Source organism: Labrys sp. E2SS-1L (assembly GCF_057073705.1).
This window is the reverse complement of record NZ_CP172712.1, coordinates 1,809,743-2,713,574: the sequence shown is the minus strand read 5'-3', so window position 1 is coordinate 2,713,574 and position 903,832 is coordinate 1,809,743. Positions and strand designations below refer to the sequence as shown.

The window sequence follows — 903,832 nt, the reverse complement described above, 5'->3', positions numbered from 1 at the left end:
ACCTTCCTGATTGCCCGCTGCCCGCCGGCGGCGATCTTTTGATTGCGCCTCCATGCCGCCCGCACAATCGCATTGGTCCGGAATCGTCGCGATGGTTCTCGCGACAGGGTTGTTCGTCGTCAGCGACAGCCTGATGAAGCTCACGGCGCAGGGTTTGCAGCCCTTCCAGGTCCTGTTCATGCGCGGTTTCTTCGGGCTGATGTCCTGCGGCCTCCTGCTGGTCGCGACCGGACAGCTTCGCCAGCTCGGCGGCGCCCTGCATTGGCGAGCCATCTTGCGCGCCCTGCTCGAGGCAACGGCCACCTTCTTCTACATGGCGGCGCTCTCCGCCATGCCGATCGCCGATGCGATCGCCATCGGCCAGACCGCACCGCTGCTGGTCATCATCGCCATGGCCGTCATCTTCCGCGAGCGCATCGGCGCCGTCCGCCTCGTCCTGGTCTGCACCGGTTTCCTCGGCGCCCTCTTGGTGGCACAGCCCGGCGGTTCGGGTCTCTCGCCCGCCGCGATCTACGCCTTCCTGACCGCCATGATGGTGGCGACGCGGGACCTGCTCACCCGCGGTACGCCGTCCACCATTCCAACCTTCGTCGTCCTGACCACCACGACCGTCGTGCTGACGCTCGCCACCGGCTGCGCCACCCTGATCCATGAGAGCTGGATGCCACCTTCGTTCGATCAATGGCTGACCATGGCCGCATCCGGCTTCATCGTCACGCTCGGCCAGATGGCGATCTTCCTGAGCTACCGCCGAGCGCCGGCCGGGATCGTGGCGCCCTACTACTACAGCTTTACCGTCTGGGCGGTGATCGGCGGCTTCCTGGTCTGGGGCGAGGTGCCGAACGGGCTCGCCATCACCGGCATGGCGTTGATCGTGGCCAGCGGGCTTGCTTTGCTCTTCGTCAGATCGAGGCGCAGGCAGGAAGCCATCGCCTGATGACCACGGTTGCATTTACCCAGGCCGATCTCGGTCGCCAACGGGCCAATCAGCGCGGCATCGTCCTGATGATCGCTGCGATGGCCTGCTTCGTGGTGAACGATTCCGTCGCTAAGCTCGCCACGGCGCGCATGCCCGTCAGCGAGGTGATCGCCATTCGCGGCGTCTTTGCGACGGCCTTCGTGCTCACGCTCATCCTGGCCAGCGGCCTTCAGCGCCATTTCCGCCTGATCTGGCAATGGCGGGTCGCCGCGCGCGGCGGCATGGAGAGCGTGGTCGCCTTCGCCTCCATTCTCGGCCTCAGCCATGTGCCGCTCGGCATCGCCACCGCCATCGGCCAGATCGCGCCGATCCTGCTGCTGGCCTTGTCGGCGCTGCTGCTCAAGGAGAAGGTCGACGCCAGGCGGTGGGTGGCCGTGTTCGTCTGTTTCGCCGGCGTGATCCTGGTGGCCCGCCCGAGCACGCAAGGCCTGAATCTCTATGTCCTGGCCACCTTGGCCTGCGCCGTGCTGGCGGCGCTGCGCGATCTCGTCACCCACCGCATCGGCGCCAGCGTGCCGACCCTGCTGGTGACGCTCGGCACAACGACCATCGTCTCCCTGGCCGGCTTTGCCGGTTCGGCGCTATCCGAATGGCAGCCGCTCCATCTTGCCGACCTCTCGCTCCTGATGCTGGGAGGCCTGAGCCTGGTCGGCGGGCATGCCCTGGTCATCGCCGCCTATCGCGGCACCGATGTCTCGGTCGTCAGCCCGTTCCGCTATTCGGCCATCGCGCTTTCGGTCCTGGCTGGGCTTGCGGTCTTCGGCGATTTACCCGATGTGTGGGCGGGCGCCGGCATGATATTGATCATCCTGAGCGGCCTTTATGCTGCCGGCCGCGAAATGCGGCGCCGGCGCGCCATCGAGGCGGCGCTGGAAAAAGGTGTTTGAACAGGGAGTACGGCATGAGCGAGCTGGTGGTGGAGAATGCGGGCTCGGTACGCACCCTGACGCTGAACCGGCCGGCAAAGCTCAATGCCTTCACGGCGAGCCTCCACGCCGAACTCCGCACGGCCCTTTCAGCGGCAATCACCGATGACGACGTCAAGGTGATCGTGCTCACCGGCGAAGGGCGCGCCTTTTCCTCGGGCCAGGACCTCACCGAGGACCTGCCGCGCGACAGCCGCGGCGGCATCGATCTCGGCCCTGCCCTGGAACGGGACTACAATCCTCTGATCAAGCAGATCGTCACCTCTCCCAAGCCGACCATCGCAGCCCTCAACGGGCCGGCTGTCGGCGCGTCCATGAACATCGCCCTGGCCTGCGACATCGTGCTGGCGTCGCGATCGGCGACCCTGCAGGAAGCCTTCGCCAAGATCGCCCTCATCCCCGATGCCGGCGGCACCTGGCTGCTGCCGCGCCTGATCGGTCCCAAGCGGGCTCTCGCCCTCATGCTGACGGCCGAACCGGTGCCGGCGGAGGAGGCCCTGCGCATGGGCCTCGTCTACAAGCTCTATGAGGATGTCAGCTTCCGCGACGACGTCGCGGCCTTTGCTGCCAAGCTCGCCCTGGGCCCGGCCCTGGCTTTCCGCATGATCCGCGAGGCGGTGCTGGCCAGCGCCGACAACGATCTCGATGCCCAACTGGCCCTGGAAGCCGCGTTGCAACGCAAGGCCGGCGCCTCGCATGATTTTGCCGAAGGCGTCGCGGCCTTCCTGGCCAAGCGGGCGCCGCTGTTCCAGGGTCGCTGACGAGGCGTTCTGCGTTTCGGTGGAGCACGAAGGCGTGTCGAAACAAGGAATTTGAGCAAAGAAGTTCACGCATGAACGCACTTTGCTCTACAGCGTCGGACTCGATTTCGGAATCGAGTTCGACGCTGTAGGTTATTGTTGTCGCCTCGCCTTTGCCGAAAACCGGCGTCCACTTTTCGGCGCGATGCTCTAGAATTGCACTTTCTTAACGTGAAATCGTCAGCATTCCGGCCGAGAATGCAACTAGGCTAAGTTGAGGATCTGATTTGTTTCGTTCACGCTGGATCTGGCTGGTGCTGGCCGCCATACTCGGCATCGCCGCCATCTATGTCAGTAGCAATCCCGAAATGGCGAGCCGCTATGCCCAGGCGCAGCGCGACGCAGCCCTGAGCGCCGATACCAAACAGACGGTGATGCTGCTGATTGCCCTGGCGGTCGGCGGCTATCTCGCCTGGTTCTTCCTCATCCGCAAGGAGTGAGCGCCCGGCGCCCGGGAAGCGCTCGACATACGCCAGAAAAACGAAACCCCGCCATTGCTAGCGGGGTTGCCTTGCGACAAAGACCAGGATCAAACCCGAAGGCGAAACACCGGCCCTTTCATTTCAATCGGCCCGCCCCCCAGTACATCCGTGGTAGGGCTGCCTTTCGATCGAGCACCCGACGCGTCCGCCGGATCACCCTTGAAAGGCTATATAGGGAGCCTTTGTGACGGGAACAAGACGGGCCGGAGCAAAATGCTCCAGCCCGCAGAGGGATTTCAGGCATCTGCCTCCACGAGCCCTCCACGTTTTGCTCCGGCAAGAAGGAGAACCAGGCTCGCCATGCCGGCGGCATAGGCGACCAGCGGCCAGGCGGTATCCCCCGGCAGAACCAGGACGACCAGGGTTCCGCCAATGCCGACCATCAGGCTCTGCACGCAGAAATACAGCGCAACCGCGGCGCCGGCGATGTCATCGAAGCCTTCGAGCGCGCCATTGGCGGCGATACCGCCGACGAGGACAATGCCGACGGCGATCACCCACATCGGCGCGAGGAAGCTCCACCAGGACGGCGCCCCCATGATCTCGCCCGCCGCGAGCAGGCCGGCGCCGGCCAGGATCGTCACCATCGCTCGTCTCAGACAACCCAGGCGCCCCCAGCGCTCGACACGGCCGGGCACGAAGCGCGTTGCGACCATCATCGCCAGGGCGGCCGTGGCGAAGGCAAGGCTGAAGGCCAGGGGCGAATAGCCGGCCCTGTCGATCAGCACCCGTGGCGCGGTGGAGAAGAAGACGAAGAAGCTCCCCATCGCCGTGCCGAAGCCTGCCGTATAGGTCCAGAACGCATAACTGCCGAGAACCGTGATGGCAGGGCGCCGGGCGAGTTCCTGTGGCGTTTGCCGGGTCTCGGGCCAGCGCCATGCTGCATGGACGAGGGCGCCCGTCATCAGCAGCCCAAGCGTGACGAAGATCGCCCGCCAGCCAAAATGATCGGCGATGAGTGCCCCCGCGACCGGTCCCAGGGCCGGCACGAATGCCAGCATGGCGCTGAACAGGCTGTAGATGATGGCGCCCTCGGGACGTTCGGCATAGACATCCCGCACCGTGGCGAAGGTCGCCACCAGGCAGGCGGAAGCGCCGGCTGCCTGCAGGAAGCGCAGGGCCAGGAAGATGACGGCGTTCGAACTGGCTGCAAGTCCCAGAGAAGCGAAGAGGAACACGACTGCACCGCCGATCAGGATCGGCCGGCGGCCGACACGGTCGGACAAGGGCCCGAAGATGATCTGTCCCACCCCGAGCATCACCATATAGAGGCTGAGGGTCAGCTGGACCACCGACGCGCTGGTACCCAGCGCTGCCGGCATGATGGGCACGATGGGCAGATAGATATCCATGGCCAGGGAAGCGAGGATATCGAAGGGGGCCATCAGCAGCAGGGCCGACGGCAGGCAATGACCCCAGACGGGGTTTTTGGCAGGCATGACAAAACATCCGCTCAAATGAAAACATTCGGCGGCGGTCTGCCTCTTCAGTGCAAAACCGGACGGGATCGGACAGAACGCCGCAACAACATCGACATGTCGTTGCGGCCTAGCGGTCCGACGATTTGAGGCCCTTCATGTCCGGCTCCTGTCAAACGGATGAAACGAGGCCTTTAGCAAAATGCCGACGGACGAACAATCCTCGGCAGTCAGGATCCCTGTCAGGCCCCGCCCCCTCACTCAGGATTGCATGCCTTCCAAATCGGAGACGAGGCGCAGATAACCGCCGCGATAGTCCCCGAAATCGGTCAGCTGCGCATCCACCGACTGGCTCGCAGTCTGGCATCGCCCCACCCAGCTGCGTACGCCGGCGACATCCTCGGTCGTCGTCTCCAGCTCGGCGCCGATATGGCGCTGGAGGAAAGCGGTAAGGGCCGCGACGGCCTCGTCAAACCCCGATGCCGTTGCCAGCATCAGGCTTTCATACAGCTTGCGCTCTTCCTCGTCGGTCTCGGCATTGTAGTCCGGCTCGCCATCGAAACCCGGCGGCGAGCCCATATCCTCGAGGGTCTTCATTAGGTGCGGCTTTCCCATCATCGCCTGATTCAGCTGCGCGGCTTTTCGAGCCGGGCGACGAGGCTGCAAGTATCCCAGCGCCGGCCGCCCATGGCCTGGACCTCGGCATAGAACTGGTCGACCAGGGCCGTCACCGGCAACTGGGCACCGTTCGCCCGGGCCGTATCGAGGCAGATGCCCAGATCCTTGCGCATCCAGTCGACGGCGAAACCGAAATCGAACTTGCCTTCCTGCATCGGCTTCCAACGGTTCTCCATCTGCCAGGATTGCGCGGCCCCCTTCGAGATCACGCCGATCACCTTCTCGAGGTCGAGCCCAGCCTTGTTGGCGAAATGGACGCCCTCGGACAGGCCCTGCACCAGCCCGGCGATGCAGATCTGATTGACCATCTTGGTCAGCTGCCCGGCACCCGAAGGTCCCATGAGCTGGCAAGCTTTGGCATAGTGGGCAATCACCGGTTCGGCCCGGGCGTAGACATCGGCATCGCCGCCGCACATCACCCCGAGCGCACCGTTCTCGGCGCCGGCCTGCCCGCCGGAAACCGGGGCGTCGATGAAGCCGAGGCCGAGCTTGCCGGCCGCTTCATACAGTTCGCGCGCGACCTCGGCGGAAGCGGTGGTGTGGTCGACGAAGATGGCGCCCTTCTTCATGCCGGAAAAGGCGCCTTGCGGCCCAGTCGTCACCGAGCGCAAATCATCGTCATTGCCCACGCAGGCAAAGACGATGTCGGCATCCTTGGCTGCCTCGGCCGGGGTCGGCGCGGAGGCGTTGCCGTATTTCTCTACCCAGGCCTGCGCCTTGGCGGGCGTACGATTGTAGACGGTAACCTGATGGCCACCCTTTACGGTCAGATGGCCCGCCATCGGAAAGCCCATCACGCCGAGACCGAGAAACGCCACTTTCATCGCAAGAACTCCTTTATCCCAGCGCTTCTAGAGCAAAGCGCGTTCAAGCGTGAACGCTTATTTGCTCCGGCTCCGTGTTCCCAAGCCAATCCAAAGGATCGGCTAAGGCGTCTTTGCGACTCTGGGCTTCCACCAAATCGCAAAACGCTTGAGCAGCTGCAGGGCTCAATAGATCGAGAAGGGGAAATATTTGTCGTTGATCGTCTTGTAGGTACCATCAGCAACGATATCGGCAATCGCCTTGTTGAGCTTTTCAGCAAGATCCACATCGCTCTTGCGCAGGGCGATCCCCTCGCCCTCCCCGAAGAACCTGGCATATTTCGCCAGGTCGACATCGGCCTTCAGTTCACAGCAGGTGCTTTCGGGCTTGCCCAGCCAGTCGGCCAACATCAGCTTGTCGGCAAGCACGGCATCGAGGCGCCCGGTCACAAGATCGGCATTGGCCTCGCTTTGGCTGCCATAAAGCTTGATCTGGGCCCCTCCTGCCTGGATCTCCGCCTGCAGGAAGGAAGCCTGCACCGTATTGGCCACGACGCCGACCACCCTGTCCTTCAGTCCCGCCGCATCCCAGGTGGCGATCTTGCTGTCCTTGCGCGCCACGAAGCTCGTCGGCCGGTCGTAATAGCGGTTGGTGAAGGCGACCTGGCGTCGCCGCTCAGGGGTGATCGACATGGAGGAGACGATGGCGTCGACCTTGCCGGCGTTCAAGGACGGAATCAGGGCATCCCAATCGAGGACTTCGAAACTGCAGGTCGCATCCATTTTCCGGCAGAGCGCCCTGGCGATATCGACATCGAAGCCGATGGGCTGATCCTGGGCATCGAGCTGGTTGAAGGGCGGATAGCCGCCCTCGGTGGCGATGCGGATGGATTTCCACTCCCTTGCCGAGGCCGAGCCGCCGGTGAAGGCGGCGAAAGCTGCAGCCAAGATGAGAGCGCCGATCCGAATCATGCCATCTCCTCGATGCTTCCCCGAAGTGCCCGGCGATTTGGTGCAACCGCCCACAGGGAGTTCAGCCATTCAAATGTGGCATTCATACGCGATTGCGCCGCCCGGTCCGCCGCCGCGCCGCCATCATGGCGTCGAAAGCATCGCGGGCGGCTTGCAAGGCCGGCGTTTGCGCAAAGCGATCCGGCAATCTCGCCATCAGCACCAGGCGATCCTCCTCGCTCATCTCCACCCAGCGGCCGATTTCCAGGCTGGTGCGTCCGCAACCGATGCAGAAGCCGCTCGCCGCATCGATGCGGCAAATGGCGACGCAAGGTGTGGAGGTGATCTGCATGGCGTTCACAATCCGGCTAGCGAGGTATCAATAATTTAGACATGCCAGCCCAGAGGCGCCAGAGCGCCTGCCAGGATTGCCATTTCGGCAAGCATCACGGCAGCACCGCAGACATCGCCGGTCTGCCCGCCAATCTGCCGTTCAGCCAGCCGCGTGACAGCATAGGCCGCCGCAAGCCCCGCCAGGGGTGCGAGAACCGACATGAAATGGCCGGTTCCGGCCCAGGCCAGCAAGGCAGTTACGGCCATGGCAGGGATGGCGCCGGAACGCCAGGCATGGCCGGTCAGGCGGCCTGCCGAGGCACCGGCACCATCCGGACGGGCCGGTCCCAGCAGAACCAGCGGCAGCAGCCCCAGGATGCGGGAAGTGGCGACGGCAGCGGCCAGAACCAGGCCCGTACGCCAGACATCGCCGATCGCCGTCAGCAACGCGGCGAGCAGCGACACCCGGGCGGCGAGAGCCAGCATCAGGGCGGTCGCTCCATACGCACCGATGCGCGAATCACGCATGATCTCCAGCTTGCGCTCGAGCGTGCCGCCACCGCCGAAACCATCGGCGACATCGGCAAGCCCGTCCTCATGCATGGCACCGGTCATCACCGCCACGGCAGCGACCGCGAAAATCGCGGCAACCGTCACTGGCAGACCGACAAGATGGGCGAGGACCAGCACGACGGCCGCCGCGAGACCAAGCACGGTGCCCGCCAGCGGTGTCACCGGCGCCAGCCTTTCCATGTCGGGCCGGCCATGCGGATCGACCTCGAAGGACAGGACGGGCACCGGCAGGCGCGACCAGAAGCGCAAAGCCTGCGGAACGCTGGCGAGAAAGGGTGAATGCATCATGGCGACAACCTGCATGCCATGCTGGCCCCCATCAAATCAACGGTGCGACGGGCTCGCTCGCCCCTGCTCCTGCTTACTCCCCCGTGTCGAGACCGGGGCATCAACCGTCGTCACGCGACCTTTCCGCCGCGCGGTCATCGGTCTATAAGCGCCGCAAATCATCTCTCCCACATTGGAAACATCCCAATGGCTTTTGCCGGCACCGCCCTGCCCTTCGACGACATCCGCGAGCTCGCCCGCAGCATGCCCGCCCTCGACGCCAACGCCGTGGCGGGGGTGAAGCAGCGCGACGGTCAATTGACCAAGCCGCCGGGCAGCCTCGGCCGGCTGGAGACCATCGTCGAATGGCTCGCCGCTGTCCAGGCCACGGCGTCTCCCACCGTCTCGCGCCCGCTGGTGGCGATCTTTGCCGGCAATCACGGCGTGGTCGCCCGCGGTGTTTCGCCCTATCCGCAGGAAGTCACGCGCCAGATGCTGGAGAATTTCGCCGCCGGGGGCGCCGCGATCAACCAGATCTGCTCGACCTTCGACATCGGCCTCAAGGTTTTCGACCTCGCCCTCGACATCCCCACCGGTGACATCACCTGCGAGGCGGCGCTCGACGAAAAGGCCTGTGCGGCCACCATGGCCTTCGGCATGGAGGCGGTCTCCGGCGGCATCGACCTGCTGGCCCTGGGGGAGATGGGCATCGGCAACACCACCATCGCCGCCGCCATCTATCATGCCCTCTATGGTGGGGAGGCTGCCCATTGGGTCGGTCGCGGCACGGGTGTCGACGATGCCGGCCTGGCTCGCAAGATCGCAGCCGTCTCGGCCGCGGTCGAATTCCACCGCAGCCATCTCAAGGACCCGCTTGAAGTGCTTCGGCGCCTGGGCGGCCGCGAAATCGCAGCGATGGCCGGCGCCATCCTGGCGGCCCGCAGCCAGCGCGTGCCCGTGGTGCTGGACGGTTATGTCGTTTGCGCCGCCGCGGCCATTCTCCACGCCATGGATCCTACCTTGCTGGACCATTGCGTCGCCGGACATGTCTCTGCCGAGGGGGCTCATGGCGATGTACTGGTTCGCCTCGGCAAGAAGCCGCTGCTTGATCTCAACATGCGACTCGGCGAAGCATCCGGCGCGGCCCTGGCGATATCCCTCATCAAGGCGGCTCTTGCCTGCCATACCGGCATGGCGACCTTCGCGCAGGCTGGCGTCACCGACAAGGCTTGAGCTGCGCTCGTTGGTACAAACGGGGCGTCGCGACGACTGGATGTAACAAACCGTTACATCTCGTGTTCGAACCGCGAAAGCTTTGCCGCGAAGTGGTCACGATCGGGCGCTAGGCCTGACTCGCTGCCAGAGTCGGGTATGTTTCGGCAAAAATGCCTGCTTTGCTCTAACTTTGTTTCGACGCGTCTTTACGATTTCCGGATGATCCACCCGATCGCAAGGCGCTTTAGGAGCCTATTCATGTTCAGGACGATCAGTGCCGCCATCGCCGTGCTTGCCTTTACGGCGCCTGGTTTTGCCGGCGAGAAAACGGATCCCCGCTGCAGCCAATATGGCGAAGGGTTCGCTTATTCGGCCGATACCGGCATGTGCATCAGGGTCGGCGGCGAATTCAGGGCCGATTACGGGTTCAGGAAGCAGAGCGGCCTCGGCCAGCAGAGCGGCTTTGGCTCCACCGTCAAGGGCCATGTCGATGCGCGCGGCAACAGCGATCTCGGCCCGTTTCGCATCGTGGTCGAACCGACCGCCCGCAAGTTCTGAACCAGGCAGCTTTCCCGATCGAATCGCGAAGCTCGATCGGGCGGAAGCCGCAGGATCTCAGGTGCTTGCGATGCTTCATCCCCGTTCGCTTTGTGCGTTTTCGCACAGACAGTTTTGGCATTTCGTGAGCCGGCGGCTCCTGGCTCATTCTCGCCGGTTTTGCCTGCTTTCTTTGAGTTGAAGTTCCGGGACTTTTCGGTTCATACCGGTGGGTGACTTGACGCACATCATCCGGTTGAAGCCTCGCCGATCCTGCGAGGCTTGTTATCGAAATAGAACAGACTTCGGCATGAGGCAGATCCTTTTCCGCTCCCTCCAATTCGCGGCGCCCCGGCGGCAGGAGGCCCTGCCATGCGCGTGACGGTGGTCGGCTGTGGCGATGCCTTCGGATCGGGAGGACGGTTCAACACCGCCAGCCTGGTCGAGATCGAGGATGCGCAGGAGGGCCGTACCGTCTGCCTGCTGGATTGCGGTGCGACGACGATGACGGCGCTCGGCGCCATGGGCATCGATCCCGACCAGATCGACCTGATCATGCTGACCCACCTGCATGGCGATCATTTCGGCGGCATTCCCTTCCTGCTGCTCGATGCCCAGTGGGTGCGCAAGCGCACCCGTTCGCTGCGCATCATCGGCCCACCCGGCACGATCGAGCGCCTCTCCACCACCATCGAGGCGTTGTTCGCCGGCGCCACCATGGAGACGCCCTGGAGCTTTGCCTGGAGCGTGGAGGAAATGGCACCGGGGACGCAGCGCGAAGCCCAGGGCCTCACCATCCGTACCGTCGAGGTGGTCCATCCCTGCGGCGCGCCGGCCACGGCGGTGCGGCTGGAAGGCGGCGGCAAGGTCTTCGTGCATTCCGGCGACACCGAATGGACCGAGGTCCTGCCCGAGATCGCCGACGGCGCCGACCTGCTCTTCCTCGAATGCTTCGCTATCGAGGAGACCCCGCCCCATCTCGACTATAATCGCCTGCTCGCCCGCCGCGGCGACTTCAACGCCAAACGCGTGGTGCTCACCCATATGGGCCCGACCATGCTGGCCTATCGCGACAAGGTCGACCGCAGCCTGTTCGACCTTGCCGAGGACGGCATGGTGATCGAGGTCTAGCGGCTCCTCCCGGAGCGCGGACATCTTGTCCGCTCTTGTAGAGACATTGTCGGTTGGCAAGAAGAGCGGACATCGCGACATGTCTTCATGGCGCTGAGATGTCCGCGCTCCTACTGTCGTCACATCGGCGGCGCAGCACCGTTCTGCCCGGTGGCCACGCTGTTGGTTCGCCAGTCCTTGCCGTCAGGCTGGGCCACGACGAACACAGCGATCCCAGGTTTGATGATCGTTCGCTCGGCCGCATTGAACTGCACCACGGGAACCTGCGGCGGGATCATGATCTTGCGGCTGCCGCCGGGAAAGGTGAGCGTGACCTCCCGTCCCGCCGCGGTCGAGACGACCTCGCCCCCCACCGTGCCGTTGGTCATGCGCGCGCCCGGCTGGGAATCCCAATCCCGCTCGCCCTCGCCGCTCTTGACGCCCGGCGGGAAGACATGGACCTCCAGCGATTTGCCCGAACCGTCCGCCTGGGGGATCTGCGCCGTGCCGATGAAGCTGCCGGCATGGATGGCCTCGACGCTGATGGGTGCGACCAGCCGGGCCTTCCAGTCAGGTGTGAGATGGATCGCAACGCTCTGGCCGTCCTTGGTCTTGAGGCTGAGCCCCTTGCCGTCCAGCGCCTCGATCGTGCCGCGGAAGATCTTGCGCGGCGCCTCCTGCGCCTGGGCCGGGAGGATGAAGGCGAGCGCCAGCAAGCCGGCAAGCCGATAGGGTTTCGTCATGATGCAAACTCCACGCCCCCGCGACGCAACAGCGTCCCCGGGGACACCCTTGTGTCCCCGATGACGCAGCATAGCGCCGCGGCGGGACGAGGCGATTCACTTTGGCGGGAGCGGTACGCGATCGGCCCGATCAGGCCGCCTTGGCCTCGATGGCGCGGCGGACATGCGCGGCCGCCTCGAACAGCACTTCGACCCCGGCTCCCGGCTTGACCGCCTCGGTGGCGAGATGGCGCCGGTAGAGCCGCGCGCCCGGCCGGCCCGGGAAGAGGCCGATCATGTGGCGGGTGATCGAGCTCAGCCGTACGCCCTCAGCCAGCTGCGCCTCGATATAGGGCGCCATCGCTTCGATCGCCTCGAAGCCGTCGGCGACGGGCGCGGCCACGTCGAACAACGTGGGATCGACGGCCAGCAGGATTTCTGGGTTCTGATAGGCCTCGCGCCCAACCATCACGCCGTCGAGACGGGCCCGGTGCGTGCTCCATTCCTCGACGGCCTTGATGCCGCCATTGATGGAGATGTTGAGATCGCGATTGGCTTCCTTCAGCCGGTAGACGCGGCCATAGTCAAGCGGCGGCACGTCGCGGTTTTCCTTGGGGCTCAGGCCCTTCAGCCAGGCCTTGCGCGCATGCACGATCAGGGCATCGGCGCCAGCAGCCCGGACGGCCGCGGTGATACGGTCGAGCGCCGCCTCGGGATCCTGCTCGTCGATGCCGATGCGGCACTTGACGGTGACGGGCAGGTCGACCGCGGCCTTCATGGCGGCGATGCACTCGCCGACGAGTTCCGGCTCCGCCATCAGGCAGGCGCCGAACCGTCCCTCCTGCACGCGGTCGGACGGGCAGCCGACATTGAGATTGATCTCGTCATAGCCGAAATCGGCGCAGATGCGGGCCGCAGTGGCCAGGTCCTTCGGATTGGAGCCGCCGAGCTGCACGGCGATGGGATGTTCCTCGCCGGAAAAGCCGAGCAGACGCTGCCGGTCGCCATGGATCACGGCACCGGTGGTCACCATCTCGGTGTAAAGCAAGGCCTTCGCCGAGAGGATGCGATGGAAGAACCGACAATGACGATCCGTCCAGTCCATCATCGGGGCGATGGAAAAGTCTCTGTCCAACATGCTGCTTTCGTTGCTCTTTTACGCTCGCAGCGCCCATCAGGAGGGCATCGGGCCGCAGAGCGCCTGAGGCTCTTACAGCATTTTCCTGTCTTTTCAAAGAGTTGATCGGCCCATCGTCACCCGACGCGCTCGACATAATAGCGCGGGACGCGCCCCTTCTCTCGGTCACGATAGAAATCAGCGCAGAAATCGGCAAAGGCCCGGAAGCGGCGCGAGACGTGCCGGCGGCGGGAGTAGATCACGTCCATTCGATGAAGCGATCTCCATGAGGCCGGCAAGCGCGTTCTGGTCCGCGACGTGAAGAACCCGGGCAAGAAGGTCGGCAACGACACCTGGTGGGATCTGCCCGGCCCCGCCCTCGATATCATTAAGGCAATGTTGCGCTCCGCTGAGGAGATCTTCCCTTACAAGGTTGACGCGATAAGCTCCGGCTTCACCAGGCCGTGCAAGCTCCTTGGTATCGAAGACCTGCACCACCACGACCTGCGCCATGACGGCGTCAGCCGTCTTTTCGAGCTGGGGATGAACATTCCGCACGCGGCCGCCGTCTCTGGTCATCGATCGTGGAGCTTGCTGCAGCGCTATACACACATCAGGCAGACTGGTGACAAATATGCCAAGTGGAGTTGGATTTCTGCCGCCATTACGCCAATGGACCCAAATCGGCGATAATGGCACCACAATTACGCATCAGCGACGCGGCTTTACCCGGGAATTTGCGCGCCCTGCTTTTCCGCGCGAGCCATACCGTCTACGATAGACTGCAACATATTGCGTTCATCACCAGTAATATCGGAGCTATCCAAATGCTTTCGGGCGAGGTCGAGAATTTTATTCATGTCATATACCTGTAACTCAGGAAGCCTATCCATACTATATGTCACTAAGGAAGAACCGAGACTTCGGCTAACTAACCCTCTGGCTGTTTTTACCATAGCAATTGGGCTATCCTCAATTAGAGCGTTCAACCAAGACCTCGGAGTATCGACGCCTACTAAATCCTCCCACGCCCTCACTATGTCAAAGTAAAATGGCGCATTAGGAAGGCTTCCGTCGTCTCGCGAAGATTCGATTTTCGATAGCAACACAGGCTTTAGACGTTCAAAATCCTCCATTTGAATTAACGCGTCACTCGTGAAATCAGAAGGAAAGACACCCAAATCTCGCCCCATATCGACAAATACCGTCGCACAAAACGCAACCGATGAAGTATCTTTAAATGCAATATAAAGAGACTTCCCAGCTTCAGCGGAGCCCCAAAGTTTCAGCATCTCACGGATTAAAAATCGAATCTGGGCCCTGGGACTCAAGAAGACTAACCCCGGCTCCCATTCAATTGAGATAACCTTGTCGCCGACCTGAAAGATTTCATCAAGTAAGGCCTGCGTTGGTCTTACAGCATTGCGTCCGTGAAATCTGACACGAAGTTCCTCCAACATCTGCAGGAACATTGGCTCCCTACGTCTCGTGTTTTGGCCGATAAATTGATTGAAGATATTCGCAATCACATCTCGCTCATCTAGATTGGCAAATATTGTTTCCACCGTTTTCTTAGAAATAACATCTTTCGGCAGTCCCCAGCTAAAATATGTATCATACCCTTCCTTGCTTCCAACCCCTCGACGCTTAATAGTATTATCGTAATTCTCTGCACCAACCACTTCTGAATCAAGCCATTTAGATGCAGTTGGAAAAAGGACAGAAAGCACAGTCAATATTTGCGAACCGTTATCTTGACCGTGAAAGCGTTTTTTTAAATTTTCAACTTCGGATGTCTTAACCGCATCCCTGGCCATGACGAAACGGCCTTCCGAAAAAAGGAAGTCACGATTGTCGCGAATCCAACTAAATGCTGCTGGATCAAACAACTTCAGACCTTCCATTGCTAATAGATCCTGCCCATCTAACTCATTTTCAAAAGTGGGCCACGCCAGCTTGACTGCGTTAGAGAGCTTGAGAATATCGCGAGGAGAATTAATCCAGCGCTGAACGCCGTCCCTAACGAGATACTCCCATCTGAGATTCCTCTCAAATCCATCGAGCAAAAAAGAAATTTCTCTGTCTAGAATTGCCAACAAGTCATCTTTTCTTGGGTGAGGCAACTCAATTTCCTGCTGAATAATTTTTTCAGAATATCTCGGAAGATTCTGTGGGCCTTCAGCGTTCGTTGCCCTCTCAACAATGCGTCGATCATAAGAAAGTATGTAAATAACATTTGGAAGCTGACCTACGGTCTTAACCATCTGCATGATGGATCGAATCTCACTATCATCCAAACGATCTAGGTCATCAATCACAACTACAATACGTTTCTTGGAATCGCCCAGCTGAGCCCTCAGCTTTTCGTATGCCATTTGAATGGACGGCTCATCAAGAAAACGACTTATCATTCCGTTGATCGACTTTTTGGCCATCGCACCAGCAAATCCCGCCCCAACTTTGGTGGGATCAATGGTCATGCCTAGCGTGGCTAACGCATCAACTAATGAGTCGGCCGGGCCCCTAATCGTACGCAAGAACCTTTTCCATTTGTTTTTCCACCAGCCATCCTTGCGCTCGAAACGTTCAGATAAAATCTTAAAGAAAGATGCCATAAGATCTTGATGGCCTGCAACTATCCATGGCTTAAATTCAATAAACTCTATCATATCATCTGGATTTTTAATTTCCTGATTGTGCTTGTTTACATACGCTCTTACGAAATTAATTGTTGTCGACTTACCGCTACCCCAACGCCCATGCAAACCAAACACATAGCCATTGGGCGCACTCAGCCGCCTGATGGCATTGAAGAGCATCGCAGCAAACGGAGCATACCCGAGCAAATCATCCCGCCAAGGGTTTGCCTTGGGAAGATCGTCTCCGAGTTCATATTTACTTTGAGGAGCGCCCCTCATCACCGGTCGCCTCGTATTTTCCTGCTTCGAAGGGTAATTATATGGGATGCTTCTTGAGCTTCAATTCAACTACTGGGCATGAGTTACCTTAGCGGGCTTAATTGTTGCAATTCAAGGCTCCCGCGATGGCGAATTTTAAGCTCTCAATCCAGTTGACGTTTGTTGCCAACGGCGAAACGGCACTAGCCCGGTTCCAACGTCTAGAACGACCGCTTACAAGTCGCTTGTCTCCTGAGCAGCTTCAAAGGTCGTTCCGACAAACCGACGTGGAATGCCCTCTTGAGACTGTTATGATATTCGCCCGTGTCGGAACGCCGTACTTTGTGTTTAGGAGGGTGGAGTGGCCAAGCTGCCATCAACTAGGGACGTTCAAGAAGCCCTTAAGCACATTCTTTGGACGAGAGACGGCAAGACGATCACCGCCTCTGAGGCCTATCAACTCCTGGCGGAACACTTTCAGTTGGATCCGACGCTAACTCGCCGGGTGATCAGGCACGGAGCCGGCCAAGAAAACGCCTGGCAGAACCGATGCCGTACCGCTAGAAGGAACCTGGTTGCGCTCGGGGCAATGGAAAGAAGCCCAAGGAACCAGTGGTCTCTGACGGAGAGCGCGCGCAAGGGAATGCGCCGCAATCTTAGGGAGCTTGGGCTATAGTAGTGGATTATTTGCACTCGCGGCGCCCATCGAGAGGGCATCGGCCACCAAACGCCCGAGATTCTTCCAGCATTTTCCCGTCTTTTCAAAGAGTTGATCGGCCCGCCCTCAGCCGACGCGCTCGACATAATAGCGAGGGACCCGCCCCTTCTCTCGGTCACGATAGAAATCGGCGCAGAAATCGGCAAAGGCCCGGAAGCGGCGCGAGACGTGCCGGCGCCGGGAATAGATCAGGTTGATCGCTGTCTCCGGCGAACGCCAGTGCGGCAGCACGGGCGCAAGCAGGCCGTGCTCGCATTCGGTTTCGACGAAGAAGCCGGGCAGATAGGCGATGCCCTCGCCGGCCACCGCGAAATATTTGAGGGTCCAATAGTCGTTGGTCATGCAGCTCACCGGCGGCAGGATGTCGGTCTCCGTGCCCTGTGCATCGGCAAGGTACCAGGATTGCGGGCGGGTGGGCTGGCGGAAGATCAGGCCGCGATGGCGGGCGAGATCCTCGGTCGTTTCCGGCAGGCCGTGGCGCTCGAGATAATCGGGGCTGGCATAGAGCCCGTAGGAGGCCGTCGCCAGGCGGCGGCTGACATAGTCGATCTCGGACGGCTCACCCCAATGAAAGATGCCGTCGAGGGCAAGTTCGGTGACATCCGAGAAGGGCTGGCGCGAGGTGAGGAACATCACGTCGAGCACCACCTGCGGATAGTTCTGGCGGAAGGCGAACAGCAGTTCGGAGGTGATAGTGGTGCCGAACTCGCCGGTGGAACCGACCCGCAGCGTGCCGGCGACCTCGTGGCGCATCTCGGCCATGGCCGTCGCCGCGTCCTCGCAACTGGCCTGGATGCGGCGGGCATGACGCAGCAATTCGGAGCCGGCATCGGTGACATGAAGGTGATGGCCCTCGCGCACGAAGAGCTCGACGCCGAACTCGTCCTCGAGCTGGCGGATGCGGTGGCTGAGCGTCGATTTGGGCAGGCGGTGCAGCCGGGCGGCGGCGGAGATCGAGCGGGCATCCGCCACTTTCACGAAGCAATCGATGATGGAAAGGTCCATGCCGGCCTCAATTTCGTTCAAAGAATTGGACGATCAGTTCATCGAATAGCCCAATTCGGCCAGTTGTGTAAACGATCGATGGCCGGAATACTCCCTTCCAATCCAGGGAGGTTTCAGTGACGGATATACGGGAGTTCATTCGCGCCGCGTCGGGCCATGGCGCCAAGGCGAGCCTGGCGGTTCGAGGCGGCCGGCTGATCAATGTGGTATCGGAGGAGATCTACAAGGCCGACATCGCCATTCTCGGCGATCGCATCATCGCCGTGGGCGACATCGCCGACCATATCGGGCCCGAGACCGAGATCGTCGATGCCAGCGGCAAATATCTCTGCCCGGGCATGATCGACGGGCATCTGCATGTCGAATGCTCCAAGCTCTCGATCACCAGCTTCGCCAAGGCCGTGGTGCCACTCGGCACCACCTCGATCGTCACGGGTCTCGACCAGATCATCGTGGTGGGCGGCCCGGCCGCGGCCCGCGAATTCCTCGACGAGGCGCGGCAGACCCCGCTGAAAGTGTTCTGGGGCGCACCCTGCAAGACGCCCTACACCATGCCCCGCTCCACCGTCGGGCACTATTTCGGCCCGCAGGATCACCTCGCCACCCATCACTGGCCGGAATGCGTCGGCATCTGGGAGACGGTGCGCGAGTTCATCCAGGAAGAAGATGCCGACGTGCTCAAGGCGATCGAGATCGCCGAGGCCAGCCGCCTGCCTCTGCTCGGCTGCTGCCCGATGACGCGCGGCGCCCGGCTCGACGCCTATCAGCAGGCCCGCGTGCGCGCCGACCATGAGAGCTACACGCCCGAGGAGATGCTGGAGAAACTGCGCGCCGGCATGCATGTGGTGGTGCGCGAATCCTCGATCTCGCACTTCCTGTCCGACAATCTGCGCATCGTCACCGAAATGGGCGTGAAGGCACTGCGCCGCATCAGCTTCTGCACCGACGACGTCGTCGCCAGCGACATCCTGGCCCGCGGCCATCTCGACAACATGGTCCGTATGGCGATCGCCATGGGCATCTCGCCGATGGCGGCGATCCAGATGGCAACGATCAATGGCGCCGATGCGCTGAGGATCGACGACAAGGTCGGCTCGATCTCGCCGGGCCGTGCCGCCGATATCCTGCTGGTCAACGACCTGCGCGACTTCAAGATCGAAGCGGTGATCGCCAAGGGTGCCCTGGCGGCGCGCGACGGCAGGATGGCCGTGGAGCTCGCGCCGCCGCCGCGTAGCGAGGCGCTGCTGCACTCGATCAAGCTCGAGCCGGTCAAGCCCGAGGAGATCGTGGTGCCCGTCACCGGCGCCGGCGACAGCGCCGACGTCCTGGCGATCGCGGTCACGCCCGAGAAGATCTTCGTGCGCACGCGGCGCGACGTGACGCTGCCGGTGAAGGACGGGCGTGTGCAAGCCGATATCGGCCAGGACGTGCAGTACATCACCGTGGTCGAGCGCTACGGCAAGACGCGCAACCGCCCCGTTGCCTTCACTTCGGGCTTCGGCCTGAAGGCCGGCGCCATGGCCAGCTCCACCGCGCCCGACGACAACAACATCATCTGCATCGGCACCAATCCAGAAGACATGGCCGTTGCCATCAACCATCTCATCGCCAACCAGGGCGGCCAGGTGGTGGTGCGCGACGGCAAGGTGCTCGAATTCCTGCATCTGCCGATCGGCGGCATCGTGGCGGATATCGAGCCTCAGGCAATGGCCGAGAAGGAATTGCGGCTCGACGACGCGGTGCGGAGCCTGGGCTGCGACCTGCCCTGGCCGTTCATGTACATGTTCGTGCTGCAGATCACGGCGATTCCCGACTACGCGATCACCGATCTCGGCGTGGTCGATTGCGTCAATCTGAAGGTGATCTCGCCAATGATCCAAGCGGCGGGCAGCGACATCGGGGCAGCGGCATAGACGGCCCCTGCCCAGCTCCATAACGACAATAATCCTGAGGGGAAGAGAAATGGGCTATCAAACCGATGTCGAGGCAAGGGGAACGGGCCAGGGCCAATCCTGGCTCGCCGCCGCGCTCGACCGCTATTTCCGGATATCGCACTTCGGATCGACGGTTCGCACCGAGATCCTGGCCGGGCTGACGACCTTCCTGGCGGCTTCCTACGTCATCGTCGTCAATCCCGCGATCCTGCTGCCGGCCGGAATTCCGTTCTCGGCCGGCGTCACCGCCACCGTGCTGGTCAGCTTCATCGGCAGCTGCGCCATGGGGCTCTATGCCCGCAGCCCGATCCTGGTGGCGCCCGGCATGGGTATCAACGCGCTCTTTACCTATACGATGGTGCTCGGCGCCAAGGTGCCGCTGGAGATCGCGCTCGGCTGCGTGTTGTGGGCTGGCGTGCTCTTCACCATCATGGCGATCCTCGACCTGCGCACGGCGGTGATCGAGGCGATACCGGCAGACCTTCGCTATGGCATCGCCTGCGGCATCGGCCTGTTCATCGCCCTGATCGGCCTGGTCAATGCCAAGTTCATCGTCTCGAATGCCGACACCATCGTCGGGCTCACCCATTTCTCGCCGGTGACGCTCACCTTCATCGCTGGTTTCATCGTCACGGTCGCGCTGGTGGTGCGCCGGCTGCCCGGCGCCATGATGCTCGGCATGATCACCACCACCCTTCTCGCCATCCCGATCGGGCGCTGGTGGGGCGATGGCGCCGCCTTCAATGCCGGCACGCCCGATCTGCACACGCTGGTCAACTGGAGCGGGCTGACCGCCGCCCCCGATTTCAGCTTCGTCGGCAAGATCGATCTGCTCGGCGCCCTGCAATTTGCCTATGCGCCCTTCATCTTCGTGTTCCTGTTCACGAATTTCGTCGAGGCGCTGTCGACCTTCCTCGGCCTGGCCGAAGCTGCCGACCTCAAGGACGAGAACGGCATGCCGCGCAACGTCAAGCAGTCGATGCATGTCGACGCCGTCGCCGCGCTGATCTCGGCGCCGCTCGGCACCAGCCCGGCCACGGTCTATCTGGAATCGGGCGCCGGCATCGCCCAGGGCGGCCGCACTGGCCTGGTCGCGCTGGTCTCGGGCCTGCTCTTCCTGCCCTTCCTGTTCCTGTCGCCGCTGCTTTCCCTGGTCCCGGCCATCGCCACGGCGCCGGTGCTGATCCTCACCGGCCTGTTCATGTCCGAGCCGATGGGCCGCATCCGATGGTCGAGCATGGAAGACGCCATCCCGGCCTTCCTCGCCATCGTGCTGATCCCCCTCACCTTCTCGATCACGCTCGGCCTGTCGCTCGCGGTCATCGCCTATGTCCTGCTCAAGCTTCTCGCCGGCAAGCCGGGCGAAGTGAGGCCGGTGATGTGGTTCATGGCGGTGCTCGCGGCCATGCTGGTGCTGCAGGTGCAGGCCTGACGATCCGCGCGGGCGGGTGCCTCGACGCCCGCCCGTCACTTCTTCGAATTGAAAGGACAGCAGGACATGCTGAAGCCCTGGTCTGAAATCGCGCCCCGGCTGGTCGACGTCGCCATGGGCCGCACGCCGGCCGATCTGGTCATCCGCAACGGGCGCTGGGTGAACGTCTATTCCGGCGAGATCGTGCCGGGAACCGACATCGCCGTTTCGGCCGGGCGCTTTGCCTATGTCGGCCCGGATGCCGGCCACGCCATCGGCCCCGAAACCAGGGTCGTCGACGCCGCCGGGCGCTATCTCGTGCCGGGCCTGTGCGACGGCCACATGCATGTCGAGAGCGGCCTGGTCACGGTGACCGAGTTCGCGCGCGCCGTCATCCCGCATGGCACCACGACCATGTTCATCGATCCGCACGAGATCGCCAATGTGCTCGGCCTGCCGGGCGTCAAGCTGATGAACGACGAGGCGCAAAGCCTGCCGATCAACATCCTTGTGCAGGTGCCGAGCTGCGTGCCGAGCGCGCCCGGGCTGGAGCGCGCCGGTGCCGAACTCAGCGCCGATGACGTCAAACAGGCCCTGTCCTGGCCCAACATCATCGGCCTCGGCGAGATGATGAATTTCCCTGGCGTCGCCTCGAACGATGCCAAGATGCTGGCGGAGATCGCAGCGACCCAGGCGGCCCGCCTCACCGTGGGCGGCCACTATGCCTCCCCCGATCTCGGCCGCGCCTTCCATGCCTATGCGGCTGGCGGCCCGGCCGACGATCACGAGGGCACCACGGTGGACGACGCCATCGCCCGGGTGCGCCAGGGCATGCGCGCCATGCTGCGCCTCGGCTCGGCCTGGTACGACGTCGCCGCGCAGGTCAAGGCGATCACCGAGCGCGGCCTCGATCCGCGCAACTTCATCCTGTGCACTGACGACAGCCATTCCGGCACGCTCGTCAATGACGGCCATATGAACCGGGTGGTGCGCCATGCCATCGCCCAGGGCCTGAAGCCCGTCACCGCCATCCAGATGGCGACGCTCAACACCGCGCAGCATTTCGGCCTCGAACGCGAGCTCGGTTCGATCGCGCCGGGCCGCCGCGCCGATCTCATCATCAGCTCCGACCTTGCGGCCCTCCCTGTCGAGATGGTGTACGCCCGCGGAGAGCTGCTGGCCGAGCATGGGGCGCTGACGGCGGAGATCCCGCGCTACGCCTATCCGGACAGTGCCTGCAACACGGTTCGGCTCGGCAAGCGCCTGGAGGCCGGGGATTTCGACATCGCCGCGCCCGGCGCCTCCGAGGTCACGGCCCGGGTGATCGGCGTGGTCGAGAACCAGGCGCCCACCAAGGCGCTGGAAAGGACGCTGCCGGTCGAGGACGGCATCGTCGGCATGGACAGGGCCAATGATGTCTGCCAGATCGCCCTGGTCGAGCGCCACCGCGCCACGGGCGAGGTGGTCAACGCCTTCGTGTCCGGCTTCGGCTACACCAGGGACTGCGCCATGGCCTCCACCGTGGCGCATGACAGCCATCACATGATCGTGGTGGGCACCAACAAAAGCGACATGGCGCTGGCTGCCAATCGGCTCGGAGAGGTCGGCGGCGGCATCGTGATGATCAGCGAGGGCCGCGAACTCGCTTTGGTCGAACTGCCCGTGGCCGGGCTGATGTCGGACGAGCGGGCGGAGATCGTGGCCGGGAAGGCGGGCCGGCTGGTCGAGGCGATGCGCGCCTGCGGCTGCACGCTCAACAACGCCTATATGCAGCACTCGCTGCTGGCGCTGGTGGTCATCCCGGAGCTGCGCATCTCCGACAAGGGCCTGATCGACGTCACCCGATTCGCCAAGACCTCGGTGCTGGTGGAGGGGTGACGCAAACCGAAAGCGGCGTGCCGGTCACGCCGCCTTCGCCGGACCGGCGGGGAAGACACCGGACATCACCGAAAAGCCCTGGATGCGCTTGACCCTGTCGGCCCAGCGGCGGATCGCCGGATAGTCCTGGCGGGGAATGCCGCCCTCCTCCGACAGCATCACATAGGGAAAGCAGGCAATGTCGGCGATGGTCGGCTGGGGCGCGCTGCACAGCCAGTCGCGCTTTTCCTGCTCGCCGAACCACAAATGCTCGTCGAGGATGCGGAACAGGCGGTGGGCGCCGGCCCGCGCCGCCTCGACGTCGAGCTCGTAGAACAGGCCATCATGCAGCCGCGCCGCCGAAGCCGTGGCGGTGATGCCGTCGGCGAAGGCCAGCCACTGGCTGATCTCGCCGAGCAAGGCCGGATTATCGCGCGGATACCAGCTGCCCCCAGCGTCATATTGGGCGGCGAGATAGACCATGATGGCCTGGGCGTCGCGCAGCACCAGCCCGTCATCCTCGATCACCGGCAATTGGCCGAGCGGATTGATCCTGAGGAACCAGTCCGACTTGTGCTCGCGGCCGGGATAGAAATCGACCGGCACGGTTTCATAGGGGATGCCGAGGATGCCCATCAGCAGGCGCAGCTTGTAGCAATTGCCCGAGAGTTCGTAGTCGTAGAGCTTGATCACGGTCATATCCCAGAATTGCAGTCTTGCAGGAAGAGTAGTGTTTCGTCATTGCGAGCGTAGCGAAGCAATCCAGGCTTAGCCGCACTCGAGAGACTGGATTGCTTCGCTACGCTCGCAATGACGGCTACAAAAATTATCGTTGCGCTAGAGATCGAGAATGAGGCGGGCGGATTTGGCACGCGACACGCAGGTCATGATCTTGGTGCCCGACTTCTTCTCGGCTTCGGTGAGATAGACGTCCTGGTGATCGGGCTCGCCCTCGATCACCGAGCACAGGCAGGTGCCGCAGGCGCCCTGCTCGCAGGAGGACGGCATGTCGATACCGGCCTCGCGCATGACTTCAAGAATGGTGCGCCCGGCCGGCACCTTCAGCGTCATGTTCGAGCGCGCCAAAGCGATCTCGAAGCTGGAACTATCGTCGATCTCCTTGGTGTTCTTGAAATACTCGAAATGTACCGCCTCTTCCGGCCAGCCGAGCTCTGCGGCGATGGCGCGGGCCGCCTCCAGCATCGGTCCCGGGCCGCAGAGATAGAGATGCGTGTCGCCATCATAGGCCCCGAGGATTTCGCGCAGCTTGGCCGCCGTCGCTTCCGGGCCGAGCCCGAGATGCGGCACCAGCGTTGCCTTCAACAGCTCCAGCCGATCGCGGAAGGCAAGCTGTGCCTCGTTCTGTGCGAAATAATGGAACTCATGCGCCAGCCCCTGGTGATACAGCGCCTGAGCCATGGCCAGCATCGGGGTCACGCCGATGCCGCCGGCGATGAAGATGGTCTTCAAAGCATCCCGGCGCAGGGGGAAATTGTTGCGCGGATCGGAAATCGCCAGCACGTCCCCTTCCCGCACGCTGTCATGCAGGCAGGCCGAGCCGCCCTTGGACTCGCGCTCCAGCTTGACGCCGATGACATAGCGGTCGGCCTCGCCGGGGCCGTTGGTGATGGAATATTGGCGGATCAGGCCGTTGGGCAGGTGCACGTCGATATGGGCGCCAGGCTGGAAGGTCGGTAGCAGGCCCTTCACCGGACGCAGCTCGAAACCGGCAATGCCATCGGCCGCCTGCCATTTGCGTGCCACCTCGACGCGAATGGTGGCCTTGCGCCCATGGGCGGCGAGTTCGGGCATCTCGGCAAGCTCGGGCGAGACGCGTTCGATCACCGCCTCCAGGGGCGTCGGCGTCGGCCGGGCAGCCGCTTCGCGCTCCAACCTGTCGCGCAATTTCGACAGGAGCTCATTGTGATGGCGCAGCACCGCCAGCCGTGCAGGCCCTTCCGGGATGGCATCGAGCACGCCCCGGATGACGGAGCGGTTGGAATCGACCGGCTGCACGAAGAAGACCGCCAGGGTCAAATGCTCGCCCTCCTTGGCGCGCAAGGCCACGCTCAACCCATCGGCGGCCTCGGCTACCGTCTCGGCCGATGTGCCGGCCAAGGCATCGCTCGGCTGGAAGCGATAGGCCTTCAGCCCTTCCGCCACGAATTCTGGCGGGGCATTCACCGGGATGCCGCGCAGGGCGAGGAGGTTGCCTTCCGAAAGACCGGTGATCTCCGGCACCTCGCCGAGCAGTTCCTCCGCCGACCAGATCAAGCCGTAGCGCTCGATCGAGGCGAAGGTGCGGTTGGTGATGGTGCGCGCCGGGGCATCGGCCGGATGGGCCGGGATATAGGTGCAGCCCGCCGTGCGGTTGGAATAGCGCCAGCCATGATACTGGCATTTGAGCTCCCGCCCGTCATTGATGCCGATGGACAGGCGCACGCCACGATGCAGGCAGCGGTTCTCCCAGATGTTGACGTAGCCGTCATCGGCGCGCCAGACGGCGAATTCGCGGCCGAGCAACTGGCCATGGAAGACATGGCGGAACGGCAGGTCGTGAGACGCGGCAATGGGATGCCAGCGGGTCTTGGCGGTCTCGAACATGGTGGTCTCCGGAATTCAGCAAAGCGTTTTGCGATGAGACGTCGTCACGTCGAACCGCAAAGACGCGTCGAAACAAAAAGCGAGAGCAAATAGGCGTTCACGCCTGAACGCGCTTTGCTCTTGTCGTCAGGTCGCAGCCGGGATGACGCCATATGTCACGCCCTTCTGGCTGAGCCAGCGGCGATAGGCGATCGCCGACTTGTCGGCGCGGATCGGCGTTTCGGCCCTGGGATCGAGCGGCAGGCGCTTGGGGAACTGGTTTTCGAGGATCGGCTTGTCCTGCCCGAAGATGGTCTGCTGGAAGCGCTTGATCACCTTGTCCTCGTTCTCCTCGTCGAGGACGCACAGCATCATGTGGGCGCGGACATGCTCCTGGTCGACCGGCTGCAGGAAGACGGCGATGACGTCGCGCCGACTCTCGTCGGCCGGGCTCGATTTGTAGAGCACCGAGCAGAAGGGATGGGGCACGCGGTAGACATAGTCGACATCGGCACCGCCGGTCGAGACGGTCGAAGCCATCGGCTGGAAGAAGCGGCAGCGCGTCGCCAGGATCTCGTCGCGCTCGACCGAGATCTCGACGTCATATTCCTTCACCTCGGTATGCGGCTCGGCGCCGAGGATGTCGGTGTGGACATAGGGAAAGTGGCCCATGTCGAGGAAGTTCTCGATGGCGCGCGGCGCCGAGACATTGACGCCCACGGTCGCGGCATTGAGGCGGCGGCGATCGGGTTCGGCGAATTCCGGGATGGGAAAGAGCTCGGCCGGCGGCGTGCCGAGTGAGGTCCAGAGATAGCCATAGGCAAGCTTGACCGGAAGGGTGTCCTCCAGGCTCGCGATATCGACGCTGCCCCCCTGACGAAGGCCGGGCCGGACCCGCCAGGCCGCGGCGTTACCCTGCTCGTCGACGGCATAGCCGAGCCTTTCCTCCAGCAGCACGGTCTCCGCCACCCTGCCGACGGGCATTTCGACAATTGCCGCAAGCGGGTGCCACAGATTGAGGGTCACCGGATCCTTGCATCGTGTCTGCGTCATGGCTCTTCCTCTTGAATCTCGGGGCGCAAGGCTTCAAAGCCGCGCCGGAATGGCGCCGTAGGAGACCGCATGGTCCCTGAGCCAGCGCCGGTAATGGACGGAGACGGCGTCGGCCCGGATCGGCGTCTCGGCGCGCGGATCGAGCGGCAGGCGCTTGGGCAGCTGGTTCTCCAGGATCGGCTTGTCCTGGGCGAAGATCAACTGCATGAAGCCGCGGATGGCGGCCTCGCCGGTGCCGTCCTTCACATAGCAGAGCAGCGGATGAGCGACGCAATTCTCCTCGTCCACCGGCTGGACGAACAGCACGATCACGTCCGAGCGATGCTTGTGTATGGAATTGCTCTTGTAGAGCGCCACCGTATAGGGCCGGATCACCTTGTAGACATAGTCGACCGTAAAGCCGCCTTGCGCGGATGGCGAGGCAAAAGGCTGGAAGAATTTGCATTCGGTCGCCAGGATCTCGTCAGCCTCGGTAACGCGCACATTGTAGGGCGCCACTTCGGTATGCGGCTCTTCACCCAGGGTACCCGCATGCACGAAGGGCAGATGGCCCAGATCGAGGAAGTTCTCGACGGCCCGCAGCCCGGAGGCACGGACGGCGATGGAGCCGCCGGTCACCAAATAGCGGTCCCCCTCCTCGGCCTCCGGCACGCACGGAATGTCGCGCTCCGGCACGCCCAGGCAGGCCCACAGAAAACCATAGCGGCAGGTTGAGGCGACCGTGCGCCCATCATCCTCGCGGACAACCCGCCAATCGGCGCCGTCGCCACTGCGAAGATCCAGCGCCACACCCAGCAGGCGGGTTTGGACGGGCTTACCGGGTATCAGGTTCGTCAGGTCGGCAATCACATGCCAGTCGTTCAGAAGAACTTGGTCGCTACAAAGGGTTGCCTGGCTCATCGCACCCTCCCCTCGGCTAGCTCTTCCCCATGAACCTAGCTCTGTTACGGGCATTGGAACCACAGGATTGGATATCAATCAATTAAAAATTGCACGACAAAGAAGGATTCTTGATTGACAGGGCGAGAGGATTGAATACCGATATGATGCAGGCAGTTTGGACATGCCGTGCTGCCGGCGCGGGAGATAATGGGCATGAGCAGCCGCTCGCAGGCGATCGCCGACATCCTGACCCGGGCCATCATCGAGCACCGGCTGGTGCCCGGCTGCAAGCTCGGCGAACGGGAGCTCGCCGAAATCTTCGACGTCAGCCGCATCGTGGTGCGCCAGGCCCTGATCCGGCTCGCCGATGACGGCCTCGCCCAGATCGAGCGCAATCGCGGTGCCTTCGTCGCCCGTCCCGGCATGCAGGAAGCGCTGGAAATCTACGACGCGCTGACCCTGGTCGAACAGGGCGTGGCGGCCCAGCTCAGCGACCGGCTGGGCCCGGCCGGCTGGGCCGAACTGCGCCAGCACGTCGAACGCCAGCGCCAGGCCATCGCGGCCGGCAACGATGCCCTGGCGGACGTTCTCGGGCAGGAGTTCCACACGATCTTCGTCCGCCTCAGCCGCAACAAGGTGATGCAGGACATTCATGCCCAGCTCGTTCGCCGGACCACGCTGCTGCGCTCGCTGGTCACCGCCGATTTCGACTATTGCAACCTGATCGACGACCATTCGCGGGTGATCGACCTGCTCGAAAAGGGCCGCCTCAAACAGGCGATGGAGCTGATCGATACCCATCACCGCAGCGTGGTGCGCGGCTACATCATGGACCGACAGGTCTTCCCGGAGCTATCACCCCGCGAAGCCCTGGAGCCTTATCTGGAACCGAAAGCCGGCGAAGCTTTGCGAACCCGGCGCGAAACTGCCCAGAAAAGCAATGGTGAGTCGGCAAAACATCGCCACAGCCACACTTCGAAATAGACACTTCCATACAGACTCGGCGACAAGCCGGGCAATCACCGAGCCAACAGAGGACTGCCATCATGATCGACCTGACGAGGCGCAAATTCCTGCAATATTCCGGCATGGCCGGCGCTGCCCTGGGAACCGGGAGCTTTGCGAGCCGCGCTTATGCGGATGAGCCGCTCAAGATCGGTGTCGTCTACGTCTCGCCCATCGCCGATATCGGCTGGACCAAGCAGCACAGCCTCGGCGTGGAAGCGATCAAGAAGGAATTCGGCGACAAGGTCGCGATCACCGTCATCGACAACATCTTCATGCCGCAGGACGCCGAACGCGTCTTCCGTGAACTCGCCTCCTCGGGCAACAAGCTGATCTTCGGCACCAGCTTCTCACATGGCACGCCGCTGCAGAAGGTGGCGCCGCGCTTCCCCAAGATCGCCTTCGAGCATTGCTCGGGCATCGTGCACCTGGCCAATCTCGGCACCTTCGAAGCCAAATATTACGAGGGCACCTTCGTCGCCGGCGCCGCCGGCGCCCATATGAGCAAATCCGGCAAGATCGGCTTCATCGGCGGCTTCCCGATCCCCGACATCGTGGGCCCCGCCAATGCCCTGCTGCTCGGCGCCCAGAGCGTGAAGCCCGAGATCACCTGCAATGCGATCTTCCTCAATTCCTGGTTCGACCCCGGCAAGGAGAAGGAAGCGGCCAAGACCCTGCTGTCGCAGGGCTGCGACGTGATCTGCTCGATGACCGATACGGCGACCGGCGTGCAGGTCGCCGGCGAAGGCGGCGCCTGGTCGATCGGCTATGCCAGCGACATGGCCAAGTTCGGCTCCGGCAAGCAGCTCACCGCCTTCACGATGGACTGGTCGAGCGACTACGTGCGCGCGGCAAAAGGCGTGGCCGATGGCAATTGGAAGCCCGAGGCCCGCTGGGACGGCCTGGCCGGCGGCGTGGTCAAGATGGCGCCCTACAACGAGGCCATTCCCTCTGACGTGGTCACCAAGCTCAAGCAGCTGGAGGCCGATATCGGCTCGGGCAAGCTCCACCCCTATGCCGGCGAGCTCAAGGACCAGGCAGGCAATGTCAAGGTCGCGGCCGGTGCGGTGGCCACGGATGCCGAGATTCGCGGCATGAACTGGTTCGTCAAGGGCATGATCGGCAAGCTCGGGTGAGGAGAGAATCCGATCCCTCCGAGACAGAATGCACCCCGCTCGGCCGGGCCGATAAGGGCACGATTTGCCCTCTCCAGCGCAGCTGGGGAGGGTGGTCCGACAAAGTCGGGTCGGGAGGGGTGTGGCGGGCAGTGTGACAACCGTTCCTGGGCTGCTCGACCGTGATGCCACCTCGTTATGTCCGGTGCACTGCCCGCTACACCCCATCCGCCCAAACTTCGTTTGGGCACCTTCCCCACTTCGTGGAGAAGGATAGTTGCGCCTCTCTGGGGGAGCGCGGGTAGATCCAGCTTCTGTTCCTTCCCGCATCCCCACAGTTTCCATTCCCAATGCAGGACCGGCCATGACCCCGCGTCTCGAACTGCGCGACATCACCAAGACCTATCCCGGCGTCGTTGCCAATGACGGCATCTGCCTCTCGATCCTGCCCGGCGAAATCCATGCGGTGCTGGGCGAGAACGGTGCCGGCAAATCGACGCTGATGAAGATCATCTACGGTGCGGCCCAGGCCGATTCCGGCGAGATCCTTTGCGACGGCAGGCTGATCGAGGCGCATGACCCGGCAAGCTCGCGCGCCCTCGGCATCGAGATGGTCTACCAGCATTTCGCCCTGTTCGAGTCCGTCACCGTCGTCGAGAACATAGCCCTCAGCGCTCCCGGCCCTTTCCGGCTGGACGAGCTTGCCGGGCAGATCACGGCGCTGTCGGAACGCTACGGCATGCCGATCGATCCCTGGCGCCGGGTGCACGACCTCTCGGTCGGCGAACGCCAGCGTGTCGAAATCGTGCGCTGCCTCCTGCGCACGCCCAAGCTCCTGATCCTGGACGAGCCGACCTCGGTGCTCACGCCGCAGGCGGTGGTGAAACTGTTCGAGACACTGCGCCAGCTCGCCGCGGAGGGCTGCAGCATCCTCTATATCAGTCACAAGCTCGACGAGGTGCAGGCGCTTTGCGACTCCGCCACCGTACTGCGCAACGGCCGGGTGACCGGTACCGCCAAGCCCAAGCAGAGCACCTCGGTGGAGCTGGCTCGGCTGATGGTCGGCTCGGCCCTGCCCGAGATGAAAGTCACGCCCTCGACGCGCAGCGGCGAACCGATCCTCAGGGTGCGCGACCTGTCGGTGCCATCCGGCAAGGGTAGCGTCGCCCTGCATGACGTCGGCTTCGAGGTGCATGGCGGCGAGATCGTCGGCCTGGCCGGTGTCTCGGGCAATGGCCAGGCCGAGCTGATCGCCGCCCTCAGCGGCGAGCGGCCTGTCGCCGATCACGAGGCCATCCATTTCGGCGGGCAGCCGGTCGGCCGGCTCGACGCCGCCGCCAGGCGCCGGCGCGGTTTCGCCTTCGTGCCGGAGGAAAGGCTCGGCCGTGGTGCCGTGCCGCCGCACGCCCTATGGGAGAACGCCGTGCTGACGGCCCATGGCAAGGAGCTGGTGCGCCATGGCCTTGTCGACCGCAAGCGGGCAATGGGCTTTGCCGGCAGCGTCATCGAGACATTCAAGGTCAAGGCGAGCGGCCCGCGAGCCAGCGCACGCAGCCTGTCGGGCGGCAATTTGCAGAAATTCATCGTCGGGCGGGAAATCGCGCTGGCCCCGAAGCTGTTCCTGGTTTCCCAGCCGACCTGGGGGGTCGATGTCGGCGCGGCCGCCTTCATCCACCAGACCTTGATCGATCTCAGCCGCGCCGGTGCCGCCGTGCTGGTGATTTCCGAGGAACTCGACGAACTCTTCGAGATCTGCGACCGGCTGTTGGTGATCTGCCAGGGGCGGGTCTCGCCGCCCCTCGTCCGGAGCCAAACCAATCGTGAGGAGGTCGGCCTGCTCATGACCCGCATCGGCGGCCAGAGCCAGACTAAAGCGTTTTGCGAGTAGACGGTGTCACCAAGAATCGCAAAGACGCGTCGAAACAAAGAGTTAAAGCAAACGAGCGTTCAGCCATGAACGCGCTTTGCTTGAGCGGGAGCAGTTCCGTTGCGCTTCAAGATTGAACAAAGACCCGAACCATCCACCGCCATGCGCCTCGCCGCGCCCCTGGTCGCGGCCTTGCTCACTTTGCTGGTCGGCTCGATCCTGTTCGCGGCGCTGGGCCAGGATCCGCTCCAGACCCTGCACGCCTTCTTCATCGCGCCGCTGAATTCGATGAACGGCGTATCGGAATGGCTCTTGAAGGCCTCGCCCCTGATCCTGATCGCCTGCGGTCTCGCCGTCGGCTTCCGCGCCAATGTCTGGAATATCGGCGCGGAGGGCCAATTGATCATCGGGGCGATCGCCGCCTGCGGCGTCGGCCTGTTCTATCCCGATCCGGAAAGCCGGCTGCTGTTGCCGCTGATGATCCTGGCCGGTGCGCTGGCGGGCATGGCCTGGGCCGCGATTCCCGCCTTCCTCAGGGCGTGGATGAACACCAACGAGATCCTGGTCACCTTGATGCTCACCTATATCGCCGGCCTGCTGCTGTCCTGGCTGGTGCATGGTCCCTGGCGCGATCCCGCCGGCTTCAATTATCCGCAAACGGCCCTGTTGCCGCCTGCCGCGATGTTTCCGGTCTTCGACGATGCCTATCGCCTCAACACCTCTGTGATCCTCACCGTGATCGGCGTGATCGCGATGTGGCTGTTCACCGATCGCAGCTTCCTCGGCTACAAGATGTCGGTGAGCGGCGCGGCTCCGCTTGCCGCCCGCTATGCCGGCTTCCGCGAATCCGCGGCGGTATGGACAGGCCTGCTCGCCGGCGGCGCGGCCGCAGGCATTTCCGGCATGGCCGAACTGTCCGGGCCGCTCGGGCAATTGTCCCCGCAGATCTCGCCCGGCTATGGCTTTGCGGCGATCATCGTCGCCTTCATCGGCCGGCTCAACGCCTTCGGCATCGTGCTCGGCGGGTTGTTGATGTCGCTTCTCTTCCTCGGCGGCGAAAGCGTGCAGCTCACCATCGGCCTGTCCTCCTCGCTCACCCGCATCTTCCAGGGCATCCTGCTGTTCTTCCTGCTCGCTGCGGATTTCTTCATCTTCTACCGGTTCAGCCCCGTGCGGGAGCATGCCTGATGGATCTGTTCATCGCGATCTTCACCGGCACCATCATCGCCGCCACGCCGCTGATCTATGCCGCACTCGGCGAATTGGTGGTGGAGAAATCCGGCGTCCTCAACCTGGGCATCGAGGGCATGATGCTGATGGGCGCCGCCTTCGCCTTCTGGGCGGTGATGGCTGGTATGCCCATGCCCGTCGCCATCCTGATCGGCGCGCTGGCCGGCGCCGCGGCCTCGCTGCTGTTCGGCGTCCTCGCTCTCACCTTCCTCACCAACCAATATGCCGCCGGCCTGGCGCTCGCCATTTTCGGTTCCGGCGTCTCCGCCTTTGTCGGGCGTAATTTCGGCAGCGCCCCGATCGAGGCCCTGAAGCCGCTCGACATCCCCGTGCTCTCGCAGCTTCCGATGGTCGGGCCGATGTTCTTCCGCTTCGACGCGATGGTCTATCTCGCCTTCGTGCTGTTCGGGGCGATCAGCTGGTTCCTCTATCGCACCAAGGCCGGCCTGGTCCTGCGCACCATGGGCGAGTCGCCGGAGACCTCGCATGCCATCGGCTATCCGGTCGTGCGCATTCGCTACATGGCCGTGCTGTTCGGCGGCTTGATGGCGGGCCTTGCCGGTGCCTATCTCTCCGTCGCCTATACGCCGCTCTGGGTCGAGAACATGACATCCGGCAAGGGCTGGATCTCGCTGGCTTTGGTGGTCTTCGCCACCTGGCGGCCGCTGCGCGTGCTGCTCGGCGCCTGGCTGTTCGGCGGCATGACCATCCTGCAATTGCAGGGCCAGGCGCTCGGCATAGCGGTGCCGTCCGAGCTGTTGTCGGCCCTGCCCTATCTCGCCACCATCGTGGTGCTGGTCTTGATCTCGCACAATCGCCAGATGCTGGCCCTGCATTTCCCAGCCTCGCTGGCCAAGCCGTTCAGGCCGGCGGGATGAGGGCAAGACCGATTGACTCATTGGCCGAATCCGTCAAACCGCCCATGATGGCTGCCGCCCTTTCCTCCTGAACGAATTACAACGGAACCGCCCCGATGTCGCTCGACCTCATCGTCACCAACGCCACCCTGCCCGACGGACGCACCGGCCAGGACATCGCGGTTTCGGGCGGGCGCATCACCGCCATCGAGCCGGGCATCGCGGCCGAGGCGGCCCAGCGCATCGACGCCGGCGGCCATCTGGTGGCGCCACCTTTCGTCGACTGCCACTTCCACATGGACGCCACCTTGTCGCTCGGCCTTCCCCGACTCAACCAGTCGGGCACGCTGCTGGAGGGCATTGCGCTCTGGGGCGAGCTCAAGCCCATGCTGACCCATGAGGCGGTGATCGAACGGGCGCTGCGCTATTGCGATCTTGCCGTCAGCCAGGGCCTGCTGGCCGTGCGCAGCCATGTCGACATCTGCGACGACCGCCTGCTCGCGGTGGAAGCCCTGCTCGAGGTCAAGGCCAGGGTAAAGCCCTATCTCGACCTGCAGCTCGTCGCCTTCCCGCAGGACGGCTATTACCGTTCACCTACCGCCGCCAGGAACCTGGAGCGGGCGCTCGACATGGGCGTCGACGTGGTCGGCGGCATTCCTCATTTCGAGCGTACGATGGAGGACGGCACCGCCTCGGTGAAGGCCCTGTGCGCCATCGCCGCCAAGCGCGGCCTGATGATCGACCTGCATTGCGACGAGAGCGACGATCCCCATTCGCGCCATATCGAGACGCTGGCGGCGGAGGCTCATCGCCTCGGCCTGGGCCGGCGAGCTGCCGGCTCGCATCTCACCTCCATGCACTCGATGGATTCCTACTACGTCTCAAAGCTGCTGCCGCTGATCCTGGAGGCGGGCATCTTCGCGATCGCCAACCCGCTGATCAACATCACCCTGCAGGGCCGCCACGACACCTATCCCAAGCGTCGCGGCCTGATGCGCATTCCCGAGATGCGCGCGCTCGGCATCCCCGTGGCGCTCGGCCAGGATTGCGTGATGGATCCCTGGTACGGGCTTGGTGGCGCTGACATGCTGGATGTCGCCCATATGGCCGTGCATGCCGCGCCGATGACCAGCCGCGAGGCGATACGCTGGGCCTTCGAGGCGGTGACGTCGGTGCCCGCCGCGGTGATGGGGCTGGAAGATTATGGCCTCGCCAAGGGCTGCCATGCCGATTTCGTCATCCTGCAGGCGGCCGATACGATCGAAGCAGTGCGCATGCGCCCCACCCGCCTCGCCGTCGTGCGCCGCGGCAAGGTGATTGCGCAGACCCCGGCCCGGCGCAGTACGCTCGACCTGCCGGACCGTCCCGCCAGCCTCGATCCGGCGAGCTATGCACCCAAGGCCGCGGGGTGAATGGGGGCTGGTCTTCAGACCGGCCCGAAAGCACGACACTGGCCGAAAGGGTCAAGGCTGGTCTGAAGACCAGCTCCCCAATTCAGATTTGACCATCTGGACAGGCGTCACGCCAAAGGGCACATTGCTCTGGCAAGAGCCGTCAAGTGCTTGGCAAACCAGACGTTCCATCCCGTATTTCGAACCGTTTTAATCTTCATCCGACAAGAGAGGGGAATGACATGTCGCGTAGAGATCGCAGCCCGCTTCAGGGGGAACCAGGCCTGTCGCGCCGCCATTTCATCGGGCTCGGCGCCGCCGGCCTGGTCGCGGCCGGGCTGCCGCTGTCGGCTCTCGCCGCCTCCGGCAAGAAATTGAAAGTCGCCGCGATCTTCGCCACCCCGATCGAGGAGCCCTGGGACAAGCAGATCCACCTCGCCCTCACCAAGGCGGCGAAGGAACTCGACATCGACTACAAGTTCTCCGAGAAGGTCCAGGCGGCCGATTTCGGCCGTGTCATGCGTGAATATGCCCAGGGCGGCTATGAGCTGGTGATGGGCGATGCCTTCGCGGCCGAGCGCGAATCCCGCCGTACCGCCAAGCAGTTCCCCAAGACCGCCTTCCTGTTCGGTTCCGGCGCCGGCCCGGCCGAGCCCAATTTCGGCGTGTTCGACAACTGGATCCACGAACCGGCCTATCTGTCGGGCCTGATCGCCGGCAAGATGACCAAGTCCAACACCGTCGGCGCCGTGGCCGCCATGGGCATTCCCGAGGTCAACCGCCTGGTGAACGCCTTCTTCGCCGGCGCCAAGGAAGCCAATCCACAGGTGAAGAAGAAGATCACCTTCATCGGCTCCTTCTTCGATCCGCCCAAGGCCAAGGAAGCTGCAATCGCCCAGATCGACGGCGGCGTCGACGTCATCTATGCCGAACGCTTCGGCGTGATCGACGCGGCCAAGGAAAAGAAGATCTACGCTATCTCCAACATGTCCGACCAGTCAGACCAGGGACCGGACACCGTGATCACCGGCCCGGTCTGGGACATGTACCCGACCGTGCAGCAGGCCATCAAGATGGTGCGGGCCGGCGTGTTCACCGCGCAGGATTACGGCGACTTCTCGCGCATGGCCAAGGGCGGCTCCTCGCTCGCGCCCTATCACAAGTTCGACAAGCTGCTGCCGGCCGAGGTGAAGGAACTGGTGGAGAAAAAGAAGGCGGAAATCCTCGCCGGCACCTTCCGCGTCGACGTCGACGAGAACACCCCCGTCTCGGACTGAGCATAATTTACCCTCCCCTGGAGGGGGAGGGTCGACGCGCAGCGTCGGGGTGGGGTGGCCAGCGCCCCTCAACGACGGTGTCGACATTGATGGTTTGGAAGAAAATTATTGCCGGCCATCACCCCACCCCGGACTTCGTCCGACCCTCCCCCTCCAGGGGAGGGTAGATCCAGGCCGATCTTTGCCCATGCCTCCTTCCCCTCCCCTCGTCGAGATGCGCGGCATCTCCAAGCGCTTCGGCGCCGTGCAGGCCAATGCGGACGTCGATCTCCTGGTGCGCCCGGGCGAGATCGTCGGCCTGCTCGGCGAGAACGGGGCCGGCAAGACCACGCTGATGAACATCCTGTTCGGCGCCTATGCGGCGGATGAGGGCGAGATCCTGATCGACGGGCAGGCAAGGCGCATCCAGAATTCTGCCGACGCGCTCAGCGCCGGCATCGGCATGGTGCACCAGCACTTTCATCTCGCGCCCCGCCTGAGCGTACTCGAAAACCTGCTGGTCGGCCTGCCGGGACGGGGCGGGCGGCTCGACCGGGTGGGCGCCCTCGCCCGCCTCGGCGAGATTGCCGCCAAGTTCAATCTTCGCCTCGATCCAGACAGGCCGGTGTCCTCGCTTGCTGTCGGCGAGCAGCAGCGCCTGGAGGTGATCAAGGCCCTGTTTCGCGGCGCCAGACTCCTCATCCTCGACGAACCCACCGCCGTCCTCGCTCCTGAGGAAGCGGAAGGGCTGTTCAAGGCGCTGCGGGCGATGACGGCCGAGGGCCTCGGCATCATCTTCATCTCGCACAAGCTCACCGAGGTGCGCGCCATCACCGATCGCTGCGTGGTGCTGCGCCATGGCCGCGTCGTCGGCTCGATCGCCGAACCCGCCAGGACTTCCTCGTCCGAGATGGCGCGGCTGATGTGCGGCCAGGAAATCGTGCCGCCGCAACGTCCCGCCTCCGAGCCCGGCGCCGTCGTCCTGTCGCTCGATGATGTCTCGACCGACCGGCATGGCGGCATGCGGCTTGCCGGCGTCTCGCTTTCCGTGCGCGAGGGCGAGATCCTCGGCATCGCCGGCGTGACCGGCAATGGCCAGCGCGCCCTGGCGGATGTGATCGCCGGCATGCTCGCTCCCTCGGCCGGCACGCTGAAGATCGCCGGCGCCAAGGTCGTACCCTATGGCCCGCGCCGCGTGCAGGAGATGGGGCTCGGCCGCATCCCCGAGGACCGCATGACCCAGGGCATGGTCACCGCCCTGCCGCTTGCCGACTCGATGGTGCTGCCGCGCGTCGGCACCGCCGCCTTCTCGGCGCGCGGCCTGCTCAAGCCTGGCGCCATCCAGGCCTTCGCCGAGGAACAGATCCGGGCCTTCGACATACGCTGCCCCGGGCCAATGGCGCGGGCCGGCTCGCTGTCCGGCGGCAACATGCAGAAGGCCCTGCTGGCGCGAGAACTCGCCTTCGATCCGAAGGTGCTGATCGTGGCCCAGCCCACGCGCGGCCTCGACGTCGGTGCCGCCCGCTTCGTGCATGAGCGCTTTCTGGATCTGCGTGCCCGCCGGCGCGGCCTGATCGTGATCAGCGAGGATCTGGAGGAGCTGCTCACCCTCTCAGACCGCATCGCCGTGCTCTATGAAGGGCGCGTCGCCGGCATCCTGCCCGCCGGCGAAGCCACGATCGAAAAACTCGGCCTCTTGATGACGGGAGCCCACTGATGCTCAGGCTGGAACCCCGCCAATCCACGCCCGTTTGGCTGAATCTCGCTCTGCCCGTGCTGGCGATCGCGATTGCGCTCGTCCTGTGCAGCGGCCTGATCATGCTCGCGGGCGCCAATGTCTTCGAGGCCTATGGCCTGATGCTGAAGGGTGCTTTCGGCGATTTCTACGCCTTCACCGAAACGCTGGTGAAGGCCGCACCGATGATCTTCACCGGCCTCGCCGTCGCCGTCGCCTTCCGCACCAAGTTCTGGAACATCGGTGCCGAGGGCCAGTTGATGGCCGGCGCGGTGGCGAGCTGTTTCGTCGGCAGCTTTCCGATGCCCAGTGCCCTCGCCTATGTCGCCATGGCGCTCGCCGGCGCGCTGGCCGGCGGCGTCGCCGCGCTGATACCGGCCCTCCTCCGAGTGAAACTCAAGGTCGACGACGTCGTCTCCTCGCTTCTCCTCAATTCGGTGATCCTGCTCGGTGTGCTCGCTTTGATCGAAGGGCCCTGGAAGGATTCGCTCTCGGGCTATCCGATCTCGCCCCCGATTGAGGACAGCGCCAATTTCCCGGTGTTCTTCGAGGGCACACGGCTGCATCTGGGCGTGCTGGCGGCCCTAATCGCGGCGCCGGCCGTCTGGTTCCTGATCACGCGCACCACGCTGGGCTTTGCCATCCGCGTCACCGGCGAGAATGCCGAGGCGGCGGCCTATGGCGGCATCAAGGTCAATGCCATCCTGGTCGCCACCGCCTTGCTTTCGGGTGGGCTGGCGGGCCTTGCCGGCGTCGGCGAGGTGGGCGGCGTGCATTTCCAGGTGATGGGGGACCTGTCGCCGGGCTATGGCTATAGCGGCATCGTGATCGCCATGCTGGCGCGCCTCAATCCGCTCGGCGTGGTGCCGGCGGCCCTGTTCTTCGCGGCGGCGATGACCGGCGCTGAAGCGATGTCGCGCGCCACCGGCGTGCCGGTCTTCCTGGCCGACGTCATCCAGGGCACTTCGCTGCTGACCATGCTGGTCGCGCTGCTGTTCACCTCCTATCGCCTGCGCTATCAGAGGGCCGCAGCATGAACCTGGTCCTCGAACAGATCTTCCAGGTCGGTTTTTTCGCGGCGACCCTGCGCATCGCTACCCCGCTGATCTTCGCCACGCTCGGCGAGCTGATCTCGGAGCGATCAGGCGTACTCAATCTCGGCATCGAGGGCATCATGCTGCTCTCGGCCATGACCGGCTTCACCGCCGCCTACTTCACCGGTAGCCCCTGGCTCGGCGTCCTCGCCGCCATCGCGACCGGCGCCCTGCTCGGGGCGCTGCATGCCGTGCTGACGGTGGCGCTCGGCCTCAGCCAACATGTCTCGGGTATCGGCATCACCCTGTTCGCCTCTGGGCTCGCCTATTTCTTCTATCGCCTGGTGTTCGGCCAGCAGGCCTCGCCGCCGACCATCGCCGCCTTCCAGCCTGTGCCGATCCCCGGCCTTGCCGAGATACCGATCCTGGGGCCGATCCTGTTCCAGCAATACGCCCTGGTCTATCTCGCGCTGATCGGCGTCATCCTGACCGCCTTCCTGATCTATCGCACGCCCTGGGGCCTCGGCCTGCGCATGGTCGGCGAAAATCCGCGTGCCGCCGATTCCGCCGGCATCAGCGTCACCGCACGCCGCTTCGAGGCCGTCATCCTCGGCGGCGCCCTGATGGGCCTTGGTGGCGCCTTCCTCACCATGGCCCAGTTCAACGCCTTCACCTTCGGCGTGATCTCGGGGCGCGGCTGGATCTGCATTGCCCTGGTGGTGTTCGGGCGCTGGGATCCCCTGCGCGCCACCGGTGCCGCCCTGCTCTTTGCCTGCGTCGACGCGCTGCAACTGCGCCTGCAGGCGGTGGGCCTGGGGCATATCCCCTACCAGATCTTCCTGATGCTGCCCTTCCTGCTCACCATCGTCGCCATGGCGATGATGTCGCGCAACGCGGTGGCGCCGGCTGCCCTGCTCAAGCCCTTCCGCAAGGAGGAGCGCTGAGAACAACAAGGATTTATCGGAAGGCTTGTGGGCGGTAGAAACTTTCCTACCTTACAAGGAAGGAGACGCACGATGGCCGATGTCGAAAAAGTGGGCGTTTCTTTGACACCTGAATATGCCGACATAATGCGCTAGGTGGTCGAGGCAGGCGAGTATGCACCGGCTAACGAGGTCATGCGTGAAGCACTGCGCGATTGGAAGTTTCGTCGAACTCAGCGCGAACAAACAATCGAGGAGCTGCGCCGTATTTGGGATGGTGACCAAGCTTTTGCCCGCATGCGAAAGCGCATCGGCACAAAATTCCAAGACCTCGATCATTCCTCGGTGTGAGCGGCTTTTCCCGACAGCGGAATGCAAGCTATGAACGATGACAAGAAAGATATCATCTCGGGGAATTGGACGGGCAGAGGTCTGCCCGCTTCAGATGCGGCCAATGCAACTAAGCGGCCACTTCATTGGGGAGCGGGTATTGGCGCTTTAGTTGGAGTGACCTCCGCACAAGGGCACTGGCTATTGGCGATGGGGATGTTCGGGTTGGTGCTCGCTGTCTGGATGATAGGGAAGCTCAAACGGCGCCCTTCACACAAGCCCTAAGCAGCCATCTTTCCCGACAGTTGTTTTTCGCGAACAGTTTCTGTGTGAGCAAGCTTAGGTTTTGCTGCCGGCCGCAACAAAATGCAGCCGGTCCTGCCTTTCGCCTTGCCTCCGCCTGCGCCTTGCCGCTAGAAGGAGGCCATTCAGAAGGACCCGGTGAAATTCCGGGTGGCTCTTCCGGCCGCCGATCCGCCGGATAACGCAAATGGCGCGACAGCATCATCCAACCCGTTTCAGCGGGTATGGCCGCATGTCCCTTGCGAATTTTCTCATGAACAAATTGTCTGCCTATTCCCGGGAATGGTTTTCCAATCCGCGTGGCGACGTGCTTTCGGGCATCGTCGTCGCCCTTGCCCTGATCCCCGAAGCCATCGGCTTTTCGGTGATCGCGGGCGTCGACCCCAAGGTCGGCCTCTACGCCTCCGTGGTGATCGCCTGCGTGATCGCCTTCACCGGCGGGCGCCCCGCCATGATCTCGGCGGCCACCGCCTCCACCGCCGTGCTGATGACGGGCCTCGTACGCGACCACGGCTTGCAATATCTGTTCGCGGCCACCATCCTGATGGGCGCGTTCCAGATCATCGCCGGCTTCCTCAAGCTCGGCCGGCTGATGCGCTTCGTCTCCCAATCGGTGATGACGGGCTTCGTCAACGCCCTGGCGATCCTGATCTTCCTGGCCCAGCTGCCCGAGCTCGTGCATGTACCGGTGGCAACCTATGGCCTGATCGCCCTCGGCCTCGCCATCATCTATCTGTTTCCCTATGTCACCAGAGCCATTCCGGCACCTCTGGTCGCGATCGCCGTGCTCACTGCCATCGCCTGGGGTTTCGGGCTGGACGTGCGCACGGTGGCCCATCTGGGCGAGCTTCCCTCCACTTTGCCGAGCTTCGGTCTGCCTGAGGTGCCGCTGACGCTGGAAACGCTACGGATCCTGACACCGGTGGCGCTCACTCTGGCGGCCGTGGGCCTGCTCGAATCCCTGCTCACTGCGCAGATCGTCGACGACATGACGGATACGCCGAGCAACAAGAACCGCGAATGCGCCGGCCAGGGTATCGCGAACATGGCCTCGGCCCTGTTCGGCGGCATGGGCGGCTGCGCCATGATCGGCCAGTCGGTGATCAACGTGTCCTCCGGTGCGCGCGGCCGCCTGTCCTCGCTGGTGGCCGGTGGCTTTCTCCTGATCCTGCTGGTGGCGCTGCAGGATCTGCTCGCCATCGTGCCGGTCGCCGCCCTGACGGCGGTGATGATCATGGTCTCGATCAACACCTTCTCCTGGCGCTCGCTCCTGCAATTGCGCAGCAACCCCGTGCCTTCCTCGGTGGTGATGCTGGCAACCGTCGGCACCGTGGTTGTAACGGCCGACCTCGCCAAGGGCGTGCTGGTTGGCGTGCTCCTGTCGGGCGTGTTCTTCGCCGGCAAGGTCTCGCGCCTCAGCCGCGTGCGCTCGACCCTCTCGGCCGACGGCAAGGAGCGCGTCTACCGGGTCGAAGGCCAGATCTTCTTCGCCTCGGCAGGCACCTTCAGCGACGCCGTCGATGTGCAGGAACCCGTCGAGCGGATCGTCATCGACGTCGGGGCGGCGCATTTCTGGGACATCTCGGCGGTCGGCGCACTCGACCGCATCGTCCTCAAGGCGCGCCGCCACGGGCGCGAGGTCGAGGTCGTCGGCCTCAACGAGGCCAGCGCCACCCTGGTGGAACGCTTCGCCGTGCACGACAAGGAAGGCCAGCCCCGCTCCCTGCCCTCGCATTGAAGCGCGCTTCGTAAGGCCTTTGAAATCAGGGGACTCTGCCATCTCGTGATGGAAGAGTCCCTTTACCATGCCGGGCTCTTTCCCGCCCCGATGGAGCGCGATCAAAGACTCTGCTTGAAATGTTCTTGTTTTGTTCTAGTCTGAGCGAAACGGATCATAGCCATGACGATACGCGTTCCCCCTCCTTCTGTCCTCGCCGGCCAACGAGCCGAGAAGCTGGCGGAATTGCGTGCCCTGCTGCCCCGGCTCGACCATGTGCATGCCGATGCCGGCGTGCTGCCTTTTGGCATCGGGGCGATCGACGCGCGCCTGCCGGGTGGCGGCCTCGCCTTGGACGGCCTGCATGAAATTGCGCCGCAAACCATTTTCGACAATGGCTGCGCACTGGGTTTCCTCGCCTCCCGCCTGTCCCTGCGCCAGGCCAAGGGCATGGTCTGGCTGGTGACCTCGCCGCGCGGCCTGGCCGGCCTCGGGCGGCTCTACGGCCACGGCCTCAACGCCCTCGGCCTCGACCCCGCCGGGCTCATCATGGCCGCGGCCGGCGACGAGACCGAGGCCGCCTGGGCCATGGAGGAAATCCTGCGCTCCGGCGCCGCCGCGGCGGTGGCAGCCGTGACGGGCGGCGGCATGGACGCCGCCACCAGCCGACGCCTCCAGCTCGCGGCAGCCTCCGCCCCCTGTCCTCTCTTCCTTCTGCGCCCGCCTTTGGCCGCGCCTTCCCTGGCCGCGATCACCCGCTGGCGCATCGGCGCGGCCGCCGGGCCGCGCGATCGTTTCGGCCTTCTCACCGCCTGGCGCTGGCACGTTCGGCTCGAGCGCAGCCGCAACGGGCAAAGCGGATCCTGGCTCATGGAGTATGACCATGCCTCGCATCGTCTCGATCTATCTGCCACGCTGGCCGATCCAGCGCTTTCTCGTCGCCCAGAGCAACGCGCCAAGGTCGCTTGATACGATCGATGCTCATTACCCCTTCGTCCTGACGGTCGATGCCGCCGGAGGCCCGCGCATTGCCGCCGCCAGCAAGCCGGCCGAGATCGAGGGCCTTGCCGCGGGCGGGCTGGTCGCCGATGCGAGAGCCAAGGTGCCGGGGCTGCAGACCCGCCCGGCCATGCCGGAGGCCGATGCCAGGGCCCTGCACCGGCTCGGCCTATGGGCGATGCGCTATACGCCCTCCGTGGCCCTCTATCGCGAGGCCGACGGGGCCGACGGCCTGTTCCTCGACGTCACCGGCGCCAGCCATCTGGCGGGCGGCGAACAGACGCTTCTTGCCGACATCGTCAAGCGCCTGCGCCATCTTCGCCTCGGTGCGCGCGTGGCGCTGGCCGACACGCCGGGCGCGGCCTGGGCACTCTCCCGCTTCCATGCCCAGAACGGCACTGTCATCGCCGAGGACGGCGATCCCGGCCCGGCCCTTGCCGATCTGCCCCTGGCGGCCCTGCGCCTTGGCGACGTAACAGTCCAGACCCTGCGCCGCCTCGGCTTCACCCGTATCGGCGATCTCATCGGCAAGCCGCGCGCCCCCTTCGCCGCGCGTTTCGATGCGATCCTGCTCAAGCGCCTCGACCAGGCCATGGGGCGGCGTGAGGAAGCCCTCGCCTTGATCGAGCCGCCGCCGCTCTATCATCGCAGCCGCCAGCTCCTCGAGCCGGTGGTGAGCCAGGCGGCCGTGGTGCATGTCGCCGCCCGCCTGATGCAGGACCTGGTTCCCGCCCTCGTCGCGGGCGGGGTGGCAGCACGCGCCTTGCAGTTGCGCCTGTTCCGGGTCGATGGCGAGGTGCGCACCATCCATATCGGCCTTGCCGCCGCCACGCGCGATCCGGCCCATATCGCCAGGCTGGTGGAGCTCGACCTGGAACGGCTGGGCGAGACCATCGATGCCGGCTTCGGCTTCGAGACCATCAGCCTGACCGCCACCGTCACCGAGAAATTCGGCCAGCGTCAGAGCCGCCTGTCCCTCAAGGAAGGACGCCGGGATGCGCCGCCGGCCGATGCCGCCGAACGCCGGGCCGAGTTGATCGACGCCCTCCGCCAGCGCCTCGGCCCCGGCAGCGTACAGCGGCTCCATCCCGTCGCCCGGCACGATCCGGCCTTTGCCGAGGAGGCACGCGATGCCGCCGATCCCGAGCCAACTTGGCCGGCGGCCGATGGCTCGCATCAGCGGCCGCCTCTGTTCCTCGACCAGCCCGAGCCCCTGCAGATTCTTGCGACCAGCCCGGAAGGCCTGCCCGACCATGTCCGTTGGCGTGGCTCGTCCCATCGCATCACCGCACTGCAGGGGCCGGAGCGCATCGCCGGTCCCTGGTGGGAAGCGGCTCCCCCGGCCCTGCCCGACAAGCCGGGCAAGGAGGAATATGGCTGGGGCAAGATGGGGGAGGAATCGCCTGCCCTCCCCGACAGCGAAAGCCCTAAGAGCCAGAAGCGCAACCGCTTCGAGGATGGGGAAGCCACGCGTGAGCGCGCTGTCCTGCTGCCCGCGCCGACCCGTCAGGACTATTACGTCGCCGAGACACAGCACGGCCAGCGCTTCTGGCTCTGCCATGACGGCCGGCAGAACTGGTCCCTGCGAGGGCTGCTGGCATGAGGTATGAAAGAGAGGCCTATAGCGGCCATGCCGTCATTCCCGGCAGGGCGAAAGACCAGGCGCTTCCTGCGGATTTGCCGGCCCCTGCCCCACCTGCCTATGCCGAATTGGCCGTCACCACCAATTTCTCCTTCCTGCGCGGCGCCTCCTTCCCGCAGGACATGGTGCGGCAGGCCCACAGGCTCGGCCTGGCCGGCATCGGCGTCGCCGACCGCAACTCCTTCGCCGGCGTGGTCAGGGCCCTGCGCGAAGCCAGGAAATATCCGTCCCTGCACTATCTGCCCGGCGTGCGCCTCGTCACCGTGGATGGTTTCGAGGCCATCGCCTATCCCACCGACCGCGAGGCCTATGGCCGGCTCTGCCGCCTGCTCAGCGACAACAACAAGCGCATGGTGCGCGCGAAAGGCGAGTGCCAGTTCGGCTTCGAAGCCATTCTCGCCGCCTGCGAGGGGCAGAAGCTGATCGTGTTGCCGCCCGACACGCTCGATCCCCTCTTCGTCGCACGGGCAACCAGACTGGCCGAGGCCGCGCCAGGCTCCATCTATCTCGCCGGCAGCCACCGCCTCAAAGGCGACGAGCCCCGCCGCCTCGGCCTGCTCGCCGAGCTGGGCGAAAGGATCGGCGCCCCGATGGTTGCTATCAACGATGTGCTCTACCACGTCCCGGCCCAGCGGCCGCTCGCCGACATCCTCACCTGCATCCGCGAGAAATGCACCTTGGCCGAAGCCGGCTTGCGGCTCGAAATCAACGAAGAGCGCCATATCAAGTCGCCCGCAGAGATGGCCGTTCTCTTCGCCGATCATCCGCAGGCCTTGGCGCGCACGCTCGAAATCGTGGAGGCGTGCACGTTCAATCTAAGGGAGCTGAAATACGAATATCCGGACGAACCCATTCCGCCAGGCAAAACCGCCCAGCAACACCTGGAGGACTTGGCCTGGGCCGGTGCCAGGAAGCGCTTTGCCCGCGGAGTGCCGGAAAAAGTCGTCAACGCCGTTCGCGCCGAACTCGCTTTGATCGCCAAGCTGGAATTCGCGCCCTATTTCCTCACCGTGCATGACATCGTCGATCATGCCCGCAATACCCTCAAAGTCCTCTGCCAAGGACGCGGTTCGGCCGCGAACAGCGCCGTTTGCTATTGCCTGGGCATCACCGAGGTTAATCCTGAAGAAACGGAACTGTTGTTTTCGCGTTTCATCTCTGAAAACCGCGGCGAGCCACCGGATATCGACGTCGATTTCGAGCATGAACGGCGCGAGGAAGTCATCCAGTACATTTATGATCGCTACAAACGTCATCGTGCGGCAATCTGCTCGACCGTCATTCATTACCGTTCCAGGCGGGCGGTGGGCGAAGTCGGCAAGGTATTAGGCCTGACGCCGGACGTGACGGCGGCGCTGTCGAAGACGGTCTGGGGCATGGGCATGCAGACCTGGACACCCAGTCGGGTGCGCCAGGCGGGCCTCGATCCCGACAATCCGGTGATCCGCCAGGCGCTGCATTTCACCGCCGCCCTCACCGGCTTTCCCCGCCATCTGTCGCAGCATGTCGGCGGCTTCGTGCTCACGCGCGAGAGGCTTGATGACACCGTGCCCGTCTGCCACGCCACAATGGCGGACCGTACCTTCGTCGAATGGGACAAGGACGACATCGACGAATTGGGAATGATGAAGGTCGATGTTCTGGCGCTCGGCATGCTGAGCTGCATCCGGCGCGGGCTTGACCTGCTCGAACGTCATTACGACCGGCGCCTCGGCGCGATCGCGGCCCTGCCCCGCGACGATGAGGCCACCTACGACATGCTGTGCAAAGCCGATTCCGTCGGCGTGTTTCAGGTCGAGAGCCGGGCGCAGATGTCGATGCTGCCGCGCCTGAAACCCCGGAAATTTTATCACCTCGTCATTGAGGTCGCGATCGTCCGCCCCGGCCCGATCCAGGGGGGTATGGTACACCCCTATCTCAGGCGGCGAGATGGTCTCGAACCCATCATCTTTCCCTCACCTTCTCCCGAGTTCGGGAAAAAGGACGAGCTTGAGGACGTGCTGGGCCGCACGCTCGGCGTTCCCCTCTTCCAGGAACAGGCCATGGAGATCGCCATCAAGGCCGCCGGCTTCACGCCGGACGAGGCCGATGGCCTGAGACGCGCCATGGCGACCTTCCGGCACACCGGCACGATCGGCAACTACAAGGAGATGTTCATCGGCGGCATGGTGCGCCGTGGCTATGAACAGGCCTTCGCCGAGCGTTGCTTCAGCCAGATCGAGGGCTTCGGCGAATATGGCTTTCCCGAAAGCCATGCCGCCAGCTTTGCCGTGCTGGTCTATGTCTCCGCCTATATCAAATGCCACTATCCCGACGTCTTCTGCGCCGCCATCCTCAACAGCCAGCCCATGGGCTTCTACCAGCCGGCGCAGCTGGTGCGGGATGCCGAAAATCACGGCGTCGAGATCCGGCCCGTCGACGTCAATTACAGCGAATGGGACTGCACGCTGGAACCGGCCGGCGACCCCACCAAACACCGCTTTGCCGTGCGTCTGGGCATGCGGCTGGTCTCCGGGCTGAAGAAAGACGAGATCACGGCAATGGCCGGCCGGCGCGGCAACGGCTTTTCCAGCCTGGAGCGCTTCGGCACGGCAAGCGGCCTGCCATTGGCGGCGATGCAGAAACTGGCGGAGGCCGATGCCTTCCGTTCTCTCGGCCTGGACAGGCGCGAGGCGCTCTGGGCGGTGCGTCGCTTCGAGACCATCGGCATCGGCGCTACCAGGACGAGCCGGGACATGCCGCTGCTGGCCGCCGATTTCGACGATGCCCTGTTCCCCGAGCCCGCCGTCGCCCTGCCCGTGATGTCGCAGAGCGAGCATGTGCTGGAGGACTATCAGTCGACGGGCCTGTCGCTCAAGGCCCACCCCTGTTCCTTCCTGCGCCCGCAATTGCAGCATCTCGGCGCCATCACCAACGAGGCGCATCGCGAGGGTAAGTTCAAGCAGGACAGCCTCGTCACCGTCGCCGGCCTGGTGGTGACGCGCCAGCGCCCCGGCACGGCCAGCGGCGTCGTCTTCATGACCATCGAGGACGAGACCGGCATCGCCAACATCATCGTGTGGTCGCGGACCTTCGAAAGGAATCGCCGTGCGGTGATGAATGCCCGTTTCGTCGCCATACGCGGCCGGCTGCAGCGTGCCAGCGACGTGGTGCATGTCATCGCCGAGGAAGTGCTCGACCTCTCCGCCGAACTCGCCCGCCTGCGCGACATGTCGGATGGCGCTTCACCACCGCCGCCGCCAGCTCAGCTTGAACTCAGCCTGTTCAAGAGCCGGGATTTCCATTGAGGAATTGGGCATGCCTGCCATCCGGGAGCAGATCCAGCTCGGGCTCGATTTCGGCCGAGAGGAGCCCATTGCCGTGCTGCGCGAGCGCCTGCTCGCGGCCTACGGCCCGCAGCGCCACGCCCGGCGACACACGCCGCCCGAGCAATTCGTCAAGGCACTGATCAGCTCGGAGACCTATGATCGCGACTCCGAAAAGGACTTCCAGGCCCTGTGCGAGCATTTCCGTCCCCTCGACAGGCTGGGGCAGGCCGACCCCCGCGAGGTGCTCACGCAGCTTGCCAACGTTACCCATCCCGAGAAGAAAGCCAGCCAGCTGGTGGCTTCGGTCGGTCGCATCGTCGAGCAGCGGGGACGCTTCGATCTCTCCCATCTCGCCGCGCTTTCAGTCGAAACCGGGATGGAGCTGCTCCAGCTTCATGACGGCATCGGCCCCAAATGCGCGGCGGCGGTGCTCAATTTCTCGACGCTCAGGCGGCGTGTCTTCGTGGTTGACCGGCACATCAGGCGTTTCGGCGAACGCTTCGGCCTGCTGCCCGACAATGCCAGCTTCACCAGGGCCCATCAGATCATGCTGCGCCTGATGCCGGCGAGCTGGGATGCCGACGACCTCTACGAACTGCACTGGCTGATCAAACGCTTCGGCCAGGAGGTCTGCACCAGCCAGCGTCCGCTCTGCTCGCGATGCGGGATGGCGGACCTGTGCCGGCATGGATCCGCCTTGGCATCAAAGATCCCGAGGCGATAGGTTCGATGCTGCCCTATGCCCTCGAAACCATGACGAATGAGACACAACTTCCTTCTCCCCTTGCGGGAGAAGGTGGCGCGTAGCGCCGGATGAGGGGTGTCAGTACATATCCCAAAAGGTCGCGGATCTCCCCTCATCCGCCCCTACGGGGCTCCTTCTCCCACAAGGGGAGAAGGATTCTCGCGCCTAATCCTGTAAATCTCAGGCCTGTCCCTGCGTCCGCTCCAGCAGCGACAACCAATTCTCATGGCCGATCTTGTGCAGCAGGGCCTGCGAATATCCCGCAGCGCGCATCCTCTCGATCAGGCGCGGCAGGCCGGCGACGCTGCCGATGGCGGCGGGGATCACCGCGCCGTCGAAGTCCGAACCGAAGGCGACGCCATCCTCGCCCAGACGCTCGACCAGGTAATCGAGATGGCGCACCATGACGTCGAGATCGGTATCCGCACGCATGGCGCCGTCCGGCCGCAGGAAGCAGGTTGCGAAATTGAGGCCGACGACACCGCTGCTCTCCCTGATGGCATCGAGCTGCCTGTCGGTGAGATTGCGCGTGGACTGGCACAAAGCGTGGACGTTGGAATGGGTGGCGACGAGCGGCGCCGTGCTCAACCCGGCAACGTCCCAGAAGCCCTTTTCGTTGAGATGCGAAAGGTCAATCATGATGCCGCGCTTGTTGCACTGCCTCACCAATTCGCGGCCGATCTCGGTCAGGCCGGGACCGGTATCCGGCGAGGCCGGGAAGCGGAAAGGCACGCCATGGGCGAAGATGTTGGGGCGGCTCCAGACCGGCCCGATCGAGCGCAGGCCGGCGGCGAAGAGCACGTCGAGGCTGGCGAAATCGGCATCGATCGCTTCCGCCCCCTCGATATGCAGGACGGCCGCGATCTTGCCGGCCGCCATGGCGGCACGGATCTCGGCGGCGCTTCGGCAGATGGCGACATCGTCGGGAAAGGCCCGTTCCAGTCGCAACATGATCGACAGCATGCCGACGGTCGAGGCCTGTGCCTTCTCCCAAGGCAGCAAGGGCGGCAGCGGCAGATCATAGCTCGCGCCCTTCATCTCCTCGTCCATATTGGTCGTCGAGGCCTGGGGAGGCGGGAACATTGCGAAGAAACCGCCGGCAAAACCGCCGGCGCGCGCCCGGGGCAGATCGATATGCCCGGCACCGTCGCCCTTACCGAACATCACCTCGGCCGATTTTGCCTTGCTGGAGGCTAGATGCAGCAACGTGTCGTTATGGCCATCGAAGACAGGGACGATGGCTGACGGTTCGACGGTCGGGTTCATGGGGCTGTCTTTCCAGGCCGGCAGCGCGATCATTCGGCCCGGGAGGGGCCGGCCTTCTCACCCAGGCGCTGCCACAAAGGATGCCTGAGAGAGAGCAAGCCCGGCCTTCGCGGCCGGGCCTGTTTCGTGGAGCGAATGTCGAGCGGGAGATCCTCTTCGATCAGCCCCGCAGCGACTTCAGATGGGCCACCAGCCCCTTGGTCGAGGCATCGAGCCCGTCGACGGTCGCGCCTTTCACCACCGGCAGCAGGCGCGAAGCGAGCTCCTTGCCGAGTTCCACGCCCCACTGGTCGAAGGAGTTGATGCCCCAGATCACGCCCTGCGTGAACACCTTGTGCTCGTAGAGCGCCACGAGGCGGCCGAGCATGCGCGGGGTGAGCTTGCGATAGGCGATGGTGGTGGTGGGGCGGCTGCCGGGGAATTCCTTGTGGGGAGCCAGAAGCGCGATCTTCTTGTCGTCGAGGCCCTGGGCCTTCAACACTGCAGTCGCCTCCTCCTGCGAACGGCCATGCATCAGCGCTTCGGTCTGCGCCAGGCAGTTCGCCATCAGGATGGCGTGGTGATCACCCATGCCGGCTTCATGCGGCTCGGCCGCGATGAGGAAGTCGGCCGGGATCACATTGGTGCCCTGGTGGATGAGCTGGTAGAAGGCGTGCTGGCCGTTGGTGCCGGGTTCGCCCCAGACCAGGGGACCGGTTTCCGAGGTCACCGGCGAGCCGTCGAGATGCACGCGCTTGCCGTTGGATTCCATGTCGAGCTGCTGCAGATAGGCCGGAAAGCGCCCGAGCCGCTGGTCATAGGGCAGCACGGCATGGGCGGCATAGCCCATGAAATTGCGATGCCAGATGCCGATCAGGCCCATCAGCACCGGGATGTTCTTCTCCAGCGGTGTGGTGGCGAAATGGTGGTCGACCTCATGGCCGCCGGCCAGGAATTCCGAGAAGTTCTCCGGCCCGACGGCGATCATCAGGCCGAGGCCGATGGCCGACCACATCGAATAGCGCCCACCGACCCAGTCCCAGAAACGGAACATCCGGTCCTTGTTGATGCCGAAGGCCTCGACCGCGACGATATTGGTGGAGATCGCCGCGAAATGGTCGCCCACCGCCGTCTCGCCCAGCGACTTGGCGATCCATTGCCGCGCCGACTGGGCGTTTGTCATGGTCTCGATGGTGGTGAAGGTCTTCGAGGAAACCAGGAACAGCGTGCGCGAAGGGTCGAGCCGCGACAGGGTGTCCGCCATGTCGGCGCCGTCGACATTGGAGACGAAATGGGCGCGCGGGCCGTCGGCATAGGGCGAGAGGGCACGGGCGCCCATGGCCGGGCCGAGGTCGGAGCCGCCGATGCCGATATTGACCACGTCGGTGAATTTGTCGCCGGTGGCGCCACGCAGCTCGCCCGAGCGAATTTTCTCGGCGAAGGCATAGCAGCGCGCCAGTTCCTCATGCACGTCGGGCACGACATTCTTGCCGTCAACCCGGATGTCGGCATCGGCAGGCGCGCGCAGGGCCGTATGCAGCACCGCCCTCCCCTCGGTGGTGTTGATCTTGTCGCCCTTCAGCATCTCGTCCCGGCGGGTCTCGATGCAATGCGCCCGCGCCAGCTGCAGCAGCAGGGACAGCGTCTCGTCGGCGATGCGGTTCTTGGAAAAATCCACCAGCACGTCGTCGAGGGTGAAAGAGAACTTGGCGAATCGGTCGGGATCCGCGGCGAAAAGGTCGCGCGTCGTCGTCGAGGCCAGTTTCTGTTTGTGGGCTTCGAGATCCTGCCAAACCTTTGCGGCCTGTGAATGCTCCATATCCGTTTCCCTTCCTCATTGTCCGAAGGCATGCCAAACTGCGGGGTGTGTTTGTCGCCCGGAGCGGGGGCATAAATCAATATTGGAACTGAAGGCATATGACGATTTCGGAAAGCATCAAGGCTCTGGCAACCGAGGCGACCGAATGGCGCCGTGACATTCATCGCCACCCGGAGTTGCTCTATGACGTCGAGCGCACGGCCGGGTTGGTGGCCGGGCTCCTGCGCGATTTCGGCTGTGACGAGGTCGTCGAGGGTATCGGCCGCACCGGCGTGGTCGGCGTGATCAGGGGGCGCCCCGGTTCGCGCAGCGTCGGCATGAGGGCCGACATGGATGCGCTGCCGATCCTGGAGGAGAGCGGCGTGCAATATGCCTCCACCGTGCCGGGCAAGATGCATGCCTGCGGCCATGACGGCCACACCGCCATGCTGCTGGGCGCAGCCAAGAACCTTGCCAGCACGCGCGATTTCAGCGGCAACGCCGTGGTGATCTTCCAACCAGCCGAAGAAGGCGGCGGCGGCGGCAAGGCCATGGTGGAGGACGGCCTGATGGAGCGCTTCGCCATCGAGGAAGTCTACGGCATGCACAATCTGCCGGGCTTGGCGCCCGGGCATTTTGCCATGTGCCACGGCCCGATCATGGCTTCCAGCGACACGTTCGACATCGACATCACCGGCCGGGGCGCCCATGCCGCCCGCCCGCATGAGAGCATCGATCCGGTGCTGGTCGCCGCCCAGATCGTCACGGCCCTGCAGAGCATCGTCTCGCGCAATGCCGATCCGCTCGACAGCGCGGTGATCTCGGTGACGACGATCCAGACAGGCGGGCCCTACAACGTCATCCCCTCCACCGCCCATCTGCACGGCACCTGTCGCGCCCTCACCGCCGGCATGCGCGCCTTGCTGGAGAAACGCCTGACCGAGGTCGCCGAACTGACAGCACAGGCCTTCGGCGCCAAGGCCAGGGTCACCTATCGGCATCAATATCCGGTGACGCGCAACCACGACGCCCAGACCGATTATTGCGGCGAGATTGCCCGCATGGTGGCAGGCTCTGCCGCTGTCGACACGGCCGCTCCGCCGATGATGGGGGCCGAGGACTTTTCCTACATGCTGGAGGCACGGCCCGGTGCCTTCATCTTCATCGGCAATGGCGACAGCGCCGGCCTGCACAACGCCGCCTATGATTTCAACGATGCCATCATCCCCGCCGGGATCAGCTATTGGACGCAACTGGCGCAAACACGGCTCGCCGGCTGAGAGCGTTGCCGTCTAGCCGAAACCATCACTGACGACACGCCCAGGCTCCCTGTTTCAAGGAACGTTCCGCATGTCCGATCGCGTCTCCCGGCCGTCCCTGGTCGCGCCCGACGACGACCCTCATCTCTGGCTGGAGGATATCGAAGGCAAAGATGCTCTTGCCTGGGTCAACGAACGCTCGCAGGCAACCCTGGGCCGCTTCGGCACCGCCGGTTTCGAGCGCGATCGCGATGCCCTGGCCGCAATCCTCGATCGTCCCGACCGAATTCCGGGAATCGGCCGGCGCGGCGAGTTCGTCTATAATTTCTGGACGGATGCCACCAATCCGCGCGGCCTGTGGCGGCGGACCACCCTCGCTTCCTACCGGCAGGCGGAACCGGCCTGGGATGTCCTGCTCGATCTCGACGCCCTTGCCGCGGCTGAGGGCGAAGACTGGGTCTGGGCCGGAGCATCGCTCGAACCCCATGAGCGGCTGCGCGCCATCCTCAGCCTGTCGCGCGGCGGTGCCGATGCGGCCGTGCACCGCGAATTCGACCTTGCGACGCGGAGCTTCGTCCCTGACGGCTTCACGCTGCCGGAAGCCAAGGGCGGTATCGCCTGGCTCGACGCCGACACGTTGCTGCTTTCCAGCGCACTTGGCGAGGGCATGGCGACAACGTCGGGCTACGCGCGCACGGTGCGCCTGTGGCGGCGCGGCGAAGATCCCCTGAAGACAGCGATCGTCTTCGAGGTCGATCCCACCTCGATGTCCGTCTGGGCCGGCATCGACCGCACCGACGGCAGCGAACGCATCTGGTTCCTCGAAAAGCCCGTCTTCTTCGAGACGCGCGGCTGGCTCGGCGACAGGAACGGCCCGGGCGAGGCCATCGACCTGCCGGCCGATTCGCAATGGGACGTGTTCGGCGACTGGCTGGGGGTGAAGCTGCGCACGGCCTGGGCTCCCACCGGTACCCGTTTTGCCGGCGACACCCTTCTCGGTATCTCCCTCTCCGCCTTCCGAGCGGGCAGCCGCGATTTTCAGATGCTGTTCGAACCGGCCGAGCGCCGCACCCTGGACGGCTTCTTCTGGAACCAGGGACAGCTCGTGCTGTCGATCCTCGACAATCTCCAACCCCGCTTCGAGCTCGTTAGTCCCTCGCCCGAGACCTGGCGCAGGCATGCCATCGACGTGCTGCCCTCCACGGGCGTCGTGCATGTCTGGTCGCTCGACGCGGAGGAGGCCGACACCAATGGCGAGGTGATGGTGTCGCTGCAGGACCCGATTACTCCGCCGCAAATGCTGCTGCTCGATGTAAGCAGGCCGGAGGCGGTGCAGAGCCCCCTCCTCCTCAAGCGCAGCCCCGACGCCTTCGACAGCAAGGGGCTCAAGGTCATCAAGCACGAGGCAGTCTCGGTCGACGGCGAGAAGATCCCCTATACGCTGGTCGGGCCTGCCGGCGAGACCGGCGAGGCACCGGTTCATCTCACGGCCTATGGCGGCTTCGGTGTTTCCGTCCTGCCCAGCTACAGCGCCTCGATCGGCAAGCTCTGGCTCGAACGGGGCGGCACCTCGGTCACTGCCAATATTCGCGGCGGTGGCGAGTTCGGCGCCCGCTGGCACGAGGCGGGCCGGCGCGAGGGCAAGCATCTCGCCCATGAGGATTTCGCGGCGGTAGCCGCCGACCTGGTCAGGCGCGGCATCACGCGGCCCGGGCGGATCGCGGCGGAAGGCGGCTCCAATGGCGGCCTCCTCATCGCGAACATGCTCACCCGCCACCCCGAGAAATTCGGCGCGCTGTTCTGCACCATCCCGCTGATCGACATGCGTCGCTACACCAAGCTTCTGGCCGGTGCGAGCTGGATCGATGAATATGGCGATCCGGACAAGCCGGAGGACTGGGCCTTCCTGCAGAAGATCTCCGCCTATCACGTCGCCGATACCGGCTCCTATCCGCCCATCCTGCTGGCCACCACACGTCGCGACGACAGGGTTCACCCCGCCCATGCCCGCAAAATGGCGGCCAAGCTGGAAGCGCTCGGCCATCGCGTCCATTTCTACGAACCGGAGGCCGGCGGCCACGGCTATGGCAAGGATAGCCGGGAACGCGCCTCCTTCATCGCCCTCGGCTATGCCTTTCTGCGCCAAGCCATCGGCTGGGAGAGTGAAATATGAGCGACCCGGTCCTGCCTGATTATGCCGACGTCGTCGCCGCCGCCGAGCGCATCCGCGGACAAGCCCATCGCACGCCGGTGATGACCTCGCGCAGTTTGGACGAGGAGCTCGGCGCACAGGTCTTCTTCAAATGCGAGAACTTGCAGCGCATGGGCGCCTTCAAGTTCCGCGGTGCCTTCAATGCCCTGTCGCGCTTCGACGACGAGCAGAAGCGCAGGGGCGTGGTGACCTTTTCCTCCGGCAACCATGCCCAGGCGATCGCCCTTGCAGCCCGCATCCTCGGCATTCCCGCCACGATCATCATGCCGCATGACGCACCGAAGGCAAAAGCCGAGGCCACCAAGGGGTATGGCGGCAAGATCATCTTCTATGATCGCTATACCGAAGACCGAGAGGTGATCGGGCGAAACCTGTCGCATGAGCAGGGTCTCACGCTGATCCCGCCCTACGACCACCCGGACGTACTCTGCGGCCAGGGCACCGCAGCCAAGGAACTCTTCGAGGAAGTCGGCGAACTCGATGCCTTCTTCGTCTGTCTCGGCGGCGGCGGGCTGCTCGCCGGATCGGCCCTGGCAACGCGGGCACTCTCGCCCAACTGCCGGCTCTACGGAGTCGAGCCGGAGGCCGGCAATGACGGCCAGCAATCCTTCCGCGCCGGCCGGATCGTCAGGATCGATACGCCCCGCACCATCGCCGACGGCGCGCAGACCCAATATCTGGGCGCCCATACCTTCCCGATCATCAAGCGCGATGTCGACGACATCCTCACCGTCTCGGATGCTGAACTCGTCGACTGCATGCGTTTCGCCGCCAGCCGCATGAAGCTCGTGATCGAGCCGACGGGCTGTCTCGGCTTTGCTGCCGCCCGCGCCATGAAGGCCGAACTCGCCGGCAAGCGTGTCGGCGTGCTGATCAGCGGCGGCAATGTGGATTTGGAGCGTTTTTGCGAATTGCTGGCGGAATAGGCCGGCTCTTGGTTCTTGGCTCACGCCAGCCTGGTCATGCCGTTCTGAAGCCGGATGATGTTGATCAGGGTGCGCAAGGCCGGGTGATTGTGGCGCCGGCTCGAGTAATACATGTGGAAAGGATCGCCATCCGAAGCCTGGTCGTCGAGGACGATCTCCAGGCTGCCTTCCGCCACCTCTTCGGCGATCCGCGCTTCCAGGACATAGGCGAGACCAAGCCCGGCCTTGGCGGCAATGATCGTGGTCGCCGTGTCGTTGAGGGTGATGAGGCCGGGGACGCGCAGCCGGCGCGCCGTCTCGCCGCTGCCGAGATCCCAGCGATAGGCGGTGTTGTCGCCCAGGAGCAGTTGCAGGCAGACATGGCCGGCGAGATCGTCCGGTGTCTGCGGTCGGCCATATTCCCTGAAATAGGCCGGGGAGCCGGCAACCACCCAGCGCTGGGGCCCTGTGAGCGGCACGGCAATCATGTCTTCCGGCACGTGATGGCCATAGCGCATGCCGGCATCATAGCCTTCGGCAACGATGTCGATGGGTCGGTCGTCCACCGCGACGGTCAGGCGGACATCCGGGCATTGGCGGGCGAATTCCGGCAAGGCCGGCGAGATCAACAGATGGGCGGCATCCCGGAACACGTTCAGGCGCAATTCGCCGAAACGTACGTTTCCGGGTGCCTCCAGCACCTCCAGGGCCGAGCCGATCACATCGAAGCCTTCTTCGAGGCGCTGCGCGAATTTCAGGCCGAGATCGGTCGGCGAAACAGCCCGGCTGGTGCGGTTGAGCAACTTGGCCCCGAGCCTGGCTTCGAGGCGCCGCATGGCGTGGCTGGCCGCCGACGGCGTCAGGCCAAGCTCGATGGCGGCCGTGGTGAAGCTGCGCCGGCGGACGATGGTCAGGAAGACGTTGAAATCGCCGAGATCGGTCCGCTCGAGAGCTGCCATCGATGAAAAAACTTCATTGCTTCTATGATTGTCATTCACACTAAACAAGGAGCGTTCGATCCACTCAAGTCCTATCCTGCCAACGAGATGCTGAAACACCGTCTGTCGCTCCCGCGGCGGCGCATGAAACGCAGGAATGGAACGATGAAGGAACGCCTGTTCGGCAAGACCGCGCGCAGTGTGTCGGAGATTGGTTTTGGTGCCTGGGCCATCGGTGGCTCTTGGGGCGATGTGCCGGATGGTGATGCGCGCGCCGCCCTGCATGCCGCGCTCGACGCCGGCACCACCTTCATCGATACCGCCGATGTCTATGGCGATGGCCGCTCGGAGCGCTTCATTGCCGAAGTGCTGAAGGAGCGTTCGGGTCCCCGCCCCTTCGTGGCAACCAAGGCCGGGCGCCAGCTCTCTCCCCACACTGCCGACGGCTACAACCGGGAAAACCTCACCGCTTTCGTCGAGCGCTCGCTGACGAACCTTGCCACCGATTGCCTCGACCTCGTGCAGCTTCACTGTCCTCCGACCGAGGTCTATTACCGGCCCGAAGTGTTCGGCGTCCTGGATGACCTAGTGGCCGCCGGGAAGATCCGCAATTACGGCGTCTCCGTCGAGAAGGTGGAGGAGGCGCTGAAGGCGATCGAATATCCCGGCGTCGTCTCGGTCCAGATCATCTACAACATCTTCCGCCAGCGCCCGGCCGAGCTCTTCTTCCGGGAAGCCAAGAGGCGCAACATCGCGGTAATCGCCCGCGTGCCGCTCGCTTCCGGCATGCTGACCGGCAAGATGAGCGCCGCCAGCCAGTTCGCGGCCGACGATCACCGCGCCTATAACCGCAATGGCGAGGCCTTCGACAAGGGCGAGACCTTCTCGGGCGTACCCTATGACGTCGCGCTGGCAGCCGTGGAGGAGATCCGGCCGCTGGTGCCCGACGGCATGACCATGTCGCAGTTCGCACTGGCCTGGATCCTGGCTGACGATGCCGTCACCACCGTCATCCCCGGCGCCAAGAATGCGGCCCAGGCCACGGCAAATGCCGCTGCCAGCGATGTGCCTGCTCTCCCGCAGGCGACGCTCGAAACACTGAAGAATCTCTACCAGGGCAAGATCGCCGCTTTCGTCCACCATCTGTGGTAGGCCATGGCCGGCCGGGTGCCGTTCGACGGCTCCTGGCCCCGGTTTTCACCGCGCCTCAAGTCACCCGACATCGCTTGACAATGGCTGAGGCAAATGCGGGACTATGCCCACAGGTTCTGCCTTCCGGTGCGGGGCAGCCGGCGGGGCATTTCCTATGCGTTTCCAGTCGCTTCTGGTGGCGGTTGCAGGGCTTCTGGCTGTCACTGCCGCCATCGCCCAATCCCTCAAACCCGATGAGATCCTGAGTTCGGTCACGGTGCAGCCGATCAGCGAGCCCAACCCGGTGCTTGGCGCCGATGGGCGCGTGCATCTCGCCTATGAATTGGTGATCAACAATCCGGGCAATGTGTTCGTACGGCTCGACAAGGTCGAGGCCGTCGACGAGGCCGGCAAGAGCCTGTCCTCCCTCCAGGGCGAAGGACTGGCCAAGATGATGCATCTTTACAGCGGCAGCGATCGCCAGCTGCCGCCCGGCGGCACCGCCATCGTCTTCATGGATGTCGATTTTGCCGCGAACGACGAGCTGCCCCAGCATGTCTCCGCCCGTATCGAGGCCTTCCGCGAGAATGAAGGCGCGGATGGCAAGCCCGTGCCGCTGCCGGCGGATGCCCCCATCTCCGCACAGTACAGCTTCATCGGTGGAACGACGGCGATCGGCAAGCCGGCCGTGGTGGTCGAGCCACCGCTGAGGGGCGCGGGCTGGGTTGCCGCCGACGGCTGCTGCGACACCGTCACCGCCCATCGCGGCGCCGTCATGGCCGTGAACGGGCGCCTGCGCGTGCCGGAGCGCTTCGCCATCGACTGGATCAGGCTCGACGCCGGCAGCCGCCTGTTCACCGGCAACGCGCAGGATCTGGCCAGCTATTCCTTCTACGGTGCCGAAGTCCATGCGGCGGCCGATGGCGTGGTGGTCAATCTCTACGACCAGGCCGACGAGCAGGTCCCGAGCCGGCCGGCCCGCGGCATCGTCCCCGCCAATATCGGCGGCAACATGCTGGTGACCGAGATCGGCAATGGTGCCTTTGCCTTCTATGCCCATCTGCAGCGCGGCAGCCTCAGGGTCAAGCTGGGCGAGCGCGTGAAAGCCGGCCAGGTCATCGGCCTGGTCGGCAATACCGGCAATTCCACCGCTCCCCATCTGCACTTCCAGTTGATGGACGACCCCTCGCCGCTCAATGCCAACAGCCTGCCCTTCGTGCTCACGCGCTTCTCCGGGCAGGGCGTGCTCGCGCCGGGGAACGAGGAGGAACTCGAGCAAGGCGCGGTAGCCCGGATCGAGCCACGCTGGCGCGGAGACCATGTCAATCAGCTCCCGCTGAACGACCAGGTCGTCGATTTTCACTAGGCTTCGTTCTCCCGGGGGCGCCGCATGTTCATTCTGCTGCATCAGTTGTCACTGCCCGTCATGTTCGCAACGGTGCTGGTGATCTGCCTGGTGATCACCTGGATCGTCATCGGCCTCGTCCGCTTCGCCATTGCGAAAGGCGGCTACGCCGCCGACGAGGCGTTGCCCATCCGCGAATCGATCGTCGGTGTCTGCGCCACCATCTTCGGCCTGATGGTGGCCTTTTCGGCGGCGGGCCTGTGGGCCGATTCCCTCGCCGCCCGCAGCGCCGTCCAGCAGGAAGCCGATGCGATCGAGAACGTCCTGGTGCTTTCCGCCGGCCTTCCGGCCGATCTCCAGACCAGTGTGCGCGACGGCCTCAAGGCCTATGTGGCGCAGGTCGTCTCCGGCGATTGGCCCGCCATGGCCAATGGCGAGCGCATCGAAAGCCCGGTTTTCGATCGCTCCGGCGACATCCTCATCAATGCGATCGAGCTCGTCTCGCGCCAGAACGGAACCAATGCCCAGCCTGCCGCCTATCAGCCTTTGGTCAATCAATTACTGGCCGTGCGCCATGCGCGCCTGCTCCGGCTCTCGGCCTCGAACACCGGCATGAGTTGGGCGCAATGGATCGCGATCTGGATCATTTCGACGGTGACCGTCACGGCCATCGCCATCTGCAACAACCATGTCCCCCGCATGCAGATCCTCGCCACCCATATCTTCGTGGTGGTGGTGACGGCAGCCTATTTCGTCATCCTCGCGCATGACCGCCCGTTCATGGGGCAGATCTCGGTAAAGCCGACCGCGTTCCTGGCGGTCAACACCAATTGACGGCCGGCTGCGCTCCGACCTGCCTCAACGGGCCAGAGCTGCGAAATCGCCCTTGAAGCGGGCCGCGCAACGGCCGCCATAGTCGATCTCGGCCAGGACCGGGATGCGGGCCTTGCCCCTGCGCGCGAAGGTCTCGAGCATCGGCTCCCATTTGTCGGGCTCCGCCAGGACGGAGCGGGCCGAAAAATCGCCTTCCACCGGCGCCAGGTAATCCATGTGGACGGAGCCGACGACGAGGCTGCAATCGAGCCCCTCGCTTCTCAGCTTGAGATGGGCAAGCGACCAGGCGGCGAGCGTGGCCAAAGTGGCGAGGCTGCCGCCGAAAGCCGTGCGGTGATGGTTGATATTGGCGGAAAGCGGGGCGCCGAGCCGTACGGAATCCGGCCCGATTTCGAGAACCTGGACCTGCATGGCCTGTGTGAGCGGAATATTGCCATGGAGATCGGCTTCAAGCTCGGCGGGCAGCAAGGCGGCCTCCTCTCAGAGAATTATTCCAACTCGCGTCGTGGCTGCTTCTTCCTGGGACCGCAGGCGTCCTCGCCTGCTCTTCCCATCCTGAAAGCGCGGCGCTTCCAAGAGCAGGCGAGGACGCCTGCGGTCCCAGGAGAGCCATTACCTCGACAGGTCCAAATTTGGAGACTTGATCACCCGCCCGCTCTATCGCTCGCCGACAATTTTCTCAACCGCTTCCGGCCAATCGAGCAAAGCCCTTCCCCGCGGCGACAGGCGATAGCCGACCTGCAGGCTTTCGGTGAGGCCGAGGGCCTTGAGCTTGCGGATGTCAGCCTTGAGCGCGAGTTTCTCACAGCCGAGCCGGGCGGCAATCTCGGCGGCGGTGATGCCGTCCTGCCCGGCGATCAGGCCGAGCACGACGGTCGTCCACAGCCGGCGCGATGGCTGCGGTCGAGCCTGGCGAGGGCGGCGCGCAGCGCCCGGACATCAGCTTCATCGAGAACGGCTGCGTCGCGCAAGGCAATGCGCGGATCGTCCCCCATCCGATGGAAGGCAATGCGGTAGAGCTGCCCCTCCTGCCTCAGGTCGCGTCGGAGAGCCTCGATCGAAGCAAACCCAGCCCTGATCGCCTCTTCGTCGCTGATGTCAGCGAGTTCGATCGCCTCCACCGCCTCGATCGCCAGGACACCGATGGCAGTGGTGAGCGTTCCGCCGGCGCGCACGGTCGGCCGCGTCCAGCGCCGGAAGGCCAGCGTCACCTTGCCGGCGGCAATGCCATCGAGCGTGGCCTGCTTGAACAGCATCGTTTGCGGGAGGCCTCAGCCCGCCAGCCGCCGGTCGTGCTCGATCACGGCGTTGAGCAGCACCTGCGCGCCCGCTGCGCATTCGTCGAAGGAGGTCGACTCGGCCTCATTGTGGCTGAGGCCGCCCTCGCAGGGTACGAAGATCATGGTGGTCGGGGCGACACGGGCGATATAGGCCGCGTCATGGCCGGCGCCCGACACCATGCGGCGCATGGCAAAGCCTGCCTTGTCGGCACCGTGCTCGACGCAATCGATCAGCTCGGGCGCGAATTTCACCGCGGGCGAAATCCAGATGCGTTTTTCTTCATAGGCGAGCTTCATCGGTGGCAGCGTGGCCTCCAGGGCCGCCCGGAATTCCTGCTCCATCACTTCCAGCACCTCTTCGTCGGGATGGCGCAGGTCGACGGTGAAGAAGACCTCGCCCGGCACGACATTGCGGCTGTTGGGCTTGTTCTCGATCAAGCCGACGGTGGCGACGCCCGGCTGGTGCTTCTGGCCGATGGCATCGACCGCCTCGATAATGCGGGCGGCGCCCAGCAGCGCATTCTTGCGCAGATACATCGGCGTGGCGCCGGTATGGGCATCCTGGCCGGTCACCGTAACCTCATACCAGCGCATGCCCTGCACGCCGGTGACCACGCCGATCATCGTCTTCTCGTCCTCGAGGATCGGCCCCTGCTCGATATGGAGCTCGAACATCGCCTGGAACTTGTGGGCGCCGGCCTTCTCGGTGCCGCGATAGCCGATGCGCTCCAGCTCGTCCTTGAAGCTGATGCCGTCGCGATCGAGGCGCTCATAGGCGTAGTCGGGCGTGAACACGCCGGCAAACACGCCCGAGGCCAGCATAGCCGGGGCAAAGCGGGAGCCTTCCTCATTGGTCCAGTTGATGATCTCGACGGGGGCATTGGTCTCATAACCCTGCTCGTGCAGGGTGCGCATCGCTTCCAGCGCGCCGAGCACGCCGAGCACGCCATCGAACTTGCCGCCGGTCGGCTGGGTGTCGAGATGCGAGCCCATGGCGATCGGCGGCAATTCGTTGTTCCTGCCGGGGCGCACCGCGAACATGTTGCCGACTTCGTCGACGCTCACCGTGCAGCCGAGCGCCTCGCATTGCGCCTTGAACCAGTCGCGAACTTGCCTGTCCTCGTCCGACAGGGTCAGACGCTTGATGCCGCCCTTGGCCGTGCCGCCGAACTTGGCGGTTTCCATCAGGCTGTCCCACAAGCGCTGCGGATTGATGTTGAGATTGGTGAGCATGGTGAGGCCTTTCTAAAGAAAACGGGCAGTTGTTCAATGCTTAGTCCGAGACGGCGGCCAAACGGCCAAAGATCCCACCAGCGGAGATCCAACCATTGATACCCCCTCGGTTGTTGCCGATCTGGAATTGACCGTCTCTAACGGCCTTTATGAGGTGCAGGTATTGCGCGCCACGCACACGACACAGGACAATATCCCCTTCGACGAGCAGGGCATGGTCGGCAATCGGAACGACGGTGCAGAGTTGACCGCTAGCGATTTTGCCTTTCATCGAAGCGCCGCGCGGACGAAATTGAACCGTCTCACCAGCCTGTAGTCGCTCGATATATCGGGTGGCCCAAGACACCGTCCTCTCCTTTCGGGGTGATCATGAGAGATCGTGAAGCGCCTTGCCGTTGGGCTGAGACAGGCGGAAATCCGAGAAGGAAACGGCGAGACCCGATCGTTCCGGCGTGCAGCACATCGGGCCGACCTGATAGGATGCCGCCTTCGGAAACGGCGCCAGCCGCACCAGCGGCCAGACTAGCCCGTCCGTCGAATATTGCAGCCTGATTACCCCGTCTGCGACGGTGAGGCGCAGGCGAAAATCCTGTGCGTCACCTGGGAAAGGCCCGGTGGCCCAATCCGATTGTCCCACTGTCAGCACGCTGCCGAGCATGGGCGCGTCGTCATTATATTCGATACCGGCCTTCAGCCAGGTCTCGTCATCGAGCCGGACCATCAGGCCGGCCTGGTCGTAGAGCGTCTCGAAACGGGCCCGAATGCGCAGTTCCGCGGTGAAATCGCCGCCGCTGTCGAGATGGAAGAAATGGCCGCTATGACGGGTGAAGCCGTAATGGGTCTTGCGCCAGAAATCAGTGGCCTCGCCGGTGACGACCTCCAGGCGATCACCGGCCAGCGACCAGGACGGCGGCTCGTTGAGCCAGCTCCCGTGCTGGAGGGAAGTGGGAGGTGTTGGCATGGCAGGGTCCGAATGGGGGGCGGGTCTTCAGACCCGCCTGATATTTGACGCTAAGAGAAGATGGCGGGTCTGAAGACCCGCCCCCCAATTATGGCGTGACCTCGATACGCGAGACCGGCCTGGGCTTGCTGAGTTCCTTCCAGGTGGCGTTCGCCACTGCAGCGGCCGGGAACGGATCGCGCTGGATGAAGGCACCGTCGCCCTTCTGGAGCTGGACCTGCTTGTCCTTCCAGGCAATGCGCCCACGCGACAGGGTAATGATCGGCAGGCCCGTGCATTCATAGCCCTCAAACACATTGTATTCGACACGGCTGAGCTGGGTCTTGGCCTTGATCGTCTTGGTGGCCGCCGGATCCCAGATGGTGAGGTCGGCATCCGAACCCACGGCAATTGCCCCCTTGCGGGGATAGATGTTGAGGATGCGGGCGATGTTGGTGGAGGTCACTGCCACGAATTCCTCCTTGGTCAGGCGCCCGGTCTTGACGCCCGCCGTCCATAGCACCGGCATGCGGTCTTCGAGCCCGCCCGTGCCGTTGGGGATCTTGCGGAAATCCCCCACGCCCATGCGCTTCTGCTCGGCGGTGAAGGCACAATGGTCGGTAGCCACCACCTGGAGCGAGCCCGAGGCGAGGCCCGCCCACAGCGAATCCTGGTGCGACTTGTTGCGGAAGGGCGGCGACATCACCCGGCGGGCGGCGTAGTCCCAGTCCTTGTTCTGGTATTCGCTGTCGTCGAGCACGAGATGCTGGATCAGAGGCTCGCCATAGACGCGCTTGCCGGCCGCGCGGGCCCGCGCGATCGCCTCGTGGCTGTCACGGCAGGAGGTGTGCACGACATAGAGCTGGCTGCCTGCCATGTCGGCGATCATGATGGCGCGATTGGTCGCCTCGCCTTCCACCTCCGGCGGGCGCGAATAGGCGTGCCCCTCCGGCCCGGTGACACCCTGGTCGATATAATGCTGCTGCAGGCGGAAGACGATGTCGCCATTCTCCGCATGCACCAGCGGCAAGGCACCGAGGCCGGCGCAGCGGCTGAAGGAATGGAACAGCTCGTCATCATTCACCATCAGCGCGCCCTTATAGGCGAGGAAGTGCTTGAAGGTGTTGATGCCGTAGGTCTTCACCACGGTATCCATCTCGTCGAAAACCTGCTTGTCCCACCAGGTGATCGCCATGTGGAAGGAGTGGTCGGCGACCGCCTTCTCGGCTTTGTGGCGCCATTCCTGATAGGCCGCCAGCAGCGACTGGCCGGGCGCGGGCAGGCAGAAATCCACCACCATGGTGGTACCGCCGGACAAGGCGGCGCTGGTGCCGGATTCGAAATCGTCGGCCGAGACGGTGCCCATAAAAGGCATTTCGAGATGCGTATGCGGATCGATGCCGCCCGGCAAAACGAAGCAGCCATCGGCATCGATGATTTCGGTCCCCGCCGGTGCCGACAGCTTCGGGCCGATCGCCAAAATGGTTTCGCCGTCGATCAGCACATCGGCCTGTTTGGAATGATCGTGGTTCACCACGACACCGCCACGGATCAGGATCGGCATAATAGTCCTCCCTATACAATATTCACGCGCCGCGCTTTGTCATCACCGGGCTTGACCCGGTGATCCAGGTTCCGCCCGGAGAACTGGATGCCCGAGTCAAGCCCGGGCATGACAAAGGTCGAGTTTTTCGACTCGAACGCGAACCTCTAGATCAAATGCAGATCGAGATCGTCCCACTCGGGATTCAGATCCTCGATCAGTTTCAGCTTCCAGGCTCTCGGCCAATGCTTGATGTTTTTTCGCGCTGTATGGCATTGCCGACATAGCGATGCTCCTCATACCAAACGAGGAGGTTCACATCATATTGCGCCGTGAACCCGGAAAATGACTTCTCCTTGTGCTCATGGACCCTACGCGGCAAATCGTTCGTCATGCCCACATAGAGCGTACCGTTACGCTTGCTCGCCATCAGATAGACCCAGTAGCGATGCCGCATGCTGGTATTTTCCTGGCCCAGCAAAACTCCACCCTTGTCATGCCCGGGCTTGACCCGGGCATCCAGTTCTTCACGCCGACACGATGCCCTTGGGACCCGCTGGATCGCCACCGGATCAAGTCCGGTGGGGTCAAGTCCGGTGATGACAAAGCGCGGTGCCTTACGAATACGCTTTCTTCACAGCTTCTTCATCGCGTCGGTGACCGCCGAGCTCCAGCCGCCCACGGGCGCCTTGGTGATGGCCGGGCTGTCGCCACCGGCCCCGAGCAGCGTCTTGACGGTACCTTCCGCCGCAGCCGGATCGAGCGTGCCGTCGGAGCCTTCCGTCAGCTTGTTGACCTCGGCGATCATGTGGGTCTGGTGCACCTCGGTCTGGGCGCCGGAAGCATCGTTGTCGAGCACGATCTTCACGGCCTCGTCCGGATGGGCCCTGGCATACTCCCAGCCCTTCATCGAGGCCTTGACGAACTTGGCCATGGTCTCGACGAATTTCGGATCCTTGAGGCGATCCTCCATCACATAGAGCCCATCCTCGAGCACCGCCACGCCCTGGTCGGTGTAGTTGAAGACGGTCAGATCCTCGGCCTTCACACCGGCCTCGATGACCTGCCAATATTCGTTATAGGTCATGGTGGAGATGCAGTCGGCCTGCTTCTGCAGGAGCGGATCGACGTTGAAGCCCTGCTTGATCACCTTGACGCCATCGGCCGAGCCGTCGAGCTTGAGGCCGAGCTTGCCCATGAAGGCGTTGAACGGATATTCGTTGCCGTAGAACCAGACGCCCAGCGTCTTGCCCTTGAAATCGGCCGGCGTCTTGACACCGGATTCCTTGCGGCAGGTCAGCTGCAGGCCGGAGCGCTTGAAGGGCTGGGCAATATTGACGAGACCGACGCCCTTCTCGCGGGCGGCCAGCGCTGCCGGCATCCAGTCGACGATCACATCGGCCTGCTTGTTGGCGATCACCGTTTCCGGCGCGATATCGGGACCACCTGGCGCCACGGTGACGTCGAGGTCGGCCTCCTTGTAGAACCCCTTGTCCTTGGCCACGAGATAGCCGGCGAACTGCCCCTGGACCACCCATTTGAGCTGCAGCGTGACCTTGTCGGCCGCCTGCGCCGCGCTGATCGCGCCAAGCCCGAGCGCGAAAGCGACGCCGGCCAGTAGTGCCTTCTTCATTCCGTCCACTCCTCTGTTAACCTCGTCCTGCGTCACGCGCGCCGGTAAGAGGGATGCCAAAACGTCACGGCCCGCTCGATGACAGCGATGAGGCCATAGAATAGGGAGCCGGCCACCATGGCCACGGCGATCTCGGCCCAGACGATGTCGGTCTGCGACAGCGCCGCCTGGGTGTTGATGCGAAAGCCCATGCCGATGGTGGGGCCGTCGAAATATTCGGCGACGATCGCGCCGATCATCGCCAGGGTCGAATTGATCTTCAAGCCGTTGAAGATGAAGGGCATCGCAGCGGGAAGACGCAGGCTCACCAGCGTCGACCAATAGCTGGCGCCGTAGGAGCGCATCAGGTCGCGCTCCAGGGAACCGCTGGCTGCCAGGCCCGCCACCGTGTTGACCAGCATTGGAAAGAAGGTCATCGCCACCACGACGGCCGTCTTGGAGGGCCAGTCATAGGTGAACCACCAGATCATGATCGGCGCGATGCCGACGATGGGTAGGGCCGAGACGACATTGCCGAGCGGCAGCAGCCCACGCCGCAGGAAGGGGACGCGGTCGGCCACCAGCGCCACCAGGAACCCCGAGCCCGAGCCGATCAGCCAGCCGAGCAGGACCTCGTGCAGGAAGGTCCAGACGAAATCGGTGGCGAGCGTATTGGCGAATTGCCAGACAGCCATGCCAATGGCGGAGGGTGGCAGCAGGATGATGGGGGAGATGCCGAAACCGACGACCAGCCATTCCCAAAGAAGGAGTAACGTGGCGCCAAACAGCAAGGCAGGCGCCAGATCTTCCCAGCGAGAACGTCGCGTTCTTTCGCCGTTACTGACAATCACGTCGACCGTTATCCAGGCTGCCAGCCAAAGACCTATCGCTTTGAGCCAAAAACCCCAACCAGCAGCGCCCGCTACTCCCGGTACATGCACTGCTGTCGTCATCATTCGGATACCGATACCCAATGCGAGTATCGGAATAATGGACCAAAAACCACGGCTTTGTTTTTGGCAGAGAATGGCAGCAACGATAAATATTGCACCCGACAAATAGATTTGTGGCGTCAAACCTATAGGCAAAATGAGGTCGTGTTCACCCATAGGAAAGGGAGCGCTCAGGCAGATGAGCAGTCCGGCGAGGAACCATCCGCGCGACTGGAATTTCGTCATGCCTGCTCTCCCCGGACGCCCATTCTCGCCAGAGTACGCCGCTCGATCAGGCCGATCAGCCCGATCAGGGCCGCCGAGAGCAGCGCGGCGGTGAACAGGGAAGCCCACAGCACCAGGCGCAGATTGTTGTACTGGTAGCCGGCGAGCAGGCGCGAGCCGAGGCCGCCCTGGGCGCCGGTCGGCATCTCGGCGACGATGGCGCCGACGATGCAGCCGGCAATGGCAATCTTCAGGCTGGCGAACAGATAGGGCGTCGCCGCCGGCCAGCGCAGCTTCCAGAAGGTCTGCCATTTCGAGGCGTCATAGGTGCGCATCAAATCGAGCTGCATCAGGTCCGGCGACATCAGCCCCTTCACCATGCCGACCGTCACGGGAAAGAAGCAGAGATAGGTGGCGATCAGGGCTTTCGGCACCAGGATGGGCGCGCCGAGCCGGCCGGTGATCGCAGTCAAGAGCGGCACCAGCGCCAGGATCGGGATGGTCTGGGAGACGATCACCCAGGGCATCAGGCTCTGGCGCATCGAGCGGTAATGCACGATCAGCACAGCCAGCACGATGCCGAGCACAGCACCGAGCACGAAGCCCGACATCGCCGAGGAAAGCGTGATCAGGCCATGGTAGACGAGGCTGCGCCGGCCCAGAGGCGGCTCGAAGAACAGACCCTGCACCATCGTCATGATGATCTGGTGCGGCGCAGCGAGGTTGCCGTCCGGCAGGTTGATGGCAGCGATGAACTGCTCGGTGAGCGGACGGCTGGCGGCGTCGGGCATGACGCGCTGTAAAGCGGAGCCGTTCATCGGCAGGCAGGCGAGATACCACAAAGCGAAGATCGCCAGCACGACCACCGTCACCGGTCCAGCCTTGCCGGCCATCAGGCGGCTCCCCAGCGAGGGGGCGGTACGGGCAGCAAGCACCTCAGTCGTCATAGGAGTGCCCTGCCCTGAGGCCGTCGCGCACACGATGGGCGACTTCGAGGAATTCAGGCGTCTCGCGGATGTCGAGCGTGCGGTCGCGCGGGAAGTTGCAGTCGATGATGTCGATGATACGGCCGGGCCTGGGCGACATCACCACGATCTTGCTGGACAGATACACCGCCTCGGGGATGGAATGGGTGACGAACACCACCGTCTTCCTGGTGGTGCGCCACAGATGCAGGAGCTGGTCGTTGAGCTTGTCGCGGACGATCTCGTCGAGTGCCCCGAACGGTTCGTCCATCAGCATCAGCTTGGGATCGAAGCACAGGGCCCTGGCGATCGAGGCACGCTGCTGCATGCCGCCGGACAATTGCCAGGGAAACTTCTTCTCGAAGCCCTTGAGATTGACCAGTTCGAGATTGCGGGCGGCCCTCTCCTTGCGCTCGGCGGCGGGAAAACCCATCACCTCCAGCGGCAGCATGACGTTGCGCTCGATGGTGCGCCAGGGATAGAGCGCCGGCGCCTGGAAGACATAGCCGTAATGCCGGCCGAGGCGTGCCTGTTCCGGCGTCAACCCGTTCACCTTGATCGAGCCGGAGGTCTGGCGCTCGAGATCGGCGATGACGCGCAGCAAGGTGGTCTTGCCGCAGCCCGAAGGCCCGATGAAGGAGACGAAATCGCCTTCATTGACGGTGAGATCGACCTTGGAGAGCGCATAGACCGGCCCGTCCCCGGTGTCGAAGGTTAAGGAAAGATCCTCGACCGCAATCACGGGTTCGCCGGCGGCCGTTCGTTCCCTCACGGCACCAAGCTTCCGATCCACGCCCTCAACCTGCATGCCGGCTCTACCTCTGGTTCGTCCCCGGCGAATACGGTGAACCGTTCCGCCCTGCTCGCCCCCGTTCACAGCAATGATCGTGCCACTGCGACGAGAGTCTCTATTTTATCACGTTACCGGCTCGCCGCCCCGGTTGGAATATTTCAAACCGAGCCGATTGCCACTTGCGAGCAAAAAAGCGGGATCATCTCCTGCTCTTCACCACTCCGGAGGGCAACCCCGGATTGCCCGTGCGGCTGGCAGCAATATTGACCTTATGGACAAAAAATAGGCAACCCCATTTGGAAGAGATTTAAGGAAGCGATTGTCCGCACCGCTCCATGAGCCTCCCCCAATCGAAGCTGGCCCCCAAACTCCTAATTGCCAGGAATCTTCCGTATCGCCACATTGCAGCCCTCGCACGCAACGCCGGGCAGGAAGGCTTCCCTATGCGCATCCTCATGATTCTGCTCGGCTTGCTGGGCCTGCTTGCTGCGCCCCAGCCGAGCCTTGCCCAGGATGGATCGAAGGACTTCCAGGCCTTTCTGAGCGACTTCCCGCCCGGCAATGACGTACGCCCCTTCCACGGTGAACTGTCGCCGACACTGAAGGAACACGTCCATCCCAGATTGATCGAGTTCTGGCAAAGGATCGGCTTCGGGTCCTTCGGCAATGGCTTCATCACTTTCTTCGATCCGCGCGAGGCCGAAACGATGCTGGCCCGCTGGCTGCTGCTCCAACAGCCCGACCCCACGCGGGTCCCCATTGCGCGCACCGCCTTCGGCGACCTGATCTATTTTCGGGACTTACGGCAAAGGGCAGCCGAAAACGGGCTCGAAGCCAATTGGAAGAACGGCAGCGACGTGGTCTTTCTCAGCATCCACTATCGCGGCAGTTCGGCCATAACCTGGTCTGTGGACGACTTCTTCACCAAGGATCTCAAGGGCTTCCTGCAGGACAATCCGCGCGCCTTCTACGAACTCTATTCGACGGTCGACCAACAGCCGCTCGCCCCCGGCGAGTGCTTCTATTTCGTGCCGGCCCTTGCCCTCGGCGGCCAGGCAACCAAGGCATCCGTCGGGCGTGGCGACTGCCTCGTTCACCAGGAAATCCTGCTGCAACTGGCTCTTTCCTCCGGCCCCTCGCGCAAGTGATCGCGCAGGACGACGGGGGGCGGGACAAAATATCCTGCTCCTTGTCGGGAGAAGTCCCTCCCGCCCGTCCTTGGGGCAGAGCGCGATGCCGCCCCGCATCGCGTCTTCCCATCCAAACCATGGCAACCAGAGGACATCTTCCCATGCGCAAGATCATCGGCGGCATATTCCAGTCTCTCGATGGTGTGATGCAGGCCCCCGGCGGCCCGCCGGAGGACCCGACCGGTGGCTTCGAACTCGGCGGCTGGTCGGCGACCTTCTGGGACGGCACGATGGGCACGGCGATGGGTGGCCTGTTCAGCAATCCCTTCGACCTGCTGCTCGGCCGCAAGACCTATGAGATCTTCGCGGCCCACTGGCCCTTTGTCGGTCCGGAGGATCCCATCGGCCCCGCCTTCACCAAGGCGGCCAAATATGTGGTCACGCGCGGCAGCGAGCCCTTCGAATGGCAGAACAGCCATCGCCTCGCCGACATCGCCGCCGTCGCCGAGGTGAAACAGAGCGAAGGGCCGGACATCCTCGTCCAGGGCAGCACGACGCTCTACCCCCAATTGCTGGCCGCGGGCCTCATCGACCGGCTTTTCATCATGACCTTCCCGCTGGTACTCGGCAAGGGCAAGCGCCTGTTCGGCACAGGCACGCCGTCCGGCGCCCTGAAACTGACCAGCCACGAGGTTTCGAGCACCGGCGTTATCATCGCCACCTATGAACCAGCCGGATCCGTGCCAATAGGCACCTTCGAACTTGCCGAGCCAAGCCCGGCGGAAATCAAACGTCGCGAGCGCATGAAGCGCGAAGACTGAAGCCGAACAGGCTTTTCGGCGCCTTCGGGTGGACGACGCCGCAAATTTCAATGATCTCTCAAAGTATTAGACGGCTTCGAGGCGCTCGCGGACCTTTCCGCGTGCGCTGTTCGGCGTCATTTGTCATATCAATACCGATGCCGGCCACGATCCTGCGGCCGATGCATTTCGCCGCAACATTCGCATGACACGTCCACGGGTCTGCCGTGCTAAGGTCGCATTTGAATGGGAAGCAGCCGCCCTCCCGCCGCTCTCGATGCGGCGATGAACGATTGTTGCGGTACTGCCCGTGAGAACAGGGCCGGGCCATGAAGCCTGGAGACCGGCAAATATGAGGAAGCGTGATATGAAACTTCATGTTGTGGAAGGCGGAGCCAAGGATGAGATCGAGCCGATCCAGTTCAACAATCTCGGCGCGCTCCACGCCAATCTCGACGAACCTTCGCTTGTCGAAGTCGCGATTCGCCGCGGCGAGGGCCTGCTCAGCCCCGGTGGCGCCCTGGTCGTCGATACCGGCAGCCATACTGGCCGCTCCCCGAAGGACAAGTACATCGTCCGCGAGCGCGAGACCGAAGACTCGATCTGGTGGGCCAACAACAACGCGATCTCCCGCGCCGCCTTCGATACGCTGCTGGCCGACATGCTCTGGCATGCGACGGAAAAGCAGCTCTTCGTGCAGGACCTGCATGCCGGTGCCGACGAGGACAACGGCATCAAGGTCAAGGTCTATACCGAGCTTGCCTGGCACAGCCTGTTCATCCGCAATCTCCTGATCCGCCCCTCCGCCGATGACCTCGCCGGGTTCTATCCCGACCTCACCATCATCGACATGCCGAGTTTCAAGGCCGACCCCGCCAAATACGGCCTGCGCTCGGAGACGGTGATCGCCTGCGATTTCACCCGCGGCGTCGTCCTGATCGGCGGCACGGCCTATGCCGGCGAGATGAAGAAATCGGTGTTCTCCTACCTCAACTACATCCTGCCCGCGCGCGGCGTCATGCCGATGCATTGCTCGGCCAATGTCGGCCCCAGCAGCGTCTCGGCCCTGTTCTTCGGGCTCTCGGGCACCGGCAAGACCACCTTGTCCGCCTCCCCCGACCGCTCGCTCATCGGCGATGACGAGCATGGCTGGGGCCCGAACGGCATCTTCAACTTCGAGGGCGGCTGCTACGCCAAGACCATCAATCTCGACAAGCAGGCCGAGCCGCAGATCTTCGCCGCTTCGCAGCGCTTCGGGGCGGTGCTCGAGAACGTCGCGATGAACCCGATCACGCGCAAGCTCGACTTCACCGATGGTCGCAAGACCGAGAACACCCGCGCCGCCTATCCGCTGCATTTCATCGAGAATGCCTCGGCGTCCAGCGCTGCCGGTCATCCCGGTACGGTGGTGATGCTGACGGCGGACGCCTTCGGCGTGATGCCGCCGATCGCCCGCCTCACGCCGGAGCAGGCGATCTACCACTTCCTCTCGGGCTTCACCGCCAAGCTCGCCGGGACCGAGCGCGGCGTGACCGAGCCGCAGCCGACCTTCTCGACCTGCTTCGGCGCTCCCTTCATGCCGCGCCATCCGGTCGAATATGCCCGCCTGCTGAAGGAGTTGATCGACAAGCACCAGGTCTCCTGCTGGCTCGTCAACACCGGCTGGACCGGAGGTGCCTATGGCACCGGCCGCCGCATGCCGATCAAGTGGACCCGCACCCTGCTCAACGCCGCCCTCGATGGCAGCCTCGACAGGGCCAAGTTCCGCACCGACCGTCATTTCGGCTTCCAGGTTCCGACCGCGGTGGACGGCGTGCCGAGCCACGTGCTCGATCCCTTCAAGTCCTGGGCGGACAAGGCGGCCTATGAGAACCAGGCCCGCCGCCTGGTCGGCATGTTCACCGAGAACTTCAAGCAGTTCGAGGTGGCGGCCGACGAGACGACCATGAGTGCTGCTCTCGGCGCCTGACCTGCCGGGCCGAAAAACGGCTCCCGGCTCTTGGCTGGAAACGATACAGCGATGATTTCAGAAGCGGCGGCTCCATCGAGCCGCCACTTTGTCTTTCTGCACGATGGTTCTATCGCGACGCCGCCAGGACCTTTTCCATGCCCAGCGCAATGGCGAGGACGTCCTCGTCCGCGTACCGGCGCCCGACGATCTGCAGGCCGACCGGCATGACGCCGGCGCGATCGACCGGCAGGGAGAGAGCCGGGCATTGCGGCAGGAGATTAAAGGGGCACGTCATGTCCAGTCCCTTCAGGCGCCCGTCCGGCAGACTCTCGGCAAAGTCGTCATCGGTCAGTTCCACCGGGGGTGCCACGATGGCGCAGGTCGGGCACAGCAGGGCATCATAGCTTTCGAACAATCGGGCCATGTCCCGCCACATCCCCGTGCGCAGCAATTCAGTACGCTTGTACTGCGTGGCGTCCATGGCCAGGCCCTTTTCGATCATCGCCACCACGGCCGGATCCATGCGTCCGCGCCCTGCGGCAAGACGGCCCCCGAAATAGGCCGACATGAAGACGCACCAGATGTCGAACCACTGGTCGACCACAGCCCGGCTCCAGCCGATCGGGATCTCGTCGACGACAGCCCCTGCCCCGCGAAGGTCCTCAACCGCGCCGCGAATGGCCATCTCCACCGCCGGCTCGACGGCATAGAAGCCAAGGTCGAGCGAGAAGGCGAAACGCCGGCCTGCGAGGCCCGCCTTGCGTGCCCGCATGCCGTCGAAGGGAAGCGGCAGGGACTGGATGTCCTCGTCGCTCGACCCGGCCGTCGCGGCCATGAAAGCGATGGCATCTTCGACGCTGCGCGCGAGAGGCCCGAAATGCGAGATATTGTCGAAAACGCTTGGCAGGATCGTCATCGGGATGCGCCCGAGGCTCGGCTTGAAGCCGACCACACCGCAGAAAGCGGCGGGGATGCGCACAGAACCGCCCATATCGGTTCCCTCCGCCATCGGCACGACGCCCATGGCCACGGCGACGGCCGATCCCCCAGAGGACCCGCCGCTTGTGCGCTCGGGGTCCCGGGGATTGCGTGTTACGCCCCAACGCGGGCTCTGCGTGAAGCTGGAGAATGCGAATTCCGGCGTGGTGGTCTTGCCGATCAGAATGCCCCCTGCAGCCTCCAGGCGGCGGACGCACAGGGCGCTCTCGGGAGGAACAGGATCTCCGCTCGTCCAGGAACCCAAGGTGGTGAGATCGCCTGCCGTCGGCGTCATGTCCTTGGCGGCGAAGGGCACGCCATGCAGGGCTCCCAGGGACTGTCCAGCCCTGGCGGCCTCATCCGCCTGATGAGCACTGGCAAGGGCATGCTCGTGCCGCAGCAATGTGAAGGCATTCAATTCAGGTTGGCACGCCTCGGCCCGGTGCAGGGCTTCCGCCACCACCTCCACGGCATGGAAGCGCTGCCGCCGAATGCCGTCGGCGATCGCGTAGGCCGGCAGATCGAGCGGATGGGTTCGGGATGTTGTCGTGCCGGCCAGATTCATCGTCTTCTCCATTCCGGCTTGTTGCAGGCCTGAGGCGGGCGCATAGGGTTGGCAACCAGTCCATGCGTCTTTGCAGGGAAGTTCGAGGGAGCACCATGCCGCCACCATTCCAGGGCTGGAATCGCCTCCTTGCCCATGCGGTCGAGGCCATCGGCTCGCCGGGCTTTCCGGCGGCGCTGCAGGCAGTCCTGCGCCTGATCGCCCCTTTCGAGATGATGAACGGCTTTCGCTATGCGCCGGACGGGCGCGCGCATGATCTCCACAACCCGCCCGACCTCATCGATCGCGGCATCATCGTCGATCAATACCTGTCCGGCGCCTATGTGCTCGATCCCTTCTACGACGCCGTCCGGGGGAGCGATGCCGATTGCCTGATCGTCATGCAGGACCTGGCACCCGATCATTTCAGGCAATCCGAATATTACCGGGTCCACTATGCCGCGACGACCATCAGGGACGAGATCGGCTTTGTGCTTGATCTCGGCAGCGGACATGTCGGCGTGCTCTCGATCAGTCGCCTCGGCGCGAACCCGCTGTTCCGCCGCCGCCAGATCGAGCAATTCGGCGACGTCGCAGAACTGATCTGCCGCCTGGCCGAACGGCACTGGCGGACCGTACGCCCGCCCTCCCCCTCCGGTGAGGCACTCCCCTCCGCGGCCATCGCCCATCCCCAGTTGACGCCGCGCGAGCGGGAAATCGTGGCGCTGATCCTGAAGGGGCATTCGAGCCTCTCGATCGGCGCCGTCCTCTCTCTGTCCCCCGAAACGATCAAGGTGCATCGCCGTCACATCTACGCAAAGCTGAAGATATCGAGCCAGGGGCAGTTGTTCCGCCTGTTCCTGGCCGGGCAATCTTCCGCAGCCTGAGCAGTGCCTGCTCAGGCTGCGTCCTCCACGAAGTCCATTTCGGGCGGGGCCTGGCTGAACATGCGCGTCAGATAGGCGAGATAGGCCGCCCCCAGCGCCAGCCAGATCAGGCCGAGCCATTTGGCGTGGGCGTCGAGATTGAGGAGCAGATAGAGGTCGCAGGCCGCCGCGATGGCTGGAAGGATCACGCCCATCAGCACGCCCAGCGGCCTGACGCCTTCATGCCCGCGCAGATAGAGAGCGATCACGGAGAGATTGACCGCCGTGAAGGCCAGGAAGGCGCCGAAATTGATGAAGGAGGTCGAGGTCGTGACATCCATCCAGATCGCAGCCAGTCCGACCAGGCCGACGAAAGCCAAGTTGGCGAGGGGCGTCTGCCATTTCGGATGCAGGCGGGCGAACAGGCCGCTAGGCAGCACGTTGTCGCGGCCCATAGCGTAGAGAAGGCGGCCGACGCTGGCCTGGGCAGCCAGGCCCGAGCTGAATTGCGCCAGGACGAGCGTCGCCAGGAAGATCACGACGAAGAAGTCGCCGCCGATCTTCTGGGCGATCTCGTTGCCGGCGGCATCGACGGAGGCGAACTCGAAGCCCGGATGCGCGAGCTGGATCACATAGCCCGCCGCCACGAAGATGGCGCCGCCGGCCAGGGCCACGATCAGGATGGCGCGCGGAATGGTGCGCCCGGCGTCCCTGGTCTCCTCCGTCAGCGTGGAGACGGCATCGAAGCCGAGGAAGGAATAGGCGGCGATGGCAGCCCCCGCCACCGAAGCGGAAAAGGGCACGTTCGCCTGGAAGAACGGCGCCGCTGCCGCCAGGCCGCCGGTCCCGCTCGCTGCAGCGACATAGCGTGCCGCCAGCAAAACAAAGGCGGCGACGACGGCGAGCTGCACCAGCATCAGCACGAAATTCACCCGGCTCGCGAAGGCGATGCCGAGGATGTTGATCACGGTGGTGGTGAGGATGAAGGCCACGATCCAGACCCAGCTCGGCACGGCCGGAAAGGCGGCCGACAGATAGGCCGCGCCGATCAGCCAGATCACCATCGGCAGGAAGAAATAGTCGAGTAGCACGGCCCAGCCGACCAGGAAGCCGACACCGGAGTTGAGGGATCGGCGGGCATAGGTGTAGGCGGAGCCGGCCACGGGATAGACCCGGGACATCACGCCATAGCTCAGAGCGGTGAGCAGGATGGCGCCGGAGGCGAGCAGATAGGACATCGCCGTGGTGCCCTGGCTTGCTGTCGCCAGCGGCCCGAACGTGCCGAACACGATCATCGGCGTCATATAGGCCAAGCCGAATAGTACCACCGACCACAGGCCCAACGCTCTGTCCAATTTCACGTCCTGCATCGCCGCTCTCCCCTGGTGACAAGTTCGCCGGTCTGCCGGCGTCCGCCCTATCGTTGTGTCCGGGAAGCTTGTGCCGATGCCGGCGATCGAACAATAACCCCAAGGAGTTATGACGAAACCGGAAACCCAGCCGTCATTTGGTGCGGGAGCGGCGGAACTCGCCCGGGCTCATGCCAGCCCATTTATGGAAGGCACGGTGGAAGGCGCTCGGCTCGGTATAGCCGAGATCGGCGGCAACCTGGCCGACCGGCTTGGCGGTGCGGGCCAACCAGTCCAGGGCCAGCTTGCGGCGGATCTCCTCCTTGATTTCGGAGAAACTCTCGCCGTCTCCAGCCAGATGGCGCCGCAATGTTGGTTCCGACAGGCCCAGCCTCGCGGCCATCTCGGCAAAGGAAGGCCATTCAGCGGGAGGAAGCTCGCGCAGCAGGCGTCGCGTGGCGGAGGCCGCGCCACGGTCATGGCGATAGCGCCCCAATATGTTGGCCGGTGCCCCGGCGATGAAGCCCTGCAGGGTCCTTTCGGTCTGGCGGACCTTGAGCGCCAGCATGTCGCGATCAAAGACCAGCATGGTTTCGGGCCGCTCGAAGCTGACGGGGGTGCCGAAGAAATCGCGATGGTCCTCGCGTCCGGCCGGCAGGGACCCGCGATAATGCAGCTCGCGGATCTCGAGCTGGCGCTTGACCAGCCAGCAGACGACGCCGTGCAGCAACAGGAAATAGGTACGATAGGCGAAGGGCAGGCGCGGCGGGGATGTCTCGCGCAGAATTACCCGGGCGAGCGCTCCCTCGATGACCAGCTCTCCCTTGGGCTCGGCGAGCACCAGGTTGAGGAAACGCAGGCTGCGCCTGACGGCGTGCTCCAGCGTCTGGCTGGAGATCACCGCGTGGCAGAGCATGGCGAAACTGCCCGGCGCCATCGGGCGGGCACCGAAGCCGAAATATTCGCATTGCATGATCTGCGCGATGCTGAGCCACAGGCGGCCATATTGCTCGGCCGACAGGCGAAAGCCCGGCAGGTCAAGTTCGCTCTCGCGGAAGCCGCCCGCCTCCAGAGCCGGCGCAAGATCGAAGCCGCCGCGCCGCAGGGGCTCGAGCGTATCCTGGATGAAGCCGAGGCCGATCACGGCGTGGATCTCTTCCCTTCCCAGGCCATTCGCCCCCTCACGATATGGCAAAACCGATCACGCTTTTAAGCATGAAGGGTCATCGAATGCCACCGCCGACACGCGTAATATCATTGCCAACGACAACGGCTCTCAAAGAGCCGAACGGGGAGAGTTCCGCGCCATGCAGATCCAAGACCGTGTCTTCCTGGTGACTGGTGCAGCGTCCGGGCTCGGCCAGGCGGTGGCAGCCGAATTGGTGAGCCGCGGCGGGCGCGTCCTCCTCTGCGATCTCAATGCCGAAGCCGGCGAAAAAGCCGCCGCTGCGCTGGGACCGCAGGCCCGCTTCCAGCGCACCGATGTCGCCAGTGCCGAGGATGGACAGGCTGCCGTGCAGGCCGCCCTCGATGCCTTCGGCCGGCTTGACGGTCTGGTCAACTGCGCCGGCGTCGCCCCCAGCGAGCGCATCGTCGGACGGGACGGTCCGCATGATCTCGAGCGCTTCGCCCGCACCATCCAGATCAATCTGATCGGCACCTTCAATATGACGCGGCTTGCCGCCCGGGCGATCTCCGCCAACGCGCCCGGCGAGGACGGCGAGCGCGGCGTCATCGTCAACACCGCTTCGATCGCCGCCTATGACGGCCAGATCGGCCAGGCCGCCTATGCCGCCTCCAAGGGCGGCGTCGCCAGCCTCACTTTGCCGGCGGCCCGCGAACTCGCCCGCTTCGGCATCCGTGTCGTCGCCGTGGCCCCCGGGGTGTTCGAGACCCCGATGATGCAGGCCATGCCGCAGGAGGTCAGGGACTCGCTGGGTGCGACCGTGCCCTTCCCGCCCCGCCTCGGCCATCCGCAGGAATTCGCCGCTTTGGTCTGCCACATCGTCGAAAACCGCATGCTCAACGGCGAAATCATCCGGCTCGACGGCGCCCTGCGCATGGCGCCGCGCTGATCGACCACACACATCGCCGAAATCGGCGTAAAATCCTCCTTCGCAGAAAGGGACCATGAGATGAATGACCCTGTCGTGATCGTCGGTTCCGCGCGGACCCCGCTCGGTGGTTTCCAGGGGGCCTTTTCCAGCCTGCCGGCGGCACGCCTCGGCGCGACGGCCATCTCGGCGGCGGTGTCCCGCGCCGGGCTGCCGGCAGAGGCGATCGAGGAAACCGTGTTCGGCTGCGTGCTCAGCGCCGGCCAGGGCCAGGCTCCGGCCCGCCAGGCCGCGCTGGGTGCGGGCCTGCCGATCTCGACACCCGCCACCACCGTCAACAAGATGTGCGGCTCGGGCATGCAGGCCGCCATGCTCGGCCACGATTTGATCGCCGCCGGCACGGCTGGCGTGGTGGTGGCCGGCGGCATGGAGAGCATGACCAACGCCCCCTATCTGCTCGACCGCGCCCGTAGCGGCTACCGCATGGGCCATGGCAGCGTGAAGGACCACATGTTCCTGGACGGGCTCGAGGATGCCTATGAGAAGGGCCGCCTGATGGGCACCTTCGCCGAGGATTGCGCCGAGGCCTATCAATTCACCCGCGAGGCGCAGGACGAATTTGCCTTGCGCTCCCTGAGCCGGGCCCAGGCCGCCATCCGGGACGGGCGCTTCGACAGCGAGATCGTGGCGGTGACCGTCGGCTCGGGCAAGACGGAGCAGGTGGTCGGCGTCGACGAGCAGCCGGGCAAGGCCCGCCCGGACAAGATCCCGACGCTGAAGCCGGCCTTCCGCGAGGGCGGCACGGTGACGGCGGCCAATTCGAGCTCGATCTCCGACGGCGCCGCCGCCTTGGTGCTGATGCGCCGCTCGCAGGCGGAAAAGCGCGGCCTCAAGCCCCTCGCCGCGATCGTCGGCCATGCCAGCCATGCCCAGGAACCGAATCGCTTCGCCACCGCCCCGATCGGCGCCATGCGCAAATTGTTCGATCGCACCGGCTGGACGGCCGGCGAGGTCGACCTGTTCGAGATCAACGAGGCCTTCGCCGTGGTGACGATGGCGGCGATGCGCGACCTTGATTTGCCTGGCGACAAGGTCAATGTGCATGGCGGCGCCTGCGCCCTCGGCCATCCGATCGGGGCCTCCGGCGCGCGCGTGCTGGTGACCCTGCTGGCCGCTCTCGAAAGCCATGGGCTGAAACGCGGCGTGGCCAGCCTGTGCATCGGCGGCGGCGAAGCGACCGCGATGGCGGTCGAACGGCTGGTCTAGTCAGAACTGAAATACTTGCACTGGAGCGCGGACATCTCAGCGACATGCTGTCATGTCGCTGAGATGCCCGCGCTCCAGGGAAACGAGGAAACCTTCATGCCCGATTTTCGGCAGGCTCGTGACTTTCTGCTCAAGCATCGCACGGATTATGAGACGGCTCGCGCCGGCTTCGACTGGCCGGATGAGCCCCACTTCAACTGGGCGCTCAATTGGTTCGATGCCGAGCTCGCCACCGCTGCCGAAAGCCGGGACCGCACGGCCCTGTGGATCGTCGACACCGCAGCCGGCATCGACACCAAATTCAGCTTCAGCGAGCTCAGCCGGCGCTCCAACCAAGTGGCGAATTTCCTGCGCGCCCAGGGTCTGAAACGCGGTGACCACGTCCTGGTGCTGCTCGGCAATGTGCCGGCGATCTGGGAGACAACGCTGGCGGCGAGCAAGCTCGGCCTGATCCTGATTCCCGCCACCACCTTGCTCACGCCGGACGAGCTCGCCGATCGTTTCGACCGCGGCAAGGCTCGCGCCATCGTGGCCGAGCGCGACCAGCTCGCCAAATGCGAAGGCGTGGCGCCGCCGGAGGTGAAGCGCATCGTCGTCGGCCCCGGCAGCGAGGCCGGCTGGGTCGCCTATGCCGGAGCCTTCGACCAGTCCACCACCTTCACGCCGGATAGCCCGACCAACCCGCACGATCCGCTGCTGCTCTATTTCACCTCCGGTACCACCGCCAAGCCCAAGCTGGTGCGCCATTCCCAGCGCAGCTATCCCATCGGCGCGCTCTCGACCATGTACTGGCTCGGCCTGCAGCCGGGAGACGTTCATCTCAACGTGTCCTCGCCCGGCTGGGCCAAGCATGCCTGGAGCTCGTTCTTCGCGCCCTGGAATGCCGGCGCCACGGTGCTGGTGATCAATCAGCCGCAATTCAGCGCCAAGGTGCTGCTGCGCGAACTCGAACGCTGCCAGGTCACCACGCTTTGCTCGCCGCCGACTGTCTGGCGCCTGCTGATCCAGGAGGATCTCGCCGCCACCAAGGTCTCGCTGCGCGAGGTGTGCGGCGCCGGCGAGCCCCTCAATCCGGAAGTGATCGAACGGGTCCGCAACGCCTGGAGGCTGACCATCCGCGACGGCTACGGCCAGACCGAGACCACGGCCCAGATCGCCAATTCGCCCGGACAACCGATCAAGATCGGCGCCATGGGCCGCCCCCTCCCCGGCTACGACATCCGCATCCTCGATGCCGACGGCAAGCCCGCCACGGAAGGCGAGGTCTGCCTGCCGCTCGGCGACACACGCTCGGCCGGTCTGATGCAGGGATACCAGAGCACCGACGGCAAGCTCGGAGGCTTGGAGGGCGAGGTCTACCATACCGGCGACGTCGCCTTCATCGACGAGGACGGCTATCTCACTTTCGTTGGCCGGGCCGACGACGTCTTCAAATCCTCCGACTACCGCATCAGTCCCTTCGAGCTCGAAAGCGTGCTGATCGAGCACGAGACGGTGGCCGAGGCTGCCATCGTGCCGGTGCCCGATCCCATCCGCCTGTCGATCCCCAAGGCCTATGTGCTGCTGGTCGGCGCAGCCGAGCCGTCACGCGAGACGGCCCTGTCGATCTTCCGCTACACCAATGAGCGTCTTGCCCCCTTCAAGCGCATCCGCCGCATCGAATTCGTCACCGAATTGCCCAAGACCATCTCCGGCAAGATCCGCCGCGTGCAGCTGCGCCGGCTGGAAGTGGAGGAAGACACGCAAAGCCCGTTCCGGGGCGTCGAATTCGCCGAGACCGATTTCCCGGAGATGGCATCGGAGAGGAAGCGCGCATAGGGTTGCGGCAGCGGCATTCCGGGTGCGCACAACACAATTTTCACAACACGATGAAGGACCAGGCCATGCGACAGATCGGACATTTCATCGCCGGCAAGCGCGTCGAGGGCACCAGCGGCCGTTTTGCCGACGTGTTCAATCCCACCACCGGCGATGTGCAGGCCAAGGTCGCGCTCGCCAGCGCAGCGGAAATACGGGCGGCTGTCGAGAACGCCCGCGAGGCGCAGGCAGTCTGGGCCGGCTGGAACCCGCAGCGGCGCGCCCGCGTGCTGATGCGCTTCCTCGAATTGATGCGGGACGAGCATGACAGCCTGGCCGAGCTCCTGGCGAGCGAGCACGGCAAGACCGTGCCGGACGCCAAGGGCGACATCCAGCGCGGCCTCGAAGTGGTGGAATTCGCCATCGGCATCCCGCATCTGCTCAAGGGCGAATATACAGAGAGCGCCGGCACCGGCATCGACGTCTATTCCCTGCGCCAGCCGCTCGGTGTCGTCGCCGGCATCACGCCCTTCAACTTCCCGGCGATGATCCCCTTGTGGAAATGCGCGCCGGCGCTGGCCTGCGGCAACGCCTTCATCCTCAAGCCGTCGGAGCGCGATCCCTCCGTGCCGATCCGCATCGCCGAATTGTTCGTCGAGGCCGGCCTGCCGGCGGGCGTGTTCAATGTCGTCAACGGCGACAAGGAAGCAGTCGACGCCATTCTCGACGACGAGGACATTCGCGCCGTGGGCTTCGTCGGCTCGACCCCGATCGCAGAATATATCTATGTCCGCGCCGCCCAGACCGGCAAGCGGGCCCAGTGCTTCGGCGGCGCCAAGAACCACGCCATCATCATGCCGGATGCCGACATGGACCAGGTGGTCGATGCGCTGATCGGTGCCGGCTACGGTTCGGCAGGCGAGCGCTGCATGGCGATCTCCGTTGCCGTGCCCGTCACCAAGGCCACGGGCGATGCCCTGATGGAAAGGCTGATCCCGCGGGTGGAATCGCTTAAGATCGGTCCCTCCAACGACGGCTCCGCCGATTACGGCCCGCTCGTCACCCGCGAGGCGGTGGAGCGTGTCAAGCGCTATGTCGAGATCGGCATCAACGAGGGCGCGAAACTGGCCGTCGACGGCCGCAATTTCCGCCTCCAGGGCTATGAGAACGGCTTCTTCATGGGCGGCTGCCTGTTCGACGAGGTCAAGCCCGAGATGACCATCTACAAGGAGGAGATCTTCGGGCCGGTGCTCTCCGTGGTGCGTGCCGATACCTACGAGGAAGCCCTCGCTTTGCCGACTAAGCATTCCTATGGCAACGGTGTGGCCATCTTCACCCGCGACGGCGATGCTGCCCGTGATTTCGCTGCCAGGGTCAATGTCGGCATGGTCGGCATCAACGTGCCGATCCCGGTGCCGATCGCCTACCACACTTTCGGCGGCTGGAAGCGCTCGGGCTTCGGCGACCTCAACCAGCACGGCCCGGATTCGATCCGCTTCTACACCAAGACCAAGACGGTGACCTCGCGCTGGCCGAGCGGCATCAAGAGCGGCGCGGATTTCTCGATCCCGACGATGCGGTAGCACTCTCCACCCTCCCCTGGAGGGGGAGGGTCGACGCGTAGCGTCGGGGTGGGGTGATATTCTCGACCGTCGCTTTTCCACCCCACCCCGGCCTTTCAGTCCACCCCTCCCCCTTCAGGGGAGGGTAAAGAACAACAAGGCGACCACCATGGATTTCGAACTCAGCGACGAACAAGCGGCCATCCGGGAGATGGCGGCCGGCTTCGCGGCGGAGGCGATCGCCCCGCACGCCCTCGAATGGGATCAGAACAGGCACTTCCCCATCGACACGCTCAAGGCGGCGGCCGGGCTCGGCATGGCCGCGATCTATGTGCGCGAGGATGTCGGCGGCTCCGGCCTCACCCGTCTCGATGCGGCACTGATCTTCGAAGCCCTGTCCTCGGGCTGTCCGGCCGTCGCCTCCTTCCTGTCGATCCACAACATGTGCGCCTGGATCATCGATGCCTACGGCTCGCCCGAGCAACGCAGCCAGTGGCTGCCGGCGATGACCGGGATGGAGATGATCGCCAGCTACTGCCTGACCGAGCCCGGCTATGGCTCGGATGCCGGCAATCTCGCCACCCGAGCGGTGCGTGATGGCGACCACTATATCCTCAACGGCCAGAAGCAGTTCATCTCCGGCGCCGGTGCCAGCGATCTCTATATCGTGATGGCCCGCACCGGCGGAGACGGCCCGAAGGGCATCTCCACCTTCATCGTGCCGAAGGACACGCCCGGGCTTTCCTTCGGCGCCAGCGAGAAGAAGATGGGCTGGCATGCCCAGCCGACGCGCGCGGTGATGTTCGAGAATGTCGGGGTTCCCGCCGCCAACCGCATTGCCGAAGAGGGCCAGGGCTTTCGCATCGCCATGGCGGCGCTCGATGGCGGGCGCCTCAACATCGCCGCCTGTTCACTCGGCGGCGCCCAGGCGGCTCTCGACAAGGCGATCGCCTATATGGGCGAGCGCAAAGCCTTCGGAAGGAAGATCTCGGACTTCCAGGCCCTGCAATTCCGCCTTGCCGACATGGCGACGGAACTGGAAGTGGCGCGCACCTTCCTGTGGCGGGCGGCCAGCGCGCTCGATGCCAAGAGCCCCGAGGCGACGCGCTTTTGTGCCATGGCCAAGCGCTTCGTCACCGATGCCGGTTTCGAGGTTGCCAATCAGGCGCTGCAGCTTCACGGTGGCTATGGCTATCTGAGCGAATATGGCGTCGAGAAGATCGTCAGGGATCTCAGGGTGCACCAGATTCTGGAAGGAACCAACGAAATCATGCGCGTGATCATTGCCCGTGCCCTGCTGGGGAATCGCTGATGGCAACAGAGGAAACGCTTGCCCAGACCGAAACACTTGCCGACGTCATCGTCGAACGCACGGGCTCGCTCGGCCGCATCCGGCTCAATCGTCCCAAGGCGATGAACAGCCTCACGCGCGACATGGTGCATCTGATCGCACCGGCTCTCGACGCCTTCGAGAAGGACGCTGCCATCGCGGCCGTGCTGTTGACGGGGGAAGGCGAACGCGGCCTGTGTGCCGGTGGCGACATCCGCGCCCTCTACGAAGGCGAGCGCACGCCCGACGGCACGGGCGCGCAATTCTGGCGCGACGAATATCGTGTCAATGCCCGCATCGCCCGCTTTGCGAAGCCCTATCTGGCCGTGATGGACGGCATCACCATGGGCGGCGGCATTGGCCTATCAGCCCATGGCGCCCACCGCATCGTCACCGAACGCAGCCGCATCGCCATGCCGGAAGTCGGCATCGGCTTCGTGCCGGATGTCGGCGGCACCTGGCTGCTCGCCCATGCCCCTGGGGAGATCGGCACCTACCTCGCCCTCACCGGCGAGGCGATCGGGCCTGCCGATGCTGTTTATGCCGGCCTGGCCGATGTGCAGGTCCCGCTGGCTGGCATTCCCACGCTGATCGACGAGCTGGCTCAGCTCACGCCGGGAACCGGCAATGAGGCAATCCGCACCCTGCTTGCAAAGCATGCCGTGCAGCCCGAACCCGCTCGCCTTTCCGAGCATCGCAGGTTGATCGACCAATGCTTTGCCGGCTCTTCCGTCGAAGCCATCCTGCAAGCTCTCCAAGCGGATGGCACGCCCTTCGCCCTGAAGACACGCGACCTCATCGCCTCCAAATCGCCGACCAGCCTCAAGCTCACCTTCCGCCTGATCCGTCTCGCTCGCGAGGCCGAGGGCCTGGAAGAGTGCCTGGAGCGGGAATTCGCCGCCGCCGTCGCGGTGGCGCAAGGCCATGATTTCTACGAGGGCGTGCGGGCAGCCATCATCGACAAGGATCGCAATCCGCGCTGGTCGCCGCCGAGCCTCGCCAAGGTCGACGATGGCAATATCGAAGCCTGGATCCAACCGGTGGCGGACCGGGTGTTTGGATAATGGCGACGGCAGGGGCAGATTCCGGTTGCGCAGACGTCTCGTCCGCACCTTCTCGCCCTAGAACTCAGCGTTTCCAGGAGCGGACGAGACGTCCGCGCACCCGGGAACACCTACAATCGCTCTATCGAGAAGGAGTCCCCAATGGCCAGCAGCAAGATAGGGTTCATAGGCCTCGGCCACATGGGTGGGCCGATGGCGGCCAATCTGGTGAAGGCGGGCCATCAGGTGCGCGGCTTCGACCTGTCCCCGGCCTCGCTCGAGACGGCACGCGGCGACGGCATCATCATCGCGGCCTCCGCTGCGGAAGCAGTCGAGGATGCCGACCCGGTGATCACCATGCTACCGGCCGGCGCTCATGTGCTGAAGGTGTGGTCTGAGTTGGCCAGCCTCGTGCCGGCCGGTGCCCTGCTGATCGACAGCTCCACCATCGATGTCGACAGCGCCCGCAAGGCCCATGACATAGCCGCCGGACGCAAACTCGCCGCCGTTGATGCACCCGTCTCCGGAGGCGTCGGCGGCGCCAAGGCCGGCACGCTGACTTTCATGGTCGGCGGAGCCGACGAGGCCTTCGCCCGAGCCGAGCCTCTGCTCGCCGTGATGGGCAAGCGCGTGGTGCACTGCGGCACCGCCGGCGCCGGCCAGGCAGCCAAGATCTGCAACAACATGATCCTCGGCATTTCGATGATCGGCGTCTGCGAAGCCTTCGCACTTGGCGAAAAACTCGGCCTGTCGCAGCAGGCGCTCTACGACGTCGCCTCGACCTCGTCGGGCCAGTGTTGGTCCCTCACCACCTATTGCCCCGTCCCCGGGCCGGTGCCCACCTCCCCCGCCAACAACGACTACAAGCCAGGCTTTGCGGCGGCCCTGATGCTCAAGGATCTCAAGCTTGCCCAGGCCGCGGCCAATTCGGTCAGCGCCAACACACCGCTTGGCGCGGAAGCCGCCCAGCTCTATTCCCTGTTCGACGGCCTCGGCCACGGCACCGAGGATTTCTCCGCCATCATCCGGCTGCTGCGCGGCAAGCATTGAGGACCAGACATGACCTATGAGACCATTATCACCGAGCAGCGCGGACGCGTGCTGCTGATCACGCTCAACCGACCCGAAGCCCTCAACGCCCTCAACCGCAAGCTAGCCGGCGAACTCCTGGCGGCCACCCAGGCCGCGGACGCCGATCCCTCCATCGGCTGCCTGGTGATCACCGGCTCCGCCAAGGCCTTTGCCGCCGGCGCCGACATCAAGGAGATGCAAGCCCAGAGCTTCGCCGACATGCACAGCAGCGACTGGTTCTCGGAATGGAACCATTTCGCGGCTTCCCGCAAGCCGAAGATCGCTGCCGTAGCCGGCTATGCTTTGGGCGGCGGCTGCGAACTCGCCTTGATGTGCGATTTCATCCTGGCGGCCGACACCGCCAAATTCGGCCAGCCCGAGATCAAGCTCGGCGTCATCCCCGGCATGGGCGGCAGCCAGAGGCTGGTGCGCTCGATCGGCAAGTCCAAGGCGATGGAACTGTGCCTCACCGGCCGCCTGATGGACGCGGCGGAGGCCGAGCGCTGCGGCCTGGCCTCGCGCGTCGTTCCGGCTGCCGATCTCGTCGAGGACGCGGTGAAGACGGCCGATACCATCGCCAACATGTCGCTGACGGCCAGCATGGTGATGAAGGAAGCGATCAACCAGGCCTATGAACTGCCGCTCGCCAGCGGCCTCACCTTCGAGCGCCGCGTCTTCCAGGCCCTGTTCTCGACCGAAGACCAGAAGGAAGGCATGGCCGCCTTCGTAGAGAAGCGTCCGGCGCAGTTCAACCGGGGGTAATTTCCCCGGGTGCGCGGGCATCCTGCCCGCATCTTCCTAAACCCCAAACGCAATATTTGCGGATGAGAAGGGCGGGCAGGATGCCCGCGCACCCGGGAATATGCCTCCCCTCAGTTCGTCGAGGGGAAGTTCAGGTTCACGCCCGAGCGGATGCCGGTCGGCCAGCGGGCGGTCACGGTCTTCAGGCGGGTGTAGAAGCGCACGCCCTCCATGCCGTAGATCGAGTGGTCGCCGAACAGCGAGCGCTTCCAGCCGCCGAAGGAGTGGTAGGCCACCGGCACGGGCAGCGGCACGTTGACGCCGACCATGCCGACCTCGATGCTATCGGCGAAGGCGCGCGCCGCATCGCCGTCTCGGGTGAAGATGGCGGTACCGTTGCCATATTCGTGGTCGTTGATCATCTTGGTGGCATGGGCGTAGTCGCGGGCTCGCACCATGGAGAGCACCGGCCCGAAGATCTCCTCCTTGTAGATCGACATCTCTTCGGTGACGTGATCGAACAGGGTAGCGCCGACGAAATAGCCGTTTTCATAGCCCTGGAGCTTGAGGCCGCGACCGTCGACCACCAGCTTGGCGCCTTCGCGCACGCCGGCGTCGATATAGCCGAGCACCTTTTCCTGGTGCTGCTTGGTGACCACCGGCCCCATCTCGGCCTGCGGATCGGCGGCGGGGCCGACCTTGAGCTTGTTGATGCGCGGCAGGAGATGCTCGACCAGCGTATTGGCGGTCGCATCACCGATCGGCACCGCCACCGAGATCGCCATGCAGCGCTCACCGGCCGAGCCATAGGCGGCCGAGACCAGCGCATCGGCGGCCTGGTCCATGTCGGCATCCGGCATCACCACCATATGGTTCTTGGCGCCGCCGAGGGCCTGGCAGCGCTTGCCGTTGGCTGCGGCGGTCGCATAGATGTACTGGGCGATCGGGGTCGAGCCGACGAAGCTGATGGCCTTGACGTCGGGATGGTGCAGTAGCGCGTCGACGGCTTCCTTGTCGCCGTTGACGACGTTGAGCACACCCTCGGGCAAGCCGGTGTCGAGGAGGAGCTGCGCCACCAGCAGGGCAGCGGAGGGATCACGCTCGGACGGCTTGAGGATGAAGGTGTTACCGGCAGCGATCGCCACCGGATACATCCACAGCGGCACCATGGCCGGGAAGTTGAAGGGCGTGATGCCGGCGACAACGCCGAGCGGCTGGCGGTCATTGTGGGTGTCGATGGCCGGGCCGACATTGCGGCTGAATTCGCCGGCAAGCAGATGCGGGATGCCGCAGGCGAATTCGACGACCTCGATGCCGCGCTGTACTTCGCCCAGAGCGTCGGAATGGGTCTTGCCATGCTCGGCCGAGATCGCCTGGGCAATCCTGTCGGCATTGGCCTCGAGCAGTTCCTTGAACTTGAACATGTAGCGGGCGCGCTTGAGCGGCGCGGTGGTCGACCAGGCCGGGAAGGCCTTCTTGGCCGCCTGCACGGCGGCGTCGACGTCCGCGGTCGAGGACAGGCCGAGTTCGCCGCTCTGTTCGCCGGTGGCAGGGTTGAACACGGGCGCGAAGCGTCCGCTGGTGGTAGCGGTCTGCTTGCCGCCGATCAGGTTGTCGATACGGGCCATGGGGTTTCCTCTGAAAAATAGGTCATCCCGGACGCATTGCGGCACGCAGTGACGCGATGCAGATCCGGGACCGTCTTCCGATAGAAGCTCATCTGTCACGCGATCCCGTGTCGGCGACGCAGCATTGCATGCTGCATCGCGCACGGGATGACATGACCTCAATCCAGCGTCTTCAAGACGTCGCCGAGCGTGGTGACCAACTCGTCGATCTGCGCCTTGGAGATGATCAGCGGCGGGGACAGGGCGATGATGTCGCCGGTAGTGCGGATCAGGAGGCCCTTCTCATAGGCCTTCAGGAAGGCGGAGAAGGCGCGCTTGGTGGGCTGACCGGCGATAGGCTCGAGCTCGATGGCGCCGATCAGGCCGAGGTTGCGAATGTCGATGACATGCGGCAGGCCCTTGAGCGAGTGCACCGCGTCTTCCCAATAGGAGGCGAGATCGGCGGCGCGGGTGAGCAGGCCTTCCTCGGCATAGGTGTCGAGCGTGCCGAGCGCGGCGGCGCAGGCCACCGGATTGGCCGAATAGGTGTAGCCATGGAAGAGCTCGATCAGGTGCTCCGGCCCCGTCATGAAGGCATCGTAGATCTCCTTCTTGGCGAACACCGCGCCCATCGGGATCACGCCTGAGGTGATGCCCTTGGCCACCGTCATCATGTCGGGGGTCACGCCGAAATAATCGGCGGCGAAGGGCGCACCGAGGCGGCCGAAACCGGTGATGACCTCGTCGAAGATCAAGAGGATGCCGTGCTTGTCGCAGATGGCGCGGATCCGCTCCAGATAGCCCTTGGGCGGCAGCAGCACGCCGGTGGAGCCGGCGATCGGCTCGATGATCACGGCCGCGATGGTGGAGGGATCGTGCAGGGCGATCACACGCTCCAGATCCTCGGCATATTCGGCACCATGTTCGGGCAGGCCGCGGGAGAAGGCGTTGCGAGTGAGGTCATGGGTGTGGCGGATATGGTCTACGCCGGTGAGCAGCGTGCCGAACATCTTGCGGTTGGAGACGATGCCGCCCACCGAAATGCCGCCGAAGCCGACGCCGTGATAGCCGCGCTCTCGGCCGATCAGGCGGAAGCGCTGCCCTTCGCCGCGGGCGCGGTGATAGGCGAGTGCGATCTTGAGCGCGCTGTCGACGGCTTCGGAGCCAGAATTGGCGAAGAAGACGTGATCGATGCCCTGGGGCGTAAGCTGAACCAGGCGCGAAGCGAGCTCGAAGGCGGCGGGGTGCCCCATCTGGAAGGCCGGCGCATAATCGAGCTCCGCCGCCTGCTTCTGGATCGCCTCGGTGATCTTGGGGCGGCCATGGCCGGCGTTGCAGCACCACAGACCCGCCGTACCATCGAGCACCTGGCGGCCATCGGCCGTCGTGTAGTGCATGTCCTTGGCCGCGACGAACATGCGCGGATTGGACTTGAACTGTCTGTTAGCCGTAAACGGCATCCAGAACGCTTCGAGGTTGTTGGTCACACGGATCGGGGCATTCATCAGGATCTCTCCGGAAGCTGCCGGGGTCCCGAAGGCTGGCGGGAAGCCCGGCTCGTTAAGCTGGCAATAGCTTTGCCTTGAATTTGAAAATTATGCCAACTCTTTGTTGTGGCAGCATCATTCCTATTTCGGCCACACTTTCATACCCGAGTTTTTGTTCTAGAACGAATGTTCAATAACAAGCGTTAGGTTCGTAAATTCCCGCACATTGAATGCAAAGTGGAATTATCGACTGCGTTCATGATATTTAACATTCTAAACAGGCCTGGATGGAGGACCACATCATGCAGAACGTCGATTTGGGTTCTCTGTTGCGGCGCGTGCGCGAGGCGCGCGGATTGTCGCAGCGCCAGCTCGCCAAGCGTGCCGGCATCTCCAACGCCACCATCTCGCTGATGGAATCGAATGCAGTGAACCCTTCGGTCGGTGCCCTGAAGCGGGTGCTCGACGCCCTGCCGATCGGCCTGGCGGAATTCTTCGCCCTCGACGCCAATCCCGGCCGCAAGGTGTTTTATCGCTCGGGCGAGTTGATGGAAATCGGCCGGGGACGCGTCTCCTACCGCCAGGTCGGCTCGGATCTGCGCGGGCGCGCGCTGCAGATGATCTCCGAGCGTTACCAGCCCGGCGCCGATTCCGGCAAAGTGCTGCTGCACCACCAGGGTGAGGAATGCGGCATCATCATTCGCGGCCAGCTCGAAGTCACGGTGGGCGAAGATGTGGCCGTGCTTGGTCCCGGGGATGCATATTATTTCGACAGCCGCGAGCCTCATCGCTTCCGCAATGTCGGCGATACGGCCTGCGAGCTGATATCGGCTTGCACACCGCCAAGCTTCTGAGCCATGAAGGAATGGGAACAACGAAACAGGAAGCGCTCATGGCAGAGGGAGGAGAGGCCGGCCGGCAACGCAACAAGACCAAGCTCGGCCTGGCCAATATCGACAAGATCCTCGACAGCGCCCTTTCGGCCTTTTCGAAACATGGCTTGCGCGGCACGCGCATCGACCAGGTCGCCGAAGCCGCCGGCATGTCGAAGACCAATCTCCTCTATTATTTCCGTACCAAGGACGCCCTCTATGAGGCGGTACTCACCCGCACGCTGGAAGTCTGGGTCACGCCGCTGAAGGAACTCGACGCCACGCGCGGCCCGGTCGCGGCCCTGACGTCCTATATCGAGCACAAGCTCAAATGCTCGCGGCTCTATCCGGAGTCCTCCCGTCTCTTCGCCATGGAGATCATGCAGGGGGCGCCCCATCTGAAGAAGGTGCTGGCGACGGATCTCACCAACACCGTCCGGCAGAAATCGGTCATCATCCAGCGCTGGATCGCCGAAGGGAAATTGCGGCCGATCGAGCCCTATCATCTCCTCTTCATGATCTGGGCGACCACCCAGCATTATGCCGATTTCGCCACGCAGATCAGCGTCCTCACCGGCAAGGACCTCACCGACGAAGCCTTCTACGAAGAAACGCTGAAGACGTTGACAGAAACGATCCTGCGCGGCGTGCTGGCCGAGCGCTGATCGGGCCTTGGGCCCAAAGCAATTTTCGGAAAGGTGGCCTCGCATTTAAGCTAATAAAATGCGCCAAAACAAAGAGTTATAGACAAAACACAACCCAGAGAAATCACGTCTTACCCTAGCAGCCGTGCTATCCTCACCCCACATGGATAGAGGGGTCATCCCCTAGAGCAAAGCGCGTTCAGGCGTGAACGCTTGTTTGCCCTAGCTCCTTGTTCCGACGCGTCTTTGCGATTCCTGGTGCTTCCAGGAAATCACAAAACGCTTTTGGGAGGACGAGATGGGACACGCTATACTGAGTGCTCAGACGATCGAGCAATGCATCATCCCGCAGGATTGGGATCGCTACACCAAGGAAGACCACGAGACCTGGTCGATCCTGTTCAAGCGCCAGCTCACGGCTCTCAAGGGCCATGTCGCGCAGGAATATCTGGATGGGCTGGCCACACTGGGTATCGACGAGACGGGTATACCGAATTTCGAGCGCATGAACGAAAGGCTGCGACGGGCCACCGGCTGGGAGGTGGTGGCCGTGCCCGGCCTGATCGCCTCCCGCCCCTTCTTCGAGATGCTGGCAAGCCGGCGCTTTCCGGCCGGCACCTTCATCCGCACGCGCGCGCAGCTCGACTATCTCGAAGAGCCCGACATCTTTCACGACGTCTTCGGCCATGTGCCGCTGCTCACCAATCCGGCCTATGCCGATTACATGAACGAATATGGCCGCATCGGCCTCGACGCGATCGACAACAAGGGCGTGAAATTCCTCGCCCGCCTCAACTGGTACACGATCGAGTTCGGCCTGATCCGCAAACCCGAGGGCATCCGCATCTATGGGGCGGGCATCGTCTCCTCCTTCGGTGAAGCCAAATATGCCGTCGGCGATACCTCCGCCCATCATCTGCGCTTCGATTTCGACAGGGTCGTCAGGACCGGCTATTACATCGACGACTTCCAGGCGAGCTACTTCGTGATCGACCGTTTCGAAGAGCTCTTCGACCTGCTCAAGGGGATCGATGCACCAGCGCTGTTCGCCGAATTGCGGGAAAAGCCCACGCTGTCCCCTTTCGAGATCCGGCCCGAGGACGAAGTGCTGCGCCGGGGCAGCGGCGACTATTGGCGTGATTTTCCCAAGACCAAGACGAAGCTGAAGTAGAGCGATCCTTCGCTCAATGCGCGGCCAGGAAAGCGTTCATGTAGAAGCCCGCCTCCCCAGCGCCATACGCCTTGTCAGGGGCGACCGGACAAGCCCGGCGCGCGAGGCAGCCACCATGCCTGCAGTCGGTACCTTGCGGTGAGTGCACATGGGCGGCGCAGCGTTCGACATCGTAACCGGCCGTCGTGAAGGCCCCGACCGGACAGCTGTTCAGGCAGGGCTTGGCCGCACAGCTCTCGCAGGGATGGACTGCCTCTGCGAGCGGCGGCAGCGCCAGCCTTTCGCCAAGGCCGAGCGCCCCGCGATAGCTGTGCCAGAGACCATGCACGGGATGCACATAGATGCCGAGCGGCGAAGGAAAGACAGCGCCGCCGCGCTGCGCCCAGCGCTGGAACGGCAAATAGGGCGGACCGCCGAAGGGATAGAGGGCGACGGCACCGAACTCGTTCGCCATCGCGTCGATCACCCGGGCGGACCAGCGATCCAATGGATGCTGCGCACCATCGGCTGCCTCGGGCGAGGCCGCGAAAGCGGGCCATTGCCGGCCGCCGCTCCAGCCGAGCAGCACCAGCGTTTCGACCGGCCCGGTGTCGAGCGCCGGTACGCTGTCCTCCTGCCGAGGATGGAAGGCACCTCTCACCGAGACGCCGACAGCTTCGGCATGTTCTGCAATCTGATCCAGCGTCATGGGCTCGGCGTGATTTCCCGATGAGAGCGCTGCATCCTGGTCTGGGCGGAGAGGGATGACAATCTCATTCTGCTCGGTCGAGTGTCACCCCTCATCCGGCTGCCGCCACCTTCTCCCGCAAGGGGAGAAGGGGTTTTGATGGGGAAGGTCGAAACCAGCTGAGCGATCCCAAATACCGCACCCCACGCCGAGTAAATTCCCTTCTCCCCTTGCGGGTGTCGTCAACTCTCTTGAGTTGACTAGAGGTGGCGGCAGCCGGATGAGGGGTGGTGGCGCGGCCCGCTCGAGTCCTGCCCTACTCCGCCGCCGCGGCTGCCTTGGCATGCACGGCCGGATTGTTGGGATGCTCCTTCCAGGTGCGATGCCCGCCCACCGGCCTGCCGGTGCGCTTGTCCACCCCGGACGTCACCGGTTCGAGCGTGATGCAGTTCTCGATCGGGCAGACCACGGCACACAGATTGCAGCCCACGCACTCCTCCTCGATCACCTCGAACTTGCGCTCGCCGGCGACCATGTTGGTGATGGCCTGGTGCGAGGTGTCCTCGCAGGCGATGTGGCAGCGGCCGCATTTGATGCAGGCATCCTGGTCGATATGGGCCTTGACCACATATTCGAGGTTGAGGTGCTGCCAGTCGGTCACCTGGGGGATGGCCTTGCCGACGAACTGGTCGACGGAGGTATAGCCCTTCTCGTCCATCCAGTCGGACAGGCCGGAGATCATCTCCTGCACCACCTTGAAGCCATAGACCATGGCCGCCGTGCAGACCTGCACCGTGCCGCAGCCCAGCGCCATATATTCCACGGCGTCGCGCCAGGTCTCGACGCCGCCGATGCCGGAGATCGGCAGGCCGCGGGTGGCCTCAGCCCGGGCGATCTCCGAGACCATGCTGAGCGCGATCGGCTTCACCGCCGGGCCGCAATAGCCGCCATGGGTGCCGAAACCGTCGGTGTTCGGCCAGGGGCGCATATTGTCGATGTCGACCGAGACGATGGAATTGATGGTGTTGATCAGCGACACCGCATCGGCGCCGCCGCGCTTGGCCGCCTCGGCCGGCTTGCGCACGTCGGTGATGTTGGGCGTCAGCTTCACGATCACCGGCATGCGGGTATATTGCTTGCACCAGCGCGCGACCATTTCGACATATTCGGGCACCTGCCCGACGGCCGAGCCCATGCCGCGTTCCGACATGCCATGCGGGCAACCAAAGTTCAGCTCGATGCCATCGGCCTCGGTGTCCTCGACGAAGGGCAGGATCGACTTCCAGGCATTCTCCTCGCAGGGCACCATCAGGGAGACGATGAGCGCCCGGTCCTTCCAGTCACGCTTGACCTGTTTGATCTCGCGCAGATTGACCTCGAGCGGCCTGTCGGTGATCAGCTCGATATTGTTGAAGCCCATCACCCGGCGGTCCTGGCTGTGCCAGGCGCCGTAGCGCGGACCGTTGACGTTGACCACCGGCGGGCCCTGCTCGCCGAGCGTCTTCCAGACCACGCCGCCCCAGCCTGCCTTGAAGGCGCGGACGACGTTGTATTCCTTGTCGGTCGGCGGCGCCGAGGCCAGCCAGAACGGATTGGGAGACTTGATGCCCAGGAAATTGGTGCTGAGATCGGCCATGTCGTTTCTCCTCACGCTGCCTTGGCTTCAGACTTCAGAACGCGATCGATCGAGAGGGCGGCCTGCTTGCCGTCTTCCACCGCCGCCACAGTCAGATCCTTGCCGCCGGCGACACAGTCGCCACCAGCCCAGATGCCGGGCACCGAGGTGCGTTGCTCGGCATCGACGGTAATCCGGCCTTTTTCCAGTACGAGCGCTACGCCGTTCACTTCCTCGGGCAGGAAGGATTGCCCGATCGCGGTGAAAAGCTGGTCGCATTCGAGCCTGACGGTCTCGCCGGTGCCCGTGAGGCGCCCGCCCTGCTCCGCGGTATATTCGAGCTCGACGGCCACCAGCCTGCCGTCCTCGGCATGCAGCCGCGCGGGCTTGAGCCAGTGGCGGATCAGCACGCCGTCGGTCTGCGCCACTTCCTGCTCGTAGTCGGAGGCATTCATCTGCGGCTGGCCGCGGCGATAGGCGATGGTCACACTCTCCGCCCCCAGGCGCTTGGTCTGCGAGGCGATGTCGATGGCGGTCATACCGCCGCCGATCACCACGATGCGGCGGCCGACCGGCAGGTCAGCGAGATCCACCGCCTGGCGCAGGTCGGCGATGTAGTCGACGGCATCGATCACGCCCTCGATGCCCTCTTCCAGGCCGAGATCGTTGGTGTCGCCCAGTCCCATGCCAAGGAAAACCGCATCATACTCACGAGCGAGGCTCGCCAGTTCGACGTCGCGGCCAAGGCGCTTGCCATAGTCGATGGTGATGCCTCCGATCGCCGTGATGTAGTCGACCTCGGCTTGGGCAAAGCCGCCGGTGCTCTTATAGGCGGCGATGCCATATTCATTGAGCCCGCCAGCCTTCTCGCGCGCCTCGAACACGGTAACCTCATGGCCCAGCGTTGCCAGCTTGTGGGCACAGGACAGGCCCGCCGGACCGGCACCGACCACGGCGACGCGCTTGCCGGTGGGGGCGCCGCGCTTGAACAGTTGCCGGCCCTTGGCGAAGAGCTCGTCGGTGGCGTAGCGCTGCAGATTGCCGATCTCGACCGCCCTGCCCTCCGAGGTCTCCTTGACGCAGGCTTCCTCGCACAGCGTCTCGGTGGGGCAGACGCGGGCGCACATGCCGCCCATGATGTTGGATTCTAGGATGGTCCGGGCCGCGCCGACCGTGTTGCCGGTCATGATCTCGCGGATGAACATCGGAATGTCGATCGAGGTGGGGCAGGCCTTCACGCAGGGCGCATCGTAGCAGAACAGGCAGCGCTCGGCGGCAACGCGCGCCTCATGCCTGCCGAAGGCCGGATGCAGGTCTGAGAAATTGCTGGCGAGCGTGGGGGAATCGAGACGGCCCCGCGCAATGTCGGATCGTGCAGTCATCTGAACCTCTGGTATTTGGCTCTTTATTTTTTACCAGTTGATCAAAAGAACGAGTCGCTGTCAATCACACTTTTGAACAGCTCCAGAGTGAGAATCTGCCTGTCTCGACGGCTTGGCAAGGGGTTTGGGGGCTGGTCTTCAGACACACCCCTTTCAAGGTGTTTGGAACGAACCCGGAAAAAACTGGGACAGGGCAACACGACCCCTCATCCGCCCCTCCGGGGCACCTTCTCCCGCAAGGGGAGAGGGCAACCGACCAGCGCCGCGTCTCCTGAAAAGATCCCCTTCTCCCCTTGCGGGAGAAGGTGACGGCAGGCGGATGAGGGGTCGCACCACTCTATCCGAAATTCAGACCTCAACACCCTGAAAGGGGCGGGTCTGAAGATCCGCCCGCCATCATGCCGCGATCTGCTTCGCCAGCATGGCGGCGAGCTTCTGCATGATCTCGTCCGGCCCGTGGCCGATCAGCATGTAGGAACGCTCCGCATCCGACCAGTAGACCACGTTGAAGCCGTTGCGCTGTTCGAGCGTCGGCGGCGTTACCGCACCGGGGCTGTTGCCATAGATGCAGAAGGCGAGCGGGCCCGTCAGTTCGTCGAGATAGGCGATCTCGACCAGGGGCGCATTGTCGTAGTGGAAGAGTTCGACGCGCTTGAGCTCCTGGGCCGGCAGGCTGATCTTCTCGGGCGTCAGCGGGAAGCCGAGCCGACGGGTCGCTGCGGCAAGATCACGCTGCGCGGTGGAGACGTCGTTCGGCATCCAATCGAGCGTCTGCGACGTCGTCAGCCCCCAATAGTCGGCGACGGTCGAACGCCAGGCGTCCGGCCCTTCATGGTCGCTGCGCTGCGACGAGGGCAACGGCCAGAGGCCGGGCGGCATGTAGTGGCCGACCCCGGTACCCACGACGAACAAGGCGAGCGCTGCCGCGACCGCGGCAGGCGGGATGCGCCAGCGCGAGCCCCGTGCATTGTCATTGGCCACCGGCGCCGGAACCGCGGCCAGGCTTTCGGCCAGAAGCGCTTCCAGACGTTGCCGTGGCGCATGCGCCGTCAGGGCCTCGTAACTCTGCTCGAAGGGGAGCGAACCGCCCGCCAGAGCGTCCAGCCTCGCCTTCAAGGCCGGTTCCCGAGCCAGGCGCCCTTGTAACGCCGCACGTTCTTCGGGCGGCAGCGCATCATCGAGGAAAGCCACGAGGACGGCATCGTCGGGTCCCATCTCTTCCACACTCATGATGTCTCCCCCGAAGCGCCCTCGGGCGTATCCCTGTTCAGATGAGCGAGCCTGAGCCGGGCCGAGGCAAGACGACTCATGACGGTGCCGATCGGCACGGCCAACATCTCGGCCGCCTCGGCATAGCTGAGCCCCTCGCCATAGACCAGAAAGACGGTTTCGCGCAGCGCTGCAGGCAGGGCCTGCACATGCCTCAACACCTGAGCAGCCAAAATATTCGTTTGAAACTGCCGTTCGCCGTCAAAAGACAGAGCCGCCTCCGCCTCGTCGAGTTCGACGGGATTGCGGACCTTGCTGGCCCGGATCTCGTTGAGCCAGATCGAACGCTCGATGGCGAACAGCCAACGATCGAGACGCGTTCCGGGGATGAACTGGTGCGACCGCTCGAGCGCCCTCAGGCAGGTAGCCTGGACCAGTTCCTCCGCCGCCTGTCCGCTACCCGATAGCACAAGCCCGAACCGCCACAGCGCTACAAGATGCGCGGCGAGGCCGGTTCGAACGTCCTGATCACCTGATTGGGGCATGAATCGCCTATGCCGATATGGCGCGGCATTATTGTGGCGCGGCTGGCGGGAAACGCAATCATGTGAAAAGGGGTGGTGAGCGGACTTGCGACAAGCATTACCGCCGCTGCGCCAAAGTCTCCCTATCCCTTCTGTTGTCAGAAGGCCTATTCGGCGGCGTCGAGCAGGATTTCGTCGGCATTCGCCGCTTCGACCATGTCACGCAGGGCGCAATCCTCGGTGCAGTCATGGCAGCGTGCTGCTGCGCGTGCATCGGCGAGAATCTGCCGCACGGTGATCAGGCAGCGGCCGCATTCCGGTCCGCAACCCAGGCAACGATAGGCATCTGCAGCCGAACGCGGACACCCCGGCTGCTCGGTCGCGAGCGTGCTGGTGAAATCCTCATCGGTCAAAACACGGCAGGAACAGACGATCATTCGCGGCGATCTTGGGTTCGAGCAAAGGCAGTGACGCGAGTGATGTGGACGGACGCGAGCGCCTTGTCAATGGCTCGCCGCAACAATAGAATCGTTATAAATCAGTAGTTTAGAATGACAATAAACTGGGATTCGCCTCGACAGTCATCGGTGACCGACCTCATCCCTTCCCCTGGATAAAATCCTCCGGACAAATTTGACGCCACCAGGGGCTTGCCTAAATTTAGAATTCTTCTAATGTGACTTCAGTCCACTAAGTACGGAGAAACGCTCATGAAGGGCGACAAGAAGGTCATCGACTATCTCAACAAGGCGTTGCGCAGCGAACTGACCGCAATCAATCAATATTGGCTGCATTACCGGATCTTCGACAATTGGGGCCTGCTCGGTCTTGCCAAGAAGTGGCGTGCCGAATCGATCGAGGAGATGCAGCACGCCGACAAGCTGACCTCGCGCATCCTCTTCCTCGAAGGCTTCCCGAACATGCAGACGCTCGATCCGCTGCGGATCGGCCAGACGGTGAAGGAAGTTCTCGAATGCGATCTCGCCGCCGAGCGCGAGGCTCGCTCCCTCTATCAGGAGGCTGCGGAATATTGCCGCACCGTCAAGGATTTCGTCTCCGAGAACCTGTTCAAGGAACTGATGACCGACGAGGAAGGCCATATCGACTTCCTTGAGACCCAGCTCGACCTGGTTGAACGCCTCGGCATCCAGAACTACTCGCAGAGCCATCTCGGCGGCTTCTCGGAAGAATAGGCCGTTCTTCCTCAGAACTATCGGACAAGGCGGTCGCGACGACCGCCTTTTTCTTTGGTTTCGCCGGCCTGCAGCGATGGCAGGCGCTCACCTCGTATATGGTAACCGTATCGACCATTGCCACGCTTCCGTAGCCGACGAGGACCCCATGCCGAGCAGATCGCCGATACACATCAAGCCAACCAGAATCGGCCTGATAGGCGGCTTGGCGGCCAGGGCCGGGATCTACTACTACGAGCGGATCCTGCAAGAATATCAGGGGGCGAAGATCGCCCTCGACCTGACGCTGAGACATGCCGACGTGGGCACGGTACTGCACCATGTCGGATCGGGGGACAGGGACGGGCTCGGCCACTATCTGGGCTCGCTCGCCAACGAACTGTTCGACGCCGGCATGGACACGGTGTCCATCACCGCCGTCGCGCCGCATCTTGCCATCGACGAAATCAAGAAACGAGCGAAGGGCCCGATCATCGACCTGCTGGCAACGATCCCGGGCGCCCTGAAATCCGCGGGCTTCGAACGCGTCGCGATTTTTGGCAACCGCGCCGTGATGACCTCGGCGGTCTTCGGCGCCGTGCCGGAAGATATGGTCGTCAAGCTCGATCCAAGCGAGATCGCCCGCGTACACGAGACCTACACCGACATTGCCCTCTCCGGTAAGCGCGGCACCAAGGCCGAGGTCGCCTATTTCGACGACCTGGCCGGCGACCTGCTCGGCCGGAGGGGCGCACAGGCCATCATGCTGGCCGGGACGGACCTGTCGTCCTTCTATGCGGATCGCGAGCCCGATTTTCCCTTCCTCGATGTGAGCGCCCTGCACATCGAACAAATTCTCGCAGGAATCTGAGCGGCATCGCCGGCGAGGAACTACAGCACGACATCAAGAGGTTCGAGTCCGATGTCACGGTCGCACGTCGATCTTTGAACCGCCCCTGCAGGACTGGTCCGGTTCAATTCGGTTCCGGCGTGATATCGATCTCGACGACCTCGCCCTCCTGCGGCCCGACGCGGATGACATCCCCGACATCCTTGCCGAACAACGCCTTCGCTAGCGGCGAGACATGGCTGATCCGGCCATGGGTGGCGTCGGCCTCGTCTTCGCCGACGATGCGCCAGATCCTTTCGCGCCCGTCGGGATAGTGCAGCGTGACCGCCATGCCGAAGCGAATGCCGGTATCGGCGACAGAGGGGATCACCAACTCCGCAGAGGCCCGCCGGGCAGCCCAGTAGCGAATGTCTCGCGAGGCATTACCCATGGCAATGCGATCCCCCGCGGCCTCCGCCGTGGCGAAAAGCGCGCGCGCCCGCCTGAGCTCGGCCTCGATCATGGCAAGGCCGCGCGCGGTGACGAGATTGCGCTCGATCGAGATCGGCCGCTCGGGAAGGACCTGGGCGTCCTCCCCTTCCTGGCCGTCCTGGGTGAAGGCTCGGCTCATGTTGCGACGATCAGGCGGCCAAGGTCATGCCGCCAAGATCATGCGGCCTGGGCCGTGCCCTCGACGCGCTTGGCGATGAGGGTGCGCAGCTTGCCGAGATCCTTGGCGAAGCCGCGAATACCTTCGGCGAGCTTCTCGGTCGCCATGGCATCCTCGTTCATCTCCCAGCGGAAGGCGCGTTCGTCGATCTTGCCGGTAGTCGGAGCAGCGGCATAGTTGCCAGGCGAGAGCTGGCGCTCCAGCGTGCCTTGATCCGCATCGAGCGCCTGCAACAGGTTCGGTGCGATGGTGAGACGGTCGCAACCGGCCAGTGCCTCGATCTCGCCGGTGGAGCGGAACGAAGCGCCCATCACGACCGTCTTGACGCCGCGGGACTTGTAATCGGCATAGATACCGCGAACCGACAGCACGCCCGGATCCTCTTCCGGGGTGAAGGTGCGGCCGTCATTCTTCACGTGCCAGTCGAGGATGCGGCCGACGAAGGGCGAGATCAGGAACACGCCGGCATCGCCGCAAGCCACAGCTTGCGCCTTTGAGAACAGCAGGGTCAGGTTGCAGTCGATGCCTTCCTTCTGCAGCACTTCGGCGGCACGGATGCCTTCCCAGGTCGAGGCGATCTTGATCAGAATGCGGTCGCGCTCGATGCCGCGCGACTTGTAGTCGGCGATGATGGCATGCGCCTTGGCAATGGTCGCCTGCGTATCGAAGGAGAGGTCGGCGTCGACTTCGGTCGAAACGCGCCCGGGAACGAGCTTGGTGAGTTCCGCACCGAAGGAAACGGCGAGGCGATCGGCGATGGCTGCGACGACGCCGTCCTTGCCGCCACCCTGCTTGCTGCCCCAGCTCACGGCTTCCGCGATCAAATGGTCATAGGCCGGCATTTCGGCTGCCTTGAGCAGCAGGCTCGGATTGGTGGTGCAGTCCACCGGCTTGAGCGCCTTGATCGAGTCGATATCGCCGGTATCGGCGACCACGACCGTCATGGCACGCAATTGTTCGAGTTTCGAAGCCATATGTTACGTCCTTGTTCACAGAGCTTGTTAGCGTCCCGTCACGGACCATAGACCCCAGCCCCGGCGGCGTCATCAGTTATCATGCCTGTTTTTCTGCCTCGCCGTCGGAGCGGGCAAGAGAGCACGGTGCGGCAGACATTTGCCGCCTCGAACATGCCTCGGATGATCCTCCAGGCTGCTTATCAAGATATGGCTCCGTTGCCGGGAGATACAAGGCGACTGCGGTACGCGGATCACTTGCGGCAGCAGATGATGAAACGCTGGTAGAGATAGGTGCGCAGCCGGTTGCGCAGATTCGCTCGGCGCCTCTGGGCGGCGGCGATCGGCCGATGCGAGGAGACGACGACATCCCTGAAACCGGCCTGCTCCAGGAGCGGCAGGAGATCGGTGCTCCGCAGTCCCCGGCCAAAAGGCAGCCGCTCCATGATGCGGGCATGGCGTTCGCCCATCGCGCCATCATAGTAGGGATCGGCGCCACCGAGGCGATCGATCAGGGCGATGAGCCTGGACGCCATGCGTCCGGTCCTGGTCGGTCTCGCCCAATCCCCGTCGAAGAACAGCAATCTGCCGCCCGGCTTCAGCACGCGATGCCAATCGGCGAAGGCCTTCTGCGGCTCGGTCAGCGTCCAGACCAGATGCCGGCAGACGACGGCATCATAGGCGCCTTCCGGTTCCATGGTGTTTTCGGCATCGCCGAGCCGGAAGCGCAGGCGCTGTCGCCCGGCATGCTTGCGCCGGGCGACAGCCAGCATCGCCTCGGAAAAATCCAGGGCCGTGACCTCGTGGCCGAGCGCCAGCAGCAGCTTGGTGATCTCGCCCGTGCCGCAGGCGAGGTCGAGAACCCGGCGCGGATCGCTGCCGAGATGATCGCGGATCGCCGCAGCCCAGGCCTCGAATTCCGGACCTTCGGGAATGTGATGCCCGAAGGCGCGGTCGAAGGTTTCCGACCGCCCCGACCAGTAATCGCGGATCTCTTCCTTGAGATCGTAATTCGCGGTGCCGGTGCTGGTCATCTGACGGTTCTCTCCATCTGTTGGCGGATGCGGGTCATGACGCCGCCGCGATCCAGCCCGCCCGCGGTGCAGGAAGATCCGGATGCCGATAGCGAATGAAGCAGCCTCCCGCGCCGTCGCGAACGATTTCGGCGGCGACACCGAAGACCGACTGGATGCGCGCCGCCGTCAGCACCTCGGACGGAGGACCGATCGCCTCGATCCGTCCCGCCTGCATCAGGGCAATGCGGTCGCAGAACATCGCCGCGTGGTTGAGGTCATGCAGGGCCGCCACCACGGTGAGGTTCTGACGGTGCACCAGATGCAAAAGGCCGATCTGGTGGCCGATATCGAGATGATTGGTGGGCTCGTCGAGAAGCAGGATCTCCGGCTGCTGCGCCAGGGCACGAGCGATGTGGAGGCGCTGGCGTTCCCCACCGGAGAGCGTGTGCCACAGGCGACCGGCAAGGGCGGTCATCGCCACCTCCTCGAGCGCGAGGTCGACGATAGCATCGTCCTGGTTCGACCAGGGCGTGAAGGCCCCCAGATGCGGTGTTCGCCCAAGCTCCACGGCCTGGCGGGCGGTAATGCGCTCGGCCGTCTCGGCCTGCTGTTCGACCAGGGCGATGCGGCGTGCGACTTCGCGGCGGGCGAGGCCATGGAGCGGCTGGCCCGAGAGAAGCACCTGCCCCCCCTGCGGACGGCGAATGCCGGCCAGCAGGGACATCAGGCTGGTCTTGCCCGAACCGTTCGGGCCGATGATGCCGAGCAACTCGCCCGGACGGACCTCCAGCGATACTCCGTGCAGGATCGAGACCCCACCAGCCGACCAGGACAGATCGTGGGCCGACAGGCTCATGCCGTCGCCTTTCTTTGGCTGAGGATGAGAGCGAAAGCCGGCGCACCGACCAGAGCCGTGATCACGCCGATCGGCAGAACCTGGCCGGGGATGATGATGCGGGACAGAATGTCGGCGATGATCATGAAGACGGCGCCGATCAAGGCGCTGGCCGGCAGCAGGCGCCCATGGCGCACGCCCACAACCATCCGCGCCGCATGGGGGATCACCAGCCCGACGAAGCCGATCGATCCGACGATACTGACCATCACGGCCGTCATCATCGCCGCAACACCGACGAGCACGACATAGGCGCGCCGGACGGAGATGCCGAGGGACGCCGCCGATTCCGTGCCGAAGGTGAAGGCATCGAGCGCGCGGGCATGCCACAGGCAGACCAGCAGCCCTACAGCCGTGACCGGCAGCGCCAGCCAGACGTCGGGCCAGCGTACACCCGAGAGATTGCCCAGCAACCAGAACATGATGCCGCGCGCCTGTTCGGCATTGGCCGCCTTGGTAACGATGAAGGAGGTCAGGGCATTGAAGAGCTGGGATCCGGCGACCCCGGCCAGGATCACCGCGCCGGTGCCGCGGCCCGAGCGCATCGCCAGCAAGGCGACGAAGCCGAAGGCCGTCAGCGCACCGAGAAAGGCGCCGGCGGGCAGGCTCAGGACCCCTGCCCCGAGGCCGAGGATGACGACCCCGACCGCTCCCGTCGATGCCCCAGCCGAGATGCCGAGGACATAGGGATCGGCCAGGACGTTGCGCAGCAGCGACTGCAGCACGACGCCCGACAACGCCAGGGCCGCGCCGCAGCAGGCCGCGACGACCGCGCGGCTCAGCCGGTAGTTCCACACGATGCCTTCATCGATGCGATCCAGACCATAGCCGGCGCCCCACAGGCGGTTGGCAGCCGTCTTGGCGACGACGTCCATCGGAATGGCCGTCTCGCCAATGGCGGCGCCCAGCCAGAGGGCCAGCACGAGCACCGCCAGCGCCAGCATCCCGATCGCCAGCAATCGTGTGACGGGGCGATTCATCTCAGCGCTTCAGGCCGAAACGCTGGATGGCATCGGCGAGCATCTCGATGCCCTCGACGACGCGCACGCTCGGCTGCATCGCCTGCACGTCCATCTCCACGACATGGCCCTGCTTGACCGCCGGCATCAGGCTTGCCACCGGATCGGTCTTGAGAAAGTTGAGCTTCACGGCGATGTCGTCGGCCGGATAGCGGCGACGATCCATCCGGCCGGCGACGATGATGGTCGGATCGGCCTTGGCGATGGTCTCCCAGCCGACGCTCGGCCACTCCTCCTCGCTCTCCACGACGTTCCGCACACCCAACGCGGACATGATATAGCCCGGCACGCTGTTCTTGCCGGCCATATAGGGATCGACGTCGACCTTGGCGCTCGAGAACCAGAAGGCGGCGGAGACCTTGCCATCGCCGGCCGCGATCTTGAGGCGGGCGGCTTCCTCACGCGCTTTCAGCTCGGCGACGACTTTCGCCCCGCGCTCCTGCACGTCGAAGATCTCGGCAAGCTCGGTGATCTCCCGATAGACCAGATCCATGGTGAAGAGGGTGCCGCGCGTGCCGTCGCCGCCGCTGGAATTGTCCTTGCCGACGCAATCGGCGGGCGAAACATAGGTCGGGATGCCAAGTTCCTCGAACTGCTCGGGCTTGCCGACAATACCGCTAGGCCCGACATGCCATTGGAACTGCGCCGTCACAAGATCCGGCTTCCTGGCGATCACGCTTTCGAAGCTCGGATCATTGTCGGCCAGACGCGGAATTTTGGCATTGGCCGCTTCATAGCCGGGCAATACAGGGCCGAACCACACCGCCGTGCCGACGACCTTGTCGGCCAGGCCGAGGAGATAGAGAACCTCCGTGCTGCTCTGGCCGACGGAAACGGTGCGCTGCGGCGCATGCTCGAAGGTGACGGTGCGGCCGCAATTGGTGAGCTTGAGGGGATATTTCGTTGCCTGCGCAGCCGCCGGATCGATACCCAGCGCCAAGCCAAAGCTGGCCGCAAGCATGACGGCGAAGCTGGACCAGCGGGCCTTGCTCGTTGAAAGGATCATGACGTTCTCTCGTTTCGCGATAAGGGAAGCAGCGGTCTTCAGCATCAGCCGAATACCGTGAGGTTTCCTCAGGCCAGGCTGTGGCAAAGGACGTGAGCGTGCGAAGCGGAGGGAACAGGCGGGCAAGCGCCCGAAACGTCGGGAAGAAACGTCACATTGTCTCCTGTTCCGGGCATCCCCGCCCGTGACATGGGATTGATCGAGATGACGGCAGGTTTCCTGGCTCGCGGATAAAGGCCTTGCATCTGCCTTCCCATGGGAGACCCACAGTGGCATGGCGCCTTTCGCGCCACGGGGATACTTGGCAATCCGCCTACAGTTGCGGGGGCAGCCACGGCATGGGCTTTTAGAAAGCCGAACCGTGTTCCCTATTACTCCCGACGGACTTGCATCCGACGGGAACCGTCACCGCACAGTTATCGGGGCGTCACGACCGCGGTCAAGCGAATATGCAAAGCGAACGGCCCCTGATGCCGTGCCCTGCCTTCCCGCGTCAGGCCCGACAAGCCAGGAAGCCCTGTTCGATCACGTCCTTCGGCAGGTTGCGCCCGATGAAGACCAGGCGGCTTCGACGCTCCTCCTCGGGCTTCCAGGCACGCTGATGATCGCCTTCGAGCAGCATGTGCACGCCCTGCACGACGAAGCGCTGCGGATCGCCATCGAAGGCGACGATGCCCTTCAGGCGCAGCATGTCCGTGCCGAACTGTTGCACGATCATGTTGAGCCAGGGCATGAATTTGCCGGGATCGAGCGGCTCCTGGGACACGAGAGCGAAGCTGCCGACATGATCGTCATGGTCGTGGTCATGGAAACCCTCGAGGAAATCAGGCTCGGCTTCGAGGATACGGTCGAGGTCGAACGCGCCGCGGCCGAGCACCTTGTCGAGCGCGATGTCGCAACGCCGGGTCTCGTGGAGAGTGGCGGTGGGATTGATGCGACGGATCCGCTTCACCACCCGATCGAGTTCCTCTGCCGTGACCAGATCGATCTTGTTGAGGAGGATCGTGTCGGCGAAGGCAAGCTGCTCCTGCGCCTCATGCGCCGTCTCGATCTCGCCGAGCAAATGCCGGGCGTCGACCACGGTGACGATGGAGTCGAGCTGGGTCTTGGCGCGCACATCGTCATCGACGAAGAACGTCTGGGCAACCGGTGCGGGATCGGCCAGCCCGGTCGTCTCGATCAGGATGGCATCGAAGCGGTCGCGCCGACGCATCAGGCCCTCGATGATGCGAATGAGGTCGCCGCGCACCGTGCAGCAGATACAGCCATTGTTCATCTCGAAGATTTCCTCGTCGGTATCCACGACAAGGTCATTGTCGATGCCGACTTCGCCGAACTCATTGACGATGACCGCATATTTCCTGCCGTGGCTCTCGGTCAGGATACGGTTGAGAAGCGTGGTCTTGCCTGCCCCGAGATAGCCGGTGAGGACGGTGACGGGTGTCTGCGGCGCGGGCTGCATGATGTCGGAATTCCTTGATCCGTTGCGGATGCCCCGCAGCATGTCGCTGCCGGGAGGCCTCATTGAATTTTGATTTATATGAAACGTTATAACATAACTATCGCAATCGCAAGCGAGCTCTCACCATCGTCACCCCAGCAATCGCCACGCAGGTGGGCAGAGGCTTGCTGGCATTCTCGACCGTGATCATTCCACCGGATTTGTCTGCCAGCAGAGGAAATCCATGCGGGAAATTTTCGAATCACGGCCCTTGTCGGGTAAGCCTCACGCTTCACCCTGCAATGGAATCAGGCACCAAGGTGCATCCTGCCGGCATGACCCTCTCCTCTCCGCGAGATCCACTCGCCATCCTCAATAGCGTGTTCGGCTACGCCGCCTTTCGCGGCCAGCAGGAGGCGGTGGTGCGCCATGTCACCGGAGGGGGCGATGCGGTGGTGCTGTTCCCGACGGGAGCCGGCAAGTCGCTGTGCTACCAGATCCCGGCTCTGTGCCGGCGCGGCGTCGGCATCGTGGTCTCGCCGCTGATCGCGCTGATGCGCGACCAGGTCGAGGCACTCAAGCAGGCCGGCGTGCGGGCGGCGGCGCTCAACTCCTCCCTGTCGCGCGAGGAGGCCTATAAGGTCCGTCGTTCCCTGATGGACGGCAAGCTCGACCTCCTCTATGTCGCGCCCGAGCGCGTGGCGACGCAAGGTTTCCAGGCCCTGATCGCCGATGCCGACATCGCGCTCTTCGCCATCGACGAGGCCCATTGCGTCAGCCAGTGGGGCCACGACTTTCGGCCCGAATATCGCGAGCTAGGCGGCCTCGCCGCGTCCTTCCCCGGCGTGCCGCGCATCGCCCTCACCGCCACGGCCGATCCGGTCACCCGTGCCGACATCATCGAGCGGCTCGGTCTCAACCAGGCCGAGGTCTTCGCCACCAGCTTCGACCGGCCCAACATCAGCTACGCCATCGTCGAGCGCGACAATGCCCGCCGGCAATTGCTGGCCTTCCTGGCCGGGCACAAAGGCAATAGCGGTATCGTCTACTGCCTGTCGCGCGCCAAGGTCGAGGAGACGGCGCAATGGCTGAACGAGCAGGGTATCCGCGCCTTGCCCTATCATGCCGGCCTGGAAGCGGCTGTTCGCAGCGCCAACCAGGACGCTTTCCTGGAGGAGGAAAGCCTCTGCCTGGTCGCCACGGTCGCCTTCGGCATGGGCATCGACAAGCCCGACGTGCGCTATGTCGCCCATCTCGATATCCCTGCTTCGGTGGAAGCCTATTACCAGGAGACGGGCCGCGCCGGCCGCGATGGCCTGCCCTCGGATGCCTGGATGAGCTACGGCATGGCCGATGTGGTGCAGCGCCGCCGCATGATCCAGGAGGGCAATGCGCCGGAGACGGTCAAGCGGGTCGAACTCGGCAAGCTCAACGCTTTGCTCGGCATCTGCGAAACCGCCGAGTGCCGGCGCAAGGCCATCCTCGCCCATTTCGGCGAGACCCATCCCGGCCGCTGCGGCAATTGCGATACCTGCCTGTCGCCGGTCGAGAGCTGGGACGGCACCGATGCCGCCGTCAAGGCGATGGCCGCGATCTACCGCACCGGCCAGATGTTCGGTGCCGCCCATGTCATCGACGTGCTCACCGGCAAGGTCACGGAGAAGGTCCAGCGCTTCGGCCATGACAACCAGCCCGTCTTCGGGGCCGGCAAGGACATCGAGGCGCGCACCTGGCAATCGGTGCTGCGCCAGCTCACCGCGGCCGGCCTCGTCAATGTCAACCACGAGGCCCATGGTGCCCTGATCCTGGCCGAGGAGGCGCGAGCCGTGTTCAAGGGCGAGCGGCAGATCGTCTTCCGTCGCGACCGCCCCCGCAAGAGCACCGAGACCAGACGCGCCCGGCGCGGCGAGATCGAGATGTCGGAACGCGACGGCGCCTTGTTTGCCGCCCTTCGGGCGGAGCGCAGCCGCCTCGCCCGCGAGCAGGGCGTGCCGCCCTACATGATCTTCGCCGACACCACCTTGCGAGCCATGGCGAGCGAGCGCCCCGGCAGCCTGCCGGAATTTCTGGCCCTGCCTGGCGTAGGCCAGGCAAAGCTGGAGCGCTATGGCGAAGTCTTCCTGGAAGTCGTCAGGCGCGAGGGCTAGGATGACGGCTCGGTACCGCTGGTTCACGCCACTGTGCGGCGGCGCACAGGCCGGACATGAGCCAGCTCTCCCCTCCTTGACGCCGTTTACCATACATTTTAAGTTAGTGAACGAACGCTAACTTAAAATGCGATTCTCCCGCGCCCGGTACGCGCCCATCCAGGAACCACACCGATGCTCGCATCGCTGATGTCCGCCCGCCGCTTCTGGCCCCTGTTCTGGAGCCAGTTCTTCAGCGCCTTCAACGACAATTTCATCAAGCAGGCCCTGACCATCCTTGCGGTCTACGGCATTGCCGAAACGGCCGCGATGGAAGGCGGCGACAGCATGGTCTCGATCGCCGGTGCCTTGATCGTGCTGCCCGGCCTGCTGCTGTCGGGTCTGGCGGGGCAATTGGCCGACCGTTACGACAAGGCCCGGGTCGCCCGGCAGATCAAGCTCGCCGAGATCGCCATCGTCGCCATCGCTGCGGTCGGCTTTGCCCTGCACTCCATGCCGATTCTGCTGGTCAGCATGCTCACACTCGGCATCATGGGCACGCTGTTCACGCCGGTGAAATACGGCATCCTGCCGGACCATCTGGCGCCGGAGGAACTGCCCGCCGGTAACGGCCTGATCGAGGCAGGCACCTTCCTGTCAATCCTGATCGGCATCATCGGGGCCGGCTTCGTCGCTCCCCATCTGCCCAGCTGGATCGTGGCCGCCATCATGGTGGCGGTGGCCGTGGCCTGCTGGTGGTTTGCCCGCCTGATCCCGCCCACGGGCGAAGCGGCCCCCGACCTCAAGATCGACTGGAACATCATCCGATCGAGCTACCAGCTCGTGCAACTGGTGGCCTCCGACCGCAAGCTCCTGATCGGCTCGCTGGCGGTGGCCTGGTTCTGGATGAGCGGCATCGTCATCCTGTCGCTGACCCCTTCCCTCGCCCACAGTGTCATCGGCGGTGACGGCACGCTCAATACCTGGTTCACCACCGCCTTCTCGATCGGCATCGCCATCGGTTCGATCCTGGCCGCACGCCTGGCCACGGGCCGCATCATCGTGCTGCTCTCGCCGATCGGCTGCATCCTGATGGGGCTGTTCTGCCTCGACGTGGCCTGGATCGCCTTCGGTACCGAGCGCTCGGCCACCCCCCTCCATTTCCTGAGCTATCTCGCCACCGGCTCCGGCGTGCACATGACCCTTGCGCTCGTGCTGGTGGCGCTGGCAGCGGGCCTGTTCATCGTGCCGATCTATGCGGCCGTCCAGCATTGGGCGCCCAAGGACGAACGCGCCCGCGTCATCGCCGGCGGCAATGTCATCACGGCCCTGTTCATGACGGTCGGCGCCGGCGGTCTCTCCCTGCTGCAGGGTAAATTCGGCCTCACCACGCCGACGGCCCTGCTCGGCATCGCCGTCCTCGACATCATCGCCGGCGTCATCCTGCTCTATGTCCTGCCCATGAGCCGGTTCCGCGACTTCATCCTGCTGCTCTACCGGCTGCTCTATCGCCTCGAGGTCAAGGGCATCGAGAACCTGGAGACGCCGACGCCGCATCGCATCATCGCGATCAACCATGTCAGCTTCCTCGATGCCGGCCTGGTCCTGGCCCTGCTCGACAAGGATCCCGTGTTCGCCATTGATCACACCATCGCCAAGGCCTGGTGGGTCAAGCCTTTCCTGAAGATCTGCCGGGCCTATCCGCTCGACCCGACCAAGCCGATGGCGACGCGCGGGCTGATCAATGCGGTGAAGGCCGGCGAGACCCTGGTGATCTTCCCCGAGGGACGCCTCACCGTCACCGGCGCGCTGATGAAGGTCTATGACGGCGCGGGCCTGATCGCCGACAAGTCGCATGCCGACATCGTGCCCATGCGTATCGACGGCCTGGAGCGTACGCCCTTTACGAGGCTCGACGCCAACAAGGTTTCGCGCCGCTGGTTCCCGAAAGTGACCGTGACCTTCACCGAACCGACACGCCTCACCATCGATGAGGACCTCCGCGGCAAGAAGCGCCGCCAGGCCGCCGGCGCCGCCCTCTACGACGTGATGTCGGACCTCATCTACAAGACGAGTTCGGTCGACACCGATCTCTTCCGTGCCCTGGTGGCGGCGGCCGACAAATATGGCCGCAAGCGGGTGGTGCTGGAGGACCCGGTCAGCGGCACCCTCACCTATAAGCGCCTCTTGATCGGCATCAACGTGCTCGGCCGCAAATTCATGGGCTTTACCGCCCCCGGCGAGCATGTCGGCGTGCTCCTGCCCAACGCCAATGCCGTGGCCGTCACCTTCTTCGCCCTGCAATCGACGGGCCGCATCCCGGCCATGCTGAACTTCTCCGCCGGACAGGCCAATCTGATCTCGGCCTGCAAGACAGCGCAGGTGAAGACGGTGCTGTCGTCCCGCGCCTTCGTGGAGAAAGGCCGGCTCGGCGATGTCGTGGCCGCGATGGAAGAGCATGTGCGCTTCGTCTGGCTGGAGGATGTGCGCGCCGAGGTCGGCACCGCCGACAAGCTGAGGGGCCTCCTCGGCGCCGGGCGCGCCCATGCCAGGCCCGCGCCGGGTGCCCCCGCCGCCGTCCTGTTCACCTCGGGCTCGGAGGGCGCGCCGAAGGGCGTGGTGCTGTCGCACAGCAACATCCTCTCCAACATCGCGCAGGTCGGTGCCCGCATCGACTTCGGCCCCGGCGACATCGTCTTCAACGTGCTGCCGGTCTTCCATTCCTTCGGCCTGACCGGCGGCATGATCCTGCCGCTCGTCAACGGCGTCAGGCTCTACCTCTACCCGACGCCGCTGCACTACCGCATCATCCCCGAACTGATCTACGGCACCAACGCCACCGCATTGTTCGGCACCGACACCTTCCTCGCCGGCTATGCCAAGATGGCCAATCCCTACGACTTCCGCTCGCTGCGCTATGTCGTGGCCGGCGCCGAACCGGTGAAGGTGGAGACCCGGCGGGCCTATAACGAGAAGTTCGGCCTGCGCATCCTGGAAGGCTACGGTGTCACCGAGACCTCGCCGGTGCTGGCGCTGAACACGCCGATGTTCAACAAGAACGGCACCGTCGGCCGGGCTCTGCCCGACATGGAGACGCGACTGGAGGACATTCCGGGCATCGAGGAAGGCGGCCGCCTGCATGTGCGTGGCCCCAATGTGATGCTCGGCTATCTCAAGGCCGATCAGCCCGGCGAGATCGCCGCACCCGAGGAAGGCTGGTACGACACCGGCGACATCGTCACCATCGATCCGCAAGGCTTCATCGCCATCAAGGGCCGGGCCAAGCGCTTCGCCAAGATCGGTGGGGAGATGGTGTCGCTCGCAGCCGTCGAGGCGATGCTTGCCGATCTCTGGCCTGAGAGCCCGGTGGCCGTGCTCGCTACCCCCGACCCGCGCAAGGGCGAGCGCCTGGTGCTGATCACGCCTCACAAGCAGGCCAGCCGCGCCGACGTGATCGCACATCTGCGCTACAAGCATGCCGCCGAGCTGATGATCCCCTCGGAGATCATGATCATCGACGCCATGCCGGTGATGGGCACCGGCAAGACCGATTATGTCGGCCTCAACAAGATGCTGAAGGAGCGTCAGGCCAATGCCGGCGCCGCCGAAGCAAAGGCCAGCCCACCGGCCCCGCTGCCGGGCTTGCCCGAGCCGCCCAAGCCCTCCGCGGCTTCGCCCGCGCAGGGCAATGGTGCCGAGCCGGAAGCCCATCGCCCTCCGCCTGCCCCGCTCGCCGCACCGGGTCGCCCCGCCGGCGAGTCCAGGCTGGCCGCCGAAGCAGAAGCGCCGCCTTCGGCCAGGGCCGCCCACGACGAAACGGGCGGGAATCATGCGTGACGGATCGAAGACGCGCGCCAAGATCGTGACGGAGGCCTTGCGCCTGTTTGCCCAGAAAGGCGTGGCAGGGACCTCGATCCGCGACATCGCCGGTGCCGTGGGCGTGGCGGAGGCTGCCCTCTACCGCCACTTCCCGTCCAAGGACGCGTTGTCGCGTTCCCTCTTCCTGGATGGCTATGCCAGGCTTGCCGGCGACATCCTGGCGGCGGACCAGGCCCATGACCGGTTCGACACCAAGATCACGCGGATCGTCGAGGTCTTCTGCGACCTTTTCGACGAAGACCGCGCCCTGTTCACCTTCCTGCTGCTCTCCCAGCACGCCCATCTGGCCGAGGTTCCCCACGAAGCCGGCAAGAACGTGGTGGAGGCCGTGCACTCGATCTTCGCCGGCGCCATGCAAAGGCGGGAGATCCGCGAGCACGACACCGACCTCCTGACCGCGATGGCGCTGGGCATCGTCGCCCAGCCCGCGATCTTCACCCTCTATGGCCGGCTCCAGGGGCCGTTGCGTCATCGCGCCCCGGACATGGCGAAGGCCATCCTGGCGCTGGTCGGTTAGGGGAATTTCGAGAAAATCCGATCGGCCCTTCGCCCAGGAGAACATGCCGGCACGGCATTGCCCCGGCATCGCGGAGGATCATATCGCACCATGCGGAAATGCCTGGGTTGCGGCGCGGGCCGGACATCCGCCATGATGGCCGGCACCAGACGATTCAGATTGTCCCCGCCGGAATGAAGCCCCTATGACAGCAGCTGCCCTGGAACCCGTTCGCCTCGCCGACTACCGGGTGCCCGCTTTCCTGATCGACACGGTGCATCTCGACATCCGGCTCGAGCGGACGCAGACCCGTATCGTTTCTACCCTGACTTTGCGGCGCAATCCCCACAGCGCTGGGCAAGGCGCCTTGAAGCTCGACGGCGACGGCCTCGTCTTCGTGGAGGCGTGGCTCGACGGCGTGTCGCTGCCATCGGATGCCTATTCGGTCTCGCCCCATGGCTTCAGCCTGCACCAGCCGCCCGCCGAGCCCTTCACCTTGGCCATCGAGACGCGCCTGGATCCTTCCGCCAATACACAGCTGATGGGGCTTTACCGCTCCAACTCGGCCTATTGCACCCAATGCGAGGCCGAGGGCTTCCGGCGCATCACCTATTTCCTGGACAGGCCGGATGTGCTGTCGGTCTACACCACCAGGATCGAAGCTTCGTTCCAGGAAGCACCGGTGCTGCTCGCCAATGGCAACCGCACCGAGCACGGATCCTTAGCAGACGGCAGGCACTATGCCGTCTGGCATGATCCCTTCCCCAAGCCCTCCTACCTCTTCGCCATGGTTGCGGGCGATCTCGCCATGGTGGCCGACAGCTTCACCACCCGCTCGGGGCGGGAGGTGCGCCTGGAGATCTATGTCGAGCACGGCAAGGAAGACCGCTGCGCCTATGCCATGGACGCCCTCAAGCGCTCCATGCGCTGGGACGAGCAAGCCTTTGGCCGCGAATATGATCTCGACATCTTCATGATCGTCGCCGTGTCCGATTTCAACATGGGCGCCATGGAGAACAAGGGCCTCAACATCTTCAACGACAAATATGTGCTGGCCCTGCCCCAAACAGCCACCGACAGCGACTTCGCCGCCGTCGAGGCGATCATCGCGCATGAATATTTCCACAACTGGACCGGCAACCGCATCACCTGCCGCGACTGGTTCCAGCTCTGCCTGAAGGAGGGCCTGACGGTCTTCCGCGACCAGGAATTCTCCTCCGATCAGCGCTCGCGCCCCGTCAAGCGCATCAATGACGTCAAGCTCCTGCGCAGCCAGCAATTCTCCGAGGACGGCGGACCGCTCGCCCATCCCGTCCGTCCTGAAATCTACAACGAGATCAACAACTTCTACACCGCCACGGTCTATGAGAAGGGCGCAGAGGTCGTGCGCATGCTCAAGACCCTGATCGGCGACGAGGCTTTCGCCGCCGGCATGGATCTCTATTTCCAGCGCCATGACGGGGAAGCGGTCACCATCGAGGATTTCCTGACCTGCTTCGCTGAGGCAAGCCGGCGCGACCTCGGCCAGTTCATGCTCTGGTACAGGCAGTCGGGCACGCCGGAGATCCGCGCCGAGGGGCAGTGGGACGAAGAGGCCGGCACCTACCACCTCAGCCTGAAGCAGATCCTGCCGCCGACGCCGGGCCAGCCCAACAAGCAGCCCATGCTGTTCCCGATCCGCCTCGGCCTGGTCGGCGAGGACGGCGATCTTCCCGTCACGCTCGACGGCAAGCCTTTCGATGGTCTGGTGGCCCTGGCCGAATCCGAGCGCAATTACGTGTTCGGCAATGTACGCCATGCGCCCGTCCCCTCGCTGCTGCGTGGCTTCTCGGCACCGGTCAAGCTCACGGTCGCGCTTGACGAGGAAGCCCTGCTCACCCTGCTCAAGGCCGACAGCGACCCCTTCAATCGCTGGCAGGCCTCCCAGAGCTACGCGCTCAAGCTGCTGCTGCGCCTGGTCAAGGACCCGACGACGCCGGTCGACCCGCGTTTCATCGCGGCTGTCCGTGGCCTCCTTGCCGGGGGAGCCGCCGATCCCGCCTTCACCGCGCTTTCCCTCGCCTTGCCCAGCGAGACTGACATCGCCCGCGAGATCGGCAATGACGTCGATCCCCAGGCCGTCTACCAGGCCCGCTCGATCCTGCGGCGGACCTTGGCCCGGGACCTGCAGGCGGACTTGCTGCGGACCATCGAGAACATGACGGTGGCGGGCCCGTACTCGCCCCAGGCCGCCGATGCCGGGCGACGTTCCCTGCGCAACGGCGCACTCGACCTGGTCTGCGCTGGCGGCACGCCCCAAGCGCTGGATGCTGCCGCCGCGCAGTTCGACAAGGCCGACAACATGACCGATGAAATGGCAGCGCTGGCCACGCTGGCCCTGTCCGCTACGCCGGCCGGCGAACGGGCCTTGCACAATTTCCGCGAACGTTACGACAATGATCCACTGGTCATCGACAAATGGATGGGCGTGCAGGCGATGCTGCCGCTCGAGGCGACGCTGGATCGTGTCAAGGAACTCATGCATGACCCCGCCTTCTCCCTGCACAATCCCAACCGCGTCAGAGCCTTGATCGGCACCTTCTGTTCCGCCAACCAGACGCAGTTCAACCGCGCCGACGGCGAGGGTTATCGCTTCGTCGCCGATATCATCCTGGCGATCGACCCGAAGAACCCGCAACTGGCGGCCCGGCTGCTGGTCGCGTTCAAGACCTGGCGCTCGCTCGAACAAGGCAGGCGCACCTTGGCGGCGGCAACATTGCGCGACATCGCCAGGCGTCCGGGACTATCGCGCGACGTTGCTGACATCGCGCAAAGATCGCTTGCATGAAGCAGCCTTTGCAACTATGCGGTCGGCTCGGCGCCGGCTGACCGTTGCAATCGAGAGTACTGGTGCCTCTAGGGAAGCATTCATAGGCTGCATTCCAAGGAAAGCAGCCCCATGCCACCAGATCTTGTGGTGGTGAGTTTTCAGCTCCATACATGTAGCCAAAGCATCAAGATTTTGTCTTGAATCGGGCACGAATTCTTCGCTTTTCAGCCGCAAACGGACACAAATAATTAAAAAAGTGTTCACGGCGACTCTAGACAAATCACGTGAAGGTTGATTCTTATAGCTTTATCGATTCGGGGGCGGTGATGACCACCTGCCCTGTCGCAAATTCTCAGATAAGGCTTGGAAGGGCTAAGCAATGGCGCGTGCAAACGCGACACATGCGTCTTTGCGCGCGCCGGGCATCCGGGGCCTTGCCAAGACACTGGTCTGCCCAACCTATCGGCGACTGATCGGGCTTGAACCGATCCTGCGCAAGGCCGTGCCCTTGCTGATCATCGCCTTCCTTGCCGTCATCGCCCTCGCCTCCTTCATCCAGGCCCGGGACAGCCGCCAGCAAGCCATGCAGGATGCCGGCCGCAACCTCGATCTCATCGTCTCGGCCGCCGCGGCGCAACTGAGTGCGATCGTCGCCCAGAGCGGCCGCGTGCCGACCCGTGCCGCGATCACGGCGCCCGAGCACACCCTGCTTGCGGTGATCACGCCGCATGGCCGCCTGCTCAACGACAATGGCGACGTCGCCGGCCTGATCGGCGCGATCGGGGACCGCGTCAGCGGCCAGTTGACCGTCACGGTCGGCGGCACCGCCATGCTCGCCTCCATCGGCACCAGCGAGAGCCTGCGCATCGTCGCCGCCAGGCCGATCGACGATATCCTGGAAGGCTGGTACGCCCTGAGCGGCCGGCTGCTCGTCTTCACCACCACCACCGGCGGCGTGCTGCTGATCCTGGGCTTTGCCTATTATTGGCAGGCCTCCCGGGCCCGCCGGGCCGACGACATCTACAACAATGTGCGCAACCGGCTGGAAACCGCGCTCAGCCGTGGACGCTCGGGCCTGTGGGACTGGGATCTCGAAGCGGGGCGGGTGTTCTGGTCGGATTCGATGTTCCATCTGCTCGGCTACGAGCCGCAGGACGACCTTCTGGTCCACAGCGACATCGACCGGCTCATTCATATCGACGATGGCGGCTTGCGCACCCTTTCCGCCGAACTGCTGGCCAAGGATCCGCCACTCGCGATCGACCGGCGCTTCCGCATGCGCTGCGCCAATGGCGAATGGATCTATGTGCGCGTACGCGGCGAGCTGGTCTATGGCCCGCAGGGCAACAAGCGCCTGATCGGCATCGTCGTCGACGAAACCGAGGAGCGGCGCTTCGCCGAGCACACCAAGCGGGCGGACCTGCGCCTGCGCGACGCCGTCGAAACCATCTCGGAAGCCTTCGTCCTGTGGGACGCCGGCAATCGCCTGGTAATCTGCAATTCCAAGTTCCAGGCACTGCACAACCTGCCGGACGGCCTGGTACGTCCCGGCACCCATTACAGTGCTATCGTCGAGGCCGGCTCCCAGCCCGTGGTGCGCACCAACATGTCCGCCAACGCGCCGATCGAGCGGGGCGCGCGCACCTTCGAGGCCCAGCTCCAGGACGGTCGCTGGCTCACCATCAACGAGCGGCGCACCAAGGATGGCGGCTATGTCTCCGTCGGTACCGACATCACCTCGCTGAAGGAACAGCAGACCCGGCTGATGGACAGCGAGCGCAGCCTGATCGGCATGATCGCCGACCTCAAGCGCTCCCGCCAGGTACTCGAGCGCCAGACCCAGGAATTGGCCGAGCTGGCTGAGAAATATGCCGAGGAAAAGATCAAGGCCGAGTCCGCCAACCGGGCCAAGTCGGAATTCCTCGCCAATATGAGCCATGAGCTTCGCACCCCGCTCAACGCCATCATCGGCTTTTCCGAATTGATGGAGAACGGCACCTTCGGCGCGCTCGGCCAGCCGCGCTATGTCGGCTATTGCAAGGACATCAACGACAGCGGACGCTATCTCCTGAACTTCGTGGACGACATCCTCGAAATGTCGAAGATCGAGGCGGGCGAGGTCACGCTGCAGCGCGAACTCGTGGCGGTCGACCGACTGCTCGGCGACCTGCTGCGCTCGCTCCGGCCGGAGACGGACGCCAAGAAGCTCAGCCTCCACCCCTCCTGGAGCAATGGCGTGAACCTGCAGGCCGATCGCCGCGCCCTGCGCCTGATCATGAACAACCTTCTCTCCAACGCCATCAAGTTCACGCCGGAGGGCGGCAGGATCGGCGTTCGCATCCGCCGGCACGGCAGCCGGGTCGCCCTCTATGTCGAGGATTCAGGCATCGGCATTCCGGCGGAAGCAATCGGCAAGCTCGGTCGCCCCTTCGAGCAGGTCCAGACCCAGTTCACCAAGACGCACAAGGGCTCGGGCCTCGGCCTTTCCATCGCCAAATCCCTGGCGGAGCTGCATGGCGGCTCGATCCGCATCCGCTCCGCCGTGGGCGTCGGCACCGTCGTCATGGTGGTGCTGCCGGTCGAAGCCACGCGTTCGTCGGCTCAACCGACCACGCCGCTCCTGATGCGGCCCACGCCAAGACGCGCGGCATCGGCAGCGCTGTTGCACTGACACCGCCGCGCGATGGAACCTGCCGGCGTCGGCTTGGCGAGGGGATCAGGTTCGGCTCTTGCCTCCTTCATCGGCGCCACGCGCCCCATCCATCTGCTGCTGCAGCGCCGCCAGCCGCGCCTCCTGGGCCGCGATGCGGTCGGCCAGAAGGTCCTCATTCGCGGCCCCGGAAGATGCCGCCGCCTGCTCCATCAACTGACGGATGTTTTCGCGGATGATCGCGATCTCGGCATCGTAGGACTGTGTCGTGCGGGGCGTGCTCATTCTTCCGGCTCCGTCGTGAACAACAGGGGATAGCCCTGGCTGCGCGCCATATCCGTCGCCCGGGTCGCCTTCGTCTCGGCAATGTCGCGCGCGAACACGGCCACCACGCAGACGCCTCTTTGATGGGCGGTAAGCATAACGCGGTAGGCCTGTGACTCGTTCATCCGGAATTCGGCCTTGAGCACCACCACCACGAACTCCCGGGGTGTGTAGTCGTCATTGACCAGGATGACCTTGTGCAGCTGCGGCCGCTGGGTCCTGGTTCTGGCCTTGGTGCGAGGGCGAAGGTCGGTGTCGCTCATTGGCAGAAAACTCCCAATGAAGCCTCCCGTCGGGAAGCGGTGATCGCAATCATTCTTCCACGTCCGAGCGGCAAAATCGAGCCCGCTCGAAGGGAGACCAGGGATGAACGGGCCGCATCGCCGCGCGGGCTTATTTCCCGCCGACGACCTGCTTGAAAATGTCCCGCACCTGCGCCTGCATCACGCCGATGACGGCGTTGAGTTCGTCGAAATCACTGCATTCGGCCACGCGGCTGAGCAGGATCTTGCCCGTCTCGGATGTCTTGTCGGGATCGAGATTACCGCCGACACAAAAACGGATCACCTGGGAGAGAGCGGTGTAGAGCCGCCAGGCCTCGATGAGGCGCCGATGCGCCGTCTTGGCCAGCACGCTGGCGTCCAGGGCCTTGTCGAGGGCACGGCCGGTATTGGCATCGAGCATGGCCGGATGGGTGGCCGCATGCAGGAGCTGCAGGGTCTGGGCGATGAATTCGATATCGACCAGGCCGCCCCGGGCATTCTTGAGGTCCCACGGCCCGCGCCCGCCCTTCTCGCTTTCGAGCAGGGCCCGCATTTCCGCGACGTCCTTGAGGATCTTGCGCGGCTCGCGCTCGACGGCGAGGATCCCGGCGATGGTCTCCTCGATCAGGCGACCGAACTCGGCGTCACCCGCGACGATGCGCGCTCGCGTCATCGCCATATGCTCCCAGGTCCAGGCTTCCTTGAGCTGGTATTCCCTGAACCCGTCGATATGGATGGCGACCGGCCCCTTCTGCCCGGAGGGGCGCAGCCGCATGTCGACGGAAAAGGCCGTTCCCTCTCCCGTGGGGGCCGAGAGGGCGGCGATCAGCCTCTGCGTCAGCCGGGCGAACCAGACGGACGGGGCGATCGCGCGGGGTCCATCAGTTTCAATGGCATCGGGATCATGGTCGTAGAGCACGATCAGGTCGAGGTCGGAGGAAGAGGTCAATTCCCCCCCGCCGAACTTGCCCATGGCAAGGATGCCGACGCGGGCACCGGGCGGGCTGCCATGGGCCTGCTTCAGTTCGGCGATGACGAGATCGAGCAAGGCCCTGACCACGGCCTGCGCCAGGGCGGTGATCTGCTCGCCGACCAGCAGGGGATCGAGTTCTCCGGAAAGCAGGCGGGCGCCGAGCACAAAAATGCGCTCGCGCACGAAAATGCGCACCAGGTCGAGTTTGTCCTCATAGCTCTCGCCCGTCGCGAGCGCACCGGCGAGGCGCGAATCGATCCAGGCCTGAGCATCACCACCCTCGGCACCATGGTCGAGCAGGCCGTCCAGCGCATGCGGGCGCCGCACCAGCACTTCGGCCAGGCGTGGCGCCACGCCGAGCACGCGCGCGAGCACCGAAAACAGCTTGGCGTTGTTGCGCAGGATCGAAAAGAGCTGGTAACCCGAGGGCATGCGGGCAAGCAGCCCGTCGAACACGAACAAGGCCTTGTCGGGACGCCCCTCCTTAGCCAACGCCTGCAGCAGAGCGGGCGTGAGTTCGGTGAGATCCTCGCGTGCCTTGGCCGAGCGCATGGCGGGGTAACGTCCGTGATGCCAGCCGCGGATCATCTCCGCCACCTGCGAAGGCGAGGCATAGCCCAGGCGCTCCAAGGTCTTCAGTGTCTCCGGATCGTTCTCCTTGCCGGTGAAGACCAAGCTGCCGACATCGCTGGCGAGCGGCGCCGAGGCCTCGAAAAGGCGGGCATAATGCTGCTGCACGGTCTCCAGGCGAGCGATCAGCGCCTTGGACAGGGCTTCCACATCGGCGTAGCCGGCAAAGCGGGCAAATTCCAGGAGTACCTGCTTCTCCGCCGGCAGGCTGTGGGTCTGCTCGTCCGCCATCATCTGGAGGCGATGCTCCAACCCGCGCAGGAAGTCGTAGGCCTCGGTCAATTGGTCACGCGCCTCCGGCGTGATCCAGCCGGCTTCCTGCAGGGCGGCGAGCATGGCGATGGTGCCGCGCCCGCGCAGGTCGGGATTGCGGCCACCGGCAATCAGCTGCTGGGTCTGCACGAAGAACTCGATCTCGCGGATGCCGCCGCGCCCGAGCTTGAGATTGTGCCCGGCAACGGCAATGGCTTCATGGCCCTTGTGGGCATGGATCTGCCGCTTCATGGCATGGACGTCGGCGATGGCGGCATAGTCGAGGTGCCGCCGCCAGATGAAGGGCACCAGCCCGGCCAGGAAACGCTCGCCCAGCGCGATGTCACCGGCGCAGGGTCGCGCCTTGATCATCGCCGCCCGTTCCCAGTTCTGCCCGACGCTTTCATAATAGCCATAGGCGGCAGGAAGCGAGATCGCGATCGCGGTGGCTCCCGGATCGGGCCGCAGACGCAGGTCGACCCGGAAGACATAGCCATCGGCCGTGCGCTCGGACAACAATTTGACCAGCCCCTGTGTCAGCCGCACGAAGAAAGGCGCCGGCTCCAGCCCGTCGCGCAAGGGCGCCGTTTCCGGATCGTAGAGGACGATCAGGTCGATATCGGATGAATAATTCAGTTCGAACGCGCCCTGCTTGCCCATCGCCAATGCCACCAGGCCGCAATCCCGGTCCGGATTTTCAGGATCGGACGGCAGGAAACGACCTGCGGCGGCGGCCTCCCGCAGCAGGAAACGCAAGGCCAGCGTCGCGCTTTCGTCGGCCACGCGCGTCAGGGCCGCCGTGACCTCGGCAAGCCGCCAGACGCAGCCGAGATCGGCAATGCCGATCAGCAAGGCTGCCTCCTGCTTGAGCAGGCGCAGGGCCCTCATGGCCTCGGCGATATCGGCCGCGGCGCTGCATTGAGCCTTGGCACGTGCGATCGCCTCTTCGAGCACCGCCCCTGGCGCTCCTGCCAGGATGCGCTCCAGGCGGGCGGAATCGGCTAGGGCCAGCCCCCACAGGAAGGGTGAGGCGGTGGCAAGCCCGGCCAGCACGGCATGGCCCTGCCCGCCCTCCAGCGCCGTTGCGACGGTCGGTTGGGCGGCCGGATCCAATACGTCCGTCAGATCGGCGAAGCGGGATTTGACACGACGTTTGTCTTCAATGGGAATCATGCCGCCGCCTCACCCTGCTTTCACGCTCTTCTTGTCGTTCCTTGGCGATAGCATTGGTTCAAACAATTCGCATGCGCAAATGGCTGACTTCGAATGCCGTCGCTACGACGTAGCATGCTCTCGAGCAAGTGTCCGGTTCAGGAGCGAACGCGCAAGCCCGGGCGGCGCAGGGCGAGCTTGGACGGCACCGGCTCCTCGGCGGGCTTGTCGGGCAATTCCAGCACCACACGTAGACCCGGCTGGTTGTCTTCCAAGCGGATTGTGCCGCCATGCAGCTTCACCATGGCGGAGACGAGCGCCAGGCCAAGGCCGGAGCCCGGGCGCGTGCGGCTCGATTCCAGCCGGACGAAGCGTTCCAGCACCCTCTGCCGGTCGGCCTGCGGAATGCCGGCGCCATGATCGGCCACGCTGAGAATGACGCGCCCGTCGCGTTTCTCGGCTGCAATCGTCACGTCGCCAGCCGGTCCGCCCTCCTCCTTGGGGCTGTATTTGAGGGCGTTGTCGATGAGATTGGCCAAAGCCTGGCTGACCAGCTCGCGGTTGCCGTGCAGCGCCAAGGGCGATTGCGCCGCCACCACGATCCTGGCACCGCTCTCCTCGGCAACGGGTTCGTAGAGCTCCGCCACTGCATGCACGGCCTCGGCGACATCGAACTCGCTGAGCGCCCCGTCGATACGGCCGCCTTCCGCCCGCGCGATCATCAGGAGAGCGTTGAAGGTGCCGATCAACCCGTCCGACTCCTCGATGGTGCGATCGAGCGCAGCGCGATAGGCATCCTCGTCCTTCGCCGTTCGCAACGCCTCCTCGGCGTGATTGCGCAGGCGCGTCAACGGGGTCTTGAGATCATGGGCGATGTTGTCGGAAACCTCCTTGAGGCCCGCCATCAGCTCCTGGATGCGATCCAGCATGGCATTGGTCGTCGAGGCCAGCCTGTCGAATTCGTCATCCGTGCCGGCGACCTTGAGGCGGCGGGTGAGGTCCCCGTCGATGATGGAGCGGCTGGTGGCATTGATGTCGTCGAGGCGATGCAGCACGCGCCGCGCCACGAACCAGCCGCCGGCCACGCCGAGCAACATGATCAAGCCGACCGACCACAGCGCCGCATTGAACATGATCGCACGCACGCGGCTCTGCTCGTCGAGATCGACGCCGACGAGGAGCTTGTAGCCATCCTGCAGGGCAAAAACCCGTACCAGCGCCGTGCGCGGACCGGCCTTGCCGCCATCGTCGCGACGATAGGGAATATTGCTGAGGCCTGGCTTGTCGAGGACGCCGTCGGGCAGTTCGCTGACATTGCCGACGAGCGCCTCCCCCTGCGGCGTGGTGAGCAGATAGAGCAGCGATCCCGGCCGGCGGGTGCGGGCCTCGATGGTCGAGGCCAGCAGCATCACGCCGCCCTGGGCATATTCGTCACTGAGGCTGTTGATCTCGGCATTGATGGAATTGCTGATCTGCGAGCCGAGGAGGCGCTGGGCATTCCAGAAGAAATAGCCCAGCAGCGAAGCCGCGAACAGCGTGAACACCAGCAGATAGGCGGCCATCAGCTTGAAGGCCGTGGTTCGGATGAGTTTCCGCAGTCCGGTCACAGCCAGTCTTTCCGATTCCGCCCCCGACGCAGTGCTCCTCATCTTCACGCGGTGGAATCCTGCCGGGATGGCTTATTTCGCACTGTCGCGGATCATGTAGCCCGCCCCGCGAATGGTGTGCAGCAGCGGCTTCTCGAAGCCCTTGTCGAGCTTGGAGCGCAGGCGCGAGACATGGACGTCGATGACATTGGTGCCGGGATCGAAATGATAGTCCCAGACATGCTCGAGCAGCATGGTGCGCGTCACCACCTGGCCGGCATTCTTCATGAGATATTCGAGCAGCCGGAATTCGCGCGGCTGAAGGTCGATCTCTTCCCCGGCCCGCTTGACCACATGGGACAGGCGGTCGAGTTCGAGATCCCCGACCCGATAGACCGTTTCCTCGCCCTTGCCGGGACGCCGGCGCGACAGGACCTCGACCCGAGCCAGGAGCTCGGAGAAGGCATAGGGCTTGGGCAGATAGTCGTCGCCCCCGGCGCGCAGGCCCTTGACCCTGTCATCGACCTCGCCCAGTGCGGACAGGATCAGGGCTGGCGTCTGCGTGCCTTCGAGGCGCAGGCGGGAGATCATCGAAAGGCCATCGAGTTTGGGCAGCATGCGATCGACGATCAGCACGTCATAGGGACCGTCCTTGGCCATGGCATAGCCGCTCAAGCCATCGGCAGCATGGTCGGCAACATGTCCCGCTTCCGAGAAGGCCTTGACCAGGTAGGCGGCTGCGTCGCGGTCGTCCTCGACGATCAGAATACGCATTTTGGTTTCAGACTCATTCAGATTTCGAGTTGAAGGCGTCTGAGACGAGCTTTGCCACATTTCGAGGTCACCTCATAGGGGCGCAATGATCCGCGCCCGCAGCATTCACACGGTGTTTTCAAGAATGCACCCCCCATCCCGATCTGCTCCGACCAGAGCGAACGGGGTGGGGGGACATGGATTCGAGCCAAGGTGCCGTCACGGCCGCCCGTGACGGGCAGCCGCATCGGCGTCTCAGCTCGGATCAGGCCTTGCCGATCGGCAGGGCGACGAAGTGCAGGCCGTCATTGTTCTTCACGCGCAGCAGCACGGTGCGCTTGGAGTCGGCCTTGGCGCTCGAAAGGATCTCGCGAACCTCGCGCACATTGCTCACCGGCTTGCCGGCAATGTCGAGGATGACGTCGCCCGGGCGCAGCGATTCGGCGGCGGGGCTGCCCGGATCGACATCGGTCACGACCACACCGGCCTTGCCGGCACCGGCAACGGCAGCAGCCGGCGCCAGTTCGACGCCCAGGCTGGCGAGCGAGCTCTTGCCGCCGGTGTCGTCATCCTGCTGCGAGCGCGCATCGGCCAGCTGCTTGTCGCCCGGCAGTTTGCTGGTCTCGACCTTGACGCTCTGCTCCTTGCCGTCGCGCCAGACGGTCAGGTCGGCGGTCTCGCCGGGCTTCACATCGGCGATGGCACGGGCAAGCTCGCGGGAATCGCCGACTTCCTTGCCGTTGACGGCGGTGATGGCATCACCCGACTGCAGGCCGGCCTTGGCGGCAGGACCGTTCTTGGTGACGTCGGCGATCAGGGCACCCGAAGCCTTCTTCAGGCCGATGGAGTCGGCGATATCCTGGGTGACCGGCTGGATCTGCACGCCGATATAGCCACGCGTCACCTGGCCATCGGCCTTGAGCTGCGAGACCACGCGCGAAACCGTCTCGGCGGGAATGGCAAAGCCGATGCCGATCGAGCCACCGGACGGCGAGTAGATCGCCGTGTTCACGCCGATGACGCGGCCGGAGAGGTCGAAGGTCGGCCCGCCCGAATTGCCGCGATTGACCGGAGCGTCGATCTGCAGGAAGTCGTTATAGGTCGAGTTGTTGAGATCGCGGCCACGCGCCGACACGATGCCCGCCGTCACGGTACCGCCCAGGCCGTAGGGATTGCCGACAGCCAGGACCCAATCGCCCACGCGCGGTTCGTTCTGCAGTTCGAGTTCGACAAAGGGGAACTTGCCCGCATCGTCCTGGACCTTCAGCAAGGCGAGGTCGGTCTTCGGATCGACGCCGATCACCTTGGCCGTATAGGTCTTGCCGCCATCGGTGACGACATCGACTTCCTTGGCATGGTCGACGACATGGTTGTTGGTCACGACATAGCCGTCAGCCGAGATGAAGAAACCGGAGCCCAGCGCCATGCCGAACTGCTTGCGAGGCCGGCCGGGCTGCATGTTGCCGCCACCGGGCCCGTTGAAGAAGAACTCGAACGGATTGGCCGGCGCACCGTCATTGTCGTCGTCGGAAGCGCTGGCATTGGTTTCGGTCTTGACCTTGATGGAAACCACTGCCGGCCGCACCTTCTGCACGATATCGGCAAAGCCCGGCTGCGCGACGCCAGATTGAACGGCTTGGCTCTGGGTCTGCGCGAAAGCGGGCGTGACGGATGGCATGACCACGAAGTTGCCGGCAACCGCGCCGGCGACGCCAAGGCCGAACACGGCAGCCATCAGGCGCGTGCGGCGGCGGGCGAGGATACCGGCCTTCGGCTTCATGTCATGATCGGATGAATTCATCGTGATAGGCTCCATAATGACACGGCCTTCCGTAGGGATAGACCGGTCGCCTTTGCTTCAGCGCCCCCATTCAGCGCCGTTGCCGGTGACAATGCCCTGACCAACATTACGGCTCTTTTTCCGCCGGATTACTCTTTAGTAAGACGCAGTTTTTCCCGCTCGAGAGCATGTCCCACCGGCTGGATGCCGGCCCCTCTCGCACTATAACCGCACATCCCACCGGACGGCACCGGTTTTCCGCGCCCCTTAGAATCCATCTAAACTATTGATGTTGCAGGGAAATTATTGATGGGATATCAGGTCCTGCATTGAGTTGACGCGCATCGCCCTCCCGAAGCGCGACTTCGTTTCCATTTCCGATGCCACGCCGATGACGACGTTCACCACGACCGATGCCCGTGACGACCTGATGTCGCTCTATCTGCGCCAATGGAAGACGCTGCGCAGCCTGCTGCGCAAACGCAGTGGCTCGCACGATCTCGCGGAGGAGGCCGTCCAGGAAACCTGGCTTCGGCTGGCGGACATGAAGGGAACGCGAGGCCCCATTCAGGACCAGCAGGCTTTCCTGCTACGCATCGCCGGCAACATCGCCATCGATCTCGCCCGCAAGGATCGTCGGCATTCGGCCCGTTGCCTCAGCGACGAAGCCATTCTCCAGGCGGTCGCCGACAGCGCACCGTCACCAGAGACGATCACGATCGATTGCGACCAATTGCGTTTCCTGGCCATCGGCCTGGCCAAACTCGCAGCCAAGCCACGCACGGCCTTGTTGCTGAATCGCTGCGACGGCCTTTCCCATCGGGACATCGCAAAGCGACTCGGCGTTTCCGAAAGCATGGTGGCACGCTACCTCGCCCAGGCGCTACGACATTGCCGCGACCATTTCCGCGCCATCGCCTGACCTCTCGGCCGAGCGCGTATAGATTGCCGGGAGCGGATGGTGACGAGAACGCCGACCAGACAGACGGAACCAGGCCAAGAGAGGCAGCAGGCCGATCTCGCACTCAGCGACGCGGCCATCGACTGGCTGGTCAGGCTCCATTCCGGCCAGGCTGGCAAAGCCGACCATGAGGCTTTCGCGGCCTGGCGCAGGCAGAGCCGCGAACATGAACTGGCTGCCCGCGAGGCCGAGACGATCTGGCATGGCATCGGCCTTGCCGGAGACAAGGTCCAGCGCAATGCTCGCGCCAAATTGACGAGACGGGCCGTGCTTGGCGGGGTGGCGATCGGCGGATTGGCCGTCGCCGGCTCCAGCCTTCTGCGCCCGCATCTGTTCGCCGACCACAGCACCGGTGCGGGAGAGCGCGCGACGATAACCCTGCCGGACGGCTCCACCGCCCTTCTCAACGGCGACACCGCGCTGAACGTCTCCTTCGATGCCGCCCAGCGGCACCTGGAACTGCTCGCGGGCCAGGCGCTGTTTCAGGTCAGGCCGGACACCGGACGGCCCTTCGTGGTGGCGGCCGATGGCGGCCTTGCCCGGGCCGTGGGCACGGTGTTCGACGTCGACATCCGTTCGCAGGAAGTGGTCGTTACCGTGGTGGAGGGACAAGTGGACGTGACGGCTGGCGCCCAACCCGGCACAGGCGTGCTCGCGGCAGCCGATCAGCGAGTGCGCTATGGAACAGGCCGGCAGCCCTCCGCAGCCGAACCCGTCGATGCCGAATCCGAGACAGCCTGGCGCAGGGGCAAGCTCATCTTCAACCAGAGGCCGCTGAGCGATGTCGTGGTCGAAATCGAGCGTCAGCGCCGCGGCAGGATCGTGATCACCAGCGCCCGCCTGCAGTCGCTGGAAGTGACCGGGGTGTTCGAGCTTGCCGACCCGGAATCCGTGCTCTCCACCATTGAGGCGACGCTCCCCGTCAAGGTGACGCGGCTGCCCTTCGTCACCATCCTGCACTGAAGTCGCCGCCCGTCGAGCGCTTGCGACATGGTTCCGCGCCCCGCTTCCGGGAGCACTCCGAAATTTTTCTGCCGGCGCGGTGCAAGATCGCCGGGTTCGTTTCGTCCTGGAGATATGGGGGTCTGGCAGATGTTTTCAGGAAACGCCTGCCCTCCCCCCTTTGGTCAGCGGGGCGGGATTGATGGACGGCAGAAGATCGGGACATAACAAGGGGTGCGGCTTTGGCGGCCTCACCAGGATCGCACTTTTGGGGTCGGTATCGATCGGCATGGTGCTGGCGTCGGCATGGTGCGGCGGCACCGCCTATGCGCAAACGTCACAGCAGGGCAGTATTCGCCTCGACATCCGCCAGCAGGACCTGGGCCCGGCGCTCACTCGCTTTGCCGATCAAGCCGGGTTGCGGTTGCTGTTCGCCTCGTCCCTGGTCGCCAACCGGACCAGCCCTGCCCTATCAGGCAGTTACACCCGCGAACAGGCGCTTTCGCGCCTTCTCGCGGGCACAGGCCTCTCCTACAGCTTCACCAGCGCCAACACCGTGACCATCAGCGGGCGTGCTGCCGGCACGGCGGCCCCGCTTGCCGATGACGGCTCGCTGGTCCTCGACGTCATCACCGTGACGGCCGGCCAGGGCAGCAATCAGCAGGAGGCCCCTTATGAGACGCCGGCACCCACCGCCTACATTTCGGAAAAGGCCATCGAGCGCTTCCGGGGATCGAGCCCGGCCGACATCTTCCGGGGCACGCCGGGCGTGACATCGGGCGAAGCGCGCAACGGTGCCGGTGCCATCGACGTCAACATCCGCGGCATGCAGGGCATGGGCCGCGTCGCGGTGACGGTCGACGGAGCCGAGAATGCCGTGACCGTCTACCAGGGCTATCAGGGCACGTCCAACCGCACCTTCGTGGACCCGGACCTGCTCGGCGGCATCGACATCACCAAGGGATCGGACGTCACCTCCAACGGCATTGCCGGCACCGTCGCCATGCGCACGCTCGATGCCGCCGACATCGTGCAGGACGGCAAGAATTACGGCGTGCGGGTCCGTGGCGGTTTCGGCACCAATACCTCTTCGCCGAAAGCCGGCGCGGTGGCCGGCTACCAGTGGCCCTACGCCTCCTGGGCCTCCCCGGTGGCCACGCCCTCGCCGACCGGCATGGACCGGCCGGCCCTCCTGTCGCCGACGAGCGGCTCGGGCAGCGTCGTGGCTGCGGTGAAGGAGGAGAATTTCGACCTGATCGCCGGCTACGCCTATCGCAAGCAGGGCAATTATCATGCGGGAACGAACGGGCCTTCCGCCTATCCCATCCATCTGGGGCCACGCCGCGTCTGCTCCACGCCCACCTACTGCCAGAACTACACGGACTATATCGACAATGGCGGCATCGCCAATTATCGCGCCGGCGAGGAAGTGCTGAACACCCAGCTGGAGACGCAATCCTGGATCGCCAAGGGAACGGTGCGCTTCGGCGACGGCCACAGCGTGCAGCTCGGCTATAACGGCTTTCGCAGCGAGGCCGGCGACCTTCTCGCCTCCCGGCTCACCAATGACCGGGGCCAGGCGGTCCAGCAGGCACAGACCACAGGAACCTCGGTGGACAGCGTCACGCTGCGCTACCGCTGGAAACCTGAGGACAACGACCTCATCAACCTCAAGACCAATCTGTGGTGGAGCAAGCTGGAGATGCGCAATCCGCTGCGCGCCGGCTACAGGCCGCCCAAGCCGGGGGACTTCCGCTCCGGTTCCGACACGGACATGTGGGGTGCCGAGATCACCAACACCTCCAAATTCCAGCTGGCCTATGGTTCGGCCGACCTGACCTATGGCCTGTCCTATCGGGGCGAGGACACTCGCCCGAGCCGCGGCACCAAGGAGGCCGAAACCTGGCTGGACCTGCGCGACGGCATCCGCCATGAAGCCGCCGGTTTCGCCAAGGCCGCCTGGCGGCCCGTCGACTGGCTCACCCTCAACGGGGGGCTGCGCTACCAGTATTTCTGGTCCGAGGACCGCAATGCCCCCGAACTGGTGCGCCCCGACTACACCTACGACACCAGGCTGGCCAAGGGCGGCATCGGCCCCTCGATCGGCGTGACGGTCGAGCCTTTCGACGGCACCCAGTTCTACGTCAACTATTCCAATGCGATGCGGCTGCCCAGCATCATGGAATCGGTCTCGGCCTTCACCATGAACGTCAACTCGCATCTGAAGCCCGAGCGTTCCAGCAATTGGGAAATCGGCACCAATCTGCGCCGGGAGGGCCTGCTGTCGGCGAATGACAGGGGCATGCTGAAGCTGGGCTATTTCGACTGGACAGTCGACGACTACATCGCCCGCCAATGGTACACCTTCCCCAATGGCGTGTCGGGCATGCGCATCTTCAACATCGACCGCGCCCATTTTTCCGGCCTGGAACTGTCCGGACGCTATGAGCTCGGCGGCTTCACGGCGGACCTTGCGGCCAACTACTACACCAATGTCGAATTCTGCCGTACCGCCGGGACCTGCGAGAACAAGTCGCTCTATGCCGACTATTCGACCAACCATATTCCGCCCCGCTATTCGCTGGCGCTCACGCTGTCCCAGAAATTGATGGACGATGCGCTCACCGTGGGCGGGCGGATTTCCCATGTCGGCGCGCGCGCCATCGGCCATGGCGACGTGACGGCGCAGGGTGCGTCCCAGTTCATCGCCCTGGTCGACTGGAAACGGCACACGTTGGTGGACGTCTTCGCCGAATACAAGTTCAGCAAGAACCTCACGGGCAGCGTCCGCGTCGAGAACCTGACCGACCAATATTACGTCGACCCCCTGAGCCTGGTGCAGCAACCGGGCCCGGGGCGCACCTTCTACGCCTCGCTGACCGCCACATTCTGACGGCGCCGATGAACACGCTGCGCGAGGCCAGCTATCCCACGATAGCCCCGGTCGGGCTGGAGTGCGTACCGGAAGGCGCCCCATCGTGACCGATTGGCAAACCGTCTCAGGCTCCAGGAGCCGCCTCGCGGATCTGGCTCTCTGGGCCGGTTCGGGTCTTGTCGTGCTCAGCCTGCACCTTGGGGTTGCCATCTGGTGTCTGTGGCCGTCGCCGGCGGCGCCTTCCGCCGATGCTCCGCCGCCGGCGATCATGATCGAGCTCGCGCCGACCCCGGAGGCGATGCAGACCCAGACCAACGAGATTTCTCCCGACCTGCAGGCGGCGGAACCCCAGGCGGCCAGCGAAGCAGCCCCGGCGCCCGAGGAACCCGTGCCCGCCGACCCCATCGAGGAGGTCCAGGCTCCGGAGCCGGTAACGGAGGCGGCCAAGCCGCAACCAATAATGGAAACGCCGCAGACGCAGGTCACACAAGCCGAAGTACAGCTCCCCCAGCAGCGGCCCATCAAGGTGAAGGCGAGGCAGCAGACGGCTCTCCGGCCAGAGCCAAAAAAGCCGCCCAAGCAAAAGCCAGCCAAGCCACGCCCTCAGCACGCCCAGGAGGCTTCGAAGGCGGCCGTCGTGGCACAGGTCCAGGCCAGTCAGTCGAGCCGCAACGCGGCCCGGCAAACCAGCTCCGGCCAGCTGTCCGGCCAGGCGCCGGCGGAGTGGCGCTCGCAGTTGATGGCGCATCTCGAACGGCGCAAGCGTTATCCAGCCGGCGCCCGTTCGCGCGGTGAACGCGGTATTGCCTATGTCCGCTTCCGGATCGACGATGAGGGCAACGTGCTGGCAGCCTCGCTCGCCCGCTCCTCGGGTTCTGTCGAACTCGATCAGGAGGTACTGTCCCTGGTCCGGAGGGCATCGCCCGTTCCCGCGCCGCCGGCTGGCGTCAGCCGGACCATCACCGCGCCGGTTCGGTTTGATTCAAGATGAGATCGGTGCACGAGCAACCAGGCAAAGCAGACAGGGCCATGGCGGCCCGACGATTGTCCAAGCTCGATCCGCGATGAACCTTGCTGGCCGAGCGATGTTCTATGAAGGCTGCCTCTCTGTCATGGTTCCGCTTTGGCTGGAGAGGAGCGCCACCGACCTGATAGCAAAAGGAAACGACTTGATGGCCAAGGACAAGGCGAAGGCATTGAAGACGGCGGATCTGCGGGTCCCCACCGATCTGGGTTCCAATGCGACAAAGGATCTGTCAGGCGCACTCACGACGCTGCTTGCCGACGTGTTCACCCTTTATCTGAAGACCAAGAATTTCCACTGGCACGTCTCCGGCCCGCATTTTCGCGACTATCATCTGCTGCTGGACGAGCAGGCCGATCAGATCTTCGCCATGACCGACGCCATCGCGGAGAGGGTCCGCAAGATCGGCGGCACCACACTGCGCTCGGCTGGCCATATCGGGCGGCTGCAGCGCCTGTCGGACAATGATGCCGATTTCGTCACGCCCGGCGACATGCTCGCCGAGTTGCTCGACGACAACAAGCGCCTGGTCGGCTTCCTGCGCGAGACCCACGATCTGTGCGACGAACACCGCGATGTCGCGACCGCCAGCCTGATCGAAAACTGGATCGACGAAACCGAACGCCGGGCCTGGTTCCTGTTCGAGACCGGCCGATAGCAAAGCTCTTCAGCACCGCGAGCTCGGCAGCCGGGGCGATCCGATGCTGCAGGCTATTGTTGTCGCATCGCTTTTGCCGAAAATCAGCGTCCGCTTTTCGGCACGATGCTCTAGCCTTCCCGCTTGAGGATATCGTCGACCCTGGCCTGCTCATCCGAACTGAGCGGTGCAGGAGCGGCGGCGTGCCGCCGCCGCGTCGACAGGAAGATGGCGATGCCGCCCAGCAACAGCAATGCGGGCGGTCCCGACCACAAAGCGAGCGTTCGCCATTCCAGAGGCGGCTTCAAGAGGATGAAATCGCCATAGCGGGCAACCAGGAAGTCCTTGACTTCAGCGTCGCTGTCGCCGGCCTTCAAGCGTTCGCGCACGAGGATGCGCAGATCCTTGGCGAGCGAGGCATTCGAATCGTCGATCGACTCGTTTTGGCAGACCATGCAGCGCAGCTGCGCCGACAGCGCGCGGGCGCGTGCCTCGAGGGCCGGGTCGGGCAAGACCTCGTCCGGCTGCACGGCCAGGGCCGGCAGCACCATGAGGCCGAAAAGGCAGGCGAGGATGAAACGCTTCACCATCGCCTACTCGGCCGGTTGCATGGTCTGGGCAAGTCGGCGCGCCGGCTTGGGAGCGCCGACGCGCAGGCGACGGTCCGACAGGGACAACAGGCCGCCCAACGCCATGATCAGGCAGCCGAGCCAGATCAGGGTGATCAGCGGCTTGTCATAGAGCCGCGCCGCAATGGCACCATCCGGCAGATTGTCGCCGAGGCCGATATAGATCTGGTCGAAACCATGGGTGCTGATGCCCGTTTCCGTCACCGGCATCTGGCGCGCCGGGTAGAAACGCTTGGAGGACGTCATACGGCCGATCTCGACGCCATCGCGGCGGATGACGAACTGCGCCTCGGTGGCCGTATAGTTCGAGCCGCGCCTGGGTACTGCGCCGACATAGGTGGCCTGGAAGCGTCCGAAGCCGGCGGTATCGCCGGGCTTCATCGCCACGATGGTCTCCGATTGCCAGGCCGAGGCGGCAACGACGCCCATCAGCGTCACGCCGACGCCGAAATGGGCAAAGGCCGTGCCGAAGGCCGACCGCGGCAGGCCGGTTGCCCGGCGCAGGCTGGATCCCAGCGGCTCGCGGAACAGCTTGATGCGCCCGGCGATCTCGACCACCGCTCCCGCCATGATGAAGAAGGCGAGGCCCGCGCCGAGCGGCGCCAGCACCGGCCCGCCTTGCTTGAGCCATAGCGTCACCAGCGCGGCCAGGATAGCGAGGCCGATCGCAGCAGCGAGGCGCTGCATGGCACCGGCCAGGTCACCGCGCTTCCAGGCAAGGAAGGGGCCGAACGGCATCACCACCAGCACCGCCAGCATCAGCGGCCCGAAGGTCAGGTCGAAGAAGGGCGGACCGACCGACACCTTGCCGCCGGTCAGGGCCTCCAGCGCCAGGGGATAGAGCGTGCCGATGAACACGGCAAAGCAGCTCACCGTGAGCAGGAGATTGTTGAGGATCAGCGCGCCCTCGCGCGAGATCGGCGCGAAGATGCCGCCCTGCTTCAGGGCTGAAGCGCGCCAGGCGAACAGGCTGAGGCCACCGCCGATGAACAGCACCAGGATCGCCAGCATGAACACGCCGCGCCTGGGATCGGTGGCGAAGGCGTGCACGGAGGTGAGCACGCCCGAGCGCACCAGGAAGGTGCCGAGCAAGGAGAGCGAGAAGGTGAGGATCGCGAGCAGGATCGTCCACACCTTGAGGGCATTGCGCTTTTCCATCACCAAAGCGGAGTGGAGGAGCGCCGTACCGGCGAGCCACGGCATCAGCGAGGCATTCTCGACCGGGTCCCAGAACCACCAGCCGCCCCAGCCCAACTCGTAATAGGCCCAATAGGAGCCCATGGCGATGCCCAGGGTCAGGAAGATCCAGGCCAGCAGGATCCAGGGCCGGACCCAGCGCGCCCAGGCGGCATCGATGCGCCCCTCGATCAATGCGGCAGCCGCAAAGGCAAAGGCGATGGAGAAGCCGACATAGCCCAGATAGAGAAGCGGCGGATGGATGGCGAGGCCGACATCCTGCAGGATCGGGTTGAGATCCTGCCCCTGCATCGGTGCTGGCGTGAGGCGGGTGAAGGGATTGGAAGTGAGCAGGATGAACAAGAGGAAGGCAGCGCTGATCCAGGCCTGCACCGCCAGCACGGTCGCCTTCATCGTCGGCGGCAGGTTGCGGCCGAAGGCGGCCACCAGCCCGCCAAAAAACGCCAGGATGAGGACCCAGAGCAGCATCGAGCCCTCATGGTTTCCCCACACGCCTGTGATCTTGTAGAGCAGCGGCTTGGCCGAATGGGAATTCTCGAACACGTTGGTAAGCGAGAAATCCGAGCTGACATAGGCATAGGTCAGCACGCCGAACGCCATGGCAACGAAGAGAAGCTGGAACAGGGCGGAACTGGTGCCGATGCGCATCAGCCCGAGATCGCCCGCGCGAGCGCCCCACAGCGGCAGCACCGACTGGATCACGGCGAGCGTGAGGGCGAGAACGAGTGCGTAGTGGCCGGCTTCGACGATCATGGCTTTTTCCCGTAGGCGCCGCCCTCTTCCCAGTGGCCTTGCGCCTTCAGCGCATCCGCCACTTCCTTGGGCATGTATTTCTCGTCATGCTTGGCCAGCAGCGTATCGGCCTGGAAGACACCGGCGCTGTCGACCACGCCCTCGGCCACCACGCCCTGCCCCTCGCGGAAGAGATCGGGCACGATACCCGAATAGACGACCTTGATCGACTTGTTGGTATCGGTCACCGTGAAGGTGATCTCCGACGCGCTGCCGCGTTGCAGGGAGCCCTGCTCCACCAGACCGCCCAGCCGCCAGCGCTGGCCTGGCGTGGTCTGCTTGCCAACGATGTCGCTCGGACCGGCGAAATAGGACATGGTGCCGCCCAGGCTGAACAGCACCAGGCCCACCGCAGCCGCGAGGACCACACCGGCTGCGCCGATCATCGCCAGACGTCTGCCCTTGCGCGTCATAGACCCAATGCCTTCGAAAGCTCGTCCATCTGCCTGACGGCATCGGGCGAATTGGCCAGGGCCTTGCGGGCATCCGCGAGCGCAGTGCGGGCATTGTCCGCCTGCCCGAGCACGCTATAGGCCTTGATCAGCTTCATCCATTCCTCCGGGCTGCCCCCTTGCGATTTTAACCGCTCGGACAGCCCGGACACCATGCCCTGGATCATTTTGCCGCGCTCCTGCGGAGTCATCGCCTGGGCGGCCCTGACATCGTCCTGTGAAGGGCCACGTGCAGCCGTATCGGGAGCGGCGCCATCGGGAGCAGATCCGGGCTGCCCGCCGACCCTGGCGATTTCCTGCCGCAGGAAGTCGGCAGCATTGGGATTGTCGGCAATCAGGGCCTGCCAGGCCTCGATCGCCCCCTTCTTGTCGCCGTCCTGTTCCTTGGCGAGACCGAGGAAATAGGCGGAGCGGAATTCCTTGGGATCGAGCTTGAGGGCCCGCTGGAAGGCGGCCTTGGCGTCGGCCGTCACCATGCGGTCGGCGGCAGCGACGACGGCGACGCCGAAATTGGCCTCGCGTTCGGCGGTCGATCCCAGCAGCCGCAGGGCGTTGGCGTAGGCCTGCTTGGCATCCTCGAAGCGCTGCTGGCGCAGATAGATCTGCGCCATCAATTCCCAGCCGCGGCCATCTTCGGGATTCTCCGCCAGCTTGGCTTCGACCCGGGCCACCAGTTCATCGAGCGAGGCGTTTTCGATATTGCCGTCCAGCCGGGCCGCCAGGGGCTGGTCGGGACTCGACGGCGAGCCAAGATAGGCATAGAGCCCAAGGCTGAGCAGCGGGACCGCCACCAGGACGACGCACGCGGCAAACCTCCGCCGCCCGCTGGCCGCCTGCGCGGCCGGCTGCCGGTCCTTCTCGGCTTTCTCTCCCTCATCGGCCTCGATCAGCCGGCGGGAGACCTCGATGCGGGCGGCCTGCGCTTCGCTCCCGGCGATCAGCCCGCGCTCGAGATCGCGATCGATCTCGGCCAACTGGTCCTTGTAGATGGCGACATCGGATGCCTGCGGCGTCACGGCGCCGCCACGCTGCGCCAGCGGCCACAGCAATGCCAGAGCTGCGAGGCCGGTCATGGCGGCCAGGGCTATCCAAAGGAGCATTCGAGATCTCTTGCGCTGGCCATAAGGCCTAATTTGGGCGTTTCAAACGCGCAGAGACGCCTTATCACCCATCGGCTGCGGGCAGCGTGCGCGACCGCACCCCCGCCCGCCCAGATATCGCCGCAGCAAAGCGCGTTCATGACCGAACACCTCTTCGCTCCGGCTTGTCGTCCCGACGCGTCGCTGCGATTCCCGGCCCTTCCGCCCAATCGCAAAACGCCTCAGCTGTTGACCCAACCGCCATCCGGCTGCCGGCACGCCGTCGAACGGGCGACGCTCGGCACGCCGTCCTTGTAGACGGTCTGGGAATATTGCCGGCACGGAGCCGCACCCTGGTTCTGCAGTGGCCCGGCCACCACGCTGCCATGGGTGGTGGCGTTGCTGTCGCTCTTCCAGTCGATGCTGACCTTGGCCTTGCCATCCAGGGCCGTGCGCCGAGCCTGCTCGGCGCGGGCGCGATCGGCGGGATCGAGGCTGTCGAGGATCGGCGAATTGCTGGTGGCAGGCGTGGGCGGCGCGGCGGCGACGGTCGGCTGGGTGGTCGAGCTGGTAAGCCCGCATCCTGCCAGCGGCAGCGCCACCACAGCCAGGCCAAACAGCTTGACGATCGATTTTGTCATAGGACCCCTGACCTAAGCATAAGAGCATAAGCTGTCGGCAGCCTTACACGCAAAAACGCCCCGCGCCAACCGTCTCTCAGTGTCGCAAGGGGCAGGTGTTCCGCGTGATACGAGAAAGTGATCCTGATACCGGCCCAACCGGTTTTGCGACTTGGTGGAACCACCAGAAATCGCAAAGACGCGCCGGACTGGAGAAGTCGAACCAACAAGTGTTCGCATCTGAACGTGTTTGGTTCTAGACCGTCGCGCCTTCACCGCTTCGCGAGGATGGCCGGGCGCCGGCTGTTGGTACCGGCCCCTGCAGGGCGGGAATATCGAGGATGGCCCGCAGACCGCCGATCGGTGCTTCATCGAGATTGAAACGGCCGCCATAGAGCGAGACGAGATCCTGTACGATGGCGAGGCCGAGGCCGGTGCCGGGCTTGGTCTCGTCGAGCCGCTTGCCGCGCTGTCCCGCCTCGGCGCGCTTCTCGGGTGACAGGCCCGGTCCGTCATCGTCGATGATAATCCGGGCGAACATCGCGCCATCCAGGTGGAACGCCTCGGTCCGGATCATTACCTCGCTGATCGCCCATTTGCAGGCATTGTCGATGAGATTGCCGGTCATTTCCTCGATGTCCTGCTTCTCACCGCGGAAACGCAGCGCCGGATCGACCTGAACCGTGATCTTCAGGCGCTTGACGGCATGGATTTTCTCCATGGCCCGGACCAGCCCCTCGATCACCGGTGCGATCTCGGTCACCGTTCCCACCACGCTGACGGCGGCGGCGATGCGCGCGCGCTGGAGGTGGTGATCGATCTGCTTGCGCATCACGCCGACCTGTCGGCCCACCTGTTCGGCCAAGGGACTGGCCGGCGCCGTACCCGCCTCGTTGGCGATGACGGACAAGGGCGTCTTCAGGGCGTGGGCGAGATTGCCGACATGGGTGCGGGCCCGTTCGACCACTTCCCGGTTGGCGTCGACCAGCGCATCCAGTTCACGCGCAAGCGGCACGATCTCGTCGGGTAGGTCCGGCGGCAGCTTGGCCGCCTCGCCAGTGCGCATGCGCGCCAGCGCACCGCTGATGCGCGAAAGCGGCCTGAGGCCGAAGCGTACCTGCAGCAGAATCGCAGCGAGCAGCCCGACGCCAAGTGCGGTAAAGGTCAGCAGCAGCGAATATTGAAAGTCGGAAATGGCGCTGTCGATCTCATCGGCAGGGCCGGCCAGGGTTACCCGGTAGCGGCCGTCCTCCCCAAGATCGATCAGACGCTCGACGGCACGCAGCCGGCGATCGTCCGGGCCCTTGATATAGCCCTCGCGCACACCGCTGGGTTCGCCGGGCGTGTTCTGGTCGTCGAGGCTCGGCAAGGTCGCTTCGAACAGCGATTTGGATCCATTGGAAGCCGGCTTGTCGAGGCGGTTGATCTGCCAGTACCAGCCCGACAGCGGCAACTCGAAACGGGGCTCGCCCATGGCGCCTGGCGCCGTGCGGTCGCCCACATCCGCGCCGGCGATATCGGCGACCAGCGTCTTGAGATAGACATGCAGGCGCTCGTCGAAGGAGCGCTCGGTCGCATGCTGGTAGACGGAGGAGAGCACCACGCCCGCCACCACCAGCACCACCACCACCCAGGCCGCGGCGGCGACGAAGAGGCGGAAGGCCAGCGAGCGTGTGGTCATACGCGCATGGCGTCCGGCGGCGTGAGGATATAGCCCATGCCGCGCACGGTCTGGATCACATCCACACCCAGTTTCTTGCGCAGCCTGCCGACGAACACCTCGATCGTATTGGAATCACGGTCGAAATCCTGGTCGTATAGATGCTCGACCAATTCGGTGCGCGACACGACGCGCCCGGTATAGTGCATCAGATAGGCCAGCAGCCGATATTCATGCGAGGTGAGCTTGATCGGGTTGCCGTCGACCACCACGCGGCCGGCCCGGGCATCGAGGCGCACGGGGCCGCAGACGAGTTCATTGGTGGCATGGCCGGTGGTACGGCGGATGAGCGCGCGAAGACGTGCCAGGACCTCTTCCATGTGGAAGGGCTTGGCGACGTAATCGTCCGCCCCCGAATCGAATCCCATCACCTTGTCGGACCAGCGATCCCGGGCGGTCAGGATCAACACCGGCATCACCTTGCCGGCGCGGCGCCAGCGGTCGAGCACGGTAATGCCGTCGAGCTTCGGCAGCCCGACGTCGAGCACAACGGCATCATAAGGTTCGGTATCACCGAGGAAATGGCCTTCCTCGCCGTCGAAGGCCCGGTCGACGGCATAGCCGGCCTCTTCAAGCGCCTTGACCAGTTGGCGGTTGAGATCCTGATCATCCTCGACCACGAGAAGCCGCATCGGTATTCCTTTACTTCACACCTACGACTTCGCCGGTCTTGGCGTTGATCGTCGCTCTTATCACCCGACCATCGGTCCCCAGAAATGTGACGACATAGCGGTAATTGCCAGGGTCTCCACACAAATTGCCGTCGATCATCTCTCCCTTTACCGCACGTCGAGCAGCACCCAATGCCGAAAGAAGAGGCACGATCGTACCTGACTTCACGAGCGGGCGCGCCTCGCTGAGGCTGACGCAGGCAGCCATCGCCGGCTGCAACGCCACAAACCACCCCAGTCCCAGGGCAAGGGCCACGGCTAAGGAAGATATCCGCCCCATCCTCATCCTTCTGCTATAGCTCGCCTCGTGCAAAATCCAAAAACGCGCCGAAACAAGGAGTTAGAACAAGGCGGCATTTCCGCCCGACGCGCCTTGCTCTAGATTTCGCCGCAATTCCCCTCGATTCGAGCCATCATCATTGTGCAGAGCCACTGAACACGGCATGAACGTAATGCTCAATCCCGCCTTTCGCCAGAAGGAGCGCCCCGTTAATACGACAGGTGCCGGCTGGTGCTCGCCCAGGCCACGCCAGTCACGGATGCTGGCATCGATGTCGACCTGGGTCCTGCGCTCACCCATGATCGCTCTTCTGAGCCTGGTCATAGCTCTGGTCATGGCTCTTGTGTCGGCGTTGCCCGCCCATGCCATCGTCGGCGGCAGCCCGGCAGCCGCCGATATGGCCCGCCATGTCGTGATGATCGTCTCCGATCGCGGCAGTTTTTGCTCGGCCACCGTCATTGCTTCCGATCTTCTGCTGACGGCGGGTCATTGCGTGCGCAAGGGCGCCAATTACCGCCTGCTGACCTATCAGGCCGGCAAGCCGGTGCTGTCACAGCTCGGCAGCGTGGCGATCCATCCCCAATTCGATGCCAAGGCCTATGACAAACGGCATTTCACCATCGATCTTGCCCTGGTGAAGCTCGATACGCCCCTGGCGGGCTATGCGCCGCTTTCCCTGACGGCTGAAGCAGGCATCGCGGGTGCGGTTTACCGCGTCGCCGGATTCGGCCTGACTGCCCAGAATGCCGGCAAGAGCGGCGGCGTCCTGCGCGAGATCGCGCTGGAAGGAGCTCCGCCCATCTCCAGGGTGCAATTGCGCCTGCGCGAAAGCAGCGGGGTCGGCGGCGCTTGCCAGGGCGATTCGGGCGGTCCGGTGCTGCGCGAGGGCATGCTCGTGGGCGTGCTGGCCTCGGCCGTGGGCGCCAATAGCGGTCGGGGCTGCGGCGGCATGACGGGCGTGGCCCTGCTGGGTACCGCCCTACCCTGGATTCGCAGCAATGCAGCGCGAATGGGAGCGTCCCTGCCATGACCGCCCGGCGTTTGAGACCCGGCCGATTCTTCCAGGTCGAATCCGAGACTCGCTCAAGAAGAATCCGCCCGAACGCGCAATAATTTGGTTTTGGTTGGAAATGCTCTACAGCTTAGCCATGATGAAAACCCGCCTCGCCGCCGCTGTCATGTCCTTCGTGACCCTCACCATGCCAGCCCTGGCGATCAAAGGCGGTCGCGACGTCACCGATCCCACCGGCGTGCGCAGTCATGTGGTGCAGATCACCGGGCCGAGCGGCACCAAATGCAGTGGTACGGTAATTTCCCGCAAGCTTGTGCTCACGGCTGCTCATTGCTTCCTGAGCGGGCATGGCGATTATCGCATCCGCGCCCTCGACACCCAGTTCCGTTTCCGCTTTGCCGAAGCGACCCAGGTGGCGATCCATCCCCAGTTCGACGTCACGGCGCTCGGCACTTCGGCCGCGATCAACGATATCGCGCTGATCCGGGTCGACCACGATTTTCCCGACTGGCTGGTGCCGGTGCCGCTGGCCTCGCGTATCGCCGATGACGGCAGTTTCGTCGACGTCCAGGTCGCCGGCTTCGGCATGAGCCGCGATCGCGTGGTCAGCAGCGCCGGCAAGCTGCGTGAACGGCGCTTCGACATGCTGGACCAGATCGACAGCAAATCCCACCAGCTCTTCCTGATCGATCACAAGGCAACCCGCCGCACCATCAACAACAACGGCATCTGCCGGGGCGATTCGGGCGGCCCGGTGTTCCAGCGCCAGGGTGCGAGCTATGTACTGGTCGGCGTGATCTCGGCCGTGATGGGTGGCAAGGGGCGCGATTGCGGCACGATCACCGCCGTCACCGCCGTCTCGGCCTATCGCTCCTTCATCGAGACCATGGCCGACAGAGCCGGCTCCCCTGTGCGCTTTCAGTAAGCGAGACGCTCATCGCCAGCGATCGCAGGCCCTGCGATCGTTCCTGTGGCCCCTGCCCTCGCTATTTCAATCCTGAGCACTGCTTTCCGAGGTCACATGCAGCCCCATGGTCGCGCTCGAAACGGCCAATGCCGGCGGCCGAGCTTAGAAGAATGAAGCAAGGAACAAGACGGAGGCAGCGATCACGACAAAGGACAGAGTCGAGATCGCAAAACTGAGATGCCGTCCAGCCGCCGAGGGATTCACGCGGCCGAAGCCCGCCACCCGCTCAGGACGATCGAAAACCAGTTGCGCACGTGTCATCAATCTTCCCCCGAATCTGATGTTCAACACGCCCTATTTCGAACATTTGCGCGTATTCGCTCTGTGCGAAAACGCACAAACTCCTCTCCTTCGACAAAACATGTTTACCAAAGAGTAAACTTAGTATTTTCTAACCTCAGACCGGCATGGACAGGGCAACATGCAAGATCATGCCCGCCAAGATCATGAGCACGGCAGCAGAGCCGATATCGACAAGCGTTTCCATCCCGCAACTCCTTTTGAATGATGCAAAGATAAGCGTGCTGTGTTGCTGGAATGCTGCCCGAGTGGGGCAATTCCCAGAATGTCCGCACAGCGATGCTCGACGATGCGGTGCCATGCCGTTTCCCCGTCGCCGCGATTCCACCCGTCTTCGGCTCGCTCGAATGGCGTTTGCTGCCGTTGCGTCAGGAAAGCCCGCAGGCAACCGCCACGGCTCCCATCCTGACGTTTCAGGCAGAGCGGCGGAGCGTCGCCTTCACACAGGCTTCAGCGCCTGCGAGCCGCCTTGGGTACGCGCGCGGGCCAACGCACCACGTGCTCTTCCCACTCGCCCTCGCCCACCTGCTTGTCGTCGGCCTTGACCTTGCCGCGCACCGAGACATTGGCCTGGTGCACGGTATTGGGGTCCCCCGAAACCAGGGGATGCCACCAATAGAGATCCTCGCCGTCGGCGACCAACCGATAGGCACAGGTCGGCGGCAGCCAATCGATGGTGCGCACCAGCTCGGGCGTCAGCGTGACGCAGTCAGGAACATGACGCTTGCGATGCTCGTAGTCGGAGCATTGGCAACTGTGGCATTCGAGCATGAAACAGGCGACATCGGTGAAATAGGTGTCGCCGGTTTCCTCTTCCTCGAGCTTGACCAGGCAGCAGCGCCCGCAGCCGTCGCAAAGGCTCTCCCATTCCTCCGGCGAGAGGGCCTCCAGGGGCTTGGTCTTCCAGAAGGGCTTCGAAGGCTGTTCCATCGCCGTTGCCATAGCGGAACAGCCGGTCAGAGTCACCCTTCGTGAGAAGGCGGGCCGCCGGAAGGGAGCGCTTCAGCAGGCCATCTTGCGCATACCTTCCTGGATTTCCTCGACGGTGAGATCGCGCTGATGGGTGGCGATCGACCAATGATGCCCGAAGGGGTCCTTGATCACGCCATAACGGTCTCCCCAGAACATGTCCTGCACCGGCATCGCCACTTCGGCGCCCGCCTCGACAGCGCGGGCGACGAAAGCGTCGACGTCGGCGACGAAGAGATGGATGGTCACGGGGGTGCCGTTGAGCATCTTGGGCGATAGCAGGCCCCATTGCTTGTTCGCGTCGACCAGCATGACCGAACTGCCGCAGACCTTGATCGAGGCATGCATCAGCTTGCCGTCGGGTCCGGGCAGGCGGATCATCTCTTCGGCGCCAAAAGCCTTCTTGTAGAATTCGATGGCATCGGCTGCGCCATCGCAGACCAGATGGGGCGACAGCGTGTTCATGCCGTTCGGGGCGATTTCAGCCATGGTCTTCCTCCTCATGGGCAAAACTCTCGGACTTATCCCAAGGACGACGCGCCACATCCGGCGCCGACAGGCACGAATAAAAAATTTCGCAAGCCATGGCATTTGCCATGCCCGGCGGAAAATCAGCGTGGGTCTTTCAGGATCGGCGACCGGGGGTTAGACTGTCCATCCTGACGTCTTTCGCGTACCGGTTGGTTCCATCGTGCCTGAACGCAAGCCAGAGCCGTCCTTTCGAAAGCGCCTGAGCCGCGCCGCCCTTCGTTTGGACTCGTGGCTCGACAACGCCGTCTATGCGTCGTGGCAGAAAGTGCGGGCCGGGATCGAGCGCGGCTCCGACATCTCCAACAGGTTCCAGGTCTCGGGCTGGCGCCGGATGCTGGTTGAAGTCGGCTGCGAGGGGCTGACGCTGGGCACGGCCGGCATGATCTTCGGCCTGATGCTGATGCAGCCGGCAATCCGCCAGATCGGCGATGACTGGCTGCGCCGCGCCGACATCGCCGTCACTTTCGAGGATCGCTACGGCAACATCGTCGGCCAGCGCGGCATCCGCAGCAATGACAGCGTCGCCCTGGCCGACATGCCCGACTATGTCATCAAGGCCGTGCTCGCCACCGAGGACCGGCGTTTCTACGATCATTTCGGCATCGATGTCATCGGCACGCTGCGCGCGCTCACCGTCAACAGCCAGGCGAGCGGCGTGGTGCAGGGCGGCTCCTCGATCACCCAGCAGCTCGCCAAGAATCTCTTCCTGTCCAACCAGCGCACGCTGGAACGCAAGATCCGCGAGGCCTATCTGGCGCTCTGGCTCGAGGGGCATCTGAGCAAGGACGAAATCCTCAAGCTCTATCTCGACCGCGCCTATATGGGCGGGGGTGCCTTCGGCATCGAGGCGGCGGCGCAATATTACTTCGGCAAGTCGGTGCGCGACGTCTCCCTGGCGGAAGCGGCCATGCTGGCCGGCCTGTTCAAGGCACCGACCAAATACGCACCGACCAACAACCTCGCGGCGGCGCGTGGGCGTGCAAACCAGGTGCTCAGCAATCTCGTCGACGCCGGCTTCATGACCGAAGGCCAGGTCTCCGGTGCCCGCCGCAATCCGGCCACGCCGGTCGATCGGGCGCGGGAAAAGGCACCCGACTATTATCTGGACTGGGCCTATGGCGAGATCGCCGACCTCGCCGATGACGGGGCATTGGGCAGCGAATCCGTGTTCGTGGTGCGCACAGCGCTGGATCCGATCATCCAGGCAACGGCGGAAAACGCCCTGGAATCGAATCTGCGCCAATATGGCAAGGACTACAACGTGCACCAGGGTGCCATCGTGGTCATGGAGCCCGACGGCGCTGTACGCGCCATGGTGGGCGGACGCGATTATAGCCAGAGCCAGTTCAACCGGGCCACGGACGCCCTGCGCCAGCCCGGCTCCTCCTTCAAGCCCTTCGTCTATGCCACCGCCTTGATGAACGGCTTCACGCCCAAATCCATCGTGGTGGATTCGCCCGTCTGCATCCGAAACTGGTGTCCCCAGAATTTCGGCCACAAATTCTCCGGTCCGATCACGCTGACACAGGCCATCACCCGCTCGATCAACGTCATCCCCGTCAAGATCTCCCTGGCCCTCAGCAAGAGCGCCGCCGACGGCCGGCGCATGATCATCGAGACGGCCAAAACCATGGGCATCGAGACGGAGCTCAAGGAGTCCTGGGCCCTGCCGATCGGGGTCGAGGCCGTCAATCTCCTGGAGATGACCGGCGCCTATGGCGTCTTCTCGTCCGGCGGACACAAGGCGCCCCCCCATGCCGCGCTGGAGATCCGCAATGCCAAGGGCGACCTTCTGCATAAGTTCGATCCCGCCCGCGAGGATCCGGTGGTGATCGACCCCAAGATCATCGCCGATATGAACGGCATGCTCAACAGCGTGGTCGAAAACGGCACGGCCAAGCGAGCCCAGCTGCCCGGCATCAAGGTGGCCGGCAAGACCGGCACCACCAATTCCTATCGCGACGCGTGGTTCATGGGCTTTACCGGTAACTTCATCGGTGGGGTCTGGTATGGCAATGACAATTTCCAGCCCACGGAGGAGATGACCGGCGGCTCCCTTCCGGCCATGACCTGGCAGCAGGTGATGACCGTCGCTCACCAAGGCGTGGAAATCCGGCCGATCCCCGGCGTTGCCCCCTTCCCGCCGGTGCAGCAGCCCAGCAAGGCCGAACCGTCGGCCCCCGATACGGCGGATGCGGCGCAGATGGCTCCTGCGCCGCCGCCTGTCCTCACCCGCAACGCGACACAGATCCTGCGGGACGTCGCCACCCTGATCGAGCAGGCCGATCATTCGCCTGCCAGGCAGGCAGCCCAGATGCGCCGCCCGGCGCCGGTTTCGGCCATCGAATGAAAGGTTTCTCCGCGATCCTGGGGCTGGTCTATGCCCTTGCCCTCGGCGGCGCGCTGGGGCTCGGTCTCACCTGGTGGGCTACCGGGGCCGATTTCCAGCTCGGCGCCCTGCGCTTCGGTCCCTGGACGGCATGGCCCCTGGCCGACCCGCTCGGGGCCGATCGCTATAGCCGCGCGCGCATCGCCCGCAGTGGAGACCTGCCTCTCGGGCCTGGTGAAGGCCTTGCCTTCACGGCGTGGGAGGATTCGGCGGGGCGAGCGCTCGATGGCACCTGCCGGTACCGCCTTTCGGCCATGCTGCCGCAGGCGCGCTGGTGGACCCTCAGCCTCTATGATCGATCCGACAGGCTGGCCCGCAATCCCAGCAACCGGGCCGGCTTCACCAGTGCTTCCGTTCTGAGGGGCGAGGAAGGCCGGGTGACCGTCACCGTGGCACCCGACAGCCAGCCCGGCAACTGGCTGCCGAGTTCCCCCGGACCGATGAGCCTGATCCTGCGCCTTTATGACAGTCCGATCTCGACAGGCCTCGCCACGGAATTCGGGGCCGGCCGGAGTATTGCCGTTCCCGCAATCGAACGGCTCGACTGCGTGGCTGGAGGCCCCCCGTGATCCGCTGGCTGTTATGGACGCTCGCGGGCCTGCTCATCGGCGTCGTGGTGCATTTGGCCACGATCGTCACCCTACCCCGCCTCAGCGGGCAGACCGGCTTTCAGCGCGCGAGCGCAATCGCCCCACTCGGACGTTTCGTCATCCTGACTGCCGACAAGACCCCATTGCCGCTACCGGACCCGGCCATCGTAACGGCTTTCTGCCGCTACGACCTCACCGGTGGCCCGGTCCATGTGCGCGTTCCGCTGAATGCCGGTTTTCTGTCGGTGTCGTTCTATACGCCGGCAGGCCTCAATTTCTACACGCTGACCGACCGTGCGGGCGCGAACGGCGCGCTCGAGATGACCTTGTTCACACTGGCGCAGCTTGCCGAGATCAGGGCCAAGCAAGGTCCGGATCTGCCGGTTGCCTTGCGACTTCAGGCCCCCGAGCCGACGGGCCTGATCGTGGTGCGTGCGCTCGTGCCCGAACCGACCCAGCAGGTCGATGTGGAGCGGGGACTGGAGCCCGCAAGCTGTCGCTAGAGCGTTGTTCAGAAACGTCGACAGATTTTTCGATAGAGAAAGCGCTCGGCACCCTCTCAACCCAGCGCGAGAGCGCGGGCCGTCGCGATGATCTCATCGCCCCACACGACCTTGTGCTGCCAGGCGATCGGAATGGCGCTTCGTCCCCACAAGGCACCGGCCAATTGGCCGGCCACAGCGCCGATCGTGTCGGCGTCTCCACCCAGATTCACCGCGTCTACCACCGCACCCTGGAAGCATCCGGCTCGGGATACGGCCCACAGCGCCGCCTCCAGCGTGTGCATGACATAGCCGCTGGAGGAAATGGCATCGCGTTCGACCCGCCGCCAATCCGTGCTTGCACAACGCCTCAGCCGCTCGGGAAGATTCTCCGGCAAGTGCTTCGGCCGCAGCACGCTCGCCGGATCCGCACCGTGCAGGGCCTCGAACAGCAGGGTTGCGAAATAGACGCAGGCCTCGACGGCTTCCTCGGCCCCATGAGTCAGGCGGGACTGGTCCGCCGCATCCCGCAGGGCACGTTGCCGATCTCCTCGAGCGGCGATGACGACCGGCACCAGTCTCATCAAGGAGCCGTTGCCGGCGGTATCGGCGGCTGTCGGGCCAGCGAACGGATTGCCCGAGGCCTCATAGCGCGCCAGGGCCTTGCTGGTTACCCCGCCAATGTCGAAACACTCGCCGGTCGCGCTCAAATAGCCGTGTCGCCACCAATTGACGAAACGGTTCATGCAATCCTGGGGATCGAATTGTTTGTGCTGCTGGAGGCTCGCCGCCAGGCAAAGCGCCATGGAGGTGTCGTCGGTCCAGGCCCCGGGTGGAAGGGCGAATGGCCCGCCGCCGACGATGTCGGTCAGGGGAGCATGGCTGTCGCGGGCTGAAAATTCGAGCGTGGTGCCGAGCGCATCACCGATGGCAAGCCCGAGGAGAGCTCCTTCGGCTCGGTCGAGATAGTCGCTGGAACTCACGCCTTGCGATGGCGCTTGCCACCACCGGCGCCACGACGCGGCTGGGGCGACTGACGATCGTCTTCCACGTGGCGCTCGATACGCACGCCGGTGAAGAACAGGATTTCGGCACTAGGCTCCCGGGCCTCCTGTTCACTCGGAGGGCGTGGGGCTTGAGGTTGTTTGGGAAATGGCAGGACGATGCTCATGGCGGGACCTATCAGCAGATTGCACCAGAAATCGAGACTCCGTTCGCTTTGGGGTCATTAGCAGGTAAGGAAAGTTAACAGTCTGTGTACATACGCACTAAACGCCGCCCGCCGTCGCTGCGGCGTGACTCCGGTGTGCGATTTTGCACATCGGGCCCCGATATTACGGCCAATTGGCCCTTTTTGGGCAAAACGCGCCCAACAAAATAGGCGTAGGCCTTTCGGGCATGGTGCGTCCGGCAAGGCATCACCGGCCGTCCGGGCCAGACTATGCACCCAAAGCCACCGGTTGCGGAATCACGTTTTGATACATTGCCGAATGGTAATTCGGGCAATGCCCGCCTCAGCTTTCCTCGGCGAGGTCGAGGAAATGCCGGCCTTGGCGGTCCTCCGCCTCGATGACCCAGAGGTCGGGGTCGAAGCGGAATTCGCGCTGCAATCGCGTCTCAGCATCCAAGGGCGTGGCGTCCGCCGGCGTGATCCGCACAAAGCGGCGCACGCCATCATCCTCGGTGATGAGCGATTGCGGCGCCGGGCCGTAAAGCGCAGCGGTGCCGTCGAGATGGTCGATCTTGACGAAGATGGCCCCGGCCTCCTCGGAACCGCGCTGGCGCAATGCGGCGAAGGCACCTTCCGCCATGGCGCGGCGAAGATAAGCCGCGACGAACAGGCTGGATTTGAGCCGGGCGCTCATTCCACCTTGGTACCGGAACGGGCCAATTCCTGCAGCAGCCGCGTCGAGATCTGGCCGGTTACCGGCAATCCACGATCCTTCTCGAAGCGGGAGATGGCGTTGCGCGTGTCGGCCGCCATGAAGCCATCGACCTTCAGGGGACCATAGCCCTGCTTGGCCAGTGCCTTTTCGACCCCAAGCACGCGTTTGTCGGGCTGTGGGCCGGCCGGGGCCGGCGGCTCGCCATTGATCAGCGCGGCGATCTGGTCGACGGGCGGAGCCGGGGGCGCCTCTGCGGCGGTCGGTTCGGTGGTGAGCAGGGGACTGGAACTGGCGATGATCTTGGTAAGCAGCGCCGCGCTGGGCTGACCGTCGACCGGCATGCCATTGTGCTGCTGGAAGGAGCGGATCGCCGTGGTGGTCTTGGGGCCGAGAACCCCGTCGGCCAGGCCGTCATAGAGCCCGCGCTCGGCCAAGGCGAGCTGGACATCCCGCAGCACGGCAACTGCGTCCTGGGAAGCGGCATCGTCAGCCCCACGCGCGCCCGCACCCGACGCCGAAACGGAAGGAGCCGACGAGGCCGAGCCGCGCTGGGCGATGAAGGGCGAGGTATGCGTGCCGTTCTGCAGAACCAGAGCATTGACCAGGATCGCAAGGCTGAGGCCCCCCATCACCGCCAGTCCCGCGACCTCGGCCGGACGCTGCAGGATCACCCGCATGATACCGACATAACGCGAGGGGGCCTCTTCGACCTTGTCCGACAGCAGAAAATCGCGATCGGAACGGGCTAACGCTTCACGCACGCTTCTTCCCCAATTCTTCTTCGATAAAATGATCTTGGACCGCCGGACGCACCGGCAGCGTTTCAATGGTGGCGCCGCTGGCAAAGGCCCGGCGCGAGGCTTCGCTTTCGCAATCGGACGGCAGCTGAACCGTAACGGTGGTACCGTGACCGATCAGGCTGTCGACCTCCATGCGCCCGCCATGCAACTGGGCAAGGCCCTTGACCACGGAAAGGCCGAGGCCGGTACCTTCATAGGTCCGTTCGTAGTCCTTGGACGGCTTGCCGGCCGTCGACTGGAAGAAGGCCTCGCCCAGCCGCGGCACGTCCTCGCGCGCCACGCCGACGCCGTCATCGGCGACGAAGAGGGCGACGCCGTATTTCTCCTGGCGCGCGCCGATGGTGACATGGCCGCCGCGCTTGGTGAATTTGAGCGCGTTGGACATCAGGTTGAGGTAGATCTGGCGGCAGGCGCGCTTGTCGGCGATGATCGGCGGCATGTCGGGCGCGATGGCGGTCTCCAGGGAGATGCCGAGTTCCTGCGCCTTCAGCAGCAGGATATTGCGGCAGTTCTCGATGAGGTCGCGGATCTGGAAGGATTCAGGCACCAGCTCGAAGCTGCCGCTCTCGATCTTCGACATGTCGAGGATGCCGTTGACCATCGACAGCAGATGGTGGCCGCTGTCATGGATCAGGCCGGCATATTCATGCCGCCGCTCTGCCGAGAGCTTCATCATCTCCTCGTTCAGCATCAGCTCCGAAAAGCCGATGATGGCATTGAGGGGCGTGCGCAGCTCATGGCTCATCGTGGCCAGGAAGCGGCTCTTGGCGGCATTGGCCTTCTCGGCCTCGATCTTGGCGTCGATGAGCTGGTGCTCATAGGCCTTGCGATCGGTGATGTCCTGCATGACCGCCACCGTCTGGCGGTCCTCATCCTCGCCCAGCGGCCGGCAGCGCATCTCCACCCACAGGAAGACGGGAGCCCCCTCCCCCTTGCGGCGCAGCCGGAACTCGACCGTCGAGCCCAGCCCATCCATCTCGGCGCTGGAAAGCGCAGACAGATAGGCGGGACGGTCAGCGATATGCACATAATCGAACAGGCCCTGGCCGAGCAGTTCGGACGGCTCGGCACCGAACAGCGCCTGGGACGCCGGCGAAGCATAGACGACCTGGCCGCGCTTGCCGTGCCGCGTCACGAGGTCGCTGATGTTCTCCGCCAGCAGGGTATAACGGGCTTCGCCGGACTTCACGAGCTGGCGGTCGTAGCGCCTCAGGCGCAATTCCATCAGCACGATGCCGCCGACGGCAGCAAGGGCAAGCACGACGCCCAGTCCGTCGAGGAAGCGCGTACCGAGACTGGGCGGCGGCGCCATCTTCGTTCCCGCCAGAGCGATCATCATGGCGGTGATGCCGGCCAGGACGATAGCGCGGATCACGATGTTGCGGGCGCCCGTCAGCAGCGCGAGGGCGGGAGCGACGGCCAGAAGCGCATAGGCGCTGGCGCTGTGCCCGCCGCTGTGGCGGGCGACGATGCCGGCAAAGCCGCAGACGGCGAGGACGGTGAGTAGAGCCGCAACATCGAGACGACCGGTGACGGACAAGCGCCAGACAATGGCGAGCAGGGCGGCAACCAGTACCATGATGCCGCCGACACCGAGGCTGGGACCACCGGAGAAAGCCAGGAAAGGCGGCACCAATGTCAGGCCGAACAGCGCCGCGCCGAGCAGCATCGCGACGAAGGCACCATGTCGGGCCGCTGTCAAGGGATCGTGTTTCGCCGATCCGTGGACCAAGCGGTCGACGGATGCCTTGGCGGATATGAACCAATCAAACTGACGCAACGCCCCGGCACGGCCCTGCGGCCGCGCTCCCTACATGACCCGTCGACCATGGCAGTGCGTCCTTTAAACGAACCCTAAGAGAATGGGCCTGCCAGGCCGTTCCTGCGTCTGGAAAGGCCTCTTGGCGGGTCAAGTGCCAAACATGGTGAACAATTCCTCACCAAGACGGGTTGGCGGGTTAACCATCCCTTCACTTTGCCGCCGTCCGTGCGATGAGTCACGCTCCTGTCGATGGTGCCCATGCTAGAATTGACCATCGATCGGGAGCCCATGACGTGTTCTTCATCCTGCGCATGATGTTCTGGCTTGCCGTGGTCGCCCTGCTCTTGCCGGCGCCGCCGGCCCAGCATGACAAGCAGGCCCTGGCGGGTCTGTCGGCAACGGCCCTCGCCGACAAGGCCGTCGGCGCCGCCTTGTCCTATTGCGCCGCCAGTCCCCAGCAATGCGCCGCTGGCCTCGCCGGTGCCAGGCAGCTTACCGGCCTCCTCGCCAGCCCGGGTGACGATGCCGCCGCCGCTCCCGCTCCAGCCGGTCAGCGCTTCACAGCCCTGCCGCCCCCACGCCCTTCCATTCCCTGAGAGGGCTTTGTCTTCCTCGGCATCTCACTTATATGAAGGGGATGAGCAGCCAAGACATCGCCGTCATCATCGAGAATTTCGAACTCCTGGACGATTGGGAGGATCGCTATCGTTACCTGATCGAGCTCGGCAAGACGCTGGAGCCGCTGCCCGACGAGGCGCGGACAGCGGCCAACAAGGTGCAAGGCTGCGTCAGCCAGGTCTGGCTCGTCACCCATTGGAAGGAAGGGCGGGCCGGTTTTCAGTGCGATAGCGACGCCTTTATCGTGCGCGGCCTCCTGGCGATCCTGGTGGCCGTCTATTCCGGCCGCACCGCGTCGGAGATTCTGGCCATCGACGCACTTGAAATCTTCCGCAAACTGCAGCTCGAGGAACATCTCACGCCGCAGCGTTCCAACGGACTGAAATCGTTTGTCGAACGCATTCGCAGCGATGCGCGGCAGGTCCTGGTCACGACCTGATCGCTTCCTGCCTCGAACGTCTTGCGCCAAACCATAACTGGCGACACCCCCTATATACTTCAAACAACAACAGCCGGATGCATGGCATCCGGCTGTTGTTGTCGTCCCGGCAGGGCCGTGGCGAAATTACCGTCCCTTGCGACGACGCTGCTGGCCGAGGCCCATCTGCTTGGCCAGGTTGGAGCGGGCCTGAGCATAGTTGGGGGCAACCATCGGGTAATCGGCCGGCAGAGCCCACTTCTCGCGGTATTCTTCCGGCGAGATATTGTATTGCGTGCGCAGGTGACGCTTCAGGGACTTGAACTTCTTACCGTCCTCGAGGCAGATGATGTAGTCAGCCGTCACCGACTTCTTGATCGGAACCGCCGGCTTGGGAGCCTCGGCCGGCACTTCCTGCACGCCGCTGGTGATACGCTGAAGAGCACCATGGACCTCATTGATCAAGCCGGGCAGGTCCGATGCAGCAACCGAATTATTGCTGACATAGGCCGAGACGATGTCCGCCGCGAGCTCGATGAAGTTGGTGTTGTTGGATCCGTCGCTCATGGTAAATCGACTTTCTTTTTTTGGTCTGATTTAACTAAATGTTCACCACCGGCTACGCTGCCGCGCCATTCATTAACAGCAGTGCAGGCCATACATCCGCTTCGCAACTTTGGAATCGCGAATTTCGAATTGCGCACTGATGTAAACTCTCAAATCTTATCAATCAAGATCTTTTGCAAGACAAGCATGAATTTTGCACTACGCCGCATCTGATTACTGCCGTGAAAACATGCAACCGCCTACGTAAGACGCTCCCCTATCACAAATGGGTACTGCAACACCCGATCGGACTATCTGATCTGCACTGATGACCGGATAGGTCACGCCAGGCACGACAGCAGACTGCAATTGTAGAAAGGCGCACCTAACCAGCGCATTACGCAGCATCGCTGCGCCTGCCGCCGATCCCGCGCCGATGAGAAAGGTCTAGAATTCGACCGGCTTCCCTTGCGACAATTGCCACCCTCGGCAAACAGCAAATGCAAATTTGCAAGCCCGCCGCGGAATTCAACAAGACACTGAATTGCGAACTGTCGCCCCACCCCCTATTTACGACGAACTGAATAGTCTTCAAACGCTCGGCCCGTCGAATCAGTCGCAAAGTATGTCCACCGTTTCGATAGCATCCCTTTGCGGCAAAATATTGGGAGACAATTGTGCCAAACAAGAAAGTTAACAAAACAGATGCGGAATGGCGGACGCTTCTCTCTCCAGAACAATACCACATTACCCGCGAACGCGGCACGGAGCGCGCTTTTACCGGACCTTTCTGGAACGCCAAAGAAAAAGGCACCTATTCCTGCGTCTGTTGCGGTGAGGAATTGTTCCGGTCGGACACTAAGTTCGATTCAGGCTGCGGCTGGCCGAGCTATTTCGAACCCGTGCGCGCGGATGCCGTAGTCGAGTTGGAGGACAGATCCTACGGCATGCGCCGTATCGAGATCCGCTGCGCCGCTTGCGATGCCCATCTCGGCCATGTCTTCCCGGATGGCCCGCCGCCTACGGGCCTGCGCTATTGCATCAACGGCCATGCCATGAACTTCACACCCGACCAGAAGGCATGAGATGGTGACTTCCTCCCCCATTCTGCCGCCGATTGCCGAAAAGCGGCCAAGCAAACGCGTCGTTCACGGTATTGCGTTACAGGACGACTATGCTTGGCTGCGGGCGGACAATTGGCAGGACGTGCTGCGTGACGGCTCGACGCTGCCCGCCGACATCAAGACCCATCTCGAGCAGGAAAATCGCTATGCCGACGCCCAGCTTGCGGAGGGCGAGCACCTGCGGGCCGTCCTGTTCGAGGAGCTCAAGGGGAGAATCAAGGCCGACGACTCCTCGGTGCCCTCTCCGGACGGGCCCTTCGACTACTATTCGCGCTTCCGGCAGGGCGGACAGCATCGCCTGTTCTGCCGGCGCCCGCGTGGCGGCGGTGAGGAAACGCTGCTTCTGGACGGCGACGCCCTCGCAAAGGGCAAGAGCTTCTTTGCCTTCGGCGGTTTTGCCCCCTCGCCCGATCATCGGCTGATCGCCTGGAGTTGCGATGAGAACGGTTCGGAATTCCATACGATACGCCTGCTCGATACCTCGAAAGGCGTAATGCTCACCGACAATGTCCCCGATACGGAAGGCGAGGCCGTCTGGCTCGCGGATGGATCGGGCTTCTACTATGTGAGGCTCGACGAGAACCATCGCGCCTCCAGCGTGTGGCTGCATCTCTTGGCTACCCCAGCCGGTACCGACCGCCTCATCTATGAGGAGGCCGACGCCGGCATGTTCGTCGGTCTGTCGCAGACCCAGTCGCGCCGTCTGGCGGTCATCGACATCCACGATCATGAAACCTCGGAAGTCCGGGTGATCCGCCTCGAAGATGGCGACAGCCGCGTGCATCTGATCGCCGCGCGCCAGGAAGGCGTGCAATATGAGATCGAACACCGCCCCTTGCCGGACGGGAAGGATCAGTTGCTGATCCTGACCAACTTCGACGATGCCGAGGATTTCCGCATCATGACCGCGCCTCTGGCGACGCCCGCACAGGCGTCCTCAACTCAGGCATCCTGGAGCGACCTCATCCCGCATAAGCCGGGCCGCTATATCCTCGACATCGTGCTGCTGGCCGATTGGCTGGTCCGGCTCGAGCGCGAGGACGGCCTGCCGCGCATCGTGATCCGCTCCTTGTCCAGCGGCGAGGAACACGCCATCGACTTTGCCGAGGAAGCCTATTCCCTCGCGCTCGATGGCGGCATGGAGTTTGCGACAGACCGGATCCGGTTCGTCTATTCCTCGATGACCACGCCGGCCGAGACCTATGACTACGACATGCGCTCGCGCGAGCGTGTTCTGCGTAAGCGCCAGGAGGTTCCATCCGGACACGATCCTGCGCTCTACGTCACCCGCCGGGTCTTCGCCCCCACGGCCGATGGCGAAAGCGTGCCTATCAGCCTGCTCTACCGCAAGGAAACCGCCCTGGACGGCTCGGCACCGCTGCTGCTCTACGGCTATGGCGCCTATGGCCTGTCGATGCCGGCGCAGTTTTCCACCAACGCGCTGTCATTGGTCGACCGTGGCTTCGTCTATGCCATCGCCCATATTCGCGGCGGCACGGAAAAAGGCTGGCGCTGGTATCGCGAAGGCAAGCTCGCCAAGAAACCCAACACCTTCCAGGACTTCATCGCGGCCGGCAGCTATCTGGCGGAACGCGGTTTCACGGCCCGCAAGCGGATCGTCGCCCATGGCGGCTCGGCCGGCGGCATGCTGATGGGCGCCGTCGCCAATCTCGCTCCCGACCTGTTCGGTGCCATCGTGGCAGAGGTTCCCTTCGTCGACGTGCTCACCACCATGCTCGACGACAGCCTGCCCCTCACCCCGCCGGAGTGGCCCGAATGGGGCAATCCGATCGAGGACGAAGCGGCTTTCCGGATCATTCTTTCCTACAGCCCGGTCGACAACGTGGCCGCCCGTCCCTACCCGCCCATCCTGGCCCTCGCCGGCCTGACCGATCCCCGCGTGACCTATTGGGAACCGGCCAAGTGGGTGGCGCGGCTGCGCGAGAAGAACCCGCAGGGCAATCCGGTGATCTTCAAGGTCAATATGGATTCGGGCCATGGCGGGGCTTCCGGGCGCTTCGAACGGCTGAAGGAAGTGGCGCTGGTCCAGGCCTTCGCCCTGCAGAGGATGGGAGCGGCGTGACTTAAAAATCATGCCGGTCACCCTGCCAAATCAGTTCCCTTCCAGCGCCATCGCGCTTAAGTTTGCCCGCCGACGGTGCATCGGCCTTGCAGCCCGCTCCAGCGGGCATCGAGGCCGCTAGCCGCCATCCCTTCACTCGGCTCCCGCCCGGATGGCTGCAAGATCTTCGATCTCGCGGCAACCGTTCGGGAACACTGGACGGGCGGGCTGCGTTTTGTAGCCATGCCCATCGCCATCATGTCACTTCATGAGGAACACCATGTCCTTCACGCTCCCCGAACTGACCTACTCCTATGACGCCCTCGCGCCCTACATGTCGCGCGAAACGCTGGAGTTCCACCACGACAAGCATCACCTTGCCTATGTGAACAACGGCAACAACCTGCTCAAGGGCACGGAGTGGGAAGGCAAGAGCCTCGAGGACATCGTCAAGGGCTCCTATGGCAAGAATGCCGGCCTGTTCAACAATGCCGGCCAGCACTACAACCATCTGCATTTCTGGAAGTGGCTGAAGCCGAATGGCGGCGGCGCCATCCCCGGCAACCTCGAAAAAGCCATCGTCGACGGCCTCGGCTCGGTGGACAAGGCCAAGGAAGAATTCATCCAGGCCGGCGTCACCCAGTTCGGTTCGGGCTGGGCCTGGCTTGCCGTCAAGGACGGCAAGGTCATCGTCGCCAAGACCCCGAACGGCGAGAGCCCGCTGGTGCACGGCGCTACGCCGATCCTCGGCGTCGACGTCTGGGAGCATTCCTATTACATCGACTATCGCAATCGTCGCCCCGACTATCTCAAGGCTTTCGTCGACAACCTGGTGAACTGGGAATATGTCGCCGAGCTCTATGAAGCGGCAGTGAAGTAAGCAGCTCCGGAGCGCCATTCGGCCCGTGGGCTCGAATGGCGCTTACTTTCAAAGAGGTCGCCCCGCGCCTTCGTCGCACCCTGTCTGACTGCAGGGCGTTTTCGGATATTCTGTCGAGAAGCTGAAAGGGCGGAGCGTTCTCCGCCCTTTTCATTTTTGGAGACTTGATAGTCGATCCGTCCCGCGCAGTGCATGGCTTGCCCCATTTTGGGCACAAGGCGTAAATGCAAAATCTTGGATATGAAACACAACTTATTGATACATCTATTCTTTATAGAGGAACGGTAGCGGAGCACCTGCAATCGCTACGCATGGCTCGCCTAGCAGCCATGCAAACTCAGCAATTGTTTATTGTGCGGCGCACACTAAACTAATCCTCATCAAACGGCGCGGAATTTTTCCCCGTTTGATAGCCCTCCTTGGGCGTTTCCTCCCTAGACTTGGGCCGCAGCGCAAGCTGCGGCCTCTTTCTTTTCTGGAACCCGTTACACGCTGGCGCGTGTCCCCGGAATCACAAGGCGGGCGTAAACGACGTGGAAACAAATCGGGCTCACGCCTGAACGCAGCTGGCCCGAACGACAGCTTCTCCACCGAAAATCCCTGCCGCCATCATCCGTTGGCAACCTTTTCAAGGCGATAGTGCCTGTTCCCGCCGATCAAAGCCGCGTATAGGCGGAGCTGACATCACGATAGGCCCTCTCCTTGCTGAAGAACATTCTTTCCATCGGCGCCTGGACCATGGTGTCGCGCGTGACCGGTTTTGTCCGGGACGCCTTGATGGCCGCCCTGATGGGAAGCGGCCCGGCCGCCGAGGCCTTCATCGTCGCCTTCCGCCTGCCGAACAATTTCCGTGCCATCTTCGGCGAAGGCGCCTTCAACGCCTCCTTCGTGCCGGCCTACACCAGGGTCCACCAGCAGGATGGCGACGACGCCGCACGGCTGTTCCAGGGGCGGATCGTGTCGATATTGCTGATCTCGCAGGTCATCCTGCTGGGATTGGTGCTGATCTTCACGCCACAATTCGTCGGCTTGAATGCGCCGGGCTTCGAGGGTGAGCGCTTCGATCTTGCCGTAACGCTCACCCGCATCACTTTTCCCTATCTCATCCTGATCACCCTGGCCACGCTCTATGGCGGCGTGCTCAACGCCGTCGGACGCTTCACGGCGGCTGCCGCGGCACCGATCCTGCTCAATGTGGCGATGATCGCCACCTTGCTTGCGCATCATTGGTTCCCGACCACCGCCCATGCCGCGGCCTGGGGCCTCACCATCTCCGGTGTCCTGCAGCTCGGCTTCATGCTGTGGGCGGCGCGCCGGGCCCGTGTGCTCGCCAAGCCCGAGCCGATCAAGCTGGACGCGCCGGTGAAAGCCTTCTTCAAGGCGCTGGGGCCGGCCACTATAGGCTCGATGGGCACCCAGATCGCCATCTTTGCCGATACCATCATCGCCTCGCTGCTATCGGCCGGTGCGGTGGCAGCCCTCTATTATGCCGACCGCATCAATCAATTGCCGCTCGGCATTATCGGCATCGCGGCCGGCACCGTGATCCTGCCGCAGATGAGCCGCCTGCTGGCGGCCGGACAGGTCGACGAGGCGCATGCCGCCCAGCGGCGCACCATCTTCCTGACCTGGCTACTGGCCGCGCCTTTTCTCGCCGGCTTCCTTGCCGTCCCCGATCTCATCATGCGCGCATTGTTCATGCGCGGCGCCTTTACCGCGGCTGATGCCGAGGCCGCCTCCAGCGCCCTTCTCGCTTATGGCGCAGGCTTGCCGGCCGTGGTGCTGATCCGCTCGGCCGTCGCCAGCTTCTACGCCCGCGGCGATACGGCGACGCCACTCTGGGCCTCCCTCACCGGCATCGCCGTCAACATCGGGCTGAAGGTCGTCCTGATGGGGCCGCTCCAGCAGGCGGGGCTTGCCCTGGCGACCTCGCTCGGTGCCTGGGTCAATCTCGGCCTCCTCACGGTACTGGCGAGCCGCCGCGGCTTCATGCATCTCGACAGGCGCCTCTATGCCATGCTGGCTTGCGTCGCCCTGGCAACCGTCACCGCCGGCCTGGCCATGTACGCGGCCGCCACCGCCCTGGTGCCACTCCTGGCCGGGCTCTCCCATATCGGCGACATCATCGGCCTCGCCCTCGTCGGCATCGTCGGCGCCGCGTTCTACGGCGCCACCGTGTATTGCGCGTTCGGCACGGCCGGCATGGACCTCAAAAGCGCGTTACGACGCTGATGCCGACGCCGTCGAAGCGGTCCATCCGCATCAAAGCTTCCGGCGCCTCGTCGAGGCCGATGCGGCTGCCGATCAGCTTCTGAGGCGCCAGCTTGCCGGCGGCGATCATGTCGAACATCGCCTGGTAGCGGAAAGCCTGCATGCCGTGGCTGCCGAGGATCTCGAGCTCATAGGCGATCACCCGGTCCATCGGTATCGGCGGCCGAGCATGGTCGCCCAGCATCAGGCCGACCTGGATGTGGCGGCCGCGTCGACGTAGATTGCCGATGGAATTAACGCTGGTGACGGGATGGCCAAGCGCGTCCAGCGATACCTGGGCGCCACCGCCGGTGAGGTCTCGGACCGCGGCGACGACATCCTTGATCTGGGCCGCATTGATGGTTGCCACCGCGCCGAACTGGCGGGCGAAATCCAGCTTTTCGTCGGTCAGGTCGATGGCCACGACATTGGCGCCGACGGCGCTGGCAATCATGATCGCCGACAGCCCGACGCCGCCGCAGCCATGCACGGCGACCCAATCGCCTGCCCGAACCCGTCCCTGGTCGACCACCGCCCTGAAAGAGGTGGCGAAGCGGCAACCCAGGCTCGCCGCTGTCGCCGAATCGAGGGCCTCGGGCAATTCCACCAGATTGGCATCGGCGAAATCGAGCGCCACGAATTCCGCGAAGGAACCCCAGGCCGTGAAACCCGGCTGGAACTGCTGTTCGCAGACCTGCTGATTGCCGCCGGCACATTCCCGGCAATGACCGCAGCCCGCGACGAAAGGCACGGTGACGCGCTGCCCCGCGCGCCAGCGCCGAACCTGGCTGCCGGCCGCCACGATGGTGCCGGCCAATTCGTGCCCAGGCACATGGGGCAGCACGATATCGGGGTCATGCCCCATCCAGCCATGCCAGTCGCTGCGGCACAGGCCCGTGGCCTCGACCTTGACGACCACGCCTTCCGGCGAGGGCGCCGGATCGGGCACGCTCTGCAGTCTCGGCGGCTGCCCGAATTGTTCGAAAACCACAGCTTTCATGGTGGACCCGTATCGCAGCCAATGGACGAGGGCCGGCGCTGGCGCCGGCCCTGCTCGAGGCCTGCCCTATTTGGCGAGCGCATCGAGAATGCGCACCCAGGAGCGGATGCCCCGATGGAAGCTGCGCACATCGTATTTCTCGTTGGGCGAATGGATCTGATCGTCTTCCAGGGCAAAGCCGATCAGGAGCGAATCGATGCCGAGGATGCGCTGCATGTCGCCGACCACCGGGATCGAACCGCCCGACCCGATCACCGGCGCGGTGCGGCCCCATTCCTCCGCCAGCGCCGCTCGCGCCTTGGCAAGCGGCTCGCTATCCGCAGGTACGGCGATCGCCGGTCCCATGCCATGCGACTGGAATTCGGCCTTGCAGTCTGCAGGCAGGCGATCGGTCACGAATTTGCGAAAGGCAGCCTGCACCTTTTCGGGCTCTTGGCCTGCCACGAGGCGGAACGACACCTTGGCGAAAGCCTGCGCGGCGATCACCGTCTTGGCGCCCTCTCCCTCATAGCCGCCACTGATGCCGTTGACGTCACAGGTCGGGCGCACGGTGATCTGCTCGAGCACCGTGCGGTCCTTCTCGCCGGCCGGCACCTTCAGGCCGACTTCGGCGAGATAGGCCTCGCCGTCGAAGTCGAGGGCAGCCCACTCGGCCTTCACTGCCTCGGGCAATTCCTGCACGCCGTCGTAGAAGCCCGGCAGGGTGACGCTGCCATTGTCGTCATGCAGGGCAGCCAGGATCTTCGACAGCACCCGAATCGGGTTCTGGGCAGCGCCGCCATACATGCCCGAATGCAGGTCGCGGCTGGCGGCCTTGATGGTGACTTCCTCATAGACCATGCCGCGCAGCATGGTGGTGATGGCCGGCGTTTCGCGATCCCACATATCGGTATCGCAAACCAGGCAGAAATCGGCCTTCAGCTCGTCCTTGTTCTCCTTGAGGAAGGGAATGAGGCTGCGCGAGGACGATTCTTCTTCGCCCTCGAGGAACACCGTCACATCAACGGGCAATTCCCCCTGGGTCTCGATCAGGGCACGGCAGGCCTCGATGAAGGTCATCACCTGGCCCTTGTCGTCGGAAGCGCCTCTGGCCACGATGATGTCGCCATGGGGACCGGGCTTGCGCACCGGCTCGAACGGCTTGGTGTGCCACAGATTGAGCGGATCCGGCGGCTGCACGTCATAGTGGCCGTAAAACAGGACATGCGGCACGCCCGGCTTGCCGGTGCGGCGATGTCCCACCACCATGGGATGGCCGATGGTCTTGCGAGGGGAAGCATCGAAGCCGATGTCCCTCAAGACCGAGGCGGCCCATTCGGCCGCCTTCTGGCAATCGCCAGCATAGGCGCTGTCGGCGGAGATCGAGGGAATGCGGAGAAATTCGAACAGCCGGTCGAGGCTGGCATCGAGTGCCGTGTCGGCAGCATCGAGCGCTTTATTGATGTCAGACATGTGCCTTAACGATGCGGGTGAGAAAGCGCCAAGCTAACGCGCCTTGCCCGATCTGGGTAGGGCCGACTTGCCTTCCGATGGCATTTTCGCGGCCCATGGCTGCGCCCTCCCCCGAGCGGGAAGGGCAAGAATAGCGCTGGTCAGCTCGCAAGGCTCCGCATCCGGGCGGTGAGTCGCGTGCGCTGGATCATCGATCCCACCCGCCGATAGATCTGCCGCGGCGAGACCGGCTCGGTCAGCACGGCATCGAAACCAGCCTGGGTGGCGGTGAGAAGCGCAGCACGGTTCGGCTGGTTTGCAACCAGCAGAATCGGCACTTCGCGCAGTTCGCCTCCTTCGTCCTGGCTCAGTGCGCCCAACAACGCAAAGGCGTCCGCAAGCACCGGCAGTGCGATCACAACACCCAGCGGCGGGTCCCGCCGCGCCATCTCCAGAGCATCCACGATACCCGAAGCAAGTCTGACTTTGGTCATGCCGAAATCCAGCAGGTTCTCACGCCAAAACTCGGCAACCTCTCGGTTTGGATTCACTAGTAAAATATCAGCAGATTGTATTACTTTTCTATTCGACCGGTCGTTCAGTATAGTTGCGCCATCCATCGCCCAAGAGCCTCCAGCAATCGCGCTTCAAAAGCTCATACGCCAAGGGTACCCAAACGTATATGCTGATCCCAATACCTCACCAGGAGGGCTAGGAATGCAATACGGGAAATTTGACGTAGGCGGCCCGAATAACGGCGAACTGGTAGTACTTGTATACTGACTCTTCAGCTATGGCATTGCGAGAGAGCATCCCTCAGCGTCGTGAACGGCCGCCGAGCACACCTCTCAGGATCGCCTGGGTAATTTCCCGGCCGGCCGTCGTGGCGATCGTGCGCGTCACCGAGCGAATCACGGCCTGCGAGGTCGTCATGCGGCCGGAAGCACGCCCACCGCCGCTGCCCGAACCGAACACGCTCCCCAGGACGCTGCCGAGCAAACCGCCGCCCTCCTCCGCCTGCTCGGCGGGCGCCGCCTCGTCGGTGACGCGGCGCTGCAGCATTTCGAAGGCCGATTCGCGATCGACCACGGTTTCATATTTGCCGCGCAGCGGGGAAGCCTGCAGGATCGCCTGGCGTTCGGCCGGCGTGATGGCGCCCACGCGTGCCGCCGGCGGCAGGATCAGCGCCCGCTGCACGATGGAAGGCACGCCATTGCCTTCGAGGAAGGAAACCAGGGCCTCGCCCTTGCCGAGCTCCGAGATGACCTTGGCGGTGTCGAGATCGGGATTGGGGCGGAAGGTCTCGGCAGCGGCCTTGACCGCCTTCTGATCGCGCGGGGTGAAGGCGCGCAGAGCATGCTGCACGCGATTGCCGAGCTGGCCGAGCACGGTGTCGGGCACGTCGAGCGGGTTCTGGGTGACGAAATAGACACCGATGCCCTTGGAGCGGATCAGGCGCACCACCTGCTCGATCTTCTGCAGCAACGCAGGCGGGGCATCGTTGAACAACAGATGCGCTTCGTCGAAAAAGAACACCAGCTTGGGCTTGTCGAGGTCGCCGACCTCGGGCAGTTGCTCGAAGAGCTCGGACAGCAGCCAGAGCAGGAAGGTGGCGTAGAGCTGGGGCGCCATCATCAGCTTGTCGGCGGCCAGGATGTTGATGGTACCGCGCCCCTTGGCATCGAGCAGGCCGATATCGGCAAGCGACAGGGCCGGCTCGCCGAAGAATTTGTCGCCACCCTGCTGCTCCAGCGCCAGGAGCTGGCGCTGGATCGCCCCCACCGTCGTCTTGGAGACATTGCCATAGGTCTTGATCAGTTCGGCGGCCTTGTCGGCCATGTCGGCCAGCAGGGCCTGGAGATCCTTGAGATCGAGCAGCAGCAGGCCCTGGTCGTCGGCGAGCTTGAAGGCGGCGTTGAGCACACCCTCCTGGACATCGTTGAGCTGCAGCATCCGAGCCAGAAGCAGCGGTCCGACATCGGAGACCGTCGCGCGGATCGGCATGCCCTGTTCGCCGAAGACGTCCCAGAACTGCACCGGGAACTGGTCGGGCTGATAGGTGATGCCGACCTCGGCGGCCCTCTTGACGATGAAGTCCTTGGCTTCGCCGCGCTGGGAAACGCCGGAGAGGTCGCCCTTGATGTCGGCGGCGAAGACCGGCACGCCACGGGCGGAGAACCCCTCCGCCAGCACCTGCAGGGTCACCGTCTTGCCGGTTCCCGTCGCCCCGGTGACCAACCCATGGCGATTGCCGAAGGCCAGCGCGAGATATTGAGGCTCGACGCTCTTGGCGACGAAAATCCGGCTCTGATCGGTCATCTCTTCCTGTCCTGAACGGTCAAATCGCAACGCAAACCATAACCGGCCGCGCCGCCAATCGCTACGGCCAATGGCTTGATGAAGTGTTACAAGTATTTAAAGCCACGGCCTTGATCTCCATGGCAAAATGGGAAACAGAGAAGAGCGGTTTGCCTACCGTGTGTCTCTGGTAGCAGCCGCGTCACGTCAGGGAGAAGAAAGATGGAAGAGCTGGTCGCCCAACTGGGTGCGAAGATTGGCGTGAGCCCCGAAGTTGCGACGCAGGCTATCGGTGCCGTGCTTGCCTTCCTGGAGCGGGAAGGACCCGCCGACGCGGTATCGAAGCTCGTCGATTCGATCAGTGGCGCGCGTGAAGTCACCAATGAGGCCATGAATGCCCAGAGCGGCGGTTTCATGGGCATGCTGGCCGGCATGGTCGGCCATGTCGGCGGCGGCATTGCAGGCCTCGGCGGCCAGCTGATGGCGCTCGGCCTCGACCTCAACCAGATCCAGGCGATCGGCAAGGAGCTCTTCGCCTATGCCGAGAAGGAAGCCGGGCCGGAAGTCGTCGGCAAGATTGTTGCCGAGATCCCTGAACTCGGCCAGTTCGTCTGAGCCATGGCGGAGGCGGATGCGGATGAGGCCCGCTGGCGCGACGCCGTCGCCGGCGTGCTCAAGGGAGCCTCCTTCGAGGACAGGCTGACCAGCCTGTTGCCGGACGGCGCGCGCCTCCAGCCCATCCATGCCCGCATGGCCGGCGCCCTGCCCATTCCCGGGCGGTCGCCGGCTGCACCCTGGACCATCGTCCAGCGTGCCGACCATCCCGATGTCGTACCGGCGAACAGCCAGCTCCTCGAGGATCTCGAGGGCGGTGCCGGTGGCATGACGCTGGTGACGACGCAAAGCCCGTTCGCCCGCGGCTTCGGCGTCGTGATCACCTCGGCCGGCAGCCTGGACGGCCTGCTGGCCGGAGTCGTGCGCAATGCGATCGAGATCCGGCTCGAAGCGGGGCCGCAGACCCTCGAAGTCGCGCGCTGGCTCAGCGAGATCGAAGGCGGCACTGTTCATTACGGTTATGACCCGATCGGCCAGCTCGCCACCACGGGCATCTTGCCAACCGGCTGGCCCTCGACAGCTTCGGTTCTCGCCAATCATCGGCAAGGCGGCACGGTGCTGACCGCCGATAGCCGCCCCTTTCATGAGGCCGGCGCGACCCCGGGGCTCGAGCTCGCCAGCACGCTGAGCTCGGCCCTGTCCTATCTGCGCGTGCTGGAAGCGACCGGCCTGCGCCTCGAAGAAGCGCGCCACTGCATCGGCTTTACCGTCGCCGCTGATCAGGACGTGTTCACCACCATCGCCAAGCTCCGGGCCCTGCGCCTGCTCTGGCTCGAGATCGAGGACGCCTGCGACCTTGCCTCCTCCCCGATCCACATCCACGCAGAAACCGCCTGGCGCATGCTGAGCCGGCGCGACCCCGCCACCAACATGCTGCGCAATGGGCTGGCCACCGCCGCGGCAGGCCTGGGTGGGGCCGACAGTGTCGCCGTCCTGCCCCATACCGCCGCCAACGGGCTCGCCGACACCCATGCCCGGCGCGTTGCCCGCAATTGCCAGCATGTCCTGATCAGCGAGGCCAATCTGCACCGCATCGCCGATCCGGCCGCCGGCTCTGGCGGGCTGGAGGCGATGACGCAGGCTCTGTGCGAGGCCGGCTGGACCCAGTTCCAGGCCATCGAACGCCAGGGCGGCATCATCAATGTGATCCAGTCGGGCTGGCTGCAGGAAGAGATCCAGAGGCTGCGCCGGCCCGTCGGTACCATCATCGGCGCCAACAAATACACCTTGGCGGAGGAACCGGCGGTTTCGGTGCTGCGGCCGGCCCCGGACGAGGAGGCCCCGCTCCCCTCGCCGGCCCTGAGCTGCAAGCGCGACGCGCTCGCCTTCGAAAGCCTGTCGGGAGGCACCCCATGAGCCGCATCCCCGATTTTTCCGCGCGTCCCCGCCGCCGACCCGCCCCTGGACCGCTCTTGACCGGCGAGGTCTGGCGCACGCCCGAGGGCATCGACATCAAGGCCGTGCATGGCGAGAGCGACCTGATCGGCCTGCAGGCGGTCGATTCCTGGCCGGGCCTGCCGCCTTTCCTGCGCGGCCCCTACCCGACCATGTATGTCCAGCAGCCCTGGACCATTCGCCAATATGCCGGCTTTTCGACTGCCGAGGAATCCAACGCCTTTTATCGGCGCAACCTTGCGGCAGGCCAGAAGGGCCTGTCGATCGCTTTCGATCTCGCCACCCATCGCGGCTATGATTCCGACCATCCGCGCGTGACCGGCGATGTCGGCATGGCCGGCGTCGCCATCGATTCCATCATCGACATGCGCACCTTGTTCCAGGGCATCCCGCTCGACGAGATGTCGGTGTCGATGACCATGAACGGCGCGGTGCTGCCGATCCTGGCGCTCTATATTGTCGCGGCCGAGGAACAGGGCGTTTCGCCCGACAAGCTGGCGGGAACCATTCAGAACGACATTCTGAAGGAGTTCATGGTCCGCAACACCTATATCTATCCGCCGGGCCCCTCCATGCGCATCGTCGGCGACATCATCGCCTACACCGCGCAGAACATGCCGAAATTCAATGCCATCTCGATCTCCGGCTACCATATGCAGGAAGCCGGCGCGACGCAGGACCTGGAGCTCGGCTACACGCTGGCCGACGGGGTCGAATACATCAAGGCCGGGCTGAAGGCCGGGCTCGACATCGACCATTTCGCGCCGCGCCTGTCCTTCTTCTTCGCCATCGGCATGAATTTCACCATGGAGGTGGCCAAGCTGCGGGCCGCCCGGCTGCTGTGGACGCGCCTGGTGCAGCAGTTCAATCCGAAATCGGCCAAGTCGCTGGCCTTGCGCACGCATTGCCAGACGTCCGGCTGGTCGCTGACGGCGCAGGACGTCTACAACAACGTCACGCGTACGTTGATCGAGGCGATGGCGGCGACGCAGGGCGGCACCCAGTCCCTGCACACCAACGCCCTCGACGAGGCCCTGGCACTGCCGACGGATTTTTCGGCCCGCATCGCCCGCAACACCCAACTCGTACTGCAACAGGAAAGCGGTACCACGAGGCTGATCGATCCCTGGGGCGGTGCCCACGCCATCGAAAGCCTCACCGCCGACCTTGCCGCCAAAGCCTGGCAGCACATCGAGGAAGTCGAGGCGATGGGCGGCATGGCCAAGGCGATCGAGGCCGGCCTGCCCAAATTGCGCATCGAGGAAGCCGCCAGCCGGACCCAGGCCCGCATCGATGCCGGCGAACAGGCGGTGATCGGCGTCAATATCTACAAGCCTCAGTCGGAGCCACCGCTCGACCTGCTCAAGGTCGACAATTCGGCCGTTCGCGCGGCCCAGATCGCCAAGCTCGCGCAGTTGAAGGCCGAGCGCGATCCGGTTGCCCTGGAGCAGGCCCTGGACGCCCTGAGCAAGGGCGCGGAAGGCGATGCCAATCTCCTTGCCCTCGCCGTCGAGGCGGCCCGGGCCAAGGCGACCGTCGGCGAGATCTCCTCGGCGCTCGAAAAGGTGTTCAGCCGCCATAAGGCTGAGATCCGTGCCACCTCCGGCGTCTACAAGGCCGCGATGAGCGGCGATGGCATCGCCAAGGTCCAGCAGAAGACGCAGACCTTCCGTGAGGAAGAGGGACGTCCACCCAAGATCCTGGTGGCCAAGATGGGCCAGGACGGCCATGACCGCGGCCAGAAGGTGATCGCCTCGGCATTCGGCGATCTCGGCTTCGAGGTCGAGATCGGCGCCCTGTTCGCCACGCCCGACGAAGTCGCCAGGCAGGCAGCCGACAGCGACGTCCATATCGTCGGTGTCTCCTCCCTCACCGCCGGGCACCTGACATTGGTTCCCGCCTTGCGCAAGGCCCTAGTGGCCGAGGGGCGGCCCGACATCATGATCGTGGTAGGCGGCGTGGTGCCCGAGCAGGATTTCGAAGCGCTCTACACCGCGGGTGCCCAGGCGATCTTCCCGCCCGGCACCGTGATCACTGAGGCTGCCGGCGGCCTGCTCGACGAATTGCTGAACCAGTTGCGCCACCGGCACCACAACAGGCCACGGGACGCTCAGTGACGGCCGGCGTTTTATGGGATCGCAGGCATCCCTGCCTGCTCTTCCTTGAGACGCCGCGGTTCCAAGGGCAGGCAAGGATGCCTGCGATCCCAATGTACTCCGCCAAGATCGTCACGGCCCGCCCTCATCACGATTTGGCGGAGATCGCGCTCAATTCTTCCAGGTCGAGGTCCCGCTCCAGTTCGTGCAGCGTCTCGTTGTCGATCTTTCCGAGCCGGTGGAGGCGAATGAGTTCGTCGCGCCCGGTAGCGATTGCCGCCAAAACGACGTCGAAATGGGCGTGCAGCCCTGGCTGATACGCTTCGGTCCGCTCGGCATAGTCGACGATCATCGTGGCCCGGCGCTGGTAGCGCTCCAGCAATCGGGGATGGATGAGCGTCCCCTCGCTGTCATAGGCGAGTTGCTGGATGGTGAGCAATTGCTTCTGCGCCATGGCAGATTCGGCCTGGGCCATGGTGAGGCGCGCCCGCTCCGATTCCGGCTCGACCGGCTTCACCCAGCCGATCACCCGCCCCAGGGTGGTGCCCTGGACGAGCACCGTTCCCAGGATGACGGCGAACGACGTCACCAGGATGAAGTCGCGGCCGGGAAAGCCTTCCGGTATGCTCAGCGCTAGGGCCAGGGTGACGACGCCGCGTACGCCGGCCCAACTCAGGATGGTGGCGTTGGCAAGGCCGAGCGGCGTGTAGCGATCGAGCCCCGCAGCCCTGCAAAGCCGGATCACCAGATCGGACCCGAACACCCAGGCAAAGCGTGCAAGGGTGAGTGCCGCGAGGATCACCAGAATGGGCACGGCCATGGTATCGGCCACCACGCCGAATCCGCCACCGCGCTCCACCACGCCACGCAGGGTGAAGCCGATCAGGATGAAGACCGCCGCTTCCATCAGGAAGATCATCACGGTCCAAAACGCCGTGCCGCGCATGCGTACCGAAGCCGAAAACACGGTGTGCTGGTACCAGCCGGCGATCAAGCCCGTGGTGACCGTGGCGATGACGCCGGAGACGTGGAGCATCTCGCCCAGCAGATAGGACGACCAGGACAACAGGCAGGTGGCAGCGATGATCAGATATTCGTCACCGAGGCGGCGGGCGAGCAGCACCCATGTCGCGCCCGCTGCGACACCAACGAGGACACCGCCCAGTGCCAGCAGGAAGAACTCGCCGACCGCATCCACCGCACTGAAGGTGCCGGTGACGCCCGCAGCGATGGCAAAGCGGAACAGCACCAGGCCGCTGGCATCGTTGAACAGGCTCTCGCCCTCGAGCAGGATCTGCAGGCGCCGGGGCAGCTTCACCCGTTGCAGCACGGCGCGGGCGGAGACGGCATCGGGCGGCGAGACGATCGCCCCGAGCGCCGCACAGGCGGCCCAGGGCAAGGACGGGAAGACGAGATGGGTCGCCACCGCGACGACGAGAGAGGTGAAGACCACAGCACCGACCGCCAGCGAGGCGATGCCGATCATGTGGCGCCGCAACCGGCCGAGTGCGATGAACCACGCCCCGTCCATCAGGAGCGGTGGCAAGAAGATGACGAGCACCAGGTTGGGATCGAGCGCAATGGCGGGCAGGCCCGGCAGAAAGGCGAGCGATGCGCCGCCGACCAGCAGCGCCACTGAAGGCGGCAGCCCCAGCTTGTGGGCGGCAAAGTGCAGCACGATGATCGCCAGGAACATCGCGATCACCAGTTCGAACAGGTGAATAGGGTCCATCAGCCTTTGCCCCGATTTGGCTTTTGCAGACCCTATAACGTCAGATCAGAAATGAAAGCCGGCGTTTCGGCGGAAATGCCGGGCCGATGAGACTGCTCCTATCGAGTCTCTCATTTCGAAGAGCATGGCCCAGACGAGCGAGACGCGCCAATCCTTCCCCGATTGCGGGGAAGGTGGCGATGCGAAGCATCGACGGAAGGGGGAGAGCGGCTCAAATCGTGCAATAACAAGCACTATGGCGCCACTCTCCCCCACCCGGCCCTTCGGGCCACCCTCCCCGCAGACGGGGAGGGATTGGCGCGCTCAATTCTGAAATCGTACCTTGTTCAGCCCGATTGACGATATCTCCCCCGCTCAGCGCGGAGCGGTAACGATGACGTTCCAGGATCCCGGCATGAGTCTCGCCTGCAGCCGGTCGCCTTCAAGGCTCACAGTTTCGATCGGTGCCGGCGCGACGGTGTCCTGGGCGTCCTTGGTGTTGACCGCCTTCATGTTGGGATGATGGATCTGCAGCGCCTCCGTCACCTGGCGGTTGCCGCCGAAGCCCCGCAGCAGGACTTCGAGGTCCATCGGCTCGCCGAGATGGCGGTTCAGGGCGAAAATGGTGACCTGGCCGGTGGTCTCGTCCTCGGTGACGCAGGCATGGAGATAGGGAATTTCCGGCGCCGTCTTGCCGGCATAGGAGGGCGAGGAGATCAGCGAGCGCAGCACGCGGCCATGGGCATGGCGTGCCGTGAGCGCGAAGGGATGGAAGATGGTCTGGCGCCAGGCTGCTCCGCCCGGCTCGGTCATGATCGGGCCAATGATGTTCACGAGCTGGGCGATGCAGGCGCATTTCACGCGGTCGGCATTGTTGAGCAGCGTGATCAGCGCACCGCCCACCAGGAGCGCATCCTCGGTGTTGTAGACTTCCTCGATCAGCGGCGGATGCTCGGGCCAGCCGGGCTTGCGCAGATGCTCGTGGGTGCGGGCCTTGTACCAGACGTTCCACTCGTCGAGGGACAGCATGATCCGCTTGGGCGAGCGGCGCGTGGCGGCCACCGCGTCGGCAATGGCAACCACTTCGCGGATGAAGGCCTCCAGCAGCTCGATATTGCCGAGGAATTCCTCGGTACTGTCATGTGGGTTCTGGAAATAGGTGTGCAGGGAGATGAAGTCGACATAGTCGAAGCAATGGTCGAGGACTTCGTATTCCCAGCGGGCATAGGTGGCCATGTCGCGGTTGGACGAACCGCAGGCAGCCAGTTCGATGGAGGGATCGACCCAGCGCATCACCTTGGCGGTCTCGTGGGCGATGCGGCCATATTCGCCCGCCGTCTTGGCGCCGATCTGCCAGGGGCCGTCCATTTCGTTGCCGAGGCACCAGAACTTGATGTCGTGCGGCTTCTCATAGCCGTGGCTCTTGCGCAGCTCCGACAGCTCGGTGCCACCCGGATGGTTGCAATATTCGATGAAGCGCCGCGCTTCGTCATGGTCGCGGGTGCCGAGATTGACGCCGAACATCGGCTCGACCCCGACCTTGCGGGACCAGTCGATGAACTCATTGGTACCGAAGGCATTGGTCTCGGTCGAGAACCAGGCGAGGTCGAGCCGGCGCGGCCGCTCTTCCACCGGGCCGACGCCGTCTTCCCAATTGTAGCCGGACAGGAAATTGCCGCCGGGATAGCGCACGATGGTGGTGCCGAGTTCGCGGGTCAGCTCGGCGACATCCTGGCGAAAACCCTGGTCATCGGCGCTGGGATGGCCGGGCTCGAAGATACCGGTGTAGACGCACCGTCCCATATGCTCGACGAAGGTACCGAAGATACGGCGGTCGAGATCGGAGATGATGAAATCGTGATCGACGATCAGGCGGGCGGACGGCATGGCGAAAACTGACCTTTGAACCGGGGAAATATCGGGCGGAAAAGGGACCCACGGCGGGAGGAGAGCCGTGGGTCCTAGAGCGTTTTCCAGAAAAGCTGATAGACTTTTCGATTAAGAAAACGCGTCAAAACAAAGAGTTAGAGAGAGTGGGATTTAAAGAAATCATACTTTCTCTAGCTGTGGCGAACGCGGCCTTACTTCGCGTTCGCCAGCAATTCGTTGATGCGGGACTGGGCATCGGCGAGCGCGGCGTCGATCTCCTTGTCGCCGGTCACGCCGGCGGTGACCTCGTCATTCTCGATCTCCTGGATCGCGAATTGACGCTTCACCGCCGCCGGACGGGCGGCGCCGTTGGTGGTCAGCGGTGCGAGATCGGCCCGGTGCGGCAGGGCCTTGAACTCGGCGCTGTCGGCCACGGACCTGCGGATGGGCAGATGGCCGGTGCGCGCCCACTGGAAATCATTGTCCCACAGGAATTTCAGGAATTCGTAGGCCGATTTGCGCTGGGCATCGCTGAGATCGGCCTTGAGGACCACCCAGCTATGCCCATCGGCCCAGACGCGCGGGCTGCCGGGATAGAGCTGCGGGAAAGGCACCACCGCATAGCCATTGGACAGGGGCGCACCACTCTTCTTGGATTCTTGGTCATAGGTATCGACCAGCCAGGTGCCGCAGATGAACACGCCCGCATCGCCGGCCGCGAAGCTGGCGACCGAGGCGGCATAGTCCTGCCCCTTGGTGGTGTCGCCGTTCTGGTAGAGCGCCTTCAGCAGTGTCGCGGCGTTCTTGGCCTCGGGCGTGGCGAAATTGACCTTGGTTGGATCGGCGAAGAATTCCGAATTCTGCTGGTAGAGCAGCGTATCGAAGGTGCGCGTGAAGAAGGCACGCTCATTGGCGATGGTCCAGACGAAATAGGGCTTGCCCGTCTTTTCCTTGAACTGCTTGGCCTGGGCCAGCAGTTCCTCGCCATTCTTGGGCAGGATCGGCTTGCCAGCAGCATCGACGAGGCCGGCCTGCTTGAACAGGTTCAGATTGATGTGCCAGAGCCAGGTATGGGTATCGAAGGGCAAGGCATAGGTCTTGCCGTCCTTGGTGACCCCGGCCTTGGCGGCATCGGTGAAGTCAGCGGTATCGACACCCGCCGCCTTCAAGCCCTCGTCGAGGGGTTCCAGCAGCCCGCGCGAGGAATAGTCGCTGATCACGGCCTCATGCATGACCGAGATGGTCGGCGGCTCGCCCGAGCGGATGCGGGCGGTGAGCTGGTCGTAGCCCGGCCATTCGACGATATCGACCTTGACGCGGGTGTCCTTGCTCTCCGCATTGAACTTGTTGATCAGCGCCGTGATGATGCCGCACTCGCCATTGGCCTTGGCGACATCCGTCACCGCGCCATAGTCGGCTTCGCAGGCACCGAAGAAGCGTGACACCGAGATCTCGGTCTTGTCCTGGGCGAGGCCGGCCTGCGACGACAGCAGCAAGAGGGCCCCGGCATAGAGCAATCGTTTCAAACCGATCATGCATTTCCTCCGTTTCGGCCGATTTTGTTCAAGGTCGAGCGCGCGGCCGGGACGCGGAACCAGGAGATCTTCTCGGAGTCAGCGGATCGCGGCGCCGGCCACGGCGCGGACGATGTATTTCTGGAAGAACAGGTAGACGATGAAGACGGGCAGCCCGGCGAAGACGGCCTGCGCCATCAAGAAGCCGAGCCCCTCGGACTGGGCAAAATTGGTCTGGGTCGAGGCCATGCCGACGGTGAGGGTGAACATGTCGGGCTTGGTCGCCGAGATCAGGGGCCACAAATAGTCGTTCCAGGCCGACAGGAAGGTGAAGATGCCGAGCGTGGCCTGAGCCGGGATGGTCAGCGGCAGCACCACCTTCCAGAAGATCTTGAAGCGCGAGGCATTGTCGAGCATCGCGGCCTCGTCGATGTCGCGCGGGATGGCCTTGAAATATTGCGTCATCAGGAAGACGCCGAAGGCATGGGACAGCCCCGGCAGGATCAGCGCCGGATAGCCATTATGCATCTTCCAGTCGGTGAACATCTGGTGGCGGGCGATGATCACCGCCTGTTCGGGGATGGCGAGGCCCAGCAGCACCAGCACGAACAGGATGTCTCGGCCGAAAAACTCGGTGCGTGCGAAGCCGTAGCCGGCCAGGGATGACAGCACCAACGTGCCGATGGTCATGCCGCCGGCCACGATCATGGAGTTGAGCAGCCAGCGAAACACGCCGGATGACGCGATGATGTCGGTGTAGTTCTTCAAGGTATAGGGCGGATGCAGGGCCGTGGCGGTGGAGAGCATCAGCTCCGAATTGGGCTTGAAGGAGAGCACGATCACCCAGGCGACGGGAACCAGCCAAGCGAAGGCCAGGACCAGGACGCCCGCCAGGATCACCCGGTCTCCGGCGGTGCGGCCGACGAATTGCTGCGCGCTCGCCATGGCCTAGCCCTCCGCCCGCCGGCGGGCGGCGACATATTGCAAGATCGCGGCAATGGCCATCAGAAGGAACAGCACCTCGGAGGCCGCGGCGGCATAGCCGACATTCCAGCGCTGGAAGCCCTCCTCATAGATGAACTGCACGATGGGGCGGGAGGCGTTGTTGGGCCCTCCCCTGGTGAGAAGCTGCGCCTGGCCGAAGAGCTGGAACTGCGCGACGATCTCGTAGATCGCCACGACGACGACGCTACGCCGGATCGAGGGCAGCGTGATCGACCAGAAGGAGCGCCAGCGCCCGGCATTGTCGAGCGCGGCGGCCTCGTAGAGCTCGCCCGGTATCTGCTGCAGGGCGGCGAGGAAGAGCATCATCGGCAGGCCGATCACCCACCACAGCGTGCACAGCGCGATGGCCGGCAGGGCAAGCTCCTGGCTGGTGAGGAACTGGATCGGCGGCAGGCCGAAGATCGAGAGCATGCCGGCGATCAGGCCCCGGTCCGGCAGATACATCATCTTCCAGATGATGGTGACGATGGTCACCGACAGCACCGAGGTGCCGAAGAAGACCGCCCGCAGGGCGGCGCTACCCTTGCTTTCCCGGTTGAGGGCAAGCGCGAGGCCAAGGCCGATGGCGACGAAAACCGGCACCGTCATCAGCACGAAGACGAAGGTGTTGCTTACCGTGCCCAGGAAGACCTTGTCGGCGAACAGGCGGCGAAAATTTGCCAGGCCGGCAAAGGAGGCCGTCTGGTCGAACATGTCGTATTCCTGCAGGCTGATCCAGATGCCACGAAACAGCGGATAGACCAGGAGAACGACATAGACGGCAAGGAAGGGCAGCACGAACAGGAGATTGCGCCAGCTCGGCCCGATCGAGGCGCCGGCATAGCGGGGTGCGGGCGTCGCGGCCGCCGTGGAGGCAAGGCTCTGCGTGGACATCAGCCCCTCCTCACGCGGCATGGAAGGCGCGGCCGCCATCGTCGAACAGATGGGCAGCTTGCGAATCCACCGAGAAGCGGGCTTCGCCACCTGCAACGGCGGTCGAAGCGCCCTTGTCCTCGGCGACCAGCGAGGTGCCGTCGGGCAGGCGCACATAGAGATGCGTGCGGTCGCCGAGGCGCTCGACCACTTCGATCCGGCCGGCAAGGGAGCCCGCCGGATCGGCGCGGACAGCCTCCGCCCTCACCCCCAGGCGCAGCTTGGCACCCTGAGGCAGGGTGGCGACGGGCACGCGGGTGGCGATGCCGGTGCCATCGGCCAGCCTGGCGGCGGCAAGGCCGCCCTGCTCGGCGACCGTGACGGGCAGGAAATTCATGGCGGGCGAGCCGACGAAACGGGCCACGAATTCGGTGGCGGGCCGTGAATAGACCTCCATGGGCGTACCCACCTGCTCGATCTTGCGGGCGTTCATCACCACGATGCGCTCGGCCAGCGTCATCGCCTCGACCTGGTCATGGGTCACGAAGATGGTGGTGGCCTGCACCTGCTGGTGGAGGCGGGCGAGCTCGACGCGGGTGCGCACGCGCAGCGCCGCATCGAGATTGGAGAGTGGCTCGTCGAACAGATAGGCCTTGGGGCTTTTTACCAGAGCCCGGCCGATGGCGACGCGCTGGCGCTGGCCGCCGGAGAGTTGGCCTGGCTTGCGCGTAAGCAGCGGCTCGATCTCCAGGATGCGGGCCGCTTCCTTCACCCGGCGATCGATCTCCTGGCTGGGCACGGCGATGTTGCGCAGGCCGAAGGCCATGTTCTCGTAGATCGTCATATGCGGATAGAGCGCATAATGCTGGAACACCATGGCGACGCCGCGAGCGCCCGGGGGAAGCTGGTCGACCCTCTGGCCTCCGATCGAGATCGAACCGCCATCGACGCGCTCCAGCCCCGCGATCATGCGCAGCAAGGTGGATTTTCCGCAGCCCGACGGCCCGAGGAAGGCAATGAACTCACCCGAGCGGATCTTCAAAGAGAGGTCTGCGATGACGTTCACGGCGCCAAAGGTCTTGGACACCCTGTCGATGTCGATGGCACTCAAGGCCTCTTCCTCCTACCATCTTTTCTTATTATCATCTGATGATAAGATAGAAGCAATCGCGATCCGGTGTCAATCGCCGCCGACGTGAAGAAGGGCAATTTGTAGGAGGATTTCCCATTGGCAGGAGGGTTGCTGGGCGCTTTGTTCCCCCCCGATAGCAGTGTTAAGAGGTGGGAAGCCCCTCAGATCACGGCGGAATCAGCCGGCGGGAGGAGCACGGTGCCGCCCGCATCCAGCAACGGGCTGGTTTGGAGATGAGTATGTTCGAGCGGGATACCGCCATCAGCACGATGAGCGCGCAGGTCGCGCGCATCATCGGCACCCGCATCACCTCGGGAGAGTTTCGCCCCGGCGACACCCTGCCGATCGAGAACGAACTCTGCCAGGCCTATGGCGTCAGCCGCTCGACGGTGCGAGAGGCCGTAAAGAATTTGGCGGCCAAGGGACTGGTCGAGGTTTCGCCCAAGACCGGCACACGCGTGCTGCCTTTCGCAGACTGGAACCTGCTCGACCAGGATGTGCTGTCCTGGCGCCTCAATGCCCAGTTCGACGAGCGCATCATCGAGGATCTCTACGAAATGCGGAACTGCTTCGAGCCACGTGCCTGCTTCCTGGCGGCGCGGGACGGTTCGGCGGATGATCTGGAACGTATCCGCATGCGCTTCTCGGACCTGGTCTCCATGCTGGGGCAGCCGGCCTTGGCGGCGGGTGCCGAGACCGAGTTCCACCTCGCCATCATGACGGCCACCCATAACGGCCTGTTCGTCACCATCGGACGGGCGGTTAAGACGGCCCTGAAGGTTTCTTTCGGCCTGACCCAGCGCAGCGCCAATGGTCAGGCGATGGACCTGCAGCCCTATCAGGCCGTGGTGTCAGCCATCCTCGCCCGCAAGGCGGACGAGGCCTCGCAGGCCATGAGCCAGTTGCTGGAAATCTCGCGGGCCCGCATGCTGGAGGCCCTGCGCAATGCGCCCCGCGCCGTGGAGAAGACGGCCGGCGAATAGAAGCGGCCCCGGAAGGATGGCGATATGCGGGACAGCGCGCCGGACCTGTGCTTATCTTCCCGCTCGTAACTGGACAGCGAGGCGACGTCCGATGATCCGCAGCAAGGAGCTCTTCACCCGGTCCGGCGACGCCGAATGGCAGCCGACGCCGGACGGCAACCGGCGACGGGTCCTGGCCTATACCGACGAACTGATGATGGTCGAATTCGCCTTCGAGAAGGATGGCGTGGGCTGGCTGCATTCGCATCCCCACATCCAGTCCAGCTATGTCGCCGAGGGACGGTTCGAGGTCACCATCGCGGGCAGAACCGAGACGCTCGTTGCCGGCGACAGCTTCATCGTGCCATCCGGCCTCGAACATGGCGTCAAGGCGCTCGAGAAAGGCCGGCTGGTCGACTGCTTCACGCCGCACCGCGCCGATTTCCTGGCGTAGTCCGGACTTTGCGTGATTGCGCGGCCCGGCGCGAAAACTACTGATCCGCGTTCTCGATCGCCCGGGAGACCACGGCCCGCACTTCCTCGCGGCTCATGAAGATGTCGTGGTTGATGAAGCCGGAGCCGAAGTCGGAGGCGTCGACCACCTTCACGCCGGTCTTCTGCAGTTCCTCGCTGTCACCGGAACCGACCCGCGGCACGCCACCGGCGAGCTTGGTCGAGATCTCCAGGGCGCGGTCGTTCTTGGAGACGATCACCGTCATCTTCGACGACAGCGACGACAGCCGCTTCATCTGGCGACGGAAGAGGTCGAGGTCGACATCCGGGTTGGCCAGCACGATGGCGCCGAAATGATTGGGAAGCGAGGCCCCCATGCGATCGGACATCGAGCGCAGGGCTTCCATCATCACCATGCTGCCCATGGAATGGGCGATCAGGTTGATGCGGCCGACCTTGGGATCGTTGGCGAGCGCGGTGAGTGTGTCCTCCAGGGCATCGCGTGACCACATCGCGCTGTCCTTGTCGGTGACATAGTCCAGCAGAGCTGCACGCGAGGGCCAGGAGAACAGCACCGGCACGCCCGAGAACTTGATGCCGTCGACCAGCTTGGCATAGCTCGTCGCCGCGCTGTCGAAGGTTTCGTTATAACCATGGACATAGACGATGACGTCGCGCCCTTCGGCCTGCGTCGCGAGGGCCGTGGCCGGCTGGTCACCTGGCAGCGTACTCACCCCGGCCACCGACCAGCCAGGTGTGGAAACCGGGTTGACCGCGGCCAGAAGCGACTTGGACGGCGGATACATCACCAGGCGCGCAGCGGTCGGGTCGGAAGCGCGCTTGGCCCCGAACCAGGGTTCCTTGTTGCCGGTCGAATTGCGCGTGGTCATCACCAGCATGGTCATGCCGCCGCGCCAGATGCCGAGCGGGGCGGTGTTGGCCGCCTGGTCGTTCGAGGCCGTGTTGGTCAGCACGGGCTTCAGGGACGAGGTCGAGTCACCGGAATCGTCATCGATCCCGACGCAGCCCGTCAGCACAAGTGCCGAAGCGATCAAAGCGAAGAGCGAGGCGACCCGCATCGAAACCCAATCCTGTTTGCTTAAGCTGCCCTCAATGCAGCAAAAGGGGTGAATAGTCAGTGAACGGGCGAAATTGAGGCGGCTGCGTTCGAACCAGCCAAAAAACCGGCCGCACTGTCGTTTTCCACGAGAATGTCGGCAAAAATATCACACCCCTTCACAGAAGGCCGGCGGTGCAGCCCCCATCTGCTGTCGCGACGCTCTTTTGTCACCCCCGGCCTGGCAAGGAGAGCCACGGCGACCGCGGGCGCAAGCCTGCGGTATCCAACGAAAAAGGGCCGGCGGTGCCGGCCCTTCCCGTGTCATATGCTTTGGAGCAGACCTCAGCCCAGGCCGCCGAGGCAGACATATTTGGCATCGATATAATCCTCGATGCCGTATTTGGAGCCTTCCTTGCCCATGCCGGATTCCTTGACGCCGCCGAAGGGCGCGACTTCGGTGGTAATCAGGCCCTCATTGACACCGACCATGCCGTATTTCAGCGCTTCGGCGACCCGGAAGGCGCGGCCGAGATCCTTGGTATAGAAATAGGAAGCCAGGCCGAACTCGGTGTCGTTGGCCATCCGGACGGCCTCTTCCTCGGTCTCGAACTTGAACACCGGGGCCAGCGGCCCGAAGGTCTCGTCGCGCGCCACCATCATGTCCGGGGTCACCCCCGTCACCACTGTGGGCTCGAAGAAGGTGTGGCCGAGCGCATGACGCTTGCCGCCCGCCACCACCTTGCCACCCTTGGCGACGGCGTCGCTGATATGCTCCTCGACCTTCTCCACCGCCTTCTCGTCGATCAGCGGCCCCTGCTGCACGCCAGTCTCCAGGCCATTGCCGACCTTGAGCGCGTTGGAAGCGGCAATCAGCTTCTCGACGAATGTGTCGTGGATGCCTGACTGCACCAGGAAGCGATTGGTGCACACGCAAGTCTGGCCTGAGTTGCGGTACTTGGCGATCATCGCGCCCTCGATCGCCCTGTCGACATCGGCGTCGTCGAACACGATGAAGGGAGCATTGCCGCCGAGCTCCATCGAGACCTTCTTGAGCGTCTTGGCCGACTGCTCGACCAGGAGCTTGCCGATCGGCGTGGAGCCGGTGAAGGTGATCTTGCGCACCAGCGGATTGGAGGTGAGCTCGCCGCCGATGGCGCTCGCCGAACCGGTGAGGACGTTGACGACACCGGCCGGAATGCCGGCCATTTCGGCCAACACGCCCCAGGCGAGGCCCGAATAGGGCGTCTGCAGGGCCGGCTTGATCACGATGGTGCAGCCTGCGGCCAAGGCAGGGCCGAGCTTGCGGGCGATCATCGAGGAGGGGAAGTTCCAGGGCGTGATGGCGCCGACGACCCCCACAGGCTCCTTGGTGACCAGGATGCGGCGGCCCGGCCAGGGCGAGGGAATCACATCGCCATAGACGCGCTGGGCTTCTTCGGCGAACCAGCGCACATAGGCGGCCGAGAACACAACCTCGCCGCGCGCTTCGGCGAGCGACTTGCCCTGCTCGACCGTGAGCAGCACGCCGAGCGCATCGGCATTGGCCTCGATCAGATCGGCGAGCTTGTGCAGGATCTTGGCCCGTTCTTTCGCCGTCTTGGCGCGCCAGGCCGGGAAGGCCGCATCGGCCGCGGCAATGGCCCGCGCCGTCTCGTCCTTGCCGCAATCGGGCACGCTGCCGATGAGTTCACCGGTGGCGGGATTGGTGACCGGCAGGGACTTGCCGTTGTCGGCAGCGATCCATTGACCGTTGACGTAGGCGGCCTCACGCTTGAATTCGAGTGTCTGCGCCAGCTTTTCCAACATGCGCCTTCCTCCGTTATGTCTCTCGCTGGCGCTTAGATAGGCGTTCGGCGCGCGCGGATCAATGTAGAAATGTGATCACATATTCGGGTGTTGCCTCGGCCCGCGAAGCCTGCGATGGAGGCCCGCCTGCACATAAAGAAAGCAAGTCGCCATGTCCAATCCCGTCCTGGCCGAACTCATCCGCGGCGGCATGGTCGAAAGCCGGCATAGCGGCGCCGTTGCCGTCAGCGATCCCGAAGGCCGCCTCGTACTCGCGCTCGGCGATGTCACCCGCCCCGTCTTCCCCCGCTCGGCGGTGAAGGCGTTCCAGGCCCTGCCCCTGCTGGAATCGGGAGCCGCCGACAAGCTCGGTCTTACCGACGCGGACATCGCCCTCGCCGTCTCCTCCCATGGCGGCGAGCCGCGCCATGTCGAGCAGGCTGCCGCCATGCTGGCCAAGGCTGGCCGCGATGCCGGCACGCTCGAATGCGGCGTCCATGCGCCGAGCTTTCGCCCGGCCGCCTGGGCCCTGCTGCGGGCCGGAGAAGAGCCCTCGGCCCTGCACAACAACTGCTCGGGCAAGCATGCCGGCTTCATCTGCCTTGCTTGCGCCAGCGACCGTGATCCCCACCATTACATCGAGGCCGGGCATCCGGTGATGCGCGAGGTGATGGGGGCGGTCAACGCGATGAGCGGAGCCGCCCTTGCCGGCGATGGCGTCGGCATCGACGGCTGCTCCATCCCCACCCAGGCCGCTCCGCTCGCAGGCGTGGCGCGGGGCTTTGCTCGCTTCGGCACCGGCGCCCATCTCGGCCCCGAAAGGGCGAAGGCCGCCGCCCGCATCCGCCGCGCTGCGGCCGCGGAGCCCTTCCTGGTCGCCGGCACCAGGCGCTTCTGCACCGAGATCATGACGATCTTCGGCGAACGCGTCTTCGTGAAGACAGGCGCCGAGGGCGTGTTCTGCGCCGCCTTTCCCGAACTCGGCTACGGCATCGCCCTCAAATGTGACGATGGCGGTACCCGGGCTGCGGAACTGATGATGGCCGGCGTGATCGCCAAGCTTCTGCCCCTTTCCGACAGCGAGGCCGAGGCGCTGAGGAGCTTCCTCGAACCGGTGCAGAAGAACTGGAACGGCCTCGAGGTGGGCAGGCTGCGCCTGGCGGGAGCCTTGGCCTAAGGCGCCGCCGCCCATCACTCTTCTTCACGTCGAAGCCGCCTTCTTCCAATCGCCGGTGCTGTTCCACCAGCGATTGGGGTTCTTGCTGTCGTCAAGCCCCTTGGAACGGCTGGACAGGATGGCCTGCAGCCTGATTACCGGCTCCTGGTAGGAATGGGCCTGGAAGATCGCCTCGACCACCCTCTCCGCAACATCCTGTGCATCGGGAAGCTCGAAAACGACTTCCACCACCCCCTGGCGCCGACGAAGATCACATTCCGCGCCGACCGCGGCCCCTTCCTGCGGGCGATAGCGCTCAATCCCGGGAGAGGACTGATAGGCATTGCTATCATAGGCTCCCATCGCCAGGGGAACGATGGCGACGACGGCCTCCATGATGCGGTCGACATCCTCGACCGGGGCCTGAAAGGTCAGAAGGCGCATGGGAACCATCGCTACCGACAATGTCTCGAAACCTGTCATGGCCCTCGCCCCTCCCCGCCGATCGAAGTGCGAAGGTTAGTTCATTGCTGCTGACAACGATCTGTCAGCACTGTCGCTATCCGAGGTCCGTGCGAGCCGCTATGCGCCTGCAGCCCGCCGCGGTCTCTCGGACGGACGGTCGGCTGTCGACCGACATGCCGCAAATCAGCGCTTGATCTAGAGTGCACTCCAGCAAGTAGCCTCGACAGCGGTCCGGGAGTGCGATGAAGACAGATGAAGATCGGAGAACTGGCGCGCCGTTCGGGATTGTCGGTCCACACGCTGCGCTATTACGAAAAAGTCGGCCTGCTTCCGCCGGCCTTTCGGAACGGCTCGGGCCAGCGGGACTATGACGCCGCCATCCTCGGCTGGATCGACTTTCTCGGCCGCATGAAGGCCGCGGGCATGCCGATCCGGGACATCGCGGCCTATGCGCTCTTATGGCAGCAAGGCGCCGGCACCGAGGCCGCGCGCCGCGACATGCTCGAGAAACAAAGCCGGCGGGTGGCAGCCCAGATCGAGGACCTTCAGTCCTGCCTCCTCGTCATCGAGCAGAAGATCCTGGACCTGGCTGAACTGGAAAAAGGACGAAAATCATGAGTGCCTATGTCATTTCCGACGTGGTTCCGCAGGATGAGGAAGCCTGGAACGCCTATGTGCGGCTTGCCCCCGCGACGATCGAAAAATATGGCGGCCGCTATCTGGCGCGCGGCGGCCCGGTCCGAACCATGGAGGGCAATTGGTCGCCTCGTCTGATCGTCCTTGTCGAATTTCCCGATCGTGCCGCCGTCGAGGCCTGGTATGCCTCCCCCGAATATGCCGAAGCCCTGGCGTTTCGCAGCAAGGCCCTAAGCAGAAACCTGATCTGCGTGGATGGCGTGGGTACACATGGTTCGACGCGCGTCGAAACATTGCCCGGCACGGCCCGCTAGAACGGGGCGACAAGTCGATGCAATTGCCAGGCCGCCATGATGACGAGAAAACTTGCTTATTTCACCGACGCCCATCTCGGGCAAAAACTCGTCATGGGCGGTGCGATGGACAGCGACAAGATGCGCTATGCCAGTGAGCCGGCAGAACATCGAGACCATCTGCGCTGGGTCCTTGACGACATTGCCGCGAGAGGCATATCGGAGGTGATCTTCGGTGGCGACATCGGCGCACGCAACTCCGTCCCCGACTTCTTCGAGATCCTGGGATCCTACGATTTCAAATCGAGAATAGTCCTCGGCAACCACGACGACTATGACGCGGTTTCACCCTTCCTTTCCGATCAGACCCATGCCGTTGAGGGCAAGGCCTGTTTTTCCGAAGGCAATCCGGCGCTGAAATGGGTGTTTCTCGATTCATCGGCCAACCGGGTGGATGAGGACCAACTCGCCTGGTTCGCGCGGGAACTGCAGGACACGCGCCGGCTGCTGCTGTTCCTGCATCATCCGGTCCTGTCGATCGATACACCGGTGGAGCACGCCGGCGCCGCCTTGAGGGAACGCGATACTCTCAAGGCGCTTCTGATTGGCAGCGAATGCGACATATCGCTGTTTTGCGGCCACTATCACATGGCAGATGAACGGCGCGAGGCGAACATCCGGCAGTTCTGCACCCCCGCCGTCTCCTACCAGATCGTCAAGGAGGCCGATCGGCTTGAAGTCGATACGACGCGACGCGGCTATCGCATTGTGGAGATCGACGGCGGCGAGATCGAAACCGAGATCGTCTATCTCGGCCTGCTCTAGTCAATCGAGTGCCCGCTTGCCATCGGACCGATGCCTCCCGTCACGCCCCATTGCAGATGGGGCAGCCATGGGCATGCTTGATCAGGCCATGCGCCGGACAGCGCTCGAATTCGGGGGCCGACCACAAACCCTTCCGGTCCGTCGCCTCGGCGCGAATGTCAGCGGGCACAAACGCCGCCAGCAGCACATGGAATTTATCCAGGCATGGCATAAGCCACTCTTCCTTCGGCTCGTAGCCGAGCCGGTGCCAATCGCGCTTCGCTTTCGCCCTTGCGATGGTGCGGAGGATGAAGGATCGGTCTTCGACGAAACTCTCAATTTCCCAGGGCATCTCGGCGATATCGAAGCCCACGGTCCCAAGGCCAAAGATGCCTTGGTCCCGCGCGGCGATCCACGCTGCAAACTGGCATTGCCGATGGGCAGAAGCCAGTGACGAGGCAGCCAACGCCAAGACGCCGATGAACACCGACGTCAGCGAATTGCTCATCTGAAGATATGGCAGGTCAGGCCGCGCATCGTAGGTGATGGAATTCGCCATCGGGCCAGGTCCGATTTGCTCCCACGATGCAGAAGGTAAGAGGCAGATTGATCGTGGCGCAGTTCGGTTCCGGGTGCGCGGCCATGATGTCCGCGCACCCGAACGAGAACCGGATGATCGCCTCACACCTGTCCGAAGCGATATTGCGTCTCGTGGTCGTAGACTTCGCCCGGCCGGATGATCGAGGACGGGAAATGCGCCTTGTTCACGGCATCCGGCAGGTTCTGGGTCTCCAGGCAGAAGCCGCCGAAGGCCCCATATTTGGCGCCGCCGAGGCCGGGAACCGGGATGTCCAGCTTGGCGGCATCGTAAAGCTGCACGCCGGGCTGGGTCGTCCAGGTCTCCAGGCTGACGCCGCTCTTGGGAGACCAGGTCCGCGCCGCCCGCGCCAACACGCCCGAGCTCCTCAGCACCAGATTCCCGTCATATTTGAACGGCCCTTCCGGCGTCTCCAGGCGCAAGGTGCGCTCCTGACGGAAGTCCCATGGCGTACCCGCCACCGAGAGGATCTCGCCGGTGGGGATGAGGTCGGCGTCGGTGGGCGTATAGAAATCGGCATCGATCTCCATGCGATGATCGAGCACATCGGCCGAACCGTCGAGATTGAAATAGGAATGCTGGGCGAGATTGACTGGCGTCGCCTTGTCGGTGGTGGCGGTGAAGATCACCTGCAACGTCGCCGGCTCCAGCAGGCGATAGGTACAGGTCGTCACCACGCGGCCGGGGAAGCCCATGTCGCCGTCCTCGGAGACGAGCACCAGCGTGGCCGAGCGCTGGTCCGATTGCACCAGGGACCAGACGCGCTTGCCGAAGCCGGTGGCACCGCCATGCAGCGTGTGCGGGCCGCCATGGCTCTTGGAGAGATCGTAGGTCACGCCATCAAGGGTGAAGCGGCCAAAGCCGATGCGATTGGCGACCCGGCCAGGATTGGCGCCGAAATGCGGGGAATATTTGGGGTAGTCCTCGAACTTCTCGAAGCCGAGCACCACACGCTGCGGCCCGTTCTTCGAGGGCACCAGGAGATCGCGCACCACGCCGCCATAGGTGATGATCCGGGCCTCGGCACCGGCATCAGAGCGCAGGGTGACCTCGAGCACATCGGCGCCATTGAAGGTTCCGAACAGGACAGGCTTGGACATGGGATTTCCTTGGCAGAGATGAGGCGTGAACATCCGATCGCCGGCAGGCAGCGACGACTCGTTTCTACACAGTCCACCAATAGCGGACCACATGGAAGAAGATCGGCGCGGCGAAGACGACGGAATCGAGTCGGTCGAGCATGCCGCCATGCCCCTCGATCAGATGCCCCCAATCCTTGACGCCGCGATCGCGCTTGATCGCCGACATCACCAGCCCGCCGAAAAAACCCATCAAGGTGATCACCAGCGCCACCAGCCCGGCCTGCCAGAAGGAGAACGGGGTGATCCACCACAGGCCGGCACCGAGCAAAGTGGCACTCGCTACCCCACCGACCAGGCCTTCCCAGGTCTTGGAGGGCGACAATTTCGGCGCCACCTTGTGCCGGCCGAAGAGCTTGCCCCAGACATATTGCAGCACGTCGCTCATCTGCACCACGATGACCAGGTAGGCGATCAGCAGGAGCTTGCGGCCCTCGAAAGCGGGAATATCCAGCGTCAGCAGCGCCGGCACATGGGAGAGGCAGAAGATGGCGATCATCACGCCCCATTGCATCTCGGCGACGCGGGTCATGAACTTGGCGGTATCGCCCCTGAGCGCGATCAGGATCGGCAGGAGCAGGAAGACATAGACCGGAATGAAGATCGAATAGAGCCCGTACCACTCGATCCAGATCAGGTAATACTGGATCGGCAGCACCACGAAGAACATGGCGAACAAAGTGCGATGGTCGGCCCGGCGCGTCGGCGTCAACGTCAGGAATTCACGCAGGGCCGCAAAGGAGGCGAAGGCAAAGAGGGCGATCACCCCGGCCTTGCCGAGGAGGAAGGCGCCGCCCATCAGCGCCACCATCACCCACCAGGCGCGGATGCGGGCATTGAGATTGTCGATGGCGGCATTGCCCTGCGGGCCGGCCCTGCGGTCGAGCTGCCAGCCGATGAGGGAGGCCAGGACCAGGAAGGCGATGATGCCGCCAAACAGGGCCAGGGTATGGTTCTCGAACATCAGCCCTCGTCCCCCTCATGCGGCCTGAGAGCCAGCAGGGCATTGCGGCTGCGATCGAGGAAGGCCTGCTTCTCCTCCCCGGGCCCCAGCCGCAGCGGTGCTCCGAAGGTGACGGTGCACAGGAAGGGCACCGGCAGAAACTCACCCTTGGGCATCACGCGATTGAGGTTCTCGATCCAGACCGGCACCATTTCCACGTCCGGCTGGCGCTTGGCGAGCCAGAACAGGCCGGACTTGAAAGGCAGCAGCGGCTCCTCGCCCATGTTGCGCGTCCCCTCCGGAAACAGGATCAGCGAGGATCCCGCCTCCAGGGCAGAGGCCATCTGGCCGATCGGATCGACACTGCGGGTCGTGCTCTCGCGGTCGATCAGCACGGCATCGAAGACATTGTGGGCGAGGAAGCGCCGCGTCGCGCCGGCATTCCAGTAATCGCGCGCCGCCACCGGGCGTGCCGTCGCGCGCAGGGCAGACGGAAAGACCGTCCAGACCAGGATGAAATCGCCATGGCTGGCATGGTTGGCAAAATAGATGCGCGGTTTGCGCGCCGGCAGGCAGCCCTGCCAATTGCCGCGCACGCCGGTGACGAGCCGGGCAAAACCGATGGTAGCGCTTCCCACCAGCCGGCCGAACAGGGAACGGCCATCCCGCACCGCGATGTCGCTCACAGCATGGCCCCAAGCAGCGGCAAAGCCAGCAGGCTTGCGACCTGCAGCACCAGGAAGATGGCCTGGCGGCGCACCAGGGCCATGGCGCCACGAGCCCGCTCCGACATCGGGCGCGAGGCGCGGTCTTCAGCAAACAAGCCGAGACGCTTCATCGCCCCGTCGAAATTGGTGGTGCTGAAGGCATTGCCGGCCAGATGGCCGAAAATCTCGGCATCAAAGCCCGCGCGCAGGGCGAAATAGCTCTGTACCAGGCCGAGCAGCACGGCCAGCACTGCAAGCCCGCTGACGGACAGGGGCGCTGATGCATAGGTGGCGATCACGACGGCGAGGACACCCAGCAGCGTCAATCCGCGCGAAATCCAATCGAGCGCCCTGCCCTGCCGCAAATAGGAAGCGGCGATGGCGGCGATCACCGCCGGATTTTCCTGTGCCTCAGCCATGGACTTCAATCACTTTGGACATCAACCAGTTTGGCGGCCGCCACGATGGCGGCCTGCGCCTCGGACCCCAACACGATTCGCGGGCGGACGGCACGTAGGATCGCAACCGCGTCGTCCACCGTTTGCGCCTGCCCACCGGCGAGCAGCCAGGTCGCAACCGCCGCGGCGCTGCGCGAATAGCCGAGTGCGCAGCACACCAGCACCGTGCCCTTGCCGCGCGCCGCTTCGATCGCTTGCGAAGCCTCCACCAGCTTTGCCGGCTGCGGCGCTATCAGGTCGAGCATCGGCACCGCACGCGTCGACACGCCCCGCCAGGCGGACAGTTCGGCGGCAAGATCGACAACGCTGCCATAGCTCCCCGGTGCGCGATCGAGGCGCGAGGGTATACGGCCGAGATAGATCCCGGGACGGACTTCGCCGGCGGATGGCTGGCGGCGCGTCCACCAGCGCGAATTGAGGAAAGCCCCGAGCTGATAGGGCGCGAACAGGAGCCGGACCGCCAGCGGCATCGAACCGTCGCCCCGTTTCTGGAAACCGGCCGCCCCGCGCCAGAGGTAGTTCGCCGCGACAAAGGCGAGCGATGCCGCCGGATAGCAGAGCCACAGCCCCCAGCCGCCGACCCCGATGCCGATGACGACAAGAGCCAGGGCGCCCAGACCATAATAGGCGGCGAGCTTTCGACGCTTTCTAACCTCTCCCGGAGGGGGAGAGGGAACGCCCATCTCATCGGGCCACAGCCACAGACAGAACAGGCCGAGCAAGGCACCGGTCGGTATGTCGAAGAAGTGATGCTGGTAGGTGGTGAGGACGGAAAGCCCGATCAGGGCGAACCAGGGATGGAGCAACCACCGGGCCCAGGCCGGCAGATGGCTGGCGTAGTGCACCCAGAGGATCACCAGGAGCGCGATATGCAGCGAGGGCGCCTGGTTGTAGGGCTTGTCGAAGCTGAGTAGCGCATCGAACATGAAGCCGGACAGGCCGCCGCCGATCTCCGGCTTGGCAAAGCTGAAGCGCAGCGGAAAGAGGAGGAAACAGGCGACCGCGATCACCTGTGCGGTCAGCAGCCGGCGCCCCAGTGTGTCCAGCTCCGTCCTGCTAGTGCAGACGAACAGCGAGGCGGCATAGAACAGGTTGACCGACCAATAGGGAATGATCGTCCAGGGCAGGAACGGCATGCCGTGTTCCCAGCCGAACACGATGGACGGCACGAAGGCGCGCTGGTCGGCGAGGTAGTTGGCAAGGCCATAGCTCGAATAGAAGAAGATGCCGAGGCCTGCGAGCCAGACAAGCGCCCTGCCCCAAGGGCGCCTGTCGGAGCGCCCGCCATCGGCAGGCCTTGCCGGTATTGCCATGGTCATGACGATACCTCTTGCCGGAAGTCCCTTGGAGCGCGGACATCCTGTCCGCTTCTTCCCTTCCCATCAGCAGGGCGTTTCCAAGAGCGGACTGGAAGTCCGCGCTCCAAAACAGGGGTCATGACACGGCCTTGCGGCGAGCGAGCGAGACCGAGAAGATGCCCCATTCGTCTATACGCTGTTCGAGCTTCTCGAAGCCCGCAGCCTCGACGAGCTGGTCCATCTCGGCCTGCGTGCGCCGGCGCATCACCCAGGCCTGCCCCTGGCGGTGGCTGGTCAAGGCGCGCGCGATGAATTCGAGCTGCGGATGCCAGGGCTGGCCGGTATAGATCAGATAGCCTCCGGCTGGGATGGCGGCGGCAAGGCCGCCCAGCGACCATTTGATCAGGTTGTTGTCGGCGAAGAGCTCGTAGAGCCCGGAAACCAGCCCGAGAGTGGGCTTGGGCTCGATGCCGGCAAGGCTGGCCGCATCGAAGGCATCGCCCTTGACGAAGCGGGCGATGTCGGCGAGGCCCTTTTCGGCGATCAGCCGCCCGCCCGCCTCGACATTGATGTCGCTGTAGTCGCGCAGCAGGATCGAATCCGGCCGTGAGACGCCTTCCGCCTCCAGGGCTTCGAGCACGTAGCGGCCATGGCCGGCAGCGATGTCGACGATGGAAACCGGCCGCCCCTCTTCCCGCAGCCGGGCGATGGCGACACGCAGCAATTCCTCGACATGGAGCTTGCGCTGGCGGATGCCGCGCCAGCCGATCGCCTCCAGATAGTTCTTGTCGGCCAACCGCCCGAGAGCCGAACGCCCCGACGGCGTGTTGCGATAGACATAATCGAGGGTGGAGCCGGAATCGAAGCCGGTCTCATGGCCAAGCCTGATGCCGTCGGAGACCAGCCCCGTCGCCTTCAGCCCGAGCCTGGTGCCCGCCCAGTAGAGGCCCTTCGGCGAGGCGAGCGGCAGGGGCGAGGCGAGCCTGTCGGCTTCGTCGCGGGTGTAGCCCTGGCGATCGGCCTCGGTGAGGACGGTGCGTTCCAGGGGCGCGGCGAAGCGCTCGCCGAGAAAGCGCCTGACATGGCCGATCGCCACCGCCCTGTCCTTCTCGCCGAGCGTGTCGTGGTAGAACCCCGGCAGCACGTGCCGCTCCTTGGTAGCCGATCCCAGATTCTCGTAGAAACGGTGCTGGGGCCCGTGATGCACCACCCAGTCGGCGCCGGAAACCAGGAGTTGGGTCGGCACCGTGATGGCCCGGGCATCCTCGACCACCCGCCGCGCGGCGTCGTAGAGACCGAGCAGGATGCGCACCGAGATCGCCCTGGTGATCTTGGGATCGGCATCGAAGGAGGCCTGGCGCTCGAGATCATGGGTGAGGAACCTGGCCTTCACATAGGATTGCACGAAGAAATTACCCTTGTAGGCCTGCCACAGCTTCAGGCCCGGCCGGGCGAAGGGCACATAGAGCTTCACCTTGAAGGCGGGAGAGGCCACCACCAAAGCACGGATCCTGGGCGCATAGTCATGCACCCAAGCCGAGGCGACGACGGCCCCGACGCTCTGGGCGAGCACGGCGATATCGGCGGGCGCGAAACCATGCGCAGCGCCGATATGGTCGATGAAGCTCTGCACATCGCGCACCAGGGCGCCGAAACTCGGGGCATCGCCACGTTCGCCGGGCGAGTCGCCATGGCCCCGGGCATCCCAGGCGAAGAACTCATAATCGGGCATGGCGAGTTCATCGGGCAGATGCGCCATGCGCCCCGAATGCTCATGCCCGCGATGGAACAGCACGACCGCGCCCTTGGCGGGGGCATTGAGGGCCGGCCAATGGCGGTAGAACAGCTCGACACCGTCATGGCTGCGAAAAAAACCGGTCTCAGAGGGACGCATCATGACTCCTGCCGTCATCGGCCTGCTTGGCGCGGGCTTCACGCAGGCCCTTATGCACACGATTGACGATGGTCAGTGTGAGAAAAAGCACGGCAAGCGGCATGATCCAGCCGAACCAGCCGGGCAGTGGCAGGCCGAGGCCGACCCACAGGCCGAGTGCGCCGAACACGAAAGCACGGTCGCTCTTGCCGAGCGGGCCGTCATAGCGCCTGTTAGCGCCGACCATCGGCCCCATCACGCCGGCAAACTCGCTGGTCACGGCCAGCACGATCACCGCGCCGGTCCAGAACGGCCCAAAGACCGGCAGGGTGGCGAAAGGCAGGATCAGCGCGGCGTCGGAGACGACGTCGGCGATCTCGTTGAGATAGGCGCCGAGCAGGCTCTTCTGGCCGAATTCCCGCGCCAGCATGCCGTCGATGGCATTGAGGGCCATGCGGATGGCGAGCCAGACCGGCAACAGCAGGAAGAGGATGCGCAGGTCCGAGAGCCAGGCCACACCGAGACCAACGACGAGAGAGCCCGCCGCCGCCGCCAGCGTCACCTGGTTGGCGGTCGTGCCCCGCTCGGCCAGCCGCGTGACGCGCGGGCGCAAAAGGGCCTGAAAACGAGGCTTGAGAGCATAGAGACTCACGGGACTGTCCAGATTCGCGGTTTAGCCGGCTATCATGGCTCAGCCGGCGAGCCTCATGCAACCCGACCGATCAGCCCGCACGTACCGGTGCATGGAATTTCCGGCCACGCCCCGAAAACAGGGTTCTCGCAGGCATGCATGGTGATTTCGAGGGCGGACGAGACGTCCATAGGCGCTAAGATAAGGCGAGAGGCGAGAGGCCGGCCACCCCTTCGCCTCGTTTACGGGGAGAAGGTAAGGATGAGGGGCGGCGCGACCTCACAAACTGACGCCTTCCGTAGCCCCTCACCTCCATCCTCTCCCCGTAAACGGGGCGAGGGGGCTCATATGTCGAGCTCGATCTCCAACCGCCTCATCTCGCCCAACCCCTTATCTTAGCGCCCACGGACGTCTCGTCCGTCTTCCCTTCCCGTCAAGCACAGCTCTGCCATCGGAAACCTCGATGGCACTATCGGTTTCTTCCGTTTTCCAGGCCGTCGCCGATCTGGGATGCCCATGCGCAGGTTCATCGGCATCGAAAGGAAACGCTTCATCATGAGTCTTGCAAAATCGAGAATTCTTATCGCCGGCGGCGGTTCCGGCATGGGCCTGGCACTGGCACGGCGTTGCCTCGATGCCGGTGCGCGGGTCGTCATCGTCGGACGGAGTGAGGAGAGACTGGCCCAGGCCCGCTCGAGCCTCGGTGCCGCCGACGCTCTCGATACCGTTTCTGCCGACATCACTCGGGAACACAAGGTCGCAGCGTTGTTCGAGCACATCGGCCGGCTCGATCACATCGTCAGTACCGCGGCTGATATCGAAGGCGCCTATGCGCTTCTGCCCTCTCTCGACCTGAAGGCCGTCCAGAGAATCATGGAGAGCAAGGTCTACGGGGCCCTCCTCCTGGCCAAGCATGGCGCCGGGACGCTGGCACCGTCCGGCTCCCTGACCTTCGTCTCCGGTATCGCCGCCTATCGTCCCCTGCCGCGGGGCGCAGCGGTCGCCGCCGTCAATGCCGCCCTGGAGGGGCTGGTCAAGGCGCTGGCGGTCGAGCTTGCGCCCTTGAGGGTCAACGCCGTGTCGCCCGGTTGGGTCGATACCCCGATCTGGGCCTTCGTCGCCGGCGACAGGAAGGACGAGACCCTGGGAGCCATGGCCAGGAAATTGCCGGTCGGCCGGGTCGGCCGGCCTGAGGACATCGCCGATGCCCTGGCCTTCGTGATGGGCAACGGCTTCACGACAGGATCGGTTCTGCATGTCGAGGGTGGGCACCGCCTGGTCTGAGTGCGTCGAGCCCGGTGCTCGCCGAGGCGAGCAGCAACTTCAAGGCCGGCGGCTGCACCCGCCGCCGGCGCCAGATCATCACCAGCTCCGCGGCGAGATTGGCAGCTTGGGCCGGGGCCGGCCAGGAAAGCTCGATGACCTCGCCCCGCGCGAGTGTCTCCGCGACCGCCAGGCGCGGCACCAGGCCAAGGCCCGTTCCGGCCGCCACCAGCCGGGCAATCGCGCCGATGCTGCCCGCTTCGGCCGCGAGCTTGGGTGCCGCAAGCCCGGCGGTGGCAAAAGCCGCATCGAACAGATGGCGGTAGACGCAGCCCATCTCCGTCACGACGAACCGTCTTGTGGCAAGCATGGACAGACCTTCATCGGCCGGCAGCGGCGGTTCGCCGGCCGGCGCAATCAGGATCAGCGGCTCTCTGGAAACGCCACGCCTGGCGAAACGCTCGTCGAACTCGCCATTGTCGAAGCAGAAGGCGACGTCCACCTCGCCATCCTCCAGCTTGCGCAGGAGGTCGCCCGTACCCGCGACGGACAAGCGAAGTACGATTTCAGGATGGGCCTGCCCGAAACGCGAGAGCCAGGCCGGCAGACGAGCGGCCGCAATCGTTTCCAAGGCGCCGATCGATACCGCTCCGCGCTCCTGCCCCACCGTCATGGCCACGGCGCCGCGCGCCTCCTCCGTCAGCGTCAGGATCTCCTCGGCATAGGGCTGCAGCGCCGCTCCGGCGGCCGTCAGTTGCAGGCCCGACCGCGAACGCGTGAACAAAGGCGTACCGAGTTCGGCTTCCAGCGCCTGGATCTGGTCGCTCACGCTCGACTGGGCCAGATGCACCGCCTCGGCTGCCCGGGTGACATTACGATGGCGGGCAACGGCGAGAAAGGTCTTGAGCAATCTGGAATGCATGGTGTTTCAGGCCTCGGTCTCGAATGATGCAGCAGAGTCCCGAACGCGCTTCAGCGGGCCACAAGACGGATGCCCGATACGAGGCAGAAGACGATGCCGGAGGCCAGGCCATACGCTGCAGACAGCAACAAGCCCTCCGGTTCCAGCAGTTCTCCCGGCCTTCCTCCCAGCAGCCAAGCGTAGCCATACATCGTGATCGGCCCGAGCAGGATACACCAAAGGCACAATCTTGCGCTCGACAAACTCTGTTTGCGCCGCAGCCACAAGGCCACCGGCATCACCAGGATCAAGGTGACGGCGTAGGTGAAAGGCAGTCCAAACATCAGAAAAGCTGCAAAGACACCGGCAATCTGAGAGTCGGGAATGCCGTCCTGCCCGCCGGCCAGGAGATCCAGCACGACAAACAGGAGTGGAAGGCCGGCAGGAACCGTCCAGGGACTGACCAGGGCCCCGAGCGCCAGGCTTCTCTCATGCTGCTTGCCGGTCAGCGCCATGGCTACTCTGCCCGTCCCGCCTGCCGCATCGCTTCGAACACCGCCTTGGCCTCGTCGGTTTCCAGCATGGCGTGGACATCGAGGTCGAGGCGGCGGCGCCAATTGGGATATTCCCGATCGGTCCCCGGCAGGTTGACCGGGTCGACCTCACCGGCAAGGTCCTCGACCTGCGCGGCGACGAGGCCCGAGGAAGCAGAGGCCAGGAAGCCATGGATGGCGCCGACGAGAGCCGGCGTCAACGCACTCTCCTCGCTGCCGACGGCCTGCAGCAGCGCCTGCCTGTCCTCGGCGCGCACCGCCTCGGCGTCCTCGGCGACGGGCCGGCCAAGCGTGCGCTCCAGTGCGATGTCCGCGCCGCTCCACCAGCCGCGCAAGGTCGGCAGGTCGTGCGTGGCAACGCAGGCCAGCGACGCGGCCGGATAAAGATCGGGCCGGCGAAACACTCCGCCGTCCCGCTCGAAGAACAATACGCGATAGGAATAGAGCTCGGCTTCGGAGAGCCGCTCGCGCAGGCCCTCCGGCACGGTGCCGAGGTCCTCGCCCACCACCGTACAGCGATGGCGCTGGCTCTCCTCGGCGAGCACCGCCAGCATGCCTTCGAGCGGATAGGTCAGATAGGCGCCCTCGCTGGCCGGCGCACCATCGGGCACCACGAAGAGCCGGGTCAGCGCCATGACGTGGTCGATGCGCAGGGCCCCGGCATGGCGCATATTGGCGGCGAGCAGTTCGCGGTAATGGGCAAAACCGCTCTGGCGCAGAGCGACCGGATCGAGCGGCGGGATATGCCAGACCTGGCCGCTGGCCGAGAAGGGGTCGGGCGGAGCTCCGGCGGAGACCCCTTTCAGGAAGGCATCGGGTGCCGTCCAGACCTCGGCGCCATCCGGCGCCGCTCCCACGGCGAGATCTCGGCAAAAACCGATGGCAAGGCCGCCGCGGCTGGCCGCGGCAAGCTGCTCCTCCGCCAGGAATTGCAGATAGCCGGCGAAATCGGCGGCATGCTGCAGGTCGGGGGGCAGGGCCGCCGTCGACATCGCCGGGATCGCGCTCGACCCGGCCTGCTCCTCCAGCGCCTGGAACAGGCAGAAGCGAGCCAGCGCCTCGCCGCCCGCCATCTGGAAGGCCCGTAAGGCAGCCAAGCGCGCAGGGCGTTCAGTCAGGATCGAAAAAGCCTGGGCCAGCGCCGCCCGCTTGTGGCGCCAGACTTCGGGCCAATCGATGAAACGCCCGGCCGGTGGCGGGACCGTGAGCCGGCCTTCCAGTTCAGGCACGGCGTCAAGGGCGATCAGGGCCGGATCGAGGAAGCGCCGGTCGGAGGGCTGATAGGGGCTGGCCCGCTGCCGGTCGGAGGGGAACATGGCATGGAAGGGGTTGAGCGCGATCAGGCTCGCGCCCTTGCCGGCCGCGTCCCTGGCCAAAACCTCCAGCGTGCGGAAATCCCCGACGCCCTGGTCCCCCTGCCGTCGCAGCGTATAGAGCTGGGCGGAAAGGCCGAAGCGCTTGCCGCCATCGGCGAGCATCGGCGGCAAAAAGGCCTTGGCTTGTCGGTTCTCGACGGGCGCAGCGAGCGAGCGTAGATGCTCCAGGCTCTCGCGTGCCTGGGCGAGCGAGTGATGGGGCAGGCCCATGGCGGTGAGCAGAGCGCGCTTGGTGTCTCCGGAGACCAGTGTGTGGCGGCCCGAAACCTCCCACCACTCCGGCGCGATGCCTGCCGCCTTGGCCAGAAGCTCGAGCACTTCGGGCGGCGCGTCGCCATCCCGGCGCGGCGCACGCCCCGGCTCGGCGATGAACACGCCGACCGAGCGCGGCGCAAGCTCCATGATGTCGAAGGCGCCGTAGAGGGCCGGCGGTGCGAAGGCCTGGTATTCGTCGCTGACATGCGCCAGCCGCCAGGCCAGCCCGGGTGCAAGATCCGGCAGCCGGGCATAGAGCGGCTCGGCGCCCGCATGGAACCAGATCAGCGCTTTAGAGCCATCCGGTCCTGCCAGGGCCATGCCGAGGCTGCGCAAAGCCGGATTGCCCCATTCATTGTCCTGCAAAGGCTGGCCGCTCGGCCCGAGCCAGGTCACGTCGGGCTGCCCATCTGCCCCATCGTCGGGATGGGGCTTGCCGGTGAGGAACCGATCCGCCGTCACCAGAGGCAGCGATCTGCGCAAGCGCGTCAGGCTCGCCACGAACTGGATCAGGGAGCGATCGGCACTGGCCCAATCGATCCAGGTGATGGCATTGTCCTGGGCATATGCGTTGTTGTTGCCGCGCTGGCTGCGGCCGAGTTCGTCGCCCATGGCGATCATCGGCGTGCCCCGCGACAGCAGGAGGCTCGCCAGCAAGGCCCGGACATGGCTGCGCCTGAGCGATACGATCTCCGGCGCGGTGCTGGGGCCTTCGGCGCCATCGTTCCAGCTCACCTCGCCCGAATGCCCGTCGCGGTTGCCCTCGCCATTGGCGTCATTGTGCTTGCCGGCGAAGCTCACCGTATCGGCCAGGGTGAAGCCGTCATGGGCCGCGACGAAATTGATGCTGTCGCTCGGGCGGCGGCTGCCGGGGTCGAACAGATCCGAGGAGCCGGCCAGTCGCGTCGCCAGCGCGCCGATGCCGCCGTCGCCGCGCCAGAACCGCCTGACGTCGTCTCGGTAGCGATCGTTCCATTCCGCCCAGCCTTGCGGAAAATGGCCGAGCTGGTAGCCGCCGGGGCCGATGTCCCAGGGTTCGGCGATCATCAGCCGCGTGCTCAGCACGGGGTCGGCGGCAATGGCGGCAAACAAGGGCGCTTGCCGGTCGAAACCATCGGGCCGGCGCCCCAGCACCGGGGCGAGATCGAAGCGAAAGCCGTCGAAGCCGCCGATCTCCGCCCAATGCCGGAGGGCAGCGAGGGTGAGGCCGAGCCCCGGCTCGCGATCGAGCGCCAGCGTGTTGCCGCAGCCGGTATCGTTGGCATAAAAACGCGGATTGTCGGCGAGCCGGTAATAGGAACGATTGTCGAGCCCGCGCAGCGAGTGGGTGCCGCCACGCTCGTCGCTCTCCGAAGTGTGGTTATAGACGACGTCGAGCAGCACCTCGAAGCCAGCCTCGTGCAGCCGGTCCACCGTATCGGCGATCTCGGCCATGCCGCCGGGGGCGAGCCGCGGATCGGGCGCCAGGAAACAAGCGGGATTGTAGCCCCAATAATTCCTCAGCCCGAGCGGCTCGAGATGGCGCTCGTCGATCGCCGCGGCCAGCGGCATCAATTCGAGCGTGGTGATGCCGAGCTCGGTGAAATGGGCGATCGCAGCCGGATGGGCCAGCGCGGCCACCGTCCCACGCAGCTCGGGCGGGATGCCGGGATGAGCCTGGCTGAAGCCCTTGACATGGACTTCATAGATGATGCGGCTCTCGGGCCTCACACCGGAAGGGCGGGTCCTGCCCGGCGCGGGCCGCTCCAGCACCGCCTTCGGCATGATCGCGGCAGTGTCGGTTTCGTCCAGCACGATATCGTCCACACCCTGTGCGCCCTTTATCGGCAAAGCAGAGGTCATGCCCTCCGGCAGGACGAGCCTGACAGCGTGGGGATCGATCAGCAGGCGTGCCGGGTTGAAGCGCAGCCCCTCCTCCGGGCGCCAGGGACCATGGGCGCGCAGCCCGTAGAGCTGTCCCTCCGCAAGGCCGCCGATGCGGCCGTGATGCACCGGCCCGTCGCGTCCCGAGAGCAGGATTCGCTGGCTCTCGGTGCCATCGGCATCGAACAGGCACAGCTCGATGCGTTCGGCTTCGGCAGCGTGGACGGCGAAATTGACCTCTTCCCCGATCCAACTCGCTCCGAGCGGAGCTGCCGCACCGGGATTCGCCATGCTTGAACGTGCCATACGGTCCTTGCCTCGACTGTCGAATGCCTGTCGTACTTTCCTGACATCTTGGACGATCAAAACGCAAAGACTAGATGACAGGATGCGGCGAAATTTCTGTCCGCTATCCATTGCGGCTGAATCGTCGCCGACCAATGTCCTTGTCGCGCGTTTTGCTGTAGGAACGTCCTGGCGCGATCGTGTGCCCGAAGGAAAACCATGGTTCGCCATATTGCCGACCCAGCCGGGGCCGAAACGGACGTCGTCCAGTTCACCTATGCGGACCCCACCTTTTCCAAGCCGAAACAGGCCCTGATCCGGGCCATCGAGAAGGTGACGGGGCAGCCTCGGCTGAAGCGTCTCTACCTCGAAAACCAGCGCAATCCGGTGGCCGGCGAGAGCTTTTTTGCCGCAGCGGTCCGCCAGCTCCGGCTCGACGTCCAGTTCGACAGGACCCAGCTCGACAAGATTCCAAAGACGGGGCCCTGCGTCATCGTCGCCAACCACCCCTATGGCGTGCTCGACGGCATCACCATCGCCTGGCTGATCGGCCTGGTCCGCCAGGATTTCGTCATCCTCACCAATGCCGTGCTGCTGCATGCGCCGGAAACGCAGGCCTTCCTGCTGCCCGTCGATTTCGCGGAGACCGAGGAGGCGATGCAGACCAATTTGCGCACCCGCGCCGAAGCACGCCGGTTGCTCGACCGCGGCGGCTGCGTGATCGTCTTCCCGGCCGGCGGTGTCTCGACCTCACCCGACAAGCTCGGACGGCGCCCCGCCATGGACGCTCCCTGGCAGCCCTTCACCGTGCAGTTGATCCAGCGCTCCAAGGCCACGGTGGTGCCGATCTTCTTCGGCGGCCAGAACAGCCGCCTGTTCCAGATCGCCAGCCATCTCAACCAGACCCTGCGGCTGTCCCTGATCTTCAAGGAGGTGCGCGACCGTATCGGCACGATCCTGCCGATCGCCATCGGCGATCCCATCGACGGTACGGCTTTCGCGGCCGCCACCGACCGCAAGGCGGTCGCGCTGGAGCTGATGCGTCGTACCTATGCCCTGGCGGGCCAGCTGAGGGATGACCGCACCGCCAAGCGCATCGCTGCCGGCCTTCTCGAGCCGGCGGTGCTGAACCAGCCGAAGCTCTGCGCGCCGCGGGTGTAGGGTTTCCTTCTCCCCTTGCGGGAGAAGGTGGCACGAAGTGCCGGATGAGGGGTCGTGCCGAGCTATCAAAGGGTAGCGCGACCCCTCATCCGCCTGCCGGCACCTTCTCCCGCAAGGGGAGAAGGGCGGCCTCCCTTCAGGTCACCACACTCGGTTCGGCCATGCCGGTCTTCTCGGCGATGCCGCTGAGCTGGCGCGCGACGGCGATGACATCGGCGAGAGCGGCCTGCGTCTCGATGGCATGATGGGCAGGATCGGCCTCGTAGCGCTCGAGATAGACGCGCAAGGTCGCGCCTTCCGTACCGGTGCCGGAGAGGCGGTAGACGATGCGCGAGCCGTTGTCGAACAGCACGCGCAGGCCCTGGTTCTTCGAATCCGAACCGTCGACGGGATCGTGATAGGCGAAATCGTCGGCCGACTTCACCTTCAGCGCGCCGAAGCTCTTGCCGGGCAGGCTGGGGATCTGCGAGCGGATCGCCTCCATCACTGCATTGGCCGCCTCGGTCGGCACGGCCTCGTAGTCGTGGCGAGAATAATAGTTCCGCCCATATTTGGCCCAATGCTCGCGCACGATGTCGAGCGTGGGCTGGCGGCGCTTGGCCAGCAAGGTGAGCCAGAGCAGCACCGCCCACAACCCGTCCTTCTCGCGAACATGGTTGGAGCCGGTACCGGCGCTTTCCTCGCCGCAGATGGTGACGCGATCGGCATCGAGTAGATTGCCGAAGAATTTCCAGCCGGTCGGCGTCTCGTAGATGTTCACGCCCATTGCCTTGGCGACCTGGTCTGCCGCAAGGCTGGTGGGCATCGAACGGGCGATGCCGGAAATGCCCTTGGCATAGCCGGGCGCCAGATGGGCATGGGCGGCGAGGATGGCGAGGCTGTCCGAGGGCGTGACGAAGATACCGCGGCCGATGATGAGGTTGCGGTCGCCGTCGCCATCCGAGGCCGCCCCGAAATCGGGGGCGTTCGGCCCCATCATGAGATCGTAGAGCTCCTTGGCGTTGACCGGGTTGGGATCGGGATGATGGCCGCCGAAATCGGGCAGCGGTGTCGCGTTCACCACCGTGCCGGCAGCGGCACCCAGCTGGTCCTCGATGATGCGTCGGGCGTAGGGGCCGGTGATGGCCGACATCGCATCGAAGCGCATGGTGAAGCCGGACTTGAACAGCTCCCGGATGGCATCGAAGTCGAAGAGCTTGCCCATCAGCTCGGCATAATCGGTGACGGGATCGACCACTTCGACGATGGTATCGCCGATCGCCGTTTCGCCGAGCTTGTCGATGTCGATATCGGGCACGTCGGCGATCTTGAACTCGCTGATCGACTTGGTACGGGCAAAGACGGCATCGGTGATCTTCTCGGGCGCCGGACCGCCATTGCCGATATTGTACTTGATGCCGAAATCTCCGTCGGGCCCGCCGGGATTGTGCGAGGCGGAGAGCACGATGCCGCCGAAGGCGCCATATTTGCGGATGACGGCCGAGACGGCCGGCGTCGACATCAGGCCGCCCTGCCCGACCTTGATGCGTCCGAAGCCGGCGGCGGCGGCCATTTTGAGGATCTTCTGCACGACCTCGCGGTTGTAGTAGCGCCCGTCGCCGCCGACGACCAATGTCTTGCCGGCAAAGCCCTCAAGCGTGTCGAAAATCGACTGCACGAAATTCTCGACATAATGCGGCTGCTGGAACACCGGCACCTTCTTGCGCAAGCCGGACGTGCCGGGCTTCTGGCCATCGAAGGGTTGGGTCGGGACGGTACGGATCATAGTGAGGTTCCGGTTCTGGTTTATCCGAAGGTCTATCGATAGCATATGGGAGCAGCGCTGCCCCTCACCCTTACCCTCTCCCCGTAAGAACGGGGCGAGGGGCGCCAAGCGTGATGCCTCGATGCGAGACGTCGCGCCCGCTGGATAAGTCGCGACATCGAGGTCCCCCTCGCCCCGTTCTTACGGGGAGAGGGTAAGGGTGAGGGGCGGCTCCTCCCCTCAAAAACCGCGGCCGAGCTCTCCTCACGCCACCAACTCGCGATAGAGCTTGGCATAGCCGGCAGCCCTGAGATCCCAGGACTGGTCCAGCCCCATGCCGCGGCGCTGCATCGCCTGCCACACGGGCTTGTCGTGGTAGAGCGCGATGGCCCTCGAAATGGCATCGCGCAGCATGTCCGGCGTAATCGGCTGGAACTGCACGCCGGTGGCGGCCTTGAGCGTCAAGGCGGCATCATTGGCGTCGACGATGGTGTCGGAGAGCCCCCCGACACGTGCCACCACGGGAATGCAGCCATAGCGCAGGCCGTAAAGCTGGGTGAGGCCGCAAGGCTCGAAGCGCGACGGCACCAGGGTCATGTCCGAGCCGCCGAACATCAGATGCGAGAGCGCCTCGTCGAAACCGAACACCGTACCGACGCGCCCTCGATGCTGAAGGCTTGCCTGGCGGAAGATGCCCTCCAGTTCCCGATCGCCGGAACCGAGCAGGGCCAGCCGCGCGCCGGAGGCGACCAGATGCGGCAACGCCTCGGCGAGAATGTCGATGCCTTTCTGCCAGGTCAGGCGGCTGACCAGGCAGAACAGCGGCGAGTCGTCGTGATCGAGGCCGAAACGCTCCTCTAGTGCCTTGCGATTGCCCCCACGCCTGGCGAGGGACTTGGCATCGTAATTCACGGCCAGGCTCGGGTCGGTCTGGGGATTCCACACCCGTTCGTCGATGCCGTTGACGATGCCGGAGAGCACATCGGCGCGGCCAGCGAGCAGGCCTTCCAGCCCCATGCCGGCTTCCGCCGTCTTGATCTCGGCGGCATAGCGCGGCGAGACGGTGGTGATGCGGTCGGCAAAATGCAGCCCGGCTTTGAGGAAGCCGATCATGCCGTAATACTCGACCCCGTCCAGGGCAAAGGCCCGCTGCGGCAGGCCGAGACTGCCGAGGATCGAGCGGGGATACTGGCCCTGGAAGGCAAGGTTGTGCACCGTGATCACCGATTTCGGCCTGACGGCATCGGTGTAGTTGAGATAGGCCAGCGTCATCGCCGCCTGCCAGTCATGCACATGCACGATGTCGGGCCGATAGGTCTTGACCAGACCGTGGCAGATTTCCGCCGCCGCGCTCGACAGGGCGCAATAGCGCTGGGGATTGTCGAGCCAGTCGCGCCCATCGGCGTCGACATAGGGATTTCCCGGTCGGTCGAACAGATGCGGCGCATCCACGGCCAGGAGATCGAGCTCGCCGATGGTGGCGCGCTTGATGGCGGTGCGACCACCGAAGAACCCCGGCAGCTTGGCCACCGTCTCCCAGGCCGTGCTGGCCGCCATCACGGCGGGGTAGCCGGGGATGACCGTCGTCACCGCGACGTCATGGCCTTTCAGGGCAGCAGGCAGCGCGCCGACGACGTCGGCGAGCCCCCCCGTCTTGATCAGCGGATGGATTTCGGACGCAACCGCGAGAACTTTGATCATCGAAAGCGCTAACTTCTTGTTTTGACGCATTTTCCTGGCCGATGAGCCTGTGGCTCCGCCGGAAAATGCCCTGGATCGTGTCGTCAGAGCTTCAGCTTGTCGATCATGGGCTGCGTGATCAGGCAGATGCCCTTTTCCGTCCGCCGGAAGCGCTTGGCGTCCAGTTCCGGATCCTCGCCGACGACCAGGCCCTCGGGAATTATCACGCCGCGGTCGATCACCACATTCTTGAGCTGTGCCGATCGCCCGATCTCGACATAGGGCAGGATCACGGCATTCTCCACACTGGAATAGGAGTTGATGCGCACGCCGGTATAGAGCAGCGAGTGCTTGGCCGTTGCCCCGGAGACGACGCAGCCGCCGGACACCAGCGAGGAGATCGCGGTGCCGCGCCGTCCCTCGGTGTCATGCACGAATTTAGCCGGCGGCGTAATTTCGGCGAAGGTCCAGATCGGCCATTCCTGGTCGTAGAGGTCGAGCGCGGGCACGACGTCGGTGAGGTCGATATTGGCCTCCCAATAGGCGTCCACCGTGCCGACGTCGCGCCAATAAGATTCCTTTTCGTGCTCGGAGCGCACGCAGCTCGCCGGGAAGCGGTGCGCCACCGCCTTGCCGTTCTTGACGATGTGGGGAATGATGTCCTTGCCGAAATCGCGGCTCGAATTGGGATCGTTGGCATCCCGGTTGAGTTCCTCGGTGAGGAACTTCATCGAGAAGACATAGATGCCCATCGAGGCCAGGGCCATTTCGGGATTGCCGGGAATGCCGGGTGGATCCTTGGGCTTCTCCACGAAGGCGACGATGCGGTCCTGCTCGTCGACATGCATGACGCCGAAGCCGGTAGCCTCCATGCGCGGCACTTCGAGGCAGCCGATGGTGACATCGGCGTTCTGCTCGACATGCTGCTTGAGCATCAGCTCATAGTCCATCTTGTAGATATGGTCGCCCGCCAGGATGACCATGTATTCGACGCCGGTGCCGTCGATGATGTCGAGGTTCTGATAGACCGCGTCCGCCGTGCCGCGATACCACATGTCCTCGGAAATGCGCTGGCTGGCCGGCAGGATGTCGAAGCTTTCATTGCGCTCCGGCCGCAGGAAGTTCCAGCCGCGATTGAGGTGGCGGATCAGCGAATGCGCCTTGTATTGCGTGGCCACGCCGATACGACGGATGCCCGAGTTGATCGCGTTCGAAAGGGCGAAGTCGATGATGCGGCTCTTACCTCCGAAATAGACCGCGGGCTTGGCGCGCCGGTCGGTCAGTTCCATCAGGCGGCTGCCGCGGCCTCCGGCCAGCACATAAGCCATGGCCGAACGTGCCAGCGGCCCACCCTTCGAATGCCTCGGTTCCGTCATACAGTTCCTCCCACTGATAATCCGGGATGACACTGCTGCCTTCTTGTTCAGCCTTGGCTCCTATCGCGGAGCCGCGACTCTCCAAAGACATGCAACGCCCACTCCCCAGCCTAGTTCCCCGCCCATTCCAGCATGATGGCCGTCAGGGGCGGCAGATTGATACGCGCGGACGCCGGTTTGCTCTTCCAATCGCCCGCATAAGCATAGACTCCGCCGGAATTGCCTCGATTGAGCCCGAAATAACGCTCGGAGTCGGTGTTGAGAATTTCCCACCACTGCCCGGCCAGCGGCAGGGGCAGCAGATAGTCGTCGCGCGCGACGGGAGTGAGATTGGCCACCACCACGATCGGCATCGCATCGGTGGCATAGCGCGCCCAGGCGAACACCGAATTGGCATTGTCGTCGACGACCATCCACTCGAAGCCGTCACCCTCGCAATCGCGCTGATGCAGCGCCGCGCGGCCACGATAGAGATGATTGAGATCGCGCACGAGATCGCTCAGCCCCTTGTGCGGGCCATATTGCATCAGGTCCCAGTCCAGCCCGACATTCTCGTTCCATTCGCGGCGCTGACCGAAATCCTGCCCCATGAACAGCAATTTCTTGCCGGGATAGGCCCACATCAGTGCGTAGTAGGCCCGAAGGGTCGCGAATTTATCGCCCTCCATGCCGGACATCTTGTTGACGATGGAATTCTTCCCATGGACCACCTCGTCATGGGAGAGCGGCAGCACGAAATTCTCGGCAAAGGCGTAGATGAGGCCGAAGGTCAGGTCGTCATGATGATATTGGCGATAGACCGGCTCGCGCTGCATGTAGCTCAGCGTGTCATGCATGAAGCCCATGTTCCACTTGAATCCGAAGCCGAGACCGCCGTCATGCACGGGCTTGGACACACCGGGCCAGGCGGTGGATTCCTCGGCGATGGTCATCACGCCGGGATGGGCGGCATAAACTTCCTTGTTCATGCGCTGCAGGAAGGCGATGGCGTCGAGGTTCTCACGCCCGCCATGGACATTGGGCAGCCACTCTCCGTCCCGGCGCGAATAATCCAGATAGAGCATGGAGGCGACGGCATCCACGCGCAGCCCGTCGATATGGTAGCGCTCCAGCCAGAACAGGGCGTTGGCGATCAGGAAGTTGGCAACCTCGCGCCGGCCGAAATCATAGATCGCCGTGTTCCAGTCGGGATGGAAGCCGCGCCGGGGATCGGGATGCTCATAAAGCGCGCTGCCATCGAACCAAGCGAGGCCATGCGAGTCGGTCGGGAAATGCGCGGGCACCCAGTCGAGGATCACGCCGATGCCAGCGGCATGGGCACGGTCGACGAAACGGGCGAACCCCTCGGGCGAGCCGAAACGGCTGGTCGGCGCGAACATGCCGGTCGGCTGGTAGCCCCAGGACGCGTCGAGGGGGTGCTCCGTCACCGGCAGCAATTCGATATGGGTGTAGCCCATATGCTGGACATAGGCGATCAGCTCGTCGCCAAGCTGGTCGTAGCTGAGGAAGCGCTGGTGCTCGCCGCGCTTCCAGGAACCGAGATGCACCTCGTAGATCGACATCGGTGCCCGTCTCGCATCGCGGTGCGCCCGCTCCTCGAGCCATTGCTGGTCCGTCCAGACGAAGGGCTCCGACGAGGCGACCCGGGAGGCCGTGCCGGGGCGCAATTCGCTGGCAAAGGCGAAGGGATCGCTCTTCAGCGGCAGCAGCGCGCCATTCGGACCGATGATCTCGTATTTGTAATGGGCGCCGACCCCGACACCGGGCAGGAAGATTTCCCACACGCCGGTATCGACGCGCTTGCGCATGGGATGGCGACGGCCGTCCCAGTCGTTGAAATCGCCGACGATCGACACTCGCCTGGCATGCGGCGCCCACACGGCGAAATGCACGCCCTCCATGTCGCCATGCTGCAGGGGACGAGCACCGAGCTTGTCCCAGAGCCGGAGATGCGTGCCTTCCGTCAGCAGATAGTCGTCGACCTGGCCCAGCAGCGGCCCGAAACGATAGGGGTCCTCGACCTCCCACTGCCCTCCCGCATTGACGGCATGCAGGCGGTAGATCCCGACGCTGTCGGGCACCAGGCCTTCGAAGACGCCATCGTCATGCCGCCGCTCCAGGGCAACGGGTCCGACCAGATTGGGCGCGAGCACCGACAGCGTCTCGGCATTGGGAATGAAGGCGCGGATGACGAGGCCGGCAGGTGTCTCATGCGGGCCGAGTACGGCGAAAGGATCGGCATGACGCCCGGCCGCGAGCGCGGCGACTTCCACTTCGGACAAACGCCAATCCGCTGTCTTGCTGCGGCTGGCCGGCCGCTTGGCCAAGGGTGCCGGCTTTGCGGCTCTGGCGACGGGAGCGTTCGTCTTCGTTGTCTTTGCCAAGCGCTACGACCCCTTTTCGAACCGGATCGAAACGCCTGGACTTGCCGGGACCAGGCGTCTTCCTGTGATCCTCTCGAACACAAGCTAGGGCTTTTGCTACAACGGTCAACGATTAAACGCAGCCTGCCCAAATGGGTTATGCCGAGGCTGCTGCAGGGTGAAAAATTTGGTGGTTCCGGCCTCATAGCGCGCCGTCGGCGACCTTCGAAGAAGCGCTGGCGCCGACCACCCGGCGAGGGTCAATCGAAAATCCACGGGGTGATTTGACATCGTCTCCAACATGGGCTCTAGATATGGGATCGATCCCACAATGCATCAGCGGAGCCTTGGTGGCCACGATCAGAGACGTATCCAGGCGGGCCGGTGTTTCGCGATCGACGGTATCGCGGATCATTGCCGGCAATGGCTATGTCTCGGACAATGCGCGCCAGGCGGTGGAGGCGGCCATCGCGGAACTGGGCTACCGGCCCAACACCATGGCACGGGGACTGCGCTCCAATCGTTCCGAGATCATCGGCGCGGTGGTCGTCAACGTCGCCAGCCCCTTCTACGCCCAGATGGTCGGCGGCATGCAGAGCGTGTGCCGCGCCGCCGACAAGTCGATCCTGCTCGCCTCGGGCTACGCCCAGGCGCATGAGGAAGCGCGGGCGATCCTGGAATTGATCGACCGCTCCTGCGACGGCCTGATCCTCTATCTCGAAAATGCCGTGAGCGACGAGGTCAAGGAAGTGGTGGCGAAGGCCGATATCCCGATCGTGGCGATCGGCGGAGAGCCAACCTCGCTGGCCTGGGCCAGGGTGGGCATCGACAATTACAACGGCGCGCTCGACGGCATGCGCTATCTGCTGACCATGGGCCATCGCGACATCGCCTATTTCGCCGGCACCCTCACCTATTTCGACACGCGCGAGCGCCTGCGCGGCATCGATACCGCCCTGGCGGAAGCCGGCATGAGCCGGGCCGACATCCATTTGGAAGCCGGCGACTACAAGGAGCGCTTCGGCTACGAAGCCACGGAACGGCTGCTGGCGTCGGGCCGGCAGGTCAGCGCCATCTTTGCCGGTGACGACGACATCGGCGCCGGCGTCCTGCTGGCGCTGCGCCACCACGGCGTCAGGGCGCCGGAACAGATCTCCCTCCTCGGCTTCGACGACAATTTTCACGCGAGGCATCTCACCCCGTCGCTGACGACCATACGCCAGCCGACGGACATAGCCGGTCAGACGGCTGCAAGACTCCTGCTCGACATGATTGCCGACAGGAATTTCACACCGGAGGACATCGTCATTCCCGCCGAGCTGATCGTCCGGGAAAGCGTCATCCCCCATTCGGCAGGACACCGGACGGACCACGCCGCGGAGGCAACAAGAGCGTAGGACGGCCCGCCCCGCCCAGCACCATGTGCCGGCCGGGATGGGTTGTGAAATGACCATAAACAAATGTGGGATCGATCCCATAACGGAGGTGGACCATGAAACGCATCCTGATCGCTTTGTGCGCGAGCACCATCATCGGCAATGCCTCGGCGGAGGCGCTGCTCACCATGCATATCGAGGAGCAGACCAGCTGGGTGCGCAATTTCAACCCCTTCGACGCGGCTGGCCGTCGGCAGAGCACGCTCGACTTCATCTACGAGCCGCTTGTCATCTTCAACGCCTACGACAACGGCAAGCCGATCTATCGCCTGGCCACCGCCTACAAGTTCTCCGATGACCTCAAATCCGTCACCTATACCATTCGTGACGGCGTCAAATGGTCGGACGGGCAGCCCCTGACCGCCAAGGACGTCAAATTCACTTTCGACCTGATGATGAAGAACCCTTCCATCGACATCGTCGGGGTCGGCGCTGCCGTACAATCGGTGGAGCTGCCCGCGCCCAACCAGGTCAAGGTCAATCTCAAGGACGTCGATTCCCAGTTCCCCGAGTCCCTCGCCGACTTCACCGTCGTGCCCGAGCATGTCTGGAAGGGCGTCGGCGATCCCTTCGCCTACAAGAATGAGAATCCCGTCGGCTCCGGCCCGATGACCGAAATCCGCCGCTTCACCCCGCAGGTCTACGAGCAATGCCGCAATCCCAACTATTGGGATGCCGAGCATCTGAAGGTGGATTGCCTGAAGCTGCCCCAGATCAGCGGCAACGACCAGATGCTGGCGACCTTGCCCGAGGGCAACATGGACTGGTTCGGTTCCTTCCTGCCCGAGATCGAAAAGACCTATGTCTCGCTCGATCCCAAGCATAATGGCTACTGGCAGCCCTCCGCCAATACCGTCTCCTTCGAGATGAACCTCAAGACCACCAATCCGGGCAACAAGGCGGCTTTCGACGACATCAAGTTCCGCCAGGCCGTCAGCCTGCTGATGGACCGCAAATCGATGGTCGATATCGCCGGTTTCGGCTACCCACAGGTCAATCCCCACGCGACCGGCCTGCCGCTGCATTTCGACAATTGGGCCAATCCGCAGGCCCAGCAGGGCCAGGACGCCTGGATGGGCTATGACGTCGACAAGGCCAACAAGCTCCTCGACGAGGCGGGCTACGCCAAGGGTGCCGACGGCTTCCGCAAGACCCCGAAGGGCGAGCCGATCGCCTTCACCGTCGCCGTGCCGAATGGCTGGACGGACTGGATCGACGCCGTGCAGATCGGCGTGGAGGGCCTGCGCAAGGCCGGCATCAACGCTTCGGTCGCCACACCCGAATATGAGCAGTGGAACAAGCAGATCGTCGAAGGCAATTACGACACCGTGTTCCAGTCCCGGCCCGACGGCCCCACCCCGTTCCGCGCCTATTACCAGACCCTCGCCACTCCCTTTGTCGGCCGGTCGTCCTTCGCCGCCTCGCGCTATAGCAATGCCGACCTCGACAAGCTGTTCGAGGACTATAAGCGCGCCTCCAAGGATGCGGACTTCCGAGCCATCTTCGGCAAGATCCAGCTCCACATCGCCGATAATTTCCCCATGGTTCCCCTGTTCAACGGCCCGACCTGGTATCAGTACAGTTCGAAGCGTTTCACCGGCTGGGTCACCAAGGACGATCCCGCGATGAATCCGGAGAACCACGACGACAACCGCATCAGGCTCATGCATCTGCTACGCCTGAAGCCAGTGGCGAATGCCGACTGATGCGGCTCTCATCCCGCCGGCTGGCGGTCTATGGTACCGCCTTCATCTTCGCCATCCTGGTCAACTTCCTGCTGCCGCGGCTGATGCCCGGCAGCCCTGTCGACGGGATGATCGCCCAACTCGGCCCGCGCGCCACGCCTGCGGCCGTCGATGCCATCCGCGCCCGCTTCGGTGCGGTGGACCAGTCCTATTGGAGCCAGTTCCTGGAATATCTGCAGGGGCTGGCGACGTTCGATCTGGGGGTATCGGTCAAATACTATCCCCAGACCGTCACCCAGGTCCTCGCCCGCTCCGCAGGCTGGACCGCCTTCCTGATCTTCGGCGCCATCACCTTCTCGCTCATTGTCGGCTGCCTTCTCGGTGCCCTGGCGGCCTGGCGCCGCGGCGGACGTCTCGACACCATCGTCTCGCCGCTGGCAATCGTGATGAAATCGGTGCCGCCGGTGGTGATCTGCCTGTCGATCCTCTTCGTCTTCGGCGTGTCCCTGCGCTGGCTGCCGGTGGGCTATGCCTATGATCCATCGCTGGATCCGTCCTTCTCGCCAGGCTTCATCGGCAGCGTCCTCCTCCACGCAGCCATGCCGGTCCTTGCGCTTTCGCCTGCACTGATCGGCGAATTCCTGACCACCATGCGCACCAGCATGATCTCCGTGCTCGGCGAGGATTACGTCACCATGGGCCGGGCCAAGGGCCTGAGGGAAATGGTCGTGATGTTCAACTACGCCGCCCGCAACGCCCTGCTGCCCGTGCTCACCAACCTTGCCCTGATCCTGGGCGCGGTCTTCGGCGGCTCCATCGTCACCGAGATCGTCTTCAATTATCCGGGCCTCGGCCTGACGCTCTATACGGCGAGCGTCGCGCGTGACTATCCGGTCATCCAGGGTCAGCTCCTCCTGATGACGCTGGCGACGCTCGGCGCCAATCTCCTGGTCGACCTCGTCTATGGCGTGATCGATCCGCGCATCGGGGAGGCCAGGGCATGAACGCCGTGCTGAAACAAAAGAAAGCCGTCTTCGGCCTGGTCATCGTCGCGCTGCTCTGCCTGACGGCCCTGCTGGCGCCGGTCCTGGCCCCCAACGACCCGGCGGCCCGTGTCGGTCGCCCGCACCAGCCCCCCAGCACCGAACATGTGCTCGGCACCACCAAGATGGGGCGTGACGTCTTCGCCCAGTTCGTCTGGGGCGCGCGCTCCTCGCTGGCGGTGGGCTTTGCCACCGGCCTGGCCATCACGGCCCTCGGCACGCTGCTCGGCCTGTTCGGCGGCTATTTCGGCGGTCGCACCGATAATGCCCTCGACCTCCTCACCAATGCGGTGCTGGTCATTCCCAACATACCGCTCCTGATCCTGCTCGCCTCCTTCGCAGGCAAGGTCGGCCCGGTCGCCATCATGACCATCATCGCCCTGACGTCCTGGCCATGGGGCGCGCGCATGACGCGCTCCCAGACGCTGGCGCTGCGCAACCGCGAATTCGTGGTTGCCGCCCGCATGATCGGCGAGCCGAGCTGGCGTGTCGTCTTCGTCGAAATCCTGCCCAACCTGCTGCCGCTGATCGCCCTCAACTTCGTCGGCAGCGTCATCTACGCCATCGTCGCCCAGACGACGCTGGAATATCTCGGTTTCGGCGATCCCCTGAACGTCAGCTGGGGCACCATGCTCTACAATGCGCAGAACTCCTCTGCCATCATCGTCGGTGCCTGGTGGGACATCGCCACGCCCTCCATCGGCATCATGCTGGTCGGGCTCGGCCTGTCGCTCGTCAACTTCACCTTCGACGAGATCGCCAATCCGCAATTGCGCTCCGGTCCTGCCTTGACCCGCTGGCTGCAACTGAGCAACCGGCGCAAGCGGCTGTCGAGGAGCGGGTCATGAGCGAGGTGCTTCTCGATATCCAGAATCTGAGCGTCGACTACCTCACCGACAAGGGGGCCTTCCAGGCCGTCAGGGAGGTCTCCTTTCAGATCCGTCGCGGCGAACTCTTCGGGCTTGCCGGGGAATCCGGTTGCGGCAAGAGCACGATCGCCTATGCCATCACGCGCCTCGCCAAGCCGCCGGCCTGGACAAGAGGCGGCCGCATCCTGCTGGACGGCCAGGACATCCTGGCCCTGCCGGAGGACGAACTCCGGCATATCCGCTGGCGCAAGATCGGCATGGTCTTCCAGAGCGCAATGAACTCCCTCAATCCGCTGCTGCGCGTGGAAGCGCAGTTTCACGACGTGCTCCGTCTCCACAAGGGCTATTCGCGGGCGCAGTCGCGGGCCAGGGCGGAGGACATGTTTCGCCTGGTCGGCATTCCCACCGATCGCCTCGGCCACTATCCGCACCAGTTCAGCGGCGGCATGCGCCAGCGCATCGTCATCGCCATCTGCCTGGCGCTTCATCCCGAGCTGATCATCATGGACGAGCCGACCACTGCGCTCGACGTCGTGGTGCAGCGCGAAATCCTGGAACAGGTCGTGGACCTGCAACAGAGCCAGGGCTTTTCGGTGCTCTTCATCACCCACGACCTGCACCTGATGGCGCAGATCTGCCATCGCATCGGGGTGATGCTGAAGGGCGAACTCGTCGAGGTCGGCGATACCGTTCAGATCAGCACGGCCCCGCGCCACGACTATACCCGCAAATTGTGGAGCGCCATCCCGGTCCTGCCCACGGCCCGCCATCTCGAGGGGAGCCTTTGATGAACATGCTGGCCACCCCCACCCGCCTGCAACCGGCAGCGACCCCGATCATCAGGCTGGAGAACATCACCCGCTCCTTCGGCGCCGTGCAGGCGCTGCGCGGCATCACCCTGTCGCTCGTGCCGGGCAAGGCCCTCGCTTTGGTCGGCGAGTCCGGCTGCGGCAAGACCACCTGCGCCCGCATCATCGCCCGCATGGACCAGCCGACCGGGGGAGCGCTGCACTTCCACGACCGGAACGTCACGCTGGCCGGCAGCCGCGCAGAGGAAAAGGCCTATCGGCGCGCGGTGCAGATGGTGTTCCAGGATCCCTTCGCCTCCCTCAATCCGGTCTTTTCCATCGGCCATCACCTCATCCGCCCCCTGCTGCTGCATGGCCATGCCCGGGGACGCGCCGAAGGCCGGGCGGGGGTGAAGCAGCTCTTGGAGAGCGTCGGCCTCGATCCCGAGCTGACCATCGGCAAATTCCCGCATCAGCTCTCCGGCGGGCAGCGCCAGCGGGTCAACATCGCCCGCGCCATTGCGGTTCGCCCGCAGGTCCTGCTGGCGGACGAGCCCACCTCGATGCTCGATGTCTCGATCCGGCAGGGCATTCTCGACCTGCTTGCCGGCATCAAGCGGGAACGCAACCTGGCTCTGCTCTACATCACCCACGACATCGCCACGGCGGCCCATGTGGCGGAAGAAATCGTCGTGATGTTCGCTGGACAGATGGTGGAATGGGGCGATGCCCTGGCGGTGATCACCAATCCGCGCCACCCCTACACCAAGCTGCTGCTCTCCGCCGTTCCCGATCCGAACCGCCCGTTCATCCCGGGCCAAAGCGGTGCCTTCCTCAGGCGCGCCGAAGACATTCGCCGCATTTCGCGTCCCGCCTCGAACACAGTCGAACAGGCGGGCCCGAACCATTTCGTCCGGATGCCCGGATCTGCGGACCACAACGCTTCAGACTGAACAGGACTTTGCATGGACCTTCTCGTCAAACTCTACGACCTCGCCCCGAACAAGGCGCTGGACGCCCGCCTCGACGATGCCGACGTCACCCTCCGGCGCGCCCTGCCCCCGGAGCTCGCCGCCATAACGGAGTGGATCCGCCGGCATTTCACCGCCGGCTGGGCCAGCGAGGCGACCGTGGCTCTCTGCCGCCAACCGGTCTCGTGCTTCATTGCGGTCAGGCACGGACAACTGCTCGGCTTTGCCTGCTACGACGCCACCGCCAGGGGCTTCTTCGGCCCCACCGGCGTGGACGAGGCCGAGCGCGGCCGCGGCCTCGGCCATGCCCTGCTCCTCGCCTGCCTCAACGACATGCGCGCGCAGGGCTATGCCTATGCCGCCATCGGCGATGTCGGGCCGGTGGAATTCTATGCCCGTACGGTCGGCGCCACACCGATCGCCGACTCCACGCCCGGCATCTTCGCCGGTCTCCTCAAAGCTTCCAGTTGATCCTTGCCCTTCGAGAGACTTTCATGACGATATCCGTGCGCAATCTTCTTCGTCTCGAAACCCAATGGACGCCGTCCGGCGAGGATCGGCCGCTCGCCTATGCCCTGACCCTGACCAATGCGTCGGACAGGCCGATATCGGGCTTCCGGCTCTGCATCAGCGGGCCGGGACGCATCGACCCGGCCGCCACGATCGAAGGCGGCTCGCTTCGAACCCGCCTGTCGAACTATGCCGAGTTCGCGCCACCCGAAGGGTTCGTCCTGCATCCGGACACGGCCTGGACCGTCACCGCCCGGGGCCTCAGCTACCCGCTGCGGCATTGGACGGACGGAACCAACACCGCCTATGTCGTCTTCGACGATGGAACCAACCTGCCGGTCACGGTCATGCCCAGCCGGTCCAGTGGCGACAACGCCTCCCCCAAGCGAGGCGCGGACGTCTATCCGGTGCCGGATATCGCGCCCGCCGCCATCTCCATCGTGCCCTGGCCGAACGAGGTTTCGGTCACGGGCCGGCGCGGCGTGCCGTTGGGGCTTGCCCCCCAGCCCGATTGCGATGAGGCCAGCCGGGCCATCGCCGCCTTTGACGAACTGGCGACCAGCCTCTTCCCGGTCGAAGGCATCGTACGGCCGGAGGCCGAAGGTGGACTCGCCGTTGCCCTGCGGCGCCAGGACGGCACGGCCGCCGAAGCCTATTCGATCCTCTTCGCGGAAGACGGTGTCACGCTCACGGCCGCGAGCCATGCCGGCTTCCTCTACGGCCTGATCACGCTCGGCCAGATGCTGCGCGGCGCGCGCCTCCATCCGCAGACCTTCCTGTTCCCGCTGGAGGGCGAGATCCGGGACGAACCCTGGGCCCGCTGGCGCGGCACGCATCTCGACGTCGCCCGCCAGTTCTATGGCTCGGCCGAGATCGCGCAATTCCTGCGCGTTCTCGCCTGGAACAAGCTGAACCGTTTCCACTGGCACCTGTCCGACGACGAGGCCTGGCGCGTTGAGATCGAGGCCTATCCGGAACTGGTCGCCACCGGCGCCTGGCGCGGCCATGGCCTGGCCATTCCCTCTCTCCTCGGCTCCGGCGCGGCGCCTACGGGCGGCTACTACACCAAGGCGGCGATCCGGCAGATCGTGGATCTCGCAACGCGCCTCGGCATCGACGTCGTGCCGGAGATCGACATGCCGGGCCATTGCTACTCGGTGCTGCAATCCCTGCCCTCGCTGCGCGACCCGGACGAACAGGGCGAATATTTCTCCATTCAGGGCTTTCCCAACAACTGCCTGAACCCCGCCCGTGAAGAGACCTACGCCTTCGTGGAAAAGCTCCTCGACGAATTGCTCGAACTGTTTCCCTCCCGCACCATCCATGTCGGCGCAGACGAGGTCCCGGCGGGCGCCTGGGAAGGCTCTCCCCAGGCCATGGCACATCTCAAGGCATTGGGGGGCGGCGGCACCGCCGAATTGCAGGCCCATTTCCTGCAGCGCGTCCAGGCCTCGCTGACCGCCAGGGGCCGCATCACGGGCGCCTGGGAAGAGGCCGCACATGGCGGCGGCATCGACAAGGCCAGTTGCTACCTCAATGGCTGGCACACGGTGGAGATCAGCGCCAAACTCGCCTCCGAAGGCTATGACATCGTCGTCTGCCCCGGACAGGTCTATTATCTGGACATGGCCAACAGTCCGGCCTGGTCGGAACCGGGCGCCGGCTGGGCCGGCTGGTCCGACGCCGAGAAGATCTATGGCTTCGATCCGGTGGAAGGCTGGTCAGACACCCAGAGGCAACATTTCCTGGGCGTACAGACCTGTATCTGGTCTGAACCGATGACCGACAGGGGCGTGTTCGACCGCCTGATCTTCCCCCGCATTTCGGCTCTTGCGGAAACCGGATGGACGACCCCGCCCAGGAAATCCTGGGATCGCTTCAGGGCCATGGTCGGTCTGATGCCGCTGCTCTACGGGATCAGGGCGTAACCCAGGGCTGAGGCGATACCGACGGGGCTTTGCGCCGCCCCTCACCCTTACCCTCTCCCCGTGAGAACGGGGAGAGGGGGACGTTGGCTCGCGATCTTTCCTCAAGCCTTAGATCTTGCTCGACCGCTGCGCGAGATGAGACCGTGTTGTCATTAAACTCATCGCCGAGGTCTCCCTCGCCCCGTTCTCACGGGGAGAGGGTAAGGGTGAGGGGCGGCGTCTGCCTCTCAAAATCCATAAGCCCGCAAACGATATGTGACATCTATTCCACCGGCGTCGTCTGCACGCCCCAGATCTCGTCGGCATATTCGCGGATGGTGCGGTCCGAGGAGAACCAGCCCATGCGGGCGACGTTGAGGATCGACTTCTCGCGCCAGGCCGCCTTGTTGGCCCAGAGCGCATCGACATTGCGCTGCATGGCGGCATAGGCGTCGAAATCGTCGGTGACGAAGAACCAGTCGCTGGAGCGCAGCGCCTGCACCGTGCCGCGATGACGTTCGCGATCGGTCGGCGAGAACACGCCGCTTTCCACCGCGTCGAGCACCTCGGCCAAAGCGGGCGAGGCCGCGATGGCGTCGGCAGGATTGCGGCCCTGGCGCTTCTTCTCCTCGACCTCATGCGCCTTCAGGCCGAAGATGAAGATATTCTCGTCGCCGACATGCTCCTTCATCTCGACATTGGCGCCATCGAGCGTGCCGATGGTGAGGGCGCCGTTGAGACCGAACTTCATGTTGCCGGTGCCCGAAGCTTCCAGGCCCGCGGTCGAGATCTGCTCGGAGAGGTCGGCCGCCGGAATGATCACCTCGGCGAGGCTGACATTGTAGTTCGGCATGAAGACGACCTTGAGCAAATTGCGCACGGCCGGATCCGAATTCACCACCTTGGCGACGTCGTTGATCAGCTTGATCACATATTTGGCCGCGGTGTAGCTCGCGGCCGCTTTGCCGGCAAAGATCTTCACGCGCGGCGCCCAATCCTTCTCGGGATGGGCGCGGATGGCGTTATAGAGCGCGATGGTCTCGAGGATGTTGAGCAGCTGGCGCTTATATTCGTGGATGCGCTTGATCTGGACGTCGAACATCGCCGAGGGATCGACGCGCAGGCCCACGGTCTGCTGCAGCACCTTGGCCAGCCGCGCCTTGTTGGCATGCTTTACCGCCGCGAAGGCCTCCTGGAAGGCAGCGTCCTTGGCGTAGGGCTCCAAGGCCACCAGCTTTTCGGCATCGTCGAGATAGGCATCGCCGATGGTTTCGCGCAACAGCGTGGTCAGCCCCGGATTGGCCGTCATCAGCCAGCGCCGCGGCGTGATGCCATTGGTCTTGTTGGTGATGCGGCCCGGGAACAGCGTGTTGAGGTCGCGGAACACCGTCTCCTTCATCAGCTCCGAATGCAGAGCCGACACGCCATTGACCTTGTGCGAGCCGACAAAGGCGAGATTGCCCATGCGCACGCGCCGGCCATGGCTCTCGTCGATGATCGAGACGGTGGCGATCATGGCATCGGAGGCGCCGCTCTCGCGTGCCTCGGTCAGCACGCGGGCATTGATGGCGTAGATGATCTGCATGTGCCGCGGCAGCAGCCGCTCGATCAGCGGCACCGGCCAGGTTTCCAGCGCCTCGGGCAGCAGGGTGTGGTTGGTGTAGGAGATCGTCTCGCGGGTGATGGCGAAGGCATCGGCCCAGTTGACCCCGTGAATGTCGATCAGGATACGCATCAGCTCGGCCACCGCGATGGCTGGATGCGTATCGTTGAGCTGGATCGCCGCCTTGGACGGGAGGGTCTTGATGTCGCGATGCTGCTGCAGGTGGCGGCGAACGATGTCCTGCAACGAGGACGAGGTGAAGAAATACTCCTGACGCAGGCGCAGTTCCTGCCCCGCCGGGGTGGAATCGGCCGGATAGAGCACGCGCGAGATCGACTCCACCTTGGTGCGGTCGTTCAGGGCGCCGATATGGTCACCGGCATTGAAGGCGTCGAGCGAGATCGGATCGAGCGAGCGGGCCGACCACAGGCGCAGCGTGTTGACGCGGTTGCCGCGCCAGCCCACGGCCGGCGTGTCATGGGCAACAGCGAGCACGGTCTCCGCCGGCTTCCAGCTGTGTATGGCCGAGCCGTCCCAGCCATCGCTTGCCTCGACGGCACCGCCGAAGCCGACCTCATAGGCGACTTCCCGGCGCGGGAATTCCCAGGGATTGCCGTTCTGCAGCCAGTTCTCGGGCGATTCCGTCTGCCAGCCATCGACGATGTTCTGGCGGAACAGGCCGTTCTCGTAGCGAATGCCGTAGCCATAGGCGGCGATGCCGACGGTGGCCATGCTCTCCATGAAGCAGGCAGCAAGCCGGCCGAGACCGCCATTGCCGAGGGCGGCATCGGGCTCCATCTCGGCAATCATGTCGAGATCGACGCCGACAGAAGCCAGCGCCTCGCGCGCCGTGGCCACGAGGCCGAGATTATTGAGGCCGTCCTTGAGCAGGCGGCCGATCAGGAATTCGAGCGAGAGATAATAGACGCGCTTGCCGCCCATGCGGTAGACGCCGCGCGTCGTCGCCATCCAGCGGTCGACGATATGGTCGCGCAGCGCCAGGCTCACCGCCCGCAGCCAGTCATGGTCGCGCGCCACGATCGGGTCCTTGCCGACGGCATAGGTCAGCTTGGCGAGGATCAGGTCACGGAAGGCGCGTGCCTCGCCGGTCGCTTCGGGCAGCTTGGCCGCATCATCACCGACAGCCATCGCCGCCTCGGCCGAATAGAGCTTGTCGTGCAACGTTGAAGTCATGTGTCGCTTCTCGATCGTTGATCCCAAGACGGTGGTCCTTAACCCAAGTGACGCCCGGTTACGAGTGCCCCTTTTGCATAAGATGTAGGCAAAAACACTGATATCTTGTGATTTTGGCACGCTACGCCGCCATGATCATCTCATATGTTGGTTCTGCATAGCTCTCGCGCCTTGTGCATGGTGCGCACAGAACGACCCGATGCTGTTGTCGATGGCCGTGGAGAGTGCGCACTCATGACGGAATCCTGGCTGAATTCCGCTGGCGATGATGATATGCCACCGACACGGAGGCATGCGATTGCGTGGGATCGACAGGAATCGCAAAGCCGCGTCGAAACAAGGAGTTAGGGCAATCGAACGCTCCGGCGTTCTGCCCTGGGAGACAGGTATGACGGGTATCCTCTATCTTGCGGTCGACGGCGGCGGCACCAATACGCGCGCAAGGCTCTACGACGAGGATGACAAGCTGATTGGCGAAGGCCTGTCGGGTTCTTCCAATCTCACTCTCGGCACCGAGATCGCGGGTCCGGCGATCGCAGCGGCCGGCGATGCCGCCCTTGCCGCGGCCGGGCTGGCACCGGACGCGAAGCGGCTTGTCCGGGCCGGTCTCGGCCTTTCCGGCGGCAATATTCCTGCTCTCGCCGACAGTATCGCCGCCTTTCCCTTCGGTTATGGGACCCTGACGGTCACTTCGGATGCCGTCACCGCCTGCCTCGGCGCCCATGCCGGCGAGGACGGCGGCATCTTCATCCTCGGCACGGGCTCGCAGGGCCTGGCCCTGGTGAGCGGCAAGGAAACCTCGGTCGGCGGTTGGGGGTTTGCCCTGGGCGATGATGCCTCCGGCGCCGTGCTCGGACGCTCTGCCCTCCGGGCCGCCCTGCTCAGCGTCGACTTGCTTGGTCCGGTGAGTGACCTGACCCGCCGCCTGCTGGCGCATTTTCATGACGATCCGAACGAGGCGGTGATCTGGGCCAAGACCGCCACACCGAGAGACTACGGCCGCTTCGCTCCCCTGGTGTTCGAGGCCGCCGGCGGGGATGTGGTGGCGGACCATCTCATTGCCGGGGCGACCGGCTCCATCGTCGCCATGCTCGATCGCCTGACGGACCTGGGCGCGCCCAGGATCGCCCTGATGGGGGGGCTCGCCGAACCCTATCGCCCCTATTTGCCGGTGCGCTATGACGAGATCCTGGTTCCGCCCAGGGGCGATGCCCTGGCAGGGGCCCTGACCCTGGCAAAGAGGGAGCGCTGACGATGTCGCTCAACGCACTGACCGCCCCGCGCCTGTTCAATGGCGAGGCTTTTGTCGAGGGCCACGCCGTCCTGGTGGAAGCCGATACCATCCTCGGCCTGGTGCCGCGGGCCGACATTCCCTCCCATGCCGCTGTGACCACCCTGCCCTCCGGCGTGCTGGCCCCCGGCTTCGTCGATGCCCAGGTCAATGGCGGCGGCGGATTCCTGTTCAACCAGTCTCCTGATGTCGCGACACTCGAGGGCATGGTCGCGGCCCATCGCCGCCACGGCAGCACCGCTTTGCTGCCCACCTATATCACCGATACGGCCGAAGGCATGAAGAGCGCCATCGCCGCCGCCCGCCAGGCGATCACCGACGGTGTCCCGGGCATGGCGGGCATCCACCTCGAGGGCCCCTTCCTTTCCATACCACGCAAGGGTGCCCATGATCCCGCTTTGATCCGCCCGCTGACGGAAGCCGATGTCGAGCTCATTCTGAGCAGCGGCATCGAGACTGTCCTGCTCACGGTAGCGCCGGAAAACGCGCCGCTTCACCTGATCCGGCGCCTGGCGGATGGGGGCGTGATCGTCAGCCTCGGCCATACCGACACCAGCTATGAGGCGGTGATGGCGGCGGCGGATGCCGGCGCCACCGGCATCACCCATCTCTTCAATGCGATGTCACCCCTGCAGGGCCGCCACCCCGGCGTCACCGGTGCCGCCCTCGATCATGGCGGGCTCTGGGTCGGCATCATTGCCGACGGCCTCCATGTGCATCCGGGCTCGCTCTCGCTGGCCTTGCGGGCGAAAAAGGCTCCGGGGCGGCTGTTCCTCGTCACCGACGCCATGCCGACGGCCGGCGATGCCAACGATGTCTTCTATCTCAACGGACGCAAAGTCACGCGGCGCGACGGTGCCCTGACGCTGGAAGACGGCACGCTCGCCGGCTCCGACCTCACCATGGATGCGGCGCTGCGCTACAGTGTCGGCCATCTCGGCATCGGTCTCGGCGAGGCCCTGCGCATGGCCAGCCTCTATCCCGCCCAGTTCCTGCGCCTCGACAGCCGTCGCGGGCGCCTGGCGCCACGCTATCGTGCCGATCTGGTGCATCTCGACGAGCAGCTGACCGCGCGCGGCGTGTGGGTGGGTGGCCGCAAGCTGGCTGGGTGAAGTGAGCTCTCATACCAAGAGTCATTGAAAATGACTTTTGGTTCCGCCTCGCGATTTTCGCCAAATCTCTGATTTGGCATCGACAATCGCGAGGTGTTCAAGTCACGGATGCGCAAGCATCTTCGCGACTTGGTATCAAGCGGTACGGTGCGGCGCGAATAGGATGACAGCCATACCGGCGAGGCACAGGACCGCTCCGACCAGGTCCCAGCGATCAGGCCTGATCCCCTCGACGCCCCAGAGCCACAGCAGCGAGGCAGCAATATAGATGCCGCCATAGGCGGCATAGGCCCGACCCGCCGCATCCGTCTCGATCTGGGAGAGCAGGAGGGCAAAGGTGACGAGGGCAGCCGTGCCCGGCACCAGCCACCAGGCCGACTTGCCCAGCCGCAGCCAGCTCCAGAAGGCATAGCAGCCGCCGATCTCGCCAGCGGCCGCCAAGACGTAGAACAGAATCGATTTCATGCCGGCTGCGCACTCCGCTTCCGCGTCAGCTTAACGGGCTGCCGCAGAAGGCGGAAGGCGGCGAAGATGGCGGCGGGAATCCATGCGCTCCCGCCCCCGATCTGCTCAGAATTTGTAGCTGACGCCGACCAGCGCGACCGTCTCGTGGAAGCCGGCCTTGAAGCGGGTATCGGGCGCCACCCGGAAGCGCGACTTGCCGAAATCGGTATAGCGTACTTCGACGCGGCCGATCCAATTGTCGGTGAAAGCGTATTCGACGCCGGCACCCACGGTCCATCCCGCCTTGGTCTTGGACCCGGAGCCAACGATATCGCCGTCAAACAGGTTCCAGCGCTCGCGGATGTCGGCAAAGGCGACACCACCGGTGGCATAGACCAGGACCCGGTCGAAGGCATAACCCAAACGGGCACGGATCGAACCCTGCCAGCGGTTGCGCATATGCAGACGACTATTGCCGTTATTGGCGTCGATCACGGTATGAGAGCCGTTGATGCCGCTGAGATCGATGTCGCCTTCCAGGCCGACCACGATATTGTTGGAGAACTGCTCATTGTAGCCCGCATGCAGACCGCCGAGCACGCCATTGACGTTGAAGCTGTCGGCGGGCACGGGCAGCGTCCGGCTCAGATCGTCCCTCTCCTTGCCCCAGGCATAGCCGATATGGGCACCGACATAGAAACCGGTCCAGCTATAGGGCGTTATTGGCGCTACCGGCTCGACCGGCGTCGCCGCGAGATCTGCAGCGAGAGCAGACGTTGGCGCCAGCAAAAAGGCCGCCAGGACGATTTTTTTCATGATCCCCACCCCATCGTGACATGATTCAACAATAAATCACTGTCACAATTCTTATTAGATGTCCACATTTTCGACAAAATTTCGATGATTTCGGAGTGGGATGATTTTTATGAAATATACTTCATGCTTTATAAGAATAATTTGATTGCTTGTTACTATGTCGCCCTTAAGTCTAATTAGCCTCTAGGGAAACACAGGCATGTTTCCTTGCCAAGTCCTGACAGCAAAACGGGCCGCAAAGCGGCCCGCTGCTGGATCGACGTTCAGCTGTCTCGCGATCAGCCCTTGCTCGAAGCCGCCCAGAGATTGACGTTGCCTTCCTCGGCATAGTGATCAATCTCGGCCAGCTCCTCGGCCGAGAAATCCAGATTCTTCAAGGCACCAACGCAGTCCTCGATCTGTCCGGGCCGGCTGGCACCGATGAGGGCCGAGGTCATGCGCGGATCGCGCAGGACCCAGGCGATCGCCATCTGGGCCAGCGACTGGCCACGGCGACAGGCAATCGCATCGAGCGCCCGCAGCCTTGCCAGATTCGCCTCGGAAAGCTGGTCGGGCGAAAGCGACTTGCCGGCTGCAGCCCGGCTGTCAGCCGGAATGCCGCTTGCGCCGAGATATTTGTTGGTGAGCAGGCCCTGCGCCAACGGCGTGAAGGCGATGCACCCTGCACCATCGGCCTCGAGCTGGCCGAGCAGACTGTCCTTCTCGATCCAGCGGTTGAGCATGGAATAGCTCGGCTGATGGATGAGCAAGGGCGTACCAAGGCGGCGCAGGATTGCGGCCGCCTCCTTGGTCCGTTCAGCACTGTAGGACGAGATGCCGGCATAGTGGGCCTTGCCCTGGCGCACGGCATCATGCAGCGCCGTCATGGTTTCTTCCAGCGGGGTGTTCGGATCGAAGCGGTGGGAATAGAAGATGTCGACCGTCTCGATACCCATGCGCTTGAGGCTGGCATCGAGGCTGGAGAGCAGATATTTGCGGCTGCCCCACTCGCCATAGGGGCCGGGCCACATGCGGTAGCCGGCCTTGGTCGAGATCACCAGTTCCTGGCGGTGATGGGCGAAATCCGTCTTCAGGATACGCCCGAAGGTCTCCTCGGCCGAGCCGGGCGGCGGACCGTAATTGTTGGCGAGATCGAAATGCGTGATGCCGAGGTCGAAGGCCTTGCGGCAGAGCGCCCTGGCGTTCTCGAAGGGGATGTCGCCACCGAAATTATGCCAGAGCCCGAGCGAGAGCGCCGGCAGCTGGAGCCCGGATCGGCCGGATCGGCGATATTGCATGGCGTCGTAACGCGTTTCATCCGCAACATAGGTCATGGCAGTTCTCACAATTGGAAATGAACGTTCTACAATATGATTCATCTGACAAAATGCCCCGCCCCTGGCATTTGTTCAACCGTTCAGATGACCGTTTCCGCTAAAGCGTTTTGCGATTTGGTGGAATCACCGAGAATCGCAAGGACGTGTCGAAACAAGGAGCGAAAGCAAACAAGCGCTCACGCCCGAACGCGCTTTGCTCCAGTGGAAACAAAGAAGCCGGCGTCACCGCCGGCCTCCATCGTTGTTTCAAGACGCGACGCATTCAGCGGGTCGGCACGGCATCCTCGTAGTCCGCATCCGAGGTTTCGTCCTGCGTGGTCGAACCGAGCACCATGGTGAGCACCACCGAGACGACGAAGTTCAGCACCACGGCGATCAGGCCGATATAGAAGGAGGTGCCGAACAAGGCGTAGGTCGGCGCCACCGCTCCCGAAGCCATGGCCATATAGGTGCCGGCGAGCATGCCCACGGCCCAGCCGATCAAGAGGGCCCAGCCATTGAACCAGCGCGTATAGAGCCCGGCGACAAGGGCGGGGAAGATCTGGATCATCCACACGCCACCGAGAAGCTGCAGGTCGATGGCGAACTTGGTCGGCAGCCAGAAGATCACCGCAAGGGCGCCGATCTTGACGATCAGGCTCATCAGCTTGGCGAGGTAGGATTCCTTCTGCGGCGACATGTCCGGCTCGATGAAGGGCCTCCAGACATTGCGGGTGAAGGTGTTTGCCGCCCCGATCGACATCACCGCGGCCGGTACCAGGGCGCCGATGGCGATGGCCGCAAAGCAGAAGCCCGCGAACCAGTCGGGGAACATCTTGTTGATCAGGAGCGGAATCGCCATCGAGGCATCGCCATTCGGCGTCTCGATGCCAGCGGCAACCGCCATCACGCCCAGCAAAGCGATGAGGCCGAGGATCAGCGAATAGGCCGGCAACGCCACCGCGTTGCGGCGGATGGCATTGGGGCCGGTGGCCGACAGCGTGCCCGTGAGCGCATGCGGATACATGAACAGCGCCATGGCCGAGCCGATGGAGAGCGTGATGAAGGGCCAGATCTGCGCCGGCGTCAGCGTCAGGCCGACATTGGCAGGCTTGCCGGCCGCGGCAAGGGCTGCCGCTTTGGCATCATAGACGACCTTGGCCTTTTCGAAGATCGAGCCGAAACCGCCGAGCTGGTAGGGAATGATGACGACCGCGGCGATCACGAAGATGTAGATCATGATGTCCTTGATGAAGGCGATCATGGCCGGGGCGCGCAAGCCGCTCTTATAGGTGTAGAGCGCCAGGATGATGAAGGCGATCGTCAAGGGCAGATGAGAGGCGAAACCCGTGGCCGAGAAACCGAGGGCCTGGATCACCTTCTCCATGCCGACGAGCTGCAGGGCGATATAGGGCATGGTGGCGAGGATGCCGGTGAAGGCCACCGCCAGCTCCAGCCAGCGATTGCCGTAGCGCCCGGCAATGAAATCGGCGCCGGTGAGATAGCCATGCTTGTGGGTGGCGTTCCACAGCCGCGGCATGATCAGGAAGATCAGGGGATAGATCAGGATGGTATAGGGCACGGCGAAGAAGCCGTAGGCGCCCACTGCATACATCAGGCCGGGCACGGCGATGACGGTATAGGCGGTATAGAGATCGCCACCCAGGAGGAACCAGGTGATCCAGGCCCCGAAGCGCCGGCCGCCGAGGCCCCATTCGTGCAACTGGTCGAGATCACCCGCCTTCCAGCGCGCCGCCACGAAACCCACCACGGTGACGAGGAGGAAGAAGAAGACGAACACCATCGCCGCCGTCCAATTGAGATTGTCCAGCATCAGCGTTCAACCTTCCAGGCGAGGTAGACGAACAGCGACGAAATCGGCACCAGGACGAGAAGATAGAAATAGAAGAAGGGCAGGCCGAACAGCACGGGATCGATGCTGTTATAGAGCGGCGTCAGCAATGCCAGTACGCAAGGTACCAGCAGAAGCAGGTATTTCATGGCATTTCCCCCGGAGACTCTGAGAACGTGGCGGCAGCCGAATCCTCGCCTGCTGCAAACTCTTTGGACGGATTCTTATTCCCTTGGAGAAAGATTGAGTCCAGCGGCAATACGGCTGACTTAACGGGAATGGCTGCGATTTCTAGCCGGGCTCGCGGGCTCGGCCCGGCTATTCAAAAGCCCCGCTCGATACGAGCCGAGGCAGGATTGCCGGGCCAGGCCCGCTGACAAAGCTCTTTCCCGCCCGGCCGCGCGTCAGATCTTGGCCGCCTTGACGAAGGCCGGATCGAAGGTCTTTTCGTAGGGGACGTCGGCGTTGGCGAGTTCGGGATCGAGCGCCTTGAGCGCGTTCATCATCGACTCATAGCCGTCCTTGGTGACCATGCCGTCCGGCGAATACATCTGCCGCGAATTCTGGAACGCCTGCATATAGAGGTCCCGATTGCCCAGCAGATATTCCTTGGGCACGAGATCGGCGACATCCTCGGGCTTGGCCTGGCCGAGCCACTTCAGGGCCTTCATCATGGCATTGACCACGCGCTGCGTGGTGACCGGATTGTCCTTCGCGAAGGACTGCTTGAGATAGACGGTCGCCGCCGGATTGGTGCCGCCGAACAGGGCTTTGGTGCCCTCCTCGGTACGCGTATCGAGCAGGATGGCGATGTCGTCGTCATGCTGCAGCTGGCTGATCACCGGATCGAGATGCGACAGGCCGTCGATGCCGCCATTCTTGATGGCCGCCACGGCGCTGGCGCCGCCGCCGATGCCGATCTGGGCGACGTCGGCCGAGGTCAGCCCGTTCTTCTGCAAGGCATATTGCAGCAGGAGAGCGGTGGAGGATCCCGGCGCCGTCACGCCCACCTTGCGCCCCTTGAGATCGGCAATGGTCTTGATCTCGCCGGCGAGGCTCTTGCGCACCGCGATGACAATGCCGGGAAAGCGGCCGAGGTCGCAGACGGCGATGACATCCTGCCCCTTGTTCTGCATGCGGATGGTGTGCTCATAGGCGCCAGTGACCACGTCCACAGAGCCGCCGACCAGCGCCTGCAGCGATTTGGAGCCGCCGGCGAAGTCGTTGATGGTGACGTTGAGACCTTCCTCCTTGAAGAAGCCTTTCTGCTCGGCCACGGTCAGCGGCAGATAATAGAGCAGCGGCTTGCCGCCGACACCGATGGCGAGGTCGGTTTTCTCGGGCTTGGCATCCTCCGCGAAGGCCGGCAGCGTTCCGCCGAGCGAGGCACCAAATACCATGCCGGCAGTGCCGACCAGAAAAGTCCTGCGTTTCATGATTTTTCCTCCCAATTCGCTTTCCAATATGCGTTAGCCGCGCCAGACCAGCAGCCGGCGTTCCACCGCCGTCATCAGCCAGTCGACGATGAGAACGAAGGCCATCAGCACGAACATGCCGGCAAAGACGCCGGTGACGTCGAACACGCCTTCGGCCTGCTGGATGAGATAGCCCAGGCCCGCCGAGGAGCCGAGATATTCGCCGACCACCGCCCCGACCACGGCAAAGCCGACCGAGGTGTGCAGGCTGGAGAACACCCAGGACATCGCCGAGGGCAGATAGACATGGCGCAGGAGCTGGCGCTCATTCATGCCGAGCATGCGCGCATTGGAGAGCACGGCCGGGCTCACTTCCTTGACGCCCTGATAGACGTTGAAGAAGACGATGAAGAACACCAGGGTGAAGCCGAGCGCCACCTTCGACCAGATGCCGAGGCCGAACCACAGGGCGAAGATCGGCGCCAGCACCACGCGGGGCAGCGCATTCGCGGCTTTGACATAGGGATCGAAAATGGCGGCGACCACGGGCTGGCGGGCGAACCAGAAGCCGAGAATGACGCCGCCCACAGCGCCGGACAGGAAGGCCAGCGCCGATTCAGCCAGGGTGATCCAGAGATGGTACCAGATGGAGCCGTCGGTGAACCACTCCACGATCCGCTTCCACACGCTGAGCGGCTCGCCGAAGAAGAAGGCCACGGTCTTGGGCGAGCCGAACAGCGACGTCGTCGAGGCCAGATGCCAAAGGGTGATGCCGACGACCGCGACGAGCACCTGCAGGACGAGCAAGACGATCTTGTTGTTCATTGAGTCCCCCAGGACGGCCGTCTTCGGATGGCAGAATTGAATTTCGTCATTGCGAGCGCAGCAAGGCAATCCACCTGCCATAAAGCGAGAGCCCTGGATTGCTTCGCTGCGCTCGCAATGACGACGAATGATCGATCGAACTCATGAGAAAAACCGCCGAACTAGCTGTAGGCCTTCATCACCTCGTCGCGCAGGGCGTCCCAGATATCGCGATGCAGGCGGATGAAAGCGGGGTCATGGCGAATTTCCGCAATGGCGCGGGGCCGGGGCAGCGGCACGCTGAACTCGCCGATGATGCCAGCCTTCGGGCCGGCCGACATGATGACGATGCGATCGGCCAGCGCGATCGCCTCATCGAGATCATGGGTGACGAACATCACCGCCTTGCGATCCTCCGACCACAATTTCAGCAGGAGGTCGCCCATCACCAGCCGGGTCTGGGCGTCGAGCGGCCCGAAGGGCTCGTCCATGAGAAGCAGCTTGGGATTGCGGATGAGCACCTGCGCAAGACCCACGCGCTTGCGCTGCCCGCCGGACAGCATGCGGGGATAGCGATCGCCGAAGCGGGCGAGACCGACCCGCTCCAGCCAGGTCTGCGCTGCCTGCCTGGCCTTTTCCGCAGGCGTGCCGGCGACTTCCAGGCCGATGGCGACATTCTGCAGAACGGTCTTCCAGGGCATCAGCGATTCCTGCTGGAAGAGGTAGCCGGCCTGCCCGTTCAAGCCCTTGAGCGGCTTGCCGAAGACTTCGACCGTTCCGGCGACCGGGATCAGCAGCCCGGCCGTGGCATTGAGCAGCGTTGACTTGCCGCAGCCCGTCGGCCCGACAATGGCAACGAATTCGTGCTCCCCCACCGAGAGATCGACATTGGCCACGGCATCGAAGCGGGAATCCCTGGTCGCGAATGAAATCGAAACGCCCTTCAGCGCAACGGCTTGCGCTGCGCTCATGCGGCCTCGGCCCTTCTCATCTGCAGTCCTCCCGAATTGGTCCTACGAGTCGGCTTTGTGCGAACTCTATACCGCGACAGCAAGCAACGGCCAGCCCCGCGAACAGGCTCGTCAGGAGCAAGGCATGGTCAGGACGGCGAGAAACGGGCCACCAGCTGATGGCGGTCGCCCGGATAGGTGAAGCGCACCGCCGTGACGAACTGGTCGCCGCGCCAGGTGCGCCGCTCCACCACAAGGCAGGCGCTGCCGGGCTCGAGCTTCAGCAAGGCCGCCTCTTCCCCGCGAGCCGCCGCAGCCTTGATGTGGTGTTCGGCCACCGTCCAGGGCACATGCCCGAGGAGCCAGACCCCCGGCGGTTCCCGGCCAAAGTCTGCCTCTTCCGCCAACGGCACCGCCTCGAGATCGATCAGGCGCTCTTCCAGGCAGAACGGGCTGTCACCGGCGAAATGGCGGCAGGTCAGCGCCAGCAACGGCCTGGAACCCTCCAGCGCGAATGTCAGGCGTTCCGCCGGCGTCGGCCGACGCTGGCGACGTTGCAGCAATTCGAAGCGATATGGCAGACCAAGCGCGGTCACCTCCGCCTCGATGCCGTGAATGGCGAGTACGGCGGCCTCGCTGCGCGGCTGGGTCACGAAACTGCCCGCCTTGCGCCGACGCTCGATCAACCCGGCGGCGGCAAGCTGGGTCAGCACCTTGTTCACCGTCATGCGCGAGCAGCCATAGATCTCGGTCAACTCGGTCTCGAAAGGGATGCGATGGCCCGGCGGCCATTCGCCCGAAACGATGCGGTGCTCGATATCGCCGAGGATGCGCTGATGCAGCGTCTGTGCCTTGGCATCCAGCTCGAGGGGGGCTGTCTCGTTCATCAAAGGCTCCCGCTGCGATATGGCCCCATCCGGGCGAGCGCCGCAATTTCGAGGACCTCCGCTTCCTTAGCCATTGCCGCTCCCCTCGCCAAGTTCCGCTTTCCCGCTCAAGCCAATCGGCACTAAACTTTCATCATTCCACTTGCGCGTCAATTAATATGTCTATACATGTTCCCGCATAACAGCAGGGTGGAGAGATCGATGGCGACAGACAGCCAAGGGGGTCGTTTGTGGCGCAATGCGCGCCTGGCAACCCTGGTCGGGGATGACCTCGGCATCGTGGAGCGGGGAGCCGTGCTTGCCGAAGGTGAGCGCATCGCCTTCGCCGGCCCCGAAAGCGACCTGCCGGCCGGCATGCGCGACAAGGTCGAGACCATCGACCTCGAAGGGCGCTGGATCACACCGGGCCTGATCGACTGCCATACCCATCTCGTCTTCGGCGGCGACCGGGCACACGAATTCGAGCTGCGCCTCAAGGGTGCCAGCTATGAGGAGATCGCCCGGGCAGGTGGCGGCATCGTTTCCTCGGTCAACGCGACGCGGGCCGCCAGCGACGATGAGCTTCTCGCCGGCGCCCTGCCCCGTCTCGACCATCTGATCGCCGAGGGTGTCACCACGGTCGAGGTGAAGTCGGGCTACGGCCTGGAGACCCGCACCGAGCTTGCCATGCTGCGTGCAGCACGCCGTCTCGGCGAGGCCCGCAAGGTCAATGTCTCGACCACCTTCCTCGGTGCCCATGCCCTGCCCGTCGAGGCCAAGGGCGACAAGGACGCCTATATCGATCTCGTTTGCAGGGAAATGCTGCCGGCCGTGGCCGCCGAAGGCCTCGCCGATGCCGTGGACGGCTTTTGCGAGGGCATCGCCTTCCTCCCCGAGCACATCAGCAGGGTCTTCGACGCGGCGAAGAAGGCCGGCCTGCCGGTCAAGCTTCATGCCGACCAGCTCTCCAATCTGCACGGCGCCAAGCTCGCGGCCGATTACGGCGCGCTGTCGGCCGATCATCTCGAATATACCGACGATGAAGGCGCCGCCGCCATGCATGCGGCGGGCACGGTCGCCGTGATCCTGCCCGGCGCCTACTACTTCATTCGCGAGACCAAGCAGCCGCCCATCGCCGCCTTCCGGGCCCACAAGGTGCCGATGGCCGTGGCGACGGACTGCAATCCCGGCACCTCGCCGCTGACCTCGCTGCTCACCACCATGAACATGGCCGCCACCCTGTTCCGCATGACCGTCGACGAATGCATCGCCGGCGTCACCCGCAACGCCGCCAAGGCGCTCGGCAGGGCCGGCGATATCGGTACGCTCGAAGCCGGCAAGCAGTGCGACCTCGCCATCTGGGATATCGAGCGCCCGGCTGAACTTGTCTACCGCCTAGGTTTCAATCCGCTACATCAACGCATCTGGAGAGGCCAGTGACCAACCCCGTTTTGCTGCGTCCCGGCAGTGTCTCGCTCGCACAATGGCGCGCCATCTATGACGGCGCGCCCATCAGCCTGGACGAGGGCTGCCGCCCGCTGGTCGAGGCCGCGGCCAAGGCCGTCGCCGACATCATCGCCAAGGGCGAGCCGGTCTATGGCATCAATACCGGCTTCGGCAAGCTGGCGAGCGTGCGCATCGAGAATGCCGACCTCGCCATCCTCCAGCGCAACATCGTGCTCTCGCATGCCGCCGGCGTCGGCGAGCCCCTGCCGGTCGAGGTCGTCCGGCTGATCATGGCCCTGAAGCTCGGCAGCCTCGCCCAAGGCGCTTCGGGCGTGCAATGGTCGACCATCATCATGTTGCGCGACTGTCTCGCCAGGGACCTGATCCCGGTCGTTCCCGGCCAGGGCTCCGTCGGCGCCTCCGGCGATCTCGCTCCCCTGTCCCACATGACGGCGGCGCTCACCGGCGTCGGCACCTTCTTCGTCAAGGGCGAGAAGGTCGAAGCCACCGAGGCGCTCAAGCGTGCCGGGCTGTCGCCGCTCGTGCTCGGTCCGAAGGAAGGCCTGGCGCTGCTCAACGGCACGCAGGTCTCCACCGGCCTGGCGCTGGCGGGCCTGTTCCAGGCCGAACGTGTGTTTCAGGGCGCCCTGGTGACCGGCGCACTCTCCACCGATGCCGCCCGCGGCTCGGACGGGCCCTTCGATCCGCGCATCCACAAGGTTCGTGGCCATCGCGGCCAGGCCGAGGTCGCCGATACGCTGCGCGCCTTGATGGCGGGCAGCGCCATCCGTGCCTCCCATCTCACCGGCGACGAACGCGTGCAGGATCCCTATTGCCTGCGCTGCCAGCCCCAGGTGATGGGCGCCTGCCTCGACCTCCTGCGCCAGGCCGCCGCCACGCTGACGATCGAAGCCAACGGCGTCACCGACAATCCGCTGGTCTTCACCGACACGGGCGACGTGATTTCTGGCGGCAATTTCCACGCCGAACCGGTCGCCTTCGCCGCCGACATGATCGCCATGGCCCTGTGCGAGATCGGCTCCATCAGCGAGCGGCGCATCGCCATGCTGGTCGACCCGGCCCTTTCCGGCATCCCGGCCTTCCTCACGCCCAAGCCCGGCCTCAACTCCGGCTTCATGATCCCGCAGGTCACCGCCGCCGCACTGGTGTCGGAGAACAAGCAGCGTGCCTTCCCGGCCAGTGTCGACTCGATCCCGACCTCGGCCAACCAGGAGGACCATGTCTCCATGGCCTGCCACGGCGCCCGCCGTCTCCTGGAGATGAGCCGCAACACCGCCAACGTCATCGGCATCGAATATCTCGCGGCCGTGCAGGGTTGCGATTTCCATGCTCCGCTGAAGTCGAGCGAAGCGCTGGAAAGCGCCCGCGCCACGCTGCGCGCCGAGGTGCCCCACCTTTCCGATGACCGGCATTTCGCGCCCGATATGGCCGCCGCCACCGCGCTGATCTGGAGCGGCGCGGCGCAGAAGGCCGCCGGCCTCAAGACTTTGGCCAGCGTGGTGGAGGGCACGGCATGAGCCGGCCCGACTGGCTCGAGATCCGGCAGGGACAGGCACCACTGCTTGTCTCGCTGCCGCATACGGGCACTGAGATCCCGGCCGCGATCGAAGCGCGGCTGGTGTCGCCCTGGCTCGCCCGCAAGGACACCGACTGGTGGATCGAGACGCTCTACGACTTCGCAGCCGGGCTCGACGCCACCATCGTGCGCACGCCGATGTCGCGCACCGTCATCGACGTCAACCGTGACCCATCCGGGGTTTCGCTCTATCCCGGCCAGGCCACCACGGAGCTGTGCCCGACCACCAGCTTCGACGGCGAGCCGCTCTACAAGGACGGCGAGGCCCCCAGCACGACCGAGGTCGCCGAACGGCGCGCCCTCTGGTTCGATCCCTATCACCAGGCCCTGGCCGACGAAGTCGCCAGGCTTAGGGGACGCCATCGCAACATCGCTGTCTATGACTGCCATTCGATCCGCTCGGTCATTCCGCGCTTGTTCGAGGGCACGCTGCCGCAGTTCAACATCGGCACCAATGGCGGCGTGACCTGTCATCCCGCCTTGGCCGAGACGATCGAGGCGCTCTGCCGCTCCAGCGGGCGCGAGACGGTGATGAACGGGCGCTTCAAGGGTGGCTTCATCACGCGCAGCCTCGGCCAGCCTGACAAGGGCGTGCACGCGGTGCAAATGGAGCTCGCCTGCCGCTCCTATATCGACGAGCCGCTCGGCCCCGTCGACGAAGCCAACTGGCCGGTCGCCTTCGACGCGGCCTACGCCCAGCCCCTGCGCGAAACCCTCGGCAGCATCCTCAATGCCTGCCTGGTCTTTGCCAGGGCGCTGAAATAGTAGTGTGCCGGTCTTCAGACCGGCATTCCTTCAAGCTCAACACCGTCTTATCGGTCTCCTGCCATGAAGCTGATCCGTTTCGCCGACCTCACGCCGAAGCCCTGGAAGAATGGCGGCGGCACCACCACCGAAATCGCCGTATCGCCTGACGGCGCCGGCTTCGACGATTTCGACTGGCGCCTGTCGGTTGCGGAAGTAGCGAGCAACGGTCCCTTCTCGCTCTTCCCCCAGATCGATCGCACCTTGACCCTGATCGAGGGCCAGGGCCTCGACATGTCGATCGAAGGGCGGGAGGCGGTGAGGCTGACCCCGGTTTCCGCTCCCCTGGCCTTCCCCGGCGATGTGCCCGTCACGGCCAGCCTGGTCGAAGGCCCCATCCGCGACTTCAATGTGATGACCCGGCGCGGGCGATTCAATCACCAGGTCTCCCGGCACGATCTCGCAAAGGGACGGCTGGCGTTGCCGCAGGACGGCCTGCAGCTGGTGGTGGCGCTCGGCGTCGGTTCGATCCGGATCGGCGCTGATAGTCTCGACCTCGGCTTCGGCGACGTCCTCGTCTTCGAGGCGGACGATACGGGCAGCATCGAGGGAGCGCTGCCCGTCTTGTTGATCGGATTACGGCCCGCAACAGCGGGCTGACCGCAGCGCGAAACTCACTGCACCGCGTGCTTGACGGCGCGGCCGGTGGCCTTCACGTCCCGGCCGACGCCGGTGACCGTATTGGCGCAGGCGGTCAGAGTGAGTGCGGACACCACGAGAGCAACGATCGCGAAGGAAATTTTTGACATTCGTTCATTCCCCGAATTGGCTGTGCCGACAATGGCAACAACACGGGAATCGTTATGCCATATTCGCCGGGCTTGCACAGCCGGACTTTTCCTTCCCAAAGGGAATATCAGGCCTGTACTTGTCTATCCTGATGCTCCCGTGAGACAGGCTCGAGCCCTGGAACGGCCGCCATCCCCATGAGCTCCGCCCGTTGCCCCTATCCCAAGCCGGGCGATGCCGTTATGCTCCGCCCTCTCGAAGCGGCCCGACATTCGTCGCGGGCATGCAACCCCCTCAAAGGCACCTTGTTCCTCGACATTGCCATCATCGTCTTCCTGACGCTTCTCAACGGCGTCCTCGCCATGTCGGAACTCGCGATTGTCTCCTCCCGCCCAGCCAGGCTGCGCGCACTCGCCGACCGCAAGAAGCGAGGCGCGGCGACCGCGCTGGAGCTCCTGGAAAATCCCGGCCGCTTCCTCTCCACGGTCCAGATCGGCATCACGCTGGTGGGCGTTCTCTCCGGCGCCTTCTCGGGCGCGACGCTCGGCACGCGCCTTGCCGGCTGGCTGCAGACGCAGGGCCTGTCAATCCACGCTGCCGACACGCTTGGCGTCGGCATCGTGGTGGTAGCGATCACCTATCTGTCGTTGATCATCGGCGAGCTCGTGCCCAAGCAGATCGCCCTGCGCGACCCCGAGCGCATGGCGGCCCGGGTGGCGCCGGCCATGCGTCTCCTGTCGAAATGCGCGGCGCCTCTGGTTTTCCTGCTCGACATCTCCGGGCGCACCGTGCTGAGGCTGCTCGGCCAGGGCGGCAAGACCGAGGAGAAAGTGACGGAAGAGGAAGTGCGCACCATCCTCAAGGAAGCCGAAAGTGCCGGCGTGCTGGAAACGGCTGAGCGCGACATGATCTCGGGCGTCATGCGGCTGGGCGACCGCAGCGCCCGTTCGCTGATGACGCCGCGGCGCGACGTCGAGGTGATCGACCTCTCCGATTCCGCCAAGACGATCATGGCGCAGCTGCGCGCCACCAGCCGCTCGCGCCTGCCGGTGCAGGACGGCGAGGACGACAACATCGTCGGCGTGGTCATGGTCAAGGACCTGTTCCAGAGCCAGCTCGACGGCCGGGCCCTCAATGTGCGCGACCATGTCCAGACGGCACCGATCGTGATGGATACCAACGAGGCGCTGGGTGTGCTGCAGTCGCTGCGCTCCTCCAGGGCGCATATGGCGCTGGTTTTCGACGAGTACGGCCATTTCGAGGGTGTGATCACGGCCAATGACGTGCTGGAGGCGATCACCGGCGCCTTCCAGGACGATGACGGCGACGAACCGGCCATCACCATGCGTTCGGACGGCTCCTACCTGGTGTCGGGCTGGATGCAGGCGGACGAACTGGCCGAAACCCTGTCGATGCCGATCGAGCGCGGCGACTACGAAACCGCAGCCGGCTTCATCCTGGCCGAACTCAACCGCCTGCCGCAGACCGGCGAGAGCTTCGTGCGGGACGGCTGGCGCTTCGAGGTCGTCGACCTCGACGGCCGGCGCATCGACAAGATCCTGGTGTCGAAGGACGCCTGAGAGGTACCACCTCATCGAGGCCGCCAAGCAAAACGCGGGCAACCCTTCTCCCCTTGCGGGAGAAGGTGGCGCGGAGCGCCGGATGAGGGGTGCCAACACGCTCCTTGCTAGAGCGTATCTTGTTTAAGTTGGTTCATAGCCCGCTGCCTGGAAGTAGTTCGCGCATTCGGCTGGGCTGAAGAGGTGGATGATCGAGCCGACTGCCTCCCATAGGGCATCGATGGTCCTTTCGGCCTTTGCCCGTAGCAGCGCCTTGAGTTTGGAGAACGCATTTTCAATTGGGTTGAAGTCGGGGCTGTAGGGCGGCAGATAGAGCAGGCTCGCACCTGCCGTCTCGATCGCATTACGCACGCCGGCGGTCTTGTGGGCCGGCAGGTTGTCCATCACGACAACGTCGCCGGGCTCAAGGGTCAGGACCAGGACCTGCTCGACATAGGCAAGGAATGCGTTGCCGTTCATGGCGCCGTCATAGACGAAGGGCGCGGTCATCCCGGTCAACCGCAGGGCGCCGGTGAAAGTGGTCGTTTTCCAATGACCGTGGGGAACGCCCGCCCGGCAACGCTCACCACGGGGCGCTCTTCCACGCAAGCGCGCCATCTTCGTCGACAGCCCCGTCTCATCGATGAACACGAGCCTTGCCGGATCGAGATCGAGTTGACCGTCGAACCAAGCCTGGCGGCGTTTCAGGATGTCGGGCCGATCCTGCTCCAGTGCATGTGCGGACTTTTTTTGAACGTCCAGCCATGGCCACGAAGCCAGGCGCTCAGGGCACTGCGGCTGATCCCGACCGATTGCTCGGTCTCCAGCCGCCGCACCATCTCGTTGAGCGTGATGTCCTTGCGTTCCTCGATCAGCCCGACGATGAAGGCTTCATGCACATCGAGGCTGGAGGAGCGGCTACGGCCAGGCCGTCGAGGCGCCAACTCGCCTACCTTCGCTCGTGCTATCCAGCGGATCGCACTCGAAACGCCGACACCGAACCGCGCTGCAGCCCGACGCGCCGACATGCCTTCTGCCGAGGCCTTCAGGACCCGTGACCGTAGATCTCCGCTCAGGGCTCTTCCCATCATCAACCTCTCCCACAAGGCAGATGTTGAATCAGCTCACAAGCCACCTGTCACATCACAATCGATTCATCGATCGCAGGACATGCTCTAGGTTGCGTTTCTCCCCTCATCCACCCCTTCGGGGCACCTTCTCCCACAAGGGGAGAAGAATTCTCCGCGACCGCCTGCTCGGATGCGCCCTGCCTCTCAGCGCGCCGGCGCGGTGACCGCCTGCGCGGCGTTGGCCCATTGCGTCACCACCATGCCGCCGACGATGAGCAGGACGCCGGCGAGGCGCGCCGGGTTGACCGGCCTCGGCGCAAAGCCCATCAGGCTGAAATGATCGATCGCCAGCGAGGCGATCATCTGGCCGGCGATCACCGCCACCATGAAATTGGCGGCGCCGAGCCGGGGTGCCAGCAAAAGCGCGGCGGTGATGTAGATCACACCCGCAAGTCCGCCCGTCCAGATCCACCACGGCCCTTTCGACGCCGCATCGATGGTGGGGATCGGGACACGGAAGGCCGCCATCACCGGCAGGATCACCGCGATGCTGACCGCCAGTGAAACCAGGGTGGCCCAGAGCGGATGACCGAGCAGCCGGCCAAGCGTGGCATTGGCCCCAGCCTGGAACGGCACGACCGCGCCTGCGATCAGGGCCGGCAGCAGCAGAAACAGGGAAGCGGGGTTGGTCATGGCGGTCTCCTTCGATCACCGAAGGTCTATGCCATGCCTAATTCAGATGGAAATTCCGATTTCCTATCCATACTATGCACCATATGAATAATCTTGCCGGCATCGACCTCAACCTGCTCACCGTCCTCGAGGCCCTGCTGGCGGAGCGCCATGTCTCGCGCGCGGCCCTGCGCCTGAACAAGAGCCAGCCGGCCGTCAGCCACGCCCTGGCGCGGCTGCGCACGTTGCTGGACGATCCCCTGCTGACACGCCAGGGCGGCAGCCTCAGGCCGACGGCGCGGGCGCTCGAGATCCAGCCTCATCTCACCGAGGCGCTCGACCGAATGCGCCATCTGCTGACCCCGGCCGGCTTCGATCCCGCGCGCGAGCGGCGCACCTTCCGGCTGGCGATGTCGGACTATGGCGCCGCCGTGCTGCTGCCGAGACTGGTGCCGCTGCTGCGTGCAGAGGCGCCGCACAGCGACCTGCTCGTCACCCAGGCGGGCCGGGAGGCGATGGCGGCCCAGATCCTCGATGGTGAAATCGATCTCGCCTTCGGCGTGTTTCCCGATCTCGGCGAGCAACTCGCTCAAGCGCTTCTGTTCGAGGATCACTATGTCTGTCTCGCGGATGGGTCCGGCCTGCCGCCCTTCGGCCGGCTCGACCTTCCCTCCTATCTTGCCCGCCCGCACGCGCTGGTGGCGCTGCGCGCCGATGTCGAGAACGAGATCGACCGCACCCTCGCCGCGCTCGGCCACAAGCGGCGGATCTGCCTCACCCTGCCGCATTGGGGCGTGGCACCGCGCCTGATCGCCGGCACGGACATCATCCTGACCGTGGCGCGCGGCATCCTGCCAGCCTCGATCGAGGCTGGCGGTCTTCGCCTGTTCGAGCCGCCTTTCACCCTGCCGGCCGTGCCCTTCACCCAGATCTGGCACCCGCGCCGCCGGGGCGATCCCGCCCATCAATGGCTGCGCGAGCGTATCACGAGGTTTTATGGGAAAGGGCGAGGGTGATCGCGCTCTGTCATCCCGGACGCGGTGCAGCATGCAGTGCTGCTTCGCAGATCCGGGACCGCAGGACAATTCTGCGCCGCACTCGGATTGCGGTCCCGCATCTGCACCGCAACGCCATGCGTTGCAGTGCGTGCGGGATGACAAGCGAAAACCGTGCCCTCTTCCTCCTCAATCCCCGAGATCGACCGGCTTGAGGGTGGGATAGAGGTCGCCGGGGCCGGGATTTTCGGCCGACGAGCGACCACCGAGATGGGTCATCACGCCCCAGACCGCGTTGAGCGCCGTCTGCACCGCGCCCTCGACCCAGGCTGGCGTCCAGCTTACGCCGTCTCCGGCCATGAAGATGCCGCGCTGGCTCTCCGGCAGGTCGGCCTGCATGAAATGCCCGTACATGCGGTGGTTGTAGCGGTAATGCCCCGGCAGCGCTCCCTTGAAGGCGCCAAGAAAATTCTCGTCCGCCTCCCAGCTCACGCAGATCGGCGAACCGATGATGTGGCTGGCGATGTCGAGCCCGGGATAGATCTTGCCCAGCGCCGAAAGGGCGAGCTCCACCCGCCGCTCGGCCGGCAGCGGCAGCACCTTCAAGGCATCCGTCATCCAGGAATAGGACAGGCAGATCACGCCCGGCCTGTCGTCGCCATTGTCGAACAGATAGGTGCCGCGGGTGATGCGGTCGGTCAGCGTCATCGACATCACGTCACGGCCGGTGGCCGGGTCCTTGTCCTTCCAGAACGGACGGTCCACCATGATGAAGGTCTTGGCCGCCTGCATGTAGCGGGTGCGGTCGAGCGCCATCCACAGCTTCTGGTCGAACAGGCTCTCCTCGGCGGCGATCGAGGTGGTAAGCAGATGGCTCTGGCAGGTGACCACCACCGCCTCGTAGTCGTCGCGGTTGCCCCATTGGTCCGTCACGACAAAGCCGCCCCTGCCATTGTGGGCGATCGCCTGCGCCCTGCCCCTGGTGGCGCCGGCATTGAGCCCGGCCAGCGTGGTGCCGGCCGGCCAATGCGCCAGCTTGTCCGGCGCCTTGGACCAGATGCCCTGCGCCACCTGCTCGACGCCGCCCACGACATAGCGCTGCTCGTCGTCGAAGGCGCCGAGATTGACGCGCAGAATCTCCAGCATCGAATTGGGAAAATCCGAATCCCAGCCGCCGGTGCCGAAGCCTACCTGCCCGAACACTTCGCGGTGGCGGAAGGAGAGCTTGCGGAAGGCCTGCGAGGACACCACGAAATCATAGAAGGTGCGCTCGTCCCAATCGCGCACGATCGGATCCCAGATCTCCTTGATGCGCCTGGCGTCGCGCACCCGCATCGCCGCCTGCAAGGCGGAGAACTGGGCCCCCTCCTCCAGCGCCTGGTGATAGGCGTCGGCGACCTCCCGGTAGAGCGGCGGCAGATCGTCCAGCGTGCGGGCATAGAGGGTCTCGCCCTCCAGGTCGATCACGGTGGAGCCGGCCGCCGGCGTCAGCGGATTGGGAAAATCCCGCGTCTCCAGCCCAAGCAGGTCGACATAATGGTAAAAGCCGCGCGAGGAGATCGGAAAGCGCATGCCACCGAGTTCGGCGATGATGCCGTCCGTGCCCTCGAAGCGCTGCGAGCGCAGCCGCCCGCCGAGACGGGCCGATTCATAGAGCACCGGTCTCAAACCGAGGCGCATCAGCTCATAGCCGGCTACCAGCCCGGCTGCCCCCGCCCCGATGATGGCGACCCGCTTGCCATGCTTGTCGGCCGGCACCGCGCCGAGCCCGGCCGGATGGGCCAGCCATTCGTCATAGGCAAACGGAAAATCCGGCCCGAAGGCGCTGATGGCATCGGAGGGGTGGTTCGGCATGGTTGTTTCCCTGCTGGCATGATGGGCACCGGAAAGGCGCGCGCCATCATGCGCGAGGCAGGGGAATAGGGGAAGTGGGGTGATTTGGGGAGGGGGTGATTATGAGCCCCCTCCGCCGCAAACGAACGGCCTTCACAGAAACGCCCGAGCATGCCCAGGCCGATCACTGCACGGGGTCACGGATTGGCCGCGACCTCGGCGAAGGTGATCCTGTCCCGCGCAACCTCTTCGCGCTGCGCCGGGGTCAATCCCGCCAGCGCCTTCTCCACCAGACCCGGCCCATGCAGGCTCTCATCCGGCCAGTCGCGCCAGGCATTGGGATTGATGTCCTGGCTGACCAGGCCGCCCTCGGCATTGCGCACCCGGCTGCCGTAGATGACATAGCCCGGCGGCACCGTGGCGGGCTGCCCCTTCTTGCCGGTAGCAAGGTCGTAAATGCCCTGGACCTCTGCGTCCAAGGCGATCACGCCGACATATTTGCCGTCGGGGTCGATGCCCATGATGTTGGCGATCGGCGCCTTGACCAGGTTGACGGCATCGGTGGCCAGGTCCCAGATCTCCATGCCCTGCTCGCTCGATCCTACGGCATAGGTGCGCACCATATATTTGCCGGCGGGATCGCAGACGGAGACGGTGACGGCATTGCTCGCCTCGCGCAGCCGCATGGTCTTCTTCTGCGCCAAGTCATAGACGCCGAGCAGGCGCTTGTCGCCGCTGCTGTCGAGCGAAAAGCAGATCGTATCGTTGCTGCCGAAATTGGCCTGCACCAGACGGCCGCCCCGCGCCTTGCCCCCGGGCTGCGTGAGCTGGCCCGACTTCACGGTGAATACCGGCTTGCGGCTGGCGACATCGATGACGGTCAGCGCGCTGGAGCCGTCGCCGCCCAGCAGCAGCCGGCTCTCGTCCGGGCTGAATTCCATCGAGGTGACATAGCCGCCGGCCTTCAGGTCGAAGAGCCTGGCGCCATCGAGCCCGTTCCACACGGTGACCACATTGTCCATCTCGGTGACCAGCAGATTGCCGTGCGGGCTGAACAGGAATTTCGAGACCCTGCCCTTGGTCGGCAGGCTCGCCAGCGCCTTCTTCTCGGCGACCGACCACAGAGTAAGGTCGCCGGACTGGTAGTCGGCGCTCATCTGGTAGACGGCGACCCGCCCCTGCGTCGATACCGCCACCTGGGAGAAGCCGGGCTTCACCGGCAGCAAGGCCTCGCGGCTCTGCACGGCGGCATAAAGCGCCACATAGGCTTTGGAAAAGCGCAGGAGCGCCGTCTCGTCGGGCGCCGCGGGCAGGCCTTTCAGGGCCTCGACGATCGCCTCCTCCCGCCTGCCATTGGTGTTGAGTAGCGTTTGGGCCCGGGCGGCATGATTGTCGGAGATCGACTGGGCCTCGGCCAGGGTCTGGCCGCCGCCGAGCTTGAGCTCGTCGGTCAGCGAGGATTTCATCCACGGCGTCTGGGCCCAGTCGGTCTCCTCGCCAACCGCCTTGGTGACGTCGCTCATGATGCGCTGGATCGAATAGCCGGAGGTGCCGACCGTCTTGACGAAGGCGCCGGTGAAGGGACTGAGCTCGCCCTTGCCGTCGAGCGCCACTGCATTGGGCGAGGTGGCATAGGCCACCATCAGCCCGCGCGCCTGCACCGTGCCGGGCGCTGCCGCAGCCCCCGCCCCCTCGACCCGGGCCAGGCCGCGCCCGGTCGAGACCGAAAGCCCGGCCTGGCCGCCCTCGGCCATCGGATTGTTGCGGCAGGCATCGAGGAAAACCAAAGTCGCCTTGGCGCCCTTCTGCAGGGTATCGACGATCGGCTGCACCGGCACGAAGCCATGCTGGAGATCCTTCGAGGTGGCATCGGTGGCCACCAGATAGTTCTCATCCCTGATCTGGATACCGTGGCCGGAATAATAGAACATCGCCACATCGGCCCCGACCGCACCGGCATAGGCGGTGGCGAGGCAGTTCTGCAGGCTCGCGCTGTCAGCATCGCCGGCGAGGAAGATCTCGAAGCCAAGCGCCCCCATCGCCTTGGCCACGGCCTGCGCATCCCGAGCCGGATTGGGCAAGGCCGGAATGCCGTTGCTATAACCGCCATTGCCGACGATCACAGCCACCCGCTTGCCGCTCGCCCCAACCGGCGCGGCTCGGTGCTCGCAGGTGGTGGCGGCTTGGGCGGAGCTACCCGGATGCAAAACGACAAGGGCAACAAAGGTCGCAAGTAATGTCGCCGCAACCCGATAAGTGATTTTCATAATATTTCCTGAAGTCCGGGACGCTACCATCACACGTCGCTTGATCGTTGGGGATCATTCGGAGGCAGCACATGCAAATCTTCTCCATAGAGGAGATGATGTCATGATCTTTCGACAAGAAAGACATCGACGTTCCCCGTGCGCGTTCTTAACCGCAAATGATTGCTGTCCTGCATAACGGCATGTGGAATGTCGATCGCGGCTACAGGATCGTCTGTCAGGAGAACGATGCGAGCCCCCTTTGACAAGGACATGAAGGCGCTGCGCATCTCGCGAACAGGAAAGGGACACCGAAGCCCGCGAGTATCGACGATGCAGCCGATGTTAGCATCGGCGGATAAAGTTCTTTGGCACGCTGTATTTGAGCTGAAATATGCGTCAAGAATGGCATGGAGTTCCAATTCGCTTATGCACGAGGCGGACCAACCGAACTCCACAGGGACAATCGAGATTCCGTGATCAGTAGCGCTCATGTTGATGCCTGCTTCTTGATCGTAACTGTTTGAATATTTTCTTATTGATCAAAACGTCTAAGCCAATTCAACGTAACTTGAAGCCTGACCTCCCGATCGAGGTCCAACATTGGTCGTGGGAGTTTCATGATATTGTACCGATAGCCTTCAAATCGGATCGGCTTTATGAAGCGGGCCACGGTCTGATATGTTTTAGGAATGCCACCCGTCTCGGCTGTCCCAAGCACCGGAAGCTTGCCGGCTCGCAGAACGACGCCGCCTGAATACCGCCTTACTTCGATATCGGGTGTCAATTTCTTACGGATCATCACCTCGTCACCGCCCAGAGCGTCGATGTTGGCGGAGCCAAGAATGGTCAGCCAGTTCGATGAACGCGGCTGTTCATAGCCCCCTTCACTGCATTCCGCCCAATAGTCGCCCATCGCATCATATTCGAGACCAGAATAGTGCATCAGCCAGGGATAGTGGTAGGCATCTTCCATCATCTCGGCGCCAGGCCTGGATAGGACCCCCAGGCCGGACGAACCATGAATCGCACTGAGACGGTCACACCAACGCGCTACCAACTCAACGTAACGATCAGGATTCTCGAACACAAAGCTGGGTGGAAAGTGCACTTTCATCCCTGAAAGAGGATTTCGTGTCCCCTCTTCATGACCGAAAGCCATGAACATGTAGAGTGAAGGGTCGTCCGTTTCCGCCATATCGACATGTTTTACAAACAGATAAGCGGTGTCTGTTTTGCTTAAGGTAGTAATTTTTATAAATTCTTCGGGGATTATGCCCTTGTACCGACGCATGCGTTTGTTATTGCCATCACCAGCGGGGTGAAAATGTGTAATCTTGTCACCGAACAAGCTGAGATAGTCCTTCAGATTTTCGAAGAGCGCCTGGCGTTTCTCTCTTCTCCAGCCCTCCAGAAAATAGATCGACAACAATATGCCAACACGAGAGCGTATCGCATGACCACTCCCCGCGCGAAGAACGCCACGCTCTTCAATATCTCTCGGATTTAACTTTAAATCGAAAGGATATTCCACAAATTCCTCCTCAATTAACAGGGAGCATTGGACTTTGCTTTACCAGATTCGCAGTCGCAATGTTCCTTGACATCGAGCTGGATCAGATCTTTTTCAGGGTCAAGTCCATTTTTTTCAGCAATTTTTCTGTATTCGCCGCGAGCTTGCATTGTGGTCTCTCCATCCACTCCACCGGCGCTTGTCGGGAATTTGAGTTCGAATATTTTCCACAATTTGCCGTCTTTCCACATGGAAACGTCAGGTCTTGGTGCACCAGCCACAACATCCCGTGAGGTAGGCATCTCCGGATCACTGCCCGCAGGCACTGGCTTATAATCGTTTTTTGGATCATAACTTACTTCAGGACGCGCGCCATCAGCATCTGGGCTTGCGGGATATCGCGGTGAACCGTCAGGCCGGCTAGGTCCGTTCTTGTCATAGTTAGCGTCGCGCAGCTTTTTACCTACACATTGGGTGTAGGTTCTCGCTCCTCCTCTGTCCTTCAAACAATCACAGGCCAATTTGCAGATGTCATCGCAGGCGTCGCGCTGCGAAGATACTCGAACATTACCGACCGCGGTTGCGGAGACTTTTGCTTGAGTCTGCGATGCAGACGACATAACGGCGTCGATTGTTTTTTGTTTAATTGCTTCAAAAGATTCCATGTCGCCGGCTGGTAGGGCTGTTGCTCGAACTTCAGCAGCCCCCTTTGCCCAGATAGCCATCTGTTCCGGGGTGTACCCTTGATTGGGAGTAGTTGCGTAAAAATCGAACTCCCCGACAAGATTCTCAATGCGCCGTCGATTGAGAGCTCCCCCGCTTACGTCATTGATCATATTGGCGGCAGACTCGGCACGCCCAAAGATGCTCCAGCGTAACAGCTTCGATGCCCATGATGTTTCAGGCACGGTGGTTGTTGCGCCACCAGATTGGGGGGCGGTGGTCGTGCTGCTTGAACCTCCCCCCCGATAGCCACCTCCAGCGTCATTCATCGTGCCTGTTGCAGCTTCGGCCACTTGATAGGAACCAGGAGGAAGGGATGTTCCGCGGCCAAATATCTTGTCAAGGTCCTGATAGCCCGCAAAGCGCAGCGATCCTGGTATCGGATCGGTATCTTTAGGCGCAGGATATGTCGCGGTATCACAGACGAAATAGGCTTCTCCCACCGTATTCTTGTTGTTCATATGGCAGCGATGGAGATGGGTGATGATAGGTGAACCTTCGGCCCGCACCAAGTCGGCCCCTTCAATAGGCTCGCATATGCCCTCTACCGTGCCCGATTTCACACCTTTGGCCTTACCCGGTTTGTCACCATGGACATGGCAGGTGTTCGATCGCAGCACCATCACTTTCTGGCCGGTAAAGCGCACGGACTCGGTGTAGTTTTCGTCGTGCCCACAGAAATCAACGACGGGATAGGGGATCGGCGGCGTCGAGGAGCCTATCGGGGTCTTACAGACGTCTGGTGACAGGGACACGATACGTGCAGCATCATTGTCCCGTAATCCCTCACGCGGCCGTTTAGTAGTCCAGGACGAGGGGTATTGCGGCTCTCCCGCATAATTATCCGTGGGAGGGGGCAGACTCATGCTTCCTGGGCCTCCACTTGTCGTCTTTCCTCTTGGGAGAACACCACCCGGTTGAGCGTCAGCCGCACATCGTCAGCCTCCGGTAAGGGAAAGCGAGCCCGCCAGGTCAAGAGCACTGTCTCGCCCTCTCGCCAATCGAATTGCACACCGTCTAGACTGGATAGAAACCATTTGTCGCTCCCCTCCTGCTCGCATCGAACGCCGAGGGTGACTCCCGGCAATCGTCCATGCGCCAGTGGTAGATCGGGATGGAGGTTGCTGAGCGCATAATCCTCGTCGCCTTTCAGCCACGGCTCAGCGATCAGATCGGGGTGAGCGCATTGCCAGAAATGCGGATCGAAGTCCAAGGGCAAGAGAGGGTGCCGATGCGCCAACCACGCATCGTCATAGGTACCCGCATATTGTTGACGAGGTCGCCACCATGGAGAAATCGGGCCAAAACCCTCGGGCCGGTAACGCGTTCGCCAATCAAGATTGGTCTCATCTACGGCCATGATGGACGGCGCCCGTATACCTGCGATATCAGCTTCAAAATGGCTGTTCACGATGCCGCAGCCAAGTGGGTTGGCTGTTTCGACGTCCGGACGTATTTCCCGCTCTATATCACCCGTACCGGGCACGGTGCCGCCATAGGCATGATGCCAGTCCAGCGGAACGCGCGCCGCCGGAAGAGGGCCATCAAGACTCCAGTCCTGAAGGATGCCCTCAGGGTGACCGTTCGAGAATCCAGCCCGTACATCTTTTAAGATCGGCCTCCAATGCCTCTCGCCATATACTCTTAGAGATTTCTCCTTTGCTCCCACTCGCAGTGAGCAAGTCCAACTTTTCGAGGCTTGACCGTTCGGAGGATAGGTATTGCCGAGGAATGTAATATCCGTACCAGGTTTTTCCGGCGTCAGATCGGTCTGACGCAGCATGATCCCCTCATGGGGATCGCCCACGTAGGCGTCGGTCCATTGGAACCCCTCCTGCTCGGCTGACAACGCAACCACCTCGCCCTGCCGATGGAGGAAGGTGCCGCGAACGGCGACGACACAATCAAGCTTTCCATTACGGTCGAACTGCCGGAAGGCGAAAGCCTGTAGCGGCGTCCTGTTGATCAGTTCCATGGATGGCCGCTACTAGTTATGGTCGATAGGCTTGCCACGCATCTGGAAATGCTCCGTGGCGACGAAGTTGAATTTCTTGCCGAGAATGATCACCTCGCCATTCGATTTCATGACCAATTTTGAATTGCCGACTTCGATGACAAATTCTTCGCCAACGGCAATCTTCTTGAACTTGCCGACGCTCTCGAGAGCCGCGATGCCGACATTTGTAACCTTGCTCATGCCGATCTGCTCGGCACGGGCAATGCCGATGCTGTCATGCTTGAAGGTACCGGCGACAGTGTACATCATGCCCGGTAGGGAGAAGAGGCCGCCGACATCCTGGCCCACCCCCGTGCCGGCACCGGCGAGGGCCGTACCCGCATCGGCGCGGGGATTGGAGCCGGACACCACGCCGTCCCGAGCGCTGAGCCCTCCCCCTGACAGGAAACCGAGTGCCGACGAAGCAACCGACATTGCAAAACTGCCAAGCGCCGGGCCACTATCGCCGGCAATGGCGCCCGCCTGTTGGAGAAGCCCTGCCGTATGTCCCGCGAGCCCAGCTACTCCGGCCAAAGCCCCAAGTGCCCCTGCGCCGGTACCGCCAACCGTAAGGTGATAGGACCCGCCGATCTCATGCTTCTGATTGCTGGCGACTTCGACCGAGCGGTTGCCGCCGACCGAATGCACGTCATGGCTGTCGACGCGGGCCGTGCGATCGTTGAGGACGCGGGTAGTATGATCCTTCTGAGCATGGAAGAACATGTTCTCCCCGCCCGTCTTGTCCTCCATTGAAAACTCGTTGAAGCCTGTGCTCTTGTGGGAGTTTGAGCGGAAGGTCGAGCGCGTCTTGTTGGCCGGCAGCTCATAAGGCACCTGATTGCGCTCGTTCGGCACCAGCGCGGTGATGATCGGCCGGTCGGGGTCGCCGCCGAGATAGGAAACGATCGCTTCCATACCCACGCGGGGGATGATCTGGCCGCCCCAATTGCCGCCGCCCCAGTTCTGTGCCACCCGGATCCAGCAGGTGTCGGTGCCGTCCTTCTTGGCGCGACGGTCCCAGGGGAACCACACCTTTACCCGTCCATATTTGTCGGGATGAATCTCCTCGCCCGGCGGACCGGCGATGATGGCGATGTCGGTGCCGTCGATGCGCGGGCGCTGGGTCGAGCGGTGGGGCGTCGCCGGCACCCGGCTCGGCAAGGCGATGAAACGGTTGGAATAGTCTGGCTCGCCCTCATTGGTCTCGTAGGAGCGGTCGCGCGCCACATGCACGATCTGGAAGGTGACGTGCTCCTCGTAGCTGTTGCCGGGATTGGCGACGTCATAGGGCTTGAAGCGCCGGCCGGGCGAAAGCGTGCGGATGGAGGAAGCGCCCTCAATGCGCTCGTAATCGGCCTCGGCCGCCTGCATCCTCAGCTTGGACTGTCGCTCCACCCGGTCATTGGCGATGCCTTCGGAAGCACTGTCGGAACCGTAGCCGCCGACCATCGGGTATTCATAGAGCTCATAGGCCTCGTTGCCCGGCAGCGACACCAGGCTCGGCGTCTCGCCCGAGGGCACGGAGCCGGGGGTGAGGAAGTTCCAGTCCCCCGCCGAGCGCTTGCCGGGCACATAGGTGAAGCTGCGCTCGAACTTGGTGAGGTGGTTGCGGTCGCTCGAGCCCATGGCGAGGCGCACATCGGTCTCGGGCCCGCTGGTATAGCCCGAGACATGCGAGGCGATGTGCATGACATGCTTGGCGGCGACCGAGCCTGCCGAGCCGCCCTCATGCTCGAACCAGAAGAACAGGCCGTCTTCCTCCAGGCGGCGCAGGAGATAGGCGATATCCGTCTCGTTATACTGCACCGAATAATGCTGGGGCTTGGGTTCGGGGATGACGCCCGAGGTCACCGGCGCCTGCAATTTGTGCTCGGAAAGCAGCGTGCGGGCAACGTCGAGCGAGGTCTTGTCCTGCCAGATCCGGCAGTCCGAACGCTGGCTCATCAGCCAGTGCTGGGGCCGGATCTCGAGCTGGTAGGAACGCATGCCCCGCGTCACCGGCGGCCCTTCCACCAGGCGCACCACCAGCCCGTTCCAGGTGCGCCGCTCGCCTTGGCCGAGTTCGAGCGAGACGTCGACCAGCTTGCCGACGATCTCGTTCGGCTTGATGTCGGTCTTCTTGGAGCGTACCGCGACATGAAGCGTGAACAGGTCGTTCACCGCCTCGCGCATCTCCACGTGCTCGGGCAGCAGCACGTCGGCGCCCAGCGGTGTCTCGATGCGCAGAATGCGTTCGGCCTGGATATAGGATGCTGAGCTGGCGTCGCCGTCCATCGAATGCCTGTCCCCGTATCATCTGGCCGGCGGCGGTGGCGAGTTCGCCTCACCGCGGGCCTGCCCGTTTCGATCGCGGCCCCGGCCTGGCGCCGGCGCCGCATGCGAAGTCGATGCTCAGTGGCTGATCCGCTCTCCCAGGAGATAGACCGTCACATAGCTGATCGAGCGGTTCGGCGGCGTCGGGCCGATCCATGGCCCCTGCACCAGCCTGGCCAGGGTCGGCTCCAGCTCGGCGCGGCTGCGGGCCGATTCGAGAAAATAGGCGCTGCGCCACATGAAGGCGCGGGTATCGGCCCCCTGCGCCAGCGAATAGGTCACCTGCATCACGAAGACCGTATGGCCCTTGGCGTCCATCGCCTGGGAGATCGGCTGATCATTGTTCTTCAGCCAGGTCCGCAGCGCATAGGTCAGCGAATATTCGTTGAGCAATTCGGAGCCCTGGCGGAACAAGGCCGCGGCCGCCCCGACCGTGGCAGCCCTGCCGCCGGCTTCGCGCGGCCCCGGGGCATAGGCGAAGTAGTCGAGGTTGGGGGCCCGGCCCATGCGGGCAATGGGCGGCACGTCGGCCGGAACCAGCGGCCTTACGCTGAGCCTTGCAGAGGAAACGCTGAAATCGACCATGCCACTCCCTTGCGATTGTCGTTCGATATGGCTGGAAGGCTTCTCCGGAACCGGACCGGAAAGCCGTCGAAAGGTCCGGGGCGCCGCCGGATCGGAGGCGCCCCGTCATCATGCCGGAGGTGCTTAGGCAGCCTTCGTCGTGGCCAGATCGTAGGTGGCGATCGTCGGCGAACCGGAGGTGTTGTCCTCGTTGTAGGGGGTGTACTTCACCTGCATCTTGGTGAAGTTGAGCCGGATCGTCTCGACCGGGCGATCGCCATTCGAATCGACCGAATAGTTGGCGAGCAGCGTGTTGGTCAGCGTGTATTCGATATAGGTGTTGCCGGGGCTGCCGGTGGACACCAGATGGATCACCGCCGTCTTGCCCGTGCGGCCCGAGCAGGCTTCCTGGAACAGCCGGGTGGAAGAGGAATCGCTGACCTTGGTCAGGATCACTTCCGAAATCGTCGGCTCGGAGGCTTCGCGGTTGGCGGCCGAACCCGCCGAAGTGTTCATGTTGCGCGAAACGTTCCAGTGAATGGCTTCGATATCCATCCACTTCTTGTGCTGTTCCTGGGTGGCGTCGCCCTGGATACCATCGAGCTGCAGATAAATCGGCATACTACTTCTCTCCTGTTCGAAGTTGAATCGGCTTAAGACAGGTCAAGGCGCTCGCGCCTTTCTGGGTCGTACCGCATCCGAATGAGCCTTCTTGCCATTCGAGGCTGCTTTATCCGCCGGCCGTTTCCTCGGCCTGGCGAATTCCGTGGCGGCCGCCGGCTCAGCGGCAATGCTGAAACGGTGGCCGTCAAATCCGATCTCGATCCGCCCTGCCTTGGTTCCGGCGGTGACCTGATCGAGGAAGAAGGTGGACAGATCCGGCAGGAGTTCGCGCGCGATCATCGCCTCGATGGCACGCGCGCCCATCTCGCTGGTGCCGGCGCGGGCGACCAGGGCCTCGCGCGCCGGGGCCAGCAGCACCACCTCGCTGCCATAGCTCGCCGCGACGCGGTCCTGGATGCGCCCGATCTGGATGTCGACGATGCCCGACAGCGCCTCCCGGCCAAGCGGCATGAAGGGCAGGATGGTGGTGCGGCCGAGGAAGGCGGGCTTGAACTGCTTCTGCAACTCGCCGAGCAGCAGCCCCTCCAGCGCCTCGCCTTCCGGCATGGTATCGGGATCGGCCGAAAGCGTCGCCAGCAATTCCGAGCCGGTATTGGCCGTCATCACGATGGTGGTGTTCTTGAAATCGATGTCGCGGCCCTCGCCGTCACGCAGCGTGCCCTTGTCGAAGACCTGGTAGAAGATCTCCTGGACGCCGGGATGGGCCTTGTCGATCTCGTCGAGCAGCAGCACGCCATAGGGCCGGCGCCTGATAGCCTCTGTCAGCACCCCGCCCTCGCCATAGCCGACATAGCCGGGGGGCGAGCCGAGGAGCATGGAGATCTTATGCTCCTCCTTGAATTCCGACATGTTGATGGTGGTCAGATACTGGCTGCCGCCATAGAGCAGATCGGCGAGTGCCAGCGCCGTCTCGGTCTTGCCGGTGCCGGACATGCCGACGAACAGGAACACGGCGGGCGGGCGGCGCGGATCGTTGAGCCCGGCCCTGGCCGTGCGCATCGCGGAAGCGACCCGGCCGACGGCACCGTCCTGGCCGATGACGCGTTCCTTCAGGCGCGCTTCCAGCGTCTTGACCGTCTCGACCTGGTCTGTCAGCAGTTTGCCGACGGGAATGCCGGTCCAGCGCGCCACCAGGGCTGCGATCACCTCGCGATCGACGGCACGCGGCAACAGAGGCGTCTCGCCGGTGAGCTTGGCCAGGCTCCCTTCGGCCTCAGCCAGTGCGGCGCGGGCGCTTTCGCGGGTGCCGGGCTGTTCGGGGAAAGGCGCGACATTGCCATCCTCGCCGCTTGGCGATGACGGCTCCCCCGCCTCGTCCTCGCCCGACAGGATCGCTTCCAGCCGGTCGGCCTCCTCCACCAGGCGGGCCTCGGCCTCGAAACGAGCTTCGAGCGCCTCGATCTCGTCGGCGATGGCCACCAGCCTCGTGGCTATCCAGCCTTGCCGTTCCAGGCCCTCGGCGCTCTCCGGCTCCTTGGCGAGCCAAGCCGTTTCGACCTCGAGCAATTCATGCTCGCCCCGCAGGGTGCGAATCGCCTCGGGCACCGCCTGGCGGCCCAATGATACCGCCGCCGCCGCCGTGTCGATCAGGCTGATCGCCTTGTCCGGCAGCTGTCGGGCCGGGATATAGCGCGCCGACAGCCGTACCGCCGCAGCCAGGGCCTCGTCGCGAATGCGCACCTTGTGGTGGGACCGGAAGGCGCCGGCGACGCCGCGGAGCATGCGGATCGCGGTTTCTTCGTCGGGTTCGTCGACCTTCACCGTCTGGAAGCGCCGGGTCAGGGCCGCATCGCGCTCGATGAAACGCTTATATTCGCCCCAGGTCGTGGCAGCGATGGTACGCAGCTCGCCACGCGCCAGCGAAGGCTTGAGAATGTTGGCGGCATCGCCCTGCCCGGCCTGGCCGCCCGCTCCGATCAGGCTGTGCGCCTCGTCGATGAACAGGATGATCGGCATGGACGAGGCCTTGACCGCATCCACCACGCCATGCAGCCGGCGCTCGAACTCGCCCTTCACACCGGCCCCCGCCTGCAGGAGGCTGAGATCGAGCGACAGCAGGCGGACGTCCTTCAGCATGGCCGGTACATTGCCGGCCGCGATCTCCAGGGCCAGCGCCTCGGCGATCGCCGTCTTGCCGACTCCGGCCTCGCCAACCAGGATCGGGTTGTTTTGCCGGCGCCGCATCAAGACGTCGATGACCTGGCGCAGCTCACGGTCACGCCCGATCACCGGGTCGATACGGCCGGAGCGCGCATCCGCCGTCATGTCCTGGGTATAAAGCCGCAGGAAATCGCTCTCGCCGGCTGCCCCCGCGGCCGGCGTCGCGCCTGCCGGTGCCGGGTCCACCTCCGCCGTCTTGAGCTCGGCGAGCGCGGCTTCGACCGCCTTGAGGTCGATGTCGCGCAGGCTCGGGGCCGTCGCCCTCGCCACGATGCGAAGGCTCTGCTCGGTAGCGAGGGCCACCAGGAGATCGCCGAACTCCACGCGGCTGCGCCCGAACTGCAGCGAAGCCACCAGCCATGCCTCGCGGGCGAGCGCCAGCACATTCTGCGACAGGGTCAATTGTGCCTGGCTGTCCCGCGACAGGTCGGCGATGGCGAGGTCGAGCTCTCGCCTGAGCGCGTCGACGCCGATCCCCGCCTGTTCAAATCGCGCCACCAGACCGGGGGCCTGAACGAGCCCGCTCAGCCAATGCGCCACTTCCACAGTGGGGTTTGCGTTGCGTGCGGCGATGGACGCAGCTGTCTCAAGAGCGACACGCAGCTCCGGTCCCAACATCCTGACAAGTTGGTTGAGATCGATATTCGGCATCCACGAATTCCACGTAGGTTTTGCTGCTTATGCGCAAGTGCGCCGTAACGTCAATTGAGTTAAGCAGGATTCCTATTTTCCGTCTATAGAGCTATTATTACAAAAGCCAAGATACCGGTACACCACTGCGAGTCTACCACCGTTAGTGCGGTACGATAGTACATGACATTTTGATGACATTCGCGCGACATGATTCATATGATTCTTCATCAATTGGAAAACTGTAAGGTAATACCATATACCGTCATTCATTCATCGTACGGGCTGTGGCATTGACATTACTGTACCTTTGGAAACAGAATGCTTGAGCCTTTGGAAGCAGACTGCCATCGGGATGTGTCAGGAGTTTAAAGCTTGGGGCCGCTGTGCTGATGGATTTAAGGGAGATTATCTCTCCACTTGGGCAGGATAGCCCTTGCGGCGAGAATATTAGGGTAGCTCCCAAATATCAGGAAAAGTATTATCGGATTAAGGACGCTCGCAATGCTGCTCGAAGCGTCGAGCGGAGCGCGTCTCCGAACGATAATATTCGTCTTACGCCCGCCTGGCATGAGGTCAATGAACTAGGTCTTCAGATCTTGTCGTCCAACAGCAAGGATATCGAAATCCTTGCCTGGCTCGCCGAGGCGCAACTCAGGCTGCGTGGTTTCGAGGGCCTACGGGACAGCTTCACCGCCATGATGTCGCTTTTGGACAATTATTGGGAGGAGCTGCACTCCATCGGCGACGACGATATCGAGGAACGACTGGCTCCTCTTGCCGGCCTCAATGGCGTCAATAGCGAAGGGTCCCTGATCCAGGCGATTCGCCTGACCTCGCTGGTCCCCAATGGCAGTTTCGCCCAGCATTCCCTGTGGGACTATCAGCTCGCCCAGCGGGCTGGAGAAGCCGAGCGTCGCGACCTCCTGCACGAGGCGGCCACGGAAGCGGGAATGGCTGCCATGGCCTCCCATCTGGCCGTGGTCAACGACTGCATCGCCTCCTTTGCCAAGCTGGCGACGGTGCTGACCGAACGCTGCGGGGACCGGGCGCCGCCAAGCTCGAACACCCGCAACGTCCTGCAGGAGGTCGCGGCCGCCATCCGGGATCTCACCGGCCTCGGCACGGAAGAGAGTGATGCCATGCCGGCGACTGCGGCGGAAACGCAGGCGGGCACGGCTGCCGAGACCGCTCCGGCACCGTCGGCGCCGCGTTCCCTCGTTCCCGGCAGCATCGCCTCGCGTGAGGAGGCTTTCGAGATCCTGCTCGCCGTTGCCCGCCATTTCCGGCGGACGGAACCGCACTCACCGATTTCCTTAGCCATCGAAACATTGGTGCGCAGAGGGCGCATGGACTTTTCCGAACTGCTGGCCGAGCTCCTTCCCGAGGCGCAGACGCGCAACGCCGTCCTGACCGCGGCCGGGATCCAGGCCAAGACCGAAAAACGGGACAATTGAGAGACCCTTCGGCGCCGTGCGGGAATTGAAACCCTCGTCGCCCTGGCCGTTTCCCGTTCCGAACGACGCAAGAAATTTATCTGCGGCCTAATTTTATCAACGTGCCCAATTTTACCAACGTGCCCAATTTTACCAACGTGCCCTTGGCACAGACAGGAAGACCAAGATGGAAAGCGTTCACGCCAAGCTCGAAAGGGTGCGCAAGCCCCGGGTCCACATCAAGTACGAGGTCGAAACCGAAGGGGCGATGGTGGTCAAGGAACTGCCTTTCGTCGTCGGCGTGCTCGGCGACTTCTCCGGCAACCCCACCCAGCCGCTCAAGCCGTTCGGCGAACGCAAGTTCGTGCAGATCGATCGCGACAATTTCGACGACGTCATGCGCCGCATGACGCCCGGCCTCAACATCGCGGTCGAGAACACCCTGGCCGATGACGGCACCGACCTCGCGGTCAATCTCAAATTCGAGAGCATGGAAGATTTCGAACCCGGCGCGATCGTCAATCAGGTGCCGGCGCTCAAGGCCCTGCTCGACGCCCGCAACCAGCTGCGCGACCTGATGAGCAAGGCCGACCGCTCCGAGGACCTGGAACGGCTGCTCGAAAACATCCTGCAGAACCAGTCCGACATCAAGCAGCTGGTCGGTGAACTCGGCGGCAACAAGAAGGACGGCTCGGCGAACTGACGCCGCAGCGACACGAGGATCGAGCCATGAATGCCAAGACCCAAGCCAAGCGTGACGTCGTCGTCGAAACGACAGCGGAAGAGAACCTGCTCTCCAAGGTCGTGTCGGCCACCCGCCAGACCGAGCCGGATCGCGCCCAGGACCTGCTGCGCACCCTGACCGACCAGGCCCTCAAGGGCACGGTGGTCTATGACCGCAACCTGACTGTGACGCTCAACAACGCCATCGCCGCCATCGACAAGACGATCTCGCGCCAGCTCGCGACGATCATGCAGTCGCCCGAATTCACCAAGCTCGAGGGCGCCTGGCGCGGCCTGAACTATCTGGTGAAGAACTCGGAGACCAGCGTCAATCTGAAGATCCGGGTGCTCAACGCCTCCAAGCGTGATCTCGCCAGGGACCTGTCCAAGGCCGTCGAGTTCGATCAGTCGCGCCTGTTCAAGTCGATCTACGAAGACGAGTTCGGCACCCCCGGCGGTGAACCGATGGGCGCGATCATCGGCGACTACGAGTTCGACAATTCCTTCGACGACGTCCAGCTGCTGCAGGGCCTGTCCTCGATCGCAGCGGCCGCCTTCGCGCCCTTCATCTCGGCTGCGAGCCCGCGCATGTTCGGCTTCGAGGACTATCGCGACCTGGCGCGCCCGCGCGATCTGGAGAAGATCTTCGAGACGGTGGAATATGCCAAGTGGCGTTCGCTGCGCGAAAGCGACGATTCGCGCTTCGTCACCCTGGCCCTGCCCCGCGTGCTCGCCCGCATGCCCTATGGACCGAAGACGCATCCCATCGACGAATTCGGCTATGACGAGACCGGCGATTCCAAGACCGGCGAACTCCCGCACGACAATTATTGCTGGATGAACGCCGCCTATGTGATGGGAACGCGTCTGACCGAGGCCTTTGCCAAATTCGGCTGGTGCACCGCCATCCGCGGCGCCGAGAATGGCGGCAAGGTCGAGAACCTGCCGATGCACATCTTCTCCAGCGACGATGGCGATCTCGATCTCAAATGCCCCACCGAGGTCGGCATCACCGATCGGCGCGACGCCGAACTCGGCAAGCTCGGCTTCCTGCCGCTGTGCCACTACAAGAACACCGATTACGCCGTGTTCTTCGGCGCCCAGACCGCCCACAAGCCCAAGCTCTACGACCGGCCAGAGGCGAATGCCAACGCCGCCGTGTCGGCCCGCCTGCCCTATATGATGGCGACGTCGCGCTTTGCCCACTATCTCAAGGTGATGGGCCGCGACAAGATCGGCTCCTTCATGGAAGCCAAGGATTGCGAAGCCTGGCTCAACCGCTGGATCTCCAACTATGTCAACGCCAATGACGAGGCCGGCGAGGAAACGAGGGCGCGCTACCCGCTGCGCGACGCCAAGGTGACGGTCCAGGAAGTTCCGGGCAAGCCGGGCTCCTACAATGCCGTGGCCTGGATGCGCCCCTGGCTGCAGATGGAGGAACTGACGACCTCGCTGCGCATGGTCGCTCGCATTCCCGCCAAGAACTGAGCCGGCGAACAGACAGTGAGCCGTGCCGCCGGCCCGCCCGGCGGCACCTTCGGCTTTCCTTCCGAAAGCCATCTCCGACGATAGGTTTCGAGAACTTGCTGCGAGGCAGAGCAGATCGGCTCATCGCCCTGATCGACGAGGCGCTGAATCGCCAGGTCAACGCGATCCTGCACCATCCCGAATTCCAGGCGATGGAGGCACGCTGGCGCGGACTGGCGATGCTGGTGCGCGTCGCCTCGCGCTCGAGCGAGGTCAAGATCAAGCTGCTCGAGCTGAGCTGGAAGGAGCTGGCGCGCGGCATGGAACGCGCATCGGACTTCGACCAGAGCCATCTGTTCGAGCTGGTCTATAATCGCGAATTCGGCATGCCGGGCGGCGAGCCCTATGGCCTCATCATCGGCGATTATCACCTCTCGCCCACCGATCCCCAGGGGGGCGGCGATGTGGTCGGCACGCTGACCCAGTTGGCCCCGGTGGCGGCGGCCGCATTCTGCCCCTTCGTGGCCGGCGCCTCGCCGCGCGCGATCGGGCTGGAGAGCTTTTCCGAACTCAACCGCGTGCAGGATCTTCATTGGCTCGACAGCAGCCCCGATCGCATACGCTGGAACCGCCTGCGGACCCATGAGGATACGCGCTTCCTCGGCCTGGTCGCGCCGCGTGTCCTGATGCGCCAGCCCTACGAGCCCTATTCGCGCCGGCGTGATGACGGCTTCCCCTTCCGCGAAGCCGTATCGGCGGATGGCGCAAGTCTGCTGTGGGGCAATGGCGCCTTCGCCTTCGCCACCATCGTCATCCGCAATTTCATCCAGTCCGGCTGGTTCGCCGACATTCGCGGCGTCACCCAGGACGCGGTGGACGGCGGCATGTTGAGCACGGCCGAACTCGCCGCCTATGATTTTGCGACCGAAAGCGAGGGCCTGTCCGCCCAGCCGCCGGTCGAAGTGCGCCTGACCAGCGGACAGGAGCAGCAATTCTGCGATCACGGGCTGGTGCCGATCGGCACCACCTACATGTCCGCATCGGCGATCTTCAACGCCAACCAGTCGCTCCATGCGCCCCAGCATTACGCCAATGAAAATGCGCGCCAGAACGCGCGCCTTGCCGCCATGCTGCAATATGTGCTCTGCGCCTCACGTTTTTCCCACTATCTCAAGGTGATCATGCGCGACCAGGTCGGCCGGCTGGCCGACGCCACCGCGCTGCAACGCAAGCTCGAGGACTGGCTGTCGGGCTATACGCTCGGCAATGACGATGCCGACCTGCCCCTGCGCACGCGCTATCCGCTGCGCTCGGCGGGCATTGCGGTCGAGGAACTCGCCGGCAAGCCAGGCACCTTCATCTGCACCGTGCGGCTGCAGCCGCATTTCCAGCTCGACGACGTGTCGACCAGCTTCCACCTCATTGCCGAAATGGCGCCGCCGACGAGTGGCGTCGATACGGCCTCCCCGCCCAGAAGGATGACCGCATGACGCTCGCCGCCAGCATCGCCAGTTCCCTGTCCGAAGGCGCCCTGAGCCAGGCGCTCGACCATGCCAAGGACCATGTGAGGGCCCGTCCCTCGGACAAGGACGCCCGCCATCTCTATATCGACCTGCTCGTCCTCGCCGGGGACTATGAGCGGGCCGATACGCAATGCAGCCTGGCCGTGACCCTGGCGCCGCAGGACACCATGGGCTTTGCCCTGTTGCGCAACCAGCTGCGGGCCATGGCGGCCCGCAAGGCCTGGTTCGAGGCCGGCGCCGTGCCGGAATTTCCCCAGGGGCCGAGCGCGCTCGACAAGGCCGCCATCGAGCTTGCCATCATCCATCGCGAGGGTGGCGCGGCGAGACCTGCGCTGGAGGCACTGGACCGGCTGCGCGGCGAACAGCCCATGCTGTGGAACGGCAGGCCGGTCGGCGACTTCCGGGACCTCGACGATCGGGTGCCGCATGCGCTCGAAGTCATCATGACGGGCGGCGCCTATCTGTGGATCGACTTCGCCAAGATCGCCTCGGTAACGGTGGAGCCGATCGCCCGGCCGCGCGACCTCGCCTTCCGGCGGGCGGAGCTGTCGCTGATCGACGGCGCGTCCGCACCCGTGCTGCTGCCGGCGATCTATCAGGGTACCGAAGGCAACGAGACGCTCTTGCTGGGACGCGAGACCGAGTGGGTCGCCGAACCTTCGGGCATCACCACCGGCCGCGGCCAGCGTTGCTTCCTGGCCGGCGACGACCTGGTCTCCTTCCACGACATGCAGGCCCTGGGCATGCCGGAAGTCGCCCATCACAAGCAGGCTGCCCATGGTTGATCCGCTCGAACGGTTCCGGGCCCGCGAACAGGTCCTGTCGCGCTCGATCCTCGATCGATTGCTCGACGCGACACCCGATCTCGTCCAGGACCCCGCCCTCAGCCTTGCGGACCAGGCGCGGGAGATGCGCGAGGCCATCCGCCGCGACCTCGAGGCACTGCTCAATACCAGGCGCTGTCCGGCCAGCCCGCCGGACAGGCTGGCGGAGCTCGGGGACGCGCTGGTCAGCTACGGCGTGGAAGGGATCGTCTCCGCCAATCTGGTCACCGACGAAGCCAAGCTGCAGCTGGCACGCGCCATCGAGCGGCGCATCGCCCTGTTCGAAACGAGACTGTCGAACATCCGCGTGACCATCCTCAAGAATCGCACCCAGGGCGAAAGAGCGCTGCGCATGCGCATCGAGGCGACCTTCCGCCTCTATGACGGCATGCCGCCGATCAATTTCGAATCGACCATCGATCCCACCAGCCAGCGCTTCCAGGTGGAGGCGGCACATGGCTGAGGGGTTCCTGCGGCGCTACAATGAGGAATTGTCGGCCTTGCGCCGGCGTGCATCGCGGTTTGCCGATGCCTTCCCCAAGATCGCGGGACGCCTGCGCTTGACCGGGGAGGTTGCCGACGATCCCCATGTCGAGCGTCTCATCCAGAGCTTCGCCTATTCGGCAGCCAGGGTGCGCCAGAAGCTCGACGACGAATTTCCCGAACTCACCGACGGCCTGCTCGAAACGCTCTATCCGCATTATCTCGCCCCCCTGCCCTCCATGAGCATCGTGCGCTTCGCACCGGGCGAGTCGCTGGCCGCCATGCAGACCCTGCCGCGCCACACCGAGGTGCAGGCCGAACCGGTCGGCGGCGAGACCTGCCGCTTCCTGACCACGCAGGATGTCGAAATCGCGCCGGTGGAAGTCACCGCGGTCACGCTGTCGGGACAGCCGATCCAGGCCCCCCTTTCCCGCCATGCCGGTGCGGCCGGCTGTCTGCGGCTGTCGATCCGTTCCCTGGCAGGGCGGCGTCCCTTGTCGGAGCTCGGGGTCAAGCGCCTGCGTTTCTACATTGCCTCGCCCTGGCGGCAGGCGAGCGCCTTGTACGAATTGCTCGTCAACCACACGCAGGGCATTGCACTGGCGCGCCATGCCGACGACGACAAGGCGATCTTCCTGCCGGCCGATCACCTCAAGCCTGTCGGCTTTTCGGCCGACGAGACCATGCTGCCCTATCCCAGCACGAGTTTTACCGGTTACCGCCTGCTGACGGAATTCTTCGCGCTGCCGCAGAAATTCCTGTTCTTCGAGATCGACGGGCTGCAGCGCTGGCATGGCGACGGGCTGGAGATCTTCGTCTATCTCGGCCAGACGGACGGCAAGCTCGAGCGCTCGGTTACCAGCCGGGATCTGGTGCTGCACGCGACGCCCGTGGTCAATTTGTTCCGCCAGACCTGCGAGCCGCTCGCGCTCGACGGCACGCGCACCGAATATCGGCTGCTCTCCGACTCGCGTCGGCAGCGGACACGCGAGATCTATTCCATCGAGAAAGTGACGCTGACGGGATCGAAGGGCGAGCAGCAATCCTGCCAGCCCTTCTTCGGCCGCACCCAGCGGTCAGGCGCTGCCGCCGCCTATTGGCAAAGCTATCGGCGCTTCGACCCCGACGACGGCACCTGCGATCTCGACATCGCCTTCGTCGACCACAACCGCCGGGTTACCGGCAATATCGATGCCGTGGCCAGTGTCGACGCCTGGTGCCTCAATCGCGCTCTTCCCGAGCGCCTGCCCTTCGGAGGCGGCCACCCCCATCTCAAGCTGGCGCTCGGCAACGAGGCGGTCGGGCGCATCGAGGCGTTGATCGCCCCGACACCCGCCGTGCGCATGAACGACGAGGATGGCCGCAACTGGCGACTGATGTCGCATCTCCTGCTCAACCATGTCTCGCTGTTCGACAATGGCGGGGCGGCGCTCAAGGACATCCTCTCGCTCTATGCCTTCCGTGACCTGCCGGAGACCCGCCAGCTCGTCGACGCCATCATCCGGGTGGAGGCGCGAGCTGCCACCGCCCGCATCCGGGGCGGCATGGTGCCCGGCACGGAGATCACCGTGGAATTCGACCCGGCCGCAATCGACCGCCCTTCCGCCTTTCTGTTCGGCAGCGTGCTCGATCGCTTCTGCGGCCTCTACACCTCGGTGAACAGCTTCACCCGGCTGACCGTCTCCATCAAGGGCCAATCCAAGCCGATCGCCACCTGGCCCGCCCGCGCGGCCGAGCGGCCGCTGCTGTAGGAGGCCCTTGCACGCCATGCTTCCTGATCCCAACACAGACAGCCTTGCCGACCTGCTCGAACGCGACCCCGGCCGTTTCGAGCCGACCACGGCCTTCCGGGTCGCCCAGGCCTCCGGAGAGCAGCTTGCCATCACGGCGCATGGCGGTGTCTCGCCGGCCGCCCTGCCGGTATCGGGCTTTCGCCGGAAAGAAGGTGAGGCGACGCTGCGCAGCGCCCTCGCCGGGCTCGCCGGACCGTTGGGTTCGCTGCCGCCAGCCTATAACGAACTCGTCATGCGCGAGGAACGCAACAAATCCTCCTCGCTCGCGGCCTTCCTGCAATTGTTCGGCGCCCGCATGGACGAACTGTTCGTCGATGCCTGCGAGAAATACCGGCTCGCCCGGCTGCTGCGCTGGGGAACCCGTGAAGGGCGCAACGGCTTCATCAAGACATTGCTGTCCCTCACCGGTTTCGGCACTGCGAGGCTGCGGGAGCGCAGCGGCACCGACGACGACGTGCTGCTGCGCTTCAGCGGCTTCTTTGCAGCGCGAACCCGCAATGCCAGCAATCTGAGAGCCATGCTGTGCGAAGTGAGCGGCCTGCCGGTCGAAATCGAGCTCTTCCAGGGCCGTTGGCTGAGCGTACCCGAACACGAGCAGAGCCGGATGACCCGGGCGGCCACGGTGCGCCTTGGCGTCGATGCCATGGCAGGCTCGGCCATCCGGGACCTCTCCAGCACCTTCCGCGTGGTGATCGGTCCTCTCGACTATCGAGACTATCTGTCTCTGGCGCCAGGGAGCCGCAATATCCAGGAACTCTTCGCGCTTACCCGCCTGTTCGTCGGTTGCGGGCTCGATTTCGACATCCAGGTCGTTCTCAAGAAGGAGCACGTTCCTTTCTGTCAGCTCGGCCAGGCGGGCGATCCACCACGCCTGGGCTGGAACAGCTGGGCACGCACCGCACCGGCGGCACGGGACAGCGACGATGCCGTCATTACCGAGCGCCAGGCGGTGCTTCAACCGGTCTCGTGAGGAGATGGCCATGCGGTTGGAACTCAAGCAGGTCGAGGCAAACGGAGCCGGGGCGGGCACGCCACCCTGGGTGCTGGAACGCGGGCGCCGGACGCTGGGACGATCGGTCGATTGCGACTGGCAAGTGCCTGACGCCGGCCGCACCGTCTCCAAGCTCCATTGCACCATCCTGCGCGATCGCGACGGCTATTTGCTGCGTGACGAAAGCGCCAATGGTACCCGCGTGGACGGCGTGCTGGTCCTGGAGGGCGAAACTGCTCGCCTCCGGCATCAAACGCGCCTCGAACTGGGGGGCCATGCCTTCGCGGTATCGGTCACCGGCGAGGCCGACCGCGACATCGTCGACCCCGATGCCGGCCTCGCCGTCAGTTCGGAGAACCTGACGATCACCGCCATCCTTGCCGATATCGCGCCGGGCGGGCAGACGGCGACCGGCGTGATGGGCGGGCGTCTTTCCGACGACTGGCCTTTGGAGCAGCCGAAAGCCTCCCAGCCCGCGGGACGCAAGCGCGAGGCCGCTCCCTCCTCGCGTCATGTCGAGATCGGCTGGAATGGGCCACCGGATCCCAGGGCGATCAAGGCGGTCCTGCCGGATGACTGGAACGAGGATTTCGACTACGGCAACCGCCTCGAACATGGCCGGGCCACTTTCGTGTCCATACCCATGGCCCGCGACCGCAGCAAGGATGGCAGCGGGGCGGCACCGGCAAGTAACGACGGAAGGCAGGTGGTCGTGCCCACTGAGCCGGACGAGGAGCCCGCCGATTTCCTGGCCGCCATGGCCGCTCCCTCTTCCTGGCTGCCGCGCTGCGACGGCCTGCTCGCCCAATGCGAAGAAGCGCTCGAGAAGGCCTTCGTCACCTTCGAGATCGGCGCCGAGGCCTTGGCACCAGCACCGGACGTCTTCGGCCTCACTCGAGAGGAAGCCCTGTTGGCACGGCTCGAAACCCTGCTGGCGCGCCAACAGGCACTCGCGGAGGCGCTCGGCACCTTGGTCCGCGAAGTCGGCCCCCAATTGGAGCCACGCATCGTCGAGGCGAGCATCGATGCCCGTGCCATGGGCCTGCCCTGGCGCCGCAATGGCGCCTATTGGCAAGCCTATCGCCAGCAATTCGAGGCCGACGGCCGGGATCTCTCCGTCCGCGACCTGTTCCGCAGGGCAATGCTGCGCTCCCTCGACCCGGCTAGGAACGAACCAGGCGGCAGCGAGCCGGCCAAGACTGGGCACGGCACTGCGCACAGCACGACAAGCAAGGACGACGAAGTCGCATGAGAAACGAAAACAGGGTCGCATGGAGCGAGGGAATGTTCCTTCGCGTGCAGCATTTCCAGCAGGCCGACCGCTGGACGGAGCGGCTCGTTCGAGCGACCACGCGTGAGCTTGCCGCCTACCCCTGGGGCATTGCCGAGATCGGCATCGATCGCGGTGCCCTGGCAATCGGGCAGTTCGCCTTGGCGAATCTGCGCGGCACCCTGCCCGACGGCACGCCGTTCGAAGCGCCCTTCGATACCGACCTGCCGCCGCCGCTCGAGCTCGACGAGGCCACCAAGAACGCCATCATCTATCTGGCGCTGCCAGCCCGCCGGCCTGGGCGCGCCGACATCGCCGTCAATGGCGCGGCTTCCTCGTCGGGGGTGCGTTTCGTCGCCTCGCACTACGAAGCGCCCGACGCCAATGTCGAGACCGACTTCATGGCGCCCATCGATGTCGGCCGGCTGAGCCTGCGTTATCTCAAGAGCGGCGACGACCTCGCCGGCTACGAACTGATCGGCCTTGCCCGCATCATCGAGGTGCGCTCGGACAAGGCCGTGCTGCTCGATCCCGACTACATCGCCCCGTGCCTGAATTGCGCAGCCGAAGCGCGGCTCAGCGAACTCATGGCCGAACTCCTCGGTATCGTGCGCCACCGCGCGGCGGCCATCGCCGAGCGCATCGGCGATCCTACCATCCGAGGCACGGCCGAAGTCGGCGATTATTTCCTGCTGCATATCCTGAACCGGGCCGATCCGCTGCTCAGCCACATCGCCGCCAATGCGACGCGGATCCATCCGATGACCTTCTACGAGCATTGCATCCAGCTCGCCGGGGAACTCGCCACCTTCACCATGGATTCCAAGCGCGCCAGCGAGTTCCCGCCCTATCGGCACGACGACCTCAAGGCGACCTTCGCCGCCGTGTTCGACGATCTCAGGACCTCGCTCTCGGCCGTGCTCGAACAGGCGGCCGTCGCCATCGAGCTCGCCGAACGCCGGCATGGCGTGCGCGTGGGCACCATCAACGACCGAACCCTGCTCAAGGATGCCGGTTTCGTGCTAGCCGTCAGGGCCGAGATGCCGGCCGAGGAGGTGCGCCGCCGCCTGCCGGCCCAGATCAAGGTCGGCCCGGTGGAGCGCATCGCCGAACTGGTCAACGTCGCCCTGCCCGGCATTCCCGTCCGGCCGCTGCCGGTGCTGCCGCGCCAGCTGCCCTATCGTTCGGGCACCATCTATTTCGAGCTCGATACTAAGAACCCGCTGTGGAAACAGCTCGATACGTCGGGCGCCATCGCCCTCCATCTCGCCGGCGACTTTCCGGGTCTTGAGATGGAGCTCTGGGCCCTGAGGGAGTGAAGGAGGCCAGCCGATGAACAAGGCAACGACAGCCCCCTGGCAGTCCCTGCCGACGGTGGTCGAGCTCACCGAGGACGGCGCCAGGAAGCAGCAGGTCGCCCGCAAGATGGCCGAGATGCTGGACGATGCGCCGCAGGATGCCGCGGGTCCGGCCGAACCATTGCGCTCGGGCGGCTGGTCGGCCGACACGCTGGTGCGCAATTTCCGCTTCGGCGGCGAGGAAGTCCCCACCATCGTGGCCTCGGCCGCACCCCTGCTCAATCTCGCCCATGCCTTGCGCCACACCGCGGACCAGCCCGACATAGAACAGTTGCGCCGCACCACTACCGAAGCGATCAACCGCTATGAGCGCGATCTCGCCGGCGCCCGCATCAGCCCGGAGCGGGCGCGCGCCGCTCACTATGTCGTCTGCGCCACCGTCGACGACGTGGTGCTCAGCAAGCCCTGGGGCGTGCGCGCCGGCTGGGCCCGCTCGGGCCTGGTCTCGACCTATCACATGGACGTCACCGGCGGTGACAAGGTCTTCGACCTGCTCGACCATTTCCACCAGAGCCCGGGCGCCAACAAGGATCTGCTGCTGCTGATCTATCTCAGCCTGTCGCTCGCCTTCGAGGGCCGCACCCGCGTCTCCCCGCGCGGCGCCCTCGAACTCAGCCGCATCCGCGACAGCCTCTACAAGACGCTGCTCGGCCAATATGGCGCCTTCGAGCGGGAATTGTCGCCGCACTGGCGCGGCGTCATCGCCAGGCACAAGCCGTTGCGCACCGCGGCGGCGCTCTGGACGCTGCTCAGCATCCTCGCGCTGCTTTTCGGGCTCGGCTACCTCTTCTTCTCGCTGTCGCTCGACCGGGCCTCCGACGGCACTTTCACGCGCCTGGCCAACCTGCCGCCCAACGAGGCGCCCAGCATCTTCATCCCGCCGCCTCCCAAGGCGAAGGATCCTACCCCGGTCCAGGTCCAGGCCAAAGCGGAGATTCCCCCGGAACCTGTGGGTGTAACGCGCATCCGGCAATTCATGAACTTCCTGCAGCCGGAGGTCGACAAGAAGCTCGTGACCTTGTGGAACGACAATGGCCAGGTGCTGGTCCGCATCAACAATGCCGGCCTGTTCGATACGGGCAAGGCTGACGTCAAACCTGGTTTTCAGGACTTGATCGACAAGATCGGCGTCGCCCTAGCCGCTTCCCAATTCAGCGCAAGGGTGATTGGCTATACCGACAACCGGCCCTTCAACGGCAACCGGCGCATCCGCGACAATCAACAATTGTCGGAGGAGCGGGCCGACGCCGTCGGCAACATATTGAAGACCTACGCTCGCGACCGCATCACCACCGAAGGCCGGGGTGAAGCCGAACCGATCGCCTCCAACGATACCGACCCGGGACGCGCGCAGAACCGCCGCACGGAAATCCTGGTGATCGGCAAGCCTGAGGACGGCTATACCGGCTCGCCTCTCGTGATGAGCCTGCCGGTTGTCGATCGCAGCATCATACGGCCGGGAGGCGCCACGCCATGAACCCGCTCAGCTATTATTATACGATCCGCTCCTATGTCGAAGCCTATGGCACGCTGCTCGGCCAGCGCTTCCTGCCCATCGTCTGGATCGCGGCGCTCTGCCTGATCATCTGGTTCTACGGCCACCTCATCGGCTATGGCGAATTCTATCCGCTTGCCAGCGCGACCAATCGGCTGATCGCCATCGGCATCGTGCTGGTTGCCGGCCTCGCCTATATCGGCATCAGCATCTACCGGGCCCGCAAGCGCGACAAGGCGCTGGTCGCCGACCTCGAAAAGAGTGCGGAGGCGGAAGCCGCCGCCAGCCAGCAGGCCGAGGTCAGCGAAATCCGCGACCGCCTGAAACAGGCCTTGGCACTGCTGCGCCGCGTCACCAAGAAACGCTTCGGCTATGTCTATGAACTGCCCTGGTATGTGATCTTCGGGGCGCCCGGCTCGGGCAAGACCACCGCCCTCACCCATTCGGGCCTGAAGTTCCCGCTGGGCGATGCGCTCGGCGCCAATTCCGTGCAGGGCATCGGCGGCACGCGCAGTTGCAACTGGTGGTTCACCGACGAGGCCATCCTGATCGATACGGCCGGCCGCTACACCACCCAGGACGATCTCAACGGCAGTTCCAAGGCCGGCTGGGAAGGCTTCCTGACCCTTCTGAAGAAGCACCGCCGCTCGCAGCCGGTGAATGGCGCCCTGGTCACCTTGTCGATCGCCGACATCCTGACCCGCGAGCCCACCGCCCGGCTGGAAGAGGTGCGCGCCATTCGCCAGCGCCTGTCGGAGCTCGACGAATACCTGCAGGCCCGCGTCCCCGTCTATCTCGTGCTGACGAAATCGGACCTGCTCACCGGCTTCGTGGAATTCTTCGACGGGTTCAATGCCAGCGACCGCGAACAGGTCTGGGGCACTACCTTCGGTCTGGACGAGAGCTACAAGGCCGACGATCTGCCCGAGCGTTTCCTGGAGGAATTCAGCCTGCTCCAGCAACGTGTCGACGCCATGCTGATCGAGCGCCTGCAGCAGGAACCCGACAGCGAGATACGTGGACGCATTTTCCGTTTCCCCGCCGAGCTCGCTGCCCTCAAGGAGCGCCTGCACGAGGTGCTGGTGGAACTTTGCGCAGGATCGAAGCTGGTCGAATCCCCGCTGCTGCGCGGCATCTATTTCGCCTCTGGAACGCAGGCGGAGGTGCCCGGCGCGGCCGGTGCTCCACGCATGCGCCGCAGCTATTTCCTGCCGCGCCTGTTCAAGGAAGTCATCTTCGGAGAGGCGGCGCTCGTGGCGCGCGACAAGCGGCTGACCCGCCGCCAGCTGATGCTGCGCCGTATCGCCTATGGTGTCTCGGCCGTGGTGCTCGGCGTGGTCTTCTCGAGCTGGATCGCGACCTATTTCCAGAATTCCCGCGCCCTGGCGCAGGCCGACGAACGTATCAGCTCCTATGAGAAGCTGGTGCAGGGCATCCCGGTACGCGACGTCAACGACACCGATTTCCTGCGCATTCTCCCGGCGCTGAACGATATCAGAGGCGTGACCGATGGCTTCTCGGGGTCAGATACGTGGCAGGTCGGCTTCGGGCTGGACCAGAGCGACAAGATCGCCGGCCGGCAGCGCGAGGCCTATCAGCGCGCCCTCAATTCGCTGCTGCTGCCGCGCCTGATGGTGCAGTTGCAAAAGCAATTGGGCGACACCTCCAATGTCCGCCAGACCTTCGATGCCCTCAAGCTCTACGGCATGCTCGGCGGGTTGGGCCAGATCGATGCCAAATTCGCCTCGCAGGAGGCCGAGCAGATCTTCGACTCCCTCTATCCCGGTGAGGGAAGGGTGGCCGCCCGCCGCGAACTTCTCCAGCATGTCGAGCAGTTGGTGGCGAGGAGACTGCCGCCGATCGACATCGACCAGACCCTGGTCGCCAAGGCCCGGCAGGCAATCAGCGGGCAGAGCCTGGCGGCACGGGCCTATGACATCCTGGAGGAGAATCGGCAGGTGCGCGCATTGGCACCCTGGGTGCCCGCCGATGCGCTCGGCCCGCTCGGCGAACGGGTGTTCCAGCGCCAATCCAAGGCTGCGCTGCGCGAAGGCATTCCCGGCCTGTTCACCGGCGAAGGCTATCGCTCCGTCGTTTTGCCGGAGGTCGCCGAAGCCGCGCGCCAGGCGCTGGACGAACACTGGGTTCGCGGCGAGCCGCCCAGCGGCGGCATGACGGTGGACAGCCTGTCCCTGGCTGCGCTGCAGCTCTATTTCGACCAGTATGAGAAACGCTGGGCGAGCCTCCTGGCCGATCTGAACATCAAACCGTTCCAGTCACTGGCCGATGCCGCCGATACGCTTCGCGTCCTCTCCAGCGAGCCAGGCCCGATCGAATCCCTGGCCCGTTCCATCGCCAATGCCGCCGACCTCAGGCCCCAGGCGAGCGCCTCCGTGGCGCTGGCCCAGCAGGGTAGCCAGAGCACTGCCTTGAACAGCAGCACGATCAGCGTCCCCGATCCCTATGGCCGCCTGCGCGAAGCACTGGAAACCCCCAAGCAGAGCGAAACCAGCAGCTCGGAGAAGCCACGTTCGCAGATCCAGGCCCTGAAACCCCTGCTCGGAGCCATGTATACCCAGCTCTCGCGGGCTGCAGGATCGACACAGCCGGTGAACAAGATCTTCAACACCGACAGCCAGCTTGCCGCCGCCGTGCAATCCCTGGCGGAAGAGAGCCGACGCTTGCCGCCCCCGATCGACGATCTGGTGGCAGGCCTGGTCGGGGATGTCGGCGCATTGGCGTCCAAGACCGCCCGCAACGAGGCAGCCGACAAATGGGCTGGTGATGGCGCCAGGCTTTGCTCTACCATCATGGCTGGACGCTATCCCTTCGATCGGTCTGCCAGGGAAGACATGGCACTGACGGATTTTGCCCGACTGTTCGGTCCCAAGGGGCTTTTCCCGAGCTTCTTCCAGAACGAACTGCAGGCTTTCGTCGACACCTCGGCCAGTCCCTGGCGCTGGAAGGGCGCTCCCGGGGCGGAGGGGATGGCAAGCGAGGCACTGGCCCAGTTCGAAAATGCCGACGAGATCCGCAAGGCCTTCTTCCCGAATGACGGCGAGATGCCATCGATCCGCATTACCATGACCGGCCTGTCTCTCAACGATGCGACCGACATGGCCGTCCTCACGACGGCCGGCGAGGGCGTCCGTCTGTTCAAGAGCAACGCCCAGGCCAAGACATTCGAATGGCCGTCGAAGGACACCAAGGCCGAATCCTGGGTGTACATGCCTCCCGGTGACTTCAACCGGAAGATCCAGGTAACCGGCGAATGGGCGACCTTCCGGCTGCTCGACAAGGCCGTGATCACCGCTGAAGGAACCGACCTGTTCAAGGCCCGCTTCAGTCAGGACGGCAGGAGCGCCGAGTTCAGGGTGCAGTTCGGCGGTACGCTCAATCCCTACCGCCTAAAGGCGCTGGCGGATTTCCGCTGCCCTTCGCAATTCTGAGGGCGGGTGATGAGTCAGCGCGGCGCTTCTCACCCTCCCTCGTCCGAGAATGACGGCATCGGCTTTTTCGGCAAGGTGCCGAGCCATGGCGATTTCGTCTCGACCGGTCTCGGTCGCCAGGCCGAGACCGAACTCGTCAACTGGCTGCAATCGGGCCTACAGGAAAGCGAGCAGACGCTCGGCGCCCAATGGGAAAACCTGTTTCATGCCTCCCCGCCCTGGCGTTTCGTGATCGAGCGATCCTTGTGGGGGCACGCCACCATGGTGGGCATCCTGCTGCCGAGCAAGGACAGGGTCGGTCGCAGTTTCCCGTTGGTGATCGCGGCCCGGCTTGGCAATTATGACGGTCCGGCACGCCTTTTCTGCTTCGACGAGAGCTGGTTCACCGCCGCCGAAGCGATTGCCGAGACGTCGACACTGCGCGATTTCAACATCACGGCCTTTCTGGGCGGGCTGAAGCGCCTGCGCCTCCCCCAGGCCCGGCCGGTGCCGCCACCACCACCCGGCTCTGCCGATAGCCGCGTCTCACTGTGGTGGACCGTTGAAAGCGGCACCGGACGGGCCAGCGGCTTCAAGACTCAAGGGGCACCACGCGCCGGCGATTTCGTACGCCTGCTGAAAGGCGGCAACCCCACCGTCAAGCCGCCCTCTCGTCCGCCCTCACCGCCTCCGCCGGCCGAGAGAACCGAAACGACGGCCCCGCCCATGGCTGCAACTCCGTTGCCGGCACTGGTGATGGAGCGCGGCTATGCCACGCATGCCGGCACGCGCCTGTCGATCAATGCCGACGCCTTGCTGGTCTCCGATAATCCGCGCCTTTTCGCGGTTGCCGATGGCGTCGGCGATGGCAATGGCGCAGCGGAGGCTGCCAAGATCGTCACCAACACGCTGGCCTATGTCTCGCCGGCCGATACGCTCGAAACCCTTGTGCAGGATGTGAAGGGCAAGCTCGGGCGTGCGCATAGCCTGGTGCAGTCGATTCGCTTCCCGGGCGCGTTGGAGCCTCCAAGCGCCAGCGTCGTCACCCTCGCCCTCGAGAACGGGGACTTCGCCGTGATCTGGGCCGGCAATGCCCGCTGCTATCTGATGCGCGAGGGCATGATGCGCTGCCTGACGCGCGACCATGTCGAGATCGGTCTGCGTTTCGCGCTCGCGCGCAGCATCGGCGCGCCCCGCCAACTGGTGCCCGAGATCGTGCACGACAGGGCCCAGCCGGGCGATCGCTTTCTGCTCTGCAGTGCGGCGCTCGCGCGTGTCCTCGACGAGCGCAGCATCGCCGCCAACATCGCCGAGCAGCCGGTGAAGGAGGCCGCCGCCGCCCTGATTCAGGAGGCCCTGATCGCCAATGTGCGGGAGAATGTCAGCGCCATCGTCGTGGCTGTCCAGGCGACATGAGCAGCGAACTGCCGCTGGATGACCTGGAGGCGATCGCCACCCGCTTTGCTGCGTTGTGGCAGGCCCTCAGCCGGAGCGGCGCCGAACCACGCACGCCCGCTGAAACCCGTCTGCTGGCCGATCGCGTGCGCGATGCGCTTGATCGGCGCCTCGACAGGCTGGATGCGGTGGAGCCAGGTTTCATCGCCAACAGCTTCGCCCTGGAAGCAATGGTCCATGAGGGCGCTCTCACGCAGATCCATCGCCTGCGCCATCGCGATCTCGGCACCCGCCACGCCCTCAAGACGCTGCGGCCCGACCAGGCCGACAATGTCGTCGCCCGCGACCTCCTGCTGCGCGAGGCCGGCTTCGGCGCCAGACTGCGCCACCGCCACGTCGCCGCCGCCACTGCCGCTTTGCGGCTCGCCGACGGCCGGCCGGCGCTGCTGATGGACTGGCTGCCCTCCAGCCTCTCGGAGCGGATGCGAAAAGCCTCGTTCCGCCGTGACGAGGTGGCCGGGATCGCCACAGCCCTGTTGTCGGGGTTGGAGGCGGTGCATGCAGCCGGCCTGGTGCATGCCGATCTTGCGCCGGACAACCTGCTCTATGACGGCGAGGATCTCGCCACGCTGCGTATCGCCGATTTCGGCATCGCGCTGGAAGCGGGGCGGCGCCATGGCGATGTCGACCTGGCGAAGGCCGGCCGCGACGGCTTCAGCGCCCCCGAACAGCAGGCGGGCGAGCCCCTCGACGGCCGGGCAGACCTCTATGCCTGCGGGCGGATCCTGCAGATGCTGCTGGAAGACCGTGCCGATCCACCCCAGGCCGAAGAGCCCTTGCGAAAACTTGCCGGGCAACTCGCCTGTCCCGATCGGGACGAAAGGCCGTCATCGGCAGGCATCGCCCTGGCGATGCTGCACGGCACCCAAAGAGCCTCCTGAGGCCTGCCTGCGTCAGCGGGACGGCAGGTTCACGGACACACCCGGCGCGGGAGGCGGGCTGGACGGGATTCCTCCGGTCGGCTGCGGGGCCGCCGCCGTCGGCACGCTCTTCTGGAACACGGTGAAGAGCTTGGCGAAATCGACCATGCCGGCATTGCTGGCGAACAGCATGTCGCCGCTCTCCATCTGGACCTGCTGCATCATCAGGAGGCTGGAAGCGTCCCTCATATTGATGCGGAAGATCACGGCACGCGGCGGTGGCGGCGAGGCCATGGCTTCCGGGCAATTGCTGCGCGGCGGCATGGTACCGCTGCCATAAGGCGAGGGCCGAACCAGCACGCAATCCTTGGTCGTCCAGTAATAGGCACGCTTGCGGAACAGATAGACGTAGCGCGAATCGGCCCGGTCATCGAGCAGACCGCCGCTGCGTGCGATGGCCTGCGCCAAGGTCAACTGGCCCGGTTCGAAATTGAACTCGCCGGCGCTTTTGAACGCTCCCATCGCGGTGAAGCTCGGCGTATTGCCACCCAGGATGACCTGGTCGCCCGGCTGCAGGTAGATATTCTGCTTAGGATCGGCCATTACCTGGTCGAGGCTCTGGTCGGCGCGCTGATTGCCGCGAATCACCGTCACCGTCGTCGCGTTGGCGGGCCCGGTCGCCCCGCCGGCCCTCGCCACCACATCGAGGACGCGTTCCTTGCCTGAAGCCATCGGCATGCGGCCGGCGGCCCGCACCGCACCGGAAATGGCCACGGCACTGTTCGGACGATCGACGATGGTCACCACCGCCTGGGGATTGACGGAAGAGCCCTTGAGGCTGCCGACGATGCGCTTCTGCACCGATTCCGGCGAGGAGCCCGCCACACGCTGCTTGCCGACGAAAGGAATGTCGATCGAGCCGTTGTCGTCGACGGTAAAGCGGCCGAGATCCAGCGTCTTGCTATTCGTCGGCGAGAACAGACCGTCCTCGCCGGTATCGAGGACGGTGATCTGCAGGACGTCGCCGCGGCTGATCTGCGTGCCGGTAAATCCGGCCGAACGCAACGTCGACAGACCGGGCGTTGCCGCAAAGGATGAGGCACCGGCGCCCGGAGCCAGGGCCGTCTGCGCGGCATAGGTGATGTCGATGACCGGAACGCGCTCATTCGTATAAGGCTGGCGCGCATTCAGGAAACTTCCGGCACTCGGGCCGTCGGAAGGGCTGGAGCAGCCACCCAGCAGGACAAGCAGGCCTACGCCCAGCAGCTTCCGCATTCCCAATCCTCATAACGAATCGTTAATCGCACAGATATCCAAATGCCACATTAAAGACAATATCTCTACGCCGGAGACGGAATAACGACAAAGCTTAAACAAGCGGCAATCTATTCGGCACCGAGCCATTGTCATAAAGTTGTTACACTGTATTCAGTTACCCATGTAACAGCCGAGGAGCGTTGAGGCACCCGCTCCGCCATACTTCACGAGACAATAGCTATGCGCTTGCCGAAGACGGTATCATCATGACTTTCAACAAGAAAGACATCGCGATGCTGCTTCGCGTACCAGTACGACGGCTTGGACAGGCGGTTGCGCATGCGCCAACGCCACGATGAGCGGCGTCTATGGCTTAGTAATCAAGGATTGGATCTCGGGAAAATCGACTGGTCGGAGTGGCAGGATTTGAACCTGCGACCCCTACGTCCCGAACGTAGTGCTCTACCAGGCTGAGCCACACTCCGTATTCCAGTCGTGGGCGGCTCTATAGCGGGATCATCGGCGAGCCGCAAGCATGATATGCGCTTTTTTGGTAATGAATTTCGCAGCGCTTTTTTGTAGCCATATCTTGCGGCCTGGGAGCGAACCGTTTATTGAGCCGCACCGATTGGGGCGTAGCCAAGTGGTAAGGCAGCGGATTTTGATTCCGCCATTCGGAGGTTCGAACCCTCCCGCCCCAGCCAGATTCTCGATGCCCGACCGGACTTCCATGCCTCCCGCGGGACCAGTGCCCGCCCTGTCGAAGATTTGCGCTCCTATGCTGGGCACAACGCCTTGCGGCCGCCCTTTTGTTTGCGCAGCATGATGCAGCAAATCAATGCGATGGAGGCAAATGTGCGCGTGACGATGGCAGCATTCCTGGCAGGCGCCCTTTGTCTAGGCAGCCTCCCGATTCCACGGGCGCTGGCGACCGAGAAGCCCCCCGCCGACAAGACGGCGCCGGCCAAGCCGGAGGACGCCGCGCCTGCAGCGGTCAAGCCCCCGGCACCCGCCAAGCCGCATGTGCCCGTCAGCCAGGCAGTCGACTATGGCGACATGCGCTGCGGTTTCGCCGTGCGCCGCCGCGATATCCTCGACAGCCAGATCATCGCCTGGGCCGGCGGTTATATCGAAGGCTATGCCAAGGCCAATCCCGGGCACTTCGGCAGCGAACGCTCCCTTGCCGACCTTACGGATCCGGTCGCCCTGCGCACCCATCTGCGCGGCTATTGCCTGAAGCACCGCGACAAGTCGCTCGAGACTGCCGTGCTCGCCATGGTGCCTCGCCCGCATGGCGACAGCAAGCCCGCCACGCCGCCGCAGCACCCTGCCCCCAAATAAGCGTTTCAGCCCCGGATGAAACGCTCGACATAGTCGGCGCCCAGGCCGTTGGCGGCATAGTGGGCCCGACACATGTCGATCTTGGAGAAGACGTCCTCGAACCCCGTCACCTTGCCCCAGGGATCGACATAGATCATGGCGCCGGTGATGTGGAACAGGGTGATCATCTCCTCGCAATCCTCCGGCACCACGAGGGTATGAGTCTCGCCAGGCGGCTCGAACACATAGGAGCCGGTCTCGGCCACCCAATCATGCTCGAGATAGTGCCAGCGCCCCTTCAGGACATGGCCGTGCACCGGCGCCGGATGGCGATGGCGCGAGAGCACGCCGGATTTGCGCACGCGCAGCAGGTTGACCCAATAGCCCTGCCCGGCATGCAGGCAGAGCGGGCGGAACCAGACATTCTCCATCTGCGGCACCCAGACACGCTCGTCATGGGGCAGCACATGCGGCACCACGATCTCGGGGGCCGCCTCCGCGGGCATCGGCAGTTGATAGGGCATCCGGCTCTGGTCGAGCTTGCGGTCGGGCACGGTCATGGCTTCATCCAATCAGATAGCCGCCGTCGACGGGCAGGATCGTACCCGTGACGAAAGCGGCAGCGGGGGAACACAGGAATAGCACGGGCCCGACCAGATCCGCCGGCACGCCCCAGCGCCCAAGCGGGGTACGCGCCAGGATCGGGCCGCTGCGGGCGGGATCCTCCACCAGCGCCCTTGTGAGCGGCGTCTCGATCCAACCGGGAGCGATCGCGTTGACGCGGATGCGTTCGCCCGCCCAGGCGATGGCCAGCGATTTGGTGAGCTGGGCGATGCCGCCCTTGCTCGCGCTGTAGGCCGGCACCAGGCCGCCGCCGAAGAAAGACAGCATGGAGGCGAGATTGACCACGGCACCCGCGCCCGAAGCCGCCAGGGCGCTGCGACAGGCGGCGCAAAGGCGCATCGTGCCGTTGAGATTGATGTCGATCACCTCTTCGAAGATCTCCGGCTCATGCTCGGCACCGCGCCGGATGATGCCGGCGGCATTCACCAGCACGTCGAGACGCTGATAACGCCCGGCCAGCGCGGCGACGGCCGCACCATCCCTGACGTCGAGCTCCACCGTCTCGACGCCGGCAGGCGCGGCCGCTCCGGGCAGGCCTGCGGCCACGACGGAAGCGCCGGCTTCGGCAAATCCTGCCGCGATCGCGGCTCCGATGCCGCTGGTGCCGCCGCTGACCAGCACCAGCCTGCCCTTGAAATCGAATTGCATGATCCATTCACCATAGTGCGCCGGCTCAGGCAGAACCTGTCAATGATCTGACAATACCCCCTGCCCGGCGTCAATCCGGGTGCGACCATGGGAAACGGGACAAGGACTGCGTCGGTTCCTTGACGCGCCGGACGGCACGGTCCCGCATGATGCTTGACACCTTCGCTCTTCTTGAATTTACTCAACGGCAATGAATAAAGAGCGGCGTGGCGACTATGCGCTCGCCCAGAAAGTGGGAGCAAACAAGCGTTCACACCCGAACGTGTCTTGCTCCAGGCGGTAAGGGGGAGGAAGCCATGGCGCCCGCGTCGATGGCGGAACGCGGATTGACCTCCGCGCGCATCCGTCACTACCACCATCGTGTCGTGCTGCAGCGCCTGCGACGCCTGCGCGAAGCCTCCAAGGCCGACCTTGCCCGCGCCGCCAACCTGACCAACACCGCCATCGGCGAGATCGTCTCCGACCTGCAGGCCTTCGGGCTGATCTCCGTTGTCGGCAAACGCTATCACGGCCAGCGCGGGCAGCCGGCGACGCTGCTGCGCCTGGAGCCGACGGGGGCCTATGGCATCGGCGTGCGGATCGACCGCAACCGCATCGAGACCGCCCTGGTCGATCTCGGCGGTCATCTCATCGACAAGCGTTCGCATGACTATCCCCTGCCGGCTCCGCAGGAGGCCCTGGCCGTGGTCGCGGCCGACGTCGCCGATCTCAAGGCCATCGCCGACGGCCTGTCCCCCGGACGCGTGCTCGGCATCGGCCTGGCGCAGCCCTACAATCTCGGAGCCTGGCTCGATCGGCTCAATTTGGAGATCGACACGCTGTCGCTGTGGGAAGGCTATGACTTCGCCGCCGCGCTGCAGAGCCTGACCGGCCTCGACGTCCATGCCGAGAATGACGGCACCGCCGCCGCCATCGCCGAGCTCTTTTACGGCTTTGGCCGGGAATCGGACGATTTCGTCTATTTCTTCATCGGTCCGGCGATCGGCGGCGGCGTGGTGCTGGGCGGCGACTATCGCCGCGGCGCCCAGGGCAATGCCGGCGACGTCGCCATGCTGCCGGTGCCGCCCTCCCGCCTGGCCTCGGTGCCTCCGCCCAAGGGCCCCTATGACATTCTGCTGGCGCGGGCCTCCATTGCCGCCCTGATGCGCCATCTCGGCTGGCATGGCCGCAAGATCGTCGGCCCGCACGATCTGCCGGCAGCCATCGCCGCCAATCCGGCGGCCCTGGAAGAATGGATCGCCGATTGCGTCGACGCCCTGGTCGGGCCGGTCCTGTCGGCACAGGCTCTGCTCGACGTTCCCAATGTGGTCATTGACGGCGACCTCGGGGCGCCGATCATGCAGGAGATCGTCTCGCGACTAGAAACCGCGCTGGCCGCGGCCATTCCCGAGGCACGCAGCGCACCGGTGCTGCGGCTGGGCACCTTCGGCTCGATCGCCCATGCCCTGGGTGCCGCCAGCCTGCCGCTGTTCATCGACTTCGCGCCGCGGGCCACCTTGTCGGCCAGCGCCCGCCCCATCGCGTCGCTGGGAGAGACACGCCTGGCCTGATTCCTCCTCAAAGGCGGATCAGCGCTTTTCTTCTTCCTTCAGCCAATCGAGGCGGATGAGGCCGTTGCCTTCCTTGGCAAAGAGCGGAGCCAGATAGTCGCCCACCGCCCGCAGTTCCTCGTCCAGCTTCCAGGGCGGGTTGAGGATGATCATGCCGCAGCCATTCAGGCGGTCGATGCGCTGCACGGTGTAGCGGCTGAGTTCGAAGCGCAGGATGCGACCGGCGGGCAATGCCGCCACCTTGCGGGCGAAGCTCTCGACCTCGCGCATGCCCTTGATCGGATACCAGATGGCATAGATGCCGGTGGCCCAGCGTCGCAACGCCTGCGCCAGACCCTCGGCGATGGCGCGAAACTCGTTGTCCTCCTCGAAAGGCGGGTCGATGAAGACGAGGCCCCGCCGCTCGGGCGGCGGCAGCAGGCCGGGCAGCAAGGCCCAGGCATCGCCCTCCGTCACCTTGGTCCGCTTGCCGCGGGCGAAATTGCCACGCAGGCGGCTGGCATCCTCGGGATGCTTTTCGCAGAAGACCAGGCGGTCCTGGTCGCGCGTCAGGTCGGCGGCGAGCCAGGGCGAGCCGGGATAGAGCGGCGGGGACTGGGCCATCAGCCCCTGGCAGAGATCGTGCCAGGGTGCGATCAGTTCGGCGACCCGCACCGATGGCGGATTTGCCGCCATCAGGCCGACGCCATCCCGCCATTCGCCGGTGCGGCGGGCTTCTTCGGCTTCCAGACTGTAGAGCCCGGTGCCGGCATGGGTGTCGATCACGCGGAACGGCGCTTCCTTGGCCTTGAGATGGGTCAGGATGCGCGCCAGCACGATATGCTTGAGGACGTCGGCAAAGTTGCCGGCGTGGAAGGCATGGCGATAGTTCATGATGCGTGTTGCGGAGCCTTCGATTTCGCTTTCCTGCTGATATAACCCTCCCAGATCGCCACGACGAGCACGATCAGGGTGGTGATGCCGCTGATCATCAAAAGATCGGTCATGAAGGCGAAAGGCGCGGTGATGGCGAGCGCCAGCAGGCCGACGACATGGGTGATCGGCACGCCGCCATAGATCAGGCGCTTGTAGAGCGCATTGCCGAGCAGATAGATCGCCGGCCCGCCGAAAATCACCGCCATGCCACCGAAATCGACGTGATGGGCGGGGTGGGCGATCGACAAATCGTTGCCGACGGCCGTGACGATGACGCCGGCGATCAGGACGACATGCAGATAATGCGTATAGGCGGCGATCTGTCCGGGCCTGTCGGATTCGACGATCGCCTCGGTCGCATCCTTGGTGGAGATGTCGAAATAAACCCACCACATGGCGATCGAGCCGAGGAAGGCGACGAAGAAGGCGATCAGGCTGGGGGCATCCCAGGCCGCCGACTTGGCCAGGGTGGCTCCGGTGACCAGGACAGATTCGCCCAGCGCGACGATGACGAAGAGCGCACAGCGCTCGACGATATGGCCGCCTTCCACCGTCCATTCCTTGCCGGGATCGGAGCGGCCGAGCCCCGGCAGCCAGAAGCCGAACCAGGGGGCGAAATATTCGCAGGCCACCGCGACGATCCACAAGACGATGCGGGTTTCACCCTCGGCCAGGCCGCCGGCGATCCAGATGCAGGCCGCGATCAGGTTCCAGCCGATCATGCGCTGGAAATTGCGGGAGATCGGCGTACCTGCACCCAGGCTGAACAAGGCGAAGGCCGTGCGCCCGACCTGGATGGCCGCAAAGCAGATCGCAAAGATCAGCCCGCGTTCCCCGAAGGCCTCCGGCAAGGCGGCTGCCATCACGAGCCCGAGCGCCATCAAGGCGAACAGGCAGATACGGACCGGCGTCTTCTCCGGATCGAACCAGTTGGTGAACCAGCAGGTATATTGCCAGGCCAGCCAGACGGCGAACCACAGGACCAGGGTCTGCAGCGCCCCGCCCCAGGAAAGATGCTCCAGAAGCGAGTGGGAAAGCTGCGTCACCGTGAAGACGTAGACGAGATCGAAGAAGAGTTCCGCATAGGAAACGCGAGCCTCATGACCATCGCGCTCACGTAGAAAACTGGTGGTGCCGCCCTGCTCTGCTGCCATTGTACCTGTCACCTCCGCCCAGCCCATATCGCCGGGAAGCCACTGGAGTGGCAAGAGGGGAAATCGCAGCCGGGCGGCATGGCAGGCAGAAGTCCACGGCTTAGGTCGCCCGCACGTCGGCATCCGCAGCGGAGACGATCGAGGTAGGCCATGACATGACTGGACCGGCAGGGTCATGTCGAGACGGCACGCCCGGCAATTCGGCACGACGAGACGATCCTCCCCACCCGCAAGCGGAGAGAAGACGAGGCCGATGTACCGTCCTAAAAGCGGCGTTCAAATCCGGATCACGTAGCTCTTGCGCGTCGTCTCCACCACTTCCCAGCTGCCGGCAAAACCCGGTTCCAGGATCATGGTGTCGCCAGGGCCCAGTTCGACCGGCGCCCCGCCATCCGGCGTGACGATGGAGCGGCCCTCGAGCAGGGTGCAGCTTTCCCATTCCTCGTAGACGATGCGCCAGCGCCCGGGCGTTGCCTCCCAGATGCCGCAGAAGGTCTTGCCATCGGCGCTCTCATAGCTGTTCCAGGTGCGGAAGGCCGGAGTGCCGGCTTCCAGCCGTTCGGGCTTGGGTGCGCCTGCCTCGGCCTCCCCTTCCCCCGCGCCTGCGAATTTGAGCCATAGAGCCATGTCGGTTCACCCAAGCCAATCTCAGTTGAGCGCTGGTATCAGAATGTTTCGCGTCCGGCAGCCCTGAACTTGCAGTTGCACCGGACAGGTCCGGAAAGTGCGCAGATCCTTGCTCAGGCAGATACGCAATTCCGTGAGCACGCTGCCACGCTCGCCCCGGCTGCAGACCACGGTCATCATGTCGGGCCGCAGGCCGGGATTGGCTTGCGAGAAGGCCCGCCCGATCTCGATCGGTGCGGCCCGGCTGTCCTGCCCCGGGGCCCGATAGGCTTCGGGGACGACGATCCGGCGATAGAGCGTCGCCATCGCTTCGAAATAGCGGGTCGGCGACAGGCCCGAACAGGTGCCATGCTTGCGCCACTCATAGCGGGCCAGGCCTTCGGAGGGCATCACGCCCCGGGTTGCGGCGAGGTCTCGCCGCTGCACGAAGGCACCGGGATTGCACTCGGTGGGAAAATCGCGCTCCCCCTGCGGCCACAGGCCATGGACAAGGAAGCCGAGGCGCGAACCGATATCGCACTGGTCGGGCTGCTTGGCCGCGCCACCCGTGGCGCAGAAGCCCGGCGACCAGGTCAACGCGAGCAGATAAAGGTCAAAATCGCCCGGTGCCCCGCCACGGATCTCACGCGCGGCGAGACCGCTGCTCGCGGCCACCATGACAATGGCCGCGAGCAGGAGACGGATCACGGACGCGCCATCTTGCAGGCGGGCGCATAGGCCAGGTTGTGGTCGGTGCCATCGACGCACCATTCCACGCCCCAGCTTGCGCCGATCCAGCCGGTATCCTCGGCGATCGCATAGGAGACGCGGCGATAATGCCCGTCATTGGTCAGCACGCGTGCCACGCAGAAGCGGCGCGGAATGTAGCTCGCGCCCCAGGGCCGGAAGGCGACCTGGCGATGACGGTCGATCTGCTGGATCGCCAGGTTGGAATGCCAGTAATTCGCTTCCTTGCGGGCAAAGCGCGCGGCGATCTGGTCGGAGACGGCCTTGTCGGCGCAATGGGGCAGGACGGCGTCGTAATTAGGCCCGGACAGCCAGAAATTCTTTTCCAGCGCCGAGGCGGCAAGCGCCGGCGCACAGGATGCAGCCAGCAGGACGGCGGCAAGACCGGCAATACGCATGATGAGAATCCTTAAATCAGCAACTCATGCGAATCTGTCCGCGCTGAGGCCAGCCGTCAAGCACCAAGCCATGGGGCCGGGGCCCAATTGCTGCCGTTCGCAAGGCGGCCTGGCAATCGCTCGGCTTGCTGCTGCCCCCAAGACGACATGATCGCCTTCGTCTGTCACATTTCTGTCAGGAAACACGGTTGTTTTGCAGCAGCCATGAACAGGCTTAAACATGGATCATGAAACGGGGCGTCGATTCGGCCATGCAGAAATTCACCACCGCCCGCGAAGCTGCGCTGGCACTCCGCCCGGACGAACCGGTCTATGGCTTCCGACCGCAGGTCCTGGCGGCCGATGCGCGCGAGTTCATGGCCCAGTTTCCCGGCAAGACCGCCTATGCCGTGAAGACCAATGGCGAGCCGATGATCCTCAAGGTGCTGGCCGAGGCCGGCATCACCTCCTTCGACGTCGCCAGCCCGGCCGAGTTCGAAGCAGCCCGGGCCGCTTCGCCGAACTGCGAACTCCTTTATATGCATCCGGTCAAGGCGCAGTCCCATATCCGCCTGGCGCTGGAGACCTATGGCATTCGCGAGCTCTCGCTCGACCATGAGGACGAAGTCGCCAAGATCCTGCGCATCGTGCGCGCCCTCGACATTCCGCCCGAGGAGATCACGCTGTTCCTGCGCCTCGCCACCAAGGGCGCGGCTGCCTACGAACTCTCCAAGAAGTTCGGCGCCACGCCGACCCATGCGGTCGAGCTGCTCGATCGCATGGCCGGCATCGGCTTCAAGACCGGCATCGCCTTCCATGTCGGCTCCCAGGTCGAGGATCCGGAGACCTATGAACGGGCGATGGCCTCCGTCGCCTGGGTGCGCTCGCGCATCAAGGAGGATATCGTCAGCCTCGACATCGGCGGCGGCTTTCCCGCGCAATATGGCCTCGACCCCAAGAAGAAGGGCTCGAACCAGGGCACGCCGACGACCGAGGCGCTGATGCGCCAGATCCGGGCCGACATCGCCGACTGGAAGCTGGACGACCTGCCGCTGGTGGCCGAGCCCGGCCGGGTGATCGTGGCGCGCTGCCTGTCGGTGATGGTGCGCGTGCTGCTCAAGAAGGGCCAGCGCCTCTACATCAATGACGGTGTCTGGGCCTCGCTCTCCGATTCATGGACGGGCAAGCTCCTGCTGCCGACCCGCTTCATTCCCGATCCCGCCCGCAAGCGCCGCAACGGCTCGCCCGACAAGCTGTTGCCGTTCCGCATCTGCGGTGCGACCTGCGATTCCGTCGACATCCTGACGCGCCCCTTCTATCTGCCCGAGACAATCGACACCGGCGACTGGATCGAGATCGGCCATATCGGCGCCTATTCGCTCGGCCTGCGCACCCGTTTCAATGGGTTCTTCCCCGACAAGTTCGTCGAGCTGGAGACCCCGTTCGAGGAAGAGCCCGGCGTCAGCATTCCGATTGCGGCGGAGTAGAAATCTTCTTGCCCTGTTCTTTTATCACCGAGCGTTGATCTGAACTTCGAAATCATTTGCTCGTGACGGAAACTACCCCTAGCTTGGTGACGTAGTAGAATACACTACTTGTTCTATGCCTTGGGGGTTCTCTTGATCCGTCTTCTCGGTATTTTTGCTGTTTGCCTTGCTTTAGCCTCGTGTGCGGGACGCGTATCGCTCTCACCGGCCACCGATGCCGGCCTGGCATCGCGAGGCTGGGAGGAAGCGCGTAATCTGGCATATTACGCGCCGTCGGGCGTGCGTCTCACCAAAGGGCTTATCTGCAGGAGCGCACGCTGCGGTGGGCCAGGCTTCGTGATGACCGGAACCGCTTCCCTGCCGAACGGCAGCGCACTGGGTTTCCGGGGCGTGATGGCCAACCGTTCTCTTACCGATGCCAAGCTCCTCCAGGCACTCCGGCTGCTTAGCGAGGGCTCTCCGAACCTGGCGGGAATCGACGGCCACCTCATCGGCGCACGTAAACGGGCCAATTCGGTCGAGCTGACGTTCTCCTTTGCCAAAAGCACGCCCCAAACGGGCCGCATCGTCGGACTGGCCCGCGCCGATGTCAGGGGAACCGACATGTCGGTGGTGGTGGCCGGTGGCCCCACCATGGCCAGTGCGCGGCAGCGGTTGGGGCTGCTCCCCAATTAGAGGATAGCCCGAGCCAGGCCGCCGTCGATCGGGATGGCCGCGCCCGTGACATAGGAGGCGAGGTCACTGGCCAGGAAGGCGGCAACGGCACCGAATTCATCGGCGGTGCCATAGCGCCCGATCGGAACCTCGGCCTGGCTCTCCGCCGCAATCGCCTCTGCATCCACGCCGCGCGCCTCGGCATCGAGGCGGTCGAGTACCTTGGTCCGTTCGGTATCGAGCCGGCCGGCCAGCAGGAGGTTGACGGTGACGCCATCCGCCGCCACCTCGTTGGCAAGGCTCTTGGCCCAGCCGGCCACCGCCGCCCGCAAGGCGTTCGAGGCCGTCAGTCCCCTGATCGGCTCCCGCACGCTGGTCGACGACACCACCAGGATGCGCCCCCAATGCCTTGCCCTCATACCCGGCAGGACATGGGCGGCGATGCCCAGGCCCGTCAGGAAGAGAGCATCGAACTGTCGATGCCATCGTGCGCTATCCGTTTCGCCGGCACCGAAAGGCGGCGGCCCGCCGCCATTCAGCAGCAGAATATCGACGCCGCCCCATTCGAGATCGATCCGCTCGAACATGGCTGCGACATCGGTGGGATTTTCGAGATCGGCACGAATACCGAAGGAGGACGGCGAGACGCCGCGGAGTTCCGCGGCCGTCGTCTCGAGTGCTGCCGCGTCGCGTCCCACCGCGGCGACGACCGCCCCCTCCGCCGCCAGGCGGGCGGCCACGCCGCGCCCGAGGCCCTTATTGCCACCGAGCACCAGGGCCCGCTTACCGTCAATTCCGAGATTCATGTTTCTATCCAATATTTTGTCGCGTCACCCGTTCAGCGCACATGCACGATGGCATCGACCTCGACGGCGACGCCCAAAGGGAGCCCCGCCATTCCCAAGGCGGAACGGGCGTGCTCGCCTCGGGATCCGAGGACCCTGAGAAACAGCTCCGAGGCACCATTGCCTACCTGCGAGATCTGGCTGAACCCGGCCGCGGCATTGACATAGACGGTGAGCTTGGCGACCCGGACGATCCGATCCAGATCGCCCTGAAGCTCCCTGTCGAGCCAGAACAGCACGTTGGCAGCGCATAGTTCGGCGGCCTTGCGGGCCTCATCGAGGCTCACGCCGTCGCCGACCTTGCCGATGGCCGTGATCTCCTTGCCGCGTTCCGGAATCTGGCCGGAGATGTAGACGATGTCGCCGATACGCACACAGGGCTCGAATGGCAGGTCGGCGCGGACAACCAGCGGCGGTGTCAGGCCGAGTTCGTGAAAAATCTGGCTGAGCATGGACAAGGCTCCCTTCCGGCGATGTGACGGAATGGGCTTGCCAGATCGAGAGGTTAAAAAGTATCCTTATAATGATGATATAAGCATCAGGATAATTTATGGATCGAGATCTGGATCCTTATCTCCTGCGGGCTCTGCTTGCCGCGGCCGAAACCGGGACGATCAGCGCGGCAGCCGAACGGCTGTCCCGGACGCAGGCGGCGGTCAGCATGCAGTTGCAGCGGCTCGAAGGCGATCTCGGCACCAGACTGCTCGACAGGACGCCGCGCGGCGTCTCGCTGACGCAGGCCGGCGAAACATTGGCGGCCTATGCCAGGCGCCTGCTCGCGTTGACCAGCGATGCGCGGCGACAGATCGAGGGCCGGCAACTGGCCGGCAGAGTCAGGCTGGGCCTGGTCGAGGACCTTGCAATGACGCCATTACCACTCGCACTCGCCGAGTTTCGGCAGCAGCATCCCAAGATCCAGCTCGACCTGATGACGGCCCACAGTCCCGAACTCGACGGCGCCGTGCGGGAAGGCCGCTGCGACATCGTCATCGGCGATCCTTCCCGTTTCGGTTCGGCGCCCCATTTCCACTGGTCCCGGCGGCTGGTCTGGGGCGGCAGCCGCCTCATCGACCTGTCCGACGCTGCGCCCGTACCTTTTGTCGCCTTCGAGGAATCCTGCACATGGCAGGACAGGACGGCCGTCGCCTTTGCCGAAGCCGGCATCGCCTGGACCATCGCCTGCCACGTCACCACGTTCGCTGCGCTGGTCGGCGCATTGCGTGCCGGTCTCGGCATCAGCCTGATGTTGCCGGAGACGCTCCCTGCCGACTGCGAAACCTTGGCACCCCGCATTCGCCTGCCGGCACCGCCCAGCGCCCATTTCGGCCTGTTCCTGGGGGAAGAACCGAGCAATCCCACCCGGCAGCTCGCGGCGTTCCTGCGGGACCGGCTGGTTGCCTGACACTATAGCGGGTCCAAGGATCGTCCGATGGTCTCAATGGGCCCGGCACTGGCCCGATACCTCGCGAGGAGTGAGACCGAATTGTCGCCGGAATGCTGTGGCGAAATTCGCCGGGCTGGCATAGCCAGCCAGCTCACTGGCCTCTTGGACGCTCGTCTCGCCCGACAACAGGGCGGTATGGGCATGTTCCAGTCGAATACGCCGGACATAGTCGAAGACGCTATGACCCTCGCCCAGCCGGAACAGCCGCTGCAACCCGCTGGCACAGACCCCGGCTTCCCGGGCGATCGCATCGATGCTGAGCGGCTCGGCCAGATGGGTTGCGATCAGGTCCTTGGCGCGCCTCAGGCGGACGAGATCCTGGCGGGCCAAAGTGCCGCCTGCGCTCCGGCTGCGATCTGTCCGTGTCGCCGCAGCGATGGTCTCGGCCACGATCTCCACGGCGCGCCCCTCCAGATAGAGATTGCGCAATTCCGGTGCAAACGCCGTCGGCGTCATGACCTGCCGCACCAGTTCGGCCAGGCGCGGCATCAGCGTCCAGCGATGCTCGCCAAGATGATCCTTGAGCAGGCCGGCGACGAGCCCCTCGCCATGCACGGCCTCGAGGCCCTCGATCTGCAGCCATTCCGGCGAGGCGGACACCACCAGATGACGCACATGCTGGCGTTCCCGCGAAATCCTGCGGAAGATTTCGGGCGTGGTGCTCATGATGGCAACGCCTTCCATCGCCCCGCGCGGGCCGCCTCGGAACTCGAAATGACGGTCGCCAATCCCCAGCCCCACCTTGCCGTCCACGAAGAAGATGCAGGACAGGCCCGGCTGCAGATGCGAGGTCACCGTAAAGGCACGTTCCTCAACGACGTTGCCGCCATGCAGGAATAGGCCCGGGCGCAATTCCCGGTGCATGAACTCACCTTCCATCAGGATATCGTCCATCGAAAGGCGGCTGTCGGGGCTGTCGAGGGTAACCTTGTCCCTTTCGAGGAAATCGCGCACGCGAATGGCCTTGAGCTCGCCGCCGGCAGCCTGCCCGCGCTGGCTTGAAACTATGCTCATCGGCAAAGCCTTTCCGTCTACGTTCGGCATCCCTCTACCCCAGAGTCAGGGCTTGGGACGCCGCGATCATCCGTCACCAAAGATTTCATCGGCACGCAAAGATCTAAGATCGTTGCGCAAAGACCTTAACATTGCCAAGTGCGAAACAATGCCATAGCCGATAATTAAACTCACATAGCAAGTCAATTCCCTGGACAATGCATGTTTTTGAACAGATCAAAACCAGAAGATAATGGCAGCGTTACCAGTGGATCGTTACGAGATTCAAAATCTAGAATGAATCTAGACTGCACAGAATTTGCATTGCGGCTGTGTATGGTTGCAAACGTCTCCGGGCTGGCGCTGACTATCGTCCTTTTCCAGGGCATGTCTGCGCCCGCAGCCCTGGCGCAGCAAAGCAGCACGGCGACGTCGCCGCCGATCGAGCTCGATCCGGTCGTCGTCCAGGCGACAGGAGGCCCGAGCGGTGAGCGGAGCGTGGTGGCCAAGCGCAACAAGAGCGCATCCAAGACCGACACGCCCCTGATCGAGACGCCGCAGGCGGTCAGCGTCGTCACGCGCGGCCAGATGGACGCCCAGGGCGCCAATACGGTGGCCGAGGCGCTGCGCTACACGCCGGGCGTGATGTCGGACCCGAACGGCAACGACATCCGCTATGACTGGCTCTATATTCGCGGCTTCAACACCTACGCCACCACTTGGCTCGATGGGCTTGTCCTCCCCGGCGACCCCAGCGGCTACGCCAATCCCGCCATCAATCCCTATACGCTCGATCGCGTCGAGGTAATCAAGGGGCCGGCCTCGGTGCTCTATGGGCGCACGGTTCCGGGCGGCTTCATCAACCAGGTCAGCAAGCGTCCGCTGAGCACTGCCCGGCGGGAAGTATCGCTGCAATCGAGCGCCTTCGGCGGCATCCAGGGCGCCTTCGATTTCACCGGCCCCCTCAGCGAAGACGGAGCCTGGTCCTATCGGCTGATCGGCCTTGCCAAGAACCTCAACACCCAGATCGACCATGAGCGCGACCGGCAATTCCTGATCGCGCCGAGCCTGAGCTGGCGTCCCGACGAGAACACCACGCTGACGCTCTATGGCTACTATCAGAACGATCGGCCGGTCTTCAATCCGCGCTTCTATCCGGCCGTCGGCACGCTGCTACGCAATCCCAAGGGACAGATCCCGCGCGATCTCTTCCTGGGAGAGCCGGATTGGGGCCACTTCCACCGCGACTATTTCCATCTGGGCTATGAGTTCGAGCATCGCTTCAACGACACCTGGACGGTGCGCCAGAATCTGCGCTTCGCCCGCTCCGACCAGAGCATGAAGCTGGTGCTTGTCAACCCGGCCTTTGCCTGGCAGCCGGACGGACGCACCCTCAACCGTGTCACCGCCATGTCGCAGGACACCCTGTCGGCCTTCACCGTCGACACCCAGATCGAGGCTAAGTTTGCCACTGGCCGCTTCGACCACACCGTGCTGGCGGGCCTCGATTACGTCCACAACACCTCGTCGACCAATTTCGGCAACAGCGGCCCGACACGGCCGATCGACATCCTGGATCCCGTCTACGGCAATGGCCCGTTCCCACTGGCCCCGCTTCAGCGCTCCGGCCTGCAGACACAGAACCAAATCGGCGTCTACCTCCAGGACCAGGCCCGCTATGACCGATGGGTCGCGACGTTCGGCCTGCGCTACGACATCTCGCAGATCGATACGAAAGACCGCATGCCAGGGGGTAAGGCACCTGTCACCACCAAGGACAGGCAGTTGAGCGGCAGAGCCGGGCTCACCTATCTGTTCGACAATGGCCTGGCGCCCTATGTGAGCTACTCAACCTCCTTCCTGCCGCTGCTCGGGTCCAGTCTGGACAAGGTACCCTTCAAGGCACTGACAGCGGAGCAATATGAGGTTGGCTTGAAATATGAGCCGCCAGGCGGCGGCGGTATGGTGACCATCTCGGCTTTTCAGCTCACAACCGATAACGCCCTGACACCGGATTCGCGCGATACTCGCTTTTCCGTCCAGAGTGGCCGGCAGCGCGTTCGCGGCATTGAACTGGAAGGCAAATACGATTTCTCGCCTCAGTTTCAGGTGATGGCGTCCTATGCCTACTCCGACTCCAAGGTACTCAGTTCCAACACGCCGGCGGAGCTTGGCCGGGAAATGCTGCGGCTGCCCGAGCATCAGGCCAGCCTGTGGGCCCTCTATCGCCCAGGCTTCGTGCCCGGTCTATCCTTGAGCGCAGGCGTGCGCGCGACGTCCTCCTACCAGACCGACGCCAAATATCTCCCGCAATTGCGCATTCCCGGCCGGGCGCTGGTCGACCTTGGTGCCGAATATGATCTCGGCACGCTGGGCAAGAACCTGCAGGGCGCCACCTTCCGGGTCAACGTCACCAACCTGTTCGACAAGACCTATGTCTCGCACTGCCTCAACATCACCGGCGGCAGCTGCAATTACGGTGCGGCACGCGCGATCACCGCGAATCTGAAATATACATGGTGATGATCGCACAATTCCTCCGCACCGAACCGCAGGCCGGGGCCACCGCCAGGATGACCTGCAGATCCATGGCCTTCCTCCTGCTCGGCGGGTTGATCCTGGCTGCGATGAGCCTGGTATCCACCGCCCGGGCCGAGATCCGGCTGACGGACGCCGCCGGGCGCGAAGTCCGCCTGCAACAGCCGGCCAGGCGCATCGTCACCAATGACAGCCTCGTCCTGCTGTCGTTGGCCCTGGTCGATCCGCAGCCGATCTCCAAGCTGGCCGGCTGGGCCGCACCGCAGCGGTTCGACCGCGGCCTTTATGATGCCTTCCACCGCCGGTTCCCCGAGATCGACGACATTGCCGTGGTCGGCGCGGTTTCGCCCGCCAACAGCTCGATCGAGGCGATCCTCGGCGCGCAGCCCGATCTGTTCGTCATCAGCATCTGGCAGCCCGATTGGGACGCCATTGCCGCCAAGCTGGAGGCTGCCGGCGTGCCAGTGATCTTTCTCGATTCCCCTCGAAACAAAGGACGGACGGCAGGCGAGGCGACCATGGCCTCGATTCGCCTGCTCGGCAGGGCAATTGGCCAGGAAGCCCGCGCTGAGGCCTTTGCAGCCTTTCTGAAGGTCCATTACGACCGTATCGCCCAGCGGCTCGAAAGCGCGAAGACGCAACCCCGGAATACCTGGCCGCAGGTGCTCGTCGATGCCCATGCCGGCCTGCAATGCTGCTCCACCCCCGGCGCGGACAACCCCATCACCCATGACCTCGCCTTTGCCGGCGGCCGCGTGCTCGGCGCCGACATCGTCCCCGGCTATGACGGCCAGCTCAGCCCCGAATATGTCCTGGCCGCCGATCCCCAGGTCTATGTCGGCACCGGCGGCTCGCATCTGGCTAAGCGCGGCGGCCTCGTTCTGGGCGCCGGCATCGCGCCGGAGGCCGCCCGCGCCTCCCTGCGCGCGGCGGTCCAGCGCAATCTCCTCGGCGAGCTCGGCGCCGTGCGCGAAGGCCGCGCTTATGGCCTGTCGCATCAGGTTGCCATTTCGGCCTTGAACATCCTGGCGGTCGAATGCCTGGCGAAATGGACGCATCCGGATCTGTTCGCCGATCTCGACCCGGCGCAGACCCTGGCCGAGATCAACCAACGTTTCCTGGCCGCCCCTGTCGAAGGAACCTTCTGGATCGATGCGGGGCCCGTGGCGGGTCCGTCGACGCCATGAGCCCCATCCCTTCCGCCAAGAACTCCGGCCGCACCGCCCTCACCGACTATCGTGCGAGCCAACGCCGCCGGCTGTTCCTGGTCCTCGCGCTGATCGCGCTCGGGCTCGCCGCCTTCTCGATCGACCTTGTCGTCGGCCCCTCGGGCGTCGGCCTGCGCAACACGCTGGCCGCCCTGTTCGGCACGGACGAGGTCGCCCGCCCCGTCCAGGTAATCGTCTGGCAGGTCCGCCTGCCGATGAGCGTGATGGCGCTGCTGGTCGGTGCCGCCCTCGCCTTGGCGGGAGCGGAAATGCAGACGGTCCTCGGCAATCCCCTCGCCGAACCGTTCACGCTCGGCGTGTCCTACAGCGCCGCTCTCGGCGCGGCGGCGGCGATCGTGCTCGGCCTGTCCCTGCCCGGGCTGCCGGCAAGCTGGATGGTTTCAGCCAACGCCTTCCTGTTCGCCGCCCTCTCCCTGGGAGGGATCCACGCCCTCGCCCGCTGGCGCGGCGCCAGCCCTCAGACCCTGATCCTGTTCGGCATCGCCATCGGCCTGTCGGCCGAGGCCCTGCTGTCGCTCCTGCAATTCATAGCCTCGACCGATGCCCTGCAGCAGCTCGTCTTCTGGCGCATGGGCAGCCTGGTGCGGGCGGATGCCAACACCACCCTGATCCTGGCGGTCGTGCTGGCCGTCAGCATTCCCTTCTCGCTGGCGGCTTCCTCGCGCTTCACGCTGCTGCGCCTGGGGGAAGAACGCGCCCGCAGCCTCGGCGTCGACATTGCCAGGCTGCGCCTGGGATCGCTGCTGCGCGTCGGCCTGCTCTCGGCCACCGCGGTGGCCTTCGTCGGTGTCATCGGCTTCGTCGGCTTGGTCGGCCCGCATATCGCGCGGTTGCTGGTCGGCGAGGATCATCGCTTCCTGCTGCCCGCCAGCATGGCTGTGGGGGCACTGGTCATGCTGGTCGCCTCCATCGTCACCAAGCTGATCATACCCGGCCTGCTGCTGCCCGTCGGCGTAGTGACGGCGCTGATCGGCCTGCCGGTGTTCTTCACCCTGGTGCTACGGACGCTGGGGAAAGGCCTATGAAGGCGGATCATACCCCCGCCCTCGTCGTGAGCGGGCTTCATGCCGGCTATGGCGGGCATGAAATCATCGCGGATCTCACTTTGCCGCCCCTGCAGCCAGGGCGGCTGGTGGCGCTGGTCGGGCCCAACAGCGCCGGAAAGTCGACCCTGCTGCGCGCCATGGCTCATCTCATTCGCACGCGCGGCCAGATCGCGCTGGGCGAACGCGACCTCACCCGCATGAGCGCCACCGCGAGGGCGAGGCTGGTCGGCTTCATGCCGCAGGCCCTGCCGCTCGACGTTTCCCTCAGCGTGCTCGAAACCGTGATCGCGACCCTGCGGGTCGCCCAGGCCGGCGAAGGCCCGGGCTCGCATGCCGAGCAGGCCCTGGATGTCCTGACCCGTCTCGGCGTGCCTTATCTCGCCTCCCTGCCGCTCGACCAGTTATCCGGTGGACAGAAGCAGGTGGCCAGCCTGGCCCAGGCCATCGCCTGCGCACCGCCCGTGCTGCTGCTCGACGAGCCGACGAGCGCGCTCGACCCGTCGCGACAATATTTCATCATGCGCAGCATCAAGGACTATGCCGCGGGCGGACGCATCGTGGTGGCCGTGCTGCACGATCTCGCCTTGGCGGCGCAATGGGCTGACGATCTCATTGTCATGCGCCAGGGCGGGCTCCATGGCGCCGGGCCGCCAGACGACATCCTCACCCCACGCATGCTGGCCGATGTCTACGACGTCGAGGCACGGGTGGAACGCTGTTCGCAGGGACGGCTGCAAATCATGGTCGACGGTGTGGTCGAGCGCAGCAGCCGCTCGGGCTCCGCCTCGGCCCATCACCACCAGAAAGCAAATCCATGAAGCGTTTTGTCGCCCAGGCCCGCATCGAACTGCCTGACTCCGAAGCGGTGATCGTGCCACTCTGCGAACATTTCATCGAGCATGGTGCCGAGGTCGAGCACCGCGACGGCGCCCATATCCTCAATTTCCGCGGCGCTAAGGCACGCTTCTCGAACACCGGCCCGGCCACCCTGGTCGACACCGAGGCGGAGAGTCTCGAGGAGCTCTACTTCATCCGTCAGGCTGTAGCCTCGCATATCGTGGAATTTGCCCAGGGCAGCCGGCCCGCCATCGCCTGGACCGGGGATGGCATGGAGATCTCACGCCCTCCTAACTTCCAGATCTTCCGGGTGATGGGGGTGAAGGATGTGACGCCTCACATGCGCCGCATCACGTTCTCCGCCAGCGACGTCTCCCGCTACCAGTCCATGGAGGCGCTGCATCTCAACATCCTCGCGCAGCACCCCGACCTGACCGAACCGCAATGGCCGAGCGTCGGTCCGGACGGACTGATCCATTGGCCAGATCCCGATCGCAAACCCAGCCTGCGCAAATATACCGTGCGCTCACTCGATGTTGTGGCCGGCACGCTCGACATTGATTTTGTGCGCCATGCCGACGCCGGACCGGGCTCAAACCTGGCGGAGAGCATGAAGCCAGGCGAGGAGGTCGGGGTCCTCGGCCCGGGTGGCGGTGGCTTGGCCGAGGCCGACTGGTACCTGTTCGCGGGCGACGAGACCGCGCTGCCGGCAATAGGGCGCATGCTGGAACGCCTGCCCGCAAGCGCGCGCGGCAAGGTCCTGATCGAGGTCGCCGACGAAAGTGAGGTACAGCAGCTCGATTTTGCCGCAGCCATCGAGATCGAATGGCTGTTCCGCAACGGCGCGCCGGCCGGCACCACGAATCTGCTGGTCGAGGCGGTCAGCCGCACGGCCTTCCCCGATGACGGCTCCCGCCTCTACGCCTGGGTGGGCTGCGAATACCAAGCCTTCCGCACTTTACGCGCCCAACTCCTGGGCGAGCGCGGTCTGCGCCAGCACAAGCATCTCATCGTCGCCTATTGGCGCAAGGGGCACGACGAGGTCGCTCACTGAGAGGGCTCGGCGGCGCCGGGAAGCACCGCCTCAGTGATGCCCATGCAGGCATTTGTCGTGATCGGCCAGGATCTCGATCACGCGGCATTCGTCGACGCGGCCATGGCGGCAGCCTTCCGCCATGCGCTGCAACTCAATTTTCAGCGCCTGCAGGCTGGCAATGCGCTGTTCCACTTCGACCAGGCGAGCCTGGGCAATGGCGTCGGCCGCCGCGCAGGACTGGCCGGGATTGTCCTGCAGGTCGAGCAGGGTCCGGATCGCGTCGACCTCGAAGCCGAGTTCGCGCGCATGACGGATGAAGGCGAGCCTGCGCACATCGGCTGCCTCATAGAGACGCCGGTTGCCGTCGGTGCGCGGCGGCGCCGGCAGCAGGCCCACCTGCTCATAGTAACGGATGGTCGGCACCTTGACGCCGCTGCGCTTGGCCGCCTCGCCGATCGCCACGCCTGAAAGCTTCATTTTCCGCTTGCTCCTCTAGCCACTAGAGGATGTAGTTGCCTTCGCAGAAGATGCAACCCATTCGAAATGCGAGACTCGAAATGGCTATCGCTGCGATCCAGACCCGTTACCGCGTGGAGGGCATGGACTGTGCCTCCTGCGCCAGCAAGATCGACAAGGCCGTGCGCGGCGTCACCGGCGTGGAGGACGTCTCGGTGTCGGTGACGGCAGGCACGATGACGGTCAAGCATGGCGACGGCCAGGATCTCGGCGCGGTCGAGGATAGGGTCCGTCGCCTCGGCTACAAGGTTTCTCCCCTGGCCAGCGCAGCGCCGACGACCGTGGGAGCGAAGCCAGATCACGATCATAAGCACGACCATGATCACGGCGCCTGCTCCGGTCACGACCATGCTCATGCGGGGCACGTCCACGATCACGACCATGATGATCATGATGACCATGACGATCATGCCGGCCACGACCACGGCAAACACGATCATGGCAAACATGATCATGGCGCCCAAAGCGAGGCACCTGCCCTCGCCGGCCTGCATGGCCATGACCACGGCCCTTCTTCCGGTCCCTGGTGGCGCTCGGGCAAGGGCCAGCTCACCATTGCCGCCGGCGTCGCGCTGGTGGCCGCCTATGGCATCGGCCATCTCTTTCCTTCGATCGCGGTCTGGGCCTTCGACATCGCCATGCTGGTCGGCCTCGTTCCGATCGCGCGGCGCGCCTTCGTGGCGGCTCGCTATGGCATGCCCTTCACCATCGAGATGCTGATGACCATCGCCGCCGTGGGCGCGGTGATCATCGGGGCGGCCGAGGAAGGCGCCGCCGTGGTCTTTCTCTTCCTGGTCGGCGAGCTCCTGGAGGGCGTCGCGGCCGGAAAGGCGCGCGCCAGCATCCAGTCTCTTGCCAGCCTGGTGCCCAAGACCGCCCTTCTCGAAGAAGAAGGACGCACCAAGGAGGTGCCGGCCGAAACGCTTGCCGTCGGCGCCGTGATCCTGGTGCGACCGGGCGACCGCATTCCCGCCGACGGCGTCATCGTCTCGGGCGAGAGCGCCATCGATGAGGCGCCGGTCACCGGCGAAAGCACGCCCAAGCGCAGGGAGACCGCCGACACGGTTTTCGCCGGCACCGTCAATGGCGACGGCGCCCTGCGCATCCGCGTGACGGCCAGCGCTGCCGACAACACCATTGCCCGGGTGATCAAGCTCGTCGAGGAAGCTCAGGAGAGCAAGGCGCCGACCGAGCGCTTCATCGATCGTTTCTCGCGCTATTACACCCCGGGCGTGGTGGTGGTCGCGGCCCTGGTGGCCATCCTGCCTCCCCTCCTCGGCGGCGCTTCCTGGAACGAGTGGATCTACAAGGGCCTGGCGATCCTCCTGATCGGCTGCCCCTGCGCCCTGGTCATCTCGACGCCGGCCGCCATCGCCGCCTCGCTCTCGGCCGGTGCGCGCCGTGGTCTCCTGATGAAGGGCGGCGCCGTGCTCGAGACCGTGGGCAAGATCACCGCCGCCGCCTTCGACAAGACCGGCACGCTCACCGAGGGCAAGCCCAAGGTGACCGACATCGTGCCGTTCGGCCGCGAGGAAGCCGAGGTACTGCGGCTTGCCGCGGCCCTGGAGGCCGGTTCCAACCACCCGCTCGCCACCGCCATCCTGGCCAAGGCGGCCGAACGCAACGTCCTCGCCCCCGTCGCCCGGGACTCCAAGGCATTGGGCGGCAAGGGCGTCACCGGCAGCATCGATGGCCTCGCCCTCTTCCTCGGCTCGCCCAAGGCTGCGGCCAGCGAGACGGCGCTTCCCGCGGACATCGTGACGCGCATCGAAGCCTTCAACCAGGATGGCAAAACCGTCTCGGTCCTGCTGGCCGGCGGCGTGCCTGCGGGGCTGATCGCCATGCGCGACGAGCCGCGCGAGGACGCCATCGCCGGGCTTTCGGCCCTGCGTGCGGCCGGCGTGCGTACCCTGATGCTCACGGGCGACAATGCCCGCACGGCCCAGGCGATCGGCAGCAAGCTCGGGCTGGAAGTGCATGCCGAACTCCTGCCGCAGGACAAGCAGCGCATCGTCAACGAGCTCAAGGCGCAGGGGTTGACGGTGGCCAAGGTCGGCGATGGCATCAATGACGCGCCAGCGCTGGCGGCGGCCGATATCGGCATAGCCATGGGCGGCGGCACCGACGTCGCCCTGGAGACGGCCGATGCCGCCGTGCTGCATGGGCGCGTCAGCGACGTGGCCGGCATGGTCTCGCTGTCGCGCCGGACCATGACGAACATCCATCAGAACATCACGATGGCGCTCGGCCTGAAGGCCGTGTTCCTGGTCACCACCATTGCCGGCATCACCGGCCTGTGGCCGGCCATCCTCGCCGATACCGGCGCGACCGTGCTGGTCACCATGAACGCGCTGCGCCTGCTGCGGGCAAAAGCCGGCTGAGGCAGGACGCGGTCTTTTCAGGTCGTGCATCACCCCTTCTCCCCTTGCGGGAGAAGGTCCCGGTAGGGGGATGAGGGGTCTCAGCACCTTAGTCGACATAGAATCTGCCGCTTGACCTCTCTTGCCAACAATCGTATATAGCCATAAGGTTAATTAACTAGATGGCTATATACGATGCCCGACCATCTCAGCGACACCTTCTCGGCCCTGGCCGATCCGACGCGCCGGGCCATTCTCGCCCGGCTGTCCCAGGGTGAAGCCACCGTCATGGAGCTGTCGGAGCCCTTCACGCTGACCCAGCCGGCGATCTCCAAACATCTCAAGGTCCTGGAAAAGGCCGGGCTCATCAGCCGTGGCCGGACGGCGCAATGGCGACCCTGCCGGCTCGAGCCGGGCCCGCTTCGGGACGCCTTCGACTGGGTCCAGCACTATCGCCGCTTCTGGGACGACAGTTTCGACCGTCTTGAGGATTATCTCGCCGACCTTCAGGCCCGCGGAAACGACAAGGACGACAAGCATGACTAGCGCCCTCAACGCCGCGCAGGCAGCCAGCGAACACGAACTCGTCATCACCCGCCTGTTCAAGGCGCCGCGCGATCTAGTATTCAAGGCCTGGACGGAGCCGCAGCACCTGATGCGCTGGCCCGGCCCCAAGGGCTTCACCGCGACCTCGGACAAGTTCGACTGCAGCCCGGGTGGTGTCTATCGCACTTGTCTGCATGCGCCTGATGGCAGCGATCATTGGGTTCGCGGCACCTATCTGGCGGTCGAACCGCCGGCTCGCCTCGTCTTCACCCATGCCTGGGAGGACGACGACGGCAATGCCGGCCCCGAGACCATCGTCACCGTCACCTTCAAGGAGGAAGACGGCCAGACCTTGATGCGTTTCCACCAGGCCGTCTTCACTACCCTCGCCTCGCGGGACGGCCATGGCGAAGGCTGGAGCCAGAGCTTTGATAGGCTCGAAGCCTATCTGGCCGAGGTGGCGCCCTGAAACTTTCCCACAGCGAGGCCACGCCATGCGCAAACTCAAGCTGGAAATGCAGATCTCCGTCGATGGTTTCAGTTCGAGCCAGGATGGCAATAATGACTGGATGGTGTGGAACTGGGCGCCCGACTGGGGCTGGGATACAGAACTCAGGCACTATCACGAGGCGCTGACCGCGTCCTCCGATTGCATCCTGCTCAGCCGGATGATGGCCGAGGAAGGCTTTCACCAGCACTGGCAGACGGTTGCGGAGGATTCCGCCAGCCCCCAGTCAAGTTTCGCCAGGGCGATCGGCGACATGCGCAAGATCGTCTTCAGCCGCACTTTGAAGGAGTCGCGCTGGACCCATACCGAAATTGCCAGATCGGGTCTCGCCGAGGAGGTCAACCGCCTCAAGCGCGAGCCCGGCAAGGACATCATCGTCTATGGCGGCCCCATCCTGGTCTCGTCCCTGGTCGAGGCCGGGCTGATCGACGAATTCCACTTTATCGTCAATCCGGCCCTGCTCGGTAATGGCAAGCCCGTGCTCGGCGCGTTGCACAGGACGACGCGCCTCAAGCTGGTCGACGCCCGCCCCTTCCCCTGCGGCGTGGCGGTGCTGCACTACGCCAAGCTGTAACGGCTTCGACTACGCCTCCGTCTTCAGGAAATCGACGAAGGCGCGCAAGGCCGGACGCATCAAGCGCCGGCTGGGATAGTAGAGGAAGAGACCCGGAAAGGCCGGGCACCAATCCTCCATGAGGCGCACGAGCCTGCCTTGGGCAAGCGCCTCCGCCACGAGCCCCTCGATCAGCAGAGCCAGCCCCTGCCCCGCCAAAGCTGCATCGAGCATCAGGGCGTCGTCATTGACGATGAGGCTGCCCGTCACTGCCAGTTCGATGGCCTTGCCGTCCCGTTCGAGCTCCCAGCGATAGAGGGAGCCATCGGTGAAGCGGCGCTGGATGCAATCGTGATCGTGGAGATCGGCGGGCAGTTCCGGCCTGTGCCGGCCATCGAGATAGCCGGGCGCACCGACGATGGCAAAGCGCAGCGGGCCGCCGAGCGGCACGGCGATCATGTCCTGCTGCAGGCTTTCGCCGAACCGTATGCCGGCGTCGAAACCCGACGCCACGATATCGGTGAAGGCATCCTGGGCCAGGATTTCCACGCTCACCGCGGGATATCGGCGCATGAAACGCAGGGCCAGCGGCAGCAGCACATGCTGCACGGCCGAGCGCGGCGCGCTGAAGCGCAGCTTCCCGGCGATGTCCGCCTGCGAAGCGCTCGCCTGTTCGAGCGCCTCCTCGATCGAAGCGAGCGCCGGCTGCAGGTGCCCCAGCAAGCGTTCCCCGGCAGCGGTGGGCGCGACGCTGCGGGTCGTGCGGGCCAGCAGCCGCACGCCGAGACTTTCTTCAAGACCTGTGATCGCCTGGCTGACGGCCGAGACCGACATGCCGAGCTTGCGGGCCGCGGCACGAAAGCTGCGCTGCTCGGCGATGGCCGAGAGGATGACGAGGCCAGGGAGATCGGTCCGTTTCATTGTTCAGTTATACAAAACAAGCCATTTAAAAAAGCATGGATTATCGAACAACTCAATGAGGTGCATGGTCGCCGATATTACGGAGGACCACATCATGAAGACACGCCAACTCGGCACCGAGCTCAGCGTTTCCGCCATCGGCCTTGGCTGCATGGGCATGAGCTTTGCCTATGGCGGCCAGGCCGAGGCGGATGCCATCCGCACGCTGCATCGCGCCATCGATCTCGGCATCACCCTCTTCGATACCGCCGAGGTCTACGGACCCTTCACCAATGAGGAGCTCGTCGGCAAGGCGTTGAAGGGGGTCAGGAACAAGGTGGTGATCGCGACCAAATTCGGTTTCCGCATTGCCCCGGAAGGCCAGGATCGTGACCGTATCATCGGTGTGGACAGCCGTCCCGAACATGTGCGCGCCGTTGCCGAGGCCTCGCTTCGCCGCCTCGGCATCGAGGTCATCGACCTATTCTACCAGCATCGTGTCGATCCCGCCGTGCCGATCGAGGACACGGTCGGGGCCATGGCGGACCTGGTGAAAGAGGGCAAGGTCAAGGCCCTCGGCCTGTCGGAGGCCGGCGCAACGACCATCCGGCGCGCCCATGCCGTCCATCCGATTGCCGCGGTCCAGACGGAATATTCGCTGTGGAGCCGCGATGTCGAGGCGGAGGTGTTGCCGGTCTGCCGGGAACTCGGCATCGGCTTCGTGCCCTACAGCCCGCTGGGCCGCGGCCTGCTGACCGGCACGATCCGCGATCACAGCACGCTCGCCGAAGACGACTGGCGCAAATCCCTGCCGCGCTTCCAGGAAGACAACATGGCGGCGAACCGGCTCCTGCTGGCGAAGTTTGGCCACATCGCCGAGAGCAAGGGGGTGACCCCAGCCCAGCTCGCCCTGGCCTGGGTACTGCATCAGGGCGATTTCATCGTGCCGATCCCTGGAGCCCGGCGCTTGCCTCATCTGGAGGACAATGCGGCGGCGGCCACAATCACCCTCACCGCAGCCGATCTTGCCGCCATCGACGAAGCCATGCCGCCTGCCAGCGTCAGCGGCGAGCGCTACATGCCGGAAGCCATGGCGCTGGTCGACGCCTCGTGAGACAAAGCAATCAGCATCGCCTCAGGACGCGCGATACCTGCAAAAGCACACCCTGGCCGGCGCCGGCCCTGTCCAGATGTCCCCGGACGATCAGACAAGACCGCTGGCGCCAAGTACGGCGGATCGCGGCGACATCCGCGGGCCTTGCCTGCAGCCGGGGCAGCGGGCCTCGGTAGAGCGGGTGCGGCGAGTCGGCCGCATCCACCGGCTGGATCGCCATTTCGCCCCAGGGACATGGCGCCCGGATGCACATGATCCGAAGCGGCGCCAGACGCAGTGTTTGCAACCGGTCGCGCGCAAGACCTACTGCCGGAGCAAAGGCGCCAGCGAAAATGACCGCCGCCGCCATGCCAAGGGACAGATACCGAATTGCCCGCATCGCTCGCGCTCCCATCATGGCCGCCCCCTCATCCATCCCAGCATGGCGCCCGGGTTCCCGCTGTTGTCCTGGCAACAGGCAGCGTTGTTTGGGCGCTTTCAATGCAAAAGGCAGGCTCGCGGCCTGCCTCCTTGCTTCGTCTCGCCGGTCTCAGCTCCGTCAGGCCGCAGCCGACTGGCTCTCAGGGCGCACCGCCTGATTGAAGTCTTCGATCAGGCTGCGAGTGATGGTGCCGGGCGTGTAGCGATGTTCGAGGATCTCGCTGACCGGCGTGACCTCTGCTGCCGTGCCGGTGAGGAAGCACTCGCTGAAGCTGCCGAGTTCGTCCGGCATGATGCGCCGTTCGATCACGTCCAGACCGCGGGCCTTGGCAAGATCGATCACCGTGCGGCGGGTGATGCCGTCCAGGAAGCAGTCGGCGATCGGGGTGTGGATCTTGCCGTCCTGGATGAAGAAGACATTGGCACCGGTGCATTCGGCCACACGGCCCTGCCAGTCATACATCAGCGCATCGGCATAACCGCGACGCTCGGCACGATGCTTGGAGATGGTGCAGATCATGTAGAGGCCGGCGGCCTTCGACAAGGAAGGTGCCGTCTTCGGATCGGGCCGGCGATATTCGGCCACGTCGAGGCGAATACCCTTCATCTTGGTCGCCATGTCGAACATGCTCGGCCATTCCCACACGGCGATGGCGGTGTGGATGGTGGCATGCTGGGCGGCCACGGCCATCATTTCCGAGCCACGCCAGGCCACCGGCCTGACATAAGCATCCTTCAGGCCGTTCTTGTCGAGCACGGCCTGCTTGGCGGCATCGAGTTCCTCGACCGAATAGGGAATGGCGAAATCAAGAATCTCGGCAGAACGCTTGAAGCGTGCGGAATGCTCGGAGGACTTGAAGATCTTGCCGCCATAGGAACGCTCGCCCTCGAAGACGGCACCGCCATAGTGCAGCCCATGCGAAAGAACATGAAGCTTGGCATCGCCCCAGGCCAGCATCTGGCCATCCAGCCAGATAAAGCCATCGCGTTGATCGAAGGGCAACATCGACATGACACATCCTCCAGCGCTTAGCGCTTCCTCGAGCAAAGTGCGTCTTGGCGAAAACGCTTGCTTGCTCTTACTCTTCGGTTCGACACGTCTCGGCGATTCCTGGCGTTTCCGTCGAATCGCAAAACGTGTTGGAGCAAATGGCAAAACGCCGACTTGCTCCATTTGCGGAGCCCTGCATCCCCTGGCGATTTCACCGGGGCGCAAGACAGCTTGGTAACCGCAATGTTATAGCCATTGGCGGGCAGTTGCGGAAACTGTTCCGTTCGCCGCGAGCGTCTTTTTCGCTCGGGACGTGGCTGGATAATGGCAACCGTCGCTTTTGCGTCGGGGGGCAAATCCCCTTATGTTTCGTGCCGGAAACGGCACCGCGCCTCGCGCGTTGAGATATCCACCCGTTCCAGAGCAAAGCGCGTTTAGACGGAAACGCTATTTTGCTCTAACTCTTTGGTTCGATGCGTCTTTGCGATTCTTGGCAATTCTGCCAAATCGAGAAACGCTCCGGCGGAACATCCTTTCGCGCTGAGCCCGGTTTGCGTAACGATCTGACGAAAATATGTCAATATGGCTGACGTAAATTTCTCGTTCTCCCCTGCCTCCACGCCACGCTCGGAAACCGAGCAGGGCGAGCCCCCGCTTTATGAGCTGATCGAACTCTTCTTCTTCGCCTATCGCGACTTCGTTGCCGATCCCGACCATGCCCTCGAAGCCTATGGTTTTGGGCGGGCCCACCATCGCGTGCTGCATTTCGTCGACCGCAATCCCGATCTTACTGTCGCCGAATTGCTGGATATTCTGAAAATCACCAAGCAGTCGCTGGCCCGGGTGTTGAAGGACCTGGTCGACCAGGGCTTCATCCTGCAGCGCGAAGGCAGGGAAGATCGTCGGCAGCGTTTGCTGACCACCACGGTGAAAGGCAAGCAACTGGCCGTCGAACTGGCAACGACGCAATCCCAGCGCATCGCGCGAGCACTCGCCGAAGCCGGGCTGACCGGCCCCGAGCTGGCGCAACGCTTCCTGTTCGCCATGGTCGATCCGGACGGGCGGGCGGAAGTCGCCCGGCTCATCAGCGGCAACGTCACCAAAGGCGACAAGATCCGGGGTGAAAAACGATGAACAAGGTTGCCGTCCTTCCCGACGACGCCCCCCATATCCTGCTGGTCGACGACGACAACCGCATCCGCACGCTGCTCTCGCGCTATCTCGGCGAGCACGGCTATCGCGTGACCACGGCCGAACACGCGGCCAGCGCCCGGCAGCGCATCGAGGCGATCACCTTCGATCTGATGATTGTCGATGTGATGATGCCAGGCGAGAACGGTTTCGACCTGACCCGCTGGATCCGCACCGGCTCCAGCGTGCCGATCCTGATGCTGACGGCACGCGGCGATCCGGATGATCGCATCAAGGGCCTGGAGATCGGCGCCGACGACTATTTGCCCAAGCCGTTCGAACCGCGCGAATTGCTGTTGCGCCTCAACAATATCCTGAAGCGGGCGGTTGCTCCGACACCGGCGGAACCGGTGCGCGACATCGTCACCTTCGGCGACTTCACCTTCCATGTCTCGCGCGGCGAACTCCAGCAAGGCGGCGAGACGGTTCGCATCACCGAACGCGAGCGCGACATGCTGCGCCTGCTGGTCGAGATCCCGCGCGAGACGGTGGACCGGCTGGCGCTTGCCGGTTCGGCCGCCGACATCGCCAATGAGCGCACGGTCGACGTGCAGGTGAACCGCCTGCGCCGCAAGATCGAGAAGGATCCGGGCAATCCGGTCTATCTGCAGACGGTGCGCGGCACAGGATACCGCCTGATGGTCGACATGTGATGCAGTCCCGTCCGCCGGCCCTTCAATCTGCCGGAGCGCTGCTCCGCAAAGGCCTGTCGCGGGCGTCGGAGGCCGCCCGCATTGCGTTGCCCCGGATGCGAGAACTCGCCGCCGGCCCCGGGCGCGTGCTGTCGGCACTGGGCGACCGCATGCCCAAGGGCCTCTATGCCCGCTCGCTGCTGATCATCATCACGCCGATGGTGCTGCTGCAGGCCATCGTCACCTACATGTTCATGGAGAAATATTGGCAGGGCGTGACGGCGCGGCTGTCGGCCGCCACCACCAAGGACATCGCGGCGATCGTCGAGCTCTACCAGCAAATGCCCCATGACAAAGGCACGACGGACCTGCTCCAGTTGGTGGCCCAGAAGCAGCTCGCGCTCGGCATCGAGTTCCGCCCCCTCGAGGATCTGCCGCCGCGCGGTGCCCGGCCCTTCTTCGACATTCTCGACCAGGCGCTGTCGGACGAGATCCGCATGCGCATCGGCCTGCCCTTCTGGATCGATACGGTCGGCCGCTCGGATTTCGTCGAGATCCGGGTCAAGCTCGATGATGCCGTGCTGCGCGTCTTCGCCCGTCGCAGCCAGACCTTCGCCTCCAACTCCTATATCTATCTGCTCTGGATGCTCGGCTCCTCGCTGATCCTGATCACGGTGGCGATCCTTTTCCTGCGCAACCAGATCCGGCCGATCCAGCAGCTCGCCAATGCCGCGCAGGATTTCGGCAAGGGGCGCGATGTCCAGAACTTCCGCCCGCGCGGGGCTCGCGAAGTGCGCCAGGCCGCGAGTGCCTTCATCGAGATGCGCCGGCGCGTCGAGCGCGCCTTCGAGCAGCGCACCGCCATGCTCAACGGCGTCTCGCACGACATGCGCACCATCCTGACACGCTTCAAGCTGTCCTTGGCCCTGCTCGACGAAAGCAGCCCCGAATATGAGGATCTGCAGAAGGACGTCGACGAGATGAGCCGTATGCTGGAGGCCTATCTCGCCTTTGCGCGCGGCGACGCAGCGGAGCAGGCCGAAGCCACCGACATTGCCGCCCTGCTGGAGGAGCTGCGCGCCAATGCCATACGCCACGGCCAGGATGCCCGGGTCAGCTTCCAGGGCGATCCCATCGTGGTGGTGCGACCGGACGCCTTCCGACGCTGCCTGACGAACCTGGTATCCAACGCCCAGCGTTTCGCCAGGACCATCGTCATCACCGGGGTGCGCGAGCAACGCTATCTCGTCGTCACCGTCGACGATGACGGCCCCGGCGTGCCCGAAGAAAGCCGCGAGGACGTGTTCAAGCCTTTCTTCCGGCTGGACGAGGCCCGCAACCAGGATCATGGCGGGACAGGCCTCGGCCTCGCCATCGCCCGCGACATCGCCCGCTTCCATGGCGGCGACATTACCCTCGCCACCAGCCCATTGGGCGGACTGCGTGCGAATGTGCGCATCCCGGTCTGATGCCGATCAAAGATCGGCAGATGCCCGGCGCTGGCCGATCTACTTGTCTGTACTGACTTTCCCGCCACCGGAGGTGCCACGCGCCAGCTTCAGCGCCGCTTCGATGCCGTCCTCCAGGATCGCGTCGGACTGTTCGGGATTGGGGACGACGCGCGCGAGCTGAAGCGTTCCAGCCAGCAGGGCCATGATGGCGGTAGCGGTGCTGCGGCGCATTTCGGCATCGCCACCGGGCAGAGCGTCCGCGACCACGCCGATGCTGCCGAAGAGTTCCTCGGTGAAGACGGCCCGGGTCGTCTCGGACTGGCGCGCGATCTCACTGGAAAGCGCGGCGATGGCGCAGCCCTTGTCGGGCATATCCCGGTGGATAGGACGCAGATAATAGCGGATCAGCCCTTCGATCGGGTCATCGGCGCGCTCGGCGGAGCGGCGCAGCTTGCCACGCCGTTGTGTCAGCGTATGGGCGACGGCTTCCCGCACCAAGGCATCCTTCGAGGCGAAATGGCTGTAGAAGCCGCCATGTGTCAGCCCCGCATCGGCCATCAATGGCGCAATGCCGGTGCCGTCGATGCCATCCCGCAACAGGCGCAACGCGGCGGTTTCGAGAATCTGCCGGTGCGTCGCATCCTTATGGCCCTTGTCATAGCGCATGAACAGCCTCGCCTCCTGTCACGGATCGCGCCGCCGGAAAATCCACGGCCAGAAAATCGACGGTCTGGCCGATCACACCAGCATCGCTGAGAATGCGGCCATGACCAAGCCCGTCCAGCTCGATCAATCCTGATCCGCGCCAATATCTGGCAATTTCGCGCGCTTCGCCAATGGCGACGACGCGATCGTCCCTGGAATGGAGGAGAAGAGCCGGTTGCGTCAACCGCTCGGCAAAACTGGGCAGGTCCATGATCGGCAATTCGGTACCCAGGCGGATGAGTTCGTCGGCCATATGGGCGAGATCCCTGGTGTCGACCACCCCCAATGCCATTGCCGCCGCCCGCATCTGACGGCCGTAATTGGCGGGTGACGCAATCAGGACCACGCGCCCAGCCTCCAACCCGCCGGCCAGTGCGACGGTCAGGACCGGCCCGCCGACGGAATGGCCGATCACGCCATGCAGGCGCCCACAGGCCTTGCCGACAGCGGTCACGGCCCTGGCCATCTGTGGGATGGTCGCCGAGACGCCCTCGGAGCTGCCATGAGCCGGCAGGTCGACCGCGATCACGCCGAGACCGCGCGCGAGCAGGGGTTCCACGAAAGCGAGCATGTCGAGATGGGAGGCTTCCCAGCCATGCACGAGGAGCACTGGTTCGCCTTGACCCCAGCGCCAACCGGCGATGACGGCGCCATCATGCTCTACGGAGAAGGGGATAGCACCTTCGGGAACCGTGACAGGGCGCGGGGGAAGCCGCCGGGGCGTGATCATCTGCAGAGCCAGCCTGCGCGGGTCGATGCGTTCCGAAAGATCCATGACCACTCTCCTCTTTAAATTATGATCATAATATAATATGTCACTCGTCATGCAATAGGTACTCCGCAGCATCAGCGAGGATTGAGCCATGTCCAGCAGCGACCCCATCGTCATCGTCTCCGCCACACGCACACCGCTGGGGCGTTTCCAGGGTGACCTCTCCAGCCTGCCCTCCCCCGTGCTCGGAGCGCATGTCGTGAAAGCGGCCCTGGCAAGAGCGAACCTCGCCGCTGATCGCGTGGACGAGGTCTTGCTGGGCTGCGTGCTTCCGGCCGGCCTTGGCCAGGCGCCGGCCCGTCAGGCCGCCCGCCAGGCGGGACTGCCCGACGCCACGGGCGCAACGACCGTCAACAAGGTGTGCGGTTCCGGCATGAAGGCGACCATGCTAGGCCACGATCTCCTTCGCGCCGGTTCCGCCGACATCGTGGTGACGGGCGGCATGGAGTCGATGTCGAATGCGCCTTATCTGCTGGCCAAGGCACGCAGCGGCTACCGCATGGGCCATGACCGCCTTCTCGACCACATGATGCTCGACGGCCTGGAGGACGCCTATGAAGGCGGCCGCCCGATGGGCGATTTCGGCGAGGCGACGGCTGAGGCCTATCAGTTCAGCCGCGACGACCAGGACGCCTATGCCGTGGAGACCCTGACCCGCGCCCGCAAGGCGATCGAAACCGGTGCTTTCGCCGCCGAGATCGCACCGGTGGAGGTGCCGGGCAAAGGCGGATCCAGGTTGATTGCCGACGACGAGAACCCGCTCAAGGTTTCACCCGACAAGATCCCGCAGCTCAGGCCGGCCTTCCGCAAGGACGGCACCATCACCGCCGCCAGTTCCTCGGCCAATGCCGATGGCGCGGCCGCACTCGTCCTCACCCGCCGCTCCATTGCCGAGCGCGACGGCCTGCCCGTGCTCGCCGAGATCAAGGGCCATGCCACCCACAGCCAGGATCCGGCCTGGTTCACCACGGCGCCGATCCCGGCCATGCGAAAACTGCTCGAACGTACCGGCTGGCGCGTCGGCGATGTCGACCTGTTCGAAATCAACGAGGCCTTCGCCGCAGTCGCGATGGCGGCCCGCCACGACCTCGACATCCCGGCCGACCGTCTCAACATCCATGGCGGGGCCTGCGCTCTCGGCCATCCCATCGGTGCCACCGGGGCGCGCCTCATCGTTACCCTGCTGCACGCTTTGGCCCGCAACGACCTCAAGCGCGGCGTCGCCTCGCTGTGCATCGGCGGCGGCGAGGCAACCGCCATCGCGATCGAGAGAGTCGGATAAGCGGAGGCGGCTTGATGTTACTGCAGTGTCGACCTCCTGGTCGACATCGCCAAAAACCCCATTCAGGATGAAGAGTATGGCGACCGGGAGGTCGCCACTCCGCACTTTCCCCAGCTCTCAGAACAGTCGCGAGCCGTTCGGGGCACCGCGTTCGGGTGTCGCCAGCACGACAGCACCATCGGCGCCGGGAAAGCCCAGCGTCAGCACCTGCGACATGAACTTGCCGATCTGGCGCGGCGGGAAATTGACCACAGCCATCACCTGGCGCCCGACCAGCTCATTGGCCCTGTAGAGCACGGTGAGTTGAGCGGACGACGCCTTGATGCCGATCTCGTCGCCGAAGTCGATGCGCATGCGATAGGCCGGCTTGCGGGCCCCTTCCAGGGGCACCGCCTCCAGCACCGTGCCGATGCGAATATCGACCTTGAGGAAATCGTCGAAGCCGATCTCCGCCGCCGGCTGCCCGTTGCTGTTACTCACACCGCCTCCGCATCGTCTCGATCATCCCTGCCTCGCCGGCGCGACTCGGCGAAATCGTGAAAACGCTCGCGCAGCCTTTCGCGCATGCGGGCACGGCGCTCATGAGAACGTTCGGCGATGCGGCGGAACGGCGCGAAGATCTGGCAAAGATCGTCGGCCCGCTCCATCCAGCGTTCGCCCGAGCGAAGCTGCCGGTCGACTTCCTTCATCGTCGTGGCCAGGCCTTCGTCCTCGTCCTTCAGCCAGACCTTGACGATGCGAGCCCAAGCCAGCGCCAGTCCCTGCGCCCGCACGGCTCCCATCGGGCCATCGGCGTCGATATCGGCGGCCGTCAGCATCCATTGCATCGAATTGGTGACGACACGGTTCCAGGCCGCCATGGCGAGCGGATCGAGCGCGAAGGCCCTGGAAATATTGGCGATGGCAGTCTTGTGCGGCGAGAGCACGTCGATACGGCGCATCAGAATGTCGAACAGCCTCTCACGGGCCGGCTCTTCGGCCATGCCCGCATCGATGCCATCGAGCACCTTCTGGTCGACCTGGCGCGAATAGGCAGCGAGGATGGCCCCCTTGGAGGGGTAGAGGCCGCGCAATTGCGACAGAGACAGTCCCGCCTTGTCGGCAATGTCGGCCAGGCCGATCTCGCCCCAGGGATTGTCGGCGCATAGCGACAGCAAGGCCTCTACAGCGGCCTGACGCGGATCGACGGCATTATCGGCTTTCGGCTTGGCAACCATGGCTCGAACCTCGTTTTTCGGTGTGCCCCGTCCGATAAAGATAGGCCGATTGCGAACCGGATCAATGCGGCGCGTTGGCCGCAGGAGTTCGGTGTTGCCGTCTGGGGGACATGTCTTCAGACCTGGCTCTCGACATAAGAGGCCTTCGTGATCTGGAGACCAGCCCTCAGGACGCGAGTTCGCCCGCGCGCCGGCGAGCGGCCTCCACTGCCCGCTTCATCAATGCCGTCAGGCCGTTTTCAGCCATCAGCACTTCGAGCGCCGCCGCAGTGGTGCCGCCCGGGCTGGTGACGTTCTGCCGCAGCGTGGCGGCCTGCAGGTCGGACTGGTGCAGCAATTCGCCGGAACCCGCCACGGTGGCGCGCGCCAGCCGCATGGCGAGATCGGCCGGAAGGCCCGCCGCCGCTCCGGCCTCCGCCATGGCTTCGACGAGATGGAAGACATAGGCCGGCCCCGAGCCGGAAACCGCCGTCACCGCATCGATGTGGCTTTCATCCGCCACCCACTCCACGGCGCCGGTCGCCCGCAGCAAGGCGTCGGCCGCCCGTTCCTGATCGGCGGTCACGAAGGCATTCGGCACGGCAGCGGTGATACCGCGGCCGACGGCAGCCGGCGTGTTCGGCATGGCGCGCACGATGGCCGTGCCTGCCGGCAGCAATGCCGCGATGCTGGCAATGGTCTTGCCTGCCATGATGGAGACGGCCAGCGTATCCGATCCGAACAGGGGCGCGACCGAACCCATGGCGACGTCCATCATTTGCGGCTTGATCGCCAGGAGCACCACCGCCGGCGTGCCGAAGGACGCCAGCATCGGGTTGACCGCGACACCTTTTACGGTGAGGTCTCCGGCAATCTCCGGCGGCAAATGCGGATCGATCACCCCCACCTGGGCCGGATCTAGGCCGAGCTTCAGCCATCCTTCCAGCATGGCCCCGCCCATCTTGCCGGCGCCCAGCAGCAGCAGCTTGCCGCCAATGTCCAATGCTTCAGCCATGCGAAGAACTCCTGCAAATAAGAAGCCGGCTTCGGCAGCCGCCTATTTCGCAGCTGCAATGGGTCACCGGAAAAGGTTCGTCCTTGCGAGCGCAGCGAATCAATCCAGGAATGTCCGTGTAGACCCTATGAGGGCCGGATTGCTTCGCTGCGCTCGCAAGGACGCGGAAAGCCCCCGAATACTAGAGCAAAGCGCGTTTACACGTAACCGCTGCTTTTCTCTAACTCATTGTTTCGACGCGTCTTTGCGATTCTTGGTGATTCCAGGAAATCACAAAACGCTCTAGGCTTCGCCCACGGTTTCGAAAAGCACCGCTTCGAGCGCCTCCTTGGGGGTCTTGCCGGCCCAGATCACGAATTGGAAGGCCTGGAAATAACGTTCGCAGGTTTCCACCGCGATCTCGATCAGGGCTTCGCATTGGCGCGGCGTGGCCTCGGCGCCGCCGGCCAGGAACAGGGCATGGCGATACATGATGACCTGGTCGGCATTCCAGACGTCGAAATGGCCGACCCACAGCTGTTCGTTGACGAGCGCAATCGTCTGCAGGAGATCGGCGTGGCGGCGCTTGGGAATTTTGGCGTCGAAGGAGCAGGCCAGATGCAGCGACTCGATATCGTCCATCCAGGTGAAGGAGACGGCATAGTCGCAGCCATGCCCCTTCACGACGATGGAGATCTCGTCTTCGCCGAGTCTGTCGAAGGCCCAGTCATGAAGACTCGCCAGATGTTCGACGAGATCAACCGGATGACCGGCCCGCTCGCTCTGGAGCTCGATTACCGACATTGCAACTCCCGGCGCCTCCGAGGAGGCGCATTGGCGCTGCGAATACCGATCGATACGCAGCCTGTGTGGGGAGAGTTCAGGCATTCGGGCTGAATCGGCAAGGATTCGTTCCCGCCGTCCACAAGGAGGCCTCTCATTCTTCGCCGGTCTTATTGTCGCACGGCGAGACAATCTTGCGCTTAACGCGCGGCAAGCTTGGCTTCGAGTTCGGCGATACGGGCCGCCAGGCGTTCGTTTTCGTCGCGAGCCTTGATCGCCATCTCGCGCACGGCATCGAACTCATCGCGTCGAACATAGTCGAGATCGCGCATGATGCGTTCGGCCTGGCTGCGCACGACACTGTCGACTTCCCGGCGCACGCCCTGCGCGACGCCGGCGGCGTCGGTCATCAATTTGGCGAACTCGTCATAGATACGGCCGGATTGCTGTGGCATCACGAAACTCCTTTGCGGCGTCGATAGCACGGGCCAGACCTCGATAAAAGTGCGGCCCCGCTAGGGCGTGTCGTCAGTTATGGTTTCGAGCGAGATGAGGTCAAAATCGCTCCCGTCTAGCCCGAAACCATAACTGACGACACGCCCTAGAAGCTTCTGCCTTGACGCTGTCACCTCTAGTCACCAAAAGGCACCCATGCCTGAGCAATATTTCATCGTCCCCGCTTTCGATCCGGTGCTGATCCATATCGGCCCGCTCGCCATACGCTGGTATGCGCTGGCCTATATTTTCGGCCTGCTCGGCGGCTGGTGGTATGGACGCCGCCTGATCGGCAACGCCAGGCTCTGGCTCGTACAGCCCGGCACCAAACTGCAATTCGACGACCTCCTGATCTGGGTCACGCTCGGCGTGGTGATCGGCGGACGGCTCGGCATGCTGCTCTACGAACCCGATTACTATCTCGCCAATCCGATCGAGATCCTCAAGGTCTGGGAAGGCGGCATGGCCTTCCATGGCGGTTTCCTGGGGGCGGCACTTGCAGTGATCCTGTTTGCCTGGCTCAACAAGATCCCGGTCCTGTCCTATCTCGACATCGCCTCCTGCGTGGCGCCGATCGGCCTGTTTCTCGGCCGCATCGCCAATTTCATCAATGACGAACTATGGGGGCGCCCGGCCTGGGGGTCGTCCTGGGGCATGATCTCACCATCGAGCCCGTTCTCGATATTTCCGCAGGGTCCGACGCCGCGCTATCCGAGCCAGTTGATCGAGGCTGCCCTGGAGGGCCTCGCGCTGTTCGTGCTGTTTGCCATCATGACGCGCTTCGGTGCCTTGAAACGGCCGGGCCTGATCGCCGGCCTGTTCGGCATCGGCTACGCCGCTGCCCGCTCCTTCAGCGAACTCTACCGCGAGCCGGACGGCTGGTGGATCCAGGACGTGCTGACGGTCGGACAAGCCTATTCGCTGCCGATGGTCCTGGTCGGCCTTGGCCTGGTGGTGTATGCCCTGATGCACCGTCCCGAGGCGCCCAAGGCCTCCGACGCACCGAAATCGGCATGAGCGAAACCCCGCTCGCCCGCGAGATCAAGGACCTGATCCGCCAGGAAGGGCCGATCGACGTGGCGCGCTACATGACGCTCGCGCTCGGCCATCCCCGTCACGGCTACTACATCACGCGCGATCCGCTCGGTGCCGCCGGGGATTTCACCACCGCTCCCGAGATCAGCCAGATGTTCGGCGAGATCATCGGCCTGTGGGCGGCCCATCGCTGGATGATCCTCGGCTCGCCCGCCCGGATCAACCTGCTCGAACTCGGGCCCGGACGCGGCACGCTGATGGCGGACGCCTTGCGGGCGATCGGCAAGGTCGTGCCCACCTTCGCCGAGGCCATCGCACTCCATCTGGTCGAGACGAGTCCCGTCCTGCGCGAAGCCCAGGCCAAGACCTTGGAGAACAGCCTCGGGGGACGCCGCCCGACCTGGCACGACGACATCGCCAGCCTGCCGGAGGGGCCATCGATCATCATCGCCAACGAATTCTTCGATGCCCTGCCCGTGCACCAGTTGGTGCATCAGGGCGGGCGCTGGCATGAAAGATTGGTCGGCCTGGTCGATGACGAACTCGCCTTCGGGCTCGCCCCGGAGCCCGTACCGGCCAATCAGGCACCTCCCCTTTCCGATGGCGCGCTCGACGGCACCATCGTCGAATATCCGGAAGCCGGTTCACAGGTGATGGCGGCCCTCTCTGCGCGCCTTGGCCGCTTCGGCGGCGCCGCCCTGATCATCGATTACGGGCATCTCGAATTCGGCGTCGGCGACACGCTGCAGGCCATGGCCGGCCATGCCTTCGTCGATCCGCTGACCCGTCCCGGCGAGGCCGACCTCACCACCCATGTCTGCTTCGAGACGCTGGCCCGCATCGCCGCCGACCGGCATCTGGCGATCGACATCCTCACCACGCAGGCCCATTTTCTCAACGAACTCGGTATCCGCCCGATGGCTGCCAATCTCAGCCGCCATGCCACGCCGGAACAGGCAGAAGCGATCGCCAAGGCGCTCGAACGCCTGACCGACGACGCCCCGCGCGCCATGGGTTCGCTGTTCAAGGTGCTGGCCGTCTCGGCGCCGGGAACCGAGCGCAGCTGAGAAAGGCATGGTTCTTGCCATCACCGAGGCAGGCCCGGGTGATGGCAAGCTAGCGAGAGCTTCGCAATTTTCGCTCAGCTCCTCGAGGCCTCACACCTTGCAGCGGCAGCTCTTGCGATGCTTCTTCGCCTTGTAGTGATGGCGATGGGCCTTGTGGCGGGGACGGTAGGCCCGCTCGGTCTGGATGATCACCGGCGCTGCGACCGGGCGGATATGCAAGCTGCCGATGCCGGCCGACGCGTTGAGGCCGGTCTGCCCCTGCACCGAGATCGGCTGCAGCGTCACGCCGCCATTGCCGCCACCGAGCAGGACATTGGCCCCGACGCCGACCGCCGCGCTGGCCTCGGCCGACACGCCGGCATAGTTGCCGCCCAGGGGCGCGTGACGGTTGGACGGCTCGAAGACCGCCCAGACCATACGCCCGCCGAAGGTGAAGCCGACATCCACGCCGACCTTGGTGATGGTGCCGTCATAGAGTTCGCTGTAGCCGTTGAAGCCGGAGAACCGGCAGGACACCGGCTTGCGCGATCCCAGCACCACGCCGATGCCACCGCCGATGTCGCAGGTAAGCGTTCCCGTCCTGACGGCCGCCTCGGCCGAACCGGCCGCCGCAGGCGCCAGCAGGGCCGCCAAAGCAAATGCGGACAAGGTTTTCGTGATCTTCATGGGGCACCTATTCAACAAATCTTCTCCGGCCGCGGCCGGATGCCAGGGCACTTTGAACCAACGGCTTGAAAACGCAACGGTTCCCGCCGCGAAATCGCCGGTATCAGAATCCTGACTGGCCCGGCTTCCCGCCGGGCGCCGGTTTGACATCCCTCCACTTCCTCCCGATCCTGCCGCCATGACCGATTCGCCCGCCATCGCGCTCCAGCACGCCGCCCTCGACCTGCCCGGCATCCGCCACGGCTTCTTCACGCGCCAGGGAGGCGTGTCGGACGGCATCTATGCCTCGCTCAACGGTGGATCAGGCTCGGACGACGTTCCCGATCACGTCCGCGAGAACCGGGGCCGCATGGCCGACAGCCTCGGCGTGCCGCGCGATCGCTTCATCACCTGCTACCAGGTGCATTCCCCCAACGTCGTCACCGTCACCGCGCCCTGGACCCGCGAGCACGCGCCCAAGGTCGACGCCATGGTGACGCGCGAGCGCAACCTCGCCTTGGCTGTCGCCACCGCCGATTGCGGCCCCGTCCTGTTCGCAGACGCCAAGGCCGGCGTGATCGGCGCGGCTCATGCCGGCTGGAAGGGCGCCTTCACCGGTGTGCTCGAAACCACGCTCGACGCCATGGTCGGCCTCGGCGCCACACGCGGCAACATCGTCGCGGTGCTCGGTCCCATGATCTCGCGGGCGGCCTACGAGGTCGGGCCGGAGTTCAAGGCCCGATTCCTGGAGGCTGCTGCCGACAATGCCCGCTTCTTCGGCCCGAGCCCCAATGCGGGGCATGCCATGTTCGATCTGCCGGCCTATATCACCATGCGTCTCACCGCGGCCGGCATCGGCCACTTCGAGGACATGGCGCTGTGCACCTATCAGGACGAAGAGCGCTTCTTCTCCTACCGGCGGGTGACCCATCGCAAGGAGCCAGACTATGGCCGCCTGCTGCATGCGATCGCGCTGGCAGATCACTAGAGCAAAGCGCGTTCAGGCGTGAACGTTTGTTTGCTCTAACTCTTTGGTTTGACGCGTCTTTGCGATTCCTGGTGAATCGACCAAATCGCAAAACGCATCGGGAACGAGGTTCGAGGCAGGACCTGCCATGTTACATTTTTCGACCGATGAGTTCGCCACGCGCCTGAAGCGCCTGCAGGCGGAGATGGCCACGCAAAAACTCGATGCCATGCTGCTCTTTGCCCAGGAGAGCATGTACTGGCTGACCGGCTACGATACCTTCGGCTTCTGCTTCTTCCAGTCCCTGCTGGTGCGCGCCGACGGCACGATGGCGCTGCTCACACGCACGGCGGATCTGCGCCAGGCCCAGCACACCTCCAACCTCACCGACATCCGCATCTGGACCGATCGCAGGGATGCGACACCGGCCCAGCAACTCCTCGCCATGGTCCGCGATCTCGGCGTGACGGGCGGCCGCATCGGCGTGGAATTCGATTCCTACGGCCTCACCCATGCCAATGGCCGCAAGCTCGAGGCGGCTTTTGCCGGCGATTTCGAGCTGGTCGACGCTTCCGATGTCGTCGCCCATCTCAGGGCGGTCAAGTCGGCGGCAGAAATCGCCTATGTGCGCGAGGCCGCGCGCCTCTCGGACGCGGCCGATGCAGCCGGCATCGCCGCCGTGTTTCCCGGCGCCGACGAGGGCGACATCCTCGCGGCCCAGCACAATGCCATCTTCTCGGCCGGCGGCGACTATCCCGCCAACGAATTCATCATCGGCTCGGGGCGCGACGCCCTGCTCTGCCGTTACAAGAGCGGCCGCCGCAAGCTCGCCGAACGCGACCAGATCACGCTGGAATTCGCCGGCGTCTATCGCCACTACCACGCGGCGCTGATGCGCACGATCACGATTGGGGACGTCTCCCCCCGTCACAGCGAACTCTATACCGCCGCCCATGAGGCCCTTCTCGCCTGCGAGGCCGAGATCCGGCCAGGACGCACGGCCGGCGATGTCTTCGCCGCCCATGCCCGGGTGATGGATTCGCACGGGCTGGAGGAGCACCGGCTCGCCGCCTGCGGCTATTCGCTCGGCGCCAAGTTCACGCCGTCCTGGATGGACCGGCCGATGTTCTACGAGGGCAATGACTGGGTGTTGGAAGCGGGCATGGTGATGTTCGCCCACATGATCCTGATGGACTCCGACAGCGGCACCGCCATGTGCCTGGGGCGGACCAGCCTGACCACTGAGAACGGCAGCGAAGTGCTGAACGGGGCCGACGCCGGATTGCAGATGCGTTGACCCGGCTGGGCATCGGAACAGCGGCAAATCATCCCAATCTGCACGCATTCCAGCCATGCAAGTGTGAACTCCTTGTGACGCCCCCATTGTATGCGGGCCGGTCAGTTGCTAAGAGCCGGGTGCATTTTTCTCAAAGCGGGAGCCGGCTTCATGGCGGCAGGTGACAGGGGCCACGGTTCGGGCGAGATCAAGCTCGTCGCCGGCAATTCGAATCGTGCACTGGCCGAATCGATTGCGACCTATCTGAAGACCCCCCTGACGAAGTGCTCGGTGCGGCGGTTCGCGGACATGGAGATCTTCGTCGAGATCCAGGAAAATGTCCGCGGCGCGGATGTCTTCGTGATCCAGTCGACCTCCTTTCCCACCAACGACCATCTGATGGAGCTGTTGATCATCACCGATGCCCTGCGCCGCTCCTCGGCCCGGCGCATCACGGCGGTGATCCCCTATTTCGGCTATGCAAGGCAGGATCGCCGCGCTTCCGGCCGCACGCCGATCTCGGCCAAGCTGGTCGCCAACCTGATCACCCATGCCGGTGCCGACCGTGTGCTGACCCTCGACCTGCATGCCGGGCAGATCCAGGGCTTCTTCGACATTCCCACCGACAACCTGTTTGCCGCTCCGGTGATGGAGCGCGACATCAAGGCCCGCATGGAGCTCGACAAGCTCATGGTGGTCTCGCCCGACGTCGGCGGCGTGGTGCGCGCCCGTGCCCTCGCCAAGCGCATCGATGCGCCCCTGGCCATCGTCGACAAGCGCCGCGAGCGCGCCGGCGAGAGCGAGGTCATGAACGTGATCGGCGACGTCAAGGGCCGTACCTGCATCCTGATCGACGACATCATCGATTCCGGCGGCACGCTGGTGAATGCTGCCGAAGCCCTCTTGGAGCGCGGCGCCAAGGACGTGCTGGCCTATATCACCCACGGCGTGCTCTCAGGCGGCGCAGTGGCCCGTATCGCCTCCTCCAAGCTGCGCGAACTGGTAATCACGGACTCGATCATGCCGACCGAGGCGGTACGCGTGGCCCAGAACATCCGCGTCATCTCGATCGCGCCGCTGATCGGCGAGGCCATCGGCCGCACTGCCTCCGAAGAGAGTGTCTCCAGCCTGTTCAACTGAGCCAGCCCGTTCTCATCAGTTCGAATTGCCATCACGAAACCGCCGCGCGAATATGCCCATTCGCACGGCGGTTTCGTTTTGCCTGGCCCGACATGGCGTCACATCCTGCCCTGTCACACGCGGCCAGGTTGTGCACGGCTTATCCCCATAATTCAATCAGACCTTCATCCCATCAGTCTTCGCAATGCACAGGACATAAAGCGCGGTCGGTTATGGCGAATATTGCGTCGCATCCCGGCCACCCGCAATTTTCAGACGATCACTATACCCTTCGACATACTATCCCCCTGCACGCGGACCGAGCAGCTCTACCCTTCCTTTCCCCGTCGAAAATCGCGGGTTGCCGTAGCGAATGCGAAGGCCTTTACTGCCGGCCTTCAACCAATAGCCGGAACAACTGGCTTCAGAGGGGACATCAGGATGACAGCAGCCTTGAAAACGCGCTTGTTCGGCGCCCTGCTCGCCGTAGGCTTGCTCAGCGGCACGGCCTTGTCGGCTTCCGCCGAAACCGTGTTGAACAAAGGCCTGGGCGGCGAACCTCAATCGCTCGATCCCATCCACACCACCACCAATATCGAGCAGTTCATCATCGACGACCTCTACGAAGGTCTCACTGCCTATGACGGCGCCGGCAAGGTGGGTCCCGCCGTCGCCGAAAGCTGGACGGTTTCGCCGGACGGGCTGGTCTACACCTTCAAATTGAGGCCCAGCGCCAAGTGGTCCAACGGCGACCCGGTCACGGCCGAGGATTTCGTCTACAGCTTCCGGCGCAATCTCGATCCCAAGGAAGCCGCCGAATATGCCAGCCTGTCCTATCCGATCAAGAACGCACAGGCGATAAACACCGGCAAGGCAGCGATCGATACGCTCGGCGTCAAGGCCATCGATGCCGGTACGCTGGAAATCACCCTCGAAAGCCCCGTCCCCTTCTTCCCCGAACTCCTTGCTCATCAAAGCGTGGTGCCGGTGAACAAGGCCAATGTCGAGAAATATGGCCGCGATTTCGCCAAGGCGGGCAAGCTTGTGTCGAACGGCGCCTATACGGTCACCGAGCAGATACCCGGCGATCACCTCACCTTCGTCAAGAACCCCAATTACTGGGGCGCGGCAAATGTGAAGATCGATCGCGTCGTCGCCTATCCAAGCGAGGACCAGGCCGCCATCCAGCGCCGCTTCCTGGCCGGGGAACTCGACCTCGCCTATCAGTTCCAGGCCGATCAGCGCAAATTCCTGCAGGAGAAGGTCGGCGACGAGGTTCACGTCTCGCCATCGACGTCGAGCGAATATTACGCCTTCGACACTCGCAAGCCGCCCTTCGACGACATCCGGGTCCGACGGGCCTTCGCCATGGCGATCGACCGCGACTTCCTGGCCAATGACGTGCTGAACGGCGTCTATCAGCCGCTCTATAGCTGGATCCCGGAGGGTATCGCCAACTACACGCCTGCCAAGGCCGACTTCGCCGACACGCCTCAGCTCGACCGCGAGGACAAGGCCAAGGAACTCTTGAAGGAAGCGGGCTACGGCCCGGGTGGCAAGCCGCTCAAGGTCGAGATCCGCTACAACACCAACGAGAACTGGAAGAAGGTCGCCACCGCGATCGCCGATATGTGGAAGGGCCTCGGCGCCGAGGTCACCATGCTCAATTCCGATCTCAAGTCGCACTATTCCTATCTGCAGCAAGGCAATAGTTTCGACGTCACGCGGGCAGGCTGGGTCGCCGACTATGCCGATCCCGAGAATTTCCTGACCCTGGGTGTCTCCACCAACAAGGTCTTCAACTACGGCCACTACAACAATCCCGAATTCGATGCCTTGATGGCCAAATCCTTCACCGAGCGGGACGTCGCCAAGCGCATGCAGATCCTGCATGACGCCGAAGCCATGCTGCTGCGTGATGCCTCGGTAACGCCCCTGCTGGTCTATAACGACCCCTGGCTGGTTTCCAAGAAGGTCAAGGGCTGGCACGACAACCTCGCCAACCACCACGGCACGCGTTTCCTCACCAAGGAATGAGCTGCTGCGTGTGTGATGGCAGGAGGCCATCCTCCTGTCTCTCATCCGCGGCTGGAGAAGCGTGCCTGCCTCGCAGATGACGGGCCTGAACGCTTCGCAGACAGCCAATCCGAGGCGATGTCATGCTTTCATTCGTGCTGAAGCGTCTGGCGAGCGCGATTCCGACCCTGTTCGTGATCGTCACGCTTTCTTTTTTCCTGATGCGCCAGGTACCGGGCGGGCCCTTCAATCTCGCCCGGCCGCTGCCGCCGCAGATCATGGACAACTTGAACCGCGTCTATCATCTCGATGACCCTGTATGGAAACAGTATCTAAATTATATCTGGAACGTATTGCGCGGCGATTTTGGCCCCAGTTACGTCTATCGCGACTATACGGTCTCTGAAATCATCCTCCAGAAACTGCCCTACTCCCTGCAGCTGGGCAGCATGGCCCTGCTCCTTGCTGTCGTCGGCGGCATTCTGATCGGAACGACCGCTGCGCTGCGCCAGAATTCGATCGTGGATGTCGCCGTGACCGCGATCGGCAATATCGGCATCACCATCCCCAATTTCGTCATCGGGCCGGTCCTCGCGCTCCTGTTCGGACAAACCCTGCATTGGCTGCCGACCGGCAGCTGGGGCGACGGTTCGTTTCGCTATCTGCTCCTGCCGATGATCACCCTGGCCCTGCCGGAACTGGCGACCTTTGCCCGCCTGATGCGTGGCTCCATGCTGGAGGCCCTGCATGCCGACCACATCCGCACGGCGAAGGCCTATGGCCTGCCCGCCAAGCTGACCATCGTCGCCCATGCCATGCGCGCCGGCATCCTGCCGATCGTCACCTATCTTGCTCCCGCCGCCGCCTCGCTGCTGACGGGCTCGGTCGTGGTCGAGAAGGTGTTCGGCATTCCCGGCGTCGGCAAGGATTTCGTCGAGGGTGCCCTCAACCGCGACTACACGCTGGTGATGGCGACCGTGGTGCTGGTTTCGGTCTTCATCATCATCTTCAACCTGATCGTCGACCTGCTCTATGCCTGGCTCGATCCGAGGGTGCGTCATGACTGAAACAAGCCTGGCACCCGCCACACTCCCGCGCAGCCGCAGCCTGCTCGAACTCGCCTGGCTGCGCCTGCGCCGCAACAAGGCCGCCATGGTCAGCCTGTTCGTGTTCGCGGCCATCGTGATCTTTTCCGTGCTGGGACCGTTCTTTTCCCCCCACGGCTACGACCAGGTCTATGGGTCCTACGTCAAGGTTCCCCCCAGCCTCTCGCCCTATCCCAAGCACGCGACGCTCGAGGAGGCCATGAAGCGCGCGGCTTCACAGGCCCGTCTGCAGGTCCAATCCTTCGAGACCTCGGGCACCCAGTTCACGGCCACATTGACGTCGAGCCGGGCGATCGATCCGCGCGCCACCCGCTATGTCGACCGCATCGACGAATTCCGCAACACCAAGGTCACCGATATCAGGGACGACGGCCGCACGGTCGTCATGCAGGGTGACATCAATGGCCAGTATTTCCTGCTCGGCACCGATGGCAATGGCCGCGATCTCATGACCCGTATCATGATTGGCGGCCAGGTCTCGCTGCTCGTCGGCCTGCTCGCCAGCCTGGTCAGCTTGGTCATCGGCGTCACCTACGGCGCCGTGTCGGGCTATATTGGCGGGCGTGCCGACAATCTGATGATGCGCTTCGTGGAGATCCTCTATTCGCTCCCGTTCATGTTCTTCGTCATCCTGCTGGTGGCTTCGTTCGGGCGCGATTTCTGGCTGATCTTCGTCGCCATCGGCGCCATCGAATGGCTCGACATGGCCCGCATCGTGCGGGGCCAGACCCTGTCCCTGAAACGGCGCGACTTCATCTCGGCAGCCCATGCCCTGGGGCTCAGCGAGGGGGCGGTGATCCGCCGCCACATCATTCCCAACACGCTGAGCCCGGTGCTGGTGTTCCTGACGGTGCGCATTCCCCGCATCATCCTGCTCGAAAGCTTCCTTTCCTTCCTCGGGCTCGGTGTACAGGCACCGCTCACCAGTTGGGGAGCGCTGATCAAGGAAGGCGCCGATTCCATGGAGGCGGCCCCCTACCTGCTGATCTGTCCGGCCATCTTCCTGGTCACCACCCTGTTCTGCCTCAATTTCATCGGCGACGGCCTGCGCGACGCCTTCGACCCCAAAGATCGCTAGAGCGTTTTTCTTTCAGACGGAGGCGCTTTGAACCGCAAAATACTACCGATATCAATACGTTAAAACGCGGGGACGGTTCGGCTTAGCCGCATTTTGCTTAAGGGAAGACCGATGCAACAGACACCTGTGGATCAGGCTACGAAAGACATCCTCCTCGACGTCAGCGGCCTGGAGGTCGACTTCAGCACCCCCGACGGTACGGTCAAGGCGGTCAAGGGCATCGACCTCAAGGTCAGCAGAGGCGAGACCGTCGCCATTGTGGGCGAATCCGGCTCGGGCAAGAGCCAGACCATGATGGCATTGATGGGCCTGCTGGCCGGCAACGGCCAGGTCCGGGGATCGGCCAAATATCGCGGCAGGGAATTGCTCGGCCTGCCGGCGAAGGAGCTCAACAAGGTACGCGGCGACAAGATCACCATGATCTTCCAGGAACCGATGACCTCGCTCGACCCGCTTTACAAGGTCGGGCGCCAGGTAGCCGAGCCGATCGTCCATCATCGCGGCGGCAGCTATAAGCAAGCCCGCAAGAAGGCAGTGGAGCTGTTCAAGCTCGTGGGCATTCCCCATCCCGAGCGGCGGGTGGATGCCTATCCCCATGAGATGTCGGGAGGCCAGCGCCAGCGTGTGATGATCGCCATGGCGCTCGCCAACGATCCCGATCTGTTGATCGCCGACGAGCCGACCACCGCCCTCGACGTCACGGTGCAGGCGCAGATCCTGTCCCTGCTCGCCGATCTCCGGCAGCGCCTGGGCATGTCCATCGTCTTCATCAGCCACGATCTCAACATCGTCCGGCGTTTTGCCGATCGCGTCTATGTCATGCGCCGTGGCGAAGTGGTGGAGACCGGCACCACGCAGGAGGTCTTCGACAATCCCCGGCATGACTACACCAAGATGCTGCTGGCGGCCGAACCGTCGGGCCACAAGGATCCGCCGCGTCCCGATGCTCCCGTGCTGCTCGAGGGCCGCAACATCCGCGTCACCTATCATCTCAGCGGCAGCCTGTTCGGCGGCCACAAGGCGATGGATCTGAAGGCGGTGGACGATGTTTCCGTGCGCCTGCAGCAGGGGCAGACCATCGGAATCGTGGGTGAATCGGGGTCGGGCAAGTCGACCCTGGGCCGCGCCCTGCTGCGGCTGAATACCGGCGAAGGCAACATCCGCTTCGACGGTCGGGACATCTCGCGGGCAAGCGTGCTCGAGATGCGTCCGCTGCGACGCGCCCTGCAATTGGTGTTCCAGGATCCCTACGGTTCGCTTTCCCCCCGCATGTCCGTGGGATCCATCATCACCGAGGGCCTGAGGGTGCATGAGCCGAATCTGTCGGCTGCCGATCGCGACATCAGAGCCATCCAGGCCTTGACCGAGGTTGGCCTCGATCCCACCGCCCGCAACCGCTATCCGCACGAATTCTCGGGCGGCCAGCGCCAGCGCATCGCCATTGCGCGCGCCATGATCCTAAAGCCCAAGGTGGTGGTGCTCGACGAGCCGACCTCGGCGCTCGACCGCTCGGTGCAAAAACAGATCGTCGAGCTGCTGCGCGAGCTGCAGGCCTCCCACAGCTTGTCCTATCTGTTCATCAGCCATGATCTGTCGGTGGTACGCGCGCTGTCCGACTATGTCGTCGTGATGAAGGAAGGGCGCATCGTCGAGGAGGGCCCCACCGCCCAGATCTTCGATGCACCGCGCGAAGCCTATACTCGCACGCTTATGGCGGCTGCACTCGGCAAGGAACGTGTGGAGGCAACAGGTACGGCCTGAGGACCTGTCGCCTGCGCGTCGCTTTGGCGGCCCCTTGTCATCCCCCCGTCATCGCTTGGTCTTATCCGCGAATCCCATCGCACAACCCGGATTCGGCGAAGGAGCGGATGGGCATGACGGATGTGAACAGCATCGGGACACAGGCGCCAGCCAAGAGCCAGGGCCATGTGAAGCAGGCCGTGGAACATCACCGGCTATTGTCGCTGCGCGGCATGCAGGACCGGCTCTTCACCTTGGCTTTCAGTGGCCTCGTCTATGCCCAGATCTGGGAAGATCCCGAGATCGACATGGAGGCGCTGGCTCTCAAATCCGACGACCGACTGGTTGCCATCGCCTCCGGCGGCTGCAATGTGATGAGCTATCTCAAGGCTGGCCCGGCTGCGATCACCGCGGTCGACCTCAACCGCCACCATATCGCCCTCAACCGCCTGAAGATCGCGGCCGCCCGGCACCTGCCCGATCATGCCGCCTTCTACGACTTCTTCGCACGTGCCCACCAGCGCCGCAATGTTTCGATCTACGAGACAGCCCTGCGCTCCCATCTCGACGCCGAGACACGGGCCTATTGGGACGGGCGCGACCTGCTTGGCCGCCGCCGCATCGGCTATTTCGGCAAGAATCTCTATCGTTACGGCCTGCTCGGCCGTTTCATCGGCTTGGGACACCTGATCGGGCGGCTGCATCGCATCGATCCGGCCGACCTCCTGGCCGCCCGTGATCTCGCCGAGCAGCGCCGGGTCTTCGACGAGCGCATCGCGCCCCTGTTCGATCGCCCCCATATCAAATGGCTCACCCGCCGGCGGGCCTCGCTCTATGGCCTGGGCATTCCGCCCGAGCAATATGACGCCCTGGCCGGGGCGGCCGCAGACGGGGAAGGCATTGCCGACGTGCTGCGCGAGCGGCTGGAACGCCTCGCCTGCGATTTCGACCTCAAGGACAATTATTTCGCCTGGCAGGCCTTCGGTCGCGGCTACAAACCCGATGGCGACGGGCCGGTGCCACCCTATCTCGAGCAGACGGCCTACGAGGCCGTGCGCGATCGGGCCGATCGCATCGATGTCCGCCACGTCAATTTGATCGACCACCTCAAGGCCCAGCCGGCAGCCAGCCTCGACGCCTATGTGCTGCTCGATGCCCAGGACTGGATGACCGATGTCATCCTCACCAAGCTGTGGAGCGAGATCACCCGGACGGCTCGCCCCGGCGCCCGCGTGATCTTCCGCACCGCCGCCGAGGAAAGCCTGCTGCCAGGCCGAATTCCCGCCGACCTTTTGGCGCGCTGGTCCTACGACCGCGAGCGCTGCCGGGCCTGGACCGCGCGCGACCGCTCCGCCATCTATGGCGGCTTCCATCTCTACGAGCTGCGAGCCCTCCATTGAGCATCCAGATGCAGGCAGGCGACGCCGCGGCGGCGATGAACCGGATCTATCGCCACCAGCGCTACATCTATGATCTCACGCGCAAATATTACCTGCTCGGGCGGGACCACCTGATCGCCTCGCTCAAGCCGGCAGCGGGTGAAACCATTCTCGAAATCGGATGCGGCACCGGCCGCAACCTCATCGCCGTGGCCCGGCGCTATCCCGCCACGGCGCTCAACGGTTTCGACATCTCGACGGCGATGCTCGAAACGGCTCGACACTCGCTGGACCGCAATGGCCTGGCCCGTGTCAGCGTGGCTCAGGCCGATGCCACCCGTTTCTCGCCCGAACAGTTCGGGCGCAAGGGGTTCGAGCGCATCTATATCTCCTACACGCTGTCGATGATCCCGGATTGGCGCGCCGTGCTGGAACGGGCCGTTGCAGCCCTGGAACCGGGCGGTCGCCTCCTCATCGTGGATTTCGGCCAGCAGGGCGGCCTGCCGAGCTGGTTCAAGCGGGTGCTCTTTGCCTGGCTGGCGCGCTTCCACGTCCATCCGATCGCCGCACTGCCCGCAGCACTGGCGGATCTTGCAAGCCGCGAGGGCTTGCAGCTCCGGACCAGGGACCTCTACCGCGGCTACGCGTTCTATGCGGAATTGGCACGGAGACCGGGCAAGCCGATCTCCTGATCGCGCCATGTCTTGGCGCTGGTGCTGGGAGGACGGGAGAAACCCCTCTGCTCCTTTCAGAGCCCCAGCTGATCGCCTCGCCAAGTCTTGCCTCCCGGCCTGGCTAAGGCACGTCTACTTAGCCCGATCGATAGGGCTCGAGCAACTATGCGACCAGGTTGATGGCTCCAGGTCCTTCAGTGCGGATTGACGACCCGTACACCGAGGCGCCTCATCCACGCCTTTCCCAGAAGACAGTGCCCTCGAAGCGGAACGCCTGCTCGCCATGCTGGTTGAGCGCCGAGCTCTGCATGGAGACGATGCCCCATTCGGGGCGGGAAGCGCTCTCCTTCTTGCCCGTGATCTCCACGCTATAGCGCAGCGTATCGCCGGCGCGCACCGGCTTGGCCCAGACCATGTTGCGAAAGCCCGGCGACGGGCCGAGCTTCACCACCGGCTTACCGAGCTGGCGCGCCCGCGCGATCTCGACTTCCTGATGCGCCACCAGGAGCTTCATCCAGACCGCCGCAACCTGCCAGCCCGACGCCACCAGGCCACCAAAATGGCTGGCCTCCGCCGCAGCCTCGTCGACATGAAAGGGCTGGGGATCGTAGAGGGTCGCAAAGCGCTTGATATTCTCGGCCGAAAAGGTGAAAGCGCCGATCTCGTCGGTATCCCCGATGGCAAGATCCTCGAAATATTTCATGCCGCCTGCCTCCGGCCGAACATGATGGAACCGGTCTGGGTGGTCACCACCGTCTTGCCGTCCGCCACAAGTTCGAACAGAAACTTCACCAGGCCCATTTCGGGGCGGCTTCTGGAAGCCCGCGCCTCCAACGTCGTACGGCGAACGCTCAGCGTGACATCCGGGCGTAGCGGCGCCAGCCACTTAACCTCGTCGATGCCGGGGGCGCCCATCGAGGTGGAGTTGAGCATGAAGCCATCGCAATTGAGCCGCATCAAGATGCAGCAGGCATGCCAGCCGGAAGCCGCAAGCCCGCCCAGCATGGTGCTTTTTGCCGCCTCATCATCGAGATGAAACGGCTGGGGGTCATATTCCCTGGCGAAGGCGAGGATGGCCTCACGCGTCAGCCTGTACGAGCCATAAGTGGCGATCTCGCCGACCGGGAAATCTTCGAAATGGAGGGTATCAGCCATGCCCTCAGGATGGACCGATTAGGCCCTCAACGGCAAGAGCCTGATATTTGTCGAGGAAAGCCTCGACCGGGAGCTTGCGGAAGTCCGGCAGGGCGGCCCGCAGCGCTTCATGCGACCAGTCCCACCAGGCCAGGGCCTGCAGGCGATCGGCAATCGCGTCGTCGAAGCGCCGACGAATCGGCCGCGCCGGATTGCCGGCGACGATGGTATAGGCCTCGACGTCGCGGGTGACCACGGCGCCAGCACCCACCACGGCGCCGATGCCGATACGACGTCCTGGCAGCACGATCGCACCATGCCCGATCCAGACATCATGGCCGATATGGACATCATGTTCCCTACGCCAAGCGAAGAAGTCGCTCTCGTCGCTCTCGCCTTCGAAATAGGCCGAGGCGCGATAGCTGAAATGGCTTTGGCTTGCCCGGTCCATCGGGTGATTGCCCGGATTGATGCGCGTATGGGCCGCGATCGAGACGAAACGGCCGACATGGCTGTAGGCGATGTCCGCATCGTTGACGACATAGGAATAATCGCCGAGTTCGACTTCAATCAGGCTGGTCCGCGGTCCCACCTCGGTGTAGCGCCCGAGCCGGCTCGCTGAAACCGAAGCCGTCGGGTCGATGAGAGGCGTGGGGCTGAGCTTAGGCAAGGCAATTCACCGGTCGGAAAGGCTCGTACTTCCCATTCTCCTGCGACAACGCCATGACAAGAACCGGCCGGAGCGCCCGGCCTGTCGCAATTGCCGGCGACATCGGCGGTGGATCGTCACCGAAACATCATTGAACTGCCATCCCTCTGTAATGGCCCGGCGTTACCGACTCCGGAAACCTGCACGAGAAGGGATCTGTTCATGCTGGCGATCAAAGGAGTTTCCAGGCGCTTTGGCGGCAAGACGGCTGTCGCCGATGTGAATCTGGAAATTGCGCCCGGCGCCTTCATCGGTGTGATCGGGCGCTCAGGGGCCGGCAAGTCGACATTGCTGCGCATGCTGAACCGCCTTGTCGACCCGAGCGAGGGTACGATCTCCTTCGATGGCGTCGATGTCACGGCCCTGCGCGGACAGGCCCTGCGGGACTGGCGCGCGCGCTGCGCCATGATCTTCCAGCAGTTCAACCTCATCGGCCGCCTCGACGTGCTCACCAATGTGCTGATGGGCCGCCTTAACAAGGTCTCGACCGCCAGCGCCGTGCTGCAGCTGTGGGGCCTCGAGGACAAGGCCATGGCGCTCGCCGCGCTGGAGCAGTTCGACATCGCCAATCTTGCCGGCCAGCGTGCCGACAGCCTGTCCGGCGGTCAGCAGCAGCGCGTGGCGATCGCCCGCGCCCTGGTGCAGGAACCTTCGATCATCCTGGCGGACGAGCCGATCGCCTCGCTCGACCCGCGCAATACCAAGGTGGTGATGGATGCGCTCTTACGCATCAACAAGCATTTCGGCATCACCGTCATCTGCAATCTCCATTCGCTCGATCTCGCCCGCGGCTATTGCGACCGCCTGATCGGCATGTCCGCCGGTCGGGTGGTGTTCGACGGCGCCCCCGCGGCGCTGACGACAGATGCGGCCCGCGACCTCTACGGCCTGGAGGCCGGCGAAGTGATGGACGCCGATGCCGACACCAAATGGGCAGGCGGTACAAATTCGGCAGGCTTGGCTCGCCCTGCCAGCGTCGCGGCCTGACAGGCCGGCTGCGCATCTTCAAGAGCCACAAGAACACGATATTTCCGACAGGAGAGACCTATGCTTTCGCGCCGCACGCTGCTCGGCCTTGCCGCAGCAGCCATGAGCTTTGCCGCCGGTACTGCCCAGGCCGAGGACTGGAAGGCCCAGTATCCCGAATTGACGCTCGCCGTCATTCCGGCCGAGAACGCCTCCACCACCAATGACCGCTACCAGCCGCTGGCCGACTACATCGCCAAGCAGGTCGGCGTGCCGGTCAAGCTCAACATCGCCAACGACTACGCCGCCGTGATCGAAGCCCAGCGCGCCGGCTTTGCCCAGATCGCCTGGTACGGCCCGGCCTCCTATGCCCGCGCCATCATCACCGGCGTCGCCACCGAGCCGGTCGCCGTGCCGCGCCATAACAATGGCCTCACCGGCTACTACTCGGTGATCTATGTGAAGGCCGACAGCCCCTACAAGACCATCGAGGACCTCAAGGGCAAGAAGCTCGCCCTCGTCGACCCGAACTCGACCTCCGGCAACAATGCGCCGCGCTTCGGCCTGCACAGCCAGGGCATCGACGTGGACAAGTTCTTCTCCTCCGTCGTCTTCGCCGGTAGCCACGACAACGCCGTGCTGGCCCTCGCCCAGGGTACCGCCGACGCTGCTGCGAACAGCTGGAACTCGGAAGACGATTCCAACCTGACCCGCATGCTCAGCCGCGGCATCCTCAAGAAGGATGACGGCACCGCGATGACCAAGGCCGATTTCCGTGTCATCTACAAGACGCCCTTCCTGCCTGAAGGCCCCTATACGGTGCTCGCCTCGCTGCCCGACGATCTGAAGAAGAAGATCGGCGCCGCGCTGATCGACTACGCCAAGAACGACAAGGCCAATTTCGACAAGCTTTCCGATGGCAAGGATCTCGAACTCACGGCGATCAGCGCCAAGGAATATCAGCCGATCGTCGACATGGTGAAGTTCAACGACGCGCTCCGCAAGACCCAGTAAAGCCAGGCACGACCGAAAGAAAGGGCGCGTACCGCAAGGTGCGCGCCCTTTGCGCAGACGGATTTCGCCTTGGACCGCGCTCGCTCGACTTGGCAGGAGGATATAATATTGCCGGCTATCAATAGCCTGCCGGAAGCGCAGGCCCGGGCCTTGCTGAAGGCCTATCAGGCAACCATTGCCGCCAAGAAGCGGCGGATCTGGCTCGCCGTCGCTGTCGGCATCGCCCTCTACGCCCTGTCGGCGCATGTGGCCTCGGTCCGGCCGGGTTTCCTGTGGACGCATATCGGCAACTTCACCTCCTTCTTCAGCCGCATTGCCCCTCCCCTCAGTCTCGGCAACTTCCTCGGCGATGTCAGGGAGTGGTATTGGGGTTTCGGCAAATGGCTGGTGCTGCTCGGCGACACGCTGCTCGTCGCCTATCTCGGCACGCTGCTCGGCGTGCTCGGCGCCTTCGTCCTGTGTTTCATGGCGGCTGCAAACCTGACGCGTAGCCGGCTTCTGCGCGCCGTGGTGCGCCGTTGGCTCGAATTCTGCCGTACGGTTCCCACCATCGTCTTTGCCATGATCTTCCTGATCGCCTTCAAGTCCGGGCCGATGGCCGGCGCCCTGGCACTTGCCATCCACACCATGGGTGCGCTCGGCAAGCTGTTTGCCGAAGTGGTCGAGAATGTCGACATGAAGCCTGTCGAGGGCACAGTCGCCACCGGCGGTTCCTGGCTGGAAAGCATACGCTTTGCGGTGCTGCCCCAGACCCTGCCCAACTTCGCCTCCTATTCCCTGCTCCGCTTCGAAATCAATGTCAGAGAGGCCGGCGTCATGGGCTTCATCGGCGTCGGCGGCATCGGCCAGGAGCTCCTGGTGGCGATCCGCACCTTCGCCTATGCCGATGTCAGCGCCATTCTTTTGATGATCATCGTCACCGTCTTCATCATCGATTTCGCCACCGAGAAGCTGCGCCACCGCCTGATCGGCCAAGAGGCACTCCATTGAACAAGGCGATGCCATGAACAATCGCATCAACGGCCCGGCACCGCGTCCGGCGGGTCCGTTCGCCCCGCTCGGCCCTGAAAAACTCGCCTCCGTGGCGGCCCGCCATCGCGTCCATTTCGAAACCTCCTGGCGGACGCGTTTCCTGGCGGGCGGCGTGATCGCCGTCCTGCTCGCCCTTGCCGTCGTCGCCATGATCCGGCTCGAAGTCACGCCGGATCGGTTCTTCAGCGGCCTTTCGCGGCTCGGCACCTTCGTGGTGCAGATGTTCCCGCCCAATGACGAAGGCAAATTCTGGTTCTTCGTCGAAGCCCTCGCCGAAACGCTCGCCATCGCCTTCGCCGGCACGCTCACCGCGGCCGTGCTGGCCGCGCCTGTGGCCTTCCTGGCGGCCCGCAACGTCATTCCCAATGTCTTCGTCCGGTTCGCTGTGCGCCGCGGTCTCGATGTGATCCGTTCCGTCGACGCGCTGATCTGGGCGCTGGTCTGGGTCGGCGTCGTCGGCCTCGGTCCCTTCGCCGGCGTGCTCGCCATCATCTGCGTGGACTTCGGTGCCTTCGGCAAGCTGTTCTCCGAGGCAATCGAGACCACCGACAACAAGGCAAGCGAGGGCGTTCTCTCCACGGGCGGCAACCGGATCCACCGCATCCGCTTCGCCCTGATCCCGCAGGTCCTGCCGGTGATGGCGAGCCAGGTGCTCTATTTCTTCGAATCCAATGTGCGTTCGGCGACCATCATCGGCATCGTCGGGGCCGGCGGCGTCGGCCAGTATCTGGCCGAATTGCTGCGGGTACTCGACCTGCCACCGCTCGGCGTGCTGATCTTCATGATCCTGGTCACCGTCGCCGTCATCGACGTGATTTCGTCGCGCCTGCGGCTCGCGATCATCGGCCAGCCGCAGCGCCCCTGAGGCCTATTCCGCCAGGCCGAAGGTCGCGTCGAACGCCTTCGCGCCGGCGGGCGTGAAGGCGATCACGCGCCCCTGTTTGCGCCGGGCCCAGTCGCGCTCGATCACCCAGTCGAGCAGCCTCGCGCCCAGGGCTCCGCCGAGATGGCTGCGGCGTTCGCTCCAGTCGAGGCAGCGTCGGCAGACGGGTCTCCGGCTCCTGGCCATGGCCGGAACGTCGAGCCCCAACCCGACGAAGAAATCCCTGCCCGTGGCCGTCACCACGGGATTATCGTCACCGCTGATGAAGCCCTGGCAGACGAAGCCGTCCAGCAGGGCAACACCGCGTGCCCCGGCCAGGTGGTCGTAGCAGATCCTTGCCGCCCGCATGGCTTCGTCGCGCGGGCCGGTCCGCACTCTTATCGCACCGGTGCGCTGGGCCAGCCCCATCAGGGCTTCCAGGACCTGCGCGACATCGTGGCCCGACAGGCGAAAATAGCGGTGCCGTCCTTGTTTTTCCGCCGAAAGCAGGCCGGCGGCATCGAGCTTGGCGAGATGGCCGCTGGCTGTCTGCAGACTGATGCCTCCGGCCTCGGCCAGTTCACTCACGGTGAGGGCCCGCCCGTCCATCAGCGCCGTGAGCATGTTGGCACGGGCGGGGTCGCCGATCAGGGCGGCGACAGAGGCGATCATCGGTCCGTCTTTCATACTACGATCATAGCCGAAGCATCGAGGTCGCTCAATCGCCTAGCCTGTCCCGGTCGTTTTCAACCACGGGACATCCACGATGATCGCCTGCCATGACATCGCCCCCTGCAAGCCCGCGCCGCATGAGGGATCGGCGACGACGGCCCATTGGGCCGACAACACCGAGGACCTTGCCGATCTGGCGGTCGAACCATGACCATGGCGCAGATTGGCTACATTGAGCAGGCTTGTTTGCAGGAGAGCGCTGCGGAAAGGAACAAGTCACGGTCGACAAACCTGCGGACGGTGCCGAAGAAGAGGTTGCGCGGTCTCTCCGATCGTTTGTTGCGCGATATCGGCGTGATCGACGGTCATGAGAAGAATGATCCGCCCCAGCCCGCCGCCTGCGCCCGAGACTTGATCGATCGCTATCGCTAGAGCATCGCGCCGAAAAACGGATGCCGATTTCAGCAAAAAAGATGCGACAACAATGACCGGCGGCCTCGAATCCGCTTCCGAAATCGGGTTCGAGGCTGCAGAGCAAAACGCCTTTTAGCGGAAACGCGTGTTTGCTCCCGGGTTGGCATATCCAGCCATTGCCTGCTAAAGGGCTGCCTCGCCGTGGCGATCCAGCCGGCATCATGGCAAGAGCATCGAAATGAACAAGCATTCCAGCCTTCGGAGCGCTTCCGATCTGGAAGCCAGCGGGCTCATTTCTTCGGCCGAGCGTCTCGACATCGAAGAGGTGGCGCGGCGTTTTTCGGTGGCAATCACTCCAGCGATGACGGATCTCATCGCTGGCTCCCCCCAGGACGATCCCATTGCCGCCCAATTCGTGCCGACCGGCCACGAACTGATATCGAGCCCGGACGAACTCTCGGACCCGATCGGGGATGACGCCTTCTCGCCGGTGAAAGGCATCGTCCATCGCTACCCCGACCGCGTCCTGCTCAAGCCACTGCATGTCTGCCCGGTCTATTGCCGTTTCTGCTTCCGCCGGGAGATGGTAGGGCCGGAGGGCGAGATGCTCGCCGGCGGCGAACTCGATGCTGCCCTGGCCTATATCGCCGGCAACCCCGCCATCTTCGAGGTCATCATCACCGGCGGCGATCCCTTCGCGTTATCGCCGCGGCGCATCGGCCGGATCGTGAAGGCGCTGTCGGCCATCGATCATGTCGGCGTGATCCGCTTTCACACCCGCGTGCCGGTGGTGGCGCCCGAACGGATCACGGACGAACTCATCGAAAGTCTCGACAGCCCGAAGGGCGTGTTCGTCGCCCTGCACGCCAACCATGTGCGCGAACTCACGCCCGCCGCGCGGGAAGCCTGTACGCGGCTGGTCAAGGCGGGGATCGCCATGGTCAGCCAGACCGTCCTGCTCAAGGGCGTCAACGCCACGGCCGAGGCGCTGTCGGCCCTCTTCCGGGCGCTGCTCGGCCTGCGCATCAAGCCCTATTACCTGCATCATGGCGACCTCGCCAAGGGCACGAGCCATTTCCGCACCACCATCGCCGAGGGCCAGGCGGTGATGCGGCAATTGCGCGGAAGTCTCACCGGCCTCGGCCAGCCCACCTATGTGCTCGACATCCCCGGCGGACACGGCAAGGTGCCGATCGGACCTTGTTATCTCGATGATGGCGAGAACGGCCCTGTCGTGACGGATCCGCGTGGAAACAGGCACGATTATCGCGGCTAGGCACGCCGGGAAGCGAACGAAGGGTAGCCCCGTCATGCTTGGCCCCGCTACCACCAATGCCGACCTTTGATCGAAATACCCGTTTGAACGGCGGCGTTCACGAGGTCTCGGTGCACCAGCCATGGCAAGCACCGGGCCCATCGCTGGATTCGCATGGACACCGCCTTACTTTTGGATAATAGGCCTTATCCTCCTGGGCTTGAGCCGGCGTCTCGCCGTAACTCGCTGATTCGAGGTATAAATCATGTTTCTTCTCGACCATGTCTCGATCGGCGTTCCCGATCTTCAGCAGGCACGGGCGTTTTATGATGCAATCATGAGCGCCCTCGGGGCGCCCAAAGTCTATGACCGGAGCGAGGCCATCGGCTATGGCGAGCGCTGTCGATCAAACGACACGCAATCGACATTCCTGGCTATCTACCTCGACGCATCGAACATCGAAGAGAACAAGCGGCATTGGTGCTTCAAAGCCGCATCTCGCGCCCAAGTCGATGCGTTCTATGCCGCCGGCCTTGCGTCCGGGGGCCGCGCGAACGGTGCTCCGGGATTACGAACGCACTATCACGACCATTATTATGCAGCTTTTCTGATCGACCCTGCCGGAAATCGGGTCGAAGCGGTGTGCCACGAGGCGATTTGATCGATCATTCGCATTCTGGAAAAGCCTATCGGGTCATCAGCTCTGCACCACGATCTCGGTACGGTCCGCGGCGAACAGGCTGGAGATCGCTTGGATCGGCACGCCGTCGGCGTCGATATTGACGCCTTCCACCGTCAGGACGGGGCGGCCGGCCGCAATATCGAGCCTGGCTGCTTCGTCGGGTGAGGCAAAGCGCGCTCCGACACGGGTCGATATCCGCTTGTAATCATCGACGCCGCAGGCCGCCAAGGCCGGCGTCACGGCCCCGAAGCGCCGATAGGCATCGGCAAAACCGGCAAAGCGCGGCAGCGGCAGGAAGGAGTTGCCGAAGGCGATCGGTACGCCGTCGGCCGAACGCATGGTCAGCAGTTTCAGCACCGGACTGCCCGGCGTTATGGCCAGCAGCCCGGCAAGACGCGGATCGGCCTCGATTTCGACGGCCTCCAGCACGATGCCCCCGGGCTCGCGCCCTTCCTGCGCCATGTTCTGGCTGAAACGCGTGCGTTCACCGATCGGATAGGCGAGCCGGGAAAGCTCGACGAAGGTCCCCCTGCCCTGCGCAGTGCGCACCAGGCCCTTGCCGGCCAGTTCGCCAAGCGCCCGCCGTACCGTGTGCCGGTTGACGCCGAAGCGGGCGGCCAACGCAGCCTCCGTCGGCAATTGCGTCCCGGGAGCCAGCATGCCGCCAATGATCTCGGCCTCGACGAGATCCGCGATCTTGCGCCAGGCGGCGATACCATCGCCGCGAAAGACGGCACCATCCACAGCATTGCCATCCCCGCGGGAAAGGCTGCCTTCCGCAGCGGCGAAATCGCCTGTTGCGGCCTGCGGCGAAAAATTTCGGGTCGGGACTGGTTTTGTCATGGAAGCGTTGCAGGGTTCCTCATATAGTTGTCTATATCACTAGACAACATGCTGCGCCAGCCTGTTGTGATCCAAGGCAGAGCAATGGTTCCGACATGAATGAGTCCTCCCCAGATCGTCATCGCCAGATGGCGGCCGAGCCCGCTGCCGGACTGAAGGCACGCCAGGCCGTCATGCGTCTTTGTGCCCACGCGACCGGTGCCGAACTCGACCAAGCCCTCTCGACCCTGGCCCCGTTGCCGGCCCATGCGGCACTGCGGCCCGCCTTAACCGGCCTCGTCATGCTGCAGGGCCGGGTCGGCGGCGACGGCGCCGCCTTCAACCTGGGCGAGGCGAGCACATCGCGCGCCACCGTCCGGCTCGAAAATGGGCCTGTTGGCTTTGCCTATCATCTCGGCCGTAACAGCGCCAAGGCCAGCGCCGCCGCCCTGCTCGACGCACTCTGGCAGGACGATGCCCGGCGTGAGGCGGTCGAACGGGCACTGCGGCCGGTGGCCACCCGGCTGAATGCGGAAGCCGGCGTTTCAGCCCGGCAGACCGCAGCGACCCGGGTCAATTTCTTCACCATGGTACGGGGAGAGGACTGATGATCGGCCTTGCACAGGACCAATTTGCACAGGATCTGGCGCCCGGCTTTGCCGATGCGGCAATCGAATCCCAGGCCGTCTTCCGAGCCTGCATGGACGCGCTGGCCCGGCCGGCCCGTCTCCGGCCCCTTGAAACGGGTCTCGTGCCGCCAGCGCCGCTGACGCCGGAGCTGGCGGCCCTTGCCCTCGCTCTGGCCGATCACGAGGCCCCGCTCTGGCTCGATGCCAGGCTGCGGACACCGCAGGTGCGGGCCTATCTCACCTTCCATACCGGCGCCCGCCTGACGGACGCCCCCCAAGAGGCGGCCTTTGCCCTCATCGCAGACGCAGCCGCCTGTCCCGATCTCGCCAGTTTCGCCCAGGGCAATGATGAATATCCCGACCGCTCGACCACGCTGCTGATCGCTCTCGAGCGGCTCGAACCCGGCCATGATCTCGTCTTCACCGGGCCTGGCATCAAGACCGATGCGGGTCTGGCACTCGCGCCGCTTCCCGACGACTTCCGCCGGCAGCTTGGCGCCAACCATGCCGCCTTTCCGCGCGGCGTCGATATCGTCTTCACGGCGCCGGGCAGGATCGCAGCCCTGCCGCGCTCGTCCCAAATTCTTGGAGTCGCCTGATGTATGTCGCCGTCAAGGGTGGCGAGGAAGCCATCGACAACGCCCATCGCCTGCTCGCCCATGTCAGGCGCGGCGACAAAGCGGTGCCCGATCTCTCGACCGAGCAGATCCGCGAACAGCTCACCCTCGGCGTCGACCGCGTGATGGCAGAGGGCTCGCTTTACGACCGCGATCTGGCCGCCCTCGCCATCAAACAGGCCCGGGGCGACCTGATCGAAGCGATCTTCCTGGTACGTGCCTATCGCACCACCTTGCCGCGTTTCGGCACCAGCACGCCTGTCGATACCGACGACATGGCCATTCGTCGTCGCATCTCGGCGACCTTCAAGGACCTGCCGGGCGGCCAGGTGCTCGGCCCGACCTTCGACTACACCCATCGCCTGCTCGACTTCATGCTGGCCGCCGGCGCCGAGGTCGAGCCCCCCAAGGAAAAGCCCGCCGCCGGGGAGAAGACGCCGCGCGTCAGCGACCTGCTCGGCGGCGAGGACCTGATTGAGCGCAACGCTGCGCCGGACTCCGAACGCCCGGTGGGCGATCTCACCCGCGAACCCCTGGCCTTCCCTGTAGACCGCGACCTCAGGCTGCAGGCGCTCGCCCGCGGCGATGAAGGCTTCCTCCTGGCGCTTGCCTATTCCAGCCAGCGCGGCTTCGGCCGCACCCACCCCTTCGTCGGCGAGATCCGGCTCGGGGAAGTGGAGGTGGAATTCGTGCCGGAGGAGCTCGGCTTTGCCGTGCCGATGGGTTCGATCACCGTCACCGAATGCCAGATGGTCAACCAGTTCGCAGGCTCTGCCGAAGCCGCGCCGCAATTCACCCGCGGCTACGGCCTGGTCTTCGGGCAGGCCGAGCGCAAGGCGATGTCCATGGCGATGGTCGATCGCTCACTCCGGGCGCGCGAATTCGGCGAGGAGCGGACCGCCCCTGCCCAGGACGAGGAATTCGTGATGTCCCATTGCGACAACGTGCAGGCGACTGGCTTCGTCGAGCATCTGAAACTGCCCCATTACGTCGACTTCCAGGCCGAGCTCGACCTCGTCAGACGCCTGAGGGCCGAGCATGCCGAACGCCGCGAGGCGGCACAGGCCGAGGTCCGGCAGGAGGACGCAGCATGAGCCAGACAGAGATCCAATCCCGGACGCCGCTCGCCGGCAGCGACCGCATTCCAGCGGAGGCCGGCTACAACTTCGCCTATCTGGACGAGCAGACCAAGCGCATGATCCGCCGGGCGATCCTCAAGGCCATCGCCATTCCCGGCTATCAGGTGCCCTTCGCCTCGCGCGAGATGCCGATGCCCTATGGCTGGGGCACGGGGGGCGTGCAGGTGACCGCCGCCGTGATTGGGCCCGACGACGTCCTGAAGGTGATCGACCAGGGCGCCGACGACACCACCAATGCCGTCTCGATCCGGCGCTTCTTCGCCAAGACGGCCGGCGTCGCCACCACCACCGCCACGCAGGATGCCACCATCATCCAGACACGCCATCGCGTGCCGGAATCGCCCCTCAAGCCGGACCAGATCCTGGTCTATCAGGTGCCGATCCCCGAGCCGCTGCGCTTCCTGGAGCCGCGCGAGACCGAGACGCGCAAGCTGCATGCCCTTGCCGATTACGGCCTGATGCATGTGAAGCTCTACGAGGATATCGCCCGCCATGGCCATATCGCCACCACCTATGCCTATCCGGTGGAGGTGGCTGGACGCTATGTCATGGATCCCTCGCCCACGCCGAAATTCGACAATCCCAAGATCGACGGTTGCGAGGCGTTGCAGCTCTTCGGAGCCGGGCGCGAGAAGCGCATCTATGCCGTGCCGCCGCATACGCGGGTGAAGAGCCTCGACTTCGAGGATCATCCCTTCAGCGTGCAGCGTTTCAGTCAGCCCTGCGCTCTCTGCGCCGCGCAGGGCGTCTATCTCGACGAGGTCGTCCTCGACGATCGCGGCGGCCGAATGTTCGTCTGCTCGGACACCGACCATTGCGAGACCAGGCGGGCCGCGGGGCACAAGGGCGAGATGCTGGGCTCATCGCCCCTGGAAGCGCAAACGTCCTCATCCACCCTTGGAAACGGTACGTCCGGTGAGGAGGAAAGGGCGGATGAGGACATCCGCGCGCCCGAGGAGACCAGGCCATGAGCATCGCACCTGCCCTGTCCGTGCGCATCGGCGGCAAGGCGGACCTGCCGGCCGTGCTCGCCCTCTACGGACAGCCCGATTTCAACGGCGACAATGTTCTGACGCTCGCCGAAGCCGAGGACAAGCTCGAACATCTCGGCCTTTATCCCGATTACGGGCTCTATGTCGCCGAACAGGGAGGCACGGTCGTCGGCAGCTTCTGCCTGATGGCGGTCGACAACCTCGCCCGGCGCGGCACTCCCTTCGCCGTGGTCGAGAACGTCGTGATCGCTTCAGATCGACAGGGCGAAGGCATCGGCCGGCTCATGCTGCAGGCCGCCTTCCGCCTGGCGCAGGAGAAGGGCTGCTACAAGGCCATTCTCGCCTCCAGCCTGCACAACAGCCGCGCCCATGCCTTCTACGATTCGCTCGGCTTCGAGCGCCATGGCGTGTCCTTCCGCCTGTCCTTGCCAGAGAAAGCCGCATGACCTTCAACGATTCCCCCCTGCTCCAGGGACGCGGGCTCACCAAGCATTACGGCACGCGCCTGGGTTGCGCCGACGTTTCCTTCGATCTCTATGAAGGCGAGGTTCTCGCCGTGGTCGGCGAATCCGGATCGGGCAAGTCGACCCTGCTCGGGCTCCTCTCCAGCGAAATCGAGCCCACCGCCGGATCCGTGCGCTATCGCATGCGTGATGGGGCTGTCCGGGACCTTTTCGCGCTGAGCGAGGCCGAACGCCGCTTCCTTCTGCGCACCGACTGGGGCTTCGTGCGCCAGGATGCACGCGACGGGCTGCGCATGGGCGTCTCGGCCGGCGCCAATGTCGGCGAGCGCCTGATGGCGGTCGGCGCGCGGCACTATGGACGCATTCGAGAATCGGCACTGGACTGGCTCGGCCGGGTGGAGATCGAGACCGACCGCATCGACGATACGCCCGCCAGCTTCTCCGGCGGCATGCGCCAGCGCCTGCAGATCGCCCGCAACCTGGTGACCCGCCCCCGCCTCGTCTTCATGGACGAGCCGACCTCCGGCCTCGATGTCTCGGTACAGGCCCGCCTGCTCGACCTCCTGCGCGGCCTCGTCGCCGATCTCGGCATCGCGGTCGTCATCGTCACGCACGACCTCGCTGTCGCACGGCTGTTATCGCACCGCATCATGGTGATGCGGCAGGGCCGGGTGATCGAAACCGGGCTGACCGACCAGGTGCTCGACGATCCGCACGAGGCTTACACCCAACTTCTGGTTTCTTCGGTACTGGCAGCATGACCTCCCCCATCCTCACCCTCGAAGGCGTTTCCAAGAGCTTCACCCTGCACCTCCAGGGTGGCCAGAGCATCGGCGTGATGCAGGATGTTCGCTTCACCGTCACCCCGGGGGAATGCGTCGTGCTGGGCGGCCCGTCCGGGGCCGGCAAATCCTCGATCCTCAAGATGATCTACGGCAATTATCGCTGCGATGGCGGCGCGATCCTGCTGCGCGAAGGCGATGAGACGGTGGATATCGCGACGGCCGAGCCAAGGCGTATCCTGGCGCTGCGCCGCCGCACCATGGGCTATGTCAGCCAGTTCCTGCGTGTGATCCCGCGCGTCTGCGCCCTCGCCATCGTGGCGGAAGCGGCCCGCGAGACCGGCCTGGCCGAGGATGCGGCCGAAAGGCGCGCCCAGGACCTGCTTCACCGGCTCAACGTGCCGGAGAGGCTCTGGCGCCTGCCGCCCGCGACCTTTTCCGGTGGCGAGCAGCAGCGCGTCAACATCGCACGCGGCCTGGCCGCCGACCGTCCTCTCCTGCTCCTCGACGAACCGACCGCTTCGCTCGATGCCGCCAACCGGTCCGTCGTCGTCGAGCTCGTCACCGCCAAGAAACAAAATGGCGTCGCAATTGTCGGCATCTTTCATGATGAGGATGTGCGCGAGCGAGTCGCCGACCGCGTGGTCGACGTCACCCAGTTTTCCGTCCCCTCTCTTGCCGCCTGAACGGACATTTCAACCATGCCTGATCTTGAGCAATTTGTTCTTTGCAATGCCCGCCTCGTCCTGGCCGATCATGTGATCGACAAGGGCTGGATCGCCGTCGACAAGGGCCGCATTGCCGACATGGGCGAGGGCGAGGCACCGGAAAAGGGACTCGACATGGCTGGGGACCATATCCTGCCCGGCCTGGTGGAACTCCATACCGACCATCTGGAAGCCCATTACTCGCCGCGCCCCTCGGTGCGCTGGCATGCCCTCAGTGCGGTGATGGCCTATGACGCCCAGATCGCGGCCGCCGGCATCACCACCGTCTTCGACTCCATCCGCCTCGGATCCGAGACGGAGGAAGGCACGATCTCCAAGGAAGGCACGGCCCTGGCCGGAGCCCTGGAAGAGGCGCGCCAGCACGGCCATCTGCGCGTGGAGCACCGCACCCATATTCGCTGCGAACTCGCCACGCCGGACGTCCTCACAGCCTTCCAGGCCTTCCGGGAGCTCTACCCCGTCCATCTGGCCTCGCTGATGGATCATACGCCCGGCCAGCGCCAGTTCCGCGATCTCAACACCTGGATGAATTTCTATTTCCCACGCCGGGTGCGCGGCGAGACCGATGTCGAGACCTACATCAAGGATAAGCTCGACAGGCATGCCCGCTTCGCCATGCACAGCCGTACGAACCTGGTGGCGCTGGCGCGCGAACACGGCATCGTGCTCGCCAGCCATGACGATGCCACCGCCGGGCATGTTGAAGAAGCTGTGGCGGACGGGGTCGCCATCGCCGAATTCCCCACCACGCTCGAAGCAGCACTCGCTTCGCACGCTGCCGGCATCAGCGTGATGATGGGCGCACCGAACGTCGTGCGCGGCGGCTCCCATTCCGGCAATATCGCGGCGTCGGACCTCGCCGGCGAAGGGGTGCTCGACATCCTCTCCTCCGACTATGTGCCTGCCAGCCTGCTGCTCGCCGCCTTCCAGCTGCCCGAGCGCGTGCCCTCGATCGACCTGGCGGCGGCGGTGCGCATGGTCAGCGATACGCCGGCCCGTGCCACCGGCCTTGATGATCGTGGCCGGTTGGAACAGGGACGCCGCGCGGATCTGGTGCGGGTGACCCAGGTCGCCTCGGGCGCCGGCACCACGCCGATCATCCGCCGTGTCTGGAGCGAGGGCAAGATCGCGGCATGACCGACGAACCCGCCTTGATCCAGCCCAAGCCGCGGCTCGGCAAGCTGATCGCCATCGTCGGGCCGAGCGGTGCCGGCAAGGACACGCTGATCGATGCCGCCCGCCTGCGTTTCGCGGATCATCCCGGCCTGATCTTCCCGCGTCGCATCATCACGCGTGAAAGCAATGCTTCGGAAGATCACGACACGCTGTCCGAGGAGCGCTTTGCCGAGCTGGAAGCGCAAGGAGGCTTCTCGCTGTCCTGGCGCGCGCATGGCCTGAGCTATGCCCTGCCTCTCGAGGTGCGGCTTGCGACCGAGGAAGGGCGCCATGCCGTCTGCAACCTCTCGCGCTCCAGCCTGCCGGAGGCACGCCAGCGCTTTGCCGGCCTCAGCGTCGTGCTGGTCACCGCGCCTGCCGAGATCATCGCCCAACGCTTGGCGGCCCGCGGTCGCGAAAGCGAAGAGATGATCCGGGCGCGCCTGGCCCGCAAGATCGACCGCGAGGATAGTCTCGCCCCCGACCTCATCATCAGCAATGACGGCCCGGTGGAAGCGGCAACCGACAGGCTGATCGCCCATCTGCAGGCCGAACTCTCCGGGCAGGCACAGGCGATGGAATAGGTCGGCACGGCGGATCGTTCGATCAGGCGGGCGGACCGGCGACCGATCCCCGCAAATCGAGCTCGCAGGCCACCTCGACGGTCCGGGGCGACTCGCCGGGTTCGGCCAGGCGTTGCATGAGCTGGGCCCAAGCGACTTCGGCAATCGCCTGCACCGGCTGTATCACCGCGGCAATCGGCGGGTGCGTCACCTGCATCCATTCGATGTCGTCGAACCCGACGACCGACAGATCCCGAGGCATGACGAGGCCGCGTCTTTCCACCTCACGCAACGCCGCAAGCGTGGCGGGGCTGTACAGCGTGAAGATGGCCGTCGGCAGCCTTCCCTCGTCGAAGCGCGAAGCCATCGCATGCATGGCCGACGCGACATCGGGGCCGCACAGCAGGACCTCGATATCCTCGACGATATCAGCCTGCCGCGCCGCAGCCATCGCGCCATCGACGCGATCGCGCATATTGGTGAGGTCGAGCGAGGACGGGCCGAGCAGGATACGCCGATGTCCCCGAGCCACGAGTTCACGGATGACGGCGGCGCTGGCCTCGACATTGTTGACACTGACGCGATCGAAGCCGGTCTCGTCGGGAACGCGGTCGAGCAGGACCGTGGCGACCTTCTGATCGAGGAGGGAGGCTTCGGCGGCTGGCCGCCCATCCGTCGGCACCACGATCATGCCGGCCACGCGCCAGTCGAGCAGTGCCTCGGTCTGGGCAGCCTCCCGCTCGGTCTTCTCGGCGCTGGAAACGGTCACCAGGCGATAGCCGCTCCCCTCCGCCAGACGCTCGAAATGGGCGACCATCGAACCGAAGAAGGGGTTGCGGAAGTCAGGAACGATGAGCCCGACGATAGAGCGGCGCGAGCGGCGCAGATTGGCTGCCAGCGGGTCGACCCGGAAACCGAGCTCCCGCACGGCGGCATGGATACGCGCCACGCTTTCGGCCTTCACGGCGCCGAGGCCGCGAAGCACTTTGGAAACGGTGGCGGGCGAAACATTGGCAAGCCGGGCGACGTCATGGATGGTCGCCCGCTCGCCCGGCGTCTTGCGTGGCGGCTCGTTGGATTGCATGGCCCCCGCCCCTGTCACGAACGAACACTCACGCCATCATAGCACAGATAAATCGATTTTCTTCCGCCAATCGGCAGCATTCCATCAAGAGCCGCCAATTGGCCTATCACAATGCTAAATTACGCCGGTTCAGCGGACAAACAAAGACCTTTCAAGATCTTCAGATCGAGTGCGATTTATTTGCACTCAAGTCGCAAAGCGGAAATGCAGAACATCGCCGTCTGCGACCACATAATCCTTGCCTTCCAGGCGGAACTTGCCGGCTTCCTTGGCGCCCGCCTCGCCGTTGAGGGCGACATAGTCGCCATAGGCGATGGTCTCGGAGCGGATGAAGCCCTTCTCGAAATCGGAATGGATCACGCCTGCAGCCTGCGGGGCGCGCATGCCCTTGGTGATGGTCCAGGCCCGAGCCTCCTTGGGGCCCACCGTGAAATAGGTGACGAGATCGAGCAGTTCATAGCCGGTGCGGATGACGCGGTTGAGGCCGGGCTCGTTCAGGCCGATGGCGTCGAGATAGTCCTTCTGCTCCTCGGGCGGCAGGATGGCGATCTCGCTCTCGATCTTGGCGGAGACCACCACCGCCTTGGCGCCTTCCTCGGCGGCGCGGGCCTTCACCCTGTCGGACAGGCCATTGCCCTTGTCGGCCGAGGCTTCCTCGACATTGCAGACATAGAGCACCGGCTTGGCGGTGAGGAGCTGCAGCATGTCGAAGGCACGACGCTCCTCAGGCTTGACCTCGACCAGACGGGCGGGCTTGCCTTCGCGCAGCAGAACCAGGGCCCGATTGATCAAATCGAGGCTTTCCTTGGCCTCCTTGTCGCCACCCCGCGCCTTCTTCTCCAGCGCCACCACGCGGCGCTCCAGGCTGTCGAGATCAGCGATCATCAGTTCGGTCTCGATGGTCTCGATGTCGGCGACCGGGTCGATCTTGCCCTCGACATGGGTGACGTCGCCATCCTCGAAGCAGCGCACCACATGGGCGATCGCGTCGCATTCACGGATGTTGCCGAGGAACTGGTTGCCGAGGCCTTCGCCCTTGGAGGCCCCCCGCACCAGGCCGGCAATGTCGACGAAGGTCAGGCGGGTGGGAATGATGGTTCCAGACTTGGCAATGGAGGCGAGCTTCTCCAGGCGCTCGTCGGGCACCGCCACGTCGCCGACATTGGGCTCGATGGTGCAGAAGGGATAGTTGGCCGCCTGCGCCGCCGCGGTCTGCGTCAGCGCATTGAACAGGGTCGACTTGCCGACATTGGGCAGGCCGACGATTCCGCATTTGAAACCCATGGTGATCGCTCGTTCATCTTGTAGCCGGCGCGCTCCTGCCGCCGACGAAATCCGTTAAGGCGCTGGGTAGATAGGAAGCAGCGCAACGTCAATGGGAAGGCAAGCCCGGCGTGCCTCTCCTAGGCTCCCGCCAGCTTGGCAGCGCCGTGCCCCCTCGCCTCCATGAACAAATGCACCTTGTTCTGGAAGCTCGCATCCTCTCCATCAGCCAGCAGTGGCGCCGCATCGGCACAGGCGGTGCACAGATCTTCGACCCAGGGCCATTCGGCCTTGGCAAAATCGCTGAGCACGAAATGATGCACCAGCGCCTTGTCACCGGGATGACCGATACCGAGCCGGGCGCGGCGATAGTCGTTGCCGCAATGGGCGGTAATCGATCGCAGTCCGTTATGGCCGGCATTGCCGCCGCCGACCTTCACGCGCAGCTTGGCGGGCGCCAGGTCGAGTTCGTCGTGGAAGACCGTGAGATCAGGCAGGCCGATCTTGTAGAAGCGCATGGCCTCGCCGACCGACTGCCCGCTTTCGTTCATATAGGTCTGCGGCTTGAGCAGCATGACGCGCTCACCGCCGACGCTGCCCTCGCTGACCTGCCCCTGGAAGCGCGAGCGCCAGGGCGCGAAGCGATGGCGCCGCGCGATCTCGTCGATGGCGAGGAAACCGATATTGTGCCGATTGGCGGCATATTTGGCACCCGGATTACCGAGACCGACGAACAGACGCATGATGGCCCCTGAAGCAAAGCGCGTCTAAGCGAAAACGCTGTTTTGCTTCAGCTCCTCTTTCGAACGCGTCTTTGCGATTCTTGGTGCTTCCACCAACTCGCCAAACGCTATGAAAGCACGAATGGCCGGGACGAGCCCGGCCATCGCAGCAATGGATATGCAGCCGGATTACTTCTTGGCAGCTTCAGCGGGCTCGGCAGCCACTTCGGCGGCGGGAGCAGCTTCTTCACCGACCGGCGGCACGATCGAGACCAGGGTCGCGTCGTCCTGCCCGGCGTAGGAAACGCCTTCCGGCAGCTTGATCTGCGAGACGTGGACCGAATCGTTGATATCGAGAGCGGCAACGTCGACATCGATCGAATCGGGAATCTTGTCGGCGGGAGCCAGAACCGAGAGGGAGTGCGTCACGATGTTGACGGCACCGCCGCGCTTCACGCCCACGGAAGTCGCGGCGTTGACGGCATGCACGGGAACATCGACGCGCAAACGCGAGCCGGCATCGACGCGCAGGAAATCGACATGCTCGACGGTGTCCTTGACCGGGTCGAGAGCATAGTCGCGCGGAATGGCGCGGGTCTTGCTGCCATCAACTTCGATCTCGAACACGGTGGTGAGGAAGTGGCCAGCGTAAACCAGCTTGTTGGCTTCCTTGGCGTCGAGCGCGATAGAAACGGGGGGCTTGCCGGCACCATAGATCACGGCCGGTACCTTGCCTTCACGACGAACGGCACGCGCGGCCCCCTTGCCCACTTGCGTGCGAGCCGTGGCGGAAATCTGCTTCACGGACATTGTATGTTCCTAGGGTTGTTCAAAGAAAAAGGCCGCTGGCGCGGCCGGTTCGGTCGTTCCGCATTGCCTCCAGGGGTGTCTGGTCGCGGAACGGCGTTCTCATAGACGCATCCCGGGCGAAAAGCAAGAAGCCAGGTGTGCCGGTCTTCAGACCGGTATGAATGCGCCATGGCCGGTCTGAAGACCGACCCACCATGCCTCCCCTCCCGTTCAATGGCCTTCGAAGGACACCAGCGTATGCACGGGCACGCCCAGCGCCCGGATCTTGTCGGCCCCTTTCAGCTCGGGCAGATCGATGATGAAGACCGCGGCCAGCACATCGGCACCGATCTCGCGCAGCAGCTTGACCGCGGCCTCCGCCGTACCCCCGGTGGCGATGAGGTCGTCGACCAGGATGACCCGCTCGCCCGGTTTCACCGCATCCTTGTGGACTTCCATTTCGTCGAGGCCATATTCCAGCGAATAGGCGATGCGCACGGTCTCGTGCGGCAGCTTGCCCTTCTTGCGCACCGGCACGAAACCGGAAGAGAGCTGGTGGGCGAGTGCGCCCCCCAGGATGAAGCCGCGCGCCTCGATCCCAGCCACCTTGTCGATCTTGGCACCCGCCCAGGGCTGCACCAATTCGTCGATAGCCCGTCGGAAGGCCCAGGCATCGCCCAACAAGGTGGTGATGTCGCGGAACGCCACTCCGGGCTTGGGATAGTCTGGAATAGTGCGGATCGCGTCCTTGAGGAAGCGGGCTGTGGAGCCCGAGATTTCTGTCTTGGCGGTCATGATCTGCCTTCCGGGGATTCGTTGCCGAAAAAGACCACGCTCGCACGCAAGAGTCGAGGCCGTACCAGCCAGCCGGCTTCCCACCGGTCGAGCCAATAAATCGATCGAGAGGAAACTGCAGGGCCTGAAACAGCAAAGCCGGGGATCGGCGATCCCCGGCTTTGCTCAATCAAGCGTTGGTCGAAGCCCTCAATGGGCGTCGGCCCAGATCTTCTTCTTGGTGTAGTAGAGCAGTCCCGACAGCACGATCAGGAAGATGATCACCACGAAGCCGGTCTGCTTGCGCTTTTCGAGCGAGGGATCGGCAGCCCAATTCAGGAAGGCCGCGACGTCGCGGGTGTACTGATCCACCGTCTGCGGCGCACCGTCGGTATATTCCACCTGCCCATCGGCCAGAGGCTTGGCCATGCCGATCGAAGCGCCGAAGATCTTGTTGTAGTGGCCGTTCGGCGGAACGGTGACGCCCTCCGGCGGCTTCTCGTCATCCTTCAGATAGCCATCGGTGATCAGGGCATGGATATAGTCGGGGCCCTGCTCCTGATACTGGGTGAAGATGTCGAAGACGAAGCCAGGGAAGCCGGACTTCACGCCGCGCGCCTTGGCGAGCAGGGACATGTCCGGCGGAATGGCACCATTGTTGGCGACGGCAGCAGCCTGATCGTTCGGATAGACCAGCGGGAAATAATCCGCAGGCCGACCCTTGCGCTCGAGCACCTCGCCCTTGTCGTTGGGCACGTCCATCACTGTGTATTCGGCCGCGAGGGCCTTGACCTGGCCTTCGGTGAAACCGGGACCGCCTGGATCGGCCAAGGTCCGGAAGGCAACGCGATGCAGGCTGTGGCAGGCCGAGCAGACCTCGCGATAGACCTTGAAGCCGCGCTGCAGCTGGCCCTGATCATAGCGCCCGAACGGGCCCGCAAAACTCCATTGCTGGCGGGTCGGCTGCTCGCCCCCCTCCGCCCAGGCGGGCTGGGAAAGGCCGGCAGCGCCGAACAGGGTGGCAAGGGCGACAGCCAGACCGGCTACGCGTGAGGGTTTGAACATCTCAATCATCTCGTTCGCCCCTCAGCCCTTGCTTTGCGATTCGGCGGTGTTTGCGGCCGGCAGGGGGATGCCGCTCGACTTCGCCAGAATGGCATCGGCGATCGAAGCGGGCACCGGCTTGGTCTGCTCAAACAACCCCAGCAGCGGCAGGGCGATGAGGAAGTAGGCGAAGTACAGCGCAGTCAGGATCTGGCCGATCAGCACCTTCGAGCCTTCCGGCGGCTGCGAGCCGATCCAGCCGAGGCCGATGCAGATCGCCACGAAGATGAAGAACACCCAGCGGAACACCGGACGATAGACCGCCGAACGCACCTTCGAGGTGTCGAGCCAGGGCAGCAGCGCCAGCATGACGATGGCGGCGAACATCATAATGACGCCCAGCAGCTTGTCCGGGATCGAGCGCAGGATCGCGTAGAACGGCAGGAAGTACCATTCGGGCACGATATGGGCAGGCGTCTTGCCGGGATCGAAGGTGATGTAGTTCTCCGGATCGCCCAGATAATCCGGCATGTAGAACACGAAATACATGAAGAAGACGAGGAAGCAGGCGATGCCGAAAGCATCCTTCAGCGTCGCATACGGCGTGAAGGGCACCGAATCCTTGTCCGACTTGATGTCGACGCCGGTCGGATTGTTCTGGCCGACCACGTGCAGCGCCCAGATATGCAGCACCACGACGCCGGCGATCATGAAAGGCAGCAGATAATGCAGCGAGAAGAAGCGGTTCAGGGTCGGGTTGCCCACCGCATAGCCGCCCCACAGCCAGGTCACGATCGACTTGCCGAATACGGGAATGGCGGAGAACAGGTTGGTGATGACGGTAGCGCCCCAGCCCGACATCTGGCCCCAGGGCAGCACATAGCCCATGAAGCCGGTTGCCATCATCAAGAGGAAGATGACGACGCCAAGCAGCCACAGCACTTCGCGGGGGCCCTTATAGGAGCCGTAATACATGCCGCGGGCGATGTGGAGATAGACCGCGATGAAGAACATCGAGGCGCCGTTGGCGTGCAGCTTCTGAATCAGCCAGCCCCAGTTCACGTCGCGACGGATCAGATCCACCGAGGTGAAGGCCAGGCTCGAATCGGAGACGTAATGCATCGCCAGCACCACGCCCGTGAGGATCTGCGCCCCCAGCATGAAGGAGAGGATGGCGCCGAAGGTCCACATATAATTGAGGTTGCGCGGCGTGGGATAGGCGATGAACGAGGAGTGGACGAGCCCACCGATCGGCAGGCGGCTCTCGAACCACCGTCCAAGGCTGGATTTCGGGGTCCAGGTCGAGGTTCCGCTCATGAATTGTGACCTTAAGCTTGTGCGTTCGATTCGGCGCCGATCATGATCTTGGTCGGGCTCTCGAAATTATAGGGCGGAACTTCCAGGTTGAGCGGAGCCGGACCCTGACGGATGCGTCCCGAGGTATCGTAGACCGAACCATGGCAGGGGCAGAACCAACCGTGATAGGAGCCTTCGTTGACCAGCGGGATGCAGCCCAGATGCGTGCAGATGCCGACCACGACCAGCCATTGTGCCTGATCTTTCTTGACCCGGTCCGCATCGGCCTGGGGGTCCTTCAGGTCGGTCAGCTTGACATCCTCGGCCGCTGCGATTTCGGCCTTGGTGCGGTGACGAATGAAGATCGGCTTACCGCGCCAGAAGATCTTCACCGACTGTCCCTCGGGAATCGGCGTCAGGTCGACCTCGACCGGCACGCCCGCCGCGATGGTCGCCTTGTCCGGATTCATCTGGCTGATGAAAGGCCAAGCTGCGCCAGCGACACCCACAGCACCGACCGCGCCGGTGGCAATGTAAATGAAATCGCGACGAGTGGGCTCTGCGGCGTGTTCGTTCGTGACTGCCACGGATCGATCCTTCTCATACGTCGCATCCCGGCCGTCGCCGGGATGATGGAGGAACCGGACCCTATCAGCCCCGTACCGTCCATACTCTGCCAAATCTCGGCCACCCCAGCCGCGCCAAACCGGATCGCGGCGAAACTGGGGCAAACCTTATCAAGGGGCTCATGCCACTCTGTTGCGAAGTTGTCTAGATCGTGCAGCCCGCAAATGGCGCTATGTCGCATGACATCAACGCCATAAATGCAAATTCTCTATCCCCGATGCCGGAAGCGTCCCCTATGAAGAACGTCTCCGCCCTCGCCCTGCCGATGCCCCAATGCCGCTCACTCTCGCCCTGTTTCAACCCGACATCCCCCAGAACGCCGGCACGATGCTGCGCCTGTGCGCCTGCCTCGGCGTAAAGGCGGCCATCGTCGAGCCCGCGGCCTTTCCCGTGTCGGACCGGGCATTCCGCCGCGCCGGGATGGACTATCTCGACCGCCTTGCCATCGACCGCCATGTTTCCTTCCGGGCCTTCGAGGCCTGGCGGGCCGCGAGCGGACAGAGGCTGGTGCTGCTGACCACCAAGGGCGCGGTGCCCCATACCGGCCATGTATTCCGGCCGGACGACATCCTCATGGTCGGCAGGGAATCAGCCGGCGTGCCCGATGCGGTCCATGCCGCGGCCGACGCGCGGGTGTTCGTACCGATGCGCCCGGGACTGCGCTCGCTCAACGTGGCCGTCGCCGCCGCCATGGTGCTGGGCGAGGCCCTGCGCCAGACCGACGGCTTCCCTTCCCCGGCGGAATCGTCCTGATCGAGCACGTCCGCCTTTCGGCCGTCATTGATCCTGCGCAATTGCCTGCTAGCGGAAACGGACTATAGAGGCAGCATGACAAAGCCCGGTTCCGCCCCTCTTTCCTCCGAGATCGCCCCCCGCCAGGCCGAGGCCCGTGCCTGGTTCGAGGCTCTGCGCGATCAGATCTGCGCCGCCTTCGAGACCCTCGAGGACGCGCTGCCCCAGGCCCGAGCACCGGCCGGTACGGCCGCAGGACGCTTCAGGCGCACGCCCTGGCAGCGCACCGACCACACCGGCCACCCGGGCGGTGGCGGCGTGATGGCGATGATGCATGGCAGGGTTTTCGAAAAGGTGGGCGTGCATTGTTCGACCGTCCACGGGGAATTTTCACCCGAATTTCGCACCGACATTCCCGGCGCCGCCGAGGATCCACGCTTTTGGGCCTCCGGCATCTCCCTGATCGCCCATCCCTGGAACCCTCATGTGCCCACCGTGCACATGAACACCCGATTCGTGGTGACAACCAAGGCCTGGTTCGGCGGCGGCGCGGACCTGACGCCGATGCTCGACGGACGCCGCACGCAGGAAGACCCGGACAGCCTCGATTTTCACGCCGCCATGCGCCGGGCCTGCGAGGCTCACGCCGTGGCCGACTATGCCCGCTACAAGAAATGGTGCGACGACTATTTCTTCCTCAAGCATCGCAACGAGTCGCGCGGCATCGGCGGCATTTTCTATGACGGGCTCACCAGCGGCGACTGGCAGGCCGATTTCGCCTTCACCCGGACGGTCGGTACGGCCTTCGCTGCCATTTATCCCGAGCTCGTGACGCGCAATTTCGAAAAACCCTGGACGGAGGCCGAGCGCGACGAGCAGCTGGTGCGTCGCGGACGTTACGTCGAGTTCAACCTGCTCTATGACCGTGGCACGCTGTTCGGCCTCAAGACCGGCGGCAATGTGTCTTCGATCCTGTCGTCGATGCCGCCCACGGTGAAATGGCCCTGACCCGCCGATTCCTGCCTTCCGCCCGCCGTCAGGCTGCAGGCGGATAGGTCCGCGGCCCGCTTTCGGGTCGAAGCGTTTTGCGATTTGACGGAATCACTCAAATCGCACTTTGTCCCCAGGGGCAGCGCGGCCTGTTGCTGCCATCGACAAGATCGGGCCACAATGTCTCTGACAGATGCGCGTCGACTCCGGAGACCCTGCTGCATGCACCGTCCGACGACCGCCCTGGTGGCTCTTGCCACCGCCGTCTTCTCGACGATGCCGGCCGGTGGAGGCAGCGCCCTGGCCCAGCCATCGGAGGCCGCCGTCGCAAGCGCCTGCACGCTGCTGGCCGACGTGGCGACCGGCAAGCTGCTCAAGCAGGAAGGGAGCTGCGACAAACCGATCACGCCGGCCTCGACCTTCAAGATCGCCATCAGCCTGATGGGCTATGATTCGGGCCTGCTGAAGAACGAGCATGTGCCCGCCCTGCCCTTTCGCGAAGGCTATGCCGACTGGGTGCCGGAATGGCGCACCAGCACCGACCCCGCCAGCTGGATGAAGAATTCGGTGGTCTGGTACTCGCAGCAGATCACGCGCAGTCTCGGCAAGCAGCGCTTCAAGCGCTATGTCGCCGAATTCGACTACGGCAATCAGGACGTCTCCGGGGATCCAGGCAAGCAGAACGGCCTCACCCAGGCCTGGCTGAGCTCATCCCTCAAGATCACACCGCTCCAGCAGCTCGACTTCCTGGAGCGGATGGTGCGTCACCAATTGCCGGTCTCGAACCGGGCCTACGACATGACAGCCCGTATCCTGGTGCTTGCTCCCCTGCCCAATGGCTGGGAAATTCACGGCAAGACCGGCTCCGGCGCGCCCCGGCGCTCCGACGGCAGGCTCGATTTCGATCATGCCTATGGCTGGTTCGTCGGCTGGGCCAACAGGGACGGCCGCAATGTGGCCTTCGTGCGCCAGGTGCAGATGGGCTCCAAGGGCAATCTCAGGGCCGGGCTGCAGGCGCGCGACGCCTTCCTGGCGGAGTTGCCCGACTTGCTGGACCGGCTGTAATCCGGTCCGTCCGGTCGGGCTGGCCCTCGTCACAGCAATTCCTCCCCATCGAGATAGTTGCGCAGGAAGGTGGGCACTCGGACCTGCCCCTGCGGCGTCTGGTGATTCTCGATCAAGGGCACCAGGATGCGCGGCGTCGCGATCGCGGTGTTGTTCAGCGTGTGGCAGAACCGGACCTGCCCCCGCCGATCGCGCCAGCGGATATTGGCTCGCCGGGCTTGCCAATCATGCAAGGTGGAACAGCTATGGGTTTCCCGATAGCATCCGAGGCTCGGCACCCAGGTCTCGATGTCGTTCATTCTCACCTTGCCCGGCCCCATGTCTCCGGTGGAGCATTCGACGACCTGATAGGGCAGTTCTAGGGCCTGCAGGACGGTCTCGGCATTGGCGAGTAGCCGGCCATGCCAATGGGCGGATTCTTCGGGATCATCGCGACAGATCACATATTGCTCCACCTTGTAGAACTGGTGAACCCTGAGCAGGCCACGCACGTCGCGTCCCCCGCTGCCGGCCTCGCGGCGGAAGCAGGGAGAGAAGCCGGCATAGAGCAGCGGCAGGTCGCGCTCATCGATGAGCTCGCCGCCATGCAGGCCGGTCAGCGCGATCTCGGCGGTGCCGGCAAGATATGCACCGTCCCGCGGGAGTTCGAAGGTGTCCTCCCTGGCGAAGGGAAAATGGCCGGTATTGACGAAGGCATTCCCACGAACCAGGGCGGGAACGGCGATGGGCTGGAACCCCTCGCGGGCGAGCCGACGGGACGTGTCGAACAAGAGCGCCTGTTCCAGCAAGGCCAGGCGCCCCTTCAGCACATAGCTGCGAGCCCCGGCAACCTTGGCAATCCGGGATTGGTCGATCCAGCCATGCCTGTCGGCAATGGCGAGGTGATCGAGCGGCGGAAAGGCGAAGTCGGGCCGATCGCCGACGGCGCGCACCACCTGATTGCTCTTTTCATCCGGCCCAACTGGCGCCCCTGGCCAGGGCAGGTTGGGAACCGTCAGCAAGAGGTCGCGCAAGGTCTGTTCCGTTTCTCCGGCATTTCCCTGGAGGGCGGTAAGCGCGCTTGCGATCGCCCTGGAACGTTCGGCGCCGGCCGCGCGCAGCGCCGCAGAGGCCTCGGCGAACTGTGCCGTGATGCGATTTCGTTCCGCCCTCAAGGTTTCGATCCGTGTCTTGCCCCGACGCAAGGCAGTATCGAGGGCCAGGATCCGATCAAGATCGACGGTCATGCCCTTGACCCGGGCCGCCTCGGCGACCGCGGCGGTGTTGTTACGAATGAAAGCGATGTCCAGCAATGTTGCCTCCTGATGCTGGCGACGCACAGCGGCAGGAGCAAACGAAAAGGCCCTGCCGGATGGCGGGGCCCTGGTTGAAACGCGATGGCGGAGAGAGTTCAGCGCATGCGACTGCAACCCGGCCCCGAGGGGTCGGACGAGATCAGCCGCGAGTTCGATCGATTGAACCTGAACATAGGACCACCCTGCCAGCGACGTCGGCGGAGGTCAACTGGCCCTGGCCGCGAAAACCGCCCTTCTCAGTCGGCCGTCGGCAAATGGCGCATGGTGACGAAGATCTGCCCGTCCGGCAGTTCTTCCCAGTATTCGATCTCGGTCATATAGGCCGCCTTGGGGTAGCGGGTAAACAGATCGCGCGCCTTGGCACGTGCTTCCTCACGCGGCAAAGTAAAACTCTCGCGCCGGAAGCCCAGCGTCGTCTGGGATCGTCGGTCTGCATGGCGCTTGGCCAACGTTCCTGGCCGGATCTCGTCGCTACGCATTCTCGTATCCTTGGCCCATTCCGTTGAGGCAGGCTCGGTTGGAAACCTGCATCTCCAATTTAGGGCCTCCCGGCTCAAGAGTCGAATCGTCAGGCCAGGCATGGCGGAACGGAGGCATCGACGCCATCCTGCCTGTCAGCCGCCATCCGTGGGAGCGCAGGGAGGATATAGCTGCGATTTTCATCCGAGAGGCATCCGGCGTGTCAGCCGGGAGGCCGGCACTCCGCATATCCCGCGCTCTGCCATGCAAAAGCGTGCGTCGGGCTACCGGCCTTCCCGGGCCCAGAGCAGGGTGACGCCGCCCAGCAGCAAGGCAAGGCCGAGCAGGCCCGCGAAGAGCGGGATAGTGTCGATGCCCTGTACCACCGACGCCTCGCTGCGCTTGAGGCCGATCCAGCCGCTGCCGCCATAGGCGGAGCCGGCGCCGACCGCGCGAACCGCCGGTATCGACAGGCCGGACGCGGTGGCGAGGCGCTCCACGCTGCCGCCGGTCTCGCCGGCTATGCCCTTCAGCCTGTCGGGCGTGGAGAGCAGGTCCTGGAATTCGCGTGGATTGGCGGGACCGACATTGGTGATCGCCTGCAAGGCGCCGTCCTGGGCCCGCCACAACCCCATCACGTCGGTGGAATAGACTGCGCTCCACAGGCCCGGTTTCTCCGGTTTGAGGGCAAGCCTGACCTTCTCGCCATTCGGGCCGATCAGTTCGACCGGTGCCGCCGTCTCCGCCATGGTCTGGCGCTCGACCGTGATGTCGCGACCGACAGCCCGTGCACGCAGAGCCTCCTCGTCGAGATCCGGCTCCTTCAAAAGCCAGTGCGACAGGCGCCGCAGCAGATCGACATGGGGCCCGCCGCCCTCGTAGCCACGTGCCCACAGCCAGGCATGGTCGGATAGCAGCAGGGCCACCCGGCCCTTGCCCTGGTGGGCGAGCACGAGCAGCGGATCGCCTCGGGCGCCGGTCATCACGGCGCTGCCCTCGCGCAGCTTGGTCTCTACCGTGGTGAACCATTGGCCCCAGGCCGGCGGATTGGCATTGCCGCCCGGCAGGTCCCGCGTCACCGGATGGCGTTTGCCGAGCGCGCTGATCTCCGGCCGGTAGGGCTGATAGAGCACGTTGCCAGATGGCGAGGCCGGCAGGATCTCGGCCAGGCCGGTACCCCACAGACTGTTCTCGGAGGCGTAATCGGCGCCCGATGCCAGCAGGATCGCCCCGCCATTGCGCACGAACTCCGTCATATTGTCGAAATAGGCGGCCGGCAGCAGGCCTTCCTGCGCGTAGCGGTCGAAGATGATCAGGTCGAAGCGGTTGATCTCCTCGTCGAACAGGCGGTGCGTCGGGAACTGGATCAGGGAGAGCTCGTTGATCGGGGTGCCGTCCCCCTTCTGCGGCGGCCTGAGAATGGTGAAATGCACGAGCTCGACATTGGCGTCGGCCTTGAGCAGGTTGCGCCAGGTGCGCTCGCCGGCATTGGGTTCGCCCGAGACCAGCAGGACGCGCATCTTCTCGCGGATGCCCTCGATCTGCAGCACGGCCCGGTTGTTCACCGGCGAGAGTTCGCCCGGCACGGTTTCGGCTTCGAGCTCGACCACATTCACGCCGGCATGCTCGATCGGCACCTGCAGCGAGGACAATTCGCCGACCGGCACGGTGGTGCGCGCAATCTCCTCGCCATCGCGGCGCAGGGTCACCGCGGCGGTCGACGGCATGTTCGGACCGCGATCGACGACGCGGAAGCGAATGGTGGTGGCCTGCTTCACCAGTCCGAAGCGCGGCGCCTCGACCAGGTTGATCTGGCGGTCGCGTTCATCCTCCCGGCCGGTGATCAGGGCATGGAGCGGCGCCTTGAAACCGAGGGCCGCCGCCCGAGCCGGCACGTCGTGGACCACGCCGTCCGTCAGCAGGATGGCGCCACCGACGCGGTCCGGCGGCACGTCGGACAGGGCAGTCGCCAAGGGAGCGAAGAGCTGGGTGCCGTCAGCACCGGACTTGACCCCGCCCCCCGCTTCGACCACCCGCAGCTCGGTATTGCCCAGCGCCTTGATCTGCCGGCTCAGCTCGTCGCGGGCCGCGTCTGTCTGCCGCGTCCTTTCGTCCAGCGACTGGGAGGCGGAACGGTCGACCACCAGGGCCACGACATTGGGCAGCACCGCGCGCTGCTCGCGCGTCAGGATGGGTCCGGTGAGAGCGAGGACGAACAGGCCCAGCACCAGCGCGCGCAGCCAGGCCCCACGCAGCCGCGCCAGCAGGCACAGCGCCGCGACCGCAGCCGCCAGCACGGCCAGGCCGATGACGACAGGCCAGGACAGCAAGGGCAGGAATTGCAGGGAGAAATCGCTCATCAGCGGCCGAGCCTCTCCAGGAGATCCTGTACATGCACCTGATCCGCCTTGTAGTTGCCGGTCAGCGCATACATCACCATGTTGACGCCGGCGCGATAGGCCAGCTCACGCTGGCGCTCCAGCCCGGTGGAAACGGGAAAGAGCGGATTCATCTGGGCATCGACGGCCCAGGCTGCGGCCAGATCGTTGGAGGTGATGATCAAGGGCGAAACACCGTCTCCCCCCAGCACGGGCTTGTCGCTGTCCTCGGATGTCGGGGCGGTGGCCTGCACCCAGGTTTCGCCATTGTCGTAACGCCCGACGAATTTGTCGAGCAGGTAGAAGGTCTTGGTCAGCACGTGCTTGGCCGGTATGGGTTCGAGCTCGGGAATGTCGAGCCCCGAGAGCAGGCGCTTGAGCGTTTCACCGGCCGGGGTGGCCGCTCCCCCCGCATCCTGCTGCACCGCATCGCGCGTATCGAAAATGATGGTGCCACCCGATTTCATGAACGCGTCGATGCGCGCCATCACTGCCGGCGGCGGCGGTTCCTTGCCCGGCACGATCGGCCAGTAGATCAGCGGATAGAAGGCCAGTTCGTCCTTGGCCGGATCGATGCCATCGGGCGGCCCCGGCTCCAGCGCCGTGCGTTCGGCGATATAGGCGGTCAGGCCCTTGAGACCGGCGAGGCTGGTATCGTCCGTCTCCTTGTCGCCGGTGACGACATAGGCAAGGCGGGTCTTCAGCGCAGCGTCGAAGGGGCGGCTCTGCGCCTGGGCATCCGGTGATGCCAACAGGGTGAGGGACAGCGCCAGCACGACGAGGGCCGCCGACCCCACACCGGGACGGGCAAGACGCGTCCAGCCGCCCGCCATGAAGAAGACGATCAGGGCATCGGCCAGCAGCAGGGCCAGCGCGACCAGCAGCAGAACGGGCCCGAGGGCGATCGGCTTGGCAACCGTATAGTCGGCCAGGGACGCATTCACGGTGGTATAGTCCAGGGGTTTCAACACGGCATTGGCAGCCAGCGCATTGACGGCCACCAGGCCATCGGGCGGCCCGTAGAAGCCGGGCGGATGATCGGGACGGCCGATGCCGGGCTGATCCGCCCGCACGGGCTGGGCGGTGGCCGGCGGCACCTGGAAAGCACCCTGCCCATCGAGCGTCCGGCTCGGCGCAGCATAGACCGGCGCTGCGGCGCTCGCCTGCGCTGCGGCAGCCCCCGCAACCGGCGCGGATTTGGCCAGCCCCACCACCTTGCGCAGCATCTCCACGAAGGTTCCCGACAGGACGAGGTTGGACCAGGTGGTGTCGGCCGTCACGTGAAAGAGCACGATGACGCCATTGCCCCGTTTCTCGGCCGTGACCAGCGGCGTGCCATCGGCCAGGGCAGCCCAGGTCCGGCCGGGCAGATCGATATCGGGCTCGGCCAGCAATTGGCGCTTGACGCTGACGTCATCCGGCAAGGCGAGGCCTGCGAAGGGGCTATTGGCATCGAAGCTGCCGAGCTTTTGCGGCTTCTCCCAGGAGAGCGTCCCGCCCAGTGTGCGCCCGCCCTGGCGCAGCTTCACCGGCAGCAGCGTATTCTCGGCGGCAGCGAGACGCGAGCCGGCAAAGCGCACCAGAACGCCGCCATTCTCGATCCAGGTCGAGAGCTTGGCTTCGGCATCGCCGAGATTGCCGACATCGGCCAGCATCAAGACCGGCAGTTTGTCATCGAGAAAGCGGCCGATCGCCTCGGCCGGCGAGGTTCCCTCGGCAGTCCTCACATCGGCATAGGGCTCGAGCGCTCGCGTGAGGTAATAGTTCGCCGACAGCAGGGGCTGGCTGACATCCTTGTCCTGCCCCGAGACGATGCCGACCATGCGGCGGCGCCAAGTGCGGTCGAGCAACTGCACCGCTCCGGCCGACGCGTCGCCGACGATTTCCAGCCGCGCCACATCATTGCGAATGTCGACGGGCAGGTCGAGCTGCGCCGTGGTCTCGCCGGCGCCTGCCGGGAAACTGAAATCGGCTTGGCCAACCGGCAGGTTCTTGAGGTCGAGCGCCCTCACCGTGCCTGACAAGACGCGATCGAGCTTGCCCGTGCGCAAAACGCGCACCGAGATGCCGCTCGGCGCATTGGCCGCGCCCGCAAGGGCCAGCGAACTGCGGCCATCGTCACGATAGACCGTCACCCGCCCCTGCTTGCCGGCTTCCGACAAAGCGGCGAGAAAGCCATTGTCGCCATCCCCTGCCAGGCCGTCCGAGAACCAGACGATCTCGGCCTCCGGCGCCGCACGCAGGAAGGAGGCGATGGCGGGCGCATAGGCGCCACGATTGGCCTGCCAGGGCTGCGGAGCAAGCGCTGTGAGGCGCGGACCGAGGCTCGCAGCAGGACTGAGCGAAAGATCGGTGAGCGGCTCGGCCAGGGCCGCCATTGCCACCGGGCGGCGATCCTGCTCGGCCGCGGCGAGTGCGGCCTGGATCACTTCCTGGCGCTTTGCCCAGGTCGCGGCGGAACCCCAGCCATTGTCGACGAGGAACAACAGCGGCGCCGTACGCGTCGGTCCGGCCTGACTGAAAGGCCGCAGCGTCGGCACGGCCAGCATGGCGATCACCAAGGCAGCCAGGATGAGGCGCAAGGCCGTCAGCCACCAGGGCGAGCGCGCTGCCACCCGCCCGCGCGGCAACAGGCCGTAGAGCAGGCGCAAGGGTGGAAAGTCGACGCGTTGCGGCCGTGGCGGCACCAGGCGCAGCAGCAGCCAGATGGCCGGCAGCAGGGCCAGAGCCGCCAGCATCCAGGGCGAGGCGAGAGCCAGCGAACCTAGCATCGACCAAGCCTCCGTCCGCCAGGCTTGCGTTCGGCAACAGGTGTTCCGTCATCCCCGGCTGCGCCACTCGCGAGCGAAGCGAGAGAGGGCGAAGGGAAGGGGATCCAGGGACCAAAGGCATCGGTTGCAGCCCTGGATCCCCTTCCCTCGGCCTCCGGCCTCGCCGGGGATGACAGAGCACTTATCCCCAAACGTCTCCCCAACCTCCGTGGGCCAGGCCTTTCGATCACCGCCATCAGGCCCCCTCCCCCTGCTGCAGCAACGGATGCAGGGCCAGCACGGCCTGGGAGGCCGGCTTGTCGGTGCGATGCAGCGTCATGCTCCAGCCATAGCGGTGCGTGATCGCCCGCAAGGCGTCACGATGGGCGGCAAGCCTAGCCTCATAGGCCTGGCGGATGTCCTGGGCCCGCGGAGCCTGGAACTTCGCTCCCGTTTCAGGATCGATCAGTTCGGTACGGCCGGCAAACGGAAAGGTCTCTTCGATCGGATCGGCGACGACCAGGAGATGACCGCGCGCGCCGCGAGCCGCCAGGGCCGCAATGGTGCCCCCCGTTACTTCCGGCTCGTCGAGAAAATCACCGATCAGAATGGCTTCGCTGCGAGGGCCGAGCGCAATCCGCTCGGGCAGTCCGCTGCGCTCCGCCGTGGCGGGCGGAGCCACCGCCATCAAGGCGAGAGCGAATTTTTCGATAATCGCCCTCTGCGAGGTCGGCCGGGCCAGGCCGATCAGGCCGACGCGTTCACCGCCCTGCACCAGGAGGTCGGCAAAAGCCAGGCACAGCACCAGTGCCCGTTCGAGCTTGGAGGTCTGCGCCAGGCTCGACGCCAGATTCATCGAGATCGAACGATCGACCCATAGCCACAGGGTCTGGGCCGCGTCCCATTCGTGCTCGCGCACATAAAGTTCGTCGCCACGCGCCGACCGGCGCCAGTCGACATTGGCAGCCGCCTCTCCGGGGGCAAAATGGCGGAACTGCCAGAAATTCTCGCCCTGTCCGGCCCGGCGGCGGCCATGCAGGCCATGCAATGCCGTCGCCGCCACGCGGCGCGCCTCCAGGGCAAGCCTGGGCATGGCTTCGGCCAGATCGAGCGCCGCCTGCTGCAGGCCTGATGACCTGACCGCCTTATGCTCGTCGATCAGCCGCGTGGAAACCGCCATTCGGCTCAGCCCAATTTGCGCGCAAGGCGTCCGATCACGCCCTCGATGCTCTCGCCATCGGCCCGGGCGGCAAAGCTGAGGGCCATGCGGTGCTTGAGCACGGGTTCGGCGAGGGCGATGACATCGTCGATCGAAGGAGAGAACCGGCCCTGCACCAGGGCACGTGCCCGCACAGCGAGCATCAGGGCCTGGCTGGCGCGCGGGCCCGGGCCCCAGGCGATTTTGCCGGCAAGGTCGGGCGTCTCGCCGGGGCGGGCCGAGCGCACCAGCGTGAGGATGGCCTCGACCACCGATTCGCCGACCGGCAACCGCCGGACCAGGCGTTGTGCGCTCAGGAGATCCTCCACGCTCATGGCGGGCCGCGCGGGAGCCTCCTCGGCGCCTGTGGTGAAGAGCAAAATGCGCTTCTCGTCCTCGCGATCGGGATAGGGCACGTCGATCTGCATCAGGAAACGGTCGAGCTGGGCTTCCGGCAAGGGGTAGGTGCCCTCCTGCTCGAGGGGGTTCTGCGTCGCCAGGACATGGAAGGGCTTGGGCAGGTCATGGCGCTCGCCCGCCACGGTGATGTGATATTCCTGCATCGCTTGCAGCAGGGCCGACTGGGTGCGCGGCGAGGCGCGGTTGATCTCGTCGGCCATCAGCAATTGGGCAAAAACCGGACCGCGCACGAAACGGAAGCTGCGCTTGCCGGTCTCGCTGGCGTCGAGCACTTCGGTGCCGAGGATGTCCGAGGGCATCAGGTCCGGCGTGAACTGCACGCGCTTGGCATCGAGCCCCAATACCACGCCGAGCGTTTCGACCAGCTTGGTCTTGGCAAGGCCCGGCACGCCGACGAGCAGGCCGTGCCCGCCGGAAAGCAGGGTGATCAGGGCGCCATCGACCACGGCCTCCTGGCCGAAGATCACGCCATGCACCGCTTCGCGGGCCCGCTTGATCAGATCTGCCGTGTTTTCAGCCGAGCGGATGATGGCTTCATCGAGATTGGTGGCGGTATCGGCCGTCATCATGCCTCGCAGGAAACGCGCCGGACAGGCGCTGGATAATGGGAAAGCTTGCGCGATTCCCTTGTATCGCAGGATACTAGAGAGCAACTAAGGCAGGAGCGAGAGTTTCTCTGCCGTTTTCACGTCCGTTTTATCACCGAGTGTTTTCGACTATGGCCCAGACCGATCTGGCCGGATTGACCAAGGCCGTCAAGGAAACCGGCAAACATGCCGGCGCCCGTCCGGTGCATCTGTGGAATCCCCCGTTCTGCGGCGATATCGACATGCGTATCGCGGCCGATGGCAGCTGGCATTACATGAAGAGCCCGATCGGGCGGATCGAACTCGTCAAGCTGTTTGCCTCGATCCTGCGCCGTGACGAGGATCGCTATGTGCTGGTGACGCCGGTGGAGCGCGTCGGCATCGCAGTGGATGACGCGCCCTTCGTCGCCGTGGAAATGCGCGTGGAAACAGGCGCAGGCGGGCAGATCCTGTCCTTCCGCACCAATGTCGACGACTGGACCGAGGCCGGCCCGGACCATCCCATGCGGTTCGAGATCGGGGCTTCCGAGGGGCTGAAGCCCTATGTGCATGTGCGCGCCGGCCTTTGGGCTCGGGTCAATCGCGCTCTCTATTACGATCTTGCCGACCTCGGCGAGATCCGGGAAGTCGACGGGGTCGCCCTGTTCGGCGTCGCCTCTGGCGACAGCTTCTTTGCCATGGCCCCTGCCGATGAAATCGGTGCCGAGCCTCGAAACACCAATCCCTGACATGCTGACCGCCCTGCCCCCTGAGACCCACCATCCCGAGCTCGAGGCCTTCCTCGAACGAGCCCGACACCGGCTTGCCGTCGAGGCGCCGGCAGGGCTCCATCTCGACAGCGTGCCTGATCATGGCGATCACCGCTTCTCCCCCGGCCTGCTTGCCGAATTGCCCGCGGCGCCCTCCAAGCCAGCGGCCGTGCTGATCGCCCTCATCGACCGGCCCGACGGACCCACGGTGCTGCTCACCCATCGTTCGAGCGCACTGCGCAACCATTCGGGCCAGATCGCTTTTCCCGGCGGTCGCATCGATCCCGACGACGGCAGCGCCCTGGCAGCTGCGATGCGCGAGGCCGAGGAGGAGGTCGGGCTGTCGGCCAGCCTGATCAGCCCGATCGGCTATCTCGATCTCTATCTTACGGGCTCGGGCTACCGTATCGCGCCGGTGGTGGCCCTGGCCGATCCGGGCATGGTGCTGCATCTCAATCCCGCCGAGGTCGACAGCGTGTTCGAATGCCCGCTCGCCTTCCTGATGGATCCGGCCAACCACATTGCCGAAAGCCGGGAATGGCGCGGTGCCATGCGCCAATATTATGCAATTCCCTGGCAGGGCCACTATATCTGGGGCGTGACGGCGGGGATCATCCATACCCTCTATGAGCGGATCTATGGCTGAGACGATGAAGGTCGCAAGCTGATGTTCCGGCCTTTCCTGTTCGAGGCAGTGCTGTTCATCCTGCCTTTCCTGGTCTATGGGATCTGGGTGCTGCTGCGCGGCGGCCAGCCTGGCACCCCCGAGCGGACAGGGGTCCCGCTGCTGCGACTGATCGCGCTGGGTGTGGTGAGCATGGCGGTTGGCCTGGCGCTCTTTGCCCATTATGGCGGAGCCCCTGCCGGCAGTGCCTATGTCCCCGCGCATATGGAGGACGGCAAGCTGGTCGAGCCTCAGACACGATAGGGAAAAGTGCGCATTCTCCGAATCGGATTTTCTCTCTAACTTATTGTTTTGACGCATTTTCTCAGCTGAGCAGCCCGACGACTTTTCTTGAAGATGCCATTGGATGCATGACCGGATGGATGAGCGTTTCCCCTGGCTCGACAAGCCCCCCTTGTCGACGCTGCTCGCGGCCCTGAACCAAGACGGGGAAGAAGCGCGGGTGGTGGGAGGCGCCGTGCGCAATGCCCTGCTCGGCGAGGCCGTCGCCGACTGGGACATCGCCACCACGGCCCTGCCCGTCGAGACCCAGGCCCGGGCTCGGGCGCGCGGCTGGAAGGTCGTGCCCACCGGCATCGAGCACGGCACCGTGACCGTGGTCATCGATGGCCACCCGCTCGAAGTGACGACGCTGCGCGAGGACATCGAGACCGACGGCCGCCGCGCCGTGGTGCATTTCGGCCGCGACTTCCGGGCCGACGCATTCCGGCGCGACTTCACCATCAATGCCCTCTCGCTCACCCCCGACGGCCGGCTGCACGACTATGCCAGCGGCCTTGCCGACATCGCCGAGCGGCGGGTGCGCTTCCTCGGCGAGGCCGATCAGCGTATCGCCGAGGATTATCTGCGCATTCTGCGTCTTTTTCGCTTTCATGCCCGTTTCGGGCAGGGACCGCTTGATAAAGCGAGCTTCACAGCGGCGATACGCGGACGCGAGGGCCTGCGCCGGCTCTCGGCCGAACGCATCAGGGCCGAGCTCCTCAAACTGCTCACGGCGCCGCACGCCAGCGAGGTCCTCGCCGAGATCGAGGCTGCCGGTTTTCTCGGCATCCTGCTGGGGGGTATCTCACGCGTCGAGGCGTTTCGTCGCCTCGCGGACCTCGAAGCCCGGGGCCAGACGAAACCCGACGCCATCCGGCGGCTGGCGGCCCTCAGCCTGTTCACGCGGCAGGATGCCGAGCGGCTGGCGGCACGGCTGCGGCTATCGAACGCCGAGGCCAAACGCCTGGCCACGATTGCCCTGTTGCTGGAGCGCGTCAGACACGCCCCCACCCTTCCCAAGGCCCGGGAATGGCTTTATCGCCTGGGCCCGGAGCTTTACCGCGACGGCATGCTCGTCGCGGCCGCGCACCATCCCGACGCCGATTTTGCCGAGGCCCTGGCTTTACCGGAGCATTGGAGCATTCCCGAGCCCCCGTTCAGCGGCAGGGATCTCGCGCAATTCGGCATCAAGCCTGGCCCGCGCATCGGCCGCATCCTCGCGCGCGCCGAGCAGGCCTGGATCGACGGCGGCTTCACGGAGGATGGCGCACAGCGTCAGGCCCTCCTGGACGAAGCAGTGCGCATGACCACCTGACCAGCCCGATATCTGGAATGCCCGGCCGGTTCAGCCGCCGCGCGCAGCGCCCGCAACCCCTTCGAAGGCCCCCTCCACCAGTTCCTTCACCAGGAGGCGCAGGGGATCGACCGGCCCGGGCAGCATGACCCGTCCTGGCGCGATGCGCGTGAAGCCGACCCGGCTGTAATAGGGCTCGTCGCCCACCAGGATGACGAGCCGATGGCCAATCTCGGCGGCCTCGGTCAGGCTGGCCTGCATCAGCGTCAGGCCGATGCCGCGCGAGCGGAAGGCGGGCTCCACCGTCAGGGGCCCGAGGAGCAAGGCCGGGGCCTCGCCGACATGGATCGGTGTCAGCCGGATCGAGCCCACGATCATCGAACCGATGCGCGCCACATAGGACAGTTTGGGATGCGGCGGCACGCCTTCGCGCAGGCGGAAGGCCGTGCGGGCGAAGCGGCCGGGCCCAAAGGCCCGTTCGTGCAGCTTGTCGATGACGGCACCGTCGTCGGGCGTCTCGGGGGTGAGGTCGATGGCGATTTCAGGCATTGCGATGGTTCCGGCAGGCAGGGAGCGCCCGCCGGCTTGACCGTTCAGGCGCGCGAAAGGGAGTGGGGCGAAACCACGGTTCGTCGTCGCAGCTGAAGGCTCTTCGTCATCATGGCCGGCGCGTACAGCAAAAGAGGCCGTCTTACAACCGGATTTATCGATCGGACGATATTTTGCTGCGCGGATCGTGCCATTTCGGGAACCCGCGCATCGCAAATGCCGTCGGCACGGACCGCCGCATCACCACAGGCCATCCGGCTGTCGCCGTCCCGCCACTTCATCGAGCCGACGGCGGGTCGCCTTGGTGGTTTCCTCCGGCAGGGCATCGAGGGGAAAGAAGCCGGCCTCGGCGATCTCGTGATCCGGCAGGCGGGGTTGTGCCTGGGTGTAGTGCCGCACCAAGAAGAAGGCAATGTGGTCGCGGCGGCTGATCTCCCGATTCCAATAGAGCCCCTGCAGCTCGGGCGATGCATCGAGATGGATATGCCCCTCCTCATCCAGCTCACGGGCCAGGGCCTCCAGTGCGGTTTCCTCGGTCTCGACGCCTCCTCCCGGAAGATACCAGCCCGGCACATAGGTATGCCGCACCAGAAAGACCCTGCCCTGCCCGTCGAGCACGGCGGCGCGCACGCCCAAAGTCATACCACGCTGCATGCGGGAATAGACCATGAAAAGCGGAGTCACCAGACGTCCGATCTTCTGTCGCAATGTAATTGAAGAAGAATTCATTCATCGACGCTCAGTGATTGGAAGGAAGTGGCCAGGCCCTGTCTGGGATCATATCGCAAAAAACTTCCCACACCCTGCCATCTCGCCCATGCATGGCTGTCCAGCGTGCCAAGCAGCCTTTACCGGCTGGTAAAATACCTGTTCCTGCGGTATAGAAGCGCCACCCCAATAGAGGAGACCCAGGGGCCTTCGCCCCGGTATAGTTCGATGTTTACCTATTTCCGGCTGCTTGCCAGCGCCGTTCGTATCCGTGCCAAGACCCAGGCTACCCGCGACACTGTCGCATTGTTGACCTTCAGCAAAGCTTAACGATCGTCCCGCTGCGTAGCGGCGGTTGATGGTCCCCGACCAAAACGACGCCTGCCGTTCGCGAGAACGCGCAGGCGTTTTGCGTTGACAGAGGCAGGCCATATGGCCACGCTAGCGTCACTGCCTGTCGCTTCGTGATTACCCCGCCTCCCCGATTGCCTCCTCATGTTCAAGCTCGCGCATCTTTCAGACCCCCATATCGGGCCTTTGCCGCGAGCCAGGGCCAAGGAACTGGCGGGAAAGCGGGTTCTGGGCTGGATCAACTGGAATCGAGGGCGCCGGGACGTCCACCGCATGGATGTGCTGCAGCAACTCCTGGTGGATTTGCATGCGCAGGCGCCCGACCATATCGCCTTGACCGGCGACGTGGTCAATCTCGCTCTGCCTGGCGAGTATCCGGCGGCGCGCGCTTTTCTCGAAACCGTCGGCGCGCCCGACTTCGTCTCGCTGGTGCCCGGCAATCACGATGCCTACACCAAGGGCGGCGCCCTCCATTTGCTCTCGGCCTTCGATCCCTGGATGCGCGGCGACAACGCCGGCGCCCATCCCCTCGACGAGGACGAGCGCTTTCCCTATGTGCGCATCCGCGGAAAAGTGGCGCTTGTCGGCCTGTCCAGTGCGATTCCGACCGCGCCTTTCATGGCCACCGGCAAGCTCGGTCCGCGCCAGATCGCCAAGCTCGGCCCCATCCTCGAACATCTGGAGCATGAAGGCTATTGCCGCGTGGTCATGCTGCATCATCCCGTGCGACGTCAGGACGCCGGACCGACCGCGATGCTGATCGATTGCGACCGGCTGAACGCCGTGCTGCGCCGTACCGGGGCAGAGCTCGTCCTGCACGGGCATATCCACACCGGGCTGGTGCATCGCATCAAGGGCCCCAAGGGGCCGATACCGGTGGTCTGCACCCCCTCGGCCTCGGCCGCCCCGGAGCGTGCCCGCTGGCCGGCCTCCTACAATCTCTTCTCGATCACCGGCAAACAGAAGAACTGGAAAATCGGGCTGACGGTCCGGGGCTTCGTAGCCGCCGGCCACCCGCCAGAGCAGCTGCGTTCGCAAGAACTGGCCTGAAGGCGGCAGCATCGCTCGAGGGAGTGGATGCGCCGGGCTTGACCCGGCTATCCAGAAGCCACCCGCCGAAGAGAACGGTATTGCCTGCGAGAGCGCCCTGAATGGGAGCGCCTTCGGAGTTTCATCCGGATCCGCCGTTACGCGGCAGCCCGCCTGTGGGCGATCACAGCAAGCCGCGCCTGGCCAGGTTGCGCAGGAGGTGGCTGGCACCGAAGGTCCAGGGCGGTGCGTCGGAACTGCGCACCATGCGATTGGTGAGCGAGCCGAGCTCGGGGGCAGCAATGGTGACGATATCACCGATCTTGTGGGTGAAGCCCTTACCCTTCTCGTCGCGATCATCGATGGGCGCGAACATGGTGCCCAGGAAGAGGACCGCGCCGTCGGGATACTGATGGTTGACGCCGATCATCTGCGAGACGAGATCGCCAGGATCGCGGCTGATCTTGGAGATCGAACTCATGCCGGTGAGCCGGTAGCCTTCGGGCCCGCGTACCTCCAGCGTCACGTCGGCGCGCCTGACATGATCGAGCGAGAAGGTGGAGTCGAACAGGCGCACGAAGGGGCCGACCGCCGCCGATGCGTTGTTGTCCTTGGCCTTGGAGAGGAGCAGGGCCGACCGGCCCTCGAAATCGCGTAGGTTGACGTCGTTGCCCAGCGTCGCGCCGACGATCTTGCCGGCAGCAGAAACCACCAGCACCACTTCCGGCTCGGGATTGTTCCAGGTCGAATTGGGATGAAGGCCGGCATCGGCGCCGGTACCGACGGCCGCCATGGGCTGGGCCTTGCTGAAAATCTCGGCATCCGGTCCGATACCGACTTCCAGATATTGCGACCATGCGCCCTGGGCGATCAGCACCTCCTTCAGCTTTGCAGCCTCGGCCGAGCCGGGACGCAGGCGCGCCAGGTCGTCACCGACCAGCTTGACGATCTCAGCCCTGAGGGAAGCGGCTGCAGCCGAGTTTCCCCGCGCCTTCTCCTCGATCACCCGCTCGAGCATCGACACCACGAAGGTGACACCGGCCGCCTTGATGGCCTGGAGATCGATCGGCGCCAGCAGCCAGGGCTTGCGCAGGTCGCGGTTGGCCGGCGGCGTGTTGGCCAGGATTTCCGCCAGGGCCCCGATTTCGGTGGAGGGTGCCGCCTTGGCAGCCTGGGCTGGATTTCGCGCTTCGCAGAGATCCCTGACCGTCGGGAAGCTGGAGGTAATGTCGTGCAGGCCATCCTCCTTGGCAACCACGACGGCCGGTCCCTCGACATCCGGCAGCCAGACACGCCCGATCAATGTCCCGGCGACACCGTCGACCGGGAGGGTATTTTCGGGGGTGAGCGTGAACGACATTGCGGACCTCGCGGCTGGTAAGAGCTCTATCAACCTGCCCTTAGCGTCAACCGCGCGAATGGGCAAGACTTGCATAAGCGGTATACAAAGATATGCGCCGTACGAATGTGGATTAACCTCACGGGTATAGGCCTGTAAGCAAAATTGACTAGCGAGGTATTCTCATGGATTTAAGATTTAACTCAATATATAAAGAGACAAATACAAAATATTTCAAAAATTTAAACGCCAATATTTTGGTATTAGGTTTTGTTTTAAAAGTTTAACACACAAAACCTAACGTCTACGGCCACATTCGGCCATCCCACGCATGCAACTAGTCCGACGAATTCCACGCGATACGGAGCGCTCTAGGTATTAAAGTACGTGCTAGAGACGTTCCGAGATTGCAAAAAAGCTCCGAAAATCTTCCGGCGTGTCCAAGCTGGAATCATAGACAGGATTGCGTGTAGGAAAAGCCGCGATTTGGTCGGGATAATCGGCAATCAGACTTTCGCTCAAAAGATCAACGCCCTCCACGTCAAAATCCGGCGGTATCATCACGGGGTAGCCTCTTCGCTCGCCGCGTACCGGAACCAGTGCCTTGCGCCGGTCACCGGCGCTGTATTGCTTGATCAAACCGGCGATTTCACGCTCCGTCAGTCGCGGCTGATCGCCGACACATAACATGATACCGTCGTACCGCCTCTGGGCCGCGAGCAGGCGCGCGCGCTCAAAAGCCCGCCGGATTGCGGTCGCCGCGCCATCGGACGGAGGCGAAGCCACGAATTCGACCGGTGTGCGGACGAGCGCCTCCTCGATGCGTTCCCGCTGGTGGCCGGTCACCACAATGACGTCGGCGATGACGCCGCGGATGGTCTCGACGACATGGCGGATCATCGGGCGGGCAGAAATATCGAGCAACAGCTTGTTGCAGCCCATGCGCCGCCCTTCGCCGCCGGCGAGGACGATCGCGATGTAATTCGCCAAAGGCCGATCATCGTCCGTGGGCATGGATGACACTTTTCTCTTTGGAAAAGGCAAAGCGGCATACACGCTTTTGGCCTGATTGGCCATCGTGGAAGCGACCCGCGTGGATGAAATCGATCACGTCCGCGCGGTTAACGCTTCTTTTTGAAAATGGCCGGTAAACTCCGGGTATGTTGCGTCGCGTTGCGTGTTCTCTCGTGCTGGGTACGGTTCTGGGTAGCCTGGCTGGTTGCGGGTCGTTCTTCAATCTCGAAGAGCGAGAACCCTGGCGTGCCCAGGCCGAATCCCAGTGCCTTGCTTCCGGCGAGGTCCGGGAAACCGCCGGCATTCGCATCGCCCAGGCGATCGAAGGACCTGGCGTCTGCGGTGTCGACCACCCCTTCCGCGTCACCGCCCTCAATACCACCGGAGCACCTGCCGCGCCGGTCTATGCGGCGCTGCGGCCCCGCGCACCGGCAACCGTGGCCCCTCAGCCGAATGAGGCACCTCAGCCGCAATATGCTCCGCAACCATCGGGCGCACCGGATGGCTTGCTGCCGCCTGCAGCGGTCGGCGACCAGACCGGCGCGATCGGTGACGGCGACGCTTCGGCTCCGATGTCCTACCGGGCTGCTCCATCCCCCGGTCCGGTTCGTATCGCCGACGGTGGCCCCTTCTCGGTCTCGATGGATCGCAGCCTGGTGCTGTCCTGCTCGATGATCCCCGCCATCACACGCTGGCTGGTTCAGGACGTGCAGCCGGCGGCGATGGCCAATTTCGGATCCCCGATCGTGGAGATGACGACGTTCGGCAGCTATTCCTGCCGCCGGCGCAACAATGGCCATTTCGGCCGCATGTCCGAACACGCTTTCGCCAATGCCGTCGACGTCAAGGGCTTCAAGCTGGCCGACGGCCGCGAGACGCGCATCCTGACCGGCTGGCGTGGTTCGGCCCAGGAGCGCGGCTTCTGGCGCGATATCGCCTTTGGCGCCTGCGCCAAGTTCACCACCGTGCTCGGCCCCGGCGCGCCGCTGCACGACAACCATCTGCATCTCGATCTCGCCCGCCACGGCGTACGCAGCAAGAGCATCTGCCGCCCGCGCCCTCCCGCCGGCTGGGTCGCCGCCGCGCAGCGTGGTGCCGGCGGGGCACCGCCGCCGTCCGAGGACTATACGGGCTCGATCCAGGACGTTCCGGCCGGCGGCTATGACGAATGACGGCGCCCTAAGCCAGGAGCGCCGCCTCTTCCTCCCCGATCACACCCAGCCGCGTCGCCGCCCGCAAAAGATGGCGGCGCATGGCGCTGCGCGCATTCGCAGCCGAACCCGCCTCGATGGCACGGCAGATGTCGCCATGTTCCTCGATGACGCTGTCGACATGAGCCGGCCCCTTCTGCGTCAGGGTGTTGCTGCGGGCAACCGTCACGCTCTGATGCAGCAGCAGGGATAGATAGCGCTGGAAATCGGCGACCTTGCCATTGCCGCTTGCCGCCGCGACGGCGCGATGAAACTCGATATCGGCACCGACGCCGAGATCCTCGCCAAGCTTGGTGCGATCCATTTCCTGCAGCCAGTGCCGGAGCGTGGCGAGATCGTCTTGCGAACGGCGGACTGCGGCGAGACCGGCACCTTCCACTTCGAGGCACAGGCGCAATTCGAAGATCTCGCGCAGGGCAATGCCGCTGCCGACTTCGGCATCGCGGATACGGAAGGAGCGCTGCAGCGGGGCGGCGCTGACAAAAACCCCGGCGCCCTGGCGGCTGACCACGATGCCATCGGCCTTCAACCGGGATACCGCCTCGCGGATCACCGTGCGGCTGACGCCGAAGCTGGCGGCCAGTTCGGGCTCGGTCGGCAGGCGGGCACCCGCTTCATAGTGCCCCTTCTCGATATCCTCCTGCAGCGCGGCAACCACCCGATCGGCCAGAGGCAAGGGCCTGCCGATCCGCCTGTCCTCATCGCCGACAGGCCCCGCAGCTTCCGGGACCGGGCGCATTCGCTCTTTGAGGGCCAAATACGCCTCCTCCTGGATTCTCGAGCGGACCATTGCCGAGATTGGAAATGTTACGCGGACCGACAATCCGTTTCAAAACATCGCGAGACTAAATTCATCATATGACCATGTCACTATGTGATATTGACATGTTTCTACCATTGTGGAAGCCTCCCATCAACTTCGCAAGTCAGGACATACGACCCGATCACGGACTGGCCGCGCGGCTCCCTCGCCCGGCTCGGCAGAATGGTCGCCGGCGCAGGAGGACATGACGATGGCACCCATCGATCGGGGCGCGAACGAGACCATCTTCACCCTGGAGGCAACGCAGCTCAAATTCGGCAATGGGGCGGTCGAGGAACTCGACTGGGAGCTCAAGCGCCTTGGGCTGCACAAGATATTGCTGGTCGCCGATCCTCGGCTGCGCCGGCTCGGGATTACCGAACGCGTCACCGGCATTATCGCGCGCGCCGGCGTCGGCATCAGCGTCTTCGAGAGCATTCTCGTCGAGCCGACCATCGAATCGCTGGGGGAAGCTGCGGCCTTCGCCGCATCCCAGGATGTCGACGGCTTCGTTGCCCTGGGCGGGGGCTCGACCATCGACACCGCCAAGGTGGCCAACCTGATCCGCAGTCATGGCGGCGCCATCATCGACTATGTCAACGCGCCTGTCGGCGGCGGCCGCAAGCCTCCCTCGCCCCTGCGCCCCCTGATCGCCATCCCGACCACGTCCGGCTCGGGCTCGGAAGCGACCACGGTGGCGGTCCTCGACATTCCCGAACTCAAGATGAAGACCGGCATCTCGCATCGCTACATGCGGCCGACGCTGGCCATCGTCGATCCCGAACTGGCGCGCACCACGCCGGGAGCGGTCACGGCCTCCTGCGGCCTCGACGTCGTCTGCCACGCGGTGGAATCCTTCATCTCCCGCCCCTTCGACGCCAGGCCGCGCCCGGCCACGCCGGATGATCGGCCGCCCTATCAGGGCAGCAATCCGGTGGCCGACATCTGGTCCCTCAAGGCGATCGAGTTCGGCGGGCGCTTCCTCGAGCGCGCCGTCCGCGACGGCAATGACCTGGAAGCGCGCGGAACCATGATGCTCGGCGCCACCATGGCCGGCATCGGCTTCGGCACGGCGGGGGTGCACATCCCGCATGCCTGCGCCTATCCCCTCGCCGGCCTCAAGCACAGCTACAGCGCCCCCGGCTATGAAACGAGCCACAATTTCGTGCCGCATGGCTTTTCGGTGATCGTCACCTCCCCCGCCGTGTTCCGCTTCACCTATGACGCGGCGCCCGACAAGCACATCCAGGCGGCAGAGCTCCTCAATGCCGGGCCGATCGCCAATCCGGGCCCGGACTCGCTGCCGGACACCCTGATCAGGCTGATGAAGGCTGTGGGTGCACCATCGGGCATCGCCGAACTCGGCTATGGCGAGGAAGACATTCCCGCTCTGGTGCAAGGGGCGCTCAAGCAGCAACGCCTCCTGGTCGGCGCACCCAAGGCCATCGATGCCGCCGGGATCGAGGCCGTCATGCGCCAGTCCCTGCGCAACTGGTAGGCATGCCGGACGGAAAAAATACCAGGAGGAAAGCATGGGTGAGATCGAACTGCACATGTTCCAGTGCGGCACGCTGAAGTGCAAGCTGCACAACATCAAGATGAATCAGGGTGCCAACACGGACTACGAGATCCCCGTGCCCTGGTACCTGCTCAAGCACCCCAAGGGGCTGGTGGTGATCGATGGCGGCAATGCCGTCGAGTGCGCCAGCGATCCGCGAGGCTATTGGGGCGGCATCTCGAAGACCTATTGGCCGGTGATGCAGGAGAGCGATGGCTGCGTGCAGAAGCTTGCCGCCATGGGTATTTCGCCTGACGGCGTCACCCATGTCGTGCAGTCGCATCTGCATCTCGACCACACCGGCGCGATCGGCCGCTTCCCCAATGCCGTGCATGTCGTGCAACGCCGCGAATATGAATATGCCTATGCGCCGGACTGGTTCGCCGCCGGCGGCTATATCCGCGCGGATTTCGACCGGCCCGGCCTGAAATGGCAATTCCTGGAGGCCGAGGCCACCGATGGCTACGATCTGTTCGGCGACGGCACGCTCAAGATGATCTTCACGCCCGGCCATGCACCGGGTCACCAGTCCTTCCTGGTCACCCTGCCCAAGAGCGGCGCCATCCTGCTGGCTGTCGATGCCGCCTACACGCTCGACCATTGGAACGAGAGGGCCCTGCCCGGCTTCCTTGCCTCGACGGTCGATACGGTGCGCTCCGTGCAGAAGCTGCGGTCCCTGGCGGCGAAGACGGATGCCAAGGTGGTCACCGGCCACGACCCCGACGCCTGGCCGAGCTTCAAGCAGTCTCCGGGCTTCTACGACTGAGGCTCTCTCCGGTGCAGCTTACGGCGCGACGGCCTCTCCCATCCGTCGCGACCGCCTTGCCAGCAGATTGGCGACCACCAGCAGGATGATCGAGAGCCCCATCATCAGGGTCGCCGCAGCGGTGATAGCGGGGCTCAATTGTTCGCGCAGGCCCGTGAACATTTCGAGCGGCAGCGTGCGCTGGCTGGCGCTGGCGAGGAACTGCACCACCACCACCTCGTCGAAGGAGGTCACGAAGGCGAAGGCCGCACCGGACAGCACGCCGGGCAGGATCAGCGGCAGCATCACGCGGAAGAAGCCGGTCAGAGGCCTGGCACCAAGGATGGCGGTCGCCCGCATGAGGTTGCGGTCGAAGCCGGACAGGCTCGCCCCCACCGTGACCACGACGAAGGGGCTCGCCAGCACCGTGTGGGCCAGGATGATGCCGACATAGCTGTTGGCGAGGCCCATCCGCGCATAGAAGAGATAGGTGCCGACCGCGGTCACCACCACCGGCACGATCAGGGGCGAGATGAGCAGCGGTACGATCAGGCGCCGGGCCGGAAAACGTGGATCGGAGAGGCCGATCGCCGTCAATGTCCCCAGCACGGTGGCCAGGATGGTGGCCCCGATGCCGATGAGCAGGCTGTTGCCGATAGCCGCGAGCCAGCGCGGCGTGCCCAGCACCACCTCGTACCAGCGCGTGGACACGCCCTGGAGTGGGAAGGTGAAGAAGGACCCCGAGTTGAAGGACAGCGGCACCGGCACGAAGATGGGCACCACCAGGAAGATCAGCACCAGGACGCACCAGGTCCAGAGCAGGCCGACGCGGATCCGTTCACCGAGCGTTGGGTAAGGCGACAGCATGATGGCTCACCCCATTTTGAAGATGTCGAGGCCGAGATAGCGCGTCATGCCGATATAGAGGCCCAGGGTGGAAGCCAGCAGCACGAAGCTCAATGCGGCCGCCATCTCCCAGTTGAGCTCGACATTGACGTAGTTGGCGATGAAGTTGGAAACGAGCTGGTCACTGGCCCCGCCAACCAGCACGGGCGTGATGTAGTAACCCAGGCAGAGGATGAAGGTGAGCAGGCAGCCCGCCAGCACGCCGGGCATCACCTGCGGCAGATAGATCCGGCGAAAGACCGTGAAGGGCCTGGCGCCGAGCGACTGGGCCGCCCTGAGCTGCGAAGTCTGGACCGATCGCATCACGCTGTAGATCGGCAGCAGGGTGAAGGGCAGCTGGATATGGATCATGGCCAGAACCAGCCCCGTGCGGCTGTACATCAGCTCCAGCCGCTCCGAAGCCAGGCCGAGCCAGAGCAAGAGATCGTTGAGCAGGCCGAATTTCTGCAGGATCACGGTCCAGGCGGCCGTGCGCACCAGGATCGAGGTCCAGAAGGGCAGCAACACCAGCACCAGGACGATCCCGGCCAGGGCCGGCCGCAGATTGGTCATCCAATAGCCCAGGGGAAAACCGAGAACCAGCGTTCCCAGCGTCACCAATGTCGCGATCAGGAAGGTTCGCCCGATCACGCGCAGGAAGACGGCCTGGTCAGGAGGCACCATGCCGATGCTGCCCTGGTCGGTCCAACGCAGGTCGAAGGCGGACAGCAGATAAAAGGTGGTGAAACCGCTGAGGCCGCCCCTGATAGCAGCCCAGCCGCGCTCCTGGCCGAGAAGCGGCGCCGCCTTGATCATGGCGGCCTTGTCCAGCGTCTGGCCGGAAGCCGTACTGCGCCCCAGCCTCAGGATCTGGCTGCGCGCACCCGGCAGGCGCGTGTTCAAGCTCTTGGCGAATTCGTTGATGGAGCCGGCCCCGGCCGCATCCTTCAGGTCGGCGCCCAGGGCCTGAAAGGTCTCCTCGCCCGGCACGCCCGCATCATCCTTTGCCAAGGCGGCAGCCGCCCGCGGCAGGGTTTTGGCGATCGTCGGCTCATAGATAGCCCGCGACAACAGGGACAGGATCGGTGCGCCGAAACTGAAGATGAGCAGCAGAAGCAGCGGCGCCGCGAGCGCGAGCGGCCGCAGGCCTTCGCGATCAACCTTTCGCCGGGCCTTCGGCACAATGCCGCTCGTCGGTATTGCGGTGGATGACATAGCGGTCCCCGTCTCATACCAAGGCGCCGCCCTTGTCATGCCCGAGGCTTGACCCGGGGCATCCAGAATCCCGTACACATCGACGGGAGGCGAGCTGGATTGCCGGGCCGAGCCCGGCAATGACAAAGGTTGCACCGATTATGGTGTCGTCGCGCGAAACGTCTCCTACTGCGCCAGCCAGGCGTTGAAGCGCTTCACCAGGTCTTCGCCGTGATCGCCCCAGAACTCGACATTGGCCACCAGATGCCGCTGCATGTTCTCGGGCGCGGTGGGAAGCTTGGGCAGGACTTCCTTGGGAATGAAGGGTGTCGCATCCTTGATCACCGGGCCGTAGGGAATGAAGCGGCCGAGCTGCGCACTGACCTCGGGCTGGGCCACATAGTTGAGATATTGATAGGCCAGGTCGAGATTCTTGGCGCCCTTGGGAATGGCTACCATATCGAATTCGACGATCTGGTCGTTCCAGACCAAAGCGAAGGGGCGCTTGTCCTGGTCGATCGCGCTCTGGATGCGGCCGTTCCAGGCCGTGGTCATCACCACTTCCTTGGAGGCGAGCAACTGCGCCGGCTGGGCGCCGGCATCCCACCAGACGATGTCCTTCTTGATGGTATCCAGCTTCTTGAAAGCGCGATCGACGCCTTCCGGCGTGGCAAGCACCTCATAGACCTGGTCGATCGGTACTCCGTCGGCCATCAGCGCCCATTCGAGGTTCTGGGCCGGTGCCTTGCGCATGGCCCGCTTGCCGGGGAATTTCTGGGTATCGAAGATGTCGAGCACCGAAGCGGGAGCCTGCTTGAGCACGCTGGAGTCATAGGCGAGCACATCGCCGTAGACATCGATGCCGACGCCGCAATCCAAGGCCGTCCCGGGCAGGAAACGCGAACGATCGGCGATCCTGGCGTAATCCAGCCGGATCAGGACGCCGGTATCGCACCCTTGCAGCACGGTCGAGGTCTCGACCGTAACCAGGTCGATCGGGACGTCGCCCGTCTCCACCATGGCTTTGATCTTGCCGAGCTCGCCCGTATATTCCTGCTCGTTGAAGGTGATGCCGGCCTTCTTGGCAAAAGGCTCGAACCAGGCCTGGCGCAGAGCGGCCTGCCAGGCGCCGCCCGTCGCCATGATGGTCAGCTCTCCCGCAGTGGCGGCCTGCACCTGGTGACAGAGCGCTGCTCCAGCCAGCGCGAGTGCGAGCGACAATCTCAGGCGTCTCATGGTTCTCTCCCGGTTATCCAGAGCAAGGCGCTTTCATGGTTGGATATTCTCTCGCCCTAACTCTGCGTTTCGACGTGTCCTTGCGCCTCTTGGCAGGCTCGTTCGGTCGTAAGGTGCGCTAATGCCCACCACTTATCGCGGTACCCATCGGAAAGGCGCGGCAGTCGCCGGTCGACCAGGCAAGATCGACAGGCTCGCCCATGGCCATGCTGGCTTCGGGCCGAATCTTGACCGTCAGGATCTGCCCATTGGCGAGCCGGGCGAGCAGGCGCTGATGGTCGCCGTGATAGATGCAGCCATCGACCGTGGCGCCGATGCGGTTGTCGTGGCCGTTCACCTCGGCCGCCAGCTTGATCTGCTCGGGCCTGATGGCGAGCTGGACCGGCGCGCCCTGGGGCAGCGGCCCGACCGCCTTGGCGATGACCTTCAGCCCGTCGGGCAACATGACGGCGCATTCGTCGCCATTCACCCGTTCCACCGTGCCGTCGAGAGCGTTGTTCTCGCCGATGAAGCTCGCGACGAAGGCCGTTGCCGGGTCGTTGTAGAGCTGGTCGGGCGAGCCGATCTGAGCGATCTCGCCGCTCTCGAAGATGGCGACGCGATCCGACATGGTCAGGGCCTCGCTCTGATCATGCGTCACATAGACGACGGTCACGCCCAGCATCTCGTGAAGCTGCTTGAGCTCGATCTGCATATGCTCGCGTAGTTTCTTGTCGAGGGCGCCGAGCGGTTCGTCCATCAGCACCAAGGTAGGCTCGTAGACAAGCGCACGCGCCAGGGCGACACGCTGCTGCTGGCCGCCCGAAAGCTGCGTCGGCTTGCGGTCCTTGAACTGGGCAAGCTTGACCATTTCGAGGGCACGGACCACGCGAGGCCCGATCTCGCTCTTGGGGATCTTGCGCACCGACAGCGGGAAGGCGACGTTGTCGGCCACGCTCATATGCGGAAAGAGCGCATAATTCTGGAAGACCATGCCGATATTGCGCTCATAGGGCGGCATCCGCTCGACCGGCTGCCCGTCCAGGCGGATCATGCCCTCACTGGGCCGCTCAAATCCGGCAAGCATGTTGAGGGTGGTGGTCTTGCCGGATCCGGAGGGCCCGAGGAAGGTCAGGAACTCGCCGCGGCGAATATCGAGATTGAGCCGCCGCACGGCATGGAAGCTGCCATACATCTTCTCGACGTCGATGAATTCGACGAATTTTGCGCCATCCTTTTTGCCATCGCCTGACTGGGCTGCCATCGCTGTCCCAACCTCCCCTTCGCTGCGCCCGTTAGGGTTGCCCTGTGCCGCCGCCACGGTTCTGCCTGGAGCTTGAGGCGCGTGACCTTGGGTTAGAATTGTGTGACCATACAACTTTTATTTGAGTGACCATATTTGCGAAGCTTGGCTGCGTCAAGGCCCTACAATGGCACAAAATCACCCAATTGTATGGGATACAATTGGCGAAGTCTCTATGATAAACCGCATACAACTCGCATTGTCTGAGCTCATCCGCCATGCTAAGAGGGGCCAAAGGGTGGCCTTTGGGAACGCCGAACGCAGATGCTGGATAATCTGGAGCTGCCGGAAAACGACCGGCCGATCTATCAACGCCTGGCGGATGCCATCGGCGAACGCATCGCCCGTGGCGATCTGACGGAAGGCGAGAAACTGCCGCCCCAGCGCGAAATCGCCAAGGCCCTCGGCCTCAACGTCACCACGGTCACCCGTGCCTTCTCGACCCTGCAGCAGCGCGGCCTGGTAGAAGCCCGCCCGGGTCGCGGCACCCTGGTGGCCCCCCGCGAAACCGACGACCCCGGCTTCAAATCCGCCCCCAGCGACGAGGCCGGCCTGATCGACCTGTCGGTAAACCGGCCGGCCACCTCCGCCTATCTCGAAGCCCTGTCGGCGCTGCTGCCTCGCTTGTCCAGGGATCGTCGCTTCCCGGCCCTGCAGGACTATCATCCCCCAGAAGGGCCGCTATGGGCCCGGACCGCCGTGGCAGGCTGGCTACAGGACGTTGCGGGCGATGGCGACGCCAGCCGCGTGGTGCTGACCGACGGGGCTCAGCACGGCCTGGCCTGCGTGTTGCGGGCCCTGACCCAGCCAGGCGACGTCATCCTGGTCGACCAGATCACCTATCAGGGCATCAGCGCCCTGTGCCGCTCGCACGGTCTCGACCTGCGCGGCCTTCCTTCCGATCGCGACGGCATGCGCCCGGATGCCTTCGAGGACGCCTGCCAGACCTGGCGCCCCCGCGCGGTCTTCCTGGTACCGAGCCTGCATAATCCGACGACGGTGACCCTCAGCGAGGGCCGCCGCCGAGCATTGGCCACGATCGCCAGACGACACAATGTGTTGATCATCGAGGACGATGTCTATCGCCCGCTGCTCGAAACGTCCCTCCCCTCCTTCGCCACGCTGGAACCTGAACTCACGGTCTATGTCGGTGGCCTCTCGAAATGCGTCGCACCGGGCCTTCGTTTCGGCTTCGTGGTGGCCCCGCGCGCCGTGCTCGGCAATGTCGCGGCAGCGTTGAGGATCGACTGCTGGAGCGTCAGTCCGCTGATTCCGCTGATCGCGACCAGCCTTCTGGAGGAAGGAACGGCGGCTCGCATCATCGAGCGGCAGCGCGAGGAACTTCGCGAGCGCCAGGCAATCCTCGCTGAAGCGCTCGCCGCTTTCGACATCCAGACCCACGAAGCCTCGCCCCACGCCTGGCTGCACCTGCCCGAGCCCTGGCGCGGCGCCAGTTTCGCCAGGGCCTGCCGCCAGCGCGGCGTCGGCGTGCTGCCCGCCGATGCCTTCGCAATCGGGCGGGAAACCCTGGCCCACGCCGTCCGCATCAATGTGGGGGCCGCACCCTCGCGCGGCGAATTGCGACAGGCGCTCGGCATCATCGCCAACCTTCTCAATGCCGGCAATTTCGAGCTTTCGGGTGCGATTTGAGGCATAAGTTCCGGGCATATGGACGTCCGAGTCCAGCGGAGAGTCCAGCTTGACCACCACCCGGCAGCGTCTCGTCGACCATCTCCATGGCATCGCCGGCTATAACGACAAGGGTTATCTGTGGAGCCGGCATACGCCCGCCGAGGTGCAGGCCAGTCAGGACGAGGCGCAGGCCGTCATTCTCAGGCTGATCGACGAGATCGGCGCGACAGCCTTCAGCCGGGACCTGCTCGCCGAGCTTCAATCTGGTGCCGGAGCCCGTGACGATTCTGGCAATCTGGCCGAATGGACGCGCCGGGAGTTGCTGCGATGAACCCTGGTGATAATCCCGCCAGACCGGCGGCCATCCCCGAGCCGGCTTTCGCCGATTTGCTCACGGCCTATCGGGATCCGCACCGGCATTATCACGATATCGGCCATATCGAGGCCATGCTGGCGGAGCTGCAGGACTGTCGCCCCCTCCTCCATGATGCCGAAGCCGTCGAACTCGCGATCTGGTTCCACGATGCCATCTACGATGCCGCGGCGCCCGACAATGAGGAGCGCAGCGCCGATCTTGCCCGGCAGGTTCTCGGCAGGCGGCTCGGGCAGGGCAGACTGGAACGGGTGGCGACGCTGATCCTGGCCACCCGAAAACATGAGCTTGCAGGCGATGTCGGCCCGCAGGAACGGGCGGACATGGCCTATTTCCTCGATCTCGACCTGCAGATCCTCGGCGCTGAGGCGGCGCGCTTCGATGCCTATGAAGCGGCGGTGCGCCGCGAATATGCGCATGTGCCCGAGACGGCCTGGCGCATCGGGCGGGCTGCCGTGCTGCAGCGCTTCATGGCCCGCCCAAGGCTCTATTTCAGCGACCTTTTCGCCGAACGGCTGGAGGAAAGAGCGCGCGCCAATCTCGCGCGCTCCCTCGCAAAGTTGACGGAAGGCGAGCCGCCTCAGGCCAGCGTGTAGCTGGTCTTCACCGTGGTGTAGAACTCGGCGGCGTAGCGGCCCTGCTCGCGCGGGCCGTAGCTCGAGCCCTTCCGCCCGCCGAACGGCACGTGATAGTCGACGCCCGCCGTCGGCAGATTGACCATCACCATGCCGGCCTGGACATTGCGCTTGAAATGCGTGGCGTATTTCAGGCTGGTGGTGGCGATGCCGGCGGAGAGGCCGAATTCGGTGTCGTTGGCGGCGGCCAGCGCCTCGTCATAATCCTTGACGCGTACCACGGCGGCGACCGGCCCGAAGATTTCCTCGCGGGCGATGCGCATGTCGTTGCTGGCGCCGGTGAACAAGGCCGGCGTCAGATAGAAGCCGGGCGCCTCGCGCTTCACCAGATCGCCGCCAAAGGCGAGCTTGGCGCCCTCGTCCTTGCCGATCTTGATGTAGTTCAGGTCCTGGTCGAGCTGGCTCTGATCGACCACCGGGCCGATATGGGTGCCGGCCTTCATGGCATCGTCGACGGTAACCCCCTTGAGACGCTCGACGAGCGCGGCAACGAAGGCATCATGGATGCCATCGGTGACGATCAGGCGCGAGGAGGCCGTGCAACGCTGGCCGGTGGAGAAGAAGGCGCCGTTGACGGCGGCTTCCACCGCCACCTTGACGTCGGCATCGTCGAGCACGACGAAGGGGTTCTTGCCGCCCATTTCGAGCTGTACCTTCTTCATCGGCGAAGAGGCGACGCAGGTCGCGGCGATCTTGCGGCCGGTACCGACCGAGCCGGTGAAGGAGATGGCATCGACGTCGGGCGAGGACAGCAGCGCCTCGCCGACCACCGAGCCGCGGCCCATCACCAGGTTGAACACGCCAGCCGGCAGGCCGGAGCGGGCGATGATCTCGCCCAGCGCATGCGCGGTGGCCGGCACGAGGTCGGCCGGCTTCAGCACCACGGTGTTGCCGTAGCAGAGCGCGGGGGCAATCTTCCAGGCCGGAATGGCCGCAGGGAAGTTCCAGGGCGTGATCAGGCCGACCACGCCGATGCCTTCGCGCGTCACCTCGACGCCGACGCCGGGACGGACCGAGCCGATGATCTCGCCGGCCAGGCGCAAGGCTTCACCGGCAAAGAAGCCGAAGATCTGGCCGGCCCGCGCCACCTCGCCGATACCTTCGGGCAGGGTCTTGCCTTCCTCGCGCGACAGGATGGCGCCGAGCTCCTCCTTGCGTGCCAGGATCTCGTCGCTGATGCGCTTGAGCACGTCGTGGCGTTCCTGCAGGGTCGAGCGGCTCCAGCCGGGGAACGCAGCCTTGGCGGCAGCAATGGCCTTTTCGGCTTCGGCCTTGGTCGCCCGGGGGAAGTGCCCGACGATCTCGGCGGTGTTGGAGGGATTCACGTCCGGCGCGAGATCGGACGAGGCGACCCATTCGCCGGCGATGAAGTTACGGGCATGCAGTGTCATCGGGAAGATCCTAGAGATAACGAAACCGGCCGGACATTAGTCTAACAAATGCCCGGCGCAAACCGGCAGCTTGACGCGGCCGGCAATTTTCTGGTGGCGCCCATCAGGCAGTTGCAACCGCCGTCACGCGCTGGCGCACGATCAGGAGGGCGATCAGCGCGGCGATGATACCGGTGAGGCCCGAGAAGAGAAAGGCCTCGACATAGCTTCCCTGCAGCACCCGCATATAGCCGGCCAGGGCCGCAGCGCTGGCGGCGCCGATCTGGTGGCCCGCCGCGATCCAGCCGAACACCACGGGAGCGTCGCGATCGCCGAAGGCCTCGTTGGTCAGGCGCACGGTCGGCGGCACGGTGGCAATCCAGTCGAGGCCGTAGAACACGCCGAAAATGGTGAGCGTATAGATGTTGAAGCCGCTGAAGGGCAGATAGATCAGGGCGATGCCGCGCAGGCCGTAATAGATGAAGAGCAGCTTGCGCGGATCGTATCGATCGGTCAGCCAGCCCGAGAAAGTGGTGCCGAAGAGGTCGAAGATGCCCATCATCGCCATCAGGCCGGCGGCCTGCACTTCCGGGATGCCCATGTCGCCGCAGAAGGAAATCAGGTGCATGCCCACCAGGCCGTTGGTGGTGAAGCCGCAGATGAAGAAGGTGGCGAACAGGTACCAGAAGGTGCGCGTGCGGGCTGCCCGCACCAGCGCGCCGAGCGAGGCATCGATGAGGCCGGTCTGGGCCTGTGGCGGCTCGATCGGCGCGGAGGGATCGGCGCCATAGGGGCGCTGGCCGATGTCACTGGGATGGTTGGGCACCAGGAAGAAGGCAAGCGGAATCAGGACAGCACAGGCAATCGCCACGGCCGCGACCACCAATTGCCAGCCGCCGATCTCGGAAAGCTTGGCAAGACCAGGCTGGAAGATCAGCGTGCCCGTTGCCGCGCTGGCCGCCATCAGCCCCATGATCAGGCCGCGATTGGTCTTGAACCAGCGATTGGCGACGGTGGCACCCAGCACCATGGCGACGCAGCCCGACCCGAGCCCGGAGAGCACGCCCCAGGTCGCGATCAACTGCCAGGACTGCGTCATCAGCAGGCTAAGGCCGATCGAGGCGGCCATCAGCGTCAGAGCGATGACCAGCACCCGGCGGATGCCGAACTTGTTCATCAGGGCCGCGGCGAAGGGGCCGACCAGGCCATAGAGCAGGATGCCGATCGACCCCGAAAGCGAGATCGTGTCGATACCCCAGCCGAATGCCTTGTGCAGGGGCTGGAGCAGCAGCCCGGGCGCGGCACGCACACCGGCCGCCACCAGCAGGGAAAGGAAGATGACGGCGACGACGACGAATGCATAATTCTGGCCGAAGGGCCGGCGGCTGACGCGCTGCATCGGAAGACCTGTAGGATGTCGAGATTGACTTGATACGTACCGGTCTGTAACATCGTTGTCGAAAATTGGAAAGAGGCAAATGACCGGATCCGCAAACGCCGCTTCGCCACCGCAGCCACGCGCGGCGGAACGCATCCTCAAGACTGCGCGCGAACTCTTCTACAAGGAGGGAATCCGGGCTGTCGGCGTCGATACCATCGCCTCGGAAGCCGGCGTGACCAAGCCGACGCTCTATCGCTGCTTCAATTCGAAGGATGAACTGGCGGCCGCCTATGTCCGGGTCTACGACGCCGAGTTCTGGGCCCGCTTCGAGGGTGCGGGCGTCGGCTTCGAGAACGACCCGCGCACCCATCTGCGCAACTACCTGGCAGGCCTCGGCGAAAGGGCAACCCTGGCCGGCTACCGCGGTTGTGGGCTGAGCAACGCCGCCGTGGAATATCCGGAGGAGGACAATCCCGCCCGCATGGTCGCCGAGGGCGGCAAGGTGTTGCTGCGCGAACGCCTGGAAGGCATGGCCGAGCGCATGGGCGCCAGGAATCCGGGCTTGCTCGCCGACGGGCTGCTGCTGTTGATCGAAGGCGCTTTCGTCAGCGGCCAGATCTTCCACGAGGGCGGGCCGGCCGGTTCGGTCGCTGTGATCGCCGACATGCTGATCGAGGCAAGCCTGAAGGATTGAGCCGGAGCGCGCGGGACGAAAGGCGCCCAATCGATCGCCGACCTTCCTTGCCGATGCTTCAGAGCTTTCACTGCGCCGGTATTGCTGCCTGCAGTTCAGCCTTGGCCTTGGCATGTCCCTGGTCCGCAGCCTTGCCAAACCAGAACAAAGCCTGCTGCTTGTCGCGGGCAACGCCCAGCCCCCGCGCATATAGGGTGCCGAGCGCATATTGCGCGCTGGCACGCCCCTGATCGGCCGCCTTGCGCAAGAGGTCCGCAGCCATGACGTAATCCTGCGGCACGCCCCAACCATTGGCATAAAGGGTGCCAAGGCCATCCAACCCGGCGGCGTCACCCTGCTCGGCCGCCTTGCCGAGCCAGAAGGCAGCCTGGAAATAGTCCTGCGGCATGCCCTGACCGTTGGCATAGAGGGCGGCGAGATTGACCTGCGCGGTGACATGGCCCTGGACGGCCGCCTTACGGTAGAACGCTGCAGCCTTGGCTTGGTCCTGCACTACGCCCTGACCCTTGGCATAGAGCGCGCCGAGGTCGTTCTGTGCATTGGCGTCGCCCTGATCGGCAGCCTTGCGATAGAGCGCCACGGCCTCGACATAGTCCTGCCTCACCCCCTGCCCGTTGGCACAAAGGCGACCGAGATTGAATTGTGCCTGGGCATTGCCTCGGTCAGCGGCCTTACGGAAGAGAGCCGCGGCCTTGATATAATCTTGCGCCACGCCCCAGCCATTGGCGTAAAGCACGCCTTGGGCGTTCAGAGCGTGGAGATCGCCTTGGTCGGCGGCCTTGCGGAACCAGAGGGCGGCCTCATCCTGGCGTTGTGCGACGCCCTTGCCCTGCAGATAAGCCGTGCCGAGATTGAACTGCGCCTTGGCATTGCCCTGTTCGGCGGCTTTGCGGTAAAGCGCGGTCGCCTGTCCCAGGTCCAGTGTGACACCCCAGCCATTCGCATGGAGCATGCCCAGGCTGTTCTGCGCGTCGGCATCGCCCTGCTCGGCCGCCTTGCCATAAAGGCCACCGGCCAAGACATAATCGCGCGGCACGCCGCGACCGTTCTCATAGAGATCGCCGAGATAGTATTGTGCCCTGGCCAGGCCCTGCGCGGCGGCTTTACGATAGAGCTCCCCGGCTCGGGCATAATCTTGCTTTACCCCCCAGCCATTGGCATGAAGCACGCCCAGGTCCACCAGAGCGTTGAGATCATTCTGATCCGCAGCCTTGCTCAGCCAAAAGGCTGCCTGGGCATAGTCTCGTGCCGTCCCCTGGTCATTGGCGTAGAGAATGCCGAGGTTGTACTGCGCCCTGGCAAAGCCTCGATCAGCGGCCTTGCGATAGAGTTCGGCAGCCTTGGCATGGTCCTGTGACACACCGTACCCGAGGGCATGGAGAGAACCCAGTTCGTTCAACGCCCCCGCATCCCCTTGATCCGCGGCCTTGCGAAACCAGAACGCGGCCTGCCCATAATCCTGGGTGAGACCTAGCCCCTTTTCATAGAGGAAGCCGAGATTGTATTGCGCTCCGGCGTGTCCCCGTTCGGCGATCTTACGGAGAATGTCGGCCGCCCGACCATAGTCCCGCTTGACGCCCTGGCCCTCGACATAGAGGGCAGCGAGGCTGTTCTGGCCATCGGCATCCCCCTGGGCCGCCGCCTTGCCGAGCCAGGCTACCGCCTGCTCGTAATCCCGGGCCACGCCCTGGCCGTTTCGATAGAGCAGACCGAGATTGGTTTGGGCACCAGCATGGCCTTGATCCGCGGCCTTGCGATACCACAAGGCCGCTTGGCCGTAGTCCAGGGGCATGCCCAGTCCCCTGGCATATTGGAGCCCGAGATTGAACTGCGCCTCGACATGGCCCTGCTCGGCCGCCTTGCGGAATAGGGCGGCCGATTGGGTATAATCGCGCGGCCCGCCCAGCCCCTCGGCAAAGAGAACGGCGAGATTGTTCTGCGCCAAGGCATCTCCCTGAACGGCTGCTTTGCGATACAGCTCGATAGCTTGGCCGTAATCCTGGGCGACACCCCGGCCGTCGGCGTAGAGCAGGCCAAGATTGTACTGTCCGCCGGCATGGCCTTGAGCAGCCGCTTTGCGATAAAGGGCGGCAGCTTGCGCAATTTCCTGCAACACGCCCCGACCACTGGCGTAGAGGGAACCTAGGCTGTTCTGCGCAGCGGCATTGCCCTGGTCTGCCGCCTTGCGGAACCAATCGGCGGCTTGGCTGGCACTTTGCGTGACGCCTTTGCCTTGAAGATACATCTGGCCGAGACCGTATTGCGCCTCGGCGTTGCCCCGGTTGGCAGCTCGGCGGAACCAGAAGGCGGCCTGGCCATAATCTTGAGCCAAATCCTGCCGTCCCTCAGCGTAAATGGTGCCGAGGGCAATCTGCGCCTTGACATGCTCCCGCTCGGCCGCGCTGCGGAAAAGGGCTACTGCCTGGGCATTGTTTTGTACCACGCCCTGGCCGCGTTCATAGAGGATGCCGAGATTATACTGAGCCTCGCTATCCCCCCGCGCCAGTGCCTTGCGAAACAATATGACGGCCTGACCGAAATCCTGCGGCATGCCCCAGCCTTTGGCATGGAGAAAGCCGAGAGCATTCTGCGCTCCGGCATGTCCCAGGTCAGCAGCCTTGCGATACCAAAAAGCCGCCTGCCCATAATCCTGGGGCACCCCTTCTCCCTTGAGGTAGAGGGAAGCAAGATTGTATTGCGCGTTGGCATTGCCTTGATCGGCCGCCTTGCGCATCCAGGCGGCGGCCTGAACATCGTCTCGCGCAACGCCCCGACCTTCATGCAGCATCACGGCGATCTTGAGCTGGGCACTCGCATCGCCTGTTTCGGCTTGCGCCTTATAAAGCCTGAAAGCCTCGGCATGATTGCCTTGGGCATAGATATCGTCTGCGATACCAGCTTGGGCCGGATCAAGCAGAGTCCAGAAAAGCAATCCGCAGATCAGAACGCCGATCCTGCGCATGGCCAATCCCCCGAGCAAAATCCCAACGACTTTCGCAGCAATCTTGATAGTTGAAAAATACCCTGCAAGTGTGCCTTGAATTACACTTGTCGGACACGACGGCCCCCGTGGCTCACGCCGCGCCGAAGCGGCGGCGATAATCGCCCGGGGTCAATCCCATCGTCCGCACGAAGATCTTGCGGAAGGAAACCGGATCGCCATAGCCGACATTCCAGGCGATGCGGTCGAAGGAAAGCCGCGTCGTCTCCAGCATGTCGCGGGCCTTGGCAACACGCAATTGCTGGCAATATTCGATGGGCCTCAGGCCCGTGGCCTTGCCGAAACGGCGCAGGAAGGTGCGCCTTTCCAACCCGGCCCTGGCCGCCATGGCGTTGACGTCGACGTCGCCGGCATAGGCCTGCTGGAGCCAGTGCTGAACCGCGAGGATCGCTCCGTCGCCGTGGTTGAGCCGCGGCGAGAACACGCTGTAATGGCGCTGCTCGCGCCCCTGCGGATCCACCAGCATGGCGCGTCCCGTCGCCACCATCACGCTGGTTCCGAGCAATTTCTCCACCAGTTTCAGGCCGAGATCGGTCCAGGACATCAATCCGGCGGCAGTGATGATGTCGCCGTCGTCGATCACGATCTTGGCCGAATCCACCCTGACCTTGCCAAAGCGCTCGGCGAGATCATCGGCGTAGCTCCAGTGGGTGGTCGCCTCGCGCCCGTCGAGCAATCCGGTTTCCGCGAGCAGGAAAGCGCCGATGCAGACCGAGGCAAGCACGCTGCCGCGACCATGACAGTTGCGCAGGAATTCGGCGAGGTTGGAGGTCCAGGCGTCGCTCGGCGGCTTTGCCAGGCTCGGCGGTAGGATGATCATGCTTGGGATCGCGTCGTCCGCGCCGTCACGATTGCGGATCTGGCCGCCGGCATCACACTCCCAATGGCTCACTCGCAGCAGCGGGCCACTGCCTTCCCTGCGCTCCCGCGCGATTCTGTCGGCGATGGCGAAGAGGTCGGTCAGACCATAGAGCGCGGCCAGTTGAACGTCGGGATAGGCCAGCAGGCCGATCTCGGAGGGAGCCGAGGTCATTTGTCACTTTCGCCCTGATTTTTGTCACATGTGCCAATCGGCATTCTGCCCTGCGCGTCCTATTTCAGCAATCACGACATCCTTTGAAACTGGAGAAACACCCCATGTCCAAGCGTGCCTTGATCCTCGTCGATATCCAGAACGACTATTTCCCGGGAGGCAAATGGACCCTGTCCGGCATCGAGGCGGCCACCGCCAATGCCGCGCGCCTGCTGGAGGCGGCCCGGACGAAGAACGACCTCGTAGTGCATGTGCGCCATGAAGCGGCCAAGGCGGATGCCCCCTTCTTCGTGGCCGGCACGCCGGGCGCCGAGATCAACCCGGGTGTCGCCAACCGCGCCGGCGAAGAGGTCGTCGTCAAGAACTTCCCCAACTCCTTCAGGGACACCAACCTCAAGAAGCTGCTCGACGATGCCGGCGTCACCGACCTCCTGGTCGCCGGCGCGATGAGCCATATGTGCATCGAGGCGACGACCCGGGCGGCAGCCGATTTCGGCTATGCGGTCACCGTTGCCCATGATGCCGCGGCCACACGGGACCTGGAATTCGGCGGAGTCACCGTACCGGCGGCGCAGGTCCATGCCGCCGCCATGGCATCGCTCGCCTTCGGCTACGCCAAGCTTGCTTCGACGGATGAACTGCTGGCGGGTTGAGGCAGCAAGAAAAGGCGCAATGACGGATGAGGGATGTTGGCGCATATCTCGGGGAAGGTTTTGCGTCACCCCTCATCCGCCCCTTTGGGGCACCTTCTCCCGCAAGGGGAGAAGGAAGATTGCGTCTTATTCGTCTGGACCAAAAGCTGCTGGCCCCGCGGCACCCGACAAGCCCACGCCCCTCACATACCCCAGCGCAGGGCCGGGGTATGCACTGGCGCATCCCACAGCGCCTTGGCCTGGTCGTCCAGCACCGAGAGCGTCAGCGAGCAGCCGGCCATGTCGAGCGAAGTGACATAGGAGCCCGTCAGCGAGCGGGCGACCTTGATGCCCTTGCCGTCGAGCCATTTGCGGGCCCTATCCTGCATCAGATAAAGCTCCATCAACGGCGTACCGCCGAAGCCGTTGACGAAGAGCAGGACCTCGGTGGCCGAGGTCAGCGAGAGGTCGCCGACGATGGCGCCCAGCATCTCGTCGACGATGGCATCGGCGGAAGCCAGCTTGACGCGGCGACGGCCCGGTTCGCCATGGATGCCGACGCCCATCTCCATCTCGTCCTCGCCGAGGCTGAAAGTCGGCTTGCCGGCGGCCGGCACCGTGCAGGAGGTCAGCGCTACGCCCATCGAGCGCGTATGGCTGTTGACGCGCGCGCCCAATGCCTTGAGGCTCGCGAGGTCGTCGCCACGCTCGGCCGCGGCGCCCAGGATCTTCTCGACGATCAGCGTACCGGCAACGCCGCGCCGGCCGGTGGTCCAGGTCGAATTCTCAACGGCGACGTCGTCGTCGAGGATCAGGCTTTCGACGGGGCCGGAGGCCATCTCCGCCGCCATGGCGAAGTTCATCACGTCGCCCTCGTAGTTCTTGACAATATAGAGCGTGCCCGCACCGCCATCGACGGCCTCGGCCGCCGCCATCATCTGGTCGGGCGTGGGCGAGGTGAAGACCTGGCCCGGACAGGCGGCATCGAGCATGCCGAAGCCGACGAAGCCGGCATGCAGCGGCTCATGACCGGACCCACCGCCGGAGATGAGGGCCACCTTGCCGGGCTTGACCTGGCGGCGGCGCACGAATTTGCGCTCCTCGCCCAGGGTGACGATGTCGGCGTGCGCGGCCGCGAATCCGTCCAGGCTCTGCGCCAGCACGTCGTCGACAGCATTGATGAGCTTCTTCATTCCATGGGCCTCCATATTGTTCGTGGTTAGATCGGGCCGCTGCAGGAACCGATATTCGGACTCAACTCCGAACCTGGCTTTCTCCAGGCTCATCCGGAACCGGTTCCTCCTCCCCCTTGGTCTTGCGATCGAGTGCGCGCGTGTAGTGGACGAGGCTGGCGACGAAATCGAGAATGGCCTTGTCCATCGCCTGGTTGCGCCGGACATCGCCAAGATCCGGCAAGGTGAGTGTCAGGCTGCGCCCTTGGGCCAGCTTGCCCTGGGCCTGTGTCCGCCCCGGATGGGCGGTCTGATAGGCCTTGAGGAACTCCGCCCTCTCTGCCGGTGCGAGGTGGCAGACCTCGAAAATGACGTCGAGGTGCTGGGCCGGAATCGGAATGGGATAGCCGGGATTGGTGATCTGCGAAATGAAGGACCTATTGGTGCCGAGGGCCGCCGCCAATTTCAGCCTCGTGCCCGAGGGACGATTGTCCAGCGCGCGCCGCAGCAGCGCCTTGTAGGCCGCTATCGAACGCGTGCTGGCATCGCGGGCATCAGACATGTTTGAAATCTGCAATTGCGGCCTTGACGGCCCCTACCAGGGCGGGCGGCACGGACAGGCAGGTCAGGCCGACGCCGATGAGCTTGGGCACCAGGCGCACCTCGCCCGCGGCATCGCCGCAGATCGAGACCGGAACCTTGCGCGCCTTGCCGGCACCCACGGCGCGGGCCATCAATTCGAGCACGGCCGGATCGCCAGCGTCGTTGAGGCCGGCGACGTCGGCGATGTCGCGCGCCGCTGCCATGGTGTATTGCGTGAGATCGTTGGAGCCGATCGAATAGAAATCCGCCGGGAAGCGCAGGGCGCCGAGGGCTGCCGCGGGAACCTCGACCATGATTCCAAGCGGCGGCCGGCGGCAGGGCGTGCCTTCGGCGATGAGGGACGCCACCACCTCGTCGAGCAGGGCGGACGCCTCGGCCAGTTCTCCCGGCACCGTCACCATCGGCAGCATGATGCGGATCTCGTGATGCAGGCTGGCCCGTGCCAGGGCCCTGAGTTGGACGCGGAAGGTTTCCGGGCGAGCCAGGGACAGCCGCAATCCGCGCAGCCCAAGGAAAGGATTGGATTCGCCGTCGCTGGTGACGCCAGCGATCGGCTTGTCGCCGCCGGCATCGAGGGTCCGGATCGTCACCGGCCGCCCATCGGCCCAGGCGGCGATGGCGACATAGGCGGCATATTGCGCTTCCTCGTCCGGCAGGGGCCGGCCAGGCTCGAATAGGAACTCGGTGCGCACCAGGCCGATACCGTCGCAGATCTCCGGCGAGATGCCCTTGAGATCGTCCGGCGAGGCGACGTTGATCATGATGTCGACCCGCGTGCCGTTGGGCAGGAACACCGGCTCGGCCTTCATGGTCTCCGCGCGGGCATCGGCTTCGTGCCGGCGTGCGAGGGCAGGGCCGAAATCGGCGAGCGAGGCACTGTCGGGATCGAAGGTCACAGTTCCAGCCGCCCCGTCGACAATGGCCTGGCTCGCTTCCTCGAGCGCTCCGAGCCCGGTCACCATCGGTACGCGGCGACTGCGGGCGAGCATGGCGACATGGGAGGATGGCGAACCGGCGCCCAGGGCAATCGCGCCGCCCTTGCTCCAGTCGACCGACAGGAACAAAGACGGCGGCAGGTCTTCGCCCACCAGCACGGAACCGGGCGGCACCTTCTCGCTTTCGGCCGCACCGGTGAGATGGGCGAGCACGCGGTCGCGGATATCGGCAAGGTCGGTGCCACGGGCACGGAAATAGGCATCCTCGCTGCGTTCGTAATCGGCGATCTCCGCTTCGAGGGCCGAGCGCCACGCGTGGACGGGGGGAACGCCGGCGGCGATCGCGTCGAAGGCCCCCTCCGACAGGGCCTCGTCCTCGAGCATGGCGATCTGGAAGCCGATAATGTCGGCTCCCTCTTCATCGACGGCCTCGACCAGGGACACCAGATCGACCAAGGCTGAATCGATGGCGGTGCGCAAGGCGGCGTCGCCATCTTCCTGCGCCGGTGCCTTCCTTTCGGTCCGCGGCTTCGGCTTGCCGATCGTGAAGACGGGGCCGGAGGCCAGCCCGGGCGATGCAGGGCGTCCCGTCATCCGCCGTTCAGTCATGACAACCTCCTTGGCAGCCCCTAGAGCAACGCGCGTTCATGACTGAACGCTTGTTTGCTCTAGCTCTTTGGTTAGGCGCGTCTTTGCGATTCGAGGTGACTCCGTCAAATCGCAAAACGCTGTGGAATGCCGCATCGTCACTCTTCTCCGAACTTGTCCTCGATCAGGCCCAGAATCGCCGATAGCGCCGCCTCGGCATCCGGTCCGTCCGCCATGAAATGCAACACGGTGCCCTTGGGCGCCTTCACCCGCATGACCTTGACCGGGCTCTTGGCGTCGAACCACGGCCCCGCCGCATCGGTGGCCAGCTCGATGCTCGATTGGAAGCTCTTGGCGAGCTGGGTGAGCTTCACGCTCGGCCTGGCATGCAGCCCGATAGCGTTGGTCAGCTCGGCCTTGCCCGTCAGTGCTCCATTCATATCCGGCATATCAATCCTATCCATAGAGATCTTCGGCGGCGGAGCGGACCGCGGCCAGGGAGGAATTGCCGGAGGCCTCGGTCGCGGCGATCACCGCTCCCTCGACCACCGGCGCATTGCAGATGACCACAAGGTCGCGCTTATGCTCGTCGAGCATCTCGACGGCCATTTCGGCATTGGTCTCGGCACCGCCGAGGTCGACGAGGACCGCGACGCCCTCTTCGGACCAGACGCTATCGATGGCGGTGATGATCTTGGCGACATCGGTGCCGAGCCCGCCCCCGGGATCGCCCCCCGTCCAGGCGACGCGCACGCTCTCGCCCACCATCTGCCTGACCATGTCGGCCGCGCCTTCGGCGACCTTGGGCGAATGCGATACGATCACCAGACTCACGGTCATGACATCAGGCCCTGTTTGTTGAGTTCGTCTGCCACCGTGGCGATGATCAGCGAGGAGGAGCGAGCGCCCGGATCCATGTGGCCGACGGAGCGTTCGCCCAGGAAGGAAGCGCGCCCGCGGATCGCCTGCATCGGCACCGTCCTGTCGGCGGCGGCGATGGCTTCCGCCTTGAGCGTGGCGGCATCGGCACCGGCTGCCAGGGCGGCCTGGACGGGGACGAGGACGTCGAGCAGCGTCTTCTGCCCGGCCTCCGAACGGCCGCGCGCCTTGACGGCCTCGACGGCCTTGGCGAAGGCGGCGATCACCGCTGTCCGATCGGGTTCGCCACCCACCGTCTTACCCAGTTCCATGAAGAAGGTGCCGAAAAGCGGGCCGGACGCGCCGCCGACCTTCATCACCATCGCCATACCGGCCGCCTTGAGCAGGTCCGGCCAGGGTTTTTCGGCAAGACCGGGCAATTCGGCAGTGACCGCCTCGAAGCCCCGCTTGAGATTCAGCCCATGGTCGCCGTCACCGATCGCCTGATCGAGCGCGGTGAGCTCTTCGGAATGTTGGATTATGGTTGCCGCAACCGCGCGAATGAGCTGCTCTCTTGCTTGGCTGTCCATCGCCCCGCCTCCGCCCCGCACTCTTGTGACGGCCGGCACTGCCGGCTCGCAGTTTGCTTATTTGTTTAGTTGATCACCTAATCCTAAACATTGCAAGCCAAATTGTCGCTTGTTCTACGGGGTGCAGGCATTGGCAATGCTGCACCGCACTGAACATCGATCGGAGGGTTGCCTGACGGGGCTCCAACCCCCGCAACAGGCATGCCCGGCCCGGCATTCCGTCATATTGCTGTGTCCGCCGCCGCCTAATGAGATGCCTATCTTAAGGTCAGTATTGGTGCCATATCGCCATTGACGAAGCTTGCCCGGACGGCCAAGACTAGAACCAAGCAAGATTTAGAAGCGCCAGGGGAAACGCTCCGCTTGATGGCAAAAGATACAGTCCTGAAAGCCGAAGGCCTGACCAAGGATTTCAGGGGATTCCGGGCCGTCGACGGCGTCGATCTCTCGGTCATGCGCGGAACGGTCCATGCTTTGATCGGTCCGAACGGCGCCGGCAAGACCACTTGTTTCAATCTCTTGACCAAGTTCCTGTCTCCGTCGGCCGGACGCATCACCTATAAGGGGCATGACATTACCGGCATGAAGCCCGCCGCCGTGGCCAGGCTCGGCCTCGTCCGGTCCTTTCAGATCTCGGCCGTGTTCGGCGAAATGAGCGTGAACGACAATATCCGCATCGCCCTGCAGCGCCGCCGAGGCCACTCCTATGATTTCTGGCGCTCGCAGCGTGTTCTCGACGGCCTGAACCCCGAAGCCGCCGAACTCGCCGACAGCGTCGGCCTGTCATCCTTTCTCGCAACGCCGGCCAAGGAACTCTCCTACGGCCGCAAACGCGCTTTGGAGCTCGCGACGACCCTGGCGCTCGATCCCGAAATGCTGCTGCTGGACGAACCGATGGCCGGCATGGGTCACGAGGATGTCGAGCGCACCACCGAGCTGATCCGCAAGATCGCGGCGAGCCGCACCATCCTGATGGTCGAGCACAATCTTTCCGTGGTCGCCACCCTCTCCAACACCATCACCGTGCTGGCGCGCGGCAAGGTGCTGGCGCAGGGCGACTACAAAACCGTTTCCGGCGACCCGCGCGTGGTCGAGGCCTATATCGGGAGTGGCCATGCCTGACCCCGTGAAAAAGCCTGATCCCCTGCTGCGGGTACGAGGCCTCGAGGCCTGGTATGGCGAGTCCCATGTGCTGCATGGCATCGATTTCGACGTCAATCCCGGCGAGGTCGTGACCCTGCTCGGCCGCAACGGCGCCGGCAAGACCACCACGATGAAATCCATCATCGGCGTGATGGCCAAGCGCAAGGGCTCGATCCGTTTCGGCGGCCGGGAGACCATCGGTCTCGGCTCCCGCCACGTCGCCCGCCTGGGTATCGGCTATTGCCCGGAGGAGCGCGGCATCTTCGCCAGCCTGTCGGTGAAGGAAAATCTCGAACTGCCGCCGGTGGTGAAGCCCGGCGGCCTCAGCGTGGACGAGATCTTCACCCTGTTTCCCAATCTCAAGCAGCGCCTCACCAGCCAGGGTACCAAGCTCTCGGGTGGCGAGCAGCAGATGCTGGCCATCGGCCGCATCCTGCGCACCGGCGCCAATCTCCTGCTGCTCGACGAACCGACCGAAGGCCTCGCACCGGTGATCGTCGAGCAGATCGGGCACACCATCGCCAGCCTCAAGCAGCGCGGCTTCACCATCATCCTGGTCGAACAGAATTTCCGCTTCGCCTCGACCGTGGCGGATCGCCACTATGTCGTCGAGCAGGGCAAGGTGATCGACATGATCCCCAATGCCGAGCTGGAAGCCAACAGCGACAAGTTGCACGCCTATCTGGGCGTGTGACGCCAATGATGCCAAATCTCCGATTTGGCGAAAATCGTTAGAGAGAACCGAGAGGTATTGAAAATTCCTCTCGGTGTAAAAAGCTGAACGGGAGACGCTTATGATTTCAAAACGGACCCTGCTCGCAGCAGCAGCCCTCGCCGCGGTATTCGCAGGCTCGGCGCTGGGGCCGGCAAGCGCCGAGGACATCGCAGTCAAGCTTGGCATCCTCAACGACCGTTCCGGCGTCTATGCCGACCTGTCCGGCGAAGGCTCGGTGATCGCCGCCAAAATGGCGGTCGAAGACTTCAAGGCCGCCGAAAAGGGCCTGAAAATCGAGATCGTCTCGGCCGACCATCAGAACAAGCCCGACATCGGGGCCGGTATCGCCCGGCAATGGTACGATCAGGACGGCGTCGATGCCATCTTCGACGTGCCGACCTCCTCGGTGGCGCTCGCCGTCAGCCAGGTCACCAAGGAAAAGAACAAGATCTTCATCGATTCCGGCGCCGGTTCCACCGAGATCGCCGGCAAGCAATGCACGCCCAACACGCTGATGTGGACCTATGACACCTATGCCCTGGCCAAGGGCACGGGCGGCGCCATGGTCAAGCAGGGCGGCGACAGCTGGTTCTTCATCACCGCCGACTATGCCTTCGGCAAGTCGCTGGAGGAGAATGCCACCGCTATCGTCACGGCTGCGGGCGGCAAGGTGCTCGGCTCGATCAAGGCGCCCTTCCCGACCTCCGACTTCTCCTCCTTCCTGCTGCAGGCCCAGTCCTCCGGCGCCAAGGTGATCGGTCTTGCCAACGCCGGCGGCGACACCGTCAACGCCATCAAGCAGGCCGCCGAGTTCGGCATCACCCAGGGCGGCCAGAGCCTGGCAGGCCTGCTGATCTTCATCTCCGACGTGCATGCGCTCGGCCTGCAGGCGGCCCAGGGCCTGGTGCTGACGGAAGCCTTCTACTGGGACCTCAACGACGGCACCCGCGCCTGGTCCAAGCGCTTCGCCGAACAGAGCGGCGGCAAGATGCCGACCATGGTGCATGCCGGCGTCTATGCCGGTGTCCTGCACTATCTCAAGGCCATCGAAGCCGCCAAGTCCAAGGACGCTACGGCAGTGATGGCCAAGATGAAGGCGACGCCGACCGACGACCCCCTGTTCGGCAAGGGCGAGGTCCGCAAGGACGGCCGCGTGACCCACGACATGTACCTGTTCCAGGTCAAGAAGCCCGACGAATCCAAGGGGCCGTGGGACTATTACAAGCTGCTCGCCACCATTCCGGCGGCTGAGGCCTTCCAGCCCATGGCCGAGGCCGGCTGCCCGCTGGCGAAGTAACTAGTAACTAAAGAGCCGCTCGGCGCGTGGCGAAGCGTGCCACGCGCCTTTCGCCCTTTTCGCCGATGACGAAGCAGACGATGGTGAAGGACCCATAAGGTGACCACGATTTTCGGCATTCCCCTGCAGGGCATCATGGCCCAGCTCGCGCTGGGCCTGATCAATGGCTCCTTCTACGCCTTGCTCAGCCTCGGCCTTGCCATCATCTTCGGCCTGCTCAACGTCATCAATTTCGCCCATGGCGCCCTCTACATGATGGGTGCCTTCGCGGCATGGATGCTGCTCAACTATGCCGGCATCGGCTTCTGGCCGGCCCTCGTCCTGGCACCACTGGGCGTCGGCCTGGTCGGCATCGCCATCGAGCGGCTCTTCATCTCCAGGCTCTACCAGCTCGACCATCTCTACGGCCTGCTGCTCACCTTCGGCCTGGCGCTGATCATCCAGGGCCTGTTCCGCAATTATTACGGCGTCTCCGGCGTGCCCTATACCCTGCCATCAGCGCTGACGGGGCCGGTCAATCTCGGCTTCATGGTGCTGCCCAAGAGCCGTGTCTTCGTGATCGCCTTCTCGCTCGCCATCTGCCTCGCCACCTGGCTGGTGATCGAGAAGACGCGTCTCGGGGCCTATCTGCGTGCGGCGACCGAAAACCCCAGGCTGGTCGAGGCCTTCGGTATCAACGTGCCGATGCTGCGCATGCTGACCTATGGCTTCGGTGTCGGTCTCGCCGGGCTGGCCGGCGTGCTGGCGGCGACCACGTCCAACGTCAATCCCAATATGGGCTCCGACCTCATCATCGTGGTCTTTGCGGTGGTGGTGATCGGCGGCATGGGCTCGATCCTCGGCTCGGTGGTGACGGGCTTCGGCCTTGGCCTGATCGAGGGCATCGTCAAGAATTTCTACCAGCAGGGCTCGGCCACCGTGGTCTTCGTGGTGATGGTCATCGTGCTGCTCGTCCGGCCTGCCGGCCTGTTCGGGAGGGCTTCCTGATGGCAGCCTCGATCCAACCGGCCGCCGCAATCCGCGGTGCGCCCCTGCTGGGCGACCGCGGCGTGATGCTGCTGATCGTCGTGCTGATCGCCGTCGCCCCCTTCGTTGCCTATCCCGTCTTCGTGATGAAGGTGCTGTGCTTCGGCCTGTTCGCCTGCGCCTTCAACCTCCTGCTCGGCTATGGCGGCCTGCTCTCCTTCGGCCATGCCGCCTTCTTCGGCATGGCGAGCTATGCCAGTGCCCACGCGGCCAAGGTCTGGGGCCTGACGCCCGAGCTGGCGATCCTGTGCGGGGGCGCCGTCGCCGCCGTTCTCGGCCTCGTGGTCGGCTCGCTCGCCATCCGGCGCCAAGGCATCTATTTCGCCATGATCACCCTGGCGCTGGCCCAGATGGTGTATTTCTTCGCCCTGCAGGCGCCCTTCACCGGCGGCGAGGACGGCATTCAGGCGGTGCCGCGCGGCAAGCTGTTCGGCCTCATCGACCTTTCCGACGACAAGGCGCTCTATGTCCTGGTTGCCGTGATCGTGCTGCTGGGCCTGTTCGTCATCCACCGTATCGTGCATTCACCCTTCGGCCAGGTGATGAAGGCGATCCGCGACAACGAGCCCCGCGCTTTGTCGCTGGGTTATGATGCCGAACGCTTCAAGCTGCTGATGTTCACCCTGTCGGCCACGCTGGCTGGCATCGCCGGCGCCACCAAGGCGCTGGTGTTCCAGCTTGCCTCGCTCACAGACGTACACTGGTCGATGTCGGGCGAGGTCGTGCTGATGGCCCTTGTCGGCGGCACCGGCACGCTGTTCGGGCCGATGCTCGGCGCCCTGCTCGTGGTGGCAATGGAAACCTATCTCGCCCCGCTCGGCTCCTGGGTGACGGTGGCCCAGGGTGCGGTCTTCGTCATCTGCGTGCTCGCCTTCCGCGATGGCATTGCGGGCACTTTGGGCAAACTCTTGCGCAAGAGCGGCTAGAGCAAAGTGCGATTTCCTTGAATCGCACTTTCTCTCTATCTCTTTGTTTTGACGCGTTTTCTTAATCGAAAAGTCTAGCAACTTTTCTGGAAAACACTCTAAGCGCTATCGCCGCCCTCCTCAGTCAGGAGAGCGGTGTTCGAGCCGTTCCGTGGCGAAGGCGGCCAGCCCGGCGATGCCGAGCGCGGCGCCGGTCGCGGCCGTGACTATCCAGCCACCGGCATGGTAGGTCAGCGTACCCAGCACCGACCCGAGCGCCCCGCCGACGAACACCGTCGTCATGTAGAGGGCATTGATACGGCCGCGGACCGCCGGAGCCGTCGAGAAGATGGTGCGCTGGCTGACGATCTGGTTGGTCTGGACCGCCGCATCGATCACCAGCGTCGCCACGATCAGCACCAGAAGAGACAGGATGTGCTCGCCGAGAACCGTTGCGAGAAAGGCGAGCGCCAAAGAGGCCATCGCACCATAGGTCGCCATGCGGCCATGCCCGTGATCGGCAAGGCGACCCGCCAGCGGTGCTGCCAACGCCCCGCCCGCCCCAGCGAGGGCGAAGAGCCCGATCGCATAGTCGGACATGCCGAAACGTTCCGTCAGCATCAAGGGCGCAGCGGTCCAGAACAGGTTGAAGGCGCAGAACAGCAGCATCTGATAGAGGGCGCGGCGACGCAGGATCGGCGTATTCCGCACGAGGCCGGGCAGCGAGGCCAGCACCGCCCCGTAATGGCTCGTGCCAGACGGCTGATAGCGCGGCATCATGCGCCACAGGACGGCGCCGATCGCGATCATCAGCACGGCGGATGCCAGGAAGACTGCCCGCCAATTCAGATAGGCCGCCACGAAAAGGGCGGCCGGCCTTGCCAGCATGATGCCGGTGATCAGGCCCGCCATCACCAGGCCGACCGCGCGTCCGCGCCGCTCGGGCGGAACGAAATGGGTGATGAAGGGCACCAGGATCTGGGCACCGGCCGAGAATATGCCGATGGCGAGCGAGGCGAACAGGAAAGCCACGACACCTTGCGCGCCAGCCGCCAGGAGCAGGCTGGCGGCCGCACAAACGAGCGTCGCCAGGGCCAGGACCTTGTTCTCGATGAGATCGGCCAAGGGCACCAGCAGGATGAGCCCGAGGCCGTAGCCGATCTGGGTGAGGCTGACGATGGCGCCAGCCAGGTCCGGGCCGATGCCGATCTCGGGCGCGATCTTGGCCACCAGCGGCTGGGCATAATAGAGATTGCCGACGATGGCCCCGGTTGCGACTGCCAGGGTCAGGACCAAAGCGGGAGCGGCCTGCCGAACGGCGGCGGAGGCGGTGTTTTCCATCTGATGCATGTGATTCACGGCAGGCGGTTTGACGGCGCGTATTTGCCAACTAATGAAACGATACGTATCGTTATGATTGAATAAAACGATACGTTTCGTTATGTCAAGATGGGGAGGCACCGCATGGAGACGAAAGCCACGCAGCCAAGGCGCCGCTCGATCGGTGCCCGCCGCAATCCGCAGACCGAGACCGCCATCATCGAGGCCGCACGACAGCTTCTGGCGGATCGAGGCTATGCCGGTTTTTCCATCGAGGAGGCTGCACGGCGTGCCGGCGCCGGCAAGGCCACCGTCTATCGCTGGTGGCCGACCAAGGCCGATCTGTTCATGGCAGCCTATGGAGCCGAAAAGGCTCGGGCGATCAGCCTGCCTGACACCGGCAGTCTGATCGAGGATCTGGTGCAGCACACCGCCGATCTCTGGCGTTTCTGGCGGACACCGCCCGGCGGTGCCTTCAGGGCGCTGCTCGCCGAGGCGCAAGCGAGCGAGGCAGCGGGCTCGCGACTGCGCAACGAGTTCCTGCCCGTGCTGTTCCGGCCGGTGCGCCATCTCTTCGAGCGGGCAGCAGCGCGCGGCGAATTTCCTGCCCAGCTGATCGATGAACGCATCGCATTGTGGGCAGGGTTCAACTGGTATCACCTGCTGACCTGGCAGATCGACGCCGATGAGGCACTCCTGCGCCGGGTCGAGACGCTCGTTGTCTCTACCGAGATCCGAGCCGGATAGGCGGTCCGCTTTCCTACAGCTTCACCCAGACGCCGCCCTTCTTGGAGGATTTCACGGCCGCCTCGATGAAGGCCATGCCGGCAATGCCGTCGTCGATACCGGGGAAGAGCACGGCCGGATCGAGCGCCTCGCCACTGCGGGCGGCCCGGATGGCGCGTGCGATCTCGGTATAGATATTGGCGAAGCCTTCGAGATAGCCTTCGGGGTGGCCCGGCGGCACGCGCGTCACCCGCGCCGCATCCTCGCCGGCCGCGGCCGAGCCGCGGGTGATGATGCGGGTCGGTTCGCCATGCGGGGTGAAATAGAGATAATTCGGGTTGTCCTGGCGCCAGTGGAACCCGGCCTTCTCGCCATAGACGCGCAGCATCAGGCCATTCTCGTTGCCGGGCGCCACCTGGCTCGCCCACAGTGCCCCGCGCGCGCCATTGGCATAGCGCAGCAGGATCTGGACATTGTCGTCGAGAGCCCTTCCCGGCACGAAGGATGTGAGTTCGGCCAGCAATTCCGAAACCTCCAGACCGCCGACGAACTGGGCCAGGTTGAAGGCATGGGTGCCGATGTCGCCGATGGCGCCGCCGGCGCCGGACCGCTTCGGATCGGTGCGCCAATCGGCCTGTTTCTGGCCGGTGTGCTCGATCGGCGTGGTGAGCCAGTCCTGCGGATATTCGACCTGGATCAGGCGGATGGCACCGAGCTCACCCGACTTCACCATCTCGCGCGCAGCGCGGATGAGAGGGTAGCCGGTGTAATTGTGGGTCACCGCGAAGATCACGCCCTTGTCGGCGGCGAGCTTCTTCAGGCGCAGGGCGTCCTTCAGCGTCGTCGTCACCGGCTTGTCGCAGATGACATGGATGCCGGCCTTGATGAAGGCCTCGGCCGCCGGTGCATGCATGTGGTTGGGCGTGACGATGGAAACGGCCTCGATGCCGTCCTTGCGCCGCTTTTCCTTGCGCGCCATCGTCTCGAAGTCGGGATAGATCCGGCTCGGATCGAGGCCGAGCGCCTCGCCCGAACGCTGGGCCTTCTCGGGCGTGGACGACAGGGCGCCCGCCACCAGCACATAATCATCGTCCATGCGGGCGGCGAGGCGATGCACGGCGCCGATGAAAGCGCCCTCCCCGCCGCCGACCATGCCATAGCGCACGCGCCCGCCTGCCTTGCTGTCCGAACGGCCCTCGATCGCCATCTGTTGTCTCCCTGATTGCAACACCCTCCCTGGATGTCCGCAACTCAAGTGAGTTGCGGACATCCAGGGAAGGTGAAGCTCGCGCACCTCGCCAGGCCTAAGCTGATGCTTGCCTGCCTACCTGCCCAGGCCGAGCATGCGCCGCACCGCCTTGCGATCGGTGCCGCCGCCGGCGAAATCGTCGAAAGCCTTCTCCGTCACCCGGATGATATGGGCGGCGATGAAGGGCGCCCCTTCCGCCGCGCCGTCTTCGGGATGCTTGAGGCAGCATTCCCATTCGAGCACGGCCCAGGAAGCGTAATCATATTGGGCGAGCTTGGAAAAGACGCCGGTGAAGTCGACCTGGCCGTCGCCCAGCGAACGGAAGCGCCCCGCCCTCTCCGTCCAGGAGGCATAGCCCGAATAGACGCCCTGGCGGCCCGTCGGATTGAACTCGGCATCCTTGGCGTGAAAGGCCTTGATGCGCTCGTGATAGATGTCGATGAAGGCAAGATAATCGAGCTGCTGCAGCACGAAATGCGACGGATCGTAATTGATGTTGGCGCGCTTGTGCCCCTTCAGCCTGTCAACGAAGCGCTCGAAGGTGGCACCATCGAACAGGTCCTCGCCCGGATGCAGCTCGTAGCAGACGTCGACGCCGACCTCGTCATAGGCGTCGAGGATCGGCTTCCAGCGCTTTGCGAGCTCGCCGAACGCCTCATCGATCAGGCCCGCCGGCCGCTGCGGCCAGGGATAGGCGAAAGGCCAGGCCAGGGCGCCGGAGAAGCTGACGCTGGCATCGAGGCCGAGATGGCGAGAGGCTGTCGCGGCAGCCTTCAGCTGCTCCACGGCCCAGGCCTGCCGCTCTCTGGGCTTGCCCCGCACTTCCGGCGGCGCAAACCCGTCGAAGGCCTCGTTATAGGCCGGATGCACGGCAACCAGCTGGCCCTGCAGATGGGTCGACAATTCGGTGATGGCGAGGCCGTGCTTGGCGACCACACCGGCAATCTCGTCGCAATAGGTCTTCGACTCCGCCGCCTTCTTGAGATCGAACAGACGGCCGTCCCAGCTCGGTATCTGCACGCCCCTGTAGCCGAGCGAGGCGGCCCATTTGCAGATGGAATCGAGGGAATCGAAGGGCGCGGCATCGCCCGCGAACTGGGCGAGAAAGATCGCCGGTCCCTTGATCGTGGCCGCCATGCTGCGTCTCCTAAGGTGATGCCTTCGGGCCGCAGAGTCCGGAGCCGCTCTAGGTGCCGGCTCGCCCCCTCGGCCTGGGACCATTTGTCTGACCTGTCCCTCGGCTTGCCTCACCATGGCAAATCCTTCCGGACTGTGCAACGGCGATTTGATGTACGTACACCAGGGAAGGCCGAGACTATCTACGACCTCCCTCCAGACGCGCCGGCAGGCGGGGTCGAGCCCACAAGACAAAGGCCGGACATGAAGCCCGGCCTTGCTCAAACACAGCGATAGGCGAAATCGACGTCCGCTCAGGCTTCCGACATGCCGGGGCCGAGGACGACCACGCGGCCACCGAGAGGGGCGCGGCTGTAGAGGTCGATCGCGTCCTGGACGATCATGCGGATGCAGCCCGAGGAGGCGTTGTGCCCGATGCTGTAGGGCTCGTTGGTGCCATGGATACGGAAGAGCGTATCCTTGTTGTTCTGCCACAGATACATCGCGCGTCCGGTGATCGGATTGCGCGGTCCGCCGCGTACGCCGACACCGCTCTGCAACTGGGTGAGGCTCGGCTTGAGATCAGGACGGCGGGCGATCATTTCCTTGGGCGGATACCAATCGGGCCATTCGCGCTTGTAGCGGATTTCCGCGGTGCCCGACCAGCCGAAGCCCTGCTTGCCGACGCCGACGCCGTAGCGCATCGCCCGTCCGCCGCCCATGACGTAGTAGAGATAATGCGCCCTGGGATCGACGATAATAGTGCCCGCCTGCTCGCTGGTCGGATAATCGACCTCGGCGCGCAAGAATTGCGGGCCGATACGCTTGGTATCCACGGCCGGCACGACGAATTTACCGTCGGTCTTCTGACCATAGATCGCCTTGTAGTCATAGGTGCCCTCAGGCGTAAGGGGCTGTTCGGGCTGCGTGATCTCATCGGTCGGCCGGCCATCTACCGGCACCGCCGGCAGCGTTGCCGGATCGGCCGAAGCCACGACGACCGGCTTGATTGCGGCTGAATCGGTCACGCAACTGGCCAGGCCAAGGCCCAGCCCAGTCAGCGAAGCGCCCATGAGAAAGACGCGGCGGGAGAGAGACGACATTACACATCCTACTGGGATCGGGAGAACCGGCACTTACAATAAGCAAGACTTCCGTGTTCGGCTGTGCCTTTGCTGCAACGTTCCGAATTTCTTTATATCGCGTTCTCGTGAACGTACCGCCGTTCACATTGGCTTCATCTACGCCTTCCAGATTACGTGGGGTGTGCCTTTGAGCACATGGCGCCCCCAATGAAGGCTTGACCCATCTCTCGCCCGCCTGCACAAGGCGCGCATGGCTCCTCCCCTGCTCTTCCTGCGCGATGTCCAACTGACCTTTGGCGGCACCCCGACCCTCGAGGGAGCCGATCTGTCGATCGCGCCCGGCGAGAGGCTCTGCCTCGTTGGCCGCAATGGCTCCGGCAAGTCGACTTTGCTCAAGATCGCCGCCGGTCTGATCGAGGCCGATCGCGGCGAGCGTTTCGTGCATCCCGGCGCCACGGTGCGCTATCTGCCGCAGGAGCCGGATTTAAGCGGCTTTGCCACCACGCTCGCCTATGTGGAGGCCGGCCTTGGGCCGGGTGATGACGATTACCGCGCGCTCTATCTGCTCAATGAGCTCGGCCTGACGGGCGAGGAGAGCCCCGACAATCTCTCCGGCGGCGAGGCCCGGCGCACGGCGCTGGCCCGCGCACTCGCCCCCGAGCCGGACATCCTGCTGCTCGACGAGCCCACCAACCACCTCGACCTGCCGGCCATCGAGTGGCTGGAAAAGGAAATCGGCTCGTTGCGCTCGGCCCTGGTGCTGATCAGCCACGACCGGCGCTTCCTCGAAAACCTGTCGCGCGCCACCGTCTGGCTCGACCGTGGCCAGACCCGGCGCACGGACCGCGGCTTTGCCTTCTTCGAGGAGTGGCGCGACCAGGTGCTGGAAGAAGAAGAGCGCGACCGCCAGAAGCTCGACCGCAAGATCGTGGCGGAAGAGCATTGGGTGCGCTATGGCGTGACCGCCCGCCGCAAGCGCAATGTCCGCCGCATGGCCAATCTCGCCGCCCTCAGGCAGGAGCGCCGCGATGCCCGCCGTGTCACCGGCGCGGTGAAGCTGACGATGACCGAAGGCGAGGAAAGCGGCAAGCTCGTCGTCGAGGCAATCGGCGTGAACAAGAACTGGGGCGGTCCGCCGATCGTCAAGGATTTCTCCATCCGCATCGCCCGCGGTGACAGGATCGGCATTGTCGGCCCCAACGGCGCCGGCAAGACCACTTTGCTCAACCTCCTGACCGGTGCCATTCCGCCCGACAGCGGCGTGGTGAAGCTCGGGGCCAGCCTGCAGATGGTGACGCTGGACCAGCGCCGCGAGAGCCTGGACCCGCAGACGACCCTCAGCGACACGCTCACCGGCGGCGGGTCGGACTATGTCGAGGTCGGCGGCGAGCGCAAGCACGTCATCGGCTATATGCGCGATTTCCTGTTTCCGCCCGAGCAGGCGCGCACGCCGGTTTCGGTGCTGTCGGGCGGCGAACGCGGCCGGCTGATGCTGGCGCGCGCCCTGGCCAAGCCCTCCAATTTCCTCGTCCTAGACGAACCCACCAACGATCTCGACCTGGAAACACTCGATCTCCTGCAGGAGATGATCGGGGACTATCAGGGCACCGTCATCGTCATCAGCCATGACCGTGACTTCCTCGACCGGGTCTCGACCTCGATCCTGATGAGCGAAGGCGACGGGCGCTGGACGGAATATGCCGGCGGCTATAGCGACATGGTGGCCCAGCGCGGCGGGGGCGTCGCCCGCAAACCGGCCGAGAAGGCGGAAACGCCCAAGCCGGCCGTCGCGGATCAGACAGCGGCCGGTTCGACGCCAGAGCGCAGCGGCAAGCGCAAACTCTCGTTCAAGGAGAAGCACGCCCTCGAGACCCTGCCCGGCAAGATCGACCAGCTTGCCGCCAAGGCAGCGAGCTTGCAGGAGCGGCTTGCCGACCCCGACCTCTTCGCCAAGGATTCGAAAAAATTCGCCGAGCTCAGCCAGCAGCTTGCCAAACTCGAAGCCGAGAAGGCGCATGCCGAGGAGGAATGGCTGGCACTGGAGATGCTGCGGGAGGAAATCGAGGGATGAGTGGGCTTCGCAGCAAGCCCCGATAAGAATTATTCCATAGTAATATCAAAAGCTTGCAATCTCTCCGGAAAGGCAACAAGGGTGTGGTCCCCGGAGCAAGGCGCGTTCAGATGGAGACGCTGTTTTGCCCGGTCCCGTTGGTTCGCCGCGTCTTTGCGATTCTGGGCGATTTCTCCAGACGGCAAAGCGCCATAACTTTCCGGAACGACCCATGTCTGCCTTCCGACGTCTTGCACTGATCCTGGCTTTGCTCGGAGCGCCCCAGGGAGCGCTTTTGGCGGTCTCGCCCGCCTGGGCCCAGTCCAAGCCGGCTCCCGCCGCTGCGCTCATCACCGATGCCAAGAGCTGGCACGCTGCCCTGCTTCGGCAGGTGGGGGCCAATACCCTGTTTCCGAACCTGCCCCAACCACCCGTGAAGGAGGGCGAGACGCCGCCGCCCCTGCCATCGGCGCAGGTCACGGTCCAGTTTGTCCTCGATCGCAACGGCCAGGTGCTGTCGGCAACGGTGGTCCAGGGCTCCGGCAAGAGCGAGTTCGACCAGGCCGCGCTCGACGCGCTCAAGCGGGCCGCGCCCTTTCCCAAACCGCCGGCCAATGTGAGCGGAGAGACCTTTCCGCTCCGGCTTCCAATTCAATTCAGGGGCGGACCGCAGCCCCAGAACCCGCCCAAGGCCAAGCCGCCCCGCTCGAATTGAGTGCGAATCCCCTGCATCGGGGTTATCCGCAGTTGCAGCGGAACCAGCTGAAGGATTGGCGCCGGGCCTTTCGTGATGCCCTTTTTGCGCAGCGCCTTGCCGAGATCGCGTTCCAGGTCGGCGACAAGGCCCGGGACGAGACCTTCGTCATTCTTGACAAACGCCATCGGCAGCTTTTCTGCTGGCTGTGACCGATATCGATCGAGATCACGCTGCCGTCATCTTTCCTCCCTAGAGCGTTTTGCGATTTGGCGGGATGGCCAATTCCTCACTCCCTTGTCGCAGGGCCTGTCATGATCACCACACATCGCTTGTGCCCGACGACCAAGGACAGGCTGCTGCCCCACACACTGCAGCCAGGTGAGCCCCTCACGGGGGATGTCCTGTGGATCGACCTGCTCAACCCGACGCGCGAGGAAGACCAGCAGGTCGAGGCGCTGCTCGGCATCTCCATCCCCACCCATGAGGATATGGACGATATCGAACCCTCCGAGCTGATCTGGTCGGAGAACGGCACGCGCTACATGACCACCCGCCTCCTGGTGAACGTCAACACCAGCGAGCCGGACATTTCGGCGGTGACCTTCATCCTCACGGCCAGCGTCCTGGTGACGGTGCGCTACAGCGAACCGAAATCCTTCGCCACCTATACGGGCCATGCGGTCAAGGCCGGCGGCTGCGGAGGCAGTCCCGAGGCGATCATGGCCGGACTGATCGATGCCGTCATCGACCGCGCTGCCGAGGTGCTGCAGGACACCGGCGAGCGCCTCGACGCGCTCTCGCGCGGCGTGTTCAAGGAATCCGTCAAGCAAGGCAATCGCAACGCCACCCTGCAGCGCACCTTGCAGGCGCTCGGCCGTCATGGCGACCTCGTCTCGAAATCGCGTGAAAGCCTGGTCTCGATCGAGCGGGTGCTGTTGTGGTTTTCGGCGGGCCTCAAAGCCGCCAAGGTGCCCTCGGAGCTGCGCGAGGAAGTCAAGATGACGTTGCGCGACCTGCAATCACTCGAGGAACACGCGACCTTTCAGTCCGGCAAGATCCAGTTCCTGCTCGATGCCACGCTCGGCCTGGTCAATCTCGAACAGAACAACATCATCAAGCTTTTTTCGGTGATGGCCGTGATCTTCATGCCACCGACATTGGTGGCCTCGGTCTACGGCATGAATTTCGAGAACATGCCGGAACTCAAATGGGCACATGGCTACCCAATGGCCCTGATCCTGATGGTGGTGGTCGCCATCGCCCCCTATGTGCTGTTCCGCTGGAAGAACTGGCTGTAGGCCCCCATCATCCAGCGGCGGGGCGGACTACCTTTTCGCTGCAGGCCGTGCCAGGGCGGCCCGGCCGCGCGGGGTGAGGCAATAGCCGATGGCCCGGTAGCCCGCCTTGATCACCGCGATCGAATCCATCTGGCTGGGCAATTCCGATCGCGTTTTCTGCGAGCCGTCGGGCAAATGGAAGACGGCCTCGCACCAACCGAACTTCCGGCACATATGGCCGGCCTGCCCGCTGATCGACGGTCTCAGTTCGCCCGCTTCCAGAGCCGCCAGATAGGCTCGTTCACGAGGGGTCGGATCACGGTCCGGCAAGGGCATGAAGTTCATGACGGTCCCTATCGTCGCTTTCGATGATGCCGGCACCTGCCGAGCCGTGAAGACTTGAGAATGATCAGCGCCCTGACAGGAGCGCCGGTGCTGTGTCCAAAGCAGTTGAAAGGCATTGGATGTTTCCGCTCTATTCCGCCGCCGCAGCCGTTCCCCTGCTGCCGTGGCCGTTCTCCAGCGCGGCGGGCACGCCGGCCTTCCCCGTCTCGTCCTTCGGCCCCACGAGGGGACCGAAGAGGAAGGAAATGCCACGCGTGAGATCATCCATGACCGCATAGAAGGACGGTACGAAGATCAGCGACAGCAGGGTCGAGACGATCAGGCCGCCGATCACGGCAATCGCCATCGGTGCCCGGAACTCGCCGCCATCCCCATGTCCCAGCGCCGTCGGCACCATGCCGGCCACCATGGCGATGGTGGTCATCACGATCGGCCGCGCGCGTTTGCGCCCGGCATCGATGATGGCGTCATGGCGGTGCATGCCATGCTTGACCCGCTCCACCGCGAAGTCGACCAGCATGATGGCGTTCTTGGTGACGATGCCCATCAGCATCAGGATGCCGATCACCACCGGCATCGAGATCGAGTTGTGGGTGGCAAGCAGAGCCAGGACCACGCCGAGCATCGACAGCGGCAGCGAGAGCAGGATGGTGATGGCATGGAAGGGGCTGCCGAGCAGCAGCACCAGCACGCCCGCGACCATCAGCAGGCCCGTCCCCATCGCCATGGCGAAGCCCGAGAACACCTCGGCCATCACCTCGGCGTCTCCGGTCGGCGCGAAGACCACGCCCTTGGGCAGGTCCTTGGCCTCCGGCAGAGCCATGGCCAGTTCCAGCGCCTCGCCGATCTCGAGCCCCTTGCGCAGGTCGGCGCCGATCTTGACCTGCCGCTCGCGGTCGTTGCGCTCGATCGAGGTCGGCCCCTGGCCGAATTCGACATCCGCCACCGCCGAGAGCGGCACGCTGCCGCCCGAGGCCGTGGTCAGGCTGAGCGCTTCGATCAGGCCGAGATTGCCACGGGATTCCTCCGTCAACTGCACGCGGATCGGCACCAGCCGGTCCCCGGCATTGAACTTGGCCAGATTGGCGTCGATGTCGCCGATGGTCGCCACGCGCACCGCCTCCGAGATCTGTTCGGTGGTGATGCCATAGCGGGCAGCATCGTCGGTTCTCGGCAGGATGCGCACTTCCGGCCGTTCGAGCCCGGTATTGGCTGCGACATTGTTGAAACCGGGCACATGGCGCATGGCGCCTTCCAGGCGCGACGACGCCAAAGCGAGGGCCTTCGGATCATTGCTCTTTAACGCCAGGTTGACGTCGCGCTCGCCATTGTCGTTGACGCGCCAGGCCCGCATGTCGGGAATGGCGGTGAGGATGCGCGCAATGTCGTCCTGGATGGCGAGCTGGTGGCGTGCGCGTGTCTCACGCTTGGTGAGCTTGACGTAGATCGCCGCGCGCCGCGGGTCGAGCTGCCCGGTCGGCGAAGTGCCGCCGATGACGAAGACCTGCTCGACTTCCGGGATCTTGCGGATGGCGGCGACCACCTCGTCGGTCTTGGCCTGGGTATTCTCGAGCTTGCCGCCCGGCGGAATCTCAGCGGAGATGACGACGCGGGCATTGTCCTCGGGCGGGATGAAACCCTGGGGCAACAGGCCCATCAGGCCGAATGTCACGATCAGGAGCCCGAAACCGGCCACGATGGTCAGATAGGGCGAGAACCAGCGCGCCAGCGTCATTTCCAGGAAGCGGGTATATGCCCGCATGATCACGCCGTCGCGCGCCTCGACATGGGCATGCGGCCTGAGGAAATAGGCCGTCATCATCGGTGTGATCAGGCGAGCGACAAGCAGCGAGAAGAACACCGCCACCGCCACGGTCAGGCCGAACTGCTTGAAATATTGGCCGACGATGCCGCCCATGAAACTCACGGGCGCGAAGATGGCGATGATCGTCATGGTGATCGCCATCACGGCGAGGCCGATCTCGTCCGCCGCCTCGATGGAGGCGCGGTAGGGCGACTTGCCCATCTTCATGTGCCGGACGATGTTCTCGATCTCGACGATGGCGTCATCGACCAGGATACCCGTGACCAGCGTGATGGCGAGCAGGCTGACGAGATTGAGCGAAAAGCCCATCATGCTCATCGCCCAGAAGGTCGGAATCGCCGAGAGCGGCAAGGCGATCGCGGCGATCAGCGTGGCCCGCCAGTCGCGCAGGAAGATCAGCACGACGATGACGGCGAGAATGGCGCCTTCCACCAAAGTCTGCATCGCCGCTTCGAAATTGCCATAGGTCGAGGCGACGCCATCGTCCACCACCGCATAGCTGACCTCGGGATGGGCCTGGTGCAGCGCCTGGATCTTGGCGGCGACGGCCGCCGCGACCGTGGTGTCGCTGGCGCCCTTGGAGCGGAAGACAGAGAAGGCGACGATCGGCGTCGAGCCATTGATGCGCGCAAACGAGGTCTGGTCGGCATAGGCGTCGGTGATGTCGGCGATCTCGTTGAGGCGCACCTGCCGGCCGCCGGGCAGCGTGATCTTGGTCTCCTTGAGTTCGTCGACCGTATGAGCGCCGGCCAGCGTCCGGATGGCCTGTTCGCGATTGCCGACCTCGCCCTTGCCGCCCGACAGGTCGACCGTCGTCGCCTTCAGCACACGGTTGACGTCGGCGGCGGTGATGCCGAGCGAAAGCAGGCGATCGGGATCGACGGCCACGCGGATCTCGCGCGTCACGCCGCCGATGCGGTCGACACGGCCGACGCCACGCAGGCTCTGCAGGTCCCGCTTCACCACATTGTCGACATGCCAGGACAGCTGCTCCAGCGTCATGCCGGGGGCCGTAGCCGAATAGGTCATGATCGACTGCGACTCGATCTCGAGGCGCGCAACCACCGGCTCCTCGATGTCACGGGGCAGCTCGGTACGGATCTTGGTCACCGCATCCTTGACGTCGTTGAGAACGCGGTCGGTGTTGGTGCCCAGCCAGAACTCGATGGCAACCGTCGAGGTGGAGTCGGTGATGGTCGACTGCACATGCTTGACGCCGGCGACACTGGTGACCGCGTCCTCGATCTTGCGCGTCACCTGGGTCTCCAGCTCGGAGGGCGCCGCGCCGACCTGGGTCACCGTCACCGTGATGACGGGGATGTCGATATTGGGGAATTTGGTGATCGGCAGATTCTGGAACGAGACCCAGCCAAGCGCCATCAGTACCACGAACAGGACGATCGAAGGCACCGGATTGCGAATGGACCAGGCCGAGACGTTGAAAGACATCGGCGCCTCACTTGGTCTCGGTCGCGGGCTGGGCGACGCCAGCCCCATCGACGGCGCTGACCTTGTCGCCATCGCGCACGAAGGTGCCCGCGGTAGCGATCACCTTGTCGCCGGCCTTGACGCCCTCGACGACCTCGGCCTGCTTTTCGGTACGCAGGCCGAGCTTGACCGGCGTGGTCGCCACGACACCGTCATGCACGATCTGCACCGTGGCGCCGTCCTCGGTATAGAGAACCGCCGATTGCGGCACGAGCACGCCTGTATGGTTGGCCACCGCCACGCTGGCGCGGCCGAAGGCACCGATCGTCAGGCCCGGTGCCTGGTCGATGGCGATGCGCACGCGCCCCAGGCGCGTGACCGAATTGACCTCGGGCGAGACCAGGCGCACGCGAGCCACGAAGGGTTCCTTGCTGCCCGCCGTGGTGACCTCGGCCGTCATGCCGGGCCGGATGCGCGCCAGCGTTGCCTCCGGCACATCCGCTTCGAGCTCGATGTCGCCGTCGCGAATGATACGGAACAGCGGATCGCCGGATGCCGACGCGATCGCGCCGATACGGGCGGCCCTGCGGCTGATCACGCCCGCCGCCGGTGCACGCACCTTGGTATGCTCGAGGCGCACCATCAATTCGGAACGCTGGGCATCGGCGAGCTTCTTGTCGGCCCTGGCCACGGTCAGGGCGTGTTCGGCCGATGCCGCACGCGCATCCGCCATCTTGGCGGCGGCTTCGCGCTGGTCGAGCTGCTCAGCCGTGGTGTTGCCGGTCCGGACCAGGGCCTTGGAACGCGCATAAGCGCTGGCGGTCTGGTCCTGATTGGCCTTGGCCTCGGCGATCGCACTCTCGGCCTGGGCAATCGCGGCCTCTGCCCTGGCGGTCTGCGCCTCGTTCTGCGCGAGCGAAGTGTCGATGGTGGTGGTCGAGAGCTCGGCCAGCACCTGGCCTTCGCTCACGCGGTCCCCTTCCTCGACCATGATCTTGTCGACGGCATAGCCCTCGATCTGGGGCGAGACCAGGATCTCCTCGCGTGCCACCAGATTGCCGGTCACCACCGCATGCTCGGTGATGGCACCGGTCGTGGCCGGCGTCACCGTGACGGCCGGTGGCTTGGTGATCACCACAGGCGGGGGCGGCGGGTTGAGACGGGCCATCAGAGGCTCGCGATAGGCATAGAGAACCGCGGCCGCGACGATGACGACGAGCATCAGGATGGTGAGCTTGGTGTACCAGGGTGTGCGGCGATATTCGACCGTCTCTCCACGGGATCGGCCGGACAGGCGCACCGCCGTCAGGCTTGCCTCGTCGGCAAAGCCTTCCTCCCGCCGCTGCCGCTCGCCATCGCGCTCGGGCCGGTTCTGCTTTTCAACCGCGGACATGGGGCTTTTCCTCTGAAACGGGCGGAGAGCCCGGAGAATCTGACATCACAGGCAAAGGACGATCGAGCGGGATCTTTCCCGACATCAGTGCGTCCATAACGTTCACCAGCAGCCGGAAGCCGTCCTCGACATCGAAATCCGGCTCCAGGGCGCGACGGGTGAACATGCCGTCTCCCATTGCCGAAAGCACGGTGATCACGGCCGCGCTGTCCACCGATGGGGGGATCTGCCCCGAGGCCTTGGCCGCTTCCAGGATCGCGACCATGAAGTCGTTCACCTCCTTGTCGACGGCCGCACACATCTCTGCCACCTGCGGGTTGCGGCTGGCCTCCGCCCAGATCTCCATGAACTGCACGCAGCGCTCGCGCGGCGTTTCAAGGAAATGCTTGCGTCCCAACGCGACGAAGGAACCCATGACATCGCTGGAACGCGCCACATTCATGAAATCGGCGCTGAAACGTTCGCGATCGCGCTCAATCAGGCCCGACACCAGAGCCTCTTTGGAGGAAAAGTAGCGGTAGAGATTGCCGGCGCTCATGCCGGCTTCCCTGGCGACGTCCTGCATGGTGGTGCGGTGGAATCCGGTGCGCTGGATGCACACCTCGAAGGCATCGAGGATGTGATTTCGACGCGCGTCGACTCCCTTTGCAATCGTGGGAGGCGACGGCACCACCCCTGCTTCGATCACCACTATCACAACCCCAAATGAGAATGAACGTTCATTCTCAGTATCAGAGATTGTACAAGAAGCCAAGTCACACTCGTTCGGCCGGGCGGGATCATGCTTCCCATCCAACGGCGGAATTAAGGCGAAAGACGTATACCAGCACGGAAACAGCTGCAAAATCTGCCGAAACCAGCGCCAAAAGCCCCTCCGCAGCGCGAAAGGGCGTCATATTACAGTTAACTAGGAGTTATTGCCTCAGCACGTCACCCAGCCAGACCGAGTGCCCGGCCGGAGGCGGGACGGCGCGAACCCGCGATCAGGCCTCGAAGTCGAGCACCAGCAGACCGTCGACACCGCCTTGCGTCGCGGCCACGAGAGCCTGTGCTACCGTCGCGTGATGCGAATGGGGCAGGTAGGCGTCGCGGGCCGCCGCGTCGACAAAGTCCACGGTGAAGGCGTGGCCATAACCGCGCGCCAGGCCCTCGGGGCTGTTGTCGCTGCCGATCTCTATCTGCAGGATTCCCGGAATCTTGGTCTTCATGCCCCGAATGGCAGTCAGCAACGTCTCCGTCTCCTGTTTCGACAGGTCCGGGCGCAGGCGGGCGAGAACGATGTGGCGGATCATGGTGTTTCCCTGCTCAGGAGCCGAAATTGACGGCGGGCAGCGGCTGCCTGCCGGCGATGAGATCGGCGCCCTTCTCACCGATCATGATGGTGGGCGCGTTGGTATTGGAGGAATTGACGATCGGCATGATCGAGGAATCGCAGATACGCAGCCCCTCCAGCCCCCGGACCTTGAGCTCGGGCGTCACCACGGCCATATCGTCGATCCCCATCTTGCAGGTGCCGGCGGGATGGTGATCCGTCTTGCAGGTTCGGAAAGCATAGTCGCTCAGATCCGCCTCGCTGACCTTGTCCGGGCCAGGCATGCGCTCGGCAAGGATGAAAGGCTCCAGCGCCTTCTGGCGCAAGATCTCGCGCGCCATGCGCAGCCCCTCCAGCGACATCGCCTTGTCATAGGGATCTGACCAGTAATTGGGATCGATGAGGGGATGGTCGGCCGGATCGGCGGATTTGAGCCGCACGGTGCCGCGGGAGCGCGGCTGCAAGAAGGCCGAGTTCAAGGTCACGCCGGCATTGCGCAGCCGGGCGACGCCCGCCTCGATGCCCGAACCGGAACCGAGATGGAACTGGATGTCGGGCGAGCGGGCGGCCTTGTCGGCATAGGCAAAGCCGCCGGTCTCGAACAGGGTCGAGGCCACCGGCCCCTTCTTGAACAGGAGATATTGCAGCCCGGCCCAGGCCGTGCGGTGGGGCTTGGCGACATTGTCATAGGTGTGATCGCCCGTGCACTCGGCAATGACATAGAGATCGAGATGATCCTGCAGATTCTCGCCGACGCCGGGCAAGTCATGCACAACCTCGACGCCGACCTCTCTCAAATGGGCGGCCGGACCGATGCCGGAGAGCATCAGCAGGCGCGGCGAGCCGATGGCGCCGGAAGAGATAATGACCTCGCGCTCGCAGCGTATATGGCTCCTGCCGCCCTTTCCGGCAATCTCGACGCCGACGGCCCGCCCCTTCTCGATGAGAATACGGGTGACCATGCCGTCGGTGCGGACGGTCAGGTTCGGCCGCTTGCCCTCGATCGGCTTCAGATAGGCGGCCGCGGCGGAAGAACGCCGGGCATTGCGCACCGTGACCTGGTAATGGCCAACCCCCTCCTGGCTGGCGCCGTTGAAATCGGCATTGTAGGGCAGGCCATATTCCTGGCCGGCGCGGATGAAGGCCTCGTTGATCGGCAGGGGATTGATGGGAATGGAGACACCGAGCGGGCCGCCGGCACCATGATAGCTGTCGATGAAGCGCTGATTGTCCTCGGCCCGTTTGAAATAGGGCAGGACCTCGGCATAGCTCCAGCCCTGGCAGCGATGCACATAGGCCCAGACGTCGTAGTCGCGTGGATTGCCGCGAGTGTAGATCTGCGCGTTGATGGAGGAACCGCCGCCCAGCACCTTGGCCTGGGTGTACCAGAGCACCCGTCCATCCAAATGTTTCTGCGGCACCGTGGACCAGCCCCAACTGGCGATGCCCTTGGTCATCTTGGCAAAGCCTGCCGGCATGTGGAAGAAAGGGTGGCTGTCGCGCCCGCCCGCCTCGATCAGGAGGACCTTGACCGCCGGATCCTCGCTCAGCCTTGCCGCCAGGGCACAGCCGGCCGGCCCGGCCCCGACGATGATATAGTCTGTCATGTCGAACTCTTTCCGGGTGCGCGGACGTCCCGTCCGCCCTTCCTCTCCGCAAGCACACCGTTTCCAAGAGCGGCCGTCGCGACAATCGGTAAAGCCGATTGCGCGGCTACGTCCGCGCACCCGGGCATCATCACAACCTCGATATGGAGAGCGCGCCGTCGCAGGCGATGGCGCTGCCGGTGGCGAAGCCGAAGGAACTGCCGGCGAGCGCCAGCGCCATCTGGGCGACATCGGCGCCCTCCCCCCATCGCCGTGCCGGCACCACGCCCTGGTCGATCACGGCCTGGTATTTGTCGGCGACCACGGCGGTCATGTCGGTACGGATCACGCCCGGGCGGATCTCAAACACGGGAATGCTGTCCGGCGCCAACCGGACGGCGAGGTTCTTCACCCACATGGAAAGCGCCGCCTTGGAGACGCAGTAGTCAGCCCGCTCGGGCGAAGCCATTTCGGCGCTGACCGAGGTGATGAACAGGATGGAGCGGTTGCGCACGGGCTTTTGCGGCGGCGGCAGCTTCAGCATGGTGCGGGCAACAACCTGGCTGAGGAACATCGCTCCGCGCATGTTGACGTTCATCACCCGATCGAAATTGCCGGGTTCGAGGTCGAGGAGATCCCCGCGGACCGGCGAACCGATGCCGGCATTGGAGACGAAGCAATCGAGCCTGCCATAGCTCGACAGGACCTCGTCGACCAGGCTCTGATGGCTGGCGAGATCCGCGACATCGTTCTGGAAGAAAAGCGCCGCGCCGCCCGCCTGGCCGATCGCCAGTTCGGCATCGTCGATGTCGTCATTGTCGATGATGTCGGTGAAGGCGATGTCGTAGCCGCCTTCGGCGAAGGCCACCGCGATGGCAAGGCCGATGCCGCGCCGGGCACCGGTGACGAGGACGACGGGACGGCTCATCGGTTCAGCTCCGTTTCACGAATATGCTTGGCGGTCCGCAGGGACAGGGCAGCCACCGTCAGCGACGGGTTGACGGCGGCCGAGGTTACCAGGGTCGAGGCATCGGCGACGAACAAATTGCGATGGTCGAAGGCCCGGCCGAAGGGATCGAGCGGCGCCTGCCCGGGATCGGTGCCGATGCGGATGGTGCCGCATTGATGCGAGGGCGTCTTGCGATCGAACAGATGGGTGAGCACGATCGGAAAGCCGGCCTGTTTCAGGGCTTGGCGCATCACGACCTTCAGCCCTTCATGCGCGGTCATGTTGGAGCGGCGCCATTCCAGCACGATCTTCTCGCCGTCCAGCCGGACGCGGCTGGCGGGATCCGGCAGGTCCTCGCTCATGATCAGGAAGTCGATGGTCTTGCGGGCCACAGCGTTGAGGAGGAATTCGGGCACCTTGCGCAGGTCCGATTTCAGGATGGTGCCGGAGACGCGGCCGAGCAGCTGGACATTGCCGAGCGGCGGGCCGCCCTTGCCGTCGCCGAGATAGAAATCATTGAGCGCGAAGGTCTTCTGGTAGATCGAATCGTTGGTGAAGCGCGGATCGACACCGATCATCGCCGACAGATTGTGGTTCATGAAATGCCGGCCCACCAAACCGGAGCCGTTGGCGAGGCCCCCGGGCGCGGAGGCCAGCAGGATCGCCGCCGAGCGCACCGCCCCGGCCGCCAGCACGACGAGGCGCGGCGTGACGCGCTTGAGCTCACCGCCTTCGAGATACTCAACCGCCTCGATACGCCTGCCGTCCGGAGCCGGGATCAGGCGGCGGACCTCGCAATGGTTCTGCAGGCGTACATTGGCATGTTCGAGAGCCGGCAGCAGCGCGCAGGTCTCCGCATCCATCTTGCCGGTGCGCGCATCGGGAAAGGCGTCCCACGGTGTCCGCCCATGCGAGAGCCAGGTGTCGATATCGACGCCGAGCGGCAGGGAGAACGGCTTCAACCCGATGCGGGTGAGGCGTTCGCGTACCTCGGCGATCGCCCGCTCGTCGGGGACGGGCGGAAAGGCAAAGTCGCCGCTGCGAGGCGGCTCCGTCGGGTCCTCTCCTGCCCTGCCGCGTACCTTGAACAGTCGCTCGGCCTCGTCGTAATGGGGAGCCAGCTCGCCGTAGCGGAACGGCCAGGCCGGCGCATCGCCATCAGCATGGGCGATGCCGTCGAAATCCTCGGCGCGGTAGCGCAGCAATACCGCGCCGTAGAATTTCGAATTGCCGCCATTGCAGTAGTAATTGCCCGGATTGAACGGATTGCCGTCGCTGTCGTACCAGCTCTCTTCAGGGCGGAAGAAACCCCGCTGGAAGATCGCGCGGGCATCCCGGTTCTCCGGCCGGTCCGGCAATTGCCCGCCCTTATCGAGGACGAGGATCTCCGCCCCGCTCGGCGCCAGGGCGTGGGCAATGGTCGCCCCGCCCATGCCGGCGCCGATGATGACAATGTCAGGCGAAGGCATGAGACTTCCGATAAGCGCTGATAGGTGGTGAAAAACGCGACGCCGGCCGCTCCCTTCGCCCCGTTCTTACGGCGAGAAGGTAAGGATGAGGGGCAGCATAGCGGCCGCAAAATAGAGAATTGCGCAGCCCCTCACCTCCATCCTCTCCCCGCAAGCGGGGCGAGGGGGCACAAACGTCGAGCCGCGTTCTTTGGCCGGCCATCTCGCTCAACCCTTCAGCTCCCTCACATCCGCATGGAAGTGGTCCAACAAGCGGCCTACAGCCTCTTCCCGCTCGCCGGATCGAACACCACCGCCTTGTCGAGGTTGAAGGCGAAAGGCAGTTCCTGGCCCGGCGCCACCACGGCATCGGAGCGCATGCGTGCCGTGACCTCCTTGCCGCCGAGATGAGTGACGACGAAGGTGTCGGCGCCGGCCGGCTCCACCACGTCGACCACCGCGCTGACCGTCTCGATCGCCTTGGAATTGCGGTCAGCGCCATCATGGTCGGTGATCGCCTCAGGCCGGATGCCGAAGATCAGCTCGCGGCCATCCTCCAGAGGCACGTCGGCGATATCCTCCGGCACCGGCAGGCTGACGCCGCCTCCGCTCTTGTTGAGGATCTTCAAGACCGTCCTGCCATTCTCCCGCGCCGCCTTGGCCTGGATCAGGTTCATGGCGGGCGAGCCCATGAAATCGGCGACGAAGAGGTTGTTGGGCTTGTTGTAGATCTCGGCCGGCGTGCCGACCTGCTGCAGTTCGCCATCCTTGAGCACGGCGATCTTGGTGGCGAGCGTCATCGCCTCGATCTGGTCATGCGTGACATAGACGATGGTCTTGCCGGTGGTGGCATGCAGGCGCTTGATCTCGACACGCATGTCGACGCGCAGCTTGGCATCGAGGTTGGAGAGCGGCTCGTCGAACAGGAAGAGTTTGGGGTCGCGCACCAGGGCGCGGCCCATGGCGACGCGCTGGCGCTGGCCGCCCGACAGCTGCGAGGGCCTGCGGTCGAGCAGATGGCCGATCTGCAAGGTCTTGGCGACCTGCGCCACCGCCGTGTCGCGTTCGGGCTTGGCGACGCCACGCATCTCCATGCCGAAGGCGATGTTCTGCCCCACCGTCATGTTGGGATAGAGCGCATAGCTCTGGAACACCATGGCGATGTCGCGCTTGGAAGGATGCAGGTCGTTGATCTTGTTGCTGTCGACCCGGATCTCGCCCTCGGTGATGTTCTCCAGCCCCGCAATGGTGTTGAGCAGGGTCGACTTGCCGCAGCCGGACGGGCCGACCAGCACGAGGAAGCCGCCCTTGTCGAGGTCGAGATTGATCCCCTTGAGGATTTCGACGGCGCCGTAGCGCTTCTTGAGATTGTTGATTTCGAGAAATGCCATGGGGTCAGCCTTTCACAGCGCCCGCCATCAGGCCACGCACGAAATAGCGGCCGGCGACGATATAGACGAAGAGAGTGGGAAGGGCGGCGATCATCGCTGCCGCCATGTTGACGTTGTACTCGACCGCGCCGGTGGTGGTGTTGACCACGTTGTTGAGCGCCGCCGTCATCGGCATCACGTCGCCAGTGCCGGCGAAGGCGGAGGCGAACAGGAAGTCGTTCCAGATGTTGGTGAACTGATAGATCACCGTGACCACGAAGATCGGGATCGAATTGGGCAAGAGGATGCGCCGGAAGATCTGGAAGAAGGAGGCACCATCGACCATCGCCGCCCGCACGAGTTCGTTGGGGAACGCCTCGTAATAGTTGCGGAAGAACAGCGTGGTGAAGCCGAGGCCATAGACCACATGCACGAAGACGAGGTTGAAGGTCGAGGACCCGAAGCCGAGCGATGTGCCTATGGCCGACTGCAGGAAGGAGCCGATGCCGCCGAACTTGCCGAGCACCGTCGCCATCGGCAGCAGCACCGACTGGAACGGGATGAAGCAGGCGAACAGCATCATGGCGAAGACGATCTTATGGCCGGGGAAACGCCACTTCGTCAGCACATAGCCGTTGAGCGCGCCGAGGATGGTGGAGATCGCCACCGCCGGCACCACCATCTTGAGCGAGTTCCAGAAATAGCCCTTGATCCCTGCACAAGTGAGGCCGACGCAGGTCTCGTTCCAGGCCTTCAGCCAGGGCTGCACCGTCGGCGAGCTGGGCAAGGCGAGCATGTTGCCGCCCTGGATCTCGTCCATGGTCTTGAACGAGGTGGTCAGCATCACGAAGAGGGGCACGAGATAGACGAAGGCGAAGATCAGCAGCAGGCCGTAGATCACGACGCGGCTGACCCAATTGGAGCCGACCGGCCCCGCAACGTCCCGGGTGGCGGCGCTCATCACTTCTTCTCCCGCAATTCGGAATAGAGATAGGGCACGATGATGGCGCTGATCGTCATCAGCATGATCACGGCGCTGGCCGAGCCGATCGCCATCTGATTGCGCTTGAAGGTGTATTCATACATGAAGTTGGACGGCAGCCAGGCCGAGCCGCCGGGCCCACCCGATGTCAGGGCGACCACGAGGTCGTAGGACTTGATCGCCATATGGGCGAGCACGATGAAGGCGGACAAGAAGACCGGCCGCAGGATCGGGATGACGATGCGCCAATAGACCTGGAAGGTCGAGGCGCCGTCGATCTGGGCGGCCTTGAGCATCTCGCCGTCGACGCCGCGCAGCCCCGCCAGGAACATCGCCATCACGAAGCCGGAGGCCTGCCAGACGCCGGCGATCACCACCGTATAGATCACCCGGTCCTTGTTCTTGATCCAGTCGAAATGGAAGCTGGTCCAGCCCAGATTGTGCAGGGTCGCCTCGAGGCCGAGGCCGGGGTCGAGAAACCATTTCCAGGCCACGCCGGTGACGATGAAGGACAGCGCCATCGGGTAGAGATAGATCGGCCGCAGGATGCCCTCGCCTCGGATGCGCTGGTCGAGCAGGATGGCGATGAACAGGCCCAGCACCAGGCAGATGCCGACATAGAGCACGCCGAAGATCGCCATGTTGGTGATCGAGTAGTACCAGCTCGATGGCGGGTCGCTCTCGAAAGTCCAGCCCCACAGGCGCTGATAGGCAAGGCCTCCCGTCAGCTCATAGTTCGGGAAGGTCTTGGAATTGGTGAAGGACAGATAGACCGTCCACAGGATGAAGCCGTAGACGAACACCAGGATCGCGGCGAAACTCGGCGCCAGCACGATCTTGGGCAAGGCATCCTGAAGTTTCTCGCGCAAGCCCGGGCGAGGCGGCGCGCTTGTCGTAGCCAATGTCATGAAGGTTCCCCGCTTATTGTTCTTGTGCCCCCGAGAGCCTATCGACCGGGCGCAAAAACGGCGCCCGGTCGGTTCGCTTCTAGTGGAAACGCTCGCTTCAGCGCTTACTTGGCTTCGTCGATGGCCTTGACCAGCTGGGTGACGGCCTCGTCCGAGGTCTTGATCTGGCCGTTGAAGAACTTGTCCACCACGTCCTTGTAGGCGGTGGCGACGGCCGGCGTGGCGCCATAGCCCTGGGCGAGCGAGCCGAACAGCGTACCGCCGTCATTGGCCTTCTTCAGATCGGCGATGCCCTTCTTGCCGCAAGCGTCGAAGTCGGTGTCCGGCACGTCGGTGCGCGCGGGAACCGAACCCTTGACCACGTTGAAGGACGACTGGAACGACTTGGACAGCGTTGCCTTAGCGAGCGCGAGCTGGGCTTCCTTGCGATCGTCGGGAACCGCGAACATGCCGAACATGTCGGAGTTGTAGACGACGCTGCCATCCGTGCCCGGGAAGCGCATGCAGATATAGTCGGTGCCCGGGGTCTTGCTGGCGGCCTTGAATTCGCCCTTGGCCCAGTCACCCATCACCTGCACCAGGGCATCGCCCTTGATCACCATGGCGGTGGTCAGGTTCCAGTCACGGCCCGAGAAGTTGGGATCGACATAGGCCTTGAGCTTGGCCAGATTGTCGAAGGCCTTCTTCATGGTGTCCGACTTCAGAGAGGCTTCGTCGAGGTCGTTCATCGCCTTCTTGTAGAATTCGGGGCCGCCCGTCGAGAGCACGACCGAGTCGAACATGGTGGCTTCCTGCCAATCCTGGCCGCCGAGGGCGAGCGGCGTCACGCCGGCAGCCTTGGCCTTATCGAGCAGGGCGATGAAGTCGTCGAAGGTCTTCGGCTCGGTGCCGCCGATCTTGTCCATCACCGCCTTGTTGATCCACAGCCAGTTGACCGAGTGGACGTTGACCGGGACGGCGACCCACTTGCCGTCATAGACGGCGAATTTCTGCAGCGGTGCCGGCACGGCCTTGTCCCAGCCTTCCGACTTGGCAAGCTCGGTCAGGTCGCCCATCTTGCCGGCGGCAGCATAGTCGAGCACGGTATAACCCAGCATCTGGGACGCCGTCGGATTGTTGCCGGCCGCGACCATGGCCTTCAGCGCGGTCATGGCGGCATCGCCACCGCCGCCCGCGACCGGGACGTCCTTCCAGGCATAGCCTTCCTTGGCCAGATCCTGCTTGAGGACGTTGAGCGCGGCTGCCTCGCCGCCCGACGTCCACCAGTGCAGCATCTGCACTTCCTTGGTCTGTGCCTGCGCTGCCCCCACGAAGCCGAGGCTAGCGGCGGCGAGCGCCACGCCCGCGATCAATTTGGTACGAACGGTCATCTAATCCTCCCATGACCTTATGATGCCGGATACGTTCCGGCGACGTCTCAATCGCCTACCGCGGCAGCCACCAGGCCGTACGCGGTCCGCAATGAAGATGCATCGTCTTTTCCTCGGTGTAATCCGCCGCGGCATTGCGGCCGAGTTCCCGTCCGATCCCCGATTGCCGGAAGCCGCCGAAGGGCAGTTCGGCGGCGCCGTCCATGAAGGTGTTGGTCCAAACCGTGCCCGCCTTGAGGCGCCTGGAGATGCCGACGGCCTTGTCGAAATCCCGGCTCCAGACACTGGCCGACAGACCGTAATCCACGCCATTGGCGATGGAAACGGCTTCGTCCGCGCTGGCGAAACGCATCACCGTCGCCACCGGCCCGAACACTTCGTCGCGGGCGATCGCCATCGAGGCGCGCGCGCCGGCCACCACCGTCGCCGCCATGAACTGGCCGGCCTCGCTTTCCAGGCGGTTTCCTCCCAGCGCGACCTCGGCTCCTTCCGCCCGGGCGTTGGCGACATGCCCCTCGACCTGAGCCAGATGCTGCGGCGAAATCAGCGCACCGACCAGAGTGGCCGGATCCAGCGGGTCGCCGACCACGACCTGGCGGGAGCGCTTGACGAATTCGGCCTCGAATTCGGCTGCGATGTCCTGATGGACCAGCAGGCGACTGCCGGCATTGCAGCATTCGCCGGCGTTGAAATAGGAACCGAACACGGCGGCATCGAGCGCGGCGTCGAGATCGGCGTCCGGGAAGATCAGTTGCGGGTTCTTGCCGCCGAGCTCCATCGACAGCTTCTTCAGCGTGCCCGAGGCTGCCGCCATCGCCGCCTTGCCGACCCGGGTCGAACCGGTGAAGGAAACCATGTCGACGCGTGCATCCGTGGTCATCGGCCCGCCGATCTCGGGGCCGTAGCCGGAGAGGATGTTGACCACGCCTTCCGGCAGGCCGGCCTCCGCCAGCAAATGGCCGAGCAGCAGGGTCGAGCCCGAGGTCATCTCGCTCGGCTTGACCACGGCGGTGCAGCCGGCGGCAAGCGCGAAAGGCAGCTTCTGGCTGACGATCAGGAAGGGGAAGTTCCAGGGCGTGATGATGGAGACCACCCCGATCGGCTCGCGCATCACCAAGCCGAGCTTGTTGGCACCGATGGTGTTGTAGCTCTCGCCATGCAGGTCGCGGGCGAGGCCCGCCGCATAGCGCCAGATGTCGACGGCGCCGGCCATCTCGCCGCGGGCCTGGCTGATCGGCTTGCCAGCTTCGAGGCTGTCGAGCGTGGCGAAGATCTCGAGCCTTTCCTCGATCAGGTCAGCGACCTTGTGGAGGAAGCGCGAGCGCTCCGCCCCGGTCAATGAGGGCCATGGCCCGTCATCGAAAGCTTTGCGCGCCGCAGCGAGGGCGCGATCGAGATCGGCCGCACCCGCCTGCGGATAGAGGCCCACCCGCTCGCCATGACCGGGGCTGAGGCGTTCGATGGTCCGCCCCTCCGCGGCAGGCTCGAAGGTTCCGGCGATGAAAAGCTGGTGCTCACGGGGGATGCCGGCGAGCGCGGCGGCGAAACGGGCCTTGTCGAGGCGGACGGCGATCGTCACGGTCATTGTCCCTTGAACTGGGGCGCGCGCTTCTCGACGAAGCTGGCGACGCCCTCCTTGAGATCGTCGGTGTAGGAAACCAGCGATCCCGCCAGGATTTCGATGGCGGCGGCAGCATCCTCGCCCTCCGCCGCATTGATCATCTGCTTGGCCACGGCATTGGCGATGGGCCCGCGCCCGGCGATCTTGCGCGCAAGCTCGTGTGCTTGCGCGAGCCCCTGCCCCTTGGGCGCGATCTCATCGATCAGGCCGAGCTGCAGCGCCCGCTCGGCCGTGACGATCTCGCCGGTCAGGGCAAGGCGGCGCACGGCGGCCGCGCCGAAGCGGGTGACGAGGCGCTGCGTGCCGGACCAGCCCGGCACCATGCCGATACCGGTCTCGGGCAGGCCGAACTTGGCCTGCTCTTCGGCGACACGGATGTCGGCCGTCGCTGCCAATTCGAGGCCTCCACCCAGCGCATGCCCATTGATGGCTGCGATCAGGGGCGCACGCAGCCGCGTCAGGCGGTCGAAGACGCGATGGCCATCGCGCACCCAGCGCTGGCCCATATCGAGGGCCGAGAGCTTGCCCCAGGCCGCAATGTCGCCGCCCGCGCAAAAGCCCTTGCCCTCGCCGGTGAGGATGGCGGCACGGACGGAACCGTGGGCGTCGATCCGCTCGGCCGCGATGGCCAGCCCCGATATCATCGCCTCGTCGAGGGCATTGAGTTTTTCGGGACGCGCCAGCGTGATGATGGCGATACCGTCTTCGATGTCGAGACGGACGGGATCAGACATGGCGGTCCCTCGATAGCATTGCTCCAACACCCCTCATCCCCCTGCCGGGACCTTCTCCCCTTGCGGGAGAAGGTCCCGGCAGGGGGATGAGGGGTGAAGGCACCGACCCATCACGCCTGTCCTCCCCTCAAATCCAGCCCGATCGCTTCCGGCTGGAACAGAGCCGCATCCATCACCCTGAGATCGTCGGCGACACCAAGCGGGAACTCGGCCTGGGCCAGGATGTCGCGCTGGAGGTCGGCGCCGGGCGCAATTTCCGTGACCACGATGCCCTTGTCAGTCAGCTTGAGCACGCAGCGCTCGGTGACATAGGTGATGTCCTGGCCCTGGGCGACGGCGCGGCGACCGGAGAAGGAGACATGCTCCACCGCCTCGACCAGTTTCCTGACCTTGCCTTCCCTGGCGATGACCAGCGCGCCGTTTTCGACGGCAAGGCCGGCGGCGGCGGTGAAGAAGCCGGAGAAGATGATGCGCCTCGCCCGGGCCGTGATGTCGACGAAGCCACCCGCCCCCGCCGTCACATGCGGGCGCACACCGAGCTTGGAGACGTTGACGCTGCCCTCGCGGTCGATCTGCAGGAAAGAGAGCAGCGAGGCATCGAAGCCGGCGCCCTGGAAATAGGTGAACTGATAGGGCGAAGGCATGATCGCCTCGGCGTTGGAGGCACAGCCGAACTGGAAGTCAAGCAACGGCACGCCGCCGACGGCGCCCTGTTCGATCACCCAGGTCACTTCGCCATGCCGGCCCTCCTCGATCAGGATGCGTGGCACATTGGCCGAAATGCCGAAGCCGATATTGACGGCATCGCCGTAACGCAATTCCTGCGCCACCCGGCGGGCGATCACCTTGGAAACGCCGAATTCGGGGATCTCGAAGCTCGACAGCGGGCGGAAGATCTCGCCCGAGATCGCCGGCTCATAGGACGTCTGCGTCGTCTGCATCTGGTCCGGCGCGACCACGATGGCATCCACGAGCACGCCCGGCACCAGCACGTTCTGCGGCTTGAGCGTGCCGCTCTCGGCGAGGCGCTTCACCTGGGCGATGACGATGCCGCCATTGTTGCGCACGGCGAGTGCCTGGTCGAGCGGGCCGAGATAGCCGCCCTCATGCTCATAGGAAAGATTGCCGCGCTCGTCGGCCGTGGTGGCGCGGATGATGGCGACATCCGGCACGATCGTCTTGAAATAGAGCCAGTCCTGCCCGTCGAACTCGACCTTGCGCACGATCGGCGCCTCCGCCGCCCGCTGGTTCATGGCACAGCCCTCGCGAGCCGGATCGACGAAGGTGTCCATGCCGATCTTGGTGAGCACGCCGGGGCGCTTGGCCGCCGCCTCGCGATGCATGTCGAACAGGATGCCGGAGGGGATGTTATAGGCGGGGATCTCATTGCCGGTGATCATCTTCCAGATCGCCGGCGGCTCGGCCGAAGAAGGACCGGACGGATAGGAGCCGCCGAGGATACGGGCGAGCAGGCCCGGCTTGGCGATGTGGTCGATGCCCTTGATGCCCCACATGTCGCCGGCCGCGATGGGGTGCAGGGTGGTGAGGTTGCGCGGGTGCCCGGCGGCATCGAAGCGGCGGCCGATGGCGGCGAGCATCGCATCCGGACAACCGAGGCCGGAGGAGGAAGAGACGGTCACCACGGCATTGTCGGGGATGAGCGCGGCAGCCTGGTCGGCGGAAAGGACTTTCGGGAAGGCCATCGGATCAGAGCCCCGGCTCGACGGCGACTTCGCGGCCCGTTTTGGCCGATTTCAGCACGGCCAAAGCCAGGGCCATCGAACGGATGCCGTCCTCCCCCGTGGCCGACGGGGTTCCCTTGCCGCGCACGGCGTTCTGGAAATTGGCGACGCTGCGGACATAGAGATTTTCCGGCTCGAAGGGCAGCTTGTGCTCGCCGGACGCATTACGCAGCACCACTTCGCCGACGGGCTTTTGCGTCATGCAATCGGTGCCGATCAGGGAGCCTTCGCTGCCGTGCACTTCGAAGCCTGTCTTGGCATAGGCGGTGGTGAAGGCGTCGTGGAACTGTGCCAGCAACCCGCTCTCGAAGCGCACCACGCCCATGACGCCGTCCTCGATGCCGGCGCCGCCCATGCCGCCGTGCTGGGTGAAGGCCGTTGCCGCCACCGGCTCCTCGCCGAGCACGAAACGCAGCGTGTCGGCATCATGCACGGTGATATCCATCACCACGCCCGAGCCGGCCTTGGCATCCTTGATGCGCCAGCCCTGCAGATGCGGCGGCAGGTAGACGGCGTGGAAGACCCGGGCGAACAGCGGCTTGCCGATCTTGCCGGAGGCGACGGCATCGCGCATGGCACGGAAGGCGGCGGCATTGCGCAGATGGTGGTTGGTAGCCATGACGACGCCGGCTTCCTTGCAGGCGGCGACCATCCGGTGCGCATCGGACAGCTTGAGGGCCAACGGCTTTTCGCACAGCACGTGAATGCCGGCCTTGGCAGCTGCCAGGGTCTGCGCCTTATGCTTTTCGTTGGTGGTGGCGATGTAGACCGCATCGATATCCTTAGCGAGCAGGGTCGCAAGGCTGCGGGTCGAATGGGGAATGCCGTTCGCCTTGGCGTAGGCCTTACCGCGCTCCGCGTCGGAAGACATCACGCTGACGACCTCGCCACCCGTCTCGCGAATGGCCCCGATCATCCATTCCCTGGCGATGGTCGTGGCGCCGACGATCCCCCAGCGCAAGCCTCGTTTTGAAGCTGCCACGCTCTTACCCGACGCTGGCTGGGCCATTATGCCGTCTCCTTCAAGATAGTACGTCCATGAGCGCCGCAGGATTCACGCACCACCAGACGGGTCGTGCCGATGAAGGACATCGCTTCCGGATCGGCGCCGTCGATCAGGCCAAGCAGGCTGCGGGCCGCGCGCGTGCCCATGATCCTGGTATCGGCATTGACGGTGGTGAGGGGCGGGGCGTTGTGCTCGGCCTCGACGATGTCGTCGAAGCCGATCACCGCGAAATCGACGCCGACGCGGATGCCGCGCAGGCCGAGGGCGCGGGTCGCCCCCATCGCCACGATGTCGTTGTAGCAGAAGGCTGCCGTCGGCCTGTGGGGGCTCGCCAAGGCCGCCGCGATGGCTTCGGCACCGCCGGCCCGTGTCGGCATGGCCTCGCAGATCAGTTCGTCGGTGAGCGGCAGCCCAGCTGCGATCAGCGCGTCCCGATAGCCGGAAATGCGCTCCTTCTGGGTGGTCATGCTGCCGAAGCCGCCGAGAAAGGCAATGGAGCGGTGGCCGAGCTTGATGAGATGGCTGACGGCCTCGCGGGCGCCGGCACGGTTGTCGGGGCCAATATAGGGCAGGCTGCTGCCCTCGACCCGGCGCATGGTCAGCACCATCGGCAGGGAACGCGGCAGCGTCTCGGCCAGCGACCAGACATCCGTGCCGCGGGCCGGGCTCATGATGATGCCGGCGACGCCGTGCTCGCGCAGGGATTGCAGCACCCGGGTCTGCCGCTCGACATCCTCGTTGGTGTTGGCCAGGATGGGCACGAAGCCCATATTGTGCAGCCCATCCTCGATGCCGACGGCGAGTTCGGTGAAGAAGGGGTTCATGAGATCCGAGATCACCATGCCCACGAAGCTGGAGCGGGCGGTGCGCAGGCTCGCGGCCGAGCGGTTGTAGACATAACCGAGCTGGTCGATGGCCCGCATGACGCTCTCGCGCGTGGCCGATTTGACGAGGGGGGAATCCTTGAGCACCAGCGAAACGGTCGACTTCGACACGCCGGCCGCCCTGGCAATATCGATGATCGTCGTCGCCCGGCCTGCGCCGCGCTTGCCTCCGCTCATCCTCACGCTCCCTCCGCCGACCTCTTGAATGGATCGGTGCTCCTATTTTTTTGGAACGTTCCTATGAATATGTCAATACCGCTTTCGAGTACCCATGAACTCATTGAAATAAAAGAATAAATATTCCCCCACATGAAATATCCTTGACTTTGGAACGTTCTAATCGACATGCTTATCCCCAGGGCGCGACGCCTTGGCCTATTTTCACCGGCATCCTGTGACGATCTTGTCGGGGCGCTGCTTTGCAGCCGATTCCCCCGCAAACGCCGGGCATCGGACGAAAAATGGCACGGGCGTCAAAGAAGCCGGATGGGAGAGGAACGAGGAGAGGCCGATGAGCGCACTGATATTGCCTACTGTCGACGGCAGCCTGGAGGCCTATCACTACGGGCCGTCCTCCCCCTACCCGCTCGTCCATACCGGCAATTTTCCGCGTACCCTCTATGCGGCCGCCCATGTCGTGGCCGATCCCCGCCGCCTCGAGGACCCCTGGCGTCGGCCGGCGGTCGACTGGGAGGCGACCTTGCGTTTCCGCCATCATCTATGGGGGCTCGGTTTCAAGATCGCCGAAGCCATGGACACCTCCCAGCGTGGCCAGGGCCTGGACTGGCCTGCCGCCGCCGAACTGATCGAACGCTCGTTGGCCGAGGCCCGCAGCCGGCCGGGCGCGGACCTTGCCTGCGGCGCCGGCACCGATCAGCTCACCGCCGAGGCCGCCGAAACGCTCGACGATGTCATCCGCGCCTATGAAGAACAGATCGCCCATGTTGAAAAGCATGGCGGCCGCATCATCCTGATGGCGAGCCGGGCACTCTGCCGGCTCGCCAAGGGGCCGGACGACTATCTTGCCGTCTATGGCCGCCTGATCGGCCAGACCCGGGACAAGGTGATCCTGCATTGGCTCGGCGAGGCCTTCGACCCGGCGCTCGCGGGCTATTGGGGCTCGCAGGCGTTCGAGCCGGCCATGCAGACGGTGCTGGAACTGATCCGCAGCCATGCCGGCAAGATCGACGGCATCAAGATCTCCCTGCTCGACGCACAGAAGGAAGTCACCCTGCGCCGGCTGCTGCCGGAGGGCGTGGCGATGTATACCGGCGACGATTTCAACTATGGCGAACTGATCCAGGGCGATTTGCAGGGCTTCTCGCACGGGCTGCTCGGCATCTTCGACCCGATCGCGCCGGCCGCCGCCGCGGCGATGGACCGGCTCGCGGCCGGCAACGAAGAAGGCTATCGCGTCATCCTCGACCCGACCGTGACCCTGGCCCGCCGCCTGTTCGAGGCGCCGACCCAGTTCTACAAATCCGGCGTGGTGTTCCTGGCCTGGCTCAATGGCTTCCAGTCGCATTTCCGCATGGTCGGAGGCGCCGAGTCCGCCCGCGGCATCGTCCATTACGCCGATCTCTTCCGCCTGGCGGACAAGGCCCAGCTTCTGGTCGACCCCGAAAAGGCCGCCCACCGCATGAAGCTGCTCTGTGCCCTGAACGGTATTGGATAACTCCCCAAGCGCCCGTGACGAACCATGACGGCGCTGCGCCCCGTGCTATGCAAAGGGCGATCGATCGGAGTTGTCATCACCATGGTCATGGACATCCTGGCACGGGCGCGGAACCTTTTGCTGTCGCCGTCAGCCGAATGGCGAATTATCGCCGCCGAGGCGACCAGCGTCGAACGCATCTATCGGGACTATGTCCTCTATCTCGCCGCGCTCGGTCCGATTGCCGGCTTCATCGGCACCTCGCTGATCGGCATCGACGGCGCCCGCATCGGCCTGGTCAGCGGCCTTGTTCTGGCCGTCCTGCGTTACGTGATCACCCTCGCCATGCTCCATGTCATGGCAATCGTGATCGATCGGCTGGCTCCCCATTTCGGCGGCAGGTCCGACTTCCTCAGCGCCTTCAAGCTTGCCGCCTACGGCATGACGGCGGCCTGGCTCTCCAACGTCTTCACGATCGTTCCGGCCCTGGGACTGCTCGCCATCGTCGGCCTCTACAGCGTCTATCTCCTGTTCGCCGGCGCTCCCGTGCTGATGCGGATCCCCACCATGAAGACACCGATCTATACGATCGCGGTGGTGCTGATCGGCCTGCTTCTCAACTTTCTGGTGGGTTCGGTATTGGCGGCATTGCTCGCGCCGCCCTTCTTCCCGGGCTGAGGGATTTGGCTCGACAGGAACCGGCAGGCGGGATAGAAGGATCTAAATTTAGAATTATTCTAATCTAGGTTCGCCATGAAACGTTTTTCCGATCTGAACGAGGCCGAGGTCCTGGCGCTCGCCATCTCCAACGAGGAGGAGGATGCGCGCATCTATCTGCAATTCGCCAATCGCCTGCGCGCCGATTTTCCAGGCTCCGCCAAGATCTTCGAGGCGATGGCGCAGGAAGAGCATGGCCATCGCCACCGCCTGTTGGAGACCTACACAGCCAAGTTCGGCGATACCCTGCCCTATATCACCCGCCAGGACGTCAACGGTTTCCTCAAGCGCAACCCGATCTGGCTGCTCGACAATCTGCGCATCGACGCGGTGCGCGAGCAGGCCGAGACCATGGAGCTGGAAGCTGCCCGGTTCTACGCCAAGGCGGCGGAACGGGCCCATGACGTCGAAATCCGCACCCTGCTGGCCGATCTTGCCGAAGAGGAAAAGCGCCACGAAAGCCTGGCCGAGACGCTGGAATCCAAGCTGCCGGCCGACCAGAAGCGCAGCGAGGACGAGACCTCCCGGCGCCTGTTCGTGCTGCAGATCGTGCAGCCCGCCCTGGCCGGGCTGATCGACGGCTCAGTCTCCACCCTCGCCCCGATCTTCGCTGCCGCCTTCGCCACCATGAACTCCTGGGACGCCTTCCTGGTCGGCCTCGCCGCCTCGATCGGCGCCGGCATCAGCATGGGACTGACCGAAGCCCTGTCGGACGATGGCGAGATCACCGGGCGCGGCCACCCCTGGGTACGCGGCGCTGCCTGCGGCGTGATGACCACGGTGGGCGGCCTCGGCCATACCCTGCCCTATCTCATCCCCGATTTCTGGGTGGCAACCGGCGTCGCCGGCTGCGTGGTCGTCTTGGAACTCATCGCCATCGCCTGGATCCGCACCCGCTTCATGGCCACGCCCTTTACCTCGGCGATCGTGCAGGTCGTCCTCGGTGGCATCCTGGTGCTGCTCACCGGCATCCTGATCGGCAGCCAGTGAGGGGCGCGCTTAGAAACAAGTGTGCTGTCATCCCCGGCGAGGCCGTAGGCCGAGGCAAGGGGATCCAGGAGCCGATAGGGGCAATTTGTGGCCCCTGGATTCCAGTCACAAGCGCAGCTTGTGACGATACCCTCGCCCTCTCTCGCTTCACTCGCGAGCGGCTCCGCCGGGGATGACAGTGCGATCCGAGCACTTATTTCTCAAGCGCCCCCGCAGATACCCTCACCCCTGTTTCCACATCCAGCGCAGATAGAGATAGAGCAGGAGGCCGCTGACGAATGGGCCGATCCCCGGGATGAGCAGGGGGAAGATCAGGATCGCGGCGATCACGAGCAGGCGCTTGGGCGTAAAGCGCAGCTTCCTGCCGGCCCGTGGGCCTGAAGCCCCCTGTGCCTGTCCCGTCGCCTGGCTTGCCGGCGACGGCGAAGTTTCGGAGGTGGCGCGGCGCAAGGCACTTTGTGCCACGGCCTGCCGAGCGGCCTCCGCCTTCCGCTGCGCCTGTTCGGCCTTTTTGGCCTCTTCGCGCGCGAGAGCCGCCAGCACGGGATCGAGAGCCGGCGCCGGCCTTTCCGCCGGCAGCCAATGATTGCCCGCAGGCGCCCGCCCGGCCGCAGCGGCGGCGCGGAAAGCCGCCGCACCGCCTGGCTGCTTCGGCCTCTCAGCTGGCGCAGCATGCGCCGCAGCAAGACGGCGGGCACGTTCCAGCAAACCGGCTCCCTGTTGCGGATCCACCATGGCCGCGAACTGGCCAAAGCCGAGCAAGGAGCGCACCACGTCCTTGCCCGGGCCGAAATGGCGGCCAGCCGGCCCGTATCTTTCCACCTGCTGCAGCACCGCGCGATAGCGACGCAGGAGGGGACGGGGCACGGCGACCCGTTCATTGACCGTGAGGCCCGTGACCTCCTGATGCCCCGAGCGGCGCATGACGCGGGTCTTGTCGGGATGAATGATGAAACCCTCACCGACGACGATCCCCTGCACCGCCTTCAGCAAGGTCCCGATCTTCCTCGCCGCTTCACCGGACGCCGAGAAAGTGAGGTCGTCGGCATAACGGCTATAGGTATAGCCGAGTGTCCGGGCGAGCCCCTCCAGCCGCCGGTCGAGCCGCCGGCAGACGAGGTTGGTAATGGCGGGGCTGGTCGGCGCGCCCTGCGGCAGCAGCCTGGGCCCGTCAACGACGAAATGGCGTTCGCCGTCCAGTTCCACCTCGTCGACCTTGGGCTCGGTGCAGAGCAAGGCGAGCGGAATCGCGGCAGCCTCGCTATAGCCCAGCGCCTCGAACAGTCCTTTCACGCGCCCATAGGTCAGGCTCGGGAAGAAATCCTTGAGGTCGAGATTGACGACCACGTCCTTGCCGACATGATTGCGCGCATTGGTCAGGATCGAGCGCCCGGGCACGAAGCCATGCGCCGCCTCATGCAGGCCAGCCTTGGCGAGGATGTTGTCGAGCACCCAGTATTGCGCCCGCTTCAAGCGTGGCATCGGCGCCGAGATCAGGCGCTCTCCACCCGTTTTCTTGGGAATGCGGAAGCGCTGATAATGGCTGACGCTCGATACGGCGCGGTTGAAGGTGAGGAAGCGCAATTCGCCGAGAGAAATGCCGATCCGGTCGGCCAGTACCTTGGCATCGGCGATTTCAGGCAGGCCGGGCAATCGAGGCTTCTCGGCCTTCGTGGCGCCCAGCCCGGCGGACACGCCCTCCCCCAGATAAAGCACCTCGCGCTGGCGCCTGATGTGCCAGGCCTCGGCCCGGTCCTGGCGCGCCTGGGCATGGCGCCGCCTGGTCTCGGTCCGCCGCGCCAGGGCCTCGGCCTTGCGGCGCTTGTGCATCTCCTTGATCGCCCGCTCCGGATCGCTCCACAGGGCATTCTGGCGCTGAAGCTCGCCGAGCTCGCGCATGGCCTCGCCGCGCTCGCGGATCGCCGCGGCGGCCGGGCTCGGTGCAGCCGTGCCATCCGGCCAGAAGCCGAGTCGGATCATCTCTTCGAGAATGACCTCGTCCTTGGAGGATTCGCGGATGCGGTCATAGAGTTCCTGCCGGGTCAGGGTTCCCGGTGCGACACTCTGGTTCATGCCGCCTCCCGCCATTGGGGACGAAGGAAGGCATCGCCATGGGGAACCGGAAGGGGCGCAGGCCGGACTGCCTTCGTCTCGTCCAAGGACTGGATCAATCCACTCGAAGCGGGGACGCCTACCGGTGCGCTATTGGGTTCAAGGAACCCAATCTGCAATAGCGCACCGGTAGGCAGTCCCCGCCCAGTGAAGATTGGGCCAGTGATGCGTGCACGGTCATGTTGCAAGGACGGCGATACGCCGCCCGGGTTGCAAGGTCCTGACCGGCCCGCGCCCTTCCGATAAGTGAGGTAAGCGCATCCGCTCACCGATTTCAAGCCAAGGTGCTGTTCCCGGCGGAACACAGGTGAGAAAGTCCCAACGTGCCGGCACACCGGCCCTGGCGACGCTTCGGTAAACAAGGGAAGCCTCATGCCGCATCTCCCTTGTCCTGCGCCACGCTCTCGACCTCGGCATGGAAGATGCGCCTGAGCGCCAGCATGTGCTCGCAAGGCCCGCGCATCATCTTGTTGTGTCCGTAGAAGTGACAGCTGCAGCGTGCCTCGACCAAGCGGTCGTCCGCATCGATCGTGAGCGCGACGCTTTCCTTGCGGGCATTGTCGAGCACCGTGCCGGTGACGATGCGCCGGCCCTGATTGCGGTCGACGCCGGCGATGGTGACGAGGTTGGCCTCGACCAGGCGGTCAGCGCTGGCCTCCTGCTCGCTGGCGAAACGCAGCTGCGACGGCGCCAGGGGCTCGCGCGTGAGCTCGCGCCGGCGATAGATGCCCTTGTCGAGGTCGAACATCACCCGCCCTGCCTGGGTATAGGCGGTGAGAGCGGCCTGCACCATGCTTTCCTCCAGGCCGAGATCCCGGGCGAGGTCCCGCGCCGGTGCGGCATGCCGGTCCCCGAGTGCGGCGAATACGCGCTGGGCCGTATCGGCATCCACCTTGTGACGGGGAGCCAGCAGGTCGAACTGGCCGGCCGAGGACCAGTCATTGGCCGTCCAGCCGGAAAGGCCGAGTGTGAAGCGGATGCCGCCGAAATCGACCACGAAGAAGGAAGGAAGCCCCGTGCCGGTGAGATGCACGCGCACACTGCGGGCAAGCGGCAGCGCCCTTTCCAGGATGGCAAGACGGCGCCGGCCCCAGATCCGGATCTCGCCCCCTTCCCGCCCCCGATAGATCGAGCGCCGGAAGGTGAGGCGTTCGCCCCAGGGCTCGACCACGACCTCGACCGGCGCGTCGGGCTTGAGCAGGAAACGCAGCGAGCGCGGACCGACACGCTCCTTCCTGCGGGCAAGGGTGCCCAGGATATTGGCGAGATCCATCGGATGGAGGTCGAAGACATGAGCCGGCAGGGTCATGGCACTCGAGACCTGCAGGAAGCCGCGCACCCAGCTGTCGGGCAGATCAATCTTTTCTTCGCGAAAGGCGTTGTCGTCGGCGGTCTGCACTTCGAAGCCGGATGGGTCGATGCTCAGCGTGGTGTCGCGATAGGTACGGATCTTCTGGAATTCGTCATAGAGCGCATGGCTGTAGTCGATATTGGTGGTGCCGAACGCCATCTCGCCGAGCTGCTCGAACACGTCATGATCGCAGGACAGGCGCCCATAGCTCGATTCGTCCAGGCTGAAGCACTCGAAGAAGATCTCGTCCGGATGCACGGTGATGACCGGATCGAGCACGATCCAGGCATCGCGATTTTGCTTGTAGAGATAGTTGAAATAGGCCTGCCGCGCCGTGAAGAACGGTTTCATCAGGCGCTGGCTCTCGTCATCGAGCGTGCGTATGCGCTGGCGCAGCGTCTCGATGCGCGGTTTGAGTTCCTCGCGGCGGGCGGCCGCCTCGGCCAGCAACGCTGCCTCGTTCTGCTTCAGCCATTCGAAATAGGCGGTACGATCGCGCGGCTTGAACCGGAGATCCGAGACCACGACATGGTGCAGCGCGGAGATCGCCTCGCGAAAGGCGAGGTGCCGCGCGACCTTCCCGGTGAAGAAGGTCGGCTGGCGCAGCGTGTCGGGCGCGAAGCCGAAAGTGGACGCCGCCGCATCCGTGCTCGCGCGGCTTTCGCCGAGAAAACGATAGACGAAATTCATGCCGCACTCTCCTGCGAGGCGGTACGCATCGCCTGGCGGGCCGGTGCCACCCGGACAGGCAAGGCGATTTCCGGCCACCGGCGAGCGATGTCAGTGAGGATGGCCAGTGCCGGCGCCCGGTCCTTGGCAACGGAGCTGAGAGTTACATCATGCAGGAGGCGCCAGATCGCCTGCGCCCTGTCCTGGCTGCCGAGCGCCTCGCGCCGGAGCGCGGCGAACACGCGGTCCTTGGCGATCCGGCCACGATTGACCTGCATCAGGATGATGCGGGCCTGCGTCAGGAAGGTCGCGAACATTGTCGGATCCGCAAGGCTCTGTCCGGTGATCAGTTCGGTGACGAAGAGATGGAAGCTGCCGGAGGCGTGTTCGAGCACACGCGCGAGCACCATGCCGGCATCGCCCGAATCCAGGCTTCGGCGCAGCAATTGGCGCGCACTCTCCTGCACGGCCGGTGAGGTGGAGTCGGCCATCACCGCCAGCGCCGCGGCCGGCAAGGCGCCATCCGGCCAGTTCAGCAATTGCCGCGTTGCGGGTACGCGAATGTCTTCCCACTCGCTTTCGACCAGCAGCACCGCATCTTCAGGGGCGGCCAGGAAGCGGGCCTGGTCAGCCTCGAAGGCGTTAAGAGCAAAGGCCCGTACCGCCGCGAAGGGATGATTGCCGAGCCGGGCCAGCTGCTTGATGGAAAAGCGCGAAGCGTCGGTTTGCCCGAGCGCCCGAGCACCAAGCAGCCGCGCGCCTTTTGCTCGCGCCTGCAACAGGCGCCAGAGCGTCGACATGTCCAAGCCGGCGAGAAAACCGGGCAGGCTCGCGGCAAAAAGCTCGACCATATCGGCCGCATGCCCGTCGGAGGGTTCGGCGCGGAACAGGCTATCGATCAGCCTGTCCCTGAGGGCTTCGGCAAAGCCGGGATCATGCGCAGCGAGCCGGGTTATCAGCGGGCGGGCCGCGGCGCGCAGATCCGCATGGGCGCCGGTGGCGGCCGCCAGGATGGTCTGGCCCTGCGCTGCGAGCTCGGTGTCGTCGAGCCGCGCGAGCAGGCGCATCGAGGCGGACCGCACCGGCAGTGATTCGGCTGTGAGGACGGCCTCCCAGAAGGGGCGCGGCAGCTCGCCGGGGCGAATCGGCGTGACGGCAAGCAGTTCGATCGCAGCCCCCTGCACCACGCCGGCCTTGTGGCCCGTCAGTGCCTCGACGGCGGCCGGGGGCAGCGGGCAATCATGGGCGGGCCACAGAACGGGCAGCAGGGACAGGGCAAAGCGCAGGCCGGCAAGCTGGCGCTCGTCCGGTTCGGCCGGCAGGGCCCCGAGCCAGGCTGCGAAATCCTCGGTCAGGCGGACCCGCTGCTGCCGGCTCGGCGGGCGCTGTTCCAGCCAATCGCGGGTCTCCTGCTGCATGCGTGCCTGCGGGGTGAGCAGGGCCGCCAATGCCAAAGCCGGTTCGGACCAGGGCCATTCGGGACGCCCGCCGATCGCCCGGATCGCCAACATGTGGGCCTCGGTGACGTCGGCCTGCATCAGGGCCGCGATCAGGGTGGCATCAGCCTTGCCCTCGTCGATCAGGCGGCGGGCAAGCGACACCGCCAGGCCAAGCACCTCGGCATAGGGCGAGGTCAACAGATCCGGGATCGCGGCAGCATCCATCGCCACCGATCGTGCAGGCCCCTCCCGCAGGGCCTGCACGGCAAAGAGCGCCGCGGCCTGGTAGCGTGCCCCTGCGGCTACCCGCAGCAGGCGTTGCGGCTGGGCGTCCCACAAGGCCGGAAACGCCTCCCCGCGCCCATCCGCGCCCGCTTCGTCGGCAACCGAGAAACTCAACCTGTTCGGACGGAAGCGCACACCGGGCTGGTTGCGATGAAGCAGCTGGCCAAGGCTCCAGATCCGCCGCAGCGCGGGATGGTAGAGCGTGCGCCGCTGATACCGCCCATCGACCTGCACGAAATATTGCTGCTCATAGGCCTTCTCGCCATCGGCGTCGCCGAAGGCCAGCAACAGGTCGCACGCCATCGCCGTGAAGGCATCCTGACCGAGTTCGCCGCGCTTGCGCAGGCTGCGCCAGGCCCGGCGCTTGAAGTAAAGCAGCGTCTGCTCCGACAGTGCGACGCGCGGCGTGACGCTGGCCTGCTCCTCGCTGAGCTTCACGGGCTTGCGCTGGCCCGGGAGCCAGACCTGGCCGCGATAGGCGTAGCGATACATCGGCGTGGCCAACTCGAACTGGCGGGCCGTTGCCGCAAAGAGCGGACCATCATCGGTGAGATCGGCATATTTGAACAAGCGCCGCAGCACCTGCACGAAGGGAGGCCGGGCAGAAACGACGGCGAGCCCCGCCAGCAGGGCCTTGCGGGCCGTGCCGTCGACAAGCGCGCGATGGGCAAGGGCAATCAGGAACTGGTTGGCGAAGCCAGGCTGCTGCGTCGCAGCGGCAAGCAGCACCTCGACCAGGGCAGGACCGTTGGCAGCGGCGATCGCCGCCTCGATGGCCGCCGCCTGCGCCGCATTGTCGGCCCTGGGCAGTACGAGGCGTGGCGGCTGGCGGGCCGGGCCGAGGAGATCGCTGGCAAGGGCATAGGCGGCATAGTCTCGCGTCACCGCGCTGACATTGGTCTCGGCGATGCCGGCCAGGAGCCCGGCCGCATCGGCGCCGCCGCAACGCGCCAAGGCATGCACCAGGCTGTAGCTCGCCTGGCTCGGGCCGAGCTTTTCGGCAATGGCGGCGAGCTGCGGCCAAGCGGCCTTCAGGCGGATGACGCCGAGGCGCCAGAACAGGCGATCACGTTCCTTGGCGGGCCAGGGCGAGCGGAGGCAGGAGGCAAGCTGGTTGAGCAACTCGCCATCGCGCCCGCCAACGGGAACCTCGCCCGCCGTTTGGGAGGCCGTAATGGCCGGAACGTCCTCGCCCATGCGGCGATAGCCGTCATTCACCTTTGAAATGACGACACTGTCATAAAGCTTTTCTGCCGACGCCAATACGACCGGAGAAGGTGTCTTCGTACCATCCCGCAGCGTCTTTCCACGCCTGCCATATCGAAAATTGACGAGATAGCGCTCTTCAACTTGTGCGTGTTCGAGATCGACGAGATCCACCTCGTAGATCTTGTCTGATGTCCCCTCCTTCATCCATAGGCGGACAGAACGGACGAGTTTCATTACCACCCCATGGATGCATATTTCGATGAAGGTGTGGCAAGTTCCGCCTCCGGCGTCAATCGGCTGCATGCATCAGGCGATACCGAGGAAACACCGCTGACAGGCCAGCGCGGCATCATGGCCGTTGCCGTCGGCGCGCCGGCACGGGATAAGGGAGCTTTCCATCCCGTGATCGGACAAATGCAATGCCTGATATCGACGTCTATCGCCGCGAACTCGCGGCCGCCTTCCGCCTTGCCGCGAAGTTCGACTTCAACGAGGGCATCTGCAACCATTTCTCGGTGCAGGTCCCCGGCGCCGAAGAGCGGTATCTCTTCAATCCTTATGGGGTTCACTGGTCGGAGATGCGCCCGGCCGACCTTCTCCTCGTCGATGGGCAAGGGCAGATCCTGGAGGGCGAAGGCGAACTGGAGGCGACGGCCCGCAACATCCATATTGCCGGGCATCGCGCCAATCCGCGCCATCTTTGCCTGCTGCACACCCATATGCCCTGGGCCACCAGCCTCACCATGATCGAGGGGGGCCGGCTCGAAATGGCGCACCAGACGGCGGCCCGCTTCTACGGCCGTACCGCCTATAACGACGAATTCGGGGGCTTTGCCTCGGGCGAGAAGGAAGGCGAGCGCATCGCCAGCTCCGCCAAGTCTGACCAGAAGGCCGACATCGTCTTCCTGGCCCATCATGGCGTCATCGTCGGCGGTCCGTCCGTCGCAACGGCCTTCGACGATCTCTATTATCTCGACCGGGCCTGCCGGCAGCAGGTGCTGGCCATGTCGACCGGCCGGCCACTCAAGCTCATTCCCCAACAGGTCATCGAGAGCACCGCGCGCGAATGGATGACCGTGCTCGATCACCAGGCCAAGCTGCATTTCGACGCGCTGATGCGGATCGACGGCCTATGACCACCCTGCGCTGGGTCCGGATCCGCCAGAACGCCAGGGCAGAATTGTGGAAGCTCGACAAGCCGCTGCCCGAGGGTGGCGTGGCGACCTTCTATCGCGGCCGGCTCTTCGAACAGAAGGGTGGCGAGCGGATAAAGCTGGACGAGGAAGCCAAGTTCACCGAGGCCGAGCCGGCCTTGGCCTGGTTCGAACGCCAATAGAGCTCCCAAGGCCGTTTGCGCATCGCATGAGCTATGCGCTGAGCGTGGATGACCGGCGGACGCGCCCTGCACGGCCGATGATGTAGTCACTGCCGCCCTTCGCAGGTGCAGCATGGACTGTCCTGCTCTTCTTCAGGGAATCGGCTCGAGCAATAATCAAAGAAAAAGCCGCCGGGAACCATCCCGGCGGCTTCGCATTCCGTAACGGACGCTAAGCTCGATTAGCGAGCGGCGCCGCGAGCAATTTCCTCGATACGGCCACGGAAAATGCCGAGATCAGCAAGCTCGCGGTCATCAAGAGCCGAAAGAGCCTGAAGGGTACGGCGATAATTGCGATAGGCCGTGAAACGAGAAGCGATCGAAGAAACAAAACCGAAGAGAACCATGACACTTACTTTCCAGAGAGATTGATTTGTTGCAGTGCATATACTCCTCTTTTGCACCGCACGGTAAAAAATCGCACAGACCGGCGCGTATGCCCGGTATGCGGCGGCTGCATGGATTTTGTGCATAGCGCTTAGCAATGGGGCAACATTCTGCCTCAATCGAATGCCCCCAGCCCGATCCGAGGCGGATTCCGCCTCCGAATTGCCGCAGGGGTAACCAAGCTGATAGGATCACCACCAAAATAAAGCCGGCAACACAAGCCAGCCACAATTGCGCCTTTCCATCGACGAAAGCCCGGTTGGGCTGGGGTCGCCGTCAATCAGGGAGCCTGCCCGTGGCCAAGGAGACATCCGACATCCTCGCCATCGACATTGGAGGCACCGGCCTCAAGGCGGCGATCGTCAATCCGAGCGGGCAGATGCAGGGAGAGCGGGTGCGGTTGCCTACGCCCCATCCCTGCCCACCCGATCTGCTGGTCGAGACACTGGCCGAGTTGGTCGCGCCCCTTTCGGCCTATGGCCGCATCTCGGTGGGCTTTCCCGGCCTGGTGCGACATGGCCGCATCCTCACCGCGCCGCACCTCGCACCCGAAGGCTGGGACGGCTTTCCACTCGGGCAGAAGCTCGCCGCCCAACTCGGCAACAAGCCGATACGGCTGATCAACGATGCGGAGGTCCAGGGCCTCGGCCTGATCAAAGGCAAGGGTATCGAGCTTGCCTTGACCCTGGGTACAGGCGCCGGCACGGCCGTGTTCCGCGACGGCGAGCTGATGCCGCATATGGAACTGGCTCACCACCCCATCACCCGCACCAAGACCTATGACGACTATATCGGCGAGGCGGCACGGGAGAAGATCGGCAACAAGCGCTGGAACAAGCGGCTGAGGCACGTCATCGACGTGCTCTTCGTGCTGTTCCACTATGACCACCTCTATCTCGGCGGCGGCAACACCAAGCATGTGAAGCTCGCGCTGCCGGCCAATGTCACGCTCGGCTCCAATGATGCCGGCCTCGACGGCGGTGCTGCCCTGTGGCGCCTGAAGAATTTCCACGAATCCGAGGAAGCGCCCGAACCGTCTTCCAGGACCAGGACATCGCCCAAGGCCAAGGCGCCCGCGGCCAAGCCCCCCGCCACGGCCAAGTCCCCCCGCAAAGCCAAGATAGCCGACAAGGCCACTCCCGTCGGCAAGAAGACCAAGGCATGAGCGAGACTGCCCCACCTCCCGGAGCCCCTGGCGTCGAGCCGCGCTGGACCTCGGCGGCCAAGAGCGGCATCGGCACCGCCGGTTCCGCGTCGAGCCGGGTCTGGTTTGCCCTCAGCCATGGCATCCTCAACGAGATCTATTATCCGCGCATCGACCTTGCCTGCATCAGGGATTGCGGCCTCCTCGTCACGGCCGCGGACTATTTTTCCGAAGAAAAGCGCGACGCCGACGGCGATATCCGCATGGAGAGCGACGGCACCCCCGTCTTCGAACTCGTCAACACGGCGCAGGACGGGCGCTACCGCATCCGCAAGACCATCCTGGCCGACCCCTTCCGCGACAGCCTGCTGCAGGACATCCGCTTCGAAGCCCTGAAGGGCGAGGCCGAGGATTACGGCCTGCACGTGCTGCTATCGCCGCATCTGGTCAACCAGGGCAGCCGCAACACCGCCTGGGTCGACGACTACAAGGGGCATGGGCTGCTGATGGCCAGCGGCAGCTATGGCTATTCGCTCGCCCTCGCCGCCTCGGTTCCCTGGCAGGCCCGCTCGGCCGGCTATGTCGGTTTTTCCGATGGCTGGCAGACTCTCAAACGCGGCGAAGGCGTGAATTCCGACTGGCTTCGCGCCGAAGACGGCAATGTCGCGCTGAGCGGCACGCTCGACCTTCGCGGCAGCCAGGGCCGCGTGCTGCTCACACTCGGCCTCGGCCTGCGACCGGAGGAAGCGGCCCTCAACGCCATCGCCAGCCTGCAGCAGGGGCTCGAGCCCGCACGCCGGCGCGTGCGCGCGATCTGGCAGGGCTGGCAGGCCGGGCTTGAGGATCTCGACCATGTCAGCCCCGCTCGGGGCACCAGCTACCGCACCAGCACCGCCGTGCTCGCCGCCCATCGCACCGGCGCCTTCACGGGCGGCGCCATCGCCAGCCTGTCGACGCCCTGGGGCTACAACAAGGGCGATAACGACCTTGGCGGCTATCACCTGGTCTGGCCGCGCGACCTGGTCGAGACCGCCGGCGGCTTCCTGGCGGCCGGCAGCCCGGCCGACGCGCGCGGCATCCTCGACTATCTCGCCGCCATCCAGGAGGGCGACGGCCATTGGGCCCAGAACAACTGGATCGACGGCCATCCCTATTGGGACGGCATCCAGATGGACGAGACGGCCTTTCCCATCCTGCTCTTCGACATGCTGGTGCGTGCCGGCAGCCTGGATGCGGCGGAGGCCCGTCGCTTCCTGCCGATGGTGGAGCGCGCGGCGAGCTTCGTGCTGCGCAACGGCCCCGTCACCGACGAGGACCGCTGGGAAGAGGACGCCGGCTATTCACCCTTCACGCTTGCTGTCGAGATATCAGCCCTCCTCGCCGCCGCCGACGCCATGGACGCAGCGGATCGCCCGGATGCCGCCACGCTGCTGCGCGAGACGGCGGATGAATGGCATGCCGAGATCGATGCCTGGACCTTCGCCAGCGATACCGACCTGGCGCGCACGCTCGGCATTCCCGGCTATTATGTCCGCATCGGCCCCGGCGACAGCGAGGATGGCCCGGGCCTCGGCGGCACCGTCGCCATCAAGAACCGCTCCGCCCAGGAAGCCGTGCTCAGCGCCAAGATGCTGCTCAGTCCCGATGCCCTCGCTTTGGTGCGCTTTGGCCTCAGGGCCGCCGACGACCCGCGCATGGTGGCGACCGTGAAGGCGATCGACCATCTCCTGAAAAGAGACCTGCCCAGCGGCCCCTGCTGGTATCGCTACAACAATGACGGCTATGGCGAGCACGAGGACGGTTCGGCCTTCGACGGCACTGGCGTGGGCCGCCTCTGGCCCCTGCTGACTGGCGAACGGGCGCATTATGAGCTCGCCGCGGGCAGGCCGGAGGAAGCCCGGCGCCTGCTGGCCGCGCTCGAAGCGTCGGCAGGGCCTGGCGGCCAGTTGCCCGAACAGATCTGGGACGGCCCGGACCGGCCGGAGCACGAACTCTTCCTCGGCAAGCCGACCGGCAGCGCCATGCCGCTGGTCTGGGCCCATGGCGAGCATATCAAGCTGCTTCGCTCGCTGCGCGACGGGGCGGTGTTCGACACCCCGCCCCAGACGGTCGAACGCTATCTCAAACGCAAGATCGTCAGCAACCGCCGTTTCTGGCGGCTCAACCACCAGCGCCACACCATCGCCCCCGGCCAGATCCTGCGCATCGAGCTCACCGACCTCTCCGCCCTTCGCTGGAGCTGTGACGGATGGGCGAGCCACGACGAGGGCCGAACCCATGACGCGGGCCTGTCCCTCCACGTCCTCGACCTGCCGACCTCGGCCCTGTCCGCCGGCAGCGAGATCCGCTTCCGCCTCGCCCCGATCGGCGGCCCCTGGCTGGAGGCGGATTATCGGGTCACGGTGGGATGAGAAAGTGCGTTCTCCACGGCTGTTTCCGCGACTTCTCGGCTAAGGTCGCGGTGCCCCTCACCCGCACCCTCTCCCCGCGGGCGGGGCGAGGGGACTTTGGCCGCGCATTTCATAGCGCAAGCATCCCATCTCGCCCTGCCGTCGCGCGAGATGAAAGATCTGAGGGTTAGTCGCGACGCTTGCGCCCCCTCGCCCCGTTCTTACGGGGAGAGGATAGCGGTGAGGGGCAGCGCCCCCTGCAAAAGAAGCAAGCAACCGCCCTATGACCCCGCCCCCGCCAGGGCTGATGCCATCATCCAGACGGCGACCAGAGCCAGCATGAAAGCATAGATGAAGCCCTGGATCCGCATGGCCTGTGGCGAGGAGAAGCGCCGGGCCAGCCACATCGCACCGAGCGTCCAGACGAAATGCGAGACCAGGCTGAGCACGGTGAGGGCAACGGCGATGATCAGGGCGTTGGCGACCAGGCCCTTATCCGCCAACTGGAACTGGGCGTAGATGATGAGCAGGAGCGTCAGCCCCTTCACGTTCAGGCCCTGCACCAGCATGCCGCCCCAAAACCCCATCGGCTGCGCTCCGCTCGCCGCCGGAGCGTCCGGCGAGGCTCCCCGCGCCATTTCGAAGGCGATATAGAGCACCACCAGCGCCCCGACGAGCTGCACCATGGTGAGCAGGCCGGGATAGTTGACCAGAAAACCGGTCACACCCAGGCCCACCACCAAGGCGGGCAGGAACACCATCAGGTCCATGCCGAGGATCATCGGCACCGAGCGCACCACACCATGGCGGCTGCCCGAGGCCGCGCAGAGGAAATTGGTGGGCCCGGGGCTGAACATCAGCGGGAAGACGAGCAGGAACAGCTTGACGAAGGCTTCGACACTCACCGGACGGCTCCGCCGTCATCCTGCCGAGAGTTCATCGCCGCCCCTTTTTCCGTTTTACAGCCGCCCGCACCCATACGACAATCAACCTCGTTCAGGCCTGCGGACACCCGGTTCGAACGGATCATACAAGCATGTCGGGATTTCCCGAAGTCATCATCATCGGCGGGGGCATAGGCGGACTGGCCGTGGCCAACGCCCTGACGCAGGCGGGCATGAGCTGGGAGATCTACGAGCGCTCGCCGCGCATCGGGCTCGGCGGCACCGGCCTCACGCTCTGGCCCAATGCCCTCAGGGCGCTCGGCCGGCTCGGCCTCGACCAGGGCGTCCAGACCCTGGCCGACCCGTTGGAGCTGGGCGAGATCTATGATTGGCGGCAAAGGCCGCTGAAAACCATCCCGCTCACGCCGGTGCGCGAGCGCAGCGGCCTGCCCCTGCTCTGCCTGCGCCGGGTCGACCTCTATGCCGAGTTGCTGCGGCCGCTCGATCCCGCCAGGATCCATACCGGTAGCCGCTGCATCGGCTATCGGCGCGAGGCGGAGGGCGCCAGCCTGACCTTCGAGGATGGCACGATGCGCAGCGCCCCCCTGGTGGTGGCGGCCGACGGCGTGCGCTCCCTCCTGCGCGATGCCATGATCGGCGCCTCGCCCTTGCGCTATGTCGGTTGGATGACCTGGCGCGGCGTCGCCAAGCTGTCGCCCGGCAGCTTTCCGAAAGGCCGCTACCGCGAGTTCTTCGGCCGCGGCAGCCGCTTCGGCGTGTTCTGGATCCGCGACGACTATGTCTACTGGTACGGCACGCTCAACAGCGCCGTGCACGACAAACCCGCCATCCATCCCGCCCACAAGGCCGAGGCACTGGCGCATTTCGCGGACTGGCCGCCCCTCGCGCATGCCGTGATCGGTGCGACCGATCCGGAGGACCTGGTGCGCACCGGTGTCTATGACACGCTGCCGCTCCCCCGCTGGACCGACGGCGCCCTCACTCTGCTCGGCGATGCCGCCCATCCGATGACGCCCGATCTCGGCCAGGGCGCCTGCCAGGCCATCGAGGATGCCCTCGCTCTGGCGCAATGCCTGAAGGCCGGGCCCGACCTTACCAAGGCTTTGGAGACCTATCAGGCCATCGGGCTGGCGCGCACAACACCCCTGGTGGCGCGCTCGCGCAAGATCGGCAAGATGCGGCAATGGCAGACGCCGGTAACGGCCACGCTGCGCAACACCATCATGCGGCTGATGCCGCAAGGCGCCATCCTCAAACTGTTCGAAACCTGATGGCCGATGGCAGTGGAAACCGTACGGGGCACTGCGATGAATAGAACCGCCGGCATCGTGTGCCTCGTCTGTGCCCTCAGCTATGCGGCGACCGGCGCGACCTTCTTTCTCGACCCGACCTCGCAGTTCAAGACCGGCACGCTCGACTATTGGAACGCGCTGGCGAATGCGCCGCTCGGGCGCCAGGCCTTCCTGATGGCCTTCGCTTTGGCCGGCCTCACCGCTTTCTGCGCCATGGGCGAAGTACAGCGCCTGATCGGCCCCACGAGCGGCCTCGCCCGGCTTGCCGCCTCGCTCGGCCAGCTCGGCTTCGGCGTCACCGCCGTCAGCTATGTCCGCCTGCTCGGCGGCGAAGCCCAGCGTGCCCAGGCCTTTGCGGCAGGTTCGGACGCGGTGCGGCAGTCGATCACCTCCTTCTCCCTCGTCCTCGACCCGCAGGGCTGGCTGATCTTCTTCCTGAGCGGGCTGAGCCTGCTGCTGTTCGGCGCGCTAGGCTGGCGGTTCGGTACCCTCCCCAAGGCCCTCGCTGTGCTCGGCATGGCTGGTGGGCTGCTCTATATCGTCGCCTTCATTGCACGCGCCAACCAGCAGATGCTGATCGTCGACGTCGCCGCTGGCCTCGGCGGCGTCATCGTCGGCCCGCTCTGGTGGGCGGGCCTTGCGCTGCGCTTCCTCAGATCCGGCGATCAGGCCTCGGCGAGGCGATAGGGCTCGAGGCCCTCGCGTTCGACCCTGCGCTGCCACTCCCTGAGGGCACGCACATGGTAGAACGGCACGTGCCGGGACCAGAGGTCGCGCCAGCGCGTGAACACCGGCTGGATGCCCCTGATCATCCGCAGCACAGGCTCGTCGCCTGATTTGTCCCATTGCCGGGACACGGTGCAGAAGCCGCCATGGCTGGAAAGCGCCAGATTGAACAGGAGGCGGTAGAGCGGCCTCGGCAGGAGACGGCCAAGATGCCGGCGCCAGTTCGGGCCGGCTGCCACCCCCGCCCCGTCGGCGAAGTCCGTCAGCCGCACTTCCGCCTCGACCCGAATGCGGGCCAGACGCGCAATGCGGACCACGAAGCCCACGCAGCTTTGATCGAGCAGGTCGAAGCCGAGTTCGCCCTCACCCTTGCCGCGCTGCATCTGCTCGATACGGGTGCAGATGCCGTCAAAGGCCGGCCGCGACAAGGCGATGCGGGTGATCAGTGGGTTCCAGGCGATACGGTCATATTTATCCGGTAGCAGCAGCATGCCCGGCATGCGCAGGCCGGGGAAATCATCCGGCTCGACGCCGGTGCTCTCATCCGGAAAGAAGCCGATCGGGCGAATGCCGCCCTCCTCGTCGACCAGCCGGATGAAGGCATGCCCGTGATCGCGCACCAGCCCCGGCACCTCCGCCTTGCAGACGGAGACGATCTCCAGGACGGGTGTTCCAGGGCGCTCGGCCTCGGCGAGCCAGCGCACGGGCCGGAGCTCCGTCCACAGGGCCCGCTCGTCGATCGGGCCCCGCTTGCCGAGATCCAGCCGATCGGCCTTGCGCTGCCGGCAGAGCATGGCTCATTCCGCGGCAACGGCCCAATCGGCCCGCCGCAAATAGCTGCGGTCGGAGACGACATGCAGGTTGCGTGCCTCGAAGCCGGCGACGAACTCCTCATGGCTGGCGAAATAATGCATGAACTGCTCGCCCGACATCACCTCCTCGAAGGTCGGAGTCGCCTCGGCAACGCCGCGCACCCGCTCGAACATGGTGTCGAGTTCCGATTGCTTGAAATCGAGATAGGCGCCCGGCGAGATCTGGACCAGGGTCGAGGTGAAGCAGCAGGCCGTCTCCACGCAATCGGTCTGGATATCCGGCGGCACCCGTCCATTGGCGAAGACCCAGGCCATGCGGTCGGGAAAAGCCAAAAGATAGATGGCGGCGATCAGCTCGAAATTGCCCTGGGTGTCGAAGTCGAACTCGCTGGCGGGGCGGTTGTCGCTCGCCTGGGTCAGGATCGGGTTCCAGGCCGGCATGCCGATGATCAAGGGCTCGACCGCATCGCCATAATGCTCGATCAGCCGGCGGCCATGCAGGACGACGGAGAGGATATCGGCCTCGGTGACCTTGGACAGGCCGATCATGGCCCCGAGCCCGGCCTGCAAGCCGGAGCGGATGGCCAATTCCTGGGAGCGCAGCCGATGCAGGAAACCGACGGGTTCGTCGGTCTTCTTCTGCAGGCGCAATTGCTCGTCGACACCCCAGGCTTTCGGTCCGCTCGGAATATGATAGCCGTAGAGTTCGCGGTCATAGGTCTCCTGCCAGGTCAGCACGCAGTCGAGCCCCTCCTGCCGGAGGTCGCGATAATGCTGCTCATGCATCGGCACCAGGCAGACCGAGACGCGCGCCTCGGGGTTGACCGCGGACGTTTCTTCCTTGAGGCCGCGCACCAACCCCTTGAGGTGCTGCTGCAACAGGGTCAGGTCGTCACCGCCGGCGATCTCGAAATGCGAGAAACCCTTGCGCGCCAGGATGCGCGCCTGCTCGCGGATGGCGGTTTCGGTGATGGAAAGGCGCACCATCTCCTTGTTGTCGGCGCGCCAGCCGCAGAAACGGCAGGTGCTGGCGCAAAAGGAGGTCACCTCGATCGGCACCATCGTCGCCACGCTCTGGCCGAAGGTTCTCCGGCGCTGCATGCGGGCCGCGTCGACAACCATCGTGCGAAGTGCCTGATCCGGTCTTTGACGCACGAGGTGGAGAAGAGTGGCCGTTTCCTCAGGCAATAAACCCGTCAACGGCTCCCTATTCTCCAAGATGTTCGAGATGAGATCAGCGCGCTCGGATGCCGTTATATCGGCAGATATTTCATTCCCTTTAAATAACTCTAGAGAACTATCAAAAATCGAGAGATAGAAAGAAGAAGAAATTGGTTCAATCATCAGATTCCCTCCAATTTCACTAGCCAAGCGAAGATCAAATCATGAATTCGAGCAACATGCAATGTTCTCCCTGCCGCTTCCAGCGCCCACTAGTGTTGTGGCATCAGTAGAAACAGGGATAATAGTACAAGTACAGCCTCTTGGCTCAAGGCCGAGGTACCTCCGAAAACTGAAACAGTCACCATCGTGATGGAAATCCACGCGCCGGGCTCTCTGGCGGCCAACCGCTCGCCGACGAATGTCGTCCCCCCCGGTTCGCGCAACAAGCGAAAAAATACGTCAGCATTATTGACATATTTTTTCGCAGGGAGGATGCTGCACGCAACATGAGCATCGCGCCCTGAAATTGGGCAGGCGATGCGATGGCCATATGACGGCAAGCACCTCGCGGCCGTCTGTCAGGAGAACAGGACCTTGGACTGGGAAGCGATCTTCGCCACGCGGGCGGGACGGATGCGTGCCTCGGAAATCCGCGAACTTTTGAAACTGCTCGAGCAGCCGGACATCATTTCCTTCGCCGGCGGCATTCCCGACCCCGCTCTGTTTCCGAACGAAGCGTTCCGGACGGCCTATGCCAGCGTGCTCGGTGATGTCAGCGCCGGCGCGGCGCTGCAATATTCCACCAGCGAGGGCTTTCCGCCCCTGCGCGACTGGGTGGTCAGGCAGATGCGGCGCATCGGCGTGGCCTGCGGGCCGGACAACATCCTGATCACTTCGGGGTCGCAACAGGCGCTCGACTATCTCGGCAAGCTCTTGCTCTCGCCCGGCGACACTGCCCTCGTCACCTGGCCGACCTATCTCGGCGCGCTGCAGGCCTTCAATGCCTATGAGCCGCGCTACGACAGGCTGGCGCCGGTGGAAGGCAACATGACCCCCTCGGCCTATGCCGATGCCGCCGCAAAGGCAGGCGGCCGGGTGAAATTCGCCTATCTGACCCCGGATTTCGCCAACCCGACCGGCGAGACACTGGACCAAGCCGGGCGTGAGCGCGTGCTCGACCTCGCGCGCGAACTCGACATCGTGGTGATCGAGGACACGGCCTATCAGTCGCTACGCTATGACGGCGCCGACGTGCCGCCGATCCTGGCGCTCGACATCGCCCGCGAGGGCGGTATCGATGCCACCCGCACCATCTCCTGCGGCAGCTTCTCCAAGACGCTGGCGCCGGGCCTGCGCATGGGCTGGATCTGCGCCGCCGCCGGCGTGATCAAGAAGCTGGTGCTGATGAAGCAGGCTTCCGACCTGCACAGCCCCACCATCAACCAGATGGCGATGCACCACGTGGCCGAGCACGCCTTCCCGGCCCAGGTCGAGAAGATCCGCGGCGCCTATCGCCATCGCCGCGACCGCATGCTGGCGGCGCTGGAACGCCACATGCCCGAGGGCGTGCGCTGGTCGCGCCCCGAAGGCGGCATGTTCGTGTGGGTGACGCTGCCCGATGGCATGGATGGCGCCCGCCTGCTGGCCCGCGCCATCGAGACCGCCCGCATCGCCTTCGTGCCCGGCCGAGCCTTCCATGCAGACGGCTCGGGCGCCAACACGATCAGGCTCTCTTTCTCGCTGGCCAATGACACCGCGATCGACCAGGGCATCGAACGGCTCGGCCGCGTCATCCGCGAAGCTGGCGCGGCCTGATCGCAGCGGCCCTGTTTCCTCTGTTATCAGCTTCGGAATGTGCTTAAATCCGAAGCGGGTACAGTCCACGGAACGGGATCATGACGGCAGAACCGACGAGACCGGCGTTTTCCAATCGCCTGCTGGATTGGACCGGCCTCGGCCTGCTCTATGCCCTGCTCCTGGCTGTCCCGTTTTTCGGCGCGCGCTGGCTCGGTGAGATGCTGCCCTCGATCTTCCATCCGATCGGCCGCATCGTCGCCAATGCCGTGGTGATGCCGTTCTTCTATCTGTGCCTGCATCTCATCCTCCGGCGCTTCGGCGCGCGGGTGCAGAACTTCATCATGCTGGTGGTACTGATCTACGGCATCGCCACCTATATCGAACTCCAGCGAGCTTTGCGGACAGGCGACAACAATGCCTGGTTCAGCGCCTTCGTCGCCGCGGTCTACACGCTCGGCTTCGCCGCGCTCACCATCAACAGCCTGATCGCCTGGCGGCGCGAAAAGCGCGCCGAGCGCCTGGTGGCAGAGCGTGAAGAGGCGGAACGGCAGGCCGAAGCCTTCGCCAAGGCTCGGCAGATCGGGCCCTGACGCAGCCTGTACAGGCCTGCCGGAGCCAGCGCGCCGGCCTTCGATCCACAGAAGCAAGGCTCGATCCCGCGTGATTCCGCCGGATCGAAAAACCTGTCAGCACAAGAAGAGTGGAATCTGCGGCATCCGGCAGTGCCCGCCGATGTAGGATGTTTCGTCGGGGACGCGCGAACCAGCCCTGGGGGCCGGCCGCAACCTCACAAGCACAACAAACAATCACATCGGGAGGATCTGATGTCACTGAAAGTACTGGCCGGGCGGGTAGCGCGCTGGGGTCTCGGCGCCGGCGCCGCGCTGTGCATGGCGTTCTCGTCTGCACCGTCGCCGGCAGAGGCGGCTCCAAAGACGTTCTACTGGATCTCCCATGGCTCGGCCGCCGACCCGGTCTGGACCTATTTCCTGGCCGGCGCCGAGCAATGGGCCAAGGACACCGGCAACAAGGTCAACACCTCCTTCCACAATGGCGACGTCGCCTCGCAGCAGGAAGCCATCCGGGCGGCGATCGCGGCGGGTGCCGACGGCATCGTCACGGCCAGTCCCGCAGCCGGCAGCCTGGTGAAGCCGGTCGAGGAAGCCAACGCCAAGAAGATCCCGGTGATCGCCTTCAACTCCGACGACAAGACCGTGCGCTTTTCCACCTTCGTGGGCGGCGACAACGTCAAGGCCGGCGCCGACCACGCCCGCTACCTCGTCGACAAGGGATTGGTGAAATCCGGCGATTTCGTCTGGATGCCGGTGGAAGTGCCCGGCGCTACCTATGGCGCCGACCAGGAAAAGGGCATCGCCAGCGTGTTCAAGCCGCTGAACATCAGCTGGGAGGTCACCGATTCGACGCTCGACCAGGCCGACATCATCTCGCGCATGAGCGACTACCTCACGGCCAATCGCAGCAAGATCAAGGCGATTCTCCCGCTTGGCGATCTCGTCTCCGGCTCGATCAAGCGCGTGTTCGACCAGGTCGGCGTGAAGCCCGGCGAAATTCCGGTGGTCGGCTGGGGCAATTCGCTCGATACCGCCAACGAGGTGCAGGACGGCTATGTTCTGGCGGCGGCCTGGCAGGACCCGCAGGCCCAGAGCTATCTCGCCCTCTCGCTCGCCGCGATGCAGGCCGGCGGAATCAAGCCCGGCTTCGACATCACCACCGGCTCGATGTACGAAAAGGACAAGGCCGCCGACTTCATCGCCTTGATGGGCGGCAAGAAGTAGGGAGCTACGTCATTCCCCGTTGGCAAAGGCCTTACGGAGGCTGCGCAGAATGTCGGCCATGCGGTCGCGGCTCGGCGCAGCCTTGTGCTCCACCAGCAGTTCGACGCCGTCCGCGGTGCGGTAGCGATAGAAGAAGGTGGGAACGCCAAACTTCTCGCGACATTAGATCTCTAACCCAACCCGCTCCTCATACCTTAATTTTGCTGTCTCACATATGGGGCGTAGTCCAGCGCCCAGTTGAAACAGGCTCTTGGACTCGGGCTCTCAGGACCCCGCCAGCAACGGCCAGGCCGCCATGGCCGAAGTGACGGCGGAATTCAGTTCGTCCGGCCCGGTCCCGCCCCGCGCGCTGAGGCTCAAGCCCTTGTGGACGGTAGCATAGAAGGCGGCGACGGCGCGGATATCGGTCCCGGCGGCGACATCGCCGTCCTCAACACCCTTGCGCAGCCGTGTCGAGAAGTTCTCGTCATTAGCCGCGCGCATTTCGCAAAGGCTCACCACGAGTTCGGGAGACATGTCGCAGGCCTCCCCGGCCGTCTGCTCGACCATACATCCACTCGGGAAGTCCGTACGGGAGAAGACGGTGACGGCGTTGCGCAACAGGCCTTCGATACTTTCGCGTGCTGTCGGCAGTTCCATGATGCGCAACACGACCTCCTTGTGAAGCCCCACATAGTGATCGAGCGCCGCACGATAGAGGTTCTCCTTGGAACCGAAGGCTGCGTAGAGGCTGGGCGAGGCGATGCCCATGGCGCCAATGAGGTCACTCATTGAGGCGCCGGCAAAGCCCTTCGCCCAGAACACGCGCATTGCCTGTTCCAAGACCTCCTCTCGATCGAAACTGACAGGGCGGCCCCGCTTCGGAGCAAGGGGCGCCGATGGGTGCGGCATCATGCGGTTCTCTTTTTTTGCTAACCGTTACATAATTCTCTTGTGCTGGCAGGGCAAGGTCGATAACCATTTCTGTGTTGAACGATACAGAAATGATCTAACCTAGGAATACTGCCATGAACAGTGCCACTCTTCCTCTCGCCGGCAAGCGCGCCCTTGTTACGGGTGCGGCGCGCGGCATCGGCGCGGCCATCGCGCTGAAGCTGGCCGAAGACGGCGCCGACGTCGCTATCACTTACGAAAAATCGGCCGACAAGGCAGAGGCTCTCGCCGCTGAGATTCGTGCCCTGGGTCGCAAGGCCCTCGCCATCCAAGCCGATGCCGCCTGCCCGGAAGCCGCGAAGACAGCGGTCGAACAGACCGTGACCGACCTCGGCGGCCTTGACATCCTGGTCAACAACGCTGGCGTCCTCATTGCGGGTGCCTTTTCCGCGCAATCACTGGAGGAGATCGACCTGCAGCTGAATGTCAATGTGCGCGGCGTTTTCGTGACCACCCAGGTTGCGCTGCAACACATCCCGAATGGCGGCCGTGTCGTCACTATCGGCAGCAATGCGGGTCTGTCTGTCCCGTTCGCTGGTATAGCAGTCTATGCGGCCACCAAATCCGCGATGGAGAGCTTCACCCGCGGTCTCGCCCGTGAACTCGGCCCTCGTGACATTACCGTCAATCTGGTCCGCCCCGGCCCAATCGACACCGACATGAACCCCGCCGACGGCCCTCTCGCGCCTTCCATCCTCCCGAGCCTGTCTATTGCCCGCTACGGCAAGACCCGGGAGGTCGCCGAGGCCGTTGCCTTCCTCGCCGGGCCTGGCGCCGCCTACGTTACCGGTTCGGGCATTCTTGTCGATGGTGGCATAAGCGCCTGAGTTACCACCCGAGGGGGCGGCCGGCCTCCTGGCAGGACCCGCAGGCCCAGAGCTATCTCGCCCTCTCGCTTGCCGCGATGCAGGCCGGCGGAATCAAACCCAGCTTCGACATCACCACCGGCTCGATGTACGAGAAGGACAAGGCCGCCGACTTCATCGCCTTGATGGGCGGCAAGAAGTAGAACCGGCGAAATTCCAGGCGGAAACGGCCCCAAAAGCAAAAAGCGGCCCCGAAGGACCGCTTTTTTGTTTTTCCCCGAAGGGACCACTGGAGCGGGCGAAGGGATTCGAACCCTCGACCCCAACCTTGGCAAGGTTGTGCTCTACCCCTGAGCTACACCCGCTTCCGTGGGCCGCAGATGCTCGTTGCATCGGCGTGGGCGCTCTATGCCAAAGCCCGTGACGGATTGCAACAGGCAAGTTTCAGTTTTTTTGCATTGCGTGTTTCATCCACAGGCCGCGCTGACATCGTCGGGGGTGACGCGGACACCGTTTCGTGCCAAAAGCGCGCCAATTCCCGATGATCTCCCCCGCTTTGGGGCTGCAAACTTTTCCTTAGGTCTGCCTTGAACGATCTGTCACACACTTCGGCCCTCACCCCGCTCGCCCGCGAAGTCGAGCGGCGGCGCACCTTCGCCATCATTTCCCATCCGGACGCCGGCAAGACCACGCTGACGGAAAAGCTGCTGCTGTTCGGCGGCGCGATTCAGCTGGCGGGGCAGGTCAAGGCCAAGGCCGAGAAGCGCAATACCCGCTCGGACTGGATGTCGATCGAGCGCGAGCGCGGCATTTCGGTGGTCACCTCGGTGATGACCTTCGAATATGAGGGCCTGGTCTTCAACCTGCTCGACACACCGGGCCATGAGGACTTCTCGGAAGACACCTATCGCACGCTCACGGCCGTCGATTCGGCGGTGATGGTGATCGACGCGGCCAAGGGCATCGAGGCGCGAACGCGCAAATTGTTCGAGGTCTGCCGCCTGCGCGACATTCCCATCGTCACCTTCATCAACAAGATGGACCGCGAGGGCCGCGATCCCTTCGAACTGCTCGACGAGATCGAGAAGACCCTCGCCCTCTCTACCGTGCCGATGACCTGGCCGCTCGGCCGCGGCCGTGACTTCGCCGGCACCTATGACCTCGCGGCCAGCCATGTCCGCCTGCTCGACAAGGACACCGCGCCGATTCCGGTCGAGGCTGGCGATGCCGCAGCACTGGCCCGCGCCGTGCCCTCGATCGATGCCGAGGCGGCCTCCGAGGAAATCGCACTGGTGCAGGAGGCCTGCGGCGAGTTCGATCTCGCCGCCTTCCGCGAAGGCCACATGACCCCGGTGTTCTTTGGCTCGGCCATCAAGAATTTCGGCGTGGGCGACCTGCTCAAGGGCCTGGGCGACTATGCGCCCCAGCCGCGCGACCAGGCAGCGGCCACCCGCATGGTCGAAGCGACGGAGGACAATCTCTCCGCCTTCGTCTTCAAGATCCAGGCCAACATGGATCCCAATCACCGCGACCGCATCGCCTTCGTGCGGCTGTGCTCGGGCAAGCTGACGCGCGGCATGAAGGTGAAGCAGGTCCGCACCGGCAAGTCGATGAGCCTCAACGCGCCGCAATTCTTCTTCGCCCAGGATCGCGCTTTGGCCGAGGAGGCCTATGCCGGCGACGTGGTCGGCATTCCCAACCACGGCGCATTGCGCATCGGCGACACGCTCACCGAGCGCGAGGAGATCGCCTTTCTCGGCGTGCCGAGCTTTGCCCCGGAAATCCTGCGCCGGGTGCGCCTGCCCGACGCCATGAAGGCCAAGAAGCTCAAGGACGCCCTGCAGGACCTCGCCGAGGAAGGCGTTGTGCAGGTGTTCCGCCCGCGCGACGGCTCGCCGGCCCTGGTCGGCGTGGTCGGCGCCCTGCAGCTCGACGTGCTGCAGGGCCGGCTCGCCGCCGAATATGGGCTTGAGATCCGCTTCGAACCATCCGAATTCGCGCTGGCACGCTGGGTCTCGGCACCGACGAAGCAAGAGCTCGACAGCTTCCTTACTTCCCACAATTTCTCGATCGCCGACGATCTCGACGGCGATCCGGTGTTCATGGCCAAATCCGCCTTCGACCTGCGCTATCAGGGCGAACGGTCGCCGGCCATCGTGTTCGCCGACATCAAGGACGTGAAGAAGGCGAAGTAAATCTGAGGGGCGGCTCTGCAGAGCCGCCCAGGCTGGTCTCGCTCCATCAATACGCAGATGGAGCTGAGAAGCCCTCCGTCACGCAGGTACTTCTTCCAGCGCCGGATAGTCCGTATAGCCCTCGGCGCCCTTGGCGTAGAAGGTCGCGGCGTTCCAGGGGGTGAGCGGAGCGCCAAGCGACAGTCGCTTGGGCAGGTCCGGATTGGAAATGAAGAGCTTGCCGAAGGCTGCCGCATCGGCTGCGCCGCTCTCGACCAGGGCCTCGGCGCTTTCGGCCGTCAGCTTCTCATTGGCGATGAACACGCCCTTGAAATTGCTGCGGATCACCGGGGCGACGCTGGAGCCATCGGAATATTCGCGGGCGCAGATGAAGGCGATCCCGCGGGCATCCAATTGCCGGGCGACATAGCCGAACAGGGCCGGCGCATCGGAATCGCCCATCGAATGCGAATCGCCGCGCGGAGCCAGATGCATGCCGACGCGATCGGCACCCCAGACCGAAATCACTGCGTCGGTGACCTCGAGCATCAGCCGCGCGCGGTTCTCGATCGAACCGCCATAGGCGTCGGTGCGCTTGTTGGTGGAATCCTGCAGGAACTGGTCAAGCAGATAGCCGTTGGCTCCGTGGATCTCGACGCCGTCGAAGCCGGCTTCCTTGGCATTGGCCGCGCCCTGGCGGTAGGCCTCGACGATGGCGGGAATCTCGTCGAGTTCGAGTGCGCGTGGCGTGACATAGGACTTTTCAGGCCTGATGAGGCTGACATGGCCGTTGGGTGCGATGGCGCTCGGGGCCACCGGCAGGGCCCCGTCGAGGTAGACCGGATCGGAAATGCGACCGACATGCCAGAGCTGCAGGGCGATGCGCCCGCCGGCCTCGTGCACGGCCTTGGTGATGACCTTCCAGCCCTCGACCTGTTCGCGCGACCAGATGCCGGGCGTGTCGGGATAGCCGACTCCCATCGGCGTGACGGCGGTGGCTTCGGTCAGGATCAGGCCGGCCGAGGCGCGCTGGACGTAATAGTCGCGCATCAGCGTATTGGGCACACGACCCTCGCTGGCCCGGGTGCGGGTCAAGGGGGCCATGATGACGCGGTTGGGCAGGTCGAGCGCGCCGATGCGAATAGGGTCGAGCAGCGAGGGCATTGAAAGAAACCTTGTTCCAAATGACTTTTCTGAACGATCGATTGACACTCCTGCACCTGGCTTACACAGACTTAACTGGTGGTCGGCTCACCGAGGCGTTAGAGTTTCAAAGTTCGATGTTCGTCGAATATAGGTAGAAGAACGCATGAAACAACACCCTCACCCCGATGTGAACGACATCAATCTGATCGGCGTTCTGGCCGCCCTCGGTGATCCGGTGCGACTGCACATCGTCACCACGCTGCTCGCGGAAGGCGAGAAGGGATCGACGGAATTCGATTGCCAGGTCGCCAACTCAACCCTGAGCCATCACATCAAGCAATTGCGCGAGGCCGGCATCGTCAGCCACCGCAAGGAAGGCACGCGCTGCTTCGTGGCCCTGCGCCCTGATATCGAGGAAAAGTTCCCGGGATTGCTGCAGTCCGTACTGAAGTTTGCCGACTAAATTTCTTGTCCGGAACAGTTATTCCGAGCAGAAGCGCGCCCGGTAGGCGGCAGGGCTGACGCCCACACGGCGCCGGAAATGATGGCGCATCGTCTCCAGCGAATTGAAGCCGCAGCTTGCGGCAATGTCGCCGAGCGAGGCGCCGAGATTGCGCTCGAGCTGCTCGCGGGCCAGCCGCACGCGCTCGGCCACCAGCCATTCACCCGGCGGCAGCCCCGTCGTCTCCTCGAAGCGGCGCTGGAAGGTGCGCTGGCTCATGCCGGAACGGGCCGCAATCGTCTCGATGCGGTGGGGGGCGGCCAAATTCTGGCGCAGCCAATCGATCAAGGGAGCCAACCGGGCTGATTCGCGCTCACGCGGCACCGGCCGCTCGATGAACTGGGCCTGGCCGCCGTCGCGATGCGGAGGCACCACCAGGCGACGCGCCACCGTGTTGGCGGCATCCGGGCCGAAATCGCGCCGGATCACATGCAGGCAGAGATCGAGGGCGGCGGCGCTCCCGGCGGCGGTGAGCACGTCGCCGAGGTCGACATAGAGCCGGTCCGGATCGAGCGCGATGCTGGGATGGCGCGCGCCGATATCGGCCGCATAACGCCAATGCGTCGTCGCCTCCCGACCATCGAGCAGGCCGCAGGCGGCCAGCACGGCAATGCCCGAGCACAGCGACATCAGGCGGGCGCCGCGCCGATGTGCGAGCTTGAGGCTGTCGACGAGGTTCGCCGGTACGGGGCTGCCGATACCGCGCCAGCCCGGCACGATGATGAGATCGGCCTTCTCCAGCAATTCCAGGCCGTGATGCGGCTCGACCATCAGCCCACCCGCCGCATGAAGTGGCCCCGGCTCGATGCCGCAGGTGGCATAGCGATACCAGGAGGGCCCCATCTCCGGACGCGGCAGGCCGAACACCTCATAGGCCACCCCGAACTCGAAGGTGCAGAGGCCATCATAGACGAGCACGGCCACGAAGGGACCGCTGAGGGAAGAAGTGCCTGGCATGATCTTGACGGAGTGTTGCAGTTCGGCCATGGCGGCGCAAGGGATTGTCGGTTTCAACCTCCTTGGAGGGGCGATCTGGAGATCGACCCTCCGCTACCCCTCAATCCTGCCGTACCTCGTTGCGGCGCATGCGCTGCTCCAGCCGGCGCACCAGGAGGGTCAGGCCGATGGTCATCGTGAGATAGAAGAAGGCCACCACCGTATAGGTCTCGAAGAAGCGGAAGGTCGAGGCCGTATAGGTCTTGCCGTTCTGGGTGATGTCGGCGATGCCGAGCACGGACACCAGCGAGGAATCCTTCAGCATGGAGACGAGGTCGTTGCCGAGCGGCGGCGTCATCGTCTTGAAGGCCTGTGGCAGCACGATGAGGCGCATGGTCTTGAAGCGCGTGAGGCCGAGGGCCTGGGCCGCCTCGAACTGTCCGGCCGGTATGGACTGGATGCCGCCGCGCACGATCTCGGCGATGAAGGCCGAATAAGCCAGGGTCAGCGCGAAGATCGCCCGCCACTCGAAGCTGAAATCGCGGATGGTGATCTCAGGCATGAAGCCGGCGGCGATGGCCGAGCCGAACAGCGCGACATAGCCTTCGATCAAAGCCGGGCCGACTGCAAAGGCGATGTAATAGAGCAGCACGATCATGGGCACGCCGCGCATGATCTCGACATAGGCCTTGAGCCCCTCGCCCAGCCAGCGCGACTGCGACACCAGCCCGAGCGCAAGAATGGTGCCGAGCACCAGCGAAGCGGCGAAGGCGATCACCGTGACCCGGATGGTGACGAAGAGCCCCTGCCCCACCACGCCGAAGATGATGCGATATTGCTCGCTGGCCAGGCCGCCGATCAGGACGGCGGTCCCCAGCACGATGAGGATCACCAGCCACCAGGGCACTTTCGACAGGAAGGAGGGCGGCGGCGGTGGCGCGTGAGGCGTCGTCATATGAAGGCAGGAAGATCCGGAAGTAAGGCAGGCGGCTCAAGGGGCGAAGCGACGGACAATTTCATCATTGCGAACGGCGCGAAGCAACCCAGGCTTCGCCGCCCGCAGAAAACTGGATTGCTTCGCTCCGCTCGCAATGACGCCATGGCAGAGGGTGGCCGATCCCGGCTCAGTTCGCGGTCTTGTAGTCGAAGAACCACTTCTTATCGAGCGCCTTGGTCGTCCCGTCCGCCTTCATCGCGGCCAGGGCGGCATTGACCGGCCCGATGAGGTCGGAGCCCTGCTTGAGGATGAAGCCGAATTCGTCATGGCCAAGGCCGTTGCCGACGATCTTGAAGCTGTCGGGCGAGGCGGCGATGTTGCCCTCGGCGCCGGCCTTGTCCATCAGCACCGTGTCGACGTCGCCCGATTTGAGCGCCTGCACCGAAGCCCCGAAGGTCTCGAACAGCTTGAGGCGCGGGCTCTTGTCATTGCCGCCGAGCAGATCGGTGACCGAGACGAAGAAATTGGTCGTGCCGGACTGGGCGCCGACGAACAGCTTGTCGTCAGTCGCGAAGCTCTTGGAGTCCGTGAAGCGCTTCTCGTCGGCCCGCACCAGCATAAACTGCTCGGACACCATATAGGGGTCGGTAAAGGCGATCTGCTTCTTGCGCTCGTCGGTGATGGAAATGCCATCCATGCCGATGTCGAACTGGCCGTTCTGCACCGCCTGAATCATGGCGTCCCAGGACGAGGTCTTCCATTCGATCTTGGCATTGAGGCGCTTGCCGATCTCGTTGATCGCATCATATTCCCAGCCGATGCCCTGCCCCGTCTTCGGATCGGTGAAGTTCAGCGGAAAATAGGCGTTCTCGGTGACGGCGACGATGGTGCGGCCCTTGAGATCGGGCAGCGTCTGGGCCTCGGCCGGTCCCTGGGCCAATCCAAGGGGAACGGCCATGGCGGCGATGGCCCCGAGGGCGAGAAAGGTGCGGCGAAGCATCGGGAAACTCCGGTGTGGCAGGCTCAAGCCGCAACCTTGCCACGCGGGTTTCATGCCGAACAGGGGATTTTCGCGGTCCCCACATGGAAAAGGCCGGAGCGCGGACATCCTGTCCGCCCTTGCGGCGGCTCGTAGGTGAAGGGAAAGAGCGGGCTAGAAGCCCGCGCTCCACTTTTATTCCGCGATCTTGGTGGCAAGCAGCGCCACCGTCTTGCGATAGAGCTCGCTGCCGTTCCAGGCCTTGAGGGCATCGAAATTCGGCTCGCCGGGGTTCCAGCCGGCGCCGCGCTGCCAACGGCCAGACAGGAACTTGGCAACCGAGCCGATCACGTCGGCCTGGCTCTTGACCAGATCCTTATGGCCATCGCCGTCGAAATCCACCGCATGCTTGAGATAGGAGGTCGGCATGAACTGGACCTGGCCGATCTCACCCGCCCAGGCGCCGCGCATTTCGTGCAGCGGCACGTCGCCCTTGTCGACGATGGTGAGGGCAGCAATCAGTTCGGGGCGGAACTTGTCGCCGCGCCGGCAGTCGAAGGAGAGCGTCGCCAGCGAGCGGATGCTCTCGAACTTGCCGACATTGGCGCCAAAATCGGTCTCGAGGGCCCACAGCGACGCGATGATCGGCGCCTGCACGCCATACTCGGCCTCAGCTTTGTCGAATACCGCCTGGTATTTCTTGATCACCTGCTTGCCGCGCTTGATGCGGTAGGCATTGACCATGCGGCCGGAGAACTCCTCGAAGGTCTGCGAAAAGGTCTTCCGCTGGGCGCGGTCGAGCCCGATGACCTTGGGATCGTAGGTGACGCCTTCCAGGGCGGCCATGCCCTGGGCGCCGATGCCCCTGGCCGCAGCATCCTTCTTGAAGTTGTCGAGCCAGGCCGGGAAGCCGGCGGGATCGGTCGGCGTGGTGCAGGCCTGGACTTGAGGCTGGGGCTGCGGCTGGGCCTGCCCCTGTGGCTGGGCTTGCCCCTGTGGCTGGGCTTGGGGCTGCGGCTGGGCGGCGGGCTGCGCCTCGGGTTGCGGCTGGGCTTGAGGCCCAGGCTGGCCTTGAGGCTGCGGTTGAGCTTGAGGCTGTGGCTGGACCTGAGGCGACGAAGGTTGCGGCTCCGTCTGGGCCAGGGCGGGCGAGGCCATCAGCAACAGGGCAGCAAGCAGGGGGGCAGTGCGCATGAAACCATCTCGGAGGGAAGAAAAGCCACAAAAGCCAAACAAGAATGCGCAAAATGTGGCGGTTGCCGGGAAAGAGCAAGGCCTGCCCGAGATGCGCTTGGAAGGCAGGTTCCTCATGACGGCAATCGCGGCGTGACGCAAGAGGGAAAGCGGCAACCGGCGGAGCGTCGCATTGTTGCGGGCGCGAATCTGTGGCACGGGATGCGTTTTCGGACCTATGGGTCCGTCGCGAGGAGCCATGGCCTATCGTCCCGTTCTGTGTGCAGGGGGCTGCGTCATCGACCGTGTCGGCGAGACCGCCGATGCGAAGGAACGCCTCTACACCTCGAACATCGGCTCGATGCGCACCAGCCTGGGCGGTGTCGCCCGCAACGTGGCTGAGAATCTCGCGCGCCTGGGCATCGATGTCGGTCTCGTCTCGCTGGTCGGCGACGATCTGGAAGGCCGCCGCGTCGTCGAGGAGAGCAGCCGGGCCGGCATCGACATGAGCGCCGTCACGCTGGACGCCGGAGCCACCACCGCCTCCTACACCGCCATCTTCAGCGGCGAGGGTGAGTTGGTGATCGGTCTCGCCGACATGGCGATCTTCGACCGGATCGAGCCCGACACCATCGCCGCCCGTATCGCAGCCTTCCCTGCGACAGGGTTCGTTTTCGCCGATGCCAACTTGCCGCCAGCCGTATTGCAGGCAGTGGCGCAGGCGAAGGGACCCCGGCCCCTCGCCTGCGTGCCCGTTTCTGTGCAGAAGCTCGCCAAGCTCGTGCCCATCCTGGCGGCGATCGACATCCTCTTCCTCAATCTCTACGAGGCACGTGCCCTGCTCGGCAGCGCGGAGGAAGCGGAAGCCCTGGCTGCAAGGCTCGCGGCAGGCCCGGTGCCACGCGGGTTGCTCACGCTCGGCCCACGCGGAGCCCTCGCCTGGGATGGGGGACAGGTCTCCGCCATCGCTGCGCTTCCATCCCGCCCGACCAACGTCAACGGTGCCGGCGACGCGCTGGCCGGCGCCACGCTGGCACGCCTTGCCGCCGGCGACACCTTTCTCGCGGCAGCGCGTTGCGCCATGGCTGCGGCAGCCCTCACGGTCGAATCGCCCCAAACCGTACGCGCCGACCTGTCCATGCAGGCCGTGCTGGCCCGCTACAACCATTCTCAACCAACCGAAACGATAGCATCATGACGTCCATTACCCATTCCGCCGCCGTCGCAGCCGCCCTCAAGGCCGGCAAGCCGGTCGTCGCGCTGGAATCCACCATCATCACCCACGGCATGCCCTGGCCCCAGAATGTCGAGACGGCCCGCAAGGTCGAGGCCGCCGTCAGGGCCGGAGGCGCCGAGCCGGCAACCATCGCCGTGCTCGACGGCGTCATTCATGCCGGGCTCGAAGACAGCCAGCTCGAAGCCATGGGCCAGGCCACGGGCTTCCTGAAGCTCAGCCGTGCCGACCTCGGCTATGCTATCGCCACGGGCAAGAACGGTTCCACCACCGTGGCCGCCACCATGATCGCCGCCGACCGGGCCGGTATCCGCGTCTTCGCAACGGGCGGCATCGGCGGCGTGCATCGCGGCGTCGAGAAGACCTACGACATCTCGGCCGACCTGCAGGAACTGGCGCGCACGCCGGTCTGCGTCGTCTGCGCCGGCGCCAAGGCCATCCTCGATCTTCCGAAGACGCTGGAGACCCTGGAGACGCTCGGCGTGCCGGTCGTCGGCTACGGCTCCGACGAATTCCCCGCCTTCTGGAGCCGCAAGAGCGGCCTGGCGGCACCCATGCGCCTCGACGATCCCGCCGACATTGCCGCCCTGATCCGAGCCCGCGCGGAACTGCGCCTCGACGGCGGCGTGCTGGTGGGCAACCCGATCCCGCTCGCCGACGAGATCGCCGCCAACGAAATCAATCCTGCCATCGAAGCGGCCGTGGACGAAGCCGATGCCATGGGCATTTCCGGCAAGGCTCTCACACCTTTCCTGCTCTCGCGCATGCTCGACCTCACCGAGGGTCGCAGCCTGATCGCCAATATCGCCTTGGTGGAGAACAATGCGCGCCTGGCGGCGAAGATCGCAGCCGCGCTGTAACACCATCCCGGTCCTTGGCGGGAGCGACAAATGCTCCCGTCATTCTACGGCTTGAGCGGCGCGCCGATCGACCAGGTATGGCCGAAGGGATCCTTGAGCTGCCCGTAACGGCTGCCCCAGAACATGTCCTGGATCGGCATTGCGACGGTGGCACCACGATCGAGAGCGCGCTGCCACCATCGGTCGGCGTCGTCGACCTCGATATGGATGGTCACGCCATGCGGCGGCGTGGTGGCCATGCCGAATTCCGGAAACAGGTCCCACATCATCACGTCGCAGCCATTGATGCGGATATGGGCGTGCATCAGCCGCTTGCCATCCTCGTGATCGGCGCGGCTGACCTCCTCGGCACCGAAGGCGTCCTTGTAGAAGTCGATGGCGGCCTTGGCACCATCGATGGTCAGGCACGGCACGATGCCGTTCAGCTTGGTCATGGCTCGCTCCTGTAGACGGCCCTCTGCCTTGCCATGCCAGCCATAGCGTCGAAATGCGTTGAGAGCGTGGTCAGCGCGGCCGGGCTTCCTGGCCTGCCTGTGCCGCCTGGTCCTGCGCAGCCGGATCGTTCGCCGCCTGGCGCTCCGGCCCGGGTACCACGCCAACGGCCCGGCGGGTTGCCGCCTCGCGGGCGATTTCGGCAGCGACCTGCGCCATTTCGCGACGCAGGAGGCTGTTGTCGGCCTCGATGCGCAGCCAGGATTCATGGGCTTCCTCGCGAAGAGCAGCAAGCTCGGCCTGCAGCCGGGCCCGCTCGATCTTCAGAGCGCCGATTTCTTCCTCGGCGGCGCTCGGTTCCGCACTGCGGCGCAGGCGGTTGAGCTCGGCGATCAGTTCGGCCTCCCGTCCGGCGGCCAGGGCCAGCCGGGCATCGCGTTCGGCCAGCAGGGCATCCTTGCGGCGCAGATCCGCCTCCCAGTCCGAAAGCCGGACCAGGCTGTCAGATCGCTCGGTTTCGGCTGCCTGCCTCTTGCCTGCCATCGCCTGCAATTCGCGCTGCAGCGAGGCTGTCCGCGCCTCGAGTGCGGCGATCGCAGTGTCGCGCCGCATCAGCTCGATTGACTGGGTGGCGAGGCGGTCATCCTTGCCGGAGGCCAGTTCCAGCGCCTCCTGCAATTCGTGCTGATGCAGAACCGCACCATCCTCCGCCGCATCGAGCTTGGTACGAAGAGCGACCAATTCGATGCGCAGGCCGTCATTGCTTTCCTGCGCCGTGGCAAGCTCGCGGCCGTGATCGAGGGCCTCGTCATCGCGCAGCGCAATGGTCACTCGCGCCGCCGCCAGCTCCGCCTTCAGCGCCGAAACCTCCTGCTGGGCGGCAAGCACGTCGCGCTGGCCATTGGCCGCACCATCTTCCAACTGACCAAGCCTTGCGGCATCGGCTCCGAGCAGGGCCTCGAGCCGGCGCAGCCTTTCACTCTGACGGCCATAGTCGGCCATCAGCTGATGCCGCCGAGCCCGCTCATGCTCCGTTTTCTGTTCGAGGCGACGGTGCCGCATGGCCGCTTCCGCCCGGACATGATCCTGGGCAGCCCGCACCTGCGCCATCGACAGGGGCAACGCCGTTTCCATTTCACGACGGATCAAGCGACGCGCACGTCCCCAGATCGCAGGCACCATGGCCAATGCGGCCAAGGCAGCGAGCGCTCCTCCGAGGAAAAAGGCAATCGCATAATCAAGCACGGCAGTGTCTCAGTACGGCGATATCTTCGCCGTACTATACGTCAATTCGACGACAATGCAGGATGAAAACGCACAGCGTGCTTAAAATCGCACTTTGATGTCCGGCCGGCGTCCATTGCGTACGGTTTATATAGATGATCTGACCGCAGCATTGGTATCCGTGTTTCCCTGCCGGGACGAGCACAAGAAACTGCCTTCGGATGCCGCACAGTAGTGCGGGATCAGAAGGGATTCCACGTGGCCGACGGCGTGAATTTGAGATAGCCTAGATTGATGCCGAGACGGGCGCCGACGCCGGACTTGATGGGCACCACCATCATATTGCCGTCACCCAGCGCGGTCATGCCGAAACCGCCGATGATATAGGCCGAACCGGCGATCCCGGGGAAACGGCTGTAGATCTCGTCGATCCGGTCCATGTTGTAGACCAGCATCATGGTGCGCGCGCCGTCGCCACCGAAATCCCACCCCACGGAGGGGCCCTGCCAGTAGACCTTGCGGTCACCGACATTGCGCGTGAACATCGTGCCCTCGCCATAGCGAAGCCCGCCGATGAAGGCGCCCGACCCTTCCTGGCCGAGGATGTAGCCATTGGGTTCACCCCAGCGCGCCACGGCCTTCTGGATGGTGAGCGCCAGGTCCCTGGACACGGTGCCGAAGAAACGGTGGCCGGAATTGACGAGTTCGTTGGAGGAGATGCGCTCTGGCCGCTCGGACTGTGCAAGCGCCAGGGAAGGAGAGACGAAGCCGGTCGCGGACAGAGCCATGCCGGCCATCATGGTAAGAGCCTTGCGGCGGGGAAGAATATCGTTCATCGCGAGCCTCGTTGGCTTAGGCCTCTGTAAGCCCTGTTTTGGGCCTCTGTGAGCCCTATTTTGTGGCCTATCAGCGTTAACAAATTGCTTCCAAGAGCAAAGTGCATCCGAATGGCTGCTCTCCTTGCCCTCGTTCTTCGTTTCGACGCGTCCGCGCGGGTCCCGGTGAGGCCACCGGGTCACAAGAGGCCTTGGCGATACGACCACATGATTCCAGCAGGCAAAACGCCCGGAAACATGGCCGCATCTGCGCGGGATTGAGGCAAGGGAGCGGGCGCTGCAAGGCGGCGGCTCGGCATCGGGCCGAAGCACCAGGCAAGGCCCTGACCATGGTTATCTTCGAGGAGCGTCCTGGCCCCAGGCAACGAAGGCGACATTGCGGAAGCCGGCAGCGGCCTTGCCATAGAGAAAGTCTTCGCCATCGGGCATCAGCACCTGCCCGCCCGCGGCGGAGAGCACGGCATGACCGGCCGCGACATCCCATTCCATGGTCGGCCCGAAGCGCGGATAGACATCGGCGACACCTTCCGCCACTCGGCAGAACTTCAAGGAGGACCCGGCTTCGCGCCGGTCCGCAATGGCATATTCGGCCAGAAAGGCTTCGCTCTTGGCGTCGGGATGAGAACGGCTGCACAGCGCCGTCAGCCCCTCGACGGGGTAAGCCCGCGTCGAGATCGTCTCTTCGGCGCCGTCCCGCACGCGCCAGGCGGTATCACCGCCCGCGTAAAGCGTGTCGACCGCCGGTGCGAACACACAACCGGCAACGGGCCTGCCATCTTCGATCAGGGCGATGTTGACGGTGAACTCGCCGTTGCGGTTGAGGAATTCCTTGGTGCCATCGAGCGGATCGACCAGGATGAAGCGCCTGCCGACATCCGGAATCACCCCCTTGGCGGCGCACTCTTCCGCCACCACCGGCACGTCGGGCATGACATCCGCCAGCCGCCGCAGAATGATCGCCTCCGCCACTTCGTCCGCCTCCGTCACCGGCGAGCGGTCGTCCTTGATGCGGGCGTCGCATCCCTTGGCATAGACTTGCATGATCGCGGCGCCCGCCTCACGGGCGATCTCGGCAAAGGCATGCGCAATCGCGTCCGGGCTGGAAAGGGGCGAGGGTGAAGTCTGAGCGGTCTGGGTCAAAAGGGCCTCCGATAGCAGCGGCCTGTTTAGTCCTGATTGGCGTCGTACCGCAAGAATATTGGGTCTGCCGCTCATTTTTGCACCCCCTTCGCCAGCGCGCCTCAGGGTTGCAATCAGGGCGGAACGGACATGCTGGCACCTCGCGCCTTCACATCCCGCGCCGCAGAGTCTATCTGAAAAACAGGTTCTCGAGACCTGATTCTCTTCCGATTTGCCTTTCTCTCCTGAATTATTCTGGGTGCTGCGATGACCGCTGGTTTTCAACTCGATGCGCTTGATCTGGCCGCCCTGCTCTGCTCTCGCGTCTGCCATGACGTGATCAATCCGGTGGGCGCTATCGTCAACGGGCTCGAAGTCCTCGAGGACGAGGACGATGCCTCGATGAAGGCTTTTGCTCTCGACCTGATCAAGAAGAGCTCCCGGAACGCCTCGGCCCGCCTGCAGTTTGCGCGGATCGCCTTCGGCGCCGCCGGCTCGGCCGGGGCCTCGATCGACCTCGGCGATGCCGAGAACGTCGCCCGCGGCTTCATCCAGGACGAGAAGGTGACGCTGAGCTGGTCGGCGCCGCGCCAGTTCATGCCCAAGAACAAGGTCAAGCTCTTGCTGAACCTGCTCGTGGTCGCCACCACGACCATTCCGCGTGGCGGCTCGATCAATGCCAAGGTCACCGGCGATCCCGAGGCGCCGACCTTCGAGGTCGTCTCGCTTGGCGGCAATTCGCGCATTCCGCCCGGGCTGATCAGCCTTCTGGCGGGCGAGCCCGAAAACGGCACGCTCGATAGCCACCTGATCCAGCCCTATTACACCGGGCTGATTGCCCGTGCCGCCGGCATGTCCGTGGCCATCGAGACGATCGATGGCGGCGTGCGCATCACCGCTGCGCCTGTGTGAGGAAGCATCCATGCCCCGCAAACTGATCTCGACCGGGTCCCCGCTCGAACGCAGCGCCGGCTATTCCCGCGCCGTGGTGCAAGGCGACTGGTGCTTCGTCTCGGGCACCACCGGCTATGACTATGCCAGCATGACGTTGCCTGACGACGTTGCCGCCCAGACCGAGAATACGCTTGCGACCATCGAAAAGGCGCTGGTCGAGGGTGGTTTTGCCATGAGCCAGGTGGTACGTGCGACCTATTATGTGACCAGCACCGACCATGTGGAGACCGTGATGGCGGTCACCGGCCGGGTCTTTGGGGAGATTCGACCTGCGGCCACCATGCTGATCTGCGACCTGATCAAGCCCGAGATCAAAGTCGAGATCGAGGTCACCGCGTTCCGCGGCTGACGGTATTTTGCTTTAAGTCTTTGTTTTGAAGGCCGATTGCAGGGAGTGTGCCTCAATGCGCAGCGTGCTGATCCGCCTGTGTCTGGCTAGCGCCATACTGACTGTCGGCCAGGAGTGGTCGCAAGCGCAGGACAGCCAAGCCAAGCCGCCGGAGCCTCCTGCTCCCTCCCAGCCCATCGCACCCGACGACCGCGTGCTGTCCTTCGTCGCCGGCAATCCCGATTGCACGGAGATCACCGACGAATGCATCATCTGCGCGGTGGTGAATGGCAAGCCGATGTGTTCGACCCCGGGCATCTCCTGCGTGCGCAAGGATTTGCGCTGCACCAGCACCAAGCCGCCGACGCCCAAGCAGTGAACGGCGGCCCTGCAGTCTCCAAATCCGAGGCTGGCTGGGATTTGCCCACCTCGACTTCTATGGCGTTTTGCGATTTGGCGGAGTCACCTGGAATCGCAAAGGCGCGTCGAAAAAAGAATTAGAGCAAACAACCGTCCAGTCTTGAACGCGCTTTGCTCTATTGGGCAGCGATGCTGCGCTCGCTGGCCTTTTCGCGATCGTCGAGGGTCTCGACCATCTTCAGATCGTCCAGGGCATCGGCGAGCGCACTTCGGGCATCTTCCAGCTTGATCTTCAGATCGTCGGCCGAACCCCGCAGATTATCCCTGCGTGCCGTAGCTGCGCGGGCATAGGTCGGATAGGCGAAATGGCTCGGATCGGTGATGCCGGCCTTGGCTTCCTCGGCCTTGATTTCGCGGTCGAGTTCACCCGCCATGCGTTCGAACTCGGCCACCATGGTTTCGATCTGGATGACCTGGCGGCGTCTCTCATCTGCCTGGAAGCGCTTGAGACGAATAAGGGTATCGCGCGACTTCATTACTCACTACTCCATCAGCCGCATCGGCCCGCCGCCCCTACCATGGGGGACAGGCCGCACAATCGGATCGCCAGACCCATCGGCCCAGCGAAGACCCACACCATCCGGCATGGACGTGAATTCTTCCTTACTCGCCGCAAAAAAGCCGCGAACCAAGGCGGGACAGTCGACCGTCAAGAAAATCGCACGCCATGATTTACCAAGTCGGCACACCATTTCTCCATGCCCCCGCCTCTTTTCTTAAGATTTATCCTGGGGACCAAAGGTTGCAGCGCGACTACCGAATCCGACCCCAGCTATGCTTCAAAGAAGGCGGGGACAGCAAAATTAATACTGCGTTCACTTGTTTCTAACAGCTTGAAGAAGCAGGCGGATTCGATGACGCGGCTCCACCGTGAAGCGTCCAGCCGCTTTCGTCGCCGATGAAGCAGGCACCGCTCCCACTGCACGGGCGGCACGATCGAGGAAAGCTGTTGATTCGCTCTGAATCCCTAAGAAGCTGCCCCGACGGTAACCATTAATTTACCTGCCTCGTTAATGATCCCTAACAACGGTCAACGAACTCACCGCCACGTTTGTCGAAATTCTGCGGCGAATGGGTGAGTCGGTTGAATCGCTTAGGCGAGTTTCTTCATGTGAATGTTGACGCTTGTCGCTCACCGAATCTGTCTTTCAGGCAATGTGTTACAGGGAGTTTTGGACCTTGTTTTCAAGTTTCGCTTGCATGAGAGAATCACAATTTGTTAACCATGCCTGCGTAGCGTCGCGGTTGATCATCGACGAGGTGACTTCACCGTGCCGTCTGCGCATTCGCGACGGCGGTCGACCCTCCGAGGCCGCAGTGGGGGATTGAGATGCGCGTACTTCTTGTCGAAGACGATAGCGCCACGGCGCAAAGCATTGAGCTGATGCTCAAGTCAGAGAGTTTCAACGTCTACACGACGGATCTGGGCGAAGAAGGTGTCGATCTCGGCAAGCTCTATGATTACGACATCATTCTACTCGACCTGAACCTCCCCGACATGTCGGGCTACGAGGTCCTGCGCTCCCTCAGGGTGGCCAAGGTCAAGACTCCGATCCTGATTCTGTCAGGCCTCGCCGGCATAGAGGACAAGGTGAAGGGCCTCGGCTTCGGCGCCGACGACTACCTGACCAAGCCTTTCCACAAGGATGAGCTGGTTGCCCGCATCCACGCCATCGTTCGCCGCTCCAAGGGCCATGCCCAGTCGGTGATCGCCACCGGCGACCTCGTGGTCAATCTCGACACCAAGACGGTCGAGGTCCATGGTTCGCGCGTGCATCTGACTGGCAAGGAATATCAGATGCTCGAGTTGCTCTCGCTGCGCAAGGGCACCACGCTGACCAAGGAGATGTTCCTCAACCATCTCTATGGCGGCATGGACGAGCCGGAACTGAAGATCATCGACGTCTTCATTTGCAAGCTGCGCAAGAAGCTGGCCAACGCCACCAACGGCACCAATTACATCGAGACCGTCTGGGGCCGCGGCTATGTGCTGCGCGAGCCCAACGAGATCGAAGAGCGCATCGCGGTCTGACGCTGCGCAACCCCACGAACGAGATGAGATGGCCGGGCTCAGTCCCGGCCTTTCTTTTTGCAAGGCCGGCAACCACCTTGGAATGGCTTGACATCAAGGCGATGAACGAATGGCCTATGGTGTCCGTTCCCGCCTTCGCTGAACCGCCCCGCCCCGGAAGTCCCCATGACAGTTTCTTCTACCGCCCCCCTCGGCATTCTCGTCCCGCTCGCCCAGGAGGCCGAAGCGCTTTTCGCCCTGATGAAGCAGGATGGCGCCACGCAGACGCAGCGCATCGGCGGCAGGGACTATCACAGCGGCCATCTCTTCGGCCGCCCCTGCGTGCTGACGCTCTCGCGGGTCGGTAAGGTCGCAGCCGCCACCGCCGCTGCCGGCCTCATCCATACCTACCAGGTCGGCGCCATTCTCAATGTCGGCGTGGCCGGCGGCGCGGCCCGATCGGTGAAGGTCGGCGATATCGTGGTGGCCGACGCCATGCTCCAGCACGATCTCGACGCGCGGCCGATCTTCCCGCGCTACGAGGTGCCCCTGACAGGCATATCCCGCTTTAGCGCCAATGCGGCCATCAGCAACAGCCTGTCGGGAGCGATCGAGGCCTTCCTGGCCGAGGATCTGCCGCAGCTTTCCGCCGAGATCCGCGAACGCTTCGCTCTCGCTGCTCCCCGCCTGCATCGTGGCCTGATCATCAGCGGCGATCAGTTCGTCAACGGTCACGCGGCGGTCTCGGCCCTGCGAAACGACATTCCGGACGCCTTTGCCATCGAGATGGAAAGCGGAGCCGTGGCGCAGATCTGCCATGACTACGGCGTTCCCTGCGCCGTGCTGCGCACCATCTCCGACAGCGCCGATGACAATGCCCATGTCGATTTCCCAGCCTTCCTCGCTACGGTCGCCAGTTTCTACTCCCACCACATCCTGCGGCGCTTCCTGCAGCGCACCGACTGGTGACTGGTTCAAAGGGCCTGTGCATAGCGGGCCCGCGGCGGACTGGCCGAAGCTGAACGGCATGCTATAAGGACGCCGTGCATTCAGCGGAGCGTGACGATGGTTGGCAGTCAGTATGGCGTCTGGGCGGCTCGTAGCGCCCTGTTGGCAGGTGTGGTCGCCCCGGCGCTCCTTCTCGGCGGCTGCACCAGCAGCATGATTACCGGTGTCTATGGCACGCCGACGGAAACGGCGACACCCACGCAGACCGCATCCCAGGCCCCACTGCGGGTGGATTTCGACCCCGACACCGAGTGCCCGCAGATCAACATTCCCACCGGCGCGGCGGCCTACGGTCCCCCCAGTGCGCAATTCTCGATCACCAACTTCGCCCGTGAGTGCGATCTCGCCAGCGGCAATACCGTCACCATCAAGGTCGGCGTGGAGGGTCACGTCGCTTCGTCCGGCGGCGGTGGCTATTCGGCGCCAGTGCGTATCACCATCCGCGACCGCGACGAGAAGCCCGTCTACACCAAGGTGATCCGCGTCTCCGCCGCGGCAACGCCTGGCGGCGGTCCGGGCAGTTTCCGGGTGGTCGACACCTCGGCACCGATCACCATCGGCCTTGAGCAGCCGCTCAGTTCCTATGACATCGTGGTCGGTTTCGACGGCAAGGGCGGCACTGTCACCAAGAAAAAGCGCCGGGGCTGAGCCGGTCTTATATTCCTCTGACCTTTTCCCATCGCGCCTCATTCTGTTGGGTTGACGACAGGTGAGGCCAGGGATAGCTTCCCGGCATTCGGCCGATCCCCGCGGAAGAGCTCGGTCTGATTCTCTTGAGAATCACGGACCGGCGCCGAAGGAGCAACCGCCCCGGAAACTCTCAGGCACCCGGACCGCGGGGGAACGAAACTCTGGAAAGCGGCACGAATGTGCGAGCATTCGGGCTCACCGAAGGGCGTAAGTGGTTCCCCAGGGTGCGGAATCGCGAAATCTCTCAGGTAACCGCGACAGAGGGGGCACAACCGGACATCCGTCCGGCGTGCACCCTTTTGCCGGAGTACCCATGGCCGAGCCTGCCGCAAGTCCAGATCAGCAAACGCTCCTGAAGACACCCCTTCATGCCGAGCATGTCGCCCTCGGCGCGCGCATGGTACCGTTTGCCGGCTACGACATGCCGGTCCAGTACCCCACCGGAATCATCGCCGAGCACAACCACACGCGCAACGCCGCCGGCCTGTTCGACGTATCGCATATGGGGCAGGCCTATCTCATCGCCGACAGCCATGAGGCCGTCGCTGCAGCCCTGGAAACCCTGGTGCCGGCCGATATTCTCAATCTCGCCCCCGGCCGCCAGCGCTATACCCAGTTCCTGAACGACGAAGGCGGCACGCTCGACGATTTGATGGTGGCGCGCTCGACCGACCCCGCCGAAGACGGCAAGCTCGCTTTGGTGGTCAATGCCGGCTGCAAGGACGCCGATTTTGCCCTGTTGCGCGACCAGCTCGGCGACAGCGCCCAGTTGGTCGTTGCCGCGGACTACGCCCTGCTCGCGCTGCAGGGGCCTCTCGCTGCCGCCGTGCTGGCCGATCATTGCCCGGACGCTGCAGCCATGCCCTTCATGGCTTCCCATCGCTCGACCTTCGACGGCATTGCGGTCGGCCTCTCGCGCTCGGGCTATACCGGCGAGGACGGCTATGAGATCTCGGTACACAACGACAAGGCCGTTGCACTCTGGCGCACGCTCCTCGCCGACGAACGGGTCAAGCCGATCGGCCTTGGCGCCCGCGATTCACTGCGCCTGGAGGCGGGCCTGTGCCTCTATGGCCATGAGCTCGATCCGACCATCTCGCCGATCGAGGCTGGCCTGATCTGGTCGATCCAGAAGCGCCGGCGCGAACAGGGCGGCTTTCCCGGTGCGTCCCGCATCCAGCGCGAAATCGCGGAAGGCCCCGCTCGCATCCGCGTCGGTCTCAAGCCGGAGGGCCGCGCGCCCGTGCGCGAAGGCGCGGCCTTGAAGAATCAGACCGGCGAGACCATCGGCGTCGTCACCTCGGGCGGCTTCGGCCCCACCGTGGGCGGGCCCATCGCCATCGGCTACGTGCCCCCTGCTTTGTCGGCCGTAGGTACCGGCCTCACCGTCGAATTGCGCGGCAAGGACGTGCCGATCGAGGTCGTGCCGCTCCCCTTCGCCCCGCACCGTTTCCATAGATCGTAGAGGGATTTCAACGTGACCGGCTGCGCTGCCCCTCACCCGCACCCTCTCCCCGTAAGAACGGGGCGAGGGGTGTGTTGGGCGTCGCGCAAGATATCAACGGTGCAGAAGGATGAAATGCGCCAACGTCCCCTCGCCCCGCATTTGCGGGGAGTGGGTACGGGTGAGGGGCTGCGCGACGCACTCCATGCCGAATTCATCGATTTTCTTTCCTAGTTCCTGTCAATCGATCCCACCAGAGGACAGTCCTATGCCGACGATCAAATTCACCAGCGACCACGAATATGTGTCCGTCGAGGGCGACGTCGCCACGATCGGCATCACCGACTACGCCCAGTCGCAGCTCGGCGACGTGGTGTTCATCGAGCTTCCCGCCGCCGGCAAGGTGCTCAAGCAGGGCGACGAAGCCGCGGTGGTGGAATCGGTGAAGGCCGCCAGCGAGGTCTATGCGCCGGTATCCGGCGAGGTGCTGGAAGTGAACGAGGCCCTGCCCGATCAGCCTTCCACCGTGAACGAGGATCCGCTCGGCAAGGGCTGGTTCATCAAGATCAAGCTCTCCAACCCGGCCGAACTCGACGCCCTCATGGACGATGCGGCCTACAAGGCCCATATCGGAGCCTGATCCATGCGCTATCTACCCCTGACCGCCGAGGATCGCAGCGCCATGCTGGCGAAGATCGGCGTCAACGGCATCGACGATCTCTTCGCCGCCGTCCCCGCCGACAAGCTCCTGAAGGCGCCGCCGGTGCTACCGAATGCCAAGAGCGAAATGGCGGTCGAGAAGATCATGACCGCCTTCGCCTCGCGCAATGTGACGGCGTCCTCGGTGCCGTTCTTCGTCGGGGCCGGCGCCTACAAGCATCATGTGCCGGCGACCGTCGACCATCTGATCCAGCGCTCGGAATTCCTCACCTCCTACACGCCCTATCAGCCCGAGATCGCCCAGGGCACGCTGCAATATCTCTACGAATTCCAGACCCAGGTCGCGCTGCTGACCGGCATGGAAGTCGCCAATGCTTCGATGTATGACGGCTCGACCGGCACGGCCGAGGCCGTGCTGATGGCCCATCGCATCACCCGACGCTCCAAGGCGGTCCTCTCCGGCGGCCTGCATCCGCATTATACCGACGTGGTGCATACCATCTCGAAGATGGCCGGCCACCATGAGGTGGCCATGCCCGCCGATGTGGACGGCAGCGAGAATCTGATCGCCGAGATCGACGGCGAAACCTCCTGCGTGGTGGTGCAGAACCCCGACGTCTTCGGCAATCTGCGCGATCTCACCCCGATCGCACAGGCCTGCCACAAGGCCGGCGCCCTGCTGATCGCGGTGTTCACCGAGGCGGTCTCGCTCGGCCTCGTCAAGTCGCCGGGCGAAATGGGCGCCGATATCGTGGTCGGTGAAGGCCAGTCCATCGGCAATGCCCTCAATTATGGCGGGCCCTATGTCGGCCTGTTCGCCACGCGCCAGAAATATGTGCGCCAGATGCCGGGGCGCCTGTGCGGCCAGACGGTGGACGCCGAGGGCCGGCGCGGTTTCGTGCTGACGCTCTCCACGCGCGAGCAGCATATCCGCCGCGACAAGGCGACCTCGAACATCTGCACCAATTCGGGCCTGTGCGTGCTGGCCTTCACCATCCACATGGCACTGCTCGGCGAGAAGGGCCTACGCAGGCTCGCCCGCGTCAACCATGCCAATGCGGTGAAGCTGGCCGACATGCTGGCCAAGGTTGATGGTATCGAGATCATCCAGAAGAGCTTCTTCAACGAGTTCACCATCCGGGTATCAGGCAGTGCCGCCTCGCTGCTGGAGAAGCTGGCAGCCCGGGGCATCCTGGGGGGCGTGCCCTATTCGCGCCTGTCGCCCAATGCCGAGCTGAAGGATCTCCTGATCATTGCCTCCACCGAAGTGAACACCGACGAGGATCGCACCGCCCTCGTGAACGCCCTGAAGGAGCTGGTCTGATGCTGAACCGTCAGGGACGTCCCTCCTCCCCAGGAGACGGGGCGGAGGCCATCAATCCCACCTTTACCGGCAATCGCGCCCTCATCATCGAGGAAGCCTTGCTGTTCGAGATCGGTCGCATCGACGTGACCGGCGTCGACGTCGAAGAGGTCGAGGATTTCGAGCCGAGGCTCGGTGCCTTCGAACGCAAGGATCCGATCGGCCTGCCCGGCTTCGCCGAACCGGAGGCGATGCGCCATTTCGTGCGCCTGAGCCAGAAGAACTTCGGCATCGACACCGGGCTTTTCCCGCTCGGCTCCTGCACCATGAAGCACAATCCGCGCCTCAACGAGAAGGTGGCGCGGCTGCCGGGCTTTGCCGACATCCATCCGCTGCAGCCGATCTCGACCGTGCCCGGCGCTCTGGCTGTGATCGATCATCTCGCCCATTACCTCAAGACCCTCACCGGCATGCCGGCGGTGGCGATGAGCCCGAAGGCCGGCGCGCATGGCGAGCTCTGCGGCATGATGGCAATCAAGGCGGCCATCGCGGCCAGGGGCGAAGGCGAGACGCGTAAGGTCGTGCTGGTGCCCGACTCGGCCCATGGCACCAATCCGGCCACCGCGGCCCTGATCGGCTTCACGGTGGCATCGATCCCCGTGCGCGCAGACGGCACCGTCGATCCGGCCGAGATCAAGAAGGCGCTGGGGCCGCATGTCGCCGCGATCATGCTGACCAACCCCAACACCTGCGGGCTATTCGAACGGGACGTGCGCGCCATCGCCGATGTGGTGCATCAGGCCGGCGCCTATTTCTACTGCGACGGCGCCAATTTCAACGCCATCGTCGGCAAGGTCCGCCCCGGCGATCTCGGCGTCGATGCCATGCACATCAATTTGCACAAGACCTTCTCGACGCCCCACGGCGGCGGCGGGCCGGGCGCGGGACCGGTGGTGCTCTCCGACAAGCTCGCGCCCTTTGCGCCGTTCCCCTATGTCGTCAATGCCCGCGTGCTGGTCGAACGGGCCGAAGAAGTGATGAATGGCGAGACGCCCTTCGGCCGCCTCACCGCCTTCCACGGCCAGATGGGCATGTTCACACGGGCGCTGACCTACATGCTCTCGCATGGCACCGACGGCATGCGGCAGGCCTCGGAGGATGCGGTGCTCTCCGCCAACTATATCCGCGCCGGCCTGGCTGATCTGATGTCGGCCCCCTTCGGCGACCAGCCCTGCATGCACGAGGCGCTGTTCGACGACACCTGGCTCAAGGATACCGGCGTGACCACGCTCGATTTCGCCAAGGCGATGATCGACGAGGGCTATCATCCGATGACGATGTATTTCCCCCTCGTGGTGCATGGCGCCATGCTGATCGAGCCGACGGAGAGCGAATCCAAGGCCTCGCTCGACCTCTTCATCGCCACGCTGCGCGACCTTGCCCTGTCGGCCAAACGTGGCGAGACCGAGCGCTTCTCCGGTGCCCCCTACCACGCCCCGCGCCGGCGCCTGGACGAAACCCGTGCCGCCCGCCAGCCCGTGCTGCGCTGGACGCCCCCGGAGCCGATCAAGGACGCAGCGGAATAGAAAACGATCATGCCCGCCGGGCACAAGCTCGGCGGGATTTTCACATCACCGGGCAAGGCATGGGCTTCTTCCAGCTCTTCATCGACCGCCACCTCGATATCGAGACGATCCAAGGCGCCATCCGGCACTATTTCGGGCCTGAGCGGGCGATCGCCTATTTCAGGTCCAAGGACGAGATGATTGAGAGCTGGGGAGCGGGTAGCGACACGCCGCTCGACGTCCATGTCGTCGTGCGGCCCCTGAGCGAAACCTATCCGCTCTTGATCGAAGTCTGGCAGCCCGGCCCGGACTCGCTCGAAGAGGAGCGGCGCTTCGCCATCTATTTTTCGAAAGCCGCGAACTGCCGCTCGATCATCACCGACGAGGAATTGAACCCCTATAGCTGGTATTGCGTGCATCCATCGGGGACGGTCGAGACAGTCTATCTCACCGATGCCGACATGGGCGTGGAGGAGGGGTGACAGCCAAAAATATGCTCGAACGATATATACGCTTGGTCAATATGGTCTCGCCAAGAAGCGACCCGTTAATTATTCACATTTTGACAGCGGCTATTCCGCCCCACCAATGTCAATGCCTCGGTAAGAATGGATGAGGATAGTTAAAATATACACGCAAATCATCTCGTATTGTTTTGGTAATATATAACACCGCCAACATGCAAATACCTGCCATGACCGCCGTGAACGATCCTGGCATTTCCAATGCCGCCATCATAAGAAGCACAAAGGGTATCGAAACAAAATTAAGAAACGCTCCCTCATGCTTATTCGGATCCCACATGCCAAGTAATGTTTTCAGCATAATGCGAATTCTCACGGAATTATAAATAACCATTGTCGCGTTAATTACTAAAATTGAAAATATAGAATCATATTTGATTATGTCCTTGTATACAAAAGACATAACAATTACACAAATATTCATGCTTGCTATGTCCAAAATCAGAGTCTGAATGGAAGGCGAAATAGCAGCTCTCAGAAATCTGACCTTTAGCGCATATCCCGCCCCAAACCCCGGCGCCATTGCGGCCAACTCGCGATCGGCCGATACGTGATGATTGAAATTCCAAATCTTCTTGGCCTGCTCCAATGTGGTTGAATTCAACATGGCGAGAAAGAGCCATATGAGATTCGGAGGCTGTTTTATCCCCCCACCGAAGAGATACTGAAAACCTATAAGAACGCCGCCGATCAGTCCGAGGACCACCAGACGCTGCAGAAACTCCTTCATCACATGCGACCATCGAAAACCGTTTTCCAGATCCTTCCACAAAAGACAACGCAATGCCTCTGACCCTGAAATTGAATTCAACTCTGAATTATCTCCGCCGAAAACACTCGTAATTTCAGAATAAACTGTTGCGTTATTTTTACTAAATTGACGTTTATTTACAAAAATATACCCTATCGCTCGGACGACGGTATCTACTTTATGCTCGGCTGCCACTGAAGGATCGCGTTTTGAGGGCAGCAAGACGGGCCTGTAGAACCAGGCGGCCGCGGCAATGAGGCATGCTGTCAGCACCGTCACGCCCCATCCGAAGAAATGGGGAATCCTCGCGCCCCACATCGCCTCTTCTAGTCCCAACAGTATTATCGCGATGTAGAAGAAAAGCCATCCGTACCCCTGCAATCGCCCCATATTGCTGGGGTTCATTCGCAAGGCGATCAATCCTCCCATGATAACGCTGATCTGGATGGCGCATGAAACCAGTCCCTCGATCGGCGAGCGTCGGGCCAGCCCGATGATCAACGATGGCACTATGATCTGGGCTGCTGCGAAAAGAAGGAGTCCCTCGACGGCATAGCGGCCGAGGCGAGGAACGAGGAGGGCAGCCGCTACTTCCGCGCGGCGACGGGTCGCTTCCAAGGCATAGAACCAGCACGCAGCAGAACAACCGAGATAAATCAAGACGATGCGCGCAGAGGCATGATCGCCAAAGCTGAGTAATGGGGACAGGAGGAAGGTCGCCACAAACCAGAATAGGCAAGTGCATCCGAGCGTGGGGTCGCACCCCAGCGTCGATCTCAGCCAGATCTGCTCCCGCTTCATTGCGCAATCTCCACGAAGAGATCCTCGATGCCGAGCGCTCTGACACCCGCCCGGCGAGCGAAATCGGGCCAGTCTTCGGCGGGCGAGCGCCGAAGCACCAGCGAGATGGCGCCATCGGCCAGAATTCGACGATGAAGCTCTCCTACCATGGAGCTTTCCGACAGTGCATGGGACGGCACGACCACCTGGGCCACGCATTCCTTGAGATCGTCCACCGGAGCATCCAGGATGAGACGCCCTTGATGCAGGAACAAAATACGCGACGCCACACGTTCGAGATCCGACACGATATGCGTCGAGAACAGCACGGTTGTTCCGCCTTCACCGGCGCGGCCCACGATGTCGCGCAAAAGGTCCCGGCGGGCCGCGGGATCGAGCGCGGAGGCGGGCTCGTCCAAGACCAGAAGCTCTGGACGGGTGGCCAGGGCCCGCACCAGTTCGACCTGTTGACGTTCTCCCGGCGAAAGTGCCGAGAGCTTGCGATCAATCGGGATTTGGGCACGCCTCAGTTCCTCGTTCACATAGTCTCGATCCAACCTCGGATAGAGCCGAGCGATGAAGTGCATCATCTGCTTGACCGACATCCATTCGAGTGCAGTCGGGGTCTGTGAAACATAGGCCAGACGTGCCTTGACATCGTCGCCCATCGTCAGTGCCGCTTCGCCGAGGACCCAGGACATGCCGGCCTCGACCTCGATCAGGCCAAGCAAGGCCCGGATCAGCGTCGACTTGCCGGCGCCGTTTCGCCCGACGAGCCCGACGATCTCGCCGGGCTCTATGCGCAGGCCGACATTGCTAAGGGCCTGCTGCGTACCGTAGAACTTGCTCAGCCCGGCCGCTCGTATCGGCGTCGCTGCCGGGATCGACTGTATCGACGCAAAACCCGTCATTCCTTCCCCTCCAGCAAGGCAGCGAGCCGGCGCAAGATGACGTCGCCGGGCAATTCTAGTTCGCGCGCCTGACGCGCCATTTCCACAAGATGAGGTTCGATCAGCCCCAGGCGTTGATCGAGCGAGGCGGCACGCCGGGACGACGACGCGACGATCATGCCGCGCCCCTGCAGGCGCTCGAGATGCCCTTCGGTTTCCAGCAGTGAATAGGCACGCGACACCGTCATCGGATTGATGGCGTGAAAGGCCGCGACGTCCCGGACGGAGGGTAACGACGCGCCCTTCTGCAGTTGGCCGCTCACGATCATCCGGCGCAACTGACCGGCGATCTGCCGATAGATCGGCTCGGCGGCACCGGGCAATATGGTGAGGTCGGAAGCGTCCATGTGTATCAATATAGCAATACACTTGCGGCATGCAATCGCCATGAAAAGGAACGGTAGCCTCAGCCCCTGTTGTGCTCGCTCACCTTCACCCGCCTCGGCGCGAAATGAGCTTCCAGTACCGGCAGGGCCCGGCGGGGATCGCAGCGCCCGCACATGAAGATGTCGAGGGCGGCATAGCCTGTCTCGGGCCAGGTGTGGATGCTGATATGGGATTCGGCGAGCAAAGCGACGCCGGTGAGGCCGCCGGTGTCGCCGAAACCGTGCAGCTTGACACCGAGCACCGTGGCGCCGCAGGCGGCCGCGGCCTCGCGCAAGGTATGCTCGATGCCCGCGGCATCGGTGAGGCCCCGGCAGTCCCAGAAATCGATGAGCAGATGCAGGCCGGGGGCAAAGGCCTGGGCCTGGGCGGAGGCCCCATCTATCAGCGGAGCCGGCTCGGCTCCCGAGATTTGTGCTTGCGCTGCCAATGGCTTTCCCTGATCTGCCCGCGCCATCACAGCACCGTTTCGAAAGGATGGCCACTATAGGCCATGGCCTTCTCCGCCGCACGCACGCCATGCGTATAGGCTTCCTCGAAGATGGAAACGCCGCTCATGTCGGAATGGGCGGTGAAGATGGGCGGCCGCTGCTGCAGCCCGGCCCGCCGCTGGCCGCCCCAGATGAAGCCCGGCACCGGCCGGATCATGGCATGGCCCCAGACCCAGACATCGGCCCGCTCGACATGGCCTTCGAGTTCGGGATGCACGGCCAGGAGTTCCTTCAGGAAGGTCGCCTGCCATTCTTCCAGGGAGCGGGCGAGCGCCTCGCGGCGGGCGTCCTCGGGCGGCAGGTGGCTGATCGGCCAATAATAGGTCAGCACCGTCCTGGTCGGGCGCATCTGCGTGATCTGGTGGGTGGCGACGACATAGCCGAGCAAGGGGCTGTCGAAGACGACATTGTCCCAGCTCAGATTGGCGCCGGTGCCGCCGGGCAGGCGGCTCAGCGTGATGTTGGCGACGGCCCAGGGCGCGTAGGAGAAACCGGCGGCAAGGTTCTGGTCGCGCAGCAGCCGCGCCGTGACGAAATGCGGCGTCGCCAGGATGGCCGCCTTCGCCTCGATGCGGAGGGCCTTGTCTTCAGCCGCGTCCCAGACGTCGACGGCCACCCCATTGCCTTTCGCTTCGACGGCATGGGCGAGCGAACGCGTCCTTATGCGCGGGCCGAGCGCATCGGCGAGGCGGCGCGCCAGATAGCCATTGCCCTCCGGCCAGGTCACCAGGCCCTGGTCCTCGGCATCGGCGCCACGGCCATTGCGGGCAGCGAAATAATGGATGCCGGCCCAGGCCGAGACATCGCGCGAGCGCGTGCCGTAGTCGTCGCGGCAGCAATAGTCGACATACCAGGCCAGGGACGGCGAGCGATAACCCTCCCACTCCATCCAGGCCGCCATGGTGAGGCCATCGAGCGCCATCAGATCGGCGTCCTGCGAGCTCAGGTCGAGCGGAATGGCGAAGGCGCGCCGGCCGTCGCTGCCAATGCGCTGGCGAAACGCCTTCATCGCCGCAAAGAAACGCTTGCCGTCGGCCTCCTCGTCGGCATCGAGGCCGATGGCAGGCATCAGGCCTTCCTGCCAGCGTCCATAGCGATAGAGCCGCTCCGAAGGATCCGCACAGAGGGCGTATTCGTCATAGATGGCCGTGCCCTTGGCGTCGTAGCCGGTGATGATGCCGAAATCCTGGAACAGCGCCCTGACCGCCCTGGCCTCCTCGGTGAGCAGCGGCACGTAGTGGGCGCCCCAGGGAAAGGCACAGACCTCGTTGCGGCCGCTGGCGGCATTGCCGCCGGGAGCAGCCTCGAGGTCGAGCAGCAGGAAATCGTCATAGCCCGCCTTGGCGAGACGATAGCCCGCGCCGAGGCCCGCTATGCCGCCACCGACGACGAGGATGCCGGTTTTCAGCGTCTCTCCCGGCGCCGGGAAGCCGCCGCTCCGCAGCCTGTGACCGATGCGGGAAGACGCGCCCACCAGATCCCCGGGCACGGAACCGCCCTCGCCGCCGCCCGGCACCCCCTTGCCCGCCAGCAAGTCTCCGCCCACCAGCCCGGCGCCGGCCAGGCCGAGCGAGGCGGCCCCCAAAGCGAGGAATTGCTTGCGGCTGATCCGGGTCATGGCAGCGCCATGGTGTGCCGGTCTTCAGACCGGCATGGAACCACTGCCAGGATACCGGTCCCGCCCCATCCCTCGATGGGGCTGAGAAGACTGGCACACCATATCTCAATAAATGAGGTAATTGCCCCACTCCTCGTCGAAATAGCGCACCAGCGGCTGGTCATCGAGGCGCTGGATGGCGGTGGCGACATGGGCCATGTCGGGCGGGAACTGGAACATCGCCTGCATGGTCGGCAGATCAAGGAAGCGCAGCCCCTCAGGCAGGCGGTCCGGCGGGCGATAGGGTGAGAAGGAGCCGATGATGAAGCCCCATTCCCCGAAGGACGGCACGAAGAGGTGATAGGCCGCGGTCTGGAAGCCGGCCGCTGCCAGCGTGTTGTTGACGCACCAGAAGGATTTGCGCGCGACCAGAGGCGAGGTGCTCTGGATCACCACCAGGCCGTCCTGGTTCACCGCCGACTTCAGGAGGCGGTAGAAGGTGAGCGAATAGAGCTTGCCGATCGAGAAATTGGACGGATCGGGCAGGTCGATGATCACGGCGTCGAAGCGCATCTCGGCAGGCTTCTGTTCACGCAGCCAGAGGAAGGCGTCGGCGTTGATGAGGGTCAGCTTGGGCGAGGACAACGAGCCGCCATTGAGACCCGTCATCATCTCGTTGTGCGAGAACAGGCGCGTCACGGCCGGATCGAGATCGACCATGGTGACCGCTTCGACCGCCGGGTATTTCAGGACCTCCCGCAGGGCCAGCCCGTCGCCGCCGCCGATGATCAGCACCCTGCGCGGGGCCTTGAGGGCGCTCATCACCGGATGCACCAGGGCCTCGTGGTAGCGATATTCGTCGAGCGAGGAGAATTGCAGGTTCGAATTGAGGAAGAGGCGGATGTCGCGCTGCTGGCGCGTGACCACGATGCGCTGATAGGGCGTGGATTCGGCGTAAACAACCGTGCCCGGATAGGCGCTCGCCTCCGCAATCGACTGGATGCGCTCGGACCAGACGAAGCCGGCACCGAGCGCGGCCAGGACCACGAAGGCGGCGGCCTTGTGCGCGCCGCGGCGGAGGATGGGCGCCTTGATGGCGTAGAGCACCCAGATCGCCACCAGCGTATTGAGGATGCCGAACAGGAAGGCCGAGCGGATCAGGCCGAGATAGGGCACCAGCACCAGCGGAAACAGCAGGGAGGCGAAGAGCGCACCGATATAGTCGAAGGTGAAGACCTTGGAGACCAGGTCCTTGAAGGCAAGCCGTCCTTCCAGGATGCGCAGCAGCAGCGGGATTTCGATGCCGACCAGGATGCCGATGACCCCGACCAGGGAGTAGAGCCAGAGGCGGAAGGAGGCGACATGGTCGAACAGGATGAAGAGGGCAGCGGCCGAACTGCCGCCGACCGCCCCGACCAGCAGCTCGATGCGGACGAAATGGCCGAGAAGGTCGCGCTCGAGATAGCGTGACAGCCAGGAGCCCACGCCCATGGCGAAGAGATAGGTGCCGATGATGGTGGAGAACTGCGTGACGGAATCGCCAAGGAGATAGCTCGCCAGCGTGCCGGCGATCAGCTCGTAGATCAGCCCGCAGGTCGCGATCACGAAGGCGGAGAAGAGCAGCAGGATTTCCACGTACGCGCCTTACACCAATCTGCGTTGAGACTGCTTCTTCCTCGGACCGCAGGCGTCTCGCCTGCTCTTTCTATCGGCCTGTCGCGACGCTTCCAAGAGCAGGCGAGACGCCTGCGGTCCCAGGAGAATCGACGCCCTCAGCCATGGATGGCCGAGGCGATGATGATTGCGATGCCGAGCGCCACCGCACCCAGGAAGATCGCCATCGCGGTGTTGCGTTTCTCGCATAATTCCTTCCACACCTGCACCTTCGGGGTCAGCAGGTCGAGCAGCCAGAAGGCGATGACGAAGACGATGAGGCCGATGCCGGAATAGACCAGCGAGGCCACCACATATTTCAGTTCGATCAGGCCAGAGACATCCATGAAAGCCCCCTATTTATGATATGAATAGCCGCCACCGCCGGAGCTTCTGCCGCCGCCGAACCAGCCGAAGGAGCCGCCATCGTCGCTGCTCCTGATGCCGCGACTGGTGGTCTGCTTGGCGTGCCACATATTGGCCAGCGAATAACCGCCGAAATTGCCGAGGGCCATGCCGAACACGACGGCCCCGGCGAAGATCATCTGAATCCTGCTCACGTGTCCTCGCTGCTGGAACTGCTGCTGGAATCGTCGCTCGATGAGGAACCACCGCTGTCGTCGTCATCGTCGCTGCTCGACGACCACCAATTGTCGGTCCCGGAATCGGAGCTGCTGCTGCCGGCGGCGGCAACGAAACCGCCCGCCGCCAGGTTGCCGGACACCGATGGCGCTTCCTCGTCGATGCCGCCCTGCTCCCAGCGCGACTGCTCGAAGCGCCGGTCGCGGAAGAAGCCGAAGCCGGCGCCGAGAGCCAGGAGGCCGACGGCACCGAGATAGTTCGACCAGATCGGCACGGCGTGCCGGACCGTGACGGTGAATGTCTCCGAAGGCAGAGGATTGGCGGGCGCAGGGGCAATGGTGGGCTGCGAGGAGGGGAAGCTGCCGCCCTGGCCATTGTTGCGCAACCAGGTCTGCAGGTAATCCTCGCGCGCCACCATCGGCACGGTCTCCGCCACCTTGGTGAACAGGCCGGCATTGGTGTCGATCAGCAATTTGTAGGTGCCTGCCGGCACCGGCGACAGCAATTCGCTGGTGCGCTCGGTGACCCGCCCGCTGCTGTAGTTCTCCAGCCCCTGGGAGGCATGATAGCTCCTGTTGGTCTCGACATTGACCAGGGCGACGTCGAGCTCCAGCCAATCGTCTTTCAGTTCGGCGCTGGTCTCGAACTCGACATTACCCCGGCCGTCCAGGCGGAAAGGTTCGGAGGCGAAGGTCTTACCCTTGTCGGCGGAGGTCAGGGTGAAGGTCTGCGAGGCGACCTGACGCCCGGGCGAGAGGGCGAGCGAGCCGAACTGCAACAAGGTCGCCACTCCGAGCGCTGCGAGCGGCACCCTCAGCCAGCGCCGGTGCGGGTTGGGCTGGTTGACGCCGGGCCCGTCGCGCTCGTCCGCGAGCGGCAGCTTGAAGGCCTCGGCCACCAGGCTGGGTTCGAGATAGACGCCTTCAGAGACGATGATCTCCTCGTCATTGCTCTCGACCATCAGCCGGTGAGGCGAGGCGATATAATCAGCCGTCTCGGTGACGTCCGCCGTGGAAGCACGCCAATAGAATTCGCCGGCGACATATTTGGTGAGCGCCTGTCCCTTGCTGAAGAAGGCATAGCGCCGCCCCTCGACCGTAAGGTCGATGGTATTGCCCGCGCCCGGCACGTCGCGGGTAAGCATCTTCACCAGCGTCCAGTGGCCCTGCTCCCGGACCAGGAAACGATAGCCCCGATAGGGGTTGAACAAGAGATATTCGATCCATTCGTAATATCCCGTGCGATCGCTCCGGCGCATATAGCCGACGACCTCCCACTCGACGTCCTGCAGCCGCCCGCGGGAACCGATGGGAACCTCCGAGGGCTCGAGCGCCGCCTGGGCCTTCTGGATGATGCGCAGATTCTCGTCGGCGACGTCGATCAGCGAGGAACACTGGCTGCAGGTGGCGCTGATCGACTGGCCGACGGCGCGCAAGGTCACCGCCCCACCGCAATTGGGGCAGGCAAAGGTTCGTGGCCGGCCGGGCGGCCTTGGCGCGGGTACGGCCGGCGATGGTGCTGGCGGCGCGAGAGGCTCGTCCATCACCAGCCCTCCAGCGGCCTGAGATTGGAGAAGCGCAAGGCGTCCCATTCGAGATAACGGCCGAGATAGGCACTTGCCTCCTTGCCGTCATGTTCGAGCGTGGCGAATTCGCCATCGGCACCGACGCAATCGATCGACACGGTACGTCGCCCTTTGGGTGCGGCGAAAGGCAGTTCGCCTTCCGAGCCCAGGCAGGTCGCCAGCTTGATGTCGACCGCCCTGAGCTGGACGCCATTTATCGTTACCGAGAAACCCGGCCTGATGCCGGCGGCACCGGTCTCGTTCCCCTCCAGCAGCGGCCGGCAGCGCTCCAGCGCCTCGCGCACGCCGCCCCAGGAGTTCTCCTCCGCCTCCAGGCTCACCGAGAAGAACCCCTGAGCCTCGCCGATCCAGCCTTCCCGGCCGTCATCCATCAGCATGTGCCATTCGTTCCACAGCCCGTCGCTCCAGCCGATCTTCAGGCGCCCGATGACGGTGAAGGACTGGCCGTCGAACACACCGCCGGTGCCGAGCTGGAGGGGGCTCATGTCGTCGGGCAGCGCCGCCATCACCCCGAGCGAGGTCACGTCGACATCGGTGCGCACCACCATGGACTGGCAATAGGCACAGACGGCATAGACCGACTGCGCCGACCGGAACACGACATCCGCTCCGCAGGAAGGGCAGGCGAATTTACGCATTGGGCCTCGTATGGATCACGGGATTGACCGGCCTGTTCGGCCAAGCAGAGTTTCGCGGCGAGCAGGGCGAAGTCCGGTCTATTTGATCCGGGATAGCAGTTCGGCCTTCTTGGCGTCGAATTCCTGCTGGGTAAGGATGCCCTTGGCCAGCAGCCCGCCGAGTTTTTCGAGGAGCTGGATCGGATCCTCCGCCGGCTGCGGGGGCGCTGCCGGCGCCGAGGGAGCCTGCGCCGGCGCCGCATTGGCAAAGCCCTGTGCCATGGCCTGGCCGATTGCCATGCCGGCGCCGAGCCCTGCCCCTGCTCCTGCCAGGCCGCCCGGATTCTCGGCGGCAAGCGGGATGGATTCGGCCGTCTGGAACTGGGCGTAGCGATTGAGATCGCCCAGCATGTTCATGGAACTGGCCTTGTCGAGGATACGCTGGAGTTCCTCCGGCAGCGACAGGCTCTGGACGTAGAAGCTCTTGACGTCGATGCCATAGTCACGCAGCGCCGGGCGGATGGCTTCCGCCAGCTTCTGGGAGAAAGCCTCCTGGTTGGCGGCCATGTCGATGAAGGCGACATTGCTCTGGCCGAGCGTCGAGGCGATGGCCGTGAGCACGGCACCGCGAAGCTGCCCCTCGATCATCTCGGAGGTGCAGCGCTCGGCCGTACCGACCAGCCGCGACCAGAACGCGCCGACATCGCCGATCGCATAGGAATAATTCCCGAAGGCGCGGATGCGGATCGGGCCATATTCCTTGTCGCGGATGGTGAGGGGCTGGGTGGTGCCCCATTTGCGGTCGATCTGGTCCTTGGTGTCGAAGAAATAGACGTCCGACTTGAAGGGCGATTCGAAGAACTTGTCCCAGTTCTTCAGATAGGTCAGCACCGGCAGGGTCTGGGTGGTGAGCGTATAGGTGCCGGGGCCGAAAATGTCGGCGATCTTGCCTTCGTTGAAGAAGGCCGCCTTCTGCGTCTCGCGCACCACGAGCTGGGCGCCGTTCTGGATTTCCATGCCGGACATCGGGAAGCGGTAGGCCAACAGGCCCGGCTCCTCGGCCGTCCACTGGATGACATCGATAAATTGCTTGGAGATGAAGTCCAGAATGCCCATGCCCGTATGCTCCATACCGACGGATCGCAAGCCGCAGACAGCCTACTCTACCTAGCACGCGTGGCAATGGGAAAGGGTAACCCAAGAGACAGCATCATCTGCATCAGTATAGAGCCGCAGAACCGGCCTTCTTGGAGAACGGCGAAACCCCTCCATGCCTTTTGCGGGAGAATATGACAATCAGTGACGGATCAAGGGCATCGTTGCGATCGATATCGTCTTTTCGTGTGCTGCCGGCCATGCTGGCGAAATGTCGCCCCCCGCAATGGGAGAAGATGCCGTGATCCCGAACCCTGCTGCCCGCGAATGGAACCGACGGCCCTGCCCAACGTGACATTAACGCACCAATTGGTTACTTAGTTTGGGAAACCGTCACGGCATTGTTTGCACCCATTCCAAAAACGTGAAAAAAGCACGATCACTCCAAGCTCTTTCAAACCACCGGAGACTACTCGATGACCGACAGTGCCGATCTCGGCCCCCGCGAGGCGATGGAATATGATGTCGTCGTGGTCGGCGCCGGACCTGCCGGTCTGGCGGCCGCGATCCATCTCAAGCAGCTCAATCCCGAAACCAGCGTGGTGGTGGTGGAGAAGGGCTCGGAGGTCGGCGCCCATATCCTCTCCGGCGCGGTGATCGATCCGATCGGCCTCGACAAACTGCTGCCGGAATGGCGCGAGGCGGACGATCGCCCGCTGGTGACCGAGGTCACCGAGGACCAGTTCTACTATCTCGGCCCGTCCGGCGCCCTGCGCCTGCCCAATTTCGGCATGCCCAAGCTGATGTCGAACCACGGCAATTTCGTCGGCTCGCTCGGCAATGTCTGCCGCTGGCTGGCTACCCAGGCCGAAGCCCTCGGCGTCGAGATCTATCCCGGCTTTGCCGCCGCTGAAGTGCTCTATGACGATAAGGGCGCGGTGAAGGGCATTGCCACCGGCGACATGGGCATCGGCCGCGACGGCCAGCCCAAATCCGGCTTCACCCGCGGCATGGAACTCCACGGCAAATACACCCTCTTCGCCGAGGGTGCCCGCGGCAGCCTGACCAAGACGCTGATCGCCAAGTTCAATCTCGCCGACGGCCGCGAGCCCCAGAAATACGGCATCGGCATCAAGGAACTCTGGCAGATCGATCCGGCAAAGCATGTGCCGGGCCGGGTGCAGCATTCCTTCGGCTGGCCGCTGGATTCGAAGACGGGCGGCGGCTCCTTCCTCTATCACCTTGAAAACAACCAGGTGGTGGTGGGTTTCGTCATCCACCTCAACTACACCAACCCCTATCTCTCTCCCTTCGACGAGTTCCAGCGCTTCAAGCACCATCCGCTGATCGCGCCGACCTTCGAGGGCGGCAAGCGCATCGCCTATGGCGCGCGCGCCATCACCGAGGGCGGCTACCAGTCGGTGCCCAAGCTCTCCTTCCCCGGCGGCGCCCTGATCGGCTGCGCGGCCGGCTTCGTCAACGTGCCGCGCATCAAGGGCAGCCACAATGCCGTGCTGTCGGGCATGCTGGCGGCCGAACACCTCTCCAAGGCGCTGGCCGAGGGCCGTTCGCATGACGAGCCAGCCTCCTACGAGGCCGCCTGGCGCTCCAGCGAGATCGGCCACGACCTCTACAAGGTGCGCAACGTCAAGCCGCTATGGTCAAAGCTCGGCACCTTCGCCGGCGTGATCCTCGGCGGCATCGACATGCATCTCAACGAAAAGCTCGGCTTCTCCCTGTTCGGAACGCTCAAGCATGGCAAGCCCGACTATGCGACCCTGAAGCCGATCGCCGAATGCAAACCGATCGACTATCCCAAGCCGGACGGCAAGCTCTCCTTCGACAAGCTCTCCTCCGTCTTCCTGTCCTCGACCAATCACGAGGAGGACCAGCCGATCCATCTCACGTTGAAGGATCCCAAGGTCCCGATCGAAAAGAACCTGCCGGTCTATGGCGAGCCGGCCCGGCTCTATTGCCCGGCGGGCGTCTATGAGGTGGTCTATGGCGACGAAGCGGCCCGGAAGGATCCGCGCTTCGTGATCAACGCGCAGAATTGCGTGCACTGCAAGACCTGCGACATCAAGGATCCGGCCCAGAACATCAACTGGGTGACGCCGGAGGGCGGCGGCGGCCCGAACTATCCGAACATGTAAGCGGAGCGCTTGCGGGTGAAGGCGCTTCTTTACGCCGGCCTCGGGGTCGTTCTCCTCGGCGTCGGCCTCTATCTGCAGTTCGGCACGCCCGGGGTTTCCCCGGCCGACCGGCTGCGCTGCGAGCAGGCCATCGAGAAGATCTATGGCGGCAGCGACGAGGCCAAATACACGCTCCTGCCCAAATGCAGCGAGCCGGGCATGATCGCCATGATGGATGCGAGGACCGGGGGCGTCGGTGCCGAGCAGGCGGCGCAGGCGATCGCGTCCGCCAATCGCACCGATCTCGTCGGCATCCTCATCAATTGCGCGCTGATCGGCGCCGGCATCGGTGCCCTGGGTGCGGCGGCGACAGCCTCCCGGCAGTCGAAAAGGCGGAGCGAGGCCTGACTCCAAGGCAGTGCGACTTGCCCCGTCTCAGGCATAAATCGCCTTCACGCCACCCTTCTCCAGCAGGTCGCGGGCACGGGGCGTCTCTTCGGTGACCAGCGTATCGATCGACGACAGTGCCGCGAAATGGTGCGCCGCCACGGTGCCGAATTTATCCGGGGTCGCCACCGCGACGACCTCGGCAGCCGCCTTGATCATGGCCGCCTTGATCGCAGCCTCGTCATAGCCGGCAGTGGTCAACCCGAACTCCTCGTGGATGCCGTGCACGCCGATGACGCACAGATCGGCATTGATGGCGTGAAGCTGGTCGAGCACGCGCGCACCCAGCACCATCTGGCTGCGCTTGTCGAAGATGCCGCCGAGCAGAATGACCTCCAGATGCGGATGCTCGGTCGTTGCGCTCGCAATCAGCGGACTGTTGGTGACGATGGTCGCCCGGAGATCGCGGGGCAACTGCCTGGCCACTTCGAGATTGGTGGTGCCCCCGTCGATGACGACCACCTGATCCGGCAGCACGAGCCCGGCCGCCGCCCGGGCCAGGCGTGTCTTCAAGGCCGCCGCGATCTTGTAGCGCCCCTGGAAGGGCAAGCCTCCCGGCGAGACCGGCAGGGCAGCGCCATGGACGCGCTTGATCAGGCCTTCGGCCGCCATGTCCCGGAAATCGCGCCGAATGGTGTCCTCGGATACCTCGAAATGCGCCGAGACCTCCTGCGTCGACAGCCTGCCCTTGGCCTCCAGCTGCGACAGGACGAAAGCCCGCCGTTCGTCAGGCGTGGATTCGATCGGCATGACGATTCCTCAATTGCACGTTTATGACGATATCGGTAGATACATGAACACCTATCACAGCACCAGCCGATGGATCCAGCATGAAAGAGCTCCTCATGAAGGGGAATGTCATCCTCGAAGACGCCATTCACGAAGACGCCGTCATCCGCTGCGTGGACGGCCGGATCGCCACGATCGAGCCTCATGCTCGCGAGCATGAAGGCAAAGGACTGCTCGATTTCAGCGGCCGCTACCTGTCGCCGGGTTTCGTCGACATCCACGTGCATGGCGGCGCCGGCGCCGACTATATGGACGGCACGGTGGAAGCCGTGCGGCGGACCAATATCGCCCATGCCCGGCACGGCACGACCTCGATCTTTCCGACCACGACGACGGGATCCTTTGCCCAGCTCGATGTGATGGTGAGAGCGTGCGAAAACGTGCAGGCCTCGTGGACGCCCGCGGACGGCGCCCGCATCGCCGGCATCCACTTCTACGGCCCCTATTTCGCGGCGGACAAGGTCGGCATCCACGCACCGGAAGGCCGGCGCGATCCGGTGCGGGAGGAATACGAATATTTCCTCGGCCGCGAAATCATCAAGATCGCCACCTGCGCCTCCGAATTGCCCGGCGCCCTGGATTTCTTCGATCATGCCCGCGAACGGGACTGCTTCATCACCTGCGGCCATTCCAACGCCTGCTGGGATGAACTCGAGGCGGCTTTCACGCATGGCATGCGCCATGTCGACCATTTCTGGTGTGCCATGAGCTCGGTCGTCTCCCTGCGCAAGCGCTTCGGCACGCCGATGCAGGCCGGCATGGAGCAGTATGTCCTCGCCAACCCGGCGATGAGCACCGAGGTGATCGCCGACGGCATCCACCTCTCGGACGATCTCCTGCGCTTCGCCTTCCGCCTGATCGGGCCTCGGCGCTGCTGTCTCGTCACCGATGCGAACCGCGCCATGGACATGCCGCCGGGCCAATACCGCTTCGGATCGCAGGCAGACGGCAGCTGGGTCTGGAGTGATGGCCATTCCGTCCGAGGCGAGGACGGCAGCCTGGCAAGCTCGATGCATGGCATGGACCGGATGGTGCGGACCATGGCGAAGGCCATCGAGCAGGATTTGCCCGCCGTCATCCGCATGGCGTCGCTGACGCCGGCCGAGCTTACCGGCATTGCCGGCGAGGTCGGCAGCCTGGCGCCGGGCAAGCGTGCCGACATCGTTGTTCTAGACGGGGATTTCGAGGTCGAGCGTGTCTTCATCGCCGGCGCCCCCCTGCCCGTCGCCGATGCGAGGCCCGATCAGGCGGCCTGAGCACCAACCGCCCTCGCCCCGCAGCAGGCCGCGGGCGGAGTCACGGCGTTGCCGATGATGGCGGGTTCTGCGCGCTGGTGAAGATGAAATCCTCGGGCGGCAGCGAGCCATAGACGAAGGGCTCCTGCCGGTTTGCTGTGCGTGACATCACATCGCTGGTCACGAAGCGGAACACCTTGTTGATCTCCAGCCCCGGTTCCACCACCCGCCTGGCAAAGGCTTCGGCAAAGGCGCTGTGCTGGCTGTCGCCATCCTCGGCCACCGTGCCCTCCTTGGCCGAATAGACCACCAGCGTCGCTCCCGACGGCTCGACCCGCGAAAGGCCACGCCCCACCGAGCGGGTTGCGGCCGTCATCGTCATCTGCGCGGCAAAGGGATTGTTGCGGCAGGCATCCAGCAGCACCAGCTTCAGGCGCCGCGCCCCGCTCAACGCCGACAGGACGCGCTGCAGGCTGACGGTTTCGTCGGGGACATCGCGATCGGACTGCAGCCTTGCATCGACGGGGATGAGATAATTCTGCCCCGCCAGCTCCATGCCGTGGCCGGCATAATAGAGGATGGCCCAGTCGGCGGCGTCCGCCTTGGCGGAAAAGGAGCGCAGGGCTTCGACGATGCCGGCGCGTCCGAGATCGTAGGCGACCGTGACATCCTGCACGCCAGCCGTCCGCAGGGCCGCGGCGACGAGGTCGGCGTCGCGCCGGGGATTGGGCAGTTGCGACACGGCCGCATAGCGTGAATTGCCGATGACCAGCGCAACCCGCCGCGATCCTTCGGCAGCTGCCTTCTGGGAGGAGGCGGGCGCGTCCTTCTTGCCGGCTTCGGCCTGCTGTACCGCCTTCGAGGCACGGAAAAGCGTTACATAGCGCTGGACATTGGGCAGGTTCGGATTGATCGAAAAGGCCATTTCCATGTCGGAGAGGCCAGCTTCCCGCTCCTCGAGGCGCCAATGCGCCAGTCCGCGATTGAGATAGGCCTCGGCATAGTCGCGCCGCGCCGCGATGGCCGTGTCGCAATCCGCCAGGGCCTCCCGCAACGCGCCCTTGGCCAGATAGAGCGCGCAGCGGCCCGAATGGAATTCCGCCATGCCGGGATTCAGGGCGATCGCCTTGCTGACATCGGCGATGGCCTCGTCGATCTCGCCCTTGGCGTAGTGCAGGTTGGCGCGGTTGTTATAGGCATTGAAATTGCTGCTGTCAGCCGCGATCGCCCTGTCGAAATCGGCCATGGCAAGGTCGTAACGCTTGAGGTTGACATAGGAATTGGCGCGATTGCTGTAGACCAGCGAGAGCCCCTGCTTCAGCGCGATCGCCTTGGTATAGTCGGCGACGGCCTTCTCATGGCGGCCGAGCCTTTGCTGCAGATTGCCCCGATTGGCAAAAGCAGGCCCCATACGCGGATCGAGATCGACGGCACGCGAATAATCGGCAATGGCATTTTCGATATCGTCCTGCTCCGAGCGGGAATTGGCGCGGTAGAAATAGACTTCCGCCGATCCCGGCTTGATGGCGATGGCCTTGTCGTAATCGTCGATCGCCGCATTGTGGTCGCCGAGCTCGGCATAGCTGAGGCCACGGAAGACATAGGCCAGATAACTCTTGTCGTTATGCCGGATCGAGGCGCCGAGATCGTTGATCGCCAGGCCATACTGCTTCTGCCTGTAATGGGCCCGCCCGCGCTGCAGATAGGCGGTGGCCTGGCTGCCGGGCGTCACCGCAATGCGGTTGATGGCGGTGGTGCAGGCCGGAATGGCGATGGCCGGGTCATCCGAAGCGCAGCCACCTTTCGGAGCCCCCGCCGCCGGCACGGCCAGCCACAGGGACATCGCCGCAGCCACGGTCATCAGGCGATATGCGTTCATGATCCCGCTCCCCGGCGCCCCCGGCTCGATCTGCCGTCGACATGGCGACGGCAAAACCGCTCGCCTCATGTCCATATCGTGCCGAACATGGCCGTCAATCGAGCACGGGTCGACACCTTTGTTTGCCTGACGCTGTCTCGCGCATCCGGCCTCGAGGCAGGCGTGCTTGTGAACCGACGGCTCCCCCATCAACCTCCAGAGCGCATCAGCCGCACCGCGCATGCGATGGCGAGTACGATCAGCACCAGCGTGAAGCCGACCACGGCCGGCCACCCCCCGACGGTCCAGAACCAGCCGCCGCTCGAGCCCACGATGCTGGCGCCGAGATAATAAGCGAGCATGTAGAGCGAGGCGGCATGGCCTTTGCTCGCACCGCCCAGCCGGCCGACCCAGCCGCTCGCCACCGCATGGCAGGCGAACTGGCCCGCCGTCAGCACGGCGATGCCGGCGATGATGCCGGCGAGGCTCGAGGAGAGCGTGAGGCCGATACCGGCAGCCATGGTCAGGAGACCGGCGATCAGCACCGGCGCCCGCCCCAACCGGTCGGCCGCCATGCCGCCGAGCGAGGAAGAGACGGTGCCGAACAGATAGACGGTGAAGATCAGGCCTGTCTGTGTCGGGCTGAGGTCGAAGGGCGGCGCCATCAGTCGGAAGCCGGCATAGTTGTAGACGGTCACGAAACTGCCGAAGCCGCAAAAGGCGATGGCGAACAAGAGCGGCTTCGCCAGCACAACGCCGGGCCTCTCCCGGCCGAAATGCGAAGCCCACGCCCTGAGGTGATAGCGAAGATCGAAACCCTTGCGCGGCGTGAAATGCCGCGAGGGCGGCAGGAGCAGGACGAAGCCGAGGGCCAGGACGAGGCCACCGAGACCGACGATCGCCAGTGCAAGGCGCCAGGTCAGGAATTCAGCGAGGATGCCGGTCAGCACCCGGCCCGCCATGCCGCCGAGCGCCGTGCCGGCGATATAGAGCCCCATGGCAAAACCCAGGCCATTGGGCTCGATCTCCTCGGCCAGATAGGCGATGGCGATGGCCGGTACACCGCCAATGGCCAACCCTTCGACGGCACGCAAGGCGAGGATAGCATGCCATCCCGGCGTGACAGCCACGGCAAGATTGAGCAGGCTGGCAAGACCGATTGAAGCGAACATCAGTTCACGCCGGCCGAATCGCTCCGAAACAGCGGCGGCCGCAAAGATGGCAAAGGCGAGCGCGCCGGTGGTCAGCGAGAGAGCGAGCGAACTCTGCGCCGCACCGACATGGAATTCCTCGGCCAGCAACGGCAGCAAGGGCTGCACGCAATAGATCAGCGAGAACGTACCGAAACCGGCGAGGAAGAGAGCGAGACTGATCTTACGGTAGGCAGCCGACCCGCGAGCGACATGGGGCACGGGGGGCGCATAGGCGGCGGGAGCGGACATCACCAAGGGGTCGTATCCCAGCGTCAGCTTGTCAAGCACCGATCCCGGGCCATTCCGGGAGGAGCGATCGATACCTGCCGGCACCGGTGCTATCCAGGGTTGCTGCCCGGTGGCGGCCGACTGGAGATGGGCCAAACGGCCCGGCAAAATCGGCAGATTAGCGCGGAGGGTGGGTTGTTCCCTCGCCTCAAAGCAGCCATGGTAGCGGCGAATAATTCGCGACTGCGTCGCCTGTGTCGAGGCGGCCGGCTGATTCGGAGTTTTCTTCCCTGTGCCCCTGTCTTCCCGCACGTCTTTTTCCGCCGCCTTGTTGGCGATCGCCCTCTCGACGACCCTGATGGCGCCGGCACTGGCAGCCAAGGCGCTCGAACGTCCATTCAGGCCGACTTCCGCTTCAGGCAGCCTGTTGGCTGGCAGGCTGGCTGCCAATGTGCGTGACGACGACAATGCGGCCTCCTTCTATGCCAAGGCGCTGAGCAGCGGTCTGTTCAAGGACGAACAGGCTCGGCAGGAGTTGACCAACCGCACCTTCATCGCCTTGCTGACCTCGGGCGAGATGGACAAGGCCGTCACCTTCGCCCGGCGCGTGGTGGCGATCGACAAGAAGAACCCGATCGCCCATCTCGTGCTCGGCATCCGGGCGTTGAAGGGGCGGGACTATACCAAGGCCCGCGACGAACTCGCCTTCACGCTCGACAAGCCTATCCTGCAGCTGGCGACGCCCCTGATTTCGACCTGGACCTATGCAGGCGCCGGCCAGACCAAGAAAGGCGTGGTGGCCAGCGACGACATTTCGTCCAATGACGGCTTTTCCACTTTCAAGAATTTCTCCACCGGCATGATGCTCGACATGGCCGGCATGCGCGATGAGGCGATCGCCCGGCTCAAGGACGCTCATGAGCGCGATGCCAATGCCGTCTCCATCGTCGACGCCTATGCCCGGGCACTGGCACGCGCCGGCAAGAAGGACGACGCGCTCAAGGTGCTGGAAGCCTATTCGGCCAAGGTGCCTCGCCAGCCGATCGTCGCGGCACTGATCGCCGACATCAAGGCGGGCAAGCGCATCGGGCCGGCCGTGACCTCGGCCCAGCAGGGTGCGGCCGATATCCTGGTCTCGGTCGCAGCCGGCATCGCCAAGCAGGGCGGTGCCGACTATGCCGTGGTGTTCTATCGCCTGGCGCTCTATCTGGAGCCCGCCAATGCCACGGCCCTGATCGGCCTCGCCGAACTTTATAGCGACCTCAAGCAGCCCCAGACCGCCGAGACCCTGTTCAAGAGCGTGCCCGCCTCCTCGCCACTCAAGCGCAACGCCGAAATCGAGCTTGCCACCACGCTGGACGAGCTCGACAAGACCGATGAGGGCGTGGCGCATCTGAAGAAGATCATTTCGGCCAATCCGCAGGATCTGGACGCCATCATCTCGCTCGGCGGCATCTTCAACCAGCGCAAGCGCTGGGAAGAGGCGTCCGTGGCGTTCTCCCAGGCGGTCGACGTGATCGGCAAGCCTACCCGCAATGACTGGGCCACCTTCTATTACCGCGGTATCGCCTATGAGCGGATCAAGCAGTGGCCCAAGGCCGAGGCCGACTTCAAGAAGGCGCTGGAGCTCTTCCCCGATCAGCCCTCGGTGCTGAACTATCTGGGCTATTCCTGGATCGACCAGGGCATGCATCTCCAGGAAGGCATGGAGATGATCAAGAAGGCCGTCGATCAGCGTCCGGATGACGGCTATATCGTCGACAGCCTGGGCTGGGCCAATTACAAGCTTGGCCAATATGACGAGGCGGTCGAGCAGCTCGAGCGCGCAGTCTCTCTCAAGCCGAGCGACCCCACCATCAACGACCATCTCGGCGATGCCTATTGGAAGATCGGGCGCAAGCTGGAGGCGACCTTCCAGTGGCGCCATGCCCTCGATGCCAAGCCCGAGCCGGACGAGAAGGCCAAAATCGAGCAGAAGCTGAAGGACGGCATGCGGGACACGGCCTCGGCCGACGCCAGCAAGGCCAGTGACGTGGCCAAGTCTCCGGATGCGCCCAAGCCCGCGGACGAGGCAAAGCCCGCCGACGCACCGAAGACGCCGGATGCACAGCCCGAAAAGCCGGCCGATGCCGACAAGCCAACGGAAGCCCCCAAGCCGGCTGACCAAACCAAGCCTGCTGATGCTCCCCAGCCCGCAGGCGAAACAAAGCCGGCTGATACCTCCAAGCCGACTGATACCTCCAAGCCGGTGGAGGCTCCCAAGCCCGTCGATCCGGCTAAGCCTGCTGATGCGCCCAAACCCGCCGATGCTCCTAAACCCGCCGATGCTCCCAAACCTGCCGATGCTCCCAAGCCGGCGGAACCCGTGAAGCCCGCCTCGCCGTCCAACAGCAATGGCGGCTGACGTCACGGCGGCCGGCGGGGCGGGAGCCTCGCCTGTGTGGCTGAACGAGAAAGCCCGTGCCAAGGTCAATCTGACCTTGGCCGTGCTGGGGCGTCGAGCGGACGGCTTTCATCTGCTCGACAGCCTGGTCGCCTTTGCCGATATCGCCGACGAGCTCAGTCTCGAGCCGGGCCCCGGCCTCTCCCTGGAAGTCTATGGTTCTCGCGCGAAGGAGGCCGGCGCGGTCGCCGACAATCTCGTACTCAAGGCAGCCAAGGCGCTCGCCGAGAGGCATGATGGCCTCACACTCGGGCATTTCCGGCTCGACAAGCGCCTGCCGGCGGCAGCCGGCATCGGCGGCGGCTCCTCGGATGCCGCAGCTGCCCTGCGCCTCATCGCCCGCGCCAATGAGCTGCCGTTAACGGACGAAAAAGTCCTGGCCGCTGCCCGCGCCACGGGCTCCGACGTGCCGGTCTGCCTGCAAGTGGTGGGTCGATGGATGCGCGACGCAGGAGAAACGCTGTCAGCTCCGGTTCCCCTGCCCCCTCTGCCCGCCGTCCTGCTCAATCCGGGTGTTGCCACGCCGACAGCGGATGTCTTCCGAGCCCTCGCCCTTCCCGCGGGGACGGCCATTTCCCCCGACCTTTCCCTGGCCGCGGCCATCGAAGGCGAGAAAAGCCCGACGGCACTGATCCGCCATCTCGATCGGGGACGCAACGATCTCGAACCGACGGCGCTTGTGCTGCGCCCAGCCATCGGCGAGGCGCTCGCCGTCTTGCGCGGCCAGCCCACCTGCCGCCTCGCACGCATGTCGGGCTCGGGCGCCACCGTGTTCGGCCTGTTCGAAACGGCCGAGGCGGCAGTTGCAGCAAGACAGGCGATTGCAGAGCGTCGGCCTGGCTGGTGGGTGGTGGACACCGTCATCGGCTGAGGGCGGCGGCGGCCCTTGGAGCGCGGACATCTTGTCCGCATTTTCGCAGCGTTTCCAAGAGCGGACAAGATGTCCGCCCTCCCCGCCACGCGCTTCGACATTGCATCCTGCCCCTTGATCGGGCAAAGGTCCGGCCAACGGAATTTCTGCAGGCGGTGACGATGAACATTCTTCTGATCGGATCGGGCGGGCGCGAACATGCCCTGGCCTGGGCGATATCGGCGAGCCCGCTCTGCGAGAGGCTCTATGCCGCGCCCGGCAATCCCGGCATGGAAGAGTGTGCCATCTGCGCCGCCCTCGACCCGACCGACCATCAGGCGGTGATCGCCTTCTGCCGCGAGAACGAGATCGACTTCGTGGTGGTGGGTCCCGAGGCACCGCTGGTCGCCGGCCTGGTCGACGATCTCGCCGCTGCCGGCATCAAGGCCTTCGGCCCCAGCAAGGCCGCCGCCCAGCTCGAAGGCTCCAAGGGCTACACCAAGGATCTGTGCCAGGAATTTTCCATCCCGACCGCCGCCTATCGGCGCTTTACCGATGCTGTTGCTGCGCGCGCCTATGTCCAGGAACAGGGCGCGCCGATCGTGATCAAGGCCGATGGCCTGGCCGCCGGCAAGGGCGTGGTGGTGGCGATGACGCTGGACGATGCCCTTGCTGCCGTCGACGCCATCTTCGCCGGCAGCGTCGGCGAGGCCGGCCACGAAGTGGTGGTGGAACAGTTCCTGGAGGGCGAAGAGGCGAGCTTCTTCGCCCTGTGCGACGGCACCACCGCCCTTCCCCTCATCTCCGCGCAGGACCACAAGCGCGTCTTCGATGGCGACAAGGGCCCGAATACCGGCGGCATGGGCGCCTATTCGCCGGCCCCCATCATGACGCCGGAGATGGAAGAGCGTGTGATGGAAACCATCATTCGCCCTACCGTGCGGGCCATGGCCGCCCGCGGCACGCCGTTCAAGGGCGTGCTCTTCGCCGGCCTGATGATCACCAAGGATGGCCCTGAGCTGATCGAGTACAACGTCCGCTTCGGCGATCCGGAAACGCAGGTGCTGATGCCGCGGCTGCGCTCGGACCTGTTGCCGGCCCTGATCGCCTCGGCCGACGGCGTGCTCTCCACCATCTCGCTGCGCTGGAAGAACGATGCGGCGCTCTGCGTGGTGATGGCGACCAAGGGCTATCCCGGCAGTTTCCAGCGCGGCTCGGAAATCCGGGATCTCGCCAAGGCGGCTTCGCTCGACGACGTATTGGTCTTTCATGCCGGCACCAAACGCTCGGGCGACCATATCCTCGCCAATGGCGGGCGCGTGCTCGGCATCACCGCCAGCGGCAAGACCGTCGCGGAGGCACAGAAGCGGGCCTATGAGGCCGTCGATCTCGTCGACTGGCCCGAAGGCTTCAGCCGCCGCGACATCGGCTGGCGTGCCATCGGCAAGGCCTGAGCCATGACGCCGGCGGTCACGCGTTCGAGCAAGACCGTGGCCTTGGCCCTTGGCGGCGGCGGGGCTCGCGGCCTCGCCCACATCCCGATGCTGGAAGTCTTCGACGAGCTCGGCATCCGGCCGGTTGCCATGGCCGGCACCTCGATGGGAGCGATCTATGCCGCTGCCTATGCCGCCGGCCTCTCGGCTGCCGAGCTCCATGCCTATACGCTGGCCATGCTCGCCGATCGGCGCGGCATGCGCAACAAGCTGATGGCAGCGCGCAGCGGGCGGCTGGCAGACCTGTTTTCCGGCCTCGGCAATCCGGTGATGATCGATGCCGAGGTCTTTTGCGACGCCTTCCTGCCCGAGGCCGTGCCCCAGGCCTTTGCCGACCTTGCCATCCCGCTCACCATCGTGGCCACCGACTATTATGGCCGCCGTGAGCGGGCCTTCACGGCCGGCCCGCTGCGCCAGGCCGTCGCTGCCTCCATGGCGATCCCCGGCGCCTTCAGGCCGGTGCGCATCGACGGCCAGGTGCTGGTCGATGGTGCCACCGTCAACCCGCTGCCGCTCGACCACCTCACCGGCAAGGCCGACATTCTCGTCGGCATCGACGTCTCGGGCGCCGCGACCATCGCCGCCGAAACCGACATGCCCGGCACCTTCGAGGCGATGTTCGGGGCCCTGCAGATCATGCAGGCCGCGATCGTCGATGCCAAGGCGGCCCATTATCGTCCCGACATCCTGATCCGTCCCAATGTCGGTAGCATCCGTGCCCTCGATTTCGCCCGCTCCAGCGTGGTCTTCCGCCTCGCCAGGCCGGCAAAGGAGGAACTGAAACGGAAATTGGGCGAGCTGCTGGAGCGGGGATAAGTCAGGTTCCTTCTCCCCTTGCGGGTGTCGCCAACTCCGAAGGAGTTGGCTAGAGGTCCCGGCAGGGGGATGAGGGGTGCAGCGATTTCCCGACCAGGTTGCGTATCTCCCCTCATCCGTCCCTTCGGCACACCTTCTCCCGCAAGGGGAGAAGGCGGTGGCGCTCTTTCCGGCCCCTTTCGACGCCCCCGCTCCCTTGTCTCTTCCCAGCCCGGCCCTGAGGGCTTATGTGAAAGGCACCATCATCCCGTACCGCTTACCCCCTTCGACCGGAAAGGCCCCGCCTTGGCTTCCTCGCCCCGTCTCATCCATGGCTTTCGCGAGATTGCCAGCGCCTATGACCTGATCTTCTGCGACATCTGGGGCGTCATCCACAACGGCCACAGGGTGTTCGACGGTGTTGCCGACGCCCTCATCGCCTATCGCCGGCAGGGCGGCGTTGCGGTGCTGGTCTCCAACGCACCGCGGCCGGCCCAGTCGGTGATGCCGCAGCTCGACCGGCTCGGCCTGCCGCGCGAATGCTGGGACGCCATCGTCACGTCGGGGGACGTGACACGGGCACAGATCGCCGCCGTGGCGGCAAAAAAGGTCTTCCATCTCGGCCCCGATCGCGACCGACCGCTCTATGACGGCCTCGGCATCCGCTTCGCCGATACGCCCGAGGAGGCCGAAGTGGTCGTCTGCACCGGCCTGTTCGACGACACCACGGAGACGCCGGAGACCTACAGGGACATGCTGGCCGGCTTCAAGGCGCGCGACGTACCGATGATCTGCGCCAATCCCGATCTCATCGTCGATCGCGGCGGCACCATCATCTATTGCGCCGGGGCTCTGGCAGAAGCCTATCGCGCCATTGGCGGCGAGGTGGCCATCTGCGGCAAGCCCTACAAGCCGATCTACGACGCGGCCTTCGAGACAGCCGCCTCGCTCCGCGGCAAGCCGACATCCTCCGAGCGGACCCTGGCCATCGGCGATTCGGTGCGAACCGATCTCGCCGGCGCGGCCGCCATCGGGTGCGGCGCGCTGTTCATCTCCGGCGGTATCCATGCCCTCGAGGCCGGCCATGAGGGCGACGGCGTCGACCCCGAGGCGCTTTCTGCCTTCCTTGCCGACAAGGGCGTCATTCCCGACGCGGTCATGCCGCGGCTGATCTGGTAGACATCATGGCCTTCGAGCAGTTTCTCGATCCCGTCACCCTGCCCGCCCATCTTGCCGGTGCCGCCATCGCGATCGGCAATTTCGACGGCGTGCATCGCGGTCACCTGGCGGTGATCGATGCGGCCGAGGCTCTCGCCAGGGGCTCGCAGCCGGGACCGCATCATCGGTCGCGCCCGGCCGTCGCCCTCAGCTTCGAGCCGCATCCGCGCAGCCTGTTCCGGCCGGACGAGCCCCTGTTCCGGCTGACGCCGCCTGCCTTGAAGGCCCGCCTCCTGCAAAAGGCCGGCCTCGACGCGCTGGTCACCCTCACCTTCGACCGGGCGCTTGCCGGCATGACGGCGGAGGAATTCCTGGAGGAACTCGTGGTGCGGCGACTCGGCGCCCATGCCGTCGCCGTCGGCTATGATTTTCATTTCGGCAAGGACCGCCGCGGCACACCCGAATTCCTGGTGCAGCATGGCCGTGCGCTTGGCCTCGACATCGCCATCGTGGCACCGACACGCGAGAGCGGCGAGGCCGTGTCCTCCTCGGCCATTCGCCGCGCCCTGGCGGCGGGCGACATCACGCGCGCCAATCGCCTGCTCGGCCATGAATGGTCAGTGCTGGGCACCGTCGTCCACGGCGAGAAGCGTGGCCGCGAACTCGGCTTTCCCACGGCGAACATGGCGCTCGATCCGCAATGCGGCCTCGCCCTCGGCATCTACGCCGTGCGTGCGGTGATCGACGGCATCGTGCATGCCGGTGTCGCCAGTTTCGGCCGCCGCCCGACCTTCGACAATGGCCCGCCTTTGCTGGAAACCTTCGTGTTCGACTATGCCGGCGATCTCTATGGCAAGGAAATCGAGGTCGCCTTTGTCGGCTATATCCGCGGCGAGCAGAAATTCAGCTCGATAGAGGCTCTGGTCGCGCGCATGAACGAGGATAGCCGTATCGCCCGGCAGATGACGGCACAGGCCGCGCCATGAAACTCGGCTTCATCGGGACGGGTGCGCTGACATCGGCGATCGTGACCGGCCTCAAATCGGTGGCCGACAACGACGTGCCGGTTGTGCTGTCGCCGCGCAACGAAGCTATTGCCGCCGACCTCGCATCGCGCTTTGCCGATGTTCGGATCGCGGCCGACAACCAGGCCGTTCTCGATGCCTGCGACACGATCATGCTGGCCGTCCGGCCGCAGATCGCCCATGACGTGCTGCCGGGCCTGCGGTTTCGCCCGGACCATCGCATCATCAGCCTGATCGCCACCCTGTCTCTCGAAGAGATCGTCGCCCTGGTCTCTCCCGCCGAGCGCGTCACCAAGGCACTGCCGATGCCGATGGTCGCCCAAAGGCAGGGGCCGACGATCATCTATCCGCCCGATCCCGACGTCGTGGCCTTCTTCGGCCGGTTCGGCAAGGCCTTTGCGGTGAAGGATGCTACCGAGTTCGATGCGCTGAGCGTCGCCACCGCGACATTCGCCACCTATTTCAAATATCTCGACACCCTTCACGGCTGGCTGCAGGGCCATGGCGTTGCCGATCCGACGGCGCGCGGCTATGTCACTGCTCTGTTCAGGGCCTTGGCGCAGGCGCCGGAGGCGGCGCCCGACGCCGATTTCATGCATCTGGCACAGGAATATGCGACACGTGGCGGCATCAACGAACAGGTCCTGCGCGAGCTGACCGATCGCAAGCTCTTCGAGGCTTTCGCCGAGAGCCTCGACGGCGTACACCGACGCATTACGGCGTCCTGAGCAGGCGATCGAACGGAACCCGGCAGACCGCGGGAAGATCGGCAATGCTGAAGAATTTCGGCGACGAGATCTGGATTGCGGATGGCCCGACCACCTCGGTGGCCGGCTTTCACTACCCCACCCGCATGGCCATCATCCGGCTATCCGGCGGTGATCTCCTCGCCTGGTCCCCGATCGCCTTGTCGCAGGATCTGCGGGCGCAGGTCGACGCACTGGGCGCGGTGCGCTGCCTGGTGCCGCCCAATTCGCTTCATCACCTCTTTCTGGGCGATTGGCAGCGCGCCTATCCCGGCGCCAGCGTCTATGCGCCGCCCGGCCTCAGGGCCAAGCGCAAGGAGATCCGCTTTGACCTCGATCTCGGCGAGGCGCCCATCCCGGCCTGGGCCGATGACCTCGACCATGTCCTCGTGCCGGGCAATCTGATCACCACCGAGGCGGTGTTCTTCCATCGCCCGAGCCGGACGACGCTGTTCACCGATCTCATCCAGCATTTCGACGCCGCCTGGTTCGAGGGCTGGCGGGCAGTGGTGGCGAAACTCGACCTCATGGTCGCCCCCGAGCCATCGGTGCCCCGCAAGTTCCGCATGGCCTTCGTGAACCGGCCAGCCGCGCGCGAGGCGATCAGGCACATCCTGGCGTGGCCGACCGAGAAGGTGCTGATGGCGCATGGCGAGCCCGTAACAGGGGACGGCCAGGCTTTCCTCGCCAGGGCCTTCGCCTGGCTGATCAAATGATGCACCGCTCAGGGATTGCGGGTACGGCCCGCTACGACGGCCGGTGACCGCGCGACGATGACGATCCCCGCCAGGGAAACCACCAGGCCCACCGCCATGGCCCAGGACAGCGGCTCACCGAACATCAGCCAGGCCCAGATCATCGTCACTGGGGGGCTGAGATACAGCACCGAGGTGACGCGGGTGGGTGAGGATTTGCGCAGGGCGATATAATAGAGGCTCCAGGCGCCGAAGGTCGCCACGAAGACCAGCCAGAGGATGCCGCCGATAAAACCCCTGTCGAGAACGGGCAGGACGCCGCCCTCATGCCAGGCGAACAGGGCGAAGATCGCCGAAGCGGACAGGCACTGGATGCACAGGCTCTGATGCACGGGCATGGCGCCGGCGGGGCTGCGCTTCTGCAGCAAGGTCGCCAGGGCCAGCGACAGCGTGCCGAGTACGGGCAGGCCATAGGCCCAAAGCGGGACATGACCCATGTCTAAAGACCAGCCCGAGGCGATCAGGACGCCTGCCAGGCCGAGGAATGAACCAAGCCACTGGCGCGCACTCAAGGCCTGCCCCAGCACCGGCCAGGACAGGATGGCCACGGCCAGGGGCAGCATGTCGGCAATCAAGGCGACGAGGCCGGTCGGCACGCCGAAGACGATCGCCAAAGCGAAGCCGGCAAGGTAGCCGGACATCGCCAGCGCGCCGAACCATATCTGCGGCAGGACATCCTTCCAGCGCAGCGATGGTCCAATAGTGAGCGCGAAGGGCAGCAGGACCAGGCCGGAGACCAGGCTGCGCCACAGCAGGATCAGGAAGATCGGGGCATGATCGATCGCAAACCGGATGCCGACGAACCCGGCGCTCCATGAGATCACCAATGCGGCTTCGAGCATGAGCAGCGCGGCGATCGACACAATCTTGCTTTCCCGGGGAGAGGGCGTGCTGAGGGCTTCACTCATGGGATCGACATCCGGTCTCAGAACCGCTCCAGGATCGAGGCGGCAATCCTGCGTGCGGTCTTCAGGCGACCGTCATGCCCATCCAGCCCGGCACGCGACATGGCGCCTTCGAGCAGGAAGGAAAGATGTTCGGCAGTTTCGACGATCGCCGTACCCGCCTCCGGCCGCATCTCGCCGAGATAGGCCCTGAACAGGCGCTCGACTTCCTCCTTTTGCGAGGCGACCGACGCACGGCCCGGATCACCCACCGGAAGTTCCGCCGCGGCGTTAAGCAGCCCACAACCGCGAAAGCCCCAGTCATAGGCGGCCTCGGCATGATCCAGATAGGAATCGAAGATCGCCAGCACCCGCTCCTGCGGCGTTGCCGCGCTCTTGAGGCGCTCCTGATAGATCGCCTGCCATTCGGTGCGCCTGCCCTGGATATAGGCATTCACCAGATCGGCCTTGGACGAGAAATTATTGTAAAGGCTCATCTTGGCCACCCCGGCCCGCGCCGTGATGGCGTCGATACCGGTGGCGCCGACCCCTTCACTGTAGAACAGTTCCGCCGCTGCCTTCAGCAGACGCTCCCTGGCTGGCATGCGGTCCGTCATGATCCTCGCTCCGTGATTAGGTAGACCGATCTACCTAATCACCTCACCTGTCAAGCCCCTTCTCTGCAACGCGGCAGCTGATGAGCCTATCTCTCGGATTTACAGACGGCTTCGATGTGATGGCCATCCGGATCGATTACGAATGCGGCAAAATAGGTCGGGCCATAATGGGCGCGAAGGCCGGGTGCGCCATTGTCGGCACCGCCGCGCGCGAGAGCCGCCTCGTGAAACTGCGAAACCGCCTGCCGGCTGGGTGCGGCAAAGGCCAGATGGAAACCGGCGCCGGGAGACCGTGCCTGTTCGCGCCTCAACTTGATCGTGAACTTGTCGCCGCCGCCGGGCAACCCGTAGCCTACCGCCTGATCCGGATCGTCAGGCTGCAGATCCTCCCACACGCGCACATAGCCGAGGGTCCCCAGCACGGCGTCGTAGAATGCGGCGGAGCGCCGGATCTCCGCGACGCCGAAGGAAATGTGATGCAACATGCCGAGCCCCTCTGTGGAACAGCCGATCGGTGCCGGCGAGAATCAGCTGGCGATCGTAGTCCATCCCCTCGGCCGGACGCTCGCCAGCGACGATCAGACGGCATCCGCCTGCGCCACCGACTGGCCGCTCGCCTCGACCCTCTCCTCGGCGGGGCCGGTCTGCCGCGCCAGATTGAGGGCGGTGTTGATCAGCCCGATATGGCTGAAGGCCTGTGGGAAATTGCCGAGCATGCGCTCCGCGATCGGATCATATTCCTCCGACAGCAGTCCCACATCGTTGCAAAGGCCCACCAGCCGCTCATAGAGACGCCGCGCGTCGTCCTCGCGGCCCTGTAGCACATAGACATCCGCCAGCCAGAAGGTGCAGACCAGGAAGGCTCCCTCGCCCGGCGGCAGGCCGTCATCGACATGGTCCGTGTTGTAGCGCAGCAGAAAGCCATCGCGCATCAGCATGGTCTCGACCGCCCTGACTGTGCCGATCACCCGGGGATCGTCCGCCGGCAGGAAGCCGACAAGCGGGATTTGCAGCAGGCTGGCGTCGATCGTCTTCGAGCCATAGGACTGCACGAAACTGCCGAGATCCGCGTCGAAGGCCTTGCGGCAGACATCGTCATGGATCTCGTCGGCCACGCGCTGGCAGCGCTCGGCAAAGGCGGGCCTGTCCCCGGACTTGATGGCCATGTTGGCGGCACGGTGGAAGGCCACCCAGGCCATCACCTTGGAATGGGTGAAATGCTGCGCTCCGCCGCGCACCTCCCAGATCCCCTCGTCGGGACGGCGCCAGGCGGTTTCGAGGAAGTTCATGATGACTTCGCTGAGCGCCCGCGTGCGGGGATGGCGCTGCAGGCCGCCGGCAGCGGCCTGCATCATGGCATCGGCAACCTCGCCATAGACATCGAGCTGGAATTGCTCGGCAGCGGCATTGCCGATCCGCACCGGCCGCGATCCCTCATAGCCGCTGAGCCAATGGGGCTCCCATTCCAGGAGATTGCGCTCACCCGACAGGCCATACATGATCTGCATCTGCTCGGGAGCCCCGGCGATGGCCCGCATCAGCCATTCGCGCCAGGCGGACGCCTCCTCGTAATAGCCGAGCTTCATGAAGGCCTGCAGCGTCATGGTGGCATCACGCAGCCAGCAATAGCGATAATCCCAGTTGCGCGGACCACCGATCTGTTCGGGCAGCGAGGTGGTGGCGGCGGCCACGATGCCGCCCGTCGGCATATAGGTGAGCGCCTTCAGGGTGATCAGCGAGCGTTTGACGACATCGGTCCAGGGGCCGACGGATGGACAGCGCGCGGCAAAGTCGCGCCAATAGCTTTCCGTATTCGCCAGCGCGGCCTGGACATCGGGTTGGGTCGGCCGTGGCGTCGTGGAAGGGCCATAGGTCAGCACGAACGGCACCTGCTCGCCGGCGCTGACCTTGAACGAACCTGCGGTGTGCAGGTCCTCGCCCTCCAGAGGTACAGGCGTCGAGAGAATCAGCCGATCCGGTCCTGCCACCGCCGTGATGGTGCCGTCATCGGCCCTCGTGACCCAGGGCACGGTGCGGCCATAGTCGAAGCGCACCACGAAATCGGTGCTGAAGGCGACGGTGCCCTTCCGGCCCACCACCAGCCGGATGAGGTCGTTGGTGCCGTCGCGCAGCGGCATGAAATCGATCAGGGTGGCGACACCCTCATCCGTTTCGTAGGTCGTCTCCAGGATGAGGGTGTCGGGCCGATAGCGACGACTGATCCGCGCCTTCCTGTCGGTGGCGGCAATGCGCCAGCGCCCGTTCTCCGGCGTGCCGAGCAGGGCCGCGAAACTGGCGGGCGAATCGAAACGGGGAAAGCACAGCCAATCGATGGACCCGTCGCGTGACACCAGGGCCGCCGTTTCACAATCGCCGATGAGGGCATAATCTTCAATCCGAGACGTCAAGGGATCTCTCCTTTCGACAGCCGGGACGCGGTATGCCCATGACGGGGCACCTGCAGCGCCTTTTCGCGGAATTGGCTCATAGGCGGCATTTCGACCGGAGCCCCGGTGATTCACCCCTATCTTCTCCTCCGGAATGCGGCGATTTAGTGCCGAAGCCGGAGGTTGCAGCCCGAGAACGGCGAAGATCTCTCCCTGGAGGAACGATCGACCTGCCTCTCATCTGGTCCATCGTACTTTCGATTGCTATGGTCCGCACTCAAATCCGGCGCCGCAACCGCGCTGCCAACAGCAGAAGGCCTCCAGCACATTGTCGGCGCTCACCCGTCTCCTTCCCACCTGGATGGTCCTGCTCCGACGCTACTGGCCGCAATTGATGGCAATCTGGCTGATCGGCATGCTGGCCGAGGACGTGCTGACCGAGATCGCCGTGCGCATCGGCTTCCTCAATCGCCTGGCTGGCCTCTCGACGCTCACCCTGGTGGTTCTGGTCAAGCTGGTGGTGATCGTCGCCCTGTTCGAACTCGTTCGGCCTGGATTGCCGGCGCTGCAGGCGGCGGCAAGGGCTGCCGAATCACCGGAGAGCCCGCCTCGGGAGAGTGGGCCCACCGGCTTCACCATGGCGTTGTCCCTGGCCCTGGTGCCGTTCTTCGCCTTCTATGCCGCCTGGGGCTTTCTCGGCGATACCGTACGCGAATATTCCAAGCTTGCCCTCGATCTGACTCCCTTTGGCGAGAATGCCCGCATTCTCGAAGTCAGCGGAGGCGGGCTGCTGCTGTTGCTGGTGGCGATTGCCTGGCTGGTGAGGCTGGGTGCCAAATATATGCACAAGCGCTCCAAGCGCGTGCTCTGGCCTTTCCTGATCGTGGTGTGCGAGGCCAATTGGGCCTTTATCGCGCTCTATGTGCTGCAGAACTGGCATGACAAGATCATGGCCTGGATTGCCGGCCTGCCGGAGTTCCTGAACCCCTCGCTGTTGCCGGCCGCTCGCGCGGCAAGCATCGCCCCGCCGGTCGAGGCTGCGTCCGCCTCCTGGTGGGACATGCTGTCGGCCCTGTTCTCCTACGCGCTCTATCCCGCCGTCTGGCTGACCCTGGCGGCGCTGGTCTACGGCTATGACATCGGACGGGCGGGGGCGTCCGTACAGGGCCGCTGGAGCAGGGCGATCGCACGCTGGGACGGATTACCCAAATTCCTGCGCGATTTTCTCGCCCATTTCGTGGCCGGTACGGCCAGGCGTTATCGTGCGCTGGCGGAGGGCCTCGGCCTGACTTTCGGCACGGGTCTCAGCCTGATCGTCGTCGTTCTCGTCGCCTTCCGTCTCCTGGACTGGGGCTCGGCCTGGGCCTGGTACGGCGCCGCCCGCCTGATCGGTCCTCATGAGATCGGCCTGTGGCAGATCATCGCCCACGGCCTCTCCATCCTGCTGGGCAGTCCGAGCGCACCCGGCAGCGGCGCCCTGATCATGCCCCTGAAGATCACGTTGCTCGCCGCTGGACTGGAAACGGGCTTTTCCCAGGGCCGGCAATGGCGCAGCGCGCGCCGGCCGATCAGCGCGGTTCCAGTTGGAAGCTGAGGGCGTCCGGCAGGGCCGAACGGAAGGAAAGCCGCACGGAAAGGTCCGAAGCGGCCTCGGACGGAAGCAGGAACTTCTCCTCGACCAGCGTCGGCTGGCCATCGAGGCCGATGGAACGGGCGGCCTCGAAACATCCCGCCACGGGCGTTGACTTCGGCTCCAGTGCACGGCTGATGTCGCGGGACAACACGAAGGACAACGGGCTCCAGCGCTGCCCCTGCCCATCGAGCAGGGTCAGGCTGCAGCCCAGCCAGATGGCCTGCCGCTGTGCCTCATCGACGACCCTCCCCTCGGGCACCGCCTTGAGGCGGACGATGAGAAGCTTGCGGTCCTTCGACAAGGGCAGGCGCGTACCCTCGCCGCCATCGACGAACTGGGCCGAAACGAGCGACCAGTCGGCACGTGCATAAGGGGCAGCCTCGCCAGGCTTGACCGTGGCGATGCGCAGTTCGTGCGAGGCGACATAGTCCAGGATGTCGACCCGGGCACCGAAGGCAAAGACGGCCAGCAGGAGCACGGGTATCGCGATCAGGCTGCGCCAGTACCAGCGCGTGGCGGGCCGGCTTTCCGGGAGTGCCTGTTCAGAGGGGGTCACGGCCGATCTCCAGGACGGTGCGACGGATGGCAGAACCTTCGTTGAGGGAGATGGCGAGCTGGGCTGTAAGCCGCGGAAAGGCCTCCCGCGAAACCACCAATTCTGCGCCTGCGAGTTCGTCGGCCGGCAGCTCGAATATGAAGAGGCCCTGCTGCTGCAGGCCCGGCTGCAACTCCCTGCCGGACAGCAATTGGGACATGCCGTCCACCCGCGGGCTCTGCATATAGGTCCGTCCGCTGGCCCCACGAAGCGAAACGCCCGCCAGCATGAGTGTGCGATTGGTGGCGGACGCATCCGCCGTTACCACGGCCCAGACGCCGCCGGTGCTGCGTTCGACCTTCTTGCCATAGCGCTGGAAGACCAGCAGTTCCGAGAGGATGAGCTTGTCGACTTTCAGGTTGAACCCGGCGGTTTGAGCAGGTGCTCCCTGTCTGCCCGTCGTCTCGATCGGCCCGGTGAGAACGGCATAGCCAGGTGTCGTCCAACGCAGCAGCGCCAGCAGGACGATGCCCGTCAGCACGATCATCACGGTGATGGCGGCATTCTTCATCCGGGAGCCCCAGCGGCATCGAGAGGCACGCTCACGCGCGCAACATCATGCGGATTGAACCAGCCCGGCGCTCCATAGAGATTGTCCTTGGGCTTGAAGGTCACACCGGCGACGGTGAGCTCCAGCGTCTTGGGCAATGCAGCATCGGCCGGCAGGGTCCAGACGGCCTGCAGACGCTCCGGCAGGCGGGGCTGGAGCGCCATCAGCCGCTCCCTGTCCCGGACGAGGTAGAAATCAGGCCCCTCGGCGCCAGCGACATTGGTGAGCTTCAGGATACCGGTTACGGCATTGGAGGTGCCTTCGGTGCGGTTGGCAAGCGTGAGTTCGAGCACCACCGCGCGGCGGCCGGCCTTGACCGGGCGGCCATCCGGCAGCACCGAGGCCGGGGCGGCCGCGTTCGGCGTGACGAGCCAGCGCCCCGCCTCGATCGTCTGTCCTGCCGCCCTGTTCGGCACTTGGTCGGGATTGCGCAGCTGATAGAGCGAGGCGCCCAGCGAAATCGCGGCGGCTGCAAACCCGCCGATGCCGGTCAGCACCTTCGTCTTGAGGCTCTGGCGCGAAAATCCTGCGCGCAGCTTCGACAATGTCCCATTCGCATCGGCCATGAAACCGACTTAGTCGCTGAACGCCGCCCGGGCAAGATGCCGCAGGCGGGGACGACATCGCACCCACGCGCAATTTCTGCATCATGCCCGTGTCGCGATCGTCACATTCACCGGGTTCTGCCGCTGCGGTATTCATTGCATGATGCCTGACATCGCGAGTCGCGGGAGGGGCCATGGCCGACGCGGATGCCATTGTCGTCGGGGCGGGCCTGGCCGGGCTGGTCGCGGCCACCGAGCTCACCGCCGCTGGCAAGCGGGTCATCCTGCTCGACCAGGAGCCTCGCCAGAATCTGGGCGGCCAGGCTTTCTGGTCGCTCGGCGGGCTCTTTTTGGTCGACAGCCCCGAGCAGCGACGCCTCGGCATCAAGGATAGTTTCGAACTCGCCTTGCAGGATTGGCTTGGCACGGCCGGCTTCGACCGCGAGGAGGATTACTGGCCGCGACGCTGGGCGGAGGCCTATCTCGCCTTCGCCGCCGGCGAGAAACGCGCCTGGCTGCGCGCCATGGGGCATCGGATCTTCCCCGTCGTCGGCTGGGCCGAGCGGGGTGGCGGCAGCGCCGGCGGCCCGGGCAATTCGGTGCCGCGCTTCCACCTCACCTGGGGCACCGGCCCGGGCGTGGTCGAGCCGTTCGAACGGCTCGCCTTGGCAGCCGAGGCGGAAGGCCGGCTCGCGCTGCGGTTCCGCCACCGCGTCGACGGCCTGATCCACGCCGGCGGGGCGATCACCGGTGTGGAGGGGAGCCTGCTCGCGCCCAGCGATGCGCCGCGCGGGGTCGCCACCTCGCGCGAGGTCGTGGGTCACTTTTCCCTGGCCGCGCCGGTGACGATCGTCGCCAGCGGCGGCATCGGCGGCGACCTCGAGCTGGTGCGCCGCCATTGGCCGCAGCGGCTCGGCCAACCGCCGGAGACGATGGTCACCGGCGTCCCCGCCTATGTCGACGGGCGCATGCTGGCCATTGCGGCACAGGCAGGAGCGCGACTGATCAATCGTGACCGCATGTGGCACTATGTCGAAGGCGTCAGGAACTGGGATCCGATCTGGCCTGGGCACGGCATCCGCATCCTGCCCGGCCCCTCCCCGCTCTGGCTCGATGCCCGGGGCAATCGCCTGCCCGGCCCGCTCTATCCGGGCTTCGACACGCTGGGAACGCTGGCTCATCTGCGCGCCACCGGCTTCGACCATAGCTGGTTCATCCTGACCCAGAGCATCATCCGCAAGGAATTTGCACTCTCGGGCTCGGAGCAGAATCCCGACCTCACCGGCCGCGACTGGAAATTGACGCTGCGACGCGCCATCGGCCGGCGGGCGACCGGGCCGGTGGAAGCCTTCAAGCAGCATGGCGCCGACTTCGTGGTGGCAGAGGATCTGGAACGTCTCGTCGCCGGCATGAATGCCCTGGCGCAGGGGCCCCTGCTCGACCCTGCCGCGATACGGCACTTGATCGAGGCACGCGACCGCGACCTTGCCAATGGCTTCGGCAAGGACGGCCAGATCATGGCCATCCGCAATGCCCGCCATTATCTCGGCGACCGGCTGATCCGCACGGCGCGGCCCCACGCTTTGCTCGATCCTGCCCATGGACCGCTGATCGCGGTCAAGCTCAACATCCTCACGCGCAAGACGCTGGGCGGCCTGGAAACCGACCTCGAGGGCCGGGTCTTCGGCGGGGACCTTGCTCCCCTACCCGGCCTCTACGCCATAGGCGAGGCCGCCGGCTTCGGCGGTGGCGGCATGCATGGCTATCGGGCGCTGGAAGGTTCCTTTCTCGGCGGCTGCCTGTTCAGCGGGCGGCAGGCGGGTCGTGCGGTGGCCGCAGCGCTGTAGCCGCGGCCAGGCTTCGCGCGAAGACGATATCGACAAGCGTTCCAGGCGGCGGCAGTATGCCGGCATGAGCGTCCGCCTGCCTCAGAATTTCTCCCCTGCCACCGCCCGCACGGCCCTCGACGTCCTCGGCGCCGAGATCCGCGTGGAGAAGGCCGCTTCGCTGGAACGGGCGGGCGAGGCCGCCGGCCAGGCCATGGCCGCCCTGCATGCGGCGGCGCCAGAGGACCCCGGCCGCTCCCGCCTGCTCGCCGATGCCGTCGACGCGGTCTATGGCTATTTCATCCAGCGGGAGTTGATGGGCATGGCCTCCCATGGCGGTGTCATCCGCGAGCTCAAGATACCGCCCGAAGTGCTGGTCAGGCTGGGCGTCAGGCGCTGACACGGTCCATCGAGGACCGGGCGCCTTACAATTCCCCGATGCTGCCATCCGCCATGCGCCGCGCATAGACGGCGAGGACCAGGCGTTCGGAATGGATGAGATAGTCGCCGAGCATGGCGGCCGCCCTGTCGAACTGCCCCGCTTCGGCCAACTCTAGAATGGCGAGGTTCCTGTCGACGAAGGGAGCGTGCAGGAATTCGGCATCCTGCAACATGCCGAAGGCGAGCCGCAGCTCCGCCAGAACCTGGGCGAAGAGCAGGTTCAGCCTTTCGCTGTCGGCCAGTTCCACCACAGCCATATGAAAGGCCATGTTGGCCGTGCCCACCCCGGGCCAATCCTCCACCGCCCGGCAGCGCAGGGCTTCCTCGAAGGCATCGCGCATGCGCTTCTTGGCAGGGTGGCGCGGATAGGCCTGGGCGAGGGCCTGACATTCGATCAGGCGCCGGACGCGATAGATGTCGATGATGGAGGCGATGCTCGGCACCGCCACGAACACACCGCGATTGGGAACGTGCTTGAGCAGGCCGTCCTTGGTCAGCACCCGGAAGACCTCGCGCAGCGTGTTGCGGGAAATGGCCAGATCGTCGCTGAGCGCCTGCTCCGACAGGCGTTGTCCGGGACCGAATTCGCCCTGTGTGATCTTGCGTCGTAATTGCTCGGCGACACGCTCGCCGAGCGTCAGGGCGGATGAGGCCGGACGGGGATCAGCCGGTTGCGTCATGGGGCGCTGCCTCGCGCCATTGCTCGATCTTCACTCAACGTTGCCATTCCACCTGTCCATGACGACGAGCCGGATTGTAGGGCAATCCTCGGGATTCACAACGAAGCCCCTGCGATCTCGACAGTGACAAACGGCCTGGGCTGAAAGGAAGGCGTGCTGCCGGGCGAGCCACGTCCGCGCCTGAAGGCCGAAACCCCGCTGCCGCCCCAAGCAGGACACGGCCAAAGGCCATCCCTTGCGGCCCGCTTTCCGATTGTTCGGGAAGCATCACGATATTGTTGAACAATAATTTATATACGTTCAATCAAAACTCTTGATCAAGGCATCAATTTCGATGATATTGCCGGCGGATCGGGAAATATCACCCTACAAGAACCGATCACTTATCCAGACCATCCAATGTCCCCGGGGAGCGAACACCGTGCCTAGTGACATCAGCCTATGGCCCCTCATCGGCGTGGCCATCATCGTCGCGGGCTTCGTCCTGCGCTTCAATCCCATGCTCGTCGTGATCGTTGCCGCGATCGGCACGGCTCTCGCTGCGAGTTTCCCGCCGCAGCAGGTTCTCTCCGCCATCGGCACCGGCTTCCTGAAAACGCGCAATCTGGCGGTGATCCTACTGCTGCCGCTCGCCGTGGTCGGCCTGCTCGAACGCCATGGCCTGCGCCAGCATGCCCAGGCCTGGATCAGCAGGATCCGCTCGGCGACGTCGGGCCGCCTGCTCATCGTCTATCTCGCAGCCCGGCAGCTGACGGCAGCGGTGGGCCTGACCAGCCTCGGCGGGCATCCCCAGATGGTGCGCCCACTGATCGCACCCATGGCGGAAGGCGCGGCCGAGGTCCGGCATGGCTCGCTCACCGAGCGGGTCCGCCACAAGCTCAGGGCCTTTGCCGCTGCCACCGACAATGTCGGCCTGTTCTTCGGCGAGGACATCTTCGTCGCCTTCGGCGCCATCGTACTGATGACGACATTCCTCCGAGAAGCCGGCGTCGAGGTCGAGCCGCTTCATGTTGCCTTGTGGGGCATCCCCACGGCGCTGACGGCCTTCGCCATCCATGCCTTCCGGCTGTCACGCCTCGATGCGGCCATTGCCCGCGATCTGGCCGAGGCTCCGTCCGATGCCGGCCTGCGGCCTGAAGCGCAGTCGGAGGGCTGACATGATCCTCTCCCTTTCACACCTGTTCTATCTCGTCGGAGCGATCCTGGCCGTCACGGCCGTGATGACCCTGGCCGACCGCAACCATCCCAAGCGCTTCAGCAGCGCCCTGTTCTGGGGCCTCTATGCACTGGCCTTTCTGATCGGGGACTTCCTGCCGCCGGCCGTGGTCGGCGTGGGCGTCGTCGTGCTGGCGCTGATTGCCGGGCTCGGTGGGGTCGGTGCCGGCCGTCACCACATTCCCAGCGCCGCCGAAGCGGTGGCCAGTGCAAAGCGGCTCGGCAACAAGCTGTTCGTGCCGGCGCTTGCCATTCCGCTGCTGACCGTGGCCATCACGCTTTCGGGCCATTACGTCATCATCGGCGGCACGCCGCTGTTCGATCCCAAGAATACCACCCTGCTCGCCCTCGGCATCGCCTGCATCGTCGCGCTCGTCCTCGCCTGCTGGCTGACGCGCGAAACACCCGTCCAGGGCCTGCGCGAATCCCGTCGTCTCACCGATGCGCTCGGCTGGGCCCTGGTCCTGCCCCAGATGCTGGGCATGCTCGGCCTGGTCTTCTCCGATGCCGGCGTCGGCAAGGCGGTCGCCCATCTCACCACCAGCTATGTCAACATGGACCTGCGCCTGGTGGCGGTCGCGCTCTATGTCGTCGGCATGGCGCTGTTCACCGTGATCATGGGCAATGGCTTTGCCGCCTTTCCGGTGATGACGGGTGGGGTTGCCGTGCCGGTCCTGATCGGCGTCTATCACGGCAATCCCGCGGTGATCGCGGCCGTTGGCATGCTGTCGGGCTATTGCGGTACGCTGATGACGCCCATGGCGGCCAATTTCAACATCGTGCCGGCCGCACTGCTGGAGATCGACAAGAATGCCGTCATCCGCGCCCAGATTCCGACGGCGCTGGCGCTGCTCGCCGCCAATGTCGTACTGCTCTATGTCCTGATGCCTCTCTAGGGCAAAGCGCGTTCAGGCGTGAACGCTCATTTGCTCTGACTCTTTGGTTCGACGCGTCTTTGCGATTTGAAGTGCTTCATTCAAATCGCAAAACGCTCTAGGACCTCATTCGCGGAAAGCAGCCATGAGTTCCAAAAAGCCGCCGGACCAGACGCCGCCAACCGTGTTGATCACCGGCTTCGAAGCGTTCGAAAACGATGAGACCAACGCCTCCTGGGAGGTTGCCAGGGCACTGGATGGCTGGATCTGCGAGGGTGCCCTGGTCCGCGCGGTGCAATTGCCCTGCGTGTTCGGGGCCGCCATCGAGCGCTTGGACGAGGCCCTGAGACAATGGCGGCCTCGCCTCGTCATCTGCCTCGGACAGGCGAGCGGGCGTGCCGAGATCACGCCCGAGCGCGTGGCGATCAATCTCGACGATGCGCGCATTGCCGACAATGAAGGCCGCCAGCCGATCGATATCCCGGTGATATCGGGCGCGCCGGCTGCCTATTTCTCCTCGTTGCCGGTCAAGGCGATCGTGCGCGATCTCAGGTCGGCGGGGCTGCCGGCCTCGCTCTCCAACACCGCCGGCACCTTCGTGTGCAACCATGTCTTCTTCGCCCTGATGCATCGGCTGGCGACGCTGCGCCCGCTTGCCGGCGCAAGGGGCGGCTTCGTGCATATGCCCTGCCTGCCCGAGCATGCCGCGCGCCGATCCGGGCTGCCGAGCCTGGCGCTGGCGACGCAGGTCGAGGCCATCCGGCATCTCACGCACACCGCCCTCACCGTCCAGGAGGACGTGCGGGAGAGCGGCGGGCAAATCCATTGAGCCGCCAGGCAGCCGGGCGGCAAGAGCTTATCGGGAGCTTCGTGCCATGAACGTCGACCTCCACCACATCGATCTCAACAGCGATCTCGGCGAAAGCTTCGGCGCCTGGCGCATGGGCGACGACGAGGCGATGCTCGCCATCGTCTCCAGCGCCAATGTGGCCTGCGGCTTTCACGCCGGCGATCCCACCGGCATCCTCGCCACGCTGCGGGCCGCCACAGCCAAGGGCGTGACGGTCGGTGCGCATATCGCTTATCCCGATCTCGGCGGCTTCGGGCGGCGCAACATGGATGTGGCCAGCGAGGACCTGATCGCCGACACCATCTACCAGATCGGCGCGCTCAAGGGCCTGGCCACCGCCGCCGGTACCCGCGTGTCCTACGTCAAGCCGCATGGCGCCCTCTACAACACCATCGCCAAGGACCGGCGGCAGGCAGAGGCCATCATCGAAGGGATCCGGCAGATCGATCCCGGGCTCACTTTGGTGGCTCTGGCCGGCTCTCCCCTCATCGGCTGGGCGCGCGCGGCCGGCCTTGCCGTGGTCGCCGAGGCCTTTGCGGACAGGGGCTATATGCCCGACGGCTCGCTGGTGTCGCGCCGAGAGCCCGGCGCGGTGCTGCATGAACCCAAGGAGGTGGCGGCACGCATGCTGCGCCTCGTCACCGAAGGTACGGTTCCCGCCATCGACGGCAGTGCGGTCCGCATCGAAGCGGATTCGATCTGCGTCCATGGCGACAGCCCCGGTGCCGTCGCCATGGCCCGCGAAATCCGAGCCTTGCTGGAACGATCGGGGGTGGCCGTGCGCTCCTTCATGACGCCCGCGGACGGAGAGCCTTGATGCGCTTCCTGCCGGTCAATCTCGATGCCCTCATGGTGGAGTTGCCCGACCTGCCGCAGACCCTGGCCCTGCAGGCCTCCCTGCGCACCGAGCCCATCGCCGGCATCGAGGACATCGTGCCGGCGGCGAGGACCCTGCTGGTGCGCTTTCGTCCGGCAGCCATCGCACAACGGGAGCTGATCAGTGCCATCGGCCGGCGTCGCCTCGATGCCAAGGTCGAGCAAAGCGGCACCCTGATCGAGATCCCGGTTCGTTATGATGGGGAGGATCTCGCCGAGGTCGCCGATCTCCTCAAGATTTCGGTCGAGGAAGTGATCCGGCGCCATACCGGCAGCGACTACACCGTGGCCTTTACCGGCTTCGCCCCGGGCTTTGCCTATCTCAGCGGCGGCGATCCGAGCTTCGACCTGCCCCGGCGCGCCACGCCGCGCCCACGCCTGGCCGCAGGTTCCGTGGGTCTTGCCGGGCATTTCAGCGCCGTCTACCCGCAGGCCAGCCCCGGTGGCTGGCAGATCATCGGCGTGACGGACCTGCCGATGTGGGACCTTGCGCGCGAGCGCCCCGCTCTGCTGCAGCCCGGCGACCGCGTACGTTTCGTCGAAGCCAGCGGCAGGAAGGATCAGACGCGGAAACGCGACGCCAGCGCTTCCCTCCCCCGGCTGGCACAAGGCCAGGATGAGGGCATCCCTTCTTCCATCCCGCTCTTCGACGTCGTCAAGCCAAGTCCGCAGATGCTGTTCCAGGATCTGGGCCGCCCCGGTCAGGCGCGGCAGGGTGTCAGCGTTTCCGGCGCGATGGACCGCGCAGCCCTGCGCAGCGCCAACCGGCTGGTCGGCAACCCCAGCCCATTGCCAGGCATCGAGATCGCCTATGGCGGTTGCGAACTCCTCTGCCTCGGCGAGACTGTGGTCGCTGTCACCGGCGCCGAGGGACCGCTCACCCTGACGACCGCCGGAGGGTCCGTCTACCCCGTGCCGCGCTACGCCGCCATCGCACTCACTGCCGGCGACAGGCTGCATTTCGGGGAGCCCCAGGCTGGCATGCGCTCCTACCTCGCCGTCCGAGGCGGCTTCACCGTTGCCCCGGTACTTGGCAGTGCCGCCACCGACACGCTGGCCCAGATCGGGCCGCCGGCCATTGCGGTCGGCGATCGCCTGTCCGGGCTCGCGCCGCCGCCCGGCGCTGTGACGGGGCTGCCGGACGTCCCGCCCACGCTGCCGCGGCTGGGTGAACCCGTCATTCTCGACGTCGTCATGGGTCCGCGCTCCGACTGGCTCTCCAAGCAGGCACTCGAGGACTTTGCGGCCCAATCCTGGTCGGTGACGCCCCAGTCCAACCGCATCGGCATCCGCCTCGCCGGCGAGCGGGCGCTGAAGCGCGCGCCGGCAAGCGAAGGCAAGGAACTGCCGAGCGAAGGCACGATCCAGGGCTCGATCCAGGTACCGCCGTCGGGGCAGCCGGTACTGTTCCTCGCCGATCATCCTTTGACCGGCGGCTATCCCGTCATCGCCGCCGTCGCCCCGTACCATCTCGATCGCGCCGGCCAGATTCCCATCGGAGCACAGATCCGTTTCCGGCCGATCACCCAGTTTCCAGGGGGACTATAATGCCCATCAAGAAGGTCCTGATCGCCAACCGGGGCGAGATTGCCGTGCGCGTGATACGGGCCTGCGCCGACTATGGCGTCGCCTCCGTCGCCGTCTACGCCGATGCCGACATCGACTCCCTGCATGCCCGCATGGCGGACGAGGCCTATGGCCTGGGTGGCGACAAGCCGGCCGAAACCTATCTCGACATCGACAAGCTCATCGCCATCGCCCGCCGCAGCGGCGCCGATGCCGTGCATCCGGGCTATGGCTTCCTCTCCGAACGCGCCGCCTTTGCCCAGGCCGTGATCGATGCCGGCCTGACCTGGATCGGCCCGCCTCCGTCCGCCATCGAGCAATTGGGCGACAAGGTGCAGGCCCGCAAGCTCGCCTTGGCGGTCGGCGCTCCCCTGGTCGCCGGCACCGCCGATCCGGTTGGTGGCCCCGACGAAGTCCTCGCTTTTGCCGAGCAGCATGGCCTGCCGATCGCCATCAAGGCCGCCTTCGGCGGTGGCGGGCGCGGGCTGAAGGTCGCATGGCGCATGGACGAGGTCGCCGAGCTCTATGACTCGGCCGTGCGCGAGGCGGTGACCGCCTTCGGGCGCGGCGAATGCTTCGTCGAGCAATATCTCGACCGCCCCCGCCATATCGAGGCGCAGGTGATCGCCGATCGCCATGGCCATGTCGTGGTGCTCGGCACCCGAGACTGCTCGCTGCAGCGCCGCAACCAGAAGCTGGTGGAAGAAGCCCCGGCGCCCTTCCTCAGCGACGAGCAGCGCGCCCGCATCCACCAGGCCGCGCGCGATATCTGCGCCAAGGCCGGCTATGTCAGCGCCGGCACGGTGGAGTTCCTCTTGAGCGCCTCGGGCGCGATCTCCTTCCTGGAGGTCAATACCCGCCTGCAGGTGGAGCATCCGGTGACGGAGGAGACCGCCGGCATCGATCTGGTGGTCGAGCAGTTGCGCGTCGCCGATGGCCATTCCCTCGGCATCACCGAGACACCGGCGCCACGAGGCCACGCCCTGGAGTTCCGCATCAATGCCGAGGATGTCGGGCGCGGCTTCCTGCCGACCCCCGGCCTCATCACCGCCTTCGAGCCGCCCTCCGGCCCCGGTATCCGCCTGGATAGCGGCGTCGCCGCCGGCTCGACCATTCCCGGCAGCTTCGATTCCCTGATGGCCAAGCTCATCGTCACCGGCGCGACGCGGCGCGAGGCCATTGCGCGTGCCCGGCGGGCCCTCGCCGAATTCCGCATCGAGGGGGTCGCCTCGGTGCTGCCTTTCCATCGCACGGTGATCGGCCACACCGACTTCACCGGCGAGCAGGATTTCAAGGTCCACACCCGCTGGATCGAGACCGACTTTGCCGCCACCCTCGCCGCCGCCACACGGCCCGAACCGCTGCCGGCAGCGACACTGCTCCGCACCGCCGTGGAGATCGACGGCCGGCGCGTCACCCTCGGCCTGCCCCCCGCCCTGCTGGGCGGCCTCCAGGCCGTGCCATCAGCAGCACCGGCGACAGCGGCACCAGCCGAGTCCTCGCCCGATGCGGTGATGGCGCCGATGGCCGGGACGCTACGCTCCTGGCAGGTGGAAGACGGCGCCGAAGTCGCGGAGGGCGATGTCGTGGCCGTGATGGAGGCGATGAAGATGGAAATGCAAATCAAGGCCCACCGGGCCGGGAAGCTGGCGCAGGAGATCGAAGCCGGCACCACCGTGACGGCCGGCATGGTGATGGCGCGCATCGGATAGGAGCGACGACACGCCATACTCGCAAGAATGAGCGCGACCAGCCTTCTCCCCTTGCGGGAGAAGGTGCCCCGAAGGGGTGGATGAGGGGTGTCGGCACATCGCCAGCAAAGTCGCGTTTCTCCCCTCATCCGGCGCTTCGCGCCACCTTCTCCCGCAAGGGGAGAAGGCTTGTTGCGCCGGTTTCTAGTGGATCCGCCGATGGAAACTGGAATTGTCGCCACGTTCTGCTAGACGCTTGCCATCGCCTCCCGCCTACGAGCCCGCCGTGATCCCCTGGAAGCACCTCGACACCGCGACGATCCCCCACGGCGGCGGCGAGTTGCGCCTCAAGCAGCGTGGCAGCGAATTCTCGATCATGCTCGGCAGCAACGAGCTGATGAACAGCCGGCTGAGCGGCTCGGAAGAGGCGCTGGCGACGATGGCCGCCGAACGCCTGGCGGCGCGCAGGCATCCTCGCATCCTGATCGGTGGCCTCGGCATGGGCTTCACTCTGCGCGCCGCGCTGGCAAGTTTCCCGGACGATGCCGAGATCGTGGTCGCCGAACTGGTGCCGGCCGTCGTTACCTGGGCCCGGGGACCGATGGCAGAGATCTTCGCGGGCAGCCTCGATGATCGGCGCGTCAGCATCGAACTCGGCGATGTCGACGGCGTGATCCGCGCCGGGCACCGCTTCGATGCGATCCTGCTCGACGTCGACAACGGCCCCGAAGGGCTGACCCATGCCGGCAATGACCGCCTCTACAGCCTGGAAGGCCTTGCGGCGGCCCGGGGAGCGCTGACGGCGGGCGGCCTGCTGGCCGTATGGTCTCAAGGCCCCTCTTCGGCCTTCGACAGGCGTCTGCGCCAGGCAGGCTTTGCGGTGGACGAGGTCCGGGTCCGGGCCAACAGGGGGCGGAGCGGCGCCCGGCATGTAATCTGGTTTGCGAAGGAGAGCTGACCGTGATCCAGCCGACGGCCGGCCTCTCCACGATCGCCGCTCTTGCCGCCTATGCCCTTGCAGCGCGCCGTTCGGCTGCATAACTCTTGAAGATCTTCCTTGCCCGCCCGGCGGGTATTGCGCATCCTGCCTTGCTGCGGGCGCTCTTCACCAAGATGAATGCCATGACACTTCGTTCGATCATGCGCTCGGTCGTGGCCGTGCGTGCCAAGATTCCACAGGACGCCTTCACCGCAACCGCGCTCGGCACCGAGCGGGAGGGCAGCGGGGTGGTCATCCGCGACGACGGGCTGGTGCTCACCATCGGCTATCTCGTCACCGAAGCCGACGAGATCTGGCTGACCACCCAGGATGGGCGCGTGGTTCCCGCCCATGTCATGGCCTATGACCAGGCGACCGGCTTCGGCCTGGTACAGGCGCTCGGCCGGCTCGGCCTGCCGGCGCTGGGGCTCGGCAGCTCCGGCAAGGCGGCTGTCGGCGACGAGGCGGTGTTCGTCGACGGTACGGGGCGTCATGTCGACGCCCGTATCGTGGCCAAGCAGGAATTCGCCGGCTATTGGGAATATCTGCTCGACGAGGCGATCTTCATCGCGCCTGCCCATCCCGGCTGGGGTGGCGCGGCCCTGGTCGGCGAAGACGGCAGGCTACTCGGCATCGGGTCCCTGCTCCTGCAGATGGAACGCGGCGGCGAGGATTTCGACATCAACATGGTCGTGCCCATCGACCTTCTGCCGCCCATTCTCGACGACCTCCTGACGCGGGGCCAAGTCGACCAGCCACCGCGCCCCTGGCTCGGCGCCTTCTCGGCCGAAAGCAATGGCAAGGTCGTGGTCGCCAGCGTGGCCAAGGGGTCGCCTGCCGCCAAGGCGGGGTTGAAGGCGGGCGACATCATCTCCGACATCCGCAACGAGGAGGTCCGGGGCCTCGCCGATTTCTATCGCAAGGTGTGGAGCGGCGGCCCAGCCGGCGTCGAGGTGCCGATGCGGGTCCTGCGCGATGGCCGGGAGAGCTGGCTGCGTGTCAAATCGGCCGATCGCAACGCCTTCCTGCGCAAGCCGCCTTTGCAGTGAGACCTTCTCTTCCCGGGATCGCAGGCATCCTTGCCTGCTCTTGGACACGCTGAATTTGATGCAAAAGTGCAGGCAATCGCGACATGCAGGCATGTCGCTGAGATGCCTGCGATCCCAGAGCCGTCACCTATCAGCCCGCGGCTTCCAGCTTGTCCTGCGTCCTCGTCTCGAAATCGCTGGCGTCATGGCGCTCGCGCAACTGGCTCGACGGCTCGCCCGAGGTGCGGTTGACCATGCGCCCGCGCTGCACCGCCGGCCGCTGGAAGATCGCCTCGGCCCAGCGCTGCACATTCTTGTAGCCTTCGACCTGCAGGAACTCGGCCGCGCCATACTGCCAGCCCCGGGCCAGACCGCCATACCAGGGCCAGACGGCCATGTCGGCGATGGTGTAGTCGCTGCCGGCCAGATATTCGACCTCGCCCAGGCGGCGGTCGAGCACGTCGAGCTGACGCTTCACCTCCATGGCGAAACGGTCGATGGCATATTCGATCTTGGTCGGTGCATAGGCGTAGAAATGGCCGAAGCCACCGCCGAGATAGGGCGCGCTGCCCATCTGCCAGAACAGCCAGGACATGCATTCGGCGCGGGTGGCCGGGTCCTTCGGCAGGAACTCGCCGAACTTCTCGGCGAGATAGAACAGGATCGAACCAGATTCGAACACACGGATCGGCTCGGCGCCGCTGCGGTCGAGCAAGGCCGGGATCTTGGAGTTCGGGTTGACGTCGACGAAGCCCGAGCCGAACTGGTCGCCCTTGCCGATCTCGATCAGCCAGGCATCGTATTCGGCGCCCTTGTGGCCGCGGGCCAGCAATTCCTCCAGCAGGATGGTGACCTTGACCCCGTTGGGGGTGCCAAGCGAATAGAGCTGGAGGGGGTGGCGGCCGACCGGCAATTCCTTGTCATGGGTGGGGCCGGCGATCGGCCGGTTGATATTGGCGAACGCACCGCCATTCGCCTTGTTCCAGGTCCAGATCTTCGGGGGCGTGTAGTCGGACGAACCGGTCATTCTCGAACTCCAGGTCAGAGCCTATCAGTGAAAGGGCCAGCGAGCGAAGAGGCTGCCTTCATGGCAGATAGGGAGAGGCTGAAGCTCATGCTAGGGCACGCTGTACGGCTGTGCTCCAGAAAATCCCGGCTTCGCCTCCCCTCACCGCTTTATCCCGCGCGCAGAGCCTGCTATTCACGCCCGCATGACATATATGCTGCGCATAGCCCGAATTATCGTCCCGGCTTCCGCGTGCGGGCTCGGCTGAGCTCCGCGGAAGGTCCGGGTTTGCGCCGCTTTTCCCTTTCCTCCGTATCGACGGATCCCTGTTCATGACCGATGTTGCGTCCCCCTCCAGCGAGACCGCCGAGAGCTCGAAGGCGAGCTCTGGGGCTTTCGACTATTCCAAGACCCTGTTCCTGCCGCAGACGGCCTTCCCCATGCGCGGCGGCCTGCCGCAGAAGGAGCCGGAGATCCTGGCCCGCTGGCAGAGCCAGAACCTGCGCCAGCGCCTGCGCGACACATCGGCCGGCCGGCCGAAATTCGTGCTGCATGACGGCCCGCCCTATGCCAATGGCAACATCCATATCGGCCATGCGCTCAACAAGATCCTCAAGGACCTGGTGACGCGCTCCCAGCAGATGCTCGGCTTCGATTCCAACTATGTGCCGGGCTGGGACTGCCACGGCCTGCCGATCGAATGGAAGATCGAGGAGCAGTACCGCGCCAAGGGCAAGAACAAGGACGAGGTGCCGCTGGTCGAGTTCCGCCGCGAATGCCGGGCCTTTGCCGAGCATTGGGTCGGCGTGCAGCGCGAGGAGTTCAAGCGCCTGGGGGTCGAGGGCGATTGGGAACACCCCTATCTCACCATGGCCTATGCGGCCGAGGCGCAGATCGCCCGCGAGATCATGAAATTCGCCATGAGCGACCAGCTCTATCGCGGCTCAAAGCCGGTGATGTGGTCGGTGGTGGAGAAGACCTCCCTGGCCGAGGCCGAGATCGAGTATGAGGACCATACCTCCGACATGATCTGGGCGAAGTTCCCGGTGCGCTCGGGTGCCACCCGTGACGAGTTGGCCCAGGCTGCGGTGGTGATCTGGACCACCACGCCCTGGACCATCCCCGGCAACCGCGCCGTCGCCTATTCGAGCCGCGTCGCCTATGGGCTCTACCGCGTCACATCAGCGCCCGAAAACAACTGGGCCAAGGTCGGCGACAGCTTCATCCTGGCGGACAAGCTCGCCGAGGAGGTCTTCAAGTCGGCCAAGGTGGAAGCCTTCGAGCGCCTCGGCGGCGTCGAGGCCGGCGAGCTTGCCGCCCTCACCGTGGCCCATCCGCTAGCGGGCTTCGATCCCGGCTACGGCTTTGCCGTGCCGCTGCTCGAGGGCGAGCATGTCACCGACGAAGCCGGCACCGGCTTCGTGCATACGGCCCCCAGCCACGGCCGCGAGGACTTTGACGTCTGGACGGCGCATCAGCGCGAGCTGACTGCCCGCGGCATCAACACGCACATCCCCTACCCCGTCGATGGCGACAGCTTCTACACGGCGGACGCCCCCGGCTTTGCCGGCAAGCGCGTGATCACCGAGAAGGGCGACAAGGGCGATGCCAATGACGCCGTGATCAAGGCGCTGGTGGCGGATGGCAAGCTCGTGGCCCGTGGCCGTATCAAGCATCAGTACCCCCATTCCTGGCGTTCGAAGAAGCCGGTGATCTTCCGCAACACGCCGCAATGGTTCATCGCGATGGACAAGCCCATCGACGAGGTGGCTCCGGGCACCGTGCCGGCGGCGACGCCGGTCCGCACGGAAGGCGGCGCCCTGCGCAACGATGTCGGGCCGACGCTCGGCGACGGCTCGTCGCTGCGCGAGCTCGCTCTCAACGCCATCCGGCAGACCCAATGGGTGCCGGCGGCCGGCGAGAACCGCATCACCGGCATGATCGCCAACCGCCCGGACTGGGTGGTCTCGCGCCAGCGCGCCTGGGGCGTGCCGATCGCCGTGTTCATGCGCGACAAGCCGGGTGGCGGCGTCGAGATCCTCAAGGACGAGGCCGTCAACCAGGCCATATCAGCGGCCTTCGAAACCGAAGGCGCCGACGCCTGGTACCAGGAGGGCGCCTCCGAGCGCTTCCTCGGCGCTCGCGCCGGCGAAGGCTGGGTCAAGGTCAACGACATCCTCGACGTCTGGTTCGATTCCGGCTCCACCCACGCCTTCACGCTGGAGGACCCACGCCACTTCCCGGGCCTTGCGGGCATCAAGCGCAAGGTCGATGGCGGCGATGATAGCGTGATGTATCTGGAAGGTTCGGACCAGCACCGCGGCTGGTTCCATTCCTCGCTCCTGGAAAGCTGCGGCACGCGCGGGCGGGCACCCTACGACATCGTGGTCACCCACGGCTTCACGCTCGACGAGCAGGGCCGCAAGATGTCGAAGTCCATCGGCAACACCGTCGCTCCGCAGGACGTGATCAAGCGCTCCGGCGCCGATATTCTGCGCCTGTGGGTCGCCACCACCGACTATGCCGACGACCAGCGCATCGGGCCCGAGATCCTGAAGACGGTGGAGGACACCTACCGCAAGCTGCGCAACACCATCCGCTGGATGCTGGGCACACTCGCCCATTTCGAGGCCGGCGATAGCGTTGCCGCCGCCGAGATGCCGGAACTCGAGCGGCTGATGCTGCACCGGCTGGCCGAGCTCGACGGCGAGGTGCGCGCCGCTTATGAAAGCTATGACTACAAGCGCGTGGTCGCCTTGCTGGCGACCTTCATGACGGCGGACCTCTCCGCCTTCTATTTCGACGTGCGCAAGGACGCGCTCTATTGCGATCCGAAATCGTCCCTGCGCCGCCGGGCCGCGCTGAGCGTGGTCGACACGCTCTTCACCTGCCTGACGACCTGGCTGGCGCCAGTGCTGTGTTTCACCATGGAAGAAGCCTGGACCTCGCGCTTCGGCCAGGAGAACTCGGTGCATCTGCAGCCTTTCGCGGCAGCCGATCCTGCCTGGCTCGATCCGGCGCTCGCCGAGAAATGGGAGCTCGTGCGCGAAGCGCGGCGCGTGGTGACCGGCGCGCTGGAGCATGAACGCGCCGCCAAGCGCATCGGCTCCTCGCTGGAAGCCGCGCCGGTCGTCCACGTCGCCGACGAGGCGACGCTGGCGGTTCTGCGCAGCGTCGATTTCGAGGATGTCTGCATCGTTTCGGGGCTGACGCTCGTGGCCGGCGAAGGCCCTGCCGAGGCCTATCGCCTCGACGGCGTTGCCGGCATTGCCGTGGTTCCCGGCCGGGCCGATGGTATCAAATGCGCGCGTTCCTGGCGCTATTTCGATCCGAAGACCGCCGATCCCGCCTTCCCCGACATCACCCCGCGCGACGCGGCGGCGATGCGCGAATGGCAGGCGGCGGGGGCCTGAGCGATGAAGTCGATGTTTTTTGGGCGCTACACCCTCATCGGGGTGATGGTGGCGGTTCTCGCCATCATCATCGATCAGGGCTTCAAATATTGGGCGCTCCACATTTTCCAGATCGGTGAGCTGATCATGTATCAGGAGGCCGTCGACTGGACGCCCTTCCTGAAGTTCACCCTGGTCTGGAATCGTGGCGTATCGTTCGGCCTGTTCCAGCAGGAGAGCGAGATCGGCCTGATCCTGCTCGTCGCCTTTCGCCTCATTGCCACCGTGCTTCTTCTGGCATGGCTTGCCCGTATCCACACGAAATCATCGGCGATCGGCATCGGCCTGATCATAGGCGGCGCCATCGGCAATGCCGTCGACGGATTGCTGGCGATAGAGGGACCGTTGGCCCCCAATTGGCTGCAGCGGGAAGGCGTTGCCGACTTCTTCCTGCTCCATGCCGGCGATTTTTCCTGGTATGTCTTCAACCTGGCCGATGTCGCCATCGTTGCGGGCGTGGCCCTGCTGTTGTATGACATGGTGGTGAACAAAGAGCCACAGACACACGGGTCTTCCTGACTTTTTCAGGTACTGGTTGCCCGGAGGAATGGTGGTTTCTTGGTTTTGACGCATTTTCCGGGCAGTAGAGCGAAGGTCTCTCCCGGAATTTGCACCGAAATCTAGCAGTGATTGGGATACAGGATGCGGACAAAGATTTGGCTTGGCCTGGCTGCGGCGACGGCACTGGTTGCCCTGGCGCCGACGGGTGCGGCGAATGCGCAGTCCCTCGGTCAGAACTTCTTCCAGAAGATGCTCGGCACCGGTGACGATGCACCGGCAATCAATTATTCCGACCGTGCGCCGCTGGCAAAACCGGGCAAGCTCGACCTGCCACCGCCCGGCACGGCTGCGACTTCGGACAATGACCCGAACTGGCCGGTGGATCCCGACTACAAGAAGCGCAAGGCCGCCGGCGTGATGCCGCGCAGCAAGGCCGAGCATGGCGATGGCCGGCTCTCGCCTGACGAGATGGCGGCAGGCCGCGTCCCGGGTGCCGGTCGGGTCGACGCGCCGGAGCCGTTCGATGCGGCCAAGGCCAGTTCGGTTCCGCTCAAGCCCAGCGAACTGCAGAAGCGCCTCAACCTCGGCGAAGACAACACGCCACTCGCGGCCGGCGTCGAACCGCCACGCCGTTCCTTGACAGAGCCGCCGGTTGGCTATCGCAAGCCACTCGCCTCGGCGCCGCTTGCCGGCAACGAACCCCTGCCTTCCGAAGGTAACAAGAGCGAATCCTGGTTCGACCGGGTCTTCAAGACCCCGCGGGTCAAGTAGGAAGTTCAGGGACGCAGAATACCAATGGGGCCGGTCGCAAGATCGGCCCTTTCGTTTGTGCGTTTCCGTTTCGGGCTTACCGTCGCCCGAAGAGGGCCTCGATGTCGCCGAGCTTCAGCGTCACATAGGTCGGCCGGCCGTGGTTGCACTGGCCTGAATTGGGGGTGACTTCCATCTCGCGCAGGAGCGCATCCATCTCCGCCGGCAACAGGCGCCGCCCGGCCCGTACGGAGCCGTGGCAGGCCATGGTGGCGGCGACATGGTCGAGGCGCCGCTCCAGCACGATCTCCGAGCCCCATTCGGCAAAGCCATCGGCGAGGTCCCGGATCAGCGCGGCCGGATTGGTGCTGCCAAGCGCAGCCGGCGTGGCGCGCACCAGAAGGGCACCCGGCCCGAACGGCTCCACGACCAGGCCGAGAGCCGCCAGATCCCCGCTCGCCGCAGTCAGGCGCTCGACATCGGCGGGATCGAGATCGACGACTTCCGGGATGAGCAGTAATTGCGACCTGGCACCGGCGGCCGCGCGCTCACGCTTCAGCCGTTCATAGACCAGGCGTTCATGGGCCGCATGCTGGTCGACGATGACGACGCCTTCCCGGGTCTGGGCCACGATATAGGTCTCGTGCAGCTGCGCGCGGGCCGCGCCGAGCGGCCGGTCGAGACTGTCGGGCGCGGGAGGCACCACCGTGGCACGCGCATCCGCGGAAGGCATCACCAGCGCGTCGAATCCGGCCTGGGCCGGCGCCGCGAAACCGCTTCCTGCAGCCAAGCCGCCATTGTCGATGCCACCGTCTCCCATGCCGGCAGGATGGGGCGCCGCGGGCGACGCCCGCCAGTCCCAGTCGAGATCGGCCGGGCGGTTGAGGCTGCGGGCAAGCAGGCCGAGGGCGACATCGGCATTGCCGCTTGAGCTCCGGCCGGACTCCCGCTCCAGCGCGGAGCGGATCGCCGAGACGATCAGGCCGCGGACCAGGCCGCCATCACGGAAGCGGACCTCGGCCTTGGCCGGATGGACATTCACGTCGACATTCTGCGAGGCGATGTCGAGGAAGAGGGCCAGAACCGGAAAGCGGTCCTTGGGCAGATGATCGGCATAGGCACCGCGCACGGCACCCAGCAACAGCTTGTCGCGCACCGGCCGCCCATTGACGAACAGATATTGGTGCTGCCCCGTGCCGCGATTGAAGGTCGGCAGACCGATATGGCCATGCAGGCGGACATCCCCGCGCGTCACGTCGATGGCAATCGCGTTGTCGATGAAGTCGGCACCCAGCAAGGTGCCGAGGCGCGTCTCCTCGTCACCAGCCGGCCAGGTCGAGGGAGAATGGTCTTCGCCGGCCAAAGTGAAGGCGATGGCGGGGTTGGCCATGGCAAGGCGCTTGACGACATCGCCGATCGCCGCCGCTTCGGTACGCTGGGTCTTGAGGAATTTCAGGCGAGCCGGGGTGGCATAGAAAAGGTCGCGCACCTCGATGCGCGTGCCCTCCCCGATCGCTGCCGGACGGATTGCCTGGTGCTCGCCGGCTTCAATGGCGATCACGGCCCCGGTGGCCGAGCCACGCTCGCGCGTGGTGATGCTGAGGCGCGACACCGAGGCGATGGATGGCAAGGCTTCGCCGCGAAAGCCCAGCGTGTTGATGGCGAGCAGGTCCTCGGTCGGCAGCTTGGACGTCGCGTGGCGCTGCACGGCCAAAGCGAGGTCCTCGGGCGACATGCCCGAACCGTCGTCCACGATGCGGATCAGGCGCTGCCCGCCGCCCTCGGTGACGATCTCGATGCGGCGAGCGCCGGCATCGATGGCGTTCTCCACCAATTCCTTCACGGCACTCGCCGGCCGCTCCACCACCTCGCCGGCGGCGATGCGGTCGATCAGGATCTGGGGAAGGGCACGGATGGCCATGGGGCGAATCGTCCATCGGCGCCAGCGCTCCACCTGAGAGAAATCGGGCGCAAAATCAAAGGCTTGACGCATCCGTCCTCACGGGTGGAGAACGAATGCGTCACGTGCCGGGAACAATACACCATGGGGCCGGCCATCGGAATGGCCGGCAGGCAAGCCTCAGGCTCCAAGGCGTTTTGCGACTCCGCGGAAGCGCTGCAAATCGCAAAGGCACTTTAGCCGATCCGTTGGAACGGCTGGAAGCGAAGCGCACGAGCAAAAAGCGTTCGGTCATGAACGCCTGTTTGCCCTATTGCACATCGACATTGACGACGACGTCGAGCACCTTGCCGTCGGGAAAAGCCTTACGATAGGCAAATTGATCGGGACCGCGATAACCAGGTGCGGAGGTATAGAGCACCTGCCAGACCGGCACGCGCCGTGAATTGCAGGCGGCGCTGGAATTGCCGGCCTCATAGGGAGAAAAGTCGCGGGCCCTGCGGATGCTCACCTGGCCATAGCCCGCCTGCTTGGTGATACGAGCCGCAACGCCCGGCACTTCCCGGCAGGCCGGCGTGATGTAGGAAAACTGGTCGATCTTGCTGACCCGCCCAGACGGCACTGCAACGGCAGCACCGCTGGCACCGGGCCCGCGCGAGGTTCCAAGACCGGTGCTGACGCAGCCTGCCCCCAGAAGACCAACAAGGACGACAGCCGAAACACTCCAAAGCTTCATGACATCCTCCCGCTTGAGCGACCCCCGCCGCTTCTCGACGAGCGACAGGGTGATGCAGTCGGCCCCTTCGTGCAATAGTCAGTGTGACGTAAGCAGAACGATTTAACCTTGTCCGGCGAGAAGAAAACGCTCGACCAGGCTCGCTCTTCTCGTCGTTTCTTGCCGTTCTTCGCCGTGTTCTTTGTGACGCAGCGCCTTTACCCGGTCATCGCCGATATGATTTGGGCCGGCATCGGGAGTTATCCGGCGATCCTAGGACAGCCCCTCCGGGCGCCCGACAGCTACGACGAAGGGCTTGCCACCCCCGAACATCCGCTCGGCCACGCGCTTGGTATCGTCCAGCGTCACCGCTTCGACCAGGCCGTTGCGGCGATCGATGAAATCGATGCCAAGCCGCTCGATCTGGATCATGGTCAGCTGGTTGGCGATCTTTGTCGATGAGTCGAAGCGCAGCGCATAGGAGCCGGTGAGGTATTTCTTGGCGCTCTCCAATTCTGCGGCGCCAGGCCCGTTGCGGGCGAGCTCGGCCATCTCCGCCTCGATGATGGCGAGACTTTCGGCCGCCCTGTCGTTTCGGGTGGCGACGCCGCCGCCGACGAAGGCGGCTCGGGCCAATGCGCCGAGCTGGGTGGAGACCGAATAGGCCAAGCCCCTCTCCTCGCGCACTTTCTGGAAAAGGCGTGAGGAGAAGCTGCCGCCGCCATAGATATGGTTGAGCAGGAAGGCGGCCATGAAGTCGGGATCGTCGCGCTTCACGCCGGGGGTGGCGAATTGCAGCACGGTCTGCGGCACGTCGAGGTCGATCACCTTGCGGGTGCCCAGGTCCGCGAGCTGGGCCTCCGGCACCGGCTGCAGCAGGGCCGTGGTCGGCAGCGAGCCGAACACCTTGTCCAGCATCTCCTCCGCATCATGGGCATCGATGGCGCCGACGATAGAGACCGTCAACCCATCCTTGGCGAGCAGGCGGCGGTGCTGGGCCGCGATTTCGTCCCGGTTGACGGCACCGATGCTCTCCAGCGTACCGCGCGTCGGGCGGCCATAGGGGTGGTCGGGGAAAAGCCCGGCGAAAAAAGCCAGCGAAGCCATGGCGTTGGGATCGCTCGCCTCACGACGCAAGCTGGCCAGCAGGCTCTGGCGCACGCGTTCCACCGCGGCTTCCTCAAAACGCGGCTCGCTGACGGCATAGTGCAGAAGATCGAAGGCGAAGGCCTTGCGGTCGGACAGCGTGCGCAGCGAGCCGTTGATCTGGTCGCGCGCGGCATGGAAGGAGAGCTCGACCGCATTCTCCTCCATCAGGCGCTGGAAGGCCTCGTCGTCGTGAGGCCCTGCCCCCTCGTCGAACAGCGCCGACATGATGTGGGCCAGGCCTGGCCGGTCGGCCGGATCCTGCGCGGCACCGCCCTTGAAGGCGAAGTCGACGGCGATGACGGGTACGGCATAGTCCTCGACCAGCCAGGCTTCTATGCCAAGAGGCGAGACGATCTTCTGGATCATAAAAACTCTCGTTCACAAAAAACGATCGTCACAACCGGCAAAGCCGGCGATGACGGCAGGAGACTGATGCGCCGTTGCAAGCCTCCCAGCAGGAAAAGCGCGGCGCAGCAATCCAGACAATCATGGACGGCGCCGCCAGTCTGCCTGGCAGCATCCGTCATGACGTGCGAAACCTATCAAGCCTGCCCTTCGAGCAAGCCGACCACCGACTTGCCCTCCAGCAGGACGGCACGGCCCATCTCCGGCAGTCGTCCGGACGGCACGGCGGCGATGCGCTGCGGCCAGAGCTGCAGGTCCTCCACCTTGCCGCCGACTGACAGGGTGGCGCCGTAATAGCGTGCCAGGGTCGACTGGTTGTCCTGGGCATAGATCGCGTCGGCGACGAGGCGCGTCTTGGCACGCTCCAATTCCGCCTCGCTTACGCCCTCTGCGACGATGCGCCTGATCTCCTCGTCGACGGCCGCTTCCAGCGCCTCGAAACCGACGCCAGGCATCGGGATGGCCCAGACACCGAAACGCGTCTCGTCCACGGCGGAGCCGCCATAAAAGGCGCCGGCGGCCGAAGCCAGTTTCTTGTCGACCACCAGGCCCCGATAAAGCCGCGAGGTCTGCCCGCCGCCGAGGATCTGAGAGAGGAGATCGAGCGCCTCGCCCTCGCCATTGCGGGCCTGGATATAGGAAGGCGCCCGCCAATGGCGCTGATAGATCGGCTGCTCCACCCGCTTGTCGGCCAGCCGAACGCGGCGGTCTGCGCGCTGCCTGGGCTCCTGCGGCCGCAGACGCGGCGGCGGGTCGGCACGCCGGGCCACAGGACCGTAATGGGTTTCGGCCAGCTCGCGCACCTCTTCGGCCGTGACGTCACCAGCCACGATCAAGCTGGCGTTGTTCGGCGTGTAGAAACGGCTGTGGAAATCGATGGCGTCCTGCCGGCTCAGGCCTTCGATCTCGTTCTCCCAGCCGATGATCGGCGTGCCATAGGGATGGTGGGTGAACAGGGTCGAGGCGATCTCCTCGGCAAGCTGCGAATTGGGATCGTTGTCGACCCGCATCTTGCGCTCTTCGAGCACGACGTTGCGCTCGGGATTGACGACCTCGTCGGTAAGAGCCAGCCCGGTCATGCGATCGGCCTCGAAGGCCATCATGGTGCCGAGATGCTCCTTGGCCACTCGCTGGAAATAGGCGGTGTAGTCATAGGACGTGAAGGCGTTCTCCTGGCCGCCCAGCTCGGCAACCTGCTTGGAAAAGCCCCCCGGATTCTTCTCCGTGCCCTTGAACATGAGATGCTCGAGGAAATGCGCGATGCCCGACTTGCCCTTCGGTTCATCCGCCCCGCCCACCTTGTACCACACCATGTGGGTGACCACCGGCGCACGGCGGTCGGGAATGACCACCACATGCAAGCCGTTGGGAAGCGTGAAATCCGTGATCGCCGGGCCCTGGGCATGGGAAGCACCGCCGAGACCGGGGATAAGCGCAAGCGTCATGAAAGGTCCGATCGGGAGGGAAAGCGAAAGATCCACCCAATATGGGTAGGAAACGCGGGAAGTGAAGTATCCCTTACCCCCTGGAGCATGAGCCTAGCAAGGCATAGGTCCGAAGAAAACAATCCCTACCGGCTCCCTTCCTGCTTCCAATCGGCCCGTTCCTTTAAGCCGCGGTCGATCTCGCGCCAGTCCCGATCGCTCAAGGCTCCTTCCACGGCATAAAGGGCGTTCAGGCTGACGCCGCGCCCGAACCGGAACTTCAGGCGCCGATAGGCAGCGACGGCTCCCAGTTGCCGGAGATCCTCCGGACTGCAGATGTCGACTTCGGCCAGCATGCGTTCGGTCGCCGGGCCAAGATTGCGCATATCCCGGATGCGCCCGCTCATGCCACCATCTCGATGCCGACCGGCACGCCGCTGCGCAGGGAATTGGCCACCATGCAGATCGTCTTCGCGCGCTCGATCACCGGCTGTGGGTCTGACCCGTCCAGCATCCGGCAGCGTACCTCGAGCCTTGCAGCCGTCGCCAGCAGCGGCTTGCCCTCAAGCTCCAGCGCGACGCTGATCGCGATGGTATCGACGGTCACACCCATTTCTTCGGCGGCGTAGCGCAGGTCGTTGCAAAAACAGCCGCCGAGCGACAAAGCGAGGAGCTGGGCGCCGTTGAAGCCGAGCCCCATGCCGCCGGCCTTGCCCTCGGGGCGGTCCACCACGATGGCATGTCCGCCGGCCCAGCCCATGGCAGCCTGCGTCTCACCGACATTGCGCAGTTCGACCGTTACCGTCGCCATGGCTGCCCCCTTGGATACTGCCGACTATGACAGCAAGGGGCCGAGGGCGAAAGCGATGCCAAGCAGAGCGTGAAGCCGTGGCTCGATCAAAAGGCCCCAGCGCCGGACGTCAGGGCTCGTAGTGGAAGAAGCTGAGCCTGGTACCGGCATAGTCGCGCTGGTCGGCCAGAGCGAAGGCGGTCGGCGCTTCGAAGGGCGCGTCCGTCGCCTCCTCGACCACGCAGAGCGCTCCCTTGGTCAGCCAGCCGCCATCGGCAAGGCTGACGAGCGCCTGTGATGCCAGCCCCTTGCCATAGGGAGGATCGAGAAAAGCCAGCGAGAAGGGCTCGCCCGGCCCGATCATGCCCAGCTTGGTCGCATCCCGGCGGAACAAGCGGGTGCGTCCGCCCAGGGACATCGCCTCGACATTGGAGCGGATCAGCCCACGCGCCTCCGCGCCCTCGTCGACGAAGGTGGCAAAGCGGGCTCCGCGCGACAGGGCCTCGAAACCGAGCGCGCCCGTGCCGGCGAACAGATCGATCACGCGGGCGTCGCGCACGGGATCGTCATAGCCATGCGCGAGGATATTGAACAAGGTCTCACGCAGGCGGTCCGAAGTCGGCCGGATCGCGTCCGACTTCGGTGTAGCCAGTTGCTTGCCGCGAAATTGCCCGCCGATGATGCGCATCGCTCAGCCGTCAACGCCCCCGGCGTGGCGCACCGCCCGGCTTGCCGCCGGGGCGAGGACGCGAAGGCCGTTCACCGCCATCATTGCGATCGCGGAAGGACGGACGCGGCTTGAACGGGCGGTCGCCACCCTCCTCGCCACGCGGGCGGAACGGCTTGCGCGGACGCTCGCCACCTTCGTCGCGGTCACGGAACGACGGACGCGGCTTGAACGGGCGGTCGCCGCCCTCTTCGTCACGCGGGCGGAACGGCTTGCGCGGACGCTCGCCACCCTCGTCGCGGTCACGGAAGGACGGACGCGGCTTGAACGGACGATCGCCGCCCTCTTCGCTGCGTGCACGGAAGGGCTTGCGCGGGCGCTCGCCCCCTTCGTCGCGGTCGCGGAAGGAAGGACGGGGCTTGAACGGACGGTCGCCCCCCTCTTCGTCGCGCGGCCGGAACGGCTTGCGCGGACGCTCGCCCCCTTCGTCACGGTCGCGGAAGGACGGACGCGGCTTGAAAGGACGGTCGCCGCCCTCTTCGCTGCGTGCGCGGAACGGCTTGCGCGGACGCTCGCCACCCTCGTCGCGATCGCGGAAGGCAGCCCGCGGCTTGAAGGGGCGGTCACCGCCCTCTTCATCGCGCGGACGGAATGGCTTGCGCCGAGCCGGCTTTTCGTCGGCCACGTCAGCGACCCGCTGGACCAGCACACGCCGGCCATGGCGATCCTCGACCAGGCTGCCACGCATCACGCGTTCCTTGCCGTCTTCCTCCGACTTGACACGCAGTCCGCGCGCCGGGCCACCCTTTGCGGGCCTGGCCGCAGCTTTGACCGGCTTTTCGCCGGCGGCCTCGTGGATTGGCGCCTCGAACTCGCAGCCGGCCTCGGCAACCAGCTCGGGGCCGAGCTGGTCCATCAGAACCCGGGTCTTCACTTCCTCGACGGCGCCTTCGGCCAGGTCGCCGAGCTGGAACGGCCCGTAGGACACGCGGATCAGGCGGTTGACCTCCAGGCCGATGGAACCCAGCACATTCTTGACTTCGCGGTTCTTGCCTTCACGCAGGCCGAGGGTCAGCCAGGAATTGGAGCCCTGCTCCTTGTCGAAGCGGGCTTCGATGCGACCATAGTCGACGCCGTCGACCGTCAGCCCCTCGAACAATTTGTCGAGCTGGACCTGATCGGTCTCGCCGAAAGCCCGCACGCGATAGCGCCTGAGCCAGCCGGTCTTGGGCAGTTCGAGCTGGCGCGCCAGACCGCCGTCATTGGTGAGCAGCAGCAAGCCTTCGGTGTTGATGTCGAGCCGCCCCACCGACATCACGCGCGGCAAGGACGGGTCGAGGTTCTCGAACACGGTCGGGCGTCCTTCCGGATCCTTTTCCGTGGTCACCAGGCCGCGGGGCTTGTGGTAGAGCCACAGCCGCGTGCGCTCCCGCCGGGGCAGGAGCTTACCATCGACGGTGATCTTGTCGTCGGCCAGCACGTTGAGCGCGGCGCTGGTCAGCACCTCGCCATTGACGGCAACGCGGCCTTCCTCGATCCAGGTCTCGGCATCACGGCGCGATCCCAACCCGGCCCGCGCGATCACCTTGGCCACACGCTCGCCGGCGAAGGCGCCAGACTTGGCTTCGGCCTCGGGCTTGGCGACGGTCTCCGCCCTGGCCTCGGTGCGACGCGGGGCACGCTTGGGCGCGCGCTCCTCCTGGCGATCGTCGAAACGCGGCTCGAAGGCCTTGCGGCCGCCCTCGCGCGGCTCGAAGGAGGTGTCGAAACGGCGCGGCGCAAAGGAGCGCCCACCTTCATCGCCCTCGCGGCGAGGTTTACGGCTGAACGAACGCTCACCGCCCTCCCCGCGCTCCGCATCCCGGCGCGGCCGGAAACCGCCTTCGGCGCCCTCGTCGCGCGACCGGAACGGCCGGCGAGCTTCCCCGCGCTCCTCGAAGCGGCGGGGCTTGAACGGACGTTCCTCGCCGCCTTCACGCTCGCGGAACGGACGGCGGGCGGGGCGGGCCTCGGAATCCTCGCCTTCGCGCGGCTTGAAACGCGCCGGACGACGATCGCCGTCCTGGCGCTCGGCGAAGGAACGGGCCGGACGCTTCGGGCGAGCCTCGCCGCCCTCGTCACGATCCCGGAAGGAACGGCGCGGAGGTGCGTCACCATCGACGCCGCGCCGTCGAGGTCCAGCGCCAGCGGAGGTCTTCTTGGGGCCAAATGGCTTCTTGCCCCCGCTTGGGGGCTTGCGGCCGCCGCCGCCAGATCGTTTATCGTCGGACATCGATTGTTGCTGGAATGGCCCCCGCTACCCATCGTATCGGAGGATATTCCAAAACTCCTTGAAAAGAGGGGCGTCTTTCCGATCCGCAGGGATCGTGAAACGCTTTAGCAGAAAAGGCGGCATGTCACGAGATGAAGCGCTCGATCATGGAACTGGCGCTGGAGGAAGCCCATGCTGCCGCAGGTCGCGGGGAGGTACCCGTCGGCGCGGTTGTCGTCAAGGACGGAGTGGTGCTTTCGCGCGAAGGAAACCGCACCCTGGCGCTGAAAGACCCCACCGCCCATGCGGAGATGCTCGCCATCCGTGCCGCCGCCCAGGTGCTGGGCAGCGAGCGCCTCGTCGGTGCGGACCTTTACGTCACGCTCGAACCCTGCCCGATGTGCGCCGCAGCGATTTCCTTCGCCCGCATCCGGCGTCTCTATTTCGGCTGCGACGACCCCAAGGGCGGCGCGGTGGAGAATGGCGTGCAGTTCTACGCTTCGCCGACCTGTCACCATCGCCCAGAAGTCTATTCAGGCATCCATGCCACCGCGTCGCGTGCCTTGCTGCAGGATTTCTTCCGGCAGCGGCGTTAGCGACAATCTCTTCGAAGTGTCAGCCTCCCGGCTGACACTCCAAATCCCGCTCAAAATGAAGACCTCAGCCAAACCGGAGCGCTTTTGCAATCCAGCGCCGCCGCCTTCAGGAGCCCAGATGTCCGGGCTCCTTGGACACGCCCTTCAATGAGAGGTGTTCGGGGGGCTCGGCCGGCGAGCCGTCGCTGGCATAGTGAAAGATCCGATATTCGTCGTCCGGCAGGCGCTCGACCTTCATATATTTGGCCTGGCCGAAGGGCATGGTGCCGTTCACATAGAAGACCGACGGATCATATTCCCTGGTTGCGACGGTCTTGCCCATCGCCTGCGCCGTCAATTGCATGAGCTGGAACTGGGTGGGACGGTCGAGCTGGCGGAAGGCATTGGCGATCGCTGAATCCGGCCTGTTGGTCATCAGCATCACCGGCACCACCGCCGTGCGCAGATGGCGGATCAGGTGTCCCCACAGCCCATCCTCGCCCATCAGCTCGTTATGGTCGGAGGTGACGAAGATATAGACCGGGTCCTTCTCGGCCAGCATCGTGGCAATGATGTCACTGGTGCTGCGGTCCCAGCACTGCAGGCCGGTATCGTAGCGTGCGCGCCGCGCTTCGTCCGCGCTGCCGTCGGGTGGCGTGAACACCTGAAACTCGCCCGCATATTTCTTGCAATTGTCGAGATAGGGCTCGTGATCGGCGCGCTGGTGGACATAGATGAAGCGCCGGTCCGCCGGCGGCACATCCTTGACGTCGTCGGCAAGCGACTCCTCGGCCGACTTCTCGGCCGTCTCGTCATAGGTCTCCACCGTCTTCGACTGCCGGGCATACCGGGCTCCGCCGGCGATCTGCATGGTATGGATGGCCTGCGCCGAATAGTAGTAGCTGGCGAAATCGCCATCCTTGGCGATGTCGAAAATGTTCACCGGCTGCCGCTCCGCCAAATTGGGGAAATAGACGAGCCTGAGGGCCGAGGGGACGCTGGCGAGCGTCGCCACGCCGCCGGAAAAGCCTATCTTGGCGAACATCCGCCAGCCTGCCGGCGGCTCCCTGAACAAGTGATCGAGACGCGGCGTGGTCTGCCGCGCCCCGCCAAAGAGCGACATTCGCACCGGATTGATCGACTCGCCCATCACGAACACGACGGTTGCCCGGCCCTCCGGCACGTCGGTCTTGCCGAAGACATGATCAGCCAGGCCATTCAGGGAAGCCGGCGGCGCAGGCGCCTGGCTCGCACGATAGGCCAGCACGCCAGCATTGGCGCTGGAAATGAAGGATGCGGAATAGGCGTTGGCCTGCACCACGCTCGGCAGTTTGTGCAGCTCCCAGCGTGCCGCGACGCCGCCAAGGGCCGCAACGAGCAAGAGAGAAAAGGCCCAGGATCGACCGCTCCGCAGCGGGCGGATCAGCGTGAACACCGCGAGCAGGACAGCCGTCGCCAGCGCCAGGAGCAAAGGCAGCAGGAATTCACTCTGGACCTGCAAACCGGTCGAAACCGAATCGGCCGTGTCGCTGAAAAACAGCCTTACCTGCTCGGGCGTGAGCGGCGCTCCGAAATATACGAGCGAACTGAGCCAGATGGCCTGATTCAAGAACACCAGGACGATGATGAGTATTCTGAACCAGGTTCCGGCCGAGAGGGCGAAGAGCACCGAAAATGACAATAATGTTACAAAATATTCTCTCGTCCTGAACGGAGAAATATCCCATCCGAAACAAGAAAATATTACATCAGGAATACTCAAGATCGCTGCGACAATGGCAATCTCTAGTACCTTCTTAGCAAAAATTCGTGAGAATGAAGTCATGTAAACCGCATAAATTAAAATTATGTTCTTAGACTCAAGGCACCAACCGAGAGCATCTGTATCGGTCCGGTCGAAGATTTAATCCAAATTGCTTAAAAACAGAACAATAATGACAAAAATAGGAACTGTCTCGCGCGATGGCCAGACGGCGGCAACGGGCCGCCGCCTTGGCGCTACGCCTGCCAGCCTTCAGTTCGTCAAACTCTGGAGGTCATCGCGGGCGGACTTTGAAGCACGCATTGGCTCAGACTGATCGCGCTTCTCGTGGTGTTCACCTATGTCGTGCACATCGTCACGCGGCGCCGCTGAGCCACCGCTCTACTCCGGCGAGGTTCAGGTTTCCGTCGCCAGAATCTCGGCAAGCCATTCGATCAAGGCCTTTCCGGCGACATGTCCGGGATCGCGGCTGGGGTCGTAGATCGTCACCTGCAGACCGAGAGCGCGGCGTTTCAGGGCAGTGGTGAGCAGCACCGCCGCCTCGTCCCAGTCGAGGCCGTCCGCCTGCGGAGAGTCCACCGCCGGCATCAGCCTGCTGTCGACGGCATCCACATCGAAATGGATCCAGAACCCTTCCCGATCGGCATCGATGCCGCTCAGGGCCACGTCGACGCAGGCTTCAATCCCCTCGGCGCGAAGCTGTTCCAGGGGCCTGTAGACCATACCGGACTCGGCGATATCGGGAATGGGAGCGGGAGGACCTGCTTCATGATCGCGATTGGCGAGAGCCGCCACCCGCCGTGTCGTCACATAGGGCCAGCGCCCTTCCAGATCCGTCAGAGCTGAAGGCCCCCAGCCGGTGACCAGCGCCAGATCCATGCCTGCACCGCCGCCTGTCGCCGATTGCTCGGGCAGGTAGAAATCCGTATGGCCATCGACATAGAGGAGACCGGCCTCACGCTGCCGCGCCAGGCCGAGCATCGAGCCGATCAGGATGCTGCAATCGCCGCCGAGGACGAGGGGAAAACACCCGGCCTCGACCGTCTCCTCCACGGCGTCGGCCAGCCGGATGGAATAGTCGGCAATGGCATCGATGTTGCGGATGTTGATCCTGCGTTCATCGTCGCGACGATAGGCCGGCGGCTCTACCGTGACGACGCGCTCCACCGCCAATCGGTCGTGCAGGCCGAGTTGGCGCAACGTCGCCGGAGCATGGCGCGTTCCCGGTTCCACATCGTCGCCCAGCGGCATCAGCCCGAGATTGCTGGGAGCCTCGATGATCACCAGGCGCCTCGCCGTCGTCTTCCCCATGCCGGATCCCGCGGTTGTGTGTTTGGCCGTCTTCTCTCCAGACACCCTTCCCTGCTTTTCGAGTCCGGGCAAGAGCCCTCGGCGGCAGCGGATCGGCATGCCGAATGCAGATGCCCGCGTGCCGGTAAAGAGAAGCATTTGCTCTTGCCTCGGCAGACCCCATAGAGTTGCGGCACTTCTTTTCAGCCGTTCGGACCCGGCCCATGCGCATTCTGTTGGCGGAAGACAATCGCGACCTCTCCGAATGGGTCAGCCGGTTGCTGCGCCAGAGCAAATATACGGTGGATTGCGTCTATCGCGGCGACGAGGCCGACGTGGCGTTGCAGTCACAGGAATACGCGCTCGTGATTCTCGACCTCGGCCTGCCCGAGATCGACGGCATCGAGGTCCTCAGGCGCCTCAGGGGGCGGGGAAACCGGACTCCCGTGCTGATCCTCACCGCCAATGACGCACTTTCCAGCCGTGTGCGCGGCCTCGACAGCGGGGCAGACGACTATCTCGTCAAGCCCTTCGAGGTCGAGGAACTCGAGGCCAGGATACGCGCGCAATTGCGGCGGGGCCGCAGCACGCTGGAGCAGGTCGTCAGCTTCGGCCCTCTCTCCTTCGACACCCAGTCGCGCAGCTTCAGCCTCGCCGGCACCAGCCTCCCGGTGACGCCGCGCGAGCATGTGGTGCTGGAGACGCTGCTCCTGAGTGCCGGGCGCCCCGTCCCCAAGGAGCGGCTGGTGGAAAATGTCTTCGGCTTCGACGACGAAGGCGGCCCCAGCGCGATCGAGGTCTATGTCCATCGCGTGCGCCGCAAGCTAGAGGGCAGCGACGTCGGCATCGTCACCCTGCGCGGTCTCGGCTATATGCTGCGTCAGACCCATGCCGGTTAGCTGGCATTCGCGCAGCCTGCGCCGGGAACTGCTCGGCTGGCTGCTGCTGCCGCTGGCAGCGGTGGTGGCGTTCAATGTCTGGACCACCTATCGCAATGCGCGCCAGACTGCCGACCTGGTCACCGATCGCATGCTGCTCGCCTCCGCGCGGATGATCGCGGAGAACGTCCGCGAAAGCGATGGCATCTTTCAGGCGCCCATCCCCCCGGCAGCCCTGGAAATGTTCGCGAGCGAGGACCGCGACCGCGTGATCTACCGCGTGAACGGGCCGCGCGGCGAATTGCTGGCCGGCTATCCGGAGACGTTGCCTCCGCCACGGCAACCCAGCGGCTTCCAGCACGTCTACTTCACCGGCACCCATCGCGGCGAGGCCGTCTACGCCGTCGCCCTTTCCCAGCCGGTGGTCTCCACCAGGGGCGGCGAAGCGCTGGTCGTCGTCGGCCAGACGCTGCGCGGCCATGACAGGCTGGTCAAGAGCCTATGGCTCAAAACCCTGCGCGACGAGGTCCTGCTGGTCGCCGTTGCCGGGTTGCTCGCCTTGTTCGGCCTGCACCGGGGCTTGGCGCCGCTCCTGCGCCTGCGCGACGAGGTGCGCCGCCGTGACCCGCACGCGCTGGAACCGCTCGACACGACCCCTGTCCAGACCGAACTGAGACCCCTGGTCCTGGCCCTCAACGAGGCCCTGGCGCAGGTCGAACGCCAGGTCGCCGCCCAACGGCGCTTCATCGCCAACGCCGCCCATCAATTGCGAACCCCGCTGACGTTGCTGAAGGCGCAGATCGGCGTCGGCAAGCGCGGTTCGGACGTGGCGGCGGCCCATGAGGCCCTGACGGGCATCGGCACGACCGTGGAGGGCATGACACGCCTGTCCAACCAGCTTCTCAGCCTGGCACGCGCCGAACAGGGAAGCACGCTGCTTCATCGCGAAAAGGTCGATTTCAACGCCATCTGCCGCGAAGCCGTGGAAAATCTCGCGATCATGGCCATGGAGCGCGACATCGACCTCGGCTTCGACGGTGCTCCCGCCGCGCTGCCTGTCAGCGGCCATGCCACGCTGCTGCGCGAGCTTGCGACCAATCTGATCGAAAATGCCCTGCGCTACACGCCCAAGGGAGGCACGGTCACGGTGCGGCTGCGTGCAGCGGGCGGGGCGCGAGTCGCCTTGCGGGTGGAGGATAATGGCCCCGGCATCCCGGCGGAAGAGCGCGAGAAGGTGTTCGAGCGCTTCTACCGGAGGCTGACCAGCGGCGTCGAGGGCACCGGATTGGGGCTGGCGGTGGTGAAGGAGATCGTCGCCTCCCATGAGGGCACCGTCACCTTGCAGGACCGGGTACCCTCGCCGGGCCTGGCCGTGCTGGTCCTGCTGCCCGCCTTCGATGGGTGATGCCGGCATTGTCCGGCTGCCGGAAGACAGGCAAGGAAAAAGCGGGCGGGGATCAACTCCCCGCCCGCTTTTCGAAACATCACGCCATAAGGAATGCCGTGTTCCGGATCAGTGATCGGACAGAGGCTTGGGCCGCCACTTGGCCAGGCTCTGTTCGACACGGCCCATCAGCGCACCGGCCGCCAGCACCACCAGCATGATGATGATGATCGCGGCCGCCACACCCGGCCCGTCGAACGAGCCCTTGGCGATGGCGATCAGCTGGCCGATGCCGAGGCGGGCGCCGACGAATTCACCGACGATGGCGCCGGTGATGGCGAAGGAATAGCTGACATGCAGGCTGGCGAAGATCCAGCTCATGGCGGAGGGAATGATCACGGCCCGCGTGAGCTGCCAGGGCCTGGCCCCGAGGATCTGGGCGTTGGCGATCAGCGAGCGGTCGGCCTCGCGCACGCCCTGGAAGGCGTTCTGGAAGACCAGGAAGAACACCATCACGAAGGACAACGCCACTTTCGAGCCGATACCCAGGCCGAAGATGATGATGAAGACGGGCGCCAGGACCACGCGCGGGATCGAGTTGAAGACCTTGATGTAGATCGAGAAGATATCGGCCAGGAACGCGTTGCGCCCGAGCGCCACGCCCACGAGCACGCCGGCGATGGAGCCGAACACGAAGCCGATGGTGGCCTCCTCGACGGTCACCCACAAATGATACCAGAGCGGCGTACCATTGGCCCCCTCGGTGATCCACTGCCACAGGCGCACCACCACGGTGCTCGGCATGCCCAAAGCAAGGTCGGTCATCCATTCCAGGCGAACCGCGACTTCCCACAGGCCCAGCAGGGCGACGAGAAGCACCAGGCGCCAGAACAGGACCCAGGCGCGGCGGGAGCGCGCCGCCTTGGCGACGGCTGCCTCGATTTCCGCGTCTGAGGTGCCGGGCCGGAACTCGGGAGCCTTGGGAGAAAGTACTGCATCGCTCATCGTCCATCTCCTCTCAGGCAGCTTCGGAAGCGCGGCGGTTGGAGGTCTGGACCTCCTCGCGCAGGTCGTTCCAGATCAGGCGGGAATAGTCGATGAAGCGCTGGTCGTAGCGGATCTCCTCGACGATGCGCGGGCGCGGCAGGTCGACCGTGTAGACGGACTTGACCGTGGCCGGGCCGGCGGTGAGTACATAGATCTTGTCGGCCAGCGCGATGGCCTCGTCGAGATCATGGGTCACGAACACGACGGAGGCCTTGGATTCGCCCCACAATTTCAGCAGCACATCGTGCATGACGACGCGGGTCTGCACGTCGAGCGCCGAGAAGGGCTCGTCCATCAGGAGAATCTTGGGCTGGTTGATGAAGGTCTGCGCCAAAGCGACGCGCTTGCGCATGCCGCCGGAGAGCTGGTGGGGATAGTGGTTCTCGAAACGGGGCAGGCCGACGCGCGCGAGCCATTCCCGTGCCTCGGCATAGGCCTCGCGCTTCGACACGCCGCGAAACATCGGTCCCGCCGCAACATTGTCGATGACGTTGCGCCAGGGGAAGACCGCATCGGCCTGGAAGACGAAGCCGACACTGGGGTCGATACCATTGACCGCTCCGCCCATCACGCGGACCTCGCCGGCGCTCGGCCGGGCGAGGCCCGTGACCAGATTGAGCGTGGTCGACTTGCCGCAGCCCGTAGGCCCGACCACGGCGACGAACTCGCCACGCTCGACCGTCATGGAGAAATCGCGGATCGCCGTCATCGACTTGCCGGTCGGGGTGACGAAGCGGCGCGTGACGTTGATGAGTTCGATGGCGGGCGAGGAGGCCGACGCCATGGGCACAGCTTGACTCATGCTTTCCTCCTTGGGGGAAAAGCCGCGGGATAGGACGAAATGTTTCGTGATCTGGCCGGAACGGCACGAAGGCTTGGCATATCTTGGCGGGAACGCAGCAGCCTGCATGCCGGAGCCAGGGAACAGCTGCCCATTTACGGCTGCTGCTCCCGGAAAAGGCCGTCCGCCTACTTTACGTTCTTCACGAACTCGGTGGTGAAGGTCTTGGAGAGGTCGATCTGCTTGCCCTGCAATTCCTTCTTGAAGCTCTGCAGGACTGCCAGCACCGTCTTCGGGCCGTCCTCCGGCATTACGCCATCGGCCGTGAACATGCCTTTGCCCGCTTCCAGGCCCTTGATGTAGCCGTCCTTGTCGTCGCCGTAGAATTCCTTCGGCATCTTCTCGGTGATTTCGGCGGCCGTGTGGGTGTTGATGAAGCGCAAGGTCTTCACGAAGGCGTTGGCGAGTTTCTGGACCTCATCCTTGTTTTTCTCGACCCAGGCCGTGGGCATATAAAGCGAGGCGGCAGGATAGGTACCGCCCAGGGCCTCTTCCGAGCCCTTGACCGTACGCATGTCGATCAGCACGCGGGCGGCGCCGGACTTCAGCATGCGGCCGATGGTCGGTTCGGTGGTCATGCCGGCCTGGATCTGGTCCTGCTGCATGGCGGCGATGAAGGTGGCACCGGCGCCCACGGGCAGCGTGGTGAACTCGTTCGCCTTCACGCCCGCCTTCTCGGCGAGATAGAGCGTGAGGAAGTTGGTAGAGGAGCCAAGTCCGGTGACCCCGACATCCTTGCCCTTGAAATCGGCGGCCGACTTCATGTCCGGATATTTGCTCGAAGCCAGGATGACCTCGCCCGGCGCCTGGCTGAACTGCACGACCGATTGCACGAACTTGCCCTTGCCCTGCAGGTCGACGCAGTGGTCGTAGAAGCCGACCACGCCCTGCACGGTGCCGGCCAGCATCTCCGTCTCGGCATCGACACCAGCGGTATCGTTGAGAAGCTCGACGTCGAGCCCTTCATCTTTGAAATAGCCCAGGCTCTCGGCAAGCTTGGCCGGCAGGTAGATCTGCTTTTCATAACCACCGACCACGATGACGATCTTCTCGGCGGCCTGTGCGGCGGGCACCAGCCCGATGATGGCGGCAAAGGTGGCGGCGGCAAGCAAGGTGCGTCTGCTCGGCATGGTCTCTCCTGTTGCGTTTCCTGTCCCTCCTCCTTCTCGCAAGCGGATATGCGGGAGGGCTCGGTCCTAGGCATAAAGCAGCCAGCTTTCAGCCAGCTTACAATCGGTGCAACAATGACAATCCTGCATTCCATTCTTGCCCCAACCGGTTTTGCTGCCTAAACAGCGGCAAGAATTTTGAAGGTTGCAGCGATGTCCGGCGACAAGAAGCAGAAATTGAAGGCAAGGCAGGCACGCGGTTTCGTCGACCGCAATGCCGGCGAGATCGCGGCGACGCGCGCCATGGTTTCGGTGATCCAGGAAGTCTATGAGCGCTATGGCTTCGACCCGGTCGAAACGCCTTTCGTCGAATATACCGACGCGCTCGGCAAGTTCCTGCCCGACCAGGACCGCCCGAACGAGGGCGTGTTTTCCTTCCAGGACGACGACGAGCAATGGCTGTCGCTGCGCTATGATCTGACGGCGCCGCTGGCCCGCTATGTCGCCGAGAATTTCGACGCCCTGCCCAAGCCCTATCGCAGCTACCGGGCCGGCTATGTCTTCCGCAACGAGAAGCCTGGTCCCGGCCGCTTCCGCCAGTTCATGCAGTTCGACGCCGATACCGTGGGCTCGGCCTCGGTCGCGGCCGATGCCGAGATCTGCATGATGGCCGCCGACACCATGGAAAAGCTCGGCATTCCCCGCGGCTCCTATGTGGTGCGCGTCAACAACCGCAAGGTGCTCGACGGCATCATGGAGGCGATCGGCCTCGCCGGTGACGAGAATGCCGGCCGCCGCCTCACGGTGCTTCGCGCCATCGACAAGTTCGATCGGCTCGGCCTGGAGGGCGTGAGGGCGCTGCTGGGCACCGGCCGCAAGGACGAGTCCGGCGATTTCACCAAGGGTGCCGGGCTCGACGACAACCAGGCGCAGACCATCCTCGACTATGTGGCGGGACAGAGCGGCTCCAATGCCGATACGCTCGCGCGCATCCGCCCGCTGGTTTCGGGCTCGACTGCCGGCAGCGAGGGCGTCGAGGAACTCGCCCGCATCGCCGAACTGGTTGAGAAGTCCGGCTATGGCACCGACCGCATCCTGATCGACACCTCGATCGTGCGTGGGCTCGAATATTACACCGGCCCCGTCTACGAGGTGGAGCTCACCTTCGAGGTCAAGGATGAGCAGGGCCGGCCGGTGCGCTTCGGCTCGGTCGCCGGCGGCGGACGCTATGACGGCCTCGTCGCCCGCTTCCGCGGCGAGCCCGTGCCGGCAACCGGATTTTCCATCGGCGTCTCGCGCCTGCTCTCGGCCCTGACCGCCCTCGGCCGCGTCGACACCGCCGGCGTCGCCGGCCCCGTCGTGGTCTGCGTGATGGATCAGGCGCGCCTGCCCGACTACCAGGCCATGGCCAGCGAATTGCGCCAGGCCGGCATCCGCGCCGAGGTCTATCTCGGCGGCTCCGGCATGAAGGCCCAGCTCAAATATGCGGACCGCCGCAAGGCACCGGTCGCGGTGATCCAGGGCTCGGACGAGGCCGAGAAGGGCGAGGTCCAGCTCAAGGACCTCGCGCTCGGTGCCGAAATGGCCAAGGCCATTGCCGACAACAGCGAATGGCGCGAGGCAAGGGTCGCCCAGCGCCAGGTGCCGCGGGCCGAGCTGGTCAAGGTCGTGAAGGAAATGCTGGGGTAATTTGGAGCGCGGACATCCTGTCCGCTCTTCCTCGTCTCGACCGTGGTGTTTCCAAGAGCGGACAGGATGTCCGCGCTCCAGCATAAACCTCGTTTGCCCTTTCCAGTCGCACCTCGTCGCCTGCCCTGCTAGAAGACCCCCGACATTCACCATGGACCGCCGGCATGCCCCATCCCGCCTATGAAGCCTTCGACGCGCTCGCCTCGCGCTCGGGCTATCAGCTGGTCGACCCGCCGATCCTGCAGCCGGCGGGCCTGTTCCTCGATCTACTCGGCGAGGACATGCGCCGCCGCGCCTTCCTGACCACCGATGCCGAGGGGCAGGAATTCTGCCTGAGGCCTGACTTCACCATTCCGGTGTCGCTGCATCATCTCAAGGCCGTGAAGGCCGGTGGGGTGGGTGCCTATGCCTATCGCGGCCCGGTCTTCCGCTTCCGCACCGACGGCCCGAGCGAGTTCCTGCAGGCCGGCTTCGAGAATTTCGGCCGCGGCGACAAGCCGGCCGCCGATGCCGAGATGCTGGCCATCGCCCTGGAGGCGGCCGGAGATCTCGGCCTTGCCCAGCCGGACATCCGCATGGGCGATGCCGGCATCGTCACCGCCATGCTCGATGCGCTCGACCTGCCGCCGGTCTGGCGGCGGCGGCTGGCCAGCGACCTCAGGCGTTCCAAGGATCTCGACGAGGATCTGGCTCGCCTCGGCAGTTCTGCCCCCAAGAACGGCGCCGCAGCCTATGCCGGCTTCCTCGCGGCCCTGGAAGGCTCGGACCCGGGCTCGGCCCGTGCCGCCGTCGCCGATCTGCTGTCGATCGCCGGCATCCAACCGATCGGCGGGCGCAGCGTCGACGAGATCGCCGACCGCTTCCTGGAGCAGGCGGCGCTCTCTTCCGGCCTCGGCGTCGATGCCGACAAGGTGGCGATCACCCGGCGGATCTTTGCGGTCAGCGGCGATCCCGACAGTGCCAGCGCCGAACTGCGCGCCATTGCCGGCGAAGCCAGGCTCGACCTCAACGCGGCCCTCGATGCCTTCGACGAACGCACCGGCTTCTTCGCCGCCCGCGACATCGAGGTGACCGCCATCAAATTCGCCACCGGCTTCGGCCGCCGCCTCGATTATTACACCGGCTTCGTCTTCGAGCTGACCGATCCGGCCGAACCGGAAGCCGCCGCCCGCGTCGGCGGCGGACGCTACGACCAGTTGATGGCGCAGCTCGGCGCCGCCGAGCCCGTGCCGGCGGTTGGCTGCTCGATCTGGCTCGACCGGTTTGGCGGAGACGCATGATGAACAACCCTGCCCTTTCCCCGCTGCTTCTGGGCATTCCGTCCAAGGGCCGGCTGCAGGAAAACTGCACGTCCTTCTTCGAGCGCGCCGGCATCCGCTTCGTGCAGGAGCGCGGTGCGCGCGACTATCGCGGCTCCGTGCCCGGCATGAACGATGTCGAGGTGCTGTTCCTCTCCGCCTCCGAGATCGCCGGCCAGCTCGCCTCGGGCGCCATCCATTTCGGCGTCACCGGCGAGGATTTGGTGCGCGAGAACATTGCGCGCGCCGACGAACGCGTCACCCTGCTGCAGCCGCTCGGCTTCGGCCAGGCTAATGTCGTGGTCGCGGTGCCGCAGGCCTGGATCGACGTGCGCTCCATGGCCGACATCGAGGACGTTGCCGCGAGCTTTCGCCAGCGCCATGGCCGCCGCCTCAAGGTCGCGACCAAATATATCAACCTCACCCGCGCCTTCTTCTCGGCGCATGGCGTCGCCGACTATCTGATCGTCGAGAGCCTGGGTGCCACCGAAGGTGCACCGGCCTCCGGAGCGGCTGATCTCATCGTCGACATCACCACCACCGGCTCCACCCTCACCGCCAATGCGCTGAAGGTGATCGAGGACGGCATCATGCTGAAGAGCCAGGCCAATCTGGTGGCTTCGCTCGGAGCCGACTGGAACGAGCGGGCCCGCGCCGGCGCGGCCGCCATGCTCGGTCGCCTTGCCGCCAAGGCCAAGGGCAGCGCCCAGCGTGAGATCCGCTGCATCCTGCGCGGCGTCAACCAGCAGCATCTGCGCGATGCCGGCGAGCTCTTCGGTGCCGGCGCCCCCTTCGGCCTGCCGGCCCCGGGCCAGCCCCTCACCTTCCTGGTGCCGGCCGGCCAGCTGTTCGACTTCGCAGCCTGGCTGACGGCGCAAGGCGCCGCCTCGATCGCCGTCACCAGCCTCGATTTCGTCTTCGAGCCGCAGAGCGCGCTTTACGCGGAGCTGGAGAAGAAGCTGGGATAGTCCCTGGGACCGCCGGCTTCCAGCCGGCTCTTGGAACCAGGAGAGGAAGATGCCGGCTGGAAGCCGGCGATCCCAGGACATTACGCCTCGAACAGCTCCGGCAGGAGCGCTCTGGCGATAGGGCGCAATCGCTCCGCCTCGCTCTCTGCAATCCAGCGATAGGGCCGCCGCAGGCGCGGACCGACGGGTCCCCAGCCGCCGATGGCGGCCAGGAGCTTGTCCAATGCAGCATTGGAATAGCCGTGATCGCGCCGGAACGGCACGATGTGCTCATCCATGAAGCGGCAGAGCCGACGCTCCAGATCGAGTGCGGCCTCGATGTCAGCGGCCATGCTGTCGGTCCAGGCCTGCGCGCCGCGGGGGCTGAGGCAGGCCACGTTGGAGAAGGCACCGGCCGCCACGCCTGCCTTGATGCCGGTGGCGAGATGATGGCCGGGGACGAAGAGCGCGACGCCGGCCAGATGCCGGCGTGCGGCCGCATACCAGGCGTCATCCCCATCGGCGAGCTTGATCGCCTTGACGGCTGGGACCGCCCGCACCAGCCTGCCGAGTGACTCCGGCGACAGGACGCGCTTGGCATGCGGCGGATTGTAGAGCACCAGCGGCAGGCCCCGCGCCGCCTCCGCCATCATCGCCAGGAAATCGATGGCCTCCTCGTCCGTCACCGGCCACCAGTCCGGCAGGATGATTTGGATCGCCGCCGGCTGCAGCCCAGTTGCCCGCCGCACCCGCTCCAGCGACTGGCGGGGATCGCCCTGGCAGGCGCCGATCACGAAGGGCATGCCGGCCGCCTGACATTTTTCGGCCAGCAGTGCCTGGATCGCCTCATATTCGGCTTCGGTCTGGTTGTGGAACTCGCCGGCCGTGCCGTTGGAGTAGATGCCATCGACGCCCGCAGCGATCAGGAGGTCGATCTCCTCGCCGAGATGGCCGAAATCGATCGCGTCGTCGGTGGCGATCGGCAGCAGCAGCGTGGCCCAATTGCCGCGAAGGGTCATAGGCTGATGTCCTGCCGGATGCAGGCCTTGAAGTGGCCTGGCTCGACTTCCTCGAGCTTGGGGATTTCGCGGGCGCAGGCCTCGATAGCGTGCGGGCAGCGTGTACGGAAGACGCAGCCCGAGGGGGGATTGGCAACGGAGGGAATGTCACCCTTCAGGATCTGGCGCTGGCGCGGCCGATCCGGGTCCGGCTCGGGGATCGCCGACAGCAGCGCCCTTGTATAGGGGTGCCTGGGCGCCTCGTAGAGCCGGTCGCAGGGCGCGATTTCCATGATGCGGCCGAGATAGAGCACGATGACGCGGTCGGCGATGAACTCCACCACGGCCAGGTCATGCGAGATGAACAGCATGGTCAGGCCGAGGCGGGCCTGGAGGTCGCGCAGGAGATTGACGATCTGGGCCTGGATCGAGACGTCGAGGGCCGAGACCGGCTCGTCAGCGACGATCAGGTCCGGCTGCAGGATCAGCGCCCTGGCAATGCCGATGCGCTGGCGCTGGCCACCGGAGAATTCGTGAGGGTAGCGGTCGAGGGCATCGGGCGGCAGCTCGACGGCTTCGAGGGCGGCGCGGGCCCTGTCGAGGCGTTCGCGGCGCGTGCCGATCGCCTGGATGTTCAGCCCTTCCGTCAGAATCTCGCCGATGGTCATGCGCGGCGACAGGCTGGCGAAGGGGTCCTGGAAGATATATTGCATGCGCCGGCGCTGGCGGCGCAGGTCCCCGGCCGACAGGCGCGCGATGTCGCTGCCCTCGAACAGGATCTCGCCGGCGCTCGGCTCGATCAGCCGCAGGATCGAGCGCCCGATCGTGGTCTTGCCGGAACCGGATTCGCCGACCAGCCCGACGACTTCGCCCCGTTTCACCTCGAAGGAAATGTCGTCGAGCACCCGGACGGGCGCGGCACGGCCGAAACCGCTGCCATACTGCTTGGCAAGCCCGCGTACCTGAAGCAGCGGCGAGCCGGAAAGGGACGTCTCCATCTCACAACTCCTGCGAACGGATGCAGCGGCTGGCATGATCCGGCCCGACTTCCGCCAGTGCGGGCATGGCCTCGCGGCAGGCCGGCAGGGCCAGGGAGCAACGGGGAGCGAAGGCACAGCCCCGCGGCATGGCGGCAAGGCTGGGGACGGCGCCCGGAATGGCGGCGAGGCGTCCACCGGCCTTCTTGAGCCGCGTCGCCTCGCCCAGTCGCGGCACCGAAGCGAGCAGGCCCTTGGTGTAGGGATGCCGCGGGCGCCGGAAGACCTCGCGAACGGGCCCCTGCTCGACGATGCGGCCGGCATACATCACCGCGACACGATGGGCGATCTCGGCGACGACACCGAGATTATGGGTGACGAACAACACCCCCATGCCGTTCTCCGCCTGCAGGCGCTGCAGGAGATCGAGGATCTGGGCCTGGATGGTGACGTCGAGCGCCGTGGTCGGCTCGTCGGCGAACAGCAGCACGGGATCGCAGGCGAGCGCCATGGCGATGGTGGCGCGCTGGCGCATGCCGCCGGAGAGCTCGTGCGGATATTGGCGGGCCCGCCGGGCGGGATCGGGGATGCCCACCTTGTCGAGCAGCCCGACGGCGGCAGCCATGGCCGCCTTGCGCGGCTGGCCCTTGTGCACACGGATGGGCTCGGCGATCTGGTCGCCGATGGTGTAGACCGGGTTGAGGCTGGTCATCGGCTCCTGGAAGATCATGCTGATCTCGTTGCCGCGGATGTGCCGGCGCTCCTCGGCATCCAGAGCGACGAGATCGCGGGCGATCCCGTCCCGGCCCCGGAACCGCATCGTGCCTCCGGCGACGCGTGCGATCTTGCCGGGCAGCAGCCCCATGATGGATTGGCCGGTCACCGATTTGCCGGAGCCGGACTCGCCCACCAGCGCCAGCGTCTCGCCGACACCGATGCCAAGATCGAGATCGGACACGGCGGACACCTCGCGTCCGCCGACGCGAAACACCGTGTTCAGGCCCTCTATCTCCAGGATCGCGGGTGCCGCCATCACCATGCTCAGCTCAACAGGCCGGTCTGGCGCAGGATCGTCTCGATCGTGGCCGCCTCGGCTTCGTTCAATGCTCGCTGCGGGCGCGCCATTTCGTTGGTCTCGATGATGCCGAGCCGACGCATCGCCGTCTTGAAGGCGCCGACGCCGGCCGAGCCGGCGCTGACGCGCGGCGCGGCGACCCAGACCATCTCGAACAGGCGGCAGAGGCGCTCCTGCTCCTGGCGCGCGCCTGCCCAGTCCCCCTTGCGGCAGAGGTCGTAGAGCCGGACATAGCCGGCAGGATCGACATTGGCGAGGCCGGGCACGATGCCGTGGGCGCCCATCAGCAGGGCGCTGTCACAGACGATCTCCGAGCCGGTCATCATCATGATCTCGGGACGATCGGCAAGGTCCATCAGGGCATAGCGGAAATTGCCGTCGTCGCCGCTGGAATCCTTCAGGCCGACGATGCTGCCCTCGCGGGCCAGCGTCACCACGGTGTGGCGGTCGAGCTTGAAATGCACGCAGACCGGAATGTCGTAGGCGACCACCGGCACGTCGATCGCTTCCCGCAGATAGCGGAAATGATCGATCACCTCCGGCGCGCTGGTGCGGGCATAGAAGGGCGCGGTGGCGACCACCGCACTCACCCCGATCGACTGCGCCGTCCTGGCATGGGCGATGACGCGATCGGTGGTGGGATCGACGACGCCGGCCAGCACCGGCACCCGGCCATTGACGGTCTCGACCGCGAATTCCAGCACCTTCCGGCGCGTGGCCTCGTCGTGGAAGACGACCTCGCTGGTCGATCCCAGCACGAACAGGGCATGCACGCCGCCGGCGATCAGGTGCTCGATCACCCGCGCGAAGGAGGGATAGTCCACTTGGAGATCGGCGGTCAGGGGCGTGACGACCGGCGGCACGACGCCGTGGAACAGGGGGGATGCGGAAGACATGGAGAACCTTCTCTGCAGTCAGTTGAGTTCGGAACGAGGATCGAAGGCATCGCGCAGGCCATCGCCGACGAAATTGATGGCGAGCACGGTGAGGACGAGGGCAGCGCCGGCGAACAGCCATTGCCAGGGGTATTGCTCCAGCACGACGGTGCTGCGGGCGGCGTTCAGCATGTTGCCCCAGCTCGCTTCCGGCGGCGGGATGCCGAGGCCGAGGAAGGAGAGGCCCGCTTCCAGCAGGATGGCGGCGGCAAATTGCAGCGCGGCATAGACGACGAGGATGTCGATGGTGTTGGGCAGGCCATGGCGCCAGAGCAGGTGGCCGAGCGTGGCCCCCATGCCGCGCGCGGCGATGACGAAGTCGCGCTCGCGCAGTTCCATCAGCCGCGCCCGCACCATGCGTGCCAGCACCGGCCAGGACAGCAGCGAGATCACGGCGATGGTGGAGAGGATGCCCGCGCCGGTGATCGAGGCGATCACCAGGAGCAGGATCACCGGCGGCAGCGTCATGGCGAGGTCGACCAGGCGCATGATCACCGCATCGGCGACACGCCCCGCCATGGCGGCGAGCGCTCCGACGACATAACCGATGACCAGCGAGATCACCACCGAGCTGCCTGCCACCAGCAGGGAGATGCGGCCGCCGCGCAGGACGCGCGCGAGAATGTCGCGCCCGACACCATCCGTGCCGAACCAGTGGGCGGCGCTCGGGCCCTTGTTGATGGCCAGGAGGTCGATGTCGTTGGGCTTGTAGCGCAGCAGCCAGGGATGGAAGACCACCAGCGCCAGCATGACCAGCAGGATGGCAAGGCCCACAAGCGTGACGTTGTTGGCGGCAAAGCGCCTCATCGCCCGCGCGAGCGGACCGTTGCCACGGGACCGAAGCTGTGTCGAAATCGCCATCTCAGGCAACCTTGATGCGCGGATCGACGGCCGCATAGGCGACGTCGGTGAGGATGTTGACGACGATGACACAGGCGCCCACCACCAGGGTCGCGCCCATGATCACCGGATAGTCACGCGTCGACACCGCATTGACGAGCAGCAGCCCCATGCCGGGCCAGTTGAACACGCTTTCCAGGAAGATCGCGCCGCCCACGGCAATGCCGATGGTGGAGCCGATCAGCGTGACCACCGGCAGCAGAGCGTTGCGCAGCGCATGCTTGACGATGACCCAGAATTCCTTGACCCCCTTGGCGCGGGCGGTGCGCACATAGTCCTGGTTGAGTACCTCCAGCAGCGAGGCGCGCATATAGCGCATGATCAGCGCGGCATGGCCGATCGAGAGCAGGAGAGCCGGCAGGATGAGGTGGCGCAGCAGGTCCGCCACCGAGAAGGGCGCGCCCGGGGTGAGCATGCCGCCCGACGGCGCCCAGCGCAGCAGCACCGAGAAGACGTAGAGACCGACCAGGGCCGTCAGGAAGGCGGGACTGGAGATGCCGAAGAAGGCGGCGATCGACAGGCCCACATCCGTCGGCGAGTTGCGCCTGACGGCGCCGAGAATGCCCGTGGCGATGCCGATGACGATGGCGATCGCCAGCCCCGCCCCCATCAGCAAGAGCGTCGGCCCGATACGCTCGCCGATCAGGCCGAGCACCGTGTCGCCATTGCGCTGCAGCGAGAAGCCGAGGTCCCCTCTGGCGGCGCTGGCAAGCCAGGCGGCATATTGCACCGGCAAGGGCTGGTCGAGGCCGAGCCGGCTGCGCACGGCCGCCATTTCCTCCTGCGACATCGCCACATTCGGATTGATATAGGCGTCGATCGGATCGCCAGGCGCCAGGCGCAGCAGTATGAAGACCAGCAGGCTCAAGGCGACGAGCATGGCCGCCCCGACCAGCAGGCGATTGAGGTAATAGCGCAGCATGGCGTTCCTCATGGAGGATGTGCGGACACATCCGATATCTCGACAGAGGTCCAACAACGGAGGGCGCAACTTGCCTTCTCCACGAAGTGGGGAAGGTGGCCCGGCGAAGCCGGGTCGGATGGGGTGTGGCGAGCAACGCGATGTTCTTTGAAGCTTGGCACGACGGTTGAGCAGGCTTGTTTCGCTCCCCGCTCGGCTCGCCCCACCCCATCCGCCCAAACTTCGTTTGGGCACCTTCCCCACTTCGCGGAGAAGGCAAGTTGCGCCCTTCTTGATGGGATGCCGTAAAGCTCCCTATTCCACCGCCCATTTCTCCGGATGTGCCGCGTAAGGCCCGCCGCCGGGGGCCGGCAGCCAGACGAAGTTCTTCAGCTTGCTGGACGCCACGCCATAGCGATTGGCGACCCAGAGCGTCGCCCAGGGCAAATCGGCATTCATCGCCTTGCACACCGCCTGGTAGCGCTCGGCCTGCTTGGCGTCGTCGGATTCATTCAGCGCGGCATCGAAGGCCCCGCTCACCGAGGGCATCCTGATGCGCAGGAAATTGGCACCCTGCGGCGGGATCTGCTTCTCGTTGAGACCCATGTTGAGGCCACCGGGATCGGGGCCGTTGCGCAGGCCGGCATAGACGAGCGGGAACTGAGACCAATCCGGCTTCTGGGCATAGATCGTGCCGTTATAGGTCGGGGTATCGACGGCGCGCGGCACCACATTGATGCCAACCTGGGACAGCATGGCCTGCACGGCGGCAAGCACATTGGTGGCCTGCGGCGTGTTGTAATAGGTCAGCAGGGTGATCGGCTTGTCGCCATTGATCTTGTCCCAGCCCGCCTCGGCCAGCAATTGCTTGGCCTTTTCGGGATCATAAGCGTAGGGATCGAGGCCGGCGGGTTGAAGCCGATCGGCGACATAGCCGCAATTGGCCGTCTTGGCGGCCCCGCCATAGAGGCTCTGAACGATCGCGTCGCGGTTGATGGCGTGCATCACGGCCTGGCGCACCTTGAGGTCCTTCCACAAAGGCGCCTCCTGGTTGAAGCCGAGATAATTGACCACGAAGGAATTGCCGTCGATGACGCGATAGGCATCGTTGCCCTTGAAGGATGCGGCGTCGTCGGCTTCTACATAGCTGAAGCTGATCTCCCCGGCGCGCAGGGCCGCCACCGCCGCCGCCGTATTGGCGAAATAGCGGTTGATGATGCGTCCCGTCACCGGCTTACCGCCGCGATACTCGTCATTGGCGGCGAGCTCGACATATTGGTCGGTGATATAGCGCGAGAATTTGTAGGGGCCGGTGCCGACGGGCGCCTTCGACCACCAGGGATTCTTGGCGAGCGTCTCGGCCGGAATGTCCTTGAGCGCATGCTGGGGCAGCATCATCAGCTGGGTCAGCGTGTCGAGCAGGCCGGCATTCGGGGCCGACAGCTTCAGGACCACCGTATGGGCGTCGGGGGTCTCGATCGCCTGGATCGCGCTGAGGCGGGCAGCGAAGACCGAACCTGTCGCGCCGTTCTTGGCCGTCTCGATGGTGAATTTCACGTCGGCCGAGGTGAAGGGCTGGCCGTCATGCCATTTGGTATCGGCCAGGGTGAAGCTGTAGGAGAGCCTGTCGGCGCCGACCTCGAATTTGGTGGCGAGCGCCCCTTCGATCTTCTCCAGTCTGCCGTCATAGATCACCAGAGGCTCGAAATAGAGATTGAGCCAGGTGAAGCCGCCGGTGGCTGCCAGCGGGTTGAAATTGCCCTGGAACCCGCCCGGGCCGACATCAAAAGCCCCCGTTATCGCCGTGCCATCCGCGGCCCGGGCTGGCTTGGCAGCGGGCATTGCCATGATCGTCGCGGCCAAAAGCGCGAGCGCGATCTTCCTCAGTGCCATGATTTCTCCCCTCGTCTCTTCTTGTCTGGTCGTGCCGCAGGCCTCTCAGTCGGGCGTCGGCGCTGTCTTCCTGGTCGCAAGCAGGCGGGCGATGCCGTCATAGTGCTGGTCGAGCCGGCTGCGAGCGGCCTCGACGTCCCGCGCCGCCACGGCGGCATAGATGTCGTAATGGTCCTGCCAGGTGGCCATCGGATCGATATTGGCCAGGTTGACGAAATCCGATGCCTTGTAGAAGGCGAGCCAGAACACATCGATCAGGCTGGTCAGCATGCGATTGTCCTGGCAGCGGAACAGCAGATTGTGGAAACGCTGGTCCTCGGCGGCAAAGCTCTGGTTGCGCTCGGCGGCCTGCCGCATCTGCTCGACCGTGTGGCGCAATTCCTCGATGTCGTCCTCGCCGATCAGCGCGACCGTCTTGGCGATCAAGCCGACCTCGAGCACGCGGCGGATCTCCAGCACCTCCTCGACCTCGCGCAGGGCCCCGCCCAGGCCATAAGCGAGATTGTCGAGCAATGGCGCGAAGGAGAAGGCCTTGACGAAGACGCCGATGCCACGGCGCGTCTCCAGGATACCGACCGACTCCAGCGCCTTGATCGCCTCGCGCACCGAATTGCGGCTGACACCCAATTGCTGGGCGAGGAACCCTTCCGGCGGCAGCGCCGAGCCGGGCCCGAGCTGGTTGTCGGCAATGTAGCTCTTCAGGCTCTCCTGCACGGAAACATGCAGGAGCGGCGGCCGGTCGAGCGGCTTGATCGACTTCACCTTGCCTGCCCCTGCCGCATCCACAGCCACCAGCCCTCGTTGTCCGTGGCTTGATAGTGATTGACTTGTAGGATATCTGTCAAGTCAATCTTTGGAGGACGGAGGAAATGGCCATGCGCGTCGCCCTGGCCGGCGTTGGACATTGGCATGCGGCCATGCACCGGGAGGCCGCCCACCAGGCCGGGGCAACCATCACCGGGGTGTGGGACGAGGATGCCGATGTCGCGGCGCGCTTTGCCCGGGAAAACGGCCTCGAGACCCAGGCCTCTCCCGAGGCCTTGGCCAGGGCCCGGCCGGACCTGGTGGTGCTGATGGGCAGTCCAACGGGTCTGGTCGAGCGCGCAATCTCGCTTGTCGATGCGGGGCTCGCCGTGATGCTGGAAAAGCCGGCTGCACTGGGAGCATCCGAACTCGAACCACTCAGGGATCGCGGCCGGCGGGGCGCCTTCATCGCCGTGCCGCTTCCCAATCGCTGCAGCCCGATCTGGCCGCGCATCGCCGAACTGACCGCTACCGGCCGGCTCGGCGAGCTCTCTCACGCCCAGTTCCGCATCGTGAACGGGCCACCGGAGCGCTACCGGATCGACGGCGTGCCCTGGCTGCTGGCACCGCAGACCAGCGGCGGCGGCGCCCTGCGCAATCTCGGCATCCATGGCGTCGATGCCGCACTGGCTTTGGCGGGCGATGACGGGCTGGAGCTGGTTGCCGCCTCTCTCGGCCATCTCCATGGCGAGGCCGTCGAGGACTACGCCATCCTGACCCTGCGCAATGGCCGGGGGCTGATCGTCACCATCGAGGCCGGCTATACCTACGCCTCGATGGCGCCGGGCGGCGACTTCGAATGGCGCGTCTCCAGCGCGAACGCCTATCTCGTCGACCACGGGGACCATTGCCGCATCACGACGCTCGACGATGCGGCCACGCGCGAGGAACCGCCCTTGCTGCCCGGCGAGCGCTACAAGGCCTTCATGGCGGATACGCTGGCCCGGCTGGCACGCGGCGAAGCTCCTCTCGTCGGGATCGAAGACTATTGGCGGGCCATGACGCTGATCGACGAAGCCTATGAGAGGGTGGCAGCATGATCGGTATCGGCATCATCGGGGCCGGCCATTTCGGCGCGGTTCACGCCAGGGCGATTGCCGCGACGCAGGGCTTGCGTGTCGCGGCCATATGCCGGGAAGACGCCGCAGCCGCCCGGGTATTCGCCCACGAACATGGCGGCCATGCCCACACCGATTGGCGCGCCGTGCTCGACGACTCCGCGGTCGACGCCGTCGTCATCGCCACCCCCCATCATCTCCATGCTGAAATGGCGGTGGCGGCGGCCCAGGCCGGCAAGCATGTCCTGCTGGAAAAACCGATGGCGCCGACGCTGGCCGAATGCGATGCGATCAACGCCGCTGTGGCCAAGGCCGGCGTCAAGCTGATGGTCGGCCATGTCATGCATTTCGCCCGCCCCTGCCTCGTCGCCCGGGAGATCCTCGACGGCGGCACGCTCGGCCGACCGATGCTCGGCTCGAGCTGGATGATCAAATTGTGGATGGAAGCCAATCGGCGTCCCTGGCATCTTTCCAACGTCACGGGTGGCGGCATGCTGATGACGGCCGGCATCCACGCTCTCGATCGCCTCGTCTGGCTGATGGGCAGCGAAGTGGCCACGGTGAGCGCTCTCTCCGGCACTTGGTTCCACCAGCAGGAAGCCGATGACAGTGCCTTGATGCTGCTGCGTTTTGCGGATGGGCGCATCGGCCAGGTCGCCAGCGTCGGCTATCGCGACGGCGCCGTAGGCTTTGCCATGGACCTCGTCTGCGAGGGCGGCACCCTCAGGATCGATTTCGAGCATGGCGTCTCGATCGGGCGCGGCGGCAGCTGGACGCCGATCGCCCATTCCGCCGATCCGGACTGGATGCAGCGCGCGGTCGAAGCCGAATGGCGGGCCATGGCGGCTGCCATCGAGGCGAACGCACCGGTTCCCGTCGACGGGACCTATGCGCGCCACCTGATTGCCTGCCTCGACGCCGCCGGTCGAGCCAATGCCGAAAGGCGGGAGATAGCACTGGCCTGAATGGGCTGGAAAATGAGATAAAGAGCCGGCTATTCATCAGGCAGGCTATACGGCCTGTATGTTTTTACCCCGGTTATTGAGCGGGGGCGTTGGTTCTATGTAAGATGCCCCACCTTTGCTTTCCAAAGAGATTGCCATGTCAGAAATTGCAAAGCCCGTCTGGTTCATTACCGGCTGCTCCACCGGCTTCGGCCGCGAACTGGCGCGCCATACGCTTTCGCTGGGCTATCCGACCGTCGTCACCGCCCGCAATCCCGCCCAGCTCGAGGACTTCGTCATGGAGTTCGGCGATACGGCGCTGGTGCTCAAGCTCGACGTGACGAAACAGGCCGATATCGATGCTGCCCTGGCCGTGGCGCTGGACCGGTTCGGCCGCATCGACGTCCTGGTGAACAATGCCGGCATCGGCTATTTCGGCTCGCTCGAAGAGAGTGACATGGCCGAAGTCCACAAGATGTTCGACATCAATGTCTGGGGCCTGACAGCGATGACGCGCGCGGTGCTGCCGGCGATGCGCCAGCAGCGTTCGGGCACCATCGTCAACATCTCCTCGATCGGCGGCCTGCGCGCCCCGCCCTCCGTCAGCTTCTACACCGCCACCAAATTCGCGGTCGAAGCCCTGTCGGAATCGCTGTCCCAGGAAGTCGCGCCCCTGGGCCTCAAGGTGCTGATCGTCGAGCCAGGCCCGTTCCGGACCGATTGGGCGGGCCGCTCGGCCAATGAGGCACCGCAGACCATTGCGGCCTATCGCGAAACGGCGGGCGTCCGGCAGGGCCAGATCCGGGGCAATAGCGGCAAGCAACCCGGCGATCCGGTCCGAGCCGCCCAGGCGATCGTCAAGGCCGTCGAAGCCGAGAATCCACCCCTGCGGCTGTTGCTCGGCAAGGCGGCGCTCGAAGGCGCCCGCATCAAGCTCGCCCAGCTCGCACAGGACTTCGACGCCTGGGCCGCGGTGACCGAGGGTGCCGACTATCCTGAAGGGCAATAGGCGAAACGGTAGCGCCACGTTTCGCCGCCAGCCTTGAATGGCGAAGACGCGTCGAAGCCGGACGCGTCTTCTCGACGATCTAGCGGTAGCGCGCCACGCATTGCATCAGCGCACTCAGGGCCGAAGACGTGCCGTTCAAGGTAACCGAGAAGGACTTGTTGCCGCGGGGCTGGAAATAGAGAACCCGCCCGGCCCGGATCTCCTGGAAGAGCTGCGTCGAATCGGCCAGCGGAATCAGCAGCCGGGTCGGCGCCGTTGCCTTGGCGCCGCTGGCACGCGAACGGTAATTATCGACCCAATAGGTCACATCGCCTCGCGAATCCCTGACCCAGTTCCAGTTGGGATTCTCGATGACCATGCCCCAGGCCGCTTCCCGCGTCAGCAGGAAATGCACCGCCGCGCCCCTCGAATATTTGCCGCTGGAAGCACAATATTCAAAGCGGCCATTGCTGGCATTGGCTTCGATCACCCATTGCCCCATGTCGTAGCGGCCGATGACCTCGCTTCTCGCGCTTCCGGCCACGAGCAGAGCAATACTCGCCGCCGCCAAAGCGATACAACCTCTATGCTGCATGCCAGCCCCTTCCCCATTCACGATTCAATCGAAATCATTGGAGGTCATTCGGGCATGCTGACATGCCGCGCAAATTGTCCTCGGCCCCTCGCAATGAAATACATAACACGGCATTTATAACTGCCGGATGGCTTAATATAGATGCGACATCAACTTGTGTTCCCTACGGAACTTTTTGCAAGCCGGCGGCGCTTCTCGAAGGATGCCCTCCTCCCGGAGGCAGGCCGCGATCCAACGGGGCCGGTTCTATTTCTCAGCCGACTCTGGTCCAAACACGACGAATCCTGCTATTGCGCCTGTCATGACTGAACGTCCCAAGCTCGTGCTCGCTTCCGCCAGCCCGCGCCGCCATGCCCTGCTCGAGCAGGCAGGCTGCGAACCGGATGCGTTGCTGCCCACCGATATCGATGAAACGCCCAGGCGCGGCGAGGCGGCGCGCATGCTGGTGCAGCGCCTCGCCAGGGGTAAGCTCGAGGCGGCCCTGACCACCCTTGGGAGCCGCCCCGATCTCGCCGGCGCCTACACGGTGTCGGCCGATACGGTGGTGGCCTGCACCGGGCGCATCCTGCCCAAGGCCGAGACGCGCGAGGATGCCGAAGCCTGCCTCAGCCTGCTGTCGGGCCGCAGCCATATCGTGATGACGGGCGTCGCCGTCGCCGACCCGCAGGGCACCATCCGGACCCGACTGGTGGAAACGCGGGTGCGCTTCAAGCATCTGTCGCGTGACGAACTCAATGCCTATCTCGACTCCAATGAATGGCACGGCAAGGCGGGCGGCTATGCCATCCAGGGCCTGGCCGGCGTGTTCGTGCTGCGCCTCGTCGGGTCCTATACCAATGTCGTCGGCCTGCCGCTCTATGAGACGGTGAGCCTTCTCGAAGGTGCGGGCTTTCCGGTCCGCGGCACCTGGAGGGACGAATTGTGAGCGAACCGACCCCGACCCCTCTCGTCAAACGCAAATGCCCGATCTGCGGCAAGCCCAGCGTCGAGGCCAGCAAGCCCTTCTGCTCCAAGCGCTGCGCCGACATCGATCTGTCGCGCTGGCTCAAGGGCGTCTATGCCATTCCCGGCGAGGAAGCCGACCAGATCGATCCTGATAACCGGGATGATTATCCGAAGACAGAGCGTGACCGATGAGCGAACCGCAGCGTTATACGAGTAGCAGCCTCGAAGCCTTTCTCGAATCCGCCCTCCTGGCCGGCGGGGCCGATGTCCCCTCGGCACAAGCCGCCACCCGCGCCATGATGCATGCCTCGCGCCTAGGCGTGGACAGCCATGGCGTGAGGCTGCTGCCCTACTATCTCTCGGTGCTGGCCAGCGGCGAGATCAACGGGCATCCCCAGCTCGAAGTATCGCGCGGCGAAGGCGCCACGGCCGTTCTGGATGCGGATGGCGCCATCGGACACCTGGCCTGCTACCGGGCCATGGAAGTGGCCGTCGACATCGCCAGGACGCAGGGCATCGGCGCCGTCACCATCCGGCGCTCCTCCCATATGGGCGCCGCCGGCGCCTATCCGATGTGGGCCGCCGAACAGGGCTTCATCGGCCTGCTCACTGCCAATTCCGACGCGGCCGTGCGGCTGTTCGACGGGCGGGACGCCTTCCACGGCACCAGCCCGATCGCCATCGGCGCCCCGGTCCCCGGCCAGCGCCCCTGGCTGATGGACATGGCGACCAGCGCCATTCCGCAAAACCGCGTGCTGCTCTACCGTTCGCTCGGCCTCACCCTGCCGCAGGGCGTCGCCGTGGACGAGAAGGGCGTCAACACCACCGATCCGGAAGCCGCCCGCGTGCTCTCGCCGGTGGGCGGCGAGCAGGGCTTCAAGGGTGCGGCGCTCGCCGGCCTTGTGGAGATCCTGTCCGCTCCCCTCACCGGCATGGCGCTTTCGACCGAGTTGGTGCCGATGTATGGCCAGCCCTCGACCGGCGCTCCGCGCGACATGGGCGGTTTTGCCCTGGCTATCAACCCCTCGGCCTTCATCGCCCCGGAGATCTACGGGGCGATCATGACCCGCTATCTCGCCAATATCCGCGCCGCCGTGCCGGCCGAAGGCGCCGGCGGCAAGCCAATGGCGCCGGGCGATCGCGAATGGGCGGTGGAGGAAGAGCGGGCGCGCAAGGGCGTGCCGGTAGATCCCGTCAGCGAAGAGGCTTTCGTCGAACTCGGCAGCAAATATGGGCTGACTTTGCCGCAGAAGGCGTGAGGCGGAGCGCGGACATCCTGTCCGCTCTTGGAAATGCCCCGTTCTCAGGAAAGCAAGAGCGGACAGGATGTCCGCGCTCCAAGGAAACTCTTGACTCTTGTACCGATCGGTCCATGATGGAGCGATCGGTACAAAGAGGATGTCGCCATGCCCGAACAACGCCCACCGCTGCCTCCCTTCACCCGCGAGGCCGCGATCCAGAAGATCCGCGCCGCCGAGGATGGCTGGAACAGCTGCAATCCCGAGCGCGTCTCGCTCGCCTATACACCGGACAGCCGCTGGCGCAACCGCTCCGAGTTCCTCAAGGGACGCCCCGAGATCATCGCCTTCCTCACGCGCAAATGGCAGCGCGAGCAGGATTACCGTCTGATCAAGGAATTGTGGGCCTATGGCGACAACCGCATCGGCGTGCGCTTCGCCTATGAGTGGCACGATGCCGACGGCAACTGGTTCCGCTCCTACGGCAACGAGAATTGGGAATTCGACGAGAACGGCCTGATGGCAGTGCGCCATGCCTCCATCAACGACGTGCCGATCACCGAGAGTGAGCGCAAGTTCCACTGGGACCGCTCCGCTCCCCGTCCCGCCGACCATCCGGGCCTTAGCGATCTCGGCCTCTGACACAAAATGCGTCCGGTTGGACCAATTCTTCGATTGAACTTACTGAAGAGCGGGCATTTTGCCATTTCTGGCAATTCAGCCTGAAAGTGAGGCGCCCTGATGAAAACGGTCCGCGAGCGCGCCGATATCATACCGGCCCTCACCGAGGTCTTCCGCAGCCATGGCTATGAGGGCGCCAGCCTTGCCCTCATCGGCCAGCAGACAGGCCTGGGCAAGGGCAGCCTCTACAACTTCTTCCCGGGCGGGAAGGAGGAGATGGCGGCTGCCGTGCTCGAGCATATCGACGGCTGGTTCCGCAGCCATGTCTTCGAATCGCTACGCGCGACGACGGACCCGGCTGCCGCGATCTCAGCGATGTTCGAGGCGACGGATCGCTATTTCCACTCGGGAGGACGGGTCTGCATCGTCGGCATATTCGCCCTGTCGGATGTGCGCGACCGTTTTGCCGACGCCATCAACGCCTATTTCGCCGAATGGCGCGACGCCCTGGCGGAGGCACTCCGGCGCCTCGGCAAGGAGCCTGATCTCGCGGACGCACTTGCCGAAGACATCGTCGCCGGCATCCAGGGAGCGCTGGTCACCGCGCGCGCCCTCGGCGATCCCGCCCTGTTCGGCCGCCGGCTGGCGCGGCTGAAAACCCTCATCCCGCTGGACTGAGTTCATCAGGCGTTGGACAGCGGCAGTACCGTGGTGTCCTTGAACATCTCCATCGAGATGTAGGAGGAGATGTCGTTGAACTGCAGCTTGGCCACCAGCTTCTTGTAGACCAAGTCCAGGCTTTCGACATCCGGCAGCACGATCTTGAGCAGATAGTCGATATCGCCGGTGAGCCGATGCATCTCGACGATCTCGGGCGTGTCGGCGACCAACGCGCGGAAGCGCTCCAGCCACTCCAGCGAGTGGTTGGCCGTACGGACCATGACATAGACCGTGGTGGGCAGGCCCACCTTCTTGCGGTCGAGGAGTGCGGCGCGCCTGGCGATATAGCCCTCCTCCTCCAGGCGCTTGATGCGCCGCCAGCAGGCCGAGGGCGACAGATGGATCTTCTCGGCGAGATCGGCGAGCGGATGATCCGCCTGCAGTTGCAGCAGTGCCAGGATCTGCTTGTCGCGCTGATCCAGCTTCATATCTCCTCGCGCATTCAGCTTGTGCATCCAAATTCATATACGCAAAATTTTTGCGCATGTAGTCAATACTCGCAATCTATTTGTTCAAAAACAACTAAAGCCGCCTAAAGAATGCAACCCATTTTCGCGGATTTCAAGGCATCATCCCGTCATGATAATCAAACCCTAGATGGGAGACGGACATGCGGAAAATCGGCCTGATCGGCGGCATGAGCTTCGAGAGCTCGGCGATCTATTACAAGCTGATCAACGAAGCGGTGCGCGCCCGGCGCGGCGATCTTCATTCGGCCGAGGTCATGCTGCATTCGGTGAACTTCCAGGATATCGTCGACATGCAGAAGGCTGGCCGTTGGGATGCGGCGGCCGAAAGGCTGGCCGGCGTGGCCCGTGACCTCGAAGCCGCCGGAGCCGGCTGCGTGCTGATCTGCACCAACACCATGCATCTGGTCGCCCAGCCGGTGCAGACGGCGATCGCCTGTCCGCTGATCGACATCATCGACGAAACCGCCAAGGCCCTGGCTGCAGCCGGCCGCAGCCGCCCGCTCCTGCTCGCCACCCGCTACACCATGGAACAGGGCTTCTACGCCGAGCGCATGCGCGGGCATGGCATCGAGGTGATGGTGCCCGATGCCGAAGGCCGGGCCGTCGTGCATGACGTCATCTTCTCCGAACTCTGCGCCGGGCTGGTGAAGGACAGCTCGCGCCAAAAGCTCGAGGCGTTGATCGAGCGGGCCAAGGCCGAAGGTGCCGACAGCGTCATCCTCGGCTGCACCGAGATCTGCCTGATCCTCTCCCCCGGCAGCCTCAGCCTGCCCGGCTTCGACTCCACCACGATCCATGCGGCCGCCGCCGTCGATTTTTCGCTTGCCTCCGGGCCGGACGCTGCCCAACTGGCAGCATGATCGATCAACGAGCAGGAGACAGGTCATGAGTCAGGCGGCAGATCCCGGCCGGGAGGAGAGCGCGAAGGCGGTGATGGAGGGCGAGATCGGCATTCTCGCGCGCCGGCGGATCGAGGCCGGCATCATCGCGCCGATCTATGAGGAAATGCGTGAGCGCCTCGGCGAGGAGCTGGCGCAGTCGATCCTCGATTCCGCCATCCGCAAGGCCGCCATCGAGGCAGGACGCAGCTTTGCCGCCAAGACGCCGGGTGGCACCGATTTGCGCAGTTTCCAGGACCTGCAAGCGCTGTGGACCCAGGACGACGCGCTGGTGATCGAAGTGGTCAAGGCCACCGACACCGAGTTCGACTACAATGTCCATCGCTGCCGCTACGCCGAGACCTACAAGGAAATGGGGCTCGGCAAGATCGGGCACCTGCTGTCCTGCAACCGCGACGGGGTGTTCTGCACCGGCTATGATCCGCGTATCACGCTCGAGCGCACGCAGACGATCATGGACGGCTCCAGCCACTGCAATTTCCGCTACAAGCTGCAAGAAACCGCCAAGGCGGAATGATGGACCAGCCTCTCGCCAGCCGGACGGCCCCGACGCCCCGCATCGATGCGGTGCAGCTCAATGCCGATATCGAGGCCACCGCCCGCTTCGGCGGCACCGGCAATGGCGGCGTCTCCCGCCTCACTCTCACGCCGGAAGACAAGGCCGTCCGGGACTGGTTTGTTGCCCGCTGCATCGAGCTCGGCTGCCGCGTGGACGTCGATCCGATCGGCAACCTGTTCGCGTCCTATCCAGGGCGCAATGCCGCCCTGCCCGTCATCATGACCGGCAGCCACCTCGACACCCAGCCGGGCGGCGGGCGCTATGACGGCGTCCTCGGCGTGCTGGCCGGCCTCGCCGCCCTTCGCGCCCTGAAGAGTTCGGGCATCGTCACCGAACACCCGCTGACCGTGGTGAACTGGACCAATGAGGAAGGCTCGCGCTTTTCCCCGGCCATGTTCGGCTCGGGCGTGCATGCTGGCGCCATCGAGCTCGACGAGGCGCTCGCGGTGCGCGACCGTGCCGGGATCAGCGTCGGCGAGGCTCTCGACGCCATCGGCTATCGCGGCAGCCAGGCCTACAGGCAAACGCCGGCTGCCTATGTCGAGCTCCACATCGAACAGGGACCCGTACTGGAAGCGGAGGGCACCGCGATCGGGGCCGTCACCGGCGTACAGGGCCTGCGCTGGTTCGACGTGGTGATCGAAGGCACCGAATCCCATGCCGGTTCGACGCCGATGGCGAACCGACGCGACGCGTTGACCGCCGCCGCCCGGCTCATCCTTGCTGTCGAGGCGATCGGCCGTGCCCATGCCCCCGGCGTGCTGACGGTCGGCCATGCCGGCATCTCCCCGAATTCCCGCAATGTCGTTCCGGGCCGGGTCAACCTGCAGATCGACATGCGCCATCCCAGCCAAACCGGGCTGGACGCCATGGAAACGGCGCTGCGGCAGGCCGTCGCCGGCCAGGCCGACAGCCGCATCGAGCGGATCTGGGCCAAGCAGCCTGTGGCCTTCGATCCCGCCTGCATCGAGGCTGTTCGCCAGGCAGCCGTGGACTGCGGGTTGTCCTGCCGCGACATCGCGTCCGGCGCCGGTCATGACGCCGCCCATCTGGCGGCCCTCGCCCCGACGGCGATGATCTTCATCCCGTCCCGCGACGGGCTCTCCCACAATGAACGGGAATATTCCTCGCCCCGGCAATGCGCCGATGGCGCCGAGGTACTGCTGCGAACCCTTCTCGAGCTCGACCGACGACTGGCCTGAAGACCACCCTTTCAGGGTGTTTCGAACAAACCCGGAAAGGTTTGTATACGCAGGATAATGCCGCCCCTCACCTTACCTCTCCCCGTAAGAACGGGGCGAGGAGGCGCAAGCGTTGCGACTCGTTCTCGTCGCATTCGTCTCGCCCAATCATCGTGCGAGACCAAAGATTCACCGAACATGACTGGACATCTAAGTCCCCTCGCCCCGTTCTTACGGGGAGAGGTAAGGTGAGGGGCAGCGCGACCTCGACGATCAGACCTGACTCGACTGTGTCAAACACCTTGAAAGGGGTGCGCCTGAAGACCAGCCCCCTGGCCGCGGAACCCGGCAAGATTTGCCGGGGGTTTCGCGCCGTCCTGCTATGGTCTGGGCACCAGTACGCCAAGATCGACCGCCTTGGCCATGGCCTGATAGCCGGCATCGTTGGGATGCAGATGGTCGCCGCAATCATAGGCGGGATTGATATTGTTGGGTTTGCTCGGATCTTCGAGCACCTTGTCGAAATCGATCAGCCCATCCGCCATCTTGTTGGTCCGGATCCAGGCATTGACCTCCTGGCGGATCTTCTCCTTCTCGGGCGTGTAGTAGCCGGAGGTCGGCAGCCCCTTGAAGGTGTCGACGAAGGGCGTGAGGGTCACACCGACGAAACGGATGCCATGGGCGTGAGCCCGGTCGATGATCTGCTTGTAGCCGGCGATCACATCCTCGGCCGTCGGCTCGGGATCGGCCGGGGTGATGGCGTCCTTGCCCGGCCAGCCGATATCGTTGATCCCCATCATCATCACCACGGTCGAAACCCGGGGATGGCTGAGCACCGACATGTCGAAGCGGCTGAGCGCATTGGTGCCCATGCCGTTGGACAGCACGCGATTGCCGGAATAGGCCTCGTTGACCACGGCCACATCGGCATGACCCTCGGCCTGCAGGCGCTCGGCGATATGATCGGGCCAGCGATTGTTCTTGTCCGGCGTGGAGCAGGCCCCGTCGGTGATGGAATCGCCGAAGAACACGATCGCCTTCGACTCCGGCTTGGCCGTGGTCAGGATGCGGCTGAGCAGCAGGCGCGATTTGTTGGTGCTGGCGGCGGTGAAATCGGCATCCTTGGTCTTGTCGCCCGGTCCAGAGACGTAGCCGGTCTGCACGCCGTCCCAATGGACCGAGGTGATGCCGGCACGCTTGGGCAAATAGAAGCTGACCGCGAGATTCGACAGGGCCTTGACCGACAGGTCCACGGGGTCGCTGACCAGCGGTGCACCGGGCGGGATCACGGCCGAGGGCTTGCCACCGAAGGTCAAGGGCTTCACCGAGCCTTCGTCGATGGCGCTGCCTCCCTTGGACAGGGCCACGCTGGCCGAACCGATCGTCACCGGGCGCGTGCCGAACTCGTTGGAGATGACCACACGCACCTGCTCGCCGCCGACGCTGATGCGGGCGATCTGGCGCACGGTCTGATCGCCCAGGACTTCGGGCACGTCGAAGGGCGCCGGCAATTCCTCCGCCCAGCGCGGGGCGGGCGTGGCTGCCCAGGTGGTGATCCAGGGCTCGGAGCCTTGCGCATGGGCCGGGACCGCAGCCAAGGTCAGCGCCCCCGCGACAAATGAAGTCCTGACTGCCCATCCGATCAATCGCGCAGGCAAAATCCGATGCATACTCGATCGAGTCTCATAATAATCCAAATAGGAAACCATGGCGCTTTCCATCCCGCTTTGACAATATTGTAAAGTGACGTTGTCTTGATTGCGTATAGAGAAGAAGCATCCGACATCGCAGCGCGGAAGACTTCCGAAGCACCGGGAGACTGTGATTTTTTCCTGGATCTTGCAAGCCGGATACCGAGCGGCATGCTCATGATCGCCCGATCGCCAAAAGCGTCTTTGAGAATTGGCTCGACGGTAACGGCAAAACCGCGTCGGAACGGGAACCAGGCAAATACGCGCCCCCGCCTGAACACGCTTTGCAAGGGTTTAGAGCCGGTCTCTCAGCGCATAATAGCTCATGCCGGCGACCAGGGTCGGCCAGCGCAGCAGGCGCCCGCCTGGGAAAGGCGGCGTCGGCAGGGCGGCGAGGCGATCGAATTCGCCCAGGGTCGCGGCGGTGACATCCGCCAGGATCTTGCCGAAATAGGGCGCGAGCATCACGCCCTGCCCGGAATAGCCCGAGGCCGTCAGTACGTTGGGCGCCAGCCGCCGCACGAAGGGCAGGCGCGTGGTGGTGATGCCGAGCGTGCCACCCCAGGCATAGTCGATGCGCTTGTTTTCGAGCTGCGGGAAGACCTTGAGCATGCGCTTGCGCACGAAGGCCTTCATGTCCGACGGAAAGCCCGAGCGATAGTTCTCGCCGCCGCCGAAGAGCAGGCGCCGGTCCGCCGACAGGCGATAGTAGTTCACCACGAAGCGGCTGTCGGCGACGGCATAGTCGTTGGCGATCAAGGCCCTGGCTTCATTGTCCGAGAAAGGCTCGGTCGCCAGGATGAAATTGTTGATCGGCATCACCCGCGCCTCGGTATGGGCGTCCAGCCCCGAGAGATAGCCATCGCCGGCGAGGATCAGCCAGTCGGCGGAAACGCTGCCTTGCGCCGTGCGGATCACCGCCTTGCTGCCCTCCGCCCGATAGCTGACGGCTCGCGAGCGCTCGAAAATCCGTACCCCGGCATCAAGGGCCGCCGCCCCCAGCCCCAATGCCAGGTTCAGGGGGTGCAGGTGGCCGCCATCATGATCGACGAAGCCGCCATAATAGCCGCTGGCGCCGAGGACGGCATCCAGTTCGGCCTTGCCGATCGCCTCGACCTTGTCATAGCCATAGACGGTCCTCAGCTTCTCCGCATAGGCATGCGACATCGCCACATAGTTTGGTTTGTGGTCGGCGATCAGGATGCCCTGCTTGTAGTCGCAGGCGATCCGGTGCCTGGAGATCAGGCCCTTGAGATGGGCCTTGGCGTCCTCGGCCATGCGCCATAACGCCTTGGCGCCGTCCAGGCCGACCAGTTTCTCCAGATAGTCCTGGTCACGGCGCTGGCCCGAATGAACCTGGCCGCCATTGCGCCCCGAGGCCCCCGAGCCGATCTCGGCCGCCTCGAGCACGATGACCGACAGCCCTTTTTCGGCGAAGGCGAGCGCAGCACCGAGCCCGGTATAGCCGGCACCGACGATGCAGACATCGGCGCGTTCCTCGCCCAGAAGCCGAGGCTGGACCGGCAGGCGGTTGGCGGTGGCGGTGTAATAGGAATTGGCCGGATGGCCGGTGTTGTCGGTCATGATCTCTCAGGGGCGGGGTCTTCAGACCCGCCTTTCCAGCAGCCTTTGGCGATTTCCGGCGAAGAGGCGGGTCCGAAGACCCGCCGCCATGCTAGACGTTCAGGAGCAGATGCTCGCGTTCCCAGGGGCTGATCACCTTCATGAAGGTCTCGTATTCCTGGCGCTTGATCGCGGCATAGGCGGTGACGAAGGACGAGCCCATCACCTGCCGGATCTCCTCGCTCTCATCCATCTCCGCGACCGCCTCGAGCAGGCTTTGCGGCAGTTCGAAATCGCGGTTCTTGGCATCCGATTCGATCGGTGACGTCGCCTCCAGTTCCTCGGTCATGCCGAGATAGCCGGCGGCCAGGCTCGCGGCGATGGCGAGATAGGGATTGGCATCCGAGGAAGGCACCCGGTTCTCGACGCGCCGTGCGTCGGGGCCCGAGGGCGGCACGCGCAGGCCCGCCGTGCGGTTGTCGTAGCCCCACTGCACGTTGATCGGCGCCATGGAATCGCGCGTCAGCCGGCGATAGGAGTTCACATAGGGTGCCAGCATGCACATGATCGCCGGCAGATATTTCTGCTGGCCGGCCAGGAAGGAGAAGAACAGCGGGGTCGGGCCGCCGGTCTCCGGATCGGAGAAGATGTTCTGGCCGCTCTCGGCATCGACGATCGACTGGTGGATATGCAGCGCCGAGCCCGGCTCGCCCGACATGGGCTTGGCCATGAAGGTGGCGTAGATCTTGTGCTGGAGCGAGGCCTCGCGGATGGTGCGCTTGAACAGGAAGACCTGGTCGGCCAGTTCCAGCGGGTCGCCATGGCGCAGATTGATCTCCATCTGGGCCACGCCGTCCTCGTGGATCAGCGTGTCGATCTCCAGGCCCTGATGTTCGGAATATTTGTAGATGTCCTCGAACAGGGCGTCGAATTCGTTGACGGCCGAAATCGAATAGCCCTGCCGGCCGAGTTCCGGGCGGCCCGAACGGCCGATCGGCGGTTTGAGCGGATAATCGGGATCGGTGTTGGGCTCGACCAGATAGAACTCGATCTCGGGCGCCACCACCGGCTGCCAGCCCTTCTTGCGATAGAGCTCGCGGACACGGCGCAGCACCTGGCGCGGCGCCTGCTCGACGGGACGGCCGTCACGCGTCATCGCGTCGTGGATGACCTGGGCGGTCGGATCCATCGCCCAGGGCACGGCGGTCAGGGTCGACCAATCCGGCTGCATGAACATGTCGGTATCGGCTTCCACGGCATCGACCAGCCCGTCATAGGCCGGATATTCGCCGGTGATGCACTGATAGAAGATCGAAAGCGGCAGGTTCATCACCGGCGAGGTCAGGAATTTCGACACCGGCATGATCTTGCCGCGGGCCACCCCGCCCTGGTCGGGAACCAGGCATTCGATCTCCTCGATGTCCCGGGCGCGGAACCAATCCTTCGCGCTCTCCACACCGGAGATGCCACGCGCGGATTCGATATCCGGCACGCCAGAATGCTCGGGCTTGTCTGACTTCTTCTTTTTGCTCATCGTCGCACACATGCGGCTTCCACCCCGCAGGAAGTGCGGAGCGGCGACCCGAAACACGCGCCGGCGACCTGTTTGACGGCCCACCAGGCAGATTTCTCTTGATCGAGCCAGCGGCCCGATCGAGAGAAATCTGCAAGATATCAAATATTTGCAGAGTTTCCCGGCAAGGCCCATCCGAGGGCCTTACCGGGAAACTCTGCCTAGGAAGCCATCACGCGACTAACCTCCGGTTCGGGCCCTTGGTTTAGGAGGGCGGAGGCGCACGCGCCGCGCATCGGGGAAGACGCGCAAAAGAGGCATCGGTGGACCGACGCTGGCGCCACACTGCCTTTAGCGGCATGTAAAAGTCAATCGGAACGGCCAAAAAATGTGATCACAAAAAATGTGATCACATTTTTGCTCGGAATCGCATTTCCCCTGTAGACCGCCGCCGACTTCCCGGTTTAGGCTGCAATCAATCACCACAAACAGATGGGATACCATGTCTGATACAGGCGGGGGCGGCGCCACGGCGCCCGTGAAGTCGCAGAAGGCGATCGGGGGCGTTCGCCGCAAATTCCAGCCCTGGGCCGATCCAAAGGAAGTCCCCCTCATCCGCTTCGAGAACGTCACCAAACGCTTCGGCGATTTCGTGGCAGTGAACGAGGTTTCGCTCGACATCCACCCCCGCGAATTCTTCTCCCTGCTCGGTCCATCGGGCTGCGGCAAGACCACCTTGATGCGCATGCTGGCCGGCTTCGAGCAGCCGACGAGCGGGCGCATCACGCTGGCGGGAAAGGATCTCGCCGGCGTGCCGCCCTATGAGCGGCCCGTGAACATGATGTTCCAGTCCTATGCCCTGTTCCCGCATATGAGCGTGGCTGACAACATCGCCTTCGGCCTGAAGATGGACAAGATGCCCAAGGCCGAGATCGAGACCCGCGTCGGGCAGATGCTGAAACTGGTCAAGCTGGAGAAATTCGCCACCCGCAAGCCGCACCAGCTCTCGGGCGGCCAGCGGCAGCGTGTCGCCCTCGCCCGTGCCGTCGCCAAGCAGCCCAAAGTGCTGCTGCTCGACGAGCCGCTCGGCGCCCTCGACAAGAAACTGCGCGAGGAAACCCAGTTCGAGTTGATGGACATCCAGGTCGAGCTCGGCATCACCTTCGTCATCGTCACGCACGACCAGGAAGAGGCGATGACGATGTCCGACCGCATCGCCGTGATGGACCATGGCAAGCTGGTACAGGTGGCTCCGCCCGGTGAGATCTACGAGCAGCCCAATTCCCGCTATGTCGCCGACTTCATCGGCAATATCAACATCCTCGAGGGCAAGGTTTCCTCGCAGAACGGCAGTTCCCTCACCATAACCTCCCACGCCAGCCAGAGCTTCAGCGTGGACAGTGCGGAGGCCTGCTCGGTGGGCCAGAACGTCTTCCTCGCCATTCGTCCCGAAAAGATGCGGATCTCGCTCGATCCGCCCGCGACGCCCGGCAATTCGCTGGCAGGCGAGGTCTTCGACATCGGCTATCTCGGCGACTGGACCAACTACCTCGTCGACATTGCCGGCACCGGCCAGCGCATCCGGGTGTCGCAGGCCAATATGAGCCGCTTCGTCGAGCGCCCGATCACCTGGGAAGACAAGGTCCATGTCAGCTTTGCGCCGGATGCCGGCGTCGTCCTGACCAAATAGGAGGGCGACATGGCTGACAAGACCCGCAAGGGCTTCTTCTCCGGGCGCACCGGAGTGATCGCCATCCCCTATCTATGGCTGACGATCTTCTTCGCCCTGCCCTTCCTGATGGTGCTGAAAATCTCGCTCAGCCAGACTGCGCTGGGACAGCCGCCCTATACGCCGACCTTCGATTTCGATTGGACCTGGCAGAGCATTGCCAGCTTCGTTTCCGAGCTGAACCTCGACAATTACTGGACGATGTTCAACATCTGGGGCGAGGATGGCGATACGCTCTATCTGAAGGCTTACCTGTCCAGCGTGGCGATCGCCTTCGTCTCGACGATCCTTCTGCTGATCATCGGCTATCCCATCGCCTATGGCATGGCGCGCGCCCCCAAGAGCATCCGCCCGACCCTGCTGATGCTGGTGATCCTGCCGTTCTGGACCTCGTTCCTGATCCGCGTCTATGCTTGGATCGGCATTCTCAAGCCGGAAGGACTGCTCAACCTGGTGCTGATCAAGCTCGGCATCATCTCCGAGCCCCTGCAGATCCTCAACACCAATTGGGCGATCTTCATCGGCATCGTCTATTCCTATCTGCCCTTCATGATCCTGCCGCTCTATTCGACCCTGGAGAAGATGGATCACACCCTGCTGGAAGCGGCTGCCGATCTCGGCTGCAAGCCGATCAAGGCCTTCTGGCTGGTGACCTTCCCGCTCTCCCTGCCCGGCGTGATCGCCGGCTGTATGCTCTGCTTCATCCCGGCCGTGGGCGAGTTCGTCATCCCGGACCTGCTCGGCGGCTCATCCACGCTGATGATCGGCAAGCAGATGTGGGACCTGTTCTTCTCGAACCGCGACTGGCCGGCGGCCTCTGCCGTTGCCGTGATCCTTCTGATCATCCTGGTCGTGCCGATCACCTATTATCAGCACAGCCAGGCCAAGGCGCTGGAGACCGACCGATGAAACAAGGCTCTTCCTGGTTCAACATGACCTCGGTCGCCCTCGGCCTCGCCTTCCTCTATCTGCCGATCGTGATCCTGGTGATCTACTCCTTCAACGACTCCAAGCTGGTGACGGTCTGGGGCGGCTGGTCGACACGCTGGTATGTCGAACTTTTCCACGACGAAGCCTTCATGAACGCCGCCAAAATCACCCTGATCGTGGCCGCGGTCTCGGCCACCATCGCCACCATACTCGGCACGCTCGCCGCCGTAGTCCTGGTGCGCATGGGGCGCTTCCGTGGCCGCATGACCTTCTCGGCCATGGTCTATGCGCCGCTGGTGATGCCCGAGATCATCATCGGCCTGTCGCTCCTCTTGTTCTTCATCTCGATGGGCGTCGATCGCGGCTTCTGGACCATCACCCTCGCCCATGTCACGCTCACCATGTGCTTCGTCACCGTGGTGGTGCAATCGCGCCTGCTCAGCTTCGACCGTTCCATCGAGGAGGCGGCCCTGGATCTGGGCTGCCATCCCTTCAAGGCCTTCTTCCTGATTACACTGCCGATCATTGCGCCGGCGGTGATCTCGGGCTGGATGCTGGCCTTCACCCTATCGCTGGACGATCTCGTGCTCGCCAGCTTCACCTCGGGTCCGGGCTGGAACACGCTGCCGATGCGCATCTATTCCTCCGTCCGCCTCGGCGTGACGCCGGAAATCAACGCCGCCTGCACGCTGATGCTGGCCGTGGTCGCCCTCGGCGTGGTGGCCGCCGCCATCTATACCAGCCGGGCCGAAAGGGAGCGTGAGCGCGCGGAAAGGCTGGCCGCGGCCGGCTGACCCCGTCCAATCCATTATCCGAGAGGTTCAGGCCCTCGCCCCATCCACGGGGCGGGGGCCTTCTCGTTTGCCCCTTCCGGGCATGTGGCCCATCCCTAGAGCAAAGCGCGTTCAAGCGTGAACGCTTATGTGCTCCAACTCCTTGTTCCCAAGCCAATCCAAAGGATTGGCTAAGGCGTCTTTGCGATTCTTGGTGATTCCACCAAATCGCAAAACGGTCTGGCTCGATCCGCGTCGGCACCTGTCAATTAACGACTCCAATCAAACATTTTCTAACACAATCGCTCTTGCGATGTTATATTTTGTTGAATAGCATGGCACTCAATCGGCGGAATCGACACGCCTTTCCGTAGGCGCATTCGAGTCCAGACCAGAAAAAAGCGATCATATCCGTCATTTTCTCAGTGGTTATTGCCTTTTCTCTCAGAATTGGCGCAGTCCAGCCGAGAGATGACGGGTTTGATCGCCATGGGGAAACTGAACATTGGCGTTGGAAACAGTTATTGATCATGTTTGATTCTGTTCTTTTCCGCATCACGATGCTTGCCCCTCTCGCAGCGCGCTAGGAAGCACCATGGCGTCCATCGAACTCGACCACGTCTCCAAGCTCTACGCCAATGGCGCCTATGGCGTACGCGATGTCGACCTGACGATTCCGGACGGCGAGTTCGTCATTTTTCTCGGCCCATCCGGCTGCGGCAAGTCGACCACCTTGCGCATGATCGCCGGGCTCGAAGGTATTTCCTCCGGCGATTTGCGTATCGGCGGCAAGAGCATGACCCATGTCGCCCCGCGCGACCGCAACATCGCCGTGGTGTTCCAGAGCTACGCCCTCTATCCGCATATGAGCGTGCGCCAGAACATGGCCTTCGGCCTGAAGATGCGCGGCGTCGACGCCTCCACCATCGATGCCAAGATCGCCGACGCCGCCCAGCTGCTCGGCCTGCAGAACCTGCTCGGCCGCAAGCCGGCCGCGCTTTCGGGCGGTCAGCGCCAACGCGTCGCCCTGGGACGGGCCATCGTGCGCGAGCCCGCCGCCTTCCTGCTCGACGAACCGCTCTCCAACCTCGATGCCCAGCTACGGGCCGAGATGCGGCTCGAACTGATCAAGCTCCATCGCCGCCTCGGCCGTACCATCGTGCATGTCACCCATGACCAGGTCGAGGCGATGACGATGGGCGACCGCATCTGCATCATGCGCGAGGGCCGGCTGGTCCAGGCCGGACGCCCGCTCGAGGTCTACGCCAATCCGGCCAACACCTTCGTCGCCCGCTTCCTGGCGACCCCGCCCATGAACCTCATTCCGGCCAGGCTGGAGAGCGTGTCGGCGGAAGTCCTTGTGGCGGTGACGGATGCCGGCGCCAGGTTAGCCGTGCCGGCCCGCCACCATGTCGCCTATGGCGATCATGCCGGCCACCGGGTGATCCTGGGCATCCGGGCCGAGGACTTCTACGAAACTCGGCAGCATCCCGACTGGCAGAAAATCACGATCCGCGTGGTCGCCATCGAAGCCCTCGGCGCCGAGAACATCCTGATCGGCCAGATCGCCGGAGAAGGCGGGACCGGGGACAAGCCGCTGGAGATCGCGGCCCGGCTCGGGCGCAACTTCACCGCCCCGATCGGCTCGACGGTGGAGCTCTATGTCGACGCCCTGCCGATGCATCTGTTCGATCCCGAAACCGAGCAGGTGATCGCCAGGCCGGCGCTGACGGGAGGGGCATGACGACGATGCGCAGCGACAGTGAGACCATTCCCTTCCGCCGGCGCTTCGGCCTGCATTTCGGCCTCTGCCTCGTCTGCGCTCTCATCCTGTTGCCGCCGCTTTGGGTACTCAGGACCAGCTTCCTGCCCGAGCAGCTCTCCTACAGCAGCGAGCTGATGCCGGCCTTCACCACCGAGAATTATGCGGCGCTGATCTCCAGCCGCTTCGGCGGCTCCTATCTCAACAGCCTCGTCGTGGCACTCGGTTCGGTGCTGGTCGCCCTGCCCTTCGCGGCGACCACCGGTTATGCCTTCGCCCGCTTCCGCACTGGCGGGCGCTGGGCACGCTTCATCGTCCTGGCCACCCAGATGCTGCCGCCGGTGGCGCTCGTGCTGCCGACCTTCACGCTCTTCCGCAGCCTGGAACTCTCCAACTCGCTGACCGGGCTGATCATCGTCTATGCCGCCCTCAACCTGCCCTTCCTGACCTGGATCCTGATGGGCTTCTTCGAGGGCGTGCCTGTTGATCTCGAATGGGCCGCCATGACCGACGGCGCCACCGCCTGGGGCGCGTTCTGGCGCATCGTGCTGCCGGTGTCGCTGCCCGGCATCGCCGCCGCCGGCGTGCTCGGCTTCATCCTGGCCTGGAACGAATTCCTGTTCGCCCTGGTGCTGAGCGGCCCGACCACGGCGACGATACCGGTGGCGCTCGCCGCGCTGCAGACCTCCAACGGCGTGCAGATCGCCAAGGTCTCGGCCGGCGTCATCCTCGCCATCCTGCCTCTGGTGATCGCCTCGCGCTTCATCCAGCGCTTCATCGTCCAGGGCCTGACTTTCGGTAGCGTCAAATAGACCGGCAACACGGAGAGCGGCGGCCAAATCTCAAATAAGGATGGCCGCACATTACAGAGAGAGGGATAGAGCCATGATCTGGAACGAGAACCGCCTGAAGACGACCCTGCTGGCGGCCGCCGGCGCGGCGATGCTGCTGGGGGCATCGCTGTCGTCGGCCGCCGCCGAGACCGTCACCCTGCGCGCCTTGATGGAAGACGTGCCGGAGACCAAGATCATCGAGGCGCTGCTGCCGGAATTCGAGCAGAAGACCGGCATCAAGGTCGAGTTCGAGAAGATCGGCTATCCCGATATGCACGACAAGCTGGTGGCCCAGCTCACCGGGCCGCAAAGCTACTACAACCTGCTCGAAGTCGACTTCCTCTGGGCCGGCGAATTCCCGGCTGCGAACTGGCTGGTGGACCTCAAGCCCCTGGTCGAGAAGAGCAAATACGACCTCGGAGCCTTCATCCCCTCCACCATCGAGTTGCTCGGCGGCAGCCAGGACAAGCTCAACCTGGTACCCATGTACAATTATTCGATGGGCCTGCTCTATCGAAAGGATCTTCTCGCCGACGAGAAGCTGAAGGCGGCCTATAAGAGCGCCACCGGCAAGGAGCTCGCCTTGCCGACCTCGCTGGAAGACTACGTCGCGATCTCCAAATTCATGAAGGCCAACGCCAAGGTCGCCGGCGCGGCGATGCAGGGCCAGCGCGGCGATCCCAACAGCATGGAATTTTCCAACTACCTGTTCTCGGCGGGCGGGGCCTATCGCGATGCCGCCGGAAAGGCCAGCCTGAACACGCCGGAAGCCAAGAAGGCGCTCGACCTCTATGTCGACAACATCCAGAACGGCGCGCAGCAAGGCGCGACCTCGGCCACGCTCGACGACACCATGCGGCTGATGTGCTCGGGCGCGGCCTTCTCGATGGTGACCTATTGGTGGATGCTGCCGCAGATGGACGATGCCGCCAAATGCCCGACGGTTGCCGGCAAGGTCGGCCTTGCGGTGATGCCTGGCGGCCATGGCGAGAGCGGGGGCTGGGGCTGGGGCATTCCCAAGAACACCACGCCGGAAGAGCAGGAAGCGGCCTGGACCTTCATCCAGTGGGTGCAGAGCAAGGAGGTCTCGGTGAAGCGGGCCCTGCAGGGCCACGCCCCTGTGCGCTCCGACGTCTACAAGGATGCCGAGGTGCTGAAGAAATACCCCTTCTACCAGACGGCCGAGTCCGTGGTGGCGAGCGGCAAGTCCTTCCCGATCTTCACCTATTCGGCCCAGTACGAGGATGTGCTCGGCACGCAGCTCTCGCTTGCGGCCGGCGGCCAGGCGACCTCCGAGGCGGCGCTGAAGGCAGCCTCCGATGGCTTGCAACAACTGCTCGACAAGTGACCTTGCCCCGGCGCGGCCTTCGAGCCGCGTCGGTTCTGCCCAATTGACAGAACGGTGCGACAGATGAGCGTGATGGGATTGGCTGGACGCAGCCGGGAATGGCGGATCGGATGGGCTTTCGCCCTGCCCGGCCTCCTGCTGCTCGCCATCGTGATGGGTTTTCCGCTGGTCTATGCCTGCATCCTGTCGATCTCATCGATGACGCTGATCAAGCCCAGCCTGATGCCGCTGGTCGGCTTCAAGAACTTCGCGTCGATGCTGGCCGATCCGCTGTTCTGGAATGCCCTCTGGCTTACCGTACGCTATTCGGCCATCACGGTGATCGGCGAGTTCGTCATCGGGCTCGGCATCGCCCTGATGCTCAACCGCACCGTGCACATGAAGCCGGTCTATTTCGCCATCCTCACCATTCCGATGGCGATGTCGCCGATCTCGGTCGCCCTGATCTGGCGCATGTTGCTGCAGCCCAATCTCGGCATCGCCAACCATCTGATGGAGAGCTTCGGCCTGCCCCGGCTCGATTGGCTGGGCACGCCGGGCATGGCACTGTGGACGATGGCGGCCATCGACATCTGGCAGCAGATGTCCTTCGTGGTGCTGATCCTGGCTGCGGGCCTTGCCGCCCTGCCGCGCGACCCCTACGAGGCCGCCGAGGTCGACGGTGCCAGGGCCTGGCAGCAGTTCTTCTACATCACCCTGCCGATGCTGCGGCCGGTGGCGGCCATCACCGTCATCATCCAGCTCATCAACGAATTCCGCACCTATGACCTGCCCTATGTGCTCACCAAGGGGGGGCCGGGCAACGCCACGGAGGTGCTTAGTTTCTTCGCCTATCGCCGGGCCTTTCTCGGCCTGTCGCTCAACGAGGGAGCGGCAGCGGCCTTCGTGCTCCTGGTGATCGTGCTCGTCCTCACGGTGATCTTCTTCGCCGTACTGGAACGCTCACAGGCCGGCGAAGGCGGGCGCTGAAGCGGTTCCTACTGCGCCGCCGAGGCCGGCGGCGTCTTGCCAGTTTCCTGCGTGACGTCACGGCCCGGCCGGATAAAGCTGCGCAGCAGCGGAGCGGCGGCACCCGAACGGCGGATCAACGCCTCGGTATCGGGCTCGACCACCGGCACCTCCCAGCCCCCATAGACGCGGAAAGGCAGGCGGAAGGGATTGGCGGCATCGGCGTCGCTCCAATTGGCCACGCCAGCCATGTCGAGGCTGCGCAGGGCGATATTGGCATCCCCCGTCAGCGACACCGAAAGAGAGCCGTTCTCCATGCGGCAATCGGCGGTCTTGGCCATGCCGTCGGCGATCTTGAAGCTGGCCTTGGCGAGGTCGAAGGTGGTGCGGCCGCCATAGGAGGATTCGAAACGGGCCGAGAGTGGCCGCCGCTCGATCTTCTGCATCAGGCTGGCGAGGTCGATACCGACCAGGGAACCACCGGCGACGCTGATGTCGGCCCTTCCCTGCAGCGAGCGCGACAGCTCGGCGATGGAGGCGCCGGTACCGTTCACGGCCATCGTGCCCGTGCCGGTTCCTTCCAGGCGCCGGAAACCGAAGAGATCGCCGAGCGCGCTGCCCATATCGACGCCTTCGAAGCTGGCCGCGGCGGCGAGTTCGGTCATCTTGTCGGAAGGCTTGAGCGCGATATTGCCCTTGAGCGTGCCGCCATAGGCGACAGCCTCGCCGAGGGCGAGCTCGAGCTGGCCGTTGCGGGTTGACACCGTTGCCGCGGCGCGGCCGAGACGGACCTTGTCGATGGTGGTCTCGCCGGCCGAAATACGCAGATCGAGGTCGCTGACCAGCAGGCTGTTGATGCTGATATGATCAGCACGCCATTTGCGCGGCCGGCCATCGGCGAGCTGGAGTTCATCGGAATAGGCGCTGAGGTCGAGCGTATCGGCGGCAAGCGTGCCGCTGACCTTGGGACGCTCCTTGCCGAATTCGACGGTGAGCGAGCCTTCGGCCTCGTTGCCGTCGAGCGAGAGCTGCACCTCGTTGAGGGAAATGGCGCTGTGATCGAGCGTCAGGGGCGACTGCAGGTCATAGGCGGCGAGACTGCGCCCGGCCGGCAGGCCGAATCCGAACCAGCGCAGCGTATCGCGCAGCGAAGTGCCGCTGGCCGAGACCTTGCCGTCCAGCCGCCCCGCCCCATCCAGCGTACCGCTGGTAGCAAGGTTGAGCGTATCCCCCTTGATACGCGCCCGCATATCCGACTTGCCGCCTGCGATCAGGCTGGCGGGATCGGCGAGTGCGACGGCAATCTCGGCCTCGCGGTTGCGCCAATTGATCACGCCGGCCGCCGACATTGCGTCGCTCCGACCAGCCCAGGCGAACGTGACGTCGTCGACCGAAACGGAGGTGGCCCGGCCGAGCGCGCTGTCGTCATAGCGGATAGTGCCATCGACAAGGCGGATGGTCTTGACCGGCATCGGCTTGTCGAAGCGCCCGGCGGCGGCCTCGGCCAGCACGCCCTCCTTGAAGTCCCACGAGCGTATACCGTTCTTGCCCGCGGTGAGGCCGATGCTGGCGCGCTTGAGCATCAGGCCCGATATCTCGATGCGCCCGATCACCAGAGACGCCAGGCGCAGCGTCCCCTGCATCTTGTCGGCCACCAGCAGCGGCGGCAGGCCTTCGGCGGCGGGAATGGTGACCTTCTCGATCATCAGCGTCGGCAACGGTGCCCAGGCCAGATGCACCTGCCCCTCGATGACGGGCGTCCGGCCGGTCAGGGCAACGATCTCGCGGGTAAAGGTATCGCGTAGCACGCTTTCCGGCGTCAGCCATGGCACGGTGAGCACCAGTGCAATGAGCGCAGCAGCGATAGCGGCCAGGGATAGCCCAATACGCTTCATGCCGTTTCCGCGCCTCGCTCGATCAAAAGGTGGTTGGTGACCTCTGCCATGCGCCCAGGCGACGGAGCTGAATCACAAACTCGATCCATTATAAATGGCAGTCCATCATGGTAAAAGCGAGGCTTGGTTGTGGCAAAGCCGCCATGCGGGAAAAGCGGCGGTCGCTGGCCATGACGGGTACGATACAATCGCGTGCCTCCAGTCCCCTATCATGGACCATCATGGTTAAGAAAGCCGGAAGAGGCCGGCGCGCCCACCTTCCGTGAAACCGCTCGGTTCTATCCTGCCGGCACCCCGATCAGATAGACCATATGAAACGGCTCCTGTCCCGGCTCCCCGAGCGACACTCGTTCGCGCCTCCAGGGCAGCGCCGAAGCAGCCAGATTGGCCTCGAAGGCTTTCGACTGGGTGGCCGACCACAGGCCGGCGACACCTCCCGGTGCGAGGGCGCTGATAATGCGGGCAATTCCCTCGCCCGAATAGAGCCAGTGGTTCGGCGCGTGCACGACATAATCGGGGCCATTGTCGGTATCGAGCAGGATGGCGTCGAAGCCGCCGGGCTCGGCGGCGATGATCTCGGCGACGCTGCCGGTGCGGACCTCAACGCGGGGGTCGGCCAGCGGATGACCGGCGAGCGGAGCGAGCACACCCCGGTTCCAGGCGACGATCTCGGGCAGGAGTTCGCTGACCAGGATGCGCGCCTGCGGGCCAGTGGCGTCGAGCGTCGCCCTCAGCGTATAGCCCATGCCGAGGCCGCCGATCAGGATACGCGGGGCTTGCGCATCCAGATGGCGGCAGATGGTTCTCGCCAGCACGATCTCCGAGCGGGGATCATGGTTCGACATCAATTCCCAACCGTTGAAGCGGATGTCGAAGAGACCGCCGCGCCGGCGCAAGGCGATCCGGTCGCCCTCCGCCGTCACCAGGCTGTCGAGTTCCGTCCAGATCTCCATCACCCCCGCTCCCTCACGCACGCGACGGTCTTATAGCAGGGCTACGGCAAAGGCTTCAGCCTTTCCAAGGACCGCGATCGTCCGGATGACCGACCGCTTTCGAACCGAAGCCCGGATCCCGGCTGAGACGGGTTGGTGCATTACCCTCTTCCTTAGAGCGCGAAATCGTCATACTGCAGTTGCGAAGAGCGACGCGGCAATGCCGGAAACTCTGCAAAGGGAAGCGCCGAAGCAAAGGGAAACAGCCGAGGACATGGCCAAGGAAACCACTGCCCAGGAAGCCACTGCCAAGGGAAGCACTGCCAAGGGAACCACCGGCAAGACCGCCAAGGACCGCAAGACAGTCACGCCCGTGTCCGACGAGGCGCTGGCGGATGCCACCGAAGCCGCTGCCGAGCCGGCCGACGACAAGCCGTTGTGGGTACCCTCCCCCGCGCGTATCGCGGGAACGCAGGTCTCGGCCTTCATCGCGGCTGCGAACGCCCGCCACGGCCTCACCCTCAAGACCTATGCCGACCTGCACCGCTGGTCGGTCGAAAGCGCAGCCGACTTCTGGAACCTGATCTGGGACGACAGCGGCATCAAGGGCGAGAAAGGCGAGCGTCTAGCCAGCGATCTCGACAACATGCTCCAGGCCCGTTTCTTTCCGGACGCCAGGCTGAACTTCGCCGAGAACCTGCTGCCGCGCAGCGACGACGAGCCCGCCTTGATCTTCCAGGGCGAGGACAAGGCCAGCCTCACCTTGAGCTGGCGCGAACTCACCGACCTCGTCTCGCGGCTGCAGCAGGCGATGCGCGCCGAAGGCGTGCAGATGGGCGATCGCGTCGCCGCGATGATGCCCAACCGGCCGGAGACGGTGGCGATCATGCTGGCCGCCGCCTCGATCGGCGCGATCTTCTCGTCCTGCTCGCCCGATTTCGGCGAGCGCGGCGTCCTGGACCGCTTCGGCCAGATCGCGCCCAAGCTGTTCTTCGCCATCGACGGCTACTGGTATGCCGGCAAGCGCATCGACAACGGCCCCAAGGTGATCGCCATCGCCGCCGAGCTCGGCTGCAAGACGGTGATCGTGCCCTATCTCGGCGAGGCCGAGGCGGTGGCCGCCAAGATCCCGGAAGGCACCACGCTGGCGATCCTCACCGCCCCCTACCGGGCCAAGCCGGTGACGTTCGAGGCGCTGCCCTTCAACCAGCCCCTGTTCATCCTCTATTCCTCCGGCACCACGGGCGTGCCGAAATGCATCGTGCACGGGGCCGGCGGCACGCTCCTGCAGCTGGTCAAGGAACACCGCCTGCAATGCGACCTGCGGCCGGGCGAGCGCAGCTTCTACTTCACCACCTGCGGCTGGATGATGTGGAACTGGCTGATCGCGGGCCTCGCCAATGGCGAGACGCTGCTGCTCTATGACGGTTCGCCCTTCCATCCCGAAGCCGGCGTGCTGTTCGATTTCGTCACGCGCGAGAAGGGCGTGATGCTCGGCACCTCGGCCAAATATATCGATGCGGCCCACAAGGCCGGGCTGACGCCGCGCGAGAGCCACGACCTGTCCTCGCTGCGGCTAATGACCTCGACCGGCTCGCCCCTGTCGCCGGAAGGCTTCCGCTGGGTCTATGAGGACGTGAAGGCCGATCTCCATCTCGCCTCCATCTCGGGCGGCACCGACATCGTCTCCTGCTTCGTGCTGGGCGATCCCACCTCGCCGGTCTGGTCGGGCGAGATCCAGGCGGCGGGCCTCGGCATGGCAGTCGACGTCTGGAACGACGATGGCCAGAGCGTGCGCGAAGAAAAGGGCGAGCTGGTGTGCACCCGCCCCTTCCCCTCCATGCCGGTGAAGTTCTGGAACGATGAAGGGGGCCACAAATACCGGGCCGCCTATTTCGAACGCTTCGACAATGTCTGGCACCATGGCGATTTTGCCGAATGGACCCGCCATGGCGGGCTGATCATCCATGGCCGCTCCGATGCCACGCTCAATCCGGGCGGGGTACGCATCGGCACCGCCGAACTCTATGCCCAGGTCGAGAAGATTCCGGACGTGCTGGAATCGCTCGCCATCGGCCAGGACTGGGAAGGTGACGTGCGCATCGTGCTGTTCGTACGCCTGCGCGAAGGCGTGACCCTGGACGACGCCCTCGTCGACCGCATCAAGCGCCAGATCCGCACCGGCGCCTCGCCGCGCCACGTGCCGGCCAAGATCATCGCCGTTGCCGACATTCCCCGCACCAAGTCCGGCAAGATCACCGAGCTTGCCGTGCGCGACATCGTCGCCGGCCGCAGCGTCAAGAACCAGGAGGCCCTGGCCAATCCCGAGGCGCTGGCCCTCTACAAGGACCTGCCGGCACTGAAGGATTGAGCAAGAGGCCCGCCGCTTCCCGGGCCGATCGCATCGGCGGGTCCAAAATCGCGACAATGTTGTTTCTTGCCGGGTCCAGCCCGGCAATGACAAGATGATCATCGCGCCGGTAGCCATCCTCGGCGCGCCTTGACAGGACACATCAGGAAACAGCGACGGTGCAGGTTTTGCGCATAGGCAGGGACATCACGAGGGCCGCCATCACGGCCCTTGCCGTCTATGCGCTGCTCGTCAACACCCTGCTGATGGGCGTGCTGATGGCGCCGCAATTGCGTGCCGATACGCTCGACCGCAACCTCGCCGCACTCGAAATCGTCTGTGCCGGCAACGGCATGGGCATCACCGATGCAGGATCGGGCCCACCCGCAGACCATCGTGGTCATGAGGCCGAGTGCTGCATCCTCTGCCCCGGCTTCGGCGGTCCGGCCTCACCCGCCGGCATCGACCTGCCGCGGCGCCTGCCCGTGGTGGCCGCCCTCGCCCCCTGGGCGGCGGACACCCGCATCCTCCCATCCCTCCATCACGCGGCCGCCCAGCCGCGCGGACCGCCGATGGCATGACCTGAGAACGACTCCCCTTTTGTTTTCCGCCTGACGCCGCCCGCAACGTCCTGTTGCGAGCAGGCGGACGGCAACTCAGGACACAGCCATGACCATCTCCCACGGCGCGGACGCCCTCGCGGTCGCTCCGCCCACGCGCCTGTCGCTGCAGCGCGCGATCTGGCGCTGGCATTTCTATGCCGGCCTCCTCTGCGTCCCCTTCATGATCCTGCTGGCCGTCACCGGTTCGCTCTATCTGTTCAAGGACGAGATCAACCACACGCTCTTTGCCTACCGTACCGTCGTCATCAATCCCGGCACGCCCGCTTTGTCGCCGGAAGAGCTGGTCGACAAGGCCCTGGAAGGCCGCCCCGAGGCCGCTGCCACCGCCTATGCCGAGCCCGCCGACGCCACCGCTTCGGCCAAGGTCACCTACAAGGACGACGGCGGCAAACACTACGTCTACCTCGATCCCTATAGCGGCGCGGTGCTCGACACCGTGCGCGCCGACCGCGAGCCGATGTGGCTGATCAAGAAGATCCACAGCCTGGAGCTGTTCGGCACCTTGACCAACCGGTTGATCGAGGCCGTCGGCGGCTTCGCCCTCATCCTGGTGATCACCGGGATCTATTTGTGGTGGCCCCGCGGCCAGAGCGGCGGCGTGGTGACTGTCCGCGGCACGCCGGCACGCCGGGTATGGTGGCGTGACCTCCATGCCGTCACCGGCGCCTTCGCCGGGCTGGTGATCTTCTTCCTGGCGGCGAGCGGCCTGCCTTGGGCCGGTTTCTGGGGCAAGCAGCTCAATGGCTTCGCGACGCAGGCGGGCCTGGGCTATCCCACCCAGCTCTGGGACGAGACGCCGAGTTCCACCGTGCCGCTGCAGGACGTCGTCGGCAAGGCCGGCTGGACGGTGGAGAATTCGCCGGTGCCCCAGTCGGCCCAGCCCTACACCCATGCGATCGGGCTCGACCGCGCGGTTGCCGTCGCCCGCGGCCTCGGCATCGCGCCCGGCTTCGAGATGGCATTGCCGACCGAAGAAAACGGCGTCTACACCGCGGCGATCTTTCCGGACGAACTCGCCAAGGAACGCACCATCCATATCGACCAATATTCGGGCAAACCGATCGTCGATCTCAAATTCGCGGATTTCGGCGGCGTCGCCAAGGCGATCGAATTCGGCATCAACGTGCATCAGGGCCAGCAATGGGGCCTCGCCAACCAGCTGGTGATGCTGGCGACCTGCCTGGCCATCATCCTCGCCAGCGTCTCCGGCGTGATGATGTGGTGGAAGCGCCGCCCGAGCGGCAGGCTCGGCGTGCCGCCCTATCCTAGCGATCCACGCGTCTATCGCGGCCTGTGGATCGTGGCTATCGCCGTCGGGCTCGCCTTCCCGATCACCGGCCTTGCGATCGTCGCGATGGTAGCGCTGGATCTCCTGGTCATCCGCACCGTGCCGCCTCTGCGCCGCGCCTTTGCCTGACGGCGAGCACCCTGGATTCGAGGCGGCCCCCCGCCTCGGCCAATCCGCCATTTCCTTTCCTTCCGCCGATCCGGGCGGAGCAATCCATGAAGGGTCCAATCATGTCCATCACCCGCAAGGTCTCGTCCCTCACGCTCGCCTTGGCCCTCGGCCTCGGAGCGACCGGCGCCGCCCTCGCCCATGCCCATCTGAAATCCTCGGCCCCGGCCGGCGACAGCGCGGTAGCGGCGCCTGCAACGCTGGAGCTACATTTCAGCGAAGGCGTCGATCTCAAATTCTCGGGCGTCAGCCTGACAGGCCCCGACCAGAAGGCTATCGCGACCGGCGATACCGCCCATGCCGGCAATGACGAGGCCAGCCTCTCCGTGCCGGTCACGGCCAAGCTCGCACCGGGCAAATATACGGTGCAGTGGCACGTCCTCTCCAAGGACGGCCACAAGGTCAAGGGCAGCTATTCCTTCGACGTGAAGCCCTGATGGATCTCGAAACCGCTCTCCAGGCCTGCCGCTTCCTGCATTATGCCGCAGCGATGGCCCTGTTCGGCACCAGCGCCTTCCTCGCCGTCCTGGCGCCGAAGGAGCTGGCCGAGCGGCTTGGGGAGCGGTTGACAATGATACTGGTCGCTGCGGCAGGCCTTGCCGCCGCGACCACCCTGGCCTGGCTCCTGCTGAAAAGCGGCGAGATCGGCGACGGCTGGGCCGACACGCTCAACCCGGCCCTGATCACCTCGGTGTTGACCGACAGTAGCTTCGGTCGCGCCTGGCAATGGCGACTGGCCCTTGCAGCGTGTCTGCCTGCCGTGTTTCTGCTCGGACCGCGCCGGTTGCCCGCACTCGCTTTCTGCTCGGGCCTGCTTCTCGCCAGCCTCGCCCTGACCGGTCACGCCGCCATGCTGAGCGGCTGGCCTGGCCTGCTGCAGAGGGGCAACCACATGCTGCATCTGCTCGCGGCGGGCGCCTGGCTCGGCGCCCTCATCCCTCTCCTCCCGTGTCTGGCGATGCTCGGGGAGGCCTCGCCTTCCCCCCCCGCCGCCCGGGCACTTCGCCGTTTTTCAACCGCCGGCCATGTCGCCGTCTCGCTCGTGGTCGTCACCGGCATCGCCAACACGGCCTTCGTGCTCGGGCACCCGCCGGCGGATTGGTCTTCGCCTTACCAGGCCTTGCTTGCCACCAAGATCGGCCTCGTCGGCGTCATGATCGCCATCGCCCTGACCAACCGCTACTTCCTCGTCCCCCGCATCCGCCTGGCACGGACGAGGTCGCTGCGGCTGCTGGGCCGTCTCACCGTCACGGAATTGCTGCTCGGAGCCGGCGTGCTCGTCCTCGTCAGCCTGTTCGGTATGATCGAACCGACTTGACAGGCACGCCGTATCACGGTTTGCCTTGCCGGAAAGGTGCCCTCGGGGCAGAGGCGATCGAAGGCAGGGCCAGATGCCGGGCAGGAATACAATCAGCGGAGTGCTCAGCCTCACCGGCCGCTTCATCGGCGCTCTGCTGCTGGCCCTGCTGGCGACCTCCGCCTTCGCCCATCGCCAGGCCTCGGACGGCGACGGTACGGGAGCCGGCATTCCCATCCCCAACCTCACCCATGGCCAGATGGCGGTGATCGCCGCCAACATGCCCGACATCCTTGCCCTGGCCGACCGCCAGACCGGACTCGATGAGACCGCGCGCCGGCTGCGCGCCTTCGTGGACTGGCAGTATTTCTTCTGCTTCCGCGGCTTGGTACCGGGCAGCCTGAAGGATGAGGAAAGCCCTTTCAACGAATGCAGCCATGCCTATCTCGCCGGCACGCAGGCCCTGCTGCTCGAGCTCCGGCAGACCCGCGGAGATCGCGCGGAGGTGCGTGCCCTGGTCGACAAGGTCGGGCTCGACATGGTCAGGAACAATGCCTCGCTGGTGCTTTGCCGCTTCAGCGGCGAGGCGTTCAACACCGCCGACGTGGTCTCGCCGCGCTGGAGCGAGGTGCCGGGACATCCGCCAAGCCTGGCGACCTTCGGCGGCCTTGCCTTTCTGATCGGCGGTGCCGTCTGGCTTGGCCTGCGGCGACGCACCGCGCCCGTTTCGGGTCCCCTGCCAGCCGGATGAGGGTTTGCGGGCGACAATAGGGCTTGCACGAAGCGATGATTGCCTGTCGGATGGTCTGACCATTCGATTTTCGACGGCTTTCATCCCGCCATGCGTATTCTCGTCCTCCAGCATCTCGCTTCCGAGCATCCCGGTATTTTCCGTTCCTTCTTCGCCCGCGACGGTGTCGAATGGGACGCGGTCGAACTCGACGAGGGCGGTACCATCCCCGCACTCGACCCCTATGACGCGCTCTGGGTCATGGGCGGCGCCATGGATGTGTGGGACGTCGACCAGTTTCCCTGGCTGGTGGAGGAAAAGCGCATCATCCGCCATTGGGTGCGCCAGCTCGACAAGCCCTATCTCGGCATCTGCCTCGGCCATCAGCTCCTGGCCGATGCGCTCGGTGGCACCTGCGGGCCTCAGATCCCACCGGAAGTCGGCGTCTTCGATGTCGATGTGACGCAAGCCGGCCAGACTGATCCGCTGTTCGAAGGGCTCGCCCCGCGCTTTCGGGCCCTGCAATGGCATTCGGTGCGCGTCGCCCAGGCGCCCGAGGGCGCCGCGGTGCTGGCCTCTTCGCCGCTCTGCCCCGTCCAGGCTATTCGTGCCGCGCCGCGGGCCTGGGGCATGCAATATCACGTCGAGGCCGAGAATGCCGCCGTGCAGCAATGGGGCTGCGTGCCCGAATACAGGACCGCCCTGGAGCGCACCAATGGCGAAGGCGCCATGGAGCGCCTGCAGGCCGACATCGCGGCTCATGCCGAAGGCTTCGAGGCCAACGCCGCCCTTGTCTATCGAAATTTCATGCGGCTCGCGCGATAATGGCGGCAATAATTCAATAAGACATGCATGATTACTACCTTGAGGCCGTAAAAATGGCCCCTATAGCGTTTTGTGATTTGAAGGAGGCACTTCGAATCGCAAAGACGCGTTGGAACAAGGAGTTAGAGCAAATAAGCGTTCACGCTTGAACGCGCTTTGCTCTGGTGAGGCTGAATGCATCGGCGCGGTGCCGGATTCGGCGCTGCAGGAGGAAACCGACCATGCCTGAAGGCACCCCATCGACCACCGGCATTCCGATGCCGCCGCCCGATCCCGCCATCATGGCGCGGCGGCAAGCGATCGTCGACGGGCTGGCCGGGCTGGTGCCTCCGGCGAACCTGATCGTCAGCGAGGACGAGCGCCGCGCCTATGAGACCGATGCGTTCACCGCCTATCGCGCAGTGCCGCTTGCCGTGGTGCTGCCCGAGACCACCGAGGAAGTGGCGGCGATCTTGAAATTCCTCAACCAGGAGGGCGTTCCCGTCATCCCGCGCGGTGCCGGTACCTCGCTCGCCGGCGGCGCCTTGCCCCAGGCAGACGCCGTGGTCGTCGGCCTCTCCAAGATGAGCAAGGTGCTGGAACTGCGTTTCGAGGACCGGCTGGCACGCGTGCAGGCGGGCATCACCAATCTCGGCATCTCCGGCGCCGTGGCGCATGAGAGCTTCTTCTATGCGCCCGATCCCTCCAGCCAGCTCGCCTGCACGATTGCCGGCAACATCGCCATGAATTCGGGCGGCGCGCATTGCCTGAAATACGGCGTCACCACCAACAACATCCTCGGCGTCAGGCTGGTGACCATGGCGGGGGAGATCCTCGACATCGGCGGCGACGCCGTGGATGCCGACGGCTATGACCTGCTCGGCATCGTCATCGGCTCGGAAGGTCAGTTCGGCATCGTCACCGAGGCGGTGGTGCGCATCCTGCCGATGGCCGAGGGCGCCCGCCCGATGCTGGTGGGCTTCGCCACCCCCGAGGAGGCCGGGCGCTGCGTGGCCGCCATCATCGCCTCCGGCATCATTCCCGTCGCCATCGAATATATGGACAAGCTCGCCATCGAAATCACGGAGGGCTTCGCCCATGCCGGCTATCCGCTCGACGCCGGCGCCATGCTGATCATCGAGGTCGAAGGCTCGGACGCCGAGATCGACCGCCTGCTCGGCCTGATCTCCACCATGGCGCGCCAGCACGGCGCCACCACCATCAAGATCTCCAAATCGGAGGCCGAGAGCGCGGCGATCTGGAAGGGCCGCAAATCGGCTTTCGGCGCCACCGGCCGCATCGCTGACTATATCTGCATGGACGGCACCATTCCGACCGGCCAGTTGCCGATGGTGCTCAAGCGCATCGACGAGATCACCGAAAGCCACGGCCTGCGCGTCGCCAACGTCTTCCATGCCGGCGACGGCAATCTGCACCCCCTGGTGCTCTACAACGTCAACGATGCCGACCAGCGCGAGAAGGCCGAGGCCTGCGGCTTCGACATCCTCCGACTCTGCGTGGAGGCCGGCGGCTGCCTGACCGGCGAGCACGGCGTCGGCATCGAGAAGCGCGACCTGATGCGCGAGCAGTTCGACCAGATCGATCTCGACCAGCAGCGCGACCTCAAGCTCGCCTTCGATCCGAAATGGCTGCTCAACCCAGCCAAGGTCTTCCCGCTCGACATGCGGCCTGGAGGCTGGGCGGCATGACGGTGTTCTCCCCTACCAGCGAAGCGGAAATGGCCGGCATCGTTACCGAAGCCTTTCGGAACAAGATCCCGCTCGCCGTGACCGGCGGCGGCTCGAAGGCCGGCATCGGCAGGCCCGTGGATGCCTCCGCCATCCTGGAAACGCGGGGCCTTACCGGCATCACGCTCTATGAACCGGCCGAGATGGTGATCGGCGCCCGGGCCGGCACCTCGCTGGCGGAGCTTACAGCGACCCTCGACGCCCGCGGCCAGATGCTGCCCTTCGAGCCGGGCGACTGGCGACGGCTCCTCGATACCGCCCCGAATGAGCCCACGGTCGGAGGCCTAGTCGCCGCCAATCTCTCCGGGCCGCGCCGGATCGTTACCGGGGCCTGCCGCGACAGCCTGATCGGCGTGCGCTTCGTCAACGGCAAGGGCGAGACCATCAAGAATGGCGGACGGGTGATGAAGAACGTCACCGGATACGACCTGACCAAGTTGATGGCGGGCTCCTGGGGCACGCTCGGCATCCTCACCGAAGCGATCTTCAAGGTGCTGCCCAAGCCCGAGGCCAGCACCAGCCTGGTCTGGCAGGGCCTCGACGATGGCCAGGCCATCGCCCTGATGTCCTCGGGCCTCGGCAGCCCCTTCGAGGTTTCGGCGGCCGCGCATGTGCCGGCCGATCTCGCCTCCGGTACGGCTCTTACGGTGCTGCGTCTCGAAAATTTCGAAAGCTCGATCGCCTATCGGCAGGAACGGCTCGGCAGCCTGCTCAAGCGCTTCGGCGACCATGCCGTGCTCGAGCAGCAGGATTGCCGCAGCTTCTGGTTCGACATCGCCGACGTCGCGCCGCTGGCCCAGCAGGACGGCATGATCTGGCGTCTCTCGGTGGCTCCCTCCAAGGCTGCCGCGCTGGGCGCCTCGCTGCGCTGGCTCGGCGAGATCAAGCTGTTCTACGATTGGGGCGGCGGCCTGATCTGGTTGCTGGCGCCCGAAACGGCGGAATTCGCCAAGGCGATCGTCTCGGCCACCAAGACCGAGGGTGGCCATGCCATGCTGATCAAGGCCAGCGCCGATTTCCGGGCCGGTTCCTTCCATTTCGGCGCCCAGGAGGGGCCGCTCGCCGCCCTGAGCGCCAGGGTGAAGCAGGCCTTCGACCCTGCCAACATCCTCAATACCGGGCGGCTGGGATGAGCAGCAAAAACACAATCTGTATCGCGTCATTGCAAGCGCAGCGAAGCAATCCAGCAGCCCCGGATATGGTGCTTGCAGGCCCGTGGATTGCTTCGCTGCGCTCGCAATGACGGCATAACTGGACCGGATCAACGCATGCAGACGAATTTCTCCCCGGCCCAGCTCGCCGATCCGCATATGAAGGAATCGGAGCAGATCCTGCGCACCTGCGTGCATTGCGGCTTCTGCACGGCAACCTGCCCGACCTATGTGCTGCTCGGCGACGAGCTCGATTCCCCGCGCGGGCGCATCTACCTGATCAAGGACATGCTGGAAGGCGGCAAGCCGGCCACTGCCGAGGTGGTCAAGCATGTCGACCGCTGCCTGTCCTGCCTGTCCTGCATGACGACCTGCCCCTCGGGCGTCAACTACATGCATCTGGTCGACCATGCGCGAGCCCATATCGACAAGACCTATCGCCGCCCGGCCAGCGAAGCCCTGCTGCGCACGCTGATGGCCAAGGTCCTGCCCAACCGCCGGGCCTTTCGCTGCAGCATGGCGCTGGCGCGGCTCGGCCGTCCCTTCGCGGGCCTCGCAGCCAGGCTGCCGCAGGGCAAGCGTCTCGCTGCCATGCTGGCCCTGGCCCCGACCTCGCTGCCCTCCGCCTCCTCCGCCACGCGGCCCGGCAGTTTCGCGCCGAAGACGGCCAGGAAAGGCCGCGTCGCGCTCCTCACCGGCTGCGCCCAGGCCGAACTCGCCCCAGGCATCAACGAGGCCGCGATCCGCCTGCTCAATCGCCATGGCATCGAGGTGGTGCTGCCCAAGGGCGAAGGCTGCTGCGGTGCTCTCGTCCACCACATGGGCAAGGAGAAGGACGCCCTCGCCTATGCCAAGGCGAATATCGACGCCTGGACCGCCGAGATGGCCAAAGGTCTCGACGCCATCCTGATCACCACGTCGGGCTGCGGCACCACCATCAAGGATTACGGCTTCATGCTGCGCGGCGATCCCGCCTATGCGCAGAAGGCCGCCGCCGTCTCGGCCATCGCCAAGGACATCAGCGAATATCTGGAGACCCTGCCGGCCCTGCCGGTGACGGTCGAGACCGGGCAGAACGTAACCTATCACGCGGCCTGTTCGCTGCAGCACGGCCAGCAGATCAAGACAGCGCCCAAGACATTGCTCAAGCAGGCCGGCTTCGTGGTGAAGGAGGCGGCGGAAGCCCATTTGTGCTGCGGCTCGGCCGGCACCTACAACATGCTGCAGCCCGAGATTTCCGAGCGCCTGCGCGAGCGCAAGCTCGGCAACATCGCCGCCACCAGGCCGCAGATCATTGCCGCCGGCAACATCGGCTGCATGACCCAACTGGCGCAGGGGACCACGACGCCGATCGTGCATACCGTGGAACTCCTGGATTGGGCGACTGGAGGACCGAAACCAAGAGGATTGTGACCCCTGGGACCGCAGGCGTCTCGCCTGCTCTTCCTTTCCGACACGCTCAGAGCTTCCAAGAGCAGGCGAGACGCCTGCGGTCCCAGGAGATCAACGGAGATGCCGATTCTGAAACCCGGTGGCCTCCTCTTGGCCCTATTCCTCACGTTGCCGAACCCGGCCCTTGCCCAGGACGAGCGGGCGCCCAACGAAAAGCCGGTGAAAGTCATCGCCGACGGGCGTATCGCCGTGCCCGGTGGCGGCGAACTGCCGCTCTACGTTTCGGCCGACTGGTCTAAGCCGTTGCCGCAGGTCGATCGCACCGTCCTGGTGCTGCATGGCCGGCTGCGGGACGCCGACGTCTATTTCCGCTCGGCTCTCAAGGCTCAGGCCGCTGCGGGCGCCGCCGGGCAAACCACCTTGATGGTCGCGCCGCAATTCCTCGCCAAGGTGGACATCGAGGCCTTCGGCCTGCCGCCTGAAGTGCTGCGCTGGACCCTGACGAGCTGGCTTGGGGGCGAGGACGCCCTCGCCCCCAAGCCTGTGAGTTCCTTTGCCGCCCTCGACGCCATTCTCGCCCGCCTTGCCGATCGCCGCCTGTTCCCGCATTTGCGGGAGGTGGTGGTCGCCGGTCATTCCGGCGGCGGGCAGGTCGTGCAGCGCTACGCGATTGCCGGCAAGGGTGAAAGCACGCTCGCCGCCGCTGGCATCGGCGTACGCTATGTCGTCGCCAACCCCTCCTCCTATGCCTATTTCTCTCCCAAGCGGCCGGCGCCTGATGTTGCCGCCGCCTGCCGGGGCTTCGACGACTGGAAATACGGCATGCAGGCCCGCCCGTCCTATCTCGCCTCGCCCTCGCCGGATGAGCTGGAGAAGACCTATACCGCCCGGCGCGTCATCTACCTGCTTGGCACCGCCGACACCGATCCCAACCACCCCGCACTCGACAAGACCTGCATGGCCGAAGCCCAAGGCCCCTATCGCCTGGCTCGTGGCGAGGCCTATGTCTCCGCGATGCGCCAGCGCGACGGCGGCACGCCCCGCCACAGCCTGTGGCTGGTCGAGGGCGTGGGCCATAACGGCGACAAGATGCTGACTTCGTCCTGCGGGCTCGCTGCCCTGTTCGACCAGCCGGGCTGCCCCACGGCGAAGGCCTCGCCCTGACGACAGGCATGTTTCGGCTACCGCCGAAGCATCCTGGCCTCCATGCTGCTAAATCAGGGTGTCTCAAGCGCATCGCGCTCTCGGAGCTGCCCCATGGATGGACCCAGCCTCAAATCTCCGCCCAGCTCTCGAAGGCGGATTCTCAACCCGATGCAGCCTCCGCCTCGGCAACGACCCAGGCGAGCAAGCCCGGGAACTTCGCCTCGATATCCGCCCGGCGCAGATAGGTCTTGCGGCAATTGCCATAGTCGATCATGCCGATCAGGCCCGCCTCACGCAGCATGCGGAAATGATAGGTGCGCGTGGCCTTGGTCACGGGCAGGCCGAAGGACGAGCAGCCGATCTCCGTGCCGTCGGGGGCGAGCACGAGGGTCGCCACCACGCGCCGCCGATGCGGATCGGCAAGCGCTGCCAAGATGGAGCCGAGAGTGATCTCCTCCCGGCTGGGGTGATCGTCCTGGTCGGATATTGCCGCCTCCCTTGCCATCCGCCCCCTGTCGAGAGGGGATCCTGCATTGGTCGATTGCTAATCGAACCGCTTCTAGGTATGAATAATATCATACTTAAATGACATCGCCGACGCGATAATTACCCAAGAAGAGATTTCATCATGACCAGTCTGCAGCCGGCCGTACCGGAACCATGCAGCACGGGAAGCGAGAAGACTTGGACCTCCACGGCGGAACCGGCTGGTTCCGGCCTGCGAAGGCCGGTTCGACCGGCGGCCCGCCTGGCCGCTCTCAGCCTCGGCGTCGCGCTGGTGCAGCTCGACGTCAGCATCGTCAATGTCGGGCTCGACCAGATGCGTGGCCTGATGGCGGACGGCGTCGCCGGGCTGCAATGGGTGGTCAACGGCTATACGCTCGCCTTCGCCGGCCTGCTCCTCACCGGCGGTGCGCTCGGGGACCGGTTCGGAGCCAAGCGTCTCTACCTTCTCGGCCTGGCGCTGTTCACCCTCGCCTCGCTGGCCTGCGGCCTTGCGCCGAGCGGCACAGCGCTGATTGCCGCGCGCGTTCTGCAAGGCATCGGCGCCGCTCTGCTGATGCCGCCGTCGCTGGCCCTGGTGGTCCATGCCTATCGCGACCCGTCCGAGCGCGCCAAGGCCATCGGCGTCTGGGGCTCCGTCGGTGGCCTGGCCATGGTGGCAGGCCCCGTGCTCGGCGGCCTGCTGATCGCCCTGTTCGGCTGGCGCAGCATCTTCCTGATCAATCTGCCCGTCGGCCTGCTCGCACTGTGGATGGCACTGCGCTTCACCGAGGAGACGACCGAGCGCCATGCGCGCGCCATCGACCTGCCGGGCCAGATTCTCGGCATCCTTACGGTGGTGGCGCTGACGGCCGCGATCATCGAGGGCGAGCCCCTGGGCTGGAGCCATCCCGCCATTCTCGGCGCCATCGCCGTCTTCCTCCTGGCAGGCGCGCTATTCCTGGCCGTGGAATCCCGGACGGCCGAGCCCATGATGCCGCTGAGCCTGTTCCGCAACCCGATCTTCACGGCTGCAGCCCTGATCGGCACTCTGCTCAATGTCAGCTTCTACGGCGCCATCTTCCTGCTCAGCCTGTATTTCCAGGATGGGCTCGGCATGTCTCCCTTGAGCGCTGGACTTGCCTTCCTGCCGATGACCGGCCTTATCGCGATCACCAACATCATGTCCGGACGCGTCGCCGTGCGTTGGGGTAACCGGCTGCCCATCGTGCTCGGCCTCGCCATCGACACCTTCGGTTTCGTCGCCCTGGCACTGCAGCTGCGGGGGGATGCCGGCTACGCTCATATCTGGTGGCCGCTGCTGCTCATCGGCTTCGGCATGGCGCTCGCCGTGCCTGCCATGATCGGCGCCCTGCTCGCCACCGTAGAGAAAACCCGGGCCGGTATCGCCTCCGGCGTTCTCAACGCCCTCCGCCAGACCGGAGGCGCGGTCGGCGTCGCGGTATTCGGCGTGATCGGTGCCGGCGGCAGTTCCCTTTCCGGCATGAGCACGGCCATGTGGGTCGCCGCGTTCGGTCTCCTCATCGCCCTGCTGCTCGGCGCGCTGTGCATCAAACGCATGCCGACATCGTAAGGCAGCCTCCAGTCATGTGCGACGGCGAGCGTCCCGCCGCACCGGCAAACCGTGAGAAAAGGGTGGGCAGCCTGGATGAAGCCCACCTCGAATCCGTTGCCAAGAGGCCGTTTGGCCGCAACGCCTATTGTTCTGGGTCTGTGAAAGTGTGACCGTCTCAGCATTGCCATCAGATGGAAATTCGATACCCAACAGGGGATGTTTGGCGTATCCACAACCAGACTCGCCATGATCATGACAATTGCTGACTGATAAGGGATCACCATGAACGACAAGGCTGAAGCCGGACACTCGGCCACACGCGTGGCACGCGGCGGCCTGCTCGTCGCGCCCGAGCTTGTGTCCTTTCTGGAGCAGGAGGCACTGCCCGGCACGGGGGTAGAGGCACAGGCTTTCTGGGATGGCTTCTCTGCGCTGGTCCGTGAATTCGGACCGCGCAACAAGGCGCTCTTGCAGCGGCGCGACGAACTGCAGGCCCAGATCGATGCCTGGCACCTCGCCCACCATGGCCAGCCTCATGACCGCAATGCCTACAAGGCTTTCCTCACCGAGATCGGCTATCTCTTGCCCGAGGGCGACAATTTCACCATCGCGACCGAGAATGTGGATCCGGAGATCGCCACGGTCGCAGGTCCCCAGCTCGTGGTGCCGATCACCAATGCACGCTTCGCGCTGAACGCCGCCAATGCGCGCTGGGGCAGCCTCTATGACAGCCTCTACGGCACCGACGCGGGCGGCGGCCCGCCGCCCGCCGGCAGCTACAACCGCGGCCGCGGCGCGCGCGTCGTGGCAAGGGCGCGAGTTTTCCTCGACGAGGCCTTCCCGCTCGAGGGTACGAGCCATGCGGATGCCCGGCGCTATCATATCCGCAACGGCGCACTTCTGGTCGACGACATGCCGCTGCTCGAACCGGAGAAATTCGTCGGCTATCGCGGCCATCCACGCGCGCCCGACGCCGTGCTCCTTCGCAACAACGGATTGCACGTCCAACTGATCTTCAACCGGGCCCACTCGATCGGCAGCCGCGACCAAGCGGGCCTCGCCGACATCCGGCTGGAAAGCGCCATCTCGGCGATCATGGATTGCGAGGATTCGGTTGCCTGCGTCGATGCCGAGGACAAGGTGGTCGCCTATCGCAACTGGCTGGGACTGATGCAGGGCGGCCTGACGGAGACCTTCCGCAAGGATGGTGCCGAAATGACGCGCAAGCTCAACCCGGATTTGACCTTCACCGCACCGAATGGCGGCGAAGTCTCGATCAAGGGCCGGGCGCTGATGCTGGTGCGCAATGTCGGCCACCTCATGACCAATCCGGCCATCCTCGACCAGGATGGCGGAGAGATCTTCGAAGGCCTGATGGATGCGATGGTGACCACGCTGATCGCCATGCATGACCTGAAGAAGTCCGAGGGCCTGCGCAATTCGGTCACCGGCTCAGTCTATGTGGTCAAGCCCAAGATGCACGGGCCTGCCGAGGTCGCCTTCGCCGACGAGGTCTTCACCCATGTCGAAACGGTGCTCGGCCTGCCCAAGCATACCGTCAAGCTGGGGGTGATGGACGAAGAACGGCGCACCAGCGTCAACCTCAAGGAGTGCATCCGGGCGGCGAAGCATCGCATCGTCTTCATCAATACCGGCTTCCTCGATCGTACCGGGGACGAGATCCATACCTCGATGGAGGCCGGCCCGTTCAGCCGCAAGGACTTCATCAAGCGCAAGGATTGGATCGGCGCCTACGAGAACCAGAACGTCGACATCGGCCTGCAATGCGGCTTTTCGGGCAAGGCCCAGATCGGCAAGGGCATGTGGGCGATGCCGGACAAGATGGCGGCCATGCTGGAAGCCAAGATCGAGCATCCCAAGGCCGGCGCCAATTGCGCCTGGGTCCCCAGCCCGACGGCGGCCACGCTCCACGCCCTGCATTACCACAAGGTCAACGTCTTCGCGGTGCAGGCCGCGCTGGCGAAAGGCGGCAGGCGAGCCTATGTCGAAACGATCCTCGAAATCCCGGTCGCAAGCTACCAGAAGTGGACGCCCGAGCAGATCCGCCGCGAGGTCGAGAACAATGCGCAGGGCATCCTCGGCTATGTGGTGCGCTGGATCGACCAGGGCATCGGGTGTTCGAAGGTGCCTGACATCAACGACGTCGGACTGATGGAGGACCGCGCGACCTGCCGCATCTCGGCGCAGCATGTCGCCAACTGGCTCCACCACGGCATCGTTGATGAAGATGAGGTCAGGCAGATCATGCGGCGTATGGCGGAGGTCGTGGATCGCCAGAACGCCGGCGATCCCCACTACCGTGCGATGGCTCCTGGTTTCGACGGGGTGGCCTTCCGGGCGGCGTGCGATCTGGTCTTCGAGGGCCGCTCGCAGCCATCGGGCTATACCGAACCGCTGCTCCACGCGCATCGGCGCGAATTCAAGGCGGCGCAGGCTTAGCGCATTATCCAGAAAGCCTGGCAGCATGTTCACGCACCGTGACGCTGCCCCTCACCTTACCTCTCCCCGTAAGAACGGGGCGAGGAGGCGCAGACGTCGCGGTTTATCCGAGTACGGTTCATCTCGCCCGACCGTTGGGCGAGATGAGATGCTTCAGGCAAGAGGTGACCGGCTGAAGTCCCCTCGCCCCGTTCTTACGCGGTGTCGTCAACTCTCTTGAGTTGACTAGAGCATGTCCTGCGATCGATGAATCGATTGTGATGTGACAGGTGGCTTGTGAGCTGATTCAACATCTGCCTTGTGGGAGAGGTTGATGATGGGAAGAGCCCTGAGCGGAGATCTACGGTCACGGGTCCTGAAGGCCTCGGCAGAAGGCATGTCGGCGCGTCGGGCTGCAGCGCGGTTCGGTGTCGGCGTTTCGAGTGCGATCCGCTGGATAGCACGAGCGAAGGTAGGCGAGTTGGCGCCTCGACGGCCTGGCCGTAGCCGCTCCTCCAGCCTCGATGTGCATGAAGCCTTCATCGTCGGGCTGATCGAGGAACGCAAGGACATCACGCTCAACGAGATGGTGCGGCGGCTGGAGACCGAGCAATCGGTCGGGATCAGCCGCAGTGCCCTGAGCGCCTGGCTTCGTGGCCATGGCTGGACGTTCAAAAAAAGTCCGCACATGCACTGGAGCAGGATCGGCCCGACATCCTGAAACGCCGCCAGGCTTGGTTCGACGGTCAACTCGATCTCGATCCGGCAAGGCTCGTGTTCATCGATGAGACGGGGCTGTCGACGAAGATGGCGCGCTTGCGTGGAAGAGCGCCCCGTGGTGAGCGTTGCCGGGCGGGCGTTCCCCACGGTCATTGGAAAACGACCACTTTCACCGGCGCCCTGCGGTTGACCGGGATGACCGCGCCCTTCGTCTATGACGGCGCCATGAACGGCAACGCATTCCTTGCCTATGTCGAGCAGGTCCTGGTCCTGACCCTTGAGCCCGGCGACGTTGTCGTGATGGACAACCTGCCGGCCCACAAGACCGCCGGCGTGCGTAATGCGATCGAGACGGCAGGTGCGAGCCTGCTCTATCTGCCGCCCTACAGCCCCGACTTCAACCCAATTGAAAATGCGTTCTCCAAACTCAAGGCGCTGCTACGGGCAAAGGCCGAAAGGACCATCGATGCCCTATGGGAGGCAGTCGGCTCGATCATCCACCTCTTCAGCCCAGCCGAATGCGCGAACTACTTCCAGGCAGCGGGCTATGAACCAACTTAAACAAGATACGCTCTAGGGTAAGGTGAGGGGCAGCACCCCCATAGGCAAACGACGCGGTGAGGCAAAACGCGTTGTGGTGAAAACACAGCGCTACCAGGGCGGTTACCCCAGTTCGGCTAGGCTCCGCCGGGCCTCGTCATGTCCGGGATCGAGCTCGACCAGTCTTTCGAAAATCTTGCGGGCCTCCTCGGTTTTACCGAGAGCGCGGGCCGAACGGCCGAGGCCAACAAGGGCCCCCGGCGAGGAGGGCCTCAAGGCCACGGCCTGCTGGTAATGGGCGGCAGCCGGCTCGGCCCGTTGGTTGTGCAGGAGGAGGTCGCCCAGGCCGATATGGGCCTCGACATGGTTCGGCTCGAGCTTCAGGCAGGTCAGATAGGCCTGCAGCGCCTCGTCACCGCGCTCGAGCGAAGCCAGCAAATTACCGTAGTTATAATGGGTATCGGCCGCCTTGGGGTCGAGCTTCAGGGAGGAGCGGAAGCAATATTCCGCACGCGACTCATTGCCGAGGCCACGATTGGCGAGCCCCAGCCGCATCTGAGCGTCGGCGCTGCCGGGATTGACCTCGACTGCCCGGCGAAGCACCTTCTCGGCCTCGTCATTGGCGCCCCGCTGCAGCAGGAGCGTACCGAGCAGGTTCAGGGCGTTGAAGTCCCCGGCGCGACCGGCCAGGATCTCGCGATAAGCGGCCTCGGCGGCATCGAGCCGGCCTGCGCGATGATGCTCGACGGCTTTCTTCAACTTTGCTTCGGCGGCCATGCTGCGTTGTCCGGATGGGGCGGGAGGAATTGCCGGACCTTGTGGCGGATCGGGCTACAAAGGTCAATCCAGGCCCGCATCAAGGCGTTTTGCGATCTGGTGGATTCCCTGAGAAACGCAAAGGCACAGCCAAACAAGGCGTTGGAGCAGACAGGCGCAAACGTTGGAGCGCGTCTTGCCATGACGACACAGATCGGTTTTCCCCGCAGTATCAGGTGTGACGCACGGGACTCCGTTTCTGAATCGAGGCCGCTAGGATAGCGTGCGTCATTGCACTCTACTTGCCGAAAAGGACAGCCATTTCTGTTGAAGCCTTGACCTTTCAATCGTGCCGGCCGGATCGAAGATCCGATTGTGTTGATCATGAGCAAGGGGAGCTCTCATGTCAGTCGCCTCGCCATCATCCGAACATCCAGGAAGCAGTCCCTTGGGCATCGGGCAGATCATCTCCGATGCCTTTGGCGTCAGCCTGCGAAACTACGGCTGGTCTCTCCTGCTGCAGCTGGCAGTCTTCGCCATATTCTTCGGCTTGCTTGGCTCGTTCTTCTGGTCCGCCTTGTATGGTGACCAGCTCGCTGTCGAGTCGGCTATCGCAAGAAGCATCGGAATATTCTACCTCCTGCTCCTCGCGGCCTGTTTCCTGTCGCTCGCTTTTTATTGTGCATTGATCCGTCTGATCCATGATCGCCACGTCGATCCGGCCAAACCCGTGCTGGCGGCCTGTATCGCCGGTGCCAGACGATTCTTGCCAGCCCTTGGCCTGCTGCTGATCTATTTGCTTGCCTATATCGCGCTCTATTTGGTTGCCGCTTTGCTCGGACTGGTCTTCTTCGGCATTGGCGCCCCGCCCGGCTTCGTCATCGTCGCCATGCTGATCGCCGGTATTTTCGCCCTCTATCTGGTCTTTCCCTATCTGCTTTCCTTCGTCATCTGCATCAACGAGGATATCGGACCGATCCGCGCGCTTGGCCGCAGCCGCTATCTCAGCGCGGGGTATCGCTGGCCTCTGTTCGGCATGATGCTCCTCACCTGGGTGATCTGGTTCGCCTATCTCCTGGTCGTGAATGTTCTGGCACGGATATTCGGGCCCGGTGGCGGCATCGCAGCCCTGATCATGATGCTGCTCGTCCTGCCGCTGATGTATGCGTGGCTGATCGGGGTCTATTCCATTGCCGCCTATCGCCTGCGGGTGCTCAAGGATGGCGTCGACCTGACCGGCAGCGTGGCTGGTGTGTTCGACTGAGACCTGTACTGAGGAAGCTCTTTCCCCGGCGCCGCAAAGTCGTTGCGGCGTTCGCGGCCTATGCCCTATCCAACGATCTTTCAGGCAGGCTCCCTCCGATTCCCGGTGTATGCCGTGCCCCGACGGGAATGACGATGCGCTATCTGCTGACATGGGCCATGGCCTCCGCGCTGACGGTGGCGGTCTCTCTCGCGCCGGCCAGGGCCGACAATGCGGCCTCGGCCCTGTTCCAGAGCTATCTCGGCAAGGGCCGCATCAGCGAGGCGGACGAGCAAATGCTGGCCCTCGCCACCAAGGCCAGCGGCAATGCCGACGCCAGGCTCGGCCTCGGCATGGTACGCACGGCACGGGCGCTCGAACATCTGTCGCAAGCCCTCTACAAATATGGCTTTGCAACCGAAATCCCGGCAATGCGCCTGCTCGGCCTGTCAGGTACCGTCTTCAGCACCAATCCCGATCCGCAGCCCATCACCTATCAGGATTTTCGCGGCATCCTCACCACCTTCGTGGCCGACCTCGAAAAGGCGGACCAAACCTTGGCAGAGGTCGGCGACATCGAGGCCAAGCTCACGGTCGATCTCTCCGTCACCCGCTTCGACTGGAACGGCGACGGCATCATCGACGAGCGCGACCATATCGGCGCAGCGATCTCGGACCTCGACGATGCCGGCAAGCCCAAACCCTTCATCGTCGCCTTCGACACGGCCGACGCCAAATGGCTGCGCGGCTATTGCAACTTCCTGATGGCCCTGACCAAGACCCTCTTGTCACACGACATGTCGCGCAGCTGGGACGCCGGCTTCGGCAGCCTGTTTCCGCGCGCCGTCAGCGGCCTTGCCAAGGCCAATGGCGTCGATGGTGACGACGGACTGGGCATGACCCTGTTCGGCACCAGCAAGCGCGATACCGATGCCATCGCCGACCTGATCAGCCTGGTGCACACCATAGACTGGCCGGTGGCCGACAAGGCGATGTGGCTGGAAGTGCGCAGCCATTTCAAGACGGTGATCCAGCTCAATCGTGAGACCTGGGGACTGATCGCCAAGGAAACCGACGACGACCACGAATGGCTTCCCGGCCCACGGCAGAAGAGCGGCGTGCTCCCCTCCCTCGAAGTGACGCAGGAGCGCATCGACTCGTGGCTCGCGCTGCTCGGGCAGGTCGACGAGGTGCTGGACGGCAAGCTTTTGATGCCGCATTGGCGCTTTGCCAAGGGCATCAATCTCGCCAGGGTGTTCGAGCAGCCCGGCAATTTCGACCTGGTGCTGTGGATCACCGGCCCGGGGGCCCTGCCCTACCTCGACAATGGCAAGGTGATGGACGCCGAGGCCTGGGGACAGGCCACGCGCATCTTCGGCGGCGACGTCGCGAGCTACGCCTTCTATTTCAATTGAGCGAGCGCCCGGCTGCGGCATCCGGCGCGAGCAGGTGCCGCTTCAGGCGAACGATCGCCTCGCGCTGCAAATCGCTGGCCTCACCATAGGCATTGGCGACCTCGGTCAGCATGTCGATGAGCTGCTGGCGCTCGGGCAAAGACAGGCGGGCGCGGAAAAGCGGCACCAATTCCTCGGCAACCGGCGTGAACACCCGGCCGCGATCCGTCAATTGCAAGGCCTGCTCATAGATACGCTCGCGGTCGCCGATCCCGAGCGGGTCGCTCATCAGGGCGAGGATGGTGTCCCGTTCGGCCCGGGTCAGCAACCCATTGGTGCGGACGAGCTGGATCATCAGGACGACGGCAGCGAGCCTGGGATCATCGATGGCCTTGAGCGAGACACGCTCCAGCGCCTGAGGCCGGACCGTGTCGGCACCCCGGTCGAGCGGGAGGGGAACCACCTTCGGGACGGCCTCGAGCCGGCGTGCTGCCGCCGGCTTGCGGGCCTTGCCGCGCAACAGCCAGAACAGGCCGACGACGGCGGCCACGAACGCTCCGATCAGGATCGCCCTCGGCCCCTCCAGCAGGACCAGGCTGGTGATCAGCAGAGCAATGATCCAGATCGCATTCTTACGCAGGAAATCCATCGCCCGTATCATCCGATCGGGACGGCGCATATCTGCGCCGGCCACCCCAAAGCATTTTGTGCTTTGCTCTATGAAGCTGCATCTCCCATAGCGGCCCGCATGGCGGCGAGCAAGGGATGGCCGGGCTGCCGGCCGTCCCAGCCGTCGAAGCTCAGCACAGCCTCCGGCGGCAGGCGCTGGCGCCAGCCCTTCACCTCCAGTTCGGGCCGGGCATAGGCTTCGTGCACATAGCCCAGGCACAGATAGGCGACCGGCACCACCCGCGCGGGAATGCCCAGCGCCTCACGCAGGCGCGCCGGATCGACGATACTGACCCAGCCGACCCCGACCCCCTCGGCCCGTGCAGCCAGCCAGATATTCTGCACCGCGCAGACGGTGGAATAGCGGTCCATCGCCATGTCATGGGTGCGGCCAAGCACCACCGGGCCGGCGCGGTCGGGATCGCAGGTGATGCACAGATTGACCGGGGCATCGATGATGCCTTCCAGCTTCAGCGCGCGATATTGCGCCTGCTTTTCAGGCGGGAACATTGCCACGGCCTCGGCATTGGCTTCCTCGAACAGAGCCTGCACCTTGCGCCGGGTTTCGGGGCAGCGCAGCACGAGAAAACTCCAGGGCTGCATGAAGCCGACCGAGGGCGCGTGATGCCCGGCCGTGAGGATGCGGGCGAGGACATCATCCGGCACAGGCTGCGGGCTGAACTGGCTGCGAACGTCCCGCCGGGTGAAGATAGCGCGATAGACGGCTTCACGTTCGGCCGGCGAAAACGGCCCCGAGGGCGCGAGCGCCTCGTTGGATGGGTCCATCGTCATTCCCCTTGCGATGGCAATCGCCGCGCCGTCCGCGCACGCCGATCTATCGCCTCCGGCCGGTCTTCTGACTCGGGATCCACCCATCCGGACGCCTTCCCCGCAGAACGAGTGGCCTGAAACCTGCCCGGATAGTCCCCCTTACAGCGTTGGGCACGTCGCGGCTTCAAACCGCGTTCCCGATTCTCCCGCAAGCGGGCACCGAAGGTCTTGCGGGTGTAGCATGGCAGGTGCCGGCTGCCCAGCCGTTTGGGGCGCCGATGCCGAGCTGCCAGCGGCGAAGTGGACAGGGTGCAGGCTTGTGGCCTAGAATCGTCGGCTAGGCTTTCGGGCAATGACGCATCCTGGCAATCGCGAAATGAACAAAATCGATCTCAAACGGCGCGCCGGCGATCAGCCCGATCCCCTGGAACAGGCCAATCCCGTGCGGCTCGGCACCCGCCTTCGCCTGGCCCGGCAGACAAGGGGGCTGACGCTAAAGGCCCTGGCCACGGCCGCGGACTGCTCGGAAAGCCTGTTGTCCAAGATCGAGAACGGCAAGGCTTCCCCTTCCCTGCCGATGCTGCATCGCCTCGTCGAGGTGCTCGGCACCAATATCGGCTGGATGTTCGAGGAATCGGATAGCGAAGAGGGCATCGTCTTTCGCGCCGGCACGCGCCCGCTGATCTCGCTGGACCCGCTCCGGCGCGGCGAAGGCATTTCGCTGGAACGGGTGATTCCCTATTCGCCCGGCCACCTTCTCCAGTGCAACATCCACCATATCGAGGCCGGCGGCGAGAGCGCCGGGCCGATCCAGCACCAGGGCGAGGAAGTCGGCTATGTGCTGGCCGGAACCGTGGAGCTGATGGTCGGCGAGCGCACCTTCAAGCTCTCCGCCGGCGATACCTTCGTGTTCAAGTCGGAACTGCCGCACTGGTATCGCAACACCGGAACCGAGCGCGCCAGCATCTTCTGGGTCAACACGCCCGCCACCTTCTGAGGCTTTACGCCGTCGGCGTTTCAAGAATCCCCGAAACCGCCATTCAAGTAACTTGACATGAATTCAAGTCTCTTGAATGATGCGGATGTCAGAACTGAGAATGAGCCCGGCACGGGCCATCCATGAAGGGAATTGAAATGCGGCTTTCAAAATATCTCGCCGGCTGCGCGGCGGCGGCAGCCCTGGCGCTGTCCCTCGGATCGGTGTCCGCTTCGGCCGACACTTTCGCCCTGGTCACCATCAACCAGCAGGCCCTGTTCTTCAACCAGATCAACGAAGGCGCTGAAGCCGCCGCCAAGGCGGCCGGCGCCAAGCTCGTCATCTTCAACGCCAACAATGTTCCAAGCGCCCAGAACGACGCGATCGAGAACTACATCACCCAGAAGGTCGACGGCATCATCCTGATCGCCATCGACGTCAATGGCGTGAAGCCCGCCATCACCGCCGCCAAGAAGGCCGGCATCCCCGTCATCGCCATCGATGCCCAGATTCCCGACGGCGACAATGTCTCCTTCGTCGGCGTCGACAATCTCAAGGCGGGCGAGGACATCGGCAAGTTCTATGCCGACTACGTCAAGGCCAAGCTGAATGGCACCGCCAAGATCGGCGTGGTCGGCGCCCTCAATTCCTACATCCAGAACCAGCGGCTGGACGGCTTCAAGAAGGCGGTGACGGCCAGCGGCCTCAAGGTCACCTTCCTCGACACCGTCGACGGCCAGAACGTGCAGGACGTGGCGCTGAGTGCCGCCGAGAACCTGATGACGGCCAACCCCGACATGACCACGCTCTACGCCACCGGCGAGCCCGCCCTGCTCGGCACCGTCTCCGCCGTGACCAGCCAGGGGCGCACCGACGGCGTCAAGGTCTTCGGCTGGGACCTGACCAAGCAGGCCATCGAAGGCATCGACCAGGGCTGGGTGACCGGCGTGATCCAGCAGGACCCGGCCGGCGAAGGCAAGGCTGCGGTGGAAGCCCTGACCAAGCTCAAGAAGGGCGAGAAGATCGAGCCGATCATCAACGTTCCCGTGACGATCGTCACCAAGGAGAACGTCGACAAGTTCCGGGGCATGTTCAAGTAACGGGCCGACGGCGATTTCCTGATTAAGGTCGCGCTGCCCCTCACCTTACCTCTCCCCGTAAGAACGGGGCGAGGGGACTTCGATCGCGCATTTCATACCGAAAAGATCTCATCTCGCCCAACCGTTGGGCGAGATGACAGGGCTCAAGAATCGATCACAACGCTTGCGCCCCCTCGCCCCGTTCTTACGGGGAGAGGTAAGGTGAGGGGCAGCGCGAGCTTTCGAGATTTGTGAAGTCTCATTCCCGAAGCCTCGGGACAGACTTTTCATTGCCAGGCGGAACCATGATGGACAGTGGCGAACCCTACCGCGTCAAGATGACCGGTATCTCCAAGCGATACAACACGATCCAGACCCTGGACGACGTATCGCTGATGCTCAGGCCCGGCGAGGTGCTGGGACTGGTCGGCGACAACGGTGCCGGCAAGTCGACCCTGAGCAAGGTGCTCTCGGGCGCCGTGATCCCCGACTCCGGCACGATCGAGATCGACGGCAAGGTACAATCCTTCGCCTCCCCCGCCGATGCCCGCGCCGCGCGGGTGGAGATGGTCTATCAGGACCTTTCGCTGTGCGACAGCGTCGACGTTGCCGGCAATCTCTTCCTCGGCCGCGAGCCTCGGCACCGTATCCTCGGCGTGCCCTTCCTCGATCAGCGCCGCATGCATGGGCAGGCCCGCGACATGCTCGACAAGCTCGGCATCGTCATCGCCGATACCAGGCTGAAGGTCGAGAACCTCTCCGGCGGCCAGCGCCAGTCGATCGCCATCGGTCGCGCGGCTTCCTTCAACCCCTCCGTGCTGATCATGGACGAGCCTACGGCCGCCTTGGCCGTCGCCGAAGTCGAGGCGGTGCTCGAGCTGATCCGCACCGTCAGCGCCCGCGGCGTCAGCGTGATCCTGATCACCCACCGCCTGCAGGACCTCTTCCTCGTCTGCGACCGCATCCAGGTGATGTATGAGGGCCGCAACGTCGCCGAGCGCCGGATCGAGGACACCAATATCGAGGAGGTGGTCAACCTCATCGTCGGCCGCAAATTCAACGCCCGCTCCGCCGGAGCCCCCAAGGACAACGCCTCCAAGGACAACGGAGCTCGCGCATGACGGCCTCATCCACCACGCCCGCCCATCGCCCGCGCGTCCACAAGGCCCGCTGGCGCGACAAGGCGATGGCGAACGGCAGCATCATCTCGATCGCGCTGTTCTTCATTTTCGTCTGCCTGGTCTTCTCGATCTGGACCGAGGCCTTCCTCACCGCCCCCAACCTCCTCAACATCGTGCGCCAGTCGGCACCGCTGCTGATCGTGGCGGCCGCGATGACCTTCGTGATCACCACGGGCGGCATCGACCTTTCGGTCGGCTCGGTTCTGGCGCTCGCCGCGACCCTGTCGGCGGCCTCCCTGCAGGCCGGCATTCCCTGGCCCCTCGTCATCGTGCTGATGCTGGCGATGGGCGGCGTGATCGGCGCCATACAGGGCTTCTTCATCGCCTATGAGCGCATCCCCGCCTTCATCGTCACGCTGGCCGGCCTGTCGGTGATCCGCGGCCTCGCACTCCTGATCACCGCAGGCTATTCGATCCCGGTCGAGGCGCAGAGTCCCTTCACCGCGATCGGCCGGGCCTGGTTCCTCGGCATGCCCGTGCCGGCCCTGATCGCCCTGGTGGTGCTGGTCATCGCCTTCCTCGTCTTCAACCGGACGCCCTTCGGCCGCTATGTCACCGGCGTCGGCGCCAATGCCGAGGCCGTCAGGCGCGCCGGCATCAACACCCGCTTCGTGGTGCTGTGTGTCTACATCCTCTCCAGCATGGCGGCATCCGCCGCCGGCGTCATCCTGGCGGCGCGCCTCGGCTCCGGCTCCTCCAATGCCGGCCAGGGTTTCGAGCTCGACGTCATCGCCGCCGTGGTGCTGGGCGGCACCAGCCTGTTCGGCGGGCGCGGCACCGTTGTCGGCACGGTGCTGGGGGCGCTGACGGTGGCGGTGATCGCCAACGGCCTGGTGCTGGCGCATATGTCGCCCTTCCTGACACCCATCGTCACCGGTTCGATCATCCTGATCGCCATCTGGCTCAATTTCCGCCTGTTCAAGGGCGCCATGAGAAGCCATTGAGCATGGAGCCATTGAGCATGGATCACCTGTTCCAGCCCCGTCCCGCCGAACGCAAGCCGATCGGCATCCGATCCGGCACCGCCATGACCGTGCTCGGCCCCGTGCCGGTGGACGATCTCGGCATCACCCTGATGCACGAGCACATCCTGCTCGACGGCGCCCGCACCTGGAAATGCCCGTGCCACCCGGACGAGCAGGCGATCGCCGAGCAGGCGGTGAATATCGAGATCATCGGCGAATTGCGGATGAACCCCTATATGAACCGCGACAATGTCTCGCTCGACGACAGCGACCTCGCTCTGTCCGAGCTCAAGCGCTTCCAGGCGCTCGGCGGCCATACGGTGATCGAGGCCACCAATATCGGCATCGGCCGGGCGCCCGAGAAGCTGGCACGCATCTCCCGCGCCTCCGGCATGAAGATCATCATGGGCACCGGCTTCTATCTGGAGCCGACCCATCCAGACTGGCTGAAGGCAATGAGTGTCGAGGAGGTGACGCAGTTCATCGTCAACGATGTCGGCGGCGGACAAGAACAGCCTGAGATCATGGCGGGGATCATCGGCGAAGTCGGCGTCAGCAAGGACTTCACCGCCGAGGAGGAAAAGTCGCTGCGCGCCTCGGCGCGCGCGGCCGGGATTACCGGCCTGCCGCTCTCCATCCATCTGCCCGGCTGGGAGCGCCTCGGCCACCGCGTGCTCGACATCGTCGAGGCCGAGGGCGCCGATCTCAGGCACACCGTGCTCTGCCACATGAATCCGAGCCATGCGGACCTCGACTATCAGCGAGCCCTGGCCGAGCGCGGCGCCTTCCTCGAATACGACATGATCGGCATGGACTATTACTTTGCCGACCAGGACGCCCAGTCCCCCTCCGACGAGCAGAACGCCACGGCGATCCGCGCGCTGGTCGACATGGGCTTCACCGACCGCCTGCTGCTATCGCAGGACGTCTTCCTGAAGATCATGCTCACCCGCTATGGCGGCTTCGGGTACGGCTTCATCCTCAAGCATTTCGTGCCTCGCCTCCTGCGCCACGGCGTGGAACAGGCCGCCATCGACCGCATGCTCGTCGACAATCCCAAATCCGTGTTCTCCGCCACTGCGTGAGCCCACGCCTTCCCCCCTTTCCCCAAGGAGTGACCATGTCAAAGAAGAAGATCCTGCTCGCCGGCGAATCCTGGGTCTCGACCTCGACCCATATCAAGGGCTTCGACCAGTTCCCGACCGCGACCTATCACACCGGCGCCGATGAACTCCTCGCCGCCCTGAAGGACAGTGCCTTCGACATCACCTTCATGCCCGCGCATGAAGCCCAGCGCCATTTTCCGCAAAATATCGAGGCGCTTTCCGCCTATGATGCCGTCGTGCTGTCCGATATCGGCGCCAACACGCTGCTGCTCCATCCCGATACCTGGATCCACTCCAAGCCCACCCCGAACCGTCTGCGCCTCCTGCGCGACTATGTGCAGAGCGGCGGCGGCCTGCTGATGTTCGGTGGCTATTTCAGCTTCCAGGGCATCAATGGCGGCGCCCGCTACCGCAAGACGCCCGTGGAAGACGTGCTGCCTGTCGAATGCCTTGCCTTTGACGACCGCGTGGAAGTGCCGGAGGGCTATACCCCCGTCGTCACCGGCGCAGCCGATCACCCGATCCTGCAGGGTCTCGGCACGCAATGGCCTATCCTGCTCGGCTATAACGAGGTGACGCTCAAGCCGGGCGCCGAGGTGCTCGCCACCGTCTCCTCTGACTACGGCTCCCAGCCGTTGCTGGTGACCGGCACCTATGGCAAGGGGCGTACCGTGGCCTGGACCTCCGACGTCGGCCCGCATTGGCTGCCGCCGGGCTTCATCGCCTGGGACGGCTACAAGAAACTGTTCGAGCAGATGCTGGTTTGGGCGACCACGAAGGGCTGAACCATGGCGGTGCATGTCGTCGGCAATGTCTGTGTCGACACGACCTTCCGGCTGGAGCGTTTCCCGGTTCCCGGCGAAACGCTCAATGCCGCCGGTCACGCCGACGGCATCGGCGGCAAGGGCGCCAACCAGGCCATTGCCACTTCACGCACGGGCGCGGACGTGACGCTGTGGGCGGCAATTGGCGACGACGCAGCGGCAGGCTGGATCACCGACCGCCTAGTGGCCGAAAATCTCGCCTGCCGCCTCACGGCCAAGCCCCTGCCCACAGACCGCTCGGCGGTGCTGGTGGAAACGGGCGGCGAGAACATCATCGTCACCGGGAGCCAGTGTGCCGAAGCCTTCGATCCCGGCACGGAAACGGATATCGCCGAGCAGATTGAGCTCGGCGATATCGTGGTGATGCAAGGCAATTTGTCGCCGCAGGCCACTGCGGCCTGCCTGGAACTGGCCAGGCGCCGCGGCGCAAGCACCCTTCTCAATCCCAGCCCGCTGCCCGCCGAAGCAGGCCCCGCACTGCCGCCGGCCGATATCGTCATCGTCAATGAGGGGGAAGCCCGGGCGCTGACCCGCTGCGAGGACCCCGATCAAGCTGCCATGGAACTGCTTCGGCAGGGAGCCGGCATCGTTCTCGTCACCCTCGGCCCCCGGGGCTGCCTCATTGCCGAGAACAGGACGGGAAACATTCGCCGCCTGCCGGCCCCGGTAGTCAACGCCGTCGATACCAGCGGGGCAGGCGACGTCTTCTGCGGCATCTTCGCCGGCGGCATCGATCTCGGCATGACGCCAGCAGAGGCCGCCAGCCTTGCCATCGCCGCCGCCGCCGTCGCGGTCGGGCGCAGCGGCACCTCGGAATCCTGCCCCAGCAAGGCGGAGATTCGCGACCTCATCAGGACATTGGAAACGGAAAAGCCATGACACCCTCCTCCAAACCCATCGGCCAGGCTGCCGGCGATGCGCTGACCAGCCTCTATGGCAGAACCAAGGTCGTCATCGGCGTGGTGCATCTGGCCCCCCTTCCCGGTTCCCCGCGCTATCAGGGCGAGGCGGTGGAGGCGATCTATCAGCGCGGCCTCGACGATGCGAAGGCCTATCTGCATGGCGGCTGCGACGGCGTGATCGTCGAGAACCACGGCGACATCCCCTTCGCCAAGCCCGACGACATCGGCCCGGAAACCTCGGCCTATATGGCGGTGGTCTCCGACCGCATCCGGCGCGAGCTCGGTCGTCCCATCGGCATCAACGTGCTCGCCAATGCCGCCATCCCGGCGCTTTCCATCGCCAGCGCCGCCGGCGCCGGCTTCATCCGGGTCAACCAATGGGCCAACGCCTATGTCGCCAATGAGGGCTTCGTCGAGGGCGAGGCCGCCCGCGCCATGCGCTTCCGGGCCAGATTGCGCGCCAACGGCATCCGCATCTTCGCCGATGCCCATGTCAAGCACGGCGCCCATGCCATCGTCGCCGACAGGCCGGTGGAGGAACTGGTCAAGGACCTCGTCTTCTTCGACGCCGATGCGATCATCGCCACCGGCCAGCGCACCGGCCATGCCGCGGATCTGAGCTATATCCGCATGATCAAGGAGGCCGCCGGCCTGCCGACCCTGGTGGGCAGTGGCGTCACCCCTGACAACGCCAACGACATCCTCTCCATCGTCGACGGCGTGATCATCGCCAGCGCCCTCAAGCAGGACGGCGTGTGGTGGAACCCGGTCGATCCCGCCCGCGTGACGGCCTTCATCGCCGGGCTGGCGCGATGACACGTCCGGCAATCAGGGCCGAACGGTTGCAGCAGCGGCTGGAGGCCTTCGCCCATATCGGCGCCACGCCGGCGGGCGGTGTCAACCGCCAGGCCCTCAGCCCGGAAGACCGGGAAGCGCGGCACCTGCTGGTCGAACTGGCCCAGGCCCGGGGCTTTACCGTCTTCCAGGACGCCATCGCCAATCTCTTCATCCGCCGCGGCGGCCGCGACGACAGCCTGCCGCCCTTGCTGATCGGCAGCCATCTCGACAGCCAGCCCACCGGCGGGCGCTTTGACGGCGCGCTGGGCACGCTCTCCGCCTTCGAGGTTCTCGAAGCGCTGGAGGATGCGGGGTTGCAGACACCGGGACCCATCGAAGTGGTGGCCTGGACGAATGAGGAAGGCAGCCGTTTCGCACCTGGCGTGATGGGGTCGATGGCCTTTGCCGGCGCGGCCGATCCGGCGCAATGGCAATCCCTGGCCGGCAGCGACGGCGCCTCCTTCTCGGACGAACTCGCCGCAACGCTCTCCGCCCTGCCTGAGGCGGTGATGCGCCCGCTCGGCACACCCGTCTCCGGCTATATCGAACTCCATATCGAGCAGGGACCGTCCCTGGAAAAGGAAGGCCTCGCCATCGGCGTGGTGACGGGTGTCCAAGGCACGCGCTGGCTCAAGGTGACCGTCACCGGCGAGGCCGGCCATGCCGGCACCACGCCCCTGCCCTATCGCCGCGACCCGATGGTGGCGGCCGTCGGCATGATGCATCAGCTCCAGGCCAGCGTGATGCCCTCCGATGCCGACGCCAGGCTGACGGTGGGGCGGATCGCCACCATCCCGGGTTCTGTCAATGCCATCCCCAAGGCCGTGACCTTCAGCCTCGACCTCCGCCATCCCTCGGCTATCAGGCTCGATGCCATCGAAGGCGAGGTGCGGGCCATCTGCCGCATCGAGGGCGAGAAGCAGGGCTGCTCGGTCGAGATCAGCATGGCCTTCGACATGCCGCCGGGCGTCTTCGCGCCCGGGATGATCGACACCATCGAGGCCGCGGCCGGCCGCCTCTCCTTGCCCAGCAAGAAAATGGTCTCGGGCGCCTTCCACGACGCGCTGTTCCTTGCCCGCGTCGCGCCGACAGCGATGATCTTCGTGCCCTGCCGGGACGGCATCAGCCACAACGAAGCCGAATATGTCGAGCCCGCCAGCATCAGGGATGGCGCCCGGCTCCTGCTCGAAGCGACGGTCGCGGTGGCGTATGGGGCTGCGATGACATCGGGAGGAGAGCGCCCGTAGGATCTAGGGCGTGCCATCGGCTAAGTTTGCGCCTTTGTTAGCATCATGGTAGGAAAAAGTAGCAAGATCCATGATCTCCACACAAGGGGATATGCCCTGATGGCCTCCGTGGAAAAAGTAAGCATCGCCCTGACGGTCAAGCAGATTTCGAGCCTCCGAGGTGCCGTCGAGGCCGGTGAATATGCGTCGACTTCGGAGATCGTGCGGGAAGCCCTGCGCGATTGGGAGGTCAAGCGGGAAATGCGCCGTAACGAGATCGAGCGCCTGCGCCGGGCTTGGGACGAGGGGATTGCCAGCGGACCCGGCCGAAGCATCGACTTTGAGGCTGTAAGGGCCGAAGGCCGTCGCCGCCTCGCAGCAATCAAAGCCAAGCCCTGATGGCCGCCGCGCTGATCTGGACACCGCAATCGGAAGAAGATCTGCTCGATATCTACGTAGCCATTGGCCTCGACAGTCCTGCCGCAGCAGACAAGATCTATGATCGCTTGAAGGATGTTGCCCAATTGTGCTGCGCGATAACCCTCCTCTTGGAACCGCCCGCCCGGAAATCAGGGAATTTGCGAGAGTCCTAGTGATTGCACCCTATCTCGTCGTTTATCGGCTCAAGCCGGACGATGAGATCATGCCGGTAAACGAAGTCGAGGTCATCCGTGTCGTCGACGGAAGGCGCGACCTCACATCCCTCTTCTGATATCCTTGCCGGCGATCTGGCAGCCACGTGTGACGCACCCTTACTCCGCCAGCACCCGCGTCGAGGGGAAAGTAACCTCGACCAGCGTGCCCGAATTCTTGGTGGACTGGATGGTGAAAGCTGCCCGGTTGGCCTCCACCAGCGCCTTGGTCAGCGGCAGGCCGAGGCCGGTGCCACCCAGCGTGGTCGAGGCGACCTGGCGGAAGGGCTCCATGGCGATGGCGAGTTCGCGTTCGGTCATGCCGACGCCGGTGTCGCGCACCCTGAGCACAGCCTCGCCGCGCTCCGACAAGGTGGTGGAGATGATGGCCTGGCCGCCGGCCTGGGTGAACTTGATCGAGTTCGACAAAAGGTTCAGCACGATCTGGCGCATGCTGCGGCCGTCGGCCACCACATTGGGCAGGTTTCCGGCCAGCGCCATGCGGATGATGATGCGGTCGCGGCTGGCCTGGGGCTGCATCAGGCTGACGGACTGCTGCACGACCTCGTTGAGATTGACGCTGGAGAAGCTGAGGTCGAGCTTGCCGGCTTCGATCTTGGAGAGATCGAGCAGATCGTTGACCAGGCTGATGACATGCTCGCCAGAGGTATGGATGTCGCGGGCATAGGAGCGGTACCGCTCATTGCCCATCGGGCCGAAGCGCTCCTCCATCATCACCTCGGCGAAGCCGATGATGGCGTTGAGGGGCGTGCGCACCTCGTGCGAAATCTTGGCGAGGAAGTCGGATTTCTGCGAGGAGGCCTCCTCGGCCTGGCGCTTGGCGGCCGTCAATTCGCTCTCGGCCTTCTTGAAACTGGTGACGTCGCGCAGCACGGCACAGAAGCGCTTGGCCTCCTCGCCCGTCCTCTCGCTGCCGAGCCGGCCGATGGTCATGAACAGCGGCACCGAACCGCCCTGGCGCACGCGCCCGATTACCTCGCGGCCGTCGTTGAGCAGGCTGGCCACACCGTTGGAGCGCAGGCTGTCGAGATAGTCGAAGGCGGCCCGATGGCTCTCCGGCGCAAACAGCAGCAGGAGGTCCTTGCCGATGATCTCGCGCTGCTCATAGCCGAACAATGCCTCGGCGCTGCGGTTGATGCTGACGATGCGGCCCTGCCCGTCGAGAATCACCACGCCGTCCGTGGCGGTATCGAGCACGGCCTGGAGCTCGTCGGCCCGGCGTTCCGCCGCGTGCAGCTTGTCGGCACCGACCTCGCCGAGCGGGCGGCGAACGGAAATGAGCAGGGCGCTCTCCCCATCCCAATGCGTGGTCTGCACACGGCCGTCGACGGCAATCGTCTCGCCCGAAGCCGTTTTCAGGAGCACGCCGGGATTGGCCTCCTCGCCCGGGGGAACGGGGTCGCTGCCCGCAAAGACATGGTCGAGGCCGCCGACCTGGCGGATCGCTTCGACATCGGGATAGCCGAGCAGTTCGAGCATGGTGCGATTGGCGAATTGCAGGTCCTCGCCGCGAGCGATGAAGATGCCGATCGGCAGCCGATCGATCAGGGCGACCGGCACCTTGTCGAGACGTCCGAGCTTGACCGGGCGTGCCACCGGTTCCGGCGCGCTTGCGGGCACCGTTTCGCCCGGGCCGGCCTCCGGCTCCGAAGCGGCATCCTCCAGCCAGCGGATCTCGTCGGCACTCAAGGCCGGCGCGACCGCGTGTTCGGCGGGCTCGGGATCCGGTTCTACAGGAGGGATCGCCGTGTCAGGCTTTTCGGCGCGCGTTTCCGATTCCGACGCAGTTGCAGCCTTCTCGCGATCGGCATGATCGGGCTCGGCCGCGGGGCGGACCTCCTGCCTTGCCGGCTCCTCGCGGCGCTCACCCTCGATACGGGCGCCGAGAGCCTTGGCGATCTCGTGGAAGGCGATGCGCTCCGTCGGCGTCAGGCTGTGCCGTTCGAGAGGTGAACGCTCCGAGGTGGGTCTTTCAGATACAGGCCGCTCGGAGGCCGGTCTTTCTTGGGAAGGCTTGTTCGGCAGGCGCACCACATTGCTGTCGGTATTCCCGGCGGTCGCGCGAAATGTCGGCTCTTCAGGAACGGGCGCTGGCGCCGGTTCCTCTTCCTCCGCCGGATCGGCGTCCTGCCAGACGATCGTGGCTTTCGGCGGCGGTGCTTCGGCCTCGACCGGGGTCGATAGCGGCCGTGGCAGACCGGCCATGCCGAAGCCACGGAATCCGGCAAACTGCCCCTCGCCCTGGAATTGCGGCGACGCGCTCAAAGTGACCGGCGTTTCCTGGCGCGCGACTGAATCGGGCCACAGGAAGGACAGGCCGGTCCAGGTGCGCTGGCCGGCAAAGGCCCCGATGATGGCCGTGGTGTCGCGCAGGCCATGCGCCGCAGCGATGTCGGCGAAGCGCCGACCAGTCCAGTCCGCAGCCTTCCGGCCCAGAGCCTGCGCCAATTCGGTCGAAACGGAGACGAAACGTCCCTCCGCATCGGTCTGGAAGACAAAGCGCAAGGGCTTGCTGCGAGCCACCGGCGAGGGCTCGGATGCCTGGCTCCGAACGGGCTCCGGTGGCGAGGACAGCGGCGCATCGGGCCTCATCGGTTCCGCACGTTCGCCATCGGCCTCGACCCAACGCCAGGCACCGCTCTGCTCGAAGGGCTTGGCGGCGGGCGATTCACCGGACGGGATCGAGGCCGGCTCCGTGCCCGGCAAAGGCGGCAGCGTATCCACGACCGAGGGCGGGGCCCAGCTGTGCTGGCGCCGTCCGCGCGGAAGATCGAGCGATTGCACCAGCAGCCCGAGAAATCCTTCCGGACCGTCAAAGGACCGGCAGGCACAGGACAGGGTATCGAGCGCCCCCATGCCGGGCAGGCGCAGGCGCTCGAGCCGCATGGCGCCCGGCCTCGGCAGTTTACGGGCGATGGCCGCGATCTGGGGCGAGAGCGAGACCAGGGCTGGGCTCGATTGCTGGCGCAGGATATCGGCGGGCAGCAGCCCCAGACTCTGGGCTCCGGCGCGATTGGCCCAGGCGAGCGCACGCCCGTCCAGATGCCAGACAAAGGCCGGGCGCGGGTCGTCCATCAGCGCCTGCAGGCGCTGATCGGCCATCAAAGCCGTCCGCAACATCGCCTCGATCATGCCGTTTTCCAAGAACCTGCCGAAATGACTAACAAAGTATGAATACAGATGGAAAACAAAAGGGTAAATCGCCGCTCCCCCGTCATCCCCCGCTGATCTGGGGCATGGTTAAAACGGCAAGCCTGCGCTATCGTCACCCGCACCGTCACCGGCCTGGGGACGGGGGCAACGGAGGAGACGCCTATGACAACCAAGCCGCCGAACTTCGAAATTCCGTCCGAGATGCGCGACCTGGCGGAAAAGAGCGTCGATCAGGCCAAGAAGGCGTTCGACGGTTTCATGGGGGCTGCCTACAAGGCAGCCGGTACCATCGAAGGCACGAGCGATGCCATCCAAACCGGCGGCAAGGATATCGGTCGCAAGGCCCTGACCTATGCCGAGCAGAACGTCGCGGCCGCGTTGGACTTCGCCTCGAGCCTGGTCAAGGCCAAGGACCCCCAGCAAGTGCTGCAACTGCAGAGCGATTTCATCAAGGCGCAGCTCCAGGCTTTCGGCGAGCAGGCCAAGGATATCGGTGCCACGGCCAGCAAGCTGGCTTCTGACGTCACCAAGCCGAAGAAATAGGGCCTCGTCGAATCGCGTTGCCGGGATTGCCCGTAGAGGCAGCCCGGCAAGGCCGCAGCCCGACCTCGACTCCAGGAAATGCGAGGGATTCCTTCCGGCCTCTCGGGGGGAGATGCGGGCAGGACCTCACACGAGCATTGATTTGGGGCTTTCGGCATGGAAGCTTGCCCGGTGCAAGGTAAAATACTGCTTGAAATCTGCGTGTTAATAATTCCAGACAACTGAACTATTCTTGCCGTCACCGCAAAAAGACAGCCCTGTCTTGCATTCACGGCATATCTCTTCGTCGAGACCGCAAGCAATACTTTCCCTTGCGTAATGCCGGCCTTGCCTTCTGGACGTGAAGAGCACCGATTTGGCGGGGAATTGTCACAAAAATGCCTATTGCAACGCAATATCGAGCAAAATTCCGTCGATCCCCACGGTTTTGACCACACACAAAAATTCACCGATAGGCATAATTTTGGGCATGAATCGCTTAAAATTTGTGCTTTTATCGGACGATTGTGCACTGCAACAGAGTTATTGCATCGCACAAGGGCATTTGATATAGATTGTGGCAGGTGAGGTCGCCCCACATCGCGGCATGTCATGCCGAAGGCTCCTCAAGACGTTTCGTTAAGTCCACTGATCCAATTTCACCCTTACTCCCAAGGAGCGTTCTATGGTTGCCGCCAAGAACAAGACTGAAACTGAACTGGCCTTCGAAAATCTCTCCAAGCTGGAAATTCCTGCTTCCGTCCGTGACTTCGCCGAGAAGGGCGCTGCCCAGGCCAAGGACACCTATGCCAAGATCAAGGTTGCTGCCGAAGAAGCTTCCAGCGCTTTCGAAGGCGCCTACAGCACCGCTTCCAAGGGCGTTTCGACCCTCGGCCTGAAGGTCCTGGAGTCCGCCCGCACCAACACCAACGCTTCCTTCGACCATGCCATCGCCCTGTTCGGCGTGAAGACCTTCTCGGACGTGATCGAGCTCAACACCGCTTTCCTGCGCAAGCAGGCCGAGACCTTCTCGGCCCAGGCCAAGGAATATGGCGAGCTCGCCCAGAAGGTCGCCAATGAGACGATCGCTCCGGTCAAGGCTCAGGTCGAGAAGACCTTCAAGAGCGTTGCCTGATTTTTCAGCTCCGCTGACGTTTCGAGGCCCGGACTTGGTCCGGGCCTTTTTCTTTGATTGGGGGCGAATGAAAAAATCCCCTGCCTGCACACTTGAAATAGCGGAACGATCCCGCTAAACGCATGCCCAGATGCAGTTGTAGCTCAGTTGGTTAGAGCGTCGGATTGTGGCTCCGAAGGTCGGTGGTTCGAGTCCACCCAACTGTACCATCGCACGGCCTTGGTGCCGGGATGGTACAAATCTTCATTCCATGCTCCCGGAATGCTGCTCGCCCAGACATTGTCAGGCTGATTGTGCCGACCGGTCATAGGGTTTCTCGAACGCACGATTCGCGGCGGCATCGGACGCGATGCCGAGATATGGCCGCCGGTTCAAATCTTGCCGCTCTCGCGACTCATGTCGATGCCCTGAAGGCCGCCCCGCCTTCCTCGACATCTCCGCTGGCCATCCGGTAAGAATACCGATCTTCATCCTCGGATCATCGAACGGCCCAGCAGCGCCATTTCCGCTGCCATGGTCCCTGTCGCTTGCACCCGTCGAAAACCGCTCCTTGCAGCCCGATACCGAGGAGCCGATTCGATCCAGCGCCCCCTTTCAAACAAAAACGCCCCCGGTGCGACCGGAGGCGCCAAATGGGCTTTCACCCATCCTAACTCAAATTCAGGCGCGTCCCGGGACGCGACCGCAGGACTTAGGAAGCCTGCAGGCGATCAGCTGCCAGCTTGCCGGAACGACGGTCCTCGGTCAGCTCATAGGTGATCTTCTGGCCTTCCTGCAGGTCGCGCAGGCCGGCGCGTTCCACCGCGCTGATGTGAACGAAAACGTCCTTCGAGCCGTCATCTGGCTGAATGAAGCCGTAGCCCTTCTGGGAGTTGAACCACTTAACAGTACCTGTGCTCATGACGAACCTTTCCTATGGGCACGATCGAACTTCCTGCAACCGACCGGCGGCACGAAGCTCCATGGGTCGAAATTGGTAGGAAGGTCATCAGCAAGCGTGGCCATGAGACCACACAGCCAAAACGTCCGGCCGAGATCGATGGGCTTTTATGCTGGCATCGGCGCAGAAATGCAAGCGCAGCCGCGCCCGTCATATTTGACATTGAATTTACGTCGATTTGAGCCGTTTCAGGGTCAAATCGGGTCGAGATAGGGGTGTAACTGCGACGGAGCAAGTGCGGGCAGATCGGCGAGGCGCGCCGGATTGTCGTCCCGCGAGCACCTCAAATGGCTTTCGAGGGCGAGCGCCGCCTCTTCCACCCGCCCCCCGGCAAGGTGCTCGAGCACGACTTTGTGCATGCCGATCATCTGGGGAATGTCGGTGCGCTCGCCATAACTGCCGAACGACAGATGCACCGAAATCAGCGGCAATTGGCAGCGATAGAGCGTGGCGCGCAACTCCTCATTGGCGCAGCGCAGCACGACATCCTGATGCAGATCGGTTTCGAGCCGGTGCAGCAGCGAGGCATCCGACCGCGCCTCGGCAGTATGGGCCTGTGACACCCGGTCGAGCCTTTCTTCGATGACCGACGGTTCGAGCCCTCGTACCGACTGCCGCAGAGCCGCCGGCTCCAGCAGGATGCGCATTTCGTAGAGCTCGTCGATTCGGGTCGGTGTCAGCGGGCCGGCATACCAGCGTGCATTGACTTCCTGGCGCACCAGACCGACGCGCTCGAGCCTCAGCAGGAGCTCGTGGGCGATGGTCCTGCTGACACCGAAATGCTCGGCGAGCGCCGGGGTGCGGATCTGGAAGCGCCCGAACAGCAGGCAAGAGGCCACCTGGCGCTCCAGGGCGGGATAAATCAGGCTGCGCCAATTGCGCTGCCCGAGTTCGCGCCCAAGGCCCTCGGGCAGGGTGACATGCCCGGCCAGATCGCCCGGCCTTGCCGGCACCGTACGGCTGAGGCCGACGACCACGCCCCGCAACGCCGGCCTGCGATGGACCAGGCGTTCGGCCTCCAGACGGGCCAGGGCGACCACGGCCGGCATGCGACCGACACCGAAGAGATCGGTGACCGCCTTTTCCCGAATGACGAAGCCGGCCGGCAGCGCCCCCGAGCGGATATGGGAGGCCAGCGTTTCGCCGACGATCTCGTTCAATCGCCGTCTTGTCGCCGGGATGCCCATGCCGCCCCTCCCCTCGCCTCCAAGCAGACTTTTCCGGCGAGGGTCCACCTTGGCCCTGCCCGAAAAGCCCGCTCATGTTCGACATTTCTACAGTGTCTCCTCGATCGCACTCGTGACGCAACCGGAAGGAAGCCGCCTGGCCTTAGCCCCTCAACGATAGCCCGCTTCCGACAGAACCCGAATCCGGGATGCATTGGCACGGTCGACGATCGCGGCTCCGGCATCGAGGCTTGCCGGCATCAAGCCATAGCGCAAATTGAGCACGAGCTGAATCACCGGATAGAAGCCCTGGGCATAGGGTTGCTGGTCGATGGTGAAGGCAAGATGTCCCGCTTCGACCAGGCGCAATATGCCAGGCGACAGATCGAAGCCGGCGGCATAGAGCGTGCGGCCCGTTCGCTCCACCGCCACCCCTGCGCCCTCGGTGTCGGCCTGGCCGGTGGCCAGGATCGCCGAAATACCGGGCTCTCCGGCCAGGATCGCCTCGACGCGCCGGGCGGCCTCCTCGACCTGATGGCCTGTTATCGTCTCGACCCACGCGATGTCGTGCCCCTCCAGGGCCGCCTTGATGCCGTCGCGGCGTTCCTCCAGCGCCGAGATACCGGCATCGTGGAGGGTAAGCAGCACGCGACTGCCTGGCGCGATGGCAGTTGCCGCGCGCCGGCCAAGGGTCCGGCCCGCGCCGCCGAAATCCTGCGCGATACCGCTGAGCGTACCGGCACAGCCCTTGCCTTGGTCGATGTTGAAAGCCACCACCGGAATGCCCCTGGCATGGGCCTCGGCCACCACCGGCGCGAAGGCAGCGCCGTCGAAGGCAACCAATGCCAGCCCGTCGATGCCCTCCGCCATGGCCTGGCGTGCGAGCGCTGCCATTTCCCCGGCATCAACTCCCTTTGTCCCCGTGAATGTCGCCTCGACATCCATCATCGCGGCTGCATCCGCCATGCCCTTGCGGACCGGACGGAAGAAATCCTCGTCACAGGTCACGGCGATGAATTGCAGCTTGAGCCGCCTTGCCATGACAGTCCTCCCTCCATCAGCGAGCCGTGATGCGCCTGGCCGAGCCCTCCGCCTGCAAGGTGGCGAGCGCCTGTTCGTCCCAATCGATCCCCAGGCCCGGCTCCTGCGATGGCAGCGCATAGCCGCCCTCGATGCGCATTGTATTGCCGGTCACGCCGTCGAGTTGGGGAATATATTCCACCCAGCGCGCATTCGGTACGGCGCAGCACAGGCCGACATGCAGTTCCATCAGGAAATGCGGGCAGACGGCGACATTGAAGCTCTCCGCCATATGCGCCACCTTGAGCCAGGGCGTGATGCCGCCGATGCGAGCGACATCGACCTGCACCACCGAACAGGCGCGCCGCTGCAGATAGTCGCGGAAATGCGAGGGGCTGTAGATGCTCTCGCCGACCGCGATCGGGATCGAGGTGGAGGCGACCAGCCTGACATGCCCGTCGACGTCATCGGCCGGCAGAGGCTCCTCGAACCAGCCGATATCCGCCTCGCGATAATGATGGGCGCGCCGGATCGCCTCGTCCACCGCGAAGGCCTGGTTGGCATCGGTAAAGATCTCGAAGCCCTCGCCGACCGCCTCGCGCACGGCGACGAGGCGGCTCACATCCTCGCGCACCGGCCTGCCGACCTTGATCTTGCAGCCGCCGAAACCATCGGCCTTGGCCTGGAGGGCATCGGCAACGATCGCCGCCGTGTCGAGCTGCAGCCAGCCGCCCTCAGTGGTGTAGAGCCGGACCCTGTCCTGGGCGCCACCAGCCATGACATGCAGGGGCAGGCCGGCCTTGCGGCAACGCAGATCCCACAACGCCGTATCGACCGCGGCAAGCGCGAGCGAGGTGATGGCTCCCACCGAAGTGGCATGGCTGAGGAAGAGCAGATCGCGCCAGATCTGCTCGACCATGGCGGCCTCGCGCCCGATCAGGGCCGGCGCGAAGGTGCGCGCCAGGAGTTCCAGGACCGAATGCCCGCCCGTACCGATCGTATAGCTATAGCCGATGCCGATTGCTCCATCGCTGTCGAAGATGCGAACGATCGGCGTCTCCTGTGCCACGAAGGACTGGATGGCATCGACGCGTTTCACCTTGGGCTCGAGCACCACCATCGACAATTCGATGCGTTCGATCCTGGCCATGCTGGGCTCCCTGTATCCCGCCAAGGCATGCGCATATTCCTGATCCCGGTCGCGGGGGGCACGGCCGGAACAGGAATACATCCTGGCTTTCTCTTCAGGTCATCAGAGCGGCCTGCCCGGGCAAAGTCAAGCATAGTGCATGGAATATGCATTATAGAGTTGCCGCCGAGATTAACCCGCAGGATTCGGCGGATTTGCTGGTGCGCGGGCCATGCAACCGGTTCCGTCCCAACAGCCGGCGGCGTATAGTCGTGAGCGCTATCCGATCATCCGATAAGAGAGGGGACTGACGTGATGCATGCTACCCCGATTACCGGTGCGCAGATCCGGGCTGGCCGTGCCCTGCTGCGCTGGACCGCCCAGAAGCTGGCGGATGCCTCCAGCCTCGGCGTGGCGACGATCCGGCGAGCCGATGCCTTTGACGACGTTCCACAGATCACCAGCGCGAACGCCGCCGCCATCCGCCGGGCGCTCGAGACCGGCGGGGTCGAGTTCATCTCGGAACATGGCCGGGGCGTCGGCGTCCGCCTGGCCCGGCATCGCCTGCTGCAAGGGGCGCAATTCGATCATGTCAGCGACGGGAATGAAGGGTGAGTAAGTTCCATCTGATTCTAAACAGGCTCCTCCCGATCGGGTCGGGGACACGACCAGGAGGGGTCTGCAAGCGACCGGACCGTCCTGGAATTGCCCGACAAGGTCCACGCATGAGTCGCGTCGGGGCGCTCTGCCTGGCAGCGGCAGCTGCCTTCATCACCACGTCGTCCGCCCGGGCCTATGACTATATGGCGCTCGGCGTCGGCACAATGCCGTGCAAATATTGGCTCTCCACCACACGCCTCGAAGGCGAGGGCAATAGCTGGATTCTCGGCTGGTGGACCGGGCTCAACAGCCGCAACGACAATCATTGGGTCGGCAGTCGCACGGACGGCAACGGCATCATCCTGGCGGTGAAGGGCGTCTGTCGGCACCAGCCCGACATGCTGCTGATGAACGCCATAGACAGCGTGTTCAGAAAAATGGCCAACCCGAGCAAGTAGGTGACCCCTGGCAAGAATACTAAAAATTTACCACGCATGCCGGCGCATGTGCGCGTTTAGGCCTGAACAATTGCCACACATTGACACTTTTCGCCCTCTTCCATATACCCAACGACGCAACATTCCCCTACGTTACGTTGGTTGGCGGGCTGCTAATATTCACCTACGGAGACGGATACTATGTTAAGAATTGTAAAGATCGCTGCCGCACTTGGATTTATTGCTGTGGCATCGGGCGCAGCGCAGGCCATGCCTGCCTCCACCCCGATGACGAAGGGCTCGTTGGTCGTCAACGAAATTGCCTTCCGCTGCGGACCGGGCATGGAACGCAACCGCTTCGGGCGCTGCGAATTCCGCCGCGCAGACCGTTTCCAGCGTCCCGGCCCGGCCTATCGCCGCCCGACCTGCCCTCGAGGCACGCACCCCGCCTCGTCCGGCCGGCGCTGCGTTCCCAATCGTTTCTGAAAATAGGCGTCGGCTGTCCGACATCGGCATTGCGAGGGGGGGCATGGCGGACCATGCCCCTTTTTTCATGAATGTTTTCCAGAAGAGCCGAGAGGCTTCTCGACCTGGAAAACGCACCCATGCAAAGCGTTGGAGAGAAAGTGCGACATGCGGAAATCGCACTTTGCCTCAATTACTCGGCGCCGGTGTGCCAAGGGCCGTGATGGGCACCGGGCTGGTCGATGCGCTCAAAGCCGTGGGCGCCGAAGATGTCGCGCTGGGCCTGCACCAGGTCCACGGTGGCCCGGCTGGCACGCAATTGCTGCAGATAATTGAGCGCCGAGGTCAGCGCCGGCACCGGATGGCCATTGGCCACGGCAAGGCCGAGGATTTTCCGCGCAGCCGGCAGGCTCGCCTTGAGCTCGCCGGCGAAATCGGGGTCGAGGATCAGCGATTCGGGCGCCGGCGTCGCCGAATAGGCGCGCGACATGGCATCGAGCATGCGCGAACGGATGATGCAGCCGGCGCGCCAGATCTTGGCGATCTCGGCGAGCGGCAGGTTCCAGCCGAATTGCTTGGAGCCGGCCGCCAAAACGTCGAAGCCCTGGGCATAGGCCAGGATCTTGCCGGTGAGCAGCGTCTTCTCGATCTCGGCGATGATCTCGGGCGTCGCCGCACCGATTGCGGCCCGTTCGGCATCGCCGAGAGCGCCGTTCACCGCCTGGCGCAGGCTGCGCATGCTGGACAGGCCACGCGCCTCGACCGCCGCGGCGATGGCGCTCGCCGGCACGCCGAGATCGAGTGCCTCTATGGCCGACCAGCGGCCCGTGCCCTTCTGGCCGGCACTGTCGAGAATGATGTCGACCAACGGCTTGCCGGTCGAGGGATCGGTGCTGCGCAGGGCCTGTACGGTGATCTCAGTGAGATAGGAGGCGAGCGGGCCCCTGGTCCAGCCTTCGAACACATCGGCAATGGCCGACGGCGCCATGCCGAGGCCGGCCCGCATCAGGCCATAGGCTTCGGCGATCATCTGCATGTCGGCATATTCGATGCCGTTGTGCAGCGTCTTGACGAAATGGCCGGCGCCGGCCGGGCCCATATAGGCACAGCAGGATTCGCCCTGATAGCGCGCGGCGATCGCCGTCAGCACGGGCTGGACGCGCTCCCAAGCCTTCTGGCTGCCGCCAACCATGATCGACGGGCCGTGGCGGGCGCCTTCTTCGCCGCCGGAGACGCCGACGCCGAGGAACTCGAAGCCCTCGGCCGACAAGGCCTGGTCATGGGCGACGCTGTCGCGATAATTGGCATTGCCGGCATCGATGATGATGTCGCCCTTGGCCAGATGCGGCTTGAGCTGGGCGATGGTCTCGTCGACGGCGGCGCCCGCCTTCACCATCAGCAGCAACGCGCGCGGCGGCTTGAGGGCGGCGACCAGTTCCTCGATCGAGCGGCAGGCGATCATGTTGCCGGCGAGATCGCCGGCTTCGACCAAGGCCTCGTCGGTACGGGCCGAGGAACGGTTGTAGACGGCGACCTTGAATCCCTTCTCGGCAATGTTCATGGCGAGGTTGCGCCCCATGACTGCCATGCCGATGACTGCGATATCTGCCTGTGCCATTTTTTCGGCTTCTCCCTGTTTGCCCGGGAGTCCCGAGCCCATCGATGCTTTCCCTGCGCTATGCCGCCTTTGGCCCCGGATGTACAGGCCTCCCGTTCTCAGGAAGCGCCTAATATTTGTGCAATCGCGCCGTAAAGTCTTTCCAGCAAACCGACAAGTCGCGTGCCTGTTCGCGAGGCAACTCGAGTGAATTGACAAGATACGGCATTTGCCGCCAGTTCCGGCGTATTGCTACCGGAATGCGGGGCTCACCGCGTGGATCTGACCGCCATCGCCAAAACCCTCGCGCGGGCGCTAGCAGCCCTCGCCGTGATCGTCGTGCTGGCTTCCCTCTCGCTGGGGCTGGCCGACGGCCTGCGCCGACCCGAGGCCATCAAGGAAGCAGTCCGGCAGGCCTTTGCCAGCCAGTCCTTCGGCGATCACGAAGCGTTCGAGCGCATCGGCCGGCACCGGCTCAGCCATTTCAGCGAATGCGTCGGCCTGTCGACGGCAATCGCGCCAGGGGCGACCAACCCGATCACTTTCACGCTGCAGTCCCCGGCCCTGCTGTGGCAGCCGCCGAAGTCAATCTGCGACAGCCTGCGCGACCAACTCGCCGGCTCCGAACAGCCACATTACCCCTATTCGCGCTACTGGCACGGCTATCGCCTCATTACCGAGCCATTCCTGTCGTTCTTCTCCTATCGCAGCCTGCAGCTCTGGGGCGGCGCCCTCCTCTTCCTGTGCGCCTTTGTGGCGCTGGCACCGTTCCTGCCTCCCGTCCTCCGAGGCACGGCGAGCCCGGCGCGGGTCGCCACGCTCCTGGCCGTGACGGCCCTGGGCCTGGTGATGACGGACCTGCCGATATCAGGCCTGACGCCGACCCACACGATTTCCCTCTCGGTCCTCCTGCTGTGCTGGACGGTCGCCTTGCGCAAGCGGGGGCCGATGGAGCTGCTTGGCTTTGCGCCCTGGGCCTTCGCCATGGGCGCGGTCTACAATTTCTTCGATTTTCTCTACAATCCCGACCTGCTGGCCTATGTGCTCGGCTGGACCTTCCTGCTGCGCGCCGTGCTGGCGGAGCAGCGCCCGCTCGGCGCCAGCCTGGTGCAGGCCATCCACCTGCAGGCCATTGTTATAGCCGGCTATTTCGCCATGTGGGCGACGAAATGGGGCCTGGTGGTCCTCGCCGGACGGATCTTCGGGGAACAGACCTCGGTGCCGAGCCAGGATTTCGCCCGCTGGTTCGGCGGCGGCGACGGGGTCTACCGGCCTTTGCGGGCCCTCTACGAGATGCTGCTGGAAAGCGCGGCCATGCCTCTGGGCTGGTGGCCGATCGCGGCCTGCCTCCTGGCCTGGCTCGTGCTGTTCTCGCTGGCGCTGCGGCGCGGCCGGGCGGCCGGCGCGCTCGCCGTTCTGGCGCTGACGCTCCTGCCGATGCTGGTGGTGGAGCTCAAGGCCAACCACACCATCCAGCACGCCTCCTTCACCTTTCGCCTCATTCCCTTCGCCCTGGTGCTGAGCCTTGCAGGGATGGCAGCGATGCTGGGGCGCAGCGGTCCTGTCACCATATTTGCTCAGGGGCACGCGGGACGCGTTCCGTCCTGAAGCCGAAGAGATGGCGTGTCCTGATCTCCAGGGACTGCGCCAACTGCTCCATGGTATCGAGGGCACGCCGCAGCTCCGTGCCGGTGAAATAGGTGAGGAGGTGCGCGGCGAGATCCGGCTCGCCGGCCTGGATCAGCACTGCGGCGCTGCGTGCAATTCGCGCCTGCTCCCCGATGAGCGTCGCCTCGATCGCCTGCCATAGTGCCAGGGCTTCGGGCAGGAAGGTTTCGTGGTGCTGGAAGAGCAGGTTGAGCAGCCGCTTGCCGGCGAGTCCGGCCGAGCGGGTCGATTCGATGCCCTGCGGCACCGCCGACAAGGTTTCGGGGCGCCCCTTCTCGGCATGGCGTGTGTCGAGGAAGCGTGCGGCCTCCCCATCGCTGAGATAGCGATGCCGACGATATTCCTCCGGCACGCTCTCGATGCCCAGGAACACCGGCACGAACGGCGCCGCCACCGCACCGACCTGGGTGTGCCAGACGAGGCGCAAGGCCTCGGGCTCCGCGCCCAGCAGCGGCACCACCTGGCCATAGCCGGCGGTGTCGCCGGTCAGCCTTTCCGTGCGCACCGCCCAGAAGACGTCCGCCAGGCCGATCTTCTCCGGCCGCCCCGCCCGTGCCGCCATCTCCGCTTCGATCCACTGCACGCCGGCCCAGCGGCCCTTGCCGTCGCCATAGACGGCATTGGCATCGAAGGGCGTGCCAGGCCGATGCCACCCTTGTTCCTGCGCGAAGGAGACGAAGTGCGGCGGATAGAGGAAATCCGCCCGGGTTGGATCCTCGATCGGCACCAGCCCGACATAGCCCGGCCGGGAGGCGCGAATGGCATCCGGCCCGAGCCGCTCCGCCACCCACAGGCCTCGGCCACCCGAGAACTCGATCACCACCCAGGCCTCCTCGGCATCGGCGATCAGATGCGAATTGCCGCCATAGTCGGCATAGCCGTGGCGGGCGATCAGGTCGGCGATGATATCGACGCCGTCGCGGGCCGTGCGCGCCCGCTCCAGGACGAGGCGAGCAAGGTCGCTGTAATTGGGGCCGGTCTGGTCCACCGGCGTCATCGCCACCAGGTCGGGGCGCGAAGATGACCAGATGTCGCGCACGGCGACGCCATGTTCGTTGAGGCCGCCATTGGTGAGCGGGGCCGGCACGCCCTTGTAGTAGCTGTAGCTGACGCGCAGATGCCGCGCCGTTTCGGAAACCTGCGGGATCTCGCTCATGCGGCCGGGCAGATCGGCCTGCGGCGTCACGCCGACCGGGATGCGCGCATCCGCCTCATGCCGGCAGCGAGGCAGGAGCTCGAGCCAATGGCTCGAGGGTTCATCGCCATAGCCGGCGAGATAGGCGATGCCGTCAGCCGTATGGTTCCTGCCGATATAAAGTCCGTAGCTCACCGTTTGTCTCCGCGCTGACGCCCGAGGGCCGGTAACAGGCACCGACAAGGTAGGCCGGCCTCTCCCGCGCAGCCGCGTGGCATCGTGCCGCGCATCCTGTGCGCTCGGTCACGGCAAAATAACGAGACATGCGTTAACGTTTGTGCAACCTAATCATCCCTAGCGTAAGGCTACCGGGCGGCGGGGCGCTGTAGGTGAACTGGAGTTCAACCAGGGAATGACAGATATTTCGCAAAACGCTCAGATTTCCAGCGACTGGTTCAGTTATTTTTTTAATTCGACCATGCTCAGCATGATCGTCCTCGATCTTATTGTAGCTCTCGTAATTTTAATTGCTCATCGCTGGTTTGTCTTGAACGAGCGGAAGATTAACGCAACGTCAACCACATCAGCAACTTCAACCGCGCCCGAAAAAATCGAAACTCGCCTTCCCGGCATCGCCATACGTCCTGCCGCGCTCGCCTGAGCGGGCATAGTCGGGCCGTCTCCTGATTCGGGACCGCCCCTTCGCCTCGCCGCCATCGCGCCTGGCATCACAGACTTTCCTTGATGCGGCCTCATCATGGCCCCGGGCGAGGCGTACTCCCTCCAGACTAGTTCTTTCGGCGCAGGCCAACGCCTAATTGCTGACTTGGCCGCGCGACGCCTCGCTTTATCATGGCGATACCTGTTTCCCTTTCAGCCAATCGATTGCAATGACTACCGAACAAGCCAATCTTCTTCGCGCCTGCTATCTTTCCGGCCAGATGAGCGAAGCCCAATGGCAGGAGCATATCCGCAACGGCGACGTGACCGAGGAAGTGCCCTCTCCCGCCACCGGCGCGAAGTCCCTGCCGGACATGCTGGCAGAACTGGAAGCGATCTACGACCTGCGGCCACCGGCCAAGACGCTGGTTCGCCCCGAGATTTGAGGCAGGATCGGCGTTCGCCAAGCCATAGGAAGATGTTTACGGGCCGGATCTCCGGCCCGTTTCTTTTGGCCGTCCTGCCCATCGCCCAAAGACATCCCCAGCGAATCCGCCTGACCGAAAGGTCTCGGATGCAGCGGGGCCCTGCGGCTTTCGGAGAGCCGTATCAAGGACAGATGCTTGAATGCGCAACGCAAATCGCCGGAACGACGGCTTGAGCGATCAGAAATTTCAGGAATTGAGATGGTGCTGCAAGAGAGGATTGAACTCTCGACCTCTCCCTTACCAAGGGAGTGCTCTACCACTGAGCTACTGCAGCTTCTGCCGAAGGACTTGCCCGGCGCGGCGCTCTAGTGCCACAAGGGAGGCGCCGGCGCAAGCCGGTTGCTGCATAAAGTCGTCATTTGATGAAAACACCCGTGAAAACCGAGGCCGAAAAGCGGGCCGAGCGCCTGGCCAAGGCCCTGCGCGCCAATCTCGGCCGGCGCAAGAGCCAGTCGCGCGGGCGTGACGCCGGGCGCGATGCATTATCGGGCGAAGGCCGGGAAAGTGCCGACGGCGATGCGAAAATGCCACAGGACGACAGCGAATAGGCCCTGCCGCGATTCTGCCCGGGCTTCGCCCTTGTCCGGCCTTTGCGCTTCGTTTACTCAAACCGGTTAACCTTATCTCTTACGCTGCTCGACTGCTTGCCTCCCGGCCGCCACTGCGCCGATCACGGGCGAGGCCGAAGCCATTCCGAAGGATCGACCATGGATCGAATCAAGATCACCGGCGGCGCGCCGCTCCACGGCGTCATTCCGATTTCCGGCGCCAAGAACGCTGCCCTGCCGCTGATGATCGCGAGCCTGCTCTCCGAAGACGTGCTCACCCTCACCAATGTGCCACGCCTGGCCGACGTCGCCCTGCTTGCCCGCATCCTCGGCAATCACGGCCTCGACGTCACCATTGCCGGCAAGCGCCCGGGCGAGCTGGAACTGACCGGCCAGACGGTGCGTCTCGATGCGCGCTCCATCGTCGATACCACCGCACCCTACGAACTGGTCTCGCGCATGCGCGCCAGCTTCTGGGTGCTCGGCCCGCTGCTCGCCCGCATGGGCCATGCCCGCGTCTCCCTGCCCGGCGGCTGCGCCATCGGCACGCGCCCGGTCGACTTCCTGCTGATGGCGATGGAACGGCTCGGTGCCAAGATCGACATCGAGAACGGTTACGCCGTCGCCGAGGCGAAGAACGGCCTGAAGGGCGCCGAGATCGACTTTCCCAAGGTCACCGTGGGCGGCACCCATGTCGCGCTGATGGCCGCGACGCTCGCCGAGGGCACCACCGTCATCCACAATGCGGCGCGCGAGCCCGAGATCGTCGATGTCGCCGACTGCCTGATCAAGATGGGCGCCAAGATCAAGGGCGCCGGCACCTCCACCATCGAGATATCAGGCGTCAGCCGCCTGCAGGGTGCGCATCACCGCGTGATCTCCGACCGTATCGAGGCCGGCACCTATGCCATGTGCGTGGCGATGGCCGGCGGCGACGTCATGCTGGAAGGCGCCCAGCCCGAACTGTTCGAGAATGCGCTCGACGTGCTGCGCGAGGCCGGCGCCGAGATCGCCGCCACCAATGAAGGCATCCGCGTGCGCCGCAACGGCCATGGCATCGATCCGGTCGCCGTGACCACCGAGCCCTTCCCGGGCTTCCCCACCGACCTGCAGGCCCAGCTGATGGGCCTGATGACCAAGGCCAAGGGCAAGTCGCGCATCACCGAAACGATCTTCGAGAACCGTTTCATGCACGTGCAGGAATTGGCCCGCCTCGGCGCCCATATCCATCTCGATGGCCAGACGGCGATCGTCGAGGGGGTCTCGACCCTCAAGGGCGCGCCGGTGATGGCGACCGATCTGCGCGCCTCGGTGTCGCTGGTGATCGCGGGCCTCGCCGCCCAGGGCGACACCGTCGTCAATCGCATCTACCATCTCGACCGCGGCTTCGAGAACCTGGAACGCAAGCTTGCAGCCTGCGGCGCCCAGATCGAGCGAATCTCCGGCGAGGGCTGAGACTTTCCGCCTCGCAAAAGCGTTTTCCAGAAAAGCTGACAGACTTTTCGATTGAGAAAATGCGTAAAAACAGAGAGTTGGATCCGGCTTGCAATCGAATGACGGGGCGCGACCATGCCGGTTCGCGCCCTTTTGACATCAAGGGCTGCCCGGCATGCTGAAGATCTGGGGACGCCGAAATTCCTTCAACGTCCAGAAGGTGATGTGGCTGGTCGGCGAACTCGGCATCGCCCATGACCATATTCCTGCGGGCGGCGATTTCGGCGGCCTCGATACACCCGAATTCCTGGCGCTCAACCCCCATGGCCGGGTGCCGGTCATTGACGATGCCGGCGTCATCGTGTGGGAATCGCACACGATCCTGCGCTACCTCGCCGCCCGCTTCGGCGCCGGGCGTTTCTGGCCTGACGATGCCGGCGAGCGCTCCCAATTCGAACGCTGGATGGACTGGTCGCAGACGGCGCTGCAGCCTGCCTTCCTCTCCGACGTGTTCTGGGGCTTCTACCGCACGCCGGAAGCCCAAAGGGACTGGCCGCGCATCCGTCGCGGCATCGAATGCTGCAGCACCCATTTCCTCCTGCTCGATCGCTGGCTGGAAGGCAGATGCCATATGCTGGGCGACGATCTCAGCCTGGCAGACATCGCCGTCGGCACCGCGCTCTATCGCTATTTCAACCTCGATATTTCGCGCCCTCACATTCCCAATGTGCAGGCGTGGTACGAGCGTCTCATGGCGCGCACGCCATATCGGCAGCATGTGATGATTCCGTTCGACGATCTGCGGGGCCGTCTCGCCTATTGAGAGATACCGATTGCCCTATCGCTCGGGCTGAAGCATCTCGCCGAGGTGCTCCTTCAGATAAGCATCGAATTCGCTGGCAAAGCGCTCCGCCACCTCGAGACGCACCTGGCTTGCCGAACGGATCATCTGGAAACCGGCATCGATGAAAATGCTGAAGGGGCGAAAGACGATACCCCGCCCCGCGAACTCGCTCGCCGATGCCGGATCGACCAAGACAATGCCCGCACCTTCGACCACCAAGGTGAGGGCCGTGTAGGAGAGCCTTGTTTCAAGCGCGGCAAGGCGCGGCACGCCGGCCAGCGCCAATTCAACCCGCATCGCAAACAATGTGCCGGGATCCAGGTTGATGACGCGTTCGCCGGCAAGATCGCCGGGTGCGATGACGGTCTTGCCGGCCAGAGGGTGGCGCGCCGGCAGAGCGACAAGCGCGGCGGCAGGATAGGCCTCGACGAGGAAGCCGCTCCTGTCCAGCGGTTCATCCGCATAGCCGATATCGGCCTGGCCGACAGCCACCGCCTCGATGACCATGGCGGAAGGCAGCGTATCCAGGGACACGTTCAGGCCCGGCTTATCGCGTAGGAAGCGGGCCAGGAAGCGCGGCAGCAGTCCATTGCCCAAAGCGGGCATGGCAGCAATCCGCAAGGTTCCGGCCGAATGCCGCCCGATCTCCTGGGCGAGCAAAGCGATCCGGTCCAGGCCGACGAAGGAGCGTTCCACCTCTCGCATCAGATCGATCGCCGCACGGGTCGGCCTGATCTGATTGCTCCTGCGCTCGAACAATGTGAGACCGGTGGCGCGCTCCAGATCGGCGATCAGGCGACTGACGGCCGGCTGCGTCACCGACATCAGCTCCGCCGCCAGGGTCATCCGGCCGGCACGCATGACGGCCCTGAAGGCCTCGACCTGTCTCAGATTGATCGGAAGAGCCATAACATCTGCTTATTCGCGAGCCCGGAATTCGAATTTGCGCGAATACAGCGGCGATGCAAGTCTGCGTCAACCGAGCAAGATGGAGAGAGCGCATGGGCGCCCAGTCGCTTCTGACTTCGCTGTATGGCTACAAGGCCTGGGCCGACGATCTCCTGCTGGATGCGATGATCGAGCTGGAGCGCGCCGGCCCGCCCTCTGATTTCGGCCCGGCGCTGCGCATTCTCAATCACGCTCACATCGTCGATCGCATCTTCATGGCGCATCTTCAGGGGTTCAGCCATGGCTATGACAACAACGAGCCAGATGATCTGCCGTCGCTGCAGCCTCTCTCCGCAGATATTCGCCGGACGGACAGAGCCTATATCGACTATGTCGCCGGCCTGTCGGCGGAGGAACTGCAGGCACCCATTCGTTTCAGGTTTACGGACGGACAGCCCGGACGCATGTCACGCGAGGAAATGCTGGCGCATGTCGTCACGCATGGCGGCTATCACCGCGGCGAGATCGGCCGCCTGCTGCCGCAGATCGCGCGGGCTGCCTCGGTGGACGTTTTCGCGGGTTACCTTCACCGGTTCGATCCGGACCGTCGAACCTAGCGGGGAGTCGGCGCATTCCCCCGATCACGACGGTCGATCGACATTCCGTCTCCTCGCCCATGGATAGTCGGCGTCAGGCCTTGCCAGCCCGTGCTCATTTCCCGTCGAGGAAACCCAGCAGCGCCGCATTGAACAAGGCCGGATCCTGCAGGAAGGCGAAATGGCTGGCATTGGGCAGGATCAGAAGGCCGGCGCCGGGAATGGTGGCGGCGATATATTCGGTATGCTCGCGCTTGATCGCCTCGTCATGATCGCCATCGACCACCAGCACCGGTGTCTTGATCGCCTTGAGCTGCACATCGGTCCAGCTTGGCTGTGTCGCCCACATCTGGCTGATCTGCCCGACAAAGGCCTCATACTCCTTCGGTGTTGGCGACAGCTTGGCATATTCCTTGCCGGCCCGTTCGATATAGGCGGCGAAGGTTGGATTCTTGTCGACTCCGTCCTTGACGCCTGACGTCACGGTGTTGGCCGCAAAGGCGAAGACCTTGTTGACACGATCGGGATGGCGGATGGCCAGATCGATACCGAGAATGGCACCGTCACTCCAACCGACGATGTCGGCTTGTCTGATCTTGAGCTTGTCGAGCAGGGCGACGACGTCGTCGGCCATCAGATCATAGCCGTAGGGCTTGGTGTCCCGGCTCGAGCGGCCATGGCCGCGGCTGTCGACGAGGATCACCTTATGACGGCGTGCCAGGGCCTTGGCCTGCAGGCCCCAATAGTCGGAATTGCCGAGGCCGCCATGCAGCAGCACGACCGGCGCTCCCTTGCCGAGGGTCGCGTAATAAAGCTTGATGCCGTTGATGTCGGCAAAGCTGCCTTTGGCGACGGGCGCCGGCGTCGGCGGCAGCGTCTCCCAGCGCTCAGCCGCCAGGACCGCGCCGAGCGAGGCGAAAACCAGGAAGCAGGCGGAAAAGGCGGCGAGGATGATGCGCATTGGAAGATCCATCGACTCGAAATCCGATCGAGTCGACGATTCATCATTTGGGCACCGGCGTCAAAGTCTATTGAAATTGTTAGCTATTATCGCGACGCATACCGATCCTGGCCTGCACCACCCCCGTCCGCATTCATCCCGAGCCAGCGATACCAGGCCTCGGCGCTGCCATTGAAGACGTTGAGGTCGATCTTCTCGCCCACGCCCTGCGAAAGGCCCGAGCCTGAATATTGCCAGAACACCCACTTTCTGCCCTCGAACACCTGGGAAGGATGGCGGGCGACGGAGCGCAGCCAGAACGGGTAATCGAGAAAAGCCCCTTCCAGATTGTCGTGGTAGAAGCCGGGCGCCGTGTAGATGATAGGCCTTTGGCCGTAATGTCTTTCGACAATGGTCAGGAAGGCCTGCATGTTATCGCGGATGTTGCTGGGCGAAGGTCGCCGCTTGCAGGCCGAATCCGCGTTCCATTCGACATCGAGCACCGGCGGCAGCGCTCCCGGGATGCGCGGCACGTTACGGATGAACCAGCGTGCCTGCTCGGCGCCGCTGCGGCACCAATAGAAGAAGTGATAGGCGCCGCGACGCAGGCCCGCCTCATGCGCGCCGCGCCAATTGCGCTTGAATAGGGGATCGAGATGGTCGCCACCGTCGGTGGCCTTGATGAAGACGAAATTGGCGCCCTGCTGGCGCAAGGTCTGCCAGTCGATGTCGCCCTGCCAGCGTGAGACGTCGACACCATGGACCGCGAAGGCCCGCGGCGAAGCCCTGCCGAAATTGATCGGCTTGGCATCGCGGAAGCGGCGGCCATAGATGCGTTCGCGCGGGCCCGACCTGACCATCGGCGCCGCCATGACCGCCGCCACCGGCTCGACGGGTAACGCGACTGGCCGCAGTGGCGGCTTGGAAATCGGCGGCGGCACCATGGCTACCGTGTCCGGCGGCACGCCCTCGGGCAGAGGCTGCTGGATCGGTTCCGGCTCCGGCGGTGCCGGAATGGAGGAAGCGACCGAGCCCGTGGTCTCCGGCGGCCGGATGGGCCGGTCAGGATCGCCGCTGATGGCACTGCAACTCGCAAGAGCGAGACAGGCGACGAGAATGGCTGGCAGGCCCAGTACGCGCATGGATACTCACGTCAACAAACGCCGGAACGATCGGCCCCAGTCCCCCCGGAAGCCGTAACGAAACGTTTGTGCGTAAATCGCCAACAAAGATTGAATCAAAAGGCAGAGCCGTTGATTTCGGGCCACAAGGCGCGCCATTCCCGAAATATGGTAACTTTTCGGCTAGCAATCATGGTTACCGCTGCGGCCTGTTTTGGGCCCCGTCCCGTCTCGGCCCATGCCGCCGTCGCAAGCGCCACCACGCGCCCGCAACACGCCGGCGTGCTTCACGCGGTTCGCATGACGAGAAGCCGAATTTCGGAGACAACGCATTTCACTTGCGGAAGAAACGCTCCGATTTGTCATTGCCGGGCGTGACCCGGCAATCCAGCCCTCGCGGCCGGTTGCGCGTGCGGCTTCTGGATAGCCGGGTCAAGCCCGGCTATGACATGGTCGTGCGAACTCGAAGACGCCTCGGCGAACTGCAATTGCGTACCGGAGGCCGGCTTATTCCGCGGCGGCCCGCAGCCGGAAGGGCAGGTCGAGCTTGCGCCACACCGCCACCAGCGCCTTCGTCAGTTCGGCGATCAAGGCTTCGTCATGGAAAGGCGTCGGCGTGATGCGCAGACGCTCGGTGCCGCGTGGCACGGTGGGGTAGTTGATCGGCTGGATATAGATGCCGTGCTCGGCGAGCAGCATGTCACTGGCGGCCTTGCAGCGTTCGGCATCGCCGACGATCACCGGCACGATATGGGTTTGCGAGATCGTCACCGGCAAGCCGGCATCCGCAAGCGCCGCCTTGGTGCGGGCCGCATTGGCCTGCTGGGCCGCGCGCTCGCTCTGCGAGGTCTTGAGGTGGCGGACCGAGGCCTGGGCCGCCGCCGCCACCGCCGGCGGCAGCGCCGAGGTGAAGATGAAGCCCGGCGCATGCGAGCGCACGGCATCGACGATGGGTGTGTTGGCGGCGATATAGCCGCCCAGCGTGCCGAAAGCCTTGGCGAGCGTGCCTTCGATCACGTCGACGCGTGCCATCTCGCCGTCACGCTCGGCGATGCCGCCGCCCCGCGCGCCATACATGCCGACGGCATGGACTTCGTCGAGATAGGTCATGGCGTTGTAGCGTTCGGCCAGATCGCAGATCCGCCCGATCGGCGCGATGTCGCCATCCATGGAATAGACGCTCTCGAAGGCGATCAGCTTGGGACGCTCCTTGCCGGCCTTGCGCAGGAGCTCCTCGAGATGATCGAGATCGTTGTGGCGGAAGATCACCTTCTCGCGGCCCGATTGCCGCACGCCCTCGATCATCGAATTGTGGTTGAGCTGGTCGGACAGGATCAGGCCGTCGGGCAGCAGCTTGCCGATGGTGGAGATGCCGGTCTGGTTGGACACATAGCCGGAGGTGAAGACGAGGGCCGCCAGCTTGCCGTGGAGATCGGCAAGCTCCTGCTCCAACATCACCACCTGATGGCTGTTGCCCGAGATGTTGCGCGTGCCGCCGGCACCGACGCCGAGTTGCTGGGCCGCCTCGACCATCGCCGCGATCGAGGCCGGATGCTGGCCCATGCCGAGATAGTCGTTGGAGCACCACACCACGATCTCGCGCGGACCATCGGGCGCATGCCAGAGGGCATGGGGAAAGCGCCCCGCGATCCGTTCGATGTCGGCGAAGACACGATAGCGCTTCTCGCGCCGGAGAGCGTCGACAGCCGTTTCGAAAATCGCAGTATAGTTCATCATTTCAACCCAAACTCGCCTTCGGCCGGCCCTGGCCGGCGATGGTCAATATCCGGCGACACCGGCCCCGAGAGATCGTTGCTCGCTTCGAATTCTTCCAATCTGGATCAGTCATAACCCGGATTTCGGGCCGATGCACCATGATGGACAGTAAAGACGGCGATTGGTCGCGGGTCCCTGCGCTTTCGCACGCAACGCAACCTCACGACGCAAAACTAAGGCAAAGGTGCCCGGCCGTCTTCCTCCGATTGCTGGAAAGTGCTTCCGGCAGGAGTGCGAACGGGTCGAGGACAAAGAAATATTTTCGACGCCCGATGGACGATTCACCCCCATCCTTATTAATGAAAGGAAACAAGATTTCCTGATGCACAGCGGCTACCCCGTGTTCCTCCCCGATATCGAGACCCGTGAAGCCCGCGAGAGGGATGGCGCCGCCGGGCCCCGCGCCCCGGCAAAACTCCGAGGGCCGGTGCGGCCATGAGGAACGAGGCTTCGCTGCGTCCTATCCTGATGTCGGGACTGGGGGTGACCTTCCTGGCCTTTCTCGACACCGGCATGAAAGTGATCTCGACCACCTATCCCCTCATGCAGGCCATCACCATGCGCTATGGCGCCGGGGCCGTGATCGCCTTGGCGATCTATCTCCTCTTCGCCAAGGGCTGGCCGAGTCCGGCCGCCTTCAGGCGCAACGGCCTGCGCGCCGTGGTGGTGCTGGCGACGGCGGCCTGCTTCTTCACGGCAATTTCGCGGCTGCCGCTGGTCGAGGCGATCACCCTCACCTTCCTCGCCCCGTTGCTGATGGCACTGCTGGGGCGCATCATCCTGAAGGAGCCGATCGCCGTGCGGGCGCTGGTCGCCATCCTGGTCGGCTTTGCCGGCGTGCTGGTGATCGCCCGTGGCCAGGAGGCCAGCCAGGCCCATGCCTTCGACGTGATCGGCCTGTTGGCCGCGCTCGGCTGCGCCTTCTTCTATGCCCTGTCGATGGTGCTGATGCGCCAGCAGTCGAGCCAGGATTCGACCCTGACCATCGTGATGCTCTCCAATTGTTTCGCCTTCCTGTTCGTATTGCCGGCCGGGCTGTGGCAATGGCAACCGGTCACGCTCGAGCATTGGGCGATCACGGCCACGGTGGGCCTGTTCGGCACATTCGGGCATCTGTGCCTCGCCTGGGCCTATGCGCGTGGCCATGCCGCGCGGCTCGGCATCATGGAATATACCGCCTTCGTCTGGGCGATGATCTTCGGCTACTACCTCTTCGCCGAAGTGCCGACGAACTGGACGCTCGCGGGCGCTACGCTGATCATGGCAGCCTGTCTCTTCGCCACCTTCAGCGCTCCGCGGGCCCGCCCGGCCTGAGGCCCGGCCGGGATTCGTCCCCCGTCCCATTCACCAAATTCACTTTGGTCGAAATTGTTTGCAGGGGCGCTCCTTGACAGTCCGCAGGGGGCTGACTAAATCCCGGTCAGTCGTTAGCACTCACCATTGCTGAGTGCTAACGGTCTATCATAAAATCCCTTCGATGTGGACCAAGGGGCCCCGCCCCTCGCACAAGAGGAAGACAACCATGAAGTTCCGTCCGCTCCACGACCGCGTGGTCGTCCAGCGCGTCGATGCCGAAGAAAAGACCAAGGGCGGCATCATCATCCCCGACACTGCCAAGGAAAAGCCCCAGGAGGGCAAGGTCATCGCCGTCGGCCCGGGTGGCCGCGACGAAGCCGGCAAGCTCACCCCCCTCGATGTCAAGGCTGGTGATCGCGTCCTGTTCGGCAAGTGGTCCGGCACCGAGATCAAGCTCGATGGTGAGGATTACCTCATCATGAAGGAATCCGACATCATGGGTATCGTTGCCTAATCGGCAGCTACCATTCTCCCCATTCATTCTGAGGACACCCACATGGCTGCCAAGGAAGTCAAATTCTCTACCGACGCGCGCGACAAGATGCTGCGCGGCGTCGACATTCTCGCCAATGCCGTCAAGGTCACGCTGGGCCCGAAGGGCCGCAATGTCGTGATCGAGAAGTCGTTCGGCGCGCCCCGCATCACCAAGGACGGCGTTACCGTCGCCAAGGAAATCGAACTTGCCGACAAGTTCGAGAACATGGGCGCCCAGATGGTGCGTGAGGTCGCTTCCAAGACCAACGACACCGCCGGTGACGGCACCACCACCGCTACGGTTCTCGCCCAGGCCATCGTTCGCGAAGGCGCCAAGGCGGTTGCCGCCGGCATGAACCCGATGGACCTCAAGCGCGGTATCGACCTGGCTGTCCAGGCTGCCGTCAAGGACATCGCCGACCGTTCCAAGAAGGTCGCGAACTCCTCCGAGATCGCCCAGGTCGGCACCATCTCGGCCAATGGCGACGCCTTCATCGGCGGCGAAATCGCCAAGGCCATGCAGAAGGTCGGCAATGAAGGCGTGATCACGGTCGAAGAGGCCAAGAGCCTCGACACCGAAGTCGACATCGTCGAAGGCATGCAGTTCGACCGCGGCTACCTGTCGCCCTACTTCATCACCAATGCCGAGAAGATGATCGCGGACCTCGAGGATCCCTACATCCTCATCCACGAGAAGAAGCTCTCGGGCCTTCAGGCCATGCTGCCGGTGCTCGAAGCCGTCGTGCAGACCGGCAAGCCCCTGCTCATCGTCGCTGAAGACGTCGAAGGCGAAGCCCTCGCCACCCTCGTCGTCAACAAGCTGCGTGGCGGCCTGAAGATCGCTGCCGTCAAGGCTCCGGGCTTCGGCGATCGCCGCAAGGCCATGCTGGAAGACATCGCCATCCTCACGGGCGGCCAGGTGATCTCCGACGACCTCGGCATCAAGCTCGAGACCGTGACCCTCCAGATGCTCGGCCGCGCCAAGAAGGTGTCGATCGAGAAGGAGAAGACCACGATCGTCGACGGCGCCGGCAAGAAGAAGGACATCGAAGGCCGCGTCTCCCAGATCAAGGCTCAGATCGAAGAGACCACCTCCGACTACGACCGCGAGAAGCTCCAGGAGCGTCTGGCCAAGCTCGCCGGCGGCGTTGCCGTCATCCGCGTCGGTGGTTCCACCGAAGTGGAAGTCAAGGAGAAGAAGGATCGCGTTGACGACGCTCTGAACGCCACCCGCGCGGCCGTTCAGGAAGGCATCGTCCCCGGCGGCGGCACGGCTCTGCTCCGCGCCAAGGCTGCGGTCGCCAAGCTCTCCTCCGACAACTCCGACATCCGCGCCGGCATCAAGATCGTCGAGAAGGCTCTCGAAGCCCCGATCCGGCAGATCTGCGAGAACTCGGGCGTCGAAGGCTCGATCGTCGTCGGCAAGATCCTCGAGAACAAGTCGAAGACCTTCGGTTTCGACGCGCAGAACGAGGAATATGTCGACCTGCTCGAGAAGGGCATCGTCGATCCGGCCAAGGTCGTGCGCACCGCGCTGCAGGACGCCGCTTCGGTGGCTTCGCTCCTGATCACCACGGAAGCGATGATCGGCGAAGCGCCGAAGGACAAGGCCGCTGCGGCTCCGGCAATGCCGGGCGGTGGCATGGGCGGCATGGACTTCTAAGAAGTCCCTTCGCCCAAAAGCGAAACATGCTCAAGTCCGGCATGCCGGACTTGAGGGGGGGCATGGACTTCTAAGTCCGGTCTCCTCGTGAGAATCTCGAAGGGCGGTGCGCAAGCGCCGCCCTTTTTGTTTGCCTGGATCATGCTTGTCGAAGGGCGCCCTTGAACCGGGCCGCCAGAGCAATAAATCTGGAAGACGCCCGTCTCTTTCCAAGGTCTCCCAGCCCGGTCATTCGCGTTCTCGAGTGCCTGGCGTCCCAAGGGAATTGACCTCGCTGCTCTCCAATTGCATGAAGGCTCATGGAACATTCCAACGCCAGTTTTCTCCCCAGCCTTCTGCTTTTCCTCGGCGCCGCCGTCGTCGCGGTTCCCATCTTCAAGCGCATCGGCTTCGGCGCTATCCTCGGTTACCTGATCGCCGGCTTGGCGATCGGCCCTTCCGGCTTCGCGCTGTTCACCGATACCGTCACCATCCAGCATATCGGCGAGATCGGCATCGTCCTCCTGCTCTTCGTCATCGGGCTCGAGCTGCAGCTCTCGCGCCTGCTGGCGATGCGCAAGGATATTTTCGGCCTCGGCGGCCTGCAGCTCGTGGTCTGCGCCCTGGTGATCGGCGGCATCGCCCATGCACTCGGCCTGTCGGTGATGGGGGCGGCACTCACCGGAATTGCCCTTGCCCTCTCCGCCACCGCCATCGCCCTGCAGGTCCTGGGCGAGCGCGGCGAATTGCAGGCGCCCTATGGCCAGCGCAGCTTCGCGGTCCTGCTGTTCCAGGACATGTCGGTGGTGCCGATCCTGGCCTTGATCCCGCTTTTTGCTGTCGAAGCTACCCATGCGGCCAGTGAGGGCGGCGGCTGGACCCGCACCGGCATCATGATCGGCTCGATCGCCGTGGTGGTGCTGGCGGGGCGTTATCTGCTCAACCCGCTGTTCCGCATCCTCGCCACCACCGACGCCCGCGAGGTGATGACGGCCGCCGCCCTGCTTTTGGTGCTCGGCACTGCCCTCCTGATGCAGTGGGCCGGCATGTCGATGGCCCTTGGCGCCTTCCTCGCCGGCGTGCTGCTGGCCGAATCGAATTTCCGCCACGAGCTCGAGGCCGATATCGAGCCCTTCCGCGGGCTGCTGCTCGGCCTGTTCTTCATGAGCGTTGGCATGGACATCAATGGCGCCCTGGTGCTGCAGCACTGGCTGGCCCTGGTGGTGGCCGCCCTCGGCCTCATCCTGGTCAAGTCCGTCTCGGTCGCCGCCGTCTTCCGCCTCACCGGCTCCACCAAGCTCGATGCCATCCGCTCCGGCATCCTGCTCTCGCCGGCCGGCGAATTCGCTTTCGTGCTGATCCCGCTCGGACTGTCCTACGGCTTCCTCCAGGGCGAGCAGGCCGGTTTCGTCAAGGCATTGGCGGCCTTCACCATGCTGTTCGGCCCCTTGATCGCGGCCGGCTCCGAGCGACTGCTCACCCGCTTCGCCCCGGCCGAGTTGACCCGGGAGGAAGATTATTCCGACGCGCACGGCAAGGCTCTGGTCATCGGCTTCGGCCGCTTCGGCCAGGTCGTCTCGCAGGTCCTGCGCACCGCCGACATCGAGACGACCATCATCGACAAGGATGTCGAGATGATCGACGTCGCCGCCCGCTTCGGTGCCAAGGTCTATTTCGGTGATGGCGGCCGGCTGGACGTGCTGCGCGCGGCCGGTGCCGGCGAGGCCCGCGTGATCTGCGTTGCGATCGACGACCGCGCCACGGCGGTGAAGATCGTCGAGATGGTCAAGGCCGAGTTTCCGCTCACCGAGGTCTATTCCCGCGCCTATGACCGCCAGCACGTGCTGGCGCTGCTGAGTGCCGGCGTCGATTTCCACATGCGCGAGACCTATGAGAGCGCCCTCGCCTTCGGACGATCGACCCTGGAAGCCCTCGGTGTCGACAATGTCGAGGCCGAGGAGATCATCGAGGATGTGCGCGATCGCGACGCAAGGCGCATCGTGGCGCAGCAGCAGGGTGGCATCTATGCCGGCATGGACCTGGTCAATTCCAAGCGCCTGATGAAGCCCGAGCCGCTGGAGCGTCCCGACACCGTCGGCGTCACCCTGAACAAGGAAGCCATCGACGCAGCCGAGGAGGCGAAGGAAGACGAAGAGACCGGCTGACGCAGCTTCATCGCGCTAGAGTATGGTGCCGAAAGGTGGGTACCGGCTTTCGGCGAAGACGATGCATCAACAATCAATGACAGCGTCGTGACCGAGTCGGAGATCGGGCACGATGCCGTAGCCTGACGCCCATCGAAGCGCACAGTCAGGCGGCCAAGCCCATTGCCTTGGCCGCCATATGGGTATCGCAGAATTGCAGGAACTGCTTGATCCTGCCGTCGGCGATCTCCAACAAGTCCAGCGTCTCCGTATCGAAGCGCTGCCCGGTCGGCACGAACAGCATGGTGCCCTTGGCGTGGACGGCGATGCGATCGCCATCCACCAGGATGGCGTCGATCCGATAGTCCTTCCAGTCCCAGGCCTCCACCAATTGGCGCATCGCCTGCCGCAAATTGTCCTGCCCGCGGACCTTGGTCGTCAGGACACCTAGCACCTCATCGCCAGCGAGCCGGAAGCTCGGATCCGACCCGAAACATTGCATGATGCCGTCCAAATCGCCGGCACTGCGCCGCTCATAGGCCCGGCGCACCAGCTCTTCCACGCTTGCCCGATCGCTCATGACGTTTCCCTCCAGCCGCATCGCACCGCGCTGGAGAAGCCGGACGAGGCGGATACCGCTAGAATACGCCTGCGCCGGCATCGGCCAAAGCGGCACTTTCGGTGATGGGCGATCGACAAGCCGTCGCCCCATGGGCCCTTGAGCTGTTCAAAATTGTTTGTAGACTAACGATCTCAAACCATCGGGAGGAGCACAGCATGGCGCATGAGGAAGCTAGGGACGGCGGGGCCAATGACAAGCTCGTCATTCGCAATATCGGCCTCATCTTGAGCGGCGACATCGCCAATCCTATCCTCGACGCCGATACCATCGTAGCGGTCGGCGGCCGCATCGCCGCCATCGGCCGGGAGAAGGATATCGACCTTTCCGGTGCCACCCGCGTGATCGACGCCTCCGGCACCGCCGTCACCCCGGGCCTGATCGACAGCCATGTCCATCCCGTCGCCGGCGACTGGACGCCGCGGCAGAACCAGCTCGGCTGGATCGAATCCAACCTCCATGGCGGCGTCACCACCATGATCTCGGCCGGCGAGGTGCACACACCTGGGCGCCCCCGGGATGTCGTCGGTCTCAAGGCGATGGCGATCTACGCCCAGCGCACCTTCTCCGCCTTCCGGCCCAGCGGCGTGAAGATCCATGCCGGCGCACCGGTGATCGAACCCGACATGGTGGAGGACGACTTCAGGGAACTCGCCGCTGCCGGCGTGAAGCTGCTCGGCGAGGTCGGTCTCGGCGGTGTCAAGGACGGCCCCACCGCGCGCAGGATGGTGGGCTGGGCCCGCAAATACGGCATCCAGTCGACCATCCATACCGGCGGCCCCTCGATTCCGGGCTCCGGCCTGATCGACAAGGATGTCGTGCTGGAAGCCGATACCGATGTCGTCGGCCACATCAATGGCGGCCATACTGCTTTGCCGCTCGACCAGATCCGCTGCATCTGCGAGGGCTGCGGCCGTGGCCTGGAACTGGTGCATAACGGCAATGAACGGGCCGCCCTCTACACGCTGCGCACCGCGCGCGAGATGAACCAGCTCGAACGCGTCATCCTCGGCACGGACGCGCCGGCCGGATCGGGCGTGCAGCCGCTCGGCATCCTGCGCATGGTCTCGATGCTGTCCTCGCTCGGCGACGTGCCGGCCGAGATCGCCCTGTGCTTTGCCACCGGCAACACCGCCCGCATGCGCTCGCTCGACTGCGGATTGATCGAAGTGGGCCGGGCTGCGGATTTCGTGCTGATGGACAAGGCCCAGCATTCGGCGGGCAAGGACCTTCTGGACAGCATCCAGCTCGGCGACCTGCCTGGCATCGGCATGACGGTCATCGATGGCGTGGTGCGCACCCAGCGCAGCCGCAACACGCCGCCGGCGACGAAGATGCCGGTGATCGTCGGGCCCTGAGGGTCCGCGTCGCGCGCCGGCGGACGACCGAGGACCCTGTCACTGCCAGGAGGCACCAGTGATACGGCCCGCCTTAGGGTAACAGCGGCGCATCCGCATCAACAAGGGTGCCCGCAGTCACATAGGCGGTACGCAGGTACTGTGCTTGGCTGGAGGCCCGCGCGCCCTCGATGCCTGTATCCCCTTGCATCCCTGTTCCGGGGTCCCAGCGTGCCGTGTTCGCGCAGCGGATCAAGGACAGGAGAGAGCCTCATCGGCTCCAGGAGGGGTAAAATGAAGCATATCGGCACCATATTCGCCATGGCCGCGCTGCTGGTGGGCGCGGCGGGACCCGCCCTCGCGGCCGATCCGGAAAATTGCAAGGCGGTGCGGTTTTCCGATGTCGGCTGGACCGACATCACCTCGACCACCGCCATCGCCTCGGTCATGCTCAAGGGACTGGGCTATAGGCCCGAGACGACCGTGCTCTCCATTCCGGTCACCTATGCCTCGATGAAGGCCAAGGATATCGACGTCTACCTCGGCGACTGGCAACCGAGCATGGAGAACGACCGTAAGCCCTATCTGGAAGACAAGTCGATCGCGGTCATCGGCGCCAATCTGCCGGTGGGTGCGAAATACACCCTCGCCGTACCCGAATACACCTATGCCAAGGGACTGCACGACTTCGCCGACATCGCCAAGTTCCGGGACAGCCTGCAAGGCAAGATCTACGGCATCGAACCCGGCAACAACGGCAATCGCCTGGTGCAAGGCCTGATCGACGCGAACAAGAACGGCCTGAAGGGCTTCCAGGTCGTCGAATCCTCGGAGCAGGGCATGCTGGCCCAGCTCCAGGGTGCCGTTGCCCGCCAGGACGACATGGTCTTCTTGGCCTGGGCGCCGCATCCCATGAACGTCAACTTCAAGATCCGCTATCTTACCGGCGGCGACGACACCTTCGGGCCGGACTATGGCAAGGCCGTCGTCAATACCAATGTGCGTGCTGGCTGGGCCGAACAATGCCCGAATGCAGCCCGCTTCATCGCCAATCTGAAATTCACTGTGGAGCTGGAAAACCAGATGATGCAGATGATCACAGGCGACGGCTTGGACGGCCCGGCGGCGGCGGAAAAATACCTCAAGGGCAATCCCGGCGTGCTGGAAACCTGGCTCGCGGGAGTCACGACCTTCGATGGGCAGCCCGGCTTGCCGGCGATCCGCAAAAGCCTTGGCCTGTAAGGCCTGACCTCGGCGGGCGGGCGTCTTGCACCCGCCCTCTCAACCTTCACTTGACAGACTCCGGGACCTCGATAATTTATTAGTACACTAACAATTTCTCACTCCGCGAGGTGGGGATGTATCTGCGCCCCAGAACGGTGGACGAAGCCTGCGAGGCCCTCGCAGTTGAGCCGATGCGCATTCTCGCCGGCGGCACCGACATCTTCCCTGGCCTGGGCGACAGACCCCTGACCGGCGCCGTGCTCGACCTGTCCGCCATTGAAGGGCTGTCGGGCATCGAATTCGGTGTCGACCTCATCCGCATCGGCGCCCGTACGACCTGGTCGGCCATCGCCAGGGCTGCATTGCCGCCGGCTTTGCATGCTCTGCAGCAGGCCGCCCGCGAGGTCGGCGCCATCCAGATCCAGAATGCGGGAACCATAGCCGGCAATCTGTGCAATGCCTCGCCCGCCGCCGATGGCGTACCGCCTCTGCTCGCCCTCGATGCGCGCGTTGAACTGCGCTCGGCAAAAGGCACGCGCGAGCTGGCCCTGGCCGATTTCATCACGGGCTATCGCAGAACCGCCCGGCGCCCCGACGAATTGGTGAGTGCAGTCCTGGTGCCGCGCAGCATCGAGGCCGGCCGTTCGGCCTTCCTGAAGCTCGGGGCTCGCAAATATCTCGTCATCTCGATTGCGATGGTGGCCGTCATCATCGCTTGCGACGATGAAGGTAGAATCGTCGAGGCGCGTATCGCGGTCGGCGCCTGTTCGGAGGTCGCCCGACGCCTCACCGCTCTGGAGACGGCGCTCGTCGGCACGAAAGCGGGGCCTGGCCTCGGCGCGATGATCGAACCCGAGCATCTCGCAGGCCTTGCGCCGATCGACGACGTCAGGGCCAGTGCCGAGTATCGGCGTGATGCGGTAAGAACCTTGATTGCCCGAACGCTCGATGCGACCTTGCAATAGGGAGGGGTGGATGGACCAGAGGCTGCCCGGCTTCATGCTGAATGGCGAAACCGCCACCGTCGCGGCGGCGCCCGGCACCCGCCTGAGCCAGGTCCTGCGCGAAGGCTTCGGGCTGACGGGTACCAAGGTCGGCTGCGATGCCGGCGACTGCGGGGCCTGCACGGTCCTGCTCGACGGCGAGGCGGCCTGTTCCTGCCTGGTTGCCGCGGCGCAGATCGAGGGGCGCCGGGTCGACACCATCGAGGGGCTCACCCGCAGCAACCCTCTCACCGGGGCCTTGCAGGCCTCCTTCCTGCGGCACGGCGCGGCGCAGTGCGGCATCTGCACGCCCGCCATGCTCACGGCCGCCACGGCCTTGCTGCAGAGTGGAACCGAGGTGACGGAAGACAGCGTCGCCGATGCTCTCGGCGGCGTCCTCTGCCGCTGCACCGGCTATCGCAAGATCATCGCCGCCGTGCTGGCTGTGGCTGAAGGCCCTGCAACCGTCCTGCCTTCCACCCCCGAAAGCCCGGTCGGCTCGCGTATCGATCGTCTCGATGGCGCGGCCAAGGTGGAAGGGCGCGACATTTTCGGTGCCGACGAGACACCGCACGATGTCCTGGCCCTGCGTGCCATACGCAGCCCGCACCATCGGGCCGCCTTCGAGATCGGCAACGTCGACGCTTTCCTCGCCGCGCATCCCGGAATCGTCAGGGTCTTCACCGCCCGCGACGTGCCGGGCCGCAATTGCTACGGCGTCATTCCGGCCTTTGCCGATCAGCCGGTGTTCGCCAGTGGCGAAACCCGTTTCCGCGGCGAGGCAATTGCTGCCGTGGTGGGCGAGCCGGAAGCCATCCAGGCCCTCGACCTCTCGGCCTTCCCGGTCGACTGGACCCCGCTCACGGCCCTTGCGGCCATGGACGAGGCCCTCGCCTCGACCGATCTCCTCCATTCCGCCCGCCCCGAGAACGTCCTGACCCGAGGCCGCGTCGTGCGTGGTGACGCCGAAGCGGCGCTCGCCGCTGCCGATGCCGTGGTGGAGGGTGAGTTCGAGACCGGCTTCGTCGAGCACGCCTATATCGAACCGGAGGCCGGCTTTGCCCGCCGAGTGGGCGACCGGATCGAGATCCAGGCCTGCACGCAGGCGCCCTATATGGATCGCGACGACGTCGCCGGCCTGCTCGGCATCCCGCCGGAGAATGTGCGCATCATCCCCACCGCCGTGGGCGGCGGCTTCGGCTCCAAGCTCGACCTCTCAGTCCAGCCCTTCATCGCCGTCGCCGCCTGGCAGCTCGACCGTCCAGTTCGCATGGTCTATTCGCGCTCGGAATCGATCTCGACCACCACCAAGCGGCATCCGGCCCACATGAAGCTGCGGATCGGCGCCTCCGGGGACGGCAAGCTCACCGCCATGGATTTTTCCGGCGACTTCAACACCGGTGCCTATTCTTCCTGGGGGCCGACGGTGGCGAACCGCGTGCCGGTGCACGCCTCCGGCCCTTACTACATCCCGCATTATCGCGCCCTCGCCCGTGCCGTGCACACCCATCTGGTGCCGGCGGGCGCCTTTCGCGGCTTTGGCGTGCCGCAATCCTCGATCGCCCAGGAACAGCTCTATGACGCGCTTGCCGACAAGCTCGGCATCGACAGGCTGGAATTCCGCATTCTCAACGCCCTCACCAACGACCTGCCGACCGTGACGGGTCAGGTCCTCGGCAAGGGCGTCGGCATCAAGACGTGCCTCGAGGCCTTGCGAGATCCCTGGCGGCGAGCACGCGAGGAAGCCACCGCCTTCAATGGCAGCCAGCGCGGTTTCCTGCGACGCGGAGTGGGTGTTGCCGGCATGTGGTATGGCTGCGGCAACACGTCCCTGCCCAATCCGTCCACCATCCGGCTCGGGCTCAAGTCCGATGGGCGCCTGGCGCTGCACCAGGGCGCGGTCGATATCGGCCAGGGTTCCAATACGGCAATCACCCAGATCTGCGCACAGGCGCTCGGCGCCCCGGTGGAGGCCTTCGACCTCGTCTCCGCCGACACCGACCTGTCGCCCGATTGCGGCAAGACCTCGGCCTCGCGCCAGACCTTCGTCACCGGCAAGGCGGCGGAGCTCGCCGGGCGGGACCTGCGCGCGCAGATCCTGCGCCAGACCAATGCCGGCGAAACGGCCACCATCCGCTTCGGCGATGCCGTGCTGACGGTGGAGGACGGCGAAAGGGTGCGCACGCTCAGGCTGGCGGACCTGCCGGCCAACGATCTCGGCTATGCTCTTGCGACCGAACAGACCTTCGATCCGCCGACCAGCCCCCTCGACGCGGACGGCCAGGGCGAGCCCTACGCCCTCTACGGCTTCGGCGCCCATATGGCCGAAATCGAGGTCGATTGCGAGCTCGGCACCATCAAGGTCCTGAAGATCACCGCCACGCATGACGTCGGCCGCGCCATCAATCCCACCTTGGTGGAAGGCCAGATCGAAGGCGGCGTCGCCCAGGGCCTCGGCCTTGCCCTGATGGAGGAGTTCCATCCCGGCCGCGGCGAGAACCTGCACGATTATCTCATTCCCACCATCGGCGACGTGCCGCCGGTGGAGACGATCCTGATCGAGGACGCCTCACCCGTCGGCCCGTTCGGCGCCAAGGGCGTCGGCGAGCAGGCCCTCATTCCCACCGCGCCGGCCATCCTCAACGCGCTGCATGACGCGGCCGGGATCAGGCTGCGCCGGGTGCCGGCGACGCCGGACCGGGTCCGGGCCGCGATTTTGGAGCGCCGAGATTTGGACCGGCCCTGAAGCAGGATTTCCCGGGTGCGCGGGCATCTTGCCCGCTCTTGGAAACACCGTGCTTGCAGGGGAGGAAGAAGCGGACGGGACGTCCGCGCACCCGGGAACGCGTCAAATCACCGCTTGAACAGGCGGGCATCCGTCGGCGTGGGATCGCTGGGCAGCTGGGCCGCGCGGTGGCAGGCCTTGGCCTCCTCGATGAGCTGGTCGAGCAAGGCTGTGAACAGTACCGGCTTGGCCGCTGCCTCCCAGAGGAAATAGCCGAAGGAACCCGGACAGGGATTGACCTCGTTGAGCCAGACTTCCCCGGTCCGTTCATTGGACAGGAAGTCGATCCGCGGCGCGCCAGTGCCGTTCACGGCATCGAAGGCCTCGCTCGCCCATTGCCGGATGGTGTTCTCCATGGCGGCCGGCAGTTCGGGATTGATGTCGCGCGTCAGCGACAGCATGCCCTGGCTCGAGGCGCCCGGCTGCTTGCCGCCGCCGGTCTTCTTGGAGCCGCCGGACATGTATTTGGTCTTGAAATCGAGCAGGTCGGTCTCGCGCTTGGGACGCTCGATGGCCGAGGTGACGATCTCGCCCTTCTCCCGGCGCACCGCGACGTTGTATTCGACCAGATTCTCGACGAAAGGCTCGATGATCGCGTGGGTGTCGAACTTGAAGATGCCGGGCAGCACCTGGCGCACAGTGTCGACGTCCTCGGCCCGGGCGACGCCGATCGAGGAGCCCAGATGCGCCGGCTTGACGATCACAGGGAAGCTGATGTTCTTGAGGGCGGCTTCCAGGCCCGCCTTCTCGGGCACCAGGCCGGTCGCGGGGCGCGAGACCACCACGTCAGGCAGCATGCCGATACCGCGCCCGGCAAAGGCCCGCTTGGTGATGGCCTTGTCCATCAGGACGGCCGAAGCCAGGGTGCGCGCGCCAGTATAGGGCACGTTGGCCGTCTCGAACACGCCCTGCATCTGGCCGTCCTCGCCGATATTGCCATGGAAGGCGAGCAGGGCGACGTCGAACTCGATCGGCACGGGCTTCTTGGCGAAAAGTCCCGTCTTGCCGCGCGGAATCAGCAGCCCCTTGCCGGCCGACAAATCGAGGTCGACCCGCGTCAGCGCGCGCCGGGCCTCTTCGTCCGGAATGTAATTGGCACGGTTGCGCAGGGCATCGCCGGTGAACCAGGCACCATCCCCCGCGACATGGACGGGAAAGCCTTCATATTTCGAGCTGTCGAGCGCGTTGAGCGCCTGCAGGCCTGAAACGATGGAGACGTCATGCTCCGGCGAGCGCCCACCGAACAGTACCGCGACGCGCGTTTTCGACATTGTGTTTCCTCATAGCGTTTTGCGATTTGGGTGAACCACCACGAATCGCAAAGACGCGCTCGAACCAAAGAGAGGGAGCAAAAGTGCATTTCCGCTTAAACGCGCTTTGCTCCGGAAATTGAACCGAATCGTTGGCTCGAAAATAAGATGCCGCACGCGACGAGGCAAATTGGGATCCTGTTGCCGTTCCATGGAAATTCCGTGGCCATGTCGGCGGTAACGGGATCTTGGATGCGCGGGCTTGCCACGAAGCGCGCCATGAAGCACTTTGCGCGGCGATGGAGGCCCGCCACGATCGAATTCCGGTCGTGACATTCATGGAATGAACGCGCTTGCTCTACGGCTCGGCAGACGCTTCAGCGGAGGAACGATGTCGAATACCCTGTCCCAGATTCCATTGTTCCAATCGTTGGACGAAGCCACGATCAAGGCCTTCGACGGCCGGGTGCGTTGGGCCAAGTTCGAGGAGAACGAGCTGGTCGTCGACTATGACGACAATTCCAACGACGTCTATTTCCTGATCTCCGGCAAGGTGCGCGTGCTCTACCGCACCATTACCGGCAAGGAAGTGATCCTGGCCGAGCTCGGCGGCGGCCAGTTCTTCGGGGAATTGTCGGCCATCGACGGCGTCGGGCGCTCGGCCAATGTGACCGCGCTCAACCGTTCGCAGATGTGCATCATCTCCGGCCCGGTGTTCATGGAGCTGCTCACCGAGAACGCCTCTGTCTGCAAGCAGATCCTGCAGCTGCTCGCCAGCCGCGTGCGCGCGCTCAACACCAAGCTCGCCGAGCACTCCTTCCTGCAGACCAAGCACCGGCTCTATGCCGAGCTCATCCGCCTGTCCCAGCCCCGCGCAAGCCATCCCGGACAGCGCGTGCTCTCACCGCCCCCCTTCCACCACGACCTCGCCGCCCGCATCGGCTGCCGCCGCGAGGCCGTCTCCCGCGAGCTTTCGGCCCTGGAGAAGGAAGGCCTGGTCAGCAAAACACGCGGGGCTCTCGCGCTGGTCAACCCGGAGGAGCTCAACAAGCGGATTTCGGCAGCGCTGGCGGACTGACCGGGGGGCGGGTCTTCAGACCCGCCTTGCTCATTCGGTGAACACGGCGATTCCAGGCGGGTCTGAAGACCCGCCCCCCGTGGGGTGCCACCTGGGCCTGAAGCCGTTGCGGAGCGCTGCGACACTCGCCGGCGGCGTCAATATCCGTGCTGGCCGATCCTGCCATTGGGCCTCTTCCCAGCCCTCGGGAGACCAACGCAACACTTTGCCTTCGCGGCGTGTGAAGGCGCCTTCGCCATCGGCCCAGACGGCACCGTCTGGGAGGTTCGAGGTATCGTCAATCCGATGTTCGCCAAGGCGCTCGGCGTGCAGGATCTCATCCATGCGATCGGCGCCGGCCCCGGGCTCGGGAAAGGCGGCTTGGTAGGCTAGCGCATCGGCGCGGCGGCATTCGAAGCAGGGGCGATGGCCAGCCGCCAGGGCCGTGACCTCGTCCAGGAAAAACAGATGCGTGTAGCCGGGGCCCATGACCTCCCGCCAACGCCCCTTGAAAGAGAGCTCGCAGCAGATCCAGCGCCTGGAGGTCCAGCGCCGGCGCGTCAGGCGCTTGGTCTCGTCATGAATGCGACCGCCGCGAATGCCCATCATCGTGCCGCGCGCCGTGATGGCGACGATCTTGCCGAACGGCGTGACACGATTCTGAAGCGGGCGGCTCATGGCTTGGCGTTCCCTTCGGCATCGAAGGTCGCGAGATAGGCGATGACATCATCCACCGTCGCCTCGTCGCGGATGCCGGCGAAGGTCATCTTGGTACCGGGAACGGCGGCGGAAGGACGGGTGAGGAAGAGGCGCAGGGACGCTTCGTCCCAGGTCTTGCCCGAGGCCTTCATCGCTTGCGAATAGACATAGTCCGGCGCGGAGGCCGCCGGCCGGCCGACGATGCCGTTGAGTTGCGGCCCCACGACGTTCTTGGCGCCTTCGCCAACCCGGTGGCAGGCCGCGCAGCGGGCAAAACCGGCCTTGCCCTTCACGGCATCGCCGGCGAAGGCAGGCGATGCCAGAAGGAGAAGGGCGAGGGTCGCTGGGATCGCAGGCTTCCAGCCTGCTCTTGAAAATACCGAGCCTGCAGAGAGGGAAGAGCAGGCTGGAAGCCTGCGATCCCAGGAAGATATCGTCATTTCGCCAGCGCCTGCTCGCGGATCCGGGTGATCGTGGTCATCGGCGTGATCGCTTCCGGGTCCATGCGGCAATGCAGGATGGCCGGCTTGCCGGACGCCACCGCCCGCTCGAAGGCAGGCCCGAATTCGGCGGCCGTCGTCACCGTCTCGCCATGCCCGCCAAAGGCGACGGCATAGGCGGCGAAATCCGGGTTCTTGAGCTTCGTCGCCGAAATGCGCCCCGGGAATTCACGTTCCTGATGCATGCGGATGGTGCCGTACATGCCGTTGTCGACCACGACGACGATGATCGGCAGGTCGTACTGCACGGCGGTGGCGAATTCCTGGCCGTTCATCATGAAGCAGCCGTCACCGGCGAAGCAGACCACGGTCTTCGAACGGTCGAATGCCTTGGCGGCCACGGCAGCCGGCATGCCATAGCCCATCGAGCCCGATGTCGGCGCGAGCTGCGTACCATAGCGGCGGAAGCGCAGATAGCGCTGCACCCAGATGGCGTAGTTGCCGGCGCCGTTGCAGATCACCGCGTCCTCGGGCAAGCGGTCGCGCAGCCAGAGCAGGGCCTCGCCATACTGGAAGGTGCCGGGGATCGGCTTGGGCTCGTCGGTCCAGTCATGGAAGTCCCGATTCGCCTGGCGCGTCTCGGCCGACCAGGGCAGGCTGCCGGACGGCTGCAGACCGTCGAGGGCCGAGGCGAAGGCCTGAGCCGTGGCGTGGATCGCAAGGGTGGGCTGATAGACCCGCCCCAGTTCCTCGGCACCGGCATGGATGTGGACGAGTTTCTGGCGCGGGGTGGGAATGTCCACCAGCGAATAGGAGGAGGACGGCATTTCAGAAAGACGCCCGCCCGCCAGGATCAGGAGGTCGGCCTCCTTGATGCGCTGGGCCAGCTTGGGATTGGGCCCGATGCCAACATCGCCGGCATAATTGGGATGGTCGGCCGGAAACAGCATCTGGCGCCGGAACGAGGTGCCGACAGGCAGGTCGAAACGCTCGGCGAAACGAACCAGGCTCGTCACCGCCTCATCAGACCAGCCCGAGCCGCCGACGATCAGCAGGGGCTTCCTGGCCTCGCCCAGCAGAGCTTCGAGGCGGGCCATCTCATCGCGGCCCGGCCAGGTCTGCGCCGGCTCGACATAGGCGGCATCGGCAACCGTGGCCGTTTCGACCAGCATGTCCTCCGGCAAGGCGACCACCACCGGCCCCGGACGGCCCTGCATGGCGACGCGGAAAGCGCGGGTCACCAGTTCGGGAATGCGTTCTGCCTTGTCGATCTCCACCACCCATTTGGCCATCGAGCCGAAGAAAGCCTTGTAGTCGACCTCCTGGAAAGCCTCGCGCTCGCGCATGCCGGTCTCGATCTGGCCGATGAAGAGAATCATCGGCGTGGAATCCTGCATGGCGATATGGACGCCATGGGAGGCATTGGTAGCGCCGGGCCCGCGCGTGACCATGCAGATGCCGGGCCGACCGGTGAGCTTGCCGACGGCTTCGGCCATCATCGCCGCGCCGCCTTCCTGGCGGCAGACAGTGACGTTGATCGGGGCATCATGCAGGGCATCGAGCACGGCAAGATAGGATTCGCCCGGCACGCAGAAGACCTGTTCGACGCCCTGCGCCACCAGCGCATCGACGATCAGGCGGCCACCATTGCGCGAAACTGACTCGGATTTGGGCTCTGTTTGGGACACCGGCATGGGCATTGGCACTCTCGGATGGGTCGCCTCTGTCATACGCCGAGGATCCGCTTGGTGGAACCGCCATTCTTCCGGGCAGCCTCGGCATCTTGCCATCGGCACCGGCGTCCTTGCGAAAGGCGCGCCTTGGAACCGTCGATCCCCGCGACCTCTTGCCGCGCAGCTTGCGGGACATTACATGCAGCTCATGTTGTCGCCCGAACCCCTCAAGTTGCTTGCTTTCGATGGAGAGGACCTGGAGGTCATCTCCACCCATCTGCAGGATGCGGTCGTCGCGCCGGCAGAGATTGCCTGGTTGCCGCGTGAGAAGCGCTTCGCCCTGGTGATGGATCGCTATGACTGGTGCGGCGCCCAGAGCGGCGAACGCACGAGGCGCCGCTCGGGCCTGCATTTCGAGCGGGTTCTCGGGGTCAAGCACTCGCATTTCGAGCAGAACGCCAGCCAGAAGGCGGTGTTGCTGTCGATCTCCTTCGAGGTGAGCGACGATCCGGCGGGGCTGGTGACGCTTTATTTCGAGGGTGGCAGTGCCATTCGCCTCGAAGTGGAGTGCCTGGAAGCAGCGATGTCCGATCTCGGCCCGGCCTGGCCCTGCGGCTCCCCGCCACCCGCCCGGGTGTGAAGCTGGAGATCGCCACCGCATTGCATTCTCCCTTCAGCGCAAGTACTCACGCTTGCGCTGCCCCTCACCTTACCTCTCCCCGTAGGGACGGGGCGAGGGGACTTCAACGTCGAGTTCAATTCAAGAAGCTTTCATCTCGCCAGACGGTTGGGCGAGATGAGAGCTTTGAGAATCAGGCATGACGCTTGCGCCTCCTCGCCCCGTCGCTACGGGGAGAGGTAAGGTGAGGGGCAGCGTGACCTCTCAAGCAAAGCGCCTCGTTTCACGACTGTCCGCCGCACAAGGAAATGCCATGCCGGTTCGGCTCCACAGCACCCAGGCCGATTTCGCCGACGCCTTCGCCGCCCTCCTCGCCACCAAGCGCGAGATCTCGGAGGATGTCGATGCCTCCGTGCGCGCCATCATCGAGGATGTGGTGGCGCGCGGCGATGCGGCGGTGATCGACTACACCGCCCGCTTCGACCGCCTGACGCTCACGCCCGAGACCATGCGCGTCACCGCGGCGGAGATCGAGGCGGCGCAGGCCCAATGCGATGCCGGCGCGCTGGAGGCACTCGCATTGGCCGCCAGCCGCATCCGCACCTATCACGAGCGCCAGAAGCCTGTGGACACGCTGTTCAAGGATGCCATCGGCGTGGAACTCGGCTGGCGCTGGACGGCGATCGAGGCCGTCGGCCTCTACGTGCCGGGCGGCACGGCGGCCTACCCCTCCTCCGTCCTGATGAATGCCATTCCGGCCAAGGTCGCCGGCTGCCCACGCCTGGTGATGGTGGTGCCGAGCCCGGGCGGCGTCCTCAATCCGCTGGTGCTGGCGGCCGCCAAGCTCGCCGAGGTCGACGAGGTCTATCGCATCGGCGGCGCCCAGGCCGTCGCCGCCCTGGCCTACGGTACCCCCACCCTCGCGCCCGTCGCCAAGATCACCGGGCCGGGCAATGCCTATGTGGCGGCCGCCAAGCGCCGCGTCTTCGGCCATGTCGGCATCGACATGATCGCCGGCCCTTCGGAAGTGCTGGTGATCGCCGACGACAGCGCCAATCCCGCTTGGATCGCCGCCGACCTGCTGGCCCAAGCCGAGCATGATACGGCCTCCCAGTCGATCCTGATCACCGACAGCGCCGCCCTGGCCGCTCAGGTGGAACATGAAGTGGAGGCCCAGCTCGCCACCCTGCCCCGCGCCGAGATTGCCGGAGCCAGCTGGCGCGACTATGGCGCCGTCATTACCCTGGCCTCGCTGGCCGAGGCCCCGCCACTGGCAGACCGCCTCGCTGCGGAGCATCTGGAGATCATCACCCGGGATGCCGAGGCTCTGGCGGCGCGTATCCGCAATGCCGGCGCCATTTTCCTTGGGCCGCACACGCCCGAGGCGATCGGCGACTATGTCGGCGGCTCCAACCACGTGCTGCCGACGGCCCGCTCGGCCAAGTTCTCCTCGGGCCTGGGCGTGCTCGACTTCATGAAGCGTACCTCCATCCTCAAATGCGGGCCCGAGCAGCTTGCAGCCATAGGTCCGGCGGCGATCGCGCTCGGCGAGGCGGAGGGCCTTGCCGCCCATGCCCGTTCGGTCTCGATCCGCAGCAACCGGCTTTAAGGCGCAAAAGCACGGAGTGGCGACCTCCCAACTCCATCAAGCGATGGAACGAGGTCGACACTCCCCGATATGAAGCAACGTTCCGTTTCAACGAGCTTTGCTCTATGAGAGCCGAGGCAGAGTCTCTCGATGTCGCCTGCGGATAGGCAACATCGAGAAACTCTGCAAGTGTTTGAGATGTTGCAGGTTCTCCTTGATCGAGCCCCCGGCTCAATCAAGGAGAATCTGCTTAGGCACCATGCTATGAGATGCCATGGACAATGAGGAATTCAGCCCCACCTGCCGATTGATCGCCGTTCATCTCGATGAGCGCAGCATCGGGCGCGGCAGCCAGGATCAAGAACATGAGCGGCGGGTCGCCGCCTATGACCTCATCGAGGAGAATGTGTTCTCGCCGGTCGGCTATGATGCCGGCCCCTACGGACTGCATATATCCCTGCAGGATGGCCGCCTCGTCCTGGACATCCGCGATGCCGACAGCCAACCGGTGGTGGTGCATATCCTCTCGCTTACGCCGCTCAGGCGCGTGGTACGCGACTATTTCACCATCTGCGACAGCTATTACGCGGCCATCCGCAGCGCCACGCCCTCCCAGATCGAGACGATCGACATGGCCCGCCGCGGCCTGCACAATGAGGGTTCGGAAATCCTGCGCGAAAGGCTGGCCGGCAAGATCGGGCTCGATCTATCCACCGCCAGGCGGCTGTTCACCCTCGTCTCTGCGCTCTACTGGAAAGGCTGAGGCGTGAAGGAGGGCCGCCGTCCACAGTCGGTCCTGTTCGCCTGCGCGCACAATGTCGTCCGCTCGCCCATGGCGGAGGCGATCGGGCGCTATTATTTCGGTCGCTCCATCTTTTTCGGCTCGGCGGGCGTGCGCCCGGGCGAGCCGGATCCTTTCGTCGCCGCCGCGCTGGACGAGATCGGCATTTCGCTCGGCAAGCACCGCCCCCAGAGCTTCGAGGATCTGGAAGAACTGGAAGGACTGAACTTCGACCTGATCATCACCCTCGCCCCGCAGGCCCACCACAAGGCGCTCGACCTCACGCGCACCCTGGCCGCCGACGTCGAATATTGGCCGACCCCGGACCCCAGCCTCGTCAGCGGCAACCGCGAGCAGAAGCTCGACGCCTACCGCGCCCTGCGTGAAAGCCTGATCGACAAGATCACCGAGAGATTGGGCTGAGACCGCTACTGTCATACCGACGTAGGCCTGTTCCGGCGGATACAGTCCGAAGACGGCGAACATCTTTCTCTCCAGGCCGTGTATCCTGTATAAGCCGCGTTGCGATTTTTCAGCTCCGCCTCTATCGTGCGCGGCAATGAACCGGAGGATTTGATGCGCGTTCTGCGTTCCCTTGCCCTTGCCGCCCTGTCGGCCGTGACCCTGACGAGTTGTTCGATGTTCGGCTCGGTGCCGCCGAACAACGTGCCGCCGACTCTGCCCAAGCCCATGGACAGCAAGGCCTCCCGCCCCTTCCCGATGAACCGCACCTTTGCGGCAATCTCCTACAAGGATCAGACCTTCAAGGACGACCGGCCGACCATCCTGGTCTCGGACAGCTATCGCGGCACGGGCTTCTCGGCCTGCAACAACTGGTCGGCCACCATCATTCCACGCGCCGACCAGCGCATGGCCATCGGCCCGGTGGCCATCAGCAAGCGCAAATGCGCCGACCGCCTGATGCACAACGAGCAGGTCTTCCTGTTCGTGATGCGCACTTCGACCGACTGGTCCTATGACGGCTACACGCTGACCCTGCGTGGCCCCTATGGCGAGATGAAGTTCCAGCCGGCAGCGTAAGAACAGGCGGCAAAGTGCGATTGAAAAAGGCCGGCCTTTCGCGAGGCCGGCCTTTTGTTTGACTGCCCGACGATACGTCAAGCTTGACCGAAGCTCGCGAGAGGCTGGTCTTCGAGATGACCACCGCCCTCGTCTTTGACAACCGCAACCCGGCGGGCATGATAGGCTGCGAGCGAGGCGCGATGCCCGATGGAAACGACGGTCGTTCCCGGAAGCTTCTCCGCCAACAGGCGATAGAGCTCCTCCTCCGACTTCTCATCCAGGGCAGAGGTCGCCTCGTCCAGGAATAGCCAGGCGGGTTTGCGCAGAAGAGCACGGATGATGGAGACGCGCTGCTTCTCCCCCCCGGACAGAATGGTACCCCAATTCTCGGTCGCATTGAGTCGCGGTATCAAATTGCCGAGCCCGACCGCGTTGAGTGCACCCTCGATGACGTCCTGGTCGAAGGCCGTCGGCGGCAGCGGATAGGTCAGCGCGGCCTTCAGCGTCCCCAGGGGCATATAAGTCTGCTGCGGCAACAGCATCAGATTCTCGTGGTCCGGAATCTCGATCTTCCCCGACCCGAACGGCCAGATGCCTGCGATCGCCCTGAACAAGGTGGTCTTGCCCGAGCCGGACGGGCCCGTCACCAATGTGCTGGTGCCCTTGGGAAAGGACAATGCGGCGTTGCGTATGAGCGTTTGCCCGGTCGGCAGCGCAACACTGAGGCCTTGCGACGAAATACCCGAAACCTGGTCGGTCTCGGCCACGGCAATACCGCCGCGCGCCTGCTCCTCGGCTTGCCTGATCGCCTTGTCGAACCGGGTCAAGCGATCGACCATCGACTTGAACTCGGCGAGCGCACGATAGTTGGTGATGAAGAAGGAGAAGGAATCCTGGACATTGCCGAAGGCGCCGGAAGTCTGGGTCAAGGATCCCAGCTTCATGGATGCCGTTGAGAAATAGGCCGGCGCCAGAAATATGAAAGGCAACACGACCAGGGCTTGACTATAGGCCAGATTGAACGTGCCGAGCTTTATACGTCGAACGATGATATCGATCGTATTCCCGAAGACGTTCTGGAAATTGCGAGCGAGGCCGACACGCTCGACATCCTCACCTTCGAGCAATGCGATCTGCTCCGTATTCTCTCGAAACCGCACGAGAGCATAGCGGAAATCGGCCTCCAGCTTCTGCTGCTGGAAGTACAAGCCAACCAAGGGACGTCCCAGAAAATGGGATCCGAACGTCACAACGAGCGAGACGATCAGCGCACCCCAGACAAGATATCCGGGAATGTTGGCAAGATCGAATTCTCCAATTTTGTAGGTAAATTGACTCGATATGCCCCAAAGGATCAAAATGAATGCATACAAAGTCAATATTGTATTGAAAATCAGAACATAAAAATCAAAACCCTTGTCTATGAAATCGCGAACGTCCTCGGAGATGCGCTGGTCGGGGTTATCTGACTGATGCCCCGATATCGCCAAGCGATAATGCACCTTGTTCGATGTCCATTGCCCGACATAGCGGTCTGTCATCCAGCGGCGCCACCGGACCTTGAAAAACTCCGTCACGAACAATTCCGTTAGTCCGCGCGTGATCCAGAATGTCGCCGCGATAGCAAAAAACAACAACTCTGCCCAGAATGCTTCCTGATTTTTATCTTGCAGAGCTGTGTAGAATCTATTGTTCCAGTAGCTGAATATTACCGTAAGATAGACTTGAAGCACATTTAGGATGACAATGAACCCTAGGAATACCTTTCCTATGGTGTCCTCGCGCAGTCGCAAGCCGAAAAGCACCACCTTCGGCCCATCATGTGGCTCAAAATAGGGGTCGGCCAGATCGATGATCTCGCGAAACATCGGAATATAGCAAATCGCGAGGTTGAGGATGACCAGGATGGCAGAGATCACCGCCGCCCCCGATTGCGGCAGATAGGCCGCGACGTCGTCGGACACGATGCCCGCATCCTTGATCCACACGACCACGGCAAAACCGAGAAATCCGAGACTGAACAATCCGATCAGAAACCGCATGACCAGAGGCACGCGTGTCTGCGCCGCCGGTATGCCGGCACTCATGAGCAGGGCACCGGCAACGATGAGAGCAAGGAATGGCAGATGGATGGGGGCGTCGCCCAGATAGACACCCAGCCCAAAGCCAAGCACAGCGAGGCCGGATAGGCCCGCAAGAAGTCGGATCATGTAGAACGGCCTTTCGGAAGGGCGGTATCGGCGTGGCACACAGCCATCTGCCTGCAACCATGCGAAACTAAGGTTAACACAACCCTGTCACGCCTCTCCCATCGCCACAAATGATCAAATCGTAAGATGCTTCAGCTTTTCGTGAGGCCGCCGCGCGCCGGGAACGGCAGCTAATAAAAAAGACGCGCCGGAGCGCGCCTCTGAATGGGATTGGGTGAGAGGACTTTCCGGTCATGCGATCCGGACAGGCTCTCCATTCTTGTTATCGTCGATGGCCTTCACGCGAACCGGTAACCCCTCCGCCTGAAGATGCTTGTCGGGGTTACACAGCCTTGAGATTGCCGGCTGCCGCCTTGCCCGTCTTGCGATCCGTCAGGATCTCGTAACCGATCTTCTGGCCTTCACGCAGTTCGGGCAGACCGGCACGCTCGACGGCGGTGATGTGCACGAACACGTCGCGGCCACCGTCATCGGGCTGAATAAAGCCGTAACCCTTCTGGGTGTTGAACCATTTTACGGTTCCCGTGCTCATAGATAGTCCTTTACTTCGTTCCAAAGCATGGACGTCCCACGGAAATCCGTGCTCCGCCCGGTTTTGCGAAATTTGGGGAGGGTGTCCTGAACGTGCGCCGTGCTCGAGCATGGACGCACCGGCCCAGTCGTCCGGCCAAATGACGCTAAATCGATAACACAGGTTTGTCGAAATTCACAAGGGCGTGGCCCCAGTAGGCTTAAGAGGGGGAAAGATCACAGTTCTGCCATTCCCAGCTGCCACGGCTTGGTCTAGAGGCTGTGCCATCTTTTTTCTTTCGCCCCGTCAGTGGAACCGTGCCCGGTATGACCGCCCTTTTGCGCCCCGCCCTTGTCCTGCTTGCTCTTTGCGCCGGCACGCCCGCTCTCGCCGACAGCGCCGACAGGGATTGCTCGAAAGGAGCGGCCGAGCAGCGCATTCCCGCGTGCACGCAATTGCTCGACCGGAAACTGGCCAAATCGACCCGGGCATTGGTGTATTTCCGGCGCGGGCAGGCCTATGCGGAAAACAGCGACGATGGCAAGGCAGTGGCGGATTTCAGCGCGGCACTCGACTTGCGGCCGCGTGATGCCGCCAGCCTGACCGCGCGGGCCGACGCCCAGTCCCGCCTCGGCGAGATGGATGCCGCACTGGCCGACTATGCCGCCGTGATCGCCGTCAATAAGCGCTCGGCGCTCCCGCTGGTCAATCGGGGCTTCGCGTTGCTCCAGTTCGATCGCAACGAGGAGGCGATCAAGGATTTCGATGCGGCCATCGCCCTCAACGGACGCGAGGAAGAGGCCTATAAAGGCCGTGGCGATGCCCATCGTGCCCTCGAGGAGCATATGGCCGCCATCGACGACTACACGCAGGCCATCCGGCTCGACAAGACCTACAAGAACGCTTTCTACGCCAGGGCCCGCTCTCTCATCGAGATGAAGGACTATACCCGCGCCCTGGAAGACCTGCAGAAGGCGCTCGACCTCGACAGCGATTTCGATTCCGCCTATTTCAGCCGCGCTTTCGTGCAATGGCAGCTCGGCGACACCGAAGCCGCCATCGCCGACTATACCAAGGCGCTCGCGCTCGATACCAATTTCCCGTCCGCCCGCCTGGAACGCGGACAGCTCTTTGCTGCCCTGCATCGCTATGACGAGGCGATGGCCGATTATGACGAGACCATCCGCGAACAGCCCAGCAGCGACCAGGCCTATGTCTCGCGCGGCATCATCTGGCGCGAACTCGGGGACTACGACAATGCCCTCGCGGACCTTGCCAAGGCGCTGGAACTCACCAAGGACAAGCCCGATACCCTCAACGAACGGGCCCTGACCTATCTCGCCGCCGATCGCTATGACGAGGCGCTGCGCGATGCCGACGCCGCCATCGCCGCCGATAGCCACGTGACCGACTATTTCGTCACACGCGCACGCATCCATGAGAGCCGGGGCGAGCGAGACGATGCCATCGCCGATTTCAACAAGGCGCTGGAACTAGACCCCGCCAACAAGCCGGCCAAGGGCGGCCTGTCGCGGCTCGGCGCCAAGCCGTAAATCCGGCAAGAGCGGACCTCTCGTCCCCTCCTGGAAGCGCCGGACTTGTGGGAAAGCAAGAGGCGGACGGGACGTCCGCGGTCCCAGCCTTGGCGGTTGCAGCGCAAACCTTGCCGAGGTCACGCAGGAACGGCGCGGCTGGGACCGCGGACATCTTGTCCGCCTCTTGCGCTCCTCAGATCTTCTCCAACCAGTCGACCAGGCGCTGGGTGGCGACCTGGAGCTGCTCGGGGCTGCGCAAATAGCACAGCCGCATGAAGCCCTCGCCGCCGGCCCCGAAGGCCGTGCCGGGCGCGAGGCCGACATTGGCCTGGTCGACGATTTCGAGCCCCAGGCGGCGCACATCCGGTTTCCCCTCGACGGAGAAGAACAGATAGAAGGCGCCGCTCGCCGGGGCGAAGCGCACCTTGCCGGTGGCACTCAGGCCGCTGATGACGATGTCGCGGCCCTGGCGGGCACGGGCGATCTGATGCTCGACGAAGCTCTCGCCCCGCTCCAGCGCCGCGATGCCGGCACGCTGCAGGAAGGTGGCGACTCCCGAGGTGGAATATTGGATGAGGTTCTCGATGGTCTGCCCGAGCTCGGGCGGCGCTTCGATCCAGCCGATGCGCCAGCCGGTCATCGCCCAGTTCTTCGAAAAGGTGTCGGTGAAGATGATGCGATCCTCCGGCGTACGGATGTCGCGGAAGGAAGGGGCGCGCCCGCCGGCATAGTGGAAGCGGGTATAGATCTCGTCGGCGAAGATCCACAACCCGTGCCGGCGCGCCAGATCGAGCACGAAGGCGATATCCTCCGCGGTGGCGACCCAGCCGGTGGGATTGGACGGCGAATTGATGAAGATGCCGCGGGTGCGCGGCGTGATGGCATCGGCGAGGCGCTGGAAATCGAGCTTCCAGCCCTGCTCGGTGAAGATCTGGGGCACCATCACCGGCTTGGCGCCGGCCACGCCGATGGCCGCCGCGAAATTCGGCCAGGCCGGTGTCGGCACGATCACTTCGTCGCCCACGCCGGCGATCAGGCGAACCGCCGTCTGGATCGCGTGCATGCCGGACTGGGTGACGAAGAAGCGATCGGCCGAGAATGGCTTGCCGAAAAGACTGGTGTGGTACCGCGCCAAGGCTTCGCGTAGATCGGGGATGCCGCGCTGCCAGGTATAGAAGGTTTCGCCGGCCGCCAGCGACCGTGTCGCCGCCACGGTGATGAAAGCCGGCGTCGGCACGTCGCCCTCGCCGGCCCAGAGCGGGATCATGCCCTGGCGCGTACGCCCGTAATTCATCACCTCGACGATGCCGCTTTCCGGCGCGCCGAGCGCTTCCGGCCTGAGGCCATCGAGGAAGGAGGGGGCGGCGGGAATCGTCTCGACGGCGGCAGTCACGGCATCATCCTTGCAATGGGAATGCCGGACCTTATGACATCCGTGCGAGCGGCAGAAACCAAAACTTGGAATGGTTTCCATCGCCGGCATGCATGAATGCAAGCAGCCTCTCCGCCTTGCGGAAAAGGCCGCCGCATAATGAGCTTATCGTCTGGCGAGCAGGTCGCGGATTTCCGTCAGCAGCTGGATATCGGCCGGCGGAGGAGGAGGCGCCTCAGGGGCTGCCTCGGCCGCAGGCTTCAGATTCTTGACGCGGTTGATGCCTTTCACCACCAGGAAGAGCACGAAGGCGATGATCAGGAACTTGACGGTGACGGTAATGAACTTGCCATAGGCGAAGACGGCACCGGCCTTACGGGCATCATCGAGCGAGACGCCCTCGGGGACCTTGGAACTCAGGCCGACATACATGTTCGAGAAATCGAGCCCGCCCGTGATTGCGCCGATGATCGGCATGATGATGTCATCAACCAATGACGCGACGATCAGACCGAACGCTGCACCGATGATCACACCGATGGCGAGATCGACGACATTGCCCTTAAGGGCAAATTCCTTGAATTCCTTGAGCATGGAGCCTCCGCTTGTGGCGTAACTGGATCGACGTCAACGCAACCGACATCTTGCGTCGGCCCCTGATCATACCAGCGCCCGCCCCAAGATCCGTCACTATAGAGAGGTAACAATTACCTCCGACGACTGGAGATGCAAGCGGCCGCTAGGTCGGGCGTTCCAGTTCAAACGTGCTTTCCACTACGGAATAGTCCCGATAGCCCAGGCGCGAGACCACGCGCATCGCAGCGGTATCGACGCGGCCGTCGCGAATGAAGCGGTCATCGACATGGATGCCGACCACCTCGCCGCACACGAGCCAGGCGTCGCTCGGCGCGCCCTCCGCGTCGACGAGATGGATCGTCTGGGTCCAGCGGCACTCCAATGCGGCGGCGGCACGCGCCACGCGCGGCGGTTTCACCAGGCGCGAGGGCGCGGCTTCGAGCCGGGCGTACTCCATTTCGTTCTGGCCGCGCGGCAACCTCGCGGAGGTGGCGTTCATCGCGTCGATCAAATCCTCGGTGACGAGATTGCAGACAAATTCACGCGTCTCCTCGGCGAAGACGACGCTGTCCTTGCGGCCATCTGCGGCGAAGCCGACCAGATGTGGCCGCGACTGGAAGGCGTTAAAGAAGGAGAACGGCGCCAGATTGATGGCTCCGGCCGCCGACATCGTGGTGATCCAGCCGATCGGGCGCGGCGTCACCAGGGCCTTGAACGGATCATGGGGCAGGCCGTGGTCGCCCTTGCGCGGCTCGTAGAACATCGCCTCAAACCTCCAGCGTCTGGCCGAGCCGCTTGAGGAAGCTGGCACAGGCCTCGAGCTCGGACAGGGCGATCCATTCATCGGCGCCATGCGCCTGCTTGATCGAGCCCGGACCGCAGATCACGGTGGGAATGCCGGCGAGTTGAAAATGACCGGCCTCGGTGCCGTAGGAAACGGCCTGGGTATGGTTGCGCCCGGCAAGGCGCAGGGCCAGCGTCTCGGCATAGGAACCGGGCTCGGGCGAGAGCGCCGGCACGGCCACGTCGAGTTCGGTCACGATATCCGCCTCGGGTGCGTTGCGCCTCAGCCGTGGCAGCACGACTTCCTGGCTGAAGGCACGGATCCGGTCCGGTACGAACTCCACCGGCAGGGAGGGCAGGCCGCGGCATTCCCAGACGATGCGCGCCTCGTCCGGCACGATGTTGATGGCCTTGCCGGCCTGGATGAGGCCGGCCTGCACCGTGGAATAGCCCGGCTCGAACCGACCCGAGGGATCGCCCGCCGCCTGCAGCTCGTCGGCGATATCGTCGAGATGGCTGATGATGCGGGCGGCCGCATGCAGGGCGTTGGCGCCGAGGGCCGGCATGGCCGAATGGGCTGGGCGGCCGGTGATGCGCGTAAGGTAGCCGGCGAGCGATTTCTGCGCATCGACCACCTCCATCAGCGTCGGTTCTCCGACGATGCAGGCGCGCGGCAAAGGCAAGTCCTGGCCGAAGCGGGCAATCATGTCGAGGCTGCCGAGGCAGGAGATTTCCTCGTCATAGGAGATGGCGATATGAATAGGCGCCTTGAGTTTCATCGCCAGGAAGTCGGGCACAAGGGCAAGCGCAGTGGCAACGAAGCCCTTCATGTCGCAGGTGCCGCGGCCATAAAGGCGATCGCCCTCCAGTCGCGCCTCGAAGGCCGGCGCCGTCCAGGCCTGGCCCTCCACCGGCACCACGTCGACATGGCCGGAGAGCACCACCCCCGGCCGATCGGTTGGGCCGATGGTGGCAAGCAGAGCAGCCTTGTCGCCGGCGGCATTGGGCAGGCGGATGCTGTCGACGCCATGTCCGGCCAGGTAATCGGCAACGAAATCGATCAGCGCCAGATTGGAGCGGGAACTGACCGTATCGAAGGAGACCAGCTTGGCGGTGAGTTCGGCAGGGGTATAACGTGCGGGCATGAGATTTCCGGGTGCGCGGGCATCCTGCCCGCTCTTGAAAACGGCGCGAGCAAGGAAAGGAAGAGCGGGCAAGAGGCCCGCGCTCCCAGGATCAGGCGTTCACCAGTTCTTCCGTCTCGGCCTTGTCGAACTCGTAGCGGGCGTTGCAGAACTCGCAGGTCACCGTGATCGACCCGTCGTCGGCGACCATGTCTCGGCGATCGGTTTGCGAGAAATTGCGCAGCATGGTGGTGACGGCCTCGCGCGAGCAGCGGCATTTCTCGATGATGGCCGAGCTCTCGAACACTCGGGCTCCGCGCTCGTGGAACAGGCGATAGAGCAGTTCCTCGGCTGAGACGTTCGGATCGGTGAGCTCGTGATCCTCCACGGTGCCCATCAGAAGCTTGGCTTCCACCCAAGAATCGTCCTCCTGGGCATCGTCCTCGCGATGCTGCATCACCTCGGCACCCTCGGGCGCGTCGCCCGGCGGCAGGTCGGCCATGCGCATGCGCTCGGGCGAAGACGGCAGGAACTGGATCATCATGCCGCCCGCGCGCCAGCTCGTCCCCTCCCCGGCCACGTAATTCTCGGCCACGGCCAGGCGGACGCGGGTGGGAATCTGCTCGGACTGGCGAAAATACTGGTCCGCCGCCGCTTCCAGGCTCTCGCCCTCCAGGGCGACGATACCCTGATAGCGCGCCATGTCCGGCCCTTGGTCGATGGTCATGGCAAGATGGCCGCTGCCGAGCAGCTCGATCGTGCTGGTCTTGCCCGCGTCGATGGCGGCAGCTACGGCCTCCTTGTCGAAGGTGGCGCAGGCCCGCACCCGGTCCGGCGCCTGGAAATCGACCACCAGCATCCGCACCGGCCCGTCCGTGCGGGTCTGCAGAATGAAGCGGCCGTCGAATTTCAGCGTAGTGCCGAGCAGCAGCGCCAAGGCCGTCGCCTCGCCGAGCGCGCGCGACACCGGCGCGGGATAATCGTGGCGGCGCAGAATGGTATCGATGGCAGGGCCGAGCCTGACGACACGGCCCCGCACGTCCAGGCCCTCGGCCTGGAAGGGCAGGATGTGATCGTCTTCCATCAGATGGGGCTCGCTCATGCCGCAGCCTGCCCCAAGCACCAGGCGAGCACGCCCTTCTGGGCATGCAGGCGGTTCTCGGCCTCGTCGAACACCACCGATTGCGGCCCGTCGATCACCTCGTCCGTCACCTCCTCGCCGCGATGGGCAGGCAGGCAGTGCATGAACAGGGCGTCGGGCTTGGCAAGCGCCATCAGCTTGGCATTGACCTGGTAGGGCCGCAGCAGATTGTGGCGATAGCCTTCGGAATCACCCATCGAAATCCAGCAATCGGTAACGACGCAGTCGGCTCCCTCGACCATCTCGCGCGGGTCGGTGCCGATTTCCAGCCGGGCCTTGTTGGCACGGGCCCAGTCGGCGACCTCCTTGCGCACCGAAAGATCCTGGGGCGCGGCGACACGCATGGTGAAGTCGAAGCGCTGCGCTGCCTCGATCCAGGAAGTCAGCACATTGTTGGCGTCGCCCGTCCAGGTTACCGTCTTGCCCTTGATCGGGCCGCGATGCTCCTCATAGGTCAGGATATCCGCCATGATCTGGCAGGGATGGGAGAGCTTGGTGAGGCCGTTGATCACGGGGATCGAGGCGTTGGCCGCCAGCTCGCGTACCGCCGCATGGTCGAGCATGCGGATCATAACCGCGTCGACATAGCGCGAGAGCACGCGCGCGGTGTCGGCGATGGTCTCGCCGCGGCCGAGCTGCATCTCGGCGCCGGTCAGCATCAGGGTCTCGCCCCCAAGCTCACGCATGCCGACATCGAAGGAAACGCGGGTCCGCGTCGAGGGCTGCTCGAACACCATGGCCAGCACCTTGCCGGTGAGCGGGCGTTCGCCGGCCACCTTGCCCTTCACGCGCTTGGCCTTGATCGAAGCGGCGAGATCGAGAACGGCCCGCAGGTCCTGGGTGGGAAGATCGGAAAGATCGAGAAAATGCTTCAACATCGTCAATGTCCGGCAGCCTTGAGCTTGTGCGAGAGGGCGACACAGGCAGCCTCGATTCGGCGCACGCCTTCGAGAAGCTCCTCATCCGAGATGATCAGCGGCGGCAGCAACCGCGTGACATTGTCGCCGGCCGGAATGGCCACCAGCTTCTGTGCCCGGAGGGCACCGACGAACTCGCCCGGCGCCACGCGCGTACGCAAGCCCAGCATCAGACCGTCGCCCCGGATCTCCTCGATGATATCGGGGAAGCGGTCCTTCAATTCGGCCAGACGCTGGCGCAGCAGCAGGCCGGCCTTGGCGACATGCTCCAGGAATCCTTCCTCGAGCACGACGTCGAGCACTGCATTGCCCACTGCCATGGCGAGCGGGTTGCCGCCGAAGGTGGTGCCATGCACGCCCGCAGTCATGCCCTTGGCCGCCTCGTCGGTGGCGAGGCAGGCGCCCATCGGGAAGCCGCCGCCGATGCCCTTGGCCACCGCCATGATGTCGGGCGTCACGCCCGCCCATTCATGCGCAAACAGCTTGCCGGTGCGTCCGACGCCGGTCTGCACCTCGTCGAAGATCAGCAGCAGGCCCTTGGCGTCGCAGAGCTGGCGCATGCCCTTCAGGCAGGCCTGCGGGAGGGTGCGGATGCCGCCCTCCCCCTGGATCGGCTCCACCAGGATAGCGGCCGTCTCCGGCGTGATCGCCCGGTCCAGCACCTCGTGGTCGCCAAAGGCGATCTGGTCGAAACCATCGACCTTGGGGCCGAAGCCTTCGAGATATTTGGCCTGGCCACCGGCCGCTATGGTCGCCAGCGTACGGCCGTGGAAGGCCCCTTCGAAGGTGATGATGCGGAAGCGCTCGGGATGGCCGTTGGCCGACTGGTATTTGCGGGCCATCTTGATGGCGCATTCGAGCGCCTCGGCCCCCGAATTGGTGAAGAAGACCTTGTCCGCGAAGGTGGCATCCGCCAGCCGGCGGGCCAGCTTCTCGCCGCCCGGCATCTGGAACAGGTTGGAGGTATGCCAGATCTTCTGGGCCTGCTCGGTCAGCGCCGAAACCAGATGCGGATGGGCATGGCCGAGCGAATTGACGGCGATACCCGCGCCAAAATCGAGATAGCGCTCGCCGTCCGAGCCGATCATCCAGACGCCCTCGCCTCGCTCGAAAGCCACGTCCGCTCGGGCATAAGTCGGCAGGATGGCCGATGGGGCGGAATCATGGGACGGCTGAGGTTTGACGGAGGCGTTCACGGGTGTGGCTTTCAGGTTGGCAATTCTAGAGGTTTGAGACAGTCCTGGAACATCATGATGACAAGAGCAAAGCGCGCTTCGGCGAAACAGCACTTTGTTCCAACTCTTGGTTCCGACGCATCTTGCGATTGATGGCGAAGCCGCCAAATCGCAGAACGCTTGGGCCAAAAAATCAAAACGCCGCCCCAAGGTTGCTGCTTGAGGGCGGCTGTTTCGACGAAAAATATATTAGGCGCGAGGGCGATGCTGTCAATGGCAGCGTTGATGGGACAGCATCGCGGAGGCGGCGACCGCCGGAGACCGGCTCCGGCGCGCGCTCAATCGAACTTGTAGCTCACCCCGAAGCGGATCAGATCGTTGGAGAGCTTGACCTTGGCCCTTCCGGCCGCACCCGATACGCTGTGCGAGCCGAACCCGAGATGCAGATAGCTGAGATCGAGCACGACCTTTTCCGTCACGGCATAGGAGACGCCGGCACCAGCCGCCCAGCCGACCTTGGTGAAGCGATCGGACGTCGCCCCGAGCGGTGTGCTCAGGTCCGTCTTGATCCCGCCGATCGCCAGGCCGCCGGTGCCATAGACCAGGAACCGATCGATCGGCAGCCCGATGCGCACGCGCGCGGTACCGAACCAATCCAGCCCGACCTTGATCGCGCTGTCACCCGCGACCGTACGACCAGACATGCCCGACCCCGCCAAGTCGACCACACCGCCGACCACGACGGGACCGAGATCATGATCGTAGCCCGCCTCGGCGCCCAGGAACCAGCTCTCGTCGTTCATGCTGAAATTCGCGGCATCCGCCGGCGCGCCCGGCACGGTGTCGGTGAAAGTAAAGGTTCCAGACCCCGAGGTGAAGAAGGTGGTCGTCGTGATATCGGGACCGGCGGGATGGGCGGCACTGCCCTCGGCATGCATATGGCCATAGCCGCCGATCACGCCGGCGTAGAAGCCCTGCCAGCTGAAGACGGGCGCGACGGCATCGGAACGGTTTGATGATACCGGCTGCGCCGATGCCGGGCCGCTCATTGCCAGGCCGGCAGCGACGAGGAAAGAGGAACCGAGAAGACCACGAACAAGATAATTCATTTGAGTGACAGATCCCAATATTGCGGGATCAAGGCTATTGAATTCGTCAGGCAATTCGCAAGACGGTCATGATGAAATAACTTATTCCTCCGCAGGTTCGGGAATGCGCGTGATAATTAAGCAACACACCTGCAACAAAAACACGACACTTCGGAGAATATTCGAAAAATTGCAACGCGTTTAAAGATAATCATCGCGAGACCATTAAAATCGCAGGACGCCAAGCGACGCTGAGGAAATACCGATATACCGCAAATGTCAGACGCAAAAGCAATCAATATGATGAATAGAGCTTCTGCTCGGAAAGGGACGATTGCGTCAGTGTATTGATCCGGTCTTTCAGAGCCGATCGACGATCATTGGTCTTGTAAACCGCTCTAGCCAATTCGATGAAACCGGATCCGAAATCCCTGCGTGACTCATGGTCCCGGATTTCGTCTTCGATCTCCCACAGACGAAGGTTGACGTCCTTGAGGGCGCGATAGACAGCCAGCACCTCCGGGGCTTCGCGTCCGCTATCCCGCCAGACGACCCGCAGCAAGCCAAGCTCGTCGCTCACGCGCGCCCTGCGCACGGCGTCGGCAATGCGCTCCTGTTTGATCTCCAGGATGGAGATCTTATCCAGCAATTCTCCATAAGACACCGGAATCAGGGCCTGGGTGGGGGCAGTCATGACGCTCCTCTGGTCAACGCGGCGAGGCTTTCGGCGGCCTGGGCGAATGGTGAACTCCAGTCACCCGGGCGCGCCTGCCGAAACAGGCGCATCGAATCGTACCAGGGCGACGTCTTTCCCACATACCCCCAGCGCCAATCCGGCGCATATTTGAGCATGAGCCAGACCGGACGTCCCAGGGCGCCGGCCAGATGCGCCACGGAGGTATCGGAGGTCACGACCAGGTCGAGGCTCTGCATCAGGCCTGCCGTATCGAGAAAGGCATCGCTGCCGCCGTCGAAGGAAGCCGGCATTCGCCGCACCACCATGTCATCAGGCAGCTGATCGAGCTGATCGAGACCAAAATTCTTCTGAAGGCTGATGAGATTGACCCCCTTCACCCGAGCCAGCGGCGCAAACTCGATCAGTGGAATCGAACGCCCGCGGTCGATGGCGCCTTGCGGATTGCCCTGCCAGACCACACCGATATTGAACCCCTCCGGCAGGTGCCCAGCCCATGTCTCGACACGATCGGGCCTGGCCGCCAGATAAGGGAGGCCCTCGATGTCTTCGCGCGGCAGGCCAAGACGATGTGGAATGCTCATGAGGGGCGCGTAGACATCGAAGAAGCCCGCTTCTTCCGGTGCGGCGAATACCGACAATTCGGGGAATGCCTCGGCGATGATCGCACGCAGCGGCGGGTGCACCTCCAGGCGAACCTCGGCGCCCCGCCTGCGGAGGAGCCGGGCAAAGCGGCAGAACTGCAAGGCATCGCCGAGGCCCTGCTCATGATAGAGAAAAATGGTCTTGCCAGCGATGTCCTCGCCGCGCCATTCCGGCCGATCGCCGACGAATGTGCGATAGCCGTCGGTACGGCGGCGCCACTCATATTCACTGAACCCTTCGCGATAATCGCCGAGGCCAAGGAGATAGAAACCCAGGGCGAGATGCGCATTGGCGTCGGCGGGCTGTGCCTTGACGGCCCCGCGAAAGGCCACGAGCGCAGCATCGTGGTCGCCCCTGGCGGCGTGAATGCCGGCGATGTTGAAATAGGGATCGACGCTGCGAGGCTTCAGTGCGGCGATGCGCCCGTGGACCGCCAGCGCTTCGTCATGAATGCCATGCTGCTGCAGGTGAAGGCCGAGGTTGAGCAGGCAATGTGCGTTGGCGGGCGCCAGCTCGCAGGCATGCCGCAATGCATGACGAGCTTCTTCCTTGTGGCCAAGAGCGTCATAGGCCGCACCGAGGTTGCTATGGCCCTCCGCATAATCCGCCTGCAGGGCAACGGCCCGCCGGAGGACCCGCACAGCCGTTTCGAAGGCTCCCTTGCGCAACAGGGCCAAGCCGAGATTGTTATGCGCTGGCACGAACCGGGGCATGAGGGCAATGGCACGCTGATGCGCCTCTATGGCTCCCTCGATATCGTCCTTTTCCAGCAGCGCCGCACCGAGATTGGTATGGGCTTCCGCATAATCCGGCTTGAGACGGAGGGCTTCACGATACGCCACGACCGCCTCGTTCCAGCGTTTCTGAACGGCGAGCGCATTGCCGAGATTGCGAAAGGCTTCCCCATAGCCCGGTTGCCAGCCGATGGCCTTCTGGTAAGCCTCGACCGCGCCGGCCATGTCGCCCTTGTCCTGCAGGGCAACGCCGAGATTGCGCCAGGCTTCGGCATTGCTCGGCTGGGCGGCAATGGCACGACGGAATTGCGCGATCGCCTGGTTCAACTGCCCCTGCTGCTGCAGGCAGACACCATAAAGCCGCAGCACTGGGCTGTTAGTCGGCTGCAAGGCTACGGCCTTGCGATAGAGGGACTGGGCTTCGGCCAGCCGGCCGGCCTTATGTGCCCGGACAGCCTCGTCCAACAGGGCGTGCGGAGACTTCAGCATCACGGCATTCGATCAATGCCATGTCCGGACTTGTCCGGCGGGGAAGCCATGCCGTCTTCCCGGCGCCGCCAACGGCATTCCCTCTCCAGCCGTATTTCCTCGACAGGAAGACGCGGCCAGACCCTCACTTCGATATATCGGGCAGCGTTACCGTGCATGGCTGTGGGCTGTTTGGGGGCGGGAATCGACCTTGCATAGGTGAAGACAGGCCGGTTGGAAAGAGCGAGCATTGCTGGAAGCCACATCCCGACAGGCCAGGCGGCACGGCAGCGGTTGCTTTTCCCGTCTCCGAAGAATGGCGGAGCAATTTGCGCTGGCTTCCATACCGCAAATTGCTCCGCGACGTTCAAGTCTCAATCGTGGTGCTTGGTGTCGTCCGACTGCGTATGACGCGCAGGCTCTTCGCTGCGGCTTGCAGCCGGCGCCTTGTGCCCGCCACCAAGCGATGCAGCCAGCAACGCTTGCGTCGGATCGGCGCCCCGGAAACCGGCCTGGGCCAGGATTTCGTCGAGAATGGGCTTCTGGGCCGTGAAGCTGAGAAGCTGGCTGGAGAGATCGCCGATCGGATGGCCCGCCTCGCCGTTTCCTCCATTGCCAACGGCACCGGCCAGCCCGCCCGCGCTGAAGATCCGGATGTCCGAGATCTTCTCGATCGGCTTCATCGCCTGTTCGAGCGCCTGCGGCACGATCGCCACACGCGCCTTGGCGAGCTCGAAGCCGATGACGCTTTCCGCCAATGCGTTGCGTGCTTCGTTCTTGGCCCGCTCGGCCCGCGCTTCCGCCTCGCCCAGTTCGACCACGCCGGTGGCACGGATCTTGGCGGCCTGTGCCTCGGCATCGGCCTGGATCTTGGTAGCGGCGGCGAGATTCTCGGCGGCCTGGCGCTCGGCCTCGGCCTTGACGGTGATGGCGGTCGCCTCCTGCTCGGCGGCCTTGCGGGCATCGATCACGGCGATGCGCTTGGCGCGCTCGGCGATCTCGACCTCGCGGGCCGTGGTCACCTGCTCCTCGGCGGTGATGGCGGCTGCCTTCGCCTCATCGGCCTTGGCACGGGCAGCCTGCTCCTCCTCGATCTTGCGGGCGACGGTGATCGCCGCGTCGATGCGAGCCGTTTCGGTGATCTTGCGGGCGACGGCCTCACGTTCGGCAATGCCCTGCTCGGCACCGATACGCGCCGCCTCGCGAGCCTGGCGCGCCTCGGCGTCGCGCTCGGCAATGCCCCGGTCGGTATCGAGCCGGGCCGTTTCCTGGCTCAGGCGTGCCAATTGCTCGGCCTTGGCGGTTTCGGCGCGGGTTTCCGCCGTCTTGTTGGCGATGTCGCGCTCCTGGGTCAGCTCGGCATCGCGCTGCTCGCGCTCGATGGTGAGGCGCCTGAGGGCGGCCTCGCGGTCCTTGGTGGCGATCTCGACCTCGTTGTCGCGCACGATCTGGTTGCGCTCGCGCTTGCGCTCCTCGGTGATCTTGGTGAGCGCAGTCAAGCCCTCGGCGTCGAACGTGTTGTTCGGGTTGAAATGCTTGATGTCGGTCTGGTCGAGACGGGTGAGCGAGACCGATTCCAGCTCCAGGCCGTTGGACTGCAAATCGTGCGCCACGGCCGCCTGCACCGATTTGACGAATTCGGCGCGCTGCTCCTGCAGGTCGCGCAGCGACATCGTCGCCGCCACCGAACGCAGGCCGTCGACAAACTTGGCTTCCACCAGGGTCTTGAGAGCATCCGCGTCGTTGGTGCGATCGCCCAGGGTCTGGGCGGCCAGCGCGATGTTCTCGGCATCGGGCTTCACCCGGACATAGAACTCGGCGGTGATGTCGGCACGCATGCGGTCCTTGGTGATCAGCGATTCATATTCGGAGCGCTTGACCTCGAGCCTGAGCGTGCTCAGCGACACCCAGGAATAGGAATGGAAGATGGGCAGGATGACCGAGCCGCCATCGAGCACCACTTTCTTGCCGCCCAGCCCGGTCCGCACATAGGCCTTGTCGCGCGTGGACCTGGTGTAGAGCGTCGTCATGATGATGCCGATGACGACCATCGCCGTCACGATGACTCCGGCAATGAGCCCCACTGAGAAGAAGTCCATGATGGTTCAGCTCCTGTTGCTGTCGCTGTCGAGTGCCTGCGGTGCGGGAATGGCCTGGAAGAGGCCGTCGGCCCCATCCACGATCAGCGCCAGCGCGCCCGTCTCGATGACATGCCCCGGCGCGGCTTTCGCACGCAGGGCGTGGAAATTGTCGTAGCGGTCCTTGACCCGCACGCTGCCGGGATTGCCCTGGTCGAGCGGCCCGATGGTCACCGTGCCGGTCAGGCCGATGAACTCGTCCTGGCTGAGCACGCTGGTTTCCTCGCGCGGGATGATCTTGCCCACGCCCCGGCCCAGCCAGCGCGTGGCGGGGATCGCGGCCGCCAGTGCGCCGGGCACCGAGATCACGGCCGGCAATGGCCCGGCGAGGCTGGAGGCCACCGCCTGAATGGCGAAGCCGAACACGGCGAAAGCGGACAGCAGGATGACGATCAGCACCAGCAGGGGCACGCCGCCGGCATTGAGCCAGGAAGCCCAGGCGCCGAGCAGGCCACTATCATGGTCGCCGGGCGCATGATCGCCCGACGCATGAAAACCAAGACCGTCGTCGAGCAGTGCCGAGACGGAGGCGCCCAGCAGCATCGAGACGAGTTCGACCACACCGAGGCCGACCACCGTCAGCAATGCCACCCAGAAAGGTGCCGTACCCGGCTGGACGAGGCTGCCCATCATCGCTGGCCATCCCTGAAGGCTCTGAGCCGCGCCTCGATCGCGTCCTGGCGCTGCAACTGGCCGAGCTCTTCGACTTCGGCGGCGCCGGTGGTGGGCTTGACCGGCACGCCGGTCACGCGTTCCACCGCCGCCAGCGCGTCGGCGAGCCGCTGATCATTGCGCTGCGAGGGCGTCACGGCGGCAGGTGCGGCGCGCTCCGCCCGCTTGGCATCCTCCAGCCGCTTCTGGGCGTCGGCCCGGGCCGAGGCAATGCTGCGCAGCGTGGTTTCGGCCTCCGCGATCTCCCCCGCATTCTCGGCGATCGCCTTGGAGAGCGCTTCGCGCTGCGCTTCCAGATCGATCTGGACGCCGGTCGCGGCGCGGGCGAGATCCTCGCGCCCTTTCTCGAGGCCGACCCTGATCTTGCCGTCGAGGTCGCGGATCTCGGCATCGAGATCATCGGCCTTGGCCTTGAGGCGGTGCCCGGCGGCGACGGCGACGCCGAGCGCGGCGCGCGCCTCTTCGGCGATCTTGCCGATCTCGCGCACGGCCTGCTGGGCGACGGCGGTGGGATTGGCTGCTTCCGCCGTATCGACCGCATTGTTGACGACACCGGCGATGACCCGCCCGAGCCGGGCGAGAATACCTTCATTGGACATCGGGGTCTCCTTTTGAGGGTGGATGCTGGCCTGCACGCCGACGTCGATACGCAGCGACGGGCCTTCGAAGACGAGGCGGGCTTCGGCGAAATCGTCCCAGCCACCGTGATAGCCGCTCACCGAATAGGGCATGACCACCCGGCCATCGATGGTGGCGATGCTGACACTGTCTGGCCCCTTCACGGCGAACAGCTTGGAATCGAGCGGAATGTCGTCGATCGCCTCGCCCGGCTGCCGCCGGCTGTGATCGCGCAGGGCCAGGGTCGCCATGCGCGAAGGCAGCCCCGTCTTCAGGCGGATCTCCTCATAGGCCTCCTCGTGAAGGGCGACGAGATTGGCTCCCTTGGTCCCGTCGAGAATGGCCATCGCCTGGCGGTAGGCGACGAGGGTCGCCTGCAGCGCGCCGCGATCTTCGGCGGTCGGCGCCAGGACGAAAACCATGGTGGCATCAGGCTTTCCGGTCATGCCGGATATATAAAGCACTTCCTTGTTGCTTTCAACGGAAAGACTTCGCTTTTCGGCGTACTAGGTCAAAATCGGAGGATGAATACCGGCCTAAGGCCGCCCGACCCTCAGTTGACGCTGCGCTTGGCGTAGGGACTGTCGAGAGAGAAGGCCGGAATGGCGACCTCGAAAGTCTCGCCGCTGTCGGCCACCATGAAATAGGTGCCCACCATCAGGCCGGACGGCGTTCCCAGCGGGCAGCCGGAAGTGTATTCGAAGCGCTCGCCGGGCTCCAGTACGGGCTGTTCGCCGACAACGCCGGCGCCCCTGACTTCCTCGCGGCGACCATTCTCGTCGGTGATTTCCCAGGCCCTCGACCGCAGCTGTACCGTTTCCGGGCCCATATTGGCGATCTCGACGGTATAGGCCCAAAAATAACGCCCGTCCGCCGGCCGCGATTCCTCGGCAAGGAAACGGGGGCGGACCGTCACTTTGATATGCCGCGTGGTGGCGCTGTACATATTCCGATTTACGCATTCACGGGCTCTGCCGTCAAACCCTTATGGTCTGACCATTGCAGACTCCGTCGCGACCCTTCATGCTTTGCGGGTTTCCGTGCACAGGACCTGCCATGGCCACGCCCGTCATTCTCGTCGACCCCCTACCGCGTACGCTCGAACAGATCATGGCACCATCGGTGCGAGCCCGCCTCGAACGCCTCGGACGCCTGGTCATCAGCGAGGCCAGGCCGATGAACGACGACGAGATCGAGGCGCTGCTGCCCCATGCCGTGGCCATCATCGGGCAGACGGCAATGTCCGCCGAAAGGCTCGAGCGGGCCCCGCGGCTCAAAGCCATCATCAATGTCGAGACCAATTTCCTGCCCAATATCGATTATGCCGCCTGCCAGGCGCGCGGCATCTGGGTGCTGACACCGGCCTCCGCTTTCGCAGCCCCGGTGGCGGAAGCCACGCTCGGCCTCGCCCTCGACCTCGCCCGCGGCATCAGTGCCGCCGACCGCGCCTTCCGGGCCGGCACCGAGACCTATGGCCTGGAAGCCAATCTCGACACCATCCGCTTCGAGGGCGCCCCGGTCGGCATCATCGGCTTCGGGGATCTCGGCCGCAAATTCCGCGAACTCATCCGCCCGTTCCGCAACGAGGTCAGGGTCTATGATCCCTGGCTGCCGGCGGAAACGATCGAGCGGCTGGATTGCCGGCAAACCGATTTGGATGAGTTGCTGGAACGCAGCCGCTTTGTCGTGGTTTTCGCCGCCCCCACCACGGAAAACGCCCATTTCATCGGCGCCCCGCACTTTGCCCGCATGCAGAAGGGCTCGGCCTTCCTCTTGATGAGCCGGGCGGCGGTCGTCGATTTCCCGGCCATGATCGCGGCCGCGTGCAGCGGCCATATCCGTGTGGCCACCGACGTCTTCCCGGTCGAGCCAGTCCCGGCCGACGATCCGATGCGGACCACGCCGAACATGGTGTTCTCGGCCCATCGCACCGGTGGCACCAGGGATGCCCTGTTCGAGATCGGCAGCATGGCGGTCGCCGATCTCGAGCTCATCCTCAAGGACCTGTCGCCGCAGCTCTGCCGCCGCGCGGATCCCTCCATCGCAGGCCGCTTGCGTTCCCAGCCGGTGAGCAAGACCTGATCGAAAAAAGCTTCCAGCCATTGCCTATGCCTGGGCCCCATGTCGGGAAATCCCGCGTGCGTTTGAGGTCCTGCAGATTTCTCCATTACACTCGGCGGCGAGCAACCTAGCCTGGGAAAACGCCATGGATCGCCGCCGCCTCGAAATGACCGTGCTGATGACACCGGACATGGCCAATTTCAGCGGCAAGGTGCATGGCGGCGCACTGCTCAACCTGCTCGACCGTGTCGCCTTCTCCTGCGCCTCGCGCTTCTCGGGCCAGTATGCGGTGACGCTGTCCGTCGACCAGGTGATGTTCAAGGAGCCGATCCAGGTGGGCGAACTCGTTACCTTCCTGGCCTCGATCAACCATGCCGGGCGGACATCGATGGAGGTCGGCATCCGGGTTGAAGCGGAGAACATCCGCTCCGGCACCCGTCGCCACACCAATTCCTGCTATTTCACCATGGTGGCAGTGGACGATGAGGGCCGCCCCTCGGCCGTACCGGTTCTGGAAGTGAAAGGGCCGACCGAGGAACGACGCTATCGGGCAGCGGAACTGCGGCGGACCCTGCGTCGCGAGATCGCCGCCCGCCTGGAAGCCGTGGCCGAGACCGGCGTTGACAGCGGAGGCTGACAGTCACCGCGAGCGACATATCAATTTCATCGAACCTAACGATCGAGATTATGCAGGTTTTCGGCATGTCCATTTCAGGGCATGCAGATCTGCAGTCGAGGCTGCATTCAGGCGCCTCTTCCGCTTTGGCAAATTTTCATTGAGAGAGAAATTCTTCTCATGTCCAAGACCTTTATCGACCACGTCAAGACCCGCCGCACGCAATATGCCCTGGGCAAAACGCTGCCCAAGAGCGAGGAAGAGATTTCACTGCTGATCCAGGACGTGATCAAGCATGTGCCTTCCTCCTTCAATTCGCAGAGTTCGCGCGCCGTGATCCTGTTCGGCAAGCAGAGCGACAAGTTCTGGCACCTGACCAAGGAAATCCTGCGCAAGATCGTGCCCGCCGACAGCTTCGCCTCGACCGAAGGCAAGATGGATGCTTTCGCCGCCGGCGCCGGCACCGTGCTGTTCTTCGAGGATCAGGACGTGGTGAAGAGCCTGCAGGAGCAGTTCCCGCTCTATGCCGACGCCTTCCCGGCCTTCTCCGAGCAGTCCGGCGGCATGGCGCAGTTCGCCGTGTGGACGGCCCTGGCCGAGCACGGCATCGGCGCCAGCCTGCAGCACTATGCCCCGCTGGTCGACGAGGCCGTGCAGAAGGAATGGCATGTGCCCAAGTCCTGGAAGCTGCGCGCCCAGATGCCCTTCGGCTCCAACGAGCAGCCCTTCCCCGAGAAGAGCTTCATGAACGACAATGATCGCTTCAAGGTCTACAGCTGAGAGCGGCTGGCGCCGCGACCCGGCGCAATGAGCCGATAGTTGCGAGATCGTCAGGCCCGGCCTTGAGCCGGGCCTTGTCACATTCAATGAAAAGAGCAGGGGCGGCCTTGATCCATCCCTGAGAAACAGGCTACAAGATCGCAGCAATCGCTGCGCGGGTGTAGTTCAGAGGTAGAACGTCAGCTTCCCAAGCTGAATGTCGTGGGTTCGATTCCCATCGCCCGCTCCAAAATCCTCCTGGCAACAATGGTCAAGTAGCCATTGCGCGCTTGGGGCAAGCCGGTCGCACAAAGTCCCGGACGCAAAGGTACCCCTCCAGGCCAAGGGGGGTGAAGATGCTGCTGTCCATGCAGCCGTTGGCTATCGTCGACGAGGCGGGAGCCTTGGCGGCGAGTTGCCCTTATCCGAGACCTGGGAAGACGCCGCAATCTTGGCGACTGAAACTCTCGTCGTGCCCATGCCGAGCATGCCGACGGCCTTGGCCGCTCCATAGGAGAGGTCGATCATGCGGCCACGCTTATGGGGGCCTCGATCGGTGACGCGGACGACAACGCTCTTGTGGTTCCTAAGGTTGGTAACGCGCAGCGTCGTTCCGAAAGGCAGGGTCCGATGGGCAGCCGTCAGCCCGGCTGGATTGAAGCGTTCGCCGTTGGCGGTACGGTGCCCTTTCAGCTCCCTACCGTAAAAGGATGCTGTATCCAGGGTTTCTGCATGTCCAGAGACCATAGCCATGAAGATGATTATCATGGAAAAGGCGAAAATTCCGCTTATGAGGCGCATACCCATCCAGTCAATTCCTTCTGTAATTGACGATTAATTACGGTAGGAATCGAATGGTTTCGATTTTGTTATCTCTCGATTGCGGCAATTTCGCTGCCACCGCTCACGTACTGCGGCGGATTAATCCATAAGCCAAAATCACTACGGAACCTCGAAAGGACACCAGCGTTTGTGAGCTGGGGGTCTGCATTCAAGGGAGTAACCGAGTGAACAGCACAACGGACAAGGTGAAGGGTATCGCCAACAAAGTGGCGGGTTCGGTGAAGGAAGGCGTCGGCAAGGCCGTGGGTAATCAGGAGATGGAAGCCGAAGGCGCGATTCAAAAAGCCAAAGGAGAGGTCCAGGAGGCCAAAGGCAAGGTCAAGGACGCGGTCAAATCGGTCATCGACAAGGCGTAAATCCCAGACAATCCGATAGAAGCGGAGGTGAAGGAATGGATCGTCCTGAAGTTGGCTGGATCGCTGCGATCATTATCGGCGGCTTGGCCGGTTGGCTGGCTGAGATGTTCATGAAGAGCAACACCGGCGTTCTCATGAACATCATTCTTGGCATCGTCGGTGCGGCCCTCGCCAGCTTTCTGCTGGGGTTGATAGGCGTGGGCTTCGGCGGGTGGCTGGGCTACCTCATCGCGGGCTTTATCGGCGCCTGCATCCTCATTGCGCTCGCGCGAATGCTAAGCGGTTCTCGCGTCTGACGCTCGAGGCCAGATGGGGTGAACGCCACCCCGTCTGGCTCTCGCGGAAATATGACGGAGGAAACGCCTTGGCACCGCCGGGCTTGCGCCGGATCTGCAGTCTGTCGGCATTCGAACGACCGAAGTCCTGGGTGATCCTCGAAAATGCCGAGGCATTTCGGCCTGGCCATCGGCTATCTTCACTTCGGAGGAGTCGAGAGCCATTGAGGATTTTGCTCGCAATCAAGGCGTCCGTCTGCGCTGGCCTATCCTCCATTCGGCTTTGAAATATCCGCATCATGTCCCTGCGGCCTTGACTATTTCACCCCTGGGTGTTACCGGTAAGTAACATCGATGGAGAATCAGGAGGCTTTCGGGGGAAGGGGGTTCTCGCCGATTTCAAGGGCTCCAAATAGCCAGCGAAACACGGATCTTTCTGTCCGCATTGCGCATGTTTTGAGCATGCGCTGATCAGCGTTGAGATCGGTGCAATTCTTATTCAATAACGAAATCATATTTAATTTTTAGCTTGCGTGAAATTTCATCGCGCTCGTGGAGCATGGAGCTTCCTCCTCGGAAGCATAGCCTCCCTATATTTTCAAGAGATTCCAGAAATGAAGATCATCATTACGTCTATTTTTCTATTTCTTAGCGCCGTCACCGCCATCACGCTCACGTCGGTATCGGCTGAGCCTGCGGGCGGCAGCACGGCCGTCACGCAGAATCAGGCCCACGCAGCCGCCCACAGCGCGGGTTCCTTCGTCTAATCGATCAACGGCCCAGTTCGATCCACGGATTGGGCCGTTTCTTCAGCTGAATACGGCCTTGACCAGCTTGTCCCGGTCGTAATTGGCCCCGCACAGCAGCACCACGTTGACCTGGTCGCGGCAGGCGTCCGCGACCTTGGCGAACCCCGCCAGGGCCAGGCCGGCAGAGCCTTCCACCAGCATGTTCTCCTTGAAGGCGAGGTCGCGGAGGGCGGCGGCAATCTCTTCTTCCGAGCAGATGATCGTCTCGTCCACCACGGCCCGCGCCAGCTCGAGCGTGATCGTCTCCTCGGCAAGCCCGCCGGCGACGCCGTCCGCCAGTGTCTCCAGATGCTCGGTCTCGACCACCTTGCCCGCTGCCATCGACAGGGCAAGCGCGCAGGAGTTGCGGGCCGCGACGCCATAGACGCGCGCACGGGGCAGGAAGCTCTTCAGCACACTGCCGATACCGCTGATCAGGCCCCCGCCCCCCATGGCAATGAAGACATTGTCGATGTCCGGGTGCTGTTCCAGGAGTTCCAGCCCGATGGTGCCCTGCCCGGCGACGACGTCGGGATCGTCATAGGCCGAGATATATTCATACCCCTTGTCGCGGGCGAGCTCGAGCGCGTGCTGCTCCGCATACCAGGTCTCCGCACCATGCAGCCGCGTCTCCACGCCATAGGAGCGGATGCGGGCGAGCTTGGCGGCGGCTACCGTCTCAGGCAACACCACGGTCAGGTCCCGCCCGAAGGAACGGGCGGCCTGGGAAGAACCGATGCCGTGATTGCCGGACGAGGCGGTGACGAGATGTCGGCCCGGCGCCATCGCCGAGATCTTGGCGCTGGCACCCCGGATCTTGAAGGAGCCGGTCAGCTGGAAATTCTCTGCCTTGAAGAAGAGCCGGCCGCCTGCTTCGGCGCCGATCTGCCGGGACGGCAGCAGCGGCGTCTCGTAGATATGGGCCTTGATGCGCTGTCGCGCCTGCACCGAGCGGGCGGCCGAGGCCAGAACGTCTGGATTCATGACACTATTCTCCTTGGCCGAGGCCTCGCCAGGCCGGGTCAATGCCGCGCGATCTGGCGCAGGAAATCCCGGGTGCGGGCGTGTTGCGGATTTTCAAAAAAAGCCTGAGGCCCTGCACTTTCCACGATCCGGCCGCCATCGAGGAAGACCACGCGGTCGGCCACATTCCTGGCAAAGCCCATCTCATGGGTGACAATGACCATGGTCAGCCCCTCGCGCGAAAGGTCGATCATCACATCGAGCACTTCCTTCACCATTTCGGGATCGAGGGCGGAGGTCGGCTCGTCGAACAGCATCACCTTCGGCGACATGCACAGCGCCCGGGCGATCGCTACGCGCTGCTGCTGGCCGCCGGAGAGTTGGCCTGGATAGGAAGCCGCCTTGTCGGCGAGCCGCATGCGCTCCAGCATCGCCATGGCGAGTTCCGCCGCCTCCCTGCGGCCGAGCCTATGCACACGGCGGGGTGCCAGCATCAAATTCTCGAGCGCCGTCTTGTGCGGGAACAGGTTGAACTGCTGGAACACCATGCCGACCTCGCCGGCGAGATCGAGCACGTTGGAGCAGTCCCGCGCCAAGGCATGGCCGGCGATGCGGATATCACCGCCGCTGCGCGTCTCCAGGCCGTTGAGGCAGCGAATGAAGGTGGATTTGCCCGAGCCCGACGGGCCGCACAGCACCACCCGCTCGCCCGCCTTCATCGACAGGCTGACGCCCTTGAGCACGGCATGGGGGCCATAGGATTTGGTGAGATTGTCGGCCTGGATCACGACGCCACCTCCGCAGGCCGGCGGCCAGCCGCCGCTGCCTTGCTGGAACCGAGGCCGGTCGAGCGGAACAACGCACTCTCGCTCACCCGGAAGATGAGGCTGAAGACGAAGCCCACCAGGAGATAGACGAGGCCGGCGACGATGAACACTTCGAAGGGCGCATAGGTCTTGGCGGTAAAGGCCCGCGCCGCGCCCGTCATCTCCATCACGGTCACCGCGCTCGCCAGCGAGCTCGCCTTCAGCACGAGGATGATCTCGTTGCCGATCGAGGGAAAGATCGCCCGATAGGTCTGCGGCAATACGACATCGATGAAGGTACGCCGGCGCGACAGGCCGAGCGAGATGCAGGCCTCGAACTGCCCGGCCGGTATCTTGCGAATGCCGCCGGTGATCACCTCGGCGACATAGGCCGAAGAATTAATGCCGATCGCCAGGATGGCGCAATAGACCGGATCGCGCAGGATCGGCCAGAACACGCTGCTGCGCACGGCAGGGAACTGCGCGAGGCCGTAATAGAGGATGAAGAGCTGCACCAGGAGCGGGCTGCCGCGCAGCAGGAAGGTGTAGAGCCAGGTCGCCCCGCGCAGCAGCCGGAACTTCGAGACCCGGCCCAGGGCGACCGGCAGCGCCACCAGCTGCCCGACCGCAAAGGCAGCCAAGGTGATCAGCAGCGTCAGCTTGAGCCCGGTCAGGACGACGGGAATGGCGCGAAGCAGCATTTCCAAGGACATGTCGCCTCCTATCGCATCCAGGTCAGGCGGCTGTTGCCGAAGCTCAGCACGGCGGTCGAGACGGTGGTGATCAAGACGAAAAGGGCCGCGACGATGAGATAGAAGGTCATCGGCTGGTGGGTGGCGCCGGCCGCCACCACGCCCTTGCGCATCAATTCCTCCAGCCCGACGATGGAGACCAGCGCGCTTTCCTTCAGGATGACCAGCCATTGATTGCCAAGGCCGGGAAGCGCGTGGGAGAACATCTGCGGCAGGATGATCTTGCGGAACAATTGGCCCTGCTTGAGGCCGAGGCTGCGCGCCGCCTCCCATTGCCCCGGAGGAATGGTCTGCAAGGCACCGCGCAGGATCTCGGTCAGATAGGCGCCCGACACGAAGGACAGCGCCGCGATGCCTGCCGCCAGCGCGCTGACCTCGACATAGTCTCCCGCCAGTCCGGTGAGCAGCACCGTCCCGCCATAGAACACCAGGAAGATCACCAGCAGTTCCGGCAGGCCGCGAATGACGGCCACATAGGAGGCCACCAGCCAGCGCAGGGGCCTGGGACCGGAGCTCCAGGCGAAGACGGCGGCCACGGCAAGAACGAACCCGACCACGAAGCTGCCGACGGCCACCTGCAGGGTGACGAGAAGCCCCTGAAGGAGTTGCGGAAGATAGGTTGAAACCACGGACATCGGAGGGATCTCGCTTCGGGAGCCCGCTGGAGTGGCGCTCCCCCTCCCCTTTAGGGAGAGGGGGCAAGCATCCCATCGGCTCAAGGCGCTACGCGGCGGCGCCGGCGCTTACACTCATTTCTTCTTGAAGGAGACGTCGTATTTGAACCACTTCTCCGAAAGCTTGGCGACCGTGCCGTCGGCGAGCATGGCGTTGACGGCCTCGTCTATCCGCTTTTTCAGATCATCCTTGCCCTTCTTCAGGGCGATGGCCTGGCCCCGGCCGAACTCGGCATAGTCGGCACTGGTGATCAGCGGGCCGGCGATGGTGATGCCGCTGTCCTTGCGGGATGCCATCATGCCTTCCCAGGCGGAACGTTCCATCAGGCCGGCATCGAGGCGGCCGGCGACGATATCGTCGGCGACCTGCTCGGCCCGGTCATAGAGACGGACGTCGGCATCCTTGAAATGGGCCCGGATCACCGCCTCATGGGTCGAGCCCGTCTGCGCACCGATCACCTTGCCGGCCAGCCCCTCTTCGAGAGCCTTGGTGTCCTTGGCCTGGGCGACGGGACTACCGGCGGCGACGACGATGTTGTTGGGCGCGTCGGCGTAGGGTGCCGAGAAATCGACCTGCTTCTCGCGCTCGTCATTGATCGACAGGCCCGAGATGATCAGATCGTATTTGCCGACCTGCAGGCCCGGCAGCAGGCCGTCGAAAGCCTGGTTGGCCCAGCTGCAGTCGGCACCGATGCGCTTGCAGACCTCGTTGCCGATGTCACGATCGAAGCCGACGATCTCATTGGCGGCATCGACGGACTCCCAGGGCGGAAAATCCGCACTGGAGGCGATGCGCAGGCTCTCCGCCTTCGCAGCCGAAACGCTCAGCAACGCAGCGAGCGAAACCAACAATACTCTCTTCACGGCAGTCCCCTCTAGAAAAACGAATGGTTGCGGGCATGGCAACAGGCCGCCCAGTCGATGAAAAATCCCCTCACATCACCAGATCGGGCACCCGCTGCAGGGCTGTTCTGGTGATGGCGATGTCCTGGGTGGCCAGACCGGTGAGGTCGGCAATGGTGATCGCGTCGCTGGAACCGCGCCCCGGCTTCGATCCGTTCAGGATGGCGCCGAGTTCGAGGCAGTCCTCCTGTCGGAACAGGCCGGCCTGGAAGGCGGCGGCGAATTCGCCATGGTCGAGGCTCTGGCTGGCGAGATCGGCGACCAGCAGATCCGCCCGTGCCACCAGGGCCAGGTCCAGTTCCTGCTTGCCGGGGGCGTCAGCTCCGACGGCGGTGATGTGGGTGCCAGGCGTGACCCATTCGCTCGCGACATAGGGTGTGGTCGAGGGCGTGGTAGCGATGATCACGTCGGCCGAGCGACAGGCCTCTTCCAGATCGGCCGCCACCGAGACGTCGATGGGCGAACCGGCGAATTCGTCGGCGAGTTCGCGGGCCTTCTGCACCGAACGGCCCCAGACCAGGAACTGCACGGGACGCTTGGCCAGCGCCGCAGCGGCGCGGATCTGGAAGCGCGCCTGCGTACCGGTGCCGAGCACGGCGAAGACTTCGCTGTCGGGGCGGCAGAGGGCGAAGGTGGCAACGGCGCCGCCGATGCCGGTGCGCAGATTGGTGAGCCAGCCTTCATCGTTGAGGATGGCGACGGTGGCACCGGTGACGGCCGAAATCGCGATCATCATGCCGCTGCTCGACGGCAGGCCGCGCTTGGGATTGTCGTAGAAACCGGAAGCGATCTTGACCACGAAGATCGGGTCGCCGGCGATATAGCCATATTTGATGTGGCAATCGGCATTCTGCGCGGGCAGCCCGAGATAGCCGACCGGCGGCACATTGGCCCGGCCGTCCGCGACGGCGACATAGGCATCGGTGATGGCTGAGATGGCGGCGGCATCGATCGAAACCAGCTCCTGGAGCTGGGCCAGCGAAAGGCTAATCATTTCTCGTTTCTCAAATATTTGTAGACCGTCGCGCGCCCCATGCCGAGCACGCGCGAGATATAGGCGGCGGCGTTCTTGCCGCTGAAGGCGCCGCTGTCGGCAAGAGCAGTGACCAGATCCTTGCGATCGGCATGGGTCATCGAGGAAATCGTGACGTTGCGCCCCTGCGTCCATTGCCGGATGAACTCGTTGATCCTTTCGTGCCAGTCTTCCTTGAACAGGGCATCCGGCCGGTAATGCGGCTCGGGCACGCGCACCAGCGCCGACAAGGTCTGCATCACGGCGTGGAAGTCGGAGACGTTGACATTGATGCACATCGCGCCCAGCGGAGCGCCTGCCTCGTCGCGCAGAACGACGGTGATCGACTTGAGGGCCCGGCCATCCCAGTTGACCTTCTCATAGGGACCGATCACCGGGTTCTGGCTATCGAAATCGACCTCGTGCAGCAGCGAGGGCTCGCCCAGCACGCGCTTGGAGAAATTGCCGGCGATGTAGACGGCCTTGTCGGTGGCGAGCTCATGCAGGACCACCTCGACATAGGGCTGGAACAGTGCCGCGATGGCGTCGCAGATCGGGCGATAGCGATGAAGGCTGTCCATAGGCATCCGATCCAAGCGTCATCCCCTATCGCGGCGGTTGGCGCGGCTTCTCGATGAAGCTCGCCATGCCATCGCCATCCCGGCCGCAACGGTAGGTCTCAAGAACAAAAAAGTCTACAAAAGATTTTATGTCTACGACAATGCCTGTTCGGCCGTGGCTGAAAGAAGGCGGACGCCAGTGCCGATGATGGCATCGTTGAAATCGTAGTCGGGCTGGTGAAGCCGGCCATTCCGATCCGATGGGCCATTGCCGATCCAGGCATAGGCGCCCGGCAGATGCTCGAGAAAGGCGCCGAAATCGTCACCCGCCATGGTCGGCACGCCGAGATGCAAGGCGGGACTGCCGGGCAATGTGCGGGCAGCCCGGCGCATGATCTCGGCTTCGGCCGGCGTGTTGACCACGGGCGGGCTCGGCAGTTCGTCGAAGCCGATCTCGACCTCCGTCGCAGCGATCCTGGCCGCGGACTGAGCGACCTCCTCGACCCGCCCCCTCAACAGGGCCAGGATCTCCGGGCGCAGGCCGCGGAAAGTGCCGGCCAAAGTGGCTTCGCGCGAAATCACGTTCTGGGCAAAGCCACCCTGGAACGAGCCGACGGTGACGACGGCCGCCTCGAGCGGATTGACGGCCCGGCCCACCGCCTGCTGGATGCCGGTGACGAAATGGCTGCCGGCCAGCACGGGATCGCCGGTCATGTGCGGCATGGCGGCGTGGCCGCCGGGCGCCTTGAACTTCAGGGTGAATTCCCCCGCCCCAGCCATTACCGGGCCGTCATGAACGATCACCTCGCCGGCCGGCACATCCGGCCAATTGTGCAGGCCGAAAATATTGCGGGCGGGGAAGCGCTCGAGCAGGCCGGCATCCAGCATGAGCTGGGCGCCGCCATAGCGCTCCTCCGCCGGCTGGAACACCAGATAGACCGTGCCGCGAAAACGGCGGGTCAGCGAGAGATAGGACGCCGCCCCCAGAAGCATGGTCATGTGGCCGTCATGGCCGCAGGCGTGCATGGCGCCGGGGATCTGCGAGCGATGGCCGAAGCTGTTGTGCTCATCCATGGCGAGGGCATCCATGTCGGCACGCAGGGCCACGCCGGGGCCCTCCCCGCTCCCTTCGACGACGCCGACCACGCCATAACCGCCGACGCCGGTATGGACGGGAATTCCCATTTCGGTCAGCCTTTCGGCAACGAAGGCCGAGGTCCAGGCTTCCTCGCGGGAGATCTCCGGATGACGATGCAGATCGTGCCGCATTGCGATCAGGCGAGGCAGGGCATCTTCGACGATGTCGGTCATTGCAGGATTCATCCGTCAAATGGCAAGCATAGACGAACTAGTCCACAATAAATGTTTTGTCTACATGCACGAGAGACGACGGCGAGGCCGTATGCCGGTTTTCTCAGCTCCGTCGGCATGGCGACGGAGCGGGACCGGCACACCGAACCGTGCCACTCAGCCGCGCAGGCGCTTGCCGTTCTCGTCGAAGCGCAAGGTCCTCGTCGCATCGGGCGTGGCGTAGATGGTGGCGCCCGGCTCGACCTGATACTCGCCGGAGAGCCGCACGGTGATCGAGCCTGCCTTCTCGGTATCGAGGTAGAGATAGGTGTCGGCACCCAGATGCTCGGCATAAACGACCGTGCCCTTCCAGTCGCCGGCCTCGCGGCTGACGGAGACATGCTCGGGCCTCACGCCGATCGTCTTGACGCTCTCGCCCAGGCGCGCACCATCGACGAAATTCATCTTGGGCGAGCCGATGAAGCCGGCGACGAAGGTGTTGTCGGGGTCGTTGTAGAGATGCATGGGAGCGCCGACCTGCTCGATATGGCCGGCATTCAGCACCACGATCTTGTCGGCCAGGGTCATGGCCTCGACCTGGTCGTGGGTGACGTAGATCATCGTCGCCTTGAGGCGCTGGTGGAGCTGGGCAATCTCGATGCGGGTATTGACGCGCAGCGCCGCATCGAGATTGGACAGGGGCTCATCGAACAGGAAGAGCTTGGGCTCGCGCACCACGGCGCGGCCGATGGCGACGCGCTGGCGCTGGCCGCCAGAGAGTTCGGACGGCCGGCGGTCGAGATAGGGCTCGAGCGCGAGCATGGCCGAGGAAGCCTTGATGCGCTTGTCGATCTCGGCGGCCGCCTCGCCGGCCTGCTTGAGGCCAAGGCCCATATTGTTGCGCACGGTGAGATGGGGATAGAGCGCATAGCTCTGGAACACCATGGCGATGCCGCGCTTGGCCGGCGGCACGTCGTTGACGCGCTGGCCATCGATCTTCACGCCCCCGGAGGTCGTGTCCTCCAGCCCCGCGATGATGCGCAGCAGCGTGGACTTGCCGCAGCCCGACGGTCCAACGAAGACGACGAATTCGCCGTCTTTCACATCCAGGTTTATCCCCTTGAGGATATCAACCGAGCCGAATGATTTCTTCACATTCTCGATATTCAGCGAACCCATGATACTTCCCCTGAAGTTTGCCTGTGGGGCGCATGCGCGCTTCTTCATCCGCTCGATGCGGACCACGAAAAAATTTCATCGCAGATTGAGCGACCGGATACCTTGAGCCGGCTCATCACCGGGCCGTCTCGCGCAAAGCGGGCGGCATGGCGTGACGCCAGGCTCTATTTGACAGCGCCCGAGGTGATGCCGCGGATGAGCTGCCGCGAGAAGATCACATAGAGCACCAGCACCGGCAGGATGGCGAGCGACAGCGCCGCCAGCACGGCATTCCAGTTGGTGACGAACTGCCCGATGAAGACCTGGGTACCCAGCGTGATGGTCTTGGTCTTCTCGCCTGGCGCCAGGATCAGCGGGAACCACAGATCATTCCAGATCGGGATCATGGTGAAGACCGCGACGGTCGCCATGGCCGGCCGTACCAGCGGCAGGACGAGGCGGAAGAAGATGCGGTATTCCGACAATCCATCGATGCGCCCGGCATTCTTGAGATCGTCCGAGACCTGCTTCATGAACTCGGACAGGATGAAGACCGCCAGCGGCAGGCCCTGGGCCGTATAGACCAGGATGAGCGCCGTCAGCGTGTTGACCAGGCCCGTGGCGACCATAAGCTGCAGGATGGCGACGGTGCCGAGCCTGATCGGGATCATGATGCCCAAAGCCAGGTAGAGCCCCATCAGCGTGTTGCCCCTGAAGCGATACTCGGCGAGCGCGAAGGCCGCCATGCCGCCGAGCAGCAGCACGAAGAACAGGGAGACCACCGTGACGATCATGCTGTTCTGGAAGTAGAGGAAGAAGTCGCCCTGGGCGAGCACGGTCTTGTAGCCGATGGCGTCGAAGGTCGCCGGCCCCGGCGGTGTCAGGGGCGAGCGGAAGATCGCGTCCCTCGACTTGAAGGAGTTGATCAGGATCAGGATCACCGGAAACAGGGCGATCACGGTGTAGGTGATCAGCACCGTATGGGCTGCGATCGAACGGGCCGGAGAGTGCGTGGCTTTGCTCATGTCGATCTCCTCAGAACTGATAGCGCCGCAGCCGTGTCTGGATGGCGAAGAGATAGACGCACACGCCGGCCAGGATGATGAAGAACATCATGGAGGCGATGGTGGCGCCCATGTTCGGATCGCCGAGCTGCAGCTGGAAGCCGAAGAAGGTGCGGTAGAGGAAGGTGCCGAGAATGTCGGTGGCGTAGTTCGGCCCGGCCAGCGCGCCCTGCGCCGAATAGATCAGGTCGAAGGCATTGAAATTGCCGACGAAGGTGAGGATCGAGATGATGCCGATCGAAGGCAGGATCAGCGGCAGCTTGATCTTCCAGAACTGGGCGATGCCGGTAATGCCGTCCATCTCGGCCGCTTCGATCACCTCGTCGGGGATCGACAAGAGCGCGGCATAGATCAGCATCATGGGGATGCCGACGAACTGCCAGACCGAGACGAGGCCGAGCGTGGTCAGCGCATAGGCTTCCTTGCCGAGCAGCGGCGTGAACCAGCTCTTGAGGCCGATCAGGTCCAGCATCGAGGGTGCCACGCCCCAGAGCGGGGAAAGGATCAGCTTCCACACGAAGCCGACGATCACGAAGGACAGCACGGTCGGGATGAAGATCGCCGTGCGGTAGAAGGCGGCGAAGCGCAGCTTGGGATGGGAGAGCAGGGCCGCCAGCACGACGCCGATCGGGTTCTGCACCACCATGTGGATGAGGAAGAACCAGCAATTGTTGCGCAGGGCGTTCCAGAAGCTGGAGGCCCAGCGCGGGTCGCCGAACAGCGTGCGGAAATTGTCGAGTCCCGCGAAATTCGACACACCATCGACGGTCCGGAACAGCGAAAGCTGCAGGGTACCGATCAGCGGCAGGATCATCACGAGCGTGTAGATGATGACGGCCGGCGCCAGGAAAACCGGAATGTGCCAGCGGAACGCTTTTCTACTTGGTGAATCTTCGAGAGACATTGCAGCAATCCTCGCATGTGCGTTGCTGTTGTCGGAGATGGCGATGAGGGGGAGGATGGCCGCGCCGTCATCGAGGCGCGGCCGAGCCGAACTTACTTAGCCGGCTTATACCAACTGTCGAGCCCCTTCTGGAGCTTCTCGGCAGCTGCTTGCGGCGTGTCTACGCCGTTGATCACATTGGCGGATTCCACCCAGGTCTCGTTTTCGAGATTGGGCGTGCCGCGCGACAGGATCTTGTAGGTCGAGCGGATCGTCGACTTGCACTTGTTACGCCAGGACACGAATTCCTGCGCCAGCGGATTGTCGAGTTTCACCTCGCTCTTGGCGAGGCTGAAGAAGCCCGGCAAAGCATTGGCGTAGAGCGTGGCGAATTCCGGCGAGGCGATCCAGGCCAGCAGTTTCTTGGCCGCTTCCGGGTTCTTGCTCTTGGCGTTCAGGCCGAAGCCGATGTCGTTGTGGTCGGAGATGTAGCAGGTATCGCCGGCCTTGCGCACCGGTGGGGGGAAAGCGCCCATCTTGAACTGCGCCTGGGCACCGAAGGGGGAGATTTCCCAGGAGCCGGCCGGATAGATGGCGGCACGGCCGAGCGTGAACAGGTTCTGGCTGTCGGGATAGGTCTGCGCTTCGAAGCCGTCGCCCAGATAGGACTTCCACTTGGCCAGCGTGACGAAGGGCTCGACCCAATCGGCATCGGTCAGCTTCTGGGTGCCCTTGATCAGCGCCAGACGGCCGTCCTCGCCCTTCCAGTAGTTGGGCCCGATGTTCTGGTAGCCCATGGTGGCGGCTTCCCACAGATCCTTGGTGCCCATCGCCATCGGAACATAGGTGCCGTCCGCCTTGATCTTGTCGAGGGCGGCGAAGAACTCGTCCTCGGTCTGCGGCGGCTTGAGGCCGAGCTTGTCGAAGGCTTCCTTGTTGTAGATGAAGCCGTGGATCACCGAGGCGACCGGCACGCAGAAAGTGGTCTTGCCGTCGTCGGTCTGCCAGGCAGACTTGGACGTGTCGGTGAAATTGTCCATGCCCGGCAGGGTCGACAGATCCGTCAGCTGGCCCTTCTTGTAGAGCTCGAGCGAGGCATCGAAGGGACGGCAGGCAATCACGTCGCCGGCGGTGCCGGCATCGAGCTTGGCGTTGAGCGCGGCATTGTATTCCGGCGGCGCCGACGGGGTGAAGTTCACCTTGATGCCGGGATTGGCCTTCTCGAAGGCAGGGATCAGCTTTTCCTGCCAGATGGCAAGATCGTCATTGCGCCAGCTTTCGATGGTGAGGGTAGCGTCCTCGGCCCAGGCGGCCGTCGCGCTGAGAAAAGTAGTGCCCAGGAATAGGGCCGTCAAAAGTCGCTTCTTCATCCGTCTTCCTCCCTGTACCGGCCACTGCCTGGGCCGGCTCTGGTCGACCTTGCGGTACCCAGCCCCCGCCGGGATGCGCCGCTCATGCAGCCTTTCCGGCCGGCAACTGGCCTGCTGCCCGGAGACCCGAAGAACCTGCATGCCCGCAGGCCTCCGCTCGGCAGCGCCGGCCTAGGTCCGACCCCACCTCCCCGATAGGCCGGACAATACCAAATAAATACCACTTGTCCAGTGACCTCACATAACTTTTCTCGATGAAGCATCACATTTCGCATAAGTATCTGTTTTAACTTAGTTTAAATTTTTTGCCCAGAACACCTCTTGACGAGTGGTAGCTTATTGGTATTGTCTTTGCATAGGGAGAACACAGCAATGATGATCCTCGGCGTCGATGGTGGAGGCACGAGCTGCAGGGCGGCGCTCGCGACAGCCCAAAGCCAGATCATCGGCCGCGCCAAGGCCGGGTCGGCCAATATCCGCACGGATTTGAACGGGGCCTGCGAGAGCATCATGGTAGCCGTCGGCCAGGCCTTCGCCGCCGCCGGCCAGGATCCGGCCCATATTCCCGACACACCCGTCGTGCTCGGCCTGGCGGGCGCCAATATCGGAACCTATGCTGCCGAACTGCGGGCTCGGCTGCCCTTTCGCCGCTGCTTGATCGAGTCCGACGTGCTTATCGCCCTGGAAGGCGCGATCGGCGCGGGAGACGGCGCCATCGGCATCCTGGGCACGGGCAGCCACTATCTGGCGCGTCAGTCGGGCGAGATCCGCCGCCTGGGCGGCTGGGGTTTCCTGCTCGGTGACCAGGGCAGCGGCGCCAGGATCGGACGAGACCTGCTCGAGGAGGCACTGCTCGCCCATGACGGCATAGCCCCCCATACCTCCCTCCTGGATGCCGTTCTGACAGCGCATGGCAACGATCCGCAGGCGATCGTGGAGTTCACCAAATCCGCTCAGCCCCGTGATTTCGGAACTTTCGCGCCGATGGTCTTCGACTATCTCGAGCGCGGAGATCCAGCGGCGGACAGGATCGTCGAGAGGGCCGTCTCGGCGGTCGAGGCTTCCCTGGACGCCCTTGCGCTTGCCAACGCGACGCCCCGTTGCTTATTGGGCGGCCTGGCAACGCTGGTCGGACCTCGCCTGCCCCCGAAACACCGGGAGCGGCTCGTGCCTCCTCTGCAGGACGCGTTGGGCGGCGCAGTATCCATGGCTGCCCGATTATTCGGCCTCGAGCGGTCATTGTCGGATGGCAAACAGGGACTGATGCAGCCATGATCGCCAGGCAGTTGAGTCACGCCGAACTCTTGCCCTCCTACAGGGAGCAGGCCCGGGAATTCGGCTTGGAAAGGCAAGCCATGAGTGACGCCGTCGACCTCATCTTCCGCTCCCTCGCCGATGCCAAGGGCAGCAACGCGCCGCTCTATCTGCAATTGCGCAAATCGATCGAGGAAGCCGTGCGGGACGGTGTCCTGGCCGCAGGCGACGCGCTCCCTTCCGAGCGCGACATCGCCATGAAGGCCGATATTTCGCGCGTCACCGTGCGCAAGGCGCTGCAGAACCTGGTCGAACAGGGCGTGCTGATCCAGCGTCACGGTTCCGGCACCTTCGTCGCGCCCCGGGTCGAGCGCGTCGAGCAATCCCTGTCGCGCCTGACATCCTTCACCGAGGACATGGCGCGGCGCGGCAAGCTGGTACAATCGGTCTGGCTCGAGCGCGGCCTCTATGTGCCCTCGCCGCAGGAGACGATGATCCTCGGTCTGACCGCCAACGAGATGGTGGCGCGTGTGAACCGTCTGCGCTTTGCCAATGAAGCCGCCGTCGCGATCGAACGTGCCTCGATCGGGGCCTCGCTGCTGCCGAACCCGGAAGCAGTCGGCTCTTCGCTCTACGCCGCCCTTGCCGAGCATGGCAACAAGCCGGTCCGCGCCGTCCAGCGCATCTCCGCCGCCAATCTCGGGCCGGAGGATGCCCAGCTTCTGCGCGTACCTCCCGGAGCCGCCAGCCTCAACATCGAGCGCGTCTCCTATCTGCCGAGTGGCAAGGTGGTTGAATTCACCCGGTCGATCTACCGGGGCGATACCTATGATTTCGTAGCGGAATTGCGTCTGGCCGAGCCCAGCGAAGGAGAAGCACTGTGACAACAGAGACCCATATGCGCCGCGAGGTGCTGGAAATTCCCCAGGCCGTCGCGCGCCTGTTCGAACAATCCGCCACCGAGATGGAGCGGGCGGGCACCGCGCTGAAGGCCGTCGATCCGCGCGTCCTCGTCACCGTGGCCCGCGGCTCCTCCGACCATGCCGCCTCTTTTATCAAATATGCGGTCGAATTGACCACCGGCGTGCCGGTCGCCTCGCTCGGCCCCTCGATCGCTTCGATCTACCAGGCGCCACTCAAGCTCGCCGGCGCCGCCAGCCTTTCCATCTCGCAGTCCGGCAAGAGCCCCGACATCGTCGCCATGGCGGAAACGGTGCGCCGCAGCGGCGCCGTCGCCGTTGCCCTCACCAACACGGCAGGCTCGCCCCTGGCGCTCGCGGCCGATCACGCCATCGATATCGCCGCCGGCACCGAGAAGAGCGTTGCCGCGACCAAGACCTTCGTGAACTCCGCCGTGGCCGGCCTCGGCGTCCTCGCCCACTGGGCCGGCGACAAGGCGCTGCTGTCAGCCCTTCAGGACCTGCCCCGTCATCTTGAGCAGGCTGTCGCTTGCGATTGGACCACCTTCGCCGATGCCCTTGACGGCACTTCTTCGGTCTTCGTGCTCGGCCGCGGACCGGCCCTGGCGATCGCCAACGAGGTGGCCCTGAAGTTCAAGGAGACCTGCTCGGTGCACGCGGAAGCCTATAGCGGCGCCGAGGTCATGCATGGCCCGATGGCGCTGGTCGGGCCCGGTTTCCCGGTGCTGGCCCTGGCGGCTCGCGACAAGGCGGAAAGCTCGATCATCGGTGCCGCCGACGCGCTGGCGGCCAAGGGGGCCGCTGCCTTCATCACCGCCGACGGCGCCAGGCAAGCCGCCCGCCTGCCCTTCGCAGCCACCGGCCACCCGCTGACCGACCCGCTGGTGCTGATCGCTTCCTTCTACGCCTTCGTCGAGGCCTTCGCCCGTCGTCGCGGCCTCAATCCCGACGAGCCCCGCAATCTGCGCAAGGTCACGGAGACGGTATGAGCATGCAATCGGCCCTGCTCGCCCCGCGCATCTTCGATGGCGAGGCCTGGCACCAGGATGCCGCCGTGATCGTCGATGGCGAGCACATCGAGGCGATCGTGCCGCGCAGCGCCGTGCCGGCACGCATGGCGGTCGAGACGATCGAGACGGGTTTCATCGCCCCCGGCTTCATCGACCTCCAGGTCAATGGCGGCGGCGGTGTGATGCTGAATGACAGCCGCGACGCCGAAACCATCGCCACCATCTGCGCGGCCCACGCCCAGTTCGGCACCACGGCCCTGCTGGCGACCCTGATCACCGACACGCCCGCCATCACCGCCGAGGCCCTCGAGGCTGGCGCGGAGGCCGAACGACGGAAGGTGCCGGGTTTCCTCGGCCTGCATATCGAGGGGCCGCACCTGGCCGTTTCACGCAAAGGCGCGCATGATCCGCAATTGATCCGCCCGATGGAGGAGACCGATCTCGCTAGGCTGATTGCCGCCAGAGGCCAGGTTCCCGTCCTGCTCACGACGGTCGCGACGGAATCGGTAACGCCGGCCCAGATTCGCCGCCTCGCGGAGGCCGGTCTGGTCGTCAGCATCGGCCATTCCGACGCCGAATATGGCGACGTGGTCGCAGCCGCGGAAGCCGGTGCCTCCATGGCCACGCATCTGTTCAACGCCATGAGCCAGATCAAGAATCGCGAGCCGGGACTTGCCGGCACGGCGATCGCACTCGGCGGCCTCTCCGCCGGGCTGGTAGCCGACGGTATCCATGTCGACCCCATCACCATCGACATCGCGCTACGGGCCAAGAAGCAACCCGGCCGGATCTTCCTGGTCACGGACGCCATGGCCACTATCGGCACGGATATGCGGCAGTTCACGCTCAATGGCCGTGTGATCAAACGCGAAAACGGCCGCCTGACCCTCGATGACGGCACTCTCGCAGGCGCCGATCTCGACATGATTTCGGCCGTGCGTTTCATGCATGAGCGGATCGGCCTCGATCTCGGCGAAGCCCTGCGCATGGCCTCGCTTTATCCGGCCATGGCCGTTGGCATGGACCGACATTATGGCCGCCTCGATCGGGGCAGCCGGTCCGACATGGTCGTGCTGACGGATGATCTGGCGATCGCTTCGGTCCGGATCGGCGGATCGGCAGTTTTCCGCTCGGGAACGCCACGTTGATACAATAAAAAATAGATGCATACTGATACGCTTCCTGGAAAGAATTGGCCAGGAAGCGTTTCCATTTCTATATTATGGCCGGACTCTATCGCGACAACCGACTCGTATATTTTTTATGCCTTTGCGTCAGCATGATATCTCTGCTTGTCATTGGCTTAAAAAAATTCTCAGGTGATATATTTCATATCACGCCCATGTCACAGCCTTTCGTCATAGGGAAGGCAATTGTTAGACTTGGGCATTGGATGGTTGGATGAGCGATCCTTCGGACCCGCTCGGAAGTGGAGACGGCTCGGTCGTCACGCCGCTTCTTACGAAATTTCGCGGCCTCACTTCACCGGGACATCGGCAATTTGCCGTGGCCGAATTCGAATTCGCGGATGGGGCGATCATCCGCATCCCCATCGCCAGCGATGCCGTGGCCTCCTTCAACGATGCCTTGGTGGTGTGGATGTCGAAGGGCAATGCGGCTGGTGCGATCGTGCATTGAGCCGTCATGCCGAAAAGCCGGCTGACTTTCGCTTGAGAGAAAGCGTTGAAGCGACAAGTTCAGGCAAACCGTCCATAGCGGCGAAGGCGGCTTCAGCCATGCAGATGGCGCCTGCCCCATTTGCGCTCGGACAGCTCGGCGTTGCAGCGTTCCTGTTTCCTGTGCCAGAGATAGCCCGACAGGATAACCGCGCCGATGGCAATATCGGCGGCGAGAACCTTGAACAGGGCCGGCATCCAGAGGGCTGCCAGCAAGGCACTGGCATCGACGGCAAGACTGGTCATCGGAACAACTCCCTCAATCGTCCCAAACCAGCACTGAACCTACGCCCCGACCCCGGCATTTTGATGTCGTCAGCCATAGGGGTTGGAAAAATACCTCACAGCCCGCCGAGGAAGCTGGCGAGATTGTCGCCGAGCGCATCGCAGACATAGCCACCCTCCTGCACGATCGCCATCGGCAACCCGAGGCTGGCGATACGGGCGGCAATGCGAGCGAACCCCTTGGTGGTCACCGTCAATTCCTGGAAGGGGTCGCCCTCGAAAGCGTCGAGGCCGAGTGCCACCACCAGCGCGCCCGGCGCGAAGGCGGCAATGCGGTCCAGGGCGATGTCGAGGGCTGCGAGGAAGCCTTCGTCCCCCGTCTTGCGCGGCAGGGGCAGGTTGAGGTTGTAGCCGAGCCCCTCGCCTTCGCCGCGCTCGTCCGCATGGCCCCAGAAAAAGGGATAGAAACGGATGGGGTCGGCATGAACGGAAACGGTGAAGATGTCGGGGCGGCCATAGAACATGCCCTGGGTGCCGTTGCCATGGTGCAGGTCGACATCGAGAATGGCGACGCGGTCGTGGCGGCTGCGCAGGGCCTGGGCGGCGATGCCACTGTTGTTGAAGAAGCAGAAGCCCCCGGCCAGATCGGCGAAGGCGTGATGGCCCGGCGGACGGCAGAGCGCATAGGCGGCGCGTTCGCCGCCGAGCACCAGGCCGGCGGCATGATAGGCCGTATGGGCGCTGGCCAAGGCCGCCTCATAGGTCCCGGCCGAGATCGGGCAGGCCGTATCGGCCATATGATAACCCGCCTGTCCGACGGCGGAGGCTGGATAAGCCCCGTTGCGACGATCGGGATGGATGTTGGGGATCACCTCGGCAGAGGCCCCATCGATCTCGCACCAGCGCGCATGAATATGGCGGAGGAAGTGGATGTAGTCGGGCTTGTGCACCGCGGCGACGGGCACCAGGCCGGCATCGTCGGGCGCGACCTGCGTCAGGCCGGCGCCAAGGGCTGCCTGCAACAGGATGTCACAGCGGCGCGGCACTTCCGGATTGGGCCTCTGCGTGCCGCTCGACAGGAAGAAGGTCGGATCGTGGCGCCTCTGGGTTTCGCTGAATACGACCTTCATGTCCGATATTCCTCCGTCGGCTGCGACTCGATCCGCCCCTGTTTAGCCGATTTGGCCGGAACCGTGGCTGTCAAATCGCCGCTGGCTGTGACCCGCGAAACTGCCGGACTGCTCAATCGATGCGAGAAACCGGTACTGCTTCCCGAAGGATCGTTTCATGCGTCCGAGTACCGCTTTCCTTGCGCTGCTGGCCCTCGGCTGCGCCATACTGGTCTTTCTTGAGACGCAGGGACATTACCTGGCACGGTTGATCGACAGCCGGCTGCCCTGCCAGCAGAACCCCGCCAATTCCGCGCCCTGCTATGTGACGACGAGCCTCACCGTCATCGTCGCAGCCGCCGCCATCGGGCTGGCGGCGCTCGCCGTGGTGCTGGTGCGGGCGCTGATGGCCCGCCGTTGCTGATGCACGATCAGTAGGTGGCCCGGCCGCCCGAAATGTCGAACACGGCACCGGTGGTGAAGGAGCATTCCTCGCTGGCGAGCCAGGTGATGATGGCGGCCAGTTCCTCCACGGTGCCGAAGCGCCCCATCGGGATCTTCGACAGCATGTAGTCGATATGGGCCTGGCTGACCTGCTGGAGGATCGGCGTATCGACCGTTGCCGGCGTAATGGCGTTGACGGTGATGCCTTCCTTCGACAATTCCTTGCCCAGCGACTTGGTGAGCCCGATCACCGCCGCCTTGGAGGAGGAATAGGCCGACGCCGTGGGATTGCCTTCCTTGCCGGCGATGGAGGCGACGTTCACGATGCGGCCATAGCCATGCTTCTGCATCAGCGGCGCAACGAAGCGGTTGCAGTAGAACAGGCCGTTGACGTTGATGTCGTAGACCCGCTTCCACTCCTCGATCGGATAATTGACCAGCAGTTCGTTCTTGCCCGCCACGCCGGCGGAACAGACCAGCACGTCGATGCGGCCGAGCTGGCTTTCCGCAGTCTGGGCCGCCTTCTCGACGGCGATAGGGTCGGTGATGTCGATGGCGATGCCATGGGCCTTCGGGCCCAGCGCCTGGCGCACCGTCTCGATGCGGGCGGCATCCACGTCCCAGATCGAGACCGAACCGCCCTCGGCCACGATGCGCTCGGCCGTCTTGAGGCCGATGCCGGAGGCTCCGCCGGTGATGATGGCGCCGCGGCCCTCATAGCGAATGATCGTGGTCATGCCGGTCCTTCCCTGCCTTCCGAATGCCGGCCGTGCTGCCGGCGCCGCCGTGTTTTCCGGGGCAATCGGGTGATATCGGATTATTTGTCAGACAACAAGAGAGTGAGCTTTCAGGAATTTGTAAACTTGACTGACAAATTTCTTGCGTCACTATTCTGCGCAACCCAACGCAGGAAGGACGAGGCATGGCATCTCCCCGCATCAAGCAGGTCAGGACCTATCTGGTCCGCAGCGAAGGCGGCGGCGATTATTTCAGCCAGAAGCAGGGCCATTGGCTGATCGACACGCTGATCGCCAATCCGATGTCCGGCTATGCCGACTACAAGGCTTCGCGCACCAGTTGGGGCGTCAACGTCATGGGCTCGATCGTGGTGGAGATCGAGACCGAAAGCGGCCATGTCGGCCTCGCCACGGGCTTTGGCGGCGAGCCTGCCTGCTGGCTGATCCAGCACCATTTCCGCCGCTTCCTCGACGGCGCCGACCCGCGCGACCTCAATCGCCTCTGGGACCAGATGTTCCGGGCATCGATGTATTACGGCCGCAAGGGTCTGCCACTGGCAACCATCTCGGTGGTGGACCTGGCGCTGTGGGATCTCATCGGCAAGCTGCGGGAGGAACCGGTCTACAAGCTGATCGGCGGGCGCACCAAGGATGAGATCCGCTTCTATTGCACCGGCCCGCGGCCCGAAGCGGCCCGCCGGCTCGGCTTCTGGGGCGGCAAGGTGCCCCTGCCCCATGGCCCGGCCGACGGTATCGATGGCCTGCGCGCCAATGTGGCCTTCCTGGCTGCGCATCGGCAAGCCGTCGGCCCCGATTATCCGCTGATGGTGGATTGCTACATGGCACTCGACGTGCCCTATGCGATCGAGCTCGCCACCGCCTGCAGGGACCTCGACATCTATTGGTGGGAAGAGGTGCTGCATCCCGATGATGTCGACGGCTATGCGCTGCTCAAGAGAGCTTTGCCGGCAACAAAATGGACGACGGGCGAGCATGAATATTCGCGCTACGGCTTCCGCAAGCTGATCGAGGGGCGCCATATCGACATCCTGCAGCCCGACGTGATGTGGGTCGGCGGCCTGACCGAATTGCTGCGGATCTCCGCCCATGCCAGCGCCTATGACATTCCCGTGGTACCGCATGGCAGCGGCCCCTTCAGCTATCACTTCGTGATGTCGCAGCCCCATTCGCCCTATTGCGAATATGTTGCCAACAGCGCCGACGGCCAGGACGTCCTGCCGGTTTTCGGCCCCCTCTTCACCAATGAACCGGTGCCTCGAAACGGACGCCTCGACGTTCCCGACACCCCGGGTTTCGGCCTGATCCGCAATCCGGCAGCAGTGCTGGTCGAAGCCGGAGCATAGCAGGACGCCCCGTCCTGCTTCGGTGCTTGCCCTCGGGTCGCCAATGTGATCACAGTCGGCGATGAGCACCGACAGTCTCGCCGCCGTCGAACCGGCCGACACCACGCCCAACCCGCTGCATCAGCAGGTCTACAGGACGCTGCGCGAACAGCTGATCATCGGCAATTTCCATCCCGGCAAAAGCATGAGCCTGCGCGGCATCAGCGACATGCTGGGCGTGGGCGTGATGCCTTGCCGCGAGGCGATCCGCCGCCTGGCCGCCGAGAACGCCCTGGAGGTCCAGCAGAACAGGCGGGTCTGCGTGCCGCATCTGACCGTGGCCCGTTTCGAGGAACTGATGAGCGCACGGCTCGCCCTCGAACCGCTTTGCGCCCGGCGCGCTTTGCCTTTTGTCGATAGCGACAGGCTGGAGCGCATGATCGCCCATGACGAGACGATGAACCGAAACTACAAGACCGGCAACGCCGACGTCTACATGCTCGCCAATTACAACTTCCACTTCGAGCTCTACCGCGCCGGCAATTCGGACGTGCTGGTGCCGTTGCTCGAAAGCGTGTGGGTGCAGTTCGGCCCCTTCATGCGCACCATCTATGATGTGGTCGAAGGCGCCGAGATCATCGACAAGCACAAGATGGCGATCGAGGCGATTCGCCGGAACGATGCGGATTCACTGCGCACCGCCATCGAGGCCGACATTCTCGATGGCATGTACCTGCTGCGGCATACGCTCGGCCTGGGCGCGAACTAACACCACAGTTGCAGTTTTCATTCGAAGGGGATTGGAGTGTCAGCCCTTGCGCTCCTGCAGGATGTTGCCGCCGTCCACCACCAGCACGGAGCCGTTAACGTAGCTTGCGCCGTCGGAGGCCAGGAAAGCCACCGCAGCGGCGACCTCGTCAGGGGTTCCTGCGCGGCCCGGCGGCGTAGCGCGGGCAGCGATGCGCTCCTCCTCGGTTGAGGAGCCCGTCTCGATCCAGCCCGGCGCCACCGCATTGACGGTGACGCCATCCCCGGCCACCTCCAAAGCGAGGGCGTGGGTCAGCCCGACCATGCCCGCCTTGGCCGTCGAATAGGCGGCTTCGCCGGGATTGGAGACATAGGGGCCGGTGACCGAGGCGACATTGACGATGCGTCCGTGGCGCCTCGCGATCATGGCGGGCAGGAAGGCCCGCGTCACCAGAAAGGCGGTGTTCAGGCTGACGTCGATGCCGCGATTCCATTCGGCCTCGTCGAGATCGACGAAGCGCTTCTGCACCGCCGGCTTCAGCACGCTGCCCATGCCGGCATTGTTGACGAGGATGTCGACATCGCCGGCCGCCGTCCGCAATCGGCGCACCTCGTCGGGCCGCGTGAGATCGGCAACTACTGCCCAGGCTTCGATGTCCTCGGCCTCCAGTTCCGCCGCGCGGCGATAGATCCGGTCGGTCGAGGCCGTGATCGCCACCGACAGGCCGGCACGCCCGAAGGCCTTGGCAATGGCGAAACCAATGCCGTCGGGAGCCCCGGCGCCCGTTACCAACACGGAGCGCGAGCGGACGAAAGATCCCGAAGCCATCTCACCCTCCCGCCTGTTCGAAGCCGGTCAGGACATTGACGGCATTGACCCCGAGCGCGCCGATGGCGTAGCCGCCTTCCATCACGAACAGGGTCGGCAGGCCCAGCGCCGCGATCCGTGCTCCGATCTCGCTGAAATGCGGGGTATCGAGCTTGAACTGGGAAATCGGGTCGTCCTTGTAGGTATCGACCCCGAGCGAGACCACCAGGGCCTGCGCATCGAAGGCCTCAATCCTGCGGCAGGCATCCTCGAAGGCGGCGGACCATTCCGGCCATTGCGTGCCTGAAGGCAGGGGATAGTTGAGGTTGAAGCCCTCGCCAGCTCCCTCGCCGCGTTCGCGGGCATAGCCGAGATGGAAAGGAAATTCGAAATCGGGATCGCCATGCATGGAAGCGACCAGCACGTCGGCCCGATCGTAGAAGATCTCCTGCGTACCGTTGCCGTGATGATAGTCGACATCGAGCACCGCGACGCGCGAGCGGCCGGCATCACGAAAACGCTGCACGGCGATGGCGGCATTGTTGAGGTAGCAATAGCCACCGAAGAAATCACGGCCCGCATGATGGCCGGGCGGGCGGCATAGCGAGAAGGCCGTGCGCTCGCCGCCGAGCACGGCATCGGCGCCGGCGAGCGCGGTGTCGGCGGCGCGCTTGGCCGCCTGCCAGGTGGTGGCGGTGATCGAACCGGCCATGTCGAAGGAATAGTAGGAAAGACGGGCATCGAGGCCGCGGGGCGCCTTATCGATCGGCGGCATGGAACGATGGCGCCAGCTATAGGGCCAGACCTCGCCATCGCGGCCGGCGGCCTGCCATTCCTCATACACGCCCTTGAGGAAATCGACATAATCAGGCGTGTGGACGCGCTTGATCGGTGCGAGCTCATAATCCTGCGGGGTCAGTATCGGCCCGAGGCCCACGTCCTTGACCCGTGCCAGGATGATCTCGGCGCGTTCCGGCTTTTCGAATGTCTCGACGATCTTGCCGAAGGAAAGCTCCATGCCGCTGTGATGGAGATGGTGGTCGGCGGTGTAGAAGGTCTTCATGCCATAAGCCCGGATTCAATAGCCTGCGGTGATGCCGAAATCGATGGAGAGGGCCGCGCCGGTGATCGGGGCGGCGCCGGGCTGGCAGAGATAGTGGATGAATCCGGCGATCTCCTCGGCCTTGATGAAACGGGCACTCTCGCCCTGCGGATAGTTGCCGAGCAGCCGTCGCTTATAGGCGTCGGGATCGCCGTCGCCATAGGTCACGGCCTGATACTCGATCATCGGCGTGGCGACGTCGCCGGGGCAGATGGCGTTGACGCGAATGCCCTGCGGCGCGAGTTCCAGCGCCAGGGCCTTGCTGAGCAGCACCAGCCCGCCCTTGGAGGCGCAATAAACGGCCGCGCCCTTGTTACCGACCAGCCCGGCATCGGAGGCGATGTTGACGATCACGCCCCGCGACGCCGTGAGATGAGGAATGGCGGCCGAGATCAGGAAGAACGCGCCCTTGAGGTTGACGTCGAGCACACGGTCCCAGTCCTCCTCGTTGACCGAGGTGGCGGGCCCCTCCAGCCAGACGCCCGCCGCATTGACGAGCACGTCGAGACCACCGGCCTCGGCCGCCCTCGCCACCACCTCGCGGCAGGCCTGGGCGGAGCGGATGTCGAGCGGCAAAGCGAGCACCTCGACACCCGCATCCGCCACCTTGGCCCGGGCCTCTTCGAGACGCGCGCCCGGAAGATCCGCCAGGACCACGCGCGCGCCGTCCTGGGCAAAGCGCAGGGCCGTCGCCAGCCCCATGCCACCGGCGCCGCCGGCAATCAGAATGGTCCGCCTGGTCATCTCAGACGACCTCCCCGTAAAGCTGCAGCTCCAAGGCGGTGATATCGGCGGCAAAACGCCGATATTCCGCCCGCTTGAGCGCCAGCAGCACATGGTGGAGGCGCTCGCCCAGGGCCTCCTTCAGGAAGGCCGAGCCGGCCGCCGCCTCGATGGCGCTGCGCCAATCGGCCGGCAGGGCATCATCGGCCGCGCTCGCATAGGCAGTGGCTGCCGGCCCCGGATCGCGTTGCGCGGCAAGGCCCCTGCGGATGCCCGCCAGCACGACGGCGCCAACCAGATAGGGGTTGGCATCGACCCCGGCGGCGCGCTGCTCCAGATGCCGGCCCTCCGGCGAACCGGCGGGAACGCGCACGGCGACGGCCCGGTTGTTGACGCCCCAGCTCGGCGCCGTCGGCGCATAGCTCTGCGCCGCGAAGCGCCGCCATGAATTGAGATGGGGCGCAAAGACCAGCATGCTCTCCGTCATGGTCTCCAGCAGGCCGGCAATGGCATGGCGCAGGGCCGGCGCGAGTTCGCCGTCGCGGTCGGCGAAGAGATTGGCGCCGTCCCGGCCTGCCAGGCTGGCATGGGCGTGCATGCCCGAGCCGGCGCGGCCGGCAAAGGGCTTGGCCATGAAGCAGGCCTTCATGCCGTGGCGGACGGCGAGCGCACGCAGCAGCCGCTTCAGCATGATCAGGTCGTCGGCGGCGCGCAGCGCATCCTCGCGATGGCGCAATGTCAGTTCGAACTGGCCTGGCGCATATTCGGAGATCAGCGTCTGTACCGGCAGGGCTTGCGCCTCGGCGGCGCGATAGACGGCATCGACGAAGGGCTCGAGGCGATCGAGCTCATCGACGCTGTAGACATGGATGCCGCCGAGCCTTTCGCCGGTCAGCGGCAGGCGGAGCGGCTGCGGGCGGCCATCTGCCGTCGCCTCGCGATCGAGCAGGTAGAATTCGAGCTCGAAGGCGGCGACAGGCTGCCTGTCCTCGGCCTGGAGCAAAGCCTGCTGGGCTGCCAGGGCATGGCGGGGATCGGCCGCCATCGGCGAGCCGTCGAGCTCGAACAGCGACAGGCGCACCTCGCCGCGCGGCGGCGATGTCCAGGGCAGCGGCACCAGGGAGCCGGCGATCGGCCAGGCGCGCCGGTCGGCATCGCCATCCGACCAGACCAGGCCGGTTTCCTCGACATCCTCGCCCGTGACGTCGAGGCTGAGAATGGAGCCGGGCAGATGCCGGCCACCGCGGAACAGCGGCAGGAGTTCCTCCCGCCTGATGATCTTGCCGCGGGCAATACCGTTGATGTCGACAAGGACGAGATCAAAGGCGCCGATCTCGGGATGATCGGCCAGGAAGGCCTCGGCTTCGGCAATATCAGCGGCCTGGGCCGGCCGCGTCGTCAGGGCGCCGGCCATTACGCCGCCTCCCCGGCCTGGCAGAAGCGGGCGAGGATCTCGCCATAGGCGGCAACCAGCTCCTGGGCTTGCGCCTCGGCCAAGGCCGGACTGACCAGGATCATGTTGTGGAAGGGGGTGAGCAGGAAGCCGCGATTGAGCAGGGACAGGTGCAATCCCTCCTCGATGACCGAGGAGGCGGCTTCACGGGCTTCCGCCGCGTTGCGCACCGGCTCGGAGCTGAACACCACTTCCAGCCGGGCGCCGACGCGGGTGACATGCCAGGGCAGGCCCTGCGCCCCGATGGCCTTGATAAGGCCTGCCTCGATGATGTCGGTTCGCGCGGCCATGGTGGCATAGGTCCCTGAGGTCATCACCTTTTCCAGGCTCGCCCTCAGGCAGGCGAGTTGCAGCGCACTGCCGGACAAAGTGGTGCCGATGCCGGAATGGCCATGGCTGTCGCGCGCTCGCCGCGCCCGGTCGAGCCCCTCGGCCACCTCGGCGCTCATGCCCCACACGCTTACCGGCACGCCGCCGCCGATGGGCTTGCCCATCACCATCAGGTCCGGCTCCAGGCCGTGCAGCATGGTGTAGCCGCCGAGGCCGGTGGAAATCGTATGGGTCTCGTCGATCAGCAATAGCGTGCCATGTTCGCGCGTCAGCCGCCGCAGCGTGTCGTGGAAACCCGGCGCAGGCAGGATCATGCCGCAATTGGTCATCACCGGTTCGGCCAGCACGCAGGCGACTTCACCGGACGCCAAGGCGCCGCGCAGCGCTTCCTCATCGTTGAAGGGAATGGCAATGGTGGTCTCGCCGAGATCGACCACCTGACCGAGCAGGCTCGCCCGCGAGAAAGTACGGCCATTGACGAGATCGACCAGCGTGTCATCGACGGCGCCGTGATAGCAGCCGTCGAACACCAGGATCTTGCGCCGCCCGGTCACGGCCCGCGCCACACGGATGGCGAAACGGTTGGCGTCGCTCGCCGTGGCGCCGATCTGCCAATGCGGCAGGCCGAAGCGCGCAGCCAGCAGTTCGCCGACGATCTCGGCATCGGCGGATGGCAGCATCGTCGTCAGGCCGCGATGGCCGGCATTGCGCAGCACTTCCAGGATCGGCTCGGGCCCGTGGCCGAACATGGCGCCGGTATCGCCGAGGCAGAGATCGACCACCCCATTGCCGTCGATGTCGGTGAGATGCACGCCGCTCGCCTGCTCGATCACCATCGGGAAGGGCATCGGCCAATCGAGCATCCAGTGCATCGGCACATTGTCGAAGAGGCCCTTGCCCTTGCGCTCCGCCATGGCCCGCGCCTTGGGACGACGCTCGGCATAAAGCTGCCGTTCCGCCGGCAGCAGGGCCTTCACCCGCGCCTCGATGGCTGCATTGTCGATCGGCGTGCTGGACACGAGGAACCTCCGCTGAATGGATTGTGGCACCGTTCATCGCCGAACGATGGCCCACGCTATTGTGATCACAATCAGCAGATTGAAGGTTATACTGTCAACATATATCCAGAAAAATCCGCGAATTGTGATCACGTTACGGCCCGTGATCGAAGTCTCCTCTCTTCCCGAGCGGACAGCAGGCGCGATCCAGCGGTCGCGCCCTTCAGCTCTCTGCAGTGGAAAATCGGGGAGTTTCCCGCGTCAGGCGTGCGGCGGCAGGGGCGCGCCGTCCATGCGGGTCTTCAGCCAATCGCGCGCCCGGTAGTAGCGCAGCGTGAGCTGGGGGCCGAAGCTCATATAGAAAGGCGCCTCGTGCAGCGGCTCGACCTTGAGCGAGAGCTCCTGCTCCGGCACGTCGAGCGCCCATTCCGAGAGGATGCCGCCGAGCATGCTGCCGGTGGGCACGCCGCGCCCCGACAGGCCGGTAAGGGCGACGATGCCGGGCGCCAGGCCGTAGAGACGGGGAATGGTCCTGGCCTGCATGTCGAGTTCGCCGAACCAGAAATACTCCCAGCGGATCTCCTGCCTGATCTGCGGATGCAGCCATTTCAGGCGATCGCTCATGACCTGGTGCGTATAGGCAAGGTCGCGCCCGCGCCGCCCCATCGGGAACATCGAGGCGACGATGCGGCCCTCGGCATTGTATTTGTAGACATAGATGTCACCGCGGCCGTCATGCATGGTGGTGTTCTCGGGCAGGACGGAGCGGCGCTCCTCCTCGCTGAGCGGTTGCGTCGCCGCCACGAAGACGCGCATGATCTTGAAGCTCTGGTCGAGCTTGGGCCAGCCCTCCATCGTATAGGCGCCGGTGGCGAAGATCACCTTGTCGGCCACCACGCTGCCATCAGCGGTATGGGCCACCCAGCGCAGGCCTTCGCGCGTGACATTGGTCACCTTCGAGCCCGTATGCAGTATCCCGCCTTCCTGCTGCACGGCCCGCGCCAGGCCGCGCGCATAGCCGAGCGGATTGAGATGGCCCGCCTCGCTGTGGAACCAGCCGCCATGGAAGCGCGGGCTGCCGGTGATCGCCTCCACCTCCGCCTTGTCGACGAAGCGGGTGCGGGCGCCGACGGCGTTGTATTCCTCGACCTTGCGCTTGATGGCATCGATGGCACCCGGGCGGGCCGCCGCCTGAACATAGCCGTTCTGCTGCCATTCGCACTGGATCTGGTAGCGCTCGATCATGGCGCTGACGCGGGCATTGGCCTGGGTCTGCCGGGCGATCAGCCTTTCGGCCCAGGGTTCGCCGAGCAGCCTGCGCAATTCGGGCAGGCTGAAATGGGTGAAGGTCGGCGTACAATGGCCGGCATTGCGGCCGGAGCCGCCGAAACCGGCCTGCTCGGCCTCCAGCAGCACCACGTTGACGCCCTTGCGCACCAGTTCAAGCGCGGTGGTGAGGCCGGTATAGCCGGCACCGACGATGCAGACATCGGCCTGCACGCGCCCGGCCAGGGGCACGGTGTGCGGGGTGGGAGCGGCCGTCGCATACCAGAGCGTCGCGTCGAAGGGCGAGAATTTCGACATGGCCAGGCCCTCTCAGTTCAGGTCGCTTCGGGCGTCGAGGGCATCGCGCAGCCCATCGCCGATGAAGTTGAAGCTGGTGACGGCGAGCGTGATCGCCACGCCCGGCACGATGGCGAGCCAGGGGGCATTGGCGAGATATTGCTGGGCCCCGTTGAGCATGTTGCCCCAGCTCGGCAGCGGCGGCTGGATGCCATAGCCCAGGAAGCTCACATAGGCCTCCAGCAGGATGGCGCGGGCCACCGTCAGCGTCGCCGCCACGATGATCGGCCCGATGACGTTGGGCAGCAATTCGCGGAACATGATCCAGCTGTTCGACAGCCCCACCATGCGCGCCGCCAGCACGAAATCGCGCTCGCGCAGCGAGCGCACTTCCGCCTCCACGATGCGCGCCACCTCCATCCAGCTGGTGACGGCGATGATCACCGTGATCATCAGCGGGCTCGGCTTGATGAAGGCCGCCAGCGTCAGGAGGAGGAAGATGCTGGGGAAGGACAGGAAGGCGTCGACGAAGCGCATCAGGGCTGAGCCGGCCCAGCCGCCATAATAGCCGGCGGTGACGCCGATCACCGTGCCGAGCGCCGTGCTGAGCAACATGGCGAAGAAGCCCACGAGCAGCGAGATGCGCCCCGCCATGAACAGGCGGGCGGCGAGGTCGCGGCCGAGCGGATCGGTGCCGAAGATGTGGTAGCCGGTGAAGGGCGGCGCGAAGCGGGCCCTCAGATCGATGAAGAGCTCGTCATAGGGCAGCAGGCGCGGGCCGAGGATGCAGGCAAGCGTCAGGAGGATGATCATTGCCAGGCCGACCATGGCGAGCCGATGCCGGCAGAAGCGCCGTACCGTGCGACTGCGCCACCAGCGCGGCTTCGGCGAAGGCGATGCGGGGGAAAGAGTTGCTGAGGCCATTGCTTTTCTCCCTAACCGAGCCGGATGCGGGGATCGACGAAGGCGACCAGCAGGTCGGCGATCAGATTGCCGATGAGCACCAGGATCGCCGAGAACATCAAAAGCCCCATGATCACCGGATAGTCGCTGTAGCCCAGGCTATCGAGGAACAGCCGGCCCATGCCCGGCCAGGTGAAGACGGTTTCCGTCACCAGCGCTCCGCTCAGGATGGTGGGTATCTGCAGGCCGGCCAGGGTGATCATCGGCAGCAGGGCATTGCCGATCACGTGCTTGACCAGCACGCGGCGCGGCTTCAGCCCCTTGGCCTTGGCCGTGCGCACGAAATCCTGGTTGATCACGTCGAGCGTGGCCGTGCGCATGTAGCGGCTCCAGACCGCCACATTCACCAGCGCCAGCACGATGCTGGGCATGATGAGATGGATGGCATAGTCGGCGAAGCTGCCGTCGCCCACCGTGAACATGTTGCCCGCCGGCAGCCATTTCAGCTTCAGCGAGAAGAGGTAGATCCCCACCAGGCCGAACCAGAAGGTGGGAATGGAGAGCGCGATCATCGCCCCCACCGTCGCCAGCGTATCGAACAGCGAATAGCGACGCGTCGCTCCCATCACACCGATCCAGGTGCCGATGACGATGGAAATCAGGGTTGAAAAGCCCATCAGCAGCAGCGTGGCGAAGAGATGCCCGCCGATGATGGCGAGCACCGGCTGGCCGTCGCGATAGGACCGGCCCCAATCGCCCTGCACCAGACGCCAGAACCAGTCGAGATACTGGATCGGCAGCGGGCGGTTCAGGCCCATCTGCTCGGCGATGCGATCGAGCGCCTCCTTGGTCATGCCCGGCGTGAGCGTGTATTGCGAAAGCGGGCCGCCGGGCGCCAGATTGAGCACAGCAAAACCGATGACCGAGACCAGCAGCAGCAGGATGAGGCTCTGCCACAACCGGCCAGCGAGATAGCGCAGCATGGGATCGTCTCCACTCGGCCGGCCTTATGGGCCGGCTGTCAGCAGGGTGGCGGGCCAATGCAATCGCTTCGGGTTGAGACCCCGGCCCACTCCCCTTCCCCGGAGGAGGGAGGGTAGGACGGAGCTCGTCTAATCCAAGCAATTGCCCCGGGGCAGCAGGCCTATTTGGCCCAGCGCCAGGTGTTGACGTTCCAGCTGTCGATGCGATTGTTGATGTTGGGCAGGAAGCCTTCCACCCCCTTCTTGCGCCCACGCACGGTGGCGTATTGATAGATCGGCAGGAAGGGCAGGTCGGTCCGCATGATCTCCTGGATCTTGAAGTAGAGCTTGCGGCGTTCCTCCGGCACGAAAAGGTTGCCGGCCTCCTTCAGGAGTTTGTCCACTTCGGGATTGGCATATTGCCAGGTGTTCTGGCCGTTACCGCCCTTCGCCCCGCTCGAAGTCGACATGAAATAGTCCGAGGTATCGGGATCCGGCCCGGTGATGAAGTTGATGCCGACGACAACGCTGTCGAACTTCGACAACATCCAGTAGTCGCCCCACATCACGGCCGGCGGCAGGTTGGAGATCGTCATCTCCACGCCGATGTCCTTGAAGGATTGCTGCATGAATTGCTGCACCTGCTCGCGCAGATGGTTGCCGGCCGTGGTCGAATTGCTGAAGGACAGGCGCACACCGTCCTTGGCGCGGATTCCGTCGGCGCCGGGCACCCAGCCAGCCTCGTCGAGCACCTTCTTGGCCTTCTCGGGATCGTAGTCCTGCTTGGGAAGGTCCGGATTGTAGTAGAAGGACTGCTGCGGCATGTAGGATTCGGTCGGGGCAGGCAGGCCGTAATAGAGCGCCTCGATGATCGTCTTCTTATCCAGCGCATGATAGAGCGCCTTGCGGACGGCCGGGTCCTTGAACTGCGGACGTTCCATATTGAATCCGACCGACTCGATGGTCGCATTCGGCACGACATCCACGACCTTGCCCTCGAGCGTCTTGGCTTCCTCGTAATGGTCGGCCGTGATCCATTGCAGGCCCAGGACATCGACGTCCCCGGTCTTGAACTGGGTGTACATCACCGTCATGTCGGGGATGTATTTGTAGACGATGCGCTCCAGATAGGGGCCTTCTCCGAAATAATCCTCGTTGGCGGCAAGCTCGATATAGTCGCCGGCGACGCGCTTGCTCCACTTGAAGGGCCCGGTGCCGACGGGCGCATTGTTGAAAGGCGCCGTATTCTTATCGGCAGCCTCGCCGAGGATGTGCTTGGGCACGATGAAGGTGGAGGCCAGGATCGAGGGATAGGGCGCGAAGGGCTTGTCCATGCGCCAGGTGATCTCGGTGGGCGACACTACCTTGATGTCGCGCACATGCTCGTGGCCGGTGCGCCGCCAGCTGCGGAAATTCGGGTCGACCATCAGTTCCAGCGTGAACTTGACGTCCTCGGCCGTGAAGGGCTTGCCGTCATGCCACTTCACGCCATCGCGCAGCTTGACCTTCCAATTGAGGCCGTCGGCGGAAATGCCGCCATTCTCCACGCTCGGCACCTCGACAGCGAGGGATGGCGTGAACTTGCCGTCCGGATCGACGTCGAACAGCGGATTGAACACGCTGTAATGGATGCCCTCGTCCACCTCGATATGGAGCAGATGCGGATTGAAGACCGTCGGCTCCTGCGAGAAGCTGATGACCATCTGGCCGGACGGCTTGTCCTTGCCGGCCGCCAGGGCCCCCTCCCGCCCGAGCAGGGCCGGCATCAGCAGCGCCGAGGCGCCGGTCGCTGCCATCAGGCCGAGAGCCTGCCGGCGATTGGGATGGGGAAACTGGTTTCGCTCTTGTTTCGACATGATGAGTTCCTCTGGAGAGTGGCTTTATTTTTATGGTTGTTGCAGTCGGTTGCCGGCCCGAGATCTCCCAGGCCGGCAGGCTTAGAACCCGCTGATCAGCTCGATCTTCGATCCGTCCGAGAAGCGGGAGAAACGGAAATTGGCCGGGTCGACCAAGGGCGGCCGTCCGGTGACGAGATCGGCCATCAACTTGCCGGCCGCCGGGCCGATGCCGAAGCCGTGGCCGGAGAAGCCGGTAGCGATGTGGAAGCCGGGTATGGCTTCGACCGGCGAGATCACCGGCACGGCATCCGGCGTGACGTCGATATAGCCGGCCCAGCGCTGCGCAATCTCTGCCTTGGCGAAGACCGGGAAGGCCTTGGTGAGATTGGCCAGGGCGACATCGGTCAATTCCTTCGCCGGCTCGGGATCGAGCACCCGGCAGCGTTCGAAGGGGCTGACCTCGTCCATCGCCCATTGCTTCGGCACGCGGGCTTCCTCGAAGAAGCGGCCACCCATCCTCAGATTGAGCGAACGCCATTCCTTGCGCAGCGCCGGCAGGAAATCGAAGAAGAAGCGGAAGCTGTTGGGCACGATGTCGACGACGTTCTCATGCCCGGAGGCGATGGTATAGCCGCCATCCGCGCGCTTGCGCACGGCAAAGCCGTTGGACCAGATTGCCGGTCCCGGCCCGCCTTCCAGCGGCTTGGTGCGCAGGACGGAATTCTTCACCTTCAACTGCGGCAGGCGAATGCCGAAGCGGCCGGAGAACAGGCTCGACCAGGCTCCTCCGGCCAGGACGACGGCACTGCAGGCGATCGGCCCGCGTTCGGTGACGACGCCGCTGATCGCTCCGCCCGACGTCTCCACGCCGCGCACGGCGCATTCGGTCAGGATGGCGGCGCCCTTGCGCCGGGCCGCCTCCGCGATCAGGGGAGCGGCGCGCTGCGGCTCGGCGCGGCCGTCCTCGGCGGTGAACAGCGCCCCCTTGATGTCCATGGTGGTGCCGGGAAACATCCGCTTGTATTCGGTGCCCGAGATCATGCGGGAGTCGAGCTGGTAGCCGTCGAGATTGCGGTTCCAGCGCTCGTGGTCGGCATATTCCTTGTCGTTCTCACAGGTGAACATGATGCCGGCACGGGTATAGCCGGTGTCGCCTTCGACGCGCTGGTCGAGCGTCTTCCAGATCCTCAGCGCCTCGGCCATCAGGGGCACTTCACGCGGGTCGCGCCGCGAGATGCGTACCCAGCCCCAATTGCGGCTCGACTGTTCCTGGCCGATGCCGCCCTTCTCGCAAAGCGCGACCTTGAGGCCCCGCTCGGCCAGTTCGAGCGCCGTGGAGGTGCCAATGATGCCGCCGCCGATGACGACGACATCGACCTTGGCGGGCAGCGCCGCGTCGCCTTGGACGGGAATGACAGTGGGGCCGGGCATGTCAGTAGGACTCTTCGAGCTGGCAGTTGATGGTGAATTCGGCGACGCTGGCTTCGTTGGGCAGGTCGATCAGCATGGCGATGATGCGGGCGAGATCATGCGGCGAGGTCATCTTCTCGGCCGAGCGGTCGGTCAGGCCGAGAGCCATGTCGGTGGCGACGAAGCCGGGACAGATCGCGGTGGCGCGGATACCGCGCTCGAAGCCTTCGTGACGGATGCCGTGCGCCAGGGCGACGGCCGCATATTTCGAGATGGAATAGAGCCCGGCCCGCGAGGATTTGACCCGCTTGCCCGACAGCGAGGCGATGACGATCACCCGCCCGCTTCCACTGGCGGACAAGGCCTGCCAGGCCGCCTTGGCCAGGCGCCGCGGCGCCTTGACGTTCACGGCCAGCATGGCATCGAGATCCTCGTCCTCGGCCTCGATGACGTTCTTGGGGATCATGATGCCGGCATTGGCGACGATTGCGTCGATGCGCCCGAAACGCCGCAGGGCAGCCTCGGTCCAGTCCGCCTCCGCCTGGGGATCGGCGGCGTCATAGGCCTGCAGATGCACGCGGTCCGGATCCGCCCAGGCGGGCTGCTCCGGCCGCCGCATGCCCAGCGAAAGCCGCCATCCCCGGCTGGCGAGCTCGGCCGCCACCGCCTGGCCGATGCCCCGATTGGCGCCCGAGATCAGGGCCACCCTCTGCTCGCTCATGCCACCTGTCCTTCCTTGTCGGCACTGTTCTGAGGCGGCATGCCCACGAAACGGCAATAAGCCCGTTTCAGGATGTCCATGACCTGTCTCTGCTCATGTTCGGGGATGAAGTCGAAGAAGCGTTTCGACTGCTCCGTCGCCAATACACGCACCTTGGCGGCCAGCTCGGCGCCGGCCGGGGTGATGTAAAGTTCGTGGGCCCGGCTGTCGTCGGACGAGATTTTGCGGGTGAGCAGCCCCTGCTCGATCATGTGGTCGACCAGCCGCCCCATGGCGGAGCGGTCCTTCATCACCAGATGGGCGATCACCGAGGGGCGGATGCCGGGATGGCTGTCGACCAGCAGCAGCGTGGTGACCTTGCCGGTGCCCTTGGCCACTTCGAGGCCGTCGAGCCATTCGTCGAGGTCTCGCGACACCGCCAGGCTGATCACCCGGATGTAGAAGCTGAGCGTATCCTCGAGCACATCGAGATCGATATGCGCGGGCAACGTCGGCGGTTTGGCCCGTTTTACCTTCATGCGGCCGGCTCCCACTCGCTGCCCGGAATGGCCGCCACCAGACGCTTGGTGTAGTCGTTCTGCGGTCTGCGGAAGACCTGCGCCGGCGGCCCGGATTCGACGATCCGGCCCTTGAACATCACCGCGACCTCGTCGCAGATCTGGCTGGCAACGCGCAGATCATGGGTGATGAAGATCATGGCCAGATGCATCTCCTTCTGGATGCGGGCCAGCAATTGCAGGATCTGGGCCTGGATCGAGACGTCGAGCGCGGAGACCGCCTCGTCGGCAATCAGCAGGACGGGGTCGAACATCAGCGCCCGGGCAATGCCGATGCGCTGGCGCTGGCCGCCGGAGAATTCGTGGGGAAAGCGGTCATAGGCGCCGGCATCGAGGCCGACGCGAGCGAGCAGGCCGACCGCCTTCTCCTTGGCCTTGCCGGCGGCCATGCCCTGTGCGATGGGCCCGACGGTGAGGATGCGGCCGATGGTATGGCGGGGATTGAGCGAGGCGTAGGGATCCTGGAAGATCATCTGGATGCGCGGGCGCAGCGGCCGGAACTCGTCCTCACGCAAGGGCGCGATATCCCGCCCCTCGAACAGGATGCGGCCGCCATCGCTGCCCATCAGCTTCATCAGCACCCGGCCCAGCGACGACTTGCCCGAGCCCGATTCCCCGACCAGCCCCAGCGTGCAGCCCTGCCGGATCGAGAAACTCACATCGTCGACGGCGCGTACCGGCGTGCCCTTGGCGAAGAAACGCCCCTGCCCCTGATAGGTCTTGCGGATCCCCTCCGCCTCGAGGATGACAGGGGGCAGAGCGGCAGGCGCGGCATCATCGGCCGCCATGCGTGGCACGGCCGCGATCAGCGTCCTGGTATAGGGATGCTGTGGCTCGCGCAGGACCTGGGCCGCCGTGCCCTGCTCCACCAGCCGGCCCTTTTCCATCACCACGACCCGGTCGGCAATCTCGGCCACCACGCCGAAATCATGGGTGATGAACATCACGCTCATGCCCTTGCGGCGCTGGATCTTGCGGATGAGTTCGAGGATCTGGGCCTGGGTGGTGACATCGAGCGCCGTGGTCGGCTCGTCGGCGATCAGCACGTCCGGATCAAGGGCGAGCGCGATGGCGATCATCACGCGCTGGCGCTGGCCGCCGGAGAGGCGGAAGGGATATTGGTGGCGGATGGCGGCCGGATTGGGTAGCCCGACCTCGCCGAGCAGCTCGACGACCTTTTGCTGCCGCGTGGCGGGCGTACCCACGCCATGCGCCTCCATCGCCTCGGCGATCTGGTCACCGATGGTCATCAGCGGATTGAGGGCGGAAAGCGGATCCTGGAAGATGATCGAGACGGCCCGGCCGCGCAGGTCGCGCAGCCGTTCTTCCCGGGTCGCCAGCAGATCCATGCCCTTGAACAGGATGCGCCCGCCCGTCACCGTCAGCGATGACGACAGCAGCCCCATGATCGTGTTGGCGGTGACGGATTTGCCCGAGCCGGATTCACCGATGATGCAGAGGATCTCGCCGGCCTTGAGCTCGAAGGAGATGTTCTCGACGGCGTAGGGCCGTTCCATGTTGCGCGGCAGGCTGACGGTGAGCTTGTCGACCGACAGGATGGTGGCGCTCGGGGTTTTCGGCTCGGCGTCGGAGACCAGCATCGTGACCGTCCTTCCCAATCACCGGCGGGACATCAGCACCCCGCCCTCGATATAGTGGACGATTACAACTAATTTTGCCGGCGAGGCCAAGCGAAAATTTCAGGCAACGAAGGTATCGCAATGCCGCAATCCGGAGCAGCCCGCTCAGGCGGCCTTGGTCTGGATGCCTGAAAAGGAGCCCGGCAACAGGCGGAAATAGGCCAGTCCCTGCCCGGCGCCACGCGCCACCAGGAAGCCGATCAAGGCGAGCCACAGGCCGTGATTGCCGAGAGGCTGCAGCAACCACCACAGCCCGAAATAGCAGGCGAGCGCCACCGCCATCAGGTTGCGCATGGCTGCATTCCAGGTGGCGCCGACATAGACGCCGTCGAAGGTGAAGGCGAGCGCGCCTGCGATGGGCGTGACGGCAGCATAGGGCAGGAACTGCCGGGCCAGCTCGCGAACCGAGGTGCTGGTGGTCATGAAATCGATGAAGGCCCCGCCCGCCGCAAACAGCACGGCGGACATGCCGATCGCCAATCCCAGGCTCCAGATCACCGAATAGCGCACCGCTTTTTCGAAGGACGGCCGATTGTTGGCGCCGATCGAGCGCCCGCTGAGCTGCTCGGCCGCCGTGGCGATGCCATCAAGGAAATAGCCCCCGACCAGGAAGAAATTGTTGAGGATGGCATTGGCGGCCAGCGTCACGTCGCCAGCCAGCGCACCCTGGCGCCCGAAGAAGACGAAGGCTGCCAGCAAGGCGAAAGTGCGCAGCATGATGTCGCGGTTGATCGCGATCATGCGCACGAATTTGGCCCTGTCGAAGACGAGGGACCGCGGCACGCCCAGATTCCCGCCGAAATGGGCAATCACTACGGCCAGGCCGGCGACGACGCCGGTGGTTTCCGCCAATGTAGTGGCCCAGGCGGTACCGGCGACGCCCCAGCCCATTCCCAGCGTGAACAGGATGCAGAGCAGGATGTTGACGACATTGATGCCGATCTGCAGCAACAGGCCGGTGGTGGTCCGTCCCAGGCCGATCAGCCAGCCGAGCACGGCATAATTGGCGAAGGCGAAGGGAGCGGACCAGATGCGGATGGCGAAATAGACCTCCGCCGCATGGGTCACCTCGGGCGAGGCGCCGAGGAGCGGGAAGGCGACCGCCGCAATCGCGCGCTGCAGTGCCACCATGGCGAGGCCGAGCACGCCCGCCATCACCAGCGCCCGCAGGAACACCGCCCGCTGCTCCAGCCTGTCGTCGGCGCCGACGGCCTGCGCCGTCAGGCCGGCGGTACCCATGCGCAGGAAGCCGAAGCCCCAGAACAGGAAATCGAACAGGAGGGCATTGAGCGCCACCGCCCCGAGCAGGGCCTCACTGCCGATCTGGCCGATCACGGCGGTGTCGACCAGCCCGAGCAGCGGGGTGGACAGATGGGCCAACGTCATCGGCGCGGCGATGCCGATGACGATGCGGTGGCTGACGGGAACGGGACGGATGGGGGCGTCGATCGAAGCGGCGGGCATGGGCGGTGATTTTCCTCGCGCCTTGGTAGCCCCAATCAAGAGTCATTCCAAGGTGCCCCGCCCAAGATACCCCCGAGCCGATTTGCCCGCCCCCCGTTACGAGCCGTTCCCGGGAACCGGTTGCGCCAGGCGCAACGCACCTTGCTCGGCATTTTCCTTCTCGACCTCCTCGGTGAGTTCACGGCCCCGCGTTTCCGGCAGCAGGGCGATGGCGAGGAGCACGAAGAAATAGGCGCTGACGGCCGTGACGGCCATGGCGTCGCGCAGCAGGAGATGGCCGCCTGCCGTCATCAGGCCGATGACCGTGGGAAAGAAGGCGCCGGCGGCTCGGCCGAAATTATAGGCAAAGCCCTGGCCGTTGCCCCGGATGGCGTTCGGGAATAATTCGGTGAAATAGGGCCCGAGAGCGCTGTAGATGCCAAGAGCCGCAAAGCCCAGCACGAAATCGAGCGCGAACATCACCACCCCGCCACCCGGCAGATAGAGGAAGGCCGGAATGAAGATCCAGTTCAGCAGGGCAAAGAGCAGGAAGTTGCGGCGGCGGCCGATGGCATCGCACAGATAGGCGGCGACGATATAGCCGACGAAGGAGCCCACGGTGAGGACGAACATGTGATAGCCCACACCCACGGTGGAGATTTCCCGCACCGTCTTCAGGAAGGTCGGCAGCCAGATCACCATGGAAAAGCCGCCCGCCTGCACGCCGAAGGCCAGGAGTGAGGTCAGGCAGGTGGTGCGCAGATAGCGCCGGTGGAAGATCATCAATGGGCTCGCCGGCGCCTCCCCGGCTTTCACTCTCCTCTCCCGGGCCGCCAGGAAGACGGCAGGCTCGGGCACGCCGCGCAGGGCGAGCAGGACCAGAATGGCCGGCGCTGCCCCGAGCCAGAACATCCAGCGCCAAGCCTGGGTATCAGGCAGCGTCGCGAACAGGATGGAGGAGAGGATCGCCGCGATGGCATAGCCGATCGCATAGGCGCTCTGCACGGTGCCGACGGCCTTGCCGCGATATTCGGAACGGATGATCTCGCCCATCAGGACCGAACCGGCAGCCCATTCGCCGCCGAAGCCGATGCCCGACAGGATGCGGGCGGCAAGCAGTTGCTCGAAGGAGTTGCAGAAGCCACTCAGCACGGTGAAAAACGAAAACCAGAGGATGGCGAGCTTCATGACGCGCACGCGCCCGATGCGGTCGCTCAGGATACCGGCCGCCCAGCCGCCGATGGCGGAGGAGATCAGGGCCGAGGTTCCGAGAAAGCCGGCCTCGGCATTCGTCATGCCCCATACCGCGATCAGGGTCGGAATGAGAAAACTGTAGAGCTGGGTGTCGAGCGCATCGACGGCCCAGCCGCCGAAACAGGCATAGAGCGTCTTGCGCTCGGTGCGATCGAGACTGGTAAACCAGGTGAACATGCATTCCTCCCTGCTTCCGGCCTTATGTTGGAGGCTGCGCGTCCGACCGTCCTGGCAGAAGCGAGCAATGGGCCGGTTATGTCGATAGGCCTTGAACCGGCGCTGCGTGAGCATCGGATATGCGTCTGCACTCGGCGGCCCGAAAATGCCGCCGAAACTCATTGCGAAATTCAAACTTGCGTCAGGCGTAGGCTCAGGCCGCCTGGGAAACGAGTTGCTCCAGCCCGAGCACATGCGCCGTGTTGGTCGAGACCATCCGGCGGATCGCCTCGTCGGAATAGCCGAGTTCCAGGCACAGGCGCACGCCGCGCCGGAATCCTTCCAGCGGGCTGAACACGCCGACCTGCCCGAGATCCGAACACAGGATGGTGCGGTCGACGCCGGCCGCTTCGATCTGCTGGCGCAGATCCTCCGCCGAGCGGGTCTTGAACTTCGATCCTTCCAGGAACATGCAGAGCGAGTGCTCCACATAGGCGCCCATGGCGGCGATCTCCTTCACATCGTCCAGGCTCGCGCCGACGATGTCCTCCGGATGGGTGAAGATCAGGCGCTCGACGCCGCGGCGCCGCGCTTCCTCGAACAGGATCCAGGTCTCGCTGACATGGAGGTGGCCGCTGGCAAGCGCCATGCCGCTGCGGGCAATGACGTCCAGGACTTCCTTGACGTCGTCGAGCACCTGCCTGTTGGCATCGAGGACCGGGACCGCCCGGGCCGGCCGCATCTTCTGGGTCGACGCCGGATGCGACCAGGAGGAGGTCTTTTCCCATTCGAGATGGTTCTCGGCGGCCAGTGTCGGCATCCAGACGATCTTGCCGCCCATCGCCGCGGTATGCTCGACGGCGTAGGGATTGATGCCTCCCACCACATTGTTGAGCACGATGCCGGAAAAGACCTTGGTGGTGAGTTCCGGATGATGCTGGGAAATCAGGGCCGCCGTCGCAACGCCGGCATAGTCGTGATCCTTGGTGATCACCGCCGCAAAGCCCGCCTCCGACATCTGGCGGGCCAGTTCCAGATGGTCGAGCCCGCGCGGCGCGATCGAAGGCCCGCTATGGACATGGGGATCGATCGCCCCCTTGAGCAGCGCGTCGATGCGCTTGGTATCCCCGGCCGATCCGGTATCAATGGTCAGTGCGTCCATGGTACTGCCTCCTTCGTCCTGCCTGCTCTACTGCGCGATCGGTGCGTCAGGACGGGGTCCCGGCACCCTCGGCCGGCATCGGATAGTCGGCGGCGTTCAGCACCCAGCCGGGCTTCAGCGAAAAATCCCGGCGCGGCGGGCAGAAGATGTCGACGAGCTGATTCACCCCGGCGAGCATGCCGCGGGAGGTATGGATCGCCGGCGGCGGGATCACCATCACCGAGGGCGCTTCGCAATATTCGTGCTGGTCGTCGCGCCAGGCGTTGAGATCCGTGGTCCAGGGCCAGCGCAGATGGTGGGTGAAGGCTCCCTCCAGCGCGAGGGAGATCTGTTCGAAATCGTCGTGATGATGCGGCGAGAGCTTGGTGACGTCGCGCGGCCCGTGCTGCACCGGCAGGACGTTGACCATCATGGTCGAGCCGCGCCAGATGCGCCCGAACCGCCCCGGTTCGTCCGGCACGTCGAGCGAATAGACATGAAGCCGCGATCCGCCCGCCGCTTCCGGCCAGGGCTGGAAGGGCGCCACATTGGGATGCGGCGTGTCATAGGATGCCGCGTTCGCACAGCGGGCCACGAGATCCCCGGCCCTGGTGGTGAACAGGCGCACGACCGGCCCCGATCCCACGATCCGGATCGTGCTCGGGCCGGGCGGAACGAAGGCAATCGAATAGCCTGGCACACGCGTCTTGCCATCGGCGGTCTCGACCTCGGCGCTGACGGCGGCATCGGGCAAGAGCAACACATATTCGTCGGGCTGCGCGGCGCGGGAGAAACAGGCGCCATCCCGCGCTTCGCTATAGGCGACCACGCAATGCTGGCTGCGGATGAGCCAGCTGCGGCCATTGGCATCGTCCTCCTGGGGCGGGGCCTCATAGAACTTGCCGCAATCGGCGCCGGCGAAGGCGGTCGCCATTGGCCCGGCCTGGACCGACGCCAGCGTCGAACGCGGATCCGAAGCATCATACATGGCAACCTCCCAGCGGCCCGGCGCAGGTCACGCCCAATCAGCCATTTTCCTTTTTTTGTTTCGTTAACCGAAACGGTGTTCTATTTATTTTTGAAGCAAAGTCCTCCCTTGTCAAGAGGGCCGCCAGCGGCCGTCAATCGAGCACGTAGCCCAGCGCTTCGGAAACCTGCTTTGCGGCCCTGACCGTCCGCTCGATCTGCTCGGCGGTGGGCGTCTCGGTGATGAACTGCACGGAATCGACGATCGCCAGCGTCCCGACCAGGGAGCCGGCTGCATCGAAGACCGGGGCCGCCAGCGCATTGAGGCCGATCAGGATCTCGTTCGGCGCGATTGCCCAGCCGGCCTGGCGCACGCGCTCGATCTCCTTGCGCAAACCGCCGGGCGTGACGATCGTCGCCTGGGTGCGGCGCTCCAGGCGCATGCCGAACACGGTGGCCCGCAAGGCGTCATTGCCGAAGGCAAGGGCGATCTTGCCCTGGGCTGAACTGTGAAACTCGAGCAGGGACCCCGGCCGGACGCCAATCTCGACGGTGGATTTACCCGGGACGGTGGTGAGCACGCGCACCCCCTCCGCTTCCAGCTGGGCGATCACCGCCGAATGGCCCAGGCTGTCGCGCAATTCCCGCAGGGCCCGGGCGCTGGCCGAGACGATGTCGCGCCCCTCCCCCACGGCCTGCCCCAGCTTGATCAGGCGGCTGCCGAGCTGATAGCGCTCCGTCTCCGGCAGCTGGACGATGTAGCCATGCTGCACCAGCGTCTGCAGATAGCGCCAGATCCGGCTCTTGGTGGTCTCCAGGGCGACGGCCATCGCCGACACGCCCATGGGCCGCCCCTCCTCCGCCAGCAGTTCCAGGATGCGCATGGCCAGAACCACCGCCTGCACGCCGTCACCGCCCGGGCCGCTAACACGAGGCATTCTTCAGTTCCTCACGAGGCAGGGCAGGCCCGGCCATTGACACGGGCGCCCTTTAGGTTGAACCTAATCATAGAAACAATGTTTCGACTATCGAAACAAGAGAAAATCATCGCCATGCACGACAATGCCCCCGCACGCCCGGCCGACGCCTTCCGCCAGCGCCTGCTGTCGCGAAAGCCCCTGCTCGGATCGTTCATCAAGACACCCACCGTCCACGCGACCGAAATCCTCGGCGATCTCGGTTTCGACTTCGTTGTCGTGGACGAGGAACATGCTCCCTTCGATCGCGGCCAGACCGAACTGATAATGCTGGCCGCACGCGCAGCGGGCACCGCCGCGATCGTCCGCGTGCCCGAGATCGCCCGCATCCTCGGTGCCCTCGACGATGGAGCCGCGGGCGTCCTGGTTCCGCATATCTCCTCCGCGGCGAGGGCCCGCGAGGCCGCCGCGGCCTGCCGCTATCGCGGCGGCCGACGGGGCTTTTCCAATTCGCCGCGCGCCGGGCGCTATGGCGGCCTCGGCATCTGGCCGCATGTCGACCGGCAGGACGCCCATGTCAGCCTCATCGCGATGATCGAGGATCCTGAAGCGCTGGCGGAGATCGATACCATCCTGGCAACCGAGGGCCTCGATGCCGTCTTCATCGGGCGGGGCGATCTTACGGTAGCCCTGCAGGCCGAGAGCCCCGAGGCGCCGCCGGTACAGGCTGCCGTCGAGACAATCTGCGCCGCGGCCGAACGGGCGGGCAAGCCAGTCTGCATGATGGTGGCCAACGCCGCCGAAGCGAAGCGCTACCATACAATCGGCGCCTCTACCTTCATCGTGGCCTCGGACCAGGCCTTCATGCGCAGGGCGGCGGCCGAAAGCCTGGGCAGCTTTGCCAAGGAATTCGCCGCGTAGCGACACCCGGCGACAGGGGTGTGCCGTTCTATTTGCGCCCGCCGGAGGGGGCGGATTTCAACAGGCGCAGCACGAGCCAGATCGGTACCACGATCACCGCGCCGAGCAGGAAATAGCCGAACAGGTCCTTGATCATGCCGAAACCCTGCGCCGAGAGGCGCTCGAGGAAGTGCCGAAGCCTGGCAAGGAGTTCCCAGGGGGTGAGGTCGAGCCAGGCCAGCACGAGGCCCACGGCAACAGAAACCACCACCAGCTTGATAATCGTGCCCATCACCGAGCCGCCCATGAACTTCTCCAGCCCAGCCATAGCTAATCTCCTGTCGTACCAGCCCCTATTTCGGGCGTGACGGCCGTGCGGTCAAGCAGGGCAGTGAGGCTTTCCAGCCTGTCGGCCTCGCCGGGCGGCTTGTCCCAGCGCAAGCGCGCCAGCCGAGGAAAGCGCATGGCGACGCCGGATTTGTGGCGACTGGAGCGCGCCAGTCCCTCGAAGGCGACTTCCACCACCAGGCCTTTGTCTGCGGTGTGGACAACTTCCCGCACCGGGCCGAAGCGGTTCACCGTGTTGTTGCGGACGAAACGGTCGATGTCGCGCAGTTCCTCGTCGGTGAAGCCGAAATAGGCCTTGCCGACCGGCACCAGCTCCTCGCCCTTCCACACGCCGAAGGTGTAGTCGGAATAGAAGGAGGAGCGCTTGCCATGCCCGCGCTGGGCATACATCAGCACCGCGTCGATGCGGAACGGCTCACGCTTCCATTTGAACCACAGCCCCTTCGGCCGGCCCGGCACATAGAGGCTGTCGCGCCGCTTCAGCATCAGCCCCTCGACCGCCTCGGCATCAGGACCGGCCCCGGCGTTGGCGGGATTCTCCCGGGCCAGCGCCAGGGCATCCGGTGCGGCGAAGGCGACCAATGGCGAAAGGTCGAGACGCGGGCAAGCCAGGCGTGCCACGAAGGCTTCCAGCCGCGCACGCCTTTCGATGAAGGGACGGTCACGCAGGTCCTCCTCCCCTTCGGCCAGCAAATCATAGGCCCTGATATGAGCGGGATAGTCGGCGATGAGCCTCGGCGTCACACTCTTGCGGTTGAGCCGCTGCTGGAGAGCGTTGAAATTCTCGATGCGGCCTTCGCCATCCTCGCCGAGCCGCCGCACCAGCAATTCACCGTCGATGGCGCCCTCGAAATCGAGGGCCTCGACGAGATCGGGAAAGGCCGGGGCGATATCCTCGCCGGTGCGCGAATAAAGGCGCAGCATCGGCCCGTTCGCGGTGCGCGCGCCGACGGCCTGGACGCGAATGCCGTCCCATTTCCATTCCGCCACATGGCTGTCCGGCAGGATGGCCGCAAGATCGCCCTCCTCCAGGGCATGGGCCAGCATCACCGGCCGGAAGGGTGCCGGATTGCCGCTCTCGGGCCGCTCGCCCTTGCCTTGCGCCCAGGCAAACAGGCTCTCATAGGGCGGCTGCAGGCCGGGCCAGGCCAACTCGATATCATCAGGGGACAGGGCGCCCAGCGCGGCCACGGCGCTCTTGGCGAGACGGGCGGAAGCTCCGATCCTGAGCGCACCCGTGATCAGCTTGAGGAAGGCCCACCGTCCTTTCTCATCCAGCGCGTCGAGATGGCGGGCGATCAGCGCCGGCATTTCCGAACGGCCGGCCTGGCTCAGGGCCTCCACCACTTCCGACAGGCTGGGCGCATGGTTCATGCCCGGCCGGGCCGGCCACATCAGCGCGATGGTTTCGGAAAGATCGCCGACATAGTCGTAGGACAGCGCGAAGAGCTCGGGATCGGCGCGCTCACCAATCAATTCACGCAGCAGGGCCGGCTTGGCGTTGCGGAAGGACAGCGCCCCGGTGATCGCCGCCAGCGCATAGCCGCGGTCCGGATCGGAGGTCTCGCGGAAATAGCTGGTCAGCAGGCGCAGCTTGGCGTTGCGGCCCGGCTCATAGGCAAGGCGGTCGAGCAGTTCGGCGAAGCGGTTCATGCCTCCTCGGCCTCCTCGTCGCCATAGCCGATCATGTGCAGGGGCTGGGCCTTCAGCCCCTGGCTGCGGGCCCAATGCACCAGCGCGTCCTCCTGGCCATGGGTGACCCACAGCTCCGAACAGCCCGTTTCCAGGATCGAGCGCTGCAGATCGGGCCAATCGGCGTGGTCGGAGATCACCAGCGGCAGCTCGGCACCGCTCTGGCGCGCCCGCGCCCGGATGCGCATCCAGCCCGACGCGTAGACGCTGAGGGGATCCGGCATCTTGCGTGACCAGACTTCCTGGGCTGCGCTGGGCGGGCAGAGCACGATGGCACCGGCCAGTCCGGCCGGCTTGACGTCGCGCACCAGCTGCAGCGCCCCGAGTTCGATGCCGAAATCCTGATAGAGGCGCGTCACTTTCTCCATGGCGCCATGCAGATAGATCGGCGCCTGATGCCCGGCATGGCGGGCCATGGCGATGATGCGCTGCGCCTTGCCGAGGGAATAGGCGCCGACGAGATGGGCCCGCTCGGGAAACAAGGCCAGCGAATCCATGAGCTTGCCGATCTCATGCCGGGGATCGGGATGGTGGAACACCGGCAAAGCGAAGGTGGCTTCCGAGATGAAGACGTCGCAGGGCACCGGCTCGAAGGGCAGGCAGGTCGGATCGGCCTGGCGCTTGTAATCGCCCGAGGCGACGATGCGCAGGCCCTTCGCCTCGAAGGCGATCTGCGCCGAGCCCAGCACATGGCCGGCGGGATGGAAGGTCGCGCTCACACCGCCGAGACCGATCGTCTGCCCGAGGATGGCGGTCTGGCGGGTCTCGCAAAAATCCTCGCCATAGCGCGCCGCCATGATCGCCAGCGTCTCGGCGGTGGCCAGCACCTGGCGATGGCCGGCGCGGGCATGATCGGAATGGGCATGGGTGATCAGGGCCCGCTCGACTGGCTTGATGGGATCGACATGGACGTCCGCCGGTGGGCAGTACAGCCCCGACGGCGTCGGAATCAGCAAGTCCGAAGGCCGCATGGCGAGAACATAGGGTGAAAGCGGCATGGGGCCAAGGTGTCGTCCGCAACCCCGCTTCGGGCAGCCTCGATCTTTGCAGGGTATCGGCGACGCGGACAGGATGACAGCGCCGCATCCATGCGATACCGGAAGAAGCCACCCTGGAGATCCAATCCCGATGCTGTTCACCCGGACGCCGATGCTGACCAATGCCCGATCGCGGGTGTCATCCACCGGCAAACATCTCATCGGCGCCGGCCTTGCGGCGGCTTTCGCCCTCATCGGCAGCGCTCATGTCAGCGCCGCCGAGCGGATTGCCCCCAAGGTGATGGTGATCACCATGTTCGGCGAGGAAACCAAGCCCTGGCTCGAGGCTCGCAAGCTGACGACGAAAATCAAGGTTCCCGGCCTGTCGAAGGACTATCCCGACGTCGCCTGCGATTCCGAGGGCCTATGCGTGATGACGACCGCCATGGGCTATGCCAATGCGGCCAGTTCGACGGCAGCCCTTGTGCTCGGCGGCCAATTCGACCTGAAGCAGACCTATTTCCTGATCGACGGCATCGCCGGCATCGACCCCAAGGATGGCACGCTGGGATCGGCGCTGTGGGCACGCTATGTCATCGATGGCGGGCTGCGCCACGATATCGACCCACGCCAGATCCCGTCCGACTGGCCCGACGGCATGCTGCCTCTCGGCGCCGCCAAGCCGAGCGACAAGGCAGGCTGGAGCGCCGGTACCGAGGTCTATGCCCTCAACGCCAAACTGGCGGAAAAGGCCTTCGCGCTGACCCGCTCGGTCGAGCTCGCCGACGGCAAGGATGCCGAGGCTTATCGCGCCCGCTACCAGGACGAGGCCGCCCGCGCCAAGCCGGCGGTGAAGCTGTGCGACACCATCTCGATCGATACCTATTGGCACGGCTCCAGGATCGGCGACGCCATGGAGCGCTGGGCCAGGCATGCCACCGACGGCAAGGCGAATTACTGCACCACCCAGATGGAAGACAATGCCACGCTGACCGCCCTCAAGCGCGGCGCCGATGCCGGCCTGCTCGATTTCGAGCGTATCGCCGTGCTGCGCACCGCCTCCAATTTCGATCGCGAGGCACCCGGCCAGAGCGCGGCGGAATCGCTCTCGGCTAAGTCCGGCGGCTTCGGCCCGTCCGTCGCCAATGCCTATCGCGTCGGCTCGGCCTTTGCCGATGCCATCATCAAGGATTGGCCGGACTGGTCGGCCGGCGTCCAATAAACGCTTCGCTGGATCATCCTCGCACGGCTCCTGTGGGCAGGAGCGCCGAGATCTGCTGCGCTTTTGCCTGAAATCCCCGAGCGCAAAAGCTCGAAACGGCTGGGGCCGTCTCGGCGCGCCGGCTGCTTCCTGCCTGGGGCCGGCGCCCGATTGGCGCGATTGGTGGGGACTTCGTCGCCCGCGTCCGCTGCCGGCCGGCTAGGATGCGCAGGGCTGAGGACAGCTCGTCCGATTGTCACGATCACCATCCGACATTGTCGAAACTGCCGCCTGTCCTGCCGATGGGAACCGGACGATCCTCGCCTTCCTCACCCGCAAACGGAGCGAAGAGATGAAGCGCTATGTGATCGAACGTGACATTCCTGGGGTCGGCGGCCTGAACCGGGACCAGCTCAAGGATGTCGCCCGCACCTCGAATGCCGCCTTGGCCAAGCTCGAGGGTCGGGCCCAATGGCTGCAGTCCTATGTGGTCGATGACAAGACCTTCTGCGTCTACCTGGCCGAGAACGAGGACGCTGTCCGCGAGCATGCAAAGCTCAGCGGCTTTCCGGCGACCAAGATCACCGAAGTCCGCAGCGTGGTCGAGCCGATGACGGCCAATTCCTGACGCCGGGACGCCGCCTCCTCCAGGCGGCGTCCGTTCCTGGTTGGATGAGGCCGATGCGAAATCCGCAATTTCCAGACCTCGGTCGTCCGTGCCGTGGCCTCCTGCGCTGGGTCGATCTCGCGGCAACGAATATTGCGAGCGCCAAGGTGTTCTATGCCGGCATGTTCGGTTGGAGATCGAGTGATGAAGCGATGAACGGCGGTCAATTTACCCGATTCAATGTGTCCGGCATGGATTTCGGCTCTGCCTACCAGCTCAGCCATGCTCATCGCGCACAGGGCGTACCTTCGCATTGGACGCCCTATTTCGAGGTGGGCGATCTCGAGGAGGCCCTCGCACGCTCCATCTCCCTCGGCGGCGAGGTGGTCGTCCACTCGGCCAACGCACCGGGTTTGGCACGGATCGCCCTCATCCTCGATCCGGTCGGTGCACTGGTCGGATTGTGGGAGCTGCCTGGCGCAGGCTTCACGGAGAGCTCCGATGCTGGCGCAGGCTGAAGCCTCGAGCGACTCGGCAGCGGCCAAACTGGGAGCCAAGCCGATCGAGGTCACGATCGTGCTGCTGGATGGCGGCTATGCCTCGACCGCCATTGGCCCGCTCGAGGTTTTTCACTCGGCCGGTTCTCTGTGGAATTGGCTTCATGGTGAGACCCCGAGGCCGCCATTCCGGGTTCGGACTGTCTCCATCGACGGCCAGGGCGTGACCAGCCTGTGCGCACTGGGCCTGGTGCCGACATTGTCGATCGACGACGTCGAGCACGCGGACATCGTCATCGTGCCGGCCTCCGGCTGGGACATCCAGGATCGCTTCATCGGCGATGAGGCCTTCCTCTCCTGGCTGCGCAAATGGCATAAGCGGGGTGCCTACATCGCTGGCATCTGTACGGGCGTGATCTTCCTGGCCGAGGCCGGGCTGCTCGACGGGCGGATCGCAACGACGCATTGGGGCGTTGCCGACATCCTGCGCCGGCGCTACCCGCAGGTTCATTGGCAGACCGAGCAATTCGTCACCGAGGACGGTCATATCCTGTGCAGCGGTGGCGTCTATGCCTCGATCGACCTCAGTCTCTATCTGGTGGAGAAGTTCTGCGGCCATGAGGTCGCCCTGCAATGCGCCAGGTCCCTTCTCGTCAGCATGCCGCGCGGCCGCCAATCCGGCTACGCCGTGCTTCCCCTCTCGCGTCCGCATGCGGACGGCCGGGTTCGCGAGGCCGAGGAGTATCTGCGCATGCATTTCGACAAGGACGTGTCGCTCGATGCGCTGGCGGGGCGCAGCGGCATGAGTCCGCGCAATTTCATCCGCCGCTTCAAGGCTGCGACCGGTTCCCTGCCCGGTGCCTATGTCCAGATGCTGCGCATGTCGGCGGCAAAGGAACTGCTGGAAGCCGGGGCGACGTCCATTCAGGCGGTCTGCGCCAAGACGGGTTATGCCGACATCGTGTTCTTCAGGAGCCTGTTCAAGCGCCACACCGGCATGACCCCGGCGGAGTATCGACGACGCTTCGCCCATATGAATTTCGACCGCAGCGAATTGGTCGCCGGCCACAGGGCCTAGAGCGTTTTGCGATCTGGTGGAATCACCAAGAACCGCAAAGACGCCTTAGCCAATCCTTCGGGTTGGCTTGGAAACAAGGAGTTCGAGCAAATGAGCGTTCACGCCTGAACGCGCTTTGCTCTAGGCATCCTCAACCTCACCGGAGGTCTCGCATGGGCGCTCAACCGGCAGCCCTGAGATGGCTTGCGTCCAAGATCCGCGCATTCGCCCGCCTCGGCGCTGCTGCGGTCTCTCGCCATCGCGAACGAATCTGCCACGCCCGCACGCTGGAGGCACTGAACGACCGTGGTCTCCGGGACATCGGCCTGTTCCGCGTCGGCGCGAAAATCCGAGCGGAACGCTTCGCCGATTGCTGCCATCATCTCAGGTCGCCCCAGGCGGAAGAAGACCCATTCGGGGCCTGGCAGAGCACGCACAATGCAGCCTGCGATCGAGCGCCAATGGATCCGGGTGGCAACAGCAATGCGATCGGAGCCACGGATTGAACCGCCCCTGCGAGTGCGGCCTATTCTCTTGCTATTCTCTTGCCGCAGGTCCTGGCCTATAGGCGTGCCATGCTCAAAGCCCGCTCCTCCGGCAACGCCGTTGCCGACCGCCGCTTCGCCTATGCCATGGCCTACAAGGCGGGGGGCGATCTTGCTTCGGCTGCAGAGTTGGTGGTGCAGGCCCTCGACGAAGCGCCGGATTGGGCTGCCGGCTGGCTGGCCCTCGGCGATCTCAACGAGACGCTCGGCCGCCGGCGCGAAGCCATCGATACCTATCGCCAGGCCCTTCGTCTCGACCCGGCCGACGAAGCCGGAGCCGGCGCACGCCTGGCCCGGCTCGGCGAGATGCCGCCCGACGGCGCCATGACGCCGGCCCATATCGCCGCCTTGTTCGACGAATACGCGCCGCGCTTCGAGCGTTCCCTGGTCGACGATCTCTCCTATCGCGGGCCTGCCCTGCTGCGCATGGCCCTGGAGGGGATCGGCCGAAACGGACCGTTCCAACGTGCCCTCGATCTGGGCTGCGGCACCGGCCTTGTCGGCGAAGCCTTCCGCCCGCTCTGCCAGGACATCGTCGGGGTCGATCTTTCCGCCGCCATGCTCGCCAAGGCGCGGGCCAAGCAGGTCTATCGGCAGCTGGAGCAGGCCGAGATCGCCGATTTTCTTCTCCGGCAGGCCGCGGATAGCGCCGACCTGATCCTGGCAGCCGACGTCTTCATCTATCTCGGCGATCTCGATAACATCTTCCATCAGGCCGCCCGTATCTTGGTGTCGGGCGGCCTGTTCGTCTTTACGATCCAAAGCCACAGCGAGCCGGCCGCCTTCATCCTGAACCACGATCTACGTTACGCTCATTCACGGGGCGGCATCGAGAACTGGGTGGCCGGGGCCGGCCTGCACCTGCGCCATCTCGACGATGCCTGGGCTCGCACCGATCGGGGCATGCCGGTACCGGGCCAGGTCGTCGTACTCGAGCGATAGCCGCCCCCGGAGAGAAAGATCGGGCGCAGCTCCCGGTACGCCGTGTGCCTTGGCAAAATGACTTCCCAAACGTAAGGATGGCCTGGGGGACTTGGCTGCTTGCCAGCCAGAGGAGAGTCATGCGCTTGAAGGGGGCATCATGTTTTCGAGAGTTTCCGCGGTCGTCCTGGCCGGTCTCGCCTGCACGAGCTGCGCCACCAGCGACGGATTGCAGACCCTGACGCGGACGGCTGACCAGACGCCGCGCGGCCGGGTCGTCAAGAACACCACCCGCATCACCAACGGCATCCTCGCCGGCAATTTGATGGTGTCGAATTTCTACTACTGGAATCGGCCGCAACCGGTAACGGCGCCAATCCTGCGCGACATGGACATCCGGGCCCGCCGCGCCGGCTGCCTCGACGGCAATGCCCCGACACGCCGCAGCGTCAGCGCTCGCTGGGGTACCTACACCTCGGCCTATCGCATCATCGGCCATTACGACTGCGACTGAACGCCCCGGCGGCGCAGGACGCCCCGCGAACAGCTTTCAACCAAGACACAGCCTTTCCCGGAGGAAAGACCATGGACTCGAAACTTCTCATCGTGGCTGCCGCGGGCCTCAGTCTTGCCAGTTGCGCCGGCCGCAGCGACCTGGACCTGATCACCCGCACCTCGCAGGACACCGCACGGGGCGAAGTGGTCAAGCGTATCTCGCGCATTGATGGGGGCCCTTTTGCCGGCGGCCTCATGGTCTCCAATTTCTACTACTGGCGCCGGTCGCAGCCGATCACTCCGGCCATCCTGCGGGATTTCGATGCACGCGCCCGCCGTGAAGGCTGCGCCGGAGGCCTGCCGCCGATGCGCCACAGTCTCACGGGGCGCTGGGGCAATTATGTCTCGGCCTATACCATCATGGCGATCTATGATTGCCGCTAAAGCGTTTTGCGATTTGGCACTATTGCCGACGATCGCAAAGACGCGTCAAAAACAAGGAGCTAAAGCAAAAAGGCGTTTTCGCGAAAACGCGCTTTGCTTTGGACACTTCAGCTCCGCAGTGGACATCTGACCGCGGCACGCCAATATCTCCGCAGGAATTGGCGATAGCGGCATGAACGAACAAAGCGGGACGCGGGAGAACGGAGATCCAATCTCCACAGCCCCGCTCCCAACTCTTCCGGCGATCTTCGCAAACTGGTTCGCTGCGCGCGGCTGGACACCGCGGCCGCATCAGCTCCAGCTTGTCGAGAAGGCGCGCAGTGGGCGTTCGGCCCTGCTGATCGCCCCCACCGGTGCCGGCAAGACCCTGGCTGGCTTCCTGCCGAGCCTGATCGATCTCGCAGCTCGCCGCGCCAATGGTCCCGCCGCGCTCCACACGCTCTATATCTCGCCCCTGAAGGCGCTGGCTGTCGATGTCGCCCGCAATCTGGAGCGTCCCGCCGGCGAGATGGGCCTGCCCATCCGCATCGAGACCCGCACCGGCGACACGCCCCAGGCCAAGCGCCAGCGCCAGAAGCGCGATCCGCCCGATATTCTGCTGACCACCCCCGAGCAGCTCGCTTTGCTGCTGGCAAGTCGGGAGGCTGCCGACCTCTTCGGCGGTCTCAAGCGCGTGGTGTTGGACGAACTTCATTCCATCGTCACCTCCAAGCGCGGCGACCTGCTTGCCCTCGGCCTGGCGCGCCTGCGGCATTTCGTGCCGGATCTCGAAGTCGTCGGCCTCTCGGCCACGGTGCGCGATCCGGACGAACTGCGGCGCTGGATCGTGCCCCAATCCCCGGGTCACCCTGCCATGGCCGACCTGGTGATCGCCGAGGGCGGCGCGGCGCCGGTGCTCGACATCCTCGAAACCGCCGAGCGGCTACCCTGGGCCGGGCACACGGCGCGCCACGCCATGGCCGAGCTCTACGCCCTGATCAAGGCTCACAAGACCACGCTCGTCTTCGTCAACACCCGCATGCAGGCCGAGTTCGTGTTCCAGGAACTCTGGCGGGTGAACGAGGAGAATCTGGCCATCGCGCTCCATCACGGCTCGCTGGAAGTCGGCCAGCGCCGCCGGGTCGAGGAGGCCATGGCGGCCGGCCGGCTCAAGGCGGTGGTCTGTACCTCCACCCTCGACCTCGGCATCGACTGGGGCGACGTCGATCTCGTCATCAATGTCGGTGCACCCAAGGGGGCTTCCCGCCTGCTGCAGCGCATCGGCCGTGCCAATCACCGGCTGGACGAGCCCTCGCAGGCGATCCTGGTGCCGACCAACCGTTTCGAGGTGCTGGAATGCAAGGCGGCCGTCGATGCGGCCAAGGCCGGCGAGCAGGACACGCCGATCGCCCGCACAGGCGCCCTCGACGTGCTGGCCCAGCACGTGCTCGGCGTCGCCTGCGGGGCGCCCTTCGATGCCGATGCGCTCTACCGGGAAATCGTTTCCACCGAAGCCTATGCCGGGCTCGACCATGCGACGTTCGACGACGTCCTCGCCTTCGTGGCCACCGGTGGCTATGCCCTGAAGACCTATGACCGCTTCGCCAAGATCCGGCAGGGCAAGGACGGCCTGTGGCGCGTCGCCAATCCCATGGTGGCGCAGGCCTATCGGCTCAATGTCGGCACCATCGTCGAGGAAGCCCTGCTCAAGGTCCGCCTTTCCAATCGCGGTCCGCGCGAGCCGACGCGCATGGCCGCCGACAAGCCGACGCCCTATCTGCCCTGGTTCATGGACCCAAAGGCCTCCGGCCCGCCCAAACGCAAACCGGGCGAGACCACGGCCCGGCGCGGCTTCGGCCGGGTGCTGGGCGAGGTCGAGGAATATTTCGCCGAAGGGCTTTCGGTGGGCGACACCTTCCTGTTCGCCGGGGAGATCCTGCGCTTCGAAGGCATCCAGGAAGAGGACGTGCTGGTCACCCGCGCCCCGCCCGGGCGCGATCCGAAGATCCCCTCCTTCGCCGGCGGCAAGTTTCCGCTCTCCACGCATCTGGCCAGCCGGGTGCGCTCGATGCTGGCCGATCCCGACAGCTGGGGCGGATTGCCGGACCAGGTGGCGGACTGGCTGCGCCTGCAGCGCGACATCTCCCGGATGCCGCCGGCCGGCGACCTCCTGGTCGAGACCTTTCCGCGCGGCAATCGCCATTACCTGGTCTGCTATCCCTTCGAGGGCCGCCTCGCCCATCAGACGCTGGGCATGCTGCTGACGCGCCGGCTGGAACGAGCCAAGCTGAAGCCGATGGGTTTCGTCGCCAACGACTATGCGCTCGCGGTCTGGGGTGTCTCGGACATGCACCGGGCCGCTATGGACCAGCTTTTCGACCAGGACATGCTCGGCGACGATCTCGAGGAATGGCTGGCAGAGTCCGCCCTGATGAAGCGCATGTTCCGCACCTGCGCCATCATCTCGGGCCTGATCGAGCGCCGGGCTCCCGGCAAGGAGAAGACCGGGCGCCAGATCTCGGTATCGACCGACCTCGTCTATGACGTGCTGCGCCAGCACGAACCTCACCACATTTTGATGCGCGCCGCCTGGGAGGATGCGCGCACCGGCCTGCTCGACCTCCAGCGCCTGTCCGGCATGCTCTCGCGCATCAGGGGCCGAATCATCCATAAGAGGCTGGATCGCATCTCGCCTCTGGCGGTACCGATCATGCTGGAGATCGGCCGCGAGCCGGTCTATGGCGAGGCGACGGACAGCGTCCTCGCCGAGGCAGCGGATGATTTGATCGCGGAGGCCATGGTTGGACGGCAGGATCGACCCGACGACAGAGAAAGCGCCTGAGATGATCCGGCGGGATGAAGCCGTGCTGGCGGTCGCGGGCGTCGAATTCCTCGCCACCGCCGACGGCGCGCTGGTCTGGCTCGAGGAAAGCCTGGTCGTCGTTTCGGACCTGCATCTGGAAAAGGGCTCCTCCTTCGCCGAACGCCGCGTGCTTCTGCCACCCTATGATACCGCCGAGACCTTGAAGCGCCTGGCGCGGCTCCTGTCCCGCTTCGGCGCGAAGCGACTAGTCTTCCTCGGCGACAGTTTCCACGACCGCCGCGCCGATACCCGTCTCGCCACCGGCGATCGCGAAGCGCTGCAACGCTGCATTCACGGGCGCGAGATATTCTGGATCGCCGGCAACCATGATCCGGATCCGCCCACGGGCATTGGCGGCACCGCAACGCCGGAACTCGCCATCGGGCCGGTGCTGTTCCGTCATGAGCCATCGGCAAGAGCCGAGCCGGGCGAGATCGCCGGCCACCTGCATCCGGTCGCCCGGGTGGCGACGCGCGGCAGGTCGCTCAGGCGGCGATGCTTTGCCGGCGACGGCCGGCGCGCCATCCTGCCGGCCTTCGGCGCCTATGCCGGCGGGCTGAACGTGCGCGACGCTGCCTTCGCGCCGCTCTTTCCCGACGGCTTCACCGCCCATCTGATGGGCGATGAACGCGTCTTTGCCTTCCCGCGCGCACGCTGCCTGGGCGGGTGAGGGAGTGCCACTTCCTTCTCCCCTCGTGGGAGCGGGCTGGTCACTCCTCATCTTGCTGGAACAAAGCTCCCCTCAGCAGGGATGGTGCCCAGCCTTGCCGCCATCGAGCGCCGCGCGTTGCGACGGCGTCAGGCGCGGCTCGATCTCCGCCAGCTTCATCAGGGCGTCGGCATCGCCCGCCGCGGCGGCCAGTGCGAGGAAGCGGTAGGAAACGGCGAGATCACGCGGCGTGCCGAGCCCCCGAGCCGCCAGCAGGGCGTAATTATACTGGCTGGCGACATGGCCCTTCTCGGCGGCCTGATGGAACCAGCGAGCCGCCTGTTCGTAATCGGGAGCGCCCATGACGGCGCCATTGGCATAGAGCACGGCCAGATTGTACATCGCGTTCACGGAGCCATGCTCGGCCGCGCGCTGATACCACAGCCCGGCCAGCACGGCATCCTGGCCGACTCCCCTGCCCTTGTCATAGGCCAGCCCCAGCAGGAACAAGGCCGGGGTATAGCCCATCTGGGCCGCCTGGCGATACAGCCCGGCCGCCTTGGCAAGATCCTGGGTGGAGGCATCGGGCCGATCGAGCCGGCGTGCCTCCTCGAACCAAACCAGGGCCTGGCCGGCCTGCTCGGGCTTGGGTATGGCGATCTCCGGCCGCATCTGGGGCGTTGCCGACGTGCTCAGGCGCGTCATGGGCCGGCTGCTAGGTGCGGCGCCGGCCTTGCCGCCCTGCAGCGCGCCCAGCATCATGGTCACGGCCGCCAGTCCCAGCAGGATCGGGCGCTTGTGCCGTTTGTAGAAAGGTTCACCTCCGGTCACGGGATCGTTCTCCTCGCGCGTGATAGCCCCCTCGGCCTCGTTTGCGGCACGCGCCGCCCGCCGCGCCGCGGCGATGAAGGCGCTGCGCGTTCCGCTCGGTGGCGGCGAGCCGCCCGCCCCGAGTGCGGAAACCTGGCTGGGACGGCCGGTATTGTGCGGTGTGTCGGTGACAGAACTGCGGGGGCCGTCACCCGCAAGGGATCGCGGCAGGTCATCCGACCAGGCGATGTCGTCGGGTCGCTCGCGGCCGAACAAGGGCGGAACCCCCGCCAGATCCGGCGGTCCGGCAACGACCGCTCCGCCCCGGCTCCTGACCACCTCCTCGACGGAGGCAAGGCGGTTGCCGAGCTGGTGCAGCAGCGATTGCAAGGAGTCGAGAGCCTTTCGAGTGTCCCGGACATCGTCCTGCTGGTACTGGCGCAGTTCACGATAGATCCGCTGCAATTCCTCCGGCAAGGCGGCCAGCGCCGATCCGGCCAATGTCTCGCCGAAAGCCGCCCGCAGCTGCGCAGCGCCAGGCCCGCCGCCGGCGAGCCCCTCGATGCTGCCGGCCATGGCAGCGATCTGCCGCTCCAGGGCGGAGAGAGCCGCCTCGTCGACGACACGCCCATCCAGGCCTTCGAGCCGGGCCATCACCCCCGTAAGCGAGGCACTGGTCGAGGACTGCGCCTCGTCGACGGCCTGGCGCAGGGCATCGATCTTCTCATGAAGCTCGTGTGTGCTCTCGGGCTGGCGGACGAGATCGCCGATGCGGGCGCGAATATCGGCCGTCTCCCGCTGGAGTGTGGCCAGCACGGCCGGATCCTGGGCCTGGCGTGCCAACAGATCGAGTTTCTTGTCGAGGCGCGCAAATTGTTCGGGGGAACGGATGTCGGCCACGTGCCGGCTGAGATCCGCCATCTCCGCACGCAGGCCGGCGAGATCCTCCTGGCCGGATGCGGCCGGGGGATGGCTGCGCCTGAGTTCGGCGACCTCCCGCGTCAGCGCCGCAATCTGCTCGCTCAGATCATCGCGAGGAGCAGGCTGGACCGAAGGTACGGATGCGGACGAACCGATCTTGTCGGCCATGCCGGCGATGCGCTGCTCCAGATCCCGCGCCAGATCGTCGAGGGCATCGACTTCGCCGACCGGCGCCGCAGGGGCGGGCCGGGACGCAAAACCATCGACCAGGGCATCGACCAGGGCAGCCATCTGCACCTCGCTCTGCTCCTGCCTGTGGATAAGTTGCTCGATCAGCCCCGCCATTCTGGCTTCACTCGCACGGATATGGCGCGCGAGCACTGCCGCACTGACTTCTACCGTCTGGATCTTTCGTTTCGGGTCATCGGAACCACTACCGACATACCTCTCCCGGGTCGCAGCCAGTTTCCGAGCAATCGCGGCCAAGGGCGATTCCGGCAGGTCGCTCTGCGTCTCAAAAAGCGACGGTTCATGCAATTTCTGCTCGGCAACAGTGGATTTGAGCCATTGTGCAAGCGTCATGCCCGAGCGGCGGGCCAGAACGGCGGCAGCTTCGCGCGTCTGGGAATCGACGCCCTCGACACTCCATGACGCTGCTTGGCTCATTTGGCTTCCCGTGCCGACGAACGGCCTGATTCTCACGCCTCTCCCAGCCTCCGCCCCGGAAAACCGGGCCGGGAACGCGTGGAGAGGGCGGCACGCAGTGCCCGCAACAGCAGGTTTCGCGCAACAGGGTAAATATCCTGTTAACCCTCACTGCCCTAGCGCTCTTCCCGATGGCAACAACATTGCAGAGCATCCAAAGCGCTTTTTTTACTAAAAACCTTCCGACCCGAACTGCAGAGCAGACGGGAAAGTGGGATACCTTGCAAGAACCGACATTAGACTTTGCAACAAGGTCAGAATTCTGTTGATGCTCGTGTTGTTCGAAACGCTCAACGCGCCCTAATTTAATACGTTACCCTTGAAAGGAAGCAGAGCGAGGGCTATGATCTCCCTGCTGGAGATTTGGGCGTTCGCTTGGTAATATATTAATTGCTGACGCCCCCCGGATTTCGTATTATGGTACCTGTTGCAACGAATGAGTAGCGGCGCTGCTAGCCTGTAACGGGCGCGAGAGAGAGACCATGTCAAAGTTGGAAGCCAGGTCGGCAACAAACACAAAAGGCCAACCGGTGACGGTATTCGTAGCAGAGACAGAAAACGCTACGAATAGCACGACCACCTATACAATAGGTGACCTTGCGCGAGAATTTGGCGTTACTTTGCGAACCTTGCGCTTCTACGAGGACAAGGGTCTCCTCAATCCTACGCGCGACAACCTGACTCGGCTCTATAGTGCACGCGATCGTGAGCATCTGCAACTTATCCTTAAGGGTAAGCGGCTGGGTTTTACCCTGGTAGAAATCGGCGAGATGATTGCCCATCACGGTGAAGGCAAGACGGCGAGTCTCGATATCAGCGCCAGCACCGTCCGCGAGCAGATCGAACATCTGGAGCGTCAGCGCCGCGAGATCGATGAAGCCCTGGTCGAATTGCGCCGCAGCTACGAGGGATTGGCCAACGCCCTGCCGCGTTAAGTGGCCGTATTCCTGCGTCGAAAATACCTGATCGGCAGCGCAGCGTTCCTTGTGTTTGCCGGCCTTGGTCTATGGGCCCTCTTCCTTTTCCTGCACAAGCCCATCAGCGTGATCGACAGGCCGTTCAAGTTGACGGACGCTGAAGGCCGCGTGTTTGACTCCAAGGAATTGCAGGGCAAGCCGAGCCTGGTCTATTTCGGCTTCACCCACTGCCCCGACATTTGCCCGACGACCTTGTTCCTGCTCGCGCAGGCGCTGAAGAAACTCGGGCCGGACGCCTCGCGGATCAACGCCCTCTTCATCACTGTCGATCCCGACCGGGACACGCCCGAGCAATTGAAGACCAGCCTCGCCGCCTATGACCCTCACCTGCGCGGCCTGACCGGCGACCCGGCACAACTCGCCTCGATACGCGACATCTACGGTATAGAGGCAAATATCTTGCCTGGGACAGGCAAGAACTACAATATCGACCACACCGACACCGTATTTGTACTCGACAAGAATGGCCGCGTACAATCGAGCTTCGACCTGCACGCCTCTTCGGACGAAGTGGTTGCTCTTCTGGAAACTGTCATGCAGGCTCGATAAAGTGCGACATCGAGGGTTGGCCTTGCAACCGGCATCCAGGAAAGGATCGGGCACTCCCTGCCAGGGCAGCAGCCAACTCCAGGACCATCCATGGACCCCGCCGGGAAACCCTGCCCGGCCCCGCTGCAATAGGAATATGGCCTGTTGAAATTCGGTGCCCTCTGGACGCTCCTCCTCGGATTGATGCTCGCCGTCCCCGCCCATGGCAACGGCACGGCAGCCCCGACTGGCACCGGCCCCTACGGCCTGTGGGATCCGCACCGGCGCCCGGAGCGGCCGGATCTGAAATCCGTACGCCGGATCCGCTTCCTGACGGAGGACGATTTTCCGCCTTTCGACTTCCAGGGATCCAGCGGCGCCCTGGAAGGCTTCAATGTCGACCTCGCCCGCGCGGTCTGCCGGCAGCTGAAAGTCCCCTGCACCATCCAGGCCCGGCGCTGGGACACCATCGTCGCAGCCCTGGAAGAGGGGCAGGCGGATGTGATCGCTGCCTCGCTCGTGCCGAGCAAGGAAGCCCGTGAAAGACTGCAGTTCTCCCGCCCCTATTACATGCGCCCCGCCCGCTTCGCCATGCGGCGCCAGGACCCGCCACCGGCCCTGACGCCGGAGGGACTGGCCGGCCGTCGCATCGGCGTCGTCGCCGACACGGCGCATGCCGCCTACGCCAAGGCCTATCTCAAGACCGCCAACCTGGTATCCTTCGCCAATGACGCGGCGCTGCGCGAGGCGCTCAAGCGCGGAGAAATCGACCTGGTCTTCGCCGATGGCATCGGCCTGTCGCTCTGGCTCAACGGCTCGGAGGCCGGCAATTGCTGCAGCTTTGCGGGCGCACCCTATCTCGACGGCCACTTCTTCGGCGACGGCATCGGCATGGCCATGCGCCGCGAGGACGGGGATCTCAAGCAGGCCATCGACTATGCCCTTTTCCAGATCTGGGAACAGGGCATCTATGCCGATCTCGTGCGCCGCTGGTTTCCTGTCGATCCCTTTGCAGGCCTTCCGTGACGTAAACGGAAACTTGCACGCCCTCCGCTGTTACCGAAAAGACTCACTTTGTCGCCGAAGCTGGGGAAAACGCACCCCGCGCCAGCAGGACTCTTGCGCGAGAGTCACTGCCTATTGTAGTTAAGGCTTCGTTAAGCACGACATCTCGTGCGGCGTCTCGTAACTCCTGTCAGCTCATGGCGTGCATGCGCAACGATGTTCTGTCGACATCGTGGCTGATGGGAAAGGATTCGGCGTAGCGAATTCGGGCGAAAACAAGGCGGAAGGCAGGAGAGGCTGATGCACTGGACAGACGAGCGGGTAGAACTTCTGAAAAAGCTGTGGTCAGAAGGTCTGTCTGCTAGCGCCATTGCCACAGAACTTGGCGGCGTCACACGCAACGCCGTGATCGGCAAGGTGCATAGACTCGGTTTGTCTGGCCGGGCCAAGGCGCCCGCGCCGGCACCACAGCGTCGCATCAAGCCCACGCGGGCTCCCTCGCATCCGCTCCGCACCCAGACCTCCGCGCCCGTGGTGCGGGGCAATACCGCCCTCGCTCCGCAGATCATGCCGCTCGTCGCCATTGAAGAACGCCCCGAACCCGCCTTGCGTCCGGTCGAGGAAGTCGTCATCCCGATGTCCGAGCGTGTCACCATCATGGAACTGCGCGAGCATATGTGCCGCTGGCCGCTGGGCGATCCCGGGCGTGAGGACTTCCGTTTCTGCGGCAGCCGCGTCGGCCCCTCTGGCCCCTACTGCCCCCATCATGCCTCGATCGCCTACCAGCCGGTGCTCGACCGTCGGCGTGAGCGCGACAAGGAGCGTCGCGCCGCCCGCGCCTGATCGCAGCCTTCCATCCGATCCATTCAAAGGCAGGGATTTCTCTGCCTTTTTCTTTGCGGCGTACTGGTACCTTTCCCAAAGGGAAATCCGCTTGCTTTTAGCGGCGCATCGGCCTAAACGCCGAGCCGCCCCAAACTCTTGTTGCGCGGCGTTGCAAGACAACACACCGGAACCAGAGCAATGACACGGAATGTGGACGGGGCATCTCCCGACATGACCGCAACCACTGGCACCATCGATGGCACGACGCTGATTGCCTGGGGCTTTCAGCCCGGCAAGTGGTTCGGGCGGGCCCTGGCCGAGGCCAATCGCCTGCGCCAGGCCGGCGCGGATGACGATGCCATCTTCATCGCCCTGCAGGCCTTGCAGCCGGTCGAGACCCTGCTGCGCACCAATGGCCTGCCCTATGGCGTCTTCCTCGACGCCGAAGGCGAACTCGAACGGGCCAACCTCGCGGCCGTGACCGCGCATATGGACGCTCTCATGCAGGTGCCGACCATCGTCGCCGGCGCCGTGATGCCGGACGCCTGCCCTTCCGGCACCGCTCTCGGGACGATCCCGGTCGGCGGCGCGGTCGCCTGCGAGGACGCCATCCATCCCGGCTTTCATTCCGCCGACATCTGCTGCTCGGTGGCGATCACCGTGTTTGCACGCAAGGATGATCCCAGGCGCATTCTCGATGCGGTCCAGGCCGTGACTCATTTCGGCCCCGGCGGACGCAAGGCGATGATCGTCCCGGATTTCGCGCCCGACATCGATGCCACGCTGCAGGCCAATCCCTTCCTGCACGGGCTCGGCAACATCGTAACAGGCCATTTCGGCTCGCAGGGCGATGGCAATCACTTTGCCTATGTCGGCCACCTCAGCTCCAGCGGCCAGCCGGCGCTGGTGACCCATCACGGTTCGCGCGGGCTCGGTGCCCAGCTCTACAAGCGCGGCATGGCAGCCGCCCGCAGGCACACCCAGATCGTGGCGCCGCGGGTGCCGGCCCACAATGCCTGGCTGCAGGCTTCGAGCGAAGAGGGGCAGGCCTATTGGCAGGCTCTGCAATTCGCGCGGAGCTGGACCAAGGCAAGCCATTTCGCCATTCACGACCTTGCCGCCCGATCGCTGGGCAATGCCGTGGCCGACCGGTTCTGGAACGAGCATAATTTCGTGTTCCGGCGCGATGACGGGCTCTATTATCATGGCAAGGGAGCCACGCCCTCCTGGACCGGCTTCTCGCCGGATGACGACGGCCGCACGTTGATCCCGCTCAACATGGCCGAACCGATCCTGATCACGGCGCATCGCGACCGCAAGCAGGCCCTCGGCTTCGCCCCGCACGGGGCCGGCCGCAATCTCAGCCGCTCGGCCTTTCTGCGCCAGGAAAAGCCGGGCCTGCCCGAGGGTATCGACGTGCGCTTCTATTGTGGCAAGGCGGACCTGTCCGAATTGCCGCAGGCCTACAAGAATGCTGCCGCGGTCCGGGCCCAGATCGACAAATACGGCCTCGCCGAGGTGATCGACGAGGTCATCCCCTATGGCTCGATCATGGCCGGCGACTGGGGGCAGGACGCACCCTGGCGCAAGAAGCGGAGATGAACCGCGAACCTGCCGGCATCTCGCCCGTTCCTGCCCCATGCCTTTACCGCGCGAGAAAGACGGACAAGGTGCCGGCACGCAGGCTGCATCACCGCTTCAATGGTTTCACCATTACGATGTTGGCATATCCCCGCGGATAATCCTCGATCGATGCCAACCGCCGGAACCCGCACTTCTCGTAGAAGGCGGGCGCCTGGAAGGAGTGGGTCGTCAGTACGATCTGGCAGCAGCCCCGACGGAGCGCCTCTTCCTCGGCCGCCGCCAGGAGGCGCGCGCCAAGGCCTTGCCGACGACGCTCTTCGGCGACCCAGAGCGTCTTGATCTCGCAGCAACCGCCCCAACTATGCCCGTGCAAGCCGGCATAAAGCTCGCCTTCTGCAGAGCGCAGCAGGATGGCCAGCAGCCGTGCATCGCGGATACCGGTGCGCTCGATATTGTCCTGGTCGAGCAGATCGTCGAGCCGCTGGAGATCTGCAGGAGCGGGATCGTCGAAAACCGAAATCTGGCCCTTGTCAGGCATGGCCCGTGCCTTCAATGCCCGTTGAAGAAGGCGATCTCCTCGGCGAAGGCCTCCTGCGCCATCGGAAAGTCGAAGCCCTGGAAGACATGGCAGCCGCCCGGCCACAGCCTGAGCGTCGTGGCATTGCCAGCCGCCTCCCAGCGTCCCGCCATGAACATGCTATCGTCAAGCAGGGCGTCATAGGTTCCGACGGAGAACAGGGCCGGCGGCATGCCGTTGAGATCGCCATAGAGCGGGGAAACATCGGGCGAGCGCAGATCGACGCCATCGGGCACGCAGGCCCGCACGAACAGCGCGATGTCGCGCGGCGTCAGGATCAGCTTGCCGCGATCGAAGCTGCGCGCACTCGGGGTCATGCCGAGATCGTAGCAGCCGGCGATGAGATTGGCCCCCGCGAAGGGCGTGAGGCCGTGCCGGTCGCGCAGGCGCTGCAGCGTCAGCGCGGAGAGATGGGCGCCGGCGCTCTCGCCGCCGATGAAGAAGCGCTTGGTGCGGAAACGTTTGCTGCCTTCCGACGCCAACCACAGCGCCGCGGCCTCGCAATCGTCCGGTCCGGCGGGAAAGGGATGTTCCGGCGCCAGGCGATATTCCACCGAAATGCAGGCCATGCCGGTGGCCGCGACAATCTTCTCCAGACTTTCGTCCTGGAAGTCGGACTGGTTGAACATCCAGCCGCCGCCATGGATGTGCATGTAAACCCCGGTCGGTGCTTCCGGTGCGATGATGCGGATCGGCACCCTTCCCTGCTTGCCGTCGATCTCCAGCACTTCGGCCCGGGAACTCTTGCCCTGCAGCGGAAAGATCCCTTTGCCCTGGCGCCGGGTCTCGCGGATCAGTTCGGGCGGGAAGGACCACAGATCCGGCAAAGCGCTCATCTTGGCGATGATGTCGGCATTGAGCGCCGCCGTGGTCTCGGCCACGGCATCGGAAGCAAATACGGCGGGGTCGACAGAGGGCATGAGCTTGAATCGCCTTGATGGGATGGCGCACAGTGCCGGGAACCGGCAAGGTCGGCAAGGCCCGCCGCTTCACCCCACCCCTCGCGCAGCCTTTCGCAACAGGAAGGACCCGGGCGCGGCAACTCAACCCTTCTCATCGGATCGGAAAACCGCTATCCCTAGCACCTTGAAAGGTGGCAATAGCGAGACCCATGATTCCTGACGAGACCGAGATCGAACGCCCGCATAACCCGCACGGTGATGCCGGCTCCGGGGATACTCGCGCCAAAACCGTCTTCATCAAGTCCTATGGCTGTCAGATGAACGTCTATGACAGCCAGCGCATGGCCGACACGCTGGCGCCGACGGGCTATGTGGAAACGGCCAATCCCGACGAGGCTGACCTCGTCATCCTCAACACCTGCCATATTCGGGAAAAGGCGGCCGAGAAGGTCTATTCGGAGATTGGCCGCCTGCGCGTGGCGCGCGACGAGCGCCGCCGCCAAGGCGGTGACATGAAGATCGCCGTCGCCGGCTGCGTCGCCCAGGCCGAAGGCCAGGAGATCCTCAGGCGTGCCCCCGCCGTCGATCTCGTGGTGGGCCCGCAGGCCTATCATCGCCTGCCGGAGCTGCTCGCCAAAGCGGATGGCACGGCCAAGCCGGTTGATACCGACTTTCCGGTCGAGGACAAGTTCGCCATCCTGCCGGCGCCGCGGCGGGAGAAAACCCTGGCCCGCGGCCCCTCCGCCTTCGTCACCGTGCAGGAAGGCTGCGACAAGTTCTGCACCTTCTGCGTGGTGCCCTATACGCGCGGCGCCGAGACGTCGCGGCCGGTTGCCGCTATCGTGGCCGAGGTCGAGCGCCTGGCCGATGCCGGCGTGCGCGAGATCAGCCTGCTCGGCCAGAACGTCAACGCCTATCATGGCGAAGGCCCGGACGGTCACGCCTGGACGCTGGGCCAGCTCGTGCATCGCCTCGCCCGCATCGAGCCGGTGGTGCGCCTGCGCTACACCACCTCCCATCCCCGCGACATGGATGACAGCCTGATCGAGGCCCATCGCGATCTGCCGGCCCTGATGCCCTTCCTGCATCTTCCGGTGCAGTCGGGCTCCGATCGCATTCTGGATGTCATGAATCGCAAGCATACAGCAGTCGATTATCTCAAGCTCATCGAGAAGATTCGGCAGGCCCGGCCCGACATGGCATTTTCTTCCGACTTCATCGTCGGCTTCCCCGGCGAGACCGACGCCGATTTCGAGGCGACCCTGCGGCTGATCGAAGAGGTCACTTATGTGTCGGCCTATTCGTTCAAATATTCCCCGCGTCCGGGCACGCCGGGGGCCGGCATGGCGGATCAGGTCGACGAAGCGGTGAAGGCCGCGCGCCTGGCACGGCTGCAGGCCCTGACCGAAAGCCAGCAGAAGGCCTTCAATCAGGCCAGCATCGGGCGCACCATGGATGTGCTGTTCGATCGCAAGGGCAAGCGCCCGGGCCAGATCGCCGGCCGCACTCCCTATCTCCAGGCCGTGCAGATCGAGGCGGACGACAGCCTGATCGGTACGGTGGCTCCCGTCGAGATCACGGCCACGGGTGCCTGGTCGCTGCATGGCGTGCTGGCCGGCGCCGATTTCCGGGAGGCCGTTGCTTGAAAGTGGACGAGGAACGACGGACACGCATGACAACGCAAACCCCACCCCTGCCGACGACAGAAGCTCCCGCGGAAATCGTCACGGCCTTCGAGGATAATCGCCTGGCCACGCTGCTCTTCGGCCAGCACGACCAGAACCTCGCCTTCATCGAGCGCAAGCTCGGCATCGAGGCGACGGCCCGCGGCAACCACGTTGCCCTGCGCGGCGCCAAGGACAGCGTGGAACAGGCCAAGCGCGTGCTGGAGAGCCTGTATCAGCGCCTGCGCTCCGGCCAGCAGGTGGCGCTGGGCGATGTCGACGGCGCGTTGCGCATGGCCGCCTCGCAAGGCGTGCTGTTCACGCCGGAAGGCAAGCCGAAAGTAGCGACGACCGGCGGTGCAGCCTCCGTCGGCACCCGCAAGAAGACGATTGCCGCCCGTACCCCGGCGCAGGACGCCTATATCAGGGCGCTGCAGAAGCATGAGCTCGTCTTTGCCACCGGCCCGGCAGGTACCGGCAAGACCTATCTGGCGGTCGCCCACGCCGCGGCGCTGATCGAGAAGGGCGAGGCCGACCGGCTGATCCTGTCCCGCCCTGCCGTCGAGGCGGGCGAGAGGCTCGGCTTCCTGCCCGGCGACATGCGCGAGAAGGTCGACCCCTATCTGCGCCCGCTCTATGACGCGCTCTACGACATGATGCCGCCGGAACGCGTCGAGCGCGGCCTGACCTCGGGCATGATCGAGGTGGCGCCGCTGGCGTTCATGCGTGGACGCACGCTCGCCAATTCGGTCGTGCTGCTGGACGAGGCCCAGAACTGCACCTCGATGCAGATGAAGATGTTCCTGACGCGCCTGGGCGAAGGCTCGCGCATGATCATCACCGGCGATCCGACCCAGATCGACCTGCCGCCCGGCCAGAAATCGGGCCTGATCGAGGCGATCGACCTGTTGAAAGACATCCCGGAAATCGCCATCTGCCGATTCAACGCCGCCGATGTCGTGCGCCATGAACTGGTTGCCAAGATCGTGCGGGCCTATGAAGCCAAGGATTCCAGCAAGCCCTCGGGCGACACCAAGTCATGACCGATGCCATTACCATCGAGATCGCTCAGGAGAGCGAGCTCTGGCAGGACCTCGATGCCATCGAGGCCCTGATCACGCGCGCCGTGGCCAGGGCCATCGATGTCGCGGCGCTTGCCCATGCACCGGGAGCCGAACTTTCGATCGTCCTGACCGACGATGCCTCCATCCGCGAAATCAACGCCGAATGGCGTGGCAAGGACAAGCCCACCAATGTTTTGTCCTTCCCGCAGGCGGTGGGAGAAGCCATCGCGACGGCGCCGATGCTGGGCGACATCATCTTTGCCCATGAGACGATCGCGCGGGAAGCCGAGGAAACTTCCGTGAGCTTTGCCGACCATCTCAGCCACCTCACCGTGCATGGCCTCCTGCATCTGTTCGGCCATGACCATTTGAACGATGCCGAAGCCGAGGTGATGGAAGCGCTGGAAGTGCGCATTCTCGCCGAGCTCGGCATCGCCAATCCCTATGCCGACGCGCCCTTGTTGCGCGAAGCGAGCTAACATCCAGAGCCATGTCCGACAGCAACGATCGAAGTAGCAGCCAAGCCGGCACCACCCAGGACACCCAGCATGAGGGCCTGTTCGGGCGGATCAAGTCCGCGCTCGGGCTGAAATCGGCCCCCTCCATCCGCGAGGACCTGGCCGACGCGCTCGAGAATACGCGCGCCGGCGAGGATTCCAGCTTCTCTCCGGAGGAGCGGGCCATGCTCAAGAACATCCTCGGCCTGCGCGGCAAGCGCGTCGATGACGTCATGGTGCCCCGGGCGGATATCGTGGCCGTGCCGCTCGACATTTCCCTGGGTGACCTGCTCAAGGTGTTCCAGACAGCGGGCCATTCGCGCCTGCCCGTCTACAACGAAACGCTGGACGATCCGCGCGGCATGGTGCACATCCGCGATTTCGTGGCCTGGCTGGCGTCGCGGGCCGCCATTGCCGCCCGTCGCAGCCGCAAGGTCCGCGAGAGCGAAACCGCCAGGGACGGCGAGGCCGTCAAGCCCTCGCCCAAGGAAGCGGCCCTCGCCCTGGGCAACATCACCCTGTCGACGCCGCTCAGTTCGGTGAAGTCCCTGACCCGAAACGTGCTGTTCGTCCCCCCTTCGATGCCGCCGATCGACCTGCTCGCCAAGATGCAGGCCACCCGCACCCAGCTCGCTTTGGTGATCGACGAATATGGCGGCACGGACGGTCTGGTCTCGATGGAGGACATCGTCGAAATCGTGCTCGGCGACATCGAGGACGAGCATGACGAAGATGACGGCGACATGATCGTCGCCTCCGGCGAAGGCATCTTCACTGCCGATGCCCGCGCCGATCTCGAAGACGTCGCAGCCGCCATCGGCCTGGAGATGCATGAGGACGAGATCGAGGCCGATGTCGATACGCTCGGAGGCTGGCTGGTGACACTGGCCGGCCGCGTACCGGTGCGCGGCGAGATCGTGCAGGGACCGGGCCAGCTCGAATTCGAGATCCTCGATGCCGATCCGCGCCGGGTGAAGCGGGTCCGCATCCACACGGCCGGCAGCGGCATCACCCGGCCGCGCGACGGGCGCAAGCGCGAGAAGAAGACGGTGTCCCCTGCCGATGAAGCGGCCGCAGCCGCCGATGGCGAGAGGACCCCGGCGAACGAAACCAGCGGCGACGGCGCCACGTGATCGCTGCACTTGCGTCCCGTCTGGCCGGGCTGAGGGGCTGGCGACGCATGGCCGTCGCCTTCCTGGCAGGTGCCCTCGCGGCGCTGGCCATGGCCCCGTTCAATGCCTTTCCGGTTCTGGCCGTCAGCTTTCCGGTGGCAATCTGGCTGCTGGACGGCGTCGCCTTCCCTGCGCCGGAGAATCCGTCCCCCCGTTTCTGGCGCAGCATCGGCTCGGCGGCTCGGCTCGGCTGGTGCTACGGCTTCGGCTATTTCCTGGCCGGGCTGTGGTGGATCGGCAATGCCTTCCTCGTCGATGCCGACCAATTCGCCTGGTTGCTGCCCTTCGCAGTGGTACTCCTGCCTGCCGGCCTTGCTTTCTTCCACGCCGCCGGGTTTGCGCTGGCGCGGTTGCTATGGTCACGGGGAATTGCCCGCATCCTCGCCTTTGCCGTCGCCATGGCCGCTGTCGAATGGCTGCGCGGCCATATCCTGACCGGCTTTCCCTGGAACCTGTTCGGCTATGCGCTCGCCGAGGAACTTCATCTGGCGCAGAGCCTGTCCCTGATCGGGGCCTATGGGCTCACTCTCGTCGCACTCGTCCTGTTCTCCACGCCTGTCGCCTTGGTGCGGCGAGGCGGCTGGCGCTGGCCGGCCCTGTCCGTCGCTGTCCTGGTCGCGATGGCGGCCTTCGGCGTATGGCGCCTCGGCCAACATCCCACCAGCTTCGTCGACGGGGTGCAACTGCGCATCATGCAGCCCGACCTGCCGCAGGATGCCAAGTTCAATCCGGCCCTGCGCAACGAAGTGCTGACGCGCTATCTCGCGCTGTCGCGCCAGCCGGCCGCCGACGGCAGCGACGGCCTTGCCAAAACAACCCATCTGATCTGGCCGGAATCGGCCTTTCCCTTCCTGGTGGCGCAGGATCCCGAGGCCCTCAAGGTGCTCGGCGACCTGGTGGCGCCCAAGGCCGTGCTGCTGACGGGTGCCGGCCGGGCAGAGGAAAATCTCGACGACGGCAGCTGGCGCTTCTTCAATTCGCTGCACGTCATCGACGCCACCGGCACCATTATCGGCAATTACGACAAGGTGCACCTCGTCCCCTTCGGCGAATATCTGCCCTATCAATCCGTGCTCGAATCCCTCGGTTTCGAGCAATTGACCAAGCAGCGTGGCGGCTTTTCGACCGGCCCCGGCCTGCGCACGCTCGACATTCCCAACGCGCCGCCCGCCGGCATCCTGATCTGCTACGAGGCGATCTTTCCGGGCGAGGTGATCGATCCGGCCAACCGTCCGGGCTGGCTGCTCAACGTCACCAACGACGCCTGGTTCGGCATCACCCCGGGGCCCTACCAGCATTTCACCGAGGTAAGGGCGCGCGCGATCGAGGAAGGCCTGCCCGTGGTCCGCGCCGGCAACAACGGCATTTCGGCCGTAATCGACCCGGTGGGGCGCATCGTCGCCAGCCTGCCGCTCGGCACCAGCGGCGTGCTCGATTCGCGCCTTCCCACCACCTTGCCACCACCGCTATTTGCCACGGCCGGCACCAGCATTATTGCCGGATTGTTTCTGATTGCCTTAATCGGCGCCGGCCTTGGTTGTCGAAACCATCGCCGACAGCTGCGATAACACATATTTGTTACAACCGCGCCAAGCGGAAAGCGCGAGACTGACTGGATTTTCCCGCATAAGGAGGTATAGTCACCCTGTTGGTTGCAGGATGCATTTGAACTACTTCAGATTGCGCTGCCGTAATTGTATCTCTGGCATGCCGTGCTTCCGCCACGTTGCGGCCGCAATTCATTTTCAAATTCGTCGCTGTATTTTCAAATATTTGCTAGTGACCTGGAGTTAATATTATGATCAAGAAAGTACCCAATCCCATTGATCAGCACGTCGGCAGCCGCGTCCGTATCCGGCGTGTCCTGGTAGGCATGAGCCAGGAGAAGCTCGGCGAGGCACTTGGCCTTACTTTTCAGCAGGTACAGAAATATGAAAAGGGCACCAATCGCATTGGTGCGAGCCGGCTGCAGCAGATCGCCTCGATCCTGGGCGTCACCATTTCCTTCTTCTTCGAGGGCCTGCCGCCCGAAACCGGCGCCGTGCACACGGCTGAACATGCCGACGAGAGCGATACCTCGCACGTCATCGAATTCCTGTCGACCACCGAGGGCCTGCAGCTGAACAAGGCCTTTGCCCGCATCAAGGATCCGAAGGTGCGCCGCCGGGTCGTCGATCTCGTCTCCACGCTCAGCCAGGAACACGCAGCCTGAGCCACGGAACGGGCCAATAAAGCGCCCCTGTGACTTCGATGTGCCTTTGTCGGGCTTGGCGATGCCGCCAAGCCAGGAAGTGTGATGGAAAATCGCGCCGCGTTCCTTTAAACGAACAAAACGTACGATTTGCCGCTTGACGACGAAGCTTCCCCTCGCCAAAACGGGACAATACCGAGTTCCATTTTGGCGTGGAGAAACATTCGTGTCCCGTTCCGACTATTTGTTTACCAGCGAGTCGGTCGCTGAAGGCCACCCCGACAAGGTCTGCGATCGCATCTCCGACGAAATCGTCGACCTGTTCTATCGCGAGGCCGCCAAGACCGGAATGGACCCCTCCCAGGTGCGCGTCGCCTGCGAAACCCTCGCCACCACCAACCGCCTGGTGATCGCCGGCGAATATCGTGGTCCCGAGACCGTCACCAAGGGCAAGATCAAGAGTGCCGCCCGCCGCGCCGTCAAGGCGATCGGCTATGAGCAGGACGGCTTCCACTGGAAGAAGGCCAAGATCGAGGTCCTGCTGCACGGCCAGTCCCCCGACATCGCCCAGGGCGTCGATATTTCCGGCAACAAGGACGAAGGCGCAGGCGACCAGGGCATCATGTTCGGCTATGCCTGCCGCGAGACGCCGGAGCTGATGCCGGCTCCGATCTATTACGCCCACAAGATCCTCGAGGACATCACCAAGGCCCGCAAATCGGGCGAACTTGGCATGCTCGGCCCCGACGCCAAGAGCCAGGTCACGGTGAAGTATGAGAACGGCAAGCCGGTCGGCGTGACGCAGATCGTGCTCTCCACCCAGCATCTCGACGAGAAGCTCACCTCCGGCGACATCAAGAAGCTGGTCGAGCCCCATATCCTCAAGACTCTGCCGGAAGGCTGGGTCACCAAGGACACGGTCTGGCACGTCAATCCGACCGGCAAGTTCGTGGTCGGCGGCCCGGACGGCGATTGCGGCCTGACCGGCCGCAAGATCATCGTCGACACCTATGGCGGCGCGGCCCCCCATGGTGGCGGCGCCTTCTCCGGCAAGGACCCGACCAAGGTCGACCGCTCGGCCGCCTATGCGGCGCGCTACCTCGCCAAGAACGTGGTAGCGGCCAAGCTGGCCGATCGCTGCACCATCCAGCTCGCCTACGCCATCGGCGTTTCCGAGCCGCTGGCGATCTATGTCGACCTGCACGGCACCGGCAACGTCTCCGAGGAGAAGGTCGAGAAGGCCCTGCGTGACGTGATGAGCCTGACGCCCCGCGGCATCCGCGAGCATCTCAACCTCAACAAGCCGATCTACGCCCGCACCTCCGCCTATGGCCATTTCGGCCGCAAGTCGGCCCGCGACGGCGGTTTCTCCTGGGAGAAGACCGATCTCGCCGACGCGATCAAGAAGGCCGTGCGCGCCTGATCTGCCGCGAGCCGTCAACGCAAAGCCTTTCCCGCCCGCCGGGAGAGGCTTTTTTCATAGCATTTTGCGATTTGACGGCATCATCCGGAATCGCAATGACGCTTCCGACCAAAATGTTGGAGTAGATTGCGTCCAAACGCGCTTTCCTCTGGTGGATGTGGGCCGTGACTGAAGACGACAAGGACAAATTCGGCGAGGGCACGGATGCCCCGCCTCGCGGCCACGGCGCCTTCTTCGGCCGCCGCAAGGGCAAGACCCTGCGGCCGGGGCATGCCGACCTGATGTCCGCTTCGCTGCCGCAATTGCGTCTCGACCTGACCGCGCCGCCTCCCGCCGATCTTGCTGGCCTCTTCCCGGAGCCTGTCGGCGAGGTCTGGCTCGAAATCGGCTTTGGCGGCGGCGAGCACCTCACCCAGCGCGCTGGCGAGAATCCGCAAATCGGCTTCATCGGCTGCGAGGCCTATGTCAACGGCACCGCCAAGATGCTGGCGCAGATCGAGCAGAACGGGCTCGCCAATATCCGCCTGTGGGACGACGACGCCAAGGCGGTGGTGGACTGGCTGCCGGCCGGCTCGATCGCACGCATCTATCTGCTCTATCCCGACCCCTGGCCCAAGCGGCGCCACCGCAAGCGCCGCTTCCTGGGCGAGGAGATGCTGACGCGCCTGGCTCGTATTCTCAAGCCGGGCGGAGAGCTGCGCTTTGCCACCGACATCGACGACTATGCCGCCTATGCCCTGGCGCGCGTGGCGCGCTCGTCCGAGTTCGAATGGACGGCCGAGCGCCAGGCCGACTGGCTGACGCCGTGGGAGGGCTGGCGCTCCACCCGCTACGAAGCCAAGGCGCTCCGGGAAGGTCGGCGGGGCGCCTATTTCACTTTCAGGAGGATCTAGGTTCTCCTGGGATCGCGCAGGCGGACTGCCTATCGCGCTGTGAGGCGGGCCAGCACGCCTTCCAGGGCGGCATCCGCCGCAGCCTCGCCTCCGCCCTTGAGGGGCCCGTCGAGCTGCCCCGCCAGCAGGAGATGGGCATAGCCGTGCACGACCGACCAAGTCTGCAGCAAGACGTCGAGCTGGTCACGCTCGAGCGGGCCGTCGCCGGCCTTGGTCACCAGGCGAATGGCGGTCTCGAGCTCGGCGAAAGCCTCCTGCCCGGCAGCCCTCAGGGCCGGGTCCGCGATATTGAGGCGATGCCGGTTGAAGGTGAGCCGGAATCTCTCCGGATATTGGCGAGCGAATGTGACATAGCCGCGCCCGATCGCCCGCAATCGGGCCTCCGGCTCGTCGATGCCGGCGCGGGCTCGACGCATGAAGAGCGTGAGCGTCTCGAATCCCAGCGCCGCCACCGCGGTCAGGAGGCCGGCTACGTCGCCGAAATGATGCGCGGGCGCGGCGTGGGAGACCCCCGCGCGGCGGGCACACTCCCGAAGCGTGAAACCCTCGACACCGCGTTCGGCCAGGACGAGTTCAGCGGCCGCCAGCAGCGCGGCCCGCAGGTCACCGTGATGATAGCCGGCCTTATGCGCCGTCGATCCCTGTTGCTCCACTTCCTACCCGCTCCATACCACCGGTGCCACCGCGCCATTGCGCGGCGCGAGCGTCACTATCCGCCACGATCTTGACAATGTCAAAATAGCTGCCATCCTTATCTTGACACTGTCAAGTTGAGGATACCGACATGGCTCTCGACCAGGCGTTCACGCTCGATCAGATCTTCTCCGGTGCCGGGATGCTTGCTCTCTGCGGCTGGATCGCGCTTGCCCTGTCTCCCTTGCGTCCGGCCCTCGCCCAGCTGATCGCCGCCAGATTCGTTCCGATCATGCTCGGTCTTGCCTATGCCGCCCTGCTCTTTCGCTTCTGGGGCGAAGCCGCAGGCGGCTTCGGCTCTCTCGGCGATGTCGGCGCGTTGTTCAGCCATCGCGGCCTGCTCCTGGCCGGCTGGCTGCATTACCTCGCCTTCGACCTGTTGGTCGGAGCCTGGGAGGTGCGCGAGGCGAGACGGTCCGGATTGCCGCATCTGGCCGTCCTGCCCTGTCTCGCGCTCACCTTCCTGTTCGGCCCCATCGGCTTCCTGACGTTCCTGGCCCTGCGCAGCGTCTGGCTGCGGGGCCTCTCGCGCCGTCAAGGAGAACCCGCATGACGACGAACACGCCCAGCCTTCGCCTTGCCTGCCGCCCGCATGCGTTTGCCTGGCGAGTGATGGATGAGTTGCTGCGACGCGAGCGCCTGCTGGCACAAGGCGGCTTCATCATCCTGGCGCTGATGGTCCCGACCCTCATGGCCCTGGCGATCGACGGCAGGACGCTCAATGGCATCTCGGTCTGGGTGAAGCCGCTGAAGTTCCAGCTCTCGGTCGGCCTCTATCTCCTGACGCTGGCCTGGTTCATCGGCGCCTTGCCCGAAGAGACGCGCCGCGGGCGGGCAATCAGGATCCTCGTCACCCTCGGCCTTGCCGCGAGCACCTTCGAGATCGGCTACATCAGCCTCCAGGCCGCCAGGGGTCTTGCTTCGCATTACAACGTGGCCGATCCGTTCCATCGGCTGATGTACACATTGATGGGCATCGGCGCGATGACGCTCACGGCCCTGAGCCCTGCCTTGGCGGTCTTGCTGCTGCGACACCGCCCGCAGGCCTGGTCGACCGCCTTCTGGCTGTCGGTCCTGCTCGGTCTGACGCTTACTTTCGTGCTGGGCGCAGGCTCGGGCAGCGTCCTTTCCGCCGGCAATGGCCACTGGATCGGCGGCATTCGCAGCGATGCAGCGGGCGTGCCGATCTTCGGCTGGTCACGCACGGGCGGTGACCTCAGGGTGGCCCATTTCCTGGGCCTGCACGTCCTGCAGATCCTGCCCGTGCTGGGCCTGGCCGCGGAACGCTGGGTGAGCGGCCGCACAGCCATCTTCATCGTCAGCGCAGTTGCGTTCGCCTATGGTGCGGCCACCCTCTTCGTCTTCATCCAGGCCTTGCGCGGCATTCCCTTCATACCCGCGTGAGGACAGGCGACCGGCTCACTTCTTGCGGCCGAACCAGCCCTTCTTTTCCGGCTCGGCCGGAGCCTCCTCGCCTTCCGGCCTGGGCGAGATCGCCTGCCCGAACTTCTCGAAGAAGTCGCCGGCCAGCTTCTTGGCGGTGCCGTCGATCAGGCGCGCCCCGAGCTGGGCGATCTTGCCGCCGACATCGGCCTTGGCGTCGTAGTGGAGGATGGTGGCGTCCTCGCCATCAGCCTCGAGGCGCACCGTCGCTCCGCCCTTGGCAAAGCCGGCGACACCGCCCTGCCCCTCGCCGGAAATCGTGTAGCCATTGGGCGGATCGAGGTCCGACAGCGTGACCTTGCCGTTGAAGGAGGCCTTGACCGGCCCGATCTTCAGCACGGCCTTGGCGGTCATCTCCGTCGGCGAAACCAGCTCGATCGACTCGCAGCCCGGAATGCATTGCTTGAGGATTTCGGGATTGTTCAGGCCTTCCCAGACCTTCTCGCGCGAAGCCTCGATGCGCTGCGAACCGCTCATATCCATGGAACTGCTCCTCCCGGGCCATATGCCCTTTCGCTTCATAGATCATGACCGGCCGCAGGGGAGCAAGACAAGGATGTAAATTTGATGCCGTCCACTGCCGCTAGGCCCTGCCCGTAATCCAGCCGCAACCCTTGCCTCCTATCGAGGGAGGAAACAGGAACCGTTCGAATCATGAGCTGGAACACATCGCCTTGCAGACGAGGGGCCTTCGCGCTCTGTTTCCTCGGCCTTTTCCCCCTAAGCGGGCCAGCCCTCGCCCAGACAGCTGCGATCGCCAGCGGTGGCGAGACCGTAACCGTCGCCGGCATCGATAACATCCTGATCCGGCATCCCCATGCCAAAGGCAGCCTCATCCTGCTCACCGGCGGTGACGGCAGGCTCGATGTCGGCCCCAACGGCCGGTTTCGCAGCGGCGCCGACAATGTCCTCATCCGCAACCGCGATGCTTTTGCCGCCAAGGGCTATAACGTCCTGCTGGTCGACAAGGGCACCAGCCTCGCCACCGCAGTCGATACCATGGCGGGCCTGAAGCGGCCCGTCACGCTCGTGGCCACCTCCGCCGGCACGCCGCGAGCGGCCGAGGGCCTCCTGAAGGGCGCCAGGCCCGACCGGCTGGTGCTGACCTCCGCTTTCCTCAGCCAGGACTCAGGGCCGTCCCGGAGCGTCATGGCGATGCTCGGTTCCCCCAGGCTGCTGCCGCCCACGCTCGTCGTGCATCATCGCCAGGATGACTGCCGCTTCACCAGGCCGGCCGGCGTCGCGCCCTTCCAGGCCTGGGCCGGGGAGCGGGTCACGGTGAAATGGCTGGAGGGCGGCCTGCAAACCGGCAATCCCTGCCGGTCCCGCGCGCATCACGGCTTCAACGACCAGGATGCGGAACTGGTCTCGCTCGTCACCTCATTCGCCGGGCAATAACGCCTTCGGGGCATCACTCGCCAAAGCCGAAGGCGCCTTCGGGATCCATGGCCTGGTGCAGCCGTCCCGCTGCGAGGCGGGCGAGCAGCAGGGTGAGGACCTTGCGCGTCGGCGCGGCAAGGCGCTGCTCGGGGGCCTCGGTCAGCAGCGTGCCGCCATAGGCGTCGGCCACGATGTGGCCGGCTGCCTCGGGAAGCAGGGCCAGCGGAAAATCCGGGCCGACGGCGAAGAACAGCCGGTCGCAATAGGCGAGATACTCCGGCCATTTCTGATCGACCTGGAAATCCGTCACCGAGGACTTGATTTCCACGATCCAGATCTCGCCCTTGCGCCCGACCGCGAGGAGATCGGCACGGCGGCCATTGGGCAGCGTCACCTCCGGCACCGGCGTCAGTCCGTATTGGCGCAGCAGCCGGCTGGCACCGCGCTGGATCGTCAGGGCCATCGCGGACTGGCGGCCATCAATGGGCAGGACCGGCAAACCGCTCGTCATCGTCCCGCCTTCTCCCGCCGCCTTTCCACCGAGGAGGCGATCCGCATGGATTCGCGGTATTTGGCCACGGTACGCCGGGCGATGTCGATGCCATCCTTGCGCAGCAGCGCGACGATGGTGTCGTCGGACAGGATGGCATCGGGCGCCTCGGCGTCGATCATCTGGCGGATGCGGTGGCGCACGGCCTCGGCCGAATGCGCCTCGCCCCCTTCCGCGTTCGAGATCGAGGCGGTGAAGAAATATTTGAGCTCGAACAGCCCGCGGGCCGAGGCGATGAACTTGTTGGCGGTAACACGCGACACCGTGGATTCATGCATGCCGATGGCATCGGCCACGGTCTTGAGATTGAGCGGACGTAGATATTGCACGCCGAGGGCAAAGAAGGCGTCCTGCTGGCGCACGATCTCGGTGGCGACCTTGAGGATGGTGCGCGCCCGCTGTTCCAGGCTGCGCGTCAGCCAGTTCGCCGTCTGCAGTGCCTCGGTCAGGAAGGTCTTGTCCGCCTCACTGCGGGCCGTGCGCGCCACCCGGGCATAGTAGTTCTGATTGACCAGCACGCGCGGCAAGGTGTCGGGGTTGAGCTCCACCATCCAGGTCCCGTCCGGCGCGGCGCGCAGGAGGACGTCGGGCACCACCGGCTGAACCGGCGTGGAGCCGAAGGCCAGGCCCGGCTTGGGCGTGAGGCCGCGCAATTCGGCGATCATCTCCGCCACATCCTCATCGTCGACTCCGCACAGGCGCCGCAGGGCCGGGATGTTGCGCTTGGCCACCAGTTCCAGATTGTCGAGCAGCGTCGCCATCGCCGGGTCGAGCCGGTTGCGCTCCTTGAGCTGGAGCGCGAGGCACTCCTTCAGCGAACGGGCGCCGATGCCGCTCGGTTCGAAGCCCTGCACGATGGCGAGCACGGCCTCCACCTCCTGCAGCGGCGCCCCCAGGCGTTCGGCGAGTTCCGCGAGATCGCCGACGAGATAGCCGGTCTCGTCGATCATATCGATGATGAAATGGCCGATCAGCCGGCGCCCGGGATCGCGGGTCGCCAGGTTGAGCTGCGTCTCCAGATGATCGGCCAGCGAAAGATCAGCCGCAGCCATGCCCTCGTAATTGACGTCCTCATCGCCGCCATGCCCGCCCGCGCCGACATTCGACCAGGACGAGACATAAGGATCGCTGCCGGCCAACTGCTCGATGGCCGCCGGCGCCTCCTGCCTTTCGGCGGGCCGCTCGTCGGGAAAGACGTTGTCGAGATCGGTGCCGAGCCCCGCTTCCATCGCCTCGCGCGAGGGGGCCATGTCGTCCTTGAGCCAATCCCCCGCAGCAGGATCGCTGGGCGCTGGCGCAAGTGTCTCCGGTTCACGCGAGGTCTCGCCATCGGCGCGGTCCAGGATCGGATTGCGCTCCAGCTCCGCCTCGACATAGGCGGTGAGATCGAGGTTGGATAGTTGCAGAAGCTTGATCGCCTGCATCAGCTGCGGCGTCATCACCAGCGACTGGGTCTGGCGGAACTCAAGCCTTTGCGACAACGCCATGAACGCGCACGATCCTGATTATTGGTCTTGTTGCGGGCAGCATCCTGCATGGACCGCGGCCAGAAGCAAGTTTCACGCCAGATTTTTCGATGCGCAAGCTTGCAAAAACGGAAAACCTTAAGCCTAAGCCGCGACGAAAGGCGTGGAAGGCGCGCTATGATGCCTTACCCCGGCCGAGAAATCGGCTAGGTAAAGGGAGAATGTGAAGAAGGGAAACTCCGATGGAAGGCGTCATCGTCGTCGATCACCCGCTGGTGCAGCACAAGCTCACTTTGATGCGCGACAAGAATCGCTCGACCAAGGGGTTCCGGCAGTTGCTCAACGAGATCGGCCGCCTGCTCTGCTACGAGGTTACCCGCGATCTGCCGCTGGAAATGGTCGAGATCGAGACGCCCCTGACCAAGATGCAGGCGCCGCGCGTGGCCGGCAAGAAGCTGGTGCTGGCCCCGATCCTGCGCGCCGGCGAGGGCTTCCTCGAAGGCATGCTCGACCTCGTGCCCTCGGCTCGTGTCGCCCATATCGGGCTTTATCGTGATCCCGAAACACTGAAGGCCGTTGAGTACTACTTCAAGGCACCGCCCGATGTGGCGGAGCGCCTGGTGATCGTACTCGACCCGATGCTGGCCACGGCCAATTCCGCCGTCGCCGCCATCGAGCGGCTGAAGGCGCGCGACGTCAAGGATATCCGCTTCGTCTGCCTGCTCGCTGCGCCCGAAGGCATCAAGCATCTGCGCGAGGCCCATCCCGACGTGACGATCTGGACGGCGGCGATCGACAGCCACCTCAACGACCACGGCTATATCGTGCCGGGCCTGGGCGATGCCGGTGACCGCATCTACGGAACCAAGTGAGGCGGGCCGCTTCCTTGATCAGCCCTTAATTGGTTGCCATCCTCGCCGAGTTCACATTGTTTCCGCGGCGGCCCCATGCGCATTCTTCTGATCGAGGACGACCCGATGATCGGAAAGGCGCTGCTGCAGGCGCTTGGCGATGCCGGCATGGCGGTGGACTGGGTTCGCGACGGCCCGGACGGTGAAGCGGCCTTGCGGCAACACGGCTATTCCGTCGTGCTCCTCGACAACGGCCTGCCCGGCAAGACCGGCTTTGAACTGCTGCGCGATCTGAGGCGGGGCGGCGACACCACGCCGGTCCTGATCATCACCGCCCGGGACGACCTCGACCATCGCGTCGACGGCCTCGATCTCGGCGCCGACGACTACATCGTCAAGCCCTTCGAGATGCGCGAGTTGCAGGCCCGGATCCGGGCCGTGCTGCGTCGCCGCCATGGCGGCCAGGCCGTCTCCACGCTGGTCCATGGCGACCTCGAGCTCGATCTCGAAAGCCACCGCGTCACCTATCGCGGCCAAAGCCATGTGCTGACCGCACGGGTGTTTTCCCTGCTGCTGGTCCTGATGGAACGACCCGGCGCGATCGTCTCGCGCAGCCAGCTGGAAGAACGCCTCTATGGCTGGGGCGAGGAGGTCGAAAGCAACGCCGTCGAGGTGCTGATCCACGCCATCCGCAAGAAATTCGGCAAGGACATCATCCGCAATTCGCGTGGAGCCGGCTGGATGGTCGCAAAGGACGCTCCCTGATGTCGCTGCGCTGGTCGAGCCTGATCGCCATCGCCGCCGTGCTGCTGGTGGTCGGCATCGGCGCGGCCCTCGTCTCCTACTTCGCGGTGCGGCGCGAGGCCCATCGCTTCCTCGACAAGCAGCTGCAGCAGGTCGCCGTCTACGCCCTCGATGCCCGCAGCCTGCGCCCCGCCATCAAAAGCACGCGCAATCGAGAGGACGATCTTCTCGTTCAGGTCTGGGACAGCGCCGACGCGCCGATGCGCTCGACCAATCCCGCCATCGCCATTCCACGCAGCAGCGGTACCGGCTTCTCGAACGAGACCGTCGCCCGGCACGACTGGCGGGTCTACACCCTGGTCGAGGGTGAACGCACCGTCCAGATCGCCCAGCAGATCGAAGCGCGCACGGAGCTGGCCGAGCATGCCGCCCTCGGCGCCGTGCTGCCGATCATCATCCTCATCCCGGTTGCCTGGCTTTTCCTTGGCCTGGTCATCTATCTGGTGATGAAGCCGCTTGGGCGTATCGCCGCCACCCTGTCCGCGCGATCAGCCGCCGACACCACGCCCATTCCCGTAGCAGGGGTGCCATCCGAGGTCCTGCCACTCGTCGCTGCGATGAATCATCTGTTGTCCCGCTTGCAGCAGACGCTGGAACGCCAGCGCCGCTTCATCTCCGATGCCGCACATGAGATGCGCACCCCGCTCGCCGCGCTCACCCTGCAGGTCGGCAATCTCAGGCCCCTTTCCCGCGGTGCAGCACTGCATGCAAGGCTCGATGACCTGGAGGCAGGTGCCAGGCGTGCCACCCACCTCACCAACCAGATGCTCCAGCTCGCCCGCCTGGAAGCCGGCACCGGTGGCCAGGAACATACGCCCCAGGACCTCGGCGTACTGGCGCAGGCTTGCGTTGCCGAACTCGAACCGATCGCCGAGGCCCGCGGACTGCGTCTGAGCATGCAGCGGCGCAGCGCGGTTCCGCTTGTCGGCGACGCCAGGGAATTGCGGACGCTGCTCACCAATCTGATCGAAAACGCGCTGCACTACACCCCCTCCGGAGGCGAGATCACGATCGAGACCTTCGATGATGGCAGGCACGGCATCCGCATCACGGATAGCGGTCCGGGGCTCGATCCCGACCTGCTCGAACGTGTCTTCGAACGCTTCTTCCGGGCCGCACCGCAGCATGTCGAGGGGACCGGATTGGGGCTGGCGATCGCCAGGTCCATCGCCGACGGCCACGACATCGCCCTCACCCTGGCCAATCGGGCGGATCGCAGCGGACTGGTAGCCGAACTCCTGGTTTCGGCTCGCCTGAACGGCGAAATCGCGAATGCCCCGGCAGGATCCTGAAAAATGCCGTGGCCGGGCTGGCCGCGCGCCATTTTCATGGCCACATAGTCGCTATATCCGGTTGGGCGATTGGAGCGGTCATGAGCGCAGACTGGCTTGATACCATCGGCGTTGCGGTCGAGCGACGCGACATTGCCGCCGGCCTTACCCATGTGCCCGCCTCGCCCTTCCACCGGCTTGGCGTCCATGTCGGCAGGCCTGTCAACGCCTCCTGCCGCTGTGACGGCCGACGCTACATCCGCATCCAGTCCGATGGCGACATCGACATCGTTCCGGCCGGGTTGGATGGCGAATGGGAAGACGACGCCGATTGCACCATCCTGCGCCTATGGGTAAGCCCGGCCCTTCTGCGCAAGGCCGCCGAAGATCTTGAGATCGATCCCGACCGCGTCCGGCTGATCCCGCGTTTCCAATGCCGCGACGCCAGGATCGAATATATCGCCAAAGCCCTGGCCGAGCCGGCGGGACGGACTCCGACCGACCGCCTGGTTGCCGAAGGCCTCGGTTCGGCCCTGGCTGTGCGCCTCGTCGACGGACATGCGAGGCTGGCCGCCATTTCGGCAAGGCAGACCCTTTCGGCAAGACAGCGCGACGATCTGGTCGAATTCATCGAAAGCCATCTCGATCACGATCTTTCCCTTGCAGTGCTGGCACGGATTGCCGGCATCAGCGTGCCGCATCTCAAAGTCCTGTTCCGGCGCTCGTTCGACCTGCCGGTGCACCAATATGTCATCCGGCGCCGGGTGGAACATGCCAGGCGCCTGCTCGCGAACGGCGACCTGCCGATCAGTCAGGTTGCCTTGAGCGCGGGCTTTGCGCACCAAAGCCATCTCGCCCATGCCATGAAGCGCATCCTGGGCATGACGCCGGCCGGTCTCGCCCGCCTGAGGCGGGAACAGGCCGCCTGACGCCAAAGCTCCCGTTTTTTTTCATCCCTTTCTGCTTTGCACCATCCTTTTGCGTGCGACGATGCCGGCCGGAACGTCTTCAATCGCGCCTCGACAGCAAGCGAGGACAGACACGATGTTCGTCATTCTGGGCGCCAACGGCAAAATCGGCCGCCATTCGATCCAAACGCTCCGCCAGCTCGGCGCACCTGTGAGGGCCATCATCCGCAACGCGGACCATGCAGCGGCCTTGCAAGCCCTTGGCTGCGACATTGCCATGGCCGACATCCATGACGGCCAGGCTCTGCGCCCCGCCCTGCGGGACGCGCAGGCGGTTCAGGTCATCTGCCCCATCAGCCCGCGCAGCGACGACGCCGGCGCGCAAATGCGCAGCTCGATCGAGGCGATCGTCACCGCCTTGGCCGAAACCCGACCAGCTTCCGTGCTGGCAATTTCGGACTATGGCGCCCACCATGCCAGCGAGACCGGCATCGCCCTGACCTTTCACCATCTGGAGGAGGCCCTTCGCGGCCTTGGCCTGCCCCTGACGGTGCTGAGGTCGGCCGAGCACATGCAGAACTGGGCCCGGCTGTTGCCGCGCGCGGTCGAAACCGGTGTCCTGCCCAGCCTGCATCATCCCGTGACCAAGCTGTTTCCCACGGTTTCGGCTGCCGACGTCGGAGAAATTGCCGCCCAGCTGCTGACGACCGGCTCCGGCGCCGGGTTTCGCGTCTTTCACGCGGAAGGCCCGGAACGCTACAGCACAGCGGATGTCGCCTCGGCCCTGGCCAGCCTCACCGGCCGGGAGATCGCGGCACGGGAGCTGCCGCGCGCCCAGTGGCTTCCCGCCTTGGTTCAGGGCGGCCTGAGCGCGAGCTATGCCGAGCTCGTCGCCGAGATGTACGACGCCCACAATGCCGGGCGCATCGAGGTGGAAGAGGTCACCGGGAATGTCCGGCGTGGCGAAACCGGCCTGCACCAGGCCCTGGCGGCCATGCTCGGCAGCCCCCTCTAAGTCTGCCCTAATTCTGCTGGGCTAGAACGCGCCGACGATAGGTGGTCGGAGGCGAAGGTTGAGTAGCGGTTCAGCGTACAAATTCCCCACCGGGCGCAGCGCAGGAACTGCCGCCTGGTTGAGGGGCGTTCTCCTGGCGGCGGGCCTGGGCTGCGCCGCCGTCCTGGCCGCCGGCGCAACCTATCTGAGCCTGCAATATCTCGGCGGCAATTTCCACACCGTGGTTGCCGGCGAACTCTATCGCTCCGGCCAACCCACGCCCGGGCGGCTCAGGCACTATGTCCATGAGGCGGGTATCCGCACCGTGATCAATCTGCGCGGCAGGAACACCGGCGCCGCCTGGTACGACGCCGAGATCGCCGAAGCGGCCCGGCTCGGCGTCACCCATGTCGATTTCGCCATGTCCGCGTCACGTGAACTGAGCGGCCTGCAGGCGGACGCCCTGGTACAATTGTTGCGCAATGCGGAAAAACCCATCCTGATCCATTGCGAAGGCGGCGCGGACCGCAGCGGCCTTGCCGCCGCGCTCTATCTGGCGGCGATCAGCAAGACGAGCGAAGCGCAGGCGGAAAGCCAGATGTCCTTGCGCTTCGGCCATTTCTCGCTGCCCTTCCTGCGCAGTTACGCCATGGACGACACGTTCGAGAACCTCGAGGCGAGCCTCGGTTACACCAAGAGCTGAGGCCACCCAGGGCGAGACCACCCAGGGCGAGACCGGCTACGCCCATTCGCCCTTGCGCATCAGCGGCTCGGCCTTGCCATCGGCGCCGATACCGTCGATGTCGATCTCGCCCGAGCCGATCATCCAGTCGATATGGATCAGGCTGTTGTTGGCGCCGCGCGTCGCCAGTTCTTCCGGGCTCAGCGAGCCGCCATTGACGAAGCACTGGCTGTAGGACTGGCCGAGCGCGATGTGGCTGGCGGCATTTTCGTCGAACAGCGTGTTGTAGAACAGCAGGCCGCTCTGGGAGATCGGCGAGGAGAACGGCACCAGCGCGACTTCGCCGAGATGCCGGGCCCCCGCATCGGTATCCAGCACCTTGGCGAGCACGTCCTTGCCGGTAGCGGCATCGGCCTCGACGATACGTCCCTCCTCGAAGCGCACGGCGATCTTGTCGATCAGCGTGCCCTGATAGGACAAGGGCTTGGTGGCGGAGACATAGCCGCTCACCCGGTCGCGATGCGGCGTGGTGAAGACTTCCTCGGTCGGGATGTTGGGATTGCAGGTGATGCCGTTCCTGGCCTTGGACGAGCCGCCGAGCCATTCATGCCCGTCGGCGAGGCCGACGGTGAGATCGGTGCCCGGGCCGGTGTAATGCAGCGCGGCATAGCGCTTGTCGTTGAGGTAGGCGGCACGGGCATGCAGGTTGCGGTTATGCTCGGCCCAGGCCGCGACCGGATCGTTCGAATCGATGCGCGAAGCAGCGAAGATGGCGTCCCACAACTTGGCGACGGCAACCTCCTCCGCCTCGTTCGGGAACACGGCCTTGGCCCAGGCGGCGGAGGCGTAGGACACGATGTTCCAGTTGATGTCGAAGCCGACGATGCGCTTCTGCGCCGGCTTGTAGGCGGCAGAACGCGCCTGATTGGCCCGCGCGATCCTGGCCGGGTCCTGGCCAGCCAGCAGCGAGGGATCCTCGCCGGCGATGGCGAGGCGGGCGGCACCGCGATCAAAGGCCGCGGCCATGCCGTCGAACAGCCAGCCCGAAGCGGTGTCGAAGGCGGCATCCGGTGCGAAGCGATAGCGCGCCAGCGTCGATTCCTCGTCCGAAAACAGCGTGGTGACCAGGCTGGCACCAGCCTTGTAGGCATGCTCGGTGATCCGGCGCACCAGCGGCAAGGCCTCGATCGAGGCCGTCATCACCAATTCCTGGCCGGGCGCAAGGCCGAGGCCGACCTTCACGGCCGTCTCGGCGAGCTTGTCGAGACGTTTGGAATGGCTCTCGGAGGAAATGGACATGGCAAACCTCAAAAGGGAACAATCGAGCGCGCAGACCAGCAACGATGCCCTGCGCCGTCAAGCCCTTTGTCGGCACAACAGCCGAGAGAGGGAGATTAGGCCAGTCCAGGACGGTCTGGAACTTGACAGGCCCGGCTTTCGCGCGGCATTTGCGGCGGGATTATGTGAGGAGACGCCATGGAAATCGCCCGCCTGCAGACCGTGATCGACGCCGCCTGGGAAGACCGGGCCCAGTGCAATTTCGAGACCAAGGGCGAGATCCGGGCAGCCGTCAACCATACGCTCGGCCTGCTCGACGAAGGCAAGCTGCGCGTCGCCGAAAAGGTGCCCGGCGCGACCGGCCGTGAATCCTGGCACACCCATCAATGGCTGAAGAAGGCGGTGCTGCTGTCCTTCCGCCTCAATGACATGACCACCATTGCCGGCGGCCCGGGCGGCACCCTGTGGTGGGACAAGGTTCCCTCCAAGTTCGAGGGCTGGAGCACGACGGAATTCCGCCTGGCCGGCTTCCGCGCCGTTCCGAATTGCGTGGTGCGCCACTCGGCCTATATCGCGCCCGGCGTGGTGCTGATGCCGTCCTTCGTCAATCTGGGCGCCTATGTCTCCACCGGCACCATGGTGGACACCTGGTCGACCGTCGGCTCCTGCGCCCAGATCGGCAAGAACGTGCATCTGTCCGGCGGCGTCGGCATCGGCGGCGTGCTCGAGCCGCTGCAGGCCAATCCGACCATCATCGAGGACGACTGCTTCATCGGCGCCCGTTCGGAAGTGGTCGAGGGCGTCATCATCGGCGAAGGTTCGGTGATCTCGATGGGCGTCTATATCGGCGCGTCCACCACCATCATCGACCGGGCCACCGGCCAGACCTACAAGGGCTATGTGCCGCCCTATTCGGTGGTGGTCTCCGGCAACCTGCCCGGCAAGCCCCTGCCGGACGGCCGCCCCGGCCCCTCGCTCTATTGCGCCGTGATCGTCAAGACGGTCGATGCGCAGACGCGTTCCAAGACCAGCATCAACGAATTGCTGCGCGACGGAAACCACTGAGCCGCATCGGGGGCGGGTCTTCAGACCCCCCTGGAACTGCATCATTTGTCAAGAAAGAGGCGGGTCTGAAGACCCGCCCCCCAAACGCCCCATGACTGATCTCAGCTTCGATCCCCGCGATCCCGTCGCCCTCACCCAGGCCCTCATCCGCTGCCCCTCCGTCACACCGGCCGAAGGCGGCGCCTTGACGCTGCTGGCCGAAGTGCTGCAGGCAGACGGCTTTGCCGTCCATCTGGTGCCTTTCAGCGACGAGGACACACCTGATATCGTCAATCTCTATGCGCGCATCGGACCGCCGGACAAGCCGGCCCTGATGTTCGCCGGCCATACCGACGTTGTGCCGCCGGGCGACGAGGCGCGCTGGCGCCATCAGCCCTTCTCCGGCGACATCGTCAACGGACAGCTCTACGGACGCGGCGCGGTGGACATGAAGGGCGGCGTCGCCGCCAGTGTCGCGGCGAGCCTGCGTCATCTCGATGCCAATCCCGAGGCGCCGATCGCCTTCCTGATCACCGGCGACGAGGAAGGCCCGGCCATCAATGGCACCGTGAAACTGCTGGACTGGGCCGTGGCCAAGGGCGACCGCATCGGCCATTGCATCCTCGGCGAGCCGACCAACCCCGACGCCCTCGGCGACATGGTCAAGATCGGCCGGCGCGGTTCGCTGTCAGGCATCATCACCGTGCATGGCAAGCAGGGACATGTCGCCTATCCGCACCTGGCCATGAACCCCGTACCGCAGATGGTGCGCCTGCTCGCCGCCCTGACCCAGAGCGAGCTCGACCAAGGCAGCGACCATTTCGACGCCTCCAATCTCGAAGTGGTATCGGTGGATGTCGGCAATCCCGCCTTCAACGTCATTCCCGCCGACATCAGCGCGACCTTCAACATCCGCTTCAACGACCGCTGGACCCGGCAAAGCCTGGAAGAATGGGTGCGCGGCAAGCTCGACGGCGCCGCCGGCAACGAGGTCGCCTACGACCTCGTCTTCGAGCGCTCGGCTTCCGAATCCTTCTTCACGCCGCCCGGCGCTTTCGTCGATGCGATCGTCTCCTCGATCGAGGCGGAAACCGGCCGCCGCCCGGTGCTGTCGACTTCGGGCGGCACCTCGGACGCCCGCTTCATCAAGAATGTCTGTCCGGTGGTGGAGTTCGGCCTAGTCGGCAAGACGATGCACCAGATCGACGAGCGCGTCGACATCCTCGACCTGGAAAGCCTGACCCGGATCTACCAGCGCATTCTCGGGCAGTATTTCGGATGATCCTGGGACCGCCGGCCTCCTGGCCGGCATCCTGTCTTTCGCACGACAGAAGTTCCCAAGAGCCGGCCAGGAGGCCGGCGGTCCTAGGATCACAGCGCCTTCACCGTCGGCCATGGCGCGTCCACGCGCCCGATCGGATTGGCGAGCGGCAGCCCGAAAGGCTCGGCCGAGATCTCGAAGACGTCGCCGGGCTCGGTCACCACGCCGTCGGAGACGCTCAGCGTCGCCGTGCCGTAATAGTGCACATTCACCTGCCCCGGCTGGCGGAACAGCTGGTACTTGAAGTGATGGCCTTCGAGATTGGCGATGGTGTGCGACATGTTCGCCTCGCCAGTGAGGAAGGGCTTTTCCCAGATTACCTTGCCCTGGCGCAGGATGCGCGAGGTGCCGCGGATATCGGCGGGCGCCTCGCCGACCAGGAGCTCCGGCCCGATGGCTGAGACGCGCAGCTTGGAATGGGCGAGATAGAGATAGTTCTGCCGTTCGGTGACGTGATCGGAAAACTCGTTGCCGAGCGCAAAACCAATACGCCAGGGCGTGCCGTCGGGCCCGTTGACATAGATGCCGGCCAGTTCCGGCTCCTCACCGGCGTCGAGGGCGAAGGATGGCGACGGCAAGGCGCCCTGCGGAGCAATCAGCGTCGAGCCATCGCCCTTGTAGAACCATTCGGGCTGCACGCCCTCCCGGCCCGGCGCCGGTCGGCCGCCATCGAGCCCCATGCGGAACATCTTCATGGAATCGGTGGCCTTCGACAGATCGGCAAGGTCCTGATGCATCTTGTCGCGCCCTTCGGCGCTGCCGAGATGGGTCAGCCCGGTGCCGGCAACCATGACATGGCTTGGGTCCGGATGGTCGATCGGCGCCAGCACCTCGCCGGCGGCAAGCGCGGCCGCAAGGTCGACGGTCTCACCCAGGCCACGCTTCTCGATCTCGGCCCTCAGGCTGTGACCTGAAACGATCGCGGCATTGGCGAGGTCCAGCACCGTCGCGGTGTCGCGAATGAGGCGCGAGACGCCCTCGTTGGTGGCGACGACGGCGCGCCGACCCTGATGGCGCAATTGGGCTAGGCGGAGGGGAGTAGGAGACACGCGGCGCATTCCTCAGACAAATTAGCAGACGCGCATCATAGAAAGCATTCGACAGAGCGCAACGGTAAAATGCGCTCCGCCATCAATTGCCGGCCTGCGGCGACAGGCCGAATTCTGATTCCGGGAAAATATTCGAAGGCGGCATCGTGTCGCGCTTTTTGATTTTGTTTAGAGTGGGCAGAAAAACAATTGCATCCCTGCTCAAATTGCGTTCAATTTGGGAACGGTTCGTGTCGAATCTGCCAGCCGGCAAGTGGCGGTCCTCCCTGCGTGATGAGAGCGGCAGGCGACCGAAAGGGCTCCCGCGATGCGAAACCGCTGGGGTTTTTGCAGATGTTTATTCTCGATACTATGTTGAAGCGCCTGATTAAAAAGGGTGCACTTACGGTTATTGATCCCGAAGGCCACGTTCATACCTACGGATCCGGCCAGGGTTTTTCGAGCATCATTCGAATTGTAGACAAGGCAACGGCCTGGAAGCTTCTCACCAATCCGGAACTGGAAGTGGGCGAAGCCTTCATGGACGGGCGCCTCGTCATCGAAAAGGGTGATGTCTACGACATGCTCGCCGTGTTCATGCAGAATATCGGCTGGTCTACCTCGATCGGCCCGCTGAGCAACATCGCTTCCACGGCTCGCAAGATCAGCCGGCGCATCGCCCAGTACAATCCGGCCGGAAAGTCGAAGAACAACGTCGCCCATCACTATGACCTGAAGGACGAATTGTTCGACCTCTTCCTGGATGCGGACCGGCAGTATAGCTGCGCCTATTTTCCCAGCCTCGACATCACGCTGGAAGAAGCGCAGGCCTATAAGAAGCGGCATATCGCCGCCAAACTGCTGCTGAAGCCGGGCGTGAAGGTCCTCGACATCGGCTCGGGCTGGGGCGGCATGGGTCTCTACATTTCCGACGTGACCAAGGCGGATGTCACCGGCATCACCCTGTCGGAAGAGCAGCACCGGGTTTCCAACGCCCGGGCCCAGGCCGCCGGCATCGCCGACCGCGTGCGCTTCGAGCTGGTCGACTACCGCGCCCTCGATCGGAAATTCGATCGCATCGTCTCCGTCGGCATGTTCGAACATGTCGGCGTCAACCACTACGATGCCTATTTCCGCAAGATCGCCGCCCTTCTGAACGAGGACGGCGTGGGCCTCGTGCATGCCATTGGCCGTTCCGACGGGCCCGGCGCCACCAATCCATGGATCCAGAAATATATCTTCCCCGGTGGCTATTCGCCGGCGCTTTCGGAAGTGCTGCCGGCGATCGAACGGGCCGGGTTGGTCGTCACCGACATCGAGATCCTCCGGATCCATTATGCGGAGACACTCAAGCACTGGCGCGAGCGCTTCAACCATCATCGCGACCAGATCCGTTCCTTCTATGACGAGCGCTTCTGCCGGATGTGGGACATGTATCTGGCCGCTTCCGAGGCCACTTTCCGCTGGGGCGGCCACATGGTCTTCCAGATCCAGGTGGCAAAGTCGGTCAACGCCGTACCGCTGACCCGCGACTATATCGGCGAGGCCGAGCGGCGCCTGCCTCTCGACCTGCAGCCGGTCCCCGCGCCAAACCGCGAGGCAGCCGAATAGGCGCTTGCCGATTATCGATGGCGGGTCATTGAAGGACGCCATTCCGGCCATTTCCAAGAAGAGGCGGGTCTTCGGGCCCGCCTCTTCTTTCCGCTCCAGGCACATCCCTCTTTGTCGTCCAAGGCCGCGATCCGGAGGAATGTGCAAGATATTTTGCATAGAATAGGAAGCCGCGACCGAGCTTCCGGAAAGCAGTTATGACCCAGTCCGAACCGGCCAGTTCCGCGCTGAGCCCTCAGGAGATACGCTCGATCATCATCGGCGTGCTGGTGGCGATGTTCCTTGCGGCGCTCGACCAGACCATCGTGGCCACGGCAATGCCGACGATCGGCCGCGTGCTTGGCGATTTCGAGAATCTGCCCTGGGTCGTCACCATCTACCTGCTGACCTCGACGGCGGTGACGCCGCTCTATGGCAAGATGGCGGATATCGCCGGCCGGCGCGTGACGCTGCTGGTGGCGATCGGCACTTTCGTGGCCGGCTCGATTCTGTGCGCCCTCGCCCCGACCATGCTGACCCTGATCCTGGCGCGGGCTCTGCAGGGCCTCGGCGGCGGCGGGTTGATCTCGCTGGCGCAGACCATCATCGCCGATATCATTCCGCCACGCGAACGCGCTCGCTATCAGGCCTATTTCGCCACCGTCTTCGTCTCCTCCAGCATCGCCGGCCCGGTACTCGGCGGCTTCATGGCCGAGAAGCTCCACTGGTCGGTGATCTTCTGGATCAACCTGCCGCTCGGCCTGCTCGCCTTCTGGATGACGAATTCGGTGCTCAAGAAGCTGCCGCGCCACGAAAGGCCGCACAAGCTCGATTTTCTCGGCTCGGCGCTGATGGCCGTGGCTACCATCGCCCTGCTGCTCGCCCTCAGCCTAGGCGGGCCGCATTATGCCTGGACCTCGGCACCGATCCTCGGCCTGTTCGGCCTTTCCGTCCTGTTCTGGATCGGCTTCGTCGTCCGCCTGCGCACCGCGCCCGAACCGCTGATCCCCACCGAGATCCTGGCCAATCCGGTGGTGGCGGCGGGCACCATCGCCGCCTGTTTCGGCATGGGCGTCTTCATCGGCATGACGATCTACATGCCGATCCTGCTGGAAGGCGTCTATGGCCTGACGGCAAGCCAATCGGGCCTCGCCTTGATCCCGATGATGGTCGGCACCGTCACGGGGGCGACACTGTCGGGCCGCCTGATGGCGCGCATCACGCACTATAAGCGCCCACCCCTGATCGGCCTTGCCGTCTCGACCCTCGCCTTCGCCCTGATCTCGATCAATCCGCAGGCCCTGCCTCTGGTGGTGCTCGAAGTCCTGCTGACGGCCGCATCCCTGGGCATCGGCACCATGCTGCCGGTCACCACGGTGGCGATCCAGAACGCCGTCCTACAGCACCAGATGGGCACGGCCACCGGCGCCATGAATTTCTTTCGCTCGCTCGGCGGCGCCCTGATCGTTGCGGTGTTCGGCGCCATCGTGATGGGCGGCCTGCCGGCCGACCTCGCTGCCAACGTCACCATCGAGACCTTGGCGAAATCGATCGCTGCCGCCGGCAGCGACATCGGTTCGGTGTTCCGCTGGGTGTTCCTGGCCGCTGCCTTCGGATCGCTCGCCACGCTTTGCGCCCTGTTGCGCATGGAAGAGCGGCCGCTCAGGACCAAGGTCGAGCCGGCCTCGGTAGCGATGGAGTGACCGCCCGGGCATCTTGCGATTTGGCGCAATCGCCTCTTTTCATGCCCGCAACATGCTGTAAAAGCGCTTCCAGTCTCTTTCGGATCCCGTAGCCATGAGCCCTAATTTGAGCGTCCACGACAAGGCTGAAATCCTCTCCGAAGCCCTTCCCTACATGCAGCAGCATGACGATGCCACCATCGTCGTCAAATATGGCGGCCATGCCATGGGCAGCGAGCAGGTCGCCCGCGATTTCGCGCGCGACATCGTGCTGCTCGAACAGGCCGGCCTCAATCCGGTGGTGGTGCATGGGGGCGGCCCGCAGATCTCGGAAATGCTGAAGCGCCTCGGCATCCAGTCCGAATTTGCCGCCGGACACCGTATCACCGACGCTGCCAGCGTCGAGGTGGTGGAAATGGTGCTGGCCGGCTCGATCAACAAGCAGCTCGTCGGCTTCATCAACGCCGCCGGCGGCCGCGCGGTCGGGCTCTCCGGCAAGGATGGCCGCATGCTCACCGCCAAGAAAGCGACGCGGACGATCTACGATCCGGATTCCGCCATCGAGAAGGTGGTCGATCTCGGCTTCGTGGGCGAGCCCGACAAGGTCGACACCACCGTGCTCGACCAGATCATCCATTCGCAGATCATCCCGGTGCTGGCGCCGGTGGCGGCATCGGATGACGGCGGCACCTTCAACGTCAATGCCGATACTTTCGCAGGCGCCATCGCCGGGGCGCTCGGCGCCACCCGTCTCCTGCTGATGACGGACGTGCCGGGCATCCTCGACAAGGACAAGAACCTGATCGAGGAAATCGACGTGGAAGGCATCCGCCGCCTGATCGCCGACGGCACCATCACCGGCGGCATGATCCCCAAGGTGGAAACCTGCATCTATGCCCTCGAAAAGGGCGTCGAGGCCGTGGTGATCATGGACGGCAAGGTGCCGCATGCCGTGCTGCTGGAACTCCTCACCAATCACGGCGCGGGTACGCTGATCCGGCGCTGAGCGCCATAACGCACAGTCCACAGTTTCCCCGTTCCGCTTTCAGCCCGCGCCGGCATTCGCCGGTGCGGGCTTTTGTTTGATCCGCTCCTCCCGATTTCGCCCACTGCTCTTCAAGTAAATTTTCTTGAAGGCAAAGATATTGCCTTGTAAATCGGCCCGACGAGGCGTCGAGACGACATAGTTTTAATTAGAATAATTAAAATCGGGGCATATCTTGTTCAGAGCGATCACGACACTACTGAAAGCAAGTCTCCTGTCCCTGCTTTTTGGCAGCGCAGTCCTGGCCGAGGAAGCCAAGCCCACGGCAATCACCGATGATCGCGGCATCAAGGTCGATGTGCCGGCCACGCCGAAGCGCGTGGCAGCGATCTCCTATTTCGGCGTGGACCTGATGCTCGCTCTCGGCCTCGAGCCGATAGCCACCACCTATATGGTCAAGGGCCGGGAGCCCGACTTCCTGCTCGGACGGACCAGGGACATTCCCCAGATCGGCCAACGCGCCAAGCCCAATCTGGAGTTGCTTGCCGAGGCCAAGCCCGACCTGATCGTCGCCATGCGCCGCTACACCGAGGGCAATGCGGCGCAGTACCAGAAGATCGCCCCCTATCTTGCCTATAATCTCGAACTCTACGACGATAGCGACCGCACCATCACGCAGCTTGCCACCCTTCTGGGAAAGAAGGAGCGGGCGGAACAGCTCAATGCCCAGTTCAAGCAGGACCTGGCCGCCTTCGCCGCCAAGGCACCCAAGGGCGTGCATCCACGCTTCCAGGTGATGTGGGCCGGCGATGCGCCCTGGACCTTCTACAACGAGAACATGACCGCGGCGATCCTCACGGCCCTGGGGGGCGAGAACATTGCCGGCAACAATCCCGCGACCTACAAGGTCGACAATTTCGGGGTGGAGATGAGCCTCGAAACCATGCTGGAGAAGGATCCCGAAGTCATCTTCGTCTATGACTATGGTCCCGATCGTCCCAATGAGAACAATCCGATCTGGAACAGCCTGTCCGCCGTGAAGAACGGCCGGGTCTACTATGTCGGCGACCAATGGGTGGAGGCGCATGGCCCGATCGCGCGCGAGATCGTCCTGCGCGAGGCCGCGCATTACCTCTATCCGGATGTTTTCCCCAAGCCGGACGTCGCGGCGGAGGCAACCAAACTGATCCCCGCCGCCTCGAAATGAGAGGAATAGCGGCAAGGCAAGCAGCAGGGACGGCCGGCGGGCACCTGTCCGCGGTCGCCCTGGCCGGCCTGTTCCTGCTGATCGCCATCCTGGTCGGCTTCGGCGGGCTGCTGGTTGGTGCCAAGCCCATGCGCCTCGACACTGCGCTCAACGCGATCTTTGCGCCTACCGCGAACATCGACAGCACCATCGTCTGGACCTTGCGCCTGCCGCGCAGCATCGCCGCCTTCCTGGCGGGCGGCGGCCTCGGCCTGTCGGGCTATCTGCTGCAGTCGTTCAGCCGCAATCCCCTGGCCTCCCCCGATCTCACCGGCGTCACTGCCGGCGCGGTCGCGTCGATCGTCGGCTGCTTCGTCTTCCTGCCCTGGCTCTCCTCGATCTATTACGCGCCGATCGGCCTTGTCGGCGGACTCGGGGCGGCGGCAACCACCTTCTGGATCGCCCGCGGCGGCCGCACCTCGCCGCTGCGCCTGGCTCTCGGCGGCGTGACCGTCGCGCTCTTCCTGGGCGGTATCACCACCTACATGCTGCTGCTGGGCGGCCCGCAATCGCCGGCCGTGCTGTTCTGGCTCTCCGGTGGCCTGCAGGGACGATCCTGGAGCCACATCGCCTTCATGCTGCCCTGGATCGGGGCCAGCCTGATCGGGGCGCTGCTCTGCCACCGCGTCGTCGCCATGCTGTCCCTCAGCGATCAGGCCGCGGCCGGCATGGGTCTCAATCCTGCCCTATGGAAGCCCGTCCTGCTCGTGCTGGCGACACTGCCGGTCGCCGGCATCACGCCGGTGGCCGGGCCGATCGCCTTCATCGGCCTCGCCGTCCCCCATATCGTGCGCCTGTTGCGCCCGTCCGGGCCGGCGACAGCCGTCATGCTCAACCTGGCGGCGGGCGGCATGCTGCTGGTGGCCGCCGACGTGCTGGCCCGCAGCCTCGCGGCCCCACGCGAGATTCCCGTCAGCATCATCACTGCCCTGATCGGCGGCCCCTATTTCGTCTATCTGACGCAAAGGCCGAACTTCGGCGCAGGCAGGGAGCGCTGAGATGGCAAGGCCATTGCCCTCGAGAACCGCTGCCGCACGAAGCTGGCTCACCCTGCTGCTCGGGGCCCCGCTGCTGGTGGCCGTCGCCGCCATCTTCCTCGGCGCCAGCCATGTCGCGCCTGCCGACGTACTGGCCGCCCTGACGGGACAGGGCAGTCGGCAAGCAAATCTCATCATCGGCGATTTCCGCGTGCCACGGGTGATCACCGGCATCCTGGCAGGGATTCATTTCGCGCTGGCGGGCCTGCTCCTGCAGACCATCACCCGCAATCCCCTCGCCGATCCGACGCTGATGGGCGTCTCGCAGGGCGCCACACTCGCCGTCACCCTCTTCCTGTTCGCCACCGTCTATGGCTCCGCCGGCGGCAGCAACATGCTCTACCAGCTCCCCATCGCCTGGCTTCCCGCCGCCGGCCTGATCGGCGGCCTCGTCGCCGGCGGCATCATCTATCTGCTGGCACTGCGCCACGATCTCGGACCCCTGCGCATCACGCTCTGCGGCATTGCCGTCGGGGCCGTGCTGCATGCCATGGCCATCGGCCTGATCACCGGCTGGGGCTCCGCCCGTATCGAGATCCTGCTGGAATGGCTCACGGGCAGCCTCTACGCCCGCAGCTGGGAGCATGTGCTGTTCCTGTTGCCCTTCACCATCGTCGGCCTGGCCGCCCTGCCCTTCCTGCAGCGCTCGATCGGCATGCTGCGGTTCGAGGCGCCGGTGGCGCGTTCCTTCGGCCTCGACTACAGGCGCCACTTCACCCTGGTGCTGATGCTGGCCTGCGGCCTCGCCGCCAGTGCAGTGGGCGCGGTCGGGCCGCTGGTCTTCGTCGGCCTCGTGGTGCCGCATCTCGCCCGCATGCTGGCGGGCCGGCATGGCGGCGCCGTGATACCGCTCACCATCCTCCTCGGCGCCATGCTGGTCACGACCGCCGATCTCGTCGGCCGCCTGATCGGGCAGGCCGATGAGATACCGATCGGTGTCGTCACGGCCATCGGCGGCGCCCCCATCCTCGTCATCCTGCTGCGCCGCCTGCCATGAGTGCCGCCATGATCCTTTCCTGCTCCGCCCTTTCCGTCTCCTATGGCAGCCACAAGGCACTGCAGGGGTTCGACTTCAGGCTGGAGCGCGGCGAGATCCGCGCCCTGATCGGTCCCAATGGCTCGGGCAAGAGCACCGCGCTGCAGGCCACCGCCGGGCTGATCCAGCCCAGCGGAGGACGGGTCACTCTCGACGGCCGGACCCTGTCGACGATGTCGCGCCGAGAGCTTGCCCGGCGCCTGTCCTTCATGCCCCAGCAGCCCCAGGCTCCGGACGAGATGACGGTGGAACAATTGGTCCAGCAGGGGCGCTTTGCCCATGTCGGCCTGTTGCGCAGCTACGGCCCCGCCGACTTCGACGCCATTGACTGGGCGCTGGAAAGCACCGGGTTGACCGCCCTGGCCCAGCGCAGCCTGCGCCAATTATCGGGCGGCGAGCAGCAGAGGGCCTGGATCTCGGCGGCCCTCGCCCAGCAGGCCGACATCATCATGCTCGACGAGCCGACCTCCTTCCTCGATATCGGCCATCAGGTGGAGGTGCTGGAGCTGCTCACGCGCCTCGCCCGCGAGCGCGCCGTCACCGTGGTGATGGCCCTGCACGACCTCAACCAGGCCATGGCGGTCTGCGACCGCATATCCCTGCTCGAAAAGGGCCGGCTGGTGTTCGACGGCACGGCAGGGGCCCTGGCGGCGAGCGGTCTGATCGAACGCGTATTCAACGTGCGCGGGCGCTTCGTCAGCCTTGGCCCCGGCAGCGCTCCGCATTTCGATGTCGAGATCGGGGCACGGCCGCCGCCAAGCGTGAGCGGATAGGATCCGCTCAGCGCGGCTTGACCAGGCGGAACAGGATCTTGGTCTGCCCGTAATAATCGAGTTCGTCGGCGAAGTCGGGCATCCAGCCGCTGGCGCCCGAATAGGGCAGGAAGCCCTCGAAGCGCAGCCTGCGCCCGAAGACTTCGAAACCGGCCTCGCTGAAGACGCGGGCGTAATCGGTGATCGAACGGTCCTGGACGACGGTGTTCGTCCGCTCTGCCACCAGCTTGCGCCAGCGCGGCCAGAGCGGATTGTCGGTATGGCAGCCCGTCACGGCGTAGTAGACGCCGCCCGGCTTGAGGGCCGAGAGGATATCGGCGGCATGGGCGGCAATATCGGGAATGAGATAGATCACCTCATGGCTGAAGGCGAGGTCGAACCGAGCATCCTCGCCCTGCATCGTCGAGCGCACCTCGTAGCGGATGGGCAGGCCGGCCCTGAGCTGGTTGGCCTTCTCGATCGACTTCTCGGCGATATCGACCCCGAGCCCCCGCTTGAAGGGCAGCATGGCATGGAGGTGGCGCAGAAAGCCGCCCTGGTTGCAGCCGAAGTCCAGGACGGTGCAGTCGCTGAGGTCGCGCTCCATCACCAGGCCGATGAGGTGGCGCCAGATCGGGGCGTGGCCCTCGCCCATGGCGTTCTCGGCCTCCAGGTCGACATACCAGCTGTCGATCGGCTTGACTTCACCGCGCCCTGTCATCGCTGCCCTTCCATACATTTCGGCTCCCCACGGAATCAGGGGAGCGCCGCATTTGATAGCATCCCCAAGGCAGCCGATGACAGGACAAGGGCGAAATGCCGCCCTGTTCGCACGCAATCCATCCTTAACTTTGCCACCCGATGCTGGCATAAGGATGATAGAGACGAGCATGGATCAAAGCGTAGCCACAATCACGAAGAAGCTGTCGGCGGATTTCGCCCATGTCGACACATGGGTCTTCGATCTCGACAATACGCTCTACCCTCACCACGCCAATCTGTGGGAGCAGGTCGACAACCGCATCACCACCTGGATGGCGAATTACTACGGTGTCGACGGCCTCACCGCGCGCGGGCTGCAGAAATATTACTATCAGCGCTATGGGACTTCGCTGCGCGGCCTGATGATCGACGAGGGCGTGGATCCCGCGCATTTCCTCGAATTTGCCCATGACATCGACCATTCGCCGCTGGAGCCCAACCCACTGCTCGGCACCGCGCTCAGCCTGCTGCCCGGCCGCAAGCTGATCTTCACCTCGGGCACCACCCGGCACGCCTTGAACATCGTCAAGCGCCTGGGGGTGGAGGAGCATTTCGCCGATGTCTTCGACATCGTCTCGGCCGACTACCTGCCCAAGCCCGCCGCCGATACCTATGCCAGTTTTTTCGCCCGCCATGACGTCGATCCGGCTCGTGCCGCCATGTTCGAAGATCTCTCACGCAATCTGATCGTGCCGCATGACCGGGGCATGCGCACCGTGCTGGTGGTGCCGAAGCTCGATGCCGAGATCGTGCGCGACGCCTGGGAAATCGAGCGCGTCCAGGCCGAGCATGTCGACTATGTCACGGACGACATTGCCGGCTTCCTGACCGATCTGTCGGCTTCGCTCTGAAGCATCACGGCTGCCAATCTACCGAATAATACCGAAATAGTCGGCTTGCCTGCTTGGCGAAGAGGCCTGCACGTTGCATTGTCGGCCGCGTCAGGCCGCTCCGGCTCTCCTGCGGAGCGGCTTCCACTGCATGGGGTTGCATGATGCCCTCACCTCAGCCCGATCAGACGGGCCTCCTCATCCGGATCCCACTCCTGGTCCGGGCTTTGCTCATCGCCGTCCTGGCCAGTAGCGGCGTTCTCCTGTTGGCTGGCGGCGCGCAGGCGGCCGTCCGCGGCTATGCCACCGCCAATGTCAATCTGCGTGCCGGTCCCGGCACCCAATATCCGGCCGTCACCACGTTGCGGCCGGGCGAAGCCGTGCTCATCCATGGCTGCCTCTCCGACCGCTCCTGGTGCGATATTTCCGTCCGCGGCGAGCGGGGCTGGTCGGCGAACAAATATCTGTCCGCCGCCGCGAACCGCAATGTCGGTATCGGCGCGCTGGCGATCCCCGCCATCGTGTTCAGCTATGCCTATTGGGATCGCTATTATGTGCGGCGTCCCTGGTACAACACCTGGTGGGGCCATGGCCGACCACGGCCGCCGCATCACGGGCCTGGCTGGCGTCCACGGCCGCCCGTCATTGGCCCGCCCGGGACGCGCCCACCAGTGGTCCGTCCACCTGGAGGCCGCCCTCCTGGCGTTCGCCCGCCCGGCGTGAGGCCTCCCCATCATGGCGGCCCGCGTCCGAAGCCGGTCTTCCGTCCCGGCCGGCCGGGACGGCCGATCGGCAGCACGCGGCCGATCATTCCGCAATGAGCCGATCGAGGACTGCCTGAGCAGCCTTGTATCGTCGCGGCCGCAAAAGACCGTTACGCATCCGCGTCGAAACAGGCGCGGATGCCCTCGCGATAGGTCGGATAGCGCAGCATGTAGCCGAGATCCTCACGAACCCGCCGGTTCGAGACGCGCTTGTTCTCGCCATAGAAGGACCGGGCCATCGGCGTCATCTGGGCCTCGTCATAGGCGATCTCGGCCGGCGGCGTCACACCAAGCAATTCGGCCGCATAGGTAACCACGTCCTGAGGTGGCGCCGGCTCGTTGTCGGTGACGTTGAAGGCCGGCCCCGCCCCGGGCTTCTCGATGCCGGCGGCGACGGCGCCGGCGATGTCCTCGACATGGATGCGGTTGAAGACCTGGCCCGGCTTGACGATACGACGGGCGGTGCCGCGCTTGAGATTGACGACGGCATTGCGCCCCGGGCCGTAAATGCCGGCGAGCCGGAAAAGCTGCACAGGCACATCCTTGCCGCGGCCAAGTTCGAGCCATTCCTTTTCGACATCGACCCGCATGGCATTGCGGGCCATGGTCGGGCGCAGCGGCGCGGTCTCGTCGATCCAGGCGCCGCCGGCGTCGCCATAGACCCCGACGGTGGAGAGATAGCCGATCCATTGCAGCTTCGGCGCCTGCCTCAGGGCCCGGTCGAAATGCCGCAGGACAGGATCGCCGCCATCGTCGGGGGCGATGGAAGTGAGGATATGCGTCGCTTCGGCAATCGCCGCCTCGGCGGCCGGCGAACCGGCAAGGCCGTCATAGGCCAGGCGCGTCACGCCGGGCAGGTCCGGCAGTTTCTCGTGCGGCGCCGTCGAGCGGAAAGTGCCAGTGACCGCGGCGAAGCGCTCGCCATAGCGGGCCGCGAAATGCGAGGCGGTGTAGCCGAGGCCGAAGATCAGGAGATTCATGCAACACATTCCCGCCGTTTCAGGGGGCGGATCGCCAGACTCGCCAGTCCCCCTTCCGGCCTCACGACAAAGGCGGGTCTGAAGACCCGCCCCCCATTACTGTCCGAGCCCGTCGAAGAAATCACGGACCTTGGCGAAGAAGCCTGCGCTTTCGGGCTGGGTCTCCTTCGACGATTGCGCGTCGAACTCGGCCAGCAATTCGCGCTGGCGGCGCGTGAGGTTCTTGGGCGTCTCGACGAAGAGCTGGACATACATGTCGCCATGCTCGCGCGAACGCAGCACCGGCATGCCCTTGCCGCGCAGGCGCACCTGCCGGCCGGTCTGCGTACCCTCGGGTACCGCCACCTTGGCCTTGCCGCCGTCGACGGTCGGCACCTGGAATTCGCCGCCGATGGCGGCCGTCACCATCGAGATCGGCACGCGGCAATGCAGGTCCGCGCCGTCGCGCTGGAAGAATTCGTGGGGCGCCAGCGACAGGAAGATATAGAGGTCGCCCGACGGTCCGCCGCGCGAGCCGGCCTCGCCTTCATTGGCGAGGCGGATGCGCGTTCCGTCCTCCACGCCGGCCGGGATGTTGACCGAGAGGGTGCGCTCGCGCGTGGTGCGCCCGGCGCCGCCGCAGGATGGACAGGGATTATCGATGACCTCGCCGCGGCCCTGGCAGGTCGGGCAGGTGCGCTCGATCGAGAAGAAGCCCTGGGTGGCGCGCACGCGGCCATGGCCGGCGCAGGTTCCGCAGGTCTTCGGCTTGGAACCGGCCTTGGCACCGGAACCGGAACAGGCATCGCAGGTGACAGAGGTCGGGATCTTGATGGTGGCGGTCTTGCCGTTGAAGGCCTCCTCCAGCGTGATCTCCATGTTGTAGCGCAGATCGGCGCCGCGCTCGCGCCCGCCCGAATTGCTGCGCCCGCGGCCGCGCCCGGCCAGATCCTCGAAGATGTCGTTGAAGATGTCGGAGAAGGAACCGAAGCCCCCGCCTCCGCCGAAGCCGCCTCCACCGCCGCCCTGTTCGAAGGCGGCGTGGCCGAAGCGATCGTAGGCCGCACGCTTTTGCGGGTCCTTCAGGGCTTCATAGGCCTCGTTCACTTCCTTGAACTTGGCCTCGGCATCCTTGTTACCGGCATTGCGGTCGGGATGATGCTTCATGGCCTGCTTGCGGAAAGCAGCCTTGAGTTCGATTTCGGTTACTTCGCGAGTAACCTCGAGCACTTCGTAATAGTCACGCTTGGCCATAGGAATCGCTCAAAGCATCCCAGCGAAAGCGTCTTTGCGAAGGGCGGCAAACCACCGGCGCTCGCAAAGACGTGTGAAACAACCAATTCGAGCGAAGGGCGCCTCCGCTAGAACGCGCCTTGCTCCCGAAGGTGCGCGAAAGCCCCCGCCATACCCGGCACGAACCTCGGAGGTCCGTGCCGTTTGGCGAGGGCTCGCACACGATCGTCAGAGATTACGCACGCTTCTTGTCGTCGTCGACTTCTTCGAAGTCGGCATCAACAACATCGTCATTCTTCGTGCCGGCCTCGCCTTCCGTCGCGCCAGCCGCCTGCTGCTGCTGATACAGGGCCTCGCCCAGCTTCATGGCAGCCTGCTGCAAGTCGTTGGTGCGGGTCTTGATCAGCTCGGCGTCCTCGCCTTCCAGCGCGGACTTCAGGGCGGTGATCGCGGACTCGACGGTCGACTTGTCGGCCTCGGAGATCTTGTCGCCAAGCTCCTTGATCGACTTCTCGGCCTGGTGCACCGCCGCATCCGCATGGTTGCGGACCTCGACGAGCTCACGCCGCTTCTTGTCTTCCTCGGCGTTGGCCTGGGCGTCCTTGACCATCTTCTCGATGTCGGCATCGGAAAGACCGCCGGAAGCCTGGATGCGGATCTGCTGCTCCTTAGCTGTCGCCTTGTCCTTGGCCGAGACATTGACGATGCCGTTGGCATCGATGTCGAAGGTCACCTCGATCTGCGGCATGCCGCGGGGCGCCGGCGGAATGCCGACGAGATCGAACTGGCCGAGGGCCTTGTTGTCGGCCGCCATTTCGCGCTCACCCTGGAAGACCCGGATGGTCACGGCCGTCTGGCCGTCCTCGGCGGTCGAGAAGGTCTGGCTCTTCTTCGTCGGGATCGTGGTGTTACGCTCGATCAGACGGGTGAAGATGCCACCCAGCGTCTCGATACCCAGCGACAGCGGGGTCACGTCGAGCAGCAGCACGTCCTTGACGTCACCCTGCAGCACGCCGGCCTGGACAGCGGCACCGATGGCGACCACTTCGTCCGGGTTGACGCCCTTATGGGGCTCCTTGCCGAAGAACTGCTTCACGACTTCCTGGATCTTGGGCATGCGGGTCATGCCGCCGACCAGCACCACTTCGTCGATCTGGCCAGCAGCCAGGCCGGCATCCTTCAAGGCCTTGCGGCAGGGCTCGACCGTGCGCTGGACGAGATCGTCGACCAGGCTTTCGAACTTGGAGCGCGAGAGCTTGAGAGCCAGATGCTTCGGACCCGAAGCGTCGGCCGTGATGTAGGGCAGGTTGATCTCGGTCTGGGCCGTCGAGGACAGCTCGATCTTGGCCTTTTCGGCCGCTTCCTTCAGGCGCTGGAGAGCGAGCTTGTCCTTCTTGAGGTCGATGCCCTGCTCGCGCTTGAACTCATCCGCCAGATACTCGACCAGGCGCATGTCGAAGTCCTCGCCGCCGAGGAAGGTGTCGCCGTTGGTGGACTTCACCTCGAACACGCCGTCGCCGATCTCCAAGATCGAGACGTCGAAAGTGCCGCCGCCGAGGTCATAGACCGCAATGGTGCCGGCCTTCTTCTTGTCGAGGCCGTAGGCGAGCGCAGCCGCCGTCGGCTCGTTGATGATGCGCAGCACTTCCAGGCCGGCGATCTTGCCGGCGTCCTTGGTGGCCTGGCGCTGGGCATCGTTGAAGTAGGCGGGAACGGTGATGACGGCCTGCGTCACCGGCTGGCCCAGATGAGCCTCGGCCGTTTCCTTCATCTTTTGCAGGGTGAAGGCCGAAATCTGCGACGGGGAGTAGGACTTGCCGTCCGCCTCGACCCAGGCGTCGCCATTGCCGCCCTTGACGATCTTGTAGGGCACCAGGCCCATGTCCTTCTTGGTCATGGGATCGTCGTAGGTGCGGCCGATCAGGCGCTTGATCGCGAAGAAGGTGCGCTCGGGATTGGTCACAGCCTGGCGCTTGGCCGGCTGGCCCACGAGGCGCTCGCCATCGTCGGTGAAGGCGACGATGGAGGGCGTGGTGCGCATGCCCTCGGAATTTTCGATGACCCGGGCGCTCGTGCCTTCCATGACGGCCACGCACGAATTGGTGGTGCCGAGGTCGATACCAATAACTTTAGCCATAGTTCTCATCCTTCCTATTCAGCAGACCGGCGCGCCCCGAAGCAGCAGCGCCTAGGCCGGGAAAGCCCTCAGGAACCCGGCCGGTCCCTATCGGAAACCCCGTGACTGACGTTGGATTAATCACGGGTTCGGCGGGTATATAAGGGGGGCTTTCACAGGCCGCAAGGCGCGAAAGCTGCCTGTCCGCTAAGGAATTTGCGTCTTCGTCACAATTCTTGGACGAAGGGCCGGCCGTCTCCGGCCGAGGCAAGCCAACAGGCCGTATAGCGATACATCAGCTGGCATCGCCGGTCACTCGATTTCGCCGGCCCGCTCTCGCGGCGAGAGCCGACGAAATTTGCCTTGACTATAACAATCTTGTTATATAACAAAATTGTTATTTATGAAGCACAACCGCCATGCCCGATCTCGACCACACCTTTGCCGCCCTGTCCGATCCGACCCGCCGGGCCATCCTCAGCCGCCTGGCACGCGGCGAAGCGACGGTGATGCAGCTGGCGGAACCCTTCGCGATGACGCAGCCCGCCATCTCGCGCCATCTCAAGGTCCTCGAAGGCGCCGGGCTGATCGTCCGGCGCGCCGAGGGAACGAGACGACCCTGCCGGCTCGCCCCGGAGGGCATCGCCGCCATCGACCAATGGCTGGGCCTGCTGCGCGAAGCCCTCACCCGCAATTACGACCGGCTGGACGCGCTCCTGGCCCAAGGACTGCCCGAGAAACCTGGCCTGCCCGAGAAAACAGAGGAAAGCCCATGACCAAGCTCACGATCCGAACCGAAGGCGAAACCCATGTCGTGGTGACCAGGCGCTTCGCCGCCCCGCCCGAGGCGGTCTACCGCGCCCACACCGAGCCCAGGCTCATCCAGCAATGGATGCTTGGGCCGGACGGCTACACCATGCCCGTCTGCATCAGCGAGGCCAGGCCCGGCGGCAAGATCCGCTTCGAATGGCGGGACGCCTCGGGAAGCGGCGGCTTCTCCCTGACGGGCGAATATGTCGAGCTCGAGCCCCATAGCCGCATCGTGCATGTCGAGCGCATGCATCTGCCCGACCCCACGCCGGACAACCATGTCGAGACCCGCTTCGAGGCAGACGGTGCGGGCACGCTGATGACCCTGCGCATGACCCTCCCGAGCGCCGAGGTGCGCGAGCAGATGCTGGCGACCGGCATGGAGCACGGCATGGAAGCCAGCTATGTCCGGCTGGAGGGTATTTTGTGAGGATCCATACTGACCTTCATGGTCGGGCGAGATGAAGGCTTCGATATGAAAGTGCGACGTTCGCGTCCCCCTCGCCCCGCCTGCGGGGAGAGGGTACGGGTGAGGGGCTACGCAATGCCTTATTATTTGTGTGCGCCCCGCTGCCCCTCATCCTCACCTTCTCCCCGTAAGAACGGGGCGAAGGGGCGGCTGGTGTCGCGTTCTTCGCCCACCGGGCCTTTGCCTCTCCCTCCTCAATCCACCAGCTGGCCCACGATCATGTGCGCCGTCGAGGCATTGAGGGCCATGGGAATATCGTAGACGAGCGCGAGCCGGGTCAACGCCTTGACGTCGACATCATGCGGCAGGGGCGAAAGCGGATCGACGAAGAAGAACAGGCCATGCACCTGCCCCTCGGCGATCAGGGCGCCGATCTGCTGGTCGCCGCCGAGCGGACCGCTCTTCAGCGGTGTCAGCGACAGTTCCGGGCAGGCGGCCAATATGCGGCTGCCGGTGGTACCGGTGGCGACGAGATTGAAGCGCGCCAGAATGGCCCGGTGGGTGCGCGCGAACTCGACCATTTCGTCCTTCTTCAGATCATGCGCGACGAGCGCCAGAGTGCGCCGGACCAGCTTTGCCATCTCATATCCTCGTTTCCAACCGGCGTTTCCCACCTGATTCCATGTGAAAATCAGGGGCAACCGCACAACGCCTCTTCTCAATAGCGCAATCGGCATGCCATGTTGACCATAAGGTCTGCACGGGAAGCCTTTCCCGCGCGGCCCCCATCCAAGAGCGAGAACGAGCGCGGGAGAGCGTGATGAAATCGACCCTTCTTGGCCTGGCCGCCATTCTGGCGGCCGGCACTGCGGGATTTGGCGCGGCACAGGCAGCCGACAAGCCGGGCCCGGCGGTCATCTATGACCTCGGCGGCAAATTCGACAAGTCCTTCAACGAGGGAGCCTATAACGGCGCCGAGCGCTGGAAGAAGGAAAGCGGCAAGACCTATCGCGACTTCGAAATCACCAATGCTTCCCAGCGCGAGCAGGCGCTGCGCCGCTTCGCCAAGGACGGCAACGATCCCATCATCGTGATGGGCTTTGCCTATGAGGACGTGCTGGCGAAGGTGGCCAAGGCCTATCCGAAGGTGCATTTCGGCATCGTCGACAGCGTCGTCGACCTGCCCAACGTCGCCTCCTATGTCTATCGCGCCGACGAAGGCTCCTATCTCGCCGGCTATCTCGCCGCCAAGACCAGCAAGACCGGCACGATCGGCTTCATCGGCGGCATGGACGTGCCGCTCATTCGTAATTTCGGCTGCGGCTATGTCCAGGGCGCCAAGGCCGCCAATCCGCAGATCAAGGTCATCCAGAACATGACCGGCACCACGCCGGCGGCCTGGAACGACCCCGGCCGCGGCGCCGAACTCACCAAGGCGCAGATCTCGCAAGGCGCCGACATCGTCTATGCCGCCGCCGGCCAGACGGGCCTGGGCGTGCTGCAGGCGGCCGCCGACGGCGACAAGCTCGGCATCGGCGTCGATTCCAACCAGAACGGCCTGCATCCCGGCAAGGTGCTGACCTCGGTGCTCAAGCGAGTGGACGAAGCGATCTATCAGGGCTTCAAGGACGGCGAGGAAGGCAAGTTCAAGGCCGGTACCCACGTGCTCGGTATCAAGGACAGCGGCGTCGCCTTGGCCATGGACGACAACAACAAGCCCCTGGTCACCGACGCCAACAAGGCCGCCATCGAGGCGGTGACCAAGGACATCGCCGACGGCAAGGTGGTGGTGCATAATTACGAGAAGGACAATGTCTGCCCGGTGAACTGAGAGGGCGGACAGACCATTTTTCGTAAGCTGAAAGGCGGGTCCCCGGATTTAGTGCCGTTCACTCAAGTGTCTTCGAGACTGCACGACCTTTGTCATTGCCGGGCTTGACCCGGCAATCCACCTCCCGACCGGTTGCGCGTGGGGTTCCTGGATAGCCGGGTCAAGCCCGGCTATGACAAATCGGAGCGTTTCCTCCCTAAGTGAACCGCATTGGGCCTGGGCTCGCCTTTCAGCTATGAACCGCCGTCTTCGCCGATCCGGGATCGGCCCCTAATTGCTCCCGCGAGGCTCCCTTTGGCAACTGCCCTCGAACTGAAGCAAATCGACAAACGTTTCGGCCCCGTCCACGCCAACAAGGCGATCGACCTCGTGGTCGAGAGAGGCACCATCCACGGCATCATCGGCGAGAACGGCGCCGGCAAATCCACGCTGATGTCGATCATCTACGGCTTCTACGAGGCCGACAGCGGCGAGATCCACGTCAACGGCACCGCGAAGGCGATCCGCTCCTCCCAGGATGCCATCGATGCCGGCATCGGCATGGTCCATCAGCACTTCATGCTGGTCGATCCCTTTACGGTGCTGGAAAACGTCATGCTCGGCGCCGAGGGCGGCGGCCTGCTGGCGAAGGGGCGCGAGCATGCCCGCACCGAACTGGCGCGGCTGGAAACGAGCTATCACCTGGAAGTCGATCCGGATGCCGTGGTGGGCGAACTGCCCGTCGGCGCCCAGCAGCGCGTCGAGATCCTCAAGGCCCTCTATCGCGGTGCCGACATTCTCATCCTGGACGAGCCCACCGGCGTGCTGACCCCGGCCGAAGCCGACCAGCTCTTTGAAATCCTCAAGGTCCTGCGCGAGCAGGGCAAGACCATCCTCTTGATCACCCACAAGCTGCGCGAGATCATGGCGATCACCGACCGGGTCTCGGTGATGCGGCGCGGCGAGATGGTGGCCACCGTCGATACCGCCAAGACCAATCCCACCGAGCTCGCCGAGCTGATGGTCGGGCGCCGGGTGCTGCTGCGTGTCGACAAGGCCGAGGCCAAGCCGGGCGACGTCATCCTCGAAGTGAAAAACCTCACCGTCAAGGACGAGAAGGGCATCACCCGCGTCGATGACGTCTCCTTCACCGTGCGGGCCGGGGAGATCGTCGGCGTCGCCGGCGTCGCCGGCAACGGCCAATCGGAGCTGCTGGAAGCCATTGCCGGCATCCGGCCGGTCTTTTCCGGCGAGATCCGGCTGCGGGGCAGCAATGCCGCGGCCGCGGACCCGGCGGAGCTGCGCAAGCTCGGCCTGGCCCACGTGCCCGAAGACCGCATGAAGATGGGCCTGGTCAAGCCGTTCGCCGCCTATGAAAGCGCGATCCTGGGCTATCAGAAGGATCGCAAGCTCGGCAGCGGCCCCTTCCTCAACTACCGCCGCATCATCGCCGACCTCACCGACAAGATGGAACGTTTCGATGTGCGCCCGCGCGATCCGAAATTGAAGACGGCCAATTTCTCGGGCGGCAATGCCCAGAAGATCGTGCTAGCCCGCGAGATGGAGCGCGACCCGGCTTTGCTGATCGTGGGGCAGCCGACGCGCGGCGTCGACATCGGCGCCATCGAGTTCATTCACCGCCGCCTGATCGGCATGCGCGACGCCGGCAAGGGCATCCTGGTGGTTTCGGTCGAGCTCGACGAGATCATGGGCCTCTCTGATCGCATCCTGGTGATGTGCGGCGGGCGCATCACCGGCGAGTGCCTGGCCAAGGACGCCACCGAGAACGGCCTTGGCCTCCTGATGGCCGGCGTTTCGGGAGAAGCGGCATGAGCGGGCAGACCACCACGCCCGGGGCCTTTCTGGGGGCGATCTTTTCGGGGCGCAGCGGCGCCAGCCTGATCACCCTGCCCTGGTGGGCCGACACCATCATCCTGCCGCTGCTCAACGTCTTGGTGGCCTTCATCGTCTCCGGCATCGCGGTGTGGATCATCGTCGGCGCCGACCCCTTGACCGTCGGCGTCACCATGATCGGCGGGGCGTTCGGCGATGCCAACGCCGTGGGCACCACGCTTTATTATGCCACCACCTTCATTTTTGCCGGCCTTGCCGTCGCCGTCGCCTTTCATGCCGGACTGTTCAATATCGGTGTGGACGGCCAGGGCCAGATCGCCGGCATCGGCATCGCCTGGGCCTGCCTGCATCTGGGCGGCCTGCCCTGGCTCCTCGCCATCCCGCTCGGCATGGCCGCCGGCATGCTCTTCGGCGCCGCCTGGGCCTTCATTCCGGGCTACCTCCAGGCCAAGCGCGGCAGCCATGTCGTCATCACCACCATCATGTTCAACTACATCGCCACCGCTCTGGTGCAGTATCTTCTGGTGAACGTGATGATGAAGCCGGGCTCGGGCGAGCCGAAGTCCGAGCTTTTTCCGGATTCGACGGGCATGCCCTTGCTCAGCGACATCCTGGCCGGCATCGGCATCCAGCTCGACCTCACCCTCGTCAATCTCGCCTTTCCGATCGCCCTGATCGCAGCCCTACTGGTCTGGGCCCTGATCTGGCGCACGCGGCTCGGCTATGCGATGCGCACGGTCGGCCACAACCAGACGGCCGCCGTCTATGCCGGCATCTCGCCTGCGAAAATCATTATCATCGCCATGCTGATCTCGGGGGGCCTGGCCGGCCTGATGGGCGCCAATGTGCTGATGGGCGAGCAGCACCGCATGATCATCGACTACACGGCCGGCGCCGGCTTTATCGGCATCGCCGTTTCCCTGATGGGCCGCTCCCATCCGGCCGGCATCGTGCTTGCTTCCATTCTGTTCGGAGCGCTCATACAGGGCGGTCAGGAATTGTCCTTCGAAAACCCCGTGTTCGACAAGAACATGATCGTGATGATCCAGGGCATCATCATTCTCTTCGTCGGCGCCCTGGAGACCATGTTCCGACCCCAGCTCGCTGCCCTGTTCCAACTGTTCACCCCCGCCGGCAAGGGAGCATGACGCCATGGATACCGTGATCATGCTGGCCAGCGTGGCGGCCGCCGCCATCCGCATCTCCACGCCCTATCTGCTCTGCGCCCTCGCCGGCCTCTATTCGGAACGTTCGGGCATCGTCGACATCGGCCTCGAAGGCAAGATGCTGGTGGGGGCCTTCGCCGCCGCGGTCACCGCCGCGACCTATGGCTCGGCCTGGCTCGGCCTCATCGCCGCCATCATCGTTTCCATCGGCTTTGCGCTGCTGCACGGCATCGCCTCCATCCGCTATCGCGGCAACCAGATCGTTTCCGGCGTCGCCATCAACATCCTGGCGCTCGGCAGTACCGCCTTCATCGGCAATGCCTGGTATGGCGAGGGCGGCCGCACGCCGAGCCTCAGCGGCGCCGCCCGTTTCCAACCGATCGAGCTGCCGGGTGCGGAGGCGATCAAGGGCGTGCCGGTGATCGGTGAGCTCTATGCCGACGTGCTCTCCGGCCATTCGATCCTGGTCTATTTCGCCTTCATCTGCGTGCCGGTAACGGCCTGGGTCCTCTACAAGACCCGTTTCGGCCTGCGCCTGCGCGCCGTCGGCGAGAACCCGCAGGCGGTCGACACCGCCGGCATCTCGGTCGCCTGGCTGCGCTACCGCGCCGTGCTGATCTGCGGCCTGCTGACCGGCATCGCCGGTGCCTATCTCTCCACCGCCGACTCGGCCGCCTTCGTCTCCAACATGACCGGCGGGCGCGGCTATATGGGCCTGGCGGCCCTGATCTTCGCCAAATGGCGGCCCTGGCCCGCGCTCGGCGCCTGCCTGCTCTTCGGCCTGCTCGACGCCATCTCGATCCGCATGGGATCGGGCTTCGTCGTCGCTGGCATGCTGGTGCCCTCCGAGCTGATCTCGGCGCTGCCTTTCATCCTCACCGTACTGATGCTGGCCGGCTTCGTCGGCGCGGCAACGCCGCCCAAGGCCGCGGGCATTCCCTATCTCAAGGAACGCTGATGGACGCGCTCGCCGATCTGTTCGAAGCCGCCCGGGCCGTGCGCGAGAAGGCGCACGCCCCCTATTCGCGCTTCAAGGTGGGAGCGGCCATCCGCGGCCGTTCGGGCCGGATCTATGCCGGCTGCAATGTCGAGAATGCCGCCTATCCGGTCGGGGCCTGCGCCGAAGGCGGCGCCATCTCGGCCATGGTGGCGGATGGCGAAACGGGAATCGCCGAAATCCTGGTACTGGGCTGGACCGACGCCCACCCCGATGCGCCCGGCCTGACCACGCCCTGCGGCGGCTGCCGCCAGCGCATCCGTGAATTCGCGAGGCCGTCGACACCTATCCATGTCGCAGGGCCCGAGGGCATCCGCCGCAGCTTCACGCTCGACGAGCTGCTGCCCGAGAGCTTCGGCCCGGAAAATCTCGGATAGAACCTCAGATCGAGACCAGGTCGAGGAAGCTGGCGCACAGCAGCACGACGGTGGCGACGGCCAGCGTCAGTCCCACCCAGAACTGCGCCCTGTCCTCGGCGGAAATGCCGCCCTTCAACACCATATGCATACGCTCGATCATAACCGACCCACCTCGAAACGGGGGTCATGATGGAAGCGTCGCGGATGCTCGGGCGTTAACGCGGCGCGAATTCGCCGCACCGTCTGGAATCATGGTTGAGAAGATGTGAGCGGACCTGCGGGTGCGCGGGCACTTGCCCGCTTCTCCCTCGGCGACGCCCTCCGGACTACAGGAACGACTTGCCCGCCCCCTGCCAGTCCAGCCTGAGGTGCTCCGCCACGCTGGCGGCCATGTCGGTGAAGCTGTCGCGCCGGCCGATCGGCCCCGTGCGCTTGCCCAGACGCGCCAGCACCGGCACGAATTCGCGCGTATGGTCCGTTCCCGTCCAGGACGGGTCGCAGCCATGGTCGGCCGTGATGATCAGAAGGTCTTCCTCGCCCAGCCGCGTCAGGATCTGCGGCAGGCGCATGTCGAACTGCTCCAGGGCGCCGGCATAGCCGGGAATATCGCGGCGATGGCCATAGAGCGTGTCGAAATCGACATAGTTGGCAAAGAGCAGGCCGCCATCGGGCAGGCGCCCCATAGCTTCGAGCGTGCGATCGATCAGGGCGTCGTTGCTCGGGCCCTTGACGATCTCGCCAGTGCCGCGATGGGCGAAGATATCGCCGATCTTGCCGATGGTGACGATGCCCCGTCCCGCGCGCTCTGCCACGTCGAGCAACGTGTCGGACGGCGGCGGCACCGCATAGTCGCGCCGGTTGGCGGTGCGTGTGAAACCGCCGACGGCATCGCCGACGAAAGGCCGCGCGATCACCCGGCCGATATTGAGGTGGTCGACGTGGCGCCGGGCGATCTCGCACAGGGACAACAGCCTTTCCAGCCCGAACGCCTCCTCATGGGCGGCGATCTGCAGCACGCTGTCGGTGGAGGTGTAGAAGATCGGCTTGCCCGTCTCTATGCTCTCGGCACCGAGTTCGGCGATGATCTGCGTTCCCGAGGCATGACGCTGGCCGAGCACCCCGGCAAGCCCGGCCTCCTTGACGATGGCGGCGATCAGCTTGGGAGGAAAACAGGGCACCTCCCTGGGGAAATAGCCCCAGTCGAACGGCACGGGATAGCCGGCAATCTCCCAATGGCCGGATGGCGTGTCCTTGCCTTTGGAAACCTCCGCCGCATAGCCCCACAGCCCCTCGGCCACGCCGCCTTCCAGGCCAGGCGGGAGTGTGCCTGTCGCAGCCTGCGCAGCCGCGCCGAGGCCCAGGCTGGTGAGCACGGGCAGGCGCAGGGGCCCCGTGCGATGCTCGTTCTCCCCCGCCCGGCCCGCCGCGCAGGCCGCGGCGATATGGCCGAGCGTATCCGCTCCCGCATCGCCATAGCGCTCGGCATCGTCAGCCGAGCCGATGCCGAAGGAATCCATCACCAGAAGGAGAGCGCGGCCCATGTCACTTTCCTCCAATGCGTTCGAGTACCGGCGGCAGGGCTGCTTCGCCTTCTCCGATGCGGTAGGCGGTGCGCAGGCTGGCGGCCGCCGCTTCGGCTGCCGCGTCGCTGCGCGCATGCACGAAGCCGAGGGGACTGTCAGGCCCGACCTCGGCGCCGAGTTCGGCGAGGCCGGTCAGGCCCACGGCATGGTCGATCGCATCCTGCGGGCGGGTGCGCCCGCCGCCCAGCGCCACCACCGCGAGACCGACGGCCCGCGTATTGATACCGCCGACCCGCCCTGTCTGCTCGGCGAAGACGGGTTTAATCACTGGTGCAACGGGCAGATAATGCTCGGGCCGCTCGACGAAGTCCGCCGGCCCGCCGAGCACCGCGATCATGCGGGCGAAATGTTCGGCCGCCCGCCCGCTCGCCAGAGCCTGCTCGATGCGCGCCTGGCCTTCGGCGGTATCGCGGGCAAGCCCGCCGAGCACCAGCATTTCGGCGCAAAGATCGACGGTGACCTCCAGGAGGCGCAGATCCCGCTGCCCTCCCGTGAGGAAGTCCACGGCATTGCGGACCTCCAGGGCGTTGCCGGCGGCGCTGGCAAGGGGCTGGTCCATCGCCGTGATCAGTGCAGTGGTCGGCAGCCCGGCTCCCGTGGCGACGGTCGCAATCGATTCGGCCAGTTCGCGCGAGCCTTCCAGGGTGGGCATGAAGGCGCCAGAGCCCGTCTTCACGTCCATCACCAGGGCCTGAAGTCCGGCTGCGAGCTTTTTCGACAGGATCGAGGCCGTGATCAGCGGGATCGATTCGACCGTGGCCGTGACGTCGCGGATCGAATAGACGGTCTTGTCGGCCGGAGCGAGATCCGCGGTCTGGCCGATGATGGCGGTGCCTGCCTCGCGCACGGCGCGGCGGAACAGGTCGAGATCGGGCTGGGTGGCGTAGCCGGGCACCGAATCGAGCTTGTCGAGCGTGCCGCCGGTATGCCCCAGGCCCCGGCCCGAGATCATCGGCACGAAGCCGCCACAGGCCGCCACCAGCGGCCCGAGCATCAGGCTGACATTGTCGCCGACGCCGCCGGTCGAGTGCTTGTCCACCACCGGCCCCGGCAGGTCGAGCCCGCGCCAGTCGAGCACGGTGCCCGATTGGGTCATCGCCCGCGTCAGGGCAATGCGCTCCTCCATCGCCATGCCGCGGAAGAACACCGCCATGGCAAAGGCCGCGACCTGGGCATGGGTGACGCTGCCGGCGACCAGCCCTTGCACGAAACTCTCGATGTCAGCCGCGGATAGAGCGGCGCCATCGCGCTTCTTGCGGATGATTTCCTGGGGAAGAAGGGTCACGAATGGGGCTCCCTGGAGCAGAACGCAGTCAAGCGGAACGCGTCTTTGCGATTCCCGGCCGACGGCCAGATCGCAAGACGCCTTGGCCCTGCGTGGCCTTTCGATTTCGGGCCGCGACGATAGCCTCCACGATCCTCGAAGGAAAGCCATGCGGAGGAAAGTGTGCGAGCGTTTACAAATCTATCACGAAGAGACGACGTCCTGGTGCCCTGGCAAAGCTGCCCTACGGCCTGTTCCCCCCGAACTGGCCAGCGCCTGGCGCGCGTGCCACAATCGATGTGGTGCTGCCGTGAATCCGGGGTGGGGCGATGATCCGGCGTTGCGTAATGCTGTTGTGTCTGTTCTGGCTGGCCGGGGCCACCGTCGCGCTCGCCGACAAGCGTGTCGCGCTCGTCATCGGCAATGGTGACTATCGCACGCTCGGCCGCCTCGCCAATCCCGTCGCCGATGCCGACGCCATGGCCACGCTGCTCGCAGGTGGCCCACTCGGCTTCAAGGTGATCCGCGCCACCGACGCCGATCATGCCGCCATGCTCAGGGCGATGTCCGAATTCGGCAACGAGGCCACCGATGCCGATATCGCCCTGGTGTACTATGCCGGCCACGGCATGCAGGTCGACCAGCGCAATTTCCTCATTCCCGTCGGCGCCGACATCAAGAGTCGCGTCGATCTCGCCACGCAGACCATCAAACTCGACGACATCAGCGACATCCTGAGCGCTTCCGGCGCCAAGGCCAAGATCCTGCTGGTGGATGCCTGCCGCAACAATCCCCTGCCGGCAAGCGCAAGCCGCGGCGCCTCACGCGGCCTCGCCCGGCTCGACGCCGCCAGCACCGGCACGCTGGTCGCCTTCGCCACCGGCCCCAATGCCGTCGCCGACGATGGGGACAACGGCCATTCTCCCTTCGCGGCCGCCTTGCTGAAGCGACTGCCGGAGGCCGGCATCGAGATCCGTCGCATGCTGGCGCTGGTACGCCAGGACGTCCATGCCGCCACGAACCAGCGCCAGACGCCGTGGGTGGATGAAGCCCTGCTCGGTGATCTCTATCTGTCTGGAAACGCCATATCCGGTTCGGTCCCCATCGCCACGCAGCAGCCATCGCCGGCGCCGGGAAGCCCGGTCCCCGACAAGGCGGACATGGCGGCCTGTACCGATCTCGGTACCGAACCCACCCCGATCAAGCTCGAAGCCTATCTCGACAATTTTCCGAAGGGCTATTGCGCCGCCTCGGTGCGCCGGCGGCTGGAAGCCTTGGCCAAGCCTGCGGCCGGGCCGGCGCCGATCTCCGCCTCACCTGCGTCCGCGCCCGCTCGACCCGATCCGCCACCCTACACGATCTCGAGCTATTGGAACCATAACGGCTCGCGCGTGGCGCTTTCGGCGAGCGAGGGCAACCGCCTGTTCTATTATGAGGCGCCGCGCCCGGGCCTGGCCGAGGTCGGGGTCCGCAAGGGGGCACTGCTGTTCAAGGGGAGCGCCAGCGGCGGCATCTATCGCGGCCAGGCCTATGTCTTCTCGCGCGAATGCGGGCCGATCTCCTATCGCGTCGAGGGCTCGGCGGCCGGAGAGCCGCCGATCATCACCCTGCGTGGCAAGGCTCCCCGACGTGCCAAGGATTGTGCGCAAACCGGCTGGCGCGACGACACGCTGGTATTCCGCTACGATTCGGCGGCGCGATAGCACGCATGCCCCTGCCGACCAGCCGGTCCGTGGTCCGACAAAGCCGCTTGAGTCCTTTTTAAGGGGGCAACATCGCCCCCGCGACCCTTCCCCCGCTTTCGGCTGCGGGATTGCTATGTTAAGGGGAGGCCGTGGAGCGGGCAGGCTCGCCTGTCCGGCCACGCGGTTTTGACTGGTCGATGAGGACTGAGACGCAATGGCGGAACGCCGTTCGAGCTTTGAATATGAAGATCTCCTGGCCTGCGGGCGCGGCGAGATGTTCGGCCCCGGCAATGCGCAATTGCCCCTCCCCCCCATGCTGATGTTCGATCGCATCCCGGAGATCTCCGAGACCGGCGGGCCAAATGGCAAGGGCTGCGTACGCGCCACGCTCGATGTCAAACCGGACCTGTGGTTCTTTTCCTGCCACTTCCAGGGCGATCCGGTGATGCCGGGCTGCCTTGGCCTCGACGCCCTCTGGCAGATGACCGGCTTCTTCCTGGGCTGGCTCGGCCAGTCCGGACGCGGCCGTGCTCTCGGCGTCGGCGAAGTCAAGTTCACCGACCAGGTGCTGCCCAGCGTCAAACAGGTCGAGTATGGCGTCGACCTCAAGCGGGTTTTCAAGGGTAAATTGATTCTCGGCATTGCGGATGGCTGGCTAAAGGCCGATGGCCGCACCATCTATGAAGCCAAGGATCTGCGCGTCGGCTTGTTCCAAGCCTGATTTCTGGCCTGAGCGCGGCGCGGATCGAGCGCGTTTCCGGTCGGGCCTGGCATTGGCCTGCCTGTTGCAATGCGCTTTGAAACATGCAGGGTGCGGCCCCGACGACGCTCGACGCGCCGACGGGGTCGACGCTTTGTTAGGCTGTCCGTGTCCGGGTCCTGCCCGTCCGCGGGCAGCGAGCATAATTTCCGAGCTTGCCCAAAACCGGGCCGCTTGCGAAATTCTGCTCAAGCGTTTTGCGATGAGACGCAATTGCCTCAAATCGCAAGGACGCTCCCGCCAATCCGTCGGATTGGCTTGGAAACAAGGAGCTAGGGCAAGCGAGCGTTCACATTGAACGCGCTTTTCTCTAGGGAACGCAGTGCCGGCCTGGCGATCTCCTCGGAGAGGATCGTGGGGCGGTCACGAAACTGGAAGGGATCGCCATGAGACGTGTCGTCGTTACCGGCATGGGTATCGTGTCTTCGATCGGCAACTCGACGCAGGAGGTTCTCTCCAGCTTGCACGAGGCCAGATCCGGTATCACGCGCGCCGAGCAGTTCGCCCAATACGGCTTCCGCTCGCAGGTCTATGGCGCGCCGACGCTCGACCCTGCCTCGGTGGTCGATCGCCGCGCCATGCGCTTCCACGGTGGCGGTACCGCCTGGAACCATGTGGCGATGGAGCAGGCCATCCTCGATTCAGGCCTCGAAGCCAACGAAGTTTCCAACGAGCGCACCGGCATCATCATGGGGTCCGGCGGCCCCTCTACCCGCACCATCGTCGAGGCTGCCGACAAGGCGCGCGAGTCGGGCAGTTCCAAGAAGGTCGGCCCCTTCGCTGTGCCCAAGGCGATGTCGTCCACCGCTTCGGCCACGCTCTCGACCTGGTTCAAGATCAAGGGCACGAACTACTCGATCTCCTCGGCCTGCGCGACCTCGAACCATTGCATCGGCAATGCCTATGAGCAGATCCAATATGGCAAGCAGGACGTGATGTTCGCCGGCGGCTGCGAGGAACTCGACTGGACGCTCGCCGTGTTGTTCGACGGCATGGGTGCGATGTCGTCCAAATATAACGACACCCCGTCTACGGCCTCCCGCCCCTATGACAAGAATCGCGACGGCTTCGTGATCTCCGCCGGTGCCGGTGTGCTGGTACTGGAAGAACTGGAGCACGCCAAGGCCCGCGGCGCCCGCATCTATGGCGAGATCGCCGGCTATGGCGCAACCTCCGACGGCCATGACATGGTTGCCCCCTCGGGCGAAGGCGCCGAGCGTTGCATGCGCATGGCGCTGGCCAATATCAAGGCACCGATCGACTACATCAATCCGCACGCCACCTCGACGCCGGCCGGCGATCCGCCAGAAATCGAGGCCATCCGCAAAGTGTTCGGCTCGGGTGACAAATGCCCCCCGATCGCCGCGACCAAGGCGCTGACAGGCCATTCGCAGGGCGCGACGGGCGTGCAGGAAGCAATTTATTCACTCCTTATGATGAATAATGGCTTCATCTGCGAGAGCGCGCATATCGAGGAGTTGGATCCGGCCTTTGCTGACATGCCGATCGTCCGCAAGCGTATCGACAATGCCAAGCTCAGCCATGTCCTGTCCAACTCTTTCGGATTCGGCGGCACCAACGCGGCCCTGGTCTTCAAGCGCCTCGACGCCTGAGATCGGTCACCGCCTGTTCCGCCCGGACTATCCAGGGTAGGCGCTCATCCATAGTTTGAAGACCGTGGATGAGCATGCCCGGTAACAAAGAGACAGATAAAGTGATCCGGGAAGCCAGCAAATCCCCGGCTGCTTTGTCAAAACGTGGTAAAGAGGCGGAAATGCGGGCTGATCGGCCGATTCTGGTCTGATTGCGCCCCAAAGCGCTTTGCGATTTGACGGGATCGCGTCGAATCGCAAAGCGCGTCCAACCAAGGAGTCAAAGCAAAGTAACGTTCACACGAAAACGCGCTTTGCTTTGGTGACTGATGACCAGGATTTGGAGTTGCAGGCCATGACAGGGCTCATGCAAGGTAAGCGCGGTCTGATCATGGGCGTGGCCAATGATCATTCGATCGCCTGGGGTATCGCCAAGAGCCTTGCCGCCCAAGGCGCCCAATTGGCATTCACCTATCAGGGCGATGCCCTGCGCAAGCGCGTGGAGCCGCTGGCCAACAGCGTCGGCTCCAGCCTGCTGGTGCCGTGCGACGTCGAGGATGTCGCTTCCGTCGACGGCGTCTTCGCCACGCTGGCGCGGGAATGGGGCAAGATCGACTTCCTCGTCCACGCCATCGCCTATTCGGACAAGAGCGAGCTCAAGGGCCGCTACGCCGACACCACGCGCGACAATTTCGCCAAGACCATGGTGATCTCCTGCTTCTCCTTCACGGAGATCGCCAAGCGCGCCGCCGACCTGATGCATGATGGCGGCTCGATCCTCACCCTCACCTATGGCGGCTCCACGCGAGTGATGCCGAACTACAACGTCATGGGTGTCGCCAAGGCTGCGCTGGAAGCTTCGGTGCGCTACCTTGCCTCCGATTTCGGCCCGCAGGCCGTCAGGGTCAATGCCATCTCGGCCGGTCCGATCCGCACCCTCGCCGGTGCCGGCATTTCCGATGCCCGCCTGATGTTCAACTACCAGCGCGCCCATGCGCCGCTGCGCCGCACGGTGAGCATCGAAGAGGTCGGCGGTTCGGCGCTTTATCTGCTTTCCGATCTGTCCACCGGCGTCACCGGCGAGGTACATTTCGTCGATTCTGGCTACAACATCATCTCGATGCCGCATCCCGAAGCCCTCAAGGCCCAGGAAGCCGCCGAAGCGAGCGTGACGACGAAGGCCGCCGCCGAATAGGCCAGCCTGTCCCCGTCGCGGAAGCACTGGAAGCGAAGTATCCATGGAAGTGCGGGCATCGTCGCCCGCATTTTCTTTTCCACGAGCAAACAGGCAGCTACAGTCCACTGAACCAATTATAGCCCTGGCTCTCCCAGGTGCCGCCGAGATAGTCGTTGCTCACCTCGATCTCGCCGATGAATTTGGGGTTCTTGAAACCGAGCTTGGTCGGCACGCGCAGTTTCATCGGGAAGCCATAGGCACGCGGCAGCACCTGCCCGTCGAACCAGAAGGTGAGCTGCGTCTGCGGATGCAGGGCGGTCTGCATGTCGATGCTGGTGACGTAATTGTCGTCGCAGCGGAAATTGACATAGTTCGCCGTGAGATCGGCGCCGATCCGGCGCAGGAAATGCGAGAAGGGTACGCCGGACCAGCTGCCGATGGCGCTCCAGCCCTCGATGCAGATATGGCGGGTGATCTGGGTGACGCGCGGCAAGGCGTGCAACTGCGGCAGTGTCCAGTCCGCCCGCTGCTCGACCAGGCCCGTGACGTTCAGGCGATAGAGGCCGGCATCGATCACCGGTGCCTTGTCCGGAATGTTGGGCTCGTAGAAGGAGTTGAACGGGAAGGGCCGAGTGATCATGCTTTCGGGATATTCCTTCGCCAAGCGCTCCGGGGAGAACAGCCAGGCCTGCACGCGGTCGTTGAAATCGGAGATCCGCCCCAGCATCGCCTCGGCGCTATAGCCGTCGGTGACATCGCAGCCGGCGAGCAGGGTCAGGCTTCCCAGACCGAGCGCCCGGCGCAGGAACTGGCGCCGCGTGGCGCGATCGAGCCGACCGGCGGCCTCTTTGAGGATCGCGCCAGTATCGGAATGGGGTTCACGCAGCATGACACCCTCCCTCAATGCCCGCGGATCATGGCGACGAGGCTGCGCGGCACCAGCAGGGCCATCGCAACATGCACGACCAGGAAGCCGACGATCACCGACATGGCGCCGAAATGGATCAGGCGGGCCGTGTCGAAATCGCCGAGCAGCATGACGAGCGGGCGCAATTGCACCGGCTTCCAGATCGCCAGGCCCGACAGCACCACCAGCACGCCGGCGCCAATCACGCCGAGATAGAGCAGGCGCTGCACGGCGTTGTAGTGGCTGAGATCCTCATGGCCGAGCCGGCCGGCCAACGCCGCCCTGAGATCGGTGAGCACGGCGGCCGGCGTGACCGGCAGCAATTTGTGCCGGAACCGGCCGGAAACCAGGCCATAGGCGAGATAGACCAGGCCATTGGCCATCACCAGCCACATGGCGGCGAAATGCCATTGCAGACCGCCGATCAAGGAGCTGCCGAGCGTGAGGGCCGAAGGAAACGGGAACGGCAGCGTAGGATAGGCATTGTGGATGGCCCAGCCTGAGGAAATCATCATCAGCATCGCGACCGCATTTGTCCAATGGCTGATCCGCACGATCATCGGGTGGATCGGCGCGACGGCCGGAACTGGCAGGGGGTGAGATTGCGTCATGGCGACGGACTCCCGAAAGGGATCAAGGAGGCACCGGACCGCGGATGCGTCCGCGGTCCGGCGCAAGCCATCATTGCGGCAGCAGCACGGTGTCGACGACGTGGATGACGCCGTTGCTCTGGTTGACGTCGGGGATGGTGACGGTGGAGCGGTCACCCTTGGCGTCGATGATGTCGAGCTTGCGGCCGTCCTGCACGACGGTGAGCGTGCCGCCCTGCACGGTCTTGAGCGTGGCCTTGCCGCCCCCGGCCTTCACTTCGGACATCAGTTCGGCGGCCGAGTGCTTGCCGGCCACGACGTGATAGGTCAGCACGGCGGTCAGGGTCGCCTTGTTCTCGGGCTTGAGCAGCGTGTTCACCGTGCCCTTGGGCAGCTTGCCGAAAGCTTTGTTGACCGGGGCGAACACGGTGAAGGGGCCGGGGGCCATCAAGGTATCGACCAGGCCGGCCGCCTTGACCGCGGCGACCAGCGTGGTGTGGTCCTTCGAATTGACGGCGTTCTGGATGATGTTCTTGGAGGGATACATCGGCGCGCCGCCGACATTGACGGTGGTCTCGGCAAAGGCCGCACCCGTGTAGAACACCGAGGCGGCGAGAACCACACCGATGACGGCTGCGTAAGAGGAGGTGCGACGGGTCATGATAGATCTCCGGAAGGTTGCACCGCTCGTTCCGAGCGGTGGAGCACGGGGATGTCCGCGTCTCGTGAAGATCTACGCCTCGATTTCGCACGAGTTTCAGAATTAAAAAATATTCTTCAATTTTATTTTCAAAACTGAAATAACAATGAAATATATAGATACGATACACGGCCCATGAAGTTTCATTTCTGTGAATAAAATTATTTCCACATTTCGATGAAACCTTTGCGCAGCTGCAACGTACGCACCAACCCGCCGGATTTCAGGATGGAATTCTGTTTCGCCGGGCAGCGAATTATTGTTTGATTGAAGCGGGCGACCAGTCCAGGCCAGGCGGAAACCGGGGCAATCGGCTTGAGCAGCAGCAGAGGCGTCAACGAGAAGGAAGGGTCGTCGCTGGAGGGCCTGCTGCACGCCGTCGCCTCCGGCGACAGGGCCGCGTTTCGGCGCCTCTATGATGCGACACAGGCGAAACTTTACGGGGTGGTGCTCCGTATCCTGCGTGACAGGGCTGCGGCCGACGATGCAGTGCAGGAGATCTACGTGAGAATCTGGGACAAGGCGGCGGATTTCGACCCCGGCAAGGCCTCCGCCATGACCTGGATGGCGACGATCGCCCGCAACCGCGCCATCGACCTGCTGCGCAGCGCGCGCCCCTCAGCCGGTGCCGACGTCCAGGAGATCGAGGATTTGCCGGCCGAAGCAAGCGAACCGCTCGAGGCTCGCCAACGCAGCGAGGAATTGCGGCGACTGCTCTCCTGCCTCGCCGGCCTCGACGAGGAGCGGCGCCAGATGATCCTGCTCGCTTACTATCGCGGCGCCACGCGCGAGGCCCTGTCCCGGCGCTTCGAGCGGCCGGTGCCCACGGTCAAGACCCTGCTGCATCGCGGCCTCGCCCAGCTGAGGGAGTGCCTCGGCCATGACTGAGCGCGATGATCTCGATCTCCTGGCAGGCGAGTATGTGCTCGGCACGCTCGACACGGCCGAACGGGCCGCCGTTGCGGCCCGGCGCCAGCGCGAGCCCGATCTCGATGCCGCCATCACGGCCTGGGAGCGTCGTCTAGCTCCCCTGGTCGAGACCGTCGCGCCCATGGAGGCGCCTGCTTCCTTGTTCCCGAGCATCCTCGGCCGCCTCGACGGCGGGACAGACAGTCTGGTTCCCCTGCTCGAAAGGCGCCTGCGGCGCTGGCGCATGGCCGCCCTGGGTGCGGGCGCGCTGGCCGCGGGGCTGGCCCTCTTCGCCCTTACGCCCTCACTCCGCAATCCGGCGCAACCCGGCAATTTCGTCGCCGTGCTGCAGAAGGACGCCGCCTCCCCCGCCTTCATCGTCTCGGTGAATGTCGAGGCGCGCTCCCTCACCATCCGGCCGGTGGCCGCCCGGCCCCAGCCGAACAAGTCCTATGAATTGTGGCTGGTGAACGACAAGCTGCCCGGCCCGCGATCGCTCGGCGTGATCGGCGACCGGCCCTTCACGGTGGAGAAGGCACGCCTGTCCAGCGTACCCGAGCAGGTGGTGCAGCAGGCCGTCCTGGCGGTGACCTTGGAGCCGGAGGGCGGCTCCCCCTCAGGCCAGCCCACCGGCCCCATCCTCTATTCCGGTACCCTGGTGCAGGCCACGCCCTGACCCTGCGGGTGCGCGGACGTCACGGCGACTTGCTCGCATGCCGCGACGTCCACGCACCCAGAAAAGCTCGCTCCCAATATGCATGCAAATCGATTTGCAAATGCATTCATCTTGGATATCATGCCCCAGTGAGCACGATATCGAAAGTCGCCGAGAAAGCTGGCGTTTCACGCACGACCGTATCGCATGCGATCAATCATGCCGATCGCGTGTCCAGGGAATTGCGCGAGCGTGTCGAACAGGCGATCCGCGAATTGGGCTACCAGCCCAACCCCCAGGCACGCAGCCTGCGCACGGGGCGCACCGATACGGTCGCCATGCTGATCCCCGACATCCGCAACCCCTTCTATCCCGAGCTGGTGAAGACGGCTCAGTCCGAGCTGGAGCATGTCGGCCTGGACATGCTGATCTTCAACACGGACGTGCCCGGCGGCCATTCCCAGGACCATGGCCGCGAATATCTCAGGCAGATCCGCAACCGTCGGGTCGACGGGCTCATCGTCGGCGATTTCGCCCTGCACGGCATGCATGACGTGCTTGAAGATATCGACATTCCCACCGTCTTCATCGGCCATCTGCCCAACCAGGCGGTCGACAGCATCCGGCTGGACGATTTCGGCGGCGGCTATCTGATGGGGGAATACCTCGCGCGCCAGGGACACAGGCGCGTCGCCCATGTCACCGGCCCGGCCTTCTTCTCCGAGGCGATGGCACGCGCCGACGGCTTCGAGAAGGCCCTTGATGACAATGGCGTCGCCATCGATCCCGCTCTGCGTTTCACCGGCAGCTATCTCGCGCCATCGGGCCGCGAGGCGGCCGCCTGGCTCAAGCGCGAGCATGGCCATGCTCTGCCGACGGCCGTGTTCTTCGCCAACTACCTGATGGCCTCCGGCGCCCTCACGGAATTCTACGACAGCGGTATTTCGGTGCCCGGGCAGATCGCCGTATCCGTCTTCGACGACCTGCCCCAGCTCGAATATGTCCGCCCGCGCCTGACGCGGGTGGGCAACAGCCCGGCCACCCTCGCCCGGCAGGCCACAACCATGCTGCTCGAACGCCTGAACGGCAGCTTCACGGGCGCGCCGCGTACGGCAACCGTGCCATCCATCCTGCACCCCTTCGATTCAGCCTGACGGGAAGGCGGCAGACGCCGCATCCGTCGAGAACGACAAGCCGGTGGCACGACAACCGGCAACAGGGAGGAAATCATGACTGTGAAGGCCATAGGTCCCGAGAACCGTGGTGCCGGCATCAGCCGGCGCGGCCTGCTCGTCGCCGGCGCTGGCCTGGCGGGCGGCTTCCTGAACACCCCCTATCTCAATCGTTCCGGGGCCCAGGCCCAGGACGCCACCCTGAAATTCTGGCAGTTCTATGCGCCGGGCGGGGACGTGAAGCCCCAGGTCAAATGGTTCCAGGATCTGGTGGCGGCCTGGAATGCCGACCACTCCCCCAAGGTCGAGCTCGAATATATCGTCAACAGCGAATACATTTCCGGCTCCAAGCTCGCCACCGCATTCGCCTCGGGCCAGGGTCCGGACATTTTCCTGATCAGCCCGGGCGATTTCCTGCGCTACTACAATGGCGGCGTGCTGGCCGATCTCACGCCCCATATCGAGGAAGCAGCCCGCACCGACTTTCCCGATAGCGTGATCGCCAACCGCAAGGTCGACGGCAAGATCTATGGCGTGCCCATGGAGGTCGAGCCGATGGCCTTCTATTATTCGGTCAAGGCCTTCGAGGAAGCCAAGCTGAACGAGAACGACGTGCCCAAGACCTGGGACGAGCTCCTCGAGCTTGCCAAGAAGCTGACCACCTCGAACCGCTATGGCGTGCTGTTCGAGACCACGCCGGGCTATTATCAGAACTTCACCTGGTATCCCTTCCTCTGGCAGGGCGGCGGCGAGATCCAGGGCAAGGACGGCAAGAGCGCCTTCGACTCCCCCGCCACCGTGCAGGCCCTCAAGCTCTGGCAGGACGCCATCCAGTCCGGCGCGGCGCCCCGGCAGGTGGTCAGCGGCGGCTTCGACATCGTTTCCAATCTCGGCGCCGGCCTCACCGCCATGCAGAATGTCGGCATCTGGGGCATCGCCGCCATGGAGAACAACGCCAAGGACATGCCCTATGGCGTGTTCAAGCTGCCGGTTCCGGCCGGCGGGAAGTATGTCACCGTCGGCGGCGGCTGGGCCTTCGTCGCCAATGCCAAGGGCCAGAACCCCGACGCGGCGGCCAAATTCTGCGCTTGGGCCCTGGCCTCGATGGACAAGGGTTCGATCCAGCGGGTGGTCGACTGGTGCACGACCGCCAAGAGCGACATGCCGCCGCGCTCCAGCGCCCTCGCCGCCGGTTCCGCCGCCTTCCAGGCCGGCCGGATGGGCGTCTTCTCCAAGGAGATCTATCCGGGCACGCGGGCCGAACCGCGCGTACCGCCCGAGGTCTACAAGATCATCTCCGACGCGATCCAGGCCACCCAGCTCGGCGGCACCGATCCGCGTGAAGCGGCAACGGCGGCCAGCCAGCAGCTCGACGCCTTCCTCGCCGGCTATAGCGGCGCACCGATCCTGTGAGGGGTAGGGTGGTGTTGTCGTCGATATGGGATGCAGGCGCGAGGCCTCAGAAAAAGCCGCGACCACCCTTCTCCCCTTGCGGGAGAAGGTGGCGCGAAGCGCCGGATGAGGGGTGGCGGCGGACGCCTTGCAAGGTTGCGTTTCTCCCCTCATCCGCCCCTACGGGGCACCTTCTCCCACAAGGGGAGAAGGGTGGTCGCGGCTTGTACTGCTCGCTTGATGGATTTGCGGGAGCCGCGCCATGACATCCGCCCGCGCCGCCCGCCGCGATGCTCTCGCCGGCTATCTCTTCGTACTGCCTGACGCCCTGGGCCTTGCCATCTTCGTCGGCCTGCCGATGCTGCTGGCGCTGGCCATCGGCTTTTACGAGGTCGACGGCTTCGGCGGCTATCGTTTCGTCGGCCTCGCCAATTACGGGCGCATGTGGCGCGACCCGCTGTTCTGGACCTCGCTGAGGGTGACGCTCGTCTATGCCGCCCTGCTGGTGCCCGCCCTCTATGTCAGCGGGCTTGGCCTCGCCTTATTGGTGCAGCGCGGCGGGCGGTTCGAAACCGTGATCCGCTCGATGTTCTTCGCCCCGCAAATGGTGAGCCTGGTGGTGGTCGCCATGGTCTGGCAGATCCTGCTGGTGGAGAAGGTCGGCATCCTCTCCCGCCTCCTCGGTTGGTTCGGCCTGCCCGGGCTTTCCCTGCTGGGCGATCCGAACCTGGCATTGTTCACCCTCGTGGCCATCAGCGTCTGGTTCATGATGGGCTTCTACATGCTGATCTTTCTCGGCGGCCTGCAGGACATCCCGGCCGAATATTACGAGGCGGCCGAGCTCGACGGTGCCAGTGCGCTCGCCCGCTTTCGCTACATCACCTTGCCTTTGCTGCGTCCCACCAGCTTCTTCGTGGTGCTGGTCTCGGTGGTGATGGCGGCGGCCGGTGGCCAGGTCTTCGATCTCATCTATGTCATGACCAAGGGCGGCCCGGCCAACGCCACCTCCGCCCTGATCGTCTACATCTATCGCCAGGCCTTTCAGTTCGGCGCCTTCGGCTATGCCTCGGCCATGGCCTCGCTGCTGGTGGCGCTCTTGATGGCCGTGACCCTCATCCTGTTCAGGCTGACGCGGGGCGGGCGCTTCCATCATGCCTGAGCGCAACGCCCCTGCCCTGCCCCCATCGGGCCAGCTCGTGCGCTTCCTGTGGATGCTGGTCAGCCTCGTCCTGGCGCTGATGACGGTGTTCCCGCTGGTGTGGATGCTGGTGGTCGCCTTCAAGCCGCCGGCCGAGGTGTTCCTGCCCGATCTCGTGCCGCAGCGACCCACCATCGGCAATTTCCTCCATGTGCTGACCGAGATCCCCTTCCTGCGCTACCTCCTCAACTCCTTCCTGGTCTCGGCGATCGTCACCATCGTCGCGCTGTTCTTCCATTCCATGGCGGGCTACGCGCTGGCGCGGCTGCACTTCCCGGGTCGAGACACAATCTTCCTCGCCATGTTCTCCACCTTCCTGGTGTCGCTGCCGGTGATCATCGTGCCGCTCTTCATCCTGGTTCGGGCGATGGGCATGCTCAATTCCTATGCCGGGCTGATCGTGCCCTCGATCTTCAACGCCTTCGGCATCTTCCTCCTGCGGCAATACTATCTGTCGCTGCCGCGCGAATTGGAGGAAGCCGCCTTGATCGACGGCGCCGGGCGCTGGCGCATCTATTGGAGCATCGTGCTGCCCCTGAGCCGGCCGATCCTGGCGGCACTGGCCATCTTGTTCTTCCTGGCCAACTGGAACGCCTTCCTCTGGCCGCTCACGGTCGCCTCCGATTCCAGCCTGTGGGTGGTCCAGGTCGCGATCGCCAACTTCCGCAGCCAATATGCCGGCGCCTGGAACTATGTGATGGCCGCCTCGACCATCGTCGCCCTGCCGATGCTGATCCTGTTTGCCGTGTTCCAGCGCCAGATCACCGAATCCATCAAGACCAGCGGCCTGAAATGAGCTGCCCCCGTTTCCAAAAAAGCCTTTCGAGGAAGTGAGCATGACCCAGTCCGGACTTTCGCCCCTGCGCGGCCTCGCTAAACTGCGCGAAGGCCGCTCCCGCCGCTTCTCCAGCTATGACCGCACCGGCGGCAATGACGACAGGCTGCATATCGAGCCGGGGCAGACGGTTGTTATCGCCGAATATGCCGGCGCCGGCATCGTCACCCATATCTGGGCCACCCTCGCCTGCAAGAGCGAATTGTTCCTGCGCAAGATCGTGCTCCGGGCCTATTGGGACGGCGAGGAGCATCCGAGCGTCGAGACGCCGATCGGCGATTTCTTCGGCATGGGCCATGCCGCCACGCGCAACTTCGCCAGCCTGCCGGTGCAGGCCAGCCCCGAGGATGGCAAGGCCTTCAACTGCTATTTCCCGATGCCGTTCGCCAGCCACATGAGGCTGACTATTACCAACGAGGCCGAGGACGACCTGCTGTTCTACTATTATGTCGACCTTGAACTGCACGAAGAGCTCGAGCCGGGACTCGGCCGCTTCCACGCCCAATATCGCCAGGACCGGCCCAAAGGCGTGGACGAAACGGGCCTGGCCAACGAGCAATTCCTGTTCGGCGGCGAGACCGTCGACGGCAAGGACAACTACACCATCCTGGAGGCGGAGGGGCACGGCCATTATGTCGGCGTGCTCTACAGCGTCTATTCGCGGCGGCGCTCGGACCTATGGGACTGGTATGGCGAGGGCGACGACATGATCTTCGTCGATGGCGAGCCGGGCCTGTCGGTGCCCGACACGGTGCGCAAGCCCGATCCGCGCATCGGGCCCAAGGCCGCGCCGATCGCGCCGCGCAGCGAGAGCAGCCCCGGCGCCAACGATGCCTGGCCGCCGACCCTGCACGGCACCGGCACGGAGGATTACTTCAACACGGCCTGGTGCCCGACACAGGACTACAGCGCGCCCTATCACGGCATCATCGCCGCCGGCGGCCCGAACTGGACCGAACCGGTGACGCTCTATCGCTGGCACATCGAGGACCCGGTGATCTTCCACAGATCGATCCGCGTCAGCATCGAGCACGGCCACGCCAACCGGCGCTCGGACGACCTCTCCTCCGTCGCGTTCTGGTACCAGGCCGAGCCGCACAAGCCCTTCGCGCCGCTGCCCGCCATGAAGGATCGCCTGCCGACCTTCCGCCGCCCCTACGAGACCTGGAACCTGCGCATGGGTGGTGATGCATAGTCATCCCGCGCGCATTGCAGCACGAAGTGATGCGATGCAGGTGCGGGACCGCGTAGAGAATGAGACTCACCCGGCCTACGGTCCCGCATCTGCGGCGCAGCATTGCATGCTGCACCGCGCGCGGGATGACCCTGATCACTCCGCCGCCACCGTTGCCATGCCGCCATGCTCGATCATCGCCAGCACGTTCTCGATCATCCGTCGGCCGATCTCGGGCCTGGTCATTACCGATTCCGGGTGGAACTGCACGGCGGCCAGAGGCAGGCTGGCATGCTCCACCGCCATGATGACGCCGTTGCCGTCGCGCGCGGTGACCCGCAGCTCCGCCGGCAGAACCTGCGCATCGGCGTGGATGGAGTGGTAGCGCCCCACCGGGAAGCTGCCGGGCAGGCCGGCGAAGAGCCTGCCGTCCTCGACCTCCACCCGCGAGGCCTTGCCATGCATAGGCCTCGCGAGCAGGTCGAGCCGGCCACCGAAATATTCGATCATGCCCTGCAGGCCGAGGCAGACGCCGAAGACCGGCAGCCCGCGCTGCAAGGCAAGCGCCAGGGTCCGCTGCATGGCGAAATCCGCCGGCCGCCCCGGCCCCGGCGAGAGCACCAGGAGATCTGCCGGCTCCCCGTCCGCGAGCTTTTGCCGCGCCAAAGCCGGGCGCAATGTCACGACTTCGGCACCGGCGGCCCGGAAATAGCCGGCCAGCGTGTGCACGAAACTATCCTCGTGATCGACGAGCAGCAGGCGCGGCCCGGGGCCAGCCCTGCGGACCGGTACCACCAGCCGGCCAACCGTGGGGGTTTCCTTCTCGAGCACGGCCAGCATGGCGGAGGCTTTCAACCGGGTTTCCGCCTCTTCCTCCAGGGGATCGCTGTCATGCAGCAGGGTGGCGCCGACACGGACTTCCGCCACCCCATCCTGCAGGCGGATGGTGCGTAGCGTCAGGCCGGTATTCAAGGCGCCATCGAAGCCGATCGAGCCGAAGGCCCCGCCATACCAGCGCCGGGCGCTCTTCTCTTCGGCTTCGATATGGCGGATCGCACCACGCTTAGGTGCCCCGGTCACCGTCACCGCCCAGGCATGGCTGAGAAAGGCATCGAGGGCGTCGTAGCCCGGCCGCAACAGGCCCTCGACATGGTCGACGGTATGGATCAGGCGTGAATAGAGCTCGATCTGGCGCCGGCCGATCACCCTGACGCTGCCGGGCTCGCAGATGCGCGACTTGTCGTTGCGGTCGACATCGGTGCACATGGTCAGTTCCGCCTCGTCCTTGGCGGAATTCAGGAGCTCGCGGATGCGCTCGGCATCCTCCAGGGCATCGGCGCCGCGGCGGATGGTGCCAGAGATCGGGCAGGTTTCGACACGTCTTCCGTCGACCCGCACGAACATTTCCGGCGAGGCCGCCACCAGGAACTCGCCCTCGCCGAGATTGATCAGGGCACCGAAGGGCGAGGGATTGGCGCTGTTGAGCCGGCGAAAGACGGTGCTCGGCGCTTGCGCGCAGGGTTTGGACAGCAATTGCCCCAGCACCACCTCGAACAGATCGCCGCGGGCGAAGGCGGCCCTGGCCCGTTCGACCATGGCAGCATATTCGCCAGGCGCGTGGTCGCTCTCGGGCGGCAGGTCCGGGCCGGCCAGCATGCGATAGGGATGGGATTCAGTGGCGCGGGACAGGTTTCGGGTCGAGCGTCCCTCGACGCCGAAATCGTAGCTCAGCCGTTGCGCCCGCTGGCGGGCATGATCGACCACCACCAGTTCGTCGGGCAGATAGAGCACGAGATCGCGCTGGTCCTCGGCTCGCTGCAGCCTGAGGTCCATCGGCTCGAACTGGAAGACGAGGTCGTAGCCGAAGGCACCGTAGAGGCCGAGATGGGGGTCGTCGGGCGCTGCGAAGAGCTCGATCACCGCCCGCAGCAGCGAGAACAGGCTGGGCTGGCGGCTGCGCTCCTCTTCGGCAAAGCCGCCTTCCGCCGCGCGCACCTCACCTGCGAGATAGTCCTCACCCCTGGTGAAGGTCTCGAAGAGATCGAGCGGGCGCAGGCGGGCCTCGATAGCCGGGATGAGGCAGGTGCCGCGCGGGTTGAGGGCCCCGATCCGAAAGCTTCGGCCCTTGCCGGTGATGACCAGCGGCGGATCGACGAAGCCGATCTCGCCGCGCCGATAGCGCCCCGGCACTTCGCAGCCCGAGGAGAACAGCGCGCCGCGCTGCCGGTCCAGGCGATCGACGAGGGCGGACAGGTCATGAGGATAGTCGAGGTCGCGGCAGGTGCGATGGATCCGGATGCCGCCGGCCGAATGGTAGATATGGTCCGTCATGGAGCCAACTCCGAGTTACGGCCGTCTCGGGTTGGGTGCTCCTGCGCTGATCTTCAAAAAATCAAAAGCCGCCCCTCCCGGGACGGCCAGATGTGCAATGATCATGCGTGGCCGTCCGTGCTTAGACGGGCCACCACCAGCTTGCTGAGAAAGACGAAATGCGCATGGCCGGATGCTAGCAGCCATGCCCAGCGAGAACAATCCCCCTTCGGGCGGCCGCGCGAGATGTTTTTATCTATTTTGTCTACAATCTTTATGTATTAATAGAACGAGGATCTGTTTCGGAGATATGCCGTGTCCCGCCCCGCTCTGCCGACCCGACGCCGCTTCATTGCCGGCCTAGCCTCCCTCGTCGCCGGTGGCCTTGCAGCGCCTCGGCTCGCCAAGGCCGCCGACAATCCGTCCGAACTGCGGATCGACTATGCCACCTACAATCCCGTCGGCCTGCTGATCCGCGACAAGGGCTGGCTGGAGGAGGAGCTCAAGGCCGACGGCATCGCGGTGCGCTGGGTCCAGTCCCTCGGCTCCAACAAGGCACTCGAATTCCTCAATGCCGGCAGCATCGATTTCGGCTCGACGGCGGGAGCGGCCGCCCTGGTCGGCCGCGTCAACGGCAATCCGATCAAAGCCGTCTATGTCTATTCGCGCCCGGAATGGACTGCGCTGGTGACGCGCCCCGACACCGGCATCGCCGCCGTCGCCGATCTCAAGGGCCGGCGCGTGGCGGCAACGCGCGGCACCGATCCTCACATCTTCCTCATCCGCGCGCTGGCTTCGGCCGGGCTGAAGGAAAAAGACATTGCGCTCGTGCCGCTTCAGCATGGCGACGGCAAGGCTGCCCTGATCCGCGGCGATGTCGACGCCTGGGCGGGGCTCGACCCGATCATGGCCGGCGCGGAGGTTGAAAATGGCGCCAAACTCTTCTTCCGCGATGCCGCGCTCAACAGCTGGGGAGTCTTGAATGTGCGCGAGGCCTTTGCCGCTGCCCATCCCGAGCTCGTGCGCCGCGTGCTGGCCGTCTATGAAAAGGGCCGCCAGCACGCCCTCGCCAATCCCGCCGATCTCAAGCAGAGCCTGATCGCGGCCGCCAAGCTGCCCGATGCGGTGATCGAACGCCAGCTCACCCGCACCGACCTGTCGACCGGCACGATCGGGGACGCCCAGCGACAGACCCTGGTGGCCGCCGGGCAAGCCCTGCAGGGCGCCGGCGTGATCAAGGCCGAGATCGACGTGCCCGCGGCAGTGAACGGGCTGATCGACCCGCGTTTCGGCGCACAGACGCAATAGGCCGGGCGATGACGGCACTCGAAAGCCCTGCCGCGCCGGAGGCGTTGAAAGAGCGGCGTCCGGCGACCAGGCCTTCTCTTCGCCATGTCCGGCCTTATGCCGGGCTGCTTCTGCCCCTCACCCTCGCCTTGGCATGGGAATATGCCGTCCATGCCGGCTGGAGCGACGGACGGCTCTTGCCGCCACCGAGCCGCATCGCCGCGACGCTGCTGGAGTTGGCGCGCAATGGCGACCTCACCACCCACATCCTCGCAACGCTGGCCCGGGTCGGGGCCGGCTTCTTCTTCGGCGCTCTCGCCGGCATCGCACTCGGCGCTGCCTCCGGCTATTCGTCCCTGTTCCGGACCCTGGTCGACCCGACGCTGCAGGGGCTGCGTGCCATTCCCTCCCTCGCCTGGGTACCGCTCTTCATCCTGTGGTTCGGCATTTTCGAGCAATCCAAGATCATCCTCATCGCCGTCGGCGTGTTCTTTCCGGTCTATCTCGGCGTTTCCAGCGCGATCCGCTCGGTCGATCGCAAGATCGTCGAGGTCGGCCAGGTCTTCCGGCTGAAAGGGCTGCAGCTGGTACGGCGCATCCTCCTGCCGGCGATCCTGCCACAGGTCGTCACGGCGCTCAGGGTCGGCCTCGGCCTCGGCTGGATGTTCGTGGTGGCTGCCGAAATCATGGGAGCCTCCGAAGGGCTCGGCTATCTGCTCGTCGATGGCCAGCAACTGGGCAAACCCGACGAGATCGTCGCCACCATCATCCTGTTCGCGCTGATCGGCAAGGCGAGCGACATGATCCTGGTCGCGCTCAGCCACCCCTTCCTGCATCACGAAGACAGTTTCGCCGGCGGGGACCGCTGATGCTGTCGCTGCGCAATCTCGACAAGACCTATGCCAATGGCACGCAGGCGCTGCGCGGCATCGACCTGTCCGTCGCGCCCGGCGAGGCCGTTGCCATCATCGGCGGCTCGGGAAGCGGCAAGAGCACGCTGCTGCGCCTGATCGGTGGCCTGGAAACCGCGACCCGTGGGCGGGTGGAGATCGATGGCGTGCCCGTCAGCGGCCCGGCGGAGACCGTCGGCTTCGTCTTCCAGGAGCCGCGCCTGCTGCCCTGGCTGACCGTCGCGGGGAATGTCGCCTTCGGCCTCGCCAGCCTGCCCCGGCAGGAGCGAGACAGGCGGGTCGCCGAAGTCCTCGCACGCGTCGGTCTGGAGGGACAGGGTAGAAGATGGCCCAAGGAATTGTCCGGCGGCATGGCCCAGCGCGTCGCCATCGCCCGCACCCTGGCGGCGCGGCCGGGCATCCTTCTTCTCGACGAGCCGTTTTCCGCCCTCGATGCGCTGACCCGCGCGAGCCTGCAGGATCATGTCGCCCGGCTCTGGCTGGAGGACCGGCAGACCCTTCTTCTCGTCACGCATGACATCGAGGAGGCGCTGCTGCTCGCCGATCGCGTCGTCGTCCTCGCGCCGAAGCCCGGACGTATCGAAGAGACGGTCAGCGTCGACTTGCCTCGCCCGCGCGATCGCGACAGCGCAGCCTTCGAACAGGCCAGGCGCTATTTGCGCAAGGCTCTCGATCACTCCCTGCACGGCCAGATGCCTGCCTATGCCTGATGCTGCCGAGGGTTCATTGCCCCCAAAAGCAGAACGCGCCACCTTCAGGGAAGAAGGCGGCGCGTTCGAAACTCGTCCGTCGACGGAAGGCGGTGCTCAGACAGCCTGGGCACCGTAGACCTGCTGGCGAGCATGACGGATCATTTCCATGCGGTCGGCACGCAGATCACGCAGATCGCGGTCGGACAGGCTGTTGATCTCATCGAGCAGGCGCAGGAACTCGGCCTGCTTGGCCATGCGGTCCTTAAAATAAGCAATGATGCTTGCGAAGATCATGATGACTACTCCTTTGTTGCCAAGGAGTATCCACCTTCTCATGTTGCGCTGCAACATACATCGCCGCAATGCCGAATTGCATAGCTCGCATGGCTAAAGGGTCGAATATGGCGAGTTCTTAACCAATTCGCTCAACACGTATGCAATATTGCATTCCTGACATAAATCCGCAATGCAATTGACACCTTCGCAGGCAGGCGGTGCCGCACCTTGCAGCAACCTGCCACTCCAATAGCGCTGCGCCTCACTGCTTGGCGGCAGCGAGCTCCGCCTCGATGGCCGCGATCGATTCCCGCAGCTTGGCAACGCGCTCTTCCGCCTCGCGGGCCAGCCGCTCGTAATGGGCGCCGCGGTTCTTCTGCACCGCCAGGACCTTGGCCTGCTTCTGGATGCTGGCGATCTCGGCGAGCATACGGGCCTTCTTCATGGGCCGATCATCCATCGCGCCACTCCTTGTTCGTTACATCAGAGCTTTCCTTAGACGGCCTTGCGGCGAAAGGCACGCCCGATGGCACAAAATTCACATCAGGCGTTGGCATTCCGGCCTTGGGGCGCTAATCCGGCGTCTGACATCTTCATGAGAGAGACGTGATGACCGATAGCCCGCCCGACCGCCTCGCCGCCAATCCCGACAGCCCCTTTTTCGACCAGGCGCTGATGGAGCGCGGCGTCGGCATCCGCTTCAACGGCGCCGAGAAGACCAATGTCGAGGAATATTGCGTCAGCGAAGGCTGGATCCGGGTCGCCGCCGGCAATGCCAAGGACCGGCGCGGCAATCCCCTGACCATCAAGCTCAAGGGCAAGGTCGAGCCTTATTTCCGCGACGAGGCGTGAGCACCGCACCCCAGCTCATCCCCCGCCCGCATCAGGTCGAGGCGAGCGAGGCCATCCTCGCCGCCCGCCGCGCCGGGCGGCCGGGCTTCCTGCTGGGCGACCTGACCGGCCTCGGCAAGACGCTGTCGGCCTGGCTGGCGCTGAGCGCCATGCCGGAACAGGAAATCCTGGTGATCTGCCCCAAGGGGGCCATTCCGCAATGGCGCCTGACCATGGCGCAGGCCGGCCTGCCGGCCAAGGCGGTCACCGTGATGAATTTCGAGCGCACGAAGATGCTGATGGCGCCGCCCGCCACCAGCACCAAGCGCTCGACCCGGGCCAAGAACAACGAACTCGCCAAGCTCGGCACGCCCAAGCGCACCTGGCCGCTGGTGGTGATCGACGAAGCCCACCGCATCCGCAATCCCAATTCGCAGCAGGGACTGGTCTGCCGCCAGATGGCGGCGGCCGCCGACTTCACCCTCTATATGAGCGCCACCGCCGGGCAGGCGCCGCACGAACTTTCCTATCTCGCCCGCCTGTTCGCGCGGGAAGGCGACAAGCGGAAGGGCGAGGGCCTGGCCGCCGATCTCGACGGCTTCCGGGCCCTGATGAAGCGGCTCGGGATCGGGCGCGCCAAGGGGCGCTGGAAGAACTGGTCCTGGGAGCCGAACGAGGACGACCGCCGCACCATGTCCTCTCTACTCTACAAGGGGCGCGATGCCATCGGCCTGCGTCGTCGGCCCGAGGAGATCGCCGGCTGGCCCGAAGTGCAGCGCGAGGTAACGCCGACCGCGCTCGATGCCGAGAACCGGCGCCTCTATGAGGCGACCTGGCGCGAATTCCGCCGGGAAGTCGGCCTGGCCGGCGGCTCGACGCGGCGGGCGGCGGGTTGGGCCGCCGATCTGCGCTTTCGCCAGAAAGGCAGCCTCCTGCGCATCGCCGGCACCGCCGATTTTGCCGACGACCTGATGGACAATGGCCAGCAAGTGGCGATTTCCGTCGCCTTCCTGGAAACGAGCGCCCTGCTGGTCGAGAAATTGCGGGGCCATGGCTGGCGCGTCGACGCCATCAACGGCACCCAGAGCGGCGAGCGCAACGAAGCCGTCAGGCAGGCCTTCCAGCGCGGCGAGCTCGATGCCGTGGTGTTCACCGTCACCGAAGCGATCTCCCTCCACCGTGGCGAAATGCCGGGCGGAGAACGCGAGCGTTCGCTGGTGGTGCACGACATGCGCCACAGCGCCATCCAGCTCCAGCAGATCGAGGGGCGCTGCCATCGTGACGGCCAGCGCGCCGTGATCTACTACGCCTATGCCGAGAATACGGTGGAGGAAAAAATCGCGGCCACCGTGATCGGCCGCATGGCCGACATGGACGGCATGGCCGGCGACGACACCGCCATGCTCGATGCCATCGCCGGCGTGATCGAGGAAGCCGCCGAGGCACGCTGAGCGCCGGCGTATCCGCCGTCAGGCGAACGGGTCGTAACCGGGCTTCTTGTAGACGAGATCCGGCTTGTCCTGGATGTCGGGAATGTAGACCTTCCGGGTCCACTCTTCTTCCGGCACGTCCTCGATCGAGACCGAGATCGACTTGTCCTGGCTGTTCAGGCTGTCGATCACGGCCTGGGTCAGGGCGTCGGCGAGCTTGCGCTTCTGCTCCTCGGACCTGCCGGGCAGCATTTTCACAATGAGGTGGGGCATAATTTTCTCCGCTTTCCGCTGCCCGCCGAACATGGGCACGCTTCCAGCTGCGCTCATAGACCGGTTGAGCCGGCCAAGCCAGGACCAGTTGCGAGGTGTCCTCTCGCGGGCGGAAAGTCACGCCGCCGCACCGATCCTCAATTGATCGCCGTAAAGGCGGCGACCAGCAGCATGCAGGTGCCGAAGGTCCAGCCCTGGGCCCGCTGGGCACGCTCGGAGCGGAAACGCCCAAGCAGACTGGCTCCGGCATAGATCCAGAGAAAATGGCAGAGCACCGAGATCAGCACGAAACCGGCCGTGAGCTGGATGACGGTGCTGGTGACACCGGCGGCGGGATCGAGGAACTGCGTGAACATCGCCAGCACCATCGAATGGATCTTGGGATTGACGGCGACGGAGAGGATGCCGTCGACCAGGCCGAGATGCGGCTGGCGCTTTTGCGCAGAAGCGGCGTCGTGGCCCGCCGACCGGAAGAAGCTCCAGGCCAGATAGAGCAGGTAGGCTATGCCCGCCAGTTTCAGCCCGAAGGCGAAACCGGGGTGGGCGCGAACGACCTCCCCCAGGCCGAAGCCATAGATCAGGCAAAGCGCCAGATTGCCGATCTCGAAGCCCACCCAGAAGCGCACGGAACCGCGCACCCCATATTGGGCGCCCATGGCGGTGAGCACGGTATTGCCCGGTCCCGGACTGATGACCAGAGGCACCGCATAGCCGGCGAAGAGAATCCAGACATTCCAGACGAGCATGGCGATCTCATTTCAACACGCCGCACCGGGCACGGGCCGGTACGCTGGAAGGATGGAAACACCACTATTCGGGCCGGACAAAACGATCTATTTTCACGCCCTCCATGAACTGGATTCATCGAGCATGCGTCGCCTACCGCCGCTGGTGGCCGTCCGAGCCTTCGAGGCCGGCGCCCGGCACCTCAGCTTCACCCGGGCCGCCGACGAATTATGCGTGACCCAGACGGCGATCAGCCATCAGGTGCGGCAGCTCGAAACCTGGCTGGGTGTCCGGCTGTTCGAACGCGCGGGCCATGCCCTGCGGTTGACCGAGGCGGGAGGTGCCTATCTTGCCGAAGTCGGCGAGGTGCTCGATCGCCTGGCGGCGGTGACCGAGACCGTGCGCGGCCGGCGCGACGGTCCCCTGCGCATCACGGTGCTGCCCTCCTTCGCCAGTTGCTGGCTGGTGCCCCGGCTCGGGCGTTTTCGCGAAAGCCATCCCGATATCGAGCTAAAACTGACGAGTTCACCCGATAGCTGGGCCTTCACCGAGGACCGCTTCGATCTCGCCATCCGCTCGGGCCTCGGCCGCTGGCCTGGGCTCAAGGCCGACCTGATCGCGCAGGAGATGCTCGGCCCTGTCTGCAGTCCGGCGATCGCAGCAGGGCTGCCTTCTCCCTGCTCGCCGTCGGACCTGCTTGCCAGCCATCTGCTGCACGACACGCCCAGGGATGCCTGGTCGCGCTGGTTCCGTCATGCCGGCCAGCCCGAAGCCGCCCTTGCGGCGGGCCATGCCTTCGACGACCACGGCCATCTGCTGCAGGCGGCCGCCGAGGGACAGGGCATGGCGCTCGGCAAGCTGTTCCTGGCCGAACACGCCTTGCGGGAAGGCCGCCTGGTGTGTCCGGTCGATCTTATCCTGCCGAACGACTACAGCTATTGGCTGGTCTATCCCCGCACCGTCGCCGGACGGCCCGATGTGGGCCGCTTCCGCAATTGGCTGCTGGCGGAAGCCAAGGCGACCGCAGCCGCCCTCCTGGTTCAGGGCGCAGCGCCATAGATCGCGTCGCGGACATCCAGCGAGAACGCGCCGGACATGCCTTCAAAGGCCGTATTGGTCAGGACGACGACGCTGAGCCCACTCTCCTTGTCGATGAACCAGTTGTGGCCATAGGCGCCACCCCAGCGGATCGTGCCCTTGGTCTGGGGCGACAGCGCCAAGCCGGGATCGTCGAGCACCGCCCAGCCGAGCCCGAAGCGCCAGCCCGGCCCCTGCGCTTCGCTGCCGATCTGGTCCGTCATCATCATGCGCACCGTCTCGGCCCGAAGCAGCGGAGCACCGTCCCGCCGGATCGCCTCCAGGAGGGCGAGAACCTCGCCGGCCGTCCCCGCCATGCCGGCTCCCCCCGACGGATAGGCCTCAGGATCGAAGATCCGGCTCGGCGCGAAGCGCACCGCCTGATCCCAGAGCGGCACGTCCATGCCGTCCTCGATCAATCGCGGCTCGGGGTCGCCGTCGGCATAGGCTATCGCCAGGCGGGACCTGTCCGTCACCGCGAAGCCGGTATCGGCAAGGCCGAGTGGCTGCGTGACCAGGCGGCGCACCAGGGATGGCAGGCTCTCCCCGCTCGCCTGCTCCAGCACGGCACCGATCACGTCCATGCCCAGCGAATAACGCCAGGCGGCACCGGGCTCGAAGGCGAGCGGCGCCAAAGCCAGACGCCGCAAATTCTCGGGCAGCGTCAGGCCGGGATGGTGGTCGAGCCCATCGGAGACGCCGAGCTGGTGATAGGGCGTGCCCTGCGGCTCGAGGAAGCCATAGCTGAGGCCGGCACTGTGGCTCATGAGATGCCGCAGCCGAATCACCGGCTCGGTCCCGTCGGCCATGCGCGGGCGGAAGTCGGGCAGCCAGCGTGACACGGGATCGTCGAGGCCGATCACGCCCTGCTCGACCAGGCGCATGGCCGCCACCGTGACGAAGGGCTTGGTGATCGAGGCGAGCAGGAAAATGGTATCGGGCGCCATCGCTCGCCTGGCCTCGCGATCCGCCAGGCCGGCCGCGCGCTCATAGACACGATCGCCGTCTCTGGCGACGAGAACGACCGTACCGACAATGCGCTTTTCGGCCAGCGCCCGGTCGATCACGCCATCCAGGCGGTCGAGGAACGGATCGGCGGAAAGGGCTGCGACATTTGGCTGAAGACTCATGAGCGGGCATCCACTATTATCACAATGGTCATTCCTGAATACAGCAGGTCTTCGGATATTTCTAGAGTGAACACTGTGAAAAATAACGAAGCCGAAAGACGCCCCCGCGGGCGTCCCCGCAGCTTTGATCGTGAAGAGGCGCTCGCTGCCGCCGCTCATACCTTCTGGGCCCTCGGCTATGAGGGCGCGTCGATCACCGATCTCACCGAGGCGATGGGCATCACGCCGCAGAGCCTCTATGCCGCCTTCGGCTCCAAGGCCGAACTGCATAGGGAGGCCCTGATCTGGTATCGCGGCCATGTGGGTGCTTTCGGGCCGCAGATACTGGCGCAGGAAGCGGATGTGGTCCGAGCCTTCGAGCGCATCCTGCTCGCCTGGGCCGACCAATATGCCCGCAAGGAACACCCTCGAGGCTGCATGATCTCCACCGCCGTGCTGCGCTGCGCCAGCGAGAACCGGCCGGTGGCCGAACATGTCTCTTCATTGCGCCTGGGCGCCCTTGCCATGTTTCGCGAACGCCTGGAGCGCGCCGTCAGGGAGGGCAACCTCAAGCCGGATACCGATACGGCTGCTCTCGCCCGCTTCCTCGGCGCCCTGGTGCAGGGCATGTCCGTGCAGGCGCAGGACGGCGCCAGCAGCGAGGAGCTCGCAGGCATCGCGCGGCTCGGCATCGCGCAGCTCGAACGCTATCGGACCTGATCGGCCCGGCGGGACGAAGCCCGGTCCCTGGATTGTCTCGACCTATTCACGCAAAACGGGGCGCCGAAGCGCCCCGTTCGTCGTCAAGGCCGTATGGCCTTGTCAGAGGACGAAGTACCAGTTCGCCAGCAGCACCACGGCCAAGCCGGCCACGAGGGTAAGGTAGGGCAGGATGCCCGCCTTCTTCTGCTGGAGGTCGACGGATCTGAGGCCGAGATCGTCGAGCATGTGCTCGGGGAACTTGCCGCCATCCTGAATGTAATGCCGGTAGCAGAACACCGGGATGATGAGGGCGGCGGTGCACAGGCCCGCCCACAGCGCCAGGGGGTTCCAGACCTTGGCGCCCGCCCCCATGAACATGGCATTCACATAGGCGAAGATGGCGCCGATGGCGATGACGAAGGTCGGCGCCTTCCAGGGCCTGTTGATGTGGCCATTGTCCATCCGGTGGATCCAGCCGGCATTGAGGTTGAGGAAGTTGAAGATGATATAGCCGCAATTCGACACGGCCAGGATGAAGAAGAAGCTGGTGGCATCGGCCGCAGCGATGGCGAGCAGCATCAGATTGAAGATGAGGTCGGTCCACATCGCCCGGGTCGGGGCGCCATGCGAGTTCACATGGCTCAGATATTTAGGGAGCCAGCCATCCACCGAGCCCTGATAGAGGGTACGGGAGGAGCCGGCCATCGCGGTCATGATGGCCAGGATCAGCGCCAGGATCATCAGCATGACCAGCAATTGGCTGATGATGGCGCCGCCATGCACCATGTCGGCCATCGCCGCTGCCACGCCCGAACCGTCCACGATGGGGGTCGCCAGCATGCCGTTCAATCCGAGCACGCCCTGGAAGGTGAAGGGCACCAGGATGAAGAGCAGCATGCACAGAAGGCCGGAATAGAAGATGGCCTTGAAGGTATCGCGGCCCGGATCCTTGAACTCGCTGGTGTAGCAGACCGCGGTCTCGAAGCCGTAGGTCGACCAGGCCGCGATGAACATGCCGCCGAGCACCAGCGTCCAGCCCGCGACGTTCCAGCTGCCGGGCGCCGGCGCATAGGCCGTAGCGAGGGGGACCAGCGGCGAATAGTTGGCCCAGTTGATCTGGCCGGTGATGATCGGCACGATGCCGACGATCAGCATCGGGATGATGACGATCAGGCCGATGATCTTCTGGGTGTTGGCGGTGCCGAGAATGCCGCGATGCTGGATCGCGAAGGTCAGGAGCATCAGCGCGGCGCCGATGAAGAAGACCGAATTGAGCGAGAAGCCGAAGAGCGGGAAGGTATGGCTGAACAGCGTCCAGGTCCGGATCGCCGGGGTCGCCGCCGCCGTCACCGCCGTGATGGCGTCAGCCGGCGCCGTGCCGGCATGGGCAGCGATATAGGCCAGGACTTCGGGTGAACTGTCGGTGAAGACGGGGATCGGAAAGAGGGCATTGAGAATGTAGCCGGCGGCAATGGAGCAGCCGAGCGACAGCACGGGTGACCAGGCGAACCAGTTGCACCAGACCGAGAGCGGCGCGATGAACTTGGAGTAACGCAGCCAGGCCGTGGCGCCATAGACGGAGGAGCCACCCGATTTGTTGGGAAACAGGCCGGCGATCTCCGCATAGGTGAAGGACTGGATGAAGCCCATGATCATGGAGGCCGTCCAGATCAGGAAGGCCGGCGTACCGGTGGTGCCGGCAATGCCGCCGATCGAGAACAGCACGAGCGGCGGTACGCCGCTTGCTACCCAGAAGGCTCCTCGCCAATCGATATGGCGCAGCAGTTGGCTCTCGCCCCCTGCGCTCGTATTTGCGTCAGTTGTCGCCGTCATTGTGTTCCCCGGATCTGATCGACTGCACTGGATGCTGGGGCGGTGCTGGCTGCGAGAGTTCCACGACGGCTCTCGTCTTCACCCACCGTCTCTCTTTTTTACTGCGAGTGAAGATTGACACACTCTGAGGAAGCGTCAACCCTTAGTTTTCTGCGATTCCCTGGGAAATAACCGAATTTCTGCCTATTTTTTGAGCACAACAGCAATCCGATTGGAGGGCTCCAACCGTCACGGAGCAAAAAGAATTCGGGCTGATAAAATTTCCTGCTGGACAAACTTGTTTCTTCTCTGGAAACTTCAGGCGTCACCGGGCAGGCAAAATGCGCGGGACGAACCATTCGAAGGATGCCCGTATGTCGTCACGCAAGATGTGGGGGAATGAGCCGTTCTGGGGCCTCGGTTTCGAGTGGGATCCGCAATGGATGCTGACCGACCGCCAGAAGGCCTTGCAGGCCAAGCTCATCGAGCTGTGCCAGACGGAGATGCGCGCCAACGCTGTCGAGAGCGACCGCAACCGCGCCTATCCGCGCAAGAATTTCCAGATCCTGGCCGAGCATGGCTTCCTGGGCCTGATCGTGCCCAAGGAGCTCGGCGGCCAGGGCGAGAATCACATCTGCGTCGCCATGGTGGTGGAGACCATCGCCCGCTATGGCTGTGCCTCCACGGCCATGTGCTACACCATGCATACCGGTGCCGTCGCCGCCGCCCTGCTGCGCCATCACGACAATGCAGCCCTGAAGGACATCCTGCGCCGTCTCGACAAGGACTGCCTGATCGGCACCCTGTCCTATTCCGATCCGGAGACCGGATCGCATTTCTGGTATCCGATCTCCTCGGGCGTCGAGGAGACCAAGGAAGGCTGGCACGTCCGCAAGAAGGCGTCCTGGACCACCTCCGGCGGCTTTGCCGACTGGTATATCGTCCAGACGACCTCTCCCAACTTCAACGGCAATTATGCCGACCTCTCCTGCTTCCTCATCCTCGGCGATGAGATCACCAGCGATCCCGGCAGCTGGAACGGCCTTGGCCTGCGCGGCAACCAGTCCGGCCCGCTGGAAGTCAACAAGGTGGTGCCGCGCAACCGCCTGGTCGGCCCGGTCGGGGACGGCGCCCGCTCCAATGACGAGATCGTCGACCCCTTCTTCCTGCTGTGCTCCTCCGCCTGCTGGAGCGGCATCGCCATGGGCATGATCGACATCGCCAAGGCGCACACCACCAAGAAGACCCACAAGGATGTCGGCATGCGGGTGGCCGACTACGCCACCATCCAGGATTACGTCGGCGAAGCGATCATCGACACCAATGTGGTGCGCTCGATGGATTTCCTCATCGCCAAGGCGCTGGACGACGCCACCGGCAACAATGACTGGTCGATCCACAAGAGCGATGTCTCCTTCCTGCCGCGCGCCGGCCTGCTGCACTGGCTCTGGCAGCTGAAATTCGCTGCCGCCAAGAACGTCGCCGCCGTCTCCGACAAGATGCTGCATGCCTGCGGCGGCACCGGCTACAAGCCCGAGCTGCAGATCGAGCGCTATCTGCGCGACGCCAAGGCCGGCTGGGTGATGGGGCCCACCAACGAAGTGCTGCGCCAGTTCGTGGGCAAGACCTCGCTGCTGGGCTTCGAGGCAGTCGACTATTGGAACACCTCGATCAACGAGCGCGTTCTCAACAACGAGATCAAGAAGATGGATGTGGACGCCAAGCGCGCTCTGGCCGAGCGGCTTCTGGCGGAAATCAATCCCCCTGCCATTCGGAAGACGGCGTAAGATGCGGCTGGAAACGCAATCCCCGGCAGGAAATGCGGTCCGTTTCGGTTTCCGCCCCGACGAGGCGGCAATGGTTTGCGGCCGCCTCCCGGATTCGAGCGAATCCGGGGTATACCGGTGTCGGAGCGTAAGCGCCGACGTCGGTAAGGGTATGAGGCAAGATGGTCCAGGGTTCTGCAACAAAGCCAGCGAAGGCCGATACCGTTCCAGAAACCATCGATCCCCTGCGCTTTCGCGGGGCGCTCGGCCTGTTTGCCACCGGCGTCACCGTGGTGACCGCCGCCCATCCGACCGCGGGGCTGATCGGCATCACCGCCAATTCCTTTTCCTCGGTCTCGCTCGATCCGCCGCTGGTATTGTTCTCCATCGCCAACAAGGCCCGCAGCCTGTCGGCCTTCCTGGAAGCGCCGGGCTTCTGCGTGAACGTCTTGCGCAAGGAACAACGCGCCCTTTCGGCCCGCTTTGCGCGGCAGAGCCAGGACAAATGGGCGGATGTGGCCTACACGGCCGGGCGCTTCGGGGCGCCGATCCTGCCGGACACGATGGCGGCCTTCGACTGCCTGCACCATGCCCAGTACGAGGGCGGCGACCACCGCATCATCGTCGGCCGGGTGGTCGACATGGAGCACAATGTCGAGGGCGAGCCGCTGCTCTTCTTCGGCGGCCGCTACCGGGTGCTGGGAGAGGAAGCCGAGTAGCGCTGCATATCGTCAATCATCCGGGCGCGTCCTGCCCGTTCGCTTGCCTGTAGGAGTGGTTTGCCATGCCTGAAGCCGAAATGCTTCGTGTCGCCGGCGGATCGAGCCAGGTCTTCGCCCTCGGCAAGGGCGATCGCTTGCGTCTGACCGATCTGGAGGGCGGCCAGAACGCCCTGCTCTATGCCTTTGCGGCGCAGGAGAGCCTGCCTTCGGGCCATCCCGCCGCCCCGCGCGATGCACTGGCGGGCCTGATCGCCGCCAATGAGAATGCCGCCGCCACCCATCACCAACTCGCCGGCCGCGATCTTGCCAGTGCCAGCGGCATCCTGATCTCCGGACCCGACGCCCCGGCGGGAGAGGCCCTCTCACTGGCGGCCGAGCGGGACATGACCTGCGTGCTGATCGTGCCGGCCGGCGATTCGACGGCGGATGCCGTGGTTCCGGCCACCGACTTCCATCTGGAGATCGCGCGCAGCGATGAAACCGCCAAGCGCGCGCCGCAGAGCCAGCCCGCCGCCCCTCTCGCCACGCCGGTCCAGGACTTCCGGGTGAAGGCCGCGACCGCGGAGCGTTTCGAGGTCAAGGCCGGCCAATATATCCAGATCATGGACATCGATGGGCGCCAATGCTCGGATTTCCTCGCCTTCGACACTGAGCTGCTCAAGCAGGGCATCGAATGCGGCCTCGACGCCACCGCGACCCGCACCCTGATGGGACGCGCCTATCCCGGCCCCGGCCTGTTCTCGAAATTCTTCGACCAACGCATGCGGGCCACGGTGGAAGTGGTGCAGGACACCTGCGGGCGGCACGACACCTTCGGCCTCGCCTGCACCATGAAATATTACGACGACATGGGTTATCCGGGCCATGATTCCTGCTCGGAGAACTTCAACAGGGTGTTGGCGCAGGACGGCATCGCCCCCCGTCCCGGCTGGCCGGCGATCAATTTCTTCTTCAACACGCAGGTCAACCATGACGGCACCATCAGTGCCGACGAGCCCTGGTCGCGCCCCGGCGACTATGTGCTGATGCGCGCGCTGATCGACCTCACCTGCGCCGCCTCCTCCTGTGCCGACGACATCGACCCGGCCAATGGCTGGAACCCCACCGATATCCAGGTCCGCGTCTATGACGCCGATCACGAATTCCCCAAGGCGATCGCTACGCGCATGACACCCGATTCCCCTCCGGTCTTCACCAAGGAGACGGCGTTCCATTCGAAGGTCGCTCCCCTTTCGCGCCGCATGGTCGAGTATCGCGGCTATTGGCTCGCCAATTCCTTCCTCGCCGATGGCGCGGTGGCCGAATATTGGGCCTGCCGCGAAAAGGTGGCGGTGATCGACCTTTCCGCCCTGCGCAAGTTCGAGGTACTCGGCCCCGATGCCGAGGCGCTGCTCGACTATGCCGTGACGCGCGACATCACCAAGCTTTCGGTCGGCCAGGTGGTCTACACCGCCATCTGCTACCCACATGGCGGCATGCTGGACGACGGCACCGTGTTCCGCCTCGGGCCGCAGCAGTTCCGCCTCGTCTGCGGCGATCCCTATGTCGGCGTGCATCTGCGCCAGCTCGCCGAGGAAAAGGGCTTCAAGGTCTGGATCCGCTCCTCGACCGACCAGCTCCACAATCTCGCCGTGCAGGGCCCCAAGAGCCGTGACCTCATCGCCAAGATCATCTGGACGCCGCCGGCCCAGCCGGCTGCCAACGAGATCGGCGTGTTCCGCTCGACCGTCGGCCGGCTCGGCCATGCCCAGGGCCCGGCCGTGGTCGTCTCGCGCACCGGCTATACCGGCGAACTCGGCTACGAGATCTTCTGCCATCCCCGCGACGGCGAGGCCGTGTGGGATGCCGTCTTCAAGGCCGGCAAGCCGCTCGGCGTGGTGCCCATGGGGCTGGAAGCGCTCGACATGCTGCGCATCGAGGCCGGGCTGATCTTCGCCCATTACGAATTCTCCGACGAGACCGACCCGTTCGAGGCCGGCATCACCTTCACCGTGCCGCTGGTCTCCAAGAAGGGTGACTTCGTCGGCAAGGAGGCCCTGGTCAAGCGCAAGGCCGAGCCGCAGCGCAAGCTCGTCGGCCTGGAAATCGAGGGACGCGAGACCGCCCATCACGGCGATCATGTCTATGCCGGGCGCGCCCGCATCGGCGTGGTTACCTCCGGCATGCGTTCGCCCATTCTCGACAAGAACATCGCCCTCGCCCGCGTCGATATCGGCTCGGCCGAGATCGGCACCGAACTCGAGATCGGCAAGCTCGACGGCCACCAGAAGCGCCTCAAGGCCAAGGTCGTGCGCTTTGCCCATTACGACCCGGACAAGACGAGGGTGAGGATGTAACACGGCCTCGCTCTCCGGCCTTGCCAGCCCAACCACACCGGGCCGAAGACCGGCCACCAATCACAGAAGGGAACATCCATGAGTGTCATGTCCTGGCGGCGTTCGCCGCTCGCAGCCCGCCACCGAGCCCTCGGCTCCACCCTGGAAGACTGGAACGGGATGGAGACGGCCTGGACCTATACCAAGTCCGACCTCGCCGACGAGCATGAGGCGATCCGCACAAAGGCGGCGCTGATGGACGTGTCCGGCCTGCGCAAGTCCCATCTGGTCGGCCCGCATTCGCACCAGGTGCTGCAGCGCCTGACCACGCGCGACGTGCGCAAGATCGTGCCCGGCAAGTCGGCCTATGCCTGCGTGCTCAACGATGCCGGCAAGTTCACCGACGACTGCATCCTCTATCGCACCGGCCCCAACAGCTGGATGACGGTCTATGGCTCGGGCACCGGCTTCGAGGACATGGCTCGCGATGCCGCCGGCAAGAATGTTGCCGTCATCTTCGACGACGATCTGCAGGACCTGTCGCTGCAGGGCCCGCTGGCGGTGAAATACCTCACCAAGCATGTGCCCGGCATCAAGGACCTCAAATATTTCCACCACATGCAGACCACCCTGTTCGGCAAGCCTGTGATGATCTCGCGCACCGGCTATACCGGCGAGCGCGGCTACGAGATCTTCTGCAAGTCCGAGGACGCGGTGGAGATCTGGGACACCATCCTCAAGGAAGGCAAGCGCATGGGCATCGTGCCCGCCTCCTTCACCGCGCTCGACTGGCTCAGGGTGGAAAGCTATCTGCTGTTCTATCCCTATGACAATTCGCAGATGTATCCCTTCGAGAACGAGGGCCCGGGCGACACGCTCTGGGAACTCGGCCTCACCTTCACCGTCTCGCCCGGCAAGACCGGTTTCCGCGGCGCTGAGGAGCATTACCGCCTCAAGGGCAAGGAGCGCTTCAAGATCTTCGGCGTCCTCGCCGACACCGACAAGATCCTCGATGCCGGCGACGAGCTCTGGGCCGGCGGCAAGAAGGTGGGCGTGGTCACCTGCGGCATGTATTCGCGCCTGACCAACCGCTCCATGGCGATCGCCCGCATGGCCGTCGACGTCGCCAAGCAGGGCACCAAGCTCGAGGTCAAGGGCAAGAATGTGCAGTGCTCGGCCATCGCCCACACCATCACCTTCGATGATCCGGAGAAGAAGAAGCGTACGGCGCTGTAAGGTGCCTGGCCCTCTCCCACGGGAGAGGGCCCCTCATACGTGATAGCCAGATCCTGGCTGCGTCTGTTTCCGTTCGCGCTGGAGTTTCGATAGAACCATGCTCGTATCCGGCATCAAGAGCCGTCCTGTCTATGGCACGCTTGCCATCCGCCCCGGCGCCAAGCGGCACCTGTTCGTGGCGGATGCCGAGGGTGCGCAGGCGATCCTCGACGCGGCCAAGACGGCCGAGGCCGCCTTCCTCGACAGGGCCCATATCATCTATGTGCCCGGCGGAGCCGCTGCCAAGAATTTGGGCGAGGCCCTCAGGGCACTCGGCCCCGACATGTTCTATGAGGGCCCGAGCATCGCCGCCGCCCTGCCGCGCCTGGCCCAGACATTGGCGACGGCCCATATGGGCACCCAGATCTATCTGGCCGGCACGGAAGGCCTGATCGGCCAGGCCATGAAGCTTGCGATCGAGGCCGGCGTCGACCATCTTTCCATCCAGACCGAGCATCGCGGCTCGGAAGAGCGCCGGGTGCAATGCGTGCATTGCAAGGGCATCACCGAGCATGTGCGCACGCAGCCGGTCAAATGTGCCCATTGCGGCCTGACTCTGCTGGTGCGAGACCATTATTCGCGCCGCATCGCCGCATTCCAGGGCGTGTGCATCGACGCCGAAGAGCCCGGTGTCGTTCCGCCGACCGAGGAGGCCTTTCCATGAGTGACAAGACACCCAAGATCGAGGTGCGCGTCAGCGAGATCCACCAGGTCACGCCCGAGATCAAGCGCTTCCATTTCAAGCCCGTAGACGGCTCGCCCCTGCCCAATTTCTCGGGCGGCGCCCATGTGGTGGTGGAGATGGAAGACGGCGCCACCCTCCGGCGCAACCCCTATTCGCTGATGAGCCGCCCGGGCGACACGGCCTGCTACACCATCAGCGTCAGGCGCGACGACAACGGCCGTGGCGGCTCGCTGTTCCTGCATGGCAGGGTCCGCCCCGGCGACATCATCCGCATCAGCCATCCCGTCAATTTGTTCCCGCCGGACCAGCGCGCCAAGAAGCACCTGCTCTTTGCCGGCGGCATCGGCATCACCCCCTTCATGGCGATGATGGCCCAGCTTTCCGACGAGGACCGCCCCTTCGAGCTGCATTACGCCGTGCGCTCGGACGAGCACGGCGCCTATCTCGCCCATCTGGCCGAGCGTTATGGCCGCCGGATCCACATCTATCGCGACGCCAAGAGCGAAGCGATCCCCCTGGTCGACCTGCTCGCCCGCCAGCCCCTCGGCACGCATCTCTATGTCTGCGGGCCCGGCGGCATGATCAAATGGGTTCTCAACACCGCCCGCAATGAAGGCTGGCCGGAGCAGAACCTGCACAATGAGCAGTTCCTCGCGCCGGCTTCCGGCAAGCCCTACGAGATCACCCTGGCCCAGTCGGGCAAGAAGGCCCAGGTCGGCCCGCACCAGAGCATGCTGGAGGCGATCGAGGCGGCCGGCGTCGACGCGCCCTATCTGTGCCGGGGCGGGGCCTGCGGCCAGTGCGAGACGCGGGTGCTCGCCTGCGACGGCACGCTCATGCACAACGACCACTACCTCTCGGAAGCCGACAAGGCCTCCGGCACCAAGGTCATGCCCTGCGTCTCGCGCTTCGAGGGCCGGGAACTGGTGCTGGATTTGTAACTTAATTCCTGGGACGGCTGGCGTCTCGCCTGCTCTTGAATCGCCGTGTGTCCAAGAGCAGGCGAGACGCCAGCCGTCCCAGGAAGCTCTCACAGAGGATACGCACCATGGGCATCCAATTCCGCCAGGAAACCTTCCGCGACGACTTCACGTTCCGCAATTCGGAAACGGGGATCCGCCGCTTCCCGTTCCCCTTCGACAAGGACAACTACATGTATGCGGTCAATATCGAACCGCATACCGCAGGCCCGAACGGCTCGGTCTTCGAGCATCCCATCGACGTCGACGAGCACTATGTCTCGGAGATGGCCGACAGGGCGCTGGTGCTGAAGGAAGACCCGCTGCGCTGCCAGTCCCTGCCCCACATGACGCTGGCGGGCTGGGATCTGCTCGAACTCCTGATGGAGAGCATGTCGACCTCCTATCCCGAGCATTTCACGCTCGAGCGGAGCGGCGACCAATGGCACTGGATCAACCGCCCCCTGGGCATCGACGATCGCTTCACCTTCGGTGATGTCGCCACCCTGCCCTATGGGCCGATGGAATACATCACCCGCCAGTCCCAGGGCGATTTCTGCCTGCTCGACCAGCGCGACGGCAATCTGTGGATGGATGCGGGCATCGTCACCACCCAGGCCGACTGGTCGCTCGATTTCGACATCGGCATGAACTTCATGGAATGGCACGGCCCGGTGCCGCTGGCCCACCAGCTCGGCGTGTTCGAACGGGCGCTCAAATTCATGCTGAACCTGCGCCAGGGCTCGCCGACGCGGCGGCTCAACTGGACGATGACGGTCAATCCGCGCCTGGATACCTCGCCCGAGAACTATCACAAATGGGGCAAGGATCGCACCACGCTGACGCTCGACAATATCGGCAACAAGCTGCATCTGCGCGTCGAGCTGCAGAGCTTCTTCCGCCTGCCGCGCTCCAACGCCATCGTCTTCCCGATCCGCTGCTACCTGATCAAGCTGGAGGAACTGGTGACGGTGCCCAAATGGGGCCGGCGCCTGCATCGCGTGCTGCAGACCCTGCCGCCCGAACTGGTCGACTACAAGGGCCTCACCCGCTTCCGCGACACCGCGGTGGAGTGGCTGTCGAAATATGACGACGGCGCCGAGACCAGCCCCGGCGGCTGGCCGGATTGATCATGGAGCGCGGGCATCTCCGCGACATGAAGGCATGTCGCGATGTCCGCTCTTGGAAGCGTTGCGCTTGAAAGGTAGCGGGAGGGCGGAGAACCGCCCCTACCTTGCACTATTTCGCAAGCGGAGGATTAATCGCCGGAACAGCTTCGTAGCGATAGGTCACTTTCTGGCTGAAAAATTGTCCACCGATGGACCAACTCTCCGGTAGGCCTGTGACATTGTCGACGTACAACACATAGTGTTGATTATCGCCACCTTCTGGCAATTCAAATATCGAATGCCACGAACCATGTCTGACAAGAGACCCCAAACAACTTACATCCTTCAATCTTTTTACAGAAAATGGAATATATGGATTCGTATAGTTTATTATGAAATTAGAAAACCTAGTACTGTTGCCATCCCAAATTTTCCATCCATCCCCTTCATTTATCCATCGCTCCCTATCAACACCAACAAAACCTAAAAACTTATCTTCCTGCGTGGGAGTGGCTTTGTATTTTGTCTCGATCCGAATAGCTTCCGCGGACTGACGGATGTAGGTGGTCATGAGTTTCGAGCCATGTTCGCCCTCCTCCACTATGTCGGCTCTGAAAGGCACAGTTTTCAGCCTATCGAAAGCCTGCACCAAATAGTCTTGGCAGGACCCGCGGGCACCGCCAATCGATAGCACCAACAGCAGCACTGCCATGAAGAAGCGGCGCATGAAACCTCGAACACCAGCAAGTCGATAAGGCTATATGTATTCGATCCCGCTGAAATGCCAGCAGGACTCAATATAAGCCGGCAAACATGGCGGCTGGCGAGCTGGGGCGTTTCCGGCAACTGTAGTTGAGCGAGTGTCATGCCTTGAAGGGGGTCTGATCTCGCACGATGGCATTGAGAGTGACGAGAATCTTTCGGGCCAAGGCGATGAGAGCCAGTTTTGGTGGCTTTCCGGCTTGTCGCAATGCGCGGTAAGTCTCAGCGAAGAGGGATTTGGACCGGCTGGCTGAAACGGCGGCCATGTAGAGGGCCTGTCGCACGCGTCGTCTTCCGCCTCTGATCTGGCGTGTGCCGCGCATAAGGCCGCTATCGCGATTGAAGGGGGCCAGGCCTGCCAAGGCGGCGATGGTCTTGGACGAGCGTTGGCCGAGTTCGGGCAGGAGAGCCAGCAGGGTCGTGGAAATGACCCTGCCGATGCCTGGTGTTGAGCACATCAGCCGGCGCCTTTGCTCGAGGCTGTCATGTCGAGCAATGAGGAGGGAGATGTGCTGGTCGAGGCTGGCAATGGCCGCCTCCAGCCAGGCAAGATGATCCAGGAGGCTGTCTCGGATCTGGGCCATGTCGGCTTGAGCCAGGCGTGTCAGTTCCTGCTTGCGGGTGGCGACGAACTGGTCGCGGCGTTTGTGCAGCAAGGCCAGTTGTTGGCGATGAGGATCATCGGCCGGATCGGCTTGCAGGTTGAGGCACTGAGCCATGGCGGCGAGCATGCGCGCATCGATGGCGTCGGTCTTGGCCAGCAGGCCGATGGATTTGGCAAAGTCGCGGGCTCGGGCTGGATTGACGCGAACAAAGGGCAATTGCAGGCTCGTCAAAGCAGAGCGTAGCGACCCATCATAAGACCCGGTCGCCTCGAAGACGATGAGCTTGATCGGATCGGCTTGCAGCAGCTCGAAGGTTGAGATGATCGCCTGCGCCGTGTTGTCGATGCGTTCGACATGCTGGGTGATGGCATTGAAAATGTCGAGATGGTGCTTGGAGACATCGATCCCGATGAAGCCAGGGTGTATGATCATCGCGCCTATCCCTGTGCTACGAGGTCCGGTGGTGCGGCCTCGATCAACTGTTCAGGTTGGGTACTGCAACGCGGGCGAGGACCAAGCCGGAAAACGGCCTCAAGGGGCCTGGGTGCACACGGTCTCTCGCCCGCACCAATCCTGACACAGTCTAACTACACAGGGTGCACGGGCATCCTGCCCGTTCTTTCGTTCCAACCAGCGACATTGCTTCCAAGAACGGGCAGGATGCCCGTGCACCCGGAATAGCACTACCGCTTGATGCCGATGCTGCGGCCGGCATCCTTCGGCATCGGCAGGGTGGCGTGCTCCTTCAGCAGCCCCTCCAGCACTGCCGCGCTCTGCGGCAGCCAAGGCGCGGCGTGCGGCTGCTCGGTCTGGTCGATCGACATCAGGAGTTGCTCGGAGGTCGCCACCACGAGGTTGCGCACCTTGTCATACATGCTCAGGAAGATGCGGACGCGCTTGGCATCGAGGTCCAGCACCTGGCAGGTCACCGAAACGGGCGTGCCGAGCTTGACCTCCCACAGGAAGCGGACATGGGTCTCCATCGTGTAGATGGTATGGCGCGTCGTCTCCCGCACCGCTTCGGTCAGGCAGACCCGGCCGAGGAACTCGTCCACGGCCTTGGCGAAGATCACCGCGTAATAGCCGTCATAGAGATGGCCGTTATAGTCGATCCATTCCGGGCGGACGGTTTCGTCGAGAAGGTGCATGGGAGTCCCCCAAAGCGTTTTGTGATTTCTCGGAATCATCAAGAATCGCAAAGACGCGTCGAAACAAAGAGATAGAGCAAACAAACGTTCACGTGTGAACGCGCTTTGCTCTAGGATTGCAGGCGTCCCGCCTGCATCGCCCATCGTGCAAGTGTGACGGTTCCAAGAGCCGGCTGAAAGCCTGCGGTCCCAGGGGAGCTAGATCCGCCCCTCCAACCCCTCGGCCTCCGGCCAATATTTCTTGGCCAGCGCCATCACCTCGATGAGGAAGTCGTCGCGGCGGCGTTCCAGCGCCTTGATCGAGCGCCCGGCGGCCTGGTGCTCGCAACCATCGGCGACGCGGTCGATCAGTTCATCCGTCAGTTCCGGAGCCACCAGCTTGGTCCAGGGCAGCTTCAGGGCGGGGCCGAACTGGTGCAGCATGTGCCGCATACCGCCCTCGCCGCCGGCGAGATGGAAAGTCAGGAAGGTGCCCATCAGCGACCAGCGCAGGCCGCAGCCATAGACCACGGCCGCGTCGACTTCCTCGGTGGTGGCAACCCCGTCATTGACCAGCCAGAGAGCCTCGCGCCAGAGCGCTTCCATCAGCCGGTCCGCGATGAAGCCTTCGATCTCCACCTTGACATGCAGCGGGCGCATGCCGATCGAGGTGTAGAACGCCTTGGCGGCCTCGACCGTCTCGGGGGAGGTCTTCTCGCCGCCGAGCACTTCCACCAGGGGCAGCAGGTAGACGGGGTTGAAGGGGTGGCCCACCACCAGCCGGGTCGGATCGGCCATCCTGGCCTGCAGCCGGCTAGGCAACAGGCCCGAGGTGGAGGAGCCGATGATGGCGCCGGGCTTGGCGGCAGCGTCGATCTGCGCCAGCAGGTCCTGCTTGAGCTCCTCGCGCTCCGGCGCGTTCTCCTGGATGAAGTCCGCCTCGGCGACCGCTTCGGCGATCGAACCGGCATAGCTGAGGCGCTTGCGGTCGGCACCGGCGGCGAGCCCCTGCTTTTCCAGGGCCGGCCAGGCATTGTCGATGGCCGCACGCAGCTTTTCCTCGGCGCCCGGAGCCGGATCGTAGGCGACGACGTCCAGGCCGTGCGCGAGCGCCCGTGCCGCCCAGCCGGCACCGATGACCCCGGTTCCAACGATTGCAAATGTCTTAGCTGCAAATGTCTTGGCTGCTGCGGCCATGGAATTCTCCCTCTTGCTCGTGGCGACTAGACAGGGCCTTGCCGGAAACGCCTTTGCATGGCGCGACATCCCAGGTGCCGAACGCGACGGAAACAGTCAGCATCGTCGGCAAAGTGGACACCGGTTTTCGGAAAAAACCATGCGACGACCAAATCGACAGTATCGGCCCCGATTTCGAGATCGGTCCGATGCTGTCGTCAACCATTTGGTTGACAGTTGAGGGGCAAAGGAAGATATTCAACCGTATGGTTGAATATCAAGATCCTCTCGACGCCGTCTTTCATGCCCTGGCCGATCCGACCAGGCGGGCCATGCTGCGCAGCCTCGCCGCCGAGCCCCGCAAGGTGGGCGAACTCGCCCACCCCTTCGCCATCTCTCTGGCCGCCGCCTCCAAGCATATCAAGGTGCTGGAGAAGGCCGGCCTGGTGGAACGCCGTGTCGAAGGACGCACCCATACCTGCCGGCTGAATCCGCGGCCTCTGCATGCCGGCCTGGAATGGATGCGTTTTTATGAAAAACTCTGGAATCAGCGGCTCGACACGCTTGACGCCTTGCTGATCGCGGATGCGATTGCCAACCCTCAAGGGAGTTGAGCCTGAAGCGTCTCGCGATTTGCCGGTATCTGCAGGAATCGCAAAGGTGCCCTGGCCAATCCGTCGGATTGGCTGGGAAATAAAGCATCAGAGAAAACAAGCGCTCATGAAAGCGCTTTACTCTAGGGAGTTGAACCATGTCCGACTACGGCGTGATCATCGACACCGAGACCGTACGCATCGAACGCGTTCTTTCCGGACAGATCGAACGCGTCTGGGCCTTCCTGACCGAAGCCGAGAAGCGCCAGCAATGGCTGGCCGGCGGCGAGATGGACTTGCAGCCGGGCGGACGGGTCAACCATGTCTTCCGCAATGGCGACCTGTCGTCGCCCGACGACCCGCCGCCGCCCAAATATGTGCATCTGAACGGCACGGTGGAAATGCATGGGCGGGTGATCGCCTGCGAGCCGCCCACCTTGATCGAATATGCCTGGGGGGACGGCTCCCAGGTGCGCATCGACCTCAAGCCGGAGCTCGGGCGGACCCATATCACCATCACCCATAGCCGCCTGCTCACCCGTGACGAACTGATCAGCGTCGCTGCCGGCTGGCACACCCATCTCGACATCCTCGCGGCCCGCCTCGGAGGACACGCACCGCCGAGCTTCTGGGGCCTGCATACGCGGCTCGAAGCCGACTACGAGAGCAAGATGAGCGCAGGCTGACGACGATCGCCGTCCGGCGCCCCTGCCGGACGGCGATCTGCCCTGGCGACAGACGCGGCACTGCCCGGCGACGATGGCGGACCCGGCCGCTCTATCGGATAGCGTAAGTTGTCAATGTCACGACTGAGCGGAAAGCAATCGAGGAACGCAGGGACAGTGGAGGAACAGCGCAAGCGCCGTCTCCGTCATCAAGCTTTTCTTGTCGTTCAAGATAGCTTTCCTCCCTTGAACGAAGCATCGGAAACAAGGAGATTGCGGCTGATCACAGCTTCATCGGCCTGTTGGGAGTGCCGCTGAAAATCATGTGAGTTGCGCTCTCCCACCCCTGGTTTTCCGATGTCCGCCATCACCGCCTCGCCCGACGCCCGTTCCGTTCATCGGCTCGGTGTCTTTCTCGTCGTCGCCTCCGCCATCGCCTGGAGCATCAGCGGCATCTTCGCCCGCATGCTCACGGTGGACGCCTGGACGACCGTGTCGCTGCGCGCGGCGATCGGCGCGATCTATATGGGGGTCGGTCTCGTCTATGTGCATCGCGCCGACAGCCTGGCCGCGATCCGCTCGATCGGCTGGTTCGGCCTCATCATCGCGGCCTGCGCCTCGCTGTCGATGCTGTTCTTCGTCGGGGCGCTCTATCACACCACCATCGCCAACGTATCGGTGATCTATGCCACCACGCCCTTCCTGGCCGCCGGCCTTGCCTGGCTGATCATGCGCGAGAGGGTCTCCCGGCGCACGCTGATCGCTTCCGGCGGCGCGCTCGTCGGCGTGGTCGTGATGGTGGGAGGCTCCTTCGGATCCGGCCATCTCTTCGGCGACGCCATGGCGCTCGGCATGGCCGCCTCCTTCGCCATCGTGGCGGTGGTCGCGCGGGCCCGTCCGGGGCTGGAAATGCTGCCGGTCAACCTGTTCTGCTGCCTGTTCACCGCGCTGGTGGGCCTGCCCTTCGCCTCGCCCGCCGCGGCGACGGCGCAGGACTGGGTGGTGCTGGCGCTGTTCGCCTTCACCTCGATCCCCCTGGCCTTCTTCATGTTCCTGGCCGGTGCACGCCGGATCCCCGCCGCCGAATCCGGCCTGATCTCCACGCTCGACGTGGTGCTGGCCCCGCTGTGGGTCTATCTGATCTTCGCCGAGGATCCGGGTATGGCCGCGATCATCGGCGGCGCGATCGTGCTCCTGGCTGTGATCTGGCACATTCTCGGTGGCTGGCGCCTGAAGTCGTCCTGAGCCCGTATAGTCCCGGGATCACACCGAGGCGCGCGCCGCCACTTGCGCTTCCTCATCGCGGGCGAAGCTGCGCCCGAGGGCGGCGACGAGCACGCCCGCAAGCAGCACCCCGCCACCCAGGACGGTGGTCAGGCGCGGTGTCTCGTCGAAGAAGAGATAGACCCAGACCGGCCCGAGGATCATCTCGGTCTGGGCCAGCAAGGTGAGTTGCCCGGCGCCGACATGCCGGGCGGCCGTATTGAGCAGATACATGCCGCCACCGATGAAAACGGCGCCATGGATCATGGCATAGGTGTTTTCCAGCATCGGCGTGGCGATGGTGATCCCTCTCAGCGCCATGAAAGCGCCGCAGGTGAGGATGGTCAGCACCGCCCAACCCGTCACCACGCCCGACATGTCCCTGTCGCGGCCGAGCCGGGCAATGATGGAATAGAGGCCATAGGCAAAGCCCACGCCGAAGGCAGCCAGATTGCCGATGGCATTGCCGCTGCCCAGTTCCCCCCAGGTCATGATCAGCAATCCGGCAATGCCGACCGCGATGCCGCCCCAGGTGGAGACGAAGATGCGCTCCTTCAGGATCAGGCGGGCCAATATGGCGCCGATCAGCGGCGCCGCGCTCGAAAACAGCAGGGCATTGGCGATGGAGGTCGTCTTCATGGCGAAGATGAACAAATCAGCCATCACCGTCATGCACAGTGCGCCACCAAGTCCCAGCCAGCCGCCCGAAATCAACTGCTGCAGCGGCGACTTGCCCTGTAGCAGCGCCACACCGAGAACCAGCGGCAGCAGGCCGAAGCTGCGCCAGATCAGATATTGCACGGCGTCGAGATGCGGCGACTCACGAATGGTGATGCTGCCGAACGAAAACACCGTTCCCGCCGCGAGGGCGAGGAACGCACCAAAAAGGTGGGAGCCACGGGAAGACATGACGGGGACGCGACCAGGAGGAAGAACTTCCACAATGCCGGGAAAGCGAACATCGAATAGTCCAGGCGCGACATTTCTGGCTGATCCGAGCCGGAATTGACGGACGATTGCACCAACGCGTCGCTGAGAACGATGGGCAGCTTTCTCCCCTTGGCGGTGTCGTCAACTCTCTTGCGTTGACTGGAGGTGCCGGCAGGCGGACGAGGGGCTGCGCCACCCTCTCGGGGCTTTCAAACGCCAACACCCTGGGAGGGGGCGTGAGGACCGGCTCGTCACCCCTCGAAGCCGCGATAGCGCCGCTTGTAGTCGGTGTCGTAGAGCGCGCTTTCGCGGAAATCCTCGCTGGCCAGCGTGCGCCCGATCAGGATCAAAGCGGTGCGCTCCATCGGCTCGGCCGCGATCTTGTCTTCGATATCGCCGAGCGTACCGGTGACGACACGCTCATCCGGCCAGCTTGCCCGAAAGACCACCGCGACCGGGCAGGCGCTGCCGTAATGCGGCGTCGTCTCGGCTACCACGCGCGCCAGTGCGTGGATGGAAAGATGCACCGCCAGCGTCGCACCGGTCTGGGAGAAAGCCTCAAGCGTCTCGTTCTCCGGCATGGCCGAGGCCCGGCCCGACGTGCGCGTCAGCACCACCGATTGCGCCACTTCCGGCAGCGTGAGCTCCTTGCCGAGCACCGCCGCGGCGGCGGCGAAGGACGGCACGCCTGGCGTGATGGTGTAGGGAATGCCGAGGGCGCGCAGGCGCCGCGTCTGCTCGCCCAGCGCGCTCCAGATCGACAGATCCCCCGAATGCAGCCGCGCAACATCCAGGCCCGCTTCATGCGCTTGTTCGATCTCAGCCATGATCAGGTCCAGCGTCAGCGGCGCGGTATCGACCACGCGTGCATCCGCAGGCGCCAGCGCAATGATCTCAGGCGGCACCAGCGAGCCGGCATAGAGGCAGACCGGACAACGCGCCACGAGATCGCGGCCCCTGACGGTGATGAGGTCGGGCGCGCCGGGGCCGGCGCCGATGAAGTGAACGGTCATGTCAGGCCTCGTTGACGGCGATGGCGCAGGTGGCGTTCGCACTGGCGATGCGCGCCCGCTTGAGGGTGGATTGCGGGCCGGCGCCAGCGAGCGCCGCGGTTTCGGCCACGCTGCCCAGCCCCGTCAGGGCGACCACGCGCTCCGAACGGGTCAGCACGCGCGGCTCGGCGGCCTCCAGCGCAGCCTGGGGGATCAGCACGAGTGGGACGCCCAGGCTGGTGGCGGCCTCCGCCAGCCCCGCCTCGCCCTGCTTGAAGGCGGGCGCGAACAGGCCCGAGAGCGCGGCAAGCTCCAAGCCGGCCTCCTGCAGGGCCAGCCGGACGAGAGCGGTGATTTCCTCGGCCGGGCAGCCTTTGCGGCAGCCGAGACCGGCGGCGACGAACGGTTTCATTGCCCAGGATTTCCTGGCTTGACCACGCTCCATTGCGTCACCGGCATCGCCGGGCGCCAGCCATGCATGCTGCCGACGGGCACCAGCCGCTCCACGCCCAGACGGATCAGATCGCCGCCATATTGGGTGAAACGCCGGGCCAGGGCCTGCTCGCTCTCCAGCGTGACGGCATTGGCAACGAGGCGCCCGCCCGGGCGCAGGGCGGCCCAGGCAGCCTCGAACACACCCTCATCACCCGTGCCGCCACCGATGAAGACGGCATCAGGGCGCTCCAGTCCCGCAAGGGCGGCTGGTGCCGCTCCGGTGACGAGGCGCAGATGCGGCACGCCGAGATTGACGGCGTTGACCAGCGCGCGCGTCGCCCTGTCGGCATTCTCCTCGATGCCGATGGCGCGGTTGGACGGATGGCGCAGCAGCCATTCGATGGCGACCGACCCCGCCCCCAGGCCGATGTCCCAGAGCAGTTGGCCCTTGAGCGGGGCCAGCGCCGACAGGGTGACGGCGCGGATCTCCCGCTTGGTGAGCTGGCCGTCATGCTCGAAGAAATCGTCGGGCAGGCCGCTGGCGAGCGGTAGCGGCCGGGCGTCGGGGCCGGCGACCACCTCGATGGCCAGGACGTTGAGCGGATCGATGCCGTCGAGATCGAAGGCTTCGGCCCGGGCGGAGCGGATCCTCTCCGCGCTTGCGCCGATGCGCTCCAGCACGGTCAGGCGGGACGCGCCGAAGCCGAGCTCGGTGAGGCGGGCCGCCGCCTTGGCCGCCGTGCGGCCGTCCCAGGTCAGGGCCAGGATGCGGGCCTGGGGCTGGACATGCGGCACCAGTGTCTCGAAGGGCCGGCCATGCAGCGAGATCAGGGCGCAATCCTGCTGCGCCCAGCCGAGCCGCGCCGCTGCCAGGGAGAAGGACGAAGGCGCTGGGTGGCAGGCGATCTCCTCGGGCGGGATGAAGCGCGCCAGCGTGGCACCCACACCCCACAGGAACGGATCTCCGGAGGCCAGCACGACGACGCGCCGCCCACGCGCCGCCCTGATCGGGCCGATGGCGTCGGTCAGCGGGCTCGGCCAGGCCAGCCTTTCCGCCGGCCTTTCGGCGGCTCCGTCCGGCACCATGGCCAGGTGCCTGGCGCCACCGACCAGCAGTTCGGCCCCGGCGACCACGGCGGCGGCCAGCGGCGACAGGCCGGCCATGCCGTCCTCGCCGATGCCGACGATGGACAGCCAGCGATCCGAATGGTTGACAGGGCTCATCCGACCCTCAAGAGACGACAGCGCATTTCAGTTCCAACGCAATTCACTTAAGAAGAAACGATCCGGTTTGTCATAGCCGGGCTTGACCCGGCTATCCAGAAGCCACACGCAATCGGGCAATAGGCTGGATTGCCGGTCAAGCCCGGCAGTGACAAAGATCGAACCAACTTGAATGACGCTTGAGTGACCCGTTCCCGTCCCCATGTCCTGCTGCTCGGCGGCACCAGCGAGGCTTCGGCCCTGGCGAGGCTCCTGGCCGCGCGCTCCGACATTCCGGCAATGGTGTCCCTTGCCGGGCGGACGATCAATCCCGCCCCGCCCCCGATCGCCCATCGGATCGGCGGCTTCGGCGGCGTCGAAGGACTTTGCGCCTTCCTCGAGGAAAATGCGGTCACCGCGCTCATCGATGCCACGCATCCCTTCGCCGAGCGGATGTCGGCCAATGCGGTCGAGGCGGCCCGGCGCACCGGCGTACCGTTCCTGGCCCTGCGGCGTCCGGCCTGGCTGGCGGTGGACGGTGATCGCTGGAGCGAAGTACCTGACGCCGAGGCCGCGGTTGAGGCGCTCGGCACCGCGCCACGTCGCGTCTTCCTGACCACCGGCCGGCTCGAACTGCCGGCCTTCCTCGCCGCGCCCCAGCATTTCTATCTGGTCCGTTCGGTCGATCCGCCCGAAGAGCTGCCGCCGCGCGCCAGGCTGATCCTTGCCCGCGGTCCCTTCGCGGAGGCCGATGATTACAGCCTGATGCAGGAAGAGGCCGTCGACATCCTGGTCACCAAGAATTCCGGCGGCAGCGCCACCTATGGCAAGATCGCCGCCGCGCGCCGCCTCGGCCTGCCGGTCATCCTGCTGCGCCGGCCTGGGACGGCCGAAGTGGAGACGGTGGCAACGGCGCAGGAGGCTTTGGCCTGGATCGAGCACCGGGGGGCTGGTCTTCAGACCAGCCCGGAGACGTCGCGCCCGCCGGAAAGACAAAGCCGGGTCTGAAGACCCGCCCCCCGGAACTGCTTGCCCCTGGGATAGCAGGCTTCCAGCCTGCATTCTTGGAAACGTCGAACACGCCGGAGAGGCAGAGCAGGCTGGAAGCCTGCGGTCCCAGGACGTCACGCGTCCCATCTCCGGGGCGAATAGATCCAGGGCTCGGCCTCCCCGCGCTCGATCAACCTCGTCTGCGAGGAGCCGATCAGCACGAGCGTGCGCATGTCGACCTCTTCCGGCTTCACCGCGGACAGGCTGGTCAGGATGATCTCCTCGTCCGGCCGGCCCACGGCCTTGGCGAGCACGACGATACGCTCGCCCGCCTGGCGACGCAGCACCTCGAAGGCCCTGCCGATCTGGTCGGGCCGGGCCTTCGAGGCCGGGTTGTAGAAGGCGAGCACGAAATCGCCCTCCACGGCCGCAACCAGCCGCTTCTCTATCACGGACCAGGGCTTGAGATTGTCGGACAGCGAGACCACGCAGAAATCATGCCCGAGCGGCGCGCCGAGCCGCGCGGCAGCGGCGAGCACGGCGGTGACCCCGGGAACGACCACGATATCGAGGTCACGCCAGGCGGGATCCCCCGCCTCGACCGCCTCGAAGACCGCCGCGGCCATGGCAAAGACACCGGGATCCCCGCCCGAGACCACGGCGACGCGCGCGCCGGCCATCGCGAGCTCGAGCGCGTGACGGGCGCGATCGACCTCGACGCGGTTGTCGCTGGCATGGCGTTTTGCCGGGCTCGACGGCACCCGGTCGACATAGGGGCCGTAGCCGATGATATCGGTCGCCTCGGCCAGCAGCGCGCTGGCCTCCGGCGTGATCCATTTCGCCGGCCCCGGCCCGAGGCCGATGATCATGACGCGGCCGGTCACAGCAGCCTCCCCTGGCCGGGCACCAGCAGCATGGCGAAATAAGGCGCGCCGGTGAAATCGGCCGGCGGCAGAGGCATGATCTTCTCGCCGGCCATGGTGCCGCGCTCGACATAAACAGTGCGGGCGGCAAGGTCCAACTCCTCCAGCACGGCGCGCACTTTGCGAAAATGCCGGCCGAGCTTCATGATCACCGCCGCGTCTGCCAGTTCGAGATGACGCTTGAGCGCCGCCGCGTCCAGCGTTGCCGGCAGCACGGTAAGGATGTCGTCACCATAGGTGATCGGCGTGCGGGCCCGCGTCCAGCAGCCCGCCATGCCCGAGACGCCGGCAACCACCTCGGTCTCGTAGGAGGAGGCCAGGCGATGGAAGATCGGCATGAAGGAGCCGTAGAAGAAGGGATCGCCTTCCGACACCACCACGACATCGCGGCCGGCATCGAGATGAGCGGCGAGCCGGCGAGCCGATTCGTCATAGAAGCCACCGAGCGCCGAATGATAGACCGGATCGCCGGCCGGCACTTCCGTCGTCATCGGATAGGCCAGCTTCTCCTCGATGACATCATCGGCCAGGAAGCCCTCGATGATGGTGCGACCATGGCCGCGCTGTCCCTGCTTGCAGAAATAGGCGACGACCGGTGCCGCGCGGATCAGCCGCGCGGCCTTCAGGGTCATCAGCTCGGGATCGCCGGGGCCGACGCCGACGCCATAGAGACGACCGGCACTCATTCGATTTCGCTCGCCAGCGCGTTGATGGCCGCCGCGGTCATGGCACTGCCGCCCTTGCGTCCGCGCACGATCAGCCAGGGTATCTTGCCCCAGGCCTTGAGCTCGTCCTTGGATTCGGCAGCGCCGACGAAACCGACGGGAATGCCGAGAATGGCGGCGGGCCTGGGCGCTCCCCGGTCGATCATGTCCATCAGATGAAAGAGCGCGGTCGGCGCATTGCCGATGGCAACCACGGCGCCGCCAAGGCGGTCGCGCCAGAGCTCCATGGCGGCAGCGGTGCGGGTATTGCCGATCTGCCGGGAAAGCTCGGGCGTGCGCGGATCGTCGAGCGTGCAGATCACGTCATTGTCGGCCGGCAGGCGGGCGCGGGTCACCCCATTGGCCACCATCTTCGAATCGCACAGCAAGGGTGCGCCGGCCCTGAGCGCAGCGCGCGCGCTCGCTACCAGATCGCCGGACATCTCGACATCGGCAGCGACCTCGACCATGCCGCAGGCATGGATGATGCGGACGACGACGGGGGCCTCGAGGGCCGAAAAGCGCGACAGGTCACTTTCGGCACGGATCATCGCGAAGGAGCGGCGATAGATCTCGGCACCGTCACGGATATAGTCGCATTCAGACATGGTCACTCACTTGGTCGTCCCGGACGCGGCGCAGCACGCAGTGATGCGATGCAGATCCGGGATCGCTGGCAGAACAAGGCATACTTTCACGGCGGTTCCGCATCTGCGCCGCATCATTTCATGATGCAGCACGTGCGGAATGACAACGCCCTGTTCATCGCTGCTCACTGCTCTTGAAACTCTTCTCAGCCAGGCGCTTGGCCAAAAACGCCGTCAATTCGCCCAAGGACATCGGTTCCGTCTCGCTCGGCGCCTTGCTGTCGGCGTCGAAGGCGATACCATAGCGCCCTCCCTGCCCCACCAGCGTGATGGAAGCCGGCGTGCGCCGCGCGCAACCCTTGGCGCAGCCCGAGACATGCACGCTCGCCCCCCTTTCGACGAAGCCGGCCAGCACCGGCGCCAGCCTTGCGGCATCGGCCTGCGCCGGCGCTTCGCCGGATAGACAAGAAGGGCTGCCGGGGCAAGCGGCAATGGCAAGCCGCGGGTCGCCGGGATCGACGACGAGGCCGAGGGACGACACTTCCGGAGTGACGTCGACGGCAAGCGGCGCCAGTAAAATCGAGCGCCAAGGTGTCAAGCGCAACGTCGCGCCATGCCGGGCGGCGACGCCGGCGAGGCCCTCGAGCTGGTGGGCATCGAGCCGCCCGAAGGGAGCAGCCGCGGTGAAGAAGCCGGCGGCGTGGGGGCCGGCAAGGCGACTCTGGTCTTTACCCTCCCCTGGAGGGGGAGGGTCGGCCGAAGGCCGGGGTGGGATGGGAACCTCTACGCCCTCCGCCTCCCACCCCACCTCGACGCTACGCGTCGACCCCAGGCACTTCCTCTTGGAAGTGCCGATACCTCCAGGGGAGGGTAATGGGATCCGCCTCACGACGTCCCGCATGCGGCGTTCGTCGGGTTGGCGCAGAGCGAGGAAGCGTTCGGCGACGCTGAGTGCGGCTTCCAGTGCTTCCTCTACCCTCACCCGTCCCAATGCTTCACCACCGGCTTCCAGCCGGAAATGCGCGTCATCCTCTGCCCTCAACGCGATGTCGGCCTCGACACCGTCAAGCGACAGCACGCCGCCACCGTCGAGCAGGAAACCGAACTTGGCCGGCAGGGAATGGAAACGATCGTTTCCTATCAAGCGCAGCTCCAGCGCCCGGATCAAAGGCTGCACATCGACGGGCGCGCTCGGATCTAGCCCGGCGAGCGGGCTCGCAATCACGTTGCGGACCTGTTCGGCGGCGGCACTGGCATCGAGCAGGCCGAGTTCGGCGAGCCGGTCGAGCAAGGGTTGGAGGGTCTCGTCGCGGACCCCGCGCATCTGCAAATTGGCACGGGAGGTCAAATCGATCAGGCCATTGCCGAAGCGCCGGGCCGCCTCGGCCAGGGCGGCCGCACGCTCCGGAGTAAGTTCCCCGCCCGTCAGGCGCACGCGCACGATCAATCCGTCCCCCGAGCGCATCGGCCTGAGCGCCCCGGGACACCAGCCCTTGACCTGATTGGACGGTTCGCTCACGCCGCTCTCCCAGCCTCGTCCAGCAGGCGGCTGGCCGAATTACGGCGCGGCTGCCACAGCCCCCGGCGGATCGCCTCGGCCAGCCGCGCCCGGATCGCCCGGCCCGCAGCGGGATTGGCTGAAGCGAGGAAGGCCGCGACCTCCTCGTCCTCGACATAGGCTTCATGCATGCGGTCGAAAGCGGCATTGGTGACGATGCCGGCCGTCGCCGAGAAGGCGAACAGCGAATCCATGGCATTGGCCATTTCGGCGGCGCCGGCATAGCCATGCGCCATCATGCCGTCGATCCAGCGCCGGCTGGCGGCGCGGCCATGCACGAGGCGGCCGACCTCCTCGCCGAGGCTGCGCAGGCGGGGCTTGTCAGGATTGGAAAGGTCGGCGTGATAAAGGGCGGCCTTGGCCCCCAGCGCCTCCAGCGCCGCCGCAAAGCCACCCTGATGGGCGGCGAAGGTGACGTCATCAAGGATGTCGATCTCGCGATGGTCCTGGCCATGCACATGGGCATCGGCGGCGGCGACCCGCTCGGCGAAGACGGAAGGCACGGCGTCGCCTTCGATGCCGGCGCCATAGGCATGGCTGCTGGCGGCGAGATAGTCGCGGCCGAGATCGGCCCTGTTATCCCAGGCCCCGCGCGCGATGCGGTCGGTGATCCCGGCGCCATAGGCCGAGGGCGCAGCGCCGAAGATGCGCAGCGGCCGTTCGCCGCTTGCCTTCGCCGCGGCGGCCAGCGGATTCCATTCGGCGCTTTCGTCGAGGGCGGCAACGGCCCTGACGGCTTCGTCGAACAGTGTGATCTGCTGGGCGAACACGTCGCGGAACAGGCCGGATATGCGCAGTGTCACGTCGACGCGCGGCCGGTCGAGCCGGGCCTGGGGCAAGACCTCGAAGCCGGAGACGCGATTGGAGCCGTTGTCCCATACCGGCTTGACGCCCAGCAGGGCCAGGGCCTGGGCAAGATCGTCGCCGCCGGTGCGCATGGTCGCCGAGCCCCACAGGTCGAGCACGATGTTCCGGGGATAGTCGCCGTGATCCTGCAGATAACGCTGGATCAAGGCATCTGCCGCACGCGATCCAATCGCGTAGGCGGCACGGGTCGGAACCGCCCTTGGATCGAGCGTGGTGAGGTTGCGCCCGGTCGGCAGCACGTCGGCACGCCCGCGCGTCGGCGCCCCGGCGGGGCCGGGCCGCACGAAGCGTCCGTCGAGGCCGGCGAGAAGGCTGGCCATCTCGCTGTCACCACAGCTTTCAAGGCGTGCGGCCAGAACCGGCCGCTCCTCCTCGCCGCAGGAGGCGGCCAGGACATCGAGGAGATGGGCGCTCTCCTCCGGCCGGCGCCCGAAGACATGCAGCCCGTCACGGATCTGGAGTTCCTTGACGTCGCACAGGAAGGCATCGAGGCGCGCCAGCGTCTCGTCCTCGTCGAGGCCGGGCGCGATGCCGCATTCGGCGGTAAGGCCAGTCTCCACGGCCCGCTCGATGATCTCGCGCCTGAGATAGGCCATGCGGCGCTGATCGAGGCCGTCGGCGCTGGCATATTCGTCGATCAGGCGCTCGACCTCGATGGCACCGCCCGAAAGGCCGGCCTCCCGCAAAGGCGGGGTGAGATGGCCGATGGTGACGGCGCCGAGCCGGCGCTTGGCCTGCGCCGCCTCGCCGGGATTGTTGACGATGAAGGGATAGAGCACCGGCACGGCTCCCGCGGCCAGCTCAGGGAAGCACTGGGCGGAGAGCGCAGCGGCCTTGCCCGGCAGCCATTCGAGCGTGCCATGCGTGCCCAGATGGATCATCGCATCGATGCCGAAGGCCTGGCGCAGCCACAGATAGAAGGCGAGATAGGCATGGCGCGGCGGCAGGTCGGGCGAATGATGATCGCCCTTACGGTCGAGGGCCGAGCCGCGATCGGGCTGCACCGCCACGGCGACATGGCCGCAGAGATGTCCCGCGAAATGGAAGGCGCCCTCGCTGCAGAGGGGATCGGCCGAGGGATCGCCCCATTGGGCCGCGAGCCTGTCGCGGAGGGCAGCGGGAAGGGCGCCGAGCCAGGCGGAGTAGGCTGAGAGCGGGAGGGAAAGCTCTTTACCCTCCCCTCGATGGGGAGGGTCGGACCGCAGGTCCGGGGTAGGGTGGGAATCACCACGGTCGAGGCAGTCACCCCACCCCGACGCTACGCGTCGACCCTCCCCATCGAGGGGAGGGTATGACTGGGCAACCAGCTCCAGCAGATCGGCGCCGTTCTCCGGCAGGTCACCCACCGCATAGCCTTCGTCCCGAAGCCGCTCCAGGATCGCCAGGGCCGAGGCGGGTGCATCGAGGCCGACGGCATGCGCGAGACGGCCATCCGCGCCCGGATAGTTCGAGAGGATCAGGCCGAGCCTGCGCTCCGCCCGCGCCTTCGTGGCAAGCTTCGCCCAAGCGACGGCCTTGGCAGCCACGGCGGCGATGCGCTCGTCATGCGGGGCATGGGCGAGACGGGTAAAGGTGCCCTCCTCGCGTTCGGCCTTGAAGGAGATCACGCCGGCCGAAAGACGGCCGTCGAGTTCGGGCAGTGCGACATGCATGGCAAGGTCGCTGGCCGACAGCCCGCGGGTCGAGGCCTCCCAGGCCTCCTGCGCCGAGGAAGAGGTGATCACCTGCAGGACCGGACAACCGGCCACGTCGAGCGGCGAGGCACCGTCGTCGTCCAGGGCAGAAAAGGCGGTGGCGTTGAGGATCACCGCCGGCTTGAGTTCCCTAAGCTGTCGGCGCACCCACTGCGCCGTCTCCCCGTCCTTGAGCGAACCGACATAAAGCGCCGTGGCGGCGAGACCCTCGGCATCGAGCGCCCGCACCAGGGCTTCGATGGGGGCAGTGTCAGCGGAGAGCAGGATGGAGCGGTAGAAGAGGATGGCGGCCTTCCCTGGGACCGCAGGCGTCTCGCCTGCCCTTTGCCCCTCCGGCAAGCGCGGTGTTTCCGAGAGCAGGCGAGACGCCTGCGGTCCCAGAAAGATCCCGTATTTCGGCACGGCCACTGGCGCTTCCGGTTCGCCGAAATCGAGGCCGCCCAGCCTGGCGGCATAGAGCAGCGAGGCCTGGGCATTCCGGGGGCCGCCTTCACGCCAGTATTGGGCGAGCCGATCCAGCGCCTCCTGCGGCACGGTGGAGAGCTGAGACAGGCGCCCGTCGGGCCTGTCGTCACCGGGAATGAGGGCGAGCGCGATGCCATGGGTGCGCGCCGCCGCCGCCAGTTCCTCCACGCCATAGCGCCAATAATCGAGGCCACCGAGCAGGCGTACCACGATCGCCTTGGCATGGCGGGCCGTCTGATCGATGTAGAGGTCAACGGACATCGGATGGCGCAGCTTCTGCAGCGGCGCCAGGCGCAAATCGTCGAGGCCGGAAGCGGCTGCCAGGGCAAGGTCGCTGTCGGTCAGCGAGGCAAACACGATCGCGCCGGGTGCCTGACCCAGATCGATGGCGGCCTCGCTGGCATCGAGCGAACGCGTATCGGCCGGCAGCAGATGCATCAGCCCTCCAGCGTCTTGCGGATGCCGGCCTGGTCGATGCCCTTCTCGCCGATGATGACGAGGCGGCTCGAACGGGTTTCCTCCGGCGCCCAGGCGCGGTCGAAATGCTGCGAGAAACGGGCGCCGACGCCCTGGACCAGCATGCGCATCGGCTTGCCATCGACGGCGACGAAACCCTTGATGCGCAGGATATCGTGTTCCTCGGCCGCCGCCTTCAGCTTACGCACCAGGGCGTCGGCGTCGAGGATGGCCGGCAGGTCGACGATGAAGGTGTCGAAATCGTCATGGTCGTGCTCGGCTTCGTGATCGTGGTGGGAGGGACGCGCCTCCAGATCGTTCTCGGCCGCTGCCCCGAGCCCGAGCAGCACGGCGGCATCGATGCGGCCCTCGGAGGTGCGCACCACCTTGACGGCGCGCGGCACGGTCTTCTCGATATCCTTCTCCACGCTGTCGGCCTCGCCGGCTGAGAGGAGATCAGCCTTGTTGAGCACGACGAGGTCGGCGCAGAGGAGCTGGTCCTCATAGACCTCCTCGAGCGGATTGTCGTGATCGAGGGAAGCGTCGCCCTCGGCCTGGCGCTTGAGCTCTTCCGGATCATCGGCGAAGCGGCCGGCTGCGACCGCGGCACCGTCGACCACGGCGATGACGCCGTCGACGGTGACGCGCGAGCGGATCGCCGGCCAGTTGAAGGCCTTGACCAGCGGCTTGGGCAGAGCGAGGCCGGAGGTCTCGATCACGATGTGCTCGGGTGCGTTCGGACGCGCCAGCAGCGTCTCCAGAGCTGGCACGAAATCGTCGGCCACCGTGCAGCAGATGCAGCCATTGGCGAGTTCGACGATGGCGTCTTCCGGGCAGCTCTCGATGCCGCAGGACTTCAGGATGTCGCCATCGACGCCGACATCGCCGAATTCATTGACGATCAGCGCCAGCCTGCGGCCATTGGCGGTGGCGAGCAGGTTGCGGATCAGCGTCGTCTTGCCAGCCCCGAGAAAGCCGGTGACGATGGTGCAGGGAACCTTGGTGTGCGCGTTCATTCGGCGGCGTCCTTGAGAGTTGATAGGGGTGGGATGCGCGCGATCATGCTGCGCTTGAAGACTTCGGGACGGCCGCGCCAGGGCATCAGGCCGTCGCTGGAATTGGCCAGCAGCCCGATGCCGGTGAGAATGTCGGGGCCGCTCTCGGCGGTGAGGTCGCCGAAGACATAGGTCCAGGTACCGGGCGCCGACAGCGCCACCGTGCAGGAGCGCTTGCAATTGCCCAGGCACTCGACAGGTTGCAGCTCGACGCTTTCAGGTAGCATGCCGGCGAGCGCATCGCGCAACCGGGCGCCCTGGCGCGGCGCCTCGGGGTCATCGCCCTCGCGCCTGCAGGTCACGCAGACGAGCAGCCGGACTGGAAGAGGTGTTTCTGGCATCGGCCCTGTTCATCGCCGCCGGAGCGGATGGAGGGCGCGGGACCGACGGCAGGGCCGGCGATCGTCCGGGTAGACGGAACCGGCCTCCGAGGCGCCCCGCCCGGACCGGTGACAGCAGTGCGACCGGCAGGTCTCCTGGCTCGCAGCTCATCGCCTCCCGCCGCCTTCCCGGTCACCCAGTGGCCTCAAGGCGGGACGCTCGCCGCTTACAGTTGCGGGGGCAGCCGCGGCTTTGGCATCCAAGGCAGCCGTCGACCGGCCTCCTCTTATCCGCACCGCATTCCCTCTTCTCTCTTAACGAGAGACCGATCGTGGCTGACATAAGGGGTGCGCGGACAGGCTTGTCAATGTTCCCGCTTCCAAAGCACGCGCAAAATCCGGCATAAAGGGCAGCAACGTCGCCATATCAACGAGATTGCCATGCCCGAAGAGAAGCCGCCGGCACCGCCGCCCGAGCCGCAAAAGATCGACGTCATCTTCCGCGGCGGTTCGGTGACGGCTATCGGCGTCGTGCTCGCCTTCTCGCTCGGCTTCCTCAACAACTGGGCCTCGCAGCCGGGAACCTGGATCCCGGAAGACCTGGCGGCCGTCTTTCTCATCGGGGGCGGCATCGTCTTCCAGGTCTGGGCGCTGGCGGGCATGCTCTCGCCCACTTCACTGGAGGGACCAGTCTATCGCCGCATCGTGCGCACCTTCATGATCGGCCTTATCCTCGTCTCGGTCGGTGTCCTTGTCGCCATCGCCGGCGACGCGCTCGGCTACAGCCGGATCTGGTTCAAGCAATAGTCGGGCCTTCCGAACGGGCGGCGACGTTTCTCGATCGTTTCCAGACTGCACAAACTCTCACGTCTGCGTTACCCGTCACCCCGGCGCCATGATTGCCGCCACAATTTGGCCTTCCCGCAATCGCCCACCAGAAGGCCGACGCCGATGGGCCCGGTTCTTCTGCCCGGCATCTGCCGCTGGAAGGCCTGCCCATGGTTGCCATCACCGTCAATTCGACCACCCACCAGCTCGACATCGAGCCCGAGACCCCTTTGCTCTGGGTCCTGCGCGATGAACTCGGCCTCACCGGCACCAAGTTCGGCTGCGGCATCGCCCAATGCGGCGCCTGCACCGTCCATGTGAACGGCGCCGCCATCCGTTCCTGCCAGACCCAGATCGGCGACGTCGACGGCGCCACCATCACCACGATCGAGGGCCTGTCGGCGGACGGCAAGCATCCGGTGCAGCAGGCCTGGCTGGCTGAGGACGTGCCGCAATGCGGCTATTGCCAGTCGGGCCAGATCATGGCCGCCGTTGCCTTCCTGAAGGACACGCCAGCGCCCACCGACGCGGATATCGACAACGGCATCACCAATATCTGCCGCTGCGGCGCCTATCCGCGCATCCGCGCCGCCATCCATCGCGCCGCAGAGCTGATGAAGGGATGAGGCCATGAATGCGATCGACCGCACCTCCGCCGCGCTGAGCCGGCGCAGCTTTCTCGCCATCGGCCTCTCGGCCGCCGGCGGCCTGATGATTGGCGGGTTCATCCCCAATGCCGCCGAGGCCCTTGATATTGCCGACGAGCCCTGGGCCGGCACAGCCACTGACGGCGAGATCAACGCCTGGATCCTGATCGAGCCCGACGACACCGTGATCATCCGCGTGGCGCAATCGGAAATGGGCGAAGGCATCTTCACGGCCCTGCCGATGATCGTCGCCGAGGAGCTCGGCTGCGACTGGGCCAGGGTGAAGCCCGAATACGCCTCGGCCAGCCGGAACCTGCGCGAGAACACCGTCTACAAGCGCATGGGCACCGGCGGTTCCGGCGCCGTGCGCCGCTCGCGCGAATTCCTGCAGGCGGCCGGCGCCAATGCCCGCGAAAGGCTGGTGCAGGCAGCTGCCACGCGCTGGCAGGTGCCGGCCGAAAGCTGCAGTGTCGATGCCGGCAAGGTGCTGCACCGGGCCAGCAATCGCAGCCTGCGCTTCGGCGAGCTTGCCGGCGAGGCCGCCAAGGTCACGCTGGCCAAGGAGCCAGCGATCAAGACGCCCGAGCAGTTCACGCTGATCGGCAAGCCGTTGGCGCGCCTGGATACGCCGCCCAAGCTGACGGGAGCGGCAAAATTCGGCATCGATATCCGCCTGCCGGACATGGTCTATGCCGCCGTGGTGACCTGCCCCGTCTTCGGCGGCCGCGTGAAATCCCATGACGAGGCCGCCATCAAGGGCCGCCGCGGCATCCTGGCCGTGGTGCCGATCGAAGGCGGCCTCGCCGTGGTGGCCGACCGGTTCTGGCGCGCCAAGGAAGCGGCGCTCGCCTTACCGGTGATCTGGGAGGAGGGTCCGGCTGCCGAAACGGACAGCAAGCGCTTCGACGCCGACTATGTCGCCGCGCTCGACGGCCCCGCTGTCACGGCGCACAAGGAAGGCGACGTCGACACCGCCCTCGCCCGCGGCAAGCGTGTCGACGCTCTCTACCAGGCGCCGCACCTGGCCCACGCCCCGATGGAACCGCTCAACTGCACCGCCCATGTCCATGACGGCAAGGTCGAGGTCTGGATGGGCACGCAGAACCCCGACATGGCGCTCCAGCTCGCCGCCAAGGCGGCGGGCGTCGCGCCCTCCGCGGTGGAAATCCACAATTGCTTCCTCGGCGGCGGCTTCGGCCGGCGCGCCGTCAACGACGAACTCGTGCAGGCCGTGACGGTGTCGAAGGCTGTCGGCAAGCCGGTCAAGCTGGTGTGGACGCGCGAGGAGGACATGCGCCACGACCGCTATCGCCCGCAGGCCGCCATCCGCTTCCAGGCCTCCCTCGGCGAGGACGGCCTACCGGCGGCGATCCATGTCCGCACGGCCGTCGGCTCCATCCAGCGCTCGCTCGGCTGGGGCAAGGTGGAGAACGGCGTCGAGCCCTCCGCCGTCGAGGGCCTCGCCAACATGCCCTACCGCTCCGGCGCGGCCCAGATCGACTGCATCCTCAAGAACACCCATGTGCCGGTGATGTTCTGGCGTTCGGTCGGCTCGTCACAGAATGCCTTCGCCCTGGAGAGCTTCATCGACGAAATGGCGGTGGCAGCCGGCCAGGATCCCTACCGCTTCAGGCGCCAGCTGCTCGAAGGCAAGCCTGACTTTCTCGCCGTGCTCGATACGCTGGCTGATAAGAGCGACTGGGGCAAGCCGCTGCCCAAGGGCCAGGGACGCGGCATCGCCATCCACGAATCCTTCGGCACCATCGTCGGCGAGGTGGTGGAACTCGCCGTCAGTCCCCAGGGTGAAGTGAAGGTGCAGCGCGTGGTGGCGGCCGTCGATTGCGGCCATGTCGTCAATCCGCTCACCGTGGAGATGCAGATCGAGAGCGCGGTCGTCTATGGCCTGTCGGCCGCCCTGTTTGGGGAGATCACCATCGAGAAGGGCGCGGTGGTGCAAGGCAATTTCGACGACTACCAGGTCGCCCGCCTCGCCGATACGCCTCCGATCGAGACCCATCTGGTGCTCAGCGGCGGCAAGAAATGGGGCGGCATCGGCGAGCCCGGTACGCCGCCGATCGCACCGGCGGTGTGCAATGCGATCTTCGCCGCCACCGGCAAGCGCATCCGCAGCCTGCCGGTCAAGAACACCGACCTGAAATGGGGACCGGTGTGAGTCTTCACCCTCCCCTCCAGGGAAGGGTGAAATCGCGTTACTTGCCTTCCTGCCCAAGACCCGGCAGGAAGGCGGCATGTCCTCTCCTCGACTCACCCTCGTCCTCGGCGGCGCGCGTTCCGGCAAGAGCCGGCATGCGGAGAGCCTGATTTCGACCCATCCCGCGCCCTGGACCTATATCGCCACCGCGCAAGCCTTCGACGACGAGATGCGCGAGCGCATCGGCGAGCACCAGGCCCGGCGCGACGCCAACTGGCATACGGTCGATGCGCCGCTCGCCCTGCCGGAAGCGCTTGCCGCTACACGGGGTCCGGTGCTGGTCGACTGCCTGACGCTCTGGCTCAGCAATCTCATGCTGGGCGGACATGACCTCAAATCCGCCTTTCTCCGGCTGCAGGAAGCCCTGGCGGCGGTCTCCGGCCCGGTGGTGATGGTTAGCAACGAGGTCGGCCTGTCCATCGTGCCGGACAACGCTCTCGGCCGGGCCTTTCGCGACGAGCAGGGCCGGCTCAATCAACGGATCGCCGCCCTCGCCGACCGGGTGATCTTCATGATGGCAGGCCTGCCTCTGGTGGTGAAGTGAGTGGATGCTGAAATGACCGACGATGCCGCACGCCACAAGGCGAAGATGGAAAAGCGCAAGGCCGTGCAGGACGCCGAGGTCGCTTCCAAGACCATCACCGAAAAGGGCCTGCTGATCGTCAACACCGGTCCCGGCAAGGGCAAGTCCACCGCGGCCTTCGGGCTGATCATGCGCGCGCTCGGCCATGGTTGGCGCATCGGCGTGGTGCAGTTCATCAAGGGCGCCTGGTCGACCGGCGAGCGCACGGCGCTGGAGCGCTTCGACGACCTGGTGACCTGGAAGAGCATGGGCGAGGGCTTCACCTGGGAGACCCAGGACCGCGAGCGCGACGTCGCCGCCGCCGGCCGGGCCTGGGACGCAGCCAAGGCGATGCTGGCGGATCCCGGCATCCGCCTCCTCGTGCTCGACGAGATCAACATCGCCCTGCGCTACGACTATCTCGACCTCGCCGAGGTGGTGGAGACCTTGAAGGCGCGCCGACCGGACCTGCATGTCGTCGTCACCGGCCGCAACGCCAAGCCCGAGATGATCGAGGCGGCCGACCTGGTGACCGAGATGACGCTGGTGAAGCATCATTTCGCCGCCGGCGTGAAGGCCCAGCAAGGCATCGAGTTCTAAGGCCCAGCAATCCTCATGATCCAGCAACATCCCGAGCGCTCGGCGCTGGTCGCCATCCTGTGCGTCGCTGGCGCCGCTCTGATCTTCGCCGTGCTGGCCGGCCTGGTCATGCGAGGCGGCACGGAAGCCTTCGATCGCGCCATCCTCCTGATGATGCGCGATCCCGCCGATCTCACCGATCCGCTCGGGCCGGGCTGGCTCGAGGAGATGATGCGAGACTTCACTGGTCTCGGCGGCGTCGGCGTGCTGACCCTGACAACGCTGGCCGTGGCAGGTTTTCTCGCTTTATCAGGATCGCCGCGCAGTGCCGTCTTCGTCATCCTCGCCATCGGCAGCGGCATCCTGATGAGCTCGCTCCTGAAATATGGCTTCGACCGGCCGAGGCCCGACCTAGTGGCGCACGGCTCCAGGGTCTACACGTCGAGCTTTCCCAGCGGCCATTCCTTCATGTCGGCGACCGTCTATTTCACGCTCGGCATCATGCTGGCCCGCCGTTTTCCCACGCGTGCCCTGTCGATCTACATCATGGTGGTGTGCACGCTGCTGACCTTCATGGTCGGCGTCAGCCGCGTCTATCTCGGCGTGCACTGGCCCACCGACGTGATTGCCGGATGGGTGATCGGCGCCGGATGGGCGCTGTTCTGCTCACTCCTGGCGCAGCGCCTGTCAGGGCATTGATCAGCCGGATTTCGCCGGCGGCGCATAGACTTCGATGGCATGGCGCCGGAGCTTGAAATGCGCCGGCGTCCAGGTGGTGAGCTCGCCATCGGTGTTCACAGGGCGCGGCCGGTTGGTGCGGATCACCAGCTCGGTGGTGCCGAAAGCCCGCACGTCGTCCCACTGGCCATGGGTTCCCCTGCGCAGGCTCGGCAGCAGCTTGAGCAGGCGCCACCAATGGTCGACCTCCAGGCTGTAGAAATCGAGCTTGCCGTCATCGGCCGTGGCGGTCTGCTCCACGCTCATGCCGCCGCCGTAATATTTGCCGTTGCCGACCGAGACCTGCAGGGTCTTGAGCTTCTCGGTGGTGCCGTCATGGTCGAGATAGGCGGTAAAGAGCTGCGAGCGCGCCAGCAGCCGGGCGGCCACGATGCCGTAGCCGAGTTTGCCGAACGTCTTCTTGGCCTTCTCGGAGAGTTCGGCGGCAAGGTCCGCGCTGAAGCCGATGCTTGCCACGTTGAAATAGAGCTGACCATTGACCTCGCCGAGATCCATCGGCCTGGGCTGTCCGGTTACGATGAGTTCGGCCGCCTTCAGCGGATCGGCCGGGATCTCGACGGTGCGGGCGAAGTCGTTGGCGGTGCCGAGCGGCAGCACGCCGAGCGGCCGGCCCGTCTCCATCAGCCCCCGGGCGGCGGCGTTGAGGCTGCCGTCACCACCGCCGACGATGACGAGGTCGCACTCTTCCCGGCGCCGCAGAATCACGTCGGCGATCTTCTCGTCCCCTTCCGGGTTCGCCTCGATGAGATGAATGCCGCCCGTCTCCAGCACCTTGCGGATCGCATCGGTGCCCTTGCCGCCATTGCGCGCGTTGGGATTGACGATGAAGAGGGCACGCCTGCCCTGCTGCGAATCAACCATACTTTTCCCCAATGCCCCTCGCGCAGGGCGCGAGACCCGAAACGGACCTGCCTAATCGGCAATCTGGCGCATTCCATGGCCATGGCACGGCGAGTTCGGGATCTCGGCCTTATCGAAAAGCGCTGCATCCGGCGTGCCGGCCACGCTCGATCGGCCTGATGGAGCCGGGGAGATCTATTCCGCCGCTTCCACCTTCATGGCCTCGTCCGCCTCGATATGGCCGGAACGAATGCGAATCATGCGATCACAGCGGGCGGCAAGGCCGAGGTCATGCGTCACCAGCACGAGGGTGGCGCCGCGCTCGCGCTTCAGGCGGAACATCAATTCGACGATGCCGGCGCCCGTCCCCTCGTCGAGATTGCCTGTCGGCTCGTCGGCGATCAGGATGGCGGGCTCGGGCGCCAAGGCGCGGGCCAGCGCCACGCGCTGCTGTTCGCCGCCCGAGAGCTGGGCCGGATAATGGGCTTTGCGCGCACCGAGCCCCACGGCTTCCAATTCCGCTTCCGCGCGGGCGAAGGCATCGCGCCGGCCGGCCAGTTCCAGTGGCACGGCGACGTTTTCGAGGGCCGTCATGGTGGGGATGAGATGGAAGGACTGGAAAACCACGCCGATATGCCGGCCGCGAAACTTGGCAAGGCCATCCTCGTCGAGGACGCCGAGATCCTGCCCGGCGATGCGGATGCTGCCACTATCGGGCCGCTCCAGGCCGCCCAGCGTCATCAAAAGCGTGGATTTGCCCGAACCGGAGGGGCCGACGAGGCCGACCGCTTCCCCCTGCCTTATTTTCAGCGTAACGCCCTTGAGAATGTGAACGCGTGCCGCGCCGGTGCCGAGGCTGAGATGGACATCAGCCAGATCGATCGCTTCGCTCATTCGCATCCTGCCTGAAAGGTTTTCGTGATCGTGTATCGTATCTATGCATCGATTGTGGCAATTCTCACATTGCTTGTCATGACCCCGCTCACGACCGTGTCGGCAGCTGCCGAACCGCTGCGGCTGGTGGCCCTGGGCGACAGCCTCACCGCTGGGCTCGGCCTGGAAGCTGGGGATGCCTATCCCGCCAAGCTGCAGGCAGCCCTCGCCAAGCTCGGCATCGAAGTGACGATCGACAATGCCGGCGTTTCCGGCGACACCACCGACGGCGGCCTTGCCCGGCTCGACTGGTCGGTCCCCGACGGCACCAAGGCTGTGCTGCTCGAACTCGGCGCCAACGACATGCTGCGCGGTATCGATCCCAAGCTCGCCCGGGCCAATCTCGCGGCCATGCTGGAGCGGCTCAAGGAGCGCAAGATCCCGGTCCTGCTCATGGGCATGCGCGCCGCGCCCAATCTCGGCGCCGACTACCAGAAGGCGTTCGATGGCATCTATCCCGATCTCGCCAACCAGTATGGGGCAGAATTCTATCCCTTCTTCCTGGATGGGGTCGCCGGCACACCGGGCCTCAACCAGGCCGACGGCATGCATCCGACCGCTGCCGGCGTCGACGCGATCGTCACCAGGCTGGCACCGGTGGTAGCGGAGTTCGTAAAGAAATTGCGCTAAGGCTGCGCACCAAAGGTTGAGCGCATCAGGCGCCGAAGCAAATTCAAGGGAGGCAGCACGAATGGGCATCGAGGGGCGAGCGAAGGGCGAATTGCGCCTCATCCCGGCACGCAAGGGCGTGGCGGAGCGGGTCAAGGCCGGGCAGACGGTGACCGTCATCAACACCCATGGCAGCCAGGTCGTCGACAGCTGGGCCTTCAATGCCCAGGATCCCGGCGAGTTCATGTCGATGGAGCACAGCCGCGGCGCCATGCTGCGCGTCAATCCCCAGCTCGGCGACACGCTGCGCAGCAATCGCCGGCGTCCCATGCTCACCCTGGTCGAAGACAATTCCGGCGGAATCCACGACACGCTGATCGCCGCCTGCGACCGCTATCGCTATGAGCAGCTCGGCCATGTCGGTCATCACGACAGCTGCACCGACAATCTGGCGCATGCCCTGGCTTCGCTCGGCGTCACCGGCGCGGAGACACCCAGCCCGCTCAACCTGTTCATGAACATCCCGGTCGGCGCCGATGGCAGCGTCTCCTTCCAGCCGCCGGTGTCGACGCCGGGCTCCCATGTCCGCCTCAAGGCCGAGATGGACCTGATCGTCGTCTTCTCGGCCTGTCCCCAGGACCTGGTGCCGGTGAACGGCGCCGACTGCATGCCCCGGGATGCGCATTACACCATCGACTGATCGTCTCAGGCTCCCGGACAGGAAACCAAAAGTGAGCAGCAACCATCCCTTCCAGCCGCTCGATTCGGGGCTTGTGCCGCGCTTTGCCGGCCCCTCGACCTTCATGCGCCTACCCATGGCCCGACCGGACGAGATCGACATCGCCCTCGTCGGCATTCCCTTCGATGGCGGCGCGACCAACCGAACCGGCGCGCGGCATGGTCCCCGGGAGATTCGCAACCAGTCGAGCCTGGTGCGGCGGGTGCACCATGTCACCGGCATCTCGCCCTTTGACCGGATACGGGCCGGCGATTGCGGCGACGCACCGATCAACCCACTCGACCTGATGGCGAGCCTGGAAAGCATCGAGGCCTTTTATGCGCAGATCCAGGCCGCCGGCGCCCGCCCATTGACGGCGGGAGGCGACCATCTCACCACCCTGCCCATCCTGCGTGCCCTGGCGAAACAGGCGCCGGTCGGCCTCGTCCAGTTCGATGCCCATTCCGACACCTATGACAGCTTCTTCGGCAGCCGCTACAACCATGGCACGCCGTTCCGCCGCGCCATCGAGGAGGGGCTGGTCGATCCCAGGCGCATGATCCAGATCGGCATTCGCGGCGCGATCTCCGATGCCGCCAATTACGACTTCGCCCGGGCCGCCGGGGTCCGCATCGTCTTCATCGAGGAGTTCATGGCTCGCGGCGTGGCCGATGTCATGGCCGAAGCGCGCGCCATCATCGGCGACCAGCCCGCCTATCTCAGCTTCGACATCGATGCGCTCGACCCTTCCTTCGCACCCGGCACCGGCACGCCGGAGATCGGCGGCATGTCGACGCGTGAGGCCCAGGCGATGATCCGCCTGATGGAAGGCGCCCATCTGGTCGGCGCGGACCTGGTGGAAGTCTCCCCTCCGCTCGATCCGTCCGGCCTCACCGCTTTGACCGGCGCGACGCTGATGTTCGAACTGCTCTGCGTGATGGCGGGGCATAACGGACGGGCGAGTTGAAGTCCTCAAGGACGGAGCAGCCACATCGAAGCCCCCCTCGCCCTGCAAAGCGGGGAGAGGGTAAGGGTGAGGCCTACACAGCCTTACCCAGCCACAGCGCCACCCCTCACCTTACCTCTCCCCGTAAGAACGGGGCGAGGAGGCCCAGGCATTGCGGCTTGGCTGATTGCCGTTCACCCCATGCGAATCAAGAGCGCGCTCACACCACCAGCCGCAGCGGCTTGTCGATGGCCTGCAGCACGCGCGCCAGGTCATGGCCACGCTTGAGGATCATGCCGGTCGGGGCCAGCACGCTATAGGCGCCCTGGCGCTGGGCGAGGGAGGGATCCTTGACGATACGGTAGAGCGGCATCTCCGAGGCACGCCGGAAGATGGAAAACACGGCCTTGTCGCGCAGGAAATCGATGGCGTAGTCGCGCCATTCGCCATGGGAGACCATGCGGCCGTAAAGATTCATAATCTGGCGCAGTTCGTGCCGGTCGAAGGCGATGGCGGGTGGATCGGGGCGGCGCGAAGCGGGAAGGTGCGCGACATCTGCGCTTTCGCTTCGCGAAAACAGCGATCCCGGCGGATCAGCCTCCGTCATGACGCCTCCTGTGTAAACGGCCTGTCGTCACACTGTCATGATTGCGCCGATCCGCGTCGCGTTCAAGTTTTATCGCCTCACGAACCAGTCATCGCAGGGGAAGACTGCCGTCTCCAGTAGCAATACGGCCGTAAAGCTCGGGCCTGCGATCGCGGAACAGGCCCCAGGCGGCGCGTTCGGCGCGAATCGCCTCGAGATCGAAGCTTGCCGTCAGCACCGCTTCGCTGGAGCGCCCCGCTTCCGCCAGCAATTCCCCATGCTGGCCGGCAATGAAGGAGGAGCCGTAGAAGGTCAGTTCCTGTTCGCCGAAACGCTCGACGCCGATGCGATTGGCGGCCATCACCGGCATGATGTTGGCGCCGGCATGGCCCCGCATCACCGTGCGCCAGTGTTCCATCGAATCGAAGCCGGTGGCGGGCTCCGAGCCGATCGCGGTGGGATAGAGCAGCGCATCCGCGCCCATCAGGGCCATGGACCGCGCCGCCTCGGGGAACCACTGGTCCCAGCAGATGCCGACGCCGATGGTGCCGAAGCGGGTGGGCCAGACCTTGAAACCGGTATCGCCGGGCCGGAAATAGAACTTCTCCTCATAGCCGGGCCCGTCCGGGATATGGGATTTGCGGTAGAGGCCGAGGACGCCGCCATCGGCGTCGACCATGACCAGGCTGTTGTAATAGGCCTGGTTGGCACGCTCGAACAGGCTGACGGGCAGGACCACGCCGAGCTCAGCGGCCAGGGCACGCATGGCCTTGAGGGTCGGATGGTCCTGGTCCAGCGTGCGGGCCTTGGCGAAATGCTCGGCCTTCTCCTCCTGGCAGAAATAGAGATCCTCGAACAGTTCCTGCACCAGCACGATTTGGGCACCGGCACCGGCCGCCTCGCGCACGAGGCGCGTCGCGGTGGCAACATTGTCTTCAATATTGTCGGTGCAGGCGAACTGCACCACCCCGAATGTCGTCTTGGCCATCATGCGCCCTCGAAGCCGGTGAGGACGCCGACGGCATTCACCGCGATCTCGGCCACGGCATAACCCCCTTCCATCACGAAGAGCGTCGGCAGGCCGAGCTTGGCGATGCGCGCGCCGATGAGCGGATAATGCTCGGTCTTCAGCTTGAAGGCGCTGATCGGATCCTTCTCGAAAGTGTCGACCCCGAGCGAGACCAGGAGCACGTCGGGCTTGTAGGCCGCCGCCTTGGCGCAAGCATCGTCCAGCGCCGCGCCCCAGACCTCGAAGGTCGTGCCCGCCGGCATCGGATAGTTGACGTTGAAGCCCTCCCCCTTGCCGGCGCCCTTCTCGTCGGCAAAGCCGAGGAAGAAGGGATATTCATTGGCGGGGTCGCCGTGCAGATTGAGCACCAGCACGTCGTCACGCTCGTAGAAGATCTCCTGCGTGCCGTTGCCGTGGTGGTAGTCGACATCGAGGATCGCGACCTTGCGGGCGCCATTGTCGAGGAACCATTGCGCCGCCACGGCCGCATTGTTGATGAAGCAATAGCCGCCCATGAAGCCGGAACCGGCATGATGGCCGGGCGGGCGGCAGAGGGCGAAGGCCGATTTCTCGCCGCCCTTGACCAGTCCGGCGGCGGTCAGCGCCACCTCGTAGGAGGATCTGATCGCGTCCCAGGTCCCCTCCACGAAGGTAGCGCCGGCGTCGAAGGAATAATAGCCGAGCAACGCCTCGATCGATTCCGGCGGCCTGTCACCCCTGAGGCCGCGCGTCGGCCAGGTGAAGGGCATCGCGGTGCCCTCGCGCCCGGCGGCCTTCCACATCGGATAGGCCCGCCCGAGGAAATCGATGAAATCGGGCTTGTGCACGCGCCGGGCGGCATCGAGCGAATGGGTCTGCGGTGCCAGCACCGGGCCGAGCCCGACCTCGTCGATGCGGGCGCGAATGAACTCGGCGCGCGAGGGCATCTCGAAGGCCGGGACGATGGCACCGGCCACCAGTTCGACATTGCCGGCATGGCCCTTGTGACGCTCGGAATAGACGGATTTCATCGGACGGATCCCAGTGACTCATCCTGGAATTGTGATCACAAACGCCCAGCCTTAGCAAGAGCGACGAAGCGAAAGCGACCATCGGGCGCCATCCCAGCCCTATTGCTTTTGCCTGGGGGCGGTGTTTCATTCGCCCGACGGGATGACATTTGCACGACACCAGCCAAGAAGCATTCCGATACTACCCAGGGAGGTTTTATGCGTTTCGTAACATTCGCCGCCGGTGCACTGGCGCTGATGGCCAGCATGGGCATGGCCCACGCCAAGGACTGGTCGACCATCAAGATCGGCACCGAGGGGGCCTATCCTCCCTTCAACAGCCTGACGCCGTCGGGCGAGATCGTCGGCTTCGACGTCGACATCGCCAAGGCCGTCTGCGAGAAGCTGAAAGCCAAATGCACCGTGGTTGCCCAGGATTGGGACGGCATCATTCCCGGCCTGAAGGCCGGCAAATACGATGCCATCTTCGCCTCGATGTCGATCACGGACGAGCGCAAGAAACAGGTCGATTTTTCCAGGTCCTACTACCAGACGCCGGCCGTCTGGGTCGCCCCCAAGGACAGCAAGATCACATCCTTCGACGCCGACGGCCTGAAGAGTTCCATCGTCGGCACCCAGTCCTCCACCATCCATTCCAACTTCCTTGAGGGTGAGATCGGCCCCGGCGGCGCCCAGGTGAAGCTCTATCCCGCCCAGGACGAGGCCAATGCCGACCTCGCCGCCGGACGTATCGACGCCGTGGAAGCCGACAAGAGCGCCATGATGGAATGGCTCAAATCCGATGCCGGCAAATGCTGCGAGATCAAGGCCGAGATCGACATCAAGAAGTACGTCAAATATTTCGGCCTCGGTGTCGGTGCGGCCGTGCGCAAGGAGGACACCGATCTTCGCGACGCCATCAGCAAGGCGATCGAGGAAATTCACGCCGACGGCACCTACAAGAAGCTGAACGAGAAATATTTTCCGTTCGACCTCTGGGTGCCCTGACGCCACCGCCTGAGACGCGTCAGGCCTGGAGCAAAGCGCGTTTAAAAGGAAACGCTGCCTTGCTCTAACTCTTTGGTCAGACGCGTTTTTGCGATTCTTGGCGATTGTGCCAAATCACAAAACGCTTTTGGCCGGCTGCATCGAATGCAGCTGTCGGCCTGACCTGGCAGCGCTTTGATCGGCCTGGCACCGAATCCGGTGCCAGAGCCATATCCCGAGGGCTCAGCGGCGGGGGCATGGAATGGAACTTCTGGGATTTGGCGCAACGGGATGGGGCACCCCGCTGCTGCAGGGCGCCATGATGACCCTGGGCCTGGCCTTGTGTACCCTGCCTTTCGGCCTGCTGCTCGGGCTCGGCGTGGCGATGGCCAAGCATGGCGGTCCCATCTGGCTCGGCATCGTCTGCGGCATCTACACCTCGCTGTTCCGCGCCTTGCCCGAACTGCTCACCATCCTGATCGTCTATTTCCTGGGCCAGTCCGCCATCAATACACTTCTGGCGGCGCTCGGGCTGGGCATCCAGATCGAGGTCAGCGGTTTCGCCGCCGGTTTCGTGGCCCTCGGCCTGGTGCTCGGCGCTTTTTCCAGCGAGGTCTGGCTCGGCGCCCTGCGCAGCCTTTCCAGGGGACAAAGCGAGGGCGCGGCGGCACTGGGCCTCAGCCGCGTTGTGACATTCCGCAAGATCATCCTGCCGCAGTTGATCCGCACGGCCCTGCCCGGACTCGGCAACAATTGGATGGCGCTCCTCAAGGACACCTCGCTGGTCTCCGCCATCGCGGTCAGCGAATTGATGTACATGACCAACAGGGCCGTCTTCGCGACCAAGCAACCGCTGCTGTTCTACGCGGCCTGCTGCCTGCTCTATCTGGTAATGGCCATCCTGTCCGGCATCGCCCAGACAATGCTGGAAAGGCACTATAATCGCGGCCAGAAGCTGGCGAGGGCCTGAGCATGGAGACGCTCTGGTCCGGATTTCTTGCTCTCGTCGGCGATATCGGCCTCAACAGCGACCTGCTGGCGACCTATGGCCCGCGTTTCCTGGCCGGCCTGCGCCTGACACTGCTGCTGGTCGCCCTGGCCATGGTGCTGGGCGCCCTGCTGTCCTTTCCGATCGCAATGGCACGTATGTCGCGCAATTCGGTCCTGCGGGGGCTGGCCTTTGGCTATATCTACTTCTTTCGCGGCACGCCGCTGCTGGCTCAGGTCTATCTGATCTATAACGGCCTCGGCATCTTTCTCGGCGCCCACAAATCCCTGTTCGAGGACCTGGGCCTGTGGTGGCTGCTGCGCGACGGCTTCTACTACGCGGTGATCGCCTTCACCCTGAACACCGCCGCCTACCAGGCCGAAATCCTGCGCGGCGGCATCGAGTCGCTGCCGCGGGGCCAGACCGAGGGAGGCCTCGCCCTCGGCCTGCATTCGGGCCAGATCTTCCGCAAGATCATCCTGCCCCAGGCCCTGATGGTGAGCCTGCGCCCCTATGGCAACGAGCTGATCCTGATGCTCAAGGCGAGTTCGGTCGCCGCCCTGGTGGCAGTCCCCGAACTGATGGGCGTGACCCGCCTTGCCTTCTCGCGCACCTTCGATTTCCAGGCCTATATGTGGACGGCGATCCTCTATCTGATCATGGTCTTCGCCATCGCCCATGTTTGGAACCTGCTGGAGAAGCGGCTGACCCGACATCTGCACCGCGCCATGCCGCAAACGGCGGCGACCGCGCAGGCGCATTGATTCCTGGTGGGCCGGTCTTCAGGGCCTGATCGAGAAGTCACGGGAACCTCGACCTTTGTCATCAGCGGGCCTATCCCGGGCATGACAAAGGTGGAATTTCTCCCGGTTCCGTTGTTGGTCTTGAGTCAGGCTCTGCAGACCGCCCCACCGGCCGGGCTCAATGGAGCTGAGAAGACCAACACGCCCTAGATCCGGTCGACCAGGGTGGCGCCCGCCTCGCGCATCGCGGCAATCCCCGCCGCGACGGATCCGCCGAGGTCGATGCCGCGGCAGGCATCGAGCACGACGATGGTCTCGAAGCCCAGGCGCCTGGCATCCTCGGCCGAGAAGCGCACGCAGAAATCGGTGGCGAGGCCCACGCAGAACAATCGGCCGAGACCGCGTTCCTTGAGATAGCCCGAGAGCCCGGTCGGCGTCGTGCGGTCGTTCTCGAAGAAGGCCGAATAGCTGTCGATGGCGGGATTGTAGCCCTTGCGGATGATCATCTCCGCCCTGGGCAGGGCCAGGCCGGGATGGAACTCGGCTCCCGGGCTGCCCTGGATGCAGTGATCAGGCCAGAGCGTCTGCTCGCCATAGGGCATGGTCGTCGTGGTGAACGGCGCCTTGCCCGGATGGCTGGAGGCGAAGGAGGAGTGGCCGGGCGGGTGCCAGTCCTGCGTCAGCACGCAATGGGCGAAATCCACGGCCATCCGGTTGATATCCGGCACCACCGAATCGCCGTCGGGCACGGCCAGCGCCCCACCCGGGCAGAAATCATTCTGCACGTCGATCACCAACAGGACGTCGTTCGGGCCGGGCTTCATGAAATCTCTCTCTTGATGGCGTAATGCCTCTATCTTGATCACCCCGGCCGGAAGATCAACTTGCCTTTGATTCTCAAGGAGCTACACAGGAGAACAGGCTGCGGATTGCGACTCGCGGCCGGCAAAGGCAGGACCCCATGCGTCCAGATTTCTCCCCCTCCATCGTCGGCGCCGAACACAGCTATTTGCTGCATGGCCAGCGCTTGACCGCTCCCTCCCTGCTGCCGGGCCTCCATGTGGTGGCGACGCCCATCGGCAATCTCCAGGACATCACGCTGCGGGCGCTGACCACGCTGGCCGCCGCCGATCTCATCGTCTGCGAGGATACGCGCGTCACCAGCCGCCTCACCAACCATTATGGTATCAGCGCCCAGCTCCTGGCCTATAACGACCACAACGCCCCCCGCGTGCGGCCCCAGATCCTGGAGCGGCTGACCAGCGGCCAGGGCGTTGCCCTGGTCTCGGACGCCGGTACGCCCATGGTCTCCGATCCCGGCTTCAAGCTGGTGCGCGAGGCCATCGAAGAGAATATTCCCGTCTTTGCCGCACCCGGCCCCTCTGCCGCGCTGGCTGCGCTCGCCGTCGCCGGCCTGCCGACCGATCGCTTCTTCTTCGAAGGCTTCCTGCCCAGCAAGGACGGCGCGCGCGCCAATCGCCTTGCGGAGCTCAAGACCATCCCGGCCACGCTGATCTTCTATGAAAGCGGCCCGCGCCTCGCCGACAGCCTGGCTGCCATGGCGACGGCGCTCGGCAACCGCGCCGCGAGCGTGGCACGGGAGCTCACCAAGACCTATGAGACGGTCTATCGCGGCACGCTCGTGTCGCTGGCCACCGATTTTGCCATTGCCGACGAACCGCGGGGCGAGATCGTGGTGGTGGTGGGACCGCCGGTCGAGGAAAAGGCCAGCGCCGACGACATCGAGGCTTCGCTGGCTGCCGCGCTCGATACGCTTTCGGTCAAGGATGCCGCCGCCGCCGTTTCGGCCCGCCTCGGCCTGCCCAAGCGCGATGTCTATGCCCGTGCCGTCGAGATGGCCTCGGAGCGCCGCAGCAGGGCCTCTTGAGCAGGCTCGAACGCCAGGCCGCCTTCCGCGTCGGCCTCAATGCCGAGACACGGGCCGGCTGGCTGCTGCGCCTCAAGGGCTACCGCCTGCTCGCCCGACGCTTCAAGGTACCGGGCGGCGAGATCGACCTGATCGCCCGCCGCGGCGGCACGCTGGTCTTCGTCGAGGTGAAGGCACGCGCAGATCTGGCGATGGCGCTCGAAGCGATCACGCCCACCCAGCAGCGACGCATCGCCACCGCGGCCCGGGCCTGGCTGGCACGCCATCCCGATCACGCCTTGCTGGTCCAGCGTTTCGATGCGGTCTTCGTGACGCCACGGCGCTGGCCGCGCCATCAGGCCAACTGGTTCGAGATGGATCTGGGGTGATTTGGGGGGCGGGTCTTCGGACCCGCCTGAAACACAGCGCCTGAAGGCAAAGAAGGCGGGTCCGAAGACCCGCCCCCCAAAACTTACCGTCCCAGCACCCGGTTCAGCCAGTCCGCGATCGGCCGACCGGTGTTGCGCGGCGCATTCGCCGTCATTACCGGCTCGACAGCCACCGGCTGGTCCTCCGGTGCGCCGTCGAATTGCGGCTGCTGCGCGATGACGTCCTCCGGCGGCGGCGCCTCGCGCACCCACGGACGGCCCGGCAGCGGCGCCGGCGGCACGCCCTTATGGGCACCGCGCATGAACTCGTTCCAGATCTGGGCCGGCAGGCTGCCGCCGGTCATGCGCGAGGTGGAGGTGCCATCGTCATTGCCGAGCCAGACGGCTGTTACCATGTGGCTGGTGTAGCCGATGAACCAGGCATCGCGATAGTTCTGGCTGGTGCCGCTCTTGCCGGCCGATTGCCAGCCCGGCAGGCCATATTTGCGCGCGGTGCCGACCGTCAGGGTCTGGCTCATCATCGCATTCATCATGCCGACCTTGTCGTCCTCGATGACGCGTTGATTGCCGGGCGCCTGGCGCTGGAACAGCACCTTGCCCTTCTCGGTCCTGATGCGCTTGACCACATAGGGGATCACCATGCGCCCGCCATTGGCGAAGGTGGCATAGGCCGAGGTGATCTCCAGCGGCGTGACTTCCGACGTGCCGAGGGCGATGGAGGGATTGGGATCGAGATTGGAATTGATGCCGAGGCTGTGGGCGACGGCGACCACTGCCTTCGGCCCCACTTCGGCGCACAGGCGCACCGCTACCGTGTTGAGCGAGAGGGCGAGCGCCGTGGTCAGCGACACCGGGCCGCGATATTCGCGCGAGAAGTCCTTCGGGCTCCAACCCGCCAGGGTGATCGGGGCGTCATCACGGACGGTATCGGGCGTCGCGCCGTTCATCAGCGCGGCGAGATAGACGAAAGGCTTGAAGGTGGAGCCAGGCTGGCGATAGGCCGAAATCGCCCGGTTGAACTGGCTCTCCGCATAGGAGCGCCCGCCCACCATGGCCCTGACGGCACCATCGGGATCCATCGCCACCAGGGCGCCCTGGCTCACGCGCAGCTTGCCGCCCGACTTGTCGAGGCCCTGGCGCAGGGACTGTTCGGCAAGATTCTGTAGCTTGGCATCGATGGTGGTCTCCACCACCACGTCGGTGTCGAGCGGGCCGGTGAGGTCGCTGAGCTGGTTGGAAATCCAGTCGGCCGGATAGTTGCCGGAAGAGCGGGCGGCGAATTTGGAAACCTTGACGGGCGTGGCCAGGGCCGTCTTCTCGTCCTGCGCGCTGATCGCGCCGGTATCGACCATGGCGTCGAGCACGAGCTGGGCCCGGTCATGCGCGCCCTTGGGGTTCTTGGTTGGATCCAGCGAAGACGGCGCCTTGACCAGGCCGGCCAGGGTCGCGGCCTCGGCAATGGTGAGTTCCTTGGCGGGCTTGCGGAAATAGCGCTGCGCCGCGGCCTCGATGCCGTAGGAGCCCGCGCCGAAATAGACGCGGTTGATATACATCTCCAGGATCTGGTTCTTGGAGAATTTACGCTCGAGATAGACGGCGAGGATGGCTTCCTGGATCTTGCGGCGCAGACTGCGCTCGGGCGTGAGGAAGACGTTCTTGGCGAGCTGCTGCGTCAGCGTCGAGCCGCCCTGGGTCAGGCGGTGGGTGGTGAGATAGACATAGCCGGCGCGGGCCAGGCCCTGCGGATCGACGCCGTAATGGGAATAGAAGCGCCGGTCCTCGATGGCGATGAAGGCCTGCGGCACATATTTCGGCAGGTCCTTGATCGAGATGGCGGCGCCGCCCATTTCGCCCTGATTGGCGATGACGGTGCCGTCGGCCGAGACGATCTTCACATTGGGCGGGCGCGGAGGCACTTCCAGATTCTGGATCGGCGGCAAATTGGCGGCATACCAGGCCACGACGCCACCGACGCCGAGCAGGCCCCACATGCACAGCAGGAAGGACCAGTAGGTCAGGCGATAGAGCATGGAGCGCCGGCGCTTGGGCTTGCGCCCGCTTCCCGAACTGCCGCCGCCGCCCCCGCCGCCACGACGGTTGGAGCCGCCGCCCCGCGAGGAGGATCCGCCGAACAGGCTCCAGCCCTTGCTCGAGCGCGCGGTCTTGGCGCGGGAGGGCGAGCGCTCGCGCAACTCCAGCGGTACCGGCGCGGGGCGGTCTTCCCGGGTCAGGCGGAAACTATCGCCCTGATCGGCTTCCTCGCCCTTTTCGGGCTCGAAACGGGGTTCGACCCGCTCAACCATGCGCCGTTGGCCCTGCGCCATCCCAGCCTTCCAAAATCATTACAATCAGATCAGTCATATCAGCGCCGGGTTAAGCAAGGGCTACCGCAGCTTGCGACATTTGCTTTCCACTCAGGGAAAGGCATGAACAAGGCGTCAATCCGTCATTGTCGTGGCGTATTCAAGCCTCGAAGCCCTGTATCCGATGGAAAATCCGTGCAGGCGCCCTGCGGCAGGCCCTTTCGTAAAGTCTTCAGGCCCTGTAGAGGACGTGCGGCGAAAGGCTGGAGGACATATGGCGCTCATTTTCAAGATCCTGACGGCGCAGCAATGGCGCAACGCCGAGGCTGCCGGGCGTTTCGACGGCGCCCCCATCGACGTCCAGGACGGCTATATCCATTTCTCCTCCGCCGAGACGGCGCAGGAGACGGCGGCGCGGCATTTCGCCGGCCAGGACGATCTCGTCCTCGCCGCCGTCGAAGCCGACAGGCTCGGCGAAGCCCTCAAATGGGAAGTCTCGCGCGGCGGCGCCTTGTTCCCCCACCTTTATGCCGCCCTGCCCCTCGATTTGATCGAATGGACGGCGCCACTGCCGCTCGGAGCGGATGGCCGCCATGTCTTCCCGCTCGAATTTCTCTCGAGCCAGCAGCCATGATCGGCGCCGCCTTCGCCCTCATCCGCCCCCGCCTGTTTCGCATGGATCCCGAAGAGGCGCATGAGGCCACCCTCTCCGCCCTGCGCAGCCTGCCGATCCCTCCGTCCCTGCCCGATCCGGCCTCGCTCCAGGTGAAGGCCTTCGGGCTCGATTTCCCCAATCCGGTCGGCGTGGCGGCGGGCTTCGACAAGAATGCCGAGGTGGTCGATCCCCTGTTCAGGCTCGGCTTCGGCTTCGTGGAGATCGGCAGCGTCACCCCGCGGCCCCAGGAGGGCAATCCCCGCCCCCGCCTGTTCCGCCTGCCGGCGGACGAGGGCGTCATCAATCGCTTCGGCTTCAACAATCAGGGCCATGCCGCCGTGCTGGCCCGGCTCAAGGCCCGCAAGGGCCGCGGCATTCTCGGCGTCAACGTCGGCGCCAACAAGGACAGCGAGGACAAGGCTGCCGACTATGCCGCCGGCATCATCGTCTTCGCCCCCGTCGCCTCCTATTTCACCCTCAACATTTCCTCGCCCAACACGCCGGGCCTGCGCAATCTGCAAAAGCGCGAGGCGCTCGACGAGTTGCTGGCCCGTGCGGTGGAGGCGCGCGATACGGCTGCGCTCATCGGGCCGCGCCGACCGCTGCTTCTCAAGATCGCGCCCGACATCACCATGTTCGAGCTCGACGACATCGTCGACCGGGCGCTCGCCCACAAGCTCGACGGCATGATCGTCTCCAACACCACGATATCGCGGCCGGAGACGCTGAGGGAGAGCGAGACGGCCAAGGAAGCCGGCGGCCTGTCGGGGGCCCCACTGTTCGAGCTTTCCACCCAGGTCCTGGCCGAGACGGCCCGGCGCGTCGGCGGCCGCTTCCCCCTGATCGGGGTTGGCGGCATCCATTCGGCCGAGACCGCCAAAGCCAAGCTCGCGGCCGGCGCCACCTTGGTGCAGCTCTATTCGAGCCTGGTCTACAAAGGCCCCGGCCTGATCCGGCAGATCAAGAAGGGACTGCGGTAAGTTTGGAGCGCGGACATCCTGTCCGCCTCTTTCTGCTAGCTCTGTGGTTCAAAGATGCGGACATCGCGACATGAAGACATGTCGCTGAGAAGTCCGCGCTCCGAAGCACGGACTCCTGGTCGACACTCCCCACAACCTTACGCCGCCTTCTTTTCAGGCTTGAAGCGCTGATAGAAACGCTCGTCCTTGACGGCCATGTCGCGCAGCAGCTTATTGGGCGCAAAGCGCGGGCCATAGGCGGCTGCGAGCTTGTCGCACAGAGCCACGAAGGCCTTGCTGCCCACGCCGTCGATATAGGACAGGGCTCCCCCCGTGAAGGGCGCAAAGCCGAAGCCGAGGATGGAGCCGACATCCGCTTCGCGCATGTCGGTGATGATGCCGTCCTCCACCGTGCGGGCTGCTTCCAGCGCCTGGACCACCAGGAAACGGTGCTTCAGCGTCTTCTGGTCGATGGTATCGGGATCGAGCTTCACCGCCTGGAGGTCCGACAGGCCCGGCCATAGCCGCTTGGAGGCGCCGGCCGGATAGTCGTAGAAGCCCTTGCCGTTCTTGCGGCCGAGGCGGCCATGCTGGTTGAGCAGGGCGTCGAGCAGCTTCTCCTGCGCCGGATCGACGGCGGCCTCGCCAAGGTCCTTCTTGGTGGCCTGCAGGATCTTCCAGGCCAGGTCGATCGCGACCTCGTCATTGAGCGAGAGCGGCCCGACCGGCATGCCGGCGGCCCGGGCGACATTCTCGATCATCGCCGGCGGCACGCCCTCGCCCAGCATCAGATGGCCTTCGCGGATATAGTTGAGCACGCAGCGATTGGCGAAGAAGCCGCGGCCGTCATTGACCAGGATCGGCGTCTTCCGGATGGCGCGCACGAAGTCGAGCGCGACGGCAATGGCCTTGTCGCCGGTCTTGGCACCCTTGATCACCTCGACCAGCAGCATCTTGTCAACAGGCGAGAAGAAATGCACGCCGATGAACTGCTCGGGTCGGGCCGAGTTCTCGGCCAGCGAGGAGATCGGCAGCGTCGACGTGTTCGAAGCGAAGATGGTGTCCTTGCCGATCACCGCCTCGATCTTCTTGATCACCTCGGCCTTGACGGTGCGATCCTCGAACACGGCCTCGACGATGAGGTCGACGCCGGCCAGCGCACCGAAATCGGCCGTGGCGGTGATGCGGCCGAGTAGGGCTTCCTTGTCCGCCATCGAGGCGCGGCCCTTCTTGATCTGGCCGGTGATCAGACCGTCGGAATGGGCCTTGCCCTTGTCGGCGGCTTCCTGGTCGCGATCGACCAGCACCACGTCGAGCCCGGCCAAAGCCGAGACATAGGCGATGCCCGCGCCCATGAAACCGGCGCCGACCACGCCGACGCGCTTGAGGTTCGACGGCGGCAGGGCCGGACGGCGCGCGCCCTTGTTGAGCTCCTGCATGGAGACGAACAGGGTACGGATCATCGAGCGCGCCTCGGTCGAGCGCAGCACATGGGCGAAATAGCGCGATTCCACCGTCAGCGCGCGGTCGAAGGGCAGCTGGAGGCCCTCATACACCGTCTGCAGGATGGCGCGGGCCGCGGGATAATTGTCGTAGGTCTCGCGGCGATAGAGCGCGTTGGCCGGCGGGAATACCATCATGCCGGCCTTCGAATAGACCGGGCCTGCGGGCAGGCGGAAGCCTTCGACATCCCAGGGCGCCACGGGCGAGCCGCCGTCCCTGATCCAATCCTTGGCCTTGGCAACCAGCTCCTCGCGCGGGGCGACAGCGTGCAGCAGGCCCATCTTCTGAGCCTGGCCGATGCGCAGCTGGTCGCCCTTGAGCAGCATCTGCAGGGCCTGGTCCGGCTTCATCAGGCGGGACACGCGGGTGGTGCCGCCGGCACCGGGGAACAGGCCGACCTTGACTTCAGGCAAGCCGACGCGGGCCTTGTCATTGTCGGAGGCGCCGACGCGATAGTGGCAGGCCAGGGTGAGTTCGAAAGCACCGCCCAGGCAGACGCCGTTGATGGCGGCGGCGAAGGGCTTGCCTGCGGTTTCGATGCGGCGATAGAGCTGCGACAGGAAGCGGCTCTCGGCAAAGAAGGTCTCCATCGCCTTGTCTTCGCCGAGCTCGGCCCGCGCCTTGGCGTAACGCTGGCCCATGCCCTCGAGCATGGTGAGATCGGCGCCGCCGGAAAAGGCGTCCTTGCCCGAGGCGATGACGCAGCCCTTGATGGCGGCATCGGCGGTGACGCGCTCCAGAATCTGGCCGAGTTCTTCCATCACCTCCACGGTGATGACGTTCATCGAGCGGCCCGGCATGTCCCAGGTGGCGAGGGCGATGCCGTCGCCGTCGACATCGAAGCGGAAATTGGTGAGGTTCATGAGATGGCTCCAGCCAATTTCCTTCTCCCCTTGCAGGAGAAGGTGGCGCGCAGCGCCGGATGAGGGGTGGACGAAACCTCTCAGGGTTTCGAGGGCTCATTCGATTCCGGATGAACGGCCGCAAGACCCCTCATCCGCCCCTTCGGGGCACCTCAAGTCAACTCAAGAGAGTTGACGGCACCCGCAAGGGGAGAAGGAAAAGAGGTCACACCCTCTCGATGATGGTGGCGGCGCCCATGCCGGCGGCAACGCACAGCGTGATCAGGGCTGTCGACTTGCCGGTACGCTCGAGTTCATCGAGGGCGGTGCCCAGGATCATCGCACCGGTGGCGCCGAGCGGATGGCCCATGGCGATCGCGCCGCCGCAGGGATTGACCTTGGCTGGATCGAGATCGAAGGCCTGCATGTAGCGCAGCACGACCGAGGAAAAGGCCTCGTTGATCTCGAAGAGGTCGATGTCCGCCTTGCTCATGCCGGCCTTGCGCAGCAGGAGCTCGGTGACGTCGACGGGGCCGGTCAGCATCAGGGCGGTATCCGAGCCGATCGAGGCCGCCGCCCGGAGACGGGCCCGCGGCTTGAGGCCGAAACGCTTGCCGGCCTCGGCCGAACCGATCAGCACAGCGGAAGCACCGTCGACGATGCCGGAGGAATTGCCGGCGTGGTGGACGTGGCTGACCTTCTCGACCTCCGGATGCGACTGCACCGCGACGGCGTCAAAGCCGCCCATCTCGCCCATCTGCACGAAAGAGGCGTTGAGGGCGGCCAGGGACTGCATGGTGGTAGCAGGGCGCATATGCTCGTCCTTGTCCAGGATAGTCAGGCCGTTGATGTCCTTGACGGCGATGACGGACTTGGCGAAGCGCCCCTCGCTCCAGGACTGGGCGGTGCGGCGCTGCGACTCAACCGCATAGCCGTCGACGTCGTCCCGCGAGAAGCCATATTTGGTGGCGATCAGGTCGGCTGAAATACCCTGGGGCATGAACCAGGTCGGCACCGCGCTGGAGGGATCGAGCGCCCAGGCGCCGCCCGAGGCCATCATGCCGATGCGCGACATGCTCTCGACGCCGCCGGCGACGACGAGATCCTTCTGGCCCCCGGCGATCTGGCCGGCCGCCAGGTTCACCGCATCCAGGCCCGAGGCGCAGAAACGGTTGATCTGCACGCCCGGCACCTTCTCGCCAAGACCGGCATGCAGCGCGGCGATACGGGCGATGTCGCCACCGGCCTCGCCGATCGGATCGACGCAGCCGAGGATGACGTCCTCAACCGCATTCTCGGGGAGTTCGTTGCGCTTGGCCACGGCCCGCAGCGTCTGGCTCGCCAGCGACAGGCTGGTGACCTCATGCAGGGCGCCGTCGGCCTTGCCCTTGCCGCGCGGTGTGCGCACGGCGTCGTAGATGAAGGCTTCGCTCATTGGGTCTCTCCCTGGGAGCGCGGACATCCTGTCCGCTCTTCCCCATCAGATTATCTGGCCTGCAAGGGCGGACAAGATGTCCGCGCTCCGATCAAAACGCCTCGGCCGACAGGGCCATCACGTCGCCGGCACCGGCGGTGACGCGGGCCAGGCGCAGTCCGGTTTCCGGCAGCAACCGATCGGCAAAGAATTTCGCCGTAATCAGCTTGTTCTTCGCAAAATCGCTCTCTCCCATTGCCAACGCTGCCTTGGCCATCTGCGCCCACATATAGCCGAGCGCCACCAGGCCGAAGAGATGCAGGTAATCGGTCGAAGCCGCGCCGGCATTGTCGGGCTTGGCCAGGGCATTCTGCATCAGCCACATCGTCGCCTGCTGCAGATGGCCGGCCGAAGCCTTCAGGGGCGCAATATAGGGCTTGAGGGCCTCGTCCGCCTCATGGGCCTTGAGGAAACCGTTCAATTCCCCGAGATAGGCCATCATGGCACGGCCGCCGTCACGCGGCAGTTTGCGGCCGACGAGGTCGAGGGCCTGGATGCCGTTGGCGCCTTCATAGATCAGGGTGATGCGGGCGTCGCGCACGAACTGTTCGACACCAACCTCGGCGATATAACCGTGGCCGCCGAACATTTGCTGGCTATTGATCGCATTCTGCAGGCCGTTTTCGGTGAGGATGGCCTTGACGATCGGGGTCAGCAGGCCGAGACGATCGTCGGCGGCCTGGCGGGCGGGCGCATCGGGCGAACGGCGATGGATATCGGCCTGCAGCGCGGTGGCGAGCGCCAGAGCGCGGCCGCCTTCGTTGAGGGCGCGGGCCGTCATCAGGGTGCGGCGGACATCGGGATGCACGATGATGGGATCGGCCGCCTTGTCGGCCTCCTTGGCACCGGTGAGCGCCCGGCCCTGCAGACGCTCGCGGGCATAGACCGCGGCATTCTGGGTGGCGACCTCGCCGAGCGCCAGGCCCTGCATGCCGACGGCCAGCCGCGCCTCGTTCATCATCACGAACATGGCGGCGAGGCCCTTGTTCTCGACACCGACGAGATAGCCGGTCGCCTCTTCGTAGTTCATCACGCAGGTCGCATTGGCGTGAATGCCCATCTTCTCCTCGATCTTGCCGCAGGAGACCTTGTTGCCGGCGCCGAGGGAGCCGTCGGCATTGACGAGACGTTTCGGGCAGACGAACAGCGAGATGCCCTTGGTACCCGCCGGCGCGCCCTCGATGCGGGCGAGCACCAGATGCACGATATTGTCGGCGAGGTCATGCTCGCCGGCGGAGATGAAGATCTTGGTACCGGAGATCTTGTAGGAGCCATCGCCGGCGGGCACGGCCTTGGTGCGGATCAGGCCGAGATCAGTGCCGCAATGCGGCTCGGTGAGGTTCATGGTGCCGGTCCATTCGCCGGCTATCATCTTGGGCAGATAGGTCTGCTTCTGCGCGTCGCTGCCATGCTCGAGCAAAGCCGCGATGGCGCCCTGGGTCAGGCCCGGATACATGCCGAAAGCCAGATTGGCGCCCGAGACGAATTCCTGCATGACCGAGTTGAGCACCGCCGGCAGTCCGGCGCCGCCATATTCCGCCGGGGCCGGCAAGCCGACCCAGCCGCCTTCGCGGTAGGCCTGGTAGGCCGGCTTGAAACCATCCGGCGTCGTCACCGTGCCGTCGTCGGAACGGATGCAGCCTTCACGGTCGCCGCTGGCATTGAGAGGCTGCAGCAACTCCTCGCACATCTTGGCGCCTTCGCCGAGAATAGCGCCCACGGTCTCGGGCGAGACGTCCTCGAAGCCGGGGAGATTGTTGTATTTGTTGATGTCGAGCACGTCGTTGAGGAGGAACATCACATCCTCCACGGGAGCCTTGTAGCTGGGCATCGGTCTGCTCCTGTTGAATTATTTCTGCTGGCGGCCGAGACGACCGCGCACGATGTCGCGCGCATGGCTGAGTTCGGCATAGGCGTGGTCGATGTCGCGGCGGCGACGGTCGAGCTCGGCGAGCTTCTCCTCGAACCGCTCGAGGGCGACGCGCAGCTGCGTGGCCTGGCCATCGCCGAGATCGTAGAGGTCGAGCATCGACTTGACCTCCTCGAGCGAGAAGCCGACGCTCTTGCCCATCAGGACGAGCTTGAGGCGTGCGCGATCGCGACGGGAATAGATGCGCTCCTGCCCCCGCCTGGTGGGGATCAGCAGGCCCTTCTCTTCATAGAAACGCAGGGTACGCGAGGTCACCTCGAATTCGGTGACCAATTCGTGGATGGTGAACTGCTCCTTGCGTTGTCCACCCTTGCGCGGGTCGGTTGCTTCTTCGGCGAATGCCATCTCGCTCAGTGACATCGGAGACCCCTGCTTTGCAGATGACCGGGAGATATATTCAGTTTACGTTAACGTCAAGATATGATCGTAAAAAAATGAAACCTTTGAGCGCGAAGTTTGTTCCTGCCCCCGCGCGCCGGAACCCCTATCCGCGCCGCTGCCCGTAGAGTTCGCAGAGGGTACCGCTGTAGGGCGGGGCAACTCGGTCGAGCCCCACCGCTCCGAGCCGAGCCTTCTGGTCTCAGCGATGGAGGCCTGGTTGCCGGGGTGGATGACATGGACGATCTCCTGCCATCCCAGTTCCTCTTAGACCCCGATGGCGCAGCGCGTCGCAGCCTCCATGGCCATGGCTCGAAACCCGCCACCCCAGGCAGGCGCAGGACCGGCCTGGCCGTCGCAAGCGCTGGTCCCAGCACAATTGCCTCAATGCCCTCCGTCGCCATGCCCGCAGCCGCCATGGCCATCCCCGCTGCCGACCGGAGCATCGGTGTCGCTGGCGTCCCACTCCGATGCCGCAAAAGCGAAAGAGAGCGGGCGCAAGCGGCGCCGTCTGGAAAGGCGCCGCCTCTCCCAGGCCGCCGAACCCCACAGAATGGCAATCACCAACCCCAGGCCTATGAACAGGCCACCCAGAGCGAGCAGGGCCGTGGTGTAAATGTCGTTTTCCATGCTGCCTCCTGGTGTCACCCCGAAAACAAATGGCCGTCTGCGGAAGAACCCTAGCCGAAATCGGCTCAAGGTCCACGCCGGCGTCGCTCTACGGTGCGGTGGCAACCTCGGCGAAGGTGATCCGGTCGCGTGCGACTTCCTGGCGTTGCGGCGGGGTCAATCCCGCCTCGGCCTTCTGCACCAGGCTTGGTCCGAACAGGCTCTCATCCGGCCAGTCGCGCCAGGGATTCGAGGTCATGTCCAGGCCGACGACCCCGCCCGACATATTGTAGACGAGGGGCCCGGAATTCTGGAACCCGTCAGGAATGGCGGCAAGGCTCACCTTCCTGCCGGTGGCGAGTTCATACACAAAGCCGCCCTTGCGCCCGCTCAGATCAGTCGTCCGGACATAGCGCCCGCTTGGATCGAGCCCGTCGACCTTCTCGTTCGTCGTCTTGACTTCGGTCATCTCATCGCGGGCGAGATCCCAGATTTCCAGGAGCCCATCGCCCAAGCCGATGGAAGAAGCGCCGATCAGATATTTGCGTGTGGGATCGCACAACACGCGCTCAATGGATGCATCGATCGAGCGCAGATGGGTGGTGCGGCTCTCGCGCAGATCGAAGATCGCCACCGCATTCCCGCCGGGTGCCTTCTGCGCACGGATCAGGTCGGCCTGAAGCCTGAGGCAGATCGCATCATTGCCGCCGAAGACGGCGGAAGCCACTTTCGAGGCGTTGACCTTGCCAAGGCCAAGCGCACTTTCCTTGATCCGGATCATGGGCTTGCCCGTGGCGACGTCAATGACCGTCAGGAACCCGGAATTGTCGCCCGCCAGCAGCAGACGGCTCTCATCCGGACTGAAATCCATCATGGAGACCGCGCCTTCGCGCGGCAGGTCGAACAGCTTGGTGCCATCAAGCCCGTTCAAGACCGAGACCTTGCCGGAGGAGCTCACGGCGAGGAACTTGCCGTGTGGGCTGAACAGCAGATTGCGGGCGCCCGTCTCAAGAGCCAGCCTCGCCACGATCTTGCCCTTGTCCGTCGACCACAAATCGAGTTCGCCGGACTGGTAGTCGGCACTGGACGCCAGGAGGCCAACGCGGTCCAGCGGCGAGACAGCAGTCCAGAGAATGGTCTTGCCCGTGTCGACGGGCAGCTTGATCTGGCGGCTCTGAACGGCGGTGTAGAGCGCCAGATAGGCCTTGGGAAAGCGCTTCAGCGCAGTATCGTCCGACTGGGAGGGCAGTCCCTTCAGCGCCTCGATGATCGCCGCCTGCTTGTCACTGTCCTGGTAGAGCAGTTCCAGCGAACGGGTGGCATGATTGTTGGAGACGGACTGGGCCTCGGCCAGGGTCTGGCCGCCGCCGAGCTTGAGTTCGTCGGTCAGGGAGGATTTCATCCAGGGCGTCTAGGCCCAATCGGTCTCTTCCCCCACCGCCTTGGTGACGTCGCTCATGATGCGCTGGATCGAATAGCCGGAGGTGCCGACCGCCTTGACGAAGGCACCGGTGAAGGGGCTGAGCTCGCCCTTGCCGTCCAGCGCCACCGCATTGGGCGAGGTGGCATAGGCCACCATCAGCCCGCGCGCCTGCACGGCGCCCGGCGCTGCCGTGGCTCCCGCCCCCTCGACCCGGGCGAGGCCGCGCCCGGTCGAGACCGAAAGCCCGGCCTGACCGCCCTCGGCCATCGGGTTGTTGCGGCAGGCATCGAGGAAGACCAGGGTCGCCTTGGCGCCTTTCTGCAGCGTGTCGACGATCGGCTGCACCGGCACGAAGCCATGCTGGAGATCCTTCGAGGTGGCATCGGTGGCCACCAGATAGTTCTCGTCTTTGATCTGGATGCCGTGGCCGGAATAATAGAACATCGCCACATCGGCCCCGACCGCGCCGGCATAGGCGGTGGCGAGGCAGTTCTGCAGGCTCGCGCTGTCGGCATCACCGGCGAGGAAGATTTCGAAGCCGAGCGCCCCCATCGCCTTGGCGACAGCCTCGGCGTCCCTGGACGGATTGAGCAGGGCTGGAATGCCATTGCCATAGCCGCCATTGCCGACGATGACAGCCACCCGCTTGCCGCTTGCCCCGGCCGGCGCGGCCCGGTGCTCGCAGGTCCCGGCGGCCCAAGCCGAGCCGTTCGGACCGGTTGCAAGAATCCCCAGGGTCGCGATGAATGTGATGGCAATCAGGCCATGAATGCTCTTCATGATTCCCCCAGACTCACGCTTGCTTCCCTGAGGTCAGCGCGAAGTTTGACGTAAACACGGCGGAAGGTCGAGCCTCCGGGTAAGCATGCAGGACTACGAGAAACGATACCGGGACCTGCGCGCCGCCGGCCTGCCGGGTTGGGCCGGAGATTGTCATGCCGGCAATCGGCTGAAGCTCGCTGCGATGTTGGACGACCTCCATCGATCCGATCTCCTGCCGCCTGCCCCGTGCCCTGCCCTCGAACTCGGCTGCGGCAATGCCGCCATGGCAGCCCTGCTGCTGGCCGAACGCGGCTATCGGGTGCACGGCATCGATATCTCGCCAACGGCCATCGACTGGGCCCATGAAACCTTCGAGGCCGCCGGGCTTGCTGGCCATTTCATCCGGGGTGATGTGCGCACCATGCCCGATTTCGACGCGGCATCTTTCGCTTTGGTCTTCGACGGCGCCTGCCTGCACTGCCTGATCGGCGCGGATCGCAGCCTTTGCCTGGCGGAAATTCGCCGCATTCTGCAGCCAGGCGGCATCTTCATCGCCAGTACCATGTGCGGCCCGCCGCGTTCGCCCGAAGCGTGTGCCCGCTATGACGTGGAACGCCAATGCCTTGTCGACGGCGGCGTTCCAAGCCGTACTCTCAGGCCGCTGCCGGCACTCCTGGCCGAATTGGGTGAGGCCGGATTCGACATCGTGGATCACCGTATCCGCCGCAATCCCTGGTGGGATCACGCCACGATCATCGCCTGTCCGGCCCCTCGCCTTCAGAATTTGTAGCTCACGCCGAGCAGGGCCGTGGTCTCGTGGAAACGGACCTTGCCTGGATTGGCCGCCCGGATCCGCCATTTGCCGAAATCGCTGTAGCGCACCTCGCCGCGCACCGACCAATTGTCGTTGAGCGCATATTCGAGGCCGGCGCCGACGGTCCAGCCGGCCCGGGTGGTACTGGCCGAAAAAGCCCCGAGGCCGGGGGCGTTGACGTTGTATTTCTGGTTGGCGAAGGCGACGCCGGCGGTCAGATAAGGCAGGAAGCGGTCGAAGGCATAGCCGACCCGCCCGCGGATCGAGCCCTGCCAGTCGCTCTTGAAGCGGACGCTATAAGGGACGGCACCGGCGACGCTGTGGCGCGTCTTCGACAGGGAGGTGTAGTCGATGTCGCCTTCCAGCCCGACCACCACATTGTTCTCGAACTGGTAATTGTAGCCGGCATGCAGGCCGCCGATGAAACCGACGTCGTTGAAATTCTGACGATAGCCGCCGATGTCGGCACTGATCCTGGCATTGCCGAACACGGCCCCGGCATGGGCACCGACATAGAAGCCGGTCCAGCTATAGGGCACCACCGGGGCGATCGGCTCGGCGGTGGTGTAGCCGAGGTCGGCGGCCAGGACCGGGGTGGCGCTCGCGATGAGGGCGGCTAGGGCAAGACGCAGACGCATGGGACAGTTCCTGTTGGGGATTGCTGTCCTGTTGATGACATGACCTGCGATTCCTGCCTGTATCGTCAGAAACAGGCCCTATCTGCCATCGAAGAGGCCTATTTCGCCAGCACGAAGGCCTGCAGGGCTGCCAACGTGTCGGCCCCGTAGCTGCCGTCCGGGGCGCGATTGAGCAGGCCGGCCTTGGCCAGCCGCTGCTCGACGGCCTTGCGCAGCTGCGGCGTAAGCGAGGTCGAGGCCTTGTCGATCAGGAGACCGCGGGCCACCGGCGAGCCGCCCCTCAAGGCTTCCAGGCCGTAGTCGGCCGCCTTGCCGGGATCGCGCTTGATGCCACCAGCCCCCGCCATCAGGAACGGTATCAGGCTGGCCTTGGCATTGAGGTTGCCGATCGCCGCGGCCCTCTCGAAGAAATCCGTGGCCCTGCCGAAATCGCGCGGCCCGCCAATGCCGTTGGCCGCCATGTTCCCGAGCATGACGTTGCCGTCGCCATCGCCCAGTTCGGCCGCACGCTGGAACAGCTTGCGGGCCGTGGCGAAATCCTTCACCGCTCCAGTCTGGCCGAGCAGCACATAGCCGACCCGCAGCATGGTCTGGGTGTGCTCGGTCTCGACGAGCTTGTCGATCCATTGGCGCGCCTCTCCAGCATTCTTGGGCACGCCCGTGCCCTGCAGATAGAGCACGGCCAGGAAGCCCATCGCCTGCGGATCGCCGGTGTCGGCGGCCTTCCGGTACCATTGCGCCGCCTGCACGGCATCGCGCGGGCGGCCGGTACCATTCTCGAACTCGATGGCGATATTGCGCATAGCCGAGATATTGCCGGCCGCCGCGGCCTGGTCGAACAGGGCCACGGCACGCGGCAGATCCATGGGGCCGCCCTCGCCCGTCTCCAGCATCAGGGCCAGGTCCGACATGGCCGAGACCGAGCCCGCGGCGGCGGCCTTGGTCAGCAGGTCCCGCGCCTCGGCATCGCTGCCGGCGACATCGAGCGCCCGCGCCAGCTGGAACTGCACGCGCCGATCCTCGGGAGCGGCGGCCAGGGCCGCCCGGCAGGCTTCGACGGCCAGGCGGGGCTGGATGCGGTTGAACTCGACACCGGGCACGCCGGAGGGGCGGTCCATGTCCTGTGGCGAAGCCGCCATCTTGTCGCATCCTTCCACCGCAGCCTGGGCAGCAGCGTCGAGTGGCGCGGGTACGGGCGTCTGTGGTGCAGGCGTGGGCAATACAGGCGGCACCGGGGTGGGCGCCGCAGCGCCGCCCGCGAAATAGAAATCGCCGAGCAGCGAGAAGGTCACCTCGGGCAGTTGCCGCTCATTGGTGGCCTTGTAGACATTGGCGGCGACACGGCGGAACAAGGCACCAATCTCGACCCCAGGCTTGCCGACCTCCCCCAGAAAGGCCGCGGCAAAGGGGCTGTTGCGGCCGCCGCCATCGGCGGCGACGGCGCCGGGCTGGGTGGAATAGGCGATCACGCTGCCGGCCGTCTGCTGGATGCGCGCGAGGCCGCGGCTGATGCCGATCGAACGCGTCGGACTCGCCTTGGACAAAAGCTGCTGGGCCAGGGGATTGTCGCGGCAGGCATCGAGCATGACGATGCGCACGCCGTTGGCGCGCTGCAGGTCGTTGAGGATGTCGTCGACCCGCGCCATCTCGTAATTGACATCGCCGACGCCGGTCAGCTTGGCATCGACGGGCATCAGATAGTTCGAGCCCTGGAACTGGAAACCGTGGCCGCCATAATAGAACAGCGCCGCATCGGCGCCCTCGGCCTCGTTGGCGAAACGCCTGAAGGCATCGTCCATGCCGCGCTTGTCGAGGTCATAGCCTTCGACCACCGTAAAGCCGACCGCCTTCAGGGCCTTGGCGACGTCGGTGGCATCGTTGCGGGGATTGGGCAGCGGCACGGTGTTGCGATAGGCCGAATTGCCGATCACCAAGGCGATGCGCTTGTCCGCCCAAGCAGGAGCGGAGAGAGCCGTGCACCCGACCAGCACAAAGGCAAGACCGGCAAGCATCGGCCGGAGTGAAAACCGCATCCTCGAAGCTCCCTGTCGCTGCCTGCGCCGGACCGTCGGCCGAAGCAGAGCCGTCGGCAATGCCCCAGGGAACAGATCGGGCGAGGCGGCGTCAAGGTGTCTTGAACAGCGAGTCTCGGGTGCACGGGCATCTTGCCCGTTCTTGGAAACGCAGCACTCGCAGGATCGGAAGAACGAGCAAGATGCCCGTGCACCCTGTGTAGTTAGACTGTGTCAGGATTGGTGCGGGCGAGAGACCGTGTGCACCCAGGCCCCTTGAGGCCGTTTTCCGGCTTGGTCCTCGCCCGCGTTGCAGTACCCAACCTGAACAGTTGATCGAGGCCGCACCACCGGACCTCGTAGCACAGGGATAGGCGCGATGATCATACACCCTGGCTTCATCGGGATCGATGTCTCCAAGCACCATCTCGACATTTTCAATGCCATCACCCAGCATGTCGAACGCATCGACAACACGGCGCAGGCGATCATCTCAACCTTCGAGCTGCTGCAAGCCGATCCGATCAAGCTCATCGTCTTCGAGGCGACCGGGTCTTATGATGGGTCGCTACGCTCTGCTTTGACGAGCCTGCAATTGCCCTTTGTTCGCGTCAATCCAGCCCGAGCCCGCGACTTTGCCAAATCCATCGGCCTGCTGGCCAAGACCGACGCCATCGATGCGCGCATGCTCGCCGCCATGGCTCAGTGCCTCAACCTGCAAGCCGATCCGGCCGATGATCCTCATCGCCAACAACTGGCCTTGCTGCACAAACGCCGCGACCAGTTCGTCGCCACCCGCAAGCAGGAACTGACACGCCTGGCTCAAGCCGACATGGCCCAGATCCGAGACAGCCTCCTGGATCATCTTGCCTGGCTGGAGGCGGCCATTGCCAGCCTCGACCAGCACATCTCCCTCCTCATTGCTCGACATGACAGCCTCGAGCAAAGGCGCCGGCTGATGTGCTCAACACCAGGCATCGGCAGGGTCATTTCCACGACCCTGCTGGCTCTCCTGCCCGAACTCGGCCAACGCTCGTCCAAGACCATCGCCGCCTTGGCAGGCCTGGCCCCCTTCAATCGCGATAGCGGCCTTATGCGCGGCACACGCCAGATCAGAGGCGGAAGACGACGCGTGCGACAGGCCCTCTACATGGCCGCCGTTTCAGCCAGCCGGTCCAAATCCCTCTTCGCTGAGACTTACCGCGCATTGCGACAAGCCGGAAAGCCACCAAAACTGGCTCTCATCGCCTTGGCCCGAAAGATTCTCGTCACTCTCAATGCCATCGTGCGAGATCAGACCCCCTTCAAGGCATGACACTCGCTCAACTACAGTTGCCGGATCCCTCAGCGCAAGCCGTCCTCGCCCTTGATCTCGGCCTTGGTCAGGCCGCCGACGCGCGGCAAAGGGCGCCCGCTGTCAGTGACGACGATCGCGACCAGGATCTCGTCGGCGCGCGGCGCGTCGGGAACGCGCACTTCCATGGCATCGAAATGGCTGCGCACATAGGCCGCGTCCTTGTGGCCGAGCGGCACGTCGAGCACGCCGCCGAGGCCGCAGCGCTTCTTGGCGGACGGGATCAGGGCCGCGCCCTTGCCGAGCACTTTGCGCACCGGCGTGCCCATTTTCGGATGAAGGATGGCGGCGGCATGTTCGAGTTCGCCATTCTCGCCCACGGCCGCAGCCTTGCCATAACTCTCGGCAGCTGTCCCCTCGATGCCGAGGGCGGCGACGGCACGCTCGGTCAGCAAGGCGCCGAGCTCCTCGCCGATCTCCATCAACGGCGTGAGATCCTCGACATAGCGGCCGGCGAAGGGATTGGCGATCACGGCAATCGCAGCCGCGCGCCTGACCGGCGGCTCGATGGGACGATCCATCTCGCGGCGCACTTCCTCGACGAAGGTGACGAGCTTGCGGATGCTGGCTGGCATGATGACGGTCCTTTCCGGAGCAGAGTTAGGTCTCGCCGGTCAACAGGTGAATCGAATTGGCTCGACCTTTGTCATTGCCGGGCTTGACCCGGCAATCCAGGGCCCCTTTCCAGACATCGAAGGCGGGACTTCTGGATGCCCGGGTCATGCCCGGGCATGACAAAGGTGGCGCTTCAGTTATTTCCGGACGATGCCTCAGCGCAGACCGTCCACGCCCTTCACGTCCTTGGCCGCGAGGCCGCCGACGCGGGCGTGGATGCGTGCGCCCGTGGTCATCACCAGGACGAGCAGGAGTTCGTCGGCCTTCGGTCCATCGGCGAGCCCCACCTCCATGGCGTCGAAATGGCTGCGCACATAGGAGGCGTTGATATGGGTGACGGGCACGTCGAGCCGCGTGCCGGGGCCGCCGAGCTTCTTGGCCGACGGCACGATCGCCTTGGCGTCCCCGAGAATCTCGCGCATGGCATAGCCGCCGGGCACATGCCAGAGCGCGCCATGCTCGAGTTCGCCGGCGGCGCCAACGATGGCGCCCTTGCCGTATCCCTGGACATCCCCGGCCTTGCCGCCAAGCGCCGCCAGCAAGGCGGCGGCCATCTCGACGCCGAGTGGCTTCAACTCCTCCATGAAGGGCGCAATCTCCTCGACATAGCGCCCCGCAAAGGGGTTGTGGATCACGCTCAGAATGGCGCCACGCTTCAGGGGCATGGCACTCACGGGACCGCCTTCGTGGAAAATCTCTTCGACGATGACGGCGCGCTTGCGCAGGACGATCTCGGACATGTCAGGCGGCTTTCGGTTGCAGCAGAGTGTTGGCAGTCGACACCAGCGTGGTGACGCCGGCAAGATGGAGGGCAGCGGCACGGATCAGCCCGCTGTCGAGCAGGCTGCGAGCCTTCGCTTCCCCCGCCCGCAGGGCCATGGCGATATCCCCATCCGCGAGAGGTCCGACGGCGCGCGTCACCAGGCGTTCGCCGAGATCGCTGTCGGGCTGTAGGGAAGACGCCGACACCCGCTGGATGGCGGAATGGCCGGGCAGGTCGACGGCATTGGCGATGATGGTGGCCGCCGCATCGGCTACCGCGGCATTGCCGGCCAGCACGGTGACGGCATCGGCGATACCGAGCGAAAAGCTGCGTCCGCGCCAGCCGGAGGTAGCGATGCCGCCAATGCCCTCGCCTGCCCGCACATGGCTGCGGGCGAACAGGCTCGGCCTGTCGGGGCGGTCGACCAGGCCGATGGCGAAATCCTCGCCCTCGGCCAGATAGAGGGCGATGTCGCCGCCATTGTTGACGAAGGCGCGGTCGAGCGGCACCGCTGCGCGCATCGCCACCAGGATCTCGTCCGCCACGGCGCCGGCCACCGCGGCCATCGGGGTGATGAAATGGCTGCCGGCATGGGGCGCGACCGCGGCCTGCATGCGCCGCGCGACCACGCCTCGGGCGAGCAGGCTGCCTGCCGTGTGTGGCGCCCGCAGCAGCGGTAGTTCCTCGCAGAGCGTTTCCAGCAGGCCCTCGAAACGCTGCGCCGCCGCTGCGTAAGCAACCCGCACAGCCTCGGGCTCGGCCTGCGCCTCGATGATGAGATCGATCGGGCCATGCTGCAAATGCAGGCGCCTGTGATCGTTCAGGAACGCCGCCTGCGGCCCGGCCCTCATCCGTGCGACCTCCGGGCCGCATGGGGCGCGAAAGGCCAGGGATTGTCGGCACGCTGGGCGAGATCGACCCCCTCGCGCAGGCTTGAGAGCGGCCTGACATGGCCCATATGGCCGCCCATCGCCTCGTAGTCGTCGAGCCGCAGGGTGAACTCGATCGGGGCGACCAGAGCCGGGGTCGGCACATAGCCGAAGGCGTTGTCGGGCAGGCGGGTGACGTCGACCATGAAGGTGATGCCGCCGCCCGGCCAGACATAGACGGGCGCGCCGCCGCAGGTGACATAGGTCAGGGCGTCCTTGACCGAGCGGGTCAGCCGCACCGGGTTTTCGGTGACCCCGGCCCTCAGGGATCCGCCGGCACCGCCGATGAACAGCACCGTGGCGAGGGCCGGCTCGCAATTTTCGGCAATGCGCTCCACCGACTCCACCAGCGATGCCGGTAGGTCCCGCGGCACCGGCTGCAGCGTCTCGTCGAGCTCGTAATAGCCGTGATGCTCCCCGGTCGTGCTCACCATCAAGAGGCGCAGGCCCGGCCAGGCGGTCTTGGCATCGAACGGGCCAAGAATGGCAAGAGGGTCGTCGATATTGGTACCGCCCCAGCCGGTACCGGGTTCTGCCACCTGGAAATAGCGTCCGGGCGTGGAGCGTCGCCCCTTGAGCTTGATGCCGGTATCGGGAATGTCGAGCAGCTTGCCGGCCTGGTGCTCGGACAGAACGCCGGTGATGTGGTCGTCGACCACCACCACCTCGTCAGCCTTGCCGAGCCACTGCCGCGCGAAGATGCCGATGGTGGCCGAGCCGCAACCCACCCGCATGCGCTGTTCGAGCTGCCCGTTGACGACGGGCGCCTTGCCGGCCTCGATCACCAGCGTGGCGCCGCCATCGACGGTCATCTCGACCGGCTTGCGGTTGCACAGATCGAGCAGGGCATCGCAGGTGACGCGCCCCTCCTTCTTCGAGCCGCCGGTGAGGTGATGCACGCCGCCCAGCGACAGCATCTGCGAGCCATATTCGCCAGTGGTGACATGGCCGATCGCCTCCCCGTTCACCCGCACCGTGCTCTGCTCGGGGCCGACGAAGCGATCCGTGTCGATCTTCACTTTGACGCCGCAATAGGAGAAGATGCCCTCTGTCACCACCGTGACCATGTCGACGCCTTCGACCTCGGACGAGACGATGAAGGGGGCCGGCTTATAGTCGGGATAGGTGGTGCCCGCGCCGATGGCGGTGACGAATTTCTCCGGATTCGGCACCAGGGAACCGTCCCATCCCTTGCTGCCGCCGAAGGGCACGAGGTCGCCACCTTCGGAAACGGTGCGTTCCAGGAGAATATGCGGATCGACCCTGACCAGCGTGCCATTGTCGTTGGCGTAGCGGTCGCAGGCCCCGGCCATGCCCGGCTTGATGTAGCACATCACCGGGCAGGCATCGCAGCGGATCTTGCCGTCCGGCGAGGCCACCGGAACCGGCGCCTCAAACTCGCTATGCGCGGAAAACTCACTATAAGAAGGCATGGAGCGAGCTCCCGAAGGCGGGTCAAATTCGTTTGTATACTAACGATACTCGACCCGGTATCCCCTTTTGTCAAGACCGGGGCGGCGCCACCGATTCACGCCGGATCAGGATCGTGTCGAGGATGTGCCTGCGTGGTGGCGCCTTGTCGCCCATGATGCGCGCCACCAGCATCTGGGCCGCGGCCGCTCCAAGTTCGTAGGAGGGCTGGGACACCACGCTCACCAGCGGAGAGACCGCGCTCGTCCAATCGGCATCGTCGAAACTCACCAGCGACAGGTCGCCGGGAATGTGAAGCCCCAGGGCCCGGGCGGCCCGGAACACTTCGAGTGCAATCTTGCTGTCGGATGCCAGCAAGGCGGTCGGTCGGCCAGGGGCCCGCAACAGATCCAGAAGTATCGTCTGCGAGCGAGCCGTCTTGGCCGCATCCAGGCGTATCTGCCGCTCTGCCTCGGTCAGGCCCGCAATATCCGAGGCTTCCAGGAAACCGGCAATGCGGTTGAGCACGGTCGTGAGAGGAATCTGTTCGGGGCCGCGATAGTGCACATCGGCGGCGGCCGTGGCGGTAATGTAGGCGAGCCGGCGGTGCCCCGCGGCGAGGAGCAATTGCGTGGCCTCCCGCGCCGCCTTGTGGTCGTCGACGAGCGCCACATCCACCGACAGCCCCGGTACGTCACGGTCGAGCAGCACCAGGGGACAAGCGCGGCCCAGGGCATCCTGAAGATGGCTGCCATCATGGCGCGTGGCCGGCGCAACGATCAGCCCGTCGACGCGCTTGGCGAGGAAGACTTCGGTGGAGGCCTTTTCCGTGGCGAGCGTCTCACCGGAATTGGACAGGATGACATCGAAGCCCGCCTGGGCCGCAACGTCGCTGATCCCGCGCACGGCCAGCCCGAAAAAGGGGTTCTCGATATCGCCGACGATCACCCCGATCGTGCCGGAACGCCCCGTCGCCATGGTGCGCGCGAGTTCGTTGGGCCGATAGTCGAGCCGCCGCGCAGCTTCCAGGATCCGGTCCTTCAGATCCGCACGCACGGCGCCATAGCCACCCAACGCCCTGGCTGCCGTCGCCTTCGACACCTGGGCGGCTCGCGCCACATCGGCGACGGTCACGGGTCGTCGGGTGGGATTGTGCTTGTCCATGCTCGCCACTATCGCCTTTGCCGGAGCTGCGTCAATGCGAAGTTTCAATTGAAGAGACCGGTCTCTCATGTTAAGAGACCGGTCTCAATAAAAAATCCAGGGGAAATAAATGAAGAATCCCAATCGACGCGACGTGATGGCCGCCACCGCGCTCGGCGCACTGGCATGGATGACGGCCGGCGGCGGGCGCGCCGCCGCGAGCAGCAATCCCTACAATCTCATCGATGCCGGAACGATCAGCGTCGGCAGCATGGGAGACGCCAAGCCCTACACCTTCACCGACGCCAACGGCGAATTCAGCGGCTTCGACATCGAAC

832 protein-coding genes, 6 tRNA genes, 4 pseudogenes, 4 riboswitches and 1 other annotated feature (1 of these 847 only partly in view) are annotated in these 903,832 nt (G+C 64.7%); of the genes and pseudogenes, 432 read left to right on the top strand and 410 right to left on the bottom strand.

Features of this window, described 5'->3' with window-relative positions; translation table 11 throughout:
* Window positions 1-52: 52 nt before the first annotated feature.
* The 4 genes from ACIGJE_RS12495 (at window position 53) to ACIGJE_RS12480 (ending at window position 3,145) form a co-directional block, all read left to right on the top strand.
* Window positions 53-937, top strand: coding sequence for a DMT family transporter (locus ACIGJE_RS12495; protein ID WP_415082780.1), 885 nt, complete (start codon window positions 53-55; stop codon window positions 935-937).
* Window positions 937-1,866 carry a DMT family transporter gene (locus ACIGJE_RS12490; protein ID WP_311933252.1) on the top strand — a complete coding sequence of 310 codons (930 nt, stop codon included), beginning with the start codon at window positions 937-939 and terminating at the stop codon, window positions 1,864-1,866. Before ACIGJE_RS12495 ends, ACIGJE_RS12490 begins: the two co-directional genes overlap by 1 nt.
* A 14-nt stretch (window positions 1,867-1,880) precedes the next feature.
* Window positions 1,881-2,666 carry an enoyl-CoA hydratase-related protein gene (locus tag ACIGJE_RS12485; RefSeq protein ID WP_367623964.1) on the top strand — a complete coding sequence of 262 codons (786 nt, stop codon included), beginning with the start codon at window positions 1,881-1,883 and terminating at the stop codon, window positions 2,664-2,666.
* A 266-nt stretch (window positions 2,667-2,932) separates the two neighbouring features.
* Window positions 2,933-3,145 (top strand): hypothetical protein, encoded by a 213-nt coding sequence (locus ACIGJE_RS12480; RefSeq protein WP_311933254.1) that lies wholly within the window; start codon window positions 2,933-2,935, stop codon window positions 3,143-3,145.
* Between the two features lie 278 nt (window positions 3,146-3,423).
* Here ACIGJE_RS12480 and cml read toward each other — a convergent pair whose 3' ends face one another.
* The 6 genes from cml to cobS all read right to left on the bottom strand — a co-directional run bounded on the left by cml (window position 3,424) and on the right by cobS (window position 8,231).
* Window positions 3,424-4,626 (bottom strand): CmlA/FloR family chloramphenicol efflux MFS transporter, encoded by a 1,203-nt coding sequence (gene cml / locus ACIGJE_RS12475; protein ID WP_367623965.1) that lies wholly within the window; start codon window positions 4,624-4,626, stop codon window positions 3,424-3,426.
* A 240-nt stretch (window positions 4,627-4,866) separates the two neighbouring features.
* The gene (locus tag ACIGJE_RS12470; RefSeq protein ID WP_367623966.1) at window positions 4,867-5,202 is read right to left on the bottom strand and encodes a hypothetical protein; all 336 of its coding nucleotides are present in this window, start codon (window positions 5,200-5,202) and stop codon (window positions 4,867-4,869) included.
* A 29-nt stretch (window positions 5,203-5,231) separates the two neighbouring features.
* Window positions 5,232-6,107: an NAD(P)-dependent oxidoreductase gene (locus ACIGJE_RS12465; RefSeq protein WP_394309966.1), complete on the bottom strand. Its 876-nt coding sequence runs from the start codon at window positions 6,105-6,107 to the stop codon at window positions 5,232-5,234.
* A gap of 165 nt (window positions 6,108-6,272) precedes the next feature.
* Window positions 6,273-7,058 (bottom strand): transporter substrate-binding domain-containing protein, encoded by a 786-nt coding sequence (locus ACIGJE_RS12460; protein ID WP_394309968.1) that lies wholly within the window; start codon window positions 7,056-7,058, stop codon window positions 6,273-6,275.
* Between the two features lie 82 nt (window positions 7,059-7,140).
* Window positions 7,141-7,389, bottom strand: coding sequence for a DUF1289 domain-containing protein (locus tag ACIGJE_RS12455; RefSeq protein ID WP_311933260.1), 249 nt, complete (start codon window positions 7,387-7,389; stop codon window positions 7,141-7,143).
* Between the two features lie 35 nt (window positions 7,390-7,424).
* Complete coding sequence (cobS, locus tag ACIGJE_RS12450; protein WP_415082775.1) at window positions 7,425-8,231, bottom strand: adenosylcobinamide-GDP ribazoletransferase; 807 nt, start codon at window positions 8,229-8,231, stop codon at window positions 7,425-7,427.
* 186 nt (window positions 8,232-8,417) lie between these two features.
* On the opposite strand from cobS, the gene cobT reads away from it, so the two are divergent.
* The 3 genes from cobT (at window position 8,418) to ACIGJE_RS12435 (ending at window position 11,093) form a co-directional block, all read left to right on the top strand.
* On the top strand, window positions 8,418-9,443 hold the full coding sequence (cobT, locus tag ACIGJE_RS12445) for a nicotinate-nucleotide--dimethylbenzimidazole phosphoribosyltransferase (RefSeq protein WP_415082773.1): 1,026 nt from the start codon (window positions 8,418-8,420) through the stop codon (window positions 9,441-9,443).
* Window positions 9,444-9,683: 240 nt separating this feature from the next.
* Window positions 9,684-9,983 carry a porin gene (locus ACIGJE_RS12440; RefSeq protein WP_068286944.1) on the top strand — a complete coding sequence of 100 codons (300 nt, stop codon included), beginning with the start codon at window positions 9,684-9,686 and terminating at the stop codon, window positions 9,981-9,983.
* A gap of 351 nt (window positions 9,984-10,334) precedes the next feature.
* Window positions 10,335-11,093: an MBL fold metallo-hydrolase gene (locus ACIGJE_RS12435; RefSeq protein WP_311933263.1), complete on the top strand. Its 759-nt coding sequence runs from the start codon at window positions 10,335-10,337 to the stop codon at window positions 11,091-11,093.
* A gap of 119 nt (window positions 11,094-11,212) precedes the next feature.
* Here ACIGJE_RS12435 and ACIGJE_RS12430 read toward each other — a convergent pair whose 3' ends face one another.
* The 3 genes from ACIGJE_RS12430 to ACIGJE_RS12420 form a co-directional block, all read right to left on the bottom strand.
* Window positions 11,213-11,815, bottom strand: coding sequence for an LSm family protein (locus tag ACIGJE_RS12430; protein ID WP_415082770.1), 603 nt, complete (start codon window positions 11,813-11,815; stop codon window positions 11,213-11,215).
* A 130-nt stretch (window positions 11,816-11,945) separates the two neighbouring features.
* The gene (gene dusA / locus ACIGJE_RS12425) at window positions 11,946-12,932 is read right to left on the bottom strand and encodes a tRNA dihydrouridine(20/20a) synthase DusA (RefSeq protein WP_415082768.1); all 987 of its coding nucleotides are present in this window, start codon (window positions 12,930-12,932) and stop codon (window positions 11,946-11,948) included.
* A 116-nt stretch (window positions 12,933-13,048) separates the two neighbouring features.
* A complete protein-coding gene (locus ACIGJE_RS12420) occupies window positions 13,049-13,180 on the bottom strand; it encodes a hypothetical protein (RefSeq protein ID WP_415082766.1) in 132 nt (43 codons plus the stop codon).
* 25 nt (window positions 13,181-13,205) lie between these two features.
* Here ACIGJE_RS12420 and ACIGJE_RS12415 point away from each other — a divergent pair.
* A pseudogene (locus ACIGJE_RS12415) lies at window positions 13,206-13,604 on the top strand (tyrosine-type recombinase/integrase); the annotation flags it as partial.
* Window positions 13,605-13,636: 32 nt separating this feature from the next.
* Here ACIGJE_RS12415 and ACIGJE_RS12410 read toward each other — a convergent pair.
* Window positions 13,637-15,829, bottom strand: coding sequence for a KAP family P-loop NTPase fold protein (locus ACIGJE_RS12410; RefSeq protein ID WP_483680169.1), 2,193 nt, complete (start codon window positions 15,827-15,829; stop codon window positions 13,637-13,639).
* A gap of 340 nt (window positions 15,830-16,169) precedes the next feature.
* Between ACIGJE_RS12410 and ACIGJE_RS12405 the strand changes: the two genes are divergently transcribed.
* Window positions 16,170-16,484 carry a winged helix-turn-helix domain-containing protein gene (locus tag ACIGJE_RS12405; RefSeq protein WP_415082762.1) on the top strand — a complete coding sequence of 105 codons (315 nt, stop codon included), beginning with the start codon at window positions 16,170-16,172 and terminating at the stop codon, window positions 16,482-16,484.
* 108 nt (window positions 16,485-16,592) lie between these two features.
* Here the strand turns inward: ACIGJE_RS12405 and ACIGJE_RS12400 are convergent, their stop codons facing one another.
* Entirely contained in the window at window positions 16,593-17,531 is a 939-nt protein-coding gene (locus ACIGJE_RS12400; RefSeq protein WP_415082760.1) for a LysR family transcriptional regulator, read from the bottom strand.
* A gap of 116 nt (window positions 17,532-17,647) precedes the next feature.
* Here ACIGJE_RS12400 and ACIGJE_RS12395 point away from each other — a divergent pair, with 116 nt between their 5' ends.
* The 3 genes from ACIGJE_RS12395 to ade all read left to right on the top strand — a co-directional run bounded on the left by ACIGJE_RS12395 (window position 17,648) and on the right by ade (window position 22,754).
* Window positions 17,648-19,444, top strand: coding sequence for an adenine deaminase (locus ACIGJE_RS12395; RefSeq protein WP_483680168.1), 1,797 nt, complete (start codon window positions 17,648-17,650; stop codon window positions 19,442-19,444).
* Window positions 19,445-19,493: 49 nt separating this feature from the next.
* Window positions 19,494-20,897, top strand: a complete 1,404-nt coding sequence (locus ACIGJE_RS12390; protein WP_415082758.1) for an NCS2 family permease — start codon at window positions 19,494-19,496, stop codon at window positions 20,895-20,897.
* Between the two features lie 66 nt (window positions 20,898-20,963).
* The gene (gene ade, locus ACIGJE_RS12385) at window positions 20,964-22,754 is read left to right on the top strand and encodes an adenine deaminase (protein WP_415082756.1); all 1,791 of its coding nucleotides are present in this window, start codon (window positions 20,964-20,966) and stop codon (window positions 22,752-22,754) included.
* A 24-nt stretch (window positions 22,755-22,778) separates the two neighbouring features.
* Here the strand turns inward: ade and ACIGJE_RS12380 are convergent, their stop codons facing one another.
* The 4 genes from ACIGJE_RS12380 to ACIGJE_RS12365 form a co-directional block, all read right to left on the bottom strand.
* The gene (locus ACIGJE_RS12380) at window positions 22,779-23,426 is read right to left on the bottom strand and encodes a glutathione S-transferase family protein (RefSeq protein WP_415082840.1); all 648 of its coding nucleotides are present in this window, start codon (window positions 23,424-23,426) and stop codon (window positions 22,779-22,781) included.
* A gap of 144 nt (window positions 23,427-23,570) precedes the next feature.
* Window positions 23,571-25,337, bottom strand: a complete 1,767-nt coding sequence (locus ACIGJE_RS12375; RefSeq protein ID WP_415082754.1) for a Rieske 2Fe-2S domain-containing protein — start codon at window positions 25,335-25,337, stop codon at window positions 23,571-23,573.
* Between the two features lie 126 nt (window positions 25,338-25,463).
* Window positions 25,464-26,369: an aromatic ring-hydroxylating dioxygenase subunit alpha gene (locus ACIGJE_RS12370; RefSeq protein WP_415082752.1), complete on the bottom strand. Its 906-nt coding sequence runs from the start codon at window positions 26,367-26,369 to the stop codon at window positions 25,464-25,466.
* 33 nt (window positions 26,370-26,402) lie between these two features.
* Window positions 26,403-27,269: an aromatic ring-hydroxylating dioxygenase subunit alpha gene (locus ACIGJE_RS12365; RefSeq protein ID WP_415082750.1), complete on the bottom strand. Its 867-nt coding sequence runs from the start codon at window positions 27,267-27,269 to the stop codon at window positions 26,403-26,405.
* Window positions 27,270-27,464: 195 nt separating this feature from the next.
* Here ACIGJE_RS12365 and ACIGJE_RS12360 point away from each other — a divergent pair, with 195 nt between their 5' ends.
* From ACIGJE_RS12360 to ACIGJE_RS12285, 16 genes are all read left to right on the top strand, one after another.
* The gene (locus ACIGJE_RS12360) at window positions 27,465-28,235 is read left to right on the top strand and encodes a GntR family transcriptional regulator (RefSeq protein WP_415082748.1); all 771 of its coding nucleotides are present in this window, start codon (window positions 27,465-27,467) and stop codon (window positions 28,233-28,235) included.
* 62 nt (window positions 28,236-28,297) lie between these two features.
* A complete protein-coding gene (locus ACIGJE_RS12355; RefSeq protein WP_415082746.1) occupies window positions 28,298-29,392 on the top strand; it encodes a BMP family ABC transporter substrate-binding protein in 1,095 nt (364 codons plus the stop codon).
* A gap of 343 nt (window positions 29,393-29,735) precedes the next feature.
* Window positions 29,736-31,259, top strand: a complete 1,524-nt coding sequence (locus tag ACIGJE_RS12350) for an ABC transporter ATP-binding protein (protein WP_415082744.1) — start codon at window positions 29,736-29,738, stop codon at window positions 31,257-31,259.
* Window positions 31,260-31,358: 99 nt separating this feature from the next.
* Window positions 31,359-32,426 (top strand): ABC transporter permease, encoded by a 1,068-nt coding sequence (locus tag ACIGJE_RS12345; protein ID WP_415082742.1) that lies wholly within the window; start codon window positions 31,359-31,361, stop codon window positions 32,424-32,426.
* Window positions 32,426-33,346, top strand: coding sequence for an ABC transporter permease (locus tag ACIGJE_RS12340; RefSeq protein ID WP_483680167.1), 921 nt, complete (start codon window positions 32,426-32,428; stop codon window positions 33,344-33,346). Before ACIGJE_RS12345 ends, ACIGJE_RS12340 begins: the two co-directional genes overlap by 1 nt.
* A gap of 95 nt (window positions 33,347-33,441) precedes the next feature.
* Window positions 33,442-34,737, top strand: coding sequence for an amidohydrolase family protein (locus ACIGJE_RS12335; RefSeq protein ID WP_415082740.1), 1,296 nt, complete (start codon window positions 33,442-33,444; stop codon window positions 34,735-34,737).
* A 221-nt stretch (window positions 34,738-34,958) separates the two neighbouring features.
* Window positions 34,959-35,993 carry a BMP family protein gene (locus ACIGJE_RS12330; protein ID WP_415082738.1) on the top strand — a complete coding sequence of 345 codons (1,035 nt, stop codon included), beginning with the start codon at window positions 34,959-34,961 and terminating at the stop codon, window positions 35,991-35,993.
* Between the two features lie 187 nt (window positions 35,994-36,180).
* Window positions 36,181-37,689 carry an ABC transporter ATP-binding protein gene (locus tag ACIGJE_RS12325; protein ID WP_367623988.1) on the top strand — a complete coding sequence of 503 codons (1,509 nt, stop codon included), beginning with the start codon at window positions 36,181-36,183 and terminating at the stop codon, window positions 37,687-37,689.
* The gene (locus ACIGJE_RS12320) at window positions 37,689-38,744 is read left to right on the top strand and encodes an ABC transporter permease (RefSeq protein WP_483680166.1); all 1,056 of its coding nucleotides are present in this window, start codon (window positions 37,689-37,691) and stop codon (window positions 38,742-38,744) included. Before ACIGJE_RS12325 ends, ACIGJE_RS12320 begins: the two co-directional genes overlap by 1 nt.
* Entirely contained in the window at window positions 38,741-39,685 is a 945-nt protein-coding gene (locus ACIGJE_RS12315) for an ABC transporter permease (protein WP_415082734.1), read from the top strand. Before ACIGJE_RS12320 ends, ACIGJE_RS12315 begins: the two co-directional genes overlap by 4 nt.
* A gap of 174 nt (window positions 39,686-39,859) precedes the next feature.
* Window positions 39,860-40,015 carry a hypothetical protein gene (locus tag ACIGJE_RS12310; protein WP_415082732.1) on the top strand — a complete coding sequence of 52 codons (156 nt, stop codon included), beginning with the start codon at window positions 39,860-39,862 and terminating at the stop codon, window positions 40,013-40,015.
* Window positions 40,016-40,425: 410 nt separating this feature from the next.
* Window positions 40,426-40,481 (top strand) — a sequence feature (sul1 is cis-regulatory element that is thought to sense ions involved in sulfur or methionine metabolism; They are found in Alphaproteobacteria).
* A gap of 69 nt (window positions 40,482-40,550) precedes the next feature.
* Window positions 40,551-42,035, top strand: coding sequence for a SulP family inorganic anion transporter (locus tag ACIGJE_RS12305; RefSeq protein WP_367623991.1), 1,485 nt, complete (start codon window positions 40,551-40,553; stop codon window positions 42,033-42,035).
* Between the two features lie 162 nt (window positions 42,036-42,197).
* Window positions 42,198-42,983, top strand: a complete 786-nt coding sequence (locus ACIGJE_RS12300) for an ImuA family protein (RefSeq protein WP_367623992.1) — start codon at window positions 42,198-42,200, stop codon at window positions 42,981-42,983.
* Entirely contained in the window at window positions 42,898-44,616 is a 1,719-nt protein-coding gene (locus tag ACIGJE_RS12295; RefSeq protein WP_415082729.1) for a Y-family DNA polymerase, read from the top strand. The genes ACIGJE_RS12300 and ACIGJE_RS12295 overlap by 86 nt, the downstream gene beginning before the upstream one ends.
* Window positions 44,613-47,942, top strand: coding sequence for an error-prone DNA polymerase (locus tag ACIGJE_RS12290; RefSeq protein ID WP_415082727.1), 3,330 nt, complete (start codon window positions 44,613-44,615; stop codon window positions 47,940-47,942). Before ACIGJE_RS12295 ends, ACIGJE_RS12290 begins: the two co-directional genes overlap by 4 nt.
* A 10-nt stretch (window positions 47,943-47,952) precedes the next feature.
* Complete coding sequence (locus tag ACIGJE_RS12285; RefSeq protein WP_415082725.1) at window positions 47,953-48,687, top strand: endonuclease III domain-containing protein; 735 nt, start codon at window positions 47,953-47,955, stop codon at window positions 48,685-48,687.
* Window positions 48,688-48,888: 201 nt separating this feature from the next.
* Here ACIGJE_RS12285 and ACIGJE_RS12280 read toward each other — a convergent pair whose 3' ends face one another.
* Together ACIGJE_RS12280 and pgi are read right to left on the bottom strand one after the other, a co-directional pair.
* The gene (locus ACIGJE_RS12280) at window positions 48,889-49,974 is read right to left on the bottom strand and encodes a dipeptidase (protein ID WP_311933292.1); all 1,086 of its coding nucleotides are present in this window, start codon (window positions 49,972-49,974) and stop codon (window positions 48,889-48,891) included.
* Between the two features lie 160 nt (window positions 49,975-50,134).
* Window positions 50,135-51,772 carry a glucose-6-phosphate isomerase gene (gene pgi / locus ACIGJE_RS12275; RefSeq protein ID WP_311933293.1) on the bottom strand — a complete coding sequence of 546 codons (1,638 nt, stop codon included), beginning with the start codon at window positions 51,770-51,772 and terminating at the stop codon, window positions 50,135-50,137.
* A gap of 98 nt (window positions 51,773-51,870) precedes the next feature.
* Here pgi and ACIGJE_RS12270 point away from each other — a divergent pair, with 98 nt between their 5' ends.
* The 3 genes from ACIGJE_RS12270 (at window position 51,871) to ACIGJE_RS12260 (ending at window position 56,148) form a co-directional block, all read left to right on the top strand.
* The gene (locus ACIGJE_RS12270; protein ID WP_311933294.1) at window positions 51,871-53,031 is read left to right on the top strand and encodes a M20 aminoacylase family protein; all 1,161 of its coding nucleotides are present in this window, start codon (window positions 51,871-51,873) and stop codon (window positions 53,029-53,031) included.
* Window positions 53,032-53,101: 70 nt separating this feature from the next.
* On the top strand, window positions 53,102-55,183 hold the full coding sequence (locus ACIGJE_RS12265) for a prolyl oligopeptidase family serine peptidase (protein ID WP_415082722.1): 2,082 nt from the start codon (window positions 53,102-53,104) through the stop codon (window positions 55,181-55,183).
* Complete coding sequence (locus ACIGJE_RS12260) at window positions 55,180-56,148, top strand: threo-3-hydroxy-L-aspartate ammonia-lyase (protein WP_311933296.1); 969 nt, start codon at window positions 55,180-55,182, stop codon at window positions 56,146-56,148. The genes ACIGJE_RS12265 and ACIGJE_RS12260 overlap by 4 nt, the downstream gene beginning before the upstream one ends.
* A 20-nt stretch (window positions 56,149-56,168) precedes the next feature.
* Here the strand turns inward: ACIGJE_RS12260 and ACIGJE_RS12255 are convergent, their stop codons facing one another.
* On the bottom strand, window positions 56,169-57,086 hold the full coding sequence (locus tag ACIGJE_RS12255) for a LysR family transcriptional regulator (RefSeq protein ID WP_367624000.1): 918 nt from the start codon (window positions 57,084-57,086) through the stop codon (window positions 56,169-56,171).
* Window positions 57,087-57,230: 144 nt separating this feature from the next.
* Between ACIGJE_RS12255 and ACIGJE_RS12250 the strand changes: the two genes are divergently transcribed.
* From ACIGJE_RS12250 to ACIGJE_RS12240, 3 genes are all read left to right on the top strand, one after another.
* On the top strand, window positions 57,231-58,217 hold the full coding sequence (locus tag ACIGJE_RS12250; RefSeq protein ID WP_311933298.1) for an aldo/keto reductase: 987 nt from the start codon (window positions 57,231-57,233) through the stop codon (window positions 58,215-58,217).
* 154 nt (window positions 58,218-58,371) lie between these two features.
* Window positions 58,372-59,562 carry a M23 family metallopeptidase gene (locus tag ACIGJE_RS12245; protein WP_311933299.1) on the top strand — a complete coding sequence of 397 codons (1,191 nt, stop codon included), beginning with the start codon at window positions 58,372-58,374 and terminating at the stop codon, window positions 59,560-59,562.
* Between the two features lie 24 nt (window positions 59,563-59,586).
* Entirely contained in the window at window positions 59,587-60,375 is a 789-nt protein-coding gene (locus ACIGJE_RS12240; RefSeq protein WP_311933300.1) for a bestrophin-like domain, read from the top strand.
* A 24-nt stretch (window positions 60,376-60,399) separates the two neighbouring features.
* Here ACIGJE_RS12240 and ACIGJE_RS12235 read toward each other — a convergent pair whose 3' ends face one another.
* The 12 genes and pseudogenes from ACIGJE_RS12235 to ACIGJE_RS12180 all read right to left on the bottom strand — a co-directional run bounded on the left by ACIGJE_RS12235 (window position 60,400) and on the right by ACIGJE_RS12180 (window position 69,877).
* Window positions 60,400-60,843: a YiiD C-terminal domain-containing protein gene (locus ACIGJE_RS12235; protein ID WP_483680165.1), complete on the bottom strand. Its 444-nt coding sequence runs from the start codon at window positions 60,841-60,843 to the stop codon at window positions 60,400-60,402.
* 189 nt (window positions 60,844-61,032) lie between these two features.
* Entirely contained in the window at window positions 61,033-61,245 is a 213-nt protein-coding gene (locus tag ACIGJE_RS12230; protein WP_483680164.1) for a hypothetical protein, read from the bottom strand.
* Window positions 61,233-61,631 (bottom strand): ASCH domain-containing protein, encoded by a 399-nt coding sequence (locus tag ACIGJE_RS12225; protein WP_483680163.1) that lies wholly within the window; start codon window positions 61,629-61,631, stop codon window positions 61,233-61,235. Before ACIGJE_RS12225 ends, ACIGJE_RS12230 begins: the two co-directional genes overlap by 13 nt.
* Before the next feature lie 15 nt (window positions 61,632-61,646).
* Window positions 61,647-62,888, bottom strand: a complete 1,242-nt coding sequence (locus tag ACIGJE_RS12220) for an allantoate amidohydrolase (protein WP_483680162.1) — start codon at window positions 62,886-62,888, stop codon at window positions 61,647-61,649.
* Window positions 62,889-62,928: 40 nt separating this feature from the next.
* On the bottom strand, window positions 62,929-63,234 hold the full coding sequence (locus tag ACIGJE_RS12215; RefSeq protein ID WP_483680161.1) for a hypothetical protein: 306 nt from the start codon (window positions 63,232-63,234) through the stop codon (window positions 62,929-62,931).
* 21 nt (window positions 63,235-63,255) lie between these two features.
* On the bottom strand, window positions 63,256-63,849 hold the full coding sequence (locus ACIGJE_RS12210; RefSeq protein ID WP_483680160.1) for a DUF1349 domain-containing protein: 594 nt from the start codon (window positions 63,847-63,849) through the stop codon (window positions 63,256-63,258).
* An 88-nt stretch (window positions 63,850-63,937) separates the two neighbouring features.
* Entirely contained in the window at window positions 63,938-65,392 is a 1,455-nt protein-coding gene (gene hydA / locus ACIGJE_RS12205) for a dihydropyrimidinase (RefSeq protein ID WP_483680159.1), read from the bottom strand.
* A 146-nt stretch (window positions 65,393-65,538) separates the two neighbouring features.
* Window positions 65,539-65,828, bottom strand: a pseudogene (locus ACIGJE_RS12200) (GIY-YIG nuclease family protein).
* Window positions 65,829-66,005: 177 nt separating this feature from the next.
* A complete protein-coding gene (locus ACIGJE_RS12195; RefSeq protein ID WP_322431144.1) occupies window positions 66,006-67,004 on the bottom strand; it encodes an ABC transporter substrate-binding protein in 999 nt (332 codons plus the stop codon).
* Between the two features lie 32 nt (window positions 67,005-67,036).
* Window positions 67,037-67,774, bottom strand: a complete 738-nt coding sequence (locus ACIGJE_RS12190) for an ABC transporter permease (protein WP_415082709.1) — start codon at window positions 67,772-67,774, stop codon at window positions 67,037-67,039.
* A 383-nt stretch (window positions 67,775-68,157) separates the two neighbouring features.
* Window positions 68,158-69,087 (bottom strand): ABC transporter permease, encoded by a 930-nt coding sequence (locus tag ACIGJE_RS12185; protein ID WP_415082707.1) that lies wholly within the window; start codon window positions 69,085-69,087, stop codon window positions 68,158-68,160.
* Window positions 69,077-69,877 carry an ABC transporter ATP-binding protein gene (locus tag ACIGJE_RS12180; protein ID WP_415082705.1) on the bottom strand — a complete coding sequence of 267 codons (801 nt, stop codon included), beginning with the start codon at window positions 69,875-69,877 and terminating at the stop codon, window positions 69,077-69,079. The genes ACIGJE_RS12185 and ACIGJE_RS12180 overlap by 11 nt, the downstream gene beginning before the upstream one ends.
* 464 nt (window positions 69,878-70,341) lie before the next feature.
* Here ACIGJE_RS12180 and ACIGJE_RS12175 point away from each other — a divergent pair, with 464 nt between their 5' ends.
* From ACIGJE_RS12175 to ACIGJE_RS12165, 3 genes are all read left to right on the top strand, one after another.
* On the top strand, window positions 70,342-71,046 hold the full coding sequence (locus ACIGJE_RS12175; protein ID WP_415082703.1) for a GAD-like domain-containing protein: 705 nt from the start codon (window positions 70,342-70,344) through the stop codon (window positions 71,044-71,046).
* 143 nt (window positions 71,047-71,189) lie between these two features.
* Window positions 71,190-71,849: a dihydrofolate reductase family protein gene (locus ACIGJE_RS12170; RefSeq protein ID WP_394310035.1), complete on the top strand. Its 660-nt coding sequence runs from the start codon at window positions 71,190-71,192 to the stop codon at window positions 71,847-71,849.
* A gap of 346 nt (window positions 71,850-72,195) precedes the next feature.
* Window positions 72,196-73,797, top strand: a complete 1,602-nt coding sequence (locus tag ACIGJE_RS12165; RefSeq protein ID WP_367624014.1) for a phosphoenolpyruvate carboxykinase — start codon at window positions 72,196-72,198, stop codon at window positions 73,795-73,797.
* 109 nt (window positions 73,798-73,906) lie between these two features.
* Here ACIGJE_RS12165 and ACIGJE_RS12160 read toward each other — a convergent pair whose 3' ends face one another.
* The gene (locus ACIGJE_RS12160) at window positions 73,907-75,322 is read right to left on the bottom strand and encodes an amidase (protein WP_415082700.1); all 1,416 of its coding nucleotides are present in this window, start codon (window positions 75,320-75,322) and stop codon (window positions 73,907-73,909) included.
* 95 nt (window positions 75,323-75,417) lie between these two features.
* Here ACIGJE_RS12160 and ACIGJE_RS12155 point away from each other — a divergent pair, with 95 nt between their 5' ends.
* A complete protein-coding gene (locus ACIGJE_RS12155; RefSeq protein WP_415082698.1) occupies window positions 75,418-76,188 on the top strand; it encodes a helix-turn-helix transcriptional regulator in 771 nt (256 codons plus the stop codon).
* Window positions 76,189-76,199: 11 nt separating this feature from the next.
* Here the strand turns inward: ACIGJE_RS12155 and ACIGJE_RS12150 are convergent, their stop codons facing one another.
* Together ACIGJE_RS12150 and ACIGJE_RS12145 are read right to left on the bottom strand one after the other, a co-directional pair.
* Window positions 76,200-77,537: an APC family permease gene (locus ACIGJE_RS12150; RefSeq protein ID WP_483680158.1), complete on the bottom strand. Its 1,338-nt coding sequence runs from the start codon at window positions 77,535-77,537 to the stop codon at window positions 76,200-76,202.
* 133 nt (window positions 77,538-77,670) lie between these two features.
* Window positions 77,671-78,660 carry an AraC family transcriptional regulator gene (locus ACIGJE_RS12145; protein ID WP_415082694.1) on the bottom strand — a complete coding sequence of 330 codons (990 nt, stop codon included), beginning with the start codon at window positions 78,658-78,660 and terminating at the stop codon, window positions 77,671-77,673.
* Window positions 78,661-78,823: 163 nt separating this feature from the next.
* Between ACIGJE_RS12145 and ACIGJE_RS12140 the strand changes: the two genes are divergently transcribed.
* The 8 genes from ACIGJE_RS12140 to ACIGJE_RS12105 all read left to right on the top strand — a co-directional run bounded on the left by ACIGJE_RS12140 (window position 78,824) and on the right by ACIGJE_RS12105 (window position 88,401).
* Window positions 78,824-79,591, top strand: a complete 768-nt coding sequence (locus ACIGJE_RS12140) for a 3-hydroxyacyl-CoA dehydrogenase (RefSeq protein WP_415082692.1) — start codon at window positions 78,824-78,826, stop codon at window positions 79,589-79,591.
* 60 nt (window positions 79,592-79,651) lie between these two features.
* Window positions 79,652-80,836: an acetyl-CoA C-acyltransferase gene (locus ACIGJE_RS12135; protein WP_415082690.1), complete on the top strand. Its 1,185-nt coding sequence runs from the start codon at window positions 79,652-79,654 to the stop codon at window positions 80,834-80,836.
* Window positions 80,837-80,932: 96 nt separating this feature from the next.
* Window positions 80,933-82,654 carry an AMP-binding protein gene (locus ACIGJE_RS12130; protein WP_415082687.1) on the top strand — a complete coding sequence of 574 codons (1,722 nt, stop codon included), beginning with the start codon at window positions 80,933-80,935 and terminating at the stop codon, window positions 82,652-82,654.
* A 65-nt stretch (window positions 82,655-82,719) separates the two neighbouring features.
* A complete protein-coding gene (locus ACIGJE_RS12125; RefSeq protein WP_415082685.1) occupies window positions 82,720-84,216 on the top strand; it encodes a CoA-acylating methylmalonate-semialdehyde dehydrogenase in 1,497 nt (498 codons plus the stop codon).
* Between the two features lie 148 nt (window positions 84,217-84,364).
* Window positions 84,365-85,507, top strand: coding sequence for an isobutyryl-CoA dehydrogenase (locus ACIGJE_RS12120; RefSeq protein ID WP_415082683.1), 1,143 nt, complete (start codon window positions 84,365-84,367; stop codon window positions 85,505-85,507).
* Window positions 85,507-86,589 (top strand): enoyl-CoA hydratase/isomerase family protein, encoded by a 1,083-nt coding sequence (locus ACIGJE_RS12115; protein WP_415082681.1) that lies wholly within the window; start codon window positions 85,507-85,509, stop codon window positions 86,587-86,589. Before ACIGJE_RS12120 ends, ACIGJE_RS12115 begins: the two co-directional genes overlap by 1 nt.
* A gap of 141 nt (window positions 86,590-86,730) precedes the next feature.
* Window positions 86,731-87,618 carry a 3-hydroxyisobutyrate dehydrogenase gene (gene mmsB, locus ACIGJE_RS12110; protein ID WP_415082679.1) on the top strand — a complete coding sequence of 296 codons (888 nt, stop codon included), beginning with the start codon at window positions 86,731-86,733 and terminating at the stop codon, window positions 87,616-87,618.
* Between the two features lie 9 nt (window positions 87,619-87,627).
* Window positions 87,628-88,401 carry an enoyl-CoA hydratase gene (locus tag ACIGJE_RS12105; RefSeq protein ID WP_311933325.1) on the top strand — a complete coding sequence of 258 codons (774 nt, stop codon included), beginning with the start codon at window positions 87,628-87,630 and terminating at the stop codon, window positions 88,399-88,401.
* Window positions 88,402-88,511: 110 nt separating this feature from the next.
* Here the strand turns inward: ACIGJE_RS12105 and ACIGJE_RS12100 are convergent, their stop codons facing one another.
* Both ACIGJE_RS12100 and aptA read right to left on the bottom strand, forming a co-directional pair.
* Window positions 88,512-90,008 carry a CoA-acylating methylmalonate-semialdehyde dehydrogenase gene (locus ACIGJE_RS12100; RefSeq protein ID WP_415082677.1) on the bottom strand — a complete coding sequence of 499 codons (1,497 nt, stop codon included), beginning with the start codon at window positions 90,006-90,008 and terminating at the stop codon, window positions 88,512-88,514.
* A gap of 158 nt (window positions 90,009-90,166) precedes the next feature.
* The gene (aptA, locus tag ACIGJE_RS12095) at window positions 90,167-91,492 is read right to left on the bottom strand and encodes an omega-aminotransferase AptA (RefSeq protein ID WP_311933327.1); all 1,326 of its coding nucleotides are present in this window, start codon (window positions 91,490-91,492) and stop codon (window positions 90,167-90,169) included.
* A 284-nt stretch (window positions 91,493-91,776) separates the two neighbouring features.
* Here aptA and ACIGJE_RS12090 point away from each other — a divergent pair, with 284 nt between their 5' ends.
* From ACIGJE_RS12090 to phhA, 3 genes are all read left to right on the top strand, one after another.
* The gene (locus ACIGJE_RS12090) at window positions 91,777-92,328 is read left to right on the top strand and encodes a cupin domain-containing protein (protein WP_311933328.1); all 552 of its coding nucleotides are present in this window, start codon (window positions 91,777-91,779) and stop codon (window positions 92,326-92,328) included.
* A gap of 38 nt (window positions 92,329-92,366) precedes the next feature.
* On the top strand, window positions 92,367-93,011 hold the full coding sequence (rutR, locus tag ACIGJE_RS12085) for an HTH-type transcriptional regulator RutR (protein ID WP_149254398.1): 645 nt from the start codon (window positions 92,367-92,369) through the stop codon (window positions 93,009-93,011).
* A gap of 277 nt (window positions 93,012-93,288) precedes the next feature.
* A complete protein-coding gene (phhA, locus tag ACIGJE_RS12080) occupies window positions 93,289-94,161 on the top strand; it encodes a phenylalanine 4-monooxygenase (RefSeq protein ID WP_415082674.1) in 873 nt (290 codons plus the stop codon).
* 13 nt (window positions 94,162-94,174) lie between these two features.
* Here phhA and ACIGJE_RS12075 read toward each other — a convergent pair whose 3' ends face one another.
* The 6 genes from ACIGJE_RS12075 to ACIGJE_RS12050 all read right to left on the bottom strand — a co-directional run bounded on the left by ACIGJE_RS12075 (window position 94,175) and on the right by ACIGJE_RS12050 (window position 99,995).
* A complete protein-coding gene (locus ACIGJE_RS12075; protein ID WP_415082672.1) occupies window positions 94,175-94,849 on the bottom strand; it encodes a hypothetical protein in 675 nt (224 codons plus the stop codon).
* 295 nt (window positions 94,850-95,144) lie between these two features.
* Complete coding sequence (gene preA, locus ACIGJE_RS12070; RefSeq protein WP_415082670.1) at window positions 95,145-96,464, bottom strand: NAD-dependent dihydropyrimidine dehydrogenase subunit PreA; 1,320 nt, start codon at window positions 96,462-96,464, stop codon at window positions 95,145-95,147.
* 11 nt (window positions 96,465-96,475) lie between these two features.
* Entirely contained in the window at window positions 96,476-97,825 is a 1,350-nt protein-coding gene (locus tag ACIGJE_RS12065; RefSeq protein ID WP_415082668.1) for an NAD(P)-dependent oxidoreductase, read from the bottom strand.
* A gap of 396 nt (window positions 97,826-98,221) precedes the next feature.
* Window positions 98,222-99,055 (bottom strand): anti-sigma factor, encoded by an 834-nt coding sequence (locus tag ACIGJE_RS12060; protein WP_311933333.1) that lies wholly within the window; start codon window positions 99,053-99,055, stop codon window positions 98,222-98,224.
* A complete protein-coding gene (locus ACIGJE_RS12055) occupies window positions 99,052-99,579 on the bottom strand; it encodes an RNA polymerase sigma factor (RefSeq protein ID WP_311933334.1) in 528 nt (175 codons plus the stop codon). The genes ACIGJE_RS12060 and ACIGJE_RS12055 overlap by 4 nt, the downstream gene beginning before the upstream one ends.
* Before the next feature lie 146 nt (window positions 99,580-99,725).
* Window positions 99,726-99,995: a (2Fe-2S)-binding protein gene (locus tag ACIGJE_RS12050; RefSeq protein ID WP_311933335.1), complete on the bottom strand. Its 270-nt coding sequence runs from the start codon at window positions 99,993-99,995 to the stop codon at window positions 99,726-99,728.
* Between the two features lie 273 nt (window positions 99,996-100,268).
* On the opposite strand from ACIGJE_RS12050, the gene bfr reads away from it, so the two are divergent.
* Window positions 100,269-100,751 (top strand): bacterioferritin, encoded by a 483-nt coding sequence (bfr, locus tag ACIGJE_RS12045; RefSeq protein ID WP_311933336.1) that lies wholly within the window; start codon window positions 100,269-100,271, stop codon window positions 100,749-100,751.
* A 148-nt stretch (window positions 100,752-100,899) separates the two neighbouring features.
* Entirely contained in the window at window positions 100,900-101,601 is a 702-nt protein-coding gene (locus ACIGJE_RS12040; RefSeq protein WP_311933337.1) for an aspartate/glutamate racemase family protein, read from the top strand.
* 103 nt (window positions 101,602-101,704) lie between these two features.
* On the opposite strand, the gene greA is transcribed toward ACIGJE_RS12040, so the two are convergent.
* The 7 genes from greA to ACIGJE_RS12005 all read right to left on the bottom strand — a co-directional run bounded on the left by greA (window position 101,705) and on the right by ACIGJE_RS12005 (window position 108,580).
* Entirely contained in the window at window positions 101,705-102,190 is a 486-nt protein-coding gene (gene greA, locus ACIGJE_RS12035) for a transcription elongation factor GreA (RefSeq protein WP_367624032.1), read from the bottom strand.
* A 38-nt stretch (window positions 102,191-102,228) separates the two neighbouring features.
* Entirely contained in the window at window positions 102,229-103,203 is a 975-nt protein-coding gene (gene tal / locus ACIGJE_RS12030; RefSeq protein WP_311933339.1) for a transaldolase, read from the bottom strand.
* A gap of 233 nt (window positions 103,204-103,436) precedes the next feature.
* Window positions 103,437-104,216 (bottom strand): class I SAM-dependent methyltransferase, encoded by a 780-nt coding sequence (locus ACIGJE_RS12025; protein WP_367624033.1) that lies wholly within the window; start codon window positions 104,214-104,216, stop codon window positions 103,437-103,439.
* A 34-nt stretch (window positions 104,217-104,250) separates the two neighbouring features.
* Window positions 104,251-105,054, bottom strand: coding sequence for an ABC transporter ATP-binding protein (locus tag ACIGJE_RS12020; RefSeq protein ID WP_367624034.1), 804 nt, complete (start codon window positions 105,052-105,054; stop codon window positions 104,251-104,253).
* Window positions 105,051-106,073, bottom strand: a complete 1,023-nt coding sequence (locus tag ACIGJE_RS12015; RefSeq protein WP_367624035.1) for a FecCD family ABC transporter permease — start codon at window positions 106,071-106,073, stop codon at window positions 105,051-105,053. The genes ACIGJE_RS12020 and ACIGJE_RS12015 overlap by 4 nt, the downstream gene beginning before the upstream one ends.
* Before the next feature lies 1 nt (window position 106,074).
* Window positions 106,075-107,118, bottom strand: coding sequence for an ABC transporter substrate-binding protein (locus ACIGJE_RS12010; protein ID WP_376717610.1), 1,044 nt, complete (start codon window positions 107,116-107,118; stop codon window positions 106,075-106,077).
* Window positions 107,119-107,310: 192 nt separating this feature from the next.
* Window positions 107,311-107,540, bottom strand: a riboswitch (cobalamin riboswitch).
* A gap of 71 nt (window positions 107,541-107,611) precedes the next feature.
* Window positions 107,612-108,580, bottom strand: coding sequence for a CobW family GTP-binding protein (locus ACIGJE_RS12005; protein ID WP_311933343.1), 969 nt, complete (start codon window positions 108,578-108,580; stop codon window positions 107,612-107,614).
* A 281-nt stretch (window positions 108,581-108,861) separates the two neighbouring features.
* On the opposite strand from ACIGJE_RS12005, the gene recQ reads away from it, so the two are divergent.
* The 5 genes from recQ (at window position 108,862) to ACIGJE_RS11980 (ending at window position 120,540) form a co-directional block, all read left to right on the top strand.
* Window positions 108,862-110,706, top strand: coding sequence for a DNA helicase RecQ (gene recQ / locus ACIGJE_RS12000; RefSeq protein WP_483680157.1), 1,845 nt, complete (start codon window positions 108,862-108,864; stop codon window positions 110,704-110,706).
* A gap of 174 nt (window positions 110,707-110,880) precedes the next feature.
* Window positions 110,881-114,522, top strand: a complete 3,642-nt coding sequence (locus ACIGJE_RS11995) for an acyl-[ACP]--phospholipid O-acyltransferase (RefSeq protein ID WP_415082656.1) — start codon at window positions 110,881-110,883, stop codon at window positions 114,520-114,522.
* A complete protein-coding gene (locus ACIGJE_RS11990; RefSeq protein WP_394310082.1) occupies window positions 114,515-115,081 on the top strand; it encodes a TetR/AcrR family transcriptional regulator in 567 nt (188 codons plus the stop codon). Before ACIGJE_RS11995 ends, ACIGJE_RS11990 begins: the two co-directional genes overlap by 8 nt.
* Before the next feature lie 184 nt (window positions 115,082-115,265).
* Window positions 115,266-117,887 carry an aminopeptidase N gene (pepN, locus tag ACIGJE_RS11985; RefSeq protein WP_483680156.1) on the top strand — a complete coding sequence of 874 codons (2,622 nt, stop codon included), beginning with the start codon at window positions 115,266-115,268 and terminating at the stop codon, window positions 117,885-117,887.
* Between the two features lie 361 nt (window positions 117,888-118,248).
* A complete protein-coding gene (locus ACIGJE_RS11980) occupies window positions 118,249-120,540 on the top strand; it encodes a PAS domain-containing sensor histidine kinase (protein ID WP_415084240.1) in 2,292 nt (763 codons plus the stop codon).
* Window positions 120,541-120,585: 45 nt separating this feature from the next.
* On the opposite strand, the gene ACIGJE_RS11975 is transcribed toward ACIGJE_RS11980, so the two are convergent.
* The 6 genes from ACIGJE_RS11975 to ACIGJE_RS11950 form a co-directional block, all read right to left on the bottom strand.
* Window positions 120,586-120,804, bottom strand: coding sequence for a hypothetical protein (locus ACIGJE_RS11975; protein ID WP_394310087.1), 219 nt, complete (start codon window positions 120,802-120,804; stop codon window positions 120,586-120,588).
* Window positions 120,801-121,106, bottom strand: coding sequence for an ATP-dependent Clp protease adapter ClpS (gene clpS, locus ACIGJE_RS11970; RefSeq protein WP_311933349.1), 306 nt, complete (start codon window positions 121,104-121,106; stop codon window positions 120,801-120,803). The genes ACIGJE_RS11975 and clpS overlap by 4 nt, the downstream gene beginning before the upstream one ends.
* Window positions 121,107-121,236: 130 nt before the next feature.
* Window positions 121,237-124,134 carry a bifunctional [glutamine synthetase] adenylyltransferase/[glutamine synthetase]-adenylyl-L-tyrosine phosphorylase gene (locus ACIGJE_RS11965; RefSeq protein WP_415084243.1) on the bottom strand — a complete coding sequence of 966 codons (2,898 nt, stop codon included), beginning with the start codon at window positions 124,132-124,134 and terminating at the stop codon, window positions 121,237-121,239.
* 137 nt (window positions 124,135-124,271) lie between these two features.
* On the bottom strand, window positions 124,272-125,720 hold the full coding sequence (locus ACIGJE_RS11960) for a sensor histidine kinase (protein WP_367624045.1): 1,449 nt from the start codon (window positions 125,718-125,720) through the stop codon (window positions 124,272-124,274).
* 72 nt (window positions 125,721-125,792) lie between these two features.
* A complete protein-coding gene (locus ACIGJE_RS11955) occupies window positions 125,793-126,473 on the bottom strand; it encodes a response regulator transcription factor (RefSeq protein WP_311933352.1) in 681 nt (226 codons plus the stop codon).
* A gap of 244 nt (window positions 126,474-126,717) precedes the next feature.
* Window positions 126,718-128,253: a Do family serine endopeptidase gene (locus tag ACIGJE_RS11950; RefSeq protein ID WP_367624046.1), complete on the bottom strand. Its 1,536-nt coding sequence runs from the start codon at window positions 128,251-128,253 to the stop codon at window positions 126,718-126,720.
* 370 nt (window positions 128,254-128,623) lie between these two features.
* Here ACIGJE_RS11950 and ACIGJE_RS11945 point away from each other — a divergent pair, with 370 nt between their 5' ends.
* From ACIGJE_RS11945 to ACIGJE_RS11925, 5 genes are all read left to right on the top strand, one after another.
* Window positions 128,624-129,154, top strand: a complete 531-nt coding sequence (locus ACIGJE_RS11945) for an RNA polymerase sigma factor (protein WP_415084246.1) — start codon at window positions 128,624-128,626, stop codon at window positions 129,152-129,154.
* Window positions 129,155-129,190: 36 nt separating this feature from the next.
* Complete coding sequence (locus tag ACIGJE_RS11940) at window positions 129,191-130,156, top strand: FecR family protein (RefSeq protein ID WP_415084248.1); 966 nt, start codon at window positions 129,191-129,193, stop codon at window positions 130,154-130,156.
* A gap of 181 nt (window positions 130,157-130,337) precedes the next feature.
* A complete protein-coding gene (locus ACIGJE_RS11935) occupies window positions 130,338-133,028 on the top strand; it encodes a TonB-dependent receptor (protein ID WP_415084250.1) in 2,691 nt (896 codons plus the stop codon).
* A gap of 85 nt (window positions 133,029-133,113) precedes the next feature.
* Window positions 133,114-134,001 carry an energy transducer TonB family protein gene (locus ACIGJE_RS11930; RefSeq protein ID WP_311933357.1) on the top strand — a complete coding sequence of 296 codons (888 nt, stop codon included), beginning with the start codon at window positions 133,114-133,116 and terminating at the stop codon, window positions 133,999-134,001.
* 181 nt (window positions 134,002-134,182) lie between these two features.
* On the top strand, window positions 134,183-134,692 hold the full coding sequence (locus ACIGJE_RS11925) for a Dps family protein (RefSeq protein ID WP_068296793.1): 510 nt from the start codon (window positions 134,183-134,185) through the stop codon (window positions 134,690-134,692).
* 110 nt (window positions 134,693-134,802) lie between these two features.
* Here ACIGJE_RS11925 and ACIGJE_RS11920 read toward each other — a convergent pair whose 3' ends face one another.
* From ACIGJE_RS11920 to ACIGJE_RS11885, 8 genes are all read right to left on the bottom strand, one after another.
* On the bottom strand, window positions 134,803-135,261 hold the full coding sequence (locus ACIGJE_RS11920; RefSeq protein ID WP_311933358.1) for a cytochrome c-type biogenesis protein: 459 nt from the start codon (window positions 135,259-135,261) through the stop codon (window positions 134,803-134,805).
* Window positions 135,262-135,264: 3 nt separating this feature from the next.
* Complete coding sequence (locus ACIGJE_RS11915; protein WP_311933359.1) at window positions 135,265-137,250, bottom strand: heme lyase CcmF/NrfE family subunit; 1,986 nt, start codon at window positions 137,248-137,250, stop codon at window positions 135,265-135,267.
* Window positions 137,247-137,702, bottom strand: coding sequence for a cytochrome c maturation protein CcmE (gene ccmE, locus ACIGJE_RS11910; protein ID WP_311933360.1), 456 nt, complete (start codon window positions 137,700-137,702; stop codon window positions 137,247-137,249). The genes ACIGJE_RS11915 and ccmE overlap by 4 nt, the downstream gene beginning before the upstream one ends.
* Complete coding sequence (ccmI, locus tag ACIGJE_RS11905) at window positions 137,699-138,841, bottom strand: c-type cytochrome biogenesis protein CcmI (protein WP_415084253.1); 1,143 nt, start codon at window positions 138,839-138,841, stop codon at window positions 137,699-137,701. The genes ccmE and ccmI overlap by 4 nt, the downstream gene beginning before the upstream one ends.
* Window positions 138,842-139,062: 221 nt before the next feature.
* Window positions 139,063-139,461 (bottom strand): hypothetical protein, encoded by a 399-nt coding sequence (locus ACIGJE_RS11900; protein ID WP_311933362.1) that lies wholly within the window; start codon window positions 139,459-139,461, stop codon window positions 139,063-139,065.
* Between the two features lie 235 nt (window positions 139,462-139,696).
* Window positions 139,697-141,121 (bottom strand): ATP-binding protein, encoded by a 1,425-nt coding sequence (locus ACIGJE_RS11895; RefSeq protein ID WP_415084255.1) that lies wholly within the window; start codon window positions 141,119-141,121, stop codon window positions 139,697-139,699.
* Window positions 141,118-141,792, bottom strand: a complete 675-nt coding sequence (locus ACIGJE_RS11890; protein WP_068296769.1) for a response regulator transcription factor — start codon at window positions 141,790-141,792, stop codon at window positions 141,118-141,120. Before ACIGJE_RS11890 ends, ACIGJE_RS11895 begins: the two co-directional genes overlap by 4 nt.
* 10 nt (window positions 141,793-141,802) lie before the next feature.
* The gene (locus ACIGJE_RS11885) at window positions 141,803-142,087 is read right to left on the bottom strand and encodes a PepSY domain-containing protein (protein WP_311933365.1); all 285 of its coding nucleotides are present in this window, start codon (window positions 142,085-142,087) and stop codon (window positions 141,803-141,805) included.
* Window positions 142,088-142,274: 187 nt separating this feature from the next.
* On the opposite strand from ACIGJE_RS11885, the gene ACIGJE_RS11880 reads away from it, so the two are divergent.
* On the top strand, window positions 142,275-143,141 hold the full coding sequence (locus ACIGJE_RS11880; RefSeq protein ID WP_415084258.1) for a S1 family peptidase: 867 nt from the start codon (window positions 142,275-142,277) through the stop codon (window positions 143,139-143,141).
* A 118-nt stretch (window positions 143,142-143,259) separates the two neighbouring features.
* The gene (locus ACIGJE_RS11875; protein ID WP_415084260.1) at window positions 143,260-144,048 is read left to right on the top strand and encodes a S1 family peptidase; all 789 of its coding nucleotides are present in this window, start codon (window positions 143,260-143,262) and stop codon (window positions 144,046-144,048) included.
* A 792-nt stretch (window positions 144,049-144,840) separates the two neighbouring features.
* On the opposite strand, the gene ACIGJE_RS11870 is transcribed toward ACIGJE_RS11875, so the two are convergent.
* Together ACIGJE_RS11870 and ACIGJE_RS11865 are read right to left on the bottom strand one after the other, a co-directional pair.
* Window positions 144,841-145,332 (bottom strand): YcgN family cysteine cluster protein, encoded by a 492-nt coding sequence (locus tag ACIGJE_RS11870; RefSeq protein WP_367624056.1) that lies wholly within the window; start codon window positions 145,330-145,332, stop codon window positions 144,841-144,843.
* Between the two features lie 60 nt (window positions 145,333-145,392).
* Window positions 145,393-145,848 carry a VOC family protein gene (locus ACIGJE_RS11865; protein WP_415084262.1) on the bottom strand — a complete coding sequence of 152 codons (456 nt, stop codon included), beginning with the start codon at window positions 145,846-145,848 and terminating at the stop codon, window positions 145,393-145,395.
* Between the two features lie 262 nt (window positions 145,849-146,110).
* Between ACIGJE_RS11865 and ACIGJE_RS11860 the strand changes: the two genes are divergently transcribed.
* Genes ACIGJE_RS11860 through ACIGJE_RS11850 form a run of 3 tightly spaced genes read left to right on the top strand, consistent with a single transcriptional unit; the run spans window position 146,111 to window position 149,372 of the window.
* On the top strand, window positions 146,111-148,240 hold the full coding sequence (locus tag ACIGJE_RS11860; RefSeq protein ID WP_367624058.1) for a transglycosylase domain-containing protein: 2,130 nt from the start codon (window positions 146,111-146,113) through the stop codon (window positions 148,238-148,240).
* Window positions 148,237-148,848, top strand: coding sequence for a DUF1214 domain-containing protein (locus ACIGJE_RS11855; protein ID WP_311933371.1), 612 nt, complete (start codon window positions 148,237-148,239; stop codon window positions 148,846-148,848). The genes ACIGJE_RS11860 and ACIGJE_RS11855 overlap by 4 nt, the downstream gene beginning before the upstream one ends.
* Window positions 148,845-149,372 (top strand): DUF1254 domain-containing protein, encoded by a 528-nt coding sequence (locus tag ACIGJE_RS11850; protein WP_311933372.1) that lies wholly within the window; start codon window positions 148,845-148,847, stop codon window positions 149,370-149,372. The genes ACIGJE_RS11855 and ACIGJE_RS11850 overlap by 4 nt, the downstream gene beginning before the upstream one ends.
* A 56-nt stretch (window positions 149,373-149,428) precedes the next feature.
* Here the strand turns inward: ACIGJE_RS11850 and ACIGJE_RS11845 are convergent, their stop codons facing one another.
* The 5 genes from ACIGJE_RS11845 to ACIGJE_RS11825 all read right to left on the bottom strand — a co-directional run bounded on the left by ACIGJE_RS11845 (window position 149,429) and on the right by ACIGJE_RS11825 (window position 153,739).
* Window positions 149,429-150,334 carry an ADP-ribosylglycohydrolase family protein gene (locus ACIGJE_RS11845; protein WP_415084265.1) on the bottom strand — a complete coding sequence of 302 codons (906 nt, stop codon included), beginning with the start codon at window positions 150,332-150,334 and terminating at the stop codon, window positions 149,429-149,431.
* Window positions 150,331-150,522, bottom strand: coding sequence for a hypothetical protein (locus ACIGJE_RS11840; protein ID WP_311933374.1), 192 nt, complete (start codon window positions 150,520-150,522; stop codon window positions 150,331-150,333). The genes ACIGJE_RS11845 and ACIGJE_RS11840 overlap by 4 nt, the downstream gene beginning before the upstream one ends.
* A 343-nt stretch (window positions 150,523-150,865) precedes the next feature.
* Window positions 150,866-151,216, bottom strand: a complete 351-nt coding sequence (locus ACIGJE_RS11835; protein WP_311933375.1) for a DUF1491 family protein — start codon at window positions 151,214-151,216, stop codon at window positions 150,866-150,868.
* The gene (locus tag ACIGJE_RS11830) at window positions 151,213-151,998 is read right to left on the bottom strand and encodes a peptidoglycan-binding domain-containing protein (RefSeq protein ID WP_415084267.1); all 786 of its coding nucleotides are present in this window, start codon (window positions 151,996-151,998) and stop codon (window positions 151,213-151,215) included. Before ACIGJE_RS11830 ends, ACIGJE_RS11835 begins: the two co-directional genes overlap by 4 nt.
* Complete coding sequence (locus ACIGJE_RS11825) at window positions 151,991-153,739, bottom strand: PAS domain-containing sensor histidine kinase (protein WP_367624062.1); 1,749 nt, start codon at window positions 153,737-153,739, stop codon at window positions 151,991-151,993. The genes ACIGJE_RS11830 and ACIGJE_RS11825 overlap by 8 nt, the downstream gene beginning before the upstream one ends.
* Before the next feature lie 353 nt (window positions 153,740-154,092).
* On the opposite strand from ACIGJE_RS11825, the gene ACIGJE_RS11820 reads away from it, so the two are divergent.
* Both ACIGJE_RS11820 and ACIGJE_RS11815 read left to right on the top strand, forming a co-directional pair.
* Window positions 154,093-154,395, top strand: a complete 303-nt coding sequence (locus tag ACIGJE_RS11820) for a hypothetical protein (RefSeq protein WP_311933378.1) — start codon at window positions 154,093-154,095, stop codon at window positions 154,393-154,395.
* Window positions 154,396-154,436: 41 nt separating this feature from the next.
* Complete coding sequence (locus ACIGJE_RS11815; protein ID WP_311933379.1) at window positions 154,437-154,856, top strand: SufE family protein; 420 nt, start codon at window positions 154,437-154,439, stop codon at window positions 154,854-154,856.
* A gap of 126 nt (window positions 154,857-154,982) precedes the next feature.
* On the opposite strand, the gene ACIGJE_RS11810 is transcribed toward ACIGJE_RS11815, so the two are convergent.
* A complete protein-coding gene (locus ACIGJE_RS11810; protein WP_068288823.1) occupies window positions 154,983-155,402 on the bottom strand; it encodes a Ros/MucR family transcriptional regulator in 420 nt (139 codons plus the stop codon).
* A gap of 656 nt (window positions 155,403-156,058) precedes the next feature.
* Between ACIGJE_RS11810 and msrB the strand changes: the two genes are divergently transcribed.
* The 4 genes from msrB (at window position 156,059) to murJ (ending at window position 161,679) form a co-directional block, all read left to right on the top strand.
* Window positions 156,059-156,466, top strand: coding sequence for a peptide-methionine (R)-S-oxide reductase MsrB (gene msrB, locus ACIGJE_RS11805; RefSeq protein WP_311933380.1), 408 nt, complete (start codon window positions 156,059-156,061; stop codon window positions 156,464-156,466).
* 1 nt (window position 156,467) lies between these two features.
* Entirely contained in the window at window positions 156,468-158,588 is a 2,121-nt protein-coding gene (locus ACIGJE_RS11800; RefSeq protein ID WP_483680155.1) for a S9 family peptidase, read from the top strand.
* A gap of 259 nt (window positions 158,589-158,847) precedes the next feature.
* Window positions 158,848-159,447 carry a superoxide dismutase gene (locus ACIGJE_RS11795; RefSeq protein WP_311933382.1) on the top strand — a complete coding sequence of 200 codons (600 nt, stop codon included), beginning with the start codon at window positions 158,848-158,850 and terminating at the stop codon, window positions 159,445-159,447.
* A gap of 702 nt (window positions 159,448-160,149) precedes the next feature.
* Window positions 160,150-161,679, top strand: a complete 1,530-nt coding sequence (murJ, locus tag ACIGJE_RS11790; protein WP_483680154.1) for a murein biosynthesis integral membrane protein MurJ — start codon at window positions 160,150-160,152, stop codon at window positions 161,677-161,679.
* Here murJ and ACIGJE_RS11785 read toward each other — a convergent pair.
* The 4 genes from ACIGJE_RS11785 to ACIGJE_RS11770 form a co-directional block, all read right to left on the bottom strand.
* Window positions 161,657-162,697: a zinc-dependent alcohol dehydrogenase family protein gene (locus ACIGJE_RS11785; RefSeq protein ID WP_483680153.1), complete on the bottom strand. Its 1,041-nt coding sequence runs from the start codon at window positions 162,695-162,697 to the stop codon at window positions 161,657-161,659. The genes murJ and ACIGJE_RS11785 overlap by 23 nt on opposite strands.
* A 66-nt stretch (window positions 162,698-162,763) precedes the next feature.
* Window positions 162,764-164,149: a M20/M25/M40 family metallo-hydrolase gene (locus tag ACIGJE_RS11780; protein WP_394310145.1), complete on the bottom strand. Its 1,386-nt coding sequence runs from the start codon at window positions 164,147-164,149 to the stop codon at window positions 162,764-162,766.
* A gap of 140 nt (window positions 164,150-164,289) precedes the next feature.
* Window positions 164,290-164,748: a response regulator gene (locus ACIGJE_RS11775; RefSeq protein ID WP_156771527.1), complete on the bottom strand. Its 459-nt coding sequence runs from the start codon at window positions 164,746-164,748 to the stop codon at window positions 164,290-164,292.
* 196 nt (window positions 164,749-164,944) lie between these two features.
* Window positions 164,945-166,447: a helicase HerA-like domain-containing protein gene (locus tag ACIGJE_RS11770; protein ID WP_483680152.1), complete on the bottom strand. Its 1,503-nt coding sequence runs from the start codon at window positions 166,445-166,447 to the stop codon at window positions 164,945-164,947.
* A 201-nt stretch (window positions 166,448-166,648) separates the two neighbouring features.
* On the opposite strand from ACIGJE_RS11770, the gene ACIGJE_RS11765 reads away from it, so the two are divergent.
* From ACIGJE_RS11765 to scpA, 3 genes are read left to right on the top strand one after another with little or no spacing between them, the layout of a single operon-like run.
* Window positions 166,649-167,041 carry a DUF2780 domain-containing protein gene (locus ACIGJE_RS11765; protein WP_068288794.1) on the top strand — a complete coding sequence of 131 codons (393 nt, stop codon included), beginning with the start codon at window positions 166,649-166,651 and terminating at the stop codon, window positions 167,039-167,041.
* Window positions 167,042-167,044: 3 nt separating this feature from the next.
* Complete coding sequence (locus tag ACIGJE_RS11760; protein ID WP_483680151.1) at window positions 167,045-168,397, top strand: methylmalonyl-CoA mutase family protein; 1,353 nt, start codon at window positions 167,045-167,047, stop codon at window positions 168,395-168,397.
* Entirely contained in the window at window positions 168,394-170,553 is a 2,160-nt protein-coding gene (scpA, locus tag ACIGJE_RS11755) for a methylmalonyl-CoA mutase (RefSeq protein WP_483680150.1), read from the top strand. The genes ACIGJE_RS11760 and scpA overlap by 4 nt, the downstream gene beginning before the upstream one ends.
* Before the next feature lie 127 nt (window positions 170,554-170,680).
* On the opposite strand, the gene ACIGJE_RS11750 is transcribed toward scpA, so the two are convergent.
* From ACIGJE_RS11750 to ACIGJE_RS11725, 6 genes are all read right to left on the bottom strand, one after another.
* Window positions 170,681-172,264 (bottom strand): Na+/H+ antiporter, encoded by a 1,584-nt coding sequence (locus ACIGJE_RS11750; RefSeq protein WP_415084281.1) that lies wholly within the window; start codon window positions 172,262-172,264, stop codon window positions 170,681-170,683.
* Between the two features lie 354 nt (window positions 172,265-172,618).
* Window positions 172,619-174,130 (bottom strand): arabinosylfuranosidase ArfA, encoded by a 1,512-nt coding sequence (gene arfA, locus ACIGJE_RS11745; RefSeq protein WP_415084283.1) that lies wholly within the window; start codon window positions 174,128-174,130, stop codon window positions 172,619-172,621.
* A 194-nt stretch (window positions 174,131-174,324) separates the two neighbouring features.
* Window positions 174,325-175,647, bottom strand: a complete 1,323-nt coding sequence (locus tag ACIGJE_RS11740) for an extracellular solute-binding protein (RefSeq protein ID WP_367624071.1) — start codon at window positions 175,645-175,647, stop codon at window positions 174,325-174,327.
* 78 nt (window positions 175,648-175,725) lie between these two features.
* The gene (locus tag ACIGJE_RS11735) at window positions 175,726-176,571 is read right to left on the bottom strand and encodes a carbohydrate ABC transporter permease (protein ID WP_311933393.1); all 846 of its coding nucleotides are present in this window, start codon (window positions 176,569-176,571) and stop codon (window positions 175,726-175,728) included.
* A 3-nt stretch (window positions 176,572-176,574) separates the two neighbouring features.
* Window positions 176,575-177,504: a carbohydrate ABC transporter permease gene (locus ACIGJE_RS11730; protein WP_415084285.1), complete on the bottom strand. Its 930-nt coding sequence runs from the start codon at window positions 177,502-177,504 to the stop codon at window positions 176,575-176,577.
* Between the two features lie 10 nt (window positions 177,505-177,514).
* Window positions 177,515-178,594, bottom strand: a complete 1,080-nt coding sequence (locus tag ACIGJE_RS11725; RefSeq protein WP_415084287.1) for an ABC transporter ATP-binding protein — start codon at window positions 178,592-178,594, stop codon at window positions 177,515-177,517.
* A gap of 260 nt (window positions 178,595-178,854) precedes the next feature.
* Here ACIGJE_RS11725 and ACIGJE_RS11720 point away from each other — a divergent pair, with 260 nt between their 5' ends.
* Together ACIGJE_RS11720 and ACIGJE_RS11715 are read left to right on the top strand one after the other, a co-directional pair.
* Window positions 178,855-179,598 (top strand): FadR/GntR family transcriptional regulator, encoded by a 744-nt coding sequence (locus ACIGJE_RS11720; protein WP_415084289.1) that lies wholly within the window; start codon window positions 178,855-178,857, stop codon window positions 179,596-179,598.
* Between the two features lie 91 nt (window positions 179,599-179,689).
* Window positions 179,690-180,031 (top strand): cupin domain-containing protein, encoded by a 342-nt coding sequence (locus ACIGJE_RS11715; RefSeq protein ID WP_311933397.1) that lies wholly within the window; start codon window positions 179,690-179,692, stop codon window positions 180,029-180,031.
* Window positions 180,032-180,068: 37 nt separating this feature from the next.
* On the opposite strand, the gene ACIGJE_RS11710 is transcribed toward ACIGJE_RS11715, so the two are convergent.
* Window positions 180,069-181,109 (bottom strand): alpha/beta hydrolase, encoded by a 1,041-nt coding sequence (locus tag ACIGJE_RS11710; RefSeq protein WP_311933398.1) that lies wholly within the window; start codon window positions 181,107-181,109, stop codon window positions 180,069-180,071.
* A gap of 323 nt (window positions 181,110-181,432) precedes the next feature.
* Window positions 181,433-182,896, bottom strand: a complete 1,464-nt coding sequence (locus ACIGJE_RS11705; protein WP_415084292.1) for an NAD-dependent succinate-semialdehyde dehydrogenase — start codon at window positions 182,894-182,896, stop codon at window positions 181,433-181,435.
* A gap of 151 nt (window positions 182,897-183,047) precedes the next feature.
* On the opposite strand from ACIGJE_RS11705, the gene ACIGJE_RS11700 reads away from it, so the two are divergent.
* A complete protein-coding gene (locus ACIGJE_RS11700; RefSeq protein ID WP_311933400.1) occupies window positions 183,048-184,052 on the top strand; it encodes an asparaginase in 1,005 nt (334 codons plus the stop codon).
* Between the two features lie 24 nt (window positions 184,053-184,076).
* On the opposite strand, the gene ACIGJE_RS11695 is transcribed toward ACIGJE_RS11700, so the two are convergent.
* Window positions 184,077-184,514, bottom strand: a complete 438-nt coding sequence (locus ACIGJE_RS11695) for a YqfO family protein (protein WP_311933401.1) — start codon at window positions 184,512-184,514, stop codon at window positions 184,077-184,079.
* Window positions 184,515-184,748: 234 nt separating this feature from the next.
* Between ACIGJE_RS11695 and ACIGJE_RS11690 the strand changes: the two genes are divergently transcribed.
* The 3 genes from ACIGJE_RS11690 to ACIGJE_RS11680 are packed head-to-tail and all read left to right on the top strand — an operon-like array spanning window position 184,749 to window position 186,250.
* Complete coding sequence (locus tag ACIGJE_RS11690) at window positions 184,749-185,114, top strand: MerR family transcriptional regulator (RefSeq protein ID WP_311933402.1); 366 nt, start codon at window positions 184,749-184,751, stop codon at window positions 185,112-185,114.
* The gene (locus tag ACIGJE_RS11685) at window positions 185,111-185,446 is read left to right on the top strand and encodes a DUF1330 domain-containing protein (protein WP_311933403.1); all 336 of its coding nucleotides are present in this window, start codon (window positions 185,111-185,113) and stop codon (window positions 185,444-185,446) included. Before ACIGJE_RS11690 ends, ACIGJE_RS11685 begins: the two co-directional genes overlap by 4 nt.
* Before the next feature lie 36 nt (window positions 185,447-185,482).
* Complete coding sequence (locus ACIGJE_RS11680) at window positions 185,483-186,250, top strand: metallophosphoesterase family protein (RefSeq protein WP_483680147.1); 768 nt, start codon at window positions 185,483-185,485, stop codon at window positions 186,248-186,250.
* 40 nt (window positions 186,251-186,290) lie between these two features.
* Here the strand turns inward: ACIGJE_RS11680 and ACIGJE_RS11675 are convergent, their stop codons facing one another.
* From ACIGJE_RS11675 to ACIGJE_RS11640, 8 genes are all read right to left on the bottom strand, one after another.
* The gene (locus ACIGJE_RS11675) at window positions 186,291-186,788 is read right to left on the bottom strand and encodes a hypothetical protein (protein ID WP_483680145.1); all 498 of its coding nucleotides are present in this window, start codon (window positions 186,786-186,788) and stop codon (window positions 186,291-186,293) included.
* 122 nt (window positions 186,789-186,910) lie between these two features.
* Window positions 186,911-187,927 carry an aldose epimerase family protein gene (locus ACIGJE_RS11670; RefSeq protein WP_440724205.1) on the bottom strand — a complete coding sequence of 339 codons (1,017 nt, stop codon included), beginning with the start codon at window positions 187,925-187,927 and terminating at the stop codon, window positions 186,911-186,913.
* A gap of 64 nt (window positions 187,928-187,991) precedes the next feature.
* Window positions 187,992-188,930, bottom strand: coding sequence for a phosphatidate cytidylyltransferase (locus tag ACIGJE_RS11665; RefSeq protein ID WP_483680143.1), 939 nt, complete (start codon window positions 188,928-188,930; stop codon window positions 187,992-187,994).
* Complete coding sequence (locus tag ACIGJE_RS11660) at window positions 188,930-189,586, bottom strand: lysophospholipid acyltransferase family protein (RefSeq protein WP_425590887.1); 657 nt, start codon at window positions 189,584-189,586, stop codon at window positions 188,930-188,932. Before ACIGJE_RS11660 ends, ACIGJE_RS11665 begins: the two co-directional genes overlap by 1 nt.
* A 5-nt stretch (window positions 189,587-189,591) precedes the next feature.
* Window positions 189,592-190,035, bottom strand: coding sequence for a hypothetical protein (locus ACIGJE_RS11655; protein WP_311933408.1), 444 nt, complete (start codon window positions 190,033-190,035; stop codon window positions 189,592-189,594).
* A gap of 5 nt (window positions 190,036-190,040) precedes the next feature.
* On the bottom strand, window positions 190,041-191,393 hold the full coding sequence (locus ACIGJE_RS11650; protein WP_483680141.1) for a phosphatase PAP2/dual specificity phosphatase family protein: 1,353 nt from the start codon (window positions 191,391-191,393) through the stop codon (window positions 190,041-190,043).
* 115 nt (window positions 191,394-191,508) lie between these two features.
* On the bottom strand, window positions 191,509-193,269 hold the full coding sequence (locus ACIGJE_RS11645) for a bifunctional alpha/beta hydrolase/class I SAM-dependent methyltransferase (protein ID WP_483680139.1): 1,761 nt from the start codon (window positions 193,267-193,269) through the stop codon (window positions 191,509-191,511).
* Entirely contained in the window at window positions 193,253-193,897 is a 645-nt protein-coding gene (locus tag ACIGJE_RS11640; protein ID WP_483680137.1) for a CDP-alcohol phosphatidyltransferase family protein, read from the bottom strand. Before ACIGJE_RS11640 ends, ACIGJE_RS11645 begins: the two co-directional genes overlap by 17 nt.
* A gap of 534 nt (window positions 193,898-194,431) precedes the next feature.
* Here ACIGJE_RS11640 and ACIGJE_RS11635 point away from each other — a divergent pair.
* Entirely contained in the window at window positions 194,432-195,160 is a 729-nt protein-coding gene (locus ACIGJE_RS11635; RefSeq protein ID WP_311933411.1) for an SDR family oxidoreductase, read from the top strand.
* Here ACIGJE_RS11635 and ACIGJE_RS11630 read toward each other — a convergent pair.
* Genes ACIGJE_RS11630 through glgX form a run of 3 tightly spaced genes read right to left on the bottom strand, consistent with a single transcriptional unit; the run spans window position 195,111 to window position 200,394 of the window.
* Complete coding sequence (locus tag ACIGJE_RS11630; RefSeq protein WP_483680136.1) at window positions 195,111-196,061, bottom strand: LysR family transcriptional regulator; 951 nt, start codon at window positions 196,059-196,061, stop codon at window positions 195,111-195,113. The genes ACIGJE_RS11635 and ACIGJE_RS11630 overlap by 50 nt on opposite strands.
* A gap of 50 nt (window positions 196,062-196,111) precedes the next feature.
* Window positions 196,112-196,555 (bottom strand): hypothetical protein, encoded by a 444-nt coding sequence (locus ACIGJE_RS11625; RefSeq protein ID WP_483680134.1) that lies wholly within the window; start codon window positions 196,553-196,555, stop codon window positions 196,112-196,114.
* A gap of 2 nt (window positions 196,556-196,557) precedes the next feature.
* Window positions 196,558-200,394, bottom strand: a complete 3,837-nt coding sequence (glgX, locus tag ACIGJE_RS11620; protein WP_483680132.1) for a glycogen debranching protein GlgX — start codon at window positions 200,392-200,394, stop codon at window positions 196,558-196,560.
* A gap of 198 nt (window positions 200,395-200,592) precedes the next feature.
* On the opposite strand from glgX, the gene ACIGJE_RS11615 reads away from it, so the two are divergent.
* A complete protein-coding gene (locus ACIGJE_RS11615) occupies window positions 200,593-201,534 on the top strand; it encodes a lysophospholipid acyltransferase family protein (RefSeq protein ID WP_483680130.1) in 942 nt (313 codons plus the stop codon).
* A 136-nt stretch (window positions 201,535-201,670) separates the two neighbouring features.
* Here ACIGJE_RS11615 and ACIGJE_RS11610 read toward each other — a convergent pair whose 3' ends face one another.
* The 4 genes from ACIGJE_RS11610 to glgB all read right to left on the bottom strand — a co-directional run bounded on the left by ACIGJE_RS11610 (window position 201,671) and on the right by glgB (window position 208,661).
* On the bottom strand, window positions 201,671-203,299 hold the full coding sequence (locus ACIGJE_RS11610) for an alpha-D-glucose phosphate-specific phosphoglucomutase (RefSeq protein WP_415084314.1): 1,629 nt from the start codon (window positions 203,297-203,299) through the stop codon (window positions 201,671-201,673).
* A gap of 243 nt (window positions 203,300-203,542) precedes the next feature.
* On the bottom strand, window positions 203,543-204,976 hold the full coding sequence (glgA, locus tag ACIGJE_RS11605; protein ID WP_367624312.1) for a glycogen synthase GlgA: 1,434 nt from the start codon (window positions 204,974-204,976) through the stop codon (window positions 203,543-203,545).
* An 86-nt stretch (window positions 204,977-205,062) separates the two neighbouring features.
* Window positions 205,063-206,334, bottom strand: a complete 1,272-nt coding sequence (gene glgC, locus ACIGJE_RS11600; protein ID WP_311933417.1) for a glucose-1-phosphate adenylyltransferase — start codon at window positions 206,332-206,334, stop codon at window positions 205,063-205,065.
* Window positions 206,335-206,444: 110 nt separating this feature from the next.
* Entirely contained in the window at window positions 206,445-208,661 is a 2,217-nt protein-coding gene (glgB, locus tag ACIGJE_RS11595; RefSeq protein WP_483680243.1) for a 1,4-alpha-glucan branching protein GlgB, read from the bottom strand.
* Window positions 208,662-209,047: 386 nt separating this feature from the next.
* Here glgB and ACIGJE_RS11590 point away from each other — a divergent pair, with 386 nt between their 5' ends.
* The 8 genes from ACIGJE_RS11590 to ACIGJE_RS11555 all read left to right on the top strand — a co-directional run bounded on the left by ACIGJE_RS11590 (window position 209,048) and on the right by ACIGJE_RS11555 (window position 217,927).
* Window positions 209,048-210,094, top strand: coding sequence for a LacI family DNA-binding transcriptional regulator (locus ACIGJE_RS11590; RefSeq protein ID WP_311933419.1), 1,047 nt, complete (start codon window positions 209,048-209,050; stop codon window positions 210,092-210,094).
* A gap of 95 nt (window positions 210,095-210,189) precedes the next feature.
* Window positions 210,190-211,839: an ABC transporter substrate-binding protein gene (locus ACIGJE_RS11585; RefSeq protein WP_311933420.1), complete on the top strand. Its 1,650-nt coding sequence runs from the start codon at window positions 210,190-210,192 to the stop codon at window positions 211,837-211,839.
* Window positions 211,839-212,822, top strand: coding sequence for an ABC transporter permease (locus ACIGJE_RS11580; protein ID WP_415084317.1), 984 nt, complete (start codon window positions 211,839-211,841; stop codon window positions 212,820-212,822). The genes ACIGJE_RS11585 and ACIGJE_RS11580 overlap by 1 nt, the downstream gene beginning before the upstream one ends.
* Window positions 212,819-213,709, top strand: a complete 891-nt coding sequence (locus ACIGJE_RS11575) for an ABC transporter permease (protein ID WP_483680127.1) — start codon at window positions 212,819-212,821, stop codon at window positions 213,707-213,709. Before ACIGJE_RS11580 ends, ACIGJE_RS11575 begins: the two co-directional genes overlap by 4 nt.
* Window positions 213,706-214,518, top strand: a complete 813-nt coding sequence (locus ACIGJE_RS11570) for an ABC transporter ATP-binding protein (RefSeq protein ID WP_311933423.1) — start codon at window positions 213,706-213,708, stop codon at window positions 214,516-214,518. Before ACIGJE_RS11575 ends, ACIGJE_RS11570 begins: the two co-directional genes overlap by 4 nt.
* Window positions 214,519-214,523: 5 nt before the next feature.
* Window positions 214,524-215,471: an ABC transporter ATP-binding protein gene (locus tag ACIGJE_RS11565; protein WP_483680241.1), complete on the top strand. Its 948-nt coding sequence runs from the start codon at window positions 214,524-214,526 to the stop codon at window positions 215,469-215,471.
* A 12-nt stretch (window positions 215,472-215,483) separates the two neighbouring features.
* The gene (locus ACIGJE_RS11560; protein ID WP_483680125.1) at window positions 215,484-215,960 is read left to right on the top strand and encodes a GNAT family N-acetyltransferase; all 477 of its coding nucleotides are present in this window, start codon (window positions 215,484-215,486) and stop codon (window positions 215,958-215,960) included.
* Between the two features lie 23 nt (window positions 215,961-215,983).
* On the top strand, window positions 215,984-217,927 hold the full coding sequence (locus ACIGJE_RS11555; RefSeq protein WP_415084323.1) for a beta-N-acetylhexosaminidase: 1,944 nt from the start codon (window positions 215,984-215,986) through the stop codon (window positions 217,925-217,927).
* Between the two features lie 262 nt (window positions 217,928-218,189).
* On the opposite strand, the gene ACIGJE_RS11550 is transcribed toward ACIGJE_RS11555, so the two are convergent.
* Window positions 218,190-220,703: a glycogen/starch/alpha-glucan phosphorylase gene (locus ACIGJE_RS11550; RefSeq protein ID WP_311933427.1), complete on the bottom strand. Its 2,514-nt coding sequence runs from the start codon at window positions 220,701-220,703 to the stop codon at window positions 218,190-218,192.
* A 388-nt stretch (window positions 220,704-221,091) separates the two neighbouring features.
* Here ACIGJE_RS11550 and ACIGJE_RS11545 point away from each other — a divergent pair, with 388 nt between their 5' ends.
* A complete protein-coding gene (locus ACIGJE_RS11545) occupies window positions 221,092-221,955 on the top strand; it encodes a glucosamine kinase nucleotide-binding domain-containing protein (RefSeq protein WP_483680122.1) in 864 nt (287 codons plus the stop codon).
* Between the two features lie 2 nt (window positions 221,956-221,957).
* On the top strand, window positions 221,958-223,106 hold the full coding sequence (gene nagA, locus ACIGJE_RS11540) for an N-acetylglucosamine-6-phosphate deacetylase (protein WP_483680120.1): 1,149 nt from the start codon (window positions 221,958-221,960) through the stop codon (window positions 223,104-223,106).
* A 135-nt stretch (window positions 223,107-223,241) separates the two neighbouring features.
* On the opposite strand, the gene ACIGJE_RS11535 is transcribed toward nagA (ACIGJE_RS11540), so the two are convergent.
* The 9 genes from ACIGJE_RS11535 to hutC all read right to left on the bottom strand — a co-directional run bounded on the left by ACIGJE_RS11535 (window position 223,242) and on the right by hutC (window position 231,569).
* The gene (locus ACIGJE_RS11535; protein ID WP_311933430.1) at window positions 223,242-223,571 is read right to left on the bottom strand and encodes a YnfA family protein; all 330 of its coding nucleotides are present in this window, start codon (window positions 223,569-223,571) and stop codon (window positions 223,242-223,244) included.
* 105 nt (window positions 223,572-223,676) lie between these two features.
* Entirely contained in the window at window positions 223,677-224,366 is a 690-nt protein-coding gene (locus ACIGJE_RS11530; RefSeq protein WP_311933431.1) for an outer membrane protein, read from the bottom strand.
* A gap of 278 nt (window positions 224,367-224,644) precedes the next feature.
* Window positions 224,645-225,679 (bottom strand): L-glyceraldehyde 3-phosphate reductase, encoded by a 1,035-nt coding sequence (gene mgrA, locus ACIGJE_RS11525; RefSeq protein WP_415084334.1) that lies wholly within the window; start codon window positions 225,677-225,679, stop codon window positions 224,645-224,647.
* Between the two features lie 265 nt (window positions 225,680-225,944).
* Window positions 225,945-227,495: a monocarboxylate uptake permease MctP gene (mctP, locus tag ACIGJE_RS11520; RefSeq protein WP_367624095.1), complete on the bottom strand. Its 1,551-nt coding sequence runs from the start codon at window positions 227,493-227,495 to the stop codon at window positions 225,945-225,947.
* Window positions 227,495-227,662 (bottom strand): DUF3311 domain-containing protein, encoded by a 168-nt coding sequence (locus ACIGJE_RS11515; RefSeq protein ID WP_082979752.1) that lies wholly within the window; start codon window positions 227,660-227,662, stop codon window positions 227,495-227,497. Before ACIGJE_RS11515 ends, mctP begins: the two co-directional genes overlap by 1 nt.
* Window positions 227,663-227,917: 255 nt before the next feature.
* Window positions 227,918-228,949, bottom strand: a complete 1,032-nt coding sequence (locus ACIGJE_RS11510) for an ABC transporter substrate-binding protein (protein ID WP_311933434.1) — start codon at window positions 228,947-228,949, stop codon at window positions 227,918-227,920.
* A gap of 33 nt (window positions 228,950-228,982) precedes the next feature.
* Entirely contained in the window at window positions 228,983-229,753 is a 771-nt protein-coding gene (locus tag ACIGJE_RS11505) for an ABC transporter permease (RefSeq protein ID WP_311933435.1), read from the bottom strand.
* A gap of 161 nt (window positions 229,754-229,914) precedes the next feature.
* Window positions 229,915-230,703, bottom strand: a complete 789-nt coding sequence (locus tag ACIGJE_RS11500) for an ABC transporter ATP-binding protein (RefSeq protein WP_311933436.1) — start codon at window positions 230,701-230,703, stop codon at window positions 229,915-229,917.
* A gap of 128 nt (window positions 230,704-230,831) precedes the next feature.
* Entirely contained in the window at window positions 230,832-231,569 is a 738-nt protein-coding gene (gene hutC / locus ACIGJE_RS11495; protein ID WP_394310221.1) for a histidine utilization repressor, read from the bottom strand.
* A 201-nt stretch (window positions 231,570-231,770) separates the two neighbouring features.
* Here hutC and hutI point away from each other — a divergent pair, with 201 nt between their 5' ends.
* The 4 genes from hutI to ACIGJE_RS11475 all read left to right on the top strand — a co-directional run bounded on the left by hutI (window position 231,771) and on the right by ACIGJE_RS11475 (window position 235,995).
* Window positions 231,771-232,988 (top strand): imidazolonepropionase, encoded by a 1,218-nt coding sequence (gene hutI / locus ACIGJE_RS11490; protein WP_415084338.1) that lies wholly within the window; start codon window positions 231,771-231,773, stop codon window positions 232,986-232,988.
* Window positions 232,985-234,532, top strand: coding sequence for a histidine ammonia-lyase (hutH, locus tag ACIGJE_RS11485; RefSeq protein ID WP_367624096.1), 1,548 nt, complete (start codon window positions 232,985-232,987; stop codon window positions 234,530-234,532). Before hutI ends, hutH begins: the two co-directional genes overlap by 4 nt.
* Window positions 234,529-235,356 (top strand): N-formylglutamate deformylase, encoded by an 828-nt coding sequence (gene hutG / locus ACIGJE_RS11480; RefSeq protein ID WP_311933440.1) that lies wholly within the window; start codon window positions 234,529-234,531, stop codon window positions 235,354-235,356. The genes hutH and hutG overlap by 4 nt, the downstream gene beginning before the upstream one ends.
* Before the next feature lie 63 nt (window positions 235,357-235,419).
* A complete protein-coding gene (locus ACIGJE_RS11475; RefSeq protein ID WP_367624097.1) occupies window positions 235,420-235,995 on the top strand; it encodes a HutD/Ves family protein in 576 nt (191 codons plus the stop codon).
* 14 nt (window positions 235,996-236,009) lie between these two features.
* On the opposite strand, the gene ACIGJE_RS11470 is transcribed toward ACIGJE_RS11475, so the two are convergent.
* On the bottom strand, window positions 236,010-236,144 hold the full coding sequence (locus tag ACIGJE_RS11470) for an entericidin A/B family lipoprotein (protein ID WP_068288645.1): 135 nt from the start codon (window positions 236,142-236,144) through the stop codon (window positions 236,010-236,012).
* Between the two features lie 285 nt (window positions 236,145-236,429).
* On the opposite strand from ACIGJE_RS11470, the gene ACIGJE_RS11465 reads away from it, so the two are divergent.
* A complete protein-coding gene (locus tag ACIGJE_RS11465; RefSeq protein ID WP_415084341.1) occupies window positions 236,430-237,704 on the top strand; it encodes a hemolysin family protein in 1,275 nt (424 codons plus the stop codon).
* 123 nt (window positions 237,705-237,827) lie between these two features.
* On the opposite strand, the gene ACIGJE_RS11460 is transcribed toward ACIGJE_RS11465, so the two are convergent.
* Together ACIGJE_RS11460 and ACIGJE_RS11455 are read right to left on the bottom strand one after the other, a co-directional pair.
* Window positions 237,828-238,771 (bottom strand): IS630 family transposase gene (locus ACIGJE_RS11460; protein ID WP_483680231.1). Its coding sequence is split into 2 segments (ribosomal slippage): window positions 237,828-238,438 and window positions 238,438-238,771, totalling 945 coding nucleotides; the frame shifts between segments, so codons are not numbered across the junction.
* Window positions 238,772-238,957: 186 nt separating this feature from the next.
* Window positions 238,958-239,446 (bottom strand): DMT family transporter, encoded by a 489-nt coding sequence (locus ACIGJE_RS11455; protein WP_415085985.1) that lies wholly within the window; start codon window positions 239,444-239,446, stop codon window positions 238,958-238,960.
* Between the two features lie 83 nt (window positions 239,447-239,529).
* On the opposite strand from ACIGJE_RS11455, the gene ACIGJE_RS11450 reads away from it, so the two are divergent.
* Window positions 239,530-240,441 carry a LysR substrate-binding domain-containing protein gene (locus ACIGJE_RS11450; RefSeq protein WP_483680114.1) on the top strand — a complete coding sequence of 304 codons (912 nt, stop codon included), beginning with the start codon at window positions 239,530-239,532 and terminating at the stop codon, window positions 240,439-240,441.
* A 168-nt stretch (window positions 240,442-240,609) separates the two neighbouring features.
* On the opposite strand, the gene ACIGJE_RS11445 is transcribed toward ACIGJE_RS11450, so the two are convergent.
* From ACIGJE_RS11445 to tssH, 10 genes are all read right to left on the bottom strand, one after another.
* Window positions 240,610-242,274, bottom strand: coding sequence for a flavin monoamine oxidase family protein (locus ACIGJE_RS11445; protein WP_483680112.1), 1,665 nt, complete (start codon window positions 242,272-242,274; stop codon window positions 240,610-240,612).
* Window positions 242,275-242,450: 176 nt separating this feature from the next.
* Window positions 242,451-244,520 (bottom strand): caspase family protein, encoded by a 2,070-nt coding sequence (locus ACIGJE_RS11440; protein ID WP_483680110.1) that lies wholly within the window; start codon window positions 244,518-244,520, stop codon window positions 242,451-242,453.
* A gap of 101 nt (window positions 244,521-244,621) precedes the next feature.
* Complete coding sequence (locus ACIGJE_RS11435) at window positions 244,622-244,993, bottom strand: sulfurtransferase TusA family protein (protein WP_415085993.1); 372 nt, start codon at window positions 244,991-244,993, stop codon at window positions 244,622-244,624.
* Window positions 244,994-245,034: 41 nt separating this feature from the next.
* On the bottom strand, window positions 245,035-246,033 hold the full coding sequence (locus tag ACIGJE_RS11430; RefSeq protein WP_415085995.1) for a type VI immunity family protein: 999 nt from the start codon (window positions 246,031-246,033) through the stop codon (window positions 245,035-245,037).
* Between the two features lie 14 nt (window positions 246,034-246,047).
* Window positions 246,048-247,490 (bottom strand): DUF4150 domain-containing protein, encoded by a 1,443-nt coding sequence (locus ACIGJE_RS11425; RefSeq protein ID WP_415085997.1) that lies wholly within the window; start codon window positions 247,488-247,490, stop codon window positions 246,048-246,050.
* 107 nt (window positions 247,491-247,597) lie between these two features.
* Entirely contained in the window at window positions 247,598-248,710 is a 1,113-nt protein-coding gene (locus tag ACIGJE_RS11420) for a DUF2169 family type VI secretion system accessory protein (protein WP_415085999.1), read from the bottom strand.
* A 12-nt stretch (window positions 248,711-248,722) separates the two neighbouring features.
* On the bottom strand, window positions 248,723-251,005 hold the full coding sequence (locus ACIGJE_RS11415; RefSeq protein WP_415086001.1) for a type VI secretion system Vgr family protein: 2,283 nt from the start codon (window positions 251,003-251,005) through the stop codon (window positions 248,723-248,725).
* 117 nt (window positions 251,006-251,122) lie between these two features.
* The gene (locus ACIGJE_RS11410; RefSeq protein ID WP_322431029.1) at window positions 251,123-251,629 is read right to left on the bottom strand and encodes a hypothetical protein; all 507 of its coding nucleotides are present in this window, start codon (window positions 251,627-251,629) and stop codon (window positions 251,123-251,125) included.
* A gap of 123 nt (window positions 251,630-251,752) precedes the next feature.
* Window positions 251,753-252,229 carry an Hcp family type VI secretion system effector gene (locus ACIGJE_RS11405; RefSeq protein ID WP_068288623.1) on the bottom strand — a complete coding sequence of 159 codons (477 nt, stop codon included), beginning with the start codon at window positions 252,227-252,229 and terminating at the stop codon, window positions 251,753-251,755.
* Window positions 252,230-252,271: 42 nt separating this feature from the next.
* Window positions 252,272-255,043, bottom strand: a complete 2,772-nt coding sequence (tssH, locus tag ACIGJE_RS11400; protein WP_483680108.1) for a type VI secretion system ATPase TssH — start codon at window positions 255,041-255,043, stop codon at window positions 252,272-252,274.
* 371 nt (window positions 255,044-255,414) lie between these two features.
* Between tssH and tssA the strand changes: the two genes are divergently transcribed.
* The 14 genes from tssA to ACIGJE_RS11330 all read left to right on the top strand — a co-directional run bounded on the left by tssA (window position 255,415) and on the right by ACIGJE_RS11330 (window position 274,149).
* On the top strand, window positions 255,415-256,479 hold the full coding sequence (gene tssA / locus ACIGJE_RS11395; protein ID WP_311933453.1) for a type VI secretion system protein TssA: 1,065 nt from the start codon (window positions 255,415-255,417) through the stop codon (window positions 256,477-256,479).
* A 166-nt stretch (window positions 256,480-256,645) separates the two neighbouring features.
* Window positions 256,646-257,161 carry a type VI secretion system contractile sheath small subunit gene (gene tssB / locus ACIGJE_RS11390; RefSeq protein ID WP_068288619.1) on the top strand — a complete coding sequence of 172 codons (516 nt, stop codon included), beginning with the start codon at window positions 256,646-256,648 and terminating at the stop codon, window positions 257,159-257,161.
* 26 nt (window positions 257,162-257,187) lie between these two features.
* Window positions 257,188-258,669: a type VI secretion system contractile sheath large subunit gene (tssC, locus tag ACIGJE_RS11385; protein WP_311933454.1), complete on the top strand. Its 1,482-nt coding sequence runs from the start codon at window positions 257,188-257,190 to the stop codon at window positions 258,667-258,669.
* An 80-nt stretch (window positions 258,670-258,749) separates the two neighbouring features.
* Complete coding sequence (gene tssC / locus ACIGJE_RS11380; protein WP_415086065.1) at window positions 258,750-260,138, top strand: type VI secretion system contractile sheath large subunit; 1,389 nt, start codon at window positions 258,750-258,752, stop codon at window positions 260,136-260,138.
* Window positions 260,135-260,956: a type VI secretion system accessory protein TagJ gene (locus ACIGJE_RS11375; RefSeq protein ID WP_483680105.1), complete on the top strand. Its 822-nt coding sequence runs from the start codon at window positions 260,135-260,137 to the stop codon at window positions 260,954-260,956. Before tssC (ACIGJE_RS11380) ends, ACIGJE_RS11375 begins: the two co-directional genes overlap by 4 nt.
* Window positions 260,949-261,458 carry a type VI secretion system baseplate subunit TssE gene (gene tssE, locus ACIGJE_RS11370; protein WP_311933458.1) on the top strand — a complete coding sequence of 170 codons (510 nt, stop codon included), beginning with the start codon at window positions 260,949-260,951 and terminating at the stop codon, window positions 261,456-261,458. The genes ACIGJE_RS11375 and tssE overlap by 8 nt, the downstream gene beginning before the upstream one ends.
* Entirely contained in the window at window positions 261,451-263,229 is a 1,779-nt protein-coding gene (gene tssF / locus ACIGJE_RS11365) for a type VI secretion system baseplate subunit TssF (protein ID WP_367624113.1), read from the top strand. The genes tssE and tssF overlap by 8 nt, the downstream gene beginning before the upstream one ends.
* A 16-nt stretch (window positions 263,230-263,245) precedes the next feature.
* Window positions 263,246-264,241 carry a type VI secretion system baseplate subunit TssG gene (tssG, locus tag ACIGJE_RS11360; protein WP_367624114.1) on the top strand — a complete coding sequence of 332 codons (996 nt, stop codon included), beginning with the start codon at window positions 263,246-263,248 and terminating at the stop codon, window positions 264,239-264,241.
* Window positions 264,242-264,251: 10 nt separating this feature from the next.
* Window positions 264,252-265,514, top strand: coding sequence for an FHA domain-containing protein (locus ACIGJE_RS11355; RefSeq protein WP_367624115.1), 1,263 nt, complete (start codon window positions 264,252-264,254; stop codon window positions 265,512-265,514).
* Window positions 265,511-266,851 (top strand): type VI secretion system baseplate subunit TssK, encoded by a 1,341-nt coding sequence (gene tssK / locus ACIGJE_RS11350; protein ID WP_367624116.1) that lies wholly within the window; start codon window positions 265,511-265,513, stop codon window positions 266,849-266,851. The genes ACIGJE_RS11355 and tssK overlap by 4 nt, the downstream gene beginning before the upstream one ends.
* Before the next feature lie 13 nt (window positions 266,852-266,864).
* Window positions 266,865-268,367 (top strand): type IVB secretion system protein IcmH/DotU, encoded by a 1,503-nt coding sequence (icmH, locus tag ACIGJE_RS11345; protein ID WP_483680103.1) that lies wholly within the window; start codon window positions 266,865-266,867, stop codon window positions 268,365-268,367.
* A complete protein-coding gene (gene tssM / locus ACIGJE_RS11340) occupies window positions 268,364-271,834 on the top strand; it encodes a type VI secretion system membrane subunit TssM (protein ID WP_415086018.1) in 3,471 nt (1,156 codons plus the stop codon). Before icmH ends, tssM begins: the two co-directional genes overlap by 4 nt.
* Before the next feature lie 9 nt (window positions 271,835-271,843).
* Entirely contained in the window at window positions 271,844-273,229 is a 1,386-nt protein-coding gene (gene tagF / locus ACIGJE_RS11335) for a type VI secretion system-associated protein TagF (protein WP_483680101.1), read from the top strand.
* Complete coding sequence (locus ACIGJE_RS11330) at window positions 273,226-274,149, top strand: protein kinase domain-containing protein (RefSeq protein WP_483680100.1); 924 nt, start codon at window positions 273,226-273,228, stop codon at window positions 274,147-274,149. The genes tagF and ACIGJE_RS11330 overlap by 4 nt, the downstream gene beginning before the upstream one ends.
* 12 nt (window positions 274,150-274,161) lie before the next feature.
* On the opposite strand, the gene ACIGJE_RS11325 is transcribed toward ACIGJE_RS11330, so the two are convergent.
* Together ACIGJE_RS11325 and ACIGJE_RS11320 are read right to left on the bottom strand one after the other, a co-directional pair.
* Entirely contained in the window at window positions 274,162-275,403 is a 1,242-nt protein-coding gene (locus ACIGJE_RS11325) for a polysaccharide biosynthesis/export family protein (RefSeq protein ID WP_483680099.1), read from the bottom strand.
* Window positions 275,404-275,793: 390 nt separating this feature from the next.
* A tRNA-Pro gene (locus ACIGJE_RS11320) sits at window positions 275,794-275,870 on the bottom strand.
* Window positions 275,871-276,014: 144 nt separating this feature from the next.
* On the opposite strand from ACIGJE_RS11320, the gene ACIGJE_RS11315 reads away from it, so the two are divergent.
* Both ACIGJE_RS11315 and ACIGJE_RS11310 read left to right on the top strand, forming a co-directional pair.
* A tRNA-Gln gene (locus ACIGJE_RS11315) sits at window positions 276,015-276,089 on the top strand.
* Between the two features lie 157 nt (window positions 276,090-276,246).
* Complete coding sequence (locus tag ACIGJE_RS11310; protein WP_415086024.1) at window positions 276,247-276,726, top strand: hypothetical protein; 480 nt, start codon at window positions 276,247-276,249, stop codon at window positions 276,724-276,726.
* Window positions 276,727-276,731: 5 nt separating this feature from the next.
* Here the strand turns inward: ACIGJE_RS11310 and ACIGJE_RS11305 are convergent, their stop codons facing one another.
* Both ACIGJE_RS11305 and ACIGJE_RS11300 read right to left on the bottom strand, forming a co-directional pair.
* Window positions 276,732-277,265 (bottom strand): 2,4'-dihydroxyacetophenone dioxygenase family protein, encoded by a 534-nt coding sequence (locus tag ACIGJE_RS11305; protein WP_415086026.1) that lies wholly within the window; start codon window positions 277,263-277,265, stop codon window positions 276,732-276,734.
* Window positions 277,266-277,269: 4 nt separating this feature from the next.
* Complete coding sequence (locus tag ACIGJE_RS11300) at window positions 277,270-277,977, bottom strand: SDR family oxidoreductase (protein ID WP_367624124.1); 708 nt, start codon at window positions 277,975-277,977, stop codon at window positions 277,270-277,272.
* 296 nt (window positions 277,978-278,273) lie between these two features.
* Between ACIGJE_RS11300 and ACIGJE_RS11295 the strand changes: the two genes are divergently transcribed.
* Window positions 278,274-279,527 (top strand): ROK family protein, encoded by a 1,254-nt coding sequence (locus tag ACIGJE_RS11295; RefSeq protein ID WP_311933475.1) that lies wholly within the window; start codon window positions 278,274-278,276, stop codon window positions 279,525-279,527.
* Window positions 279,528-279,545: 18 nt separating this feature from the next.
* Here the strand turns inward: ACIGJE_RS11295 and ACIGJE_RS11290 are convergent, their stop codons facing one another.
* From ACIGJE_RS11290 to ACIGJE_RS11270, 5 genes are all read right to left on the bottom strand, one after another.
* On the bottom strand, window positions 279,546-280,400 hold the full coding sequence (locus ACIGJE_RS11290) for a 23S rRNA (adenine(2030)-N(6))-methyltransferase RlmJ (protein WP_415086029.1): 855 nt from the start codon (window positions 280,398-280,400) through the stop codon (window positions 279,546-279,548).
* Window positions 280,397-281,596: a low temperature requirement protein A gene (locus ACIGJE_RS11285; protein WP_415086031.1), complete on the bottom strand. Its 1,200-nt coding sequence runs from the start codon at window positions 281,594-281,596 to the stop codon at window positions 280,397-280,399. Before ACIGJE_RS11285 ends, ACIGJE_RS11290 begins: the two co-directional genes overlap by 4 nt.
* 276 nt (window positions 281,597-281,872) lie before the next feature.
* Window positions 281,873-282,223 carry a cupin domain-containing protein gene (locus ACIGJE_RS11280; protein WP_483680096.1) on the bottom strand — a complete coding sequence of 117 codons (351 nt, stop codon included), beginning with the start codon at window positions 282,221-282,223 and terminating at the stop codon, window positions 281,873-281,875.
* Window positions 282,224-282,244: 21 nt separating this feature from the next.
* Entirely contained in the window at window positions 282,245-282,910 is a 666-nt protein-coding gene (locus tag ACIGJE_RS11275; RefSeq protein ID WP_483680094.1) for a ribonuclease T2 family protein, read from the bottom strand.
* On the bottom strand, window positions 282,907-283,347 hold the full coding sequence (locus ACIGJE_RS11270) for a hypothetical protein (RefSeq protein ID WP_149254242.1): 441 nt from the start codon (window positions 283,345-283,347) through the stop codon (window positions 282,907-282,909). Before ACIGJE_RS11270 ends, ACIGJE_RS11275 begins: the two co-directional genes overlap by 4 nt.
* Window positions 283,348-283,598: 251 nt before the next feature.
* Here ACIGJE_RS11270 and ACIGJE_RS11265 point away from each other — a divergent pair, with 251 nt between their 5' ends.
* On the top strand, window positions 283,599-284,813 hold the full coding sequence (locus ACIGJE_RS11265; protein WP_311933487.1) for an alanine racemase: 1,215 nt from the start codon (window positions 283,599-283,601) through the stop codon (window positions 284,811-284,813).
* A gap of 132 nt (window positions 284,814-284,945) precedes the next feature.
* Window positions 284,946-285,488, top strand: a complete 543-nt coding sequence (locus ACIGJE_RS11260) for a hypothetical protein (protein WP_311933489.1) — start codon at window positions 284,946-284,948, stop codon at window positions 285,486-285,488.
* Here ACIGJE_RS11260 and ACIGJE_RS11255 read toward each other — a convergent pair.
* Window positions 285,485-286,273 carry an SDR family oxidoreductase gene (locus tag ACIGJE_RS11255; protein WP_483680092.1) on the bottom strand — a complete coding sequence of 263 codons (789 nt, stop codon included), beginning with the start codon at window positions 286,271-286,273 and terminating at the stop codon, window positions 285,485-285,487. The genes ACIGJE_RS11260 and ACIGJE_RS11255 overlap by 4 nt on opposite strands.
* A 32-nt stretch (window positions 286,274-286,305) precedes the next feature.
* A complete protein-coding gene (locus ACIGJE_RS11250; RefSeq protein ID WP_483680090.1) occupies window positions 286,306-286,764 on the bottom strand; it encodes a RidA family protein in 459 nt (152 codons plus the stop codon).
* Between the two features lie 98 nt (window positions 286,765-286,862).
* Here ACIGJE_RS11250 and ACIGJE_RS11245 point away from each other — a divergent pair, with 98 nt between their 5' ends.
* A complete protein-coding gene (locus ACIGJE_RS11245; protein WP_483680088.1) occupies window positions 286,863-287,714 on the top strand; it encodes a LysR family transcriptional regulator in 852 nt (283 codons plus the stop codon).
* A 33-nt stretch (window positions 287,715-287,747) separates the two neighbouring features.
* On the opposite strand, the gene ACIGJE_RS11240 is transcribed toward ACIGJE_RS11245, so the two are convergent.
* Window positions 287,748-288,770: a helix-turn-helix transcriptional regulator gene (locus tag ACIGJE_RS11240; RefSeq protein ID WP_415086040.1), complete on the bottom strand. Its 1,023-nt coding sequence runs from the start codon at window positions 288,768-288,770 to the stop codon at window positions 287,748-287,750.
* A gap of 315 nt (window positions 288,771-289,085) precedes the next feature.
* Here ACIGJE_RS11240 and ACIGJE_RS11235 point away from each other — a divergent pair, with 315 nt between their 5' ends.
* From ACIGJE_RS11235 to ACIGJE_RS11215, 5 genes are read left to right on the top strand one after another with little or no spacing between them, the layout of a single operon-like run.
* Window positions 289,086-291,272, top strand: coding sequence for a TonB-dependent siderophore receptor (locus ACIGJE_RS11235; protein ID WP_483680086.1), 2,187 nt, complete (start codon window positions 289,086-289,088; stop codon window positions 291,270-291,272).
* A complete protein-coding gene (locus tag ACIGJE_RS11230) occupies window positions 291,266-292,474 on the top strand; it encodes an ABC transporter substrate-binding protein (RefSeq protein ID WP_483680084.1) in 1,209 nt (402 codons plus the stop codon). The genes ACIGJE_RS11235 and ACIGJE_RS11230 overlap by 7 nt, the downstream gene beginning before the upstream one ends.
* Window positions 292,471-293,541, top strand: a complete 1,071-nt coding sequence (locus ACIGJE_RS11225) for a FecCD family ABC transporter permease (protein WP_483680082.1) — start codon at window positions 292,471-292,473, stop codon at window positions 293,539-293,541. The genes ACIGJE_RS11230 and ACIGJE_RS11225 overlap by 4 nt, the downstream gene beginning before the upstream one ends.
* Complete coding sequence (locus tag ACIGJE_RS11220) at window positions 293,538-294,380, top strand: ABC transporter ATP-binding protein (protein ID WP_483680080.1); 843 nt, start codon at window positions 293,538-293,540, stop codon at window positions 294,378-294,380. Before ACIGJE_RS11225 ends, ACIGJE_RS11220 begins: the two co-directional genes overlap by 4 nt.
* Entirely contained in the window at window positions 294,377-295,453 is a 1,077-nt protein-coding gene (locus ACIGJE_RS11215) for a DUF2218 domain-containing protein (protein ID WP_483680079.1), read from the top strand. Before ACIGJE_RS11220 ends, ACIGJE_RS11215 begins: the two co-directional genes overlap by 4 nt.
* 30 nt (window positions 295,454-295,483) lie before the next feature.
* Here ACIGJE_RS11215 and ACIGJE_RS11210 read toward each other — a convergent pair whose 3' ends face one another.
* Entirely contained in the window at window positions 295,484-295,912 is a 429-nt protein-coding gene (locus tag ACIGJE_RS11210) for a MerR family transcriptional regulator (protein WP_311933495.1), read from the bottom strand.
* An 80-nt stretch (window positions 295,913-295,992) separates the two neighbouring features.
* Between ACIGJE_RS11210 and ACIGJE_RS11205 the strand changes: the two genes are divergently transcribed.
* From ACIGJE_RS11205 to ACIGJE_RS11190, 4 genes are all read left to right on the top strand, one after another.
* A complete protein-coding gene (locus tag ACIGJE_RS11205) occupies window positions 295,993-298,332 on the top strand; it encodes a heavy metal translocating P-type ATPase (protein ID WP_483680077.1) in 2,340 nt (779 codons plus the stop codon).
* Between the two features lie 174 nt (window positions 298,333-298,506).
* Complete coding sequence (locus tag ACIGJE_RS11200) at window positions 298,507-298,857, top strand: ArsR/SmtB family transcription factor (protein WP_415086055.1); 351 nt, start codon at window positions 298,507-298,509, stop codon at window positions 298,855-298,857.
* On the top strand, window positions 298,850-299,326 hold the full coding sequence (locus ACIGJE_RS11195; protein ID WP_415086056.1) for an SRPBCC domain-containing protein: 477 nt from the start codon (window positions 298,850-298,852) through the stop codon (window positions 299,324-299,326). Before ACIGJE_RS11200 ends, ACIGJE_RS11195 begins: the two co-directional genes overlap by 8 nt.
* A gap of 25 nt (window positions 299,327-299,351) precedes the next feature.
* Entirely contained in the window at window positions 299,352-299,939 is a 588-nt protein-coding gene (locus ACIGJE_RS11190) for a dihydrofolate reductase family protein (RefSeq protein ID WP_415086058.1), read from the top strand.
* A 9-nt stretch (window positions 299,940-299,948) separates the two neighbouring features.
* Here ACIGJE_RS11190 and ACIGJE_RS11185 read toward each other — a convergent pair whose 3' ends face one another.
* The gene (locus ACIGJE_RS11185; protein ID WP_311933507.1) at window positions 299,949-300,839 is read right to left on the bottom strand and encodes a LysR family transcriptional regulator; all 891 of its coding nucleotides are present in this window, start codon (window positions 300,837-300,839) and stop codon (window positions 299,949-299,951) included.
* A 94-nt stretch (window positions 300,840-300,933) separates the two neighbouring features.
* Between ACIGJE_RS11185 and ACIGJE_RS11180 the strand changes: the two genes are divergently transcribed.
* On the top strand, window positions 300,934-301,932 hold the full coding sequence (locus ACIGJE_RS11180) for an aldo/keto reductase (RefSeq protein WP_415086060.1): 999 nt from the start codon (window positions 300,934-300,936) through the stop codon (window positions 301,930-301,932).
* Between the two features lie 538 nt (window positions 301,933-302,470).
* Here the strand turns inward: ACIGJE_RS11180 and ACIGJE_RS11175 are convergent.
* On the bottom strand, window positions 302,471-303,364 hold the full coding sequence (locus ACIGJE_RS11175; RefSeq protein ID WP_367624136.1) for a branched-chain amino acid aminotransferase: 894 nt from the start codon (window positions 303,362-303,364) through the stop codon (window positions 302,471-302,473).
* 561 nt (window positions 303,365-303,925) lie between these two features.
* Between ACIGJE_RS11175 and ACIGJE_RS11170 the strand changes: the two genes are divergently transcribed.
* The 3 genes from ACIGJE_RS11170 (at window position 303,926) to ACIGJE_RS11160 (ending at window position 306,635) form a co-directional block, all read left to right on the top strand.
* Window positions 303,926-304,477, top strand: a complete 552-nt coding sequence (locus ACIGJE_RS11170) for a MarR family winged helix-turn-helix transcriptional regulator (RefSeq protein WP_311933512.1) — start codon at window positions 303,926-303,928, stop codon at window positions 304,475-304,477.
* Window positions 304,474-305,187: a response regulator gene (locus ACIGJE_RS11165; RefSeq protein WP_311933514.1), complete on the top strand. Its 714-nt coding sequence runs from the start codon at window positions 304,474-304,476 to the stop codon at window positions 305,185-305,187. The genes ACIGJE_RS11170 and ACIGJE_RS11165 overlap by 4 nt, the downstream gene beginning before the upstream one ends.
* A gap of 95 nt (window positions 305,188-305,282) precedes the next feature.
* Window positions 305,283-306,635, top strand: a complete 1,353-nt coding sequence (locus ACIGJE_RS11160) for an ATP-binding protein (RefSeq protein WP_311933516.1) — start codon at window positions 305,283-305,285, stop codon at window positions 306,633-306,635.
* Window positions 306,636-306,674: 39 nt separating this feature from the next.
* Here the strand turns inward: ACIGJE_RS11160 and ACIGJE_RS11155 are convergent, their stop codons facing one another.
* Complete coding sequence (locus ACIGJE_RS11155; RefSeq protein WP_367624137.1) at window positions 306,675-307,283, bottom strand: TetR/AcrR family transcriptional regulator; 609 nt, start codon at window positions 307,281-307,283, stop codon at window positions 306,675-306,677.
* Window positions 307,273-308,097, bottom strand: coding sequence for an alpha/beta fold hydrolase (locus ACIGJE_RS11150; protein WP_367624138.1), 825 nt, complete (start codon window positions 308,095-308,097; stop codon window positions 307,273-307,275). The genes ACIGJE_RS11155 and ACIGJE_RS11150 overlap by 11 nt, the downstream gene beginning before the upstream one ends.
* A gap of 88 nt (window positions 308,098-308,185) precedes the next feature.
* Here ACIGJE_RS11150 and ACIGJE_RS11145 point away from each other — a divergent pair, with 88 nt between their 5' ends.
* The gene (locus ACIGJE_RS11145; RefSeq protein ID WP_311933521.1) at window positions 308,186-309,376 is read left to right on the top strand and encodes an acetyl-CoA C-acyltransferase; all 1,191 of its coding nucleotides are present in this window, start codon (window positions 308,186-308,188) and stop codon (window positions 309,374-309,376) included.
* A gap of 117 nt (window positions 309,377-309,493) precedes the next feature.
* On the opposite strand, the gene ACIGJE_RS11140 is transcribed toward ACIGJE_RS11145, so the two are convergent.
* The 5 genes from ACIGJE_RS11140 to ACIGJE_RS11120 form a co-directional block, all read right to left on the bottom strand.
* A complete protein-coding gene (locus ACIGJE_RS11140) occupies window positions 309,494-309,856 on the bottom strand; it encodes a tRNA-binding protein (protein WP_415083309.1) in 363 nt (120 codons plus the stop codon).
* Entirely contained in the window at window positions 309,853-310,593 is a 741-nt protein-coding gene (locus tag ACIGJE_RS11135; protein WP_311933524.1) for a TetR/AcrR family transcriptional regulator, read from the bottom strand. The genes ACIGJE_RS11140 and ACIGJE_RS11135 overlap by 4 nt, the downstream gene beginning before the upstream one ends.
* Window positions 310,594-310,759: 166 nt before the next feature.
* Window positions 310,760-311,587, bottom strand: a complete 828-nt coding sequence (gene proC / locus ACIGJE_RS11130) for a pyrroline-5-carboxylate reductase (protein WP_415083312.1) — start codon at window positions 311,585-311,587, stop codon at window positions 310,760-310,762.
* Window positions 311,588-311,869: 282 nt separating this feature from the next.
* Entirely contained in the window at window positions 311,870-312,370 is a 501-nt protein-coding gene (locus ACIGJE_RS11125) for a type III secretion system chaperone family protein (protein WP_105861637.1), read from the bottom strand.
* A gap of 179 nt (window positions 312,371-312,549) precedes the next feature.
* Window positions 312,550-312,804, bottom strand: a complete 255-nt coding sequence (locus ACIGJE_RS11120) for an accessory factor UbiK family protein (RefSeq protein ID WP_068288466.1) — start codon at window positions 312,802-312,804, stop codon at window positions 312,550-312,552.
* Window positions 312,805-313,000: 196 nt separating this feature from the next.
* Here ACIGJE_RS11120 and lgt point away from each other — a divergent pair, with 196 nt between their 5' ends.
* Window positions 313,001-313,861, top strand: coding sequence for a prolipoprotein diacylglyceryl transferase (lgt, locus tag ACIGJE_RS11115; protein ID WP_415083314.1), 861 nt, complete (start codon window positions 313,001-313,003; stop codon window positions 313,859-313,861).
* Complete coding sequence (locus ACIGJE_RS11110) at window positions 313,858-314,946, top strand: class I SAM-dependent methyltransferase (protein ID WP_415083316.1); 1,089 nt, start codon at window positions 313,858-313,860, stop codon at window positions 314,944-314,946. Before lgt ends, ACIGJE_RS11110 begins: the two co-directional genes overlap by 4 nt.
* Before the next feature lie 90 nt (window positions 314,947-315,036).
* Here ACIGJE_RS11110 and ACIGJE_RS11105 read toward each other — a convergent pair whose 3' ends face one another.
* Complete coding sequence (locus ACIGJE_RS11105; RefSeq protein WP_367624140.1) at window positions 315,037-315,612, bottom strand: DUF992 domain-containing protein; 576 nt, start codon at window positions 315,610-315,612, stop codon at window positions 315,037-315,039.
* Between the two features lie 178 nt (window positions 315,613-315,790).
* Between ACIGJE_RS11105 and pgeF the strand changes: the two genes are divergently transcribed.
* From pgeF to ACIGJE_RS11060, 9 genes are all read left to right on the top strand, one after another.
* On the top strand, window positions 315,791-316,579 hold the full coding sequence (pgeF, locus tag ACIGJE_RS11100; RefSeq protein ID WP_415083319.1) for a peptidoglycan editing factor PgeF: 789 nt from the start codon (window positions 315,791-315,793) through the stop codon (window positions 316,577-316,579).
* A 127-nt stretch (window positions 316,580-316,706) separates the two neighbouring features.
* Window positions 316,707-317,855, top strand: a complete 1,149-nt coding sequence (locus tag ACIGJE_RS11095; RefSeq protein ID WP_415083321.1) for a M24 family metallopeptidase — start codon at window positions 316,707-316,709, stop codon at window positions 317,853-317,855.
* Between the two features lie 150 nt (window positions 317,856-318,005).
* A complete protein-coding gene (locus ACIGJE_RS11090; RefSeq protein ID WP_068288448.1) occupies window positions 318,006-318,974 on the top strand; it encodes a ribose-phosphate pyrophosphokinase in 969 nt (322 codons plus the stop codon).
* Window positions 318,975-319,394: 420 nt separating this feature from the next.
* Window positions 319,395-320,990, top strand: a complete 1,596-nt coding sequence (locus tag ACIGJE_RS11085; protein ID WP_311933539.1) for a peptide ABC transporter substrate-binding protein — start codon at window positions 319,395-319,397, stop codon at window positions 320,988-320,990.
* A gap of 122 nt (window positions 320,991-321,112) precedes the next feature.
* Window positions 321,113-322,036 (top strand): ABC transporter permease subunit, encoded by a 924-nt coding sequence (locus tag ACIGJE_RS11080; protein ID WP_415083324.1) that lies wholly within the window; start codon window positions 321,113-321,115, stop codon window positions 322,034-322,036.
* Entirely contained in the window at window positions 322,029-323,153 is a 1,125-nt protein-coding gene (locus ACIGJE_RS11075; protein ID WP_311933542.1) for an ABC transporter permease, read from the top strand. Before ACIGJE_RS11080 ends, ACIGJE_RS11075 begins: the two co-directional genes overlap by 8 nt.
* Window positions 323,154-323,264: 111 nt before the next feature.
* Entirely contained in the window at window positions 323,265-324,914 is a 1,650-nt protein-coding gene (locus ACIGJE_RS11070; protein ID WP_367624144.1) for an ABC transporter ATP-binding protein, read from the top strand.
* A gap of 107 nt (window positions 324,915-325,021) precedes the next feature.
* Window positions 325,022-326,293, top strand: coding sequence for a BtaA family protein (locus ACIGJE_RS11065; protein WP_311933545.1), 1,272 nt, complete (start codon window positions 325,022-325,024; stop codon window positions 326,291-326,293).
* Complete coding sequence (locus ACIGJE_RS11060; protein ID WP_483680071.1) at window positions 326,290-326,964, top strand: class I SAM-dependent methyltransferase; 675 nt, start codon at window positions 326,290-326,292, stop codon at window positions 326,962-326,964. Before ACIGJE_RS11065 ends, ACIGJE_RS11060 begins: the two co-directional genes overlap by 4 nt.
* 211 nt (window positions 326,965-327,175) lie before the next feature.
* On the opposite strand, the gene ACIGJE_RS11055 is transcribed toward ACIGJE_RS11060, so the two are convergent.
* The 3 genes from ACIGJE_RS11055 to ACIGJE_RS11045 are packed head-to-tail and all read right to left on the bottom strand — an operon-like array spanning window position 327,176 to window position 328,756.
* The gene (locus tag ACIGJE_RS11055) at window positions 327,176-327,649 is read right to left on the bottom strand and encodes a MaoC family dehydratase (protein WP_415083328.1); all 474 of its coding nucleotides are present in this window, start codon (window positions 327,647-327,649) and stop codon (window positions 327,176-327,178) included.
* A complete protein-coding gene (locus ACIGJE_RS11050) occupies window positions 327,646-328,101 on the bottom strand; it encodes a MaoC family dehydratase (protein WP_311933551.1) in 456 nt (151 codons plus the stop codon). Before ACIGJE_RS11050 ends, ACIGJE_RS11055 begins: the two co-directional genes overlap by 4 nt.
* 4 nt (window positions 328,102-328,105) lie before the next feature.
* The gene (locus ACIGJE_RS11045; RefSeq protein ID WP_311933911.1) at window positions 328,106-328,756 is read right to left on the bottom strand and encodes an LbetaH domain-containing protein; all 651 of its coding nucleotides are present in this window, start codon (window positions 328,754-328,756) and stop codon (window positions 328,106-328,108) included.
* A gap of 195 nt (window positions 328,757-328,951) precedes the next feature.
* Here ACIGJE_RS11045 and phnC point away from each other — a divergent pair, with 195 nt between their 5' ends.
* From phnC to phnE (ACIGJE_RS11025), 4 genes are all read left to right on the top strand, one after another.
* Window positions 328,952-329,776 (top strand): phosphonate ABC transporter ATP-binding protein, encoded by an 825-nt coding sequence (phnC, locus tag ACIGJE_RS11040; protein WP_311933552.1) that lies wholly within the window; start codon window positions 328,952-328,954, stop codon window positions 329,774-329,776.
* Between the two features lie 60 nt (window positions 329,777-329,836).
* Window positions 329,837-330,769, top strand: a complete 933-nt coding sequence (phnD, locus tag ACIGJE_RS11035) for a phosphonate ABC transporter substrate-binding protein (protein WP_149254205.1) — start codon at window positions 329,837-329,839, stop codon at window positions 330,767-330,769.
* 105 nt (window positions 330,770-330,874) lie between these two features.
* Window positions 330,875-331,759, top strand: a complete 885-nt coding sequence (phnE, locus tag ACIGJE_RS11030; protein ID WP_311933912.1) for a phosphonate ABC transporter, permease protein PhnE — start codon at window positions 330,875-330,877, stop codon at window positions 331,757-331,759.
* Window positions 331,760-331,772: 13 nt separating this feature from the next.
* Window positions 331,773-332,666, top strand: a complete 894-nt coding sequence (gene phnE / locus ACIGJE_RS11025) for a phosphonate ABC transporter, permease protein PhnE (protein WP_415083332.1) — start codon at window positions 331,773-331,775, stop codon at window positions 332,664-332,666.
* Between the two features lie 3 nt (window positions 332,667-332,669).
* On the opposite strand, the gene ACIGJE_RS11020 is transcribed toward phnE (ACIGJE_RS11025), so the two are convergent.
* Window positions 332,670-333,350 carry an ArsR/SmtB family transcription factor gene (locus ACIGJE_RS11020; RefSeq protein WP_415083334.1) on the bottom strand — a complete coding sequence of 227 codons (681 nt, stop codon included), beginning with the start codon at window positions 333,348-333,350 and terminating at the stop codon, window positions 332,670-332,672.
* 192 nt (window positions 333,351-333,542) lie between these two features.
* Between ACIGJE_RS11020 and ACIGJE_RS11015 the strand changes: the two genes are divergently transcribed.
* The 3 genes from ACIGJE_RS11015 (at window position 333,543) to ACIGJE_RS11005 (ending at window position 335,665) form a co-directional block, all read left to right on the top strand.
* A complete protein-coding gene (locus ACIGJE_RS11015; RefSeq protein WP_415083336.1) occupies window positions 333,543-333,767 on the top strand; it encodes a hypothetical protein in 225 nt (74 codons plus the stop codon).
* 220 nt (window positions 333,768-333,987) lie between these two features.
* Entirely contained in the window at window positions 333,988-335,025 is a 1,038-nt protein-coding gene (locus tag ACIGJE_RS11010; RefSeq protein WP_415083338.1) for a lysine-2,3-aminomutase-like protein, read from the top strand.
* Between the two features lie 244 nt (window positions 335,026-335,269).
* On the top strand, window positions 335,270-335,665 hold the full coding sequence (locus ACIGJE_RS11005) for a VOC family protein (RefSeq protein WP_149254200.1): 396 nt from the start codon (window positions 335,270-335,272) through the stop codon (window positions 335,663-335,665).
* 36 nt (window positions 335,666-335,701) lie between these two features.
* Here the strand turns inward: ACIGJE_RS11005 and phnF are convergent, their stop codons facing one another.
* Window positions 335,702-336,529 (bottom strand): phosphonate metabolism transcriptional regulator PhnF, encoded by an 828-nt coding sequence (gene phnF, locus ACIGJE_RS11000; protein WP_149254199.1) that lies wholly within the window; start codon window positions 336,527-336,529, stop codon window positions 335,702-335,704.
* Window positions 336,530-336,624: 95 nt separating this feature from the next.
* Between phnF and phnG the strand changes: the two genes are divergently transcribed.
* From phnG to phnN, 9 genes are read left to right on the top strand one after another with little or no spacing between them, the layout of a single operon-like run.
* Entirely contained in the window at window positions 336,625-337,116 is a 492-nt protein-coding gene (gene phnG / locus ACIGJE_RS10995; protein WP_483680067.1) for a phosphonate C-P lyase system protein PhnG, read from the top strand.
* Window positions 337,116-337,736 (top strand): phosphonate C-P lyase system protein PhnH, encoded by a 621-nt coding sequence (phnH, locus tag ACIGJE_RS10990; protein WP_394310319.1) that lies wholly within the window; start codon window positions 337,116-337,118, stop codon window positions 337,734-337,736. Before phnG ends, phnH begins: the two co-directional genes overlap by 1 nt.
* Window positions 337,736-338,848: a carbon-phosphorus lyase complex subunit gene (locus tag ACIGJE_RS10985; protein WP_483680065.1), complete on the top strand. Its 1,113-nt coding sequence runs from the start codon at window positions 337,736-337,738 to the stop codon at window positions 338,846-338,848. Before phnH ends, ACIGJE_RS10985 begins: the two co-directional genes overlap by 1 nt.
* Complete coding sequence (locus ACIGJE_RS10980) at window positions 338,845-339,864, top strand: alpha-D-ribose 1-methylphosphonate 5-phosphate C-P-lyase PhnJ (protein WP_483680063.1); 1,020 nt, start codon at window positions 338,845-338,847, stop codon at window positions 339,862-339,864. The genes ACIGJE_RS10985 and ACIGJE_RS10980 overlap by 4 nt, the downstream gene beginning before the upstream one ends.
* The gene (locus tag ACIGJE_RS10975; RefSeq protein ID WP_483680061.1) at window positions 339,861-340,331 is read left to right on the top strand and encodes an N-acetyltransferase family protein; all 471 of its coding nucleotides are present in this window, start codon (window positions 339,861-339,863) and stop codon (window positions 340,329-340,331) included. Before ACIGJE_RS10980 ends, ACIGJE_RS10975 begins: the two co-directional genes overlap by 4 nt.
* On the top strand, window positions 340,328-341,110 hold the full coding sequence (gene phnK, locus ACIGJE_RS10970; RefSeq protein WP_483680059.1) for a phosphonate C-P lyase system protein PhnK: 783 nt from the start codon (window positions 340,328-340,330) through the stop codon (window positions 341,108-341,110). The genes ACIGJE_RS10975 and phnK overlap by 4 nt, the downstream gene beginning before the upstream one ends.
* Complete coding sequence (phnL, locus tag ACIGJE_RS10965) at window positions 341,107-341,817, top strand: phosphonate C-P lyase system protein PhnL (RefSeq protein ID WP_483680057.1); 711 nt, start codon at window positions 341,107-341,109, stop codon at window positions 341,815-341,817. The genes phnK and phnL overlap by 4 nt, the downstream gene beginning before the upstream one ends.
* Window positions 341,818-341,832: 15 nt before the next feature.
* Window positions 341,833-342,996 (top strand): alpha-D-ribose 1-methylphosphonate 5-triphosphate diphosphatase, encoded by a 1,164-nt coding sequence (locus ACIGJE_RS10960; protein WP_415083346.1) that lies wholly within the window; start codon window positions 341,833-341,835, stop codon window positions 342,994-342,996.
* Window positions 342,993-343,598, top strand: coding sequence for a phosphonate metabolism protein/1,5-bisphosphokinase (PRPP-forming) PhnN (gene phnN, locus ACIGJE_RS10955; protein ID WP_311933578.1), 606 nt, complete (start codon window positions 342,993-342,995; stop codon window positions 343,596-343,598). The genes ACIGJE_RS10960 and phnN overlap by 4 nt, the downstream gene beginning before the upstream one ends.
* A gap of 22 nt (window positions 343,599-343,620) precedes the next feature.
* Here phnN and ACIGJE_RS10950 read toward each other — a convergent pair whose 3' ends face one another.
* From ACIGJE_RS10950 to petA, 7 genes and pseudogenes are all read right to left on the bottom strand, one after another.
* A complete protein-coding gene (locus ACIGJE_RS10950; protein ID WP_311933579.1) occupies window positions 343,621-344,661 on the bottom strand; it encodes a LacI family DNA-binding transcriptional regulator in 1,041 nt (346 codons plus the stop codon).
* Between the two features lie 186 nt (window positions 344,662-344,847).
* A complete protein-coding gene (gene ychF, locus ACIGJE_RS10945; protein WP_311933581.1) occupies window positions 344,848-345,945 on the bottom strand; it encodes a redox-regulated ATPase YchF in 1,098 nt (365 codons plus the stop codon).
* Between the two features lie 119 nt (window positions 345,946-346,064).
* On the bottom strand, window positions 346,065-346,667 hold the full coding sequence (pth, locus tag ACIGJE_RS10940; RefSeq protein ID WP_311933583.1) for an aminoacyl-tRNA hydrolase: 603 nt from the start codon (window positions 346,665-346,667) through the stop codon (window positions 346,065-346,067).
* 168 nt (window positions 346,668-346,835) lie between these two features.
* Complete coding sequence (locus ACIGJE_RS10935; RefSeq protein ID WP_311933586.1) at window positions 346,836-347,456, bottom strand: 50S ribosomal protein L25/general stress protein Ctc; 621 nt, start codon at window positions 347,454-347,456, stop codon at window positions 346,836-346,838.
* Window positions 347,457-347,666: 210 nt separating this feature from the next.
* Window positions 347,667-348,230: an adenine phosphoribosyltransferase gene (locus ACIGJE_RS10930; RefSeq protein ID WP_311933588.1), complete on the bottom strand. Its 564-nt coding sequence runs from the start codon at window positions 348,228-348,230 to the stop codon at window positions 347,667-347,669.
* 189 nt (window positions 348,231-348,419) lie between these two features.
* Window positions 348,420-350,570, bottom strand: a pseudogene (locus ACIGJE_RS10925) (cytochrome c1).
* An 11-nt stretch (window positions 350,571-350,581) separates the two neighbouring features.
* The gene (petA, locus tag ACIGJE_RS10920; protein WP_105861606.1) at window positions 350,582-351,136 is read right to left on the bottom strand and encodes a ubiquinol-cytochrome c reductase iron-sulfur subunit; all 555 of its coding nucleotides are present in this window, start codon (window positions 351,134-351,136) and stop codon (window positions 350,582-350,584) included.
* Between the two features lie 313 nt (window positions 351,137-351,449).
* Here petA and ACIGJE_RS10915 point away from each other — a divergent pair, with 313 nt between their 5' ends.
* The 3 genes from ACIGJE_RS10915 to blaOXA all read left to right on the top strand — a co-directional run bounded on the left by ACIGJE_RS10915 (window position 351,450) and on the right by blaOXA (window position 353,963).
* Window positions 351,450-351,929, top strand: coding sequence for a tRNA (cytidine(34)-2'-O)-methyltransferase (locus ACIGJE_RS10915; RefSeq protein WP_483680053.1), 480 nt, complete (start codon window positions 351,450-351,452; stop codon window positions 351,927-351,929).
* A 75-nt stretch (window positions 351,930-352,004) separates the two neighbouring features.
* Complete coding sequence (hemF, locus tag ACIGJE_RS10910; protein WP_311933595.1) at window positions 352,005-352,916, top strand: oxygen-dependent coproporphyrinogen oxidase; 912 nt, start codon at window positions 352,005-352,007, stop codon at window positions 352,914-352,916.
* 258 nt (window positions 352,917-353,174) lie between these two features.
* A complete protein-coding gene (gene blaOXA / locus ACIGJE_RS10905) occupies window positions 353,175-353,963 on the top strand; it encodes a class D beta-lactamase (RefSeq protein WP_376717619.1) in 789 nt (262 codons plus the stop codon).
* A gap of 29 nt (window positions 353,964-353,992) precedes the next feature.
* Here blaOXA and serS read toward each other — a convergent pair whose 3' ends face one another.
* The 6 genes from serS to ACIGJE_RS10875 form a co-directional block, all read right to left on the bottom strand.
* Complete coding sequence (serS, locus tag ACIGJE_RS10900; RefSeq protein WP_483680051.1) at window positions 353,993-355,255, bottom strand: serine--tRNA ligase; 1,263 nt, start codon at window positions 355,253-355,255, stop codon at window positions 353,993-353,995.
* A gap of 239 nt (window positions 355,256-355,494) precedes the next feature.
* The gene (locus tag ACIGJE_RS10895) at window positions 355,495-355,737 is read right to left on the bottom strand and encodes a hypothetical protein (RefSeq protein WP_311933601.1); all 243 of its coding nucleotides are present in this window, start codon (window positions 355,735-355,737) and stop codon (window positions 355,495-355,497) included.
* Between the two features lie 264 nt (window positions 355,738-356,001).
* Window positions 356,002-358,077, bottom strand: a complete 2,076-nt coding sequence (locus ACIGJE_RS10890) for a hypothetical protein (RefSeq protein ID WP_483680049.1) — start codon at window positions 358,075-358,077, stop codon at window positions 356,002-356,004.
* The gene (locus ACIGJE_RS10885; RefSeq protein ID WP_483680047.1) at window positions 358,077-360,866 is read right to left on the bottom strand and encodes a DUF4159 domain-containing protein; all 2,790 of its coding nucleotides are present in this window, start codon (window positions 360,864-360,866) and stop codon (window positions 358,077-358,079) included. The genes ACIGJE_RS10890 and ACIGJE_RS10885 overlap by 1 nt, the downstream gene beginning before the upstream one ends.
* A gap of 235 nt (window positions 360,867-361,101) precedes the next feature.
* A complete protein-coding gene (locus ACIGJE_RS10880) occupies window positions 361,102-362,025 on the bottom strand; it encodes a DUF58 domain-containing protein (protein ID WP_415083359.1) in 924 nt (307 codons plus the stop codon).
* Between the two features lie 5 nt (window positions 362,026-362,030).
* Window positions 362,031-363,029: an AAA family ATPase gene (locus tag ACIGJE_RS10875; RefSeq protein WP_311933607.1), complete on the bottom strand. Its 999-nt coding sequence runs from the start codon at window positions 363,027-363,029 to the stop codon at window positions 362,031-362,033.
* Window positions 363,030-363,181: 152 nt separating this feature from the next.
* Here ACIGJE_RS10875 and ACIGJE_RS10870 point away from each other — a divergent pair, with 152 nt between their 5' ends.
* The 4 genes from ACIGJE_RS10870 (at window position 363,182) to ACIGJE_RS10855 (ending at window position 366,060) form a co-directional block, all read left to right on the top strand.
* Window positions 363,182-363,778, top strand: coding sequence for a DUF1285 domain-containing protein (locus tag ACIGJE_RS10870; RefSeq protein ID WP_311933609.1), 597 nt, complete (start codon window positions 363,182-363,184; stop codon window positions 363,776-363,778).
* A gap of 1 nt (window position 363,779) precedes the next feature.
* The gene (locus ACIGJE_RS10865; RefSeq protein ID WP_311933611.1) at window positions 363,780-364,445 is read left to right on the top strand and encodes a CoA pyrophosphatase; all 666 of its coding nucleotides are present in this window, start codon (window positions 363,780-363,782) and stop codon (window positions 364,443-364,445) included.
* A gap of 21 nt (window positions 364,446-364,466) precedes the next feature.
* Window positions 364,467-364,727 (top strand): DUF6111 family protein, encoded by a 261-nt coding sequence (locus ACIGJE_RS10860; protein WP_311933613.1) that lies wholly within the window; start codon window positions 364,467-364,469, stop codon window positions 364,725-364,727.
* 115 nt (window positions 364,728-364,842) lie between these two features.
* Entirely contained in the window at window positions 364,843-366,060 is a 1,218-nt protein-coding gene (locus ACIGJE_RS10855; protein ID WP_311933615.1) for a CCA tRNA nucleotidyltransferase, read from the top strand.
* Between the two features lie 30 nt (window positions 366,061-366,090).
* On the opposite strand, the gene ACIGJE_RS10850 is transcribed toward ACIGJE_RS10855, so the two are convergent.
* Window positions 366,091-366,588 (bottom strand): GNAT family N-acetyltransferase, encoded by a 498-nt coding sequence (locus ACIGJE_RS10850; protein WP_311933616.1) that lies wholly within the window; start codon window positions 366,586-366,588, stop codon window positions 366,091-366,093.
* 240 nt (window positions 366,589-366,828) lie between these two features.
* The gene (locus tag ACIGJE_RS10845; protein WP_311933618.1) at window positions 366,829-367,272 is read right to left on the bottom strand and encodes an NUDIX domain-containing protein; all 444 of its coding nucleotides are present in this window, start codon (window positions 367,270-367,272) and stop codon (window positions 366,829-366,831) included.
* A 519-nt stretch (window positions 367,273-367,791) separates the two neighbouring features.
* Here ACIGJE_RS10845 and ACIGJE_RS10840 point away from each other — a divergent pair.
* On the top strand, window positions 367,792-368,697 hold the full coding sequence (locus ACIGJE_RS10840; RefSeq protein WP_311933620.1) for a metallophosphoesterase family protein: 906 nt from the start codon (window positions 367,792-367,794) through the stop codon (window positions 368,695-368,697).
* 163 nt (window positions 368,698-368,860) lie between these two features.
* Here the strand turns inward: ACIGJE_RS10840 and ACIGJE_RS10835 are convergent, their stop codons facing one another.
* Window positions 368,861-370,036, bottom strand: a complete 1,176-nt coding sequence (locus ACIGJE_RS10835; protein WP_367624167.1) for a fumarylacetoacetate hydrolase family protein — start codon at window positions 370,034-370,036, stop codon at window positions 368,861-368,863.
* Window positions 370,037-370,405: 369 nt separating this feature from the next.
* Window positions 370,406-371,092: a nucleotidyltransferase family protein gene (locus tag ACIGJE_RS10830; protein WP_367624168.1), complete on the bottom strand. Its 687-nt coding sequence runs from the start codon at window positions 371,090-371,092 to the stop codon at window positions 370,406-370,408.
* A gap of 110 nt (window positions 371,093-371,202) precedes the next feature.
* Between ACIGJE_RS10830 and ACIGJE_RS10825 the strand changes: the two genes are divergently transcribed.
* Window positions 371,203-372,201, top strand: coding sequence for an extensin-like domain-containing protein (locus ACIGJE_RS10825; RefSeq protein ID WP_311933625.1), 999 nt, complete (start codon window positions 371,203-371,205; stop codon window positions 372,199-372,201).
* 7 nt (window positions 372,202-372,208) lie between these two features.
* Here the strand turns inward: ACIGJE_RS10825 and ACIGJE_RS10820 are convergent, their stop codons facing one another.
* A complete protein-coding gene (locus tag ACIGJE_RS10820) occupies window positions 372,209-372,997 on the bottom strand; it encodes a FadR/GntR family transcriptional regulator (RefSeq protein WP_483680043.1) in 789 nt (262 codons plus the stop codon).
* A 250-nt stretch (window positions 372,998-373,247) separates the two neighbouring features.
* On the opposite strand from ACIGJE_RS10820, the gene ACIGJE_RS10815 reads away from it, so the two are divergent.
* Together ACIGJE_RS10815 and attM are read left to right on the top strand one after the other, a co-directional pair.
* Entirely contained in the window at window positions 373,248-374,540 is a 1,293-nt protein-coding gene (locus ACIGJE_RS10815) for a hydroxyacid-oxoacid transhydrogenase (protein WP_311933630.1), read from the top strand.
* A gap of 34 nt (window positions 374,541-374,574) precedes the next feature.
* On the top strand, window positions 374,575-375,366 hold the full coding sequence (attM, locus tag ACIGJE_RS10810) for an AttM family quorum-quenching N-acyl homoserine lactonase (RefSeq protein ID WP_415083377.1): 792 nt from the start codon (window positions 374,575-374,577) through the stop codon (window positions 375,364-375,366).
* A gap of 18 nt (window positions 375,367-375,384) precedes the next feature.
* Here attM and ACIGJE_RS10805 read toward each other — a convergent pair whose 3' ends face one another.
* The 4 genes from ACIGJE_RS10805 to ACIGJE_RS10790 form a co-directional block, all read right to left on the bottom strand.
* Complete coding sequence (locus tag ACIGJE_RS10805) at window positions 375,385-376,215, bottom strand: ABC transporter permease (protein WP_415083464.1); 831 nt, start codon at window positions 376,213-376,215, stop codon at window positions 375,385-375,387.
* A 3-nt stretch (window positions 376,216-376,218) separates the two neighbouring features.
* Window positions 376,219-377,445, bottom strand: coding sequence for an ABC transporter permease (locus tag ACIGJE_RS10800; protein WP_415083379.1), 1,227 nt, complete (start codon window positions 377,443-377,445; stop codon window positions 376,219-376,221).
* Between the two features lie 165 nt (window positions 377,446-377,610).
* Window positions 377,611-378,660 carry an ABC transporter substrate-binding protein gene (locus tag ACIGJE_RS10795; protein ID WP_415083381.1) on the bottom strand — a complete coding sequence of 350 codons (1,050 nt, stop codon included), beginning with the start codon at window positions 378,658-378,660 and terminating at the stop codon, window positions 377,611-377,613.
* 118 nt (window positions 378,661-378,778) lie between these two features.
* Window positions 378,779-379,903, bottom strand: a complete 1,125-nt coding sequence (locus ACIGJE_RS10790; RefSeq protein WP_415083383.1) for an ABC transporter ATP-binding protein — start codon at window positions 379,901-379,903, stop codon at window positions 378,779-378,781.
* A 303-nt stretch (window positions 379,904-380,206) separates the two neighbouring features.
* On the opposite strand from ACIGJE_RS10790, the gene ACIGJE_RS10785 reads away from it, so the two are divergent.
* The 3 genes from ACIGJE_RS10785 to ACIGJE_RS10775 are packed head-to-tail and all read left to right on the top strand — an operon-like array spanning window position 380,207 to window position 382,543.
* Window positions 380,207-381,592, top strand: a complete 1,386-nt coding sequence (locus ACIGJE_RS10785) for an aminotransferase-like domain-containing protein (RefSeq protein ID WP_415083385.1) — start codon at window positions 380,207-380,209, stop codon at window positions 381,590-381,592.
* Window positions 381,593-381,641: 49 nt separating this feature from the next.
* Window positions 381,642-381,905 carry a hypothetical protein gene (locus tag ACIGJE_RS10780; RefSeq protein ID WP_367624176.1) on the top strand — a complete coding sequence of 88 codons (264 nt, stop codon included), beginning with the start codon at window positions 381,642-381,644 and terminating at the stop codon, window positions 381,903-381,905.
* Window positions 381,902-382,543 carry an HD domain-containing protein gene (locus ACIGJE_RS10775; protein WP_415083388.1) on the top strand — a complete coding sequence of 214 codons (642 nt, stop codon included), beginning with the start codon at window positions 381,902-381,904 and terminating at the stop codon, window positions 382,541-382,543. Before ACIGJE_RS10780 ends, ACIGJE_RS10775 begins: the two co-directional genes overlap by 4 nt.
* Here the strand turns inward: ACIGJE_RS10775 and ACIGJE_RS10770 are convergent.
* Window positions 382,528-383,973 (bottom strand): aldehyde dehydrogenase family protein, encoded by a 1,446-nt coding sequence (locus ACIGJE_RS10770; RefSeq protein WP_149254160.1) that lies wholly within the window; start codon window positions 383,971-383,973, stop codon window positions 382,528-382,530. The genes ACIGJE_RS10775 and ACIGJE_RS10770 overlap by 16 nt on opposite strands.
* Before the next feature lie 103 nt (window positions 383,974-384,076).
* Window positions 384,077-385,351 (bottom strand): MFS transporter, encoded by a 1,275-nt coding sequence (locus ACIGJE_RS10765; RefSeq protein WP_415083390.1) that lies wholly within the window; start codon window positions 385,349-385,351, stop codon window positions 384,077-384,079.
* 79 nt (window positions 385,352-385,430) lie between these two features.
* On the opposite strand from ACIGJE_RS10765, the gene ACIGJE_RS10760 reads away from it, so the two are divergent.
* Window positions 385,431-386,027: a TetR/AcrR family transcriptional regulator gene (locus ACIGJE_RS10760; protein WP_311933641.1), complete on the top strand. Its 597-nt coding sequence runs from the start codon at window positions 385,431-385,433 to the stop codon at window positions 386,025-386,027.
* A 67-nt stretch (window positions 386,028-386,094) separates the two neighbouring features.
* Here the strand turns inward: ACIGJE_RS10760 and ACIGJE_RS10755 are convergent, their stop codons facing one another.
* The 3 genes and pseudogenes from ACIGJE_RS10755 to ACIGJE_RS10745 form a co-directional block, all read right to left on the bottom strand.
* Window positions 386,095-388,359 (bottom strand): tetratricopeptide repeat protein, encoded by a 2,265-nt coding sequence (locus tag ACIGJE_RS10755; RefSeq protein ID WP_483680237.1) that lies wholly within the window; start codon window positions 388,357-388,359, stop codon window positions 386,095-386,097.
* Between the two features lie 102 nt (window positions 388,360-388,461).
* Window positions 388,462-388,815 (bottom strand): annotated as a pseudogene (locus ACIGJE_RS10750) (tetratricopeptide repeat protein); the annotation flags it as partial.
* Window positions 388,816-389,101: 286 nt separating this feature from the next.
* Window positions 389,102-390,061, bottom strand: coding sequence for a GlxA family transcriptional regulator (locus tag ACIGJE_RS10745; RefSeq protein ID WP_367624179.1), 960 nt, complete (start codon window positions 390,059-390,061; stop codon window positions 389,102-389,104).
* 104 nt (window positions 390,062-390,165) lie between these two features.
* Between ACIGJE_RS10745 and ACIGJE_RS10740 the strand changes: the two genes are divergently transcribed.
* A complete protein-coding gene (locus ACIGJE_RS10740; protein ID WP_367624180.1) occupies window positions 390,166-390,714 on the top strand; it encodes a cysteine hydrolase family protein in 549 nt (182 codons plus the stop codon).
* Between the two features lie 182 nt (window positions 390,715-390,896).
* On the opposite strand, the gene dhaK is transcribed toward ACIGJE_RS10740, so the two are convergent.
* The 6 genes from dhaK to dhaL form a co-directional block, all read right to left on the bottom strand.
* Window positions 390,897-391,886 (bottom strand): dihydroxyacetone kinase subunit DhaK, encoded by a 990-nt coding sequence (dhaK, locus tag ACIGJE_RS10735; protein WP_394310350.1) that lies wholly within the window; start codon window positions 391,884-391,886, stop codon window positions 390,897-390,899.
* Window positions 391,887-391,947: 61 nt separating this feature from the next.
* Window positions 391,948-392,427: a hypothetical protein gene (locus ACIGJE_RS10730; RefSeq protein WP_415083394.1), complete on the bottom strand. Its 480-nt coding sequence runs from the start codon at window positions 392,425-392,427 to the stop codon at window positions 391,948-391,950.
* Complete coding sequence (locus ACIGJE_RS10725) at window positions 392,420-394,012, bottom strand: putative PEP-binding protein (RefSeq protein WP_367624183.1); 1,593 nt, start codon at window positions 394,010-394,012, stop codon at window positions 392,420-392,422. Before ACIGJE_RS10725 ends, ACIGJE_RS10730 begins: the two co-directional genes overlap by 8 nt.
* Before the next feature lie 137 nt (window positions 394,013-394,149).
* The gene (locus ACIGJE_RS10720) at window positions 394,150-394,431 is read right to left on the bottom strand and encodes an HPr family phosphocarrier protein (RefSeq protein ID WP_149255507.1); all 282 of its coding nucleotides are present in this window, start codon (window positions 394,429-394,431) and stop codon (window positions 394,150-394,152) included.
* Between the two features lie 16 nt (window positions 394,432-394,447).
* On the bottom strand, window positions 394,448-394,831 hold the full coding sequence (dhaM, locus tag ACIGJE_RS10715; protein ID WP_149254153.1) for a dihydroxyacetone kinase phosphoryl donor subunit DhaM: 384 nt from the start codon (window positions 394,829-394,831) through the stop codon (window positions 394,448-394,450).
* Window positions 394,828-395,439, bottom strand: a complete 612-nt coding sequence (gene dhaL, locus ACIGJE_RS10710; protein WP_311933659.1) for a dihydroxyacetone kinase subunit DhaL — start codon at window positions 395,437-395,439, stop codon at window positions 394,828-394,830. The genes dhaM and dhaL overlap by 4 nt, the downstream gene beginning before the upstream one ends.
* A gap of 366 nt (window positions 395,440-395,805) precedes the next feature.
* Here dhaL and ACIGJE_RS10705 point away from each other — a divergent pair, with 366 nt between their 5' ends.
* The 5 genes from ACIGJE_RS10705 to ACIGJE_RS10685 all read left to right on the top strand — a co-directional run bounded on the left by ACIGJE_RS10705 (window position 395,806) and on the right by ACIGJE_RS10685 (window position 400,546).
* Window positions 395,806-396,561, top strand: a complete 756-nt coding sequence (locus ACIGJE_RS10705) for an ABC transporter ATP-binding protein (protein WP_311933661.1) — start codon at window positions 395,806-395,808, stop codon at window positions 396,559-396,561.
* Window positions 396,554-397,276 carry an ABC transporter ATP-binding protein gene (locus ACIGJE_RS10700; protein WP_367624184.1) on the top strand — a complete coding sequence of 241 codons (723 nt, stop codon included), beginning with the start codon at window positions 396,554-396,556 and terminating at the stop codon, window positions 397,274-397,276. The genes ACIGJE_RS10705 and ACIGJE_RS10700 overlap by 8 nt, the downstream gene beginning before the upstream one ends.
* A 100-nt stretch (window positions 397,277-397,376) precedes the next feature.
* Complete coding sequence (locus tag ACIGJE_RS10695) at window positions 397,377-398,594, top strand: ABC transporter substrate-binding protein (protein ID WP_311933666.1); 1,218 nt, start codon at window positions 397,377-397,379, stop codon at window positions 398,592-398,594.
* A 99-nt stretch (window positions 398,595-398,693) separates the two neighbouring features.
* Window positions 398,694-399,581 carry a branched-chain amino acid ABC transporter permease gene (locus tag ACIGJE_RS10690; RefSeq protein WP_311933668.1) on the top strand — a complete coding sequence of 296 codons (888 nt, stop codon included), beginning with the start codon at window positions 398,694-398,696 and terminating at the stop codon, window positions 399,579-399,581.
* On the top strand, window positions 399,581-400,546 hold the full coding sequence (locus tag ACIGJE_RS10685; RefSeq protein ID WP_311933669.1) for a branched-chain amino acid ABC transporter permease: 966 nt from the start codon (window positions 399,581-399,583) through the stop codon (window positions 400,544-400,546). Before ACIGJE_RS10690 ends, ACIGJE_RS10685 begins: the two co-directional genes overlap by 1 nt.
* Before the next feature lie 120 nt (window positions 400,547-400,666).
* On the opposite strand, the gene ACIGJE_RS10680 is transcribed toward ACIGJE_RS10685, so the two are convergent.
* On the bottom strand, window positions 400,667-401,875 hold the full coding sequence (locus ACIGJE_RS10680; RefSeq protein ID WP_311933671.1) for an MFS transporter: 1,209 nt from the start codon (window positions 401,873-401,875) through the stop codon (window positions 400,667-400,669).
* A 114-nt stretch (window positions 401,876-401,989) separates the two neighbouring features.
* Between ACIGJE_RS10680 and ACIGJE_RS10675 the strand changes: the two genes are divergently transcribed.
* Complete coding sequence (locus ACIGJE_RS10675) at window positions 401,990-402,592, top strand: TetR/AcrR family transcriptional regulator (RefSeq protein WP_311933673.1); 603 nt, start codon at window positions 401,990-401,992, stop codon at window positions 402,590-402,592.
* A 13-nt stretch (window positions 402,593-402,605) separates the two neighbouring features.
* Here the strand turns inward: ACIGJE_RS10675 and ACIGJE_RS10670 are convergent, their stop codons facing one another.
* The 3 genes from ACIGJE_RS10670 to ACIGJE_RS10660 form a co-directional block, all read right to left on the bottom strand.
* Window positions 402,606-403,778 (bottom strand): Gfo/Idh/MocA family protein, encoded by a 1,173-nt coding sequence (locus tag ACIGJE_RS10670; RefSeq protein WP_367624188.1) that lies wholly within the window; start codon window positions 403,776-403,778, stop codon window positions 402,606-402,608.
* A gap of 117 nt (window positions 403,779-403,895) precedes the next feature.
* Entirely contained in the window at window positions 403,896-404,957 is a 1,062-nt protein-coding gene (locus tag ACIGJE_RS10665) for a sugar phosphate isomerase/epimerase family protein (protein ID WP_483680034.1), read from the bottom strand.
* 293 nt (window positions 404,958-405,250) lie between these two features.
* Window positions 405,251-406,039 carry a L,D-transpeptidase gene (locus tag ACIGJE_RS10660; RefSeq protein ID WP_311933680.1) on the bottom strand — a complete coding sequence of 263 codons (789 nt, stop codon included), beginning with the start codon at window positions 406,037-406,039 and terminating at the stop codon, window positions 405,251-405,253.
* Between the two features lie 232 nt (window positions 406,040-406,271).
* On the opposite strand from ACIGJE_RS10660, the gene ACIGJE_RS10655 reads away from it, so the two are divergent.
* The 4 genes from ACIGJE_RS10655 (at window position 406,272) to ACIGJE_RS10640 (ending at window position 410,066) form a co-directional block, all read left to right on the top strand.
* Window positions 406,272-408,092 (top strand): ABC-F family ATP-binding cassette domain-containing protein, encoded by a 1,821-nt coding sequence (locus ACIGJE_RS10655; RefSeq protein WP_311933683.1) that lies wholly within the window; start codon window positions 406,272-406,274, stop codon window positions 408,090-408,092.
* Between the two features lie 211 nt (window positions 408,093-408,303).
* On the top strand, window positions 408,304-408,786 hold the full coding sequence (locus ACIGJE_RS10650; RefSeq protein WP_483680031.1) for an energy transducer TonB family protein: 483 nt from the start codon (window positions 408,304-408,306) through the stop codon (window positions 408,784-408,786).
* Between the two features lie 32 nt (window positions 408,787-408,818).
* Entirely contained in the window at window positions 408,819-408,977 is a 159-nt protein-coding gene (locus ACIGJE_RS10645) for a hypothetical protein (protein WP_483680029.1), read from the top strand.
* 102 nt (window positions 408,978-409,079) lie between these two features.
* A complete protein-coding gene (locus tag ACIGJE_RS10640) occupies window positions 409,080-410,066 on the top strand; it encodes a magnesium transporter CorA family protein (RefSeq protein ID WP_483680027.1) in 987 nt (328 codons plus the stop codon).
* Between the two features lie 27 nt (window positions 410,067-410,093).
* Here the strand turns inward: ACIGJE_RS10640 and ACIGJE_RS10635 are convergent, their stop codons facing one another.
* From ACIGJE_RS10635 to ACIGJE_RS10555, 17 genes are all read right to left on the bottom strand, one after another.
* Window positions 410,094-410,390 carry a hypothetical protein gene (locus tag ACIGJE_RS10635; protein ID WP_311933691.1) on the bottom strand — a complete coding sequence of 99 codons (297 nt, stop codon included), beginning with the start codon at window positions 410,388-410,390 and terminating at the stop codon, window positions 410,094-410,096.
* A gap of 130 nt (window positions 410,391-410,520) precedes the next feature.
* Entirely contained in the window at window positions 410,521-413,664 is a 3,144-nt protein-coding gene (locus ACIGJE_RS10630; RefSeq protein WP_311933693.1) for an efflux RND transporter permease subunit, read from the bottom strand.
* Between the two features lie 7 nt (window positions 413,665-413,671).
* A complete protein-coding gene (locus tag ACIGJE_RS10625; protein WP_415083414.1) occupies window positions 413,672-415,036 on the bottom strand; it encodes an efflux RND transporter periplasmic adaptor subunit in 1,365 nt (454 codons plus the stop codon).
* Entirely contained in the window at window positions 415,023-415,727 is a 705-nt protein-coding gene (locus ACIGJE_RS10620; RefSeq protein ID WP_311933696.1) for a TetR/AcrR family transcriptional regulator, read from the bottom strand. Before ACIGJE_RS10620 ends, ACIGJE_RS10625 begins: the two co-directional genes overlap by 14 nt.
* A gap of 292 nt (window positions 415,728-416,019) precedes the next feature.
* A complete protein-coding gene (locus ACIGJE_RS10615; protein ID WP_415083417.1) occupies window positions 416,020-416,328 on the bottom strand; it encodes a Dabb family protein in 309 nt (102 codons plus the stop codon).
* Window positions 416,329-416,341: 13 nt separating this feature from the next.
* Window positions 416,342-417,955, bottom strand: a complete 1,614-nt coding sequence (locus tag ACIGJE_RS10610) for a GMC family oxidoreductase (protein ID WP_415083419.1) — start codon at window positions 417,953-417,955, stop codon at window positions 416,342-416,344.
* 130 nt (window positions 417,956-418,085) lie between these two features.
* A complete protein-coding gene (locus tag ACIGJE_RS10605; protein ID WP_311933703.1) occupies window positions 418,086-418,862 on the bottom strand; it encodes a 3-ketoacyl-ACP reductase in 777 nt (258 codons plus the stop codon).
* Window positions 418,859-420,352 carry an FAD-dependent oxidoreductase gene (locus tag ACIGJE_RS10600; protein WP_483680024.1) on the bottom strand — a complete coding sequence of 498 codons (1,494 nt, stop codon included), beginning with the start codon at window positions 420,350-420,352 and terminating at the stop codon, window positions 418,859-418,861. Before ACIGJE_RS10600 ends, ACIGJE_RS10605 begins: the two co-directional genes overlap by 4 nt.
* Window positions 420,353-420,609: 257 nt before the next feature.
* Window positions 420,610-421,722 carry an ABC transporter ATP-binding protein gene (locus ACIGJE_RS10595; protein ID WP_149254129.1) on the bottom strand — a complete coding sequence of 371 codons (1,113 nt, stop codon included), beginning with the start codon at window positions 421,720-421,722 and terminating at the stop codon, window positions 420,610-420,612.
* A 4-nt stretch (window positions 421,723-421,726) separates the two neighbouring features.
* Window positions 421,727-422,662, bottom strand: a complete 936-nt coding sequence (locus tag ACIGJE_RS10590) for a carbohydrate ABC transporter permease (protein WP_311933707.1) — start codon at window positions 422,660-422,662, stop codon at window positions 421,727-421,729.
* On the bottom strand, window positions 422,662-423,591 hold the full coding sequence (locus ACIGJE_RS10585) for a carbohydrate ABC transporter permease (RefSeq protein WP_311933708.1): 930 nt from the start codon (window positions 423,589-423,591) through the stop codon (window positions 422,662-422,664). Before ACIGJE_RS10585 ends, ACIGJE_RS10590 begins: the two co-directional genes overlap by 1 nt.
* 104 nt (window positions 423,592-423,695) lie before the next feature.
* Window positions 423,696-424,961 (bottom strand): ABC transporter substrate-binding protein, encoded by a 1,266-nt coding sequence (locus ACIGJE_RS10580; RefSeq protein ID WP_311933710.1) that lies wholly within the window; start codon window positions 424,959-424,961, stop codon window positions 423,696-423,698.
* Between the two features lie 55 nt (window positions 424,962-425,016).
* Window positions 425,017-426,546: an aldehyde dehydrogenase family protein gene (locus ACIGJE_RS10575; protein ID WP_483680020.1), complete on the bottom strand. Its 1,530-nt coding sequence runs from the start codon at window positions 426,544-426,546 to the stop codon at window positions 425,017-425,019.
* On the bottom strand, window positions 426,543-427,316 hold the full coding sequence (locus tag ACIGJE_RS10570; protein WP_367624194.1) for an enoyl-CoA hydratase/isomerase family protein: 774 nt from the start codon (window positions 427,314-427,316) through the stop codon (window positions 426,543-426,545). Before ACIGJE_RS10570 ends, ACIGJE_RS10575 begins: the two co-directional genes overlap by 4 nt.
* Before the next feature lie 110 nt (window positions 427,317-427,426).
* Window positions 427,427-429,019 carry an acyl CoA:acetate/3-ketoacid CoA transferase gene (locus tag ACIGJE_RS10565; RefSeq protein WP_367624195.1) on the bottom strand — a complete coding sequence of 531 codons (1,593 nt, stop codon included), beginning with the start codon at window positions 429,017-429,019 and terminating at the stop codon, window positions 427,427-427,429.
* A gap of 4 nt (window positions 429,020-429,023) precedes the next feature.
* Entirely contained in the window at window positions 429,024-430,067 is a 1,044-nt protein-coding gene (locus ACIGJE_RS10560; RefSeq protein ID WP_367624196.1) for a Gfo/Idh/MocA family protein, read from the bottom strand.
* Window positions 430,067-431,125: a LacI family DNA-binding transcriptional regulator gene (locus ACIGJE_RS10555; protein WP_311933718.1), complete on the bottom strand. Its 1,059-nt coding sequence runs from the start codon at window positions 431,123-431,125 to the stop codon at window positions 430,067-430,069. Before ACIGJE_RS10555 ends, ACIGJE_RS10560 begins: the two co-directional genes overlap by 1 nt.
* Window positions 431,126-431,459: 334 nt before the next feature.
* Here ACIGJE_RS10555 and ACIGJE_RS10550 point away from each other — a divergent pair, with 334 nt between their 5' ends.
* From ACIGJE_RS10550 to mbfA, 3 genes are all read left to right on the top strand, one after another.
* Window positions 431,460-432,623 carry a dihydrodipicolinate synthase family protein gene (locus tag ACIGJE_RS10550; RefSeq protein WP_311933720.1) on the top strand — a complete coding sequence of 388 codons (1,164 nt, stop codon included), beginning with the start codon at window positions 431,460-431,462 and terminating at the stop codon, window positions 432,621-432,623.
* A gap of 81 nt (window positions 432,624-432,704) precedes the next feature.
* Window positions 432,705-433,280: a Yip1 family protein gene (locus ACIGJE_RS10545; RefSeq protein WP_483680017.1), complete on the top strand. Its 576-nt coding sequence runs from the start codon at window positions 432,705-432,707 to the stop codon at window positions 433,278-433,280.
* Between the two features lie 75 nt (window positions 433,281-433,355).
* A complete protein-coding gene (gene mbfA, locus ACIGJE_RS10540) occupies window positions 433,356-434,309 on the top strand; it encodes an iron exporter MbfA (protein WP_415083437.1) in 954 nt (317 codons plus the stop codon).
* A gap of 222 nt (window positions 434,310-434,531) precedes the next feature.
* Here mbfA and ACIGJE_RS10535 read toward each other — a convergent pair whose 3' ends face one another.
* From ACIGJE_RS10535 to ACIGJE_RS10525, 3 genes are all read right to left on the bottom strand, one after another.
* Entirely contained in the window at window positions 434,532-436,382 is a 1,851-nt protein-coding gene (locus ACIGJE_RS10535) for a reverse transcriptase family protein (protein ID WP_415083439.1), read from the bottom strand.
* Between the two features lie 409 nt (window positions 436,383-436,791).
* The gene (locus ACIGJE_RS10530; protein WP_415083441.1) at window positions 436,792-438,462 is read right to left on the bottom strand and encodes an SWIM zinc finger family protein; all 1,671 of its coding nucleotides are present in this window, start codon (window positions 438,460-438,462) and stop codon (window positions 436,792-436,794) included.
* Window positions 438,459-441,608, bottom strand: coding sequence for a hypothetical protein (locus ACIGJE_RS10525; protein WP_415083443.1), 3,150 nt, complete (start codon window positions 441,606-441,608; stop codon window positions 438,459-438,461). The genes ACIGJE_RS10530 and ACIGJE_RS10525 overlap by 4 nt, the downstream gene beginning before the upstream one ends.
* Window positions 441,609-441,793: 185 nt before the next feature.
* Here ACIGJE_RS10525 and ACIGJE_RS10520 point away from each other — a divergent pair, with 185 nt between their 5' ends.
* Together ACIGJE_RS10520 and ACIGJE_RS10515 are read left to right on the top strand one after the other, a co-directional pair.
* Complete coding sequence (locus tag ACIGJE_RS10520) at window positions 441,794-442,510, top strand: aldolase (RefSeq protein ID WP_311933729.1); 717 nt, start codon at window positions 441,794-441,796, stop codon at window positions 442,508-442,510.
* Window positions 442,507-442,710 (top strand): hypothetical protein, encoded by a 204-nt coding sequence (locus tag ACIGJE_RS10515; RefSeq protein ID WP_311933730.1) that lies wholly within the window; start codon window positions 442,507-442,509, stop codon window positions 442,708-442,710. The genes ACIGJE_RS10520 and ACIGJE_RS10515 overlap by 4 nt, the downstream gene beginning before the upstream one ends.
* Before the next feature lie 221 nt (window positions 442,711-442,931).
* Here ACIGJE_RS10515 and ACIGJE_RS10510 read toward each other — a convergent pair whose 3' ends face one another.
* The gene (locus ACIGJE_RS10510; RefSeq protein WP_082979645.1) at window positions 442,932-443,096 is read right to left on the bottom strand and encodes a DUF1127 domain-containing protein; all 165 of its coding nucleotides are present in this window, start codon (window positions 443,094-443,096) and stop codon (window positions 442,932-442,934) included.
* A 335-nt stretch (window positions 443,097-443,431) separates the two neighbouring features.
* Here ACIGJE_RS10510 and ACIGJE_RS10505 point away from each other — a divergent pair, with 335 nt between their 5' ends.
* Both ACIGJE_RS10505 and ACIGJE_RS10500 read left to right on the top strand, forming a co-directional pair.
* The gene (locus ACIGJE_RS10505; protein ID WP_483680013.1) at window positions 443,432-444,301 is read left to right on the top strand and encodes an ROK family protein; all 870 of its coding nucleotides are present in this window, start codon (window positions 443,432-443,434) and stop codon (window positions 444,299-444,301) included.
* A complete protein-coding gene (locus ACIGJE_RS10500; RefSeq protein WP_483680011.1) occupies window positions 444,298-446,691 on the top strand; it encodes a glucan 1,4-alpha-glucosidase in 2,394 nt (797 codons plus the stop codon). The genes ACIGJE_RS10505 and ACIGJE_RS10500 overlap by 4 nt, the downstream gene beginning before the upstream one ends.
* A 260-nt stretch (window positions 446,692-446,951) precedes the next feature.
* Here the strand turns inward: ACIGJE_RS10500 and ACIGJE_RS10495 are convergent, their stop codons facing one another.
* A complete protein-coding gene (locus tag ACIGJE_RS10495; protein ID WP_483680009.1) occupies window positions 446,952-447,575 on the bottom strand; it encodes a LysE family translocator in 624 nt (207 codons plus the stop codon).
* Between the two features lie 131 nt (window positions 447,576-447,706).
* On the opposite strand from ACIGJE_RS10495, the gene ACIGJE_RS10490 reads away from it, so the two are divergent.
* The gene (locus ACIGJE_RS10490) at window positions 447,707-448,846 is read left to right on the top strand and encodes an FAD-dependent monooxygenase (RefSeq protein WP_483680007.1); all 1,140 of its coding nucleotides are present in this window, start codon (window positions 447,707-447,709) and stop codon (window positions 448,844-448,846) included.
* 36 nt (window positions 448,847-448,882) lie between these two features.
* Window positions 448,883-449,554, top strand: coding sequence for a DUF4386 family protein (locus ACIGJE_RS10485; protein ID WP_311933739.1), 672 nt, complete (start codon window positions 448,883-448,885; stop codon window positions 449,552-449,554).
* Here the strand turns inward: ACIGJE_RS10485 and ACIGJE_RS10480 are convergent.
* Both ACIGJE_RS10480 and ACIGJE_RS10475 read right to left on the bottom strand, forming a co-directional pair.
* Window positions 449,533-450,387 (bottom strand): hypothetical protein, encoded by an 855-nt coding sequence (locus ACIGJE_RS10480; protein ID WP_483680005.1) that lies wholly within the window; start codon window positions 450,385-450,387, stop codon window positions 449,533-449,535. The genes ACIGJE_RS10485 and ACIGJE_RS10480 overlap by 22 nt on opposite strands.
* A gap of 3 nt (window positions 450,388-450,390) precedes the next feature.
* Window positions 450,391-451,527 carry a radical SAM protein gene (locus ACIGJE_RS10475; RefSeq protein ID WP_483680003.1) on the bottom strand — a complete coding sequence of 379 codons (1,137 nt, stop codon included), beginning with the start codon at window positions 451,525-451,527 and terminating at the stop codon, window positions 450,391-450,393.
* Window positions 451,528-452,202: 675 nt separating this feature from the next.
* Between ACIGJE_RS10475 and ACIGJE_RS10470 the strand changes: the two genes are divergently transcribed.
* The 3 genes from ACIGJE_RS10470 (at window position 452,203) to ACIGJE_RS10460 (ending at window position 455,162) form a co-directional block, all read left to right on the top strand.
* Window positions 452,203-453,384, top strand: coding sequence for an aminotransferase-like domain-containing protein (locus ACIGJE_RS10470; RefSeq protein WP_437178662.1), 1,182 nt, complete (start codon window positions 452,203-452,205; stop codon window positions 453,382-453,384).
* A gap of 80 nt (window positions 453,385-453,464) precedes the next feature.
* Window positions 453,465-453,956 carry a hypothetical protein gene (locus tag ACIGJE_RS10465; RefSeq protein WP_311933746.1) on the top strand — a complete coding sequence of 164 codons (492 nt, stop codon included), beginning with the start codon at window positions 453,465-453,467 and terminating at the stop codon, window positions 453,954-453,956.
* A gap of 300 nt (window positions 453,957-454,256) precedes the next feature.
* Window positions 454,257-455,162 (top strand): substrate-binding domain-containing protein, encoded by a 906-nt coding sequence (locus ACIGJE_RS10460; protein WP_149255506.1) that lies wholly within the window; start codon window positions 454,257-454,259, stop codon window positions 455,160-455,162.
* 264 nt (window positions 455,163-455,426) lie between these two features.
* Here the strand turns inward: ACIGJE_RS10460 and ACIGJE_RS10455 are convergent, their stop codons facing one another.
* Window positions 455,427-455,984 carry a TetR/AcrR family transcriptional regulator gene (locus tag ACIGJE_RS10455; RefSeq protein ID WP_483680001.1) on the bottom strand — a complete coding sequence of 186 codons (558 nt, stop codon included), beginning with the start codon at window positions 455,982-455,984 and terminating at the stop codon, window positions 455,427-455,429.
* 185 nt (window positions 455,985-456,169) lie between these two features.
* Here ACIGJE_RS10455 and ACIGJE_RS10450 point away from each other — a divergent pair, with 185 nt between their 5' ends.
* On the top strand, window positions 456,170-456,922 hold the full coding sequence (locus ACIGJE_RS10450; RefSeq protein ID WP_415083459.1) for an SDR family oxidoreductase: 753 nt from the start codon (window positions 456,170-456,172) through the stop codon (window positions 456,920-456,922).
* Window positions 456,923-457,191: 269 nt separating this feature from the next.
* Here the strand turns inward: ACIGJE_RS10450 and ACIGJE_RS10445 are convergent.
* Window positions 457,192-457,266, bottom strand: a tRNA-Gly gene (locus tag ACIGJE_RS10445).
* A 222-nt stretch (window positions 457,267-457,488) separates the two neighbouring features.
* Between ACIGJE_RS10445 and ACIGJE_RS10440 the strand changes: the two genes are divergently transcribed.
* On the top strand, window positions 457,489-459,096 hold the full coding sequence (locus tag ACIGJE_RS10440) for a peptide chain release factor 3 (protein WP_149254102.1): 1,608 nt from the start codon (window positions 457,489-457,491) through the stop codon (window positions 459,094-459,096).
* Window positions 459,097-459,174: 78 nt separating this feature from the next.
* On the opposite strand, the gene ACIGJE_RS10435 is transcribed toward ACIGJE_RS10440, so the two are convergent.
* Entirely contained in the window at window positions 459,175-460,239 is a 1,065-nt protein-coding gene (locus ACIGJE_RS10435) for an alkene reductase (protein ID WP_415080476.1), read from the bottom strand.
* Between the two features lie 145 nt (window positions 460,240-460,384).
* Here ACIGJE_RS10435 and ACIGJE_RS10430 point away from each other — a divergent pair, with 145 nt between their 5' ends.
* Window positions 460,385-460,684 (top strand): ArsR/SmtB family transcription factor, encoded by a 300-nt coding sequence (locus ACIGJE_RS10430; RefSeq protein WP_367624215.1) that lies wholly within the window; start codon window positions 460,385-460,387, stop codon window positions 460,682-460,684.
* An 18-nt stretch (window positions 460,685-460,702) separates the two neighbouring features.
* Here ACIGJE_RS10430 and ftrA read toward each other — a convergent pair whose 3' ends face one another.
* From ftrA to ACIGJE_RS10410, 4 genes are all read right to left on the bottom strand, one after another.
* Entirely contained in the window at window positions 460,703-461,710 is a 1,008-nt protein-coding gene (ftrA, locus tag ACIGJE_RS10425; protein ID WP_415080475.1) for a transcriptional regulator FtrA, read from the bottom strand.
* Between the two features lie 70 nt (window positions 461,711-461,780).
* Window positions 461,781-462,614 carry an amino acid ABC transporter permease gene (locus ACIGJE_RS10420; RefSeq protein WP_415080474.1) on the bottom strand — a complete coding sequence of 278 codons (834 nt, stop codon included), beginning with the start codon at window positions 462,612-462,614 and terminating at the stop codon, window positions 461,781-461,783.
* A gap of 169 nt (window positions 462,615-462,783) precedes the next feature.
* Complete coding sequence (locus ACIGJE_RS10415) at window positions 462,784-463,596, bottom strand: transporter substrate-binding domain-containing protein (RefSeq protein ID WP_311933761.1); 813 nt, start codon at window positions 463,594-463,596, stop codon at window positions 462,784-462,786.
* Window positions 463,597-463,770: 174 nt separating this feature from the next.
* On the bottom strand, window positions 463,771-464,769 hold the full coding sequence (locus ACIGJE_RS10410; protein ID WP_415080473.1) for a lytic murein transglycosylase: 999 nt from the start codon (window positions 464,767-464,769) through the stop codon (window positions 463,771-463,773).
* Between the two features lie 238 nt (window positions 464,770-465,007).
* Between ACIGJE_RS10410 and ACIGJE_RS10405 the strand changes: the two genes are divergently transcribed.
* Together ACIGJE_RS10405 and ACIGJE_RS10400 are read left to right on the top strand one after the other, a co-directional pair.
* A complete protein-coding gene (locus tag ACIGJE_RS10405) occupies window positions 465,008-465,946 on the top strand; it encodes a carbohydrate kinase family protein (protein WP_415080472.1) in 939 nt (312 codons plus the stop codon).
* Complete coding sequence (locus ACIGJE_RS10400; RefSeq protein ID WP_311933766.1) at window positions 465,943-466,842, top strand: pseudouridine-5'-phosphate glycosidase; 900 nt, start codon at window positions 465,943-465,945, stop codon at window positions 466,840-466,842. The genes ACIGJE_RS10405 and ACIGJE_RS10400 overlap by 4 nt, the downstream gene beginning before the upstream one ends.
* 44 nt (window positions 466,843-466,886) lie before the next feature.
* Here ACIGJE_RS10400 and ACIGJE_RS10395 read toward each other — a convergent pair whose 3' ends face one another.
* From ACIGJE_RS10395 to cysQ, 4 genes are all read right to left on the bottom strand, one after another.
* Window positions 466,887-467,276, bottom strand: coding sequence for a VOC family protein (locus tag ACIGJE_RS10395; RefSeq protein ID WP_311933767.1), 390 nt, complete (start codon window positions 467,274-467,276; stop codon window positions 466,887-466,889).
* Window positions 467,277-467,346: 70 nt separating this feature from the next.
* Window positions 467,347-468,519 (bottom strand): coiled-coil domain-containing protein, encoded by a 1,173-nt coding sequence (locus ACIGJE_RS10390; RefSeq protein ID WP_311933769.1) that lies wholly within the window; start codon window positions 468,517-468,519, stop codon window positions 467,347-467,349.
* 221 nt (window positions 468,520-468,740) lie between these two features.
* Window positions 468,741-469,334: a DUF1134 domain-containing protein gene (locus ACIGJE_RS10385; protein ID WP_068286233.1), complete on the bottom strand. Its 594-nt coding sequence runs from the start codon at window positions 469,332-469,334 to the stop codon at window positions 468,741-468,743.
* A 333-nt stretch (window positions 469,335-469,667) separates the two neighbouring features.
* Window positions 469,668-470,474, bottom strand: a complete 807-nt coding sequence (cysQ, locus tag ACIGJE_RS10380; protein ID WP_311933770.1) for a 3'(2'),5'-bisphosphate nucleotidase CysQ — start codon at window positions 470,472-470,474, stop codon at window positions 469,668-469,670.
* 246 nt (window positions 470,475-470,720) lie between these two features.
* Between cysQ and chpT the strand changes: the two genes are divergently transcribed.
* The 3 genes from chpT to ACIGJE_RS10365 are packed head-to-tail and all read left to right on the top strand — an operon-like array spanning window position 470,721 to window position 472,114.
* Window positions 470,721-471,365: a histidine phosphotransferase ChpT gene (chpT, locus tag ACIGJE_RS10375; RefSeq protein WP_311933772.1), complete on the top strand. Its 645-nt coding sequence runs from the start codon at window positions 470,721-470,723 to the stop codon at window positions 471,363-471,365.
* A 10-nt stretch (window positions 471,366-471,375) separates the two neighbouring features.
* On the top strand, window positions 471,376-471,756 hold the full coding sequence (locus ACIGJE_RS10370) for a RidA family protein (RefSeq protein WP_311933773.1): 381 nt from the start codon (window positions 471,376-471,378) through the stop codon (window positions 471,754-471,756).
* 55 nt (window positions 471,757-471,811) lie between these two features.
* Window positions 471,812-472,114 (top strand): hypothetical protein, encoded by a 303-nt coding sequence (locus ACIGJE_RS10365; RefSeq protein ID WP_311933774.1) that lies wholly within the window; start codon window positions 471,812-471,814, stop codon window positions 472,112-472,114.
* Between the two features lie 157 nt (window positions 472,115-472,271).
* Here ACIGJE_RS10365 and fliJ read toward each other — a convergent pair whose 3' ends face one another.
* On the bottom strand, window positions 472,272-472,631 hold the full coding sequence (gene fliJ, locus ACIGJE_RS10360) for a flagellar export protein FliJ (RefSeq protein WP_105861515.1): 360 nt from the start codon (window positions 472,629-472,631) through the stop codon (window positions 472,272-472,274).
* An 854-nt stretch (window positions 472,632-473,485) separates the two neighbouring features.
* On the opposite strand from fliJ, the gene ctrA reads away from it, so the two are divergent.
* The 8 genes from ctrA to ACIGJE_RS10320 all read left to right on the top strand — a co-directional run bounded on the left by ctrA (window position 473,486) and on the right by ACIGJE_RS10320 (window position 481,318).
* Window positions 473,486-474,187 (top strand): response regulator transcription factor CtrA, encoded by a 702-nt coding sequence (ctrA, locus tag ACIGJE_RS10355; protein ID WP_105861513.1) that lies wholly within the window; start codon window positions 473,486-473,488, stop codon window positions 474,185-474,187.
* 165 nt (window positions 474,188-474,352) lie between these two features.
* Window positions 474,353-475,135: a 5'-methylthioadenosine/adenosylhomocysteine nucleosidase gene (locus ACIGJE_RS10350; RefSeq protein ID WP_311933776.1), complete on the top strand. Its 783-nt coding sequence runs from the start codon at window positions 474,353-474,355 to the stop codon at window positions 475,133-475,135.
* A 96-nt stretch (window positions 475,136-475,231) separates the two neighbouring features.
* Window positions 475,232-475,822 carry a hypothetical protein gene (locus ACIGJE_RS10345; protein ID WP_311933778.1) on the top strand — a complete coding sequence of 197 codons (591 nt, stop codon included), beginning with the start codon at window positions 475,232-475,234 and terminating at the stop codon, window positions 475,820-475,822.
* A 92-nt stretch (window positions 475,823-475,914) separates the two neighbouring features.
* Window positions 475,915-476,020, top strand: a riboswitch (glycine riboswitch).
* A gap of 157 nt (window positions 476,021-476,177) precedes the next feature.
* Entirely contained in the window at window positions 476,178-477,329 is a 1,152-nt protein-coding gene (gene gcvT, locus ACIGJE_RS10340) for a glycine cleavage system aminomethyltransferase GcvT (RefSeq protein ID WP_415080471.1), read from the top strand.
* A 247-nt stretch (window positions 477,330-477,576) separates the two neighbouring features.
* Window positions 477,577-477,948: a glycine cleavage system protein GcvH gene (gcvH, locus tag ACIGJE_RS10335; RefSeq protein WP_394310420.1), complete on the top strand. Its 372-nt coding sequence runs from the start codon at window positions 477,577-477,579 to the stop codon at window positions 477,946-477,948.
* Window positions 477,949-477,951: 3 nt separating this feature from the next.
* Window positions 477,952-479,292: an aminomethyl-transferring glycine dehydrogenase subunit GcvPA gene (gene gcvPA, locus ACIGJE_RS10330; protein ID WP_311933782.1), complete on the top strand. Its 1,341-nt coding sequence runs from the start codon at window positions 477,952-477,954 to the stop codon at window positions 479,290-479,292.
* Window positions 479,292-480,857 (top strand): aminomethyl-transferring glycine dehydrogenase subunit GcvPB, encoded by a 1,566-nt coding sequence (gcvPB, locus tag ACIGJE_RS10325; RefSeq protein WP_483679993.1) that lies wholly within the window; start codon window positions 479,292-479,294, stop codon window positions 480,855-480,857. Before gcvPA ends, gcvPB begins: the two co-directional genes overlap by 1 nt.
* Window positions 480,858-480,916: 59 nt before the next feature.
* A complete protein-coding gene (locus ACIGJE_RS10320) occupies window positions 480,917-481,318 on the top strand; it encodes a hypothetical protein (RefSeq protein WP_311933786.1) in 402 nt (133 codons plus the stop codon).
* Between the two features lie 109 nt (window positions 481,319-481,427).
* Here ACIGJE_RS10320 and ACIGJE_RS10315 read toward each other — a convergent pair whose 3' ends face one another.
* The 11 genes from ACIGJE_RS10315 to ACIGJE_RS10265 form a co-directional block, all read right to left on the bottom strand.
* On the bottom strand, window positions 481,428-482,912 hold the full coding sequence (locus ACIGJE_RS10315; RefSeq protein ID WP_415080469.1) for a hypothetical protein: 1,485 nt from the start codon (window positions 482,910-482,912) through the stop codon (window positions 481,428-481,430).
* Entirely contained in the window at window positions 482,909-483,802 is an 894-nt protein-coding gene (locus tag ACIGJE_RS10310) for an ABC transporter ATP-binding protein (RefSeq protein WP_415080468.1), read from the bottom strand. Before ACIGJE_RS10310 ends, ACIGJE_RS10315 begins: the two co-directional genes overlap by 4 nt.
* Window positions 483,799-484,188 (bottom strand): GntR family transcriptional regulator, encoded by a 390-nt coding sequence (locus ACIGJE_RS10305; protein WP_311933793.1) that lies wholly within the window; start codon window positions 484,186-484,188, stop codon window positions 483,799-483,801. Before ACIGJE_RS10305 ends, ACIGJE_RS10310 begins: the two co-directional genes overlap by 4 nt.
* Before the next feature lie 59 nt (window positions 484,189-484,247).
* Window positions 484,248-484,655 (bottom strand): adenosylmethionine decarboxylase, encoded by a 408-nt coding sequence (gene speD / locus ACIGJE_RS10300; RefSeq protein ID WP_311933796.1) that lies wholly within the window; start codon window positions 484,653-484,655, stop codon window positions 484,248-484,250.
* A 26-nt stretch (window positions 484,656-484,681) separates the two neighbouring features.
* The gene (locus ACIGJE_RS10295) at window positions 484,682-486,334 is read right to left on the bottom strand and encodes an FAD-dependent oxidoreductase (RefSeq protein WP_415080467.1); all 1,653 of its coding nucleotides are present in this window, start codon (window positions 486,332-486,334) and stop codon (window positions 484,682-484,684) included.
* A gap of 105 nt (window positions 486,335-486,439) precedes the next feature.
* A complete protein-coding gene (locus ACIGJE_RS10290; protein ID WP_367624230.1) occupies window positions 486,440-487,948 on the bottom strand; it encodes a polyamine aminopropyltransferase in 1,509 nt (502 codons plus the stop codon).
* Between the two features lie 137 nt (window positions 487,949-488,085).
* Window positions 488,086-488,313, bottom strand: a complete 228-nt coding sequence (locus ACIGJE_RS10285) for a DUF350 domain-containing protein (RefSeq protein ID WP_311933802.1) — start codon at window positions 488,311-488,313, stop codon at window positions 488,086-488,088.
* Window positions 488,314-488,322: 9 nt separating this feature from the next.
* Window positions 488,323-488,526: a hypothetical protein gene (locus ACIGJE_RS10280; RefSeq protein WP_311933804.1), complete on the bottom strand. Its 204-nt coding sequence runs from the start codon at window positions 488,524-488,526 to the stop codon at window positions 488,323-488,325.
* Window positions 488,523-490,091, bottom strand: coding sequence for a DUF4178 domain-containing protein (locus tag ACIGJE_RS10275; protein WP_415080466.1), 1,569 nt, complete (start codon window positions 490,089-490,091; stop codon window positions 488,523-488,525). The genes ACIGJE_RS10280 and ACIGJE_RS10275 overlap by 4 nt, the downstream gene beginning before the upstream one ends.
* Window positions 490,091-490,771 (bottom strand): DUF4178 domain-containing protein, encoded by a 681-nt coding sequence (locus ACIGJE_RS10270; RefSeq protein WP_415080465.1) that lies wholly within the window; start codon window positions 490,769-490,771, stop codon window positions 490,091-490,093. The genes ACIGJE_RS10275 and ACIGJE_RS10270 overlap by 1 nt, the downstream gene beginning before the upstream one ends.
* A gap of 78 nt (window positions 490,772-490,849) precedes the next feature.
* Window positions 490,850-491,866 (bottom strand): SPFH domain-containing protein, encoded by a 1,017-nt coding sequence (locus tag ACIGJE_RS10265; RefSeq protein ID WP_311933808.1) that lies wholly within the window; start codon window positions 491,864-491,866, stop codon window positions 490,850-490,852.
* Window positions 491,867-492,321: 455 nt separating this feature from the next.
* Here ACIGJE_RS10265 and ACIGJE_RS10260 point away from each other — a divergent pair, with 455 nt between their 5' ends.
* Together ACIGJE_RS10260 and ACIGJE_RS10255 are read left to right on the top strand one after the other, a co-directional pair.
* Entirely contained in the window at window positions 492,322-493,998 is a 1,677-nt protein-coding gene (locus ACIGJE_RS10260) for an electron transfer flavoprotein-ubiquinone oxidoreductase (RefSeq protein WP_483679989.1), read from the top strand.
* 15 nt (window positions 493,999-494,013) lie between these two features.
* Window positions 494,014-494,385, top strand: a complete 372-nt coding sequence (locus tag ACIGJE_RS10255; RefSeq protein WP_483679987.1) for a hypothetical protein — start codon at window positions 494,014-494,016, stop codon at window positions 494,383-494,385.
* Window positions 494,386-494,412: 27 nt separating this feature from the next.
* Here the strand turns inward: ACIGJE_RS10255 and ACIGJE_RS10250 are convergent, their stop codons facing one another.
* On the bottom strand, window positions 494,413-495,174 hold the full coding sequence (locus tag ACIGJE_RS10250) for a DeoR/GlpR family DNA-binding transcription regulator (RefSeq protein ID WP_483679985.1): 762 nt from the start codon (window positions 495,172-495,174) through the stop codon (window positions 494,413-494,415).
* 80 nt (window positions 495,175-495,254) lie between these two features.
* Here ACIGJE_RS10250 and ACIGJE_RS10245 point away from each other — a divergent pair, with 80 nt between their 5' ends.
* Window positions 495,255-496,469, top strand: a complete 1,215-nt coding sequence (locus ACIGJE_RS10245) for an N-acetylglucosamine-6-phosphate deacetylase (protein WP_483679984.1) — start codon at window positions 495,255-495,257, stop codon at window positions 496,467-496,469.
* 40 nt (window positions 496,470-496,509) lie between these two features.
* On the opposite strand, the gene ACIGJE_RS10240 is transcribed toward ACIGJE_RS10245, so the two are convergent.
* Both ACIGJE_RS10240 and ACIGJE_RS10235 read right to left on the bottom strand, forming a co-directional pair.
* Window positions 496,510-498,327: a tetratricopeptide repeat protein gene (locus ACIGJE_RS10240; RefSeq protein ID WP_483679982.1), complete on the bottom strand. Its 1,818-nt coding sequence runs from the start codon at window positions 498,325-498,327 to the stop codon at window positions 496,510-496,512.
* A gap of 188 nt (window positions 498,328-498,515) precedes the next feature.
* Complete coding sequence (locus tag ACIGJE_RS10235) at window positions 498,516-499,748, bottom strand: MFS transporter (protein ID WP_311933922.1); 1,233 nt, start codon at window positions 499,746-499,748, stop codon at window positions 498,516-498,518.
* Between the two features lie 271 nt (window positions 499,749-500,019).
* On the opposite strand from ACIGJE_RS10235, the gene ACIGJE_RS10230 reads away from it, so the two are divergent.
* From ACIGJE_RS10230 to ACIGJE_RS10195, 8 genes are all read left to right on the top strand, one after another.
* Entirely contained in the window at window positions 500,020-502,131 is a 2,112-nt protein-coding gene (locus ACIGJE_RS10230; RefSeq protein ID WP_483679981.1) for a tetratricopeptide repeat protein, read from the top strand.
* A complete protein-coding gene (locus ACIGJE_RS10225) occupies window positions 502,121-503,041 on the top strand; it encodes a 4-(cytidine 5'-diphospho)-2-C-methyl-D-erythritol kinase (RefSeq protein ID WP_483679979.1) in 921 nt (306 codons plus the stop codon). The genes ACIGJE_RS10230 and ACIGJE_RS10225 overlap by 11 nt, the downstream gene beginning before the upstream one ends.
* Before the next feature lie 161 nt (window positions 503,042-503,202).
* On the top strand, window positions 503,203-504,474 hold the full coding sequence (gene purD / locus ACIGJE_RS10220; RefSeq protein ID WP_483679977.1) for a phosphoribosylamine--glycine ligase: 1,272 nt from the start codon (window positions 503,203-503,205) through the stop codon (window positions 504,472-504,474).
* A gap of 3 nt (window positions 504,475-504,477) precedes the next feature.
* The gene (locus tag ACIGJE_RS10215) at window positions 504,478-505,329 is read left to right on the top strand and encodes a patatin-like phospholipase family protein (RefSeq protein ID WP_440724051.1); all 852 of its coding nucleotides are present in this window, start codon (window positions 504,478-504,480) and stop codon (window positions 505,327-505,329) included.
* 285 nt (window positions 505,330-505,614) lie between these two features.
* Window positions 505,615-506,487 (top strand): TIGR01459 family HAD-type hydrolase, encoded by an 873-nt coding sequence (locus tag ACIGJE_RS10210; protein ID WP_311933826.1) that lies wholly within the window; start codon window positions 505,615-505,617, stop codon window positions 506,485-506,487.
* 5 nt (window positions 506,488-506,492) lie between these two features.
* The gene (locus tag ACIGJE_RS10205; protein WP_367624240.1) at window positions 506,493-507,452 is read left to right on the top strand and encodes a bifunctional riboflavin kinase/FAD synthetase; all 960 of its coding nucleotides are present in this window, start codon (window positions 506,493-506,495) and stop codon (window positions 507,450-507,452) included.
* Entirely contained in the window at window positions 507,449-508,219 is a 771-nt protein-coding gene (locus ACIGJE_RS10200; protein WP_311933829.1) for a pyrroline-5-carboxylate reductase, read from the top strand. Before ACIGJE_RS10205 ends, ACIGJE_RS10200 begins: the two co-directional genes overlap by 4 nt.
* A gap of 44 nt (window positions 508,220-508,263) precedes the next feature.
* A complete protein-coding gene (locus ACIGJE_RS10195) occupies window positions 508,264-508,953 on the top strand; it encodes a DUF4336 domain-containing protein (RefSeq protein WP_415080458.1) in 690 nt (229 codons plus the stop codon).
* An 8-nt stretch (window positions 508,954-508,961) separates the two neighbouring features.
* Here the strand turns inward: ACIGJE_RS10195 and ACIGJE_RS10190 are convergent, their stop codons facing one another.
* The 4 genes from ACIGJE_RS10190 to ACIGJE_RS10175 all read right to left on the bottom strand — a co-directional run bounded on the left by ACIGJE_RS10190 (window position 508,962) and on the right by ACIGJE_RS10175 (window position 512,901).
* A complete protein-coding gene (locus ACIGJE_RS10190) occupies window positions 508,962-509,900 on the bottom strand; it encodes a DMT family transporter (protein WP_311933832.1) in 939 nt (312 codons plus the stop codon).
* 17 nt (window positions 509,901-509,917) lie between these two features.
* Window positions 509,918-510,493: a TetR/AcrR family transcriptional regulator gene (locus ACIGJE_RS10185; protein ID WP_311933835.1), complete on the bottom strand. Its 576-nt coding sequence runs from the start codon at window positions 510,491-510,493 to the stop codon at window positions 509,918-509,920.
* 86 nt (window positions 510,494-510,579) lie between these two features.
* Window positions 510,580-510,978 (bottom strand): VOC family protein, encoded by a 399-nt coding sequence (locus ACIGJE_RS10180; protein ID WP_311933837.1) that lies wholly within the window; start codon window positions 510,976-510,978, stop codon window positions 510,580-510,582.
* 93 nt (window positions 510,979-511,071) lie between these two features.
* A complete protein-coding gene (locus ACIGJE_RS10175) occupies window positions 511,072-512,901 on the bottom strand; it encodes a glycoside hydrolase family 15 protein (RefSeq protein ID WP_415080457.1) in 1,830 nt (609 codons plus the stop codon).
* A gap of 307 nt (window positions 512,902-513,208) precedes the next feature.
* Between ACIGJE_RS10175 and ACIGJE_RS10170 the strand changes: the two genes are divergently transcribed.
* Window positions 513,209-514,474 (top strand): hypothetical protein, encoded by a 1,266-nt coding sequence (locus tag ACIGJE_RS10170; RefSeq protein ID WP_483679973.1) that lies wholly within the window; start codon window positions 513,209-513,211, stop codon window positions 514,472-514,474.
* Here ACIGJE_RS10170 and ACIGJE_RS10165 read toward each other — a convergent pair.
* From ACIGJE_RS10165 to ACIGJE_RS10155, 3 genes are read right to left on the bottom strand one after another with little or no spacing between them, the layout of a single operon-like run.
* Window positions 514,449-515,069, bottom strand: coding sequence for a hypothetical protein (locus tag ACIGJE_RS10165; protein WP_367624243.1), 621 nt, complete (start codon window positions 515,067-515,069; stop codon window positions 514,449-514,451). The genes ACIGJE_RS10170 and ACIGJE_RS10165 overlap by 26 nt on opposite strands.
* Window positions 515,056-515,619, bottom strand: a complete 564-nt coding sequence (locus ACIGJE_RS10160) for a hypothetical protein (protein WP_483679971.1) — start codon at window positions 515,617-515,619, stop codon at window positions 515,056-515,058. Before ACIGJE_RS10160 ends, ACIGJE_RS10165 begins: the two co-directional genes overlap by 14 nt.
* A complete protein-coding gene (locus tag ACIGJE_RS10155) occupies window positions 515,616-516,224 on the bottom strand; it encodes a hypothetical protein (RefSeq protein WP_367624245.1) in 609 nt (202 codons plus the stop codon). Before ACIGJE_RS10155 ends, ACIGJE_RS10160 begins: the two co-directional genes overlap by 4 nt.
* A gap of 173 nt (window positions 516,225-516,397) precedes the next feature.
* On the opposite strand from ACIGJE_RS10155, the gene ACIGJE_RS10150 reads away from it, so the two are divergent.
* Both ACIGJE_RS10150 and ACIGJE_RS10145 read left to right on the top strand, forming a co-directional pair.
* A complete protein-coding gene (locus tag ACIGJE_RS10150) occupies window positions 516,398-518,050 on the top strand; it encodes an FAD-binding dehydrogenase (protein WP_483679969.1) in 1,653 nt (550 codons plus the stop codon).
* Window positions 518,051-518,114: 64 nt separating this feature from the next.
* Window positions 518,115-518,429, top strand: coding sequence for a DUF6665 family protein (locus ACIGJE_RS10145; RefSeq protein ID WP_311933851.1), 315 nt, complete (start codon window positions 518,115-518,117; stop codon window positions 518,427-518,429).
* Window positions 518,430-518,454: 25 nt separating this feature from the next.
* Here the strand turns inward: ACIGJE_RS10145 and ACIGJE_RS10140 are convergent, their stop codons facing one another.
* Window positions 518,455-519,150 carry a GntR family transcriptional regulator gene (locus tag ACIGJE_RS10140; protein WP_311933854.1) on the bottom strand — a complete coding sequence of 232 codons (696 nt, stop codon included), beginning with the start codon at window positions 519,148-519,150 and terminating at the stop codon, window positions 518,455-518,457.
* Window positions 519,151-519,571: 421 nt separating this feature from the next.
* Between ACIGJE_RS10140 and ACIGJE_RS10135 the strand changes: the two genes are divergently transcribed.
* From ACIGJE_RS10135 to ACIGJE_RS10100, 8 genes are all read left to right on the top strand, one after another.
* Window positions 519,572-520,306: a DUF969 domain-containing protein gene (locus ACIGJE_RS10135; protein WP_311933856.1), complete on the top strand. Its 735-nt coding sequence runs from the start codon at window positions 519,572-519,574 to the stop codon at window positions 520,304-520,306.
* A gap of 1 nt (window position 520,307) precedes the next feature.
* Window positions 520,308-521,261 carry a DUF979 domain-containing protein gene (locus tag ACIGJE_RS10130; protein ID WP_311933859.1) on the top strand — a complete coding sequence of 318 codons (954 nt, stop codon included), beginning with the start codon at window positions 520,308-520,310 and terminating at the stop codon, window positions 521,259-521,261.
* 124 nt (window positions 521,262-521,385) lie between these two features.
* Window positions 521,386-522,069 carry a pyroglutamyl-peptidase I gene (gene pcp / locus ACIGJE_RS10125; RefSeq protein ID WP_483679966.1) on the top strand — a complete coding sequence of 228 codons (684 nt, stop codon included), beginning with the start codon at window positions 521,386-521,388 and terminating at the stop codon, window positions 522,067-522,069.
* 46 nt (window positions 522,070-522,115) lie between these two features.
* The gene (locus ACIGJE_RS10120; protein WP_394310475.1) at window positions 522,116-522,907 is read left to right on the top strand and encodes a LamB/YcsF family protein; all 792 of its coding nucleotides are present in this window, start codon (window positions 522,116-522,118) and stop codon (window positions 522,905-522,907) included.
* Complete coding sequence (locus tag ACIGJE_RS10115; protein WP_483679964.1) at window positions 522,907-524,514, top strand: 5-oxoprolinase subunit B/C family protein; 1,608 nt, start codon at window positions 522,907-522,909, stop codon at window positions 524,512-524,514. Before ACIGJE_RS10120 ends, ACIGJE_RS10115 begins: the two co-directional genes overlap by 1 nt.
* Before the next feature lie 5 nt (window positions 524,515-524,519).
* Window positions 524,520-526,244, top strand: coding sequence for an acetyl/propionyl/methylcrotonyl-CoA carboxylase subunit alpha (locus ACIGJE_RS10110; protein ID WP_483680234.1), 1,725 nt, complete (start codon window positions 524,520-524,522; stop codon window positions 526,242-526,244).
* Window positions 526,245-526,509: 265 nt separating this feature from the next.
* A complete protein-coding gene (locus ACIGJE_RS10105) occupies window positions 526,510-527,181 on the top strand; it encodes a spermidine synthase (RefSeq protein WP_415080448.1) in 672 nt (223 codons plus the stop codon).
* A gap of 164 nt (window positions 527,182-527,345) precedes the next feature.
* Window positions 527,346-528,251 (top strand): S1C family serine protease, encoded by a 906-nt coding sequence (locus tag ACIGJE_RS10100; RefSeq protein ID WP_415080483.1) that lies wholly within the window; start codon window positions 527,346-527,348, stop codon window positions 528,249-528,251.
* Between the two features lie 130 nt (window positions 528,252-528,381).
* Here ACIGJE_RS10100 and yghU read toward each other — a convergent pair whose 3' ends face one another.
* The gene (yghU, locus tag ACIGJE_RS10095; protein WP_415080447.1) at window positions 528,382-529,257 is read right to left on the bottom strand and encodes a glutathione-dependent disulfide-bond oxidoreductase; all 876 of its coding nucleotides are present in this window, start codon (window positions 529,255-529,257) and stop codon (window positions 528,382-528,384) included.
* A 311-nt stretch (window positions 529,258-529,568) separates the two neighbouring features.
* Here yghU and ileS point away from each other — a divergent pair, with 311 nt between their 5' ends.
* The 3 genes from ileS to ACIGJE_RS10080 all read left to right on the top strand — a co-directional run bounded on the left by ileS (window position 529,569) and on the right by ACIGJE_RS10080 (window position 533,960).
* Window positions 529,569-532,649 (top strand): isoleucine--tRNA ligase, encoded by a 3,081-nt coding sequence (ileS, locus tag ACIGJE_RS10090; RefSeq protein ID WP_415080446.1) that lies wholly within the window; start codon window positions 529,569-529,571, stop codon window positions 532,647-532,649.
* Between the two features lie 3 nt (window positions 532,650-532,652).
* Window positions 532,653-533,207, top strand: a complete 555-nt coding sequence (gene lspA, locus ACIGJE_RS10085; RefSeq protein WP_311944688.1) for a signal peptidase II — start codon at window positions 532,653-532,655, stop codon at window positions 533,205-533,207.
* A gap of 123 nt (window positions 533,208-533,330) precedes the next feature.
* Window positions 533,331-533,960 (top strand): hypothetical protein, encoded by a 630-nt coding sequence (locus ACIGJE_RS10080; protein ID WP_311944690.1) that lies wholly within the window; start codon window positions 533,331-533,333, stop codon window positions 533,958-533,960.
* A gap of 76 nt (window positions 533,961-534,036) precedes the next feature.
* Here ACIGJE_RS10080 and mutL read toward each other — a convergent pair whose 3' ends face one another.
* The 8 genes from mutL to ACIGJE_RS10040 all read right to left on the bottom strand — a co-directional run bounded on the left by mutL (window position 534,037) and on the right by ACIGJE_RS10040 (window position 543,261).
* A complete protein-coding gene (gene mutL / locus ACIGJE_RS10075) occupies window positions 534,037-535,860 on the bottom strand; it encodes a DNA mismatch repair endonuclease MutL (protein ID WP_367624254.1) in 1,824 nt (607 codons plus the stop codon).
* Window positions 535,861-536,149: 289 nt separating this feature from the next.
* Window positions 536,150-536,575 carry a hypothetical protein gene (locus ACIGJE_RS10070; RefSeq protein ID WP_311944692.1) on the bottom strand — a complete coding sequence of 142 codons (426 nt, stop codon included), beginning with the start codon at window positions 536,573-536,575 and terminating at the stop codon, window positions 536,150-536,152.
* Between the two features lie 252 nt (window positions 536,576-536,827).
* A complete protein-coding gene (locus ACIGJE_RS10065; RefSeq protein ID WP_311944693.1) occupies window positions 536,828-538,069 on the bottom strand; it encodes a M16 family metallopeptidase in 1,242 nt (413 codons plus the stop codon).
* Between the two features lie 176 nt (window positions 538,070-538,245).
* On the bottom strand, window positions 538,246-539,553 hold the full coding sequence (locus ACIGJE_RS10060) for a M16 family metallopeptidase (protein WP_483679960.1): 1,308 nt from the start codon (window positions 539,551-539,553) through the stop codon (window positions 538,246-538,248).
* Window positions 539,554-539,678: 125 nt separating this feature from the next.
* A complete protein-coding gene (locus ACIGJE_RS10055; protein ID WP_367624256.1) occupies window positions 539,679-539,939 on the bottom strand; it encodes a TfoX/Sxy family protein in 261 nt (86 codons plus the stop codon).
* Complete coding sequence (locus ACIGJE_RS10050; protein ID WP_483679958.1) at window positions 539,936-540,343, bottom strand: OsmC family protein; 408 nt, start codon at window positions 540,341-540,343, stop codon at window positions 539,936-539,938. Before ACIGJE_RS10050 ends, ACIGJE_RS10055 begins: the two co-directional genes overlap by 4 nt.
* Before the next feature lie 109 nt (window positions 540,344-540,452).
* On the bottom strand, window positions 540,453-541,010 hold the full coding sequence (gene rsmD / locus ACIGJE_RS10045) for a 16S rRNA (guanine(966)-N(2))-methyltransferase RsmD (protein WP_483679957.1): 558 nt from the start codon (window positions 541,008-541,010) through the stop codon (window positions 540,453-540,455).
* 10 nt (window positions 541,011-541,020) lie between these two features.
* Window positions 541,021-543,261, bottom strand: coding sequence for a pseudouridine synthase (locus ACIGJE_RS10040; RefSeq protein WP_483679955.1), 2,241 nt, complete (start codon window positions 543,259-543,261; stop codon window positions 541,021-541,023).
* Window positions 543,262-543,392: 131 nt separating this feature from the next.
* Between ACIGJE_RS10040 and ACIGJE_RS10035 the strand changes: the two genes are divergently transcribed.
* The gene (locus ACIGJE_RS10035) at window positions 543,393-543,836 is read left to right on the top strand and encodes a nucleoside deaminase (protein WP_311944701.1); all 444 of its coding nucleotides are present in this window, start codon (window positions 543,393-543,395) and stop codon (window positions 543,834-543,836) included.
* A 106-nt stretch (window positions 543,837-543,942) separates the two neighbouring features.
* Here the strand turns inward: ACIGJE_RS10035 and ACIGJE_RS10030 are convergent, their stop codons facing one another.
* Window positions 543,943-545,496, bottom strand: coding sequence for a sulfatase-like hydrolase/transferase (locus tag ACIGJE_RS10030; RefSeq protein ID WP_415080440.1), 1,554 nt, complete (start codon window positions 545,494-545,496; stop codon window positions 543,943-543,945).
* A 477-nt stretch (window positions 545,497-545,973) separates the two neighbouring features.
* On the bottom strand, window positions 545,974-546,888 hold the full coding sequence (locus ACIGJE_RS10025) for an arginase family protein (protein ID WP_483679952.1): 915 nt from the start codon (window positions 546,886-546,888) through the stop codon (window positions 545,974-545,976).
* A gap of 203 nt (window positions 546,889-547,091) precedes the next feature.
* Here ACIGJE_RS10025 and ACIGJE_RS10020 point away from each other — a divergent pair, with 203 nt between their 5' ends.
* Both ACIGJE_RS10020 and ACIGJE_RS10015 read left to right on the top strand, forming a co-directional pair.
* The gene (locus ACIGJE_RS10020; RefSeq protein ID WP_311944706.1) at window positions 547,092-547,766 is read left to right on the top strand and encodes a response regulator; all 675 of its coding nucleotides are present in this window, start codon (window positions 547,092-547,094) and stop codon (window positions 547,764-547,766) included.
* The gene (locus ACIGJE_RS10015) at window positions 547,756-549,150 is read left to right on the top strand and encodes a sensor histidine kinase (protein WP_367624262.1); all 1,395 of its coding nucleotides are present in this window, start codon (window positions 547,756-547,758) and stop codon (window positions 549,148-549,150) included. The genes ACIGJE_RS10020 and ACIGJE_RS10015 overlap by 11 nt, the downstream gene beginning before the upstream one ends.
* 108 nt (window positions 549,151-549,258) lie before the next feature.
* On the opposite strand, the gene ACIGJE_RS10010 is transcribed toward ACIGJE_RS10015, so the two are convergent.
* From ACIGJE_RS10010 to ACIGJE_RS10000, 3 genes are all read right to left on the bottom strand, one after another.
* Window positions 549,259-550,134 (bottom strand): ABC transporter permease, encoded by an 876-nt coding sequence (locus ACIGJE_RS10010; RefSeq protein ID WP_311944709.1) that lies wholly within the window; start codon window positions 550,132-550,134, stop codon window positions 549,259-549,261.
* A gap of 13 nt (window positions 550,135-550,147) precedes the next feature.
* The gene (locus ACIGJE_RS10005; RefSeq protein ID WP_311944710.1) at window positions 550,148-550,978 is read right to left on the bottom strand and encodes an ABC transporter ATP-binding protein; all 831 of its coding nucleotides are present in this window, start codon (window positions 550,976-550,978) and stop codon (window positions 550,148-550,150) included.
* A gap of 167 nt (window positions 550,979-551,145) precedes the next feature.
* Window positions 551,146-552,147 (bottom strand): ABC transporter substrate-binding protein, encoded by a 1,002-nt coding sequence (locus ACIGJE_RS10000; RefSeq protein WP_483679949.1) that lies wholly within the window; start codon window positions 552,145-552,147, stop codon window positions 551,146-551,148.
* 192 nt (window positions 552,148-552,339) lie between these two features.
* Here ACIGJE_RS10000 and hisS point away from each other — a divergent pair, with 192 nt between their 5' ends.
* The 3 genes from hisS to hisG all read left to right on the top strand — a co-directional run bounded on the left by hisS (window position 552,340) and on the right by hisG (window position 556,081).
* Window positions 552,340-553,815, top strand: a complete 1,476-nt coding sequence (gene hisS / locus ACIGJE_RS09995) for a histidine--tRNA ligase (protein ID WP_415080438.1) — start codon at window positions 552,340-552,342, stop codon at window positions 553,813-553,815.
* Between the two features lie 164 nt (window positions 553,816-553,979).
* The gene (locus ACIGJE_RS09990; RefSeq protein WP_415080437.1) at window positions 553,980-555,095 is read left to right on the top strand and encodes an ATP phosphoribosyltransferase regulatory subunit; all 1,116 of its coding nucleotides are present in this window, start codon (window positions 553,980-553,982) and stop codon (window positions 555,093-555,095) included.
* On the top strand, window positions 555,095-556,081 hold the full coding sequence (gene hisG, locus ACIGJE_RS09985) for an ATP phosphoribosyltransferase (protein ID WP_311944714.1): 987 nt from the start codon (window positions 555,095-555,097) through the stop codon (window positions 556,079-556,081). The genes ACIGJE_RS09990 and hisG overlap by 1 nt, the downstream gene beginning before the upstream one ends.
* 80 nt (window positions 556,082-556,161) lie before the next feature.
* Here the strand turns inward: hisG and ACIGJE_RS09980 are convergent, their stop codons facing one another.
* The 8 genes from ACIGJE_RS09980 to ACIGJE_RS09945 form a co-directional block, all read right to left on the bottom strand.
* Window positions 556,162-557,079, bottom strand: a complete 918-nt coding sequence (locus ACIGJE_RS09980) for a dihydrodipicolinate synthase family protein (RefSeq protein WP_415080436.1) — start codon at window positions 557,077-557,079, stop codon at window positions 556,162-556,164.
* Window positions 557,076-558,056 carry an ABC transporter ATP-binding protein gene (locus ACIGJE_RS09975; protein WP_415080435.1) on the bottom strand — a complete coding sequence of 327 codons (981 nt, stop codon included), beginning with the start codon at window positions 558,054-558,056 and terminating at the stop codon, window positions 557,076-557,078. The genes ACIGJE_RS09980 and ACIGJE_RS09975 overlap by 4 nt, the downstream gene beginning before the upstream one ends.
* A gap of 1 nt (window position 558,057) precedes the next feature.
* Window positions 558,058-559,074: an ABC transporter ATP-binding protein gene (locus ACIGJE_RS09970; protein WP_415080434.1), complete on the bottom strand. Its 1,017-nt coding sequence runs from the start codon at window positions 559,072-559,074 to the stop codon at window positions 558,058-558,060.
* Window positions 559,075-559,076: 2 nt separating this feature from the next.
* Complete coding sequence (locus tag ACIGJE_RS09965; protein ID WP_367624268.1) at window positions 559,077-560,006, bottom strand: dihydrodipicolinate synthase family protein; 930 nt, start codon at window positions 560,004-560,006, stop codon at window positions 559,077-559,079.
* 18 nt (window positions 560,007-560,024) lie between these two features.
* Window positions 560,025-560,906, bottom strand: coding sequence for an ABC transporter permease (locus ACIGJE_RS09960; RefSeq protein WP_415080433.1), 882 nt, complete (start codon window positions 560,904-560,906; stop codon window positions 560,025-560,027).
* A gap of 1 nt (window position 560,907) precedes the next feature.
* Entirely contained in the window at window positions 560,908-561,867 is a 960-nt protein-coding gene (locus ACIGJE_RS09955; protein ID WP_415080432.1) for an ABC transporter permease, read from the bottom strand.
* A 294-nt stretch (window positions 561,868-562,161) separates the two neighbouring features.
* Window positions 562,162-563,739 (bottom strand): ABC transporter substrate-binding protein, encoded by a 1,578-nt coding sequence (locus ACIGJE_RS09950; RefSeq protein ID WP_415080431.1) that lies wholly within the window; start codon window positions 563,737-563,739, stop codon window positions 562,162-562,164.
* A 45-nt stretch (window positions 563,740-563,784) separates the two neighbouring features.
* Window positions 563,785-564,525, bottom strand: a complete 741-nt coding sequence (locus ACIGJE_RS09945) for a FadR/GntR family transcriptional regulator (protein WP_367624320.1) — start codon at window positions 564,523-564,525, stop codon at window positions 563,785-563,787.
* A gap of 89 nt (window positions 564,526-564,614) precedes the next feature.
* Between ACIGJE_RS09945 and ACIGJE_RS09940 the strand changes: the two genes are divergently transcribed.
* The 3 genes from ACIGJE_RS09940 to ACIGJE_RS09930 all read left to right on the top strand — a co-directional run bounded on the left by ACIGJE_RS09940 (window position 564,615) and on the right by ACIGJE_RS09930 (window position 567,554).
* Window positions 564,615-565,583 (top strand): Gfo/Idh/MocA family protein, encoded by a 969-nt coding sequence (locus tag ACIGJE_RS09940; RefSeq protein WP_367624271.1) that lies wholly within the window; start codon window positions 564,615-564,617, stop codon window positions 565,581-565,583.
* Window positions 565,580-566,566 carry a Gfo/Idh/MocA family protein gene (locus ACIGJE_RS09935; protein ID WP_367624272.1) on the top strand — a complete coding sequence of 329 codons (987 nt, stop codon included), beginning with the start codon at window positions 565,580-565,582 and terminating at the stop codon, window positions 566,564-566,566. The genes ACIGJE_RS09940 and ACIGJE_RS09935 overlap by 4 nt, the downstream gene beginning before the upstream one ends.
* A 136-nt stretch (window positions 566,567-566,702) precedes the next feature.
* Entirely contained in the window at window positions 566,703-567,554 is an 852-nt protein-coding gene (locus ACIGJE_RS09930) for an oxidoreductase (protein ID WP_415080430.1), read from the top strand.
* Between the two features lie 79 nt (window positions 567,555-567,633).
* Here the strand turns inward: ACIGJE_RS09930 and ACIGJE_RS09925 are convergent, their stop codons facing one another.
* Window positions 567,634-568,128, bottom strand: coding sequence for a hypothetical protein (locus ACIGJE_RS09925; RefSeq protein ID WP_415080429.1), 495 nt, complete (start codon window positions 568,126-568,128; stop codon window positions 567,634-567,636).
* A 301-nt stretch (window positions 568,129-568,429) separates the two neighbouring features.
* Between ACIGJE_RS09925 and ACIGJE_RS09920 the strand changes: the two genes are divergently transcribed.
* The 5 genes from ACIGJE_RS09920 to ACIGJE_RS09900 all read left to right on the top strand — a co-directional run bounded on the left by ACIGJE_RS09920 (window position 568,430) and on the right by ACIGJE_RS09900 (window position 571,610).
* Window positions 568,430-569,053: a Maf family nucleotide pyrophosphatase gene (locus ACIGJE_RS09920; protein ID WP_311944740.1), complete on the top strand. Its 624-nt coding sequence runs from the start codon at window positions 568,430-568,432 to the stop codon at window positions 569,051-569,053.
* A complete protein-coding gene (gene yacG / locus ACIGJE_RS09915; RefSeq protein ID WP_394310521.1) occupies window positions 569,050-569,265 on the top strand; it encodes a DNA gyrase inhibitor YacG in 216 nt (71 codons plus the stop codon). Before ACIGJE_RS09920 ends, yacG begins: the two co-directional genes overlap by 4 nt.
* The gene (locus tag ACIGJE_RS09910; RefSeq protein WP_367624275.1) at window positions 569,262-570,332 is read left to right on the top strand and encodes an Ldh family oxidoreductase; all 1,071 of its coding nucleotides are present in this window, start codon (window positions 569,262-569,264) and stop codon (window positions 570,330-570,332) included. Before yacG ends, ACIGJE_RS09910 begins: the two co-directional genes overlap by 4 nt.
* A 147-nt stretch (window positions 570,333-570,479) precedes the next feature.
* Window positions 570,480-570,953, top strand: a complete 474-nt coding sequence (locus ACIGJE_RS09905) for a nuclear transport factor 2 family protein (protein WP_415080428.1) — start codon at window positions 570,480-570,482, stop codon at window positions 570,951-570,953.
* A gap of 96 nt (window positions 570,954-571,049) precedes the next feature.
* A complete protein-coding gene (locus ACIGJE_RS09900) occupies window positions 571,050-571,610 on the top strand; it encodes a TetR/AcrR family transcriptional regulator (protein ID WP_367624321.1) in 561 nt (186 codons plus the stop codon).
* A 5-nt stretch (window positions 571,611-571,615) separates the two neighbouring features.
* Here the strand turns inward: ACIGJE_RS09900 and ACIGJE_RS09895 are convergent, their stop codons facing one another.
* A complete protein-coding gene (locus ACIGJE_RS09895; RefSeq protein ID WP_415080427.1) occupies window positions 571,616-572,080 on the bottom strand; it encodes an Lrp/AsnC family transcriptional regulator in 465 nt (154 codons plus the stop codon).
* Window positions 572,081-572,262: 182 nt separating this feature from the next.
* Here ACIGJE_RS09895 and ACIGJE_RS09890 point away from each other — a divergent pair, with 182 nt between their 5' ends.
* From ACIGJE_RS09890 to ACIGJE_RS09880, 3 genes are read left to right on the top strand one after another with little or no spacing between them, the layout of a single operon-like run.
* A complete protein-coding gene (locus ACIGJE_RS09890; RefSeq protein WP_311944748.1) occupies window positions 572,263-572,982 on the top strand; it encodes an aspartate/glutamate racemase family protein in 720 nt (239 codons plus the stop codon).
* A 25-nt stretch (window positions 572,983-573,007) separates the two neighbouring features.
* Complete coding sequence (locus tag ACIGJE_RS09885; protein WP_311944749.1) at window positions 573,008-573,538, top strand: L-2-amino-thiazoline-4-carboxylic acid hydrolase; 531 nt, start codon at window positions 573,008-573,010, stop codon at window positions 573,536-573,538.
* A complete protein-coding gene (locus tag ACIGJE_RS09880; protein ID WP_415080426.1) occupies window positions 573,535-574,782 on the top strand; it encodes a Zn-dependent hydrolase in 1,248 nt (415 codons plus the stop codon). The genes ACIGJE_RS09885 and ACIGJE_RS09880 overlap by 4 nt, the downstream gene beginning before the upstream one ends.
* Before the next feature lie 359 nt (window positions 574,783-575,141).
* Here ACIGJE_RS09880 and ACIGJE_RS09875 read toward each other — a convergent pair whose 3' ends face one another.
* From ACIGJE_RS09875 to ACIGJE_RS09865, 3 genes are all read right to left on the bottom strand, one after another.
* Complete coding sequence (locus ACIGJE_RS09875; protein WP_311944752.1) at window positions 575,142-576,359, bottom strand: SGNH/GDSL hydrolase family protein; 1,218 nt, start codon at window positions 576,357-576,359, stop codon at window positions 575,142-575,144.
* Window positions 576,360-576,746: 387 nt separating this feature from the next.
* The gene (locus ACIGJE_RS09870; protein ID WP_415080425.1) at window positions 576,747-578,036 is read right to left on the bottom strand and encodes an NAD(P)/FAD-dependent oxidoreductase; all 1,290 of its coding nucleotides are present in this window, start codon (window positions 578,034-578,036) and stop codon (window positions 576,747-576,749) included.
* Between the two features lie 91 nt (window positions 578,037-578,127).
* Window positions 578,128-579,561, bottom strand: coding sequence for a glutamine synthetase family protein (locus ACIGJE_RS09865; protein ID WP_415080424.1), 1,434 nt, complete (start codon window positions 579,559-579,561; stop codon window positions 578,128-578,130).
* 469 nt (window positions 579,562-580,030) lie between these two features.
* Between ACIGJE_RS09865 and ACIGJE_RS09860 the strand changes: the two genes are divergently transcribed.
* The 7 genes from ACIGJE_RS09860 to ACIGJE_RS09830 all read left to right on the top strand — a co-directional run bounded on the left by ACIGJE_RS09860 (window position 580,031) and on the right by ACIGJE_RS09830 (window position 587,872).
* On the top strand, window positions 580,031-581,218 hold the full coding sequence (locus tag ACIGJE_RS09860; protein ID WP_367624277.1) for an ABC transporter ATP-binding protein: 1,188 nt from the start codon (window positions 580,031-580,033) through the stop codon (window positions 581,216-581,218).
* A gap of 9 nt (window positions 581,219-581,227) precedes the next feature.
* Window positions 581,228-582,166 carry an ABC transporter permease subunit gene (locus ACIGJE_RS09855; RefSeq protein WP_311942457.1) on the top strand — a complete coding sequence of 313 codons (939 nt, stop codon included), beginning with the start codon at window positions 581,228-581,230 and terminating at the stop codon, window positions 582,164-582,166.
* The gene (locus ACIGJE_RS09850) at window positions 582,163-582,981 is read left to right on the top strand and encodes an ABC transporter permease subunit (RefSeq protein WP_311942460.1); all 819 of its coding nucleotides are present in this window, start codon (window positions 582,163-582,165) and stop codon (window positions 582,979-582,981) included. Before ACIGJE_RS09855 ends, ACIGJE_RS09850 begins: the two co-directional genes overlap by 4 nt.
* Before the next feature lie 574 nt (window positions 582,982-583,555).
* On the top strand, window positions 583,556-584,704 hold the full coding sequence (locus ACIGJE_RS09845) for an ABC transporter ATP-binding protein (protein ID WP_415080423.1): 1,149 nt from the start codon (window positions 583,556-583,558) through the stop codon (window positions 584,702-584,704).
* On the top strand, window positions 584,701-585,534 hold the full coding sequence (locus ACIGJE_RS09840; protein ID WP_394310538.1) for a carbohydrate ABC transporter permease: 834 nt from the start codon (window positions 584,701-584,703) through the stop codon (window positions 585,532-585,534). Before ACIGJE_RS09845 ends, ACIGJE_RS09840 begins: the two co-directional genes overlap by 4 nt.
* Before the next feature lie 73 nt (window positions 585,535-585,607).
* Entirely contained in the window at window positions 585,608-586,903 is a 1,296-nt protein-coding gene (locus ACIGJE_RS09835) for an extracellular solute-binding protein (RefSeq protein ID WP_415080422.1), read from the top strand.
* A 63-nt stretch (window positions 586,904-586,966) separates the two neighbouring features.
* Window positions 586,967-587,872: a carbohydrate ABC transporter permease gene (locus ACIGJE_RS09830; RefSeq protein WP_311942472.1), complete on the top strand. Its 906-nt coding sequence runs from the start codon at window positions 586,967-586,969 to the stop codon at window positions 587,870-587,872.
* A gap of 8 nt (window positions 587,873-587,880) precedes the next feature.
* Here the strand turns inward: ACIGJE_RS09830 and ACIGJE_RS09825 are convergent, their stop codons facing one another.
* Complete coding sequence (locus tag ACIGJE_RS09825; protein WP_311942475.1) at window positions 587,881-589,746, bottom strand: AsmA family protein; 1,866 nt, start codon at window positions 589,744-589,746, stop codon at window positions 587,881-587,883.
* Between the two features lie 278 nt (window positions 589,747-590,024).
* Window positions 590,025-590,699 (bottom strand): polyamine aminopropyltransferase, encoded by a 675-nt coding sequence (locus tag ACIGJE_RS09820; protein WP_311942476.1) that lies wholly within the window; start codon window positions 590,697-590,699, stop codon window positions 590,025-590,027.
* A gap of 253 nt (window positions 590,700-590,952) precedes the next feature.
* Here ACIGJE_RS09820 and ACIGJE_RS09815 point away from each other — a divergent pair, with 253 nt between their 5' ends.
* The 11 genes from ACIGJE_RS09815 (at window position 590,953) to ACIGJE_RS09765 (ending at window position 603,393) form a co-directional block, all read left to right on the top strand.
* Entirely contained in the window at window positions 590,953-593,049 is a 2,097-nt protein-coding gene (locus ACIGJE_RS09815; protein WP_415080421.1) for an acetoacetate--CoA ligase, read from the top strand.
* A gap of 158 nt (window positions 593,050-593,207) precedes the next feature.
* The gene (locus tag ACIGJE_RS09810; RefSeq protein WP_415080420.1) at window positions 593,208-593,609 is read left to right on the top strand and encodes a DUF2946 family protein; all 402 of its coding nucleotides are present in this window, start codon (window positions 593,208-593,210) and stop codon (window positions 593,607-593,609) included.
* Window positions 593,610-593,697: 88 nt separating this feature from the next.
* Window positions 593,698-595,068 carry a PepSY-associated TM helix domain-containing protein gene (locus ACIGJE_RS09805; protein WP_483679939.1) on the top strand — a complete coding sequence of 457 codons (1,371 nt, stop codon included), beginning with the start codon at window positions 593,698-593,700 and terminating at the stop codon, window positions 595,066-595,068.
* Between the two features lie 86 nt (window positions 595,069-595,154).
* On the top strand, window positions 595,155-595,544 hold the full coding sequence (copC, locus tag ACIGJE_RS09800) for a copper homeostasis periplasmic binding protein CopC (protein WP_311942489.1): 390 nt from the start codon (window positions 595,155-595,157) through the stop codon (window positions 595,542-595,544).
* Window positions 595,544-596,425 (top strand): copper homeostasis membrane protein CopD, encoded by an 882-nt coding sequence (gene copD / locus ACIGJE_RS09795; protein ID WP_483679937.1) that lies wholly within the window; start codon window positions 595,544-595,546, stop codon window positions 596,423-596,425. Before copC ends, copD begins: the two co-directional genes overlap by 1 nt.
* A 73-nt stretch (window positions 596,426-596,498) precedes the next feature.
* A complete protein-coding gene (locus ACIGJE_RS09790) occupies window positions 596,499-597,155 on the top strand; it encodes a hypothetical protein (RefSeq protein ID WP_311942495.1) in 657 nt (218 codons plus the stop codon).
* 90 nt (window positions 597,156-597,245) lie between these two features.
* Entirely contained in the window at window positions 597,246-597,959 is a 714-nt protein-coding gene (locus tag ACIGJE_RS09785; RefSeq protein ID WP_367624288.1) for a type 1 glutamine amidotransferase, read from the top strand.
* A 221-nt stretch (window positions 597,960-598,180) separates the two neighbouring features.
* Complete coding sequence (locus ACIGJE_RS09780; RefSeq protein ID WP_367624289.1) at window positions 598,181-599,647, top strand: FAD-linked oxidase C-terminal domain-containing protein; 1,467 nt, start codon at window positions 598,181-598,183, stop codon at window positions 599,645-599,647.
* Complete coding sequence (gene glcE / locus ACIGJE_RS09775) at window positions 599,644-600,819, top strand: glycolate oxidase subunit GlcE (RefSeq protein ID WP_367624290.1); 1,176 nt, start codon at window positions 599,644-599,646, stop codon at window positions 600,817-600,819. Before ACIGJE_RS09780 ends, glcE begins: the two co-directional genes overlap by 4 nt.
* Window positions 600,820-600,954: 135 nt before the next feature.
* On the top strand, window positions 600,955-602,250 hold the full coding sequence (gene glcF / locus ACIGJE_RS09770; protein ID WP_483679934.1) for a glycolate oxidase subunit GlcF: 1,296 nt from the start codon (window positions 600,955-600,957) through the stop codon (window positions 602,248-602,250).
* Between the two features lie 99 nt (window positions 602,251-602,349).
* Window positions 602,350-603,393 (top strand): alpha/beta hydrolase, encoded by a 1,044-nt coding sequence (locus ACIGJE_RS09765; RefSeq protein WP_483679932.1) that lies wholly within the window; start codon window positions 602,350-602,352, stop codon window positions 603,391-603,393.
* Between the two features lie 142 nt (window positions 603,394-603,535).
* On the opposite strand, the gene ACIGJE_RS09760 is transcribed toward ACIGJE_RS09765, so the two are convergent.
* Complete coding sequence (locus tag ACIGJE_RS09760) at window positions 603,536-603,880, bottom strand: ArsR/SmtB family transcription factor (RefSeq protein ID WP_367624293.1); 345 nt, start codon at window positions 603,878-603,880, stop codon at window positions 603,536-603,538.
* Between the two features lie 123 nt (window positions 603,881-604,003).
* On the opposite strand from ACIGJE_RS09760, the gene ACIGJE_RS09755 reads away from it, so the two are divergent.
* From ACIGJE_RS09755 to ACIGJE_RS09745, 3 genes are all read left to right on the top strand, one after another.
* Window positions 604,004-605,452 (top strand): MFS transporter, encoded by a 1,449-nt coding sequence (locus ACIGJE_RS09755; RefSeq protein ID WP_483679930.1) that lies wholly within the window; start codon window positions 604,004-604,006, stop codon window positions 605,450-605,452.
* Window positions 605,453-605,716: 264 nt separating this feature from the next.
* On the top strand, window positions 605,717-607,894 hold the full coding sequence (locus ACIGJE_RS09750) for a malate synthase G (RefSeq protein WP_483679928.1): 2,178 nt from the start codon (window positions 605,717-605,719) through the stop codon (window positions 607,892-607,894).
* 316 nt (window positions 607,895-608,210) lie between these two features.
* Window positions 608,211-609,154, top strand: a protein-coding gene (locus tag ACIGJE_RS09745) for an IS630 family transposase (protein ID WP_483680231.1) whose coding sequence is annotated in 2 segments (ribosomal slippage) — window positions 608,211-608,544 and window positions 608,544-609,154 — 945 coding nt in all. Because the reading frame shifts where the segments join, the coding sequence is not laid out codon by codon here.
* 102 nt (window positions 609,155-609,256) lie between these two features.
* Here ACIGJE_RS09745 and ACIGJE_RS09740 read toward each other — a convergent pair.
* Window positions 609,257-609,910: a tetratricopeptide repeat protein gene (locus ACIGJE_RS09740; protein WP_483679926.1), complete on the bottom strand. Its 654-nt coding sequence runs from the start codon at window positions 609,908-609,910 to the stop codon at window positions 609,257-609,259.
* A gap of 427 nt (window positions 609,911-610,337) precedes the next feature.
* Here ACIGJE_RS09740 and ACIGJE_RS09735 point away from each other — a divergent pair, with 427 nt between their 5' ends.
* Window positions 610,338-611,153, top strand: a complete 816-nt coding sequence (locus tag ACIGJE_RS09735) for a DUF975 family protein (RefSeq protein ID WP_483679924.1) — start codon at window positions 610,338-610,340, stop codon at window positions 611,151-611,153.
* Window positions 611,154-611,287: 134 nt separating this feature from the next.
* Entirely contained in the window at window positions 611,288-612,547 is a 1,260-nt protein-coding gene (locus tag ACIGJE_RS09730; protein ID WP_483679922.1) for a hypothetical protein, read from the top strand.
* Here ACIGJE_RS09730 and ACIGJE_RS09725 read toward each other — a convergent pair.
* Window positions 612,540-613,175 (bottom strand): TerB family tellurite resistance protein, encoded by a 636-nt coding sequence (locus tag ACIGJE_RS09725; RefSeq protein ID WP_415080408.1) that lies wholly within the window; start codon window positions 613,173-613,175, stop codon window positions 612,540-612,542. The two genes, ACIGJE_RS09730 and ACIGJE_RS09725, sit on opposite strands and share 8 nt — an antisense overlap.
* Window positions 613,176-613,243: 68 nt before the next feature.
* On the bottom strand, window positions 613,244-613,981 hold the full coding sequence (gene bluB, locus ACIGJE_RS09720) for a 5,6-dimethylbenzimidazole synthase (protein ID WP_415080407.1): 738 nt from the start codon (window positions 613,979-613,981) through the stop codon (window positions 613,244-613,246).
* Between the two features lie 43 nt (window positions 613,982-614,024).
* Window positions 614,025-614,205, bottom strand: a riboswitch (cobalamin riboswitch).
* Between the two features lie 137 nt (window positions 614,206-614,342).
* On the opposite strand from bluB, the gene ACIGJE_RS09715 reads away from it, so the two are divergent.
* The 11 genes from ACIGJE_RS09715 to ACIGJE_RS09665 all read left to right on the top strand — a co-directional run bounded on the left by ACIGJE_RS09715 (window position 614,343) and on the right by ACIGJE_RS09665 (window position 623,655).
* Window positions 614,343-614,963 (top strand): cupin domain-containing protein, encoded by a 621-nt coding sequence (locus tag ACIGJE_RS09715; RefSeq protein ID WP_415080406.1) that lies wholly within the window; start codon window positions 614,343-614,345, stop codon window positions 614,961-614,963.
* 137 nt (window positions 614,964-615,100) lie between these two features.
* Window positions 615,101-616,042 carry an ABC transporter substrate-binding protein gene (locus tag ACIGJE_RS09710; RefSeq protein ID WP_311942541.1) on the top strand — a complete coding sequence of 314 codons (942 nt, stop codon included), beginning with the start codon at window positions 615,101-615,103 and terminating at the stop codon, window positions 616,040-616,042.
* 284 nt (window positions 616,043-616,326) lie between these two features.
* Window positions 616,327-617,142, top strand: coding sequence for an ATP-binding cassette domain-containing protein (locus tag ACIGJE_RS09705; RefSeq protein WP_367624301.1), 816 nt, complete (start codon window positions 616,327-616,329; stop codon window positions 617,140-617,142).
* Window positions 617,139-618,146, top strand: a complete 1,008-nt coding sequence (locus tag ACIGJE_RS09700; RefSeq protein ID WP_149253979.1) for an ABC transporter permease — start codon at window positions 617,139-617,141, stop codon at window positions 618,144-618,146. The genes ACIGJE_RS09705 and ACIGJE_RS09700 overlap by 4 nt, the downstream gene beginning before the upstream one ends.
* A gap of 17 nt (window positions 618,147-618,163) precedes the next feature.
* Window positions 618,164-619,252: a phosphotriesterase family protein gene (locus ACIGJE_RS09695; RefSeq protein WP_367624302.1), complete on the top strand. Its 1,089-nt coding sequence runs from the start codon at window positions 618,164-618,166 to the stop codon at window positions 619,250-619,252.
* Between the two features lie 35 nt (window positions 619,253-619,287).
* On the top strand, window positions 619,288-620,058 hold the full coding sequence (locus ACIGJE_RS09690; protein ID WP_367624303.1) for a glutamine amidotransferase: 771 nt from the start codon (window positions 619,288-619,290) through the stop codon (window positions 620,056-620,058).
* 3 nt (window positions 620,059-620,061) lie between these two features.
* Window positions 620,062-620,976 (top strand): PfkB family carbohydrate kinase, encoded by a 915-nt coding sequence (locus tag ACIGJE_RS09685; RefSeq protein ID WP_483679917.1) that lies wholly within the window; start codon window positions 620,062-620,064, stop codon window positions 620,974-620,976.
* Window positions 620,973-621,815, top strand: coding sequence for a BtpA/SgcQ family protein (locus ACIGJE_RS09680; RefSeq protein ID WP_483679915.1), 843 nt, complete (start codon window positions 620,973-620,975; stop codon window positions 621,813-621,815). Before ACIGJE_RS09685 ends, ACIGJE_RS09680 begins: the two co-directional genes overlap by 4 nt.
* Window positions 621,812-623,083, top strand: coding sequence for a Zn-dependent hydrolase (locus ACIGJE_RS09675; RefSeq protein ID WP_483679913.1), 1,272 nt, complete (start codon window positions 621,812-621,814; stop codon window positions 623,081-623,083). The genes ACIGJE_RS09680 and ACIGJE_RS09675 overlap by 4 nt, the downstream gene beginning before the upstream one ends.
* A gap of 99 nt (window positions 623,084-623,182) precedes the next feature.
* A complete protein-coding gene (locus tag ACIGJE_RS09670) occupies window positions 623,183-623,461 on the top strand; it encodes a ribbon-helix-helix domain-containing protein (protein ID WP_394310585.1) in 279 nt (92 codons plus the stop codon).
* Window positions 623,461-623,655: a type II toxin-antitoxin system RelE/ParE family toxin gene (locus ACIGJE_RS09665; protein ID WP_311942569.1), complete on the top strand. Its 195-nt coding sequence runs from the start codon at window positions 623,461-623,463 to the stop codon at window positions 623,653-623,655. Before ACIGJE_RS09670 ends, ACIGJE_RS09665 begins: the two co-directional genes overlap by 1 nt.
* A 159-nt stretch (window positions 623,656-623,814) precedes the next feature.
* Here the strand turns inward: ACIGJE_RS09665 and ACIGJE_RS09660 are convergent, their stop codons facing one another.
* Complete coding sequence (locus ACIGJE_RS09660; RefSeq protein ID WP_415080402.1) at window positions 623,815-626,847, bottom strand: PAS domain-containing sensor histidine kinase; 3,033 nt, start codon at window positions 626,845-626,847, stop codon at window positions 623,815-623,817.
* A 183-nt stretch (window positions 626,848-627,030) separates the two neighbouring features.
* On the opposite strand from ACIGJE_RS09660, the gene ACIGJE_RS09655 reads away from it, so the two are divergent.
* The 3 genes from ACIGJE_RS09655 (at window position 627,031) to ACIGJE_RS09645 (ending at window position 628,734) form a co-directional block, all read left to right on the top strand.
* Window positions 627,031-627,411 carry a phasin gene (locus ACIGJE_RS09655; RefSeq protein WP_311942575.1) on the top strand — a complete coding sequence of 127 codons (381 nt, stop codon included), beginning with the start codon at window positions 627,031-627,033 and terminating at the stop codon, window positions 627,409-627,411.
* A gap of 664 nt (window positions 627,412-628,075) precedes the next feature.
* Window positions 628,076-628,525 carry a phasin gene (locus ACIGJE_RS09650; protein ID WP_068286655.1) on the top strand — a complete coding sequence of 150 codons (450 nt, stop codon included), beginning with the start codon at window positions 628,076-628,078 and terminating at the stop codon, window positions 628,523-628,525.
* 132 nt (window positions 628,526-628,657) lie between these two features.
* A tRNA-His gene (locus ACIGJE_RS09645) sits at window positions 628,658-628,734 on the top strand.
* Between the two features lie 482 nt (window positions 628,735-629,216).
* Here ACIGJE_RS09645 and ACIGJE_RS09640 read toward each other — a convergent pair.
* The 4 genes from ACIGJE_RS09640 to ACIGJE_RS09625 form a co-directional block, all read right to left on the bottom strand.
* Window positions 629,217-629,426, bottom strand: a complete 210-nt coding sequence (locus ACIGJE_RS09640; protein ID WP_068286658.1) for a cold-shock protein — start codon at window positions 629,424-629,426, stop codon at window positions 629,217-629,219.
* A gap of 233 nt (window positions 629,427-629,659) precedes the next feature.
* Complete coding sequence (locus ACIGJE_RS09635; RefSeq protein WP_415080401.1) at window positions 629,660-630,652, bottom strand: GntR family transcriptional regulator; 993 nt, start codon at window positions 630,650-630,652, stop codon at window positions 629,660-629,662.
* Window positions 630,653-630,802: 150 nt separating this feature from the next.
* Window positions 630,803-631,672, bottom strand: a complete 870-nt coding sequence (locus ACIGJE_RS09630) for a substrate-binding domain-containing protein (protein ID WP_415080400.1) — start codon at window positions 631,670-631,672, stop codon at window positions 630,803-630,805.
* Window positions 631,673-631,688: 16 nt separating this feature from the next.
* Window positions 631,689-632,801 carry a mandelate racemase/muconate lactonizing enzyme family protein gene (locus tag ACIGJE_RS09625; RefSeq protein ID WP_415080399.1) on the bottom strand — a complete coding sequence of 371 codons (1,113 nt, stop codon included), beginning with the start codon at window positions 632,799-632,801 and terminating at the stop codon, window positions 631,689-631,691.
* 294 nt (window positions 632,802-633,095) lie between these two features.
* Between ACIGJE_RS09625 and ACIGJE_RS09620 the strand changes: the two genes are divergently transcribed.
* The 3 genes from ACIGJE_RS09620 (at window position 633,096) to ACIGJE_RS09610 (ending at window position 634,303) form a co-directional block, all read left to right on the top strand.
* On the top strand, window positions 633,096-633,395 hold the full coding sequence (locus tag ACIGJE_RS09620) for a hypothetical protein (protein WP_068286669.1): 300 nt from the start codon (window positions 633,096-633,098) through the stop codon (window positions 633,393-633,395).
* A 110-nt stretch (window positions 633,396-633,505) separates the two neighbouring features.
* Window positions 633,506-633,838, top strand: a complete 333-nt coding sequence (locus tag ACIGJE_RS09615) for a hypothetical protein (RefSeq protein ID WP_311942589.1) — start codon at window positions 633,506-633,508, stop codon at window positions 633,836-633,838.
* Window positions 633,839-634,087: 249 nt separating this feature from the next.
* Window positions 634,088-634,303, top strand: coding sequence for a hypothetical protein (locus ACIGJE_RS09610; RefSeq protein WP_415080398.1), 216 nt, complete (start codon window positions 634,088-634,090; stop codon window positions 634,301-634,303).
* Between the two features lie 172 nt (window positions 634,304-634,475).
* Here ACIGJE_RS09610 and gndA read toward each other — a convergent pair whose 3' ends face one another.
* A complete protein-coding gene (gene gndA, locus ACIGJE_RS09605) occupies window positions 634,476-635,900 on the bottom strand; it encodes an NADP-dependent phosphogluconate dehydrogenase (RefSeq protein WP_415080397.1) in 1,425 nt (474 codons plus the stop codon).
* Between the two features lie 255 nt (window positions 635,901-636,155).
* Between gndA and ACIGJE_RS09600 the strand changes: the two genes are divergently transcribed.
* Window positions 636,156-637,487, top strand: coding sequence for a hypothetical protein (locus tag ACIGJE_RS09600; protein ID WP_415080396.1), 1,332 nt, complete (start codon window positions 636,156-636,158; stop codon window positions 637,485-637,487).
* Here ACIGJE_RS09600 and ACIGJE_RS09595 read toward each other — a convergent pair.
* Window positions 637,444-638,877 (bottom strand): C69 family dipeptidase, encoded by a 1,434-nt coding sequence (locus tag ACIGJE_RS09595; RefSeq protein ID WP_415080395.1) that lies wholly within the window; start codon window positions 638,875-638,877, stop codon window positions 637,444-637,446. The genes ACIGJE_RS09600 and ACIGJE_RS09595 overlap by 44 nt on opposite strands.
* A gap of 217 nt (window positions 638,878-639,094) precedes the next feature.
* Between ACIGJE_RS09595 and ACIGJE_RS09590 the strand changes: the two genes are divergently transcribed.
* Together ACIGJE_RS09590 and ACIGJE_RS09585 are read left to right on the top strand one after the other, a co-directional pair.
* Complete coding sequence (locus ACIGJE_RS09590; protein WP_394310599.1) at window positions 639,095-639,343, top strand: hypothetical protein; 249 nt, start codon at window positions 639,095-639,097, stop codon at window positions 639,341-639,343.
* A gap of 157 nt (window positions 639,344-639,500) precedes the next feature.
* Window positions 639,501-639,788: a hypothetical protein gene (locus ACIGJE_RS09585; protein ID WP_394310601.1), complete on the top strand. Its 288-nt coding sequence runs from the start codon at window positions 639,501-639,503 to the stop codon at window positions 639,786-639,788.
* Between the two features lie 241 nt (window positions 639,789-640,029).
* Here ACIGJE_RS09585 and ACIGJE_RS09580 read toward each other — a convergent pair.
* A tRNA-Thr gene (locus ACIGJE_RS09580) sits at window positions 640,030-640,104 on the bottom strand.
* Window positions 640,105-640,204: 100 nt separating this feature from the next.
* On the opposite strand from ACIGJE_RS09580, the gene ACIGJE_RS09575 reads away from it, so the two are divergent.
* From ACIGJE_RS09575 to ACIGJE_RS09565, 3 genes are all read left to right on the top strand, one after another.
* On the top strand, window positions 640,205-640,378 hold the full coding sequence (locus ACIGJE_RS09575; protein ID WP_376717750.1) for a hypothetical protein: 174 nt from the start codon (window positions 640,205-640,207) through the stop codon (window positions 640,376-640,378).
* 159 nt (window positions 640,379-640,537) lie between these two features.
* Entirely contained in the window at window positions 640,538-641,833 is a 1,296-nt protein-coding gene (murA, locus tag ACIGJE_RS09570) for a UDP-N-acetylglucosamine 1-carboxyvinyltransferase (RefSeq protein WP_311942611.1), read from the top strand.
* 154 nt (window positions 641,834-641,987) lie between these two features.
* Window positions 641,988-642,635 carry a glutathione S-transferase family protein gene (locus ACIGJE_RS09565; RefSeq protein ID WP_311942614.1) on the top strand — a complete coding sequence of 216 codons (648 nt, stop codon included), beginning with the start codon at window positions 641,988-641,990 and terminating at the stop codon, window positions 642,633-642,635.
* Between the two features lie 15 nt (window positions 642,636-642,650).
* On the opposite strand, the gene ACIGJE_RS09560 is transcribed toward ACIGJE_RS09565, so the two are convergent.
* Entirely contained in the window at window positions 642,651-643,565 is a 915-nt protein-coding gene (locus ACIGJE_RS09560) for a LysR substrate-binding domain-containing protein (RefSeq protein ID WP_415080394.1), read from the bottom strand.
* 92 nt (window positions 643,566-643,657) lie between these two features.
* Between ACIGJE_RS09560 and ACIGJE_RS09555 the strand changes: the two genes are divergently transcribed.
* On the top strand, window positions 643,658-644,161 hold the full coding sequence (locus ACIGJE_RS09555; RefSeq protein ID WP_415080393.1) for a DinB family protein: 504 nt from the start codon (window positions 643,658-643,660) through the stop codon (window positions 644,159-644,161).
* A 94-nt stretch (window positions 644,162-644,255) separates the two neighbouring features.
* Here the strand turns inward: ACIGJE_RS09555 and ACIGJE_RS09550 are convergent, their stop codons facing one another.
* The 3 genes from ACIGJE_RS09550 to hemA form a co-directional block, all read right to left on the bottom strand.
* Complete coding sequence (locus ACIGJE_RS09550; protein ID WP_367625140.1) at window positions 644,256-645,113, bottom strand: alpha/beta fold hydrolase; 858 nt, start codon at window positions 645,111-645,113, stop codon at window positions 644,256-644,258.
* 74 nt (window positions 645,114-645,187) lie between these two features.
* Window positions 645,188-646,222, bottom strand: coding sequence for a glycoside hydrolase family 25 protein (locus ACIGJE_RS09545; protein ID WP_394310610.1), 1,035 nt, complete (start codon window positions 646,220-646,222; stop codon window positions 645,188-645,190).
* Window positions 646,223-646,708: 486 nt separating this feature from the next.
* Window positions 646,709-647,935, bottom strand: a complete 1,227-nt coding sequence (gene hemA / locus ACIGJE_RS09540; protein ID WP_415080482.1) for a 5-aminolevulinate synthase — start codon at window positions 647,933-647,935, stop codon at window positions 646,709-646,711.
* A 477-nt stretch (window positions 647,936-648,412) separates the two neighbouring features.
* Between hemA and ACIGJE_RS09535 the strand changes: the two genes are divergently transcribed.
* From ACIGJE_RS09535 to ACIGJE_RS09520, 4 genes are all read left to right on the top strand, one after another.
* The gene (locus ACIGJE_RS09535) at window positions 648,413-649,291 is read left to right on the top strand and encodes a DMT family transporter (protein WP_415080392.1); all 879 of its coding nucleotides are present in this window, start codon (window positions 648,413-648,415) and stop codon (window positions 649,289-649,291) included.
* 208 nt (window positions 649,292-649,499) lie between these two features.
* Complete coding sequence (groES, locus tag ACIGJE_RS09530) at window positions 649,500-649,787, top strand: co-chaperone GroES (RefSeq protein ID WP_311942632.1); 288 nt, start codon at window positions 649,500-649,502, stop codon at window positions 649,785-649,787.
* A gap of 42 nt (window positions 649,788-649,829) precedes the next feature.
* Window positions 649,830-651,470 carry a chaperonin GroEL gene (groL, locus tag ACIGJE_RS09525; RefSeq protein ID WP_311942635.1) on the top strand — a complete coding sequence of 547 codons (1,641 nt, stop codon included), beginning with the start codon at window positions 649,830-649,832 and terminating at the stop codon, window positions 651,468-651,470.
* Between the two features lie 299 nt (window positions 651,471-651,769).
* Window positions 651,770-653,614, top strand: coding sequence for a monovalent cation:proton antiporter-2 (CPA2) family protein (locus ACIGJE_RS09520; protein WP_311942637.1), 1,845 nt, complete (start codon window positions 651,770-651,772; stop codon window positions 653,612-653,614).
* Between the two features lie 145 nt (window positions 653,615-653,759).
* Here ACIGJE_RS09520 and ACIGJE_RS09515 read toward each other — a convergent pair whose 3' ends face one another.
* Window positions 653,760-654,173 carry a nuclear transport factor 2 family protein gene (locus ACIGJE_RS09515; RefSeq protein ID WP_415080390.1) on the bottom strand — a complete coding sequence of 138 codons (414 nt, stop codon included), beginning with the start codon at window positions 654,171-654,173 and terminating at the stop codon, window positions 653,760-653,762.
* Between the two features lie 197 nt (window positions 654,174-654,370).
* Here ACIGJE_RS09515 and ACIGJE_RS09510 point away from each other — a divergent pair, with 197 nt between their 5' ends.
* The 4 genes from ACIGJE_RS09510 (at window position 654,371) to ACIGJE_RS09495 (ending at window position 660,502) form a co-directional block, all read left to right on the top strand.
* Complete coding sequence (locus ACIGJE_RS09510) at window positions 654,371-655,570, top strand: amidohydrolase family protein (protein ID WP_415080389.1); 1,200 nt, start codon at window positions 654,371-654,373, stop codon at window positions 655,568-655,570.
* Between the two features lie 273 nt (window positions 655,571-655,843).
* Entirely contained in the window at window positions 655,844-656,791 is a 948-nt protein-coding gene (locus tag ACIGJE_RS09505) for a choline ABC transporter substrate-binding protein (protein WP_415080388.1), read from the top strand.
* Window positions 656,792-656,907: 116 nt separating this feature from the next.
* Window positions 656,908-657,738 (top strand): FAD binding domain-containing protein, encoded by an 831-nt coding sequence (locus ACIGJE_RS09500; protein ID WP_415080387.1) that lies wholly within the window; start codon window positions 656,908-656,910, stop codon window positions 657,736-657,738.
* Between the two features lie 10 nt (window positions 657,739-657,748).
* The gene (locus ACIGJE_RS09495) at window positions 657,749-660,502 is read left to right on the top strand and encodes a molybdopterin-dependent oxidoreductase (RefSeq protein WP_415080386.1); all 2,754 of its coding nucleotides are present in this window, start codon (window positions 657,749-657,751) and stop codon (window positions 660,500-660,502) included.
* 107 nt (window positions 660,503-660,609) lie between these two features.
* Here the strand turns inward: ACIGJE_RS09495 and ACIGJE_RS09490 are convergent, their stop codons facing one another.
* Window positions 660,610-661,812 carry a D-alanine--D-alanine ligase gene (locus tag ACIGJE_RS09490; RefSeq protein ID WP_483679904.1) on the bottom strand — a complete coding sequence of 401 codons (1,203 nt, stop codon included), beginning with the start codon at window positions 661,810-661,812 and terminating at the stop codon, window positions 660,610-660,612.
* 370 nt (window positions 661,813-662,182) lie between these two features.
* On the opposite strand from ACIGJE_RS09490, the gene ACIGJE_RS09485 reads away from it, so the two are divergent.
* Window positions 662,183-662,869: a Crp/Fnr family transcriptional regulator gene (locus tag ACIGJE_RS09485; RefSeq protein WP_082979673.1), complete on the top strand. Its 687-nt coding sequence runs from the start codon at window positions 662,183-662,185 to the stop codon at window positions 662,867-662,869.
* Between the two features lie 30 nt (window positions 662,870-662,899).
* On the opposite strand, the gene ACIGJE_RS09480 is transcribed toward ACIGJE_RS09485, so the two are convergent.
* From ACIGJE_RS09480 to ACIGJE_RS09470, 3 genes are read right to left on the bottom strand one after another with little or no spacing between them, the layout of a single operon-like run.
* A complete protein-coding gene (locus tag ACIGJE_RS09480) occupies window positions 662,900-663,526 on the bottom strand; it encodes a hypothetical protein (RefSeq protein WP_483679902.1) in 627 nt (208 codons plus the stop codon).
* Complete coding sequence (locus tag ACIGJE_RS09475) at window positions 663,523-663,987, bottom strand: c-type cytochrome (RefSeq protein WP_483679900.1); 465 nt, start codon at window positions 663,985-663,987, stop codon at window positions 663,523-663,525. Before ACIGJE_RS09475 ends, ACIGJE_RS09480 begins: the two co-directional genes overlap by 4 nt.
* Window positions 663,984-665,681 carry a thiamine pyrophosphate-binding protein gene (locus ACIGJE_RS09470; protein WP_483679898.1) on the bottom strand — a complete coding sequence of 566 codons (1,698 nt, stop codon included), beginning with the start codon at window positions 665,679-665,681 and terminating at the stop codon, window positions 663,984-663,986. The genes ACIGJE_RS09475 and ACIGJE_RS09470 overlap by 4 nt, the downstream gene beginning before the upstream one ends.
* Window positions 665,682-665,859: 178 nt before the next feature.
* Here ACIGJE_RS09470 and ACIGJE_RS09465 point away from each other — a divergent pair, with 178 nt between their 5' ends.
* From ACIGJE_RS09465 to ACIGJE_RS09445, 5 genes are all read left to right on the top strand, one after another.
* Window positions 665,860-666,300, top strand: a complete 441-nt coding sequence (locus tag ACIGJE_RS09465; RefSeq protein WP_311942665.1) for a DUF2948 family protein — start codon at window positions 665,860-665,862, stop codon at window positions 666,298-666,300.
* A 292-nt stretch (window positions 666,301-666,592) separates the two neighbouring features.
* Window positions 666,593-667,888, top strand: coding sequence for a histidinol dehydrogenase (gene hisD, locus ACIGJE_RS09460; protein WP_415080382.1), 1,296 nt, complete (start codon window positions 666,593-666,595; stop codon window positions 667,886-667,888).
* Between the two features lie 253 nt (window positions 667,889-668,141).
* Window positions 668,142-668,630, top strand: a complete 489-nt coding sequence (locus ACIGJE_RS09455; protein ID WP_311942671.1) for a UPF0262 family protein — start codon at window positions 668,142-668,144, stop codon at window positions 668,628-668,630.
* Window positions 668,631-668,633: 3 nt separating this feature from the next.
* On the top strand, window positions 668,634-669,071 hold the full coding sequence (locus tag ACIGJE_RS09450) for an arsenate-mycothiol transferase ArsC (RefSeq protein ID WP_311942674.1): 438 nt from the start codon (window positions 668,634-668,636) through the stop codon (window positions 669,069-669,071).
* A 153-nt stretch (window positions 669,072-669,224) separates the two neighbouring features.
* Window positions 669,225-669,689, top strand: a complete 465-nt coding sequence (locus tag ACIGJE_RS09445; RefSeq protein WP_068286751.1) for an META domain-containing protein — start codon at window positions 669,225-669,227, stop codon at window positions 669,687-669,689.
* A gap of 77 nt (window positions 669,690-669,766) precedes the next feature.
* Here ACIGJE_RS09445 and ACIGJE_RS09440 read toward each other — a convergent pair whose 3' ends face one another.
* Together ACIGJE_RS09440 and ACIGJE_RS09435 are read right to left on the bottom strand one after the other, a co-directional pair.
* On the bottom strand, window positions 669,767-671,881 hold the full coding sequence (locus tag ACIGJE_RS09440) for an ABC transporter ATP-binding protein/permease (protein WP_483679895.1): 2,115 nt from the start codon (window positions 671,879-671,881) through the stop codon (window positions 669,767-669,769).
* Between the two features lie 322 nt (window positions 671,882-672,203).
* The gene (locus ACIGJE_RS09435; RefSeq protein WP_068286760.1) at window positions 672,204-672,413 is read right to left on the bottom strand and encodes a cold-shock protein; all 210 of its coding nucleotides are present in this window, start codon (window positions 672,411-672,413) and stop codon (window positions 672,204-672,206) included.
* 305 nt (window positions 672,414-672,718) lie between these two features.
* Here ACIGJE_RS09435 and ACIGJE_RS09430 point away from each other — a divergent pair, with 305 nt between their 5' ends.
* On the top strand, window positions 672,719-673,945 hold the full coding sequence (locus ACIGJE_RS09430; RefSeq protein WP_367625155.1) for a tetratricopeptide repeat protein: 1,227 nt from the start codon (window positions 672,719-672,721) through the stop codon (window positions 673,943-673,945).
* A 175-nt stretch (window positions 673,946-674,120) separates the two neighbouring features.
* Here the strand turns inward: ACIGJE_RS09430 and ACIGJE_RS09425 are convergent, their stop codons facing one another.
* The 14 genes from ACIGJE_RS09425 to apaG form a co-directional block, all read right to left on the bottom strand.
* Window positions 674,121-675,320, bottom strand: coding sequence for a pyridoxal phosphate-dependent aminotransferase (locus ACIGJE_RS09425; protein WP_483679892.1), 1,200 nt, complete (start codon window positions 675,318-675,320; stop codon window positions 674,121-674,123).
* Between the two features lie 144 nt (window positions 675,321-675,464).
* On the bottom strand, window positions 675,465-675,893 hold the full coding sequence (gene mscL / locus ACIGJE_RS09420) for a large conductance mechanosensitive channel protein MscL (protein WP_311942689.1): 429 nt from the start codon (window positions 675,891-675,893) through the stop codon (window positions 675,465-675,467).
* Window positions 675,894-676,038: 145 nt separating this feature from the next.
* On the bottom strand, window positions 676,039-676,638 hold the full coding sequence (locus ACIGJE_RS09415) for a flavin reductase family protein (RefSeq protein WP_415080379.1): 600 nt from the start codon (window positions 676,636-676,638) through the stop codon (window positions 676,039-676,041).
* A 4-nt stretch (window positions 676,639-676,642) separates the two neighbouring features.
* Window positions 676,643-677,803: an acetylornithine deacetylase gene (gene argE, locus ACIGJE_RS09410; protein WP_311942696.1), complete on the bottom strand. Its 1,161-nt coding sequence runs from the start codon at window positions 677,801-677,803 to the stop codon at window positions 676,643-676,645.
* Window positions 677,804-677,894: 91 nt separating this feature from the next.
* Complete coding sequence (locus ACIGJE_RS09405; RefSeq protein WP_367625160.1) at window positions 677,895-678,884, bottom strand: Hsp33 family molecular chaperone; 990 nt, start codon at window positions 678,882-678,884, stop codon at window positions 677,895-677,897.
* Window positions 678,881-679,801 (bottom strand): ornithine carbamoyltransferase, encoded by a 921-nt coding sequence (gene argF / locus ACIGJE_RS09400; RefSeq protein WP_367625161.1) that lies wholly within the window; start codon window positions 679,799-679,801, stop codon window positions 678,881-678,883. The genes ACIGJE_RS09405 and argF overlap by 4 nt, the downstream gene beginning before the upstream one ends.
* Before the next feature lie 2 nt (window positions 679,802-679,803).
* On the bottom strand, window positions 679,804-681,036 hold the full coding sequence (locus ACIGJE_RS09395; protein ID WP_367625162.1) for an aspartate aminotransferase family protein: 1,233 nt from the start codon (window positions 681,034-681,036) through the stop codon (window positions 679,804-679,806).
* A 317-nt stretch (window positions 681,037-681,353) separates the two neighbouring features.
* The gene (locus ACIGJE_RS09390) at window positions 681,354-682,124 is read right to left on the bottom strand and encodes an outer membrane protein (protein WP_311942703.1); all 771 of its coding nucleotides are present in this window, start codon (window positions 682,122-682,124) and stop codon (window positions 681,354-681,356) included.
* Window positions 682,125-682,398: 274 nt separating this feature from the next.
* Window positions 682,399-682,797 carry a DUF6165 family protein gene (locus ACIGJE_RS09385; RefSeq protein WP_311942706.1) on the bottom strand — a complete coding sequence of 133 codons (399 nt, stop codon included), beginning with the start codon at window positions 682,795-682,797 and terminating at the stop codon, window positions 682,399-682,401.
* On the bottom strand, window positions 682,794-684,665 hold the full coding sequence (locus tag ACIGJE_RS09380) for a tetratricopeptide repeat protein (RefSeq protein WP_367625163.1): 1,872 nt from the start codon (window positions 684,663-684,665) through the stop codon (window positions 682,794-682,796). The genes ACIGJE_RS09385 and ACIGJE_RS09380 overlap by 4 nt, the downstream gene beginning before the upstream one ends.
* 353 nt (window positions 684,666-685,018) lie before the next feature.
* Complete coding sequence (locus ACIGJE_RS09375; RefSeq protein ID WP_311942710.1) at window positions 685,019-686,743, bottom strand: flotillin family protein; 1,725 nt, start codon at window positions 686,741-686,743, stop codon at window positions 685,019-685,021.
* A 6-nt stretch (window positions 686,744-686,749) separates the two neighbouring features.
* Window positions 686,750-687,415 carry an OB-fold-containig protein gene (locus ACIGJE_RS09370; RefSeq protein ID WP_367625164.1) on the bottom strand — a complete coding sequence of 222 codons (666 nt, stop codon included), beginning with the start codon at window positions 687,413-687,415 and terminating at the stop codon, window positions 686,750-686,752.
* Window positions 687,412-688,518, bottom strand: coding sequence for a PspA/IM30 family protein (locus tag ACIGJE_RS09365; protein WP_483679888.1), 1,107 nt, complete (start codon window positions 688,516-688,518; stop codon window positions 687,412-687,414). Before ACIGJE_RS09365 ends, ACIGJE_RS09370 begins: the two co-directional genes overlap by 4 nt.
* 107 nt (window positions 688,519-688,625) lie before the next feature.
* Complete coding sequence (gene apaG / locus ACIGJE_RS09360) at window positions 688,626-689,018, bottom strand: Co2+/Mg2+ efflux protein ApaG (RefSeq protein WP_068286796.1); 393 nt, start codon at window positions 689,016-689,018, stop codon at window positions 688,626-688,628.
* Between the two features lie 110 nt (window positions 689,019-689,128).
* On the opposite strand from apaG, the gene ACIGJE_RS09355 reads away from it, so the two are divergent.
* From ACIGJE_RS09355 to ACIGJE_RS09340, 4 genes are all read left to right on the top strand, one after another.
* The gene (locus tag ACIGJE_RS09355; RefSeq protein WP_311942720.1) at window positions 689,129-690,154 is read left to right on the top strand and encodes a hydroxyacid dehydrogenase; all 1,026 of its coding nucleotides are present in this window, start codon (window positions 689,129-689,131) and stop codon (window positions 690,152-690,154) included.
* Window positions 690,155-690,278: 124 nt separating this feature from the next.
* On the top strand, window positions 690,279-690,770 hold the full coding sequence (locus ACIGJE_RS09350; protein ID WP_311942721.1) for an acyl-CoA thioesterase: 492 nt from the start codon (window positions 690,279-690,281) through the stop codon (window positions 690,768-690,770).
* A 159-nt stretch (window positions 690,771-690,929) separates the two neighbouring features.
* Window positions 690,930-691,529 carry a nitroreductase family protein gene (locus ACIGJE_RS09345; RefSeq protein ID WP_483679886.1) on the top strand — a complete coding sequence of 200 codons (600 nt, stop codon included), beginning with the start codon at window positions 690,930-690,932 and terminating at the stop codon, window positions 691,527-691,529.
* Window positions 691,530-691,683: 154 nt separating this feature from the next.
* Window positions 691,684-691,758, top strand: a tRNA-Gly gene (locus ACIGJE_RS09340).
* A gap of 131 nt (window positions 691,759-691,889) precedes the next feature.
* On the opposite strand, the gene ACIGJE_RS09335 is transcribed toward ACIGJE_RS09340, so the two are convergent.
* The gene (locus ACIGJE_RS09335) at window positions 691,890-692,315 is read right to left on the bottom strand and encodes a septal ring lytic transglycosylase RlpA family protein (RefSeq protein WP_483679884.1); all 426 of its coding nucleotides are present in this window, start codon (window positions 692,313-692,315) and stop codon (window positions 691,890-691,892) included.
* Between the two features lie 200 nt (window positions 692,316-692,515).
* Here ACIGJE_RS09335 and ACIGJE_RS09330 point away from each other — a divergent pair, with 200 nt between their 5' ends.
* From ACIGJE_RS09330 to ACIGJE_RS09320, 3 genes are all read left to right on the top strand, one after another.
* Complete coding sequence (locus ACIGJE_RS09330) at window positions 692,516-692,707, top strand: CsbD family protein (RefSeq protein WP_311942729.1); 192 nt, start codon at window positions 692,516-692,518, stop codon at window positions 692,705-692,707.
* Between the two features lie 35 nt (window positions 692,708-692,742).
* Window positions 692,743-693,003: a GlsB/YeaQ/YmgE family stress response membrane protein gene (locus ACIGJE_RS09325; protein ID WP_105864168.1), complete on the top strand. Its 261-nt coding sequence runs from the start codon at window positions 692,743-692,745 to the stop codon at window positions 693,001-693,003.
* A 593-nt stretch (window positions 693,004-693,596) separates the two neighbouring features.
* On the top strand, window positions 693,597-693,749 hold the full coding sequence (locus tag ACIGJE_RS09320; RefSeq protein WP_483679881.1) for a hypothetical protein: 153 nt from the start codon (window positions 693,597-693,599) through the stop codon (window positions 693,747-693,749).
* 42 nt (window positions 693,750-693,791) lie between these two features.
* Here the strand turns inward: ACIGJE_RS09320 and ACIGJE_RS09315 are convergent, their stop codons facing one another.
* The 12 genes from ACIGJE_RS09315 to ACIGJE_RS09260 form a co-directional block, all read right to left on the bottom strand.
* On the bottom strand, window positions 693,792-694,754 hold the full coding sequence (locus tag ACIGJE_RS09315; protein WP_394310664.1) for a threonine ammonia-lyase: 963 nt from the start codon (window positions 694,752-694,754) through the stop codon (window positions 693,792-693,794).
* A gap of 38 nt (window positions 694,755-694,792) precedes the next feature.
* Window positions 694,793-695,521 carry an amino acid ABC transporter ATP-binding protein gene (locus ACIGJE_RS09310; protein ID WP_311942740.1) on the bottom strand — a complete coding sequence of 243 codons (729 nt, stop codon included), beginning with the start codon at window positions 695,519-695,521 and terminating at the stop codon, window positions 694,793-694,795.
* Window positions 695,518-696,252 carry an ABC transporter permease gene (locus ACIGJE_RS09305; protein WP_311942743.1) on the bottom strand — a complete coding sequence of 245 codons (735 nt, stop codon included), beginning with the start codon at window positions 696,250-696,252 and terminating at the stop codon, window positions 695,518-695,520. Before ACIGJE_RS09305 ends, ACIGJE_RS09310 begins: the two co-directional genes overlap by 4 nt.
* An 8-nt stretch (window positions 696,253-696,260) precedes the next feature.
* Entirely contained in the window at window positions 696,261-696,926 is a 666-nt protein-coding gene (locus ACIGJE_RS09300; RefSeq protein ID WP_311942746.1) for an ABC transporter permease, read from the bottom strand.
* Window positions 696,927-697,040: 114 nt separating this feature from the next.
* The gene (locus ACIGJE_RS09295) at window positions 697,041-697,829 is read right to left on the bottom strand and encodes a transporter substrate-binding domain-containing protein (protein ID WP_068288259.1); all 789 of its coding nucleotides are present in this window, start codon (window positions 697,827-697,829) and stop codon (window positions 697,041-697,043) included.
* A gap of 70 nt (window positions 697,830-697,899) precedes the next feature.
* Window positions 697,900-698,862: an ornithine cyclodeaminase family protein gene (locus ACIGJE_RS09290; protein WP_440726093.1), complete on the bottom strand. Its 963-nt coding sequence runs from the start codon at window positions 698,860-698,862 to the stop codon at window positions 697,900-697,902.
* Window positions 698,859-699,461 carry a helix-turn-helix transcriptional regulator gene (locus ACIGJE_RS09285; RefSeq protein ID WP_483679877.1) on the bottom strand — a complete coding sequence of 201 codons (603 nt, stop codon included), beginning with the start codon at window positions 699,459-699,461 and terminating at the stop codon, window positions 698,859-698,861. The genes ACIGJE_RS09290 and ACIGJE_RS09285 overlap by 4 nt, the downstream gene beginning before the upstream one ends.
* Window positions 699,462-699,593: 132 nt before the next feature.
* Window positions 699,594-700,751 carry a M20 metallopeptidase family protein gene (locus tag ACIGJE_RS09280; protein WP_483679875.1) on the bottom strand — a complete coding sequence of 386 codons (1,158 nt, stop codon included), beginning with the start codon at window positions 700,749-700,751 and terminating at the stop codon, window positions 699,594-699,596.
* A 156-nt stretch (window positions 700,752-700,907) separates the two neighbouring features.
* Window positions 700,908-701,909 carry an ABC transporter ATP-binding protein gene (locus tag ACIGJE_RS09275; protein ID WP_415080370.1) on the bottom strand — a complete coding sequence of 334 codons (1,002 nt, stop codon included), beginning with the start codon at window positions 701,907-701,909 and terminating at the stop codon, window positions 700,908-700,910.
* Window positions 701,910-702,073: 164 nt separating this feature from the next.
* Window positions 702,074-702,913, bottom strand: a complete 840-nt coding sequence (locus tag ACIGJE_RS09270) for a carbohydrate ABC transporter permease (protein WP_311942760.1) — start codon at window positions 702,911-702,913, stop codon at window positions 702,074-702,076.
* Window positions 702,914-702,923: 10 nt separating this feature from the next.
* Complete coding sequence (locus ACIGJE_RS09265; RefSeq protein WP_311942763.1) at window positions 702,924-703,856, bottom strand: carbohydrate ABC transporter permease; 933 nt, start codon at window positions 703,854-703,856, stop codon at window positions 702,924-702,926.
* Between the two features lie 92 nt (window positions 703,857-703,948).
* Window positions 703,949-705,205, bottom strand: a complete 1,257-nt coding sequence (locus ACIGJE_RS09260; RefSeq protein WP_415080368.1) for an ABC transporter substrate-binding protein — start codon at window positions 705,203-705,205, stop codon at window positions 703,949-703,951.
* A gap of 372 nt (window positions 705,206-705,577) precedes the next feature.
* Between ACIGJE_RS09260 and ACIGJE_RS09255 the strand changes: the two genes are divergently transcribed.
* The 5 genes from ACIGJE_RS09255 to ACIGJE_RS09235 all read left to right on the top strand — a co-directional run bounded on the left by ACIGJE_RS09255 (window position 705,578) and on the right by ACIGJE_RS09235 (window position 710,027).
* Window positions 705,578-706,480, top strand: a complete 903-nt coding sequence (locus ACIGJE_RS09255; protein WP_415080367.1) for a glucosamine kinase nucleotide-binding domain-containing protein — start codon at window positions 705,578-705,580, stop codon at window positions 706,478-706,480.
* A gap of 80 nt (window positions 706,481-706,560) precedes the next feature.
* Window positions 706,561-707,343 (top strand): GntR family transcriptional regulator, encoded by a 783-nt coding sequence (locus tag ACIGJE_RS09250; RefSeq protein ID WP_415080366.1) that lies wholly within the window; start codon window positions 706,561-706,563, stop codon window positions 707,341-707,343.
* A 14-nt stretch (window positions 707,344-707,357) separates the two neighbouring features.
* Window positions 707,358-708,368 carry an SIS domain-containing protein gene (locus tag ACIGJE_RS09245; protein ID WP_415080481.1) on the top strand — a complete coding sequence of 337 codons (1,011 nt, stop codon included), beginning with the start codon at window positions 707,358-707,360 and terminating at the stop codon, window positions 708,366-708,368.
* A complete protein-coding gene (gene nagA, locus ACIGJE_RS09240; protein WP_415080365.1) occupies window positions 708,365-709,537 on the top strand; it encodes an N-acetylglucosamine-6-phosphate deacetylase in 1,173 nt (390 codons plus the stop codon). Before ACIGJE_RS09245 ends, nagA (ACIGJE_RS09240) begins: the two co-directional genes overlap by 4 nt.
* A 253-nt stretch (window positions 709,538-709,790) precedes the next feature.
* A complete protein-coding gene (locus ACIGJE_RS09235; protein WP_311942777.1) occupies window positions 709,791-710,027 on the top strand; it encodes a hypothetical protein in 237 nt (78 codons plus the stop codon).
* Between the two features lie 92 nt (window positions 710,028-710,119).
* Here ACIGJE_RS09235 and ACIGJE_RS09230 read toward each other — a convergent pair whose 3' ends face one another.
* Both ACIGJE_RS09230 and ACIGJE_RS09225 read right to left on the bottom strand, forming a co-directional pair.
* Window positions 710,120-710,311: a hypothetical protein gene (locus ACIGJE_RS09230; protein WP_068288216.1), complete on the bottom strand. Its 192-nt coding sequence runs from the start codon at window positions 710,309-710,311 to the stop codon at window positions 710,120-710,122.
* A gap of 95 nt (window positions 710,312-710,406) precedes the next feature.
* Window positions 710,407-711,420: a histone deacetylase family protein gene (locus ACIGJE_RS09225; RefSeq protein WP_415080364.1), complete on the bottom strand. Its 1,014-nt coding sequence runs from the start codon at window positions 711,418-711,420 to the stop codon at window positions 710,407-710,409.
* A 157-nt stretch (window positions 711,421-711,577) separates the two neighbouring features.
* On the opposite strand from ACIGJE_RS09225, the gene ACIGJE_RS09220 reads away from it, so the two are divergent.
* The gene (locus ACIGJE_RS09220) at window positions 711,578-711,823 is read left to right on the top strand and encodes a hypothetical protein (protein ID WP_367625180.1); all 246 of its coding nucleotides are present in this window, start codon (window positions 711,578-711,580) and stop codon (window positions 711,821-711,823) included.
* A 7-nt stretch (window positions 711,824-711,830) separates the two neighbouring features.
* Here the strand turns inward: ACIGJE_RS09220 and ACIGJE_RS09215 are convergent, their stop codons facing one another.
* Window positions 711,831-712,580, bottom strand: coding sequence for an SDR family NAD(P)-dependent oxidoreductase (locus tag ACIGJE_RS09215; protein WP_149253902.1), 750 nt, complete (start codon window positions 712,578-712,580; stop codon window positions 711,831-711,833).
* Window positions 712,581-712,765: 185 nt separating this feature from the next.
* On the opposite strand from ACIGJE_RS09215, the gene rhmD reads away from it, so the two are divergent.
* Together rhmD and ACIGJE_RS09205 are read left to right on the top strand one after the other, a co-directional pair.
* A complete protein-coding gene (gene rhmD / locus ACIGJE_RS09210; protein WP_415080363.1) occupies window positions 712,766-713,944 on the top strand; it encodes an L-rhamnonate dehydratase in 1,179 nt (392 codons plus the stop codon).
* A 61-nt stretch (window positions 713,945-714,005) separates the two neighbouring features.
* On the top strand, window positions 714,006-714,692 hold the full coding sequence (locus tag ACIGJE_RS09205; RefSeq protein WP_311942790.1) for a GntR family transcriptional regulator: 687 nt from the start codon (window positions 714,006-714,008) through the stop codon (window positions 714,690-714,692).
* Window positions 714,693-714,731: 39 nt separating this feature from the next.
* On the opposite strand, the gene ACIGJE_RS09200 is transcribed toward ACIGJE_RS09205, so the two are convergent.
* The 18 genes from ACIGJE_RS09200 to ACIGJE_RS09115 all read right to left on the bottom strand — a co-directional run bounded on the left by ACIGJE_RS09200 (window position 714,732) and on the right by ACIGJE_RS09115 (window position 735,576).
* Window positions 714,732-715,499, bottom strand: a complete 768-nt coding sequence (locus ACIGJE_RS09200; RefSeq protein ID WP_415080362.1) for an SDR family NAD(P)-dependent oxidoreductase — start codon at window positions 715,497-715,499, stop codon at window positions 714,732-714,734.
* 1 nt (window position 715,500) lies between these two features.
* A complete protein-coding gene (locus ACIGJE_RS09195; RefSeq protein WP_415080361.1) occupies window positions 715,501-716,541 on the bottom strand; it encodes a histone deacetylase family protein in 1,041 nt (346 codons plus the stop codon).
* Window positions 716,542-716,556: 15 nt separating this feature from the next.
* A complete protein-coding gene (locus tag ACIGJE_RS09190; protein WP_415080360.1) occupies window positions 716,557-717,324 on the bottom strand; it encodes an SDR family NAD(P)-dependent oxidoreductase in 768 nt (255 codons plus the stop codon).
* Window position 717,325: 1 nt separating this feature from the next.
* Window positions 717,326-718,717: a glutamine synthetase family protein gene (locus tag ACIGJE_RS09185; protein WP_415080359.1), complete on the bottom strand. Its 1,392-nt coding sequence runs from the start codon at window positions 718,715-718,717 to the stop codon at window positions 717,326-717,328.
* Entirely contained in the window at window positions 718,717-720,105 is a 1,389-nt protein-coding gene (locus ACIGJE_RS09180) for an aspartate aminotransferase family protein (protein ID WP_415080358.1), read from the bottom strand. Before ACIGJE_RS09180 ends, ACIGJE_RS09185 begins: the two co-directional genes overlap by 1 nt.
* A gap of 240 nt (window positions 720,106-720,345) precedes the next feature.
* Window positions 720,346-721,668, bottom strand: coding sequence for an NAD(P)/FAD-dependent oxidoreductase (locus ACIGJE_RS09175; RefSeq protein ID WP_415080357.1), 1,323 nt, complete (start codon window positions 721,666-721,668; stop codon window positions 720,346-720,348).
* Window positions 721,669-721,680: 12 nt separating this feature from the next.
* Window positions 721,681-722,571, bottom strand: coding sequence for an ABC transporter permease (locus ACIGJE_RS09170; protein ID WP_311942810.1), 891 nt, complete (start codon window positions 722,569-722,571; stop codon window positions 721,681-721,683).
* A gap of 11 nt (window positions 722,572-722,582) precedes the next feature.
* The gene (locus ACIGJE_RS09165; protein ID WP_415080356.1) at window positions 722,583-723,533 is read right to left on the bottom strand and encodes an ABC transporter permease; all 951 of its coding nucleotides are present in this window, start codon (window positions 723,531-723,533) and stop codon (window positions 722,583-722,585) included.
* A gap of 161 nt (window positions 723,534-723,694) precedes the next feature.
* Window positions 723,695-725,368, bottom strand: coding sequence for a peptide ABC transporter substrate-binding protein (locus ACIGJE_RS09160; protein ID WP_415080355.1), 1,674 nt, complete (start codon window positions 725,366-725,368; stop codon window positions 723,695-723,697).
* A gap of 81 nt (window positions 725,369-725,449) precedes the next feature.
* Window positions 725,450-726,781 (bottom strand): NAD(P)/FAD-dependent oxidoreductase, encoded by a 1,332-nt coding sequence (locus ACIGJE_RS09155; RefSeq protein WP_311942817.1) that lies wholly within the window; start codon window positions 726,779-726,781, stop codon window positions 725,450-725,452.
* Window position 726,782: 1 nt separating this feature from the next.
* Window positions 726,783-727,481 carry an SDR family NAD(P)-dependent oxidoreductase gene (locus ACIGJE_RS09150; RefSeq protein WP_483679867.1) on the bottom strand — a complete coding sequence of 233 codons (699 nt, stop codon included), beginning with the start codon at window positions 727,479-727,481 and terminating at the stop codon, window positions 726,783-726,785.
* A complete protein-coding gene (locus tag ACIGJE_RS09145) occupies window positions 727,478-727,999 on the bottom strand; it encodes a MarR family winged helix-turn-helix transcriptional regulator (RefSeq protein ID WP_149253889.1) in 522 nt (173 codons plus the stop codon). Before ACIGJE_RS09145 ends, ACIGJE_RS09150 begins: the two co-directional genes overlap by 4 nt.
* The gene (locus ACIGJE_RS09140) at window positions 727,996-729,639 is read right to left on the bottom strand and encodes an ABC transporter ATP-binding protein (protein ID WP_483679864.1); all 1,644 of its coding nucleotides are present in this window, start codon (window positions 729,637-729,639) and stop codon (window positions 727,996-727,998) included. The genes ACIGJE_RS09145 and ACIGJE_RS09140 overlap by 4 nt, the downstream gene beginning before the upstream one ends.
* A 144-nt stretch (window positions 729,640-729,783) precedes the next feature.
* The gene (locus ACIGJE_RS09135) at window positions 729,784-731,142 is read right to left on the bottom strand and encodes an MATE family efflux transporter (RefSeq protein WP_367625191.1); all 1,359 of its coding nucleotides are present in this window, start codon (window positions 731,140-731,142) and stop codon (window positions 729,784-729,786) included.
* A 96-nt stretch (window positions 731,143-731,238) separates the two neighbouring features.
* Window positions 731,239-732,552 carry an MFS transporter gene (locus tag ACIGJE_RS09130; RefSeq protein WP_311942831.1) on the bottom strand — a complete coding sequence of 438 codons (1,314 nt, stop codon included), beginning with the start codon at window positions 732,550-732,552 and terminating at the stop codon, window positions 731,239-731,241.
* 193 nt (window positions 732,553-732,745) lie between these two features.
* Window positions 732,746-733,693 (bottom strand): DUF6282 family protein, encoded by a 948-nt coding sequence (locus ACIGJE_RS09125; RefSeq protein ID WP_483679861.1) that lies wholly within the window; start codon window positions 733,691-733,693, stop codon window positions 732,746-732,748.
* 46 nt (window positions 733,694-733,739) lie between these two features.
* Window positions 733,740-734,660 (bottom strand): cupin domain-containing protein, encoded by a 921-nt coding sequence (locus ACIGJE_RS09120; protein ID WP_367625194.1) that lies wholly within the window; start codon window positions 734,658-734,660, stop codon window positions 733,740-733,742.
* 133 nt (window positions 734,661-734,793) lie between these two features.
* The gene (locus ACIGJE_RS09115) at window positions 734,794-735,576 is read right to left on the bottom strand and encodes an IclR family transcriptional regulator (RefSeq protein ID WP_149253883.1); all 783 of its coding nucleotides are present in this window, start codon (window positions 735,574-735,576) and stop codon (window positions 734,794-734,796) included.
* Window positions 735,577-735,690: 114 nt separating this feature from the next.
* Here ACIGJE_RS09115 and ACIGJE_RS09110 point away from each other — a divergent pair, with 114 nt between their 5' ends.
* Window positions 735,691-736,476, top strand: a complete 786-nt coding sequence (locus ACIGJE_RS09110) for an HpcH/HpaI aldolase family protein (RefSeq protein ID WP_367625195.1) — start codon at window positions 735,691-735,693, stop codon at window positions 736,474-736,476.
* A 28-nt stretch (window positions 736,477-736,504) separates the two neighbouring features.
* Here the strand turns inward: ACIGJE_RS09110 and ACIGJE_RS09105 are convergent, their stop codons facing one another.
* The 3 genes from ACIGJE_RS09105 to ACIGJE_RS09095 are packed head-to-tail and all read right to left on the bottom strand — an operon-like array spanning window position 736,505 to window position 739,493.
* Window positions 736,505-736,783 (bottom strand): DUF6460 domain-containing protein, encoded by a 279-nt coding sequence (locus ACIGJE_RS09105; protein WP_149253881.1) that lies wholly within the window; start codon window positions 736,781-736,783, stop codon window positions 736,505-736,507.
* A 2-nt stretch (window positions 736,784-736,785) separates the two neighbouring features.
* On the bottom strand, window positions 736,786-738,456 hold the full coding sequence (locus ACIGJE_RS09100; RefSeq protein WP_415080349.1) for a cisplatin damage response ATP-dependent DNA ligase: 1,671 nt from the start codon (window positions 738,454-738,456) through the stop codon (window positions 736,786-736,788).
* The gene (locus ACIGJE_RS09095) at window positions 738,453-739,493 is read right to left on the bottom strand and encodes a ligase-associated DNA damage response exonuclease (protein WP_483679858.1); all 1,041 of its coding nucleotides are present in this window, start codon (window positions 739,491-739,493) and stop codon (window positions 738,453-738,455) included. The genes ACIGJE_RS09100 and ACIGJE_RS09095 overlap by 4 nt, the downstream gene beginning before the upstream one ends.
* A gap of 130 nt (window positions 739,494-739,623) precedes the next feature.
* Between ACIGJE_RS09095 and ACIGJE_RS09090 the strand changes: the two genes are divergently transcribed.
* From ACIGJE_RS09090 to pdeM, 9 genes are all read left to right on the top strand, one after another.
* The gene (locus ACIGJE_RS09090; protein ID WP_415080347.1) at window positions 739,624-740,694 is read left to right on the top strand and encodes a purine-nucleoside phosphorylase; all 1,071 of its coding nucleotides are present in this window, start codon (window positions 739,624-739,626) and stop codon (window positions 740,692-740,694) included.
* Window positions 740,695-741,025: 331 nt separating this feature from the next.
* A complete protein-coding gene (locus tag ACIGJE_RS09085; RefSeq protein ID WP_311942855.1) occupies window positions 741,026-741,301 on the top strand; it encodes a DUF4242 domain-containing protein in 276 nt (91 codons plus the stop codon).
* A 53-nt stretch (window positions 741,302-741,354) separates the two neighbouring features.
* Window positions 741,355-741,798: a VOC family protein gene (locus ACIGJE_RS09080; RefSeq protein WP_311942857.1), complete on the top strand. Its 444-nt coding sequence runs from the start codon at window positions 741,355-741,357 to the stop codon at window positions 741,796-741,798.
* Window positions 741,782-742,855: a GlxA family transcriptional regulator gene (locus ACIGJE_RS09075; protein WP_311942860.1), complete on the top strand. Its 1,074-nt coding sequence runs from the start codon at window positions 741,782-741,784 to the stop codon at window positions 742,853-742,855. The genes ACIGJE_RS09080 and ACIGJE_RS09075 overlap by 17 nt, the downstream gene beginning before the upstream one ends.
* Before the next feature lie 554 nt (window positions 742,856-743,409).
* A complete protein-coding gene (locus tag ACIGJE_RS09070) occupies window positions 743,410-744,321 on the top strand; it encodes a class I SAM-dependent DNA methyltransferase (RefSeq protein WP_394313700.1) in 912 nt (303 codons plus the stop codon).
* A gap of 139 nt (window positions 744,322-744,460) precedes the next feature.
* Window positions 744,461-744,814 (top strand): hypothetical protein, encoded by a 354-nt coding sequence (locus ACIGJE_RS09065; RefSeq protein WP_415080346.1) that lies wholly within the window; start codon window positions 744,461-744,463, stop codon window positions 744,812-744,814.
* 71 nt (window positions 744,815-744,885) lie between these two features.
* On the top strand, window positions 744,886-745,239 hold the full coding sequence (locus tag ACIGJE_RS09060) for a hypothetical protein (protein WP_415080345.1): 354 nt from the start codon (window positions 744,886-744,888) through the stop codon (window positions 745,237-745,239).
* 172 nt (window positions 745,240-745,411) lie between these two features.
* The gene (locus ACIGJE_RS09055) at window positions 745,412-748,060 is read left to right on the top strand and encodes a ligase-associated DNA damage response DEXH box helicase (RefSeq protein ID WP_415080344.1); all 2,649 of its coding nucleotides are present in this window, start codon (window positions 745,412-745,414) and stop codon (window positions 748,058-748,060) included.
* A gap of 1 nt (window position 748,061) precedes the next feature.
* Window positions 748,062-748,751 (top strand): ligase-associated DNA damage response endonuclease PdeM, encoded by a 690-nt coding sequence (pdeM, locus tag ACIGJE_RS09050; protein ID WP_394313703.1) that lies wholly within the window; start codon window positions 748,062-748,064, stop codon window positions 748,749-748,751.
* A gap of 72 nt (window positions 748,752-748,823) precedes the next feature.
* Here pdeM and ACIGJE_RS09045 read toward each other — a convergent pair whose 3' ends face one another.
* Window positions 748,824-751,127, bottom strand: a complete 2,304-nt coding sequence (locus ACIGJE_RS09045) for a tetratricopeptide repeat protein (protein WP_415080343.1) — start codon at window positions 751,125-751,127, stop codon at window positions 748,824-748,826.
* Between the two features lie 521 nt (window positions 751,128-751,648).
* On the opposite strand from ACIGJE_RS09045, the gene ACIGJE_RS09040 reads away from it, so the two are divergent.
* The 5 genes from ACIGJE_RS09040 (at window position 751,649) to ACIGJE_RS09020 (ending at window position 756,103) form a co-directional block, all read left to right on the top strand.
* Complete coding sequence (locus ACIGJE_RS09040) at window positions 751,649-752,101, top strand: MerR family transcriptional regulator (protein WP_082979729.1); 453 nt, start codon at window positions 751,649-751,651, stop codon at window positions 752,099-752,101.
* Window positions 752,102-752,692 carry an SCO family protein gene (locus tag ACIGJE_RS09035; RefSeq protein WP_415080342.1) on the top strand — a complete coding sequence of 197 codons (591 nt, stop codon included), beginning with the start codon at window positions 752,102-752,104 and terminating at the stop codon, window positions 752,690-752,692.
* Window positions 752,693-752,836: 144 nt separating this feature from the next.
* Window positions 752,837-753,697 carry a transporter substrate-binding domain-containing protein gene (locus ACIGJE_RS09030; RefSeq protein ID WP_483679853.1) on the top strand — a complete coding sequence of 287 codons (861 nt, stop codon included), beginning with the start codon at window positions 752,837-752,839 and terminating at the stop codon, window positions 753,695-753,697.
* A 279-nt stretch (window positions 753,698-753,976) separates the two neighbouring features.
* Complete coding sequence (locus ACIGJE_RS09025) at window positions 753,977-754,519, top strand: GcrA family cell cycle regulator (RefSeq protein ID WP_311942886.1); 543 nt, start codon at window positions 753,977-753,979, stop codon at window positions 754,517-754,519.
* A gap of 213 nt (window positions 754,520-754,732) precedes the next feature.
* Window positions 754,733-756,103 (top strand): RtcB family protein, encoded by a 1,371-nt coding sequence (locus tag ACIGJE_RS09020; protein ID WP_483679851.1) that lies wholly within the window; start codon window positions 754,733-754,735, stop codon window positions 756,101-756,103.
* Between the two features lie 88 nt (window positions 756,104-756,191).
* Here ACIGJE_RS09020 and ACIGJE_RS09015 read toward each other — a convergent pair whose 3' ends face one another.
* Window positions 756,192-756,623, bottom strand: coding sequence for a GNAT family N-acetyltransferase (locus ACIGJE_RS09015; RefSeq protein ID WP_367625209.1), 432 nt, complete (start codon window positions 756,621-756,623; stop codon window positions 756,192-756,194).
* 11 nt (window positions 756,624-756,634) lie between these two features.
* A complete protein-coding gene (locus tag ACIGJE_RS09010) occupies window positions 756,635-757,582 on the bottom strand; it encodes an alpha/beta hydrolase (protein ID WP_311942897.1) in 948 nt (315 codons plus the stop codon).
* A 191-nt stretch (window positions 757,583-757,773) separates the two neighbouring features.
* On the opposite strand from ACIGJE_RS09010, the gene miaB reads away from it, so the two are divergent.
* From miaB to trmB, 8 genes are all read left to right on the top strand, one after another.
* On the top strand, window positions 757,774-759,210 hold the full coding sequence (gene miaB / locus ACIGJE_RS09005) for a tRNA (N6-isopentenyl adenosine(37)-C2)-methylthiotransferase MiaB (protein ID WP_483679848.1): 1,437 nt from the start codon (window positions 757,774-757,776) through the stop codon (window positions 759,208-759,210).
* 26 nt (window positions 759,211-759,236) lie between these two features.
* Window positions 759,237-760,271 carry a PhoH family protein gene (locus ACIGJE_RS09000; RefSeq protein WP_311942903.1) on the top strand — a complete coding sequence of 345 codons (1,035 nt, stop codon included), beginning with the start codon at window positions 759,237-759,239 and terminating at the stop codon, window positions 760,269-760,271.
* Window positions 760,268-760,771 carry an rRNA maturation RNase YbeY gene (gene ybeY, locus ACIGJE_RS08995; RefSeq protein ID WP_367625212.1) on the top strand — a complete coding sequence of 168 codons (504 nt, stop codon included), beginning with the start codon at window positions 760,268-760,270 and terminating at the stop codon, window positions 760,769-760,771. The genes ACIGJE_RS09000 and ybeY overlap by 4 nt, the downstream gene beginning before the upstream one ends.
* Before the next feature lie 11 nt (window positions 760,772-760,782).
* A complete protein-coding gene (locus tag ACIGJE_RS08990) occupies window positions 760,783-761,922 on the top strand; it encodes a transporter associated domain-containing protein (RefSeq protein ID WP_415080335.1) in 1,140 nt (379 codons plus the stop codon).
* A gap of 47 nt (window positions 761,923-761,969) precedes the next feature.
* Window positions 761,970-763,529, top strand: a complete 1,560-nt coding sequence (gene lnt / locus ACIGJE_RS08985; RefSeq protein ID WP_483680228.1) for an apolipoprotein N-acyltransferase — start codon at window positions 761,970-761,972, stop codon at window positions 763,527-763,529.
* A 230-nt stretch (window positions 763,530-763,759) separates the two neighbouring features.
* Window positions 763,760-764,173 (top strand): helix-turn-helix domain-containing protein, encoded by a 414-nt coding sequence (locus ACIGJE_RS08980; protein WP_068288091.1) that lies wholly within the window; start codon window positions 763,760-763,762, stop codon window positions 764,171-764,173.
* A gap of 205 nt (window positions 764,174-764,378) precedes the next feature.
* Window positions 764,379-765,575: a methionine adenosyltransferase gene (gene metK / locus ACIGJE_RS08975; protein ID WP_068288087.1), complete on the top strand. Its 1,197-nt coding sequence runs from the start codon at window positions 764,379-764,381 to the stop codon at window positions 765,573-765,575.
* Window positions 765,576-765,730: 155 nt separating this feature from the next.
* Window positions 765,731-766,468, top strand: a complete 738-nt coding sequence (trmB, locus tag ACIGJE_RS08970) for a tRNA (guanosine(46)-N7)-methyltransferase TrmB (protein ID WP_311942916.1) — start codon at window positions 765,731-765,733, stop codon at window positions 766,466-766,468.
* A gap of 29 nt (window positions 766,469-766,497) precedes the next feature.
* Here trmB and ACIGJE_RS08965 read toward each other — a convergent pair whose 3' ends face one another.
* Window positions 766,498-767,121, bottom strand: coding sequence for a TetR/AcrR family transcriptional regulator (locus ACIGJE_RS08965; RefSeq protein WP_367625214.1), 624 nt, complete (start codon window positions 767,119-767,121; stop codon window positions 766,498-766,500).
* Between the two features lie 131 nt (window positions 767,122-767,252).
* On the opposite strand from ACIGJE_RS08965, the gene ACIGJE_RS08960 reads away from it, so the two are divergent.
* Both ACIGJE_RS08960 and ACIGJE_RS08955 read left to right on the top strand, forming a co-directional pair.
* Window positions 767,253-767,714 (top strand): ABA4-like family protein, encoded by a 462-nt coding sequence (locus ACIGJE_RS08960; RefSeq protein WP_311942922.1) that lies wholly within the window; start codon window positions 767,253-767,255, stop codon window positions 767,712-767,714.
* The gene (locus ACIGJE_RS08955; RefSeq protein WP_311942925.1) at window positions 767,711-768,565 is read left to right on the top strand and encodes a hypothetical protein; all 855 of its coding nucleotides are present in this window, start codon (window positions 767,711-767,713) and stop codon (window positions 768,563-768,565) included. The genes ACIGJE_RS08960 and ACIGJE_RS08955 overlap by 4 nt, the downstream gene beginning before the upstream one ends.
* Before the next feature lie 15 nt (window positions 768,566-768,580).
* Here the strand turns inward: ACIGJE_RS08955 and ACIGJE_RS08950 are convergent, their stop codons facing one another.
* Complete coding sequence (locus tag ACIGJE_RS08950; RefSeq protein ID WP_149253855.1) at window positions 768,581-769,087, bottom strand: SRPBCC family protein; 507 nt, start codon at window positions 769,085-769,087, stop codon at window positions 768,581-768,583.
* A 171-nt stretch (window positions 769,088-769,258) separates the two neighbouring features.
* Between ACIGJE_RS08950 and ACIGJE_RS08945 the strand changes: the two genes are divergently transcribed.
* The gene (locus ACIGJE_RS08945) at window positions 769,259-770,002 is read left to right on the top strand and encodes an alpha/beta hydrolase (protein WP_483679844.1); all 744 of its coding nucleotides are present in this window, start codon (window positions 769,259-769,261) and stop codon (window positions 770,000-770,002) included.
* A 13-nt stretch (window positions 770,003-770,015) separates the two neighbouring features.
* On the opposite strand, the gene ACIGJE_RS08940 is transcribed toward ACIGJE_RS08945, so the two are convergent.
* Window positions 770,016-770,495, bottom strand: a complete 480-nt coding sequence (locus ACIGJE_RS08940) for an MmcB family DNA repair protein (RefSeq protein WP_311942932.1) — start codon at window positions 770,493-770,495, stop codon at window positions 770,016-770,018.
* Complete coding sequence (gene rpoN, locus ACIGJE_RS08935) at window positions 770,492-772,021, bottom strand: RNA polymerase factor sigma-54 (RefSeq protein WP_311942935.1); 1,530 nt, start codon at window positions 772,019-772,021, stop codon at window positions 770,492-770,494. The genes ACIGJE_RS08940 and rpoN overlap by 4 nt, the downstream gene beginning before the upstream one ends.
* 221 nt (window positions 772,022-772,242) lie before the next feature.
* Here rpoN and upp point away from each other — a divergent pair, with 221 nt between their 5' ends.
* The 6 genes from upp (at window position 772,243) to ACIGJE_RS08905 (ending at window position 777,531) form a co-directional block, all read left to right on the top strand.
* On the top strand, window positions 772,243-772,872 hold the full coding sequence (upp, locus tag ACIGJE_RS08930; protein ID WP_068288071.1) for a uracil phosphoribosyltransferase: 630 nt from the start codon (window positions 772,243-772,245) through the stop codon (window positions 772,870-772,872).
* 75 nt (window positions 772,873-772,947) lie between these two features.
* The gene (locus tag ACIGJE_RS08925) at window positions 772,948-773,616 is read left to right on the top strand and encodes a response regulator transcription factor (protein ID WP_311942941.1); all 669 of its coding nucleotides are present in this window, start codon (window positions 772,948-772,950) and stop codon (window positions 773,614-773,616) included.
* Window positions 773,616-774,947 (top strand): ATP-binding protein, encoded by a 1,332-nt coding sequence (locus ACIGJE_RS08920; protein ID WP_483679841.1) that lies wholly within the window; start codon window positions 773,616-773,618, stop codon window positions 774,945-774,947. Before ACIGJE_RS08925 ends, ACIGJE_RS08920 begins: the two co-directional genes overlap by 1 nt.
* A gap of 80 nt (window positions 774,948-775,027) precedes the next feature.
* A complete protein-coding gene (locus ACIGJE_RS08915) occupies window positions 775,028-775,855 on the top strand; it encodes an AraC family transcriptional regulator (RefSeq protein ID WP_311942947.1) in 828 nt (275 codons plus the stop codon).
* A gap of 115 nt (window positions 775,856-775,970) precedes the next feature.
* Window positions 775,971-776,849, top strand: coding sequence for an NmrA family NAD(P)-binding protein (locus ACIGJE_RS08910; RefSeq protein WP_483679838.1), 879 nt, complete (start codon window positions 775,971-775,973; stop codon window positions 776,847-776,849).
* Window positions 776,850-776,967: 118 nt separating this feature from the next.
* Window positions 776,968-777,531, top strand: coding sequence for a phosphatase domain-containing protein (locus ACIGJE_RS08905; RefSeq protein ID WP_483680226.1), 564 nt, complete (start codon window positions 776,968-776,970; stop codon window positions 777,529-777,531).
* A 36-nt stretch (window positions 777,532-777,567) separates the two neighbouring features.
* Here the strand turns inward: ACIGJE_RS08905 and ACIGJE_RS08900 are convergent, their stop codons facing one another.
* Window positions 777,568-778,809 (bottom strand): aminopeptidase, encoded by a 1,242-nt coding sequence (locus ACIGJE_RS08900; protein WP_483679836.1) that lies wholly within the window; start codon window positions 778,807-778,809, stop codon window positions 777,568-777,570.
* Between the two features lie 177 nt (window positions 778,810-778,986).
* Here ACIGJE_RS08900 and dapD point away from each other — a divergent pair, with 177 nt between their 5' ends.
* Window positions 778,987-779,853: a 2,3,4,5-tetrahydropyridine-2,6-dicarboxylate N-succinyltransferase gene (gene dapD / locus ACIGJE_RS08895; RefSeq protein ID WP_311942958.1), complete on the top strand. Its 867-nt coding sequence runs from the start codon at window positions 778,987-778,989 to the stop codon at window positions 779,851-779,853.
* Window positions 779,854-779,944: 91 nt separating this feature from the next.
* Window positions 779,945-781,114 carry a succinyl-diaminopimelate desuccinylase gene (gene dapE, locus ACIGJE_RS08890; protein ID WP_483679834.1) on the top strand — a complete coding sequence of 390 codons (1,170 nt, stop codon included), beginning with the start codon at window positions 779,945-779,947 and terminating at the stop codon, window positions 781,112-781,114.
* A gap of 89 nt (window positions 781,115-781,203) precedes the next feature.
* On the opposite strand, the gene araD1 is transcribed toward dapE, so the two are convergent.
* On the bottom strand, window positions 781,204-782,202 hold the full coding sequence (araD1, locus tag ACIGJE_RS08885; protein ID WP_376717751.1) for an AraD1 family protein: 999 nt from the start codon (window positions 782,200-782,202) through the stop codon (window positions 781,204-781,206).
* 333 nt (window positions 782,203-782,535) lie between these two features.
* Here araD1 and ACIGJE_RS08880 point away from each other — a divergent pair, with 333 nt between their 5' ends.
* From ACIGJE_RS08880 to ACIGJE_RS08850, 7 genes are all read left to right on the top strand, one after another.
* A complete protein-coding gene (locus ACIGJE_RS08880) occupies window positions 782,536-783,792 on the top strand; it encodes a cyclopropane fatty acid synthase (RefSeq protein WP_376717752.1) in 1,257 nt (418 codons plus the stop codon).
* Between the two features lie 197 nt (window positions 783,793-783,989).
* The gene (locus ACIGJE_RS08875) at window positions 783,990-785,474 is read left to right on the top strand and encodes an MDR family MFS transporter (RefSeq protein WP_311942968.1); all 1,485 of its coding nucleotides are present in this window, start codon (window positions 783,990-783,992) and stop codon (window positions 785,472-785,474) included.
* A gap of 94 nt (window positions 785,475-785,568) precedes the next feature.
* Complete coding sequence (gene argB, locus ACIGJE_RS08870) at window positions 785,569-786,459, top strand: acetylglutamate kinase (RefSeq protein WP_311942971.1); 891 nt, start codon at window positions 785,569-785,571, stop codon at window positions 786,457-786,459.
* Window positions 786,460-786,673: 214 nt separating this feature from the next.
* Complete coding sequence (locus ACIGJE_RS08865) at window positions 786,674-787,645, top strand: ABC transporter substrate-binding protein (RefSeq protein WP_415080324.1); 972 nt, start codon at window positions 786,674-786,676, stop codon at window positions 787,643-787,645.
* A complete protein-coding gene (locus ACIGJE_RS08860) occupies window positions 787,642-788,682 on the top strand; it encodes a FecCD family ABC transporter permease (protein ID WP_415080323.1) in 1,041 nt (346 codons plus the stop codon). Before ACIGJE_RS08865 ends, ACIGJE_RS08860 begins: the two co-directional genes overlap by 4 nt.
* Before the next feature lies 1 nt (window position 788,683).
* The gene (locus tag ACIGJE_RS08855; RefSeq protein WP_415080322.1) at window positions 788,684-789,718 is read left to right on the top strand and encodes a FecCD family ABC transporter permease; all 1,035 of its coding nucleotides are present in this window, start codon (window positions 788,684-788,686) and stop codon (window positions 789,716-789,718) included.
* 8 nt (window positions 789,719-789,726) lie between these two features.
* Window positions 789,727-790,530 (top strand): ABC transporter ATP-binding protein, encoded by an 804-nt coding sequence (locus ACIGJE_RS08850; RefSeq protein ID WP_415080321.1) that lies wholly within the window; start codon window positions 789,727-789,729, stop codon window positions 790,528-790,530.
* 7 nt (window positions 790,531-790,537) lie between these two features.
* On the opposite strand, the gene ACIGJE_RS08845 is transcribed toward ACIGJE_RS08850, so the two are convergent.
* On the bottom strand, window positions 790,538-791,230 hold the full coding sequence (locus ACIGJE_RS08845) for a class I SAM-dependent methyltransferase (RefSeq protein WP_311940666.1): 693 nt from the start codon (window positions 791,228-791,230) through the stop codon (window positions 790,538-790,540).
* A gap of 169 nt (window positions 791,231-791,399) precedes the next feature.
* Between ACIGJE_RS08845 and ACIGJE_RS08840 the strand changes: the two genes are divergently transcribed.
* The gene (locus tag ACIGJE_RS08840; RefSeq protein WP_483679829.1) at window positions 791,400-792,122 is read left to right on the top strand and encodes a pyrimidine 5'-nucleotidase; all 723 of its coding nucleotides are present in this window, start codon (window positions 791,400-791,402) and stop codon (window positions 792,120-792,122) included.
* Window positions 792,123-792,262: 140 nt separating this feature from the next.
* Window positions 792,263-792,922, top strand: coding sequence for an SH3 domain-containing protein (locus tag ACIGJE_RS08835; RefSeq protein WP_311940672.1), 660 nt, complete (start codon window positions 792,263-792,265; stop codon window positions 792,920-792,922).
* 53 nt (window positions 792,923-792,975) lie between these two features.
* On the opposite strand, the gene ACIGJE_RS08830 is transcribed toward ACIGJE_RS08835, so the two are convergent.
* The 3 genes from ACIGJE_RS08830 to dnaK form a co-directional block, all read right to left on the bottom strand.
* On the bottom strand, window positions 792,976-793,845 hold the full coding sequence (locus ACIGJE_RS08830) for an SDR family oxidoreductase (RefSeq protein WP_415080319.1): 870 nt from the start codon (window positions 793,843-793,845) through the stop codon (window positions 792,976-792,978).
* Between the two features lie 96 nt (window positions 793,846-793,941).
* Entirely contained in the window at window positions 793,942-795,078 is a 1,137-nt protein-coding gene (gene dnaJ / locus ACIGJE_RS08825) for a molecular chaperone DnaJ (protein ID WP_311940678.1), read from the bottom strand.
* Between the two features lie 214 nt (window positions 795,079-795,292).
* A complete protein-coding gene (dnaK, locus tag ACIGJE_RS08820) occupies window positions 795,293-797,194 on the bottom strand; it encodes a molecular chaperone DnaK (protein WP_311940681.1) in 1,902 nt (633 codons plus the stop codon).
* A gap of 398 nt (window positions 797,195-797,592) precedes the next feature.
* Here dnaK and ACIGJE_RS08815 point away from each other — a divergent pair, with 398 nt between their 5' ends.
* Both ACIGJE_RS08815 and ACIGJE_RS08810 read left to right on the top strand, forming a co-directional pair.
* The gene (locus ACIGJE_RS08815) at window positions 797,593-797,949 is read left to right on the top strand and encodes an ArsR/SmtB family transcription factor (protein ID WP_311940683.1); all 357 of its coding nucleotides are present in this window, start codon (window positions 797,593-797,595) and stop codon (window positions 797,947-797,949) included.
* On the top strand, window positions 797,946-798,413 hold the full coding sequence (locus ACIGJE_RS08810) for an SRPBCC domain-containing protein (protein ID WP_311940686.1): 468 nt from the start codon (window positions 797,946-797,948) through the stop codon (window positions 798,411-798,413). The genes ACIGJE_RS08815 and ACIGJE_RS08810 overlap by 4 nt, the downstream gene beginning before the upstream one ends.
* A 233-nt stretch (window positions 798,414-798,646) precedes the next feature.
* On the opposite strand, the gene ACIGJE_RS08805 is transcribed toward ACIGJE_RS08810, so the two are convergent.
* Window positions 798,647-799,033, bottom strand: coding sequence for a methylglyoxal synthase (locus tag ACIGJE_RS08805; RefSeq protein ID WP_068288004.1), 387 nt, complete (start codon window positions 799,031-799,033; stop codon window positions 798,647-798,649).
* A gap of 179 nt (window positions 799,034-799,212) precedes the next feature.
* Here ACIGJE_RS08805 and ACIGJE_RS08800 point away from each other — a divergent pair, with 179 nt between their 5' ends.
* From ACIGJE_RS08800 to ACIGJE_RS08780, 5 genes are all read left to right on the top strand, one after another.
* Window positions 799,213-800,223, top strand: a complete 1,011-nt coding sequence (locus ACIGJE_RS08800) for a BMP family lipoprotein (protein WP_311940691.1) — start codon at window positions 799,213-799,215, stop codon at window positions 800,221-800,223.
* 294 nt (window positions 800,224-800,517) lie between these two features.
* Window positions 800,518-802,035 (top strand): ABC transporter ATP-binding protein, encoded by a 1,518-nt coding sequence (locus tag ACIGJE_RS08795; protein ID WP_415080317.1) that lies wholly within the window; start codon window positions 800,518-800,520, stop codon window positions 802,033-802,035.
* Window positions 802,032-803,204, top strand: coding sequence for an ABC transporter permease (locus tag ACIGJE_RS08790; RefSeq protein WP_311940696.1), 1,173 nt, complete (start codon window positions 802,032-802,034; stop codon window positions 803,202-803,204). Before ACIGJE_RS08795 ends, ACIGJE_RS08790 begins: the two co-directional genes overlap by 4 nt.
* A 4-nt stretch (window positions 803,205-803,208) precedes the next feature.
* Window positions 803,209-804,180, top strand: a complete 972-nt coding sequence (locus ACIGJE_RS08785; protein WP_311940699.1) for an ABC transporter permease — start codon at window positions 803,209-803,211, stop codon at window positions 804,178-804,180.
* Window positions 804,180-804,596: a cytidine deaminase gene (locus ACIGJE_RS08780; RefSeq protein WP_311940702.1), complete on the top strand. Its 417-nt coding sequence runs from the start codon at window positions 804,180-804,182 to the stop codon at window positions 804,594-804,596. The genes ACIGJE_RS08785 and ACIGJE_RS08780 overlap by 1 nt, the downstream gene beginning before the upstream one ends.
* A gap of 4 nt (window positions 804,597-804,600) precedes the next feature.
* On the opposite strand, the gene ACIGJE_RS08775 is transcribed toward ACIGJE_RS08780, so the two are convergent.
* The 3 genes from ACIGJE_RS08775 to deoA all read right to left on the bottom strand — a co-directional run bounded on the left by ACIGJE_RS08775 (window position 804,601) and on the right by deoA (window position 807,446).
* Window positions 804,601-804,738 carry a hypothetical protein gene (locus tag ACIGJE_RS08775; protein ID WP_311940706.1) on the bottom strand — a complete coding sequence of 46 codons (138 nt, stop codon included), beginning with the start codon at window positions 804,736-804,738 and terminating at the stop codon, window positions 804,601-804,603.
* Between the two features lie 166 nt (window positions 804,739-804,904).
* A complete protein-coding gene (locus ACIGJE_RS08770) occupies window positions 804,905-806,119 on the bottom strand; it encodes a phosphopentomutase (protein ID WP_483679825.1) in 1,215 nt (404 codons plus the stop codon).
* A 1-nt stretch (window position 806,120) separates the two neighbouring features.
* Window positions 806,121-807,446 (bottom strand): thymidine phosphorylase, encoded by a 1,326-nt coding sequence (deoA, locus tag ACIGJE_RS08765; protein WP_415080315.1) that lies wholly within the window; start codon window positions 807,444-807,446, stop codon window positions 806,121-806,123.
* A gap of 326 nt (window positions 807,447-807,772) precedes the next feature.
* On the opposite strand from deoA, the gene ACIGJE_RS08760 reads away from it, so the two are divergent.
* The 5 genes from ACIGJE_RS08760 to fabI all read left to right on the top strand — a co-directional run bounded on the left by ACIGJE_RS08760 (window position 807,773) and on the right by fabI (window position 812,657).
* Window positions 807,773-809,128 carry a caspase family protein gene (locus ACIGJE_RS08760; RefSeq protein ID WP_415080314.1) on the top strand — a complete coding sequence of 452 codons (1,356 nt, stop codon included), beginning with the start codon at window positions 807,773-807,775 and terminating at the stop codon, window positions 809,126-809,128.
* 196 nt (window positions 809,129-809,324) lie between these two features.
* Window positions 809,325-809,831, top strand: a complete 507-nt coding sequence (fabA, locus tag ACIGJE_RS08755; protein WP_068287971.1) for a 3-hydroxyacyl-[acyl-carrier-protein] dehydratase FabA — start codon at window positions 809,325-809,327, stop codon at window positions 809,829-809,831.
* Between the two features lie 425 nt (window positions 809,832-810,256).
* Entirely contained in the window at window positions 810,257-811,483 is a 1,227-nt protein-coding gene (fabB, locus tag ACIGJE_RS08750) for a beta-ketoacyl-ACP synthase I (protein ID WP_149253818.1), read from the top strand.
* A gap of 68 nt (window positions 811,484-811,551) precedes the next feature.
* Window positions 811,552-811,674 (top strand): hypothetical protein, encoded by a 123-nt coding sequence (locus tag ACIGJE_RS08745; RefSeq protein ID WP_311940720.1) that lies wholly within the window; start codon window positions 811,552-811,554, stop codon window positions 811,672-811,674.
* 143 nt (window positions 811,675-811,817) lie between these two features.
* Window positions 811,818-812,657, top strand: a complete 840-nt coding sequence (fabI, locus tag ACIGJE_RS08740) for an enoyl-ACP reductase FabI (protein WP_311940723.1) — start codon at window positions 811,818-811,820, stop codon at window positions 812,655-812,657.
* Between the two features lie 97 nt (window positions 812,658-812,754).
* Here the strand turns inward: fabI and ACIGJE_RS08735 are convergent, their stop codons facing one another.
* The 3 genes from ACIGJE_RS08735 to ACIGJE_RS08725 all read right to left on the bottom strand — a co-directional run bounded on the left by ACIGJE_RS08735 (window position 812,755) and on the right by ACIGJE_RS08725 (window position 814,797).
* Window positions 812,755-813,528, bottom strand: coding sequence for a molybdopterin-dependent oxidoreductase (locus ACIGJE_RS08735; protein ID WP_415080313.1), 774 nt, complete (start codon window positions 813,526-813,528; stop codon window positions 812,755-812,757).
* An 11-nt stretch (window positions 813,529-813,539) separates the two neighbouring features.
* The gene (locus ACIGJE_RS08730) at window positions 813,540-814,157 is read right to left on the bottom strand and encodes a cytochrome b/b6 domain-containing protein (RefSeq protein ID WP_415080312.1); all 618 of its coding nucleotides are present in this window, start codon (window positions 814,155-814,157) and stop codon (window positions 813,540-813,542) included.
* A gap of 70 nt (window positions 814,158-814,227) precedes the next feature.
* Window positions 814,228-814,797 (bottom strand): fasciclin domain-containing protein, encoded by a 570-nt coding sequence (locus tag ACIGJE_RS08725; RefSeq protein ID WP_415080311.1) that lies wholly within the window; start codon window positions 814,795-814,797, stop codon window positions 814,228-814,230.
* 354 nt (window positions 814,798-815,151) lie between these two features.
* Here ACIGJE_RS08725 and ACIGJE_RS08720 point away from each other — a divergent pair, with 354 nt between their 5' ends.
* The 7 genes from ACIGJE_RS08720 to ACIGJE_RS08690 all read left to right on the top strand — a co-directional run bounded on the left by ACIGJE_RS08720 (window position 815,152) and on the right by ACIGJE_RS08690 (window position 822,192).
* Window positions 815,152-815,724 carry a sigma-70 family RNA polymerase sigma factor gene (locus tag ACIGJE_RS08720; RefSeq protein WP_367625235.1) on the top strand — a complete coding sequence of 191 codons (573 nt, stop codon included), beginning with the start codon at window positions 815,152-815,154 and terminating at the stop codon, window positions 815,722-815,724.
* On the top strand, window positions 815,717-816,421 hold the full coding sequence (locus ACIGJE_RS08715; protein ID WP_415080310.1) for an anti-sigma factor: 705 nt from the start codon (window positions 815,717-815,719) through the stop codon (window positions 816,419-816,421). The genes ACIGJE_RS08720 and ACIGJE_RS08715 overlap by 8 nt, the downstream gene beginning before the upstream one ends.
* Before the next feature lie 128 nt (window positions 816,422-816,549).
* Window positions 816,550-817,554 (top strand): LacI family DNA-binding transcriptional regulator, encoded by a 1,005-nt coding sequence (locus tag ACIGJE_RS08710; protein ID WP_415080309.1) that lies wholly within the window; start codon window positions 816,550-816,552, stop codon window positions 817,552-817,554.
* Between the two features lie 75 nt (window positions 817,555-817,629).
* Window positions 817,630-818,985: an ABC transporter substrate-binding protein gene (locus ACIGJE_RS08705; protein WP_415080308.1), complete on the top strand. Its 1,356-nt coding sequence runs from the start codon at window positions 817,630-817,632 to the stop codon at window positions 818,983-818,985.
* A gap of 241 nt (window positions 818,986-819,226) precedes the next feature.
* Window positions 819,227-820,123, top strand: coding sequence for a carbohydrate ABC transporter permease (locus ACIGJE_RS08700; RefSeq protein ID WP_415080307.1), 897 nt, complete (start codon window positions 819,227-819,229; stop codon window positions 820,121-820,123).
* Window positions 820,116-820,958, top strand: a complete 843-nt coding sequence (locus ACIGJE_RS08695) for a carbohydrate ABC transporter permease (protein WP_415080306.1) — start codon at window positions 820,116-820,118, stop codon at window positions 820,956-820,958. Before ACIGJE_RS08700 ends, ACIGJE_RS08695 begins: the two co-directional genes overlap by 8 nt.
* Window positions 820,959-820,998: 40 nt before the next feature.
* Window positions 820,999-822,192, top strand: a complete 1,194-nt coding sequence (locus ACIGJE_RS08690; RefSeq protein ID WP_415080305.1) for a glycoside hydrolase family 172 protein — start codon at window positions 820,999-821,001, stop codon at window positions 822,190-822,192.
* 135 nt (window positions 822,193-822,327) lie between these two features.
* On the opposite strand, the gene ACIGJE_RS08685 is transcribed toward ACIGJE_RS08690, so the two are convergent.
* The gene (locus tag ACIGJE_RS08685; RefSeq protein ID WP_415080304.1) at window positions 822,328-824,502 is read right to left on the bottom strand and encodes an anthranilate synthase component I; all 2,175 of its coding nucleotides are present in this window, start codon (window positions 824,500-824,502) and stop codon (window positions 822,328-822,330) included.
* Window positions 824,503-824,811: 309 nt separating this feature from the next.
* Here ACIGJE_RS08685 and ACIGJE_RS08680 point away from each other — a divergent pair, with 309 nt between their 5' ends.
* The 3 genes from ACIGJE_RS08680 to ACIGJE_RS08670 are packed head-to-tail and all read left to right on the top strand — an operon-like array spanning window position 824,812 to window position 827,389.
* On the top strand, window positions 824,812-825,789 hold the full coding sequence (locus ACIGJE_RS08680; RefSeq protein ID WP_415080478.1) for an aliphatic sulfonate ABC transporter substrate-binding protein: 978 nt from the start codon (window positions 824,812-824,814) through the stop codon (window positions 825,787-825,789).
* Between the two features lie 8 nt (window positions 825,790-825,797).
* Window positions 825,798-826,637: an ABC transporter permease gene (locus tag ACIGJE_RS08675; RefSeq protein ID WP_415080303.1), complete on the top strand. Its 840-nt coding sequence runs from the start codon at window positions 825,798-825,800 to the stop codon at window positions 826,635-826,637.
* A complete protein-coding gene (locus ACIGJE_RS08670; protein ID WP_311940762.1) occupies window positions 826,637-827,389 on the top strand; it encodes an ABC transporter ATP-binding protein in 753 nt (250 codons plus the stop codon). Before ACIGJE_RS08675 ends, ACIGJE_RS08670 begins: the two co-directional genes overlap by 1 nt.
* A gap of 96 nt (window positions 827,390-827,485) precedes the next feature.
* Here ACIGJE_RS08670 and ACIGJE_RS08665 read toward each other — a convergent pair whose 3' ends face one another.
* Entirely contained in the window at window positions 827,486-827,665 is a 180-nt protein-coding gene (locus tag ACIGJE_RS08665; RefSeq protein ID WP_311940764.1) for a hypothetical protein, read from the bottom strand.
* Window positions 827,666-827,909: 244 nt separating this feature from the next.
* Complete coding sequence (locus tag ACIGJE_RS08660; RefSeq protein ID WP_068287917.1) at window positions 827,910-828,107, bottom strand: hypothetical protein; 198 nt, start codon at window positions 828,105-828,107, stop codon at window positions 827,910-827,912.
* A gap of 149 nt (window positions 828,108-828,256) precedes the next feature.
* Between ACIGJE_RS08660 and ACIGJE_RS08655 the strand changes: the two genes are divergently transcribed.
* Both ACIGJE_RS08655 and ACIGJE_RS08650 read left to right on the top strand, forming a co-directional pair.
* The gene (locus ACIGJE_RS08655; RefSeq protein ID WP_311941021.1) at window positions 828,257-828,499 is read left to right on the top strand and encodes a DUF3297 family protein; all 243 of its coding nucleotides are present in this window, start codon (window positions 828,257-828,259) and stop codon (window positions 828,497-828,499) included.
* Window positions 828,496-829,929, top strand: coding sequence for a DEAD/DEAH box helicase family protein (locus ACIGJE_RS08650; protein ID WP_415080302.1), 1,434 nt, complete (start codon window positions 828,496-828,498; stop codon window positions 829,927-829,929). The genes ACIGJE_RS08655 and ACIGJE_RS08650 overlap by 4 nt, the downstream gene beginning before the upstream one ends.
* Window positions 829,930-829,947: 18 nt before the next feature.
* On the opposite strand, the gene ACIGJE_RS08645 is transcribed toward ACIGJE_RS08650, so the two are convergent.
* Entirely contained in the window at window positions 829,948-830,181 is a 234-nt protein-coding gene (locus ACIGJE_RS08645; protein WP_311940771.1) for a tautomerase family protein, read from the bottom strand.
* A gap of 137 nt (window positions 830,182-830,318) precedes the next feature.
* Window positions 830,319-830,927: a LysE family translocator gene (locus tag ACIGJE_RS08640; RefSeq protein WP_415080301.1), complete on the bottom strand. Its 609-nt coding sequence runs from the start codon at window positions 830,925-830,927 to the stop codon at window positions 830,319-830,321.
* A 124-nt stretch (window positions 830,928-831,051) separates the two neighbouring features.
* Here ACIGJE_RS08640 and gcvA point away from each other — a divergent pair, with 124 nt between their 5' ends.
* Window positions 831,052-831,966, top strand: a complete 915-nt coding sequence (gene gcvA / locus ACIGJE_RS08635) for a transcriptional regulator GcvA (protein WP_415080300.1) — start codon at window positions 831,052-831,054, stop codon at window positions 831,964-831,966.
* Here gcvA and ACIGJE_RS08630 read toward each other — a convergent pair.
* Window positions 831,948-833,114, bottom strand: coding sequence for a serine hydrolase domain-containing protein (locus ACIGJE_RS08630; RefSeq protein WP_415080299.1), 1,167 nt, complete (start codon window positions 833,112-833,114; stop codon window positions 831,948-831,950). The genes gcvA and ACIGJE_RS08630 overlap by 19 nt on opposite strands.
* A gap of 24 nt (window positions 833,115-833,138) precedes the next feature.
* Between ACIGJE_RS08630 and ACIGJE_RS08625 the strand changes: the two genes are divergently transcribed.
* Window positions 833,139-833,813, top strand: coding sequence for a TetR/AcrR family transcriptional regulator (locus ACIGJE_RS08625; RefSeq protein WP_311940783.1), 675 nt, complete (start codon window positions 833,139-833,141; stop codon window positions 833,811-833,813).
* A 102-nt stretch (window positions 833,814-833,915) separates the two neighbouring features.
* Here the strand turns inward: ACIGJE_RS08625 and ACIGJE_RS08620 are convergent, their stop codons facing one another.
* On the bottom strand, window positions 833,916-835,628 hold the full coding sequence (locus tag ACIGJE_RS08620; RefSeq protein ID WP_068287898.1) for a trimethylamine N-oxide permease: 1,713 nt from the start codon (window positions 835,626-835,628) through the stop codon (window positions 833,916-833,918).
* A 353-nt stretch (window positions 835,629-835,981) separates the two neighbouring features.
* On the opposite strand from ACIGJE_RS08620, the gene ACIGJE_RS08615 reads away from it, so the two are divergent.
* The 7 genes from ACIGJE_RS08615 (at window position 835,982) to ACIGJE_RS08585 (ending at window position 844,459) form a co-directional block, all read left to right on the top strand.
* Entirely contained in the window at window positions 835,982-837,394 is a 1,413-nt protein-coding gene (locus ACIGJE_RS08615; protein WP_415080298.1) for an acyl-CoA dehydrogenase family protein, read from the top strand.
* 161 nt (window positions 837,395-837,555) lie between these two features.
* Window positions 837,556-838,092 carry a flavin reductase family protein gene (locus tag ACIGJE_RS08610; protein WP_311940792.1) on the top strand — a complete coding sequence of 179 codons (537 nt, stop codon included), beginning with the start codon at window positions 837,556-837,558 and terminating at the stop codon, window positions 838,090-838,092.
* A 65-nt stretch (window positions 838,093-838,157) separates the two neighbouring features.
* On the top strand, window positions 838,158-840,431 hold the full coding sequence (locus ACIGJE_RS08605; protein ID WP_483679815.1) for a trimethylamine N-oxide demethylase: 2,274 nt from the start codon (window positions 838,158-838,160) through the stop codon (window positions 840,429-840,431).
* Between the two features lie 87 nt (window positions 840,432-840,518).
* Window positions 840,519-841,646, top strand: coding sequence for an aminomethyl transferase family protein (locus ACIGJE_RS08600; protein WP_437178686.1), 1,128 nt, complete (start codon window positions 840,519-840,521; stop codon window positions 841,644-841,646).
* A gap of 97 nt (window positions 841,647-841,743) precedes the next feature.
* Window positions 841,744-842,349 carry a dimethylamine monooxygenase subunit DmmA family protein gene (locus ACIGJE_RS08595; RefSeq protein ID WP_068287892.1) on the top strand — a complete coding sequence of 202 codons (606 nt, stop codon included), beginning with the start codon at window positions 841,744-841,746 and terminating at the stop codon, window positions 842,347-842,349.
* The gene (locus tag ACIGJE_RS08590; RefSeq protein WP_483679813.1) at window positions 842,346-843,311 is read left to right on the top strand and encodes a PDR/VanB family oxidoreductase; all 966 of its coding nucleotides are present in this window, start codon (window positions 842,346-842,348) and stop codon (window positions 843,309-843,311) included. The genes ACIGJE_RS08595 and ACIGJE_RS08590 overlap by 4 nt, the downstream gene beginning before the upstream one ends.
* 107 nt (window positions 843,312-843,418) lie before the next feature.
* Complete coding sequence (locus ACIGJE_RS08585; protein WP_483679811.1) at window positions 843,419-844,459, top strand: heme-dependent oxidative N-demethylase family protein; 1,041 nt, start codon at window positions 843,419-843,421, stop codon at window positions 844,457-844,459.
* A gap of 109 nt (window positions 844,460-844,568) precedes the next feature.
* Here ACIGJE_RS08585 and ACIGJE_RS08580 read toward each other — a convergent pair whose 3' ends face one another.
* The 4 genes from ACIGJE_RS08580 to ACIGJE_RS08565 all read right to left on the bottom strand — a co-directional run bounded on the left by ACIGJE_RS08580 (window position 844,569) and on the right by ACIGJE_RS08565 (window position 848,129).
* Window positions 844,569-845,165, bottom strand: a complete 597-nt coding sequence (locus ACIGJE_RS08580) for a hypothetical protein (protein ID WP_415080296.1) — start codon at window positions 845,163-845,165, stop codon at window positions 844,569-844,571.
* Between the two features lie 136 nt (window positions 845,166-845,301).
* A complete protein-coding gene (locus ACIGJE_RS08575; protein ID WP_483679583.1) occupies window positions 845,302-846,237 on the bottom strand; it encodes an IS110 family RNA-guided transposase in 936 nt (311 codons plus the stop codon).
* Between the two features lie 251 nt (window positions 846,238-846,488).
* Window positions 846,489-846,953 (bottom strand): thioesterase family protein, encoded by a 465-nt coding sequence (locus ACIGJE_RS08570; RefSeq protein ID WP_394313926.1) that lies wholly within the window; start codon window positions 846,951-846,953, stop codon window positions 846,489-846,491.
* 198 nt (window positions 846,954-847,151) lie between these two features.
* Window positions 847,152-848,129, bottom strand: coding sequence for an L-carnitine dehydrogenase (locus ACIGJE_RS08565; protein WP_415080295.1), 978 nt, complete (start codon window positions 848,127-848,129; stop codon window positions 847,152-847,154).
* Window positions 848,130-848,167: 38 nt separating this feature from the next.
* Between ACIGJE_RS08565 and ACIGJE_RS08560 the strand changes: the two genes are divergently transcribed.
* From ACIGJE_RS08560 to ACIGJE_RS08550, 3 genes are all read left to right on the top strand, one after another.
* Entirely contained in the window at window positions 848,168-848,722 is a 555-nt protein-coding gene (locus ACIGJE_RS08560; protein WP_415080294.1) for an ArsR/SmtB family transcription factor, read from the top strand.
* A 137-nt stretch (window positions 848,723-848,859) separates the two neighbouring features.
* The gene (locus tag ACIGJE_RS08555) at window positions 848,860-849,387 is read left to right on the top strand and encodes an SRPBCC family protein (protein WP_311940812.1); all 528 of its coding nucleotides are present in this window, start codon (window positions 848,860-848,862) and stop codon (window positions 849,385-849,387) included.
* Window positions 849,388-849,723: 336 nt separating this feature from the next.
* Window positions 849,724-850,611, top strand: coding sequence for a DMT family transporter (locus ACIGJE_RS08550; protein ID WP_367625253.1), 888 nt, complete (start codon window positions 849,724-849,726; stop codon window positions 850,609-850,611).
* Between the two features lie 18 nt (window positions 850,612-850,629).
* Here the strand turns inward: ACIGJE_RS08550 and ACIGJE_RS08545 are convergent, their stop codons facing one another.
* From ACIGJE_RS08545 to cbiE, 4 genes are all read right to left on the bottom strand, one after another.
* Window positions 850,630-851,538 (bottom strand): DMT family transporter, encoded by a 909-nt coding sequence (locus ACIGJE_RS08545; RefSeq protein ID WP_483679807.1) that lies wholly within the window; start codon window positions 851,536-851,538, stop codon window positions 850,630-850,632.
* 272 nt (window positions 851,539-851,810) lie between these two features.
* Window positions 851,811-852,572 carry a precorrin-4 C(11)-methyltransferase gene (gene cobM, locus ACIGJE_RS08540; protein WP_483679805.1) on the bottom strand — a complete coding sequence of 254 codons (762 nt, stop codon included), beginning with the start codon at window positions 852,570-852,572 and terminating at the stop codon, window positions 851,811-851,813.
* A 1-nt stretch (window position 852,573) separates the two neighbouring features.
* A complete protein-coding gene (locus ACIGJE_RS08535; RefSeq protein WP_311940825.1) occupies window positions 852,574-852,963 on the bottom strand; it encodes a cobalamin biosynthesis protein in 390 nt (129 codons plus the stop codon).
* Entirely contained in the window at window positions 852,960-854,210 is a 1,251-nt protein-coding gene (cbiE, locus tag ACIGJE_RS08530) for a precorrin-6y C5,15-methyltransferase (decarboxylating) subunit CbiE (RefSeq protein ID WP_483679803.1), read from the bottom strand. The genes ACIGJE_RS08535 and cbiE overlap by 4 nt, the downstream gene beginning before the upstream one ends.
* A 183-nt stretch (window positions 854,211-854,393) precedes the next feature.
* Here cbiE and ACIGJE_RS08525 point away from each other — a divergent pair, with 183 nt between their 5' ends.
* Window positions 854,394-855,197: a cobalt-precorrin-6A reductase gene (locus ACIGJE_RS08525; RefSeq protein WP_483679801.1), complete on the top strand. Its 804-nt coding sequence runs from the start codon at window positions 854,394-854,396 to the stop codon at window positions 855,195-855,197.
* Window positions 855,198-855,313: 116 nt separating this feature from the next.
* Here ACIGJE_RS08525 and cobJ read toward each other — a convergent pair whose 3' ends face one another.
* From cobJ to ACIGJE_RS08490, 7 genes are all read right to left on the bottom strand, one after another.
* On the bottom strand, window positions 855,314-856,063 hold the full coding sequence (gene cobJ, locus ACIGJE_RS08520; protein WP_311940834.1) for a precorrin-3B C(17)-methyltransferase: 750 nt from the start codon (window positions 856,061-856,063) through the stop codon (window positions 855,314-855,316).
* Window positions 856,060-856,788 (bottom strand): precorrin-2 C(20)-methyltransferase, encoded by a 729-nt coding sequence (locus ACIGJE_RS08515; RefSeq protein ID WP_311940838.1) that lies wholly within the window; start codon window positions 856,786-856,788, stop codon window positions 856,060-856,062. Before ACIGJE_RS08515 ends, cobJ begins: the two co-directional genes overlap by 4 nt.
* The gene (locus ACIGJE_RS08510) at window positions 856,785-857,414 is read right to left on the bottom strand and encodes a precorrin-8X methylmutase (protein WP_483680224.1); all 630 of its coding nucleotides are present in this window, start codon (window positions 857,412-857,414) and stop codon (window positions 856,785-856,787) included. The genes ACIGJE_RS08515 and ACIGJE_RS08510 overlap by 4 nt, the downstream gene beginning before the upstream one ends.
* Window positions 857,415-857,568: 154 nt before the next feature.
* Window positions 857,569-858,912, bottom strand: a complete 1,344-nt coding sequence (gene cobG / locus ACIGJE_RS08505) for a precorrin-3B synthase (protein WP_483679799.1) — start codon at window positions 858,910-858,912, stop codon at window positions 857,569-857,571.
* The gene (gene cobN, locus ACIGJE_RS08500) at window positions 858,909-862,415 is read right to left on the bottom strand and encodes a cobaltochelatase subunit CobN (RefSeq protein WP_483679796.1); all 3,507 of its coding nucleotides are present in this window, start codon (window positions 862,413-862,415) and stop codon (window positions 858,909-858,911) included. Before cobN ends, cobG begins: the two co-directional genes overlap by 4 nt.
* Window positions 862,415-863,449 (bottom strand): cobalamin biosynthesis protein CobW, encoded by a 1,035-nt coding sequence (gene cobW / locus ACIGJE_RS08495; protein ID WP_311940851.1) that lies wholly within the window; start codon window positions 863,447-863,449, stop codon window positions 862,415-862,417. Before cobW ends, cobN begins: the two co-directional genes overlap by 1 nt.
* Entirely contained in the window at window positions 863,446-863,829 is a 384-nt protein-coding gene (locus tag ACIGJE_RS08490; RefSeq protein ID WP_483679794.1) for a DUF1636 family protein, read from the bottom strand. Before ACIGJE_RS08490 ends, cobW begins: the two co-directional genes overlap by 4 nt.
* Before the next feature lie 108 nt (window positions 863,830-863,937).
* Window positions 863,938-864,154: riboswitch (cobalamin riboswitch) on the bottom strand.
* Between the two features lie 95 nt (window positions 864,155-864,249).
* Here ACIGJE_RS08490 and ACIGJE_RS08485 point away from each other — a divergent pair.
* The 6 genes from ACIGJE_RS08485 (at window position 864,250) to ACIGJE_RS08460 (ending at window position 869,335) form a co-directional block, all read left to right on the top strand.
* Window positions 864,250-864,615, top strand: coding sequence for a hypothetical protein (locus ACIGJE_RS08485; protein WP_311940857.1), 366 nt, complete (start codon window positions 864,250-864,252; stop codon window positions 864,613-864,615).
* A 191-nt stretch (window positions 864,616-864,806) separates the two neighbouring features.
* The gene (locus ACIGJE_RS08480) at window positions 864,807-865,262 is read left to right on the top strand and encodes a (2Fe-2S)-binding protein (protein ID WP_483680222.1); all 456 of its coding nucleotides are present in this window, start codon (window positions 864,807-864,809) and stop codon (window positions 865,260-865,262) included.
* 4 nt (window positions 865,263-865,266) lie between these two features.
* Window positions 865,267-867,456, top strand: a complete 2,190-nt coding sequence (locus ACIGJE_RS08475) for a xanthine dehydrogenase family protein molybdopterin-binding subunit (protein WP_483679791.1) — start codon at window positions 865,267-865,269, stop codon at window positions 867,454-867,456.
* A 76-nt stretch (window positions 867,457-867,532) separates the two neighbouring features.
* Window positions 867,533-868,039, top strand: coding sequence for a bifunctional adenosylcobinamide kinase/adenosylcobinamide-phosphate guanylyltransferase (cobU, locus tag ACIGJE_RS08470; RefSeq protein ID WP_415080280.1), 507 nt, complete (start codon window positions 867,533-867,535; stop codon window positions 868,037-868,039).
* Between the two features lie 12 nt (window positions 868,040-868,051).
* On the top strand, window positions 868,052-868,657 hold the full coding sequence (cobO, locus tag ACIGJE_RS08465) for a cob(I)yrinic acid a,c-diamide adenosyltransferase (RefSeq protein WP_394313900.1): 606 nt from the start codon (window positions 868,052-868,054) through the stop codon (window positions 868,655-868,657).
* 15 nt (window positions 868,658-868,672) lie between these two features.
* Complete coding sequence (locus ACIGJE_RS08460) at window positions 868,673-869,335, top strand: phosphatase PAP2 family protein (protein WP_415080279.1); 663 nt, start codon at window positions 868,673-868,675, stop codon at window positions 869,333-869,335.
* Here ACIGJE_RS08460 and ACIGJE_RS08455 read toward each other — a convergent pair whose 3' ends face one another.
* Together ACIGJE_RS08455 and ACIGJE_RS08450 are read right to left on the bottom strand one after the other, a co-directional pair.
* The gene (locus tag ACIGJE_RS08455; RefSeq protein ID WP_415080278.1) at window positions 869,336-870,235 is read right to left on the bottom strand and encodes a lipid kinase; all 900 of its coding nucleotides are present in this window, start codon (window positions 870,233-870,235) and stop codon (window positions 869,336-869,338) included. It abuts the gene before it with no gap.
* 174 nt (window positions 870,236-870,409) lie between these two features.
* Window positions 870,410-871,108 (bottom strand): ABC transporter ATP-binding protein, encoded by a 699-nt coding sequence (locus tag ACIGJE_RS08450; protein ID WP_210250000.1) that lies wholly within the window; start codon window positions 871,106-871,108, stop codon window positions 870,410-870,412.
* A 78-nt stretch (window positions 871,109-871,186) separates the two neighbouring features.
* Here ACIGJE_RS08450 and ACIGJE_RS08445 point away from each other — a divergent pair, with 78 nt between their 5' ends.
* The 3 genes from ACIGJE_RS08445 (at window position 871,187) to speB (ending at window position 873,441) form a co-directional block, all read left to right on the top strand.
* A complete protein-coding gene (locus tag ACIGJE_RS08445) occupies window positions 871,187-871,777 on the top strand; it encodes an arylesterase (protein WP_311940877.1) in 591 nt (196 codons plus the stop codon).
* Between the two features lie 61 nt (window positions 871,778-871,838).
* Window positions 871,839-872,456 (top strand): urea carboxylase-associated family protein, encoded by a 618-nt coding sequence (locus ACIGJE_RS08440; RefSeq protein ID WP_311940880.1) that lies wholly within the window; start codon window positions 871,839-871,841, stop codon window positions 872,454-872,456.
* 103 nt (window positions 872,457-872,559) lie between these two features.
* On the top strand, window positions 872,560-873,441 hold the full coding sequence (gene speB, locus ACIGJE_RS08435; RefSeq protein ID WP_311941026.1) for an agmatinase: 882 nt from the start codon (window positions 872,560-872,562) through the stop codon (window positions 873,439-873,441).
* A gap of 199 nt (window positions 873,442-873,640) precedes the next feature.
* On the opposite strand, the gene ACIGJE_RS08430 is transcribed toward speB, so the two are convergent.
* The 3 genes from ACIGJE_RS08430 to ACIGJE_RS08420 form a co-directional block, all read right to left on the bottom strand.
* Window positions 873,641-874,027: a DUF2794 domain-containing protein gene (locus tag ACIGJE_RS08430; protein ID WP_311940882.1), complete on the bottom strand. Its 387-nt coding sequence runs from the start codon at window positions 874,025-874,027 to the stop codon at window positions 873,641-873,643.
* Window positions 874,028-874,115: 88 nt separating this feature from the next.
* A complete protein-coding gene (gene aguB, locus ACIGJE_RS08425; RefSeq protein ID WP_311940886.1) occupies window positions 874,116-874,994 on the bottom strand; it encodes an N-carbamoylputrescine amidase in 879 nt (292 codons plus the stop codon).
* Window positions 874,994-876,025: a histone deacetylase family protein gene (locus tag ACIGJE_RS08420; RefSeq protein ID WP_415080277.1), complete on the bottom strand. Its 1,032-nt coding sequence runs from the start codon at window positions 876,023-876,025 to the stop codon at window positions 874,994-874,996. Before ACIGJE_RS08420 ends, aguB begins: the two co-directional genes overlap by 1 nt.
* Before the next feature lie 198 nt (window positions 876,026-876,223).
* On the opposite strand from ACIGJE_RS08420, the gene ACIGJE_RS08415 reads away from it, so the two are divergent.
* The 3 genes from ACIGJE_RS08415 (at window position 876,224) to ACIGJE_RS08405 (ending at window position 878,743) form a co-directional block, all read left to right on the top strand.
* On the top strand, window positions 876,224-877,012 hold the full coding sequence (locus ACIGJE_RS08415) for a transporter substrate-binding domain-containing protein (RefSeq protein ID WP_311940891.1): 789 nt from the start codon (window positions 876,224-876,226) through the stop codon (window positions 877,010-877,012).
* 241 nt (window positions 877,013-877,253) lie between these two features.
* Entirely contained in the window at window positions 877,254-877,961 is a 708-nt protein-coding gene (locus ACIGJE_RS08410; protein WP_415080276.1) for an ABC transporter permease, read from the top strand.
* 2 nt (window positions 877,962-877,963) lie between these two features.
* The gene (locus ACIGJE_RS08405) at window positions 877,964-878,743 is read left to right on the top strand and encodes an ABC transporter permease (protein WP_415080275.1); all 780 of its coding nucleotides are present in this window, start codon (window positions 877,964-877,966) and stop codon (window positions 878,741-878,743) included.
* A 185-nt stretch (window positions 878,744-878,928) separates the two neighbouring features.
* Here the strand turns inward: ACIGJE_RS08405 and pncA are convergent, their stop codons facing one another.
* Window positions 878,929-879,546 (bottom strand): bifunctional nicotinamidase/pyrazinamidase, encoded by a 618-nt coding sequence (gene pncA / locus ACIGJE_RS08400; RefSeq protein WP_415080274.1) that lies wholly within the window; start codon window positions 879,544-879,546, stop codon window positions 878,929-878,931.
* Window positions 879,547-879,683: 137 nt separating this feature from the next.
* Here pncA and rsmI point away from each other — a divergent pair, with 137 nt between their 5' ends.
* On the top strand, window positions 879,684-880,610 hold the full coding sequence (gene rsmI, locus ACIGJE_RS08395) for a 16S rRNA (cytidine(1402)-2'-O)-methyltransferase (RefSeq protein ID WP_415080273.1): 927 nt from the start codon (window positions 879,684-879,686) through the stop codon (window positions 880,608-880,610).
* The gene (locus tag ACIGJE_RS08390; protein WP_311940906.1) at window positions 880,607-880,978 is read left to right on the top strand and encodes a YraN family protein; all 372 of its coding nucleotides are present in this window, start codon (window positions 880,607-880,609) and stop codon (window positions 880,976-880,978) included. The genes rsmI and ACIGJE_RS08390 overlap by 4 nt, the downstream gene beginning before the upstream one ends.
* An 83-nt stretch (window positions 880,979-881,061) precedes the next feature.
* On the opposite strand, the gene ACIGJE_RS08385 is transcribed toward ACIGJE_RS08390, so the two are convergent.
* Window positions 881,062-883,302, bottom strand: a complete 2,241-nt coding sequence (locus ACIGJE_RS08385) for a transglycosylase domain-containing protein (protein ID WP_311940910.1) — start codon at window positions 883,300-883,302, stop codon at window positions 881,062-881,064.
* 253 nt (window positions 883,303-883,555) lie between these two features.
* On the opposite strand from ACIGJE_RS08385, the gene ACIGJE_RS08380 reads away from it, so the two are divergent.
* Together ACIGJE_RS08380 and ACIGJE_RS08375 are read left to right on the top strand one after the other, a co-directional pair.
* Entirely contained in the window at window positions 883,556-883,915 is a 360-nt protein-coding gene (locus ACIGJE_RS08380) for a DUF952 domain-containing protein (RefSeq protein ID WP_068299482.1), read from the top strand.
* Entirely contained in the window at window positions 883,912-884,916 is a 1,005-nt protein-coding gene (locus ACIGJE_RS08375; protein WP_311940918.1) for a quinone-dependent dihydroorotate dehydrogenase, read from the top strand. Before ACIGJE_RS08380 ends, ACIGJE_RS08375 begins: the two co-directional genes overlap by 4 nt.
* Before the next feature lie 137 nt (window positions 884,917-885,053).
* Here ACIGJE_RS08375 and ACIGJE_RS08370 read toward each other — a convergent pair whose 3' ends face one another.
* The 7 genes from ACIGJE_RS08370 to ACIGJE_RS08340 all read right to left on the bottom strand — a co-directional run bounded on the left by ACIGJE_RS08370 (window position 885,054) and on the right by ACIGJE_RS08340 (window position 893,834).
* Window positions 885,054-887,261: an FAD-dependent oxidoreductase gene (locus tag ACIGJE_RS08370; RefSeq protein ID WP_415080272.1), complete on the bottom strand. Its 2,208-nt coding sequence runs from the start codon at window positions 887,259-887,261 to the stop codon at window positions 885,054-885,056.
* A gap of 205 nt (window positions 887,262-887,466) precedes the next feature.
* Window positions 887,467-888,675, bottom strand: coding sequence for an acetyl-CoA C-acetyltransferase (locus tag ACIGJE_RS08365; RefSeq protein WP_415080271.1), 1,209 nt, complete (start codon window positions 888,673-888,675; stop codon window positions 887,467-887,469).
* A 91-nt stretch (window positions 888,676-888,766) separates the two neighbouring features.
* A complete protein-coding gene (locus ACIGJE_RS08360) occupies window positions 888,767-890,545 on the bottom strand; it encodes an acyl-CoA dehydrogenase C-terminal domain-containing protein (RefSeq protein WP_415080270.1) in 1,779 nt (592 codons plus the stop codon).
* Window positions 890,546-890,563: 18 nt separating this feature from the next.
* Window positions 890,564-891,004, bottom strand: coding sequence for a MerR family transcriptional regulator (locus tag ACIGJE_RS08355; protein ID WP_311940930.1), 441 nt, complete (start codon window positions 891,002-891,004; stop codon window positions 890,564-890,566).
* Between the two features lie 402 nt (window positions 891,005-891,406).
* Window positions 891,407-891,652, bottom strand: a complete 246-nt coding sequence (locus tag ACIGJE_RS08350; RefSeq protein ID WP_394313867.1) for a hypothetical protein — start codon at window positions 891,650-891,652, stop codon at window positions 891,407-891,409.
* Window positions 891,653-891,740: 88 nt separating this feature from the next.
* Window positions 891,741-893,033 (bottom strand): hypothetical protein, encoded by a 1,293-nt coding sequence (locus ACIGJE_RS08345; protein ID WP_483679782.1) that lies wholly within the window; start codon window positions 893,031-893,033, stop codon window positions 891,741-891,743.
* Between the two features lie 9 nt (window positions 893,034-893,042).
* Window positions 893,043-893,834 carry a caspase family protein gene (locus ACIGJE_RS08340; protein ID WP_483679780.1) on the bottom strand — a complete coding sequence of 264 codons (792 nt, stop codon included), beginning with the start codon at window positions 893,832-893,834 and terminating at the stop codon, window positions 893,043-893,045.
* Window positions 893,835-893,919: 85 nt separating this feature from the next.
* Here ACIGJE_RS08340 and ACIGJE_RS08335 point away from each other — a divergent pair, with 85 nt between their 5' ends.
* Window positions 893,920-894,606 carry a class I SAM-dependent methyltransferase gene (locus tag ACIGJE_RS08335; protein WP_415080268.1) on the top strand — a complete coding sequence of 229 codons (687 nt, stop codon included), beginning with the start codon at window positions 893,920-893,922 and terminating at the stop codon, window positions 894,604-894,606.
* Here ACIGJE_RS08335 and ACIGJE_RS08330 read toward each other — a convergent pair.
* Window positions 894,594-895,268: an outer membrane protein gene (locus ACIGJE_RS08330; RefSeq protein ID WP_415080267.1), complete on the bottom strand. Its 675-nt coding sequence runs from the start codon at window positions 895,266-895,268 to the stop codon at window positions 894,594-894,596. The genes ACIGJE_RS08335 and ACIGJE_RS08330 overlap by 13 nt on opposite strands.
* Before the next feature lie 98 nt (window positions 895,269-895,366).
* Entirely contained in the window at window positions 895,367-897,301 is a 1,935-nt protein-coding gene (locus tag ACIGJE_RS08325) for a caspase family protein (RefSeq protein WP_415080266.1), read from the bottom strand.
* A 358-nt stretch (window positions 897,302-897,659) separates the two neighbouring features.
* Between ACIGJE_RS08325 and ACIGJE_RS08320 the strand changes: the two genes are divergently transcribed.
* Entirely contained in the window at window positions 897,660-898,595 is a 936-nt protein-coding gene (locus tag ACIGJE_RS08320) for an IS110 family RNA-guided transposase (protein WP_483679583.1), read from the top strand.
* 29 nt (window positions 898,596-898,624) lie between these two features.
* On the opposite strand, the gene ACIGJE_RS08315 is transcribed toward ACIGJE_RS08320, so the two are convergent.
* The 5 genes from ACIGJE_RS08315 to ACIGJE_RS08295 form a co-directional block, all read right to left on the bottom strand.
* Window positions 898,625-899,209, bottom strand: coding sequence for an amino acid synthesis family protein (locus ACIGJE_RS08315; protein ID WP_311940945.1), 585 nt, complete (start codon window positions 899,207-899,209; stop codon window positions 898,625-898,627).
* Between the two features lie 195 nt (window positions 899,210-899,404).
* Window positions 899,405-899,989 (bottom strand): amino acid synthesis family protein, encoded by a 585-nt coding sequence (locus ACIGJE_RS08310; protein ID WP_415087212.1) that lies wholly within the window; start codon window positions 899,987-899,989, stop codon window positions 899,405-899,407.
* A 1-nt stretch (window position 899,990) separates the two neighbouring features.
* Complete coding sequence (locus tag ACIGJE_RS08305) at window positions 899,991-900,863, bottom strand: UPF0280 family protein (RefSeq protein ID WP_415087214.1); 873 nt, start codon at window positions 900,861-900,863, stop codon at window positions 899,991-899,993.
* Entirely contained in the window at window positions 900,860-902,275 is a 1,416-nt protein-coding gene (locus ACIGJE_RS08300) for a 6-hydroxynicotinate reductase (RefSeq protein WP_415087232.1), read from the bottom strand. Before ACIGJE_RS08300 ends, ACIGJE_RS08305 begins: the two co-directional genes overlap by 4 nt.
* A 169-nt stretch (window positions 902,276-902,444) precedes the next feature.
* On the bottom strand, window positions 902,445-903,515 hold the full coding sequence (locus ACIGJE_RS08295) for a LacI family DNA-binding transcriptional regulator (protein WP_311940952.1): 1,071 nt from the start codon (window positions 903,513-903,515) through the stop codon (window positions 902,445-902,447).
* 136 nt (window positions 903,516-903,651) lie between these two features.
* On the opposite strand from ACIGJE_RS08295, the gene ACIGJE_RS08290 reads away from it, so the two are divergent.
* On the top strand, window positions 903,652-903,832 hold the 5' end (the start) of the coding sequence (locus tag ACIGJE_RS08290) for an ABC transporter substrate-binding protein (protein ID WP_311941032.1). The gene runs 611 nt beyond the window's last position; only the first 181 of its 792 coding nucleotides appear in the window; it begins with the start codon at window positions 903,652-903,654; the stop codon falls past the right edge of the window.

What these genes read in the sequence shown, in the direction of transcription:
- ACIGJE_RS12495 (WP_415082780.1), top strand. Translation starts at nt 53, where the DNA reads ATGCCGCCCGCACAATCGCATTGGTCCGGAATCGTCGCGATGGTTCTC.
- ACIGJE_RS12490 (WP_311933252.1), top strand. Translation starts at nt 937, where the DNA reads ATGACCACGGTTGCATTTACCCAGGCCGATCTCGGTCGCCAACGGGCC.
- ACIGJE_RS12485 (WP_367623964.1), top strand. Translation starts at nt 1,881, where the DNA reads ATGAGCGAGCTGGTGGTGGAGAATGCGGGCTCGGTACGCACCCTGACG.
- cml (WP_367623965.1), bottom strand. Translation starts at nt 4,626, where the DNA reads ATGCCTGCCAAAAACCCCGTCTGGGGTCATTGCCTGCCGTCGGCCCTG.
- ACIGJE_RS12470 (WP_367623966.1), bottom strand. Translation starts at nt 5,202, where the DNA reads ATGAAGACCCTCGAGGATATGGGCTCGCCGCCGGGTTTCGATGGCGAG.
- ACIGJE_RS12465 (WP_394309966.1), bottom strand. Translation starts at nt 6,107, where the DNA reads ATGAAAGTGGCGTTTCTCGGTCTCGGCGTGATGGGCTTTCCGATGGCG.
- ACIGJE_RS12460 (WP_394309968.1), bottom strand. Translation starts at nt 7,058, where the DNA reads ATGATTCGGATCGGCGCTCTCATCTTGGCTGCAGCTTTCGCCGCCTTC.
- ACIGJE_RS12455 (WP_311933260.1), bottom strand. Translation starts at nt 7,389, where the DNA reads ATGCAGATCACCTCCACACCTTGCGTCGCCATTTGCCGCATCGATGCG.
- cobS (WP_415082775.1), bottom strand. Translation starts at nt 8,231, where the DNA reads ATGATGCATTCACCCTTTCTCGCCAGCGTTCCGCAGGCTTTGCGCTTC.
- cobT (WP_415082773.1), top strand. Translation starts at nt 8,418, where the DNA reads ATGGCTTTTGCCGGCACCGCCCTGCCCTTCGACGACATCCGCGAGCTC.
- ACIGJE_RS12440 (WP_068286944.1), top strand. Translation starts at nt 9,684, where the DNA reads ATGTTCAGGACGATCAGTGCCGCCATCGCCGTGCTTGCCTTTACGGCG.
- ACIGJE_RS12435 (WP_311933263.1), top strand. Translation starts at nt 10,335, where the DNA reads ATGCGCGTGACGGTGGTCGGCTGTGGCGATGCCTTCGGATCGGGAGGA.
- ACIGJE_RS12430 (WP_415082770.1), bottom strand. Translation starts at nt 11,815, where the DNA reads ATGACGAAACCCTATCGGCTTGCCGGCTTGCTGGCGCTCGCCTTCATC.
- dusA (WP_415082768.1), bottom strand. Translation starts at nt 12,932, where the DNA reads ATGTTGGACAGAGACTTTTCCATCGCCCCGATGATGGACTGGACGGAT.
- ACIGJE_RS12420 (WP_415082766.1), bottom strand. Translation starts at nt 13,180, where the DNA reads ATGGACGTGATCTACTCCCGCCGCCGGCACGTCTCGCGCCGCTTCCGG.
- ACIGJE_RS12410 (WP_483680169.1), bottom strand. Translation starts at nt 15,829, where the DNA reads ATGAGGGGCGCTCCTCAAAGTAAATATGAACTCGGAGACGATCTTCCC.
- ACIGJE_RS12400 (WP_415082760.1), bottom strand. Translation starts at nt 17,531, where the DNA reads ATGGACCTTTCCATCATCGATTGCTTCGTGAAAGTGGCGGATGCCCGC.
- ACIGJE_RS12390 (WP_415082758.1), top strand. Translation starts at nt 19,494, where the DNA reads ATGGGCTATCAAACCGATGTCGAGGCAAGGGGAACGGGCCAGGGCCAA.
- ade (WP_415082756.1), top strand. Translation starts at nt 20,964, where the DNA reads ATGCTGAAGCCCTGGTCTGAAATCGCGCCCCGGCTGGTCGACGTCGCC.
- ACIGJE_RS12375 (WP_415082754.1), bottom strand. Translation starts at nt 25,337, where the DNA reads ATGTTCGAGACCGCCAAGACCCGCTGGCATCCCATTGCCGCGTCTCAC.
- ACIGJE_RS12370 (WP_415082752.1), bottom strand. Translation starts at nt 26,369, where the DNA reads ATGACGCAGACACGATGCAAGGATCCGGTGACCCTCAATCTGTGGCAC.
- ACIGJE_RS12365 (WP_415082750.1), bottom strand. Translation starts at nt 27,269, where the DNA reads ATGAGCCAGGCAACCCTTTGTAGCGACCAAGTTCTTCTGAACGACTGG.
- ACIGJE_RS12360 (WP_415082748.1), top strand. Translation starts at nt 27,465, where the DNA reads ATGAGCAGCCGCTCGCAGGCGATCGCCGACATCCTGACCCGGGCCATC.
- ACIGJE_RS12355 (WP_415082746.1), top strand. Translation starts at nt 28,298, where the DNA reads ATGATCGACCTGACGAGGCGCAAATTCCTGCAATATTCCGGCATGGCC.
- ACIGJE_RS12350 (WP_415082744.1), top strand. Translation starts at nt 29,736, where the DNA reads ATGACCCCGCGTCTCGAACTGCGCGACATCACCAAGACCTATCCCGGC.
- ACIGJE_RS12340 (WP_483680167.1), top strand. Translation starts at nt 32,426, where the DNA reads ATGGATCTGTTCATCGCGATCTTCACCGGCACCATCATCGCCGCCACG.
- ACIGJE_RS12335 (WP_415082740.1), top strand. Translation starts at nt 33,442, where the DNA reads ATGTCGCTCGACCTCATCGTCACCAACGCCACCCTGCCCGACGGACGC.
- ACIGJE_RS12330 (WP_415082738.1), top strand. Translation starts at nt 34,959, where the DNA reads ATGTCGCGTAGAGATCGCAGCCCGCTTCAGGGGGAACCAGGCCTGTCG.
- ACIGJE_RS12325 (WP_367623988.1), top strand. Translation starts at nt 36,181, where the DNA reads ATGCCTCCTTCCCCTCCCCTCGTCGAGATGCGCGGCATCTCCAAGCGC.
- ACIGJE_RS12320 (WP_483680166.1), top strand. Translation starts at nt 37,689, where the DNA reads ATGCTCAGGCTGGAACCCCGCCAATCCACGCCCGTTTGGCTGAATCTC.
- ACIGJE_RS12315 (WP_415082734.1), top strand. Translation starts at nt 38,741, where the DNA reads ATGAACCTGGTCCTCGAACAGATCTTCCAGGTCGGTTTTTTCGCGGCG.
- ACIGJE_RS12310 (WP_415082732.1), top strand. Translation starts at nt 39,860, where the DNA reads ATGCGTGAAGCACTGCGCGATTGGAAGTTTCGTCGAACTCAGCGCGAA.
- ACIGJE_RS12305 (WP_367623991.1), top strand. Translation starts at nt 40,551, where the DNA reads ATGAACAAATTGTCTGCCTATTCCCGGGAATGGTTTTCCAATCCGCGT.
- ACIGJE_RS12300 (WP_367623992.1), top strand. Translation starts at nt 42,198, where the DNA reads ATGACGATACGCGTTCCCCCTCCTTCTGTCCTCGCCGGCCAACGAGCC.
- ACIGJE_RS12295 (WP_415082729.1), top strand. Translation starts at nt 42,898, where the DNA reads ATGCCTCGCATCGTCTCGATCTATCTGCCACGCTGGCCGATCCAGCGC.
- ACIGJE_RS12290 (WP_415082727.1), top strand. Translation starts at nt 44,613, where the DNA reads ATGAGGTATGAAAGAGAGGCCTATAGCGGCCATGCCGTCATTCCCGGC.
- ACIGJE_RS12285 (WP_415082725.1), top strand. Translation starts at nt 47,953, where the DNA reads ATGCCTGCCATCCGGGAGCAGATCCAGCTCGGGCTCGATTTCGGCCGA.
- ACIGJE_RS12280 (WP_311933292.1), bottom strand. Translation starts at nt 49,974, where the DNA reads ATGAACCCGACCGTCGAACCGTCAGCCATCGTCCCTGTCTTCGATGGC.
- pgi (WP_311933293.1), bottom strand. Translation starts at nt 51,772, where the DNA reads ATGGAGCATTCACAGGCCGCAAAGGTTTGGCAGGATCTCGAAGCCCAC.
- ACIGJE_RS12270 (WP_311933294.1), top strand. Translation starts at nt 51,871, where the DNA reads ATGACGATTTCGGAAAGCATCAAGGCTCTGGCAACCGAGGCGACCGAA.
- ACIGJE_RS12265 (WP_415082722.1), top strand. Translation starts at nt 53,102, where the DNA reads ATGTCCGATCGCGTCTCCCGGCCGTCCCTGGTCGCGCCCGACGACGAC.
- ACIGJE_RS12260 (WP_311933296.1), top strand. Translation starts at nt 55,180, where the DNA reads ATGAGCGACCCGGTCCTGCCTGATTATGCCGACGTCGTCGCCGCCGCC.
- ACIGJE_RS12255 (WP_367624000.1), bottom strand. Translation starts at nt 57,086, where the DNA reads ATGGCAGCTCTCGAGCGGACCGATCTCGGCGATTTCAACGTCTTCCTG.
- ACIGJE_RS12250 (WP_311933298.1), top strand. Translation starts at nt 57,231, where the DNA reads ATGAAGGAACGCCTGTTCGGCAAGACCGCGCGCAGTGTGTCGGAGATT.
- ACIGJE_RS12245 (WP_311933299.1), top strand. Translation starts at nt 58,372, where the DNA reads ATGCGTTTCCAGTCGCTTCTGGTGGCGGTTGCAGGGCTTCTGGCTGTC.
- ACIGJE_RS12240 (WP_311933300.1), top strand. Translation starts at nt 59,587, where the DNA reads ATGTTCATTCTGCTGCATCAGTTGTCACTGCCCGTCATGTTCGCAACG.
- ACIGJE_RS12225 (WP_483680163.1), bottom strand. Translation starts at nt 61,631, where the DNA reads ATGCTGTTCAAGCAGGCCACGCTCGATGGCATTGCCGCCGGCAAGGTG.
- ACIGJE_RS12220 (WP_483680162.1), bottom strand. Translation starts at nt 62,888, where the DNA reads ATGCTCACCAATCTCAACATCAATCCGCAGCGCTTGTGGGACAGCCTG.
- ACIGJE_RS12210 (WP_483680160.1), bottom strand. Translation starts at nt 63,849, where the DNA reads ATGCCAACACCTCCCACTTCCCTCCAGCACGGGAGCTGGCTCAACGAG.
- hydA (WP_483680159.1), bottom strand. Translation starts at nt 65,392, where the DNA reads ATGCCGATCCTGATCCGTGGCGGTGTCGTGGTGAACCACGATCATTCC.
- ACIGJE_RS12195 (WP_322431144.1), bottom strand. Translation starts at nt 67,004, where the DNA reads ATGAAGAAGGCACTACTGGCCGGCGTCGCTTTCGCGCTCGGGCTTGGC.
- ACIGJE_RS12185 (WP_415082707.1), bottom strand. Translation starts at nt 69,087, where the DNA reads ATGACGACTGAGGTGCTTGCTGCCCGTACCGCCCCCTCGCTGGGGAGC.
- ACIGJE_RS12175 (WP_415082703.1), top strand. Translation starts at nt 70,342, where the DNA reads ATGCGCATCCTCATGATTCTGCTCGGCTTGCTGGGCCTGCTTGCTGCG.
- ACIGJE_RS12170 (WP_394310035.1), top strand. Translation starts at nt 71,190, where the DNA reads ATGCGCAAGATCATCGGCGGCATATTCCAGTCTCTCGATGGTGTGATG.
- ACIGJE_RS12165 (WP_367624014.1), top strand. Translation starts at nt 72,196, where the DNA reads ATGAAACTTCATGTTGTGGAAGGCGGAGCCAAGGATGAGATCGAGCCG.
- ACIGJE_RS12160 (WP_415082700.1), bottom strand. Translation starts at nt 75,322, where the DNA reads ATGAATCTGGCCGGCACGACAACATCCCGAACCCATCCGCTCGATCTG.
- ACIGJE_RS12155 (WP_415082698.1), top strand. Translation starts at nt 75,418, where the DNA reads ATGCCGCCACCATTCCAGGGCTGGAATCGCCTCCTTGCCCATGCGGTC.
- ACIGJE_RS12150 (WP_483680158.1), bottom strand. Translation starts at nt 77,537, where the DNA reads ATGCAGGACGTGAAATTGGACAGAGCGTTGGGCCTGTGGTCGGTGGTA.
- ACIGJE_RS12140 (WP_415082692.1), top strand. Translation starts at nt 78,824, where the DNA reads ATGCAGATCCAAGACCGTGTCTTCCTGGTGACTGGTGCAGCGTCCGGG.
- ACIGJE_RS12135 (WP_415082690.1), top strand. Translation starts at nt 79,652, where the DNA reads ATGAATGACCCTGTCGTGATCGTCGGTTCCGCGCGGACCCCGCTCGGT.
- ACIGJE_RS12130 (WP_415082687.1), top strand. Translation starts at nt 80,933, where the DNA reads ATGCCCGATTTTCGGCAGGCTCGTGACTTTCTGCTCAAGCATCGCACG.
- ACIGJE_RS12125 (WP_415082685.1), top strand. Translation starts at nt 82,720, where the DNA reads ATGCGACAGATCGGACATTTCATCGCCGGCAAGCGCGTCGAGGGCACC.
- ACIGJE_RS12120 (WP_415082683.1), top strand. Translation starts at nt 84,365, where the DNA reads ATGGATTTCGAACTCAGCGACGAACAAGCGGCCATCCGGGAGATGGCG.
- ACIGJE_RS12115 (WP_415082681.1), top strand. Translation starts at nt 85,507, where the DNA reads ATGGCAACAGAGGAAACGCTTGCCCAGACCGAAACACTTGCCGACGTC.
- mmsB (WP_415082679.1), top strand. Translation starts at nt 86,731, where the DNA reads ATGGCCAGCAGCAAGATAGGGTTCATAGGCCTCGGCCACATGGGTGGG.
- ACIGJE_RS12105 (WP_311933325.1), top strand. Translation starts at nt 87,628, where the DNA reads ATGACCTATGAGACCATTATCACCGAGCAGCGCGGACGCGTGCTGCTG.
- ACIGJE_RS12100 (WP_415082677.1), bottom strand. Translation starts at nt 90,008, where the DNA reads ATGGCCCGTATCGACAACCTGATCGGCGGCAAGCAGACCGCTACCACC.
- aptA (WP_311933327.1), bottom strand. Translation starts at nt 91,492, where the DNA reads ATGAATGCCCCGATCCGTGTGACCAACAACCTCGAAGCGTTCTGGATG.
- ACIGJE_RS12090 (WP_311933328.1), top strand. Translation starts at nt 91,777, where the DNA reads ATGCAGAACGTCGATTTGGGTTCTCTGTTGCGGCGCGTGCGCGAGGCG.
- rutR (WP_149254398.1), top strand. Translation starts at nt 92,367, where the DNA reads ATGGCAGAGGGAGGAGAGGCCGGCCGGCAACGCAACAAGACCAAGCTC.
- phhA (WP_415082674.1), top strand. Translation starts at nt 93,289, where the DNA reads ATGGGACACGCTATACTGAGTGCTCAGACGATCGAGCAATGCATCATC.
- ACIGJE_RS12075 (WP_415082672.1), bottom strand. Translation starts at nt 94,849, where the DNA reads ATGACGCTGGATCAGATTGCAGAACATGCCGAAGCTGTCGGCGTCTCG.
- preA (WP_415082670.1), bottom strand. Translation starts at nt 96,464, where the DNA reads ATGGCCGATCTCAGCACCAATTTCCTGGGCATCAAGTCTCCCAATCCG.
- ACIGJE_RS12065 (WP_415082668.1), bottom strand. Translation starts at nt 97,825, where the DNA reads ATGACTGCACGATCCGACATTGCGCGGGGCCGTCTCGATTCCCCCACG.
- ACIGJE_RS12060 (WP_311933333.1), bottom strand. Translation starts at nt 99,055, where the DNA reads ATGAGTGTGGAAGAGATGGGACCCGACGATGCCGTCCTCGTGGCTTTC.
- ACIGJE_RS12055 (WP_311933334.1), bottom strand. Translation starts at nt 99,579, where the DNA reads ATGCCCCAATCAGGTGATCAGGACGTTCGAACCGGCCTCGCCGCGCAT.
- ACIGJE_RS12050 (WP_311933335.1), bottom strand. Translation starts at nt 99,995, where the DNA reads ATGATCGTCTGTTCCTGCCGTGTTTTGACCGATGAGGATTTCACCAGC.
- bfr (WP_311933336.1), top strand. Translation starts at nt 100,269, where the DNA reads ATGAAGGGCGACAAGAAGGTCATCGACTATCTCAACAAGGCGTTGCGC.
- ACIGJE_RS12040 (WP_311933337.1), top strand. Translation starts at nt 100,900, where the DNA reads ATGCCGAGCAGATCGCCGATACACATCAAGCCAACCAGAATCGGCCTG.
- greA (WP_367624032.1), bottom strand. Translation starts at nt 102,190, where the DNA reads ATGAGCCGAGCCTTCACCCAGGACGGCCAGGAAGGGGAGGACGCCCAG.
- tal (WP_311933339.1), bottom strand. Translation starts at nt 103,203, where the DNA reads ATGGCTTCGAAACTCGAACAATTGCGTGCCATGACGGTCGTGGTCGCC.
- ACIGJE_RS12025 (WP_367624033.1), bottom strand. Translation starts at nt 104,216, where the DNA reads ATGACCAGCACCGGCACCGCGAATTACGATCTCAAGGAAGAGATCCGC.
- ACIGJE_RS12020 (WP_367624034.1), bottom strand. Translation starts at nt 105,054, where the DNA reads ATGAGCCTGTCGGCCCACGATCTGTCCTGGTCGGCTGGTGGGGTCTCG.
- ACIGJE_RS12015 (WP_367624035.1), bottom strand. Translation starts at nt 106,073, where the DNA reads ATGAATCGCCCCGTCACACGATTGCTGGCGATCGGGATGCTGGCGCTG.
- ACIGJE_RS12010 (WP_376717610.1), bottom strand. Translation starts at nt 107,118, where the DNA reads ATGATCCTTTCAACGAGCAAGGCCCGCTGGTCCAGCTTCGCCGTCATG.
- ACIGJE_RS12005 (WP_311933343.1), bottom strand. Translation starts at nt 108,580, where the DNA reads ATGCAGCCCGCGCCGCAGACACCCGTCACCGTCCTCACCGGCTATCTC.
- recQ (WP_483680157.1), top strand. Translation starts at nt 108,862, where the DNA reads ATGGAATCAGGCACCAAGGTGCATCCTGCCGGCATGACCCTCTCCTCT.
- ACIGJE_RS11995 (WP_415082656.1), top strand. Translation starts at nt 110,881, where the DNA reads ATGCTCGCATCGCTGATGTCCGCCCGCCGCTTCTGGCCCCTGTTCTGG.
- ACIGJE_RS11990 (WP_394310082.1), top strand. Translation starts at nt 114,515, where the DNA reads ATGCGTGACGGATCGAAGACGCGCGCCAAGATCGTGACGGAGGCCTTG.
- pepN (WP_483680156.1), top strand. Translation starts at nt 115,266, where the DNA reads ATGACAGCAGCTGCCCTGGAACCCGTTCGCCTCGCCGACTACCGGGTG.
- ACIGJE_RS11980 (WP_415084240.1), top strand. Translation starts at nt 118,249, where the DNA reads ATGGCGCGTGCAAACGCGACACATGCGTCTTTGCGCGCGCCGGGCATC.
- ACIGJE_RS11975 (WP_394310087.1), bottom strand. Translation starts at nt 120,804, where the DNA reads ATGAGCACGCCCCGCACGACACAGTCCTACGATGCCGAGATCGCGATC.
- clpS (WP_311933349.1), bottom strand. Translation starts at nt 121,106, where the DNA reads ATGAGCGACACCGACCTTCGCCCTCGCACCAAGGCCAGAACCAGGACC.
- ACIGJE_RS11965 (WP_415084243.1), bottom strand. Translation starts at nt 124,134, where the DNA reads ATGATTCCCATTGAAGACAAACGTCGTGTCAAATCCCGCTTCGCCGAT.
- ACIGJE_RS11955 (WP_311933352.1), bottom strand. Translation starts at nt 126,473, where the DNA reads ATGCGTATTCTGATCGTCGAGGACGACCGCGACGCAGCCGCCTACCTG.
- ACIGJE_RS11950 (WP_367624046.1), bottom strand. Translation starts at nt 128,253, where the DNA reads ATGAATTCATCCGATCATGACATGAAGCCGAAGGCCGGTATCCTCGCC.
- ACIGJE_RS11945 (WP_415084246.1), top strand. Translation starts at nt 128,624, where the DNA reads ATGACGACGTTCACCACGACCGATGCCCGTGACGACCTGATGTCGCTC.
- ACIGJE_RS11940 (WP_415084248.1), top strand. Translation starts at nt 129,191, where the DNA reads ATGGTGACGAGAACGCCGACCAGACAGACGGAACCAGGCCAAGAGAGG.
- ACIGJE_RS11935 (WP_415084250.1), top strand. Translation starts at nt 130,338, where the DNA reads ATGGACGGCAGAAGATCGGGACATAACAAGGGGTGCGGCTTTGGCGGC.
- ACIGJE_RS11925 (WP_068296793.1), top strand. Translation starts at nt 134,183, where the DNA reads ATGGCCAAGGACAAGGCGAAGGCATTGAAGACGGCGGATCTGCGGGTC.
- ACIGJE_RS11920 (WP_311933358.1), bottom strand. Translation starts at nt 135,261, where the DNA reads ATGGTGAAGCGTTTCATCCTCGCCTGCCTTTTCGGCCTCATGGTGCTG.
- ACIGJE_RS11915 (WP_311933359.1), bottom strand. Translation starts at nt 137,250, where the DNA reads ATGATCGTCGAAGCCGGCCACTACGCACTCGTTCTCGCCCTCACGCTC.
- ccmE (WP_311933360.1), bottom strand. Translation starts at nt 137,702, where the DNA reads ATGACGCGCAAGGGCAGACGTCTGGCGATGATCGGCGCAGCCGGTGTG.
- ccmI (WP_415084253.1), bottom strand. Translation starts at nt 138,841, where the DNA reads ATGCTCCTTTGGATAGCCCTGGCCGCCATGACCGGCCTCGCAGCTCTG.
- ACIGJE_RS11900 (WP_311933362.1), bottom strand. Translation starts at nt 139,461, where the DNA reads ATGACAAAATCGATCGTCAAGCTGTTTGGCCTGGCTGTGGTGGCGCTG.
- ACIGJE_RS11895 (WP_415084255.1), bottom strand. Translation starts at nt 141,121, where the DNA reads ATGACCACACGCTCGCTGGCCTTCCGCCTCTTCGTCGCCGCCGCGGCC.
- ACIGJE_RS11890 (WP_068296769.1), bottom strand. Translation starts at nt 141,792, where the DNA reads ATGCGGCTTCTCGTGGTCGAGGATGATCAGGATCTCAACCGCCAACTG.
- ACIGJE_RS11880 (WP_415084258.1), top strand. Translation starts at nt 142,275, where the DNA reads ATGAACGTAATGCTCAATCCCGCCTTTCGCCAGAAGGAGCGCCCCGTT.
- ACIGJE_RS11875 (WP_415084260.1), top strand. Translation starts at nt 143,260, where the DNA reads ATGATGAAAACCCGCCTCGCCGCCGCTGTCATGTCCTTCGTGACCCTC.
- ACIGJE_RS11870 (WP_367624056.1), bottom strand. Translation starts at nt 145,332, where the DNA reads ATGGCAACGGCGATGGAACAGCCTTCGAAGCCCTTCTGGAAGACCAAG.
- ACIGJE_RS11865 (WP_415084262.1), bottom strand. Translation starts at nt 145,848, where the DNA reads ATGGCTGAAATCGCCCCGAACGGCATGAACACGCTGTCGCCCCATCTG.
- ACIGJE_RS11855 (WP_311933371.1), top strand. Translation starts at nt 148,237, where the DNA reads ATGAAAGGTTTCTCCGCGATCCTGGGGCTGGTCTATGCCCTTGCCCTC.
- ACIGJE_RS11840 (WP_311933374.1), bottom strand. Translation starts at nt 150,522, where the DNA reads ATGAGCATCGTCCTGCCATTTCCCAAACAACCTCAAGCCCCACGCCCT.
- ACIGJE_RS11835 (WP_311933375.1), bottom strand. Translation starts at nt 151,216, where the DNA reads ATGAGCGCCCGGCTCAAATCCAGCCTGTTCGTCGCGGCTTATCTTCGC.
- ACIGJE_RS11815 (WP_311933379.1), top strand. Translation starts at nt 154,437, where the DNA reads ATGAGCAGCCAAGACATCGCCGTCATCATCGAGAATTTCGAACTCCTG.
- ACIGJE_RS11810 (WP_068288823.1), bottom strand. Translation starts at nt 155,402, where the DNA reads ATGAGCGACGGATCCAACAACACCAACTTCATCGAGCTCGCGGCGGAC.
- ACIGJE_RS11800 (WP_483680155.1), top strand. Translation starts at nt 156,468, where the DNA reads ATGGTGACTTCCTCCCCCATTCTGCCGCCGATTGCCGAAAAGCGGCCA.
- ACIGJE_RS11795 (WP_311933382.1), top strand. Translation starts at nt 158,848, where the DNA reads ATGTCCTTCACGCTCCCCGAACTGACCTACTCCTATGACGCCCTCGCG.
- ACIGJE_RS11785 (WP_483680153.1), bottom strand. Translation starts at nt 162,697, where the DNA reads ATGAAAGCTGTGGTTTTCGAACAATTCGGGCAGCCGCCGAGACTGCAG.
- ACIGJE_RS11780 (WP_394310145.1), bottom strand. Translation starts at nt 164,149, where the DNA reads ATGTCTGACATCAATAAAGCGCTCGATGCTGCCGACACGGCACTCGAT.
- ACIGJE_RS11775 (WP_156771527.1), bottom strand. Translation starts at nt 164,748, where the DNA reads ATGGATGGCGCAACTATACTGAACGACCGGTCGAATAGAAAAGTAATA.
- ACIGJE_RS11770 (WP_483680152.1), bottom strand. Translation starts at nt 166,447, where the DNA reads ATGACCGATCAGAGCCGGATTTTCGTCGCCAAGAGCGTCGAGCCTCAA.
- ACIGJE_RS11765 (WP_068288794.1), top strand. Translation starts at nt 166,649, where the DNA reads ATGGAAGAGCTGGTCGCCCAACTGGGTGCGAAGATTGGCGTGAGCCCC.
- ACIGJE_RS11760 (WP_483680151.1), top strand. Translation starts at nt 167,045, where the DNA reads ATGGCGGAGGCGGATGCGGATGAGGCCCGCTGGCGCGACGCCGTCGCC.
- scpA (WP_483680150.1), top strand. Translation starts at nt 168,394, where the DNA reads ATGAGCCGCATCCCCGATTTTTCCGCGCGTCCCCGCCGCCGACCCGCC.
- ACIGJE_RS11750 (WP_415084281.1), bottom strand. Translation starts at nt 172,264, where the DNA reads ATGGACCCTATTCACCTGTTCGAACTGGTGATCGCGATGTTCCTGGCG.
- arfA (WP_415084283.1), bottom strand. Translation starts at nt 174,130, where the DNA reads ATGCCGTCCGCCCGCCTGATCGTCGATCACGATTTCATCATCTCCGAT.
- ACIGJE_RS11740 (WP_367624071.1), bottom strand. Translation starts at nt 175,647, where the DNA reads ATGATCGGTTTGAAACGATTGCTCTATGCCGGGGCCCTCTTGCTGCTG.
- ACIGJE_RS11735 (WP_311933393.1), bottom strand. Translation starts at nt 176,571, where the DNA reads ATGGCGAGCGCGCAGCAATTCGTCGGCCGCACCGCCGGAGACCGGGTG.
- ACIGJE_RS11730 (WP_415084285.1), bottom strand. Translation starts at nt 177,504, where the DNA reads ATGTCCACGCAGAGCCTTGCCTCCACGGCGGCCGCGACGCCCGCACCC.
- ACIGJE_RS11720 (WP_415084289.1), top strand. Translation starts at nt 178,855, where the DNA reads ATGTTCGAGCGGGATACCGCCATCAGCACGATGAGCGCGCAGGTCGCG.
- ACIGJE_RS11715 (WP_311933397.1), top strand. Translation starts at nt 179,690, where the DNA reads ATGATCCGCAGCAAGGAGCTCTTCACCCGGTCCGGCGACGCCGAATGG.
- ACIGJE_RS11710 (WP_311933398.1), bottom strand. Translation starts at nt 181,109, where the DNA reads ATGCGGGTCGCCTCGCTCTTCGCTTTGATCGCTTCGGCACTTGTGCTG.
- ACIGJE_RS11705 (WP_415084292.1), bottom strand. Translation starts at nt 182,896, where the DNA reads ATGTTGGAAAAGCTGGCGCAGACACTCGAATTCAAGCGTGAGGCCGCC.
- ACIGJE_RS11700 (WP_311933400.1), top strand. Translation starts at nt 183,048, where the DNA reads ATGTCCAATCCCGTCCTGGCCGAACTCATCCGCGGCGGCATGGTCGAA.
- ACIGJE_RS11695 (WP_311933401.1), bottom strand. Translation starts at nt 184,514, where the DNA reads ATGACAGGTTTCGAGACATTGTCGGTAGCGATGGTTCCCATGCGCCTT.
- ACIGJE_RS11690 (WP_311933402.1), top strand. Translation starts at nt 184,749, where the DNA reads ATGAAGATCGGAGAACTGGCGCGCCGTTCGGGATTGTCGGTCCACACG.
- ACIGJE_RS11685 (WP_311933403.1), top strand. Translation starts at nt 185,111, where the DNA reads ATGAGTGCCTATGTCATTTCCGACGTGGTTCCGCAGGATGAGGAAGCC.
- ACIGJE_RS11680 (WP_483680147.1), top strand. Translation starts at nt 185,483, where the DNA reads ATGATGACGAGAAAACTTGCTTATTTCACCGACGCCCATCTCGGGCAA.
- ACIGJE_RS11675 (WP_483680145.1), bottom strand. Translation starts at nt 186,788, where the DNA reads ATGGCGAATTCCATCACCTACGATGCGCGGCCTGACCTGCCATATCTT.
- ACIGJE_RS11670 (WP_440724205.1), bottom strand. Translation starts at nt 187,927, where the DNA reads ATGTCCAAGCCTGTCCTGTTCGGAACCTTCAATGGCGCCGATGTGCTC.
- ACIGJE_RS11665 (WP_483680143.1), bottom strand. Translation starts at nt 188,930, where the DNA reads ATGTTCGAGAACCATACCCTGGCCCTGTTTGGCGGCATCATCGCCTTC.
- ACIGJE_RS11655 (WP_311933408.1), bottom strand. Translation starts at nt 190,035, where the DNA reads ATGGCTGAGGCACAGGAAAATCCGGCGGTGATCGCCGCCATCGCCGCT.
- ACIGJE_RS11650 (WP_483680141.1), bottom strand. Translation starts at nt 191,393, where the DNA reads ATGACCATGGCAATACCGGCAAGGCCTGCCGATGGCGGGCGCTCCGAC.
- ACIGJE_RS11645 (WP_483680139.1), bottom strand. Translation starts at nt 193,269, where the DNA reads ATGATGCGTCCCTCTGAGACCGGTTTTTTTCGCAGCCATGACGGTGTC.
- ACIGJE_RS11635 (WP_311933411.1), top strand. Translation starts at nt 194,432, where the DNA reads ATGAGTCTTGCAAAATCGAGAATTCTTATCGCCGGCGGCGGTTCCGGC.
- ACIGJE_RS11630 (WP_483680136.1), bottom strand. Translation starts at nt 196,061, where the DNA reads ATGCATTCCAGATTGCTCAAGACCTTTCTCGCCGTTGCCCGCCATCGT.
- ACIGJE_RS11625 (WP_483680134.1), bottom strand. Translation starts at nt 196,555, where the DNA reads ATGGCGCTGACCGGCAAGCAGCATGAGAGAAGCCTGGCGCTCGGGGCC.
- glgX (WP_483680132.1), bottom strand. Translation starts at nt 200,394, where the DNA reads ATGGCACGTTCAAGCATGGCGAATCCCGGTGCGGCAGCTCCGCTCGGA.
- ACIGJE_RS11615 (WP_483680130.1), top strand. Translation starts at nt 200,593, where the DNA reads ATGGTTCGCCATATTGCCGACCCAGCCGGGGCCGAAACGGACGTCGTC.
- ACIGJE_RS11610 (WP_415084314.1), bottom strand. Translation starts at nt 203,299, where the DNA reads ATGATCCGTACCGTCCCGACCCAACCCTTCGATGGCCAGAAGCCCGGC.
- glgC (WP_311933417.1), bottom strand. Translation starts at nt 206,334, where the DNA reads ATGACGGAACCGAGGCATTCGAAGGGTGGGCCGCTGGCACGTTCGGCC.
- ACIGJE_RS11585 (WP_311933420.1), top strand. Translation starts at nt 210,190, where the DNA reads ATGAAACGCATCCTGATCGCTTTGTGCGCGAGCACCATCATCGGCAAT.
- ACIGJE_RS11580 (WP_415084317.1), top strand. Translation starts at nt 211,839, where the DNA reads ATGCGGCTCTCATCCCGCCGGCTGGCGGTCTATGGTACCGCCTTCATC.
- ACIGJE_RS11575 (WP_483680127.1), top strand. Translation starts at nt 212,819, where the DNA reads ATGAACGCCGTGCTGAAACAAAAGAAAGCCGTCTTCGGCCTGGTCATC.
- ACIGJE_RS11570 (WP_311933423.1), top strand. Translation starts at nt 213,706, where the DNA reads ATGAGCGAGGTGCTTCTCGATATCCAGAATCTGAGCGTCGACTACCTC.
- ACIGJE_RS11565 (WP_483680241.1), top strand. Translation starts at nt 214,524, where the DNA reads ATGCTGGCCACCCCCACCCGCCTGCAACCGGCAGCGACCCCGATCATC.
- ACIGJE_RS11560 (WP_483680125.1), top strand. Translation starts at nt 215,484, where the DNA reads ATGGACCTTCTCGTCAAACTCTACGACCTCGCCCCGAACAAGGCGCTG.
- ACIGJE_RS11555 (WP_415084323.1), top strand. Translation starts at nt 215,984, where the DNA reads ATGACGATATCCGTGCGCAATCTTCTTCGTCTCGAAACCCAATGGACG.
- ACIGJE_RS11550 (WP_311933427.1), bottom strand. Translation starts at nt 220,703, where the DNA reads ATGACTTCAACGTTGCACGACAAGCTCTATTCGGCCGAGGCGGCGATG.
- ACIGJE_RS11545 (WP_483680122.1), top strand. Translation starts at nt 221,092, where the DNA reads ATGACGGGTATCCTCTATCTTGCGGTCGACGGCGGCGGCACCAATACG.
- nagA (WP_483680120.1), top strand. Translation starts at nt 221,958, where the DNA reads ATGTCGCTCAACGCACTGACCGCCCCGCGCCTGTTCAATGGCGAGGCT.
- ACIGJE_RS11535 (WP_311933430.1), bottom strand. Translation starts at nt 223,571, where the DNA reads ATGAAATCGATTCTGTTCTACGTCTTGGCGGCCGCTGGCGAGATCGGC.
- ACIGJE_RS11530 (WP_311933431.1), bottom strand. Translation starts at nt 224,366, where the DNA reads ATGAAAAAAATCGTCCTGGCGGCCTTTTTGCTGGCGCCAACGTCTGCT.
- mgrA (WP_415084334.1), bottom strand. Translation starts at nt 225,679, where the DNA reads ATGACCTATGTTGCGGATGAAACGCGTTACGACGCCATGCAATATCGC.
- mctP (WP_367624095.1), bottom strand. Translation starts at nt 227,495, where the DNA reads ATGCTGGACAATCTCAATTGGACGGCGGCGATGGTGTTCGTCTTCTTC.
- ACIGJE_RS11515 (WP_082979752.1), bottom strand. Translation starts at nt 227,662, where the DNA reads ATGAAATACCTGCTTCTGCTGGTACCTTGCGTACTGGCATTGCTGACG.
- ACIGJE_RS11510 (WP_311933434.1), bottom strand. Translation starts at nt 228,949, where the DNA reads ATGAAACGCAGGACTTTTCTGGTCGGCACTGCCGGCATGGTATTTGGT.
- ACIGJE_RS11505 (WP_311933435.1), bottom strand. Translation starts at nt 229,753, where the DNA reads ATGAACAACAAGATCGTCTTGCTCGTCCTGCAGGTGCTCGTCGCGGTC.
- ACIGJE_RS11500 (WP_311933436.1), bottom strand. Translation starts at nt 230,703, where the DNA reads ATGAGCGCAGCGCAAGCCGTTGCGCTGAAGGGCGTTTCGATTTCATTC.
- hutC (WP_394310221.1), bottom strand. Translation starts at nt 231,569, where the DNA reads ATGAACGAGACAGCCCCCCTCGAGCTGGATGCCAAGGCACAGACGCTG.
- hutI (WP_415084338.1), top strand. Translation starts at nt 231,771, where the DNA reads ATGGCGACAGACAGCCAAGGGGGTCGTTTGTGGCGCAATGCGCGCCTG.
- hutG (WP_311933440.1), top strand. Translation starts at nt 234,529, where the DNA reads ATGAGCCGGCCCGACTGGCTCGAGATCCGGCAGGGACAGGCACCACTG.
- ACIGJE_RS11475 (WP_367624097.1), top strand. Translation starts at nt 235,420, where the DNA reads ATGAAGCTGATCCGTTTCGCCGACCTCACGCCGAAGCCCTGGAAGAAT.
- ACIGJE_RS11470 (WP_068288645.1), bottom strand. Translation starts at nt 236,144, where the DNA reads ATGTCAAAAATTTCCTTCGCGATCGTTGCTCTCGTGGTGTCCGCACTC.
- ACIGJE_RS11455 (WP_415085985.1), bottom strand. Translation starts at nt 239,446, where the DNA reads ATGACCAACCCCGCTTCCCTGTTTCTGCTGCTGCCGGCCCTGATCGCA.
- ACIGJE_RS11450 (WP_483680114.1), top strand. Translation starts at nt 239,530, where the DNA reads ATGAATAATCTTGCCGGCATCGACCTCAACCTGCTCACCGTCCTCGAG.
- ACIGJE_RS11445 (WP_483680112.1), bottom strand. Translation starts at nt 242,274, where the DNA reads ATGCCGAACCACCCCTCCGATGCCATCAGCGCCTTCGGGCCGGATTTT.
- ACIGJE_RS11440 (WP_483680110.1), bottom strand. Translation starts at nt 244,520, where the DNA reads ATGAAAATCACTTATCGGGTTGCGGCGACATTACTTGCGACCTTTGTT.
- ACIGJE_RS11435 (WP_415085993.1), bottom strand. Translation starts at nt 244,993, where the DNA reads ATGAGCGCTACTGATCACGGAATCTCGATTGTCCCTGTGGAGTTCGGT.
- ACIGJE_RS11420 (WP_415085999.1), bottom strand. Translation starts at nt 248,710, where the DNA reads ATGGAACTGATCAACAGGACGCCGCTACAGGCTTTCGCCTTCCGGCAG.
- ACIGJE_RS11415 (WP_415086001.1), bottom strand. Translation starts at nt 251,005, where the DNA reads ATGGACGGCGACGCCAGCTCAGCATCCTATATCCAGGCCGAACGCATT.
- ACIGJE_RS11410 (WP_322431029.1), bottom strand. Translation starts at nt 251,629, where the DNA reads ATGGTCGATTTCAGCGTTTCCTCTGCAAGGCTCAGCGTAAGGCCGCTG.
- ACIGJE_RS11405 (WP_068288623.1), bottom strand. Translation starts at nt 252,229, where the DNA reads ATGCCGATTTATCTGCAGCTCGATGGTATCCAGGGCGACGCCACCCAG.
- tssH (WP_483680108.1), bottom strand. Translation starts at nt 255,043, where the DNA reads ATGCCGAATATCGATCTCAACCAACTTGTCAGGATGTTGGGACCGGAG.
- tssA (WP_311933453.1), top strand. Translation starts at nt 255,415, where the DNA reads ATGGATTTAAGGGAGATTATCTCTCCACTTGGGCAGGATAGCCCTTGC.
- tssB (WP_068288619.1), top strand. Translation starts at nt 256,646, where the DNA reads ATGGAAAGCGTTCACGCCAAGCTCGAAAGGGTGCGCAAGCCCCGGGTC.
- tssC (WP_311933454.1), top strand. Translation starts at nt 257,188, where the DNA reads ATGAATGCCAAGACCCAAGCCAAGCGTGACGTCGTCGTCGAAACGACA.
- ACIGJE_RS11375 (WP_483680105.1), top strand. Translation starts at nt 260,135, where the DNA reads ATGACGCTCGCCGCCAGCATCGCCAGTTCCCTGTCCGAAGGCGCCCTG.
- tssE (WP_311933458.1), top strand. Translation starts at nt 260,949, where the DNA reads ATGGTTGATCCGCTCGAACGGTTCCGGGCCCGCGAACAGGTCCTGTCG.
- tssF (WP_367624113.1), top strand. Translation starts at nt 261,451, where the DNA reads ATGGCTGAGGGGTTCCTGCGGCGCTACAATGAGGAATTGTCGGCCTTG.
- tssG (WP_367624114.1), top strand. Translation starts at nt 263,246, where the DNA reads ATGCTTCCTGATCCCAACACAGACAGCCTTGCCGACCTGCTCGAACGC.
- ACIGJE_RS11355 (WP_367624115.1), top strand. Translation starts at nt 264,252, where the DNA reads ATGCGGTTGGAACTCAAGCAGGTCGAGGCAAACGGAGCCGGGGCGGGC.
- tssK (WP_367624116.1), top strand. Translation starts at nt 265,511, where the DNA reads ATGAGAAACGAAAACAGGGTCGCATGGAGCGAGGGAATGTTCCTTCGC.
- icmH (WP_483680103.1), top strand. Translation starts at nt 266,865, where the DNA reads ATGAACAAGGCAACGACAGCCCCCTGGCAGTCCCTGCCGACGGTGGTC.
- tssM (WP_415086018.1), top strand. Translation starts at nt 268,364, where the DNA reads ATGAACCCGCTCAGCTATTATTATACGATCCGCTCCTATGTCGAAGCC.
- tagF (WP_483680101.1), top strand. Translation starts at nt 271,844, where the DNA reads ATGAGTCAGCGCGGCGCTTCTCACCCTCCCTCGTCCGAGAATGACGGC.
- ACIGJE_RS11330 (WP_483680100.1), top strand. Translation starts at nt 273,226, where the DNA reads ATGAGCAGCGAACTGCCGCTGGATGACCTGGAGGCGATCGCCACCCGC.
- ACIGJE_RS11325 (WP_483680099.1), bottom strand. Translation starts at nt 275,403, where the DNA reads ATGCGGAAGCTGCTGGGCGTAGGCCTGCTTGTCCTGCTGGGTGGCTGC.
- ACIGJE_RS11305 (WP_415086026.1), bottom strand. Translation starts at nt 277,265, where the DNA reads ATGACCGTGCCCGACCGCAAGCTCGACCAGAGCCGGATGCCCTATCAA.
- ACIGJE_RS11300 (WP_367624124.1), bottom strand. Translation starts at nt 277,977, where the DNA reads ATGCAATTCGATTTCAAGGGCAGGCTGGTGCTGGTCAGCGGCGGCACC.
- ACIGJE_RS11295 (WP_311933475.1), top strand. Translation starts at nt 278,274, where the DNA reads ATGGCGCCCGCGTCGATGGCGGAACGCGGATTGACCTCCGCGCGCATC.
- ACIGJE_RS11290 (WP_415086029.1), bottom strand. Translation starts at nt 280,400, where the DNA reads ATGAACTATCGCCATGCCTTCCACGCCGGCAACTTTGCCGACGTCCTC.
- ACIGJE_RS11285 (WP_415086031.1), bottom strand. Translation starts at nt 281,596, where the DNA reads ATGGCAGCAGAGCAGGGCGGCACCACCAGTTTTCTACGTGAGCGCGAT.
- ACIGJE_RS11280 (WP_483680096.1), bottom strand. Translation starts at nt 282,223, where the DNA reads ATGGCTCTATGGCTCAAATTCGCAGGCGCGGGGGAAGGGGAGGCCGAG.
- ACIGJE_RS11270 (WP_149254242.1), bottom strand. Translation starts at nt 283,347, where the DNA reads ATGCGTATTGCCGGTCTTGCCGCCGTCCTGCTGGCTGCATCCTGTGCG.
- ACIGJE_RS11265 (WP_311933487.1), top strand. Translation starts at nt 283,599, where the DNA reads ATGCAGAAATTCACCACCGCCCGCGAAGCTGCGCTGGCACTCCGCCCG.
- ACIGJE_RS11255 (WP_483680092.1), bottom strand. Translation starts at nt 286,273, where the DNA reads ATGAATCTCGGAATTGACGGTAAGCGGGCCCTGGTGCTCGGTGGCAAT.
- ACIGJE_RS11250 (WP_483680090.1), bottom strand. Translation starts at nt 286,764, where the DNA reads ATGCTCAGCCAGATTTTTCACGAACTCGGCCTGACACCGCCGCTGGTT.
- ACIGJE_RS11245 (WP_483680088.1), top strand. Translation starts at nt 286,863, where the DNA reads ATGGATCGAGATCTGGATCCTTATCTCCTGCGGGCTCTGCTTGCCGCG.
- ACIGJE_RS11240 (WP_415086040.1), bottom strand. Translation starts at nt 288,770, where the DNA reads ATGAGCATAGTTTCAAGCCAGCGCGGGCAGGCTGCCGGCGGCGAGCTC.
- ACIGJE_RS11235 (WP_483680086.1), top strand. Translation starts at nt 289,086, where the DNA reads ATGGTTGCAAACGTCTCCGGGCTGGCGCTGACTATCGTCCTTTTCCAG.
- ACIGJE_RS11230 (WP_483680084.1), top strand. Translation starts at nt 291,266, where the DNA reads ATGGTGATGATCGCACAATTCCTCCGCACCGAACCGCAGGCCGGGGCC.
- ACIGJE_RS11225 (WP_483680082.1), top strand. Translation starts at nt 292,471, where the DNA reads ATGAGCCCCATCCCTTCCGCCAAGAACTCCGGCCGCACCGCCCTCACC.
- ACIGJE_RS11220 (WP_483680080.1), top strand. Translation starts at nt 293,538, where the DNA reads ATGAAGGCGGATCATACCCCCGCCCTCGTCGTGAGCGGGCTTCATGCC.
- ACIGJE_RS11215 (WP_483680079.1), top strand. Translation starts at nt 294,377, where the DNA reads ATGAAGCGTTTTGTCGCCCAGGCCCGCATCGAACTGCCTGACTCCGAA.
- ACIGJE_RS11210 (WP_311933495.1), bottom strand. Translation starts at nt 295,912, where the DNA reads ATGAAGCTTTCAGGCGTGGCGATCGGCGAGGCGGCCAAGCGCAGCGGC.
- ACIGJE_RS11205 (WP_483680077.1), top strand. Translation starts at nt 295,993, where the DNA reads ATGGCTATCGCTGCGATCCAGACCCGTTACCGCGTGGAGGGCATGGAC.
- ACIGJE_RS11200 (WP_415086055.1), top strand. Translation starts at nt 298,507, where the DNA reads ATGCCCGACCATCTCAGCGACACCTTCTCGGCCCTGGCCGATCCGACG.
- ACIGJE_RS11195 (WP_415086056.1), top strand. Translation starts at nt 298,850, where the DNA reads ATGACTAGCGCCCTCAACGCCGCGCAGGCAGCCAGCGAACACGAACTC.
- ACIGJE_RS11190 (WP_415086058.1), top strand. Translation starts at nt 299,352, where the DNA reads ATGCGCAAACTCAAGCTGGAAATGCAGATCTCCGTCGATGGTTTCAGT.
- ACIGJE_RS11185 (WP_311933507.1), bottom strand. Translation starts at nt 300,839, where the DNA reads ATGAAACGGACCGATCTCCCTGGCCTCGTCATCCTCTCGGCCATCGCC.
- ACIGJE_RS11180 (WP_415086060.1), top strand. Translation starts at nt 300,934, where the DNA reads ATGAAGACACGCCAACTCGGCACCGAGCTCAGCGTTTCCGCCATCGGC.
- ACIGJE_RS11175 (WP_367624136.1), bottom strand. Translation starts at nt 303,364, where the DNA reads ATGTCGATGTTGCCCTTCGATCAACGCGATGGCTTTATCTGGCTGGAT.
- ACIGJE_RS11170 (WP_311933512.1), top strand. Translation starts at nt 303,926, where the DNA reads ATGGCTGACGTAAATTTCTCGTTCTCCCCTGCCTCCACGCCACGCTCG.
- ACIGJE_RS11165 (WP_311933514.1), top strand. Translation starts at nt 304,474, where the DNA reads ATGAACAAGGTTGCCGTCCTTCCCGACGACGCCCCCCATATCCTGCTG.
- ACIGJE_RS11160 (WP_311933516.1), top strand. Translation starts at nt 305,283, where the DNA reads ATGCGAGAACTCGCCGCCGGCCCCGGGCGCGTGCTGTCGGCACTGGGC.
- ACIGJE_RS11155 (WP_367624137.1), bottom strand. Translation starts at nt 307,283, where the DNA reads ATGCGCTATGACAAGGGCCATAAGGATGCGACGCACCGGCAGATTCTC.
- ACIGJE_RS11150 (WP_367624138.1), bottom strand. Translation starts at nt 308,097, where the DNA reads ATGGATCTTTCGGAACGCATCGACCCGCGCAGGCTGGCTCTGCAGATG.
- ACIGJE_RS11145 (WP_311933521.1), top strand. Translation starts at nt 308,186, where the DNA reads ATGTCCAGCAGCGACCCCATCGTCATCGTCTCCGCCACACGCACACCG.
- ACIGJE_RS11135 (WP_311933524.1), bottom strand. Translation starts at nt 310,593, where the DNA reads ATGGTTGCCAAGCCGAAAGCCGATAATGCCGTCGATCCGCGTCAGGCC.
- proC (WP_415083312.1), bottom strand. Translation starts at nt 311,587, where the DNA reads ATGGCTGAAGCATTGGACATTGGCGGCAAGCTGCTGCTGCTGGGCGCC.
- ACIGJE_RS11125 (WP_105861637.1), bottom strand. Translation starts at nt 312,370, where the DNA reads ATGTCGGTAATCGAGCTCCAGAGCGAGCGGGCCGGTCATCCGGTTGAT.
- ACIGJE_RS11120 (WP_068288466.1), bottom strand. Translation starts at nt 312,804, where the DNA reads ATGCCACAGCAATCCGGCCGTATCTATGACGAGTTCGCCAAATTGATG.
- lgt (WP_415083314.1), top strand. Translation starts at nt 313,001, where the DNA reads ATGCCTGAGCAATATTTCATCGTCCCCGCTTTCGATCCGGTGCTGATC.
- ACIGJE_RS11110 (WP_415083316.1), top strand. Translation starts at nt 313,858, where the DNA reads ATGAGCGAAACCCCGCTCGCCCGCGAGATCAAGGACCTGATCCGCCAG.
- ACIGJE_RS11105 (WP_367624140.1), bottom strand. Translation starts at nt 315,612, where the DNA reads ATGAAGATCACGAAAACCTTGTCCGCATTTGCTTTGGCGGCCCTGCTG.
- pgeF (WP_415083319.1), top strand. Translation starts at nt 315,791, where the DNA reads ATGACCGATTCGCCCGCCATCGCGCTCCAGCACGCCGCCCTCGACCTG.
- ACIGJE_RS11095 (WP_415083321.1), top strand. Translation starts at nt 316,707, where the DNA reads ATGTTACATTTTTCGACCGATGAGTTCGCCACGCGCCTGAAGCGCCTG.
- ACIGJE_RS11090 (WP_068288448.1), top strand. Translation starts at nt 318,006, where the DNA reads ATGGCGGCAGGTGACAGGGGCCACGGTTCGGGCGAGATCAAGCTCGTC.
- ACIGJE_RS11085 (WP_311933539.1), top strand. Translation starts at nt 319,395, where the DNA reads ATGACAGCAGCCTTGAAAACGCGCTTGTTCGGCGCCCTGCTCGCCGTA.
- ACIGJE_RS11080 (WP_415083324.1), top strand. Translation starts at nt 321,113, where the DNA reads ATGCTTTCATTCGTGCTGAAGCGTCTGGCGAGCGCGATTCCGACCCTG.
- ACIGJE_RS11075 (WP_311933542.1), top strand. Translation starts at nt 322,029, where the DNA reads ATGACTGAAACAAGCCTGGCACCCGCCACACTCCCGCGCAGCCGCAGC.
- ACIGJE_RS11070 (WP_367624144.1), top strand. Translation starts at nt 323,265, where the DNA reads ATGCAACAGACACCTGTGGATCAGGCTACGAAAGACATCCTCCTCGAC.
- ACIGJE_RS11065 (WP_311933545.1), top strand. Translation starts at nt 325,022, where the DNA reads ATGGGCATGACGGATGTGAACAGCATCGGGACACAGGCGCCAGCCAAG.
- ACIGJE_RS11055 (WP_415083328.1), bottom strand. Translation starts at nt 327,649, where the DNA reads ATGAAATATTTCGAGGATCTTGCCATCGGGGATACCGACGAGATCGGC.
- ACIGJE_RS11050 (WP_311933551.1), bottom strand. Translation starts at nt 328,101, where the DNA reads ATGGCTGATACCCTCCATTTCGAAGATTTCCCGGTCGGCGAGATCGCC.
- phnC (WP_311933552.1), top strand. Translation starts at nt 328,952, where the DNA reads ATGCTGGCGATCAAAGGAGTTTCCAGGCGCTTTGGCGGCAAGACGGCT.
- phnD (WP_149254205.1), top strand. Translation starts at nt 329,837, where the DNA reads ATGCTTTCGCGCCGCACGCTGCTCGGCCTTGCCGCAGCAGCCATGAGC.
- phnE (WP_415083332.1), top strand. Translation starts at nt 331,773, where the DNA reads ATGAACAATCGCATCAACGGCCCGGCACCGCGTCCGGCGGGTCCGTTC.
- ACIGJE_RS11020 (WP_415083334.1), bottom strand. Translation starts at nt 333,350, where the DNA reads ATGAAAGACGGACCGATGATCGCCTCTGTCGCCGCCCTGATCGGCGAC.
- ACIGJE_RS11015 (WP_415083336.1), top strand. Translation starts at nt 333,543, where the DNA reads ATGACCATGGCGCAGATTGGCTACATTGAGCAGGCTTGTTTGCAGGAG.
- ACIGJE_RS11010 (WP_415083338.1), top strand. Translation starts at nt 333,988, where the DNA reads ATGAACAAGCATTCCAGCCTTCGGAGCGCTTCCGATCTGGAAGCCAGC.
- ACIGJE_RS11005 (WP_149254200.1), top strand. Translation starts at nt 335,270, where the DNA reads ATGTTTCTTCTCGACCATGTCTCGATCGGCGTTCCCGATCTTCAGCAG.
- phnF (WP_149254199.1), bottom strand. Translation starts at nt 336,529, where the DNA reads ATGACAAAACCAGTCCCGACCCGAAATTTTTCGCCGCAGGCCGCAACA.
- phnG (WP_483680067.1), top strand. Translation starts at nt 336,625, where the DNA reads ATGAATGAGTCCTCCCCAGATCGTCATCGCCAGATGGCGGCCGAGCCC.
- phnH (WP_394310319.1), top strand. Translation starts at nt 337,116, where the DNA reads ATGATCGGCCTTGCACAGGACCAATTTGCACAGGATCTGGCGCCCGGC.
- ACIGJE_RS10985 (WP_483680065.1), top strand. Translation starts at nt 337,736, where the DNA reads ATGTATGTCGCCGTCAAGGGTGGCGAGGAAGCCATCGACAACGCCCAT.
- ACIGJE_RS10980 (WP_483680063.1), top strand. Translation starts at nt 338,845, where the DNA reads ATGAGCCAGACAGAGATCCAATCCCGGACGCCGCTCGCCGGCAGCGAC.
- ACIGJE_RS10975 (WP_483680061.1), top strand. Translation starts at nt 339,861, where the DNA reads ATGAGCATCGCACCTGCCCTGTCCGTGCGCATCGGCGGCAAGGCGGAC.
- phnK (WP_483680059.1), top strand. Translation starts at nt 340,328, where the DNA reads ATGACCTTCAACGATTCCCCCCTGCTCCAGGGACGCGGGCTCACCAAG.
- phnL (WP_483680057.1), top strand. Translation starts at nt 341,107, where the DNA reads ATGACCTCCCCCATCCTCACCCTCGAAGGCGTTTCCAAGAGCTTCACC.
- ACIGJE_RS10960 (WP_415083346.1), top strand. Translation starts at nt 341,833, where the DNA reads ATGCCTGATCTTGAGCAATTTGTTCTTTGCAATGCCCGCCTCGTCCTG.
- phnN (WP_311933578.1), top strand. Translation starts at nt 342,993, where the DNA reads ATGACCGACGAACCCGCCTTGATCCAGCCCAAGCCGCGGCTCGGCAAG.
- ACIGJE_RS10950 (WP_311933579.1), bottom strand. Translation starts at nt 344,661, where the DNA reads ATGCAATCCAACGAGCCGCCACGCAAGACGCCGGGCGAGCGGGCGACC.
- ychF (WP_311933581.1), bottom strand. Translation starts at nt 345,945, where the DNA reads ATGGGTTTCAAATGCGGAATCGTCGGCCTGCCCAATGTCGGCAAGTCG.
- pth (WP_311933583.1), bottom strand. Translation starts at nt 346,667, where the DNA reads ATGCGTCTGTTCGTCGGTCTCGGTAATCCGGGTGCCAAATATGCCGCC.
- ACIGJE_RS10935 (WP_311933586.1), bottom strand. Translation starts at nt 347,456, where the DNA reads ATGTCCGTGAAGCAGATTTCCGCCACGGCTCGCACGCAAGTGGGCAAG.
- ACIGJE_RS10930 (WP_311933588.1), bottom strand. Translation starts at nt 348,230, where the DNA reads ATGACCGCCAAGACAGAAATCTCGGGCTCCACAGCCCGCTTCCTCAAG.
- ACIGJE_RS10915 (WP_483680053.1), top strand. Translation starts at nt 351,450, where the DNA reads ATGCCGCTCACTCTCGCCCTGTTTCAACCCGACATCCCCCAGAACGCC.
- hemF (WP_311933595.1), top strand. Translation starts at nt 352,005, where the DNA reads ATGACAAAGCCCGGTTCCGCCCCTCTTTCCTCCGAGATCGCCCCCCGC.
- blaOXA (WP_376717619.1), top strand. Translation starts at nt 353,175, where the DNA reads ATGCCGGCCGGTGGAGGCAGCGCCCTGGCCCAGCCATCGGAGGCCGCC.
- ACIGJE_RS10895 (WP_311933601.1), bottom strand. Translation starts at nt 355,737, where the DNA reads ATGCGTAGCGACGAGATCCGGCCAGGAACGTTGGCCAAGCGCCATGCA.
- ACIGJE_RS10890 (WP_483680049.1), bottom strand. Translation starts at nt 358,077, where the DNA reads ATGAGCGATTTCTCCCTGCAATTCCTGCCCTTGCTGTCCTGGCCTGTC.
- ACIGJE_RS10885 (WP_483680047.1), bottom strand. Translation starts at nt 360,866, where the DNA reads ATGCTAGGTTCGCTGGCTCTCGCCTCGCCCTGGATGCTGGCGGCTCTG.
- ACIGJE_RS10880 (WP_415083359.1), bottom strand. Translation starts at nt 362,025, where the DNA reads ATGGCGGTTTCCACGCGGCTGATCGACGAGCATAAGGCGGTCAGGTCA.
- ACIGJE_RS10875 (WP_311933607.1), bottom strand. Translation starts at nt 363,029, where the DNA reads ATGACGGCCGATACCGCCACCAATCTCGATGAAGCCATCATCCGCTCG.
- ACIGJE_RS10870 (WP_311933609.1), top strand. Translation starts at nt 363,182, where the DNA reads ATGGCCCAGACCGATCTGGCCGGATTGACCAAGGCCGTCAAGGAAACC.
- ACIGJE_RS10865 (WP_311933611.1), top strand. Translation starts at nt 363,780, where the DNA reads ATGCTGACCGCCCTGCCCCCTGAGACCCACCATCCCGAGCTCGAGGCC.
- ACIGJE_RS10860 (WP_311933613.1), top strand. Translation starts at nt 364,467, where the DNA reads ATGTTCCGGCCTTTCCTGTTCGAGGCAGTGCTGTTCATCCTGCCTTTC.
- ACIGJE_RS10855 (WP_311933615.1), top strand. Translation starts at nt 364,843, where the DNA reads ATGGATGAGCGTTTCCCCTGGCTCGACAAGCCCCCCTTGTCGACGCTG.
- ACIGJE_RS10850 (WP_311933616.1), bottom strand. Translation starts at nt 366,588, where the DNA reads ATGCCTGAAATCGCCATCGACCTCACCCCCGAGACGCCCGACGACGGT.
- ACIGJE_RS10840 (WP_311933620.1), top strand. Translation starts at nt 367,792, where the DNA reads ATGTTCAAGCTCGCGCATCTTTCAGACCCCCATATCGGGCCTTTGCCG.
- ACIGJE_RS10835 (WP_367624167.1), bottom strand. Translation starts at nt 370,036, where the DNA reads ATGTCGTTCACGCTCACCCCCGAAAATACCCTCCCGGTCGACGGTGTC.
- ACIGJE_RS10830 (WP_367624168.1), bottom strand. Translation starts at nt 371,092, where the DNA reads ATGGCCAATCAGGCCAAAAGCGTGTATGCCGCTTTGCCTTTTCCAAAG.
- ACIGJE_RS10815 (WP_311933630.1), top strand. Translation starts at nt 373,248, where the DNA reads ATGACGATGGCACCCATCGATCGGGGCGCGAACGAGACCATCTTCACC.
- attM (WP_415083377.1), top strand. Translation starts at nt 374,575, where the DNA reads ATGGGTGAGATCGAACTGCACATGTTCCAGTGCGGCACGCTGAAGTGC.
- ACIGJE_RS10800 (WP_415083379.1), bottom strand. Translation starts at nt 377,445, where the DNA reads ATGTCATCCACCGCAATACCGACGAGCGGCATTGTGCCGAAGGCCCGG.
- ACIGJE_RS10795 (WP_415083381.1), bottom strand. Translation starts at nt 378,660, where the DNA reads ATGAGACGCCTGAGATTGTCGCTCGCACTCGCGCTGGCTGGAGCAGCG.
- ACIGJE_RS10790 (WP_415083383.1), bottom strand. Translation starts at nt 379,903, where the DNA reads ATGGCAGCCCAGTCAGGCGATGGCAAAAAGGATGGCGCAAAATTCGTC.
- ACIGJE_RS10785 (WP_415083385.1), top strand. Translation starts at nt 380,207, where the DNA reads ATGCTGGATAATCTGGAGCTGCCGGAAAACGACCGGCCGATCTATCAA.
- ACIGJE_RS10775 (WP_415083388.1), top strand. Translation starts at nt 381,902, where the DNA reads ATGAACCCTGGTGATAATCCCGCCAGACCGGCGGCCATCCCCGAGCCG.
- ACIGJE_RS10770 (WP_149254160.1), bottom strand. Translation starts at nt 383,973, where the DNA reads ATGACACTGCATGCCCGTAACTTCATCGCCGGCGAATGGGTCGCCTCG.
- ACIGJE_RS10765 (WP_415083390.1), bottom strand. Translation starts at nt 385,351, where the DNA reads ATGCAGCGCGTCAGCCGCCGGCCCTTCGGCCAGAATTATGCATTCGTC.
- ACIGJE_RS10760 (WP_311933641.1), top strand. Translation starts at nt 385,431, where the DNA reads ATGACCGGATCCGCAAACGCCGCTTCGCCACCGCAGCCACGCGCGGCG.
- ACIGJE_RS10745 (WP_367624179.1), bottom strand. Translation starts at nt 390,061, where the DNA reads ATGACCTCGGCTCCCTCCGAGATCGGCCTGCTGGCCTATCCCGACGTT.
- ACIGJE_RS10740 (WP_367624180.1), top strand. Translation starts at nt 390,166, where the DNA reads ATGTCCAAGCGTGCCTTGATCCTCGTCGATATCCAGAACGACTATTTC.
- dhaK (WP_394310350.1), bottom strand. Translation starts at nt 391,886, where the DNA reads ATGAAGAAGCTCATCAATGCTGTCGACGACGTGCTGGCGCAGAGCCTG.
- ACIGJE_RS10730 (WP_415083394.1), bottom strand. Translation starts at nt 392,427, where the DNA reads ATGTCTGATGCCCGCGATGCCAGCACGCGTTCGATAGCGGCCTACAAG.
- ACIGJE_RS10725 (WP_367624183.1), bottom strand. Translation starts at nt 394,012, where the DNA reads ATGACTGAACGGCGGATGACGGGACGCCCTGCATCGCCCGGGCTGGCC.
- ACIGJE_RS10720 (WP_149255507.1), bottom strand. Translation starts at nt 394,431, where the DNA reads ATGAATGGAGCACTGACGGGCAAGGCCGAGCTGACCAACGCTATCGGG.
- dhaM (WP_149254153.1), bottom strand. Translation starts at nt 394,831, where the DNA reads ATGACCGTGAGTCTGGTGATCGTATCGCATTCGCCCAAGGTCGCCGAA.
- dhaL (WP_311933659.1), bottom strand. Translation starts at nt 395,439, where the DNA reads ATGGACAGCCAAGCAAGAGAGCAGCTCATTCGCGCGGTTGCGGCAACC.
- ACIGJE_RS10705 (WP_311933661.1), top strand. Translation starts at nt 395,806, where the DNA reads ATGGCAAAAGATACAGTCCTGAAAGCCGAAGGCCTGACCAAGGATTTC.
- ACIGJE_RS10700 (WP_367624184.1), top strand. Translation starts at nt 396,554, where the DNA reads ATGCCTGACCCCGTGAAAAAGCCTGATCCCCTGCTGCGGGTACGAGGC.
- ACIGJE_RS10695 (WP_311933666.1), top strand. Translation starts at nt 397,377, where the DNA reads ATGATTTCAAAACGGACCCTGCTCGCAGCAGCAGCCCTCGCCGCGGTA.
- ACIGJE_RS10685 (WP_311933669.1), top strand. Translation starts at nt 399,581, where the DNA reads ATGGCAGCCTCGATCCAACCGGCCGCCGCAATCCGCGGTGCGCCCCTG.
- ACIGJE_RS10680 (WP_311933671.1), bottom strand. Translation starts at nt 401,875, where the DNA reads ATGCATCAGATGGAAAACACCGCCTCCGCCGCCGTTCGGCAGGCCGCT.
- ACIGJE_RS10675 (WP_311933673.1), top strand. Translation starts at nt 401,990, where the DNA reads ATGGAGACGAAAGCCACGCAGCCAAGGCGCCGCTCGATCGGTGCCCGC.
- ACIGJE_RS10670 (WP_367624188.1), bottom strand. Translation starts at nt 403,778, where the DNA reads ATGGCGATCGAGGGCCGTTCGGACAGCAAGGCAGGCGGGCGCGTGCGC.
- ACIGJE_RS10665 (WP_483680034.1), bottom strand. Translation starts at nt 404,957, where the DNA reads ATGGCGGCCACGATCAAGGGACCGGCGATCTTTCTCGCCCAGTTCGCG.
- ACIGJE_RS10660 (WP_311933680.1), bottom strand. Translation starts at nt 406,039, where the DNA reads ATGTCGTCTCTCTCCCGCCGCGTCTTTCTCATGGGCGCTTCGCTGACT.
- ACIGJE_RS10655 (WP_311933683.1), top strand. Translation starts at nt 406,272, where the DNA reads ATGGCTCCTCCCCTGCTCTTCCTGCGCGATGTCCAACTGACCTTTGGC.
- ACIGJE_RS10650 (WP_483680031.1), top strand. Translation starts at nt 408,304, where the DNA reads ATGTCTGCCTTCCGACGTCTTGCACTGATCCTGGCTTTGCTCGGAGCG.
- ACIGJE_RS10640 (WP_483680027.1), top strand. Translation starts at nt 409,080, where the DNA reads ATGATCACCACACATCGCTTGTGCCCGACGACCAAGGACAGGCTGCTG.
- ACIGJE_RS10635 (WP_311933691.1), bottom strand. Translation starts at nt 410,390, where the DNA reads ATGAACTTCATGCCCTTGCCGGACCGTGATCCGACCCCTCGTGAACGA.
- ACIGJE_RS10630 (WP_311933693.1), bottom strand. Translation starts at nt 413,664, where the DNA reads ATGTCTTTCAACGTCTCGGCCTGGTCCATTCGCAATCCGGTGCCTTCG.
- ACIGJE_RS10625 (WP_415083414.1), bottom strand. Translation starts at nt 415,036, where the DNA reads ATGTCCGCGGTTGAAAAGCAGAACCGGCCCGAGCGCGATGGCGAGCGG.
- ACIGJE_RS10615 (WP_415083417.1), bottom strand. Translation starts at nt 416,328, where the DNA reads ATGATCCGCCACATCGTTCTCGCCCGCCTGCGCCCGGACCTGTCGAAA.
- ACIGJE_RS10610 (WP_415083419.1), bottom strand. Translation starts at nt 417,955, where the DNA reads ATGACAGACTATATCATCGTCGGGGCCGGGCCGGCCGGCTGTGCCCTG.
- ACIGJE_RS10605 (WP_311933703.1), bottom strand. Translation starts at nt 418,862, where the DNA reads ATGAGCCGTCCCGTCGTCCTCGTCACCGGTGCCCGGCGCGGCATCGGC.
- ACIGJE_RS10600 (WP_483680024.1), bottom strand. Translation starts at nt 420,352, where the DNA reads ATGCCTTCGCCTGACATTGTCATCATCGGCGCCGGCATGGGCGGGGCG.
- ACIGJE_RS10595 (WP_149254129.1), bottom strand. Translation starts at nt 421,722, where the DNA reads ATGGCATTTCTCGAAATCAACAATCTCAAGAAGCGCTACGGCGCCGTC.
- ACIGJE_RS10590 (WP_311933707.1), bottom strand. Translation starts at nt 422,662, where the DNA reads ATGAGCGCCGCCACCCGGGACGTTGCGGGGCCGGTCGGCTCCAATTGG.
- ACIGJE_RS10585 (WP_311933708.1), bottom strand. Translation starts at nt 423,591, where the DNA reads ATGACATTGGCTACGACAAGCGCGCCGCCTCGCCCGGGCTTGCGCGAG.
- ACIGJE_RS10580 (WP_311933710.1), bottom strand. Translation starts at nt 424,961, where the DNA reads ATGACCGTTCGTACCAAATTGATCGCGGGCGTGGCGCTCGCCGCCGCT.
- ACIGJE_RS10575 (WP_483680020.1), bottom strand. Translation starts at nt 426,546, where the DNA reads ATGACCGTGACGATCGCCGTCCGCCTCGACAAGGCCCGTTTCGCCGCC.
- ACIGJE_RS10570 (WP_367624194.1), bottom strand. Translation starts at nt 427,316, where the DNA reads ATGTCTGATCCCGTCCGTCTCGACATCGAAGACGGTATCGCCATCATC.
- ACIGJE_RS10565 (WP_367624195.1), bottom strand. Translation starts at nt 429,019, where the DNA reads ATGGCCTTCCCGAAAGTCCTTTCCGCCGACCAGGCTGCCGCGCTCATC.
- ACIGJE_RS10560 (WP_367624196.1), bottom strand. Translation starts at nt 430,067, where the DNA reads ATGGCCCAGCCAGCGTCGGGTAAGAGCGTGGCAGCTTCAAAACGAGGC.
- ACIGJE_RS10555 (WP_311933718.1), bottom strand. Translation starts at nt 431,125, where the DNA reads ATGAGCGGAGGCAAGCGCGGCGCAGGCCGGGCGACGACGATCATCGAT.
- ACIGJE_RS10550 (WP_311933720.1), top strand. Translation starts at nt 431,460, where the DNA reads ATGAGCGCACTGATATTGCCTACTGTCGACGGCAGCCTGGAGGCCTAT.
- ACIGJE_RS10545 (WP_483680017.1), top strand. Translation starts at nt 432,705, where the DNA reads ATGGTCATGGACATCCTGGCACGGGCGCGGAACCTTTTGCTGTCGCCG.
- mbfA (WP_415083437.1), top strand. Translation starts at nt 433,356, where the DNA reads ATGAAACGTTTTTCCGATCTGAACGAGGCCGAGGTCCTGGCGCTCGCC.
- ACIGJE_RS10535 (WP_415083439.1), bottom strand. Translation starts at nt 436,382, where the DNA reads ATGAACCAGAGTGTCGCACCGGGAACCCTGACCCGGCAGGAACTCTAT.
- ACIGJE_RS10530 (WP_415083441.1), bottom strand. Translation starts at nt 438,462, where the DNA reads ATGAATTTCGTCTATCGTTTTCTCGGCGAAAGCCGCGCGAGCACGGAT.
- ACIGJE_RS10525 (WP_415083443.1), bottom strand. Translation starts at nt 441,608, where the DNA reads ATGAAACTCGTCCGTTCTGTCCGCCTATGGATGAAGGAGGGGACATCA.
- ACIGJE_RS10520 (WP_311933729.1), top strand. Translation starts at nt 441,794, where the DNA reads ATGCCTGATATCGACGTCTATCGCCGCGAACTCGCGGCCGCCTTCCGC.
- ACIGJE_RS10515 (WP_311933730.1), top strand. Translation starts at nt 442,507, where the DNA reads ATGACCACCCTGCGCTGGGTCCGGATCCGCCAGAACGCCAGGGCAGAA.
- ACIGJE_RS10510 (WP_082979645.1), bottom strand. Translation starts at nt 443,096, where the DNA reads ATGGTTCTCTTCGGTTTTGTTTCTTCGATCGCTTCTCGTTTCACGGCC.
- ACIGJE_RS10500 (WP_483680011.1), top strand. Translation starts at nt 444,298, where the DNA reads ATGAGCGAGACTGCCCCACCTCCCGGAGCCCCTGGCGTCGAGCCGCGC.
- ACIGJE_RS10490 (WP_483680007.1), top strand. Translation starts at nt 447,707, where the DNA reads ATGTCGGGATTTCCCGAAGTCATCATCATCGGCGGGGGCATAGGCGGA.
- ACIGJE_RS10485 (WP_311933739.1), top strand. Translation starts at nt 448,883, where the DNA reads ATGAATAGAACCGCCGGCATCGTGTGCCTCGTCTGTGCCCTCAGCTAT.
- ACIGJE_RS10480 (WP_483680005.1), bottom strand. Translation starts at nt 450,387, where the DNA reads ATGCTCTGCCGGCAGCGCAAGGCCGATCGGCTGGATCTCGGCAAGCGG.
- ACIGJE_RS10475 (WP_483680003.1), bottom strand. Translation starts at nt 451,527, where the DNA reads ATGGTTGTCGACGCGGCCCGCATGCAGCGCCGGAGAACCTTCGGCCAG.
- ACIGJE_RS10470 (WP_437178662.1), top strand. Translation starts at nt 452,203, where the DNA reads ATGCGTGCCTCGGAAATCCGCGAACTTTTGAAACTGCTCGAGCAGCCG.
- ACIGJE_RS10465 (WP_311933746.1), top strand. Translation starts at nt 453,465, where the DNA reads ATGACGGCAGAACCGACGAGACCGGCGTTTTCCAATCGCCTGCTGGAT.
- ACIGJE_RS10460 (WP_149255506.1), top strand. Translation starts at nt 454,257, where the DNA reads ATGGCGTTCTCGTCTGCACCGTCGCCGGCAGAGGCGGCTCCAAAGACG.
- ACIGJE_RS10450 (WP_415083459.1), top strand. Translation starts at nt 456,170, where the DNA reads ATGAACAGTGCCACTCTTCCTCTCGCCGGCAAGCGCGCCCTTGTTACG.
- ACIGJE_RS10435 (WP_415080476.1), bottom strand. Translation starts at nt 460,239, where the DNA reads ATGCCCTCGCTGCTCGACCCTATTCGCATCGGCGCGCTCGACCTGCCC.
- ACIGJE_RS10430 (WP_367624215.1), top strand. Translation starts at nt 460,385, where the DNA reads ATGAAACAACACCCTCACCCCGATGTGAACGACATCAATCTGATCGGC.
- ftrA (WP_415080475.1), bottom strand. Translation starts at nt 461,710, where the DNA reads ATGGCCGAACTGCAACACTCCGTCAAGATCATGCCAGGCACTTCTTCC.
- ACIGJE_RS10420 (WP_415080474.1), bottom strand. Translation starts at nt 462,614, where the DNA reads ATGACGACGCCTCACGCGCCACCGCCGCCGCCCTCCTTCCTGTCGAAA.
- ACIGJE_RS10415 (WP_311933761.1), bottom strand. Translation starts at nt 463,596, where the DNA reads ATGCTTCGCCGCACCTTTCTCGCCCTCGGGGCCATCGCCGCCATGGCC.
- ACIGJE_RS10410 (WP_415080473.1), bottom strand. Translation starts at nt 464,769, where the DNA reads ATGCGCACTGCCCCCCTGCTTGCTGCCCTGTTGCTGATGGCCTCGCCC.
- ACIGJE_RS10405 (WP_415080472.1), top strand. Translation starts at nt 465,008, where the DNA reads ATGGCCTATCGTCCCGTTCTGTGTGCAGGGGGCTGCGTCATCGACCGT.
- ACIGJE_RS10400 (WP_311933766.1), top strand. Translation starts at nt 465,943, where the DNA reads ATGACGTCCATTACCCATTCCGCCGCCGTCGCAGCCGCCCTCAAGGCC.
- ACIGJE_RS10395 (WP_311933767.1), bottom strand. Translation starts at nt 467,276, where the DNA reads ATGACCAAGCTGAACGGCATCGTGCCGTGCCTGACCATCGATGGTGCC.
- ACIGJE_RS10385 (WP_068286233.1), bottom strand. Translation starts at nt 469,334, where the DNA reads ATGAACGATATTCTTCCCCGCCGCAAGGCTCTTACCATGATGGCCGGC.
- chpT (WP_311933772.1), top strand. Translation starts at nt 470,721, where the DNA reads ATGACCGCTGGTTTTCAACTCGATGCGCTTGATCTGGCCGCCCTGCTC.
- ACIGJE_RS10370 (WP_311933773.1), top strand. Translation starts at nt 471,376, where the DNA reads ATGCCCCGCAAACTGATCTCGACCGGGTCCCCGCTCGAACGCAGCGCC.
- ACIGJE_RS10365 (WP_311933774.1), top strand. Translation starts at nt 471,812, where the DNA reads ATGCGCAGCGTGCTGATCCGCCTGTGTCTGGCTAGCGCCATACTGACT.
- fliJ (WP_105861515.1), bottom strand. Translation starts at nt 472,631, where the DNA reads ATGAAGTCGCGCGATACCCTTATTCGTCTCAAGCGCTTCCAGGCAGAT.
- ctrA (WP_105861513.1), top strand. Translation starts at nt 473,486, where the DNA reads ATGCGCGTACTTCTTGTCGAAGACGATAGCGCCACGGCGCAAAGCATT.
- ACIGJE_RS10350 (WP_311933776.1), top strand. Translation starts at nt 474,353, where the DNA reads ATGACAGTTTCTTCTACCGCCCCCCTCGGCATTCTCGTCCCGCTCGCC.
- ACIGJE_RS10345 (WP_311933778.1), top strand. Translation starts at nt 475,232, where the DNA reads ATGGTTGGCAGTCAGTATGGCGTCTGGGCGGCTCGTAGCGCCCTGTTG.
- gcvT (WP_415080471.1), top strand. Translation starts at nt 476,178, where the DNA reads ATGGCCGAGCCTGCCGCAAGTCCAGATCAGCAAACGCTCCTGAAGACA.
- gcvH (WP_394310420.1), top strand. Translation starts at nt 477,577, where the DNA reads ATGCCGACGATCAAATTCACCAGCGACCACGAATATGTGTCCGTCGAG.
- gcvPA (WP_311933782.1), top strand. Translation starts at nt 477,952, where the DNA reads ATGCGCTATCTACCCCTGACCGCCGAGGATCGCAGCGCCATGCTGGCG.
- gcvPB (WP_483679993.1), top strand. Translation starts at nt 479,292, where the DNA reads ATGCTGAACCGTCAGGGACGTCCCTCCTCCCCAGGAGACGGGGCGGAG.
- ACIGJE_RS10320 (WP_311933786.1), top strand. Translation starts at nt 480,917, where the DNA reads ATGGGCTTCTTCCAGCTCTTCATCGACCGCCACCTCGATATCGAGACG.
- ACIGJE_RS10315 (WP_415080469.1), bottom strand. Translation starts at nt 482,912, where the DNA reads ATGAAGCGGGAGCAGATCTGGCTGAGATCGACGCTGGGGTGCGACCCC.
- ACIGJE_RS10310 (WP_415080468.1), bottom strand. Translation starts at nt 483,802, where the DNA reads ATGACGGGTTTTGCGTCGATACAGTCGATCCCGGCAGCGACGCCGATA.
- ACIGJE_RS10305 (WP_311933793.1), bottom strand. Translation starts at nt 484,188, where the DNA reads ATGGACGCTTCCGACCTCACCATATTGCCCGGTGCCGCCGAGCCGATC.
- ACIGJE_RS10295 (WP_415080467.1), bottom strand. Translation starts at nt 486,334, where the DNA reads ATGACCCGGATCAGCCGCAAGCAATTCCTCGCTTTGGGGGCCGCCTCG.
- ACIGJE_RS10285 (WP_311933802.1), bottom strand. Translation starts at nt 488,313, where the DNA reads ATGGATGTCTCTGGCCTGATCGAACTGAAATATGTGGTGGCCTCGCTG.
- ACIGJE_RS10275 (WP_415080466.1), bottom strand. Translation starts at nt 490,091, where the DNA reads ATGGACGAGCCTCTCGCGCCGCCAGCACCATCGCCGGCCGTACCCGCG.
- ACIGJE_RS10270 (WP_415080465.1), bottom strand. Translation starts at nt 490,771, where the DNA reads ATGCGTAAATTCGCCTGCCCTTCCTGCGGAGCGGATGTCGTGTTCCGG.
- ACIGJE_RS10265 (WP_311933808.1), bottom strand. Translation starts at nt 491,866, where the DNA reads ATGGGCATTCTGGACTTCATCTCCAAGCAATTTATCGATGTCATCCAG.
- ACIGJE_RS10260 (WP_483679989.1), top strand. Translation starts at nt 492,322, where the DNA reads ATGACCGACAGTGCCGATCTCGGCCCCCGCGAGGCGATGGAATATGAT.
- ACIGJE_RS10250 (WP_483679985.1), bottom strand. Translation starts at nt 495,174, where the DNA reads ATGCCGATCGAATCCACGCCTGACGAACGGCGGGCTTTCGTCCTGTCG.
- ACIGJE_RS10245 (WP_483679984.1), top strand. Translation starts at nt 495,255, where the DNA reads ATGAAAGAGCTCCTCATGAAGGGGAATGTCATCCTCGAAGACGCCATT.
- ACIGJE_RS10240 (WP_483679982.1), bottom strand. Translation starts at nt 498,327, where the DNA reads ATGAACGCATATCGCCTGATGACCGTGGCTGCGGCGATGTCCCTGTGG.
- ACIGJE_RS10235 (WP_311933922.1), bottom strand. Translation starts at nt 499,748, where the DNA reads ATGTCCGCTCCCGCCGCCTATGCGCCCCCCGTGCCCCATGTCGCTCGC.
- ACIGJE_RS10225 (WP_483679979.1), top strand. Translation starts at nt 502,121, where the DNA reads ATGGCGGCTGACGTCACGGCGGCCGGCGGGGCGGGAGCCTCGCCTGTG.
- purD (WP_483679977.1), top strand. Translation starts at nt 503,203, where the DNA reads ATGAACATTCTTCTGATCGGATCGGGCGGGCGCGAACATGCCCTGGCC.
- ACIGJE_RS10215 (WP_440724051.1), top strand. Translation starts at nt 504,478, where the DNA reads ATGACGCCGGCGGTCACGCGTTCGAGCAAGACCGTGGCCTTGGCCCTT.
- ACIGJE_RS10205 (WP_367624240.1), top strand. Translation starts at nt 506,493, where the DNA reads ATGGCCTTCGAGCAGTTTCTCGATCCCGTCACCCTGCCCGCCCATCTT.
- ACIGJE_RS10200 (WP_311933829.1), top strand. Translation starts at nt 507,449, where the DNA reads ATGAAACTCGGCTTCATCGGGACGGGTGCGCTGACATCGGCGATCGTG.
- ACIGJE_RS10195 (WP_415080458.1), top strand. Translation starts at nt 508,264, where the DNA reads ATGCTGAAGAATTTCGGCGACGAGATCTGGATTGCGGATGGCCCGACC.
- ACIGJE_RS10190 (WP_311933832.1), bottom strand. Translation starts at nt 509,900, where the DNA reads ATGAGTGAAGCCCTCAGCACGCCCTCTCCCCGGGAAAGCAAGATTGTG.
- ACIGJE_RS10185 (WP_311933835.1), bottom strand. Translation starts at nt 510,493, where the DNA reads ATGACGGACCGCATGCCAGCCAGGGAGCGTCTGCTGAAGGCAGCGGCG.
- ACIGJE_RS10180 (WP_311933837.1), bottom strand. Translation starts at nt 510,978, where the DNA reads ATGTTGCATCACATTTCCTTCGGCGTCGCGGAGATCCGGCGCTCCGCC.
- ACIGJE_RS10160 (WP_483679971.1), bottom strand. Translation starts at nt 515,619, where the DNA reads ATGAAGAATGCCGCCATCACCGTGATGATCGTGCTGACGGGCATCGTC.
- ACIGJE_RS10155 (WP_367624245.1), bottom strand. Translation starts at nt 516,224, where the DNA reads ATGGCCGATGCGAATGGGACATTGTCGAAGCTGCGCGCAGGATTTTCG.
- ACIGJE_RS10150 (WP_483679969.1), top strand. Translation starts at nt 516,398, where the DNA reads ATGGCCGACGCGGATGCCATTGTCGTCGGGGCGGGCCTGGCCGGGCTG.
- ACIGJE_RS10145 (WP_311933851.1), top strand. Translation starts at nt 518,115, where the DNA reads ATGAGCGTCCGCCTGCCTCAGAATTTCTCCCCTGCCACCGCCCGCACG.
- ACIGJE_RS10140 (WP_311933854.1), bottom strand. Translation starts at nt 519,150, where the DNA reads ATGACGCAACCGGCTGATCCCCGTCCGGCCTCATCCGCCCTGACGCTC.
- ACIGJE_RS10130 (WP_311933859.1), top strand. Translation starts at nt 520,308, where the DNA reads ATGATCCTCTCCCTTTCACACCTGTTCTATCTCGTCGGAGCGATCCTG.
- pcp (WP_483679966.1), top strand. Translation starts at nt 521,386, where the DNA reads ATGAGTTCCAAAAAGCCGCCGGACCAGACGCCGCCAACCGTGTTGATC.
- ACIGJE_RS10120 (WP_394310475.1), top strand. Translation starts at nt 522,116, where the DNA reads ATGAACGTCGACCTCCACCACATCGATCTCAACAGCGATCTCGGCGAA.
- ACIGJE_RS10115 (WP_483679964.1), top strand. Translation starts at nt 522,907, where the DNA reads ATGCGCTTCCTGCCGGTCAATCTCGATGCCCTCATGGTGGAGTTGCCC.
- ACIGJE_RS10100 (WP_415080483.1), top strand. Translation starts at nt 527,346, where the DNA reads ATGACACTTCGTTCGATCATGCGCTCGGTCGTGGCCGTGCGTGCCAAG.
- yghU (WP_415080447.1), bottom strand. Translation starts at nt 529,257, where the DNA reads ATGACCGGTTCGTCCGACTACACGCCCCCGAAGATCTGGACCTGGAAC.
- ileS (WP_415080446.1), top strand. Translation starts at nt 529,569, where the DNA reads ATGACCGATGTTGCGTCCCCCTCCAGCGAGACCGCCGAGAGCTCGAAG.
- lspA (WP_311944688.1), top strand. Translation starts at nt 532,653, where the DNA reads ATGAAGTCGATGTTTTTTGGGCGCTACACCCTCATCGGGGTGATGGTG.
- ACIGJE_RS10080 (WP_311944690.1), top strand. Translation starts at nt 533,331, where the DNA reads ATGCGGACAAAGATTTGGCTTGGCCTGGCTGCGGCGACGGCACTGGTT.
- mutL (WP_367624254.1), bottom strand. Translation starts at nt 535,860, where the DNA reads ATGGCCATCCGTGCCCTTCCCCAGATCCTGATCGACCGCATCGCCGCC.
- ACIGJE_RS10070 (WP_311944692.1), bottom strand. Translation starts at nt 536,575, where the DNA reads ATGAAGCTTTGGAGTGTTTCGGCTGTCGTCCTTGTTGGTCTTCTGGGG.
- ACIGJE_RS10065 (WP_311944693.1), bottom strand. Translation starts at nt 538,069, where the DNA reads ATGATCCAGAAGATCGTCTCGCCTCTTGGCATAGAAGCCTGGCTGGTC.
- ACIGJE_RS10060 (WP_483679960.1), bottom strand. Translation starts at nt 539,553, where the DNA reads ATGACGCTTGCGCTTATCCCCGGTCTCGGCGGTGCTTCCCATGCCCAG.
- ACIGJE_RS10055 (WP_367624256.1), bottom strand. Translation starts at nt 539,939, where the DNA reads ATGAGCGGGCGCATCCGGGATATGCGCAATCTTGGCCCGGCGACCGAA.
- ACIGJE_RS10050 (WP_483679958.1), bottom strand. Translation starts at nt 540,343, where the DNA reads ATGGCGACGGTAACGGTCGAACTGCGCAATGTCGGTGAGACGCAGGCT.
- rsmD (WP_483679957.1), bottom strand. Translation starts at nt 541,010, where the DNA reads ATGCGCATCATCGGCGGGCAATTTCGCGGCAAGCAACTGGCTACACCG.
- ACIGJE_RS10040 (WP_483679955.1), bottom strand. Translation starts at nt 543,261, where the DNA reads ATGTCCGACGATAAACGATCTGGCGGCGGCGGCCGCAAGCCCCCAAGC.
- ACIGJE_RS10035 (WP_311944701.1), top strand. Translation starts at nt 543,393, where the DNA reads ATGAAGCGCTCGATCATGGAACTGGCGCTGGAGGAAGCCCATGCTGCC.
- ACIGJE_RS10025 (WP_483679952.1), bottom strand. Translation starts at nt 546,888, where the DNA reads ATGGGGAAGACGACGGCGAGGCGCCTGGTGATCATCGAGGCTCCCAGC.
- ACIGJE_RS10020 (WP_311944706.1), top strand. Translation starts at nt 547,092, where the DNA reads ATGCGCATTCTGTTGGCGGAAGACAATCGCGACCTCTCCGAATGGGTC.
- ACIGJE_RS10015 (WP_367624262.1), top strand. Translation starts at nt 547,756, where the DNA reads ATGCCGGTTAGCTGGCATTCGCGCAGCCTGCGCCGGGAACTGCTCGGC.
- ACIGJE_RS10010 (WP_311944709.1), bottom strand. Translation starts at nt 550,134, where the DNA reads ATGAGCGATGCAGTACTTTCTCCCAAGGCTCCCGAGTTCCGGCCCGGC.
- ACIGJE_RS10005 (WP_311944710.1), bottom strand. Translation starts at nt 550,978, where the DNA reads ATGAGTCAAGCTGTGCCCATGGCGTCGGCCTCCTCGCCCGCCATCGAA.
- ACIGJE_RS10000 (WP_483679949.1), bottom strand. Translation starts at nt 552,147, where the DNA reads ATGCCGAGCAGACGCACCTTGCTTGCCGCCGCCACCTTTGCCGCCATC.
- hisS (WP_415080438.1), top strand. Translation starts at nt 552,340, where the DNA reads ATGTCCGGCGACAAGAAGCAGAAATTGAAGGCAAGGCAGGCACGCGGT.
- ACIGJE_RS09990 (WP_415080437.1), top strand. Translation starts at nt 553,980, where the DNA reads ATGCCCCATCCCGCCTATGAAGCCTTCGACGCGCTCGCCTCGCGCTCG.
- hisG (WP_311944714.1), top strand. Translation starts at nt 555,095, where the DNA reads ATGAACAACCCTGCCCTTTCCCCGCTGCTTCTGGGCATTCCGTCCAAG.
- ACIGJE_RS09980 (WP_415080436.1), bottom strand. Translation starts at nt 557,079, where the DNA reads ATGACCCTTCGCGGCAATTGGGCCACGCTGCTGCTGCCGATCGCCACC.
- ACIGJE_RS09975 (WP_415080435.1), bottom strand. Translation starts at nt 558,056, where the DNA reads ATGGAGACGTCCCTTTCCGGCTCGCCGCTGCTTCAGGTACGCGGGCTT.
- ACIGJE_RS09970 (WP_415080434.1), bottom strand. Translation starts at nt 559,074, where the DNA reads ATGGTGATGGCGGCACCCGCGATCCTGGAGATAGAGGGCCTGAACACG.
- ACIGJE_RS09965 (WP_367624268.1), bottom strand. Translation starts at nt 560,006, where the DNA reads ATGTCTTCCGCATCCCCCCTGTTCCACGGCGTCGTGCCGCCGGTCGTC.
- ACIGJE_RS09960 (WP_415080433.1), bottom strand. Translation starts at nt 560,906, where the DNA reads ATGGCGATTTCGACACAGCTTCGGTCCCGTGGCAACGGTCCGCTCGCG.
- ACIGJE_RS09955 (WP_415080432.1), bottom strand. Translation starts at nt 561,867, where the DNA reads ATGCTGCGCTATTACCTCAATCGCCTGCTGGTCGGGGCGGCCATGCTC.
- ACIGJE_RS09950 (WP_415080431.1), bottom strand. Translation starts at nt 563,739, where the DNA reads ATGGCACTGAGGAAGATCGCGCTCGCGCTTTTGGCCGCGACGATCATG.
- ACIGJE_RS09940 (WP_367624271.1), top strand. Translation starts at nt 564,615, where the DNA reads ATGCGCGTCGCCCTGGCCGGCGTTGGACATTGGCATGCGGCCATGCAC.
- ACIGJE_RS09935 (WP_367624272.1), top strand. Translation starts at nt 565,580, where the DNA reads ATGATCGGTATCGGCATCATCGGGGCCGGCCATTTCGGCGCGGTTCAC.
- ACIGJE_RS09930 (WP_415080430.1), top strand. Translation starts at nt 566,703, where the DNA reads ATGTCAGAAATTGCAAAGCCCGTCTGGTTCATTACCGGCTGCTCCACC.
- ACIGJE_RS09925 (WP_415080429.1), bottom strand. Translation starts at nt 568,128, where the DNA reads ATGCAGCATAGAGGTTGTATCGCTTTGGCGGCGGCGAGTATTGCTCTG.
- ACIGJE_RS09920 (WP_311944740.1), top strand. Translation starts at nt 568,430, where the DNA reads ATGACTGAACGTCCCAAGCTCGTGCTCGCTTCCGCCAGCCCGCGCCGC.
- ACIGJE_RS09910 (WP_367624275.1), top strand. Translation starts at nt 569,262, where the DNA reads ATGAGCGAACCGCAGCGTTATACGAGTAGCAGCCTCGAAGCCTTTCTC.
- ACIGJE_RS09905 (WP_415080428.1), top strand. Translation starts at nt 570,480, where the DNA reads ATGCCCGAACAACGCCCACCGCTGCCTCCCTTCACCCGCGAGGCCGCG.
- ACIGJE_RS09895 (WP_415080427.1), bottom strand. Translation starts at nt 572,080, where the DNA reads ATGAAGCTGGATCAGCGCGACAAGCAGATCCTGGCACTGCTGCAACTG.
- ACIGJE_RS09890 (WP_311944748.1), top strand. Translation starts at nt 572,263, where the DNA reads ATGCGGAAAATCGGCCTGATCGGCGGCATGAGCTTCGAGAGCTCGGCG.
- ACIGJE_RS09885 (WP_311944749.1), top strand. Translation starts at nt 573,008, where the DNA reads ATGAGTCAGGCGGCAGATCCCGGCCGGGAGGAGAGCGCGAAGGCGGTG.
- ACIGJE_RS09880 (WP_415080426.1), top strand. Translation starts at nt 573,535, where the DNA reads ATGATGGACCAGCCTCTCGCCAGCCGGACGGCCCCGACGCCCCGCATC.
- ACIGJE_RS09870 (WP_415080425.1), bottom strand. Translation starts at nt 578,036, where the DNA reads ATGACCGACAACACCGGCCATCCGGCCAATTCCTATTACACCGCCACC.
- ACIGJE_RS09865 (WP_415080424.1), bottom strand. Translation starts at nt 579,561, where the DNA reads ATGTGTGCGACGATGAGCAAAAAGAAGAAGTCAGACAAGCCCGAGCAT.
- ACIGJE_RS09860 (WP_367624277.1), top strand. Translation starts at nt 580,031, where the DNA reads ATGTCTGATACAGGCGGGGGCGGCGCCACGGCGCCCGTGAAGTCGCAG.
- ACIGJE_RS09855 (WP_311942457.1), top strand. Translation starts at nt 581,228, where the DNA reads ATGGCTGACAAGACCCGCAAGGGCTTCTTCTCCGGGCGCACCGGAGTG.
- ACIGJE_RS09850 (WP_311942460.1), top strand. Translation starts at nt 582,163, where the DNA reads ATGAAACAAGGCTCTTCCTGGTTCAACATGACCTCGGTCGCCCTCGGC.
- ACIGJE_RS09845 (WP_415080423.1), top strand. Translation starts at nt 583,556, where the DNA reads ATGGCGTCCATCGAACTCGACCACGTCTCCAAGCTCTACGCCAATGGC.
- ACIGJE_RS09840 (WP_394310538.1), top strand. Translation starts at nt 584,701, where the DNA reads ATGACGACGATGCGCAGCGACAGTGAGACCATTCCCTTCCGCCGGCGC.
- ACIGJE_RS09835 (WP_415080422.1), top strand. Translation starts at nt 585,608, where the DNA reads ATGATCTGGAACGAGAACCGCCTGAAGACGACCCTGCTGGCGGCCGCC.
- ACIGJE_RS09830 (WP_311942472.1), top strand. Translation starts at nt 586,967, where the DNA reads ATGAGCGTGATGGGATTGGCTGGACGCAGCCGGGAATGGCGGATCGGA.
- ACIGJE_RS09825 (WP_311942475.1), bottom strand. Translation starts at nt 589,746, where the DNA reads ATGAAGCGTATTGGGCTATCCCTGGCCGCTATCGCTGCTGCGCTCATT.
- ACIGJE_RS09820 (WP_311942476.1), bottom strand. Translation starts at nt 590,699, where the DNA reads ATGGAGATCTGGACGGAACTCGACAGCCTGGTGACGGCGGAGGGCGAC.
- ACIGJE_RS09815 (WP_415080421.1), top strand. Translation starts at nt 590,953, where the DNA reads ATGGCCAAGGAAACCACTGCCCAGGAAGCCACTGCCAAGGGAAGCACT.
- ACIGJE_RS09805 (WP_483679939.1), top strand. Translation starts at nt 593,698, where the DNA reads ATGACCATCTCCCACGGCGCGGACGCCCTCGCGGTCGCTCCGCCCACG.
- copC (WP_311942489.1), top strand. Translation starts at nt 595,155, where the DNA reads ATGAAGGGTCCAATCATGTCCATCACCCGCAAGGTCTCGTCCCTCACG.
- copD (WP_483679937.1), top strand. Translation starts at nt 595,544, where the DNA reads ATGGATCTCGAAACCGCTCTCCAGGCCTGCCGCTTCCTGCATTATGCC.
- ACIGJE_RS09790 (WP_311942495.1), top strand. Translation starts at nt 596,499, where the DNA reads ATGCCGGGCAGGAATACAATCAGCGGAGTGCTCAGCCTCACCGGCCGC.
- ACIGJE_RS09785 (WP_367624288.1), top strand. Translation starts at nt 597,246, where the DNA reads ATGCGTATTCTCGTCCTCCAGCATCTCGCTTCCGAGCATCCCGGTATT.
- ACIGJE_RS09780 (WP_367624289.1), top strand. Translation starts at nt 598,181, where the DNA reads ATGCCTGAAGGCACCCCATCGACCACCGGCATTCCGATGCCGCCGCCC.
- glcE (WP_367624290.1), top strand. Translation starts at nt 599,644, where the DNA reads ATGACGGTGTTCTCCCCTACCAGCGAAGCGGAAATGGCCGGCATCGTT.
- glcF (WP_483679934.1), top strand. Translation starts at nt 600,955, where the DNA reads ATGCAGACGAATTTCTCCCCGGCCCAGCTCGCCGATCCGCATATGAAG.
- ACIGJE_RS09765 (WP_483679932.1), top strand. Translation starts at nt 602,350, where the DNA reads ATGCCGATTCTGAAACCCGGTGGCCTCCTCTTGGCCCTATTCCTCACG.
- ACIGJE_RS09760 (WP_367624293.1), bottom strand. Translation starts at nt 603,880, where the DNA reads ATGGCAAGGGAGGCGGCAATATCCGACCAGGACGATCACCCCAGCCGG.
- ACIGJE_RS09755 (WP_483679930.1), top strand. Translation starts at nt 604,004, where the DNA reads ATGACCAGTCTGCAGCCGGCCGTACCGGAACCATGCAGCACGGGAAGC.
- ACIGJE_RS09750 (WP_483679928.1), top strand. Translation starts at nt 605,717, where the DNA reads ATGAACGACAAGGCTGAAGCCGGACACTCGGCCACACGCGTGGCACGC.
- ACIGJE_RS09740 (WP_483679926.1), bottom strand. Translation starts at nt 609,910, where the DNA reads ATGGCCGCCGAAGCAAAGTTGAAGAAAGCCGTCGAGCATCATCGCGCA.
- ACIGJE_RS09730 (WP_483679922.1), top strand. Translation starts at nt 611,288, where the DNA reads ATGCGCTATCTGCTGACATGGGCCATGGCCTCCGCGCTGACGGTGGCG.
- ACIGJE_RS09725 (WP_415080408.1), bottom strand. Translation starts at nt 613,175, where the DNA reads ATGGATTTCCTGCGTAAGAATGCGATCTGGATCATTGCTCTGCTGATC.
- bluB (WP_415080407.1), bottom strand. Translation starts at nt 613,981, where the DNA reads ATGGACCCATCCAACGAGGCGCTCGCGCCCTCGGGGCCGTTTTCGCCG.
- ACIGJE_RS09715 (WP_415080406.1), top strand. Translation starts at nt 614,343, where the DNA reads ATGAACAAAATCGATCTCAAACGGCGCGCCGGCGATCAGCCCGATCCC.
- ACIGJE_RS09710 (WP_311942541.1), top strand. Translation starts at nt 615,101, where the DNA reads ATGCGGCTTTCAAAATATCTCGCCGGCTGCGCGGCGGCGGCAGCCCTG.
- ACIGJE_RS09705 (WP_367624301.1), top strand. Translation starts at nt 616,327, where the DNA reads ATGATGGACAGTGGCGAACCCTACCGCGTCAAGATGACCGGTATCTCC.
- ACIGJE_RS09700 (WP_149253979.1), top strand. Translation starts at nt 617,139, where the DNA reads ATGACGGCCTCATCCACCACGCCCGCCCATCGCCCGCGCGTCCACAAG.
- ACIGJE_RS09695 (WP_367624302.1), top strand. Translation starts at nt 618,164, where the DNA reads ATGGATCACCTGTTCCAGCCCCGTCCCGCCGAACGCAAGCCGATCGGC.
- ACIGJE_RS09690 (WP_367624303.1), top strand. Translation starts at nt 619,288, where the DNA reads ATGTCAAAGAAGAAGATCCTGCTCGCCGGCGAATCCTGGGTCTCGACC.
- ACIGJE_RS09685 (WP_483679917.1), top strand. Translation starts at nt 620,062, where the DNA reads ATGGCGGTGCATGTCGTCGGCAATGTCTGTGTCGACACGACCTTCCGG.
- ACIGJE_RS09680 (WP_483679915.1), top strand. Translation starts at nt 620,973, where the DNA reads ATGACACCCTCCTCCAAACCCATCGGCCAGGCTGCCGGCGATGCGCTG.
- ACIGJE_RS09675 (WP_483679913.1), top strand. Translation starts at nt 621,812, where the DNA reads ATGACACGTCCGGCAATCAGGGCCGAACGGTTGCAGCAGCGGCTGGAG.
- ACIGJE_RS09670 (WP_394310585.1), top strand. Translation starts at nt 623,183, where the DNA reads ATGGCCTCCGTGGAAAAAGTAAGCATCGCCCTGACGGTCAAGCAGATT.
- ACIGJE_RS09665 (WP_311942569.1), top strand. Translation starts at nt 623,461, where the DNA reads ATGGCCGCCGCGCTGATCTGGACACCGCAATCGGAAGAAGATCTGCTC.
- ACIGJE_RS09660 (WP_415080402.1), bottom strand. Translation starts at nt 626,847, where the DNA reads ATGATCGAGGCGATGTTGCGGACGGCTTTGATGGCCGATCAGCGCCTG.
- ACIGJE_RS09655 (WP_311942575.1), top strand. Translation starts at nt 627,031, where the DNA reads ATGACAACCAAGCCGCCGAACTTCGAAATTCCGTCCGAGATGCGCGAC.
- ACIGJE_RS09650 (WP_068286655.1), top strand. Translation starts at nt 628,076, where the DNA reads ATGGTTGCCGCCAAGAACAAGACTGAAACTGAACTGGCCTTCGAAAAT.
- ACIGJE_RS09640 (WP_068286658.1), bottom strand. Translation starts at nt 629,426, where the DNA reads ATGAGCACAGGTACTGTTAAGTGGTTCAACTCCCAGAAGGGCTACGGC.
- ACIGJE_RS09635 (WP_415080401.1), bottom strand. Translation starts at nt 630,652, where the DNA reads ATGGGCATCCCGGCGACAAGACGGCGATTGAACGAGATCGTCGGCGAA.
- ACIGJE_RS09630 (WP_415080400.1), bottom strand. Translation starts at nt 631,672, where the DNA reads ATGGCAAGGCGGCTCAAGCTGCAATTCATCGCCGTGACCTGTGACGAG.
- ACIGJE_RS09625 (WP_415080399.1), bottom strand. Translation starts at nt 632,801, where the DNA reads ATGGCCAGGATCGAACGCATCGAATTGTCGATGGTGGTGCTCGAGCCC.
- ACIGJE_RS09620 (WP_068286669.1), top strand. Translation starts at nt 633,096, where the DNA reads ATGCATGCTACCCCGATTACCGGTGCGCAGATCCGGGCTGGCCGTGCC.
- ACIGJE_RS09615 (WP_311942589.1), top strand. Translation starts at nt 633,506, where the DNA reads ATGAGTCGCGTCGGGGCGCTCTGCCTGGCAGCGGCAGCTGCCTTCATC.
- ACIGJE_RS09610 (WP_415080398.1), top strand. Translation starts at nt 634,088, where the DNA reads ATGCCTGCCTCCACCCCGATGACGAAGGGCTCGTTGGTCGTCAACGAA.
- gndA (WP_415080397.1), bottom strand. Translation starts at nt 635,900, where the DNA reads ATGGCACAGGCAGATATCGCAGTCATCGGCATGGCAGTCATGGGGCGC.
- ACIGJE_RS09590 (WP_394310599.1), top strand. Translation starts at nt 639,095, where the DNA reads ATGACAGATATTTCGCAAAACGCTCAGATTTCCAGCGACTGGTTCAGT.
- murA (WP_311942611.1), top strand. Translation starts at nt 640,538, where the DNA reads ATGGATCGAATCAAGATCACCGGCGGCGCGCCGCTCCACGGCGTCATT.
- ACIGJE_RS09565 (WP_311942614.1), top strand. Translation starts at nt 641,988, where the DNA reads ATGCTGAAGATCTGGGGACGCCGAAATTCCTTCAACGTCCAGAAGGTG.
- ACIGJE_RS09560 (WP_415080394.1), bottom strand. Translation starts at nt 643,565, where the DNA reads ATGGCTCTTCCGATCAATCTGAGACAGGTCGAGGCCTTCAGGGCCGTC.
- ACIGJE_RS09555 (WP_415080393.1), top strand. Translation starts at nt 643,658, where the DNA reads ATGGGCGCCCAGTCGCTTCTGACTTCGCTGTATGGCTACAAGGCCTGG.
- ACIGJE_RS09550 (WP_367625140.1), bottom strand. Translation starts at nt 645,113, where the DNA reads ATGGATCTTCCAATGCGCATCATCCTCGCCGCCTTTTCCGCCTGCTTC.
- ACIGJE_RS09545 (WP_394310610.1), bottom strand. Translation starts at nt 646,222, where the DNA reads ATGCGCGTACTGGGCCTGCCAGCCATTCTCGTCGCCTGTCTCGCTCTT.
- hemA (WP_415080482.1), bottom strand. Translation starts at nt 647,935, where the DNA reads ATGAACTATACTGCGATTTTCGAAACGGCTGTCGACGCTCTCCGGCGC.
- ACIGJE_RS09535 (WP_415080392.1), top strand. Translation starts at nt 648,413, where the DNA reads ATGAGGAACGAGGCTTCGCTGCGTCCTATCCTGATGTCGGGACTGGGG.
- groES (WP_311942632.1), top strand. Translation starts at nt 649,500, where the DNA reads ATGAAGTTCCGTCCGCTCCACGACCGCGTGGTCGTCCAGCGCGTCGAT.
- groL (WP_311942635.1), top strand. Translation starts at nt 649,830, where the DNA reads ATGGCTGCCAAGGAAGTCAAATTCTCTACCGACGCGCGCGACAAGATG.
- ACIGJE_RS09520 (WP_311942637.1), top strand. Translation starts at nt 651,770, where the DNA reads ATGGAACATTCCAACGCCAGTTTTCTCCCCAGCCTTCTGCTTTTCCTC.
- ACIGJE_RS09515 (WP_415080390.1), bottom strand. Translation starts at nt 654,173, where the DNA reads ATGAGCGATCGGGCAAGCGTGGAAGAGCTGGTGCGCCGGGCCTATGAG.
- ACIGJE_RS09510 (WP_415080389.1), top strand. Translation starts at nt 654,371, where the DNA reads ATGGCGCATGAGGAAGCTAGGGACGGCGGGGCCAATGACAAGCTCGTC.
- ACIGJE_RS09505 (WP_415080388.1), top strand. Translation starts at nt 655,844, where the DNA reads ATGAAGCATATCGGCACCATATTCGCCATGGCCGCGCTGCTGGTGGGC.
- ACIGJE_RS09500 (WP_415080387.1), top strand. Translation starts at nt 656,908, where the DNA reads ATGTATCTGCGCCCCAGAACGGTGGACGAAGCCTGCGAGGCCCTCGCA.
- ACIGJE_RS09495 (WP_415080386.1), top strand. Translation starts at nt 657,749, where the DNA reads ATGGACCAGAGGCTGCCCGGCTTCATGCTGAATGGCGAAACCGCCACC.
- ACIGJE_RS09490 (WP_483679904.1), bottom strand. Translation starts at nt 661,812, where the DNA reads ATGTCGAAAACGCGCGTCGCGGTACTGTTCGGTGGGCGCTCGCCGGAG.
- ACIGJE_RS09485 (WP_082979673.1), top strand. Translation starts at nt 662,183, where the DNA reads ATGTCGAATACCCTGTCCCAGATTCCATTGTTCCAATCGTTGGACGAA.
- ACIGJE_RS09480 (WP_483679902.1), bottom strand. Translation starts at nt 663,526, where the DNA reads ATGAGCCGCCCGCTTCAGAATCGTGTCACGCCGTTCGGCAAGATCGTC.
- ACIGJE_RS09475 (WP_483679900.1), bottom strand. Translation starts at nt 663,987, where the DNA reads ATGACGATATCTTCCTGGGATCGCAGGCTTCCAGCCTGCTCTTCCCTC.
- ACIGJE_RS09470 (WP_483679898.1), bottom strand. Translation starts at nt 665,681, where the DNA reads ATGCCGGTGTCCCAAACAGAGCCCAAATCCGAGTCAGTTTCGCGCAAT.
- ACIGJE_RS09465 (WP_311942665.1), top strand. Translation starts at nt 665,860, where the DNA reads ATGCAGCTCATGTTGTCGCCCGAACCCCTCAAGTTGCTTGCTTTCGAT.
- hisD (WP_415080382.1), top strand. Translation starts at nt 666,593, where the DNA reads ATGCCGGTTCGGCTCCACAGCACCCAGGCCGATTTCGCCGACGCCTTC.
- ACIGJE_RS09455 (WP_311942671.1), top strand. Translation starts at nt 668,142, where the DNA reads ATGGACAATGAGGAATTCAGCCCCACCTGCCGATTGATCGCCGTTCAT.
- ACIGJE_RS09445 (WP_068286751.1), top strand. Translation starts at nt 669,225, where the DNA reads ATGCGCGTTCTGCGTTCCCTTGCCCTTGCCGCCCTGTCGGCCGTGACC.
- ACIGJE_RS09440 (WP_483679895.1), bottom strand. Translation starts at nt 671,881, where the DNA reads ATGATCCGACTTCTTGCGGGCCTATCCGGCCTCGCTGTGCTTGGCTTT.
- ACIGJE_RS09435 (WP_068286760.1), bottom strand. Translation starts at nt 672,413, where the DNA reads ATGAGCACGGGAACCGTAAAATGGTTCAACACCCAGAAGGGTTACGGC.
- ACIGJE_RS09430 (WP_367625155.1), top strand. Translation starts at nt 672,719, where the DNA reads ATGACCGCCCTTTTGCGCCCCGCCCTTGTCCTGCTTGCTCTTTGCGCC.
- mscL (WP_311942689.1), bottom strand. Translation starts at nt 675,893, where the DNA reads ATGCTCAAGGAATTCAAGGAATTTGCCCTTAAGGGCAATGTCGTCGAT.
- ACIGJE_RS09415 (WP_415080379.1), bottom strand. Translation starts at nt 676,638, where the DNA reads ATGTTCTACGAGCCGCGCAAGGGCGACCACGGCCTGCCCCATGATCCG.
- argE (WP_311942696.1), bottom strand. Translation starts at nt 677,803, where the DNA reads ATGCCCGCACGTTATACCCCTGCCGAACTCACCGCCAAGCTGGTCTCC.
- ACIGJE_RS09405 (WP_367625160.1), bottom strand. Translation starts at nt 678,884, where the DNA reads ATGAGCGAGCCCCATCTGATGGAAGACGATCACATCCTGCCCTTCCAG.
- argF (WP_367625161.1), bottom strand. Translation starts at nt 679,801, where the DNA reads ATGTTGAAGCATTTTCTCGATCTTTCCGATCTTCCCACCCAGGACCTG.
- ACIGJE_RS09390 (WP_311942703.1), bottom strand. Translation starts at nt 682,124, where the DNA reads ATGAATTATCTTGTTCGTGGTCTTCTCGGTTCCTCTTTCCTCGTCGCT.
- ACIGJE_RS09385 (WP_311942706.1), bottom strand. Translation starts at nt 682,797, where the DNA reads ATGACTGCCCCCACCCAGGCCCTGATTCCGGTGTCTTATGGAGAATTG.
- ACIGJE_RS09380 (WP_367625163.1), bottom strand. Translation starts at nt 684,665, where the DNA reads ATGCTGAAGTCTCCGCACGCCCTGTTGGACGAGGCTGTCCGGGCACAT.
- ACIGJE_RS09375 (WP_311942710.1), bottom strand. Translation starts at nt 686,743, where the DNA reads ATGGACTTCTTCTCAGTGGGGCTCATTGCCGGAGTCATCGTGACGGCG.
- ACIGJE_RS09370 (WP_367625164.1), bottom strand. Translation starts at nt 687,415, where the DNA reads ATGATGGGCAGCCTCGTCCAGCCGGGTACGGCACCTTTCTGGGTGGCA.
- ACIGJE_RS09365 (WP_483679888.1), bottom strand. Translation starts at nt 688,518, where the DNA reads ATGACCGGAAAGCCTGATGCCACCATGGTTTTCGTCCTGGCGCCGACC.
- apaG (WP_068286796.1), bottom strand. Translation starts at nt 689,018, where the DNA reads ATGTACAGCGCCACCACGCGGCATATCAAAGTGACGGTCCGCCCCCGT.
- ACIGJE_RS09355 (WP_311942720.1), top strand. Translation starts at nt 689,129, where the DNA reads ATGGCCACGCCCGTCATTCTCGTCGACCCCCTACCGCGTACGCTCGAA.
- ACIGJE_RS09350 (WP_311942721.1), top strand. Translation starts at nt 690,279, where the DNA reads ATGGATCGCCGCCGCCTCGAAATGACCGTGCTGATGACACCGGACATG.
- ACIGJE_RS09345 (WP_483679886.1), top strand. Translation starts at nt 690,930, where the DNA reads ATGTCCAAGACCTTTATCGACCACGTCAAGACCCGCCGCACGCAATAT.
- ACIGJE_RS09335 (WP_483679884.1), bottom strand. Translation starts at nt 692,315, where the DNA reads ATGGGTATGCGCCTCATAAGCGGAATTTTCGCCTTTTCCATGATAATC.
- ACIGJE_RS09325 (WP_105864168.1), top strand. Translation starts at nt 692,743, where the DNA reads ATGGATCGTCCTGAAGTTGGCTGGATCGCTGCGATCATTATCGGCGGC.
- ACIGJE_RS09320 (WP_483679881.1), top strand. Translation starts at nt 693,597, where the DNA reads ATGAAGATCATCATTACGTCTATTTTTCTATTTCTTAGCGCCGTCACC.
- ACIGJE_RS09315 (WP_394310664.1), bottom strand. Translation starts at nt 694,754, where the DNA reads ATGAATCCAGACGTTCTGGCCTCGGCCGCCCGCTCGGTGCAGGCGCGA.
- ACIGJE_RS09305 (WP_311942743.1), bottom strand. Translation starts at nt 696,252, where the DNA reads ATGTCCTTGGAAATGCTGCTTCGCGCCATTCCCGTCGTCCTGACCGGG.
- ACIGJE_RS09300 (WP_311942746.1), bottom strand. Translation starts at nt 696,926, where the DNA reads ATGTCCGTGGTTTCAACCTATCTTCCGCAACTCCTTCAGGGGCTTCTC.
- ACIGJE_RS09290 (WP_440726093.1), bottom strand. Translation starts at nt 698,862, where the DNA reads ATGATTAGCCTTTCGCTGGCCCAGCTCCAGGAGCTGGTTTCGATCGAT.
- ACIGJE_RS09285 (WP_483679877.1), bottom strand. Translation starts at nt 699,461, where the DNA reads ATGGACAGCCTTCATCGCTATCGCCCGATCTGCGACGCCATCGCGGCA.
- ACIGJE_RS09280 (WP_483679875.1), bottom strand. Translation starts at nt 700,751, where the DNA reads ATGACCGACATCGTCGAAGATGCCCTGCCTCGCCTGATCGCAATGCGG.
- ACIGJE_RS09275 (WP_415080370.1), bottom strand. Translation starts at nt 701,909, where the DNA reads ATGGGTTCGCTGAATATCGAGAATGTGAAGAAATCATTCGGCTCGGTT.
- ACIGJE_RS09270 (WP_311942760.1), bottom strand. Translation starts at nt 702,913, where the DNA reads ATGAGCAAAGCCACGCACTCTCCGGCCCGTTCGATCGCAGCCCATACG.
- ACIGJE_RS09265 (WP_311942763.1), bottom strand. Translation starts at nt 703,856, where the DNA reads ATGTCTCTCGAAGATTCACCAAGTAGAAAAGCGTTCCGCTGGCACATT.
- ACIGJE_RS09260 (WP_415080368.1), bottom strand. Translation starts at nt 705,205, where the DNA reads ATGAAGAAGCGACTTTTGACGGCCCTATTCCTGGGCACTACTTTTCTC.
- ACIGJE_RS09255 (WP_415080367.1), top strand. Translation starts at nt 705,578, where the DNA reads ATGATGATCCTCGGCGTCGATGGTGGAGGCACGAGCTGCAGGGCGGCG.
- ACIGJE_RS09250 (WP_415080366.1), top strand. Translation starts at nt 706,561, where the DNA reads ATGAGTGACGCCGTCGACCTCATCTTCCGCTCCCTCGCCGATGCCAAG.
- ACIGJE_RS09245 (WP_415080481.1), top strand. Translation starts at nt 707,358, where the DNA reads ATGCGCCGCGAGGTGCTGGAAATTCCCCAGGCCGTCGCGCGCCTGTTC.
- nagA (WP_415080365.1), top strand. Translation starts at nt 708,365, where the DNA reads ATGAGCATGCAATCGGCCCTGCTCGCCCCGCGCATCTTCGATGGCGAG.
- ACIGJE_RS09235 (WP_311942777.1), top strand. Translation starts at nt 709,791, where the DNA reads ATGAGCGATCCTTCGGACCCGCTCGGAAGTGGAGACGGCTCGGTCGTC.
- ACIGJE_RS09230 (WP_068288216.1), bottom strand. Translation starts at nt 710,311, where the DNA reads ATGACCAGTCTTGCCGTCGATGCCAGTGCCTTGCTGGCAGCCCTCTGG.
- ACIGJE_RS09225 (WP_415080364.1), bottom strand. Translation starts at nt 711,420, where the DNA reads ATGAAGGTCGTATTCAGCGAAACCCAGAGGCGCCACGATCCGACCTTC.
- ACIGJE_RS09220 (WP_367625180.1), top strand. Translation starts at nt 711,578, where the DNA reads ATGCGTCCGAGTACCGCTTTCCTTGCGCTGCTGGCCCTCGGCTGCGCC.
- ACIGJE_RS09215 (WP_149253902.1), bottom strand. Translation starts at nt 712,580, where the DNA reads ATGACCACGATCATTCGCTATGAGGGCCGCGGCGCCATCATCACCGGC.
- rhmD (WP_415080363.1), top strand. Translation starts at nt 712,766, where the DNA reads ATGGCATCTCCCCGCATCAAGCAGGTCAGGACCTATCTGGTCCGCAGC.
- ACIGJE_RS09205 (WP_311942790.1), top strand. Translation starts at nt 714,006, where the DNA reads ATGAGCACCGACAGTCTCGCCGCCGTCGAACCGGCCGACACCACGCCC.
- ACIGJE_RS09200 (WP_415080362.1), bottom strand. Translation starts at nt 715,499, where the DNA reads ATGGCTTCGGGATCTTTCGTCCGCTCGCGCTCCGTGTTGGTAACGGGC.
- ACIGJE_RS09195 (WP_415080361.1), bottom strand. Translation starts at nt 716,541, where the DNA reads ATGAAGACCTTCTACACCGCCGACCACCATCTCCATCACAGCGGCATG.
- ACIGJE_RS09190 (WP_415080360.1), bottom strand. Translation starts at nt 717,324, where the DNA reads ATGACCAGGCGGACCATTCTGATTGCCGGCGGCGCCGGTGGCATGGGG.
- ACIGJE_RS09185 (WP_415080359.1), bottom strand. Translation starts at nt 718,717, where the DNA reads ATGGCCGGCGCCCTGACGACGCGGCCGGCCCAGGCCGCTGATATTGCC.
- ACIGJE_RS09175 (WP_415080357.1), bottom strand. Translation starts at nt 721,668, where the DNA reads ATGTCGAAATTCTCGCCCTTCGACGCGACGCTCTGGTATGCGACGGCC.
- ACIGJE_RS09170 (WP_311942810.1), bottom strand. Translation starts at nt 722,571, where the DNA reads ATGGCCTCAGCAACTCTTTCCCCCGCATCGCCTTCGCCGAAGCCGCGC.
- ACIGJE_RS09165 (WP_415080356.1), bottom strand. Translation starts at nt 723,533, where the DNA reads ATGCTGCGCTATCTCGCTGGCCGGTTGTGGCAGAGCCTCATCCTGCTG.
- ACIGJE_RS09160 (WP_415080355.1), bottom strand. Translation starts at nt 725,368, where the DNA reads ATGTCGAAACAAGAGCGAAACCAGTTTCCCCATCCCAATCGCCGGCAG.
- ACIGJE_RS09155 (WP_311942817.1), bottom strand. Translation starts at nt 726,781, where the DNA reads ATGCCCGGCCCCACTGTCATTCCCGTCCAAGGCGACGCGGCGCTGCCC.
- ACIGJE_RS09150 (WP_483679867.1), bottom strand. Translation starts at nt 727,481, where the DNA reads ATGAGCGAGCAGAGGGTGGCCCTGATCTCGGGCGCCAATCGGGGCATC.
- ACIGJE_RS09145 (WP_149253889.1), bottom strand. Translation starts at nt 727,999, where the DNA reads ATGAAGGTAAAACGGGCCAAACCGCCGACGTTGCCCGCGCATATCGAT.
- ACIGJE_RS09140 (WP_483679864.1), bottom strand. Translation starts at nt 729,639, where the DNA reads ATGCTGGTCTCCGACGCCGAGCCGAAAACCCCGAGCGCCACCATCCTG.
- ACIGJE_RS09135 (WP_367625191.1), bottom strand. Translation starts at nt 731,142, where the DNA reads ATGCCCGCCGCTTCGATCGACGCCCCCATCCGTCCCGTTCCCGTCAGC.
- ACIGJE_RS09130 (WP_311942831.1), bottom strand. Translation starts at nt 732,552, where the DNA reads ATGTTCACCTGGTTTACCAGTCTCGATCGCACCGAGCGCAAGACGCTC.
- ACIGJE_RS09125 (WP_483679861.1), bottom strand. Translation starts at nt 733,693, where the DNA reads ATGGACGCACTGACCATTGATACCGGATCGGCCGGGGATACCAAGCGC.
- ACIGJE_RS09120 (WP_367625194.1), bottom strand. Translation starts at nt 734,660, where the DNA reads ATGTATGATGCTTCGGATCCGCGTTCGACGCTGGCGTCGGTCCAGGCC.
- ACIGJE_RS09115 (WP_149253883.1), bottom strand. Translation starts at nt 735,576, where the DNA reads ATGCCTCGTGTTAGCGGCCCGGGCGGTGACGGCGTGCAGGCGGTGGTT.
- ACIGJE_RS09110 (WP_367625195.1), top strand. Translation starts at nt 735,691, where the DNA reads ATGCACGACAATGCCCCCGCACGCCCGGCCGACGCCTTCCGCCAGCGC.
- ACIGJE_RS09105 (WP_149253881.1), bottom strand. Translation starts at nt 736,783, where the DNA reads ATGGCTGGGCTGGAGAAGTTCATGGGCGGCTCGGTGATGGGCACGATT.
- ACIGJE_RS09100 (WP_415080349.1), bottom strand. Translation starts at nt 738,456, where the DNA reads ATGAACCGCTTCGCCGAACTGCTCGACCGCCTTGCCTATGAGCCGGGC.
- ACIGJE_RS09095 (WP_483679858.1), bottom strand. Translation starts at nt 739,493, where the DNA reads ATGCCGCTTTCACCCTATGTTCTCGCCATGCGGCCTTCGGACTTGCTG.
- ACIGJE_RS09090 (WP_415080347.1), top strand. Translation starts at nt 739,624, where the DNA reads ATGCTGTTCACCCGGACGCCGATGCTGACCAATGCCCGATCGCGGGTG.
- ACIGJE_RS09085 (WP_311942855.1), top strand. Translation starts at nt 741,026, where the DNA reads ATGAAGCGCTATGTGATCGAACGTGACATTCCTGGGGTCGGCGGCCTG.
- ACIGJE_RS09080 (WP_311942857.1), top strand. Translation starts at nt 741,355, where the DNA reads ATGCGAAATCCGCAATTTCCAGACCTCGGTCGTCCGTGCCGTGGCCTC.
- ACIGJE_RS09075 (WP_311942860.1), top strand. Translation starts at nt 741,782, where the DNA reads ATGCTGGCGCAGGCTGAAGCCTCGAGCGACTCGGCAGCGGCCAAACTG.
- ACIGJE_RS09070 (WP_394313700.1), top strand. Translation starts at nt 743,410, where the DNA reads ATGCTCAAAGCCCGCTCCTCCGGCAACGCCGTTGCCGACCGCCGCTTC.
- ACIGJE_RS09065 (WP_415080346.1), top strand. Translation starts at nt 744,461, where the DNA reads ATGTTTTCGAGAGTTTCCGCGGTCGTCCTGGCCGGTCTCGCCTGCACG.
- ACIGJE_RS09060 (WP_415080345.1), top strand. Translation starts at nt 744,886, where the DNA reads ATGGACTCGAAACTTCTCATCGTGGCTGCCGCGGGCCTCAGTCTTGCC.
- ACIGJE_RS09055 (WP_415080344.1), top strand. Translation starts at nt 745,412, where the DNA reads ATGAACGAACAAAGCGGGACGCGGGAGAACGGAGATCCAATCTCCACA.
- pdeM (WP_394313703.1), top strand. Translation starts at nt 748,062, where the DNA reads ATGATCCGGCGGGATGAAGCCGTGCTGGCGGTCGCGGGCGTCGAATTC.
- ACIGJE_RS09045 (WP_415080343.1), bottom strand. Translation starts at nt 751,127, where the DNA reads ATGAGCCAAGCAGCGTCATGGAGTGTCGAGGGCGTCGATTCCCAGACG.
- ACIGJE_RS09040 (WP_082979729.1), top strand. Translation starts at nt 751,649, where the DNA reads ATGTCAAAGTTGGAAGCCAGGTCGGCAACAAACACAAAAGGCCAACCG.
- ACIGJE_RS09025 (WP_311942886.1), top strand. Translation starts at nt 753,977, where the DNA reads ATGCACTGGACAGACGAGCGGGTAGAACTTCTGAAAAAGCTGTGGTCA.
- ACIGJE_RS09020 (WP_483679851.1), top strand. Translation starts at nt 754,733, where the DNA reads ATGACCGCAACCACTGGCACCATCGATGGCACGACGCTGATTGCCTGG.
- ACIGJE_RS09015 (WP_367625209.1), bottom strand. Translation starts at nt 756,623, where the DNA reads ATGCCTGACAAGGGCCAGATTTCGGTTTTCGACGATCCCGCTCCTGCA.
- ACIGJE_RS09010 (WP_311942897.1), bottom strand. Translation starts at nt 757,582, where the DNA reads ATGCCCTCTGTCGACCCCGCCGTATTTGCTTCCGATGCCGTGGCCGAG.
- miaB (WP_483679848.1), top strand. Translation starts at nt 757,774, where the DNA reads ATGATTCCTGACGAGACCGAGATCGAACGCCCGCATAACCCGCACGGT.
- ACIGJE_RS09000 (WP_311942903.1), top strand. Translation starts at nt 759,237, where the DNA reads ATGACAACGCAAACCCCACCCCTGCCGACGACAGAAGCTCCCGCGGAA.
- ybeY (WP_367625212.1), top strand. Translation starts at nt 760,268, where the DNA reads ATGACCGATGCCATTACCATCGAGATCGCTCAGGAGAGCGAGCTCTGG.
- ACIGJE_RS08990 (WP_415080335.1), top strand. Translation starts at nt 760,783, where the DNA reads ATGTCCGACAGCAACGATCGAAGTAGCAGCCAAGCCGGCACCACCCAG.
- lnt (WP_483680228.1), top strand. Translation starts at nt 761,970, where the DNA reads ATGGCCGTCGCCTTCCTGGCAGGTGCCCTCGCGGCGCTGGCCATGGCC.
- ACIGJE_RS08980 (WP_068288091.1), top strand. Translation starts at nt 763,760, where the DNA reads ATGATCAAGAAAGTACCCAATCCCATTGATCAGCACGTCGGCAGCCGC.
- trmB (WP_311942916.1), top strand. Translation starts at nt 765,731, where the DNA reads ATGTGGGCCGTGACTGAAGACGACAAGGACAAATTCGGCGAGGGCACG.
- ACIGJE_RS08960 (WP_311942922.1), top strand. Translation starts at nt 767,253, where the DNA reads ATGGCTCTCGACCAGGCGTTCACGCTCGATCAGATCTTCTCCGGTGCC.
- ACIGJE_RS08955 (WP_311942925.1), top strand. Translation starts at nt 767,711, where the DNA reads ATGACGACGAACACGCCCAGCCTTCGCCTTGCCTGCCGCCCGCATGCG.
- ACIGJE_RS08950 (WP_149253855.1), bottom strand. Translation starts at nt 769,087, where the DNA reads ATGGATATGAGCGGTTCGCAGCGCATCGAGGCTTCGCGCGAGAAGGTC.
- ACIGJE_RS08945 (WP_483679844.1), top strand. Translation starts at nt 769,259, where the DNA reads ATGAGCTGGAACACATCGCCTTGCAGACGAGGGGCCTTCGCGCTCTGT.
- ACIGJE_RS08940 (WP_311942932.1), bottom strand. Translation starts at nt 770,495, where the DNA reads ATGACGAGCGGTTTGCCGGTCCTGCCCATTGATGGCCGCCAGTCCGCG.
- rpoN (WP_311942935.1), bottom strand. Translation starts at nt 772,021, where the DNA reads ATGGCGTTGTCGCAAAGGCTTGAGTTCCGCCAGACCCAGTCGCTGGTG.
- upp (WP_068288071.1), top strand. Translation starts at nt 772,243, where the DNA reads ATGGAAGGCGTCATCGTCGTCGATCACCCGCTGGTGCAGCACAAGCTC.
- ACIGJE_RS08925 (WP_311942941.1), top strand. Translation starts at nt 772,948, where the DNA reads ATGCGCATTCTTCTGATCGAGGACGACCCGATGATCGGAAAGGCGCTG.
- ACIGJE_RS08920 (WP_483679841.1), top strand. Translation starts at nt 773,616, where the DNA reads ATGTCGCTGCGCTGGTCGAGCCTGATCGCCATCGCCGCCGTGCTGCTG.
- ACIGJE_RS08915 (WP_311942947.1), top strand. Translation starts at nt 775,028, where the DNA reads ATGAGCGCAGACTGGCTTGATACCATCGGCGTTGCGGTCGAGCGACGC.
- ACIGJE_RS08910 (WP_483679838.1), top strand. Translation starts at nt 775,971, where the DNA reads ATGTTCGTCATTCTGGGCGCCAACGGCAAAATCGGCCGCCATTCGATC.
- ACIGJE_RS08900 (WP_483679836.1), bottom strand. Translation starts at nt 778,809, where the DNA reads ATGTCCATTTCCTCCGAGAGCCATTCCAAACGTCTCGACAAGCTCGCC.
- dapD (WP_311942958.1), top strand. Translation starts at nt 778,987, where the DNA reads ATGGAAATCGCCCGCCTGCAGACCGTGATCGACGCCGCCTGGGAAGAC.
- dapE (WP_483679834.1), top strand. Translation starts at nt 779,945, where the DNA reads ATGACTGATCTCAGCTTCGATCCCCGCGATCCCGTCGCCCTCACCCAG.
- ACIGJE_RS08880 (WP_376717752.1), top strand. Translation starts at nt 782,536, where the DNA reads ATGTTTATTCTCGATACTATGTTGAAGCGCCTGATTAAAAAGGGTGCA.
- ACIGJE_RS08875 (WP_311942968.1), top strand. Translation starts at nt 783,990, where the DNA reads ATGACCCAGTCCGAACCGGCCAGTTCCGCGCTGAGCCCTCAGGAGATA.
- argB (WP_311942971.1), top strand. Translation starts at nt 785,569, where the DNA reads ATGAGCCCTAATTTGAGCGTCCACGACAAGGCTGAAATCCTCTCCGAA.
- ACIGJE_RS08860 (WP_415080323.1), top strand. Translation starts at nt 787,642, where the DNA reads ATGAGAGGAATAGCGGCAAGGCAAGCAGCAGGGACGGCCGGCGGGCAC.
- ACIGJE_RS08855 (WP_415080322.1), top strand. Translation starts at nt 788,684, where the DNA reads ATGGCAAGGCCATTGCCCTCGAGAACCGCTGCCGCACGAAGCTGGCTC.
- ACIGJE_RS08850 (WP_415080321.1), top strand. Translation starts at nt 789,727, where the DNA reads ATGATCCTTTCCTGCTCCGCCCTTTCCGTCTCCTATGGCAGCCACAAG.
- ACIGJE_RS08845 (WP_311940666.1), bottom strand. Translation starts at nt 791,230, where the DNA reads ATGACAGGGCGCGGTGAAGTCAAGCCGATCGACAGCTGGTATGTCGAC.
- ACIGJE_RS08840 (WP_483679829.1), top strand. Translation starts at nt 791,400, where the DNA reads ATGGATCAAAGCGTAGCCACAATCACGAAGAAGCTGTCGGCGGATTTC.
- ACIGJE_RS08835 (WP_311940672.1), top strand. Translation starts at nt 792,263, where the DNA reads ATGATGCCCTCACCTCAGCCCGATCAGACGGGCCTCCTCATCCGGATC.
- ACIGJE_RS08830 (WP_415080319.1), bottom strand. Translation starts at nt 793,845, where the DNA reads ATGAATCTCCTGATCTTCGGCCTCGGCTACACCGCCTCGCATTTCGCG.
- dnaJ (WP_311940678.1), bottom strand. Translation starts at nt 795,078, where the DNA reads ATGGCCAAGCGTGACTATTACGAAGTGCTCGAGGTTACTCGCGAAGTA.
- dnaK (WP_311940681.1), bottom strand. Translation starts at nt 797,194, where the DNA reads ATGGCTAAAGTTATTGGTATCGACCTCGGCACCACCAATTCGTGCGTG.
- ACIGJE_RS08815 (WP_311940683.1), top strand. Translation starts at nt 797,593, where the DNA reads ATGCCCGATCTCGACCACACCTTTGCCGCCCTGTCCGATCCGACCCGC.
- ACIGJE_RS08810 (WP_311940686.1), top strand. Translation starts at nt 797,946, where the DNA reads ATGACCAAGCTCACGATCCGAACCGAAGGCGAAACCCATGTCGTGGTG.
- ACIGJE_RS08805 (WP_068288004.1), bottom strand. Translation starts at nt 799,033, where the DNA reads ATGGCAAAGCTGGTCCGGCGCACTCTGGCGCTCGTCGCGCATGATCTG.
- ACIGJE_RS08800 (WP_311940691.1), top strand. Translation starts at nt 799,213, where the DNA reads ATGAAATCGACCCTTCTTGGCCTGGCCGCCATTCTGGCGGCCGGCACT.
- ACIGJE_RS08790 (WP_311940696.1), top strand. Translation starts at nt 802,032, where the DNA reads ATGAGCGGGCAGACCACCACGCCCGGGGCCTTTCTGGGGGCGATCTTT.
- ACIGJE_RS08785 (WP_311940699.1), top strand. Translation starts at nt 803,209, where the DNA reads ATGGATACCGTGATCATGCTGGCCAGCGTGGCGGCCGCCGCCATCCGC.
- ACIGJE_RS08780 (WP_311940702.1), top strand. Translation starts at nt 804,180, where the DNA reads ATGGACGCGCTCGCCGATCTGTTCGAAGCCGCCCGGGCCGTGCGCGAG.
- ACIGJE_RS08775 (WP_311940706.1), bottom strand. Translation starts at nt 804,738, where the DNA reads ATGATCGAGCGTATGCATATGGTGTTGAAGGGCGGCATTTCCGCCGAG.
- ACIGJE_RS08770 (WP_483679825.1), bottom strand. Translation starts at nt 806,119, where the DNA reads ATGGGCCGCGCTCTCCTTCTGGTGATGGATTCCTTCGGCATCGGCTCG.
- ACIGJE_RS08760 (WP_415080314.1), top strand. Translation starts at nt 807,773, where the DNA reads ATGCTGTTGTGTCTGTTCTGGCTGGCCGGGGCCACCGTCGCGCTCGCC.
- fabA (WP_068287971.1), top strand. Translation starts at nt 809,325, where the DNA reads ATGGCGGAACGCCGTTCGAGCTTTGAATATGAAGATCTCCTGGCCTGC.
- fabB (WP_149253818.1), top strand. Translation starts at nt 810,257, where the DNA reads ATGAGACGTGTCGTCGTTACCGGCATGGGTATCGTGTCTTCGATCGGC.
- ACIGJE_RS08745 (WP_311940720.1), top strand. Translation starts at nt 811,552, where the DNA reads ATGAGCATGCCCGGTAACAAAGAGACAGATAAAGTGATCCGGGAAGCC.
- fabI (WP_311940723.1), top strand. Translation starts at nt 811,818, where the DNA reads ATGACAGGGCTCATGCAAGGTAAGCGCGGTCTGATCATGGGCGTGGCC.
- ACIGJE_RS08735 (WP_415080313.1), bottom strand. Translation starts at nt 813,528, where the DNA reads ATGCTGCGTGAACCCCATTCCGATACTGGCGCGATCCTCAAAGAGGCC.
- ACIGJE_RS08730 (WP_415080312.1), bottom strand. Translation starts at nt 814,157, where the DNA reads ATGACGCAATCTCACCCCCTGCCAGTTCCGGCCGTCGCGCCGATCCAC.
- ACIGJE_RS08725 (WP_415080311.1), bottom strand. Translation starts at nt 814,797, where the DNA reads ATGACCCGTCGCACCTCCTCTTACGCAGCCGTCATCGGTGTGGTTCTC.
- ACIGJE_RS08715 (WP_415080310.1), top strand. Translation starts at nt 815,717, where the DNA reads ATGACTGAGCGCGATGATCTCGATCTCCTGGCAGGCGAGTATGTGCTC.
- ACIGJE_RS08705 (WP_415080308.1), top strand. Translation starts at nt 817,630, where the DNA reads ATGACTGTGAAGGCCATAGGTCCCGAGAACCGTGGTGCCGGCATCAGC.
- ACIGJE_RS08700 (WP_415080307.1), top strand. Translation starts at nt 819,227, where the DNA reads ATGACATCCGCCCGCGCCGCCCGCCGCGATGCTCTCGCCGGCTATCTC.
- ACIGJE_RS08695 (WP_415080306.1), top strand. Translation starts at nt 820,116, where the DNA reads ATGCCTGAGCGCAACGCCCCTGCCCTGCCCCCATCGGGCCAGCTCGTG.
- ACIGJE_RS08690 (WP_415080305.1), top strand. Translation starts at nt 820,999, where the DNA reads ATGACCCAGTCCGGACTTTCGCCCCTGCGCGGCCTCGCTAAACTGCGC.
- ACIGJE_RS08685 (WP_415080304.1), bottom strand. Translation starts at nt 824,502, where the DNA reads ATGACGGACCATATCTACCATTCGGCCGGCGGCATCCGGATCCATCGC.
- ACIGJE_RS08675 (WP_415080303.1), top strand. Translation starts at nt 825,798, where the DNA reads ATGACGGCACTCGAAAGCCCTGCCGCGCCGGAGGCGTTGAAAGAGCGG.
- ACIGJE_RS08670 (WP_311940762.1), top strand. Translation starts at nt 826,637, where the DNA reads ATGCTGTCGCTGCGCAATCTCGACAAGACCTATGCCAATGGCACGCAG.
- ACIGJE_RS08665 (WP_311940764.1), bottom strand. Translation starts at nt 827,665, where the DNA reads ATGATCTTCGCAAGCATCATTGCTTATTTTAAGGACCGCATGGCCAAG.
- ACIGJE_RS08660 (WP_068287917.1), bottom strand. Translation starts at nt 828,107, where the DNA reads ATGGATGATCGGCCCATGAAGAAGGCCCGTATGCTCGCCGAGATCGCC.
- ACIGJE_RS08655 (WP_311941021.1), top strand. Translation starts at nt 828,257, where the DNA reads ATGACCGATAGCCCGCCCGACCGCCTCGCCGCCAATCCCGACAGCCCC.
- ACIGJE_RS08645 (WP_311940771.1), bottom strand. Translation starts at nt 830,181, where the DNA reads ATGCCCCACCTCATTGTGAAAATGCTGCCCGGCAGGTCCGAGGAGCAG.
- ACIGJE_RS08640 (WP_415080301.1), bottom strand. Translation starts at nt 830,927, where the DNA reads ATGCTCGTCTGGAATGTCTGGATTCTCTTCGCCGGCTATGCGGTGCCT.
- gcvA (WP_415080300.1), top strand. Translation starts at nt 831,052, where the DNA reads ATGCGTCGCCTACCGCCGCTGGTGGCCGTCCGAGCCTTCGAGGCCGGC.
- ACIGJE_RS08630 (WP_415080299.1), bottom strand. Translation starts at nt 833,114, where the DNA reads ATGAGTCTTCAGCCAAATGTCGCAGCCCTTTCCGCCGATCCGTTCCTC.
- ACIGJE_RS08625 (WP_311940783.1), top strand. Translation starts at nt 833,139, where the DNA reads ATGGTCATTCCTGAATACAGCAGGTCTTCGGATATTTCTAGAGTGAAC.
- ACIGJE_RS08620 (WP_068287898.1), bottom strand. Translation starts at nt 835,628, where the DNA reads ATGACGGCGACAACTGACGCAAATACGAGCGCAGGGGGCGAGAGCCAA.
- ACIGJE_RS08615 (WP_415080298.1), top strand. Translation starts at nt 835,982, where the DNA reads ATGTCGTCACGCAAGATGTGGGGGAATGAGCCGTTCTGGGGCCTCGGT.
- ACIGJE_RS08610 (WP_311940792.1), top strand. Translation starts at nt 837,556, where the DNA reads ATGGTCCAGGGTTCTGCAACAAAGCCAGCGAAGGCCGATACCGTTCCA.
- ACIGJE_RS08605 (WP_483679815.1), top strand. Translation starts at nt 838,158, where the DNA reads ATGCCTGAAGCCGAAATGCTTCGTGTCGCCGGCGGATCGAGCCAGGTC.
- ACIGJE_RS08600 (WP_437178686.1), top strand. Translation starts at nt 840,519, where the DNA reads ATGTCCTGGCGGCGTTCGCCGCTCGCAGCCCGCCACCGAGCCCTCGGC.
- ACIGJE_RS08595 (WP_068287892.1), top strand. Translation starts at nt 841,744, where the DNA reads ATGCTCGTATCCGGCATCAAGAGCCGTCCTGTCTATGGCACGCTTGCC.
- ACIGJE_RS08590 (WP_483679813.1), top strand. Translation starts at nt 842,346, where the DNA reads ATGAGTGACAAGACACCCAAGATCGAGGTGCGCGTCAGCGAGATCCAC.
- ACIGJE_RS08585 (WP_483679811.1), top strand. Translation starts at nt 843,419, where the DNA reads ATGGGCATCCAATTCCGCCAGGAAACCTTCCGCGACGACTTCACGTTC.
- ACIGJE_RS08580 (WP_415080296.1), bottom strand. Translation starts at nt 845,165, where the DNA reads ATGCGCCGCTTCTTCATGGCAGTGCTGCTGTTGGTGCTATCGATTGGC.
- ACIGJE_RS08575 (WP_483679583.1), bottom strand. Translation starts at nt 846,237, where the DNA reads ATGATCATACACCCTGGCTTCATCGGGATCGATGTCTCCAAGCACCAT.
- ACIGJE_RS08570 (WP_394313926.1), bottom strand. Translation starts at nt 846,953, where the DNA reads ATGCACCTTCTCGACGAAACCGTCCGCCCGGAATGGATCGACTATAAC.
- ACIGJE_RS08565 (WP_415080295.1), bottom strand. Translation starts at nt 848,129, where the DNA reads ATGGCCGCAGCAGCCAAGACATTTGCAGCTAAGACATTTGCAATCGTT.
- ACIGJE_RS08555 (WP_311940812.1), top strand. Translation starts at nt 848,860, where the DNA reads ATGTCCGACTACGGCGTGATCATCGACACCGAGACCGTACGCATCGAA.
- ACIGJE_RS08550 (WP_367625253.1), top strand. Translation starts at nt 849,724, where the DNA reads ATGTCCGCCATCACCGCCTCGCCCGACGCCCGTTCCGTTCATCGGCTC.
- ACIGJE_RS08545 (WP_483679807.1), bottom strand. Translation starts at nt 851,538, where the DNA reads ATGTCTTCCCGTGGCTCCCACCTTTTTGGTGCGTTCCTCGCCCTCGCG.
- cobM (WP_483679805.1), bottom strand. Translation starts at nt 852,572, where the DNA reads ATGACCGTTCACTTCATCGGCGCCGGCCCCGGCGCGCCCGACCTCATC.
- ACIGJE_RS08535 (WP_311940825.1), bottom strand. Translation starts at nt 852,963, where the DNA reads ATGAAACCGTTCGTCGCCGCCGGTCTCGGCTGCCGCAAAGGCTGCCCG.
- cbiE (WP_483679803.1), bottom strand. Translation starts at nt 854,210, where the DNA reads ATGAGCCCTGTCAACCATTCGGATCGCTGGCTGTCCATCGTCGGCATC.
- ACIGJE_RS08515 (WP_311940838.1), bottom strand. Translation starts at nt 856,788, where the DNA reads ATGAGTGCCGGTCGTCTCTATGGCGTCGGCGTCGGCCCCGGCGATCCC.
- ACIGJE_RS08510 (WP_483680224.1), bottom strand. Translation starts at nt 857,414, where the DNA reads ATGTCTGAATGCGACTATATCCGTGACGGTGCCGAGATCTATCGCCGC.
- cobN (WP_483679796.1), bottom strand. Translation starts at nt 862,415, where the DNA reads ATGCATCTGCTGCCGGCCGATACGCGTTCGCTCGATGCCAGCGAGGCC.
- cobW (WP_311940851.1), bottom strand. Translation starts at nt 863,449, where the DNA reads ATGAACGCGCACACCAAGGTTCCCTGCACCATCGTCACCGGCTTTCTC.
- ACIGJE_RS08490 (WP_483679794.1), bottom strand. Translation starts at nt 863,829, where the DNA reads ATGCCAGAAACACCTCTTCCAGTCCGGCTGCTCGTCTGCGTGACCTGC.
- ACIGJE_RS08485 (WP_311940857.1), top strand. Translation starts at nt 864,250, where the DNA reads ATGCCCGAAGAGAAGCCGCCGGCACCGCCGCCCGAGCCGCAAAAGATC.
- ACIGJE_RS08480 (WP_483680222.1), top strand. Translation starts at nt 864,807, where the DNA reads ATGGTTGCCATCACCGTCAATTCGACCACCCACCAGCTCGACATCGAG.
- ACIGJE_RS08475 (WP_483679791.1), top strand. Translation starts at nt 865,267, where the DNA reads ATGAATGCGATCGACCGCACCTCCGCCGCGCTGAGCCGGCGCAGCTTT.
- cobU (WP_415080280.1), top strand. Translation starts at nt 867,533, where the DNA reads ATGTCCTCTCCTCGACTCACCCTCGTCCTCGGCGGCGCGCGTTCCGGC.
- cobO (WP_394313900.1), top strand. Translation starts at nt 868,052, where the DNA reads ATGACCGACGATGCCGCACGCCACAAGGCGAAGATGGAAAAGCGCAAG.
- ACIGJE_RS08460 (WP_415080279.1), top strand. Translation starts at nt 868,673, where the DNA reads ATGATCCAGCAACATCCCGAGCGCTCGGCGCTGGTCGCCATCCTGTGC.
- ACIGJE_RS08455 (WP_415080278.1), bottom strand. Translation starts at nt 870,235, where the DNA reads ATGGTTGATTCGCAGCAGGGCAGGCGTGCCCTCTTCATCGTCAATCCC.
- ACIGJE_RS08450 (WP_210250000.1), bottom strand. Translation starts at nt 871,108, where the DNA reads ATGAGCGAAGCGATCGATCTGGCTGATGTCCATCTCAGCCTCGGCACC.
- ACIGJE_RS08445 (WP_311940877.1), top strand. Translation starts at nt 871,187, where the DNA reads ATGACCCCGCTCACGACCGTGTCGGCAGCTGCCGAACCGCTGCGGCTG.
- ACIGJE_RS08440 (WP_311940880.1), top strand. Translation starts at nt 871,839, where the DNA reads ATGGGCATCGAGGGGCGAGCGAAGGGCGAATTGCGCCTCATCCCGGCA.
- speB (WP_311941026.1), top strand. Translation starts at nt 872,560, where the DNA reads ATGCGCCTACCCATGGCCCGACCGGACGAGATCGACATCGCCCTCGTC.
- ACIGJE_RS08430 (WP_311940882.1), bottom strand. Translation starts at nt 874,027, where the DNA reads ATGACGGAGGCTGATCCGCCGGGATCGCTGTTTTCGCGAAGCGAAAGC.
- aguB (WP_311940886.1), bottom strand. Translation starts at nt 874,994, where the DNA reads ATGGCCAAGACGACATTCGGGGTGGTGCAGTTCGCCTGCACCGACAAT.
- ACIGJE_RS08420 (WP_415080277.1), bottom strand. Translation starts at nt 876,025, where the DNA reads ATGAAATCCGTCTATTCCGAGCGTCACAAGGGCCATGCCGGCAATGTC.
- ACIGJE_RS08415 (WP_311940891.1), top strand. Translation starts at nt 876,224, where the DNA reads ATGCGTTTCGTAACATTCGCCGCCGGTGCACTGGCGCTGATGGCCAGC.
- ACIGJE_RS08410 (WP_415080276.1), top strand. Translation starts at nt 877,254, where the DNA reads ATGGAACTTCTGGGATTTGGCGCAACGGGATGGGGCACCCCGCTGCTG.
- ACIGJE_RS08405 (WP_415080275.1), top strand. Translation starts at nt 877,964, where the DNA reads ATGGAGACGCTCTGGTCCGGATTTCTTGCTCTCGTCGGCGATATCGGC.
- pncA (WP_415080274.1), bottom strand. Translation starts at nt 879,546, where the DNA reads ATGAAGCCCGGCCCGAACGACGTCCTGTTGGTGATCGACGTGCAGAAT.
- rsmI (WP_415080273.1), top strand. Translation starts at nt 879,684, where the DNA reads ATGCGTCCAGATTTCTCCCCCTCCATCGTCGGCGCCGAACACAGCTAT.
- ACIGJE_RS08385 (WP_311940910.1), bottom strand. Translation starts at nt 883,302, where the DNA reads ATGGCGCAGGGCCAACGGCGCATGGTTGAGCGGGTCGAACCCCGTTTC.
- ACIGJE_RS08380 (WP_068299482.1), top strand. Translation starts at nt 883,556, where the DNA reads ATGGCGCTCATTTTCAAGATCCTGACGGCGCAGCAATGGCGCAACGCC.
- ACIGJE_RS08375 (WP_311940918.1), top strand. Translation starts at nt 883,912, where the DNA reads ATGATCGGCGCCGCCTTCGCCCTCATCCGCCCCCGCCTGTTTCGCATG.
- ACIGJE_RS08370 (WP_415080272.1), bottom strand. Translation starts at nt 887,261, where the DNA reads ATGAACCTCACCAATTTCCGCTTCGATGTCGACGGCGACGGCATCGCC.
- ACIGJE_RS08365 (WP_415080271.1), bottom strand. Translation starts at nt 888,675, where the DNA reads ATGAGCGAAGCCTTCATCTACGACGCCGTGCGCACACCGCGCGGCAAG.
- ACIGJE_RS08360 (WP_415080270.1), bottom strand. Translation starts at nt 890,545, where the DNA reads ATGCCCAGCTACAAGGCTCCCGTGGAGGATGTGATGTTCCTCCTCAAC.
- ACIGJE_RS08355 (WP_311940930.1), bottom strand. Translation starts at nt 891,004, where the DNA reads ATGTCACTGAGCGAGATGGCATTCGCCGAAGAAGCAACCGACCCGCGC.
- ACIGJE_RS08350 (WP_394313867.1), bottom strand. Translation starts at nt 891,652, where the DNA reads ATGGAAAACGACATTTACACCACGGCCCTGCTCGCTCTGGGTGGCCTG.
- ACIGJE_RS08345 (WP_483679782.1), bottom strand. Translation starts at nt 893,033, where the DNA reads ATGAAATCCTCCCTGACCGACGAACTCAAGCTCGGCGGCGGCCAGACC.
- ACIGJE_RS08340 (WP_483679780.1), bottom strand. Translation starts at nt 893,834, where the DNA reads ATGAAGAGCATTCATGGCCTGATTGCCATCACATTCATCGCGACCCTG.
- ACIGJE_RS08335 (WP_415080268.1), top strand. Translation starts at nt 893,920, where the DNA reads ATGCAGGACTACGAGAAACGATACCGGGACCTGCGCGCCGCCGGCCTG.
- ACIGJE_RS08330 (WP_415080267.1), bottom strand. Translation starts at nt 895,268, where the DNA reads ATGCGTCTGCGTCTTGCCCTAGCCGCCCTCATCGCGAGCGCCACCCCG.
- ACIGJE_RS08325 (WP_415080266.1), bottom strand. Translation starts at nt 897,301, where the DNA reads ATGCGGTTTTCACTCCGGCCGATGCTTGCCGGTCTTGCCTTTGTGCTG.
- ACIGJE_RS08320 (WP_483679583.1), top strand. Translation starts at nt 897,660, where the DNA reads ATGATCATACACCCTGGCTTCATCGGGATCGATGTCTCCAAGCACCAT.
- ACIGJE_RS08315 (WP_311940945.1), bottom strand. Translation starts at nt 899,209, where the DNA reads ATGCCAGCCAGCATCCGCAAGCTCGTCACCTTCGTCGAGGAAGTGCGC.
- ACIGJE_RS08310 (WP_415087212.1), bottom strand. Translation starts at nt 899,989, where the DNA reads ATGTCCGAGATCGTCCTGCGCAAGCGCGCCGTCATCGTCGAAGAGATT.
- ACIGJE_RS08305 (WP_415087214.1), bottom strand. Translation starts at nt 900,863, where the DNA reads ATGAGGGCCGGGCCGCAGGCGGCGTTCCTGAACGATCACAGGCGCCTG.
- ACIGJE_RS08300 (WP_415087232.1), bottom strand. Translation starts at nt 902,275, where the DNA reads ATGTGCTACATCAAGCCGGGCATGGCCGGGGCCTGCGACCGCTACGCC.
- ACIGJE_RS08295 (WP_311940952.1), bottom strand. Translation starts at nt 903,515, where the DNA reads ATGGACAAGCACAATCCCACCCGACGACCCGTGACCGTCGCCGATGTG.